We start from the raw sequence: 922,746 nt of genomic DNA on the forward strand, positions 1-922,746 counted from the left end.
TCACCAGTTCCGGCTCCGGTGGGATTCGCTGGCCGACCGGCCATTCACCGCCGGCGATCGCTGCCCTCATCTGGTCGATCACCTGGTCGACGAGCCCGGCCCGCCGAGTAGTGGCCAACGGCACAACGTCATCCTTTCATCCGAACATCCCATGTCTGCGATAGTAATCCGGTGGCGATCCAGCGAACCGAGCCAGACCGGACACCGTCGTCGGTTCACCCTGCCACTGATTCCCCCATCAGTGCGACGATCGCGACACTTCGGTCCGACCGGTCCACTGGTTCGCTGCGGTCCGACCGGAGCGTTGCCCTGGTCGGCAGCACGCTGCTGGCGATCGGCGTAGCGCTCGCCGCCGCGAACCTGCGGCCGGCGGTGACGGGCCTCGCGTCCGTGCTCGGCGATGTGCGCAGTTCCCTGGGGGTGTCCACCGCCTGGACCTCGCTGTTGACCGCCGTGCCGACGCTCTGCTTCGGCTTCGCCGCGTTCCTCGCGCCCTGGCTCGGACGCCGGTTGGGCATGGCCCGCGCGGTTGGCCTGTCGTTGCTCGTGCTGACGATTGGTCTGGTCCTCCGCGTCGTCGACGGCCCGCTCGTGGTGCTCGGCGGCACGTTCGTCGCGTGCGCGGGCATTGCTGTCTGCAACGTCCTCATCCCCGTTGTGGTGAAGGATTCCTTCCCTGGACGGGTGGGTCTGGTCACCGGTGTGTACACGGCCGCGCTCGCGGCCGGCGCGGCGGTCGGTGCCGCGTTCACGCCCACCCTCGAATCCGTGCTCGGCTCGTGGCGACTCGCGGTCGGCGCGTGGGCCTTCCTCTCGCTCGCCGCACTGCTCGTGTGGCTGGCCGGTGCACGCCACGGCGTCACCGTCGCGGGCGCGGGTACGAAACGCGTTCCCGTGACGCGCTCGTTGACGCGCAGCCCGCTCGCGTGGGTGATCACGGTCTTCTTCGGGTTGCAGTCGCTGCTCGCGTACACGGTCATGGGCTGGCTGCCGCAGATCCTCGGCGACGCGGGCGTCGACCGGACGACCGCCGGCCTGCTGCTGGCCATCACGATGGTCCTCGGCGTGCCGGTGAGCCTGATCGTGCCGCCGCTGGCCGTGCGCCGGGCGAGCCAGTCCGGTCTCGTCGCCGTCCTCGGGCTGCTGTCGGTGGCCGGCGTCCTGGGCCTGGCCCTCGTGCCCGCCGCCGCGCCCGGACTGTGGGTCGTGCTGATCGGCGTCGGCATGGGCATGTTCCCGTTGGCACTGGTGATGATCTCGCTGCGCACCAGCTCGACCGCGGACACCGCGCGACTGTCGGCGATGGCACAGAGCATCGGTTACCTGCTCGCGGCCACCGGCCCGTTCGCGTTCGGCCTGCTGCGCGGCGCCACCGGCGACTGGACGCTGTCGATGCTCGTGCTCGTCGGACTGCTCGTGCTGCTCACGGCGCTCGGCGTCGTCGCCGGTCGGCCGCGTACGGTCTGACCCTCGCATCCACCGCGTAACGGGCCGGTCGCGCCGTGCGATCACCGGACGTGTGCGCGGGCTCGGCCGGTACGGCGGGGTACGGCCGAGCCCGCGCGGGTCAGTCCTCCAACGGCAGGCCGAGCAGGGCGTTCTCCACGACCTCGGGCATGCCGGGGTGGATCCAGTACTGGCCGCGGGCCATCGACCTCGCGTCGAGGCCGAAGCTCATCGCCTGGATCAGCGGCTGGATCACGGTCGGCGCCTGCGGCCCGATCACGTGCGCGCCGAGGATCTCGCCCGTGGCCGGGTCGGCGAGCACCTTCGCGAAACCGGTCTCGTCCTCCATCGCCCAGCCGTAGGCGATCGAGGCGTAGGCCTGCGACGCGGCCACGTACCGCACGCCACGTTCCCGCGCCTGCTCCTCGGTGAGCCCGACCGACGCGATCTGCGGCGACGAGAACACCGCCGACGGCACGTACCGGTGGTCGCTCGCGATCGGCGCGTCCGGGTGCAGCAGGTTGTGCTGGACGACCCGCGCCTCGTGGTTGGCGACGTGCTTGAGCTGGTACTCCGACGACACGTCGCCGAGCGCGAAGATCCCGTCGACGGACGTGCGCTGGTACTCGTCGACGACCACCCGACCGTCCGGGTGCAGGTCGACGCCGGTCGCGCCGAGGTCGAGCAGGTCGGAGTTGGGCGTGCGACCGACGGCCACGAGCAACTCGTCGGACTCGACGACCTCGGACCCGTCCGGGCCTTCGAGGTGCAGCCGCACGACACCGTCGACACGTTCGGCCCGCACGGTCTTGCGACCCGGTCGCACGTCCCACTTACGTCGCGCGATTTCGGTGAACCGCCGCGCGACGTCGTGATCCTCGCGTCGCAGCAGCAGGTCCGAGCGCGCGATCAGGGTGACCTCGACGCCGAACGACGAGAACACGTGCGCGAACTCGACCGCCACGAACCCGCTGCCCAGGATCGCGAGCCGGCGGGGCAACGCGTCCAGGCGCATGATCGTGTCGCTGGTGTGGTAGCCGGTCGTGTCCAGGTCGGGGACGTCCGGTATCACCGGACGACCGCCTGCGGCGAGCACGAACCGGTCCGCGGTGATCACCTCGCCGGTGCCGGTGTCCAGCGTCTTCGGGCCGACGAACCGCGCCGTGCCCTCGTACACGGTGACGTTCGCGTTCTCCTCCGCGCGCCACCGCCGCCCGCCCGTCGAGATGGGGTCGATGCGGCCGAAGATCCGGTCGCGCACGTCGGCCCAGCGCACGCCGTCGAGCGTCGCGTCGACACCAAGTCGTGCGCCGGCCGCGGGCGTGGCCGCGACGTCGGCGGTGTGCACGAACATCTTGGTGGGGATGCACCCGACGTTCAGGCACGTGCCGCCGAACACCCCCTTCTCGACGATCGCGATGTCCAGTCCCGCGAACCGCTCGTCCGCGATGGAGTTGCCGGAGCCGGTGCCGACGATGACCAGGTCGAAGTGCCTCACGTCCTGGCCAACGGCCGGTGTCGGCGTCGCATTCCCCGTCACGGCTGCGTGTACGTGGCCACGAGCACCGCACGCGCGAGAGTGTGGAACGCGAGGTTGAAGCCCACGGCGGCGGGCGAGGTGTCGGGCGTGACGTCGAGCCTGTCGACGTCGACGGCGTGTACGACGAAGTAGTAGCGGTGTGCCCGGTCGCCCGACGGGGGAGCGGCACCGCCGAAGTCACGTGTGCCGTAGTCGTTGCGCACGTGGAACCCGTCACCGGGCAGCGTGTCGTCGCCGGCGCCCGCGCCGGTGTCGAGCGCGGTCGTCGTCGCCGGCAGGTTCACCGCGACCCAGTGCCAGAAGCCGGACGGTGTCGGCGCGTCGGGGTCGAACGTCGTCACGGTGAAGCTCTTGGTGCCCTCGGGGAAGCCCGACCACGTGAGGTGCGGCGATGTGTTGCCGGCCGCGTACACGTGTGCGTCGGCGAGTTCGGCGCCGTCGCGGACGTCGCGGGAATCCACCCGGAACGATGGCACGGCGGGCAGCAGCGAGTAGGGGTCGGGCGCGACGGGGCGCTCCAGACTCATCGGGTCCTCCACTGGTGATCACGGGTACCGGCCCGACCCTAGTGGCGTGTGATGTCCCACGCAGGCACCGCACATTCACCTGAGCGCAACCGGAAAGTGTTCTCCCGCGTCTCCAATGGGTGAACGTGCCCTTTCGGGTGACGTGAATCTGTGGGGGAGAACGAAAAATGCGGAGAATTCGGGTGATCGTGGCGATCGCCCTCGTGTCGGTGACGGTCGCGTGCGGGGCCGGGGCCCTCGAGTCGCAGCCGGTCGCCGCACCCACGACCACCACGTCGTCCGTGCCCCCGACGACGACCACGCCGCCCACCGCGTTGCCCGGTCCGAACGGAACGACGGTTCCGGTATTCCAGCCCGCGTACGCGTACGGCACGCCGCAGGCGTCCGCGCCTCCCGCGGTGGACGGTCTCGCACCCATCGTGCGGCGCATCGAGACCGACAAGCCGTACGTGTTCATCACGATCGACGACGGCGCCGTGCGCCACCCCGCGGCGCTGGAGCTGATCCGGTTGTCCGGCGTGCGCCCGACGCTGTTCCTCAACACCAAGCACGTCGAAGGCGACGTTCCGTACTTCCGCGCGTTCCAGGACCGCGCCGGCGCACGGGTGCACGGACACACCACCGACCACCCCAACCTCCAAGGTCAGGGCTACGCGTTCCAGCACCGCGAGATCTGCGAGAACACCGACTACATCGGCGCGCAGATGGGCAAGCGGCCGACGTTGTTCCGCCCGCCGTTCGGCAACTACGACCAGACCACGCGCAAGGCCGCGGCCGACTGCGGCATCGCCGCCCTGGTCCTGTGGACCGCCGCGGTGAACGACGGCGTCGTGCAGTTCCAGGCGGGCGGCAAGCTCAACCCCGGCGACATCGTGCTCATGCACTTCCGGCAGACGTTCGTCGAGGACTGGCTCGCGTTCCTCAACCGCGCCAAGCAGGACGGCCTGACCCCAGTGCTGCTCGACGACTTCCTCTCGCCCACCGCGCCGCCCGCGTGAACGGCCGCGTGAAGTCCAGGTGAACGTCCGTCGCGCGCGGCCCGGCGTCGCGGGCCGCGCGGCGACAATTCGGTGTGCAGACGCTGCGGTCCGCGCTGGACTTCCTCGGTGGGCCGGGCCCGGTCGCACTCGCGATCGCCCTGCTGTTCGCCACGCCGGTCATCGACCGGGTGTTCGTCCGCCGCAAACGGGTCAACTTCCGCGTCCTCTACAACTCGAAGATCGGGCTGGGACCTGAGCAATTGCACGACGGCACCGAATCCCAGCCGTCGCAACTGCGTGAACTCGTCCGCGTCCTGGACCGCATGAGCATCGTGGTCGTCCGCGTGCGCAACAGCGGCAACTACGACATCGACGCCGACGATTGGGACAAGGCGCTCACGTTCACCTTCGGCGAGCGCGTGGTGTGGAACGCGCGGGTCTCCGAGGCGGGTTCGGACGACCTGCGCGAAGAGGTGCGACGCAGCCTCCAGTTCTTCGGCGCGGACACCGCACGACGCGTGTCGCTGCCGACGGTGCGGGAACGGATGGCGCAGCTCGTCGCGCGCTGGGGTCGGCTCGCGGTCGTCGCCGAACCCGGCGAGCAGGTCTGGCACGGCGTGCGACTCGAAGGTCTCGCGTTGCGGCGCAAGCAGAAGTTCAAGCTGCTGGTGGTGTTGCGCGAACCCGAGACGAACGACGGGCCGATCGGCAAGGACGTGCGCATCGAGGGTCGCCTGGGCGGTGTCGGGATCGTGCACGACGAGAAGCGCCGTCGGGTGGTGACGCTGCCCCGGCTCACCGGCGGCATCGCGGCGGTGCTCGCGGCGGTGCTCGTGCTCACCCTGGCGTGGCCGGGTCAGTCGTCCGATCCGACGGTGGCGTGCGCGAGCGGATCGCTCAAGGTGACGGGATCGAGCGTGTTCCTGCCGACCGTGCGCCCGATCGTGGACCAGTACCGCGCGGCGTGCCCGGACGCGGACATCACGGTCGAGTCCACCGGGAGCAAGGAGGGCGCCCGCGAGGTGGCCGCGCTGGGACCTGCCGACACCGGTTCGGTGCTCGCGTTCTCCGACGGTGCGCCGTCGGACGCGGACGTGACCGGCCGACGGGTGGCGATCGTCGTCTACCACGTCGTCGTCAACGGATCGGTCGGGCTGGAGACGGTGACGCTCGACCAGTTGCGCGGCATCTACGCGGGCAGGTACCGGAACTGGAGCGAACTCGGCGGCGCGGCGTTGCCCATCAGGGTCGTCGGCCGGGACGGCGACTCGGGCAGCCGCCAGCTGTTCGAACGCGTCGTGCTCAAGGCGGCCGAGCCCGCGATCTCGTCCGACGACTGCCGGGTCGCCGACCGCGACCCGACCGCGTCGGTGATCCGGTGCGAGCGTCCGCGCAACGCCGACGTGGTGCGTGAAGTCGGCGCGACCGAGGGCGCGATCGGGTACGCGGACGCGCCGTCGGTCGCCGAGCCGCGCAAGGCGAAGAAGATCGTCGCACTGTCGCTCGACGGCCGGGCGTTCGACGCGGCGGCGGGTGTTGACGAGGGTTACCCGTTCTGGACGGTCGAGTACGTGCTGACCAAGGGGCAGCCCGCCGAGGACTCGTTGTCCGGACGGTTCCTGCGCTACCTGCTCGAACACGACGACGCCCGCGTCCGGATGAAGGACGCGGGCTACCTGCCGTGTCGGACGGCCGACGGCGACACGTTGTCGCTGTGCGGGTTGCGCTGATCACGCGGCCGCGGTGACGACCTCCGGTTCGAGTGCGAGGTCGAGCACCTCACGCACGTCCGACACCAGGTGGACGGTCACCGCGTCGAGCACCGACGCGGGCACGTCCTCCAGGTCCGGCTCGTTGCGCTTGGGCAACAGCACGGTGGTGATGCCCGCCCGGTGCGCGGCCAGCAGCTTCTGCTTCACCCCACCGATCGGCAGCACTCGCCCGGTCAGCGACACCTCGCCGGTCATCGCCACGTCCGACCGGACCGGACGACCTGACAGCAGCGATGCCAGCGCCGTCGTCATCGTGACACCGGCCGACGGACCGTCCTTGGGCACCGCGCCCGCCGGTACGTGGACGTGGACACCACGCGTCGCGAGCACGCTGGCGCGTTCGTCGTGCGACCGCAGGTACGACAACGCGATCCGTGCCGACTCCTTCATCACGTCGCCGAGCTGTCCCGTGATCGTGACGTCGGTCGCGCCGGTGTCGCGCGCTGCGAGCGACGCTTCGACGAACAGCACGTCGCCGCCCGCGCCCGTGACCGCCAGTCCGGTCGCGACACCCGGCACGGCGGTGCGTTCCGCCGACTCCGGCGTGAACTTCGGCGAACCCAGATACGGGCGCGGGTCGTCGACCACGACCGGCAGCGACCGCTCGCCGAGCGCGACGCGTGCCGTGATCTTGCGCAGGACACGGGCCAGTGCGCGGTCGAGCTGCCGGACACCGGCCTCGCGCGTGTACTCGCCCGCCAACGCTTGCAGAACGTCGTCGGTCACGGTGACGTCCGCGTCGCTCAGCCCCGTGCGTTCGATCTGGCGCGGTAGCAGGTGGTCGCGCGCGATCGTGACCTTCTCGTCCTCGGTGTAGCCGTCGAGCCGCACCAGCTCCATCCGGTCCAGCAGCGGTGCCGGAATCGCCTCGAGCACGTTCGCGGTCGCGAGGAACACGACGTCCGACAGATCGAGTTCGACCTCCAGGTAGTGGTCGCGGAACGTGTGGTTCTGGGCCGGGTCGAGCACCTCCAGCAGGGCGGCCGTCGGATCGCCCCGGTGGTCCGAGCCGACCTTGTCGATCTCGTCGAGCAGCACGACCGGGTTCATCGAGCCCGACTCGGCGATCGCGCGCACGATCCGGCCGGGCAGCGCGCCGACGTACGTGCGTCGATGACCGCGGATCTCGGCTTCGTCCCGTACGCCGCCGAGTGCGACACGGACGAACTTCCGTCCCATGGCCCGCGCCACGGATTCGCCCAGTGACGTCTTGCCGACACCGGGCGGTCCGACGAGCGCGAGCACGGCACCGCTGCGCCGACCGCCGACCACGCCGAGTCCCCGGTCGGCGCGCCGTGCGCGTACCGCGAGGTACTCCGTGATGCGTTCCTTGACGTCGTCCAGGCCCGAGTGGTCGGCGTCGAGCACGGCCCGCGCACCGGCGATGTCGTAGGAGTCGTCGGTGCGCGTGTTCCACGGAAGCCCGAGCACGGTGTCCAACCACGTGCGCAACCAACCCACCTCGGGGGACTGCTCGGCCGTCCGTTCGAGCTTGTCGACCTCGGCGAGCGCGGCCGTGCGCACGTGTCCGGGCAGGTCGGCGGCCTCGACCCGGGCCCGGTAGTCCTGCTCCTCGGTCACGGGCCGGCCGTCGAGGTCGGCCAGTTCCCGGTGGATCGCGGCGAGCTGGCGACGCAGCAGGAACTCCCGCTGCTGCTTGTCGACGCCTTCCTTGACGTCCTTGTCGATCGTCTCGGCGACGTCCAGCTCGGCCAGGTGCTCGCGGCCCCACTCCAGCAACAGGGTCAGGCGTTCGGCGACGTCGTCGGTCTCCAGCAGGAGCAGTTTGCGCTCGTCCGACAGGTACGACGCGTACCCGGCGAGGTCGGCGAGCGCGGCCGGCTCGTCCACCTGCCGCACGGAGTCGACCACCTGCCACGCGCCGCGCCGCTGGAGGATGGTCGTCACCAGCGCCCGGTACTCGCGGGCGAGTTCATGCGTGCGGTCGTCGGCGGGCGGCACACCGGCCACGGTCGCCTCGACCCACAGCGCCGCACCGGGACCGGTCGTCCCGGTGCCGATGCGGGCCCGCGACACGGCCCGCAGCACGGCCGCCCGTTCGCCACCGGGCAGTCTGCCGACCTGTTCGATCTCGGCCAACGCCCCGACCTTGGCGTACCGGCCGTCCAGACGGGGCACCAGCACGACCCGGTTCACGTCGCCCGCCGTCGCCGCCTCGACCGCGGCCCTGGCCTCGGCGGTGGCGTCCGGCCCGCTCAACCGGACGGGCACGACCATGCCGGGCAGCACGACCACGTCGTCCAGCGGCAGTACCGGCAGCGCCGACGTCTCGCTCATGATCTCCTCCGAAAGTTGAGTCTGATCGGCTCAACCATCATGAGCGGGGAGATGTTTCCTCCGGGCGTTCGCCCTGGGCGATCCTCTCGTCACGCCCAACCGACAGCGGTGCCGATGCGTCCTGTGACCATGGGCGACGGGGGAGAGCTTTCGTGGGACGGGTGCGTCAACGTCCGTGACCTCGGCGGACTCGGCCGGGTCCGGCCGGGTGCGGTGGTCCGGATGGAGGCGCCGACGAGGCTGGGCGAGTCCGGGTGGACGGCGGTCTGGGACCACGGCGTCCGCACGGTGATCGACCTGCGGGACGCGGGCGAGCGCGTGCCGGACCGGGTGCCGCGACCGTCCGGGATCACCACTGTGCACTGCCCGCTCGACCCGGTCGGTACGCCGTTCCACGCGCGGTGGTCGTCGATCGACAACCTGGCCACGCCGCTGTACTACCCGGCGATGCTCGTCGAGCACCCCGAGCCGGTGATCACCGCCGTGCGGATGATCGCCGACGCGGCACCGGGGTGCGTCGCGTTCCACTGCGCCGGCGGCAAGGACCGAACCGGGCTGGTCGCCCTGGTGCTGCTCACGCTCGCCGAGGCGACGCCGGACGAGATCGTGGCCGACTACCTGCTGACCTACGACCGGATGAAGCCGCTGTACGACGAACTCGGCCACCCCGACCAACTGAGCGGCGTGACGAAACTCCTCGCGGCCCGAGGCACCACCATCGAAGCGTCGCTGACCTCGACCGTCGCTTCGTTGACGATGCCCGACTTCCTCCTGGACAACGGCCTGCCCGCCGTCGAGCTCGACGCTCTGCGTGCCCGTCTCCTCCGGTGATCTACAGACCGAACGCGCCGCCCTCGACCAGGATCGTCACACCGATCGCGACCAGGACCAGCGGCAGGATCACGTGACCCCGGCGCGACAGCGCGCGGCCCACCACCGGATGACCGGCCAGGAACCGGCCGGCCGCGCACCACAGCGCCGTTCCGGCCAGGAAGACCACGAGGTAGCCGACCATCCCGGCCGTGCCGGCGACCGCGAACACCGGCACGTACACGCCGATGTTGTCGCCGCCGTTGGCGAACGTCACGGCCGCGACCGACCACAGCCCGGCGCCGCGGACGTCGTCCTCTTCCTCGTGGCGTCCGCGCCACGCGGTCCATCCGGCACGCAGCCCCAACGCCAACGGCAGGAGTCCCAGGTATGGGATCACGGTCTCGGGCAACAACCCGGCGCCCAGCGCACCGAGCACCGATACCGCCAGGATCGCCGCGAACCCCAGGTACTGACCGGCGACGATCTCGAGCACCGCGACCCGGCCGCGTGCCCGGCCGAAGAACACGGCGAGCAGCAGCAGGTCGTCGATGTTCGTCACCGCGAACATGCTGGCCGCCTTGAGCAGCAGGGTCGCGTTCATCGCAGCCCCGGTCCTTCCGCATGGAAGCGCATGCCGGAGAAGGACAAGCGGTAGACGGCGGGCATCGGCATCGCGGCGCTGAACGGCCAGTCCACCGCGACACCGAACCCGGCCAGTGCGCGGGCCACGAACGTGCCGTGGCTGCCGACGACGACGGTACCGCCGGCGTGTTGGTCGGCCAGGACGCGTAACGCTGCCACCGCACGTGTCGACAACGCCGCGAGGCTCTCCCCGCCGGGCCGGGCGAAGTCGGGGTCCGCCCAGCTGCGCGCGTAGTGGTCGGCGTAATCGGGACGTGGCTCCAGACCGGATTCCCACTCGCGCAGCGCCGCGTCCGTCGTCACTGTCACGCCGAAGCGTCGCGCCAGGGGCTCCACGGTCTGCACCGCGCGCAGGTACGGGCTCGACGCGATCGCGTCCGGACGAAGGTCCGCGAGGTCGTCGACGAGCTGTCCCGCCTGCGTGCGCCCGAATGCGGACAGTCCCCGGTGGAGTTCGTCCGGCCCGCCCGGTACCGGAACGTGCGACGTGGCGTGACGCACGACCACCAAGGTGGTCGCGAATTCGTTTCCGTCGCCGGACATGGGTACGAAACCGTGCACGTCGCACATCATGTGACATCGACCCCGGACGCCCGTTCGGTGGTTGCGGTCCCGCACCCGGAACGCGACGATCACGCCCGTCGAGTCGAGGAGTGTGCATGGAGCAGGCAAGCTGGGTCCCGTCGTCGGTCGACCTCGACCGGCCGAGCGCGGCCCGGATGTACGACTACTACCTGGGCGGGTCGCACAACTTCGCGGTCGACCGCGAAGCGGCGCAGGCCGTCGAGAAGATCTACCCCGGCATGGCCGGCGCCGCCCGTGCCAACCGGTCGTTCCTGCGCCGGGCCGTGCGGTACCTGCTCGCCCAGGGCATCGACCAGTTCCTCGACCTGGGTTCGGGCATCCCGACCGTCGGCAACGTGCACGAGATCGCCCAGGCGGCCAACCCCGAGGCACGCGTCGTGTACGCGGACCTGGAGCCGGTAGCCGTCGCGCACGGCAGCGCCCTGCTCGCGGACAACCCGCGTGCCATCTCCGTCCAGGGCGACCTGCGCGACCCCGACTCCGTCCTCAGCTCCGACGAGGTCCGCGCGCTGCTCGACTTCGACCGGCCGATCGGCGTGCTGATGGTCGCGGTGCTGCACTTCGTGCCCGACTCGGACCGGCCGCACGAGGCCATCGCCCGCTTCCGCGACGCCCTCGCGCCCGGCGGCTACATCGCCATCTCGCACGGCAGTGCGGACGGCGTGCCGCAGGACGGCCTCGAAGACACCGACCGTGTGAAGGCGATCTACCGGCGCACCGACAGCCCGCTCGTGCTGCGGTCCGGTACGGAGATCGCGTCGTTGTTCGACGGCCTCGACGTGGTCGAGCCGGGCGTCGTGCGGCTGTCCGAGTGGCGGCCGGACTCCGACGACGCCTACATCAGCGCGTACGTCGGGGTCGGCCGCAAGTCCTGACCAACGGCGTGGCGGCTACTCCGGCGGCGTGATCCGCAGGTCGGGGTCGATCGGCGGCGCGCCGTCGAACGGCCCCTTCACCAGACCACCCAACGCGTCGAGCGTGAGCGCGATCCCGTGCGCGTGCGGGTCGACGTCGGTCGGCGGCTCCTCGAACCAGTCGTGCAGATCGGTCGGGATCCGGTACGTGTCGGCGAGTCCGGTGTACAGCTCCGCACGCCGGTCGGCCTGGTCGGCGAGCTGCTGGTACTCACGCATGGCCAGGCGCATGCGAATCCACCGGTACCGGTCGGTGTTCGTACCGTCCGACGCGGTGAACCGGGTGCGCAGCAGCTCGCCCGCCCGGCGCCCGCGCGCGGCCAGGTCGAGGATGGTCGCGGGTGGCATGAACAGGTTCAGGCCGCCCTCGTGGTCGGCGACCCGCACGTGCGCGATCCGACCCCGGTAGCCGGGCAATGCCGACTGCATCGTGTCGCGCCAGTCGAGCATCGTGTCGAGGATCGCGCCGGCGAACCCCCGCACCCCGTCGACCGGCCGCCACGGTGCGCCGCTGGTCGACGCGTCCTGCTCGGGCAGCCACACGTCGTCCGCGCCCGGACTCGGGAACCGCTGGAGACTGAGCCCGAACGTGGGCCAGCGCGGCAGCATCGTGTCGAAGAAGTGGATCGGGAAGTTGCTGGTGATCCCGCCGTCGGAGAACCAGTGCACGCGCGGCTCGGGTTCGGCGCGGACCAGCGGGACGGCCGCGATCAGGCCGGGCAGCGGCATGCTCATCCGCACCGCGAGGGCTACCGGCAGGTCACGTGGCAACCGGTGCAGCACGTGCCCGTCCAGCGGACACGTGTGCCCGGTCGACTCCGTGCCGAGCCGGTGCACGACGCGGTCGGGCACGACCCGGCCCAGGCACCGTGCGCAGAACAGCCACTCGTCGACGGGTTCGGTGAACGGCAGCCGGTAGGGGCGTCCCTCCGACAGGTCCGTCGTCATCAGGACCAGCGTCGTGTCGAGATCGGCGAAGGTCAGGGTGTCCACACCGGACAGGTCGTCGAGCCGGTCGGCGAGCCAGTCGCTCAGTGGCGGCACGCCCGTCGAGCGCGGCACGCCGCATCGCCGGTCCCAGAAGTTCGCCTTGAACGTGCCGGTGCCGGGGACCAGGCCGAAGTGCAGCGACCGGGCGTTCTTGTCGAGGAAGCGCTTCGCACCGAGCAGGTACGTCACGGCGACCGCGCTCACGAACGCGAACCCGAACACCAACCACCACACGACGGCCGTGACCAGCGTGGTGAAACTCGGAAGCGTGAACCGGGTGAGCGCGAGGACCGGCAGCAACGGTACGAGCACCAGCAGCGCGGTTCCGATCCGGCGCGGCCACGCGTCGTGTCCGCGTGGCACCAGTCGGATCACTATGGGCGGCACGATCAGCGCGACCAGCACGATGATCGTCACCAGCACCCACGACGGGGTCGTGCGCCACTCGACGGCGAGCGCCCACGCGGTCGGCCCCGCCAGCCATAACGCGAGTGCCAGGGCCAGCGATGCCCGCGCCCGCCAGCCGATGGCACCCAGCAGGGCGAGGACCAGGCACGTTGCCGCACTGCGCCCCGTCACCGCGCGGCTCTGCATGGACGCGGCGACGACCCGGAACAGTCGACGCGTGCGCGCGTCGGGTTGGAACAGTTGCGCGAGCCGCCATTCCGGCGACGCGAACCAGTGGACGATGCCCTCCAGCTTGCCGAACCCGTCGCGGTCGCGCCCCTTCTCGGCTGCCGCGGTGAACGCGGCGCCGATGGCACCCGCGGACGCACCGCCCAACGACCGGAACCGGTAGTGGCGGGCGAGTTCGACAACGGCCCACGGGTACACCACGCCGCTTGTGGTGCCTCCGCGCATCGTCAGGTCGCAGTACCCGTTCAACTCGTGGCGGTCTTCGCTCACGGCGGCCTCCCCGCACCAATGATCGCGCTGCGCACCCGGACAGCGCGCTAGACCAACCGGTGGTTCTCCCCGCCGGGCCGTTCGAGCCAGATCACTCGATCGGGATGAGCGCTCCCACTGTGTCACTCGTACGAGTGAAAATCTGGGTGTTGCATAACTCTTCGCTGGCAGAGTCCGACGAGCTTGTCATCCGAATGGCCATACCCGGTCGGACGAATGCGAGCGTCGTCATGATCCAACCGCCATCCCGGCGCCGTAGGCGGCCGACGCTGTCCCCGTCACGCTGGCCGTTCGTGCTCATCGCCCTGTTCCTGATCGCGGTCGTGGTGGTGGCCGTGGCACGTCGCGACCGTCCAGCATCGACCGCGACGACGTCGCCGCATCGTGTACCGGTAGGCGACACTTCCACGTCACCGTCACCGATCGCGTCACCGTCTCCGGTCGTGTCGCCGACCACGTCCGTGACGCGCACCCCGGTGCCGCGTCTCGCCCCGGTCACGGGATCGTCGGTGTATACCGGCATCGGCGACGGCATCGTCACGCTCGACCGTCCGACCGGCCTCAAGGTCGTCGAGTTCGAGTGCGCGGAATGCTCACGCGTCACCGCGATCACCACGGACGGCGACGAGGCCGTACTGGTCCGGACCGTTGGTCCGTATCGGGGCAAGCGCTGGCTCAACGTCCACGACGGTGCGCGCACGACGACGTTGACGATCACCGCGAACGCCGCCTGGACCGTCGGGGTCGGCGGCCTGGAGGCGGCCACCGAGTCGTCCGGTTCGCTGTCGGGTACCGGTGACAGCGTCGTGGTCTACCGCGGTACCGCGACCACCGCGCGGATCACCAACTCCGGCGACGGCGCGTTCGTGGTCGACGTCGTGTCCGGTCCGGCCGGACTCGGCCTGCCGGTGGACACCGTCGGCGCCTACGACGGCACGGTGCCGCTCGAAGGCCCCGCGATCATCCAGGTCACGTCGAACGGCACCTGGACCGTCACCCCGCGCTGACGAGTCCGTGCTCGACCGCGATCCGTTCGATCTCGACGGGCGTGCCGGCCATGATCGTGCGCACGTGCTCGGTCACGAGTTCGATCGGCCACGACCACCACCGTGCGCGCAGCAGGCGTTCGACGTCCTCGTCCGGGTAGCGGCGCTTGATCGGCCGCGCGGGGTTGCCGCCGACCACGGTGTACGGCGGCACGTCGGACGTCACCAGTGCGCCGGTCGCCACGATCGCACCGTCGCCGATCCTGACCCCCGGCATGATCACCGCACCGTTCCCGAACCACACGTCGTTGCCGACCACCGTGTCGCCGCGGGTCTCCATGCCGGTGATCAGGTCGAGAGTGCGCTCGGCCCACGTGCCCCCGAAGATCGTGAACGGGAACGTCGACACACCCGAGGTCAGGTGGTTCGCCCCCGCCATGACGAACCGCGTCCCGGTCGCGATCGCGCAGAACCGACCGATGACCAGCTTCTCGGTGCCGTAGCCGTAGAGCACGTTGCGGGTCTCGAACTCCGTCGCGTACTCGGGGTCGTCGTAGTACGTGTACTCGCCAACCTCGATCGTCGGCGCCGTGACCAGCGGCTTGAGCAGGACGACGCGGGGGTGCTCGGCGAGCGGGTGAAGCAGGGTCGGATCGGGAATCACGGCGCTCCTAACGCAACTCGTGTCGCGTTAGACTGGCACAACCGCTCCTTTAAGGCAACTGGAGTTGCATTTGGCTGCCAGGCCCGGCGGACGCTCCGAGCGCGTCCGTGCCTCCGTCATCGATGCCACGTTCGCCGAACTGGTCGAACGCGGCTACCTCGGCATGTCTGTCGAGAACGTCGCCAACCGCGCCGGTGTGCACAAGACGACCGTGTACCGGCGTTGGGGGACGGTCGAGGGGCTCGTCGCGGACGCGCTCGACCACACCCGCGACACCCCGTGGCCGGTGCCCGACACCGGCACTCTCGTCGGGGACCTGACCGCGATCGCCTACGAGGTCGTCGATTCGTTCGCCGATCCCGTACGTCGCACGGTTCCCGTCGCAGTGGTCGCCGCCGCGCTCATGTCGAGTGCCGCGACGCGTGCCAAGAACGACTTCTACGGCGCGCGCACCGCCGAGGCCGCCCAAGTCGTCACCCGCGCCGTCGAACGCGGCGAGCTGCCCGCGACTACCGACGCGGCCGAGGTGATCCGACTGGTGTGCGGCCCGCTGTACCACCGCGTGTTCATCACAGGCGACCCGATCGACCACGGGGTGGCGGACCGTGTCGTGCGCGTCGTCGTACACGCGGCCAAGGCCGGTCTGGTGTAGCGGACCGGTGGTCCGCTGAGGGTGCCCGGCACGGTGACGCCGCACATGTACGACGTTGCTGTTCAAGGGCGAGACTGTGTCCGGCACGTGCACGACAGAGCGTTCGCGTAACGGAGCCGGGCACGAATGCACGACTCCGTGCACCATCCTGGCACCGTCGGAGGTGCGCTTACCTGCTCAGACGCCGTCGAGGAACTCGTCGACTTCGGCCAGCGCGCGTCGACGTACCGGTTCGGCGGACAGGAACAGGTCGTGCATGCCGTTGTCCACGGTTACGACGGTGACGTCCCGACCGATCTTCGGACCCCACCGGCGCATGTGCTCGACGTCGAGCACGGTGTCGGACGTCATCGCCTCGACCGACCACTTCCGCGCGTGCAGGTGGCTGTGCGCGGAACGCAACAGCAGCACCGGCACGCGCACGTCCAGCCCCCGGTGCAGCGTCGCGTGCGCCCGACGGACCGCGCGCAACCACCCGGCCGTGACCGGGAACGCCTCGATCGGCTTCCAGCCCAGGTCGAAGTCCCATTCACCGTGGTGGTCCCGGTGGATGCTCTGCCCGTACACGCTGCCCAGTCCGGACCGCACGACGAGTCTCGGCGCGAACCGCCCGACACCCCGGATCACCGCCGTGCCCACGGTGCGCAGGAACCACGGCTCGGCCAGGTCGAGCCACGGGCTGTTGAGCACCAAGGCGTCGATGAGCCCGTCCCGCCGCCGTTCGTGCGCCCACAGGCTCGCGGTCAACCCACCGGTCGAATGGCCCATCAACACCACGTCGCGGTGCCCGTCCTCCTCGCGGACGATCCGCACCGACGCGTCGATCTCCTCGAAGTGCTCGGTCAGATCCGTCACGTGGTTCGCGAGCTGTCCCGGCCGCAGCGACCGCCCGTACGCGCGCAGGTCGACCGCGTAGAAGTCGAACGACCGTCGCGTGAAGTGCTCGGCGACGTGCCGCTGGAAGAAGTAGTCGGCGAACCCGTGCACGTAGAGCACGGCGCCGCGCACCGGATGCTCGGCCCGCTTGCGCACCAACGTCGCCGTGACGTCGCCGCCGCCCAGCGGGAGCGTCCGGGTTTCGTAGTCGTCACCCAGCACATCTACGGTCACCGCCACAGTGTGCACGCCTCTTGCGCCGATCGGGGAGATCACCCTCCCCGATCGTGGCACTCTGGCTTCATGAGCGAGGAAATCGAACGATCGACGGCCCGCGTGCGCTTCTCCGGGATCAGTCCCCGCGCCTACGAGCACCCGGTCGACCGTGGCGCGCTCGCCGTGCTGCGTGCGGTGCCGGGCATCGGTCCCGTGCTACAAGCGGTGGCCGGTGCGTTCACCGAACGCGGTGAGCGGCTGGTGCACCTGGCGTCGACCATCAGGGTCGGCCCGAAGCAATACCCGGAGCTGGACCGGCTCCGGCTGGAGACGGCCGCGACGCTGGACATCGACCCGGTGCCCGAGCTGTTCGTCCGCCGCGACCCGACGCCGCAGGCGAGTGTGTTGGGCATCGACAAGCCGTTCATCGTCCTCACGACCGGTCTGATCGACCTGCTCGACCGCGACGGCCTGCGGTTCGCCATCGGGCACGAGATGGGCCATGTGCTGTCCGGCCACGCGCTCTACCAGACGATCCTGTACCGCCTGCTGCGTCTCCAGGAGACGCTCGGGTGGATGCCCGCCGCGTTCTGGGCCGTCCGTGCCGTGATCGCCGCGCTGTGCGAGTGGTACCGCAAGACCGAGTTGTCGTGCGACCGTGCCGGATTGCTGTGCGTGCAGGACCCCGCCGCGGCGTTGCGCGTGCACGTCGCGTTGGCCGGCGGCATGGACCTGCGCCAGGTCGACACGTCCGAGTTCCTCAAGCAGGCCAAGGAGTACGAGGCCGTCGAGGACGTGCGCGACAGCGTGCTCAAGTTGATCCGCACGTGGCCGCTGACCCACCCGATGGCCGTCGTGCGCGCCGCCGAGTTGCAGAAGTGGGCCGCGAGCGAGGAGTACCGGACGATCCTCACCGGCGAGTACGCGCGCCGCGAGGACGACCGGCCGACGACCTCGTTCAGTGATGACCTCAAGTCCGCGGCCCGTTCCTACAAGGAGTCGGCCGCCGAGTCCGAGGACCCGTTGATCAAGGTGCTGAACGAGTTCGGCGGGGTGTTGGCGGGCGCGGCGGGCAAGGTCCGCGACAAGTTCACCGCCAACTAGGCTACTCGGCCTAATACTGTCGTACGTTCTGGCTAGTCTCCGAACGTCGGAATCGACGCGAGGAGGAACGATGCGACTGGCCACGCTGCTCGTGGCGCTGCTGGTGTTCGGTGGTGGCACGGCCGCCGCGACCGGTGAACGGGTGGTCGGCGGCTCACGGGTCGCCATCACCGACCACCCGTGGGTGGTCTACCTGACGGATTCGGCGGGGTTCCAGTTCTGCGGCGGCACGCTCGTCGCCCCGCGCAAGGTGGTGACCGCGGGGCACTGTGTCGTCTCCCGGTCGCCGGGCACGACCCGGGTGGTCGCGGGCCGCGAGGACAAACGCACCCGGCAGGGTGAGGTCCTCGCGGTCGAGGAGATCTGGGTGCACGAGCGGTACGACGGAGCCGACCAGGGGTCGGACGTGGCGGTCCTGACGCTGGGATCGTCGGCGCACCAGGCGACCCTGCCGCTCGTGTCGCACGCGGAGTCGGAACTGTACGAACCGGGCACGCTCGCGACGGTCCTCGGCTGGGGACGGGTCAGCGAGTTGGGTGCCACCTCCCGGTTCCTGCTGGCCGCCACGGTGCCGCTCACAACCGATGAGGTCTGCGGGGAGGCATACCCGCAGTACGACCCGTCGGCCATGGTGTGCGCCGGGCGGCCGGACGGTGGGGTCGACACCTGTCAGGGCGATTCGGGCGGACCGTTGGTGGCGGGTGGGCGCCTGATCGGCCTGACGTCGTGGGGCGAGGGTTGTGCGCGTCCGGGCAAACCAGGCGTCTACACCCGCTTGGAGAGCTACCTCGACGTCGTCCGGCCGCACCTGGCCGAGGTCACGACGGCCGCGCCCTGACCCGGTCCCCACCGGCACTCGTCACCTGCGCGAGTGACGTCGACTTGTGGTGCCCGGACCGTGCGCTTTCAGTGGGCGCCATGCGGACTCTCCTGCGCGCACTCACGGCGTCGCTGCTGGTACTGGCCCTTGTCACGCCTCCCGCGACCGCCGACCCGCGGATCGTCGGCGGACAGGTCGTGACCGACATCGCCGAGGCGCCGTGGATGGTCGCGCTGGTGACCACCGCCGGTCGTCACGTGTGCGGCGGCACGCTGATCGCGCCCGCACTGGTGGCGACGGCCGCGCACTGCGTCGCGACGTACCGCGCCGAAGACCTCCTGGTCGTCGGGGGCCGTGCTGACTTGTCGAAGCCGGTCGGCATCGTGTCGCGCACTACGCAGATCGTCTTGAACCCGGCGTACAAGACCGCGCAGATCGGCGCGGACGCGGCGTTGCTGTACACCACGAGCACGTTCCCGTACCCGGTGCTCACCGTGCCGTCGCGTTCGGAGACCTACCTGTACACGCCCGGCACCGTCGGCACGGTGCTCGGGTGGGGACGCACGTTCGAGAACGGCCCGGGGAGCCTCCAACTGCGCAAGGCCCTTGTGCCGATCGTCTCCGATGCGGAGTGCGCGGCGGCGTACAAGGAGTACGTGCCCAAGGCACACGTCTGTGCCGGTTTTCCCGAAGGTGGCGTCGACGCGTGCCAGGGTGACTCCGGCGGGCCCCTGGTGGTGAACGGCCGTCTCGCGGGCATCGTCTCCTGGGGTACGGGGTGCGCTCGTCCGGGTAAACCCGGCGTCTACACCAGGGTCACGTCGTACGTCAGCTACTAGCCCTGGCGATCAAGGTCCGGCCGTTCGTGCACGTGGTCGTGCCGCGCGCGACACCGTGTCACGAACACCGTTTGTGTCGCAGGCAAGCGTTACGAATCCGGGTCGCTTACCCGTTACACGACCAGGCCGACGGACATGGTTACGAACACTGCCGCGCACACGACGTCGAGCGCGGTCGTGAACCGGCCGAGCGCACCGGCCATGCGCGCCGCCGTGAGGACGATCACCGACTCCCACAGCGCGGCTGCGGCGAGGAACACGGCCGCGAGCAGGCCGAGTTGCCACGCGGGGTCGCCGGTGCCGATGAACTGCGGCAGGAAGGCAAGTGAGAACAGCAGCATCTTCGGGTTGGTGATGTTGGTCAGGAAGCCGGCGCGGAACGGTCGCGCGGCCACCCGTCCGCCGTCGCCGTCGGTGCCGCCCGCGACCAGGCCGCGTGCGATCGACACGGCCAGGTAGAGCAGGTACGCCGCACCGATCCAGCGCAGTGCGGTGAGCACCGCCGGGTACCGGGCGATCACCACGCCCAGCCCCGAGACCACCAGCCCGACCTGGATCGCGGCGGCGGTGTGGATGCCCGCGAGCGCGAGCAGTCCCGACCGCACTCCGGAACGCATCGACGTGCGCAGGAGCAGGAACGCGTCCACCCCCGGCGTGAGGATGACGACCGCACACGCGACCAAGAACGCCGGTAGCTGGGCGAAGTCGAACCGCATGGGTGTGGAACCTCCCTCGCGTTCCGGACAGAACGTCGTGATCTGCCTCACGCACTGAAGAATTTTCGCTATCAATGGATACTAGCAAGAGATTCTTCGGTTCTCCTACCGCTCCGGCGAGGGTGCACCTGTTCCGCTACGGTGTGCGCCGATTGGGCCACTCGTCGTAAGAAGGTGCTCCTTGCGGATCAGCGTCTTAGTCGTCCTCGTCCTGCTCGCCGTCGCCGCACCCGGCCCGGCACGTGCGATCGTCGGCGGCCACCCGGCCGACGAACCCTGGGTGGTCGCGCTCTTCGACCCTGGCCGGAACCTGTTCTGCGGTGGTGCGCTGATTGCGCCCGACAAGGTGGTGACGGCCGCGCACTGCACCGTCGAACGCACCGCGTTGGCCACCCTCGACCGGCAGCGCATCACCGTGGTCGCGGGTCGTCCCGACCTCGACCAGCCGGTCGGCCACGAGGTCGAGGTGGCGTCGTCGTGGCGGCATCCGGACTTCCGGTCCGTGGCCGAGGGCGACGACGTCGCGATTCTGACCCTGGCCCACCCGCTGCCCTACCGTACGATCGCCGTGGGTGCCGCGTATACCGGACCGGCGACCGTACACGGCTGGGGACGCACGGGCGAGCTCGCGCCCGCGAGTCGCGTGCTGCGCGCTGTCGACGTACCGGTTCTCGACGACGGGACGTGTCGGAAAGCCGACTCCGTGCACAACCCCGCGAAGATGCTCTGCGCCGGTTATCCGGAGGGTGGCAAGGACGCCTGCGAAGGCGACTCCGGCGGCCCGATCGTCCAGGACGGCGCGCTGATCGGCGTCGTGTCCTACGGCCGTGGCTGCGCTCGTCCCGGCGAACCGGGCGTGTACACGCGTCTCGCCGCGTACCTCGACCTGTTCTGATCACGTGTCCGCGTGCACACGCGGTCGACAGGATCGGGTTCCCGTGTCGTGCGCGGTTACGGAACCGCGCACGACACTCGAACGGCGTCGTCGTCGTGTCGGGGTGTAGGACGGTGACGTGGCGGACTTGAGGGTGGCCGGCGCGAACGCGCTCGGGGCGGCGGAGCTGTACGAACTGCTCAGGCTGCGGGTGGACGTGTTCGTCGTCGAGCAGGAGTGCGCCTATCCGGAACTGGACGGGCGTGATCTCGAACCTGGGACACGGCACTTCTGGGTGCATGACGGCGTGCCAGTCGCGTACCTGCGGACGTTGGCCGAACCTGACGGAACCGTCCGGATCGGACGGGTGTGCACGGCGAAACAGGCGCGGGGACTCGGACACGGCCGCAGGTTGATGGTCGCCGCGCTGGACGAGGTCGGCGTACGCACATGCGTGCTCGACGCGCAGACGTATGTCGTGGACTTCTACGCGTCGTTCGGCTTTATGGTCGAAGGCGACGAGTTCATCGAGGACGGGATACCGCACCGGCGGATGCGCCGGTCTCCGTGATCACCCGCACGGCCCGTTCGACATCGGCCTCGGTCAGGTCCGCCCGTGCGGTCAACCGCAATCGTGACACCTGGTCGGGTACCGAGGGCGGCCGGAAGCAGCCGACAAGGACCCCCTGCGCACGACATGCCCGCGACCACTCCAGCGCCGATTCGGCCGACGGCGCCCGCACCGACACCACAGCGGCCGAGGGCGTGCTCGCCGGCAGCCCGTTCTCGCGCAGTCGGAAGGCCAGGTCCTGCGCCACGGTCAGGGCGCGTTCCGGCAGCCCGGGTTCCTCGCGCAGCACCTTCAACGCGGCCAGCGCCGCCGCCGCGCTCGCCGGAGCCAAGCCGGTGTCGAAGATGAACGTGCGTGCCGTGTCGATCAAGTGCCGGATCACCCGTGACGGTCCGAGCACCGCGCCACCCTGCGCGCCGAGCGACTTCGACAGCGTCACGGTCGTCACGACATCGGGCGCCTTCGCCAGACCTGCCGCGTGCACCGCGCCACGTCCGCCGTCACCGAGGACGCCGAGTCCGTGCGCGTCGTCGACCACCAACGCCGCCTCATGCTCACGACACGTTGCCACCAGGTCCGCCAACGGTGCGAGGTCGCCGTCGACCGAGAACACCGAGTCGGTCACGACGAGCGCGCGGCGCTTGCCCCGCGTCGCCAGCGCGTGCGTGATGCGCGGAACCTCGCAGTGTCCCGCGACCACGACGTCCGCCTTCGACAGTCGGGTTCCGTCGATCAACGACGCGTGGATGTGCTGGTCGGCCACGATCGCGGTGCCCGGCCCGGACAGCGCCATCAGCGCGCCGAGGTTGGCCGCGTAGCCGGACGAGAACACGAGCGCCGATTGCGCGCCGCAGAAGTTCGCGAGTTCGTACTCGAGTTCGGTGTGGAGTTCGGTGGACCCCGTGACCAGGCGCGATCCCGTGGAACCCGCGCCCCAGCGCAGCGCCGCGGCGGCTGCCGCGCCCGTGACGCGCTTGTCCCGGGTGAGTCCCAGGTAGTCGTTGGACGCCAGGTCGAGGTCGGTCGAGTGGGCGGCCCGGGGCCGTACCGTCCGCGTCAGACCGGCCTTCGCGCGGGCGCCCGCGCGGGTGTCGATCCAGTCGAACACCGACTCGCCTGTGCTCACACTCACGCGGGCAGTCTCGCACCCGGCCGCTACCGTGCCGGCGTGGACCTCTTCCAGCACGGTCACGCGGACCTGCGCGCACTGCGCGAGAACGCCCCGGTGCACCGCGACGAGCGAACCGGGCTGTGGCTGGTCAGCCGATACGCGAACGTGCGCGCCGTGCTCGCCGACCCGAAGACCTTCCACCCGGACAACGCGCTCACCGCGATCACGCCGATCCCTCGCCCGGTCCTGCGCACGCTGGCCAGGTCCGGCTTCTCGCTCCCGCCGACACTGGCGAACAACGGCACGCCGACGCACGCGCCGTTGCGTCGACTGGTCGCCCGATACCTCACGCCCGTGCGTGTCGCCGCGATGTCGGACCGCATCGTCGAGCTGACCCGCGAACGCCTCGACCGGCTGACCGGACCCCGGGTCGACCTGCACCCGGCGTTGGCCCGGGACCTGCCGGCGATCGTGCTGCTGGAAATCATGGGCATCGACGACGTGGACGTCGACGCGCTCAAGGCGTGGAGCACTGCTTCGCTCGAGTTGTTCTGGGGCGACCTCACACCCGACCGGCAGCGGGCACTGGCCGGACCGGCGGCCGAGTTCCACCGCTGGCTGTCGCAGCGGATCAGGTCCGCGCGCGGCGACGACCTGTTCGGCGCGTTGAACGCGGCCGGCGTGTCCGTGCGCGACGCGGCCGGACTTTGCTACTTCCTGCTCATCGCGGGGCAGGAGACGACCACCCAGTTGTTGTGCGCGGTGTTCCACGGGGTGCTTCGGCACGGCGACCTGTGGTCGCGGCTGGACGAACCGGGGATGGCCGCGCACTGCGTCGAGGAGACGTTGCGTCGTGAACCGCCGGTCAACACGTGGCGCAGGGTCGCCGCGCGTGACACGGAACTGGCCGGCGTGCGCATCCCGCAGGGCGCCCACCTGCTCCTGATGCTCGCCGGTTCCGGCAGCGACCCCGAGGTGTTCGACGAACCCGAGCGCTTCTGCCCGGCCCGGCCGAACGCCCGCAAGCACCTTGCCTTCGGCTTCGGACCGCACTTCTGCCTCGGCGCCGGGCTCGCCCGCCTGGAGGGCGAGGTGGTCCTGCGCGAGACCGCACGCCGGTTTCCGGGCCTGCGGCTCGCGTCGACCGCTTCGCCGCCGATGCTCGGGCTGCTGTCGTTCCGCGCCCCGCTCAGCGTCGACGTCGTCTTAGGGGACGAGGATCAGCTTGCCCGTGGTGGAACGCGATTCCAGCAGGTAGTGGGCGCGGGCGGCGTCGGACAGGGGTAGCGCCGCACCGAGTATCGGGCTGAGCCCGGACGCGAACGCCTCCCGTACCGCGTCGGTCGAGTAGGTGCCCCACAGCCCGGTGATCGACACGCCCCGACCGAACACGTCGGACGCGTCGACGTCGAGCGGCGCGCCGCCCGCGTACCCGAACAGGACCAGGCGCCCGGTGCCGGTACGCAACAGGTCGAACGACTCCCGTGCGGTCGCGCCGCCGACCGACGACAGAGCGACGTCGATCGGTTCGAGCCCGGCCGACCATCCCGGTACCGAGTAGTCGACCACTTCATGCGCACCGAGCTGCGACGCGATCGCGAGTTTGTGCGCACCGCGTGTCGCCGCGACGACGATCGCACCGGCGCGTGACGCCAGCTGCACGAGAAGTGAACCGACGCCACCCGTCGCGGCCTCGACCAGGACACGGTCGCCGGGCGCGATCCGCCCGGCACGCGCCGCGGCGAGGGCGGTGGTGCCTTGGCTGAGCAGCGCGGCGGCTTCGTGGTCGGACAACGTGTCCGGCACTTCGACGGGTTCGGTTAGCACGGCATGCGACGCGTAGCCGGGACCCGTCGGCACGCCCGCGAGCCGTCGACCGTCCGCGGTCACGCCGACGACCTCGCCTCCCAGTGGTCCTGGTTCGTCGGGGATGGGTACCCACGGGAACAACCCGCGAGCGTGTCCGGAACGCAGCAACGTGTCGCCGAAGTTGACACCCGCCGCCGTGACACACACCAATTCCTGCCCCGGGCCGGGTACGGGATCGGGTACCTCGACCTCGTGCAGTACTGACGGTGACCCGAACTCTTTGTACTGGACAACTCGCACGTCGAAAACCTTCCTCGGTGGACTGGCGGGACCGGCGGATTGGGTGGCGGGCCGGACCGGAGATGGGGCGGACCGGTGGTCCGCTTGTATCGAGATTGATGCGGCTGGCGGTCCGCTCGGGGGCGCGGCTGTACGGACCGGCGGTCCGCCAAGGTTTCGTCGGTGCGAATGACTGGGGCGCGCACTTCTTGCTCGTGTTTGCGCTGGTAAGCGACTTTTGAGGCCTGGATCGTCGGTCCGCGTCGTTCGGTACCCGTCGACCCGTCCAGTGGCTTTGTCAGCGCGCTTCTACTCGTCGTGGATCGTGATGCGCGACGGTTGTCCATTTGTGTCTACGGGCCTGGGTTCGTCGTGGGTCGAGATCGACGGCCGGGTAGGGGTACGGGGTGGTGGCTGTTCGCGTTGATTTCACCCGTTCAGGGGTGGTGATCCGGATGGGTCTTCATTCGGAGTGGATCGGTGGTCTGATTTCGGTGTCAGGGGTGTGGACCAACGGTCCGCTTTGGGTCGGCTCGGTGCGGACCGTTGGTCCACTTGTCTGGGCGATGCCGCGGACCGGCGGTCCGTTTTACGTCGTCTACGATACGGACCACCGGTCCACTTCGGTAGGGGAGGTTCGGATGGCCGAACGCAGGGACGCCGCGCGCAACCGTGCCGCGATCCGGTCCGCCGCCGCGCGGTTGATCCGCGAGCGTGGACCGGACGGGTTCGTGATCGAGGATGTCGCGGCGGCGGCGGGTGTCGGGAAGGGCACGGTGTTCCGGCACTTCACCGACCGTGCGGGGCTTGTGCGTGCGGTGGTCGAGTTGGCGTCGCGGGAGTGGCGCACGGAGTCCGACGCGTTGTTCGACGACGCGGACATGGCGCCGGACGAGAAACTGGTCACGTTCGTCGGCCGGTTGTTCGACCACGTCGTCGACTCCCTGCCGCTGGTTCGCGCGCTGGAGTTGTCCGAGTTCGACCAGTCCGGGTGCGACGACAACACCGTGCTCGTGCACAGGCGGATCTCGGACCTGATCGCGCAGGTCAACCCGGACGCCGACGCCCGGTACATCGCGCACGCCCTGCTCGCGCTCCTGCGCGGCGACGTGCTCCACCACCAGCTCGTCCGATCCGGCCTCGATCTGGGGCGGGTCCGGGCGGGTGTGATCGCGCTCGCGCGTTCGGTGCTGGTCGGGGACTTGGAGCGGGCCGGGCGGGATGCGACGATGCCGGGGCTGTCGAAGGGGTGAACGAGGAAGCCGGTGGGAGTCCGGCGCGGTCCCGCCACTGTGACCGGAGCGCATCCGGGAGTCAGGAACTCGGCCCCCGATCCAGACCGGACCCGGGCGTGGACACCCGAGGAAGGACACCGCCGCATGGGCGCGCGTTTCCCCTTTTCCGCCGTCGTAGGCCATGACGACCTGCGCACCGCACTCCTGCTTAACGCCGTCCACCCCGGCATCGGCGGGGTGCTCGTCCGGGGTGAGAAGGGCACCGCGAAGTCGACCGTGGTGCGCGCGCTGGCCGCGCTCCTGCCCGAACTGGACGTCGTCGCGGACTGTCGCTTCGGGTGCGCGCCCGAGGTCGACGCGGAGTGCCCGGACGGTCCGCACGGCGACGCGTCGGCGCACCGGCGCCCGGCCCGGCTGGTGGAGTTGCCCGTCGGCGCGACCGAGGACCGAGTGATCGGTTCGCTCGACCTGGAGCGCGCGCTGACGGAAGGCGTCCGCGCCTTCCAGCCCGGCCTGCTCGCCGCCGCACATCGGGGCGTGCTCTACGTCGACGAGGTCAACCTCCTGCACGACCATCTCGTCGATCTGCTCCTCGACGCCGCCGCGATGGGACGCGCACACGTCGAACGCGAGGGCGTCTCGGTGTCGCACGCCGCGTCGTTCCTGTTGGTCGGCACCATGAACCCGGAGGAGGGCGAACTCCGGCCGCAGCTGCTCGACCGGTTCGGTCTTACGGTGTCCGTACGCGCATCACGGGACGTCGCCGTACGCACGGAGGTCGTCCGCCGCAGGCTCGCCTACGAGGCGGACCCGGTCGGGTTCGCCGCGCGATGGCAGGACGACGACGCCGACCTGGCCCGGCGGATCGTGGACGCCCGTGCGCGGCTCGCGTCGGTGGTGTTGCCGGACGCCGAACTGCGACGGATCGCGGCGGTGTGCGCGGCGTTCGAGGTCGACGGGATGCGCGCGGACCTCGTGGTCGCACGCACCGCGGTCGCGCACGCCGCTTGGCGTGGTGCCGAAGAGGTCGCCGAGGAGGACGTGGCGGCGGCCGTGCGTTTGGCGTTGCCGCACCGCCGGCGCCGCGACCCGTTCGACGAGCCGGGGTTGGAGGAGGAGCAGCTGGAAGACGCCCTCCGGCAGGGCGCGGAGCACGCCGCCCAAGATCCCGACGACGACCCGGACGGTCCGGATGATGGGCCGCAGGGGGGCTCGGACGGTCCGGACGGGGAATCCGGCGGTGGGGCCGGCGAGTCGCGGGACGCACCTGGAAAGTCCACTTCGGATGGTCGCACGCACACGCCCGCACCGGCCTTCCGGGCCCGCCTGCTCCAGGTGCCCGGCGTCGGCGAAGGTGCGCCAGGGCGTCGTTCGCGGGCGCGGTCGGCGGCCGGACGTGCCGTCCGGCCATCCACCGTGGACGGATCCGGTGTGCACCTGATCGGCACGCTGCAGAGCGCCGCCCCGCACCAGAACGCCCGGGGCCGCAGTGGTCCGGGCCTGGTGCTGCACGCCTCCGACCTGCGCCGCGCCATTCGCGAAGGCCGGGAAGGCAACCTGGTCCTCTTCGTGGTCGACGCGTCGGGCTCGATGGCGTCGCGTCAGCGCATGTCCGCGGTCACGGGCGCGGTCATCTCCCTGCTGCGCGACGCCTACCAGCGTCGCGACAAGGTCGGCGTGATCACGTTCCGGGGCGCGGCGGCGGACCTCGCCCTGCCGCCGACGAACTCGGTCGACGCCGCCGCCGCGAGGCTGCGCTCCCTCCGTACCGGAGGACGCACTCCGCTCGCCGACGGTCTGCTGCGCGCGAAGAAGGTCCTGGACACCGAACGCGTCCGCGATCCGCGCCGCCGTCCGCTGCTGGTCCTGCTCACCGACGGCCGGGCCACGGCGTCCGGCGTCGGCGGCGACCCGGTCGACGCCGCGCTGCGGGCCGCGTCCCTGCTCGTGGGCACGGCCGCGGTGGTCGTCGACTGCGAGAGCGGGTTCGTGCGGCTGGGCCTGGCCGGTCGCGTGGCCGCCACGCTCGACGCCGCGTGCCTGCGCCTGGAGGAACTGTCCGCCGATCAGGTCGCGGGCGTCGTGCGCGCCGCGCGAGCCGCGTAGGGAGCGCCGCATGCCACAGGGAGTTCCCGCCGTCACGCCCGAAGACGGCCTGACCACACGCCAGAGGCGCAACCGTCCGCTGGTCGTGCTGCACACCGGTGAGATGAAGGGCAAGTCGACGGCCGCCTTCGGCTTGGCGTTGCGCGGCTGGAACCAGGGCTGGTCGATCGGCGTCTTCCAGTTCGTGAAGTCCGCCAAGTGGAAGGTCGGCGAGGAAGCCGCGTTCCGCGCGCTCGGCCGCCTGCACGAGCAGACCGGCGAGGGCGGACCCGTCGAGTGGCACAAGATGGGCGAAGGCTGGTCGTGGTCGCGCAAGGCGGGCACCGCGGAGGACCACGCCGCCGCCGCGCTCGAAGGGTGGCGTGAGATCGCCCGCCGCATCGCCGACGAACGTCACGGCGTCTACGTGCTCGACGAGTTCACGTACCCGCTCAAGTGGGGCTGGGTCGACGTCGCCGAGGTGGTCGACGTCCTGCGCACGCGTCCTGGGCACCAGCACGTCGTGATCACCGGCCGGCACGCGCCGCCGGACCTGGTCGACGCCGCCGACCTCGTCGTGGAGATGACGAAGGTCAAGCACCCCATGGACGCGGGGCAGAAGGGCCAGAAGGGGATCGAGTGGTGAACCGGCTGGTGGTCGCCGCGCCCGCGTCCGGCAGCGGCAAGACCACCGTCGCCACCGGGTTGATGGCCGCGCTGCGTCGTGCGGGCGACCGGGTCGCGCCGTTCAAGGTCGGCCCGGACTACATCGACCCCGGCTACCACGGCCTGGCCACCGGTCGGCCCGGCCGCAACCTCGACCCCGTGCTCGTGGGCGAACACCGCGTGCCGGGCCTGTTCGCGCACGGCTCCCGCGGCTGCGACATCGCCGTGGTCGAAGGCGTGATGGGGCTGTTCGACGGACGCGTCGACACCGAGGGCATCGGGTCGACCGCGCACGTGGCCAAGCTCCTCGGCGCGCCAGTGCTGTTCGTCGTCGACGCGCGTGGTCAGAGCCGCAGTCTCGCCGCGCTGCTGCACGGGTTCCGCGGCTACGACCCGACCGTGCGGTTCGGCGGCGTGGTCCTCAACCAGGTCGGGTCGGATCGGCACGAGCAGGTGTTGCGCACGGCGTGCGCGGACGTGGGCCTCGACGTGCTCGGAGTGCTGCCGCGCGACGACAAGTTCCGGCTGCCGTCACGGCATCTCGGCCTGGTCACCGCGGCCGAACACGGCGGCGAGGCGGTCGCCGCGGTCGACGCCATCGCCGAGGCCGTGGCACGGCATGTCGACCTGGGCGCCGTGCGTCGCCTCGCCGCGCGGGCACCCGCGTCCGTCGTCGCGGCGTGGCGTCCGGAGCACGAGGTCGACCACGTGCCGGGCCGACCGCTGATCGCCGTCGCGGGCGGAGCCGCGTTCACGTTCGGCTACGCCGAGCACGCCGAGCTGCTCACGGCGGCGGGCGCGGAGGTCGTCGTGCTGGACCCGTTGCGGGACAAGGAACTTCCCGACGGCACGGCCGGGCTCGTGCTGCCCGGCGGGTTCCCCGAGCAGCACGCCGTGCGGCTGTCCGCCAACGTCACGCTGCGCACGGCCGTCGCCCGGTTCGCCGCCGCCGGGGGACCGGTGCACGCCGAGTGCGGCGGCCTGCTCTACCTCGCCAACTCGCTGGACGGCCTGCCGATGTGCGGAGTCGTCGACGCCGAAGGCGCCATGACGCCGCGCCTCACGCTCGGCTACCGCGACGCCGTCGCACCGACGGATTCCGTGCTGGCCCAGGCGGGAACGCGGATCACCGGCCACGAATTCCACCGCACGGCGCTCACGACTCCGCACGGAACCGAGCCCGCGTGGCGTTGGCACGGCCCGGATCGGCGGCCGGTGGCCGAGGGATTCGTGGTGGGCGCAGTCCATGCTTCCTACCTGCACACGCATCCCGCAGGTGCGCCGGAGTCCGTCACGCGCTTCGTACGCGCGTGCGCGACGACGCCCGCGTGGTACTGAGGCCACTCGTCAGTGGATCTCGAACGCGCGGTACGGTCGTGGCCCACCAAGCCGTACACGTCGTGGGGAGCAGTTGTGATGACTGGTCGGGTCTCCTTCGTGGGCGCCGGTCCCGGTGCCGCCGATCTCATCACCCTCCGGGGCGCCAAGCGGATAGCCGAGGCGGACGTCGTGCTGTGGTCGCCCGCCGTGGTCGAGGTCGAGTGCGTGCGCGACCACGCCCGGCCCGACGCCCGGCTGGTCGACTTCTCCCGCGTGAACGCCGAGGAAGTCGCCGACGTCTATCGGCACGCGTCCGCCGCGAAGCTCGCCGTCGTGCGGCTGCACGCGGGCGACCCCACGCTGTGGGGCGGCGTGCGCGAACAGCACGAGCTGTGCCGGAAACTGGGCCTGGACGTGGAGATCGTGCCCGGCGTCTCGCCGGTGTCGGCAGTGGGCGCGTCGATCGGACGCGAGCTGACCGCGTCGGACGTGGCGTCCTCGCTCGTGCTGACCGGACCCGAGACCGCCGAGCACGTCGAGGAGTTCGCCGCGCACGGCAGCACGCTCGTCGTCCAGGCATCGGGGTCGCGCACGGGGCAACTGGTGGAGAAGCTGCTCGCCGGCGGCTACTCCGACGAGACGCCGGTCGTGGTGGCGTACAAGGTTTCCCTGCCGGACGAGACCATCGCGCACACGACGGTCGGTGGGCTGGAAGCGTGCGTGAAGGAGCACAAACTCTACCGCACCACGCTGTTCCTGATCGGTGACGTCCTCAAGCCGAACGCCGCGCGTGCCCCGCGTGACGGTGTGGTCGCCCGGCCGCGCAAGTGGGCCCGGCGGGCGTCCGCGTCGGACGCCGCGTGGTCGGCGGTGCACGACTGGCAGGAGGCGGCCCGTGCCCGCCGTGCCGCGCCGAAGCCGGTCGTGGAGGAGGAACCGCAGCCGATGCTGGAACTCGTCACCGACCTCGCCGACGAGCCCGAGGCGAAGCCCGTCGTGGCCGCCGCGAAGCGCAAGTCCGCCGCTGTCCGCGCGGACAGCACGGCCCGCAAGCCGGCACGGGCCAAGAAGACCACCAAGCGCGCCAACTGACATGGACGTCCTCGCACTGCACGGCTTCGTCGCCGAAACGGGCCGGTCCTGGGACGAGGTGGCCGTGGTCGACGCCGTCCGGCACGGCACGCGGCACGCGCTCAACGTGTGCCGCGCGCGGTCGGCGGTCGTCGTCGCCGGCGCGGACCCGGCGGAACTCGCGCGCGGGCTCAGCGGCTGGCGTCGGAGTCTGGTCGTTCGCGACGCGTCCGGAGTGTCCACTGTGGATCCGGCCGACGCGGTCGTCCGTCGGTGGGACGAGCCCGACGCCGTGCTGTGCCTGTCCGAGACCGCCTACGGCGCGCCGGTGGACGCCTGGGCGCTGCCCGACGACGACTTCGCGCACCGTTCCGACGGGTTGCTCGCCGTCGCCGAGGTCCGCGCCTTCGTGTTGTCCCGCCTCGGCCCGCGGCCCGGCGGGCTGGTGTGGGACCTGGCCGCCGGACCCGGTGCGGTGGCCGTCGAGTGTGCGCGGCTGGGTGCGGCCGTCGTCGCCGTCGAGGGTGACGCGGTGCAGTGCGTGCGGATCGTGGCCAACGCGGCGGCGCACGGCGTCGACGTCCGGGTGGCCGAGCAGGACCCGGCCGGTGCCTGCGACGGACTTCCGCGTCCCGACGCCGTGCACGTGGGCGGTGGTGATCCCGACGTGGTCCGGCGTGCGGCGGCGGTCCGGGCGCAGCGGGTGGTCGTGACGACCGGTGACCTCGACCGCGTCCTGCCCGCGCGCGACCTGTTGGCCGACGCCGGTTACGTGGTCGAAGGGACCCAGTTGTCCGCCGCACGCCTGGTTCAAGGCGCGTTGTCGGCGTCCAACCCGGTCACCGTGCTGTGGGGGACGAGGGACTCGTGATCGCCGTGTTCGCCACGGCCGCGCGTCGGCGGGAGGCGGTCGACCTGGCCGGCTTTCTCGGGCCCGACGCGGTCGTTCCCGATGGGTCGGTCCGTCCTGCTTTGCGTGCGTTGTGGCCGCGGCTCGGCGCGGCGGTGTTCCTGGACGGCGCCGAGGCCGCTGTCCGTTTCGTGGCGCCGTTGTTGCGTGACCCGGCGGTCGATCCCGGGGTGGTGTGTGTCGACGGCGGGTTCGTCGTGGCGTTGCTCGGTCGGGCGGACGCCTTGGCCCGGCGGATCACCGAGTACGTCGACGCGGTGCCGGTCGTGACGGCGTCGTCGGCCGGGTCGGCGTTGGACGAGCTGGTCGAGTTGTTGGACGCGTCCGTGGACGGCGATCTCGCCGGGTGTGGTGCGGCTCTGCTGGCCGGCGAACAGGTCGTGCTGCGTGACCGGCTGGGGTTCCCGCTGCCCGCGTTGCCGGAGAACGTGACGGCCGACGGCGCCGAGTCCGCGTGGACCGTGTTCGTCACGGACCGCGTCACCCGGTCGGGGCCGCGTGACCGTACGGTCCGGCTTGTGCCGCGTTCGCTGGTCGTGGGCATCGGCGCGCGTGCCGACGTGTCGACCGGCGCGGTGACCGACGCGCTGTCCCGCCTGGAGTCCGATCGCGGCCTCGATCTGCGTGCGGTCCGTGCGTTCGCCACGCTTGACCGCAAGACGGCCGAACGCGGCATCACCGAGGCGCTGGAGGACTGGGGCTTCTGGCACGACTCGACGACCACGCCCCTGCTCAGCTATCCGGGCGAGGAACTCGCCGTGATCCCCGTGCCGAACCCGGCTGACTTGGCGATCGGCATTCCGAGCGTGGCCGAGGCGGCGGCGTTGCGCGGCGCGGTGGAGATGTCGTCCGGTGGGCGGGTGGAGATCGCCGCGGAGAAGGTCAAGACGGAGACGGTCACCATCGCCGCCGCCCGCATGCTGCCGCGCGGACGGCTCGCTCTCGTCGGCCTGGGCACCGGCGACCCGGCGGACTTCACACCGCGTGCCGAGGCGGAACTCCGTCGTGCCTCCGTGGTCGTCGGCGACGACGTGTGCGTCGCCCGTGTCCGCCACCTGCTTCGTCCGGGTACCCGTGTCGTCGCCGACGGTGCCGTGTCGGCCGCCGAGGCAGGTGCCGCCGTCGCGTACGTGTCCGAGGGACAAGGCCCGACCGTGTCCGGCATCGTGGCCGCCGACGTGGTACGTGCTCCCGGCGTGACGCGCTGAGGTGTTACGAGCGCGCGTTTGAGCACAGAGCCGTGTTACGGAACGCGAAACCGTGCCTGTCGTGGTCGCGCTCAGACTGTGGCGTATCGGCCGCGTTCCCTCGCTCTCCGCTCAAGCGGACCGGTGGTCTGTTTCAGGTCGGGCTGCACCCCGTGCGCCGCTCCCGTCCATGTGCCTGTTCGCGTACCCCAACCGGTCGCAGCCGGTACTACAGAATGCGAAATGTGCGCACCGCCGGTCGACGAGGGCGGGTTGAGCGCACGTACTTGGGACCGGTTTGGTTGCTGTATCGGCGTCCGTGGTTGGACTTGGTGCTGTGACCGTCGCGTCCCTGATCGGACCGGCGGTCCGTTTGGGGTGGGAAGGGTCCGGGACTTCGAGCGCGTGTCGTGGCGGCCTGCTGCGGTGCCGGTGCCGGTGCCGGTGTGTGGGTGGTTGCGGCTGGTGGGCTCGTCGTCGGTTTCAGTCGACCTGTGTGCGACATCTTCGGTACGCGTCGCGCCCGGCGTCGACGGAGCCGTGCGCGTACCTCGCCTGGTTCTCGTGAGCGGATGCTGTACGCGAGCCTGTGCCCAAGCCGTGCGCGGGTGGGGGTGCGGGCGGTTGCATGCAAATATGTGTATATATGCATATGTTTGGGCGGGTGCGGTGGAGGTGATGTCCGGCACGCCCGTTGGACAGGACATGTCGGATGTGGATGCTTCTACCCATGCAGGGTGAACAGCACTACCTCGTCGGGCTTGATCTGTGTGGGCGGCGGGTCGTCGTCGTCGGCGGCGGGACCGTCGCGCAGCGGCGGCTTTCTCGGCTGGTCGCGGCGGGCGCGCGGGTCGAGGTGGTGTCGCCGGAGGTGACGCCGGCGGTCGAGGGGCTCGTCGATGCGGGTGAGGCCGTGTGGCACCGCCGGGTCTACGCCGACGGTGATCTCGACGGCGCGTGGTACGTGCTCGCCTGCACGTCCGACCCCGCGGTCAACGAGCGGGTCACCGCCGACGCTACGGCTTCGCGGGTGTTCTGCGTTCGGGCCGACATCGCGGTCGAGGGGACGGCCGTGACGCCGGCTGTCGGTGCGCACGACGGATTGTTGGTCGGTGTGCTCGCCGGTGGCGAGCACCGGCGGTCGGCCGCGGTGCGCGACGGCGTGGTGAGCGCGTTGCGCGACGGGTCGCTGGCCGACCACCACGAACGGCCCGAAGGTGTCGCCCTGGTCGGCGGCGGGCCCGGTGACCCCGACCTCATCACGGTGCGCGGTCTGCGGTTGCTGGCACGCGCGGACGTCGTCGTCGCCGACCGGCTCGCACCCCGGGAGCTGCTCGACGAGTTGTCGCCGCACGTCGAACTCGTCGACGCCGCCAAGATCCCGTACGGCCGTGCGGCGGCCCAGGACTTCATCAACACCACGCTCGTCGAGCACGCCAAAGCCGGGAAGTTCGTGGTGCGCCTCAAAGGCGGCGACCCCTACGTGTTCGGGCGGGGGTTCGAGGAACTCATCGCGTGCGCGGAAGCGGGGATTCCCGTCACCGTCGTGCCCGGTGTCACGAGCGCGTTCGGCGTACCCGCGTTGGCCGACGTCCCGGTGACGCACCGGGGCGTCTCGCACGAGGTCGTGGTCGTGTCCGGCCACGTCGCGCCGGACGACGAGCGGTCCCTGGTCGACTGGGGTGCACTCGCCCGACTGCGCGGCACCGTCGTGATCCTGATGGGCGTGGAGCGTGCCGCCCGGTTCGCGGAGGCGCTGCGGGCCGGACGTCCGGGCGACACGCCCGTGGCCGTGATCCAGGAGGGGAGCACCCGCTCCCAGCGGGTCGTGTGGTCCACATTGGACGAACTCGGTGCGGATGTCGTGGCGCACGGCATCCGTCCGCCCGCGATCATCGTTGTAGGGCCGGTCGCCGGTCTGGCAGCGGAACTGCCTTTCCGGTCTTGACCACGCGCACGGTCGCGGCGGCCGTCGCCACGGCGATGCCCGCCGCGACCGCCAGCGTCGTGAAACCCGGGTGCACCAACGGCTCGCCGCGCAGCGCCTGCCACGTGAGCAACGCCAGGAACCCCGCGTAGGACGCCGCCGCGATGAACACCAGGCGCAGCTTCGCCCGGTCCGTGAGCTTCAGCGCGGTGAGTCCGAACAGCAACAGCACCATCACCTGAAGCCCGTGCAGCCCCACGAAGTGCGGCACGCGCAGGTCCCCGCCCATGGTGCTCCACCCCGTGATCGGCATGCCCGGACCACCGTCCGGCACGCCCACACTGTGCCCGCTGGACAACTCGACGGTGCGACCCGCCGCGTCCGTGGCCATCGTGCCCTGGTCGAACTGGAAGATCATCAAGTAGGCGATGCCCATGCCCGCGATGGCCAGCCACGTCCCCGTCCGCACCGCCCACATCGTTGGCCGGTCGACCGCCCGCTGGAACGTGAACACGAGCGCGAGCACGATGTTCGCCGCGAACATCACCATCACGAACCCGAAAGCGAACTGGAGCGCGTTGTTGAGCGCGTCCTCGGACTGGTTGAAGTGGGTGAACGCGCCATGCCACGTCGAGGCGACGATGAACGCGATCTCGACGGCCATGATGCCGACGACCAGAGTCGCCAGCGCGGTGGTGATCCGCCTGCCCCTGTGCGGCAGCGAGAGCATCCAGGACAGCGTCACCGAGTAGATCGCCAGCGACACCGAGAACTTGAACGGTTTGAGCCAGAGCGGCGACCCCTGGAGGACGCGATCGTCGACGAGCAGACCGATCGCCGTGCCCAGGGCGAGTACCGCCATCACGGCCGCGAGCCACAGCGTCGGCCGGTGCCAGGTCTTCGTCATGGGACAATCGTGCTGCGCTGTGACGCCTCGGTCACTGGGAGTGGCCGGAGGGTCGGGGTAGGGCCAACCCCCGTAACCACAAGGGTGTGCCCCGGCTTCAGCGAAGCCGGGGCACCCGTGTTCAGTGCTGCGGAGCCGATCGACGCGGTCGCCGCTCGCGATCGCCGCGCGGCGCGCCGCGGAACGGACCCGAACGCCGACCCGGCGTACCGCCACCGCGTCGGGCGGCGCGCACCGGCACCTCGGGCTCGGTCACGGGCACGCCACTGGGCACCCGCGCACCGGTGATCCGCACCAGCTCGTCGTCACCCGGCCGCACCTTCGTCGACGCCGGTCGGATGCCCGCCCGCGCGGTCAGCCCCTGCACGGCCCGCCGCTGGTCGTGCGTGACCAGCGTGACGACCGTGCCCGACTGGCCCGCCCGCGCCGTGCGACCGGCCCGGTGCAGGTAGTCCTTGGGGTCGGCGGGCGGGTCGACGTGCACGACCAGGCTCACGTCGTCCACGTGGATGCCGCGCGCGGCCACGTCGGTCGCGATCAGCACCGGCGTGGTCCCCTCACGGAACTGGCCGAGCACACGGGTCCGCGCGCTCTGCGCCTTGCCGCCGTGCAACGCACCCGCGTGCACGCCCATGGCACGCAGCTTCTTCGCCAACCGGTCCACGTGGTGCTTGGTGCGCACGAACATGATCGTGCGGCCCTCGCGTGCGGCCACCTCGGTCACCACGGACTGCTTGTCCTCGGCGGACACGAACAGCAGGTGGTGCTCCATCGTGGTCACGCTGCCGGTCGGCGGCGCGACCGAGTGCACGATCGGGTCGTGCAGGTACTGGCGGACGAGCTTGTCCACGTCGCCGTCGAGCGTGGCGGAGAACAGCAGCCGCTGCCCGTCCCGCGGCGTGAGGTCGAGGATCGCGCGGACCTGCGGCATGAAGCCCATGTCCGCCATCTGGTCCGCCTCGTCCAACGCGGTGAACATGACCTCGGACAGGTCGGCCGTGCCCTGCCGCACGTGGTCGGACAGCCGACCGGGCGTGGCGATGAGCAGGTCGACGCCGCGCCGCAACGCGTCGGTCTGACGGGGGAACGACGTGCCGCCCACGACCGTGCGGCACCACAGACCGAGGGCGCGCGCGAACGGCGACAACGCCTCCTCGACCTGCATCGCCAGTTCACGGGTCGGCACGAGCACCAGCCCACGCGGCTTCAACGGCCTCGCCCGACCGCTCGAGAGGCGCGACAGCAGCGCCAGGCCGAACGCGAGCGTCTTGCCGGAACCGGTCTGCCCGCGACCCAGTACGTCACGACCGGCCAGCGTGTCCGGCAACGTCGCGGCCTGGATGGGGAACGGCTCGGTGATGCCGGCCTTGGTCAGCGCCGCGACGAGTTCGTCGGCGAGACCCAGTTCGGAGAACGAGGGCAGTGGGCCCTCGGGCAGCGTGCTCTCGACGTGATCGGGAACGGTGGTCGCGACGACCGGCTCGACGTGTTGGCGAGGACGACGATCGCCCTGGCCGGTGCGCCGCCGCGGCCTGCGGGACTGCGAGCGCTCGGAACGGCCCTGGGACGTGGATGGCAAAACAAACCTCCGGGACACGGCACGTCTCGGGGATTGCCTCTGCGGTGCAGGCGCGATCGCACGGACGGGCCCGGCGCGGTCGGCGCCGATGACGGTTGGGGTACCGCCGGGCGCTTCCTGGCGCCGCAGTGCGGTTACAGCAACAAGTCTAGCCGATCTCGGGAAGCGACTTTCGCCACTCGGCGGTGTTCTGACGCACACGTGCCGTGACATGCGGGGACGGGTCCCAGGGCGCGAACCCCGGGACCCGTCGTCCTCACAGCAGGCCGGCGATGTCGAGCAACGACCGCGTCACCTCGGCGGGATCGGCCAGTTCCGGCTCCAGGCCGTGTGCGGTGAACCAGCCCGCGATGGTGCGCACGTCCCGTTCGAGGAACTCCCGACCGCCCGGGTTCGCCACCAGGTCCACGACCTGCGGCAGGTCGATCAGCACCAGCCGGCCGTCGTGCACCATCAGGTTGTACGCGGACAGGTCGCCGTGGGCGAGACCCGCCGACGCGAGCACGCCGAGCGCGTCGACCAGTTGCCGCCACAGATCGAGCAGTCCGTCCTGGTCGGGACGCAGCTGGGCCAGCCGCGGCGCGGCCTGCCCGTCCGTGCCGACGAACTCCATCAGCAGTTCCGTGCCCGCCCGTGACACCGGGTAGGGCACGGGCGCGCCGAGCGACCACAACCTGCTCAACGCGGCGAATTCGGCGACCGCCCACTGCTCGGCGATCAGGTTGCGCCCGAACGACGTGCGGTTGGCGATGGCGCGCATCTCCCGGGACCGGCGCATCCGCCGGCCTTCGAGGTACCCGGCGTCACGGTGGAACATCCGGTGGTCGTTGCTGCGATAGCGCTTGGCCGCCAGCGCGCATACCTGTGCGGTGTCGGGCAGCGACCGTTCGACCAGGAAGACGTCCGCCTCCTTGCCGGTCTTCACGATCCCGAGTTCGCGGTCCACGGCGGACAGGTCGGTGACCAGCCACTCGGGCCACGGCTTCGGGCCGCGTTCGGCGTCGCCCCACGTGGACCACCGGTCGGCGCCGTCCGGGACGTCGTCGACGACCGCGTCCTCGCGCAGCCGCGCGAGCCGGTCCTTGGCGTCCTCGGTGAGCCGGCCTCGGCGGGCCGGTTCGACGTCGTCGCGGACGCGACGACGGGTCGACCGCCGGTTCAGGTCGTCGGCGTGGTCGAAGTCGAGTTCGTAATCGCGGTACTTCTCGTGCTCACGCACTGGTGTGGGCTCCCTGGAACAGAGGGTGTTCGCCCCACCGGCGCGGGTGTGGTCGTCCGCGTCAGTCGGTGAGGGCGGGTGGACGGGTCGGTGCCACGACCCGGACAGCTGTCGTCATCACGGGCACCTCCCTGTCTCGTCGCCTCGTTCCCGACCCACGCAGCTTCCCAGGACCGCGCGGACGCGCGCAACCGATTTACCCCCTGCTTCGGATCGAGGGTGTCGCGACCGGTCTATCGGTGGAACCCCGCGCGACGGCCCAGCCACGCCTCGCCGAGGCTGCCGAACACCTTCGAGTCGTGCCGGAGGACGCGTTCGTCGTGCCAGTGCTCGGCCAACGGGGCGGCGGCGAGCATGTGTCGTCGTGCCGCCGCGCTGAACCTGATCAGTGCGACGAGGGCCGCGTCGGCTTCGTCGGCGGGCAGCGGCACGACCGACGCGGGCATCGGCAGCGCGAGGTCGACCCGGGCGAACGTGGCCGACGTGCCCAGATCGCGGGCGAGTTGGAATTCGACCGCCTCGGCGTTGCCCTGTCGACGTCGCCACATGAGGTCCACTGTGGACAGGCGAAGGCCGAGCAGTCGGGCCGTGCGCAGTCCCGACCACGCCTGCTCGAGCGCTTTCGGCGCGTCGTCGGCCGGGGATTCGAGTTCCTCGGCCAAGCCGCGCACCAGTGCGGGTGCGACGACGTCGGCGGGTGTGTCGGGGGTCACTCCGGCATTCTGGCAGGAATGTCACACGACGTGACAAGTCACGATCCGGCAATACGTAAAGTGCGGAAATCGGTGGGCATTCGGCGTGCGTGCGGCGGCAACGCATTAAGGTCCCCTTCCGTTCCGGAATGGCCTTTTCTTTCGTTGTGGGCGGGCGTCGGGGTGTCGACCCGATCCCGGGTGAACCGGTGCGGTCCGCACTCTCCTGGAAGCGGACCGTTGGTCCGCTCCGGTTGTCGCGGCGACCGGATCCGCGGCGTGGTCCGGGTGGGGACGCGGGGCGATCGCGTACCCGGTCGACGTCACCATGTCGTGGCTCGACCTGCGACACATCGTCGTGTCGCCGTACCGGTTTCGGTCGCACCCGGCGTCGACGTCGTCGGATACGGGACCGTGTCGAATGCCGGGACGTGCCCTTCGATCGTCTCGGTGTCGACGATGCCGGTGGTCGGTCGATGCGGTGTCGTCGACGCCGGCGCGGTGTCGACGGCGAGAACATCGACCGTCACCGTGTCGGCGACACCGACGTTGGCCGCCGCTGTGTCGACAACGTGGACGCCGTATCCGCTGCGTGTCGTCGACGCGGTCGTGTACCGCGCAAGAGTTGACGACGTGGGCGTCGGTCACGGTGACGTCCGCCGAGCGAGGAGTCTCGCGTCGTGGTGACGGCGACAGTGGAACGTGACTCCCGAATGGGAATGTCAGTGCTGTGCGAACGTGCGTCGATAGTCCTTCGGTGCGACGCCGACGAGCGCGGTGAAGTGGTGGCGCAGCAGCGCGGCCGTGCCGAAACCACAGTGGTGCGCGATCTGTTCGACGGCGAGGTTCGACTCTTCCAGAAGCCTCCTCGCTTTCAGTACGCGTTGTGCCGTGATCCACCGGTGCGGGCTCGTACCGGTTTCCGCCGCGAACCGGCGGGCGAAAGTGCGTTCGGACATCCGGGCGCGGCCCGCGAGAGTGGACACGGTGTGTTCGTCGGCCAATTCCCCCATCAGTTCGGCGAGCAAAGGCTGGAGGCTGTCCGCGCGCACGGGCATCGGTTCTTGGACGAACTGGCGCTGGCCGCCGTCGCGTTGCGGCGCCACGACCATCCGCCGGGCGATCGCGGCCGTGACGGTCGACCCGAGTTCGCGGCGCACCAGGTGCAGGCACGCGTCGATGCCTGCCGCCGTACCCGCGCCGGTGATCACGTCGCCCTCGTCGACGAACAGCACATCGGGGTCGACGCGCACCTTCGGGAACCGGGCGGCGAGGTCGGCCGCGTACCGCCAGTGCGTCGCGCACGTCCGCCCGTCGAGCAGACCCGCCGATGCGAGCACGTACGCGCCGCTGCACACCGACAGCAGCGTGGCGCCCCGACGGTGCGCGGTGCGCAACGCGTCCAGCAGGTCGGCGGGATACTCGTCACGCACCCGTACCGCGGGCATCGCGACCAGATCGGCACTGAGCAACGCGCTGTAGTCGTGGTCGGCCAGCACCGAGACGCCGATCGACGACCGCACCGGCTCCGGGGTCGCCGTGCACACCCGGAAGTCGAACGGCGGTACGCCGTCCTCCGTCCGGTCGACGCCGAAAACCTCGGCCACGACTCCGAACTCGAACGGCGCGAACCCGTGGATCAGCGGTACGGCGACCCTGTGCAGCATGCGACGCAGCGTAGTTGGCAGGATGTTGATGGACAACGGCATCTCTGCCAATGGCGGCATCGGTCCGACAGTCGCATAGTTATGCCCATGACCAACGCTTTGCTACTCGTGCCCCTAGCCGTCCTCGCGCTCGTCGTGTACGGGCTCGAGCACAACCACCGCCGCAACGGCCTGCACCGGCCGGTGTCCGGCAACACGAACGAACCGCTCTACTAGGTGTACTGCCCTGAGCTTGTCTTTTGAGGTCCCGGGCGGTTGACGGACACCCCGGTTGATCACAGAAGCAGCCCTTGGTCGATCATCGCTCTTGCGACAGAAGGACGATCGACCAAAGGGCTGCGTGATCAGTGTGCACCATCTCGACCCCAGATCGGCGCTCGGGGCGTTGTCCGGGTTCCGGCGGGAGTTCCACCGGTGTCTGACCCGTCGGGCGGACGGGTTGTTCGAGCTGGCCGACGCCGTGCTGTGCGCCGACGGACCGGTGCGGACCCTGGTGGGGTTGTCGTTGGCGCCCGAACACCGGCGTGGGCACGGTGGCCTCTACGACGCGGTCAACAACGGCCGCATCGAGGTCGACCGGCTACGCGACGCGCCGGCCGGGACGCCGTTGCCGCGGGCCGCGGACGGCCGCCTGGTGCTCGCGGTCGACGTCTCGCCGTGGTTGCGGCCGGACGGCGCGACCTGCCCGGACCGCACGTTCTGCCACGTCTACGGACGCGGCAGAGGCGAGCACCGCATGATCCCGGGATGGCCGTACTCGTTCGTGGCCGCGCTGGAGACCGGCGGCACGTCGTGGACCGCGCTGCTGGACGCGGTCCGGCTGCCGCCCGGCGCGGACCTCGCCGCGGTGACCGCCGCCCAGGTCCGCGGAGTGGTCCAACGGCTCATCGCCGCCGACCAGTGGCGCCGGGGTGATCCGGAGATCCTGGTGGTGTTCGACGCCGGTTACGACGCGCCCCGCATCGCCCGTCTGCTCGAGGACCTGCCGGTGCGGGTGCTGGGACGGATGCGGTCGGACCGGGTGCTGCGCCGCCCGGGCCCGCCCCGGGTCCACAACCCTCTGGGCGGACGGTTTCGCAAGCACGGCGGCGAGTTCGTCTTCGGCGACCCCGCCACCTGGGGCGCCGAGGACGTGCTGACCCGCACCGACACCCGTCTCTACGGCACCGCCACCGCACAGGCCTGGAACCGGCTGCACCCGCGACTGACCCGCCGGGCCGCCTGGATCGACCACAGTGGACCGCTGCCGATCGTCGAGGGCACCGTGATCCGACTGACGGTGGAGCGCCTGCCCTCCGGCGGGGTGAACAAACCGGTCTGGCTGTGGTGTTCCGATCCCGACTCCGGCCCGGTCGAGGTCGACCGCTGGTGGCGGGCGTTCCTGCGGCGCTTCGACATCGAGCACACCTTCCGTCTGCTCAAGCAGACGCTCGGCTGGACCAGACCCAGGCTGCGCGATCCCGAGGCCGCCGACCGCTGGACCTGGCTGATCCTGGCCGTCCACGCACAACTGCGCCTGGCCCGCCCGCTGGTCGCCGACCTGCGCCACCCCTGGGAACGACCCGCCGAACCCGCCAGGCTCACCCCGACCCGCGTCCGGCGCGGGTTCCGCAACCTCCACATGAAGATCGCCCGCCCAGCGGCTGCACCGAAACCGGTCCGCCCCGGACCGGGACGACCTCCCGGCTCGAAGAACCGCGCCACCGCACCGCGCTTCGACGTCGGACTCGTCCTGGCCACTGGACGGGCACATACCCGACCGGCCCACCACAAGAAGGGCACCAAACCCCGCCGAACAGGTTAAAAGACAAGCTGAGAGGTTGTGGACGGTCCGACACGTAGTCGGATGATGTTGGAATGAGGGAGGGCCTCCGGGTTCGGTGTGGATTGCGACGTCGACACCGAGCCCACGGAGGCCCTCGTGACCCACGCTAACGCACCCTTGACCGAGCTGGGACGGCTGCGCCTGGCCCGGTGTGTCGTGGACGAGGGGTGGCCGCTGCGGCGGGCGGCCGAGCGGTTCCAGGTCTCGCCGACCACCGCCGCCCGCTGGGCCGACCGTTACCGCGAGCTTGGCGAGGCGGGCCTGGTCGACCGTTCCAGCCGCCCGCACCGCAGCCCGCGTCGCCTGCCCACCCGCCGCGAACGCCGGATCGTCAAGGTCCGCCTGGCGCGTCGGTGGGGCCCGGCCCGCATCGCCCACCTGCTCGGACTGAACCCCTCCACCGTGCACCGGGTGCTGCGCCGCTTCGGCCTGGCCCGCCTGGCCCACCTGGACCGGGCCACCGCCACGCCGGTGCGCCGCTACGAACACGCCGCACCGGGCGACCTGGTCCACGTCGACATCAAGAAGCTCGGCAACATCCCCGACGGCGGCGGCCACAAGGTGCACGGACGGCGGGCCGGCGGGCGCAACAGCTCCGCCCACCGCGACCCGACCAGGCCCCGCAAGGTCCACGGCCGCCCGAACCTCGGCTACGCCTACCTGCACAACGCGGTGGACGACCACTCCCGGCTGGCCTACACCGAGATCCTGCCCGACGAGACCAAGGACACCGCCGCCGCGTTCTGGACCCGGGCACAGGCGTTCTTCCGGGAAGCCGGCGTCACCGTCCGCCGGGTGCTGACCGACAACGGCTCCTGCTACCGCTCACGGCTCTGGCGCGACACCCTCGCCAACGCGGGCATCACCCATAAACGCACCCGCGCCTACCGGCCACAGACCAACGGCAAGGTCGAACGCTTCAACCGCACCCTGCTCGACGAATGGGCCTACGCCCAGGCATACCGGTCTGAGACCGAACGCCGCGAGACGCTGCCGCGGTGGCTGCACACCTATAATCACCACCGCGGCCACACCGCACTCAAAGGCCAACCACCTGCCAGCCGCGTCCCCAACCTCACAGGACAGAACAACTAGGGCTGGGAGACCACCAGGTCGACCGCGTCCGCACCGGTCCGCTCCAGCCGCATCCCCACCCCACCGGCCACCCGGATCAGCTTGGCCACCGAGTCGGGTTCCGCCCGCGACTCCACCAACGCCCGCGCCAGGAAACCCTTGTGCGCCTTGTTGAAGTGGCTCACGGCCTGCCGTCGTCCCGAGTCGTCCTCGGTCACGACCTTCACCACCACGGCACCCGGAATCCGGGCCAGCCCCGAGTACGGACCGCTGCGCAGGTCGACCACGAAGTCGTCCACGCCGGCCAGCGCCGGTTCCAGCACGGGCCGCCACAGCGCGCCCAGCGGACCGACGGCGGGCAGTACGCTGCCGCCCGACAACCGGTACGCCGGAATCGGGTCGCCACCGCGCACCACGCCGAACAACGCCGACGCCACGGCCAGTCGGGCCACCGCCTTGGACTTGCCCGCCCGCGTCAACCCCGCGTAGTCCAACGCGTCGTAGAGCACGCCCGTGTACCGGCTCAACGCGGGTGTCGTCGGGGAGGTGCGCAGCGCCGCGTTGCGCGCCACCTCGTCGGCCTGCCGCTGCGACAGACCCAGCACCGACCGCGCGGTGTCGGGATCGGCGGCCAGCTCCACGACCGCGTCGACCAGCTTGGCGCGTACGGGATTCAGGTCCGGGAACGACAGCGCGTCCAACTCCAGTGGCACGCCGCGGCCACCGATCGACTTGGTCTCCGACGGGGGCAGCAGTACCAGCACGAGCCGGAAGGGTAGCCCCGCCCGGTCGGGCCACCCGCACCGAATCACCGCGCCGCTCGCGGAGTCGGCCGCGTGCCGACCGGACGACCCGTCCGGTCGGGTCCACCACGCCGGTCGCCGCGCGTCCAGCGGACGGCGACGACCGCACCGGTCAGCGACCCGAGCAGACCCATCCGATGGGCGGACCGCCGTTCCGTACGTGGTCCTGCCAGGTCCACTCGCGGTCGGCTGTGCACGCTGCCCTCGGACGATCCACCCGCCGTGGGCGGTCGGGCGACCCGGTCGACGGCGAGGGCGATCACCGTCGACCGGACGACGACGGCGACCGTCGGGGACGACCGAGCCGATGATCACCTCGGACGCCGGCGGGCGACCGCGGTCACCGTCGGGCCGGTGGACGCACGCGTCGGGACCGGTCGGGGCCGCCGTCCGGCCGACGGATGATCACTCCGCGAACGCCGGCTGGGATCGCCTTTCACCAGGCAGGCCATCAGGCCGCGGGCACCGGGGTCGTTCGGCCGGCGGGCGCGACCGGCAGTGGTCCGATCCGCGGTCGATCGGGAGGGAGAGGCGGCCCCGGCGTCACCGACGGACGGGCTGCGTGATCACCCCGGCTGCCCGACGCAGAACTGGTTGCCGTCCGGATCGGCGAGCACCGTCCACTTCAGACCGGGAACGGCGTGCTCGGCCACCTCCGTCGCGCCCAGGGACACCAGCCGCGCCACCTCGGCCACGCGGTCGGCCACGTGCGAGTCGAAGTGGACCCGGTTCTTGCCGCCGACCGCCTCCGGGACCCGCTGGATGCCCAGTCTCACGCCGCCTTCGACCGCCGGGGCGAGGACCACGAACTCGCCCCAGTCGTTCTCGACGGTCGTGCCGAGCGCCTTGGTCCAGAAGTCGACGAGCGGTCGGAGGTCCGTCGTGTCGATGGTCACCATGCCGATGTGCAGTGTCATGGGCGGGACGCTAGTCAGGGGGTCCGACAGTTTCCGGTCCGCTCGGTCCTCGGGGCGTCACACCATCGGGTGGAGTCGGTCGGGTCGGGACCGGCGCCGGAACGCGACAACCCGTTGGAACTGGCACAACGCGGTTCACTACGCTGCTCGCCAAACCCGCGCCAGAGGAGTGCCCACCGTGATCACGAGGATGTCGTCGCTGTTCCTGCGCACCCTGCGCGAGGATCCGGCCGACGCCGAGGTCCCCAGCCACAAGCTGCTGGTCCGCGCCGGCTACGTCCGCCGCGTCGCACCGGGTGGGTACTCCTGGCTGCCGCTCGGTCTGCGCGTGCTGCGCAACATCGAACGGATCGTGCGCGAGGAGATGGACGCGATCGGCGCACAGGAGATCCAGTTCCCCGCGCTGCTGCCCAAGGAACCGTACGAGGCGACCAACCGCTGGACCGAGTACGGCCCGAACCTTTTCCGGCTCAAGGACCGCAAGGGCGCCGACTACCTCCTCGGCCCCACGCACGAGGAGCTGTTCGCGCTCACCGTGAAGGGCGAGTACGCGTCCTACAAGGACTACCCGGTCACGCTCTACCAGATCCAGACCAAGTACCGGGACGAGGCGCGGCCCCGCGCGGGCATCCTGCGCGGTCGCGAGTTCCTCATGAAGGACTCGTACTCGTTCGACCTCACCGACGAGGGCCTCGCGGAGTCCTACGCCGCGCACCGGCGGGCGTACGTCGCCATCTTCGACCGGCTCGGCATGGAGTACGTGATCGTCTCCGCGACGTCCGGCGCCATGGGCGGCTCGGCGTCCGAGGAGTTCCTCGCCGTCGCGCCCACGGGCGAGGACACGTTCGTCCGCAGCACCGGGTCCGACTACGCGGCCAACGTCGAGGCCGTCGTCACGCCCGCGCCCGCCGAGAGCGACCCCGCCGCACGACCCGAGGCCCGCGTCGTGCACACGCCCTCGACACCGACCATCGACTCCCTGGTGGAGTTCCTCGACGGCCTGGGCGAGCGCACCTTCACCGCCGCCGACACGCTGAAGAACGTCCTGGTCAAGACCCGCGCGCCGGGGGAGAAGGACTGGACGCTGCTGGCCATCGGCCTGCCCGGCGACCGCGAGGTCGACCTCAAGCGACTGGAGGCGGCGCTGGAACCCGCCGAGGTCTCGCTGCTCGACGACGCCGACTTCGCGCGCAACGCGTTCCTGGTCAAGGGCTACATCGGGCCGGGCGCGCTCCAGGCCAACGGCGTGCGCTACCTGACCGACCCGCGCGTCGTGCGTGGCACGGCGTGGGTCACCGGCGCGGACAAGGCCGACCACCACGTCGTGGACCTCACCGTCGGCCGCGACTTCACCCCCGACGGTGTCGTGGACGTCGCCGAGGTCCGCGAAGGCGACCCGTCGCCCGACGGGGAGGGCGTGCTCGTCGCCGCGCGCGGCATCGAGATCGGCCACATCTTCCAGTTGGGTCGCAAGTACGCGGACGCGTTCGCGCTCGATGCCCTCGGCCCGGACAGCAAGCCGATCCGGATCACCATGGGCTCGTACGGCATCGGCGTGTCCCGCCTGGTCGCGGCCATCGCCGAGCAGAGCCACGACGACCGTGGCCTGGTGTGGCCGCGCAACGTCGCGCCGTTCGACGTGCACGTGGTCGTGGCGGGCAAGGACGAGACGCTGCTCGCCGGCGGCGAGAAGCTCGCGGGCGAGCTGTCGGCGGCGGGCCTGGACGTCGTGCTCGACGACCGCAAGGCCAGCCCCGGGGTCAAGTTCGCCGACGCCGAGCTGATCGGCGTGCCGACCATCCTCGTGGTCGGGCGCGGTCTGGCCAACGGCGTGGTCGAGGTCAAGGACCGCCGCACGGGCGACCGCGTCGAGGTGCCGGTCGACGACGCCGTCCGGCACCTGCTCGACGTCGTGCGCGGCTAACGGTCCAACACGGCGGCCAACACCGCCGCCGTGTCCGCGAGGTCGGTGAGCACCACGTGCGCGCCGGCCTCGCGGAGTTCGTCGACCGTGCTGCGCCCGGTGGCCACGCCGATGGCGATCGCGTCGTGGTGCAACGCCGCGTCCACGTCGTGCGGCGTGTCGCCGACGACCACGGCCCGGAACTCGCGGCCGTGCTTGGCCGCCGCCAGTCGCTTCGCCTCCAGCACCAGCGCGGGCCGGTGCTCGGACACGTGGCCGTAGCCGCCGATCTCGAAGTCGACGTGCGGGTGCAGCCCGAACGCCTCCATCTTGAACCGCGCGATCTCCACCAGGTTGCCCGTCACCAGCGACTGGACCACGTCGTCACGTCCGGACAACGCCTCCAACGCGGCGAGCGCACCCGGCAGCACCCGGCCCAGTCCGGACAACGCGTGGTACTCCCGCGCGGCCACGCCGACCAGTTCCGCGTGCAACGCCTCGATCAGCTCGTCGGTGGGCTCCAAGTCGTGCGCGGTCAGCAGTTCCATCGTGATCGCGCGTTCGGTGCGCCCCGGGAAGCTGGGCACCACCCGCAGGTCGAGCCCGGCCGCCTCGCGCAACGCCGTGCGATACCACTGGTGGCCCAGGCCTCGAGCGTCGAGCAGCGTCAGGTCGATGTCCCACAGGACCAGCGTGTGCCCGCTCATCGCACCAGCGGCTTGACAGAGTCGATCATGGCCTGGAGATCGGCCTCGCGCACCGGTGCCGGCGACGCGGGACCGCCTTCGAGGTCGCCGTTGGCCATGAACACGTGGAAGCCCTTGTCGCCGACCAGCACCAGGATCTTGACCATGCCCTTGGTGGCCAGGCACTCGCTGCCGCTGGTGATCGCCGTACCGTCGACCTGCACGCCCTGGACCTCGCCCGCCGAGCCGTCGGCCTTCTTGAACGGGATCTTGACCTGCTTGGGCTCGCCCACCTTCACCTCGAGGTTGGGGGCCGAGGCGTAGTACTGCTTGGTCAGCTTCTGGGCGAAGTCCTTGGCCACGGTGTTCAGGTCGGTCTGCGGCACGACCACGCCGCCGGTGCCGCCGCGGTTGTAGCCGTTGCCGCCGCAGTCGTACACCGCGTGCACGGTCAGCCCGGTGAGCTTGGCGTCGATGCCGTCGACGGCGGCCGTGCCGTTCTTCGGCGACCAGTCTTTGGGCACGTCGTAGCTGTAGGAGAGCGCGGGGACGGGCAGGCAGTTCCAGTCCGCTTTGGCCGCCTTGCACGTCGTCGGCGTGCCCGTGGTGCCGGACGGCGGCGCGCTCGTGGTCGGCTTGGCCGCCGAGCCGGTCGTCGTGGCGGGCGCGGACTGCGACGTGTCCGGGCCCGCGGTTTTCTGCGAGTCGTCGCCCTTGGTGAGGATCACGGCCGTGATGCCGCCGCCGATCAGCAGCACTACGACGACGCCGAGGGTGATCCACAGTCCGGTGCGGTTCTTCCGGGGCGGCTCCTCGCCGCCGGAGAACACGCCGAGGCCGCCGTACCCGCCGTAGCCCTGCTGTCCGCCGTAACCCGGTTGGGTATATCCGGGGTTGCCCTGCTGGTCGTAGCCGTAGGTCGGCTGGTCGTAGGCCGGGCCGTAGCCGGGCTGTCCGTACCCCTGCTGTCCACCTGGGGCAGGCTGCTGGGGATGGCCGTACCGCTGCTGATTCCAGTCGCCCTGGCCGGGCTGTCCGCCCCAGCCGCTCGGCCCGTCACCTGGGTGAGTCACGCCGCAGACGGTACCGCGCCGGGTCGCCCGATCGGGGCTGACCAGGCAGGTCACCCCGGCAGGAAACTCAACCGGACCCGGCGGACGGGATTGTCGACGTTCGTGTCGACGAGGCAGATCGACTGCCACGTGCCCAGCGCGAGCACACCGCCGAGCACGGGCACCGTCGCGTAGGGCGGCACGAGCGCGGGCAGGACGTGGTCACGTCCGTGGCCCGGGGTGCCGTGTCGGTGCCGCCAGCGGCCGTCGGCGGGCAGCAGGTCGCGCAGGGCGGTGAGCAGGTCGTCGTCGCTGCCCGCGCCGGTCTCCAGGATCGCGAGCCCGGCGGTGGCGTGCGGCACCCACACGTGCAGCAGGCCGTCGCCGTCGACGTCGGCCAGGAACCGCTCGCACACACCGGTCAGGTCGTGCACGACCTCCTCGGTGCCGGTAGTGATGTCGACCTCTTCGCTGCGCATGGGTCGAGCTTAGAAATTACCGGTGGGTAACCTGGTGCCTGTGAAGGCGTCGACTCTGCGTCGCGGCATGAACCTCTGGCCGCCGTTCCTGTTCAGCGGCATCCGCGTGGTCGAGATCTCCGACGACTACCGGTACGCGCGTGTGCGGATGCGGTTGCGGCCGTGGAACCGCAACTTCGTGGGCACCCACTTCGGCGGTTCCCTGTTCGCGATGACCGATCCGTTTTGGATGCTCCTGGTGCTCCACAACCTCGGTCGCGACTACGTCGTGTGGGACCGCGCGGGCGAGATCGAGTTCCTCCGACCCGGACGCGGCACGGTCGCGGCCGAGTTCCGGCTGACCGACGAGCACGTCGACGAGATCCGTGCGCGTACCGGCGACGGCGACAAAGCGCTGCTCTGGTTTCCGGTCGACGTCGTGACACCGGACGGCCAGGTCGTCGCGCGTGTCCGGAAACAGGTCTACGCCCGGCGCAAGAACCGCGACCACGTACCGTCTGGGGCCTGAAACCGGATGGACAACCGCCCCGTACGCCACTCCGATGGGTGGCATGCGTACGGCTTTCGGTGAGTCTTTCGACGTCCCCGTCGGTTACCTCAACACCGCGAGCAGCGGGATCCCGCCGGTGGCGGCGACCCGTGCGGTGATCGACCGCGTGCGCAGGTGGAGTGCGGGAGGGGAACGGGACGCGGCGCACGTGCCCGAGGCGGACGACGCTCGCGCGGCGTTCGGCCGGCTCGTGGGCGTGCCTCACGACCGTGTCGCGCTCGGTGCGACCGTTTCGCAACTTGTCGCGGGCATCGCGACCGGATTGCCCGACGATGCGTCCGTCGTCGTCGCCGAGGGCGACTTCACGTCGTTGACCGCGCCGCTGGCCGCGCGAGGGTTGCGGATCACCGAAGTGCCGTTGGTCGACGTGGCGGACGCGGCACCGGGCCACGACCTGGTCGCCGTGAGCGTCGCGCAGTCGGCGGACGGTCGGCTGGTCGACCTCGACGGCCTGCGGACGTGCGGCGTGCCCGTGCTGCTCGACGCGTCACAGGCGGTGGGCTGGCTGCCGTTGTCCGCGGCCTGGGCGGACTACGTGGTCGCGGTCGGCTACAAGTTCCTGCTCGCGCCCAAGGGCACGGCGTGGCTGGCGATGTCCGAGGCTGCGCTCGCCCGCGGTGTCCCGGTCACCGCGAACTGGTTCGCGGGAGAAGACCGGCGGGCGTCGATGTACGGGCTGCCGGTCGGACTCGCGTCCTCGGCGCGACGGTTCGACATCACGCCGGCGCCCTTCGCGCAGACCGGCGCTGCCGTCACCCTGCCCTGGCTCGCGGCCCTCGACCGGGAGGCCGTCCGCGATCATGTCGTGGGCCTTGCCGACCGCCTGCGCGCCGGACTCGGGCTCGGACCCGGCGGGACGGCGATCGTGTCCGTCCCCGCGTCCGCCGAGCGGCTCGCCGCCGCCGGGGTGACGTCGAGCGCGCGTGCCGGACGCGTCCGCCTGTCGTTTCACCTGTACAACACGGTCGAGGACGTCGATCTTGTGCTCGAAGCGCTGACCTGACGCGAGTCCGTTACCGTGAGTCTTCGTGTCGGTACCTCCCGAATCACCTGAAGAGGTGACGCAGCGGATACCTCCGGTGCCACCGAGTCCACCGGTCCAACGGGCTGTCCGGGCGTCGGACACCGCGCCGATGTGGCGCTCGGAGGTCGGCAGCCTCGACGCCATGATGGGCGCGCCGCCGCGACCGTCCCCGCCCGCCCGCCAGGGTTGGCTGGTCAAGGCGGCCGGGCTGCTCGCGATCGCGGTCGTGTCCGGCCTGGTCTGGGTCGTGGTCTTCGCGCCCGACGACGAGCCCGAGGGGCCGCTGCCGGTGCCCGGTCAGTCGGCCTCGGCCAAGAACGCCAAGTTCCAGCCGTCGCCGCAGGTGCCCGAGCCGTTGAAGGACTCCGACTGTGCGCCGCACGCGTACGGCAAGACCAAGGAGTTCCTCACCGCCACACGCTGCCGCCAGCTCACCCGCCAGTTGTTCACCAGCACCACGACGGACGGCCGGACCGTGTACACGTCGGTGTCCGTGGTGCGCATGGCATCGGCCGACGACGCGGCCAAGCTGCGCGACCTCACCACCAAGGACGGCACCGGCAACGTCAACGACCTGGTCAAGGACGGCGCCGTCACGGTGCCCGGACTGCGCACCCTCGCGTCCGGCGGCTACGCGTCCGAGCAGCAGGACAGCGATGTCGTGATCGTCGAGTCGGACAGCGTCGACCGGAATCCGGACACCTCCGCGCACAACGCCGAGATGAAGCGGGTCAGCACCGAGGCGCTCGGCCTGGCCGCCTCGCTCACCGACTAGCCGGCCGCGGTACCGGGCAGGGCGATGGACGCGGGGGTGATCCCGGCCAGCCGGCGCCACCGCGTGGCCCGCACGGCCGACGTCGTCAACGCGTCCAGCGCCGCTGTACGCACCGTCGTGTCCTCGGTCCGGTCCAGCACGCCACGCCACGCCACGCACGCGTCCGTCTCGACCGAGACCAGCGCGGCCATGGCCGTCGGTGCGCCATCCACGGGCCGCGGCGGCAGGTAGGCCACGGCGGGCGGCTGAGGTGTCGCCCCCGCGTCCCGCAGCCACCGCTCGGTCGCGTCCCGCCGTGCCCGGTGCGCGTCCGCGCCCTCGGCGACAGCCGCCGCCTGCTCGTCGATGAACGCGCTGACCAGACCGTACGTCCAGACCGCCGCGTGTTCGGCGGCCAGTGCCCGCTGCACTGCCTCGACGCTCACGACAACACCTCCAGCAGGCTCGCGCACCCGGCCGCGATCGACCCGACGAGCCCCGCCCGGTACGTGGGCACGCCCGGCAGCAGGTCCACCGCCTGCTTCTGCGCCGCCTTGATCGCCGTGATCAACGCCTCGCGGGTCGCGTTCGCGGGCGGCGTCGCCGACACGGCCGTCGTCGTCGCGACGGGCGAACCGGAGATCCTGGGCATCGCCCGGTCCAGCTCGGCCTGCAACGACTTCGCGTGCTCGGTCCGGGCCGCGGCCGTCTCGGGCGCGCCGACCGCCTCAGCGAGCGCGGCGTCCGACCGTGCCGCGCGCAGCAGCGGTTCCAGCGCGTCCGGCGGCGGAGGTTGCGGTGGTGGGGTGGTGCACGCTGCCGCCAGGGGAGCCGCGGCCAGTGCGAGCAGCAGGCCGCGCCTGGTGAGCGCCGTTCTTCCGATCACGTCCGCCGATCCTGCCAGAGCGACGCGAGGCGTGCGGCAGCCGCCGGAGGGGATAGTCTGGGCGACCACGACCGGCGAGTGCAGCGTCGGTCGGGGCCGTCATGCGATCTGCACTCCACAGCCGTGAAGGAGTCGCCACGTGTCCAGCCCGCCGCGCGGAGAACTCGCCGCGCAGCTCACACCCGTCGTGCGGGAAGCGGTCGAGGCCATCGGCTTCGACCTCGAATCGCTCGACGTGAACCAGGCTGGGCGTCGAAGGCTGGTCAAGGTTGTCGTCGACGGCGACGACGGCATCGGTCTGGACGAGGTCGCCCAGGCCAGCCGTGCCGTGTCCGCCGCGCTCGACGCCAACGAGCACCTGATCGCGGGGCCGTACACCCTCGAGGTGACCTCGCCGGGTGCCGACCGCCCGCTCACCAGGCCGCACCACTGGCGGCGCAACCGGCTTCGGCTGGTCAAGGTCAAGCCCGTCGACGCGGTCGAGTTCTTCGGCCGGGTCGGCGACGTCGACGAGACGGGGGTCGTGCTGCTGGTCAAGGGTGGGCTGCGCCGCGTCGAATTCCGCACGGTCGAGCGCGCCGTGGTCGAGGTCGAGTTCAAGCAGCCGCCCGTCGAGGAACTCGCCCTCCTGGAGGGCAAGCACGTGGAGGAGGAGTCGGAGTGAACGTCGACATCGCCGCTCTCAGGGCGATCGAACGGGACAAGGACATCCCCTTCGACACCGTGCTGGAAGCCATCGAGACCGCGCTGCTCACCGCGTACAAGCACACCGACGGGCATCATTCGCACTCGCGGGTGGAGATCGACCGCAAGACCGGCGTGGTCCGGGTCCTGGCCCAGGAGATCGGCCAGGACGGCACCGTGCTGGAGGAGTGGGACGACACCCCCGAGGGCTTCGGTCGCATCGCCGCCACGACCGCGCGTCAGGTCATCCTCCAGCGCCTGCGTGACGCCGAGCACGAACGAACGTTCGGCGAGTTCTCCGCGAAGGAGGGCGAGATCGTCGGCGGCGTCGTCCAACGTGACGCCCGTGCCAACGCCCGCGGCATGGTCGTGGTCCAGGTCGGCGACACCGAGGGCGTGCTGCCGCCCGCCGAACAGGTGCCCGGGGAGTCCTACGAGCACGGCTCGCGCATCAAGTGCTACGTGGTCGGTGTGTCACGCAGCGCGCGCGGTCCGCAGATCACCCTGTCCCGCACGCACCCGAACCTCGTGCGCAGGCTGTTCGCGCTGGAGGTGCCGGAGATCGCCGACGGCACCGTGGAGATCCCCGCGGTGGCACGTGAGGCGGGTCACCGTTCCAAGATCGCGGTCCGGTCGACGGTGTCCGGCGTGAACGCCAAGGGCGCGTGCATCGGGCCCATGGGCGCCCGCGTGCGCAACGTCATGAGCGAGCTGGCCGGTGAGAAGATCGACATCATCGACCACTCCGACGACCCGGCCACGTTCGTCGGGAATGCCTTGTCCCCGGCCAAGGTCGTGTCCGTGCGGGTGCTCGACGAGCGCGCCAAGACGGCCCGGGTCGTGGTACCGGACTTCCAGCTCTCCCTCGCCATCGGCAAGGAGGGCCAGAACGCCCGGTTGGCCGCCCGTCTGACCGGCTGGCGGATCGACATCCGGTCCGACGCGGAGGCGGCTTCGGCCGGTGCCGCGACATCCGGTTCGGCTGATTGAGCATCAGGAGATAGACTTCTCAGTGGTTCGACGTCGGGGATCGGTTTTCACGCGCGTCAGCGGTCCAATCCGCACGTGCATAGGGTGCCGCGCTCGGACGTCGCCCTCCGAGTTGCTGCGCGTGGTGGTAGTGGACGGGACCGTGGTCCCGGACCTCCGCCGGCGGTCGCCCGGACGGGGTGCCTGGCTGCATCCCGATCAGGACTGCCTTCGCGCCGCCGAGAAGCGCAGGGCGTTCCCCCGGGCCTTCAAGGTCCAGGGGGTGCTCGACGTCGACGGTGTGCGCGTTCACCTCGCACGGCTTGGGAAGACGGACCCGGGATCGCCCCGGGTCCGGCAGGAAGCAGGGAAGCAGGTCGACCCGTCATGAGTCAGCCGTGAAGCTGAAGACATGAACGCGCGACGTTAAGACGAGGTCGTCGGGACTTGCCCGCCGGCCTCATCACCTGAGGAGTGCAGTGGCAGGCAAGGCCCGCGTGCACGAGCTCGCGAAGGAGCTCGGAGTCACGAGCAAGGAACTACTCAACAAGCTCGCCGACCAGGGTGAGTACGTCAAGTCCGCGTCCAGCACCGTCGAGGCGCCCGTCGCCCGACGGCTGCGTGACGCCTACGCCAAGAACGAGTCGAAGCCCAAGCCGGCCGGCAAGCCCGGCCCGCCGCCGAAGCCCCAGGCTCCGGCGCCGCAGCAGCAGGCCGAGACCAGGACCGAGGCGGCCCGCCCGGCGGCGCCCGCCTCCAAGCCCGGCCCGCGTCCCCTCCCGGGGCCGAAGCCGCAGGGACCCAAGCCCGTGTCGGCCAAGCCGGTCGCACCCGTGCCGCCGGCCCATCCGGTAGCGCCCGCCGCCCAGGCGGCGACCCCGGCACCGGCGGCGCCCCAGGCGCCCGCCAAGCCCTCCGGTCCGCGTCCCGGTCCCCGACCGGAGCGTCAGCAGCCCGCCGCGGCGCAGGGCGGCCAGTCCGTCGTGCCGCCGAAGCCGCAGGCGCCCAAGCCCGCCGGCCCCCGGCCGCCGCGTCCGGGCAATAACCCGTTCGGCGTCGGCGGCGGTGCCCCGGCGCCGCGCCCGCAGGCGCCGCGTCCCCAGCCGCCCGGCGGCGACCGCCCCGAGCGTGGTGGCGACCGTCCCGAGCGCGGCCCCAAGCCCGGTGACCCGCGTCCCGCCGGTCCTCGTCCGGGTGGGTCCGCCGGTTCCGGCGGCCCGCGTCCCAACCCCGGCAACATGCCGCCCCGGCCGAACCCGGGCATGATGCCCGGCCGGCCGGCCGGGCCCCGGCCCGGTCCTGGCGGCGGTGGCCGTCCGGGTGGTCCCGGTGGCGGCGGTCGCGGTCCCGGTGGCGGCGGCGGTCGTCCCGGTGGCGGCGGTGGCGGTTTCCGCTCCGGTGGTCCCGGTGGCGGTGGCGGCGGTGGCGGCTTCCGTCCGGGTGGTCCCGGTGGCGGTGGCGGTGGCGGCGGCTTCCGCGGTGGCGGTGGCGGTGGCGCCCCGGCCGGCGGTGGCGGTGGCGGTGGCGGTTTCCGCGGCGGTGGCGGTGGCGGTCGTCCCGGTGGCGGCGGCGGTCGCGGTGGCGCGGCCGGCGCGTTCGGCCGTCCCGGCGGTCCGGCGCGGCGTGGACGCAAGTCCAAGCGCCAGAAGCGCCAGGAGTACATGGACAACATGCAGGCGCCCAGCGTCGGCGGCGTCCGCCTGCCCAAGGGCAGCGGCGAGACGATCCGGCTGCCGCGCGGTGCCTCGCTGACCGACTTCGCCGACAAGATCAATGCCAACCCGGCCTCGCTGGTGCAGGTGCTGTTCCACCTCGGCGAGATGGTCACGGCTACGCAGTCCGTGTCCGACGAGATCCTGGAGCTGCTCGGCTCCGAGATGAACTACGCCGTGCAGGTCGTGTCCCCCGAGGAGGAGGACCGCGAGCTGCTGGAGACGTTCGACATCACCTACGGCGAGGACGCCGGCGACGAGGGCGACCTCCAGGTCCGCCCGCCGGTCGTGACCGTCATGGGCCACGTCGACCACGGTAAGACCCGACTGCTCGACACGATCCGCAAGGCGAAGGTCGCCGAGGGCGAAGCGGGCGGCATCACCCAGCACATCGGCGCCTACCAGGTGACGACCGAGCTGGAGGGCGTCGAGCGCCTCATCACCTTCATCGACACCCCGGGTCACGAGGCGTTCACCGCCATGCGTGCCCGCGGTGCGAACTCGACCGACATCGCGGTGATCGTGGTCGCGGCCGACGACGGCGTCATGCCGCAGACGGTCGAGGCGATCAACCACGCCCAGGCGGCGAACGCCCCGATCGTGGTCGCGGTCAACAAGATCGACAAGGAAGGCGCCAACCCGGCGAAGATCCGCCAGCAGCTCACCGAGTACGGGCTGGTCGCCGAGGAGTACGGCGGCGAGACCATGTTCGTCGACATCTCGGCGAAGCAGGCGGTCAACATCGACGGTCTGCTCGAGGCGATCCTGCTGACCGCCGACGCGTCGCTCGACCTCCGGGCGAACCCGGACATGGAGGCGCAGGGCGTCGCGATCGAAGCGCACCTCGACCGCGGTCGCGGTCCGGTGGCGACGGTCCTGGTCCAGCGCGGCACGCTGCGCGTCGGCGACTCGATCGTCGCGGGCGACGCCTACGGCCGCGTCCGCCGCATGGTGGACGAGCACGGGGACGACGTCACCGAGGCGCTGCCCTCGCGTCCGGTCCAGGTCATCGGTCTGACCTCGGTCCCGGGTGCGGGCGACAGTTTCCTCGTCGTCGACGAGGACCGGGTCGCGCGGCAGATCGCCGAGCGCCGCCAGGCACGCACCCGCAACGCGCTCAACGCCGCGCGGCGCAAGCGCGTCAGCCTGGAGGACCTGGACGCCGCGCTGAAGGAGACCAGCCAGCTCACCCTGATCATCAAGGGCGACAACTCGGGTACCGTCGAGGCCCTCGAGGACGCGCTCATGAAGATCGAGGTCGGCGACGACGTCGAGCTGCGGGTCATCCACCGGGGCGTCGGTGGCATCACCGAGGGCGACATCAACCTCGCCGTCGCGGGTTCGGCCATCGTCCTGGGCTTCAACGTCCGGGCCGAGGGCAAGGCGACCGAGCTGGCGAACCGCGAAGGCGTGGACGTCCGCTACTACACGGTCATCTACCAGGCGATCGACGAGATCGAGCAGGCCCTCAAGGGCATGCTCAAGCCGGAGTACGAAGAGGTCCAGCTGGGCCGCGCGGAGATCCGCGAGGTCTTCAAGTCCTCCAAGGTCGGCACGATCGCGGGTTGCATGGTGCTGTCCGGCGAGATCCGGCGCAACGCCCGTGCCCGTCTGCTGCGCGACAACAACGTCGTCCAGGAGAACCTGCCGGTCAGCTCGCTGCGGCGGTTCAAGGACGACGCGACCGAGGTCCGCGAGGGCTTCGAGTGCGGTCTGACGCTCGGCAACTACGCCGACCTGAAGGTCGGCGACGTCATCGAGACGTTCGAGATGCGCGAGAAGCCGCGCGCCTGATCGTCTCCAGGCAAGTGGTGCGGGGCCGTCCTCCGACGGCCCCGCACCCTCCGACCCATGGTGATGTGCCTTGTTCGTAGGAGCACTTGAACTCGATGTGCTGCTCGGCGACGTCCATTCGCTGAAGCAGAAGCGGTCGGTCGTGAAGCCGGTGGTCGCGGAGTTGCGCCGCAGGTTCGAGGTGTCCGTGGCCGAGGCCGGTCACCTGGACCTGCATCGACGTGCCCTGATCGGAGTGGCGGTCGTGGCCGCCGACGCCGAGCATGTCAGGGACGTCCTGGTCGCGTGCGAGCGACTCGTCGCCGGCCGACCGGAACTGGAACTGCTCTCGGCCCGGCAGCGGCTGCTCGGACCCGAGGACTGAAGAAGAGGAGGGAGCGCCGTGGCCGACCAGGCACGGGCTCGCAAGCTGGCCAAGCGGATCTCGCAGATCGTGGCCTCCGCGCTGGAGCACGAGGTCAAGGACCCCCGCCTGGCCAGGGTGACGATCACCGACACGAAGGTGACCGGCGACCTGCACGACGCCACCGTGTACTACACGGTGCTCGGCGAGAAGCTCGACTCGCCGCCGGACCTCGCCGGTGCCGCCGCCGCCCTGGAGAAGGCCAAGGGCGTGCTGCGCACGATGGTCGGCCAGCAGACCGGCGTCCGGTTCACGCCCACCCTGTCGTTCGTGACCGATACGGTTCCGGAAACGGCACGACAGATGGACGAACTGCTCGCGAAGGCCCGTGAGGCCGACGCCGAGGTCGCCCGCTTGGCGCACGGTGCGCGACACGCCGGCGAAGAGGACCCGTACAAGCCTCCGCGCGAGGCCGAGGACGCGGACTAGCGTCTGTGGTCGTGTCCGATCTGACCTTGGCCCTGGCCGAAGCCGCCCGCGTCCTGCGCGAGGCCACCGACGTGACCCTGCTGGGGCACGTGAACCCGGATGCCGACGCTTTGGGCAGTGCCCTGGCGCTGGGCTTGGCGTTGCACCGACGCGGCGTGCGGGTGCACGTGTCGTTCGGTGCGCCCGAGACCGTGCCGGAGTCGTTGGCGGATCTGGACTCCGAGGGTCTGCTGGTGCCCGCGTCCGAGGTGCCCGCACGGCCCGAAGTGCTGGTCGCGCTGGACGCGGGCAGCGTCGGACGGCTGGGACCGCTGGCCGACCGGGTGGCGACGGCGGGGCAGGTCGTGGTGTTGGACCACCACCTGTCGAACCCGGGCTACGGCACGGTGAACGTCGTCGACCCCACGGCGGAGGCGACGGCCGTGGTGGTGTTGAGACTGCTGGACGAACTGCGGGTGCCGGTGGACGCGGCCATCGCCCGGTGCGTGTACGCGGGGCTCGTGACCGACACGCGGTCGTTCCGGCACGCGACGGCGGCGACGCACCGGATCGCGGCGCGGTTGATCGAGGCGGGCGTGGAACCGGAGGCGGTGAGCCGTCCGTTGATGGACTCGCACCCGTTCGGCTACCTGGGGATGCTGTCCCGGGTGCTGGGCCGGGCGGTGCTGGATTCCGCGGCGGCGGGTGGTCGGGGGCTGGCGTACGCGGTGGTGACGCTGTCCGACGCGGCGGGGTTGCGGCCCGAAGAGGTCGAGAGCGTGGTCGACCTGGTGCGTACGGTGGCGGAGGCCGAGGTCGCGGCCGTGGCGAAAGAGCTGACACCCGGTGTGTGGACGGTGTCGTTGCGCGCGGTGTCGGAGGTGGACGTGCGCGAGGTGGCCCAACTGCTCGGCGGCGGCGGCCACCGGTTGGCCGCCGGGTTCACGGCGACCGGCGACGCCGACGCGGTCATGGCCTCGTTGCGGTCGGCCCTCGACGCGGTGGCCGGTCGACAACACACGATCGTGTAAAAGCCCCCACCCTGTCCCGGAACCGAGAACTGTCGGACCCCCGTGCGAGAGTGATCGCCGAAGGGGGAGAGGTCCGATGACCCGAATACCGCCGCGTCGCGTGCTGGCCTTGGCCGCGCCGGCCCTTGTCGTGCTCGCCGCCGAGCCGCTGTACGTGTTGGTGGACACGGCGGTGGTCGGCCACCTGGGCGCGTTGCCGCTGGCCGGCCTCGCGCTCGGCGGCGTGCTGTTCACCCAGGTCGCCGCGCAGTTGACGTTCCTCTCGTACGGCACTACCGCGCGGGCGGCCCGGTTGTTCGGTGCCGGTCGGCGGGACGAGGCGGTGGGGGAGGGCGTCCAGGCGACGTGGCTGGCGTCGGCGGTCGGAGTGGTCGTGCTACTGCTCGGCCAAGTCCTCGCGAGACCGGCGATGGCGCTGCTCGTCGGCCCGGGGGCGGTGGCGGACGCGGCCGTGTCGTGGCTGCGGATCGCGGTGCTGGGGGCGCCGTTCGTGTTGATCACGTTGGCGGGCAACGGGTGGATGCGTGGCGTGCAGGACACCCGAAGACCGTTGGTCTACGTGGTCGCCGGCAACGGGCTGTCGGCCGTGCTGTGCCCGCTGCTGGTGCATGCCGCCGGGCTCGGCCTGGAAGGGTCGGCGATCGCGAACGTCGTGGCGCAGACCGTGACGGCGGCCTTGTTCCTCAACGCCTTACGGTCGGAGGGCGTGGCCCTGCGGCCGGACTGGCGGCTGATGAAGGCGCAGTTGGGCATCGGGCGCGATCTCGTGTTGCGGAGTCTGGCGTTCCAGGCGTGCTTCCTGTCAGCCGCGGCGGTGGTCGCGCGGACGTCGGTCGGCGCGGTCGGCGCGCACCAGGTGGTGTACCAGCTGTGGACGTTCCTCGCGCTGGTGCTCGACTCCCTGGCGATCGCCGCCCAGTCGATTGTCGGCGCGTCGCTGGGCGCGGGCCGTCGGGAGGAGGCACGCCGCTTCGCGTGGCAGGTGACGGGCTACGGCCTGGTGTTCGGCGTCGTGCTGGGCGTGGTGTTCGCCGGGTTGGCGGGCGTGCTGCCCCGCGTGTTCACGACCGATCAGGCCGTGCTGGGGGAGATTCCGCACGCGTGGTGGTTCTTCGTCCTGCTCCAGCCCGTGGCCGGAGTGGTGTTCGCTTTGGACGGGGTGCTCCTGGGCGCGGGTGATGCCCGCTACCTGCGCACCACGACCCTTCTCGCCGCCGGTGTCGCGTTCCTGCCGTTGATCTGGGCGTCGTACGCGTTCGACTGGGGCCTGGCCGGCGTGTGGACGGGCTTGTCGGCGTTCATGGTCGCCAGACTCGTCGGCCTGGTGACCCGAACCCGTTCCGAACACTGGTCGACCGTCGGCGCGACCACCTCCCCACCCGCGTCCGGCTGAGCCCGTTCTTCCGGTGCTCCGCCGTGTCCTGAGTGCGCGTCTCCGAGGCACGGAGCTACTGGCTGTGAGGCGCGGCGAGCCACCGATCGGCCCGGACTGTCCGGTGCGCCCGGTCGGACCGGCGACCGAGCGCGGCCGTCATCACTGCCCGCCGACGCCCGCGACGTGGTCCAGGGGGCCGGTTCGCCATGAGCTGGTGCGGTCGGCATTGCCCGTGCCACAGGGCGTTCCGAGATCACAGCGTGCGCGAAGGGGTTTTGATCGACGACCGTGGACCCGACCTGGGCAGTTGAGCGCCATTCGGAGTCACCAGCCGGGGCGGTAGTGCTCGGGGTGGCGACGATGTGGACGGTCACGGGGAGTTCACTGCGGTAGCCGGTGGTGGGGATCTTCCGCTGCTCGAGGTGGGTGATGGCCCGTTCGACGGGCGGTCCGAGCTGGTCGACGCTGCGGTTGCGGATCCGGTCTTTCGCTGTGTGGTCGCGGTGGCCGGGGTGTCGCCATCGGGTGGCCTGTGCGAGTGGGGGCGTAGCGGTCGGGGCAGGAGTCGGTCGACGCGGGTGACCGACTCCCGGCCCCGATCGTGGTCCGGGTCGGTTGTGAACTGGTGGCGCGACAGCCCCGTATCTGCGGCCAGTCGAGCTTCCGCACTTCTGACAGCGCTCGTCGACCCGGCGCTTCCGAGGTGCGTCCGCCAGCCGGTCCAACGCATCCGTTCGCCGCGCCGATCCGCACCCACCGGCGCGTACAAGCGACCACGTCGGACCTGATCCGGTCGGTCGGCGTGCGAACCAGGCTTCCGGCACCACCCTGGTCACCGACGCCACCGGCGTCCCGCTCGCCGTCTCACCGCGTCCGGCGATCACAGCGTCGACGTGGCCCGACCGCTTCCGTTGCTCGCCGCTGATCCGTGGAGACGTCGACCGTGGCCACGGCCATGACAGGCACCGACACCGGCTCCGTGCCTACGACGTCACCTCGGCCATCGCCCGACGCGGCGTCGACCACCGCTCCGGCGGGCAGGACCCGTTGGCCGGTGGAACGCACTTTCGTCGGGATCGAGAGGGGTTCCTCCGACTCCGCGCCCGCACCGAACGTCGGGCCGGCGTCCACCGGGTGATATCAAGCCTGGTCCTGCTCGATCGTCTGCCCGCGGACCCGGTCGAACCGGTCATCGACTGTCCGACGCCTTCGCCGTCGGCCAATGCTGCCCCGTCGCATTGTCACTTTCATGGTGCGGGCGAGCTGCCACAACGCGAAGGGCCCCGACCGGCATGCCGGATGCTGTTGGTCAATTCCGCCCCGCTGGATCTCATCCAGCGGGGCGGAGTGCCGCGAAGGGGGGAGACGCGGGTGCGGGCGAGTGGCCTGCCGGTGTGCCAGGCGTCGAGACGGGCGAGGTTGATCGCGGCACCGGTGAGGTGGTGTTGCAGGCGGGTTTTGGCGAGGCCGCGGTAGCGGGATCTGCGCAGGCCGAAAGCCTGGACGCCTTGCGAGATGGTGCCCTCGACGCCGGCGCGGTGTCCGTAGCGGCGGCGCCAGTGGTCGGTGTCCTGCTCGACGCGGGCCCGCCGAAGGATGTCGTGCTCGGTTCTGGGGCGCAGGGTCAGGTTGCGGCCGGTCCTGGCATTGGTGCAGCAGGTGCGCAGGGGCCGCAGTGCCGTTCGGCGAAACGGACGCGGGTGACCGGTGTGCCGCAGTGGCTTTGGGCGTCCCGCCACTGGACGCCGGCGTGGCCGCCGGGGCAGACGGCCCGGCGCCGCTCCCAGTCGACGGTGAAGCGGGTGTTGTCGAAGAAGCCGCCGGTCGCCTGTTCGGGGTTGGTGATCTTTCCGACCGGTCCGACGAGGTCGATGTCGTGATCACGGCGGGCGTGGTGGATCTGCTCGGCGTCGACGTCCTCCAGGGCGGCGAGGTCGGTGACCGGGGCCGGGGTGGTGTGGACGTGGGTGATCAGGTATGGGGCGTCGGGCTCGCAGGTCTCGCTGAGGTGGACCTTGTAGCCCGACCAGCCCAGATCCCGCTTCGCCCCGGTCCTGGCCTCGGGTTCGTGCGGGGTGCGTAAGCGGATCAGGCCGGGCGGGTTGTCCTGCGGGTGCCGACACCGCACGACGCCCTCGACGTGCCGGAACTGCTGCACCCACGTCCGGCGCAGGAACTCCACCGCGGGCAGGTGCCGCAGGCCGGGAGGTGCCGCCGCCGACCAGGCGGCTTCCAGCAGCACCATGCCGTCGGCCCCGCACTGGTCGTCGTGCCGGACGCGCGCGGCCCACCGGGACGGGAAACGGCTGTCCTCCGGCTGTGCCGTGTAGCGGTCGAACCACTCCGGTGCCGCCACCGTCACCAGCCAGTCCCCGGCCACCTCGGCGATCCGGTCCAGCGCCGTGCGCAGTGTCCCGACCACGAACTCCAGCCTGCTCAGGTCCCTGGTCGCGGCCGGCACGTGGGTGGCGTCCGTGCGCTGCCGCCCGCCCGACTTGACCAGCCCGGCCGCCCCGCCCGCCCGCAGCACCGCGTCGAACACCGCGCGGCCGGCGTCCGCCTCGGCGAGTCGGGCACGGAACCCGCTGAGCACGGAGAAGTCGAAGCCGGTATCGGTCAGCTCCAGCGACAGGGCGTACTTCCAGTCCAGACGCGAGCGGACCGCGTGCGCGGCCTGCCGGTCGGTCAGGCCCTCCGCGAACTGCAACACCGACACCAGCGCCAGCCGTGCCGGCGACACCGCCGGACGCCCCCGTACCGGGAACAGTTCCTCGAAGTCGGCGTCGGCGAAGACCGGCCCGTGCACATCACGCATCCGCATCGCCAGACAGCCCTTCGGGAACACCGCAGGCGCCACCCGTGCCGTCTCCTCCGGGACCTCCGCCAACTCCACCCTGCGGCAACGACACGAACCCACCCCTGAACACGACGACGGCCTGCACAACCCCAACGGGTCGTACAGGCCGTCGTTACGCAAGCCCCGGATTTACCAACAGCATCCGGCATGCCGGTCGGGGCCCTTTCCACTACAGCCGATCAGCCGATCAGACGGGTGCCCTGCCAGCCCCAGCCACGCTCGGTGCCGACCCACCTCTCGGTGCCTGCGTTCCAGGCGAACTCGACGAGGGTGCCGTCGACGGCGATGACCACGAAGTGGTCGGCGTCGGCGCCGGCGATCAGGCGGATCCAGCGGTTGTCGCTGTTGGTCTCCGGGTACTCCCGCAGCCCGCTCGCCTCGTCCACCCACCAGGACAGGGAGTTGAGCGCGTCGCCCTTGATCTCGATGAAGAGGTACGGGTCGAGACCGGTGATGCTCCGCGTGGCCTGCCAGCCCCACCCGCGGACGGCCTTGGTCAGCCCGTTGGAGCCGTCGAGCGTCCAGTAGGCCAGCTCGCCCTGCTTGTTGATCTCGATGAACTGGCCCGAGCTGATGCCCGTGATCAGACGTGCGTTGTCCCAACCCCAGCCGATGATGGACTGGGTGTACTGCCCGCCGTTCCAGCTCCACTTGGCCAGGCGGCCGTCACCCTTGATCTCGATGAAGTGCTGTGCGTCGAGGCTCGTGATGGCCTGGGTGTTCTGCCAGCCCCAGCCGCGGACCTGCCTCGAGTAGCTGACACCGGAGCGCTGCCAGTAGACGAGTTCACCCGCGCTGTTGATCTCGAGGAGCGACTGGCCGCCGTTCGTGGCCGAACTCACGCCCCGCTCACGCTCGACGCCCTTGAACGTACGGTCGTTCCCCTGAGCCACACCCGGGGTCACGCCGGCGAGGGTGACCATCGCCGCGACGCCGAGTACGACCGCCATTGCACGCTTGAAACGCATGGTTCAACTTCCCCCTATTGCTAGATGCGGCCATTCTGACCGGAGGATGCGCGGAACGCAACACCTTTGTGTGGTTGCTGAAACACGTGCGACGTGCCGGGCGATGAAGGAGGTGCGCATTGCTCCGCGCCGCATTGTCCGGTGTCTTGCCGAGCGCGGGCCGGTCGTACGTGCGGACGTATCACCACCCGGCCGTCGGACGTTTCCCGGACGGGGTTCCGCCCGTGGGTTTGTGCCTGCGCCGATCGCGACCCGGTGTCGCCGGGGTGTGAACGCGCGCCGAGTCCGCCGTGCGGGATCGGCATCCGGACCACCGTCGGAGTCGGGTACCGGTGCATGTCCGACATGACCCGTACGCATTCCGTTCACCTGCTGTATTCAGTCACGGATGTAATGGGCGCGCTCTGTGTCCGACATATCCTGCCGCGTACTCGGGTGCGCCCGATGCGGGCCTGCGCCGAGCCGCCATCCGGCAGGCTCGAATTGCAGTACATGGACGTGCGCACTCCGCCGAGAACGCGGCCGGGTGTCATCCTTCGCCTTCCCCCGCGTGCACTCGCTCATCGGTGGAACGGGCCCTTCGACGTGCGGTCGGGGACTCAGCCTCGGTGATGCCGGCCACCGGCCGTCCCGGCGTCGGGCCGGGTTTTCGCAGGTCACTGTGCCTTGATTCACCTTTGTCGTCGTCGCGGTCACTCGGTGAGCGAGGAATAGTGCTTCGGAGAACCCGTTGCCCCGACGGAGGACCACACAGGACGGAGACCGACCGTGCCCGTCGACCGTGCGACCAGGCAGGCGTGGCTCATCTGGGCGACTGTCGTGGCCGTCTACGTGGCGGCCCTGTTTCACCGCACCTCGCTGGGCGTCGCCAGCCTGGAGGCGGGTGAGCGGTTCGGCGTCGGGCCGGCCGCGCTGGGGACGTTCACCGTCCTCCAGATCGGGCTGTACGCCGCGATGCAGATCCCGACCGGGCTGCTCGTCGACCGCTTCGGCCCACGTCGGATGCTGGTCACCGCCGCGCTGCTGATGGGTACGGGCCAGGTGCTGTTCGCGTTGGCGCACTCGTACCCGCTCGGGTTGGCGGCACGTGCCGTCCTCGGTGTCGGCGACGCGATGACGTGGGTGAGCGTCCTCCGGGTGGCCGCCGCCCACTTCCCGCCCAACCGGTACACCGTGGTGATGTCGTTGTCGGCTGCGCTCGGTGGTGCGGGCAACCTCGTCGCGACCGTCCCGCTCACGCTGCTGCTGGCGCACGCCGGGTGGACGGTCACGTTTCTCATCACGGGCGCGGGTACGGCGGTGTACGCGGCCGTTGTCGCGTGGCGTGTGCGCGAGACGCCCGACGGTGTGTCGCTCCCCGAGCCGGAACGTGTGTCGCCACGCGCGGTGCTGACGCGGGTCGGCGAGGCGTGGCGGACGCCGAGCACACGGTTGGGCTTCTGGCTGCACTTCACGTCGATGGTGACGCCCGCGGTGCTGGGCTGGTTGTGGGGCTTCCCCTACCTGGTCGAAGGCGAGGGGTTGGGACGGGCCGAGGCGTCGGCCGTGCTGAGCATGCTCGTCGTGGTGGCGATCGTGGCCGGACCGGTGATGGGCGCGGTCATCGCCCGGTATCCGGCGTCGCGCATGACGATCGTGGCCTGGTTCGTGGTCGCGGGAGTGGTGTGCTGGTCGGTGCTGTTGCTGTGGCCGGGTGGTTTCGTGCCGACGCCGCTGCTGTACGTCGTGTTCGGCGTGCTGTCCGTCGGAGCGCCGATCTCCGGTGTCGCGTTCGCGATCGTGCGCGACTACAACCCGATGCACCGTGTCGGTACCGCGACCGGTGTGGCGAATGTCGGTGGGTTCGGCGCGGTCACGATCGTCGCGCTGTCCGTCGGGGTGGTGCTCGACCTCGTCGGCGCGCGGACGGGTCCCGGGGCGTACCGGATCGCGTTCCTGCCCGCAGTGGCCGTGTTCCTGTTCGGTGCGCTGCGCATGGCCGTGTGGTGGCGTCGTGCACGGGCCGCCGTATTCGCCGCCGAGTCGCGGGGTGAGACCGTGCCCGTGCGGTTGCGTCGTCGGCGATGGGACGTGCTCGCCGACGCATAAGATGTCCGGTCGTGTCCGCATCTTCTCGTCCCGTTGTCCCACCCGGTCTCGTCGTTGTCGACAAGCCCGACGGCATGACCTCGCACGACGTCGTGGCCAGGGTCCGCCGCATCCTCGGCACCCGGAAGGTGGGGCACGCGGGCACACTCGACCCGATGGCGACCGGTGTGCTCGTCCTCGGCGTCGAGCGGGCGACCAAACTCCTCGGCCACCTGGCGCTCGACAGCAAGGCGTACCTGTCCACCATCCGCCTGGGCGCTTCGACCACCACCGACGACGCCGAGGGCGAAACCCTCGCCACCGCCGACGCCTCCGCCGTTCCGGAGGACGCCATCCGCGCGGGTGTCGCCGCCCTGACCGGCGAGATCGACCAGGTTCCCAGTGCGGTGAGCGCCGTCAAGATCGACGGCAAGCGCGCCTACGCCCGGGTCCGCGCCGGCGAGACGGTCGACATCCCCGCCCGTCCCGTGACCGTCCACCGCTTCGACATCCTCGCCATCCGCCGCGAGGGCGAGACCACCGAGTTGGACGTCATGGTCGAGTGCTCGTCCGGCACCTACGTCCGGGCCCTGGCCAGGGATCTCGGCGCGGCCCTGGGGGTGGGCGGCCACCTGGCCGCCCTCCGGCGGACCCGCGTGGGTCCGTTCGACCTCAGGGTGGCCCGCACGCTGCCCCAACTCGAGGAGGCCCCGGGGCTCTCGCTCGATCTCGACGCCGCGGTCTCGACCGCCTTTCCCCGTCGGGAGATCGCGCCGCGGGAAGCCGTCGCGCTGTCGCACGGCCAGCGCCTCCCGGCCGGCGGTCTGACCGGCACGTACGGGGTCTTCGGCCCCGACGGTCACGTCGTCGCCTTGGCGAAGGACGAAGGCGCGGTCGCCAAGGCCCTGGTCGTCCTCACTCCCGCCGGCTGACCCGCACCCGCGTCGCCGGCCTCGAACGGGTGTCGAGGCCGGCGACCTCGGCACGTCGGCGAACCGGACCGGTGGTCGAGTATCGCCGAGGTGGCGGGCCGTGAACGCGACGCGGTTCGGCGACCGCTCGCTCACCGGCCGTCGTCCGCCGCGACAGGAGTTATGCGTATATGCGTATCCCTGCATGTGACGTAGGGGCTGGACGTGACCGTTCCGGCACGGTGTCGCGGGGACGAGCCGCGAGCGGATACGGGAGCGGGTCGGTGGCGGAGGGCGGGCACGGTACGGATTCCGGTATCCGCACCCGGTACCGAAGACGGGTTCGGGCGGAGGTCGGGTGCGGACTCGGGTTCGGTAGACGGATGGTGTCGCGAGCCGGGTTACGTGCACAGGGTGGTGTGCGAAACCTGACCGCTGTCGCAGGGTTGTGGACGAAACCCGCCCGCCGTCGCGGGGTTGTCGACGAAACCTCGCCGCCGTCGCTGGGTTGTGTATGAAACTGGGTCACTGTCGCACAGCGGTGTCCGAGATCGGACCCGCGTCGCAAGGCGGGATACGAGATCGGCTTGCTGTCACAGGGACCTGTGCGTGATCGGATTGCCGTCGCGGAGCGGTGCGCGTGGGGGCGCCGTCACAGAGTGGTGCACGGGATCGGGTCACGGACACGGTATCGCGTGTCGGATCGGATCGCGCACACGGAAGCGGTGCACGGAAACCAGGTGTGTGCACGCCGGAACAAGCGGACCGGCAGTCCGGTCAGGGTGCGGGAGCGGGCCGCGTGGCGGTGTCGTGGCGCGGGTCGGCTGGGGTGAACCTGACACGGAGGAGTTACGTGATCACGTGTCGGCGGCTTACCGTGTGCGCATGGCGAAATGGGTGTGGCCGGTCGCCACAGGCCTGGTGACGTCGGCCACCGGAGTCGCGCTGAACCTCGCCACGGACCTCCGGGACGAGCCGGTGTCGTGGATCGCGGTCGTCGTGCTCACCGCGCTCGGGATCTGGGTGGCCAGGCGGTCGCGGTCGCATGAGATCGTGTCGCACGCGCCCGCGGTCGTGGTCGGGAGCACGACAGTGTCGAACGACGTCCCGGGCGTCGTGAACGGGAATGCGGTCCAGGGGGTCACCGTCGGACCGGTGACGTTCAACCCCACCACCAACATCGACCAGACCGCCGTGGCGCACGACGGCGGCACGGTCCACCAAGCGGGACGGGACATCAACGGCGGCACGTAGGCTGCACACCGTGCAACGCTGGCGAGGACTCGACCACCTGCCCGGCGGCTGGGGCCGCTGCGTCCTGACCATCGGGGTGTTCGACGGCATCCACCGCGGCCACCAGGCGCTCATCCGGCGCGCGGTCGACCTCGCCGGGCAGAAGGGCGTCCCGTCGGTCCTGATGACCTTCGACCCGCACCCGTCCGAAGTGGTCCGGCCGGGCAGTCACCCCGCCCAGCTGTCGAGCCTGCGGCAACGCGCCGAGCTGGTCGAGCGGCTCGGGGTGGACGTGTTCTGCGTGATCCCCTTCACCGTCGAACTCTCGCGCATGCCCGCCGACGAGTTCGTGCACGAGATCCTCGTCGACCGCCTGCACGTGGCCGCGGTCGTGGTCGGCGAGAACTTCACCTTCGGCAGCAAGGCGGCGGGCACCGTCGAGCTGCTCCGGACGCTGGGCAGGAGGTTCGGTTTCGTGACCGAGGGGGCGGATCTGGTGACCGACGACGGCGTGACGTACTCGTCGACGTACATCCGGGCGTGCATCGACGCGGGGGACGTCGCGGCGGCCGCGCAGGCGCTGGGGCGCCCGCACCGGCTGGAGGGCATCGTGGTGCGGGGCGACGGACGTGGTCGTGAGCTGGGGTTCCCCACCGCGAACCTGTCGACGGCCCGATTCGCGGCCGTACCCGCCGACGGCGTGTACGCGTGCTGGTTCGTCCACTCGGACGGCCGACGGCTGCGCGCCGCCGTGTCGGTCGGCACGAACCCGACCTTCTCCGGGCGCGAACGTCGGGTGGAGGCATACGTACTGGACGTCGAGGAGGACTTCTACGGGCAGCGGGTCGCCCTGGAGTTCGTCCGACGGCTGCGGGCGATGGAGCGTTTCGACACGGTCGACGCGCTGCTCGTCCGCATGCGGGTCGACGTGGACGAGACCAGGGAGCTGCTCGGGGGTGCCTGACGGTACCGATTGGACCAGGTGAGTGGAACCGTCCTTGCGGTGGTCGGCGACCTGGCAAGATGCCTCCTACGTCGAGCTGGTCTAGGGGAGAGGCGCACGTGGAGGACCACAAGAACGTCCAGCGCAACCTCGCGTTGCAGCGCGAGTGGTACGGGGAGCCCCTCGGCGACCGGGTGCGCCGGTTGGTGGTCGCCTTCAACGTGTCCCAGGCGCAACTCGCCGACGTGCTCGGCATCAGCGCGCCCATGCTCAGCCAGGTCATGAGCGGACGTCGGGCCAAGATCGGCAACCCGTCCGTGCTGGCCCGGATGATCATGCTGGAGCGCAAGGTCCTCACGCCGGACGTGTCGACCGGCGCACCCGAGGCCCTCCAGCGCGCTCTCGACGAGGTGCGCGAGTCGAAGCCCACCGTGAGCCGGGACTCCCTTCCACTGGCCTCGGCCGACGACGAGGCCCGCGTGTTCGACTTCCTGCGCCGGGCCGCCGACCGGCACGAGCTGGGCCAGGCCGCGGACGTGCTCGGCGAGGACTTCCCGGCGCTGTCGGAACTGTTGCGCCGCGCGGGGAAGGGTCGTTGAACTTCGTCACCCTGCTCTACCCGCCCGCCGAGGTCGTCACCAGGCTCGACGAGGTGCTCGCCCCGGTCCGCGCCGACCGTCCGGACCTGCGTTGGAGCGACCCGGCACGCTGGCACGTCACGCTGTGCTTCCACGGCCGTGACGACCCGGGCGGCCTGCCCGACTTCTCCGACCTGGTCCCGCCGACGATCCGGCTCGGCGACTCGGGCACGTTCCCGCGCGTGCTGTGGATGGACGTGCACGGCCCGTTGCGTCCTCTCGCGGAACGTGCCGGCGCCCCGGAGGACTGGCGTCCACATCTGACGGTCGCCCGCGGTGCCGGTGACGCACCGTGGCCGCACCTCCCCTTCGACGGTCCCGAGTGGACGGTCGACGAGATCGTACTTGTACGCACCGGCACGCCCACCGGCTACGAAACCGTCGTTCGGGTGCCCCTGAGCACGCCAAACGACTAATGGCTGGCGACTACTGGTAGTCTCGACAGTTGGGTCTGGCTGCGGTCCGTGGCGGCCGGTACCGACTACCCCGGGTTCGTCCCGGGGCCCCACGGAACGGATCACCGACAGAGGAGTTGGCCGGCCAGTGGCACTGACCACCGAACAGAAGAAGACGATCCTCGCCGAGTACGGCGTCCACGACACGGACACCGGTTCGGCCGAGGCCCAGGTCGCACTGCTGAGCAAGCGGATCGCGGACCTGACCGAGCACCTGAAGAAGCACAAGCACGACCACCACTCGCGTCGTGGTCTGCTCCTGCTCGTCGGCCGTCGGCGCCGACTGCTCAACTACCTCCAGAAGGTGGACATCCAGCGCTACCGGACGCTCATCGGGCGGCTGGGCCTGCGCAGGTGAGACGTGCCGAAGGGGAGTGGTCCACGCGACCGCTCCCCTTCGGCGCACCGCAACAACGACAACGAGGGACGCACGCGCGGTAGCCGGGACGACAGTTCGCCGGTCCTCGGTAGTGGCCCCCTGGCGGAGGACAACCCAGGGGACTTCGATCGAAGACCGGCCTCGTCCGAACCGCGGCCCCGCGCCCGAGCGCGCTGCGACCCGCAGACGAGGAGTTCGCACATGACGGACATCGAGGTCCACGAAACCTCCGCCGTGATCGACAACGGTCGGTTCGGCACACGCACCATCCGCTTCGAGACCGGCCGGCTCGCCCGCCAAGCGGCCGGCAGCGTCGTCGCCTACCTCGACGACGAGACCATGCTGCTGTCGGCGACGACGGCGTCGAAGCACCCCAAGGAGCACTTCGACTTCTTCCCCCTCACGGTGGACGTCGAGGAGCGCATGTACGCCGCGGGCCGCATCCCCGGCTCGTTCTTCCGCCGCGAGGGTCGCCCGTCGACCGACGCGATCCTGACCTGTCGCCTGATCGACCGGCCGCTGCGCCCGTCCTTCGTGGACGGTCTGCGCAACGAGATCCAGGTCGTCATCACGGTGATGAGCCTGAACCCGGCCGACCTGTACGACGTGGTGGCGATCAACGCCGCGTCCGCGTCGACGCAGCTCGCGGGCCTGCCGTTCTCCGGTCCCATCGGCGGCGTGCGCGTCGCGCTGATCGAGGGCCAGTGGGTCGCGTTCCCGACCCACGAGCAGCTGGGCAAGGCCGTGTTCGACATGGTCGTCGCGGGTCGGGTCGTCGGTTCCGACGTCGCGATCATGATGGTCGAGGCCGAGGCCACCGAGCAGGTCGTCGACCTGGTCGGCGAGGGCGCGCAGGCCCCGACCGAGGAGGTCGTCGCGGCGGGTCTGGAGGCGGCGAAGCCGTTCATCCGAGCGCTGTGCGAGGCCCAGTCGAAGCTCGCCGAGGTCGCCGCCAAGGAGACCGGTGAGTTCCCGACCTACCCGGCCTACCTCGACGACGCGTTCGAGGCCGTCGACCAGGCCGCCGCGGCGGACCTGTCGCAGGCGCTCACGATCGGCGGCAAGCAGGAGCGCGAGAGCCGCATCGACGAGATCAAGGCTGCGGTGCTCGACAAGCTGACCGCGCAGTTCGAGGGCCGGGAGAAGGAGGTCGGCGCGGCGTTCCGCTCGCTGACCAAGAAGCTGGTCCGACAGCGCATCCTGCGCGACAAGGTGCGCATCGACGGTCGCGGCCTGACCGAGATCCGCTCGCTGGGCGCCGAAGTCGAGGTCATCCCGAGGGCGCACGGCTCGGCGTTGTTCGAGCGCGGCGAGACCCAGATCCTGGGTGTCACCACGCTGAACATGCTGCGCATGGAACAGCAGATCGACTCGCTGTCCCCGGAGACGCACAAGCGCTACCTGCACCACTACAACTTCCCGCCGTACTCCACCGGTGAGACCGGCCGCGTGGGCTCGCCCAAGCGCCGCGAGATCGGCCACGGCGCGCTTGCCGAGCGGGCGTTGGTGCCCGTCCTGCCCAAGCGCGACGAGTTCCCGTACGCCATCCGCCAGGTCTCCGAGGCGCTGGGCTCCAACGGTTCGACGTCGATGGGTTCGGTCTGCGCCTCGACGATGTCGCTGCTCAACGCGGGTGTGCCGCTGAAGGCGCCGGTGTCGGGCATCGCGATGGGCCTGGTCTCCGACGAGGTCGACGGCAAGACCGAGTACGTGGCGCTGACCGACATCCTCGGTGCCGAGGACGCGTTCGGCGACATGGACTTCAAGGTCGCCGGCACCAAGGAGTTCGTGACCGCGCTCCAGCTCGACACCAAGCTCGACGGCATTCCGTCCGAGGTGCTCGCCGCGGCGCTGGGCCAGGCCCGCGACGCGCGCCTGACCATCCTGGAGGTCATGGCCGAGGCCATCGACCGCCCGGACGAGATGAGCCCGTTCGCGCCGCGCGTCACGTCGGTGAAGATCCCGACCGACAAGATCGGCGAGGTCATCGGGCCCAAGGGCAAGATGATCAACTCGATCACCGAGCAGACCGGTGCCGACATCTCGATCGAGGACGACGGCACGATCTACGTCGGCGCGGCGGACGGCCCCTCGGCCGAGGCCGCGATCGGCCTGATCAACGCGATCGCTAACCCGCAGCTGCCCAAGGTCGGCGAGCGGTTCCTGGGCACCGTGGTCAAGACCGCGGCGTTCGGCGCGTTCGTGTCCCTGCTGCCCGGCAAGGATGGCCTGATCCACATCTCCAAGCTGGGCAACGGCAAGCGGATCGGCAAGGTGGAGGACGTCGTCAAGGTCGGCGACAAGCTCCGCGTCGAGATCGCCGACATCGACCAGCGCGGCAAGATCAGCCTCGTGCTGGTGAACGAGGAGGCCGAGGCCGCCAAGCCCGCCGAGTCGACCGACGCCCCCGCCGACGCCCCCGTCGAGGCACCGGCGCAGTGACGTCGCACGTCATCGGGACGGCCGCGAGTGCTCCGGGCACTCGCGGCCGTCCGCGTCGGGGCCCGCTCGGCCACCTCCAGCGACCCGGCAGCACCCGCCTGCTCGACGACGGCGACGTGACCGTGCGTCGCAGCCTGCTCCCGTCGGGCCTGCGGGTGATCACCGAACGGGTGGCGGGCGTGCGGTCCGCGTCGGTCGGCCTGTGGGTGCGGGTGGGGTCGCGCGACGAACGGCCCGAGGTCGCCGGTGCCGCGCACTACCTGGAACACCTGCTGTTCAAGGGCACCACGCGGCGGACGGCCGCGCGCATCGCGGAGGAGATCGACGCGGTCGGCGGCGAGTTGAACGCGTTCACCGCCAAGGAACACACGTGCTACTACGCGCACGTGCTCGACGAGGACCTGTCGCTGGCGTTGGACCTCGTGTGCGACGTGGTGTTCGACGCGTTGTGCGAGCCGCGCGACTTCGAGACCGAACGCGGCGTGGTGCTCGAAGAGATCGCCATGCGCGACGACGACCCGGAAGACCTGCTGCACGACGCGTTCCTCGACGCGTTGCTCGGCGACCACGCGCTTGGCCGCCCGGTGCTCGGCACCGAGCAGTCCATCGCGGACATGGACCGCGACTCGCTCTACCGCTTCTACCGCCGCCACTACACGTTGCCGCGCATGGTGTTGTCGGTGGCCGGGAACGTCGACCACGCGCACGTGATGCGGTTGGCGCGCAAACAGATCGGCGACCGGCTGGCCTCGACCGGCACGCCCGTCGTGCCGCGCACGGGCCGCGCGCGCATCGCCGCCCGACGTGACCTCGTGCTGCACGACGAGGACACCGAGCAGGCGCACCTGATGCTGGGCGTGCGCGCGCTCGACCGGCACGACGACCGCCGCTTCGCGCTCAACGTGCTCAACGCGGCGCTCGGCGGCGGCATGAGTTCGCGGCTGTTCCAGGAGGTCCGGGAGCGGCGTGGCCTGGCGTACCAGGTGTACTCGTCGGTCGGCCTCTACGCGGACGCGGGCACGCTGTCGGTGTACGCGGGCTGCCAGCCCGAGCGGCTCGGCGACGTGGCCGGCGTGGTGCGCGACGTGCTGTCCACTGTGGCCCGTGACGGGCTCACCGACGCGGAGGTGCGGCGCGGCAAGGGCCAGTTGCGTGGTGGACTCGTGCTCGGTCTGGAGGACACGTCGTCGCGGATGACCCGGATCGGCAAGAGCGAGCTGAACTACGGCGACTACCTGTCGGTCGAGGGCACGCTGGCACGCATCGACGCGGTCACCACCGAGGACGTGGCCGCATTGGCACGTGATCTGTTGCGCCGGCCCGTCGCCGCGGCGGTGGTCGGCCCTTACGCTCACGCCGACGACTTGCCCGCACAGGTGCACGAGGTGATCTCTTGACGAAGCGTTCTGCCGACGACCCGATCCGCGTCGGCGTGATCGGTGCCCGGGGCCGGATGGGCGCCGAGGTGGTGCGCGCGGTGGAAGCCGCGCCGGACACCGCGGTGGTCGCGGCCGTCGACGCGGACGACCCGCTGTCGGCGTTGACCGACGCGCGCGCCGAGGTGGTCGTCGACTTCACCCACCCCGGCGTGGTCATGGCCAACGTGCGGTTCTGCGTGGACAACGGCATCCACGCCGTGGTCGGCACGTCCGGGTTCGACACCGCGCGACTCGACGAGGTCGCCGGGTGGCTGAGGTCCGAGCCGGGTGTCGGCGTGCTGGTCGCGCCGAACTTCGCCATCGGCGCGGTGCTGGCCATGCGGTTCGCCGAGGTGGCCGCGAAGTACTACGAGTCGGCCGAGGTGATCGAACTGCACCACCCGCGCAAGCTCGACGCACCGTCGGGTACGGCCGCGCACACCGCGCGGCTGATCGCGCGGGCACGGGCGGAAGCCGGTCTCGGCGCGCAGCCGGACGCCACCACACAGGAGGATGCGGGTGCGCGTGGTGCGCTCGTGGACGGCGTGCGCGTGCACTCGCTGCGGATCTCGGGCCTGGTCGCGCACCAGGAGGTCGTGTTCGGCACGACCGGCGAGACGCTGACGTTGCGGCACGACTCGTTGGACCGGACGTCGTTCATGCCGGGTGTCCTGCTGGCCGTCCGGTCGATCTTCGACCACCCCGGACTGTCGGTCGGTCTCGACCGGTACCTGGATCTCTGACCGTGCGCACCCGGTCCGTCGCCTTCCTGATCACCGCCGCGCTGGCGGTGTACTTCGTGCTGCTCGGCGGACGGGCCGTGGTGCTGCTGGGCACCGGCGACCCGGTCGGGATCGGGCTCGGCATCGGTGTGCTGGTGCTGCCGGTGATCGGTGTGTGGATCGCGTGGACGAACCTGCGCTTCGGTTTCGTGACCGAGCGGATGGCGCGGCGGCTGGACGCCGAGGGCGGGTTGCCCGACGTGTCGGACCTGCCGCGCCGTCCGTCCGGGCGGGTGGAACGCGACGCGGCCGACGCGTTGTTCGAGCGGCGGAGCGCGGAGGTGGAGGAGTCGCCGGAGGACTGGCGGCGCTGGTTCCTGCTGGCGCAGGCGTATGACCTAGCCGGTGACCGGGGACGGGCCCGCGAGACCATGCGCCGCGCGATCGAACTCTTCCAGGCGCCGTCGAATCAGGTGTAGTTTGCCCTGGTGAGGCACTGTTCATTCGGCCTTAACGCATTTTTGCCTTGGATCGTTCGATCTGGATCGTTAACGTCGAAACCATGTCGAACACCCTGGAGAACGTCCGGCTGACCATCGCCTGCCTCGTCCTCGCGTCGGCCATCGGCGTCGCGTTCCTCGTGTCCTGACCACCTTCGGGTGGCGGTGATTCGGGACGGCTGAGGGGAGTCACCGGTGGACGGTCCGCGAGATCGTCGATCGGCACGGCGACCGGATCGAACGTGACGGGCATCCGTTGTGGGCGGCGGTCCGCGACGACACCCGACCCTCGTGCCCGGGTGGCGTCGCGAGATCGACACCGCACTTCGGTTCGCCGCACTGTCCGGCTACGACGGGCGGTCGGATCTCGTGGACGAACCGAACCTAGCCGAGCCACGCGGTCAGCAGGCCGGGCGACGCGGCCAGCACGCTGAACCGTGCGAACCGGCCCAGCACGCTCGTCGTCACGAACAAGCTCGACGACATTCCCGCGAGCCCGGCCAACACCGTCGTGAACATGAACGGTGGCAGGCCCACCACCGAACTCACCGCGTGCGTGCCGAACATCCAGTGCGGGTGTCGGTGGCACCGGTCGCGCACCCGGTCCATCCGGTTCTTCCAGCGCTGTCGGCGTGGCGACAGCGACTTGGTCGGCCGCTCCTTGCGGCGCAGGAACTTGGGCAGGTGCAGGTCGCCGCGCGCGGCGAAGAAGTACAGCAGCTTGCCCAGTACCTGACCGAGCGCGACCGCGATGCCGATCCACCACCACGAGATACCCGGTTGCTGTGTGACCATGCCGAGCACGAACAGTTCGATGCTGATGAACGGCAGGATCGCGGAGCCGAACGCGACGCCGAATGTGAGGAACAACAACCCAAGCACGGAGCCGAGGCTACCTGCGCGCTAGGCGTCCGACAGTGGGGTCAACCCCCGGGAAACCCGGATTTCGCGTACCGGACGTCCGCCGGCGTCCAACGTGCGCACCGTGCCGTCCGGCGTCCACTCGTGGCGTTCGAAGAAGTTCCGTGTCGCGCGGTCGGATTCCGGAATCCAGGCGATACCGCGCGTCGCGCCGGCTTCGACCAACTGTCGCGCGGCCGTGTCGAGCAACCGCGAACCGTGCCCACGCCGTCCCCACCGCGGTTCCACGAGCACGGTCACGATCGCCGTCGTGGCGGCGTCTTCGTGCGGGGTACCGGACACGTCCGCGGTGTCCGCTTCGGTCGCGCCGCCCGCCAGGCAGTAGCCCACCAACCACCGGCCCTCGGTGGCGACGAGCAGCTGTCCGCTCTCCACCGCGAGCGACAACGTCGGTGTCGCGTCGAGCGCGACGAGAACGTCGTCGGGTAGCAGGTCCGTGTACGCGGTGCGCCAGGTGTCGCGGTGGATGCGTGCGAGTTCGTCCACGTCCCCGGAGCGTGCGCTGCGCACGTCGGCGTCGGCCATGTGGGCACACTAGGGCATCGGAGGATTGTCGTACCCCGGTGGGAAGATTCGTCGCGTGCAGAACATGAGTGCCGACGTGGCCCGCCGGATCGCCTTGGGGGCCCAGGGTTTCGCCGATGCCCGCCCGACCGGCGTGCCGACACGTGCCCACCTGCGCCGCGTGCTGTCGAGGGTCAAGCTCATCCAGATCGACTCGGTCAACGTGGCCACCCGCGCGCACTACATGCCGGTGTTCAGCCGGCTCGGTGCGTACCCGGCCGCGCTCATCGACAACGCCGCGTGGTCGACGAAGAGCCGCGAACGGCTGCTCGTCGAGTACTGGGCGCACGAGGCGAGCCTGGTCCCGGTCGAGGACTGGCCGTTGCTGCACTCGGGCGCGAAACGGCGCGGTTGGTGGCACAAGTACTCGGCGCTCGCCGCGAAGTCCGGTCTGGTGGACGAGATCGTGGCCGTGGTCGCCGAGTCCGGGCCGATCGGCGCGGGCGCGATCGAGAAGGCGCTGCTCGGGTCGTCTGTGCGCGACACGAAGAACTGGGGCTGGAACTGGTCCGAGGTCAAGCAGATGTGCGAGTACCTGTTCGGCAACGGCGTGCTGACCACCGGCACGCGGCGTTCCTTCGAACGCCTCTACGACCTGACCGAACGCGTGGTGCCCGCCGACGTGCTCGCCCGCAAGGTCGACGCCGACGAGGGTGCGCGGGAGTTGACGGCACGCGCGGCGTCTGCGTTGGGCGTGGCGACCGAGACGGACCTGCGCGACTACTACCGGCTGCCGCCGGAGCGCAGTCGGCAGGCCGTCGCCGAACTGGTCGAGGCAGGGGTGCTCGAACCGGTCGCCGTGCACGGGTGGGGAGCGCCCGCCTATCGGGACACGGCCGCGCGCGTGCCGCGTCGGATCACCGGGCGGGCGTTGCTGTGCCCATTCGACCCGCTGATCTGGGAACGTGCCCGGACCGAGCGGCTGTTCGACTTCCGGTACCGCATCGAGATCTACGTGCCGGCCGCGCGACGCGTGCACGGCTACTACGTGTTCCCGTTCCTGCTCGACGGGCACCTGGTCGCCCGGGTGGACCTCAAGTCCGACCGCGCGGGCGGGGTGCTGCTCGTGCAGGCCTCGCATGCCGAGCCGGGCGTGGACATCGGACACGTCGCGGCCGAGCTGGCGGCGGAGCTGCGCGTGATGGCCGAGTGGCAGGGCCTGACCGACGTGGTGACCCGTCCGAGTGGCGATCTCGCGCACGCGTTGAGCGTGGCGCTCGCCAGGTGAGACCGGAGCCGCGGCGCGCGCATCGGGGGTGCGCACGCCGCGGCGGTCCGGTCAGCTCGTCGACGTGGTCACCAGGGCGTTGCCGCTGCCCGTGCGACCCGTGACGGACAGCGGAGGCTCCTCGGTCGGACGAGTGTCCGACACCTCCAACTCGCTGTGCGCACGGCCCGTGCCCGAGGCCAGGTCGATGCGTGCGGCGACACCGGGACGCACGCCCACGCGCACGTCGCCCGAGCCGGTACCGAGCTGGACCCGGCCTGAGGCGGCGTCGGCGAGTGTCACGTCGCCGCTGCCCGTGCGCACCTGGACGTCGTGCTGCACGGCGCCCAACCACACGTCGCCCGTGCCGGTGTGCAGCACGGTGTTGCCGCCGATCGACGACACCTCGATGTCGCCGCTGCCGGTCTTCGCACGCAGCCCGCCGAGCATCGGACCCAGCCGCAGCTTGCCCGAGCCGGAGTTGACCTGCGACGACTGTTCGGCACGGTCGGCCGTCACGTCGCCCGTGCCGGTGTTGATGTCGAGTTTGCGTGCCGCGCCCGTCACCGTGACGTCCGCCGCGCCCGCCTTCGCCGCGACCGCCGACCCGGACGGCGCCCGCACCACGACCGACAACGGCACCGCGCGCAGCGGCAACGCCTTCGCCGAGTGCACGACGATCCGCTCGCCGACCAGTTCGACGCGCGCCTCGCGTACGGCGTCGGCCGGACCACCCTGCTGGCCACCGCCGAACTGGTCGCTCACCCACGACAGCAGCCCGTTGAGCCCCTGCGCCCACGACTGCCCCGCAGCCGGGTCGTGCCGCAGTTCGACGTGCACGCCCGGTTCGTCGACCAGGTGCACCTGCACCCGGCCCGACATCAGCGCGACATCCACCTCGACGGCGGTCTCCACGTCGAAGCTCTGCCGACGCACGACGTCGGCTTCCTGTCCGGTACCCGCCTCGCTCACGTCCGACCCCCTCAGCCCTGCACCCAGCCGCGCACCGACGACGGGCCGTCGTCGGGCCGGTGGTGCTTCTGGTGTCCCCGGTGACCGTCGTGGTGTCCACCGTGGTGTCCGCCGCGTCGCTTGCCGACCGCGCCCTGCACGGCCTGGGCGACGAACGTGTTCAGCGACATGCCCTGCGACTGGGCCGCCTGCTCGGCCTTGGCCTTGAGCTCGTCGAGCAGGCGCAGCGTGATGCGCGTGGCGTCACCGGCCGAGGGCCGGGGAACTTCCTGCGTGCGGGGTTCGTCCTCCTCACGGGAGTCGGTGCCGGTGACGACCACCTGGACGTCCCGGCCGTCCAACCGGACGTCGACGACCGGGCCGTCCAGGGCCACGGTCACCTCCGCGGCCAGGTCGGACAGCGCGTTCATGATGGCCAGCCGGGCGGCTGGTTCGAGCGCGGCGGACAGGACGGCGGCGGTCCGGCGGGTGTCCTCGTCCCCGGCGGACGCGGCCGTCGCCAGGTCCTCGCGCAGTGCTGCGATGTACGGCGACAGATCCATGACACCACACTGACGTCGTCTGTGGTGTCGGTCAAGCGATCGAGCGACACCACCGGGTTAAATCAGGGTTATCCCTGAGATCCCTGTCCCGGTTTCGAGTGTTCGGGCACCTCTCCGCTTCGGGCACGCGTGGTCCGAAGCTCCCACCGCGCGTACCCGACCGGCCGTTCACCCCGAGGGTGTGAGGTCCACCCGCCCGGTCCGGGCACGTGCGGACTTCGGTTAGTGTTCGGCCTATGGAGACGGTGTCGCCCAAGGTGCAGTTGATCGCGAAGACGGAGTTCTTCCCGCCGGAGGACGTCCCGTGGTCCACCGACACCGACGGCGGCGAGGCGCTCGCCGAGTTCGCGGGCCGCGCGTGCTACCAGTCGTGGAAGAAGCCGAACCCGGCCACCGCGACCAACGCGGGCTACATCCGGCACATCATCGAGGTCGGCCACCTGTCCGTGCTCGAGCACGGCACGGTCAGCTTCTACCTGTCCGGCATCTCCCGGTCGCTCACCCACGAGCTGATCCGGCACCGGCACTTCTCGTACTCGCAGCTCTCGCAGCGGTACGTCCCCGAGCGCGACGCCGCGATGGTCGAGCCGGACGTCATCGCGGACGACCCCGAGCTGCACGCCAAGTTCCTCGCCGCCGCGCAGGCGAGCGTCGACGCGTACACGGACCTGCTCAAGGGCCTCGAAGAGAAGTTCTCCGACGTACCCAGCGCCACGCTCCGTCGTAAGCAGGCCCGCCAGGCCGCTCGGTCGATCCTGCCGAACGCCACCGAGACCCGGATCGTGGTCACGGGCAACTACCGCGCGTGGCGACACTTCGTCGCGATGCGTGCCACCGAGCACGCGGATGTCGAGATCCGCGCCTTGGCCGTCGAGTGCCTGCGCCAACTCCAGAAGGCCGCGCCGAACGTGTTCGCGGACTTCGCGGTGTCGACGCTGCCGGACGGTTCCGAGGTCGCGTCCAGCCCGCTGGTGACCGAGGGGTGAAACGCCTCGTCGTCGAGGTCCGGCCGGGTGACTACGCGATCGCCCGGCTCGCCGCCGACGCACCCGTGCCCGCCGACGTCTTCGAAGCGCCCGGACTGGTGTCGGTGACGCGGACGCCGGACGAACTCTCGATCGTGTGCCCGACCACGTCCGTGCCCGCGGGTGCGGACGTGGTCGAGGGTTGGCGCCTGCTCACCGTGCGCGATCCGCTCGAGTTCACGCTGACCGGGATCATGGCCGCGCTCTCGGGCGAACTCGCCGCCGCAGGCGTCGGTCTGTTCGCGTTGTCCACTCACGACACCGACCACCTGCTCGTCCGCGCATCCGATCTGGGCCGCGCGGTCCGCGCGCTCACCGAGTCGGGACACGAAGTCGCCACTCCGTGAAACCGTGCGCCCTCGCGCGCGGTCACAACGGGCATGTCCGCACCTCCGCCCACCCGCTCGCGAAGCAGACCGATGGTCCATTCCTGCGCGCGCATCGGACCGTTGGTCCGCTTCCTCGGACGAGCCCGAACTCCGGTCCGGTTCGAGTTGCTGTGCGGACCAGGGGTCCGGCGCGAGACGCCAAGCGGACTCGCGGTCCGGCGCCGGTTGAGGCTCACCCCCGCCACACGGTCGCGGTCTCCGTGCTCTATGTGGCGAGTGGACGCCGTCACGTATCGCGACTCGTCGCACCCCACCCGCAAGCGGACCCGTGGTCCGATCTCGGGGCGCACAAATGCGGGTGCGTGCGGGACGCATCGCGCGCGCCGCTCCGGGTCCCTGCCCGAGTTGTCGCGCGCCGAGCGTGCAGATCGCGCGAAGTGGCCACCGTCGCGGCACGGAAACGGCGAATCGGCCCTCGAAGCGTGCGTGACTCGCGAACTGTGTCGGGATCGGTGACGGAAGCGGTGCGATCGCATCGATCCGCGTCACGGGTGATCCGGACCAGTGGTCCGTTTACTCGGGCGAGGTTTCGTCGTCCGGTGTGGTACGGGCGGTGGCACGCGAACGGAATCGGCGCACCGGTGCGATACGACACCGGGTGCGGTGCATCGGGTTGGTACGGATTCGGGAACAGTGGCCGGGCGTGCGGGCCGTGCCGGGTAGCGTGTGCGCCCGTCCGGCGTCCGGTGGAGAGGTGCGAACGAACGTGACTGCTGGTCCGCAAGCGCAGCCGCGGGTGATCGCGGGCAGGTACACGCTGCTCGCCGAACTCGGCCGGGGCGGGATGGGCGTCGTGTGGCGGGCGCAGGACACCGTCATCGGCCGCCACGTGGCGATCAAGGAACTGCACCTGCCCGACGGCATCGCGCCCGCGGAACGGCGCGTGCTCGAAGAACGGGTACTGCGCGAAGCCCGGACCGCCGGGCGGCTCAACGACCCGGCGATCGTCACGGTGTTCGACGTCGTCGCCGAGAACGGCATGACGTACATCGTCATGGAACTGGTCGAGGCACAGACCCTGTCGACGCTGATCAACCAGCACGGTCCGATGCCGCAGGACCGGGTCGTGTCGATCGCGCTCCAGACGCTGTCCGCGCTGGAGGCCGCGCACCAGGCCGGCATCGTGCACCGCGATGTGAAACCCGGCAATCTCATGGTCGGCCCGACCGGACGCGTGAAGCTCACCGACTTCGGCATCGCCCAGGCCATGGACGACCCGCGCCTGACCACCAGCGGCAGTCTCATCGGGTCGCCCGCGTACATGTCACCGGAACGCATCCACGGACACGAGGCGTCACCCGCGTCCGATCTGTGGGCACTGGGCGCGACGCTGTGCTACGCCGTTGAGGGCGTCAGCCCGTACGAGCGTTCCTCCACCGCGTCGACGCTGCACGCGATCATGAACGAGGCACCGCGCCTGACCCGGGCACACGGCGCGCTCGGCGCGGTGATCACCGGCCTGCTGATGCCGGACCCGAACGCGCGACTCAGCGGCCCGCAGGCCCGCGCCATGCTCGAACGCGCGCTGGCCCAACCGACGCCGCCGCAGGGCCTTCCCCCGCAGCAGCACACCGCGAACTACACCCAGATCACCCGACCGCCGGCCAAGTCCTGGGTACGACCGGTCGTCACGGTGGCCGCCGTCGTCGCCGCGTTGGCCGTGTTCACCGGTGGCGTGTTCGCGGGACGGTGGCTGTTCACGGACACGCCACCGGAGGCGATGCAGCCCACGTACACCTTCGGCACCGGCGGTCGGCTCCCCGACTTCGAGGTGAGCGACGGCGACTGCGGCAACAACTTCCTCGGCGACTCGGTGAGCATCAGCAGCACCCAGTGCAAGGAAGCGCACAACGTCGAGGTGTACGCGGTCGGCGACCCGTTCGGTTCGCAGGAGAAGGTCGACTACCCCGGTGAGGAGTGGTTGACCGACTATGCGGAGAAGTTCTGCACTTTGCACTTCCAGTCGTCCGAAGTAGGACCCGAGGACAAGGAGACGCGCCTCCAGTACGCGGCCGTCGTCCCGGCGAGCGGCGAGTGGCGTTCGGACTATTCGTCGTCCGACGGATCACGTCGCGTCGCGTGCGTGGTGTGGAACAAGGACCGGTCGCTGCTCACGGACAAGGTCCACTCCGACAAGTAGCCTGTGATCATGGGTGTCGCCCGCGACGAACGCCAAAGCCTGGTCGAACTGTTCCGCGAAGTCGGTCCCGACGCGCCCACGCTGTGCGGCGAGTGGCGCACCCGTGACCTCGCCGCGCACCTCGTCCTGCGGGAACGCCGCCCGGACGCGGCGGTCGGCGTGCTGGTCAAGCCACTCGCCGGCCACACGGCCAAGGTCCAGGAGCGGCTCGCCGCCCAACCGTGGGGACGGCTGGTCGAACTCGTGCGCACCGGACCGCCCGCGATCCTCAGGCCGTTGGACGAACTCCTCAACGCGTCCGAGTACTTCGTGCACCATGAGGACGTGCGGCGCGCGGCCGACGGCTGGAGCCCCCGTCCGCCGGAGCCGGTCCGCGACGAAGCGTTGTGGAAGCGGGTCGGTTCGATCGCGCGGATCACGTTCCGCAAGAGCGCGTTCGGCGTAGTGCTGCGTCAGCCGGATGGCGCCGAGATCACTGCCCGACCCGGACCGCGTCCCGTAGTGCTCACCGGGCAGGTCCAGGAACTGCTGCTGTACGCGTGCGGGCGCGAGCGCGTGGAGATCGGGTTCGACGGCGACGAGGACGCGGTCGAGTCGGTCCGCGGACTCGACCGGAGCATGTAGTCGCTGTTCGCTGACGGTGACGCGGTAGCGTTTGGCCATGACCGGATGCCCTACCGCCTCGCCAGGCCGCCCGTTCGGGCGCGTGCTGACCGCCATGGTCACCCCGTTCGACGCCCAAGGCGCGCTCGACCTGGACAAGGCGCAGCACCTCGCCAAGCACCTGGTCGAGCTCGGTAACGACGGTCTGGTGGTCAACGGAACCACCGGCGAGAGCCCGACCACCTCCGATGCCGAGAAGTCGGACCTGATCCGCGCCGTCGTCGAGGCGGTCGGCGACCGTGCCACCGTCGTCAGCGGCGCGGGCACTTACGACACCGCGCACAGCGTGCACTTGGCGCAGCAGGCCGAGGCAGCGGGCGCGCACGGCGTACTGCTGGTAACCCCGTACTACTCACGCCCGTCGCAGGCGGGTGTGTACGCGCACTTCACCACCGTCGCGGACGCGACCGGTCTGCCGGTGATGCTCTACGACATCCCGCCGCGTTCCGTGGTGCCCATCGAGGTGGACACGCTGCTGCGGCTGGCCGAGCACCCACGCGTCCTCGCGGTCAAGGACGCCAAGGGCGACCTCGTCGCGGGCAGCCGGGTCCTCGCCGCGACCGACCTCGCCTACTACTCCGGCGACGACCCGCTCAACCTCCCGTGGCTGTCGGTCGGCGCGGTCGGCGTCGTCAGCGTCATCGGTCACGTGGTCGGCGACCGGTTGCTGAACCTGGTCGACGCGTACGAGGCGGGTGACGTGGCCGGTGCCCGTGCCGTGCACGAAGAGCTGTTGCCGCTGCTCAAGCCGTTCTCGCGGATGCCCGGTGTGACCTGGGTGAAGACCGCGCTGCGGTTGCGCGGACACGACGTCGGCGACCCGCGGTTGCCGATCGTGCCCGGCGACGCGGACGACATCGCTGCCCTGTCCGACGTCCTGGGAGTCGAAGCGTGATCAACCTGGGTTCACCGCCCCCCGCACTGCCCGACGGCGGACTGCGTGTCGTGGCGCTCGGCGGCATCGGCGAGGTCGGCCGCAACATGACCGTGTTCGAGCACGCGGGCCGCCTGCTGGTGGTCGACTGCGGCGTCCTGTTCCCCGAGGACGACCAGCCCGGTGTCGACCTGATCCTGCCCGACTTCCGGGCGATCGAGAACCGGCTGGACGACATCGACGCGCTCGTCCTCACGCACGGCCACGAGGACCACATCGGTGCGGTTCCGTTCCTGCTCAAGCTGCGTCCGGACGTACCCGTCGTCGGTTCCCGGTTCACGCTCGCGCTGCTCGCCGCCAAGTGCCGCGAGCACCGGCAGACGCCGAACCTGGTCGAGATCTCCGACGGTGAGCAGCGCGCGTTCGGCCCGTTCGAGCTCGAGTTCTTCGCGGTCAACCACTCGATCCCGGACGCGGTCGCGGTCGCCATCCGCACCTCCGCCGGGCTCGTGCTGCACACCGGTGACATCAAGCTCGACCAGTTGCCGCTCGACGGCCGGCTGACCGACCTCGCCGGGTTCTCGCGCCTGGGCGACGAGGGCGTCGACCTGTTCCTCGTGGACTCCACGAACGCCGAGGTGCCCGGGTTCGTCGCGCCCGAACGCGAGATCGGGCCCGTGCTGGAGAACGTCATCCGCCGGGCGAGCCAACGCGTGATCGTGGCGTGTTTCGCCTCCCACGTGCACCGCGTGCAGCAGGTCTTGGACGTGGCCGTCCAGTATCGACGGCGGGTCGCGCTCGTCGGCCGATCCATGGTCCGGAACATGGGGATCGCCGCCGAGCTGGGATTCCTGCACGTCCCGGACGGTCTTTTCGTCGACCTCGACGAGGCCATGCGCCTGCCCGAGGACGAGGTCCTGTTCGTGTCGACCGGTTCGCAGGGCGAACCGCTGTCCGCGCTGTCCCGGATGGCCCGCGGCGAACACCGGCAGATCTCCATCCGTGCGGGTGACACGATCGTGCTCGCGTCGTCGCTCATCCCGGGCAACGAGAACGCCGTGTTCGGCGTCGTCAACGGCCTGTCGCGCCTCGGGGCGACGGTCGTGCACCAGGGCAACGCCAAGGTGCACGTGTCCGGGCATTCCCCGGCGGGCGAGCTGCTGTTCCTCTACAACGCGGTGCGTCCGTCCAATGTCATGCCCGTGCACGGCGAGTGGCGACACCTGCGGGCGAACGCGGCGCTCGCGGTGGCCACCGGCGTCGCCGAGGACCATGTCGTGATCGCCGAGGACGGCGTCGTCGTGGACCTGGTCGACGGGAAGGCCGCGATCTCCGGACGGGTCGAGGTCGGGCACGTGTACGTCGACGGGCTGTCCGTGGGCGACGTCGGCGAGTCGACGCTGTCCGACCGGCTCGTGCTCGGCGAGGGCGGTTTCATCGCGATCACCGTGGCCGTCGACTCGACGACCGGTCGTGCGGTCGCACCGCCCACGCTGTCCGGGCGTGGCTTCTCCGACGACCCCAAGGCGCTCGACCAGGCCATCTCGCTGGTCGAAATGGAGCTGTCCCGCACCGAGGCCGAGGGCATCACCGACTCGCACCGGATCGCGCAGGCCGTACGACGCGTCGTCGGCCGCTGGGTGGCCGAGACCTACCGGCGCCGGCCGATGATCGTGCCGACGATCATCCCCGTGTGACCATCGCGGCGCGACGGTCGGCGACCGTCGCGCCGTCGGTGCGCACGTGACGCGACCGGATACGTGAACCCGATTCCGTCCACACATGCGGTCACGAATCTCGGTCCGTGACACGGGGTGGCTGGGAAACGATCCTCGATACTCGAGCCGTTACAGAACCGGTCATGTTCACGCGCCTTGGCACGTGACCGGTTCGGTGCACGGCCACCGGCACGGAAACCGGTTTCGGTACCCAGGGCCGGTCGGCGATCCGTTCCGTGCGCGAAGCCGGTTACCCGACCCTGTCCGGTACCCGAAGCCGGTCGCGAGTGCCGCCGACCGACACCGACCCGTGCACAGATCGGTCCCTACGCACATGCGGCGTCGCGGGCCGGGTGTCGTGTCGCGGGCCGCGAGCACGGTGCGGTCACGGCCGCCAGGGGCTGTTTCCGGTCGTCGGTCGCGTCGGGTCACGGAAGCGGGGACGGTCGAGTTCGCCGACGCGCAAGGGGACCAGACCCTCGGTGATCGCGCGCATGATGCGTTCGTGTGCGCGTCGTGCGTCGCCCGGCCGTCCGTCCACCAGGTCGGAGAGGTCCACAGGCTTGCCGAAGTGCACCCGGAACGTCGGCCGTCGGCGCAGCCCGCCCAGGTACGACGTCAGGTAAGGCTTGAAGTCGTCCCAGCCGCTCACCCGCGTGTTGCCCCAGTACACCGCCTCGTGCGCGCCCCACTGGCTGATCGGGATCACGGGGACGTTCCCGCTGAGCGCGAGCCGCGCCGCACCGGTCTTGCCGCGCTCGGGCCACAGGCCGGGATCGAGGCTGATCCGACCCTCCGGGTACAGGGCGATCGGGTCGCCGCCGCGCTTGAGCACCTCGACCGTGCGGTGGTACGCCTCGCCGGCGTCGGCCGATGCCCGATCCACCCGCAGATGCCCGCTGGCCCGCAGGGCCGGACCCATGATCGGCGCGTCCAGCAGACCGCCCGCGAGCAGGAAACGCGGTGCGATCCCGATCCGACGGCACGCGGCGATGAGGACGAACGGGTCCAGGTTGCCGATGTGGTTGGACGCGAGCAGCAGCGGCCCGCCACGCAGGTCCGCCGGGACGTCGCCGGTGACCCGAAGCCGTCCGCTCAGCCCGACGAAGGCTTCGTCCACGGCGGTCAGCACCCGCCACAGCAGTGGTGTTGGCACGGTGCGGAAGGCTACGGCGTGTCGACGTGTGGACGGCACCCGATCCGGGCAACCATGGACACGAGGTTGCCCACGGTGACCGTTGATGCTGGTGAGACGCAAGGGACTACGGTAGACGCCATGGCCGGCCGCACTGGAACCTCGCGCAGCAAGGGCAAGGGCACGACGCGGAGCCGGGCCGGGTCGAAGCCTCGGTCCAGCGCGGCCAGAACCCGTAAGGCGCCTGCGCGTCGGTCCCCGGGCGGTGGGTCCGTCCGCCGCGCATGGGGCCTGGTCGGACGCGGCGTCGGCGGCGTCGTGCGCACTGTCGGTCGCTCCAAGGACCTCGATCCGGAACACCGTCGTGACGGCCTCGCCCTGGTGCTGATCGCGCTCGCGGTGATCACCGCGGCCGGGGTGTGGTGGCAGGCCGGCGGGCCTGTCGGCCGGTGGGTGGACGTGGCCGTGCGCAGCTCTGTGGGCACCCCCGCGCTGATCGTGCCGCTCGTGCTGCTCGCGATCGGTGTGACGCTCATGCGCACCGACCCGAACCCGGAGGCACGGCCCCGCCTGGTGATCGGGTCGGCGCTGGTCGCGGTCGGGTTCCTGGGCATGTTCCACCTGATCGGTGGGCTGCCGTCGGAACCGGTCGCGCGGCGTACGGCCGGTGGCGCGCTCGGGTACCTGTCCGGCGGGTTCCTGGCCCAGGGGCTGACGACGTGGGTCGCCGGTCCGCTGCTCGTGCTGATCTTCGCGTACGGCGTGCTCGTGCTGACCCACGTGCCCGTACGTGAGGTGCCGGCACGCCTGGCGGGGTTGCTCAACGGCCGTCGCTCCGACACGCTGCCCGACTTCGGCGACGAGCCGCCGTTCGACGAGGACGAGCCGAAGCCCAAGCGCCGCTCCCGGCGTGCGGTCGTCGTCGAGGAGCAGCCGGAGCTGCCGCTCGACGAGGAACCGCCCGTCGACGACGTGCCCCCGCCCCGGACCAGGTCGCCCAAGGTCAAGCCGACGCCTCCGGCCGAGGAGCCGCCGCGGCACGACATCGCCGTGCGCGCTGTCGAGGGCGACTACAAGCTGCCGCCGCCGACCGTGCTCAAGATGGGCGACGCGCCGAAGCTGCGCAGCAAGGCCAACGACGTGATGATCGAGGCCATCACCGGGGTGCTCGACCAGTTTTCGGTCGACGCGCGGGTCACCGGTTTCACGCGCGGTCCGACGGTCACCCGGTACGAGGTCGAACTCGGGCACGGCGTGAAGGTCGAGAAGATCACCGCGCTGACCAAGAACATCGCGTACGCCGTCGCCACCGACAACGTGCGCCTCCTCGCACCCATCCCCGGCAAGTCCGCGGTGGGCATCGAGGTGCCCAACAGCGACCGCGAGATGGTGCGCCTGGGCGACGTCCTGCGCTCGCCCGGGACGGTCGGCGACTCGCACCCGATGGTCATCGGCCTGGGCAAGGACATCGAGGGCCACTTCGTCACGGCGAACCTCACCAAGATGCCGCACCTGCTCGTCGCCGGTTCCACGGGCTCGGGCAAGTCGAGCTTCGTCAACTCCATGCTGGTGTCGCTGCTCGCCCGCGCCACGCCGGACGAGGTCCGGATGATCCTGATCGACCCGAAGATGGTCGAGCTGACGCCGTACGAGGGCATCCCGCACCTGATCACGCCCATCATCACCCAGCCGAAGAAGGCCGCCGCGGCGCTCGCCTGGCTGGTCGAGGAGATGGAGCAGCGCTACCAGGACATGCAGGTCAACCGGGTGCGCCACATCGACGACTTCAACCGCAAGGTGCGCACGGGCGAGATCAGCGCCCCGCCCGGGAGCGAACGCGTCTACCGCCCGTACCCGTACATCATGGCGATCGTCGACGAGTTGGCCGACCTGATGATGACCGCGCCGCGCGACGTCGAGGACGCGATCGTGCGCATCACCCAGAAGGCCCGAGCCGCCGGCATCCACCTCGTGCTCGCGACGCAGCGCCCGTCCGTCGACGTCGTCACCGGGCTGATCAAGACCAACGTCCCGTCACGGCTCGCGTTCGCGACCTCGTCGTTGACCGACTCCCGGGTCATCCTCGACCAGCCCGGTGCCGAGAAGCTGATCGGCATGGGCGATGGCCTGTACCTGCCGATGGGTGCTTCGAAGCCGGTCCGCGTCCAGGGCGCGTTCGTCGGCGACGAGGAGATCTCCCAGATCGTCGAGTTCACCAAAAGCCAGGCCACGCCGGAGTACACCGACGGCGTGACGGCCGCGAAGGCCGGCGAGAAGAAGGAGATCGACGCCGACATCGGTGACGACCTCGAAGTCCTGCTCCAGGCCGCCGAGCTGATCGTCACCTCGCAGTTCGGGTCGACGTCGATGCTCCAGCGCAAACTCCGCGTCGGCTTTGCCAAGGCGGGTCGTCTCATGGACCTGTTGGAGACCAGAGGTGTGGTCGGCCCGTCGGAAGGCTCGAAGGCGCGCGAGGTCTTGATCAAGCCCGACGAACTCGACTCCGTCGTCCACTTGATCCGAGGCGGCGGTCCGGTTCCCGACGACGACTGATCCGGTCGCTCGTCACCTGGTGGCGTCGTGCTCGCCGTGGTCGAGCGCGACATCGGTGGCCGCACCGGAAGCGGACCGGTGGTCCGGTCGCGTGTGAGTGCTCCCTTTGTCTGATCATCGGTGCGTTCGTCAGCCTATCCGGCAACGTCACCGGACCGGTACATCGACCTGTACCAGCACAGGTCGCGGCTACGTGGTCATGTCGCGTACCCGGTGTGGATACGCGATCGGATCCCGTACCCACACCCTCGACGAAACCCTGATTCGCGCACCGATGTCAGCTGGCGCCGAATTCCCGTACCGCCTTGTAGTACAGATCGGCGGTCCGCTTGCATGCCCAGTTGCTCCCGCACTGCTGGTACATGTCGGCCTTGAACCGATCGTCGATGCGCAGCCGGGACGCCTCTGTGAACCGGGCTTGCCGCTTGTAGTTGCGGTACCCGAAATCGTGACGGTGACAGGCCGGGAGGAACTTGAAACCGAACGGGTTGTCGGGGGACCACGAACAGCCGTCCGACGACCAGTCGAGCTGGTCGGCGTTGGGCGCACCGGTGCGCAGACCACTGAAATCGGCGAGGCTCCGATTGAACAGGTAGTCGTCCGTCACGGCCGGCGCGTCGATCGCGGCGGCGGCCGGGAGCGCGGTGACCATGAGGGTGACCGCCGTGGTGGCGGTGGCGAACACCGTGGCGAAGGCGGTGCGCAGGGTGGTGACGGACACGGGACCTCCCCGGTCGAAGTGACTCCATCACGGTCATACCGTCCGTGCGTCGACACGGACACCCCTGACCAGGTCAACGTCGGGTGAACCCGGGTCCGCACACCGCGCCGAGCCTCGCGCCTGTGCCCTACGGCCTGGGCAGGTCCTCCGCGTCTGCGGCACCGCAGACCATGGGCCCAGGCCGAACTCCGCCAGCCGCAGGCCGACCCACTGCACTGCGGCACCCACCTCCACCAGCCCGAAACCGCCCGGCGCGTTGTTGAACATCGCGAACACCGGCCCGACTGAGAGGGTGGACACCAGGGCCAACACGGGCTCGACGTGACCTGCGAGCACCTCGTGCGGTTCCCCGCCACGACGGACATGGTCCGACGTCGCTGCGTGGCGTGCGCCCGTCGAGTCGTAGCGGACCGCGAGTCCGGATATCGCGTGGTCGATGTTCGGTAGGAACGCACAAGCGCGCACCGCGCCCAGCCCATCTGCTGACGGGTGCGCGCCGCCGGTCGGCGCGGCCGTTACGGTGCCGACCCCCCGACTCAAGAGCGGGCTCTTACCGAATCCGCGCACGCTGCGTCGCGCGCGGAGCCCATCGCGCGGCGTCACCAAGGCGTGCGCAGACCGGGCACCTTAAGCGGTTGGGCGTCGGATCGGCGGCGGGCTGCTACGCAACTGTGCGCCGAGCCTTGTCGGGCGACGTGCACGCATGGGCGTAGCGGTCGTCGTGATAGGACGGATGCGACGTGAATGTGTCCAGTCGCCACGTCTCGCAACAGATTTCGTGACCGTCGTCAGTGGACGACGTGAACCGGCGTACCGAGCATCCCGGCGGTCGCGGCGAACCCGAGAACCTCCACATCGGACAACCTGTGCGGTAACTCGCGCGATCGCGACATCACACCTGGCAGAGGCTGACGCGCGGTGCCGCGACGCGACCGCGATCGTCGGAGCGGGTCGCGCGAGGTTCAACCGGCAGTCCAGGGCGCTCCAGTGAAGTCCGACGCGGATGGCGAAGCACGACAGGCAAGCGCTTGCGCCGGATGCGGCGAACGGTCCGAGCGAAATGGGATCGGCAGGCCCGGTTCATGTCCGCCTCCGGCGTGAACAAGTCGACCACTGCTCGTGGTTCACGCTCAGGGCACGTTCGCAGCAGTTACATGAGGTCGGCGCCTGCATGCGGGACCGTATCCTCGTCGCGGGCCTGTGCACGCCACGCGGATCGGGCACAAGCGACGTCACCGGTGTCGTTCGTCGTGATCGTCGCCCCGGTCGAGAAACCGTTGGATCTCGGGCTCGTCCGGAGTCTCGGTCTCGGTCTCGGTGATGCGTTCGGCGATCGGCACCGGCTCGTCGGCCCACGCCGGTTGGAAGCCGCCGCTGGGCAGCAGGCCGTTGCGACCGGCGAACTCCTCGGCCGCGTCGCGGACCGCCTCGCGCAGCGTTCCGATCACGACCGTCTCGGCGGTGTAGGTCAGTTCGACCAGCAGCGCCCGGATGCGGTCGAGCTGGTCCTCCTGGTCGGTCGCCTCGGCGAGCTGCGGCCACACGCGTCGTTCGAACACCTCGACGAAATCCGCGGCGATGGCGTCGGTCGCGGCGCGCAACCGGGAGAAGTTGTCGAGCACGTCGTCGGACGGCACGGCGAGCGCCGCGAGCCGATTTCCCGCCTCCAATGCCCATCGACGTGCGTGTGGCCAGCCACGTCGCCATCGGATCAGACCGAGGTCGACGGCCCGCTTGATCAGCCGGGGATGCAGGTCACCGAGCCCGACCAGTCGGCGGAGGTCGCGGACGCGGATGCGTACCCAGTCGTCGGGGCCTTCGGCGTCGCCGACGCCGAGCACCGAGGCGACCGTGGCTCCCCGCTCGCGCGCCGCGATCAGTTCCGCGATCGCGGGCAGCGAGAAGCCCCGTGATTGGAGACGCTGCACGAGGGTCAGCCGCTCGATGTGCGTGCCGTCGTAGTACGCGACGCGTCCCTGTCGGCGTGGCGGGTGAAGAACGCCCTTGGTCTGGTACATGCGGATCGTGCTGCCCGGCAGACCGACCCGCACCGCCAACTCGTCCACGGTCAACTGCTCCACACCTTGAAGTCTGTCGACCCTCGGCTAGTGGAGTCAAGACTGTACTAATTTTTACTAGAACAGTCAGAGGTGGAGGAGCATGCGGGAGTTGCCCAGGGTGTTGGGCTTGACGTAGGAGAGGTCGAGGAACTCCGCGACGCCCTCGTCGGCGGATCGCATGATTTCCTCGTACACCTCGGGCGACACCGGCGTCCCGTCGATCTCCACGAAACCGTGCCGAGCGAAGAACGCGGTTTCGAACGTCAGCACGAAGATCCGTCGGATCTGGAGCTCCCGGGCGGTGCTGATGAGCTGTGCCACGATCCGGTGCCCGATGCCCCGTCCGAGCGCGTCCTGCGAGACGGCGACGGTGCGGATCTCGGCCAGGTCCTCCCACAGCACATGCAGCGCGCCGCACCCGAGTACGACGCCGTCCTCCTCCGCGACCCAGAACTCCTGCACGTCCTCGAACAGCGTGACCAACGCCTTGGCCAACAACACCTTGCCCGCGTACTGGTCGACGAGCGCCTTCATGGCCCGGACGTCACCGGTCCGCGCCCGTCGCACGGTGATCGAGTCGTTCACGTCCGACAACGTAACCCCAGCACCGGACACGCGGCCGACCGGTGGCGCCGAGCGGGAGCGCATCGATTCCGTGCGCGGCGGCGGGTACACGAATCGTGCCGTGTACCCAGCGTCGGCACACGACGCGTGACGCGCACGCGCACCGTGCGCGCAGGGGTACTCGCCGGCGGGCATCGCACCTCGGGCCGGTTACGCTGAGCGCGTGTCTTCTCCCACCACGGCCAAGCGTGTCTCCATGTTGACCCTCGGGTGCGCGCGCAACGAGGTCGACTCCGAGGAACTCGCCGGACGTCTCACTGCGGGCGGCTGGCGATTGGTCGACGACGGCGAGGACGCCGACGTCATCGTGGTCAATACGTGCGGCTTCGTGGAGTCGGCGAAGAAGGATTCCGTCGACACGCTGCTCGCCGCAGCCGACAGTGGCGCCAAGGTGGTCGCGGTCGGCTGCATGGCCGAGCGGTACGGCACCGAACTCGCCGAGAGCCTGCCCGAGGCGCAGGCCGTGCTCGGGTTCGACCAGTACGCGAACCTCGCCGACCGCCTGGACGACGTGGTCGCCGGCCGCAAGGTCGAGTCGCATGTGCCGGTCGACCGCCGCACCCTGCTGCCTATCACGCCTGTCCAGCGCCAGGAGAAGGCGCAGGACGTCGAGGTCCCCGGCCACGGCTGGGGTCCGCGCGTGCTGCGCACCCGGCTCGAGGACCGTCCGGTCGCCCCGCTGAAGATCGCTTCCGGCTGTGACCGGCGTTGCGCGTTCTGCGCGATCCCGTCGTTTCGCGGCGCGTTCGTGTCGCGGCACCCCGACGAGATCGTCGCCGAGGCCGAGTGGCTGGCTGCCCAGGGCGTCCGCGAGGTGTTCCTGGTCAGCGAGAACTCCACGTCGTACGCCAAGGACCTGCCCGCCGAGCTGGGCGGACTGGAGAACCTGCTCGAACGCCTGGCCAAGGTCGTCGACCGGGTCCGCGTCTCCTACCTCCAGCCGGCCGAGACCAAGCCGTCGCTGGTCAAGGCCATCGCCACCACGCCGAATGTGGCCCGCTACTTCGACATGTCCTTCCAGCACTCGAGCGAGAAGGTGCTGCGTCGTATGCGCAGGTTCGGGTCCACGGACTCGTTCCTGGCGCTCGTGCAGCAGATCCGCACGCTCGCGCCGGAGGCGGGCATCCGCAGCAACGTGATCGTCGGCTTCCCGGGGGAGACCGAGGAGGACGTCGCCGAGCTGGAGCGTTTCCTCACCGGAGCGCGGCTCGACGCGGTCGGTGTGTTCGGCTACTCCGACGAGGACGGCACCGAGGCCGAGGGGCTCGACGGCAAGCTCGACGCCGACACGATCGCCGAACGCGTCGCCCGCATCTCGAACCTGGTCGAGGAGTTGATCGCGCAACGTGCCGAGGACCGGGTCGGGGATGAGGTCGTCGTCCTGGTCGAGCACGAGGAGGACGACGAGTCCGACTGCGTCGGCCGGGCCGCGCACCAGGCGCCGGAGGTCGACGGCGAGTGCGTGATCACCAACCCGGAGGGGTTGTCGGTCGGGGACCTCGTGCGCTGCCGCGTCGACGCGGCGGAAGGCGTCGACCTGGTGGTCACGGCGCTTGAGGTGCTCCCGCGGTGACCGAGCCCGCGCGCGTGCCGGTGTGGAACATCGCCAACGTGCTGACGATGTCCCGGCTGGTGCTCGTGCCGGTGTTCCTCTACCTGCTGTTGGGGCACGACGGCACCGACCGGTGGTGGCGTCTCGCGGCCTGCGCGGTGTTCGCGGTCGCGTCGGTCACCGACCACGTCGACGGCAACCTCGCCCGCAAGCACGGTTTGATCACCGACTTCGGCAAGATCGCCGACCCGATCGCGGACAAGGCGCTCACCGGTGCCGCACTCGTCGGCCTCAGCCTGCTCGGCGAACTCCCGTGGTGGGTCACGGTGGTCATTGCGGTGCGCGAGATGGGAGTCACGCTCCTGCGCTTCTGGGTGATCAGGCACGGCGTCATCCCGGCCAGTCGCGGGGGCAAGGCGAAGACTCTCGTGCAGATCCTCGCCATCGGCCTGTACCTGCTGCCGCTGCCGGCGAACCTGGAGATCGTCGCGACGATCTCGATGGGCGTGGCCGTGGTGCTCACCGTGGTCACCGGTGTGGACTACGTCGTGCGCGCGTTCCGTCTGCGTGCACGCGCACGGCGCGCGGTGGCGGGCGCGTGAACGCCGCGCGTTACGTCGACACGCTCACGTCGCGCGTCGTCGACACGCTCAAGTTACGAGGCGAGACCGTGGCCACAGCCGAGTCCTTGACCGCGGGCCTGGTCACGGCCGCGCTCACCGAGGTGCCCGGAGCGAGCGCCGTGGTACGCGGTGGGCTGGTCGTGTACGCGACCGATCTCAAGCACGCGCTCGCGGGCGTGGACTCGGCACTGCTTTCCGCGCACGGTGCCGTGCACTCGGACGTGGCCGCGCAACTGGCGCAGGGCGCGCGTACGCGCTGCGACGCCACGTGGGGCATCGGACTCACCGGCGTCGCGGGGCCCGACCCGCAGGACGGGGTCGCGCCCGGCACCGTCCACATCGGCGTGTCCGGTCCGGACGGGACCACGACCCGCACGATCACGGTCGGTGGTGGACGAGCGGAGGTTCGCGCCGCGTCGGTCGTGGCGGCACTCGATCTTCTGCTGGACCGCGTGAAGATCTCTCGCAAGTGAGCTGAGCTGCGCGATTCCGGGTTTGGTCGCACCACGTGCGCGGGAACTCGCGGACCGGTCCGATCGTTCGCTCTAGGAGGACGTGCCGTGAAGTCGCTGCCCGTCGGCCCGACGGGTCGGTAACGTGGTGGCACGGCCGGCCGGAAGGAGGCGCGCCATGACCGTGCTGCTGCGTGAGGCGATCGGTGATCGGCTCCGCCATGCCCGCACCACTCAACGCCGAACGCTGCGCGAGGTGTCCAGGACCGCTCGCGTGAGCCTGGGTTACCTCTCCGAGGTGGAGCGCGGCCGTAAGGAGGCATCCAGCGAACTGCTCGCCGCGATCTGCGACGCGTTGGAGCTGCCCTTGCACGAACTGCTCCACCTGGTGGCCTCGGACATCGGCGCGGTGCGCCAGAGCGTGCCGACCACAGCGGACCTCACCGCCGACCTGGTCTCCGCGGACCTCGTCGCCGGCGATCTCGGGTCGACCGAGCGCGTCGAGGTCACCACATCCGGCTCGGTCGAGACCGGCTCGCTGCTGCCCGCGGTGATCGGCAACGACCTGTCCGACCTGCGCCTGCAACCGATGTTGACGCACCGCTTGTCGACACCCCTCGGCGAGACTCGCGGCGCCGTCGTGGCGGCGTAGTCGGACCCCTGTCCACCTCGAAGCCGAGCCGGAGATCCGGCTCGGCTTCTTGTCATGTGAACCGGACCGGGGGTCTGCACGTCGGAGAGGTGATGGCAGGGGAGGATGGCATCCGCCGTCCGGAGGACCATGACCGGAAGATGAGGGGTGGTCTCAGGGTGAACCCGGATATCTCCCCAGGTCGGTGGAAGCCGCGCGGGACAACTGACACGATGGAACCAACACCGGCACCGGGTCGTTGCCGATCACGAGCGCGAGCCAGGAAAGTGCGGAGAAGGCAGGCGTAGGAGATGGCCAACCCTTTCGTGAAGGCATGGAAGTACTTCATGGCGGCTTTTTCGTCCAAGATCGACGAGCACGCCGACCCGAAGGTGCAGATCCAACAGGCCATCGAGGAGGCCCAGCGGCAGCACCAGGCGCTGTCGCAGCAGGCGGCGGCCGTGATCGGCAACCAGCGGCAGCTGGAGATGAAGCTCAACCGCCAGCTCGGCGAGGTGGAGAAGCTCCAGGCGTCCGCGCGCCAGGCGCTCGTCCTCGCCGACGAGGCACGCGCCAAGGGTGACGAGGCCCGCGCCACCGAGTTCGAGAACGCCGCCACCGCGTTCGCGACCCAGCTGGTGACCGCCGAGCAGGGCATCGAGGACCTCAAGACCCTGCACGACCAGTCGCTCCAGGCGGCGGCGCAGGCCAAGCAGGCCGTCGAGAACAACGCCATGGTCCTCCAGCAGAAGCTAGCCGAGCGCACGAAGCTGCTCAGCCAGCTCGAGCAGGCCAAGATGCAGGAGCAGGTCTCCTCGTCGCTGCGCCAGATGACCGAGCTCGCCGCACCGGGCAACACGCCGTCGCTGGAGGAGATCCGCGACAAGATCGAGAAGCGCTACACCACCGCTCTGGGCTCAGCCGAACTGGCCCAGAACTCCGTGCAGGGCCGCATGCTCGAGGTCCAGCGCTCGACCACGCAGGTCGCGGGCGCGTCGCGGCTTGAGCAGATCCGGGCGTCGATGCAGGGCGGCAAGGTCGCGGGCGAGATCCCGGGTGCCAAGCCGAACAGCGCCGCCGCGAACATCCAGCAGGAGATCCAGCAGCGCGTGCAGCAGGCGCAGCAGGAGACCCAGCAGGTGCAGAACCCGCCGGCGAGCCAGGGCTGAGGAGGTGTCCGCGATGGAGCCCCGGCACCGGGTTGCGGGGGAGATCGAACGACTGATCTCCGGACAGATCCAGGGGCAGGTCGCGGACCAGGTCAAGAGGCGGCTCGCCGCGTGGAACGATCCGCGCGCCAAGCTCGACCGGCGGTATCGCCGGTCGAGCCGCGTGCTCACCTTCTGGTTCATCGTGCTGGCGCTGCTCGCGGCCGTCGGCACCCTGGCGGTTTTCGGCGTGTTGTCGGTGGGTGCCGGTGTCACGGCGGCGCTCGGGTTCGCGGGTACCGGGGTGCTCGCCGTGCGCACCGGTACACGAATGCGCGCGCTCAACACACAACGCCAACAGCTCGCCGTCACCGCTCCGCCCGTTCGTCCGCCGCTGCCCGCACGGGCGTCCGCCGCGCGGCTGCCGATGGAACGGCTGGTCGAGGCGGAGGACACGCTGCACGACCTGCTCAACCAGCTCGACTCGCACGCGTTGACCTCCGTTCCCGCGGAATCCGTCGCGCACTCCCGTGAGACCGGCGTCGAGGCGGCGCAGGCGATCCGTGCGGTGGCGCAGCAACTCCAAGGCGTGGAACGCGCGCGGGACACCGCGCCGCCGCTCGACCGCGGACCACTGGTCGAGGGCGTCCGGCGGTTGCGTGTCCAGCTGGACGAGGGCGTCGACGGCTACTGCGCGCTGGTCGCAGCCGCCGGACGGGTGCTTGCCGAGAGCACGGCGAGCGATCCCCGACGCGTACTCGGAGAGGCGACCGACCATCTCGCCGGACTGGCGTCGGGGCTGCGGGAGATCTCGCACCTGACATGACGGGATCACCGGACGAGCAGAGGCTCCCTCACCACGGGTAGTCGATCCGTCCGCACACATCGCGGTCGCGGGGGCAATCACTGCGGCAATCGTGTGATTATCAGACCGTTATATAGCGGCAGTCACTACATGGCGTGGCAGTATCCCCGGGGTCGAACCAGTTGACGTCGAGAGGGCGTTGCGTGGCGTTGTGGACGGTGCACGGTGACGGGCGAGCCACCGCGAGTGGGTCCGTAGCGCCGGGTGAACGGCTCAGCTGGCCGCTCACCGTCGGCTTCGGCGCACAGCACTTGGCCGCCATGATCGGTGCCACGATCCTCGTCCCCGCGGCGACCGGACTGCCGGTCACGACCACGCTGCTGTTCTCCGGGATCGGCACGTTGCTGTTCCTGGTCGTCACCCGCAACCGGGTGCCCGGCTACCTCGGCGCGTCGTTCGCGTTCATCGCGCCCTTGGCCGCCGTGCGCGGCGAGGGAATCCCGGCCCAGTTGGGTGGTGTCGTCGCGGCCGGTCTGCTGGTGGTCATCATCGGCATCGCGGTCAAGGCACTGGGTGTGCGACTGCTCGAGTCCGTGATGCCGCCGGTCGTGACGGGCGCCGTCATCCTGCTCATCGGGCTGAACCTTTCGCATACCGCGACCGTGTCGTTTGCTCAACAGCCCATGCTGGCCGTGGTCACCGCGGGTGTCGTCGTAGTGTGCGGCGTGGTCGGTCGCGCCATGTGGTTCCGGTTCTCCGTGGTGATCGGGATCGTGGTCGGGTGGTTGCTCGGTGCCGCGCTCGGCGTACTCGACACTCGCGGGATCGACCGTGCGGCGTGGTTCGGCCTGCCCGAGCTGCACACGCCCGAGCTGCGGCCGTCGGTCACCCTGGTCGTACTGCCGGTGGTGCTGGTGCTGGTCACCGAAACGGTGGGGCACGTCAAGGCCGTCGCCGCGCTCACCGGCGGCAACCTCGACGGCAACGTCGGCGACTCGATCATCGCCACCGGGTTGTCGACCACGTTCGCCGGCCTGGCCGGTGGCGCGGGCACGTCGACGACCTCGCAGAACGTCGGCGTCATGGGCGCGACGCGCGTCTACTCCACGGCCTCGTACGCGGTCACCGGTCTGGCCGCCGTACTGCTGTCGTTCTCGCCGAAGGTCGTCGCGGTGTTCGGTACCGTGCCGCCGGGCGTGCTCGGTGGTGCGACCGTGATCCTGTTCGGTGTGCTCGCGCTCGTGGGTGTGCGCGTGTGGCTCGACCACCGGATCGACCTGACGAACCCTGCCAACCTGCTGGTCGTCGGCACGGCCGTGGTCGTCGGCGTCGGCGATCTCACGCTGGAGATCGGCGCGCTGCGGATCGGTGGCCTGGTGTGGGGCTCGCTGCTCGTCGTCGTGCTGTACCCCGTGGTACGCGGCCTGCGCGTCAGCGGATCGCGCGGTTGATCCGGGAGACCAGGCCGGGTCCTTCGAAGATGAACGCGGTGTAGAGCTGGAGCAGGCTCGCTCCCGCGTCGAGCATGGCCTTGGCGTCGTCGGCCGACGAGATGCCGCCGACCCCGATGATTGGCAACCTGCCCCCGGTCTCCCGGCTGACGAAGCGCACGACCTCGCGGGCGCGCACGGCCAGTGGACGTCCGCTCAACCCGCCCGCTTCCCCGGCGAGGTGACGGTCGGCAGGTGCGAGGCCGTCACGCGACAACGTCGTGTTCGTCGCGATCAGACCGGCGACGTCGTACGCGTCACATACCTCGAGCAGTTCGCCGATCGCGTCGTCGGACAGGTCCGGTGCGATCTTCACGAGGATCGGCTTGCGCGGCGTGCCGCCGGCGAGTTCGTCGGCCGTCGTGGTGAGCGCACCGAGCAGTTCGGTGAGCGCGGTCCGGTCCTGGAGACTGCGCAGGCCGGGCGTGTTCGGCGAGCTGATGTTGACCGCGAAGTAGTCACCGTGCCGGTACAGCGCGCGCAACGACGCGCGGTAGTCGTCCACGGCTTCCTCGACCGGCGTGACCTTGGACTTCCCCAGGCTGATGCCCAGTGGCACGGCCAGCGGGCCCAACCGGTCCAGGCGGTCGGCGAGTCGTTGCGCGCCGTCGTTGTTGAAGCCCATCCGGTTGATGATCGCTTCGGTGTCGCGCAGGCGGAACAGGCGCGGTCGCGGGTTGCCCGGCTGCGCGTACCGCGTGACCGTGCCGACCTCGACGAATCCGAAGCCGAGAGCGCTCCACGCCGGCAGTGCGCGGCCGTTCTTGTCCAATCCGGCGGCCAGGCCGACGGGGTTGGGGAACCTGACGCCGAAGACCGTGCGCGGGTTCGTCGGCCGCCGCCGGACCACGCGTGCGAGCGGGCTCACCGACGAGAGCAGTCCGAGAGTGGTTTCGTGCACGCGTTCCGCGTCGCCGCCGTGCATCCGGAACAACGTATTGCGAACCATGCTCTTGTAGACCACGTGGCCAACCCTAAGCGATGGGTCCCGGTTGGCAGCGCGGGCACCAGTACGCGGGCCGTTCCCGGACCCCGGCACCTTGACCGGATACGCGCACACGCGTGCCGCACCGCAGACACGGACGGCCCTGACGTTCGAACACCCAGTGCTGCCGACCGCGGACCGACAGTCCGGTTGTGGTCTGCTCCGGGTGCCACGCGTTGGCCAGGAGCAGCTTTCGTGAGAGGCGCACGGCGTCGCGTGCGTCGACCGTGCGCACAGCGCTCCACGGTGACACGCCGAGGAGGAAGCACACCTCCGCCTTGTACAAATTGCCGATACCCGCGACGACACGTTGATCAAGTAGCGCGAGCCCGAGTTCGCGGTCCGGTTCTGTGACGAGCCGTGCGACAGCTTCGGTTTCGTGCGCATCCGACCAGCCCTCGGCCAGCAGATCGGGCCCGAGGTGGCCGACGATCCTGTCCTCGTGCGCGGTCGGGAGCAGTTCGAGGTCGTGCAACGCGAACCCGACCACGACCCGGTCGACGATCTCCAACAGCGCACGCACCTGGTGCACGGGACGCTTCCACCGTTCACCGGGCCGGTACAGGTGCCAGGCACCGTCCATGCGGAAGTGACTGTGCAGGCTCAGACCATCGGAGAACCGGGTGAACAGGTGCTTGCCGACCGAGCGGACCTCCGACACCTCCCGGCCGCCCAGATCCGCGGTCGCCCATCGTGGATGGCGCAGTTCGCCGCGGACCAGCGTCCGCCCGGCCAACGCCTCGTTCAGGCGGTGACCGGCGAGGAAGACGGTGTCACCCTCGGGCACCGCTCTCCAACGCGATCTTCAGTCCGAACGCGACCAGGACCGACGCCGTCGCACGCTCCATGAACCGACGTACGGCCGGTCGGTTCAACACGAGCACCGCACGCCCGGCCAGCCACACGACGCACAGCTGCCAGACCTGCCCGATGAGGACGTGGATACCGACCAGCAGCACGGCCCACGAGGTCGTGCCCCCGGTCGTGGGCAGGAACTGCGGGAGCAGGCTCAGGTAGAACACGCCGATCTTCGGGTTGAGCAGGTTCGTGATGAACCCGATCCGCAGCGCGCGCGTGGGCGTGGTGCGTTCCACCTCGACCGGTTCGTCGAGCTGCCGTCGACGCACCGACTTGTACAGCGCCGACCCGCCCAACCACAGCAGGTACGCCGCGCCCGCGTACCGCACGACCTCGTACGCGAAGCGTGACGCGATCAACAACGCGGTCAACCCCGCGATACTGGCGGCACCCCACACCACGCACCCGAGCGTCGTGCCGAAACCGCCGACGACGCCCGCGCGGCGTCCGCCGCCGAGCACCATGCGTAGCAGCATCATCGTGTCGAGGCCGGGTGTGATCGTGAGCAGCAGTGCCGCGACCGCGAACGCGACCAACGCGGTCGTGCTCACGCCTCCACTGCTTCCTGGATCTCCTCGTCGTCGAAGTCGCGGTGCACGGCACGTCGCCTGCTCCGACTCATCCGGAGAATCCGGGCGAGCACGAGGTTGAACGCCAGCGCGACCTCACGCGCACCCGGTGTACCCCACTCGTGGATCGGCATGCACGCGCCCTGCGCCTGCTGCACCGCCAACCGGTCGGGCAGCGCCACCGGCATGACCAGTGGACCGAAGATGTCGCGCAACTCGTCGATGCGGAACTGGTGCTCGTGCGACCGCGGCCGGACGCGGTTGACCACGACGCCGAGCGGCTGGAGGTCCGGGTTGTGCTCGCGCTCGGCCTGCACCGCCTCGAACGCCCGTTGCACGCCGGCGACGGCGAACATCGTCGGCTCGGTGACCAGCAGTGCGCGGTCGGCCGCCACGAGCGCGGACCGGGTCAGCTGGCCCAGTGAAGGCGGACAATCCAGCAGGACCAGCTGGTAAGGCTCCTCCTGGTCCTGGAGCAGCCGCAACGCGTCCCGCAGCCGGTTCAGCCGTGACTCGCCCGGATCGGGGTGGTTGAGCGATTCGGCGTCCTCGGACCCGGCGAGCACGTCGACGCTCTCACCCCAGCCGCTCGGCGCGATCGCGTCGCGCAGGTTCGCCGCGGTCGGCTCCCGCAGCACGTCGTAGACGCTGGCCGGCGTGTCCTCGGGTTCCAGCGTCGAGGTGGCGTTGCACTGCGGATCGAGGTCGACGACCAGCGTACGGACACCGCGTCGGAGCGCTGCCGACGCGAGTCCGAGCGCGACCGTCGTCTTACCGACACCACCCTTGAGGCTGAGCACCGCGACCGTATGCACGTTGTGCAGCCTACGGCCCTTAGGCTTTGGTGCCATGCGACCGGACGCCGTACACAGCGTGCTCGACGCGGAGCTGACCGCCGCACGTGCCCGGCGGGGCGGCGAACCGCCCCGGGTGCTCGACGTGGGCGGGGGCAGCGGCGTCTGGGCCGTGCCTCTGGCCGTGGCCGGATGCTCGGTCACGGTCGTCGAACCGAGCCCGAACGCGCTCGCCACGTTGCACCGCCGTGCCTCCGAGGCGGGCGTGCTCGACCGGATCACCGCGGTCCAGGGGGACACCGACGCGTTGGACGCGGACGGCAGCGCCGATCTCGTGCTCGCGCACGGTCTGCTGGAAGTCGTCGACGACGCCGACGTGGCGCTGGGCGCGTTGGCGGCTTCGGCCGCGTCGGGCGGTGCCGTGTCGGTGCTCGTGCCGAACCGCTTCGCCGCCGTGCTGCACCGCGCGCTCGCGGGCAAGCTCGTCGACGCCCGTCGACTGCTCGACACGCCGGGACCCGCGGACCGGCCACGTCGGTTCGACGTGGCGGACCTGGAGGCGCTCGTCGTGGGAGCGGGACTGAAACTCGAGGTGCTCCAAGGGCACGGTGTCGTCTCCGATCTCGTCCCCGGCGCCGTGCTGGAGTCCAGCCCCGGCGCCGCCGATGCGTTGGCGGAATTGGAACTCGCCGCGTCCCGACGCCCGCCGTTGCGCGATGTCGCGGCACGGCTGCACGTGCTCGCACGCAAGCCCTGATCGCGGGTTGGCGGGTCGGACGGTGCGGCCGTCCGACCGTCGCGCACGTTCGGCCACTCGCGCCCGTGTCCGCAATTGTCGGGCGAACATGAGGAGTGCGACGAAAACCGTGATGAACTTCCGGCACGTGTGCGTCCGTCACGCGTCTTGTTTGGGGTAGAACGTGCAGTGACGTTCCGCCCGTCAAGACGGAGGACCCCGTATGGAGGACCACACAGAACCGTCCTTAGGCGTCGATCGAGGTCTCGATGACCGGGTGCGTGCCGCGGTCGGCGGTGACCGGTACGCGATCGACCGTCTGTTGGAGTGCATTCGGCCGCTCGTCGTGCGCTATTGCCGTGCCCGGGTCGGTCGTCAGGAGAAGTCGTACGCGTCGGCGGACGACGTCGCGCAGGAGGTGTGCCTCGCCGTCCTGACGGCGTTGCCGTCGTACCGGGATACCGGACGACCGTTCCTGGCGTTCGTCTACGGCATCGCCGCGCATAAGGTCGCCGATGCGCACCGCGCGTCGCTGCGCAACCGGGCCGAGCCTGTCCCGGATGTGCCGGATGCGCCCGCCGACGCGGTGGGTCCTGAGCAGCACGCGTTGCGGACGGAGTTGTCGTCGCAGATGGGGCGCATGCTGCGCACGTTGCCCGACAAGCAGCAGGAGATCCTGTTGCTACGCGTTGTGGTCGGGTTGTCGGCCGAGGAGACCGCGGCCGTGGTCGGGTACTCGGCGGGTGCGGTGCGCGTGGCGCAGCACCGTGCTTTGTCGCGACTCCGGCGCACGATCGAAGAGAAGCGCAAGGTACGTCAAGGCTGAGCCCGTCGAAGTGTCCGCTGAGGTCTGCTGGGGGGCGAGGTTCACGACCGACCGTCGCGGCCGAGGTGACATCGAACTGACACGCTCGGGACACCTGCGCACCGCTCGGCGTTCTGACGTACACTCATCGAACATAGGTTCGAACGCTTCGAGAGGTTGGGCAGTGGGTCGAAGCGCGAACCTGCCACGTGGCCTCGTCGACCGATTCCGGGTCCGTGGCGACGACAAGCCGGACGACGGCGGCTGTCCGATGTTGCACGTCGACATGGATGCGTTCTACGCGTCCGTGGAGATCCGGGACGATCCCTCGTTGGCCGCCAAACCGGTGATCGTCGGCGGTACCGCGAATCGCGGTGTCGTCGCTTCGGCGAACTACCTGGCACGCGAGTACGGCGTGCGCTCGGCCATGCCGACCGCGCACGCCCGTCGGCTGGCGCCGCACGCCGTGTTCGTCTCCCCGAACTTCGCCCGGTACCAGGAGGTCTCCCGGGGTGTGATGTCGATCTTCCGCGACGTTACGCCCCTCGTCGAGCCGTTGAGCCTCGACGAGGCGTTCCTGGACGTCGGAGGCGCTCTGCGTCGTCTGCGCACAACTTCAGCCGGTGTCGCGGCACTCGTCCGGGCACGGGTGGAGGAGACGTACGGGATCACCTGCTCGGTCGGTGTGGCACCGACCAAGTTCCTGGCGAAGCTCGCATCGGGGATGTGCAAACCCGACGGCCTCATGGTCGTGCCTCGTTCGGAGGTGTCGGAGTTCCTGCACCCGCTTCCGGTCTCGGCGCTGTGGGGTGTCGGCGCGCGGACCGCTGAGCAGCTCGCCCAGGTGGGGCTGGATACCGTCGCCGACGTGGCGGCTGCCTCGCTGCCCCGACTGCGCAGACTTCTCGGCATCTCGCTGGCCGAGCATCTGCACGCCTTGGCCCAGGGCCACGACGATCGCCCCGTCGTGCCGACGGTGCGCGAGAAGTCGATCGGCGCCGAGGAGACCTTCGAAGTCGACCACTACGACCGCGAGCTGCTCAAACTCGAGCTGCTGCGGTTGGCGGAACGCTCGACGACCACCCTGCGCTCCCGTGGTCTGCGGGGGCGCACGGTGTCGATCAAGGTGCGGTTCGCCGACTTCACGACGATCACCCGGTCGCGCACGTTGCCCACCCCCACGGACGTGACCCAGGAGGTCTACCGGACAGCGGTGGTTCTGCTGCACGACCACGTTCCACCAGGCGCGATCCGACTTGTCGGTGTTCGGATCGAGCAACTCGTCGAACGGGGAGAAGGCGAGCAACTGCTGCTCGGCACCCCCGAACACGGCTGGCGACAGGCGGATCAGGCCGCGGACCTGGCGAGGACGAAGTTCGGCACCACCGCTGTCCGCCCGGCCTCGCTCCTGACTCCGCCACCCGCCAGATCGGCCGACCCGCTACCACCGCGCGATCATTGACCGGCTAAGGCAAGTCCGGGCTATCAAGATAGATGAGGTGGTCGACGACGAGTCGGCGGTCGGCGTTGGGCCCGAGCCGACCCGACCTAAGACGTGCGCACCGCACTGCCAGGAAACCTCTCAGGCGTACGCCGTCGGCGTTCGGCAAGAAATTCACTCCTGGTGTCGCGCCGGCTGACAGGTGAAGTGATCTCAGCGAGGTGCGGTGGAGGCCGGCCGTGTTCGACTGGGTGCAGATCAGGGCTGCGACGACGATGTGGGTGACGTTCGCTGGCCCGCAGTGGTGGTCCGCACCGCCTTCCAACGGTCGATGAGCAGGGCTAAGGCAGGGCGGATCGGACTCGTGTGCACCGTAGCCGCAGGTTGCGGGTCCCCTGGTCGGTGGTGAGTCCGCTTTCCCAGGGGGTGCGGGTGGCATGGCGTGGACGCGTACCGCAGGGGGCATGTGTGCGCGCGGGTTCGACCTGACTGACCCGGAGCGGGAATCCGTCGAGGGTGGTGACGGTTGTGATAAGTCCGCCGTGGCGGCGTGCTTTGCCCGAGTGCGCGCGTCGATCACCTTGCCGTGTCGGTTGACGATGGTCTCGCCGTGGTGGCGAGTGCCGCGGGGTCGGTGTGGTCGCATAACCAGCGCACGTCGAGCACGGCCCGGGCGATTCAGCTCGGCTCCCTCGCACCGGTGTGAGTGTCGATCCGTGCGCACTCGCGTTGCGGCGGCAGGACTGTGCATCGGGACACCAAGGCCGCGTCCCACGCGGACAGTTTCGTGAGCCGTGTGAAGCAGGTCGATGCTGCGGAGAGAGAGTGAGGAGGCGTGGTGGTCGGTCAGCCGCGAGATGGGTGCGTTTGACGCCCCTGCCGGAGGTGGCCGACCTGTTCGCTCGGACGAGTCGATGCCCACGCGTGCGACGCATGGGGATGACGCGCGGCGGCGCGACCTGGCAGAGGTCGTCGATGTCGTAGGCCTTGTCGGCGAACGGCTTCGCTCGCCGAACGGGCACTCCCCGCAGCGTGACCGGATGCGCGGCATGGCCCCGCAGACGTTGGCTTGAGCGATTGGCTGTCATGTGGGTTCGCGGCCGAGACGCCGACGGCAATTCGATGCGGTTGGGCACGACGTGCACGGACAAAGATCATGGTGCAACGCTTATCGCCACGTCAGATGTGCTCTAAGCGGCTGCGGCCGGCGGGATGGTCGTGGGATGCGACGCTCGACGTCGTCGAGTGCGGTGTGTTCGTCGTTCGGCGGCATTGGTCACGGCTCGAAAGAGGTACAGGCCCTGCCAGTACCGCGCCAACGGTGAACTCGGTGGCGGCATGGGGTAGCTGCTGTCGGTGGCCATGCGTCGGCTGGCGTCGGTGCTCTGGTGACCGCCACGAAAGAGTCCCTTACGGGTCGCCTTGTGCCCGGTTTGCTGGTCCGTGCTCGCCGATGACGGCTGACGTGACGCCGCGGCGTCACGTCGACGTGTGCTGGACCGGCGCCGTCGGCGGCGAGCGGTGCCGGGACGTCGTGTCTGCGCGTCGAGTTGCTCGGTCGTTGTCGTGTCGACGCTCGTCATGGTCCGTTTGGCGAGCGTGGCTTGGCGGGGGGCATCGGCGGAACGGTGCACCGTCTTTCCGTCAGGGTGACGAAAGGTCATGACGGCCGGTCGGTGAGCCGTCGACGAGAACCGGCGTCGTCCGGAAGGTGCGGCACGACGACTGATCACCATCCGGATGCGTCGAGGCGTGTCTCTGCCGGACTCCTGTCCGTCGGGGGAGGGGCTTTCGGGCACGGATCGGTGGGTGCCGTCCGTCGAACGTCGGCCCGTCGCACCGGTGACCTCCGTGGAGTGAGGTGCTGTCGAACCGTGGTGAGTCGGTCCGGCGCAGAGATCGGCATCCGACGGGCGGTCGGGACCTCCCGGGGAGAGCGCGGTGTCGGGCTTGGCCCGACCGCCGTCCTGGGATCGTGTGAAGGAGTTGCGGTGACGGAAGATCATTGCCGCGAGTACGTAGCGACTCTCCGGGGACGCGCCCCGGAACGACGCGCGTAGCCGTGGTCCGATGTTCGGGTGAAGGCGCAGGATCTCACTGAGTACCGTGACCAGATCCTGGATCGTGCGGATGCCGTGGGTGGCGTCCGCCATCGCCCGGTGCAGCGGCGCGGTGCGGAAGCCTTGAAGCAGGACCGGTGACACGTCCCGCGTCGTCGACACCTTCAGATCGCGGGTCGGCGGCGGCATGCGTGTGGTCAGCACGTGGACCGGTCCCGCGGTCGGCGGCGCCGAGCGGATGCCGTGCAGATGGAGGGCGTCCACGCCGGTGACGACCGCGTTCGCGCCCGCGTAGCGAAGGGCGGCCTGCATGCGCTGCGGGCGGTTCGGCGGCTTCCTGGTCAGCAGGACGACACCGGGCAGGAGTTCCGGCCAGCGGCCGAGAACCTTCTCACTCGGCAGTCCGAGCGTGATGAGGTCGGCGGTCTTCGCGACGCCGTGCGGGAACAGTTGGGACAGCGTGTTGGGATCGATTCGCATGCGTCCACCTTCGGCTGTGGGGCGCATGGGGGCGAGGATGGGTTGTCAATCTGTGGATAACTCGAGGGGCTGTGGACAACTTCGTCGTCAACGTCCCGAACCGAGATGCCTCCCGCGGACCCGACCGTCCGCAGAAGGCATCTCCTGTAGCGGTCGCCACCCCTCGTGGGCGCCGCGGGTCCAGGGCTACAGGTGGACCAGGGGCTCCCTGATCTCGGCGTTCAACTCGCGCCGTTCCGCACGGACCTCGCGCCACGCGTCGAGGACGGCGAACAGACCACCGGCGAGAACGAGCGCGACGGCCAAGGACACGACGCCGTCCGCTTCGAACCGGGTGACGATGACGACCGTGCTCCAGAGTTGGATCACGGTGAAGACCACGGTGCAGGCGATACGTTCGGTCAATCGGCGGCGTGCCTTGACCGACTCCGGGTTGGTGATCACGGCTTCCCCCTTATGAGCTGGACGAATAGCTCATTTGTAGGAGGATTCCGCGTATTGGTCTGCGTCAGGTGACGCACAACGGCGAATCAGTCCGTCAGGTCGTAGAGGCGTTCGGGTGACACCACGTCGATCTTCTTACGCCCGGTGTTGATGATCCCTTTCTCGCGCAGCGAGCGCAGCACGCGGACGAGGGACTCACGGGAGATTCCCGCGATGCTCGCGATCTCCTCCTGCGAGAGCGACACGGCGCCTTGGTCCGCGATGCCCCGGTGCAACACCATGTCGACCAGCACGGCCGCCACGCGCTGCGTCGCCGATCCGGAGAACTGCACCCGTTGGCGGTCCACGTCCCGCTGCCGCCCGATCACCACGGTGAGCACGACCCAGGCGATTCGGGGACGCCGCTGGCACAACCGCGCGAAAGACGCCGCCGACACCACGAGGGCGCGGACCGGTCCCAGCGCCCGGACGGTCGCCGAGCGAGGCAGGCCGTCCACCGCCGCGCGTTCCCCGAGAAGATCGCCGGCACCCCGCACCGCGAGCACTTTCTCCGCCCCGACGAGACGCGCCTTGGTCACCCGCAGCAGGCCGCGCAGGACCACCAGCACATGTCCCGTCGTGTCGCCCTCGTGACAGATCACCGCATCCGGTGCGTAGTCGTGCTCGACGCCGGCGGCGCGGAAGACGGTCTGTTCCTCGGGCGTCAAGAGGTTCCAGAAGCGGTCCACCCGTCAAGCGTGACGGGTACGTCGGCACCGAGGACCGTGGCGCTAGCACCGACCACCCGATCGGCAAAGCGTTCACAGTTGACCAAGGAGCCGCCTCACGGCGGCCTGACCATTGACCCGTGAGGATGATGGTGACCGAAGGAACCGCCCGGCCGTGAGGACCGGCTAGTCGCCGGGCCCCGCGAATCGTATCCTGGTCGAGACGCCCCCATGGCGGGGCGTCCGCCGGGACCGGCGGCAACCGTGAAGACCCGGCGCCCGCGACCGCTGTGCCGGAGGAGGAGCCATGCCACTCTCCGAGCACGAGCAGCGACTGCTCGACCAGATCGAGCGCGCGCTCTACGCCGAGGACCCGAAGTTCGCATCCACGGTGCGCGGCGCCAAGCTGCGCAAGCCGTCGCGCAGGCGGCGCATCCAGGGCATCGCTTTGTTCGCCGTGGGTGTCGCGCTGCTGGTGACGGGTGTGATGTTGCCGAAGCTCGCTGGCATCCCGGTGGTGAGCGTGGTCGGCTTCCTGTTGATGTTCTTCGGCGTGCTGCTGACAGTCACGACGCTGCGTCGTGGCGATCAGAGTGCCGAAGAGTCGTCCGGACAGGGCAGCCGTCCGAGCCGCAGCTCGTTCTCCCAGAAGATGGAAGAACGCTTCCGTCGTCGCTTCGAGGACGAGTAGAAGCCCCGTGACGTCTGCGGCCCGCCCTGAGAGGGGCGGGCCGCTTTCGGCTGTCCGAATCTTTGTCAGACGCGTTCCGGCTCCTCGGCGGGCGCCTTCGGGTGCAGTACGGACCGGGGCAATACCCGGGCGCGGAACGCCAGCGGCGCATTGCGGTGCAGGCTGCGTCGGACCTCGTCCAGGGCGTGGGGAAGTGCCGGGTCGGCGCCACCGGTCGCGCTATACCACGACCGTTCGATCGCGCCGACGACCGCTCGAAGTCCGTTACGGCCCGCGTCGTCGAGCTGATGGGTGCGCGCCAGTCGACGTGCCGCGATTCGGACCGTCTCGGTGGACGGCACCCGTGTGCCGCGGTCGACGGACTCGGCGAGCAGTTCGGCCCACGCCGCGTCGGCCGCGTCCGGCCCTAGTCGCGCCACCGTGTGCAGTCGTGTACGGCGTTTCAACACACGCAGCGCTGCCGGTGCGGCTACGACAGCGGCGAGCACGATCGGTACTGTGAGCCACCATGTGACGAACGCCACGGCGAAGGTGGCAGTCGCGACTGTCGCGGCCAAGGCGCCCACCAGTATCGGCGGCCTTGGCGCACGACGATTGCCGCCGAACGCGACCAGCAGCCACAGGGCCACGGCGAGCAACAGGGCGACGAGTGCGATGATCATGTGCCAGACCGGTGTCGGATCGGACTTCTGGGCCTGACCGGACTGGTCCGCGGCACCCGGCGCGGCGGTCGTCGTCGTGCCCGCGCTCGCGGTGGTCGTCGTGGTCGTGGTCGTCGTCGAGGTGGTACCGGAGTCGTCCTCCTCGTCGTCCGGGTTCATGCCGGAGATGTACGGCGGCACGACGCTGCGTCCGTCCGACAGCGGCGTCGGATCGAACGTCATCCAGCCGTAGTCCGGGAAGTACACCTCGACCCACGCGTGGGCGTCCTGCGTGGTGATCGTCTGGTATTCGTCGGTGGGGAAGCCCGCGGTGAAGCCGAGCGCCACCCGTGACGGAATGCCCACCGCCCGCGCCATGACCGCCATCGCCGAGGCGTACTGCTCGCAGTACCCGGTCTTGCCCTTGAGTACGAAGTCCGTCAGCGCGTCGGTCGACGTGTCGTTCTTGGTCTCGAGCGAGTACTTGAAGCCCTGTGTCCCATCGGTGAAGTACTGGTGCAACGCGTACGCCTTGTCGAACTGGTTGCGTGCACCGGCCGTGATCCGTTTCGCCAGCTCGAGGATCTCCGGGTCGACGCTCGGTGCCTCCAGGTACGCCTGGTCGACATCCGGGTTGCCGGTCACGCCTCGGAGCGTGTCGGTGCCCGGTTCACCCAGTGCGGTCTCCAACGTGTACTTCTCGGACTTGCGTGCACGGACGCTGTAGACCATTCCCCGGCCCGCGTCCCACCGCCAGTTGTCGTCCACGCCAGCGAACCGGCGCGGCCTGCCGTACACCGGCAGCCAGTTGTCCAGCCACGTGACCGGCTCGATCTCGATCGAGGTGACGTCACCCGTGCCGGGATCGCCCGGCTGGACGGACACGACGCCGTTCGCCGCCACGCCCTCCGACAGGTTCCCGCCGAGCTGCCACCCCTTGCCCGGTACGTACTCGCGCAACGTCATCGCACGCAGGTACTCGGACTTGGGCAGGCCGCGGACCCGGAACAGCTCACGGGTCTCACCGCGGTCGAGCATGCCGCGCAGTTCGGTCATCGGGTCGATGCCCAGTCCGCCGGAGCCGCCGCCGGCCTCGTCACCGCCGCCGGGCAGCCGTCCGACCGTGCCGACCAGCGTCAACGCGCCACCGGAGACCGCAGCGATCACCAGAGCGGTCACCGTGACCACCGTCGCGGTCGGCCCGGGGCTTCCGCCGCCGCGCCTGCCACGCCACGAGTCGTGTCTGCGTCGACCGTCGACCACCAGGAGCAGGGCGAACCCCGCCGCACCGCAGACGAACGTCCACATCGGGAGCATGTCGTCGGCCAACGATGCGGGCACCGCGAATACGCACAACAACACGAGACCGGACGCCGCAGGCGCGGCTGCACCCACCGCGAGCGTGTCGACCAAGACCGCGACGAGACCGATCGCGACCATCACCAGGCACCGCATCGCGGGGGTGTCCGGCACCGGTGGGATGCCTGTCTGGACCTCGGAGACCGCGTCGCCGAGCACCGCGCCCAGATCGGTGATCGACTGCGGGTCGGGCAACACGATGAGGATGCCGCTGCGGGTGAAGATCGTCACCAGCAGGCACAGCAGCGCGACGAGCTGACCGAGTCCGACCACCAACGCTGGTATGCGCACAGACCGCAGCAGTACACCGACCCCGACGACGACCGCGATCGTCACGGCCAGGTACACCAGCCACAACCCACCGGCGATCACACTGGCCAGCGCGGTCGACGCGCACAGCGTCGCGAGCCCGGCCACCGCCGGTGTCGCGGTCACGGTCGCCGCACCGCGCGCTGTTCTCGCCGCCAACTCAGCCCACCTCCGCACGCGTCGGACGGGAACCGGCGCTGTGGCACAGCTCCTGCCAGACCTGGTTCATCGACACGGCGGGCGTCGCGACGACCGCGCCCCAACCCGCCGCGCGTAGCAGCGCGAGCGCCTCCGACGCATCCGGCGCCGGGTCCTCGTTCGGCAACGCCCATCCGCGCACGTCGATGACGACGGCGAGGCTTCTCACGCCACGCGGGCGGTTGCGGATTAGGGTGTCGACGACGCCCGGTGAACACGCGCCGAGCACCGCGATCAGTTCCTGTCCCGCACCCGCATCAAGTCCCAGCGCCGGTGCCGCCCGGTGTGACGCCTGGAGTCCCGCCAACACGTCGAGCACCACGGCGTCGCTGTGCCCACCTTCGCTGGAACCACCCGCGAGTACGTGGCCGTCATCGCCGATCAGCCGCACCTGCTGACCAAACCTGTGCAGGTGCAGGCACACCGACGCGGTGAAGGACACGGCCCATTCCAAGGACGCACCCGGACCCGAGCCGCGATGAGCGGTCAGTCGGTGGTCAAGCAGGACCGTGGTGCCGCCCCGCCAGGGACGTTCCTCGACCCGGACCATCAACTCGTCCCGGCGCGCGGTCGAACGCCAGTGGACCTTTCGCAGGTCGTCGCCGTGCCTATAAGGACGGACGACCGCGTCGTCCTCACCCTGACCCGCGCGCAGCCGGATCGAACCGTCGTCGCCCGCGCCCATGCCCGATCCGCCGGGTAGTCCGGTCAGGCCGGTCACCCGGGGCACGACGACCAGACGACTGCGACCCGCCAGTTCGCGGTCGAACTCGGCGAGCCCGAACGGGTCCGTGATCCGTGCCATGAGCGGGCCGACTTGCTGGATGCCGCGCATCACGGGCTTGAGCGGGTACCGCAACGCCGTCACCGTGTTGCGCGGCAGTCGCTCCACGACGAAACGTGGACGTGCCCCGAGCGCATACGGCACGCCGTCCTCCATGAGCAACCCGCCGGTCGGCAGCCTTCCCGTGCTACGGAGTTCGACCCGGGCCTCCGCGGCGGCGCCGACCTGTACCCGTCCCGGGTACAGGAACCGCGTCGCGTGCAGCCCGACGCGCGCCCGTCCGGCAAGCCACGCCGCGAGGAGAGGCAACGCGATGACGAACACGGACACACGCAACAGATCGCGTTCGTTGAGCAGGACCGCGCACAACCCCGCTGCGACGCCGGCAGCGAGCAGGCACCGGCCGCGCGTGGTGAGCCCGGACAGCGCCCCGCGCACGTCAGCGACCGGGGAGGTGCTGTGGAACGGGGACGCGCTGGAGCAACCCGCGCACGAGGTCGGCCGACGACCGCCGGGCCGCCTGCGCCTCAGCGGTCAGCACGAGCCGGTGCGCGAGCACAGGGACGGCGACCACGTGGATGTCGTCCGGCACGACGAAGTCGCGTCCCGACAACGCGGCCTGGGCACGTGCCGCGCGCACGAGCTGCAACGTCGACCGCGGCGACGCACCGAGACGCAGCTCGGGCAGTCGTCGGGTCGCGCCGACCAACTCGACCGCGTACCGGCGGATGTCCGGCGACAGGTGCACGCGACGCACGGCCTGTACGAGCTTGAGCACCTGGTCCCCGGTCGACACCGGCCGCAAGTCGGCCAATGGGTTGCTGCCCGCGTGCTCGTCGACCATCGCCAGCTCGGCCTGCGGGTCGGGGTAGCCGATCGACACGCGCGCGGTGAACCGGTCGCGCTGCGCCTCGGGGAGGGCGTACGTGCCCTCCATCTCGATCGGGTTCTGGGTGGCGATCACCATGAACGGCGCGGCGAGCTGGTAGGTGTTGCCGTCGACCGTGACCTGTTGCTCCTCCATGCACTCCAGAAGCGCGGACTGCGTCTTGGGGGAGGCGCGGTTGATCTCGTCGCCGACCACGATGTTCGCGAAGATCGGACCGGGCCGGAACTCGAAGTCGTTGTCCTGGCGGTTGTAGATCGACGAGCCGGTGACGTCGCTGGGCAGGAGGTCGGGTGTGAACTGGAGTCGGCTGACCGTGCAGTCGATCGACCGGGCGAGGGCCTTGGCCAACGACGTCTTGCCGACACCGGGGACGTCCTCCACCAGGAGGTGTCCCTCGGCCAGCAGGGTCACCAACGCGATGCGGACGACCTCGGGTTTGCCGACGAGGACCCGTTCGACGTTCGCCGCGATCCGTCCGGCCACCGCGTGCAGTTCGGCGAGCACGTCGTCCGGTCGGACCGGCCCGTGGTGATTCACCCCACCGTAGGAGTGGTCGGGCGGTGCGGCTGGCTGGGTACTCGGAGTCACTCGACCTCCATGAGCAGGGCGGCCCACCCGCGGCGGTGTCGCGCCAGGCGGTGAGCGTTTCACGCAGTGTGTCAAACCAGGGCGAGGCGCCCTACACCGATTGAACAGATTCATGTCTTCGACTGCCACGTACCGGCTTCCCCCACCGGTTCGCCCACAATCCCCCACGACCCCCTCTCGAAGCCGCCGTAGTGCGGTTATCGCTGGACCGTACGGGTGAAGAAATCCGGGTTTCGGCTCACTCCACGGTGTAAGCCTGTCCGTCTTCCCCCACCACGCTCCGTGCCTGGCATCTTCGCTCTACCTGCGGAAACGCTGCGGCACCTGGCTCGTGGAGGGCCGTTTCGACGTTGACTGTGGAGAAAAGTGGGGTACTGTGGCGCCCGGTGGGGCAGACGGGGGCCCCACTGCCGGTTTCACCGTCGGCTTCGGCGGCGGGAGGTGTGGCGCCATGTTCCTGGGCACGCATCACCCCAAGTTGGACGACAAGGGCCGGCTGACGCTGCCTGCGAAGTTCCGGGACGCGCTAGCGGGGGGTCTCATGGTCACCAAAGGCCAGGACCACTGCCTCTACGTGTTCCCCCGTGGCGAGTTCGAGCAGATGGCGCGCAAGGTGGCCGACGCACCGTTCACGAACGAGGCGGTCCGGGCCTACCAGCGCTACCTGTTCGCGGGAACGGACGAGCAGCGGCCGGACGGCCAGGGCCGGGTGACGATCGCACCGGAACTGCGCCGGTACGCGGGGTTGACCAAGGAGTGCGTGGTCATCGGCGCGATCAACCGGTTGGAGATCTGGGACGCGCAGGCGTGGCAGCGCTACCTGGACGAACACGAGGACAGCTACGCCGAGGCGCGCGAGGAGGTGCTCCCCGGCGTCTTCTGACCGAAGGGCTCGACGTTTCGAGGTTTCGGGTGCCGTGAGGCCTCGGTCCGCTCGGCTTTCGGCCCTGGCGCACCTTCCCCGGCGCCAGGTTCGACGGGCGGGCGGGGACCTGACGACACCCGATCTCGTCTCTCGCGGGAGGGGAGCAGCACAGGGAGAGAGTTCATGGGAGAGCGGGCGCGGCACGTGCCGGTTCTGCTCGACCGCGTGCTCGACCTCCTCGCGCCCGCGATCGAGGATCGCGACGCCGTGTTCGTCGACTGCACGCTCGGTCTCGGCGGGCACTCGGAGGCTGTTCTCCACCGCTTTCCCCAGGTCAAGCTGGTCGGACTCGACCGCGACCCCCAGGCCATCGGACTCGCCCGCGAACGGCTGACGCCCTTCGCCGACCGGGTGGAGTTCGTCCAGACCACGTACGACCGCATCGCGGACGTCGTCGTCGGTACAAAGGTCGACGGCATCCTCATGGACCTCGGTGTCTCCTCGCTCCAACTCGACGCCGAGGAGCGCGGGTTCGCCTACTCCAAGGACGCACCGCTGGACATGCGCATGAGCGCGGGCACCGGCGAGACGGCGGCGGACGTCCTCAACACCTACGAGGTCGACGACCTCACCCGAGTGCTGCGTGACTACGGCGAGGAGCGGTTCGCCCGCAAGATCGCCGGAGCCGTGGCCCGTGAACGCGCCCGTGAGCCGTTCACGACCAGCGGCAGGCTGGTCCAACTGCTCTACGACGTGGTTCCCGCCGCCACCCGGCGGACCGGCGGCCATCCGGCCAAACGCACGTTTCAGGCGTTGCGCATCGAGGTCAACCGGGAACTGGAGTCGTTGCGCTTGGCGCTGCCCGCGGCGCTGTCCGTGCTCGCGGTCGGCGGCCGGATCGTCGTCGAGTCCTACCAGTCGCTGGAGGACCGGATGGTGAAACGGGCGTTCGCCGACCTCGCCGTGTCCCGTACCCCGCCCGGCCTGCCGGTGGAACTTCCCGGCCACGGCCCCGAGCTGAAACTCGTCACCCGCGGTGGCGAACCGGCCGGCGAACTCGAGATCGAGGACAACCCCAGGGCCGCGTCGGTGAGGCTGCGCGCGGCGGAACGGATTCGGGAGGCGACATGACCGCACCGGCCCGGACCGGCGGCACCGCGTCGACCGGCTCCAACCCGCGTGAACGTCAGCTGCGCAAGGCCGCCGCCGAGCGGTCCCGCACCCGGTCCGCCGCGGCCGAACGTGCTTACGCCCGTCGGGCCCAGCGTTCCGGGCCGCGGAAGAACACCGCTTCCGCACCGCAGTCGGGCGTGACGCCGCGAGCGCCGTTCGTGGTCATGGTGATGGTCGTGCTCAGCGTTGGCATCGCCGCGATCATGTGGCTGTCCACGCAGGCGACCGCCGACTCGTACCGGCTCCAGGACGCCCGCGCCGAGGAGACCCGCCTGGCCCGCCAGGTCGAGCAGTTGCGGCAGGAGGTGGCCATGGCCGAGTCACCGCTCAAGCTCGCCGAGGCCGCACAGGCGTTGGGCCTGGTCCCGGCCGGCGACCCGGCGCGACTGCGTCGACTGCCCGACGGCACGGTCGAGGTGTACGGCAAACCGTCCGCCGCGCCCGAACCGCCCCGCCCGGCACCCACCACCACGGACACCCCCGCCGGGAACACCACGACACCACCCGCTCCGACCACCACGCCGCCGGCCGGTGGTTGAGCGGTCACCGGAGGAGATCAGCGATGCCGGGGCCCAGTAGGGGCAGGCCGACACGGCGACCGCTGTCCGTTCGCGGACAGCGACCCAAGCGGCGTGGAGGCAACAGTCGGGTCCGGATCGCGGTAGGGCGGCTGCTCCTCGTGCTCGCCTTGCTCGCGGCGGGCGTGAAGCTCCTCTACGTGCAGGGCGTCCAAGCCGACGAACTGTCCCGGCTGGCGCAACAGCAGCGGGCGACGCCGATCGAGATCCCGGCCGAGCGCGGCACCATCACCGACCGCAACGGCAACCAGCTCGCGTTCAGCGTCGAGGCCCGTGCGCTGTACGCCGTGCCCAAGCGGACCAGGACGAACTGGGACGAGGAACGCAAGAACAAGCCGTCCATGGGCAGCTATGACGATCGTGTGCAGGCGATCGCGAAGTTCATCGAGCAGACGCTCGGGACCGAGGTCGCCGGGCAGAAGACCGACGCCACCACGATGGCCGAGAAGCTCGGTCGGGACACGACCTACATCGAACTCGTCGACAACGTCGACCCGGCCAAGGCCGCCTTGATCACCGAGAAGTACTTCGACGTCGGTGCCGAGTACCGTGCCGTGCGCGTGTACCCGAACGGCACTCTCGCGTCGAACATCATCGGGGCCGCGAATTGGCGCAAGGACCAGCAGCCCGCCGCCACCCACGGACTGCTCGGCCTGGAGAACTCGCAGGACAACACCCTCGCCGGGCGCTACGGCAAACGCATCGTCGACACCATGCAGGGCAACGACAACGTCGTGATCCCCGGACCGGGACGATCGCGCGAGGTCGCCGCGGCGACACCGGGCAAGAGCATCGAGCTGACGCTCGACGTCGACACCCAGTACGCGGTGCAGCGACTCGTGACCGACTACACGGCCAAATCCGGTGCGCGTTCCGGGTCCGCGGTGGTGCTCGACGTGCACACCGGCGAGATCCTCGCGCTGGCCAACGACAAGGTGTTCGACCCGATCGACTTCGGCAAGGCGACCGACGACGAGAAGCGCAACGTCGCGGTTTCGTCGGTGTTCGAACCCGGTTCGGTCAACAAGATCGTCACCGCCGCCACGGCCATCGAGGACGGCATCTACCAGCCCGACAGCGTGCTCACCGTCGACCCGTCCATCAAGATCGCCGACCGGGTGGTCAAGGACGCGACCTACCATCCGACTCAGGACATGACGTTCACCGGCGTGTTCGCCAAGTCGTCCAACGTCGGCACGCTCATGGCCGCCCAGAAGATCGGGCCGGACCGCTACTCGGACATGCTCCGGCTGTTCGGTCTGGGCAAGCGCACCCAGTCCGGGCTGCCCGGCGAGGAACCCGGCTACGTGCCGCCACGCAACCAGTGGTCGGGGTCGACGTTCGGCAACCTGCCGATCGGCCAGGGCCTGAGCATGACCCTGCTCCAGATGACCGGCATGTACCAGACCATCGCCAACGACGGGCTGCGCGTCCCGCCGCGCATCATCCGCGCCGAGATCGACGAGAACGGCGCGCGTCGCGAGACCGCGCACCCGGAAGCTGTCCGCGTCGTGTCGCCGAAGACGGCGAAGACCGTGCGCGACATGTTCCGCGCCGTGGTGCAGAACTCGCCCGGTCAGACGGGCACCGGCCCGAGCGCGGCACTGCCCGGCTACCAGATCGCGGGCAAGACCGGGACCGCGCAGCAGACCGACGAGAAGTGCGCGTGCTACAGCACGTCCGCGTACTGGATCACGTTCGCGGGTATCCTCCCGGCCGACGATCCGCGCTACGTCGTCGGCATCATGCTCGACAACCCGCAGGGGACCCAGTACAGCGGATCGGCCGCGCCGCTCTTCCACGACATCGCCTCGTACCTGGCACAGCGCTACCGCATTCCGATGTCGACGGAGCAGAGCCCGGTGGTACCCCTGGTGCTGTGACCGTGTTTTCGTGAACCGCGCCACGCCACTGACGCGATCCCATGCGAAGACCGGGTACAGCGACGAGGTTGTGTGACACACGCGTGTGCCGGTTTCGATCGCGTATCCAGTCCGGTATCCCCCGAACGGACCTGAACCGGCCACGTCGCCATACGTCTCTCCCGATGCAGGCCGAGGCAGGTTCCGCGCATGCCAAGGCAGGCGTCCCCCTGGAAGAAGCGCCCTTGCGCATATCCAAGCGATTGGTGTGGTCTTTTGTGGCCGGTGTACCCCGACCTGTGGACAACTCCGCCCCCTGTGGACAGATGCGCATACAGTCGGCCATGCCCGAAAGCCCTTCGACGGCCGGAGCGGACGTGCCGGGTGGCCACGCTCCGTGCGCCGGTAGCCTTCCCGCCGTGCCCAGCAAGCTAGAGGGCAAGGTCGCGATCGCACCGCCTCGCCCTTCCCGCACCACACCAGTACCCGTGTCCGACCTCGCCACCATGGCGGACGCGCACCTGACCGCACCCGACCGCAACCACGTGCCGGTCTGCGGAGCGACGCTGCGTGCGCAGCACGTGGTTCCAGGTGACCTCTTCGCCGCGTTGCCCGGTGCACGGGCGCACGGCGCGGACTTCGTCGACCAGGCGATCGCGTGCGGCGCGGTCGCGGTACTCACCGACCCGGTCGGTGCGGCGAAGATCACGCACGACGTCCCCGTGCTGATCCACCCCGACCCGCGCTCCGTGCTCGGCGCCCTTGCCGCGAAGGTGTACGGCGAGCCGTCGACGAAGGTCGACGTGTGGGGCGTCACCGGCACGTCCGGCAAGACCACCACCACGTACATGGTCGAGTCGGTGCTCCGCGCCGCGGGTCGGACCACCGGCCTGATCGGCACCGTCGAGACCCGGGTCGGCGACCACCGCCTCGACAGCGCGATGACCACCCCCGAGGCCCCCGACCTCCAGGCGCTGCTCGCGGTCATGGTCGAACGCGGCACGTCCGACGCGGTGATGGAAGTCTCCAGCCACGCGCTGCGCCTGGGACGCGTCGACGGCATCGGGTTCGCGGTCGGCGCGTTCACCAACCTTTCCCGCGACCACCTCGACTTCCACCCCGACATGGAGGACTACTTCCGCGCCAAGGCCGGGCTGTTCGACGGTCGCGCACGCACCGAGGTCGTCTGCACCGACTCCGAGTGGGGTCTGCGACTGGTCCGACCGGACACCGTCACCGTGTCGACAACGCGCGACGCGAACTGGACCGCGACCGACCGACGCACTACGGCGACGGGTACCCAGACGTTCATCGTCCACGGTCCCGTGCCCGCGCCGTTCGCCGTCGAACTGGGCCTGCCCGGTGACTTCAACGTTGCCAACGCCCTGCTCGCGATCGGGTGTCTGCACGCGAAGGGCGTCACGGTGGACGCGATCCGTACCGGACTGCGCACCGTGCGCGTTCCCGGTCGCATGCAGCGTGTCGACGAAGGGCAGGACTTCACCGCCGTCGTCGACTACTCGCACAAACCCGCGGCCGTCGCCCTGGCGCTCGACGCGGTCCGTGCCAAAACCGCCGGTCGGGTCATCACGGTGCTGGGCTGCGGAGGCGATCGCGACACCGCGAAACGGCCGCTGATGGGCGCCGAAGCCGCGCGGCGCAGCGACCTGCTCGTCGTCACCGACGACAACCCGCGCGGTGAGGACCCCGGCGCGATCCGTGAGGCCATGCTGCACGGTGCGCTGGAGGTCCCGCGCGCGCAGCGCGGTGACGTCGTCGAGATCGGCGACCGCGCCGCCGCCATCCGACACGCGGTCTCGGCCGCCCGCGCCGGCGACGTGGTCGTCGTCGCGGGCAAGGGGCACGAGACCGGTCAGGAGATCGCGGGCGTCGTCCACCCGTTCTCCGACGTCGACACCCTCGCCGCCGCCATTCGGGAGACCAGCCGGTGATCCAACTCAGCCTCGCCGAGATCGCGGAAGCGGTCGGCGGCACCCTTCACGACACCGACGGCCTCCCGGTCGTCACCGGCACCGTCGAGTACGACACCCGCAAACTCACCGCGGGCGGCCTGTTCGTCGCACTGCCCGGCGAACGCGTCGACGGGCACGACTTCGTCGCGCAGGCCGTCGCCGCCGGTGCGGTCGGTGTCCTCGCCGGTCGTCCGACCGGAGTCCCGACCGTCGTCGCACCACCTGTCGTCGCCGCGAACGGCAACGCATACGTGCTGTCCGGCGACACCGACGGCGCCGGCGCCGCAGTTCTCGCCGCACTCGGTCGCCTCGCCCGGTACGTGGTCGACAAACTCGACGGTCTCACCGTCGTGGGGATCACCGGATCGTCGGGCAAGACCTCGACCAAGGACCTCGTCGCCCAGGTCCTCGCACCGCTCGGACCCACCGTCGCGCCGCCCGGATCGTTCAACAACGAACTCGGCCACCCGTGGACCGTGCTGCGTGCCGACGCCGACACCCGCTTCCTGGTCCTCGAACTGTCCGCGCGCGGCGTCGGCCACATCGCCGACCTGTGCCGGGTGGCGCCACCGCGACTCGGTGCCGTGCTCAACGTCGGCTCCGCGCACGTCGGGGAGTTCGGCTCCCGCGAAGGCATCGCCAAGGCCAAGGGCGAACTCGTCGAGGCGCTGCCCAAGACCGGCGTCGCGATCCTCAACGCCGACGACCCCCTGGTCGCGGTCATGGCCGAACGCACCCGGGCGCGCGTCGTCCTCGTCGGTGAACACAGCTCCGCGCACGTCCGTGCCGTCGACCTCGACCTCGACGACCAGGCCCGAGCGGGGTTCCGGTTGGTCACGCCCCAGGGCGAGGCCGATGTCCGGCTCGCGGTGCACGGCGGACACCACGTCGGCAACGCGCTCGCCGCCGCCGCCGTCGCCCTGGAACTCGGCGCGACCCCCGAGCAGGTGGCCACCGCGCTCGGCACCGCCAAGCGTGTGTCCGCACACCGCATGGCCGTCACCGACCGCGCCGACGGCGTCACGCTGATCAACGACGCGTACAACGCGAATCCCGAGTCGGTGCGTGCCGCGCTCAAGTCGCTCGCCGCGATCTCCCGCGCGACCACCCCGCCGCGACGCAGCTGGGCCGTGCTCGGCCCGATGGCCGAACTGGGCGCCGACTCCGTCCGCGCCCACGACGAGATCGGCCGCCTCGCGGTCCGCCTGGACATCAACAAGCTGGTCGTCGTCGGTGAGGACGCCCGGCCGATGCACCAGGGAGCGCACCTGGAAGGATCATGGGGCGAAGAAGCGCTTGTGGTGCCGGACGTGTCAGCGGCCGTCGAGCTGCTGTGCGCCGAGGTGCGGCCCGGTGACGTCGTGCTGGTGAAGGCATCCAACTCATACGGCCTGTGGCGGGTTGCCGAGGCCCTCCTGGAGGCGGTCGGCAAGTGAAGAGCATCCTCATCGCGGCGGCCATCGCGCTGATCGCGTCGATCATGCTGACGCCCTACCTGATCAAAGTCTTCTCACGGCAGGGTTTCGGTCAGGAGATCCGCGAGGAAGGCCCGCAGAGCCACAAGACCAAGCGTGGCACGCCCACCATGGGCGGCGTCGCGATCCTGGTCGCGATGTGGCTGGGCTACCTGGGCACCCACCTGATCAACTCCATGTCGGCCTCCGCTGCGGACCAGACCCCGACCGCGTCCGGCCTGCTCGTGCTGATGCTGACCACCTCGCTCGGCGTCGTCGGCTTCCTCGACGATTTCATCAAGATCCGCAAGCAGCGCAACCTCGGCCTGAACAAGACCGCCAAGCTCGTCGGCCAGTTCATCGCCACCATCGCGTTCGCGATCCTCGTGATGCAGTTCCCGAACAAGGACGGCATCGAGCCCGCATCGGTCAACTTGTCGTTCGTCCGCGACATCACCGTGGTGTCGTTCGGTGTCGTCGGGTTCGTCGTGTTCTGCTACGCGGCGGTCAGCGCGTGGTCCAACGCGGTCAACCTCACCGACGGCCTCGACGGCCTCGCCGGCGGCACGTCCGCCATGGTGCTGGGCACGTACGTGGTCATCAGCTTCTGGCAGTTCCGCTACAACTGCTCCAGCTCGCCGATCGCCGGCTGCTACGACGTGCGCGACCCGCTCGACCTCGCCGTGGTCGCGGCGGCGGCGATGGCCGGCTGCATCGGCTTCCTGTGGTGGAACGCGGCGCCGGCGAAGATCTTCATGGGCGACACCGGCTCGCTCGCGCTCGGCGGTCTGGTCGCCGGCCTGGCGATCACCACCCGCACCGAGCTGCTGGTGATCGTGATCGGCGGTCTGTTCGTCGTCGAGGCCATGTCGGTCGTGTTGCAGGTCGCGGTCTTCCGGACCTCGCGCCGACGCCTGTTCCGCATGGCGCCGTTCCATCACCACTTCGAACTCGCCGGATGGGCCGAGACCACGGTCATCATCAGGTTCTGGCTGCTCGCGGGCATCTGCTGCATGTTGGGCCTCGGGCTCTTCTACAGCGAGTGGCTGACCGCGGTCGGGAGCTGACGCATGGGATACCTCTCGGGACGCCACGTCCTTGTCGCGGGCGCGGGTGTCACCGGTCGCTCGACCGCCGACGCCCTGCTCGCCGCGGGCGCGACCGTCACGGTCACCGATCGTTCGCCGGAACGGCTCGCCGAACTCGGCGCGCACGTGCCGGGCGTGACGCTGCTCGCCGCCGCGGATGCCCCCCCGGTGGACATCGACCTGGTCGTCACCAGCCCCGGCTGGCGTCCCGACAACCCGCTGCTGGCCGCCGCCGCGGCAGCCGGTACCGAGGTGATCGGCGAGGTCGAACTCGCGTGGCGGATGGCGCGCGAACTGGCGGATCCGCCGACCTGGCTCGCGGTCACCGGTACCAACGGCAAGACCACGACCGTGGGCATGCTCGAATCCATCCTGCGTGCCGCCGGGATCGACGCGGTCGCGTGCGGCAACGTCGGACTGCCCGTCGTCGACGCGTTGCTCGCGGGCCGACGCGTCCTGGCCGTCGAACTGTCCAGCTTCCAGCTGTACTGGTCGCCGTCCGTCCGGCCGCTCGCCGGTGTCATCCTCAACCTCGCCGAGGACCACCTCGACTGGCACGGCTCCATGGACGCCTATGCCCAGGCGAAAGCGCGGGTGCTCACCGGTGACGTGGGCGTGGCCAACGCCGACGACCCGCTCGTGTCCGCGTTGCTCGCCGACGCACCGGCACGTGCGCACGTCGGGTTCACGCTCGGCACGCCCGACGAAGGGCAGCTCGGCGTCGTGGACGGCATGGTCGTCGACCGTGCGTTCGGACCCGACACCGTGCTTGTGGCCGTCGAAGAGATCCGGCCCGTCGGTCCGCCCGGTGTCGCCGACGCGCTCGCCGCCGCGGCACTGGCACGCGCCCACGGTGTGTCGCCGGAGGCGGTACGTGACGGGTTGCGTGCGTTCCGGCCCGGCGAACACCGCGCGGTGGTGGTCGCGGAAGTCGACGGCGTGCGGTATGTGAACGACTCCAAGGCGACCAACCCGCACGCGGCCGGTGCGTCGCTGCGGTCCCACGACCACGTCGTGTGGATCGCGGGCGGCCTGCTCAAAGGCGCTTCCGTCGACGATCTCGTGCGCGCCGAAGCGCATCGGCTGCGTGGTGTCGTGCTCATCGGTGCCGATCGCGAGATCATCGCCGCGGCCGTGCGCGCGTACGCGCCTCATGTACCGGTCCACGTGCTCGATGACGCGACCATGTGCGATGCCGTGCACACGGCGCGAACTTTGTCGCAGGCCGGGGACGTCGTCGTGTTGGCGCCGGCAGCCGCGTCCATGGACATGTTCCGTGACTATGCGCACCGCGGCCGTGCGTTCGCGGAAGCGGTCGAGACACTGGTCGAGTCGTAGCCGGGACGCGACACGCGGGGGATGTTCGCGTCTCCCGCACCGGTGCGGGAGACGATGAGCCCATGACGACGGAGACCGAGCCGCCACGGCCACGACGACGCGCGGCCAAAGCAGTCGGTGTGCGCGGCTCGTTGACGGCGTGGCTGGGCCGCCCGCTCGCCGACTTCCACCTGCTGCTCGCCGTGTTCGGTGTGCTCACCGTGCTCGGGCTGATCATGGTGCTGTCCGCGTCCGCGCCCGGGGAGGTCGCCGATGGCGCCTCCGCGTACTCGGTGTTCCAGAAGCAGTTGCTGTACGTGGGCGTCGGCGCGGTGATGTTCCTGATCGTGTTGCGCATCCCGCTCAGGCGCATCCGCAACTACAGCATGATGGCGATGCTCGTCTGCGTTGTACTGCTCGGACTCGTGCTTACGCCGCTCGGCACGGTCGCAGGCGGTGCGCAGTCGTGGTTCACGGTCGGGCCGGTGTCCTTCCAGCCGATCGAGGCCGCGAAACTCGCGCTCGCCCTGTGGGGCGCGCACGTACTCGTCACCAAGCGCGCTCTGCTCGACCAATACCGGCACCTGCTCGTGCCCGTCGTCCCGGTCGCTCTCGTGGTGTTCACGCTGGTGATGCTCCAGCCCGACCTCGGTGGCACGATCACGCTCGGCATCGTGCTGATCAGCCTGCTGTGGTTCGTCAGCGCTCCGATGCGGGTGTTCGGTGTTCTCGCGACAGCGGCGGTGTCGGCGGCGGTCGTGTTGGCGATCGGGTCGCCGTACCGGCTCAAGCGCGTCGCCTCCTACCTCAATCCGGAAGCCGATCCGACCGGCGCGGGCATGCAGGCCCGGCAGGCGCTCTTCGCCTTGGCCGAAGGTGGATTTCTGGGCAAGGGACTCACCAACGGCAGTTCGAAGTGGCGATACCTGCCCAACGTGCACAGCGATTTCATCTTCGCGGTGATCGGGGAGGAACTCGGTTTCATCGGCGGCATGTTGGTGCTCGGCCTGTTCGGGTTGCTCGCGTTGGTCGGGCTGCGGATCGCCGCACGCAACACCGACCCGTGGATTCGCATGGTCGCGGCGACGCTCACCGTGTGGCTGGTGGCGCAGGCCGCGATCAACATCGGTTACGTCGTGCTGCTGTTGCCGGTCACCGGCATCACCCTGCCGATGATCTCGTCCGGTGGCACGTCGATCGTCACCACCATGATCGTGTTCGGCATCCTCGCCAGCTGTGCCCGCCACGAACCCGATGCGGTGGCCGCGCTGCGTTCGATAGGTCCTGGCCGCGTGGGCGGAATCCTGCGACTACCTCCGCCGGAGGCGTACAAACCGCCACCCAAACGCAAGGCCGTCCGGCCGACACCTCCACCGCGAAGTCGACGTGCGGCCACGCCACCGCCACCGGACGAACGTCGGGTCGCCGGTCGTTCGGCGCCTCCGTCGGACTACCGGCGCCGCGAGACACGTCGCACGCCACCGACCACAGGCCGGAGAACCGGACGCGACGGTCGTCGCTGAACGGTTCCTGTGCCGCGACCGGTAGACGATCGCGTGACGTTCACGTCCGTTTGTCACGAAATCGGTCACCGACGCGGGTCGTGCGGATCGGAACCGTGCGTTGCACGGCGATCCGGTCCCCGTCGGTAGCGGACCGGCGGTCCGTTAGCGGTCATGGGCAGTCGATTGGACGAGTTGTGTGCCCACGCGACGCGGATTGAGCGGGTCAATGGTCCGGGCTTCGATGTCGGGCGATTGTCGGGTGTGGGTGTGACGTGGTCGCGTCGTGTGCCACTCCGGAGGCCGTGTCGGGTCGGTGGTCGACGTCTGGTCGCAGGTGCGAGGTGGGTACCACTCTGCGTCCGGGGATGCGTGAAAGCTCGTGTCTGGTGAACCGGACTGCCGGTCCGGTCGGGGGCGGTGGGGCCTTCGTGGTTTCAGTGATGGACATCCGGTGGGTCGGAGCCGTATGACCGAGAGAAATGGACTACTGGTCCGCTTTAGGTGGTGGGAGCGGGTGTTGTTGTGGACGACTTTGCTGTGCGCGGGTGAAGTGACGCGGTGCGGGCTGTGTGCGTGGGACGGGGACGGGGTGATGTCGCGCCCACCGGTACGCGATCGGGTCGCGTGACGGTCAGGGTGTCGGGGATCGGTTTCGGTGACGGCGGATTGGTCGTGGTTGCGTCGGTGTCCACGGGTGGCGTTGCTAGGCTCGCGGCGTCGCATCGACGCACACCCCAACTTTGGAGGTCACCCTGTCCGGCGATCGGCTTGCCCACAACGGTCCGTGCGTGGTGGTCGCCGGTGGCGGCACCGCCGGGCACATCGAGCCGGCACTGGCCTTGGCGGACGCGGTCAAGCGGCTGCGTCCCGACGCGCGCGTCGTCGCGCTCGGCACCGAACGGGGCCTGGAGAACAAGCTTGTGCCCGCGCGCGGTTACCCCCTCGAACTCATCCCGCCGGTCCCCATGCCGCGCAAGCCAAGTCCCGAGCTGCTGAAGCTGCCGCTCAAGGTCCGCGAATCGGTCAAGCGCACCCGTGAGATCCTGGAGCGGGTCGGCGCGGACATCGTGGTCGGCTTCGGCGGCTATGTTTCCCTCCCCGCCTACCTCGCCGCACGCGGTCGCGTGCCGATCGTCGTGCACGAGGCCAACGCGAAGACCGGCCTGGCGAACAAGGTCGGTGCCAAGTTCGCCGAACGCGTCGTCGCCGCCGTCCCCGACTCGGGACTGTCCGACGCCGAGGTCATCGGCATCCCGCTGCGCCACTCGATCACCACCCTCGACCGCGCCGCACTCCGCGCCCAGGCCCGTGCGCACTTCGGCCTGCACCCGACCGCGCCCACGCTGCTGGTGTTCGGCGGCTCGCAAGGCGCCCGATCCATCAACAACGCGGTATCCGGTGCGGCACCCGCGTTCGCCCGCGCGGGCATCGGCGTGCTGCACGCCCACGGGCCCAAGCACACCGTCGCGGTCCAGGCCGTGCCGGGCGCGGCGCCGTACGTCCCGGTGCCCTACCTGGAACGCATGGACCTCGCGTACGCCGCCGCGGACGCGGTGCTGTGCCGGTCCGGCGCCATGACCGTGGCCGAGGTGTCGGCCGTCGGCCTGCCCGCCGTGTTCGTCCCGCTTCCGCACGGCAACGGCGAGCAGGCACTCAACGCCCGCCCGGTGGTCGCGGCAGGGGGCGGGCTGCTCGTGCCCGACGAGGAACTCACCCCGCAGTGGGTCGCGGACAACGTGGTGCCGCTGGTCGCCGACCGTGCCCGGCTCGCCGCGATGACCGCCGCGACGCTGGGCAGTGGGCACCGCGAGGCCGACGAGGTGCTCGCCCGCATCGTGCTCGAGGTGATCGGGAAGTGAGCGTCCTCGACCGGGTGCACCTGGTCGGCATCGGCGGTGCCGGCATGAGTGGCATCGCGCGCATCCTGCTCGCGCGTGGTGCGCGTGTGTCGGGTTCCGACGCCAAGGACTCGCGCACGGTGCTCGCGTTGCGCGCGCAGGGCGCGGCCATCGCGGTCGGGCACGCCGCGGCCAACCTTGACCAGTTCGACGGCGGACCGACCGCGATCGTGGTGTCCACGGCGATCCGCGACGACAACCCCGAGCTGGTCGCCGCCCGCGCTCGTGACGTGGTCGTGCTCCGTCGCGCCGAGGCGCTCGCCGCGCTCATGCTCGACCACCGGGTCGCGTGTGTGGCCGGTACGCACGGCAAGACGTCGACCACGTCCATGCTCACGGTCGCGTTGCAGCACTGCCGACTCGACCCGTCGTTCGCCATCGGTGGCGACCTCAACGAGTCCGGTGCCAACGCGCACCAGGGGACCGGTGGCGTGTTCGTCGCCGAGGCCGACGAGAGCGACGGCTCGTTCCTCTTCTTCTCGCCGACCGTCGCCGTGGTCACCAACGTCGAGGCCGACCACCTCGACCACCACGGCACGGTCGAGGCGTACATCGCGGTGTTCGACTCGTTCCTCGAGCGCATCGACCCGCAGGGCGTGCTCATCGCGTGCGTCGACGACCCGGGAGCCGCCGCGCTCGCCGACCGTGCGACGCAACGCGGTTTGCGTGTCCGCACGTACGGCCGCGCCGCCACGGGACCCGGCGCCGCGACACTGGTCGACTACAAGCCCGCCGACGGTGGCGGACTCGCGGTCGTCTACATCGACGGCGAGACTGTGGACGTGCGTGTCGCGGTACCCGGCGAGCACATGGCCGCGAACGCGATCGCCGCGCTGATCGCCGCGCTCGAACTCGGCGCCGACCGCGCCGGCGTGTTGGAAGGACTCGCCGCGTTCGGCGGCGTCCGGCGCCGGTTCGAGTTCAAGGGTCGTGCCGGCGGCGTGCGCGTGTACGACGACTACGCACACCACCCCACCGAGGTCTCGGCCCAGCTCGCCGCCGCGCGTCCGGTCGCGGGCGACGGCAAGCTCGTCGTCGTCTTCCAACCGCACCTGTACTCGCGGACGCGCCTGTTCGCCGCCGAGTTCGGTGCCGCGCTCGGGCTCGCGGACCAGGTCGTGGTGCTCGACGTGTACGGCGCGCGCGAAGACCCCGAACCCGGTGTGACCGGCGCGCTCGTCGCGGGCGCGGTGCCGCTCGACGACGGGTTCGTGCACTACGAGCCGTCGTTCGACCGGGTTCCCGCGCTGGTCGCGGGGCTGGTGGCGGACGGCGACCTGGTCGTGACGATGGGAGCGGGCGACGTGACGATCCTGGGCCCGGAGATCGTGGACGCGCTGGCATGAGCGACCGGACGGCACGCCGTCGCACCGCGGCGCGACGGCGTCCGTCCGGTGGGCTGCCCACGCGGGCCACCGCGTTGCGCCGTCGCGCGGTCGCACTGCTGACCGCGCTCACCGTCATCGGGGTGGTGGTCGTCGTCTGGTTCACCCCCACGTTCGGTGTGCGCGAGGTCGCGGTCGACGGTCTGCGCGAGATGAATGCCGACGAAGTGCGCGCCGCCGCCGCGGTAGCGGACGGCTCGCCGCTGGTCAGGCTCGACGTCGAAGGCATCGCGAGCCGGGTGCGCGCGTTGCCGCGCGTCGGTGGTGTCACGGTGGAACGCGAGCTTCCCGGCACCGTGCGTCTCACCGTGGACGAGCGCGATCCCGTCGGTGTGATCAAGGCGACTGACGGGGTGCATCTCGTCGACGAGACCGGCAAGGACTACGCCACGGTCGCGCAGGCGCCGATCGGACTGCCCGAGTTGAAGCTCGGCGGTGACGACCGCGCACTCGTCGCGGCCGTCGGAGTGCTCATCCGGTTGCCCGACTCGGTGCGGACCCTCGTGCAGACCGTGTCGGCGACCACGCCCGCCGACGTGACACTCCACCTCACCGAAGGGCGCGAGGCCAGGTGGGGCACGGTCGACGACACACCGCGCAAAGCCGACGTGCTCCTGGTCCTGCTGACCAGGAAGGGCTCGGTGTTCGACGTGACAAGCCCCGAACTGCCGACCGTGTCGTGATTCACAGCGCGTACCGGTGGGTTAATCCGATCGTGTTCGTCCCAGCGCGCGGACATACTGCCGCCATGACTTCAGAAGTGATCGACGACCGGGTCGAGGTACCGTTCACCGGCTCGGAAAAAGAGCTGCTCAGCGCCTTTCTGGACTACCTGCGCGGCACGATCGCGCTCAAGTGCGCGGGCCTGTCCGAAGAGGATGCGCGGCGCGTCGTGCTGCCGTCACCGCTGACCACGGCGGCCGGGATCGTGAAGCACCTGCGCTGGGTGGAGAACTACTGGTTTCGGGTGGCCCTGGCCGGGGAACCAAGCAGCGCGCCGTATACGCGCGAAGACCCGGACGCCGACTGGAGGGTCGAGCCGGGCGAGACGATCTCCGGTTTGCTCGCCGACTACGCTGCGGAGTGCACGGCCAGTCGTTCGTACGTCGACGGAGTGGAACTCGACCACGAGGTCCCGTTCCGCGGCGACCGACGGCTTTCCGTGCGCTGGGTGTTGATCCACATGATCGAGGAGACGGGTCGGCACGCGGGACACCTGGACGCGGTGCGCGAACTGCTCGACGGGACGACCGGCGAGTAGACCTCGCTCACCCGGTCGGGACAAGACACGGCGTGGCTGCTGGACCAAGGCATTCCCGATGCATAACGTCCAGCAGGAACATACGGGGTTGACATAACTCTGCACCTCTGGTGAAGGGTTTCAATCCGGGTGGAGATCCGTCCGGGCTGTGACACCGGTGGTCATCCACTCCAGCACCAGCACGGACACGATCAGGAAGGCGGCCCGATGACGCCCCCGCACAACTACCTCGCGGTGATAAAGGTCGTCGGCATCGGCGGCGGCGGCGTGAACGCCGTCAACCGGATGATCGAGGTCGGGCTCAAGGGCGTCGAGTTCATCGCGGTGAACACCGACGCGCAGGCGTTGCTGATGTCCGACGCCGACGTGAAGCTCGACATCGGCCGTGAACTGACCCGCGGCCTGGGCGCGGGCGCGAACCCCGAGGTCGGCCACAAGGCCGCGGAGGACCACCGCGAGGAGATCGAGGAGGTCCTCAAGGGGGCCGACATGGTCTTCGTGACGGCGGGCGAGGGCGGCGGCACGGGTACCGGCGGCGCGCCGGTCGTCGCGTCGATCGCGCGCAAGCTCGGCGCGCTGACCATCGGTGTGGTCACCAGGCCGTTCTCGTTCGAGGGCAAGCGCCGGGCCAAGCAGGCCGAAGAGGGCATCCAGGCGCTGCGCAACGAGTGCGACACGCTCATCGTCATCCCCAACGACCGGCTGCTCCAGCTCGGCGACATCGGCGTCTCGTTGATGGACGCCTTCCGCTCGGCGGACGAGGTGCTGCTGTCCGGTGTCCAGGGCATCACCGACCTGATCACCACGCCCGGTCTGATCAACCTGGACTTCGCCGATGTCAAGTCGGTCATGTCCGGCGCCGGTTCGGCGTTGATGGGCATCGGTTCGGCGCGCGGTGAGGGACGGGCCGTGCAAGCCGCCCAGAAGGCGATCAACTCGCCGCTGCTGGAGGCGTCCATGGAGGGTGCGCACGGCGTGCTGCTGTCGATCGCGGGCGGGTCGGACCTCGGCCTGTTCGAGATCAACGAGTCGGCGTCGCTGGTGCAGGAGGCCGCGCACCCGGACGCCAACATCATCTTCGGTACGGTGATCGACGACTCGCTCGGCGACGAGGTCCGGGTCACGGTCATCGCGGCGGGGTTCGACAGCGGCGGACCGACGCACAAGAAGCTCGAACCCCAGGCGCTGTCGTCGCCGCCCCGGGGGACACCGATGGTGTCCGGGCAGGCGGGTCACGTCAACCCGAACCCGGCACCGCCGGTCGAGCAGGCGGTGCCGCAGCGTCCGATCGTCCCGCCGCAGCCGCAGCACTCCCAGCCGGCGCAACCGCAGCACCAGCCGCAGCACGCCCAGGGCAACGGCGGGTACGGCACGTCGTCCACGGTGCCGCAGTCGGTACCCCAGCCGGTGCACCGGACGCTGCCCACGTCGTTGCCGACCTCGGGCACGTTGCCCAGCCGTGCGGTGCCCGTGACCGACGATCCGGACGACGAGGTCGACGTTCCGCCGTTCATGCGTCGCTGACCGCCCACCGCGCACGTCCGTGCGCGGTGGCGCGGCACGGTCGTGCGCTCGGGGAGCGATCCACGTGGCCGGGACCGTGTGTGGTCGTGTGTCTGTTTCTGTCGCGCTGCCGTGTACACAAACGCGTTTGTGTACACGGGGGGTGCGACGAACGCGTTTCGGTACCCGTGCCGTGTCCACTCCGGCGACGGGGTCGTGCCGCGGTGCGTGGCAGGCTGTCCACGTGCAGATCCGTCGTGTGGTGACCACCAGGGAAGGTGGGGCCTCGCGTCCCCCCTTCGACACGTTCAACCTCGGCGACCACGTCGGTGACGACACCGACGCCGTCGCGGCCAACCGCCGGCGACTGGCCGAGGGGATCGGACTCGCGCCCGACCGGCTCGTGTGGATGGAACAGGTGCACGGACGCACGGTCGGTGTCGTCGACGGTCCACGCGCCCGCGCGGTGGAGGCGACCGACGCGCTGGTCACCGATCAGGTCGGGCTTGGTCTGGTCGTCCTGGTCGCCGATTGCGTCCCCGTCCTGCTCGGCGACCCGGTCGCGGGAGTGGTCGGTGCGGTGCACGCCGGCCGGGTCGGCGCACGGGTCGGCGTCGTCACCGCCGCGCTCGACGCGATGGAGGGACTCGGCGCGGTACGTGAACGGATCGAGGTGCTGTTGGGGCCCGCGGTCTGCGGCGCGTGTTACGAGGTGCCCTTCGACATGCGTGCCGACGTCGACAAGCACCTGCCCGGCAGTGCGGCCAAGACCCGGGCCGGGAAGCCGGCGCTCGACCTGCGCGCGGGCATCTGGCAGCAGCTCGCCGATTCCGGGGTGACCCGCGTCGGCGTCGACCCGAGGTGCACCGTCGAGGAACGCACGCTGTTCAGCCATCGACGCGATCCCGGTACCGGGCGCTTCGCCGGCGTCGTCTGGGTGGACGCGTGAACCGGGTCGAGGAGTTGGCCGCGAACCTGGCCGAGGTCCGCGAACGCATCGACAAGGCGTGCGCGTCCGCCGAACGCGACCCGGCAGGGGTCGAACTGCTTGCGGTGACGAAGACGTTCCCCGCGTCCGACGTGGCCCTGCTGTGTGATCTCGGGCTCTCCCGCTTCGCCGAGAACCGCGACCAGGAGGCAGGCCCGAAGTCCCGTGAACTGGCCGAGGCGCGTCCCGACGCCGACGTCCGCTGGCACATGGTCGGGTCGGTCCAGCGCAACAAGGCCCGGTCCGTCGTCGGCTGGGCGCACCGGGTCGACTCGGTGGACTCGACGCGTCTGGCGGACGCGCTGGCCAGGGCCGCGACCGCGCCGCTGGAGGTGTTGATCCAGGTCAGCGTGGACGGCGACCCGAAACGCGGCGGCGTGCCGTTCGACGGGTTGGCGGAGTTGGCCGCGCATGTCGCTCGGACGGATGAACTTGTCCTGCGCGGTGTGATGACCGTCGCACCCCTCGGAACGCATCCAGGACAGGCGTTTGCGGCTCTTGAACAGGCGGTAACCCGCTTGCGGGACGATCATCCCGATGCCACCGTGATCTCGGCGGGGATGAGCGGTGACCTGGAAGATGCCATCGCACACGGTTCTACGTGCGTGCGTGTCGGAACAGCGTTGCTGGGCAGCCGGAGACTAGCCTCGCCGTAACTGTTCGGAACCTCTGGGACGACCGCGACGTCCTTGCGGGTGGGGTTCGGCGGAGGAAGGGCTCGGAGATGAGCGGGTTTCACAAGCTGAAGGCTTACTTCGGGATGGTTCCCGCCGAGTACGCCGACGACCCCGGTGCCTACGAGGACGAGCGGCCGAGCCGCTACCGGTCCGACTACGCCGACGGCGACGACTACGAGTACCCCGAGCGGGCACCGCGTCGTCGGCCGTCCGGCTACCGCGCCGAGCTCGACGACTCCGACGACTACGAGCCCGACGCGCGCGCCCGGTCCCGCCGGGCGTGGAGCGTGGAGCCGCCGGTGCACGGCGCGCTCGCGGTCGAGCCCCAGCGCGAGCCCGCGCCCCGGACCCGTCCGGTGCCCGAGCCCGCGGCCAAGAGCCTGACCGGTCGCATCACCACGCTGAACCCGCGCAGCTACAACGAGGCGCGGACCATCGGCGAGCACTACCGCGACGGCACGCCGGTGATCATCAACCTCACCGACCTGAACGACGCGGACGCGAAGCGGCTCGTCGACTTCGCGGCCGGACTCGCGTTCGCGCTGCGGGGGTCGATCGACAAGGTGACCAACAAGGTGTTCCTCCTCTCACCGCCGAACATCGACGTGACGGCGGAGGACCGACGACGACTCGCGGAGGGCGGGTTCCTCAACCCCTCGTGAGTGATGGCACAGTTGACGTCGTGGATGCCCTGTTGCTTGTGGTCTACTACCTGCTGTTCGCGTTCTGGCTGCTGCTCACGGCCCGCGTGGTGGTCGAGCTGGTCCGAGGGTTCTCCCGGGACTGGCACCCGGCGGGCGGCATGGCAGCCGCCCTGGAAGCCGTCTACACCGTGACCGATCCCCCGGTCCTCCTGCTCCGCCGGGTCATCCCGACCGTGAGGATCGGGGCCGTCGGACTGGACCTGTCCATTATTGTGCTGTTCATGGCCACTCTCATCCTCATGGGAGTAGCCGATCCCAGGTGAGGGGACCAGGGATGTCCACAGCCCAGGAGTGCGTGAGGTGATCTGATGCCGTTGACCCCCGCGGACGTGCACAACGTCGCGTTCAGCAAGCCGCCGATTGGCAAGCGGGGCTACAACGAGGACGAGGTGGACGCGTTCCTCGACCTGGTTGAGGGCGAACTGGCCCGCCTGATCGAGGAGAACAACGACCTGCGCCAGCAGGTCGAGCAGCTCGACCAGCAGGTCGAGACCGCGCGTGCCGACCTCGAGGACGCCCGTGCCAAGGTCGCCGCCGGCGTCGGCGCCGGTCGCGTCGTCGACGAGCCGCGCCGCCTGGCCCCCGTCCCGCCTCCTTCCGCGTTGGAGCAGACCTCGCCCGGCGGTGGCGGCGACCACCACGTGCAGGCCGCCAAGGTCCTGGGTCTGGCCCAGGAGATGGCGGACCGGCTCACCGGCGAGGCCAAGGCCGAAGCCGACGGCATGCTCTCGGAGGCCCGGACGAAGTCCGAGCAGCTCCTCTCCGAGGCCCGTGCCAAGGCGGACACGATGGTCAACGAGGCGCGTACGCGCGCGGAGACCATGCTCAACGACGCGCGGACGCGTGCCGACACGCTGGAGCGCCAGGCCCGTGAGAAGGCCAGTGCGCTCGACCGTGACGCGCAGCGCAAGCACGCCGAGGTGATGGGCAACATCACCCAGGAGAAGAACACGCTCGAGAAGCAGATCGACAAGCTCCAGACCTTCGAACGCGAGTACCGCACGCGTCTGAAGACCATGCTGGAGTCCTCGCTGCGCGACCTCCAGGACCGCGGCCCGGCCGCGCCGTCCGACGGTCGCCAGCCGGGCGGCTACTCGTTCGGGGCGCGTGCCGAGGCCGGCTGACCGGTCCCGACCACCGTCCGACGTGCTGTTCGCCGTTCTGCTTTCGGTACTGGCGGCTCTCGGGCTGCTCGTCCCCGCGTTCACGACCGGCCAGGACCTCTGGGCCTGGCTGTCGGTGGGGGCGAGCGGCCTGGCCGCCGTCCTGCTCGTGCTCGACCGTGCGTTGCGGCGCCGGTCGGGCACGACGCGTTCCGAGGTCACCGGACCGGGTGAGGAACCCGGCGAGGAGGACACGTCCGCCGACGACCTGCTGATCGTCGCCGGCCTCCACGACGAGGTGCGGGTGCTCGACGAGCGTCCCCGCTACCACCTCGACACCTGTCCGTGGGTGGGTGCCCACGCGACCTTGCCGCTGCCCGTGTCCGAGGCGCGGCAACTCGGCTTCACGCCGTGCGACGTGTGCACGCCGGACGTGACGCTGGTGGCGCGTGCTCGTCCGACATAGTCGGTTTGCCCTCCGGGTTACGCTGTGACGCACAGGCACCGATCCGGCCATCACCGGGGAGCCTCCGGAAGAACGGGCGCGAGTCCCAGTAGAACCGGACGGGTGGGCCCGTCACAGCCTCCAACGAGAGGCCGTCGCGTGTGCGTCGGCAAGCGGGGTGGTACCGCGGTGCGTCCGGACCGGGCGTGTCGTCCCCGTGAGCCGGTCGGGACACACGCGAGGAGCACAGCACGATGGCCTACCCGAAGGCGGGCGGGGACTCCGTTCCCTCCCAGCCGTCCTTCCCCGAACTCGAGGAACGGGTCCTGGACTTCTGGAAGTCCGACCGGACCTTCCAGGCCTCCATCGACGCCCGCCCCGTCGGGGACGCCGGGGCCAACGAGTTCGTCTTCTACGACGGCCCGCCGTTCGCCAACGGCCTGCCGCACTACGGTCACCTGCTGACCGGCTACGTCAAGGACGTCGTCCCGCGCTTCCAGACCATGCGCGGCAAGCACGTCGAGCGCCGGTTCGGCTGGGACACCCACGGCCTGCCCGCCGAGGTCGAGGCCGAGAAGCAGCTCGGGTTCTCGTCGAAGTCCGAGATCGAGTCGTTCGGCATCGAGAAGTTCAACGACGTCTGTCGCACCTCGGTGTTGCGCTACACCGGCGAGTGGCGTGACTACGTGACGCGTCAGGCGCGGTGGGTCGACTTCGACAACGACTACAAGACCCTCGACCTGGACTACATGGAAAGCGTCATGTGGGCCTTCAAGACCCTGTGGAACAAGGGTCTGGTCTACGAGGGCTTCCGGGTGCTCTGGTACTGCTGGCGGTGCGAGACGCCGCTGTCCAACACCGAGACCAAGATGGACGACACCTACCGCGACCGGCAGGACCCGGCCGTCACGGTGGGGCTGCGGCTGGAGACCGGCGAACTCGCCCTGGTGTGGACGACCACGCCGTGGACGCTGCCGTCGAACCTGGCCGCCGCCGTGCACCCGGACGTGGACTACGTCGCGGTCGAGGCGAACGGCGAGCGGTACCTGCTCGCCGAGGCGCGGGTCGCCGCGTATGCGCGCGAACTGGGCGAGGAACCGCCGGTCGTGGCCAGGTACAAGGGCACCGACCTGGTCGGACGTCGGTACGCGCCGCCGTTCGGGTTCTTCGTCGGACGCGAGAACGCGCACCAGGTGCTGCCCGCCGACTACGTCACGACCGAGGACGGCACGGGCATCGTCCACATCGCACCGGCGTTCGGTGAGGAGGACAAGCTCGTCACGGACGCGGCCGGGATCGAGGTCGTCATCCCGGTCGACCCGCACGGCCGGTTCACGGCGGAGGCGCCGCCTTACGAGGGTCAGCACGTCTTCGACGCGAACAAGGCGATCATCCGCGACCTGCGCGAAGCCGGTCTGCTGCTGCGCCACGAGACCTACGACCACCCGTACCCGCACTGCTGGCGGTGCGACAACCCGCTGATCCAGCGCGCGGTGTCGTCGTGGTTCGTCGCCGTGTCGCGGTTCAAGGACCGGATGGTCGAACTGAACCAGCAGATCGACTGGGTTCCGTCGCACATCCGCGACGGTCAGTTCGGCAAGTGGCTGGAGAACGCGCGCGACTGGAACATCAGCCGCAACCGGTTCTGGGGTTCGCCGATCCCGGTGTGGGTGTCGGACGACCCGGAGTACCCGCGCGTGGACGTCTACGGCTCGCTTGACGAGTTGGCGCGCGACTTCGGCGTGCGCCCGACCGACCTGCACCGGCCCGGCATCGACGAGCTGACCCGGCCCAACCCCGACGACCCGACGGGGCGCTCGACCATGCGCCGGGTGCCCGAGGTGCTCGACTGCTGGTTCGAGTCCGGGTCCATGTCGTTCGCGCAGGTGCACTACCCGTTCGAGAACGCGGACTGGTTCGAGAGCCACTACCCGGGCGATTTCATCGTCGAGTACAACAACCAGACGCGCGGCTGGTTCTACACGATGCACGTGCTCGCGACGGCGTTGTTCGACCGTCCCGCGTTCCGCAACTGTGTCGCGCACGGGATCGTGCTGGGCGACGACGGGCAGAAGATGTCGAAGTCGCGGCGCAACTACCCGGACGTGAACGAGGTGTTCGCGCGGGACGGGTCCGATGCCATGCGTTGGTTCCTGATGGCGTCGCCGATCCTGCGCGGCGGCGACCTGGTGGTGACCGAGCGCGGCATCCGTGACGCCGTGCGCCAGGCCGTGCTGCCGTTGTGGAACTCGTGGTATTTCCTCGCGCTGTACGCGAACGCCGACGGTGTCGAGGGGCGGTGGCGTACCGATTCGACGCACGTCCTCGACCGGTACGCGCTGGCCAAGGCACACGATCTCGTCGTGTCCGTGACCTCGCAGTTCGAGGCGTACGACGTCTCCGGCGCGTGCGCGTCCGTGCGTGAGTTCCTGGAGGTGCTCACGAACTGGTACGTGCGCCGGTCACGTGACAGGTTCTGGTCCGGTGACCAGGACGCGGTCGACACCCTGCACACCGTGCTCGAGGTCGTGTGCCGGGCGGCGGCGCCGTTGCTGCCGTTCACGACCGAAGAGGTCTGGCGCGGCCTGACCGGTGGACGGTCCGTGCACCTGGCCGACTACCCGGTGCCCGCCGACCTGCCTGCCGACGACGCGCTGGTCGCGGCGATGGACCGGGTGCGCCAGGTGGCGTCGACGGCGTTGGCGTTGCGTAAGGCGGCACGGTTGCGGGTGCGGTTGCCGTTGGCGAAGTTGGTCGTCGCGGCCGACGAGGTGACGTCGCTGGAGCCGTTCGCGGAGATCCTGCGCGACGAGGTCAACGTCAAGCGGGTCGAGCTGACCACCGACGTCGACGCGCACGGGCACTTCCAGCTCGCGGTCAACGCGCGGGTCGCGGGTCCGCGGCTGGGCCCGGACGTGCAGAAGGTGATCAAGGCGGTGAAGGCGGGGGAGTGGTCCGAGGTGGACGGTGCCGTTGTCGCCGCCGGGATCGCGTTGCTGCCCGCCGAGTACGAGCAGCGCCTGGTAGCGACCGATCCGGCGGCGACCGCGGCGCTTCCCGGTGGTGGTGGACTGGTCGTGCTCGACACCGTGGTCACCGAGGAGTTGGCGGCCGAAGGTGTGGCGCGTGACCTTGTGCGTGTCGTGCAGCAGGCCCGTAAGGACGCCGGGCTCGACGTGTCCGACCGGATCGCGTTGACGTTGAGCGTGCCGGACGACGTCGCGGAGCAGGTGCGACGTTTCGAATCCGTCGTCGCGGGCGAGACGCTGTCCGACACCGTGTCGTACGGGGTCGTCGAGTCGGGTACCGAGGGCACCGTCGGTGACGGGCACAAGGTGACCGTGTCGGTCGCCAAGAGTTGAGGTGTGCCGGGCGGGGACACGCGGTCCCCGCCCGGTCTCAGCCGCGTGGGCGGAGCGGGAACTTACGCAGCTTGCGTACCCACCACGACCAGCGCACGGGGCGTGCCGGTGTGCGGCCCGCGGCCTTCTCCGCGTTGTCGAACAGGTCTTCCATCAAGGCGTCGTGCAGCCAGCGGATCGCCAGCGGCCACCACAGGCGCATCGAGCCGGTCGCCTTGCCGCGCAGGACGTGCCGCAGACCGCCGGGCACGACGTAGAGCGTGTGCGTACCCACGAGGCCAAGCCCCGGCGCGAACGTGAACTCGACCCGTGCGCCGGGTTCGTACGCCGTGCACGTGTAGCGCACGAATCCGTGACCGCCGTCGGCGCCGACGCCCAGCGGTCGGTCCAGTCGCAGTGGTGGCCAGTGGTCCGCCGGCCACAGTTCCATCATCCGGTCCAGGAGCGTGGGCGCGTCGGGCACTTGACGCGCGTGCACGTTCTCGATCACCGCTACCACCCCTCCATACGGTTCCGTACGGAACCTGTCCGTACGGTAGCGTATGGCCGGTGAGGAAGCGACGGACACGGGACGACTGGACCGAGGTCGCGCTCAAGGCGCTCGCGGAAGGCGGTGTCGCGGCCGTCGCCGTCGAACCGCTCGCCGCGCGCCTCGGTGCGACGAAAGGCAGCGCGTACTGGCACTTCCCCAATCGCGACGCGCTGCTCGAAGCCACCCTCGAACGGTGGGATCGCGAGCACACCCAGGCCGTGATCGCCGTGGTCGAGAAGCAGGCTGATCCCTTCGAACGGCTCCGACTGCTGTTCGGGGTCGTGATGCAGAACGTCGAGGACAGCGCCGTGGAGTTGGCGATGCTGGCCGCCGCGGACGATCCGTCGGTCGCGCCCGTGCTCGGTCGCGTGACCGCGCGCCGCATCTCGTACCTGGTCGACCTGTTCATCGCGCTCGGCTTCGACGCGGACGTGGCGCGGCTGCGCGCCCAGCTCGCGTACTCCGCCTACCTGGGGCAGATGCAGCTGCTGGTCAAGGTGCCGGACGTGGTGGTGGAACAGCGCGCGCTGCTCGACGAGACATTGCGATTGTTGACGACGCGTGAGTGAGCCGTTCCGCTTCGGGATACGGGTCAAGCCCGGTGCGCGGCGTGACGCCGTCGGCGGGCGGTGGGGCGAGCGGGCGTTGATCGTCGCGGTCGCCGCGCCGGCCGTCGAGGGCCAGGCGAACGAGGCCGTGCGACGTGCGCTGGCCAGGGCGTTCGGGGTGCGTCGGCAGGACGTCGAGATCGTGGCCGGCGAGCGTGGCCGGGACAAGGTCGTGCGGATCGACCTCGTCCCGGCCGACGCCGGCGTGATGTTGGAGCGCTTGCTGGGCGACTAGGACGCGAGCGTCCACACGGCGCTGGCGATCGCGTCCGCGTTGCGGTCGAGTGCCGTGGCGTTGAGGTTGGACGTCGTGTCGCATGACCGGTGGTAGCACGGGTCATACGCCCGACCCGCCGTACCGCCCCACTTCTGCGCCTGGGCCGAGGTCTTCGTGCCCTCGGCGCCGCTGAAGGTGCCGCCGACCGGGATGCCCGCGCGGGCGAACGCCGCGTGGTCGGACCGGCCGCCGACCGTGGTCAGCTCGGTCGCCACGTTGATCGACGTGTAGTACGCCTGGAGTACCTGCTGGAGGCGGGCGGAGCCGCTGGGCTGGCCGGATGCGCTGTACACGAAGTACGCCGGGTTCGGCGAGCCCGTCATGTCGAAGTTCAGGTACGTCTTGATCTTCGACTTTTCGGCGGCAGGCAGCGAGTTGACGTAGTACGTCGAGCCGATCAGACCCAGCTCCTCGGCGCCCCACCAGCCGAAACGCAGGTGTTTCGTGGGCTTGAAACCGGTCGCCTTCACCGCGAGCGCGACTTCGAGGATGCTCGCCGAGCCGGTGCCGTTGTCGTTGATGCCCGGACCGGCGTTGACGCTGTCGAGGTGGCCGCCGACCATGACGGTGTTGTTCTCGTCGCCGCCCGGCCAGTCCGCGATCAGGTTGTATCCGGTGGCACCGCTGTGGGTGAACGACTGGACACGGGTCGTGAAACCCGCCGCGTCCAGCTTCGCCTTCACCCAGTTGACGGACGCCTGGTAGCCGGGACGGCCGTGGGCGCGGTTGCCGCCGTTGGACGAGGCGATGCTCTGCAACTGGGCGAGGTCGGCCTGGACCGCGGCCACCGAGATGTCCGGTGCGGCTGCCAACGTGGTGGCGGGCGCGGCGGTCGCGGTGCCGGTGGCGGTGATCACGGCGACGACGCCGAGGGTCGTGACGATCTTTCGCAGTCTCACGGTGTCTGCTCCCGCAGGGTGTGGAGGGCGACGGCGGACTGACATCAACATGCACGGTTCGGCATGGTTTGGGTAGGTTCGATCGGCTGGTGACGCTGAGTTCGTGCCCGATTAGTCCAAATCGGTGGCGGCAGGGAGAATGACCCTCACCGTCGGGTGAGGCTTGGAGGCTTAGTGGGTGGTGTCACGGCCGTACTCGGCATCGGCGCAGCGGTCCTGTTGGTCTCCGTCATCGCGGTCCGGATGTCCGTCCGGCTCGGACTCCCCTCGCTCCTGCTCTACCTGGGCATCGGCGTCGTGCTCGGCGAATCGGTGTTGGGCATCCAGTTCGAGGACGCCGACCTGACCCGGTCGCTGGGGACCGTCGCCCTGGTGCTGATCCTCGCCGAAGGCGGGTTGACCACGCGGTGGTCGGCCGTGAAACCGGCCCTCGGTCTGGGCATCGCGCTGTCCACCGTGTCGGTGGCAGTCTCCATCGGGGCCGTCGGCGTCGGACTTCACTACCTGCTCGGGCTCGACTGGCGCACGGCGCTGCTGTGGGGCGCGGTGCTGTCGTCGACCGACGCCGCTGCGGTGTTCAGCGTGTTGCGCGGTGTCGGTGTCGGCAAACGGCTCATCGGCGCGCTCGAACTCGAGTCCGGTCTCAACGACGCGCCCGTGTACATCGCCGTCGTCCTGCTCGCGTCGCCCGATCCCGTGACGTGGACCGCGCCCGCGCTCATGGTGTACGAGCTGGTCGTCGGCGGGGTGATCGGCGTGGCGCTCGGCCTGCTCGCCGCCGTCGGACTGCGCCGTGCCGCGTTGCCGGCCACGGGTCTGTACCCGTTGGCGACCGTGGCGGTGTGCCTGCTCGCGTACACGGTGGGCGATCTCGCGCACGCTTCGGGTTTCCTGGCGGTTTACGTCGCGGCGCTCGTGCTCGGAAACGCGCGGCTGCCGCACCGGTCGGACACGCTCTCGTTCGCGGAAGGGCTCGGGTGGCTGTCCCAGATCGGGCTCTTCGTGTTGCTCGGGCTGTACGCGTCGCCGGCGCGTGTGCTCGACGTGTTGTGGCCCGCGTTGGTATCGGGTGCCGTGCTCGTGCTCGTCGCGCGACCGTTGTCGGTCCTGTGTGCCGCGTTGCCGTTCCGCGTGCCGTGGCGCGAGCAGGTGTTCCTGTCGTGGTCAGGGTTGCGCGGCGCGGTGCCGATCGTGTTCGCGTTGATCCCGCTGATCCAGGACGTGCCCGGTGCGCAGCGGTTGGTCGACGTGGTGTTCGTGCTCGTCGTCGTGCTCACGTTGGTGCAGGGGAGCACGCTGCCGCGCTTGGCGAAGTGGCTCGGTCTCGTGCGGTCGGGGGAGGCCTGGGAGATGGAGGTCGACTCGGCCGCGCTCGACGAACTCGGTGCCGAGCTGCTCCAGATCCGCGTTCGCGAGGGGTCGAAGCTGCACGGCGTGTACCTGTCGGAGCTGCGGTTGCCGGTCGGCGCGGCGGTGAGTCTCGTGGTACGGGCCGACGCCGGGTTCACGCCGCAGCCGACGACGCGGCTTCAAGAGCACGACCAGCTCTTGGTGGTGTGTACGGAGGCCGTGCGCATCGCCGCCGAGCGACGCATCCGCGCTGTGGACCGTGCCGGGCGGTTCGCGCGGTGGAAGGGCGACGAGGGGCTTCCCTGATCCTGTCGGCGTACCGGTCCGCGTTACGTGTCCATGTCACGGTCGCGCGTTTCGTCGCAGGGGCTGCGACCGGAACGCGAATCCGTGCACAGCGCCGGTACGGGAACGTGACCGCCGATCCGTGTGGTGTCTGGGTCTGGTCCGGGTCCCGGTGCTCGATTATCCATCACAACGTTATCCGGCAAAGCGAGGTGGTGTGGGCGCTCGCCGAATCCGGCGAGGTGCGGTCGGTGGGGAAGGGGCGCGGCTTCGGTGTCGTGCCCGCGGGCGGCGGACGTGCGTGATCCCGGCATGTGGACGGGGCTTGGCGGTGACTGGTCCGGTGGTTACCTTGGTGACAGGTCATGAGTGCCAGCGCCAAGCCCGAGCTCGCTGGCCGGCAACCCTCCAACCGCGGTGGGGTGCCCTCGGTGAGGACCTGGTCCGGCGCGCAGGGCGTCGGGCAAGCGCGGGCTCCCTCGACAGGTGAGTCCCCGGACTCCCGGAGGCTGTCATGACCATCGCCGTTCCCCGTCCCACCGCCGCCCTTCCCCGTGTGGTCGGCGCCGGCCTGCGGGTGCCCGTCGTCAGCGGCGAGCGGGTCGAGTACGCGAACCTCGACCACGCGGCCAGCGCGCCGGCGTTGGAGGAGGTCCGCGACGCCGTCGACGAACTGCTGCCCTGGTACGCGAGCGTGCACCGCGGCGCGGGCTTCGCGTCGCAGGTGTCGACGCGGGTCTACGAGCAGGCGCGGGCGTCCGTGCGGCGTTTCCTGGGCGCGCGTCCCACCGACACCGTGGTGTTCACGCGCAACACCACCGACGCGCTCAACCTGCTCGCCCGCAGCGTGCCCCGACACACCTCGGTCGTGCTGTTCGACGCCGAGCACCACGCGGCGCTGCTGCCGTGGCGCGGTCCGAACGTCCACCGGCTGCGGACGCCGACCGACCCGGCCGAGGCCGTCGCCGAACTCGACCGCGCCCTGGCCGCCACCCCCGAGGGCCCGCGCCTGGTCGTGGCGACGGGGGCGTCGAACGTCACCGGCGAGATCTGGCCGGTGGCCGAGCTGGCCCGGGTCGCCCGTCAGCACGGCGCGCGGATCGCGCTCGACGCCGCGCAGCTGGCGCCGCACCGGCCGGTCGACCTGCGTGAACTCGACGTGGACTACGCGGCGTTCTCCGGGCACAAGATCTACGCGCCGTTCGGTTCCGGCGTGCTCGTCGGCCGCGCCGACTGGCTCCAGGCGTCGGACCCGTACCTGGTCGGCGGTGGCGCCACGGCCCGGGTCGCCGACCACGGCGACCGGCTCGGCGTGGCGTGGTCCGCAGTTCCCGAGCGGCACGAGGCCGGGTCGCCCAACGTCGTCGGCGTGCACGCGCTCGCGGTCGCGTGCGAGGTCCTCGGCCGGCATTGGGAGCAGACCGAGCGTCACGAGCGTGAACTGCTCGCACGGTTGCGTGCCGGGCTCGCGACCGTGCCCGGTGCGCACGAGCTGTCGTTGTTCGACGGCGACCGTGACCGGGTGGGCGTGGTCAGCTTCGTCGTCGCCGGGCAGGACGCGGGCTACCTGGCCGCCGCGCTGTCGGCGGAGCACGGTATCGGCGTGCGCGACGGCGCGTTCTGCGCGCACATCGCAGTGCACCGGTTGACGCACGGTGAACGCGCACTGCGCGCGAGTCTCGGTCTCGGTTCCACCGTCGAACACGTCGACCGGTTCGTGGCCGCGTTGCGGTCGCTGGTCGTCGACGGTCCGCGCTGGGACTACGAACTCGTGGACGGCCGGTGGACGCCCGTCGGCGACCCGCGTGCACTCCCGCCGTTCCTGCACTGAGGGCGTGTTGGACAATGTGCGGGTGAGCACCGACGAGGATGCCGGTACCGGCACCGGGGACGCGGCCACCGCCGACTCCCCGCGGACGTCGGAGACGTCCGCCACGGACCCGGGCACCGGGGACGCCGCGCGACCGTTGCCGAAACGGCGGGTACTGCTGCTGGCCCTGATCGCACCGCTGGTGCTGGCGCTGGACGTGGTGACGAAGATCGTCGCGGTCGACGCGTTGGAGCACGAGCCGCCGGTCGAGCTGTTCGGCGGTCTGCTCTACCTGTCACTGCTGCGCAACCCGGGTGCGGCATGGGGGATGGCCGAGGGTGCGACCGTGATCCTCGCGCTGATCGCGTGCGGCGTCGTCGGCTTCATCATCTGGATAGCGCGCCGGCTGCGGTCGGTCGGCTGGGCCATCGGCCTGGGGCTGGTGCTGGGCGGTGCGCTGGGCAACCTGTCCGACCGGATCTTCCGCGCGCCCGGTCCGCTGCGCGGGCACGTCGTCGACTTCCTGTCGATCGTCGAGCCGTATGGCACGTTCTTCCCCGTGTTCAACGTCGCCGACTCGGCGATCAGCGTCGGCGGCGTCGTGATCGTGCTGATGGCGATGCTCCAGCGCGACTACGACGGCACGCGCATCGAGAAGAAGCCCGCGAGGAAGGCCGCATGAGCGGGTACCGCACGCTGCCTGTGCCGGACGGGCTCGACGGTATGCGCGTCGACGCGGGCCTGGCCAAGCTGCTCGGGCTGTCCCGGACGGTCGTCGCCGCGTTGACCGAGTCGGGCGACGTGGTGCTCGACGGCCGGCCCGCGGGCAAGTCGGACCGCCTCGTGGCCGGCGCGTGGCTGGAGGTCACGCTGCCCGAGCCGGAGCGGCCCGTGGTCGTGCAGGCCGTGCCGGTCGAGGGACTGGTGGTCCTGCACGAGGACGACGACGTGATCGTGGTCGACAAACCGGTCGGTGTCGCGGTGCACCCCAGTCCGGGGTGGACCGGTCCGACCGTGGTCGGCGGGCTCGCGGCGGCGGGCGTGCGGATCGCCACGTCGGGCGCGGCCGAACGCCAAGGCGTCGTGCACCGGCTCGACGTCGGCACGACCGGTGTCATGGTGGTCGCCAAGAGCGAGAGCGCGTACTCCGCGTTGAAGCACGCGTTCAAGGAACGTACGGTCGACAAGCTGTACCACGCACTCGTGCAGGGACATCCGGACCCGATCAAGGGCACGATCGACGCCCCGATCGACCGGCACCCCAAGCACGACTACAAGTTCGCGGTGATGGCCGACGGCAAGCCGAGCATCACGCACTACGAGGTGACCGAGGCTTTCCGTGCCGCGTCGCTGCTGGACGTGCACCTGGAGACCGGGCGTACGCACCAGATCCGGGTGCACTTCTCCGCGTTGCGCCACCCGTGCGTCGGCGACCTGACCTATGGTGCCGACCCCGTGCTCGCCAAGCGTCTCGGCGTCACGCGTCAATGGCTGCACGCGCGGGCCCTGGGCTTCCGCCACCCGGCCGGCGGATCGTGGGTGGAGTACACCAGCGACTACCCGGCCGACCTCCAGGCCGCGCTCGACCTGCTCCGCGCCGAGGGCTGACGGGTGCGCCGGTGATCAGGTCGTGATGATCACCGGCGGCGGTCCTAGTCGTCGACCGTCCAGACCAGCGTGTTCAGGTCGGTCTCCGGTCGCGCGCTCCAGCGGACCGACGTGACCGGCGTGTTCTCCGGCAGTACGTACACCGTGTGCCCGCCCGCCGTCTCGCCCGGCTGCACGCCGATCTTGTGTGCCGGTCGCGACGACAGCGACACGGGCGCTTTGGCGACCGCCTCGCCGCTCGCGGTCATCAGCACGAGGTACATGTCCGGCAACGCGTTGAACGGCACCGATCCGATGTTGGACAGCTCGGTGTGCACGACGACCGCGCGTTCGCCGGCGCCCAGCTTGTAGCCGGCGGCCGTGAACAGGAAGTCGGCCGGGTCGACCACCTCGACGAGCTGGATGGTGAACCGGGCGCCTTCGAGGCCCTCGGTCTCCAGCGTGCCGCCGACCTTGCCGGTGCGGGCACGGGGTGCGCCCGGTCCTTCGCCGCGTACCCAGCCCGCGGACTGCGGCGGGCCCCACGTGCTCATCGGTTCGGGTACGGGTGTCTGCATGGGCACCGGGCCCGACGGGTGCTGCACGGGAACGGGGCGGCTCGGCGGTCCGGGCTGATAGGCGCCCGACGGGGTGCCGCGGACCGTGCCGGGTGCGTACGAGCCCGACGGCGTGCCGCGCACGCCCGACGGTCCCGCGTAGTTGCCCCACGCCACGCTGTTGGCCAACGCCTTGCGGATGCCGTTGGGGTCGCATTCCACGCCGACGAGCAGGGGGAGTCCGCTGCCCGAGAGCGTGATCAGTCTGGTGGCGGCCTCGCGCGGGTCCATGCCGAGCCGTGCGGCGACTTCGTGAACGGCAGCACGACCCATCTCGGCGATCATGGCCAGGAGACGGGCATCCACGGGGTCCGGCGCTACCACGCCTGGAACGCTACCCGTCCTGGCCGGTCGACGCGCCACTGCCCCGCGGCGCGGCGTGCCGCGATTCGATCACGCCCGCCGATCGCGTGATCCGACACGGTGATCCGTTCCGTGCCCGCACACGACACGCGACCTGGGTGCGTGACGTCGCGGGAGACGCGACACAAAGTGCGTGATGTCTCAGGCGATGCGATACGAGCGCGTGACGTCTTGGGTGATGTGACACGGGTAGGTGACGCGGACCGGCGTACCGAGGCGGTACGTGGCGCGTGCGTGTGCACAGCGATGTGCGGCGGACGGTTTGGTGCGTGGTGGCGTGTCGATAACCGTGTTTCAGCGCATGCAGGTGTGCGCGACGCGGACTCGCGCGCAAGGTCGTGTGCGGCAAGCGAACGCGCGTCCTGGATGCGGACCGGCGCGCCGTGACACCGGGCGTGCCGCCAGAGGCGGTCGGGTGCGATGGATTAGGCTCGTCCCCTTCTCGCCCGCGCGCTTCGACCCGGGTCAACTGCGAGCTTCAGGGGGTAGGGTGGCCGACTCGTTTGTGCACCTCCACGTGCACACCGAGTACTCGATGCTCGACGGTGCGGCGAAGCTGAAGGACATGTTCGCCGAGTGTGAGCGGCTGGGAATGCCGGCCGCCGCGATCACCGACCACGGCAACATGTACGGCGCCTACGACTTCTACCGGCAGGCGACCGCCGCCGGGATCAAGCCGGTGATCGGCATCGAGGCATACATGGCGCCCGACTCGCGGTTCAACAAGAAGCGCGTGCTGTGGGGAGACCCCGGACAGAAGTCCGACGACGTGTCCGCGTCCGGTGCCTACACCCACCAGACGATCTGGGCCCGGACCGCCGAGGGCCTACACAACCTCATGAAGGTCGCCAGCCGCGCCTCGACCGAAGGTCAGCTGGGCAAGTGGGCCCGCATGGACGCCGAGTTGATCGCCGAGCACTCGGCCGGTCTGATGGCGACCACCGGCTGCCCGTCCGGCGAGGTTCAGACCCGCCTGCGGCTCGGGCACGAGAAGGAGGCCCTGGAAGCCGCCGCCAAGTGGCGTGACATCTACGGTGCCGACAACTTCTTCGTCGAGTTGATGGATCACGGCATCGAGATCGAGAGCCGGGTCCGCGGCGGGCTGCTGGAGATCGCGAAGAAGCTCCGGATCCCGTTCGTCGTCACCAACGACAGCCACTACACGTTCAAGGAGGACCGCGACGCGCACGACGCGTTGCTGTGCGTGCAGACCGGCAAGACGCTCCAGGACCCGAGCCGGTTCAAGTTCGACGGCCAGGGCTACTACCTGAAGTCGCCGGACGAGATGCGCGCCGTCGACTCGTCGGACGCGTGGCAGGAGGGCTGCCGCAACACGCTGCTGGTGGCCGAGAAGGTCGACACGACCGGCATGTTCGGGTTTCAGAACCTGATGCCGCGCTACCCTGTCCCCGAGGGCATGGCCGAGGCGGACTACTTCCGCGAGGAGGTCTGGGCCGGCATGCGCCGCCGGTTCCCGGAGGGTGTCGACGAGATCCACACCAGGCAGGTGGAGTTCGAGATCGGCGTCATCCTCCAGATGGGCTTCCCCTCGTACTTCCTGGTCGTCGCCGACTTCATCAACTGGGCCAAGGAGAACGGCATCCGCGTCGGCCCCGGTCGAGGGTCCGCGGCGGGCGCGCTGATCGCGTACGCGATGGGCATCACCGACCTCGACCCGCTGGCCCACGGCCTGATCTTCGAGCGGTTCCTCAACCCCGACCGCGTCAGCCCGCCCGACATCGACATCGACTTCGACGAGCGCCGGCGCGGCGACGTGATCCGCTACGTCACCGACAAGTGGGGCGCCGACAAGGTCGCCCAGGTCATCACGTTCGGCACGATCAAGGCGAAGGCCGCGATCAAGGACTCGGCCCGCGTGCTGTACGGCCAGCCCGGCTACGCGGTGGCCGACCGGATCTCCAAGGCGATGCCGCCCGCCGTCATGGGCAAGGACATCCCGCTGGCGGGCGTGTTCGACCCGCAGCACAAGCGGTACACCGAAGCCGCCGAGGTGCGCGCCCTGTACGAGACCGACCCGCAGGTCAAGGAGATCATCGACACCGGGCGCGGCCTGGAGGGCCTGATCCGCAACGCGGGCGTGCACGCGTGCGCGGTCATCATGTCCGCCGAACCGCTGATGGACCACATCCCGGTGTGGAGGCGTCCGCAGGACGGGTCGATCATCACGCAGTTCGACTACCCGACGTGCGAGACGTTGGGCCTGCTCAAGATGGACTTCCTCGGTCTGTCGAACCTCACCACGATCGACGACGCGCTCAAGAACATCGCCCTGAACGGCAAGGGCGACGTCGACATCACCACTGTCACGCTGGATGACAAGAAGGCGTACGACCTGCTCGGTCGCGGTGACACGCTGGGCGTGTTCCAGCTCGACGGCAGCGCGCTGCGCGACCTGCTGCGGCTGATGCGCCCGGACAACTTCGAGGACGTCTCCGCCGTCATCGCCCTGTACCGACCCGGTCCCATGGGTGCGAACTCGCACACGAACTACGCGCTGCGCAAGAACCGGCAGCAGGAGATCGTGCCGATCCACAAGGAACTCGAAGAGCCGCTGGCGGACATCCTTGACACCACCTACGGCCTGATCGTGTACCAGGAGCAGGTCATGGCCATCGCACGGAAGGTCGCGGGCTATTCGCTGGCCCAAGCGGACTTGTTGCGTCGTGCCATGGGCAAGAAGAAGAAGGAGATCCTGGACAAGGAGTTCGTCGGCTTCGAGAAGGGCATGCTCGACAGCGGCTACTCGCCCGAGGCCATCAAGACCCTGTGGGACATCCTGGTCCCGTTCGCCGACTACGCGTTCAACAAGGCGCACTCCGCCGCGTACGGCCTGATCGCGTACTGGACCGCGTACCTCAAGGCGAACTACCCCGGCGAGTACATGGCCGCGCTGCTCACCACGAACTCGGACAACAAGGACAAGTCGGCGATCTACCTCGCCGAGTGCCGGCGCATGGGCGTGACCGTGCTGCCGCCGGACGTCAACGAGTCGCAGCGCGAGTTCGTCGCGGTCGGCGACGACATCCGGTTCGGACTCGGCGCGATCCGCAACGTCGGCGCGAACGTGGTCGACGCGATCATCAAGGCACGCAAGGAGAAGGGCCGGTTCGCGGACTTCTCCGACTTCCTGCGCAAGGTCGATGCCACGGTCTGCAACAAGAAGGTCGTGGAATCGCTGATCAAGGCGGGTGCGTTCGACTCGCTCGGCCACCCGCGCAAGGGCCTGCACATGGTGCACGTCGAGGCGGTCGACGCGGTCATGCTCACCAAGAAGGAGGAGGCGCGCGGCCAGTTCGACCTGTTCGGCGACGGCGGTGGCGACGACGGCGTCGGCAGTGTGTTCGACGTGAAGATCCCGCAGGAGTACTGGGAGCCCAAGCACCAGTTGACCCTGGAACGGGAGATGCTCGGCCTGTACGTGTCGGGACACCCGCTCAACGGCGTCGAACAGGTGCTGGAGTCCTATTCGGACGCTTCCATCGCGCGCATCCTCGAAGGCGACGTGCCCGACGGCACCCAGGTCACGCTCGGCGGCATCCTCGCGTCGGTGACCCGGCGGGTGAACAAGAACGGCGAGTCGTGGGCGTCCGCTCAGTTGGAGGACCTCGCCGGTGGCATCGAGGTGCTGTTCTTCCCGAAGAGTTACATCGTGCACGGCATTTCGGTGGTGGAGGACGCCATCGTGCTCGTCAAGGCCCGCGTGGCCAAGCGCGAGGACCGGGTCTCGCTGATCGCCAACGACCTGGTCGTGCCGGATCTGTCCGAACTGGGTGCCCAGGCGTTGCGGCTCAAGGTGAACGCCGCGCGGTGCGACAAGAAGCTCGTGGCCTCGTTGAAGGAGGTCCTGGTCGCGCACCCCGGCACCACGGAGGTCCACCTCAACCTGGTGATCAACGCCGGGCGCAACACGATGCTCAAGCTGGACGACGCGTTGCGGGTCAGTCCGACCCCGTCGCTCATGGGTGACCTCAAGGCGCTCCTGGGACCGGGGTGCTTGGGCTGAACGGGTGACATTTCCACCCCGGGGGGACGAGAGCGCCACTCGGTTCGTTGAGTGAACAGGGTTAACTGAGCAACGGTCGACCCGGACGAACCGAGGAGGGGTTTCCGCATGGGGGAGACGATCGCCGGTCTGGAACGGTTGGGACTGGAGTATTTCCAGGATCCGCACGCGTTCCACGCCCGGCTGCGGGAGCACGAACCGGCCACCGAGGTGGTGCTCCCGCGTGGCCTGAAGGTCTGGCTGGTCACGCGCTACGACGAAGCACGCATGGCGTTGGGGGACGCACGGTTCAGCAAGGACCACCGGCAGTTCCCCGACATGGTGACGCGCAACCACGTCGGAGAGGCCGGACCGGCGTTGTTCGACCAGAGCCTCGCCGCGCACATGCTCAACATGGACGCCCCCGACCACACCCGGCTGCGGCGGCTGGTCACCAAGGCGTTCACCGCACGCCGGGTCGAGCAGTTGCGTCCCCGCGTGGCCCAGATCGCCGACGAACTGCTCGACGGGGTCGCCGACGGGGCCACCGTGGACCTGATCGACGCGTTCGCGTTCCCGCTTCCCATCACGGTGATCTGCGAGATGCTCGACGTGCCTGGCGACGAGCGCGACGACTTCCGCGAGTGGTCGAACGTGCTCGTGTCCGGCAACGACCCCGAGGCGATGGGGCAGGCCGGTCCGGCGATGGCCGCCTACCTGGGGCGACTGGTGCAGTACAAGCGGGACAACCCCGGCGACGACTTCTTCTCCGCGCTGGTGCACGCGTCGGAGGACGACGACCGGCTCACCGAGGGCGAGCTGATCGCGATGGCGTTCCTGCTGCTCGTCGCCGGGCACGAGACCACGGTGAACCTCATCTCGAACGGTGTGCTCAACCTGCTGCGCCACCCCGACCAGTTGGCGGCGTTGCGCGCCGACCGGACGTTGGTGCCCGGTGCCGTCGAGGAGTTCCTGCGCTTCCAGGGGCCGGTGAACCAGGCGACGTTCCGCTTCACGACCGAGGACGTCGAGATGGGGAACGTGACCATTCCCCGGCACAGCGTCGTGATGGTGTCGCTGTTGTCGGCCAACCGCGACGAGACGCGGTTCCCCGACGCAGACTCGTTCGACATCACCCGGCCGCCCGGCGGGCACGTCGCGTTCGGTCACGGCATCCACTACTGCCTGGGCGCGCCGCTGGCCCGGCTGGAGGGCGAGATCGCGGTCGGCGCGCTGCTCGACCGGTTCGACCTGGCGCTCGCCGCCGAGCCGGAGACGTTGCGGTGGCGGGAGAGCACGCTCATGCACGGGCTGTACTCGCTGCCCGTTAGCCTCACCCGACGTGGAGCACGATGAGCTGCTGAAGCTGGACCGGGCGCACGTCTGGCACCCGTACGGCCCGATGCCGGGCACCCTGGAGCCGTTGGTCGTCTCGTCGGCTTCGGGTGTCCGGCTCCGGCTCGACGACGGGCGTGAACTGGTCGACGGCATGGCGTCGTGGTGGTCGGCGATCCACGGCTACCGGCACCCGGTGCTCGACGCCGCGATCACCGACCAGCTCGGCCGGATGAGCCACGTCATGTTCGGCGGGCTGACCCACGAGCCGGCCGTCGCGCTCGCGACCCGGCTCGTGGAGATCACGCCCGAGCCGTTGCAACATGTCTTCCTGTGCGACTCCGGGTCGGTGTCGGTCGAGGTCGCGATCAAGATGGCGTTGCAGTACTGGCGGTCGCGCGACCGGCCGGCGAAGCGGCGGCTGCTCACGTGGCGCGGGGGCTATCACGGGGACACGTTTCAGGCCATGTCGGTGTGCGACCCCGAGGGCGGGATGCACTCCGTGTGGCAGGGACTGCTCGCCGACCAGGTGTTCGTGCCTCCGCCGCCGGCCGCGTTGGACACCGCGTACGTGCAGGAGTTGTCCGACGCCTTGGAGCGGCACGCGGACGAGGTCGCGGCCGTGATCGTCGAGCCCGTGGTGCAGAACGCGGGCGGGATGCGGTTCCACGATCCGCGTTACCTGCACGTGTTGCGTGAGCTGACGTTGGCGCACGACGTGCTGCTGATCTTCGACGAGATCGCGACCGGGTTCGGGCGCACCGGGGAGCTGTTCGCGGCCGACCACGCCGGGATCTCGCCGGACATCCTGTGCGTCGGCAAGGCGATGACGGGCGGGTACCTGTCACAGGCCGCCGCCCTGTGCACGCCGCGGGTCGCGGACGGCATCTCACGCGGTGAGCTGCCGGTGCTCGCGCACGGGCCGACGTTCATGGGCAACCCGTTGGCCTCGGCGGTGTCGTTGGCGTCGATCGACCTGCTGCTGTCGCAGGACTGGCGACGGAACGTCGCTCGCGTCTCGGACGGGTTGCGTGCCGGGTTGGCGGACGCACCGGGTGAGGTGCGCGTGCTCGGGGCCATCGGGGTGGTGCAGCTCGACCACCAGGTGGACATGGCCGCGGCCACGGCTGCGGCCGTCGAGCACGGCGTGTGGCTGCGGCCATTCCGTGACCTCGTGTACACGATGCCGCCGTTCGTCAGCACGCCCGACGACATCGCGACGATCACCCGGGCGATGGTCGCGGCGGCGCACGCGTCACTGGCGCAGCAGCGTTGAACCCCAGATGAACAGCATGAACGCGTAGGCGATCACGACCCAGCCGATCGCGGCCGTCGTGGGTTCCGCGCGCTTGCCGCGAGCGCTCGTACCGGCCACCACACGAGTGCCACCGCGAGGGCGACCAATGGGCTGGCGAGGATGCCGTACGCGCCCGCGAACACGCCCGCCCAGTAGTCGACGGGCAGCGACACGTCCACCGCCCAGCCGAACGGCAGGCACAGTATCGCGACCGCAGACCACACCTGTGCGATGTGACGTGCACGTGACGAATCGCCGTTCACCATCGCGACGCCGATCGCCATCGCGGCACCGCCCGCGAACGCCCACCCGGGTCACCGTCGACAACGCGGGTACGCGGCCGGATACCGTGCCGATCGCCGGGATGATCCACGTCCACCACGCGTAGTGCGTGAACACCGCCGCGACCACGGCGCCGAACACGATCCACCTCTGCTGCGCACCAGTGCGGCGCGTGAACCAGTTCGGTGACGTGGCGTTGTCACGGATTCTGTTTCTGTGCACACGGCGGGTACGCGATCGGTTTCCGTGCCCACGTGCGGTACGCCGTCCCGATCCGGTCCCGCGTTTGTCACCTGGCGCCATTCAGCGGCCGAGCGCGGTCGCGAGTTCGGTGTCGGTCGGTTCGACGAGGACCGTGCCGTCGGGGAGCACGACGGCCTGGTCGCGGGCGGCCTCGTCGTGTTCGACGTCGACGTCGCCGAAGGGCACCCCGTGCTCACGCAGCCAGGTTTGGTCCGGCGGCAGTCACCACACCAGTCCGCCCGCACCGTAAACGACGAGTTCACCCATGTCGGTGACTCTGGAACGCCGCGTGCGACCACGCTCCGTGTAGTCGTAATGTGAACGGCCGTGAGCGTCCTGGTGATCACGGGAACGGGCACCGACGTGGGCAAGACCGTCGTCGTCGCCGCGTTGGCCGCATTGGCGCGTGCCGAGGGCCGTCGGGTCGCGGTGCTGAAACCGGCGCAGACCGGTGTCGGTCCTACCGAACCGGGTGACCTGGCCGAGGTCGAACGGTTGGCGGGGCCGGTCACGACGCGTGAACTCCGTCGGTATCCCGAACCGCTTGCGCCAGCCACTGCGGCACGGCGCGCGGGTGAGCCGACCGTGCACCCGCGCGACATCGCGGGCGCGGCCGTGACGCTCGACGAGACCCATGACCTCGTCCTGGTCGAAGGTGCGGGCGGACTACTGGTCCGCTTCGACGACGAGGGCGCGACGATCGCGGACGCGGCGTGGGCGCTCAACGCGCCCGTGCTCGTGGTCGCGCACGCGGGACTGGGCACGCTCAACACCACGGCACTCACCGCGGAAGCGCTCCTGCGCCGGGGACTGGAGTCCGTCGGCGTCGTCGTCGGCCGGTGGCCGGTCGAACCCGATCTCGCGGCCCGGTGCAACCTCGGCGACCTGCCCGAGGCGGCGGGCGCGCCGCTGCTGGGCGTGCTGCCCGACGGCGCGGGCGGCCTCGGTCGGTCGGAGTTCCTCCACGTCGCGCGGGCCGGGCTGTCGCCGTGGTTCGGCGGCACGTTCGACCCGGAGAAGTTCGCCGCGCCGCACGCGTGCTGAACACGTTCGGGGTGACGTAAGTCGCTGTGGGGTGGCACACGGCGTGCGGCAGACTGTCCTGCGCACGTCCCCCGTCGACGGATTGAGGAGCAGTCGTGACCGCAGCCCCTGAGCAGGTCGATGTCCTCGGCACCGCGCGTGAGCAGGTGCTGGAGCGAGGCGTCGGGTTGTCCGAGGAGCAGGTGCTGGCAGTGCTCCGGCTGTCCGACGACCGCATTCCCGAGCTGCTCGCGTTGGCGCACGAGGTGCGCATGCGGTGGTGCGGACCCGAGGTCGAGGTCGAGGGCATCGTGTCGCTCAAGACCGGCGGCTGCCCCGAGGACTGCCACTTCTGCTCGCAGTCCGGCCAGTTCCCCTCGCCGGTGCGGTCGGCGTGGCTCGACATCCCCGGCCTGGTGCGCGCGGCCCGGCAGACCGCCGACACCGGCGCGACCGAGTTCTGCATCGTCGCGGCCGTCCGAGGTCCGGACAAGCGGCTGCTGTCGCAGGTGCGCGACGGGATCAAGGCCATCCGCGCGGACGGCAACGACATCCAGATCGCGTGCTCGCTCGGCATGCTCACCCAGGAGCAGGTCGACGAACTGGTGGCGATGGGGTGCCACCGCTACAACCACAACCTGGAGACGGCCCGGTCGCACTTCCCCAACGTGGTGACCACCCACTCGTGGGAGGAGCGCTGGGAGACGTTGACGATGGTGCGCGAGGCGGGCATGGAGGTCTGCTGCGGCGGCATCATCGGCATGGGCGAGACGCTGGAGCAGCGCGCGGAGTTCGCCGTGCAGCTCGCGTCGCTGGAGCCCGACGAGGTGCCGATGAATTTCCTCATCCCCAACCCCGGCACCCCGTACGAGAACTACCCGGTGGTGGAAGGCCCTGACGCGCTGCGCACGATCGGTGCGTTCCGCCTGGCGTTGCCGCGTACGATCCTGCGGTTCGCTGGCGGGCGTGAGCTGACGCTCGGCGACCTCGGCGCCAAGCAGGGCATGCTGGGCGGCATCAACGCGATCATCGTCGGCAACTACCTGACCAACCTCGGCCGGCCCGCCCAGCAGGACCTGGACATGCTGGGCGAGCTGTCGATGCCGATCAAGGAACTGAGCAAGACGCTGTGACCTACTGCGGTTTCTGCGGTCGCGGGAGCGAGGACGTCGACCACTCGGCGTGTGAGGCGCGGTTGCGCCTCATCGACCCGCCTCGGTTCTGCGTGTCATGCGCGCGACGCATGGTCGTGCAGGTGACGCCGGCGGGGTGGACGGCGAAGTGCAGTCGGCACGGCGAGATCACGTCGGCGCGGTAACCTCCCTGACGTCGGTTCGGTGCGCGGGGAGGTCGTCGGGTGACGGAACAGCCGGTGGACGATCGGGTCGTCGTCTACCACTACGTTCCACCGCGGCCCCGGGTCGTGGTGAAGCGCGACCTGCTGCCCGCGTTCTCGGTGCTGTCCACGACGGCGTTGTTCGGCCTGCCCCTCGGATGGGTGTGGGCGTGGCTCGCGCCGCCGCAGAACGTGATCGTCGCGCAGGACGGGTCACTCGTCCCCGTGACAGGGGAGAGTTATCACCGGCTCGACGGTCTGATGATCTTCGTGTTGATGGGGCTCGGCGCGGGACTGCTCACCGGGATCGCGGTGTGGCTGCTGCGGTCGCGGCGGGGTCCGGTGGTGATGGTCGGCGCGGTGCTGGGCTCGGGTGCCGCGGCGTTCCTGGGGCAGCGGACGGGAGTCGGCTCGGCGGCGGGCCGCTACGCCGTCGAGAACGCGCCCAAAGTCGGCGACCTCCTCTTGAAGGCACCCGTGTTGGAGTCGTGGTGGGGGCTTCTCGCGTGGCCGCTGGGCGCGTCGTTGGCGTACGGCTGCCTGGCCGCGTGGAACGGCCTCGACGACCTGGGCCGCCGGCTCGCCTGATCGAGCGCCCCGGCGTGGTCGCACGCCGGGGCGACGTCACTAGGAGCTGTTTGAGGTTTGGATCATGTGGTTGGGGTCAGGGTCTTCAGCCACATGATCGCTGCACGTAGGTGTAACCCGGCTTCGTAGTTTTCTGGCGACTTGTCATAGCGTGTGGCAAGGCCACGCCATGTCTTGATCTTCTGGAAGCAGCGTTCGACGGTGTTGCGCCGCGTGTAGCGCACGGGATCGAACGAGACCGGTCGTCCTCCGGCGGAGCCCTTGTTCTTCCGGTTGGCCTGCTGGTCGGCCTTCTCCGGGATCACCGCCGTGATCCGGCGGCGGCGCAGGTAGGCCCGGTTGGCCTTGGAGGAGTAGGCCTTGTCCGCCGCCACCGCGCCCGGACGGATGCGGGGGCGACCGGCTCCGCGGGGGGACCCGGATCCGGTCGAGCAGGGCCTGGAACCGCGGGCAGTCCGCGGCCTGGCCGGGGGTGGGCACGAACGCCAACGGCAGCCCGGCGGCGTCGACCGCGGCGTGGATCCTGCTGCTCAGCCCGCCCCGGGACCGGCCGAGCCCGGCCGCCGCAGCCCGCGTCGTCCGGCGCCGCCGGAGGGCGGCACGGTCCCGACCGGCAGACGTGCCCGCGTCGGCGGTGTCCGGTGCGGCCTGCGGCGCATCACCCGCAGTACCCGCCGTTGCGTGGGCAACGGAGCCCCTTTTTCCTCGGTCAGTGCCTGTTCCAGCGCGTCGAGGGTCTCCCCGGCCACCGCCAACCCGGCCGATTCGTGGTGCGCCCGCACGATCGTGGAGTCCACACCCACCAGTTCCAACCCGACCTGCCCGCGCGAGGCGGCCTCGGCGATCAGCGCGTCCATCAGCACTTGGAACACCCCGGCCTTGGCCCACGCGTTGAACCGGGAGTAGACGGTGGACCAGGGACCGTACCGTTCCGGAACGTCACGCCAGCCCGACCCGGTCCGGAACCGCCACAGGATCCCGTTGAACCGCTCTCTCACCCGCCGCGGCAACGGCCCGGTGGCCGCCACCGGCACGTGCGGCTCGATCAACGCCCACTCGGCATCGGTCAGGTCAAAACGCGCCACATCCGTGTTCTACCAGCCCGACCAGCACACACCGAACCCCACCTAGGAGCTGTTTGGGGTTGGGATCATGTGGTTGGGGTAAGGGTCTTCAACCACATGATGGCTCCTCGTAGATGCAGTCCGGCCTCGTAGCTTTGTGGTGTCTTGTCGTAGCGGGTGGCCAGTCCGCGCCATGTCTTGATCTTCTGGAAGAGGCGTTCGACGGTGTTGCGCCGCCGGTAGCGCACGGGATCGAAGGACACAGGCCGCCCGCCGGCGGAGCCCTTGTTCCTGCGGTTGGCCCGCTGGTCGGTCTTCTCCGGGATCACAGCCGTGATCCGGCGGCGGCGTAGGTAGGCCCGGTTGGCTTTGGAGGAGTACGCCTTGTCCGCGGCCACCGCGTCCGGACGGGTGCGCGGCCTTCCGACCGGGCCGGGAACCCGGATCCGGTCCAGCACCGTCCGGAATTGCGGGCTGTCCCCGGCCTGGCCAGGGGTGAGCACGAACGCCAACGGCAGCCCGGCGGCGTCGACCGCGGTGTGGACCTTGCTGCTCAGCCCGCCCCGGGACCGGCCGAGCCCGGCCGCCGCAGCCCGCGCCTTCCGACGGCGCCTACGGGCGGCACGGTCCCGACCGGCAGATGTGCCCGCGTCGGTCGTGTCCGGCGCGGACCGCGACGCACCACCCGCAGCACGCTCCGCTGGACGGGCAACGGAGCCCCTTTTTCCTCGGTCAACGCCTGTTCCAGCGCGTCAAGGGTCTCCCCGGTCACCGCGAGTCCGGCCGATTCGTGGTGTGCCCGCACGATCGTGGAGTCCACGCTCACCAGTTCCAGGTCGACCTGTCCGCGGGAGGCGGCCTCGGCGATCAGCGCCTCCATCAGCGTCTGGAACACTCCGGTCTTCGCCCAGGTGTTGAACCGGGAGTAGACGGTGGACCAGGGACCGTACCGTTCGGGCACGTCACGCCAGCCTGACCCGGTGCGGAACCGCCACAGGATCCCGTTGAACTGCTCCCGCACCCGACGTGGCAACGGCCCGGTGGCCGCCACCGGCATATGCGGCTCGATCAACGCCCACTCGGCATCGGTCAGATCAAAACGCGCCACATCCGTGTTCTACCAGCCCAACCAGCACACCACCGGGCCCACCTAGATCCGAACTTCAAACAGCTCCTAGATCCGAACCCCAAACAGCTCCTAGTAGGGCTTTGTTAGGTCGAGTGATGGGATGTGTGGGTGGTGTGGTCTCCTGCGGCGGTGACGCCGGAGGAGATGGCCGAGGTTCGGCCGGTGATCGAGGAGTTCGCCGCGGGGGTGTTCGGCGGGTTCGCCCGTCGTGATCAGCGCGGGACGGGCGAGTTGTATCTGCGTGGGCTGCTGTTGGACGGCAAACGGAAGTCGATGCAGCCCATGGCCGAACGCCTCGGCGTCGATCATCAGCAGTTGCAGCAGTTCGTCACGACCTCGACCTGGGACCATGTCGAGGTCCGACGCCGGTTGGCGGTGTGGGCGGCGGGGTTCGTCGATCCGGACGCGTTGGCCGTGGACGACACCGGTTTCCCCAAGGACGGCACTTCCTCGCCCGGGGTGGCGCGGATGTACTGCGGGGCGTTGGGCAAGCGGGGCAACTGTCAGGTCGGCGTCAGCGTGCACGCCGTGACGGATTGGACCTCGGCGGCGGTGGACTGGCGACTGTTCCTGCCCGAGTCGTGGGACGACGCCAAGGCCGACGACGAGTCGGCAGCCGCGGAGATCGCGCGGAAGCGGGCCCGGTGTTCGATCCCGGACCAGGTGCGGCACCGGGAGAAGTGGCGGCTGGCGTTGGACATGATCGACGAGCTGCTGGGCTGGGGCATGCCCCGACGGCCGGTGGTGGCCGACTCGGCCTACGGCGACAGCACCGCCTTCCGTCAGGGGCTGACCGACCGCGGCCTGACCTACGCAGTGGCGGTCTCGGCCTCCACCAGCCTGCATCCCGCCACGTCGGCCCCGGTCCCGCCGAGCTGGTCGGGCACCGGCCGCCCACCGACGAAGACGACCTACCCGGACAAGCCCGTCACCGCCGGAACCCTGGTCACCGAGGCGGGACGCTCGGCGGGGCGGTTCGTGCTCTGGCGCCACGGCTCCCGCACGAGCGCCGGCAACCCGGCCGCGACCATGCGCTCGCGCTTCCTGGCGCTGCGGGTGCGCCCGGCCAATCGCAACATTCCCAGGGCGGCCGACGGCAGCCTGCCCGAATGCTGGCTGCTGGCCGAATGGCCCACCGGCGAACCCCGGCCCACCGACTACTGGCTCTCCACCCTCCCGCCCGACATCCGGCTGCGCGACCTGGTGAAACTGGCCAAGATCCGGTGGCGCATCGAGCACGACTACCGCGAACTCAAGGACGGGCTCGGCCTGGACCACTTCGAGGGCCGCTCCTGGCTGGGCTGGCACCGCCACGTCACCCTCGCCTCCGTCGCCCAGGCGATCTGCACTCGGCTGCGCCGCACCCCAAAAGCCCCTGCGCGGGACTGACCCTCTACGCCGTCCTGCGCGAACTCCAAGCCTTACTCGCGGCCTGGACCGGCGTCTGTCACACCTGCCGACGACCCCTCCAGGCCACAACCACCCCACAAAAACCGCAAGTCAACAGCACCTAACAAAGCCCTACTAGTTGTGGTGTGGCAGGTGACCCAGTTCGGACAGCGGGGCCGGGATGGCGTTGAGCGCGGTGAGGATGCCCGCCTCGCGGTGCAGCACCGTGCGGACCAGCCGTAGGCGACGGGACGCAGAAGTCTCTTCCAGCAGGAGCTGCCGGTCCTCCGCGGTGAGCACGCAGTCCGCGGCCAGGGCGTACGCGAGTTCGTGCGGCGGGATGGCCGCGTCCGGTCCGCCGCGTGACGGGTGGTCGCCCGCCGCCGCGCGATAGCGGCCGTGCGCGGCACGGGCGCTGTCCACGAGCCGGGGCAGGACGTCGGCCATGCCCGGCGGCTCGGCGGTGTCCGGCAACCACTCGATCTCGCCGATCCGGTACGGGGCGGCGGTATCGTCGACGTCCAGCAGCCGGAACCGGCGCCCGCCTGTGGTGTCCAGGTCGAACCGGCCGTCGGGCAGCCTTCGGGCGTCGTCGAGCACCGCCGAGCAGCCGACCTCGTGCAGCGACTCCGCGCCGTCCGCGCCGACCTCCCAGCCCTGGCGGATGGCGACCACGCCGAACGTCCTGTCGGGCACCTCGCCCGACAGCAGGTCCACGGTGAGCTGCCGGTAGCGCGGCTCGAACACGTGCAGGGGCAGGGCCGCGCCGGGCAGCAGCACGGTGCCCAGCGGGAACAGGGGGAGTCTCACGAATCCACGCTACGGGCGGCCGGTGGTCGCAGCACGGCGAACGGGTCGGTCACCCGCATCTCCCGGGACACGAACCGGAACAGGGCGGCGGGACGCCCGCCCGACGGTCCGGGGGGCGCGGTCGCGCCCGTCGCTTCCAGCAATCCGCGTCGGGACAGCACGCGTTGCAGGTTCGTGGCTGACACCTTGTACCCCAACGCCGCCGAGTACAGCGCCCGCAGCGCGGAGATCGTGAACTCCGGCGGCGCGAGCGCGAAGCCGACGTTGGTGTACGACAGCTTCGCCGCCAGCCGGTGGCGGGCGCGCCGCACGATCGCCTCGTGGTCGAACGCCGACGGCGGCAGCGCCGACACCGGGTACCAGGACGTGTCGCCGGGTACGACCGGGTCGATCGACGACGGCACCAGGCCGAGGAACGCGGTCGCCACCACGCGCGTGCCGCCGGGGACCCTCGACGGTGCGCTGAAGACCGCCAACTGCTCCACGTGGGACAGTTGGCGCACGTCCACCTTCTCGGCGAGTTGACGCCGGATGGACGCCTCGACGTCCTCGCGATCGCCCAGTGCGCCGCCGGGCAGGGACCACCGGTGAGCGTGCGGTTCCCGTGCGCGTTGCCACAGCATGACCTGGAGTGATCCGGCTCTCACCTGGAGCACTGCGGCCAGCACCTCATGTCCCGCGAGCCCCATCCGCTGATACTATCGGCCCTGTTTTCGCCCGAAAGGCGAAAACCCGGAACACGAGGAGGACCCATGGTCGCTACCGCTTATGTGGAGCGGACCACCGACGGCGCGTACGACGGCATCGCCCCGGACGCGGCATGGCGGGACGAGGTGCTGGAACTGGCACGCCGCCGGGACGCGGTCATCCTGGCGCACAACTACCAGCTGCCCGAGATCCAGGACATCGCGCACCACACGGGTGACTCGCTCGCGCTCAGCCGCATCGCCGCGGCGAGCGACGCGTCGACCATCGTGTTCTGCGGCGTGCACTTCATGGCCGAGACCGCCAAGATCCTGGCCCCGCACAAGACCGTGCTGATCCCCGACGAGCGGGCGGGCTGCTCGCTGGCCGACTCGATCACCGGTGAGCAGTTGCGCGCGTGGAAAGCCGAGCACCCCGGCGCGGTCGTCGTGTCCTATGTGAACACCACCGCCGAGGTGAAGGCCGAGACCGACATCTGCTGCACGTCGTCGAACGCCGTCGACGTCGTCGCGTCGATCCCGGCGGACCGCGAGGTGCTCTTCCTGCCCGACCAGTTCCTCGGTGCGCACGTCAAGCGCGAGACCGGGCGCGAGAACCTGCACATCTGGGCCGGCGAGTGCCACGTGCACGCGGGCATCAACGGTCCCGAACTGGCCGAGCGCGCCGCCGCGAACCCGGACGCCGACCTGTTCATCCACCCCGAGTGCGGCTGCGCCACGTCGGCGCTCTACCTCGCGGGCGAGGGGACCGTCCCGGCCGAGAAGGTCAAGATCCTCTCGACCGGCGACATGATCACCGCGGCCCGTGCGACGAGCGCGACGTCGGTGCTCGTCGCGACTGAGATCGGCATGCTGCACCAGTTGCGCCGCGCCGCGCCGGAGATCGACTTCCGGGCGGTCAACGACCGGGCCTCGTGCCGGTACATGAAGATGATCACCCCCACGGCCCTGCTGCGCTGCCTGCGCGACGGGCTCGACGAGGTGCATGTGGACGCCGACACCGCGCGTCGTGCGAAGGGCGCCGTGCAGCGCATGATCGAGATCGGCAAGCCCGGCGGCGGCGAGTGAACACCCCGCCGAGCGGCCCGCTGTGGGAGGCCCGCGCCGACCTGGTCGTGGTCGGCACGGGCGTTGCGGGTCTGACCGCAGCGCTTCGGGCCCGCGAACTCGGTCTGCGCGTCCTGGTCGTGACCAAGGCCGGGCGTGGGGACGGCAACACGCGGTGGGCCCAGGGTGGTGTCGCCGTCGTGCTGGCGGACGAGCACGAGGACGGTGACTCTGTCGAGGCACACGTCGCCGACACGCTCGTCGCCGGCGCGGGACTGTGCGACGAAGCCGCCGTGCGCGCCATCATCGCGGACGGTCCCGCCGCTGTCGCACGGCTGCGTGCACGTGGCGCGGTCTTCGACACCGGCGCCGACGGTTTTCTGGCACGTACCCGTGAAGGTGGACATTCCGCGTTCCGTGTCGTGCACGCGGGCGGGGACGCGACCGGCGCCGAGGTCGAGCGCGCGTTGCTCGCCGCGGCGGTGGACGGGCGTGTGCCCGTGTTGGAGGACCACGTCGCGGTCGATGCCGTGCGCACGCCGCTCGGTCATGTGTGCGGGTTGCTGGTCTTGGACGGCAACGGTGTCCCCGGAGTGCTCACCGCGCCTGCCGTGCTGTTGGCCAGTGGCGGTCTCGGGCAGCTCTACCAGGCGACGTCCAACCCCGAGGTGGCCACGGGTGACGGATTGGCGCTCGCGTTGCGCGCGGGCGCGGTGGCGGCCGACGTGGAGTTCGTCCAGTTCCACCCGACCGTGCTCTACACCGGACGCGGCGCGCGCGGTCGGTGTCCGTTGGTGACCGAGGCGGTGCGCGGTGAAGGTGCCGTGCTCGTCGACGCGACCGGTGCACGTGTCATGCGCGGTGTGCACCCGTTGGAGGACTTGGCGCCGCGCGACGTCGTCGCCGCCGCGATCACCCGGCACATGGCGGCAGGTCCGGGCGGCGTCGACGACCACGTGTTCCTCGACGCGACCGGCATCGCCGACTTCGCGCGTCGGTTCCCGACCGTGTACGCCGCGTGCGTCACCGCGGCGGTCGACCCGTCCGTCGACCCGATCCCGGTCGCGCCCGCGGCGCACTTCGCGTGCGGCGGCGTAGTGGCGGACGTGGACGGCCGCACCGGTGTGCCGGGCCTGTACGCGGCGGGTGAGGTCGCTCGTACCGGGTTGCACGGGGCCAACCGGCTGGCGTCCAACAGCCTGTTGGAAGGGCTGGTCGTGGGCACGCGTGCGGCCGAAGCGGTCGCGGCGGACCTGGCGCTCGGTGTCGTCGTGAAGTCGGTGGGCAACCCCGGGCTGCCGACCGCGCCGGTCGCGGATCGGGACTCGTTGCAGCGGGTCATGAGCCGATACGCGGCGATCGGTCGCGACGCCGAAGGGCTCGCGGTCGTCGGTTCGGTGCTCGACCTGTCCACGGTGGACACCGTGCTCGACTCGAAGCGCGCGGTCGAGGACGCGGCGTTGACGCTCGCCGCGCGGGCGTTGATCGCGGCGGCGGCCGAACGTGACGAGTCGCGTGGCTGTCACGTGCGCACCGACTTCACGACGCGCGACGACGTGCGCTGGCAACGAAGCCAACTGCTTCGACTCAACCCGTCGGGCCAGCCGGTACTCGCCGATCCCGTGGCGGCACGGGGTGTTGCGTGACTCGCATGCTCGACCAGGGCGCGGTACGCGAACGGTTTGTGTACCGCACCCGGATACGGATTTCGTCTCGGTAGGCAGGCGGGTGACGTCGTGGTGTCACGATCTCGGTCGGCGTACCGCGCCACGTGCACGTCACAGGTCCGACGCCCGCCGTCGAGGGGTTGGCGGTGTCCGCAGTAAACGGACCGTCGGTCCGGTTACTTTGGGGGATTGGCCCGTCTCAGGAAATGCGGTTACGAGCGCGGGAACCACGCGGGGTGCATGACGGCAGTAGTGGGAACGTTCCACCGTCCGGTACGCGAGTCGGTTGCCGTGTCGGCGGATTCGACGATTCGATAAGGGAGTGGGCATGACGACCGGGCTGGACCAGGACGATCTGCGTCGGGTGATCCGCACGGCGTTGGACGAGGACCTGCGGTACGGCGTCGACGCGACCACCGAGGCGACAGTGCCCGTCGACGCCGTGTCGGTGGCGGAGTTGACGCCTCGGGCGCACGGGGTGCTTGCCGGCATTCCGGTGGCGTTGGAGGTGTTCCGCCAGGTCGTCGACGTCGAGGTGGTCGAGAGCAAGCGCGACGGTGACAAAGCCGTCCCCGGTGAGCCCGCGCTCGTGGTGCGCGGACCTGTGCGCGGGCTGCTGACCGCGGAGCGCACCGCGTTGAACCTGTTGTGCCACCTGTCGGGCGTGGCGACGTCGACCGCCGCTTGGGTGGACGCGATCGTGGGCACCGGTGCGGCCGTGCGCGACTCCCGTAAGACGTTGCCCGGCCTGCGGCTGCTGGAGAAGTACGCGGTGCGGTGCGGTGGCGGCGTCAACCACCGGCTCGGGCTCGGTGACGCGGTGCTGATCAAGGACAACCACGTCCAGGCGGCCGGTTCGGTGACCGCCGCGCTGGCCGCCGTCCGCGCACACGCACCGCACCTGCCGTGCGAGGTCGAGGTCGACTCACTGGACCAGTTGGACGAAGCCGTCGCGGCGGGCGCGGAACTGGTGCTGCTGGACAACTTCACCGCGGCAGAGTGCGCCGAGGCCGTCCGCCGGGCGCATGGGGTGCGCTTGGAGGCGTCGGGTGGACTGACGCTCGACGTGGCCAGGGTCTACGCGGAGACCGGCGTCGACTACCTCGCAGTCGGCGGGTTGACGCACTCGGCACCGGCCCTCGACCTGGGGATGGACCTGCGCTGACGTCCGACGTGGTCGTGCCCGTCCGTCTCGGAGCCGGTCCGGATCCGCGCGGATGCCGGTCACACCGGAACGGACCGCCGGTCCGGTTCGCTGGGCGGGTTCGGTACGCGTCGCGGCACACGAGTGCTTCCACGTCGACCGCGATGTGTCAGAGTTCGACGCCGTAGTGCCGACAGAGGCGGGCGTCCTCGTCCGGCGACAGGTGGTGGTCGCGAACGTGGACGTGGGGCGCGTCCTGGACGCGTTCTTTGTCCACGTGCACCGTGATGTGCCCGACGCCGACACGCGCGCCCTGGAGAGGGACGAAAGTTTCCGATCCGATCAAGCCGGTGTGCACGGACGCCCAGCGCGGTCGACCGGTGTGGTCGTCGAGCCACACCCGCTTTACCGAGCCGATCCGGTCGCCGCGCCGGTCGAGCACCGCGCAGTCGTACAGCCTCTTCGAGTTGGCCTGGCGCCTCATGGTGGCCGCCTCCCGTGGTGTCGTCTGTTTCGCCCCGTGTGGGCGGACTACCCCGGTGCGTGGAACGGACTGTCGGCACCCACTCGACGGTGGGTCACCCGGCGGAGGACAGCCTGCGGTTCGCCAACACCGGCAGGGTGCGGCGGGCCTGTGCCACCGCCGCGTCGTCCACGTCCACCATAACGACACCCGGCTCCGGGCCCAACCCGACGAGCACCTCGCCCAACGGCGACGCGGCCAGGCTGTGCCCGATGCCCGTCGGGGCGCCGCCGTGATCGACACCGGGGTCGGCCTGCCCGCACGCGAGCACGTACGACGTGCTGTCCAGCGCACGTGCCCTGACCAGCAGTTCCCACTGTTCGCGCTTGCCCGGACCGGCACCCCAGGACGCGCCGAGCAGCACCGCGGTCGCGCCCCGGTCGGCCAGGGTGCGGAACAGTTCGGGGAAGCGGACGTCGTAGCAGGTCGCGAGTCCGAACGTGACGTCGTCGACGGTCACGGTGACCGGTTCGGTGCCGGGCGCGACGGTCCTGGACTCGGCGAACCCGAACGCGTCGAACAGGTGGATCTTGTCGTAGCCCACGTGCAGGTCACCGCCGGTCACGAGAAGTGTGTTCACCACTCGGCCATCCGCTGATGGGGTGAACATGCCGGCGACCACGACGACGCCCGCCGCGTCCGCCAACTTCCGCACCGCGCTCGCCCACGGACCGTCCAGCGGCTGCGCGACCGGACCCAGCGGCACGCCGAACCGGCACATCGCCGCCTCGGGGAACACCACCACACGCGCCCCGTGCGCCTGGTCGACACCCGCGCGCAGCAGGTCGAGGTTGGCCTCGGGGTCGGCGGTCGAGGCGATCTGGCAGAGGGCGACACGCATGAACCACACTCTAGGTAGTGTCAGAGTCCGTGCGCTCCATGCTGCTCTCCCTTTCCCTGGTCGTCGCCTCGGCGGCGGCATGCACGGGGTCGACCACGCCGAGCGCCGAGGGGACCTCGGACGGCAGCGCGATCGTGTTGGCCGACCGTGTCGAGCCGACGTCGCTGAACCCCCTGCTCGGCTACGGCGTCGAGGGCGTGTCCAAGATCTACGACGGTCTGGTGGAGCACCGCGCGGACGCGTCGCTGCGACCGCAACTCGCGTCCGAGGTACCCGTACCCGCCGCCGACGGCCTGTCGTGGACGGTCAAGTTGCGCGACAACGTCACGTTCGGCGACGGCACGCCGTTCGCCGCGGACGACGTCGTGGCCACGTACCGAGCCCTGCTCGATCCCCGGACGGGTTCGACCGAACGGGCGACTTACGCGGGACTCACCGGCGTGGAGCAGCTCGACGTGCACACCGTGCGCTTCACGCTCGACCATTCGTGGGCCGCGTTCCCCCATCTGCTTACGCTCGGCATCCTGCCCAGCGAGTCGCTCACCGGCGCTCCGCTCGCCGACATCAAGCCCGTCGGCACCGGCCCGTACCGGGTCGTCGAGTGGCGCAAGGGCGACAGGCTCGTGCTCGAGGCCAACCCGACGTACTTCGGCGGCGTGCCCGAGGTGCGCAAACTGACGGTCGTGTTCGTGCCCGACGACAACACGCGCGCGCAGCGCATGCGTGACAACGAGTTCGACGGCACCGAGTTGCCGCCGCGCCTGGCCGCCGGGTTTTCCGGTTCCGGTGACCTGCGCGTGCTCACCCACGAGTCCGCCGACCTGCGTTCCGTGACGCTGCCGAGCGGTCCGGTCACCGGCGACCCCGCGATGCGACTCGCGCTCAACTACGCCGTGGACCGCAAGAAGCTCGTCGACGGACTGCTCGGCGGCCAGGGCACGCCCGCGAGCGCGCCATTGCCGGCGGCGCTGCCCGAGTTCGCCACGACCGAGGTCGACTTCGCGTTCGACAAGGCGCGCGCCGAGCAGACGCTCGATTCCGCCGGCTGGACACGCGGTGGCGACGGTTTGCGCGCACGTGCCGGCGTCGTCGCCCGATTCACGTTGATGTACCCGATCGGCGACGTCGTGCGCGCCGACCTGGCCACGGCGTTCGCCGCTGACGCCCGCGCCGTGGGTGTCGACGTGCAGCTCGCGGGTCTGAGCTGGGACTCGATCACGCCCCGGCTGGGTACCGACGCGCTGCTGCACGGCGACGGCAGCCCGTTCGACCCTGACCTGGCCGCGTACCGCGTGCTGCACACCGGCAACCCGTGGGGCTACTCGAACACCTCCGTCGACGCCGCGTTGGAGTCGGGACGCGCGCTGCTCGACGCGGGTCAGCGCGCGACCGCGTACAAGCAGTCCCAACGTGCGTACGCGACCGCGCCCGGACTGGTGGTCCTCGCCTCGGTGAAGCACACCTACGTGGTGCGAGAGAACTGGAACGGGTACGAGCAGGTCGTCGACCCGCACCGGCACGGTGCCCTGTCGTGGGGCCCGTGGTGGAACCTGGAGAAGTGGACCGCCAAGTAGTCGTCGCTTTGGGGGACGAGCATGTTCGACCTGGCTTCCGTGCGCGCCGACACGCCCGGCGCGGCGCGCGTCTTCCTCGACTCGGCGGGCTCGTCGCTGCCGCCGTCGTCCGTGCTGGACGAGGTGATCGGGCACCTGCGGCGTGAGGCCGAGGTCGGCGGGTACGTCGCCGCGCAGGAGCGTGCGGCCGATCTCGACGCCGGGTACGAGGTGTTCGCCCGGCTCCTCGGCGCCGAACGGGACGAGATCGCGTTCACCGACAGTGCCACGCGGTCGTGGCTTTCGGTGTTCGACGCGGTGCCGCTCGCGGTAGGCGATCGCGTTCTCGTGACGGAGGCGGAGTACGCGGGCAACGCGGTGCCGATCTTGGCACGCGCGGCCGAGACCGGCGCGGTGGTCGACGTCATCCCGTCCGACGTGCACGGCCAGGTGGACGTCGACGCAGTACGCGCGCTGCTCGACGAACGGGTCAAGCTCGTGTCGCTGGTGCATGTGCCGACCAACGGCGGACTGGTCAACCCGGTGCGTCCGGTGGCCGACGCCGCGCACGAGGTCGGGGCGCTGGTGCTGCTCGACGCGTGCCAGTCGGTCGGACAGTTGCCCGTGCACGTGGGCGAACTCGGTGTCGACCTGCTGACCGGTACGGGCCGCAAGTGGTTGCGCGGCCCGCGCGGGACCGGGTTCCTGGTCGTGCGCCGCGACGCGCGCGAGCGACTGCGTCCCCGGTTGGTCGACCTGCACGGCGGCGAGTGGACCGGTGAACGCGAGTTCCGGTTCCGTGACGACGCGCGTGTGCTGGAACTGTGGGAGTGCTCCGTCGCCGATCGGCTCGGGTTGATCACGGCCGCCCGGTACGCGCTCGACCTGGGGCTCGACACGATCACCGCCGAGGTCGCCGACCGCGCGGACCGGTTGCGTGCGGGACTGCGCGAGGTGCCCGGTGTGGAAGTGCACGATCTCGGCGCACGTCACGCGGGTCTGGTGACGTTCACGAAACAGGGCACGGATCCGGGCGAAGTACGTGAACACCTCGCCGCACATGGGGTCACGGTCACGACCAGCGGTCTGAGTTCGACACGCCTGGACATGACACGCCGCGGCTTGACGACGGTGGTGCGTGCGTCGCCGCATTACTTCGTCGACCCCGCGCAACTGGACGAGGCGGTGGCGGCGGTCGGGACCGCGTGACGGTGCGGCGCACAGTTCGTGTACACGGGCCGTGCGCCGAACGCGATCATGCGTCGGCGCCGTGTGCGCGATGCGGTCGTGTACCAGTGCTGTGTGCGCAATGCGGTCATGCGCGACTCGGCGTACGCGACGCGAGTCGTGTACCGACGTTGTGCGCGTGATGCGAATGGTGCACGGGGTGGTGTGCCGAACGCGGTCGCGCACCAGACGTTGCACGCAAACGCGGAAGTAGCAGCGGATGGGGCACGCGGACGCTTCGTGTATTGGTGCCGGTACGCCGATGGGACTTCGTACCGGTGCTGGTACGCGATGCGGGTTCGTACCGGTGCTGTGCGCGGAGCGGGAGTGTGCGCCGGGCGGGATCCAGCGACATGGCGGCGGGTGGGAGTGAAGCCGACCATCGGTCCGGTTCGACCGTTGGTCCGCTTTGACCATGGGTCCGCTTTGACTGTCGGTCCGGTTCGACCGCGGGTCCGTTTCGTTCCCGACTGCGGCGGTACCGGGCCGTCCCCTGTGCGGGACGGCCCGGCGTCCTCACCGGTCAGCAGGTGCGGTTGATGATCCGCGGCACGCAGTCGGAGTACTGGAGGAACAGTTCGACCGCCGTGTCGTTGCGTGTCGTCTGCGGTCCGATCTGGGTGTCACGCGGGTAGAACCCGGACGTCCCGCTCGACGTCTTCGGGTACATCTCGAAGGTGTAGCTCCAGATCTTGTGCTGGAACCACATCCAGTCGTTGACCGACCCGTCCGTGATGTACAGGTCGCTGGACTGCTGCGGCGTGTACCCGTTGCGCGACGCCATCTGCCGACCCAACGTCGAGAACGCGCTCTGCTGCGTGGCGTCCAACCCCGGAGCCGTGTCGTTGTACGTGTACCCGTACGGCCACAGGATCAGCTCCGAGTACGTGTGCCAGTCGATGTGCGTCTTGATCTGCTGCACACCGCCGACCACACGCGAGTTCACGAAGTCACGCACGCGCTGCGTCTCCGGCGCCGAGAACGCCGACGGCCCGCGATAGGTCTCCGACGACGTGCTCCCGCTCGAACCGCCGCAGCACCCCCACTGGTAACCCCAGTTCCGGTTGGGGTCGGTGCCAGGGCCCTGGCGGTTCTTGCGCCACGCCCGGAAGGACCCGGACGCGATGTCGTACTCCTTGCCGTCCGGGTTCACGATCGGCAGGACCCAGATCTCGCGGCTGTCGACCAGGTTCTTGATCGTGGCGTTGGACGCGTAGTTGTCCGTGTACCGCTTGATGATGTGCAAGCACATCTCCACAGTCAGGTGCTCACGCGCGTGCTGGTTGCACGTGAACAGCACCTCGGGCTTCGCCTGGTCGGTCGCCGGGCTGTTGCTGATCTTCAACGCCCAGATGTCGCGGCCCTCGTGCGACTTGCCGATGCTCTGGAGCTTCACCAGGTCGGCGTGGTCGCGCACGGTCTGGTTCAGCTCGGCGACGGTCTCGGCGTAGTTGTGGTAAGCGGTGTACCCGGACGGGAAGTCGAGCTTGCCGACCTGCGGGTCGGCAAAGTCGACCTTGCCCAGCGCGGCGAGCTGGGACTCGGCGCTGCCGACGGCGCGCACCGGGAGCCCGGTGGCGGCGAGCGCGAACCGCTGACCGCGCTCGGCGATCACGGTGAGCTTGTCGCCGACGAGGCCGAGCACGTCGACGCCGGTCTTGGCCACGCGCGAGCGCGCTTCGGGTGTCGCGGCGGTGATCTCGAACACGGTCCGGTCGTCGCGCTGTGCGGTCGGCTGCTGTGCCGAACCGCTGTGCACGGGGACGACCAGGGCCAGGCACACACCGACGGCTGCGGCGACGAGGCCGCGGCGCTTGGTGAGCATGGGGGTCCTCCATCATCAGGCAGGGTTGGCGACGGAGAGTTGCCTACGCAGCGTGACGTGGTGATCCGATGCCGGTAAGCCTCCGTTTGTCGGTTTCACCACTCGCCGGCCGGGCTGACAGTTGACGGAATAGGGGACCGCTTACCCTTGGCGCATGCTCAACCGCGTCGACCTGCGAGGTCGAGTCCCGTCACCGGCGGAACTGCGCGCCGCCCTGCCGCGCGCCGAGGTCGACGTGGACACGGTGCTGCATCAGGTGCGGCCGATCGTCGAGGCGGTACGGGACCGGGGCGTCGAGGCGGCGCTGGAGTACACCGAGCGGTTCGACCGCGTGCGCCCGGAGTCGGTGCGCGTGCCCGTGACGGAACTCGGCGCCGCGCTCGAAGCGCTCGACCCCGAGGTCCGCGAGGCGCTGGAGGAGTCGATCACCCGTGCCCGCCGCGTGCACGCCGACCAGCGGCGCACCGACGTCACCACGCAGGTCGTGCCCGGCGGCACGGTCACCGAACGCTGGGTGCCGGTCGCCCGCGTCGGCCTGTACGCGCCCGGCGGCCTGGCGGTCTACCCGTCCAGTGTGGTCATGAACGTGGTGCCCGCCCAGATCGCGGGCGTCGAGTCGCTGGTCGTCTGCTCGCCGCCGCAGGCGGAGTTCGGCGGACGCCCGCACCCGACGATCCTGGCCGCCGCCGCGTTGCTGGGCGTGACCGAGGTGTGGGCGGTGGGCGGCGCGGTCGCCGTGTCGCTGCTCGCGCACGGCGGCGTCGACACCGACGGCTCCGAACTCGCGCCCGTGGACCTGGTCACCGGTCCGGGCAACATCTACCTCACGGCGGCGAAAAGGTTGCTGCGCGGCCTGATCGGCATCGACTCCGAGGCCGGGCCGACCGAGATCGCGATCCTGGCCGACGACACCGCCGACGCCGGGCACGTCGCCGCGGACCTGATCAGCCAGGCCGAGCACGACCCGCTGGCGGCGAGTGTGCTCGTCACCACGTCCGAGGAGCTCGCGGACGCCGTCGACACCGAACTCGACCGCCGGTCCGCGGCGACCAAGCACGCCGAACGTGTCCGCACCGCGTTGCGCGGCCGGCAGTCCGGCACCGTCCTGGTGTCCACTGTGGACGATGGGTTGCGGGTCGTCGACGCCTACGCCGCCGAGCACCTGGAGATCCAGACGGCCGACGCCCGCACGGTCGCCGCGCGGGTCCGCGCGGCCGGTGCGGTGTTCGTCGGCGCGCACTCGCCGGTATCGCTGGGCGACTACTGCGCCGGGTCCAACCACGTGCTGCCCACGGGTGGCTGCGCGCGCCACTCGTCGGGACTCTCCGTGCAGACGTTCCTGCGCGGCATCCACGTCGTCGACTACAGCGAGGACGCGTTGCGCGAGGTGGCCGCCAAGGTCGTGGCGCTGGCGAACGCCGAGGACCTGCCCGCGCACGGCGAGGCCGTCACCGCGAGGTTCGGCCGGTGACCCCGATCGGTGGCCGGGTGTCGCTGTCCGACCTCCCGCTTCGTGAAGACCTGCGTGGCGGCACGCCCTACGGCGCGCCGCAGCTGGACGTCCCGGTCCGGCTCAACACCAACGAGAACCCGTACCCGCCCACGCCCGAACTCGTCGCCGACGTGGTCGCGGCGGTCGCCGAGGTGGCGGGGGAGTTGCACCGCTACCCCGACCGGGACGCCGTCGCGTTGCGCACGGACCTCGCCGCCTACCTTGCCGCGTCGACCGGCGTGCCGCTGACGCACCGGAACCTGTGGGCCGCCAACGGCTCCAACGAGATCATCCAGCAGGTCCTCCAGGCGTTCGGCGGTCCCGGCCGTACGGCGCTGGGCTTCGAGCCGTCGTACTCGATGCACCCGATCATCTCCGCGGGCACGCGCACCGACTGGCTGCCCGCGCCCCGGCGTGCCGACTTCTCGCTGGACACCGCCAAGGCGGCCGAGGTCGTCGCCGAACGCCGTCCCGACGTCGTGTTCGTGACCAGTCCGAACAACCCGACCGGGCAGAGCGTGCCCACCGCGGAACTGAAGGCGTTGCTCGACGCGGCGCCCGGCGTGGTCGTGGTCGACGAGGCGTACGCGGAGTTCTCGTCCCGCGAAAGCGCGATCACGCTGCTCGACGAGTACGCGGGGAAGCTGATCGTCAGCCGGACCATGAGCAAGGCGTTCGCGTTCGCGGGCGGGCGGCTCGGGTACCTGGCCGCCGCGCCCGCCGTCGTCGACGCCCTGCTGCTGGTGCGCCTGCCGTACCACCTGTCGGCCCTCACGCAGGCCGCCGCGCGGGCGTCGCTGCGGCACGCCGACCAGACGCTCGGCTCGGTCGCGACGCTGTCGGCCGAACGGGACCGGGTCGCGGCGGCGTTGGCCGACCTGGGGTTCGCGGTCGTGCCCAGCGACGCGAACTTCGTGCTGTTCGGACGGTTCTCGGACGCACGCGCCGCGTGGCGGTCCTACTTGGACAGCGGCGTCCTCATCCGGGACGTCGGGATCACGGGACATCTGCGGGTGACGATCGGTACTCCGGAGGAGAACGACGCGTTCCTCGCGGCAAGCGCGGAGGTCGAGCGGTGAGCAGGGTCGGCAAGGTCGAACGCAGCACCAGTGAGTCGTCGGTGTACGTGGAGATCGACCTCGACGGGAGCGGACAGGTCGAGATCTCCACGGGCGTGCCGTTCTACGACCACATGCTCACCGCGCTGGGCGTGCACGGGTCGTTCGACCTCGTGGTGCGCGCGACCGGCGACGTGGAGATCGACGCGCACCACACGGTCGAGGACGTGGCGATCGTGCTCGGCCAGGCGTTGCGCGAGGCGTTGGGCGACAAGCGGGGCATCCGCCGGTTCGGGGACTGCTGGATCCCCATGGACGAGACGCTCGCGCACGCGGCCGTCGACGTGTCCGGGCGGCCGTACTGCGTGCACATCGGCGAACCCGAGCAGTTCAACGCGTTCACGATCGGCGGCAACTACCCGTTCGTGCTCAACCGGCACGTGTTCGACAGCCTGGCCTTCCACGCGGGCATCGCACTGCACGTGCGCGTGGAATACGGCCGCGACCCGCACCACATCACCGAGGCCGAGTTCAAGGCAGTCGCCCGGGCGCTGCGCGCGGCCGTCGAACCGGACCCGCGCGTCGGCGGTGTCGTGCCCTCCACCAAGGGTGTGCTGTGACCAAGACGCTGGTCGTCATCGGACTGCTCGCATTGGCCGGGTTCCTCGCCGGCGGCGTGTACGCGACGTGGAAGACGACGCGCGGACTCGCCATCGCGCTGGCCGTGCTCGTCGTCGTCGCGCTCGGTGGCGCGGTGGCCTGGTACCTGGGCTGATCGTCGAGGGTATCCGGCCTGATCAGCGGACCTGCGGTCCGGTTGGCCGGTGCGTATCGTGGATCGCATGTCCGGCCCCGGCAGCGGCGGGGCGTCCGCGCCACGCGAGCGCGCCGACGCCGCACGCAACCGGGCCCGGGTGCTGGCGGCGGCCGATCGGCTGTTCGCCTCGTCGCGCGACGTCGTGACGATGGAGGACATCGCCCGTGCCGCGGGAGTCGGCCGGGCCACGCTGTACCGGCGCTTCCCCGATCCCGCGTCGGTCGCGCGGGCGTTGCTGGAGGTCCACGAGGCACGGTTGCGCGACCACGTGCTGCACGGTGCACCCCCCGCTGGGGCCCGGTGCTCCGGCGGTCGACCGGCTCGTGGCGTTCTTCCGCGCGTCGGTGGACCTGCTCGACCGGCAGTTGCACCTGGTGCTCGGCGCGGAGACCGGACGTGCCCGGTTCCGGGGCGAGATCTACGCGTTCCGGCGACGGCACGTCGAGGACCTGCTCGCCGGCGCGGCACCGGCGGCCGTGGTGGATGCCCTGCTGGCACCGTTGGCACCCGAGGTGTACGAGTACCAGCGCGACGTGCGCGGGTTGACCTCCGCCGAGATCGCGGACGGCCTGACGTGGCTGGCCCGGCGGGTGTCGGACCAGGTCACAGACCGCTGAGGAACTCCGGCGGTACCGCGTCGACCAGCCACACCCCGTTGGCGCTGACCCGGAACACGTGCCCGGCCTCCTGCATGGCCGCCGCGTCGACCACGAGCACGGCCGGACGGCCATGGCGCCCGCCGACCTGACGGGCGGTGTCCACCGCCGTCGACAGGTGTACCGCGTGCCGACGCATGGGCCGCAGGCCCTTGTCCAGGATTTCGGGCACCACGCGTTCGGCCGTGCCGTGGTAGAGCACGGCGGGTGGTTCGGTCGCCGGCAGGTCGAGGTCGACCTCGATGGTATGGCCCTGGTTGGCGCGGATCCGGCCGTCCTCGACGGCGTACCGCTGTTTGTTGTCGCGTTCCACCACTTCCAGCACGTGGTCGCGTGGCACGCGCAGCGCGGCGACGAACGCGTCCAGGTCCACCCAGCCCGCCGGGTCCGGGGTCAGGCCGATCTCCTGCGGGGCGTGCCGCAGGTGTCGTGACATCCGCTTCGACAAGCGGACCATGTTTCTCTCTTCCACGGCCGTCAGTGCACCACGGACCCGACGCCGCGGGCCAAGGATTTCAGGTGCCGCCCTCGCTCGACGGCTTCAGCCTCGGCGCGCCCGGACCGTCGGCGGCGAGCTTGTCGTCGAAATTCGTCAGGAAGCAGCTGCGCAGCGACAGGCAGCCGCAGCCGATGCACGACGTGAGCCGGTCCCTCAGTCGGTGCAGGGCGTCGATTCGCGCGTCCAGTTCGGTCTGCCACGTCGTGGACAGCCGGTGCCAGTCGGTCTTGGTCGGCGTGCGGCCCTCCGGCAGCGTGGCCAGGGCGGCGTGCACGTCCTCCAGCGTCAGGCCCACGCGCTGGGCGGTGCGGATGAACGCGAGCCGGCGCAGCACCGTGCGCGGGTAGCGGCGCTGGTTGCCCGCCGTGCGCTCGGACGAGATCAGGCCGCGCTCCTCGTAGAAGCGCAACGCGGTGTGGGGCACCCCGCTGCGCTCGGCCACCTGGCCGATGGTCAGCATGTCCGGCAGCTTGCTCACGCCGCCATCGTACTTGACCTCCAGTTAAGTGGAGATTGTTTCGTGGATGCATGACAGCGACACGCTTCGCGGACATCCCGGCGCTGTTCGCCCGGATGACCGGCGACGAGAAGCACGAGTGGGCCGCCGCGTCGACCCTCGACGTGCTGTGGGTGCTCTACGACCTGGTCCTCGACGTCTCCCCTTCGCGCCTCGACGACCCCGACCGCGACCGGTTCCTGCTCTCCAAGGGGCACGGGCCGATGGCGTACTACGCCGTGCTCGCCGCGAAGGGATTCCTCGAACCGTCCACTCTGGACGACTGGACCGCGTTCGACTCGCCGTTGGGCCAACATCCCGACCGGGTGCTCGTGCCGGGTGCGGAGATCGGCAGCGGGTCGCTCGGGCACGGGCTGCCCATCGGCGTCGGCATGGCCATGGGACTGCGACTCCAGGGGCGGGACGCGCGGGTGTTCGTGCTCGTCGGCGACGCCGAGCTGGACGAGGGCAGCAATCACGAGGCGATCGCGATCGCCGGGCGGTTCGGGCTGGACAACCTCGTCGTCGTGGTCGTGGACAACGAGTCGGGCACGACCGGCTGGCCCGGTGGCGTCGCGACCCGGTTCGAGGTGGAGGGCTGGTCCTCGTCCACCGTGGACGGACGCGACCAGGAGGGGCTGTTCGACTCGTTGACGCGTGAGCACGCCGGACGTCCGCACGTGGTCGTGGCCCGGATCAGGGGTGCGCGGTGAAGACCATGCGTGAGGTGTTCGTGTCGACGGTCCAGGATGCCATGCGCACCGACCCCCGGATCGCGGTCGTGCTCGCGGAGATCTCGCGGGACGTGTTCGCGCCGCACGAGCGCGTGATCAACGTCGGCATCCGGGAGCAGGCGCTCGTCGGCGTCGGCAGCGGACTCGCGCTCAGCGGTCTGCGCCCGGTCGTGCACACCTACGCGCCGTTCCTGGTCGAGCGGCCGTTCGAGCAGATCAAGCTCGACTTCGGGCACCAGGACGTAGGCGGACTGCTGGTCAGCATCGGCGCGTCCTACGACGCCCCGGTGTGGGGACGTACGCACCAGGCGCCCGGCGACGTGGCGCTGTTCGACACGCTGCCCGGGTGGACGGTCGTCGTGCCCGGTCACCCCGACGAGGTCGGACCGCTGGTGTCCGACGCGCTGTCACGTGACGATCGGATCTACATCCGACTGTCGCTGCGGAGCAATACGCGCACCGTTCCTGTCACACCGGCCGCGACAAGAATCCGTTCCGGTCGCAGAGGCGTGATCGTGTCGGTGGGGACGACGCTGGACACGGTGCTGGCCGCGACCGCGGACCTGGACGTGACCGTGTTGTACGCGACGACGGTGCGACCGTTCGACGCGGCGGGGCTGCGCGCGGCCGTGTCCGGTGTGGACCACGCGGACGTACTCCTCGTCGAGCCCTACCTGGAGGGCACGTCCGCGCACGAGGTGACTGTCGCGTTGTCCGACGTACCGCACCGGTTGCGGTCGCTGGGCGTGCGACGTGACGCGGAATTGCGCGCGTACGGCACGGCCGACGACCACGACGCCGCGCACGAACTCGACGTGGTCGGGATCGCGGCGGCGGCGCACCGGTTGTTCGACCACCCGGTGGTGTGACGCGGAACCCGACGCGCGTCGGATGTCCGGGCGTTCGTCGGCTGCGGCATGATCTCCGGCCGTGAGCGTGCCTAGAACACTCATCTGGACACCCGCGCCCACCGCGGAGTTGCAGCGCAACCTGCACCGCGCGGGCGCCGGACCCGCGGCACTCGTCCCGGTCGTGTCCGGGACGGTGCTGCTGCCCCGGCGCGGGATCGGGTTCGCCGACGCGCAGAAGCTCGCCGGGCGCAGCCGTGACGTGGCCGAACAGGCGACTCTCGTGCGGTGGAACGAGCACGCCGAGGTGTGGTCGGACGGGACGGACACCGGCTACCGCGGGCGGGCACGTCCCCTCGTGGGCACGGTGCGGTGGTGGCGGCTCAAAGCCGTCGAAGGGACGCTCGACCTGCCCGCCGACGTCGCCGAGGTGCGCGACCTGGTCGACGAGGGCCGCGCCGACACGTGGATCACGAACCTGCCCGAGCGGTCGGCGCTGCCCATCAACATGGTGCTGCCGGTGGTCCCGGTGACGCAGGGCGGTGCGCCGTTGGCCTAGCCTGGTGACGTGGCACGAGTCGTCGTACTGGACTACGGATCAGGCAACCTGCGGTCGGCGGAGCGTGCGCTCCAGAGGGTCGGGGCGGACGTCGAGGTGACCGCCGATCCCGACGCGGTGCTCGACGCGGACGGCCTCGTCGTGCCCGGTGTCGGCGCGTTCGCGGCGTGCATGGCCGGGTTGGAGCAGGTCAGGGGCGCCCGGCTGATCGGACGGCGACTCGCCGGCGGCCGTCCCGTGCTGGGCATCTGCGTCGGCATGCAGATCCTGTTCGACGAGGGCGTCGAGCACGGCGTGCGCACCGAGGGCTGCGCGGAGTGGCCGGGGACGGTCGAGCGGCTCGACGCGCCGATCGTGCCGCACATGGGCTGGAACACCGTCCGCGCGCCCGGCGACTCCGTGCTGTTCGACGGACTCGACGACGACACGCGGTTCTATTTCGTGCACTCGTACGCGGTGCGGAAGTGGACGCTGGAATCGTCCGACACGCTGCGCGCGCCTTTGGTCACATGGGCCGACCACAGTGGCGACCCGTTCGTGGCCGCGGTGGAGAACGGTGCGCTGAGCGCGACGCAGTTCCACCCCGAGAAGTCCGGCGACGCCGGCGCCCACCTGCTCCGGAACTGGCTCAAGTCCCTGTAATCCGCGAGTCCTCCACCCGGGCACCCCGGAATACCCACGCGAAACCCGCGCTCGGGCACCCCGAGCCGCGCGTATTAGGGTGTCCGGGTGACTTTCACGTTGTTCCCGGCCGTCGACGTGGCCGATGGTCGTGCCGTCCGACTGGTCCAGGGCGAAGCCGGCACCGAGACCAACTACGGCCACCCGTTGGACGCGGCGCTCGCGTGGCAGCGCGACGGTGCCGAGTGGGTGCACCTGGTCGACCTCGACGCCGCGTTCGGGCGGGGGAGCAACCGCGAACTGCTCACCCGGGTCGTGGGCGAGCTGGACGTCAAGGTGGAGTTGACCGGCGGCATCCGCGACGACGAGTCGCTCGCCGCCGCGCTGTCCACCGGCTGTGCGCGCGTCAACCTGGGCACGGCGGTGCTGGAGCACCCCGAGTGGTGCGCGAAGGTGCTGGCCGAGCACGGCGAGAAGATCGCCGTCGGCCTCGACGTCCGGATCACCGCCGAGGGGCACCGGCTGGCCACGCGTGGCTGGACCAAGGACGGCGGCGACCTGTGGGAGGTGCTGGAGCGCCTCGACCGCGAGGGGTGCGCCCGCTACGTGGTCACCGACGTGGGCAAGGACGGCACGTTGCAGGGTCCGAACGTCGACCTGCTGCGCGACGTGTGCGCGCGCACGGACGCGCCCGTCGTCGCGTCCGGCGGCGTGTCCAGTGTGGACGACCTGGTCGCGCTCGCCGCGCTGACCGGCGACGGACTCGAGGGCGCGATCGTGGGCAAGGCGCTGTACTCGGGCGCGTTCACGCTCCCCGAGGCGCTGGCGGCTGTACGCCGCTGATCGCCCGGCGGAACTCGGCGACGATGTGGGACTCGGCGTCCTCCAGCGTCACGCCGGTCGCCGCCAGGGCCTTCGCCGCCGTGCCCTCGGTTTCGGCGAGCAGGCCCAGCAGGAGGTGCTCGGTGCCGACGAACGGCTGACCCAGCCGCAGCGACGCCCGGACTCCCAGCTCCAGCGCCTTCGTGCAGTGCGCGCTGAACGGCTGCGGGTCCGGGCGCGGCCCGGTGTCGCGGAGTTCGGCCAGCACGACCATGCGGGTCGTGCCGTCGGACGCCTCCAGGTGGGCGATCGTCTTGGCCGCCTGCCCGCCGGACTCGTCGAGCAGGCCGAGCAGCACGTGCCCGGTACCGATCCGCTCGCTGAACCGGGCGTGGTGGCGGGCCAGCACGACGACCCGGTGCGCGCGGTCGGTGTACCTCGGCGTGCGGGCGGGTTCGACCGACTCGCGGGGGACGAACCGCTTCTGTGCGGCCTGCTTGGTCACGCCGATGCTCGCGCCGATGTCGGTCCAGCTCGCACCCGAGCGCCGGGCCTCGTCGACGAAGTGGCCGATGAGGTGGTCGCCGAGTTCGTCGAGTTGACCGCTGAGCTCGACGGCCGAGGTCAGCCTCGTCAACGGGTCGACGTGCTCCTGGGCGACCGCGACGATCAGGTCGGTCAACTGGACGGGCGTCATCACCACTCGTCAACTGTAGGTTGACGGTGCGTGGTGCGTCAACCTTGGGTTGACGGAATGACGCGGATGCCGATCGTGCCCTGTCGGCCACGCCTGAGCCGGCTGCCCAGCAGCGTCAACCTGCCGAGCAGGCCGTACTTGCGCGCGATCAGCCGGCGGCTGAACTCGCTGCCCTCGGCGTCGAGCAGTTCCGCGTGCGCCTCGACCTGGTCGCCGGTCGGGCGACCGCGGAGATCGCACGGTCCGATGTGGACGCGGCCGTCGCGCCGGATGCGCTTGACCTTGCCCGCGTCCGCCGTCGACCACACGTAGAGCGCACCGTCCTCCTCGCCGACCCAGACCGGCGTCGGCACGCCTTCGCCCGACTTCCGGTAGGTGGTCAGCAGGACGTACTTCTCGCGACCCAGAGTCATGCGGCAACGCTAGTCCGCGATCGGAACGCGAACAGCGCGACGGCGAGCGCCGCGATCGCGAACACGGCGGCGGTACCGAACGCGATTCCGTACCCGCCCCGGGCCGCGACCACCGTCAGCACCGCGAGTCCCCACGCGCCACCGATCTGCTGGGTCGTGCCGAGCACGCCCGACAGCACGCCCGCGTCGCGTTCCGTCGCCGCGGCCATGCCGAGCATGGTCGACGCGGGCATCGCCAAGCCGAACCCGGTGCCCAGCGCCACCATCGCCGGCAGCGCCGTGACGAGGTACGACGACGGTCCGAGCGCGAACCCCGCCAGTCCGGCGGCGAGCAGCACGAGTCCGGTCGCCAGGACCGGGCGTTCGCCGAACCGCGTCGTCAGCCGTGCCGACAGGCCCAGCGACACCGCACCGATCACCACCGCGACCGGCAGCATGCCCAGGCCCGTGGTCAACGCGTCGAAGCTCAACCGTTCCCGCAGGTAGAGCACCGAGAAGAAGAGGAACCCGAACGCGGCGCCGACCATCAACGCCTGCACGACGTTCGCACCCACCAGCGTCCGCGACCGGAGCAGGCGTGGTGGCAGCAGCGGTTCCGCGACCACCGTCTCCCACCACGCGAACGCGCCGAGCGACGCGACCGCGACCACGCCGACGAGCGGTTCGGCGACCACGGCGTAGACCGCCGCCGTGACACCGGTCGTGACAAGTGCCGCGCCGACGACATCCACCCGTGTCCGGAAACCGGTTTCGTGCGGCAGCGTGTGTCGGGAAACGAGAATCGTGCACACCCCGATGGGCACGTTCACGAGGAAGACCCACGGCCACGAGACAGCGTGTGTCACGACACCGCCCAACAACGAACCGAGTGAACCGCCCGACGCCTGGACGAACCCGAAGACGCCGAGCGCGCGGGCGCGCGTCGCGGGTTCCGGGAACAGCGACACGATCATCCCGAGCGTCACGGCCGTCGCCATCGCGCCGCCGACACCCTGCGCGAACCTCGCCGCGACGAGCGCCGCCGCGTTCCCGGCCAACCCGCAGCACAGCGACGCGAGCGTGAACACGCCGACACCCGCGACGAAGACGCGACGGCGTCCGAGCAGGTCGCCCATCCTCCCGGACAGCAGGAGCAGTCCGCCGAACGGCAGCACGTACGCGTTCACCACCCACGCCAGTCCCGTCGCGGTGAACCCCAGGTCGTCGCGGATCGCCGGCAGCGCGACGCTCACCACCGTCTGGTCCACGACCACCATCAGCGCCGACACGCACAGCACCGCGAGTGCCGTCCGACGTGATCCGTTCTCCATGGCCTCTCCTTGGTGCATGACTTGTAACAGGGGCCATGTTCTGTGACCATCGGGAGCGGCGGAAGGAGGCACTTTCGTGTCCCAGGGGAACAGCGATGTGTCCGTCGAGGTCACGCCCGATGGAATCGTGGCGCACGCGTGCCCGGTGGTGGAGGTCCTCGATCGCGTCGCGGGCAAGTGGAGCATCCTCGTTCTCGTCGCTGCGGCACACGGCCCGATCCGGTTCACCGAGTTGGAACGGGCCGTCGAGGGCATCAGCCGGCGCATGCTGACGCTCACGCTGCGCACGCTGGAACGCGACGGGCTGCTGACCCGTACCGTCCACGCCACGGTCCCGCCCAAAGTGGAATACGCGCACACCCCGATGGCCCGTGAGCTGCACGCCTCCCTGCTCCAGCTCACCGACTGGGCGCACCGCCACCGCACCGTCATCCAGGCCGCCCGCGCCGCGTACGACGGGCGCACGTCCCCGTAGGCTGCATGCCATGTCGGTCGCGGTACGTGTCATCCCCTGTCTGGACGTCGACCGGGGGCGGGTGGTCAAGGGCGTCAACTTCACCGACCTCGTCGACGCGGGCGACCCGGTCGAACTGGCCCGGCTCTACGACGCCGAGGGTGCGGACGAGCTGACGTTCCTCGACGTGACCGCGTCCTCCGGCGACCGTGAGACGACGTTCGACGTCGTGCGCCGCACCGCCGAGCAGGTCTTCATCCCGCTCACCGTCGGCGGTGGCGTGCGCAGCGTCGAGGACGTCGACAAGTTGCTGCGCGCGGGCGCGGACAAGGTCGGCGTGAACACCGCCGCGATCCTGCGCCCGGAACTGCTCGGCGAGCTGTCACGCCGGTTCGGCGCGCAGTGCATCGTGCTGTCGGTCGACGCGCGTCGCGTGCCGGCGGACGGGCAGCCGACCCCGTCCGGGTTCGAGGTCACCACGCACGGCGGGCGCAAGGGCACGGGCATCGACGCGGTCGAGTGGGCCGCGCGCGGCCAGGAACTCGGCGTCGGCGAGATCCTGCTGAACTCCATGGACGCCGACGGCACCAAGAACGGGTTCGACCACGAGTTGATCCGCCGGGTGCGTGCGGTCGTGGACGTGCCGCTGATCGCCAGCGGCGGCGCGGGCACGGTGGAGCACTTCCCGCCCGCGGTCGAGGCCGGCGCGGACGCCGTGCTGGCCGCGAGCGTCTTCCACTTCGGCACGCTGCGCATCGCCGAGGTCAAGGACGAGCTGCGCCGCGCGGGAGTGGTGGTCCGGTGATGCGACGTCCCGACGTGCCGATCGAGGTGTTCGGCGCGCTGGCCATCGGCGCTGGCGCCGCACTGGTGTTCGTCCTCGAAGGACTCGTGCTGTGGCAGGTCGAGTCCGATCCGGGCTGGCTGCGGTTCCCGATCATCGTCGCGGCGCTCGAACTGCTCGCCGTCGGCGCGCTGCTCACCCGCGTGCGGTTCGCGCGGACGTTCGCCTCCGCGGTGTTCGGACTGATCGGCCTCGTGCACCTGCTCGCCACCCTCAACGAGGGACCGGTGTGGCTGCGCGTGCTGTCCGGCCTGCTCAGTGCGGTGCACGTACTCGCACTCGTCCTGCTCAACACCCGTTCCGCACTGCTGCACTTCGGAGGCCGCCGGTGACCCTCGACCCGTCCCTGTCCGCTCGGCTCAAGCGCAACGCCGACGGTCTGGTGTGCGCCGTGGCGCAGGACCGGACCACCGGTCGGGTGCTCATGGTCGCGTGGATGGACGACGAGGCGTTGCACCGCACGCTCACGACACGGCGTGCCACGTACTACTCCCGCAGCCGACGACAGTTGTGGGTGAAGGGGGAGACGTCCGGGCACACGCAGTACGTGCACGAGGTGCGCCTGGACTGCGACGGCGACACCCTCCTGCTGACCGTCGACCAGACCGGCGGCGCGTGTCACACCGGCGACGACACGTGCTTCGACGCGGACGTCCTGCTCAGCCCAGATCGCCCGTGAGGTAGCGCTGGAGGTTCGGCGCGATCGCCCTGACCAGCGTTTCCGCGTCGATGCTCGCGAAGGGTTCGAAGCGCACGACGTAGCGCACGATGCCCATGCCGAAGATCTGCGTGGCGATCAGCGTGGCGCGCAGCTCGCGGTGGTCGGCGTCGATCGCGGCGAGCACCCGTCCGATCAGCGTGTTCACGAAGAACTCGCGCAACGCGGTCGCGACGCCGTCGTGTGAGGTCACGCTGCGCACGAGAGCGCTGAACTGGCCGCCGTCCGTCGCGTCCCACACCGACAGGAACGTGCGCACGACCCGTTCGCCGAGCGCGTCCGCCGGTCCGTCGATCAGCCGCGCGATGATCGCGGACGGGTCGAACGGCACCTGGAGCACGGCTTTGGCGAACAACCCCTCCTTGCCGCCGAACCAGTGGTTGACCATCGCGGCGTCGACACCGGCACGTGACGCGATCGCGCGCACGGTCGCGTGTTCGTAACCGCGTTCGACGAACACTTCGCGCGCGGCGGTGAGCAACGCGGCCTTGGTGTCCTCGCCGCCCGTGCGACGTCCCCGACGGCGGGGTGCGGATGGCGGCTCCGGTTCGCTCATCCCACCATTCTGCGGGTTGGGGGGAATTATTTCAACAAGTGATGAAATGGGTGGCGCACGGGGTGGTGCGGGCGCCACGGCAGAATGACGTCCATGGTGAGCGTCATCGGTGCTGGAACGGGGCTCGGGGAGATCAGCCCGACCCGTGAGGAGTTCCGCGAACTCGCGGCGCATCGGCGGGTCGTGCCCGTGGTCCGCAGGCTGCTCGCGGACGCGGAGACCCCCGTCGGCCTCTACCGCAAACTCGCCGGCGACCGGTCCGGCACGTTCCTCCTGGAGTCGGCCGAGAACGGCCGCTCGTGGTCGCGCTGGTCCTTTGTCGGCGCACGCAGCGCGGGCGCGCTCACCGCGACCGGCGGCGAGGCGTTCTGGCTGGGCACCCGTCCGGTCGGCCTGCCCGAGGGCGGCGACCCGCTGGCTGCGTTGCGGGAGACGATCGAGGTGCTGCGCACCGACCCGCTGCCCGGACTTCCGCCGCTGACCGGCGGCATGGTCGGCTACATCGGCTACGACGCGGTGCGCCGGCTGGAGCGGCTGCCGTCGCTGGCTGAGGACGACCTCCAGGTCCCCGAACTGGTGATGCTCCTGGCGACCGACCTGGCCGCGCTGGACCACCACGAGGGCACCGTCACGCTCATCGCCAACGCCATCAACTGGGACGACTCACCCGAACGCGTCGACGCCGCGTACGACGACGCGGTCGAGCGCCTGGAGCGGATGACGCTCGACCTCCAGAGCCCCGCGCCACCGACCGTCGCCGTGTTCTCCCGGCCCAAGCCGGAGTTCGTCCGCCGCAGGTCCCAGAAGGAGCACTACGCGGCGGTCGAGAAGGCCAAGGCCGCGATCCGCGCTGGTGAGGCGTTCCAGGTCGTCCTGTCGCAGCGGTTCGAGATGCCGACCTCCGCCGACGCGCTGGACATCTACCGCGTGCTGCGCACCTCCAACCCCAGCCCGTACATGTACCTCCTGCGGCTGGACGACTTCGACGTGGTCGGGTGCAGTCCGGAGTCCCTGGTCACGGTCCGGGACGGCAAGGCCACCACTCACCCGATCGCGGGCACCCGGTGGCGCGGGGTCGACGACGAAGAGGACGCGCTGCTGGAGAAGGACCTCCTGCACGACCACAAGGAGCGCGCCGAGCACCTGATGCTGGTCGACCTCGGCCGCAACGACCTGGGCCGGGTGTGCAAACCGGGCTCGGTCACGGTCGTCGACTTCTTCAAGGTCGAGCGGTACAGCCACGTCATGCACATCGTGTCGACGGTCAGCGGCGAGCTGGCCGAGGGGCGCACCGCGTTCGACGCGGTGGCGGCCTGTTTCCCGGCGGGCACGCTGTCGGGCGCGCCGAAGCCGCGCGCGATGGAGCTGATCGAGGAGTTGGAGCCCACGCGGCGCGGCCTGTACGGCGGCGTCGTCGGCTACCTGGACTTCGCGGGCGACGCCGACACCGCGATCGCGATCCGGACCGCGCTGGTCCGTGACGGGGTGGCGTACGTGCAGGCGGGTGGCGGCATCGTGGCCGACTCGGACCCGGTCGCCGAGGACAACGAATGCCTGAACAAGGCGGGTGCGGTGCTGTCGGCGATCGCCACGGCGCAGACCATGGCCCCGGCGGTGGACCCGGCCCGTGTCTGACAAGCCGGCGCCCGACGCCTGCTCGCGCACATCGGCGTCGGGTGTCCCGGCGTCCGGCGGCGAACCGGGTGACGTGTCGTCGACGGGTACCGGGCCGGGCACGGAACCGTCGCCGGTTCCGGAGCCGCCGATCGTGCCGCCGACCGCGTCGACGGCACGAACCACACCCTTGGCCGATGCGGAATCGCCGCCTGACGTCGTCAGGTCGCGCGACGCGATGGGAGCGGACTCGCGGTCCGGTTCGTCGGCGTCCACGGAGTCGGATCCCGCACCGCCGACCGACGGCGTGCCGCGCCCCGCTCCGCCGGAGGGCACGGGAACACGGCCCGTTCCGTCGCCGGATACGGGGTCGCAAGACGTCCCACCGGCCTACACGGATTCGAAAACCGTTCCCCGGACCGGTACAGGATCGAAAAGCGTCGCACCGCCGGGTACAGGAGCTGGAACCGTCACGCCGACCGGTACACAAATGGGCACCGTGGCGCCCGTTGGTACAGAAGTGCGAACGGTCGCGTCGACTGACACGGAGACGGGAACCGTGTCGCCGACCGGTACGCCGGTAGGCACCGTGTCGCCGACCGGCACGGAAGCGGGAGCCGAGTCCTCGATCGGTACGGAAGCGCGAACGGCCGCGCCGACCGGTACGGAAGCGGAAACCGTGTCGCCGATTGGTGCGCAAGTGGGCACCGTGACGGCAACCGGTGCGGAAACGGGCGCTGTGGCGTCGACAGGCGCGGGAAGAGGCACTGTGGCGTCGACCGGCAGGGAGTCGCGGGCTGTGTCCGGGACCGGTGTCGACGCGGAGAGCGTGACGCCCGGGAGCGCCGAGTCGGAGACCGGGTCGGCGGGAGGCGCGGTGTCGGGAGCCGAGTCGTCCGGGGAGACGGCGTCCGAGAACAGGGCGCCGGGAGTTCCGGATCCGGCTGTCCTGGCCGCGCGTCGTGCCAAGAGGCCGCTGTGGACGGTCGTCGTGCTGTTGCTCGCGGGCGCCGCGGCGTTGTGGGGTGCGGCGGAACTGACGTGGGTGCCCGGCGGCACCGGTGTCGCGCGGACGGGCGCCCAGGAGGTCACGTCGCTCGTCCCCGTCGCGGCGTTGAGCGTGGCCGCGATCGCCGCCGCCGTCGCGTTGGCGGGCTGGGTTCGCGTGCTGCTCGGCGTTCCGGTCGCGTGCGCGGGTGCCGCGGTGGCAGCGGCGGCGACAATGACCGACGGTCCGCTTGCCGGTCGCGGTCTCGCCCTGGTCGGTGCGGTGCTCGTGATCGCGGCCGGCGTCGTGTTGTTCGCACGCGGACGTGCCATGCCCTGGTTGTTGCGCGGGCACCGGACACCGGGTGCGGCCAAGCGCGTGGTCGACCCCGAACGCGCGTTCTGGGACGCGCTCGAACGCGGCGACGACCCCACCCTGGGTCGCGACTGACCGGGTGACCGCCGAGGTCGGGTCCACAGTGGACCCCGCCTTCGGTGCGCCGAACCGTCCGCGTGTCCGTGACGTGGTCACGATCCCGGTCGACGGCACAGTTCGTCGAACCGCGCACGTTTGCGCACGTAGGCTCGCGACAACCTCGGTAATCAGCACGAACGGGACGACCCGGTGGCCGGTGGGTGTCCCCTTCGGGGTTAGCATCCTCGTGGCGGGAAGGGGAGCGTGACGTGCGGGAGACTGCTATCGGAGAAGAGTTCGCGGAGTCGGGCGAGGTGCTCGGATGACCGTCCTCGAATCCATCGTCGAAGGTGTCCGCGAGGACCTCGCTGTGCGCGAGGCGGAGCTGCCGTTCGACGTGCTGCGGGAACGCGCGGCGAAGGTGGCGCCGCCGCTGGACGTGATGGCGGCCCTGCGCGCGCCGGGCGTCGGCGTCATCGCCGAGGTGAAGCGGCGCAGCCCGTCCAAGGGGCAGCTGGCCGAGATCCCGGAGCCCGCTGACCTGGCGGCGCAGTACGAACTCGGCGGTGCGCGGGCGATCAGCGTGCTCACCGAGCAGCGCAGATTCGGCGGCTCGCTGGCGGATTTCGACGCCGTGCGGGCCGTGGTGAACGTGCCGTTGTTGCGCAAGGACTTCATCATCAGCCCGTACCAGGTGCACGAGGCACGCCTGCACGGCGCGGACCTGGTGCTGTTGATCGTGGCGGCGCTGGAGCAGAACGCGCTGGTGTCGCTGCTCGACCGGGTCGAGTCCCTGGGCATGACGGCACTGGTCGAGGTGCACACCGCCGAGGAGGCGGACCGGGCGTTGGAGGCGGGCGCGAGCGTCATCGGCGTGAACGCGCGCAACCTCCACACGCTCGAAGTGGACAAGGACGTGTTCGGGCGCATCGCACCCGGACTGCCCTTCGACACGATCAAGATCGCCGAGTCCGGGGTGTCCGGGCCGGGCGACCTGATGGCGTACGCGGGCGCCGGTGCCGACGCGGTGCTGGTCGGCGAGAGCCTCGTGACGAGCGGCGACCCCAAGGTCGCGGTGAACAAGCTGGTGACGGCGGGTTCGCACCCGGCCTGTCCCCGGCCGAGCCGGTGAGGGAGAACGCATTGTCGAGCGGCCAGCTCACGCCGACGCCACACGACCCCGACGAGCGCGGCCACTTCGGGCCGTGGGGCGGCCGGTACATGCCGGAGGCGCTCATCGCGGCGCTGGACGAGCTGACGGTCTTCTACGAGAAGGCGCGCATCGACCCGGACTTCCTCGACGAGTTCGCCCGGCTGCTGCGCGACTACGCGGGTCGACCGTCGTTGCTGACCGAGGCGCCGAAGTTCGCGACGCACGCGGGTGGGGCGCGGATCTTCCTCAAGCGCGAGGACCTCAACCACACCGGCTCGCACAAGATCAATAACGTGCTGGGTCAGGCGTTGCTGACCAAGCGGATGGGCAAGAAGCGGGTCATCGCCGAGACGGGCGCCGGTCAGCACGGCGTGGCCACCGCGACCGCGTGCGCGCTGCTCGACCTCGACTGCGTCGTCTACATGGGCGAGGTCGACACCGAGCGGCAGGCGCTGAACGTGGCCCGGATGAAGCTGCTCGGCGCCGAGGTGATCCCGGTGAAGACCGGCTCGCGCACGCTCAAGGACGCGATCAACGAGGCGTTGCGCGACTGGGTCGCCAACGTCGACGACACGCACTACCTGCTCGGCACGGCCGCGGGCGCGCACCCGTTCCCGGTGCTGGTCCGCGACTTCCACCGGATCATCGGCATCGAGGCGCGGCAGCAGATCCTGGAGAAGGCGGGACGCCTGCCCGACGTCGTCGCGGCGTGCGTGGGCGGCGGCTCCAACGCGATCGGCATCTTCCACGGCTTCATCGACGACCCGTCGGTGCGGCTGGTCGGCCTCGAACCCGGCGGCGACGGCGTCGACACCGGGCGGCACGGCGCCACGTTGACCGCCGGTCGTCCCGGGTCGCTGCACGGCGCGATGTCCTACGTGCTCCAGGACGAGGACGGCCAGATCGCCGAGGCGCACTCGATCTCGGCGGGCCTGGACTACCCGGGTGTCGGACCGGAGCACTCGCACCTCAAGGACATCGGCCGCGCCGAGTACCGCCCGGTGACCGACAAGGAGGCGATGGACGCGTTCGCGCTGCTGTCGCGCACCGAGGGCATCATCCCGGCGGTCGAGTCGGCGCACGCGCTGGCCGGCGCGCTCGTGCTCGGCCGCGAACTCGGTCCCGACGGCCTGATCCTGGTGAACCTGTCCGGTCGCGGCGACAAGGACATGGACACCGCGATCAAGTGGTTCGGACTGGGAGTGGACGCATGAGCAGGCTGGAATCGGTGTTCGCGACCGCGCGGGCGGAGTCCCGCGCGGCGTTGATCGGCTACCTGCCGGCCGGTTTCCCGACGGTCGAGGGCTCGAAGGACGTCCTGCGCACGATGGTCGCCGAGGGCTGCGACATCGTGGAGGTCGGCCTGCCGTTCTCCGACCCGGTCATGGACGGCCCGACGATCCAGGCGGCGGCCGAGACGGCGTTGCGCGCCGGGTTCCGGGTCCGGGACCTGTTCGGCGTGGTGGAGAGCGTGGCGTCCACCGGCGGCAAGCCGGTCGTGATGACGTACTGGAACCCGGTGCTGGCCTACGGCGTCGACCGGTTCGCCCGCGACCTGGCGGCGGCGGGCGGGCTCGGCCTGATCACGCCCGACCTGGTGCCCGACGAAGCCGAGGACTGGCTGGCCGCGTCCGAGGAGCATGACCTGGACCGGATCTTCCTGGTCGCGCCGTCGTCGACCGAGGAGCGGATCGACCTGACCGCACGGGCGTCGCGCGGGTTCCTCTACGCGACGTCGGTGATGGGCGTGACCGGTGCGCGCGACGTGGTGTCGTCGGCGGCTCCGACGCTGGTCGGGCGGGTGCGCGAGCACACGTCGTTGCCGATCGGCGTGGGGCTGGGCGTGCGCGGCGGCGACCAGGCGGCCGAGTTGGCGGCGTTCGCGGACGGCGTGATCGTCGGGTCGGCGTTCGTCACGGCGGTGGAGCAGGGCACGGTCGGCGCCCTGACCCGCGAACTGGCCGAGGGCGTGCGTCGCGTGGCCACCTCGGCCTGAATCGCACACACGTTCGAGTGAATCCACGACCGGGGGCCGTTCGCGGCCCCCGGTTTTGTCGGACCCCCACGTCAAGCTGACCTCATGACCCATCCCGCCCGGCCGACCCGCCCACCGGTAACAATCGCGCCGGCCTCACAGTCCGCCTACGGCCACCGACTACGGTGGTTGCCGTGGTGACGACTTACCTCGCGGCGATCCCGAGCCCGCCCCAGGGCGTCTGGCATCTGGGGCCGATCCCGATCCGGGCGTACGCGCTGTGCATCATCCTCGGCATCGTCGTGGCGATCTGGTGGGGCGAGCGCCGCTGGGTCGCCCGCGGCGGCGTCAAGGGCGAGGTCACCGACATCGCCGTGTTCGCGGTGCCGTTCGGTCTGGTCGGCGGTCGGCTCTACCACGTCGCCACCGACTACCAGAAGTACTTCGGCGAGGGTCGCAACCCGTGGGAGGCCCTGGCGATCTGGAACGGCGGCCTGGGCATCTGGGGCGCGATCGCGCTCGGCGCCGTCGGCGCGTGGATCGCCTGCCGCAAGCGGGGTATCCCGCTGCCCGCGATGGCCGACGCCGTGGCACCCGGCATCGTGGTCGCACAGGCCATCGGCCGCCTCGGCAACTACTTCAACCAGGAGCTGTACGGCGGTCCCACCACGCTGCCGTGGGGCCTGGAGATCTACGAGCGCACCCTCCCGAGCGGCATCAAGGACGACCTGAACGGCGTGGCCACCGACCTCACGCCGATCGATGTCGTCCACCCGACGTTCCTGTACGAACTGCTCTGGAACCTCGGGGTGGCGCTCCTGGTCGTGTGGGCCGACCGCCGCTTCCGCCTGGGCCACGGCCGCGCGTTCGCCCTGTACGTGGCCGGCTACACGGCCGGCAGGTTCTGGATCGAACTCATGCGCACCGACCCCGCCACCCCGGTGTTCGGCATCCGCATCAACGTGATCACGTCGGTGGTCGTGTTCCTCGGCGCCGTGATCTACATGCTCCTGGCCAAGTCCCGAGGCGACCGCGAGGTCATCGACCGAGCCCCCAAGTCCACCCCGGAGCTGGAGTCCGAGTCGGGCTCGGACGACACCGAGTCCCAACCGGAACTCCCCGCGTCACCCGACGACGACACCCCGGAGAAAGCGGAACTGACCGCCTCCCCGGACCCAAGCCTCGCTCCGGAACCGGCCAAACGCGACCAGGTCTCCTGACCGCACGCCCCGCCGCACAACGGCAGCACTCGGAGGGCACTACAGCCCCTTTCCGGTGGTCTGCCCAGCGGCGAGCGTGCCCTTCACGCTTCCCCGACCACCCCACGACGACACCCACCACACAGCGGAGGCTTCCGCCCCCGACCCCGTACGACACGCACCGGCAAACGCTTCCGTCCCCAGCTCCGGACACGTCCACCAAGCACCAGCCGCTGGAACGCTTCCCCCGGACCATCAAGGACAGATGGCAAGCGACGCCCGGAAAAGCCGGCCACAAGAGGCCCGGTCGAACGCCCGAGCCGCGTGGCCCGAGAAGAGACCACGCGGCTGACTGGAATCGGCTGATCACCAGAAGTGGGCGACGTCCACCACGACCCGTCCCGGCAACGTGAACACCCGGAACGGCAACCGCGCCCGGACTCCGAGACCCACCGTGGTCGTCCCCTCGAACGACCCGGCCCAGGCGACCTGCCGGAACGTCGAGTACCCCGTGACGTCCACCAGCTCGGCCGGGTCGCCGACCGGGTACGTGGGCGTTCCCGTCTCCGGGTCGTAGGCCGGCGAGTGCACGGCCACCTGGAGGAACGCCCCACCGCGCAGCGGCACCGGCTCGCCCGACCCGTCGTGGGTGACCTGATCGACGTACCGCACGTGGTAGCCGTCGTTCTCGCCCCGGAAGTCGAACACCAACCGGTCGTAGCACTCCTGACGTCCGGACCGGATGTTCGTGAGCGCCCCGGACACCGTGGGCCACGTGCTCTTGACGCCCGATCCCCATGCGATGCCGCAATACCCGGGCGTCGCGGACGCGGCCACCGGCGCCACCAGCGTGATGCCCAACACTGCGGCGAGCAATAACGCGATTCTCCGCTTCATCTCCACACCTCTCCCCGGAAACGCTCCGGCCTAAGAGACGCGAGTCACACTACGCCGGTTGCCCGCCGTCGAAGGTCGATACAGGACGGCTCCGCAAGGGGACTCCAAAGAATCCGCGCCGAGGCTTGCCGATCGCCATGCGTGTGTCGATCCTCACGAGGAGTGACGATCGGAGGGTGACGTGGCCACCGAAGAACACCGTCGGACACCGCTGTACCGGCACCTCTACTTCTGGGTGCTCGTGTCCATCACGGCGGGCATCGCCGTAGGTTTCCTGTTCCCCGACCGGGCCGCCGGCCTGAAATGGCTCGCCGACCTGTTCGTCGCCCTGGTCAAGGTGGTGATCGCGCCGACGATCTTCTGCACGGTCGTCGTCGGCATCGCGGGCCTGGGCAACCTGGCCCGTGCGGGCGGCCTCGCCCTGCGCACGCTCGCCTACTTCACCGCGATGACGACGTTCGCGTTGGTCATCGGCCTGGTCGTGGTCAACGTCGTGCGGCCGGGACACCACGGTGCCGACGTCCCGCTCGTCGACGACGTGGCCGACCAGACGCTCGCCGCCGCGAAGACCGCCGAGACCGGTGTGACGGGATTCGTCCTCGGGCTCGTGCCGAAATCGTTCGTCGGCGCGTTCACCGACGGCCAGTTGATCCAGGTGCTCGTGGTCGCGGTACTGGTCGCGATCGCCGTCGCGGGCCTCGGTACGCGGGGCGCCCGTGTCGTCGAAGCGCTCGACACGGTGGCGCAGGTGTTGTTCGGCGTCATCCGTGTGGTGATGTACGTGGCGCCGATCGGCGCGTTCGGTGGGATCGCGTACACGGTCGGCGAGTTCGGCGGCGCGGTGTTGGGCAAGCTCGCGTGGCTGATGGCGTCGTTCTACGCGACCTGTGTGCTGTTCGTCGTCGTGGTGCTCGGCGGGGTCGCCCTGGTCACCGGGTTCTCGATCTTCCGGTTCCTGCGCTACATCCGTGACGAGCTGCTCGTCGTGTTGGGCACGTCGTCGTCGGAGTCGGTACTGCCCCGGATGCTGGCGAAGCTGGAGGCGGCGGGCGCGGACCGGTCGGTCGTCGGGCTCACGATCCCGACCGGGTACTCGTTCAACCTCGACGGCACGTGCATCTACCTCACGATGGGCGCGCTGTTCATCGCGCAGGCCACCGGGCACGACATCGGGATCGGCACGCAGGTCGGACTGCTGTTGTTCATGCTGCTCGCGAGCAAGGGCGCGGCGGGCGTCACGGGAGCGGGTCTCGTGACGCTCGCCGCGTCGCTGACCGCGTTCGAGGCGCACAGCGCGATCCCGGCCGTGGGCATCGCGCTGATCGTGGGCATCGACCGGTTCATGTCCGAGGCGCGCGCGATCACCAACGTGATCGGCAACGGCGTCGGCACGCTGGCGATCGCGGCGTGGCAGGGGCGACTCGACCGGACGCGGCTCCGTGCGGCACTGCACCCGTCCTGATCCGAATGGGTGAATTGGCCTTGAATCGAGTGCGGGAGTAGCGAAGGGACGTTGTAGGGGTCACTCGAAGTGGTGGTTTGGTGGGGGTGCGACCGGGCGGCGTTCGGCCATTCGTCGGTTATGCTCGACACCGCGTGACCGGGCAGGCGCCGGCGTCGTTCCGCCCGCTCGAATCGTTACGCGCCTCGGACCGGGATCACCCATTGGATGGTGTCGCCCGGTTTCGCGGCTGTTAAAGTCGCGTCAACACGCGGGCCATCGTCGTCCCGTGCCCAGAAGCCGGATTCCAGGAACTGGACACGAGGAACTCGTTCTTTCACCAAGGACGACGAAGGAGGTCTGCGCAGTGATCTTCTCCGCCATCCCGTCCCCACAGGGACTCTACGACCCGCGCGCGGAACGTGACGCGTGCGGCGTGGCGATGGTCGCCGACATCAAGGGACGTCGGTCGCACGGCATCGTCGTCGACGCGCTGACCGCGCTGGCCAACCTGGAACACCGGGGCGCGGCCGGTGCCGAACCGACCAGCGGCGACGGTGCGGGCATCCTGCTCCAGCTGCCGGACGCGTTCCTGCGCGCCACGGCCGGGTTCGACCTGCCCCTCGAGGGCGCCTACGCGGCGGGCATCGCGTTCCTGCCCGAGGACGTCGACGAGCGTGCGCGGGCCGTGACGATCGTCGAACGCGTCGCCGGCGAGGAAGGCCTCGACGTCCTGGGCTGGCGAGACGTCCCGGTGGACCCCGACCACGCCGGGGTGGGCCCGACCGCGCGTTCGGTCATGCCGCACTTCGCGATGCTGTTCGTGGCCGCGGACGACCGCACGGGTGTCGATCTCGACCGCGTCGTCTACGCGTTGCGCAAGCGCGCCGAGCACGAGACCGCGGCGGCGGGCGTCGGCGTGTACTTCCCGAGCCTGTCCGCGCGCACGATCGTCTACAAGGGCATGCTCACCACGGGCCAGCTGCCCGCGTTCTTCCCCGACCTGCGCGACGAGCGGCTCACCGCCGCGATCGCGTTGGTGCACTCGCGCTTCTCCACCAACACGTTCCCGAGTTGGCCGCTCGCGCACCCGTTCCGGTTCGTCGCGCACAACGGCGAGATCAACACCGTGCGCGGCAACCGCAACCGTATGCGCGCCCGCGAGGCGCTGCTCGACTCCGACCTGATCCCCGGCGACCTGACCAGGCTGTTCCCGATCTGCGACCCGGAGGGTTCGGACTCGGCGAGCTTCGACGAGGTCCTCGAACTGCTCCACCTCGGCGGACGCGGCCTGCCGCACGCCGTGCTCATGATGATCCCCGAGGCGTGGGAGAACCACGCGTCGATGGACCCGAAGCGACGCGCTTTCTACGAGTTCCACGCGAGCCTCATGGAGCCGTGGGACGGTCCCGCGTGCGTGACGTTCACGGACGGAACGGTCGTCGGCGCGGTGCTCGACCGCAACGGCCTGCGACCCGCCCGGTGGTGGCGCACGGCCGACGACCGCGTGGTGCTCGCCAGCGAGACCGGCGTGCTCGACGTGCCCGCCGACCAGATCGTGGCCAAGGGCCGGTTGCAGCCCGGACGCATGTTCCTCGTGGACACCGCGCAGGGCCGGCTGGTCGAGGACGACGAGATCAAGGCCGGGCTCGCCGACGACCTCCCGTACGAGGAATGGCTCCACGCCGGTCTGCTGGACCTGCGCGACCTGGCCGACCGCGAGCACGTGGTGCAGAGCCACGAGAGCGTCGTGCGTCGCCAGCTCACCTTCGGCTACACCGAGGAGGAGCTGCGCATCCTGCTCGCGCCGATGGCGTTGTCCGGCCAGGAACCGCTGGGTTCCATGGGCACGGACACACCGGTCGCCGCGCTGTCCCAGCGGTCCCGGCTGCTCTACGACTACTTCGTGCAGAGCTTCGCCCAGGTGACGAACCCGCCGCTGGACGCGATCCGCGAGGAGATCGTCACGTCGGTGTCGCGCGTGATGGGACCCGAGCACAACCTGCTCGACCCGACGCCCGCGAGCTGTCGGCACATCAAGCTGCAGTACCCGGTGATCGACAACGACGAGCTGGCCAAGCTCATCCACGTCAACGACGACGGCGACCTGCCCGGCTTCGCGTGCACCGTCCTGAGCGGACTGTACGAGGTGGACGGTGGTGGTGACGCGCTCGCGTCCGCGATCGAACGCGTGCGACGCGAAGCGTCCGAGGCCATCGCCGGCGGCGCGCGCACACTCGTGCTGTCCGACCGCGACTCCGACCACCGGCTCGCGCCGATCCCGTCGTTGCTGCTCGTCTCGGCGGTGCACCACCACCTCGTGCGCACCAAGGAGCGCCTGCGCGTCGCGCTCGTCGTGGAGACCGGCGACGCCCGTGAGGTGCACCACATCGCCGCGCTGCTCGGCTACGGCGCGGCGGCGGTCAACCCGTACCTGGCGTTCGAGACGATCGAGGACCTGATCAACCAGGGCGCGATCACCGGGACCGAGTCGCGCAAGGCCGTGCGCAACTACGTGACCGCGCTGGTCAAGGGCACCTTGAAGATCATGTCCAAGATGGGCGTCTCCACGGTCGGCGCGTACACCGCGGCCCAGGTCTTCGAGGCCGTCGGCCTGTCCGGGGACCTGCTCGACGAGTACTTCACCGGCACGGTCTCCAAGCTCGGCGGCGCCGGACTCGACGTCCTCGCCGAGGAGGTCGCGCTGCGCCACCGCCGCGCGCACCCGGAGAACCCGACCGACCGCGTGCACCGCCGGCTGGAGGTCGGCGGCGAGTACTCGTACCGGCGTGAGGGCGAACTGCACCTGTTCTCGCCCGAGACCGTGTTCCTGCTCCAGCACGCCACGAAGACCGGTCGCGAGGACGTCTACCGCAAGTACACCGACGAGGTCGAACGCCTGGCCCGACAGGGTGGCACGCTGCGCGGACTGTTCGCGTTGGACTCCGACCGCGAACCCGTGCCCGTCGACGAGGTCGAGCCGGTCTCGTCGATCGTCAAGCGCTTCAACACCGGTGCCATGTCGTACGGCTCGATCTCGGCCGAGGCGCACGAGACGCTGGCGATCGCGATGAACCTGCTCGGCGGCCGGTCCAACAGCGGCGAGGGCGGCGAGGACCCCGACCGCCTGCACGACCCGCGCCGGCGCAGCGCAGTCAAGCAGGTGGCCAGCGGGCGGTTCGGTGTGACCAGCGAATACCTGGTCAACGCGACCGACATCCAGATCAAGATGGCGCAGGGCGCGAAGCCCGGCGAGGGGGGCCAGCTGCCCGGGTACAAGGTGTACCCGTGGATCGCGCGCACCCGGCACTCCACGCCGGGCGTCGGTCTGATCTCGCCGCCGCCGCACCACGACATCTACTCGATCGAGGACCTCGCCCAGCTCATCCACGACCTGAAGAACGCCAACGAGCAGGCCCGCGTGCACGTCAAGCTGGTCAGCGAGGTCGGCGTGGGCACGGTCGCCGCCGGTGTCGCCAAGGCGCACGCGGACGTCGTGCTGATCTCCGGACACGACGGTGGCACGGGCGCGTCCCCGTTGAACTCGCTCAAGCACGCCGGCACGCCTTGGGAGATCGGTCTCGCCGAGACGCAGCAGACACTGCTACTCAACGGGTTGCGTGACCGGATCACCGTGCAGGTCGACGGCGCGCTTCGCACCGGGCGGGACGTCGTGGTCGCGGCGTTGCTCGGCGCCGAGGAGTTCGGGTTCGCGACCGCACCGCTGATCGTCGCGGGCTGCGTGATGATGCGCGTCTGCCATCTCGACACGTGCCCGGTCGGCGTCGCCACGCAGAACCCCGACCTGCGTGCCCGGTACACCGGACAGGCCGAGCACGTCGTGAACTTCTTCGAGTTCGTCGCGCGGGAGGTCCGCGAACTGCTGGCCGGTCTCGGGTTCCGGTCCATCGACGAGGCCGTCGGACACGCCGAGGTGCTGCGCACCGACGAGGCCGTCGACCATTGGAAGGCGGCGGGCCTGGACCTGACGCCGGTGTTCGCGGTTCCGGAAACCACCTATCACACGGCCAAGCGCCGCGTCCGCGACCAGGATCACGGCCTGGACCAGGCGTTGGACCGCACGCTCCTCCAGCTCGCCGAGGCCGCGCTGGAGGACGCGCACCCGGTGCGCCTGGAACTGCCGCTGCGCAACGTGAACCGGACCGTCGGTACGTTGCTCGGCGCCGAGGTGACACGCAGGTTCGGCGGCGACGGCCTGCCCGACGACACGATCCACGTGACGTTCACCGGCTCGGCGGGGCAATCGCTGGGCGCGTTCCTGCCCCGTGGCGTGACGCTGGAGATGGTCGGCGACGCGAACGACTTCGTCGGCAAGGGGCTGTCCGGCGGACGGGTCGTCGTGCGACCGCACCCCGACGCGCCGTTCGCGGCCGAACAGCAGGTCATCGCGGGCAACGTGATCGGCTACGGCGCCACGTCCGGCGAGATCTTCCTGCGTGGACGGGTCGGCGAGCGGTTCTGCGTGCGCAATTCCGGTGCGCTGGTCGTGGCGGAAGGCGTGGGCGATCACGCGTTCGAGTACATGACGGGCGGATGTGCCGTCGTGCTCGGCCCGACCGGGCGCAACCTGGCCGCGGGCATGTCGGGCGGCATCGCGTTCGTGCTCGACCTCGATCCGGCGTCGGTCAACCGAGCCCTGGTCGAGCTGCAACGCCCCGGCGGCGAGGACCTGCGCCGGCTGCGCGAGATCGTCGAACGCCACCACCGGTTCACCGGTTCCGCGGTCGCGGCGTCGCTGCTGGGCGACTGGCCGCGGCGGTCCGCGTCGTTCACCAAGGTCATGCCCGGCGACTACCAGCGCGTGCTCGAAGCGATGACGCTTGCCCGTGCGGAAGGCCGCGACGTCGACCAGGCGATCATGGAGGCTTCCCGTGGCTGACCCGTACGGTTTCCTCAAGAACACCCGTGCCGACGCGAAGAAGCGTCCCGCCGATGAACGACTCGGTGACTGGCGTGAGGTCTACGCCGCCGCACCCGTCGAAGTCCGCGACGCCGAGGTCCGCACGCAGGCGACCCGGTGCATGGACTGCGGCATCCCGTTCTGCCACTCGGGGTCGGCGGGTTGCCCGCTGGGCAACCTGATCCCCGAGTGGAACGACCTGGTGCGGCGTGGCGACTGGGCGCAGGCGTCCGACCGGTTGCACGCCACCAACAATTTCCCCGAGTTCACCGGGCGGTTGTGCCCGGCGCCGTGCGAGGCCGCGTGCGTGCTGGCGGTGTCCGACATGTCCGGCGGCGCGGTTGCGATCAAGCGTGTCGAGCAGGCGATCGCGGACGTGTCGTGGGAACAGGGCCTGGTCCAGCCGTCGCAGTCGCAGGTGTCGTCCGGCCGTCGGGTGGCCGTGGTCGGTTCCGGTCCTGCCGGGCTGGCGGCGGCGCAGCAGCTGACCCGGGCCGGGCACGAGGTGACGGTGTTCGAGCGCGACGACCGGCTCGGCGGGCTGCTGCGGTACGGCATCCCCGAGTTCAAGATGGAGAAGAAGGTCCTCGATCGGCGGTTGGCGCAGCTCCGCAAGGAGGGCACCCGGTTCGTGACGGGGTGCGAGGTGGGCGTCGACCTGACCGTGGAGCAGTTGCGGGAGCAGTTCGACGCGGTGGTGCTCGCGGTGGGCGCGTTGCGGGGGCGTGACGACCGGACCACGCCGGGGCGCGAGCTGGACGGTGTCCACCTCGCCATGGACCACCTGGTGCCGGCGAACCGGGCATGTGAGGGCGATGGCGTGCCGGAGATCGACGCGGCGGGCAAGTACGTCGTCATCATCGGCGGCGGCGACACGGGCGCGGACTGCTACGGCACCGCCATCCGCCAGGGTGCGCTGTCGGTGCTTCAGCTCGACCAGTACCCGCAGCCGCCTTCGCGACGTGACGACACACGCTCGCCGTGGCCGGTGTGGCCGTGGATTCTGCGTACGTACGCCGCGCACGAGGAGGGTGGCGAACGGCGGTTCGCGGTCGCCGTGGAGGAGTTCGTCGGCGACCCCGACGGGCATGTGCGGCAGATCCGGCTGCGCAAGGTGCGCGTGGAGAAGGACGCGTCGGGTCGGCGGACCGTCGTGCCGACGTCCGAGGAGGCCGAGCTCCTGCCCGCCGACCTGGTGCTGCTCGCGATCGGGTTCGAAGGCGTCGAGCGGATGCCGTTGCTCGACGGGTTGGGCATTCCGTTGACCGCGCGGGGCACGATCGGGTGCGGGTCGGACTGGCAGACGCGGGCGCCTGGCGTGTTCGTGTGCGGTGACGCGCACCGTGGCGCGTCGCTGGTCGTGTGGGCGATCGCGGAGGGGCGGTCGGTGGCCAACGCGGTGGACCGCTACCTGACCGGTTCGTCCAACCTCCCGTCCCCGGTGATCCCGAACCAGTTGCCGCTCGCGGTCGTGTGACCGGTTCGCCGGCGGTGACCGTGATCGTCGCCATGACCGTCACGGGCACGTCGTCTCGTCGCAGTCGCCGTGACGGTGACGGTCACCGTCACGGCGCCTCATCCGAAGCCGACGCGGTCGGTCCAGAAGTCGAGCAGGTCGCGGTCACCGAGGACGTCGACGTCCTCGGTGCCGCGTCGGTGGTAGAGGTGCAGAAGCAGATCCGTCACCGCACCCCGGACCTCGACCGCCGCCTTCTCGTGCGCATGATGCACCGAGATCACCTCGCCGGTGAGGTCGGCCAGCCATTCTGCGTCGGTGTCGGTCGCGTGGAAGTGCAAAGTCCGACCGGGCCCGAGCAGTTCGCGCTTGGTCGGGTCGTGTTCGAGGTGCCACGGCAACGCCATGAGGTCCATCCACTCGTCCACGCCGTCGACCGCGACGTCCGTCGCGAGTACGAACTCCTGCCCGAGCGCGAGTACGGCGTCCGCACGGTGCACGACGGTCTCGTGTGCGAACCGCCGCGCCCAGAACCGCATCCCGCCCGGTGCGACGCTCCACACCGGACCGTCGACCCCGGCTTCGGCCAGGGCGTCCGACAACTGCCGCGCACCTTCGGCGAGCCAGGCATCGACGTCCTCGGGAAGCGGACCGCCGACATCGCGGACGTCGGCGTCGTCGAGCGGTCCGGCACGCCGCGCGCGGACGATCTCGTCCACCCACCGGTGCCCGGCGCCGACGTGCCGGACCAGGTCGCGGACCGTCCACCCCGGACAGCTCGGCACGGCGATGCCCATATCGGCTCCGGCAACGGCCTCACGCAACAGGTCGGTCTGGACGACGATCTCCTCGCGATGCCGGTCGAACATCAGTTCGGTCATGAGTGCACGGTATCGGCTCGACCCGCCCGCGCCCGGAGGTCCGCTTCGGCAGGCTGGCCGCTCGCCGCACAGGTCGGTGGTCGGTCGTCGATCACTGCGCCGTCATCGACACACCACCCCGCGACACTGACTCCGCTGTGCGGGTGGAGCCGGACATGGCACACGTCCCGTGACGCCGACAGGGAAACGTGCCACCGGCCGCGACACTCTCACTCGACATGCACGCTGTCGGTGACACGCACATGTCGACGAGTCGGCCCGGTGTCGTCGCCGCCGTTCTCTTCCCGTCATCGTCGGTCGACTGGGCCACGTCCGCGGAACCCGGTCACGATCCCAGGGCGCGGACCATCGGTCCGTATCGTGCCGACCCGCCACAACCGGACCGCTGGTCCGTTTCTGTCGCGATCAGTGGACCTCTCGCATCTCACGGACCTCGCGTACGGATCGAATGCGCCCGACCGCGAACTCGTGGTGCTCACCGCGCGGTTCCAGGCTCGCCTTCAGGTTGCCCGCCGCGTGGTCGACCGGTGTGATCACGTGCTTCGTCGTGGTACGCGGACCGTGCGCGAAATCGATCTCGACACACGTGCGTGTCACCAACGCGTCCGCGAGCAACGCCACCTCCGAGTCACGCAGGACGAGCGACTCATCGCGCAACATGCGTGCGGTCCCGGCCCGACGCAGGTCCGCACGCAACGGCGTCGCGCGTGATCGTTCGCGGCCGGACAGTGCGAGTGCCAGCGCGGTCAACTCGCGGTCGGCCAGGGGGATGGTCCTCGATCGCGGCGGCGGAGGCGCGGGTTCGCCGCGTTCGCGAGGCGCGCGTTCGATGGTCGCCGTGCCGTCCACGCCTGTCCCGCTTGGTGCGTAGCCCGCCGCCCGCAGCCGGGCGAGGGTCTCCTTCACCGGCTTGGCCGACGCGAGCACGGTCGGTGCCAGCGCCTCCAACGACAACGTTGTCAACCTCGGGTGCTCGAGAAGCTCCAAAAGCAGGTCCCGGTCGTCGGACCGGACGCAACACGCCACGGCGGTCACCGTCACGCGCCCGTGTCGCCGCGCGACGGAACGCACGAGCGTGTCCAGCTCCGGGGGGACGTCGCCGACCTGGGACAGTTCCGCGAGTACACGCACGGAGTCGCGTCCCGTGTCCAAGGCGCGACGCACCGACTGTTCCGTGAACCGCCAGTACACGCCGTCGTGTTCCGCGCACCGTCCGAGTACCCGGCCCAGTGCACGGTTCGGCAATCCGCGCACGGCGACGCTCAGGTCGGGCAGGAACCGCACGCGCGACACTTCGGCGTGCACGTACTGGTCGGCGGCCTCGTCGACGACACCGTCCAGCGCCGCCTTGCCGAGTCCGGTGAGAGCGCCCGACGCGATCAATCCCACCTCCTCGGCCTCGGTGAGCACGACCGCGGTGCCGCGTCGTGACCACACGAGGTCGGCCACCGCCTCGTCCCGGTCCGCGAACGCCGTGCCGTCGGCGAGCTCGGCGTGTCGCGCGACAACGCTCCGGTGACGGCTGTCCGCGAGCCACGCGGTGACGAGACGTGCCAGCCGGACGGCGGGGTGCGCGTCCGCCCATGCGTCGGCCCAGGACGTGGGCAGCACGCGGTCGTCGACCGTGGCGAGCAACCCGGCGCGCGACGCGAGCGTGTACCTAAACCGGGCCGTGTGCGGATTCGCGTCACGCGCACCGGGCAGTGAACGCGAATCGGTACGGTGCACATCGCAGTGTTCGAGTAGCCGTCCGATCCCCTCGACGAGCGCGGTCGCCGCTTCTGTCGCGGCGTTGTCGACGGTCGCGCGATCGACGGAAACGCGACGTGGTGCGCGTGGCGCGGACGTGATCCGACGTGGTTTCGCGGTCGGCCGCCGATCGGGGATCGTGCGCAGAGCGTCACCATCCGGCCAGACCAGCGCACACGTGCGCAACTCGGTCAGCGCCCGTCTGAGATCCGACCGCGACGCCTTGCCGGTGCAGCGCAACCGGTGTGCGACCGCGTCCGCGGTCGCGTCGGAGCCGAGTGCGACCACCGTGTCCAGGACGTCGAGACATCCCTGGTCAAGGGTGTCGACGGCACGGTCGACCGATGTCGGTTCCAGCAGGGCTTCGGCGAGTGCCCGCAGGGTGTGCGGCCTGGTGGCCGCGGCGTCCGGGCGCCGTGTCAGCACGTCGCGCAGGTGTCCGAAGTCGAGTGCTGTCAACCAGACCGCGAGCGCGGTTGTCCTTCCCACCGCGCTGATTATGCACAGTCGGTGACCGGCGGGCGTGCGGAAAACGTAAGCTGACACCGTGGAATTCACCGGGTTCGGCGAATATGCCGTCGACTTCTTCGACGGACTCGTGGGGGACAACTCGAAGGCGTACTGGGACGACCACAAACAGGTGTACCTGTCCGACGTGCGGGCTCCGATGGAGGCCCTGCTCGCCGTCCTCGAACCGGAGTTCGGCAGGGGGAAGGTCTTCCGTCCATACCGCGACGTGCGCTTCTCCCGCGACAAGACGCCGTACAAGGACCACTGCGGAGGTGTCGTCGAGTTGGGGCGCGGTGGCGGCGCGCACTACGTGCAGCTGGGCACCGAAGGGCTGTTCGTCGCGGGCGGGTCGTTCGCGATGGCGTCGGATCAACTGAGCCGGTACCGCGAATCCGTCGCGGACGACGTGCGCGGCGGCGTGTTGCGGACGCTGATCGCCGACCTCGTCGGGCGTGGCTGGGAGCTGCGCGGCGACGTGCTCAAACGCGCGCCGCGCGGCTTCCCGCCCGATCACCCGCGCATCGACCTGCTCAAGTACCGCCGGATCTACCTGGCACGCACCTGGCCGCCGGACGACCTGCTGCACGAACCCGGCTGCCTGGACCGCGTCCGCTCCGCGTGGCGCGAGCTGAACCCGCTGGTCGAGTGGTGTGCCGACCACATCGGTCTCACCGGGATCGGATTCCGCTGACCACCCGGTAGGCCAACCAGCCCAGGCCGATGCCGGCCACGTCGGTGAGTCCGTCGACGACGTCGGCACTGCGGCCCAGCACGATCAGCAGGCCCTGGAGGACTTCCGACAGCACGGCGTAACCGACGAGTCCGACGAGCACGGGCGTGCGGGGCAGCGCGAACAGCCCGGTGACGGCCAACAACGCGAACAGTCCGAGGTGGACGATCTTGTCCATGCCCGGCCACGAGGACGGGACACCGGACTGCGGCATGAACAGCACGACGACGCTGAGCGACAACGCGGCCACGAACGGAAGGAATCTCGGCGACACCACGCCGATTCTCCCCGCACCCCGCAGATTACCCACGGGTACATCCTGATCGGTCCAGTGACACGTACTACGCTCTCGTCACGTGAGTCGACGCGCGAAGATCGTCTGTACGCTGGGTCCTGCCACCGCGACCGAGGACAAGGTCAACGAGCTGGTGGCAGCCGGCATGGACGTGGCCCGGATGAACTTCAGCCACGGCAGCCATGCCGACCACAAGCAGGTCTACGACCTGGTCCGCGCGGCTGCGGACCGGACGGGCCGCGCGGTGGGCATTCTCGCCGACCTCCAGGGACCGAAGATCCGCCTCGGCAGGTTCGCGCACGGCCCGGTCGAGTGGCGCACCGGCGACATCGTCCGGGTGACGGTCGAGGACGTGCAGGGCACGCACGACCGGGTCTCCACCACCTACAAGCAGCTCGCCAACGACGCCAAGGTCGGCGACCGGCTGCTGGTCGACGACGGCAAGGTCGGCCTCGTGGTCACCGCCATCGAGGGCCCGGACGTGGTGTGCGAGGTGACCGAGGGCGGCCCGGTCAGCAACAACAAGGGCCTGTCGCTGCCGAACATGGACATCTCCGTGCCCGCGCTGTCCGACAAGGACATCGAGGACCTGGAGTTCGCCCTGCATTTGGGCGTGGACTTCATCGCGCTCTCGTTCGTGCGTTCGCCCGCCGACATCGATCTGGTCCACCAGATCATGGACCGGGTCGGCCGCGGTCGGCGGCCGGTGATCGCCAAGATCGAGAAGCCCGAGGCCGTCGACAACCTCGAGGCGATCGTGCTCGCGTTCGACGGCGTGATGGTCGCCCGCGGCGACCTGGGCGTGGAGTTGCCGCTGGAGCACGTGCCGCTGGTGCAGAAGCGCGCGATCCAGATCGCCCGCGAGAACGCCAAGCCGGTGATCGTGGCGACCCAGATGCTCGACTCGATGATCTCCAACTCGCGGCCCACCCGCGCCGAGACGTCCGACGTGGCGAACGCCGTGCTCGACGGCGCCGACGCGCTGATGCTGTCCGGCGAGACGTCGGTCGGCCGGTACGCGATCGAGTCGGTCAAGGTCATGGGCCGGATCATCGAGGCGGTCGAGACCGAGTCGGTCGAGGTGCCGCCGCTGACGCACGTGCCGCGCACGAAGCGTGGCGTGATCTCGTACGCGGCGCGTGACATCGGCGAGCGCCTGAACGCGAAGGCGCTGGTCGCGTTCACGCAGTCCGGTGACACCGTGCGACGGCTCGCCCGACTGCACACGCCGTTGCCACTGCTCGCGTTCACGCCGGAGCAGAGCGTGCGCAGTCAGCTTGCTCTCACGTGGGGTACCGAGACGTTCCTCGTGCCTAAGGTGGACTCGACGGACGAGATGGTCCGGCAGGTGGACTCGTCCATGCTGTCGATCGGCCGGTACCAGCCGGGTGATCTGATGGTGGTCGTCGCGGGTTCGCCCCCCGGCACCGTCGGTTCGACGAACCTCATCCGGGTGCACCGCCTGGGGGAGGAAGACCACGCCTAGGAGTTGACGTGACAGAGGCTGCCCGTGCCGCCGCGGCCACCGGCTTCTCGGATGTCCCACTGGACACCGACGGCGTACCGCACGGGCAGCCCGTGCTCGACCGCCTGGTGACGCTGCTCGATCTGGAACGCATCGAGGAGAACATCTTCCGGGGTGTCTCCCCGGCCGAGTCGCCCGTGCGGGTCTTCGGTGGCCAGGTCGCCGGGCAGGCCCTTGTAGCGGCCGGTCGGACCGTTCCACCGGAGCGTCGCGTGCACTCGTTGCACTCGTACTTCATCCGACCCGGAGACCCGTCGGTTCCGATTGTGTACGAGGTCGATCGCATCCGTGACGGCCGGTCGTTCACGACTCGACGTGTGGTCGCGGTCCAACATGGCAAGGCGATCTTCTCGCTGTCCGCGTCCTTCCAGCACGACGAGCCCGGCATGGACCACGCCGAGTCGATGCCCGCGGTGCCCGACCCGGAGTCGCTGCCCACCTACGCGGAATCGGTCGCCGGGTACGCCGACAAGCTCGGCATGGCGCGCATGCCGCGTCCGTTCGACATCCGGTACGTCACCGAGCCGCCGTGGCGCGCCCGGGAGGACGGGCCGGGCGAGGCCCGCAGCCAGGTGTGGATGCGCGCCGACGGCAAGCTGCCCGACGACGACATGTTGCACGTGTGCGTGCTGGCGTACGCGTCGGACCTCACGCTGCTCGACTCCGTGCTCGTGCGGCACGGCGTCTACTGGGGCACGGACAAGGTCCTCGGTGCGAGCCTCGACCACGCGATGTGGTTCCACCGCCGGTTCCGGGCCGACGAGTGGTTCCTGTACGACTGCGTGTCGCCGTCCGCGTCCGGTGCCCGCGGTCTCGCCACCGGACGGTTCTTCACCGTCGGTGGCGAGTTGGTCGCGACCGTGGTCCAGGAGGGTCTGCTGCGCGTGCTGCCCTGACGGCACTTGCCGGTCTTACGCCATGCGCAGGGCCTCCCACACCGCGGTGACGTGCCGCTCCTCGGTCGCCTCCGCGCCGAGCGCGATGCGGATCGCGAACCGTCCGTTCACCACCGTGTGCGTGAGGTACGCGCGTCCGCTCGCGTTGACCGCGTCCATGGCCCGTCTGGTGGTCTCGTCCCCGTCGCGGTGCGCGATCACGAGCAAAGCCAGCGACCGCGGCGTGACGAGCGACCAGTTCTCGTCCGCCTCGACGCGTGCCTCCAGCCCCTCGGCCAGATCGATGTGCCGTCGCAGGTGCGCGCGCAGGCCTTCGAGCCCGTACCAGCGCAGCACCGACCACAGCTTGAGCGCGCGGAACCGGCGTCCCAGGGGGATCTGCCAGTCGCGGTAGTCGACGACGGCACCGGATTCGGTCGCGGCGTTGCGCAGGTACTCCGGAAGGATCGTGAGCGCGTCGACGAGCGTGGCCGGGTGCGCGGTCCAGAACAGCGACAGGTCGAACGCGGTCAACAACCACTTGTGCGCGTTCGCGCAGAACGAGTCGGCCCGGTCTACACCGGCGAAGAAGTGTCGCAGCTCCGGGCACAGTGCGGCGGGACCGGCCCACGCCGCGTCGACGTGCAGCCACATGTCGTGTTCAGCGCACACGTCCGCGATCGCGTCGACGGGATCGATCGCGCCCGTGCTTGTCGTGCCGATCGTCGCGCACACGAGCACCGGCTTGCGCCCGTTCTCCACATCGGACTTGAGCTGTCTCACAAGCGCGTCCACGTCCAGGCCCTGTGTCACCGGATCGACCGCGATCGCCCGGACGGCATCCTCTCCGAGACCCGCGATGCGCGCGGCCTTCGCCAGGGACGAGTGCGTCTGCGTCGACACGTACACGGTCTCCGTGCCGTCCACACCGGACTGCCGCCAGGTGCCGGACCGGTGCAGGGCCGCGAGCAGCGCCACGAGCGCGGCCGACGACGCGGTGTCCTGGATGACGCCGCCGCCCCGGAACCGGTCGGGCAGTCCCATCGCGCCGACCAGTTCGTCGAGCAGGTGCTGTTCGAGTTCAGTCGCGGCCGGGGAGGTGGCCCAGAGCATGCCCTGCGCGCCCAGACCGGTGGAGAGCAGGTCGCCGAGCACGGACGGCAGCGACGCGTTGGACGGGAAGTAGGCGAAGAACGACGGGTGCTGCCAGTGCGTTGTGCCGGGCACGATCGTGGCGTCCAGGTCGGCGAGAAGGCCGTCGAAGCCCTCGCCCCGCTCGTTCAACTCGGGCAGGCGCGACCGGACCCAACCGGGTTCGACGGGGGACAGAACCGGGAGTCGGTCGACGCGCTCGCGGTAGTCCGCGATCCAGTCGACGACCTGGTGGCCGATGCGGCGGAACTCGTCAGGCTGCATGCCCGCACGTTAGACGCGCCGCCTGCGGTGGCTGGGCCGCCGGTCTCCGGGCGGGGTGAGGGCGCGCGTCTCGACCCGTTCCAGGACCACCGAACTGGTCAGGTTCCGCACCTCGGTGCGTGATGCGATCTTGTCCATCAAGAACGCCTGGAGGTGGGTGCTGTCCACTACCGCGATGTGCACCAGGAAGTCCGCGGTGCCGCTCACGTGGAACAGCGACCTGGTCTCCGGCTGTGCCATGACGAACTGGCGGAACGCGTTCACGACCGGTCGGGTGTGCGGACGGACGTTGACCGACACCACGGCCTCCAGCGGCAGCCCGGCGGTGCGCGGGTCGACCACCGCGTGGAAGCCCGTGATCACACCCAGTTCCCTGAGGCGGCGTACGCGTTGCAAACACGTCGACGGCGCGAGGCCGACCAGGTCGGCGAGAGCCTTGTTCTGCAACGTGGCGTCGTTCTGCAACGCCTCCAGAATTCGCCAATCGACCGAATCCAATTCGGCAACATCGGTCACAACCGAACAGTCTACGGGCATGCTCGCAACAGCCGAACAGATGGCTTACACCTGAGGCGTGCACATCGCCTGGACCTCCTTCCTGCTCGCGCTCGTGGTGATCACGATCGTCCCCGGACCCGACTTCGTGCTCGTGACGAGCAGCGCGGTGCGTGGCGTGCGCATGGGTGTGCTCGCCGCGTGCGGTGTCGTGACGGGGTTGCTCGTGCACGCCGTACTCGCGACGGTCGGCCTGTCCGCGCTGGTCGTGGCGTTCCCGGCCGCGCTGGTGGCGGTCAAGGCGATCGGTGCCGCGTACCTCGCCTACATGGGTTTCGTGGCACTGCGAAGCGCACGGAATTCGGTTCCTGTCGCGGACTCCGCGACAGGAACCGGTTCCGTCTTCGTCCGCGGTCTCCTGTGCGATCTGCTCAACCCGAAGGTGATGCTGACGTTCCTCAGTCTCATTCCGCAGGCGATGGACCCGACCGCGCCGCCGCTGCCGCAGGCCGTGCTGCTCTCGGCTGTGACGGTGGGCGTGTTCGCGGTCTTCTGGACGATCGTCGTGCCGCTCGCGTCCCGGCTCGCCGCCCTGTTGAACCGTCCACGTGTCCGTCCCGTGTTCGAGCGCGTGTGCGGTACCGCACTCATCGGCATGGCCGCGTCGGTGCTCGCGATCTGACCACCTCGCGGTATCGGAGAACGTCATCGTTCGTTCGCGTTGTCGGTGTCACGGGCACGTGCGCGGACCGACCGACTTCGGCAGGCTTGGGCGATGACCACCTCCGAGGCACCCGCGCGGATCGCCGTCACCGGGCTCGCCGTCATGGGCAGCAACCTGGCGCGCAACCTCGCCCGGCACGGCTACCGCGTCGCCGTCCACAACCGCACTCCCGCCCGCACAAAGGCGCTCATGCGGGAGCACGGCCACGAGGGCGAGTTCGTCCCCGCCGAAACCCTGTCCGAACTGGTCGAGAGCCTGGCCACGCCACGTCAGATCATCATCATGGTCAAGGCCGGCACGCCGACCGACGCCGTGATCGACGAACTGGCCCCGCTGCTCGGACCCGGCGACATGGTCATCGACGGTGGCAACGCGCACTTCGCCGACACCCGCCGACGCGAGGCGGCGTTGCGCGAACGCGGTCTGCACTTCGTCGGCGCCGGCATCTCCGGCGGCGAGGAGGGCGCGCTCAACGGTCCGTCGATCATGCCCGGTGGTTCGGCCGAGTCGTACAAGCACGTCGGACCGGTCTTGGAGTCGATCGCCGCGCAGGTCGACGGCGTGCCGTGTTGCGTGCACGTCGGCCCCGACGGCGCGGGCCACTTCGTGAAGATGGTGCACAACGGCATCGAGTACGCGGACATGCAGCTCATCGCCGAGGCGTACGACCTGCTGCACCGGGTCGGCGGTCGCGGGCCCGCCGAGGTGGGTGAGGTGTTCCGGGACTGGGACCGGGGCGACCTCGAGTCGTACCTGGTGGAAATCACCGCCGAGGTGCTCGGTCACGTCGACCCCGACACGGGGGCGGCCTTGGTCGACGTGATCGCGGACGAGGCCGAGCAGAAGGGCACCGGCCGTTGGACCGTGCAGGAGGCGCTTGAGCTGGGAGTTCCGGTCACGGGCATCGCCGAGGCGGTGTTCGCGCGTTCGCTGTCCGGGCGAGTCGGGCAACGTGCGGCGGCGCGCGCGGCGTTCGGCGCGTCCGAGGTGATCCCGTCGCCCGACGACGACCTGGTCGAGGACGTGCGGCTGGCGTTGTACGCGTCGAAGGTCGTCGCCTACGCGCAGGGCTTCGACCAGATGCGTGCCGCGAGCGTGGAGTACGGCTGGGACCTGGACCTGGGCGCGGCGGCGACGATCTGGCGTGGCGGCTGCATCATCCGCGCGCGGTTCCTCGACCGCATCCGCGAGGCGTACGACCGGAACCCCGATCTGCCCTCGCTGCTGGTCGACGACTACTTCCGCGACGCGGTCGTGCGCGCCGAACAGGCTTGGCGACGGGTGGTCGTGAAGGCGATCAACGCGGGCGTGCCCGTGCCCGGGTTCGTGTCGGCTCTCGCGTACTACGACGCGCTGCGTTCCGAGCGGCTGCCAGCGGCCCTCGTCCAGGGACTGCGTGACTTCTTCGGTGCGCACACGTATCGACGTGTCGACCGTGAGGGCAGCTTTCACACGCTCTGGTCGGGTGACCGGTCCCAAGTGGACGCTTGACGCACGTCGCCGCACCACGGCCGGGCACGTGACCTGTTGCGACGCCATCGCGTTACGGTCGGGTATCTGACCGTGGTGTTCCTGATGCGGTTCGTGTTCGCGGACGGAATGTCGACGCAGGTCAGGGTGCCGCTGAGTACCAACCCGCGCAACCTCGCCGACCGCCCGGTGAACGCTGCGATGTCCGGCCGTGCGTCCGTGCTCGATCCCAGTGCCGTGAACACGATCCCGTCATGGTTCGTGGTCTGTCTCGGTGCGCTGGAACGCGTCATGGGCCGGTGGCGTGCCGTCTGCGTCGTCCTGGTCGGACACGCCGGCGCGACGCACGTGACCGACCGTGTCGGTGGTCGTGTCGAGTGCCCACCCCGACGACCTCCGCTCGGCGGTGGACGTCGGGGTGGGTCGCGTCGCGTTCACGGTGGCGGTCGCGGTGACCGTTCTCGTACCCGGTCTGTCGCGCGTGCCACCCTGTGTTCAGGTGTTCGTCGCTGTTCGCGACCTGGTATGGCGCGGTGCCCGACTTCGGTGCCGTGGGCACGTGTCGGCGGCCCTGGTCGGGATCGGGGTCGGCGCGTTCGCCGCGCACCGCGCCGAGGTCAGGCCCGCACGGGCGTGAGCCGGTCCCGGTCGACGAGGTACACCCGCGCGGCCGCGATGTCGAAGTACATGCCGACCAGGCGCAACGCGTTCGCGTCGACCGCCTCCCGCACACACGGATAGGACAGCAGGTTGTCCAGCTGCTGGGCCACGTTCGCCACGGCGAGCCGTTCGACCGGCGGCAGGTCGGACCCGTGCGGCAGGTGGAACCGGATCAGGCTCGACTCGGCCGCGCGCAGCCAGCTCCACAGCTTCGACTTCGCCGTGACACTACCGTCGACCAGCGCTTTCATCGCGCCGCAGTCCGAATGTCCGCACACCGCGATGGTGTCGACGGCGAGTACCTCGACCGCGTACTCGACCGCGGCGGCGACCGAGTCGTCGCCGTCGACCGGTACCAGGTTGCCGATGTTGCGCACGCAGAACAGGTCGCCCGGACCGCTCGTGGTGATCAGGTTGGGCACGACCCGGGAGTCGGCGCACGTGATGAACAACTGCTTGGGACGTTGACCGCGCTCGGCCAGTTCGGTGAGGAACGGGCGGACCAGCGGCGCGGTCGTGCGCTCGAACTCGTGCATGCCGCGGATCAGGGGGTCGGTCCCGTTACGTTGACGCGGAAGCGTCACAGGCGTGTGCGCGTGTTGCCAATGCGACCACGGTGCGAACCACCGTGGCGGCGGTGACGGCGGAGTGCGGCGCAGTGCCGGCGTTCCGCCGCGCGCCTTGCTGAACCACGTGTCGTGCACCTCGTCGACGTCGACGTGCCCGCCGAGCCGTTCGTAGCCGGTGCGCCACTCGTCGATGGCCTCGAACGCGCCGTGGTCCAGGAAGTCGATGTGCAGCTCGAGCGTCACCCGCAGGCCGAGCGGGACGTCGCGCAGTACGCGCACCAGTCGGCCGACCGCGAGGAACACCAACGCGCCCCGGATCACGACACGGGGACCGTCCAGATCGTCCTCGACCTTGATCGAGCTGTGGGTCAACCGGTAGAGGCTGCGCAGTACCGCGACACCGACGCCGAGCAGCACGCCGGACACGAGACCGAACACCGTGACGCCTATCGCGGTCACCGCGTAACCCGCGAACTCACCGTGTCGCCACAGCGTACGGATGCGTCGGGGGCTGACCAGCTTCACGCCGATCACCAGCAGGACGCCGGCCAGTGCGGACAACGGGATGCTCTCCAACAGGCCGCCGAGAGCGATGACGAACACCGCTATCCACACACCGTGCAGGATCGGGGTGGCCCGACCGCGCGCACCCGCGGCGATGCCCGCGGAGCTGCGGGCGATACCACCGCTGAGCGGCAGCCCGCCGCACGCGCCCGACACCGCGTTCGCGACACCTTGGGCGACCAGTTCACGGTCGAGATCGGCGCGCGGGCCGTCGTGGAGTTTGTCCAGGGCGACGGCCGACAGCAGTGACTCGACGGCGGTGACGGCCGCGACCGTGACCACGGCGACCGCGATCCCGAACACCGACCCGTGGGGGAGACGCGGGAGTGCCAGGTCGTGCAACGGGTTGCCGGGCAGGTCGACGCGGGCGACCGGGAGCGTGGTGCCGACGAGCGTGGCGGCCAGGACGGCGGGCAATGGTGCCGGCACGGAGCCGACGCGCGGTAGCCGCGGCCACAGCAGCAGGACGATCACCGCGGTGGTGCCGACCAGCAGTTCCGCCGGTACCGGGGTGGCGCTCGCGAGAAGCGAGAGGTTGGTCGTCGTGCTGGGTGCGGCGTCCGCGCCGACCAGGACGACGAGTTGGCCGACGGCGATCGTGACACCGATGCCGGCCAGCAGACCGTGCACGACGGCGGGTGGGAGTGCGAGGGCGGCGCGGCCGACGCGGCTCAGTCCCGCGAGGACTTGGACGAGACCGGCGCCGACGGTGATCATGGCCGTGGCCGGCCAGCCGTAGGTGGCGATCACGCTGCCGATGATCAGGACCATGCCGGCGGCGGGGCCGCTGACCTGGAGCGGAGCGCCGCCCAGGGCGCCGGCGACGATGCCGCCGACGGCCGCGGACACCAGACCCGCGATGAGCGGCGCGCCGGACGCGGCGGCGAAGCCCAGGGAGAGCGGTACGGCAATGAGGAATACGACGAGCGAGGCGGGGAGGTCGGTGCGCCACAGGCGCGGTGGTCCGGGCGTGGTGTGCTCGCCGGCGTGCGACTTGTTCGGGCGTGGGCGGTTCATCGGTCCCCTTCGGGTCGGCCGACGGGTGCGCGGAATCCCGACGCGCGAACGCGCGGACAGGGATTTCCGGGCCCGCCGGATGAGATCGCCGGAGGTGTTCGGACCAGGGGGAGGCACCCCCATGATGACGACGAAGCGCCGTTGCCGGGAGCCGATCCACCCGGATGTGTTGATCTTCGTCTTCTCGTCACAGGAGGTGGCCGCCGGGGCCACTCCCGCCCCGCGATAGTGGCTGCCCGTTCGGGTGCCGCAGGATCGTCTCATCCGCGTCGACGTGTGCCGCTCGGTGCACGTTGGGGATACGTGGACGGGTTCTGTTCGCAGCCACGTCGACGTGGCGGTGTTTCGTTGCGCGCCCTGTGCGTCGGCCGCGATCGTCTGCCTGGTGTTGGTGCCGGTCGTGACACCGTCACGAGGGTTGGTCGACCGGACTGGCGGTCCGCTTCGTCCGGGACCCGCTGAGGCGCGTCGAAGCGGTCATGTTGTTCGAGCCACGTGACCGAACGCCGTGTCGGTGCGGGGATCGGACCTGCGGTCCGGTTTGCTCGCCCGGAGCCCGGAGCCCGGAGCCCGGAGCCCGGAGCCCGGAGCCCGGAGCCCGGAGCCCGGAGCCCGGAGCCCGGAGCCCGGAGCCCGGAGCCCGGAGCCCGGGCGCGTCACTCGCGGTTCGTGTCGCAGTCCACCGCAGCTCGTGCCTTGCGGCCTCCACCTCGGTCGATTGTCGGTCGTGGCGCTTGGTGGGGCTTGGTCCAGGTGGAGGGTCGTGCCTTGGCCTTGTTGGGCGCTCTCGGCTGTCGGTTGCCGGAGCTGGGCCGGTCTTCACTCGGTTGATCTCGACGCTGTCGAGATCCGGCGCCTGCGAGGTCGATTCTGGGTGGCTCTGGAGCGGGCCGGCGGCTCGTCTGATTCCGTGCCAGGTGCCCAGGCCTGGCGTTCGGTGTCCGGTGCCTGTCGACTTCGGCCGGCTTGGGTCTGATGTAAATAACCCTCGGTCCGCTTCGCCGGGGGCGCGAGGGACTCGTGGTCCGTTTCGGTGAGGTGTGAGGAATCGTGTGAGTGGTGCGTGCTCGTATCGGGAGATACGAGCGGAACTGCGGCTGGCAGAACAGTGCGGTGAAGGGACTATCGATAATGGAGACCCGGCCGGCGCGAGTGGTCCGCGTCCATCTCCCGCTCGTGCGGGCCGGGTCGGCGGGCGGTGTCGGACCCGATCTGGGTTCGGGTTCTTGCCGCCGTTATCGTCGAGTGTCGCGTTGTGTCCCCGTCGTGTTACGGGGATGCGGTCGTCTGCGTGTTTCGTCTACGCCGCGAGCGATCGTGTGGGGTTATTGCGTTCGGCTCTTCGGGTGTCGTGCGTTGGCTCTGGCATGTACGACGGTCAGGCACAACTGCGCGCCCAGGTATGCGCGGCACGGTGACCGACGCCGTCGGGTCCACCAGTGGGGGCGGCAAGTGGGACATCGACCGTGTTCGTCGGGCTGGTGTTCGTCGAGTAACGCCTTCACGACAGCGACCACGCGAGGCAATTCGGAGCGCGCCAGTTCCACGGCGGTTTCGTCGTCCGCGGTCGAGGCCAAGCGCACCAATGCGGCCAGGTGCTCGTGCAGCGACTTGTCGAGTTGGCTGAACACCGTCGTCGACACCTGCTTCAGCACCCCTTCCGCGTCGTGACCGTTGCCCCGAAGAGACTGCTGCCGCCACCCGGCAGACTGCAAGTTGCAGTACACGAATGGATGACGTCTCTTTGCTCCGCGTGCACTCCCCAACACACTGTGACCCACCAACTGTGACCCACCAGAGGAGGTGCACCCATGCCCCGCGGCGACAGCCCTACCCTGCGCAAGCGTCGGCTCGTCGGTGAACTCCGCCGTCTGCGCGAAGCGGCCGAGTTGACCATCGAAGAGGTCGGTGAACGCCTGGAGTGCTCGGCTTCGAAGATCAGTCGGATCGAAACCGGTCGGGTCGGGGTCACGCCTCGCGACGTGCGCGACATGTTGACCATCTACGGCGCCGGTCCCGAGACGCTCGCCGAGTTGGTCCAGTTGGCCCGCGAAGCGCGGCGCAAGGCGTGGTGGGACGAGTTCGGCGACATCGCGCCCGGGCGTTATGTCGGCTACGAGGCCGATGCGGAATCGGTGCGAATATTTCAGGGACTGATGATTCCCGGATTGCTCCAGGAGGAGTGCTATACGCGGGCATTGATCGCCGCGGTCCTGCCGGGTGCGTCCGCCAAGGAGATCGACCGGCGTGTGCAGTTGCGCAAGGCGCGTCAGGCGCTGTTGGGCGAGGACGACCCGCTTAAATTGTCGACTGTCATCGATGAAGCGGCTTTGCGTCGCCTGATCGGGGGTTCCGACGTGATGCGGGCCCAGTTGCGTCGACTTGTCGACGCGTCGGAGCGCGAAAATATAACCGTTCGAGTGCATCCGTTCACGTCGGGCGGTCACTCCGCGTTGGACGGCCGGTTTGTGATCCTGCGCTTTCCTGAACTGACCGATCCGGACGTGGTATACCTCGAGAGCTTCAAAGGGGACATGTTCCTCGAGAATTCCGAGGATGTCTCCCGTTATTCGGACATGTTCGCGCGCCTCGTCGCGGAATCGTTGGAACCGGCGGAATCCGTTGCCATGATCGAGCGGGTGGCGCGCGAACTCCCCTGACAGGAGAGCGATTCGATGCAGCAGGAGTGGCGTAAGAGCACGCATTCGTCCGGGGGTGGCCCGGAGTGCGTGGAGATCGCGCTGGCCGGTACCGGCGCCGCGGTGCGCGACTCGAAGAACCGGGCCGGTGGGCAGCTCGCGTTCGGGACCGCCGAGTGGTCGCGGTTCCTCGGCACGGTGAAGCACAGCGTGCTCGGCGCGGAATGAACCACGGGCCTGTAGTGCGATGAGGTACCGACCCGGTTCGCCGAACGCGTACCGGGTCGGATTCGACACGTGTCGGTTGCCCTGGGCTCTGACACTGTCCGCGTCGGTGGAACCGATGTGGGTGCCGTGCGGTCGTGGCCCTGTGTTTGGGCGCTGTGCGTGTCGGTGGAGTGAATCGGATCCCTGTGCGCTGAGCGACGCTGGAACCGGGATCGTGTGTCGGGCGCCGGGCGCCGGGCGCCGATCGTGACGCGGTACCCGGTGGCGTCCCGTCGGTGGGCACCGTCTCGGTGCGGGAACCGGCTTCGGGTGTCGGGTCGGTGGACAGGGCCGGACACCGTGTCGGCCTGGTGGGCGGGATGCGTGGGATGCGCGGCCGAGCGGCCATGCTGACCGGCGGTCCGGTTCGTGAGTGGGTGCGGAACCCGGTGCCGTGGGCCAAGCCGGTACGGAATCGGTTCTCGTGACCGGGTGCGTTACGCGATCGGATCCTGTGACCGTGCGTGCTACCGAGTTGGACTCTGTGCCTGTGTGCGGTACGGAGTCGGGGGCTTGTGCGGTGTGCGGTAGAGCGTCGGGTCTTGTGCATGAGCGCGGCACGGAATCGGTACGCGAGGTCCTCGTGGCGTAAGGGGTGGACCCGGAGGTCCGCCCCTTACGTGCGTTCAGGGGTCGTACGACCAAGGTCCCACCCGGAAGTCAGACTCCGGTCCGATGTCCCCGTCACCGTGGTTCCGGTCCACTTCTCCACGTGGAAGTGGACCCCGTGTCGTGGTGGCGACGAGTGCCGGTGTCGGTGACGCTCGGCGTGTCGTGCGTCGTCGCGTTCGTGCTGCCCGCTTCCTTGACCCGCTATCGCGGTGTCGACCTGCTCGAAGGTCGCTTTTGGCGGCTGCCCGCGAGCCTGTTCGGCTCGTACCACCTCGTCCACGTGCTGTGGACGCTCGTGCTCGTCGGCCTGGTCGTCGTGACGTTGGAGCGTCGGGCCGGGGCGGGCATGACGGTCGCCGTGCTCGCCGTCGGCCACTGCGTGCCGACGCTCACGGTCTTCGCTTATGGAGTTTTGCTGCGTGATCAAGCACTCTTGCAGCGCCTCGACTTCGGTACCTCGGCCGCGTTGGCGTGTGCGGCGGGCGCGGTGACCGTGATCGCCCGGTCACGGGTCGCCGGCACGGTCTTGGCGTTGGTGCTCGTGGGGGATCTCTTCTTCAGCGACACGGTGGCCGCGGTCGAGCACTGGGCGGCGGCCCTGCTCGGCGTGCTGCTCGTGTCGATCTCATACAGGGGGAACAACGGACATGGCCCTGCTGACCGACCTGCTGGAAGGGCTGGCCGACCTGCCGCAGCCCGCCGTCCTGGCGGTGACGGGCGGGTTGACGTTGGCCGAGTGCACGATCGGTGTCGGGTTCATCGCGCCGGGCGAGAGCGCGTTGCTGCTCGCCGCGACGACGGCGACGACCGTGCCCCGGTTCGTGGTGATGTGGCTGGTCGTGTCGCTGTGCGCGATCGCGGGCGACAGCATCGGGTACTTCCTCGGCCGCCGCTACGGTGACCGGCTCCGGGACAGCAAGGTCGTCCGCAAGCTCGGCCAGGAGCACTGGGACCGGGCCGGTGCGTTGTTGCGGCGGCGGGGTGCGTGGGCGGTGTTCTTCGCGCGCTTCATGCCCGTCGTGCGGACGTTGGTGCCCGCTTCGGCCGGTGCGTCGAGGTTGGAGTACCGGCGGTTCCTGCCCGCGTCGATCGCCGGGGCGATGGGCTGGTCGGCGTTGCACATCGGGATCGGGTCGGCGGCCGGCGCCTCGGCCAAGATGATCGAGTCGACGTTCAACGGGGCGATGTGGGTCCTGATGGGCGTCGCGGCGGTGGTGGGACTCGTGGTGTTCCTGCGACGGCGGAACCGTCGTCGGGCGCAGGTCCGGCCGCGTGAGTTGGAAGAGGTCTGAGGGGCCTCAATTATCCATCACAGCAAGGGTTTGTGGGGCGCCGGCGACGTGCGGGCCGCCAGTGCGGAGTCCGAGTCCGGGAGCAAGTGAGTCCGGAAGCGCGGAAATCCGGGAGCACGGGAGCGCTTGGCACACGGCAGTACCCGGAGCAGGCAGTGCGCGGAGCTGGGGAGCGCCTTCAGAGCACGGCGGCACCCGAGGCGCAGGAGCACCTGAATCGGGAATGTCCGGTGTGGGGGAACGCCGGGAGCCCCTGGGTGCAGGGCGCCGAAGGCGGCTTGACGACGAATGGAACCGAGTCCGGCACGGCTGGGGGGTGCCGGATTCGGCGTCCGGGACGATCGCGGCGGGCGATCGTGAAAACTTCGTCCGCCGCCCGGGCGGACGGGCAGCGAGCGGGGCCGTGTCCGGGGGTTCGGTCCCGGGCACGGCCCCGATCACTGGGGGAGGGCAAAGAGCCGGGTCACCCCCTACCGGGTGGCCCGACTCCGGAGAGTCCCGGGGACGAGGGCGGGCCGGCGTTCCGCCGCCGCGGGCTGGATGCCCCTTGCACGCCGGCCTGCCCTCGTCGTTCAGGGAGAGCAGCGGTTCTACCGCTGTCTGGTCCAACCTCCCCACCGGGGTTCGCCCTGTGTGGTTGGTCGGACACGCTTAGCGTAAGAATGCGGCTACAGGACGACTGGAGTCGGACTGAAGTGATCTCCTAACCTGGTGTCCCAGGCGATAGCTTTCGGCGAAGGACACGGTCGGTGGAGTACGACGGCGGGGAGCCCTTGCGCTTCGAGGTGCTCGGCTTACTGCGGGTGGTGCGCGGCGACCGCGAGGTCGACCTCGGCGCCGCGAAGCAACGTGCGGTCCTCGCGGTCCTCCTGCTGGCCCGCAACACACCGGTCAGCCGGGACCAGATCATCGAGGCCGTCTGGGTCGACTCGGTGCCCAGCAGCGCGGTCAACCTGGTCCAGACCTACGTCGCGGGTCTGCGCCGTGCCCTCGAACCCAGCCGGGCCCGACGCGCGCCGGCCGAGCTGCTGACCTCGGTCGGCGACGGCTACCGGCTGCGCGTCGACCCCGCGGCCGTCGACCTGGACCTGTTCGAACGGGCCGTGGCCGCCTCCACCCGGGCCCGCGGGTCCGGCGACCTGGTCGGCGCGACCCGGCACCTGGACGACGCCCTCGCCCTGTGGCGCGGCGAACCCCTGGGCGGTGTCGCCGGTCTGTTCGCCGAGGTCGAGCGCGGACGCCTGATCGAGCGCCGGCTCGCGGTGCTGGAGGAACGCGCCGAGCTGATGCTGCTGATCGGCCGGGGCGCGGAGCTGGTCGCGTCGCTGGGTTCCCTGGTCGGGGAGCACCCGTTGCGGGAACGGGGTTACGGGCTGCTGATGCGGGCGTTGTGCCAGGCCGGTCGGCAGGCCGAGGCGTTGGGCGTCTACCGCGAGGCACGCCGCGTGCTGATCGAGGAACTCGGCGTCGAACCCGGTCCGGACCTGCGCCGCCTGCACCAGTCCGTGCTCGCCGGCGAGAACCCCGAACCCGAGCCGCCCACGCGGCCGATCACGTTGCCCGCGGCCGTGGTCGAACCGCAACTGCCCACGACGCCCGCGCAACTGCCCCGCGCGCCGGTCTCGTTGATCGGCCGGGACCTGCTCGTCGACCGGCTCGACGGGCTGCTCGGCGAACACCCCGGCGGCGGGCTCGTGCTCGTCGTGACCGGTCCGGCGGGCGTGGGCAAGACCGCGTTGGCGTTGCACTGGGCACACCGCGCGCGCGAGGCGTTCCCGGACGGCCAGTTCTACGTCGACCTGCACGGCTACGACCCGAACCAGGAGCCCCTGGGCGCGGGCGAGGTGCTCAACCGGTTCCTGCGCACGCTGGGTGTGCCGTCGGCGGACATCCCGGTGACCGTGGAGGAGCGGTCCGCGATGTTCCGCACGCTGGTCGCCGACCGGCGCATGTTCGTGATGCTGGACAACGCCCGCGGCTCCACCGAACTCCTACCCCTGCTGCCCGGCTCGCCGTCGTGCGTGATGGTCACGTCGCGCCGCCGGCTCGTCGGCCTGGTCGCGCACGCCGAGGCCCGGCTCGTCGAACTGGACATGCTCGACCAGGACGCGGCCGTGGCCGTGCTCGAACGCGTCGCCGGCCGGGCGGGTACGGAACCCGCCGCGTTGCGCCGGCTCGCGGTGCTGTGCGACGGGTTGCCGCTGGCGTTGCGGATCGCGGCGGCCCGCCTGGCGGTGTCGCCGACGTTGCGCGCGGCCGAGCTCGTCGCGGAACTGGACGACGAGCACGGCCGGCTGGCCGCGTTGGGCCTGGAGGACGAGGACTCGACCGTGCGCGCGGCGTTGGACGCCTCACGCCGCGCGTTGTCGCCGTTGCCCGCGCGGTTGTTGGCGCTGCTGGGGTTGCACCCGGGGCCGGACGTGACGCCTTACGTCGTGGCGGCCATGGCCCGCGTGCGGGTTTCGGAGGCACAGCGCGCGCTGGACGCGTTGACGGCGGCGAACCTGCTGTCGGTGGGCGAAGCGGGTCGTTACGGGGCACATGACCTGGTACGCGTGTACACGCGCACGTTGGCCGCCGAACTCACCACCGCCCAGGCGCACGACGCCACCCAGTTGATGCTCGACTTCTACCTGCACTGCGCGGACCTGGCCGACGGGCTGCTGCCGACCGGTCGGGGTTCGGTGCGGGTGGCGCCCGTGCACGTGCCCGCCGAGGTGCCCCGGCTGACCGGTTCGGCCGACGCGCTGGCGTGGTTGGACGCCGAGCAGATCAACCTGATCGCCGCGGCCGAACTCGCCGGCGAGGGCGGGGACCGGGCGTGGCTCGTGCACGCGTGGCAGCTGCCTTACACGTTGTCCCGGTTCTTCTTCCTGCGTACCGACCGGTCGACGTGGCTGCGCACGACCGAGGCCGCCTTGCGCGCGGCGACGGCGTTGGGCGACCCCGAGGCGCGGTTCGTGATGCTGTTCAACCTCGGCGTGGCGCTGGCCCAGTTCCACCGCACGGACGAGGCGCTGGCCCGGCACCGGGAGGCGTTGGAGGTCGCGCGGTCGTCGGGCGACACGAACGCGCAGGCACGGGCGTTGACGACGGTCGCCGACATGCTGCGCAACCTGGGCCGGATGGACGAGGCCGAGGCGTGCTACCGCGAGGCGCTGGACGTGTCGCGCGCGGTGGGCTCCCGGTGGGCCGAGGCGAACGCGCACCACAACCTGGGGTTCCTGTACCTGCGGACGCGGCGGTTCGCGGACGCGCGCAAGTGGCTGTCCGCGGCGGTCGAGATGTACCGCGAGGTGGGCGAGCAGTGCGGTGAATCGATGTGCCACACCGACCTCGCGACCGTGTACCAGGAGTCGGGGGAGCTGGCCGAGGCCGTGGAGTCGGCGCGGACGGCGCTGTCGGTGGCCTCGGCGGCGTCGAGCCCTTACCACCAGGCGCTCGCGCACGACCGGCTGGCCGAGGTGTTCGACCACCAGCGGCGGCCGGGGGCGCTGTCGCACTGGCAGCGGGCGTTGGCGCTGTTCACGGAGCTGAACGCGCCCGAGGCCGACCAGGTCCGGGCCCGGTTGGCCCGGACGCGCGCGGGCGCGCCGAATCCGTCCTGACGCGGAGGACACCCGAACGGAGGTGTCCGAGTGCGTGTTTCGTGCTGTCCGAGTGGCGGACTCGCGGGTGTCCGAAGCGGGGCCAGGGCCGGGCGGGGGAGCGACGGCGGCCCGGCGGGTGCACCCGTCCGTCTCGTGATCGGTCGAGTGGTCTGGACCTATTGACAGAAAGGTCTGGACCTATTTACGTTTCGTTCCGCTGCGTCGTGGCCGCCGCCTTGGTGCAGGAGGTTCCGGTGCGTAGAAAGTTGTTGCCGCTGTTGGCATCCGTTGCCACAGCCGCTGGTGTCGTGCTCGCCGCGATGTCTCCGTCGACATCGAGCGCGGCGACCGGGGACGACTGTCGGCCCGACGGTCTTTACCAGACCCCGGGCGTCACGGTGCCCTACTGTTCGGTTTATGACGCCGAGGGGCGTGAACAGCTCGGCGAGGGCAAGTCCCGCCGGGTGATCGGCTACTTCTCCAGCTGGCGTACCGGTGCCAACGGCACCCCCGCCTACCTCGCGTCCGACATCCCGTGGACGAAGGTCACCCACCTCAACTACGCCTTCGCGCACATCGACGGCAACAACAAGGTCTCGGTCGGTTCGGACAACGCGAACAACCCGTCGACCGGCCTGAACCTCCCCGGCCTCGACCCGGCGCTGCCGTACAAGGGCCACTTCAACCTGCTCACCAAGTACAAGAAGCAGTACCCGAACGTGAAGACGCTGATCTCGGTCGGCGGCTGGGCCGAGACCGGCGGCTACTTCGACGACGCCGGCAAGCGCGTCGCGTCCGGCGGCTTCTACAAGCTGGGCCAGCAGCCCCAGGCCACGATCGACGCGTTCGCCGACTCGGCCGTCGACTTCATCAAGAAGTACGGCTTCAACGGCGTCGACATCGACTACGAGTACGCGACGTCGAACAAGTACGCGGGCAACCCCGACGACTTCTGGATCTCCGACGCCAACCGCGGCACGCTGTGGGCCGGCTACGAGAAGATCATGAAGGCGCTGCGCGAGAAGCTCGACCGCGCGGGTGCCGCCGACGGCAAGCACTACATGCTGACGGCCGCCGTCCCGGCGTCGGGCTGGCTGCTGCGCGGCCAGGAGGCGTACCAGGTCACCAAGTACCTGGACTACCTCAACATGATGACCTATGACCTCCATGGCGCCTGGAACCACTTCGTCGGGCCCAACGCCTCGCTGTACGACAACGGCAAGGACGCGGAGCTCGCGGCGGGCGGCGTGTACGGCGCCGGCCAGTACGAGGGCATCGGCTACCTGAACACCGACTGGGCGTACCACTACTTCCGCGGCTCGATGCAGGCCGGCCGGATCAATGCGGGCGTGCCCTTCTACACCCGCGGCTGGCAGGGCGTGAACGGCGGCACGAACGGCCTGTGGGGCACGGCCCCGCTGCCCGACCAGAAGAAGTGCCCGCCCGGCACCGGCGGCACCGTCGGCTCGACCACCCCGTGCGGCAACGGCGCGGTCGGCATCGACAACCTGTGGCACGACCTGGACACGGCCGGCGCCGAGGTCCCGGCGGGCGCGAACCCCATGTGGCACGCCAAGAACCTGGAGAACGGCATCACGCCGGACTACCTGTCCGCGTACGGCCTGGACCCGGCCAACGACCCGGCCGACCGCATCTCCGGCACCTACACGCGCAACTACGACTCGTCGCTGGTCGCGCCGTGGCTGTGGAACAGCCAGAAGAAGGTCTTCCTGTCCACCGAGGACGAGCAGTCCCTGGCCACCAAGGCCAAGTACGTGGCGGACAAGGGCCTCGGCGGCATCATGATCTGGGAGCTGGCGGGCGACTACAAGTACGACAGCGCCAAGAAGCAGTACGTCCAGGGCGACACGCTGATCACCGCGATCAACCAGGGTCTCAACGGCGCCACGCCTTACGGCGCCAAGAAGGCCAACGGCACGCAGCCCACCGACGTGCTCGACGTCTCGGTGTCGATCGGCGGCTTCGCGCTCGGCGACAGCAACTACCCGATCAACCCCAAGCTGAAGTTCACCAACAACAGCACGGTCACCATCCCCGGTGGCGCCAAGATCGAGTTCGACTACGCCACCAGCGCGCCGGGCAGCATGGCCGACCAGTCCGGCTTCGGGCTGAAGGTGACGTCCAAGGGCCACAGCGGTCCGAACGTGGGCGGCATCAAGGGCGACTTCCAGCACGTCGAGCTGACGCTCCCGTCGTGGCAGTCGCTGCCGGCCAAGGCGTCGATCGATGTGGCGCTGAGCTACCAGCTGCCGATCTCGTCCCCGTCGAACTTCAAGTTCACCTTCGGCGGCAAGTCGTACGCGATCACCGCGGACTACCCGCGCGGCACGACCGGTGGCGGCAACCCCACCACGACCAACCCCACCACGACCACCAGCCCGACCACGGTCACGACCGACCCGACCACGACGGTCCCGACGACGACCACCACGACGCCCCCGGCCTGCTCGCTGCCGCCGTGGGACGCGGGCAAGGTCTACACCGGCGGCCAGCAGGTCTCCCACAAGGGCAAGAAGTGGCAGGCCAACTGGTGGACGCAGAACAACGAGCCGGGCACCGGCGGCCAGTGGGGTCCGTGGAAGGACCTCGGCGCCTGCTGACCGACGTAAGGGCCCGCTGAGGAACAGGCCCTGACAAGTCGCCCCTTACCCGCCGTCTGAAGGCCCTTACGGCGGCGGGTAAGGGCCCCCAACCCCGCATGACGACGTGTTCACCCGATGTCGGCCCCGGGGCCTCAGGACGAATCTTTGTGTCATCAGGAACGACGACGACACAGGGAGACGAACCACCATGGAGTGGAGCCCCGAAGCCCTCAAGGCCGAGATCGACTACCGACAGGCCGCCCTGCGCGCCGCCGCGGCACACGCCCGCGTCGAGCGTGTGGCCCGGCGGTCGAGGCGGTCCTGGTGGTCGCGGATCACCCATCGCGATCAGCGCCCCGGCGCCGCCTGAGGTGTGCGACCATGCCAACCGTGGCACGCCTTGGTTCCGGAATCCCCTTGGTGGCGCGTGGCCGGGAGATCTCCAGGTTGCGCGCCGCCCTCGACGAAGCCGCGGTCGGCAAGGCCGGCGCAGTGCTCCTCGCCGGTGACGCCGGAGTGGGAAAGACCCGCCTTGTCGACGAACTGGCCGCGTCCGCACACCCTGCACTCGTCCTCACCGGACGATGTCTGGACGTCGGCGAAACCGGTCTCCCTTACCTGCCGTTCACCGAAGCACTCGGGCAGGTGAGGGAGGCCGGCCTGCTCGACCTCACCACCCGCCCCGCGCTCGGGCGGCTGCTGCCCGAACTGGCCCTGCCCGCCACGCCCCCGCCGGACACCGGCCGCGACGTGCCGGGCCTGCCGACCCACCTCGTCGGCCACCGGCCCGAGCAGGACATCGGCCAGCTCCAGCTCTTCGACGCCGTGCACGGCCTGCTCGTCGACCTCGCCGCAGACCGGCCCGTGCTGCTCGTGCTGGAGGACCTGCACTGGGCCGACACGTCGACCCGCTACCTGCTGTCGTTCCTGGTGTCCCGGCTGCGCGCGCAGAAGCTGCTCGTCGTCTGCACGTACCGGTCCGACGACCTGCACCGCAGCCACCCCTTGCGGCCCTGGCTGGGCGAACTCCTGCGGCTGCCGCCCGTGCAGCGCCTCGACCTCGCGCCGCTGAGCGCGATCGACGCCCGCTCGTTCGTGTCCGCGCTGGCCGACGACCTCGCCGACGACGTCAAGCTGGAGATCGCGGAACGCTCCGACGGCAACCCGTTCTTCGCCGAGGAGCTGATCGCGGTCGCGGCCGGCGGATCCGGTGTGCCGTGGACGCTCGCCGAGGTGCTGCTCGCCCGGATCGAACGCCTCGGGCCGCGTTCCCGGCAGGCCGTCCGGGTCGCCGCGGTCAACGGTCGCAAGGTCGCGCACGACCTGCTGCGCGCGGTGGTCGGCATGGACGACTTCGCGCTGGACGAGGCCTTGCGCGAGGCCGTGCAGCACCACGTGCTGCTGGTCGACCGCGAAGAGGTGTACACGTTCCGACACGCGCTGCTGCGCGAGGCCGTGTACGAGGACCTGCTGCCCGGCGAACGGGTCCGGCTGCACTCGCAGTACGCGGCGGCCTACCGCGACCGACCCGACCGGGGTTCGGCGGCGGCGCTGGCGCACCACAGCTACCAGAGCCACGACCTGTCGCGCGCGCTGGAAGCGTCCGTGCGTGCCGCGCAGGAGGCGCAGGCGACCGGCGCGCCCGCGGAAGCGTTGCGGCACTTGGAAACCGCGTTGAAGTTGTGGCACGCCGTGCCCGAGCCGCCTGAGGGTCTGACCGAACGCCTGCTGCTGCGCCGGGCGTCGTGGGCGGCGGGCACGGCCGGGCATCCCGAGCGGGCGATCGCGTTCGCGCGCGGTGCCGCGCAACTGGCCGACCCCGCCGACCCGGAGGACGCCGCCGAGACGTGGCGGCGGTACGCGCAGGCGTTGCACGTCCTGGACGGCAACGACGACGAGACCACGGCCGCGATCGAGCAGGCGTGGAAGCTGGTCGAGTCGCGGCCCGCGAGCCAGGCGCGGGCGTGGGTGCTCGCGGTGTGGGCGGCGTCGTTGCGCGGCCGGCGGATCTACCGCGAGGCCCGCGAACGCGCCGAGCTGGCGGTCGCCGACGGCCGGGCGTCCGGCACGGACGCCGCCGTGGCCGACGCCCTGGCGACACTGGGCCTGCTGGACGAGCCCGAGGGCGAGGTCGCCAAGGCCCGCGAGCACCTGCTCGGCGCGGTCGGCTGCGCGGTGCGGGCGGGCGCGGTGTCCACGGAGTTGCGTGCCCGGTACTTCCTCGGCATCCACCACTACGACCTGGGCGAGCTGGAACGGTCGCGGCGGGTGTTCGACGAGGGCGTGACGCGGGCCGAGGCGACCGGGCTGGCGTGGAGTTCCTACGGCGTCGAAGTACGCGTGCTCCAGGTCCTGACCAGGTACTACACCGGCGACTGGGACGGTGCGCGCGCCGCCGCCGAGCCGCCCGAGGCACTGGTGTCGAGCACGTTGTCCGCGCGGGTCGCGGCGGCGGCCACGCACCTCTCGGTGAGCCGGGGCGAGTTCGACGAGGCCGAGCGGCGCATCGGCGAACTGCGGTCGGACTGGCACCGCGACCTCCAGATCGCCCTGCTCACCGGCGGGACCGGCGCGGAGCTGGCGTTGTGGCGCGGGCAGCCGGAACTCGCGGTGTCGCGGGTGGCCGACACGATCGCGTGGGCGCGTCAGGAGGTCGGCGAGTGGCAGCTCGCGGGCATCCGGCTGGCCGCGCTGGGCGTGGCCGGGTACGCCGACCTGGCCGTGCGGTGCCGGCGTCGGCGTGACGCGGCCGGCGAGGCGGCGGCGGTGGAAGCCGGGGTGGAGTTGGCGTCGTACGCGCGCAAGACCGCGGAGTTGGGCGTGCCGCGCACGGGCGTGCTCGGCCCCGAAGGCGTGGCGTGGCTGGCCCGGTGCGCCGGCGAGGAGGCGCGGCTGACCGGCGAGCCGGGGGTCGAGGCGTGGACGGCGGCGGTCGACGCGTTCGGCTTCGGGTCGGTGTACGAGCAGGCCGTGTGCCGGTGGCGGCTGGCCGAGGCGCTGCTGACCGCCGACCGCCGCGACGAGGCCGTTCCGGTGCTGGAGGCGGCCGACGAGGTGGCCGAACGGGTGGGCGCCAAGCCGTTGCTGGAGGCCGTGCACCGGGTCGCGCGACGTGGCCGGGTGGGGCTGCACGGTGGGGTGGTGCGCGACACCGTGGACCCGTTGACGCCGCGTGAGCGCTCGGTGCTCGAACTGGTGGCGTTGGGGCGGACGAACCGCGAGGTGGGCGAGGAGCTGTTCATCAGCGAGAAGACGGTGTCCGTGCACGTCACGCGGATCATGGCGAAACTCGGGGCGACCCGGCGTGCCGAGGCCGTGGCGATCGCGTTCGATCGCGGCCTGCTCGACCCGCGTTGAACCCCCTCGCCCGATCGGGGGGCTATGCCATCATCGAGCCGTAGCCGAGTGGAGGGAGCGTCGAGGTGTTCGACGCGGGCGGTGGCGGCGGCAAGGTCGAATTCCTGGCCGAGACGGTGACCGGTGGTGCGGCCGGCAGCGCGCTGGTGGGGTCCCAGACGAAGTTCAGCGTGGACCCGGCGCAGGCCAGGAAGCTGATCGACGGGCTTCGGGCGGCACTGGACAAACTGATTTCGCTGTATGACGAAAGCGGACGGCTGGAATCAACGCAGCCTCCTGGCAAGGACATCTACAGCGGTTTCGCGGCATTGGCCATTCGCAGGGCGGCCGGAACCGAGGTCGGTGGATATGCTTGGGCCAACATGCAGGCCCGCGAGGCGTTGACGAAGACGATCGCCAACATCGAGGCGGCATTGGCCCAGTACGAAGCCACCGACGGCGTGGCCGAGCAGGGAATGAAGGGCTGACACCTGTGCGGTTCAAGATCAGAATCATGATTGCCGCGGGTCTCGTCGCGTCTCTCGCGGCATGCGCGAACACCACCACACCGGGCACGCCGACACCGGCGGAAACCGGTGGCGGTTCGACCAAGGGAAGCCCGACCACCGGCGCTCAGCCGTCGACCGGTGACGACGTCGACATAGCGAAGTTCGCAGACAAGCCCTGCGATCTGGTCAAGTCGGACCAACTCGCCCTTCTGGGCAGGGTTCGCGAGACGAAGCCGGGTACCAACACCCTCGGGCCGATGTGCACTTGGAAGGGGACCGATCCCACCAAGGACAACACTTACGAGCTTTCCCTGGTGAACAAGGGCCCCACGTTCGACTCGATGTCCGAGAACTTCCGCGACTACCCGATCTTCCGGGAGACCACCATCGCGGGCTTGAAGGCTGTGAGCGTCGACAGGACCAATGGCACATCGAGTTGCGAGACTTTGGTCCGTACGTCGGCCAAGAACGCGGTCTTTATCCAGACAGTGCTGCCCGCCACCGGGAAGGGCACCGTCGAGCAGTCCTGCCAGGCCTCCGAGAAGGTGGCCGCGATCGTCATCGGCAACCTGAAGGGCTGACCCCGGGTCGTACGCGGCGTCATCCTCCAGGTGGATGCCGCCGTGGCTTGTGAGGTGACGCCCGCGCACGCACCGGCTCCCTAGCGTTCTTCCTGTCGCACTCGAACACGTCAGGAAGAGGGAGTCATGTCCGCACTGGTCTCCGACGTCGGAACCCGCACCGCGGTCGCCGCCGCCAACCTGGTCAAGGTCTACGGCAAGGGCGACACCGCCGTGCGCGCGCTGGACGGTGTCGACGTCGCGTTCCAGAGCGGTCGGTTCACGGCGATCATGGGGCCCTCGGGCTCGGGCAAGTCCACGCTCATGCACTGCCTCGCCGGGCTCGACACGGTCGACGGCGGGCAGGTCCGCGTCGGTGGCACGGAGATCACCTCGTTGGGGGACAAGGAACTCACCCGCCTGCGGCGCGACCGCGTCGGGTTCGTGTTCCAGGCGTTCAACCTGCTGCCCACGCTCACCGCGGAGCAGAACATCCTGCTGGGCCTGGAACTGGCCGGGCGCAAGCCCGACCGCGACTGGTTCCGCACGATCGTCGACGTGCTCGGCCTCCGGCAGCGGCTCAAGCACAAGCCGTCCGAGCTGTCCGGCGGCCAGCAGCAGCGCGTGGCCTGCGCCCGTGCCCTCGTCGCCCGCCCCGACGTGGTGTTCGCCGACGAACCCACCGGCAACCTCGACTCGCGGTCGGGTGCCGAGGTGCTGGACTTCCTCCGCATGTCGGTGCGCAAGCTCGGTCAGACGATCATCATGGTCACGCACGACCCGGTCGCCGCGTCCTACGCCGACCGCGTCGTCCTGCTGGCCGACGGCCGCCTCGCGGGCGACATCGCCGACCCCACCGCCGACTCCGTGCTGGCCGCGCTGAAGCACCTGGGGGCCTGACCGATGCTGCGCACGATCATCGCGGGCCTCAAGGCCCGCACCGCGCGGCTCGTCCTCTCGTCCGTCGCCATCGCCCTGGGCGTCGCCTTCGTGACCGGGACCCTGGTCCTGGGCGACGCCATGAACCTCAGCCTGCGAGAGGAGTTCGCCAAAAGCGCCCGCAACGTCGACGTCGCCGTCTCCCTGCCCGACGACTCCACCCTCACCGGCGTTCCCCAGGGGACGGTGGACGCGGTTCGCCAAGCACCCGGTGTCGAGGCTGCTGACCCCCGGTTCTTCGTCCAGGTGCCGCTGATCGGCGGTGACGGCAAGGCCCGCCCGGCCGTCGCCGTGCCGCTGGCCACCTCCGACAAGCTGCGCGAGTACGACCTCAAGGAGGGCCGCTACCCCGAGGGCCCGAACGAGATCGCGGTCGACACGCGCACGGCGACGGCGGGCAAGCTCTCCCTCGGCAAGCCGGTCTCGCTGCTCGCGGAGGACGACCGACGCGTCGAGCTGACCGTCGTCGGCGTCTACACGCAGGGCGCCGGGTCGGCGCAGATGTCCGGCATCGACCACGTGGTGCTCGAGCCGGCCGCGCTCACGGCCTTCGACCCCGACGCGTTGCCCTACCAGGTCGTGGCCGTGGCCAAGGCCGGTGTCACGCAGCAGCAACTGGCCGACGCGGTGCGCACGGCGGTCGGTGCCGACTTCCAGGTGCTGACCGGCGAGCAGTTGACCAAGAAGCTGCTGGCGCAGATCAGTTCCGAGGCGGGCGAGTTCACCACGCTGCTGCTCGCGTTCGCGCTCATCGCGCTGGTCGTCGCGTCGATGGTCATCTACAACACGTTCACGATCCTGGTCGCGCAACGCACCCGTGAACTCGCCCTGATGCGCTGTGTCGGCGCGAGTCGGGGCCAGGTGTTCCGGGGCGTGCTCGCCGAGGCCGTGGTGATGGGCCTGGCCGCGTCGGTGATCGGCCTGTTCGGCGGGCTCGGCGTGTCCGCGCTGCTGCAGAAGGTCATCAGCGGGTTCGCGGACTCCGACGGCGACGTTCTGCTGCCGATGTCGCCGACGACCGTGCTCGCGGCGTTCGGTGTCGGCGTGATCGTCACGGTGCTCGCCGCCGTGTTGCCGGCACGCAAGGCGACGCGTGTCGCGCCCATCGCCGCGCTCCGGGAGCAGATCGACAGCGGTGAGGAGGTCTCCCGCACGGGTCTGCTGCGCGTGCTGTCCGCGGTCGTGCTCGCGATCGTCGGCGCGGGCGTGGTCGTGGTCGGCGCCGGGATCAAGGGCGAGTCCGCGCTGTTCGTCACGGGCGGCGGCACGATGGTCATGCTGCTGGCCGCCGTGGTGATCGGTCCGCTGGTCGTCGGCCCGGTCAACCGGGCGCTCGGCGTGCTGCCCCGCCTGGTGTTCGGCGTGCCGGCGAAGCTGGCCTCGGCCAACGCCGGCCGCAACCCCAAGCGCACGTCCGCGACGACCGCCGCGCTGATGATCGGCGTGACCATCGTCGCCATGATCACCGTGGTCGCGAACAGCGCCAAGGAGACGGCGAACACCCAGATCGACGCACGCTTCCCGGCGGACTACACGGTGACGTCCTCGGTCGGCGACCGCCCGCTGCCCCAGGACCTGGCCACGAAGCTGGAGCAGGTGTCGGAGGTCGAGCACGTCGCGCCGATGACCGAGGTGTACGGCGAGGACGGGTACTTCACCGGCGTGCCGCGCTCGGCGCTCGGCGACCTCGTCAAGCCCGCGGTCAGCGGGGGCTCGCTCGACGCCCTGGGCGATGGCAAGATCGCGTTGAACGTCGAGTACGCGCAGCAGCACAACCTCGCCGTGGGCTCCACGGTCGAGATCAAGCCCCGCGACGGTGTCGCGACCACGCTCTCGGTGGTCGCGCTGATCAAGGGCCAGCGGCTGAGCGACGGCATGGTGACGCTGGAGACCGCGGCCCGGATCATGCCGGACGTCGACGGCTACCAGAGCATCCTGGTCAAGCTCAAGCCGGGCGTGGCGGACGGGCGCGCGGCCGTCGAACGGGTCACGTCCACCTCGCCGCTGGCCGTGCTCGACAGCGCGGCCGAGACGAAGGCCCAGCTCAACACCCAGCTCGACCAGGTGCTGGCGTTCGTGTGGGCGCTGATCGGGCTGGCCGTGGTGATCGCGCTGTTCGGCATCGCGAACACGCTGACGCTCAGCGTCCTGGAACGGACCCGCGAGTCGGCGTTGCTGCGCGCGCTCGGCCTGACCCGCGGCCAGCTCCGGCTCATGCTGGTGGTGGAGTCGATCCTGATGGCGCTGATGGGCGCGGCGGTCGGCCTGGCGCTCGGCATCGGGTTCGGGTGGCTGCTCACCTCGGCGCTGTCCTCCGACACCTTGAAGATCGACCTGATCGTGCCGTTCGGCCAGATCGGGGTGATGCTGGCGGCGGCGGTGCTCGCGGCGGTGCTGGCGGCGGCCCTGCCCGCCCGGCGCGCGGCCCGTACCTCGATCGTGGGCGGCATGGCCACCACGTGATCCGATGCCGGTGACCCGCCCAGGGTCACCGGCACGGGTGTATTTCCGCGTCCGCGCGTCCCGTCCGGCCGGTCCCGCCCTCTACTCGGGGTGCGGGGTGACCCGGGCGAGGGCCGGGTCACCCCGTGGGTCAGGTCGTCCCGCGCCGGACCAGCGTGGTCGGCAGGATCTCGCGGCGTGGCCGGACCGGATCGTCGCGCAACAGCCGCAGGACCTGGGTCACCATGCCCGCGACCTGCGCCTCCACGTCCTGGCGCACGCTCGTCAACGGCGGCACGGTGTGCGGCGCCACCGTCGGGTCGTCGTCGAACCCGACCACGGCCACGTCCTCGGGCACCCGCCGGCCCGCCTCGCGCAACGCGTCCAGCACCCCGGACGCCAGGTGGTCGGACACCGCGAACACCCCGTCGAGGTCCGGCACGCGCCGCAGCAGTTCGGCCATGGCCCGCCGGGCACCGTCCCGGGTGGATCCGCCGTCCTCGACCGGACACGCGTCGAGTACGTCCCGCGCCCCCGCCAACCGGTCGGCCGCCGGGTGCACGTCACGCGGCCCGCCGACCGCCACGATCCGCGTGCGGCCCGACGCGACCAGGTGCTCGGCGGCCAACGCCCCACCGCCCTCGTGGTCGTGGTCGACCACGTGCAGGCCTCGCGTCGGACCCCACGGTCGGCCGGCGAACACGACCGGCAGCGCCAGCCGGCGGGCCATCGGCACGAGCCGATCCCCCTTGCGCGGTGCGAAGACCAGGGCGCCGTCCACGTGGCCACCGGTGAGGACGCGTTCCGCGCGGGCCAGGTCCTCGGACGTGCGCACGAGCAGCAGCACCATCTGCACGTCGGCGTCGGCCAGCGCCGCGGCGGTGGCGCGGATCAGCCACGCGAGCCGGTGGTCGTCGGTCGGCTCCGATTCGGAGAACACCACCGCGACCGCGTCCGTGCGCCGCGTGACCAGGGTGCGGGCGGCGCGGTTGGGCTGGTAGCCGAGTTCGGCGACGGCCGCGGTGACCGCGTCGTGCGCCGCGCGGCTGACCCGGGGCGAGGAGTTGAGCACCCGGGACGCGGTGGCCCGGGAGACCCCGGCCCGTGCGGCGACGTCCTCCAACGTCGGCCGGGGACCGGAGTGCGGCGGGACGGACACGGACACCACTCCTCGTCGGTCCGGGCTACTCGTCGCACTGGGGTGGCGGGAACGGGTTCAGCGGGCCGCAGGGCCATTCCGTGCGCCGCACCTTCGTCGTGGTGGTCGTCGCGGGCACGGTCGTCGTGACCGTGGTGGTCGGGTCTTGCGGGGGAGGTGGTTCGGTCGTCGTGCCCGGCTGCGACGTAGTGGTGCGCGGCGCGGAGATGGCCTCCGTGGTGACCGCCGTCGTCACGGTGATCGTGCGCGCGGAGGTCCCGGTGGCGGACGGCCGCTCGGTGATCCAGGTCGACCCGGGGACGTCCGCGTCGCCTTCCGGGTCGTCGTCGAGGTAGAAGCCGACCAGGACGCCGGTCAACGCCGACGCCGCCACCGCGAGTCCGCAGGTCGCCCACACCACCCGCACGGCCTCACTCCCTCCTGCCGGGGCCCGACCCGGTGCACCGCCACGGCGGGCGGACCGAACAGTACCGCTAGATCACCGTGGTCCCGTTCGGCCCAGCGGACCTCGGGCGACGCACCCGCCGGGCGGACCCGGACACCGCCCGTCCGGCGGTATCGGCCTGGGCGGGGTGCCCGATCGGACGTCACGTGCCGCGCGTGCGCCGTTCCAGCAGTTCGACCCGGCGACGCAGGTCGTCCGCGCCCGCGACCCGGGCCAGCACCAGGGCCGCGCCCGCGAGTCCGGCGACGAGGACCGTGCCGGTCAGGTGCCACGTCGGCGCGTCGCCCGTGCACGGGAACACGTCCTGGAACCGCTCGGCCGAGCACGTCGCGAACGGCACCGCCGCCAGGCCGATGCTCGCTGTCGCCACGCCGCCGAGCAGCATCGCGCCGAACGTGCGCATCAGCGGGAACGCGGCGTTGGCGGCACCGGCCGCCGCGATCACGAACAGCAGCGGGACCGGGTGCGGGAACGGCCCGAACGCGGCGCAGCCGAGCATGATCGCGCCGACGATCGCCAATCCGGTCCGTTCACCCACCGGCCGACCCTAACAACCCGGTCCGGAGGGCGTCAGTGTGACGAGCCCTCACCGCACGGATCGGGTTCCGCTCCGGGAACACGAACCGTTCACGGTGCCCGTCGCGTGATCCACAGCTCGTCTTCAGGTCCGTGTGCCCCGTTGTGGTGCACCGTGCTGAGCTGCGTGGACTACGTGACGTGCGGCCACGTGTCAGGTGCGGGACCGCATCGGTGCGGCTCCGGCGCATGATCGGCACATTGGTCTGATCCAGGTAGAGCCTTTCGACGGTATTGACGTATCTGGTCTAGACCACATAAAGTGGGATGCACCACAACGTCCCTCGTGGATGGGCGGGCGGATGCCCCATCGACGAGGAGCCGGCTCACTGGGGTGGGCCACCCGTTGGCGGCGGCGCGGATACCTCTCTCCCCACACCCGCGCCGCCGCTGACGGCTGTCCGGAGGTCAGTACTTCCCGCCGACGCGGGCCAACTCGCGCAACGACTCCGGTGCGCGGAACCGTTCCGCGTACCTGTCCGCCAACTCGTCCGCGCGCGCCACGAACGCCGCCGGGCCGTAGGCGTTGACGAACTGGAGCGTCCCGCCGCTCCACGGCGCGAACCCCAGACCGAGCACACTGCCCACGTCCGCCTCGCCGACCGACCGCAGCACGCCCTCGTCCAGGCAGCGCACGGTCTCCAGCACCTGGGCGAACAGCAGGCGGTCCTCGACGTCGCGTTCGGGCACGTCCACCTCACGGCGGTAGCGCGACAGCCCCGGCCACAGGCGCTTGGGCCCGTCCGCCGGGTACTCGTAGAACCCGCCGCCGCCGGACCGCCCGGTGCGGCCCTGCCCGACCAGGTCCGCGAGGACGTCCAGCGCCGGGTGGTCGGCGAACACCCCGGACGCGTCCGGGTCCTCGGCCAGGGTCTGCTCGCGGATCGCCAACGGCAGCGTCAACGCCACCTCGTCGGACACCGCCAGCGGTCCGACCGCCATGCCCGACCGCCGCGCCACGTTCTCCACCAGCGCGGGCCCGACGCCCTCGGCGACCAGCGCGACGCCTTCCGTCACGTACGCGCCGAACACGCGCGACGTGTAGAAGCCCCGCGCGTCGTTCACGACGATCGGTGTCTTGCCGATGTGCCGGACGAAGTCGAACGCACGCGCCAACGTGTCGTCCGACGTCCGCGCGCCGACCACGATCTCCACCAGTCGCATCCTGGGGACGGGGGAGAAGAAGTGCAGACCGATCACCCGTGACGGGTCGGCGACCGCGTCGGCCAGCCCGGTGATCGGCAGCGTCGACGTGTTCGACGCGATCACCGCGTCCCGCGACACGACCGCCGCCACGTCGCCGAGCACGCGACGTTTCAGCGGCCGGTCCTCGTACACGGCCTCGATCACCGGATCGCACCCGGCCAGGTCGGCGTCGGAGTCCGTCGGTGTGATGCCGGGCAGACCGCGCGCACCGCGTTCGGCCGCCTCCCGCGTGACGTCCTTGAGCACGACCTCCAGCCCGGCCGCCGCGCACACCGCGGCGATGCCCGACCCCATCAGTCCCGCGCCGACGACACCCACCTTCGTCACGGACGTGGGCGGCACGCCGGACGGTCGCGCGGCACCGGCCGTGATCGCGTTCAGCGCGAACCAGTACGTGCCGATCATGTTCTTCGCGACCTGGCCGGTCAGCAGCTCGACGAAGTACCGGCTCTCGACCTCCAACGCGGTGTCGACGTCGACCAGCGTGCCCTCGATCGCCGCCGCCAGGATCTTCTCCGGCGCCGGGTACACGCCGTGGGTCTTCTTGCGCAGCATGGCCGGTGCCGACGCGAGAAGTCCCGCGTACTCCGAACCGGCCGTGCCCGGCACGGTGAACCCGCGCCGATCCCACGGCTGGACGGGATCGGGGTTGGCCGCGATCCACGCCCGCGCCCGGTCACGGAGTTCCGCCGGCGTCGACGCGACCGCGTCCACGATCCCGGCCTCGGCGGCGGCTTCCGGCCGCAGTCGCGTGCCCTCGGTCAGCAACGGCAACGCCGCGCGCGGACCGAGCATCCGCACCAGTCGCGTGACACCGCCGCCGCCGGGCAGCAGCCCCAGCGTCACCTCGGGCAGACCCAACCTGATCCGGTCGTCGTCGAGCACGACGCGGTGGTGGCACGCGAGCGCGATCTCCAGACCGCCGCCCAACGCGCTGCCCTCGATCACCGCGACGACCGGTCGGCCGAGCCGTTCCAGCCGGCGCAACTGTCCCTTGACGTCGGCGACGAACGCCATCGTGTCGCCAAGATCGTCACGTTCCACGCCGACGAGCACCGCCAGGTCGCCGCCCGCGAAGAACGTCTTCTTGGCCGACGTGAGCAGCACGCCGGTGACCTTGTCGCGTTCGGCCTCCAGTCGCGACACGGCCGCGCCCATGGCCGCGCGGTACTCGGCGTTCATCACGTTCACCGAGCCGGTCAGGTCCATGGTCAGCGTGACGACGCCCGTGTCGTCGCGCTCGTAGTGGATGGTCATCGGACCCTCTCGACGATCGTCGCGATGCCCATGCCGCCGCCGACGCACAGCGTGACCAGGCCGCGGTGCAGGTCACGGCGCTCCAGTTCGTCCAGCAGCGTGCCCAGGATCATGCAGCCGGTCGCGCCGAGCGGGTGGCCCAGCGCGATCGCGCCACCGTTGACGTTGATCTTGTCGTCGGGCACGTCGAGATCGCGCTGGAAACGCAGCACCACGGCCGCGAACGCCTCGTTGACCTCGAACAGGTCGATGTCGTCGACCCCGAGACCGGCCCGCTCCAACGCCTTGCGCGCGGCCGGTGCCGGACCGGTGAGCATGATCGTCGGGTCGGTGCCGACCACCGCGGTCGACACGATCCGGGCGCGCGGCGTGAGCCCCAGCGCGCGTCCGGCCCGGTCGTCGCCGATCAGTACGGCCGCCGCGCCGTCCACGATCTGCGACGAGTTCCCCGGCGTGTGCACGTGCTCGATCCGCTCCACGGTCGGGTACCGGTCGATCGCCACCGCGTCGAAGCCGAGGTCGCCGTGGAACCGGAACGCGGGCTTGAGCCCGGCCAGTCCCTCGGCGGTGGTCTCGGGGCGGATCGCCTCGTCGTGGTCGAGCACGGTGACGCCGTTGCGGTCGACGACCGGCACCAGCGACCGGGCGAAGTATCCGTGCTCGCGCGCGTGCGCGGCGAGTCGCTGGGAGCGCAACGCGTACGCGTCCACGTCCTCGCGCGTGATACCTTCCAGCGTCGCGATGAGGTCGGCGCTCACGCCCTGCGGTACGAAACTCGTCGCGAGCATGGTCTCCGGGTCGGTGGTCCAGGCGCCGCCGTCCGAGCCCATCGGCACCCGTGACATGGACTCCACGCCGCCCGCGACCACCAGGTCCTCGAACCCCGACGCGACCTTGGCCGCGGCCAGGTTCACCGCCTCCAGTCCCGACGCGCAGAACCGGTTGAGCTGCACGCCGGCCACGACCGGGTCCCAGCCGGCGGCGAGGACGGCGCCGCGCGCGATGTCCCCGCCCTGCTCGCCTACCGGGGACACGACGCCGAACACGACGTCGTCCACGGCCGCGGTGTCGAGCCCGGTACGCCGCGCGAGCGCGTCGAGCACCCCGGCGGCCAGGGTGATGGGCTTGACCCCGTGCAGCGAGCCGCGCTTTCCCCTGCCACGTGGTGTGCGTACCGCGTCGAAGATCAAGGCTCCGCTCATGTACCCAACGGTAACCACCGACGCGTGTCGTGCGCACGCTCTTGCGCCCTACGGCGGTCCGGTGTCGGTGCCGGAAGGACCCGACCGCGACACGAGCCGCGTTCCGTCTCCCTGCGGGTACGCCGCGTCGGCTCGGCTCCGACACCCACGAGGACCGGGTTCCGTCCCCGCGTGGGTACGTTGACGTGAGTCGCGCACCGGGTGTGTCATGACCTGTGCACCGGGACGCGGGACCGGCGCCGACCTGTGTTCCGTGACGGGGTTGTGCGACGAATGCGCCGCCGTGTCGATCTTGACGACGTGTGCCGGCTCGCGTCACGTGGTTCGCGTCGCGTCCGGACACGAGCGCTGTGGCCGCTCGCGGCGGCCGGCACGGTGTCGGTCATGGGAGAGTCTTCGAACCTGTGCGCGGGGACGTGCGGCGGAACATGTTCCGTCCATGCACCGGGCACGTCGTCGGGTACGTCGTCGCGTGGGCCGCTCGCGGGTGTGCGCGTCGTCGAGTTCGCGGGACTGGCACCGGTCCCGTTCGGCGCGATGGTGCTCGCCGACCTCGGCGCCTCGGTGATCCGCGTCGACCGGATCGGCGTGCCGCCGCCGATGCCCGGCGACCCGCTGGGGCGCGGCCGGCGCTCGATCGCGGTGGACCTGCGCCGGCCGGAGGGCGTCGAGATCGCGCTGCGGCTCATCGCCGACGCCGACGTCCTGGTCGAGGGGTACCGGCCCGGTGTCGCCGAGCGGCTCGGCGTCGGCCCGGCGCACTGCCTGGCCCGCAACACCCGCCTGGTGTACGGCCGGCTGACCGGGTGGGGACGGACCGGCCCGCTCGCCGACCGGGCCGGGCACGACATCGACTACATCGCGGTGGCGGGTGCGCTCGACCCGATCGGCCGGACCGGCGGTCCGCCTGTCGTGCCCCTCAACCTGCTCGGCGACTTCGCGGGCGGTGGTCTGCTGCTCGCGGTCGGCGTGCTCGCCGCGCTCTACGAACGGGAGCGGTCGGGACGCGGCCAGGTCGTCGACGCCGCCATGGTCGACGGCGCGGCCCTGCTGACGACGTTCCTGCACGGCCTGGGCGCGGCCGGCCTGTGGCACGGCACCCGCGGTACCAACCTGCTCGACGGCGGCGCGCCGTTCTACGACGTGTACCCGACGGCCGACGGCCGCCACGTGGCGATCGGCGCGGTCGAGGACAAGTTCTACGCGGAGTTGCTGGACCTGCTCGGCCTGACCGGCACCGTCCCCGACCGCGCCGACCCCGCGCACTGGCCCGACCTGCGGGCCGCGATCGCCGCGGCGATCGCCCGCCGGACCCGCGACGAGTGGGCGGCGCTGGCCGAGGGCACCGACGCGTGCCTCGCGCCCGTGCTCACCCCGGCCGAGGCGACCGCGCACCCGCACAACGTCGCACGCGGCACGTTCACCGAGGTAGGGGGTGTGATCCAGCCCGCACCGGCACCCCGCTTCGACCGCACGCCGACGGCCGCACCGGTCCCGGCGCCCGCACCGGGGCGGGACACGGTCGACATCCTGGTCGGTTCCGGGTGGTCGTCCGAGGCGATCCCGGCGTTGTTCGCGGCCGGTGTCGTGGCGTGAGTCGGACGGTCCGCCGCAAGCCCTCGATTGGTTCCGAAAAAGGTCGCGGAAAATTACCGACCGTGTCGTACGAAATCATCTCGGCCACGATCGGCCCGGTCACGGTCCGTGCGTGATCGCGCGCATGCGGGTGAAGGGCGGCGGGGAGTCTGACGATGTGGCGGAACCTCGGTCCGTACGTGGGGGAGAGGGGGCGGAGAAGCCCGCAACCGGTTCATCGGCGGTCCCGCCGGTGGCCTTGATCGTCTGTTCGGGTGATAGTGGAGGCGGTGCGGCGTGGCCGCGTGCCCGATTCCGCGACCGGTCGTGGGATGGGGCCGTTCCGGGTTCGCCAAGCGGGTGAACGCGGGAGGATGGCGCGTGACGCACCGGGCCGGCGGGCACCCGACGGCCCGGTCACCAGGCACAGGTCGACGGACGGAGAGCGAGCAGTGAACATCAAGAAGGTGCTGACGCTGGCGGCGGTGGCGCTGGTGTTGTTCTTCCTGATCACCCAGCCCGACCAGTCCGCGCAGACGGTCAAGGGCATCCTCGGCTGGCTGCGCACGGGCGCCGAGTCGATCATCACCTTCGTGCGCAGCCTCTTCGCCTGAGGGTGCGGCACGGGACCGCACCCGTGCCGTGACGGATCGTGACATGCGGACCCTCACGTTGCACCGTATGGGTGGAATGAGGGCTATAACGCCCTGGTAACAGGGTTTTTGCCTATCCAGGGTCTAGCGGTTGTCGGTACCCGCTAATACGGTGCGCTGCATTGGCTGATCTTCGACCGACGAGGAGGCAGAATGGTCGAGGACTCCGGAGTCGACGAGCTGCTGCGGCAATGGGCGGCCGAGCGTTCGGACGACGCCGAACTGCGCGAGGTGAACCGGATCAAGGACGCGTGGCTCGCCGAGGCCCCGCAGTCCCCGGGGATCCCCGTGCAGCGGGCGACCGGTGGTGCGCGCGGCGTGATGCGGGTCGAGTCCGCGGACCCGGCTTACGTCGTCGCGATGCGGAAGCGGGCGCCGGAGGTGCCCGAGGGTCTGCTGGCCGCGGCCGCGAGCTACTGGCAGCTGGTCGGGGACCTCGCCGAGGCCGAGGCGTGGTGGGACGCGGGCATCAGCCCGCTGGACCAGCGCGCGCTCGACTACCGGGCGGCCGGGCTCACGCCCGCCGACCTCGGTCGGCGCCTCGGTCCGATGACGGTGCTCCAGCACCTGCGTCGGGGTAGTGCGGCGGCCTGGTGCGTGGCCAGGTTGCAGAGGCAACGCCGGGACGGCGTCGCCTGACGGATCGCGTGTCGGGCACGGACTCGGCCGCGGAGTCCGCGAACGCCCAAGGGGGAACGGGCTCCCTGCCGCGCTCGGGAGCCCAAGCCCCGTAGAAGGTCGACATTCCCGCGGTGTCCGGGTCGGAGCCATGCCTCCCGTGTGGCGTCGAAACCGATCCGTGCCGCAACCCCTGGAAGTGGACGAGCCGCGCCGACGGGCGCGGTAGTCCGAGCAAGTACCCTGAGGTCATGACCGGCCTCATCACCCCCAAACGGCTGATGATCGCGGCCGTCTGCGTGCTCTCCCTGGTGGTGTGCTGCGGTCTGGCCTACTGGCAGTGGGAGCGCTTCTCCGAGGCCGGTGGCACGTTCCAGAACCTCGGCTACGTCTTCCAATGGCCGCTCTTCGGCCTGTTCCCCCTGTTCATGGTGTGGCGCATCCGCCGCCTCGACGCCCGTCGTACCGACCGGGACGTCCCGGAGCCGGTGGTCGCCGACGTCCGGCCTGCGGTTACGGTGGACCCCGTCAGGACGTCCGCGCACGACGACGAGGACGACGAGCACGCGGCGTACAACCGCTTCCTCGCCGAACTGAACGCGCGGGACCAAGCGGTGAGCGAAGGCGGTCGGTAGGGCGATGAGCGGTGCGTTGAGCCGGTTCCGGGTGATGGCCTACGTGGTCGGCGTCGGCCTGCTCGGGCTCGTGTTCGCCATGCTGGTGAAGTACCTCGGCGACAACCCCGGCATGATGGCCGTCGTCGGACCCGTCCACGGCTTCCTCTACGCCGTCTACCTGGTGGCCGCCGTCGACCTCGCGCTCAAGGGCCGCTGGTCGCTCAAGGGCACGGCCCTGGTGCTGGTGGCCGGCACGATCCCGTTCGTGTCCTTCTACGCCGAACGCAAAGTCGTCGACAGCGTCCGTGCCGGCAAGTCCCTGTAGTTGACCGGTGTGCCGCCCCGCGCCTAGCGTCTGGGCAAGTCAACTGAACACGGCCGTCGATGTCGCGCGGGAGAGTCCCCGACCAGGGGCGCCGAAGGAGCAACTCCTCCCCGGAATCTCTCAGGCACAGCTACCGCCCGACGAAGGCAACTCTGGAAAGCAGGCGCCCGGCGCCTCGCCCACGGTGCAAGTCGCGCCCGCGCGACGAAGCTCTCAGGCTCATGACAGAGGGGGAGGCTCACTCAGGACGAGGAGTCTCCGATGGACCGTGTCATCCTTCGTACCGGCAAGCCGACCGACCCGGTCGGCGCCACTGCCGTGCCCGCCACCAGGGAGGACCCCGTGGACAGCCGTCGGACGCCGCTGCACGCCGAACACGAGGCGCTCGGCGCCCACTTCACCGATTTCGCGGGATGGCGCATGCCGTTGCGCTACGACAGCGAGTTGGCCGAGCACCACGCCGTGCGTACGACCGCGGGCCTGTTCGACCTGACCCACATGGGTGAGATCACGCTCACCGGTCCGCAGGCGGGCGCCGCGCTCGACCACGCGCTCGTCGGCCACTCGTCCGCGATCGGCGTCGGTCGGGCCCGCTACACCATGATCTGCCGGGCCGACGGCGGCGTGCTCGACGACCTGATCGTCTACCGGCTCGGCGACCTGGAGTACCTGGTCGTCGCGAACGCGTCCAACGTCGCCGTCGTGCACGAGGCGCTGGTGGAGCGGGCGAAGGGCTTCGACGTCGAGGTCGCGGACCGGTCGACGGACTACGCGCTGCTGGCCGTGCAGGGTCCGGCGTCGGTGCGCGTCCTGGCCGGGCTGACGGACACGGACCTGGACACGGTCAAGTACTACGCGTCGTACCCGTCGACCGTCGCGGGCAGATCCGTGCTGCTGGCCCGCACCGGCTACACCGGCGAGGACGGCTTCGAGCTGTTCGTCGCGCCGGACGACGCGCCGCACGTGTGGCGTGCGCTGCTGGAGGCGGGCAAGGCCCACGACCTCAAGCCCGCGGGCCTCGGTTGCCGCGACACATTGCGGCTGGAGGCCGGGATGCCGTTGTACGGCAACGAGCTGGGCACCGGGCGCACCCCGTTCCACGCCAACCTCGGCCGCGTCGTCAAGCTGGACAAGCCCGGCGACTTCGTGGGCCGGGAAGCACTCGCCGACGTCGAGGCCGACACCACCCTGGTCGGCCTCAAGACCGCGTCACGTCGCGCGCCCCGGCACGGTTACCCCGTGGTGGACGCGTCCGGCGCGGTGGTCGGCGAGGTGACCAGCGGGGCGTTGTCGCCGACGCTGGGCTACTCGATCGCGATGGCCTACGTCGCCAAGGAGCACGCGACGCCGGGCACCGGACTGGCGGTGGACGTCCGCGGCCGTCGGGAACCGGTCGAGGTCGTCGCTCTGCCGTTCTACAAGCGCAACTCTTAGGGAGATCCCAGACCGATGTCCGAGCACTTCAACACCTCCCTCGCGGAGTTCGACCCCGAGGTGGCGCAGGCGGTGGCCGCCGAGCTGGGGCGGCAGCGGTCCACCCTGGAGATGATCGCTTCGGAGAACTTCACCCCCGTGTCGGTGCTCCAGGCCCAGGGCTCGGTGCTGACCAACAAGTACGCCGAGGGCTACCCGGGCCGTCGCTACTACGGCGGCTGCGAGCACGTCGACGTGGTCGAGCGGCTGGCGATCGCGCGCGTCAAGGAGCTGTTCGGCGCCGGGTTCGCCAACGTGCAGCCGCACTCGGGCGCGCAGGCCAACGCGGCGGCGATGTTCGCGCTGCTCAAGCCGGGCGACACGATCCTGGGTCTGAGCCTGGCGCACGGTGGCCACCTCACCCACGGCATGAAGATCAACTTTTCCGGCAAGCTCTACAACGTGGTGCCCTACCACGTCGGCGACTCGGATGGCGTGGTCGACATGGCCGAGGTCGAGGCGCTGGCGCTGGAGCACCGGCCGAAGCTGATCGTCGCCGGCTGGTCGGCGTACCCGCGGCAGCTCGACTTCGCCGGGTTCCGCCGGATCGCCGACGCGGTCGACGCGTACCTGATGGTCGACATGGCGCACTTCGCCGGTCTGGTCGCCGCCGGGCTGCACCCCAGCCCGGTGCCGCACGCGCACGTCGTGACCACGACCACGCACAAGACGCTCGGTGGCCCGCGCGGCGGCGTGATCTTGTCCAACGACGCCGACATCGCCAAGAAGATCAACTCGGCGGTGTTCCCCGGCCAGCAGGGCGGTCCGCTGGAGCATGTGATCGCGGGCAAGGCCGTGGCGTTCAAGCACGCCGCGTCGCCGGAGTTCGCCGACCGCCAGCGCCGCACGCTGGAGGGCGCGCGCATCCTCGCCGACCGGCTCGCCCGCGAGGACGTGGCGGCCGTGGGCGTGAAGGTCCTCACCGGCGGCACGGACGTCCACCTCGTCCTGGTCGACCTGGTGGACTCGGAGCTGGACGGTCAGCAGGCCGAGGACCGGCTGCACGAGGTCGGCATCACGGTCAACCGCAACGCCGTGCCCAACGACCCGCGTCCGCCGATGGTCACGTCGGGCCTGCGGATCGGCACGCCCGCGCTGGCCACGCGCGGGTTCGGCGCGGACGACTTCGCCGAGGTCGCCGACATCATCGCGAACGCCCTGCTGCCGACCGCCGACCTGGACGGGCTGCGGGGACGCGTCGAGGTGCTGGCGGCGAAGTTCCCGCTCTACTCCACCCTGTGAGTCGGGCCACTGGGTGAAATAGGTCGGCAGCGGTCGGGGTTGTCCCGTGCGCAACCGCGTACGGGACGACCTGAATAGAGGAACCATGTCCGCCTCCCTCGACACGCTCGCGCTTTCCCCCGAAGCGCAGGACCTGCTCTTCACCGGTGCGCGCACGGCGAACGCGTTCACCGACGAGCCGGTGACCGACGAGCAGCTGCGCCAGGTGTACGAGCTGGTCAAGTGGGGTCCGACCAGCATGAACAACCAGCCGCTGCGCATCGTCTACGTGCGGGGCGAGGGTTCGCGCGAGCGGCTGCTGCCGCACCTGGGCGAGGGCAACCGGGCGAAGACCGCGTCCGCGCCGGTGGTGGCGATCCTGGCGGCCGACACCTCGTTCCACGAGCACTTCCCGCGGACGTTCCCGCACTTCGAGGGCGCGCGTGACCTGTTCGCCGACAAGCTCGACGTGCGCGACTCCGTGGCGCGGCTCAACGCGGGTCTCCAGATCGGCTACTTCATCCTCGGCGTGCGCGCCGCGGGTCTGGCCGCCGGTCCGATGTCGGGCTTCGACGCGGAGGGCGTGCGTCAGGAGTTCCTCGCCGACACGACGCTCCAGCCGCTGGTGATCGTCAACATCGGCCACCCGGACCACTCCGGCACGTTCGGTCGGTTGCTGCGCCTGGAGCACGACGAGGTCGTCAGCGAGGTCTGATCGACCGTTACACGGACAGGTCCCCGTCGCACTCCCCGCGACGGGGATCTTTTCGTGAACCGGGTCGGTGCGCGTGGACGAATACGTGACAGCGGTCGTCTCTCGCGAGGAGGAAGACAGTGGCTGTCACGACCACCGGCGTCGCCGGTGCACTCGCCGGCGTCGTCGAACGCCTGCTGGGTACGCGGTTGCCGATCGGGCTGCGGGCGTGGGACGGGAGCACCGCCGGTCCGCAGGACGGGCCGGTGGCCGTGATCCGTTCCCGGCGCGCGTTGCGTCGCCTGCTGTGGAACCCGGACGAGCTGGGGTTGTCGCGTGCGTACGTGAGCGGCGAACTCGACGTGGAGGGCGACCTCACCGAGGGGCTCAAGCGGTTCTGGGAACTGGCGCGTGGCGGTGCGTTGCGCAAACCGCGCGCGGCGGACGTGGTCGGCGCACTGGGCACGGCGTTGCGGCTGCGCGCGATCGGTCCGCGTCCGGCACCGCCGGGCGAGGAGGCGCGGTTGAGCGGACGGTTGCACACGCGACGACGCGACGCGGCGGCGATCTCGCACCACTACGACCTGAGCAACGAGTTCTACCGCCTCGTACTCGACCCGAGCATGGCGTACTCGTGCGGGTACTTCGTGTCGCCGGAGTCCACTGTGGAGCAGGCGCAGCACGCCAAACTGGACCTGGTGTGCCACAAGCTCGGGTTGGCGCCGGGGATGCGGCTGCTCGACGTCGGCTGCGGCTGGGGTTCGATGATCATCCACGCGGCCAGGCACTTCGGCGTGCACGCGACCGGCGTGACGATCTCCGCCCGGCAACGCGAGCACATCCTCGGGCGGATCGCCGAAGAGGGTCTGACCGATCTGGTGACCGTGCGGCTCATGGACTACCGCGAGATCGCCGACGGGCCGTACGACGCGATCTCCACCATAGAGATGGGTGAACACGTCGGCGAGGAGAACTACCCGGAGTACGCGGCCACGCTGTACCGGTCGTTGCGTCCGGGCGGACGGTTGCTGTTGCAGCAGATGTCCCGCGGCACCACCGCGCCGGGCGGTGGGGCGTTCATCGAGTCCTATGTGGCGCCGGACATGCACATGCGTCCGGTGAGCCGGACGTTGACACACCTCGAAGGCGCGGGGTTCGAGATCAGGGACGTGGAGGCATTGCGCGAGCACTACGTGTGGACGGTGCGGGCGTGGGCACGCACGCTGGAACAGCGCTGGGACGAGGTCGTGCGGCTGGTCGGCGAGGGGCAGGCGCGGGTGTGGCGGCTGTACCTGGCGGGTGGTGCGCTGACGTTCGAGGAGGGGCGGATGGGGGTCGACCAGGTGCTCGCCGTGCGGACCGGTGACCGGGGCGAGAGCGGGATGCCGCGCGTGCGGGAGTGGGTGCGATGAGCTTCGGCTGGACCGTGCTGTGGTCGGCCGTGACGGTGTTCGTGCTGATCACGGCGTTGTTCGGGTACGCGGTGTCGAAGCGCCGCTTCGACCTGATCGACTCCTTCTGGGGTCCGGGGTTCGCCGTGGTCGCCGTGGTGGCGTTCGCGTTGTCGGACCGGGCGTGGCCGGGGTTGGTGGTCGTGGTGCTGACCGTCGTGTGGGGTGTGCGGCTGGGGTGGCACATCCACTCGCGCAACCGGCACAAGGACGAGGACCAGCGGTACGTCGACATGTACCGGCGGGCCAAGGGCAACCCGGTGGCGAAGATGTACCGGGTGTACCTGCTGCAGGGCGCGATCATGGTCCTGGTGTCGCTGCCGGTGCAGTTCGCGCAGTCGCGACCGGCGAGCGGCGTGCTGTTCGCGCTCGGCGTCGCGGTGTGGCTGGTCGGCTTCGTGTTCGAGGCGGTCGGCGACGCGCAGCTCGCCCGGTTCAAGGCGGACCCGGCGACCAAGGGGCAGGTCATGGACCGGGGGCTGTGGCGCTACACCCGGCATCCGAACTACTTCGGCGACGCGTGCGTGTGGTGGGGGCTGTTCCTGCTCGCGTGCGGGTCGTGGTGGGCCTTGGCGCTCGTGGTGAGCCCGGTGGTGATGACGTTCCTGCTCGCGAAGGGGAGCGGCAAGCCGTTGCTGGAGAAGGACATCGTGCACCGCCGTCCGGGGTACGCCGAGTACGTCGCCCGGACCAGCGGGTTCTTCCCGCTGCCGCCCAGGAGGCGCGGTCCGGGAGTCGGTGGTGCCTGAGCGCGTATTTCGGGGTGTCCGAGTGGAGGACTCGCGCGATCGGGGGCCGGCTGGATCGTAGGGTGGGGGCGTGGGCAACGAGATCTCCTTCCCGCGCCAACAGGCGCGTACCCAGCGGTTCACCCTGGGTGCTCCTCGCACGGTCGTCGTCTCACCCGACGGTGGACGCGTGTACTTCCTGCGGACGGCCGGCGGCCGGGCCAACGGGCTGTGGGTGTTCGCCGACGGGGTCGAGACGCTGCTGGTCGACCCCGATCGGCTGCTGACCGACCCGGAGGACCTCTCACCCGAGGAACGGGCCCGTCGCGAACGCAGCCGGGAACAGGGCGCGGGCATCGTCGGGTACGCGACCGACGGCGACGTCACGCGGGCCGCGTTCACCCTGTCCGGTCGGCTGTTCGTGGTCGGACTGGCGACGGGTGACGTGCGCGAGCTGCCGACCCCCGGTCCGGTCATCGACCCCCGGCTCGACCCGACCGGCCGCCGGGTCGGCTACGTCACGGGCGGCGCGCTGCACGTCGTCGACCTGGACACCGGCGAGGACCGCGTCGTCGCCGAGCCGGACGCGCCGGACGTCACCTGGGGCCTGGCCGAGTTCATCGCCGCCGAGGAGATGAGCCGCTTCCGCGGCTACTGGTTCTCGCCCGACGGCGGACGCGTCCTGGCCGCGCGGGTCGACAACTCGCCCGTCGACCGCTGGTACATCGCCGACCCCGCCAACCCGGCGACCCCGGCCACCGAGATCGCCTACCCCGCGGCGGGCACGCCCAACGCCGACGTCACGGTCGCGATCTTCGGCCCGGCCGGCCGCGTCGACGTGGACTGGGACCGTGCCGCGTTCCCGTACCTGACCACGGCGCACTGGTCGGCCGGCGGTCGCCCGCTGCTGTCGGTCCAGTCACGCGACCAGCGGCACGTCCGCGTCCTGGCCGTCGACCCGGACACCGGCACGACCGAGGTCGTCGCCGACGACACCGACCCGCACTGGTTGGAGATCGTCCCCGGCACGCCCGCGTGGACGCCCGACGGCCGGCTGGTCCGCGTCCTGCCCCAAGGCGACGCGAACCGCCTGCTCGTCGGCGACCGGGCGTGGACGCCCGACGGCTTCCAGGTCCGCGCCGTGCTGGAGGTGACCGCCGAGGACGTGCTCGTGTCCGCGTCCACCGACGACCCGACGCGGATCCACGTCTTCCGCGTCACGGCCGACGCCGTCGAGCGACTGTCCGCTGAGGACGGCGTGCACGGCGCGGCGCGGGGTGGCGACACCCTGGTGCTGTCCTCGGCCGGCATGGACCACTTCGGCACACGCACGACCGTGTCCGGCGTGGAGATCGCGTCGATGGCCGAGGAACCCGTGCTCACGCCCGAGGTCCGGCTGCTCACCGTGGGCGAGCGGAACCTGCGTGCCGCACTGCTCTTCCCTCGCGACCACGTGCCCGGCACGAAGCTGCCCGTGCTGCTGGACCCGTACGGCGGCCCGCACGCCCAACGCGTGCTCGCCGCGCGCAACGCGTACCTCGCGTCGCAGTGGTTGGCGGACCAGGGTTTCGCGGTGCTCGTCGTGGACGGTCGCGGCACGCCCGGCCGGGGTCCGGTGTGGGAGCGGGAGATCGCGTCCGACTTCGCCGGGGCCACGCTCGACGACCAGGTCGACGCGCTGCACGCCGTCGCGGCGACCGAACCGGACCTCGACACCACGCGGGTCGGCATCCGGGGTTGGTCCTACGGCGGCTATCTGGCGGCGTTGGCCGTCCTGCGCCGGCCGGACGTGTTCCACGCGGGCATCGCGGGTGCGCCGGTCACCGACTGGCGCCTGTACGACACGCACTACACGGAGCGCTACCTCGGTCACCCGGCCGAGAACCCCGAGGTGTACGACACCAACTCGCTCATCGCCGACGCGCCGAACCTGACCCGGCCGTTGATGATCGTGCACGGGCTCGCGGACGACAACGTGGTCGCGGCGCACATGCTGCGGCTGTCCTCGGCGCTGCTGGCGGCCGGGCGTCCGCACACCGTGCTGCCGCTGTCGGGCGTCACGCACATGACGCCACAGGAGGAAGTCGCCGAGAACCTGCTGCTGGTGCAGGTGGACTTCCTGAAGAAAGCCCTGGCCTGAGAAGCGGAACGCCCGCCCGGGAATCCCGGGCGGGCGTTCGACGTCAGAGCGCCTTGCGCACCAGGTACGGCGCGATCGAGTTGCCCCGCAGCGCGAGCTCGTCGATCGTCTCCGGCTGGTAGCCGCCCTTGGGCAGCCGCTCGACCATCAGCGCGGTCGGGTCTTCCACCTTGTCGGCCCGCCCGAACAGGTACGCCCACTCGTGCTCGTCCGAGCCGTAGTACGCGACCGTGTCGAACACGGAGTGGAACCGCTGCCACGACCGGACGAGCGTGTTGTTGCGCCACATGGTCTGGCACCCCGCCTGCGTCACCACGACGCCGCCCGGGTTCAGCAGCGCCTTGCACATGCCGAGGAACTCCTCGCCGTACAGGCGGTTGTGCTGCGCCTCCTCCTCGCGCTCGTCCGGCAGGTCCACCAGGACGATGTCGTAGCGCTCGGACGTGGTGCGGATGTACTCCCACCCGTCGATGTACCGCACGCGCACCGCGCCGTCACCGCGTTCGGCGGCGGCGAGTTCGTCGTTCGTGTACCCGTAGGGCAGGTGCTCGGCGCACAGCTTCACGGCCTGCTCGTCGATGTCGATGTGGTCGACGACCGACGCGCCCGCCGCCACCGCCATCTGGCACACGACGCCCTCGCTCGACCCGATGACCAGCACGCGGTCGACCTGGTCGGCGAGCAGCAGCGCCGGGACCATCAGCGCCTCGTGGTAGGTGAGCTGGCTGAACTCGGTGCTCTGCCGGTCGTCGTCGCAGAACAGCGACAGACCCTGGGCGGTGCGGGCGATGACCAGGTGCTGGAACGCGGTGTTCGTGTCGACGACCACCTCGTCCACGTCCCAGGTCCGGTTCAGCCCCGCCCCCAGCGGTTCGCGGATCACGCGTGCTCCTCGCCGACCAGCGCCGGCACCCGGGCGCCCCGCGTGATCAAGTCCGACCGTGCGGACACAGCTCCCAGCGCGTCGGCCAGCAACTGCACCGCGAGCGCGGGTTTGGCGCGCGTACCGCAGGTGAACACGTCCACGAACACCTTGCCCACTTCGGGATAGGTGTGGATGGACGCGTGCGACTCAGACAGCAGGGCCAGGACGGTGACCCCCTGCGGGTCGAACTGCTTGGAGACCACCTCCAACACCGTGGCGTCAGCCTGGGTGAGGGCCTCGCCGAGCGCGTGGCGCAGGAACTTCTCGTCGTCGAGCAGTTCCGGGCTGACGCCTTCCAACTCGGCCAGCACGTGCTGTCCTGCGAACAAGCCAACCGGCTCGGTTTCGCACGGGAGTTCGGACATCAATCACTCCAAACATCTTCAGAAGGGATGTAGTGCACCGCGAACGCGCGGCGGGTTCACCGCACGCAGTACGTGGCCAACGGCGGGAAGCCGTTGAAGGCGACGGACGAGTAGCTCGACGTGTAGGCGCCGGTGCCGATCAGGTCGACGTGGTCGCCCGCGCGCAGGTCGAGCGGGAGTTCGTAGTGGGTGCTCTGGTACAGCACGTCGTCGGCGTCGCACGTCGGCCCCGCGATGACGACCGGCCCGACCGGACCGCCGTCCTTGTCGGTGCGCAACGGGTACGCGATCGCCTCGCCCTCGGTCTCGGCGAGGCCGCCGTACCGGCCGATGTCCAGGAAGACCCAGCGGTGTTCGTCCGCATAGGACTTCTTCGCGACCAGCACGACCTCGGACCGGATCAGTCCCGCCTCGGCGACGATCGCCCGGCCCGGTTCGATCATCACTTCCGGTGCGGCGTCACCGAAGTGGCGCCGCAGGGAGGCGGTGATCGCGGCGGCGTAGTCGGCCACCGGACGCGGCTGTTCCCGGTAGCCGGCGGGCAGGCCGCCGCCCAGGTTGACCGTCGTCAGCTCGACGCCCTCCGCGCGCAGCTTGGCGGTGATCAGCGCCGCGTCGGCGATCGCCGCGTCCCACCCGTTCGGGTCGAGTTGCTGCGACCCGGCGTGGAACGCGACCCCCAGCGGTACCAGGCCGAGTTCCGCCGCGAGCCGCAGCAGGTCGGTGGCCATCTCCGGGGTGCAGCCGAACTTCTTGCCGAACGGGTAGGTGGACCCGTTGGCGGCGACCAGGATGCGCAGCATCACCCGTGCGCCGGGGGCGTGTTCGGCGACCGTGCGCACGTCGTGCTCGCTGTCGGACACGAACAGGCGTACGCCGCGTTCGTACGCGTAGGCGATGTCGCGGGCCTTCTTGATCGGGTTGCTGTACGAGATGGTCTCGGGGCGGGCGCCCCGGTCCAGGCACAGGTCGATCTCGTTGGGGCTCGCGACGTCGAAGCGGCAACCCTGCTGGGCCAACAGCTCCACGACTTCCGGCGTGGGATTCGCCTTGACGGCGTAGAAGATGCCGACACCGGGCAGCGCGTCACGCAGTGCGGTGAACCGGTCGCGCACGGTCGGCAGGTCCATGACCAGGCAGGGTGTCGGTGGTCGTTCACTGTCCAGGAAACGACGAATACGAGCTGTTGCCTCGGGAAGCCGCTTGTCGTCGGCAAGGCTCGTCTTCATCTCGCTAGGGGTCCCCCTCCGCTAATCGCCGGACAGCACGGCCATCCACTGTAGGCGTTCTCGGTGAAGAACGCGCTATCGGCCGGCGAAGTTGTGATGCAGCTCCACCGACGTGATGTCCGGCGGAGCGCCCACGCGGACCGGCGGACCCCAGAATCCGACGCCGTTCGACGTGTACACCTGAGTGCCGTCGACGGTGGCCAGACCGCTGCGGACGGGTTGCTGCAGACCGACCGCGAGGTGGAACGGGAACATCTGGCCGCCGTGCGTGTGGCCGGACAGTTGGAGGTCGACGCCGTACTTCGCGGCCTCGCGCGCCTGCACCGGTTGGTGCGCCAGGAGAACCACGGGGACGGTGGCGTCGCGCCCGTCGAGGGCCCGCCCGAAGTCCGGCCCGTCGCCCGACTGCCGGCCGTTGAGGTCGTTGACACCGGCCAGCTCGAACCGCGCACCCGCCCGTTCGACGGTCACCCGCTCGTTGCGCAGGGGGTTGACGCCGAGGCGTTCCAACTCGGTGAGCCACGGCTGTGCGCCGGAGTAGTACTCGTGGTTGCCGGTGACGAAGAAGCTGCCGTGCGTGCTCACGAGGTCCCGCAGTGGTGCGGCGTCGTCGCCGAGTTCCTCGACCGTGCCGTCGACCAGGTCGCCGACGATCGCGACGAGGTCGACCTCCATGTCGTTGATCAGTCGGACGATCCGCTCCGTGTGCGCCCGGCCGAGCAGCGGCCCCAGGTGGATGTCGCTGACCACGGCGATGCGGTAGCCGGACAGTCGCGGGTCGAGCTTGTCCAACGTGACGGGCACGCGCTTGAGCACCGGGTCGCCCAGCGCCTCGGTCATGCCGTAGCCGACGACGCCCGACGCCGCGACCCCGCCCACCACCGCGAGCGTGCGCGCCAGGAACAGCCGCCGGCCGACGTCCGGCGTCGCGACCGCCCCGGTGTCGGCGTCGGTCCCGGCTTGTGTCCCGGTGTCGCTCCCGTCGGCCGCCCCGGTTCCGGTCGCGCCGCTTCCGTTCCCGTCGGCGGTCTCGGTGCCGCGCGCGGTGTCGTCCTTGGTGTCACGGATGGCGTCGCTGTCGTCACGGCCGCTCTCGTGTTCGTTGCGACTGTCGACTGTGTCGCCCGTTCCGTCACCGGATCCGCTACCGTCGCGCGTTCCGCCACCGAGACCGCTACCGTCGCGCGTTCCGCCACCGAGACCGTTGCCGTCGCGCGTTCCGCCACAGGGATCGTTGACGTGACCCGCTCCGCCACCGAGACCGCTGCCATGGCCTGCTCCGTCGCCGGATCCGTTGTCGTCGCCGGTCCCGTCGGCGGTGCCGACGTCGTTGGCGATGGGGATGTCGGTCCGTGTGCCCGGGTCGGAACCCATGCCGGCGTGCGGACCGGTGTCGTCACCCGCTTTCGTCCGTGGCCTGGTATCGCGGTCGGTGTTCGTGCACGGTTCGTCGTCGCCGACCGTGCTGCGATTCGATCCGGTGCCGCCCTCCGCTCCATGTCGTGGTTCGGCGTCGAGCGTGGGTTCGGTACCGGGTTCGCGTCCGAGCGGTGATCCGTTGTCGTGATCGTCGCGCGGCCCGGCGTCGTGGTCGAGGTCGGCGTGCGGCCTGGTGTCGGTGACCTGGTCGGTGGGCGGTCGGGTGTCGCCATCCGGTCGGTGTCGCGTCCCCGTGTCGCGGTTCGGTTCGTGTCGCGCTCCTGTGTCGCGATCTGGTTCGTGTCGCGGCACCGTGTCGGCATTCGGTGCGGTACGCGGTCCGGTGTCGATGTCCGGCTCGGCGTGCGATTCGAAGCGGACCGACGGTCCGTTTCGGGTGTTCGTGCTGCTCGCGGCCTTGGCGTCGGCGGACGCCAGGCCGGCGGGAGTCGTGCCGGCTTCCGTCGGGTGGCCCGCAGTGAAGTCGACCATCGCTCCGGTTCGCGGATCGGTACCTGCCGCCTTGCGGGAATCGGTGGCGTTGCCGGGGTCCGCGTCGGGATCGGATCGCGTATCGGTCTGTGGCCGCGTGAGAAGTTCGGTGACCGCGCCGGCGTGCGATCGGGTGAGCGGCGCGGTGCGCGTGCCGGTACCGGGTCGTGTGTCGGTGCTCGGTCGCGTGTCCGACGCCGTGCGCGTTTCGGTTTCTGTACCGGTGTCCGGTACGCCATGCGATTGCGTACCCGGTGCCGTGCGTGAAATCGCTTCGTGTGCACCGGCGCGTTCACGTGCCGCGAGCCGCCGCAGAAGTACGTAACGGGGAATCTCCAACACACCCAACAGCAGTGCGAGATAGAAAGCCACCGCCAACCACAGGTAGCCCGGCCACGCGAGAAAGCCGCCGACGCCGGCCCTCGTCGACAAGAGCGCGGCCATCATGAGCGCGTACAGGAGCACCACCGCGACCGTGCCGATCCGGCGTCCGCGCACACTCGTCGTCGTGTCCCGCACGACCCGACGCCAGATGTAGTAGTGCACCGCGCCGAGTACGACGACGAACAGCAGCACGAACAGCAACAGGGACCTCCGGGCGGCGAAAGGTGGGGGATTCCAGTCTTCCGGAGAGATCCTGAGAACCGTGCAACCCCGGGGACGCCCGCGGGCGTGACTACCGCGTATCGCCGGACGGGAGGACAGATGAGTGATCGGGACGCCGCGTTCGCGGAGTACTTCGCGGCGCGGTCCGAGGCCATGCGCGGCACGGCGTACCTGCTGTGCGGTGACTGGCACCGTGCCGAAGACCTGGTTCAGGCCACGTTCACGAAGCTCTTCGTGGCGTGGCGGCGGATTCAGCGGCACGAGGCACTTGACGCGTACACGCGACGCACGCTGGTCCGGACGTTCGTGTCCGAACTGCGTCGCGGGTGGTTCCGCAAGGAACGCGTGAGCGACTCGCCGGTGGACTCGGCGACGGCCGGAGCCGGGTCGACCGAGGACCGGATCGTGCTACTGGCGGCCTTGGCCAAGGTGCCGCCGAGACAGCGCGCGGTCCTCGTCCTGCGGTACTGGGAAGACCTGTCGGTCGAGGAGACCGCCAGGGCGATGGGCTGTTCCGAGGGAACGGTGAAGAGTCAGGCCGCGCGGGGGCTGCAGACGCTGCGCGGCCTGGTCACCCCGCAGCGAGAAGAGATGGTGCGATGAACGAGCACGAATTGAGGAACGCGCTCCGGAACACGATGGCGACGAGCAGCCCGCCGCCGTCGATGGACCCGGCCGCGGTGGTCGAGTCCGGTCGGAAGGCCGAGCGCACGCGTCGGACGACGGTCGGCGCGGGTGTCGTAGGTCTGGTGGTCGTCGCGATCGCGGTCGGTACGACGCTGTTGCCCGGCCGCGGCGCGGACGGGTCCCAGGTGCAGGTGGCCGCGTCGCGGACGTCCGACTCGGCGTCCGTCACGGTCCCCGCGACGCCGGAGACCACGATCACCGAGATCCCGACCACCGCGATCCCGAGTACCGGGAGTTCGACCACGGGCCGGAGCACCAAGCCGTCGTGGCCCGACGGTCAGACCGACCGGACCGCGACCAGCGGGCCCCGCGCGGACAAGGCGGTGGGCCTGCTGAACGAACTGTCCGGCGCCCTGCCCACCGGGGTGCGCGACGTCGACAAGCCCTCGCCCGACCCGCGGTTCCCGCTGCGGCGACCGCAGGCGCAGTTCGAGGACTACGTCGGCGACCTCCAGGTCTGGGAGTACCAGGGCGTCACCCCGGTCGAGAAGGACGGCGTCGCGGGCGTCGGCCGGGTCCTGGTCCAGGTCGAGACGAAGGGCAACACCCGGCTCGACGGGGCCACGGGGTGCGCGGGTGCCACCAGGTTCCCGTACCCCGTGGCCGCCGGCACGTGCGAGTTCGTCACGGTCGACGGCAAGCAGGTCGCCGTCGTCACCGGCCCGGCCGGGGACGACCAGTACGAGCAGGCCGCGTTCCACTGGCACGCCGACGGCACGCTGGTCGTCGTCGCCCAGTCGCGTGCGTTCCCGCACGTGGGCCTGACGGCGCTGGCCGACCTGCCCCTGAGCGGTACGCAGCTCGCCGCGCTCGCGACGCGCGACGGGTTCCACCTGGCCTGACGCGCACGACAGCGGGGGAGGCCGGGATCGCATTCCGGCCTCCCTCCGCGTTCCGGCAGGTACCGTCCTGTCTGCCATGCGGACCCTGATCGTCGACAACCACGACTCGTTCACGTTCAACCTGTTCCAGTACCTGGCCGAGGTGAACGGACGCGAACCGGTCGTCGTCGCGAACGACGACCCGCGGTTCCGCCTGTCCGACCTGCGACGTTTCGACAACGTCGTGATCTCGCCCGGCCCCGGCCGCCCGCAGCGCGCCGCCGATGTCGGCCTGGGCCGGTCCGTGATCGAGCACGCCGACCTGCCGCTGCTCGGCGTGTGCCTCGGCCACCAGGCGCTGTGCCTCGCGCACGGTGCCCCCGTCGACCTGGTGCCGCCCCGACACGGCGTGGTCGACACCGTGACGCACACCGGTGTCGACCTGTTCGCCGGGTTGCCGTCCCCGCTGTCCGTGGTCCGCTACCACTCGTTGGCCGTGACGTCGCTGCCGTCGACGCTGGAGGCCGTGGCGTGGTCGGCCGACGGCGTGCTGATGGGCGTGCGCGACCGCACGCGGCCGGCGTGGGGTGTGCAGTTCCACCCGGAGTCGGTGGGCACCGAACACGGGTATGAGCTGCTGGCGAACTTCCGTGACCTGTCCGGCGGGTCGGCCGGCGCGTACTCGCCTGTCGTGACCGCAGCGGTGGTGCCCCCGGTGGCGGCCGGGGTCGTGGTGCGCCGGGTCGACGCGCACCCGTCGCCCGAGGCGGTGTTCGCGAGCCTGTACGGGGCGTCGGCGGAGGCGTTCTGGCTCGACAGCGCCTCCGGCGGCCGGTTCTCCGTGTTGGGCGACGCGTCCGGGCCGGGCGCACGGGTGGCCAGGTACTCCGTGGAGAGCGGACAGGTGACCGTCGACGGGGTGACCCACCCCGGGCCGTTCCTGGACTGGCTGGAGGCCGATCTGGCCGCGCACCGGGTGGCCGTGCCCGACGTGCCGTTCGACTTCCACCTCGGCTGGGTGGGGTATCTGGGGTACGAGCTGAAAGCCGAATGCGGCGGCACGGTCGCGCACCGGTCCGCCGTGCCCGACGCGGCGTTCGTCTTCGCGGACCGGGCGTTGGTGTTCGATCACGACGAGCGGTGCGTGTACGTGCTCGCGTTGCCCGATTCGGATGACGGATGGGTCGCCCGGACGGTGGCATTCCTGGCGACGTTCCGTGGTGTGGTGCCGGCGCCGCCAGGGCCGGTGGAGGTGGCCGATCTGCGGCTGAGGCACGGGCGCGAGCAGTACCTGAAGCTGATCGCGGCGTGCCAGGAGGCAATCACCGCGGGCGAGAGCTATGAGGTGTGCCTGACCAACGAGGCGACCGCCACCGGAGTGGTCGATCCGTTCGAGGCGTACCGGTTCCTGAGAACGGAAAGTCCGGCCCCGTTCGGCGCGTTGCTCCGATTCGGCGCACTTTCGGTGCTCAGTACGTCACCCGAGCGGTTCATCCGAGTGGACCGCACGGGCGTTGTGGAATCCGAGCCAATCAAGGGGACGAGACCGCGCGGGCGTACGCCCGAGGAGGACGAGGCTTTGCGCGCGGCGTTGGCCGGGAGTACCAAGGACCGGGCCGAGAACCTCATGATCGTCGACCTCGTTCGCAATGACTTGGGCCATTGCGCACAAGTCGGGAGCGTCACCGTACCGGCGATCTTCGAGGTGCGCGGGTACCGCACCGTGCACCAGCTCGTGAGCACGGTGCGAGCGCGACTTCGGGACGGGAGTTCGGCCGTGCGGGTCGTTCGGGCCGCGTTCCCCGGCGGCTCGATGACCGGTGCCCCCAAGATCCGGACAATGCAGATCATCGACGACCTGGAAGCCGGTCCGCGTGGTGTCTACTCGGGTGCCCTCGGATACTTCTCGGCATCCGGAACGGCCGACTTCAGCATCGTCATCCGGACGATGGTCGTCGACGGCGACAAGTTGGGTTTCGGTGTCGGCGGTGCCGTCATCGCACTGTCCGACCCGGTGGCGGAATTCGAGGAGACCGCCGTCAAGGCGACCGCCCTGCTCAGGCTCCTGAACAGTTCGTTTCCCGGCCGTTCACCTTCTTGACCTGGGGATTCCCGGCGGTCGGTAGCGGGTGGCGACCGCCGGGAATCCCCGGTCCGGGTCAGGAGGCGTGCGCTTCCTGGAACTGGACCACCAGGCCTTGGGGAATGCGGCCGCGGTCGGAGATCTGGTGTCCCTGTGCGCGCGCCCAGTCCCGAATGGCCTGCGCCTGGGCCTTGTCACCGGCCTTTACCGTGCTCTTGCCGCTGCCCTTGCGCTGCTTGCGCCCACCCGCGCGACGCGCCTTGGCGACGAAGTCGGCCAAGGAGTCCCGGAGCTTGTCGGCATTGTCCTTCGAGAGGTCGATGGAGTACTCCACACCGTCCAGCGCGAAGGTCAAGGTCTCGGCGGCTTCGCTGCCGTCGAGGTCGTCGATGAGTTGGACGACGGTCTGCTGTGCCACTGTTCCTCCGTGTGTGCTCGCATAGCGCGTGCTGCCCTCGACTATCTGCGCCACACGCTTCGGACGACACCATAGTGCACGACCGGAATATCGCCTAACCTTTCGTGTGGCAAATGTGTGCGGAGCCCCCGGACGGGTCATTTCACACCCAAAACCCGCGCTCACGAAATGTGAGCGGGCCCGACCCGCTACCCGGTGTCGCCCGTCACACCCGGTCGAGTGGCCTATCCTGGTACCCGGGAGATACCCGCCCGGGGTAGGGAAGGTCGCCACATGCACGGATACACAGCGGACAAGGACGCCTACCTGAAGCGGCTGCGCCGCATCGAGGGGCAGGTGCGCGGACTCCAGCGCATGGTCGAGAACGACGACTACTGCATCGACGTGCTGACCCAGATCTCGGCGGCCACGAAAGCCCTTCAGGCGGTCTCCCTCGGCCTGCTCGACGAACACCTGAAGCACTGCGTCGCCCAGGCGGTGGCAGAGGGCGGCGAGGTCGCCGAGGAGAAGATCGCCGAGGCGTCCGCGGCCATCGGCCGCCTGGTCAAGTCCTGATCCACACCCCCGCCGAACGGGAAAACGGGATCGAGTAGAGTACCGACGACCGATCGGCCCCCGTAGCCCAATCGGCAGAGGCAGCGGACTCAAAATCCGTCCAGTGTGCGTTCGAGTCGCACCGGGGGCACCACTTTGATCAAGCGTCTCTGCAGTTCAGGATAGTTGCGCCCGGTAGCGATAGGTCGTTACCGGGCATACTTTTGCTGGATGACGTGCGCAGGTTCGTACCGTCAAGTCTGCCGATCAGCGGCGGCGCCGAGGAAGAGCGGCATCCAGTCACGATTCGAGGAACGTCAGAGCTTCGGTGACGGGCTCGTCGCGGTCGCCTTCATCCGGGCACTGGGCCACGACCAAGTCGACCTCCTCGGATTCTCGCACGCATCCCACCAGGCTGTATCGGTGAGGCGGTGCAGCCCTCGACATGGTCGATCCTGGTCTGACGCCGTGCCGACGACGCGGCAAGTCGACGGCGAGCCGAGGTCACCACAAGGTCACCGACGAGCTCAGCGGGCAGTGCCCGCAGCGCGTCTGCGTGCGCGCAGTCGGCGGGCGACCCGCCAAGGACTCCGGTCAGCGGTGATGGGGCGCGAATGCCGGCCGTTCAATATCGCCGGCTCGCCAGACAGGTCGTGCGGTCCACCGCGTCGGCGCTCGACTCGGAATGAGACGCCGTGCCGCTCAGTCTCGAACCGGAAGCGTCCGGGTCACCTGGTGTGGCCGCCTTCGGTTTCCCGGCGGTTCTTCGGCCGGCTCGGCCGGGCGGGGCCTGGGAACGATCACGGGGCTGAGGTGGTGGGTTGCCGGCAGCACGCCGTTGGCGGCCAGGATGTCGGCGACGCTCGCGGTCGAGTCGCGGTCGGCGACCGACCTCAGCACCGCGCGTGCCATACCTGCCGGGGTGGCGGGTGGCACGACGAGCAGGCTGACCCTCCGGCGGTCGGATCCGATCGCCACGACGGTGTGCGGGTCGATCGAGCGGAAGCCCTCGAATCGAACCATCCGGCCGTCGACGGGTGCTTTCCTGGCGACTGCGCCCCAGGTGTCGAGGTGGTAGGAGACACGGTTGACCGGGCCCACCCAGGCGCCGAGCGCGGCGATCAGGGCGGGGAACTCGGCTGCCGGGTCGTCCGACCACGGCCACCAGCCGCCGGCGACGGGCTTGAGTGCCGACCCTGCCGGCTTCATCCGCAAACGCAGCGAGAGGTCGCGATGGCCAGTCGGTGGTGTGCGGGTGGGACTGAGCTGATCCGAGATCATCTCGGGGCTCCTGCCTCCGGTTCACCCGATGAGTGAGCGCCGGGGATTGCTCCTGCGCCTGAGGCGGCACCTACGACACTGCGGATACTCGTTCGCCTCCGGTGCCCCCAGGCTACGCCGACGGATCCCAGGCGGCGCTGGTCAGGAGGCAGCTACACCGTGTCGTGCGCACGGCTTGGCGCCTTGCGTGTGCGGTCGGCGCAGGCCGGGGCGCGCGATGATCAAACGTTGTCCGGACAAGCGAGTACTGTTCTGGGAAGTGCCCTGGCCCCCGGCATGCCGGCATCCGACCGAGGGGCACTCTCATGGCGCAGCTCGATCAGCTTTCCGCTACCACGACGGTCGTGGGGATCGCGGAACCCCACCAGAGCGCGGTCGCATCCATCCTGGGCGCTGTCGCGCTGGGCGTCTTCGGCGCGGACGAAGCCGAACTGATGATCGACCGGATCCGCGCGCTCGCGACCGGGAATGCAGCGGACCCTCTTCCGGAAAAATCCTAATAGGACAGTCGCGTGACTGTCACGTCGGCGCACGTCTGGCCGCTGGCGATCCTGCCGATGGCAAGTCCTGGCACAACTCCCCTCACGCCGAACCCGCCTGACCGCATCCGCGCCACGAGCAATCGGGTAAACGCAACGTTGCTAGGAGATGTCTCCCATGACACCGCTCGTCCAGCGGACGCAGACGGACCGTCCGGCGCACGCTGCTGTCCAACCAGATTTCCAGCCAGATGAGGAGATTCTGACCGTCACCGTGTGCCCGGCCCCGCCCGGTGCGTTCGTGGTCGCCGTGCACGGCGAGGTGGACGGGTCCACCACCCCGCTGCTGCGTGATCGTCTCCTCGATCTCCTGCGGCCCACTTGCCCACATCTGGTTGTCGACCTCACCGATGTGAGTTTCTTCGGAGCAGCCGGGCTCACCGTCCTGCTCGCTGTCGGCGAAGCGGCAGAGACGGCCGGCGTCAGCCTGTTTCTCGTCGCAGGTACTCGAGTGGTGCTTCGGCCGCTGGCGATCACCGGGCTGGGCGAGTTGTTCGATGTCTGTCCCGACATCGCCCATGCCCGGCTGCGCCTGCGCGACGTTTCCGCACAGACCACCGGTGGATCGCTTGACGATGACGGCACCCTGCCGGGGCCGCGCGCTGGGCCCGGTACGCCGTCCTCGGTATGACCCTCTGGCGAGGAGTACCAGCAGTTGCCCTCAGAAAACAGCAGCATCATCAACAACGTCGTCTACTCGGACGGGCGGCATGCCGCGTCCCCAGCCACCCTGGCCGACACCTTCCAGCTGATCCCTCTTGGTCAGACTTACGTGAGACACCCTGTGTGAGGGTGGGTTCATGATCGAGGGCGGGATCGGAGATCCTGATGACCGTGTCCTCGCCATCCGACAAGCAGTCCCGGCCCTCCCGCGACGACCAGGCCGACCCGGCGCCACGTCCGTCGCGCCGGGTGTTCACCCCGGACTACAAACTGGCCGTGGTCACCGAGTACGAGAACGCCCCCGCCGGGGAGAAGGGAGCGATCCTGCGGCGCGAGGGCCTCTACTCCTCCCACATCATCGAATGGACCCGGGCACGCGACGCGGGACGCCTGACCGGCCAACCCGCCGAGCCCGGCGCCCAGACGAAACCGGCGAGGAAATCCGCCGAACAAGTCGAACTGGAGAGACTGCGCCGCCAGAACGAGAAACTCGCCTCCGATCTCGCGAAGACCCGAATGGCACTGGACATCATGGGAAAAGCACACGCGCTCTTGGAGGAACTGTCCGGGAGCGCGGAGGACGACACGCCGCCTCGCAAATCCTGACGACCGCGTTCACCGAACTGCGCGCGGCCGGTCTCTCGGTGAAGAAATCATGCACGCTGACCGGGACCTCCCGGGCGACGCACTACCGGCACGCCAACCCGACAGGCCCGATGCACGGGCCGCGGCCGGCGCGGACACCCCCACCCCAGGCCCTGGACGCCGACGAGCGCGCCCGGGTGCTGGAGGTGCTGACGTCACCGGCCTACCGGGATCTGGCGATCCCGCAGGTGTGGGCGCGCGAACTGGACGAGGGCCGCTACTGGTGCTCGATCTCGACGATGTACCGGATCGCCCGCGCCCAGGGCCAGGTCCGCGAACGCCGCCGGATCGCCACCCACCCGCCGCGGACCCGGCCCGAGCTGTCCGCCCGCGGCCCGGGCGAGGTGTGGTCCTGGGACATCACCGCGTTGAAAGGACCGGTCAAAGGCGTCTGGTACAAGTGCTACGTCGTGCTGGACATCTTCTCCCGCTACGTCACCGGCTGGCTGGTCGCCGCCGCCGAGGACGCCGTCCTGGCGAAGGACTTCCTCGCCGAGGCCATCGCCCGCAACGGCACCGAACCGCACACGATCCACGCCGACAGAGGCGGCGCCATGGTGTCCAAACCGGTCTCCGAACTCCTGACCGACCTCGGCGTCCTGCGTTCGCATTCCCGCCCCCGCACCTCGAACGACAACCCCTATTCCGAAGCGCAGTTCAAGACCCTGAAGTACATGCCCGACTTCCCCGACCGGTTCGGCTCCCTCGCCGACGCCCGCCTGTTCTGCGAAGGATTCTTCCTGGCCTACAACCACGAGCACCGCCACTCCGGCATCGGCATGCACACCCCGGCCTCGGTGCACTTCGGCACCGCCGGACGGATCCGCGATCAACGCCAGGCCACTCTCGACCGCGCCCACGCCCGACACCCGGAGCGATTCGCCCGCCGACCCCGCCCACCCGCGCTGCCCGAGGTGGCCTGGATCAACCAACCCCTCGACCAACCACAACCGGCCCCATAGACACAACGTGTCTCACTTGACTTGACAACTACCGGATCGAGGCGCAGCCTGACAGCACGGCCTGGATCGGCCTCTACCGACCCGCCGAGGCGCAACTCATGGACGCGGCCACCCAGCTCGGGCTGCACGAACTGGCGGTGGAAGACGCCATCACGGCCCACCAGCGCCCGAAACTGGAACGCTACGGCGACACCCGGTTCGTGGTACTGCGCTCGGCCAGCTACCGCGATGACACCGAACGGGTCGAGTTCGGTGAGCTGCACCTGTTCGTGGGTCCCAATTTCGTGCTCACGGTGCGGCACAGCGACACACCGGACCTGGCCGGTGTGCGGCAGCGGCTGGAGAACCAGCCGCACCTGCTGCGGCTGGGTCCCGAGGCGGTGCTGTACGCCGTGCTGGACGCGGTGGTCGACGGCTACCCGCCCGTGGTGTCCGGACTGCACAACGACATCGAAGAGATCGAGACCCAGGTGTTCAGCCGTGACCCGAACGCCTCCAGGCGAATCTACGAGCTGTCCCGTGAGGTGATGGAGTTCCAGCGCGCCACCCACCCGCTTCTCACGATCCTCGACAACCTCTCAGCCGGGTTCGCCGAGCACGGCGTCGACGAGGAACTTCAGCGCCACCTGCGCGACGTGGCCGACCACGTCATCATCGTGGTCGAGCAGGTCACCAGCTTTCGCGGCGTGCTCGCCGACATCCTCGCCGTCAACACCACCCTGGTCACCCAAGCGCAGAACGAGGAGATGCAACGCCTCGCCGAGGCCAGCAACGCGCAGAACGAGCAGATCAAGAGGATCTCCTCATGGGCGGCGATCCTGTTCGCTCCCACCCTGATCGGGACGATCTACGGAATGAACTTCCGCCACATGCCCGAGCTGAACTGGATGTGGGGATACCCGTTCGCGCTGCTGCTCATGGCGCTGGTCTGCACCGGCCTGTACTTCGTGTTCAGACGCCGCGGCTGGCTCTGACCCGACAGATCCGGCGTCCGGCGCTGCGACGCGGTGGTTCCAGACGTCGCGCAGGACGACCTGGATGACACCGGCGACCGGGATGGCGAGCAGGGCGCCGAGTATTCCGGCGAGCTCGGTCGCCAGCAGCAATGCGACGAGCACGGTCAACGGGTTGAGCCGGACTGTGCGGGAGAAGATCACCCGCTGCGGCAGGTGGTTCTCCAGCTGCTGGTAGAAGATGATCACGGTGATGGCCGCGGGCAGCGAGTGGATGAGCGCGGCGACGCCGGCGACCACCGCGCCGAGGGTGGCGCCCACCAGGGATCAGGTCGGCTATTGCGACGAAGACCGCGATCAGCTCGGCGAACGGCACTCCGAGGATCTTCAGCACGATGTAGGTGAGCACGCCGCAGATCACGCTGATGAGCAGGTTGCCGGTGATGTAGCCGGTGACGGTCTTCCGCGCTCGCGGCCGACTCGGTGGATGCGCCGCGCGCGTTGCGGCGGGAAGAGCACGAGCGTCCCGTTGATCACTTTGTGGCCTTGCGGCACCGCGAGGTAGGCCGGCACGAAGATGGAGATGGTCGCGACGACCCCGGTGACCGCACTGCGCAGCAGGTTCAGCGCCGGGGTGCCGAGGCCGGTGGCGAACTGCCGGATGCGTTCTTCGTTGTCGCGGGCGAACTCCAGCGCGTTGGTGCGCTCCAGCGGAGTCCCGACAGGGCTTCTGCCGCCGCGTAGGTCGGCGATCATGTCGGGCAACCGTGTCGCCGGCTGCGTGCCCTGCTCGGCCAGTGGTAGGGCGAAGAGCGTGAGCACGCCGCCGAACGTCAGGAAGACCACGAGGAACACGGCCAGTGTCGCCGGCGAGCGGCGGTACCGGCTGACACGGTTTGCGGCCAGTTCACCGTCGGGTAGAGCGCGACGGTGAAGACGACCGCGATGAGCATCCACACCAGAACTCGTTGGACGTGCGTGACGGACACCCTGGCCACGACCGTGGCCAGGGTCAGCCCGATGGTCGCGAGGATGGTCCGCACGGGAACCCTGTAGGCGCGCTCGCTTGGCATCGTGCGACTCCCGTCCGGTCGTCTCATGACCGTTCTCGGGCAGCGCCGAGGACGGCGCCAGTCCGGCTCCCGACGCGCGAAGTGCTCTCTGCTTCGTCGAATTTACGCCGGTGGACTGCGCCGTGCCTCTCTAATGGCGTGACCCGAGATTGTCGATCCCCGTCAGTTCGGCGACCTCGGGCGATCGCGAAATCACCTGCTTCGCGACGTCCGACAGCAGCTGGTTGTGGGTGCGTGCGTAGTTCCGCATCAGGGAGAACGCGTCCGCGACAGCGATCTGCAGGCGTTCGGTCAGGATGCCCTTGGCCTGTTCGATGACGACACGGCTGTTGAGGGCGTTCTGCAGCTGTTCGGTGACCATCTCGCTGTGCCTGAGCGCACGGACCTGGAGAATGCTGATCGTCGCGACGTTGGCGAAGGACTGGGCCAGCTCGACCGCGTCCTCCGGGATGACCCCTGGGGAGGTCCGGAACAGGTTCAGCGCGCCGACGATCTGCTCACGCAGTCGCATCGGCACCGCGTGGACGGCGGAGAATCCCTGTTCGCGCGCCGCGAGCGTGAACCGGGGCCAGCGTTGCGGCTCCTGGGCCAGGTCGTCGCACGCTACCGGCTGCCCGGTGCGGAAGCATTCCAGGCAGGGGCCCTCCTCGTCCTGCAGCTGGAACAGCTCCAGCATCCTGGCCTGCTCGGTGGACGCGGCCACCAGGTTCAGCGCACCCCGCTGATCCGCCAGCAGGATCCCGACCGCGTCGACCTCCAGCAGCTCGGCACAGCGTTCGGTGAGGGTGTGCAGGAAGTCGATGGCGTCGAACCCCAGCACGAGCGTGTCCGCCAGTTCGACGAAGGTCTGAGCGATCCGCCGGTCCAACACGTGACTCACCTCTGTTTCTCATGGTTGGTATCCGGGGTGAATCTCAGTCTGCGCGCAACCACGTCGGCCGCGGCCTCCGACAGGCGGTTGCCGGTGAGGAACGCGTGCGCCCGCAACCGCAGGAACGCCTCACCGAGATCGGTGTCCAGCTGCACCGACACCATGCCAGTCGCCTGGTGCACCACTCCCCACCGGCGCTCCGGCTCGGTGCCCCACAGGTCGGCGCCGTCCGGCGTCGCCGGCGTCGCGGGCCCCCCGAGCAGCAACGTTGTCGCGGTGTCCGCGAACAGCAGCGCGTCCGCGAGTTCGTCCTGTGACAACGGGCCGGCGACGTCCCGGCAGATCTCCAGCGCGCCCAGCGCGATCGCCCCGAGCGTCAGGGGGATCACGAAGACCGCCGCCACCCCGGCCGCGGCCGCGGCCGCGGCGAACGCGGGCCAGCGACTCGCGCTCCACCCGTCCGCCAGATCGGACACGAACACCGGGTGGTTCTGCCGCGAAGCCTCCGACATCGGCCCCTCACCCACCGTCGCCTGCAGCTCGGCCATCTCCTCGCCGGTGGCTCCGGCGACTTCCAGCGGTTGCGCGCTACCGACCAGATAGACCGCGACGCCGGCCGCGTTCAGGCGGACCTTGCAGGCAAGACAGACATGGCGGACACGGACGGGCACCTGGTCGGCCCTGGCGATCTCATTGATCACGACGAGCAGGTCGAGATGCCGATTCGTGCCCACGCCGGTCACTCCTCGCCATTGTGATCTCGTACGTACGGACTCTAGTCCTTCACGCGCCCGCTGCCAGCCTCCGCATATGGGAGCGATCGGGACCAGTGCGGGGGTGGCGCTCGTCGAACACGGCAGCTCCTACTGCGGAACGTGGCAGCGCGGCCCCGCCGGTGTACCGGTGGACACCGGATTCCGGGCGCTGGTGTCCACTGAGCTTGTTCTCTAACCTGTGGGTGCCGGTCGGGTGTACCCGGTTGATCATGAGCGCAGCCCTTGGTTGATCATTCCTCTTGCGACAGAGGGAAGACCGACTCAAGGGCTGCGGTGATCAGTGTGCACGATGCCGAACGTGCGGCGGCGCTCGGGGAGTTGTCCGGGTTCCGCCAGGAGTTCTACGGGTGTCCGACCGCGCGGTCGGACGTGCTGTTCGAACCGGCCGACGCGACGCTGTGCGCAGTCGGGCCGGTGAAGTCGCCTGTCGACTTGACGTTGATCCCCGAGCACCGTCGTGGGCACGGCGCCCTGTACGACGCGCTGAATCGTGGCCACGTCGACACCGGTCGGCTGCGCAGGGCACTGGCCGGTGCGCCGCTACCGCGGTTCCCGGACGGGCGGATCGTGCCGGCGGTGGACGTGTCCCCGTGGCTGCGATCGGACGCGGCCTGCTCGGCGGAACGGTTGTTCTGCCACGTCCACGGCCGGGCCAGAAGCGCGTCGCAGTTCATTCCCGGCTGGCCGTACTCGTTCGTCGCCGCGCTGGAGCCGGGCCGTTCGTCGTGGACGGCGATCCTCGACGTGACGCGACTGGGCCCCGCCGCCGACGCCACCGCGGTCACCGCCGCCCAGCTCAGGGGCGTCGTCGAACGCCTGGTCGCGGCCGGGCAGTGGCGGCCGGGGGATCCGTCGGTCCTGATCGTCGCCGATGCCGGCTACGACATCACCCGCCTCGCGTTCGTCCTGGACGGTCTCCCTGTCGAAGTGACGGGCCGGATCCGCTCGGACCGGGTGCTGCGGCCGCCCGCGCCGCCCCGACTGCCGGGCGCCAACGGCCGCCCTCCCGAACACGGCGGCGAGTTCGCCCCGGCCGACCCGACGACCCGGCCGCGGCCAACGGCGGTCACCACGACCGACACCACCCGCTACGGCAAGGCCGAGGCACAAGCCCGGGACCGGCTGCATCCACGCCTGACCCACCGCGCGGCCTGGCTCGACCACGACGGACCACTGCCCATCGTCGAAGGCACCCTGATCAGGTTGAAGGTCGAGCACCTGCCCGGCGACCGCGAGGCCAAGCCGGTGTGGCTGTGGTCCTCGGCCACCGGCGCCACCGCGGCCGACGTCGACCGCTGGTGGCGGGCGTTCCTCCGGCGCTTCGACCTGGAACACACGTTCCGCCTGTTCAAGCAGACCCTCGGCTGGACCACCCCGAAACTCCGCAGGCCCGAGGCGGCCGACCGGTGGACCTGGCTGCCGATCGCCGCACACACCCAACTCCGCCTCGCCCGACCGCTGGCCGCCGACCTCCGACGTCCCTGGGAGAAACCCGCCGCGCCGGGCACACTCACCCCGGCACGGGTCCGACGCGGGTTTCGGAACCTCCGCGCCGACACGGTCCTCCCCGCCAGCGCGCCAAAACCCACCAGACCAGGCCCGGGACGCCCACCGGGCACCAGGAACAGCCGCCCCGCACCCCGCTACGACGTCGGCAAGACCGTCAAACGACCTGTGTCGCTCATCGACCCACAACGGCAACGACCTTAAAGAACAAGCCAAGACCGTGCCGCACGGTCGGCTCCGTGGTGGTGCAGAGCGGTTCCGAGATCATCTCGGCGCTCCCGACTCCAGCCGAAACGGCCGGACTTCCTTGTGCGCCAAAGGCGGCACCAGCTTGACCGCCGGTGCAACGACATGCCCTCGGTAACTCCATTCTACGCCGCTGCGGTTGCGACAGCGCCCGTTCTGGCGTACTCGACGCAGATCGGAAGCTGCCAATCCGGCGACCAGCAAGGCCACACTCACCACCGCGCTGAAGACTTCGACCGATACCAGTCGCCGACGAGCCCATCGGACGAACACCAGGTTCACCGTGACGTGCGCGGAGGCGGTGGCCAACACCCACCACGGTCCCGTGGCCAGCAGCGGCGTGGCACCGAGGTGGAACGAGGTCGCCGTGATGCCACGGACACCGCTGTGTGCGGGATGAGTGCTGAGGAATCCACCCTGGGACTTCAGTTGTTCCGCCGCTTGGCCTCCGATGGGCCAACTGAACCGCGAGAGGTGCGTCGCGACGACGAAAACGAGTTCTGCCAACGCCCAGCCGAAGCCCGCCCAGAGCGCGGCAGCGTGTCCGCTGACAACGACCAGTACGAGCGCGAGCGGACGACTTCGTCAGTGATCGCGGAGGCAGACTCGAGGATGGTGCGGCTGCGGTCGAGGTCGGGGAGCCTGCCCGCGGAGGCGAGCGCCGGCAGCCGCGCCGCCAGGGCGACCAGCCACCCGAGAACACCCAGCAGCGCCACACCGGCTTCCGAGACGCCGAGCGGTATCGCCAGGACGACCGCGAGCAGTACGAGAACAGCCGACATCACGGCGGCGCCCCCTCGGATCCTTCCGCTGACCCGAGCTGAACTCGTCACGGGGTGTTCCTCTTCGCCTGCTGGTTCAGTGATGATCCCCATGCCTGCTCCACACCCGGGCGTCCGGCTTTCCAGTCCATGTGGATCGTCAGAGCAGGGGATCCCGTACGGGGATCGAGTTCTGTTCGCCGTCGGGCAGTCTGGGCACCAACCGCAGCACGCGGTTGCCGCGTGGATCAGTGCGCGTCTCGGCCACATCGACCTGCCGAATCAGCTCGTTGCGGACCTCGCCCAGTGCTGCGGGCAGGTCGCGTGCCGAGGAGGTGGCGACGAGGTGCAGACGTGGGCGGCAGTTGATCCAGCATTCCAGGGTGACTCGCTGCCCGGCACCCCGACGGTCCTTCATGCTGATTTCCAGGTCGATCTCGTCGTGGCGGAACGAGCGCAACCGCGAGCCGAGCTTGCTCAGGCGTTCCGAGACCCAGCCGCGTTCGGATGCGAGGAATCCGGTGGCGAGGTTCAGGCGTTGGGCGACGATTGCCGTGCCTTCACGAGTGTCGGGCATGCGCTTGTCAGTCCTCTGTGGAGTTTCGCACCGCTGGTGCCGGGCGATGGCTTGCCGGCGTTCAGGCTGACCTTCGCGGTGCCGGCACTGGTTCACGGAACAGGGTCGCGTAGGACCGCTGCTCGTCTGGAGAGCCGGGCTTCGCGAGTGAGTGGTGTTCTTCGGGGTGACTGAACAGTTCGTCCGCCGTTTCGGGACGCGACAAGTTCTGGTTTCTCATGGTTTCCGGCTTTCTTCGCGTCCTGTGCGTGCTGAAGCCGAAGTGGCTGCACGGCGCGAGGGTTTGGGGAATGCGAAAGCGCACCTGCCCCACGGACACAACCCTACACCCCATCTTGGTGGCACGAGCCCTTTGGGTCACTTCCCTTGCGGGACAAGCGAAGTTGTTCAGGAGGTGGTGGATCTGAGGTTGCGGGCCAGTCGTTCCGGCCTCGGCCAGCGGACGTTGGTGGCCCAGCCGAGCTTCTCGAAGACCCGGATCAACCGTGCGGAGATGTCGATCTGACCGCGGCGGACGCCGTGGCGGGCGCAGGTGGGATCGGCGTGGTGGGAGTTGTGCCAGGACTCGCCCATCGACAGGATCGCCGGCGGCCGGAAGTTGGCGGACTTGTCGCGCGCGGTGAAGGGCCGGTCGCCGATCATGTGGCAGATCGAGTTGACCGACCAGGTCACGTGGTGCAGCAGGGCGACGCGGACGAGCCCGGCCCAGAAGAAGGCGGTGAGTGCGCCCCACCAGCTCCAAGTGATCAGGCCTCCGGCGAGTGCCGGGGCGAGCAGTGTCCCGGCGGTCAGTGCGGGGAACCACCGGTTGACGCGCTGGATGTCCGGGTCGGTGAGCAGGTCGGGGGCGAAGCGGGCGGCGTTGGTCAGTTCCCGTCGGAACATCCAGCCCATGTGAGCGTGCCAGAAGCCTTTGGCCAGTGCGCGGGCCGAGGTGCCGAAGAGCCACGGCGAGTGCGGGTCGCCTTCGCGGTCGGCGTAGGCGTGGTGACGGCGGTGGTCGGCGACCCATCCGATGATCGGGCCCTGCATGGCCGTGCTGCCGAGGACCGCGAGGGTGATCCGCAGCGCACGGGTGGCCTTGAAAGCACCGTGCGTGAAGTAGCGGTGGAACCCGATCGTGACCCCGAGACAGGTGAGGCTGTAGAAGAAGGCCACGAGGCCCACATCGACCCAGCCGAGGCCCCAGCCCCATGCCGGCGGCACCGCTGCGGCAAGTGCCAGCGCCGGTATCACGGCGAACAGTTTGACCAGGAACATCTCGGCCGGGGACTTCTCACCGGCCAGCATGGGCTGCGGCGCGGCATCGACTCGGCGGACGTTTGATTCGACTTGCGTGCTCACGTTCGTACCTCCGGGAACGGCATGCGTTCTCCGTCGCCGGGGTCCGGGGCGATCGGTGTGGGATTTGGCGGGTGCGCGCGTCGAGCGACCCGCGTCAGGTCATCGCACCGCATGGATACCCGTGGTGTGGTAGTGGCAAAACCGGCGTGAATGTGAAGTCAGGTGCCCCCCATGTCACCGGCAGATGCAGCCTCGGGACAGCGCGACAGCCGTGGTCGCGGTGCAGAAGCGAACGCTGAGCGGGTCGTGCTCGTGCCACGGGTGCGGGCACGCCACACAGATCTCGGCGGCGTCGGCATGGTCGGCCAGTACGGCGGTTTGCGGCTCAGACGTGGGCATGCGGGTACTCCGATGATCGATGTCGGAACTGGAGGATGCGGGGTTCAGGATGGTTCCTTCGCGGACCTCGACGGCTCGCCGGATGACCTCGCTGGTGTCCCAGGCGCCGGTGAGGACGGAGCGCGGGAGCGGCACTGCGAGTAGCCCGTCGGAGACGCCGAAGCGTTCCCCGCAGCCGCTCTCGAGGTAGCTGCGCTCCCGAACTTCTCCTTGCGGGACTGTGCGCTCAATCGCCGCCAGGTGGCCGAAGTGCCGTAGGCGCCGCCGGATCCAGGTCGGCCGCACGGAGGCGGAACACCTGCAACTCGACACCGAAGTACTTGGTGGTCTCGCCGACCCAGTGCATGCCGTTCTTCCGGACGGTGGCCGCGGCGCGAACGTTGCCGGGGCGGACGACGGCGAAGATCTCGTGGACGTTCTGACTGAACGCCCAGGCGGCCAGCGCGTGCGTGGTCTCGGTGGCGTACCCGTTGCCCCAGGCATCGGGGCGCAGTTGCCAGCCGATCTCCAGATCCTCGTTGCCGGGCGGTAACGGGAGCAGGACGGCGCCGCCGATCACACAGTCGTCGGAGGTGCGTCGGACTGCCCATCGGCCGGCCGGAGCAGGCAACCGGGCGCCCTCGGCGCTCCACTGCTGCAGCAGCAGCCTCATGGCCGCGAGGTCAGGCACCCTGTCCATGTCGGGGCTGAGCCAGCGAGTCACCTCGGCGTGGCCGTAAACATCCAGCGCGGCCTGTGCGTCGTCGACCCGCCAGGGCCGCAAGGTCAATCGCTCCGTGGTCACCGAGTCGGTCGTCCATGTCGACGTGCTCATGTCGGCACTCCGTCCCCCCGGTCACACGATCTGGCCGGGCGATTTTGAGAAAATGGTCCGTCATGGTACTCAAGGTCATTCCGGAAGAATCAAGAACCCTCTTCGGGCAGGAGGCTCCTCTCGCCATACTACGCGCATCACTTGTACGCGTGACGAAATTTCTTCCCGACCACAAAAGATCTGACGAGCACTTCCTGATAATCAGCTGTGAGTATCTGGGCTGCGAAGATCGGCTTGCTGACGATTTTCCAGCTCCAGCCGGCCGTGAACGGCATGCAACGAGAGTCGGGAACATTTCGATCGATCACAACCGAATCGGCGCGGAGTCCAGTCGTCGGAAAACCGTTCTGCTCATCGAAACCCAAGGACACGGACGTCGTCTTCGAGACCAACCTCGTTGACGGCGCCGAAGCTGAGCGTCTTGGCCTGCACCAGGCGGCGGTCATACGCGACGTATTGCTGTGGCACCACCGAAACGGCAACAGCGCGTCACCACACACGGGCGCTACCTGACTACTACAACATGTAACCGGCCTGCACAACCAAGCATCCAACCTGAAACCGCTGGTCAGGCCTGTTATCATCCTGTGGGGCTCCCGCCGGGGGGCACATACGGCATCCCCGCAAGCGCCAGGCCACGGCGTGGCCTGGCGCTTGATGCTTCTTCGGGGCCTTCCCGCCTGGCCCTTCTCGCGTCGGTGTGGGCTTCTAGGCGCGTGCGGTCCGGTAGCGCAGGAGGACCGCGCCCGACTTGAAGGTGCGGTTCTCCACCAGGTCGAGCTTGAGCCACCGGTGCAGTGCGGGGAAGAACGGGGTGCCGCTGCCGATCGCCACCGGTGTCAGGAGGACGTGGAACTCGTCCACCAGGCCGGCCCTGATCAAGGGTGCGGCGAGAGTGGCGCCGGCGACCTCCATCAGGCCGTCGGTTTCCGCCTTGAGGCGTTGTGTGGTCTCGACCGCGTCGCCGCGTTCCAGGCTCGAGTTCCAGTCGACCGATTCCAGGGTCCGGGAGAAGACGACTTTCGGCATGGCCAGCCACAGGCGGGCGTACTCGGCCTCCACCGGGGGCACGTCGGGGACCTGGGCGGCGGTCGGCCAGTGGGCCGACATGAGCTCGTACAGTTTCCGGCCGTACAGCGACAGTGCGACGTCGCCGGTGCGGTCGTTCCAGTACTGGTGCAGTTCTTCGTCCGGCTCGCTCCAGCCCAGGTCGCCGTTCGCGTCGGCGATGTAACCGTCCAGCGAGACGTTCATGCCGTAGGTCAGCTTTCCCATGGTCGTACACACTGCCCCAACGCGGCGGGACTCGTCGGACGACGCTCCGGCGGTGGAATGGACAATGGCGCGGTGGCCGACTTCTTCGTACTGCGGCCGGCTCGTCGCTTTCTCGCCGAGGCCCTGGAGATCGGCGGTCACCTGGTGGAACGGCCGGACTGACAGGTTTGCCTACCCCACCGCCGGCGGGGCGAGGAACGCGTCGCGATGATCCCGCGCCCAGGTGCGGAACGAGCGCGCCGGGCGGCCGAGGATGCGGTGCACGTCGTCGGTCACGAAGGCGTTGCCGCCGGCGCGGACCAGTTCGGCGCCGTGGACGGCCACGTCGACCAAAGTCCGGTCCAGCCCGTCGGCGAGCATCCGTTCCCGTGCCACGTCCGGCGGGACGTCGACGGTGGCGATCCGGCGGCCGAGCACCTCGGACAGGTGGCCGACCTGGTCCGGCACGCCGATCAGGTCGGGGCCGGTCAGGGTCGGGGTCGTGCCGTCGTGCCCGTCGCCGAGCAGCGCCGCCACCGCCACCTCGGCCACGTCGCGCGGGTCGACGACGCCCTGCGCGCCGGTCCCGGTCAGGTTCGGCACCGGCCCGCCGGCCCGGATCGTGTCCGCCCAGCGCAGCGCGTTGGAGGCGAACGAGGACGGCCTCAGTGCCGTCCAGGCCAACCCGCTCTCGGCCAGGGCCCGCTCTCCGGGCGCGTGCCACCGCGCCGGATCGGTGCCACGGCCGCCGACGGCCGACAGTTTGACCACTTTGCGCACACCGCCGGCGCGGGCGGCGTCGATCATCGCCAGGTCGTGCTCGGGCACCCGGGCCCCGGGTGCGGTGACCAGGAAGACGCTGTCCACGCCGACGACGGCGTCGCGCAGCGTGTCCGGCGCCCCGAAATCGGCCCGCACCACCGCCCCGGTCGAGGACAGGCGGGCGGGGTCGCGGGTCATCGCGCGCAGCGGCACGCCACGCCCTGCCAGCAGTCGAAGGACTTCACGACCGACAGTGCCGGTGGCTCCGGTGATCAGGATCATGGCGGCAGCCTTTCAGCGCCGCGCATCGGCCTATAGGAAATTCCGGCACGGTCGCGGGCGCATAGCCTGGCGTCGTGGACGCGCCCCGACGACTGCCGGTCCCCGCCGAGCTGCTGCACTGGGTGGACGGCATCGATCTCGAGTCCTACCGCTCGGGCCCGCTGGTCCACCTGCCCGACGCGGCCACCACGCTCGTGTGGCGGACCCTCGCCGATGGCGCCGGCGCCCTGTTCGTCATGGGCCCACGCACTCGCGCCGCCTACTACGACGCCAAGGACGTGCCGGTCTGCGTGCGGTTCCGGTTCGCACCAGGCGCTGCCCGCGTGCTCCTCGGCATGCCGGTCGACGGGTTCGCCGACCGGGTCGTGCCGTTCGACGGACTCCGCGGGACGGCCACCGCCCGACCGGGGGCGGTCCTCGACCGGATGGCGGCGGCCCTGGCGGACCGCGTCCGTGCCGCACGGCTCCGGGACCGCGCGACAGCGGAACTCGTGCGCCGGGCCTCGATCGGACTCGCGCGGAAGGACGGCGATTTCCGGATCGGCGACGTGGCCCGACGCCTGGGCGTCGGCGAACGGCACCTGCGCGACGCGTTCACCACGACCGTGGGCATCCCGCCGAAGCGGTTCGTCCGGCTCGCCCGGCTGCGGGCCGTCCTGTCCGGACTGCGTCGCGAGCCCCGGGCGCTGTTGGCCGGGGAGTCCGGCTATTACGACCAATCGCACATGACCGCCCATTTCCGCGAGGTCATGCGCGTGACCCCGACCGACTTCCTCGCCGGGCGGCTGCCCGTAGTGTCGTGCTGACGCCACCACGAGGGTCCGTCGGAAATCGCGTGGCAGTGGACGTGGACCGAACTTGGGCTGCGAAGCCGATCGGTCGAGGGTGAAGGAGCGCAGGGTGGTCCAGGACGACGAGACGGCGACCACGGTGCCGTGGCGTCCGACCGGTCCGGAGGAGTTGGCGCTCGTCCGGGAGTCCGGGTGGCGTGCGTGGCCGCCGCGGCTTCCCGACCAGCCGATCTGCTACCCCGTGCTGGACGAGGACTACGCGATCAAGATCGCCCGCGACTGGAACGTCCCGCACAGCGGTGTCGGCTACGTGACCCGGTTCCGGGTCGAGTCCGCCTTCCTCGCGCGCTACCCGGTGCGGCGGGCCGGCGGTCGGACGATCCTGGAGCTGTGGGTCCCGGCCGGGGAACCCGACGAGTTCAACGCCCACCTGGTCGGGCCGATCGAGGTCGTGCCCGAGTTCAGGTAGCCAGGAGCGGCAGCCAGGGGTGCTCGCCGTGGGTGCGGGCCAGCGCGTCGGCCAGCCAGGCGCGTTGGTCGGCGGTCAGCACCGGCAGGGCTGCGGCGAAGTCCGCGTCGTCCTTCGGGCGCAGGCCCTTGGCCTTGTAGAACAACTGGATTTCGGGGCTGAGGAACGGGATTCCGCCGCCGTCGACGCCACCGAGTGTCGCGATCGGACGTCGGAGGTCGGGGTCGCGTCGGGAGATCCAGGTCCCGTCCTCGGCTTCGGCCAGCATGAACTGGACGCGCCACGGCTGGTCGGCGTCGGGCCTGCACCAGATGTCGTGCACGTCGACGGGCAGGCGTTCGCCGGGACGCCACGGGCGCAGCACGCCGGGCGGGTCGGCCGCCCACCACTCCCAGCCGGCCAGGACGTCCTGGATCGCCAGGTGGTCGCGCCGCAGGAGGAGCACGTCGAGGTCCACGTGCTCGCGGACGGGACGGCCGACGGCCAGTTCCACGGCGTACCCGCCGGCCACCCACCACGGGAACCCGACCCCGGCGAACAGCCCGGCGACCTCGGTCGGGGTGATCGGGTCCCAGGTTCCCCAGGGCGTGTGCGTCGGCGCCATGTCGTCATCATCGCCGACCTCCGTGCGTGCGCGTCGGTACGGCCGCCAGGAGCACGAACCCCGACGCGATCACTACGGCTGCGGTCGTCACTTCCGCCGTGGTGAGCAGCAGGCCGCCGACCGCGCCGCCGACCGGGAAACCCAAGGCGCACAACGAGGTTCTGGCGCCCATCACCCGCGCGCGCAGGTCGTCGGGCAGGGAACGCTGGAAGCGGGACCGTTCCAGCGCGTAGTACGGCGCCCACAGGAACGCCGTCACGCCCGCCACGACGGCCGCGGCGATCACGCCGTCCACCACGGCGAACAACGCGAACACCGGTGCGGGGCAGGCGATCGCCGCCGACACCCGCCACCGGCGCGGCACCCGCGCGTACAGCGGCGGTCCGAACACGGCACCGCACAACCCGCCGGCTCCGGCGGCGGCCGACACCACCCCGAACGCCACGGGCCCGGCGTGCAGCGCGTCCCGCACGAACACGGGGTGGAACACCTCGACCATGCCGCCGAGGAACAGGAAACCCGCTGCGCACACCGTCGACACCCACGCCACCGGCAGCCGGAACAGGGTCCCGAACCCCGCCGGTCCCGGGGTCCCGGTCTTGACGGGTGCCGATCGCGGCACTCCGGCGCACAGCACGCCGGCCACCGCGAAACTCGCCGCGTCGAGCGCCAGTACCCATTCCGCGCCCACCGCGCCGACCGCCGCACCGGCCAACGGCGGCGCCACGACGTACGCGACCTCCCAGTTCACCGACAGCAGCGAGTTCGCCGATTCCAGTTCCGCATCCGCGACCAGGCGTGGCACCAGCGTGCCCTCGGCGACCTCCGTGACCGCGGACGACGCCGCGCACAGGAGCACCACGACGTGGATGTGCCCGACCTGCAACGCGTCCGCGTAAGCCAAAGCCGGTACGGCAGCCACCAGACACCCGCGCAACACGTTGTCCCACACCAGCAACACGTGCGCCGGCCATCGGTCCAGCAGCCGGCCCGCCACCGGTCCGGTCACGACCCGGGGCAGCCCGGCGCACAGCAGCAGCACACCCAGGTGTGCCGGTCCGACCAGGTCCAGCACCAGCCAGGCCGACGCGACCGTCGTCACCGCGTCCCCGCCGCGCGACACCAGCATCGCGAGCCAGAACCGCCGGAAACCCGGCCTTCCGTACACGGCCCGATAGCCGTGGATGGTGTTCCGCATTCGCCTTACGCTAACGCGATGATTATTCGGGCGTTATATCGAATTCCGGCGGTAGGGTTCCGGCCGTGACCGAGGAGTCCGTCCTGCGCGAAACCCAAGCCGCCTACGACGCCGTCGCGTCCCTCTACGCCGAACTGTTCGGCGACTTCCTGGACGCCAAGCCGCTGGAACGCGGGTTCCTGGCCGCCTTCGCCGAACTCGTGCGCGGTCCCGTCGCCGACGTCGGGTGCGGACCCGGACACCTGACCGCGCACCTGCGCTCGCTCGGCCTGGACGTCTACGGGGTCGACCTGTCCGGCGCGATGATCGGCCTGGCCCGGCAGGCGCACCCGGACCTGCGGTTCGACGAGGGGTCGATGACCGCGTTGGACCTGGCCGACGGGGTGCTCGGCGGCATTCTCGCGTTCTACTCCGTCATCCACACGCCGCCGCCGCACGTGCCGGCGGTGTTCGCCGAGTTCCGGCGGGTACTGGCGCCCGAAGGGCTGGTGCTGCTGGGGTTCTTCGCCGGTGACGATCCGGTGCCGCGGGAGTTCGACCACAAGGTCACGCCCGCCTACCGGTGGTCGCCCGACCGTCTCGCGGAGCTGTCGCGCGACAACGGTCTCGTCGAGGTGGCGCGGTTGGTGCGCGAACCCGACGAGGGGGAGCGCTTCCGGCAGGCGATGCTGCTGCTCCGCAAGACAGTCGATCTTGACGGGTAGAGTCGTGGCACAGGCTCCGGGGGGAGAACATGGACATCGGTGGTTCGACGGCGTTGGTGACCGGCGCCAATCGGGGACTCGGGCGGGTGTTGGCCGCCGAATTGCTCGCCCGCGGCGCGAAGACCGTGTACGCCGCCGCGCGTGAACCGGACACGGTCACCGTGCCCGGCGTGGTGCCCGTCCGCTTGGACGTCACCGACCCCGGGCAGGTCGCCGCCGCGGCCGAGCGGTGCGGCGACGTGACCCTGCTGGTCAACAACGCCGGTGTGCTGACGAACAGCCCCCTGCTCGGCGTCTCCGGCACGGAACCGGCCGCGCGGGAGATGGCCGTCAACTACTTCGGGATGCTGGCCATGTGCCAGGCGTTCGCCGCGCCCCTGGGGCGCAACGGCGGCGGCGCGATCGTCAACATCCTGTCCGTGGCCAGCTTCTACACCAACCCGGCCACCGGGTCCTACAGCGCTTCCAAGGCCGCCGCCTGGGCGTTGACCAACGGCGTCCGGGTCGAGCTGCGCCGCCAGGGCACGCTCGTCGTCGGCGTGCACTGCGGCTACATCGACACCGACATGGCCGCCGGTGTCACCGCGGCGAAGGCCAGTCCCGAGCACATCGCGGCGCTCACGCTCGACGCCGTCCGGGACGGGTACGAGGAGGTCCTCGCCGACGAGAAGGCCCGCGCGATCAAGGCGTCGATCCCGCGTCACCTCGAGGAGCTGTACCCCGAGGTCCAGCGGGCGTGGGACAGCAGGGTCACGCCGGCGTCCGGGTGACCGCGACGAGGTGGGCGCTCAGGCCGAGCAGGGCCGGTTCGCTCTCGACGAGCCGGGCGGAACGCGGGACGACCTCGCGGTCCGCCGGATCGGACCACCGGTCGGCGAGGTGCGACAGCCAGACCGCGAGCCCTTCCACGCCGACCACCTCGACGACCTCCAGACCCGCGGCCACGCACTCCTGCCGCAGTTCTTCGGGACGGTGGAAGTAGGCGGTGGTGAACCACCCCGGGTGGTGCCCGTCGTTGCGGTGCCGGCCGGTGGCCAGGTCGGCGGCCACGATCCGGCGGAACTCCGGGTCGAACAGGAAACCCCTTGCCAGGCCGTCGAACAGCGACGCGAACCGGGAGACCGCCGCGACGAAGATCCACCCGCCGGGTCGCACGGCCCGGCGGACCTCGCGCAACGCGGCCAGCCGGTCCTCGTGTTCCGTGAGGTGGTAGAGCGGGCCGAACACCAGCGCGGCGTCGAAGGAGTCGTCGGGTACGGGCAGGTCACGGGCATCGCCCAGGTCGGCGGTCAGGCCCGGCGTGTCCTCGGCCAGGCGCCGGGCCCGGGCCACGTGCTCCGCGACGACGTCGAACAACGCCACCCGGTGGCCGTCGGCGGCGAGCCAGGCGGCGTGCGCGCCGGTGGCCCCGCCGACGTCGAGCACCCGCAGGCCGCCGGGGGGCAGGTGGCGCCGCACGATCTCCCGCGTGCGTTCGAGTTCCAGTCGGCCGAAGCCCTCGGTGATCCGCGTGCTCTCGTCGATCGACCGGTAGTGCTCGACGATCTCGTCCGCCACGTCGTCCATGAGCCGATGCTATGACCGCACGCCGGGCGGCACAGCCGGTTTTCGAGGCTGAAAGTCCACTGTGGACTATCGGGCGGACGGTCGGTAAACCGGTGTCGGGGGGAACCCGCGCGGGCTAGCATCGGCCGGATGGATCTTTCCCCGATCGCGGTACCCCCCACGCTTTCCCGCCTGGAAGAACTGTTGCCGGCGCCGCCGGCGCGCATCCTCGAAGCCGGTTGCGGTCGTGGTGCGTTGGCCGCCGCGCTGGCGGGCCGGGGCTACGAGGTCGTCGGGGTGGACCGCGACGCCGACATGGTCGCGGCGGCGAAGGAACGCGGTGTCCACGTCCTGCACGCCGACGTCCGCGACGTCACCGGCGAGTACGACGTCGTGCTGTTCACGCGGTCGCTGCACCACGCCGACGACCTGGACGGCATCCTGGCCCACGCCGCGTCGCTGGCACCGGGTGGGCTGGTCGTGCTGGAGGAGTTCGCCTGGGAACGGGTGGACCGCGCCGCCGCGCATTTCCTCCACGACACCCGGGCGCTGCTGGTCGCCGCCGGTCTGCTGCACGCCGACGTGCCGGCGGACGACCCGCTCGACGCCTGGGTCGCCGGGCACGACTTCCTGCTGCGCGGCTCCGTGCTGCTCGACGGCCTGCGCCGCCTGGGCGCCGAACCGACCGTGGTGGACACGGCGGTGCTGTGGCGCCTGGTCGACGGTCGCGGCGGCACCTGGGACGGACCCGCCGACCGGATCGCCGACGTGCTCGCCGGCGTCCGGGCGGCCGAGGAACGCCGGCTCGCCGCCGGTCTGCTGCCCCCGGTGGGCCTGCTCGCGTCCGTGCGCCTGTGACGCCGGCGGGACTGTCGGGGGTCGCGGCTAGCGTGCCGGTCGTGGATGACTGGGTGGAGGACACGCGGACCTCGTACGACACTGTCGCGGTCGGTTACGCCGAGTACGTGCGGGCGTCCCTGGCGAAACAGCCCTACCTGAGGTCGGCGCTGGCGTTGTTCGCCGACCTGGTGCGGGAGGCCGGCGGCGGGCCCGTGGCCGACGTGGGCTGCGGGCCGGGGGAGGTGGCCGCCCATCTGCGCGGGCTGGGGGTCGACGTGTTCGGCGTCGACCTGTCGCCCGGCATGGTCGACCTGGCCCGGCGGTCGCACCCCGACCTGCGCTTCGAGGTGGGCTCGATGACGGAGCTGGACCTGCCCGACGGTTCGCTCGGCGGACTGCTGGCCTGGTGGTCGGTGATCCACGTGCCCGACGAGGAGGTCCCGACGGTGTTCGCGCACTTCCACCGGGTGTTGCGACCCGGCACGCCGGTGCAGATCGGGTTCCACGTCGGCGACGTGTCACGGCTCAAGACCGAGGGCTACGGCGGTCACCCGATGCGGGTCCACGTGCATCGCCGGCGGCCCGAACGGGTGGCCGGGTGGCTGCGCGACGCCGGGTTCGAGGTCGAGGCGCACCTGGTGGTCGACCCCGACAAGGAGGTGCCGGGGGCGGTGCTGTGCGCACGCCGACCGGCCTGAGCCCTTACAGCGCGATCAGGCCCGCCTTCGTCGGGCGGAAGCCGCAGCCGGCGAAGCCTTCGGCGTGCGGGGCGTCGAGGGCGGCGTTGTCGAAGTGGCCGCGCCACTCGTAGGTGATCGTGGCACCACGGTGGCTACGGAAGGCACTTCCGAGGGTTCGGGTGGCGGGTGGTTGGCTGTCAGCGCATCCTTCTTGACCGGTGCGGCACGGTCCCGCCCGGGGCGTTCCGCCGGTGCCCGGTCGAGTCGAGACTGCCCTGGTCCGGGAGTGCGCCCGAGCGGGTCGCGCTCCGCCGATCCGTTCTCGGCGTCCACGGCCGGCCGGTGCCGCCGCGCGCGGTGACGCCCGTGACCACAGGGAGTGACCCGCGCCTTGGCCGCCGATCTCATCCTCACCAACGCGACCGTCCACACGGTCGACCCCGCACGCCCCCGGGCCACCACGCTGGCCGTCGAGGGCGGCCGGGTGCTGGCGCTCGACGACGTCGAGGCCGGCCCCGACACCGAGGTCCGCGACCTCGGCGGCGCGTTCGTCATGCCCGGCCTGGTCGACGTGCACAACCACCACGCGCTCGCCGGCCGGGCCGCGCTGTTCGAGCTGACCTTCGGCGGCGACCACGGGTTCGAGGCCATCCTGGACGCCGTGCGCGCCTGGTCGCGCGACCTGGGCCCGGACGAGTGGGTGGTCGGCGGCGCCTGGGCGTCCACGCTGGTGGAGACCCTGTCGAAGGAGTCGGCCCGGCGTGCGCTCGACGAGGCCGCCGGCGGCCGTCCGGTCATGCTGTCCGACGACAGCCGGCACAACCGGTGGGTCAGCAGCCGCGCGCTGGAGCTGGCCGGGGTCACCGCGGCCACACCCGACCCGGCGGGCGGCGTGATCGTCCGCGACCCGGCGACCGGCGAGCCGACCGGTGTGCTGCTGGAGGCCGCGGGCATCCAGGTCGAGCGGGCCCTGCAGGAGAAGCGGAAGCTGACCGTCGACCAGCACGCGGCGGCCTCGCGCCACGCCATCGCCACACTGCACTCGTACGGCATCACCGCGTTCCAGGACGCGGGCGTGTCCGTGGACATCCTGGGCGCGCTCAAGAGCCTGGACGAGGCGGGCGAGCTGGCCGCGTGGGTCGTCACGTCGCTGCTGATCAACGACCCGATCTTCGGGTTCGACCCGATCGGGTCGGCGCTGATCGAGGCCGGCGCGCGCTACCGCACCGAGCACCACCGGCCCGACTTCGTGAAGATCTTCCTCGACGGCGTGCCGCCCACCCACACGGCCGCGTTCCTGGAGCCCTACCTGCCCGACGAGGCGCACGGCGCGTGCTTCCACGGTGCGCCGACCATGGCACCGGACGAGCTGGAGGGCTGGCTGCGCGCCGCCGCGGCGGCCGGCCTGTCGGCGAAGATCCACTGCACCGGCGACGCGGCCGTGCGGGCCACGCTCGACGCCGTCGGCAAGCTGCGCGCCGGCGGCGACACGACCACCAAGGTCCAGATCGCGCACGGCCAGTTCGTGCACCCCGACGACCTGGCCCGGTTCGGCGCGCTGGGCGTGGCCGCGGACATCTCGCCGTTCCTGTGGGTGCCGGGCGTGATCCCGTCGGCCATCGCGAACGTGCTGCCCGCCGAACGCGCCGCGCGCATGCAGCCCAACCGCGCCCTGCTCGACTCCGGTGCCCTCGTCGCGGGCGGCTCGGACTGGCCGGTCAGCGAGTCGCCCAACGCGTTCGAGGGCATCCAGGGCCTGGTCACCCGCCAGGACCCGACCGGGGCGCACCCCGGCGCGCTGTGGCCCGAGCAGGCCATCACGCTCGCCGAGGCCGTGGAGGCGTTCACGCTGTCGGGCGCCCGCGCCATGGGCGTGGACGACGTGACCGGCTCGCTCACCCCGGGCAAGTCCGCCGATTTCGTCATCCTCGACCGCGACCCGTTCGACAGCCCGGTGGAGGCGCTGTACACGACCGAGGTCGTCGAGACGTGGTTCGCCGGCCGCCGGGTCTTCCAGCGCTGACAGTCCACTGTGGACAGCCCGCTCGCCGGTCCGGCGGGCGGGCTTTTCCGTTGCCGGGGAAGACGTCCGCAGTTCTGCGTTGTCGACGGGTAGGGGGTCGGCTTGGCTTGATCACGAGTCGAGGGGGGAACCGTGACGGCTGACTGGCTCGCGCGGCGGGCGGAGATCGTGGCCGAGGGCAACGACCTGCTCTACCGCGCCGAGGAGATGGACCTGGCGAGCGACCTGAGCGACGACGTGTGGCTCGTCCGCCGATTACCCGACCCGGACGACGCGGTGCGGTGGGCGCTGCTGCGTGACGAATACCGGGACCTGCTGCCGGACGTGACCGTGGCCCGCTGCCCCGACACCGGGGCCGTGGTGCGGTGGGCGATCGACACCGGGGGCCTGGACGGGTGGTTCTGGGACTCGAACTACCCGGTCCGACGGGCGCCGGAGCTGCCGCCGACCTGGTTGGCGATGACCGGGGCGGTGGCGTTGCGCGGTGAGGTCGCGTGGGTGCCGTTCCGGTGTCGGCCCGGTCCGCGGGTGCCTTACGTCGTGCCCAGGCTGCTGCGGGAGGACGGGGTGCGGGCGGTGATCGCGCAGGTGCCGATCGGGACGCACGTCGGCTGGGCGGTCAGCTACTTCGGCCCGTTGCCGTCCACTGTGGACGGAATCGGGATCTGGGGGCGCATGACCATGTCGCCGCCGCTGGGCGGTGGCGGGCACGAGTACTTCTTCTTCGACGTCGAGGACAACGACTACGACCTCGGACCGTGGCTGGAGTCCGGGAAACTCCTGTGGATCGCACCGGACGACGACACCGCCACGCTGCGCGAAGGCGTGGCCGGCTGTCCTTACCGGGGGCTGGAAGGATCGCACCTCGCGACGCTCATCGACGGGTACGACGTCTGGGACGACTCGGAGGACGACCCGTACGTCGAATCGCGCGATGTCGTCCACGTCGAGTTCGACCCCGGTGCCCTCACCCCGGAGGTCCTGGCCCGGCTGTGCGAGGCGCTCGACCTGGAGCCGCTCGTCGACCGGCCGCGCGAGGAGAACGCGGTGCGGGGCGTGACGACCGGCTTCGAGTTGCCGCCCGACACCCGGCTGCGGTTGTTCCGGGGGACCGGGGAGTGGCGGTTGGAGGCCGACTGCAAGGGGGAGTTCCCCGCGCACGAGGTCGTGGACGCGGTGCGTGAGCGACTGTTGGGCGTGCTCACGGCCTTCGGGTTCGGCGTGGTCAGGTCGCGGGTGTACGGTCCCGACCGGATGCCGCGCTGAGGTCGGGCAGCGGTTCGGGAGTCCACTGTGGAGGGTGGTCGGATCCGGCGCGTGGCGCGACGATGCCGCCCACGATGGCGCACGTCGTGTCCACGTCGCCGCCGGCCGAAGCGGTCGCCCACAGCGCCGCGATCAGGTCGTCCGGGTGGCGCGCGGCGCACCACACCGCGTAGGGCACCGTGTCGACGGCGGACAGGCGTCGTCCACGGCCCAGTTCGTTCGCGGCCGTGCGCGGGTCGAGTGTGAAGGACAAGCGCTCGGCCCGCCGCAGCCCGGCCGCGACCTCGCCCTCGGGCGTGCGGTCGAGCACGGCGGGGAGGAGATCGCGGCCTCGGGCGTTCGCCGCCGCCGCCACGGCCACGGCGATCGCACCGGCCGCCGCCTCGGGGTGGGCGTGCGTCACCACAGCCTGGGCGTGGGCCTGGTCCACCACGGCGTCGAGGTCGTCGGCGAACCACACGCCCAGCGGCGCGACCCGCATGGCCGCGCCGTTGCCCCAGGAGCCTTGGCCGTCGAACACCGTGACGGTGACCTCGCGCCAGTCGGCGCCGTCGTGGAGTGCGCGCAACACCCGGCGCATCCCGCTGCCGTACTTGCGGTGCGGGTCGTGGTGGAAGGTCGTCGCAAACGCTTGCGCCGGCGTGTCCCGGTCGATCCGGCCGAACTCGCGCAGGACGTGCACGACCGACAGCGCCATGGCCGTGTCGTCCGTCCACGGCCACACGCCGGCGACCAGGCGGCGGTCGGCGATGGCCTGGACGCGTTCCTTGACGGGGTAGGCGAACCACCGCTCGCCGAACGCGTCCCCCAGGGCCAGGCCGCGCAACGAGACTTCCGCGCCGGGTCTCACGCGCGGAAGAGGTTCTCGTGCCGCAGGACGAGATCACGGGAGGCGACGGCCCACTCGACGGCCCGGCGGGCGTGGTCGCGGCGGGCCTGCCCGAACGCGGGGTTGTCGAGGGTGGCCTGTTCGAGGTCGGCGAGCCGGGTCTGCTGCCGGACCATCGCCGCGACCAGGTCGTCCGGGTCTACCTCGCCGTAGCCCGCGCGCAGTTCGCGCAGGTGGGCGGCCTGGTCGGCGACGGGCACCGTGCCCGACGCCAGGACGCACCACGTCCACGCCAGATAACCCAGGTCGTCGATCCGGTCGCCCGGCCGGCAGCCGTCCCAGTCGACGAACGCCACCGGGAGTCCGTCGTGGACGATGGTGTTGTACGGTCCCGCGTCGCCGTGGACCACGCACTCCCGGTCCCCGGCCAACGGGTGCCCGGTGGTGACGTCGTGCAGGCGGCGCAACATCGTCCCGGCCAGCGCGTACGCGCCCTCGGCCCGCTGGGACGGGTGGTCGGTGGTGTGGCCGGGGACGAAGGTCAGGACGTCCCGGCCCCGCTCGTCGGTGCCCAGGTGGCGTGGCGCGTACGGATAGCCGACGGCTTCCAGGTGTTCGAGCACCCGCACCGCGAACTCCGGGCCCGGCGACCGCCGCACGGTGTCGCCGACGCGCACGACGACCTCGGTGATGTTGCCGCCGGTCAACCGTTCCTCGATCACACCGCCGATGATCCGTTCGGTGCACGCGCGCTGTCAACGCGGGCCGGGGGAGAACCCCCGGCCCGCGTCGGGATCACGCCTTGCCGTTCTCCACGGCCGCGACGATGCTCGGCCGCAGCTCCTGCGGCCGGATGATCGCGTCGACCGAGCCCACGCGCTGGGCCCGCTGGATCGAGTGCACGCCGTCGAACTCGGTCGCCACCTCACCCAGCTTCTCGGCCCGCACCGACGTGCGCACGTCGGCCAGCCGGGCGACCAGCGCCGCCCGCTCGGTGCCGGCCGCCGCCGCGACCCGCTCCTCCAACTCCGTCACGCGCGGGTCGGCCGCCGTGCGGGCGTTCACGTCACCGGCGAACACCACGGCCGCCGCCGGGGCACCGCCCAGCACCGACGCGTACGAGCCGTCCACCGCGAGCACCGTCATGTTCGGGTTGAGCGCCTTGGAGAACACGACGAACGCGCCGCCGTGGTAGCGCGAGATCACGCAGAACACGATCGGGCCCTCGAAGTTCACGATCGCCCGGCCGATCTCCGCGCCGTACTCCAGCTGGAGCTTGCGCATCGACTCCGGCGAGCCGTCGAACCCGGACAGGTTGGCCAGCACCACGACCGGCCGGTTGCCGCTGGCCGCGTTGATCGCCCGCGCCACCTTCTTCGACGAGCGGGGGAACAGCGTGCCCGCCGTGTAGGTGTCCGGGCCGTCGGTGGGCGGGAAACCGCGCCGCTGCACCGACCGCGACTCGATGCCCAGCAGGCACACCGGCCGCCCGCCCAGGTGCACGTCCTGCACCACGGCGGTCTCCGCGTCGGCCATGCCCGCCCAGCGCTCCAGCACCGGGTGGTCCTGGTCGGCCACCGCGCGCATCACCGCGCGGATGTCGAACGGCTTCTTGCGGTCCGGGTTGGTCTCGCGGGAGAAGATCTGGCCGACCGTGGTGAAGTCGCTGTCCGGCGCGGAGTGCGGGAAGTCCGACACGTCCCGGTCCACCGGGTCGGTGGTGCCCGCGAGCCGCGGCCCCTCCTCGCCCGGCAGCACGTAGCTGTGCTCGTAGTGCGCCAGCAGCACGCCGTGCGCCCCGCGCAGGTCCGGAGCCCAGTACTGCGCCTGGCCGTTGGGGCCCATCACGCGGTCGTGGCCGCCGATGCCGAAGTTGTCCTCGGCCGACACGCCGCCGGAGAAGTCCAGCGACTGCTTGCCGGTCAGCACCATGGCCGAGTCCGGCGTCATCACCAGGATGCCCTTGGTGTGCATGAGCATCGTGGCTTCGGCGTTCCAGTACGGCTGGGCGCCGACGTTGATGCCCGCCACCACGATGTTGATCTCACCGCCGTCCTGCGTGAAGTGCACGATCCGCTTGAGCGCGGCGGCGATCCAGTCCATGTTCTCGGTACCGGAGTCCATCGCGATCCGCGCGCCCGCCGACAGCGCGTACCACTCGACCGGCACGCGCAGGCGTTCGGCCAGGTCCAGCGCGGCGATCACGCGGGCGCACTCGGGCTCGGACAGTGCGCCCAACGCCTTGGTCGGGTCGCCCAGCAGCACGACGCGGGTCATGCCCTCCGGGTACCGGGTCGTGGGCGTGGTCGCCACACCCACCACGATCCCCGCCTTGTTCAGGCCCTTCGCCCGCTCGGCCGGCGCCAACACCGCCGAGTCGGTCAGGTCGTACTCGGTGAACGACCCGCCCGGACCGGCGATCATGTCGGTCAGCTCGTACGGGTACACCGTGCCGCGCCGCCGGGCCCGCAGCACCTTCTGGCCGTAGTCGTCCAGCGGCTGGACCGGCTCGGCCGGCGGCTCGGTGACCTCGATCCGCACCCCGGTCGTCGCGTCGAACGTCAGCCGCACCGCGATCGGCGTCACGCGGCCGTCCTCCTTGCGGCGGCCCAGGAACAGCACCTCCTCGATGCCCGCGCCGGCCGTGGTCGGCAGCACGCGCTGCGCCACGCTCGCCAGGTCGTCGGCCGCGAGGTCGCTGGCCGGCCACACGTAGAGCACGACCCGGTTGGTGTCCAACCGCTTCGTCGCCGGGCGCTGCGCCTGCACCTTGCGGATCGCGTCGAGGCACGCGGCCAGCGCGCCCTCCACGGCCGGCAGCGCCAGGATGCGGCCCTCGGAGTCGCTCAACGGCGTCAGGTCGCGCACCTGCGCCATGGCCACGAGCCGCTCGTCGGCCGGGTTCTTCGGCGCCACGCAGCGCAGCAGGTGCACGTCCTCGTCGACCGACGGCAGCCGGGTGAGGTCGAAGTGCCGCAGCCGCCACAGCTGGAGCCGCTGGCCCACCAGCGGGTGCAGGCCCCGGATCAGGCGTTCCTCGGTCAGCCCGGTCGACGACGGCCGGAACGTGAAGTGGTGGTGTCCCACGCCGCCGTCGCCCTCGGCGACCGTCACGGTCAACCGGCGCAGCCGGCCGGGCAGCGCGGTCGCCGACAACGTCTCGCGCAGCTCGGCGGCCAGCACGTCCACGTCCGCCGGCCGGTCGACCCACGTGAGGTAGACGTCCACGACCAGCGCGGTCGACTCCTCGGCCGCGCCGGCCAGACCGGCGATCCCGGCCAGCGCGGCGGGCAGGTCGGCGATGTCGGCGATCGTGGCCAGCAGCCGCTGCGGCCGGCCGTCCAGCTCGTACGCGCCGGTCACGAACGGCCGCCCGGCCACCGGCTCGCAGCGCACGTCCGTCAGGCCGTACTCGCGGTAGTAGCGGCGGCAGAGCACCTCCAGCAGCGGCCCGCCGTCCAGGCCCGGCCGGTCGATGCGCCGGCCCAGCAGGCGCACCAGCGGCTCGGGGCTGGAGACCATGTCGGCGATCCGCTCGTCGCGGTCGGCCGCGTCCGGGTGCCGGTCGAGGTGGCGCAGGTGGCGGCGCACCCGCGTGTAGACCTCGGCCCGCTTGCGCCGCAGCAGCGGCTGGGCGAACCAGCGGAACACCACGCTGCGGGCCAGGTCGCCCAGCACCGGGAAGCGCAGCTGCGTGGCCACGACCAGCCGTTCCAACGCCTGGCCGACGACCTGCCGCAGCTCGCCGCCGGGCGGCGCCTCGGTCAGCCACCGGCGCAGCAGGCCGATCACCACGGCCGCGTCCGACGACGCGCGCCGCTGCGCCAGGAAGATCCGGAACACGGCCTCTTCCAGCGCGGGCGTGCGGTCCAGGCCGTCCACGCCGTAGTGGGCGAGCACGCGGGTCAACCGGCCCTGGAACGCCTCCGACAGCCCGGCGCGCTCGGCGTCCAGGCTCTGCAGGTAGGTGTGGAAGTGCTCGCGCGGGCTGGACGCCCACGTGTCCTCGGCGCCGTCGGGCTTGTTGCGGGTCAGCTCGGCCAGGTCGGCGAACACGTCCAGCAGCCCGACCTCGGCGGCCAGCGGCCGGTGCGGCAGCTCGGCCCGTGCCTCCTGGTACGCCTTCGCCGTGCGGGCGGCGTCGACCGGGTCGACGTCGAAGCCCAGCAGCGCGGCCCGCAGGTCGGCCAGGCCGCGCGCGACCCGGTCCGCGGCGGACAGGGTGCCCGCCACGGGCAGGTCCAGGTCGACGGCTTCGGCCGCGGCGGCCGTGTCGTCCTCGGCGTCGTCGAGCGGCTCCAGGCGCAGCAGCGGCGCGCCCGCGCCGACCTGGCTGCCCACCGACACCACGCACTCGCGCACCAGCGAGCGCGCCGGCGCGCGGAGCACCGTCTCCATCTTCATGCTCTCCAGCACGAGCACGGGCGCACCGGCCTCGACCTCGTCGCCCGCGGCGACCGGCGTGGCGACCACCAGCGCGGGCGCCGGCGAGCGGACCACGCCGCCCTCGTCCCGGCTGACCCGGTGCGTGACCCCGTCGACCTCGACCAGGTGCACGGTGCCGTGCGTGCCCGTGACCAGGCGGAACCGCGTGCCGTCGACCACGATCCGGCCGGTGTGCTCGTCGAACCGCTCCAGTGCGGCCTCGACCGTGCGCACGTCGTCGCCGTCGACGAACCCGACGCGGTAGCGGCCCGGACCGGTCTCGGCGACCGTGAGCCGGTAGGGTGCGCCGCGCAGCGACAGGTCGATCGCGCGGCCGACCTCGTGCTGCACCTGCGGACGCCCACCGTTGGCGGTGGTCAGCAGGCGGCGCAGCTCGACCCGCTTCCCGTCCTCGTACGCCTCGATCGCGGCGGCGGCCAGCGCGACGCCGGAGTGCCGCTGGGACGCCAGGCGGCCCTCGCCGCGCACGCGGTCGATCCAGCCGGTGTCGGCGCTGCCGTCGATCACCTCGGGCTGGTCGAGCAGGTCGAGCACGAAGCTCTTGTTGGTGGCGCCGCCCTCGATGAGCACGGTCGTCTCGCGCATCGCCCGGCGCAGGCGGCCCAGCGCCTCGTCGCGGGTGCGGCCATAGGCGATGATCTTGGCGATCATCGAGTCGAAGTGGGACGGGATCTCGTCGCCCTCGCTCACGCCGGTGTCCACCCGGATGCCGGGACCGGCGGGCAGGTCGAGCAGCGCGATCCGGCCGGGCGCCGGCGCGAAGTCGCGGTCGGGGTCCTCGGCGTTGAGCCGGGCCTCCACGGCGTGGCCGGACTCGGCCGGCTTCGGGCCGGTCAGCCGGCCGCCCGCCGCCACGTGCAGCTGGGCCTTGACCAGGTCCGTGTCCGTGGTGATCTCGGTGATCGGGTGCTCGACCTGCAGGCGCGTGTTGACCTCCAGGAACGCGAACAGCTTGTCGCCGGGGTGGTAGAGGAACTCGACCGTGCCCGCGCCCCGGTAGCCCACGGCGAGCGTGAGGCGTTCGGCCGCGGCTTTCAGCTCGTCGGCCTGCTCGGCGGACAGCACCGGCGAGGCCGACTCCTCGATGATCTTCTGGTTGCGCCGCTGCACGGAGCAGTCGCGCACGCCCAACGCCCACGCCGTGCCCTGGCCGTCGGCGATGACCTGCACCTCGACGTGCCGCGCGCCGGTGACCAGGCGTTCCAGGAACACCACGCCGCTGCCGAACGCGCGCTCGGCCTCCAGGCTGGTGCGCTCGTAGGCGTCGGTCAGCTCGTCGGGACCGGTCACCAGGCGGATGCCGCGCCCGCCGCCGCCGGCCGTGGCCTTGAGCATCAGCGGGTAGCCGATCCGCTGCGCGGCTTCCAGCGCCGCGTCCAGGGTCTCGACCGGGCCCCGGCTCCACGGCGCGACCGGGACGCCGACCTCCTCGGCGATCAGCTTGGCGCCGATCTTGTCGCCGAGCTTGCGCATCGCCTCGGCGTCCGGACCGATGAACGTGATCCCCAGCCGGGCGCACAGCTCGGCGAACGCCGGGTCCTCGGCCACGAACCCCCAGCCGACCCAGGCGGCGTCGGCGCCGGTCTCGACCAGGGCGCGCTCCAGCACGGCCAGGTCGAGGTAGGGCCGGTTCTCGGCCGGTCCGAGGCAGTAGGCGACGTCCGCCTCCCGCACGAACGTGGCCGTGGAATCGGCGTCGGTGTAGAGGGCCACGGTCTCGATCCGCGGCCCGCCCTCCCCGTTCAGCTCACCGACTGCGTGGATGAGCCGCATCGCGGCCTCTCCCCGGTTGACGATCGCGACACGACTGAACACCGGAACGAGCCTCACAAAGTCGACGACGGATGACCGCGACCCTCCCCGGCCGCATCCCCACAGCATCCTGGTTACCGTTCGGTAGGTTGATCGCGGCCACCTGACGTGCCGGGGCGTGATTTTTGTGGAAACCCTCCAAACGCGGAGCGTGATCGGCACTCTGGGTGAGAGCACGGCTACGGGGCTTGGTGCAACGGTCATGTGTTCGTAAGCGATCGTTGGTGGTGGTGACGTGGGGAGGCTGCGTGGCGGTCCGGGTGTTCCTCTCGTATGCGCACGAGTCGGACGAGCACGCCTCGATCGTGCGGGAGCTGTGGCTTCTGCTGCGTTCGTGCGGGGTCGACGCGGTGTGGGACGGGGTGGCGGCCCAGAGTCGGCGGGACTGGGCGTTGTGGATGGGGGACCAGGTCCGGGCGGCGGATTTCGTGCTGGTGATCGCGTCGGCGGCGTATCGCGAGCGGGCCGAGGGGCGCGTGGTCGAGGGTCGGGGCGTGCAGTGGGAGGCCCGGCTGATCCGGGACGCCTTCTACGCCGACCAGGTGCGGGGCATCGAGCGCTTCGTGCCGGTGGTGGTGCCGGGCCAGACGGTGGCCGGCGTGCCGGACTTCCTGGCGCCCGCGTCGTCGACCGTGTACGAAGTCCCGTCGCTGACGCTGCCCGGAGTGGAATCTTTGTTGAGGTTCCTGCTCGACCAGCCCGCCGAGATCGAGCCCCCGCTCGGTCCTGTTCCGGAGTTCGGCCGGCCGTCGGTCGAACGCCTGCCCGCCGGGTCGGAGGTGTTCGTCGGCCGGGTCGACGAGCTGGCACGGCTGGAGGCGGCCGTGGCGTCGTCGGGACGGGCCGTGGTCGTCGCGGTGCACGGCCTCGGGGGCGTCGGCAAGAGCACCCTGGCGGCCCGGTTCGCCCGGCTGCACGCCGACCGGTTCTCCCCGACGTGGTGGATCACGGCCGATTCGCCGACGGCGCTGGACGCGGGGTTGGCCGACCTGGCGGCCGAGGTCGTGCCGGGCGAGTTGCCGTCGGAGCAGCGTGCCGACGCGGCCGTGCGGTGGCTGACCGGGCATGACGGGTGGTTGCTGGTCCTGGACAACCTCACCGCGCCGGCCGACGCGGCCCGGCTGCTGGCGCGGGTGCGTACCGGCACGATCGTGATCACGTCCCGGCGGGGGAGTGGGTGGCGTGGCTTGGCCGAGTCGGTCGCTCTGGCCGTGTTGTCCCCGGCGGAAGCCCTCGACCTGCTCGAACGGTGCGTACGTGTCGAGTGGCCGGACGCCGACCTGACCGGCGGCGCGGAGTTGTGCGCGGAGTTGGGCTTCCTGCCGCTGGCCGTCGAGCAGGCCGGTGCCTACCTGGCCCAGGCCCGGATCACGCCGACCGCGTATCTCGACCTGCTGGCCCGGTTCCCGGCCCGGATGTTCACCGCGACCGCCGAGGGCGGTGAGGCGGAACGGACCGTGGCCCGCGTCTGGAAGGTGACCCTGGACCGGCTCGCGGACACGCCGTTGGCCGGCGACCTGCTGCGAATCATGGCCTGGTTCGCCCCGGAAGCCATTCCCCGGCACCTGTTCGACGTGAATCCCGACCACGTCGCGGTGGTGGAGGCGCTCGGCCGACTCGCCGCGCACAGCATGATCACGCTGGACCGCGACACGATCGCCGTGCACCGCCTGGTCCAGGCGGTCAGCCGCACGTCCGACCCCGCCGACCCGCACCGCGACGCCGACGACATCTCCGAAGCGCTTGAGGTCGCAACGGATCTGCTCGCCCATGTCCTTTCCGGACTCGACCACGAGAATCCGGAGGACCGGCCGGTGTACCGGGTGCTGCTGCCGCACGCACGGGCGCTGCTCGACCGCGTCGAGGTCGACGGTCTCGCCGCCTGTCGTGTGCTGGACAGGATCGGCCGGTATCTCGCTGGTGCGGGGGACACCGCCGGTGCCCTGGCCTACCACGCGCGAGCGGTACGAGGCATGTCCGTTCTCGTGGGTGAGGAACATCCTGAGACGTTGGTGGCCCGCTGTGGTCTCGCGGTCGCCCGCATGGCGGCGGGCGACCACGGTGGCGCGATCGAATCCCTGCGCGTCCTCGATGCCGACGCCGCGCGTCTTCTCGGACCGTCCCATCCCGATGTGCTGGTCGTCCGCCACGAACTCGCACTCGCGTACGGGCTGGCCGGCGACCACGACCAGGCGATCGCGTTGTCCCGGGCCGTGCTCGACGACGTGGTGCGGATCTTCGGGGCCGATCACCCCCGGACGCTGGCCTGCCGCAACAACCTCGCCGCGATGTACCAGTACGTCGGCGACCACGATCGGGCGATCTCGGTGCTGGAGACGATCGTCGCCGAGGCCGGGCGGAGTTCCGGCGTCGACGGGCACCTCACCCTGACCGGTCGCGCCAACCTCGCCACCGCGCTTCTGAAGCGCGATCCGCACCGCGCGATCCCGATCCTCGAACAGGTCCTCGAAGAGGTCGACCGCCGGTACGGTTCGGACAACCCCAACACCCTGGTCTGCCGCAACAACCTTGCCGGTGCCTACCTGGAGGTGGACGACCTCGACCGGGCGATTTCCCTGTTCGAGTCCGTCCTGGTCGATCGGCGAAGAGTGCTGGGTGACGGGCACCCGGACACCCGGGAGACCGAAATGATCCTCACGTTGGCACGTCGGGTCAGGGAATCAGGAGGTCCGGCGGGATCTGGAGCGCCACGGTGATCAACGAGTGCGCCCGGGTGGCGATGGCGGCCAACAGGCCCTGGGTCTGCGGTGACGCGCCGTCCACCGCGGCCTGGAGGGTCTGGAGGTCGGTGGTGATCCGGTCGAGGATCGCGGTCACGTCGGCCCGGGTGGTGGTCAGCGCGGCGGAGATCTCCTCCAGCGGCAGGCCCTGCACCTCCAGGCGTCGTACGAGGTGGATGCGGTCCACGTCGCCGGGCAGGTAGAGGCGGTAGTTGCTCGCCGTGCGCTGGGCGGGGCTGATCAGGCCGAGCGTCGTGTAGTAGTCGACGGTGCGGATGCTGACGCCCGCGCGCGCCGCCAGCTCGCCGATCTTGAGCAGTGCCTCGGCCACGTCCCCTCCCGTCCTCGACCGGGTTACACCCTATCCTCTCCAAACCATACAGCGCCACGTGCTAGTGTTGGTCGCATGCCCAGCTCAGCCGACGACGGCACAGGCAGTACCGGGCCGGGGAATCCCCGGCCTGACCCCCGCGGCGCCGGTGCGCCGTGTTGATCCTCTCCGGACTGCTCGCGATCCTGGCCCTGACCGCCGCGACCGGCTATTTCGTCGCCCAGGAGTTCGCCTACATGGCGGTCGACCGGGGCCGGCTCCACCACCTGGCCGAGAACGGCGACAAGGCCGCCGCGCGCGCTTACCGCGTGACGCAACGGCTTTCGTTCATGCTCTCCGGCGCCCAGTTCGGCATCACGGTCACCGCGCTGCTGGTCGGCTACGTGGCCGAACCGCTGCTCGGCACGGGCCTTGCCGACCTGCTCGGGCTGCCGCCCGCCGTGGCGGTGCCGCTGTCGATGGCGGTCGCGCTGGTGGTCGCCACGGTCGTGCAGATGGTCCTGGGGGAGCTGTTCCCCAAGAACCTCGCGATCGCCGAACCCGAGGCGCTGGCCAAGGCGCTGGCACCGTCCACTGTGGTCTACCTCAGGATCGCCGGTCCGGTGATCCGGCTGTTCGACGCGGCGGCGAACCGGCTGCTGCGCGCGGTCGGCATCGAGCCCGTCGAGGAACTGCCGCAGGGCGCGACCCCCGAAGACCTCAAGCGGATCATCGGGGACGCGGGCGCCGAAGGGCACCTCGACCCCGAACTGTCCCGACTGCTCGACCGCGGCCTCGGCTTCCGCGAACTCGTCGCCGAACAGGCCATGACGCCCCGGGTGTCGGTGCGGGTCGTGCGGGCCGAGGAGCCGGTCTCGCGCGTGGTCGACCTGCTCGACACCGGCTACTCCCGGTTCCCGGTCATCGGCGACGGGACCGACGACCTGCGCGGCATCGTCGGCCTGGCCGAGGTGTTGACCGTGCCGCCCCGGGAGCGGACCACGACGCCGGTCGGCGCCGTCGCCGTGCCCGCGTTGGTCGTCCCGGCCACCCTGGCGCTGCCCGGCGTGCTGGAACGGCTGCGGTCCGAACGTCGGCAGACCGCCTGCGTGGTCGACGAGTTCGGCGGGTTCGCGGGTGTGGTCACGTTGGAGGACCTGGCCGAGGAACTCGTCGGCGAGATCCACGACGAGGACGACGTGGTCGCCGAGTCCATCGAGGAGATCGTCGACGGCGTGTGGCGCGTGCCCGGCCGGATGCGGCTGGACGAGATCGCCGACGCCACCGGCGTGGAACTGCCGCTCCACGACGCCTACGACACGGTGTCCGGACTGCTGCTGCACCGCCTCGGGCGCGTGGCCGAGCCGGACGACCGGGTGGAGGTCGACGGCGTGTCGCTGCGCGTCGCCGAGGTGACCCGCAACGTGCCCGGCGTGGTCGTGCTGGAGGTGGCCCGATGAGCCCGGCGTGGGCGTTGGTCGTCTCGCTGGTGCTGTTGGTGGCCAACGCGTTCTTCGTCGCCGCCGAGTTCGCGTTGATCGCGGCCCGGCGCCATCGGCTGGAGCACGTGGACAGCCGGGCGGCGCGTGCCGCCGTGGCGGGCATCCGCGAGCTGTCGCTGATGTTGGCCGGTGCCCAACTGGGCATCACGCTGTGCACGCTGGGGTTGGGCGCGTTGGCCAAGCCCGCCGTGGCCGACCTGCTCGACCCGCTGTTCGCCGCGACCGGGCTGCCGGAGTCGGCGGCCTACGCGATCGCGTTCACGCTGTCGCTGGTGGTGGTGGTGTTCCTGCACATGGTGGTCGGCGAGATGGCGCCGAAGTCGTGGGCGATCACCCACCCCGAGCGGTCGGCGCTGCTGCTGGCGATTCCCTTCCGGTTCTTCGCGCGCTCGGTCCGGTTCGTCCTGGGTGGACTGAACCGGCTGACGAACGCCCTGCTGCGACTGGTGAAGGTCGAGCCGCGCGACGAGTTGGCGCGCGAGCACCGGCCCGACGACATCAGGCTGCTGGTCCGCCAGTCCGGCGAGCACGGTCTGATCCCCGAGGGCCAGCAACGACTCCTGACGCGGATGCTGCAGCTCCAGCGGACCACCGTCGAGCAGATCATGGTGCCGATCGACCGGGTCGTGGGCGTGACCGGCGACGCGACCGCGGCGGACGTCGAACACCGCAGCCGCGAGTCCGGCCGGTCGCGGTTCCCGGTCGTGGACGCGACCGGCGCGTACGTGGGGCTGGTGCACGTGCGCGAAGCCGTGCGGACGCCCTCGGGCACCGCACGCGACCTCATGTCCCGCCCGCTCGTGCTGTCCGCCGCCACGCCGGTGGCCGGTGCCGTCACCGAGATGCGGGCCGGCCGGGCGCAGTTGGCGCTGGTGACCGACGCGGCCGACCGCGTGGTCGGCATCGCCGCACTGGAAGACCTCCTCGAAGAGCTGATCGGCGACTTCGAGGACGAGACCGACCCGTCCTGACCTACTCCGGGAGGAAGAACCCCCATGTTCAAGCGGATGCTCAGCGCTTTCGGCGTCGGCGGCCCGTCCGTCGACACCGTCCTGGACACCCCGCACGCCGTGCCCGGCCAGGCCGTCTCCGGCCAGGTCCGCATCCAGGGGGGATCGGCCGAGGCGCGCATCGACCGCATCGTGCTGTCCCTGGTCACGCGGGTGGAGGTCGAGCACGGCGACCACGAGTACGGCGGCAACGCCGAGTTCCTCAGCGTCGTGGTCGCCGAACACGTGGTCGTGGCACCCGGCCAGGCTCTCGCGGTGCCGTTCCGGCTCCCGCTGCCGTGGGAGACCCCGATCACCGCCATCGGCGGCCAACCGCTGCCCGGCGTGGGCGTCGGCGTGCGCACCGAGCTGGTGATCGCGGGCGCACCGGACAAGGGCGACCTGGACCTGCTGCTCGTCGGCCCGCTGCCCGCGCAGGACAGCGTGCTCGACGCGTTCGGCCGGCTGGGCTTCCAGTTCCGCAAGACCGACGTCGAGGTCGGCCGCATCCACGGCGTGCACCAGGAACTCGGCTTCTACCAGGAGCTGGAGTTCTCCCCGCCCGGTCACCACGCGGGGCGGGTCGACGAGGTCGAGCTGACCTTCGTGACCAGCCCGCACGAGCTGGTCGTGGTGCTGGAGGCGGACAAGCGCGGCGGCGCGTTCTCGTCGGGCGGCGACGCGTTCGGCCGGTTCCACGTCTCCCACCAGGACGCACCGCGCACCGACTGGGCGACCTTGATCGACCAGTGGCTGACGCAGGTGTCCCAGCGCGCGTCGGCGTTCGGTGGGCATCCCGGACAGCACGGCCACCACGGCTACGACCACGGTCACCACGGGCATCACGGCTCGGGCGTCGGCGGCGTGGTCGCGGGCGCGGCGGCGGGCGTCGTCGGCGGCATGATCATCGGCGAGGTGCTCGACGACGCGTTCGAGGACGGCGGCGAGGCGTTCGGCTTCGACGAGGAGTGATCCCCGGTCCCCGCCCGGCCGCGCCGGGCGGGGACCGTTCGTCAGAACGACGTGTGCGCCAGCCAGTGGTCCAGCAGCGCGGCGTCCCCGGTGACCGTCGCCCGCGTCGGCGGGGTCCGACGGGTGATCACCGACAGCAGCAACGGCGTCGACGCCGTCACGACGACGTCGGCGTCCGTCCGGTCGTGCGCGCGGGTGACGCCGTCCGGGGTACGGGTCAGGTGCCAGGGGTGGGCGGTCGGCGACACGAACGCCAGCGTCTGGCCGTCGCCCCGCAGGTTCGCCAGGGCCGGCAGCAGGTCGGCCGCCGTCGGCGCGGTCAGCAGCTCCAGTCCCTCGTCGACGACGTCACGTGCCAGGTCGTCGTCGATCGACGCGACGATGCCCGCCGCCAGTGACGCGTCGATCCGGTGCACGGTCGTGTCCGACACCATGCGCCGCAACCAGAACACCGCCGGCAGCGACCCGAACAGGGTCCACACCGCGGTGTCCGGTCCGGTCGTGCGCACCGCGTCGATCAGCTCCTCGGCGCCCTCCGCCAGCCACTTCGCCCAGGCCGCCTGATCGCCGGGGTCCGCGTCGGCCGGGTCCGGGATCGGGGCGGGCACGCCCGTGCGGACGATCCCCGCCGCCCACCGGTCGGCCTGGCCCACGTGGGCGGCGAGGTCGCGGACGCGCCAGTCCGGGCACGTCGGCACGACGAGCGTCGGGTCGGCCGCCGTCACGGCGGCGGCGAAACGGGTGGTCTGGGTGCGCAGGGTCGTGGCGAGTCGTGCGGTGTCCATCCGGGTTCCCTTCCTCTCGGTCGACCTCCGTACCGTAGGAACTCCACCCGGCTGGAGGTTCCAGTGATTGTGACCGGCGACACGTTGGGCATCGGCGACCTGGCGCGGTTGACCGGGGTGCCGGTGCGCACGATCCGGTTCTACTGCGACGAAGGCGTACTGGAGTCCGTGCGCAGTGTCGGCGGTCACCGGCGGTTCGGACGGGACACGGTCGAGCGGCTCGACCTGGTGCGCCGCCTGCGCCGGCTCGGCCTCGGACTGCCCGCCATCACGTCGGTGATCACCGGGCGGCTGGGCCTGGCCGACGCGGTCGCGGCCGAACGCGTGGCCGTCGACGAGGAACTCGCCGCGCTCGCCTGGCGGCGTGCCGCGCTGCGGGCGGTCGAGGAGGCGACGCCGGTGGACCGGGCCGCCCGGCTGGACCTGCTCGCCGCGGCCCAGGACGGGCGGGCCGCGCACGGCGCGCTGACCGCGTTCTGGCACCGGCACCTCACCGGCCCGGTGCCGGGGGAGACCCTCTCGATGTTCCTGGACGTCACCGCGCCGCCGCCCCCTGCCGACCCGACGGCCGCGCAGGTCGTCGCGTACGCCGAACTCGTCGCCATGGTCGCCGACCGCTCGCCCCTGTACCGGCTGCTCGAGGACGCGCGCGGCCACTTCCACGACATCCTCGACCAGGCCGCGCTCCAGGAGGGCGTCGGCGCGGCCTGCCTGGAGGCGTTGCCGCTGGTCGCGGCCGGTGTGCCGCCCGGTCGCGGTCCGGCGCTGGACGCGTTCGTCGCCGCCCACGCCGCCGTGCGGGGCCGCCGCGACAGTCGGGTTTTCCGGTCCGGGCTGCTCGCGTCCATGGCCGTCGACCGCGGCCCCCGGATGCGCCGTTACTGGTCCCGCGTCCGCGTCGTGACCGGCGGGACCGTGACGCTCGGCGAGACCCACGCCTGGCTGCAGGACTCGCTCGCGTCCTCGGTCGGGGCGTGAGGCAGGGCCACCCGCACGGACAACCCGCCCCCAGGCCGGGCCCGTACGGACAACGTCCCGCGGTGCGCGGCCACCACGGACGCCACGATCGTCAGCCCCAGTCCCACGCCCCGGTCGGACCCCGCGCGGTCCATTCGGCGGAACGGTTCGGTCAACGACGCCACCAGCTCCTCGGGCACGACCGGCCCGGTGTTCTCCACCCACAGGTCGGGACCGACCCGGACCCGGACCCGACCGCCGGGTTCGTTGTGCCGCACCGCGTTCTGCACCAGGTTGAGCACCAGGTGCTCCAGCAGCACCGCGTCGCCGAGCACCGGGCACGGGTCCGCCTCCAGCGCGATGTCGCCGCCCGCCGCGTCCACCACCCGGCGTACCAGGTGGTCCAGCCGCACCGGTTCGCGGGTCGCCGGGCCCCGGTCGCTCAGGGCCAGCACGAGCAGTCCCTCGATCAGCCTCGTGGTGCGGACGTTGAGCGTCAGCAGCCGTCGGCCCAGCTCCCCGGTGTCGGCGCTGACGTCGGGCCGGCCCAACGCGACCTCGATCAGCGTCCGCTGCGTGGCCAACGGGGTGCGCAGTTCGTGCGACACGTCGGCGGCGAACCGGCGTCGGCCCTCGAACGCGTCCGCCAGCCGGTCGAGCATGCCGTCGATCGTGTCGGCCAGTTCGGTCAGCTCGTCGCGCCGACCGGTCCGGGCGAGCCGGCGCCGGTCCAGGTCGTCGGCGCCCAGCGAGCGGGCCGTGGCGGTGATCCACCGGATCGGGCGCAGCATGCGGTCGGTCACCACCAGGCCGATCGCGACCGCGAGCACCGCGGCGACGAGCAGCGCCACCCACGACTGCGCGATCAAGGTGCGCAACACCTCGTCCCGGTAGCGGTGGTCCTCGGTGATCCGGAAGGTGTCGCCCCGGACGGAGAACTCGACCGGCGACGGCAGGTTGGTCCGCACCAGCAGGTAGGTCACCAGCAGCAGCACGGTCCCGCCGGTCAGGAACAGGACGCCGATCAGGACGCTGAGCCGCGTCCTGATCGACCACCCGCCCCTCACGGCGAGATCCGGTAGCCGACGCCGGGCACGGTCTCGATCACCGGGGGGACGCCGAGCTTGCGCCGCAGCGTCCCCATCGTCACCCGTACCGCGTTGGTGAACGGGTCGACGTGCGCGTCCCATGCCTTCTCCAGCAGTTCCTCGGCACTCACGACCGCGCCCCGCGCCCGCATCAGCACCTCCAACACCGCGAACTCCTTGCGCGACAGGGGAAGGAACCTCCCGTCGCGGGTGGCCTGGTGGCGCGCGGTGTCCACCTCGACGTCGCCCGCGCGCAGCACCGGTGGCAGCGCGGGCGTGGTCCGGCGGCCCAGCGCCCGCACCCGGGCCACCAGTTCGGCGAACGCGAACGGTTTGGTGAGGTAGTCGTCGGCGCCGATGCCCAGCCCGCGCACCCGGTCGGCGACCTCGGCGGCGGCGGTGAGCATGAGCACGCGCACCGTGCCGCGTTCGACCACCGACCGGCACACGTCGTCGCCGTGGACGCCGGGCAGGTCCCGGTCGAGCACGAGGACGTCGTAGTCGTGCACGGCCAGCGATTCCAACGCCCGCAGGCCGTCGGCGCACACGTCCACCGCCATGGACTCGCGGCGCAACCCCTCCGCGATCGCCTCGGCCAGCAGCGCCTCGTCCTCGACCACCAGCACCCGCACCCGGCACCCCTCCGTCGTCAGCCTCGCGTGCACTTCCAGACCGCGGCCTCGGTGTGCCGCCCCTCGTCCCCCGGCGGTGCGGCGATCCGCACGACCACGTCACCGGAGGCGACGACCATCAGCACCCGGCCACCGTTCGCCTCCACACACCGTGCCAGGTCGCCCGGTCCGGATGCCGCGGGTTCGGGCACCGCCGAGCCGGAGACTCCCGACCCCGGCACTCCCGACCCCGGCACTCCCGACCCCGGCACTCCAGAGCCCGGCACCGTCGAGCCTGGGACCGCGGACCCCACGACCGCGGACCCCTGCCCTGCCGACCCCTGCCCTGCCGACCCCGGAACCGTCGACCCCGGTGCGGTGGACCCGGGCACCGCCGACCACGTCACCGTGAGCGCGGCGATCCCGAGCACGACCGCCGTCTTCCGAAACCTCATGGACCCTCCCCTTTCGTCGCCTGCGATTTCTACCGGCCGGCCGATCTCGGGAGCGTCAGCGGAAGTCCTTATCCGGGCCTCACAACCGACCCGTGCGGAACGCATGGGTCGACCGTGCGATCACCCCATGGGATCGTGCGCCGCCACGCCCGAAGCTCGTGCCATGAAGGTCGGACAGCGGAAGACGACAGGCAGGTTCCTCCGCCACGCGGTGGAGATGGTCGTGGCCATGCTGGTGGGTGTCGAACTCCTCGCGCCCGCCTGGGAATGGGCGGGGCAGCGGCCGGACGTGGTCGCGCTCGTCACCGCGACGGACATGACCGTCGCCATGGCGTTGTGGATGCGCTACCGGGGCCACCCGTGGCCGCGGGTCGTCGAGATGGGCGCGGCGATGTTCCTGCCCTACCTCGTCCTGCTCGTGCCGCACTGGCTCGGAGTGCTGGACGGAGAGCACGTGCTCACCGGCGGGCACGTGCTGATGCTCCCGGCGATGGTGGCCGCGATGCTCGTGCACCGCGAGGAGTACACCCGGCCGCACGGGGAAAGCGACGCGCACCCGCTGGTCAAGGAGGTCGGCCGGCGCGGGCCGACGTGGATCGCGCTCGCGATGACGTTCGACCAGTGGACGGAACCGCTCGTGCCGTGGCCGGTCGCCTTGCTGGTGCTGCCCGGGGCCTACCTGGTGTTCGGCATGGCCAAGGGACACCTGCGGGACCGGAGGGTCCTCGCCGCCCAACTGGCCGGACTCGTGGCCTACGCGGTGCTCGCCGTCGTGGCGTCGAACGCCGATCCGCGCATGGCCGCCTGGCTGGTCGCGGCGGGCTGGGGTCTGCACGCGGTGTGGGACGTCGTGCACCACCGGCTGGACCGTGTGGTTCCCCGCTGGTGGGCGGAGTGGTGCGCGGTGGTGGACTTCGTCGTCGCGGCGACGATCCTGTCCGTGTGGCTGTGAGGTGCGGGGTGGACGACCTGGTCCGGGTGCGCCGGACGATCCTGGCGGGCGTCGCGGTGCTGGTGCTGTGCTGCCTGTGGGTCCCGGCGGCGGTGCTGGCGCGCGATCCCGACAACTGGCTGGGCATGGTCGGACTGGGGGTGCTCGTCGCCGGGCACGCGGCCGTGCTGCGCTTCGTCACCGAGCCGCCCGCCCCCCGCTGGGCGCTGTGGGTCCTGCTCGCGGCCACCGCCGTGTCGATCCTCCTGGTGGCGCCGGTCGGTCCCGCCGACCGGTACACCTGGGCGTGGATCGGCGGTGCCACGGCGGGCATCCTGCCGTTCCTGATCACGGGCCGGTCGAGGTGGCCCGCCGCGGTGGGCGCGGTGGGCCTGGCCGTGGCGGTCGGCGCGGTCACCGGCGGATCGCCCGTGGTGCACGGCGTGATCGCGGCGTCGGTCGGCGCCGCGGTCGTCGGCGGCACGGTCGTGCCCCTGTGGCTGTGGACGCTGCTGCTCGACGCCCGGGCCGGCCGGGAGGCACGGGCCCGGCTCGCCGTCACCGAGGAGCGCCTGCGGTTCGCGCGTGACCTGCACGACCTGCTCGGCCACCGGCTCACCGTGATCGCGCTCAAGTCCGAACTCGCCGAACGCCTCGCCGCCGCCGATCCCGACCGCGCGGCCCGCGAGTCCGCGCAGGCCCGCCACCTCGCCGCCACCGCGCTGGCCGAGGTGCGCGAAGCGGTGGCGGGGTACCGGGAGGTCGATCTGGCCGACCAGGTGGCGGCGGCGGCCGGCGTGCTGCGGGACGCGGGCGTGCGCTGCGCGACCACCGTCGCGCCGGTGCCGTCCGAAGTGGCCGCGCGGCTGGCGTTCGTGGTCCGGGAAGCCTGCACGAACATCCTGCGACACAGCGCCGCCGCGTGGTGCACGATCGACATCACGTCCGACGGCGAGGGGATCGGGATGCGGATCGTGAACGACGGGGTGTCCGGTACCGGACCCGACCGGCACGCGTTCGGCCTGCGGGGCATGACCGACCGCGTGGCCGAGGTCGGCGGCACGCTGCGCGTCGAGCGGGACGGTGACGTGTTCGCCCTCGACGTCGCGGTGCCCGTGCCGTGATCCGCGTGCTGCTGGCCGACGACGAGGAGATGATCCGCGACGCCCTCGCCGCCCTGCTCGAGCTGGAGCCGGACCTGGAGGTGGTGGCGCGGGTCGGCGACGGGCGCCTGGCCGTGGACGAGGCCCGCGCGCACCGGCCCGACGTGGCGGTGGTCGACCTGCGGATGCCCGGACTCGACGGGCTGGAGGTCACCGCCGAGCTGGCCCGCGTGCTGCCGTCGTGCGCGGTCGTCGTGCTGACCGGCCAGGGCCGTCCGCCGCACCTGCGACAGGCTTTGTCGGCCGGTGCCAAGGGTTTCCTGCCCAAGGGCTCGCCCGGCGGCACGCTGGCCGACGTGATCCGCCGGGTGCACTCCGGCGCCCGCTACGTCGACCCGGCCCTGGCCGCCGACGCCCTGACCGCGCCACCGTGCCCGTTGACGCGGCGTGAGCTGGAGGTGTTGCGGCTGACCGAGTTCGACACCCCGGTCGGCGCGATCGCCCGGCGCACCGGGCTGTCCGCCGGGACCGTGCGCAACCACCTCGCCGCGGTCGTGACGAAACTGGCCGTGCCGACCCGTGCCGAGGCTTTCCGCGTGGCGCACGACAACGGCTGGATCTGATTCGTTCTCCGAACAGGACCGCGGACCGGCCAGTACAGTCCACGCGATCCCAGGGGGGAAGACGGATGACATATCCACCACAGTGGTCCGGCGCTCCGGGCGGACACCCGCGGCAGCCGTATCCACCGCAGCCTTATCCGCAGCAGTACCAGCACTTTCCGGCCCAGGGTCATCCGCCCCAGTACGACCCGTACGGCGGGCCGCCGCCGAAGCCGGGCGCGCTCGGCGTGGTCATGACGATCCACTGGGTGATCACCGCGCTGACGGTCGGCGGCGTGGTGATCTCGCTGGCCTCCTCGCTGTCACTGCTGCACGCGGTGAACGGCTTGAACCTGGCGTTCGTCGCGCTGCTCGCGCTGATCACCGTGCTGCTCGGCGTCCTGCACGCGGTCGCCGCGATGTCCGCCGCGCACCGGTACTTCCCGAACCTGATCGCGTCCCGCATGGCCGCCGGGTTCAGCCTCGTGCTCGGCGCCTTGAGCCTGAGGTCGATCGTCACCCTCGGCGCGCTGACGGCCTCGGCGCTGATCGGCGTCGGAATGGTGCTGCTGTGCCTGACGGCACTGATCCTCGGCGCCCAGTCCTCGGTCAAACGCTGGATCGTGGCCAAGCACCGGTATTCGATCAGCCAGGGTCACCTGCCGCGCAACGCCCGCCGCCGGTGAATCGGCACTCCCGAATCGGAAACCGACCGACTAGCGTCCACGGCGGGGGGATCGTCGAATGGAATCGACCGATTCGCGGACCAAACCGTTCCCGGTGATCGCGTTGACAGTGACGCACCGGGTGTCCGGCGCGGCGTGCCTGGCCGTGCTCGCATACACGGCCGTCGCCTTGGACATCCGCGCCGGCTGGGTGCGGTTCGCCTTCGCGGTGGTGGTGATCGGCGGCGCGGCGGTGCTGAACCTGATCGCCCCGCGACGCCTCGCCGACCCCCGGCCCGGGGACGATCCGGACCAGGCGTTCATCAGTGGCACCACCCGCCTGGCGATGGTGTCGGTCTTCGCCGCCGGTGGCCCGATCGTCCGGGGATCGATGGAGGCGGGGTTCACGGTCCTGCTGTGGGTGGGAGTCGGTTTGGTCCTGGTCTCCATCGCGATGGCCTACCTGGTCGGTGCGCTGCGCAAGCCGCCGGTGCGCGAGTGGTTCGAAGCCGAGTAGCGCGCGAGGCACGGCCTCGACCCTCAGGAGCCGAGCACGTCCCGCAGCGCCGACAGCGACGGCACGAAGAAGTAGCCGCCGCCGGTCGCCGTCACGTAGTCGCGCGGCGCCGTCACGGGGTGCGCGCCGTCGGGCCGCAGCAGGGTCGCCGAGCGCACCCGGTCCTCGCCGGGCTGCCCGTTCTGACCGATGAACAGGTCGTGCCCGCCGGGCGCGCGCGGGTTCGTCCGGTCGCCCATCCACCGGGTGTTGAGGAACTCGAACTGGTCCACGATGGACGCCTGCACGGACAGGAACAGCAGGCCCCGGTCCTCGTCGGTCGGCTTGCCGTAGGGCAGACCACGCCGCAGGATGCGCCGCGTGAACGAGGCCGTCAGCCCGCCCGCGTCGTTGGGCGCGGTCCGGCTGTTCACCTTGCGGATGTGCGCGAACTGCGGGCACACCAGCCCGACCGGGTCCGCGCCCGCCTCCGGGTACAGGCCGTTGGTGGTCGACCCGTCGGTCAGCCGCAGCGTCCGGCTGTCCGACCCGAACCCGAAGTGGTCGTTGCGCAACGCGTCCACGCCCAGTTCCGGCACGTCGCGCGTCGGCGTGCGGGCCACCGGCGCGCCGCTGGGCCAGCGCCCGACCACGTCGGCGGCCAGCTTGTCCCGCGTGACACCGGGACCGGCCTGCGTCACGGCGTGGTCCAGGAACTCGTGGAACCCGGCGACATCCTGCCGCAGCCGGCGGAACACCAGGTAGGAGCCGTTGCGGCTCCACGCCGGTCCGCGCGACGCGGTCGAGCCCGCCAGGATCGGGTCGCTGCCCTGGCCGGGGTAGCCGAACACGAACTCGCCCGGCCACACCAGGTGCTGGCCGGGCCGGCCGTACAGCCACGCCTCCGGTCGCTGGTCGGCGTCGTCCACCACGTGCCGCGGCGTGACGAACCGGTCGGGGGCGTACCGGCCGCGCACGCCCGGCTGCGACACCCCGTCCTGGAAGCCGAAGTGCTCCCGGCCGACCTCGTCGAGCTTGTGCCCCTCCTCCCGGTAGACCAGGCGCACCGCGTGCGACTCGGCGAGCGCCACCATGTCCTCGGCGTGCCGGCGCAGGTTCTCCTCGCGGTCGGCGGCCACCACCAGCAGCACGTCCGGATCGCGCACCACCCACCCGTCGGTCGAGCCCGCGGGGTCGCCCAACGCGCCGGACCGGGCCGTCATGCCCAGCACGAACCCCCGGTCGGCGAACTCGTCCACGCCGGGGTCGTCGGTGAGCTTGCCCATCGCCTCGTGGCTGAAAGCCACGCTCGTCCACGTGTCGTCCACGCCGCCCTCGACCAGCAGCGCGCCCACCTCGCCGGTGGCCCGGAACGAGCCGCCCGCCTCCAGCGCGTTGAGCTTGGCCGCGGTCCGGGACGCGATCAGCGACCGCACGCGTTCCCGTGACCCCATCGCGTGCCGCAGCGTGGTGACGTGGTCGGCGACCAGCCGGCACCACCGGCGCGCGGCGGCGGGGTCGGCGATCGTGAACGCGAGCACGGCCAGGTGGGGCTTGAGGAAACCCGGGACGACGTTGCCCTGGATCTCGTCGGCGTCGAGCATCGGCTCGGTGTCGGGACGGACCTGCTCGGCCCGCCGCGGTCCCGGCATGGTCATGGCGCGCTCCTCGGTGGTGCGGTGGGTCGCCTACGCCCGGTGGCGGTGCGGCTTGTGCGGTTCGGGCGCGGGGCGCAGGTGCGCCACGTCCGCCGAGCCCGGGTAGTCGAACGCCGGCCGTGTCCCGTCCGGACACTCGTCGGTCACCGGCACCACGCGCAGGAACATGCCGTTCACGCGGTCCTGGCAGCCCCGGTGCGTGGCCGGCAGGGGCGTGGTGCGGAACTCGCCGGGGTTGGCCACGCCGAACAGCGCGACCGTGATCCGCTCGGCGAGCTGCGCGCCGTACCGGATCGGGTCGCCCGCGATGAGCAGGTCGCCCACGGTCTCCGGCTCGCCCGTGCGGCGTTGCGCGTCGGGCGGGATCTCGAACACGGCGCGTTCGATCAGGTGCTGCCGCGCGTCGCCGCGTTCCACCCGGAAGTAGTCGGCCGTGACCGGACGGCCGTCGCGGTGCGTGATGCCGGCCAGGTCGAGGTGGTTCATGTACAGGCCGACGGGGTTGCGCAGCGTGATCCAGAAACCCTGGCGTGCCAGCACGTTCACGCTGCCGCCGATGGTCGGGTCGCTGTTGCGCATCGGCCCGCCGTAGCCGGCCGCGCACAGCAGCGCGTCCGCGTGCTCGATCGGGCGACCACCGCGCGCCCGCGGCACGGTGGCGTCCGCGCCGAGCACGATCTCCGCGGTCAACGTGTTCGCGGGCTGGCAGAGGTGCATGATCCCGTGCGTGGTGTTCCAGCGGTTCCACGGGTTGTAGGCGCCGCGCGCCACGATCACCTCGCCGGACGACTCGTCCACCAGGTCCTCGGCGGCCTGGAGGTCGGCCAGCCGCACGGACGGGTGCACGTGGCGCCGGTAGAGGTCGAGCAGCATGTCCCGGTTGGGGTCGAAGTCGTAGCGGGCGGCCGACCCCGGCGCCGAACCGGGCAGCGTGTCGCCGTGCAGCGCCTGCCAGTACTCGGGCGGCTCGGAGGTGAACACCACCCGGGCGATCTTCCCCTGGGCGTCGTGCTCGACGCGGAACTCGCAGTACTCGTCGTGCGGGCGGTAATAGGTCTTCTCCCAGACCTCGCCGGTGAAGTACGCGCCCGCGCCGTCGATGCGGTCGGTCAGCGGGTACAGCCGCTCGGCCAGTTCCAGCGCCTTCGCGTGGCCGTTGCGGCGCACCAGGGTGTTCGACAGGGCGTTCCACGGGATCGCCTGCACGAGGCCGGGCGTCGGCGGCGTGGTCTCGGCCTGGTTGTAGTACTGGCACGGGTCGCCGGGGCGCAGCGTGTGCTCCTCGTGGAACGCGATGATCTCGTCGAACCAGCCGGACACGGCGACGTGCCACTGCTCCCGCTGCCGGGGGGTGAAGTCGTCGAGCCCGCCCGGCGGGTCGTAGCGGACGCCGACCGCGGTCTGCTGGAACATGGTGCGCACCTCGCGTTCTGCCGATGCGCCCAACGTCCCGTTCGGACGCATCGACCGCACCCCGGATACGGACTGCTTCGCCCTTGTGAGTGAGGCGGTTCCCCTATCGTGTCGATCCGCCGGGAAGAGGTTCCGGTGCGTCCGACCGGCTCACCACCATGGGCCGTATGACCGAATCGCGAGACGAGAACCGCCACGCCCGGTGGCGCACGTGTCGACAACTGGCCCGCCACCTCCTGCTCGTCGGTTCCGACGACTCCGACGAGAAGCTCCGCCAACTCGACGTCCTGCTCGGCGCCGGGCTCGACCCGACCGACCGGCCCAAGGACGTGCTCGTCGTCGGCGCGGGCATCGCGGGCCTGGTCGCGGCCGGCCTGCTCGTCGACGCGGGGCACCGGGTGACGGTCCTGGAGGCCAACGGCAACCGGGTCGGCGGCCGGATCAAGACCTTCCACACCGCCGATCCCGGGCACCCGGCGTTCCGCGACCCGCTCCAGTACGGCGAGGCGGGCGCCATGCGGCTGCCCGACTTCCACCCGCTGGTGCTCGGCCTGGTCGACAAGCTCGGCCTCGGCCGGCGCCTGTTCTACAACGTCGACGTCGACCCGGCCACCGAACCGCCGTCGGTCGAGCCGCCGCCGGTGTTCTACCGGTCGTTCACCGGGCAGACCTGGCCCGCCGACGGGCAGCCGCCCGTGGTCGCGCAGCCGGTCAAGCGCAACCGCGCCTGGATCCGCGCCAACGGCACCCAGGTGCGCCGCGCCGATTACGCGCGCGACCCGAGCATGCTCAACGAGGGCTTCCACCTCACCGCCGACGAGGTGCGCGTGACCACGACGCGGATGCTCGACGACGCGTTGGAGCAGGTCCGCGACTACTACTCGGAGATCGTCGACGGCGTGCGCGTGAACAAGCCGTTCGAGGAGTGGCTCGACGGCTGGGCGCGGGTGATCCGCGACTTCGACGGCTGCTCCATGGGCGACTTCCTGCGCGACCACGCCGGGCTCAGCGACGAGGCGATCGAGGCCATCGGCACGGTCGAGAACATGACCTCGCGGCTGCACCTGTCGTTCTTCCACAGCTTCCTGGGGCGCAGCGACATCAACCCCAACGTCACGTACTGGGAGATCCCCGGCGGCAGCCGGCGGTTGCCCGACGCGCTGCACGAGCGGCTCGTGGACCAGGTCCGGCTGGGCCACCGCGCGGTCCGGATCGAGTACTGGGACCCGCGCCGCGACCACGCGCCGAGCCGGCACGTCGGCCCCGACGGGCCGTTCGTCGCCGTGCACACCGTGGCCGAGTCCGACCAGACCGGGCCGCCGACCGTGTGGACCGGCGACGTCGCGATCGTGACGGTCCCGTTGTCCGGCCTGCGGTTCGTCGAGGTCCACCCGCCCATGTCGTACAAGAAGCGGCGCGCGGTGATCGAGACGCACTACGACCAGGCGACCAAGGTGCTGCTGGAGTTCTCCAAGCGCTGGTGGGAGTTCACCGAGGAGGACTGGCGGCGCGAGCTGGGCGCGATCGACGGCGGCGTGCACGAGTTCTACCAGCGCGTCGACGAGGCGGCGGAGTCGGCCGCGTTCTCCGTGCCGCAGCGGTGGGAGACCACGACCACCGGCCTGCTCGGCGCGCACCCGTCGGTCGACGAGACCGCGATCCCCGACCGCCAGCTCGAGTTCAACCGGTCGGTGCGGCTGATCGGTCCGGCCGTCCGCCCCGCGACGAACGTGTTCGGCGGCGGCTCGGCCACCGACAACCCCAACCGGTTCATGTACTACCCGTCGCACCGCGTGCCGGGCAGCGAGGGCGGCGTCGTCCTGGCGAGCTACAGCTGGTCCGACGACGCGGCCCGGTGGGACTCGCTGGACGACGACGAGCGCTACATCTACGCGTTGCGCAACCTCCAGGCCGTGCACGGCCGGCGCATCGAGGTGTTCTACACCGGCGCCGGGCGGACGCAGAGCTGGCTGCGCGACCCGTACGCGTACGGCGAGGCGGCCGTGTACACGCCGCACCAGATGACCAGCTTCCACCTCGACGTCGGCAAACCCGAGGGGCCGCTGTACTTCGCCGGCGAGCACGTGTCGCTCAAGCACGCGTGGATCGAAGGCGCGCTGGAGACCGCCATCCAGGCCGCGATCGCCGTGCACGAGGCGCCGCTGGAGCTGTCCGGACCCGAGGTCCTGCCGACCCGGCGTACCCCCGAGGGCACGCCCGAGCACGCGGGGTCGCCGAACCGATGACCACCACCGTCGCGCGCTACCTCGCGTCCCGCCTGGCGTCGTTGGGCATCGAGCACGTCTTCGGCGTGCCCGGCAACCACCTCGGGCCGTTCCTGACCGCCGTCGGGCACACGCCGGGCATCGAGTGGATCGGCACGCCCACCGAGGTCGGCGCCGGGTACGCGGCCGACGCGTACGCCCGCGTCCGGCCGGGACCCCGGATCGGTGCCGCCGCCGTCACCTACAGCGTCGGCGCGTTCACCCTGCTCAACCCGATCGGCGGGTCCTATGTGGAGTACGTCCCGGTGGTGGCGATCAACGCCACGCCCACCTACGAGCAGTGGCTGAACTACCGGGCCATCGGCCTGCTCACGTCGCACATGAGCCAGCGGCGGGAGAGCAACCTGGACGTGTACCGGCAGGTCACGGTCGACGCCCAGGTGGTCACCAACGCCGCGCTGGCGCCCGTGCAGATCGACGCCGCGCTGGTGGCGTGCCTGTCCGAGCGCCGGCCGGTGTACCTGGAGGTGATGGAGGACGTCTGGGACGCGCCGTGCGCCTCGCCGGTCGGGGACCTGACCGCGCGGACCCGTCCGGTCACCGCGCGCAACGAGCAGGTGCTCGGCCGCGCGGTCGACGCGGCCGTGGCGCTGATCGAGGAGCTGGGCCGGCCGATCCTGTGGGCGGGGGAGGAGGTGGACCGGTTCGACCTGGCCGGGCCGTTCGGCGAACTCGTCGAGGCGACCGGGATCCCGTTCTGCACCACGATCGGCGGCAAGGCCGTGCTGTCCGAGGACCACCCGTACTTCGTCGGCGTGTACAACGGGAAGTCCAGCACGCCGTGGGTGTATACGGTGTTCCAGAAGTGGGCGCGGGTCCGGATCGGCATCGGCTCGTGGTCGACGTCGAAGAACCTGGGCGGCGAGCGCAGCATCGGGCCGGATTGGATCGTGGCCGCGCACGACGGCGTCAGCGTCGGTGCGTCGTACTTCCCGGACGTGCGGCTCCCGGCGTTCGTCGAGGCGCTGCGCGACCGCCTGGTGACCAGGTTCGGCGAACGGCACTTCGAGGCGGACTACTACGCGCGGGCCCACGAGGCCGGCCTGCCCGTGCCGTCGGCGTACCGCTCGACCCGGGCCGTGGCGGCGGGCACGGGGCTGACCTACGACCTGCTGTTCGACCGGGTGAACGACCTGCTCGCGGCGTCGCCGCGCACCTACACCGTGGTGTCGGACGCGGGCTTCTCGCTGCTGGGCTCGATGAGCCTGCACGTGTCCGAAAAGGACGGTTATCTGGCGCAGAACAGCTGGCTGTCCATCGGCTACTCGGTCGGCGCGGCCACCGGCGTGGCGCTGGTGCGCCAGGACCGGCGGCCGTTGGTGTTCGTCGGCGACGGCTCGTTCCAGGAGGTCGTGCAGGAACTGTCGACCCACGTGCGGCACGGCCTGCGCCCGGTGATCTTCGTGCTGGACAACGAGGGCTTCTACGGCATCGAGCAGATGCTGGTGGCCCCGTGCTACTACACGAAGCCGCCTTCGTCGGAACCCGACTACTACAACATCCTGCACCCTTGGCGGTACGACGCGTTGGCGCAGGTGTTCGGCACCGCGACGGCCCCGATGACCGGCGTGGAGGTCGCCTCGGAGGAGGACTTGGCGGACCTGCTGCGGCGCTTGGGCGACCGTGCGGACAGCGTCAACTACGGGCCGGTGCTCGTGCACGTGCGGCTGCGCCGCGACGACTACCCGGTCTCGATCTCGTACAAGGTCGAGGAGTGCGCCCAGCCCGAGGGCGGCAGGTAGCACAGCGCACGGTGGTAGGCGAGCCGCGTGTCGTCGACGTCGTGGCCCGCCTCCCGCCGCAACCGCCCGAGTTCCGCGCGGCCCCGGGTCCGCCGCACGACCCCGTCCTCGTCGACGCACGGCCGGACCGGTCGAACCCGGTGTGGACGTCCGAGCAGGCCATGACGCCTACGGCTACCGGAACGCGTGGTCCATGTCCCCGGGAATCGTCACGCCCTGTCGGTCCGTGCGGCTGGGATGTCCGGCCGTTTCGGGGTGATCTTCTGGCAGGGTGTGGTGGTGGCACGAGTCGGGAAGGACGGGGCACCGCCGGACGCGGCGTCCGTCGAGGGCATCGGATACGACGGAGCGCCGGCGCCCGGGGTGGACGACCACGCGGGCCCGTCCTCCGCGCTCGACATCATGCGTCGGTGGTCCGCCGACGACCTCCTGGTCACCCTCGGCCACCTCAAGACCCACCGGAAGGACGGGAAGTCTGCGCCGCACAAGCCCCTCGCCCTGGTCTGGGCGATCGCCCGGTTGGGGACCGGGCACGGGCGGTTGTTCCGGTGGGACGAGTTCCGTGCGGGCGTCGGAGCCGTGCTCGGCGAGTTCGGGCACGGGCAGGTCACGCCGCAGTACCCGTTCTGGCACCTGCGATCCGCGGAGCGGCTGTGGGAGACGCACGGGCTGGACGAGGAACCGACCGCGCGTGACGGTGCGACGACGGCCGGGTTCACCGCCGAGGCCGCCGCGGTGCTCCGCGACCCGATCACCCGCGACCGGGCGTTGGCCACGTTGGCCACGACCTACCTGGGCGATGTGGACGGGAACGCCCTGCGCCGTTTCGTCGGGTTGGCGACCCTTCCCGGCGCCGAGCGGGTGCTGCGCGACCTGGAAGGCACGGGTGTCGGGCCCGACGCCGATGCCGCCCTCGTCCAGTACGGCCTCGACCGGCTCCGTGCGGACGGCTCGGTGTCCGTCGACGACCTCGGCGACGCCGTCACCGCGGTGCTGCTCACCCGGCCCGGCACCCGGCTCGAGGACGGGCGGGTGGTGGTCCGGCCCCTCGGCCGGCCCACGCGGCGCGACTACGCGGTGTTCGACGGCAAAGCCCTCGCCACCTACCGCAAGGAGCAGGGCGAGCTGCGCCGGCTGCTGATCGGCGACGGTCCGACGGCCGAGTGCGCGCTGTGCCGCCGGGTGTTCCCGGTGGACCTCCTGGTCGCCGCCCATGTCAAGAAGCGGGCCGAGTGCACCGACGACGAGCGCGGCGACCTGGAGAACGTGGCCATGCTCGCCTGCTCGCTGGGCTGCGACCGGCTCTACGAGCTGGGCTACCTCGCGGTCGACGCCGACGGGACGGTGCTGGTCCACGGCACCGACGGCTTCCTCGACGGCCGGGCCGGGGTCGTGGCCGGTGTCGACCCGGAGCGGTCGGGACCTTACTTCCAGTGGCATCGGGAGCACGTGTTCCGAGGACTGTCGGAGGGGCTCGCTACCATCCCCCAATGACTTCCCGGGAAGTCCTCCGCAAGGTGTTCGGGTACGAGTCCTTCCGGGGGGAGCAGCAGGAGATCGTCGACCACGTCGTCGCGGGCGGCGACGCGTTGGTCCTCATGCCCACGGGCGGGGGCAAGTCGTTGTGCTACCAGATCCCGGCCCTGGTCAGGGACGGGGTCGGGGTCGTCGTCTCCCCGCTCATCGCACTGATGCAGGACCAGGTCGACGCGTTGCAGAACCTGGGCGTGCGCGCGGGGTTCCTCAACTCCACGCAGTTCCCCGACGAGCGCTCCATGGTCGAGGCCCAGTTCCTGCACGGCGAGATCGACCTGCTCTACCTCGCGCCCGAGCGGCTGCGCACCGAGCAGACCGCCCGCCTGCTCGACCGCGGCAAGATCTCGCTGTTCGCGATCGACGAGGCGCACTGCGTGTCCCAGTGGGGCCACGACTTCCGCCCCGAGTACCTCGCGCTCTCCCAGCTGCACGAGCGGTGGCCCGACGTCCCGCGCATCGCCCTCACCGCGACCGCCACCAAGGCCACCCACGCGGAGATCGCGCAACGCCTCGGCCTGACCGACGCCCGGCACTTCGTCTCCGACTTCGACCGGCCCAACATCCAGTACCGGATCGTGCCCAAGAACGACCCGCGCAAGCAGTTGCTGGACTTCCTGCGCACCGAACACGCGGACGACTCCGGCATCGTCTACTGCCTGTCGCGCAATTCCGTCGAGAAGTACGCGCAGTTCCTGTCCGACAACGGTTTCACGGCCTTGCCGTACCACGCCGGGCTCGACGCCGGCACGCGGGCGCGCAACCAGTCCCGGTTCCTGCGCGAGGACGGCCTGGTCATGGTCGCCACGATCGCGTTCGGCATGGGCATCGACAAGCCGGACGTCCGCTTCGTCGCCCACGTCGACCTGCCCAAGTCCGTCGAGGGCTACTACCAGGAGACCGGCCGCGCGGGGCGGGACGGCCTGCCGTCCACCGCCTGGCTGGCCTACGGCCTCCAGGACGTCGTCCAGCAGCGCAAGATGATCGACGACTCCGAGGGCGACCAGGCACACCGCCGCAAGCTGATGCACCACCTCGACGCCATGCTCGCCCTCTGCGAGACCGTCGAGTGCCGCCGTGTCCGCCTGCTCGACTACTTCGGCCAGTCCGCGTCCCCGTGCGGCAACTGCGACACGTGCCTGGCCCCGCCGGAGACGTGGGACGCCACCGTGCCCGCGCAGAAGGTGCTGTCCACCGTGGTCCGGCTGCGCAAGGAACGCCGGCAGAAGTTCGGCGCCGGCCAGACGATCGACATCCTGCTCGGCCGCCGCACGGCCAAGGTCCTCCAGCACGACCACGACACGCTGTCCGTGTTCGGCATCGGCACCGAACTCGACGAGGCCGGCTGGCGCGGCGTCGTCCGCCAGCTCCTCGCGAACAACCTGATCGCGGTCGAGGGCGAGTACTCCACGCTCGTGCTCACGCCCGACAGCGAAGAGGTCCTGTTCAAGGCCCGCAAGGTGTCGATGCGCCGCGATCCCGAACGGGTCCGGCCCGCCAAGGCGGCCAAGGCCAAGCGCGCCGAGCAGGTCGCGCTGCCCGAGGAGGCCCTGCCGGTGTTCGAACGGCTCCGTGCCTGGCGGGCCGGGCAGGCCCGTGAGCAGGGCGTGCCCGCGTACGTGATCTTCCACGACGCCACCCTGCGCGAGATCGCCACCCGGGCACCCGACACGCTCGACCAGCTCGGCACGGTCACCGGTGTCGGCGAGAACAAGCTGGCCAAGTACGGTCAGCAGATCCTGGACACCCTGTCGGCATGACCGAGTTGAGGGCGGACTGCGCGCGCTGCGTCGGACTGTGCTGCGTGGTGCCCGCGTTCGCCAAGTCCGTCGACTTCGCGATCGACAAACCCGCGCACACCCCGTGCCCGAACCTGGCCGACGACTTCCGCTGCGGCATCCACACCCGCCTGCGGGAGAAGGGTTTCCGGGGCTGCACGGTCTACGACTGCTTCGGCGCCGGGCAGCAGGTCACCCAGGTCACGTTCGGCGGCACGCCGACGGCGCGGGCCCGCGCCGTGTTCCCGGTCATGCGGCAACTGCACGAACTCCTCTGGTACCTGACCGAGGCCGCGCGCATCGCACCCGACCGCGCCACCACCGCGCGCCTCGACGAGATCGCCGCGCTCACCCGGGAGACCCCGGAGAACCTGCTCGCGCTCGACGTCGGCCCGTGGTGGCGCGAGGTCGACGCGATCATGGTCAAGGCGAGCGAGGCGGCCCGGAAAGGCTTGCGCGGCAAGAACAAGCGCAACGCCGACCTGGTCGGCAAGGACCTGTCCCGGGCGGGCCTGCGCGGTGCCACGCTGCGCGGCGCGTACCTGATCGGCGCCCGGCTGCGCGGCGCGGACCTGCGCCGCGTCGACTTCACCGGCGCCGACCTGCGCGACGCCGACCTGTCCGGCGCCGACCTGCGCGAGGCGTTCTTCCTCACCCAGTCCCAGCTCGACGCGGCCCGGGGCGACCGGACCACCCGGCTGCCCGAGGGCCTGCGCGCGCCCGCCCACTGGTGACGCGTACGTCAGCCGACGCACGCCCGGATGTCGACTCCGCGCCGACGCGGACCCGCCCGCCCGCCCGGCACGCTGGCGGGCATGCGTCCGTTCACCCGGAAGACCCTGCTGTGCCTGCACGTCGTGTCGTCGGTCGGCTGGCTCGGCGTCACGCTCGGCGACCTCGCCCTGGGCCTCGCCGCGTACGGCGACGCGACGCTCTACCGGGCGGTGGTCGTGCTGGCGGACTACGCCCTGGTGCCGCTGGGTCTGGTCGCGCTGGTCACCGGCGTGGTGCTGGCGCTGGGCACGCACTGGGGACTGGCCAAGCACTGGTGGGTGCTGATCAAGCTGGTGCTCACGGTCCTGGCCCTGGCCGCGACCACGTTCCTGCTGCGGTCGGCGGTGCGGGACGCGGCGGCGGGCGACCCGCGCGGGGCGTTGGACGTGGTGGTCGCGTCGTCGGTGTCGCTGACGGTCTACGTCGTGAGCACGGTGCTGTCGGTGTTCAAGCCCCGCGCCCGTACCCGGTGGGCCTGAACCGCGAACGCCGCCGCGCCGCGTGCGCGCCGAGTTCCTCCGGGTCGCAGTCGGCCAGGTGGTCGCGCACGAGCACGTGCGGGAACCGCGTGCCGTCCACCAGCAGCACGCGGTCGCGCGCGGTGTGCAGCAACGCCCGCCGCCGCACCGGCAGGTCGTGCAGCGTCAACGGCCGGGCCAGCACCTCGGCCAACGCCGACGACCGCGCGGCCAGCGGCGTCACGGCCAGTCCCACCAGCAGACCGGTGACCGGCGCGACCGCGTCCGGTCCCCACGGCGCCCCGGCCAACGCCGCCAGCCCGGCACCGGCGAACCCGGCCACCGGCAGCCAGCGCGGCCCCCGGCCCGGCGTGCGCCCGAGGTCGCACCACACCCGGGTCAGGCCGCCGGTCAGCAGACCCACGACCACACCCGACAACCCGATGCCCAGCCCCGCGGCCACCGCGGGCACCGGACCCGTCCACACCATGACCCCGGTCGGCACCAACGCGCACGCCGCCGCCCAGTAGCGGTCCCGGGTCAGGCCGCGCGCCACGGCGTACGCCACGACCACGGTCACCGCGAACGTCACCGGCCCCGGCCACCGCGCGAGCCGGTCGCCCAGTACGGCACCGAGCGTCGCGGCCACGCCGGCCACGCCGAAACCGAGCAGGAAACCCGTTGTCGCCCAACGCTTTCCGTGCGTGCCGGGGAAGCGCTCGACGAACCTGCCCTGGTTCAGCGCCACGCCGACGGTCGCCACGACCGCGGCCGGCACCAGACCCAGGCGCGCGCCCACGACCAGGCACAGCGCGGCCGACGCGCCGGCCAGCGACGCGGGGGAGGCCCGGCGGAACAGCCGCCACACCGCGTGCGGCGACACGAAGTCCAGCCACACCAGCCGACCCGGCAGCCGGTGCCGCGCGGCGAGGTCGCCCTCCCGGCGGGCGATCCGGGCCAGGAACCGCAACGCGCGCAACGTCCGCGTCGGCGCCTCGGGCCCGCGCGCGGCCGACTCGACCACGTAGGTGTCCAGCAACCCCCGGTACTCGGTGCGCCCGGTGCGGTAGGCCAGCGCCAGCAACCCGAACGCCAGCGGCGTGCGCACCTCGTCCCACACCTCGGGGTGCTTGGTCAACGCCTCGGCCAGCCCGTCCAGGCGCGGCTCGCAGGCGGTGATCAACGCCAGCACGTCCGTGCGCCGCAACGGTTCCACGCGTACCACGTCGTAGCGCGGCAGCCGCTCGTAGTCCTCGGTCGAGCAGCACAGCACGACGTGCGGAACGTCCAGCGCGGTCACCCACGCCAGGCACTCCGCCCGGTACCGCACGGGTACCTCGTCGAGCCCGTCGAGCAGCAGCGCGAACCGCCGTTCGCGCAACCAGTGGCGTGCCACGCGCGGCCCGATCCGGTACCGCGCGCGCAGTTCCCGCACCAGCCACTCGCCGAAGTCCCGCTCGGGCCGCCACCGCCCGAGGTCGAGCAGCACGGGCACGGGCCGGTCGGGGTTCTTGCGGGCGCGGGCCACCAGGGTCCCGGCCAGTTCCAGCAGCAACGTCGTCTTGCCCGCGCCGGGTTCGCCGACCACCACCAGCGGCACGCGCGCCCGGACGGGTAATCGGGGCGCGACCCGCGGTGCCACGCCGAGCTTGAGCCGGACCTGGGCGACCAGGGAGCCCTCGACGCGGTCGCGGACGTGCCGGTCGACCTGGTCGAGCACGGCGACCCGGTTGGCCGGGTGCGCGGGCCGGCGCCGGACCAGGCGTGCCGCGACCGGTTCCCACGCCGCGAGCACGGCGGCCATCACGCCGAGCGCCGCGAGCGCCGGCCACAGCCACGCGGCGTAGGGGCCGAGCACGCGGGGTGCGCTGCCTCCGGTCGCCGCGTTCAGGGCCACCGGCAGCACCACGAGGACCGCGACGCCGCCCACCCCGGCGAGTGCGGTCAGGCGCGTGACCCGTGCCCACCGTCGGTAGTCCATATGCCCCTTCCCGGCCCGGAATCGCACGGTAACGGCGATACCGGCCCGGTGGTAGGGCCCGGCACCCGGGTTTGGGCCGTTGGGACCAACGGCTTAGGGGGTGGTCAGGAACTCCACGAGCAGGCGGTTGACCTCCTCGGGCCGTTCGAGGAACCCGTAGTGCCCGGCGTCGGCGACCTCCGCGTACCGCGCGCCCGGGATGGCGTCGGCGACCTCGCGGGCCAGGTACGGCGGCAGCACGCGGTCGTCGGCGAACCCGACGACCAGGCACGGCACGGTCACGCCGCGCAGCCTCGGCCGCCGGTCCTCGTGGTCGTCCAGCTCCAACTGGGCGCGCACGCCGGGCGTGATCTCCTGGCCGCTGAACTCGAACACGTCCAACCAGTCCCGCGCCGCCACCGGGTCGCGCAGCGTGGCGGGGGACAGGTTCAGCACGGCGTTCACGGCCGCGTGGTAGCTCGCCGGCAGCGTCACGCGGTCGTCGAACAACGCCCGTTCACCCCGCGACATGGCCTGCGACACCGGGTCCACGCGGGCGGACGTGCCCAGCAGCACCGCCTTGCGCACCAGTTCCGGCCGCGTCACCACGAGTTCCTGCGCCACGTGCGCACCCATGGACGTGCCCACGACCGACGCCGGTCCGCCGCCCAGGTGCCCGATCAACGCGGCCACGTCGCCGACCAGGTCGGCCAGCCGGATGCCGGCCGCGCACTCGTCCGTCGGCGGGATGCCCCGGTTGTCCAGCGTGGCCACCCGGAACCCGGCCGCGCGCAACGCCGGAGCCTGGTGCGCCTGCCACACCCGACCCGGACCGCCGGTGCCCATCACCAGGACGACCAGTTCGCCCTCGCCGGAGACGTCGTAGCTGAGGTTGATCCCGTTGAGGGTCGTGATCGGCATGCGGGCAGGCTATAAGGTCGACCGCATGCGACGGATCGTGCTGTCGGGCTCCACGTTCGAGGAGAGCATCGGGTACGCGCGCGCCGTGGTCGACGGCGAGTGGGTGCACGTCTCCGGCACCACCGGTTTCGACTACACGACCATGACCATCGCCGAGGGCGTCGTGGCCCAGGCCGAACAGGCGCTGCGCAACATCGAATGGGCGCTGAAGGAGGCGGACGCGTCGTTCGCCGACGTCGTCCGCGTCACCTACTACCTGCCCGACGCCGCCGAGTTCGAACCGTGCCGGCCGGTGCTGCGCGCCGCGTTCGGCGACGTCCGCCCCGCCGCGACGATGCTGGAGGTCGGGCTGGCCGACCCGCGCATGCGCATCGAGATCGAGGTCACCGCGCACAAGCGGGCCTAACGCGGCCCGTTGGCCGCCCACTCGATCGCCGGGCAGCGGTCCATCACCATGTCGAGACCGGCGGCCGTGGTCCGGGCGTAGGCGTCCTCGTCGACCACGCCGAGTTGGAACCACACCGCCTTGGCGCCGATCGCCACCGCCTCGTCGGCGACCGCCCCGGCGGCCTCCGACCGGCGGAACACGTCGACCACGTCGACCGGGAACGGGATGTCGGCCAACGACCCGTAGCCCTGTTCCCCGTGCACGGTCGGCGCGTCCGGGTGCACGGGCACGATCCGCACCCCGTGCCGCCGGAGGAACGCGGCCACCCCGTACGCCGCCCGTCCCGGGTTCTCCGACAGACCCACCACCGCCCACGTGCCGCGCAGCGCCAGCACCCGACGGATGGTGTCGACCTCTCCCCACGCTTCTCCCATGACGCCACCCTAGGCCGCTGCTAGCATCGACGGCGGGCGTCCGGACGGGCGCGAGGCAGGAGCCACCCTCCCCGGCGACCGGTGGTGTTCCGCCGCAGGGTGCAGACACCCGCCGTCCGAAGTGGACGATGAACCCCCGCAGTCGACGCGCCACCGCGTCCTTAGTACCGCCGTGCCGGGCGGCGAGACCGAGGACATCGCCATGGCACGTTCGTCGCTCACCGACCGACTGGTCGATCTCCGCCGGGGCTACACCGGCGAGAACCTCTCCCAGGCCGTGCCCGCCGTCCGGGCCGCGCTGCACGCCGACGACGTCCGGCGCCGGGTCGCCGCCGCGCTCGACGGCGTGGGCACCGCGCGGGGCCTGGTCCTGCCCGACGCGGAGGACGACGCCCAGCGCGCTCTGGAGTGCGTGGTGTTCCAGGCGGGCACGGACGCGGGCGCGCACCTGCAACTGCGCCCGCCGGCCAGCATGCTGCGGCCCGCGCACGCGTTCCGGGCCGCCGAACCGGGGCCGCTGTCGCGGCTGCACCTGACCGGGTACGCGCTGGGCCCGCTGCTGTTCGAGCTGCTGCCCCGCGAGGAGGACGGGTGGCTCGCGGGCGTGCCCGGCCTGCGCACGCGGCAGCACCCGCGTTCGCTCGAACTCGTGCTGCTGGACACCGAAGCTTCGGTCGTATTCGCCGGAGTGGACGCCCGGCGGTTCGCCGAAGGCATGGATTACGTGCGCACGCTCATGACGGGACGCGGCCTGACCGGGGTATTCGTCGACGGGCCGCTGAGCGCAGCCGAACGCGACCACCTGGCCGAATTCCCGCGCCCGACCGGATTGGGCAGCGCGTTGCTGCGCCGCCCGCACCTGTTCGCCGACACGCCGTGGGTGCGCTCTTGGTCGCAAGGGGACACGTGGTGGGTCGAATGGCCGGAGAGCGTCGGCGTGACCGGTGTCGTCGACCGGTTGCTCGACCCGGTGTTCGGGTTCGCGAACGTGCGCGAGGTGCCCGGCGTCGCGGGCGGACTCGGGCTGTCGGACGGGTGGCGGGAATTGTTCCTGCGGGTGGTCGACGGGCCCGATCCGGCGCACGAGGAGGCGCTCGCCGCGGCGGATTGGCCCGAAGGGGTGACGGGTTGGGGCAGGACCACCTGAGCGGGGTCCTGATCGACCGGGCCGGGTGGCGCGAGCCCGGCCCGGGACACGCTCCGCGACCGGTGGTCGTGATCACGGGCCGAGCGCGCCGGCGGCGGTTGCGGCGCAGGTAGACTGCGCTTTCGCCCATCGCGACCGCGTGGGCCGTAGCGTCCCGCCGAACCCCAGGAGGACCCCGGTGACCCAGCAGGCTGCCGAGGCCGGGCCCGCGCCGCGTCGGGTGCTCGTCGCCGAGGACGAGGCCCTGATCCGCCTCGACCTCGTCGAGATGCTGCGCGAGGAGGGCTACGAGGTCGCCGGGCAGGCCGCCGACGGCGAGGAGGCCGTGGCGCTGGCCACCGAACTGCGTCCCGACCTGGTCATCCTCGACGTCAAGATGCCCAAGGTCGACGGGATCGAGGCGGCGGCGGCCATCGCGGGCGGGCGCATCGCGCCGGTCGTGATCCTCACCGCGTTCAGCCAGCGCGACCTCGTCGAGCGGGCGCGCGACGCGGGTGCGATGGCGTATTTGGTCAAGCCGTTCGCCAAGCGCGACCTGGTGCCCGCCATCGAATTGGCGATGAGCCGGTTCTCCGAACTCCAGGCGTTGGAGAACGAGGTCGCGGGGCTGACCGAACGGTTGGAGACGCGCAAGGTCGTCGAACGGGCCAAGGGTCTGCTCATGAGCAAGCAGGGGTTGTCCGAACCCGAGGCGTTCCGTTGGGTGCAGCGCACGGCGATGGACCGTCGCACCACCATGAAGGCCGTTGCCGAAGCGGTCATCGAAAACTTCGGTTGAGTTACCTGTTCGAGTATCGGACACTCCTTCGTGCACATTGTTCGTCACAGCCCGCAGTGGGATTGTGACCAGCGGCGATTTGCGCTGCATTCGGGCTTAATGCATGCGCGGATTTGACCGTGACTACCGTCACGATGTGGACACAGAGCCGGAAGACCACCTGTTCACCGAACCGGACGGAAGCTACGTTCCTGCCCTAACCCAAGCCCTCGTGTGGGGGCCTCGCCTACCCGGCGGGTTGGTTGGTCATGGGAGGTATTCCGGTGTCAGGAGCACGACTGGGCCGAGTCCTGGCGGTCGCCGCGGCGGCTTCGCTGGCGCTTTCGGCCTGTGCCGGCAGCGGTGGCGGCGGCGGGACAGGCGACGCCTCGGAGATCAAGATCGGCTTCATGGGTGACCTGACCGGCGAAGGCGCCGCGATCGTCATCCCGCCGTACAACGGCGCGAAGCTCGCGGTCGACGAGTACAACGCCAAGAACCCGAAGATCAAGGTCAACCTGATCAAGTACGACACCCAGGGCAAGTCCGACCAGGCGACGTCGCTGATCACCAAGGCCGTCGGCCAGGACAAGATCGCCGGCCTGATCGGCCCCGCCTTCTCGGGCGAGTCCAAGGCGATCGGCGGCCAGCTGGAGGAGAACAAGATCCCCAGCGTGTCCCCGTCGGCCACGGGCACCGGCCTGGCCAAGAACGGCTGGACCTACTGGCACCGCGTCGTCGCCAACGACGACGACCAGGGCCCCGGCATCGCGGACTTCCTGATCAAGGCGAAGAGCCCCAAGAAGGCGTTCGTCATCTCCGACGACCAGGAGTACTCCGTCGGCCTGGCCGAGGCGGTCGCCAAGAGCTTCACCGCCAAGGGCGTCACGGTCGAGACCGACAAGTTCGCCAAGGACGCGTCCGACTACTCGTCGACCGTCACCCGCGTGAAGTCGTCGGCCCCCGACGTGATCGTCTACGGCGGTTACTACGCGCAGGCCGGCAAGCTGCTCAAGCAGCTGCGTGACGGCGGCGTGACGGCCCCGTTCACCTCCGGTGACGGCTCGCTCGACGCGCAGCTCGTCGCCGCCGCGGGCAAGGAAGCCGCCGAAGGCGCCATCCTGGCCTGCCCGTGCAACATCCCCTACGCCAACGCGACGGGTGCGCAGAAGACCTTCTTCGACTCGTACAAGGCCGCGTACAAGACGGACCCGGCGATCTACTCGACCGAGGGCTACGACGCCGCGTCGACCTTCCTCAAGGCCATCGACGCCGGCAAGACCACGTCGACGGACATCAACGAGTTCCTCAAGACGCTAACGTTCGACGGTGTCTCGAAGAAGATCAAGTTCAAGTCCAACGGCGAGCCCGAGACGAGCGCGGTCTTCATCTACCAGGTCAAGGGCGGCGCGCTGAAGCTGCTGGGCCTGGCCTCCGAGGCCAAGCTGGAAGGCTGATCTCCGAGACGGCTCCACCGAGCACGTTCGTCCGGGCAGGTCCTTTCGGGACCGTCCAGGGCACGTTTCGTCTGGAGGGGGAGCGGGCGGCGCCGGAACCACGGCGCACCCGCTCCCCACCGCTATGGCGAGTCCTCTCCCCCCGCCCCGTCTCGTGAGGCCCACAAGTCATGTCTGATTTCCTCGACCAGTTCCTACCCAGCACCGTGGGTGGACTGGTGTTCGGCTCCATCTACGCGCTCGTCGCCCTCGGCTACACGATGGTCTACGGCGTGCTGCGCCTGATCAACTTCGCGCACTCCGAGATCTTCATGATCGGCACGTTCGCGTCGCTCGTGGTGGTCACCGCCGTCGCGCCCGACGTGCCGCTGACGGGCATCGCCCTGGTCGGCGTGCTGCTGCTGATGATGCTGGTGTCCGGCGCCGTCTCCGGCGGCGCCGCCGTGCTGCTGGAGCTGGTGGCCTACCGGCCGCTGCGGCGCAAGGGTGCCACCCGCCTCACCGCGCTGATCTCCGCGATCGGCGCGTCCCTGTTCCTCCAGGAGCTGTTCGCCCTCGTCGTCATCCCGGCCATCACCGGCAACCCGGGACGCAACCAGCAGTCGATCCCCCGCGTCGCGGCGCGCGACGTGCTGTTCCAGATCGGCAACGCGGACGTGCGCCTGGACCAGGTCATCGTGGTCGTCGCGGCGGTGATCATGATGGTCGCGCTCGACCGGGTGGTGAACCGCACCAGGATCGGCCGCGGCATCCGGGCCACCGCGCAGGACCCCGAAGCCGCCGTCCTCATGGGCGTCAGCATCGACAACATCGTGCGGACCACCTTCCTGCTCGGCGGTGCCATGGCCGGCATCGCCGGCGCCCTGTACCTGATGGAGTTCGAGAACACCGTCTTCAACATCGGGTTCGTGCTCGGCATCAAGGCGTTCACCGCGGCCGTCCTCGGCGGCATCGGCAACCTGCGCGGCGCGCTGCTCGGCGGCGTGGCGCTCGGCCTGATCGAGAACTGGGGCGCGATCTTCCTGGGTTCGGAGTGGAAGGACGTCATCGCGTTCACCGTGCTCGTGGTCGTCCTGATGTTCCGGCCCACCGGCATCCTGGGCGAATCCCTGCAAAAGGCCCGCGCGTGAAAGGCGACGCAGTGACCGGCACAACTAATCCGTTGAGGCGCGTCGGCGCGCTGGCCGACGGTCTCCGCGACTGGTGGGAGCACGCCAAGACCTGGCAGCGCTACCTCGTGTACCTGGCCGCGATCGGCCTGTCCCTGGTGCTGCCCGCGCCCTGGATCGGCTCGTTCATGTCGCCCGGCGCGGACTGGACCACGGTGCTGATCTACCCGATCGGCACGTACATCCTGCTCGCCGTCGGCCTGAACGTCGTCGTCGGCCAGGCCGGACTGCTGGACCTCGGCTTCGTCGCGTTCTTCGCGATCGGCGGGTACTCGGTCGCCTACTACGGCACGCACTACGGCTGGAACTACTGGGCCACCGTCGCGTTCGGCATCATCCTGGCCGCCGTCTCCGGCGTGATCCTCGGCGCGCCGACCCTGCGCCTGCGCGGCGACTACCTGGCGATCGTGACGCTGGGCTTCGGCGAGATCGTCCGGATCACGGCCAACAACACCGACGAGATCGGCGGCGCGCGCGGCATCGCGAACATCCCGCACCCGCCGCCCGTGTTCGGCACGAAGTTCCTGCTCGACCCGGCGCCGTACTACTACCTGATCGTCGCCGCGATCGTGCTGGTGATCATCTTCTCGGTGCGGTTGCAGAAGAGCCGCGTCGGCCGGGCCTGGGCCGCGATCCGCGAGGACGAGGACGCGGCCGAGCTGATGGGCGTGCCCACGTTCAAGTTCAAGCTGCTCGCGTTCGCGATCGGCGCCATGATCGGCGGCCTGGCCGGCGGCATCTACGCGGGCAAGGCCGTGTTCATCGAGCCGAACACGTTCCCGTTCATCCTGTCCGCGACGATCCTGGCCGCGGTCGTGCTCGGCGGCTCGGGCAACCTGCCCGGCGTCATCCTGGGCGCGTTCGTGATCGGCTGGCTGCCCGAGCGGTTCCGCGAGGTCGAGTGGCTCAAGGAAGCCCTGGGCCGCGACCCGGCCGAGTACCGCATCCTGCTGTTCGGCGGCGTGCTCGTGCTGATGATGGCGCTGCGGCCGGAAGGCCTGCTGCCGTCACGACGGCGCAAGGCCGAACTGCACGAGGGCACCGGCGGCATGGGCACCCTGGGTGCCGAGGTCCCCGGCCCGGACACCGACGTCGCGACCTCGGAGGCGGCCAAGTGAGCACTCCGGTCCTCAAACTCGACCAGGTCGTCATGCAGTTCGGCGGCGTCCGGGCACTGGGCGGCGCCGACTTCCACATCGACCAGGGCGAGATCTTCGGCCTCATCGGCCCCAACGGCGCGGGCAAGACCACGGTGTTCAACGTGGTCACCGGCGTCTACCAGCCGACCGAGGGCCAGGTGCTGTTCAACGGCGCGCGCATCGACGGCAAGAAGCGGTTCCGCATCACCAAGCTCGGCATCGCCCGCACGTTCCAGAACATCCGGCTGTTCCACAACATGTCGGCGTTGGAGAACGTGATGGTCGGCGCGGACGCGCACCACAGGACCGGTGCCATCGGTGCCACGCTGAACCTGCCATGGCACCGCAAGGAGGAGAAGCGCGGACGCGAGCTGGCGCGGGAGCTGCTCGACTTCGTCGGCATCTCCGCGCGGATGACCGAGACCGCGAAGAACCTGGCCTACGGCGACCAGCGCCGGCTGGAGATCGCGCGCGCGTTGGCGACCGATCCCAAGCTGCTGCTGCTCGACGAACCGGCGGCGGGCATGAACCCGGCGGAGAAGGAGGCGCTCCAGGCGCTCATCCGCAAGATCCGGGACAGCGGACGGACCGTGCTGCTGATCGAGCACGACATGAGTCTGGTCATGGGCGTCAGCGACCGGGTCGCGGTGCTCGACTTCGGCCAGCTGATCGCGGAAGGACTCCCGGCCGACGTGCAGAACGACCCGAAGGTCATCGAGGCGTACCTGGGGGTGTCCGAAGATGCTTCTTGAGATCAAGGACATCCACGTCCACTACGGGAAGATCGCCGCGATCAAGGGCATCAGCCTGGAGGTCGGCGAGGGCGAGATCGTGTCGCTGATCGGCGCCAACGGCGCGGGCAAGACGACGACGCTCAAGACGATCTCGGGCCTGCGCCCGTTGACGTCGGGGTCGATCCTGTTCGATGGCGCGGACATCTCCAGGATGCCCGGCCACAAGCGGGTCGTGGCGGGCATCGGGCAGTCGCCGGAAGGTCGGGGCGTGTTCCCCGGCATGACGGTGCAGGAGAACCTGCTCATGGGCGCCTACACGCGCAAGGACGACCTGACGGCGGACCTCGACGAGGTCTACGAGCTGTTTCCCCGGTTGGCCGAGCGCAAGACGCAGTTCGGCGGCACGATGTCCGGCGGTGAGCAGCAGATGATCGCCATCGGGCGGGCGTTGATGACCAAGCCCCGGGTGCTGCTGCTCGACGAGCCGTCGATGGGGCTCGCGCCGAAGTTGATCGCCCAGATCTTCGAGATCATCAAGGAGATCAACAAGCGGGGGACGACGGTGCTGCTGGTGGAGCAGAACGCCCGTCAGGCTCTGAAGTTGTCGGATCGGGCTTATGTCCTGGAGACGGGGCGTGTGGTCAAGAGCGCTCCCGGTCTGGACCTGTTGGACGATCCTCAGGTGCGTGCCGCCTATCTCGGCGGTCACTGACCTTCGTGGTGCCTCTGGGGGCCCGTCGCACCTTCCAGGGTGCGGCGGGCCCCTTCCCGTCTCGCGAGTTATACGTTCAGGCACCGCGAGTTGTGCACTCAGGCACCGCGAGTCCTCTGTTCGGACACCCTGAAATACGCGTTCAGGCTCCCTCGATCGAGGGTGCTTGGCCTCGGCGTTGTTTCACCTCAAGGGGATGTCGGTGCTCTGGTCGTCCTTCAGGTCTGTGAGTGTCGGGCCGCCCCATACGCGCAATGTCACGGGCGTCCGGTCGCGTGGCAGGTCGTAGTAGACGTCGAACTCCATCCGGACGTTCGAGCCCAGGTCGATCTCGTCGGGTTGACGTCTGATCGTCATCGCCTGCTCGTCGACCTGGTGCGTGCCGCCCTGGTCGTCCACGAGCACCTGTCGTCGGGCGTCCAGCAGGATCGAACCGCGCCCGGTGTTCACCACGCTGATGCGGATGCGCACGAACGCGCCCTTCGCCGGCCACTCCGCGTGGGAGCCGAACACCGAGTCGAGGCCGGTCGTCACGCCCAGCAGGGTGAACGCCGTGTCGCCGTCCGACGTCGTCGGAGCGGAGGGCACGCGTTCGTCCGGCCGCACGGTCTGCGGCGGCACGGGGTACGTCGACGGCACGGGTGCCGGTGTCGGGGCGGCGGCGCACCCCGCGAGCACCAGCAGTCCCGCCAACGCCGCTCTCATGCGTCGCGCAGGAAACACGTGAGGCGGGCCGTGGACACCCGCCGGTCCTTCTCGTCGGTGAGCACGATCTCGTACGTGGCCGTGCTGCGTCCCCGGTGCACGGGCGTGCACACGCCGGTCACCAGCCCTTCGGTCACCGCGCGGTGGTGCGTGCACGACAGCTCCAGGCCGACCGCCACACGATCCGGTGACGCGTGCAGGGCCGCCGCGATCGAGCCGAGGGTCTCCGCGAGTACCGCGTTCGCGCCGCCGTGCAGCAGCCCGTACGGCTGGCGGTTGCCCTTCACCGGCATCGTCCCCTCGAGCCGGTCGGCATCCCATCGGGTGATCTCGATTCCGAGCTTCGCGGCGAGCTGCTCGGGCGCGTCGGCGATCAGGTCCGGAAGCGATGTCACGGGCTGCTCCACTCGGTGCGGGACTGTCGTACCCCCACCCTAGACTCGACCCGTGAGCACCCCCGCGGACACCACCGGAGCCTCCCGCCTGCTGCTGGTCGACGGCCACTCGATGGCCTACCGGGCGTACTTCGCGCTGCCCAAGGAGAACTTCCGGACGGCGACCGGTCAGACCACCAACGCCGTCTACGGCTTCACCTCGATGCTGATCAACCTGCTGCGCGACGAGAAACCGACGCACGTCGCGGTCGCGTTCGACGTCTCGCGCCGGACCTTCCGCACCGAGGCGTACGCCGACTACAAGGCCGGGCGCAGCGAGACGCCGGACGACTTCCGCGGGCAGGTGAGCCTGATCCAGGACGTGCTCGCCACGCTGTCGATCCCCACGGTGAGCAAGGAGAACTACGAGGCCGACGACCTCATCGCCACGCTCACCACCCAGGCCACCGCGCTCGACTACGAGGTGCTGATCTGCACCGGCGACCGTGACGCGCTGCAGCTCGTGACCGACCGGGTCACCGTGCTCTACCCGGTCAAGGGCGTCTCCGAGCTGGCCCGGTACACCCCCGCGCTGGTGCTGGAGAAGCAGGGCGTCACGCCCGACCGCTACGCCGACTACGCGGCCGTGCGCGGCGATTCCTCCGACAACCTGCCCAACACGCCCGGCGTCGGACCGAAGACGATCGTCAAGCTGCTCACCGAGTACGGCTCGCTCGGCGGCCTGGTCGACCGGGTCGACGAGGTCAAGGGCAAGGTCGGCGAGGCGCTGCGGGCCAACCTGCCCAACATCCTGCTCAACCGGCAGCTCACCGAGCTGGTGCGCGACGTCGAACTGCCGCTCGGTCCGGTCGAGCTGGAAGCCAAGCCGTGGGACCGCGACGCCGTGCACCGGCTCTTCGACGAGCTGGAGTTCCGCGTCCTGCGCGACCGCCTGTTCGCCACGCTGTCCACGGCCGAACCCGAGGCCGAGGAGGGCTTCGAGGTCTCCGGTGGCGCGATCGAGCCCGGCGGGGTCGCCGCGTGGCTCGACGAGCACGCCCGGTCGGGCCGGGTCGGGCTGTCCTTCCGGCACACCGGCGTCGACCTGGAGGGCCTGGCGCTCGCGTCCGGCGGCGTCGGCGGGTACGCGGCCACCGCGACCTTGACGCCGGCGGACGAGGCCGCGTTGTCCGCCTGGCTGGCCGACCCGGCGGTGCCCAAGGCCGCCCACGACCTCAAGCTGCCGCTGCGTGCCGTGCGGGCGCGCGGGTGGACGTTGCGCGGCGTCACCAGCGACACGGCCCTGGCCGCGTACCTGGTGCGTCCCGGGCAGCGGTCGTTCGCGTTGGACGACCTGGCGTTGCGCTACCTCAAGCGCGAGCTGCGGGCCGAGGAGTCCGACGACGGCCAGCTCTCGCTGCTCGCGGACGAGGAGGAGGAACGCCAGAAGATCGCGACCGGCGCCATCCTGCGGGCGTTCGCGGTCGCGGAGCTGGCCGACGCGCTCGACGGCGAGTTGCGCGACACCGGCCAGGCGGAGCTGCTCGCCGGGCTGGAGCTGCCGCTGGAGGTCGTGCTCGACGAGGTCGAGGCCGTGGGCATCGCGATCGACAGCACGCGCCTGGCCTCGCTGGAGGCGCACTTCGCGGCGGGCGTGAAGCAGGCCGCGCAGGACGCGTACGCGGTCATCGGCAAGGAGATCAACCTCGGCTCGCCCAAGCAGCTCCAGGCGGTGCTGTTCGACGAGCTGGACATGCCCAAGACCAAGAAGACCAAGACCGGGTACACCACGGACGCGGACGCGTTGCAGAACCTGTTCGAGCAGACCGGGCACCCGTTCCTGCAGTACCTGCTGGCGCACCGCGACGTGACCCGGCTCAAGTCCACTGTGGACGGTCTGCTCAAGGCGGTCGCGGACGACGGGCGCATCCACACCACGTTCCACCAGACCATCGCCGCCACCGGCCGGCTGTCGTCGACCGACCCGAACCTGCAGAACATCCCGATCCGCACCGACGAGGGCCGTCGCATCCGGCAGGCGTTCGTGGTCGGGCCCGGCTACGCCGAGCTGATGACCGCCGACTACAGCCAGATCGAGATGCGGATCATGGCCCACCTGTCCGGCGACGAAGGGCTGATCGAGGCGTTCCGCAGCGGCGAGGACCTGCACACGTTCGTGGCGTCGCGGGCGTTCTCCGTGCCGACCGCCGAGGTGACGGCCGAGCAGCGGCGCCGGGTCAAGGCGATGAGCTACGGCCTGGCCTACGGGCTGTCGGTATACGGCCTGGCGCAGCAGTTGCGGATCTCGGCGGCCGAGGCGACCGAGCAGATGGAGGCGTACTTCAGCCGCTTCGGCGGGGTGCGCGACTACCTGCACACGATCGTCGAGGACGCCCGCCACAAGGGCTACACCGAGACCATCCTCGGCCGGCGCCGCTACCTGCCCGACCTGACCAGCGACAACCGGCAGCGCCGCGAGATGGCCGAGCGGATGGCCCTCAACGCCCCGATCCAGGGCAGTGCCGCCGACATCGTCAAGGTGGCCATGCTGGGGGTGTTCCGCGCGCTGGAGGAAAGCGGCCTGCGGTCCCGGATGCTGTTGCAGGTGCACGACGAACTGGTGCTGGAGATCGCGGACGGCGAGCGCGAGGCCGTCGAGGAACTGGTCCGCGCGCACATGGGCGGCGCCTACGAACTGTCCGTGCCGTTGGAGGTCTCGGTGGGCGTGGGCCGTTCCTGGGACGACGCCGCCCACTGACCGATGCCGCGTGCCGACCGGCCGACGAAGCCGTCGGACCGGTCGGCACCCAGGCCGGGAGGTCCGGCCGGCGGTCGCCCGGGACTCGAGCGGGCTCGTTCGTGCTGCCCGGCACGCGGGGCAAGAGGGTTGTCCGGTCGGTGGTCGCCCGGGACGGCCGGGCTCGTTCGTGTCGGTCGGCACGCGGGGCAAGAGGTTGTCCGGGTTGGTCGACCCCCAAGGCGAACGGGGTCGCCTTGGGCTGGTCGTCGCCCGACCCGAACGGGTCGTCCGGGCCGGGTTCGGGAATCGGGTCCGGAGTCCGCGCGGGAGAACGTGGTCAGCAGGTCGAGAACAGGACGCGGAACGCGGCGGCGCTGCCCGCTTCGTCATCGTCGCGTGTGGCCTCGCGCAGGGCCTTCGCCGCTTCGTGGCAGGCGGCCATCGTCCGCGCTTCCCGCTCGGCGGCCCGAAGTGCGGAGTCGGCGTCCGCGCGGGTGGCGGGGGAGTGGGACGGGACGCCGGCGGCCGGGTCGGGTGCGGTACCGGGCGGTGTCGGATACGGCACAGGATCGGCTGTCGGGTCCGGCGTCGACACCGCGGCCGGATCGGCCTCCGGCGTGACGCGGTGCGGTGGTTCGGGTGTCGCCCGGCCGGAAAGCGTGTCGTACCAGGACGTCGCGGCCAATGCCGCCGCCAACGCCACCGAGGCCGCCACCGCGGTGCTCCGTCTCATCCGTCCCCCCGAGTTCGGATCGACCAAGATCATTCCACGGTGCCTGATCGGCCGCACCGCTTCGGCGCAAGGTCTACCGCCGGTGCGCCGGCGGCGCGTGCGGTGCCACTCGAACGGTGGCATCCGCACGGTCTCGTCGAGAGGTCTCCCGCGACGGGGCGGTGACGGCTAGCCTGGCCCGGTGCCGTTGCCGGGACCAGTCGCCGACCTGCCGCACGCACCACGCCGGGTGCCTGCCGTCGGCACGGCCGGACCGTCCCACGTGGACGACCGTCCACAGCGGACTTTCCGGCGGACTTTCCGGCGGCGGCACTCGCCAGGCACGCCGACCCGGTGCCACCACCCGCGACCCGCGCACGGCCGGACCCGCGTGCGGATCGACCGGGTGCCGGCGGCCGGGTGGCGCGGGGTGGACCGGTGGCGTCCGGGTCCGCCGTCACGAGCGGTCGAAGGGGAGGCGGTGCGGTGAACACGGCGTTGGTGCTGGGCGGGACGGGCATGCTCAAGGGATGCGTCGACGACCTCGTCGACCAGGGGTGGTACGTGGTCCTGCCGTGCCGGCGGCCCCAACCCGGACTCGGTCAGGCCGCGCGGACGGCGCTGCGTCGACGCGGGCACGTGCCGCACCGGGCGCGTTCGGGCGGGCAGCGTTCGGTGGAGGCGGACTGGGGACAGCCCGCCGAACTCGCCGAGCGCGTGGCGGACGCCCTCGGTGGCCACGCCGACCTGCTGGTGGCGTGGGTGCACGCGGCATACCGGGACGAGGTACTGCGCGCGGTCGGTCCGCTGCTGGCGCCCCGGGCCCCCGTCGTCGAGGTGCACGACAGCCCCGCGATCAGCGCCGTGCGCGGCATGCCCGACCCGGTCCTGCCCGACCACCCGACCCAGCAGGTGGTGCTGGGCCACATCCGCGACGGCGGTCGCCTGCGCTGGCTGACCCACCACGAGACGAGCGTCGGCGTGTCGGAGGCCGTCCTCCGCGCCCTGGCCGGTCGCGCCCCGTCCGTGCACCACGTGGGCGTGGTCGACCGCTACGACCCCGCCTGACCGCGAGTCCTCCACTCGGACACCCCGAAACACGCACTCGAACACCGCGAAATACGCACTCAGGCACTCCGAAATGCGCGTTCGGGCACCCCGAACCCCGCCCGGTCACGACCGGAACCGGGCTAAGCCCCGCCCAGGCCGCGCACGAGCACGAGCACCGCGTCCCGGGTCTGCGCGAGTGTCCGCTCGGGCTGGAAGACCTGCCAGTCCACGGCCACCACGAGCAGGGTCCCGAACAACGCCGCCGCCGCGGTCCCGACATCCACCCCGGCGGGCAACCGCCCCGTGTCGGCCAGACGGCCCATGTGACCGCGGATGATCGACACCAGGTCGTCCCGCAGCAGTCGCAACGTGTCGTGCCACTGCCCCGGCGTGCGCCACAGCTCCCCGACCAGCAGCTGCCCGAACGCCGGGTACTCGGCGAAGAACCCGAGCATCCCCTCCACCAGCGCGGGCACCGCGTCGTCCGCCGACTCGGCCGCCCGCAGTCGCGCCGCCAGCAGGTCCACCCCGTGCCGCAACAGCTCGTCGACGAGCGCGTCCTTGCCCGCGAAGTTGTAGTAGACCGTGCCCTTCGCCACACCGGCCTCGGCCGCGATCTCGTCCACCGTCACGTGCGCGGCACCACGCTCGCCGACCAGGCGCAACGCCGCGTCGAACAGCTTCTGCCTGGTCACGGCGGTACGGGAGGTCACAGCACCAGCTCTGGCGCGAGGCGAGACGGGGTCCACACCCGCTGCTTGTACGCGGCGAACGTCGACAAGGCAAGGGCGCCGACGAGGTAGCAGAGCAGGATCAGCGCGTCCCGTCCCACGCCGTCGAGGTCGCCGCCGTACATCAGGTGCCGCAGTCCGTCGACCGCGTAACCCATGGGCAGCCCGTAGTGCAGCGGGTACAGCGGCACCGGGATCGTCTGCCACGGGAACGTGCCGCCCGCGCTGACCAGCTGCAGGATCAGCAGCACCAGGCCGACGAACTTGCCCACCGCGCCCAGCAGCGCGTTGAGCGCGTGCAGGATCGCCACGAAGGTCGCCGAGGTCAGCAACAGGAACGCCAACGTCGTCACCCCGTGCACAGGCCGGATGCCGACGACCAACGTCACCGCCGAGTACATGACCACGACCTGCGCCATGCCCAGCAGCGCACCCGGCAGCCACCCGCCGACCGCGATCCGGACCGGCATCTGCCGGGCCGCGAGCGCCCGCCGGGACAACGGCTTGAGCAGCAGGAACAGCACGAACGCGCCGATCCACGTGGCCAGCCCCAGGAAGAACGGCGCGAGCCCGCCGCCGTAGCTGCCCGCCGCCGTCTGCGACACCCCGTGCACGGCCACCGGGTCGCCGATGGTGGTCGCGGTCGACTCGCGGGTCGGGTCGTCGGGCGACGGGATGCGCGCCACGCCCTCGGCCAGCCCGTCGCGCAGCCGGGTCGTGCCGTCCAGGAGTTGCTGTTGGCCGTCCTTCAACCGCACGGCACCGTCGCGCGCGGTGACCAATCCCGACGACAGGCTGCCCGCGCCGTCGTCCAACGTGGCCACGGCCTCGCTCAACGCGGGCGTGTTCGCGGCCAGCAGCGCCGCGCCGTCGGACACCTGACGCGCGCCGTCGGCCAGTTGCCGCAACTGCCCGGACGTGCGCTGCACCTCGGCGTTCGCCCCGTCGACGGTCTCCCGCGCCTGGCCGAGCGCGCCCAGCACGCCCTGGATCTGCTCGTCGGTGAACCCGAGTTCGCGCAGCCGCACGGCCACCGCGCCGTCGGACTGGTCGAGTTTCGTCGTCAGCTCCTGCGCTTTGGCCGCGTAGTCGGCCGCGGTCGCGGCGACGACCTCGTCACCGTCGGCCACCTGCTTCGCGCCGTCCGCGAGCCGCCGGGTCTGCGTGGGCAACTCCGCGGTCCCGGACCGCAACTGTGTCAACCCCGACGACAACCGACCGGCACCGTCGCTCAACGGCACGAGCCCGTCGGCCAGCGCGGTCACGCCGTCGAGCGCCTGTCGCTGACCGTCGGCCAGTTTCGTCGCGCCGTCGGCGGCCTCGGCGGTCTCGCGCCGGATCGTCGAGAACCCGAGCAGCAGCTGGTCGGCGGCCGCCGACCCGACCCGTGCCGACACCGACCGGCGGACCTCGGCCACGACCTGGTTCGCGATCGTGCTGCCGAGGTAGTTGTTGGCGTCGTTGGTGGTCAACGTGATCACGCCCTGGCGCGGTGTGAAATCGGCGGACGACAGCAGCGACTTCGAGAAGTCCGCCGGCAGCGTCAACGCGAACGTGTAGGTGCCGTCGCGCACGCCCCGCTCGGCGGCGTCGGCGGCCACGCGCTCCCACCGGAACTTCGCGCCCGAGACCAGTTCGTCCGCGACCTGGCCGCCCGCGTCGAACGCCGATCCATCGCTCTTCGTCGCGCCTTTGTCCTCGACGACGAGCGCGGCGGGCACCTGGCCGAGATGCGAGTACGGGTCCTTGTTCGCGTAGAGGTACAGCGACGCATAAAGCAGTGGCACGAGCACCAGTGCCAGCACGGCGAGCCTGGGCAGCTTGCCGGACGTGATGCGGCGCAACTCGTTGAAGGCCATGCGCAGCGAGGTCACTCGGACTCCCCGTCGGTGGTGTGGTCGCCGATCCGCACGGCGGGCACGTCGAGCGCGGCGGCGGACGTCGTGGCGCACAGGACGACGACCGAGCGGTCCGGCGTCACGTGGGCGCGGGCCAGCGCCCACCACCCGGCCGGGTCACCGTGGTAGCGGTCGGGCGAGTCGAGCACGAGTACGGCCGCGTCGGGCCGGCCGGCGGCGAGTTCGAGCGTCACCGCGCACCGGACCGCCGGCGGCACCCGGTCGAACCGGTGTTTGAGGTAGGCGTCGGCGTCGCGGTCGGCGAGCCAGTCCGCGACCGCGCGCCGCCCGCTGGGCAGGCCGTTGACCGCCAGTTCCTCGCCGACGACGCCCGCGAGCGTGAGCGACGCCTCGGGTTCGTTCACGTCCGGCAGGTCGACCGGGACGACGTGGCGGCGCAGGTCGGCCGGGTCGGGCCAGACCTGCCCGGAGGTGGGCCGCAGGCGGCCGGCCAGCACGAGGGCGAGCGCGGTGTGCCCGGTGCCCGGATCGCCCGCGACCAGCACGGCCGTGCCCGGCGGCACGACCAGGCTGGTCGGTTCGAGCAGTGGACCGTGGGCGCCGGTCACGCCGACGGCCCGAGCGCGGATCTGCACCGCGACCTCCTTTGAACTGACTGGTCAGTTCAAATAGTTGCGCGGACGGGTCCGTCGCGCAACCCGGGTGTGGCGGTCAGCGCAGGGCGCCCGCCGGGCGGACCTCCCAGACGGTCCACAGTGGACGATAACCCTGACGCGGCCAGAACACCGACGAGAGCGGGTTCGGCGGGTTGTAGTAGAGGTACGTGCCGACCGTGCCCAGCCGGGCCAGTTCGCGGTGCGCGTGCGCCATCAGCCGCCGCCCCACGCCCGTGCCCCGCGCGCCCGGCGGCACCGACACGCAGTTCACATACCCCCAGCGGCCGGTCGGCAGGCGCGTGGCCGCCCAGTTGCCCGGCTCCGACGTCACCAGCGAGCACTCCGCGAGCCCGACCGCGATCCCGTCCCGCTCGGCCAGCCACGCCGGACCGCCCGCCGCCAACCGCTCGGCCAGCGCCCGCCGCTTGACCTCCGCCGCCTCCGGCCGCAGCACGGTCGACCCGACCTGCGCCGAGTACCGCAGTTCGGCCAGCGCCAGCGCGAGCACGGTGTCCAGGTCGTCCGGCCCGGCCGCCCGCACGGTCACGCCCGGCGGTTCCGGCGGCGGCGCGGCCCGGCGCACGGCCACCACGGTCAGCGGCACGAAGCCGTGGTCCAGCAGGACCCCGGTCGCCTCGACGTCCCGGCTCGGCCAGGTCAGCACGCACGCCGAGTCCGTCGCGGCCGGGCGTAACGCGTCCAACCGCCGTCGCCACGCGCGCAGCAGCGCGTCCATGCCCGCCGCGCCCGCGCCGCCCAGCAGCGGCGTCAGCTCCCACACCTCGGTCGCCGACCACAGGCGCGCGGCGGACATCCGCTCGTGCACCTGGTGCCGCAGCACCCCCGCGACCCGGCTGCCGTCGGGCAGGGCGGCGGTGACCACGTCGCCGTCCGGCGGGTCGGACACCGGCGGCACCAGCGGGTCGAGCGTGGACAACCTCGTGCCCTGTGCCGCCACCAGCGCGTCCACCAGCCCCCGACCGACGGTCATGGACCGCAGGCTACGGCGTGCGCGTGCGGAAGATCGCCGTGCCCGGGAACAGCTTCCCGCGCAGCGGACTCCACTGTCCCCAGTTGCGCTCGTGCCCCGCCGGCCACTCCGGCTCGACCACGTCCTCGACCAGGAAACCCGCGCCGACCAACGCGCGGACGTAGTCGCCCAGCGTCCGGTGATGCTCCACATAGGTCGCCCGACCGGTGCCGTCGACCTCCACGTAAGGCGTGCGGTCGAAGTAGGAGTGCGTGACGGTGAGTCCGGCCGGCCCCGGATCGTCGGGGAAGATCCACCGCATCGGGTGGTTCACCGCGAACACCCACGGCGCGTCCGGCCGCAACACCCGGCGCACCTCGCGGAACACCTCGGCCACGTCCGCCACGAACGGCACCGCGCCGAACGCCGAGCACGCCGCGTCGAACGACCCGGCCGCGAACGGGAGCTGGTCGGCGCTGGCCTGTACCAGCGGCACGTCGATCCCGGTCGCCGCGCCCGCCGCGCGGGCGTGCCGCAGCATCCCGGCGGAGATGTCCAGGCCCACCGGCTCCGCACCCTCGCGCCGCAGCCACCGCGCGCACGGCGCCGACCCGCATCCGATCTCCAGCACCCGCAGCCCGGTCACGTCGCCCAGCAGCCGGGCGTCCTCCTCGCGCACGCCCTCGGGGCACCAGACGAAGTCCGCCGCGCCCAGGAAATCGCCGTGCTCGGCGTGGTAGTCGTCCGCGTCGGCGTCCCACCAGACCCGGTTGGCGACGCGCGACTCGGCGGCGTCCACCCCGCGCCGGGCCACCCCGGTCGTGCCGAGGGTCAGTTCCGCGCTCGCGTGCTGCTGGGACACACTGCTCCATTCCAGGGACCGGTTTGCCCGGCGGTCGAAGGACCACGTACGATAACGCCCGCGTAGTGGGTTCGCGCTGCCCGTGATCGGTGAACATTTCGAACGTCGGTCCGAAGCGGCGGTGCCCGCGCGTCGCGCACCACCGAACCCGCAGGCCAGACAACCCCAATCCGTACCGGAGCCACCTACCTGATGTCCACCGACACCACCACTGTCCCGGCTGCCACCGCGCCGAAGCAGCAGATCGCGATCAACGATATCGGGACGGAGGAGGACTTCCTCGCCGCCATCGACAAGACCATCAAGTACTTCAACGATGGCGATATCGTCGAGGGCACCATCGTCAAGGTCGACCGGGACGAGGTCCTGCTCGACATCGGCTACAAGACCGAGGGCGTCATCCCCTCGCGCGAGTTGTCGATCAAGCACGACGTCGACCCCAACGAGGTCGTCAAGGTCGGTGACGAGGTCGAGGCCCTCGTCCTCCAGAAGGAGGACAAGGAAGGTCGCCTGATCCTCTCCAAGAAGCGCGCCCAGTACGAGCGCGCGTGGGGCACCATCGAGGCCCTCAAGGAGAAGGACGAGCCGGTCAAGGGCACCGTCATCGAGGTCGTCAAGGGTGGTCTCATCCTGGACATCGGTCTGCGCGGCTTCCTCCCCGCCTCGCTCGTGGAGATGCGCCGCGTGCGCGACCTCCAGCCGTACGTCGGCCGCGAACTCGAGGCCAAGATCATCGAGCTGGACAAGAACCGCAACAACGTGGTCCTGTCCCGTCGCGCCTGGCTGGAGCAGACCCAGTCCGAGGTGCGCAGCGAGTTCCTCAACCAGCTCCAGAAGGGCCAGGTCCGCAAGGGCGTCGTGTCCTCGATCGTCAACTTCGGTGCCTTCGTGGACCTGGGTGGCGTCGACGGCCTGGTGCACGTCTCCGAGCTGTCCTGGAAGCACATCGACCACCCCTCCGAGGTCGTCGAGGTCGGCCAGGAGGTCACGGTCGAGGTCCTCGACGTCGACATGGAGCGCGAGCGTGTGTCGCTGTCGCTCAAGGCGACGCAGGAAGACCCGTGGCGCCAGTTCGCCCGCACCCACGCGATCGGCCAGATCGTGCCGGGCAAGGTCACCAAGCTGGTTCCGTTCGGTGCGTTCGTCCGCGTGGACGAGGGCATCGAGGGCCTGGTCCACATCTCCGAGCTGGCCGAGCGCCACGTCGAGATCCCGGAGCAGGTCGTGCAGGTCGGCGACGACGTCATGGTCAAGGTCATCGACATCGACCTGGACCGGCGCCGGATCTCGCTGTCGCTCAAGCAGGCCAACGAGGGCTTCACGGTCGACTCCGAGTTCGACCCGACCCAGTACGGCATGGCCGCCGAGTACGACGACCAGGGGAACTACATCTACCCCGAGGGCTTCGACCCGGAGACCCAGGAGTGGCAGGAAGGCTTCGACAAGCAGCGCGAGGAGTGGGAGCGGCAGTACGCCGAGGCCCACACGCGCTACGAGGCCCACATCAAGCAGATCGCCAAGGCCGCCGCGGCCGAGGAAGAGGCGGCGGGGGAGACCAACTACTCCTCCGGCGGCGACGCCCCGGCAGCCGCGTCGTCCACCGGCGGTGCCCCGGCGCAGGCCGGCGGCACGCTGGCCAGTGACGAGCAGCTCGCGGCGCTCCGCGAGAAGCTGTCGGGCGGCGCCTGACCACAGGCATGATCACGGCCCCGCACCGTTACGGTGCGGGGCCGTCGTCTTGCGCTATCTTGGGGAACCTATGGGCAGGCGGATGCTGGTGCCGGCGGTGTTGTCGGTGGTGCTGGGCACGGCCTGCGCCACGACCGCGCCGAGCGTGCCCAAGACCCCGCAGATCCCCACGATCCTGCCGCCCACCACGGTCGTGCGGACCCCGGCCATGGTCGACCGCGCACCGCCGGACGAGTGCGAGCTGATCGTCCCGGTCGAGGTGCTCAACCAGAAGCTGGGCCGCGAGATCGGCGGCGAGACGCGCGGCATCGTCGGCGTCCCCGAGCCCACACTGGGCCGCACGGCCAAAATGGACTGCTACTACGGCGTCGGCGAGCGGCAGCCGTTGGCCGCCGCGCCGGTGGTCGTCGGCCTCGCGACCTACGCCGACGACGCCACCGCCAAGGACCGTGTGACCGACAGCGTCGACGCCGAACGCCGCGAGGGCGCCACCGTCGGCGAGACCGACGTCGGCAAGCTCAAGGCCGCGGTCGTGACCACGTCGACCGAACGCCTCCTGCTCGGCTCGCTGGGCAAGACCACGTTCGTGGTGCGGATCAAGACCGGCTTCCTGCCCGACGACCAGAGCACGCCGTTCCTCGCCGCCGTCGCGCAGCAGGCCATGACCCCGGTCGAGGACGCCTGACCGCCAGGGCAGACTGAGGGCCATGTTGCGAGTCGGTCTTACCGGGGGAATCGGGTCGGGCAAGTCGACGGTGGCCGGGCGGCTCGCCGAGCACGGCGCGGTGGTGGTCGACGCCGACAAGCTCGCCCGCGAGGTCGTCGAACCGGGCACGGACGGGTTGCGGGAGATCGTCTCGGCGTTCGGCGCCGCTGTGCTCGACGGTCGTGGTGCGCTGGATCGGGCCGCGCTCGCGGCGATCGTGTTCAGCGAGGACTCGGCCCGGAACACGCTCAACGGGATCGTGCACCCCAAGGTCCAGGCGCGCACGGCCGAGTTGGTCGACGCCGCGCCCGTCGACGCGATCGTGTTGCACGACGTGCCGCTGCTGGTCGAGAACGGGTACGCGCCCGCCTACCACCTGGTGGTGATCGTGGACGCGGACGTCGAGCAGCGGGTGACCCGGCTGGTCGCCCGCGGGCTGCCCGAGCGGGACGCGCGGAACCGGATCGCCGCGCAGGCCGACGAGACCGCGCGCCGGGCCGTGGCCGACGTGTGGCTGGACAACTCGGGGACGCCGGACCTGGTGCTCGCGGCCGTGGACGAGCTGTGGGCCGACCGGCTCGTGCCCTACGAGGCGAACGTGCGGCACGGGCGGGCCGCGTCGGGGCCGCCGAAGGTGGTCGAGTACGACGGGACGTGGCCCGCGCAGGCGGCGCGGATCGCGGCGCGGATCTCGTTCGCGGCCGGCGGGCGGCACGTCGAGCACATCGGGTCGACGGCCGTGCCGGGGCTGGCCGCCAAGGACGTGCTCGACCTCCAGCTCGGGGTGACGTCCCTGGCCGAGGCCGACGACCTCGCGCCCGCGCTGGCGGCGGCGGGCTTCCCGGCGCTGGGACCGGGGTTCGACTCGGTGCGGTACCCGGACGACGACCCGACGGCGTGGCACAAGCGGTCGCACGCGGGCGCCGACCCGAAGCGCCGGGTGGCGCTGCACGTGCGGGTCGAGGGCGGCCCGGCGTGGACCTGGGCCCTGCGGTTCCGGGACTGGTTGCGCGGCGACGAGTCCGCCCGCACCGAGTACGCGCAGGTCAAGCGGGACCTGTCGACGGCGCACTCCGGCGACCCGGACGGCGTGGCCTACCGTTCGGCCAAGGAACCCTGGCTCGCCGCGGCCACCGCCCGCGCCGACGCCTTCCACGCCCGCCGACCCCGCGAGTCCTCCACTCAGGCACCCTGAACCACGCGTTCGGGCACCTTCGTCCGGGTGACGCCTACACGGCCGGCCAGGTGTCGTAGATGCCCCGGTGGACCAGCCACGAGCCGATGTCGTGCCGGTGCAGGCTCAGGTCCTCCAGGGTGCGGTGCACGGTCCGCAGCGCCTGGTCGGCGTCCTCGGGACCGAGGACGCGCCCGGCCACCGCCGCCGCGAACTCCTCGGCGCAGACGATGCGCGGCGTGGTGCGACCCGGCACGGCCAGGCCCAGCAGCAGGTCCGTGGTCCGCCACGTGCGGCCGTCGACCTCGACGCGCACGGCGGTGATCACGGTCGGTCCGCTGCGGGCGTGCCGAGACCGGGGGCGTTGGTGGGTCAGCCGCACGCCGACGTCCGGCAGCAGCCAGGTGATCTCGGCGTCGACCGACGGGTCCTCGGGGGTGGGGCATTCGAGCCGGAGTCCCCAGTGCTCGACCCGGCATTCGCTCAACGCGCGCGAAGCGCCCGGCGAAAAGCTGCGCACGGCATTGACGGTGTCGACCACGTCGACCAACCGCGGTGTGATGACGGCTCCCACGCGACCCGAGGGTAGCCGCAAGTATGCGGCGGGTAACCGGTCAGGTTGATTTGTTACATCACGTTCTGCGCAACGGTGACCGTCTGTCTCAACTGGAATTGCGCGGCCCTTTCACCGCCAGGTGGTGACCGTGCCGCACGCGGCGAGCCAGCGGACCGCGTCGTGGCCGTGCGCGGCGATCCCGTCGACCGCGCGGTACACGGTCTCGAACGCCCACCGCGCGCGGTCGGGGCGGACGTAGCCCGCCGTGACGGCGGTGAGCAGCTCGTCGGTGTCCAGCACCGTGACGCCCCGACCGGTGCGGACCAGCAGGTCCAGGTAGAGGTCGACGGTCTTCCACACCGAGCCGCCGGAGGTGATCTCGACGATGTCGACGTACAGGTCGTAGTCGGGTTCGTGGCCGGGATGCCAGGACTGCCGGGTCACGCGCAGGCCGTGCGCGGGCAGGAACCACGACTCGAAGTGCGCGAGCCGGGGGTGTCCCGCGACCGGGCGGGACATGTAGAGGCCGTGTCGGGTCAGGCGGAACTCCTCGACGCCCCGGAGGTGTCCCTTCGGGTCGGTGTTGCTCTTCGCGTCGAGGTCGAAGTATTCGATCTTCGGGGGGTGGATGTGAGTTCCCGTCGCGCTCGCCGTCACATCCCGAACTTTAAGCATCCGTGACCCCTGATCGCCTGATTGTGTCACCCGAAAGTGGGAGTGTCGCTTACTCTTCGGCGGTGTTCGGAATCATCAGGCCCTGTCGCAACCGGTTGGCGGACGATCTTCGGGCCTCGTGGCTCGCCCACCTGTGCGGCCTGTGCCTGGCGTTGCGTGACGACCACGGGCACCTCGCCCGGCTCGTGACCAACTACGACGGCCTGGTGATCTCCGCGTTGGTCGAGGCGCAGACCGGACCGTCGCGCCGGTCGGCCGGACCGTGCGCGTTGCGCGGCATGCAGTCGGCCGACGTCGCGGTCGGCACGGGTGCCCGGCTCGCCGCGTCCGTGTCGCTCGTGCTCGCGTCCGCCAAGGTCGGCGACCACGTGGCCGACCGCGACGGCCTGTTCGCCGCCGCGCCCGCCCGGGGCGTCGGCCGCCAGGTCGCCCGCCGCTGGGCGAAGCAGGCCCGCGCCACCGGCGTCGACCTCGGGTTCGACACGTCCGTGCTGGTCGACGCCGTGCTCCGGCAGTCGGACGTCGAGGCGGCGGCCCACCTCGGCAGCCCCGTCCTGGTGGTCACCGAGCCGACCGAGACCGCCGCGGGAGAGGCCGTCGCGGCGAGCGCGCTGCTGTCCGGACGCCCCGGCAACGCGGCGCCCCTGCGCGAGGTCGGCCGGTTGTTCGGCCGGCTCGCGCACCTGATCGACGCCGTGGAGGACCTCGACGCGGACCGCGCGTCCGGCGCCTGGAACCCCCTCCTGGCCACGGGCACGTCGCTCGACGAGGCCCGGCGGCTGTGCGACGACGCGGCGTTGGGCATCAAGCTCGCCTTGGCCGAGGCCGAGTTCGCCGACGACCGGCTGGTCCACCGGCTGCTCGTGCACGAGGTGCGCGAGTCGATCAGGCGCGCGTTCGGCGACCCCCACGGTGCCCACCGGTGCCGGACGGAGCACGACCACGCCGACGAGTGGCGGCCCGGCGGTCCGGCCGGCTACCTGCCGAACGCCCTCGGACACCTCGACGGCCCGGACCCGGTCTCGCCCGATCGGGCGGTCGGAGCGGCGGGTCACCCCGGTCCGGTCCCGTCCGGCCCGCGAGGAGCCGACGGCGTCCGTGACGGGGGAGGTCCGGTGTCGTGGGCGGGAACCGCGGACCACTCCGCACCGGTCGCGGCCGACCGTCGTGACGGGTCGGGTCGTGGGGGAGAAGCCGGCCATCCGCCCTACCAGCCGCCGCCCGGCCACCCGCACCAACCCGGCCACCCGCACCAGCATGGCCACCCGCACCAGCAGGGCCACCACCTCCCGTCCGGTCCGCCGCCGGTCGCGCCGGGGAACACCGGCGGTGGTCCGCCGCCGCGCGAGAAGCCCCGTCGCGGCACCGGCGACTCGCCCGGCAGCGGCCTGTGGTTCTGGCCCAAGCTGGTGCGCCCGCCACGCCCACGGGGTGTGGTCCCGGGCTGCCTGGCCGTCCTCTACCAGTGCGGCACCTGCCAGTACTGCTGTCGCGACCCGTACCCCGGTCCGTGGAGCGGCAAGGCGCGCGAGGCGTGGTGCACCAACTGCGACTGCTGCGACGGGAACTGCGCCAACTGCTGCGACTGCTGCGACTGCAACTGCTGACCGGCGGCGACCGGAAACTGTCGGACCCACGGCGTACCGTCGTGCCCGTGGCTTTCCCAACCGAGATCCCGGTCAAGGCGCACTCGTCCCACCGTCCCGTCGGCGACATCCCCCGCACCGACGGGCGGTTCCGCGTGGTCAGCGAGTACCAGCCGGCGGGCGACCAGCCCGCGGCGATCGCGGAGCTGGAGAAGCGCGTGCGCGCGGGGGAGCGCGACGTGGTGCTGCTGGGCGCCACCGGCACCGGCAAGTCCGCGACCACGGCGTGGCTCGTGGAGAAGGTGCAGCGGCCGACGCTGGTGATGGCGCCGAACAAGACCCTGGCGGCGCAGTTGGCGAACGAGCTGAAGGAGTTCTTCCCCGACAACGCGGTGGAGTACTTCGTCAGCTACTACGACTACTACCAGCCCGAGGCGTACATCCCGCAGACCGACACCTACATCGAGAAGGACTCCTCGATCAACGAGGACGTCGAGCGGTTGCGGCACTCGGCCACGATGAGCCTGCTGACCCGGCGCGACGTGATCGTGGTGGCGTCGGTGTCGTGCATCTACGGCCTGGGCACGCCGCAGTCCTACCTCGACCGGTCGATCCACCTCGAGGTCGGCGGCGAGATCGACCGGGACACGTTCCTGCGCGCGTTGGTCGACGTGCAGTACGCGCGCAACGACATCGCGTTCAACCGGGGCACGTTCCGCGTGCGCGGCGACACCGTGGAGATCATCCCGGCGTACGAGGAGCTGGCCGTGCGGGTCGAGTTCTTCGGCGACGAGATCGACAAGCTGTACTACCTGCACCCGTTGACCGGCGACGTGGTGCGCGAGGTCGAGGAGCTGCGGATCTTCCCGGCGACGCACTACGTGGCCGGTCCCGACCGCATGGAGAAGGCGATCCGGGGCATCGAGGCCGAACTCGCCGACCAGCTCGCGCTGATGGAGCGGCAGGGCAAGCTGCTGGAGGCGCAGCGGCTGCGCATGCGCACCGCCTACGACATCGAGATGATGCGACAGGTCGGGTTCTGCTCGGGCATCGAGAACTACTCGCGGCACATCGACGACCGGGCGGCCGGCACCGCGCCCGCCACGTTGATCGACTACTTCCCGGACGACTTCCTGCTGGTGATCGACGAGTCGCACGTGACCGTGCCGCAGATCGGCGGCATGTTCGAGGGCGACGCGTCCCGCAAGCGCAACCTGGTCGAGCACGGCTTCCGGCTGCCGTCCGCGCTGGACAACCGGCCGCTGACGTGGGAGGAGTTCGCCGACCGCATCGGGCAGACGGTGTACCTGTCCGCGACGCCGGGCCCGTACGAGATGGGCCAGGCCGGCGGTGAGTTCGTCGAGCAGGTCATCCGGCCGACGGGTCTGGTCGACCCGGAGGTCGTGGTCAAGCCGACCGAGGGCCAGATCGACGACCTCGTGCACGAGATCCGCGTGCGGGCCGAACGGGACGAGCGCGTCCTGGTCACCACGTTGACCAAGAAGATGGCCGAGGACCTCACCGACTACCTGCTGGAGCTGGGCATCCGGGTGCGGTACCTGCACTCGGAGGTGGACACGCTGCGACGGGTCGAGCTGCTGCGGCAGTTGCGGTTGGGCGAGTTCGACGTGCTGATCGGCATCAACCTGCTCCGCGAGGGCCTCGACCTGCCCGAGGTGTCGCTGGTGGCGATCCTCGACGCGGACAAGGAGGGTTTCCTGCGGTCGGCCACGAGCCTGATCCAGACGATCGGCCGTGCGGCGCGCAACGTGTCGGGCGAGGTCCACATGTACGCGGACCGGATCACCGACTCGATGCGGCACGCGATCGAGGAGACCAACCGGCGGCGGGAGAAGCAGGTCGCCTACAACACCGAGCGCGGCCTGGACCCGCAGCCGTTGCGCAAGAAGATCACCGACATCCTGGAGCAGGTGTACGCCGAGGCCGAGGACGCCATCGAGCCCGGCGGGTCGGGGCGCAACGCGTCGCGGGGCAAGAAGCCGGCCGGTGAGCCCGGCGGGCGCAGCTCGGGCGTGCTGGTCGACCGGGACACCAGCCGGATGGCGCGGTCGGAGCTGGCCGACCTGGTGCAGCAGCTCACCGACCAGATGATGAACGCGGCCCGCGAGTTGCAGTTCGAGTTGGCGGCCCGCCTGCGCGACGAGATCCAGGACCTGAAGAAGGAACTGCGCGGCATGGACGCCGCCGGGGTGAAGTGATCCCTCCGGATCGGACCGGCGGGTGGCCGGGCCACCGGTCGACCGGTCGGTCGGTGTTCGCCGGACGGTCGGTGGGCCGGGTCGTCGGTGGTCTGGACGGTCGGTGTGGGGCGGGCCCGGAGGCGGGTTCGCGTGGAGAACGGGGAACGGGCGCGTGCGGCTCGACGAAGTGATCGGTCACTGTCTGGGCAAGCCGGGCGCCGAGGAGACCTACCCCTGGGGTGAGTCGGAACTGGTCGTGAAGGTGGGTGGCAAGGCGTTCGCGTTCATCGCGCTGGAGGCCGCCACCGTCGGGGTGAAGTGCGGGGTCGACGCCGAGGCCGCCTCGCCGTGGCGGGAGCGGTTCCCGGACGCGATCACGGTCAGCGCCTACATCGGGCGCTACGGGTGGAACCGGATCGACCTGGACAAGGGCGTACCCGAGGACGAGGTGCTGGAGCTGCTCGACCTGTCCTACGACTCCGTGGTGGCGAAACTGCCGAAGTCCAAACGGCCCTGAGGGTCCGGGGTCGGCCGTGCGGCCGACCCCGGACCGGTCAGCTCGTGATGTCCTTGCGGGCGAACCCGCGCGCGGCCAGCAGCGTGAAGAACGCGCCGTAGGCCAAGGACGAGAAGACGCCCTTCGCCGGCTGGGACCAGTCGATGTCGGTCGACAGCAGGTCGGCCCAGGCCAACGAGTAGTGCGTGGGCAGGTAGTTCCGCAGGTCCTCCAACGCGGTGATCTGGTCGAGGATCTGCGACAGGATCGCCGCCAGCACCGCGCCGCCGACCGCGCCCAGCGGCGCGTCGGTCGACACGCTCAGGAACAGCGCCAGCCCCGCCACCCAGAACAGCTGGATCGCGATGTAGACCACCGACAGGGCCACGCCCGCCACGCCCTGGCCGAACGGCGCGGCCTCGCCGGTCGGCGACACCACCTCGCCGGCGCCGTACCAGACCACGCCCACGGCCAACGCGACCGTCGGCAGCAGCACCAGCGCCAGCAGGGACAGCAGGCCGGACGCCAGCGCCTTCTGCCGCAGCAGCCGGTGTCGCGGCACCGGCGCGGCGAGCAGGTACTTCAGGCTCGACCACGACGCCTCGCTGGCGATCGTGTCCCCGAAGAACAGCGCGACGATCATCGGCAGCAGGAACCCCGCGCTGACGAACAGGGTCAGCACCACGAAGTTGACGCCACCGGCCGTGGCCAGGTCGACGAAACCGCCCGCCCGCCGGTTGGGCGACGACTCGCCCAGTTCGAACGCCACCACCAGGATCACCGGCAGCAGCACCAGGAACCCCAGCAGGAGCTGGGTCCGCCGGCGGCGGAGCTGGCGGGCCAGCTCCACGCGCAACGGCAGCGTCCGCCCCGCCTTGTAGCCGACGATCGACCCGTCGGGTGCCACGGCGCCGTGCTCGTGCTCGGCGGCCTCCGCGAGGTCGGCCACCGCGTGCGGATCGGTGTGCACCCCGTTCGTGCTCATTCGCCCACCAACTCCAGGAACGCGTCTTCGAGCCGTCGGCGCGGACCGGCCTGGTCCACCTCGACGCCCGCTGCCACCAGTGCCTTCAACGCCTCGGCCCGCGGCGTGCCGTTGAGGCTCGCGTGCACCTGGTCGCCGTCCACGTGCACGTTGTGCACGCCGTCCAGGTCGCCGAGCACGGTCGCCGCCTCGGCGGGCCGGTCGACGCGGAACGTCGCCTCGCCGCCGCCCGTCGCGACCTCCTCGACCGGCCCGGCCGCGACCAGGGCGCCCTTGTGCATCACGACCACGTGGCTGCACGTCTGCTCCACCTCGGCCAGCAGGTGGGAGGAGACCAGGACCGTGCGCCCGGCCGCCGCGTAGCGCCGCAGCACCTCGCGCATCTGGTGGATCTGGGGCGGGTCGAGCCCGTTGGCGGGTTCGTCGAGCACCAGCAGGTCCGGCAGGCCGAGCATGGCCTGGGCGATCGCGAGCCGCTGCCGCATGCCCTGGCTGTACGTGCGGACGCGCCGGTCGATCGCGTCGCCCAGGCCCGCGATCTCCAACGCCTCCGCGACGTGGGCCTGTTCCGCCGGACGACCGGTCGCGGCCCAGTACAGGCGCAGGTTCGCCGCGCCCGACAGGTGCGGCAGGAAGCCCGAACCCTCGACGAACGACCCGATGCGCGACAGCACCGGCGCCCCGGGGCGCACCCGGTGGCCGAAGACGCGGATCGTGCCGTCGGTCGGCTGGATCAGGCCCATGAGCATGCGCAACGTCGTGGTCTTGCCCGCGCCGTTGGGGCCGAGCAGACCCAGGACCTGGCCGTGCTCGACCCTGAACGACAGGTCGTTCACGGCCCGCAGGCCGCCGGGGTAGGACTTGGTCAGACCTTCGATGACGAGCGGGACGCGTGCCAGTTCCGGGTCGAGGTCGGCGGTCAGCCGGCGGCGGAACCAGGCGATCACGGCCGCCGCCAGGCAGGCCAGCAGCACGACCGCGATGCCCCACAGGGCGGTCGCGGGCACCTCGCTGGTGGCGTTCACGCCGGGCACCACGGGCACCGAGAGGTCCGGCGCGGCCAACGAGATCCGGTACGCGGCGGGCTCGACGGCGTTGGCGTACGCCTGGTCGGTGGTCGAGACGACCAGTTGGAAGCGGTGGCCGCCCTCGACCGGGCGCACGATGCCGGGCAACGTCACGGTCACCTCGACCGGCGAGCCGTCGGCCGGGAGACCGCGTACCCGGATCGGCGCCACGGCCGAGCCGGGCAGCGTGCGGGACTGCTCGCCGTCGGTGTCGTAGAGCTTGGCGAACAGCACGGCCTCGGCCGGGCCGGTGGCCGCGCTGCCCTGCGGCCCGGTCACCGCCGACACCCGCAATCGCACGGTCGCCGCGCCGGTCACCAGGATCTGCGACGCCACCTCGGCGGAGGTGAACGTGGCCGCCTGGCCGGGCACGTCCAGCGACAGCCGGGACGACAGCGCGCTCGACCGCGAGACCACCGAGCCCAGGCCGGGCAGGCCGCTCACGGCCGCCGGGTTGCCGCCCGCCGGGTTCACGACCACCTGCTCGTCGCCGTCGAGCGCCACGGCCCGCCGCCCGGTGCCCGGCCGTCCTTGGAGCCCGGGGTAGTCGCCGGCGACGACCGTGCGCAGGGACTGGGCGCCGCTGCTGCGGAACGCGCCGACGACCGTGTACTCGAACCCGGTGCCGGGGTCGGTGCCCCGGCCGTCCAGGTGGTAGGCCAGCCAGTCGGCGATCCGGGCGCGCAGTTCGGGTCCGGGCGAGCCGCCGTCGTGGCCGCCGGAGTACCAGATCGTCTTGACCTTGGTGCCGTTCGCGGAGATCTGCCGGGCGTTGGCGTCGGCCTGGTCGAGCCCGAACAGCGTGTCCTGCTCGCCCTGCACCAGCAGCGTCGGCGCGGTGATCGACCCGGCGACGGTCGCGGGCGACGCGCGGCGCAGCACGTCGAGGGTCGTGCGACCGGCCTTGCCCGTGGTCGCGACCTCGGTGTACGCGGCGCACACGGTCGGTGCGAACCGGCCGCACGACCCGTTCGTCGGCGTCCGCGGCGTCGTCGGGCGCTCGGTGCCCGTCCCGGTCTGCGGGACCTCGGCGGCCTGCTGCCCGTCGTCGTCCCGACCGGGTTCGGCCGCCTCCTGACCGGGACTGGCCAGGTCGCCGCCGGTGAGCCCGGCCGCGAAGAAGATGCCCGCCCACGAGCGCTTGAACACGCCGTCGTCGGCGAACGCGCCGGGTGCCGGGGTCGTGGTGTCGACGTCCGTGGTGCTCGCCGCGTTGGGCAGCAGGGCCTGGGTCAGGTCGTTGAACGTGATCACCGGCGCGATCGTGTCGACCCGCTTGTCCACGCCCGCGAGCGACAGCGCCAGGGCGCCGCCGTAGGACCCGCCGGTCACGCCCACCTTCGGGTCGCCGGGGCCGTCGGTGCGGACCTCCTCGCGGGTGGCCAGCCAGTCCAGCAGCTTCCGCGCGTCCTGGACCTCGTGGTCGAGCGAGTTCAGCTCGATCTGCCCGGCGCTGCGGCCGAAACCGCGCGCGGACCAGGTCAGGACGACGAAGCCGGCGCGGGCGAGCTCGGTCGCCTGGGTGGTCACGCTCGCCTTGCCGCCGCCGAACCCGTGTGCCAGCAGCACGGCGGGCGCGGGGGTGCGCGTCGGCAGGTACAGGGTGGTGTCGATGCCGATGGTCCGGTCGCTGTCCGGACTCTCCGGGACGTCGATCACCGCGTCGCGGGTGCTCACCGGGACGGGGTCGTCGCCCTGGCGCGTCCAGACCACGACGGCGCCCACCAGGGCGACCACGAGGACGAGCGCGGGGAGCGACCACCTGCCGCGGAGGCGGGAGGAGAGGGCCACCTCATGACCTTAGAGTGGCGACCGCCACCGGGCCGGTTTTGCTGAGAATCGGACATCCGTGCCTCAGCTCACGTACCGGTCTCGGGTGGGTCCGGTCACCCTCGGGTGGCGCGGAGGCGGGCTCATACCCGAGACTGGTAGCCGTACATGGAGGGGAGTACTCCCTAAGCGGCGGTGCCGTCAGCACGGAACCCAACGGCGGGTTCCCGGTTCCGTCGGCCAGGTCCGATCATCGGACGGGTGGAGGAGACCTCCGGTCATTGGCATGCGCGTGTGCCAAGAACCGGAGGGTTGCTCAATGGCTGTTCCCGCGTGGTTGTGGATCGCGACGATCGTCGGTTTGCTGGTGTTGCTCGCGGTCGACCTCGTGATCGTCGACCGGAAACCGCATGAGGTCACGATCGGGGAAGCCGGCCGCTGGGTGACCTTCTACGTGGCCGTCGCCGTGGCGTTCGGTCTGGGCATCTGGTACTTCGCCGGCGGTACGCCCGCGGGCGAGTTCTTCGCCGGGTACATCACCGAGTACTCGCTCAGCGTCGACAACCTGTTCATCTTCTTGATCATCATGACGACGTTCAAGGTGCCCGCGATCCACCAGCACAAGGTGCTGTTGATCGGCATCCTGATGGCGTTGGTGATGCGCGGCGTGTTCATCGCGCTCGGCGCGACCATGATCGCGCAGTTCTCGTGGGTGTTCTACATCTTCGGCGCGTTCCTCATCTACACCGGCTACAAGCTCGTGCGCACCGACCACGACGACGAGTCCGAGGAGTTCAAGGAGAACGCGGCGCTGCGCGTGGTCCGCAAGGTCTTCCCGGTGACCGACGCCTACCACGGGGCGAAGTCGTTCCTGAAGATCGACGGTCGCCGGTACGTGACGCCGATGTTCATCGTGATGGTCGCGATCGGTACGACCGACCTGCTGTTCGCGCTCGACTCGATCCCGGCGATCTTCGGTCTGACCAAGGAACCTTTCCTGGTCTTCACCGCCAACGCGTTCGCGCTCATGGGTCTGCGCCAGTTGTACTTCCTGCTCGGCGGCCTGCTCAGCAAGCTGGTCTACCTGTCCATCGGCCTGTCGGTGATCCTCGGTTTCATCGGCGTGAAGCTGATCCTGGAAGCGCTGCACACGAACTCGCTGCCGTTCCTGAACGACGGGCAGCCGCTCGACGTCCCGGTCATCGGGATCGGCCTGTCGCTTTCCGTGATCGTGGGTGTACTCGCCATTACCACGATCGCCTCGCTCATCAAGGTGAAGCGCGATCCGGAGGCCGTGAAGCAGGTCGGCGCGTGATTTCTGTGAGCGTCAAAATCTCGTAAGCCTTGCTAAGAACAAGTCGGGGTAACGTCCCTGGACGTGCGCCCCGATGACCTTCCGTCGCTGACCCTTCCCGGCTCCGTCTCGGTGCGAGGCGACCTCGTCCTGGTCGACGTCTCGACACCGGACGTCGGCGCGAACGCCTACCGCGGCGCGCTGCACCGCGTCGCGCTCGACGGTTCGGGCGCGCACCGCTACACGTGGGGCGAACGCGACCTGGCTCCCCGGCTCTCGCCGGACGGCGGCCGGGTCGCGTTCCTCCGGGTGCCGGGGGAGGGGAAGGCGCCGCAGCTGTACGTGATGCCCGCGGCCGGCGGCGACGCCCGGCGGCTCACGGACCTGGTCCTGGGCGCGGGCGTGCCGGTGTGGTCGCCGGACTCGCGCACGCTGGCGTTCGTCGCGCGCGTCCCCGAACCCGGCCGTTACGGCTCGGAACTCGACGGCGTGACACCGACCCCCGACGCCGAGGCGCCCCGGCACATCACCCGGCTCGACTACCGGTTCGACGACATCGGCTTCACCGGCGACCGGCCGGCGCGCCTGTTCACCGTCGACGCGCTCGACCCCGACGCCCGGCCGGTCGAGTTGACCGACGGCACGGTCGACGTCGCCGACCCGGCGTGGTCGGCCGACGGCACGCGACTGCTGTTCGTCGCCGACCGCGACCTCGGCGTCGAGGAGACGCTGGAGTCCGACGTCTACTCCGTCCCCGCGGCCGGCGGCGAGGCCGAACTCCTGGTCCGCACCCAGGGCGACGCCGCGTTCCCCGTCGGCCTGCCCGACGGCGGCGTGCTGTTCTACGGCATCGAGGCGCACGGCGGCACCGGCATCGCCCGCAACCTCGGCCTGTGGCGGTGGACCCGCGCGGGCGGCGCGGTGCGGATCACCGACACCGAGACCGTCGACTGCGAGAAGCTCTCCGGCCCGCCCGTGGTCACCGACGACGGCGTGCTCGTGGCCGTGCGCGACCGGGGCGCCGTGCAGTTGCGGCGCGTGCCGCTCGACGGCGTCGGCTGCCCGCTCGACCACCTCGAACTGCTCGCCGGCGACCGGGCGCACGTGAAGTCGTTCGCCGCCGACGGCGACCTGGTCGTGGCCGTGGTGAGCACGCCGGACAACACCGGCGAGGTGGTGCGCCTCGGTACCGGGCCGCTGACCGCCCTCGGCGGCGCGGTGAAGGCGCACGAGGTCGTCGAGCTGTCCGGGTCGGCGTCCGACGGCTACCCGGTGCACGGGTGGCTCGTGCTGCCCGACGGCGAGGGGCCGCACCCGGTCGTGCTGGCCGTGCACGGCGGGCCGTTCATGTTCCACGGCTGGGGTTTCTGGGACGAGGCCCAGGTCTACGCGGGCGCGGGGTACGCGGTCGTGCTGCCCAACCCGCGCGGGTCGGCGGGCTACGGGCAGGAGCACGGCCGGGCGGTGATCGGCCGGTTCGGCACGGTCGACGTCGACGACGTGCTGTCCGTGCTCGACGTGGCGCTGGAACGCGACGACCTCGACGCGGACCGGGTCGGCGTGATGGGCGGGTCCTACGGCGGGTTCATGACCTCGTGGCTGGCCGCGCACCACGGCGAGCGGTTCCGGGCGGCGTGGAGCGAACGCGCGGTCAACGCGTGGGACTCGTTCGGCGGCTCGTCGGACATCGGCTGGTACTTCGCGGACGCCTACTGCGGGCCGAACCTGGAGACGCAGCGCGCGATGAGCCCGTTGACCTACGCGGAGAAGATCTCGATCCCGTTCATGGTCGCGCACTCCGAGCACGACTGGCGGTGCCCGCTGGAGCAGGCGCAGCGCATGTTCGTGGCGTTGCGGCGCAACGGGGTCGAGGCCGAGCTGCTGCTGTTCCCCGGCGAGGGCCACGAGCTGACCCGGTCGGGCAAACCGCGCCACCGCGCGCAGCGGTTCGCCCACGTGCTCTCGTGGTGGGGCCGCCACCTCGACTGATTCCAAACCGGGGTGAAAGCCCCGTTGTGCCTCCCGGCCACCACGCGACGCGGCAGACTGGCGCGCAGCGCGCGGAGGAGGTCGTGATGGAGCCGAAGACACCGGGGACCTTCGTCGAAGGGCTGACGCCCGACGACCGTTCGGCGCTGCTCGCGTTGGGCGTGGAGAAGGCATACCGGCAGGGCGACGTCATGCTGCGCGAGGGCGAGCGCACCGACCACGTGGTCCTGTTGCTGCGCGCGATCGTGAAGGTGACCCGGACGCTGGACAACGGCCGGTTCGCGCTGCTCAACATCAAGATCGGCGGCGACCTGGTCGGCGAGATGGCCGCGCTGAGCGGGGATCCCCGGTCGGCGACCGTGACCGCGTGCGCCGAGTCGCGCGTGCGGATCGTCACCGCGGCCGACTTCCGGCGCTACCTGGCCGACTCGCCGGGCGCGCACCTCGCCCTGGACCGGATGATCATGCGCACCCTGATGTGGGCGGACAAGCGGCGCGTGGACTTCAGCTGTTTCACCGCGCAGGTCCGATTGGCCCGAGTGCTGTCCGAGCTGGCCGAGGGGTACGGGCGGACCGTGCCGCAGGGCGTGATGATCGACCTCGGCCTGACCCAGAAGGAGGTCGGCGCGTTGATCGGTGTGGAAGAGGACACGGCACGCAAGGAACTGCGTGCGTTGCGTGATCGCGGAGTCGTGCGGATGGGGTATCGGACCCAGACGATCGTGGACGCACGGGCGTTGGGCCGGATCGCGGAAGGTTCGTGGGAAACCCGGTGAATCCGCTACTTCCCCCCGGTGGTGCGGCGGATGCTGGACCCGTGACGCCGCAACTGTTCGACGGACTTGTCTACCGCCTCCTCGTCGCGGTCGACGTGGAGGGCTACAGCCGCCTCGACGCCCTGGAGCAGTCCCGAGTCCAGTCCAGGCTGGGCGAGGTGCTCGACGTGGCCGCCGCCGACTGCGGGCTCGACCGGTCGGGGTGGTACCGGCAGCCGCGTGGCGACGGCGAGTTGGCCGTGCTGCCCGCCGACGTGGACACCGCGTGGGTCGTGGGCGCGTTCACGGACTGCCTCGCGTCCGCGCTCGCCGGACTGCGCACGGCGGGCACGCCGTTGCGGATGCGCGTGGCGATGCACTGCGGACCGCTGATCCCGGGGCGGTTCGGGGTGGTGGGCGACGCGCCGATCGTGACGTCGCGGCTGCTCGACGCGCAGGTGGTGCGGCGGACGTTGGCCGAGTGCGGCGACGACCTGGTGCTCGTGATCTCCCGGCAGCTCTACGACGACGTGGTGCGGACCCGGTTCCACGACCTGGACCCGGGGCGGTTCCGGGCCACCAGGTTCTCGACCAAGGGCCGGTCCTACGCGGGATATCTGTGCGCGGGGGCCGCCCGGTCGCCGGTCAAGTCCTGAACGGCATTCACGGAACCGGTAGCGGGAGCGAGCGCGGGTGGGGCACCCTTCGACCATGCGATGGACCGTGCGCGTCGGCAGGCCCGACGACGCCCCGGAGATCGCCAGGATCAACGTCGACGCCTGGCAGCACTCCTACCGGGGCATCGTGGACGACCCGGTGCTCGACCGGATGCTGCCGGAGAGCCGACTGCCGGCGTTGACCCGGGTACTGCGGTTGCCGGAACCGAGTCGGGTGTTCGTCGCGGTGGACGAGGACGGGACGATCGGGGCGTACTGCGCGGTGGACGCGGTGCGCGAGGGCGACGACGCCCATCCCGATCTGCACACCGGTGAGCTGGTGGCGATCTATGCCGATCCCCGGGTGCATGGGACGGGTGCGGGGCACGTGGTGCACGAGGCCGGGGTGAAGCACCTGGTGGATCAGGGGTTCCGGTACGCGGTGCTGTGGGTTTTCCAGGACAACGCGCGTAGTCGGGCCTTTTACGAGGAGCATGGGTGGCGGCACGACGGGTTGGTGCATCGGTACGAGTTGGCCGGGTCTCATCTGCCTGAGGTGCGGTACGGGCGGTTCTTGCCGGTGCCTCGGCGGCGGGCCCAGTCCAGTTCGGTGTAGGGGCTTCTGCCCGTGGCTTTGCGTTCCCGAACGCGCGAGTTATGCGTTCGGACACCGCGAGTTGTGCACTCGGACACCGCGAGTCGTGCGTTCGGGCATCCTGAGTTCGTAGTGCTGTCCGGTGATGTGTCGGATCAGCCCAGGAGGGTGTAGTTCAGGTCCTCGCAGACTCGGGCCAGTGGCAGGTCCAGACCCGGGTGTTCCAACGGGAGCAGGACGTCGGGTGCGGCGGGCAGGCCGGTGCCGCCGGGTGGGTCCCACAGGCAGATCGCGGGGTCGCCGGAGTCCATCGACGAGCGGTACCACAGGCCGTCCAACTCGGGATATGCCGCGCGGATCGCGCGGGCCCAGGCCTGGGTCAGGTGTTTGGGGCCCGAAGAGATCTCCTGGGACGCCCCGACGCGGGTCGGCCAGAGGCCGGTCAGGTCGAGTAGGCGCAGGGTCCTGCGTGGTCTCAGGATCACCATGAACGGGCTGCGGGTGCGGCGGTCCACCACCGACGTGGCCTGGAAGACCTCGGCCACCGACGTTCTCACGGTGAGACCGAAGTACAGCACACCCTGGTCCGGCGCGTGGACGAACGAGCCGTCCGGTGCGCCGATCTGGGTGTCGAAGCGGGCGTGCGGCAGTGGGCCGGTGTAGCGGAAGCTGTTCCAGCGCTGCGGGTGCAGGCCCTTGGCCGTGAAGATGCGGACCATCCGGGTGGCGCGGTGCACCGCGACGACGTCCTCGGTGCGGCGCAGCGAAGCCTGGAGCACGGCCGGGGCCGGCGGCAGGGGGAGTCGGGACACGTGTCAGGCCGGGGTTCCCAGTCCGGCGACCAGTGCGGCCACCCGTGCCGCCTCGCCGCCCGCCAGCAGCCAGTCCCGGGGCGCGGCGGGCACCCCGTCCACCGGCAGGTCCTCCTGCGGCGTGGTCATGAACCCGGCGACGACGAGCGCGGGTTGGTCGGCGGGCACGGCCGCGAGCACGACCTCCAGGCCCGGCAGCACGCCCGCGCCCGCGAACTGCCACGCGGGCAGTCGCCACGAACCCCGGTCCTTCCAGCCGACCAGGCGGCCGACGCCGAGTCGGTGCCGCACGCGGCTGGTGTCGACGCCGAGCGTGCGGGCCGCCTCGGCGACCGACAGCGCCGAATCGCGCAGCACGGCGTGCGCCACGACGGTACGGGCGCGCGACCGGTCGTCGCGTCCGGTGACGGGGCTCAGGTCGAGGCCGACGTCGGTCAGCGCGGCCCGCTGGTCGGGGGTGAAGTAGCCGGCCGGTTCGGGGTGGGGCGGCGCGAGTCGCCGGGCGGCGTCCGCGACGAGGTCGAGGAACTCGTCGGGGGTGACCTGTAGGCCGGCCTTCGCCAGCACGGACTCCAGAGCGGGACTCATGCGCACAGGGTATCCCGCACGTGCGCTTCTGTGCGCGAGTATCGCTCGAATGTCGCAGGGCTCGGACTTTGCGTGCACAACTCGCCACTCTGCGTAGACATCCGGCGGTCGGGCATGGTGATCCGGCTCTCATGGCGGCGCTCGCTACCATGGCCGGCCGGAGCACTGCGGGGGTGGAATTCACGTGTCGACACCGGTTCGCGCGGACAGGCGGGTCATGGGCCTGTGGGCCGCGGTGATGATCGCGGCGCTGGTCGTGGTCCTGGTCCGGGCCGGCGACGGGCTGATCGACCTGCGGGTCTACCGCGTCGGCGGGCGGGCCTGGCTGGAGGGCGTGCGGCTCTACGCCGAGGGCTTCCCCAAGCCGCTGGACGGCCCCGCGCTCCCGTTCACCTACCCGCCGATCGCCGCCGCGCTGTTCAGCCTGCTCGCCCTGGCCGCGTGGCCGGTCGCCGTGTTCCTGTGGACCGCGCTCGGGCTCGCACTGCTCACGGCCGTGTCCCTGGCGACCGCGCGCCACCTGTACGGCCGCACGGCCCGCGCGGTGTTCGTCGGTCTCGCCGTGACCGCGGGTTCGCTGGTGCTCGAACCGGTCCGCCAGACGCTCGACTTCGGCCAGATCAACCTGCTGCTGCTCGGCCTGGTCGCGCTGGACTGCCTGCTGCCGACCACGAAGTGGCCACGCGGCCTGCTCATCGGCGTCGCCGCCGCGATCAAGCTGACGCCCGCCGTGTTCGTGCTGTTCTTCCTGGCGCGCAAGCAGGTCAAGCCCGCCGTCACGGCCGTCGTCACGTTCGTCGCGTGCGGCCTGCTGGGCTACGCGGTCGCGCCCACCGACACCCGCGACTACTGGTTCGACGCCCTGCTCGACCCCGGCCGCGTCGGCGGCCTGGCGTATGCGGGCAACCAGTCGCTGCGCGGTTTCGTGCACCGGCTGGGCCTCACCGGCTTCGCCGAGACGGCCACGTGGGGCGTGCTCTGCTTGGCGGTGCTGGCACTCGTCGTGCTCGCGGTCCGGCGCAGTGGGGACGACCGGGTCGCCGGCCTGCTGGCCGTGGCGATCGGCGGCCTGCTGGTGTCACCGGTGTCGTGGTCGCACCACTGGGTGTGGGTCGTGCCCGCCCTGGTGTACCTCGTGCACCGGTCCTGGAAGTGGGCCGTCGCCGTCGCCGTGCTGTTCCTGCTCGGGCCGCACTGGTTCCTGCCGCGCGAGGGCGACGTGGAACTGCACTGGTCGTGGTGGCAGCACGTGGTCGGCAACGCCTACGTGCTCGCCGGCGTCGTCGCCCTGGTGCCGCTGGTCAGGCGCCGCGCCTGACCCACTCGGCCGCGTGGCGCAGCGTCCGTTCGTCCACATCGGACAGGTCGAAGCCCAGTGCCACCACGTGCCCGACCAGCTCCGGGTCCGGCGGCAGGCCGTACTTGCGCAGGTAGTGCGGCACGGCGCCGGCCCAGACCCAGGTGCCGTCGGTCTGGAACGTCGGCGGCACGTCCCGCTCGTCGGGCACGAACTCGTCGACGCCCGGCGCCTCGTCCGCGACCACCACCACCGGCGCGGACTCCAGGTAGACCAGCAGCGGTTCCAGCACCTCCGGGTCGAGCACGGTCCGGTTCACCACCGGACGGCCCTCGCCGTCGCGTCCGTCGTAGACGTTCGCCATCCGCAGTTCGACCGCCCGCAGCGGCGGCAGGCCCAGGCGCTCGCGCAGCCAGTCGGGGATGCGGTCGTCGGCACGCGGGAACGTGCGCAGCTCGTCCTGGAAGCCGATCACCGGGGGAGCGTTGCGCCAGCGCGGCTCGTCCTCGGCGTTGAAGTCGACCGCGAACGCGCTCGGTGCCTCGATCTCGTAGACCGCGCTGAGCCACGTGCCCCGGTCGGGCGTGTGCATCACGACGCGCAGTTCGCCGAACAGCCGCACGACGTCCATCGGCGGGCGGATCGGCCGCCACTGCCCGTCGGGACCGGCGAACGCCAGGTCGACCTCGATGTGCCGGCCGGCCGCGCGGTACTCGGCGCGGACCCGCCGCCAGTCCGGGGGCAGGGCGGGGAGCATGGCCCGGCCCAGCCGTCGGACGAGCTGCTCCTGGTCCTGCTCGTTCGGCGGTGCGTCTGGCCGGCTCATGCGTCGGACATCCCTTCGACTCCCCCCAAGGACGGTGCGCCGATCTTAACGGGGCGGACCGGACACCGGAGCCGGTACGCCACACGGCCCCGGTGTCCACAGTGGACACCGGGGCCGTGTCGGTCGTCGGTCAGTGGACCTCGACCAGGTCCACCACGAAGATCAGGGTGGCGCCGGGCTTGATCACGCCGCCCGCGCCGCGGTCGCCGTAGGCCAGGTGCGGCGGGATGACCAGCTTGCGCCGGCCGCCGACCTTCATGCCCTGCACGCCGCGGTCCCAGCCGGCGATGACCCGGCCGCCGCCCAGCGGGAACTGGAACGCCTGGTTGCGGCTCCAGGACGAGTCGAACTCCTCGCCGGTCTCGAAGCCGACGCCCACGTAGTGCACGCTCACCGGACGCCCGGCGACCGCCTCGGCGCCGTCGCCGACGGTGATGTCCTCGATCACGAGGTCGGCGGGCACGGGCCCGTCGTGCGGCGCGACCTCGGGCTTGCTGAGGGCCATGGGTGGAACTCCTCGGGATTCGGATTGCGGTACCGGTCGAGTCAACCACGCCGTCCGACGGACGGCCGATCGGCCCACGACTGCCGGATCTTGTGCGCTGCGTCGTCGTTCTGTTGCGCTGTGTGCACGAAATCCGGCGTGGACACCACGTCCACCCGCAAGAACACCGAGGAGGGGATGATCATGGCGGAAACCCTGCGCCGCCTGCGGTCGTGGCTCGGGCTCGTGGTGGCGGCGGTCCTGTTGCCGGTCGCGGGCGTGAGCGCGGCGGCGGCCGACCCCGGCGCGACGATCGTCGGCGGCACGCGGGCGAGCACCGCCCAGTACCCGTGGGTGGTGTACCTGGCCACGACCAGCGGCTATCAGTACTGCGGCGGCACCTTGGTCGCACCCAACAAGGTCCTGACCGCCGCGCACTGCACCGAGGACGACGTCGCCTCGTCCGTGCTCGTGGTCGCGGGCCGTGACGACAAGAACTCCTCGGCGGGCACCGCCGCCCGCGTGACCAGGATCTGGATCCACCCGAGCTTCAGCTCGGTGACGCGCGGGTACGACGTCTCCGTGCTCACGCTGGACCGGAACCTCACCCAGGCCACGCTGCCGGTGGCCACGGCCGCCGACGCGAACCTGTACACCGCGGGCACGTCGACCACCATCCTGGGCTGGGGCACGACACGGGCCGGTGGTCAGCCGTCGCGCTACCTGCTGCGCGCGAGCGTGCCGGTGACCGGCGACCAGACCTGCTCGGCGGGTTACGGCAGCCAGTACAAGCCCCAGCACATGGTGTGCGCGGGCCTGCCGCAGGGCGGCGTCGACACCTGCCAGGGCGACTCGGGCGGTCCGCTGGTCGCGGGCGGCAAGCTGATCGGCGTGACGTCGTTCGGCGAGGGCTGCGCGTCGGCCCGCTACCCCGGCGTGTACGCGCGGGTGTCGTCCTACGAGACCGAGATCCGGCAGCAGCTCGCGTCGTGACGACGGGCGCGGCGGCGCGATCCGGCCGCCGCGCAACGTTTTCACCCCGTCGTCCCGTCCAGGGGACGTGAAGCGATGGGGTCGGGTGTGCGGCGCGGTGGTGGTGGCGGGGGTGTGCGCGGCGTCGGCCGTGCCGTCCGGGCCCGAGGTCGAGGAGCCGGTGGTGCCCACCGGCGATCCGGCGCTCGTGGCGTACGACTCGTGCGACACGGCCGCGACCGCGTTGCGGCGCGCGATCCTGCCGCACGTCACGGAGTACGGACTCGGCGGTCCCTACCTCACGATGGAGCGGACGGTCGGCGACGCCGCGCCGCCGACCGCCCGGACGCCCGAGCACTCGACCACGAACCGGCACGAGGCCGCCGCCGACGAGCCGGACCTGGTGAAGACCGACGGCCGGCGCGTGGTGAGCGTGGTCGACGGTCGGCTCAGGGTGCTGGACGTGGCGAGCGGGACCGTGGCCGGCCTGTCGGATCTGCCGGGCCCGGCGACCGGGGTGCTGCTCCACGGCGACCGGGCGCTGGTGTTCGGTGTCGCGACCGGCGATCCGGTCGACCGGCGGATCATGGTCGACGCCACCACCGTGACGCTGGTCGACCTGTCCGGTCCGCCGCGGGTCCTGGGCACGCTCGACGTCGACGCCCGGTTCGTCGACGCGCGGCAGGTGGGCGACGTCGTGCGCGTGGTCGTGCACTCGGCGCCGAACCTGCCCTTCGGGTACCCGGACGGGACGGTGACACCCCGGGAATCGTTGCGGCGCAACCAGGAGATCGCGGCGAGCGCGCCCGTCGACGCGTGGCTGCCGCGCTACCGGCTGGCGGAATCCGGTGCGCGCTCCGAAGGTGCCCTGGTCGCGTGCGACCGGATCAGCCACCCCGACGTGCCGTCCGCGACCTCGCTGCTGACCGTGCTCACGTTCGACTTCCCGGGTGGGCTGGGCACCGGCGACGCGGTCACGGTCCTGGCCGACGGCGACACCGTGTACGGCACCGGTACGGGTCTCTACGTGGCCGACGCCCGCGGCGCCGGGTTCGCGCCGGCCACCGTGACCGCGGTGCACCGCTTCGACGTGTCCCGGCCGGGCCCGCCCGTGTACGCGGCGTCCGGCGAGGTGCCGGGCGTGGTGCTGAACCAGTACTCGCTGTCCGAACACGACGGACTGCTGCGCGTGGCGACCACGCTCGAACCCGATGCCACGCGGACCCGGTCGTCGAGCACCGTGACCGTGCTCCGGCAGGAGGGCGACAAGCTCGTGAAGGTGGGCGCGGTCGACGGACTCGGGCACGGCGAACGGGTGTACAGCGTCCGGTTCGCCGGGCCGGTCGGGTACGTGGTCACCTTCCGGCAGACCGATCCGCTGTACACGCTTGACCTGTCGGACCCGGCGAAACCGCGCGTCACCGGGGAGTTGAAGATCACCGGCTACTCGGCGTACCTGCACCCGGCGGGCGACGGGCGGCTGCTCGGGATCGGCCAGGAGGCCGACGAACGCGGGCGTGTGCGGGGCACGCAGGTGTCGCTGTTCGACGTGACGGACCCGGAGGCACCCACCCGCCTCGCCGCCTACCACCTGCCCGGCACGCACTCGGAGGCCGAGTTCGACCCGCACGCTTTCCTTTATCGGGCACCGGTTCTGGCCGTGCCCGTCGGCCAGGGCGTGCTCGTGCTCGACGTGGCCGACCGGGCGATCACGGCCCGGGGCACGGTGTCGCACCCGATCCCGGGCGGTTCGTTGCGGTCGATGGTGATCGGCGACGAACTGTGGACGGTGTCGCACGCGGGCGTGCGGGTGAACGCGCTCGACGGACTCGCCGAACGCGCCTGGATCCCGTTCAGCTGACGGGTCGGGCCAGGAGCCGGTGCGCGAGGACCGTGCCGCCCGCGAGCGCGGCGGGCATCACGACCAGTGCCGCCAACGGGATCAGGCACAGCAGGTAGACCGGGATCGCGAAACCGAGCGTGATCGCCCGGCGTTGCCGCAACACCCGGCGGCGGACCTTGAGCGGCAGCCCGCGCCGGGTGAACGGGATGCCGGTCACCTCGATGCCCAGCAGCGTGGCGTTGACGCACACCGCGAGCACCGGCACGACCGTCTGCCCGACGACCGGGATGAACCCGGCCAGGAACAGCGGGATCGCGCACAGGATCGCGATCCCGATCAGCAGCAGGCCGTCGCGCAGCCCGACACCGGCCGAGCGCAACCACGACACGCGCTGGGACTCGGGCACACCGCCGAGGTGCTCGTCCTCGACGGTCTCGGCGATGTGCTCGTAGAACGGGCCGCCGACGATCAGCGTGATGGCCGTGAACGCCAACAGCCCGATCGCGACGAACGCGCCGAGCACCGACACCCCGGCCGCGACCCGGATCGTGGTGCGGGCACCGTCGCTCCAGTCGTCGGCGAACGGCGTGATCCACGCGGCGATGTCGTCGATGCCGGCGACGAGCCCGACCAGTCCGCCGATCAGCAGCACGGTCGTGATCAACGCGGGGATCGCCCCGATCAGCAACAACCTCGGCGACCGGAACACCAACCCGAATCCCTCGCCGAGCACCTTGAATCCGGTCGCGAGGTCGCGCAACACCCTGATCACGCCGCGAGCTTAACCGCCGGCGTCAGCGCCGACGCCGGAACGAGAGCGTCCGAGCACCCGCACCGACACCGGCCAGGTGCAGGGCGACGCACAGCAGTCCGGCGGTCACCAGCAGACCCCCGGTCACGACACCGAGCGAGGCCCCGGCCAGATCGAGGAGCAGAGCCAGACCGAACAGGACAGCGGCAACGATGGCGAGCATGACGACCTCCGAGGGGACCGGTGGGGAAGTTCCTCCCGCATACCCGCCCATGAGCCCCGTCACACCCGAATCCGCCGACTCCACGGCCCACGACTCGCAGTCCCGAGTGCACAACTCGTGGTGCCTGAACGCACAACTCGCGGTGTCCGAACGCATAACTCGCGCGTTCGGGAACGCAAAGCCACCGGAAAGCGCTACAAGACGAGCCGAGGCACAGTCGACACGTCCCCGTCCGCCCACTCCACGAGCCCCGCCACGTCCAGCCCGTGCGGCGCGACATCCAAGAACGGCGCGATCGACGCCGCCCCGCGATCCAACAACGCCCGAGCGCCCCGGACGTTGCCCCGCGCCGCATGCGTCAACCCGACCGCGAGCTGCGCGAGACCGCGCCAGAGTTCACGTTCGTCCTCCGGCGCGGCCTTCCAAGCGTCCTCCAACACCTCATGGGCGTGGAACGGCTTGCCCTCGTCGAGCAACCGCTGGGCCTCGGCCAACGTCCGCTCCGGTGTTCGCGGCACGCCTTCCGGTTGTCGTTCCACGCCGGGCAGCCCGTAGGGCAGCGGCCGGCCGAGTGCGTCCCGGGGGCGGTTGTTGCGCGCCCGGCCGGAGGAGTCACGATCACGCGGCACCACCCGATCGTCGCACGACGACGACGCGTCGTCAGCCCTTCACGGGGCCGGAGAACCGCAGGTGGTTGCCCGCCGGGTCGCGGAACGCGCAGTCGCGCACGCCGTAGGGCTGGTCGATCGGCTCCTGCACGACCTCCGCGCCCGAGGCGCTGACCCGCTCGAACAGTTCGTCGCACGAGTCCACGTAGAAGATCAGCGTGCCCAGCACGCCCTTGGCGGCCAGGGCCGCGACGGCGGCACCGTCCTCCGGGGAGCGGCCCATGCGCGGGTTCTCCAGCACCAGCTCCCAGTCCGGGCGGCCGGGGATGCCGACCGTGAGCCAGCGGAAGCCCGCGAGGTCGGTGTCGGTGCGCAGTTCGAAGCCGAGCACGTCGCGGTAGAACGCGAGCGCCTTGTCCTGGTCGTCGACGGCGATGAAGGAGTGCGAGAGCTTGATGTCCATGCCGCAGAACCTATGCGGCGCGGTCAGCCCCGCGCTTCTCGAATCCTGCTCGGCCGGGTCGCGGTCTTGGCGTAGCACGCCGGAACACGCGCCATCGCCTCGTGCGATCGCGCCCGGTAGGCGCTCGGCGACTCTCCGACCAACTCGGTGAACCGGGTGCTGAACGACCCCAGCGACGTACACCCGACCTCGACGCACACCTCGGTCACGCTCAGGTCGCCGCGCCGCAGCAACGCCTGCGCCCGTTCGATCCGGCGGGTCATCAGGTAGTTGTAGGGCGTCTCGCCGTACGCCAGCTTGAACTGCCGCGAGAAGTGCGCGGGCGACATCAGTGCGGCGCGGGCCATCGCGGGCACGTCCAGCGGCCGGGCGTACTCGCGGTCCATCAGGTCGCGCGCCCGGCGCAGGTGGGCGAGTTCCTCGGGGGTCACCCGCGCAGCATCCCACCTGGCAAGCCGTCCGCCGGCCCGCATTCCGCCGGCCCGTCACACGGTGGGGTGGCCGTCGGGCTTTCCGCGCGCCGGCCGGGTGGCCCGCCCACAGCATCGACGCCATGATCCGCACTTTCGCCCTGGCCGGGGCTTCCGCGCTGCTCGTCCTCGCCGCGACACCGGGCACCGGTGTCGCGGCCCCGCTGCCCGGCGGCCTCGGCCCGTGTGTCGGCGACGACTGCCCCGACACCTACCCGCCCGTGAACAACGGCGCGTTCACCGGCCGTGACGACGGCGTCACCGTGTTCGTCGGCGGTGACTTCGACGCGGGCGTCGGCGCCGTGGAGAGCGAGGGCCGGATCGTCGTGGGCGGCGACTTCTCGCTGGAGAAGACCACGGGCGGCACGATCTACAACATCGGCATCGCGGGCGTCGGCTCGCGCGTGCCGCCGTCGGACGGCGCGGACTTCCTGGTGACCGGCGGTGACGTGACGATCGCGACCGGGCAGACACTGCTGGCCGACGGCGGCGTGGTGCGCCACGCGGGCACGTTGACCGGCACGACCACCGGCACCGCCGTGCAGGACGACGACGCGTTCCTGCCCTATGCCCCGCTCGCCGCCGAACTACAGGCCGCGAGCACGTGCTACGCCGCCGCCACACCGACCGGGACGGTCGTCAACGAGGGCTTCCGAACCCTGTTCACCGGCGACGACACCTCGTCGCTCCAGGTCTTCACCGTCGACGCCGACGTGACGGGCCCGGCCGGCGCCCAGCAGGAGATCGTCTTCGAGGACGTCCCCGCCGGGGCGACCGTGCTCGTCAACGTCCTGGGCACGGACCGGTCGATCGTGACCAGCAGCGGCGACCTCGCCGACGTCGACCCGCTCAACGGGCTGCGCGAGCGTCTGCTGTGGAACTTCCCGACCGCGACGTCGGTGCTGATCGGCGGTCTCGGCCAGTTCCAGGGCAGCACGCTGGTCGGCGACCCGACCTCGCTGACCACGGTCACCGCGCCCGGCCACGCGGGCCGGTTCTTCACCACCGGCGACCTGGCGCACGGCGGCGGCACGAACTCCGGGCAGGAGTTCCACGCGTACGCGTTCGACGGCGACCTGCCCGGGTGCGCGGCCCAACCCACGACCACCACGACGACGACTCAACCGGCGCCGACCACTGCCGAACAGACGACCACCACCACGTGCGCGACCACCGGTCCGTGCGGCCCAGACTCCGGTGGCGGCGGGCGTCGCCCGGACCTCGCCGTCACCGGTCCCGACCGCGTCGCCTGGCTCGTGCCGATCGGCGCCCTGCTCGTGCTCGTCGGCGCGACCTCGTTGCTGGTCGCGCGTCGACGGGGCTGACAAACGGTCCGGAAAGGACGGAAGGCCCGTACCCCCAGGGCGGATTCCAGGGGGACGGGCCTTCCGCGTGGTCGAACCGGATCAGACGCCCGCGACGGACTGGATCCAGGACCGGTACCGCGTCACGTTGGTGTACGCGGTCGTGGTCTGGCGGTCGCTGGTGGACGCCACGCCCACCTGGGTGCCGTTGGCGACCATCGGGCCGCCCGAGTCGCCACCGGCGGTGATGCCGTTGCCGCGACGGGCACAGATCGCCGAGCCGTTGTAGGCGTCGGTGCAGCCACCGGTGACGGTGACGGTCGCGACCTTCAGCCGCTGCGACTGACAGTTGATCTCGGAGCCGCACTGGGACGTGGCGCCCCAGCCGTACACCTGCACGGACTGGCCGACGGTGACCGAACCCGCCGCGCCGAGCCGGATGTAGGTCGCCGACACCGACCGGTCGAGCCGGACCAGCGAGAGGTCGGACGCGGAGTGGTTGACGATCTGCGCGCCGTTGGCCACCGTGCCGCCGCTGGTCTGGTCGAGGCTGCCGATGCGGAACGACAGGTTGCCGCCGCTCACGCAGTGCTTGGCCGTGAGAATCCAGGTCGGCGCGATGATGGTCGCCGTGCAGGTCTGCTGGCCGTTGGAGAACAGTCGCGCCGCCCACGGCGCGCTGGTCGCGTAGCCACCGCCGATGATGTACGGCGTCACGTCGCCCGCGGGGGCGGCCGTCGCGGCGGTGGGCGCGAAGCCCAGCACCGCCATGGCCGCGGCCGCGAGCGCGGGGATCAGCCTGGTGAGTCGCAAGGTTCCTCGTTTCCGAAAGACACGCGATTTCTCGCGCACAGGGTGTCTTTGGTCACGGGATTTTTACCATCCGATAGGGTTGAATGGGCTATATCAAAGTGGTCATAACATCGTGTTAGAGGGGGCATAGGGTGCTGGTCGAACTGGCGATCGGGGATGCCTACGGTGCCGGGTTCGAGTATGCGGACCCGGAGTTCACGGCGACTTATAACACGCTCGCCGGATATGTGCAGCACCCCACCCACCTGGGCGTTCGGCCTGGGGCGTACACAGATGACACTCAACTCTCGCTCGCGTTGGCGGAACTTCTGGTATCCGGTGACGAGTGGTCACCGAAAGTGATCGCCGAGCGGTTCGTCGAAGTGTTCCGGCGTGATCCGCGAGAGGGTTACGCGCGCGGGTTCCAGCTTTTCCTGGAGAAGATCGAGTCCGGCTCGGAATTCCTGGAACGGATCCGACCGGACAGTGACAAGAGTGGTGCCGCGATGCGTTCCGGACCGCTCGGGTTGTTGCATTCCGTGACCGATGTCGTCCGGCACGCGGAGATCCAGGCCCGCGTCACGCACGACACCCCGGACGGCATCGCGGCGGCGCGCGCGGCGGCGCTGGCGGTGCACTACTGCCACCACGACCTCGGTCCGGTCGCCGACGTCGGCGCCTGGGTCGCGCGCACGCTCGACGAGCCCCGCTGGGCCGTCCCGTGGACGGGAAAGGTCGGTTCCAAGGGCGTGATGAGCGTCCGCGCGGCGTTGACCGCGTTGGCGTCGCACACGCGGGCGAGCGAGGTGCTGCGCGCGTGCGTGGCGTTCACCGGTGACGTCGACACCGTGGCGACCATCGCGCTCGCCGCCGCGTCGCGGTCCGGGTGGGTCGAGGCCGACCTGCCGGAGGTCCTGTACACCGACCTGGAGAACGGCGAGTACGGCCGGGATTACCTGGCGCGACTGGATTCCCGCCTCGTGTAGTCGGCGAGCAGCGCGGCGAACCGGTCCGCCGGCCACGGCGGCACCGGACCGCCGGCCGCCGCCGCGAACAGCCGGTCGAGCTGCACGTGCCACGACGCCAACGCGGTCGGCACGAACCCCGGCTCGGCGACGGTGTGGGTCAACGCCACCCACGTGCCGTGGTCCGGGTCGTGGCGCACCTCGCGCCGCACCCGGCCCGTCGGTCCCTCGTCGACCAGCACGTGCGCCGTCCGCGCCACCACCGTGCCCAGCGGCACCTGCGGCGTGGCCACGCCGACCTCGTCGTGGAACACCCGCCACGCGGCGTCGACCGGCTGCCACATCAGGTCGCGGACGAACCGGACCTCGTTGCCGGTCGCGTGCCCCCGGTCCAGGCCGAACTCGCGCACGTACCGCTCGACCGGTTCGCGCCAGCCGGTCACGGGCGGCACGGTCGACCCGTCGAGGCGGGCGGTCAACGCGCGCAGGCACGAGTCCCAGCCGGCGGCGGTGCGCGCGGCCGTGCGCTCGTGCTCGAACGTGTTCGTGAAGACCAGCCGCGTCCCCGAACCGTGCGCGGCGACCTCGAACCGCAGCACGTCGGTGTTCCAGCGGAACGCGAACACCTCGGGCGGCGTGAACTCCAGCACCGCACCGGACGTCACCACCTCGGGCGCGCTGTCGGGGAACGTGAACCGCAGCACGTCGCCGTCGATCTCGACGGCGGCCGGGAACCAGTGGTCGAGCCGGTCGGGCTCGGACACCGCGCGCCACACCCGCACCGGCGACGCCGCGAAGTCCCGTTCGAACCGCAGCGCGGGCCGGCCGTCGACCCGGATCAGCCGGGCGCTCATCGCGGTGCGCGGGCGATCGGCATCAACCGGTGCGGGTCGGTCGTCAGGAAGTCGGCGACCAGTCCCCGGCACAGCCCCGGCCGTTCGAACAGCAGCAGGTGCGAACTGCCCGGCACGACGGCGAGTTGTCCCTGTGGCAACGCCTGGTACATGGCCACGGTGTGGTCGAGGCGGATCAGGTCGTCGTCGGCGGCGAGCACGAGCGCGGGCACGTCGACGTCGTGCAACGCCTCGGCGGTGCAGCCCTTGCCGCGCGCGGCCTCGCCGAACTTCGCGACCACGACGGGCAGATGGTCGCGGCCGTCGGGGGAGACCTCGGCGTAGCGGTCGGCCAGTTCGGCGGGCAGTTCCCCCGCCGGGTCGGGCAGGAACAGCCAGCCGTCCGCCGCGAACGCCGTGCTGATCAGCACCAGCCGGCGCACGAGTCCGGGATGGCGCAAGGCCACCGCGAGCGCGACCACCCCGCCCGCGCTGTACCCGACCACGTGCGCCGGTCCGCCGACGACGTCGGACAGGAACGCCGCCACGTCGTCGGCCAGGTCGTCGGAGGTCACCGGGCCGGGGACGTCCGGGGTACGGCCGTGCGCCCGCCGGTCCACCAGGTACACGCGGAACCGGTCGGCGAGACCGGCGAGGTTGTCCTCGAAGTCGCGCGAATCGCTGAACCCGCCGTGCAGCAGCACCACCGGTTCGCCCTCGCCGCGCACCTCGTACCAGGTGTCCACGCCGTTCACGTCGGCACGCATCACAGTCCTCTCGGCTCGTCGGTCGCCTACGATGATGTCCGCGCTCCCACCCCGGTGCAGCCTGTCACGTGACACGATCGCGTCCGTAGTCCTCCGCGTCCCCGAGGTGGCCGATGCGTGCGCTCAACGTCCGAAGCTCGCCCGTGCGAGACCTGCTCGCCCTGGTGTCGCGTCCCGAGGTGATCTCGTTCGCCGGCGGTCTGCCCGCGCCCGAGCTGTTCGACGTCGACGGCCTGCGGGCCGCGTTCGACCGCGCCGTGTCCCGGCGCACCCTGCAGTACGCGCCCACCGAGGGCGATCCCGACCTGCGCGCGTCGATCGCCGCGCGGCTGACCGGACGCGGACTGCCGACCGACGCCGGGCAGTTGCTCGTGACCAGCGGGTCGCAGCAGGCGCTGACGCTGATCGCGACGGCGCTGCTCGAACCCGGTGCGGTCGTCGCGGTCGAGGAACCGACGTACCTGGCGGCGTTGCAGTGCCTGGGTCTGGCCGGTGCGCGGCTCGTGCCCGTGGCCGGTGACGAGCACGGTCTCGTGCCCGAGTCGTTGGCCGAGGTCGTCGAGCGGTCGAAGCCGGAACTGCTGTACCTGGTGCCGACGTTCGCCAACCCGACCGGGCGGACGCTGCCCGCCGCACGCCGGGCGGCGATCGCGGACCTGGCGTCGCGGCACGGGTTCTGGGTCGTGGAGGACGACCCGTACGGCGAGCTGCGGTACGCGGGCGAGGCCGTGCCGACCCTGGCGTCGTTCGGCGACCGGGTGCTGCACGTGGGCAGTTTCTCCAAGGTGGGCGCGCCCGGCCTGCGGCTCGGGTGGCTGCGGGCGCCGGCGGACCTGCTGCGCGCGCTCGTGGTCGTGAAGCAGGCGGCCGACCTGCACACGTCGACGATCGACCAGGCCGCCGCGGCGACCTACCTCGCGGAGACCGACCTGGACGCGCACGTGGCGACGCTGTGCCGGGAGTACGGGGTGCGGCGGGACGCGATGCTCGCGGCGTTGCCGGGCACGTTGCCCGCCGGGTCGACGTGGACGACCCCCGACGGCGGCATGTTCGTGTGGGCCGGGCTGCCGGGCGACGTGGACGCGGCCGTGGTGCTGGAGCGGGCGTTGAAGCACGACGTGGCGTTCGTGCCGGGCGGGCCGTTCTTCGCGACGACCCCGGACCACTCGACGCTGCGGCTGTCGTTCACGACCAACACGCCCGAGCGGATCGCCGAGGGCATGACCCGGCTGTCCGCCGCGTTCGGCTGATCCGTGCGTCGAACGACCCGGTAAAGATCGATCAACGATCCGTGCACGGGGCCTTCCCCCGCGGTACCGGCCTCGGTTGGCTGGGTGGGCCGACGGTAAAGTCGCCGCATCGTTGCGGAAAAGGCACTACGGGTTCCCGTAGCACCGAACGCCCTCCGGTGGAGTCCAACCATCGGATGTCACCCCTCGGTCCCCCCTGGTTCCGAGGGCTCCGGACGGCCCGCTCCCCAGGCGGGCATCCGGGTGGTCATGGAGGCGGATGGTGTCACTTGTCTCGTTTGGCCTTTAACTTTGCACTTGTCGTCGGGAAAGCTCGGGAAATGAGGGGGAGATGACGGAGAACGCCTATCCGGGCCTGCCACCGCAGGGGGTTCCGCCGCAGCAGGGCGGCTTCTATACGGGGCCGCAGCAGGTGCAGCAACCCGGCGTCGTGCCGCCGCCGCAGCAGCCGGCCAAGGGGCGCACCGCGGTGATCCTGTTGAGCGTGGGCATCGTGCTCCTGTTGGGCGCGTCCGTGCTCATGGCCGTCCTGTACTTCGGCGCGAACAAGGATGCCGAGGCCGAGGCACGCCGGCTCGACGAGGTCACCACCAGCCTCACCGAGGCCAAGGACAAGCTCCAGGACACCAAGAAGAGCAGCGACGAGATCGCCAACCGGATCACCACGCTGGAAGGTCAGAACACGGAGCTGCACAAGTGCGGCGACGTCGGCAAGGAGGTCATCCGGGCGGCCCGCGCCGGCTCGGACGCCGAACTGGACGCCGCGTTGAAGAAGGTCCGGACCAACTGCTGACCGTCCGCACCGCCGCCACCCCCTTGGAGTCCCGATGACCTCGCCCGATCCCCACTCGAACCCCTATGGCGTACCGGCCCAGCCGGACCCCGCGCAGCAGCAGTACGGCCAGCCGCAGTACACCCAGCCGTACGAGCCGCAACCGCAACCGCAACCGCAACCGCAGTACAACCAGGTCTACACCCCGGCCCAGGGTGGTCAGCTCGTCCCGACCGAGCAGCCCAATCCGTACGCGACGCCCGCGCAGGGCACCCCGTACGGCGCCTACGCCCAGCCGCGGCCCCAGCCGCAGCAGCAGCCCCGGCGCAAGCCGCCGATCCTGGTGCTGAGCATCGTCGCCGCGGTCCTGGCCGTGGTCGCGGGCGTGTTCACCGTGCTCTACGTGACCAAGAACGGCGAGCTGGGCGACACCACCGCCGCCCGCGCCGGCAAGGACGGCGAGCTGGCCGGCGTCAAGGACGACCAGGCCAAGGCGGACAAGGGCCTGAGCGACAACAAGAGCAAGGAGTCGTCGCTCAAGGACGAGCACGACCTGCTCACGCAGTGCGTCGACGCCACCAAGGCGTACTTCGCGCTGCCGGCCGGCCAGACGCCGGAGTCGAGCCGGCTCTTCCGGATCATGTACGACATCTGCCCCAAGATCTGATCCCCGTCGACGCCCGGCCTCCCGGTCCCTTCGCGGACGGGAGGCCGATCTTTTGGGAACCCACCGGATGAGATCCCTGCTGGTGCTGGTCGCGCTGCTCGCGGCGGGCTGCGCCGCGCCCGGCGGCGTGGTGACCGGTGACCGGCCGCCCAACGTCGGGCGGGCCGAGCTGACGGTGCTCGACGACGCGGCGTCGATCTCGGTCCGCGCGACCGACCTGGACGGGCGGCTGTTCCGGACGTCGGGGCCGGTTCCGCACGCGGTGGTGGAACACGGGGTCGTGAAGGTGTCCTGCACCGGAAGCGGCGACATCGAGCTGGACACCGGCGTGGTGTGGAGCGTGCGGGTCGCGGGCGGGGCGTCGGCGCAGACCGTGGACCTGCGCGGCGCGCGGGTGGGCGCGGTGACGTTCGAGGCGGGCGCGTCGCGGATCGACCTGAGGCTGCCGTCGTCGACCGCGGTCGTGCCGGTGCGGGTGGTCGCCGGGGCGTCGGAGTTCGTGCTGCACGCGCCCGACGGCGCGCGGATCACCCTCGGCGGCGGCGCGTCCCAGGTCGTGCTCGACGGTGTGGCGCGCGACGACGTGGCGGCCGGGACCGTGCTGACGACCGGCGACCCGGTGCGTTACGAGGTGACCGTGGAGGCGGGCGTCTCGCGACTCATCGTGGCGCGGGACTGACCTCGCGCACGCCCTGGACCGCGAGCCGGTCGGCACGTTCGTTCTCCGGGTGCCCGGCGTGGCCCTTGACCCAGAACCAGCGGACGTCGTGCGGTGCGAGGGCTTCGTCGAGGCGTTGCCACAGGTCGACGTTCTTGACGGGCTGACGCGACCCGGTCACCCAGCCGTTCGTCTTCCACCGCGCCATCCACGACTCGACACCGTTCTTCACGTAGGTGCTGTCGGTGTAGACGTGCACCTCGGACGGGCGGGTGAGGGCCTCCAGCGCGCTGATGGGGGCCATCAGCTCCATCCGGTTGTTCGTGGTCGGTCCCGCGTCGCCGCCGTACAGCTCCCGCTCGTGCCGGCCGTAGCGCAGCACCGCACCCCACCCGCCGGGGCCGGGGTTCCCGCTGCACGCGCCGTCGGTGAAGATCTCCACGACCACACGGTGACGATACCCGCGACTTCGTCGGACCCCTCGCCGACGTCCTTCCCGCCCTGTCCGGGGCGGACGGCGCTCATCGAGAGGGAACTTTCGTCGTGCGGGGAACGTGTTCCTGCTTTGATCACCGCAGTGGTCCCGTGTGTCGGCCCGGCCACCCCGGCCCGGACCGCGCCGTCGACCGGTCCGTCCGTACCGAGCGGACACGGCCCGCGCCAGCAGCCTGGTCGACTACGCGGCGGCCGGACGCCGGTGTGCGCCGATGACAAGCGAGGCGGACCTTCGCCGGTGAGGGCACCGACATGTCGACCGCGCCCTTGGCGGTCGACGGGTCAGGTCATACTCGCCTCCATGGTCGACATCGAGGTAGTGCGCGGGGACATCACCGAGGAGAACGTCGACGCCGTGGTCACCGCCGCCAACGAGTCCCTCATGGGCGGTGGTGGGGTGGACGGCGCGATCCACCGGGCCGCCGGCGCGCGGCTCGCGGAAGCCGGTGCCCGCCTGGCCCCGTGCCACGCGGGCGATGCGAAAGCCACTCCCGCGTTCGACCTGACCCCGCCGGTGCGCCACGTGATCCACACGGTCGGCCCGGTGTGGGAGGGCGGCATCGCCGACGAGTCCCGGATTCTCGCGTCGTGCTACCGACGCGGTCTGGAGGTGGCCGACGAACTGGGTGCCCGGACGGTCGCGTTCCCCGCGATCGCCACCGGCGTCTACGGCTATCCGCCGGCCGAGGCCGCCCGGATCGCCGTCGACACGATCAGATCCGCCGCGACCTCGGTGCGGCTCGTGCGCCTGGTCGCGTTCGACGAGGACACGTATGCCCTGCTCGTTTCCTTGGTGGACACCGCGTGACGCACGTCGCCGAAGCCGCGACGGGACCGCCCGCCATCCGGACGGGTCGACTGCCGGCCGAGGCGACGGGCCGCGTCACCGCACCGCGTAGCTCATTGTGCTACGCGGGGCTACACTGGAGCGATGAGGGTCATCAGCCAGCGGGAGTTCCGCAACAACTCCGCCGCGGTGATGGACGCGGTCGAAGCGGGGGAGACCTATCACGTCACCCGCAACGGCGTGGAGATCGCCGAGGTGCGTCCGCTGCCCCGTCGTCGGAGGCTGACGGCCGAGGAATTGGTGGCGCGGCACCGGAAGCTGCCGCGGGTCGACTACGACCACATGAGGCGTGAAGCCGACGACCTTTTCGGCGGCGAAGACCGGATCGGCGCGGACGACCCCTGGGAGCGGGGGCGTGGCTGAGCGACATGCGTCCGGCGTCCTGGACACCTGCGCCTACATCGACCTGGAGCTGCTCGATCCGGCCGTGCTGCCGGAGGTCCCCGAGCTGACCGCGATCACCCTGGCCGAATTGCACCAGGGCGTGGCGATGGCGAAAGACGCCGCGGCACGTGCGGCGCGGATCGAGAAGCTGGGCGCGGCGATCGTGGAATTCGAGCCGCTGCCGTTCGACGGCCAGGCCGCTGCCCGCTTCGGCACGCTGGTGGCGCTGACCCTCGACGCGAACCGCGACCCGAAACCTCGTCGTCTCGACCTGATGATCGCCGCGATCGCCTCGGCACACGATCTGCCGCTCTACACGCGCAACGCGAGGGATTTCGCCGGCCTCGACGGAATGGTCGAGGTCGTCGAGGTGTGACGGCAACGTCGTGCGCCAGAAGCAGGCGGCTTCGGAGTGCGCACTACAGGCGCGCGAGGAGTTCCCGTTTTTTGGCTTCGAACTCGTCGGTCGTCACGATTCCCGCGTCGCGGAGTTCGCCCGGCTCGCGCAACCGCTCGAACACGTCGGGCTCGGCGGAGGCGGGATTCGGCTGGGTGACGGGCATCGGCGACGAGGACAGCCGGTCGCGGACGGTGTCGGCGATCTGCCTGCCGTCCTTCTTGTTCATGTTCTTGATCTCGGCTTTGTTCCCCGAGGCGAAGACGGTGAGACTGCCCGGCGTCAGGCCGGCCGACCACTGGATCGAGGAGATCTTCTCCAGGGGGAAGTCCTCGGACGCCTGCCTGCCGATGCCGTCCTTGAGGAACAGCAGTCGGCGATCGCTCAGAACGACCAGGCCCTGGCCCGGTCCGTACGTCCCCGCGGCCATCAGTTCGACCCGCTCGCCCTCCCGCGGGTACTCCACGAGGCGTTTGATCTCGCGGCCGGCACCCATCCTCGTCCGCATCCTGTCCTTTGCCGCCTGGATGTCGGGGCGTAGGTCGTCTGCCATCGGCACTCCTTGTTCGAAGGGGGTGTATCGCCCATCGCCGACGCGAGTGCTCCTTGTTACGGGATTCCGCGGCATTCCCCCGAAGCGGTAATGGCTTGATGTGCTGGACGTGGCTCACCGACAAGAAGCAGACGGAATGTCACCGGCTCCGTGGAAATCACTCAGCCGGGTGAGAGGTCGTGTCCGGGCGACGACACGTCGTCGAGTGAAGCGCGGAAGTCCTCGGGTGACCCCGTTTTCCCACGCCGCCCGGGAAGAGCGACCGACAAACCACAGGCAGCTGAACCGACATTCGACAGCAGTTGTGACCGACAATCCACTGATCTTGTGCGGTGCGTCTGCCCAGCGGGGAGCGGGGATGGGCGGTTGTCCACCCGGTGGGATCCGATCCCGGTTCCTGGGGTCGTACGACCACTTGCCGCAGGCGGCCTGGCCGGTTCAGGGGGTTGTGGGATCACTTGCCGGTTGACGGACCGGAGACGGCACGCGATGGCGAAGTCGACGGAGGAGCGGCGACCGGTCGACTCCTGGGTTCGGTCGAGGAGTTCCGGTGACCAACGGTTCGACGTCAGGATTAGTTGTCACAGAGGATGAACTGCCCGCCCCCGGTGAGTCGGTCGAGATCAACCGCGGCAAGTTCGTCGTGACGGTCGAGAATACTGATCAGGCCGATGTGGTTGACGCGGCAGGCTTCGGTGCGGTCGTCTTCTACACCCCCGTGGAGACGGTGCACCCTTCCACCAAGCGGCATGCGGCGGCAGTGCGGCAGCGGAACGTCCGCACCAGAGTCGAATCGGCGACGTTGTGCTCACGGGCGGGGACGCGTCGGGTCAAGCGGCGGCTGCACGAACCTCTCACCAACGTCACCTGCGTCCAGTGCCGGTCCATCCTCGCGGAGGAAGGCGAGGTCTGAGGCAGGCGGCGCCACTCCTCGGACGTGCGGGTGGCGCCGCCTGAAGGTCGGCGGCACCCGCACGAGGGCCTGGCTCACCAGCCGCGCGAGCGCCACTCATCCAGGTGAGGTCGTTCATGCCCGAGGATGGAGTCGTCCCCATGACCGGGGTAGAACCAGGTCTCGTCGGGGAGTTCGTCGAAGATCCGGGACGACACGTCGTCGAGCAACGAGTGGAAGTCCTCGGGTGACCCCGTTTTCCCCACGCCGCCCGGGAACAGCGAATCGCCGGTGAACAGGTGCGGGTGGCCGCTCGGGTCGCGGTAGAGCAGGGCGATCGAGCCCGGCGTGTGGCCGCGCAGGTGGATGACGGTCAGCGGCACCCGGCCGACCTGCACGGTGTCGCCGTGCGTCGCCAGGTGGTCCGGCGGCACGGGCAGCACCTCGGCGTCCAAGGGGTGGGCCACGGTGTTCGCCCCGTGGGCACCCGCGACCGCCCCCAGCGCACCCCAGTGGTCGGCGTGGCGGTGGGTCGTCACTACGGTCTTCAGGCGCGGTCGGTCGGGGGAGTGGCCCAGCAGGTCCGACAGCCGGGCCGGGTCGGCCGCCGCGTCGATCAGCAGGGCCTCGCCGCTCTCCCGGCACACCAGCAGGTAGGCGTTGTTGTCCATCGGGCCGACGGAGACCTTCGTGATCGTCAGGTCCGCCAGCGTGCGCCGGGTCGCGGGGCCGTCGGGCGCCACGTGGCCGGTGTAGTCATCGAGTACGTCCACGCCGGTCGAACCTACCGCCTTCAGCGGGCGCACAGGTCGGTGCCATATCGTTGGTAACGATCAAGATACCCGCACCGATACTTGACCTCACGCCGAACTGGGTAACCCGAACTCGTGCCGAAGACACGCCGGATCAACTGGGACGTCCTGCGCATCCTCGCCGTCCTGGCGGTACTCCTCCAACACGCCACCCACGCCGGGCCGTCGGTCCACCGCGAACTGGGACCGCCCGCGTTCACCTTCTCCCTGGAGATGGGTGCCAGCACGCTGGTCGTCATCTCCGCCTTCTTCGCCTGCGCCGCGTTGGCGAAAGGCGAACCCGCCCGCTTCCTGCGCAACCGCCTCGCCCGGTTGTTACCCGCCTACGTGGTGGCGGCGACCTGCGCCTACACCGTGCTGCGCTACGTCGCCCCGCCCGGCTGGAGCTTCCTCGAACCCCGGGACCTGCTGGTCAACGCCCTGATGTTGCAGAACTGGTTCCCCGACGTCCGACTGGTCGACTTCTCCTACTGGACCCTGCCGGTCCAGGTGGCCGGCTTCGTCGCGGGCGCCCTGCTCGTGGGCCGCGTGCGCGGCGCGGGACTGCCGGTGCTGTTGTGGACGCTCGTCGTCGCGCCGCTCGTCCTGCGCGTGTGGACGGTCGAACCCGGCTTCGTGCGCACGTTCTACGACGGCTTCGGCGCGCACCGCGCCCAGTTGTTCGCGGCCGGTGTCGGCATCTGGCTGTGGTCGCGCGACCGCATCACGACCCGGCACCTGGCCCTGCTGCTGCCCGCGGTCCTGGTCGCGCAGGCCGTGCACAGCGCCGACGTCCCGTCGACGCTGGCCCTGGGCGTGATGCTCGTGGCCGTCGCGGCGTGCGCCGCCGGACCGGACTGGACGGTGTGGCCGTTGACCGTCCTGCGCCGGCCGGTCCGGTGGCTGGCGGGCATCTCGTACGGGGTCTACCTCGTGCACCAGGAGATCGGCTACGTCGTCATGGCCGCCGTCGCCGGGTACGGGCCGTGGGTGGAACTGGCCGCGTTCCTGGGCACGGCCGTCGGCCTGGGCTGGCTGCTCACCCGCTGCGTCGAACGCCCCGCCCACCGCGCGCTCACCGCGAGCCGCCCGGAGTTGGCGGGGCTCCTGCTCACCGCCGGACTACGCGCTCAGAGCCACTTCGGCAGCGTCGGCGCGGTCCCGTTCAGCTCGGCGCCGCTGTGGCGGCCGGTCAGCCAGCCGAGCACGGCCGCCGCGCTGCCGCTGACGGTGCGTGATTCGCCGGCACTGCCCGAACCCAACGGCCAGGTCCGTTGACGGCCGTCGGGGAACGTCGCCTCGATGGTCACCGACGGCGCGTGCGCGTGGCCGGTGAACGCCGTGACCACCTCGTCGATGTAGCCCTCGACCAGGTCGTCGGGCACGCCCTCGAAGCCGAACCCGGCGTCCAGGTCGACCAGGTGCACCCACAGCTCGCGCACCCGCAGCCACGGCACGCGGTGCGCGAGCAGCGGCCCCAGGCGGGTGGCGACCTCGGCCTCCCACGCCGTCGCGGGCAGGTCGGCGGCGGCCACGAGGAACCGGCGACACGCCGCGTCGAGGTCGGCGCGCATGAGCTGCGGCGCCCGGCCCGAGCCCTCCTCGATGTCGGCCTCCCGGTCGGCCGCGCTCGGGTACATCGGGTGCTCGACCCCGGTCTTCGCCCACGTGAGCAGGTTGACCAGGGCGTCGGCGTTGCGGGCCAGGTGGCTCACGACGTGGCCCCGGGTCCAGCCCGGCAGCAGGCTCGGGCCGCGCAGCGCGCTCTGGTCGAGCCGCTCGACGACCTCGTACAGGACCTGCCCGGCCCGCCGCACCTCGGCGATCCCGGCCACCGCGTCCTGCGCCGCGGCGGACTGCTCGCGTGGCGCGGGTACCGTGGTTCCGGCGGATCGGACCTGTGCGGCATCGGTCGAACTCATGGGCACCCCATCCCCGGCTTGTGCGCCGAATGGCCTATCACCCCAGCGTAGGGGGCTTGTGAGGCGATCGGTAGGGCCGTTGGCGCACGATCGTGCGATGCCCGCGAAGCCGGAATCGTCGGTGGCCGGCTCTAGCATGGACCGCGCCTCCCCCGACAGCGCCGGACCGGTGCTCCAGTACTCTCCTCGAACACCTGTTCGGGACCGAAGGGAATCGTCGTGGCAGACCGCCTTGTGGTGCGTGGGGCACGCGAGCACAACCTGCGGGGCGTCGACCTCGACCTGCCCAGGGACAGTCTCATCGTGTTCACCGGCCTGTCCGGGTCGGGCAAGTCGAGCCTGGCCTTCGACACGATCTTCGCCGAGGGTCAGCGCCGCTACGTCGAGTCGTTGTCGGCCTACGCGCGGCAGTTCCTCGGTCAGATGGACAAGCCCGACGTCGACTTCATCGAGGGCCTGTCGCCGGCCGTGTCGATCGACCAGAAGTCGACCAGCCGCAACCCGCGGTCGACCGTCGGCACGATCACCGAGGTCTACGACTACCTGCGCCTGCTCTACGCCCGCGCGGGCAAGCCGCACTGCCCCACGTGCGGCGAGGCGATCAGCCGGCAGACGCCGCAGCAGATCGTCGACCAGGTGCTGGCGATGGCGAGCGGCACGAAGTTCCAGGTGCTCGCGCCGGTCGTGCGCGGGCGCAAGGGCGAGTACGTCGACCTGTTCTCGTCGCTGCAGTCGCAGGGCTACTCGCGGGCCAAGGTCGACGGCACCGTGTACGCGCTCGCCGACGTGCCGAAGCTCAAGAAGCAGGAGAAGCACCACGTCGCCGTGGTGATCGACCGGCTGACCGTGAAGGCGTCGGCCAAGCAGCGGCTCACCGACTCGGTCGAGACCGCGCTGCGGCTGGCCGACGGGCTGGTCGAGCTGGAGTTCGTCGACGTGCCCGAGGACGACCCCGGCCGGGTGCGCGGGTTCTCCGAGAACCTGGCCTGCCCCAACGGCCACGCGCTGGCGATCGAGGACCTGGAGCCCCGGTCGTTCTCCTTCAACTCGCCGTACGGCGCGTGCCCCACGTGCACCGGCATCGGCGTGCGCAAGGAGGTCGACCCCGAGCTGGTCGTGCCCGACGACGAGCTGTCGCTGGCCGACGGCGCGATCGCGCCCTGGGCGTCGGGCCAGACCTCCGAGTACTTCACCCGGTTGTTGGAGTCGTTGTCGACCACGATCGGGTTCCGCATGGACGCACCGTGGCGGACGCTGCCGGCCAAGGTGCAGAAGGCCGTGCTGCACGGCGTGCCCGAGCAGGTGAACGTCCGCTACAAGAACCGGTACGGGCGCGAGCGGTCGTACTACGCGAACTACGAGGGCGTGATCCCGTTCCTGGAACGCCGCCAGGAGCAGACCGAGTCCGAGTACATGCGCGAGAAGTACGAGGGCTACATGCGCGAGGTGCCGTGCCCGGTGTGCCAGGGCACGCGCCTCAAGCCGGAGATCCTCGCGGTCACGCTGCACCACGGCGACAAGGGCGACCGGTCCATCGCCGAGGTCTGCGCGATGTCCGTGGCCGAGTGCTCGGAGTTCCTCGACGGGCTCAAGCTCGGCAAGCGCGAGGCCATGATCGCGGGCGCCGTGCTCAAGGAGATCCAGGCACGCCTGCACTTCCTGCTCGACGTCGGCCTGAACTACCTGTCGCTGGACCGCGCGTCCGGCACGCTGTCGGGCGGCGAGGCGCAGCGCATCCGGCTGGCGACGCAGATCGGCTCCGGCCTGGTGGGCGTGCTGTACGTGCTGGACGAGCCGTCGATCGGCCTGCACCAGCGCGACAACCACCGGCTGATCGAGACCCTGACCCGGCTGCGGGACCTGGGCAACACGCTGATCGTCGTCGAGCACGACGAGGACACCATCCGCACGTCGGACTGGGTCGTGGACATCGGTCCGGGCGCGGGCGAGCACGGCGGCCAGGTCGTGCACAGCGGCACGTACCAGCAGCTGCTCAAGTCCAAGACGTCGATCACCGGCCAGTACCTGTCGGGCCGCAAGTCCATCGCCATGCCCGAGGTCCGCCGCCCGGTGGACAAGAAGCGGCAGCTCACGGTCGTCGGCGCGCGGGAGCACAACCTGCGCGGCATCGACGTGTCGTTCCCGCTGGGCTGCCTGGTGTCGGTGACGGGCGTGTCCGGGTCGGGCAAGTCGACGCTGGTCAACGACATCCTCGCGACCGTGCTGGCGAACAAGCTCAACGGCGCGCGCCAGGTGCCCGGCCGGCACACCCGGATCAAGGGCCTGGAGCACGTCGACAAGCTGGTGCAGGTCGACCAGTCGCCGATCGGCCGCACGCCGCGCTCGAACGCCGCGACCTACACCGGCGTGTTCGACCACATCCGCAAGCTGTTCGCGGCGACCACCGAGGCGAAGGTGCGCGGCTACCAGCCGGGGCGGTTCTCGTTCAACGTCAAGGGCGGGCGCTGCGAGGCGTGCGCGGGCGACGGCACGATCAAGATCGAGATGAACTTCCTGCCGGACGTGTACGTGCCGTGCGAGGTGTGCAAGGGCGCCCGGTACAACCGGGAGACCCTGGAGGTGCACTACAAGGGGAAGACGATCTCCGAGGTGCTGGACATGCCGATCGAGGAGGCGGCCGGGTTCTTCGAGCCCATCAACGCCATCCACCGCCACCTGCGCACACTGGTGGACGTGGGCCTGGGCTACGTGCGGCTGGGCCAGCCCGCGCCGACGTTGTCCGGCGGCGAGGCGCAGCGCGTGAAGCTGGCGTCGGAACTGCAGAAGCGGTCGACCGGCAAGACCGTGTACATCCTCGACGAGCCCACGACGGGCCTGCACTTCGAGGACATCCGCAAGCTGCTCGGCGTGATCAACGGCCTGGTGGACAAGGGCAACACGGTGATCGTGATCGAGCACAACCTGGACGTGATCAAGACGTCCGACTGGTTGGTCGACATGGGGCCGGAGGGTGGCTCGGGCGGCGGCATGGTCGTCGCCGAGGGCACGCCCGAGGACGTGGCCGGGGTCGGGTCCAGCCACACCGGACAGTTCCTGCGCGAGGTGCTGGCCTGAACCACTACCGCTTCCTCAGCGTCTGGTCGGTCGACGCACCGCCCGACCAGACCTTCGAGGTGCTCGCCGACCTGGCCCGCTACCCCCTGTGGTGGCGGGAGGTCCGGGCGGCCGAACAGGTGGGGGAGCGGGCGGCACGGCTGCGCTGCCGTTCGCTGTTGCCGTACGACCTGGTGTTCGAGACCCACCACGACACCCGGGACCGGGTGGCGGGCGTGCTGAAGGCCCGGCTGGTCGGCGATCTCGACGGCACCGCAGCCTGGCGGATCCGCCCGTCCGGCACGGGCACGCTCCTGCGCTACGAGCAGGAGGTCACCGTGACCAAGCCCCTGCTCCGCCGCCTGGCGCTGGTGGCCCGCCCCGCCCTCGTGGCCAACCACGGGCTCATGATGCGCAGCGGCAACCGCGGCCTGCGCACCTACCTGGCCGGCTACCAGGCCGGCCGCCGCCCCTGACTCGCGAGTCCTCCACTCGGACACCCCGAAACACGCACTCGGGCACCTTCGATCGGGTGATCCCCTCCCCCCCATCGCGCGAGTTATACGTTGGGGCACCGCGAGTTGTGCATTCAGGCACCGCGAGTTGTGCGTAGAGGACCGCGTCCGGGCACGCGAGTCGTGCGTTCGGACATCGGGGCGGGCACGGGGGAACGGCCCCGGACCCGCCGGCCACCGCCGAAGGCGGTCCTCCCGGCGTCCGGACGGGTGCCCGAGTGCGTGTTTCAGGGTGTCCGAGTGGAGGACTCGCGGACATAGGGGTTGGGAGACCGAACCGGTGGGCGTGCCGACTCGTGTCCTTGGGCAGTCGGTCGCCGCGTCGGATGCGGACGATCAGCCAAGGAGGACACGATGACCCGCTTCCGCGTCGTAGCGGCCCTTGCCGTCGCGGCCCTCGTCGGTGCCTGCGGCCAGCAGAACGGTGCGCAACCCGTTGCCGCCCAACAACAACCGCAGCAGGAACAGCAGCTCCGGGAGCAGCAGCCGGCGGAGGTCGCCCTGACCGCCGGCACGATCGAAGGTCTCGGCACCGTCCTGACCGACGCCCAGGGCATGACCCTCTACCGGTTCGACAAGGACACCGCGAAGCCGTCCGAGTCCACCTGCGACGGTGACTGCGCGGCGAAGTGGCCCCCGGCGCTCGCCGGTGACGGCGACATCCAGGTCGAAGGCGTGGACCGGAGCCTGGTCGGCACGGTCGACCGCCAGGAGGGCAAACAGCTCACGATCGCCGGCTGGCCCCTCTACCGCTTCGCCCAGGACCAGGCGCCGGGCGAGGCCAAGGGCCAGGGCGTCGGCGGCACGTGGTTCGCCGCCGCCACCGACGGCAAGAAGGCCGCCACGGACGACAAGAAGGCCGCCCCGAACGCGGGACTCGTGCTGACCACGTCGTCGGTGGGCGACCTCGGCACCGTGCTCACGGACAAGGACGGCATGACGCTGTACCGGTTCGACAAGGATACCGCGAAGCCCGCCAAGTCGAACTGCGAGGGCGACTGCGCGGCCAAGTGGCCGCCGCTGCTCGTCCAGGGCGACTTCGAGGTCCGGGGCGTGGACCGGAGCCTGGTCGGCACGGTCGACCGCCCGGAGGGCAAGCAGCTCACGGTCGCGGGATGGCCTCTTTACACCTTCGTCGACGACAAGGTGTGCGGTGACGCGAAAGGCCAGGGTGTCGGTGGGACCTGGTTCGTCGCCAACCCCCAGGGCGGCAAAGCGGGCGCCTGAGGAGGACACATCCCTTATAGGGCCCGCGCCCGCCGCCACCCCTCCGGCGGGCGCGGGTCGCCCTATGTCACGACCAGGCTCAGCAGAGCCGTCACGACGAAGCCCACCACCGAAAGGATCGTCTCCAGCACGGTCCACGTGCGCAGCGTTTCCTTCACCGACAACCCGAAGTACCGCGACACGATCCAGAACCCGCCGTCGTTCACGTGCGAGGCGATGATCGACCCGGCCGCGATCGCCATGACCACCAACGCCAGTCGCGGCTGGCTGTAGTCGAGGTCCGCGACCACCGGCGCCACGATGCCCGTCGTCGTCACGATCGCCACGGTCGCGGACCCCTGCGCGATCCGCAGCCCGCAGCTGATCACGTACGACAGCGCGATCACCGGCAGTCCGAGGTCGGCCAGCGACCCGGCGAGCGCCTTGCCCACCCCGGTCGCGGCCAGCACGGCGCCGAAGAACCCGCCCGCGCCGACCACGAGCAGGATCATCGCCACCGGCCGCAGCGACGCGGCCGACAGCTCGGCCACCTGCGCCCGGTCCATGCCGCGTCGGAAACCCAACAGCCAGAACGCCAGGAGCACGGAGATCGTCAACGCCACGGCCGGCGTACCCAGGAACGCGAACACCCCCAGCGGTGTCGACCCCTTGGCCAACAGCACGGACCCGAACGTGCCGGACAGGATCAGCACCAGCGGCACCGCGATGATCCCCAGCACCAGCGACAACGGCGGCTCGTCCCGGTCGCCGCGCGCCTTCTCGGCCGCCGCGAGCATCTCCTCGGGCACCGGCACGACGACGCGCTTGCCGATCCACGCCGAGAACAGCACACCGCCCACGAACCAGGACGGGATCGCCACGGCCAGTGCCATCACGATGATCCAGCCCAGCCCCACGTGCAGCAGTCCGGCGGCGGCGACCGGTCCGGGGTGCGGCGGCATGAACGCGTGCATCACGGACAACCCGGCCAGCAGCGGCAACGCGTACAGCACGATCGACCGCCCGCCGCGCTTGGCCGCCACGTACACCAGCGGCGCGAGCACGAAGATGCCGATGTCGAAGAACACCGGCACGCCGAACACCAGACCGGCCAGGCCCATCGCCAGGGGCGCACGCCGTTCGCCGAACGCCCGCAGCAACGTCCGCGTCAGCACCTGCGCGCCGCCGGACGCCTCCAGGATCGAGCCGAGCAGCGTGCCCAGGCCGACGATCACGGCGACGTGGCCGAGGATGCCGCCGAACCCCTTCTCCACCAACGAGTCCGACGCCTTCTGCGCCGACCCGACCAGGGCCTCCACGGGCAGCCCGGCGGCCAGCGCCACCAGCAACCCGACCACGAGCAGCGCGATGAACGGCTCGACCCGCAGCCGGATGATCAGCACCAGCAGGACGGCGATGCCCACCCCGGACAGGGTGAGCAGGCCGCCCGTCGAGTGCTGGAGCCAGTCGATCACGCCGGCCTCCCCGGGTTGCGCAGGGAGTGTCCGGGCAACGCGTCCGTGCGGCGGCCGTCGTCGATCACCGGCACGCCGTTGACCAGCACGTACGGGATGCCGGTCGCGGCCTGCCGTGGCTGTTCGAACGTCGCGGTGTCGGCGACCGTGTCCGGGTCGAACAGCACGAGGTCGGCCGCGTACCCGGTGCGCACCAGGCCCCGGTCGGGCAGGCGCAGCCGGCGCGCGGCCCGTCCGGTCAGGTGCGCGACGCACTCCTCCAGGCCCAGCACGCCGAGTTCGCGCACGTACCGCGCGAGGTAGCGGGGGAACGTGCCCCACGCGCGCGGGTGCGGCCGGTCGCCGACCAGCAGTCCGTCGCTGCCCCCGGTGTGCGCCGGGTGCTTCATGATCAGCCGGACGTTCTCCTCGTGCCCCACGTGCATGAGGCACGACGTACCCAGGCGTTCCGACGTCAGCACCTCGAAGTACAGGTCGGCCGGTGGTCTGCCCGCGGCTCGCGCGGACGCGGCGACGCTGTGCCCGACCAGGTGTGAGTTCTCCGCCCGTCGCACACCGTTGATCTCGATCGTGGCCCAGTCGACGGGCACGCCGTGGCAGCCGTCGGAGCCGGTCTCCTCGATCTCCCGGCGGATCAGCTCTCGGGTGTCCACATCGGACAGTCGGGCCAGGGTGGCTTCCGGGCCGCCCTCGGACGCCCAGCTCGGCAGCAGCGCGGACAGGTACGTGGCGCCCGGCAGGTACGGGTAGGTGTCGAGGCTGATGTCCGCGCCCGCCTCGATCGCGTCGTCGAGCAACGTCAGCAACTCGCCCGCCCGACCCCGGTTGACCTCGAAGTTCATCGTGGCGTGCGCCAGGTGCAGCGGGCAGCCGGAGGAGCGCGAGACCTCCACCATCTCCGCGTACGCCTCCAGCGCGCCCGCGCCGTAGCTGCGGTGGTGCGGGCTGTAGAACCCGCCGAGCCGCCCGGTCACCCGGCACAGCTCGACGAGTTCGGCGTGCGGCGCGTACATGCCCGGCGTGTAGGTCAACCCGGACGACAAGCCGACCGCGCCCTCGTGCAGGGACGCCGCCAGGACCTCGCGCATCCGGTCCAGTTCGGACGGTGTGGCCGGGCGGTCCTCCCAGCCCACGCACAGCATCCGCAACGTGCCCTGCGGCACGAGGTACGCCGCGTTGACCGCGATGCCCCGGTCCAACCGGTCCAGGTAGTCGCCGACCGACCGCCAGTCCCAGTCGAAGCCCGCGGGGTCGTCGTTCCACCCGGCGAGCTGCGCGCGCAACGCCGCGAGCACCGCGTCGTCCACCGGCGCGTAGGACAGCCCGTCCTGGCCCAGCACCTCGGTGGTCACGCCCTGGGAGACCTTGGCCAGGTGCTCGGGGGCGGCCAGCAGTTGCAGGTCGGAGTGCGAGTGCATGTCGATGAACCCGGGTGCGAGCACGAGTCCGTCCGCGTCCACGGTGCGCCTGCCGGACAGGCGTGGACCGATGTCGGCGATCCGGCCGTCGTGCACGCCGACGTCGGCGCGTCGGCCGGTCGCGCCCGTGCCGTCGACCACGAGCGCTCCGTTGAAGACGATGTCCACGCCGTTCCTCCTCGTCAGAAGTACGTGCGCACCAGGTCCACCACGGTCGTGCCCTCGACCACCGGGATGACCTGCCACTTGTCGAACACCGTGCAGGGGTGGGACAGGCCCAGGCCCAGCCAGTCGCCGACCTCGACCGGGCTGCCCGCGGGCAGCGAGACGAACGTGTGCTGGTCGTTGAGCGCGGTGACGGTCGCCTTGACGGGCCGCGCGATGCCGTCGCGTCCGCGTACCACGTGCGGTTCGGGCAGGCCCTCGTCGAACGACGCGTCGCGCTTGCCGAGCGTGAGCAGGGCCAGGTCCTCCTGCGGGCGTGAGGTCACCTGGGCCCACGCGGTCAGCGCGGACCGCAACCCGGTCGCGCCGGGCATCCGGCCGAAGGGGGAGATGCCCCGGTAGAAGCCGTCGTCGTGGGTGATGTAGGCGCCGCTGCGCAGCACCGGGCGCACGCGGAACGGCCACGGCTCGGTCAGCGCGTCGGCGACCTGGTCGAAGTACGCGCTGCCGCCCGCCGTGACGATCGGCTCGTCCACCTCGAAGTCCAGGTCCAGGACCAGCTCGCGCAGGTGGAACAGGTAGTTGTCGACGATGGACCGCGAGGTCACCGACGCGTCGTGCGCCAGGGCGCCCTCGTAGCCGGCCACGCCCGCGAGCCGCAGCACCGGACTGCGCCGCACGGCCTCGGCGACCGCACGCGCGGTGGGCAGGTCGCGGGCACCCGTGCGCCCGCCCCGTGCGCCCAGCTCGACCAGCACGTCGACGGGCCGGGTGAGCACCTCGGACATCCGCTCGACGGCCGCCACCGAGTCGACCCAGCAGGTGAACTCGAAGCCGGGGTGCGCGTCGAGTTCGGCCGCGAGCCAGCGCAGGCCGGCCGGGTCGACGAGCTGGTTGGCCAGCAGCACGCGGCGCACGCCGAACGCCCGGTAGACGCGCAGTTGGCTGATGTTCGCGGCGGTCAGGCCCCACGCGCCGTGCACGAGTTGGCGGGCGAAGAGCTGGGGCGCCATCGTGGTCTTGCCGTGCGGCGCGAGCAGCACGCCGCGTTCGGCGCACCAGCGTGCCATCGTGGTGAGGTTGTGCTCCAGCGCGGCGCGGTCGAGCACGACGAGCGGTCCGACGAAACCGTCGGCGAACAGGTCCAGACCCCGGTCGGCGACCTCGCCGAGGGTGGCGCCGAACGTGCCGGCGGGCAGGCCCTTGAACCGCCAGTCGATCCGCTCGGCGCGGATCGCGAGCACGGCGTCCAGGTCGATGTCCACTGTCCCGCTCCTCACGTTGCACATATCGCAACGACTATTGCGCGATGTGATGCACACGTGTGTAACATTCGCCTGCCTGCCCGTCAATGTCCCAGAGGCCGCCCCTCGACAGTGCGAATGCGGAGGAACGGATGCGGTTCGACCCAGCGGGCGGGGTGGTCTGCCTCGGCGAGACCATGGCCGTGCTCGTCCCCGCCGAGCCGGGACCGGTGCGTTCCGCGCGCACGTGGACCCGCGCCATCGGTGGTGCCGAGTCCAACGTGGCCATGCACCTCGCGCGCCTGGGCGTGCGCAGCCGGTGGGTCGGCGCGGTCGGCGACGACGCGCTCGGCGGTGCCGTGCTCGACTTCGTGTCCGGCGCGGGCGTGGACGTGAGCGCCGTGCACGTCGACCCGGACCGGCCGACCGGGCTCTACGTCAAGGAAGCCGACCCGACCGGCACCCGCACCCGCTACTACCGGCGCGGCTCGGCCGCGTCCGCGATGGGTGTGGACACCCTCGACCGCGTGAAGCTCGACGACGTCGCGCTGATCCACGTCACCGGCATCACCGCCGCGCTGTCCGACGGCTGCCTCGACCTGCTGCGCGCCGTGCTGGCCCGGCCCCGGCCGGTCCCGGTGTCGTTCGACCTCAACTGGCGGCCCGCGCTGTGGCGCGACCGCGACCCGGCCGTGCTGCGCGACCTCGCCGACGCCGCCGACATCGTGCTCGTCGGCTCGGACGAGGCGCACGCGGTGTGGGGCGTCGACGGCGTCGACGACCTGCGTGCCCTGTTGCCCTCGCCCACCACGCTCGTGATCAAGCACGGCGAACGCGGCGCGACCGTCGTCGAGGACGGTGCCGCGGTCTTCCACCAGGCCCTGCGCGTCGACGTGGTCGAACCGGTCGGCGCCGGGGACGCGTTCGCCGCCGGGTACCTCGCCGCGCACCTGTCCGGCGAGACGCCGACACGCCGACTGCGCGCCGGGCACCTCCAAGCCGCGTCCGCGTTGCTCACCAGCGAGGATGTCGGCGAGCCGCTGCCGGCCGACGTGACCGTGCCGCTGCTGGACGCCGATCCGGCGACGTGGGCCGCCGCACACCTGGGGAGACCGTCATGAGCCAGAGCCTCGACCGCGCGTTGACGCTGGTGGGCCAGTTGGCGACCGGACCGAAGACGCTCGACGAGCTGTCCGTCGTCATCGAGGTGCACAAGTCGACCACGCTCAGGCTCCTGCGCACGCTCGAATCCCACCGGTTCGTGCAGCGCGACGGCGTGCACCACTACCGGCTGGGCACCGCGCTGTTCGACCTGGCCAACCGGGCGCTGGAGGAACGCGACGTGCGGCGGACCGTCGAACCCGCGCTGCGCGACCTGAACGCCCGCTTCGGCTACACCGTGCACCTCGCGTCCTACGAGGGCGGCGAGGTCATCTACATCGACAAGTACGACAGCACCCACCCGATGCGCATGTACTCGCGCATCGGCCGACGGGCGCCGTTGCACTGCACGGGCGTGGCCAAGGTGCTGCTCGCCGACCTGCCGCACGCCCGCCGCGTCGAGATCGCCGAGTCGATCGAGTACACCCCGCTCACCGCGAACACGATCACCGACCCGCGCGCGTTCCTGGCCGAACTGGACCGGGTGCGCGAGCAGGGCTACGCGGTCGACAACGCCGAGCACGAGGACTTCATCCACTGCGTCGCCGCGCCCATCCGGGGACCGCGCGGCGAGGTCGTCGCGGCCGTGTCGATGTCCGTGCCCAAGGTGCTGCTGGACTACGCCGGCCTGCTGGCCCACCTGCCCGACCTGCTCGCGACCGCGCGGGCGGCATCCGTCGAGTGCGGCTGGACGCCGCGCGACTGAGAGGAAGACATGGCCAAGATCGAGATCCGGACCGAGAACGCGCCCACCCCGGTGGCCCGGTTCTCCCAGGGGGTGCGCAAGGGCAACATCCTCCAGGTGGCCGGCCAGGTCGCGTTCGACCCGGCGACCGGCGACATCGTCGGCACGACCGTGGCCGAGCAGACCCGGCAGACGTTCAAGAACGTCCAGGCCGTGCTCGCCGCCGGCGGCGCGTCGCTCGCCGACGTCGTGATGGTGCGCGTGTACCTGACCGACACCGCGCACTTCGCCGAGCTGAACGAGACGTACGCGGAGTTCTTCACCGAGGAGCCGTTCTCCGCGCGCACCACCGTCTACGTCGGCCTGCCCGCCGGGCTGCTGGTCGAGATCGACGTGCTCGCCGTCCTGGACTGACGGTTCCGCACCGGCGGTTCCGGCCCGGCACTTCTGCCGGTCGTTCTGCGTGGTGCGGACGTCCCTCCGGCCACCAGACTGGGACACGTCCCCGACGACCGGAGACACGGAAGGGACAGGGCGATGAGCCGCAACGCGTCACCGATCGGTTGACCGGACGTCGGCGGCCCGGGCGGGGTACTCCCCGACCGCGGTCGGGACGTCAAGCGTCCGGCCGGCCTCGGCCAGCAGCGCGGGGATGTCGTCTTCACGAGGGTGTCGTTGCTCGACCGCGATCGACAGGGCGCGGTCGAGCACGGCCTGCGCCTCGGCGGGCCGGCCGAGGCGCAGCAGCGCCAACCCGCGCAGGTAACCGGCCTCGCACTCGCAGCCGCTCGCCGACGACCGCACGGCGAGGTCGAACGCCTCGCTCGCCAGGTCGAGCACCTCGGCCCAGCGCGCGATCGCGGACAGGCTGCTCGCCGCGCGCAGCAGCAGGCTCGACTCGATCTCGTCGCGCACCGCGGGCGCGATCCGCACCCGGTCGGCGCGCAGATCGGCCACCAGCCCGAGGTGGGCGTCCGCCGCCTCCTGGAACCGCCCCAGCTCGTGCAGCACGAGGCTGTGGCAGGACAGCGCGATCGTCTCGCCGAGCACGTAACCCACTTCGTGGAAGAGGTCGCGCGCCTGGGCGGAATGCCGCCGTGCGGGCTCGAACTCGCCCAGTCGCATCTCCGACGCGGCCCGGTAGTGCTTGGCCCACCCCTGCTCCACCACGTCACCGGACTCCACGGCGGCCTGCCACGCGGGCTCGAACAGGGTGAGGGCCTGTTCCCGCCGGCGCAACAGGACGCTGACCGTCCACGTGAGGAAGTTCAGCTGCACCGCCTCGTCCCGCCGGCTGCCCAGCGCCCGGGCCGCGGCCACGCCCGCGGTGAAGACCTCCTCCCACGTGGACGCGAGACCGCGGTGGTCGGAGTACCAGTGCATGGCGGTCGCCAGGTCGAGCGTCTCGGCGTGCATCGAGGTCTCCGCCGCGATCCGCAGCGCGCCCAGCCAGTTCGGCGTCTCCGTGCGCAGCCACGCGTCCGCGTCGGCCCGGTCCCGCGGCCCGGCGTCCAGCGCTTCCGGGTCGAACCGGCGTGCCCGCGCCGCGGCCCGGGCGAGCAGCCACGACACCATCCGGTGCCGGGTCGACCCGACGTCCGGTTCCTCGTCCGCGAGTCGTTCACCCGCGAACACGCGGACCAGGTCGTGCAGTAAGTAGCGGCCCGGCACCTCGCCCGACGCGACCAGGCTGACGTCGACCAGCTCCTCCAGCGTGTCCTCGGCCGTACCCGGGTCGACGTCGGCGAGCACGGCGACCGTCTCCGGCGCGAAGTCGCGGCCGGGCACCAGCGAGAGGCGGCGGAACAGGCGGGCGGCCGTGTCGTCGAGCTGCCGGTAGGACATCTCGAACGCGGGCCGGACCCGCAGATCGCCCGCGGTCAGCGCGGAGAGCCTGCGGCGTTCGTCGGTGAGCTTCTCGGCCAGGTGCCCGACGGTCCACCGGGGTCGGCTGGCCAGTCGGTTGCCCGCGATGCGCAACGCCAGCGGCAGGTGGCCGCAGAGGCCGGCCACGCTGCGCGCGGCGTCCGGTTCACGCCGCACCCGGTCGCCGGCGATGGTTTCGAGCAGTGCCACCGAGCTGCGCGGGGCCAGGACGTCGAGCCCCAACCTGGTCGCGGCCAGCCCGCCGAGCACCGCGCGCGAGGTGACGACCACCAGCGACCGCTCGCCGGTGGCCAGCAGGGGGCGGACCTGTGCCTCGTCCGCCGCGTCGTCGAGGACCAGCAGCGTGGAACGGGAGCGCAGCAGCTCGCGGTACAGGTCGGTGCGCTCGGCCTCGCTGCCGGGCATCCGGTCCTCGGCGACCCCGAGGGCCAGCAGCATCCGGTGCACCACCTCGGACGGGTGCAGTGGCCGGGGGTCCATGCCCCGCAGGTGGAAGAAGAAGCAGCCGTCCGGGAACGACGCCGTCAACGCGTACCCGGCCCGCACCGCGAGACTCGTCTTCCCGGCACCGGGCGGCCCGTGCACCACGACCACCTCGGTGCGGCCGGCCTGGTCGGCCAACCGGCGAAGAACCTCCGACTCGCCCTCGCGCCCGGTGAGGTCGACGACGTCCGGCGGCAGCGCGCACGGTTCGAGCCGGACCGGCGCGGCGTCCTTGCGCGCACGGCCGTCCTTGGCCGCCGCCAGCAGACCGGCGCGGTCGTCGTCGCCGAGCGCCAGCACGGCGGCCAGCGCCTCGACCGTACGCCGTTGAGGACCCCGGGCCCGGCCGCGTTCCATGTCGCTGATGGCCCGGACGCTCACCCCGGAGCGTTCGGCCAGTTCCTCCTGGGTGAGGCGCACCCGGAGTCGGTAGCCGCGCAGCAGATCACCGAACGTCACACCGGTTAACCCTAATGCGACTCCGAAGTGATCTCGTGCGTGAAACCCGTGACGTTGATCGTGTATTGCTGACACCCGTGAAGTGGTACGCCGACCGCCCGGTCCGCCTTGTCCGTCAACTCGTGGCCGACGTCCTCGCCGCGGCGTGGACCTGGTTCTGGGTGACCGTGGCCCTGGGCGTCCGGGACGCCGTGCTCACCCTGCGGGCCCCGGGCGAGGCACTGGCCTCGGCGGGCCGGAGCCTCGGCGACACGTTCGCGGAGGCCGCCGCCAAGGCCCGTGACGTCCCCCTCGTGGGCGACAACCTGGCGGACGCCCTGGGTCGGGGAGACGGCGCGGGGGACACGCTGGCGACGGCGGGCACCACCCAGATCGAGGCGGTGGAGACGACCGCCCTGTGGCTCACCGTGGCGTTCATCGCCGTGCCCACGGCGTTCCTGCTGCTGCTCTGGCTCCCGGTCCGCCTCCGCTACGCCCGCCGCGCCGGGGCCGCCCGTCGCCTGCGGGCCGCGGGTCGGATGGACCTCCTGGCCCTCCAAGCCCTGACGACCCTCTCTCCGACGGCCCTGTCCCGCTTCGCCTCGGACCCGGCCGCCGGGTGGCGTGCCGGCGATCCCGACACCGTCGCGGCCCTGGCCGCCCACCGCCTCCGCACCCTGGGCCTGACCCCGTGAAACCCCGCGAGTCCTCCACTCGGACACCCTGAAACACGTACTCGGGTGGCGCGGGCAGGCGTCAGTACACCGGCCCCGTGAACTTCTCGCCCGGACCCTGGCCCGGCTCGTCCGGCACGGCCGACGTCTCGCGGAACGCGCGCTGCACCGACTGGAGCCCCTCGCGCAACGGCCCGGCGTGCGGTCCGAGGTACTCGACCGACGCGGTGATCAACCCGGCCAGCGCCGTGATCAACCGCCGGGCCTCGTCGAGGTCGCGGTGCGGGCTGGTGTCCGGGTCCTCGTCGGCGAGCCCGAGGCGTTCGGCGGCGGCGGACAGGAGCATGACGGCCGCTTTGCTGATCACCTCGACGCTGGGCACGTCGGACAGTTCGCGGACGGGGTGCTGGGGCTGGTCGGTCACGCGCCCATTGTCGCAACCGCCCGCCCCGGGTCGCCGATGTGGGGGTTGACAAGCGCGTCTGCTACTATTTCCGGCGCGACCAGTCCCCGCACCAGTGGGGACGGCAAGTGGAGCCCCGCTCCCACCCGCGTCCGCCGCTTCGAGCAGGTGGCCGGGTCCGGTCCCTCGTAGGGTGGACTGCGCCCTTCGTTGTGCGATCGGTCGGAAGAGCGGGCCTCACACCGGGCAGGTGTGGGGCCTCTTGTCTTTGGCGCACAACGAGTCACAAAGGACGTGAATGACAAGTCCCTCGAACCGAGGTGCTCCCGCGAGCACCGAGCCGCGCATCAACGACCGCATCCGCGTGCCCGAGGTTCGACTGGTCGGGCCGAACGGCGAGCAGGTCGGGATCGTTCGCATCGAGGACGCGCTCCGACTCGCCCAGGAAGCGGATCTCGACCTCGTCGAGGTCGCCGCGCAGGCTCGGCCGCCGGTCTGCAAGCTCATGGACTACGGCAAGTTCAAGTACGAGAGCGCGCAGAAGGCCCGCGAGTCGCGCCGCAACCAGCAGTTGACGGTCATCAAGGAGCAGAAGCTCCGGCCCAAGATCGACCCGCACGACTACCAGACGAAGAAGGGCCACGTCGCCCGCTTCCTGTCGCACGGGAACAAGGTCAAGGTGACCATCATGTTCCGCGGCCGTGAGCAGTCCCGGCCGGAACTGGGGTACCGGCTGCTCCAGAAGCTCGCCGAGGACGTCGCGGAGCTGGGGTTCGTCGAGTCAAACCCGAAGCAGGACGGCCGCAACATGATCATGGTGCTGGCCCCGCACAAGACCACGAAGACCCGCCCGGTCAAGCAGGACCAGGACGACGCGGCGGAGTCTGTCGAGGAGTGACCTCCCGACCTGCGGGCCGGGAGTAGGCACGGCCGCCCACACCCCCGTGGTGGCTGCACGAGACGAGGACGGAAATGCCCAAGAACAAGAGCCACAGCGGGACCGGCAAGCGCGTGAAGGTCACCGGCAGCGGCAAGCTCGTTCGCGAGAAGGCCGGCAAGCGCCACCTGCTGGAGAAGAAGTCCAGCAAGCTGACGCGTCGCCTCAGCGGCACCACCGAGGTCGCCAAGAACGACGTGCCCCGCTTGAAGAAGCTGCTCGGTATCTGACCCTCCCCTTGAACACCCGGGGCGCACGCCCCACGAGATCGACAGGATGGACCCGTGGCACGCGTCAAAAGGGCTGTCAACGCCCAGAAGAAGCGCCGTACCACCCTTGAGCTCGCCAGCGGCTACCGCGGCCAGCGTTCGAGGCTGTACCGCAAGGCCAAGGAGCAGGTGCTCCACTCGCTCAACTACGCCTACCGGGACCGTCGCGCCCGCAAGGGTGACTTCCGCAAGCTGTGGATTCAGCGCATCAACGCCGGTGTGCGTGCCAACGGCCTGACCTACAACCGCTTCATCCAGGGTCTGCGCCTCGCCGAGATCGAGGTCGACCGCAAGATCCTGGCCGAGCTGGCCGTCAGCGACCCGGGCGCGTTCGCCGCGCTCGTGCAGCTGGCCAAGGCGGCGCTGCCCAGCGACGTCAACGCGCCCGCCGGGGACCAGGGCTGAACAGCCTGAACACCGGAGTCCGACGACCCGAGGACGGCCCGTTCACCGAACGGACCCCTCGGGTCGTCGCCGCTAAGCGCCTCACCCGACGTGCCGGTCGTGACCGGGCCGGGCGATTCCTCGCCGAAGGCGCACAGGCCGTGCGCGAAGCCTTGGCGTGGGCCGCCGCCGGACGTGGTCGGGTGTACGAGCTGTTCGTGACCGACGATGCGCGCCACGCCGAACTGGTCCGTGCCGCCGTCGACGCCGGGGTGCCGGTGAGCCCGGTGACCGATCGGGCCGCCGCGGCGCTGTCCGAGACCGTGACGCCGCAGGGCGTCGTGGCCGTGTGCTCTCCCGTCGACGTGCCGCTCGAGGTCGCGTCGCGCGGGGCCCGACTGGTGGCCGTCCTGCACGGGGTGTCCGATCCGGGGAACGCCGGCACGGTCGTGCGCGTCGCCGACGCGGCCGGTGCGGACGCGGTCCTGTTCGCCGGGGACACGGTCGACCCGCACAACGGCAAGTGCGTGCGGGCGTCCACGGGAAGCGTGTTCCACCTGCCCGTGGCGCGGTCGCGGTCGGCCGACGAGGTGTTCGCCGCGTGCCGCGCCGCCGGACTGCGGCTGATCGCGGCCGACGGCTACGCGCCGGAGGACCTGGTCACCGCGGATCTGCGCGGGGACCTGACCCGGCCCACCGCCTGGGTGTTCGGCAGCGAGGCCCACGGGCTGCCCGACGAGGTGGTGGCCTCGTTGGACGCCAGCTTGAAGGTGCCGATCTACGGCGGGGCGGAAAGCCTGAACCTGGCCACCGCCGCCGCCGTGTGCCTCTACGCCTCCGCTCGGGCCCACCGCGCCTGAACTTCCGGTCGGGCGATCCGCCGCGCGTCGACGTCGGGAAACCCGGCCGGGGCATCGGCGACCACCACCCGCATGTCGTCGGCCGCACCCGCATCGCTCGGGTGAAGGTGCCGGACGGGAAGGACGCGGCCCGCGCGGCGGGGGTGGTCCGGACGTCCGGGACGTCGCGATCGCCACGACCGGGCACGGTCCACGATCGACCGCTCCGACGGCAGCCACGCGAACCATCCGGCCGGGTGCTTCGCACTTTTCCCGCAGCGGCCACGACCAGGCGAATTCGCCTGGTCGGCGGCCACTGGTCGGCGACGAGGTCCCGGTGCCCGGATCGGCTGGACGGCCACCCCGGGCACCGGCGACCGCACTGCTTTCTAGTCGTCCAGGCGGGCGGTCAGGGCGCGGAGCAGGGGGTCGGCCGTCGGCTTGTCCTGGGCCCGCAGCGATTCCTCCAGCACGGCGGCGGTGTCGCCGAGGATCTGGTGGGGCGTCTGGTCCGTCATGAGGGTGGCGGCTCGGCGGGCCTCCGCTTCGGCGGTCGCCGGGTCACCCGAGTCGAGGTGGAAGCGGGCGCCCCGGGCCACCAGGAACGTCCGCCAGTCGGCGTCGTCCAGCTGTGCGGCCAGTTCCTCGGCGACCGTGTTGCGTTCGATCGCCTCGGCGAACTCGCCCATCCTGGTGTGCACGAACGCGCGGATCGCGGCCACGCGCGCGGTCAGGTGGGTGCGGTGGTGCTCCTCCGCCACCTCGGGCAGCAGGGCGGTGGCCGCCTCCAGCGCCTCGAGGCAGGCCTGGTTCTCCTCCTCGGGCAGGGCCGAGGCCGACTCGACCCAGGACCCCGCCGCCTCGGCCGCCTCCGAGACCTCCTGCCAGCAGCGCGCGGCACGGGCGTAGGCGGCTGCCGCCTCGTTCGGCGACTCCTGCCGGCGCAGCACGCCGCCCAGCACGTCGAGCACCAGTGCCATGCGCCACGGCTCGGACTCGTCGACCAGGCCCAGGGCGGTCTCCAGGTGGCCGCGCGCCTCGGCGAGTTCGCCGAGCCGGGCGCACGTCTGACCCAGCCGGTAGCGGACCGGGACGACGATGTCCGGGTCGACCTCGGCCGACTCGAGGATGCGCACGGCCTCCTCCAGCGCCTCGGCGGCCTCGACGAAGCGGTTGCCCTTCAGGTAGCCGCCGGCCAGTGCGTAGCACGCCTTGGCCACGTCGTCCGGCACGCCCAGGTCGTGGCCGACGGCCACGGCGTCGCGCAGCTGCGGCAGGTAGTCGCCCTCCAGACCGAGGCGTTCGACGGACGCGACCCGCTGGCGGTGCGTCTCGGCGACCCACGGACCGCGCGGCGAGGCGAAATCGGCGACGAACAGCTCGGCCGTGTCCATCGCGGCCTCGTCGCCGCGCACGGTCTCCAGCTTCACCTTCAGTCGCAACGCGTCGAACCGCACCGACGGTCCCGGCGACGACGCGAGCAGGCGCGTCACGGTCGAGTACGCCGCGTCCAGTTCGCCGGTCGACGCCTGGAGCTGCGCGCCGTCGCACCGCACGCGCGACACCAGCTCCGGCACCGACTCCTCGGCCAGCGCGGCGGCCTCCAGGATCAACTCGGACTGCTGTTCGCTGTCGTCCGAGTCGCCGAACACGTCCGCGAGCAGCAGCCGCAGCAGCACCCGCGAGTACGGCGTGCCCGACCGGTCCGCCTCGGCGATGCACGCCCGCAGCCGCTCGACGCACGCGTCGTGGCCCAGGGTGTCGAGCCGCAACGTCATGCTCCGGCCCAGGAACCGGTTGGCCAGGTCGTGCTCGCCGGCCGCACGCAGCCGGTCGAGCGCCGAGTCCACCTCGGCCAGCACCTCGTCGCGCTGCCGGCCGTGGCCCTCGACGAGCGCACGCCGCACCGCGACCAACGCGGCCAGGTGCTCGGGCAGCAACGGGTCCAGCTCGGCCGGCAGCGACCGCAGCATCCGGATGCCCGTGACGAAGTCGCCCTGGTCGAACGCCTCGGCCATCCGCTCGGCCAGCTCGACCGGGTCGGCCACCACCGGCGGCTCCTCGATCGGCGGCACGACCAGCGACGGCACCGGCACGATCAGCGGCACGGGCACGGTGTCCGCCGCCGTCAGGATCGCCCGCACCCGGTCACCGGTCGCCGACGAGCCGTTGCGCTCGTCGAACCGCGCGGCCAGCTCCACCGCCCGCGCCTCCAGCGCGGCCCGCAGCGCGGTCGCCGACGTGGAGGTGGTGACGCCGTCGCGCGGCACCGCGAACTCCACCGGGAAGTCGACCCGGCTCAGCAGCAGTGCCGCCGCGGCCGAGAAGTACATGGCCTGCGAAGGGCTCGGGGAGTGGTGCACCCGGTGCAGGTGCCGCTGGAGCAGGTCGACGCCGCGCCGCACGTTGCCCGACGTCGCGCAGAACTCCAGGTGGTCGGACAGGTACGGCCCGGCCTCGTCGTCGCGCACCAGGCGGTGGGCCACGACGTGCGCGTCCCGCGCCCGGTCCAGGTCGCCCAGCGCCACGAACGCCGGGGTCAGCGTGGTCAGGATGCCCTGGGGCTGGGTCGCGCACCCGTTGTCCCGCTCGAGCTGGTGCTCGGCGTGCGCGACGGCCTCCGCGTACCGGCCCTGCCGGATCAGGTGGCCGGCCTGCTCCTCGATCACGCACGCCTCGCAGTCGCTCATCGGCCCGCGCTCGGTGGCCAGGTAGCGCGCGAAGTGCTCGCGGTACGCCTCGGCGTCGCCGAGGGACTCGGCCACGTCGGTCCGCGCGCCGTGCACCGGCTGCATCGAGAACCCGTGCCGGCGGTAGCGGTCCTCCAGCGCCGCCACCACCGAGTCGATCTGCGCCCGGCTGAACCGGGGGTCGCCCAGCAGCCCGTGGACGATCCACTTGTGGGCCCAGTCGTAGTTGTGGACCTCCCACTCGTCGAACGCCGAGGCGTCGCGCTGCTCGGCGGTGCCCAGCCACGCGAACGCGGGCAGCATCAGGTCGTAGCGCCCCAGGTCGTGGCTCGACCGCAGCAACGCGATCCGGCAGCTCACCCCCAGCGGCAGGTGGTCGCAGTCGTCCGCGGTTCTCGCCGCGCGTTCCAGCGCCTCGTGGCGCGGCATGCCCTCGGGCATGTGGTACGCGTCGACGAACTGCCGCTCGGCAGCCTGCTTGCGGTCACTCATCGGTTGCCCACCGCCCGGTCCAGCAATTCGAGGAAGGAGTTGTTCAACGCCGCGGTGTCGCGGGGCCGCATCGGCCGGCGCGACTGGAGCACGGCGTGCACGTACAGCGATTCCACGGTCAGCTCGACCAGTGCCTGGTCGGTCAGCGTGGCGAGCTTGCGCACCAACGGGTTGCGGCAGTTGAGGACCAGCCGCTGCGCCGCGCCCGAGTCGTCGGCCACCAGGCTGCCCAGCAGGTCCGCCCACAGCGGGTCGGCCTCCTCGGACGCCTGCTTCGCGTCGCGCCGCCGCTCGCCCTCCACGTTGGTCATCAGCAACGCGGGCAGCGATCCCGGGTCGAAGTCGCGCGGCACGGCCTCGCAGTCGTGCCGGCCCAGCACGTCCTTGGCCAGCACGAGCCGTTCCCGCAACGCGCGCTCCACGTCCGGCTCCGGGTCGCCCAGCGCGGCGAGCACCTCGGTCGGCGCCACCCGCCGGGCCGCGAACGGCCCGTCCAGCGCGACCAGCCGCTCCATGATCTCCAGGTCGTAGGCGTAGCCCGCGTTGACCAGGCCCATGCCCTGCGCGTGCGCGACCGGCGCGAGCTGGCGGAACTCGTCCACGTCCGGCAGGAACAGCACGGTGCCGTGCTTGCGCTTGAACTGCTTGAGGGTCTGGCCGCCCTCGGTGGTCTCGTACGGCAGCCAGCGTTCGACCAGCCGCAGCATCTCGTCGTCGACCCGGGCCAGCGACTTGATGCCCAGGTGGTGCGCGTCGAGCAGCGCCGACGTGCGGTCCGGGTCGGTCGCGTCCAGCCGTACCAGCCAGTCGCGCACCTGGCGGCCGAGTTCCTCCCGCACCGCCAGCAGCGTCTCGTCCTGGTAGAGCGCCTCACGGCTCGCGGTCGGCCGCAACGACGTCGAGTCGACCACGCACCGCACGAAGTACGCCCACTCCGGCAGCAGGCCCTCGATGGCCTCGCCGACCAGCATCCGCTTGAGGTACACGCGGTGCGACTGCCGCGCGCCGGGGTGCACACCCCGGGGCAGGACGTACGCCACGCCGGTCAGCCCGACCGCCGGCACCTCGACCGGGATCGCGTCGAACGGCTCGACGCCGAGCACCCGCGCGCCGTACGCGAGCAGGTCCTCGCCGCCCTGCCAGGGCAGCTCGCCCGAGGTCACGCGCTCGCCGCCGACCACGACGCCCACGGGCAGCAGCTCGCCGTACTCGACGACGAGCGCGCGCACGACGTCGTGCTCCAGCCAGTGCTCGGAGTCGCGGTGCGGCACCAGCTCGATCGTGGTGCCGACCTCGACGCGCGCGTCGTCGTCCACCTCGACCTCGTAGTTGCCGGCCGAGTCCGCGCTCCAGCGCACCGCCGGGCCGCCCTTGGCGCTGCGGCTGACCAGCCGGATGCGTTCGGCCACCAGGAAGGCCGAGAGCAGGCCGACGCCGAACTGGCCGAGGAAGCCGCGCCGGGCGAAGCCCAGGTCGTCGCGCTTGGAGGTGCGACCGAGCGTGGACAGCAGGTCGTGCACCTCCCGCTCGGTCAGGCCGATGCCGGTGTCGGAGATGCGGAAGGTGCCGTTCCCGCCGGGTTCGACCGGCTCCACCACCACCTCGCCGGGCGCGTCCGGCTGGAGCGCGCGGCGTGCGGTGATCGCGTCCACCGCGTTCTGGAGCAGTTCCCGCGCGTACACGCGAGGGCTGCTGTACAGGTGGTGGCTGAGCAGGTCGATCATCCCGCGCAGGTCGACACCGAAGGTGTGTGCCATGGAGTGCGTTCCACCTAGGGGTCGGGTCCGGAGGACGGTCGATTCTAGAGCTGTCTCTCTGTGCGGCCGGACCCGGTTTTCGGCGGTGTGCCCGCCGGGTGGAGATGCCGTCGGGGTCCACTGTGCCACGGGGGTCCGACAATTCCGGTCGGGTGCCGTGCGACCTGCGGCGACGACGGCCGGCGGCGGTCGCGGCCCGTGGGCGGTGGGCGGCCGGACCGCCCGATCGCCTAGGATCGTCCCGCCGCGCGGCGGGACCGCCGTCGTGGCCGTCCACCTGTGTCCGCGACGGGAGCTGTACACCAACCATGTCCGGAGCCAACGACCCGTACGACCCCAAGCAGGTCGCGGCGCTCTCCCCGGAGGCGCTCGACGCGGCCGTGGAGCAGGCCCGGGAGGCGTTCGCGAAGGCGGCCGACCTCGACGGCCTGGCCGCCGTGAAGCCCGCCCACCTCGGCGACCGGGGCCCCGTGCAGCTGGCCCGCCGGGAGATCGGCGCGCTGCCGCCCCAGGCCAAGGCCGACGCGGGCAAGCGGGTCAACGAGGCGCAGAACGCGGTCAAGCTCGCGTTCGAGGAGCGCCGGGCCGTGCTCCAGACCGAGCGCGACGAGCGGGTGCTGCGCGAGGAGTCCGTCGACGTCACGCTGCCCTGGGACCGCGTGCGGCGCGGCGCCCGCCACCCGATCAGCACGCTCGCCGAGCGCATCGGCGACGTGTTCGTGGCCATGGGCTGGGAGGTCGCCGAAGGTCCCGAGCTCGAAACCGAGTGGTTCAACTTCGACGCGTTGAACTTCGGCAAGGACCACCCGGCGCGCTCCATGCAGGACACGTTCTACGTCGCGCCCGCCGACTCCGGCCTGGTGCTGCGCACGCACACCAGCCCGGTCCAGGCGCACACGCTGCTCGACCGCGAGCCGCCCGTCTACGTGGTGTGCCCCGGCCGCACGTTCCGCACCGACGAACTCGACGCCACGCACACCCCGGTGTTCCACCAGGTCGAGGGCCTGGCCGTGGACAAGGGGCTGACGCTGGCGCACCTCAAGGGCACGCTCGACGCGTTCGCCCGCGCGATGTTCGGCGCGGATTCGAAGACCCGCCTGCGCCCGAGCTTCTTCCCCTTCACCGAGCCGTCCGCCGAGGTCGACGTGTGGTTCCCGGAGCGCAAGGGCGGCGCCGGCTGGGTCGAGTGGGGCGGCTGCGGCATGGTCAACCCGAACGTGCTGCGCAACTGCGGCGTCGACCCGGACGTGTACTCGGGGTTCGCGTTCGGCATGGGCCTGGAGCGCACGCTCCAGTTCCGCAACGGCCTGCCCGACATGCGCGACATGGTCGAAGGCGATGTCCGCTTCACCCAGCCCTTCGGAACGGAGGCCTGACCGGTGCGTATCCCGGTTACCTGGCTGGTCGAGCACCTGGAGTTCGACGAGACCCCGACGCCCGACCGGTTGGCCGAGGCGTTCGTGCGGATCGGCATCGAGGTCGAGGACGTCCACGCGCTGTCCGGCGTCACCGGTCCGCTCGTGGCCGGCCGCGTGGTCGAGATCGAGGAGCTGTCCGGCTTCAAGAAGCCGATCCGGTTCTGCCGGGTCGAGGTCGGCCCCGACCAGGTCAACGGCATCGTGTGCGGCGCGACGAACTTCCGCGAGGGCGACACGGTCGTCGTGGCGCTGCCCGGCGCCGTGCTGCCCGGCGACTTCACGATCGCCGCGCGCAAGACCTACGGCCGCACCAGCGAGGGGATGATCTGCTCGGCCCGCGAACTGGGCCTGGGCGACGACCACGCGGGCATCCTCGTGCTGCCCAGCGGCACGGCCCAGCCCGGCGACGACGCGGTCGAGCTGCTCGGCCTGACCGACACCGTGATCGAGGTCGCGCCCACGCCCGACCGCGGCTACGCGTTCTCCGTGCGTGGTCTGGCCCGGGAGATCGCGTGCGCGTTCGACGTGCCGTTCGGCGACCCCGGCCTGGCCGAGGTGCCCGAGGCCGAGGGCGACGCGTGGCCGATCACGGTCGAGGACCCGGTCGCGTGCCCCCGGTTCGTGGCCCGCCGGGTGACCGGCGTCGACCCGACCGCGCCCACGCCGTGGTGGATGCGCCGACGGCTGATGCTCGCGGGCATCCGGTCGATCTCGCTGCCGGTCGACGTGACCAACTACGTGATGCTGGAACTGGGCCAGCCGCTGCACGCGTTCGACGCGTCCGCCGTGCGCGGCACGCTGGTCGTGCGCCGCGCGGTGGCGGGGGAGAAGCTCACCACGCTCGACGAGTCGGTCCGCGCGCTCGACCCGGACGACGTCGTGATCGCCGACGACAGCGGCGTGATCTCGCTGGCCGGGGTCATGGGCGGCGCGTCGACCGAGGTGCGCGACGACAGCTCGGACATCCTGCTCGAGGCGGCGAACTGGGACCCGCGGGCGATCGCGCGCACGGTGCGCCGGCACAAGCTGCCCAGCGAGGCGGCCAAGCGCTTCGAGCGGACCGTGGACCCGTCCCTGGCGCCCGCCGCGCTGGAGCGCGCGGCACGCCTGCTGCACCTGTTCGGCGAGGGCGCGATCAAGCCCGGCCGCACGGACATCGGCACGCCCGCCGTGCCCGGTCCGGTGTCCATGCCGATCGACCTGCCCGACCGGGTCGCCGGCGTGCGCTACGCGCGCGGCGCCACGGCCCGCCGGCTGGGCCAGATCGGCTGCCGGGTGGAGGTCACGACCGGCGACGACGGCACGACCGTGGTCACCGCCGTGCCGCCGACCTGGCGCTCGGACCTGCGCCAGCCCGCCGACCTGGTCGAGGAGGTGCTGCGGCTGGAGGGCTTCGACACGATCCCGTCGGTCCTGCCGCCCGCGCCCGCCGGCCGGGGTCTCACCGAGCGGCAGCGCCGTCGGCGCACCGTGGCGCGCGCGCTGGCCGAGAACGGGTTCGTCGAGGTCAAGCCGTTCCCGTTCGTGGCGCCGACGGTGTTCGACGCGCTCGGGCTGCCCGCCGACGACGTGCGGCGCACGACCGTGAGCGTGCTCAACCCGTTGGAGGCCGACAAGCACGCGCTGGCGACCACGCTGGTGCCGGGCCTGCTGGAGACCGTGCAGCGCAACCTTTCGCGCGGCGCCCGCGACATCGCGTTGTACACCGTCGCGCAGGTGACGCTGCCGCGGTCGCAGCAGGTGCCCGTGCCCGAGGTGGGCGTGGGCGGCCGGCCGTCGGCCGCGCAGGTCGCCGCACTGCTGGCCGCCGTGCCCGACCAGCCCGTGCACGTCGCGGGCGTGCTCACCGGCCTGCGCGAGCAGAACGGCTGGTGGGGCGAGGGACGGCCGGCGGACTGGGCGGACGCGGTGCGCGCCGCACGGCTGGTGGGCGAGGCGTACGGCGTCGAGCTGACCGTCGTGGCCTCGGACCTGGCGCCGTGGCACCCCGGCCGGTGCGCGGAGCTGCGCGTCGGCGACTGGCCGGTGGGTCACGCGGGCGAGCTGCACCCGAAGGTCGTGGAGGCGCTGGGCCTGCCCAAGCGGACCGCGGCGTTCGAGGTGGACCTGGACGCGCTGCCGGTGACCGACCACCGCCCGGCGCCGATCGTGTCGGCTTACCCGCCGGTGCTGCTGGACGTGGCCGTGGTGGTGGACGCGACCGTGCCCGCCGACGAGGTGACGCGCGCGTTGCGCGGTGGTGGCGGCGCGCTGCTGGAGGACATCCGGCTGTTCGACGACTACCGGGGCGACTCGGTCGGCGAGGGCAAGCGTTCGCTGGCGTACGCGCTGAGGTTCCGCGCGCCGGACCGCACGCTCACCGTCGAGGAGGCCACGGCCGCGCGGGACACCGCCGTGGCCGCGGCCGCCGACCGTCTCGGAGCGGTGCTGAGAGGTTGACGCTGCGTCCCGGACCCGCACTGGTGCGGGTCCGGGATTGGTCTTGGCGAGTGAAAGTGCCGGATCACGACAGGTGGACCAGCCGCTGATCAGGGCACGCAGAGTGACCTGTCAAGGGGTCTTTGGACCTGTGTTTCCGGGCCGGGTTGGTTCTTGCGCACAGGTTGAACGTTCTCCAAGATTGGCATCGCGGCCCGCGGGGCCGAGGGGCGAAGCGTTGAACCGCCGGGCGAGACTGGTCGCCGGCCCGTCGGGGAGCTAGCGGCGAACCCACCGCCTGGAGCAACATTTCCTGTGAGGTTGCCTCATGCGTAGCTTGGGACCGCGGACCGAAGTCGCCGTCGCCATGGCCATCCTGGGCGTCGGTGCCGCGGTGGTGACGGCCATGCACCTCACCTGGCCGGAGCCTTCCGAGCCGCCACTGGCCTACGAGAACAGCAACGGCGCGGTCGGCGGGGCGGAACTCAAGCCGTTCGGCATCGACGACGTGTCCGGCGCCCCGGTCGAGCTCACGCCCGGCAGCGAGGGCGCCCGGCTGGTCCGGCTGACCAACCCCAACGCCGTGGGCATCGTGGTGGCCTCCTTGAAGGCCGTGCCGGGCACGCCGATGGACGTCGCGCACAACAAGGTCGAAGGCTGCCCGGCGAGCGTGCTGACCGTGGTGCCGATGGCCACGCCGGTCGCGATCCCGCCGGACGGCTCGGTGGACGTGGAGATGGTCGTGTCCATCGCGTCGGACGTGCCGGCCGCGTGCAAGGACCTGGTCTTCCCGCTCACGTACTCGGGCAACGCGGCCCCGACGTTCTAGACGTGCTTGAGGGCCTCGCGCACCGACAGCGGGGACAGGGTGTGGGAGTCCACGAACACCCGCACCCAGCCGGGGTCGGTGCGCGCGTATTGGCGCAACGCCCAGCCGATCCCCTTGCGCAGGAAGAAGTCCTTGTCGGCCGCGTTGGCCTCGACGCACTCGGCCAGCAGGTCGGTGTCGGTGGCGGTCTTGGCGCCGAGTTGGCAGATCACCGACGTCCGGCGCCGCCACCGGTCCGCGTCCCGCGACCACGCGCGCATGATCGGCGCGATCTCGTCCGGCCACCCCAGCAGCAGCGGTCCGACGTGCCGGCTCGCGACCTCGTCGACGTGGTCCCACCACGCCCCGTCCACGATCAGCTCCTCCAGGACGGTCAGCAGTCCCGGCGACCGCCACTTCGGATAGCGGTCCAGCAGCGCGGTGGCGGCGTAGCGCTCCTCGCGATGGTCGGCCGTGCGCCACAGGTCCAGCACCGCGGCGGCCCACTCCTCGGCGGACGCGAGCGGGTGGGCGGCGAAGACCGGGCGCAACACCCGTGTGCGTTCGGGCTTGGGCACGCCGAGGAACGGCATCTCCGACTTCATGTACCGCTGCATGGCGGGTGCCCGTTCGGGGGAGGCGGCCGTGGCCAACGCCTGCCGAACAGCGGCTGTCAGTGCTTCCACCGGACCACCGTAGGCGGCCGTGTTGTGCGACGCTTCGGGCCATGAGCGAGTACGACTACGACCTGCTGGTGATCGGGTCCGGTCCGGGCGGGCAGAAGGCGGCGATCGCGGGCGCCAAGCTGGGCAAGCGGGTCGCCGTGGTGGACAAGCACGACATGGTCGGCGGCGTGTGCGCGAACACCGGCACGATCCCGTCCAAGACGCTGCGCGAGGCCGTCATGTACCTCACGGGCATGAGCCAGCGCGACGTGTACGGCGCCAGCTACCAGGTCAAGGACGACATCACGATCTCCGACCTGCTGTCGCGCACCCGGCACGTGGTCGGCCGCGAGGTCCAGGTCGTGCGCGCCCAGTTGCACCGCAACCAGGTCGACCTGATGGCCGGCACGGCCCGGTTCGTCGACCCGCACACCGTCGCGGTCCAGGGCACGCACCGCGGCGAGCACCACACGATCACCGCGGAGAAGGTCGTGATCGCGGTCGGCACCACGCCCGCGCGCCCCGACCAGGTGGACTTCGACGAGGTCCGGGTCCTGGACTCCGACGAGGTGCTCGCGCTGGAGGAGATCCCGCCGTCGCTGGTCGTGGTCGGCGCGGGTGTGATCGGCATCGAGTACGCGTCCATGTTCGCGGCCCTGGGTTCGCGGGTCACGGTCGTGGAGCAGCGCGAGCGGATGCTGGAGTTCTGCGACCCGGAGATCGTCGAGTCGCTCAAGTTCCACCTGCGCGACCTGGCGGTGACGTTCCGGTTCGGCGAGAAGGTCGTGGACGTCGCCGTGTCCGAGAGCGGCACGGTCACCACGCTGGCCAGCGGCAAGCGCATCCCGGCCGCCGCGGTCATGTACTCGGCCGGCCGCCAGGGCGCGACCGCGGCGCTGGACCTGCACAACGCCGGGCTGACCGCCGACCACCGCGGCCGGCTCTCGGTCGACGACCACTACCGCACGCCGGTCGAGCACATCTACGCCGTCGGCGACGTGATCGGCTTCCCGGCGTTGGCCGCGACGTCGATGGACCAGGGCCGGCTGGCCGCGTACCACGCGTTCGGGGAGAAGGCGAACGAGCTGTCGGCGTTGCAGCCGATCGGCATCTACACCATCCCGGAGATCTCCTACTGCGGCGCGACCGAGGCCGAGCTGACCTCGTCGGCCGTGCCGTACGAGGTGGGCCTGGCCCGGTACCGGGAGTTGGCGCGCGGCCAGATCGTGGGTGACGCGTACGGCATGCTCAAGCTGCTGGTGTCCACGGTGGACCGCAAGCTGCTCGGCGTGCACGTGTTCGGTACGGGCGCGACCGACCTGGTGCACATCGGCCAGGCCGTGATGGCGTGCGGCGGCACCGTCGACTACCTCGTGGACACGGTCTTCAACTACCCGACGCTGTCCGAGGCGTACAAGGTGGCCGCGCTGGACGCGACCAACAAGATCCGCGCGCTGGACCGGTTCGGCGTCTGAACCCCGCTCACCGCACGGCCGCGGCCCGGACCTCCGGGTCGGGGTCGAGCGCGAGCCGGGCCTGGAGGGCGCGGCCGTCCCGGTAGGAGCGCAGTGCCTCGGCGAGCGCCTCGCGCACGCCCGCGTCCGGGTGGTCGACCAGGTACGCGAGCGCGTCGGCGTCGCCGCGGCCGCGCCCACCCGGTTCGTACAGCACTTCCCGGAGTTCGAGCGGGCCGCCGGCGTCGGCGAGCCGTGCCATCGGCTCGGGTTTGGTCGGCTCCGGCCACTCGCGGGACAGCCGGGTCCGGATCTTCGCCGAGCCGTACGCGCCGAGCGGTTGGCAGACCACGCACGGGCACGGCGGCCGGCCGTGCGCGTCGGGCATGTACCGCCATCCCGTCACCCGGTTCACGTGCCGCACGCGGTGCGGTTCGCGCCGACCGACCCGGCGCGGGACGACGACCTCGTACCCGCGCGGGTCGGTCGTGCGCGGCATGCCGGCGACGGCCTCGGCGGCGGTGACCTCGACGGCCCGCCGTAGTGCCCGACGGTCACGGGTTGGTCGTCGGGCAGCCGGAAGTCGACGGCGAGGAACGTCCGCTGCCCACCCCGCCGCAATTCGCGCAGCCACTGGTGGGAGATCGCATAGGACGGCAGTACCGGCACGCGGTACGACCCCGCGCGCAGTCCCGTCCGCATGATGCTCCGCACGTGGTCGTGCGGCGTCAGGTGGGTGAACATGGCCACCGGGTCCACAGTAGTGGGACGGGCCGGCTTGAGTGATCTTGCATCGGGGTGCATACTTATGCGTATGACGGTAAGGATCGCGGTCGCGGGCGCGAGCGGCTACGCGGGTGGCGAACTGCTGCGCCTCCTGCTCGCCCACCCGGACGTGGAGATCGGCGCGCTCACCGCGGGCGGCAACGCCGGCACCCCGCTCATCGCCCACCAACCGCACCTCCTCCCGCTCGCCGACCGCGTCCTGGCCGAGACCACGCCGGAGAACCTCGCCGGCCACGACGTCGTGTTCCTCGCCCTGCCGCACGGCAAATCCGCCGAGATCGCCGCACGGCTCGGCACCGACACGGTCGTGATCGACTGCGGCGCCGACCACCGGCTCACCGACGCCAGGGCGTGGGAACGCTGGTACGGCGGCGAGCACGCGGGCAGCTGGCCCTACGGCCTGCCCGAACTGCCCGGCCACCGCGCGGCCCTGCACGGCACGAAGCGCGTCGCCGTCCCCGGCTGCTACCCCACGGTCGCCTCGCTGGCCCTCGCGCCCGCCGTCGACCACATCGGGCCCGAGGTCACCGTCGTCGCGGTCTCCGGCACGTCCGGCGCGGGCAAGTCGCTCAAGCCCAACCTGCTCGGCTCCGAGGTCATGGGCTCGCTGAGCGCGTACGGCGTCGGCGGCACGCACCGGCACACGCCCGAGATGATCCAGAACCTGTCGAAGGCGGCCGGCCGCGACGTCGCCGTGTCCTTCACACCCGTCCTCGCGCCGCTGCCGCGCGGCATCCTCGCCACCTGCTCGGCGACGCTCACCGGGACCGTCGACATCCGCGAGGTCTACGCGAAGGCGTACGCCGACGAGCCGTTCGTGCACCTGCTGCCGGAAGGCCACTGGCCGACCACGGGCGCGGTGCTCGGCTCCAACGCGGTCCAGCTCCAGGTGACCGTCGACCCCGACCTGAACCGGCTCGTGGTGGTCGCCGCGATCGACAACCTGGCGAAGGGCACCGCGGGCGCCGCGGTGCAGTGCATGAACCTGGCACTCGGCCTGCCGGAGACCACCGGCCTGTCCACCGTGGGAGTAGCACCGTGAACCGCTCGAAGGGTGTGACCGGACCGAAGGGCTTCAAGGCCGCCGGTGTCGCCGCCGGGATCAAGGAGTCGGGCGCACCCGACCTGACGCTGGTCGTCAACGAGGGGCCGGGTCAGGCCGCCGCGGGCGTGTTCACCACGAACCAGGTCAAGGCCGCGCCGGTGCTGTGGACGCAGCAGGTGATCAAGGAACGCCGGCTGCGCGCGGTCGTGCTCAACTCCGGCGGCGCCAACGCGTGCACCGGTCCCGAGGGCTTCCAGGACACCCACGCCACCGCCGAGAAGGTCGCGGACGTGCTCGGCGTCGGCGCGATCGAGATCGCGGTCTGCTCCACGGGCCTGATCGGCGAACGCCTGCCCATGGACCGCGTGCTCACCGGCGTGGAGAAGGCCGCCGCCGGGCTGGCCGACACCGACGAGGCCGGTCTCGCCGCCGCCACCGCCGTGATGACCACGGACTCGCACCCCAAGCAGTCCCACGCCGCGCACGCGGCCGGCTGGTCGGTCGGCGGGTTCGCCAAGGGCGCGGGCATGCTCGCGCCGAACATGGCCACCATGCTCAGCGTGCTGACCACCGACGCGGTCGTCGACGGCGACACGCTCGACGCCGCGTTGCGCGAGGTCACCGCCCGCACCTACGACACGCTCGACGTCGACGGCGGCACGTCCACCAACGACACCGTGCTCGTGCTCGCGTCCGGCGCGTCCGGCGTCACGCCCACGAAGGCCGAACTGGTCGAGGTCCTCGCGTCGGTCGCGGGCGACCTGGTCAAGCAGCTCCAAGGCGACGCCGAGGGCGTCACCAAGGAGGTCGCGATCACGGTCACCGGTGCGCGCACCGACGCGGACGCGATCGTCGTGGCCCGCACGGTCGCCGAGGACAACCTCGTGAAGACCGCGCTGTTCGGCTCGGACCCCAACTGGGGTCGCATCGCCATGGCCGTCGGCCGCGCGGCGGCCGAGGTGGACCAGTTCAAGCTCGGCATCACCGTCAACGGCGTCACGCTGTTCGCCGACGGGCACAAGGCCGCCGACCGGTCCGAGGCGGACCTGTCCGGCCGCGACGTCACCGTGGAGATCGCGCTGGGCCTGGGCGAGGGCACCGCGACCGTGCTCACCACCGACCTGTCGCACGGCTACGTCGAAGAGAACAGCGCGTACAGCTCGTGACCGCACCGGGGGCGAAAGCGGAGATCCTGGTCGAGGCGCTGCCCTGGCTCCAGCGGTTCCGGGGTGCGCTCGTGGTCGTGAAGTACGGCGGCAACGCCATGGTCGACGACGTGCTGAAGACCGCGTTCGCGCAGGACATGGTGTTCCTCAAGCTCGCCGGCCTGCACCCGGTCGTCGTGCACGGCGGCGGCCCACAGATCGCCGCGATGCTCGACCGGTTCGGCATCCACAGCGAATTCCGCGCCGGTCTGCGCGTCACCACGCCCGAGGCCATGGACGTGGTCCGCATGGTGCTGGTCGGCCAGGTGCAGCGCGAACTCGTCGGCCTGATCAACCGGCACGGCCCGTACGCGGTCGGCCTGTCCGGTGAGGACGCCCGCCTGCTCACCGCCGAACGCCGGGGCGCGGTCGTGGACGGCGAGCACGTCGACCTCGGCCTGGTCGGCGACGTCGTGCACGTCGACCCGTCCGCCGTGCTCGACCTCGTCGGCGCCGGGCGCATCCCGGTGATCTCCACGGTCGCGCCCGACGCGGACGGCGTCGTGCACAACGTCAACGCCGACACGGCCGCCGGCGCGATCGCGGTCGCGCTGGACGCGCGCAAGCTCGTCGTGCTCACCGACGTCGCGGGCCTCTACCGGGACTGGCCCGACCGCGACTCGCTGGTGCACCGCATCGGCGCGGCCGAGCTGGCAGAGCTGTTGCCGCGCTTGGACAGCGGCATGGTGCCGAAGATGGAGGCGTGCCTGCGCGCGGTGCGCGGCGGCGTGCCCGAGGCACACGTCATCGACGGGCGGCTCGCCCACTCGGTGCTGCACGAGGTCTTCACGTCCGAAGGTGTCGGAACGAGGGTTACGGGGGACGGGGCATGACGCACCGGCAGCGGTGGCAGGCCGCGATGATGGACAACTACGGCACGCCCGCGCTCGCGTTGGAGCGCGGCGAGGGCGCCTACGTCTGGGATGCCGACGGCAACCGCTACCTCGACCTGGTCACCGGCATCGCGGTCAACGCGCTCGGCCACGCCCATCCGGCGGTCGTCGAGGCCGTGACCGCGCAGATCGGCAAGCTCGGCCACACCTCCAACCTCTTCATCAACGAGCCGTCGCTGCTGCTGGCCGAACGCCTGCTCGACCTGGCCGGCGTGGACGGCGACGGCCGCGTGCTGTTCTGCAACTCCGGCGCCGAGGCCAACGAGGCCGCGTTCAAGCTCGCCCGGCGCACCGGCCGCACCAAGGTCGTGGCCACGGTCGGCGGGTTCCACGGCCGCACGATGGGCGCCCTGTCGCTGACCGGCCAGGAAGGCAAGCGCACCCCGTTCGAGCCGCTGGTCCCGGGTGTCGTGCACGTGCCGTTCGGCGACGTCGAGGCGTTGGAAGCCGTGATCGACGACGACACGGCCGCGTTCTTCGTCGAGCCGATCCAGGGCGAGATGGGCGTCGTCGTGCCGCCGGAGGGGTACCTCCAGGCCGCTCGCCGGATCACCGCCGAACACGGCGCGCTGCTGGTGGTCGACGAGGTGCAGACCGGCATCGGCCGGCTCGGCTCGTGGTTCGGCTTCCAGCAGGTCGGCATCACGCCCGACGTGATCACGCTGGCCAAGGGCCTGGGCGGCGGCCTGCCGCTGGGCGCGTGCGTCGCCGTCGGCCCGGCCAAGGACCTGTTCACGCCCGGCCAGCACGGCACGACGTTCGGCGGCAACCCGGTGTGCTGCGCCGCGGCGCTGGCCGTGCTCGACACCATCGCCGCCGACGGCCTCCTGGAGCACACCGCCGCGGTGGGCAAGGAGATCGCCGCCGGCGTCGAGGCCCTCGACCACCCGCTCGTCTCCGGGGTGCGGGGTGCCGGTCTGCTGCTCGGGATCACGCTGCGCGAGGCGGTCTCGGCGAAGGCCGCGGCGACCGCCCAGCGGGCCGGCTACCTGATCAACCCGATCCAGCCCGACGTCATCCGGCTCGCCCCGCCGCTGATCCTCGACGAGGCCGACGCCCGCCGGGTCGTCGCCGACCTCCCGTCGTTCCTGGAGGACTGACGTGGTCCGCCACTTCCTGCGCGACGACGACCTGACCACCGACGAGCAGGTCGAGATCCTCGACCTGGCCGACCGGTTCAAGCTGGACCGGCTCGGCGCCAAGCCGCTGGCCGGGCCGCGGTCCGTCGCGGTGATCTTCGAGAAGAACTCCACCCGCACCCGCCTGTCGTTCGAGGTCGGCATCGCCCAGCTCGGCGGCAACCCGGTGATCGTCGACGGCCGCAGCATGCAGCTGGGCCGCGAGGAGACCATCGAGGACACCTCGCGCATCCTGTCCGGCTACGTGGACGCGGTCGTGTGGCGCACGTTCGCGCAGAAGCGCATCGAGGCCATGGCGTCGGTGTCCCGGATCCCGGTGATCAACGCGCTGACCGACGAGTTCCACCCGTGCCAGGTGCTCGCCGACCTCCAGACGATCCGTCGCGTGCACGGCCGCCTGGCCGGCCTGACGATCACCTACCTGGGCGACGGCGCCAACAACATGTCCAACTCGCTGCTGCTCGGCGGCGTCACGGCCGGCTGCCACGTGCGGGTCGCCGCGCCCGCCCAGTTCGCGCCCGCGCCGTGGGTGCTCGACGACGCTCGGCGGCGTGGTGCGGAGACCGGCGGCACGGTCGAGGTCGTCGTCGACCCGCGCGAGGCCGTGGACGGCTCGGACGTGCTGGTCACCGACACGTGGACGTCCATGGGCCAGGAGAACGACGGCCGTGACCGCGTCGGCCCGTTCCGGCCGTACCAGGTCAACGCCGACCTCGTCGCCGCGACCGGCGTCAGGACGACCGTGCTGCACTGCCTGCCCGCCCACCGCGGCTGGGAGATCACCGACGACGTCCTCGACGGCCCGGACAGCGCCGTGTGGGACGAGGCCGAGAACCGCCTGCACGCGCAGAAGGCCCTGCTCGTGTGGCTGATGGAGCGATCGGGGCGCCTGACGTGAGCCGGACCGCGCGGCAGGCCCGCATCGTCGAACTCGTCACGCGGCGCGCGATCCGCAGCCAGTCCGAACTGGCCAAGACGCTCGCCGTGGAGGGCATCGAGGTCACCCAGGCCACCCTGTCCCGCGACCTCGACGAACTCGGCGCCGTCAAGCTGCGCGGTCCCGACGGCGGCGCGCCGGTGTACGTCATCCCCGAGGACGGCAGTCCGGTGCGCGGCATCGAGGGCGGCACGTCCCGGCTGGTCCGCGTGCTGGGCGAACTGCTGGTGTCGGTCGACCACTCGGGCAACCTCGCGGTGCTGCGTACGCCACCCGGCGCGGCGTCGTTCCTGGCCAGTGCACTCGATCGGGCGGCACTGCACGACATCGTGGGCACGATCGCGGGCGATGACACCATCCTCGTGGTGGCCCGCGAACCGCTCACCGGAGCGGATCTGGCCGCCCGCGTGAGCGCCCTGGCCGCGGGCCAGGGACAGACGGAAGGCGACGGGTGACCCGTCGCGGGGAACGCACCGACTAAGGACCTGGGTAGATGAGTTCACTGTGGGGAGCCCGGTTCGCCGGCGGTCCCGCCGACGCGATGGCACTGCTGTCCGCGTCCACGCACTTCGACTGGCGGCTCGCGCCGTACGACATCGCCGGATCACGGGCGCACGCCCGCGTCCTGCACCGCGCGGACCTGCTGACCACCGACGAACTCGACCGCATGCTGGCGGCGCTGGACACGCTGGCGGCCGACGTCGCCTCGGGCGCGTTCACGCCCACGCTCGCGGACGAGGACGTGCACACCGCCCTCGAACGCGGCCTGATCGAGCGCGCCGGACCGGAACTGGGCGGCAAGCTGCGCGCCGGCCGGTCGCGCAACGACCAGATCGCCACCCTGTTCCGCATGTGGCTGCGCGATGCCGCCCGCCGCGTCACCTCCGGCGTGCTCGACGTCGTGGACGCGCTCGTCGCGCAGGCCGAGGCGCACCCGACCGCGGCCATGCCCGGTCGCACGCACCTCCAGGCCGCCCAGCCCGTGCTGCTCGCGCACCACCTGCTCGCGCACGGCCAGGCGTTGCTGCGCGACGTCGACCGCCTCCGCGACTGGGACAAGCGGGCCGCGGTGTCCCCGTACGGCTCCGGCGCGCTGGCCGGCTCGTCGCTGGGCCTGGACCCCGCCGCCGTCGCCGCCGACCTGGGCTTCGACGCCCCGGTCGAGAACTCCATCGACGGCACGGCGTCGCGCGACTTCGCCGCCGAGATCGCGTTCGTGCTCGCCATGATCGGCGTGAACCTGTCGCGCGTCTCCGAGGAGGTGATCATCTGGACCACGGCCGAGTTCCGGTTCGCGGTGCTGGACGACGCCTGGGCGACCGGCAGCTCGATCATGCCGCAGAAGAAGAATCCGGACGCCGCGGAACTGGCCCGGGGCAAGTCCGGCCGGCTGATCGGCAACCTCACCGGTCTGCTCGCCACGCTCAAGGCCCAGCCGCTGGCCTACAACCGCGACCTCCAGGAGGACAAGGAGCCGCTGTTCGACTCCGTCGAGCAGCTCGAACTCCTGCTGCCCGCCCTGGCCGGGATGATCGCCACGATCACGTTCGACACCGAGCGCATGGCCAAGGCCGCGCCCGCCGGGTTCTCGCTGGCCACCGACGTCGCCGAGTGGCTGGTCCGCCAAGGCGTGCCGTTCCGGCTCGCGCACGAGGCGGCGGGCGGGTGCGTGCGCGTCGCCGAGGGCCGCGGCGTGGACCTGGTCGACCTCACCGACGAGGAGTTCGCCGCGGTCTCGCCCGCGCTCACCCCCGAGGTGCGTAGCGTGTTGACCGTGGAGGGTTCGATCGCGTCGCGCGACGCCTACGGCGGCACTGCCCCCGACCGCGTGGCCGAACAGCTCAAGAGGTTGCGGGACAAGGTCTCCGTTGCCCGAAGCGCCTAGAAGACTCACCGAGGAGGAGCTGGCCGTCGACCCGGTCGACGCGGCCCGGCTCCTCCTCGGCTGTGTCCTGGAGAGCACGACGCCCACCGGCACGGTCGGCGTGAAGATCGTCGAGGTCGAGGCGTACCGGGGCGGCGACGACCCGGCGTCGCACTGCTACCGGGGCCGGACCGCGCGCAACGACGTCATGTTCGGCCCGGCGGGCAGGCTCTACGTCTACTTCGTCTACGGCATGCACTTCTGCGCCAACGTCGTGTCGTCGACCGACGGCGTGCCCGGTGCCGTGCTGCTGCGCGCGGGCGAGGTCGTGACCGGCCTGGACCTGGCCCGGTCGCGGCGACCGGGCGCGCGCGGCGACGGCGAACTCGCCAAGGGACCGGCCCGCCTGACCGGGGTCCTGGGCCTGGACCGCGTGCACAACGGCGTCGACCTGACCGACCCGGACGCCGACGTGCGGCTCTACGCGGGCGACCCGGTCGACGAGGTGTTCGTCGGACCCCGCGTGGGCGTCGCGGTCGCGGTCGACGTGCCGTGGCGGTTCTGGATCGACTCGCCGGCGGTCAGCACGTACCGACGCGGCACGCGACGCACCCGCGGGACGGCCTAGACCCGCCCGAACACGTGCGTACCCGGCGCCGACGCGTCGTCACCGGTCCAGAACTCCACCCAGTGGCGCTGGAATTCCGCCTTGGACAGGGTCCCGTCGCCGTTGAGGTCGAGCAGGCGGAACACGTCGTCGGTGAACGCGGCCCGACCGGTCCACGCCTGGATGAGCTGGTTGTACTCGGCGGCGGTCACCCGGCCGTCCCCGTCCTCGTCCACCGCGTCGAAGATCGACCGCGCGGTGGCCATGACCAGGCCCTTCTTCTCGGCGAGCCGGTCGGACACCGACTGCGCCTCGTCCAGCGTCACGCGCCGATCCCCGTCCGCGTCGGTCACCAGCTGCAACGCGTACCACCAGCTCGTCAGGACCTCGCGCAGTTCCGCCGTGTCGGCACCGCCGCGCAGCGCGGACCACCGCTCGGCGAGCGCGTCGAAGTCGCGCCGCTCCAGGAAACCGTCCCCGTTGACGTCCATCGCGGTGAACACCAGTGCGGTCTTTTTTCGCTGCAAGTCGCTGGCCACCCCGCATACCTTGCCGCAGACAGCGGTCACCACAACTGACCACCCGGGCCAAAAAATGCGGCACCAGGGTGAATCGCACGATCACGATCAGTAGTGCCACGATGGGGTGTCGTGGGGGACTACGACACCTTCGCCACCACCGTGGCGACACTCATCCGACCGCTCGCCGACTCGCTGCCCGCCGCCGTGGCCGCAGACCTGGCCCGCCTGCCCGCGACCCGGCGACGATCCCTGGACGATGTCCTGCGCTTGCCGTCGCTCGCCGACAAACGCGTCCTCGACGGCGTCGACCCGCCCTTGCTCGTTCCTCCGGTCGATCCGCCGCCACCACTCCGAGGCTCGTTCATGACCATGGGCTGGGTGGGGGAGAGCCCGCTCGCCACCGAGAGCCGCCTGGCCGACACCCTCCGACCGGGCACCGGCGACCTGGCCGAGGACCTGGTGGTCCGACTGGCCGATCACCCGGACGTGGCATCCGCGCTGGCCGTCCCCGAACTCGACGACCTGGACGTCCTCGACGGTCGGCACGGTGCCCGCCACATCGCGTTGGCCCTGCTGGTCACGAAGTCGATCCTCGGCGAGGACGCCACCCGCCCGGCCGTCCTCGGCATCGCGCTCGACGTCGTCGCACGCGTCCTGCCCGGTCGTCCCAAGCCGGCCCGCCATGCCGATGCCGTCCTCGCCCGCCGCCGTGCCGACTACCGCTTCCCCGCCTACGGCTCACGCCACGTGCCCACCCCGGACCACTGGTTCGCGCTGACCCCCGGCCCGGTCGAGGCCGTCCCCGACTTCTCCGCGAACGGGCTCGTCGCCGTGCTGCCCGAGGGGATCGCCGTGCGCGTGGCGTCCGACGAGGTCGTGTTGGTCGGCGTGGACGTCACGGCGACACCCCCGGAAGCGGACCTCTCCGGGTGGGAGGAGATCGTCGAGGTCTCCTTCCACACCGACACCGGGGATCTCGGTGTCGCCGGGTGGCCGGTGACACCGCCGTGGCCCGGCGACCTGAGGTTCCGCGTGCACGCTTCGGGCCGTGACGGCGACCACCGCGAGTACTTCCGGGTGCAGGTCTGGGAAGCGCCTTTGGCCCCCGAAAAGGTCGTCAAGCGCACCGACCGCCTCGGACACGTCTTACGCGGCGAGACGCCACCTGACACGCCATCCGCCGAACACCGGCCTTACCTGTGGGTCGAAGAGAGCGTGCTGTCCGTGGCGGCGACGATCACCGTGGTCACGGGCGCGTCCGTCGATCACGTCGTCGCGTCCTTCGACGGACGGCGGGAGGACCACTCGGCGCGGGACGCCCTGGAGGGGTACGGCGGCGCGATCCTGCTGGACATCGGCGACACCGTCTTCATCGTGGAGATCAACGGCTATTGGGGGAGCTGGGAGCGCTACCTCGGACCGGCTTCCGCGCACGGGCGCGCGGCGAGCGCGTTCTGGAACGTCAACGGGTCCCGTCGGCTGTCCTTCGCCGAACGCGGTCGGCTGCTCGGCTCGTTCGAGCCGCCCTTCGACGACGTACCCGCCGCCGTCGCCGAGTGGTGCGACGGACTGGACCTCGCCGACTACCGCTCGGCCGACGCCAAGATGCTCGCGGCCCTGGCCCGCTTCACCGGGCACGGCTTCGTCAGGGCCGACTACGAGGCCCTGACGAAGCACGGCGTCGCCTACATCCTCGGCGACGACTAGCGGACGGTCCGCCGGTACCAGACGCGCCGCTCGCCGGCGGGCAGCGCGAGCCGGGTGATCAGGCTCGTCAGCCCGGCACCGATCAGGAGCCACAGCACGGCCGCGAGCCCGTCGTTCAACAGCGTCCGGAGGGCGTCGTTCGCCGGGGTGAACAGGTCGCGCAGACCCAACGACACCCCGGCGGACCACCCGTCGATCAGCTGCGCGAACCCGTTGGCGGGGTTGGCCCCGGCGACCACCAGGAAGACGTGCACGGCCAACACGATCGCGAACAGCCAGCAGACGACGTCGATCACGGCACACGTCACGCGCACGCCGCGCACCCGCGAGTCGCCGCGTTCGACCACCTCCTCCTGGTGCGCGACCGGTCGCCGCACGACCTCCTCGTGCGCGTCGACGTGCACGTCACGCGGGTCGACGGGACGGACGACCTCGGTCGGACGGAGGTCACGACGGGGGTTGGTCATCGGCCTGTCCTCTCACTGGAATCCCCGATCGGGTTACCCCCGTCCGACACCTGCGCAAACCGCTTTGACCAGGTAGGGAAGAATGGCCGGTCGTGAGCGAGCACATCCTCGACGAACTGGCCTGGCGCGGTCTGATCGCGCACTCCACCGACCTCGACGCCCTGCGGCGCGACCTGGACTCCGGCCCGCTCACCCTCTATTCGGGCTTCGACCCGACGGCGCCGAGCCTGCACGCGGGCAACCTCGTCCCCCTGCTCATGTTGCGCCGCTTCCAGCGGGCCGGGCACCGGCCGATCGTGCTGGCGGGCGGCGCCACGGGCATGATCGGCGACCCGCGCGACAGCGCCGAGCGCGCGCTGAACACCCTCGACACCGTCGCCGAGTGGGCCGGTCGCATCCGCGGCCAGTTGGAGCGGTTCGTGGAGTTCGACGACGGCCCCACGGGCGCGGTCGTCGTGAACAACCTGGACTGGACCGGCGGCGTGTCCGTGCTGGAGTTCCTGCGCGACGTCGGCAAGCACTTCTCGATCAACGTCATGCTCGGCCGCGAGACGGTGAAGCGCCGCCTCGAGGGCGACGGCATGTCCTACACCGAGTTCAGCTACCTGCTGCTGCAGTCCAACGACTACCTCCAGCTCAACCGCCAGTTCGGCACGGCGCTCCAGGTCGGCGGGTCCGACCAGTGGGGCAACATCGTCGGCGGTGTCGACCTGATCCGGAAGGTCGAGGGCCGGTCCGTGCACGCGCTGACCGCGCCGCTGGTCACCGACGCGGAGGGGCGCAAGTTCGGCAAGTCCACCGGCGGCGGCAACGTGTGGCTCGACCCGACGATGACGTCGCCTTACGCGTGGTACCAGTACTTCGTGAACGTGGGCGACGCGGACGTCCTGCGGTACCTGAAGCTCTTCACCTTCCTGTCCCGCGAGGAGATCGCGGACCTGGCGGAGCAGACCACGTCCGCGCCGCACCTGCGTGCCGCGCAGAAGAAGCTGGCTGAGGAGTTCACGACGCTGGTGCACGGCGAACACGAGACGCGTCAGGTGGTCGCCGCGAGCCAGGCCCTGTTCGGCCGGGGCGAGCTGCGCGAGCTGGACCTGTCGACGCTGGCGGCCGCGATGGCCGAGGCGCCGACCGGCGACGCCCGGCTGGCCGACGCGCCGACCATCGTCGACCTGCTGGTGGCGTCGGGTCTGTCCGACAGCCGGGGCGCGGCGCGGCGCGCGGTCAAGGAGGGCGGTGCCTACGTGAACAACGTGAAGATCGCCGACGAGGAGTGGGTGCCGGCCCAGGAGGACCTGCTCCACGGCACCTGGCTCGTCGTCCGACGGGGCAAGCGCACCACCGCCGGGGTACGAATCGCGCCCTGACCTGCGGTTGAGTAGTCGCCGAACGGCCACTGGTCCACCCGGACCAGTGACCTTCGTCGTCGGATGGTGTGATGGCAGTCACACTGTTGTGGTCTTGAAGGGTCGGATAGCGTGTTGGTGAGTGCCGCGCGGGGTCGTTGACCTGCGGTTTCGCCCGTGCGCGCCGCTCTGCGCCCCCGATTTGACCTCCGGTTCGGGTGCGTGTAACTTTCTCCATGTCAGCGCGGAACGGGCCGGGAAAACCGGAACGGAGCGCGACGAAGGACACGAACCAAGCTCCCGCCTCACGGTGGTAGAGTGGGTGACCTCGAAGCGGAAGACCCAGCCAGGATCTTGAAGATCTTTTCGGCCAGGGCGTCTGGTTCACAAAAGCTTCAAAGCAATGCATAAGCCTCCGATCGGACCGCGTCAGCGGCGAGTGACGATGAGCGCGTGTTCTTTGAGAACTCAACAGCGTGCCGAATAGCCAGTAAACTGATATACCTCGTCAAGAGGTATTCCTTTGAGATCGAATACTGGACGACTGACTGTCAAAAGCGGACCATATTCCGGTCCGTGGGTCGGCATCGTTCGAGCGATCAACTCGTTCATTATTGGAGAGTTTGATCCTGGCTCAGGACGAACGCTGGCGGCGTGCTTAACACATGCAAGTCGAGCGGTAAGGCCCTTCGGGGTACACGAGCGGCGAACGGGTGAGTAACACGTGGGTAACCTGCCCTGTACTTCGGGATAAGCCTGGGAAACCGGGTCTAATACCGGATACGACTCCGCGACGCATGTCGTGGGGTGGAAAGTTCCGGCGGTACGGGATGGACCCGCGGCCTATCAGCTTGTTGGTGGGGTAGTGGCCTACCAAGGCGACGACGGGTAGCCGGCCTGAGAGGGTGACCGGCCACACTGGGACTGAGACACGGCCCAGACTCCTACGGGAGGCAGCAGTGGGGAATATTGCACAATGGGCGGAAGCCTGATGCAGCGACGCCGCGTGGGGGATGACGGCCTTCGGGTTGTAAACCTCTTTCAGCAGGGACGAAGGGTGACTGACGGTACCTGCAGAAGAAGCACCGGCTAACTACGTGCCAGCAGCCGCGGTAATACGTAGGGTGCGAGCGTTGTCCGGAATTATTGGGCGTAAAGAGCTCGTAGGCGGTTTGTCGCGTCGGCCGTGAAAACTTCACGCTTAACGTGGAGCCTGCGGTCGATACGGGCAGACTTGAGTTCGGCAGGGGAGACTGGAATTCCTGGTGTAGCGGTGAAATGCGCAGATATCAGGAGGAACACCGGTGGCGAAGGCGGGTCTCTGGGCCGATACTGACGCTGAGGAGCGAAAGCGTGGGGAGCGAACAGGATTAGATACCCTGGTAGTCCACGCCGTAAACGGTGGGTGCTAGGTGTGGGGGGCTTCCACGTCCTCCGTGCCGCAGCTAACGCATTAAGCACCCCGCCTGGGGAGTACGGCCGCAAGGCTAAAACTCAAAGGAATTGACGGGGGCCCGCACAAGCGGCGGAGCATGTGGATTAATTCGATGCAACGCGAAGAACCTTACCTGGGCTTGACATGCACCGGAAACTGCCAGAGATGGTGGCCTCTTCGGACTGGTGTACAGGTGGTGCATGGCTGTCGTCAGCTCGTGTCGTGAGATGTTGGGTTAAGTCCCGCAACGAGCGCAACCCTCGTTCCATGTTGCCAGCGCGTAGTGGCGGGGACTCATGGGAGACTGCCGGGGTCAACTCGGAGGAAGGTGGGGATGACGTCAAGTCATCATGCCCCTTATGTCCAGGGCTTCACACATGCTACAATGGCCGGTACAGAGGGCTGCTAAGCCGTGAGGTGGAGCGAATCCCTTAAAGCCGGTCTCAGTTCGGATCGGGGTCTGCAACTCGACCCCGTGAAGTCGGAGTCGCTAGTAATCGCAGATCAGCAACGCTGCGGTGAATACGTTCCCGGGCCTTGTACACACCGCCCGTCACGTCACGAAAGTCGGTAACACCCGAAGCCCGTGGCCCAACCCGTAAGGGGGGGAGCGGTCGAAGGTGGGACTGGCGATTGGGACGAAGTCGTAACAAGGTAGCCGTACCGGAAGGTGCGGCTGGATCACCTCCTTTCTAAGGAGCATCTGCGCCGCGGTCCTTTTCGGAGGGTCGTGGTGGAGGCCACGCCGGCGGCGGACGATCGTCGGGTGGGGCTCAATTTTGTGGATGCTGGCTAATGCGGGACTCCTTGTTGTTCGGAGAGTGAGTACTGCCTGCTTGCGGGCGTGGAAAGGTCTTCGGAGGGCTTGAAGCTTCTGTTCGGTGCGCTGTTGGGTGTCTGAGAGAACACGCGAGTGTCTTTCAGTGACCGACCGGTCCGGTCTTCGAACCGCTGGTGTGCCTCTTCGGGGGTGTGCGGGTAGGCGTTGACGTTGGTGGGCTGGTGTCTGGTTTGTTCTTTGAGAACTGCACAGTGGATGCGAGCATCTTTGTGGCAAGTTATTAAGGGCATACGGTGGATGCCTTGGCACCAGGAGCCGATGAAGGACGTAGGAGACTGCGATAAGCCTTGGGGAGTTGTCAACCGAGCTGAGATCCAAGGATTTCCGAATGGGGAAACCCGGCCCCAGTCATGTGGGGTCACCCACGTCTGAACACATAGGGCGTGTGGAGGGAACGCGGGGAAGTGAAACATCTCAGTACCCGCAGGAAGAGAAAACAACCGTGATTCCGTGAGTAGTGGCGAGCGAAAGCGGAAGAGGCTAAACCGTATTCGTGTGATACCCGGCAGGGGTTGCGTGTACGGGGTCGTGGGACCCACTGGTCAGTTCTGCCGGACTGGCAAGGAGTCAGAAAGCACTGTGGTTAGCGGAACGCGTCTGGAAAGCGTGGCCGTAGCGGGTGACAGCCCCGTACGCGAAAACCCGGTGTCTCCTTGTGGTGTTCCCAAGTAGCAGCGAGCTCGTGGAATTTGCTGTGAATCTGGCGGGACCACCCGCTAAGCCTGAATACTCCCTGGTGACCGATAGCGGACTAGTACCGTGAGGGAAAGGTGAAAAGTACCCCGGGAGGGGAGTGAAATAGTACCTGAAACCGTGTGCCTACAATCCGTCGGAGCCTTTCGGGGTGACGGCGTGCCTTTTGAAGAATGAGCCTGCGAGTTAGTGCTGCGTGGCGAGGTTAACCCGTGTGGGGTAGCCGTAGCGAAAGCGAGTCCGAAGAGGGCGTGATAGTCGCGTGGTCTAGACCCGAAGCGGAGTGATCTAGCCATGGCCAGGGTGAAGCGTGGGTAAGACCGCGTGGAGGCCCGAACCCACCAGGGTTGAAAACCTGGGGGATGAGCTGTGGTTAGGGGTGAAAGGCCAATCAAACTCCGTGATAGCTGGTTCTCCCCGAAATGCATTTAGGTGCAGCGTCGTGTGTTTCGTGCCGGAGGTAGAGCACTGGATGGTCTAGGGGGCCCACAAGCTTACCGAAATCAACCAAACTCCGAATGCCGGTACGTGAGAGCGCGGCAGTGAGACTGCGGGGGATAAGCTTCGTAGTCGAGAGGGAAACAGCCCAGAACGCCGGCTAAGGCCCCTAAGTGTGTGCTCAGTGGGAAAGGATGTGGGGTCGCCCAGACAACCAGGAGGTTGGCTTAGAAGCAGCCACCCTTTAAAGAGTGCGTAATAGCTCACTGGTCAAGTGGTCCTGCGCCGACAATGTAGCGGGGCTCAAGCACACCGCCGAAGCCGTGTCATTCAGACTCAGGTCTGGATGGGTAGGGGAGCGTCGTGCAGCGGGTGAAGCGCCGGAGTGATCCAGGTGTGGACGCTGTGCGAGTGAGAATGCAGGCATGAGTAGCGAAAGACGAGTGGGAAACTCGTCCGCCGGATGACCAAGGGTTCCTGGGCCAGGCTAATCCGCCCAGGGTAAGTCGGGACCTAAGGCGAGGCCGACAGGCGTAGTCGATGGACAACGGGTTGATATTCCCGTACCCGTGTGAACGCGCCCATGGCGAACCTTGTGATACTAACCGCCCGAAGCCCGCGCCTGATCCTTCGGGTGATGGTGTGACGTGGAGCGCGGGACCTGAACTTGTAGTAGTCAAGCGATGGGGTGACGCAGGAGGGTAGCTCCGCCAGTGAGTGGTAGTACTGGTGTAAGCGTGTAGGCCGTGGCATAGGCAAATCCGTGCCACACGCAGGCTGAGACGTGATGCGTAGCCGATTGAGGCGAAGTAGAGTGATCCCATGCTGTCGAGAAAAGCCTCTAGTGAGTGTTCATGCGGCCCGTACCCCAAACCGACACAGGTGGTCAGGTAGAGAATACCGAGGCGATCGGGTGAACTGTGGTCAAGGAACTCGGCAAAATGCCCCCGTAACTTCGGGAGAAGGGGGGCCGGGGGATTTGAAGCCCCTTGCGGGCTAGGATCTTCCGGCCGCAGAGACCAGCGAGAAGCGACTGTTTACTAAAAACACAGGTCCGTGCGAAGTCGCAAGACGATGTATACGGACTGACGCCTGCCCGGTGCTGGAACGTTAAGGGGACCGGTCAGTCACTTTGTGGCGAAGCTGAGAACTTAAGCGCCAGTAAACGGCGGTGGTAACTATAACCATCCTAAGGTAGCGAAATTCCTTGTCGGGTAAGTTCCGACCTGCACGAATGGCGTAACGACTTCTCGACTGTCTCGACCGCAGGCCCGGCGAAATTGCATTACGAGTAAAGATGCTCGTTACGCGCGGCAGGACGGAAAGACCCCGGGACCTTTACTATAGCTTGGTATTGGTGTTCGGTTCGGCTTGTGTAGGATAGGTGGGAGACTGTGAAGCGGCCACGCCAGTGGTTGTGGAGTCGTCGTTGAAATACCACTCTGGTCGTACTGGATGTCTAACCTCGGTCCGTGATCCGGATCAGGGACAGTGCCTGGTGGGTAGTTTAACTGGGGCGGTTGCCTCCCAAAGGGTAACGGAGGCGCTCAAAGGTTCCCTCAGCCTGGTTGGCAATCAGGTGTCGAGTGCAAGTGCACAAGGGGGCTTGACTGTGAGACCGACGGGTCGAGCAGGGACGAAAGTCGGAACTAGTGATCCGGCCATGGCTTGTGGAAGCGTGGTCGCTCAACGGATAAAAGGTACCCCGGGGATAACAGGCTGATCTTGCCCAAGAGTCCATATCGACGGCATGGTTTGGCACCTCGATGTCGGCTCGTCGCATCCTGGGGCTGGAGTAGGTCCCAAGGGTTGGGCTGTTCGCCCATTAAAGCGGTACGCGAGCTGGGTTTAGAACGTCGTGAGACAGTTCGGTCCCTATCCGCCGCGCGCGTAGGATACTTGCGGAAGGCTGTCCCTAGTACGAGAGGACCGGGACGGACGGACCTCTGGTGTGCCAGTTGTCCCGCCAGGGGCATGGCTGGTTGGCTACGTTCGGAAGGGATAACCGCTGAAGGCATCTAAGCGGGAAGCTCGTTCCTAGATGAGGTGTCCCACCCCTTTGTGGGTTAAGGCCCCCAGTAGACGACTGGGTTGATAGGCCGGAGATGGAAGGTCGGTAACGGCTGGAGTTGACCGGTACTAATAGGCCGAGGACTTGTCATGAAGATGTTGCGCATCCACTGTGCGGTTCTGAAGGAACCGAAACCAGGCCCCCGGCGGGTTCTGGTCGACTTGTGAGGGTCGGCTGGGAGTGTCGGGTGTGGTCGGTTGGTTATCTTCATAGTGTTTCGGTGGTCATTGCGGTTGGGGAACACCCGGTCCCATTCCGAACCCGGTAGTTAAGCCTTCCAGCGCCGATGGTACTGCATTCGTGAGGGTGTGGGAGAGTAGGACGCCGCCGAACATTCTTCCCTGAAAGGGCTTGTGATGGGGCACATGGAAATGTGTCCGAATCGCAAGCCCTTTCGGCATGTTCATCGGTAGGAGGATTCAGGTGTCCAGGTTCGGGGATCATCCCGGCGACCGTCAGCGTGGCCAGGGAGACCGACCGCGCCGATCCGACGGTGGCCGTGCCGAAGGCGATCGTAGGCACAACAGCAGTGACCGGGACTCTCGTGGTGGCGAGCGGTCCGGTGGTTTTCAGCGGCGGGACGACCGGGCCGCGGGCAATCGTGGTGGCGACAATCGGGGTGGTTACCAGCGTCGCGACGACCGGCCGCGTGACGACCGTGCGTCTTCCGGTGGTGAACGACGGGAATTCCGCCCTCGGGGCGGCGACGACCGCGGTGGATTCCGGCGGGACGACCGGCGTGAAGGCTTCCGCCGTGACGACCACCGCGGTGACCGCGGTGGTTTCCGGCGCGACGACCGGGCGGGTTCCGATCGTGCAGGTTCAGATCGGGCGGGTTCGGAGCGGGGTGGCTCCGACCGGCACGGTTCGGATCGGGGGCGGTTCGACCGTTCCCGTGACGACCGGGGTGGATTCCGCCGGGACGACCGGGATTCCGGTCGGTCCGGTGAGCGTGGAGGTTTCCGCCGGGACGACCGTTCCGGTGGCGACCGGGGATTCCGGCGGGACGACAACAGGGGTTCCGGTCGCGGCCCGTCCGAGCGGGGCGGTTCCGAGCGGGGTGGGTTCCGGCGCGACGAGCGTCCGGGGTTCGACCGCGGTGGTGAGCGCTCCGGCGGTGACCGCGGTGGGTTCCGGTCCGAGCGGCCCGGGGGTTTCCAGCGGCGCGACGACCGTGCCGGTGACAGCCGAGGCGGGTACGACCGCTCCCGGGACAGCCGGGGATCCGGTGACAGCCGTGGCGGGTACCGGCGGGACGACCGTGCGGGTGGCTCGCGGTTCGGCGAGTCGCGCGGTGAAGGCCGGCCCGCCGGCGGTCGGTTCTCCGGCGGCGACCGGCCCGCCGGCGGTCGGTTCTCCGGCGGCGACCGGCCCGCCGGCGGTCGGTTCTCCGGCGGCGACCGGCCCGGTGGTGAGCGTTCCGGCGGCGAGCGTGGTGGGTACCAGCGTGAGTACCGGCCTCGGGACGACCGGGGCGGCGAGCGTTCCGGTGGCTACCAGCGGCGTGACGACCGGGGCGACAGCCGCGGTGGGGACAGTCGTGGTGGGGACAGTCGTGGTGGGGACGGTCGGGGCGGTTACCAGCGTCGGGACGACCGGCCGCGGTTCGACCGGCGTGACGACCGGCGTGACGACCGTCGGGACGACCGTCGGGACGACCGGCGTGGGTACGGGTCACGCGACGAGCGGCCCCGTCAGGACCGGGGTGGCGAGCGTGGGCGTGACGAGCGGCCCCGCTTCGACCGGCGGGACGACCGGGGCGGCCGGGTGGACTCGGTGCGTTCCGACTCGGGACGGCGGTTCGACCGGCGGGACGAGCGCAGCCGCGACCGTGCGGCCCGGTTCCAGGAGCGGGCCGCCTCGACGGACCAGACCGAGACCGGTGCCGAGGTCGAGCCCGACGACGTCGACCCGGTGATCGCCAAGCAGGTCGCCGAGGCGACCGGTGAGGTGCCCGAGTCGGTCGGGCGTGCCGGCGACGACGTCGCCGGCGAGGACGACCTTGAAGACGACCTCGAGGACGACGAGGACGAGGCCGACTCCGATGACGACGAAAGCGTTGTCGGAGAACGGGATGACGACGTCGAAGACGACGAGGACGAGACCGACGAGGACGGGGACCGCCGGTCTGCCGACGTCGGCGCGGAGTCCCCGGCCGAGGGTGGGCGGGACGGCCGGCGCGACGGCGACGGCGGTCGGACGCGGGCGCCCGAGCTGCCCGAGGAAGCCGACATCTCGTTGCTGGACCCGGAGATCCGCCAGGAGTTGCGCGGATTGCCCAAGGGGCTCGCGGACATCGTCGGGCGGCACCTGGCCGCGGCCGGGTTGCTGATCGACGGCGAACCCGAGGTGGCCCTGGAGCACGCGCGGTACGCGCGGCTCAAGGCTGCGCGGGTCGGTGTCGTGCGCGAAGCGGCCGGGTTGACCGCGTACTACGCGGGCGAGTGGGCCGAGGCGCTCTCGGAACTGCGGGCCGCGCGGCGGATGACGCACGGTTCCGGGAACCTGGCGATCATGGCCGACTGCGAGCGCGCGCTGGGCCGGCCGGAGCGGGCGATCGAACTCGCGCGCGACGCGCAGGGCCTGAAGCTCGACCCCGAGGAGGCCGTCGAGCTGCGGATCGTCGTGGCCGGCGCGCGGCGGGACATGGGGCAGCACGACGCGGCCGTCGTCGCGCTCCAGGGGCCGGACCTCGACGAGAAGCGTCGTGACCCGTGGAGTGCGCGCCTGTTCTACGCCTACGCGGACAACCTCGAGGCGGCCGGGCGTACCGAGGAGGCCGTGCGCTGGTTCCTCAACGCCGCCCAGGCCGACGACGACAACGAGACCGACGCGGCCGAGCGGGCGTTCGACCTGAGCCCCCAGGAATGACCGCCTGGTTCCGGCGGCCCCACGTGGGGCCGCCGGAACCGGCGTAGGACGTGACAGCGGCCGTCGGGACGGGAGACCACCGGCGGCCGTCGTGTTGTCGGAGTGTCCGCCGCTGCCCCCCCGGGCCGTCGGTGGACGCGGTGCGCTGAGGGTTTCGTGGTTCCTTCCGCGGCGGGACAGGGGAGTCGACGCTGTCCGGGCGGGTGCGGTCTTCGTCGCGTCGAAGTGACTTCCGGGCCCGCGTCGGGGACGCTGGACGTGGGGTCCGGGTGCCGGGCCGGACTTTTCGGCCGTACGGAAGGACCATCGTGCTGCTCGACCGCTACGACGCACTGCTGCTCGACCTCGACGGCACGGTCTACCGTGGCCGGGAAGCCGTTCCCGGTGCGGTCGACGCGGTGGCCCACGCGCGGGCGCACGGCATCGGCATCCGGTTCGTCACCAACAACGCCTCCCGGTCGTCTTCCGACGTCGCCGGACACCTGGCCGAACTCGGGTTCGGCGCCTCCCCGGACGAGGTGAGCACGAGCGCGCAGGCCGGTGCCGCGATGCTCGTCGACCACGTGCCCGCCGGGGCCACCGTGCTCGTCCTGGGCACGACCGCGTTGGTGGACGGGGTCCGCGCGCGGGGCTTCGTGCCCACCACCGAGGCGGCCGGCGCCGCGGCCGTCGTGCAGGGGCTGTCGCAGGACCTCGGCTGGCGGGAGTTGGCCGAAGCCTGCGTGGCGATCCGCGCCGGCGCGGTGTGGGTGGCGTGCAACGTCGACTACACGCTGCCCACCGAACGCGGACTGCTGCCGGGCAACGGGTCGCTGGTCGCCGCCCTGCGGGCCGCCACCGGTGCCGAGCCGTCGGTCGCGGGCAAGCCCGCCACGCCGTTGTTGGACCAGGCGGCCAAATCCCTCGGTGCCCAGCGTCCACTGGTCGTCGGCGACCGGCTCGACACCGACATCGCGGGCGCCGTCAACGCGGGCATGGACTCGTTGCTGGTGCTGACCGGCGTCTCCACCCGAGCCGAGGCGGACGCCCTCCCGCCGGAGGCGCGGCCCACGCACATCGCGGCCGACCTGTCGGTCCTGGCATCGGCTACCGTTCACCTGTGAGCTTCGAGGTTCCCCTCCCCGGTCCACCGCGTGACCCGGTCGCCGGGATCGACGACGCGGTGGCCGGTCTGGACGGACTCGACCCGCTGGCGGTCGACGAGCACGTGAGCCGGTTCGACGAGGTGCACACCGCGTTGACCGCCGCCCTGTCCAGCATCGACCAGGTGTGACCGGTGCCGCGCAGGGCTCGGCTCGACGCCGAACTGGTCCGCCGCGGTCTCGCCCGCTCCCGTGAGCACGCGAGCCAGTTGGTCGCCGACGGTCGCGTGACGGTGCGCGGCACGGTCGCGACCAAACCCGCGACCGCCGTCGAACTGGACACCGCGCTGGTCGTCCGCGACAACGACGGCCCCAACTACGCCTCACGCGGCGCGCACAAGCTCGTCGGCGCGCTGGAACGGTTCGACGCCGTGGTCGTCGAGGGCCGGCGCTGCCTGGACGCGGGTGCGTCCACCGGCGGGTTCACCGACGTGCTGCTGCGCGCGGGCGCCCGCCAGGTCGTGGCCGCCGACGTCGGACGCGGCCTGCTGGACTGGCGGTTGCGCACCGACGACCGGGTCGTGGTGAAGGACAAGACGAACGTCCGCGCCTTGGCGCCCGAGGACATCGGCGGTCCGGTGGACCTGGTGGTGGCCGACCTGTCGTTCATCTCGCTGCGGCTCGTGCTGCCCGCGCTCGCGTCCTGCCTGGACGAGGACGGCGACCTGCTGCCCATGGTCAAGCCGCAGTTCGAGGTCGGCCGGGAACGGCTCGGGTCCGGCGGCGTGGTGCGCGATCCGGAGCTGCGCGCCGAGGCCGTGCTCGACGTCGTCGCGTCCGCCGCCGGACTGGGGTTGCGCACGCACGGCGTGACCGCGAGCCCGCTGCCCGGTCCTTCGGGCAACGTGGAGTTCTTCGTCTGGCTTCGGCGCGGTGAACCGCTCGACGCCGACACCGCAGCCGGGCTCGTGCGCGCGGCCGTCGCGGAAGGACCCCGATGAGCGGAAACGTCGTGGTGGACCGGGAGATCCTGCTCGTCGTCCACACCGGACGGCGCAGCAACGTGTCCCTGGCGCGGGAGGTCGCGGTCCGGTTCGCCGCCGCCGGCATCGCACTGCGCGTGCTGGCGGACGAGGCCGCCGCGCTGGACCCGGCGTTCTTCGCCGCGGTGGTCAAGGCCGACGAACAGGCCGCCGAGGGCACCGAGCTGGTGTTCGTGCTCGGCGGCGACGGCACGCTGCTGCGCGCCGCGGAACTGGCCCGCCCGGCGGGTGTCCCGGTGCTGGGCGTGAACCTGGGTCGCGTCGGTTTCCTCGCCGAGGCGGATTCGGACGCGCTGTACGAGGCGATCGCGACCGTCGTCGACCGGGGTTACCGGGTCGAGGAGCGGATGACGCTGGACATCGTCGCCACGCTCGACGGCGACGTGCTCGAACGGACCTGGGCGCTCAACGAGGCCAGCGTCGAGAAGAGCATGCGCGAGCGCATCCTGGACGTGGTCGTCGAGGTCGACGGGCGGCCGGTGTCCGCGTTCGGCTGCGACGGCGTCCTGGTCGCCACGCCCACCGGTTCGACCGCGTACGCGTTCTCCGCCGGCGGTCCGGTGGTGTGGCCCGACGTGCAGGCCCTGCTGGTCGTGCCCAGCAACGCGCACGCGCTGTTCGCCCGGCCGCTGGTCGTGTCGCCGGCGTCGGTCGTGGCGCTGGAGGTCGACGCCGGCGGGCACCCGGCCGTGCTGTGCGCGGACGGCCGCCGCACCGTGGAACTGCCGCCCGGCGCCCGGGTCGAGGTGGTCGGCAGCCCCACCCCGCTGCGCTTGATCAGGCTGCGTGACGGCGTGTTCACCGACCGGCTGGTGGAGAAGTTCTCGCTGCCGGTGCAGGGCTGGCGCGGTCCGGCGGCCGACTAGGATTTTCGCGCGGACACCGCCCCCCGAAGCCCGCGTTCGTCGGTATCGCCCAGTAGTGTCTGCGAACGTGTTGGCCGAGATGCGCATCCAGGGCCTTGGTGTGATCGACGAGGCCACCCTCGAACTCGATGCCGGATTCACCGTGGTGACGGGTGAGACAGGCGCCGGGAAGACCATGGTCGTCACCGGACTCCACCTGCTCGGCGGCGGGCGGGCCGAGGCGTCCCGGGTCCGCTCCGGCGCCGACCGGGCGATAGTCGAAGGCAGGTTCAGCGCGCCCGCCGGCAGTCCCGCCGCGAAGGCGGCCGAGGAGGTCGGCGGCGAACCCGACGAGGACGGCAGCGTCATCGCGATCCGGTCGGTCTCCGCCGACGGCCGGTCGCGGGCCCACCTCGGCGGCCGGTCCGTGCCCGTGGGCGTGCTCGCGGAACTGGCCGAGCAACTCCTGGCCGTGCACGGCCAGAACGACCAGCTACGCCTGCTACGGCCGGCCGAGCAGCGGTCGGTGCTCGACCGGTTCGCCGGCGACGAGGTCGCCGGACCGCTGCGCGAGTACCGCAAGATCCGCGACGAGTGGCTGCGCGTCGCCGCCGAACTGACCGAGCGCACCGAACGCGCCCGCGAACTGGCGCGGGAATCGGAACTGCTGCGGCACGGCCTCGCCGAGATCGGCGCCGTCGACCCGAAACCGGGCGAGGACGCCGAGCTCGTGCTGGAGGCCCGTCGGCTGGCCGACGCCGACCAGTTGCGCGAGTCCGCCTCCGGTGCCGCGTACGCGGTGTCGGGGTCGCCCGACGGCGACCCGGACAACCCCGGTGCGCTGGGCCTGATCGGCGAGGCGCGGCGGCGGCTGGGCTCGTCCGAGGATCCCCGGCTGCGCGACCTGGAACCCCGGCTGGTCGAGGCCGAGACGCTGCTGGCCGACGTCGGCGCGGAGATCGTCGCCTACCTGGACCACCTCGACGCCGACCCGGCCCGGCTGGAACGGGTGCTCGCCCGCCAGGCCGAGCTGAAGTCGTTGACCCGCAAGTACGCCGCCGACGTCGACGGCGTGATCGAGTGGGCGGCCGACGCGTCCGGCAGGCTTTCCGGGCTCGACACGTCCGACGAGGCGCTGGCCGTGCTGGCCGCCCGCCGCGACGAGTTGGCCGGGCAGCTCGCGGAGTTCGCGCTGCGGGTCACGGCGGCCCGTGAGGACGCGGCCCAGGAACTGGGCAAGGCCGTGTCCGAGGAGTTGACCGGACTGGCCATGCCGCACGCGACGGTCGAGGTCGTGGTGCGTCCCCGGGTCGCCGAATCGGGTGATCCGCAGGCGCTGCCGGTCGGCGGCCGGTCGCTGCACGCGGGCGCGAGCGGCGTCGACGAGGTCGAGCTGCGGCTGATCGCGCACCCCGGTGCGCCCGCGCTGCCCGTGCACAAGGGCGCGTCCGGTGGCGAGTTGTCCCGCGTGATGCTGGCGCTGGAGGTCGTGCTGTCGCACTCGGATCCCGTGCCCACGCTGGTGTTCGACGAGGTCGACGCCGGTGTCGGCGGCCGGGCGGCGGTCGAGGTCGGCCGCCGGCTCGCCCGGCTCGCGCGCAGCCACCAGGTCATCGTGGTCACGCACCTGCCGCAGGTCGCCGCGTTCGCAGACCGGCACCTGGTCGTGGACAAGACCGCGGACGGCGTCCTGACCCGCAGCGGCGTGCGGCGGCTCGACGAGCCGCAGCGCGTCGTGGAACTGGCCAGGATGCTCGCGGGCATGGATTCGACGGACACGGGTCGGGCGCACGCCGAGGAGTTGCTGGCGGCGGCGAAGGCGGACAAGGACAACGTCCCGGTCGTGCGGCGGAAGGGAAAGCGGACATGAGCGGAACGCGGCTCGTCGGGGTGCTGCTGCTGCTCGCGGCGGCGGTGACCGCGGCGCTGGCCACGTTCCTGCCCCTGTTCCGGTACGTCCAGGAGTTCAGCCCGTCGAACGGGATCGAGTTCTCGTCCACGTCCTGGGAGTACGAGGTCCGGTTCAAGATCTCGGCCGACGACGCCGAGGGCGTCGACCGGTCGTCCGACGACCAGCGCGAGCCGTCCCCGCAGTTCGGCGTCCCGGTGATGTTCGGGGTGCTGGTGCTGTTCGGTGCCGCGCTGCTGTCGTTCCTGCCCGAGCGGCAGCGGCTCGCGTCGCGGTACGCCGCGGTCGGTGCGTCCGGCGTGCTGATCGGCGGTGTGGGCGCGGCGTTCGCGTTCGCGGCCAAGGCGCTCACGTCCGGCGACCCGGTCCGCGCCCAGGTCCAGGACGGGCACTACGGGGCCGGGTTGTGGCTGCTGCTCGCGGCGACCGCGGCGGCGGTGGTCGGCACGGTGCTGCTGCACACCCGTCGGGAACGCGCGGTGGAGGCGACCGTCGGCGTGGTCTACCGGGTGGACGAGGGCGACGACGACACGCCGCCGTTCGGCATCCCGGTCGCCGTGCTGCCCGGCGACGCTGTGACCGGTGGGCCGGTCCGGGACACCGGTCCGGCCTCGGGCGCGGGTGCGTCGACGGCCGCCGGTGTCGTGGGTACGGAGTCGGCGGGTGTCGGCACGGTCGCCGACGGGAACCCGGCCGGGAACGCCGACGGGAAGTCGGAGGAGCGGACGTCGTGAACCGGGCCGCGTCCGGGGTCGCCGCGTTGGCGGCCGGTGCGGTGCTGGGCGCGGTGGGCACGGCGTTGCCCCTCTACGGGGTGGTCCGGCCCGGTGGGCGGACCGAGGTCCTGGTGACGGCGTGGCACGGTCTGGGGTCCGGGTCGGCGCGGTTGGCGCTGCCCGCGGTGGTCGGAGTGGGGGTCCTGGTGGTCGCGGTGGCGTTATCCGTCTTACGGCCCGGTGTGCTCGGGCGGTTCCTCGCGGCGGTCGGCGCCGCGCTGTCCGTCGGCGTGGCCGCGGTCGTGGCGACCGTGGTCGCCGGGGTGCTCGCGGCCGACCCGTCGGCCTACCTCGGTTCGGGTGCCGTGCTGCTCGCGGTGGCGTCGGTGATCGCCCTGGTCGGCGCCGCGTTGGTGCAGGACTGGACGCGGTCGTGACGGGTCGCGTGGTCCTCGTCGGGGTCGTGCTGTTGTGGTGCGGCGTCGTGCTGACCGTGGTCGGGTCGTTCCTGCCGCTCTACGGGGTCGCCATGGCGCCCACACCGGAGTTCGAGGGGTACCGCTTCGGGCTGACGTCCTGGGGCGACTTCCACGAGCCCCCGCTGCCGGCCGAGGCGGCGCCCGGTGTGCCGCGGACCGCCGAGTACGGGTACGGGCTGCTGGCGGGTGCCGCCCTGGCCGGGTTCGGTGCGGTGCGCGCCCGGCACGTCTCCGGCCGCGCGGGCGCGGTCGCCGGTGCCGGGGTGCTCGCGGGCACGGTCTGGGCCGCGTGGCAGGGATCGCTGCTGCTGTATCCGGGCGACGTGCCCGAGGGCACCGGGATGGAGAAGTTCGTCGGGCCCGGCGTCTGGCTGCTGGCCGCCGCGTGCGCGTGCACGGCGGTGGGCGCGTTCCTGGTGCACGGGCTCCCACGGCGCGCGTCGAAGCCGGAGGGCCCGTCGGTGATCAGGGTCGACGACGACCACGACGCGACCCCGCCGTTCGGCTTTCCCGCACCCGCTGTCCGTCTGCCGGGGGACGAGGGCCACCCGAGCGGGTGAATATCGTCCACTGTGGACCGGTCGGGCCTGTGACCTGCCCGGATCGGTGCGGCGTGTTGCGGGCCGAACGCGGGCCGGCGGGTCCACCATCGGCCCATGAAGCTCTCCGGGTTGCTCAGCCGCTCGAACCGCGAACTGCCGGGGACGTCGGGACTCGCGCGGGTCGACCGCCGCACGGGCGACCTGCTGCGCCGGATCGGCCCCGGCGACATCGCCGTGCTCGACCAGGTCGACCTCGACCGGCGCACCGCCGAGGCGCTCGTGGCCGCCGAGGTGGTCGGCGTGGTCAACGCGTCGCCGTCGATCTCCGGCCGCTTCCCCAACCTCGGCCCCGAGGTGCTCGTCGCGGCCGGCATCCCGTTGGTCGACGACGTCGGCACGGCCGTGCTGCGCGTCGTGAAGGAGGGCACGAAGCTACGCGTGCACGAAGGCGTGGTGTACGCGGGCGACCGTGAGGTCGCGCGCGGGGTCGAGCAGACCGCCGAGCGGATCGCCGACGCGCTGATCGAGGCGAAGGCGGGCATGGCCGCCCAGCTGGAGGCGTTCTCCGCGAACACGATCGAGTTCCTGCGCCGCGAGCGCACGCTGATCCTCGACGGCGTGGGCGTGCCCGACGTGGTCGTGCCGATCAAGGACCGCCAGGTGCTCGTCGTCGCCGGCGGCACCCGGCACGTCGACGGGCTGCGCCGGCTGCGCAAGTACATCCGCGAGTACCGGCCCGTGCTCATCGGCGTGGACATCGGCGCCGACACGCTGTTCGCCTGCGGGTTCAAGCCGGACGTGATCGTGGGCGACCCGGACGGCATCGGCACCGAGGCGTTGCGCGCCGGTTCCGAGGTGGTCGTGCCCGCCCAGACCGACGGGCACGCGCCGGGCCTGGAGCGCATCCAGGACCTGGGCATCGGCGCGGTCACGTTCCCGGCCACCGGCAATGCCGAGGACCTGGCCCTGCTGCTGGCCGAGGCGCACGGCGCCACGCTCGTGGTGACCGTCGGCGTGCAGGCGGGCCTGCGGGAGTTCCTCGACCGCGGCCACTGCGGGTCCAACCCGTCCACCTTCCTGACCCGGCTCAAGCTCGGCGCCCGGCTCGTCGACGGCGAGGCCGTCGCCGTGCTGCACCGCAGCCGGGTGTCGTTCGGGGTGATCGCGCTGCTGGTGCTGGCGGCCGTGGTCGTGATGGTGGCCGCGCTGTGGGTGTCGGGTGTGGGCCAGGTGTACGTGGACATCGCCGTCGACGGCGTCCGCGCCCTCGTCGACCAGGTGAAGGGATGGTTCGGGTGATAACCCTGCGTTACCACATCGTGTCGATCACGGCGGTGTTCCTGTCGCTCGCGGTCGGCGTCGTCCTCGGCTCGACCGCGATCAGCGGACGCCTGCTCTCCGGCCTGACCGAGGACAACGGGTCGCTCGGCGCCCAGGTCGCCGACCTGCAGAACCAGCGCAACGCGCTCGACGCGCGGCTGGCCGACCAGGACCGGTTCGCCGCGGCGATCGGGCCGCTCGCGGTCAAGGGTGTGCTGACCGACCGGACCGTGGTGCTGGTGACCACGTCCGACGCCGCGCCCGGCGACCGGGACGCGCTGGCCGAGCTGCTGCGCTCGGCGGGCGCCGCGGTCACCGGCGAACTCCAGCTCACCGACGCGTTCCCCGACCCCGGCAAGGCCGACCAGCTCCGCGACCTCGTCGCCCGCCTCCAGCCCGCCGGCACCGAACTGCCCACCGCCACCGACCCCGGCACCCGTGCGGGCGGCCTGCTCGGCACGTTGCTGCTGCTCGACGCCGAGACCAACGAGCCGCAGGCGTCCGCCGACGAGACCGCCGCCGCGCTCGCGGGCCTGGCCGGCGGCGGGTTCGTGAAGTCCGGATCCGACCTGAAGCCGGCGCAGCTCGTCGTCGTGCTCACCGGCGGCGCGCTCACCGCGGACTCGGCCGCCGACCGGGCGTCCACCCTGGCCCGGTTCGCCACCCAGCTCGACCGGTCCGGTGTGGGCGCGGTGCTGGCGGGATCGGCGGGCAGCGCGGACGGCACCGGGCCGGTCGGCGTCGTGCGCGCGGACACCGCGGCCACGTCCGTGCTGTCCACCGTGGACGACGTGGGCACGGCCGCCGGGCGCGTCGTGACCGTGCTGGCGTTGCGCGAGCAGCTCGACGGCAAGGCCGGCCGGTACGGCGTGGCGGGCAACGCGCAGGGGCCGGCGCCTGGCATCGAGGCAGGTTGACGGCGGGTGAACGGTCCTGGGCCGAACGGGTGAGGCCGGTGGGCGCCGGCGGTCCGCCGGCGTGTTAGCGTTAGGGCCCGTGGACAGGGCCGGAGCCCTGGCGGAACATTCGGACCACGGGAGCCTCGTTGGTGCTTCAGGCACGCACGACCAAGCACGTTTTCGTCACCGGAGGCGTGGCCTCCTCGCTCGGCAAGGGCCTCACCGCGAGCAGCCTCGGTCAGCTCCTGACCTCCCGTGGCCTGCGGGTGACCATGCAGAAGCTCGACCCGTACCTCAACGTGGACCCCGGGACGATGAACCCGTTCCAGCACGGCGAGGTGTTCGTGACCGAGGACGGCGCCGAGACCGACCTCGACATCGGTCACTACGAGCGGTTCCTCGCCCGTGACCTGTCCGGCGAGGCCAACGTCACCACCGGCCAGGTGTACTCCGAGGTGATCGCCAAGGAGCGGCGCGGCGAGTACCTGGGCGACACCGTCCAGGTCATCCCGCACATCACCGACGAGATCAAGCGCCGGATCCGGGCGATGGCCGAGCCGGACGCGGACGGCAACGCGCCGGACGTGGTGATCACCGAGGTCGGCGGCACGGTCGGCGACATCGAGTCGCTGCCGTTCCTGGAGGCCGCCCGGCAGGTGCGCCACGACGTGGGCCGCGACAACGTGTTCTTCCTGCACGTGTCGCTCGTGCCCTACCTGGCGCCGTCGGGCGAGCTGAAGACCAAGCCGACCCAGCACTCGGTGGCCGCGCTGCGCAACATCGGCATCCAGCCCGACGCCATCGTGTGCCGGGCGGACCGGGAGATCCCGGACGCGCTCAAGCGCAAGATCGGCCTGATGTGCGACGTGGACACCGACGCCGTGGTCGCGGCCGTGGACGCGCCGTCCATCTACGACATCCCCAAGGTGCTGCACGGCGAGGGCCTCGACGCCTACGTGGTGCGCCGGCTCGGGCTGCCGTTCCGGGACGTGGACTGGACCGTGTGGGGCGACCTGCTCGGCCGCGTGCACAACCCGAGCGAGAAGGTGCGGGTCGCGCTCGTGGGCAAGTACGTCGACCTGCCCGACGCGTACCTGTCGGTGACCGAGGCGCTGCGCGCGGGCGGGTTCGCGCACCGGGCCAAGGTCGAGGTCGTGTGGGTGGCCTCCGACGAGTGCGACACGCCGTCGGGCGCGGCGCACGCGTTGGCCGGCATCGACGCGGTGCTGGTGCCCGGCGGGTTCGGCGTGCGCGGCATCGAGGGCAAGATCGGCGCGGTGACGCACGCCCGCACGCGCGGCATCCCCGTGCTGGGGCTGTGCCTGGGCCTGCAGTGCATGGTCATCGAGGCCGCGCGGAACCTCGCGGGCATCGCGGACGCGAACTCGGCCGAGTTCGAGGAGGTCGGCTCGCCGGTCATCAGCACGATGGCCGACCAGCAGGACGTCGTGTCCGGTCAGCGCGACATGGGCGGCACGATGCGGCTGGGCGCCTACCCGGCCAAGCTCGTCCCGGGTTCGCAGGTGGCCCTGGCCTACGGCGCGGTCGAGGTGTCCGAACGGCACCGGCACCGCTACGAGGTCAACAACGCCTACCGCGACCGGCTGGCCAAGTCCGGCCTGGTGTTCTCCGGGACCTCGCCGGACGGGCGGCTGGTGGAGTTCATCGAGCTGCCCGCCGACGTGCACCCGTTCTTCGTGGCCACGCAGGCGCACCCCGAGCTGAAGTCGCGGCCCACCCGGCCGCACCCGCTGTTCGCGGCGTTCGTGAAGGCCGCGCTGGACTACCGGCTCGCCGACCGGCTGCCGCTGCCCGAGACCGCCGGGGCGAAGGCGTGACCCGGCACGAGTTCTCGACGGTGTCCTCGCGGGACGTGCACATCGGACGGGTCGTGGGCCTGCGGGTCGACGAGGTCGTCATGCCCGGCGGGGGCACGGCGTCGCGCGAGGTCGTCGAGCACCTGGGCGCGGTGGCGGTCGCGGCCGTGGACGACGACGGGTGCGTGACGTTGATCCACCAGTACCGGCACCCGTTGGGCAAGCGGATCTGGGAACTGCCGGCCGGGTTGCTGGACGCCGCGGCGGAGGAGCCGCTGGAGGCGGCCCGGCGCGAGCTGGTCGAGGAGGTCGGGCTGACCGCGTCCTCGTGGGTGACGCTGGTGGACGTCGCCGCGTCGCCCGGGTTCACCGACGAGGTCGTGCGGGTGTTCCTCGCGCGGGGGCTGGAGTCGGTCGAGCGGCAGGTGCTGGGCGAGGAGGAGGCCGACCTCGAGGCCCGGCAGGTGCCGTTGGACGAGGCCGTGGCCATGGCGTTGGCCGGGGAGATCGTCAACGGCGCGGCGGTGTCGGGGTTGCTGGCGGCCCAGGCGGTGCTGGCCGGGCGGGCGCGGGCCCGGCCCGCCGACGCGCCGTTCGCCGACCGGCCCACGGCGTTCGCCCGGCGGCTTTCGGTCTAGGTCGCACTTCCGGGTCTCGTTCTCGGACGGTGGGCCCACCGGCGCGTACCCCCCGGGCGGAACACGGACCGGTGTCGCGGACGCCGGGTGGGTGCCCGAGTGCGTATTTCGGGGTGTCCGAACGGGTGTTTCGGGGTGCCTGAGTGGAGGACTCGCGCGGTGGTGGTCGGGGAGACTGGCGGGGGAGGTGGTCGGGTGGGGTGGCCACGAGGCGGGTTCGGCCGGGTTCGGCAGCCGGTGCTGGTCGCGGGGTTGGCGGCGGTCGCGGCCGGGGTGCTGGTGTTCGTCGACCCCACCGGGCCCGGGTCGTGGCTGCCGCCCTGCCCGCTGTTCGCGTTGACCGGCATCCAGTGCCCGGCCTGCGGGTCGACGCGCATGGTGCACGCGTTGATCCACGGCGACGTCGTCGCCGCCTGGCACTTCAACGCGGTCATGCTCGTGGCCGGGCTGCCACTGCTGGCCTGGCTGTGGGTGCGGTGGCTGCGCGCCGCCCGGCGGGGGACGGCGGCGCCCGTCGGCAACCGGGTCGGTGTGCCGGTCCTGGTGGTGGCCGTGCTCTGGATGCTGGTGCGCAACCTAGTCGCGTAGCTTGCGGCCGTACGGGTCCGTGCCGCCGCTGACCAGCAGGATGATGCCGTCGACCAGGGTCCAGACGCCCAGGCCGCCGCACGTGAGCAGCTGGGCGATCGCGATCCCGTAGTGGCCGGTGTAGAACCGGCCGATGCCGAACGACAGGAAGATCTGGAGCAGGCCCGCCACGACCTTCGACCGGTTCGACAGCGGCTGCCCGGTGAACTGGTCGTAGCCGTAGGGCGCGGGATGGCCGTGCGGGCCGTAAGGCGACGGCGCCGCGTAGTACGGCCCGGTGGGCGGGAAGCCCGCGGGCGGGGGCGGGTAGTACGTGCCGGTCTGCGGCTGGGCGAACGGGGGCGGCGGGGGCGGCACGTCCATCGGCGGCGGGCCCGCGTAGGTCGGCGGCGGCAGGAAGTCCGGCCGCGGGTGGGGCAGGTCGGTGAACAGTCCCGCCAGCTGCTCCGCGTACTGCGCCTCCGCGGCCTGGCCGACGCGCACCTCGTACTCGCCGATGTCCAGTCGCCCGGCGGCGAAGTGGTCGTTGAGCGAGGTGATCGCTTCCTCGCGCTGCTGGTTGCCGATCCGGATCCGTTCTGCTTCCGACACGCCACAAAGCTAGCCGATCGGCCGCCCGGCCGGTCGTGACCGGTGCCGACGACGCGGGCACAATGCCGGCGTGCAGGACGTGATCACCGCCTTCCTCGACCACCTCGCCGTCGAGCGCGGCACGGCGCGCAACACGCTCGACTCCTACCGGCGTGACCTGCGCCGGTACGCCGAGCACCTGGCGGGCCTGGGGATCACGTCGCTCGACGACGTCGCGGAGTCGACCGTGACCGGGTTCCTCGCCGCGCTGCGGGAGGGCGGACTGGCCGCGTCGTCGGCCGCGCGCACGGTCGTCGCCGTGCGCGGTCTGCACCGTTTCGCGCACCGGGAAGGCCGTACCGCGCACGACCCGGCGCACGCCGTGCACCCGCCCACCCCGCCGAAGCGGCTGCCCAAGGCGTTGCCCGTGGACGACGTGCTGCGGTTGCTGGACACGCCGGGCGACACACCGGCGGCGTTGCGCGACCGGGCGTTGCTGGAGTTGCTCTACTCCAGCGGTGCCCGGATCTCCGAGGCCGTCGGGCTCGACGTGGACGACGTGGACGCGGGGGAGCGGACCGTGCTGCTCGACGGCAAGGGCGGGCGGCAGCGGCTCGTGCCGGTCGGCCGGCCCGCGCTCGCGGCGCTGGACGCCTACCTCGTACGGGCACGTCCCGTGCTGGCCAAGCGCGGCGGCCCGGCCCTGTTCCTCAACGCGCGCGGCGGTCGGTTGTCCCGGCAGACCGCGTGGCACGTGCTCAAGACCGCGGCCGAACGCGCGGGCATCACGCGCGAGGTCTCGCCGCACACGTTGCGCCACTCGTTCGCCACCCACCTGCTGGAGGGCGGCGCGGACGTGCGCGTGGTGCAGGAGTTGCTCGGCCACGCGTCCGTGACCACGACGCAGGTCTACACGCTCGTCACGGTCAACACCCTGCGCGAGGTGTACGCCACGGCCCATCCCCGCGCGAGGGGTGGAACCGCGGGCGGTCACGGGTAACGTGTGCGCATCCGCCGCACGCCCACGACGAGCGAACGACGAGCCCGGAGGTGACGCCGCCGTGCCGAGCCTGGACGAGCCCGAGCCCGCGGAGATCGAGCTGAGCGCGGTGCTGCACGCGTTGAGCGACCCGACCCGGCTCGCCGTGATCCGCCAGATCGAGGCCGACGGCGAGCGCTGCTGCGGCACGCTGGTGGTCGACGTGGCCAAGTCCACGCTGTCCCAGCACCTGCGCGTGCTGCGCGAGGCCGGGCTCACCCGGACCAGGGCGTGCGGGAACCAGCGGTGGGTGTCGCTGCGCCGCGACGACCTGGACGAGGTGTTCCCGGGACTGCTCGACGTGGTGCTGCGGGCGGCCGACCGGACGGCCCGCACGCCGGTGGCCGCCGGCTGACGGCACCCGATCACCGCCGGCGGGTCGGGTGGTCCACGGCGAGGCGCGTTGCCGGCCGTCCCGGGTGTGCTTAGGCTGCGCCTGGGTAGCGGACTAGGAATCGGGAAACGATGTCGACACCGGAGCACGCCGGCGGTGTGTGGGGCAGCCCCCCGCCGCCACCGCCTCCGACCGGTGTGCCGCGCGCGTCCGTCGAGCTGAGTCTCGCCCCGCACGCCGCGCCGGTGGACGAGGACGCCGTCGAGCAGGTGGCCGGCGACATGGGTCCGACCGGTCGGCCGTTGCGCTACACGCCCGACCCGCCGCTGATCGCCCACCACGGCCCGGCCACGATCCTGGCCGTCTGCAACCAGAAGGGCGGCGTCGGCAAGACCACGTCGACGATCAACCTGGGCGCGGCGCTGGCCGAGTACGGCCGCCGCGTGCTGCTGGTCGACTTCGACCCGCAGGGCGCGCTGTCCGTCGGCCTGGGCGTGCACCCGCACCAGCTCGACCAGACCATCTACAACGTGATCATGGAGCGGGACGTCGGCATCCGCGACGTCATCCTGGACACGCCGGTCGAGGGCATGGACCTGCTGCCCAGCAACATCGACCTGTCCGCCGCCGAGATCCAGCTCGTGTCCGAGGTCGGGCGCGAGCACACGCTGGTGCGCACGCTGCGCCCGGTGATCGACTACTACGACTACGTGCTGGTCGACTGCCAGCCCTCGCTCGGCCTGCTCACGGTGAACGCGCTGGCCGCGGCCGACGGCGTGCTCATCCCGCTGGAGTGCGAGTTCTTCAGCCTGCGCGGGGTCGCCCTGCTGATGGACACCATCGAGAAGGTCAGGGAGCGGTTGAACCCGAAGCTGGAGATCACCGGCATCCTCGCCACCATGTACGACCCGCGCACGCTGCACTCGCGCGAGGTGATGGCCCGGGTGGTCGAGGCGTTCGGCGACGTCGTGTTCGACACGGTGATCAACCGCACGGTCCGCTTCCCGGAGACGACGGTCGCGGGCGAGCCGATCACCCGGTGGGCGCCGCGCTCGGCCGGGGCCAAGGCGTACCGGGCGCTGGCCCGCGAGGTGATCGCCCGGTGACCCGACGCCCCACCTTGCCGGGCGCGTCAGAGCTGTTCCGCTCCACCGGTCCCGCCGCCGACCCCGCGCCCGACCGTGTCGTCACCGGGCGGGAACGGCACGCCACGAAGATCACCGTGTACGTGTCCGACGAGGAACTCCTGGCGCTGGAGCACGCGCGGTTGGCGTTGCGCGGCGAGCACGGACTCGCGGTCGACCGGGGCCGGGTGGTGCGCGCGGCGATCGCGCTCGCGCTCGACGACCTCGACGCGCACGGCGGGGACTCGCCGCTCGTCCGCAGACTGCGGGACCGGTGAGCGCGCCCCAGGCCCCGGAGCACGACGGCAGGTTCAAGGTCCGGCTGACCAACTTCGAGGGCCCGTTCGACCTGCTGCTCCAGCTGATCTCGCAGCACACGCTGGACGTCACCGAGGTGGCGTTGCACCAGGTCACCGACGACTTCATCGCGCACATCCGCAACCTGGGCGACGACTGGGACCTGGACGAGACCACCGAGTTCCTGGTGATCGCCGCGACCCTGCTGGACCTGAAGGCGGCCCGGCTGCTGCCGCAGGGCGACGTCGAGGACGAGGACGACCTGGCCCTGCTGGAGGCGCGCGACCTGCTGTTCGCGCGGCTGCTCCAGTACCGGGCGTACAAGCAGGTCGCGCTGCTGTTCGGGGAGTTGGAGCAGGGCGCGTACCGGCGCTACCCGCGTTCGGTGGCGTTGGAGGAGCGGTACGAGGGGCTGCTGCCCGAGGTGATGCTCGGCGTCGACGCGGCGAAGTTCGCGCTGCTGGCGGCGGCGGTGTTCCGGCCCAAGCCGCCGCCGACCGTGTCGCTCTCGCACGTGCACCAGCACCGGGTGTCGGTGCGCGAGCACGCCGACCGGCTGCGCGAGGTGATCGCGGCCCGGGGCACGGTGACGTTCGCCGAACTCGTGGCCGACCGCACGGAGACGATGGAGATCGTGGCCGGGTTCCTGGCCCTGCTGGAGCTGTACCGGGAGCGGGTGTTGGCGTTCGAGCAGCCCGATCCGCTGGGCGAGCTGACCGTGACGTGGGTCGGCGGGACCGTCGAGGAGGCGCGGGCGGCGGCCCGTGACGAGGACGAGGAGTACGGGTGAGCGAGCCGACCGCGGTCGACGACGAGTCGGGGCTGCCCGACCTCGCCGACGACGAGGAGTTCGCCGGCGCGGTGGAGTCGGTGCTGCTGGTCGTGGACTCGCCGGTGTCCGAGGAGCAGCTCGCGAGCGTCTTCGAGCAGCCGGTGCGCCGGGTCACGGCCACGTTGCGCCGGCTGTCCGCCGACTACACCGCGCGGGGCAGCGGTATCGACCTGCGTAGAATCGGGGACGGCTGGCGGTTCCACACCAGGGACCGCTTCGCGCCATTCGTGGAGAAGCTGCTGCTCGACGGGCAGCGTGCCAAGCTCACGCGGGCCGCGTTGGAGACCCTCGCGGTGATCGCCTACCGGCAGCCCGTCACGCGGGCCCGGGTCGCGGCGGTGCGCGGGGTGAACGTCGACGGCGTGATCCGCACGCTGGTCGCGCGCGGGCTCATCGCGGAGACGGGCACCGACTCCGACACGGGTGGCATCCTTTACCGGACGACCGAACTGTTCCTGGAGCGGTTGGGCCTGGCGTCGTTGGACGACCTGCCCCCGATCGCTCCCCTGCTGCCCGAAGTGGATGCGATCGACGATGTCTGACCAAGAGCCCGAGGGCATCCGGCTCCAGAAGGTGCTCGCCAAGGCGGGCATCGCCTCCCGGCGGGTCGCCGAGGAGCTGATCGAACTGGGCCGGGTGCAGGTCGACGGCGAGGTCGTGCGCGAGCAGGGCCGGCGGATCGACCCGGAGACGGCGGTCGTGCACGTCGACGGCGTGCGGGTCGTGCTCAAGGACGACGTGATCACGTTGGTGCTGAACAAGCCGCGCGGCGTGCTGTCCACGATGCACGACGAGACGCACCGGCCGTGCGTCGGCGACTACCTCAAGCACCGCAAGGAACGGCTGTTCCACGTCGGCCGCCTCGACGCGGACACCGAGGGCCTGCTGCTGCTGACCAACGACGGCGATCTCGCGCACCGGTTGATGCACCCGTCGTTCGGGGTGTCCAAGACCTACCTGGCCGAGGTGCCGGGTCCGGTGCCCAAGGGCATCGGCAAGGAGTTGCGCGCGGGCGTCGAGCTGGAGGACGGGCCGGCGTCGGTCGACTCGTTCAAGGTCGTGTCGTCGATGCCGGGCCGCGCGCTGGTCAAGGTGGTCGTCCACGAGGGCCGCAAGCACATCGTCCGCCGGTTGCTCGACCACGTCGGCCTGCCGGTGCAGAGCCTGGTGCGCACGGCCGTCGGCGAGGTCCTGCTGGGTCAGCAGCGGCCGGGGTCGATGCGCGTGCTCAACCGCCAGGAGGTCGGCTCGCTGTACAAGGCGGTCGGTCTGTAGTCGTTCCGGGGAGACCCCGCGCGGGGGTGGGCGGCGTCGGCGACGACGGTGCCCACCCCCGCGGTGTTTCCCACGGGGTGGGACGCCCCCGCGTTCGCACCGATCCTGACGTCCGGGTTCGGGGCGAGCTGAGACGCTCTCGGAAAATTCACGTCCTGGTCATCGTGACCAGGCATATTCCATCCGGTTTTGATCCGGTGGTCGCGATCGCTTCAGTGTCGGTCGAAAGCAACTTGCAGGACGGGCCGTGAAGGATTCGCGGCAGTAATTTCCCGAGCACTCATTGTGAAGGGCGGGTCCCACTCTCTAGATTGGGCCGGGTTCGTCCGCTGTGATCAACCGGAAGTAGGCGTTGCGCGTGCGTGCGCTCACCCGGGGACTGCTCGGCGTGGTCGGGTTCCTGCTCGTGTGGGAAGCGTTCGGCCGGTCCGGGGCGGTGCCCGTCGACTACCTGCCCCCACCCTCGGTGGTGGGCGGCGAGCTGATCAGGCTCCTGGGCGACAAGGCGTTCCTGCGTGACGTCGTCGCCACCGTCCTCGCACTGCTCATCGCCGTCGGGGTGTCGATCGCGATCGCCGTCCCGGCCGGACTGGTGCTGGGCAGCGTCCCCGCCGTCCGGCACGCCACCCACGCGGTGATCGAGTTCCTGCGGCCGATCCCGTCGGTCGCGTTGATCCCGCTGGCGATCGTCATCCTGGGCATCGGCCCGGAAACCAAGATCACGCTGGCGGTGTACGCGTCGGTCTGGCCGATCCTGTTCAACACCATGTACGCGCTGGACGAACTCGACTCGCTGCTCGTCGACACGGCCAAGGTGTTCGGTGCGGGACGGCTGCGGGTGCTGTTCTCGGTCGCGCTGCCCAGCGCGCTCCCGTTCGTGCTGACCGGGATCAGGCTGGCCGCGACCACCTCGCTCGTCGTGCTGGTGAGCGTGGAACTGCTCGCCGGCGGCGAGCGCGGGATCGGACTGTTCATCATGGACGCCCGCAGCGGACCGGGTCGGATGGACCTGGTGCTGGCCGGGACCGTGGTGGCCGGTGTGCTCGGCTACCTGCTCAACGACGGGCTCGAACGGGCCCAGCGTCGGTGGGTCGCGTGGAGTCCGGCGGCCGGGAGGCGGTCGTGAACCGGTTCCTCCAGCGCTGGCTGGTGTTCGTCGGCCTGGTCGCGGCGTGGGAGCTGGCGACGTGGATCGCCGACGACCCGTTCTTCCCGCGGCCGAGCGTGATCGTCGAGTCCGCGCACCTGCTCTGGCTGTCCGGACCGGCCGGGCACCTGTTCCTGACCGACGCGGTCTTCGAGCACGTGGGACCGAGCCTGGCCCGCCTGCTCGGCGGGTGGGCGATCGCCGGTGTCGTCGGCGTTTCGCTGGGCGTCCTGCTGGGTCGTTCGCCGACGGCCCTGCAGTTCGTGGGTCCGGTGCTGACGTTCCTGCGGTCGATCCCGCCGCCCGCGCTGGTCCCGGTCTTCCTGCTGGTGTTCAACATCGGCACGCAGATGCAGCTGGCCACGATCGTCTTCGGCGTGCTGTGGCCGATCCTGCTCAACAGCGTCGACGGCGCGCGTTCCGTCGACGAGACCAAGTCCGACACCTCGGCCGTGTTCCGCATCCCCCGGTTCCAATGGATCACCGGCGTCGTGCTCCCCGCGGCGGCGCCCAAGATCTTCGCCGGGCTGCGGGTCAGCCTCTCGCTGTCCCTGGTGCTGATGGTCGTGTCGGAACTGGTCGGCACCGACAACGGGATCGGGTCGCAACTCCTGGTGGCGCAACGGGAGTTCGACTACCCCGACATGTGGGCCGGGATCGTCCTGCTGGGAGTCCTCGGCTACGCCCTCAACACCGTGCTCCTCGCCTTCGAACGCCGGGCGCTGTCCTGGCAGCCGAAGCGGGAGCGCACCCCCGCGACGGTGGAGAAGTGACAATGACCGCGATGCTCGAAGTGGCCGGTCTCGGCCACACCTACCAGGCGAAGGACGGCGCGCACACCGCGATCGCCGACCTGTCGTTCACCGTCGGCACCGGAGAGCTGGTCTGCGTGGTCGGGCCGTCCGGCTGCGGCAAGTCCACGCTGCTGCGGACGATCTCCGGTCTGATCAGCCCGACGAGCGGCGACGTCACGCTGCACGGCGACGCCGTGCGCGGCGTGCCCGACGACCTGGCCGTGGTGTTCCAGGACTACAGCCGTTCGCTGTTCCCGTGGTTGTCGGTGCAGAAGAACGTGGAGTTCCCGTTGCGGCACTCGCTGCGGCGGCGGGCGCGCAAGGCGCGGGTGGCCGAGGCGCTGGAGTGGGTCGGGCTGACCGGCGCGGCGCGCAAGTACCCGTGGCAGCTCTCCGGCGGCATGCAGCAGCGCGTGGCGATCGCGCGGGCGTTGGCGTACCGCCCGGCACTGTTGCTGATGGACGAGCCGTTCGCGTCGGTGGACGCGCAGACCCGGTTCGAGTTGGAGGACCTGCTGTTGCGGGTGCGCACCGAGTACGACACCACGGTGCTGGTCGTGACGCACGACATCGACGAAAGCGTGTACCTGGGGGACCGCATTCTGGTGTTGTCGTCGTCGCCCGCCGCGGTGGTCGCGGATCTGCGCGTCGACCTGCCCGCGCAACGCGATCAGATCACCACGCGCGAATCGGAATCGTTCGTGGCGTTGCGCGGCGAGGTGGCCCGGCTGCTCAATGTCGGCCGGTCGTCGAAGGAATTGCGTGCCCAACGGCACGCGGATGAACGCCAGGCGGCGCGGTGGGCCGAGGCGGAACGCGCCGAAACCGGTCGCATCGACGTTCCCCGGCAATCCACCCGGTGACGTGGCTTTGATTCACGGAGGGCTTTGTCCGCCGCTTCCGGGCGACGGACGAAGCCCTCCGGCGCGTTCAGGGTCCGACGTAGTTCTGGGCGAAATAACCGGCGGAGGACCGGGAGCCGATGAGGTGTTGCAATCGGGCCTCGCCCAAACGGCTCAGGAACGGCTCCGGCGAGCGGTGGATCATGAATACCATCCATTGCGAGAACTCCTGCGCACGCCATACACGACGCAGGCAGACGTCCGAGTACTCCCGCAGTCCGCGGTCATCCCCCGATCGGTGATACCCGATCAGGGCGGCGGCGAGGACTTCCGCGTCGTGCAATGCGAGGTTCATTCCCTTGGCGCCGACCGGCGTGATGATGTGGGCGGCGTCGCCGAGCAGGTAGAGGCGGCCGTGGTTCATCGGTTCGACCACGTGACTGCGCATGTCCAGGATGCGCTTCTCGGTGATGCGGCCCTGCGTGAGCCGCCAGTCCGAGTCCCGCAGCGCGAGGCGTTTGTGCAGTTCGGACCACACGCGCTCGTCGGGCCAGTTGTCGACCGAGTCGTCGACCGGCACCTGGAGGTAGTAGCGCGAAACCGTCGAACTGCGGAGCATGTGCCCGGCGAATCCGTCCGGGTGCAGCGCGTAAATCACCTTGTGGGTCGACGGCGGTGCCTCGGCGAGGATCGACAGCCACTCGATGCCGTGCTGGTGGGAGTACTCCTGGAGGGCGCCCGCGGGGATGCTCTGCCGCGTGACGCCGTGGAAGCCGTCGGCGCCTGCGATGAACGAGCAGTCGAGCCGCTGCTCGTGGCCGTCGGCGTCGACCCAGGTCAGGGCCGGTTCGGTGGTGTCGATGCCGTGGGGGCGGACGTCCCGGACGGCGAAGCGCAGGTCGCCGCCCGCGTCGAGGAAGTGCCGGACGAGGTCCTTGACGACCTCCTGCTGCGGATAGACGTAGTGGGTCTGCCCGCCGTAAAGGGACGAGTAGTCCACTTCGTGTGCCTCGCCGTTCACCCGGAATTCGCACGCTCCGTGTCGGTCGGCTTCGGCGAGGAGTCGGTCGGCGAGGCCGTGGTCGTCCAGCATGCGGACGGCCCGGTGTTCGATCACGCCGGCGCGCGGGCGGGTTTCGATGTACTCCCGCGTGCCCTTTTCCAGCACCACACAAGGGATATCGGCCTGGTGGAGCAGGTTGGCGAGTGTCAAGCCCGCCGGTCCCGCGCCCACGATGCCCACCGGGCGCTGATTGGTCTGGACGGCCGATTCGGTGTGAAGATCGCTCACCGCATACCCCTGCCTCTGGACAGCCTGTGCAAAGATGCTCACCGAAGGTAGTGGATCAACCTTCAAGTGTCGGTCTACTGGGTACTTGCCGAACCATCCACATAACCGTGAGTGGCCTTGGAGTAACTCTTGTAGACCGTGCATCCTGCCCCCGCAATGTCGCCACTCCAACAGGAGATGCCCCCCATGACTCCAAGAGTCGGCCGTACGGCCCGAACGATCGTCGGCGCGCTGTCCGCGCTCACGATGCTGGTCGCGGTCTCCGGCTGTGGTCTGCTCGGCGGTTCCGATGAAACCCCCGCCGCCTCCGGCGCCCCCACGCCGGGCAAGCTCGAGAAGACCAAGATCAAGCTCGGTCTGATCCCGGTGGTCGACGTCGCGTCGGTGCACGTCGCCATCAAGAAGGGCTACTTCCAGGAGGAGGGGCTGGAGATCGAGCCCGTGAAGGTGCAGGGCGGCGCCTTCGCGATCCCGTCGTTGCTCAAGGGTGAACTCGACATCACCTTCGGCAACTGGGTGTCGTTCTTCGCGGCCGAGTCCAAGGGCGCGGCCCGGGACGTCGACGGCCTGAAGCTGATCAACGACGGCTACCAGGCCAAGCCGGACATGTTCCTGATCGTCGCCAAGGCCGACTCGCCGATCAAGGCGCCGAAGGACCTGGTCGGCAAGACGATCGCGATCAACACGTTCAAGAACATCGCCGAGTTGACCGCGAAGGCCACCCTCGAGGCCAACGACGTCGACCCCTCGAAGGTCAACTTCAAGGAGTTGCCGTTCGGCGACATGGAGGCCGCCGTGCAGAACGGTTCGGTCGACGCGGCGTTCATGGTCGAACCGTTCATCAGCAAGGCGCAGCGCTCGATCGGCGCGGTCACCGTGCTCGACGCGGCGTCCGGTCCGACCGACTCGATCCCGGTCGCGGGCTACGGCACCACCGGCAAGTTCGCCAAGGAGAACCCGAACACCATCGCCGCGTTCCAGCGCGCGATGGCCAAGGGTCAGCGCGACGCCGCCGACCGCCTGACGGTCGAACCGCTGCTGGTCGAGTACGTGAAGGTCGACAAGGAAACCGCGAGCCTGGTGCACTTCGGCGAGTTCCCGGTCACTCTCGATCCGACCCGGTTGCAACGTGTCGCGAACCTGATGCGAACCTATGGTCTGCTCGACAAGGACTTCGACGTGAAGCCCATGCTGCTGCCCGGTTCCGGAGGCTGAACCGGCGGACGGCGGGGGCACTCGCCGGTGCTCCCGCCGTCCGTTTATCGAACGGGTCGAGCGGCCCGAAAAAATCATGGACCCGGGGATGTCGATCGTTTTGCCGGGGTCGGTACGACCGCCGGCACAACGGTTGATTTGAAAACTATCGCGTTCGGCGTCCGAACGGCGGTATGACGGACGCGAGTTTTACTCCAAGATCCACCGGGTTTGTAAGGACCTGTCGTTTACTGGCTGGGGGGCTGGGGAGTGTGCTGACGGTGCGCGGTCACGATGACCACGCCTCCGGGGACGAACCGGAGCGGATCGAACTCGACACGGGTGCCGAGCGCGGGACACCCGACTCGGGACCCGCCACTGGCACGACAGCGCCCGCCGACCGGGGAGTGGCCCGGTGGCGCCTGCGCAACTGGCGACTGCGGAGCAAGCTCGCCGTGGTCCTGCTGGTACCCGCATTGAGCACGTTGACCCTCGCGGGTCTGCGCCTGAACACCCAGCTCGACGACGTCGAGCTGTACGGCGAGGTCCAACGCGAACTGCGCCTGTCCGCGCAGGCCGCCGCGGTGGTCGACACGCTCCAACTCGAACGCGACGCGGCCGTGCACTTCGTCGCGAGCCGCCGCGACAGCGGCATCAACGCCGAGCTGTCCGCCCGCGCGAGCCGGGTGGACACCGAGGTGGCCAAGTACCGCGACGTGGCCACGACCGTCGCGGGCATCGACGAACCCGTGCGCGAGGCGTTCCAGAAGTCGCTCCAGTCGCTGGACGCGCTGCCCGCCCTGCGCAACACCACGACCACGACGCTGTACCCGGACGTGTCCGTGGCCAGCGCGTACGGCCAGATCATCGCCTCGCTCGCCCAGGTGCACCGGGCGACCGCGAGCAGCCTGAGCCACCCGGACATCACGCCGCTGTCCGGCGCCAACCTCGCGCTTTATAGCGCCAAAGAGCAGCTCTTCCAGCAGAACGCGATCCTGCTGTCCACCGCCAGACGCGGGGGGTTCGGCCCCAACCAGGAAGTGGCGCTGCGGGCGTCCCAGTCCAGACTGGACGCGGCCCTCGCGGAGTTCACCAACGTGGCGAGCCGGGAAAACCGCCAGCTGTACTCCGACGTCGTGTCCGGGACGTCGGTGGACGCGCGGAACCGACTCGTCACGTTGTCGTTGGTGCAGTCCGCCGAGTCCGGCCGGGTGTCCATCGGCGACACCGACGTGCTCAAGGTCGGCGAGGAGACCGCGGCGCTGATCCGCACGGTCTCGCAGGACATCGAGAAGCAGGCCGACCGGGCCGCCGCCGACCTCGTCGACGCCGCGCGGACGGGGGCGTGGCGTGACGCGGCCCTGGTCGCGTTCGCCCTGATCATCGCGTTCGCCCTGATGGCGTTCGTCGCCCGGTCCATGGTCAAGCCGCTGCGCGTGCTGCGCCGCAGCGCCATGGACGTGGCCCGCAACCGGCTGCCGGAGGCGATCAAGCGCATCCGCACCCACCGCGACCCCGACCTGGCCGCGGAGGAGGCGCTCGTCCCGGTGCCGATCACCACGACCGAGGAGGTCGGCCAGGTGGCCCGCGCGTTCGACGCGGTCCAGCGCGAGGCCGTGCGACTCGCGGTCGAGCAGGTGGCGTTGCGCGCCAACGTCAACGACATGTTCATCAACCTGTCGCGACGCAGCCAGGCGCTCGTGGAGCGGCAGATCGCCGTGATCGACCGGCTGGAGCAGGACGAGCAGGACCCCGACCAGCTCGCGTCGCTGTTCGAACTCGACCACCTCGCGACGCAGATGCGCCGCAACAGCGAGAACCTGCTGGTCCTGTCCGGCACCACGGTCGCCCGCCGGGTCACCCGGCCGGTGCCGATCAACGAGGTGCTCGGTGCGGCCGTGTCCGAGGTCGAGAAGTACGCCCGTGTGCAGATCGCGCCCGCACCCGAGCTGAAGGTCCAGGGCCGCGTGGTCAACGACCTCGCGCACCTCATCGCCGAGTTGCTCGACAACGCGACCGCGTTCTCCAAGCCCACCACCAAGGTGACGGTGCGGGCGATAGAGACCCGGCGCGGCGAGGTGTCGATCCGCATCCACGACCGCGGCGTCGGCATGCAGGAGCAGGACGTCGCCGAGGCGAACTCCAAGCTCGCCGACCCGCCCGAGGTCGACGTGTCGGTCGCCCGCGAGATGGGTCTGTACGTGGTCGGCCAGTTGGCCAAGCGCCACGAGATCCGCGTGACGCTGAGCAACAACGACGACATAGAGGGTGGTGTCACCGCGCAGGTCGTCCTGCCGGTGTCGTTGCTCCACCGCGGCCCCGAGCAGCCGCCGACCGGTCGCCCCACGCCACCGGTCCCGGCCCGCGAGGAGCCCGACGTCGCCGACAGCGGGGTCGGTGTGCTCGCGGGCGTGCCCAAGTGGACGCCCGACGGGGCACCGTCGATGTTCGACGCCGAGCCCGTGCCCAGCGTCGTCGAGACGCACCGGCAGGAGCCGGCGGCGGACTTCGAACCGTTCCGGGTCGAGCAGACGCCGACCACGGACCTGTTCACCGCGACCGTGACCGACTCGCCCGCGCCGTCGGCGGCGGGCGTGCCCGATTACACCTATCCGCCGCTGCCGCAGCGGCCCGTGCCCGCGGCGGCCGAACCGGAGCCCGAGCCCGAACCGGCGCCGCGTCCCGTGCCGCCGGTCGAGGACGAGGCGTCGACGCAGCGCCTGCCGATCTACGAGGACGTGCTGTCCCGCTGGTTCCAGGGCAGCGAGGCGTCCGAGGCGCCGGTGCACGGCGACCTGTCGGCCGAGTCGTACGACGCCGGGTCCGACGAGTCCTACGACGCGGAGCCCGACCCGGTGTCCGACGCGGACGCCTCGTCGGTGCCGCCGGAGAGCCCGGCCGAACGCACCCTGTTCGCCGACCGGGTCGACCTCGTCGGACCCGACACCGAACCGGAACCGTCGCGGCGCACCTCCGGCGGCCTGCCCAAGCGCGAGCCCGGCCCGTCGGCCATCCCGAGTTCGGGAGCCGCGACCGTGCCCGGCGGCTGGGGTGCCTCCGACGACGGGTGGTCGGCCGCGACCGCCCTGCTGGGGTCCACTGTGGACGACACGACCACGGCCGGCCTGCCCAAGCGCGTGCCCAAGGCACGCCTGGTGCCGGGCTCGCTCACCGGGCCCTCGCCCCGTTCGGCGACGGGCGCACAGCGACAGTCCGCGGGCGTGGCGACCGCCGAACAGCCGATCCCCGGGCGGTCCGCCGACCGGTTGCGGCAGCGGTTCGCCACCTACCAGCGCGGAATCCAACTCGGACGCGAGTCCGCCGACTCCGACGGTCTGCCCTGGGAGGGGCTGCCGTCCCAGAGTGACGCAGACAAGGAGCAGAAGTGACCACCCCAGCAGTCGAAGGTCTCGACAACTTCAGTTGGCTGGTCGACGACTTCGTGAGCAGGGTCGCGGGTGTCGCGCACGCGATCGTGGTCTCGGCGGACGGGTTGTTGCTGGCCTCGTCCACCCGCCTGCCCCTCGACCGCGCGGAGCAGTTGGCCGCCGTGGCGTCCGGACTGGTGAGTCTGAACCTCGGCGCGGCGCGCTGCTTCGAGGCAGGCGACGTGCGGCAGACGGTCGTGGAGATGGAACGCGGCTACCTGTTCCTGATGTCCATCAGCGACGGGTCGTGCCTGGCCGTGCTGGCGGCGCCGAACTGCGACATCGGCCTGATCGGGTACGCGATGACCCGGCTGGTCGAGCGCGTCGGCGTCCAGCTCACCCCGGAGATCCGCTCGCAGTTGCACGTGGCGATGCGCGGCTGAAGCCGTGACCTACTAGGGAAAGCAGAAGTCATATGAGCGGTGGCGCGCCGGGGCGGAGCCTGTCCGTCACGTCGACCAAGATCGTGGTTGCCGGCGGGTTCGGCGTCGGCAAGACCACCTTCGTGGGATCGGTGTCGGAGATCGTGCCGCTGACGACCGAGGCCGTGATGACCGAGGCGAGCGTCGGCGTGGACGACTTGTCGAACACGCCGAACAAGATGACGACCACGGTGGCCATGGACTTCGGCCGCGTGTCGCTGGACCAGGACCTGATCCTGTACCTGTTCGGCACCCCCGGTCAGCACCGGTTCTGGTTCATGTGGGACGACCTGGTGCGTGGTGCGATCGGCGCCGTGGTCCTCGTGGACACCCGGCGGCTGTCCGACGCGTTCGCCTCGATCGACTTCTTCGAGGACCGCGAGCTGCCTTACGTGATCGGGGTCAACTGCTTCGACGGCCTGCTGCACCACCGCATCGAGGACATCAGGGAGGCGTTGACGATCGACGCCTCGATCCCGATCGTGCCGTGCGACGCGCGCAACCGGCAGTCGACCAAGCAGACCTTGATCACGTTGGTGGAGCACGCGTTGCGGCAGCCAGCCCTGACCTGAGCACCGACATCCGGGCCGGGTCCTCCTTGTCGGGAGGGCCCGGCCCGGGTGTGTGTTCGTGGTGCCCGAGTGCACATTTCGCGGTGTCCGAACGCACGACTCACGGTGTCTGAACGTATAACTCGCGGGGGTGGAGGACCAGGGTGCCGGTGGCGGTGATCAAGGGGAGGACCGCGGCGGCGGCGGACGAGCACAGGTCGGACCGCGGGATCTCCGGCGAGAGTTCCACGCCGTGCAGGTGGTGGCGCGCGACGATCGAGAGCTGGGCCAGACCGCAGTCGAACGAGTGCAGCAGGCACCGCACGCCCATGTCGGTCAACGTGGTCAGGTTGTCCTCGACCGCCGCCAGGCCGTCCGACAGCCCCAGGCAGCGGGCGTCCAGGCTCAGCCACAACCGGTCCGGGGCCAGGCCCGACGCGCGCAGTGCCTCGGCCACCGGCGCGGTCAGGTCCGGATCACGGGACTGCTCGGGCGACAGCCGCACCAGCACCGGCACGTCCTCGCCCAGCGCGAACGAGCACGCCTCGTCCAGCACCCAGTCCGCGAGCTGCCGCCCCAACCCCAGTTCGTCCGCGAACCGCAGGCACTGCTCGTGCGACACCGGCCCGAACTCCGGGTCGTGCCACCGCAACCGGGCCGTCAACGCGATCCGCCGACCCTCGTGCGCGACCGGCGCGTAGTCGATGGCGATCTCGCCGTTGCCCAGCGCGCCGGGCATGGTCGCGATCAACGACAGCCGGGACCGGTCGCGTTCGTCCTCGCCCGCGTCGTAGATGCCCCACTGGCCCTTGCCGCCGGTCTCGGCCGCGCGCCGCAGGGTCGTGTGCGCCTGGCGCAGCAACGCCATCGCGTCCGAGTTCCGCGCCGACGTCCGCACGAACCCCATGCCCGCCGACACGCCGACGCCGTGCCCGGCCAACCGCACCGGTTCCGACAGGGCACGTTCGAACGCCGTCGCCAACGTCGAGATCCCCGGCGTCGCCGGCGAATCCTCGATCAGCACCACGAACTCGTCGCCGCCGATCCGCGCCACCGTCGCCCGCTCGGCGGCGACCGCGGCCCGCAGCCGCTGGGCCACGACCTTGAGCAGCTCGTCGCCCGACTCGTACCCGAGCCCGTCGTTGACGATCGCCACGCTCTCCACGTCCAGGTAGCACAACGTGATCGAGCCCGGCCGGCCGAGCACCTCCTCCAACCGGGGCAGGAACGCCTGCCGGTTGGGCAGCCCGGTCAACACGTCGTGCAACGCCTGGTGGCGCAGGTAGTCCTGGAGCACCCGCTGCTCGGTCACGTCGTCCACGACGGCCATCCGGTAGCGGATCCCACCGTCGCCGCCGCGCACCACCGACAGCGCCACGTTCGTCCACAGTGGATCGCCGTCCGGTGCGGACAGTGCCAGCTCCAGGTGGGAGTCGTCCCGGTCGGCCAGCAGCATCCGGGTCCACTCGGCACGCAACGCGTCCAGATCCGCCGGTGGGAACAGATCCGGTCCGAGCATCGCGGCCAGCGCGCGGTTCGACTCGACCAGCGTGCCCGCGATGTCGAACAGCGCGATGCCCGCCGTCGCCGACGAGAACACCTTGCGGAACACCGCGTCCGCGTCGTCGGCGACCCGGCGCAGCCGTTCGGCCTCCACCGCCGCCTCGCGTCGGTGGGCCGCCGCGTGCCCGGACGCCACGGCGCCGAGCAGCGCGGCCACCCGGTCGACCGGTCCGGGCAGCAGCGTGCCCAGCAGCGCCAGCGACGGGCCGGGGTCGGCGAACCGGGCCGCGGCGAGCCACTCGCCGACCTCGGTCGCGGGCGCCGGGTCGAAGGCGGGTGCGGCGAGCAGTTCGACGAGCCGGTCGACGTGTCGGTCCAGGTGGCCGCGCAGCTTGCCCCGGGCCAGCGGCTCCCGCGTCGTCGCGGTCAACGCGCGTGCCCATCTCACACCGATACCGGCATGCGGCGCGGCGGTACGAATGCTTCTCGACGGTTCGGTCATCGGTGGTGTCTCGTGCGGTGGGGGAAAGATCGGGTGCGCCACTGTCGCGGAGTTCGATCCTTCACGTCAAGGTCGGCGATCGGCGCCGTGTCCCTTGCTCCATCCTACTGTGCGCCACCCGCCACCCAACGGCCCAGACCGCGAATTCGCCCCGTCGCGGGGAAATCGCGACGGGGCTAGACGCACACCCAATCGGTCACCACCGTCGAGCCGTCCACCTCGCAGCGCAACCGCACCGGACCCGACGGCGGCGGGCCGAGCAGGAAAAACCCGAGCGCGTCGAGTTCCGCCGCCTCCACCGGTCCCGTCGCGGTCAGCAATTCGACCCGGCCGGACCGCGCGGGCAACACCTGGCCCGCTATTCCCGCCTCGGTCACCTCGACCTGCACGGAGATGCCCTCGGCGTCGAACACGAGCTGCCGCGCGGTGAGCGCGGCCCGCGCCCGGTCGGCCAGACCCGCGTCGAGCACCGAGTCGTAGCTGGTGAGCAACATCAGCTCGACGTCCACCGTGCGCCACGTGTACGCCGCGCGTGCGGCACGGGCGAACGCGGGCGGGACGGCGGCGGCCTCGGCCAGCGCCTCGGTCAGCTCGCGCAACAGCACCTCATCGCTTTCCCACCGGTCCACCCAGCACACCTCCTTCGTCGACCTGGTCGAGGAACCGCATCAGCGGCGGCGTCCGGCGCAGCTTGTTCAGGCACCGGATGCGCGTCGGCCCGATGCTGCCCACCGGGATGTCCAGGTCCTCGCTGACGGCGGCGTACGACGGCGGCGGGTCGGCCATCAGCCTGGCCAGCAACTCCCGGCACTGGTCGCTGAGTTCCGCGAACCCGTCCCGCAGGGCCTGGCGCCGCTCGGCGGCGAGCAGGTCCTCGGCCAGGTCCTCCTCGTCGCCCGCCGGTTCGTCGTCCGCCAGCGGGTCGAACGGCCGGGTCCGCTGCTGGAGCCGCAGCATCCGCAGGCACTCGTTGCGCGTGGTCGTGGCGATCCACCCGGGCAGCGCCTCCGGATCGCGCAACCGGCCGATCTGCTCGACCAGGCGCAGCCAGAGCGTCTGGTTCACGTCGGCCGCGTCGGCCGGGCGCAGCCGGTGCCTGTAGATCACCGACAGCACCAACGGCGTGTAGCGGTCGACGATCTCGTTCCACGCGCACTGGTCGCCCTGCGCCGCCGCGCCGACGAGCACGGCGATCGGGGAAGCAGGGGTCACGTCCCCTCCTCTTGTCCAGGGGATGCCGGGAGTCGCACCGGGGGGTCTTCGCTGTCACACACTGCGGAGCGTCGACCCGTCCGGCAGATACGTCTACCCGACCAACACCCCGTAGCCGGGGAAGAACGGCGTCCCACCCAGCAGCTTGTTCCGCGCGTCGACCGCGGACAAGCCCTCGGCCGTCATCACTGCGGCGATCCGCCCGGACACGTGCGGTGCCGCGAAGGAGGTGCCGAGCCAGTAGGCGAACCGGTCGTAGACCTCCGGCGTCGGGTCGCCGGGCAGCTCCCACCGGCCCTTGAGGTAGGTCGACGTGCGGTTGCCGACCGCGCACGCGTCCACCCAGTGCCCGTGGTTGCTGTAGCACGCGGGGATCAGCGAGCCGTCGCGTTCCTTCGCCACGGCGGCCACGGCCGTGACGCCGGGCAGCGCGGCGGGCCAGCTGGGTCGCGTGGTGCCCGCGTTGCCCGCCGAGGCGACGACCACGACGTTCTTGGGCAGCGCGGCCACGGCCCGGCGGACCGGTTCCGGGCACACGTCGTCCTGGGTGAAGCAGCCCAGCGAGATGTTCACGACGTGCACGGACTCGTCGAACGACGACAGCGCCTTGACGAAGTCCTCCTCGGTGCCCAGGCCGCTGGGGTCCAGTGCGCGTTCCGGGTCGAACCGCACGCCGGGCGCGGCCTGCCGCACGACACCGGCGACGAACGTGCCGTGCCCGCCCTCGACGGCGAACACGTCGCCGTGCGCGTAGGCGGCGTCGACCTCGTCGGCCTTGGGCGTGAACGCCCCGGCCAGCCACAGCGGGTGGTCGGCGCCGGCGGTCCGGGCGATGCCGGTGTCGACCACGCCGACGACCACCCCCCGGCCCACGCCCGTCGTGGCCTTGTCCGGGTCGGGCAGCGGCGGCGCGACCTTGGGCGGCAGGCCGGGGTTGCCGTGCATGTTGCCGCCGTGGCCGACGGTCACGTGGTGCGGCTGGACATAGGGCACGCGTTCGTTCGGCCACTGCCGCGGTTCCCGCAGCAACCGCACTATTGCGGGTATGTCGTCGGAATTGCGCGGCAGGATCAACCGGCTCATTCCGGCGAAATCCTTGCCCCGCTCGTTGCCGATGCCGTTCTGGCTCAGTTTGCGGCCGACCCGCTCGACGTCCTCGGGAATCGTGAGCAACTCGCGGGCCACGTAGACGAACTCGCGTCCGCGCTCGGGATGGACGCGGAAGTCCCCGTGCTCTTTCAGCGCCTGGAGGAAGGCTCGCTGGTAAAGATCTGCGCGATTCGGAGGTTCGGACACGACGGCCTCGCAACGCCTCGTCGACGGGTGGCGGTCAAGCTACCACAGGTGACGTGGTAATAAGCTGGCATCGTGGTCGCCCTTTCCGCCGCGGCGGCACTGGAAGCCCGACAACGTGATCCGCGCGCGGCGATCGAGATCGGCCGTGCCGCACTGCGGTCGGCACGGGCGGCGGGCGACGCCCGCGAGGCGTCCGCGGCCGAGCGCGCGATCGGCCTGTCGCTGCGCGAACTGCACGACCTGGACGGCGCGTTGCGGCACCTGCGCCGGTCCGTGCGGATCGCGGTGCGCGCCGGCTCCGCGCGGTCGGCGGCGCTGGCGCGGATGAGCCTGGCGTTCGTGCTGTCCACGACCGGACGGCACGCGGCGGCGTTGCGCGCGATCAACGCCGCGTTGCCGGACCTGCGCGGCACGGACGCGGGCAGCGGGCGCATGCAGCGCGGTCTGGTCCTGCACTACCTGTGCCGCTACGACGAGGCGTTGCGCGAGTACAACGCCGCGATCGACCTGGTGCGCCGCTCCGGCGAACGGCTCGTCGAGGCGCGCGCGTTGAACAACCGGGGCCTGCTGCGCGCCTACACCGGCGGTCTGCGCGCGGCGGACGAGGACTTCGACCGCGCGGCGGTGCTCTACCGGGACCTCGACCAGGAACTCGCGGTCGCCGACGTGCGCTGGAACGCGGGCATCTCCGCGTCGCGCGCGGGCGACGTGCCGCGCGCGCTGACCATGTTCGCGCAGGCCGAGCGCGAGTACCGGCGCCTGGACGTGCCCCGACCCGGTCTGCTGATCAACCGGTTGGAGGTGCTCGTGTCCGTGCCGCTGGTCGAGGAGGCGCGCGCGGCGGCCGACCGGGCGCTCGCCGAACTGACCGACGACCTCGTCCTCGCGCGGTCCGAGGCGCTCTACTACCGGGCCCGGATCGCCGTGCTGGAAGGGGATCTCGACGTCGCCGCGACCATGGCCGCGTCCGCGCGCGCCGGGTTCCGGCGGCAGGGGCGCGCGGTCTGGGAGGCGGGCGCCCACCACGTCGAGTTGCGGGCCGCCTACCTCGACGGGAAGCGGTCGCGCCGGCTCGCGACCGCGTTGACGCGCGTGGCCGACCGGCTCGACGCGCTGGGCTGGCGCACCGCCGGGCTGGAGGCCCGCGTGGACGCCGCGCTCGTCGCCCGCGACCTGGGCGACCGCGGGCGGGCGGCGGCGGAACTGGCCGTCGCGGGCGCGGCCCGGCGCGGCGGCCCGGCGGCGGCGCGCGTGCTCGGCTGGTACGCCGAGGCCGTGCGGCGCGACCTGGCCGGCAACCGGCGGGGCGCGCAGAGCGCGTTGCGCCGGGGCCTGGGCCTGCTCGACGAGTACCGGGTGTCGCTGGGCGCGGGGGAGTTGCGCGCGGTCAGCGGCGCGCAGGGCAAGGCGTTGGCGCTGGAGGGGTTGCGCGGCGCGGTCGCCAGCGGGCGCGCGGACCGCGTCCTGGCGTGGGTCGAGCGGTGGCGGGCCGGCGCGCTGCGGATGACGCCCGCGCGTCCGCCCGAGGACACCGGGCTCGCCGACGCGCTCGCCGAACTGCGCGCCACGACCGCGGACCTGGAGGCGGCGCTGCTGTCCGGCCGGCCGACGACCGCGTTGCGGCAGCGGCAGGTGCGTGGCGAGCAGCGGGTGCGCGAACTGACCCGGCAGGCCAGTGGCGGCGGCGCGGTGCTGCGCCCGCCCGCCGTGCGGGACCTGGTGGCGGCGCTGGGCGACGCGGCGCTCGTGGAGTACGTCGACCACGAGGGCGCGTTGCTGGCCGTCGTCGTCGCGGGCGGTCGGGCGAGCCTGCACCGGCTCGGCCCGGTGGACGTGGCCGTGCGCGAGGTCAGGCTGCTGCGGTTCGCGTTGCACCGGCTCGTGACGCTGCCCGAACGCGTGGACCGGTCGGCGGTGCGCGCGGGTGCCGGGCACGCGGCCGGTCTGCTGGAGGCCCGGCTGCTGGCGCCGCTGCTGCGCCGGGTCGGCACGCGTCCGCTCGTGCTCGCGCCGACGGGCGTGCTGGCCGGTTTGCCGTGGGCCGCGCTGCCGGGGTTGAGCGCGCGGTCGCTGACCGTGGCGCCGTCGGCGGCGGTGTGGCTGCGGGCGACGGCCGCGCGACCGGCCCGGGGGAGCGCGGTGCTGGCGGCCGGACCGCGCCTGGCGGCGGCACCGGCGGAGATCGCGGCGATCACGCCCTCGGCCGGCCCGGCCACGGCGCTGGTCGGCGCGGACGCGACCGTGGACGCGGTGGCGGCGGCCATGGACGGCGCGGCGTTGGCGCACGTGGCCGCGCACGGGTCGTTCCGTGCGGACAACCCGCTGTTCTCGGCGCTGGAACTGGCCGACGGCCCGCTGACCGTCTACGACCTGGAACGGCTGCGCACGCCGCCCGCGCGGGTCGTGCTGTCGGCGTGCGACTCGGGCATGTCCGCCGTGCGGCCGGGCGACGAACTGATGGGCTTCACCGCCGCGTTGCTCGGCCTGGGCACGCGGACGCTGGTCGCGCCGGTCGTCCCGGTGCCGGCCGGGACCACGACGCCGCTGATGGTCGACTTCCACCGCGGCCTCGGCGCGGGCCTGCCGCCCGCCGAGGCGCTGGCACTGGCCCGGGTGGCGCACCTGGACGAGGGCGATTCGGCCTATGCGGCGAGCGTCGGCTTCCTCTGCTTCGGAGCGTGACCGGTTCGACACACCCGTTGCGTCCTCCGGGTGGTAGACAGGAGGGGCACTGCCCCGATCGGGTGGTGTCCGGACGGTCGCGCGGCGCACCTCCGTGTGGGGGAGATGCGCCGCGCGACACCAGGTCCGTCCGCCGCCGGCGGCCTGGGGCTCAGGGTCGGGAGAGGGCGTCCTCGACCGTCGGGACGATCTCGAAGACCGCGTCGAGCCCGGTCGCCTGGATCGGGCGCACGACGGCGCGGTTGGACGCGGCCAGCACCAGCCGCACGCCCAGGTCCTTGGCCCGCTTCGAGCCCGCCACGAGCGCCTCCAGGCCCGCCGAGCCGAGGAAGCGGACGCCGCCCAGGTCGACCACCGCGATGCGCAACCCCGCCACGACCTCGGTGCGCAGGGGTTTGGCCAGCTCGTCGGCGCTCGTCGTGTCCAGTTCGCCGGACACGTGCAACACCACGACGTCCTCCGCGGGTCGTTCGACCCGCACGGAAGCGAGCGTCGCCGCTGGTTCGGGCACCCCGGTCTCCTCTCACTCGACGCCGCCGGAAGGGCGGCGTGTCCACAAACGGTAGCTCCCGGTCCTCGACGGTCGGTGTCCCGACGTGGGCGGGGCGACCGCCCCGCCGTGCCCCGGGGCATCGTCCTGAGGCCTCAGTACCCGATCGGCGGCGAATCCAACCACGAGTTTCGGAAGTTTCGTGCGGGGCGCCTCCGCCGGGATCGCCGTGGCGGGGTCGGGCGAGGGCCGGGCCGACGTCGGAGGGCGGTTCCCGCTCGTGCCGGCACCGTCACCACGAGCGGTGGCACGCGGAGCGTGACCGGGAGAAGCGTGACCGGGTGTCGGGTCCGGTGTCCGGGCCGCCCGTCGGGACCGTGCGAACACGGCCGCGCCGGCGGTCCCGGACGCGGCGTGTTCCGGGTCGGCCGCGGGTCCTGCGCCGAACTCGACGGCGTACCCCGTCACGCTTCCGCGCGCCGGTCCGTCGGCGGCGAGCCGGAAGTCCTTTATGGACTGTCGGCTGCCCGGGAGGCGACGAGCGCGCCGACGTCCTCGTGCAGTCGCAGGGAGTCGCCCGCCAACACCACGTCCACGCCCTGCTCCACGGCAAGCAGCGGCAGCCACTCGTCCGCGCGCACGCCGTCCACCAGGCGCCCGCCCACCAGCGCGTCGCCGAGCAGCACGGTGTCGACCCGGTCGGCGGCCAACGCCGCCACCACGTCGTCCAGCCCGTGCACCGCCCGCCCGCTCAACGCCGTCGACTCGTCCCGGAACCGGCGCACGACCTCGTCGCGGTCGGCCGGCTTCCCGGCCACGCGCTCGGCCGGTTCGTCGGTCTCCACCACGAGCCGGTGGTAGGGCGGCGGCAGCGCGATCCGCAGGCCCCGCCTCATCTCGGCCGGGCCGGACAGCACCAGCAGCGACGCGCGCAGCCGGTCGACCAGGGTGGCCGCCTCCCGGGCCACGTCCGCCAGTTCCCGGGCGTCCAGCTCGCGGCCCGGCCGGCACGCGCCGACCGCGACCGGACGTCCGGTCGGGTCGATGCCGCACAGGTCCGCGCCGTGCGGGTCCACCCGGACCACGACGTGCGGCACGACCGGCTCGGCCAGGTCGACCAGTGGCAGCAGGTAGGGCAGGTCCCCGTACCGCGCGACGTAGCCCGCCGGCGCCCGCGGCAGGAACCGGTCCACGAGCACGCGTCCGGGCGTCACCACCAGAGCGCGCCCGGCGTGCTCGCGCGGCGCGACCACGTCGTGGCCGATCGTCGCGTCGGCCAGGACGAGCAGCGCACGTTCGGCCCCGGCGCCGGCGAGCTGGTCGCGGATGGCGGTCCAGCGCAGGTCCCCGTGCTCGCCGATGTCGTAGTACACCGACGCGAACGGCCCCTCGGCCCCGATCACGTGCCGCAAGCCCGCGGTGCGCATCCCGTCCTCCCGTTCCTCACCGGGAGAGCTACCCGGGATCGGTGCGGGACAACCGTCGGTGCCGCCGCGCGCTCCACGCGCACGCCACCGCCAGGCCGACGCCCGCGAACCCGACGAGCAGGTGCAGGACGTCGCCGGCCGGGCCCGCGTCGAGGCCGTACGGCCGGTCGCTCACGCCGAACGCCGTCACGACCAGGTACGCCGATCCCACCAGCACGGCCACGCGGCGCAGCACGCGTCGTCCCGCCGTCGAGGCACCGAGCAGGACGCCGGTCGTCAGGTGCAGGACGGCGAGCACGGCACCGCCGAGCACGCCCACCGCGTCGAGCAGTCCCCATCCGAGCAGGACGACCGCGATCGCGAGCGCGGTCCGCTGGGGCCAGGACGACATCGCGACCACCTCCGCGTTCGGAGGTCATCCATCGTCGAGCAGATCGCGCATGCGGGCCAGCGATCGCGACAAAAGTCGGGAGACGTGCATCTGCGACACCCCGACGGAGTCGGCTATCTGCGTCTGGGTCATGTTCCGGAAGAAGCGCAGCATCACGATCCGCCGCTCGCGCTTGGGCAGGCCGCGCAGCATCGGGTCGAGCGCGTGCTGGAGTTCGACCGCCTCCATCGCCTGGTCGTCGGCGACCAGCACGTCGCTGAAGTCCTCCTCGTCCAGCGACACCAGGTGGTGCGCGGACGTCGCGTGCAGGCCCTCGTACACCTCGTCGAGCGTCAGGTGCAGGTGCGCGGCCACCTCGCTGGGCGTCGGCGCGCGGCCCGACCGGCGCGACAACTCGACCCGGGCGGCGTCGATCGCCGTGCACAGTTCCTTGAGCCGACGCGGCACGCGCACGGCCCAACCCTGGTCGCGCAGGTACCGGCGCACCTCGCCGGTGATCGTCGGCACGGCGTAGGCCGGGAAGTCGATGCCGCGCTCGACGTCGAACCGGTCGACCGCGTTGATCAGGCCGAGCGCGGCCACCTGGCGCAGGTCCTCGACCGACTCGCCGCGCGCGGCGAACCGGTCGGCGATGTGCCGGGCCAGCGGCAGATGGCCGGTCACCAGCCGGTCGCGCAGCCGCTGGTAGTCGTCGCCGTCGCGGTCGGCCGCCGCGAGTTCGTGGAACAGCGGTTGGTAGTCCACGGCGCTCATGCCCGGCACCTCGACTCGACGTGCGGCAGGTCGCGCCCGTCCGTCACCGCGACCCGCCACGGCAACGACGGCCGGCCGGGACGGGTGACGGCCCGCGACCGGAGGTGGGCGCGGGGGAATCCGCACACCGGGCACACGGCGTGCGCCGGGTCGACGGCCGGCTCGGAGTGCGCGGCCACCGCGCGCACCGTCGGCGGGCAGGCGGTCCGCGTCGCGACCCGCAACTCCACGTCCGAGCCGTCCATGTGCGGCGACCGCCCCCTCGGGTCTGGTGAACCGGATGATCCCGGTCATACCCGAACGGCCGCCGACCTACACCTGGAGTCCACTCCGGACGGTGAAGTCCGGTCGTCCGCCGCGCGCGGTCCGCAGGAACGGTGCCAGGGCGGCACGCGGGAACGCCAGCACCGGGCCGTCGGGTCGCTTCGAGTCGCGGACCAGCAGCGCGTCGGGTGTGGTCGCCAGCTCGACGCAGTTGGCGACGTTGCTGCTGCGGGTGCTCTTGCGCCACCTCACGGGTACTCCTCGGTCAGCTCGGCGATCCGGGCCGCGCTCGCCTCGGCGTCCAACGCCACCTCGCGCAGGGTTCGCAGCGCCCGGTGGTAGCGCGTCAGCTCGGCGGGGTCCTCGACGAAGATGCCGGTGTCCTGGTTCTCCACGAACACCAACTCGGGTTCGTGCCTGAACTCCAGCGCCAGGAACGAGCCGCGCACGCCGACGTGCGAGCCGGCCGCCATGGGCACCACGACGACGTCCACGTTGGGCCGCTCGCCGGCGTCGAGCAGGCGTCGCAACTGGCGGCGCATCACGCCGCCGTCGCCGACGCGGATGCGCAACGCGGCCTCGTGCACCACGGCCAGGTAGCGCGGCGCGCCCGCGCGGGTCAGCAGCGTCTGCCGGGCCATGCGCGCGGACACCAGGGTGTCGACCTCGCGTTCGGACAGCCCCGGGTCCACGGCGGTCAGCAGCGCCTGCGCGTACTCGGCGGTCTGGAGCAGGCCGGGCACGATCATGGCCTCGTAGGACTGGACGCGGACCGCCTTGTGTTCCAGGTCGATCAGCTTGCGCCAGAGCCGGGGCAGTCCGGGTTGGCGTTCCCACCAGCCGGTTTCCTCGCCTTTGCGGACGAGGTCGAGGAGTTCTTTGCGGCGGCCGGGCGGAACCTTGTAATAGCCCAGGAGCGTGTTGACGTCCTCGTACTGCAGACCGCTCTTCCCGGTTTCCATCCGGCTGATCTTGCTGGCCGACACGCCGAGGACGTCGCCGACGTCCTCGCAGCTCAGCTTGCGCTCCTCGCGGTAGAGGCGCAGGGCGGTGGCGACCGTGCGCGATCGCACCGACGTGTAGGCGTTCCCTGGCATGGGCTATGTCTAAAGCACCGAATAGTGACCGGGCAATGACACTTTTGGGCTATGTATTGCACCGGATGCAATATGTCCGACCGCAGTGGTGCGGTATGTCACTGTCCACAATGGACTGTGAAAGTCCGTCAATCCGCACGGGCCGCGTCGACCCGGGCCCGGTCTTCGGGGCCGAGGCGTCGGCGCACCGTGTCCACGAGTCGGGTGTGCGCGCCGAAGAGCGCCATGTAGACGACGCCGTCGGCCACGGCCCGGTGCGTGGACGCCACGTCGAGCAGGTCGTCGAGCAGGACGCTCGCCCGATCCTGCTCGGCGTCGGTCAGGTCGCGGTCGTGCAGGTCGCGCACCAGGTCGCGGGCCGCGACGGCGGGCCGCTCGCACGTGCGCAGCCCGAGCGCGACCCGGTGCAGCGCGGTCGGCCCGCCGTGCCGCAGCACCGCGTCGACGATCGTGCGGTGCACGTCCGCGATGTCGGGCGCGGGCTGGAACGCCGGGTACTCCAGCCACAGCGCCACGAAGTGCAGCAGCACCTGCTCGGGCACGGTGTCGAACGCGTCGAGCGCGGCCGGTTCCGGCGGTGGCACGACGAGGAAGCGCCGGGTGCGTTCGGCGTGGTCGAGCGCGGCCAGCGCGGCGGCGATCCGGTCGGGGTCGGCGGAACGGAGGTCGGCGACGAGATCGGGCTCGGCCATGGGGCGGTCCAGGGGTCCGTACGGCGGGGGCCACCACTCTCGGGGTGCCCGACCGTGCCGCGCGACGACCGTTCGAGGGGTTCGCCGGCCGTTCCAGGCGAGGTGGAAACCACTACGGCGGAAAATGTGACGGTCCGACGTATCAAACGGGGCCCTTCCCCCTCCATAGGGTTAACCGATTCCACGGGAGGGTGGAGAATGGGTCGAAAGGTCGGTCGGGGGGTCCTGCAAGTGCACCCGACCAGGCTGTGCAATCTGCGCTGCCTGCACTGCTACTCCAGTAGCGGACCCGACGTGGCCGAGTCCATCCCGATCGGCGTGCTGGACCAGGTCGTGCACGACGCCGCCGCCCTCGGCTACGACGTGCTCAACGTGTCCGGCGGCGAACCGTTCCTGTACCCGGAACTGCCCGCGCTGCTGCGCGCCGCCCGCGACGCGGGCATGGGCACGACCGTCACCACGAACGCGGTCGCGCTCAACCAGCGGCGCATCGGCCTGATCCGCGGCCTGGTCGACCTGGTGGCCGTGTCGCTCGACGGCGACCAGCCCACCCACGACCGCATCCGCGACCGGATCGGCAGCTTCGACAAGGCGTTGGCGGGCATCCGCCGGCTCACCGAGGCGGGCGTGCCGGTCGGCGTCGTCACCACCCTCACCCAGGGCAACGCCACCCAGCTCGGCGACGTGGCCGAGGCCGCCTCCGCGTCCGGCGCGCTGCTGCTGCAGGTGCACCCGCTCGAACCCGAGGGCGCGGCGAACCGGTTGATGGCGGGCGAACGGCCCGACGCCGTGGAACTCGCCTACGCCGCCGTGGAACTCGGCCGGATCGCCGCCGAGCACGGCATGGCCGTGCAGCTCGACGCCGTGCCGCGGACCACGCTGTCGCGCACGCCCGAGGCGTTCATGGCCGCGCCGACCGCCGGGCCGCTCGGCCGCTGGCTGACGCCGCTGGTCGTGGAGGCCAACGGCGCGGCCGTGCCGGTGTCGTACGGCTTCGACCGTCGCTACTCGCTGGGCAACGTGCACGACCGGCCGCTGTCCGACCTCGCCGCGCAGTGGGACCCCGAGCCGTTCCGCGAGCTGTGCCGCACGACGTGGGAGCGCCTCGTCGAAGGCCGGACCGGTCCGCTCGTGCCGTGGTACGGGCATCTCGTGCGGGCCTCGCGCACGGCGGTCATCGAGCCGTCAACGCCTCGGCACTGACGGTGTTGAGCACGGACGACGGGTCGACGCCGCACTCCTCGGCCCTTCGGCAGCCGTAGTGGAGCCAGTCGAGCTGACCGGGCGCGTGGGCGTCGCTGTCGATCGTGAAGGAGCACCCGAGTTCGACGGCGAGGGAGAGCAGCCGCCGCGGCGGATCCAGCCGGTCGGGCCGCGAGTTGATCTCCACGGCCGTGCCGTGGTCGCGGCAGGCGGTGAACACGGTGCGCGCGTCGAACGCCGACTCCGCCCGGACCTTGCCCGCGACCCGTCGTCCGGTGCAGTGCCCGAGGACGTCGACCAGCGGATCGCGCACGGCCGCGACCATCCGCCGGGTCATCTCCCCGGCGGGCATGCGGAGTGTGGAGTGCACGCTCGCGACGACGAAGTCGAGCCGGTCGAGCAACTCCGGGTCCTGGTCGAGCGACCCGTCGTCGAGGATGTCCACCTCGATCCCGGTCAGGATCCGGAACGGCGCGAGGTCGACGTTGAGGGCGGCCACGACGTCGAGCTGCCGGCGCAACCGCTCGGCACTCAACCCGTTGGCGACCCGGAGCCGGGGGGAGTGGTCGGTGAGCACCATCCACCGGTGCCCCAGCGACCGGGCGGTGGTCGCCATCTCCAGGATCGGACTGCCACCGTCGGACCAGTCGGAGTGGGTGTGGCAGTCCCCGGTGAGCAGCTCGCGCAACGCGTGACCACCGAACGCGGGATCGAGGTAGTCGGGCTCGACGATCCCGTCCAGGTACCCGATCTCCCGCCCCGCGAGGGCATCGGCCACGACCCGTGCGGTCGTCGGCCCGATCCCGGGGACGTCCGTCAACGTCCCCCGCGCCACCTGCCGGGCCACCTCGTCGACCCCCAGTTCGTCCACCACGCCCGCCGCCCGTCGGAAGGCCTTGACCCGATGACCCGGCTCCCCGACCCGTTCGAGCCGGAACGCCACCGTCCGCAACGCCTCGCCCGCATCCACCGCCACCACCCCCACCACCGGAACCGCCTACAGCGTCACAGCGAACCCGGGACCCCGCACACCCGGAGCCACCCGTTGGAAGGTGCCTGAGTGCGTAGTTCGGGGTGCCCGAGCGGAGGACTCGCGAGGTGGGGGGCACACGAGTGCACATCTCGCGGTGCCTGAACGCACATCTCGCGGTGTCCGAGTGCATGACTCGCGCGTTTGCGTAGGCCACGGACTCGAAGCCGACTGGGGCACCGGCACCGGTGAACCACCCACGGCCCCCGCACGTGTTGGAGAGGAGAAACCCACAGAGGAGACCCACGATGACCCGCCGAAATCCCTCCCCCCTGGGCTAAGACCATGCCCGACCCACTCCTCGACCGGACGCTGTGCCGGGTCCGCGCGGAACGCGCCCGGACCCGGACCCGCATCCGCACCGCCGCCGCCACCCTGCTCGCGGTGCTGCTCGCGACGGGCGTCCACCTGGGCCGGCACAGCGTCCCCGGGGAACGGGTCCTGACCGCGTCCGCACACGGCACAAGCCTGTCCGCCACCGTCACCCCCGACGAAGGCTGGATCCGCCTGAAAGCCTCGATCGACGGCATCCCGCCGGGCGAACACTGCCACCTGGTCGTCGAGGACGACCGCGGCACGAGGACCGTCGCCGCCGGCTGGGTCGCGTCCGCCGCCGAGCACACCGACGTCGCCGGCACCGCCCTGGTCGACCCCGACGCCGTCGTCGGCATCGAAGTCGAAACGACCGACGGTCGGGTGTTGATCACCGCCAGGTGGCAGGCTTGACCGGGTGAGGTGGGTACTCCTGGTGGCACTGCTGCTGATGTCCGCGTGCCGGAACGACGCCCGCGAGGTCGCGATCGACGACGTCCCACCCGCCGCCCAGGCCGGAGCCACCGGGAACGGCGCCTCCACCGGCACGGTCACCGAGGACTGCGGCACCAACGCCGGACGCCACCTCAACGCGGACAACATCGTGTCCGCGCCCGGAAAACCGTTCGGCGCCCACCACACGCACGAGTACGTCGGCAACACGTCGACCGATCACGCGTCGACCGACGACTCGTTGGCCGCGGCCACCACCACCTGCCCGGACGACGACCGCTCCACCTACTACTGGCCCGTCCTGCGCCTCACCGCCAGGACCGGCCCGGACCACCACGCGCCCGGCGGCGGCGAACACGGCAACACCGGCGAGGTCCTTCCCCCGGGTCGGGTCGGGATCACCTTCACCGGCAACCCGGCGAGCCACGTCGTGCCCATGCCCCGGTTCCTGCGGCTGATCACCGGCGACCCGTCCGCGCGCACGACCGGGCAGTCCACCGCGAAGTGGAGCTGCACCGGGTTCGAGGACCGCCGCACCGGGCGCTACCCGGTCTGCCCCGCCGACTCCGACGTGGTCCGGATCTTCGAGTTCCCCAGCTGCTGGGACGGCCGCAACACCGACAGCCCCTCGCACCGCGCGCACCTGGTGTTCCCGGGCGCGGACGGGGTCTGCCCGCCGCGCACGTTCCCCGTGCCGAAGCTGACCGTGCGCGTGGTCTACGACGTGCCCGAGGGCGAGCCCTTCGCCGTGGACAGCTTTCCCGACCAGGACCGGGATCCGCGCACCGACCACTCCATGGCCGTCAACGTCATGACCGACGACGGGATGCGCCGGGTGGCCGAGTGCCTCAACTCCGGGCGGACCTGTCCGTGACGGCGTCCGGCCCAATTCCCCGGATTCGTGAACCGGTCCGGGCCCGCGCCCGTGTGTCCGTCGACGAGACGACGAAGGGAGCGGGCGCATGGCGGCTTTGTGGTCCCGGAAACGGGCCGCCGCGGCCGACGAGGCGTTGGTCCGCACGCTCTACGAGGAGCACGGGCGGGCGCTGCTCGCGTACGCGACCCGGCTCACCGGCGACCGGGCGGCGGCCGAGGACGTCGTCCAGGAGACGCTCGTCCGCGCCTGGCGCCACCCCGAGGCCCTGGTCAACGGCAAGGGTTCGGTCCGGGGCTGGTTGCTCACGGTCGCGCGCAACATCGTCACCGACCGGGTGCGGGCGCGCGCGTCCCGTCCCCGGGAGGTGGCCGAGAACCCGGCGACGCCGCCGGTCGAGCGCGACCACGCGGACTCGGTGGTCGACTCGGTCGTGGTGCTCGAAGCGCTCGACCGGCTCTCGCCCGACCACCGCGACGTCCTGGTCGAGATCTACTTCCGGGGCCGGAGCGTGACGGAGGCCGCGGCGGCGTTGGGCGTGCCGCCGGGCACGGTCAAATCCCGGTCGCACTACGCGCTCAGAGCGTTGCGGGACACGTTCACCGGAGGACAGGTCGCGCTGAAAGGGGTGTCCGGATGACCACGAACCACGATCCGCGGTTGCTCGGCGCCTACGTGCTGGGCGTCCTGGACGAGCGGGAGGCGCGTGCCGTGGAGCACCACCTGTCGGACTGCGCGCACTGCCGGTCCGAACTCGACGACCTGCGGGCGGCGGAGGCCGCGTTGGGCGACCTCCCACCGGAGGCGCTGCTCGACGGTCCGCCCGAGGACGGCGATCTCCTGCTGCGGCGCACGCTTCGGCAGGTCCGGAAGGAACGTGTCGGTCGCGTGCGCGCCCGCGGTCTGGGCGCGGCTGCCGCGGCGGTGGTCGTCGCGGTCGTCGTGCTCGGCGGCGGTTTCGCGGTCGGCCGGGGCACCGCGCCCACGCCCGACGCGTCGTCGTCGACGACCGTCGCGCCGCCGGACAACGCGGAGCGGAAGTTGGCGACCGGCGTCGACCCGGCCACCGGTGCGCGGATGACCGTGGAGATCCGGCGTGCCGTCGGGTGGGTGCGGGTCAACGCGTCCGTGTCCGGTGTCGCGCAGGGCAGGGAGTGCCGGCTGGTCGTCGTGGGGAAGGACGGCACGACGCGGGAGGCGGGCAGTTGGCTGGTGTCCAAGCTGGGTGAGCGGGAGGGGACCAATCTGGACGGTTCGGCCCTGGTCGAGTTCTCGGACGTCACCGCCGTCGAGGTCCGCGACTTCACCGGGGAGCGGATCGTGTCCGTGGACCTCTAATTAGACCGCTTTCCGCGTGGCCCCTGGGCTTCCCGAGCGGACCACTGTGGAAAAGGGGGAGCGGCGTGCCCCGTCCCCGTGTGGCGGGGCACGCCGTCGGCTTCACGGCCGCAGCACGACCTTGCCGACCGTCTCCCGGTTCTCCAGCGCCGTGTGCGCCCTTCCCGCGTCCGCCAACGGGAACGCCGTGGTGCGCGGCGTGAGCCGGCCGGAGGCGAGCGCGTCCAACGCCAGGGTCTCCAGTTCCCGCAGGTTCGTCCCCTTGACGATGCGCGGACCGACGGCCACGTCGGCACCGATGCCCAGGCGGTACAGGTCGGCGGTGCCGACGGGCGTCGGCGTGCCGGACGACCAGCCGAACAGGACGGTCCGGCCGCCGACGCCGAGCAGGTCCAGCCCGGCCTTCCCGGCGTCGCCGCCGACGCCGTCGAGGACCAGCGACACCTCGCCGACCTCGGCGCGCACCTCGTCGTCCCAGCCCGGCGCGGTGTAGTCGACCACGTGGTCGGCGCCCAGTTCCCGGACCAGGTCGAGCTTGGCCGTGCTCGCGACGCCCACCACCGTCGCGCCGAGCGCCTTGAGTTCCTGCACGAACAACGAGCCGAGCCCGCCCGCCGCGGCCGTCACCAGCACCACGTCGTCGGCCGTCGGCGCGGCGATCCGCAGGACGCCGAACGCGGTGCGCCCGGTGCCGATCATGGCCACGGCCCGCTCGTCGGACACGTGGTCGGGCACCTCGTGCAGGCTCGCGACGTTCGCCGCGGCCTGTTCCGCGTAGCCGCCGTGCGCCTGGCCGAGGTGCGCGACGACCCGCCGGCCCAGCCAGTTGTCCGGCACGTCCGGACCCAGCGCGCTCACCACGCCCGCGACCTCGCGGCCGGGGACCAGCGGCAGGTCCGGCAGCGGGAACGGGCCGCCCCGCTCGCCGCGCCGCAGCGAGGTGTCGAGCAGGTGGACGCCGGCGGCCCCCACCGTCACCCGCACCTGGCCCGCACCCGGTACTGGATCGGGTACCTCTTCGTGACGCAGAGTGTCGACATCGCCGAATTCGTGCTGTCGGATCGCGTACACGTTCCCTTGCCCCCTCGCGTCGACCGTTACGGGTGATCACGGTAGGAGTTCGAGTTAAGTGGAGGTCAAGGACGGCGCACGGGCATTCGGCAAATGCTTTGACTCGACCCGTTCCGGCAGGCATAGTCGGACTGGTCGAGAAAAAGGGGAAAGCGGTGTCCGAGTGGACCGGCGTGCCGACGCTGCACGCCTGACTACCTGCCCGTACGTCGGATCGGCGTGCGGCGTCACGCCGTCGGCGAGGGCATTTGTAAAATCTATCCCTGCATTCATTCCGGTGATCGGAAAACATTCTTCCGCAGACGTCCGGACCTTCATGGGGTGGGTCCGGCGGCCCTGTCACGGCGGGGCGGTGGCTCCTGTCCGACCGGTCGTGGGCCCGTGCGCCCGCGACCACCACCCGTCGGGTCGGCACGTCGGGATCGCCCGCCGCCGACTCCCGCACGTACACCCGTTCGTCGAACGCTCATGGACGCCCCGATGGTTGTCCGGACCCGCCGCGGCGCACCGAATCCTGCCGGGGCACCGTCGTTTGCCCGATCCGGTGAACGGGTAACCGGGCGGTCACCGGAGCCCGGCAGGCGGGCTCTCGGTCCTCATTGGAGGGCGTGATGACCCACCCGACCACTCGCGGTCGCGTCAAGGTCGCGGGACTCCAGCCCGCCCAGGTCCTCGCGGGCCTGGTCGGCGTGTTCTTCCTCGTCGCGGGCGTGGCGGGCTTCGTCCGCACCGGCTTCGCCGACTTCGACCGGCACGAGGTGCTGCTGGGGCTGACGGTGAACCCCCTGCACAACGTCGTGCACCTCGCGTTCGGCGTGCTCGGCCTGCTGATGGCGACCGGCTCGGGCCTGTCCCGGCTCTACGGCTGGATCCTGTTCGTCGCCTACGGCGTCGTCCTGGTGTGGGGCCTGATGCTGGTCGGCGTCGTCGCGGTGAACCCGGTCGCGCGACTCGGCGACCCGTTGGCCCTCGACGTGCGCGCGAACTGGCTGCACCTCGGCTTCACCGCGCTGGGCCTGCTGATCGCGGTGCTGCCCGCGCGCCACCGGATCGTCGTCCCGGAGGAGACCGTCGTCGCGCCGCCGCGCGACGAGAGCATCCGCGAGCCGCACGTGCCCGACCCGCGCGTCGAAACCCCCGACCCGACCGTCACGACGCGCCCGACCCGGCCCATCGACCCGGCCGTCGCCGAACGCCACCAGGCGCGGCACGCCCGGTAGACCACCCGAAGCGGCGGGGCGTCGTCCGTACCGGCGGACGGCGCCCCGCCTCGTGCCATACCGGCGGGCGGAGCCCCGCCCCGTGCCATGCTGTGGCGTGATGTCGACGATCGCCCTCTGGGCTCCCGCCGCGCTCGCCCTGGTCCTCGTGATCACGCCCGGCCCCTGGCGACTGAGCCGCAACGTGATCACGATCGCGCACGAGGCCGGCCACGCGCTCACCGCGCTGCTCACCGGCCGCCGGCTGACCGGGATCAAGCTGCACTCGGACACCTCGGGCGTGACGGTCTCGCGCGGCCGGCCGGCCGGACCGGGCATGGTCGCCACCGCGTTCACGGGCTACGTGACGCCGTCGCTGCTCGGTCTCGGTGCCGCGGCCCTGGCCACCGCCGATCAGATCCGGCCGCTGCTGTTGGGCACCGTCGTGCTGCTCGGCCTCATGCTGATCATGATCCGCAACGTGTTCGGCGTGCTGTCCGTCGTCGTCACCGGCGGCATCGTGTTCGCCGTGTTCTGGTTCGGCGGTCGGGACGTGCGGGTCGCGTTCGCGTTGTTCATCGCGTGGTTCCTGCTGCTGGGCGGTGTCCGGCCGATCGGGGAGCTGCAACGCAAGCGCGCCCGCGGCCGGGCCCGCGACTCCGACGCCGACCAGCTCGGCCGCCTGACCGGCGTGCCCGGTCTGGTCTGGGTGGCGGTGTTCGCGGCCGTGGCGCTGGGCTGCCTGTTCCTCGGCGGCCGGCTGCTGCTGCCGGATCTCATGCTGCCGGGCTGATCGCGTCGGGCGGTTCCGGGTACCCGTGCGGGGAGTTACCCGATCAGGCAACACCACGTTTGCCCGACCGGGTCGTCCGGGTAAGCCGTGACCAGCACCTGATCAAGCCCGAATGGAGTCGCCCATGACCAGCACCGCTCGTCTGCCGAAGCCGGTCACAGATGTGTGGGATTGGCAGAAGGAAGGTCTCTGCCGCGGCCGTGACAGCGCGGTGTTCTTCCACCCGGACAACGAACGCGGCTCCGCTCGTGCCTCGCGCGAGAACAACGCCAAGGAACTGTGTGCCCGGTGCCCGGTCCTCGACCGGTGCCGTGAGCACGCCCTGGCCGTGCAGGAGCCTTACGGCGTCTGGGGCGGCATGGGCGAGGACGAGCGGCGACGCATCATCGCCGCCCGCCGCCGTGCCGCCGCGTGACCTACTGTTCGAGGCCGTCCCGGAGCTGGCGCAACGTCTTGGCCAGCAGCCGGGACACGTGCATCTGGGAGATGCCGACCTTCTGCGCGATCTGCGTCTGGGTCATGTTCCCGAAGAACCGCATCACCACGATCTTGCGCTCCCGCTCCGGGAGCTTCTCCAGGAGCGGGTGCAGCGCCTCCCGCTGCTCGATCGCCTCGATCTCCGGGTCCTCCCCGCCGAGCGTGCTGCCCAGCGAGATCGAGCTGTCGTCCGCGACGAGCAGGTCGTCCAGCGACGCGCTGTGGTAGGCGTTGCCCGCCGCCAGCCCCTCGTGGATCTCCTCGCGGGTCAGACCGAGGTGCTCGGCCAGCTCGCTGGGCGTCGGCGCGCGGCCCAGCGACTGCGCCAGCCGCGCCGTGCCCGCGTTGATCGCCAGGTGCAACTCCTTGAGGCGCCTGGGCATCCGCACCGACCAGCTGGAATCGCGGAAGTACTTCCGCACCTCGCCCATGATCGTCGGCACGGCGAAGGACAGGAAGTCGCTGCCGCGTTCCGGGTCGAACCGGTCCACCGCGTTGATCAGGCCGACCGTGGCCACCTGGACCAGGTCGTCGTACGGCTCGCCGCGGTGGCCGAAGCGGCGCGCGATGTGCTTGGCCACCGGCAGGTGCCTGGTCACCAACTCGTCGCGCAGTCGGTCCCGGGCCGGATCGCCCGGCTCCTTGCCGGCGAGTTCGACGAACAACGGCGCCAGGTGGTCGTAATCCCCCTGCGAACCGGACGTGGACCGTGTCGTGCCCCCGTCAGGCGCCGTCACGCATTCACCGTCCCGACCGATCGCTTCACGAGGTCGATGTGGACCTCGTAGTCGCCTTCGCCGGGCTGCGGGGCGACCCACGTCGTCACCGAGTCGACCAGCGCGCTGAGCACGCGCCAGCCGAAGCTCTCCCGGTCCGGCGGGGCCGACCGTCGCGAACCGACCTTGGTCGAGACCCGCACGGAACCGTCGACGACCACGAAGTGCGCGCTGAGCACGGCGCCCCTGGTGGCCAAGGAGATCAGCGTCGAGCACGCCTCGTCGACGGCGAGCTTCAAGTCCTCGATGGAATCAAGGTCGAAGTCCTGGCGCATGGCGATGTCCGCGGCGACCGCGCGGACGATCGAGAGCTGGGTGGGATCGGCGGACATCCGCAGTTCCACGCCGGCCAGGGCGTTCTCCGACTCGCCGCTCTGCGGCTCCTGGTGCGACACGCTCACCTCATTGTCCGTTCTGTCTCGGTGGTGCTGAAGGTATCGGTACCCGAACAGATCGACCCTCACACGTGTAAGGCGCACAAGGCGGGGGAAACCCGGCTGGTGCGCCACCTGGAGGCCCTGTGACCGAACGACTGGCGGACCACCGCTGGGCGGCGGATTTCCCGGCCGACGCAGGCCTGCTCGGGGCGGTCCGGGCCGGGCTCGACGCCTGGCTGCTCGCCGTCGGCCTGTCCGAGGACGACCGCTACGACCTGGTCATCGCGGCCAACGAGGCGATGAGCAACGCCGCCGAGCACGCGTACGGACCGGCCCGCGCGGGCGTCGTCCGCGTCCGGGCCGAGCTGTGCCCGGACGGCAGCCTGCACGTCGTCGTCTCCGACGACGGGGTGTGGCGCGTGCCACCGATCGGACTCACCGACCGGGGGCGCGGCCTGTTGCTGATGCGCGAGAACGCCGACGAGGTGCACGTCGAACGTGCGCCGACCGGGACCACGGTCGAGCTGGTCTTCGCCGCGGGGCACACGACGCGCGGCACCGCGGCCGGCACCGTGCCGGCCGAACCCGTCGAGGTCAGCGAACGCGACGGCTTGGTGGAGGTGGTGGTGCGCGGCGACGTGCCCGCGCGCGCCGGACCCGCCCTGCGCCGCCGCATCCTCACCGCCGCGCGCGGCGGGAGCGTGCCCGTCATGGTGGACGTGCGAGGACTCGGCACGCACGGCGAGGGCCTGATCCGGGGGTTGGTCGCGGTCGCCGAGGCCGCCTCGGCGGCGGGCAACCGCGTGGTCGTGCGGCTGGGCACCGACGACGTGGTGGCGGACGCGGTCCGGGCCGCGCTGGTCGCCTCGGGCGTGGACCAGGTCGTGGACCTGGTGGCGCACGTCGATCGCTGGAACGACTAGCTGTTCTGTCCTGTGAGGTTGGGGACGCGGCTGGCAGGTGGTTGGCCTTTGAGTGCGGTGTGGCCGCGGTGGTGATTATAGGTGTGCAGCCACCGCGGCAGCGTCTCGCGGCGTTCGGTCTCAGACCGGTATGCCTGGGCGTAGGCCCATTCGTCGAGCAGGGTGCGGTTGAAGCGTTCGACCTTGCCGTTGGTCTGTGGCCGGTAGGCGCGGGTGCGTTTATGGGTGATGCCCGCGTTGGCGAGGGTGTCGCGCCAGAGCCGTGAGCGGTAGCAGGAGCCGTTGTCGGTCAGCACCCGGCGGACGGTGACGCCGGCTTCCCGGAAGAACGCCTGTGCCCGGGTCCAGAACGCGGCGGCGGTGTCCTTGGTCTCGTCGGGCAGGATCTCGGTGTAGGCCAGCCGGGAGTGGTCGTCCACCGCGTTGTGCAGGTAGGCGTAGCCGAGGTTCGGGCGGCCGTGGACCTTGCGGGGCCTGGTCGGGTCGCGGTGGGCGGAGCTGTTGCGCCCGCCGGCCCGCCGTCCGTGCACCTTGTGGCCGCCGCCGTCGGGGATGTTGCCGAGCTTCTTGATGTCGACGTGGACCAGGTCGCCCGGTGCGGCGTGTTCGTAGCGGCGCACCGGCGTGGCGGTGGCCCGGTCCAGGTGGGCCAGGCGGGCCAGGCCGAAGCGGCGCAGCACCCGGTGCACGGTGGAGGGGTTCAGTCCGAGCAGGTGGGCGATGCGGGCCGGGCCCCACCGACGCGCCAGGCGGACCTTGACGATCCGGCGTTCGCGGCGGGTGGGCAGGCGACGCGGGCTGCGGTGCGGGCGGCTGGAACGGTCGACCAGGCCCGCCTCGCCCAGCTCGCGGTAGCGAGAGGCCCAGCGGGCGGCGGTGGTCGGCGAGACCTGGAACCGCTCGGCCGCCCGCCGCAGCGGCCACCCCTCGTCCACGACACACCGGGCCAGGCGCAGCCGTCCCAGCTCGGTCAAGGGTGCGTTAGCGTGGGTCACGAGGGCCTCCGTGGGCTCGGTGTCGACGTCGCAATCCACACCGAACCCGGAGGCCCTCCCTCATTCCAACATCATCCGACTACGTGTCGAACCGTCCACAACCTCTCAGGGCAGTACAACTAGCGGGCGTCGGTGGACGCGTCGGCGGCGAGCGCCTCCTCGACGGAGGCGAACACGCTGAACACCTCGCCGAGGCCGGTGGCCACGAGCGGTCTGGTCACCGCGCGCCGGACCGCGACGACACGGAACCCCGCGCCCCGCCGATTGCCCTGCTGCGACGCCTCGACCAGCACGGCGAGGCCCGCGGACCCCAGGAAGCTCACCTCGGACAGGTCGAGGACGAGGACGTCGTTCGCGTCCAGGTGTTCGAGCACCGCGGCGCGCAACTCCGGCGCGGTGAGCATGTCGATCTCGCCGCTCGCACCGACCACGACGACCTGCTCGGCCGGCCGGCTGACGGTGAGCGCGAGCTGTCCGGAGCGCGGTGCGGGCGTGGCGGGCTCGTTTCCGGGCGTCGCCACGACGTTCGGCTCCTGAACCGTCACGATGAGGTCTCCTCGAAGTCGACTCGTCACTGCTGGGTGGGGAGCCCGGACCGGCGGCGTGGTCGGGCACGCGACGCAGCGTGGCGGCACGACGGCTCCCGCTAGCCGGAACTCCCCGGCGCGGCTGTTGGCTCAACCGCTGCGCCATCCACGGTACGGAGCCCCTGAGGACACCACAAGTGTGCGGATGGCGCCATGATCGGCCCCAGTGTAGTCGGGCGCGCGACGTGCGGTGGACGACGCACGGTGAACGGTTTGGCCGGGTACGTCCGGGATACGCCCGAAGGGAGGGCCTCGTGCAACTCGGCGACCGCAGCCGTCCGATGGGCGAGACGCGTCCGAAAAGCCGGGTGGTCCGCGCCACATGGGCGCACAATCGCCGTGTCGGGGACGACGCCGCGAGGGTCGCGTGCGACACCCCGGACGGAGGGACTCAACGATGAGCACCAGAACGGAAACCGTCGAGGCCGAGATGCCGAGGGCGGCGCGTGCCGGTTCGAACGGTGCGGCGGCGCTGCCCACAGCTCCGTGCAGCGTGGTCTGGAGCAAGGGCCACGCCTACGTCCTCGAAGGTTTCCGCGCCCGGTGGGTCGGCGTCGACGACCGCGGTCGTCCGCGGACCCTGTCCGGTGCCGAACTCCAGCGCCAGGGCTGGAGCCGCACCCGGTAGTCGTCCGGGATCGGTGCACCCGATCCGGGAGACTTCGGCCCTGGGTCGGGTGAACACCGCCGCGACGTCCCGAAGATCGTTGCCGTACCTCGTGTCGCGCGTCGACCGACGCCCTGGCGATCGCCGCATGACACCCGTCGGACGTGTGTCGACGGTGGACGCGGGTCCGCGTCCGACCGACCCCGCCACGGCGACGGCGATCCTGGTCCGAGGCCGTGCGCGTCCTGACCCTGCCGGCCTCGTTTCCGATGTGCCCGCTCTCGTACCGCGGGTGCGGGGACCGTCGTGCCGGGCACCCGGCCGGTTCACCTCGGTTCCGCCGGTGCGTGGACCGTCGGTCCTCCCGGGCGGGCTGCCCGCGGTGCCGCGGCGGTCGCCGCCGCCGTGACGTGTGCGGACCTCTAGAGTTCCGGTGTGCCGCACGACCCCGCCGACCGGTGGCTGACCATCCCGAACGCGCTCAGCGTGCTCCGGCTGCTCGGCGTACCCCTGTTCCTGTACCTCCTGCTCGGCCCGCGGGCCGACGGGTGGGCGCTGGTCGTGCTGGTCGCGGCCGGGCTGTCGGACTGGCTCGACGGCAAGATCGCCCGCTGGCTCGACCAGATGAGCAGGCTGGGCGCCCTGCTCGACCCGGCGGCCGACCGGCTGTACATCCTGGCCACGCTGGTCGCGTTCGTCGTGCGCGACATCGTGCCGCTGTGGGTGGCGGTGGTGCTGGTCGCGCGCGAGATCGTGGTCGGCGCCTGCCTACCGCTGCTGCGCGTGCGGGGCTATGGTCCGTTCGAGGTGAGCTACCTGGGCAAGGGTGCCACGTTCAACCTGCTCTACGCCTTTCCCCTGCTGCTGCTCGCGCAAGGCGGTTCGACCGCCGCGCTGATCGCCCGGCCGGTCGCGTACGCGTTCATGACCTGGGGCGGCGCGCTGTACCTGTGGTCCGGGCTGCTTTACGTGTACCAGGCGGTACTGGCCCTGCGTCGACGGCCGGGTGTCGCAGCCGGCCGGTAGCCGGCGTGGGAGGATTTCCCCCGAAGATCCACCGGCATCGTTGAAGGAGCGCGCCACGGTGATCCCCGAGGAGCTGAAGTACACCGAGGAACATGAGTGGGTGCTGCGCACAGGTGAGGACACCGTGCGCATCGGCATCACCGATTACGCCCAGACCCAACTCGGCGAAGTCGTGTTCGTCCAGCTCCCGGAACTCGGCGAGCAGCCGGCCGCCGGCCAGACGCTCGGCGAGGTCGAGTCGACCAAGAGCGTGTCGGAGATCTTCGCCCCGCTCGCCGGCGAGGTCGTGGCCCGCAACGACTCGCTGGACCAGGAGCCGGACCTGATCAACTCCGACCCGTACGGCGAGGGGTGGATCGTCGAACTGAGGCTGACCGACCCGGCCGCGGTGGACGACCTGCTCGACGCCGCGGCGTACCAGGAACTGGTGACCACGGCGTGACGTCGATCTTCCGGCGCCTCTTCGGCAGGAAGGGGAGGCGCTCCTCGGAGCCCGCTTCGGGCACGATAGGTTCTACCGGATACGACGACGGTTCCAGCAGCAGGAGGAGAGCTCAGGTGAGCACGAACGACGGGCCAGGCGTTCCGCCGGAGCAGTCCCCGGAGCGTACCTCCGTGTTCCGCGCCGACTTCCTCGCCGAGGTCGAGGGCGCCGAGACCCCCGCGAGCGAGCCGGCCGTCGCCGGTGTCGACGCGCTGCCGGCCGGGTCCGCCCTGCTGGTCGTGAAGCGCGGCCCCAACGCGGGTTCGCGCTTCCTGCTCGACCGCGACACCACCAGTGCGGGCCGGCACCCCGACAGCGACATCTTCCTCGACGACGTGACGGTGTCCCGCCGCCACGCCGAGTTCCGCCGTGAGGGCGGCGAGTTCGTGGTGATCGACGTGGGCAGCCTCAACGGCACCTACGTCAACCGCGAGCCCGTCGACCAGGCGGTCCTCGCCAACGGCGACGAGGTGCAGATCGGCAAGTTCCGCCTCGTGTTCCTCACCGGTCCGGGCGCCGGGGGCCAGGGGTAACCGTGACTGCGGCCGGGCGGCCACAACGCGGGGGGACGAGCATCGGCGCCGTGCTGGCACAGCTGCGGTCCGAGTTCCCCGACGTGACGATCTCCAAGATCCGCTTCCTGGAGTCCGAAGGTCTGGTCCGCCCGGCACGAACGGCCTCGGGGTACCGCCAGTTCAGTACGGCCGACGTCGAACGTCTGCGGTACGTCCTGGCGGCCCAGCGGGACCGTTACCTCCCCTTGAAGGTGATCAAGGAACAGCTCGACGCGGCGGACCAGGGCGTGCCGCAACGCGCCCTGCGAGCCGTCGACCCGACCCACGTGACCCGCGAGGAACTGCTGGCCCGCGTGTCGCCCGGGGTCCTGGCCGAGCTGGAGCGCTCCGGGCTGATCCGCCCGGGGCCGGGCGGTTCCTACGACGGCGAGGCTGTCCGGATCGCGGCGACCGTGCGGGCCATGGCCGAGTTCGGCGTCGAGGCACGTCACCTGCGCGCGTTCCGCACGGCCGCCGACCGCGAGGTGGCGTTGGTCGAGCAGGTGGTCGCCCCGCTGTACCGGCAGCGCGATCCGCAGGCGCGGGCGCGGGCCGACGAGGCGGTGCGCGAATTGTCGGCGCTCGCTGTGACGCTGCACGCACTGCTGGTCAAGGCGGGGTTGCGCGAGGCCGGCATCGGGCGGGTTTCCCCCAGGTGAAACGGGTGTCCGCATCGTGATCCGACGTGCCGGGCGGTTGCGCACTGGCCCCGCTTGGCGGGTAGCGTCGGAGGGGTACGTGGGGAATCCTCGTTGGTACAGCGGGGACGCCATATTTTCAGCGCGCTGAGGGAGGCGATACCCGATGAGCGAGATGCGCGTCGTGGGTGTGCGGGTGGAGCTGCCCGCCAACCAGCCGATCCTGCTGCTGCGCGAAACCGAGGGCGAGCGCTACCTGCCCATCTGGATCGGGTCGGTCGAGGCGACCGCGATCGCCTTGGAACAGCAGGGCGTCCGTCCGGCCAGGCCGTTGACGCACGACCTGCTCAAGGACGTGATCGGAGCGCTCGGCCGGCAGTTGGAGCAGGTCCGGATCACGGATCTCCAGGAAGGCACGTACTTCGCCGAGTTGGTGTTCGACGGTGACGTGCGCGTGTCGGCCCGTCCCTCGGACTCGGTGGCGTTGGCGCTGCGGATCGGCGTGCCGATCCACGCCGAGGAAAGCGTGCTCGCCGAAGCCGGTCTGATCATCCCCGACGAGCAGGAGGACGAGGTCGAGAAGTTCCGGGAGTTCCTGGACTCGATCTCGCCCGAGGACTTCCGCGGCGCCGACACCTGATCCGGCCGGGTTTCCGCCGGTTTTCGCACGCCGACGGCATTCCGGTATTCCCGAATGCCGGTTTCGTGCTGTCCGGACGTCGATCCGGAGTGCCCGAACGCACAACTCAAGGTGCCCGAACGCATAACTCGCGGTGTCGGAGTGCATGACTCGCGTAGGTGCCGCGGCGCGTGGTGCTGTCCACGCGTGCGAGGGCGGTTCGGCTGTTGGGTGGAACTGCCCTCGCACGCGGTTGCGGTGTGTTGTGGATCAACCCCGCGTGGCACCCCCCGGTGTCACTCTTATGGATTACAGAATCGCCGGAGATGTTCGCTAAACGATCACTAAACGTCACCCAAATGGGTTACATCCAACGGCGGTCTCAACCTCTACCTCAGCTTGAGTCAAACCCGCTCCGCGCGTCGCGTTGACCTGCCCCCCACCCCGTCTTACCGTCAAACGCGGGTGGAGGCGCTACTCGACGCAGTTCGGTGGCGGCTCCGCGAGGTCACCGGCCGGTCAGGCCGGACCGAGGGGAGGCAGGCGTGGTCGAGGAAGCGGCTATCCGGGCCGGAACCGGCGAACAGGGCGAGCTGTTCCCCGACTCCTCGCTGCCGGACGAGCTGGTCGGCTACCGCGGGCCGGCCGCGTGCCAGATCGCGGGCATCACCTATCGCCAGCTCGACTACTGGGCGCGCACCGGCCTGGTCAACCCGACCATAAGGAGTGCGCACGGGTCGGGCAGCCAACGGCTCTACTCGTTCAAGGACCTGCTGGTCCTCAAGGTCGTCAAGAGACTCCTCGACACCGGGGTGTCGCTGCAGAACATCCGGGTCGCCGTCGACCACCTGCGCCAACGCGGGGTGCAGGACCTGGCCAGGATCACGTTGTTCAGCGACGGCACGACCGTCTACGAGTGCACGTCGCCGGAAGAGGTGGTCGACCTGCTCCAGGGCGGCCAGGGCGTCTTCGGCATCGCGGTCAGCGGCGCCATGCGGGAGATCAGCGGCTCCATCCACGAGTTCCCGGCCGAGCGCGCCGACGGCGTGGTGGTCGACCAACCCTCGGACGACGAACTGTCCCGCCGCCGGCGTACCCGCGCGACCGGCTGACGACGACACCGCGCGCACCGGTCGACCGGACGTCGTGACGCCCTGCCACCGGTCCCGCACGGGTGGTCCGGCCCTGCCGGTCACCTGCTGAGATCCACGTCGCGCCGGCGTGAACGGCGGTGTCCTGCCAGGTTACGATCCTCCGGTAGTCGCTCGACCCCGCGCGGGAGAGCCCGGAACCGGCAACGGGTCCGGCGCCGAAGGAGCAAATCCTCCCCGGAACCTCTCAGGCACAAAGAACCGCGCGGGTGAGACGCCTCTGGAAAGCGGGTCGGGCGACCGGCCCCGCCGACGGTGCAAGCCCCTGGGGACAGGGGTGAAGCTCTCAGGCGCCCCGGCTCGGGGCGAAGACAGAGGGGGAGGGCAACGGCAGAAGTGTGTCCGTAGCCCTCAGCGAAAGGCGACCCCATGACGCAGGACCGCATTCCCCTTGCCGGGCTGGAGCACGGCACGCCCTTCGCCGACCGGCACGTCGGTCCGCGTCCGGCCGAACTCGCCCGCATCCTCGACGTCGTCGGCGTCGGCTCGCTGGAGGAACTGGCCCAGCGCGCCGTGCCCGAGTCGATCCGGGAGCGCGACCTCGTCCTGGACCTGCCCGCGCCCGCCACCGAGACCGAGGCGCTCGCCGAGCTGCGGGCCCTGGCCGCGCGCAACCGCACCCTGACGCAGATGATCGGCCTGGGCTACCACGGCACGATCACGCCGCCGGTGATCCGCCGCAACGTGCTGGAGAACCCGGCCTGGTACACCGCCTACACGCCCTACCAGCCGGAGATCTCGCAGGGCCGGCTGGAGGCGCTGCTCAACTTCCAGACCGCCGTCGGCGACCTGACCGGCCTGCCCGTGGCCAACGCGTCCATGCTCGACGAGTCGACCGCCGCCGCCGAGGCCATGACGCTGGTGCGCCGCGCCGGCCGGTCGAAGTCGGACAAGTTCGTCGTGGACGTCGACACGCTGCCGCAGACGCTGGCCGTGATCGAGACCCGCGCCGAGCCGCTGGGCATCGAGATCGTCGTCGCCGACCTGTCGCAGGGCATCGAGGGCCTGGGCCTGGGCGGCGACTTCTTCGGCGTGCTGCTGGGCTACCCCGGCACGTCCGGTGTGGTCCGCGACCACGAGCGGCTGATCGCCGAGATCCACCAGGCCGACGCGCAGGCGGTCGTGGCCGCCGACCTGCTCGCGTTGACGCTGCTGCGCCCGCCCGGCGAGATCGGTGCGGACGTCGTCGTCGGCACCACGCAGCGGTTCGGCGTGCCCATGGGCTTCGGCGGGCCGCACGCCGGGTACATGGCCGTGCGCCAGGGCCTGGAGCGCCAGTTGCCCGGCCGCCTGGTCGGCGTGTCGGTCGACGCGGACGGCTCGCTCGCGTACCGGCTCGCGTTGCAGACCCGTGAGCAGCACATCCGCCGGGAGAAGGCCACCAGCAACATCTGCACCGCCCAGGTGCTGCTCGCGGTGATCGCGTCGATGTACGCGGTCTACCACGGCCCCGACGGGCTGCGGACGATCGCGACCCGCGCGCACCGGATGGCCACCGTGCTCGCCGCCGGGCTGTGCGAGAACGGCGTCGACGTCGTGCACGGCGAGTTCTTCGACACCGTGCGCGTGCGGGTCGAGGGCCGCGCGGCCGAGGTGGTCGCGGCGGCCCGCGAGCGCGGCGTGAACCTGTGGCGTGTGGACGACGACGTCGTGCAGATCGCGTGCGACGAGACCACGACCCGGGCGCACCTGGCGGCGGTGTGGGCGGCGTTCGGCGTGACCGTGTCCGATGTGGACGGTCTGGACGCGGACACCGCCGACGGCATCCCCGCCGACCTGCGCCGCACCACGGACTTCCTGACCCACCCGGTGTTCCACGCGCACCGCTCCGAGACCGCGCTGCTGCGCTACCTGCGGGCGTTGTCCGACAAGGACGTCGCGCTGGACCGCAGCATGATCCCGCTCGGCTCGTGCACCATGAAGCTCAACGCCACGGCCGAGATGGAACCGATCACCTGGCCCGAGTTCGCCGACCTGCACCCGTTCGCGCCCGCCGAGGACGCCGAGGGCCTGCTGGCGTTGATCACGGACCTGGAGACGTGGCTGGCCGAGGTCACCGGGTACGACGCGGTGTCGTTGCAGCCCAACGCGGGCAGCCAGGGCGAGTTCGCCGGCCTGCTGGCGATCCGCGCCTACCACCGCGACCAGGGGCAGGCCGAGCGCGACGTGTGCCTGATCCCGTCGTCGGCGCACGGCACGAACGCCGCGTCGGCGGTCATGGCCGGCATGCGCGTGGTGGTCGTGAAGTGTGACGAGCGCGGCAACATCGACCTGGACCACCTGCGCGCGACCGTCGACGAACACCGCGCCGACCTCGCCGCGATCATGATCACCTACCCGTCGACGCACGGCGTGTACGAGGACACCGTGCGCGAGGTGTGCGGCCTGGTGCACGACGCGGGCGGCCAGGTGTACGTGGACGGTGCGAACCTCAACGCGTTGATCGGCTTGGCGCAGTACGGCAAGTTCGGGTCGGACGTGTCGCACCTGAACCTGCACAAGACGTTCTGCATCCCGCACGGCGGCGGCGGTCCGGGCGTCGGCCCGATCGGTGTGCGGTCGCACCTGGCACCGTTCCTGCCCAACCACCCGTTGCAGCCGGCCGCCGGTCCGGTCACCGGTGTCGGCCCGATCAGCGGTGCGCCGTGGGGTTCGGCGTCGATCCTGCCGATCTCGTGGGCGTACGTGCGGATGATGGGCGCCGACGGCCTGCGCCGGGCGACGCTGACGGCCGTGGCGGCGGCGAACTACGTGGCCCGCCGCCTCGACGAGCACTTCCCGGTGCTCTACACCGGCGAGGGCGGTTTCGTGGCGCACGAGTGCATCCTCGACCTGCGCCCGTTGACGAAGGCGACCGGCGTGACCGTGGACGACGTGGCCAAGCGCCTGGCCGATTACGGTCTCCACGCGCCCACCATGTCGTTCCCGGTCGCGGGCACCCTGATGGTGGAGCCCACGGAAAGCGAGGACCTGGCGGAGATCGACCGGTTCATCGACGCCATGATCGCGATCCGGCACGAGATCGACCGCGTGGGCGCCGGCGAGTGGCCGGTGGACGACAACCCGCTGCGCAACGCCCCGCACACGGCGGCGTCGGTGACGACGGGGGAGTGGGCGCACCCGTACAGCCGTGAGGTCGCGGTGTTCCCGACGGGCACCTCGGGCCCGAAGATCTGGCCCCCGGTGCGCCGCATCGACGGCGCCAAGGGCGACCGCAACCTGGTCTGCTCGTGCCCGCCTTTGACCGCGTACAGCAACTGATCCGTTGGTCGGGTCCTGGGCGGGCCACTCCCGCCCAGGACCCGGGTCACCCGTTCGAGGGTGCCTGAGTGCGTATTTCGGGGTGCCTGGGTGGAGGACTCGCGAGCTGAGGGATTCAGAGGGTGTAGTCGAGGGTCAGGGTGCCGGGCGAGTCCTGGCGCCACGTGATCGTGCCCGACCCCGTCACCCCGACCAGCCCACCGGTCCCGGAGAGGATCTTCACGGTCCCGGACGCCACTCCGTCCCGGTACCCGCCGTCGTGGTGGAGCACGAGAGTCCCGGTAACGCCACCCAACGACCCGGTCACCACCTCGATTCCCACGGACACGCACGACAGATCGTCCGGATAGGACATGAGGAAGTGGTTCTCGCCCGTCCCCTCCAGATCCCCCGTGTACACGGCGGTCATCCGCCCACGAGTCCGCTTGGGTCCGCTGACCTCGTCGTAGTTGCGACCGTCCCAGGTGCGTTCTTCCCAGGAACCCACGGTGGCCGTGCTGTGTGCGGTGCTCATGCGCGAAAGTCTGCCGCCCATACCTGACAAAGAAGGTCAGGTATGCACAATGGAGTGATGCGCGCCGGCCGCCTGCTCTCCCTCCTGCTCCTCCTCCAGGCCAGGGGCCGGATGACGGCCGGCGAACTGGCCGACGAGCTGGAGGTCTCCGTTCGCACGGTCTACCGCGACGTGGAGGCCCTGGGCGCGGCCGGCATCCCGGTCTACGCCGACCGCGGCCCGGCCGGCGGCTACCGCCTGCTCGACGGCTACCGGACCCGCCTGACCGGCTTCACCTCGGCGGAGGCCGATTCGCTGTTCCTCGCCGGCCTGCCCGGCCCGGCCGCCGAACTGGGCCTGGGCGCGGTCGTGGCGGCGGCCCGGACCAAGCTGCGGGCGGCCCTGCCGGACGGCCTGCGGGAACGCTCCGACCGGATCGCCGAGCGGTTCCACCTGGACGCGCCGGGCTGGTTCCGGTCCGGCGAGTCCGCACCGCACCTGGAGACCGTGGCCGACGCCGTGTGGAACCGACGCCGGCTGTGGTTGCGCTACCGCCGCTGGGGTTCCCGACCGGTCGAGGTCGACCGCGTCGTCGAACCGCTCGGGCTCGTGCTCAAGGCCGGCACCTGGTACCTCGTGGCCGACGCCGAAGGCGACACGAGGACCTATCGCGTGTCGCGGGTCCTCGACGCCCGCCCCGAAAAAGACGTGTTCGAGCGCCCGGAGTTCGACCTCGAAGCGTTCTGGACCGACTGGTCGGAACGGTTCGAGGAGCGCATGTACCCGGAACGGGTCACGGTCCGCTTCACGGCGAAAGGGCTGGCCCGCGCCCGGTTCCTGCTCGGCTCCTACCCCGCGCGGCACGTCCCCGAGCACCCGACCGGCGAGTGGACCGAGGTCCGGGTCCCGACCGAGTCGCTCGACCACGCCGTCTTCGACCTGCTGCGCCTGGGCACCGAGGTCGAGGTGCTGGACCCGCCCGAGCTGCGCCGCCGGCTGGCCGACACCGCGGCGGGAGTGGCCGCGCTCTACGGCTAGTCCGCGCCCAGCAGCTCGTTCAACGCCGCGTCCACGCCCCGACCGTCCTCCACGACCGACAGCGTGCCCCCGGTCGACCGCGCGATCTCCTGGAGCGACCGGCGGTCCGGGTCGGACCCGATCGCCACGATGCTCACGGACACCTCCCGACCCTGCTGCTTCGCCGCGGCCAACTGGTTCTTGAAGTCCGAAAAGGACAGTCCGCCGTCGCTGGGCCCGTCGGTCAGCACGACGATCCGGTTGCGCTTGCCCTCCTGGTGGTTGTCCACGACGTTCTTGTACAGCGCCAGAACGCTCGTGTAGAGCTGGCTGCCGCGCCGCGGTTCCAGGCTCTTGATCCCCTCCAGCAGTGCCGCGCGCTGCGTGGCCACCGGACCGATCGGCACGAGCCGCCGGTACGGCCGGTCGCCGTCGAGCGACCGGGAGAACTCCCACAGGCCCATCGAACCGGACAGCGACCGGCCCACCTGGCCCGACAGCGCCTGCTTCACCCAGTCCAGCCGGGGCCGGCCCTCGCCGCCCGCGTTCGCCATCGACTCCGACGTGTCCACGAGCACGGTCACGGACTGGCCGCCGTCGGCCGTCGCCCACGTCGCCGAGATCTGCTGGGTCGCGGTCTCGTCGGCGGGCGTGAGGCGGTCGGTCATGCTCGCCCAGCGGATGCCCGGCGCGGGCTTGGGGCGGTCGTTCGTCGCGGGCACGCGCAGGCCCGCCGCCGCGAGGATCCTCTGCTGGTCGGGTTCGGTGAGGAACTGCCGGAACGCCTGGGCCGCGCGCAGCTGCGCCTCGCCGACCCAACTGCCGGCCAGCGGCACGAAAGGGAAGTCCGCGACCGGTGCCGGTCCGCCCGCCGCGACGCCGTACAGCGGCTGCGCCGGTGCCGTGCCGCCGTCCTTGCCGGTGTTGTAGCGGTAGAGGTCGACCTCGAACACGGGCACGGCGCTGAACCCGGCCGAGTTCACGGCCTGGTCGGCGGCCAGCAGCGTCAACGCCTGCCAGGTCGACGCGGGCGTGCGCGCGGGTTTGGCCGTGACGAGCTTGCCCAGGGTGGTGCGCACGGGGTCGAGTTCGAGCATCCGCGTGGTGACCGGCCCCTTGCCGTCGGGGCTCGCGCCGGCCAACGCGGACTGGATCGCCATCGCGGTGGCCGCGTTGGTGGCCGGGTCGGGCATGGCGACGCGCACGCCGCCCCACTCGGGCTTGCCGAACCGGCCCCAGCCGGCCGGGTCGGTGGCCACGGCCGGCAGGTCCGTCCAGCGGAAGCCGGCGCCGGCCTGCACGGCGGTCGCCGCGTCCTGCGGCAGCGCCAGCACCACGGGACTGGCCGCGATCGACTCGGGCGCGGCGGCCAGCAGCGACCGGTTCTGCGCGGCGAGCCGGTTGGCCCACAGGGTCGAGTCGGTGATCCACGCGTGCGGTTTCGAGCCCAGTTCGGCCTCGTCCCAGTTCTGCGTCAACGCCTGGAGCACGTCGGTCGACTCGATGGACTGGACCTCGACGCGGATGCAGTGGTCGTACACGACGGGCCGCTGTTTCGCCCACGCCTCGGCGGCGGTGCGGACGGCCTCGCCGATGCTCGGCGCGGCGGACACCCGCAGCACGGCCTCGCCCTCGCCGCAGTCGCCCGCCTCGACCGCGGCCCGGCGTTCGACCAGGTCGGCGATCCACGTGTAGCCGAGGTAGCCGAGGAACACGAGCACGACGGCGGCCAGGACGGTGACGGGCCACTTGGCTATGCCGCGACGGACCTTGGTCCGCAGCGCGCGGTGTCGAGACATCGTCTCCAACCTCTCAGGCGTGCCGGCGCATCCCGACCGGGCGTCACGCTAACAGGTGAAGTGCGCGGATCAGGTGAAGTCGCCCAGGGCGGACGTGACGTCGACCAGCGCGGATCGCAGCCGCGCGGCCTCCGCCGCGAACGCGCTCTGCAGCCGGACGTACTCGGCCCGACCCGCCACCGTCTCGATCCGCACCGGTTCGTAACCGAGCGCCGACAGGTCGTAGGGGCTGGCCCGCATGTCGAGTTCCCGCACCCGCAGCGCCAGCGCGAAGCAGTCGGCGGTCAGGTCCGACGGCGTGGCCGGGTCGAGCTTGTAGCTCCACTTGAACAGGTCCATGTTCGCGTGCAGGCAGCCCGGCTGCTCCAGGTCGACCTGGGTCTCGCGGGTCGGCGTGAGCGTGTTCAGCGGACGCGCGGGCAACGTGAAGAACCGGAACGCGTCGTAGTGCCCGCACCGCACGGTCTGCTCCTCCACGACCGCGTTCGTACCGGCCGCGCCGAGGCGCAACGGCCACGCGTTGTGCCGCACGTCCTCCTGCCGCTGCCGGTAGACCATGGCCCACTCGTGCAGGCCGAAGCACCCCAGTCGGGGGGCGCGTGCCGCCGTCGCGGTGAGCAGCCGGTGCACGAAGTCGATGGTCGACGCCCGGTCCTCGCGGAACGCGGCCACGTCCAGCGTCACGCCCTCGTCGGTCCGCCGGTACGCGGGCCACCGCAGGTACTCCGCCGCCGCGTCGCCCGCGAGCACCACGCCGGGGCCGGGGTGCCAGCGCTCCAGGCGGGCCGGGCGGTGCGAGTAGTACGAGAAGAGGAAGTCCAGGACCGGGTGCTTCTCGCCCTGCGCTTTGCGCTCGTGGTGCGGCCCGGTCCACCGCCGGACCCGGTCGACGTGCGCGGCACGGCGCGCGGTCCACGCGGACTCGGGCAGGACGACCCCCATGCCGCTACGGTACTTCCCCCACGACGAGCGCCAGACCGAGGCTGGTGCGCAGGGACACCACCTCGCGCCCTTCGCGCCGGCTCACCACCAGACCCGCGCCCCGCAGCACGGCCAGGTGCTGCGACACCGCGCCCACCGTGACGCCCAGCCGCCGGGCCAGTTCGGTGACGGTGCCCGGCCGTTCGAGTTCCAGCAGCAGGCGGGCGCGGGTGGCGCCGAGCAGCCGGGCCAGCGAGTGCCCGGTCGGCACGTCGGGGCGTTCCCACAGCGAGCCGAACCCGTGCGCGGGGTAGACCAGGGCCAGCCGGACCGGGCTGTCGCGCAGGTACACGTCCGGCCACACGAACGCCGACGGCACGAGCACCAGGTCGCGGTCGCCGGGCACCACGCGCCGGCCGTGCACCACGACGTCGGGGTGGTCGTAGCCGACGTCCTGGTGCAGCTCGGCGAGCATGGCCGGGGCACCGGCGTCGACCATGCGCCGGCCGCGCCGTTCGATGTCGCCTTGGAGCACGCCCTCCAGCCGGTGCCAGAACGGCGCGACGATCGCGTCGTGCACGGCCCGGAACCGGTCGAGCACGGCGCCCAACGCCTCCTCGCGGTTGTCCAGCAGCGGCCGGGCCAGCGGTTCGGCGGCCACGGCGGCGGCGATGCGGGGTGGTTTCGCGACGGTGGGCAGGAACGAGACCTCCTCGTCGAAGCTGATCGTCCGCCCGCCCGGCGTCGGGATGAGGAACTCGGGTACCACGGGCCGACTGGCCAGCACGGTCAGCAGGGACGGGTCCTCGCCGAGGTCCCTGAGCTTGCGACCGGCCCAGTCCGCCCAACGCCGGTGCACCGGGTGGTAGCCGGGTTCGGCCAGCACCCGTAACGCGGCGACCGTCTCCCACAGCGGCGACACGGCGAAGCGCAGGATGGTCATCCGTTGAGCAGACACTAAAAAGTCGGTCCCGGCCAAGGGGATTGGCATCGTGGCGATCATGTCCAGGGGGTGGGGGCGGCTACAGGCCGTCGCGGTGTCCGGGTCCGTCGCCGAGGGTCTGCTGCTGACCCTGTTGCCGTTGGTGCTGGTGACGATCACGGACGATCCGCGCGAGGTGTCGTCGGTGTACGTGGTGGGGCAGTCGCCGTGGCTCCTGCTCTCGCTGTTCGCCGGGGTGCTGATCGACCGGGTGCGGCGGCGGACCGTGCTGGTGTCGGCGTGCCTGGTCCAGGTCGCGGCGGCGGCCGTGCTCGCGGTGGCGGCGACCACCGGCGCGCTGAGCCTGGCGCTGATCGTCGCGGTCGCGTTCGTGGTCACGACCGCGCAGGTGCTCAGCCACGGTGTGATGGGTGCGATGCTGCCCGAGGTCGTCGACGACCTCGAAGCGGCCAACGCCCGGCTGATGGTGATCGACCAGGGCGTGGTGCGGTTCCTGGTGCCGCCATCGGCCGGTCTGCTGGTCGGCTGGGGGTTCGGTCTGCCGGCGGGTCTCGCGGTCGCCGCCGCGGCGGCGGCGACCGTGCTCGCGCTGGGACTGCCCTCGCGCGCGGTCGTGCGGTCGGCCTCGCACCCGGTGCGCGACATCGCGGAGGGGCTGCGGTACCTGCTCGGCAACCGGTTGCTGATCTCGATCACGATCGCGGTGGCGCTGGGGTCGTTCGCGGCCAGCGCCGAGGTCTCCCTGTTCGTGCTGTACGCCAAGGACGTCCTCGGTCTGGGTGCGGTCGGGTACGGCGTGCTGCTCGGGTGCATGGCCCTCGGGTGGGCGGTGTGCTCGCCGGTGGTGTCGCGGGCGATCGCGCGGATGGGGTACGCGCGGTCGATGCGCGTGGCCCAGGTCGGCATGGTGGTGGGCCACCTGGGGTTCGTGGTGCTGCCGCCGTGGGCGTGGGCGATCGGCGTGCTGATGTTCGCGCAGTCCGGGATCGTGCTGCTGTGGAACGTGTGCTCGATGTCGAGTCGGCAGCGGTTCACGCCGACCGCGCTGCTGGGTCGGGTACTGACCAGCCATCGGGCGCTGGCCTGGGGGTTCGCGCCGCTGGGCGCGCTGGCCGGCGGGTTCATCGCCGACCACTGGTCGTTGCGCGCGGTGTGGGCGATGGCGGCGGCGGTCCAGGTCGTCGCGCTGCTGGTGTGCCTGTGGCAGGTGTCCGTCGGCGCCTTCGCCCGTGCCGAGCGGGTCGCCGTCCAGGGTCGCCGTCCAGGGTCGCTGTCCTGGGGCGCGGTCTAGACGGGCGGCACCAGGCCGGGGAACTTGCGGGCGCCCAGGCAGTGCGGGCATTCGCGGCCGTTGTCCACGCTGCGCGGCGAGCCGCCGATGACGGCCAGGGTCGGGTTCGCGATGAACCCGGCACCGCCGCACAGGTGGCAGATCGTGCGCGGGTCCGACGTCACGCCGAACAGGTCGTCCTCGACGTCGGTGTCCTCCTCGTCCTCGAAGTCGTCCTCCGCTTCGAAGTCGTCCTCGAAGTCGCCTTCGAAGTCGTCCGGGGTGTCCTCGTCGTCGTGCGCCACGCCATCACCGTAGCCGCCACGGCGCCGACGGCACGGGCGCGGTCAGCGACTCGAAATCCAGGGCCGCGGGCGGGGTGCCCCGGGCGAACCCGGCGAGCACGGCGGCCTGGCGGCGGGCCAGCGCGGTCACCACGGACACGGGCTGCCGCGCGGTCGGGGCGGTGTTGTACCAGTGGCCGAGCAGTTCGAGCACCAGGTCGGTCACGAGCACCGCGCCCGCGCCGTGCACGGTGTCGGCCGCGCTCTGGAACACGCCCGCGTGCAGCGTGAGGTTGCGGGTCGCGTACAGCGCGTCCAGCACGGTCGTCATGCGCTGCTGACGGCGGCGCAACCACGCCGCGCAGCGCCGGGGCGAGGCGAGGCGGGACCGCCAGACGGCGGCCTGCCGGCCCGCCAGCGGGTGCAGGTGGGGGAGCAGGTCGTCCAGCGGCGACGGGCCGGTGAGCACGTCGACCCACGTGTTCAGGTCGTCCAGGTGGAACCGCCGGCGGTAGGGCGCGGCGGCCTCCAACGCCGTCGTGTCCAGCTTGCCGCGCAGGTCGTCGTGGGCGTCGCGCACCTCGCGGTGGATCTTGTCGGCGTGGGCGAGCGCGTCCCGCAGCTCCTCGCGGCGCGGTCCGGGCGGGCACGCGTCCGCGGCGCGGCGTGCCTGGCGTGCGGACAGCGCGGCCAGTTCGGTCCGGTTGCGGGCGAACGCCAGCCGCGTCACGACCGACAGCCGCACGTTCCGGTGCGTCTGCACGACGGCCTGCCGCAGGCACTGCAACGACAGCGCGGCGGCCAGTTCGTCCCGGTTGGCCAGGCCGCACGCCTCGACCGCCGACCACGACAGGGCCGCGGCGGCACTGGGCGAGTCCGTGCGGGCCGCGATGTGCGCCATGCGCAACGAGCGCCGGACCTCCTCGGGCAGGTGCGGTGTCGTCAGCGGCTTGGCCTGGGGCGTGCCGCGCACGGGCGGGCCGAGTTCCAGGGTGCTCGTCGTGCCGACGCGGGCGACGAGCACGCGCGGGTCGAGTTCGAGTTCGGCGAACCGGGTGCCCGCGAGGTACTGGTCGAGCAGTTCGGCCAGCGTGCGCCGGGCGAGCCGGCCCGCCGACGGCTTGTCCCGCGCGGTCACGGTCACCGTCACCACGCACGCCTCGCCCGCGACGGCGAACCCGGACACGAACTTGTGCAGCCGACCCGTGCTCATGCCCCACCGCAGGCCGGTGGCCGCGCGCAGCGGGCGTTGGTCGGTGCCGGGGTGGAACAGGCGCAGGTCGCGCAGTTCGGCCGTGCCGCGCACGACGCCCGCGACCACGTGCTCGGCCGGGTCGGGCAGCAACGCCCGCCACACGGTGTCCGCGTCGAGGGGCTTCCCGGCGCGGGCGGCGGCGGTCAGGTCGTGCTCCAGCGCGGTCGGGTCGCGGTCGGCGAACGCCAGCAGGCACGCCACCTCGTCGGCGACCGAGTCGGCGAGCGTCGGACCCGCCGGCCCGGCCCACGCCCGCTTGAAGCGGGTCGCGATCAGGGCGGGCAGGTCGTCGACGTGCCGCTGGAGGCGGGTCGCGAGGTCGCCCGCGAGATCACGGGACGGCGGCTCGCCGATCGCCTCCGCCAACACGGCGAGCAGCCCGTCCAGTGTGGGGTCCGCGCCCCAGATGTCGCGCACCCCGCGCACGAGCCGGACCCCGTTGGCGCACAACCGGTTCAGCAGCCGGATCGCGGGCTGGCCCTGTCGGTGGTGGTGGAAGAGCGCGGCGTGCACGCGTGGCAGTTCGGTGACCAGCCCGGCCAGCGACGAGGCGTGCTTGCCGAACACCGTGCCCGGGTCGATCCCGCCCGCCACCCGCTGCACCAGGTGGACCTGGTCGTCGGACGCGACCTCGACGAGGTGGCCGAGCAACTGCGCGTCGAACCCCCGTTCACCCACGCGGTCGAGGGTAGTGGCTCACCCGTCCAGTTGTTTTCGGCACGCTTCGCGCACGATCTCGGCGAGCCGGTCCGCCGGGTATCCGTCGTAGGGGTGCAGGTCGGGGAAGTCGAACAGCACGCCGAGCGGCAGTCCCAGCACTTCGCCGTCGTAGTCGGACAGCTTCATGACCAGGTTCGCCCACGCCGTGACCTCGGCCCGGTCGAGGCGCCCCTCGACGTGGTCGAGCGCGAGTCGGGCGAACACCGCCCCGGCCGCCTCGACCCGCGTCGGTTCCGGGACACCGCACTCGGCCACCGCGTCGGGCAGCAGCTCGCGCACGCGTGCGGTGTCCTGCTCCGACAACCCGGCCAGGGTCGTGAGCGCCGCGCCGTCGTGGCCGTCGGCGATCCAGTGCGCCGCCCACCGCGGCACGCCGTCGAACGGCACGAGGTCGAACACCCGCCAGGCCGCGACCAGGTCCGGTCCCGGGATCGGCGCCGGTAGGCCCGTCACGGGTCGCGCCGCACGTGCGTGCCGTCGCGGACCGTGCCCACGTACTGCTCCACCAGGTCCTCCAACGCGACCACCCCGTGCACCCGGCCGTCCGCCGACACCGCCCGCGCCAGGTGGCTCTGCGCCCGGCGCAACGCGGCCAGGGCCTCGTCGAGCCGCGCGTCCACCGGCACCTCGGGCAGGCCGCGCACGCGGGAGCGGGGCACCTCGGTCGAGGGTTCCGCGTCGGCCAGGTCCAGCACGTCCTTGACGTGGACGTACCCGATCAGCCTACCGGCGTCGTCCACCGGGAACCGGGAGAAGCCGGTCGCGGACACGGCCGCCTCCACCTCGCCCATGGTCGGCCGGCCGGACACCGTCGTGACCCGGTCCAGCGGCACGAGCACGTCGGCCACGGTCCGCTCGGTCGACGACAGGGTCTGCGCCAGCCGCCGGTGCTCGGAGTCCTCCAGCAGCCCTTCGCGCCGGGACTGCTGGATCAGCAGCGCCAGCTCGTCGCGGGTGTACGCCGACTCCAGCTCGTCCTTGGGCGTCACGCCCACGAGCTTGAGCACGGCCGTGGACACCACGGTGAACGCGCGCAGCACCGGCGCCACCATCCGGCAGAACCAGTAGTGCGCGGGCACCAGCCACAACGCGGTGCGCTCGGGCCCGGCGATGGCCAGGTTCTTCGGGACCATCTCGCCGAGCACGGTGTGCAACGCGACCACGATCACCAACGCCAGTGCGAACGCCACGCCGTGCCGCACCGCGTCCGGCACCGACATCGCCTCGAACGGCAGTTCCAGCAGCGCGGCCACGGCCGGTTCGCCCAACGCGCCCAGGCCCAGCGAGCACAGCGTGATGCCGAGCTGGGCACCGGCGATCAGCAGCGGCAGCTCCCGGCCCGCCTTGATCACGGTCCGCGCCCGGCTGCCGCCGAGCTGTTCGAGCCGGTCGCGGCGCGCGGTGATGATCGCGAACTCGGCGCCGACGAAGAACGCGTTGCCCGCCAGCAGGAGCAGGACGACGAGGAACGTCATCGCAGGGCCTCCGTCACGTGCTCGACCGGGTGCCCGACGCGGGCCACCCGCAGTTCGGCGACCCGGTGGCGGTCCATGAGCATGACGGTGACCCGCCAGCCGTCGACGCGGATCTCGTCGCCCACGTCGGGGATGCGGCCGAGCCGGGACAGCACGAGGCCGGCCAGCGTCTCGTAGTCGCCCGGCGGCATGGAGAAACCGGTGGCCTCCACGACCTCGTCGTCACGCAGCAGCCCGGACACCAGCCAGCTGTCGCGGCCCAGCGGTCGTACGGGCGGCGTCTCGCGGCGGTCGTGCTCGTCGCGCACGTCGCCGACGATCTCCTCGACCAGGTCCTCCAGCGTGACCATGCCGGCCGTGCCGCCGTACTCGTCGACGACGAGCGCCGTCTGCAGGCCCGAGGCACGCAGCCGGTCGAGCAGCGCGTCGCCCTCGAGCGTCTCCGGCACGGTCTGCACCGGCCGGGTCAGCGCGGACACCGGGGTGGTGGCCCGGCGGTCGCGCGGCACGCTGAACGCCTGCTTGACGTGCACGAGTCCGCGCACCTCGTCGAGGTCGCCCTGGTGGACCGGAAAGCGGGAGAACCCGGTCTCGCGGGCCTTGGCCAGCAGGTCGAGCACCGTGGCGTCGGCGCGCAGCGACTCGACGCGCATGCGCGGGGTCATCAGCTCGTCGGCCGTGCGGTCGCCGAACCGCAGCGACCGGTCGAGCAGGGTCGCGGTGCCCTCGTCGATCGTGCCGTGCGCGGCGCTGGACCGGACGAGCGCGCCGAGTTCCTGGGGTGAGCGCGCCGAGGCCAGTTCCTCGGCCGGTTCCACGCCCAGGCGTCGGACCAGCCAGTTCGCCGCGCCGTTGAGCGCGGTGATCAGCCAGCGGAAGACGTTGGAGAACGCCGCCTGCGTGCCCGCGACGGCCCGTGCGGTCTCCAGGGGCCTGGCGATGGCCAGGTTCTTGGGCACGAGTTCGCCGAACACCATGGACAGGGCCGTGGCCAGGGCGAGCGCGAGCACCAGCGAGATCGGCCGGGCGACGCCGGCGGGCACGCCCAGTCCGGTCAGCGCGGGCGAGACCAGTTCGGCGATGGCGGGTTCGGCGATGTAGCCGGTGATCAGCGTGGTGAACGTGATCGCGAGCTGCGAGCCCGAGAGCTGGAACGACAGCGTGCGGTGGGCCTTGTCCACGGTGCGCGCCTTGGCGTCGCCGACGGTCGCCAGGTGCGACTCGACGGTGCTGCGTTCCAGGGCGGTGAGCGAGAACTCGGCGGCGACGGCGATGAACGTGCCGACGGTCAGCGCGACCACGGCGACCAGGCCGAGGACGGCGAGCAGGATGTGGGTCACCGGTCGCCCCCGACAGGGACCGGGCGGGTCGGGCAGCCGGGTGTCGGACCCGGCTCAGTACTTCCGTGCACGGAAGGGATCACTCCTCGACAAAGGGGTGGTCGAACGGAAGTCCAGTTTAGAGAGTGCCCGCCGGCGTATGCAGCACGGCTTCGGAGAGTGACCGATCGGTCGCGGTGCGCATCACCCGGCCGGGAGAATCGGCACGGCGTTTCGCGCGGCAGGATCAGGGGAACCGGGAACGTGAGCCGACGGCGGAACCTGTGGACCGCCGCCGGGTGCCGGCCCCGGATGCGGGTGCCGGTCGTGGACGGCGGCCACGACCGGCACCCGGTGCGCGCCCCGCTCCGGTGCGGCACCCCGGCTCGCGGTCCGGAGGTGCGTTGTCCCCACGCGCCTCCGGCCCCGCTCGCCACGCGGCGGTCCCTGTCGAACAGGAGTCGGGACGTCGCCATGGGATACATCGGTTCCACACCCCCGTCCGCGTTAGCCTCCGGGCATGGTCGAACCGGTCTTTCTGATCACAGGTGCGTCACGGGGCATCGGCGCGGCGACCGCGGCGCTGGCGGCGGAGGCCGGTTACCGCCTCGTGCTCACCGCGCGGGACGTGGCGGCACTGGCCGAGTACGCGCCGAGCCTGGGCACCCCCGACCGCGTGTGGGTGGCGCCGTGCGACGTCCGGGACTGGGCGCAGGTGAAGGCGTTGGTCGAGCGGGTCGAGGGGGAGTGGGGACGGCTCGACGTGGCGTTCGCGAACGCGGGCGTCAGCGTGGACACGTCGTTCGCCACCGAGCGCGGCTCGTCGCCCGACCAGTGGGGCGACATGGTGCTGACCAACGTGGCCGGGCCCGCGTTCACCGCGCGGGCCGCCCTGCCGGCGTTGACCAGGTCCGGCGGGCACCTGGTGCTGACCGGATCGGCCGCCGGCCGCGGCGTGCGGCCGGGCAACCTGTACTCCGCGACGAAGTGGGCCGTGACCGGGCTGGCGCAGAACATCCGGGCGGAGTGCGTGGGCACGGGGGTGCGCGTGACGCTGCTGCAACCGGGTCTGACGGACACCGGCGGCATCCCCGACGACCGGCGTGACGATCCCAAGCTCGCACCCGAGGACGTCGCCCGTGCCGTCCTGTACGCGGTGGGGCAGCCGCCGACGGTCGACGTGAACGAGATCGTCGTCCGGCCCGTCGGCCAGGAGCGCTGACACGACCCCGGGAAGTCGTGCGGGCGTAGGGTTTCGTCGCGTCGGGGACAATGCGCGGAACGCTTTCGCCGGCCGCGGTCCGGACAGTCGGGAATTCCCCATGAGGGGGTATCCGGTCGCGCACAGTCATTCCGAGACTGCGTTGCGTTGATTCACCCGGATGGCGCGCTGCCCAGGCGTTCTACTGAGCCGACTACACCACTGACGGGCTCGGGGGAGAGGTCGAGGAAACGGAGCGTGTGTGGCGCCTGTCCGAGTACGGCCGGCGACAGGTCGCCGGATCGCGACCGGAATGGTGGTGGCGAGCGCGTTGGTCACGTTCTTCGCGTTGGTCGCCGTGTTGACCCCGACCCCCGTCGACGCGCGGGTGGTGGCGGCCCGGACCCTGGAGGCGGCGAAGGGCAGCCCGACCACGGGCGCCATCGCGGACGACGTCGCGCCGCGATTACCCGAGGGCGCGCGAGCCGTGGTCGTGAAGCCCGGCGGCACCGGTGAACGTGCCGGTACCGGCGAGGTCGCCGTGCTGGTCGGCGACGTCGACCGGTCGGCCGCGTCCCTGCTGCTCTCCGGTGGCGTGGTCGCCACGCAGCAGAGCGACGACGGCTGGTGGGTCGCGGTGTCCGTGCCCGATCCGAGGTCCCCTCCGCTGGGTGCCGTGCTGGCCCTGCTGACCGGCGCCGTCGTGCTGGGCGCGGCGGCCACCGAACTGCACCGCCCGAAGCGCCGGGACGACCTGCTGGTGCGCGGTCTGGCGAACCTCCTCCCGGATCTCCCCGCACACGCGGCGTGGCGGGCGCGTGGCCTGCTCATCGCGGGCGGCGTGCGGCCGGTCCACCCCGACGAGCACCGGCACGTCGTGGGCACCGTGCCCACCGACGACGAGGCGCTCGTGGGCACGGTCGCCCGCACGGTGCGTCCCGGATACGCCGACGGCGACCGGGTTCTGGTGCGGCCCGCGGTGTTCGTCTACGTGAAGACCGACGATCAAGGGTGTCCGCTACGCCACACTTTTCCGGCACAAGGAAGGGTTTTGAGACGCGGGAACGGCCCGAGTGGACCCTCTTGACCGCTTCAGGGCGCTTTCCGTCAAGGAGATCCACGCCCCAGCGCAATGACTGTCCATAATGGACTTTTAAGGCCGACCACCGGTGGATTTAGGCATCCGCACAGCTCACGCGGGTGGTGGCGCGTGACGAAAGGGTCGGACCACCCCCTCTTGACTGGTGTAGACCAGTCATGTTGAAGTGGCCGTCGTCACGTCAGAGGGCGCTCTAGGGGAAGAAGAGAACTTTGTCGAGATTGCGCGTGGTGGCTGCCATCGCCACGGTCGTCGTCGGCGCGGGCACGGCGATCGCGATCGCCGGGACGTCCGCCTCCGCGGCCGACTGCGCCGCGGCCTGGAGTGCGTCGTCGGTGTACACGGGCGGCCAGACGGCCTCCTACAACGGTCGCAACTGGACCGCCAAGTGGTGGACCCAGAACGAGAAGCCGGGCGGCACCCAGGTCTGGACGGACCAGGGCACCTGCGGCTCCGGTCCGGGCACCGGCACCACGACGACCACCAGGACCACGACCGTGCCGACCAGTCCGACCCAGCCCGCCAAGTGCACCGAGACCTGGGTGCGCGGCAAGGCGTACGTGACCGGCGACGTCGTCCGCTACACGGACAACAAGTACTACGTCGCCGAGCACGACAACCCGGGCTACGACCCGGTCGTGAGCACCTGGTACTGGGACCCGTACACCGGGTGCGGCGACACGCCCACCACGGTCACGAGCACCAGCACCACGCAGAACCCGAACCCCGGCCAGTTCGTGGTGAGCGAGGCCCAGTTCAACCAGATGTTCCCGAGCCGGAGCAGCTTCTACACCTACGCCGGTCTGGTCGCGGCCCTGTCCTCGTACCCCGGTTTCGCGAACACCGGCGGTGACGTCGTCCGCAAGCAGGAGGCGGCGGCGTTCCTGGCGAACGTGAACCACGAGACCGGCGGCCTGTACTACGTGGTGGAGCAGAACCAGGCCAACTACCCGCACTACTGCGACACGAGCAAGTCGTACGGGTGCCCGGCCGGCAACGCGGCGTACTACGGCCGCGGCCCGATCCAGCTCAGCTGGAACTTCAACTACAAGGCCGCGGGCGACGCGCTGGGCCTGCCCCTGCTGACCAACCCGTACCTGGTCGAGCGCGACCCGGCGGTGGCCTGGCAGACCGGCCTTTGGTACTGGAACACCCAGAACGGTCCCGGCACCATGACCGCGCACAACGCGATGGTGACCGGCGCCGGCTTCGGCGAGACCATCCGCAGCATCAACGGCACCCTCGAGTGCAACGGCGGCAACCCCGCCCAGGTGCAGAGCCGGATCAACGCGTACCAGAAGTTCGTGGGCATCCTCGGGGTGCCGGCGGGCAACAACCTCTCCTGCTGACCGGGGGTGGGGTCCGCCGTCCCCCTGCGACGGCGGACCCCCAGGCCCCTCCCCGTACGAACCCCGCGGTGAGAACCCAGCCGCGGACCCTGCGAGAACTTCCCGTGAGGTCCCTGCCGAACCGGGAAAGGCTTCGACGGTCACCCGTCGAGAACCACGTCCGTGCGGCGCACCCGCGCCCGCGTCCGTTCGGACGTGTGATCCGTGTGGCGGAACGTTTTCCGGGTCGTGTTCACACTGTGGACGGCGTCCCGTTGGGCCGCCCGGCCCACTTCCTTGACCCGGATGACGTTGCCGATTATGGTCTAGACCACATCGATGTCCGTGACGCCCCGTCCGCGAGGCGTCACGCGGTGTCGACGAGATCCGGCCGCCGCGGACCACCCCTGCACCGGGAGCCCCCGGGTTCCCTCCGAAGGAGCTGGACAGAACACATGAGCGTGAAACGCAAAGTCGCCGCGATGCTCGCGGGCGTCGGCGTCGCCCCCCTGATCATCGTCGCCGGCGCCGGCTCGGCCAGCGCCCACGGCTACGTCTCGTCGCCGCCCAGCCGCCAGGCGCTGTGCGCCTCCGGCAAGGTCACCGGCTGCGGCCAGATCCAGTACGAGCCGCAGAGCGTCGAAGGCCCCAAGGGCCTGACGAGCTGCAACGCCGGCATCGGCCAGTTCGCCATCCTCAACGACGACAGCAAGAACTGGCCCGCCACATCGGTCGGCAGCTCCGCCCAGTTCACCTGGACGCTGACCGCCCGGCACGCCACCAGCACCTGGCAGTACTTCATCGGTGGCTCGAAGATCGCCGAGATCAACGACGGTGGCAAGCAGCCCGGCGCGACCGTCACGCACTCGGTGAACCTCGGCGGCCGTTCCGGTCGCCAGAAGGTGCTGGCCGTGTGGAACATCTCGGACACCGCGAACGCGTTCTACGCCTGCATCGACCTGCAGGTCGGCGGGGGCAACCCCGACCCCGACCCGACGACGACCACGCGGCCCACGACCACCACGCCGCCGACCACGACGACCAAGCCCACCACGACCACGACGCCGCCGGCCGGTGGCACGTGGGCCGCGGGCGTGTCGTACGCGACCGGCGCGCAGGTCACCTACGGTGGCGCGTCCTACAAGGCGATCCAGGGTCACACCTCGCTGACCGGCTGGGAACCGCCGAACACGCCGTCGCTGTGGCAGCGGCTCTGACGGGGTCGACCCCGTGAAGCCCGTCCGCGCCGCCCTGACACGGCGCGGGCGGGCTTTCCCCTACCCTTTTCGAGGAGACGACCTTGAAGCGCCTCGTCGCCCTAGTCGCCGGCCTGTCCCTGCTGCTGGTGGCCGGGTGTAGTTCGCCTTCCGACGGTCTCGTCACGCCGACCGGCCCCGCGCCGTCGACGATCGCGGAGACCGCGGAGCACAACGACACCGACGTGATGTTCCTGCAGATGGCCATCGCCCATCACAAGCAGGGCCTGGAGATCGTGAAGCTCGCCAAGGACCACGCGGTCCGGTCGGACGTGAAGACGCTCGCCGCGGCCATCGAGGTCACGCAGCTCTCCGAGATCGACTCGATGACCAAGTGGCTCGGCGACTGGGGCAAGCCCGAGTCGTCCGGTACGGACATGCAGTTGCACGCCGACCACGGCGGCGACCACTCGACGCGTCCCGAGGACATCGCCGAGATCGCCGCGCTGCCGTCCGGCGAGTTCGAGAAGGGTTTCCTCAACCTCCTCATCGCCCATCAGCACAACGCCGTCGCGATCGCCAAGTTCGAGCGCGAGGGCGGCTCCAACCCGCAGTCCAAGGGCCTGGCCGACCGGATCTTCGAGTCGCGTTCGGCGCAGATCGCCCAGATGCTCGGCTACCTGAACTAGAGGTCGAGTCGCAGCCCGCTGGTGAAGCGCCGGTGCTCGCCGGTGACCGGGTCGGTGAAGGCGAGCACCTTCGCCAGCAGGCGCAACGGGTTCGTGAAGTCGTCCAACGGCTTCTCGGTGAGGACGGGGTAGAAGTCGTCGTCGCGGATGGGGATGCCCAGCGAACTCAGGTGCAGTCGGAGCTGGTGCGTCCGCCCGGTGGTGGGCAGCAGTCGGTAACGGCCCCACTGCCCGTCGTGCTCCACGAGTTCGATCCGCGTCTCGGCGTTGGGCTCGCCGGGCACCTCCTGGGCGGTGATCACACCTTTGATCTTGACGATGCGGCTGGTGACCGTGCGCGGCAGGTCGAGGCCGGGGTCGTAGCGGGCGATCGCCTCGTACTCCTTGTGCACGCCGCGGTCGCGGAACAGGTTCTGGTAGCGGCCCCTCAGCGTGGGATCGACGACGAACAGCACGAGGCCGGCTGTGCCGCGGTCCAGTCGGTGTGCGGGGCTGAGCGTGGGCAGGTCGAGATCGCGGCGTAGCCGGACCAGTGCGGTCTCCACGATGTGGCTGCCGCGGGGGATCGTGGCCAGGAAGTGCGGTTTGTCGACGACGAGGATGGCGTCGTCGCGGTGCACGACGGAGATGTCGAACGGCACGGGCACCTCGTTCGGCAGGTCCCGGTGGAACCAGACCGAGGTGCCGGGTGCGAACGGGGTGTCGGGTGCGAGCGGGCCGTGCAGGTCGTGGATCGCGCCCTGGGCGAGGAGTTCGTCGATCCTGGCCGGCTCCACCCGGGGCAACCGGTCGACCAGGTGGTCGCGCAGCGTGGTCCAGTGGCCTTCGTCGGGCAGTCGTAGTCGTGCGGGGTCGAGTCCGTGCCGCTGGGCGAGTGCCGCGGGCCTCTGCTTGCGCCTCATCGGCCGCCAAGCCTAGCCCACCTGCGAGTTATGCGTTCAGACACCACGAGTTGTGCGTTCAGGCACCGCGAAATGTGCATTCGGGTACCGCGTGGTCGCTGTCAGTCCGCCTTCGCGAACGTCACCTGGTACCCCAACGCGCCGAGTAGTCCGGACAGCATCTTGCGGGTGTTGTCCGACGCCTTCGCGAGAATGCCGGATTCCTTGGCCGCCGCCGCGATCTTCTCCTCGGCGGCCACGTAGAACGGCTGTTGGTCGGTCGTCTCGACCATGTCGGTCAGGCGGTCCCACAGGCCGCGTTCCTGGGCGAACACGTAGCACTTCTCCTGGTGCAGGTTGGGCTTGTCCAACGCCGGTGCGGGGAGGTCGACCTCGACGGTCTTGTGCTCCTGGTCGATCCTCAGTGCCTTCTCCTCGATTCCGGCGAAGTCGACGTAGGCGTTCACCGAACCGGCCGCCACGAACAGCGTCCGCTTGCCGGCCAACGCGGCGGGTACGTAGCGGACGTCGTTCTCGATGTCGAGGACGACCTGGAACTCGCCCGCCGCCGCGTGGTACTGGCTCAGGTCGCGCACGGACTGGAGCAGGGCCGGTTGCGAGCGGTCGATCGTGTCGGTGCCGAAGCGGGGCACGATCACCGCCGCGACGGCTCCCACGACGAGCACCACCACCGCGATCAGAGCACCGATGCGCCAGGTCATGCTCCGGCGGGTACCCGTTCACCGATGTGCCCAATCCCGCTTTTCGTGTCCTTTGTAGACGGTGTAACGCGAGCTTCGCGCGGGTATGGCTGCGGCCATGACCACCATCGACAAAACCCAGGGCAGGAGACCGGACGGCGTCGACGACACGACCGTCGAGGCGGTCGGCGCGCTCACCGAGGCGTTGGAGACGACGGAACGGGCGCGGGGCGCGCTCTACGACTTCCACCAGCTCACGGGCAGCGCCGACGAGAAGGTGGCGCACGCCGTGGAGTTGCTGCGCGCGGCCGGGCACGCCTACCTCGCGGACCGGGTCGAGCAGGAGTTGGTCGGCCGCAACGTGGTCGACGGCCGGTGGACGTTCCAGCTCGTCGAGGACTACGACGACGGCTACTACGCGTTGTTCCGCTCGTTGGAGCGCACCGCCCGCGACCGGCTGCTCGGCGGCCAACGCCACGTGTACGAGTCGGAGCTGAAGGTCCGCAACACGACGACCGGCGAACCCGGCCACGAACTCGACCCCTAGTCGTCCTCGCGATCCTCGCCCCGGCGGCGCAGGAACGCGAAGCCGGGGATGCCGAGGATCGCCTGCCGGACGTCGTTGGTGACCTCCAGCAACTGGTGGATGTCCGGGCCCACCCGGTCGAGGGTGGCGAGGATGGGCAGGACGTCCTCGATCAGGTGCCGGGTGAGCACGGGCAGGCGGTCGACCAGTTCGACGGCCGCGTCCACCTCCTGCGGCGACAACTCGTCGACGAACCGCTTGGCCAACGGTCGGGCCTGCCGGGCCAGGGGCGCGTAGTCGTCGACGAGTTCCCGCGAGGTGCGCGCGGCCGTCGACGCGTCGGTCAGGACCTGTTCGGCGGCGGCCGTGGCCACGCGTGCGCGCCCGACCACCATCTCGGTCTCCTCCAGTACGCGTTCGGTGCGGTCGACCAACGCGTCCGCCCGGCGGACCACGTCCTCGGCCGCCTGGAGCAGGTCGAGTACGCGGCCGGGCACGGAGGCGGCGGTGACGACCAGGGACGGCACCGTCGTCGTGACGGTGGTCCGGGCGAACGAGAACAGCGCGCGCGGGCTCAGGTCCATGTCCACCACTGTGCCCGCATTCACCCGATCGAAGGTGCCTGAGTGCACATTTCGCGGTGTCTGAACGCATAACTCGCGGGGTTGGGGGGTCAGCCGATCGGTTGAGGGTGGAGTCGGGCTTGATGGGGGATGGGGCGGGGGTGTGGGGTGGAGAAGATGGGGCGGTGTCCATCGTCGAAGTTCAAGGGCTGCGCAAGGCCTACGGGTCGGTAAAGGCGGTCGACGGGGTCGACTTCACCGTGGCCGAGGGGGAGATCTTCGGCATCCTCGGTCCCAACGGCGCCGGGAAGACCACGGCCGTGGAATGCGTGGAAGGCTTGCGGGCACCGGACTCCGGCACGGTCCGGGTCGGCGGGTACGACCCGGTCCGCGACCGTGACCGGGTCACCCGCATCCTCGGCGTCCAGCTCCAGCACAGCGAGTTGCAGCCCAAGCTGACCGTGCGTGAAGCCCTGGAGCTGTACGGCTCCTTCCACCGCGAACCGGCCGACTGGCGTCCGCTCGTCGAACGGCTGGGTCTCGAAGACCTGCTGGACCGTCGTTTCGGGGCGTTGTCGGGTGGCCGCAAGCAGCGCCTGTTCATCGCGCTGGCCCTGATCGGGAATCCGAAGGTCGTGGTGTTCGACGAGCTCACGGCCGCGCTCGACCCGCGTGCCCGCCGGGAGACCTGGCGGTTGGTCCGCGACCTCAACGACTCCGGCGTGACGATCGTGCTGGTCACGCACTTCATGGACGAGGCACGTCACCTGTGCGACCGGGTCGCGGTGTTCGACCGGGGCCGGATCGCCGCCCTGGACACGCCGGAAAACCTGATCAAGGGCAGCCCGGTCGTGATCTCCTTCCGCCCGGTGACCCCGTTGCCCGACCTGGCGGGGTTGCCGGGCGTGGTGTCCGTGACCGGGGAAGGGGCGAAGGTGGTCATCGAAGGCACCGACGACACAGTCGGGGCGCTGCTCGTGCGCCACCGTCACGAGGTGCGGGAGTTGCGCATCACCGACGCCACGCTGGACGACGCGTACCTGCGCATCACGCGAGAGGAACCCTGACGTGCTCAGAGTCGAGACCAGGCTGTTCCTGCGCGAACCCGGCGCGCTGTTCTGGGTACTGGCCTTCCCCTCGTTGCTGCTGCTGGGTTTCGGTCTCGTGCCGACCTACCGGGGGATCATCGGCGTGTTCGTGCCGAGCACCGTGCTCGTCGCGCTCGTCACGGCGAGCCTGCTGGCGTTGCCGAGCACCCTGACCTCCTACCGGGAGCGCGGCATCCTGCGCCGGTTGCGCACCACCCCGGCCCGGCCGGCCCACCTCCTCGCGGTGCAACTGCTCATCCACGGGACCGCGGCGGTCGTCGGCGCACTCCTGGCCGTGCTGATCGGACGCCTGGTGTGGGGCGTCGCACTGCCCGACCACCCGGTGGCGTACGGGGTGGCGTTGACGCTCGCGACCCTCGCGGCGTTGGCGACGGGCGCGGTGGTCACGGCCGTGGCCCGCACGGTCAAGGCCGCGCAGGCGATCGGGCTGGCGGTGTTCTTCCCCGCGATGTTCGCGGCCGGGATCTACGTGCCGGTCCAGGCGCTGCCGGCGGCCGTGCGCCGGGCCGTCGAGCTGGTTCCGTTCGGTGCCGCCGCGCGGGCGTTGGACGCGGCGGCGGCCGGTGACCTGCCGTCGTGGACCCACCTGGCCGTGCTCGCCCTGTGGACGGTCGTCCTGGTCGGTGTCGCCGCCCGCTGGTTCCGCTGGGAGTAGGCGGTGGACGGGTGGTTCCTGCGGTGGGGGCCGTACGGCCTGCTGGCCTTGGGCACGGTCGCGTCGGCGGCGACCGCACCGGCGTTGATGTCGACGACGGACGTCCTGTGGGCGGCGGCTTTGGTCGTGGGTGCGCTGGTCTGGCAACGGGCGCGCGGGTCGCTGTACTTCGTGGTGCGCGGCGCGCTGGCATTCGCGCTGTGCTGGCTGAACCCGTTCTTCTCGGTGTTCGCGTTGATGGGCTACTTCGACGCGGGCCTGCACCTGTCCCGGTCGGCGCGGCGGTGGGGGCTGCTCTCCGTCGCGTTGACGCTCGCGCTCTCGCAGTCCGCCGTGCCGGACGGCCCGCCGCCGGACGACGTCGGGGAACTGGTCGTGTTCGCGGTGCTGTTCGCCTTGCACGCCACGCTCGCGCTCGTGCTCGACCGCGTGAACGATCGGGAAGCGGACAAGCGGCGCAGGCAGGCGGTGGTCATCGAGGAGTTGGAGACGGTCAACGCGCGGCTCGCCGCCGCGCTCGCGGAGAACGCCGTGCTCCAGGCCCGGGCGAGGGAAGCCGGGATCACGGCCGAACGCCGCCGGTTGGCCGCCGACCTGCACGACACGCTGGTGCAGGGCCTGGTCGGCGTGGTCACCCAGTTGCAGGCCGCGCTGGACACCGACGGCGACGGTGCGCGTGCGCGCGTGGAGCGGGCGGTCGCCCTGGCCCGGTACAGCCTGGGCGAGGCACGCCGCTCGGTGCACGCCCTGGTCCCCGGCCCGCTGGAGAACCGGACCCTGCCCGAGGCGTTGCGGGAGGCGGTCGACCGGTGGTCGGCCACGGCGACCGCGCGGGTGGACCTCACGGTGGTCGGCGGCGTCGAGCCGTTGCACGACGAGATCGAGTCGACCCTGCTGCGGATCGCGGAGGAGGCGCTGAACAACGTGTCCAGGCACGCCGAGGCGGACCGGGTCGGTGTCACGCTGTCCTACATCGACGACGAGGTGACGTTGGACGTGCGCGACGACGGCAAGGGCTTCGACCCGGAGCACGCGCCGCGCCCGTCGGACCGGGGCGGGTTCGGGCTCGACGGCATGCGCCTGCGCGCCGGTCGGGTCGGGGGAGTCGTGGCCGTGGAGTCCGAACCGGGCGGGGGCACGGCGGTGTCGGCGCGGGTCCCGGCGGTGCCGGAGGCGCCCCGGTGAGGACGTGCGAAGGCGGGTTGACGGTGTCGGGAGGGGGCGGTGTGCCGCTGGTGCGGCGGTGTGGGGATCCCGGGAGCGGGAGCCGGGTGGTGTCGGGGTGAGCCGGCCGATCACGGTGCTGCTCGTCGACGACCACCCGGTGGTCCGGGACGGTCTGCACGGCATGTTCGCGGCCTCCCCGGAGTTCGAGGTGCTCGGCGAGGCGTCCGGAGGCGAGGAGGCCGTGGCGATGGCCGAACGCCTCGACCCCGACGTGGTCCTCATGGACCTGCGCATGCCCCGGGGCGACGGGGTGGCCGCGATCGGCGAGCTGACCCGGCGTGGCCTGCGTTGCCGCGTGCTGGTGCTGACCACCTACGACACCGACGCCGACGTCATCCCCGCGATCAAGGCCGGTGCGACCGGCTACCTGCTCAAGGCCGCGTTGCGCGACGAGCTGTTCGAGGCGGTGCGTGCCGCCGCCCTCGACCGCACCGTCTTCTCCCCGTCCATCGCCACGCGCCTGTTCACCGAGGTCCGCACGCCCGCGCCCCGCGAACGCCCGCTGAGCGCCCGCGAACTGGACGTCCTCACGCTCGTGGCGAAGGGCACCACCAACCGGGAGATCGCCCGGACGCTGTTCATCAGCGAGGCCACCGTGAAGACCCACCTGACCCACCTGTACGCGAAGCTCGACGCGACCGACCGGGCCGCCGCGGTGGCCGCGGCCTACGACCGCGGCATCCTCAAGCCCCCGTGACGGCGGCCTCGTCGAACTGCGTCCGGTAGAGCCGCGCGTAGCGCCCGTCGGCCGCCAGGAGGTCGGTGTGGGTGCCGCGTTCCACGATGTGCCCGTCCTCCACCACGAGGATCTGGTCGGCGGCGCGGATCGTGGACAGCCGGTGGGCGATCACGATCGCGGTCCGCCCGGCCAACGCCTCGGCGAGCGCTTCCTGCACGGCGGCCTCCGACGTGGAGTCCAGGTGCGCCGTGGCCTCGTCCAGGATGACCACGCGCGGGCCCGCCAGGAGCAGGCGCGCGATGGTCAGGCGTTGGCGTTCGCCGCCGGACAGCCGGTAGCCGCGTTCGCCGACGACGGTGTCCAGGCCGTCGGGCAGGGTGCGGATCAGGTCGTCGAGCCGGGCCCGGCGCAGGGACTCCCACAGGTCGTCCTCGCCGGCCGCGGGCCGGGCGAGCAGCAGGTTCTCGCGGACGGTGGTGTGGAACAGGTGGCCGTCCTGGGTCACCATGCCCAGCGTCGACCGCAGCGTGGCCGCCGACAGGTCCCGCACGTCGACGCCGGACAGCCGGATCGCGCCGGAGTCCACGTCGTAGAGGCGGGGGAGCAGCGACGCCAGGGTCGACTTGCCCGCACCCGACGAGCCCACGACGGCGACGACCTGGCCGGGCGCGGCCGTGAACGACACGTCGTGCAGCACCTCGACCCCGGCCCGGGTGTCGAGGGACGCGACCTCCTCCAACGACGCCAACGACACCTTGTCCGCCGCCGGGTAGCCGAAGCGGACGTGGTCGAACTCCACCGACACCGGCCCGTCGGGGACCGTCCGGGCGTCGTCGCGGTAGGTGATCAACGGTTCGAGGTCCAGCACCTCGAAGACCCGCTCGAAGCTCACCAGGGCGCTCATCACCTCGACCCGCGCGCCGGCCAGCGCGGTCAGCGGCGCGTACAGCCTGGTCAGCAGCAGGGCCAACGCCACGACGGCACCGGGCTCCAGCGAACCGGCCAGCGCGTAGAACCCGCCCAGCCCGTAGACCAGCGCCAACGCCAACGACGACACGAGCGTCAGGCTGGTGATGAACACGGTCTGCACCATCGCGGTCCGCAGGCCGATGTCGCGCACCCGGCGGGCGCGGACGGCGAACTCGTCGGACTCCCGGTCCGGGCTGCCGAACAGCTTCACCAGGGTCGCGCCGGGCGCGGAGAACCGCTCGGTCATCTGCGTGCCCATGGTCGCGTTGTGGGCCGCGGCCTCCCGTCGCAGCCTGGCCAGTCGCGCGCCCATGAGCCTGGCCGGGACGACGAACAGCGGCAGCAGCACGAGCGCCAACAGGGTGATCTGCCAGGACAGGCCGACCATGACCACGAACGTCAGCGCCAACGTCACCAGGTTGCCGACCACGCCGGACAGGACGTCGCTGAACGCCCGTTGCGCGCCGAGGACGTCGTTGTTCAACCGGCTGACCAGGGCGCCGGTGCGGGTCCGGGTGAAGAACGCCACGGGCATCCGTTGGACGTGGTCGAACACGGCCGTGCGCAGGGCCAGGATCAGGTCCTCGCCCAGCGAGGCCGACAGCCACCGGGACACCAGGCCCAACCCCGCCTCCAGGACGGCGAGGACGGCGATCGACGCGGAGAGCCCGAGCACGGTGGCGTAAGGCTCGCCGGACACGATCGCGTCGACCACGCGTCCGGCGAGCACGGGCGTGGCCACGGCGAGTACCGCCACGATCACGCTCACGCCGAGGTAGCGGAACAGCCGGCCCCGACGGGTCGAGGTGAACGCCCAGATCCGGCGCAGTCCGGCGAGCGAGAACGGGCGCCGGTCGTTCTGCGCGGTGATCGTGTTGTACAGCGATGTCCACGCCGTGGTCTCCATGTCCATGCCCCGGAAGGCTAAAACCTCCACGTTGATCGAGGTCAAGCGCCGGGAATGGAACCGGTCCCGGCCGGGTTGGCGTGAGGGACGACGTGGACAACGAGGAGGAACGCCGTGGAGCCGGAGGACCTGGTCGAGGTCGACTCGGACGTCCCGGACCTGACCGGAGCGGTGCTGCTGCACCACTTCGACGGCTTCATGGACGCCGGGCAGGCCGGTTCGCTGCTGGTCGACCACCTGCTGGACGCGCACGAGAACCGGGTGATCGCCCGGTTCGACCTCGACGGGCTGCTGGACTACCGCGCCCGTCGGCCCACGATGACCTACGACACGGACCGCTGGGTCGACTACGCGGCGCCGGAGCTGGTCGTGCGGCTGCTGCACGACGCGCTGGGCACCCCGTACCTGCTGCTGTCCGGCCCGGAACCGGACCGCCGGTGGGAGGGCGTGATCGCCGCGGTGCGGGGCCTGATCGAGCGCTGGGGCGTGCGCCTCACGGTCGGTTTCCACGGCATCCCGATGGGCGTCCCGCACACCCGGAAGCTGTCGGTGATCTCCCACGCGACCCGTCCCGAGCTGGTGGTGGAGCGGTCGCCGTTCAGCCGGGTGCAGGTGCCGGGCAACCTGTCGGCACTGCTGGAGTACCGCCTGGGCCAGGCCGGTCACGACGCGGTCGGCTTCGCCGCGTACGTGCCGCACTACTTGGCGCAGAGCGGCTACCCGGCCGCGGCACGTGCCCTGCTGGACTCGCTCTCGCAGGTCACGGGCTTGATCGTGCCGACGGACGCGCTGGACGAGTCGGCCCGCCGAGCGGACACCGAGATCGCCCGCCAGGTCGGCGAGTCGGAGGAGGTGGCCCAGGTCGTCGAGGCTTTGGAGCGCCAGTACGACGCGTTCGCCGAGGCGTCCGACAACCTGCTCGTGGAGGACGGCGAACCGTTGCCCAGCGCCGACGAGCTGGGTGCGGAGTTCGAGCGCTTCCTGGCCGAGCAGCGCGAGCCTTAGAGCGTGGCCAGCAGGCGGTAGGAGTCGAGCAGGGCGGCGCGGTCGAACGTGCTCGTGGTGACGAGCAGTTCGTCCGCGCCGGTCCGTTCCGCCAGGTCGGCGAGCCGGTCCGCGACCTCGTCGGGCGTGCCGAAGACGTGGCCGGTCAGCGACTCCTCGAAGTAGCGGCGTTCGCGCGGGGTCATGTCTCGCGCCAGGACGTCTTCGGTCGCGCGTAGTGCGGGGAACTCGCCGCGTGTCCGTGAGTAGGCCATCGACCACGCTTCGGGTACGAGCAGGCGCCACGCGTCGTCGGTCGTCCGGGCCACGGCGACGGTGGACGAGACGATCACGTACGGCTCGTCGGTCCAGCCGGGTCGGAAGTCGCGACGGTAGGCGGTGATGGCCGCGGCGGTCGGCTCGACGCCCTTGAACGTGCCGATGACCAGCGGCAACCCCAGCTTCGCGGCCGTCGCCGCGCCGGGGCCGACGGCGAGCGCGAACGCCGAGGGCCGCAGTCCGTCGGCCGGGTAGCCCCGGACCCCGGCCATGCCGGTGAAGTACGACAGCAGCTCGCGCAGCCGGGGCTCGAACTCCTCGGCGTCCTCCTTGGGATGCCCCAACGCCTCCCGCACGGCGGGCGTGAACCCGACCGAACGCCCCAACCCCATGTCGATCCGACCCGGGTGCAACGACTCCAGGACCCCGAACTGCTCGGCCACGACCAGGGGTTGGTGGTTGGGCAGCATCACGCCGCCCGTGCCGACCCGGATCCTCGTCGTGGCCGCCGCGACCGCCGCCGCCAACACGGTCGGCGCCGCACCGGCCACGCCGGGGACGCCGTGGTGCTCGGCGACCCAGAACCGGTGGTAGCCGAGACGTTCGATCTCCGCGGCGAACGTCACCGTGTCGCGCAACGCCTGAGCGTGCGTGCCACCTTGACGGGTCCGGGAGCGGTCGAGGACGGACAGTCTCACGTCGTGTTCAACGGTTTCCCGAGGTCCGGGGATTCCGTCAGAGGCGACCGGTGTCGACGGGGAGATCCAGGCGTACCCGGGCATAGGTCTCGAACAGGCGCCGCGACACCATGGCGTGCTGGGCGGCCACGTGCACGTCCCGCAGACATCGCTGCAAGGGCGACGACGAGAACACCGCCGAGCCGCCCGCGACCTCGAACGCCGACCGCGTCACGGACACCGCCTCGTGCGCGGCGTGCGAGCAGGCCAGGCGTAGTCGCGCGCGTTGGCGCAAAGTGCTTTCCCCGCCGGTCAACGCGGACGCCCACCGCTCGTCCACCTCGGCGCGCAGGAACGCCCGTGCCGCCGCCAGCCGTGCGTCGGCCGTGGCCAGGTCGAGCAGTCCGTCGGTGGACTCGACCTCGTCCAACGCCCGGCCCGCGATGCCCAGGCACACGGACGCCACGCCCATGGCCAGGAAGGAGAAGAACGGGAACGACGGTAACGGCGCCTCGACGTGCAGCGAGGGCGGCCACACCCGCCGGTCCGCCGGCACGAAGGCGTCGACGACCTCCCACTCGTGCGACGCGGTGCCGCGCAGGCCGGCCACGTCCCACGTCTCGTGCACGATCACGTCGGCGCGGGGGAACAACGCCAGTCGTGGCCCCTCCGGGGTGGAGATTCCGCCGACGACCCACGTGCACCAGTCGACCGCGCTGCCCCAGCCCCACCGGCCGGTGACCCGGTCGCCGGTCAGCGTGCCGCGCGGTGCGGCCGTGCCCGCGACCACGGCGTCCGGTGGCGAGAACACCTCGTCGGCGGTCTCCTCGGGCAGGTACCAGGCCAACGCCGAAGTCGCGGACGTGGTCATCGCGGTCCACCCGGCCGACCCGTCGGCGGCCGACAGCGCCTCGATCTCGGCCACCCAGGCGGGCAGGTCGAGCTGGCCGCCACCGAACCGCGCGGGTGCGAGCCGACGTGTCACACCGGCTTCGACCAGGGCGTTCACCACGGTGTCCGGCAGCCTGCCGACCCGATCGGCCTCGGCGGCACCCGTACGGATCGTCTCGAAGAGTTCACCCACCCGGCGATCATGTCACTGAACCGGCAAGTTCTAGTGTCGGTGTCACACCGGGTTCGACGAGGAGGTCGACACATGGCCCTGCTGCGCAGTTACGTGTCCGGTCGCTGGTTCACGTCGCCGTCGGAGGGGGCGCCGCTGCACGACGCGGTGACCGGCGACGAGATCGCGCGGATCAGTGCGGACGGGGTCGACCGGGCCGCCGCGTTGGACTACGGGCGGCGGGTCGGGGGCGCGGCGTTGCGCGAGTTGACCTTCCACCAGCGTGGTGCGCTGCTCAAGGCGTTGGCGTCGTACCTGCGGGAGCACCGCGAGGAGCTGTACGCGCTGTCGGCGCGGACCGGTGCGACCAAGGCCGATTCGTTGATCGACGTCGACGGTGGAATCGGCGTGCTGTTCACGTACTCCGGCAAGGCCAAGCGCGAACTGCCGAACTCTCGCGTGTACGTCGACGGCGCCGTGGAGCCGTTGGGGCGGGCGGGGACGTTCGTCGGGCGGCACATCGGCACGCCGTTGCGCGGGGTCGCGGTGCAGATCAACGCGTTCAACTTCCCGGTGTGGGGGCCGTTGGAGAAGTTCGCGCCCGCGTTCGTGGCGGGCGTGCCGTCGTTGATCAAACCGGCGTCGCAGACGGCCTACGTCACGGAGAAGCTGGTCGAGTTGATCATCGCCTCGGGCCTGCTGCCGGAGGGGTCCGTGCAGCTGCTCAGCGGCGGTGCCGGTGACCTGCTGGACCACCTGACCGAACAGGACCTGGTGGGCTTCACCGGTTCCGCGTCGACCGCCGCCAAGCTGCGCACGCACCCGGCCGTGGTGCGCAACGGCGTCAGGTTCAACGCCGAGGCCGATTCCCTGAACTGCTCGATCCTCGGCCCGGATGCCGTTCCTGGGACGCCCGAGTTCGACCTGTACGTCAAGCAGTTGGTCACGGAGATGACGACCAAGGCCGGGCAGAAGTGCACGGCCATCCGCCGGGCATTGGTCCCCGCCGGTCTGCTGGACGACGTCGCCGAGGCCGCTTCGGCACGGCTGGCCCGCGTGGTGATCGGCAATCCGGCGGACGGGACCGTGCGCATGGGCGCGTTGGCGGGGTTGGAACAACGGGAGGAAGTGCGGCGGTCGTTGAAGGCGCTGCTGTCCACGGGGAAGATCGTCTTCGGCTCGCCGGACAAGGTCGAGGTCGTCGGTGCGGACGCCGTTCGAGGCGCGTTCCTCTCGCCGGTGTTGTTGACGGCCGACGCGTCCGCGGCCGAGCCGCATTCGGTCGAGGCGTTCGGTCCGGTCGCCACTTTGGTGCCCTACAAGGATGTTTCGGACGCGGTCGCTCTGGCGGCCAGGGGAGCCGGCAGCCTGGTCGGCTCGGTGGTCACGCACGACGTCGACTTCGCCCGCGAGGTCGTGCTGGGCGTCGCGCCGTGGCACGGCCGGGTCCTGGTGCTGGACCGCGACGACGCCGGCGAGTCGACCGGACACGGCTCCCCGTTGCCGATGCTGGTGCACGGCGGGCCGGGCCGGGCCGGTGGCGGCGAGGAGTTGGGTGGCGTGCGTGCGGTGCTGCACCACCTCCAGCGCACGGCCGTCCAGGCGAGCCCGCGGGTGTTGACGGCGGTCACGGATCAGTGGGTCACGGGCACGCCGCGCACGGAGGGCGACGTCCACCCGTTCCGCAAGCGTTTGGGAGAGTTGCGGTTGGGTGATTCGGTGGTCGCCGGGCCGCGTGTGGTGACGTTGGGGGACGTCGAGCACTTCGCGGAGTTCACCGGGGACACGTTCTACGCGCACATGGACGAGGAGGCCGCGGCGGCGAACCCGTTCTTCGGTGGGCGGGTGGCGCACGGGTATCTGGTGGTGTCGTTCGCGGCGGGGTTGTTCGTGTCGCCGGAGCCGGGGCCCGTGCTGGCAAACTACGGGTTGGACAACCTGCGGTTCCTGACGCCGACGTTCCCGGGGGACGAGTTGACGGTGACGTTGACGGTCAAGCAGATCACGCCGCGCGAGGACAAGGAGTACGGGGAGGTGCGGTGGGACGCGGACCTGGTGAACCAGAAGGGCGAGTCCGTGGCCAAGTATGACGTCCTCACCCTGGTGGCGAAGTGAATCGGTTGCATCTTGGCATCCGAGCGGCGTAATCAGAGGGAGTCACTTGGTGCTGGATACCTGAACGCGATCAGCATCACACTTTCTTCACCGCTCGGAAACCGACTGCACTGTATCCACTACGGTGGGTTGCCTGGGGGGTAGCGAGCTTCGTATGCGAGGCAGTCGTTCCCAGGGGGGGTTGTGAAAGTAAATGATCCGATGACCGGACGGGCTTCATTGGATGGCCGCTTAAGGGTTGATGTCTGTGCGGGCAGTATTCCGCTATTGACTGGACTTGTCGAACTACTCGACGAGTCGGATTTCATGGTGACCGGCAGACTTGGTGTCGATTCGGCTGTGGAAGGCGAGGTGCCGGAGTACGAGGTGGATGTGCTCGTAATCGACAGTGGGATACTGGCGGGGAGTGCGACGGCAAACGGGGGCAAATTGCCCTCGATGTTCGGTAAGCGGGTCGTCGTTCTGGTCGGCGAGTCGGACCCGGAGGCCGTGGCAGCGTTCGTGCGGTCAGGAGTGCGAGCTGTTGTGAGGCGTGACGGGCCTGTGTCCAGTATTCGTACCGCAATTCTCGCTGCCTACAACGGTGATACATTGATCTCGGGTGCGATCTTGGATCGGGTGGTCGACTTCCTTTCGGCGCCTGTCGATCTGTTGTCGTTATCCCATTTTAAGGAACTGACGGCCAGTGAACGTGAGTTATTTTACATGGTCGCAGAAGGGCGGTCGAACGCCGAGATCGCGCGCGTACGCTCGATCAGCGTGCGGACTGTCAAATATCATGTTTCGAATATTATGCGGAAGTTGAATCTGCGCAGTCGTGTGGGCATTATTGCGCTCGCGCACAACAGTGGCTCCATGCGGGAAACGGTCGGAAGTACAGGGTCGAATCAGGCCCAAAGTACAGGTTTCGATGCGTGCGTCCAGCGATAGGCTGGCGATGCCGGTTGCTACTCGACCGGAACATTCGCTATAGGCTGAAGGAGCTTTCGTGCGTAGATTCATCCTGTCGTTGGCGGTGACACTTGGTCTCCTGACCGGGGGCGCCGGCCTCGCGACGGCCGCAGAGGCGGTCACCACGTCCACTCCGGTCGTTCACGTCGTCAGCCAGCCCAGCACCTCGGGCCCGGTGGACACCGTACCTGGTGCGACAGGTACGTCTGTGGTCGGTACATCTCCGGGCGTCGACGGCACCGTCCGGCCTGCAGGAGTCGGCCGCTGGATCGTCGAGGCACTCATCAAGCTCGGACGAAAGATCTACGACGCTGCGGTCGCTGCGGTAAAGGCGGGCTGGGCTGCTTTCAAGTCGTGGTTCGACTCGTTGCCGTGGTTGATTCGCCAACTGATGCCGGTCGGCGCAGAAGAACTGTTCCGTGCAATCGCTTGCCACGTTCTGAACCAGCAGTGGGCTTGCTAATCGATCTACTTCGGTGAGATACCGAGCCCGCCGAGTCGGCCTCGGCGGGCTCGGTCGATCAGCAGGTGGGACTTCGTCGAGGGCCCTCGACGAAGTCCCACCGAGCCATCGTCGAATATACCTGAGCGCAACCACGAGCGAGGACACCATGATCGAGGTCGTAGGTCTCACCAAGGTCTACCAGGGCAGAAATGCGGTCGATGATCTGTCCTTCCAGGTCCGGCCTGGTGTCGTGACCGGCTTCCTGGGTCCCAACGGGGCGGGCAAGTCGACGACCATGCGTCTCATCCTCGGGCTCGACCGGCCAACCTCCGGATCCGCGACCGTCAACGGACACGCATATCGGGATTTCGCGCTACCTCTGCGAGAGGTCGGCGCACTGCTGGATGCGCGCTCCGCGCATCCTGGACGCAGCGCGCGTGACCATCTCCGAATTCTCGCCACCGCCAACGGCATCCCGGCGGTAAGGGTCGACGAAGTTCTCGATCTGGTCGGCCTGCATGACGTTGGCCGCAAACGCATCAAGACCTTCTCCCTAGGCATGACCCAGCGGTTCGGGCTTGCAGTCGCGTTGCTCGGTGATCCGCCTGTCCTGCTGCTCGACGAACCGCTCAACGGTCTAGATGTGGAGGGAGTGCACTGGATGCGCAATCTTCTGCGTGAGTTCGCTGAAGAGGGACGGACCGTGCTCGTGTCCTCGCACCTGATGTCGGAGGTCCAGGGAACCGCGAAGCGAGTCGTCGTGATCGGCGGTGGCCGGTTGATCGCCGACACCGATACCCGCACGTTTATCGAAAGCACCGTCCGGGCCTGCGTCCTGGTCGAGACACCGTGCGCTGACAAGCTGACCGCGACGTTGGAGTCGGCAGGCGCGACGGTTGAGCGCGCGGAAACTCACAGTTTACGTGTGCACGGACTGTCTCGACGGCAGGTCGGTGAACTTGCTTTAGGGGCTGGAGTGGTCCTGTATTCGTTGGGTGACGAGGGGTTGTCGTTGGAAGACGCATTTCTTAGTGCGACCAATCGGTTCGTCGACTATAGGACGAGTGGCGGTGAATACCGTGCCTGATCGCCGAGTGATTCGTTTGGTGCGGGCGGAGTGGTTGAAGATCCGCAGTCTGAGGTCGGTGCGATGGATTGTGATCGCCTTCGTCCTGCCGACTGTCGCGATCATCGTCGGTCTCGCCCGAACCGGCGGAACTGCGCTTGCACAGTCCACCGAGGTCAGACTTGCCGCATCGGTGTTGCCTGCGGTCGTCCTCATGCAGATCGCCGTCGCCATAGTCAGCGTGGTCGTTACGGGGTCCGAGTACACTCACGGCGTCATCAGGGCCTCGCTGACCATGGCACCCCGACGCGGCCTGCTGCTCACGGCGAAGTACGTCGCGGCTGCGGGCTTCGGGTTTCTGGTTGGATTGGTTACGGCTGCGATCGCCATCGCGATCACCGCGGTGTTCTCCGACCGGGGCGGAGAGTGGAACGCGGTTCTCATGCGAGCCGGGTTCGGTGCGGGAGCGTATCTTGCCGTCTTGGCTGTTCTCGCTGCCGCCCTGACGGTTCTTGTGCGAGGGACTGCCACTGCGGTACTGATTGTGATCGCTGTGGTGTACGTGGTACCACTCATTGCCGTTCCGCTCATACCCGGACTCACCGGCACCGTGGGGGAGTTCTGGCCGACGACCATCGGTCTTACCCTTGTCGCACCGCCGGGGGTGGGAACCGTGCCGCCAGCCGCCGGGTTCCTGGTGTTCGTTGCGGAGTGTGCGATCCCGGTGATCCTGTCCTGGTTGCTGTTCGACCGTCGTGACGCCTGAACCGAGAGGAGCCATGATGACCAATCGGAGCACCGACCGCTTACCCGTCTCCGCATGGGTGCTCGCCATAGTGGTGACGATCGCAACCAAGTTCCTGCTGAGGTACCTCTACCCAGGCATGCCCTGGTACATCTCGACGCTGCTTTCGTTGGTCATCCTGAACGTGGTACTCGGGGTGGCGTGGTTGGTGTTGCGGCGGAAGTGAAGCACGCGTTCATGCGTGGCCGACTTTTCCCGGGTGGGCGGGGATGGTGGGCAGGTATCCAAGATCGACCGATCTGAACGCTCTGCCCGCCGCATGTCAATATCGACGGGTGTTTGGTCGGTGGGACACACGTCGGCGGCCACCAGGTACGGCCTACCTCGCTGTCATCCAGGGGAGTCCGCAGGTGTTGACGGTGGGAGGTGGGCGGGCGCGCCGCGTGCGGTGGGCGACGTCCTTCGGCGGGCGGGTGACCCACAGGTACCTGGGAGGTAGAGGGGAGAGTCCGTGGCTAAGTGGTCTGCGCCGTAAGTTCTTCGGGGGTTGACCTTGCGGATGCCCGTGGGTCGTGATCAAGGTTTGGCGTTGGTCACGTGGAGGTCGCAGACCAGGTCGAAGACTTCTTCGGTGCTGCCGGTGAACCAGATCTGGTTTTCGTAGCTGTTCGTGCTCGCGACGTAGATGGCCGAGCCCCATCGGTGGGCGGATCCGCCGTAGCGCAGCCGCACCAGCGGCAGCCGTTCGCCGTCGGTGAGTTCGCCGGTCACGTAGGCGAACTGGCCGTGGTAGCGGGCGTGGACATCGGCCAGTTGAGGCCAGTTGTCCTTGGCATGCGCCCGCAGCCGCTGGGCGAGGGAATTCTTGGTGGAGTCAGGGATGACGGGCACGGGCACATCGTGCCCGCCCCAGGGCGTGACAGCCCCACCGGCTCGCTCGCCGGCCAGATCCTCTGGAGATGATCAACGATCACATCGGAGAGCACCCGAAAGGCATGTCTGTGCCCGTCGCCCGCGCACATGAGATCACCCCGACCGCCTCACAGCGACGGCGGCTCACGAGGCCGGCCTGGTCCCGCACCGCCGCCCACCAGCAGGTCATCCGGGCGCGGATCGTGCTGGACGCCGCCCTCGGCCACGCCAACGCCGAGATCTCCCGCCGTCTCAGGGTGACGGTGGATACCGTCCGGACCTGGCGCGGCCGCTACGCCGATCACGGCATGGCCGGGCTGATCGACCGGCCCCGCTCCGGACGGCCCAGCCGCGTCACACCGTTGCAGGCCGCCGAGATCAAAGCCCTGGCCTGCCGGCCGCCCACGCAGACCGGGGTGCCACTGTCGAGGTGGAGCTGCCCCGACCTGGCGGCCGAGGCCGTCGCCCAGGGCATCACCACGGCCATCTCCGCCTCCACTGTCCGCAGAATCCTCGCCAGTGATGCGATCAAACCCTGGCAGTACCGGTCCTGGATCTTCATCCGCGACCCCGACTTCCGCGCGAAAGCCGCCCGAGTGCTGGACCTCTACGCCCGCGTCTGGGACGGACAACCGCTGGGCGACAACGACTTCGTCATCAGCGCGGACGAGAAGACCTCCATCCAGGCCCGCTGCCGCTGCCACCCCACCCTCCCTCCGGGAGTTTCCCGGACCATGCGGGTCAACCACGAGTACGACCGGGGCGGCGCCCTGGCCTACCTGGCCGCCTACGACGTCCACCACGCCCGCGTCATCGGCCTGTGCTGCGACACCACCGGGATCGACCCGTTCATGGAACTGGCCGAGGAAGTCATGACCCAAGAGCCCTACGCCTCAGCGAAACGAGTGTTCTGGATCGTGGACAACGGCTCCTCCCACCGAGGGCAGGCCGCCATCGACCGACTCACACGACGGTTCCCGAACGCCGTCATGGTCCACACTCCGGTCCATGCCTCCTGGCTCAACCAGATCGAGGTCTACTTCTCCATCGTGCAACGCAAAGTCGTCACTCCCAACGACTTCACCGACCTCGACCAGGTCCAGCACCGGCTGACCGACTTCGAACGCCGCTACAACGCCACCGCCCAGCCGTTCCGATGGAAGTTCACCACCACCGACCTCGACGACCTGCTGACCAGACTCGACCGCCACACACCCGACCAACAGGAACAACCCGACTTCCCACAGGCCGCGGCAAGTTCAGGCGGTCGTAGCATGTGATCTTGGTGTTCGGTGGGGGAGGATTCTCTGTCGTGCGCAGGATGTTGACGTTGGCTGATCGGGAGGAGATCTCCCGGGGCCTGGTGGAGTTGTTGGAGTTCAGGGACATCGCCGCCCGGGTCGGTCGGGATGCCTCTGTGGTGTCGCGTGAGGTGGCCCGTCATGGTGGCCGGGACGGGTATCGGGCGGTGGCGGCCGACGCCGCCGCGGGGGTGGGTCGTTCGCGGCCGAAGGTGATGGCGGTGGAGCCGTCGGCTCGGACGCGGTCGCGGGTGTGGTCGTTGTTGCGTCGTGGCTGGTCACCGGCCTCGATCGCGGGCCGGTTGGCACGCGGGCACGCGGCCGGGAACTCTGGTCGGGTGAGTCACGAGGCGATCTACCAGTGGGTCTACGCCCAGCCGGTCGCGACGCTGCGCCGGGAGTTGATCGCGTTGCGCACCGGCCGCACGAAACGGACCGGTCCGCGTCCTGCTCCGGCGCCGCGGATCCGGGAGCCCCGCTACATCGACGACCGCCCCGAGGAGGTCGAAGGCCGTGCCGTGCCCGGTCATTGGGAGGGGGATCCGGTGATCGGGAAGGGCGGCGAGTCGGCGGTGGCGACCCTGGTGGAACGCACCAGCCGGTTCCTGATCCTGGTGCCGCTGACGGGGCGGGACTCACTGTCGGTGACTCAGGCGGTCGTCGCCGCCGTCGGTGATCTCCCGACCACGGTGAAGCGGTCGTTGACGTGGGACTGCGGGTCGGAAATGGCTCTACACCGCGATGTCACGGCGACAGGGCTGCCGGTGTTCTTCGCCCACCCGCACTCACCCTGGGAACGCGGCAGCAACGAGAACCTCAGCCGGATCGTGCGCGAGTACCTGCCCAAAGGCGTCGGGATCACCAGCGACCCGACCTACCTCGCCGCCATCGCCGCGGAGATCAACGACCGACCCCGTAAACTCCACGACTGGAAGAAGCCGAGCGAGGTATTCACCGAACTCCTCGAAGCAGATGCTTCCACCGCCTGAACCTGCCCTGGGCTGTCGTTCCTTGGCTGGTGGCGGCGGTGGGAGTGCCCTCAGTGGTGGACTTCGAGCATGCGGAGAAAATCATGATGGAGACAGCGGCGAGGGTCGCCGCCCCGAGCTTGCTGTTCACAGTGGGTCAGCCGCCCAGATTCCCGATGATGATCGCGGCTAGGCGTTCCGAAGCCTGGCAGGATTTGCCGGTCTTTGCGGTGTCTTCGACGCCCAGGGTGACTTGGGCGAAGATGGCGTCTTTGCTTGAGGTCTTGACTCCGGTTCCGCAATCGAGGGTACCGTCGGTGTTGTCGGTACTGTAAGCATCGCGGCCGGCTACGGTCGTGGTCTTGAAAACCGGATCGTCTTTGACGTTCTCGATCATTGATTCCAGGGTGTTTCCCCTGGTGACCAGTGACAGGGCATAGGTGTTGTCCCTGGTGGGGTTCTGTGCCGACCAGGTGCAGGTGGGTCCGAGGGGGCCTTTCCCGGGTTCGCCTGGTTTGAGGTTTCCAAGTGTGGCGAGTTGGTCGGGTTTGATCAGGTCGCAGGGTTTGTCGGCGTACCTGGTGATGTCCAGGTCGTTGCCGGTGGGCTGCTTGTCCCCGCTGGAAGATGTGGTTTGGGCGGTCGTTCCCCGACCGGTGGCGGGGGTGGGGGTGCCGTCGGTGGTGGACTTTGAGCACGCGGAGAACATCATGATGGAGACTGCGGCGAGGGCCGCCACCCCGAGCTTGCTCTTCACGGTGGATCAGCCCTTCAGTCCATGCTCAGCGACGCGTTCAGTCGCTTCGTACTGGCGCAGTGCCGCTTCGATGTTTTCGATGGTCTTCTTCAGTGCTTTGCGCGCTTGGTCGTTCGCCCAAGCGTAGCCTCCGGGGTCGGTGCCAGCGGCTTTGCGGATCGCGAGTGTCGCGAAGCCACTGTACAAGTCCTTGCCCGGAGATTCCGTTTGCCTGAGCCGATCTGCTTCCTGCGCAAGCTTGGTCAGCTTGTCCAGGGCGGCGTACAGCCCGTCGATGAGCTTGCGGGCCTGGGCGGGGTCGACGCTGAACTTCGTCTGGGTTCCGACCAAGGAGCTGCCGGCTGCGCCGCCGGTCACTGTCTCGGCTATGAAGTCGACCTTGCCGCCGCCGCCGTCCGCCTCGCGCACCGCCGTGCTCTCCTCGACGTCATGACCATGACTACGTCTCGATGATGGCATAGCGCCCCGATCGAGTGGCGTGTTCGACGAACTTCGCCCATGGGCTACGCGATGGACGGCCCGTTCGTGGTCGGAGTCTCGCTGTTCGGTCCTGTGTCGTAGATCGACAGGTTCCAGGGCGAGTCCGTTGTCGAGCGCAACCTCAGTGGCGCCCTCGGTACTGGAGGCATCCTGTTCGGTGGCTCTCGTGTTCATGAAGACGGGTGCCGGAGACCGGTGTCGATGGCACGGTTGTCGTGACCGTCGACTCAACCGGCTTGCCGGTGGACATCCGACTCACCACGCTGAGCATCGCCGGACGGTCTGGCTCACCGTCAAGGCGGACAGGACGAGCGGTGATAACGCGACGGAGCAAGATCGGGAGCAGCGGACGACAAGAAGTCAGACAAGGAACCGGGGCACAGGCAACGTGGGTAGGCCAAGGGGGCGGATATCGCTTCAGAGCGAATATCCGCGTTCCCCATGACCGTGCGCAGTCCCGCTCCTATCCTCGGTCCGGCTGACACGACACGAGGCGGGGAGCGACGTGGCAGGAGGCATTCTCGATCCGGACGGCGCACGTGACCGTCTTGAGGCATGGAAGGGGCGCATCGACAAACTTGCTGCCGACACGCAGGCGATGAGCGAGCGATTTCAGAACGTGCGGGTCACCGTGAATGATCAGAACGGACTCGCCCAGGTGACGGTCGACTCGACCGGTGCGATGGTGGACCTGCGGCTCACCGACCGGATCCACCGGGTTCCGCCGGACGAGGTGGCGCGGGCGATCCTGACGACGCTGGGTCAAGCGCGGGGCGAGCTGGCCGACCGGTCTCGGGAGATCATCACGGACACGGTCGGCGACTCGCCGGCAGCGCGGGCCATCGCGGAGCGGGTCGGAAACCGGCTGCGTGGCAACGAAAGTGCCCGTGTGGTCTCACAAGACGAGGACGACGGCAACGACTCGCGCACCTACCTCAGGGAGCGGTGACCATGACGTTCCAAGTCGACGTCGAGCAGTTGCGCGCCCATGCGGCGAACGTCGCCGAAATCCAGGCGCGGTTCGCCGCGGTGAAGGCCGCGAGCGCACACATCACGCAGGATGGCCAGGCTTACGGGGTGTTGTGCGAGTGGATCTCCGGGGTGCTGGAAGGCAGGCACGCGGAGCAGGACGAGCTGATTGCCTACCAGGAGGAGACGCTCGACATCGTCGTGACGACGCTGCTGGTCGGCTCGGACGACTACGAGACCGTCGACGCGGACAACGCGAGCCTCGTGCGTGCGGCGGGCGAGGGAGGGCCGTCATGACCGATCTGGTGGCTCCCGTCGGGTCGTCGCATGAGGTGTGGACCGGCTCTGGGATCGCCGACAGCATCGAGGGGCTCGTCGATGCCATCAAGTCGGACGGCTGGGTCGACGACCTGCTCGCCGGGACGGGTGCTGCCGTGGAGGTCGCCGCCTTCGCGCTCGACCCGATCAACGGCCTGTTGTCCAACGGGCTCGGCTGGGCGATCGAGTACTTCGAGCCGTTGCGGGAGATGCTCGACGAGCTCACCGGCAAGCCGGACGTCGTCAGGTCGCACGTCACGACCTGGGAGAACATGGCCAAAGAACTGTATGGCATGTCTGAGGACCTCAAGTCGTGCGTCGAGGCGGACATCCCTGACTGGCACGGCGCGGCGGCGGATGCCTACCGGGCCAAGATGGCGAAGAACGTCGAGGCCATCGGCGCGCTGGGAGCGATCTCCGCGGCGATGGCCGTGGCCACCGAGGGCGCGGGCAACCTGGTGGAGATGACCCGCGAGATCGTCCGTGACCTGATCGCCGACCTGGTGGCCAGGGTGATCGTGTGGGCGGTCGAGGCGATCTTCGTGGTGACGATCCCGCTCATCGCCTCGCAGATCGTCGCGGCCGTGGTCAAGTGGGCAGGTCGCATCCTCACCTACACGATGGCGCTGATCAACAGTCTCACCAGTCTGACGAAGCTCCTGAACGGGTAGGGGAGATGCGGACACTGCTGCTCCTGTTGTTGCTCCTACGGTTCGCGCTGCACAAGAAGTCACCCAAACCTGGCCCTCCTCCCGGCGGGCCTCGGCAGCCGGGCAAACCGTCGCGGCAACACGGGGCCGTCGACGCGGGCGCGGGCATGACCAGTGCCCAGCGGGCTACCCGCGACCTGGAGCAGGAGGCCAGGCCTACGGGCGTGACCTCCGACCGTGACGTGCACGGCCGGATGCGCACGGGCCAGCGACAAGTCGACGTGGATCACGTGTGGCAGAACGGCGAAATGTACATTCAGGGCGATGGGCAGATCGTCAAGGTCCTCCCCAACGGCGACGGCAATACTTATTCGGTCGTCGTCAGGGACATGTCCAACCCGTCCGGCGCACCGACCACCGTGCTCGACGCGCTGACCGAGAGCCAGTTGCAGAGCCGCATCGATCGTGGGTGGTGGGAATGACCTTGCCCGAGCAGGCGACCAGGACGACGGTCGGTGAGGTGTGGCGGGCCGTGATCGACGGCAGTCTCGGCAGGGACGAGGCCCACCGCTGGGCGGCTCGTTGGATCGAGGCCGATGACGCGGAGGTCCTCGATCGGATGGTGTTGTCGGCGCTTCAGCGGTTGCACGGGTTCGACCTGGTGTGGACGGACCTGGCGCGGACCACCGTTCGGCACGGGGGTTCCGAGGCGTACGTGCACTCGGCGAGTGACATCCGGCAGGCGCTCACGGCCTGGCAGGACGACTGCCGCAGCTACGATGCGGATCCCGTCGGGCACATCCAGCGCAAGAAGGCCGCGGCCCGTGCCGCGGTTCAGGGTGACCGTTAGCGCTATCCGACAAGGAGTCGCGGGACGAGCAAAGGTGGATGGTATGGCTCCTCGTCCCAGTCAGGGACCTGTCCGGCTTTTTGCACTCGACGAGGCTTCTCATACGTCGCTGCTCGGTCTGCTCGACGGAGTCATGCCCGATAAAGCCCGGCTACCGTGCGTAAGACTGGCGCACGACCAAGTCGTGGAGTGATCGCGTTGGGGATGCTTGTGTACTTGCACAAGAAGAACGAGTCCGGCGCCGAGGTACGCTACCGCTTCCACGCCGACCGCGAAGTGGACCGATACCTGATGCTGGACAAGCGTGCGGAGACCATCCAGCCTGCGGACGGCGATCACGACGGAGTCTTCCAGGCGGCTGCGGGCAAGCTCGCCAGGGCCTGGGTCGACACGAAGGCCGCCCCGGATCGGCTGATCCATCAAAGCTGACCGGCAGGAAACGCCACATTGAACCCGTGCCGTCACGGGGGAACGCCGATTTGCCGGACATGAGATTCCGATACCTCGGTGACCGGCCGTCAGTCGCCCAGGTTCCCGATGATGATCGCGGCCAGGCGTTCCGATGCCTGGCAGGACTTTCCGGTCTTCTCAGTGTCCTCATCGCCGAGGCGGACTTGGGTGAAAATGGCGTCCTTGCTCGATGTCTTCACCCCGGTTCCGCACTTAAGAGTGCCATCGGTGCTGTCAGTGCTGTATGCCTCCCTGCCGCCAACGGTCGTCGTTTTGAAAACTGGATCCATTTTTACGTTCTCGATCATTGATTCCAGAGTGGAGCCCTTGGTGGCCAGTGACAGAGTATATGTGTTGTCCCTGGTGGGATCCTGTGCCGACCAGGTGCAGGTGGGGCCGAGCGGTCCCGACCCTTGTTTTGCGGGCTTGAGGTTTCCGAGTGTGGCGAGTTGGTCTGGTTTGATGAGGTCGCAGGGTTTGTCGGTGTATTTGGTGATGTCCAGGTCGTTGTCGGAGGGCTGCTGGTCCCCGCTGGGGGACGACGTGTGGACAGCCGGTCTATGACTGGCTGCGGCGGGAGTGCCTTCGGTGGTGGACTTCGAGCACGCGGAGAGCATCATGATGGAGACAGCGGCGAGGGTCGCCGCCCCGAGCTTGCTGTTCACAGTGGGTCAGCCGCCCAGGTTCCCGATGATGATCGCGGCTAGGCGTTCCGATGCCTGGCAGGACTTGCCGGTCTTCTCGGTGTCTTTCTCGCCGAGGCTGACTTGGGCGAGTATGGCGTCTTTGCTTGAGGTCTTGACTCCGGTTGCGCAATCGCGGGTTCCGTCGGTGCCGTCGGTGCTGTAGGCATCCCGACCGGTGATGGTCGTGGTCTTGAAAATCGTTCGATCTTTGACGTTCTCGCGCATTTTTTCCAGAGTTGAGCCCTTGGTGACTAGCGACAGAGCGTAAGTGTTGTCCTTGATGGAATTCTGACCCAGCCAGGTGCAGGTGGGGCCTAGAGGGCCTGCCCCCTGTTTAGCTGGCTTGAAGTTGCCGAGTGTGGCGAGTTGGTCGGGTTTGATCAGGTCGCAGGGTTTGTCGGCGTATTTGGTGATGTCCAGGTCGTTGCCGGATGGCTGTTTTTCCTCGCTAGGAGAAGGGGTCTGTTTCGTCGTTGCCAGACTGGTGGCTGGAGCAGGATTGCCTTCGGTGGTGGTTTTCGAGCACGCGGTAAACATCATGATGGAGACTGTGGCGAGGGCCGCTGCCCCGAGCTTCCTGTTCAAGGCGCGTCAGCCCTTCAGTCCATGCTCGGCGGAGTTTTCAGTGGTTTCGTACTGGAGTAGTGCCGCTTCAATGTTCTTGATGGTCTTTTCGAGTGCGTCGCGAGCCTGGGTGTTGGCCCACATGTAGCCTCCGGGCTCGGTGCCAGCCGCTTTACGGATCGCGAGTGTCGCGAAGGCACTGTACAAATCCTTGCGGGGAGACTCGGCCTGGATGAGTTGCTCTCCTGCTAGCGCAAGTTCTGTCAACTTGTCTTTTGCGGCCTCGAGTCCTTCGATGAGCTTGCGGGCCTGGGCGGGGTCGACGCTGAACTTCGTCTGGGTTCCGACCAAGGAGCTGCCGGCTGCGCCGCCGGTCACTGTCTCGGCTATGAAGTCGACCTTGCCGCCGCCGCCGTCCGCCTCGCGCACCGTCGTGCTCCCCTCGACCGTCATGACCATGACTACGTCTCGATGATGGCATAACGCCCTGATCGGGTTGTGCGTTCGAGCAACTTCGTCCGTGGCCGGGCCGATGGGTGGGTGCTTCGGGCGGATCAGTTGGTCAGGTTCGTGACGATGATCGCGGTCGGTCGTGTGGACTCCCGGCGGGCCTGGTCTGGTTCCGGGGTGCCCGCGAGCAGGTTGGTCTGGGTGTGGAAGGCGTCCTTGGTCGATGGCTTGACCGGGATATTCGGGCCGGTTGAGGTGCTGAACGGGCCTGAAGATCAGGCGGGGTGTTGGTGTTTCGCTGACGGAGGGTGAGAAGGGTGGGTATCGGGGCGTTTCGGTCGCCCGGTGTTGGGCCGTTCGGGGTCAGGTTGATGACTGTGAGTGGCATCGAGGGTGGGTGGGCATAGTGTTCGCGACGTGATTTTTGCCCACATGGACGAAGATGCCGCAGCACTCGACTCGTCGGACGTTCTGAAGGCGGTGGCTGTGGAAGTCTGGTGAGAGGTGGGTCCGTCGGACGTGAAAGTGCCGCGCCCACGCAACGCGTGGACGCGGCACCTCGTAGATCAACTCTGTCGTGCGACCCGCGTCAGGAAGCGGGACATTGTTGCGTCGGAGAAACGGAGGACCGCGGCAGGGTTCTTGGTGTCCCGGATGGCGGTCAGGGTGCTGTCAATCTCGACGCAGTTCGTGTTTGCGCCGCTGTGTCTGGACTTCCGCCAGCGGGGTGCGGTGCTCATTCGGTCCCTTTCTTCATTCGTCGTGCCTCGTGCTCGATGAGGTCGATTGTTGCTTCTTCGCTCATCGACATGTCCCGCACCCTCCGCGCGGCGTCCTCGAAGTCCGCGACGTCGTGATCATCCTGGATGAACAGTCCCGACACGCGGTTCTCCAGGTGGACGACCGACCTCCCGGCGGCGATGGTCAGGACCGTGAACGGCCCGTAGAGCCCGTCGTGCCAGTCGGTCTCCACTGGGAAGGCTCGGAGTTCCACGTTGTCCAGTCTGGCCATCCCGAGCAGATGGTCCAACTGATCAGCCATCACGTCGGGTCCGCCTACCGACTGGCGGAGTACGTTCGCGCTGATCAGCGCCGTGAACTTGATCGGATTGGGCCGCGTCAGGATTTCGCGGCGGCCCATCCTGATCGCGACTCGGGTCTCGATCTCGTTGTCGGGTACGCGCGCGGCACGCATCACGGCTCGTGTGTAACCGCTGGACTGGAGGAGGCCGGGGATCACCAGTGGGTTGACGTCCACAACGACGCCGGCCAACTGCTCCAGTTGCAGGAGCGCGTCAAGCTGCGTCCTCTGTTCGGGCATGCCGACGGCGACCCAGGCCGTCCCCGATGTGTTGTCTCCACGCGCCAAGGTGAGGATTTCCTCGCGGCGTTCACCGGTCACCCCGAGGGCGCCGAGGATGGCTGCCGCCAGTTCGGCCGTGGGTGGCCGTTCTCCGGTCTCGATGCGGCTCATCGTGCCGCTGTCGAGCCCCAGTTTACGTGCGAGGTTGCGTTGGGTCATCGACCGCGTCTCGCGTTCCGTACGGATTTTCGCGCCGAGCGCCATTGCTTTGGGAGTGCTGCGGACCATGCAGCGAATGATAGGGCTCCGGCCCGGTCCTGAAAAACGTTAGCTCATTCGGGGTATTGACCTATTCCGCATTGCGCAGACAAACTTTCGCTGCGCATCCATTGGAGTGAAATCCCTGGCAAGGAGTATCCCATGAACCTGACCGGCAGTGTCCGACAGTCCTGCTACATCAAGATCTACGGGGACGCCCCGATGAAGGTCCGGACGTCGCCGGACGAGATCGAGATCGGGTACGACGGCGACCTGGACCTGGTCCTGACCCACCTGGCCGCGACGAAGTTGCACGACCACCTCGTGGAGTACCTGGCCTCGATCGCCTGACGCCCGTGCCCGAACGCGCCACGCAAAAACACGTCCGCTTACGCGGCGGGGGAGAGGCATTCCGGACGTTCGCCCGCAAAGCCGGCTACCGGTCCGACCACGCGCTGTCCCGGCGGTCGGCCTGAACCGCTCGACGGTGACCCGCGTGTGCGACGGCCGACTGCGCCCCGGGATCTGTTTCGTCTCGGGTGTGCCGTCCGTGTTCGACGCCGCCCTCTTCCCCGTGTTGTTCGAGATAGTCGACGACTGAACCGAGGTGATGCCCGCAGGGTCCCGGGTGGTGGAGCCGCGTCCGGTGCACACCGGACGCGGCCCGTCGTCGATCAGCGCGTCGATCAGATGCGCGGCGTCCCGGTCAACTGCCAGGTGTAGTCGCCCTTGCCGTCGTTGTTGATGTTGTACTTGACGGTGCCGTCGGCCGACCACGTCTTGGCGCTGCCCTTGCGCTTCCAGCTCGTGTAGCAGTAGTGGTCGCCGTTCTTCTGGTCGTTGATGCGGTCCTTCACGTTGCACGCGGCCCGCGACTGCGTGACGTCGTCGCGCTCCAGCCGCAGGTCGAAGTCGAACGTGTCGAACGCCTGGCCGACCGTGCCGATGGAGCCCCGGTTCCACTCCACGTGCGCGGTGGCGATGACGTCGGCGTCGTCCTGCCGCACGCACAACTCGATGTGCACGGTCGGGTCGAGGTTGTTGGGGATGTCGAAGCTCTTGGTGCTGGTGCGACACGCGGACGGGGCGGCGTTCGCCGTTCCCGTCGTCGCGAACAGCGCGGCCAGTCCCAGCAGCGAAGCCCCTATCACGGCTCCTGCCCGACCTACTTTCCTGTTCATGATCCCTCCCCGGATCGATGACGTCGTGTACCTCGCTTACCACCGTAGGGACGGTCGAAACCACGGGCATCCGGACTATTCCCGACCGGCGAATGTCGGGAGTCCCGAATGCGTGGGGAACATTCGGGGAGGGGACGGGGTTCCTCCGCGGTGAGACTTCGGAAGACTTCCTGAGGAGCGTTCGAGTGTCCGAAACCTATGCACTGGGTGGAGACCTGACCGTCGGCCGGCTCGGCTACGGGGCCATGCGGATCACCGGTCCCGGCATCTGGGGCTACCCGGACGACCCGGAGAACGCGATCGCCGTCCTGCGGCGTGCGGTCGAACTCGGCGTCACGTTCATCGACACCGCCGACTCGTACGGCCCGCACGTCAGCGAGGACCTGATCCGCCGCGCGCTGCACCCGTACGCCGACGACCTGGTGATCGCCACCAAGGCCGGTCTGGTGCGTCCCAGCCGGACGGACTGGGTGCCGTTGGGCCGTCCCGAATACCTGCGGCACGCCTTGGAGCAGAGCCTGGTCCGGCTCGGGGTCGAGCGGATCGACCTGTTCCAGTTGCACCGCATCGACCCGTCGGTGCCGTTGGCCGACCAGATCGGCGAGTTGAAGAAGTTCGTGGACGAGGGCAAGGTCCGCCACGTCGGACTGTCCGAAGTGGACGTCGACGAGCTGGCCGCCGCGCGGGAGATCACCGAGATCGCGAGCGTGCAGAACCTGTACAACCTCGCCGACCGCAAGCACGAGAAGGTGCTCGACTACACGATCGAGCACGAGATCGCGTTCATCCCGTGGTACCCGGTCGCGACCGGCGACCTGGCCCGGCCCGGCGGCGTGCTCGACCAGGCGAGCCGCGACCACGGCGCCACTCCGGCGCAGCTCGCCCTGGCCTGGCTGCTGCGGCGGGCGCCCAACATCCTGCCGATCCCGGGCACGTCCTCGCTCGCGCACCTGGCGGAGAACGTCGCCGCCGCGAAGATCGAGCTGACCGACGAGGAGTTCGCTCAGCTCTCCGGGCTGTAGGTCGCGCGGCGCTCCACCCGTTCCCGCACGCGGGCGGGCAGGTCGTCGCCGGCCGCGAGCAGGCGGGGCAGCAGGTCGGGTTCCAGCGTGACCGCGCGGAACGCCAACCCGATCGTCACGTCGTGGTCCGGCCGGTGCTCGACCTCGATCGCGTCGCCCGTCCCGAGTTCGCCCGGCTCGGCCACGGCGAAGTAGGCGCCGGGCACCGCGCGGGCGATGAACCGCTTCGCCCAGCCGGGCTCGTCCATGACCAGGGCGAACGTCCGGCACGGCACGCGCGGCCCGGCGACCCGCAACACCGCCGAACCGATGCGCCACCGCTCGCCGATCCGGGCTTCCGTGAGCGACACCCCGAGCGTGGTCAGGTTCTCGCCGAACAGGCCCGCCGGCAGGTCGCGGCCGAGTTCGGCGGCCCAGTCGTCCAGGTCCTCACGGGCGTAGGCGTAGACGGCCTTGTCGTCACCGCCGTGCACCCGCAGGTCGGCCACGTGGTCGCCGACGATCCCGCTGCCACCCGTGCCCGACGGGCCGGGCGCGCGCACCGCGACCCGACCCTCGACCGGGCGCTTGTGGATGCCGGTCGAGCCGAAGACGACGGGGAACTCGACGCGTTCGGCCACGTTCAACGACAGGACGGATGCCATGACGTCACGCTAACCCAGGGTTCTTGTCACGCGACGCGATCGGATACGAGAGGATGACCACGTTCACGCCACGGGGGAGTCATGTACCGGATCGCGTTCGCCTTGGTCCTCGTTCTCGGGTCGCTGGTCGGCTGTACGGCCCGCACACCGCTGCCCGCACCGACCCCGGGCGAGGTGTTCGAGGACGCGCCGCCGTTGGTCGTGTCGCTGTCGGAGCGGGCGCAGGCCCAGTCGTCGGTCCGGTTCACGACCGAGACCACGATGTCCGGCCGCACGGTCCGGCTGGAGGGCGGCCTGTTGCGCGCCCGTGAAGGGCGGCTCGTCGCGTTGCGCGAGGACTCGGTGATCGACGTGGTGTCCCTGGCGGACAAGGGTTTCGCGCGCACTTCGGGTGCGGCGTGGACCCGGCACGCCACCGACGACCGGGTGCCCGGCCGTACCGGGATGGCGTTCGCCGACGTGGCCGACACGGTCGACCCGGTCGCGGTGGTGGAGTCGCTGGGCGGCTCGCTGCTCGTGGCGTCCGAGGCGGACACCGTGAACGGCGTCGCGACCCACCGCTACACGGTGCTCGTCGACCTGCGGCAGCAGGCCGGGAACGTGACCGACCCGGAGGCCCGGGCCCGGCTGAACGCGGCGTACGCGTCCGGCTTCACCGCGTCGGCGACGGTGTGGGTGGGTCCGGGCGACCTGCCGGTGAAGGTGGAACAGGTGCTGAAGACGTTGGAGGACAAGGACTTCCGGCGCACCGTCCACACCTTCACCGACTGGAACGCCGACATCCGGGTCGTCGCGCCGGTCTAGCAGTCGCGCTTGGCCTTGCGGATGTCGACCTGCTTGGCGGGTGCGCCGTCGACCGGTGCCGGGTTCTCCGGCGTCGGCTTGATCCCGGCCGCGGCGATCTTGTCGAGCGTGCGCAGCCCGGACTCGCCGATCGTGCCGAAGACGGTGTAGTTGGGCCGCAGCGTCGAGTCCGCCGTCACCAGGAAGAACTGGCTGCCGTTGGTGTCCGGCCCCGCGTTGGCCATGGCCAGCGTGCCGCGCGGGTAGATCCGCCGCTCACCGGTCGGGTCGTTGGGCGCGGGCGGCAGGTTCTTGGGCAGCTCGTCCTTGTACTTGTAGCCCGGACCGCCTTCACCCGTGCCGGACGGGTCACCGCACTGGAGGACCTTGAGCGTGGCGTACGCGGTGATCCGGTGGCAGAACGTCCGGTCGTAGAACTTCCGGTCGAGCAGGTGCAGGAAGCTTTGGACGGTGCACGGCGCCTGTGCACGGTCGAGCTTCAACGGGATCGGCCCGTGGTTGGTCTGCAGGACCACCTCGACCTTGCCCCGGTCCGGCGTGTGCCGCGGGTCCCGCGGCAGCCCCACCGGACGGGCGGGCGGCTCGTCGGGGGTTTTCGTGTACGCACAGGGACCGCGCGTGACATCGGGTTCCCCGACGGCCTGAGCCTGCGCCGTGCCCACGAGCAACGTCCCGGCCACGAAGGACAACGCCAGTAAGATTTTCATGCGTGGAGTCCTAGTGGACGCCGTCAGCCCCGGTTAGAGCCGGTCGTCGGGTTGACTTTCCGTTCGTAGAGGCTGATGGGCCAGCGTGCGCGGGGCGGGTCGGCCACGTGCCGGAAGCCCGCCGCCTCGTAGTACCGGCGCAGACCGGGGTTGCCGCTCGCCGTGGCCAGGCGCACGGCGTGCCGCCCGTGCTCGACGGCTTTGCCCGAGACCCAGTCGAGCAGGGTCGCGCCCAGACCACGCGCGCTTCGGGACACCGTCAGCCGGGAGACGTAGTAGGCCGGTTCGGGATCGTCGCCCCAGAACTCGTCCTCGTCGGCGACCACGAGCGTGGCGACGGGCGGGTCACCCACCAGAAGCGCCTGCCCCGCCTCGATCCTGACCCGGACCGACTCCGCGGCGAACCGCGCCGGCCACTGCTCGATGCCCAGCCCGATGATCCAGGCGGCGGCTTCGGACAGGAGGTCGAGGATCACCTCCTCCTCGCCGGGCACGGCCGTCCGGATGAGGACGTCGCCGACCAACTTCTCGGGGCGGGTGAGGACGGCCATGGGCCCGATCATGCCCCTCGAACCCCTATCCGGGCATGTGCTTGAGCGCGGCGGATCAGTCACCCAGGTCCGCGACCGCACCCGACAGGGCACGACAAGCAAGGCAAGATCCGAGCACCCACACAACGCACACCCCACGATCCCCACCGCGCCGCCGAACGCACGACTCGCAGTGCCTGAACGCACAACTCGCGGTGCCTGAGTGCACAACTCGCGGTGTCTGAGTGCATAACTCGCGCGTTCGCGGGCGCGACGGTACCCGGAAGGAGGTGTCTGGGTGGAGGACTCGCGAGGTGGAAGCCCCGGGCTCAGGGGGTGAGGGAGGCGGCCAGCGTGCTCAACGACTCGCGATCGGGTTGGGCGGTCTTCGTGATCAGGCTGGCGACGTGCTTCTCCACGGTCCGCGGCGAGATGTGCAACCGTGACGCGATGGCCTTGTTCCCCAGCCGTCCCGCCAACAACCGGAACACCTCGAACTCGCGGACGGTCACGCCCAGGGTGCGCAGCGAGGACGGGACCAGTTCGGAGCCGGTCCGGCGTTGGGGGACCGACGCGCCGGCCTGGCGCAGCAACGCCCGGCAGGCCGCCGCCGCGGCCGGCCCACCGTTGGCGTGGAAGTGCTCCTCGGCCGCCCGCAGCCACACCACCGGCTCGCCCCACCCGTCCGCGACCGCCGCCTCGGACACCAGGCGCAACGCCAACGCCCGCGCCACCGGGTAGATCGCGCCCGCGTCCACCGCCGCCGCGACCGCCGCCTCGGCCTCGTCGAACCGCCCTTCCCGACCCAGCAGCACCGCGTGCGCCGCCCGTTCGAACACGCGGTTCCACCGCATCCCGGCCGCCGCCGACGCGGTGATCTCCACGAACCGCGCCCGGTCCATCCGCCGACCCAACACGTCCAGCAGCAACCGCAACCCGTGCGTGCCCGACAGGTGGAACGTGGTCGGCGTCTGCGCCTCGTACTCCATGGCCCGCGCGAGGTCGGCCTCGGCCAGCGGCCGGTCCTCCTCCAGCAGGGCGCAGAACGCCCGCGCCAACCCGTGGCACAACGGCCGCTCCTGCGACCCGACGCCGCCCAGGTCGTCGAACGCCGCGATCGCCGCGTCCATGTCGGACCGCCGACCCTGGTGCGCGGCGGAGGACGCCCGCGCCATCAACACGTAGAGCTGCATCGACTTGAGCCGCAAACGTTTGACACCGGTCGCGCAGCGGTCCAGCCGCGGCGCCGCCTCCGGGAAGTCGCCGCGCAGCACGGAATCCAGCCCGAGGATCGCGTCCACGTTGTACGCCACGGCGATCGCCCCGACCCGCAACGCCTCCTCGCGGGCCTCGGCCAGCTCGTCGGACGACCCCTCGGCCAGCCACACCAGCCCGGCGTGCCGCACCACGGCGTGCGCCCGCTGGATCGGCAACCCGTTCTCCTCGGCCAGGACCCGCGCCCGCGTGAAGTGCCCGACCGCCTCGGCCAGGTCGCGGTCACGCGCCAGCACGCCCAGCAACTGCCACGCCTCGCACCCCACGGCCGGCAGCGGCACGCGGGTCGCCGCCTCCACCGCGCGCCGGGCCAACTCCTCGGCACGGGCGATCCGGTCGGGCCGCCGGGCGTTCAACGTCAGGAACGCCGCCACCGCGTCGATCCGCGCCGTGTGCTCGTCGTCCGCGTCCGGCCCCAGCAACGCCCGCGCCGCCTCGACCTGCGCCGCGCCGTCGTCCCACCACCCGGCCAGGTGCGCGACCTGCGCCAACTTCGTGCGCAGCTCGGCCTGCCGCACGCGGGACAGTCCGGCCGCGCCGAGTTCGGCGATCGTGTCGGCCAACGCGAACGCCCGGTCGAACCGGCCCGCCTCGCCCAGCGCGGGCAGCAGGCAGTCCAGCACGTCGGCGCGGATGTGCACGTCCACACCGCTTTCCAGCAGCCGGTGTGCCCGGTCCAGCAGCCGCACCGCCGACCCGGCCGCGCCGTCCGCGAGCGCCCGCCGCCCGGCGACCGACAGCAGCGTGCCCGCGCGTTCGGTCTGGCCCGCGTCCAACCGCAGCGACGCGACGAGCGCGCACCACTCGCCGGGCAGGTCCGGGTACAGCGCCTCGACCGCGTCGGCCGTGCGCCGGGAGATGTCGGCGCGGTCGGCGGGGAAGAGCTGGGCCAGTAAGGCCTCGGCCGTCAGCGGGTGGCGGAACGCGTACCAGTCGGGCACCGGCTCGTCCGGCGTGACGAGCTGCGCGGCCACGCCCGCGTGCAGGTGGTTGAGCAGGCTCCGGTCGTCCATCCCGGTCACCCGACGCAACACCGGCAGCGGGAACCGGTGGCCCAGCACGGCCGCCACCGACAGCAGTTCGCGCCCCTGCGGGCCCAGGCGGTCGGTCCGGTGCGCGATCGAGCGCACCAACGCCGTGGGCACGTCCAGGCGCAGCTCGCCCAGCACCTGCCAGCCGTGGCCGCCGCGCACCAGCAGGCCGCCGTTCACCATGCCGTGCAACAGTTCCTCGACGACGAACGGGTTGCCCGCGCTGTCGGACCACAGCCGTTCGGCGACCGCGTCGGGCACCTCGGGGTCGGGGATCTCCAGACAGGACGCGGCCATGCACCGCACCTGCCGCTCGGTGAGCCTGGTCAGGTCGAGCAGCGTGCCCGCACCCCGTTGCGCGGCAAGGCGGACCGTGTCGAGCGCGGCACCCGGTTCGGCCCGCGTGGTCACGACCACGGCCGTCGGCACGTCCTCCAGGTTGTCCACCAGGTAGTCGATCACGGCGAGCGTCTCGGCGTCCGCGTCGTGCAGGTCCTCCAGCACGAGCAGCGCGGGCCGGTCCCGGCCGACCAGCGCGAGCAGCCGCAGCACCGCCTCGGCCAGCACGACCACCGAGTGGCCGCCGGAGGCGTCCGTGCTCCACTCCGGAACGAGTCTGCCCAGGACCGTGCGGTAAGGGCCCAGCCCGTCGACGTCGGGACGTCCGCCGCGCAGCAACGACATCAACGCCTCGGCCAGCGGCCGGAAGGGGATCATCGGACCGATCGTGCTGCTGCGTCCGCGCAGGACCCGCAACCCCTGGTCGAACGCGAGCCCGGCGGCGACCCGTGCCAGCCGCGTCTTGCCGATCCCGGCCTCGCCCACGAGGAAGACCGCGCGTCCCCGCCCGGCACCGGCGTCGGCCAGTGCCCGCTCCAGGGTGTGGAGTTCGGCGTCGCGGCCGACCACGACCGGCGCGCGGGTCTGCATGGACCGACTTTAGTCAGCGCGCACGGACGTGTGCCAAACCGAGTGACGACGCGGTGTACTGCCCGCCCCCCAGTGTGCGCGGGCAGTACACCGCCGTGTGCGCCGCGTCGTCGAGTCGGGCCGGGACAGGGCCGGCCCCGAGGGGACTCGCGACACCGGGCACCCACCGGCCGCCCGGTCACGCGCCTGACGCGTGACCGGATCGACCGGTCGCCTGGCGGCCCACCCGACCGAGGCGCTGGTCGAGAGGGTCGGGAAACCACGCCGGGATCGGCGTGCGGTCAGCCCAGCAGCAGGGTCGGCGCGCTCACCGACGTGCTCTCGACGACGCCGGCGGCCACCACCGCGTAGGCGCCGACGGCCAGGGTCAGGCCGGCCAGGGCACGGGCGCGGGCACCGGTCCTCGACCGGCCCGACACGCTCATCTCCCCGGCCGGGTGCTCACCGTCGCGGTCCTCGCTCCAGATCGCGGGCTCGTCGTGGGCGGCGTTGCTCATCGGTCGTTCTCCTCGTGGCGATAGGGACTTTCAGGGGTCTCCAGCAGGAGCACGGAGGGCACCCGCTCCGGGAAGGCCAGTCGCAGCAGGCCGTAGCCGATCCCGGACAGGCCGGTGAGCAGGCCGGCCGAGGGCACGCCGCCGGGCGTGCCGCAGCGGGCGCCGAACTCCTCCAGCGCGCCGAGCACGAGGCCCGCGCGTCGGGTCAGGGTCGCGGCGGCCAGGTCGTGCCCGCGTTCGGCGGTCACGGCCAGCGATTCGACCACGCCGAGTTCGCCGTGGCACAGGCTCAGGTCGCGCAACGGTTCATGCACCGCCAATGCGTTCAGGCAGCGGTCGAGGTGCGGAGTGTAGGTGTCGACCGGGCAGCCGGGGTGCGCGGTGTGCGCGAGCACGGCGCCGGCCAGGCCCGAGCACCAGCTGTGGTCGGCCTCGGCCACGTCGAGCAGTCGTTGCCGCAACGCGTGGTCTGCCCGCAGGTGCGCGCGTCCGGGCGGGCCGAACCGGTGGTCGCCGGACTCGCGGGCGTACCGCAGCAACGCCCAGCCCACCCCGGCCCGGCCGCGCGCGAACCCGTCGCCGGCCGCCGTCGCGGTCACGAGCCGCTCGGCGTACGCGCCGGCCAGACGCCCGGCCGCCGCCTGCCCGCTTTCCCGGTGCACGGCCAGCATCGACGCCAGTCCGCCCGCGAGCCCCTCGACCACGTTCGCGCCGTCGTCGTCCACGGTGTCGGCGGCGATGGTCACGGCGCGCGCCAGCCACCCGCCGATCGCCGGGTCGTCGAGCAGGGTTTCCAGGCGGGCCAACGCGTACGCGATGCCGCCCAGCCCGTGGAACGCCCCGGGCCCGACCGCGACCGCGAGATCGGTGTCCGCCGCGAACGCCTCCAGCAGCGCGGGCACGGGCGTCAGCGCGGCCCGGGCGAACGCGGTGTAGCGCTCGGCACCGGTCAACGCGCCGAGCTGGGCCAGGAACAGTGCCACGCCCGTGTAACCCGTGGACAGTCCCGCGCCCATCGCCGCGACCGCCCAGTGCCGGTCGTCCACGAGTTCCAGGCCCACCCAGTTGACCCGGTCGCCGTCGGCCGTGGCGTGCGCGAGGACCTCGTCGGCGATGCCGCACGCGGCCACCAGCAGCCGCTGCGGGTCGGGCACCCCGGCCGCGACCGGACCGGGCAGCGGCGTGCCCGTGCGGTGCTCGACCGGCCGCGGCCGGCTGGCCAGGGCGGCGCTGATCAGCCACTGCTGGTCGTTGCGGTCGACCTCGTCGAGTTCGCGGAGCTTGGCGCGCACCGCGTCCAGGCCCGAGATCGGCAGCAGGTCCACGAGTTCGGCGCCGTGCGAGGCGGACACGTCCCGGCTGTCCGGCGTCGTGGTGAACAGCGGGACGTCCCCGGCCCACAGGTCGGCCAGCTCGTGCGGGACCAGGGCGCGCATCAGCGGCAGGTCCGAGTCCAGCCACAACGCCTCGAACGCCTGGTCGCGGTCGGCGCTCGTGGACAGCGCGTCCGGGTGCGTCGACTCGTCGAGCAGCGTGGCATAGAGCTGGGTCATGCGCGGCACGAACCGCACCGGCAGGCCGGCGAACCGGTTCAGCGGGCCGTCGTCGGCGAGCAGGTCGTCGCGGTGGTCGAACAACGCGTCGTAGCCCGTGCGGAACCCGGCCAGCAGCGCGCCCCGGTAGTCGGCCGGTTCCGCGATCAGCCCGTCGAGCACCGGCCGGTTGACCGCCGGCGGCACGGGCACGGGGCGGCGCACCAACCGCATCCGGTCCGTGGCCGGGTGCAGCCACGCCACGCCGTCGGCGGGCAGGCGGTCGCCGTGGTCGCCGCCCACGCCGCCGATGTCGAGCGCGCCGTGCTCGCCCAGCAGCACGCGGGGCAGGATCGCGGTCCGGTGCACGGACCGGGCCAGCGCCTTCACCGCCGGGTCCGCCGGGATGCCGACCGTGGGGTGGAAGAGCGTCTCGACGTCGACCAGGACCGGGTGGGCGCCGTGGGCGACGAGGTTCTCGTAGTGCATGTCGGTGCCGTCGACCGCGTAGAGCAACGAGATCAGGGCGCCGAGCCGCTGGTAGAACCGGCCGACCTCGGTGACGTCCACGCACGGCGCGTGGTCGACGTACTCCAGCCAGCCGTGGTCGCCGCGGTCGAGTGCGCGGGGTACGCGCAGGCCCAGGCCCGTGTGGTCGTCGAACCAGCGCAGCAGCGCCTCGAACGCCACGTGCGTCGCGACCGGGCGTGGCTTGTAGACGACCTTCCGGCCGTCCGCGTAGGTGATCACGGCGACCGTGCGCCCGCCCTGGTGGGCGTCGCCGCGGCCGGTGTCGACGGTGCGCACGGGACCGGGATCGGTGCCGTGCAGCAGCGTGGCGACGATGTCGTCGTGGTCCCGGTCGAGCCGGTCGAGCAGTTCGAGCTGGGCTTCGGCGGCGCGCAGGCAGGTCTGCCCGAGGTGGCGGGCCAGGACGGGGTGGCGGCGCAGGAACGCGTGGAGGTCCAGGCGGTCGACGAAGTCCGCGAACCGTTCGCGGGACGTGCGTCCGCGCAGTTCGCCGGCGATGCGGCGCAGGTTGAGTTCGAGCACGAGGGCGCGGGCGGCGGTCCGGGCAAGCCGGCGGCCGAGCCGTTCGGTGAAGACGGCGTCCAGGCGGGGGTCCGCGGCGGCTTTGGCGGTGAGCGCGCGGAGGGCGAACGCGAACGCGTCGACCCAGTCGTCGCCGGACCAGTGGGCGGGTGCGGCCGTGGCGCTCTCGACGAAGTCGACCCAGTCCGGCGGTTCGGCGGACTCGACGTCGCGCACGCCGGCGTGCCACCACGCGGTCAGGGGCCGTGCCACGGCGGACGGGATCACGTGCACCAAGGTGACAGGTGGAAGGGGGGCGCACATGGGTGCCGTGCCCCCACTTTTGTCCGGAGCGTCCGGGTTTCCGGCCGGATTGGACTGAACGGCCTACCGTCTCCTGCGTCCTTCGGCGGAACTACTTCCCGGTGCAGTTCCCGGTCTGCTTGCCGGCTTCGACGAAGTCCGGCGGGAGCGTGATCGCGTTCATCTTCTCGACGGCCTCGGCCATCGTCGCGGTGGCGTCGCCGAGGTTCCTGGTGACGGAGGCGAACACGTCGTCGGTGAGCCGGTCGGCGTCGTCCAGGATCTCCTTGGCGGCGGCGAACTTGTCGCGGGCCTTGGTGAGGTGCTCGGTGACGATGTCGACCGCGGTCTCGGCGGCGGGCGCGGGTGCGGGGGTGAGTTCGCCGAGGTCGTGGAGGACGACGTCGAGCACGTCGACCAGTCGGCCGAGCTGGTCGCTGAGCTGCTTCTTGGCGACGGCGGGATCGGCGGCCGGCTCGGCGACCTCGGTCTGGCCGGACGCGACGAGGTAGTCGGCCACCCCGCACCAGTTGGCCATCCACAGCATGACGGCCTCGGGGTAGGTCTTCTTGACGCCGATCGCCCGGCCTTCGGCCACCGGCGTGCCCGGCACGGGCACCGAACACCCGGCCAGGACGACCAGTCCCACCACCACCCAGACCCACCGCTTCACCACCCTTTTGTACCCCATGCCCCTCCCACGAGTCCTCCACTCGGACACCCCCTGCCGCGCGAGTCATGCGTTCGGACACCGCGAGTTGTGCGTTCGGACACCGCGAAATGTGCACTCGGCCCCAAGGGGACCCGCGTCCGGGTGCTCGGGTGTCGTGGTGCCGGATGCCGCGAGTCATGCGTTCGGGCACCACCAAGTGCGGACTCGGGTCGGGACCGGGGTGTCCGAGTGTGTGTTTCGGGGTGTCCGAGTGGAGGACTCGCGGGTTTGAGGGGTGCCTGGACGTACAACTCGCGGTGTCCGAAGGCATAACTCGCGGGTTTGCTAAGGAAAACGTGTCGGGGGCCGATCTTGTCAATTCCCCGTCATGGAATTTCAGCAGGTGGTCTTGCTTGTTGGGGGTACCGAACCCTGCTTACGGTGCCGCCGAACCGCTTGCGGGTCGGGTGGAAAAGCCCAGGCGTCCGGCGGTGGCCACGAAGACGTAAGGACCCCACCATGAGCGTGTCCGCACAACCACGCCTCCGCGCACCCGACGACGAACCCGGCGACGAGACCGGGACAGACCTGAGCCGCCTCAAGGTCGTGCCCTCACGCCACCCCTGGCGCTGGGTCGGCGTCGTCGTGGTCCTCGTCCTCGTCGCGATGTTCGTCAACGGCCTCGTCACGAACCCCGGCTGGGACTGGCCGACGTTCTTCAAGTTCTTCACCGCCGAGTCCATCCTGCGCGCGGTCGTGATCACGCTGGAGCTGACGCTCTACGGCACGGTCATCGGCTTCGCGCTCGGCGTGGTCCTCGCGATCATGCGCCTGTCCCGCAGCACGTTCCTCATCGGCGTGAGCTGGACCTACATCTGGGCCTTCCGGTCGATCCCGCTCATCGTGCAGCTCCTGTTCTGGTTCAACATCTCGTACCTGTACCAGGAACTGCACTTCGGCATCCCGTTCGGCCCCACGTTCTTCGGTGTCGACACCAAGGACCTCATCAGCCCGATGGGCGCCGCGGTCCTCGGCCTCGCGCTGCACCAGGCCGCCTACGCCGCCGAGATCGTCCGCTCCGGCATCATCGCCGTCGACCACGGACAGCTCGAAGCCGCCTCCGCCCTGGGCATCCCCAAGGTCCACCAGTTCCGCCGGATCATCCTCCCGCAGGCCATGCGGTCCATCCTGCCCAACGCCGCCAACGAAGTCATCTCACTTTTCAAGGGCACCTCGGTGGTGTCCGTCGTGGCGATCGGCGAACTCTTCTACCAGGTCCAGGTCATCTACGGCCGCAACGCCCGCGTCGTCGCGCTGCTCATGGTCGCGACCGTCTGGTACATCGCGCTGACCACCGTCCTCTCGGTGATCCAGCACTACGTGGAAAAGCGCTACGCCAAGGGCGCCACGAGGGACAAGGCGGGCTGGAAATGGGAGAGGTGATGCTCGACCTGCGCGGCATCCACAAGAGTTTCGGCACCAACGAGGTGCTGAAAGGCGTGGACCTGGTGGTGCGGACCGGCGAGGTGGTCGTGATCCTCGGCCCGTCCGGCTCGGGCAAGTCCACGCTGCTGCGCACGGTCAACCACCTGGAGAAGGTGGACCGCGGCCACGTCAGCGTGGACGGCGACCTCGTCGGCTACCGGCGGTCCGGCGACAAGCTCTACGAACTCAAGGAACGCGACATCCTCAAGCAGCGCACCCACATCGGGTTCGTGTTCCAGAACTTCAACCTCTTCCCGCACCTGACCGCGTTGGAGAACGTGGTCGAGGCGCCGATCGCGGCCCAGCGCCGCCCGGCCGCCCAGGCGCGCGCCGAAGCCCGCGAGCTGCTCGCCCGCGTCGGCTTGGCGGACAAGGAGGACGCCTACCCCCGGCACCTGTCCGGCGGGCAGCAGCAACGGGTCGCGATCGCCCGCGCGCTGGCGCTCAAGCCCAAGCTGCTGCTGTTCGACGAGCCCACGTCCGCGCTCGACCCCGAGCTGGTCGGCGAGGTGCTCGACGTCATCAAGGACCTGGCCCGCGGCGGCACGACCATGGTCGTGGTCACGCACGAGGTCGGGTTCGCCCGCGAGGTCGCCGACACCGTCGTCTTCATGGACGACGGGCTGATCGTCGAACAGGGGCCGCCGAGCCAGGTACTCGACGACCCGCGGCAACCCCGCACCCGCTCGTTCCTGTCCAAAGTTCTGTAACAAGGAGTTCCACGGTGTCAAAGATCAAGATCACCGGTCTGGTGGCGGCTGCCGCGCTGTCCCTGGCCGCGTGCGGCGCGGGTGCGGAGGCGGGGCCCGCGGGTGGCGCCGAGGACAAGGTCGTCGCGTCCGGCAAGACCATCAACCTCGCGCCCGAGCAGAACCGGATCACGGCCGACAAGGTCGACGCCATCGCGGCCAAGGTGCCCGAGGCGATCCGCAAGTCCGGCAAGCTGATCGTGGGCGGGTCGTCGGGCACCCAGCCGCCGCTGCGCTTCTACGCCACCGACGACAAGACCCCGATCGGCGTCGAGACCGACATCGCGGTGCTGATCGCGGGTGTGCTCGGCCTGGAAGCGCAGCTCGAGGTCGCGTCCTGGGAGAACCTGTTCGTCGGCCTGGACAGCGGCCAGTTCCCGCTGGGCGTCTCCAACATCACGGTGACCGAGGCGCGCAAGGAGAAGTACGACTTCGCCACGTACCGCCTGGACACGCTGGCGTTCGAGGCCAAGAAGGGCAGCGGCTTCAAGTTCGAGAAGGCCGAGGACGTCGCGGGCAAGATCATCGCGGTCGGTTCCGGCACCAACCAGGAGAAGATCCTGGTGGAGTGGAGCAAGCAGGCCGAGGCCAAGGGGCTCAAGCCGGTCGACATCAAGTACTTCCAGAACGCCTCGGACTACTACCTGGCGCTGGAGTCCGGTCGCATCGACGCCTACCTCGGGCCGAACCCGACGTCGTCCTACCACGTCGTCACGTCCGGCAAGACCGAGATCGTCGGCACGCTGTCCGGCGGCGGCGCGATCATCGGCAAGATCGCCGCGACCACCAAGAAGGGCAGCGGTCTGATCGAGCCGGTCGCCGAGGCGATCGACCACCTGATCAAGACCGGCAAGTACCAGGAGGTCCTCGACCGCTGGGGCCTGAAGAACGAGGCCGTGGAGAAGGCCGAGATCAACCCGCCGGGCCTGCCCAAGTCCTGACCGCCTGGGCACGGCACGACGAGCGGGCCGGTGGACGCTGGTGGCGTCCACCGGCCCTCGTTTCCAACGGTTCCGGCCGCCGAGCTTGAACCCGTTGGACATCTCCTCCCGGAGATCAGCTCCGCGCGTAGACGCCGGGGGTGCCGGCTTCGGTGGCGAGGAAGCCACCCGCGAAGAGCTGGTTCACCCGGTTCGCCTCCTGGGCGTTGGGGTTGGTGTTGCGGCAGGACGTTCCCGCACTGCCACCCGACATCAGGTACGAGCAGATGCCGTTGTAGGTGTCGGGCAGGCCGAGGCCGTGTCCGATCTCGTGTGCCACGATCCGCAACGCGTAGTTGCCCGCCTGGACGTCACGGTTGTCGATGTAGATCGTGGCGCACCCGGTCCCGCAGGGATAGGCCCGGGAGCCGCCTCCGTTGGTCGCCGCGATCCGGATGGTGGCGTTGCCGCCGCGCACGAGCCGCAGGTTCGGCACGCGCGAGTTCCAGATCTGGGCGGCCTGGTCGGCTTCCGCCGAGTAGCCGGAGGCGCTGTAGTAGACGGTCCTGGCCGCTGCTGCGGTCGGGGCCGCCGAGGTCGCGGTGGAGGTGCCCACCAGGGCCAGTGCGGTCGTCAACACGCCCAGTGCCAGGCGCGCGAATTTCCTGTTCACACGATCTCCTTCGGTGCAGGGTGAAGGTGTCGCGTGGATTGACATTAAGAGCTGATCACCTGATGGCGTCATAGGTTCTGGTCATAAAGGTCCTCGATGGGCCATCGGGTGGCGTCCGCCGCGAGTCCGATCATGCCCGACACGAGTCTCAATTGGTCGACTCCACGAATGTCCGCTTCGACCAGTCGCGGCGAGCAGACGACGACCGCGATCGCCTGCGCACGCGACAGCGCGACGTTGATCCTGTTGCGGGACAACAGGAAATCGAGCCCGCGCGGCAGGTCGACCGCCGCCGACGAGGTCATCGTCGTGATCACGACCGGCGCCTCCTGGCCCTGGAAACGGTCCACGGTGCCGACGCGCACCTCGTCGTACCCCTGTTTTTCCAAGGCCCGCTTGACCAATCGGACCTGAAGGTTATAGGGCGCCACGACAACGATGTCCGAATCGGTCAACGCGCGCGCGTCCGGACCGTCCGTCCACAATCGACCCATCATTGATTTCACCAGTTCCACCACCACGTGCGCCTCTTCCGACGAACTCGTGGTGTTGTGCCGGTGGTCGACCTCGCGCAGGTACACGCCGGACGCGAGCCCCTGGACGCCGCGTCCCGCCGCGCTCGGGTGCGCCTTGAGCAGGCCCGCGTAGGACAGGTTCGACACCGGCTCGCACACGTCGGGGTGCATCCGCCGGGTCTGGTCGAGGAAGTAGCCCAGATCGGGCGGGATGACGTCCGCGTCGCCGATCAGGTGGCCCAGCGCGGACGCGTCCGCTCCGGCGGGGTGGGTGCCCTGGACGACCTGCGGCAGTTGCTGCGGATCGCCCAGCAGCACCAGGTTCCGCGTGCACGTGGACACGGCCAGTGCGTCGGCCAGCGCGAACTGTCCTGCCTCGTCGACGATGAGGACGTCGAACGGCTGCTCGCGCACCGTCGCGTTGGCGAACGTCCACGCCGTTCCGCCGACCAGGTGACCGCCGCCCTGGTCGCCGCGCCAGCGGACCAACGCGCCGTTGTCCTTCGGCTGCTCCCACGCGCAGTCCTTGGCCGGAGTGCCCTTCGCCCGTTTGGCGGTGGGGATCGGCACCCCGAGTTCCCTTCCGGCCGCCAACGCCGCCGACAGCACGTTCTCCACGGCCTTGTGGCTGGTGGACGTCACCCCGACCGACCGGCCGGACCGGATCAGGTGCGCGATCAACCGGCCCGCGAGGTAGGTCTTGCCCGCGCCCGGCGGCCCCTGCACGGCCAGCGTCGAGCCGTCCAACGCGTCGACGGCCGCGATCACGTCGGCGATCAGGTCGTCGGTGCGCGGCAACGCGTCCAGGCGCAGCCGCGGGGGCGTGCGCCGGACGAGGTCCACGCCGGGGTGCGCCGGCAACGCGGGCAGGCCCGCCACCACGTCCCGGGCCAGCTCGTACACGGCCTCGTCCTTGGGCGTCGGCCGTACCGGGCTGCCCGGCAGCACCGCGATCGGCGCCTCGCCGTCCACCAGGTCCGGCGCCGTGCTCTCCAGCAGCACGATGTCCTCGGCGGACTCCCCGAGCACCACGGCATCCCGCGTCCGCGCGCCCTTGTACAGCAGCCGCACCTGCTCGTCCTTGGCGAACGGGTGCGGCCGGTCCGGGTCGCAGCGCACCCGCACCTCGCGCTTGGCCTTGCGCACCCGGCCCGCCGGCGGCACCCAGTCCTCGGCGCGCACGGACACCGGCACCGCGCACGCGCTGTCGGACTCCAGGTCGGGCAGCGGCGCGGCGACCTGGCGGAAGAAGTCCCACCACGCCGGGTTCGTCTCGCGGCGGTGATAGCCCACGGCCGCCGCCAGCAGCGCCCGTGCCCGCTCGTCGTCGGTGAAGTCGGCCGGGTTGTCCGGCAGGCCGGCGAGCAGCGGGTCCACGACGGCGGCCAAGCGGGCGGCGCGTTCGGCGCGGCGCTCCTCGGCCAGCTCGTCCATGATCTCGTCGGACGGCTCCGGGACGCGCGGTTCGATGCCCGCCTCGGTCCGGATCTCCACCAGGAAGCGGTAGAGCCGCAGCGTGGACAGGCAGTCGTAGGCGTTGTAGTCGGCGATGCCGTTCAACACCTCTTCGGCCTGCGCGACGTCGCCCAGCGACGTGAGCGTCAGGAACTCCTCGTACGCCTCGATGCTCGACACGGCCGTGGTCACGTCGCCGTCGCGCTTCGACGGCATGTACAGCGGCTCCAGGTACTTGATCGAGTACGACCGCTGCGAGATGCGCAAAGCCTTGCGCACCACGGCGTACAGGTCGACCAACGCGCCCGAGCGCAACAGTGTGTCGACGGCTTCCTCACGGGTGCCGTGCAACGCCGCCAGCCGCTTGAGCGCGCTCGACTCGTAGGGGGCGTAGTGGTAGACGTGCGCGTCGGGGTAGGCGTCGAGGCGTTGGGTGGCGTAGTCGACGAACTCCTCGAACGCCCGTTTCTCGCCGGGCCGGGTGTGCGCCCAGAACGGCCGGAACGACTCGTCGGCCGTCGTCACGCCGAACAGGTACTCCAACCCCTCGCCGCCCAGCGCGAACGGGTCGCCCTCCATGTCGAAGAACAGGTCCCCGGCGCTGGGCACGGGCAGTTCGGCCAGCGCGTCCGGCCCGACGACCTCGTACGCGACCTTGCCGACCGGGTCGTCGGCCGTGCGCGAGTCGTCCTGGATGACCTGGAGCGCGGCCTGCGAGCGCAGACCGGTGAACGTGGCCGCCGACATGTCCGCCGGGCGTTCGGTGTTGGTGGCGTTCGCCAGGGCGTCGATCGTGCCCAGACCCGCCTTGACCAGCTTGCGGCGTTGGTCCGTCCGGATGCCCGCGACCAGCGACAGGTCCCGGTCCTGCTCACGGCCGGTGGCGCAGTGCTTGGCGAACCGGCACGTGGCGCACGCGGGGCGTTCGTCGTCCCAGAGCCGTTCGGGCAGCGTGGGTTCCACGAAGGCCCTTACGCGGTTTTGCAGACTGCGCACGACCGGTGCGAAGTCGGCCACGCGGTACGTGCGCGTGGTCCCGTCGCCGAGCAGCAGGTGGGCGTGCGTGCCGGCGTCCGCGCCGAGCGCGAGCGCGTACGCGGTGAGCTGCACGACCGCCGACGGCGTGGGGTGCCGGGCGAGCTTGGCGTCGTGCGGCTCGTAGCCGTGGTCCGTGCGGACCAGGAAGTCGGCGCGGCCGGTGAAGCCGTCCGCGTAGAAGACGGCCTGGTAGATCACCTCGGCACCGGCCTCGATCGCCTGCCGGGTCAGCGCGGCGGCGCGTTCGAGGTCCTCGTGCACGGGCGCGGGCTGCGGGATCTCCACGACGGTGTGCTCGCGACGGAACCGGTCCAGGATCGCCTGCTCGTGCGCGATGCCGTGGCGTGCGGCCAGGACGTCGCGCTGAGGATCGGGCTGCGGCGTGCCGGGCACGCCGTGCGCCAGGGCGAGCTTGAGCAGACTCCGGTGGTCGCATTCCAGCAGATCGACCAGGTCCGCGGGGGAGTGGACCAACCGGCCGGCCGCGGTGAACATCCGCGCAGTATCCCCAAAGCACGGTCGTACCCGGTGGAGGCCGTGCGGAGTGTCGCGATCACCAGGGCGACGGCGCGTAGTCCTTGAGGAAGCAGCCGTAGAGGTCCTCGCCCTGTTCGCCCCGGACGATCGGGTCGTACACGCGGGCCGCGCCGTCCACGAGGTCCAGCGGCGCGTGGAAACCCTCGGCCGCCAACCGGAACTTGGTGGGCTGCGGGCGTTCGTCGGTGATCCAGCCGGTGTCCACGGCGGTCATCAGGATGCCGTCGGAGAGCATCTCCTCCGCGCTGGTGCGGGTGAGCATGTTCAACGCGGCCTTGGCCATGTTCGTGTGCGGGTGGCCGGGTCCCTTGTAGGCGCGGGAGAACTGGCCCTCCATCGCGGACACGTTGACCACGTACTTGCGTCGTGCCGTAGCCGCCGCCATGGCCGCGCGCAGCCGCGAGACCAGGATGAACGGCGCGGTCGAGTTGCACAGCTGCACTTCGAGCAGCTCGACCGGGTCGACCTCCTGGACGTGCTGCACCCACGAGTTCACCGCGGCCTCGTCGGGCACCAGACCGCCCGCGTCGATCTCCTTCGACCCGGCCACGAGCGCGAGCGCGGTGACGTCCGGGCCCTCGGTGAAGGTGTTCGCCAACGCCAGCGGGTGCCGGTCGAGCGTGTGGCCGAACGACACCAGCTCGGGCTTGGGACCGGCGGGCAGCGGCGCGCTCTCGGCGGCGACCAGCGGGGCGTAGGCGTTCGTGGACCGGCGCACGGTCTGGGCCGCGTTGTTGATCAGGATGTCCAGCGGGCCGGCCTGGGCGACGTCGTCGGCGAGCCGGATGACCTGCGACGGATCGCGCAGGTCGATGCCGACCACGCGCAGCCGGTGCAGCCAGTCCTCGCTGTCGGGCATCGACGCGAACCGGCGCACGGCGTCGTGCGGGAAGCGGGTGGTGATCGTCGTGTGGGCGCCGTCGCGCAGGAGCCGCAACGCGATGTACATGCCGATCTTGGCCCGGCCGCCGGTGAGCAGCGCGCGGCGGCCGGAGAGGTCCGCGGACGCGTCGCGCTTGCTCCGGTTGAGCGCGGCGCACTCGGGGCAGAGCTGGTGGTAGAAGGCGTCGACCTCGACGTAGCGGCGCTTGCACGTGTAGCAGCCGCGGGCGCGCAGCAGGGTGCCCGCCTTGGCGCCGGGCTCCGGTTCGCGCAGCAGGATGCCGCGCGTCTCGTCGTCGATGCGCGACGGCGAGCCGGTCGCGGTCGCCTCCGTCACCGCGCGGTCGGCGGCGAGTTCGGCGGCCCGGCGGTCGGCCTTGCGGCGTTTGCGCACGTCCTTGTAGACGCTGGAGGTCGCCCGGCGGATCGCCTCCACGTCGGGGTGTTCGGTCGGGAGGTCCTGGACCTGGGCGAGCACCCGCAGGGCGATCTCCAGCTCGGCGGGGTCGATGGCCACGGCGAGCACTCTACCGGGGGCGAATGCGCCGACCGGACGGGTGAAATCCGGCACACCCGGCGCTAGGGTGCCCCGCATGCCTACTCCAGGCCCTCGGGTGCGGCGCCTGACCCACCCGGACGCGGAGGTGCGGGCACGTGCGCTCGGCCTCCCCCGCAACCGTCCCGCCCTGGTCGTGCTCGGTGTGCACGCGACCGTTCCGGCGCCGGGACCGCCCGCGGCCGGGTCGCCCGGCCTGTCACCGGGATCACCCGCCGCCGGACCGGCCGACCCGTCGTCGGGACCGGCCGGTCCACCCGGCGACCCGTCGGCTCGGCTCGCCCGCGGGTCGGACGGCCCGACCGGTTCGCCCGGCCGGACCTCGGCCCGGGTCGGTGAGGGTGACGATCCGTCGGCGAGGGCCGGTTCGGCCGACGACCGTCCGGGTGGGGACACCTCGGCCGGGTCCGGTGGTGGACCGTCGGCTCCGGGCGGCGGCGCGCGGGGCGGATCGGGCGAGCCGTCGTTCTGGTCGGCGCCCCTGACGGACAGCCTGTCGGCCGGCTCCGGCCGGGCCGCCGCGCACGCGGCGACCGGCCTCGACCGGGACACGGCCGCGTCGACGTTGACCGTCCTGCGGGCCGTGCTCGGCTACGCGGGCACGGCGGGTGTCGTCGTGGTCACGGCCGGTGCCGACACCGGCATCACCCACCTGCTGGGCCTGGCCGCCGACGCCGTCGCGACCCTGCCCCGGTTGGTGGGCGTCGCGCCCAGCGGCCGGGTCGCCGAGGAGGGCGAGCCGTCGGCCGGCGAGGTCCGGCTCGAACCGCACCACGACGCGGTCGTCCTGGTCCCCGGCTCGCGGTGGGGCGAGGAACTGCCCGCGCTGCCCCGGGTCGTGGACGCCGTGGTCCGGTCCCGGCGCACCGCCACCGCGCTGCTGATCGGCGGCGACGCGGCCACCCGCGAGGCCCTGGCCGACCACCTGGGACGCGACCGCCCGGTGGTCGTGCTCGCCGGCACCGGAGGCCTGGCCGACGACCTCGCGCACGGCCGCGTCGACGACGACCTGATGGTCCTGGCCCGCGCCGGCCAGGTCTCGGTGATCCACGTCGACGAAGGTCCGGACCGCGTGGTGGCCGCCCTGAGCCGGGTGTTCGCCGACGAACCCCACGTGCCGGCACCGGTACCGGCGGTGTGGCCGCGCCTGCGTTTCCACCCGCCGCAGCGGCGCCCGATCGTGGACCCCGGCTTCCTGCTCGACTACCCGCTGTTGGCCGACGCCGTGCACGAGGCGGACCGCATCGTCGCGCCCGTGCTGCACGAGTGCGAGGTCGAGGCGGCCCGGGAACGCGAACGCGTCAAGCTGCGCACGGTCCTGGCACTGGGCGCCGGTTTCGCCACGACGACCTTCGGCGCCGTGCAGGTCTGGCTGGCCGACACCGCGTGGCCGGGCGTGGTCCTGGCCGCGTCGGGCGCGGTGGCCGCGATCCTGGTGGTGCTGATCCGTGACGGCGAGGACCCCGTGCACCGGACCAGGGCCGACCGCCTGCGGACCCTGTACTTCGACCACCTCGCCACGCCCCCGCCCGCGGCCGAGGACCGCGAGAACCGCCTGCGCGTTCTGACCGCGTCGGTGGCCGCCACCGCGACGACGAGGTGAGACACCGATGACCGACACCCCGCGCACCACCCGTGCCGACCTGGGCGGCCCGGCCGAGCCGCCGGCGAAGCCGACGAAGTCCCGCAGCCGGGCGAAAACCCCGACGACGAGCGAGGTGACCACCCGCCTGGGCCCGACGGACCCCGGGCGGACCTCGTCCGAGGCGGAAACCGACCGTCCCGCCGCCGAGGCGACGGCTCGTGCCACGCCGAAAGCCGCCCGGCGGGCCGCTCCCGCGAAACCCCGCCCGTCCACCAAAGCCGCTGCGGCCAAGTCGTCCGCCGCGCCGGCCCGTCCCGACGCCTCCACCACCGCCGTCCCCGCGGCGGCCGACCCCACCGGAAACCCCACCACCGTGACCACGACCGAAGACCGCGCCTCCACCACCGCCACGGCGACCAGTTCGGCCACCGCCGCCGCCTGGGTCGGGTGGCACCTGTCCGACAGCGCGCTGGACGACCACCGCGAGCAGTTCGTCCGCGCCTACCTGCGCCATCGGGTCGGGGCCAAGCTCGGAGCCTTCGAGCGCGGCGGCCGGCGGTACGCGGTCGCGAAGCGGTGGACCACGGGGTTGACCGTCCTGCTCTACACCGCCGCCGCGGCGGCCGGTGCGGTCGCGGTCGCCGATCCCGGCCGGCGGGCGCTCTGGGGTTTCCTGGCCACGGTCGCCGCCGCGTTGGCCACGGCCGTCGCCGCCTACGAGGCCGCGTTCTCGTTCCGCGCCCAGGCCCGGCGTTCGGCGAGCGGCGCGGCGGTGCTCAACCTGCTCCAGGCGCACGGCGCGCCGTCGGGCACGGGCGGGGTCGCGGCGTTCCGGACGGAGGTCGAGAGCGTCCTGCGGCACTCGGACTGACGTCGACCCATCGCCACACCTTATGAGTCCCGAACGCGCTCGCTCCCGATAGTGCGGTGTGCGCACTAAAGTCGTGACCCCCGCGTTTCGCCGGTCGTGGAGGTTTCCGTGACGATCAAGATGAAGAGCATCCGCATCCGCTGGGTGGGCCCGGTCGACCTCACCTCCGCCTCGTGTTCGGTGTGCCAGGTCCCGGCACGCTGATGGCGCACCACGTCTGGCTGCGGGCGTGCACCCCGACCGACCGGGCGCACGTCCGCGAGGCGCTCGACCTGCCACCACCGCTGCTCGTCGTGGACGCGCATCGGGGGCTGCGCGGCCCTTACACCGGAGCGGGCGCGCTCTTACGCGCCGTCGCGCCCGAGGCGTTCCGCCATGCCCCCGACCTCGCGGTCCGGCACAACACCGAGCTGGCCACCGCCGCGCCCGAACTCGCGGTGCACGTCCCCACCGCGTGGTCGACCCTCGAGTGGACGGTCAGCGACGAACGCCGCACCCGCTTCTACTCCCGCCTGCACACGCGCGGCATCGCCGACGGCATCACCGCCTTCCTGCGCACCCACCTCGACCAGGCCGACGGCCCGCGCACGCTCGTGGTCGACAACGTCCACCACGCCGACCAGACCGACCGGGAGTTCCTGGCCGTCCTGCTGCGCCGCATGGACCCGGCCCGTCTGACCGTCGTCGTCGGGACCGACCACGACGACCTCGACGACCCGCCCGGCCCGCTGTCCGTGTCGCTGCCGCGCGTGCTGCCCGAGTTCGCCCGGGTCGTCGACGGCCCGTCCGTCGCACGGCACCACGACGACCGCACCTACGTCGACAGCGACGGCACGACCGACAACCCGGACGCGATCGCCGAGTACCGCGCGTTGCCCAAGGAAGAACGCGCCCGCCTGCACGACGAGCGCTGCGACGCGCTGTACGCGTTGGGGGAGCAGTCGTTGGCGTTGGGCGCGATTCCGTTCCACGCCGAACGCGGCACGCGCCGCGCCACCCTCGGCGTCAACGCGCTCAAGCACGCCCTGGGCCACTGCCGCAAAGTCGGCCTCTACCACGCCGCCGCCGACCTGGCCCTGCGCGGACGTGCCCTGGTCGAACGCACCCGTGAACCCGGCCTGTGGTGGCACTTCACGGAAGGCGCCGCCGCCGCGCTGGCCACCTCCGGCCGCGCCGACGAGGCCGCGCTGGTCTACGACGAGGCCCGTTCGGTCACCGAGAACCCCGAGCAGCAACTGCGGTTGGCGTACGGGACGGCCATGCTGCACGTCCGCCACCTGCCCGCGCACCGCCGCGACCCGGCCCAGGCCCGGGGCTGGATGGACCTGGCGATCGCGTTGGCCGACCGGCTGACCGACCCGCGCGAGGCGGCGTTCCACGGCGTGTTCGCGCGCAACGGCCTGGCGTTGATCGAGGTCCGCGACGGGCACACCGACGAGGCGTTGCGCCTGGTCGACGCCGGACTGGCCGCGCTGGACCAGGAACACGCGCTGCTGCACTCCGTGCTGCGCCTCAACCGGGGGCTGGTGCTCGCGGCGGCCGGGCGGTTCGAGGACGCCCTGGACGAGCACTTCGCGAACACCGTGCTCGACCCGGGTTTTCCCGAGCACCACTTCCACGTCGGCACGCTGCTGCGCCGGCTCGGCCGCGACCGGGAGGCGATCGAGGCGTTCGAACGGGTGCTGACGTTGTCGCCGCCGTTCCCCGAGGTGCACTACAACCTGGCCGACGCGTGGTCGGAGCTGGGCGACGCGCGGCGGGCGTTGGCCGAGTTCGACCAGGTGCTCGACCTGGACCCCGAACACCTGCGCGCCTACGTGAACCGTGCGGCGTTACGCTTCGAGGTGGGGGACACGCACGGCGCGCGCGAGGACGTCGAGGCGGGCCTGCTCCTGGCGCCCGAGGACCCGCACCTGTTGTGCGTCAAGGCGAAACTGCTCGCCGAGGACGGTGACCTCCGGGCCGCCGCGGCGGTGCTGTCCACGGCCGTGCGCCACGACCCGTCGTTCGCCTCGGCGTGGGCGTTGCGCGGGCAACTGCGGTTCGAGACCGGCGACTTCACCGGGGCACTGGCCGACCTGGACCGCGCGGTGGCGTTGGACGACAGTCCCGAGGTCCGCTTCAACCGGGCCGTGGTGTTCGAGAAGGTCGGCCGGTACCGGGACGCCGCCGAGGACTACCGCGCGGTCGTGGACACCTACGAGGACGCCCGGTCGCGGTTGGACTTCTGCCTGCGGGCCGTGGGCTGAGATTACGGGTCGACAGGGTCGCGGGCGGGCCGGAAGAATGCGGCGCCATGTCCGGAATCATGTCGAGGTGGGCGGTACAGCGGGACCACGCGGTCGAGGGCGCGGTGACCGCCGAGCAGGTCGAGCGGTGGATCGACGACGCGTGCACGACCTACCTCGACCTGTGCCCGCTGCTGACGACCTACGACGTGCGCCGCGCGGTGCTGGCGATCCCGGACCCCGGCCTTTTCGGCACCCCGAACGAGATGACGGTGACCGCGAGCGCGACCGAGGTGCGGCCGGGGGCGTTCACGCTGTCGGTCCGGCTGCGGCCGTTCGGCGGTGGCAACGACACGCCCGCGAACGTCACGTGCGTGGTCACGCTGACCGACCCGGAGACCGGCGCGCAGCGTCCCGTGGGGGACGACATCCGCGACCAGTTGATCGCGATCGAGCACGGCGCCCGTCACTTCAACTGACAGGCGCCGCGCCGCCTATGCCTGTTCGACGGCGACGAACAGGTCCGTGAACTCCATCGGGCGCAAGGCGGACAACGCGCCCGCGATGAACGCGGGTCCGGGAAGGAGTTCTCCTTCCCGGATCCGCTTCACCGTCGAGCGGTGCACCCGCATCGCCCGTGCCACGGCGGCGTCCGAGCGGAAACCGGCCAACGCCATGGCTTTCGCGAACGTGTCGAAGCGGAGGACCACGGTGTAACCGTCCGCCGGGGGCGTTTCCGGGGGCGGGCCACCGTCAGCGCGCGGTCAGTTCGCCCTGCGCGGCCCGGATCACCCCGGCGAACTTGGTGAACGCCTTGGGCGTCATCGCGAGGTCGAACGTGCTCCCGAACCCGATCTGCACCTGGTCGCCCACGACCTCGAACGTGATGGGCGCACCCTCCCTGATCTGCACGTAGGCGCTCGTGTCCACGTCGTTCAGCCCCATGTGATGCCTTCTCTCCGAATGGTTTTTGAGCCCTCTTTTGAAGCTCAAGCGAGACTCTGGCAGATTGAGCTTCACCTCGCCAGTCGCCCAAAGGGAGTAGTGAGAGCTGTGGAATACGGACCTGGCACCCTTGTCACCATGCTTGACGACGACGACCCCGGTCCGATCGTGCAGCGCCTCATCTTCGGCGCCGAGATGGCCGAACTCCGAGGCAAGGCCGGGTTTTCGGTGGACGAGGCCAACGTGACGATCGGCGAGCGACTGGCCGTGAATCCGGCCGCGAAGCGCGGCTGGTACCGGGGGAAGCTGGGCAAGATCGAGAACGGCGACCTGAACATCAGCGACGTCGAACTGGATGTCGCGTTCGCGCTCTATGGGGTCGGTGGCTCGAAGGCGAGCGAGATCCGCACGCTCGCGGTCGAAGCCAGGCGGCGGCAGACCCCGATCCGTGTGCCGGACCACGGGCGCAAGTACATCTGGCTCGAACGGGCCGCGGACGAGATTCGCCAGTTCTTCGCCATCACGGTGCCGGGCAACCTGCAAACCGCCGAGTACGCGTTGATGCAGATGAGCACCAGCCTCGTCATGGCTCCGGTCGACCTGCCGGAAATGGCCGCTGGGCGCGTCGCCCGGGGTGATCGGTTCGCCGCGGACGAAAAGCGTGTGCTGCACACCGTGATCGGAGAGGCCGCGCTGCGCACGCCGATCATGAACCCCGGCGTCATGCGTGGGCAACTCGACCGGCTGCTGGCTCTTGCCGAGCGTCCGAACATCACCATCCAGGTCGTTCCGATGGAGGTCGGGCTACAAGCGTCGCTCGAACACTCCTACTCCCTTCTCCACATCGCCCGTGCCAGGACGACTATCGTCTACGTCGAGAGTCTGACCACGGCGGACTACCTGCCCCGACCGCCGCACACCACCACGTACGGCCTGGCCTTCGAGAAGGCGCAGAGTCTCGCGTTGGGACCGGCCGCCTCGGTCGACTTGATCCGTTCGATCTCGGGCGACCTGTAGGAAGGGGCGTACGACGGATGAGCCATCCAGACCGGTGGAAACATGCGCGGTGGAAAGTCAGCAGTCGCAGTGGAAACGGTGTCCAGTGCGTCGAACAGGCCGCTATCGCCGACACGATCGGCGTCCGCGACTCGAAGAACCGTGCCGCCGGTCTGCTGGAGTTCGACCCCGCCGCCTGGTCCCGGTTCCTGGTCGACCTGAAGCGTTGACGCGTCAACTGGCCGTGACCGCGAGACCGGTCGCGGCCAGACGCGCCGTGTGGGCCCGGCACACCCGGTCGTGGTAGACCGTCAGCGCGAGTCCGGGTCAGCCCTTGAGGTTGCCGACGATGATCGCGGCCACCTTCTCCGAGGCTTGGCACGACTTGTCGGCAGTGCCTTGCCCCGTGGCGGGAAGGGAGGTCTGGACGAAGATCGGGTTCTTGGCCGACGTGCGTACCAGGGTGCTGCAATTGGAGGTGCCGTTGGTGCGGTCCGCGCTCACGGCCGTCAGTCCCGCGATGGTGGTCTCCCGGAAGATCGGATAGTCGCGAAAGTTCTCCACCATCGAGTCGAACGTGGCGTTCTTGGTCACCAGGGAGAGTTCGTAGGTGTTGTCCTTGGTGGGCTCGGTGCCCTTCCAGGTGCACATCGGCCCGAGCGTGTTGGTTCCGGGTTTTGTCTCGCGAATCCTGCCAAGCAGGGCGAGCTGGTCCGCCTTGACGAGGTCGCAGGGCTTGTCGAGGAACTTGGCGACGCCGACGTCGTCACCGTGGGGCGGCTGAGAACCGGTCACGTTCGGGGAGATCGCGGTCGAACCGCGACCCGTCGCCGCCGGAGTCGGGGCGCCGGGGATGGTGGCTCCGCATGCCGCGAGAGACGCCACGACCCCTGCGACAATCACGACCTTGACCTGGTGACTCACTGGTGTAGCCCTTCATTCCCTGCTCGTCACATCTTTGGTGGTCTGGCACCGGGCAAACGGCACCTCGATAGTGACGATCGTCTTCGCCAGTGCCTTATGAACCTTCAAGTTGGCCACGCGTATCCGCAGACCTCGGAGCCCGACGCCTGGCGGATGGCGATGGCCGCGAATCCGCCGAGGGTGTCTTTGCCTGGTGGTTGCGTCGACGAGCCGATCACCTTTCCCGTTCGGGGCGGTCGGCTCCGCCAGTGGGATGTCGAGCCCGTCGATCAGCTTCCGGCTTGGGACGGGTCGCCGCCGAACTTCGTCCAAGCCCGGATCAAAGCACTGCCGGCGGTCACCGTCGCGGCCACGAAATCGACTTTGCCACCGCTACCGCTCGCGTCGTGCACCTCGCGGCGTTCCCTTCGCCCCGTTGTGGCTCGATGATGGCATAGCCGCACGGTCGGACGTGGGTGATCACGGCTGTTCGCTCGATGGCGGCGAACAGGTTTATGGAGTCCCCGTCAAAGGGATGATCGGCGGAACTGCCGCGTCGCCCGGCCGTGCCCGCGAGACCCGTCGCGGCCAGGCGTGCGGTGTGGATGTCGTCCGTGTCGCACGCTGGCCGCGAAGCCGACTGTGGTCATGGTGGTGTCGACCTGGCGAGCCAACTTCTCGTGCGACTCCGATGTCAGCCCTTGAGGTTGCTGACGACGATCGCGGCCAGCTTCTCGGATGCTTGGCATGGCTTCCCCGCGTTCGCGGCGTCCTGCCGACCCAAAGTCGACTGTGCCATGATCAGATGCTCGGCTGATACCTTGACCCCTGTGCTGCAACTGGACTTGCCGTCGGTGGTGTCGTAGCTGAACGCGTCACGCCCGCCCACGGTCACCTCGGCGAATACTGGCAGGTCCTTGGCGTTGTCACGCCGGACTTCGAAGGTCCCGCCTTTCGAGAGCAGGGTGACGATGTAGGACGTGTCGTCTCGGGGATCGTTCCCCGGCCAGACGCACTTCACGCCGAACGGATCCGATTCCGGTTTCGCCGGACGAAGCTTTCCGAGACTCGCCAACTGCTCGGGCGTGACGAGTTCGCATGGCTTGTCCGCAAACTTCGCGATATCGAGATCGTCGCCCGTAGACGGGCGCCCACCGGTACTGGTCGGAGTGGCCCCGCTCGACACAGACCCACGTGTGCTCTCCGCGGAGGGACTACCTGTCGTGGTGGGATTCGCGCACGCGGCGAGCCCGACTACCGAGGCGATCGCGATGACCGCGATCGCAGGCATGCGGTTCACGAAGTCAGCCCTTCAATCCTTGTTCGGCAGCGTTCTCAGTGCTCTCGTACTGTTTCAGTGCGGCCTCGATGTTGTCGATCGTCTTGGTCAACGCATCGCATGCCTGCTTGTTGGCCCAGCCGTAGCCGCCGGCGTCCATGCCGGCCGCCGCGCGGATCGCCTTGGTCGCGGCTCCGCTGTACGGATCCTTTCCGGGCGACTCCGCCGTGCGGATCTGATCGGCCTGACGCCCGATCTCGATCAACTTGTCCAATGCGAGAGTGAGCCCGTCGATCAGCTTCCTGGCCTGGGCCGGGTCGACGCTGAACTTCGTCTGGGACCCGACCAACGCGCTGCCGGCCGCGCCGCCGGAAACCGTCTCGGCCACGAACTCGACCTTGCCACCGCCACCACCCGCGTCGAACACGTCGACGCTCCCTCCGCTCGGCTACGACTCGATGATGGCATAGCCGCCCGATTGAGCGATGGGTGTTCGGGTTCGGTCGTTCGACGGCGGCGAACAGGTGGTGGTGATCGTCCCTGACCGATTGGGAGATCCTCCCTGTCGTCAACTGGCGGCGACGACCAACCCGGTCGCGGCCAAACGCGCAGTGCGGGTGCGGCACACTCGGTCGTGGTAGGCCCTCAACAACGCCGCGTGGATGTCGTCCGCGTACTCGGCCGCCTCGCAGTCGCGGTGCCACGCCAGCGTCACGCGCCGGTGCACCGGATTGCCCGCGATCGGCACCAACGCCACCCCGGGAATCGTGCCCCCGAACGGGAAGAAGCACGCCACCGCGTGGCCCGCCCGCACCAACTCGGCCGCCGCCTCCGGGTCCACGCCCAAGTGCGCGAAGCGCGGGGTGAACCCGGCCGCCTCGCAGGCCAGGTGCAACGTCAGCCGCCCGCCCCCGTGATATTCCTCCGGCACGGCCCAGTCCTCGTCCGCCAACTCCGACAGCCGGATCTCCGACCGGGTCGACAAGCGGTGCGCGGGCGCCACACCCACGAGCATCTGCTCGGTCACGACCGACCGCCGGTCCACCTCGGCCGGCACGCGCAACGGGCTGTGCGGCAGCTCGGTCACCAACGCCACGTCGACCTTGCCCGTCCGCACCAGGTCCAACACCGCGTCACACCCGCGCTCGACGTGCGTAGTGCGCGGATGACTGGGTAAGAGGTCACGCACGACACCCACCAACAACGCCGTCGGGGCGCCCACCACGCCACCCAACCGGATCCCCGGACCGTCGCTGCGGGTCGCCAGCAGCCGAGCCGTGTCCAACAGGTCGTCGAACCGCTCGACCAGGTCGCGCGAGCGCAACACGACGTGCCGCCCCAGCTCGGTCAGCTCGACGCCGTCGCTGCGGCGGACGAACAAAGGCCCTCCGAAGCCGCGTTCGATGCGTCTGAGCTGGGCCGTCAACCCTGCCTGCGCGATCTTCAACGACGACGCCGCGCGGCTGATGCTGCCCGCCTCCGCCACCGTCAAGACCACGTGCAGATGTCTCAGCTCCAGGTGCACTGGCGCAGCCTAGGGCAACCGCACGCCCGCCGAACCGACCGCGTGGCGGTCAACGAACACACCGGAAGTGGTCCTCCGGAAGGAGAACGCTGGGCTGAAAGGTGCATAACCGACGAGTTATCGCCAGGTGCGACTCCCGGCCGGTACTCCCGGCTCGACACCCTCTGCATGGCCCGCGCCGTCAGATCCGGGAGGTGTCCGACATGAGGAAAGCGTTGCGGCTGCGACGGCTTTCCCGGCCGCGTGACGACCGCTACCTGTTCGTCCCGCTGGACCACAGCGTCTCCGACGGCCCGGTGGTGCCGGCCGACCGCTGGTCCGACCTGATCGGGTCGGTCGTGGTGGGCGGCGCCGACGCGATTGTTGTCCACAAAGGACGATTGCGGACGATCGACCCCCGCCTGCTCGGCGAGTGCGCCCTGGTCGTCCACCTGAGCGCGGGCACGGCCCACGCCGCCGACACCAACGCCAAAGTGCTGGTGGGCGACGTGGAGGAGGCCCTGCGGCTCGGTGCCGACGCGGTCAGCGTGCACGTCAACATCGGCTCCGACACCGAGGAACGCCAACTCGCCGACCTCGGCACGGTCGCCAAGGCGTGCGACGCGTGGAACCTCCCGCTGATCGCCATGGTCTACCCGCGCGGCCCGCGCATCGCCGACCCGCACGACCCCCGCCTGCTCGCCCACGTGGTCAACATCGCCGTCGACCTCGGCGCCGACCTGGTGAAGACCACGCTCGCGCTGCCCGTCGAGCGGATGGCCGACGTGGTCGCCTCCTGCCCCATCCCGGTGCTCGCGGCGGGCGGCCCGGCCGACACCGGCGCCTGCCTGGTCGACACCGCGCGGGCCGTGATGGCGGCCGGGTGCGCGGGGCTGGCGGTCGGCCGCCGGGTGTTCACCGCGCCGTCGCCGCTGGCGCTGGTCGCGGAACTGGCCTCGGTGGTCCACGGAGATCCCGACGCCGACCTCGTCCACTACACATCGACCATGACAGGTGCCGTGTGAAGTTCGCCTGGATCGACCTGCGTCCCGTGCCCGAGGCCCACCGCGAAGCCGTCGTCGACGCGGCCGTGCACGCCAGCCTCGGCGGCGTCGTCTCCGACGACCCGGCCCTGCTGGACACCCTGCCGCCGACGCTGACCCGCGTGCTCGTCGCGCCCGAGCCCGTCGACAGCCCGCACCTGGTCGCCGTCGTCGCGACCGACCGGGACCAGCTCGACCGGCTGCCCACCGACGCCGCGTTCGTGCACGTCGACGACGACCGCACGTTGCGCCTGGCCTGCGCCGCGGCCGTCAAGCTCGGTCACACGATCGTGGAGTTCGCGGACCCGACCAAGATCCCGCTGGAGATCGTCATCGCGGCGGCCGACGGCGCGTCCGGGCGACTGGTGACCGTCGTCGCGGACCTCGAAGAGGCCGCCATCGTGCTCGACGTGCTCGAACACGGCTCCGACGGCGTGCTGCTCGCGCCCGCCGACGCCACCGACGTGTTCCGGCTGGCCCGCCTGCTGGAGGCCACCAGCCCGCCCCTGACCCTGACCACGCTCACCGTCGCCGGCATCGCGCACACCGGCCTCGGCGACCGGGTGTGCGTGGACACGTGCTCGCACTTCGACGAGGACGAGGGCATCCTGGTCGGCTCGTACTCGTCCGGCTTCATCCTGTGTTGCAGCGAGACCCACCCGTTGCCGTACATGCCGACCAGGCCGTTCCGGGTCAACGCGGGCGCGCTGCACTCGTACGTCCTGGGCCCGGACAACCGCACCAACTACCTGTCCGAGCTGCGCGCGGGCGGCACCGTGCTCGCGGTCAACGCCGAGGGCCGCACCCGGCGGCTCACCGTCGGCCGGGCCAAGCTGGAGACGCGGCCCATCCTCACGATCACCGCGCACTCGCCCGAGGGCGTCGAGGTCAGCCTGACCGTGCAGGACGACTGGCACGTGCGCGTGCTCGGACCCGGCGGCAAGGTGCGCAACGTGACCGAGCTGACCCAGGGCGACGAACTGCTCGGCTACGTCGCCACCGAGCAGCGGCACGTCGGCATACCCATCGGCGAGTTCTGCAAAGAGGTGTGACCCGGGCGGTGGCGTCTCGATTCGGGGCGTCTCGATCCGGGGCGCCGCCGCGTGGCACCATCGCGGACGTGACCAGCACACCGGAGCAGCGGCTCGCGGACCTCGCGCGACTGCGCCGCGTGCGCGACCGGATCGATCGCGAGTACGCCCAGCCGCTCGACGTCGAGGCCCTCGCGCGCGGCGAGCACATGTCGGCCGGGCACCTCAGCCGCGAGTTCAAGAGCGCCTACGGCGAGTCGCCGTACAGCTACCTCATGACGCGGCGCATCGAACGCGCCATGGCCCTGCTGCGGCGCGGCGACCTGAGCGTCACCGAGGTGTGCTTCGAGGTGGGCTGCTCGTCGCTGGGCACGTTCAGCACCCGCTTCACCGAGCTGGTCGGCGTGTCGCCGAGCGCGTACCGCAAGAACCCCGACGCCACGCCCGCGGGCATGCCGTCGTGCATGTCCAAACAGGTCACCAGACCGGTCAGGAATCGAGAAGCGGGGTCCCGGAGGCCGACCTAGTGTCTTCCGCATGGACCTCGCGATTCACACCACGTTCCTCGCCCACACCGACCCCGAAGCCTCCCTCGCGTTCTACCGCGACAGCCTCGGCTTCGAGGTCCGCAACGACGTCGGCCAGGGCCAGATGCGCTGGATCACGGTCGGCCCCGCCGGACAGGCGGGCACGTCGATCGTCCTGCACCCGCCGGCCGTCGACCCGGGCATCACCGACACCGAGCGGCAGACCATCGCCGAGATGATGGCGAAGGGCACGTTCGCGACCATCGTGCTGTCCACGCCGGACGTGGACGCGATCTTCGAGCAGGTGCAGAAGACCGGCGCCGAGGTCGTGCAGGAGCCGATCGACCAGCCGTACGGTGTGCGCGACTGCGCGTTCCGGGACCCGGCGGGCAACCAGGTCCGCATCAACCAGACGCGCTGAGAGGGATCACCGTGACGCACGCCGCCGACAGCCACGACCTGATCCGCGTCCACGGGGCGCGGGTGAACAACCTGAAGGACGTCAGCGTCGAGCTGCCCAAGCGCCGGCTCACGGTGTTCACCGGCGTGTCCGGCTCGGGCAAGTCGTCGCTGGTCTTCGACACGATCGCCGCCGAGTCGCAGCGGATGATCAACGAGACGTACAGCGCGTTCCTCCAGGGCTTCATGCCCACCCTGGCCCGGCCCGAGGTGGACGTGCTGGACGGCCTGACCACGGCGATCATCGTCGACCAGCAGCGGATCGGCTCGGACCCCCGGTCCACGGTCGGCACCGCGACCGACGCGAACGCCATGCTGCGCATCCTGTTCAGCCGGTTGGGCAAGCCGCACATCGGCTCGCCCCAGGCGTTCTCGTTCAACGTGGCGTCGATCAGCGGCGCCGGCGCGGTCACGATCGAGAAGGCCGGGCAGAAAGTCAAGGAGCGGCGCAGCTTCAGCATCACGGGCGGCATGTGCGCGCACTGCGAGGGCCGGGGCACGGTCAACGACATCGACCTGACCCAGCTCTACGACGACACGAAGTCGATCGCCGAGGGCGCGTTCACCATTCCGGGCTGGAAGTCCGACAGCTTCTGGACGGTGAAGGTCTACGCGGAGTCGGGCTTGTTGGACCCGGACAAGCCCATCCGCAAGTTCACCAAGAAGGAGATGCACGACTTCCTGTACGGCGAGCCGACCAAGGTCAAGGTCGAGGGCGTCAACCTCACCTACGAGGGACTGATCCCGAAGATCCAGAAGTCGTTCCTGTCCAAGGACAAGGAGTCGCTCCAGCCGCACATCCGGGCGTTCGTGGAACGGGCCGTGACGTTCACCGTCTGCCCGGAGTGCGAGGGCACGCGGCTGAGCGCGCTCGCCCGGTCGTCGAAGATCAAGAAGATCTCCATCGCCGACGCGTGCGCCATGCAGATCAGCGACCTGGCCGACTGGGTGCGCGGGCTGAAGGAGCCGTCCGTGGCGCCGCTGCTGACGACGCTGGGACGCACGCTGGACTCGTTCGTCGAGATCGGACTCGGCTACCTGAGCCTCGACCGGGCCACCGGCACGCTGTCGGGCGGCGAGGCGCAGCGCACCAAGATGATCCGGCACCTCGGGTCGTCGTTGACCGACGTGACGTACGTGTTCGACGAGCCCACGATCGGCATGCACCCGCACGACATCCAGCGCATGAACAAGCTGCTGTGCAGGCTGCGGGACAAGGGCAACACGGTGCTCGTGGTGGAGCACAAGCCCGAGGCGATCGTGATCGCCGACCACGTCGTCGACCTCGGCCCGCGCGCCGGGTCCGAAGGCGGGCAGGTGGTGTTCGAGGGCACCGTCGACGGGCTGCGGAAGTCGGGGACGCTGACCGGGCGGCACCTGGACGACCGCGCGGCCGTGAAGTCGTCGGTGCGTTCGCCTTCCGGGCACCTGGAGGTGCGCGGGGCGGACACCCACAACCTGCGGAACGTGGACGTCGACATCCCGCTCGGCGTGCTGTGCGTGGTGACCGGCGTGGCCGGGTCGGGCAAGTCGTCGCTGGTCCACGGGTCCGTGGCCAAGCGCGATGACGTGGTGGTCGTCGACCAGACCCCGATCAAGGGGTCGCGACGCAGCAACCCGGCCACCTACACCGGCCTGCTCGAACCGATCCGCAAGGCGTTCGCCAAGGTCAACGGCGTGAAGCCGGCGTTGTTCAGCGCGAACTCCGAGGGCGCCTGCCCGAACTGCAACGGCGCGGGCGTGATCTACACGGACCTCGGGATCGTGGCCGGCACCTCGGCGCCGTGCGACGTGTGCGAGGGCCGGCGGTTCGACGCGTCGGTGCTCGACTACCACCTGGGCGGCAAGGACATCAGCGAGGTGCTGGCGATGTCCGTGACCGAGGCCGAGGAGTTCTTCGGCGCGGGGGAGGGCCGCATCCCGGCCGCGCACGCGATCCTCCGGCGACTGGTGGACGTCGGCCTGGGGTACCTGGGCATCGGACAGCCGCTGACGACCCTGTCCGGCGGCGAGCGGCAACGCCTGAAGCTCGCCACGCACATGGGGGACAAGGGCGGCACCTACGTCCTGGACGAACCGACGACCGGCCTGCACCTGGCGGACGTGGACCAACTGCTCGGACTCCTGGACCGCCTCGTCGACGCGGGCAAGTCCGTGATCGTGGTCGAACACCACCAGGCCGTGATGGCACACGCCGACTGGATCGTCGACCTGGGTCCGGGCGCCGGCCACGAGGGCGGTCGCGTGGTGTTCGAGGGAACCCCGGCCGAGCTGGTGAAGTCGCGTGCGACGGTGACCGGCGAACACTTGGCGTCCTACGTGGGTGCGTGAGCTTTCGTGGGCACCGGGACTTCCGGTGCCCGCCGTTCCCACTTGGGCATCAGGTCGACTCCCACTTGGGCATCGAGTCGATCGAGTGGTCCGCGGCCTTCTCGCCGAGAGCGGCGCCCGCCGCGCCGCCACCGATGCCGCCGACCAGGCCGCCGAGGGCGGCTCCCGCGGCCGTGCCGACGCCGGGTGCCAACACCGAGCCGATCGCACCGCCGTACCACGTGCCGAACGCCCGGCCGGTCATGCCTCCGAGCCAACCGGCGCCGGTGGTGACCGTCGCGCGGTACGCGGCCCGGGTCGCGCGGTCCTTCCAGTGGAGCCCGGCGTCGTCCTCGAACTGGTCCCAGCCGGACTTCACGAACCCGAGAGTGGTGGGGACCCGGCCCAGGCGCCGGCGGCGATCCGGCCGTGCCGGGTGCCGGTTCCCAGGAGCGGGCCCGGCCGTCGCGAGTTGTGCACTCAGGCACCGCGAGTTGTGCGTTCAGGCACCGCGAGTTGTGCACTCAGGCACCGTGAAACACGCACTCGGGCGCCGGGAGGGCTTGTGGGACGCGTGGTCGTGGGTGCGGGTGTGTCGATGGGATGTGGGTCGGGTGGTTCCGGGTCCGCACGTGCGGTCGCTCGCCGCTGGGCAGGCCGAGGAGGGGCTGACCCGCCGGAGTCCGCACGCTTGGGGGTGTTGTGGCTGGTGCGTCGTGTGCGTCGGGGTGCCCGAGTGCGTGTTTCGCGGTGCCTGAACGCACAACTCGCGGTGTCTGAGTGCACAACTCGCGGTGTCCGGCAGCACAACTCGCGCGGCGTCCGGGTGATCATGGGGATGCCGGTGATCCGATGTGTGGCAGGGTGTGCGCGTGGAACAAGTCGTGCTGCTCGACGAGCAGGGTGCCGCGATCGGCGTCGCGGACAAGGTCGGTGTCCACCACGAGGACACCCCCCTGCACCTGGCGTTCTCCAGCTACCTGTTCGACCGCTCGGGCCGGTTGCTGCTCACGAGACGGGCGCTGCACAAGAAGACCTGGCCGGGCGTCTGGACGAACTCGTGTTGCGGCCACCCGGCACCGGGCGAGGACGCGGCCTCGGCCGTCCGTCGTCGGCTCCGGGAGGAACTGGGGCTCGGCGACGTGACGCTCGACCTCGTCCTCCCGAGGTTCCGGTACCGCGCGGTCATGGACAACGGGATCGTGGAGAACGAGATGTGCCCGGTCTTCCGCGGCTACGTCGACACCGAACCCGACCCCAACCCCGACGAGGTCGACTCCGTCGAGTGGGTCGACTGGGCGGAGTTCGTGCCCGCGGTGCTGTCGGGGGTGCGGCCGATCTCGCCGTGGTGCCGACTCCAGGTCGAAGAGTTGGCCAAGCTCGACGACGACCCGACGCGGTGGCCGGTGGGAGTCGAAAGCGATCTGCCGCCGGCCGCCCGGTGAGGAAGCCGGCAGAACGCTGAAGGGCGGAACACCACCCGTCCGCCGTCCGTTTCGTCTGATGTGCTCACCCAACCAGCCCGCGCCACGGCGGCGGCCGGGGCGCTCGCCGTCGTCCTGACCGTCGTCCTGGTCGGCTCGCTCGACGCCTGTCGCGCGACCGTGTCCACCGCCTTCCTGCGCCGGACGATCAGCGAGTACGCCCTCGGCCCGCACCGGTGGGTGTTCGACACCGCCGTGGTGCTGCTGGTGCTCGGGTCGTGCGCCGTGCTGGCCGTCCTGGTCCGGCGCGGCATCGCGAAGAAGAGCGCGGCCGTGGCGATGGGCGCGTGGGCACTCGGGTTGACGCTGGTCGTGCTGTTCCCCAAGCACGACTGGGCCGTGGGGCCGAGCGCGAGCGGCACCGTGCACCGGGTCGGGAGCCTGCTCGCGTTCGTCAGCCTGCCGATCGCGGCGATCCTGCTGGCCAAGCCGTGGACCCGGCACGCCCGCTGGGGCGGCCACGCGCGGTGGACGTTGGGCATGGGCGTGCTGTCCGCGTTGAGCTTCTCGCCGCTGCTCTACGCGATCCTGCTCAACGCCACCACGGGCACGTCGTGGTGGCGCGTCTTTCCGCTCGGCTACGTCGAACGCGTCCTCGTGCTCACCGAGGTGGCCACCGTGCTGGTGGCCGCGCTGTGGGCGTTCGCCGTCGCTCAGCCCTCGTACAGGCTGTCCAGGACCTCCCGGTAGCGGTCCTCGATCTCGCGCCGGCGCAACTTCATCGACGCGGTCAACGTGCCGTCCTCCACCGAGAAGTCCCGGGGCAGCACGGCGAACCGCTTGACCGTCTCGTGCCGGGCCAGCCCCGCGTTCGCCTCGTCGACCGCGCGCCGCACCTCGGCGTCCGCGTCGAGCCCGGCGGGCGTGGTGTCCGGGTCGAGCGTGACCAGGGCGACGACGTACCGCCGCTGGTCGCCGTGCACGAGCACGTGCCCGATGTAGGGGCTGGCCGCCTTGATCCGGGTCGCCACGGCCTGCGGCGCGACGTACTTGCCGCCACTGGTCTTGATCAGGTCCTTCTTGCGGTCGGTGATCCGCAACCGGCCCGCCGCGTCGAGTTCGCCGATGTCGCCGGTCCGCAGCCAGCCGTCGACCAGCGTCTTCGCCGTCTCCTCGGGCAGGCCGTGGTAGCCGCGCATGACGCCGCGTCCGCCGATCAGCACCTCGCCGTCGTCGGCGATCTTCACCAGCGTGCCGGGCAGCGGCCGGCCGACCGTGCCGAACTCCGGGTCCTCGGGCCGGTTGATGAACGACGCGGCCGACGACTCGGTCAGCCCGTAGCCCTCCAGGATCGTCAGCCCGGCGCCCGCGAAGAACCGGCCGACGTCCTCGGACAGCGGCGCCGAGCCCGACACGAAGTACCGGATGCGCCCGCCGACCCGGTCGCGCAGCTTCGAGAACACCAGCCGGTCGGCGATCGCCCGGCTGAGCCGGCCCGACGAGGGCCGCCGCGCGACCTTCACCGCCCACTCGAACAGCAAACGCTTCACACCGCCGTCGGCGCGCACCGCCGCCACCACCCGCTGGTGGATCTTCTCGAAGATCCGGGGCGCGCCCGCGACGATCGTGGGCCGCAGTTCCAGCAGGTTCTCCGCGATCCGGTCCGCCGAACCGTCCACGGCCGTGGGCGTGCCGACCGCGATCACGCCGACCTGGAGCACCTTGCCGAACGCGTGCGACATCGGCAGCCACAGGAAGTGCAGGTCGTCGGGCCGCAGGATGTCCACCTCGGCGATGGACTCGCCGGTGTGCAGCCAGTTGTCGTGGGTGAGTTCGACGCCCTTGGGCGTGCCCGTGGTGCCGGACGTGTAGATCAACGTGGCCAGGTGCTCCGGCGCGAGTTCGTCGACCATGGCGTCGTAGTCGCCCTCGGCCGCCGGGAAGTCCTCCGCGCCGATGACGACCGTCCGGACGCCGGCGGGCACCTTGTCCGCGAGTTCCCGGTCGACCGCGACGATCACGCTGCCCGAGTCGGACACGATGTGCGCGCACTCCTCGGCGGAGTTGTTCGGGTACACCGTGGTCGTCACCCCGCCGGCCGCGAGCACGGCGAGGTCGGTGAGGATCCAGCCCACGCTGGTCGTGGCCATGATCGCGACCCGGGCGCCGTCGCGGACGCCCAGCGCCCGGTAGCCCAGGGCGAGCCCGCGCACCTCCCGGTCGACGTCGGCCCACGTCAGCGACTTCCACCCGCCGTCGACCCGGTGCCGGAACGCCTCCCGGTCGGGCGTCTGACGCACCCGCTCACGCAGCAGGTCGGGGATCGAACGGGCCACGGGACCTCCTTGGAGCGGTGCTCTAGAGCGCTACTCTAATCTCCGTGCGAAGCGAGAGTCGACGGGCGGTGCTGGACGCCGCGCTCGAACTGGTCTCCGGCGGGCTCGACGCCGTGACGATCAGCGCCCTCACCGCGCGCTCGGGGGTGTCCAACGGCAGCGTCTACCACCACTTCGGCAGCCGTGCGGGGGTGTTCGCCGTGCTGTACGAGGAGAGCTTCCGGCACAGCGTCGACGCCATGGCGCCCGCGTTGCGCGCGGCGTCCGTCGAGGCCGTCGTCCGCGGCCTGGTCGGCCACTACCTGGACTGGGTCGTGGCGAACCCGGAACGCGCACGGTTCCTCTACGCCGCGCCGATGACCGTCGAACCGGTCGTCAAGGCCGCCGCGTTCGCCCCGATCGCGGAGTGGTTCGCGGGCCGCGCGGCGGCGGGCGAGCTGCGCGACGTGCCCGTGTGGTCCCTGGACCCGGTCGTGATGGGACCGGCGCACGAGTGCGCCCGCCGTTTCCTGCTGGGCGTGCTGGACCTGGCCGTCGTGCGGGCGCACGTGATGGACGCCGTGTGGTCGTCGGTGGCACCCGTCGGAATTGTCGGTACCGCCTGTTAGCTTGCGCGGCATGGTCGAGAACAGGCACGGCGTGGCGTTGGTGGAGCGGGTCCTCGACGTGGTGCGCGAGAAGCCGGGGCGGTCGATGTTCGACTACACGGACGTCCCGTGGGTCGAGGGCGGACCACGTCCGCTGACCGACGACCTCGTGTTCCCCTCGGGGCGCCCGCTGTCGCCCAGCCTGCGCGCGTGGATGTCCTACGACTTCGGCCTGTTCGAGCGCTACGACTGGTTCGACGAGGACGGCGACCTCGCGCCCCGGCCGCTCGACGAGTTGGCGTCCGACGAGTACGGCGAGCTGTGGGGGCAGTTCTACCAGCCGATCGCGGAGAAGTTCCCGGAGTGCTTCCTGCTGCCCGGCGGCTCGGACTCGCGCCGCGTGCTGGCCGTGGGCGAACCCGACTCGGCGGGGGAGTACCCGGTGCTCGCGCTGGACATCGACGACATGCCGTTCGCGGGCCTGATGTTCCCCGGCTTCGACGTGTACGCCGCCCACACCGCCGGCCTCGTCACCGACGACTTCCAGGGCTACACCGACCTGGCCGACGACCCCGTGTACGGCCCCCGCATGCGCGAACACGCCCGCATCCGCTTCGACGGCGGGCTGTACTTCCAGTGACGCCCGCCGATCTCGGGGTTCGTCCCGGCGCGGTTCCCCTAGGGTGATCACCATGGCTACTTGGGGAGATCTTGCCGAGTACGTGCGCCAGACCTACGAGGTGATCTCGCAGGGTCAGGACGAGATCCGCATCCTGTTCGACTTCGAGCACTTCGACGAGGACGACGAGCGCACCCAGGTCGTCATCCTCGCCCGCGAGGTCCTCGACAAGCAGCACGAGTGGGTGCAGATCGCGTCGCCGGTGGGGCTCGCGGCCCGGGTCGACCTGCGCGCGCTGCTGGTCGAGGTCGGCGAGTCGTCGATCGCCTGCGGCGCGGCGATCATGGGCGACCACGTGGTGCTGCGGCACTCGCTCCCGCTGGCCGACCTCGACATCCACGAGTTCGTCGACCCGTTGACGCTGCTCGCGGGCACGGCCGACCGCATCGAGGAGCAGTTCTTCGGCGGCGACGACTACTGAACCCTCACGGCACCGGCCAGGTGTGCACGGGTTCGTTGGTGTGCATGAGGTCCCGATAGGTGCGCAGCATCCGTCGCAGCGCCTCCGGCCGGTCCAGGCCGGTGCCGTCGTAGAGGCGGTGGAACGCGCGGCTCTGCCACGTCGCGCCGTTCACGCCCGTGAGGCAGCGCTGCTCGATCACGTCCAGCAACCGGTCCCGCCGGCCGGGGTCGACGCCGAGCCGGTCGAGTCCGTCGTGCGCCAACGGCAGCAGGTGGCGCAGCACGAGTTCGGTGGCGGGCACGGTGCCCAGGCCCGGCCAGTACACCTGGGCCTCCATGCCCTCCTTCGCGCCGGCCAGGAAGTTGTCCTCGGCCGCGCTGAACGACATCTGTGTCCACAGTGGACGGTCGGCCTCGGCCAGCGAGCGCACCAGCCCGTAGTAGAACGCCGCGTTCGCCATCGTGTCCACGACCGTCGGTCCGGCGGGCATCGTCCGGTTCTCCACGCGCAGGTGCGGGCGCCCGTCCACCACGTCGTACACCGGCCGGTTCCACCGGTACACGGTCCCGTTGTGCAGCCGCAGCTCCGACAGCGCCGGGGTGTCGCCGCTGTCGAGCACCCGCACCGGGTCCTCGGCCTCGCAGATCGGCAGCAGTGCGGGGAAGTAGCGGACGTTCTCCTCGAACAGGTCGAAGATCGACGTGATCCAGCGCTCCCCGAACCACACGCGCGGCCGGACGCCCTGCTCCTTCAGCTCGTCGCCGCGGGTGTCGGTGGCCTGCCGGAACAACGCGATCCGCGTCTCCCGCCACAGCTCCTTGCCCAGCAGGAACGGCGAGTTCGCGCCGATCGCCACCTGCACGCCCGCGAGCACCTGGGCGGCGTTCCAGTAGTCGGCGAACCTCTCCGGCGGCACCTGGAGGTGGAACTGCGTGGACGTGCACGCACCTTCCGGCACGATCGAGTCCACGGTCAGCCGCAGCCGCTCGACGCCGTCGATCGCGATCTCCAGGTCCTCGCCGCGCGCGGCCAGCACCTGTTCGTTGAGCAGTGCGTAGCGCGGGTCGGCCGACAGCGCGTCCGCGGCCAGGTGCCGGGGCTGCAACGTGGGCAGGATGCCGATCGTGACCAGGTGCGCGCCCGTCTCGGCCGCCTTGCGCTCGGCCTCGTCGAGCGACGCCCGGACGACGTCCTCGAACCCGGACACCCCGTCGCGCGACAACGGCCGGGGCGCGACGTTGATCTCCAGGTTCCACCGGCCCAGTTCCGTCACGAAGTCCGGGTCGGCGATCGCGGCCAACGCCTCGGCGTTGCGCATCGCCGGGTCGCCCGCGGCATCGACCAGGTTCAGCTCGATCTCGAGCCCGGCGGTCGGGCGGTCGAACTCGAACCGGGACTCGCGCAGCATCCGGGCGAACACGTCCAGGCAGGTCCGCACCTTCGTGCGGTACCGGGACCGGTCCTCCCGGGTGAACTCCTGCCGCGCGACCTCGTCGCCCATGTGGTGCCTTCCGCTCCGGTCGCCGGCGCGGAGTACCGGCGATCAGCGCGCGGGTACCGCGATCGCGCTGACCACAAACCCGTCCCGCGCCAGCCAGCGCCCGGTGAACCCGTCGACCCGCACGCCGTCCACGACCGGTGCGTCGATCAGCACGCGCGCGGTGAACGTGCCGTCGGGGTCCACGATCACCTCGGCGTCCTCGAACCCCAGCCACAGCCCGGTCAGCGGGAACCACGCCTTGTAGACGGACTCCTTGGCGCTGAACAGCAACCGGTCCCACGCCACGTGGTCGCCGGTCGCCCGCAGCCGGGGCAGGTGGGCCAGTTCGCCCGGCACGGCGATCGCGCCGAGCACGCCGTCGGGCGTGGGCTCGTTGGGTTCGGCGTCGATGCCGATCGTCCACACCTGCGACGTGCGGCCCACGGCCGCGGCCCGGTAGCCCTTGCAGTGCGTGATCGACCCGACCACGCCCTCGGGCCACCGCGGTGCGCGCTTCTCACCGGGCAGCAACGGCACCGGGCCGAACCCGAGCCTGCCCAGCGCCGTGCGCGCGAGGTGGCGTCCCGTCGTGAACTCGCGACGACGCTTGTCGACGGCCTTGGCGACGTGCTCCTCCTCTTCGGGGAGCAGCACGGCGTCCTCCGGGTCGCCGAAGAAGTCGACCGCCACGACCGGCGGCGGCAGCAGGTCCCCGATGATCACCGGTCGTCCCCTTCGCGCAGCACGTCCAGCAGGGGCGCGCCGGTCCAGCCGCGCGGCTGCCACTCGCGCGGGTAGCCCAGCGACACCTCGTCGAAGCGCACGCCGTCCTTGCGGATCGTGCGCGGGATGTGCAGGTGTCCGTAGACGGCGACGGCCGCGCGGAAGCGCAGGTGCCAGTCGGCCGTGCGCTCGGACCCGCACCACAGGGCGAACTCCGGGTAGCGCAACACGAACGTGGGATCACGGACGAGGGGCCAGTGGTTGATCAGCACGGTGCGCAACGCCGGGTCGACAGCCGACAGGCGCCGTTCGGTCTCCTCGATCCGCGCCCACGACCACTCCTCGCGCGACGCGTAAGGGTCGGGGTGCAGGAAGTACTCGTCCGTGCACATGATCCCCGCCTCCTGGGCGGCGGCCAGCGCGGAGGCCTTGTCGACCGTGCCCGCCGGGCGGAACGTGTAGTCGTAGAGCGTGAACAGCGGCGCCACCGCGACCGGGCCGCCCGCGCCCTCGAACACCGCGTACTCGTCCTCGGGCGTGAGCACGTCCAGGCTGCGGCACAGCTCGACCAACTGCCGGTAGCGGTCGTCGCCGCGCGACTGGTTCGCGTCGTCCTTCACCGTCCACAGCTCGTGGTTGCCCGGGGACCACACGACCCGGCGGAACCGCCCGCGCAGCGTCGACAGCGTCCACTCGATCGACTCGAACTTCTCGGCGACGTCGCCCGCCACGATCAACCAGTCGTCCGGGGAGTCGGACCTGAGGTCGCGGACGAAGTCGCGGTTCTGCTGGTACGTCACGTGCAGGTCACTGGTGGCGAGCAGGCGCGGCGTGCGGGTCACCTCGCGAGCGTATCCGTTGGTCCGTCAGGGGAGTCCGGACATCGGGACGGGCGCGGTTTCGGCACTCCCGGAGGCCGTCGGGCCGTCCGGACGACGACCGCTCATCCGTTCGTCGCGCCTGTGACGCCGTTGGGCGTTGTCCGGGTGTCCGTGTAACGCTCACCCGCTCCGTTCGTCGCGTTCGTGGTTACTCGTAACCGTCCGGCTTCCTAGCGTGATGACCATCACGACCCGCGTCCTGGGCGGAGGACCCGATGACCGACCACGTACGAACCGCGCAGCCATTCGGCCGGACGGTGGGCGCCGAGATCGCCCGACAGGTCCAGCAGCACGTCCACCCGGCGGTCGCGCCGAGACGGGACGACGCCGCGTTGGCCACGCTCCTGCGCGCCCGCCAGCGTGGTGACGCGCAGCGCCAAGAGCCGTGGGTGCGGCGTGCCCCCGAGGCACCGCCCAAGGCACCGCACGCCGACGTGATCCAGCAGTTGGCCGCGCGCCTGGTGCCGCAGTCCCTGTGGGCGCACGTCGAGCCGCTCATCCCGCCCGCCAAGGTCCGCCGCCAGGGCGGCGGCCGGGGCCGGGTGTCCGACCGCGCGATCTTCACCGCGATCGTGTTCGTCCTGACCAGCGGCTGCGCGTGGCGGCACCTGCCCGCGACGTTCGGCGTCACGGTGCCGACCGTGCACCGCCGCTTCCAGGAGTGGACCGACCTCGGGCTGTGGTCGGCGCTTCATACCGTGGCCAAGTCGGGCACGGCCGAGGACTCCACCTGGCTGCTGCTGGTCGTCGAGGCCGCCGAACGCCGGGGCGCGAAGGTCGCCGTCTAGCCTGCCCGCGAAGCCCCCGGCCGCGACCTCGGCCGGGGGCTTTCCGCTGTCGCGGGTCAGGCGTGCACGCCCGCCTGGTACTTCGGCACCCGCACGCTGATCTTCGTGCCCAGACCGGGCGCCGTCTCCACCACGAGGCCGTAGTCGTCGCCGTAGCAGCGCCGCAGCCGCTCGTCGATGTTGCCCAGTCCGATGCCCGCCGTGTCGTCCACCTGGCCGGCGAGCGTGCGGCGGACCGTGTCGGGGTCCATGCCGATGCCGTCGTCCTCGACGGTGATGTGCGCTTCCTCGCCCGCGTCGGCCGCCAGGATCGTGATCCGCCCCGGACCGACCTTGCCCTCCATGCCGTGCCGGACGGCGTTCTCCACCAGCGGTTGCAGGCACAGGAACGGGATCGTCACCGGCAGCACCTCGGGCGCGATCTGGAGCGTGACGTCGAGCCGCTCGCCGAACCGGGCCCGTTCCAGCGCCAGGTACTGGTCGATCGACCTCAGCTCCTCCGACAGCGTCGTGAAATCGCCCGCGCGCCGGAACGAGTACCGCGTGAAGTCGGCGAAGTCCAACAGCAGCGTGCGCGCACGCTCCGGGTTCGTCCGCACGTAGGAAGCGATGGCGGACAACGAGTTGTAGATGAAGTGCGGCGAGATCTGCGCCCGCAACGCCCGCACCTCGGCCTCCACCAACCGGGTCCGCGAGCGGTCCAGTTCGGCCAGTTCGAGCTGGCCCGACGCCCACCGCGCGACCTCGTTCGTCGCCCGCACCAGACCCGCCGACGCCTCGCGCGAGTACGCCGCCAGCACGCCCACCACCCGGCCCTCCACGGTCAGCGGCGCGAACACCGCCGTGTGCACCGGGCAGTCCGGCTCGGCGCAGGCGATGTCGAACGCCCGCGTCCGGCCGGTCTCGAACACGTCCCGGGCCAGCCGCATCGCGTCGGCCGCGTGGTGCTCGCCGCCGCCCTCCCACGCCACGACCTCGGTCTCGTCGGTCAACGCCAACGCGGGCGTGCCCAGCAGCGTGCGCAGGTGCCGGGCCGACTTCTTGGCCGCGTCCGGCACCAGGCCCGCGCGCAACGGCGGCGCCGCCGACCACGCGGTGTGCAGCGTCTCGAACGTGATCCGCTGCGCCTCGGTGAGGAAGTCGTTGCGGCCACGCGAGGTCCGCCACAGCGTGAGCACCACGGCCGCGCCCACCAGCAGGATCGCGCCCGCCGCGAGGAAGCCGGTCACAACCGGTCCTGACTGCGCAGACCCAGGTTCTCCGGCGCGTGCAGACGCACCATCACGTGGTTCACCCCCGGTGGTACCCGACGCGGCGTCAGCAGCGACACGACGAACATGACCACGAACCCGAGCGGGACCGTCCACGCCGCCGGCCGCGCCAGGAACACGTGGTACCAGCCGGTCCCGCCGCCCGAGCTGATCGTGACCAGGCCCGCCACCAACGCGGGCACGCCGCCCGCGAGCATGCCCGCCACCGCGCCGACCGTGGACACCCGCGTGCTCCAGATCCCCAGCACCAGCAACGGGCACAGCGACGACGCGGCCACCGCGAACGCCAACCCGACCATGTCGGCCACCGGCACCTTGCCGACCAGCAGCGACATCCCCAACGGCACCAGCACCGCGATGATCGACGACAGTCGGAACCCCCGGATGCCGCGCAGCCGCAGCACGTCACGCGACAGCACGCCCGCCAACGACACCATCAGACCCGAGGACGTCGACAGGAACGCCGCGAACGCCCCGCCCGCGACCAACGCCCCCAGGAGCTGCCCGCCCAGCCCGTCCACCATCCGGCTGGGCAGCACCAGCACCACCGCGTCGGTGTCGCCGGTCATCAACAGCTCCGGCGTGTACAGGCGGCCGAGCGCGCCGTAGATCGGCGGCATCAGGTAGAAGACGCCCAGCATGCCCAGCACGATCAACGTGGTCCGGCGGGCCGCGCGGCCGTTCGGGTTGGTGTAGAAGCGCACGATCACGTGCGGCAGGCCCATCGTGCCCAGGAACGTGGCGATGATCAGCGAGTACACCGCGTACAGCGGGAACCGCTCGCCGCCGCGCATGGGCAGCGCCCAGTCGTCGTTGGTGGCCGACGGGATCGAGTCGACGTGCGGCACCGCGGCGCCCTTGGGGAACGTCAGCCGCGACCCGGCGGCCACCGTGTGGTCGCCCGCCCAGAGCATGCCGCCGCCGTCGACCCTCGTCCCGTCGACCTCGCCGACACCGGCGTACGTCGTCGGCTCCTGCACCCGGAACGCGGTCGCGGTGTCGAACGCGACCGTCGTGTCGCTCGGGAACGCCGGGAAACCCGGCCCGTCCAGGTCACGCGCGCCGTGCGCGTGCCACGCGACCACCAGGAACACCACCGGCACGGCGATCGCGGTGAGCTTGAGCCAGTACTGGAAAGCCTGCACGAACGTGATCGACCGCATGCCGCCCGAGATCACGTTCGCGGTCACCACCACGGCCACGACCAGCGCGCCCACCCAGTCCGGCGTGCCCGTGACCGTGTGCAGCGTCAACCCGGCACCCTGAAGTTGCGGCAACAGGTAGAGCCAGCCGATGCCCAACGCGAGCACGCTCGTCACCGCGCGCACGACGGGCGACGCGAACCGGGCCTCGGCGAAGTCCGGCAGCGTGTACGCGCCGCTGCGCCGCAACGGCGCCGCGACCAGCGCCAGCAGCACCAGGTACCCGGCCGTGTAGCCGACCGGGAACCACAGCATGTCCGGGCCGTGCGCGAAGATCAGCCCGGCGATGCCCACGAACGACGCGGCCGACAGGTACTCGCCGCCGATCGCGGAGGCGTTCCACCACGGCGAGACCGTGCGCGAGGCCACGAAGAAGTCCGACGTGGTGCGGGAGATGCGCAGACCGTACGTGCCGACCGACATCGTGCCGACCGCGACCACCAGCACGGCGATGATGCCGTAGGTGCTGCTCACGAACGCTCCACCAACTCGGCGAACTCGCGTTCGTTGCGCTCGGACTGGCGCACGTAGAACCACCCCGCCAGGACCAGCACCGGGAACACCAGCACGCCCAGCAGCAACCACGGCAGGCTCAGGCCGAACAGGCGTTGCGTGGCCACATGCGGCGCGACCGCGAACACCAGCGGCAACGCCGTGATGCTGCCGCACACCACCACGCACAACAGCATGCCCAACCGCCTTTGGGTGCGGATGAGCGAACGCATGTAGACCGTGCCCAGCGAACTGCCCTCGTCGATCTCGCGCGACGCCGGGTAGGGGCGGGGCGCGCGGGGTGCCCTGGTGCGCGGACTGGTGACCACGACCCGCTGCCGGTGCGGGCGCTGCGGTCCGGTCACGACGGCTGCCGGTTGCGGCGCACCAGCAGTTGCCGCAGGTGGCGGGCGTGCCGACGGCTGACCGGCAGGACCGCGCCACCGATGTTGACGCTCAGGTGGCCGTCCTCCAGCCGCAGTTCCTCGATGTGGCCCAGGGCCACCAGGTGGCTGCGGTGGATGCGGACGAAACCGGCCGAGCGCCAGCGCTCCTCCAGACCGTTGAGCGCCGCGCGGACCAGCCCGCTGCCGGTCGCGGTGTGCAGGCGGGCGTAGTCGCCGTGCGCCTCGACGTAGCGGATGTCGGCCAGCCGGATGAACCGCGTGATGCCGCCCAGCTCCACCGGGATGACCTCGTCGCCCACGTCCGGCTTCTTCTCGACCGGCGGGGGCGCGGGCTCGGCGGGCTTGGGCGTCGGCCCCTCGTGCACGATGCGGTGCACGGACTCGGCGAGGCGTTCCGCGCGGACCGGTTTGAGCAGGTAGTCCAACGCTTTCAGCTCGAACGCCTCGACCGCGGGCTCCTGGTGGGCGGTCACGAACACGATGGGCGGCGGCTGGGCGAACCGGGACAGCACGCGGGCCAGGTCGAGTCCGTCCAGGCCGGGCATGCGGATGTCCAGGAAGACCGCGTCGACGGAACCGCCCGCGTCCATCGCGCGGTGCAGCGTGCGCAGGGCCGTGGTCGCGTCCGTGACGGCTTCGACGTGCGCCACGCGCGGGTCGGAACGCAGCAGGTAGACGAGGTCTTCCAGGGCCGGTGCCTCGTCGTCGACCGCGAGTACCCGCAGCGTGCGTTCGAGCGCGTTGCGGCGCTCAGGTCCTTCGCAGAGCGGGCACGGCAGTCCAGACGTCATCGGTATCCCAAGCGGTGCGGTCAGACCATCGGACGGTCATCCTCGCCCCTCGAGGTGGCCAAGGGCAACGACCGACGCGCCGCGCGCACGTCGCCCAGCGTCATCTCCAGTTCGAGGAACGCCTCCTCGGCCCGGCGCGCGGCCAGCGAGACGGACGCGGCGGCGGCCGTGCCGACGAGCCGGCGGGTGGGTTCGTAGAGGTTGCCGACGACGTCCGACCAGCGGCTGGCCATGCGGGCGAGTTCCGTGATCGCCTCGACGAGTTCGTCCCGACTGCCCGGCGTCGACACCGCACCGAGATCCAGGTGTGGCTCGACTTCCATTGGCACACCCCCGAATCGCCGGATCACCGGTGCCCGATGTTGGCCCTCCGCACCGGCCACGGTCAACGTCTGGGACGAGTGGTCTCGATTGGTGCCACCGGATCCCACTCCGAAGACCGGACCGGTTCAGGGACTCGGCGGCACCAGGTCGGGCCAGATGGCCACGGCCCGGTCGGAGGCGTCCCGCAGCTCGGCCGCGTCGAACACGGTCGCGGTCTCCGGGATGTCGCCGTCCGGCCAGGCCACCACCAGCGTCAGCGGCCCGGCGGGCGGCATCGGGGTCAGGTAGTAATCCTTCCGCTGGTGGAACTGGCTGCCACCACCACCCTGCGGGACCAGTGCCGGCCGGTCGTCGGGCAGGTCCCAGGGGTCGACGGTCGTGGCCCGCCGCCCGTCCGCGAACCCGACCCCGAACCGCAACGTCGCCTCGATCGACAAGCGGTTGCCGGAGAACGGCACCCGGCGCCGGAAGGCCAGGAGCGTGAACTCCACGCCCTCCCGCCAACACCGCACCTGGTCCAACACGACGACGGCGGACCTCCCCTCGCCCAACCGCGCCGTCCACGGCACCGTCGCCGGCAACACCCACTCGCGCGGCGCCGAGCGCGACGACGGGTCCCACGCCGTCAACTCCTCGAAGCCCTGCTTCCGCTCGGGAACGTCGAAGAACGGCATTTCCCCTCCTGGACCGCGATCAGTTCAACTGCGGATTGGGCACCGGCGTGGGCGTCGCGTCGAGCCGCGCCAACGCCGGCACCAGGGCCGTGGTCAGCAACAGCAGCACGCCGCCCACCAGGAACGGCACCCGCAGCGTCGTCACCGTCGCCAGCGCGCCGCTCAACGCCGCGCCCACCGGCACCCCGGCCCACCCGATCAACCGGTACACCCCGCCGACCCGCGTCCGCAACGTCCGCGGCAGGACCCGCTGCCACAACGCCGACGCCTGCACCGTCCACACCACGGCACCGAACCCGCCGAACCCGCACATCACGGCGACCACCGCCACCGACCCGCTGACCCCGACGACCAGCAGCGACACGCCCATCACCAGCAGCGCGCCGCTCAACGCCGCCGCCAACCCCAACCGCGCCCGCAGCCGCCCGGCCGTCACGCCGCCGACCACGCCGCCCACGGCGCCGACCGCGAGCACGATCCCGAACGCCGCCACGGACCCGCGCAACGTCCCCGTCACCAGCAGCACCAGCAACGTCGTCCCCAACTGCAAGGCCAACGCCGCGACGCCCAACCCCACCGCCAGCAACCGGAATCCCTTGTGCCGGGACAGCCACAGCACCCCCGAGCGGGTCTCCGCGAAGACCCGGTCCTCGGCGCGCGTCCGGTCGTTCGACCCCACCAGCGGACGGACGAGCACCGCCGCGAGCAGGAACAACGCCGCGTCGATCGCGAACGGCAACCACACCGCGAAACCGAACACCACCGCGCCCAGCAGCGGACCCAGCAACTGCCGGGCCGCCACCTGCGATCCCTGCAGGCGGCCGTGGGCGCGGTCCAGTTCGTCGGCCTCCACCAGTTCCGGCAGCAGCGCGCCGGACGCCGTCAGGTGCACCGTCCCCGCGCACCCGAGCAGGGCCGCCAGCACCACGAGTGTCACCAGGCCCGGCGGGTGCCGGTGCACCAGCACCGCCAACCCGCCCACGAGCACCGCCTGCGCCACGCCCGACAGCCACAGCAGCCGCGCCCGGTCGAACCGGTCCACCAGCACCCCGCCGAACAGCGAGAACAGCAGCCACGGCAGGTGCACGGCGACGGCGACCAGGCTCACCGCGGTCGGCGACCCGGTCGAGGCGGCGGTCAGCAGCGGCAGGCCCGCCACCCTGATGCCGTCGCCGAGCATGGTGGCCGTCGACGCGGCCCACAGGCGTGAGAACCAGGGATCGGACACGGGCACTCCGACGTCAGGACGGCGACAGTGCGGACAGCAGGTCGTCCGCGGTGCGTCCGAAGGTACCGAACCCGGAGCGGAATGCGAGGTCCCGACCGATACGGGCGTGCCGCACCGCGTCGCCGACCAGCCCGTCGTCGCGCAACGCCTTGGCGATGAGCACGTGCGTGCGGGTCACCCCGTAGCGGTAGTCGCAGTCGGTCGCCAACTCCAGCGCCCGCCGGTGCGCCGCCGCCGCGCGACCGGGTTCGCCCTGGTGACGCAGCACGAGCCCGAGCGCGTTGTGCACCTCGGACTCGATGCGCGGACTGCCGCCCAGCTCCTGCACCAGCGCCAACCCCCGCTGTGCGGTCCGCAGCGCCTCGGCGTGCGCGCCGTCCAGGCACAACGCCGTCGCCAGGTAGGCCAGCCCCTCGGCCCGCGCGTGTCGCGCGCCCGTCCGGTACCAGGCGGCCAACGCGAACCGCAGCAACTCCACCGCCGACTCGTACGCGCCGGTCTCCAGCCGGCACCGGGCGAGCAGGCTCGCGCACGTCGCCTCCAGGTTCACGCCCTCCGCGACCCGCGCCCGTTCCAGTCCGTCGAGCAGCGACTCCTCGGCACGCGTCACGTCGCCGCGCATCAACGCGACCGCGCCCAGCCCGGCCAGCCCGCCGATCCGCGCGTGCGCGCCCAGGTCCAGCATCCGCGTGAACGACGTCGTCGCCGCGGCGAAGTCGCCGAGTTCCAGGTTGACCACGCCGTCGAGTCCGGCGTGCAGCCACAGCGTGTCGCCCGTCGGCTCGGCCTCGCGCAGGTACCGCTGGGCGACCCGCAGGTTGCCCAGGTTGCGGTGCTCGGCCGCGAGCCACACCAGCATCGCGGTCTGCGCGGCCGGTTCCCGGTCGCGCCGGGCCGCGCCCAGGGCCGCGTCGACCGCGTGCAGGAACTCGACGTGGTGGCCGTGCGATCCGAAGTAGCCGCTCACGGCGTCGATCAACTGCCAGGCCAGCCGCCGGGGACCGAACCGCGCGCAGTACTCGGTCGCGGCCAGCACGCTGGGCCGTTCCGCCTCCAGCCACGCCCGCGCCCGCGCCGCGCCGAGCGTCGGCGTCCCCGCCGGTCCCGGCCGCAGTTCCGGGTAGAGCACGTCACCGACCGCGACCGCCGTGCCCAGGTACCAGTCGAACAGCCGTCGGCGTGCCGCCGTGCCGTCGTCACCGGCCGCCCGCGACCGGTCGGCCGCGTAGTCCTGGAGGAGGTCGTGCATGGCGAACCGGTCCGCGCCCACCCGTTGCACGAGGTGCGCGGCGGCCAGGTCGCCGAGCAGCCGTCGGGTCGTCGACTCCGGCCCGCCGATCAGTGCCGCCGCGCCCGCGACGCTGAAGTCCGGTCCGGGCACCAGGCCGGCGAGCCGGAACAGCCGGGCCGCGTCCGGCGACAGTGCCGCGTAGGACAGGTCGAACGCCCGCCGCACGGCCGCCGAGTCGTCGTTGTCCACGGCCAGCGCGGCGAGCCGGTCGCCGCCGCGCAATTCGTCCACATAGGACGAGATGTCCGCGTGCGACGACCCGACCAGGTTGCCCAGCGCGATCCGCAGCGCCAGGGGCAGGTACCCGCACAGCCGCGCCAGTTCGCCGATCGCCTCGAACTCCGACATGGCCACGTTCGGCCCGAGCGACCGGGCGAGCAGCCGCCACGCCTCGTCGCCGCGCAGCACGTCGAGCCGCACCACGGTCTGGCAGGTGCCCGAGCACAGCTCGTTGCGGCTGGTCACCAGGACCGAGCACCCGGCCTCGCCGGGCAGCAGCGGCAGCACCTGGTCGGTCGACGCCGCGTTGTCCAGCATGATCAGCACGCGGCGGCCGCGCAGCCGGTTGCGGTAGCCGCGCACCAGCGCGTCCTCGCCGACCGGGATGCGGTCGGCCCGCACGCCCATCGCGCGCAGGAACCGGGCGAGCACGGCGGAGGTGGTCAGCGGCGGCGACGTCGAGTGGCCGCGCAGGTTCACGTACAGCTGCCCGTCGGGGTACCGGTCGCGCACGGCGTGGCCCACGGAGATCGCGAAGGCCGTCTTGCCCACCCCGGGCGACCCGCACACCACGACGGTCGCCGTCGACCCGGACAGCAGCCCGGTCACGCGCTCCAGTTCCTCTTCACGACCGACGAAGTTCCCGACCGGTGCGGGCAGCTGCGACACCGGTGTCCACTCCGTCGCGGCGGGCCGGTGCAGGGCCGGGTCGCCGGTGAGGATCGCGTGGTGCACGGACCGCAACGCCTCGCTCGGGTCCACTCCCAACTCGCGGGCCAACGCCGTGCTCGCCTGCCGGTAGGCGTCGAGCGCGTCGGCCTGCCGGTCCACCCGGTACAGCGCGACCATGAGCTGGGACCAGAAGCGCTCCCGCAACGGGTGCCGCGCGGTCAGCCGGCGCAGGTCGGCGATCACCTCGTCACACCGGTCGAGCCGCAGCTTCACGTCCATGAGTTCGGACAGCACCCGCAACCGCCGCTCGGCCAGGGCGGGCACCTCGGTCTCGTGCAACGATTCCGAGGGCACGTCGGCCAGGACCGGTCCCCGCCACAACGCCAACGCCTGTTCGTAGTGGACGACGGCACCCGCCGCGTCCCCGCCGGCCACCGCCGCCCGCCCCGCGTCGGCCGACACCCCGAACCGGTCGAGATCGAGGGCCCCGTCCGGCACGTCGATCCGATACCCGGTGGACGTCGTGTGGATCACTGCGGGATCCCCGAGCACCCGGCGTAATCGCATCACGTAGACCGGCAACGTCTGCCCGGCCCGATCGGGCGGAACCCCACCCCAGACCCGCCGGATCAACTCGGCGGCCGACACCGACCTGTTGGCGCACAGCAGCAACGTCGCGAGGACAACCCGGTGCTTGGCCGCCGTGATCGTGACCACCCGTCCGCCACGCCGGACCACCAGCGGCCCGAGCACGCCGAACTCGTCGTGCGCCAGATCCCTCGCCTCCGCTCCGTCCCGACGCAACATGCTGGTACTCGAAGGGTTGCCGCAGTACCACCGGATGGCCCTCGTTACGGAGGATCACCGATCGACACCCCTCAGCGACACCAACCCACCGGCACCACCACGACGACCACCCACACCCGCACACCCCTGCGCCGAGCACCGGCACCATCACGGTCGACCCGGCTACCTACGCGCACCAACCCCTATTCCCGGCACCGGCAGCACGGCAAGCGACCCACGGCGGCAGCAGTCGGGGGCGGAATCCCCCTGAGTGCCCCTTTTCGGTGGTCTGCCCGAGCGGCGAGCGACGGGGATCCAAGCCCCGAACGCGAGACACCCACCTTTCGGCGCACCAACGCACAACTCACGGTGCCTGAACGCACAACTCACGGTGTCCGAGTGCACAACTCGCGCGTTCACGGGAGCAACAGCACCCGAAAAGGTCTCGCGATCAGGGGGTGAAAGGCCCGACCTCGGTCACCCGAAGCGCGGCGCCCCCGGTCTCATCGGACTCGGCCAGATCCACCTCGGCCGTGAAACCCCAGTCCCGCTCCTCCGCCGGATCGTCGAACACCTGGCGGACCCGCCAGAGGCCGGGCTCCTCGGTGATCAGCAGCAGGGCGGGGCCGCGGGCATCGGGGCCGGTGCCGATCGAGTCGTGCTCGGCGAAGTACGGCTCCATGGCCTCCTGCCAGTCCTCCGCGTGCCACCCCGCGTCCCCGTCCAGCTGCCCCAACTCGTACCAGTTCCGCCGCGCCGCCAACTCCACCCGGCGGAACATCGCGTTGCGGACCAGCACGCGGAACGCGCGCAGGTTGCGCGTGACGGCCGGCGGCCGGTCGTCCAGCGGCGTCTCCTCCTCGCCCGGGTTGCGCAGCTTCTCCCACTCGTCGAGCAGGCTGGAGTCGACCTGCCGGACGAGTTCGCCGAGCCACTCCTGGAGGTCGTTGAGGTCCTCGGTCTTCGCGTCCTCGGGCACGGTCTGCCGCAACGCCTTGTACGCGTCGGCCAGGTACCGCAGCACGAGCCCTTCCGACCGGGCCAACTGGTAGAACGACACGTACTCGGTGAAGGTCATCGCCCGCTCGTACATGTCCCGCACCACCGACTTCGGCGACAGGTGGTGGTCGGACACCCACGGGTGGCCGCGCCGGTAGGTGGTGAACGCGGCCTCCAGCAGCTCCGAGAGCGGCTTGGGGTACGTCACCTCCTCCAGCAGTTCCATCCGCTGCTCGTACTCGATGCCCTCGGACTTCATCGCGCCGATGGCCTCGCCGCGCGCCTTGTGCTCCTGCGCGGACAGCACCTGGCGCGGGTCGTCCAGGATGGACTCCACGACCGACAGCACGTCCAGCGCGTACCCCGGCGCCTCGCGGTCGAGCAGTTCGACCGCGGCCAGCGCGAACGGCGACAACGGCTGGTTCAGCGCGAAGTTGACCTGCAGGTCCACGGTCAGCCGGAAGTCGTCGCCGTCGCGCTCGACCACGCCGGCCGCCAGCAGTCCCCGGTACATCTGGATCGCGCGCAGGATGTGCCGGCGCTGCGCGGCCCGGTCCTCGTGGTTGTCCTCCAGGAGGTGCCGCATGGCCGCGAACGCGTTGCCCGGCCGCCCGATCACGTTGAGCAGCAGGGCGTGGCTGACCTGGAAGCTCGACGTCAACGGCTCGGGCTCGGCGTCCTTCAACCGCTCGAACGTCTGGTCGCTCCAGGACACGAAGCCCTCGGGCGCCTTCTTGCGCACGACCTTGCGCCGCTTCTTCGGGTCGTCGCCCGCCTTGGCCAGCGCCTTCTCGTTCTCGACCACGTGATCGGGCGCCTGCACGACGACCGTGCCCACGGTGTCGTAGCCGGCCCGGCCCGCCCGGCCCGCGATCTGGTGGAACTCGCGGGCCTTCAGGTGCCGGGTGCGCTGGCCGTCGTACTTGGCCAACGCGGTGAACACGACCGTGCGGATCGGCACGTTGATGCCCACGCCCAGCGTGTCCGTGCCGCAGATGACCTTGAGCAGACCGGCCTGCGCGAGCTGCTCGACCAGCCGCCGGTACTTGGGCAGCATGCCCGCGTGGTGCACGCCGATCCCGTGCCGGACCAGCCGCGACAGCGTCTTGCCGAACCCGGACGTGAACCGGAACCGGCCGATCGTCGCGGCGATCGCGTCCTTTTCGGCGCGCGTGGCCACGTTGACGCTCATCAGCGACTGCGCGCGTTCCAACGCCGACGCCTGCGTGAAGTGCACGACGTACACGGGTGCTTCGCGGCCGTGCAGGAGTTCCTCGATCGTCTCGTGCAGCGGGGTCAGCACGTACTGGAAGTTCAGCGGCACGGGCCGCTGAACCGAACGGACGGTCGTGGTGGTGCGGCCGGTGCGCCGGGTCAGGTCCTTCTCGAAGAAGGAGACGTCGCCCAACGTCGCCGACATCAGCAGGAACTGCGCGTTCGGCAGCTCGATCAGCGGCACCTGCCACGCCCAGCCGCGGTCGGGCTCGGCGTAGAAGTGGAACTCGTCCATCACGACCTGGCCGACGTCGGCCGCCGCGCCGTCGCGCAACGCGATGTTGGCCAGGATCTCGGCCGTGCAGCAGATGATCGGCGCGGTCTCGTTGACGCTCGCGTCGCCGGTCATCATGCCCACGTTGTCCGCGCCGAACGTGTCGATGAGCGCGAAGAACTTCTCCGACACCAACGCCTTGATCGGCGCGGTGTAGTAGGTCCGCTTGCCCTCGGCCAGGGCGGCGAAGTGCGCGCCGATGGCGACCATGCTCTTGCCCGAGCCGGTGGGCGTGCTGAGGATGACGTTCGACCCGGAGACGATCTCGATCAACGCCTCCTGCTGCGCGGGGTACAGCTCCAGACCGCGTTCCAGCGCCCACTCGGCGAAGGTGTCGTAGAGGACGTCGGCGTCGTAGGTGGCGGGGAGCCGGTCTGTGAGAGTCATCGCGCCCCGATCCTAGGCGGTTCCCGCCGCAGGTCACGTCCGGGGAAGGTGGGGCGCGGACCGACGCGGCGGACGTCCGGACCGGCGCGCGGGTCCGGGTCGTCCCGATCGGGGTTGTTCCCGGTCGTTCTCCGGCCGGGGGCGGGCGCTCGCCGTGGGCCCGAGGGGTGGCCGGCGCGCGGGTCGGCCTGTCGTGGTGGTGCCCGAAGAGCGTCCGGCGGGTCGGGCGACGGCAGGTCCGCCCGACCCGCTCCGAGCGGGTCAGACGCCGGCGGTGGCGGCGAGGCGACAGGCTTCGACGGCCACCGCGCGGGCCACGCCGCGCCCGCCGAGCACCTCCTCGCAGAAGCTCGGGTCGACCGTCGCCACCCGGCAGACCGACGTCGCGGCCGGGGTGTCGGTGAAGCCGTTCGCGGCGAGGTGGGCGACGCAGTCGGCCGGGGCCGAGGCGACGGCCTCCCGGGCGGACGCGGCCGGAGCGGACACGACGGACACGGCGAGCGCGGTGGCGGCGATCAGCGTGGTGACGGCGCGGTGCATGGGTACTCCTCGACGATGAAGCGGACAGGTGCCCCGGGAATTCCCGCCACGACGTCCCGACCGACCGGGTTTCGCCCGATGGTGAGCGATCCTCACTCTTCTGTGACGCGTCGCATCGTTGTTGCACCGTGCTGGCCACTGCGGGGGAGTGGCATCTAGCGTGAGGCGCGTGTCGGAACCGGTGGCAATGCACATGAGCGACGGGCTGCTGAACGCGCCCACGTCGCTGCTGTTCGTGGCGATCGCCGTCGTGGGCGTCGGCGTGGCGCTGGTCAAGGCGCGCGGCGACCTCGACGACCGCACCGCGCCCCTCGCGGGCCTGGTCGCGGCGTTCGTGTTCGCGACCCAGATGCTCAACTTCCCGGTGCTGCCCGGCGTGAGCGGTCACCTGCTCGGCGGCGCGTTGGCCGCGATCCTGGTCGGACCGTGGGTCGGCGCGCTGTGCGTGACGATCGTGCTCGTCGTGCAGTCCCTGTTCTTCGCCGACGGCGGCGTCACCGCGCTCGGCGCGAACGTCACCAACATGGCGCTGGTCGGTACGGCCGTCGGGTTCGCGGTCGCGGTGGCGCTGCGCGGGCTCGCCCGGCGCGGCAAGGGCGGTCTGGCGGCGGTGGCGTTCGTGTCCGCGCTGGTCAACACGGTGCTGGCGTCGTTCGGCTTCGTCGTCGAGTACGCGATCGGCGGCCAGGGCGGTGTCGGGTTCGGCACGGTCGCCGTCGCGATCCTGGGCGTGCACGTGCTGATCGGCATCGGCGAGGGGCTGATCACCGCCGCGACCGTGACCGCCGTGGCCGCCGTCCGGCCCGACCTGGTGCACCTGCTGCGCGGCGTGCCGCAGAAGCTGGAGCTGAAGTGAAGCGTTTCTTCCTCGGGTTCGCGCTGGTCAGCCTTGTGCTCGCCGGTGTCGTGTCCTACTTCGCGAGCGCCGACCCCGACGGGCTCGACTACGTCACCGAAGAGCACGGCATCGCCGAGCACGCCCGGGACCACCCGCTGGGCGGCGGGCCGCTGGCCGATTACGCGGTGGGCGGCGACGACCGGCTGACCGGGGTCGCCGGTGTGGTCGGCGTGCTCGTCGTGCTGTCGGTCGCGTTCGGCCTGTTCCGGCTGCTGCGCAAGCGCACGCCCAAGGCGTGAACGCCGCCCTCTACCGGCCGGGCGACTCGCCGGTGCACCGGCTGGCACCCCAGGTCAAGATCGTCGCGGCGGTCGTCGCGGTGCTGTGCGTGGTGGCGACGCCGCGTGAGGCGTACTGGGCGTTCGGGGCGTACCTCCTGGCGATCGGCGCGGTGTGGGCGGTCGCCCGGACCCCGGTCGGCTGGTACGCGCCGCGCGTGCTCATCGAGTTGCCGTTCGTGCTGCTGGCTTTCGTGCTGCCGTTCACCGGCACCGGGGAACGTGTCGACGTGCTCGGGGTGTCCGTGTCGGTGTCGGGTGCGTTGGCCGGGTGGAACATCCTGGCCAAGGGGACGCTGGGCGTCCTCGTGTCGTTGACGCTCGCCGCGACGACCGCGCCGCAGGACCTGCTCGCCGGTCTGGGCCGGTTGCGCATGCCCGCGGTGCTGGTCACCATCGCGACGCTGATGTTGAGGTACGCCGAGGTCGTCGTGGCCGAGGCCAAGCGGATGCGGGTCGCGCGCATCTCCCGGGGGGACGATCCGCGCTTCCTGTGGCAGGCGGGTGCGACGGCGCGGGGTGTCGGGGCGTTGTTCATCCGTTCCTATGACCGTGGCGAGCGCGTCCACCTCGCGATGGTGTCGCGTGGGTGGTCGAGCGTGCCGTCCCCGGAGGTGTCCCGACCGGTGCGGACGGGGCCGGCCCTGGTGGTCGAGCGGTTGGCGTTCGCGTATCCCGACGGGCACCAGGCGTTGTTCGGGGTCGACCTGCGGGTGGAACGCGGGGAACGGGTGGCGGTGCTCGGGCCCAACGGGGCCGGCAAGACCACGTTCGCCCTGCACCTCAACGGTGTCCTGGGCGGGGGATCGGGGCGGATCGAGATCGCCGGGCTGCCGGTGGAGCGGGCGAACCTCAAGGAGATCCGCCGTCGGGTGGGGGTCGTGTTCCAGGACCCGGACGACCAGTTGTTCCTGCCGACCGTGCGGCAGGACGTGGCGTTCGGGCCGACGAACTTCGGGGTGTCCGGGCCGGAGCTGGCGGCGCGGGTCGAGGCGGCCCTGGCCGCCGTGGGGATGACGGAGGCGGCGGACCGGTCCCCCTTGCACCTGTCCGGAGGCCAGCGTCGGCGGGTCGCCCTGGCGACGGTGCTGGCGTGTGATCCGGAGATCCTCGTGTTGGACGAGCCGTCCGCGAACCTGGAGCCGGTGGCGCGGCGGGAGCTGGCGGAGGTCCTGCTGGGGCTGGACACCACCATGCTGATGATCACCCACGATCTGCCTTACGCGGCTCAGTTGTGTCCGCGGAGTGTGCTGGTGGACGGTGGTGTGGTGGTGGCCGACGGTCCTACCCGGGAGATCCTGGGTGATGCCGAGTTGTTGGCCCGGCACCGTCTCGAGTTGCCTTACGGGTTCCGCCTGGACTGAAACGCGCGAGTTATGCGTTCGGACACCGCGAAATGTGCGTTCAGGCACCGTGAGTTGTGCGTTCGCGTGGCCTGGTCTGGCGCCTGGCGCGGGCCTGTGGTCGTCCGGTGGTGTCGGACCTGCGGGCTACAGTCGGGGCCGTGAGCGACGGGGTGTTCGACGAAGGGCTGTTCGGGGTCGCCGAGGAGGTCAAGGCCGAGCGGATCGCGGCCAACGCACCGCTGGCCGTGCGCATGCGGCCACGTTCCCTGGACGAGGTCGTCGGGCAGGAGCACCTCCTGGGGCCCGGGGCTCCGCTGCGCCGCTTGGTCGAGGGGGCCTCGCCTGCGTCCGTCCTGCTCTACGGGCCGCCCGGTACCGGTAAGACGACCCTGGCCACGCTTGTCTCCACGGCCACCGGACGGCGGTTCGCGGCGCTGTCCGCCCTGTCGGCCGGGGTGAAGGAAGTGCGTGCGGTCATCGACGAGGCACGGCGGCGGTTGGTGCGGTCGGGGGAGGCGACCGTGCTCTTCATCGACGAGGTGCACCGGTTCTCCAAGACCCAGCAGGACGCGCTGTTGGGGGCCGTCGAGGACCGGATCGTCCTGTTGGTCGCGGCCACCACCGAGAACCCGTTCTTCTCCGTCGTCTCCCCGCTGTTGTCACGGTCGCTGGTGCTGCAACTGCGCTCCCTCACCGACGACCACGTGCGGACCCTCGTCCGGCGGGCGGTGGGTGACGAGCGGGGGCTCGGCGGTCGGATCGAGGTCGCGGCGGACGCCGAGGACCACCTGGTCCGGCTCGCCGGCGGTGACGGGCGGCGGGCGTTGACCGCGCTCGAAGCCGCCGCCGACGCCGCCGAGGGCGGGGTGCTCGACCTGGCCACGCTGGAGAAGACCGTCGACAAGGCGGCCGTCCGCTACGACCGCCAGGGCGACCAGCACTACGACGTGACCAGCGCGTTCATCAAGTCGCTCCGGGGCTCGGACGTGGACGCCGCCCTGCACTACCTGGCCCGGATGATCGAGGCCGGCGAGGATCCCCGGTTCGTCGCGCGGCGGTTGGTGATCTTCGCCAGCGAGGACGTCGGGCTGGCCGATCCGACCGCGTTGCAGACCGCCGTCGCGGCGGCGCAGGCCGTGCAGCTCGTCGGCCTGCCCGAAGGCGGGCTCAACCTCGCCCACGCGACCGTGCACCTGGCCACCGCGCCCAAGTCCAACGCGGTCACCAAGGCCATCGGCCTGGCCATCGACGACGTGCGCAAGGGTGCGATCGGCGCGGTGCCGGCCCACCTGCGCGACGGGCACTACGCGGGCGCGGAGAAGCTCGGCAACGCGCGCGGCTACCGCTACCCGCATGATGTGCCGGAAGGGGTGCTCACCCAGCAGTACCCACCGGACGACCTGGTCGGCCGGGACTACTACACGCCCACGAACCGCGGTGCCGAACGCGTCGTCGCGGAACGTCTGCCCCGACTGCGTCGGGTCGTGCGCGGGGACGAAAATTCCCGTGCCGACCGACCCGGTCGTCTGGAACGGTGACACCGTGACCGACGTACCCGCCAACGGCCATGCGCTGCTCGACTTCAACGCACCGCTGTCCGACGCCCGGTCGTACGACCTGATCTCCGGGCTGCGCGCCCTGGCCGGCAAGGACGTCGTCGACTACGGCTGCGGCTGGGCCGAACTGCTCCTGCGGATCGCCGCGCACGAGCCGGGCGTGCGGGCGGTCGGCGTGGACGACGACGAGTACGCGATCGGCCGGGGCCGGGCCGCCGTCGCCGAACGCGGTCTCACCAACGTCACGCTCCACCAGGCCGACGCCACCACCTGGCCCGGCCGCGCCGACGTGGCCATCTCCATCGGCGCCTCCCACGCGTGGGGCGGCACGCAGGCCACCCTGACCGCCCTGCGCGAGCGCGTCACGCCGGGCGGTCTCCTGCTGCTGGGCGACGGGTTCTGGGAACACCCGCCCACCCCGGCCGCGACGGCGGTGTTCGCCCAGGACGAGTTCGCCGACCTCGCGGGCCTGGTCGACCTCGCGCTCGCCGGCGGCTACCGGCTGCTCGGCCTGACCACCGCCACCCTGGACGAGTGGGACGCGTTCGAGTCGCGCTGGTGCGCGTCCCGTGAACACTGGCTGCTCGACCACCCCGACCACCCGGAGCACGCCGCGGTCCAAGCGATCGTCGACGACCACCGGGACGGCTGGCTCAAGGGTTACCGCACCCACCTGGGTTTCGCGTACCTGACCCTGGCCCGCCGCTAGCGGACCGGTCGTGCCCGCCCGGCCGGGGATACCGGGCGGGCACGACCGGCGCCGCTCACCACCCGTCGTGCGGCGGCACGGCGGTGACGTGGTGCAACGGGTTCGGCACGGTCCCGGTCGTCGGCACGGGCGGGCGCGCGGCCAGGTCCCGGTAGCCCAGCGTCAGCCGGTACGAGTTGAGCGGGAAGCGCAGGAATTCGGCCTCGGTCAACGACCCCGCGTCCATGCGCGCGCCCAACGACGGGAACCGCGTCCGGTACGCGTCCACCTCGCCGCGCACCAACCCCCAGAACCGCTCCCCGGGCACGTCCAGCAGCCGCGCCAACGGCCGGAACACGCCGATCAGCAACGCGTCCACGATGTACTGCCGCAGCACCCGCCACGGCTTGCGCGGCAGCACGTGGTCGTGCGCGTCCGGCTCCGGGCCGCGTTCGGGCACCCGGTCGACGGACAGGTTCACGTCGTCGACCAGGTCCAACAACGCCACCCGCACCGGCATGCCCTGCCCGTCGGTGATCACCACGACGTTCTCGCCGTGCGGGTTCACCGTGATCCCGTACGTGTACAGCAGGTGCAGCAACGGTCGCAGCAGCACGCGCAGCAACGTCGAGAACCACACCTCCGGGTCGGCCGACCCCACGAACGAGCGCACGAGCGGTCGCCCGTCGCGGTCCACGTGCAGCACCGCCGCCAACGACCACGACCGCTCGCCCGCGCGTTCCACCACGGGTTCGCGCCAGATGCAGCCCAACGTCTCCAGCCACTGGTACGGCACGGCACCCGCCCGGGACAGCACCGGGTGCCGCACGGTCACCGACGCCACCTCGCCCAGCAGCGCGGTGCCCCACTCGCCGATCAGCTTGTCCGCGTCCCACAGCCCGCGCAGCCACTGGGTCACGACGGGTGCGGCGGCCGTGCAGTGCGGCGGGATGCCCCGGTAGACCGACGTGTTGAGCACGCGCAGCGGCAGCTTGACCTGGAACCGGCCCGGATCGTCCACATTGGACATCGTGCGGATCGCCTGGGTGGGCAGGTACCAGTCCGGTCCCTCGCCGAGTTCGACGATCCGGCCGGTCGCCAGCTCCGGCGCCCACAGCGTGCGCACGACGTGGTCGAGCTGCCACGGGTGCACCGGCAGCCACACGTAGGCCCGCGGGTCGACGCCGAGTTCCTGCACCACCTCGGTGAACCGCTCCACGGTCATCGGGTCCAGCTCGTGCCGCAGCACGGCCTCCTCGGACAGCTCGGAGGTGCCCCGGAACTCGGCCAGCCCCCGGTGCACGGCCAGCCACGGCAGTCGCAGGGGCGTGCGCGACTCGGGCGCGTACCGGGCCACGTCCTCGGCGCCGAACCCGATCCGGCCCTTGTTCGCGATCAGCCACGGGTGCCCGGTGAGGTGCCCGTCCAGCTCGGCCCGGCCCATCGACGCCAGTTCGGCGGACGGCCGCGCGGTCGCGGCCAGCGCCACGTCGGCCGCGAGCGTGGCCGTCACCTCGGCCAGGAACCCGGCCGTGGTCGCCGGGTCCACGTCCAGTGCCACCAGGGCATCCGCCAGGAACCGCTGCACGTCGGCGCACGGTTGCACCACGTCGTCGCCCAGCACGCCGGTCGCCGTCCGGTGGACCGACGCCGGGTCGACGACCCACCCGCCGAACGCGGTCCGCTCGGCCGTGAACGTGTACACGGCGTCCGGGAAGCGCAGCGCGTAGCCGGGTCCGGGGGTGAGCAGGCCCTCGAAGCACAGCTCGCCGATCGCCTTCGCGAGCAGGGCCGCCGAGCACTCGTGCCACAGGTCAGTCAACGGGTTCTCCCGGTGCGGTGAAAGCGGTGTAGGCGGTGTCGCGGGGCAGCGGGTAGACCTCGCGCCCGGCGACCGCGTTGAGGATCGTGGCGTTGCGCACCGCGCCGATGCCCAGGTCCGGCGCCGCCACGCCGTGGCTGTGCAGGTCGGCGCCCGCGACGAAGATCCGCCCGGTCACGGTCGGGTCCAGCGCGATCGAGTGGTCCAGCGCCACGACGTGACGACCGCGGTGGTCCCGGCGGATCAGCGGTTCCAGCGGGTCGAGGAACGGCGTCGCCGCCTGCTCGTAGCCGGTCGCGGCGACCACGACGTCCGTGCGGTGCCGGAACAGCCGGCCGGTGTCGCGGTGCGCGCACGTCAGCACGGTCTCGCCGGCGACCCGCTCGGACGCCACCACGGCCACGCCCGGCCGCAGTTCGACCGGCGCCAGGCCGCGCTCGAACTCCCGCCGGTACAGCAGGTCGTGCAGCTCCTCCAGGGTCCGTTCGGAGATCGCCCGGTAGTGGCGCCAGTGCTCGGCGCGCAGCTCGTCGCGGCGGTCCTGCGGCAGGCTGTGGAAGTGCCGCACGTACGACGGCGTGGTCATCTCCAGGACCAGCTTGGTGTAGTCCAGCGGCGCGAACACCGGCGTGCGGGTCAACCACGACACGGCCGGACCGCCCGCGAGGTTGCGCCGCACCAGGTCCAGCACGATCTCCGCGCCGGACTGCCCGGACCCGACCACCGTCACCCGGTCGCCGGACACGTCCGAGTGCAGGAACTCCGAACTGTGCACGACCTGTGCTTTGGCCAACGCCGTCGGCACGAGCGGGCGCGTGCCCACGCCGAGCACGAGGTCGCGGGCGTCGAGCGAGAAACCCTCGCCGGACACCACGAACCGGTCGCCGGTCCAGTCCACCCGCGCGACCTCGTGCCCGAAGCGCACGGACGGCAGCCGCTCCACCGCCCACCGCAGGTAGTCCTCGTACTCGCGGCGCGTCGGGTGGAACCGCTCCCGCACGTAGAACCGGTACATCCGGTCCCGGTCGCGCAGGTAGGCCAGGAACGACAGCGGGTGCGTCGGGTCGACCAGCGTCACCAGGTCGGCCAGGAAGCTGACCTGGAGCAGGGCGTCGTCGAACATCATGCCGCTGTGCCAGCGGAACTCCGCCCGCCGGTCGAGCACGACCGCGTCCAGACCGTCCACAGTGGACGCCAGCGCGGCCAGGCCCAGGCCGAACGGTCCGCAGCCGATCGCCACGACGTCGTGCGTCATCGGCCGCGCACCATGAGCAACGCCACCTTGTCCGGCAGCAGCACCTCGCCGACCGGCGCGAACCCGCCCGCCGTGAACGACGCGATCGCCCGCCGGTTGCGCACGTCCGGTTCGAGCACCACGCGCGTGCACAGCGGGTCGGCGTCGAACAGCGCCTCGCACAACGCGGGCAGCAGTTCGCGCACCAGGCCGCGCCCGGTCATTGCCAGCTCGCCGATCGCCACGTGCAGGCCCACGTCGTGCGGCCGGGCCGGGTAGACCGACGCGACCACGTCCCGCGCCGCGCGGTAGATCTCCACGTACAGCACCGGATCGCCCCGGCCGACCAGGCACGGTCGCGAGTGCGCGCCCGCGAGCTGGTCGCGCAGCTCCCGCTCCCAGCGCTCGCGCGGCCACGCCTGGTGCCAGAACGCGGCCACGTGCGGTGCCTGCATCCACCGGTGCAGCAGGTCCACGTCCGGCCCGTCCGGGTCGACGGCGCGCAGCCACCACCCGTCGGGTGTCGGCACGGGCGGCGCGGGCACGCCGGACAGGTCGTCGGTCGCCCGATACGCGTCGAGGTGGGTCACCGGGCGCACCTGCCCTCCCGCAACGGGTTCGGGGCCGCGAAGTACACGGACTGGTTGTCCAGCGGGGCGAGCACCTCGTCGATGCCGGCCAGCCGGGTGAGCAGGTTCGCCTTGCACGGCAACGACTCGGCGGACAACCACCGCTTCGCCAGCCGGTCGCCGTCCGGCCCGGCCCGCGCCAACGCGGGCACCGCGTGCTCCAGCCGGGCGGCCATGACCGCCAGCAGGTCGCGCTCGTCGGCCAATCCCTCCTCGCCGAGGCAGCCGATCACGGCCAGCGCCTGGTTGCGCAGCAGGTAGTAGGTGAGCCGGTCGTCCACGATCGCGTCGTCGACGACGGCCAGGGTGGACTCGTGGACGCCGAGGTGCCCCAGCACCCGCGGCAGGTGCGAGGCGGCCAGGTAGTAGCCCTGGTTGTCCCGGTAGCGTCCGCCGACCACCCGGCCGGCCCGGTCGACGCGGACCAGCGTGTTCTGCTGGTGCGCCTCCAACCCGATGCCGGTCTCCGCGTAGAGGCGCAGCATGGGCACGAGCACGTGGTCGGTGTAGTCGGCGACCCACCGTGCCGCGTCGAGCCGGAGCACGAGTTCGCCCAGCAACGTGCGGCCGATGCCCGGACGCGGCGCCACCAGTCCGGCCAGGCAGCGCGAGTCGCCGATGTCCGAGGGGACCTTCCGCAGCGCCACGTCCAGGCCGGTCACGTCGCCGCCCTCGTCCACCGCGAGCCAGGCCGGGTCGCGCACGACGTCGAACGCCGGGTGCGCGGCGAGCGTCCCGGCCGCGAACCCGGTGTCGAGCAGGCGGTGGATCTCCGACCCGCGGCGCAGCTCGGTGGCCGTCGACTCGCGCCGGGAGTTGGTGATCCGCAGGCCCAGGGACAGCTTGAGCATCACCGGCGAACCCGTGCGGTAGACCGTGCGCAGGCTCGACGTCGCCGACCACGCCGGCCCGGACTCGCCCAGCGGTTCGAGCAGGCCGCGCGAGATCAACGACGCGATCCGGGGCCGGTGCACCAGGTCGCGCGCCTGCCACGGGTGGGCGGGCACCAGCACCCGGCCCGGCTCGGGCGTGCGCCCGGCGAGCGCGGCCAGCAGCGAGGGCGTGTCCGGTCCGTCGACCGCGCCGTGGGAGACGACCTCCTCGGCGGCGGAGAACCAGAACAGCGGGAACGAGCCGCGCAGCTCCGGCGAGAACCGCGCGTTGTCGGCGGCGGAGATGCCGTCCCGGCTCTTGGGCGCGGGGTGGTGCAGGTGCCCGAGCAGCAGGCGTTGTTCGGCCTCCAGGAACCGGTCGGCCGGACCCACGGGCTCGCGCCGGCGGTGCTCCACGAACACCTCGACCCGCCGCACCGACTCGGCCACCCGCTCGACGAGGTCGGCCACGTCCCCGCCGAGCCGCGCGGCCACGAGGGCGGCGGCCAGGACCGGGTCGACGGGCCGCCCGTCGAGCGTGACGACCCCGAACCGGTGCCGCCCGGTGGGCGAGGCGTACCGGACGTCGGCCGCCAGCACCCCGCCCCGCACCTCCACCCGGACCCGGTCGTGGACCGGGACGTCACGCTCGCGGGTCCAGCAGCGCAGCAACGCTTCGAGGTGGGCGTGGGCGGCGGCCTGTCCGGGCGGGCCGCACAGCGGGTCGCCGGCGTCGAGCAGGGGACGTCCCGGCGCGCGATCCCGGGGCCGCACCCGGCCCTCGTGGTGGTCGTGCGCACCGGGACCGCCGGAGGTCGGGTCGCCCAAGCCGCGACCGGCGTCGTGACCGCTCGCGTCCGTGCCATCCGTGCCCGGGGCGGTCGGCGGCCGGCCGACGTCGTGCCCCGCCGGTAAGGGCGGGCGTCCCGGGAACCCCGTGGCGGGTGGGTGGTCGCGCGGGTCCGGCGTCATGCCGCTCCCTCCTCCAGTGTGCGTTCCGCCGCCGCGCCCGCCTCGCGGACCAACGCCAGCAGCGCGGCCAGGTCCGCTTCCCGGGCCTCGGGGTTGAGCAGGGTGAACTTCAGGCACGTCGCCTTGTCCACCCGGGTCCGGCCCACCAGCGCCGAACCCCGGCGCAGCAGGACCCGGCGCAGTTCCGCGTTCACGCCGTCGGACCGGGACTCGTCGGCCGGGCGGTAGCGGAAGACGACCGTCGTCAGCGTCGCCTCGCCCACCAGGTCGAACGACGGGTCGGCGGCGATCAGCCGCGCCGCCCGCACGGCCAGGTCGTGGCAGCGGTCCAGCAGCGCGCCCAACCCGGCCCGGCCCAGTGCCAGCAACGTCGCCGCCACCTTCACCGCGTCCGGCCGCCGGGTCGTCTGCAACGTGCGCCCCAGCGTCCCGTCGTAGCCCTCGGCCCGGTCGTCCTCCGGGTTCAGGTACGCCACGGACCGGTCCAGGGCGCGGAAGACGTCCGGGTCCCGCACCAGCAGCACCCCGGCCGCCGCCGGCTGCCAGCCGATCTTGTGCAGGTCGGCGGTCACCGAGTCGGCCGCCGCGATGCCGTCGACCAGCCCGCGCAGCCGGTCCGAGAACAGCGCGCCGAAGCCGTAGGCCGCGTCCACGTGCAGCCACGTCCCGTACTCGTGCGCCAGCTCGGCCAGTTCGGGCAACGGGTCCACCGAGCCGAAGTCCGTCGTGCCCGCCGTCGCCACGACCGCGACCGGCGTGCCGCCCAGGCGCAGCGACGCCTCCAGGGCGTCGACCCGCATCCGCCGCCGCGCGTCCACCGGCACCGGCCGCACGGCCCGTTCGCCCAGGCCCAGCGCCGCGCACGCCCGCAGCACCGAGAAGTGCGCCAGCTCCGAGCAGAACACCACCGGATCGGGCAGGCCCGCGACACCCTCCTCGCGGGCGTCCAGGCCGTGCCGGGCCGCCGCCGCGTCCCGGGCCAGCAGCAGCGCGGTCAGGTTCGAGAGCGTGCCGCCGGGCGTGAACACGCCGTCGCCCGCGCCGAACCCGGCCAGTTCCACCAGCGCGCCGAGCACCCACCGCTCCACCGCGATCGTCGCCGGACCCGAGTCGTAGGTGTCCAGGGACGCGTTGGACGCGCTGGCCAGCGCGTCGGCCTCGACGGCGACCGCCAGCGGCGGCGGCTGGAGGTGGGCCGCGCTGAACGGGCTGGTCAGGTCCGCGCCGTACTCGTCGAGCACGCGGCGCACCAGCGCCAGCGCGGCCGGTCCGCCCACGCCCCGGTGCGGCAGTCCGGGACCGAGCAGGTGTGCGGCGGCGGCGAGGACCTCGAACGGGCGGCCGGCGGGCAACGGTCGTCGGGAGGAACGAGCGGCGAACACGGCACCTCCGACGGTCGACTAAGGTTAGGCTTACCTCATCTACGCGGCGTCGTGTCAAGCGAGTGTGACGACCAGGTCGCACGCTGTGACCAACGGTAGCCGTCGGGAACCCGGTCCAGTGGGAGCCATTCGGGCGTATCGATCGACTCCCCGTGATCAACCGGGAGGCGCGGTCGGCACCGCCGATCCGCCGACGACCGGATGTCGTTCGAGTCGGCGAGCGTGCTCGCGGTAACCTGTCGACCACCGTGCCGAGCACTACCCTCCAGGAGGATTTCGTGTCGCCAGGGCAGATCGCCGCACTGGTCGCCGCCGGTGCGTTCCTGCTGCTCGTGCTCCTGCTGGCGATCCCGTTGATCAAGCTGGGCCGGACGCTCGACGAGGCGACCATCGCCATCCGCAAGGCCCACGTGAACAGCGACCCGATCTTCTCCGGCGCCAACACGACGATCACGCACGTCAACACCCAGCTCGAGCGCGTGGACGGCATCACCGCCGACGCCCGCGCGGTCACCGGGAACGTCTCGGCGCTCACCTCGCTGTTCACCGCCACGCTCGGCGGACCGCTGGTCAAGGCCGCCGCGCTGTCGTGGGGCCTGAGCAAGGCCGTCCGCGCCCGTCGCAAGGCCGCCGACGCGCCCGCCGGCCGGCACGGTCGGAGGCGGGGTCGGCGATGAGGCGCCTGTTCTGGTTCGGGATCGGCCTGGCCCTCGGGGTCGTCGCCACCCGCAAGGTCAACCAGGCCGCCCACGCGGCCACCCCCGCCGGCATCGGCGAGAACGTCGGCGAGGGCCTGCGCGCCCTGGCCGGTGCCCTGGGCGAGTTCGGCGCCGACGTGCGCGCCGGCATGGCCGAGCGCGAGCACGAACTGCGGGACGACGTCCAGCGCCGCACGGGCCACACGCCGGGCCGGCGAGCGCGCGGGGCGAACGACTGATCGAGCACGACCCGAGTCGTTCGCCTTATCGCGCCCCGAAACCTCCACCCGGACAAGGACCGAGCCAGTGCAGACCCACGAGATCGTCAAGCGCTTCCGCGAGCACTTCGAGAAAGCCGGCCACAAGTTCGTGCCCAGCGCCTCGCTGCTGCTCGACGACCCGAACCTGCTGTTCGTCAACGCCGGCATGGTGCCGTTCAAGCCCTACTTCCTCGGCGAGGCCCCGCCGCCCGCCCCGCGCATGACCAGCGTCCAGAAGTGCGTGCGCACCCCGGACATCGACGAGGTCGGCAAGACCACCCGCCACCTCACGTTCTTCCAGATGGCCGGCAACTTCTCCATCGGCGACTACTTCAAGGAAGACGCCATCCGGCTGGCCTGGGAACTGGTCACCAACCCCCAGGACCAGGGCGGCTACGGCTTCGACCCCGAGCGCATCTGGGTGACCGTCTACCTGGACGACGACGAGGCCATCGAGCTGTGGCAGAAGGTCGCCGGCCTGCCGCTGGAGCGCATCCAGCGCCGTGACGTCGAGGACAACTTCTGGTCCATGGGCGTGCCCGGACCGTGCGGCCCCTGCTCGGAGATCTACTACGACCGCGGCCCCGAGTACGGCCGGGAGGGCGGCCCGGTCGTCGACGAGGACCGGTACCTGGAGATCTGGAACCTGGTCTTCATGCAGAACGTCCGGGGCGAGGGCGGTGCCAAGAAGGACTACCCGATCCTGGGTGAGCTGCCCGCCAAGAACATCGACACCGGCATGGGCGTCGAGCGCGTCGCCTACCTGCTCCAGGGCGTCGACAACGTCTACGAGACCGACCTGGTCCGCGCCGTCATCACCAAGGCCGAGGAACTGTCCGGTCGCAAGTACGGCGACAACGAGACCGACGACGTCCGGTTCCGCGTCATCGCCGACCACGCCCGGTCCGGCGTCCTGCTCGTGGGCGACGGCGTCACGCCCGGCAACGAGGCCCGCGGCTACGTCCTGCGCCGCCTGCTGCGCCGCATCATCCGCTCGTCGCGCCTGCTCGGCGTGACGCAGCCGGTGCTGCCGCTGTTCGCCGAGGTCGTCCGCGACTCCATGGGCCCGGCCTACCCCGAGCTGGTCGGCGGCTACGCCCGCATCGAGCAGGTCCTCAAGGCCGAGGAGGACACCTTCCTGCGCACCCTGGACTCCGGGTCGCGGATCTTCGAGACCGCCGCCGGCCAGGTCAAGGCCGAGGGCCTGGCCACGCTGCCCGGCGACAAGGCGTTCCAGCTGCACGACACGTACGGGTTCCCGATCGACCTCACCCTCGAGATGGCCTCGGAAGCCGGCCTGACCGTGGACGAGGACGGGTTCCGCAAGCTCATGGCCGAGCAGCGCGCCCGCGCCAAGGCCGACGCCGCCGGCAAGAAGACCGGCCACGGCGACCAGACCGTGTACCGGGAACTGCTCGAACTCGGCGCCACCGAGTTCACCGGCTACACCGAACTCGCCAGCGAGGCCACGCTGCGTGGCATCGTCCACGAGGGCCGCCGCGTCCGGTCGGCCAAGGAGGGCGACATCGTCGAGGTCGTCCTCGACCGCACGCCCCTCTACGCCGAGTCCGGCGGTCAGGAGAGCGACGCCGGCACGATCGTCACCGCCAACGCCGAGCTGGAGGTCGTCGACGTCCAGAAGGTCGCCCGCAAGCTGTGGGTGCACCAGGTCCGCGTGCTCTCCGGCGAGGTCGCCGAGGGCGAGCACGTCGAGGCCCGCGTCGACCCCGAGTGGCGGATCGGCGCCCGCCAGGGCCACTCCGGCACGCACGTCGTGCACGCCGCCCTGCGCCAGGTGCTCGGCCCGTCGGCGTTGCAGAGCGGCTCGTACAACAAGCCCGGCTACCTGCGCCTGGACTTCGCCTGGACCGGTGGCCTGTCGGACGCCGCCCGGAGCGAGATCGAAGAGGTCTCCAACCTGGCCGTGCGCAAGGACCTCCCGGTCGGCGTCGTCTACACGGACATGAAGGGCGCCCAGGACCTCGGCGCCGTCGCCCTGTTCGGCGAGACCTACGACGAGACCGTGCGCGTCGTCGAGATCGGCGGCCCCTGGTCGCGCGAGCTGTGCGGTGGCACCCACGTCGAGCACTCGTCCCAGATCGGTCCGATCACGCTCATCGGCGAGTCGTCCGTCGGCTCGGGCGTGCGCCGCATCGAGGCCTACGTCGGCATCGAGGCCTTCCAGTACCTGGCCCGGGAACGGGCCCTGGTGCAGAACGTGGCCGCGCTGCTGAAGGTGCCCGACGCCGAGGTGCCCGCCCGGGTCGAGGCCCTGGTCGAGCGGCTGCGCGTGGCCGAGAAGGAACTCGACAAGGTCAAGTCGGCCCAGCTCCTGTCCGGCGCCGGCGCCCTGGCCGACCAGGCCCTGGACGTGCGCGGTGTGGCCGTGGTCGCCCTGGCCCTGCCCGGGGGCACGGCCGCCGGCGACCTGCGCACCATCGCCACGGAGGTCCGCAACCGGCTGGGCAACCGACCCGGCGTGGTCGGCCTGTTCGCCCCGGACGGCGACAAGGTCTCGTTCGTCGTCGGCACCACGGCCGCCGCCCGCGACCTGGGGCTGGCCGCCGGCAAGCTGGTGCCCGCCTTCGCCCCGGCCGTCGGCGGTCGCGGCGGTGGCAAGCCCGACCTGGCCCAGGGTGGCGGTACGAACCCGGCCGGCGTGACCGAGGCCCTCGCCGCGCTGCGCGCCGAGGTGGACCGCGTCCTCGAGCAGCGTCCTTGACCAGCGCCGATCGTGCCGGCGTCGACGATCCGGGCCTGGGCCGCAGGCTGGGCGTCGACGTCGGCTCGGTGCGGGTCGGGGTCGCTTTGTCCGATCCGGGCGCGGTTCTGGCGACGCCACTGGTTACCCTGTCGCGTGACGAGGCGCACGGTCGGGACCTGGCGGACCTGGCCGGCCTTGTCGCCGAGCACGACATCGTCGAGGTCGTGGTCGGACTGCCCCGCACTCTGGCCGGACGACACGGGCCCGCGGCGGAGCTGGCGACGGCCTACGCGGCGGAACTGCGCCGCCGGGTCGAGCCGGTACCGGTGCGGCTCACCGACGAGCGGTTGACCACGGTCACCGCGAGCCGGGTGCTGTCCGACCGGGGCGTCAAGGGCAGGAAGCAACGCGCCGTCGTCGATCAGGCAGCCGCGGTCGAGATCCTCCAGACCTGGCTCGACGGACGGGCGCGACACGTGGCCCGTGCCGAACAGGAGGGACGGGCCCCCGGAGATGGAGCCCGCTCGTGAGCGACGAACTCGGGTTGTTCACCGATCCCGACGACGACAAGCCGGGGGGCAGGTCGGCACGCCGCAAGCCCAAGCGGCGGCGTAAAACCGTGCTGTGGGTGGTCGTGGCGCTGATCGTCGCGGTCGGCGGCGTCGGCGCGTACTACGGCTACCAGACGCTGAGCGGCATCGGGTCCTACGAGGACTACGCCGGCCAGGGCGAGACCGACGTCGTGGTCGAGGTCAGGGACGGCGACCTGGTGTCGTCCATCGCGACCACGCTGAAGGAACAGGGTGTCGTGGCCAGCGCCCGCGCGTTCACCGAAGCCGGTGAGAACGACGCCCGCGTCACCGCCATCCAGCCCGGCTTCTACCTGATGAAGACCAGGATGTCGGGCGAGGCCGCGGTGACCCGCATGGTCGACCCGAAGACCAAGGTCGTGCCGCTGGAGGTCAAGGGCGGCAACGTGCTGCACGACATCACCGGCGTGGACGGCAAGGTCGTCAAGGGCATCTTCTCGATGCTGTCCGACGCGTCGTGCGTCGAGATGGGCGGCGAGAAGAAGTGCGTCACGCCGCAGGAGTTGCGGGACGCGGCCGAGAACGCCGAACCCGCCGCCCTGGGCGTCCCGGACTGGGCGACGGTGGACTTCCTCGCCGCGCCCAAGCCGAACCGGCTCGAAGGGCTGATCGTGCCCGGCCTGTACAGCCTCAAGCCGGGTGCGCCGGCGGTCGAGCTGCTCAAGAGCGTGATCGAGACCTCGGTGACGCGCATGCAGGGCTACGGCATCCCGGCGGGCACCAAGGAGACCGGTTTCAAGCCGTACGAGGTGCTCGTCATCGCGTCGCTGGTGGAGAAGGAAGGCCTGGAGAAGGACTTCGGCAAGATCTCCCGGGTCATCTACAACCGGCTCAAGGTCGGCCAGATCCTCCAGTTCGACTCCACGGTCAACTACAAGCTCGACCGGCCGGTCGTGACCACGTCCGACGAGGACCGCGAGGCGTCCGGGCCGTACAACACCTACGTGACCGCCGGTCTGACGCCGACGCCGATCGGCTCGCCGAGCCGGGCCGCGATCCAGGCCGCGACCAACCCCGAGGCCGGTACCTGGCTGTACTTCGTGAAGTGCAACAAGGACGGCACCACCTGCTTCTCCAACACCTACGACGAGCACCGGCAGATCGCGGAGAAGGCCCAGCGGGAAGGCGTGTTCTAGTCGTGTCCCGACGTGCCGCGGTCATCGGCTCACCGGTGGCCCACTCGCTGTCGCCCGTGCTGCACGACGCGGCGTTCGCCGCGCTGGAGCTGGACTGGACCTACGACCGGGTCGAGTGCGCCGAGGACGGCGTGCCCGACCTCGTCGCGGGTCTCGGACCGGAGTGGGTCGGGCTGTCGGTGACGATGCCGGACAAACGCGCGGCGCTGGCCGTGGCCGACGTCGTCGAACCGCGCGCCGCGCTGGTCGGCGCGGCGAACACGCTGGTGCGTACCGGATCGGGGTGGCGCGCGGACTGCACGGACGTGGACGGCGTCGTCGGCGCGTTGCGCGCGGCGTGCGGGTTCACGTCCGGGACGCGGGCCGTGCTGCTGGGTGCCGGCGGCACCGCGACGGCCGCCCTGGTCGGACTCGCGTCGGTCGGCGTGCGGTCGGCCTCGCTCGTGGTGCGCTCGCCCGAGCGGGCGGTCGAGGCCGTCGAGTGCGCCGGTCGGGCGGGCGTCGAGCTGGACGTGGTGGCGTGGGCGGACGCGGACTTCGCGGCGTTGGCGTCCGCTTCGGACGTACTGGTCAGCACCGTGCCGCCGGCGGCGGTCGAGCCGGTGGCCGACGCGCTCGCCCAGGCGCCGTGCGTGCTCGACGTCATCTACCACCCGTGGCCGACGCCGTTGGCGGACGCGGTCGGACGGCGTGGGCGCGTCCTGGCCACGGGCCTGGACATGCTGCTGCACCAGGCTTTCGGGCAGAGCGAGTGGTTCACCGGGCGGCCCGCGCCCCGCGCCGCGATGCGGGCGGCGCTGCACGCGGCGACCGGTGGCGTCCTGCCGTTGCCGATCTGAGGCCCTGGAAAGGGGAAAGCCGGGTCCTCCGTGCTGGAGGACCCGGCGTTTCCTCGTGAGGGTCAGCCCTCGTCGAGGTCGGTGGAGATGATCTCCGCGATGGCGTCGAGTGCGCTCTCCGCGCCGTCTCCCTCCGCGGAGAGAACCACTTCGTCGCCGTGCATCGCGCCGAGCGTCATCAGACCCAGCACGCTCTTGGCCTCGACCGGCTCGCCACCGTCCTTGCGGATGGTGACCGCCACCGGCTGTCCGGCCGCCGCCTTGGCCAACACGGCCGCGGGACGTGCGTGAAGTCCGACCTTGCTCGCCACGGTGACCCGTCGCTCAGGCATGGACCTTCCTTTCCTGCTGGGGAATCGTCACGCAGTCTTGCCGTTTGCCGGCTTCTCCGCGCCCTCGACCACGCTCGGGTCGGCCTCGGGGTCCTCGTCCTCGGCCCGGCCCGGCGTCCTCAGGTTCCACTTGGTGATCACGAAGCGGAAGAGGAAGTAGTACACCGCCGCGTAGATCAGACCCAGGAGGATGATCAGCAACGGCTTCTGGGCGATGTTGAAGTTGATGATGTAGTCGATGACACCGGCCGAGAAGCCGAAGCCGTCGTGGATGCCCAGCGCGTTGCTGACCGCCATCGAGGTGCCGGTCAGGAACGCGTGGATGACGTACAGCGGCCACGCGACGAACATGAACGCGAACTCGAGCGGCTCGGTCACACCGGTGATGAACGACGTGAGCGCGGCCGAGCCCATGATGCCGGCGATGATCTTCTTCTGCGCCGGTCGCGCAGTGTGCACGATCGCCAGCGCGGCGGCCGGGAGCGCGAACATGAAGATCGGGAAGAAGCCGGTCAGGAACGTGCCCGCGGTCGGGTCGCCCGCGAAGAACCGCGGGATGTCGCCGGTCTTGCCCTGATACTCGCCGAAGACCTGCCACATGAACGTGTTCGGGATGTGGTGCAGGCCCAGCGGGATGAGCAGGCGGTTGACGAAGCCGTAGATGAACGCGCCGATGATCGTGCTGCCGGAGATCGCCTCGCCGACCCAGGTCAGACCCTTGTTGAACCACGGGTAGATCAGGCCGAGGACCACCGAGACGGGGATCATCACGCCGGCCACGATGATGGGCACGAACCGGCGACCGCCGAAGAACGCCAGGTACGGCGGCAGCTTGACCCGGTGGTAGCGCTGCCACAGCGTCGCGGTGATCAGACCGACCACGATGCCCACGAGCACCGAGTAGTTGATCTCCTGCTGCTTGGCGCCTTCCTTGACGGGCAGCACGAACGGGGCAATCGCCTTGAAGACCGACGTGGTCACCACATAACCGACCGCCGCGGCCAGGGCCGTGGAACCATCACCCCGGCGCGCGAAGCCGATCGCGACACCGATGGCGAACAGCAGCGGCAGGTTGGCGAAAAGGGCTTCACCACTCGCGCCGATGACAGCCGCGACCTTCGTCCAGCCCCAGCCTTTATCACCGAGCAGATCGGGCTGGCCGAGGCGCAGCAGCAGACCGGCGACAGGCAGCGCGGCGATCGGCAGCATGAGGCTGCGACCGAAGCGCTGGATGCCCGCGAGTCCCTTGATATCACGACCGCCGGTCGCTTGAGGGGCGTTGGCGCTCATGAGGTACCTCCCTTGGCGGATGTCGGACCGGATTCCGGGACTGTCCGGTCCAATTGCATGGTCACCTGGTAGAGATCACCCCGGTACCAGGAGGTCATGTCCTCCACGGGTCGGCCCTGTGAGCCGGTCAGGCGGCGGAAGACGAGGAGCGGGCTGCCCGTGCGCACACCGAGCAGCCGGGCGGTGTCGACGTCCGAGCCCTCGGCCCACACCGTCTGCCCGGCGTGGTCGAGTTGGACGCCGTACGTGTCGGCGAGGAGCGTGTAGAGCGACTCGGACAGGTCGTGCGCCGTCAGGTCGGGCACGAGTCGCGGGTTGTACCAGCCCCGCTCGACGGCCAGCGGCACGCCGTCGGCGCGGCGCAGGCGGACGAGGCGGTACGCGGGTTCGTGCGGCGTCAGGCCCAGCGCCACCGACACCTCGGTGGGCGGCACCTCCTCGACGCACTCGACGACGTCGGTCGCGGGCAGCAGGCCGCGCCGGCGCATGTCGTCGGTGAAGGACTCCAGGTAGAGCTGCACGTCCATGCGCCGGCGCGCGGTGAACGTGCCGCGGCCCTTCGCGCGGGTCAGCAGGCCCTCGGCGACGAGCTGGCCGACGGCGGCGCGCACGGTGATGCGCGAGACCCCGTACTGGCGGGCCAGGTCGCGTTCGGAGGGGATGGCCGCGCCGGGCGGCAGTTCCTGTTCGGCGAGTCGGCGCAGGATGTCGCGCAGCTGGACGTGCTTGGGCCGGGGCCCGTCGACGATCTCGGTTCGGCTCACGACACCTCCCCGGTGCTCGCATCGGTAGACCGGGATTGGTACTTTCCGGTCTAGACCAGTTGGTGCGGGGAGGATGCTCTCCGCGCCGAGCGGGTGTCAACAGCCGTGACGGGATCGTGGCTTAGCGGGGCACCCGCTTCTCCGGCAAGTCTCGAAGAGAGGACCCGAAATGGCAGACGACAGGGCGGCGAAGATCCTCGCCGCACTCGGCGGGGCGGACAACATCGTGGAGATCGAACCCTGCATCACGCGGCTGCGCTGCGAGTTGGAGGACGGCTCCGTGGTGGACGAGAAGGCGCTCAAGGGCATCGGCGCTCATGGGGTGATCAGGCAGGGCAACGTCGTCCAGGTGATCGTCGGCCCCGAGGCCGACACCATCGCGAGCGACATCGAGGACCTGCTGTGACGCTGAGCGTGACGAGCCCGGTCTCCGGGCGGGTCGTGCCGTTGGCCGACGTGCCCGACCCGGTGTTCTCGCAGGCGATGGTGGGTCCGGGGGTCGCGGTCGAACCCGACCGGGCGGCGGCGGACGTCGTGTCGCCGGTCGACGGGACGATCGTGACGCTGCACCCGCACGCGTTCGTCGTCGCGACCGCCTCGGGCGCGGCGGTGCTGGTGCACCTGGGCATCGACACCGTGCAGCGCAAGGGCGAGGGCTTCACCCTCCACGTGGCCAAGGGCGATGCGGTGACCGCGGGCCAGAAGGTCGTGTCGTGGGACCCGGCCGAGGTCGAGGCCGCCGGTTTCGCCCCGATCTGCCCGGTGATCGCGCTGGACGCGGCGGCCGACGCGCTGCGGGATCATACGGCCGGTGCGGTGAAGGCGGGCGACCCGCTGTTCTCCTGGGAGCGCTGACGAACGGGTGCGGGTGGATGGACCATTCATCCGCACCTCCCCTTGCTCCATCCGGACGCACCTCCGGATGATCGAACCATGAGATCGATTCCCTCGTGGACCGTCCGCGCCCTGCCCGCGGCGGTCCTCCCGCTGCTCCTCTGCCCGCTGCTCCCCGTCGACCGGGTGCCGATCCTGGTGGTGCTGGTCTGCTTCGGGGTGCCCCTGGCGGTGGTGGACCTGCGCTGTCGGCGGCTGCCCGACGTGCTGACGTTGCCCGCCTACCCGGTGGTCGCCGCGGTGGTCGTGGCGACCGGTGCGGACGTCGTGCGCGCGGCGGCGTGCGCCCTGCTGTGCTTCGGCGCGAACCTGATCGTCCACAGGCGACACCCGGACAGCCTGGGCGGCGGCGACGTGAAGCTGTCGGGCTGGTTGGGTGCCGCGCTCGGGACCGTGGGCTGGCAGGCCCTGCCCGTGGCGGCGGCGCTGTCGTCGTTGGTGACGTTGTCCTTGCGGCTGTCGCCCACACAACGTGGCCCTACGGTCGCGCACGGTCCGGGGTTGGTGGCCGGCGCTTGGCTCGCCGTGGCGTTCGTGCCGTGATCCGTCCACTCCGGACCGTGACATCCCCGTGGCCGGTCGTGGCCCAGTACCCGCGGTCCGGCCGGTCACGGCAGACCTGGTCGGCCGGGGGCGCCGTCAGGTCGAAGTCGCCCCGGCGTCGGGCCTGCCCCGTCGGACCGCCGACGGGGACACGGCCGCCCACTGGGCAGGTCGCGCCGCGACCCGGGTGCCGGCCGGCGATGCCCGCCCCGGCCGCCACCCCGCGGCAAACGAACGGCATGGCCGACGACCACCGGCTTCGGGTGTTCCCCGACCTGGACGCGGGCACGGGCGAGCGGGCCGGGACCCCGCCGGGAACGACCGGACGACGCGCCCCTGCCCACAACGGCGAACCCCGTCCACGGGAACCGTCCGACGAACCCGCCACCCGCGGTCGACGACGAGCCTCCGGCCAACTCGACGTGTCGGTCGGTCTCGACGACGACCCGCCCGGCGTGACCACCCGCATCCGCGGCCTGCCCACCGCCGTCCACCCCGCCCGGGCGCCATGCCGGTCACCGCGATCCTCGCCGCACTGGGACCGACAGGCCGTTCCCGGCATCGCGACCTCCGACACCATGCCACCCCATCCGGACGACAGCCCGAAAACCGTTCTCCCGCAACCCGGACACGTCGTCACCGAGGCCGGTCGGACCCGCGATGGCGCACCCTCTCGCCGGGTCCTGCCCCCGGAGTCGGACCGCGGCCCGCATCCCGCGCGAGATCGGCGACGCCACGGGCGTCAAGTCCTCCGGGCCCCGGCCGCCCACGTCGGCGCCACCCTTGGCCCGACGCCGCGGCGACGTCGATCAAGGGCGGGTCCGCCCCGGACCGGGTGGCCGCGGCCTCGAACACGTCGTCCCCCGGGTTCGCCGCTCCGTCCGACCCGGTCGGCAGGACTTGCCACGGCAGGAGGGGGCCGAGGCGGGAGACGCGACGCCGTCCTCGTCGCCCGGCTCACCGCCGGTCCGGGCGGTCATCGCGGCATGTTCCCGACCGGCTACGCGCGGCCTGCCCCGACCGTCCGGTAGGTGACACGACCACCCGCATCACCGGTCAGGGCCCCGCCCCGCCAGCGGGGCGTCGAACGCGCCCCGGACCGGATCGCCGCGTACCTCGGATATGCCCGCGAGCGCGAACGGTCTTCCGCACGGCCACGAAGCCGTCGTTCGACGGGCATGATCCGCGCCACTGTTCGCCGACTCGCGCAAAAAACCTGATCCACGGCCGGTCGCTGAAAACACTTCGTTTCCATAGTGATAATTCCCGAATCTTTCCGGCTGTGGTAGCACTTGTGCTCAAGGTGTCCGGAGTCTCTCCTGAGCTGGGATTATGCATCAATGAATGACGGGTTCGAGTATTTCTCCTGATCGGGTGAACCGAATTCCTCGGAAGCGATGTCGTGGTGTGCTCCCGGAATTTCCGGTACGGTCCGGTGGTCGGTAATTCCGGTGACCGTCCGCGCCCGCCGGTGTGCACTCCGGCGGGACGGTCGCCGGCCGTGCCGACCTGTCCGTCCGCCCTGTGAACGCTGTGAAAGGATTCCGGTCGTGCTGCGCTGGATCACCGCTGGGGAGTCCCACGGCCCGGCCCTGGTCGCCGTGCTGGAAGGCATGGTCGCCGGGGTGGAGGTCACCACTGCCGACCTGACCGCCCAACTGGAGCGGCGGCGCCTGGGTTTCGGGCGCAGTCCGCGCATGGGGTTCGAGGCCGACGAGGTCGAGATCCTCGGTGGCGTCCGCCACGGCCTGACGCAGGGCGGCCCGGTCGCCGTGCGCATCGGCAACACCGAGTGGCCCAAGTGGCAGACCGTGATGTCGGCCGACCCGGTCGACCCGGCGCTGCTCAAGCCGACCGGTCGCAACGAGGCCCTCACCCGGCCCCGGCCGGGCCACGCCGACCTGCCCGGCATGCAGAAGTTCGGCTTCGACGAGGCCCGGCCGGTGCTCGAACGCGCCAGCGCGCGGGAGACCGCGGCGCGGACCGCGCTGGGCACGGTCGCCCGGCACTTCCTCAAGCAGGTGTTCGACGCCGACGTGCTCAGCCACGTCGTGTCCATCGGCAAGGCGAAGACCCCGGCCGACGCCGCGCAGCCCGGTCCCGGCGACCTGGCCGCGATCGACGCCAGTCCCGTCCGCGCGTTCGACGCGCGTGGCACCGAGGCCATGGTCGCCGAGGTCGAGGCCGTCAAAGAGGCCGGTGACACGGTCGGCGGCGTCATCGAGGTGATCGTCTACGGGCTGCCGCCGGGCCTGGGCTCGCACGTGCACTGGGACCGGCGCCTGGACGCGCGGCTCGCAGGCGCGCTCATGGGCGTGCAGGCGATGAAGGGCGTGGAGATCGGCGACGGCTTCACCACCGCCGAGCGCTGGGGCAGCGAGGCGCACGACGAGATCGACCGGGGCACCGGACCCAAGGGCGTCACCCGTCGCAGCAACCGCGCGGGCGGTCTGGAAGGCGGCATCACCAACGGCGAGCCACTGCGCGTGCGCGTGGCCATGAAGCCGATCTCGACCGTCCCGCGTGCACTGTCCACTGTGGACGTCCGGACGGGAGAGCCGGCCGTCGCCATCCACCAGCGCTCGGACGTCTGCGCCGTGCCGCGTGCGGGCGTGGTGCTGGAGTCGGTGGTGGCGCTCGTGGTGGCCGAGGCCGCGCTGGAGAAGTTCGGCGGCGACTCGATCGACGAGACCCGGCGCAACGTCGCCGCGTACCTGGCCGGGCTGGAAGCCCGCTGGGAGGGCCTGTGAGTCCCCGGTTCGTGGTCCTCGGCCCGCCCGGAGCGGGCAAGACCACGGTCGGGCAGCTGCTCGCGGAACGCTTGGCGCTGCCGTTCCGCGACACCGACGAGGACGTGGTGACCCGCACGGGCAAGCCGATCTCCGACATCTTCACCACCGAGGGCGAACCGGCCTTCCGGGCACTGGAGGAGGACGCGGTCGCCGACGGGCTCGCGACCCACGACGGCGTCCTCGCCCTGGGCGGTGGTGCCGTCCTGTCCGCCACGACGAGGGAGCGTCTCCAGGAGCACACCGTCGTGTTCCTGAACGTGGGCATGGCCGAGGGCGTCCGCCGCACCGGCCTGTCCACCGCCCGCCCCCTGCTGGCCGGCGTGAACCCGCGCGCCACCTTCAAGACGCTGCTCGACGCCCGCCTTCCGCTCTACCGGCAGGTCGCGACGGTCGAGGTCCTGACCGACGACCTGGAACCCGAGCAGGTGGTGACCGCGATCCTGGCCGCCCACCCCTGACCGGGTCCTCGGCACGGGCGCCCGATGGTCCGAGCCGAGCCCGGGAGCCCGGCCGGACAGGAACCCGGGCGGCGGTCGAGTGGGACAGGACTCCAGGCGACGGTCGAGTGGACAGCGGTCCGGTGAGCGATGGTCGACCGGACGCCGGTCGGGCCGAGCCTGGTCCGGTTCGGTCGGGTCCAGCCCGGTTCGGTTCGGTCGGGTCTGCCCGGTCGGTCCAGGCAGGTCTGGTCCGGCGGATCGGTCCGGTCCGGTGTCGTGTGGTCGGCCGGTTCGTCCGGGTGGTCGCCGGGTCCGGACGGGACCTGGCCGGGCGGCGTCCGGTGATGTGTGCCGGGCCGGGTGTGGGAAGTTGGACGGGTCGGCGTGTCCGGCACGCCGGTGCCGGAGGGCGTGCGGGACGGTGGATCCGCGATGGGTGACGACGACAGGATCGACGACAGGGGAGTGGTGATGGGCGAGCCGGTGCGCATCCGGGTTGCTGCCGAGCGGCCGTACGACGTGATCGTCGGTCGCGGGTTGCTGGGTGATCTCGTCGCGACGTTGAGCGGCACGGCCAAGGCGGCGATCATCCACACGGCGACGCTCGGCGAGACCGCCGAGGCCGTGCGCGCCGAACTGGCGTCCGCCGGGATCGACGCGCACCGGGTCGAGGTGCCCGACGCCGAGGACGGCAAGGACCTGCGGGTCGCCGGGTACTGCTGGGACGTGTTCGGGCAGATCGGGCTGAGCCGGACCGACGCCGTCATCGGGCTGGGCGGCGGCGCGGTGACCGACCTCGCCGGGTTCGTGGCGTCGACGTGGATGCGCGGCGTGAAGCTGGTCAACGTGCCCACCACGCTGCTCGGCATGGTCGACGCGGCCGTGGGCGGCAAGACCGGTATCAACACCGACGCGGGCAAGAACCTGGTCGGCACGTTCTACGAGCCGACGGCGGTGCTGGTCGACCTGGCCACGCTGGAGACGTTGCCGCGCAACGAACTCGTCGCGGGCATGGCCGAGGTGGTCAAGGGCGGTTTCATCGCCGACCCGGTCATCCTCGACCTGATCGAGGCCGACCCGGCCGCCGCGCTCGACCCGGCCGGTGACGTGCTCGGCGAACTCGTCCGGCGCAAGATCCAGGTCAAGGCGGACGTGGTGTCGTCGGACCTGCGCGAATCGTCGCTGCGGGAGATCCTCAACTACGGCCACACCCTCGGCCACGCGATCGAGCGGCGCGAGCGCTACCGGTGGCGGCACGGGGCGGCGATCAGCGTCGGCCTGGTGTTCGCCGCCGAACTGGCCCGGCTCGCGGGTCGGCTCGACGACGCCACCGCCGACCGCCACCGCGGCGTGCTCACCGCGCTGGGCCTGCCGACCTCGTACGACCCCGACGCGCTGCCGCAGCTGCTCGAGGGCATGCGCTCGGACAAGAAGAATCGCGCCGGCGTGCTCCGGTTCGTGGTGCTCGACGGCCTGGCCAAGCCCGGCCGCCTGGAGGGACCGGACCCGTCGCTCATCGCGGCGGCGTACTCGGCCGTGGCGACCGAGGGCCGCGCCGGTGGGAGCGTGCTGCTGTGAAGGTGCTCGTGCTCAACGGCCCGAACCTGGGCCGACTCGGGCTGCGCGAGCCGGACGTCTACGGCCGCACGACGTACGCCGACCTGGTGGCCCTGTGCGAGTCGGCGGGTCGGGACCTGGGCATCGAGGTCGAGGTCCGCCAGACGGACTTCGAAGGCGAGCTGGTCGGCTGGCTGCACGAGGCCGCCGACCAGGCCGTCCCCGTCGTCCTCAACCCGGCCGCGTGGACCCACTACTCGATCGCCGTGCGCGACGCCTGCGCCCAGCTCGTCGCGCCGCTGGTCGAGGTGCACATCTCGAACGTGCACAAGCGCGAGGAGTTCCGGCACACCAGTGTCATCTCGGCGGTGGCGGACGGCGTCATCGCGGGCTTGGGCGTGCGCGGCTACGTGCTGGCCCTGAACTGGGTGGCCGACCGGAAGACCGGCTGACCGGAACCGACCGGACACCGCCCGCCCGGCGAGCTGCCCGGAATCGGCGAGCTGCTTCAGGGCGATCCCTGCCGGGGGCGTCTTGACGAACCGCGCGGGAGATCCCGGAGGACCCTCGCGGGAGACGCCTCGGCAACAGGCACGGGCGACCTCGTCGGGCGACCGCACGGAAGCCGCCCCGGAACCTGCTCCCGGAAACCGCGACCCAGGGTCTCTCCGGGAGGTCTCGCCCGGAAGCTGCCCAGCCCTGTCCGACCTCGACCCTGTCCGGGTTCGATCCTGTCCGGGCTCGGGCTCGGGCTCGGCAAGTGCCATTCCCGGCAGTCGCTGCCGAAGGCGGCGGGTCGGTGTCGGGTCCTGGAGATGCGTCCTCGGGCGATCTGCCGCCGTCCGGCTTCCCCTATCCACCATGCGCGGCTTCTGCCCGTCTTCCGGTCGCGGACCGTCGGTTCCGTTCGTCGGCGGGCACGTCGATCGGCGTTCGTACCGAGTCGCGGGCGTTCCGGTGCGGGGGCTTGTCCCACGTCGCGGCGGGTTGGAACACCCGGTGTCATCGGAGTTGCCGATATGGGCCGACTATCGTGATCGTCTTCGCCCGATCGAGTGAGGATTTCTCTACACTGAACGAAATCCGGGGCTGAGCGTCCTCCCGGTAACCCCATTTCCGCTTCAGAAGTGGAGAGACCGTCGGCATGCCCAGCTCCTACCGGGGAGCGGTGCGGTTGCTCGGGTTCCTCGTCGTGGTCGGCGTCGTGGCGGGTTGTTCGCCCGGTGTCGCCGAGCCGGGGCCCGACAGCGGGAAAGCCGGCCCGACCGGCACGTCCGCGTCACCGCCCGCCGTCGCCACGCCCGAGCCCGCGTCCGTCGTGCTCACCACCGACCGGGACCGCCGCTCGGGCATCGTGGCGGACGGCGGCGGCGACTCGCCCTACAACTACGGGCCCACCGTGCTCCTGGAGAACGGTCGGTACCGGATGTGGTGGTGCAGCCAGCTCGGCTACGCGGCCCCGGCCGGCGACGACCTGCTCTACGCCGAGAGCACGTCGCCCGACGGCCCGTTCTCCGCACCCGGCGGCGGCTCGGCGATCCCCGTGCTGTCCGGCAGCACGTCCGGTTTCGACGGCAAGCACACCTGCGACCCGTCGGTGATCAAGGTCGGCCCGACCTATTACCTGTACTACACCGGCGCCGCCGGCGAGCACGCGCACGGCAACGCGATCGGCGTGGCCACCAGCACCGACGGTCTCACGTGGGCACGCGCGGCCGACGGCAAGCCGATCGTCAGCCCCTCCTACGACACCACCCGCGAGAACACCTACGGCGCCGGCCAGCCGTCCGTCCTCTACCTCGACGGCTGGTTCTACCTGATGTTCACCGACACCACCGGCAAGGCGGCCGGGTGGAACGGCGCCGGCCAGTTCGTGCTCCGCTCCAAGGTCGCCACGTTCCTCACCGGCGTGGAGGCGCTCGGCCCGAACGGCTTCCACAAGGTCGAGGACGCCCACTCGACGCGCGAACGGTCGGTCGTCGACGCGTTCTCGGCCGACCTGTCGTTCGTCCCGGCGCTCGACGCGTTCGTCATCGCCCACGAGACCGAGCAGGGCACCACCCTGACCTTCTGGAACCGCGACTTCACCGCCGAGCCGTACGGCAGGGTCCACGTCGCCGGCCCGTGGCGCGAGGGTCCCGGCCTGGTCCGCACCCCGCACGGCCTGGTCCCGGTGTCCGACGAGGACCCGTGCGGCCGGATCGCGTTCGACGTCGTGCGCGCCACGGTAGACGGCCGGGCCGGTGCGCCCACCGACCTCACCCACTTCGGCCTGGACGTCGCCGAGGCGCCCGGCTGCGCCACGACCCGGGCCGCCGCCGCGCTCGAGGGTTTCGCCGTCCCCTCGCCGGAGAACACCGTCGACCTCGTGCTCAAGGGCCAGGTCGTGCGCATCGAACGCCGCTCGGTCACCGACCGGCTCGCGACGAAGGTCCTCGACCACCGCCCGGCGATCGTCGACAAGCTCCCGGTCAAGGCCCGCATCCCGGCGGGCGCGAAGGCGGTCCGCTCGCCCGACGGCACGGTCGGCCTGGTGCTCGGCGACGACAAGAAGGTGTGGCTGGTGGACGCCGAGGAGATCGCGGCCCTCAACGGCTCGACGGTGACGGCGGTGTCCAAGCAGACGTGGGACGGCTACCAACCCGTCCGCGACCTCCTGCGCTGACCGTGCCGGTCGAAGTGGGGGAGTCGCGCCGGCGGATCGTCGCGACACCGGTGTGCCGAGCGGGCCTTCGCGACCTGCCGGGTGGTCGTACGGGAAACGGGGCGGGGCCTTCAGGTCGAGGGTCGTCACGACCCGCCGGGCGGGGCAGGGCGTTCTAGGCTGCGGACATGCCGTACTCAACCCGCCGCGCCGCCCTGCGCGCCACCCTTCGCGACCGGGACCTGGACGCCCTGCTGGTCACCAACCTGCTCAACGTCCGCTACCTCACCGGGTTCACCGGGTCCAACGGCGCGCTCCTGGTCTCGGCCGACTCGGACACGTCGACGGTGTTCTGCACCGACGGCCGCTACACCACCCAGTCCGCGCACCAGGTCCCCGACCTGGAACGCCTGATCGAGCGGCCCTGCGACGTGGCCCTGGTCAAGCGGGCCGGTCGGGTCCGGCTCGGGTACGAGAGCGGGCACGTCACCGTCGAAGGGCTCGACGCGCTCACCGGGGCGGCGGACGGCGCCGAACTCCGGCGGGCGCCCGGCGTCGTCGAGGAACTGCGGCTGGTCAAGGACGACACCGAGATCGAGGCGCTGCGGATGGCGTGCGCGGCGGCCGACCGGGCGCTGGCCGGGCTGATCGAGCACGGCGGGCTGCGCGCCGGCCGCACCGAGCGGGAGATCGCGCGCGACCTGGAGAACCTCATGCGCGACCACGGTGCCGACGGGCCGTCGTTCGAGTCCATCGTCGCCGCCGGCCCGAACTCGGCCGTGCCGCACCACCGGCCGACGGACGCGGTCGTGCGCCCCGGCGACCTCGTGAAGCTCGACTTCGGCGCGCTGGTCGGCGGCTACCACTCGGACATGACCCGCACGCTGGTCGTCGGCCGGGCCGACGACTGGCAGCGCGAGCTGTACGACCTGGTCGCCTCGGCGCAGACCGCCGGCCGGGCCGCGCTGGTGCCCGGCACCGCCCTGGCCGACGTCGACGCCGCGTCCCGGGACGTCATCGACCGGGCCGGGCACGGCGAGCACTTCCTCCACGGCCTCGGCCACGGCGTCGGCCTGGAGATCCACGAGGCTCCGGCACTGTCGAAGGCGGGGGCCGGTACACTTCTGCCCGGCATGGCGGTCACCGTCGAGCCCGGTGTATACCTGGCCGGGAAGGGCGGTGTCCGCATCGAGGACACGCTCGTGGTGCGCCAAGGCGCCCCGGAGCTCCTCACCCTGACCACCAAAGAGCTAGTGGTCGTCTGAAGTCGGATCGCCGGTCCGGTCGGTGGATCGGATCGCCGGCCGCCCTCACACGCAACAGGAGAGCCCACCCGTGGCCACCACCAACGACCTGAAGAACGGCCTGGTGCTGAACCTCGACGGTCAGCTCTGGACCGTCACCGCGTTCCAGCACGTCAAGCCGGGCAAGGGCGGCGCCTTCGTGCGCACCACGCTGAAGCACGTCCTGTCCGGCAAGGTCGTGGACAAGACCTTCAACGCGGGCACCAAGGTGGAGACGGCCACCGTGGACAAGCGGGGCATGACCTACCTGTACAAGGACGGCTCCGACTTCGTCTTCATGGACGGCGACACCTACGAGCAGCTCAACGTCCCGGCCGAGACCGTCGCGGACGCGGCGAACTACATGCTGGAGAACCAGGAGGCGGTCGTCGCGGTCCACGAGGGCGTCGCGCTCTACGTGGAACTCCCGACCAGCGTCGAACTGGTGATCCAGCACACCGACCCGGGCCTGCAGGGCGACCGCTCCACCGGCGGCACCAAGCCCGCCACGCTGGAGACCGGCGCGGAGATCCAGGTGCCGCTGTTCGTCACGACCGGCGAGAAGATCAAGGTCGACACCCGTGACGGTCGCTACCTCGGCCGCGTGAACGGCTGAGATGGGCGCACGCAGCAAGGCCCGCAAACGCGCCGTCGACGTCCTCTACGAGGCCGACCTGCGGGGTGTCGACGCGGTCACCCTCCTGGCGGACCGCGTCGGCTCCGCCGACGTCCCGCCGGTGAACGACTACACCATCGGCCTGGTCGAGGGCGTCACGGCCAACCGCGCGCGGATCGACGACCTGATCTCCGAGCACGCCGAGGGCTGGACGCTCCAGCGCATGCCCGCCGTGGACCGCGCGGTGCTGCGGGTCGGCCTGTACGAGCTGCTGTGGGCCGCCGACGTGCCCGACGCCGTGGCCATCGACGAGGCGGTGGAGCTGGCCAAGGGCCTGTCCACCGACGACTCGCCCCGGTTCGTCAACGGCGTACTCGGCCGGATCGCGATGATCGCCGACCGGCTGCGCGCGGTGCTCTAGGAGCCCACGCACGACGAAGAGCCGTGTCCCCGCGGGGGCACGGCTTTCTCGCGTACACGGGAACCGGACGGCGTGGTCGTCCCTCCACGCCTCCGGCATGCCCGACGTCGTCCGACACGTGCGGCCGGGTCCTCGCGACGTCCCCCGGCGCCCGTGCCACCGGGGTGGGGGTACCCCGAACCAGGCACCCCCGTACCGCGCCGCCGACGACCGGGTGCGGCCTCGGCGGTCGCCGGCTCAGTCCTCCTTGGCCGGTCGGGCCTCGGGAGGCAGGACGCCCCAGTCGATGAGCTGCTCGGTCAGCTCGCCCGGCGTCATGTCGTAGATGATCGCCAGGGAGCGCAGGTCCTCGGTCCGGATGGACAGGACCTTGCCGTTGTAGTCGCCGCGCTGGCTCTGGATGGTGGCCGCGTACCGCGCGAGCGGTCCGACCTTCTCCGCGGGCAGCTGTTGCAGCCGTTCCAGGTTGATGACGATCTTGGTGGCGGGCTCGGCGCCCGAGGGCACCCGACCCTCCGGCAGCAGCTCGGCGACCGGGACCCCGTAGAAGTCGGCGAGTTCGGCCAGCTTCTGCACGGTGACGGCACGGTCGCCGCGCTCGTAGGAGCCGACGACGACGGCCTTCCACCGACCGCCGGACTTCTGCTCGACGCCGTGCAAAGACAGGCCCTGTTGCTGGCGGATCGCGCGGAGCTTTGCCCCCAGCGCCTTGGCGTAGTCGCCCATGTGGCGGTTCTCCGTTCATTCGCCCCGTCAGCCGGTAGGGGACTGCCGCGGGGAGGCTTAGATCAATACGCAGAGTAATGATTGCTCTCCGTGGTCACCAGGTCAAGCTGATCTCGTTGGGACAGGTGGGGGAGGACACTCGGACCACCCGGAAGATTGACGATGAAAGCCTGATACGGTGCTGGTCAGCCCGGTCTCAACCGGGTGTCCGACGTCCTTTAAGGACCCGTCCGGCGAGGCGGGGAAGGAGGTCCAGCCGTGGCGCCACGTCAACGTGGTGCGACGGACCCGGCCGGAGAGCGCGAGCTCCTCTCGGCTGGCGACGTCGCGCGCACCGTCGCCCGAATGGCCCATCAGATCATCGAGAAGACCGCTCTTGATGCACCGAGCGCACCCGAAGTAGTCCTGATGGGGATTCCGAGCCGGGGAGCGCCGCTGGCGGTCCGTCTCGGTGGGCTCATCGGCGAGTTCAGCGGCCGTGAGGTCCCGGTCGGCACTCTCGACATCACGCTCTACCGCGACGACCTGCGCCGAGGCCCCACGCGGCCGCTGGCGGCCACGAAGGTGCCCGACGGCGGCATCGACGACCGGCTCGTGGTGCTCGTCGACGACGTCCTGTTCTCCGGCCGCACGATCCGCGCCGCTCTCGACGCGCTGCGCGACCTCGGCCGTCCCCGTGCGGTGCAGCTCGCGGTCCTGGTCGACCGCGGCCACCGCGAACTGCCCATCCGTGCGGACTACGTGGGCAAGAACGTCCCGACCGCCCGGTCCGAGGAGGTCCACGTGCTGCTGCGCGAGTTCGACGACCGCGACGGGGTGGTCCTGCGGTGAAGCACCTGCTCACCACCGAGGGGATCGACCCCGCCCAGGCCACCGCGATCCTGGACACCGCCGCCACCCTCAAGCGCTCGCTCGAGGGCCGTGAGGTGCGCAAACTGCCCACGCTGCGGGGCCGGACCGTGATCACGATGTTCTACGAGAACTCGACGCGGACCCGGGTCAGCTTCGAGATCGCGGGCAAGTGGATGAGCGCGGACGTGGTGAACGTCTCGTCGTCGGGTTCCAGCGTGTCCAAGGGCGAGTCGCTGCGCGACACGGCGCTCACCCTGGCCGCCGCCGGCGCCGACTGCGTGATCGTCCGCCACCCGGCCTCGGGCGCCGCGCACCGGCTCGCCGGGTGGCTGCGCGAGGCGGGGACGTCCGTGGTCAACGCGGGCGACGGCATGCACGAGCACCCCACCCAGGCCCTGCTCGACGCGGCCACCCTGCGGGAACGCCTCGGCGAGCTGAGGGACCGGCGGATCGCGATCGTCGGCGACGTGCTGCACAGCCGGGTCGCCCGGTCGAACGTGCACCTGCTGACCGCGCTCGGCGCCGACGTGACGCTCGTCGCACCGCCGACGCTGCTGCCCACGGGCGTCGAGACCTGGCGCGTCTCCGTCTCGCACGAGCTGGACTCGATCCTGCCCGGGCAGGATGCCGTGATGCTGCTGCGCGTCCAGGCCGAACGAATGCATGGGGGCTTCTTCCCGTCCGCACGGGAGTACTCGATCGCGTACGGCCTGAACGAGAACCGCCTGCGGCTGCTGCCGGAGCACGCCGTCGTGCTGCACCCCGGTCCGATGCTGCGCGGCATGGAGATCGCGAGCGCGGTCGCCGACTCGCCCCGCGCCGCGATCACCGACCAGGTGCGCAACGGTGTGCACGTGCGCATGGCCGTGCTCTACCACCTGCTGGCCCACGAGGAGGAGACCGCGTGACCACCCTGGTCCTCAAGGGTGTCCGACCCTACGGCGAGGGTGACCCCGTCGACGTCCTGGTCCGCGACGGCGTGATCGCGGCGATCGGGACCGTCGACGGCGCGGACGCCGAGATCGTCGACGGCGCGGGCGCGATCCTGCTGCCCGGTTTCGTCGACCTGCACACCCACCTGCGCGAACCCGGCCGCGAGGACACGGAGACCATCGCCACGGGCTCGGCCGCCGCCGCGCTCGGCGGGTACACCGCCGTGTTCGCCATGGCCAACACCGACCCGGTCGCGGACAACGCGGTCGTCGTCGGGCACGTGGCCCGGCGCGGCCGCGAGGTCGGCCTGGTCGACGTGCACCCGGTCGGCGCGGTCACGGTCGGCCTGAAGGGCGAACGCCTCGCCGAGCTGGGCACGATGGCCCGCACCGGCGTGCGGGTGTTCTCCGACGACGGCCACTGCGTCCACGACCCGCTGATCATGCGCCGGGCGCTGGAGTACTCCAAGGCGCTGGGCGTGGTGATCGCGCAGCACGCCGAGGAGCCCCGGCTGACCGTCGGCGCGCAGGCGCACGAGGGCGAGCACGCGGCACGCCTGGGCCTGGCGGGCTGGCCCGCCGCCGCCGAGGAGTCGATCGTCGCCCGCGACTGCCTGCTCGCCCTGCACGCGGGCGCGAAGCTGCACGTGTGCCACGTGTCCACGGCCGGCACCGCCGACGTGCTCGCGTGGGCCAAGGCGCGCGGCACGACGGTGTCCGCCGAGGTCACCCCGCACCACCTGCTGCTGACCGACGAGCGCCTCGACAGCTACGACCCGGTCAACAAGGTCAACCCGCCGCTGCGCACGGCCGCCGACGTGGAGAAGCTCCGGCTGGCCCTGGCCGACGGCACGATCGACTGCGTCGCCACCGACCACGCGCCGCACGCCGTGCAGGACAAGGACTGCGAGTGGTCCGCCGCGCGGCCCGGCATGCTCGGTCTCCAGACCGCGCTGTCGATCGTCGTGGAGACCATGGTCGCCACCGGCCTGCTCGACTGGCGCGGCGTGGCCCGCGTGCTCAGCGAGCGGCCCGCCGCGATCGCCGGGCTGGCCGACCAGGGCCGGCCGATCGCCGTCGGCGAGCCCGCGAACCTCGCGCTGGTCGACCCGGACGCGCGGTGGACGGTTCGGGGCGCCGAACTCGCGAGCATCGCCGCGAACACCCCGTTCGAGGGCATGGAACTGCCCGCGCGGGTCGTCGCGACCGTGCTGCGCGGCAAGGTCACCGCCCGGGACGGGCAGGTCGCCGGATGAGCCGCGTGCTGCTGTCCCTGGCCGTGTTCGCGGTCTTCGCGTTGATCGTGTTCGGCATGTGGCGCGGCTGGAAGGCGCGGGCGCGGCGGCAGGCCGCGTTCCTGGCCGAGTTCCCCGCGCCACCCGCGTCGACCGGCACCACGATGCTGGAGACGACCGGCGTCTACGTCGGCACGACCCTCGGCGACGACTGGCAGGACCGGGTCGCGGTGGGCGACGTCGGCCACCGCGCCGAGGCCACGCTGCGGCTGACCGACACCGGCGTGCTGGTCGAGCGCACGGGCGCGAGCCCGCTGTGGATTCCCGTCGCCGACGTGGAGGGCGCCCGCACCGCACGGGGTCTGGCGGGCAAGGTGATGACGGCGGACGGCCTGCTGGTCGTGCGCTGGCGGCTCGGGGACCGGGTGCTCGACACCGGGTTCCGGGGCGACGACAAGGACGTGTACGAGCAGTGGGTGGACGCGCTGAACCCGGGAGGCACGGCATGACGAACGCGGCACTGGTGTTGGAGGACGGCCGCGTGTTCCGCGGCGACGCCTACGGCGCGATCGGCGCGAGCCTGGGCGAGGTCGTGTTCTCCACCGGCATGACCGGCTACCAGGAGACCCTGACCGACCCCTCCTACCACCGCCAGATCGTGGTGCAGACCGCGCCGCAGATCGGCAACACCGGCTGGAACGACGAGGACGACGAGTCGCGCCGCATCTGGGTGGCCGGCTACGTGGTCCGCGACCCCTCGCGGGTGCCGTCCAACTGGCGCTCGAAGCGGCCGCTCGACGACGAGCTGGTCGGCCAGGGCATCGTCGGCATCTCGGGCATCGACACCCGGATGCTCACCCGCCACCTGCGCGAACGCGGCGCCATGCGGGCCGGCGTGTTCTCCGGCGACGACCTGGGCAGCACCGAGGAGATGCTCGCCCGCGTGCTGGCCGGTCCGGAGATGACCGGCGCCGACCTCGCCGGCGACGTGACCACGCCCGAGTCCTACGTGGTCGAGGCGGTCGGCGAGCGCCGGTTCCGCGTCGCCGCGATCGACCTGGGCATCAAGTCCAACACCCCGCGCATGATGGCCGCGCGCGGCATCGAGGTGCACGTCCTGCCGGTCTCCGCGACCTTCGACGACATCGCCTCGATCGGCGTGGACGGCGTGTTCCTGTCCAACGGTCCGGGCGACCCCGCGACCCAGGCGCACGCGGTCGGGCTGACCCGCGACGTGCTCGACCGTCGCGTGCCGCTGTTCGGCATCTGCTTCGGCAACCAGATCCTCGGCCGCGCGTTGGGCCGGGACACCTACAAGATGCGCTACGGCCACCGGGGCATCAACATCCCGGTGATCGACGTGGCGACCGGCAAGGTGGCCATCACCGCGCAGAACCACGGGTTCGCGCTGGAGGGCGAGCCGGGCGAGGAGTTCGCCTCGGACTTCGGCCGCGTGCTGCTGAGCCACTACTGCCCCAACGACGGCACGGTCGAGGGCGTGCGCGCGCTCGACGTGCCCGCGTTCAGCGTGCAGTACCACCCGGAGGCGGCGGCCGGTCCGCACGACGCCGCCCCGCTGTTCGACGAGTTCGTGAACCTGATGGCCGAGGGGCGCTGACGACATGCCGAAGAGGACCGACCTCAAGCACGTGCTGGTGATCGGCTCCGGGCCGATCGTCATCGGACAGGCGTGCGAGTTCGACTACTCCGGCACGCAGGCGTGCCGGGTGCTGCGGGCCGAGGGCCTGCGCGTGTCGCTGGTCAACTCCAACCCCGCGACGATCATGACCGACCCGGAGTTCGCCGACGCCACCTACGTCGAGCCGATCACGCCGGAGTTCGTGGAGAAGGTCATCGCGGCCGAACGGCCCGACGCCATCCTCGCGACCCTGGGCGGCCAGACCGCCCTCAACACCGCCATCGCGCTGCACGAGCGCGGCGTGCTGGAGAAGTACGACGTCGAGCTGATCGGCGCCGACATCGACGCCATCCAGCGCGGCGAGGACCGGCAGATCTTCAAGGACCTGGTCCGCGAGATCGGCGGCGAGGTCCCGCGCAGCGCGGTCTGCAAGACCATGGCCGAGGTCCGCGCCACCGTGGACGAGCTGGGCCTGCCGGTCGTCATCCGCCCCTCGTTCACCATGGGCGGCCTCGGGTCGGGCATGGCGCACACCCACGAGGAGCTGGAGCGGCTGGCCGCCACCGGCCTCGCGGAGTCGCCGGTCACCGAGGTGCTCATCGAGGAGAGCGTGCTCGGCTGGAAGGAGTACGAGCTGGAGCTGATGCGCGACCGCAACGACAACGTCGTGGTCGTCTGCTCCATCGAGAACATCGACCCGATGGGCGTGCACACCGGCGACTCGGTCACGGTCGCGCCCGCGATGACCCTGACCGACCGCGAGTTCCAGCACATGCGCGACGTCGGCATCGCGGTCATCCGCGCGGTCGGCGTGGACACCGGCGGCTGCAACATCCAGTTCGCGTTCAACCCGGTCGACGGCCGCATGGTCGTCATCGAGATGAACCCGCGGGTGTCCCGCTCGTCGGCGCTGGCGTCCAAGGCCACCGGCTTCCCGATCGCCAAGATCGCGGCCAAGCTCGCCATCGGCTACGCGCTCGACGAGATCCAGAACGACATCACCGGCGAGACCCCGGCGTCCTTCGAGCCCACGCTCGACTACGTCGTGGTCAAGGTGCCCCGGTTCGCGTTCGAGAAGTTCCCCGGCGCCGACCGCACGCTCACCACGACCATGAAGTCCGTGGGCGAGGCCATGTCCATCGGCCGCAGCTTCGCCGAGGCGCTGGGCAAGGCGCTGCGCTCCATGGAGACCAAGGCCGGCGGCTTCTGGACCACGCCGGACCCGGACACCACGCTGGAGGCGACGCTCGCCGAACTGGGCGCGGGCCACGACGGGCGGCTCTACACCGTCGACCGCGCGTTGCGCCTGGGCGCGACGATCGAGCAGGTGCACGAGGCGTCCGGCATCGACCCGTGGTTCGTCGAGCAGATCGCCTGGCTGGTCGGGTTGCGCCGGGAGATCGAGTCCGCGCCCGTGCTCGACGAGCGCCTGCTGCGCAAGGCCAAGCGCGCCGGCCTGTCCGACCGGCAGCTCGCCGCCCTGCGCGGCGAACTCGCGGGCGAGGACGGCGTGCGCGCCCTGCGGCACCGGCTGGGCGTGCGGCCGGTGTACAAGACCGTGGACACCTGCGCCGCCGAGTTCGCCGCGCGCACCCCGTACCACTACAGCGCCTACGAGTCCGACCCCGACGCCGAGACCGAGGTCGTCGAGCAGCGCGACAAGCCCAAGGTGCTGATCCTGGGCTCCGGGCCCAACCGCATCGGCCAGGGCATCGAGTTCGACTATTCGTGCGTGCACGCGGCCATGGCGCTGCGCGAAGCCGGGTACGAGACCGTGATGGTCAACTGCAACCCGGAGACCGTCTCCACCGACTACGACACCTCCGACCGGCTCTACTTCGAGCCGCTGACGTTCGAGGACGTGCTGGAGGTCGTGCACTCCGAGCAGCGCTCGGGCACGGTCGCGGGCGTGATCGTGCAGCTGGGCGGCCAGACCCCGCTGGGCCTGGCCAAGCGGCTGGAGGACGCGGGCGTCCCGATCGTCGGCACGCCGCCGCGCGCGATCGACCTGGCCGAGGACCGCGGCGAGTTCGGCCGCGTGCTCACCGATGCCGGCCTGCCCGCGCCCAAGTTCGGCACGGCCACCTCGTTCGACCAGGCCAAGGCCATCGCCGACGAGATCGGCTACCCGGTGCTCGTGCGCCCGTCGTACGTGCTCGGCGGTCGCGGCATGGAGATCGTCTACGACGAGGAGACCCTGCGCGGCTACATCGCCCGCGCCACCGAGGTCAGCCCGGAGCACCCGGTGCTGGTCGACCGGTTCCTCGACGACGCGATCGAGATCGACGTCGACGCGCTGTACGACGGCGAGGAGGTCTTCGTCGGCGGCGTGATGGAGCACATCGAGGAGGCGGGCGTGCACTCGGGCGACTCCGCCTGCGCCCTGCCGCCCATCACCCTCGGCGAGACCGACATCGAGAACGTCCGCCGCTCCACCCTGGCCATCGCGCGGGGCATCGGCGTGCGCGGCCTGCTCAACGTCCAGTACGCGCTCAAGGACGACGTGCTGTACGTGCTGGAGGCCAACCCGCGCGCCTCGCGCACCGTGCCGTTCGTGTCCAAGGCGACCGCGGTCCCGCTGGCCAAGGCGGCGGCCCGGATCATGCTCGGCGCGACCGTGGCCGACCTGCGCGCCGAGGGCGTGCTGCCGGCCACCGGCGACGGCGCCAAGCTGCCACCGCACGCGCCCGTGGCGGTCAAGGAGGCCGTGCTGCCGTTCCACCGGTTCCGCACGCCGGAGGGCAAGGGCGTCGACTCGCTGCTGGGCCCGGAGATGAAGTCGACCGGCGAGGTCATGGGCATCGACGTGGCGTTCGGCACCGCGTTCGCCAAGTCCCAGACCGCCTCGTACGGCTCGCTGCCCACCTCGGGTCGGGTGTTCGTGTCCGTGGCCAACCGGGACAAGCGGGCCATGATCTTCCCGGTCAAGCGGCTGGCCGACCTGGGCTTCGAGGTGCTGGCGACCACGGGCACGGCCGAGGTGCTGCGGCGCAACGGCATCCCGTGCACGATCGTGCGCAAGCACTTCGAGGGCGAGAAGAACATCGTCGACGAGATCCTCGCGGGCAACGTCGACATGATCATCAACACGCCCTACGGCAACCACGGCCCGCGCGTGGACGGCTACGAGATCCGCACCGCGGCCGTGGCGCGGGACATCCCGTGCGTCACGACCATCCAGGGCGCGGCGGCGGCCGTGCACGGCATCGAGGCGGCCATCCGCGGCGACATCGGCGTGCGGCCCCTCCAGGCACTCCAGGCGGCCCTGCGGGAGCAGCGGTGAGGTTCGGGGCGCGGCTGCACCGCGCGATCGCCGAACGCGGCCCCCTGTGCGTCGGGATCGACCCGCACCCGGGTCTGCTCGACGCGTGGGGGCTGCCCCGCGACGTGTCCGGTCTGGAACGGTTCGCGCTGACCGCCGCGGAGGCGCTGGGCGACACCGTCGCGGTCGTGAAGCCGCAATCGGCCTTTTTCGAGGCGTACGGCTCGAAAGGCGTGGCCGTGTTGGAACGCGCAATCGCGGAATTGCGCGCGGCCGGTGCGCTCGTGCTGCTCGACGTCAAGCGCGGCGACATCGGCTCCACCATGGCCGCGTACGCGGCGGCGTACCTGACCGACGGCTCGCCCCTGGCGGCCGACGCCGTGACCGTGTCCCCCTACCTGGGGTTCGGGTCGCTGGCGCCGGCGGTCGAGGCGGCGACGGCGAGCGGGCGCGGCGTGTTCGCACTCGCCCTGACGTCGAATCCGGAGGGTGCGTCCGTGCAGCGTGCGACGGCTGCCGACGGCCGGTCGGTGGCGCAGGCCGTGGTCGACGAGGCGGCGGCGCTCAACGCGGGCGTCGAGCCGCTGGGCGACGTCGGCCTGGTGGTCGGCGCGACGCTGGCCGAACTCGGCGTCGACCTCTCCGACCTGCGCGGACCCGTCCTGGCGCCGGGGTTCGGCGCCCAGGGCGCGACCGTGGCGGACCTGCGCCGGCTGTTCGGCGCGGACCTGTCCGGGGTGCTGCCGACGACCTCACGGGACGTCCTCAAGCACGGGCCGGGGGCCGCAACATTGCGGTCCGCGGTGGCTCGGGTGCGGGACTCCCTCGACGTGTGATCGCGATCAAATCACGACGCGCTTCGGGTGGTCTTCCCACCTGCGTAAACAAGGACTGGTACGGTCCTGCCACCGGCAGGACCACCACCCGTGGGGCGCATACCACACGCGCTATGCGCATGGCTTTACCGGTGGCGGTGATGGGACTACCGGAGGGTGTTGGTACTACTACCACCCGCCGCTACCAAACGAGTGCTGGAAAAGTTTCACCTGACTGGGGGCCACGTTGTACCCAGGCAATTGCGCTCGGTACGGTCGCGGCACCGATCCAGAATGGAAATTCCCACACCACGGAGGAAATCGTGGCCCTTCCCCAGCTTACCGAGGAGCAGCGGGCCGCAGCGCTGGAGAAGGCTGCTGCCGCTCGTCGCGCTCGGGCTGAGCTCAAGGAGCGCCTCAAGCGTGGCGGCACGACCCTGAAGGACGTGCTGAAGGCCGCTGAGGACGACGAGGTCTTGGGCAAGATGAAGGTGTCCGCGCTGCTTGAGGCGCTTCCGGGCGTCGGTAAGGTGCGCGCGCAGCAGATCATGGAGCGGCTGGAGATCGCGCCGAGCCGCCGGCTGCGCGGCCTGGGTGAGCGGCAGCGCAAGGCGCTGCTCACCGAGTTCAGCGGCGAGTGAGTGACGGAACCGGGGCGGGGTCGGGCGCGGTGCGCGCCCGGCCTCGCCTCACCGTCCTCTCGGGCCCGTCCGGCGTCGGCAAGTCCAGCGTGCTGGCCGAGCTGCGCCGGATGGGCCCCGACATCCACTTCAGCGTCTCGGTGACCACCCGGAAACCGAGGCCCGGCGAGGTGGACGGGGTGCACTACCACTTCGTCGACCTGCCCGAATTCCACAAGATGGTGGCCAACGGCGAACTCCTGGAGCACGCCGAGTTCGCGGGCAACCACTACGGCACGCCGCGCGAGCCCGTCGAACGGGCACTGGCCGCCGGCACGCCGTCGCTGCTGGAGATCGAACTCCAGGGCGCGCGCCAGGTCCGGGCCGCGATGCCCGAGGCGCGGCTGGTCATGCTGGCCCCGCCGTCCTGGGGGGTCCTGGTCGACCGGTTGACCGGACGCGGCACCGAGGACCCCGCCGTGGTCGCCCGCCGGCTGGAGATCGCCCGCGAGGAACTGGCGGCCGAACCGGAGTTCGACGAGGTCGTGGTGAACGCCGACGTGCGTTCGGCCGCGACGGGCTTGCTAAACTTGGTGGTCGGCCCGGTGCCCGGCGCGTGAGCGGCGCGACCGAGCGGCACGGGACGACCTCGACCACACACGACCCGCAGGAGCGTTGACGAGTGACCACGCACATCGAGCCGACCTCGCAGGCGGGCTCGCCGGAGGGCATCACCAACCCGCCGATCGACGACCTGCTCCAGCAGGTCAGCTCGAAGTACGCGCTGGTGATCTACGCCGCCAAGCGGGCCCGTCAGATCAACGACTACTACGCCCAGCTCGGCGAGGGCCTGCTGGAGTACGTCGGCCCGCTGGTCGAGCCCGGCCCGCGCGAGAAGCCGCTGTCGATCGCGCTGCGGGAGATCCACGCGGGTCTCCTGGAGCACACCGAAGGCGAGTGACCCTGTCAGTCGAAGCCCCCGCGCGTCCCCGGATCGTCCTGGGTGTCGGCGGGGGCATCGCCGCGTACAAGGCGTGCGAGGTCCTGCGCCGGCTGACCGAGTCGGGGCACGCCGTGCGCGTCGTACCCACCGACGGGGCGCTGAAGTTCGTCGGCGCGGCCACGTTCGAGGCGCTGTCCGGGCAGCCCGTGCACGCCGACGTGTTCTCCGACGTGCCGTCCGTGCAGCACGTCAAGCTCGGCCAGGACGCCGACCTGGTCGTGGTCGCGCCCGCCACCGCGAACCTGCTCGCGAAGGCCGCGCACGGCCTGGCCGACGACCTGCTCACCAACACGCTGCTCACCGCGCGCTGCCCGGTGCTGCTGGTGCCGGCGATGCACACCGAGATGTGGGAGCACCCGGCCACCAGGGCGAACGTGGCGCTGCTGCGCTCGCGCGGCGTCGTGGTCGCCGAACCCGCCAGCGGTCGGCTGACCGGCAAGGACACCGGCAAGGGCCGGTTGCCCGACCCCGCCGAGATCGTGGAACTCGCCCGGTTGCTGCTGGCGCGCTCCGACGCGCTGCCGCGCGACCTCGAAGGCCGCCACGTCGCGATCTCCGCCGGCGGCACCCGCGAGGCCCTGGACCCGGTCCGCTACCTGGGCAACCGCTCGTCGGGCCGGCAGGGCTACGCGTTGGCCAGGGTCGCCGCGCAACGCGGCGCGCGGGTGACGCTCGTCGCCGCGCACACCGCCGACCTGGCCCCGCCCGCCGGCGTCGACCTGGTGCGCGTCGGCGACGCGCGGGAACTGCGCGAAGCCATGCAGGTCGCGGCGGAGACGGCCGATGTGGTGGTCATGGCCGCCGCCGTCGCCGACTTCCGCCCGGTCGCCCGGAACGAGCACAAGATCAAGAAGACCGATCGCGACCCCGACCCGGTCGTGCTCACGCGCAATCCCGACATCCTCGCCGGACTCGTCGCCGGCCGGCGTCCCGGTCAGGTGATCGTCGGCTTCGCCGCGGAGACCGGCGACGCGGAAACGGGCGTCCTGGACCACGGCCGGGCCAAGCTGGCGCGCAAGGGCTGCGACTGGCTGGTGGTCAACGCGGTCGGCGACGGGCAGGCGTTCGAGGTCGAGGACAACGCCGGTTGGCTGTTGTCCGTCGACGGTTCGGAAACGCCCATCCCGCACGGTTCCAAAGCGCATCTCGCGTCCGTACTGTGGGATGCCATCGCCCGATAGCGGGCACTTCGACGCCGTCGCGTCGCCCCAGATCAGTAAGCTCGTCCCCAGCATTCGCAGATCTCTGTCACTAGTTAGGGAGTGCCGTGAGCCAGCACAGCAGCAGGCTGTTCACCAGTGAGTCGGTGACCGAGGGGCATCCGGACAAGATCTGCGATGCGATCAGCGATTCCATCCTGGACGCCCTGCTGGCCAAGGACCCGCGCTCGCGCGTCGCCGTCGAGACGTTGATCACCACCGGCCAGGTGCACGTCGCCGGCGAGGTCACCACCGAGGCGTACGCGGACATCCCCACGATCGTGCGCGAGAAGATCCTCGAGATCGGCTACGACTCGTCGGCCAAGGGCTTCGACGGTCGCTCCTGCGGCGTCAACGTGGCGATCGGTTCGCAGTCGGCCGACATCGCGCAGGGCGTGGACACCGCCTACGAGCAGCGGGTCGACGGCGCCGCCGACGAGATCGACAAGCAGGGCGCCGGCGACCAGGGTCTGATGTTCGGCTACGCCTCCACCGACACGCCCGAGCTGATGCCGCTGCCGATCGCGCTGGCGCACCGGCTGTCACGGCGGCTGTCCGCCGTGCGCAAGGACGGCACCGTGCCCTACCTGCGGCCGGACGGCAAGACCCAGGTGACCATCGAGTACGCGGGCGACCAGCCCGTGCGCCTGGACACCGTGGTCGTGTCGTCGCAGCACGCCGACGGCATCGACCTGGAGAAGCTGCTCGGCGTCGACGTGCGCACGCACGTGGTCGAGCCGGAGCTGGCCGACCTCGCGATCGACACCTCGAACGTGCGGCTGCTGGTCAACCCGACCGGCCGGTTCGTCATCGGCGGCCCGATGGGCGACGCGGGCCTGACCGGCCGCAAGATCATCGTGGACACCTACGGCGGCATGGCCCGGCACGGCGGTGGCGCGTTCTCCGGCAAGGACCCGTCGAAGGTCGACCGCTCGGCCGCGTACGCCATGCGCTGGGTGGCCAAGAACGTGGTCGCCGCCGGTCTGGCCACGCGCGTCGAGGTGCAGGTCGCCTACGCCATCGGCAAGGCCGCGCCGGTGGGCCTGTTCGTCGAGACGTTCGGCACCGAGACCGTGGACCCGCAGAAGATCCAGCAGGCCATCACCGAGGTGTTCGACCTGCGCCCGGCCGCGATCATCCGCGACCTGGACCTGCTGCGGCCGATCTACGCGCCGACGGCCGCGTACGGCCACTTCGGCCGTACCGACGTCGCGCTGCCGTGGGAGAACACCGACCGGGCCGAGGTGCTGCGCACGGTCGCCGGCGCCTGAGACACCCGTGATCACCGCCGTCCGGTCCGCCGACCGGGCGGCGGTGATCCGCGTTCCGGGGACGACACGGCGGTCTTGACGGTGTCGTCGGCCGGTCGGGTCCGGACCGCGCACCGATCGGACGGCCGCCGTCGCGGAACCGGGGGAGCACCCGGCGCCCGCCGATCCCGTCGTCGCCTCGTGCCGGCGCCTTTCGTCGCCGCCCGGCGGATGTCGGGCGCACACCGGTCGCCGTCGACGGAGCGGGCGTCCGGGTCGCCACCCGGTGGAGGCGCGGACCGGTCGAGTCCGCTCCCGGCGGGAGTCCGTCGGCGGCGGCGCGCGTCGTCGTGTCGCCCGGTAGGGGTTCGGGGCCGGTCTTGTCGGGGGTGTCTGGTAGACCTCCGGGCATGGTGACGACCAGGCGTGGGGAACGCGTGCCCGCGACGAGCCTGCCCGTCGCCCGCATCTGCGTCGACGTGCCGCTCGCGCACCTCGACCGGCCCTTCGACTACCAGGTGTCGACCGAGCAGGACGCCGCCGCGGTCCCGGGCTGCCGGGTGCGGGTGCGGTTCGCCGGGCAGCTCGTCGACGGCTTCCTGCTGGACCGCGTCGCCTCGTCCGACTACGGGCGGAAGCTGACCTTCCTCGACCGGGTGCTCTCGCCCGAACCCGTGCTGGCGCCGGAGATCCTGGAGCTGGCCCGCGTGGTCGCCGACCGGTACGCCGGGTCGTTGACCGACGTGCTGCGGCTGGCCGTGCCGCCCCGGCACGCGCGCACGGAGGCGAAGGAGTCGGTGCCGGCGCCCGTGCCCGTGCCGCCCGCCGTCGACGGCTGGGCGCGGTACCCGTTCGGCCCCAACCTGCTGGACGCCCTGTCGTCGGGGCGGACCGCGCGCGCGGTGTGGCAGGCGCTGCCCTTCGAGGACTGGCCGGCGCGGTTGGCCGAGGCCGCGGTGACCGTGGCCGCCGGTGGGCGCGGTGCGTTGATCGTCGTGCCCGACCACCGCGACCTGGCCCGGCTGGAGGCGGCGTGCTCGGCGTTGGCCGAGGGCGCGGTGGCCCTGGCCGCGGACCTGGGACCGGCCGAGCGGTATCGGCGGTGGCTGGCCGTGCGGCGCGGCGCGGCGCGGATCGTGCTCGGGACGCGGGGCGCGGCGTTCGCGCCCGTCGCCGACCTGGGGCTCGTGGTGGTGTGGGACGACGGCGACGATCTCCACGTCGAACCCCGGATGCCCTACCCGAACGTGCGCGACGTCCTCGTCCAGCGCGCGCACCAGTCCGGCGCCTCGCTCGTGGTGGGCGGCTTCGCGCGCACGGCCGAGGCCCAGGTGCTCGTCGACAGCGGGTGGGCGCACGAGGTGGTGGCCGCGCGGGAGACGCTGCGGTCGGCCGCGCCCCGCGTGGTGGCCGTCGGCGACTCCGACTGGCAGGAGACCCGCGACCCGGCGGCCCGGTCCGCGCGGCTGCCGTCGATCGCCTTCGACGCGGCCCGGTTCGCGTTCTCCCACGACGCACCGGTCCTGGTGCAGGTGCCCCGGCGCGGGTACGTGCCGGCCCTGGCGTGCGGCCAGTGCCGGGCACCGGCCCGCTGTCGGCGGTGCGCGGGACCGTTGGCGTTGCCCGGCGGCACGGACGACGGCCGGCCCCGGCCCGCGCACTGCCGGTGGTGCGGTGCCACCGAGGCGGCGTTCCGGTGCGGTACCTGCGGGTCCCGCCGCCTGCGCGGGCAGGTCATCGGTGCCCGGCGGACCGCCGAGGAGTTGGGGCGGGCGTTCAGCGGCGTCCCGGTGCGGACCTCCGGCGGGGACGAGGTGCTGGCGTCCGTGCCGGGCGGTGCGGCGCTGGTCGTCGCCACGCCCGGAGCCGAACCGGTGGCGGCCGGCGGGTACGGCGCCGCCCTGCTGCTCGACGGGTGGGCGTTGCTGGGCCGGGCCGACCTCCGGGCGTCCGAGGAGGCGCTGCGCCGGTGGATGACGGCCGCGGCCCTGGTGCGCCCCGGTTCCGCCGACGGGCGGGTGGTGGTGATCGCGGATTCCGCGTTGGCGCCCGTCCAGGCCCTGGCGCGGTGGGACCCGGTGTGGCACGCGCGGCGGGAGTTGGCGGGGCGGGCCGAACTCGGGTTCCCGCCGGCCGTGCGCATGGCGACCGTGGACGGTGCGCCGGACGCCCTGGCGGCGGCGTTGGACGACCTGGTCCTGCCGCCCACCGGGGAGGTCCTCGGACCGGTGCCGCTGGGGGAGGACCGGGAGCGCGCCCTCGTGCGGGTGGCCCGGACGGAGGGGCGGGCGTTGGCCGCCGTGCTCGGGGACCTGCTGTCGGTGCGCAGCGCCCGCAAGGAACCCGAGGTCCTGCGCGTGAAGCTCGACCCGCTGGAGATCGTCTGACGTACGCCCGCAAGGGGGAACCATCTGCCGGGCGGCGGTTCTGTATTCCTCCCGACCGGAGTAGAAGGGGTGGATGCCTCGATCCAGAGTCGTCGGTGTCCTGGTGTCCGCTGTCCTGGTCGGATCGGTCCTGCCCGCCTCGGTCGCGCGGGCGGCCGAAGTGCCCCGCGTCCCCGAAGCCGTCGGGCGTGGGGGTGCGGTCGCGAGCATCGACCCCGACGCCTCGCAGATCGGTGTCGACGTGCTCCGGCGTGGGGGCAACGCGGTGGACGCCGCCGTGGCCGTCGCCGCCGCGCTGGGCGTCACCGACCCGTTCTCCGCCGGGATCGGCGGCGGCGGGTTCTTCGTGTATTACGACGCGCGCACCCATCGTGTGTCCACATTGGATGGGCGGGAGACCGCGCCCGCCTCCGCCGACGAGGCGTTGTTCCTCGAGAACGGCAAGGCCATCCCCTTCGCCGATGCGGTGACCAGCGGGTTGTCCGTGGGCGTCCCCGGCACGCCGCGCACCTGGCAGCGGGCGTTGAGCACCTGGGGCACGTGGTCGTTCGACCAGGTCCTGCGGCCCGCCGAGGACCTGGCCCGGCGGGGGTTCGTCGTCGACCCGACGTTCCGCCGGCAGGTCGACAACAACGCGGCCCGGTTCGCGGACTTCACCTCGACCCGCGACCTCTACCTGCCCGCGCCCGCGGTGGGCAGCACGTTCCGCAACCCCGACCTCGCCGACACCTACCGCGAACTGCGCCGGGGCGGCGTGTCCGCGCTGTACCGGGGCACGCTCGGCCGGGAACTGGTCGACACCGTCCGCACGCCGCCCGTCGTGCCGGGCACCGCGCGGGTCGTGCGGCCCGGCGACCTGACCACCGCCGACCTCGCCGCCTACGACGTGGTCCGCCGCGAGCCGACACGCACCCGGTGGCAGGGCTACGACGTGTACGGCGTCCCGGCGCCGTCCTCGGGCGGCACCACGGTGGGCGAGGCGCTGAACATCCTCGAAGCCGGCGTGCCCGACGGCGACGAGGCCTCCGGACCGTTCCTGCACCGGTACCTGGAGGCGAGCAGGCTTGCCTACGCCGACCGCAACCGGTGGGTGGGCGACCCGGCGTTCGTCGACGTGCCCACGAAGGAACTCGTGTCGCAGCGGTTCGCCGACAGCCGGGCCTGCCTGATCTCGCCGACCAGGGCGCTGCCCGGCGCGGTCGCGCCCGGCGACCCGCGTGCGCCCCGACCGTGCGCCGACTCCGGCGTGGCGGCGCAGACCCCGTACGAGGGCCGGGACACCACCCACCTGACCGTGGCCGACAAGTGGGGCAACGTCGTCGCGTACACGCTCACCCTGGAGCAGGAGGGCGGCAGCGGGATCGTCGTGCCCGGTCGCGGCTACCTGCTCAACAACGAGCTGACCGACTTCTCGTTCACCCCGGCGACGCCCGGCGTGCCCGACCCGAACCTGCCCGCCGCCGGCAAGCGGCCCCGGTCGTCGATCTCGCCGACCATCGTGCTGCGGGACGGGTCGCCGGTACTGGCACTGGGCTCCCCGGGCGGCGCGAGCATCATCACCAGCGTGCTCCAGGTCCTGCTGAACCGACTCGACCGGGGACTGTCCCTTGTGGACTCGGTGGGCGCACCCCGTGCCTCGCAACGCAACGGCGCCACCACGCAGGCCGAGGAGTCGTTCCTCGCCACGCCCGAGGCGAAGTGGCTCGAAGGGCTCGGCCACCGGTTCACGTCCACGGCCGAGATCGGGGCGGTGACGGCGGTCGAACCCGCGGGCGGCGGGCGCTGGCGGGCGGTCGCCGAACCGACCCGGCGCAGCGGTGGGGCGGCCCGGGTCGTGCGTCCGTGAGCCTGGGGGCGCCCGGATCGCCGGGCGCCCCCAGGACTTTCCTAGTAGGCCGGTCCCTCGTAGATCACGGCACCGGACTTGTCGGTCGCCCGGACCGTCGGCGTCCCCGCCGAGTCGTCGACGTCGACCTCGAACACGCCGTCGCGCACCACGGCCTGCCTCGTGTTGCCGGACGGGTCGGTGTAGGAGAGTGCCGCGACGTCCTCGCGGGTCATCCCGCCGACCCGCAGCGGCGTCGTCCCCTTCTCCGCGCCCAGGTGCCTGAACGGCCGCTCGTCCTGGGGCGTCACACGGCCGTAGGGGAACGCGCCGGGGTAGTCGCTGCACCCCAGCAACGTGCCGTCGGCCGTGCGCACGATCGTCACCCGCGCACCCTTGGTCGCCAGGGTCCAGCGGTCCAGGTCGCCGACCCACGGCGCACCGTCCAGCACGGCCCGGTCCACGCACCGCTCCACGACCTTGCGCTCGTCGGACAGACCGGGGCGGGCGAACGACTCGGCGGTGGTCGACCAGCCGCGGTGGAAGTTGCGGTCGAGATCCACCGCGGTGTGCCCACCGTCCTGCCGGATGAAGGTCAGGCCGATGGTGTCGATGTCCGGATCGGTCACCCACACGTCGTCGGCCAGCGTGACCCGACCCCGCGACGCCGTCACCTCCACGACGTCGCGTGGCGCGGTGCCGATCGCGACCCCGGTGGGGGACACCCACAGCAGGGTGATCCCGTCGGCGAGCCGCGGCGTGGGCGCGTCCGGCTTGCGGACGGACCGCGTGGTGCCGGTCAGCTCGCAGGGGCTGTCCCCGAGCACGATCCGCCGGCCCTTGACCTCGACGGTCGCCTCGGCCCGGTCGACGCCGCAGCGCTCCAGGTCGGCGGCCGTCGGCGGGCCGACCCGGAACGCCGCCGCGGCCGAGGTCGACGTCGCGGTCGGCGGTCCGCCCACCGACACGCCGTCGTGGTCCTGCATCGACTGCGCGACGATCGCCACGCCGGCGGCGAGCAGCACCACGGCCGCCGCCGCGGCGACCGGCGTGCGCGCACCACCGCGACGCACCACGGTGCGACGCATGCGTTCCCGTACCTCCGGCGGCAACGGCCGGCGGGCGGGCAGTTCGAGGCTCACTGGTCTTCCTCCGTCAACTCGTCGCGCAGCCGGGAACGGGCACGCGAGATCCTCGACCGCACGGTCACCTCGGCGATGCCGAGCACCTCGGCCGCCGCCGCCGTGGACAACTCGCCGAGCAGGCACAGCTCGACGGCCTCCCGTTCGGCTTTCGGCATGGTGCGCACGACGGCGAGCACCCGGCTCAACCGCCGGCCGCCGTCCACCGAGGACGCGACCCCTTCGGCGTGGTCGGGCACGGCGTCGGGCAGCGGCAACCGGAGCACGGCCCGTCGGAACCGGCCCACTCTGCGGAACTCGGTGCGGGCCAGGTTGCCCGCCACCGTGTAGAGCCACGGCAACGCGCTGTCGTGCACCAGGGTGATGTCCGACCGGCGGTGCCACGCGGCCAGGAACGTCGCCGAGGTCAGGTCCTCGGCGAGCGACCAGGACGCGGTCAGCCGGTAGGCGTGGTTCCACACCGCCTCGGCGTGCCGGTCGAACAGCACCGCGAACGACGCCCGGTCGCCGCGTGTCCACAGCAGGGCGTCGGTCTCGGGCACGACCTCGATCCCCGGTAGGCGTGTCGTCGCTGCGATCATGCCAATAGGTAGCCGCAGCCCGGTGCGGCGTTGCGTTCAGTTCCGGGTGATCCGCGCGACCATGCCCGCGCGGTCGGCCGGCGCGACCGTGATCCAGTCCGTCCCGTCGGCGGCGTACCGGCCGTGCGGGGTGTCGATCCAGGTCACGGACCGGCCGCCGAGCGCGGCCACGTGCCCGGTCCCCACGATCGGTCCGGCGAGCACGGCGCGGGCCGCCCGCACCTCGTCGTCCCGGTGCGCCGGGCCGCCGGTCGCGAGGGCCGACGCGCGCACCGTGACCGTCCGGCCCGGACCCGGCGGCCGGTGGGGGAGCACGCCGACCGCCGTGGCGGCCGGTGAGCCGCCGCGCCGCACGTCGAGCGTGACCGCGTCGTCCCGGCGGACGGCCAGCACCGTGAAACCCCGGCGTTCGGCGGCCAGCGCGCGCACGAGTTCGCCCGCCTCGACGTCGACCAGGCCCAGCACGGTGAACGCCGAGTCGGGCTGGGCGAGCAGGCGCAGCGCGTCCTCGACGTCGGCGTCCACCCGGCCGCGCCGGGCCAGGCCGCCGCGTTCCAGGTCGGCCAGCACGTCCGCGACGATCCGCTCGCGTTCGGCGCGCGTGCGGCCGTGCGGTTCGAGGTCGAGGGGGTAGGGGAGCGCGCCGAGCCCGAGCTGTTCCCACGCCACCTCGAACCCGGCCGGGGTCAGCCGCGCCAGTCCGCTCATTCCTCGCCGATGGTGCTCGGCGCGACCAGGCGCGGGTCCAGGTAGTACTCGTCGGTGGCGACGAGGTACCGGTTGGTGTGCTCGCGGTCCTCCGCGCGGGCGACCGGTCCGCCGGGCGGCACCGGGGCGAGCGGGGCCGCGCCGGGCCTGGCCGGCGGCGGTCCGGCGATCCGCGCCGCCGCCGCCCGTGCACCGGGTTCCCTGATCACGGCCGTCCCGCCGGCGGGAAGTCGTGGTCGCACCGGAGGTCCGCCGCCCGGCCGGCCGCCCATCGGCACCACGCCGACCGCCGGCCCGGACCGGGTCTCGCCCGGCCGGTCGCCGGACCTGACCTCGGCCGGCGCCGCCTCGGACCGTGCCGACTGGGTACGGGTGGTGTCCTGGTCGGCCCGCTGTTCCGGGGTGGTCGTGTCGTCGTCGCGACCGGGACCGGGTCGGCCGGCGCCCGGCGTGGTCGGGTCGGGCTCGGGCGTCGCACCGGGGACCGTCCGGCCGGGGGTGGTGCCGGTCGGATCGGTGCCCGTCGGTGTCGTCCCGGTGGGGGTCGTGCCCGCCGGTGTCGTGCCGCCGGGAACGGTGCCGACGGGATCCGTCCTGGCGTGGAACCCGTCGACCGCCGTGATCGACGCGGTGGTCACGCCCTGGTCGTCGGAGGTGGTGGGCGGCGTCCCGAGTTCCGGAAGCGTCGATGCGGTGCCGCGCATCGCCTCGTCCCGGGTCAGCAGCACCCGGACGGCCTCCTGCTTCGCCTCGTCCGACAGCGCCTTCCGGTGGGGGATGGTCAGCGGCAGGGCCAACAGCGAGAGCGGGTTGCCGCTGCCCACCGCGTCCCGGAACATCCCGCGCGGATCGAACGGCACCGGTTCGGGCATGCGCCGGTTGGCTTCGACCGCCACGGTGATCTGGTCCTCGGCGGCCCGCGCGGTGGTCGCGAAGTGGTCGCCGGTCCGCCCGGCGAACTCGCCGAACCGGGTCAACGCCGCCCGTGCCGCCTCCGCGGCCTCACCCGTCCACCCGCTCTCCGACCGGGTCACCATCAGCCGCAGGTCGACGGCGACCTGGGTGAACGTGGCGGCGAGCCGGTGCCAGACGTCGGCCATCCCGCCGGCCTCGCCGGGATCGAAGTTCTCGACCACCAGACGGCGCAGGTCCTCATGCGCCATTCCGGGGTAGTGGGCGGTCGGCTCGGGCGGTCTCGGCACGGTGCGCGTCCCCCTCGGGTCAGGGCAGCTTGGGCTCGATCAACTCGGCGGCTTTCGTGGCCCGCGCGCAGGCGGCGGGGGTGTCCTTGGCGCTCGCGGTGAGGTTGGCGATGATCAGCACCGCGATGTCGTCGGACACCGCGATCGCGACCGAGCACGCGTAGTCCTGCCCGAAGGACCCTTCGACCAGGACGGCCTCGTGGTCGCCGTAGCGGGTGGGCGCCACCCGTTTGCCTTCCAGGCGCAGGGAGTCGAGACCGGGTTCCACGCTCGCCGCCAGTCCGCCGTTGCCGCTGACGTTCCACGAGCAGGTGTCGACTCGGTCGACCTGCTTCAGGACGCCGGGGTGGTTCAGACCGAGCGTGCCGACCTCGTCGGCGGTGAGCAGGTCGCACGGGTTCTTGTTCGCGGCCTTGGTGGTGCCCGAGGTCGGAGGCGGCGTGCTCGGCACGGGTTCGTGCGGTGCCGCACCGCGTACGGGTATCGGCGTCCCCGCCTGGGCCGTGGTGCACGCCGCGGCGGCGAGCAGGGTCACGCAGGCCAGAAGGGCGCGTCCGGGCGTGCGGCTCATGGTCGGCTCCCCGTCAGGGTCGGTCGAACGCCGCGGCGGCGGCGGTCTCGACGGCGTGATAGGAGGCACGACTGCGGTCGAGTTGCCCGATGAGACCGTCCAGTCCGGCGATCAGGTCGGGGATGACCGTCATCGTCGACCGACTCGCGATGTCCTGGAACATCCGGCCGATCTCACCGGCGTAGCCCGCACCGATCGGCATGGTGTGCGAGGCCACGAAGAACGATTCCTGGGCGATCAGGTCGAGGGCGTCGCGCAGATCGCGCAGACCGGTCACCAGCGAGTCGACGGCGTCGGGTTCGATGAACATGCCGTGCGCGTCGCGGGCGTAAGCCAGCGCACGGGAAGCCGCCACGACATCGGCTGTGCCGCGGGCGAACCACGACGCCGGATCCACACTCCCGGCCAATCAGACCACCCCCGTGGCGTTCCGTGCGCGAACAATGACATTAGTGATAATTTTGGTCCGCGGAACCGCGTTCCGCGGATTTCCTCCTAAAGAAGGAACCCGGCTTCGGAGAGTGGCAGTAGTCCCATTCGGAGAATTAGAGGCTTCCACGCAACAGGGAATATCGTCCGCACCAGTGCGGACTCGGTCGGCGTGCCGGTGAAATGCCGATGGGCCCGGCCGTCGGCGGCTCTTCTAGACTGGTCACCCGCCCCACTTGCGAGGAGAGTGCGTGACCGTCCAACCGATCCGGCTGTTCGGCGATCCGGTGCTGCGGACGCCCGCGGTCGAGGTGACCGACTTCGACGCGGAGCTGCGCAAGCTGGTCAAGGACCTGTGGGACACCATGAGCGACGCCGGCGGTGCCGGGATCGCCGCGCCCCAGCTCGGAGTGGGGCTGCGGGTGTTCACCTACCACTGCGACGGGTTCGCCGGGCACCTGGTCAACCCGACCTTCGACGTCGTCGGCGACGAGGTCCAGGACGGCTCGGAAGGCTGCCTGTCCATCCCCGACCTGTCGTGGGACTGCCGGCGGTACCGCAGCGTGGTCGCGCGCGGCTGGAACATGCACGGCGAGCCGGTCGAGGTCGAGGGCACCGACCTGCTCGCGCGGTGCGTCCAGCACGAGGTCGACCACCTCGACGGCGTGCTGTTCCTGGACCGGCTCGACGACGAGACCCGCAAGCGGGCCATGGCCGAGATCCGCCGCCAGGACTGGTTCGACGGCGGCCTGCCCACGCTCAAGCAGTCGCCGCATCCGCTGTTCGGGGGTGCGTGAGCATGCGCCTGGTGTTCGCGGGCACGCCCGCCGTCGCGCTGCCGTCGCTGCGCGCGTTCCTCGCCTCGGACCGCCACGAGGTCGTCGCGGTCGTCACCCGGCCCGACGCCCAGGTCGGTCGGGGCCGCAAGATCGAGCGGTCCCCGGTGGCCGCGCTCGCCGACGAGCACGGCATCGAGGTCCTCACCCCGCGCCGCGCGGGCGACCACGACTTCCTCGACCGGCTGCGCGCGCTCGAACCCGACCTGTGCCCGGTCGTCGCCTACGGCGCGCTGCTGCCCGAGGCGGCCCTGGCCATCCCGGTCCACGGCTGGGTGAACCTGCACTTCTCGCTGCTGCCCGCGTGGCGTGGCGCCGCGCCCGTGCAGGCCGCCGTGCGGCACGGCGACGACATCACCGGCGCGACGACGTTCCGCATCGTCAAGGAACTCGACGCCGGTCCCGTGTTCGGCGTGGTGACCGAGCAGGTGCGCCCGCGCGACACGTCCGGCGAACTGCTCGACCGGCTCGCCGAGTCCGGCGCCCGGCTGCTGCTGTCCACTGTGGACGGTGTCGCGGACGGGACGCTGCGCGCGATCGGCCAGCCCGAGGAGGGCATCAGCTACGCGCCCAAGGTGTCGGTCGACGACGGTCGGCTGGACTTCGCCCTGCCCGCGCAGAGCCTGGACCGGGTGGCCCGCGCGGTCACGCCCGACCCCGGCGCGTGGGCGGAGTTCCGCGGCGAACGCCTCAAGCTCGGGCCCGTGACCCCGGTCGACGCGCCCACGCTCGCACCCGGCGAACTGGTCGTCGAGCGCAAGCGCGTCCTCGTCGGCACCGCCACCGGGCCGGTCGTGCTCGGCGACGTGCAGGCCCAGGGCAAGAAGCGGATGCCGGCGACGGACTGGGCGCGTGGCGTCCGGATCGAGGCGGGGGAGCGGATCGCATGACGCAGCGCTCATCACGACCGTCCCGCCCGCGCGGACCGCACCCGCCCCGGCGGCGTTCCGGCCCGCCGCGCCCCCCGGTCGAGGACCCGGCCCGGCAGGCCGCGCTCGACACGCTGCGCGCGGTCCGGCAGCGCGACGCCTACGCCAACCTCGTGCTGCCCGGCCTGCTCCGGGACCGCCGGATCACCGGCCGCGACGCCGCCCTGGCCACCGAACTCGCCTACGGCACGGCCCGTGCCCAGGGCCTGCTCGACGCCGTGCTCGCCGCGTGCACCGATCGGCCACTGTCCGACGTGGACGGTTCGGTGCTCGACGCCCTGCGGCTGGGCGCCTACCAGCTCCTGCGCACCCGCATCCCGGCGCACGCCGCCGTGGCGTCCACGGTGGACCTCGTGCGCGCCGGGCTCGGCTCGGGGGTCGCGGGCTTCGTCAACGCCGTGCTGCGCCGGGTGTCCGCGCAGGACGAGCCCGCCTGGATCGACGAGGTCGCCCCGGACGAGGAGACCGACCCGGTCGGCTACCTGGCCCTGGCGCACGCGCACCCGCGCTGGATCGCCCAGGCGTTCGCCGAGTCGCTGGGCACGCGGGGCGAGGCGCTGCGCGCGGCGCTGGCCGCCGACGACGCCCGGCCGATCGTCCACCTGGCGGCCCGGCCCGGCGAGTGCAGCGCCGACGAGCTGGCCGCCATGACCGGCGGCGACCCGGCGCCGTTCTCGCCGTACGGGGTGCACCTGGAGTCCGGCGACCCCGGCGACCTGGACCCGGTGCGCGAGAAGCTCGCCGCCGTGCAGGACGAGGGCAGCCAGCTCTGCGCGCTCGCGTTGACCCGCGTCCCGGTCGACGGCCCGGACGAGCGCTGGCTCGACCTGTGCGCGGGACCGGGCGGCAAGGCCGTGCTGATCGGCGCCCTGGCCCGGCTGGGCGGTGCCACGCTCGACGCCGTCGAGAAGGCGCCGCACCGCGCCGAGCTGATCCGCAAGGCGGCGGGCGACCTGCCGATCACCGTCCACGTCGCCGACGGCCGCGATCCGGGCCTGCCCGGCGGGTACGACCGGGTGCTGGTCGACGCGCCGTGCACGGGCCTGGGCGCGTTGCGCCGGCGGCCCGAGGCGCGGTGGCGGCGGCAGCCCTCGGACGTCGCGCCGCTGACCCGGTTGCAGCGCGAACTGCTCACCTCGGCGCTGGAACTGGTCCGGCCCGGTGGTGTCGTGGCGTACGTGGTCTGCTCGCCGCACCTGTCGGAGACCGTCGGCGTGGTGGCGGACGTGGCCCGGCGGACCGGCGCGCGACAACTGGACACCCGCGAGTACTTCCCGGACGTGCCCGACCTGGGCGACGGCCCGCACGTGCAGCTCTGGCCGCACGTGCACGGCACCGACGCCATGTTCTGCGCGCTGCTGAGGCGTCCGGAGTGACCCGTCCGGTGCTGGCGCTGATCGCGTCGGCCGGCGGCGGGGTCGAGCACTGGTTCGTGCCGGAGCTGGCCCGGCCGCTGGCCGAGGAGGGCTGGCGGCTCGCGGTCACGGTCACGCCGACGGCCGCGCGGTGGCTGGAACCGCTCGTGCCCGACCTGGAGGCGTTGACCGACCTGCCCGTGCGGTCGACGTCCCGGCTGCCCGGCGAGCCGAGACCGCACCCGCCGGCCGACGCGTTCGTGCTCGCGCCCGGCACCGCGAACTCGGTGGCGAAGCTGGCCCTGGGCATCGCGGACAACCAGGCGCTGACCGTGCTCTGCGAGGGACTCGGCCGGCGCGCGCCGATGGTCGTGCTGGTGCGGGCGAACGACGACCAGCTCGCGCACCCGGCGTTCGACGGGCACCTGGCCGTGCTGCGGACCGCCGGGGTGCGGCTGGTGTCGACCGGCGGTCCGTCGGCGGTCCGCCGTGAATTGACAGCCGCTCGACGGCCGTAGCAGGCTTGATCGTGTCGCATTCGCACGGCCGGGAACGTGAATGGACGTCGGTTCTACGCCTGCTCTCCGCACCCGGCGGCGTGCTGACCCTGGACGGGCCGCCGTGCTCGGGCAAGACCCGACTCCTGCACGACGCGGTCGACGCCGCGCGCGACCGCGGCCTGCCGGTGGTGCTCGTCGGCGGTGACCACCTCGCCGCGTCGGCGGACGTCGCCGCCGTGCTCGACAGCCGGGCACTGGTCGCGGTCGACCAGGCCCACGTCGACCCGGCGGCCCTGCTCGACCTGCTCGACCGCGTGCACGGCCGTCCGGTGGCGGTGCTGCTGACGCTCACGCTTCCCCTGGCCGGCGCGGAAGTGCGGCGTGCGGTGTCGACGCAGGGCGACGTGGTCTCGCTCGGCCCGGTCGACGCGGCGGCCGTGCGCCGGCTGGTCGTCGACCTGCTCGGCGTGCCGCCCGGACCGGACCTGCTGGCGCTCGTGGCCACGGCCGGCGGCAACCCGCGCCTGGTCGCCGACCTCGTCACCGGCCTGCGCGAGGAAGGACAGCTGGAGGTCGACGCGACCGGTGCCCGGCTGCGCGGCGGCTGGCTGCCCCGGCGCGTGGGCACGCTCGTCCGCGCGCGGTGCGACCGGCTCTCCGCGCGGGCCAACCAGGTGCTGCGGGTCGCGGCCGTGCTCGGGCGCACGTTCCCGTTGCACGACGTGGCGACCCTGATGGGCGAGACCGCCGCCGCCCTGCTGCCCGCGGTGGACGAGGTGCTCGCGTCGGGGTTGGTGGAGTCGGTCGACGACCGCCTGGAGTTCTCGTGCGACCTGGTGTGGCGCGCGGTCGTCGAGTCGATCCCCGAGTCGGTGGCACGCGCGTTGCGCCACGACGCCGCCGTGCTGCGCCCGGCCCAGCCCCCGGTCGCGGTCACCGGCGAACGCGGCCAGGCCGCCGTCGACGGCGTGCGCGCGTTGGCCGCCAACGGCCGGCTCGGCTCGGCCATCGCGCTGGCCCGCGCGGGACTGTCCGGCCGCCTGCCCGGTCCGGAGGCGGCCGAGCTGCACGTGGTCCTGGGCGGCATCCTGCTGGCCGACGGCAGACCGGCCGACGCCGTCGCGGAGATGGAGCACGCCCTGGCCGAGGGCGACGTGCCCGAACCCGTGCGCCGGCTCGCCTCGGCCGGCCGCCTGCTCGCCCTGTACTTCGCGGCCGGCGACCCGGCCGGTGCCCACGCCCTGTCCGTGCTCACCGTCCGCGACCGGGAGGCGAGTGACGCCGACGTGGTCATGGCCGCGACCGTCCACTCGTGCCTGGAGTGGACGGCGGGCAACCTCGCCGAGGCGATGTACTGGGGCCGCGAGTCGACCCGGTGGGACCTCGACGGGCCGACCGCGTGGTGGCAGTCGCACGCGGCCGTGGCGTACGCGCTGAAACTGGCCGCGCTGGGCGAGTTCGACGCCGCCGAACGCCTGGTGCGCGGCGACGGGCCGGACACCGACTCGGCGGTGCGCTCCGGTGCGCCGGCGGCCCGGCTCGTCGCCCGCGCCCGCGTGCTCACCCAGGCCGGCGACCTGGTGCGGGCGGACGAGGCCGCCCGCGCGGGGCTCGCCCTGGCCCGTGACCGGGGGCTGCGCCTGCTCGTGCCGCTGGCGTCGACGGTGTTGGCGACCGTGGCCCTGCACCGGGGCGACCTGACCGGCGCGGCCGAGCACGTGCGGTGCTACCGGGGCGATCTCGCGGCCGGTGAGGCGTTGTTGCACTCCGGCCAGTACGACTGGGTCGAACTGCTGCTCACCCACGCGCGGGGCGGTCCCGGCGCGGCGGCGGAGTCGGCCCGTGCGCTGCTGGACGACCCCGACGGCGCGCGGCGGATGCTCGTCGAGGAGCCCGGCGCGGCGGCGTGGCTGGTCCGGGTCGCCCTCGACGTCGGCGACAGCGCGTTGGCCGAGGTCGCCGCGCACACCGCCGAGGACCTCGCCGCCGCCAACCCCGGTTTCGGCCGGCTCGGGGCGGCGGCGGGGCATGCCCGTGCGCTGCTGGACCGCGACGTGGACGGGCTGCGGTCGGTGGTGGACCGCCACCGGCACCCGTGGGCGTCGGCGCACGCGAACGGGGACGTGGCCCGGCTGCTGGCGGAACTGGGCCGGGAGGACCGGGCGCACGGCTATCGCGAACGCGCCGCGCGGATCTTCGAACGCATGGGCGCGGAGGCCGAACTGGCCCGGTTACCCGGTGCGGCGCCACCGGCGGACTCGGGCACCGAGTCGGCGGACTGGCGGCGGCTGTCCGAACCGGAACGCGACATCGCCCGGCTCGTCGGCGCGGGGCTGACCAACCGCCAGGTCGGCAAGCAGCTCTTCCTCTCGCCGCACACGGTGAACTACCACCTGCGCGGCATCTTCCGGAAGCTCGGCATCAGCTCCCGGGTGGAACTGGCCCGCCTGGCCCACTCCCAGGAATCCCCGGTCTGACCCGCGAGTCCTCCACGCAGGCACCCCGAAACACGCACCCCGAAACACGCGTTCGGACACCCCCGGTCGGGGATGCCCGAACGAGGCTCAGCGGGTGGCGGCGCGGTGCAGGTCGCGAAGAGCGCGGACGGCCGCCACGGCGTGGTCGCGGTCCACCGCCTGCACGGCCATGATCGACACGTACTCGTCGTCCGGCAGCTCCAGCCGGGCCCACGACGCGCCGTCCGGGAACGACACGTGCAGCACGTCGGTCCACTCGTAACGGTGCGCGGTCACCACGTTGCGCACCTCGACGCCCCGCTCGTCGGCCCGCACGCGCGGCCGGGCCAACAGCAGCACGCCGCCGGCCAGCAGCACGCCCAGGCAGATCATCGCCACCTGGTCGGAGGTCCGGAAGATCACGCCGGTCGGGCTGTCGCCCAGCAGCAGACCCACCACGGTGAACACCGCCACGAGGAACACCGCGCACACCACCGACACCGTGCGGATGCGGCGCGGCCGGAACTGGACGGCGGTCACGACGCTCACCGCTCCCCTCGCAGCACGCGCAGCGTCACGGCCGCGTCCAACGCGGCGACGACGGCCTCGAAACCCTTGTCCTCCACCGAGTGCGGGAACCCGGCACGGGCGTCGGCCTGCTCCTCGGTGTCGCAGGTCAGCACGCCGTTGCCCACCGGCGTCGAGGTGTCCAGGGCGACCCGCGTCAACCCGGCGGTCACCGCGTCGCACACGTACTCGAAGTGCGGCGTGCCGCCCCGGATCACGACGCCCAGCGCCACGACCGCGTCGTGCGTACGCGCCAATTCCTGTGCCACGACCGGAAGTTCGACCGCACCCGCGACACGCGCCACGGTCACCCGCGCCGATGCCTTGCCCGCCGCCTCCAACGCCCGCGCGAGCAGGGTGTCGGTGATGGCCGCGTGCCACTTCGTCGCGACCACGCCCAGGCTCAGCCCGGACGCGTCGGGCACGACGGCCTCGGGACGCCCCTCGCCGCTCATTCCGCCCCCTCCGCGGTGCTGACCACGGCACCGCCCTGGCTCAGCGCCTCGTACTGTTCGAGCTGGTGCAGTTCGTGGCCCATCCGGTCCCGCTTGGTGCGCAGGTAGCGCAGGTTCTCCGGGTTGGGGGAGATGGGCAGCGGCACGCGGTCGAGCACGGCCAGCCCGTAACCCTCCAGGCCGACGCGCTTGGCCGGGTTGTTGGTCAGCAGCCGCATGGACTTGATGCCCAGTTCGCACAGGATCTGCGCGCCCGTGCCGTAGTCGCGCGCGTCGGCGGGCAGGCCCTGCGCGAGGTTGGCGTCCACGGTGTCCGCGCCGTGGTCCTGGAGTTGGTACGCCTGGAGCTTGTGCATCAGACCGATGCCGCGTCCCTCGTGACCGCGCATGTACAGCACGACGCCGCGTCCCTGCGCCGCCACGGCCTCCAACGCCGCGTCCAACTGGGGACCGCAGTCGCAGCGCAGCGAACCGAACACGTCGCCGGTCAGGCACTCGGAGTGCACGCGGACCAGCACGTCCTCGCCCTCGCCGAGCTCGCCGTACACCAGCGCCACGTGCTCGATGCCGTCGAGCTTCGAGTCGTAGCCCACCGCGCGGAACACGCCGTGCGCGGTCGGGATGCGGGCCTCGGCCACGCGCACGACCTGCGTCTCCACCCGGCGGCGGTACGCGATCAGCTCGGCGATGGTGATCAGCGCCAGGTCGTGGTCGGCGGCGAAGACCTCCAGCTCGTCACGCCGGGCCATGTCGCCCTCGTCCTTCTGCGACACGATCTCGCAGAGGACGCCGGCGGGCGAGAAACCCGCCAGCCGGGCCAGGTCGACGGCCGCCTCGGTGTGGCCGGGCCGGCGCAGCACGCCGCCGGTGCGGGCGCGCAGCGGCACGACGTGACCGGGCCGCGAGAAGTGCTTGGCGTCGGACGCCGGGTCGGCGAGCAGCCGGATCGTGTGCGCCCGGTCGGCCGCCGAGATGCCCGTGGACACGCCCTCGCGCGCGTCGACCGTGACCGTGTACGCGGTGCCGCGCTGGTCCTGGTTCGTGTGGTACATCGGCGGCAGGTCGAGGCGGTCGCAGTCCTCCTCGGTCAGCGCCACGCACACGTACCCGGACGTGTAGCGGACCATGAACGCGAGCAGCTCGGGCGTCGCCTTCTCGGCCGCGAAGATGAGGTCGCCCTCGTTCTCCCGGTCCTCGTCGTCGACCACGACCACGGGGCGGCCGGCCGCCAGGTCCGCGATCGCGCGTTCGATGTCGGGGAATCTCGTCACCGTGCGGCACCTTCCTCGCCCGCTGCGCGCAGGTGCGGCAGGGCCAGCCGTTCGACGTACTTCGCGAGCACGTCGACCTCCAGATTGACCCGCTCGCCCGGCGTGCGCCGACCCAACGTGGTCAGGTCGAGTGTGGTGGGGATGAGGCTCACCGTGAACGAGTCCTCGGTCACTTCCACGACGGTCAGCGACACGCCGTCGACCGTGATCGAGCCCTTCTCCACGACGTACCGCGCGAGTCCCGGCGGCAGTCCGATGTGGACGATCTCCCAGTGCTCGGCCTTCTCCCGCGACCGGACGACGCCGGTCCCGTCGACGTGGCCCTGCACGATGTGCCCGCCCAGCCGCTGCCCGACGGCCGCGGCGCGTTCGAGGTTGACCCGGTCGCCGGCGGCGATGCCGTCCAGGCTGGACCGGACCAGTGTCTCGCGCATCACATCGGCGGTGAACGCGCCGTCGACCACGTCGACCACCGTCAGGCACACGCCGTTGACCGCGATCGAGTCGCCGTGCTTCGCGTCGCCGGTCACCACCGGACCGGCGATGGTGACGCGCGCCGCGTCCGGCAGGTCCTCGACCGCGACGATCTCGCCCAACTCCTCGACAATCCCGGTGAACACCGCAACCCTCCCTCAGCGGACCGGCACTGCGGACACCCGCAGACCCGGCCCGGACATCGTGACCCGTTCGACGACCAGTCCCACCGCGTCCGGACCGACGGTCCCGGCGGCGGTGGCCACGCCGGTGCCGCTGAGCACGAGCCGTCCGTCCCCCAGCAGTTCCGGCGCGAGGTGCGCGAGCACCCGGTCGAGCCGACCGGCCGCCGCGAACGCACCCGCCAGGGTAGGCCCGCCCACCAGCACCACGTCCACGACGTCACGTCCGGCGAGCGCCGCGTCGACGTCGTGCGCGTGCGCCGGGTGGCCCACGTCGACCCGCAACGGACGGTAAGGCCCCGGTGTTCCCGAGGAGGGCGCGGTCCGCATGCCGGACACGATGGCGTCCGCGCGTGCGATGTGCTCGTCCTTTTCGGCGTCGTCCGACGCGTACCAGGTCACGTGCGGACGTCCGGTGCGCGCGAAGTGCAACCAAGCCCGCAGGGGGCCGTCGCCGACGACTTCGGCCAGGAAGCCGGACTCGACCTCGACGCCCGCCGCGCGCAGCACGTCCGCGCCGCCCGCGGCCGTCGGATTCGGATCGGACACCGCGTGGACGACCCGGCGCACCCCGGCGGCGAGCAGCGCGTCGGTGCACGGCGGCGTGCGGCCGTGGTGCGCGCACGGTTCGAGCGTCACGACGGCCGTGCCGCCGACGGCCCGGTCACCGGCTTCGCGCAGGGCCACGACCTCGGCGTGCGGCCCGCCCGGCGGTCGCGTGGCGCCGACGCCGACCGGCTCGCCGGACGCGTCGAGCACGACGCAGCCCACGGGCGGGTTCGGGCTCGTGGTGCCCAGGACCGCCGCGCTCGCCTCGACGGCGCGGGCCATGGCGTCGGCGAGGTTCACCGGCCGGCGGCGGCCAGCGCGCGCAACTTCTCGACGGCCAGGCCGGGATCGGCCGCGTCGTACACGGCGGACCCGGCGACGAAGCAGTCCACACCGGCCTCGGCGGCCTGGCCGATGGTGTCGGCGTTGATGCCGCCGTCGATCTCGACGACGAGCGTCAGGTGTCCGGTGTCGACCAGGCGGCGCGCGGTGCGCACCTTGTCCAGCACGTCGGCGATGAAGCTCTGCCCGCCGAACCCGGGCTCGACCGACATGACCAGCAGCGTGTCGTAGTGCTTGAGCACGTCGACGTAGGGCTCGATCGGCGTGCCGGGCTTGATCGAGAGTCCCGCCTTGGCACCGGCCGCCCGCAGGTCGCGCGCCAGGGCGACCGGGTCGGCGGCGGCTTCCGCGTGGACGGTCACGTTGTACGCGCCGGCCTCGGCGTAGCCGACCGCCCAGCGGTCCGGGTCCTCGATCATCAGGTGGCAGTCCAGCGGGATGTCGGTCGCCTTGCGCAACGACCGCACCACGGGCAGGCCGAGCGTCAGGTTGGGCACGAAGTGGGCGTCCATGACGTCGACGTGCAACCAGTCGGCGCCGGAGACCGCGTCGGCCTCCTCGGCGAGACGGGCGAAGTCGGCGGACAGGATGCTCGGGGCGATCATCGGATGCTGGACCACAGGTGGTCAGTCTAGGCTCCGACCCGCGCCGACGGCCCACGCGGGCCGGTTCCCAACTACTCACGCGGGTAGTTCTCCGTGCCGCCGAAGCCCATTACGGTCGAACCGACCTCGGGGGGCAGAACGGGGTATCTGGGGATGACAGCCAAAATCGTGTTGGTGACCGGCGCGTGCACACCGCTCGGCGGCGAGGTGGCGGAGGCACTGGCCCGGCAGGGCGCGGTGGTCGCCGCGGTGGACAGCGACGGGCGGACCCTGTCCGCGATGGTCGAACGCCTGCGTGCCGAGGGCCTGCGGATCGCGGGTCGGCAGATCGACGTCACGTCGAGCGCCGCCGTGGACGCCCTCGTCGACCAGCTGGAGCGCGAACTGGGCCCGATCGACGCCCTGGTGACGGTAGCCGCCGCGATCCGCCCGGGACCGGTGCTGGCGTTGAGCGACGCGGACTGGGCGCACAGCTTCGCGGTGAACACCGACGGCGTGTTCAACACGTCACGGGCAGTGGCGGGTCGCATGGTCGCCCGCAGGCGCGGAGTGATCGTCACGGTGGCCGGCCACGGCGCGACCACCAGGTCGGCGGCCTATACGGCATCACGTGCGGCGGCGATCGCGTACACCGAGTGCCTGGCGCAGGAGGTGGCCCCCCGTGGCGTGCACTGCGCGGCCGTGGCGCCGACCGACCCGACCCGAGTGGCACAGGAGGTCCTGTTCCTGCTGACCACCCCCACCCGCGCGTCGGCCTGAGACCCGGCCGCCCGGACACACCGCCGTCGTGTCCGGGCGGCCTTCCACCAGGACAACGGCAACGGCAGCACGAGTCCCACATCACGACACACGCGCTCATCGACCCGTACGACCTGCCGAACCACCGCACCCACGACGGTGGCACCCGAGTGCACAACTCGCGGTGTCCGAACGCATAACTCGCGCGGTAGGGGAACTCGGGCACTCGAAAGGAGGTGCCTGAGCGCGTATTTCAGGGTGTCCGAGTGGAGGACTCGCGCCCCTGGGAGCGGGTCGCGGCCAGCCGGTACGCGGCGGTACCGACCAGCTCCAAGGAGATCTGAAGACGCCGGGCGTCCACGTTCCCCGCCAACGTGTCCTCCGGCGTGTGGTAGAGCGGCTCCAGATCCCCCGGCCCCGCCGGCCCCCGCCACGAGAAGTTCGCCGCCGCGATCCCCCGCTCGTGAAAAGGCACATGGTCGCTGCTCCCCCGCGCCACCGGACCTCGCACATGCCCGGCATGCCCGAGCCGCCCCGCCGCGTCCGCCACCGCCGAGGTGGTCGCGTTGGCCGCCCCGTCCACCGACAGCAGCCAGTACACCGTCGAACCCGGATTGCTCGTGGCCACCATGTCGTTCTGGAACGTGCCCACGATCCGCTTCGCCTCGACGTCCGACAACCCGCCCACGTAGTGCCGCGACCCGAGCAACCCCTGCTCCTCCGACCCCCACAACGCGAACCGCAGCGTCCGGTACGTGGGCAGCCGCCGGAGCACCCGCGCCACCTCCAGCACCAGCGACGTCCCGCTGCCGTCGTCGTTCGCGCCGGGCGAGCCGGGAACGCTGTCGTAGTGCGCGGTCACCATCACCACGCCCTCGTCGGAGCCGAACGTCGGCGGCCGTTCGGCGATCACGTTGTGCGAGGTGAGTCCCGCGTGCAGGGAGGTCGACACGGTGATCTCCCGCGCGGGCCGCGCCCGCAGACGTTCCACGTGCACCTGCGCGATGCCCAACACCGGCACGGCGACTGCCTCGGTCAACGCGGGGGAGAACGTGCCCGACTTCCCCGGCGTGGTGATCCGCCCGAGCAGGACCGCGACCGCGCCACGCCGGGCGGCCTCGACCACCGGCGTGTAAGGCGCGGGCACGTTCACCAGCAGCGCGATCCGCCCCGTGAGGTCGTCGGGCAGGGTGGCGCCGTCGCCCAGGTCGACCACCCGGCCGGACCGGGTCACGTCGAGCGCGCCGAGTCTGGCCGCCGCCGCGTTCCACCGCTGCCCGGACACCTTCAGGGTCGACAAGTACTTGTCCGGCACGGAGAACGGCTGCACGGCGACGTCGTAGCGCAGCTCCCGCAGCACGGACACCAGGTAGTCCTTGGCCCGGTGCTCGGATTCGGTGCCGCCGATCCGCTGCCCGATCCCCTCCGACAGCACGCGCAGGTGGTGCAGCGCCCGCTGCGACCGCACGCGTTCGGCGACGAGGCGGTCACCCCAGCCGTCCGCCCGCGCGGTGGGCGCGAGGCCCAGCACCGCGGCCCCCGTCGTGACGACCGCACCGGTCAGCATGTCCCGCCTGCGCATGGCAACCCCTCCTCGGTTCGAATCCCGAACGTAGGGAGAACCCGGCGAGGCGGACAAGGCTGCCTTCGGTGGACGACCGATCGGCTCAGCGGTCGCCGGCGGCGCGCAGCAGCCGGGCGGCCAGCTCCCTGAAGTGCCCGGCGAGTTCCGGCGGACCCTCCACCTCGAACTCCAGTCCGAGCGTGCCGATCCACAGCCCGACTTCGGGCAGCGACGGCGCACCCACGGTCAACCGGGTGCGGTGGTCGTCGATCCGTTCGAGGTGCACGGCCGTCACGGAGGTGCGCGCGGCCACCTCCTCGTAGGGCGCGTGCATGATCAACCGGGCCTGCCGGGCGTGCGGCGCGACGGTGAGCTGCCGGGCCACGTAGTCGGCGAGGTCGGCGGCGGGCGGCTCGCGCGGGGTGAACCGGGCGCCGAGCGCGGGCTCGCCCTCGATCCGGTCGATCCGGAACGTGCGCCAGTCGTCCCGGTCGACGTCCCACGCCACGAGGTACCAGCGGCGGCCGGTGTGCGCCAGCCCCAGCGGTTCGACGTGCCGCCGCGTCGCGTCCCCGACCCGCGCGGTGTAGGCGAACCGCAGCCGCTGGTGGTCGCGGCACGCGCCTGCGATGGTGGTGAGCACGTCCGGCGACACGGTGGCGACGCTCGGGGTGAGCGCGATGGTGTGCGTCTGGAGGGCGTTGACCCGGCGCCGCAACCGCGCGGGCAGGACCTGTTCGAGTTTGGCCAACGCCCGCACGGACGTCTCCTCGATGCCCGCCACGGTCCCGTTCGCGGCGGTGCGCAACCCGACCGCGACGGCCACCGCCTCGTCGTCGTCGAGCAGCAGCGGCGGCAGTTCGGCGCCCGCGCCGAGCCGGTAGCCGCCGGCCACGCCCGGCACGGAGTCGACGGGGTAGCCCAGCGACCGGAGCTTGTCCACGTCGCGTCGGATGGTGCGCACGTCGACGTCGAGCCGCCGCGCGAGGTCCGGGCCGCTCCAGTCCTTGCGGACCTGGAGCAGCGAGAGCAGGCGCAACAGCCGGGCCGAGGTCTCCAACACCCGGTCGAGTCTGCCGGCGATCGCGGACAGGTCCGGTCCTCGATCACCCGAGGACGTCCGGTGGGTACGTCGTCACGCCCGGAACGGGACCTCCGGAGGTCCGGGGCAGCCGGGCCCGGATACCGATCGGGCGCACCGGGCCGCCCGTGCGCGGCGCCGTGGCCCGGTCGAACGCCGGCGAGGTCGGCGCCCTCGCCGCGAGAGGCGACCTTCTCTTCCGTCCGACGGGAATCTGCCGGCCCCCGGGCGGACAAGGCCCGGCGCCTCGGTCTCCGCGCGAAGTCCCGTCGGCACGACCCGCCGCCGCGCTCCGAAGCCCACCGCTCCCGCGCGAAATCCGGTCTCCGCACCGCCGACCGCACCACCGGCGAGGACCGGTCCCGGGGCAGGCCCCGGGACCGGTGTCCTCAGCCCGCCCGGGCGGCGCCCGGGGGCCACACGACCACGACCGGCACACCGGACGCGCGGGCGGTCTCGACCACGTCGGCCGTGCCGCCCCGCCCGTCCGGCGGGTTGCCGTCCCACACCGCGATCAGCAATTCCACCGACGCGAGCATGCGCTCGTTGGCCATCACGTACGCGTGCCGCCCCGACAACTCGTTGGGCAGCACGCTCACGACGTGCGCCTTCGCCAGCAGCTCGTCGTAGGCGGGCCGCTTCTCCGGCTTCATCCGGTCCCGGTAGTCCAGCGCGGGCAGCACGACCTCCACCCGCCCCCCGAGGTCCAGCACGACGCGGGCGAACAGCTGGTCCGCGCCCGGCGCCAGGCAGGTCACCCCGACCAGGGACGACCCGCCCGGCACCTCCTGCTCCACCGTGGCGCGCAGGGCCGCGCGCACGCCGTCGACGCACTCCGGCACGAGATTGCCGTGCCCGGTGATCCCCACCCGCATCAGGCCGTCCGCACCCCGCGAATCGCCTCCCTGGCGTCCCGCACGGCCGGCAGGTCGCGGTGGCGTTCGGCCTCCACCGCGAAGTCCTGGAGCTTGCGGTGCACCCGCCCCGAGGCCAGGCCCGACGCGATCGGCAGCACGCCCTGGATCAGGCCGCACGCCTCCTCGGGCTCGCCCGCCACCATCTTCGTGCGGGCCAGCCCGATCACGTCGAACGTGCGGTTGCGGACCCGGCGCGGGTCGCGCAGGTCCAGCGCGCGCCGGATGTGCTGCTCGGCGGCGGGCGCCTGCCGGGGGTCATGACCGGCGAGATCACGCATGCGCGCGCCGATCACCCCTTCCAGTTCCGCCTCGTCGAAGCTGTCCAGCCACCACGGCTCGGCACCCGCCTCGCGTTGCGCGAAGCAGTCCTGCGCCCGGCCCACCGCCCGGTCGAACTCCCTGACCTGTCCCATCTGCGCGTACGCCCACGCCTCCCTGGTCAGCAGCAACGCCTGTAAAGTCGGCGTCGAGTTGCGCCGCGTACCGTACTGGCCCAGCTGCACCAGCTCCAGTCCGTCCTCCGGCCGGTTCAGGTCGAACATCTGCCGGGCCATCGCGGCCAGGCACAACGCGGCGAACGGGTCGTTGCGGCCCGCCTTCGCCATGCGGACGCCGAGCACGTAGTAGCGCTGCGCGGCGTCGTGCATGCCCGCGTCCCACGACATGCTGGCGGCCACCTTCGACAGTTCCGCGCCGATGAAGAAGGCGCGTTCGGTCGTCGGCCCGGCGGGCGCGTGCGCCAGCCGTTCGGCCAGTTCCTCCAGTTGTCCCAGCACCGCCTTGCGCGCCAGGCCGTAGCCGCCGCGCCCGCCCCAGCCGCGCAGTCCGTCGGCGACGTGCTGGAGCGCGGTCAGTTCCTCCTCGCTGATCGCCGCGCTGGACGACCACTTGGACAAGGGCTGCAACGGGTGCAGCCACCGCTGCAACGGTTCGACCAGTGTGGGCCCCATGACCACCGCGGCGGCTCCGCTGAGCGCCGCTCTTCTGCTGATCGCCAAGTCGTTCCTCGCAGTTTCCTCGACCGATCTGGCAATGCTGGCGGCGTCCCACGCCGCGGCCAGCACATGCGGCGTGGCGACCCGCTCGGGCACGCCAGCCTGGCTTGGGACGCCGACGCGGTCGAACCACAGCCGATCGGTCGGGATGCCCAGCTGCCGCGCGAAGTGGCGCAGCCGGTCGATCCGCTCGATCGGGTTCTCCCCGGTCTCGTAGCGCGAGAGCTGCGCCTGGCTGATGCCCAGCCAGGACGCGAGCCGGTCCTGCGTCACGCGGCTGACGTGTCGGGGGTGGTGGCGGTACGCGGCGAGCAGGGCGCCCATGCTCCGGTCGGCGAACGCGGGCGCGAGGATCTCGTCGTCCCAGAACTCGTCGGGCAGTGTCGGCGGGCCGTAGAGTTCGGAACGCGCGTTGCGCCGACAACGATGGCACAACCGGTCGGTGTTGTCGGCGGCGAGCACGGCTCCGCACGAGGGGCATGCGCGCTTGGAACTGGTTGCCCGTCTCCGCGCCTTCGGTTCCATCGGCTCGCTCCCGTCACTGAGCGTGTCGGCCAGTGTATAGATACGCGATCCCCAGTCCATGCATTTCATGCATAAGTGGCGGTCGGGGTCCTATCGGGCCGCCGGTGACTGCGGGTGGTGGATGCGGTCGATACGCCCGTTGCATGGGACTGACCCGAGCACGGTGTGGTGGTCCGGACCTCTTCGGATCAGGCTGCGGTGATCCGGTGTCCGGGCAGACCCCCGGCCACCGCCCTGCGAAGCACCGCGAGGCACCGCTCCACCCGACCGGGGAGAGGAACAGATGAGCATGACCGCCACGACCAGTGCCGCACCGAGCCCGCGCTCCGGGCCGCGAGACCGGGTGCACCAGCAGGCGCTCGGGGAGGCGATCGCGGGCTACCGGCTGCTGGGGTGGAAGGTGTCGGTCACCGAGCAGGGCGTGTTCCTGCCGCTCGGTCCCGCCACCACCGCGCTCGCGATGCCCGCGCGCATCGGCTCACGGGTGCTCGCCGACCTCAAATCGCGGATGCTCGCCGGTCCGGTCACCGTCATACCCGGGCCGCGCGAGCACTGGATCTTCCTGGCCGAACTCGTCGCCCTGCTGCCCACGCACCTCAAGGCGCCGGCCGAGGTCCAGTTCGTCCGCTCGCCCCAGCGGATCGCGCTGCCGCCGACGATGACCCGCTACGGCTCGCTGCGCTGGGCGAACCCGCCGTCGCACTCCCGGCACTGGTTCCCGCCGTTCACGGCGGTGCTGGCGCTGGCCCGGTCGGCGGTGTCCCAGGACCGCTAGGCGAGGATGGGCGGGTGGACCGACGAACGCTGTTGTGCGGCCTGCTCGCCCTCACCGCCTGCGGCACGGGCACGGCGGCCCGCCGCCCCGGCCTCGGCGGCGCCCGGCCCGGCGACCGGCTCGCCGGCCTGGCCGACGTCCCGGTCGGGTCGGGCGCGCTGCTCGACGTCGGCACCGACGGACAGCTCCTGTTCGTCCGCCCGGACGCCGACGTGGTCCGCGCGTTCGACCCGACGTGCCCGCACCAGGGCACCGTGGTGAACCCGCCGGTCAAGGGCGTGATCGTCTGCCCGACGCACCGCAGCGAGTTCGACCCCGCCACGGGCGGGCGGCTGGCCGGCCTGGCGCCCCGGGGGCTGACCGAGGTTCCCGTCACGGTGGCGGGCGACGACGTGCGCCTGGCCTGACGGCTTCGGAATCCGTCGAAGTGTCGAACCACGTCCGGCGTGGTGTCGTATTGCCGTCGTGACCGAACGGACGCATCGCACCTCGGAGGATCCGGTGACCACCACACCCACGAACGACGGCCTGTCCCGGCGCCGGATGCTGTGCGGGGTCCTGGCCGCGCTCGCCGTGCCCGCCGGACTCGCGGCGTGCTCGGACTCGCCGACGACGTCGTCGGGTCCCGGCACCACTCCCGGCACCACGACGAAGGCCGGGGACGCCACCACGAAGCCGACCGCCGCGGGCGGTTCGGGGATCGTCGCCCTCGCCGACGTGCCGGACGGCGGCGGGGTGGTCGTCGAGTCCGACGGCCGGCCGCTCGTGCTCGTCCGGTCCGGCGACACGGTCAAGGCGTTCGACGCCACCTGCCCGCACCAGTTGCAGAAGGTCGCGCCCCCGGTGGGCGACGTGATCACCTGCCCGGCGCACGGCAGTCGGTTCAAGGCCACCGACGGCTCCCGGATCGACGGACCGACCCCGAGCGGTCTCGACGCGGTCCCGGTGAAGGTGGCGGCGGGCCAGGTCGTGCTCGCCTGAGCGACACGCCTGCCGGACGGGGGCGTCACGGCCGCGCGCGGGATTGTCGGTGCCCGCACGTAGTCTTGTCGAGTGGCCGACCCGTCGACCTATCGCCCCGCCCCCGGCACCATCCCGGACGCGCCCGGTGTCTACAAGTTCCGCGACTCCGGCGGCCGGGTGGTCTACGTCGGCAAGGCCAAGAGCCTGCGGTCCCGGCTGAACTCGTACTTCGCCGACGTCGCCGGGCTGCACCCGCGCACCCGCCAGATGGTGACCACCGCGGCGGCCGTCGAGTGGACGGTCGTCGCGACCGAGGTCGAGGCGCTCCAGCTCGAGTACAACTGGATCAAGGAGTTCGACCCCCGCTTCAACGTCCGCTACCGCGACGACAAGACCTACCCGGTGCTGGCCGTGACCCTGGACGAGGAGTTCCCGAGGCTGCACGTCTACCGCGGCCCGCGCCGCAAGGGCGTGCGCTACTTCGGCCCCTACGCCCACGCGTGGGCCATCCGCGAGACGCTCGACCTGCTGCTGCGCGTGTTCCCGGCGCGCACCTGCTCGTCCGGCGTGTTCAAGCGGCACGGGCAGATCGGGCGCCCATGCCTGCTCGGCTACATCGACAAGTGCGCGGCGCCGTGCGTGGGCAAGGTGGACGCCAAGGCGCACCGCGCGATCGTCGAGGACTTCTGCGACTTCCTGGCCGGGAAGACCGACTCGATGGTCCGCCGGCTCGAACGCGAGATGACCGCCGCCGCCGAGGAGTTGGAGTTCGAGAAGGCCGCCAGGCTGCGCGACGACCAGACCGCGCTCAAGCGCGCGTTGGAGAAGCAGGCGGTCGTGCTCGGCGACGGCACGGCCGCCGACGTGGTCGCGTTCGCGCAGGACGACCTCGAGGTGTCGGTCCAGGTCTTCCACGTGCGCGGCGGCCGGGTGCGCGGCCAGCGCGGCTGGGTGGTGGACAAGGTCGACGAGACCTCGGTGCCCGCCCTGGTCGACCAGTTCGTCACCCAGTTCTACGGCGCGCAGGCCGAGTCCGCGCGCGTCGGCGGCGTGGAGGCCGCGCCCGTGCCGCGCGAGGTGCTCGTGCCGGAGCTGCCCGAGGACGCCGAGGCGGTCGAGAAGTGGCTGGCCGAGCTGCGTGGCGGACGCGTGGCGCTGCGGGTGCCGCAGCGCGGCGACAAGCGGGCCTTGATGGAGACCGTGGAACGCAACGCCAAGGAGGCGTTCCAGCAGCACAAGCTGCGGCGCGCGGGCGACCTGACCGCGCGGTCCGCGGCGTTGCAGGAACTCCAGGACGCGCTGGGGCTGGACACCGCGCCGTTGCGGATCGAGTGCACGGACATCAGCCACGTGCAGGGCACGGACGTCGTGGCGTCGCTCGTCGTGTTCGAGGACGGATTGGCGCGCAAGTCCGAGTACCGCCGGTTCGCGGTGCGCGACGCCGCCGAGCAGGGCGACGTGGCGTCGATCGCGGAGGTCGTGCGGCGCCGGTTCCAGGCGTACCTGAAGGAGACCGCCGGCGGCGGCCCGACGCCGGGCATCGACCCGGACACCGGCCGCCCGCGCCGGTTCGCGTACGCGCCGAACCTGCTGGTGGTCGACGGCGCCGGCCCCCAGGCCACCGCGGCGTCCGACGTGCTGGCCGAGCTGGGCATCACCGACGTGGCCGTGGTCGGCCTGGCCAAGCGGCTGGAGGAGGTCTGGCTGCCGGGCGACCCCGACCCGGTGATCCTGCCGCGCACCAGCGAGGCCCTCTACCTGCTGCAACGCGTGCGCGACGAGGCGCACCGGTTCGCCGTGGCCTACCACCGGCAGAAGCGGTCGAAGCGGCTGACGGTCTCGGCGCTCGACGAGATCGCCGGACTGGGCCAGACCCGCAAAGCCGCGCTGCTCAAGCACTTCGGCTCGGTGCGCAGGCTCGGCGAGGCGACCGTCGTGGAGATCGCCGCGGTGCCCGGAGTCGGCCGGCGGACCGCCGAGACCGTGCACGCCGCGCTGAACAAGTCCGCCGGCGTCCCGGTCCAGGACGGACCGGCCGGGGTCCACGGCGGTGCGGCGCGGACTTCACCGGGTGACGATCAGACTTCTCCCGACATCCCGGCGCAGGACGAGCCGGTCCGGGCGACGACGGCACCGCGGGTGCCGCGCCAGGACGGGTCGGTGCCGGACGCAGCGGTCCGCAACGGACCGACGACGACACAGGAGCAACAGTGAGCGCACCCGCCGGTGAGAAGTCCGGCATCGAGGTCGCGGTGGTCACCGGGCTGTCCGGTGCCGGCCGCAGCACCGCCGCGAAGTGCCTGGAGGACCTCGGCTGGTTCGTGGTGGACAACCTGCCGCCCGAACTGATCGCCACCATGGTCGAACTCGGCGCGCAGGCCAGAGGCGCCATCACCCGGGTCGCCGTGGTCATGGACGTGCGCAGCCGCGCGTTCACCGACGACCTGGCGGCCGTGATCAAGGACCTGGACGCGCGCGGCTACAAGCCCAAGGTCCTGTTCCTCGAGGCCACCGACGACGTGCTGATCCGCCGCTTCGAGTCGGTGCGCCGGGGCCACCCGCTCCAGCACGACGGCCGGCTCGCGGACGGCATCGCCGCCGAACGCGTCCTGCTCACGCCGTTGCGCGAGGAGGCCGACCTGGTGCTGGACACCTCGGCCCTGTCCGTACACCAGTTGCGGGCCAAGATCGAGGACACGTTCGGGTCCGAGTCGGCGATGCGCACGCGGGTGACCGTGCTGTCGTTCGGCTACAAGTACGGCCTGCCCATGGACTCCGACCTGGTCATGGACGTGCGCTTCCTGCCGAACCCGTTCTGGATCCCCGAACTGCGGGAGCAGACCGGCCTGGACGGGGACGTGCGCAACTACGTGCTCACCCAGGAGGGCGCCGAGGAGTTCCTCGACCGCTACCACGAGCTGCTGCGGCTGATCGGCGCCGGCTACCGCCGCGAGGGCAAGCGCTACCTGACGCTGGCCGTCGGCTGCACCGGCGGCAAGCACCGCAGCGTCGCCATCTCCGAGGAACTCGCCGCCCGGCTGGCCTCCGAGGACGGCATGGCGGTCAAGGTCGTCCACCGCGACCTGGGACGCGAGTGAGAGCGGTCGCCCTCGGCGGCGGGCGTGGCCTGCACGTCACGCTCACCGCGTTGCGCCGGCTGACCGACGACGTCACGGCCGTGGTCACGGTCGCCGACGACGGCGGGTCGTCCGGGCGGCTGCGCCGCGAACTCGGCCTGCTGCCACCGGGCGACCTGCGCAAGGCCATGGTCGCCCTGGCCGCGCCCGAGGCCGCGCTGTGGTCGGAGCTGTTCCAGCACCGGTTCGGCGGCACGGGCGCGTTGGCCGGGCACGCGATCGGCAACCTCGTGCTGGCCGGGCTGTTCGAACGCCTCGGCGACCCGGTCGCCGTGCTCGCCGAGGCCGGTCGGCTGCTCGGCGTACGCGGCCGGGTGCTGCCGATGTGCACCGAGCCGTTGCAGATCGAGGCCGACGTGACCGGTCTGGACGACGACGAGGACGTGTCCCGGCGCATCCGGGGCCAGGTCGCGGTCGCCACCACGCCGGGCCGGGTGCAGCGCATCCGGCTGTTCGGCCCGGGCGGTCCGGGCACGGTGCCGAAAGGCTGTCCCGAGGCCGTCGACGCGGTGCTCGGCGCCGACGTCGTGCTGCTGGGCCCCGGGTCGTGGTTCACCAGCGTCCTGCCGCACCTGCTCGTGCCCGAGCTGCACGACGCGCTCGTGCGCACGGCCGCGCGCAAGGTCGTCGTGCTCAACCTCGTCCCCCAACCGGGCGAAACCGCCGGCTTCTCGCCGGAGCTGCACCTCGACGTGTTGCGCGGGCACGCGCCGGACCTGCGGGTGGACGCGGTCGTCGCGGACACCGGCGCGGTGCCCGTGCCGGACCGCCTCGTCCGGGCCGCCGCAGCTCTGGGGGCCACCGCCCACCTCGCCGCGGTCGGCGTCGACGGCGCGCCGGATCGGCACGACCCGGTCGCGCTGGCCGCCGCGATCGACCGCGCGTTGCACCGCCCGCCCGATCCGCCCGGCGAGCCGTCCAGTAGAACCCTGCACACTGCTGTCGAGATCCGGGGAGGCGAGGAACCGTGGCGATGACGTCGTCGGTCAAGGACGAGCTGAGCAGGCTTGCCGTCGCCAAGACCTGTTGCCGCCGGGCCGAGGTCGCGTCCCTGCTGCGCTTCGCCGGCGGCCTGCACATCGTCGGCGGCCGGGTCGTCGTCGAGGCGGAACTCGACCTGGGCTCGACCGCCCGCAGGCTTCGTCGCGAGGTGCACGAGCTGTACGGGCACCAGTCCGACGTCTTCACGATCACCTCCAGCGGCCTGCGCAAGGGCACCCGGTTCGTGGTGCGGGTGGTCAAGGACGGCGAGGGCCTGGCCCGGCAGACCGGCCTGCTCGACCCGCGCGGCCGACCGGTGCGCGGGCTGCCCGCGCCCGTGGTGTCGGGTGGGGTGTGCGACGCGGAGGCCGCGTGGCGCGGCGCGTTCCTGGCGCACGGCTCGCTGACCGAACCCGGCCGGTCGTCCTCGATGGAGGTCACCTGCCCCGGACCGGAGGCGGCGTTGGCCCTGGTCGGCGCGGCCCGGCGGATGGGCATCGGCTCGAAGCAGCGCGAGGTGCGCGGCGCGGAACGCGTGGTGATCCGCGACGGCGACGCGATCGGCGCGATGCTGACCCGGCTCGGCGCGCACGACAGCGTGCTGGCGTGGGAGGAACGCCGGATGCGCCGCGAGGTGCGGGCCACGGCCAACCGCCTGGCCAACTTCGACGACGCCAACCTGCGCCGGTCGGCCCGGGCCGCCGTGGCCGCCGCCGCGCGCGTGCGGCGGGCGTTGGAGATCCTCGGCGCCGAGGCACCCGACCACCTGGCGGCGGCCGGCGAGCTGCGGCTCGCGCACCGGCAGGCGTCGCTGGAGGAGCTGGGCCAGCTCTCCGACCCGCAGATGACCAAGGACGCGGTGGCCGGCCGGATCAGGCGGCTGCTGGCGATGGCGGACAAGCGGGCCAAGGAGCTGGGCATGCCCGACACCGAGTCGGCGGTGACGGCGGACATGCTCGAAGCCGAGGTCTGACCCGCACGGGTGACCCGGCGTGCGGCGTGGTGGTCCCGGCTCGATGCTCGCGGCGTCGTGACCGACCCACCACACGGGAGCCGCCATGTCCGATCCCTACCGCTACCCGGAAGACGACTGGACCAGGCCGTCGCCGAACCGGTCCGCGTCGTTGGTCGGGTACGACAAGGCTTTGGTGCACTCGATCCTCGACCGGGCGTACGTGGCGAGCGTCGCCTTCATCGCGCCCGGCACCACCGGGCACCCCGGCGACCACGCCGTCGCGCTGCCCAAGCTGTACGGGCGCGACGGCGATTCCCTGTACCTGCACGGCTCGTCCGAGTCGCGGCTGAACGTCCTGGCCCGCGCCGGCGGTCCGGCCGGCTTCCCGGTGTGCGTCACGGTGTTCCACGTCGACGCCCTGGTCATCGGGCGCGGCGCGATCAACCACGGCGTCTCGTACCGGTCCGTCGTGGCCTACGGCCGGGTGTCCGAGGTGACCGACCCCGAGGCCAAGAAGGCCGCGCTCGCGACGATCCTCGACCACGTGGTGCCCGGCTCGTCGCGCACGTCCCGTCCGCCCGACGACACCGAGCTGGGTTTCGTGGCGGTGCTCCGGTTCGACGTCGAGCTGGCGTCCGCGAAGGTCCGGACCGGCGGTCCCGACACCCGGCCCGAGGACTGGCACAGCACGAACTGGGCGGGGATCGTCCCGGTGGGCGAGGTGTACGGCCCGCCGATCTCGGCCGTCGACCTGGCGCCGGGCATCGTCGCGCCCGACCACCTGCACTACCTGACCGAGATCCGCTCGCACGGCAACCTCGGCGTGCTGCCACCGCCGCCGCACCGCAGCAAGACCGGGCGGGGCTGAGAACGGGTCGCCGCTGCGCCATTGGGCGCATTCCATTCCCCCTGGCACGAACTACTCTCGCTGCTCGGGGGGAACGATGGTCGACGTGCTTGTCGTGGCGCGCGACGAGGTGTCGCGCGCCGGGTTCACGACCGTGCTGGGGGCGGCCGGGATCGACGTGGTGGGCTCGACCGGCAGCGGGTTCGAGGCCGTGCTGATCGCGGGGGAGACCCGGCCCGCCGTCGTGCTGCTCGACGATCCCGGCGACATGCCGGTCGAGTTGGTCGTCGCGCGGTCGGCGTCCGGGACGACCCGGGTGCTCGTGCTGTCGGCCGCCGCGTCCGACGAGACGGCCTACCGGCTGTTGCGCGCCGGTGCCTCGGGCCTGCTGCCGCGGTCCGCGCCCGCCGCCGGTGTCGTCGGCGCGGTCCGCGTCGTCGCGGCCGGGGGACTGCTGCTGGGCGAGACCTTCGCGCGGCGGCTCGTCGAGGGCTACACGCCCCGTCCCGTGCCGCGCGAAGATCTCGCCGATCGCCTGTCCCGCCTGACCTGCCGCGAGGTCGAGGTGCTCCGGCTGGTCGGCACGGGCCTGACCAACGCCGTGATCGCCGGCCGGTTGTCGATCAGCGAGGCGACCGTCAAGACCCACCTCAACCGGGCCATGGCCAAGCTCGACAGCACCAGCCGCGCGCAGGCGGTGGTGATCGCCTACGAGTCCGGGCTCGTCGTGCCCGGCCGGCCGATCAGCACTTCTTGAGCGAGCTGTAGGAGTTCACCTCGTTGGTGTTGTACTGGATGCCGGAGAACGAGGTGCCCGCGCCCTGGTCGTTGGCGTAGTTGTAGTTGACGTACAGGCAGAACCGGGACGAGGTGCGGTTCCAGACGCTCTGGGTGCGGTTGTCGAAGTCCTGCTGCCGCAGGTCGGGCGAGCCGATCTGGAACCAGGCCATCGGGCCCTGCCCGTTGTCGTAGTCGAACAGGCAGATGTACCCGGGGTTGCACCGGTCCCAGCCGGTGGCCGCCTGCGCGGGCGTCGCGAGGGCGAACACGGAGGCCGCCGCGGCGACGGTGACGAGTGCGTTCCTGATGAACGACATGGGTTGACGCTCCCCCTTGAGCCGAGTCGTGGTCACTCGCGGTGGACGCTATGCCGCCGTCGGGGCGAAGTCGTCAAACCAGCGTGTTACCCGCGGCTGAACCAGGGCGTTACGAACGGTCGTAGTTACTGAACGGTACGGCTGGATTTTCTTGTTCGATAAAGAGATGCTGGGGGCTCACGTGACCAGCACCGCAACGCTGCGGCTAGGCTGGCCGGTGGCTGCCGGAAGGCAAGCCCGTCCCGCATCCCCTGGCTCACCGCCAGTCGAGTATCGAGGAGACTCACCGTGACGGTTCGCGTAGGTGTCAACGGGTTCGGCCGCATCGGCCGCAACTTCTGGCGTGCCGTTCAGGCCGGCGGCCACGACATCGAGATCGTCGCGTTCAACGACCTCGGTGACGTCAAGACGATGGCGCACCTGCTCAAGTACGACTCGATCCTGGGCCGGCTGCCCGGCGAGGTGAAGGTCAACGACGAGGGCATCGAGGTCGACGGCAAGACCATCAAGGCGCTGGCCGAGCGCGACCCGGGCAAGCTGCCCTGGAAGGACCTCGGCGTCGACGTCGTCGTCGAGTCGACCGGCTTCTTCACCGACGCCACCGTCGCGCGCAAGCACGTCGACGAGGGCGGCGCGAAGAAGGTCATCATCTCGGCGCCCGCCAAGAACGAGGACCTGACGGTCGTGCTGGGCGCCAACCACGAGCAGTACGACGGCTCGCAGACCGTGATCTCGAACGCCTCCTGCACCACCAACTGCCTGGCTCCGCTGGCGAAGGTGCTGCACGACTCGTTCACGATCGAGCAGGGTCTGATGACCACGATCCACGCCTACACCCAGGACCAGAACCTCCAGGACGCGCCGCACAGCGACCTGCGTCGCGCGCGTGCCGCCGCGCTGAACATCGTGCCCACCGGCACGGGTGCCGCGAAGGCGATCGGCCTGGTCCTGCCGGAGCTGCGGGGCAAGCTCGACGGCTACGCCCTGCGCGTGCCGGTCCCGACCGGCTCGGCCACCGACCTGACCGTGACCCTCGGTCGCGAGGTGACCCTCGCCGAGATCAACGCCGCCTACCAGGCCGCCGCCGAGGGCCCGCTCAAGGGCATCCTGCGCTACAACGAGGACCCGATCGTGTCGGCGGACATCGTCACCGACCCGGCGTCCTGCATCTACGACGCGCCGCTGACCAAGGTCATCGGCCGCCAGGTCAAGGTCGTCGGCTGGTACGACAACGAGTGGGGCTACTCCAACCGCCTCGCCGACCTGGTCGACCTGGTCGCGTCGAAGCTCTGACGGCGCAAGGGAAAACACGTCAGTGAAGACTCTCAGCGACCTGCTCGCCGAGGGTGTCTCGGGTCGGCGCGTCCTCGTGCGCGCCGACCTGAACGTCCCCCTCGACGGCGACAAGATCACCGACGACGGCCGCGTCCGCGCGTCGGTGCCGACCCTCAAGGCGCTGGCCGACGCGGGTGCCCGCGTCCTGGTCGCCGCGCACCTGGGCCGCCCCCGGGGCGAGCCCGACCCCGCGTTCTCCCTCGCACCCGTCGCGGTGCGGCTCGGTGAACTGCTCGACCGCGAGGTCGTGCTCGGTACCGAGACCGCCGGCGACGGCTCCGTGGTGCTGTTGGAGAACATCCGCTTCGACGCCCGCGAGACGAGCAAGGACGCCGCCGAGCGCGAGGCGCTGGCGGACGAGTTGGCGGCCAAGGCGGACGCGTTCGTGTCCGACGGCTTCGGCGTCGTGCACCGCAAGCAGGCTTCGGTCTACGACGTGGCCAAGAAGCTCCCGCACTACGCGGGCGGTCTCGTGCTCGCCGAGGTCGAGGTGCTGCGCAAGCTCACCGACGACCTCGGGCGGCCCTACGTCGTCGTGCTCGGCGGTGCGAAGGTGTCCGACAAGCTCGGCGTCATCGCGAACCTGCTGACCAAGGTCGACCGGCTGCTCATCGGCGGCGGCATGGCCTACACGTTCCTCAAGGCCCAGGGCCACGAGGTCGGCGGCTCGCTGCTGCAGGCCGACCAGCTCGACACCGTGCGCGGCTTCCTCGCGGAGGCCGACAAGCGCGGCGTCGAACTCGTGCTGCCGGTCGACGTGCTCGCGGCCACCGGCTTCGCGGCCGACGCCGAGCACGACGTCGTGAAGACCGACGCGATCCCGGCCGACCGCATGGGCCTGGACATCGGCCCGGCGACGCGCGAGCTGTTCGCGTCGAAGCTGGCCGACGCCAAGACCGTGTTCTGGAACGGCCCGATGGGCGTGTTCGAGTTCGAGGCGTTCGCCGGCGGTACGCGTGCCGTCGCGCAGGCGCTCGTCGACAGCGGCGCGTTCACCGTGGTCGGCGGCGGCGACTCGGCCGCGGCCGTGCGCCTGCTCGGCCTGCCCGAGGACGGCTTCTCGCACATCTCCACCGGTGGTGGGGCATCCCTGGAGTTCCTCGAAGGCAAGGAACTCCCCGGCGTCTCGGTCCTGGAGTCCTGATGGCCTCGCGCCAGCCGCTCATCGCGGGCAACTGGAAGATGAACCTCAACCACCTGGAAGCGATCGCGCTCGTGCAGCGCATCGCCTTCTCCCTGCCGGAGAAGTACTACGCCAAGGTGGAGGTGGCGGTCCTGCCGCCGTTCGTCGACATCAGGTCGATCCAGACCCTGGTCGACGGCGACAAGCTGCTGCTCAAGTACGGCGCCCAGGACGTCTCACCGCACGACTCGGGCGCCTACACCGGCGACGTGTCCGGGCCGATGCTGGCCAAGCTGGGCTGCTCGTACGTGACGGTCGGCCACTCCGAGCGTCGCGAGTACCACCACGAGGACGACGCGGTCGTCAACGCCAAGGTCAAGACGGCGCTCAAGCACGGCGTGACGCCGATCTTCTGCCTGGGCGAGAAGGTGGACGTCCGCGAGGCCGGCGGGCACGTCGCGTTCTGCACGGACCAGCTGGTGGCGGGCCTGGCCGGGCTCACCGCCGAGCAGGTGCGGAACGTCGTCGTGGCCTACGAGCCGGTGTGGGCCATCGGCACCGGCAAGGTCGCCTCGTCGGCGGACGCGCAGGAGGTGTGCGCGGCGCTGCGGGCGAAGCTGGCCGAGCTGTACGGCGAGGACACGGCCGCGGTCGTGCGCGTGTTGTACGGCGGTTCGGTCAAGTCCGGCAGCATCGGCGAACTGATCGCGCAGAAGGACGTGGACGGCGCTCTCGTCGGCGGCGCGAGCCTCGACGCGGACGAGTTCACCAAGCTGTGCGCGCTCGCGGCCGGCGGCCCTCTACCCTGATGTGTTGAGACACCCCGCACACCACGTGGTCCACGGTCGGGAGCCGACCGGGTACTCTGTGGCGTCACCTGCCTGACAGCGAGGATGAAATGATCCTGTTCCTACAGATCCTGTTGATCGTCTCCAGCTTGCTGCTGATCCTGCTGGTGCTGCTGCACCGCGGTCGGGGCGGCGGTCTTTCCTCGCTGTTCGGCGGCGGCATGCAGTCGAGCTTGTCCGGGTCCAGCGTGGTGGAGAAGAACCTCGACCGGTTGACGCTCTTCGTGGGCGCGGTCTGGCTGATCGCCATCTTGGGGATCGGGCTGATGCTCAAGCTCTGATCCGGTAGTGCTGGCAATCCACGTGGTGGGGGTGTGAGGGTCGATGGCTGGTGGTAACGCGATTCGCGGTACCCGCGTCGGCGCAGGCCCGATGGGCGAATCGGAGCGCGGAGAATCCGCGCCCCGACGTCGGGTGTCGTACTGGTGTGCCAACGGACACGAATCGCGTCCGTCGTTCGCGGTCGAAGCGGAGATCCCGGAGAACTGGGACTGTCCCCGGTGCGGCCTGCCGGCCGGCCGTGACGAGCAGGCCCCGCCTGCTCCTCCGCGGAACGAGCCCTACAAGACGCACCTGGCGTACGTGAAGGAACGACGCTCCGACGCGGACGGCGAGGCGATCCTCGAAGAGGCTCTGACCAAACTGCGCAAGCAGCGCGAAGAGCCGTAATACCGCGCAGACACCAGGCCCCCGCGGACCCGTTCCGCGGGGGCCTACCCATGCCCGCCCTCCGCGAGTGCACATTTCGCGGTGTCTGAACGCACAACTCGCGGTGTCCGAACGTATAACTCGCGCCTCTCAGCGCGTGAACTGCCGCCGGATCAACAACGCCCCCGCCAACACGAAGAAGACCAGCACCACCAACGTCGAAGTGGTCCCGCTGGTCGAACTCGTGAGAGCCACATCCACCGCCCCCACCAGCACGATTCCGCAATCCGCCCGGATGACCTGACGCCCCGGCTCCAACGACGCGAACTCCACCCGGGTGCTGAACCGCCCCGCCGTATCCGCCTTCGTCGACCCCACACTCTCCCCGGACGAACTCAACTTCACGAACGCACCGGGCTCGCACCCGGTCCCCGCCGCGGTCAACGGGTCGCCGGGCTGGATGTTGTCCTTGTCCAACGTCAACGCCCCGTCCCCCTCGAACGGCAACGTCGTGGTCGGACCGACGGACGACGTCCCCGAAGGCGTCTCGGGAGCGGTCGTGGTCGAAGTACCGGTAGTGGTCGTGGTCGTGGACCCGGTCGTGGTGGTCGAACCGGGGACGGTCGTGGGCACCCGCGGGGGAGTGGTGGTGGTCGTGGTCGGCGGCACTCTGGGCGTGGTGGTCGTCGGCGGCGCCACGATCACGACGGTGAACGTCGCGCTCGACGTCACCTTGCAGCCCGGGTTGAACACCGACACGGTGTGCGCGCCCAGCGACGAACCCGACGGCACCTTCAGGGACGACGACCCGCTCGTCGTGCCCGGCACGATGTCGACCACCGAGCCGTCCCACAGGATCTGGGTCGCCCACCGCTCGCACAGCGACGGGAAACCACTCCAGGAAGCGACGAATCCGCTACCCACCGTGCCCGACCGAGGATTCGTCGACACGGACGGCGGTACCTGCGCGGATACCGGTGCAGCCACAAGAGCGGTAACGCCATAGGCGACGACACCGAGTAGAGCTAGTGTTCCTGCCGATCGCATGCCGACTCCCGGACTGTCCGCGTCCCCGAACTTCGAGGTGCCCTCTGTGAGACGCATTATGGGTGGGGTGGGTTTGCTCCTGTTCTGCGGGATCTTCCTGGGAACAGCCCCCGCTCAGGCCGTCACCGGAGCCGTGACGGCCAACGCCACCGTGGACGGCCGGCCGGTGGGCGAGGACACGCTGCTCCTCGACCCCGCGAAGACCGCGAAGATCTCCGTGACCGTCCACAATGGAACATCGGACGCGCTGCACGTCAAGACCATCCGCCTCGCCGGCACCGCGTTGGCGCTCACGTTCTTCGCCTACGACACCGCGTTGCCCTTCGACGTCCCCGCCGGGCAGAGCGTCACCCGGTCGTTCGTGCTCGACCTCGCCGACCTCGACGGCCAGGCCACCGGCCTGCTGCCCACCGAACTGAGCCTGCTCGACGGCGAACGCGACGCGATCGCCGTCATCGACACCACGGGCGACGTGCGCGGATCGGCATGGTCGGTCTACGGGATCTTCGGCCTGTCCGTGCTGGCACTGACCCTGCTCGCGTGGGCGGGCGCGCTGTTCGCCCTGGCCCGGCGTCGGTTGCCGGCGAACCGGTGGCAGCGCGCGACGCGGTTCCTGCCCGCCGGGATCGGCACCGGCCTGGTGGCCGTGATCTCGCTCTCGGTGCTGCGGGTGATCGCGCCGTCGCCCGCCGCCGAGATCCCGTTCATCCTCGGCGCCGCGGCCGTCGCGCTCGCGCTCGGCTACCTCACGCCGCACCCGGACGACCCGGCGCCGGAAACCGAACCGGAGCCCGGATCGACGACCCGGACGACGGTGTCCACCACCACGACAGCCACCACCCCGGCGACCACCCCGGCCACCGCGACGCTCCGCACCACGACCGCGAACGTCGACCCCGAGGCCACGGTGCGCCTGACCCGCCCGATGCCGCCCGGTGGTGCGGCATGACCACCCCGACGCCGAACGTCGCCGCCGCGCTGCCGCACTACGACCTCGGTCCGCAGATCGGCCGAGGCGGGATGGGCGTCGTGTACTCGGCCGTGCACCGTCCGCTCAACCGGCCGGTCGCGATCAAGCGGCTGCCCGGCGTGCTCGCCGAGGACGAGCGGATGAGCGCCCGGTTCGAGCACGAGGCCCGGCTGCTGGCCCGGCTCGACCACCCGCACATCGTGCCGGTCTACGACTACGTGCGCGATCGCGGCGAACACCTGCTGGTGATGGAGAAGCTCGACGGCGGCACGGTGTGGTCGCGGTTCACCGCCGAGGGCTTCACGCCCGCGCGGTCGTGCGCGCTGGTACTGGCGATGCTCTCCGGTCTGCACGCCGCGCACGGCGCGGGCGTCCTGCACCTGGACATCAAGCCGAAGAACCTGCTCTTCACGGCCCAAGGCGTGCTCAAGGTCGCGGACTTCGGCATCTCCCAGGTGGTCAGCGAAGGCGCGACCCTGGTCACGCACGCCGGCCAGGTGCTGGGTACGCCCGCCTACCTGTCGCCCGAGCAGGCGCTGGGCAACCCGCTCACGCCCGCCGCCGACGTCTACGGCGCGGGCACCGTGCTGTACGAGCTGCTCAGCGGGCGCCTGCCGTTCGACAGCGGCGGCGGCGCGCTGGCCATGATCCAACGTCACGTGCACCAGGACCCGCGCCCGCTCGGCGAGGTGCCCGAGCCGCTCGCGTCCGTGGTGATGCGTGCGATCCAGCGCGAACCCCGGCACCGCTACCGCAACGCCGAGACGTTCGCGATCGACCTCGCGGGCGCGGCGGCGGCCGTGTTCGGCCGCGAGTGGCTGGTGCGCGCGGGCGTGCCGGTGCACCTGACGCCGCAGGTCGCCGCCGCGAGTTCACGTCCGGCACCCGACCCGGCCGAACGTCGCGACACGCTCGACGTGCCGGTGCGCGCCACGATCGTCGAGCAGGTGCCGCCGGTGGTGCGGTTCGGCCAGGAGACCCTGGTGCCCGCGCACGAACTGCTGGAGACCCGCCCCGCGCGGTGGTTCGCGCTGGCCGCCGCGTTGCTCGCGGTGCTGCTGGTCGTGCTGCCGTTCGCCCTGCCCGACCGCGAGCTGCCGCCGCTGTCGGCCGACCTCGGCCGACCCGTGCCCGTGATGGTCCCGGCGGACACGACTACCGCGCGGTTGGACGTCCGACTGGCCGGGTTCCAGGTGGCCGAGGCGGCCGGCACGATCGAGAACGGCGCGGCCGTGTTCGAGCTGCCGGGCGCGGCCCGGTGGATCGTCGGCGGCGCGGTGGACGCCGAGGTCACCACGAACACGGGCGGCAAGTCGTACTCGCTGCGCCCGACCCCGAACCCGATGATCAGCATCATGGGTGTCGGCAGCGCGGTCCTGCTGCTGTTCACGGTGGCGTACCTGGAGTCGCTGCTCAGGTCGGTGCGCCGGCGTCGGGCGGGCACGGCGGCGATCGTCGCGTCGGCACCGCTGGGGTTCGGGCTCGGCGTGGCCGTGCTGTTCCTGCCCTCGGTGCTGATGCGCCACGAGCCCCAGCTGACGCCCGCGTTGGCCTGCGGTGTGCTGGGCGCGGGCGCGGCCGTCTGCCTGACGATCGCCACCCGGCGGCTCAGCTCCCGTGTGCGGCGCAGCCCAGCGGGAACGTGACACGCACGGAGAAGCCGCCGTCTTCGCTGGGACCGGCCTCGAACACGCCGTTGAGCAGCGCGGCCCGTTCACGCAGGCCGACCAGGCCGTGGCCGCCGCCGGGCAGTCGCCGGCGGTCCGGGTGCGCGGACGGTTCGTTGTGGACCTCCACCCGCAGCTCCTCGCCGACCGCGGCGATGCGCACCGACGTGGCCGCGCCGTCGGCGTGCTTGCGGACGTTGGTCAGTGCTTCCTGCACGGTTCGGTAGACCGCACCGGAGACCGGCGCGGGCAGCGAGTCCACCTCGACGGCCAGGCGGACCGGGAACCCGGCGCCCGCGACGAGCTGGGGCAGGTCTTCGATCCGGGGCTGCGGCGAGTCGTCGCCGTTGGTCGTGCGCAGGACGCTGACGAGCTGGCGCAGCTCCTCCAACGTCCGCGTGCTCAGGGTGCGGATGGTGCCCGCGACCTGTTTCGCGTTCGGGTCGGCCGCCGCCATCCGGAGGGCGCCCGCCTGCATGGCGATGAGGCTGACCTGGTGCGACACCACGTCGTGCATCTCACGGGCCAGTCGGGCGCGTTCGTCCGCACGGACGGCGTGCGCGTGCAGCATGCGCTCGCGCTCCCGGCTCTCGGCGAGTTCCGCGATGCGCGCGGAGAGCTGTTCGCGGGCGTGCGCCAGGAGGCCGATCGCGATCGGCATGCCGGCCACGATGCAGCCGTAGATCGCGTCGTGCACGTGGGTGCGCCAGTCGAGCTTGAGGAACTCGTCCACCGGCCACAGGAAGAACCGGGACATCCAGACCATGGCCGCGCCGACGTAGGTCGGTGTGGTCAGCAGTTTGCGGCGGGCCAGCGTGCCCAACGCGATCATGGCCGCCAACTGCGCCCACCCGGCGAAGAAGCCCGGGAACGTGACCAGCACGACCAGGAACGGGAACCGGCGGCGGAAGGCGACCGCGGCCACCGCGATGATCGACAGAACCCACTGGTAAGGCTGGGATTCCGGGACCACGCGTAGTGAGACGTCCAGCGCGGCGACCACCACCGCGGCCACGTCGAAGATCCATTGGCGGCGTCGGGTGAATGTCAGGCCCCGGGCAGCACTGGTCGCCCGCTGCGCGGGGACGTCCGTGTACCCGGCGCCGGGCAGCATCTCGACAGCGTCGCCGGTCAGGGTCCGACCTCCCGCTTCAGCCATCCGCCGGTTGTCACCGTACTGCGCCGCCGTGACGCTTGGCATGACCCGTCCTCCGTGCCGACCTGCCCACCCTCACCCAACGAGACGTGCCGGTTACGCGAACGGGACGCTCGGGGGCGGACAAAGTTGCGACTGCGAACGCTTATCCGGCTTCCGTACGGATGACAGACGGCTTTGTTCGGGGTACAGGGGTGGTTGGGCGTCGGCGGTCGGGATGTGCCGCTTGTCGTCGGGTCGGGTCTCTGGCGTGCCCAGCGGTCGCTCTCCGCCGGGCAGGCGGCCGGGGCAGGTGGCGGGGGTCGGGTGGCGTGCGGCCGGTGCGTGCGCCTCGGGTCCGTGGTGGTCGTGTCCGGTGAACCTTCCTCGGGGTGGTGTGGTCGGGCACTAGCCTGGGATGGTGGGACTCGATCTGTTCGCGGGGCTGCCTGTCGGCGATTACGCCGGGGCGCTGGACTGGTACGGGAAGCTGTTCGGCGGGCCTCCTTCCTTTGTCGTTTCCGACACCGAAGCGGTGTGGGAGTTGGCCGACCATCGGTCCGTCTACGTCGAGCACCTGCCCGGGCGGGCCGGGGGTGCGATGGTGACGCTCTTCGTCGACGACCTTGACGAGAGGGTCACGGCGGCGTCGGCACGCGGGGTCGAGCCGTCCTCGCGCGAGACCTACGCCAACGGGGTCCGGAAGGTCGTCTACGTCGATCCCGACGGCAACGAGATCGGATTCGGCGGGGCACCGGTCGCGGTCTAGGCAGGTCTGTGTCTCCGTCGGTCGTCGGTCGTCGGTCGTCGGTCGCTCGTAGGCCGGTGGCCGGTCACCGGTGGAGGTCGGCGGAGTCGGCCGGTGGCCCGGATCGATGGTCAGGATCGGTCGGGTCCGGCGGGCGGGACCTGCGGATCGTCGTTGCCGGACTTCATGAAGTCCGACCGGCAGTCCGGACAGCACACCCCCACCCCGACTCGTCGAGCCGCGGCCATCGCGTTCTCAAGCGCGTTCCGGCTCCGCGTACCTTCGACCGGCCGTGTCGAAGGTCGTGGAATCCGTTGTGCCGCACCGGATCGGGTGTCGGGTGTCCGGTTCCGTGGTCAGTCGCCTGAGGCACCCCAGAAGCGCAGGGACGTCGGGGTGCCCGCCTCGTCGTACAGGACCGCGCACCGGCCCTGCCAGCGGGTGGTCGCCAAGTCGTCCAGGAGTGCGGCGAACTCCACCGTCGGTCTGGAGTGGCCCAGGTGGGCCTCGACCTCCTCGGGCGTCACCACCGAGACCGTGAACGACTTCGGTTTCTCGTTCGGTGGTTGTACGCGGAACATGTCGAGGATCGAGTGGGTGCCGCACTCGTGCTCGATGTCGTCCGCCCACACCTCGGCGATCGTCGCGGGGCGGGGGCCGCCGCACCAGTGGAACCGGCCCGAGGCGAACACCTCGGCCTTCAAACGGTCCAGTGCCGCGTCGAAGTCGCCCTCGTAGGGCACCACGTACTGCCAGATCGTCGCCGCCATCGTCCGCTCCTCCCGGGGAAAGCCGTCGGGGGAGACGCTAGACATCGGGTCCGACAGTTCCGGCACGGGAATGGGGCGGGGGCTCGAGGAATCCGAGGTTCGCTCGAACGGGTGGTGGGCGTCGGCGGACGCCCACCACCGGTCAGAGATCGGCTGCCGCCGCGGTGTCCAGCAGCCACAGGGTGCGGCCGGTGCCGGTCGCGCCCGCCGCCGGGATGTCCACTTCGGACGCTCCGGCGAGGGCGGCGGCCACCGCCTCGGCCTTGGCCTCGCCCGTCGTCATCAACCACACCTCGCGCGCACGCCGGATGGCGGGCAACGTCAGGCTCACGCGGGTAGGCGGCGGTTTCGGGCAGTCGCGCACCGCGACCGCGGTCCGCTCCCGTTCGAGGACGGCCGGGGACGACGGGAACAACGACGCCGTGTGCCCCTCCTCGCCGACGCCCAGCAGGAACACGTCGAACTCCGGCATCGGGTCCAGCACGGCCGCGTACGCCGCCGCCGCCGCGTCCGGGTCGTCCCCGAACCGCCCGTCGGACGGCTCGACCGCGTGCACCCGCGACACCGGCACGTGGTCCAGGAACGCCGCCCGGGCCTGGGTCTCGTTGCGGTCCGGGTGACCGGCCGGCAGGAACCGCTCGTCCCCCCAGTACACGTCCACCCGCGACCAGTCGACCGCGTCCCGCGCCGACGCCCCCCGCAGCCGCTCCAGCACCGCGGTGCCGGTGCGCCCGCCGGTCAGCACCAGCGACGCCACGCCACGCACCCGCTGCGCGTCGACCAACGCCGTGATCAACCGCGCGGCCACGGCGGCGGCCAGCAGGTCGCCGTCGCGGTGCACCAGCACCTCGGGCCGGCTCACGTCCCCGCCTTCGCCTTCGCGCCGCGCTTCGCGACCACGGGCTCCTCCACCGGCTTGGGCTTGCGCGCGGCGGGCTTCACCGGCGCCCGACCGCGCACCACCTTGCCCAACGCGCGCAACGCCGTCTCGTACACCTCGTCCGGGTCGAGCCGGCGCAGCTCCTCGGCCAGGCAGTCCCGGGTCGACCGGCGCTGCAACGCCACCCGCCGCTCCGGCTGGCCGGGCTGCACCAGCGTGCCCACGCGGGCGTCCGGCCTGGTCAGGCTGACCGTCCCGGACCGCCGCTCCAGTTTCACGCTCACGATGCCCTCGCCGCCGGCAGCCCGTTGCCGCTTCACCGGCACCTTCAGGTACGCGGCCAGCCACGCGGCCAGCAGGTCGGTCGACGGCGAGTCGCCCTCGCCGCCGACCTCGGCGTCGGTGACCTTGTCGTAGGGCGGCAGGTCGAACGCGGACGCGAGCATCGCCCGCCACAACGTCAACCGGGTCCACGCCAGGTCCGTGTCGCCCGGCGTGTACGACGCCTTGCGCTGCTCCAACGCCTTGATCGGGTTCTTCTCGGCCGCCGCGTCGGTGATCCGCCGCTGCGCGAGCTGCCCGATCGGGTCCTGTGCGGGCACGGCCGGCGCCTCGTTCGGCCACCACGCCACGACCGGGATGTCCGGCAGCAGCAACGGGACCACGCACGACGCGCCCTCGTTGGCCAGCTCCCCGTACAGCCGCAGCACGATCACCTCGGACGCGCCCGCGTCGCCGCCGACCCGGATCTGGGCGTCGAGCCGGGGCGCGGCCTTGCGCGCGCCCCGGGCCACCACGATCACGCGGCACGGGTGCTCACGGCTCGCGTCGTTCGCCGCGTCCACGGCGTCCTCGGTCTTGGCACCGTCGTCGGTCACGATCACCAGCGTCAGCACGCGGCCCAGCGTGACCGCGCCGCCCTCCTCGCGCAGCTGCACGAGTTTGCTGTTGACCTGCGACGTGGTGGTCGAGGGCAGGTCGATGATCACGGACGCCTCCAGTGCCTGCCGGTGCGGGCCATCATCTGGTCCGCGGACGCCGGTCCCCAGGTACCCGCCTTGTACTTCTCCGGCGTGCCCCCGGCCGCCCAGTGCTTCAACACCGGGTCCAGGATCTCCCAGGACAGCTCGACCTCGTCGTTCTTCGGGAACAGCGAGGGCTCGCCGAGCAGCACGTCGAGCAGCAGCCGCTCGTACGCCTCGGGCGAGGACTCGGTGAACGCGTGCCCGTAGCCGAAGTCCATCGTGACGTCGCGGACCTCCATCGTGGTGCCGGGCACCTTGGAGCCGAACCGCATCGTCACGCCCTCGTCCGGCTGCACCCGGATGACCAGGGCGTTCTGCCCCAGTTCCTCGGTGGCGGTGTCGTCGAAGGGCAGGTGCGGCGCCCGCTTGAACACGACCGCCACCTCGGTCACGCGCCGGCCCAGGCGCTTGCCCGTGCGCAGGTAGAACGGCACGCCCGCCCACCGGCGCGTGTGCACCTCGGCGGTGATCGCGGCGTAGGTCTCGGTGGTCGAGTCCTTGGCGAACCCGCCCTCCTCGACCAGTCCGGGCACCTTCTGCCCGCCCTGCCAGCCGCCCGTGTACTGGCCACGCGCGGTGGTCTCGCCGAGCGGCGCGACGGGCCGGGTCGCGGACAGCACCTTGACCTTCTCCGTGCGCAGGTCGCTGGGCCGGAACGAGACCGGCTCCTCCATGGCGACCAGCGCGAGGAGCTGGAGCAGGTGGTTCTGGATCACGTCGCGGGCCGCGCCGATGCCGTCGTAGTAGCCCGCGCGACCACCCAGGCCGATGTCCTCGGCCATGGTGATCTGCACGTGGTCGACGTAGTTGGCGTTCCAGATGGGTTCGTAGAGCTGGTTGGCGAACCGCAGCGCCAGGATGTTCTGCACCGTCTCCTTGCCGAGGTAGTGGTCGATGCGAAACACCGACTCCTCGGGGAAGACGTCGTTGACGGTCTTGTTCAACCGCTTGGCACTGGTCAGGTCGTGCCCGAACGGCTTCTCGATGACGACCCGGCGCCACTGGTTCGGGTCGTCGCCGGGCGGGGTGGCCAGGCCGCAGCGCTTGAGCTGGTTCACCACGGTGGTGAACGCGTTCGGCGGCACGGACAGGTAGAACGCGTGGTTGCCGCCCGTGCCGCGTTCCCGGTCCAGGTCCTCGATCGTCGAGGCGAGCGAGTCGAACGCCGCGTCGTCGTCGAACGTGCCCTGCACGAACCGGATGCCCTCGGCCAGCCGGTCCCACACGCCCTGCCGGAACGGCGTGCGCGCGTGCTCCTTCACGGCCTCGTGCACGACCTGCATGAAGTCCTGGTCGGCCCAGTCCCGCCGGGCGAAGCCGACGAGCGCGAAGCCCGGCGGCAGCAGACCCCGGTTGGCCAGGTCGTAGATCGCGGGCATGAGCTTCTTGCGGGACAGGTCGCCGGTGACGCCGAAGATCACCAGACCGCACGGTCCGGCGATGCGCGGCAGCCGCTTGTCCCGGGGGTCGCGCAACGGGTTGCGCTTGGTGGGCGTGCTCACGAGCCGTCCTCCTGGATCGCCTCGACCAGCTGGGCCAGGCCCGCGACCCGGTCGGTCAGGTGCAGGCGCAGCACCGGACGGCCGTGCCCGGCCAGGACCTGGCCGTCGCCCAACGCCTGCGCGAGCTGGAGCGTGCCCAGGTCGTAGGGCCGGTCCGGCACGTCGACCGTGCTCTCCGAGGCGCCGGTGAGCTGGAGGAACACGCCGTTGCGGTGCCCGCCCTTGTGGTACTGGCCGGTCGAGTGCAGGAACCGCGGTCCCCAGCCGAAGGTGGTCTGGAGGTGCGCCCGCCGGGCCAGTTCCGGGCGGACGAGCGCGAACGACGCGTCGTCGATCCGGTCCAGGTACGCCTGCACGGACAGGTAGCCGTGGTCGGGCGCGGCGGCGACGAGCGCCTTCAACGCCTCGGCCACGGTCTTGACGTCGCCGGGCAGCCAGCCCTCGCTCGGGTACGCCTCGATCGGACCGTCCACGAACGCGGGCGCGGCCGGCGTCGACGCGGGCGCGTCGAGCAGCGACCGGGCGGCCTTCTTCGCGGCCTCCACGTCGGGCTGGTCGAACGGGTTGATGCCCAGGCCGCGCCCGGCCAGCGCGGTCGCGTACTCCCACACCAGGAACTGCGCGCCCAGCGGCCCCTCGACGGCGATCGAGGAGGACCCGGTCGCCGGTCCGATGGCGACCGTGGTGGCGTCCGAGCGGGCGTCGACGAAGCCGGGCGCGCCCGGTCCCTCGACGACGACGGGCAGCAGGCCGGTGCCGTGCTTGCCGGTCGACTCGGCGATCAGCTGCTCGACCCAGTCGCCGAACCCCTTGATGCCCGAGCCGGTGTCGGCGAACACGATCTTCTCCGCGCCGTGCGCGTGCGCCACGACGAACTGCGCGGCGAGCACCACGGCGGGGTTGTCGGGCGAGTCCGCGGCGACCAGGGGCGCCACGGCGGCGGCCTCGTCGAGCAGCCGCCCGATGTCGGCACCGGCGAGGCCCGAGGGCACGAGTCCGAACGCGGTGAGCGCCGAGTACCGGCCGCCCACGTTCGGGTCGGCCGGGAACACGGCGCGGTAGCCGGCCTCCTCGGCCTGCGCGGCCAACGGGGAGCCGGGGTCGGTGACGACGACGATGCGGGAACGCGCGTCGATCCCGGCGTCCGCGAAGGCCTTCTCGAAGATCCGGCGGTGGCTGTCGGTCTCGACCGTGCCGCCGGACTTGGACGAGACCACGAGCACGGTCCGGTCGAGGTCGCCCGCGAGCGCGTCGGCGACCTGCCCGGGGTCGGTCGTGTCGAGCACGACGAGCGGGACGCCCGCCGTGCCGGTGATCACCTCGGGGGCGAGCGACGAGCCGCCCATGCCCGCGAGGACGACCCGGTCGACGCCCGCGTCGAGCAGTTCCGCCCGCAGGGCCGCGATCCGCGCGACCAGGGGGCGGGACGTCTCGTGCAGGGTCGTCCAGGACAGTCGGATGGCCGCCTCGGACTCGGCGTCGGGACCCCAGAGCGTGGGGTCGCCGGCGGAAAGCCTGCTGGGGACCGACTCCCGGAGCAGGTCGGACACGACGGTCGCGACCTGCTCCCGGTTCGGCGTGCGGACGATCTCCACGGAGATCGGCTCGGTCATGTCAGCCTTTCGCCTGGTTCAGCTGCCCGGTCACCGTGTCGAGCAGTTCCGCCCAGGACTTCTCGAACTTGTCGACGCCTTCGGTCTCCAGCACGGCGAACACGTCGTCGAGGTCGATGCCGATCCCCGCCAGTCGGTCGAAGATCGCCTGTGCCTCGCCGGCGCGGCCGGTCACGGTGTCACCGGAGATGGTGCCGTGATCGGCGACCGCGTGCAGCGTCTTCTCCGGGACCGTGTTGACCGTGTCGGCCACGACGAGCTGGTCCACGTACCGGGTGTCCGAGTACGCGGGGTCCTTCACGCCGGTCGACGCCCACAGCGGGCGCTGCGCCCGGGCGCCGGCGGCGACCAGCGCGTCCCAGCGCGGACCCGCGAACGCCTCCTGGTAGGCGGCGTAGGCGAGCACGGCGTTGGCGATGGCCGCCTTGCCGCGCAGCTCCTTGGCCTCGGCCGTGTCCAGCGCGTCCAGGCGCTTGTCGATCTCGGTGTCCACCCGGGACACGAAGAACGACGCGACCGAGTGCAGGCCGCGCAGGTCGTGGCCGTTGGCCTTGGCCTGCTCCAGGCCGGCGACGAACGCCTCGATCACGTCGCGGTAGCGCTCGACGGAGAAGATCAGCGTCACGTTCACGCTGACGCCCTCGGCGAGCACCCGGGTGATCGCGGGCAGGCCCTCGACCGTGGCCGGGATCTTGACCAGCAGGTTGGGCCGGTCGACGGTCTTGGCCAGGTCGAGTGCCTCGGCGACGGTCGCGTCCGTGTCGTGGGCCAGGCGCGGGTCCACCTCGATGGACACGCGGCCGTCCACGCCTTCGGTGCGGGTGTGCACGTCGCGGAACAGGTCGCACGCGTTGCGCACGTCGGTCGTGGTGACCTCGCGGACCACGGCGTCGACGTCCGCGCCGCGCGCGGCCAGCTCGCGGACCTGCTCGTCGTAGGCCGTGCCCTTGGACAGGGCGCCGGCGAAGATGGTCGGGTTGGTGGTGACGCCGACGACGTGCTTGTCGGCGACCAGCTCGGCCAGGTTGCCGGTGGTCAACCGGTCCCGGGACAGGTCGTCGAGCCAGATGGACACACCGGCGGCGCTGAGGTCGGCCAGCGGGTTGGTGCTCATGTCGTCATCTCCCCTGTGGTGGCTGCGGGTTCAGCCCTTGGCGAGCGACCGGCGGGCCGCCGCGACGACGTTCTCGGTCGTGAAGCCGAACTCCCGGAACAGCGTCTGGTAGTCGGCGGACGCGCCGAAGTGCTCGATCGACACGATCTCGCCGCGGTCGCCCGCGAAGCGGTGCCACGACTGGGCGATGCCGGCCTCGACGACCACGCGGGCGGTCGCCGACGGGGGCAGCACCTCGTCGCGGTAGGACTGGTCCTGCGCGTCGAACCACTCGACGCTGGGCAGCGAGACCAGCCGCGTGGGCACGCCCTCGGCCTCCAGGACCTCGCGCGCCTCGGCGGCGATCTGGAGCTCGGAGCCGGTCGCGATCAGGACCAGCTCGGGCGTGCCGTTGGACGCGTCGGCCAGCACGTAGCCGCCGCGCGCGACGCCCTCGGCCGCCTTCTCCTTCGTGCCCGCGAGCACCGGCAGGTTCTGCCGGCTCAACGCCAGACCCACGGGACCGTCGGCCTGCGCGATCGTGGCACGCCACGCGGCGGCCGTCTCGTTCGCGTCGCCGGGGCGGATCACGGTCAGACCGGGGATGGCGCGCAGCGCGGCCAGGTGCTCGATCGGCTGGTGCGTCGGGCCGTCCTCGCCCAGGCCGATGGAGTCGTGCGTCCACACGTAGGTCACGCGCGACTTCATCAGCGCGGCCAGGCGCACGGCCGGGCGCATGTAGTCGGAGAACACCAGGAACGTGCCGCCGTACGGCCGGGTCGGGCCGTGCAGCGCGATGCCGTTGAGGATCGAGCCCATGGCGTGCTCGCGGACGCCGAAGTGCAGCGTGCGGCCGTACGGGTGGGCCTTCCACGCGTTCGTGGAGATGCTCTCCGGACCGAACGAGTCCGAGCCCTTGATCGTGGTCAGGTTGCTCTCCGCGAGGTCGGCCGAGCCGCCCCACAGCTCCGGCAGCACCGGGCCGAGCGCGGTCAGCACCTCACCGGACGCCTTGCGGGTCGGCACGCCCTTGGCGTCGGGCTCCCACGACGGCAGCGCGTCGGTCCAGCCCTCGGGCAGACCGCCGGTGTACAGGCGCTCGAACAGCGCCTTGCGCTCCGGGTTGGCCGCGGCCCACGCGTCGAACGAGCCCTGCCACTCGGTCTTGGCGGCCTCGCCGCGCTTGACGACCTCACGGGCGTGCGCGAGGACCTCGTCGGAGACCTCGAAGGTCCGCTCCGGGTCGAAGCCGAGGATCCGCTTGACCTCGGCGACCTCGTCGGCGCCCAACGCCGCACCGTGCGCCGCGCCGGTGTTCTGCTTGTTCGGCGCCGGGTAGCCGATGATCGTGCGCAGCAGCACCAGCGACGGGCGCGCGGTCTCGGCCTTGGCCGCCAGCAGCGCGTCGAGGATGCCCTTGACGTTCTCGCCGCCCTCGACGACCTGGACGTGCCAGCCGTACGCCTCGTAGCGCTTGGCCGTGTCCTCGGACAACGCGATCGCGGTGTCGTCCTCGATGGAGATCTTGTTGTCGTCGTAGATCACCGTCAGGTTGCCCAGCTGCTGGGTGCCCGCGATCGAGGACGCCTCGGACGTGACGCCCTCCTCGATGTCGCCGTCGGAGGCGATCACGAAGATGTCGTGGTCGAACGGGCTGGCGCCGGGCGCGGCGTCCGGGTCGAACAGGCCGCGTTCACGCCGGGCGGCCATCGCCATGCCCACGGCGGACGCGAGGCCCTGGCCCAGCGGACCGGTGGTGATCTCCACGCCGGCCGTGTGCCTGTGCTCGGGGTGGCCGGGCGTCTTCGAACCCCAGGTGCGCAGTGCCTTGAGGTCGTCGAGTTCCAGGCCGTAGCCGGACAGGAACAACTGGACGTAGAGCGTGAGGCTCGAGTGGCCGGCGCTGAGCACGAACCGGTCGCGCCCGATCCAGTCGGGGTCCGCCGGGTCGTGCCGCAGGACGCGCTGGAACAACGTGTAGGCCAGCGGCGCGAGGCTCATCGCCGTGCCGGGGTGGCCGTTGCCGACTTTCTGCACCGCGTCGGCGGCGAGCACCCGGGCGGTGTCGACCGCACGCGTGTCGAGTGCCGACCAGTCGTCGGGAAGGTGGGCCTCGGTCAACCGGGAAACGTCATCGGTGACGGACACGGACTTCCAGCTCCAAACTCACGTAGGCGGCGTTGCCCGAGGGTTTCTCCAACAAATCCCGTCAGGCCCGGTCCGGGGTTTCACTCGTCCGCCGGCCAGCCTAGTCGGACCGCCCGACCCTCGTGCCATTCCGCGCTTGTGTGGACAGGCACAGGCGGATAGGGGTGGGTTACCCGGTGAGTTCGCGGCATACCCGAACGGGCTGTCGTCCGAACGCGCGGTTACGATCTGCGCATCCCCGACCTGGCCAGAAGGAGCGCTGACGCGATGAGTGCCGTCACCGAGGCCCCGGCGCGTACGCCCCGACAGGTCGTCGGCGCGTACGTCGCGCTGACCAAGCCCCGGGTGATCGAGCTGCTGCTGATCACCACCATCCCGGCGATGCTGCTGGCCGCGCGCGGCCTGCCGCCGCTGTGGCTGATCGCGTGCACGCTCGCCGGCGGCACGCTCGCGGCGGGCTCGGCCAACGCGCTCAACTGCTACGTGGACGCCGACATCGACTCGGTGATGAAGCGCACCGGCGCGCGCCCGCTGGCCAAGAACGCCATCCCGCCGCGCAACGCGCTGATCTTCGGCATCGTGCTGGGCCTGGTCTCGTTCGCGTTCCTGTGGCTGACCACGAACCTGATGTCCGCGGTGTTCGCCGTGGCCACGATCCTGTTCTACATCTTCGTCTACACGCTCGTGCTCAAGCGCCGGACCTCGCAGAACATCATCTGGGGCGGCATGGCCGGCTGCATGCCGGTGATCATCGGCTGGTCGGCGGTGACCGGCACGGTCGGCTGGCCCGCACTGGTGATGTTCGGCGTGATCTTCTTCTGGACCCCGCCGCACACGTGGGCGCTGGCGATGAAGTTCAAGGAGGACTACGCGCGGGCGGGCGTGCCGATGCTGCCGGTCGTGGCGACGGCGCAGCAGGTGACCCGGCAGATCGTCATCTACTCGTGGATCACCGTGGTGTGCACGCTGCTGCTGGCGCCGGTCACCTCGTGGATCTACGTGGCCGTGGCGGCGGTGTCGGGCGTGTGGTTCGCGGTGGTCGCGCACCGGCTGCACAACGTGGTCCGCAAGGGCGGGACGACGAACACGATGCCGTTCTTCCACCTGTCGAACCTGTACCTGATGCTCGTGTTCTGCGGACTCGCGGTCGACGCGGTCGTGGGACTGCCGGCCCTGGGGCTGCCATTCCTGTCGTGATTTCCGCCGGAAAGTGATTTCCGGCACCGGGGCGCCGCGTTATCGCGTGGCGCCCCGTCGCATTCCCGGGTCACGTTCCGACCAATGCGCTCCGGTCGCCGGCGAGCGCGGCGCGCAGCTTCGTCAACGCGCGGTGCTGTGCCACCCGGACGGCACCGGGCGTCGAGTCCACCGCCGCCGCGGTCTCCTCGGCGGACAGGCCGACGACCACCCGCAGCACCAGCACCTCGCGCTGCTTCGCGGGCAGCACGGCCAGCAGCCGGTTCATGTCGTCGGACAGCTCGCCGCGCAACGCGAGCTGTTCGGGACCGGCGTCGGTGCCCGCGGCGTCGGGCAGCTCGGCGACCGGCTCGGCCCGGTTGCGGGCGGCCGAGCGGTGCGCGTCGGCGACCTTGTGCGCGGCGATGCCGTAGACGAACGCGAGGAACGGGCGGCCTTGATCGCGGTAGCCGGGCAGCGCCCGGAGCAGCGCGAGGCACACCTCCTGCGCGACGTCGTCGCAGGCCTGGGCGTTGCCGCCGAGCCGGCCCCGGCAGTAGCGCATCACGACGGGGCGTATCCAGGCGAGCACGCGCTCGATCGCGCGGCGGTCGCCCCCGACCGCCGCCGCGATCCCGCGGTCGTCCACCGGAGCGGACTCCCGTAAACCGCTGGACCTGTCCTCGCGGAACCCCATCCCGCCACCTCCCGCATCGCCGCCCGTGCGGCTTCGCCCCTGCCTTGACGGAGTGACGCGCGAGATCCACAGCTCTTACGCGGGCATTCGGGGCAACTTGGGTGGGCAAAAGGAGCAATCTCGCGATTTCGCGTTTCAGCGCGGGGCACTTCTGGCGATGTGACGTGGAATCTTCGCGTCAGCCGACGGCCGACAGCAGTTCGGCCACCTCCGGGTCCTCCAGCGACTCGACGATGCACTGCCACAGCTCCAGGTTCGCCGTGGCCCACCGGGCGTAGGTCGCCGCCGCCTCCGGGTCGTAGAAGTAGTAGCCCTCGTCGTGCTTGCCGCGCTGCTCGCCGACGATCTTGTGCGCCAGCTCGCGCAGCGTGATGCCGTTCTCCGCCAGGTACTTGGGCGCGAGCACCACCGGCGTGACCGGCAGTGCCTTGAAGAGCGTGTCCGCGTCGGACAGCGCCTGCGCCTCCAACGAGATGTCGCGGTGCCGCGTGCGCATCTCGGCCTCCTCCACCACGCGGTCCACGCGGTGGGCGACGAGGTCGGCCACGCCCGCGTCCGCCAGGATGGACAGCCGCAGCGCGCGGCCGTCCACCGGCAGCGAGTTGCGCCGCACCATGTAGTTGACGTCGTGCACCAGGGCGGCGACCTCGACCAGCGCCACGTCCGCGCCGTTGCGCCGGGCGAAGTGCACCGCCTTGTCGCGCACGAAGCTCACGTGGTGCCACCCGTGGAACTGGAGCCGTGCCGCGAGGCTGTGGCACAACCGCCACACCCGCGTCTCGACGTCCTTGATCGACTGTGCCGGGACCGTGCCCGTGCCGATGACCATCGGAACCCTCCCGTGTCGGGTCGGCCGATGGTAAGGCGGGCGGGGTGCGGTCAGAGGCTGTTCGTCAGGACCCCCAGGCGTGACTCCACGGGCACGTGCCGGTGGCTGAGCCGCGTGTCGGGGTCGTAGGACAGGCTCCACGGCGTCACCGCGCGCGATTTGACCAGGAACGTCATCGTGCCGTCGCAGGCGCGCGGGATGCGGTGGAACTGGTGGGCCAGCACGGTCCCGGTGGCACCCTCGCGGGGCTCGTCGCGGCGCAGCAGTGCGGTGGACAGGATCGACCCGCCGTCCGGGCCGAGCCGGGCGTCGAAGCGTTCGTGCAGGTAGGAGCCGGACAGCAGGACCGTGCAGAAGTGGTAGCGGTGGTTGTGCACGGAGTCGGCGTAGCCCTGGCGCCAGTCGGACCGCGGCTTGTACTCGTGCAGCCAGAACGTGAACGGCTCGCCCGGCTCGTCGCGCAGGCACCACGCGAAGTGGGTCGTCGTCTCCCGCGACCGTGCCACGAGCCGGCGCGCGTCGTCGGAGGACAGCCCGCCCAGGTGCGCGCGCAGCCGCTCGCGCAGCCCCGGCCGGTCGGTCCACTCGCGGAACCCCCGCGCGACGTGGTCCCAGTTCCCCGGTGCGGCGATTCCGGGAACCGTCACGGTCGCGGCGAGATCCGTCAGGGCGGTGGACGCGGTGGACTCGAAGGGCGCGGTGGACTCGAAGGGCACGGTCTATCAGCTCCCCAGTTGGGCGGACGCGGAGAATTCCCGGCGGAACGCGTGGAACTTCTCCTGGAGTTCGGCGAAACCGCGGTCGGTCAACGCGGTCCCGGTGACGAGGCGGAATCGGTCCAGGAATTCCTCGCGGCCCGTCGACGGGGTGATCACGAGATGTCGTCCCGCCTTGGAATTGCTGATCCGGAGGAATTCGGCGCGTTCCATGCCGTACAGGAACGAGCCCTCGGTGAACCGCAGCGTGCGCGGGTAGAGGCGGACCACGCCCGCGTTGGTGTTGCTGTAGAGCGCGAGCCAGGCGCTGTCGTCGAACAGTTCCAGCCGGTCCAGCGGCGGGTCGGGGACGATCGTCACGTCGATCCGCGCGCAGCGGCTGCGGGCCAGGTACAGGCCGACCAGCCCGACCGTGATCTGCTCGCGCAACCGGGCGACGATCGTGTCGTAGTCGCCGTCGGCGCCCTCGTGGCGCAGCAGGTAGCGGGCCCGGCCGCTGATGGCATCGTTGTCGGTCGGATCGGCGAGCACCGCGCGCAGCTCGCACTCCGACTGCGCGAGCATCACCCGGCACGCCGCGTACCGGCCGGCGAAGCCGCGGAACCCGTACAGCCGGGTGCGTTCCAGGTCCTGCATCATGAGCTGGTTGAACGCCGGGTCGGGCCTGGTCGTGGGCTCGAACACGTGGCTGGGGAAGAACTCCCGGTCCAGCGCCCGGTACTCGGCGGCCAGGTCGCGCAACGCCTTGCGGCTCTCCTCGACGACCGGCGTGACCAACGCGCGTTGCGCGGCCGAACTCGTGATCAAGGTCTGGCCGAACCCGACCACGGCGGAGATCAGCGTGCCGGTGGCCAGCGATCCGAGGAATGTCCGCACCGGCCCGGGATCCATTCCACTCGACACGGCCATGCACGTCGCGGAGGTCACCACGAGAACGAGCAGCAGCAGGCCGGTCCTGGTCCAGAACAATTCCCGTAACAGGTTGGCGCGGACGCCGTCCGCGGACACGGGCGTCACCTCCTCGGCGGCCCCGCGAACGGATGAATGACCGAAGTATCCGGTCGCGGGAGAAAAGTTACTGTACGCGTGGGTGTCGACGCGCGAAAGCGCTAACAAGGTGCACTTTTGCGGTGTGTTTTTCGTGATCTCGTCGACGGTCGGTAACCGATCCTCGGCTGTCCGGTCGCCCTGCCCGTCGCCCGCGCGCCGGCGCCGCCTAGGCTCCGCGACCATGCGTACTGTCGACCGCACGGCCCTGGTTGTCGCGTCCCTGTTGTCCGCCGGACTGGCCCTGTCCGCGTGCACCGCGAGCGACCGGCCGTCCACCCAGACCACCACCCCGGTGGCCCAGGCTCCCCAGACGACCCAGGCGGCCGAGGAGACCCCCGCCGAGGAGGCCCAGGCCGTGAAGCCGACCGGCCCGCCCTGCGCCACCGACGCGTTCAAGGTCCAGGGCGCGGAGGGCGCGCAGCCCACCGTCACCGTGCCGCGCGACTGCTCCCCGCTCGAGGGCCTCGTGGTGCAGGACATCACGCCCGGCACCGGCGCGGCGATCGCGGCCGGCGACACCGCGGAGATCCACTACACGCTCTACACCTTCAGCGACGCCAAGCTCCAGGAGACCTCGTACAAGAAGGGCGAGCCCTACCCGGTCGTGAACGTCGGCAACGCCCAGGTCATCCAGGGCTGGAACCAGGGCCTGGTCGGGCTCAAGGAGGGCGGCCGGCGGCTGCTCGTCGTCCCGCCCGCCCTCGCCTACGGCGACCGGGGATCGGGCGCGATCAAGCCGGGGGAGACCCTGGTGTTCGTGCTGGACGCGGTCAAGGTCGGCTGACGACGGTCGTCGGGGTCCGGCGACGCACCGGACCCCGACCACCGCGTCACGGCACGAGCAGCAGCTTCGCCGTCGTCCGCCGGCCCTCCAGGTCCTCGTGCGCCCGCCGCGCGTCCGCGAGGGGGTAACGCCCGCCGATCCGCACGGTCAGCGACCCGTCCGCGACCGCGCCGAACAGCTCGCCCGCCCGCCAGTCCAACTCCTCGCGCGTGGCCGTGTAGGCGTTGAGCGACGGTCGGGTCAGGTACAGCGAACCCTTCTGGTTGAGCACCTGCGGCTGGAACGTCGGCACCGGGCCGCTCGCCGCGCCGAACAGCGCCAGCAGCCCGCGTGGCCGCAGGCTGTCGAGGCTGCCCTCGAACGTCGCCGCGCCGACCCCGTCGTACACGACCGCCACGCCCTCGCCGTCGGTGAGCCGGCGGACCTCCTCGGCGAACGGCGTCCGGTCGTAGCGGATCACCTCGTCCGCGCCGGCCTCCCGCGCCAGCGCCTCCTTCGCCTCGGTCGAGACCGTGCCGATCACGCGCGCGCCGCGGGCCTTGGCGAGCTGGACCAGCAGCAGCCCGACCCCACCGGCCGCCGCGTGCACCAGGATCGTGTGGTCCGCGCCGACCTCGAACGTCGACCGCACCAGGTAGTGCGCGGTCAGACCCTGGAGCGGCAACGCGCCGGCGACCTCGTCGGCCACGCCCTCGGGTACGAGGATCGCGTTGCGCGCGGGCACGACCACGCGCTCGGCGTAGCTGCCCTGGGCGCTCGCCCAGGCCACCCGGTCGCCGACCCGGACCGTGCCGACGTCGTCCCCGACACCGACGACCCGGCCCGCACCCTCGAGCCCGACGCCGAACGGCGCCGGCAGCGGGTAGGCGCCCGACCGGTGGTAGGTGTCGATGTAGTTGACGCCCGCCGCCGCGACCTCGACCAGCAACTCGCCCGGGCCGGGGGCGACCGCGTCGACGTCGGTGTACTCCAGCGCCTCGGGTCCGCCGGGCGTGCGGACCACCACTGCCTTCGGCATCAGCCGTTCCTTCCCTCGTTCCGCTTCTGCTTCACGCCAACCGGTGTGCCGGAGCGGCTGTTCCGCGTTCCACCGACCGGGAACCACCCGATCGTGGGTGTCCGAGTGCGTATTTCGGGGTGCCTGAGTGGAGGACTCGCGGGTCAGCGGCCCAGGGCGGCGCGGCGGGCCAGGCCCAGGGGGAGGGCGCCGGACCCCGCGATGGTGTCGTGGAACTCGCGCGGCGAGCCGGTGAACTCCTCCCGGATGCTCAGGATCTCCAGCGCGCCCGTCAGGTACGACGGCGCCTGGGTCGGCCACGCGCAGTACCGGTCGATCTCGGCGACGGCGGTCCCCGGTGTCAACGACGACTTCGTGGTCATGAACTCGCGGGCCTGCTCCACGGTCATGTCCCCGCAGTGCAACGCCGTGTCCACGACCATCCGGGCGGCGCGGAACAACCACGCCTCCACGTGCGCCAGTTCCCGGCCGCGCGCGGCGGCGGCGTCGCCGGGTCCGGTGGCGAAGTACCCGTGTTCCCGCAGCAGCCGCTCCGAGTACAACGCCCACCCCTCGGCGAAGTAGGGCGTCCGGAACACCTTGCGCACCGGGCGGTCCTGCGCGGCCAGCCACGACAGGTGCCAGTGGTGACCGGGGTACGCCTCGTGCACCGCGATCGTCGCGAGCTGCGACCGCGCGTTGGTCCGCAGCCGCTGCGTGGTCTGCTCGGCCGTGAAGTCGTCCGGCGGGAACGGCACGAAGAAGTGCCCCACGCGCGCGGACGTCAACGGCGGCGGCGCCATGTAGGAGGCGACCCCGAGCACCGGGCGCTGGAACGCCGGCGAGGGCACCACCCGGCACTCCTCGCCCTCGGCCAGCGTCACCAGCCCGTGCTCGACGAGGAACGCCCGCGCCCGCAGGGTCTCGGCCTCGTACTCCGCCCGCATCGCCTCGGGCGTGGGCGGGTGGTCGTCCTGGAGCGCGACCATCGCCGCGTGCCAGTCGTCCTGCCCGGCCACCGCGCGGATGTCGGCCTCCAGTTCGGCGTAGGCCGCCTTGCCCCGCTCGTGCAGTTCGGCCGCGCCGTACCCGAGGACCTCCTGTTCGCGCAGCAGTGTCGAGTACAGCGCCTCGCCCATCCGCCAGTCGCCCCGCGCGGTCCCGGCGAACGCGTCGAGGAACGCGGCCAGGTCGTCGAACGCCTCGGCCGCGGGTTCCGCCGCCGCGGCCAGCCGGGCGCGCAGGTCGGGGTCGGCGACCTCGGCCACGAGCGTGCGCGTCACGAACGACCGCCCGGTGCGCGCCTGCGCCGCCGCCCGCCGCACGATCAGCGGCGAGGCGAGTTCGGGGTCCAGGTTGTCCTTGGCCGCCGCGAACACGCCCGGCACCTGGGCGAGCCGCGTGATCACGCTCGCCACCAGCTCGGGTTCGGGCCGCAGCCGGTTGAGGAACGCCGCGTGCAGCGGGTACAGCACGGCCGACAGGTACAGCGCCGGGTCGCGGCGCCACGCCGGCCAGGTCGCCCGCGCCCGCACGCCGCGCAGCATGGCCAGCACCAGGTCGCGGTCGATCGACTCGGCGTGGTCGGCCGTCTCCAGCGCGGCGAACCGGTCGAGCCACCGGCCGGCCTCCCGTTCGTGCGCGGCGAACGAGGCGGCGTCGAAGTCGCCGAGCGTGTGGTCGTGCGCGAGGGACCCGAGCAACGCGGCGGTGCCGGGGTTGCGGTCGAAGTGCCAGGCGAGGAACTCGTCGACCAGTCGGGTCGGTGTCGTGGTTTCGGTCACGCCCACGGAAGTTACCCGCAGGTTCTACGCTGGCGACGTGGTCGACGACAAGAACATCACCGCAGCGGTGCGCACCGCGTCAGAATTCGTGGCCGCGCACGGGAAACCCGCACGTGCCGTCGTGTCGCGCCTGGGCCGGGCCGGCGCCCGGGTCGTGCTGGTCGGCGCCGACGGCGCGATCGGCGACCTGGTGGTGGCCGACGTGGACACGGCCGAGGCCGTCGTCGCCGCGGTCGCCGACCTGGAAGCGCACGAGTGGGACCGCGAGACCACCGACGCCGCGAAGATCGGTCCCGCGCACCGGCGCCGGATGGCCCGCCGGTGAAGGTCGCCCTCGCCACCTGCGCGAGCCTGCCCGCGGGCGACGGCGACGACGCGGACGTGCCGGGTGCCCTGGCCGACATCGGGGTCGAGTCCGCCTGGTTGCGGTGGGGCCCGGAAACCGACACCGACACCGACACGGACACCGACGCCGACCTCGTCGTGCTGCGGTCGACGTGGGACTACCCCGAGCGGGCGGCCGAGTTCCTGTCGTGGTGCGAATCCGTGCCCGTGCTCGCGAACCCGGCGGGTGTGGTCAAGTGGAACCTCGACAAGGCGTACCTGGTCGACCTGATCGAGGCGGGCGTCCCCGTGGTGCCCACGGCGGTGGCCACGCCGGGGTTCGACGCCTGGCCCGAAGGCGAGTTCGTCGTCAAACCGACCGTCGGCGCCGGATCGCGTGGTGCGCTGCGGGTGGCGGCCGGTGACCACGAGGCCGCGGCGGCGCACCTGGCCGGACTCGGCGGGCCCGCGCTGGTGCAGCCCTACCAGGCCGACGTCGACCACGTCGGCGAGACCGCGTTGGTGTTCTTCGGCGGCCGGTACTCGCACGCGTTCACCAAGGGCGCCATGCTCGTGCCGGACACCGTGACCGACCCGACCGGCCTGTACCTGGTGGAACGGCTGGACCGGGCCGAGCCCGACGCGGCCCGGCGGCGGACCGCGGAGGACGTGCTCGACGCCGCGACCGGACTGCTCGGCGTGCGCCGCGCGGACCTGCTCTACGCGCGGGTCGACCTGATCCCCGGCGTCGACGGCCGACCGCTGCTGCTGGAACTGGAACTCGTCGAACCCTCGTTGGGCTTCGGCCTGGCCGACCCGGGTGCGCCCGCGCGGTTCGCCTCGGCGGTGCGCGCCGCTCTCGTCGACCTGCCCTGATCGACGGGCGCTGATCGACGGGCGCTGATCGACGGGCGCTGATCGGTGGCGGTCCGGTCGGACCGCCACCGCGGAACTCCTAGCGCAGACCCGCGCCGATGCCGGTCACCGAGCGGACCTCCATCTCGGCGGTCCTGGCCTCGTCGGGGGTCTCCCGGCTCAGGATCGTGCCCAGGTACCCGAACAGGAACGACAGCGGGATCGACACCAGGCCGGGGTTGCCCAGCGGGAACCAGGCGAAGTCGGCGTCCGGGAAGATCGACGTCCGTTCGCCCGACACCGACGGCGAGAACACGATCAGCACGATGCACGAGCCCAGGCCGCCGTAGATCGCCCACAGCGTCCCGTTGGTGTTGAACCGCTTCCAGAACATCGAGTACACGATCGTGGACAGGTTCGCCGACGCCGCCAGCGCGAACGCCAACGCCACCAGGAACGCCACGTTCTGCCCGTTCGCCGCGATGCCGCCCGCGATCGCCAGCACGCCGACCACCACGGCGGTCAGCCGGGCGACCTTCACCTCCTCGTGCGGGTCGGCCTTGCCGCGCTTGATCACGTTGGCGTACACGTCGTGCGCGAACGACGCCGACGCGGTCAGCGTCAACCCGGCGACCACGGCCAGGATCGTCGCGAACGCCACCGCGCACACGATGCCCAGCAGCACCGCGCCGCCGATCCGGAACGCCAGCAGCGGCGCGGCCGAGTTCTCCCCGCCCGGCGCCTCGGCGATCGTCGTCGACCCGACCAGGGCCAGCGAACCGAAGCCGATCACCAGCGTGCACAGGTAGAAGATGCCGATCATCCACGTCGCCCACACGACCGAACGCCGCGCCTCACGCGCGTTGGGCACGGTGTAGAAGCGCATCAGCACGTGCGGGAGGCACGCCGTGCCCAACACCAGCGCCAGTGCCAACGACACGAAGTCCAGTCGGTCCATCGGCTCGCCGCCGTAGCGCGCGCCGGGCTGGAGGATGTCCGGGCCCAGGCTGGAGTTCAGGCTGGCCTCGTCGAAGATCGCCGACAGGCTGAACCCGAACTTGCCCAGCAGGAACACGGTCATCAGGGTCACGCAGACGATCAGCAGGACGGCCTTGATGATCTGCACCCAGGTGGTGCCCTTCATGCCGCCCAGCAGCACGTACAGCACCATGATCACGCCGACCACGGCGATGACCAGCGCCTGCCCGCCGGCGGTGTGCACGTCGAGCAGCAGCGCCATGAGCGCGCCGGCACCGGCCATCTGGGCGATCATGTAGAACAGCGAGATCACCAGGGTCACGTTGGCCGCCGCCGCGCGGACCGGCCGCTGCCGCATCCGGAACGCGAGCACGTCCCCGAGCGTGAACCGGCCGGTGTTGCGCAGCCGCTCCGAGATGACCATCAGGCCGAGCAGCCAGGAGACGACCCAGCCCACGGAGTACAGGAACCCGTCGTACCCGTTGACCGCGATGCTGCCGGAGATGCCCAGGAACGACGCGGCGGACAGGAAGTCGCCGGAGAGCGCGACGCCGTTCTGCGGCCCGGTGAAGCTGCTGCCGGCCGCGTAGTAGTCGGACGCGGTCGCGTTGCGGGAACCGGCCTTGTAGACGATGAACAGCGTGATCAGGACGAAGACGACGAAGACGCCGACGTTGAGCGCGATGTTGGCGCCGGTCACGGGCGGGCCTCCGAGGTGAGCGCGCGGACCGCGTCGACCTGCGGGTCGAGCCGGTTGCGGGAGTAGCGGGAGTAGGCCACTGTGAGTGTGATCGTCGTCACGAACTGGAGCAGGCCGAAGGTGATGCCGACGTTCACGGAACCGAACAGTTCGGCGCCCATGAAGTCGGGGGCGTACGCGGACAGCACCACATAGCCCAGGTACCAGGCCAGGAATCCGCACGTCGCGGGCAAAACGAAGATCAAAATCCGACGGCGCAGCTCGCGGAAATCGTCGCTGTCCCGGATCGCGGCGAAGTCCGGATTGCCCTCGGCGTCGACCAGCAGCGGTGCCGCCGGTTCGTCGAAAGTAGCGAACGCGCGACCACCCGATCGGGCGTGTCGCGATTCCGTCGGAGGCAGGATCGCCTTCGTCATCAATCCTCCACGGGGATTTGCCGTGCCGTGCGGGACGGAGCGCTCGGCCCACGGCGAGTGCTCAGCGTAACCGCGAGCGGCCGGCAGTCAACGGTCGGTTGGGCGGTTCGGTCGCCTCTGCCCGGGTCCGGCACGCACGTCATCCGTGCGGGTGATCGTCTCCGTAGTCCGGTCGGTGCGCCGCGTCGTCGGCCGCTGGGCCGAACGGATGAGGACGTGACCCAGGGTCGTTGTCGTGGCGCCCGCCACCACCTACTATCTCGCAGCAGCATCGGCCGCCTGCGCTATTCGCGTCGGCGGCGATTGTGTAGTCGAACGATTACTACTCCGATACTCCCGGGACTTGTCTGGTGACTGGCGAGAACAGCGCGGCGCGTGGGCAGTGGTGGAACGCCGTCGCGGACTGGCGGAATTGGCGTCTGCCGGTGAAGCTCGCCGCCGTGCTGGCCGTGCCGGTGCTGGTGGCGGTCGGTTCGGGCCTGGTCCAGATCCGCGGTTACATCCGCAGCGCGGACTCGTTCGCCTCGGTCCAGCGGGTCGTCACGCTGCGCGCCGGCCTCGACCCGCTGATCGCCAACGTCCAGTCCGAACGAGCCCTGGCCGGTGCCCGCGCCGAGGGCGAGGGCGTGGACGTCCGCAAGTTCAAGGAACTGGTCAGCCTCAGCGACAACTCCGTCGCCGCGGTCAAGAACCTGATGGAACGCACCACCACGCTCGGCACGGTCGCCAACGCCCGGTTCCGCGACGTGCTCGTGCAGCTCGACGGCCTGCCGCAGCTGCGCGACCGCGTGCTCACCGGCGGCGTCGACCTCGCGGGCGGCATCGCCGGCTACTCCGTCGTGCTGCGCGCCCTGCTCGACTTCGACCAGGCCATGACCGGCGACTTCGGCGACCCGGCGCTGTCCGGCACGGCCAACGCGCTGCACAACCTCGCCATGGCCGGCGAACAGGTGTCCTGGCAGCACGCCACCGTGATCGCGGGCATCAGCCGCGGCACGCTGCTGCCCGGCGAGCGCACCGCCATCGAGCAGTCCTTCACCCGTCAACAGGACAAGCTCGCCGACTTCTCCGCGGTCGCCACGCCCGAACAGCAGAGCCAGTACAAGGACGCGCTGTCCGGCCGCGACGCCGACACGCGCACCACGCTGCTCCAGACCGTGCGCGACAACCCCGACGCCGTCGGCACGATCGCCTCGGCCGACTGGTCGCTGGGCTCCGAGGCCACGCTCAAGCAGATCGGCACCGTGCTGCGGTCGCTGGAGAACGAGCTGACCACCACGGCCTCCCGGCTCCAGGACGAGACCAGCGACCGCGCGGGCGTGGCGGCGGTGATCCTGCTGGCGTCGCTGTTCGTCGCCGGCGCGGTCGGCATCGTCGTCGGCAACTACCTGCTGCGGTCCCTGCGCGCGCTGCGCACCTCGGCGCTCGACGTGGCCCGCAACCGCCTGCCCGAACTCGTCGACCAGTTGCGCAAGGGCGACGCCGCACCGGACGTGGAGATCGACCCGGTGCCCGTGCACACCCGCGAGGAACTCGGCCAGCTGGCCCGCGCGTTCGACGCCGTGCACCGCCAGGCCCTGGACTCCGCGGCCGAGCAGGCCGAACTGCGCACGGCCATGCGCAACGCGTTCACCAACCTGTCCCGCCGCAGCCAGGGCCTCGTGGAGCGCCAGCTCAAGCTCATGGAGGAGCTGGAGCGCCAGGAGGAGAACCCCGAGCAGCTCGCGAACCTGTTCAAGCTCGACAACCTCGCGACCCGCATGCGGCGCAACAACGAGAACCTCATGGTGCTGTCCGGCACCGACGCGGCACGCCGGTTCACCCGGCCCGTGCCGCTGGGCGACGTGCTGCGCGCCGCGGGCTCGGAGATCGAGCAGTACCAGCGGGTCGTGGTGCAGGCCGCGCCGCAGGTCGACGTCGTCGGCTACGCGGCGGGCGACCTCGTCCGGCTGATCGCCGAGCTGCTGGACAACGCGACGACGTTCTCGCCGCCGCGCAGCCAGGTCGTCGTCGGCGGCCGGACCCGGCCCGGCGGCGGCGTGCTGATCGACGTCGTCGACTCCGGCGTCGGCATGTCCGAGGACGAGCTGGTCGAGGCGAACCGCAAGATCGCGTTCGCCGCGTTCGACGACTCGGCCGAACTGCCGGTGTCCCGCCAGCTCGGCCTGTACGTCGTCGGTCGCCTCGCCGGTCGCCACGGCATCGAGGTCGTGCTCAAAGAGCAGGGCGACGGCCTGCGCGCCGTCGTGGCCGTGTCCGGCGACCTGGTCCGCACCGGCACGTCGACGCCGCGTTCGGCACCGGCCCGCCCGGCCGCCGCGAGCGCGTTCGCCGTGCCCGCCCGCACGGCCGGCCCGTCCTCGGGTCTGCCGCTGCCGACCCGCGTGGCCCAGCCGGTCAACGGTGCCCGCACCGCGACGACCGGACCCCAGCCCGTAGTGCCGAGCGTGCAGCTGCTCGGCATGCCCGTCGGCGGCCAAACCGGGCTCACGCCCGCGACGCCGCCGGGTTCCACCGGTCCGCAGCCGGGTCTGCCCTTGCCGACCCGGCCCGCCGGACCGCACCACGCAGCACCGGACGTCGTCGGAGCCGACGGCGTCGCACCGACCAACGGGGTGGCCACTCCGCCGCGCGCCACCCCCACGAGCGCCCCGGGGTCCGCCCCGGACGGCGTGCCGCCGACCGCACCCGCGCCCGGCGCCCCGACCACACCGCCCGTCGGCGGGGAGGAGGGGTGGGAGCCGTTCAGCGGCACCACCGTCGACCCCGCCGCTCCCGAGACCACACCGCGCCACCTGTCGACCTGGTTCGGCGGCGGCACGGTTCCCCCCGAGGTGCCGCGCCACCGCGTGCCCGAGGCGTCCGCGACCGAGGAGACCGGCGGACTGCCCAAGCGCCGACCGCGCAGCAACCTGATGGCCGATCGGCCGGATGGCCCAGATACCGGTGCACCCGTCCGGAGGGACCCGCATGCGACACGCGGGTTTCTGGCGAGTTACCAGACCGGTATCCGGCAAGGTGTACAGGAGTCCGGTGAGAGTCGACCGGGTCAGGGGCGGGAGAGCACATGAGCGCGCAGAGATCACGACAGGTCGACCAGTTCGGGTGGCTGGTGAGCAATTTCGCCGACCGCGTGCCCGGTGTTGCCCACGCCGTCGTCATCTCGGTGGACGGGCTGCTGCTCACCGCGTCGAACGGGCTACCCGACGACCGGGCCGAACAGCTCTCGGCGATCGCGGCCGGCGTGGCCAGCCTGACCGAGTCCGCGTCCCGCTGTTTCGACGGCGGTGGCGTCCTGCGTTCCGTGGTCGAGATGCAGTACGGCATCATGCTGCTCATGTCGATCCGGGACGGCTCGTGCCTGGCGGTCCTCGCCGCACCGGACTCCGACGTCGGTCAGGTCGCCTACGAGATGACGGTCGTCGTCGACCAGGTCGGTCAGCTGCTCACCCCCGAACTGCGTGCCCAGCTGTCGGGCGCGAAAAGGATGATGGCCCGCCCATCGGCGTGAGGTGGTCATGAGCCCGGACCCGGAGTCTTCTACCGAACAGACGTTCGCGGACCTGCTCAACGGCTTCAGCCTGGACTCGCCCCGGCGGCACCCGCCGGCCGGGTCCAGGCCCGACGCGGTCGAGACCCGACCGCAGCAGCCGGTCTACCCGGACGAGGACGACGACGGCGACTACCAGCCGGAGGACGCGCCCGCGATCGTGCGCGCGTACTCGTGGACGGGTGGCCGCACGACGACCTCGTACCACCTGGAGATCGAGACGCTGGTGTCGGTCGTGGAGTGGGATCTCCCGCCCGGCACGCTGATGAAGGCCGAGCACCAGGAGGTCGTGAACCTGGTCGCCCGGCCCCGGTCGGTGGCCGAGGTGGCGGCGTTGCTGCGCGTGCCGCTGGGGGTGGCCAAGGTGCTGCTCGGTGACATGGCCGAACGCGGTCTGATCGACATCCACCTCACCGCCACGTCCGACGGGGAGACCCCGGACCTGGGGTTGATGGAACGCGTGCTCGCGGGCCTGCGCCGGCTGTAGGCGCCGGCACGGCGGCCGTCGGGCGTGATCGGCGTGCCGCGCGGTCGGCATCCACCACGCCGCTCTTCACGACCGGACGCGGACCTCGTGGACGTGATCGTCACGTCGGGTTCCGGCGTGCCCTTTGCGCGAAGATCACGATCCGACCTACTATGGCTTCAGTGTTGACCGAAGCTCAAGGGAGGTCGCAGTGGGCGTCGGACGGGAAACCCGCCTCTCCGCCTGGATCGAGCGCTTCGCCGCGCACTTCGCCGAGGAGGGCATCCCACTGATCGGCGGGCGTATCCTCGGCTACCTGCTGGTGTGCCGGCCGAGCGAACGCACCGCCGCGGAACTCTCCCAGGAGCTGGAGGCCAGCAGCGGGTCGATCAGCACCAACCTCAAGTTCCTGGTGGCCGAGGGCCTGGTGACCAAGCGGACGCGGCGCGGCCGGCAGGCGGCCCAGTACCGGATCGACGAGAAGCGCTGGGCGGACCTGGTGCAGCGCAAGCTCGACGCGTTGGTGAGCGTGCGCGAGCTGACCGAATCGGGCATGCGGCTGATGAGCGGCGACCCGGAACGTGCCCTGCGGTTGCGCGCGGTCGACGACCTCTACACGTGGCTGGCGACCGAGCTGCCCGCGCTCTGGGAGCGGAGGCCGTCCTCGACCCCCAAGTGAGCGCGGACGCGCGTGGCCACCCACAGGTTCGCGGTGGCCACGACCACCGCGCCCGCGCCGAGCACGTGGAGCGAGACGAGCACCTCGGGCACGCCCGTCCAGTACTGGACCATGCCCAACACGCCCTGCGCGAGGACGACCGCGACCAGGACGACGTAAGGCCGTTTCGGCACCGGGTGCCCGCGCAGCGCGAAGCCCAGCGCGACCAGCATGCCCAGGAACAGGAACAGCAGGTCGGCGTGCAGCTGGGACAGCGTGTCCACCGGCAGGGCGAGTCGGGGTGTCGCCGCGTCGCCCGCGTGCGGTCCGGCTGCCGTGACGAACGTCCCCGCGAGCAGCAACAACGCCAGCACACCGGCCTGCACGGCCTGGAGCGCCACGAGTCCGCGCGGCACCAATGGCACGGCCGGCGCGTCGCCTTCGCGCAGCGACGCGTACAGCAGCACGGCCAGCCAGACCAGGCCCATCGAGATCAGGAAGTGCACGGACACCGTCCACCACAGCAGACCGGTGAGCACGGTGATCCCGCCGACCACGGCCTGCAGCGCCACGCCGCCGAGCTGGATCAGGGCGAGCACGAGGACGCGGCGGCGTCGGGGCGTGCCGAACCACGCGGCGAGCACGCACAGTGCCGCGATGATCCCGACCAGTCCGGTGAGCGTCCGGTTGCCGAACTCGACCCACTGGTGCAGCGGGGCGACCTCGGGGTGTTCGACGGGCGTCAGGCTGCCCGCGACGCACTGCGGCCAGGTGGGGCAGCCCAGCCCGGACCCGGTGACGCGGACGATCGACCCGGTGACCGCGATGCCGCCCTGGGCTATGACCAGGGCGATGGCGACCGCCCGTCGTGAGGCGAGCAGAGGGCGGACGAACCAGACTGGAGCGGACACGACCCGATGGTAGGTACCGACGACTGAGAGCGTGTCCCGGGGGTACCGAGCGGACCGGCACACAACCACCCGGTGGCGGTCGGCGAGGCCGGCCCCCTGAGTGCCGTCCTTGGCGGAGTGGCGGCGGCGAAACGGGCCGACAGTTGCCGCCTCCGTCCCGGGCCCCGCACGCGGGCGTCGGAGCCCGGGGCTCATGCGACCCGGTCGAGGGTGCCCGAGTACACATTTCGTGGTGCCTGAACGCACATTTCGTGGTGCCTGAACGTATAACTCGCGGTGATTGGGGGGAGGTCAGCTGAGCTTGGTGGTCCGGAGGGAGAGAGCGCCGGCGGCGGCACCCCAGCCCGACAGCACGAGGACGTCGCGCGGAGCAGGAGCGGTTCCGTCGACCAGGGCGGTGTGCAGGCCCTCGGCCAGGGCCGCGGACGGCAGCAGGTGGACGATCGTCGCGGCCCAGCCGGGCATCGACTCGACGCCCAGGGCGACGCCGCCGACGAGCAGCAGCAGGAACCACACGATGTTGGCCAGCGCCAACACGATCTCCGCGCGCAGCGCCCCGCCGAGCAGCACGCCCAGCGCGCCGAACGTCAGCGTGCCGAGCACGATCACGAGCAGGCCCCACGCCACCCCGGCGAGGGACGGCTGCCAGCCCAGCAGCAGTGCCGTCACGGTCAGCACGACCACCTGCACGGCGACCACGACGAACGCGGCGGCCATCCGGCCCGAGATCAGCAGCCAGCGGGGCAGGGCCGTGGCGGCGAGGCGTTTGAGCACGCCGTAGCGCCGGTCGAACCCGAGGCCGATGGCCTGGCCGGTGAACGCCGACGAGATCACGGCCAGGGCGAAGACCCGGGCCGCGGCCGAGCCGACGCGGGGTTCGGGCATCGGGATCACCGACATGAGCGCCAGGGCGACCAGCAGGCCGATCGGGATGATCACGGTCAGCAGGGCCTGTTCACCGTTGCGCAACGTCAGCACGGCCTCGGTGCGGGCCTGGACCAGCAGCATGCGGCCCAACCGGCCGCGGCCGGGTGCGGGGGTGAACGTGCCGGGCGCGAAGTTCACGAGCGCAGCTCCCGTCCGGTCAGGTCGAGGAACACGTCTTCGAGGCTGCGCTTGGCCACGGTCAGCTCTTCGGCCAGCACGCCCTGTTGCGCGCACCACGAGGTCACCGTCGACACGACCTGGGGGTCGATGTGGCCTTCGATCAGGTAGGCGCCGCGCAGGGTCTCGCGGACGTCCAGTCCCTCGGGCAGCGCGTCGCGCAGCAGGGACAGCTCCAGACCGGGCTTGGCCTTGAAGCGCAGTTGTTGTTCGTCGCCCGTGCCGCGGGTGAGGGACGCGGGTGTGCCGGCCGCGACCACCTTGCCCGAGTCCACGATCACGACGTGGTCGGCCAACGCCTCGGCCTCGTCCATCAGGTGCGTGGTCAGCAGCACGGACACGCCGTCTTCGCGCAACGCCCCGACCAGGTCCCACACCAGGCGTCGTGCCTGCGGGTCCATGCCGGCGGTCGGCTCGTCCAGGAACACCAGCTCGGGTCGGCCGACCAGCGCGCACGCCAGCGACAGCCGTTGTTTCTGCCCGCCGGAGAGCCGTTTGTAGGTGGTGCGCCGCGCGGAGTCGAGGCCGAGCACGTCGAGCAGCCAGGCCGGGTCGAGCGGGTTCGCGGCGCACGCGGCGACCAGGCGCAGCAGCTCGTCCGGCCGTACGCCGGGGTAGCCGCCGCCGCCCTGCGGCATCACGCCGATGCGTGCGCGCAACGCGTCGCCGTCGCGGCGCGGGTCCAGGCCGAGAACGCGCACGGAACCGCCGTCGGCGGCGCGGAAGCCCTCGCACACCTCGACGGTCGTGGTCTTGCCCGCGCCGTTGGGTCCGAGGAGCGCGAGCACCGTGCCGCGGTCGAGCGTGAGGTCGAGGCCGTCCACCGCGACGTTCGAGCCGTAGCGCTTGACCAGTCCCGACACCTCCACGGCAGGTTGCTGGGGATGCGGGCTCACGAGCGGGAAGCGTAAGGCGTACGCCGGGCACCCGACGGGGTGGGGTCAGCCCCACCCCCGTTCTCGGGGTGTCTTCAGGGTCGCCTCGGGGGCGTTCCGGATGGGTGGGGGTGTCGGTTTTAGACAGGATTCACGGCATGTCGGGGAATGCGGTGAAAAGACGGGCGGCTCGGGTGCCGCTGGCGATCGCGGCGTTCGTCCTTTCGTTGTTCCCTGTCGTTTACCTGCACGTCGTGTCCGTCGGTCGGATCAGTCCGGTCAGCGACGTGGTGAGCGATTACATCTTCGTCGACAACGGCACGGGCCTGTTGGCGTTCACGGCGCTCACGTTGGCCGCGGGCTCGGTGGCGTTGCTGGCCCACCTGGTCGCGAACGGCCTGCCCAAGCGGGGACCGGCGACGGTGCTGCTGGGACTGTGGTCGGCGGGCCTGGCGGTGGCGGCGGTGTTCCCGACCGATCCGACCGGCGTGCCCACGTCGTTCTCCGGTGCGGTGCACCGGTATGCGGGCGCGGTCATGTTCACCAGCCTTCCGCTGGCCGGCTGGTTGATTTCCCGCCGGTTCGTGCGCGATACGGCCGTGCGCCGTATTTCCCTGGCCGCCGGGGTGACCGCCCTGCTGTTCATGCTCAGCCACACCTCGGTGCTGTTCCCCGGACACGGCGCCGTGCTGCTCGGGCTTTTCGAGCGCATCCTGTTCGCCCTGCTCTACGGACTGCTGTTCGCGCTGGCCGTGGCGATGCGCCGGGAGGTGGCGTCGTGACGTGGCTCGCGGTCGCGTTGGCCGCCGGCGGCGCGGTGTTCTTCGCCTTGGCGGCCCGGCTCCAGCACGCCGCCGTGCACGCGAGCGAAGGCTCGCTGAAGGTACTTGACCTGCTGCGACGTCCGCGTTGGCTGCTCGGGCTCGTGCTGCTGGTGGTCGGTTCGGTGGTGCACGCGGTGGCGTTGGGCATGGCGCCGTTGAGCGTCGTGCAGCCGGTCGGCGTGCTGGCCATCGGCGTGACGGCCGTGCTCGACGGGCGGCGCCGCGACCTGCCGGTGGTGGTGTTGACCACGTTCGGCGTGGGGGCGTTCGTCTTCCTCGCGGCGGGCAGCGCGACGGCCACGACCGTGGCGCCCGAGGCCGAACTGCACGCCGGGCTCGTCGCGCTCGGCCTGGTCGCGGTGCCCGGCCTGCTCGGGGTGCTGTCGACGCGGCCGACGCCCCGTGCGCTCGGGTTCGGCGCGGCCGGCGGCGTGGCCTACGGCTACGTGTCGGTGTTGATGCGGTCGGTGTCCCAGGACGTGCAGCAGGGCACGGCCGGGTTGACGACCGCGATCTCGGCGACGGGCATCGTCGTCGCCCTGCTCGTCGGCGGCTGGTTCATCCAGCACGCCTACGCGGCCGGTCCACCGCACCTGGCGGTGGCCTGCCTCACCGTGGTCGACCCGCTCGTCGCGGTCGGCCTCGGCGCGGCCCTCCTGGGGGAGGCCGCCCGCACCGGCGGGTTCACCGCCCTGGCCGAGACCGTCTGCGCCGCCGTCGCGGTCGGCGGCGTGGTCGTGCTCGCCCGCAACTCTTCCAGTTCCCATGAAACGGAGAACCCTGTGACCACCGACGCCCTGCGGATCGTGATCGCCGCCGAGACCTTCCCGCCGGACGTCAACGGCGCGGCGCGCTTCGCGCACCGGTTGGCGACGGGACTGGCCGGCCGTGACCACGACGTGCACGTGATCTGCTTGTCGGAGGACGGCCGTGCCCGCACCGAGCAGGTCGACGGCCTGACCGTGCACCGGCTGCGGTCGCACCGGACGCCGTTCCACCGCACCTTCCGGATCGGGGTGCCGTGGGAGGTCAGCGGCGAGGTGCGGTCGTTGCTCAAGCGGCTGCGGCCGAACCTGGTGCACGTCCAGGCGCACTTCGTGGTGGGTCGGTACGTGCTCAAGCACGCGCGGGAGCTGGGGATTCCGAGCGTGGCCACGAACCACTTCATGCCCGAGAACCTGTTCGGCCACGCCAAGGTGCCGGCGTGGTTCCAGGGGGCGGCGTCGCGGTGGGCGTGGCGGGACCTCGGGCGGGTCTTCGGCCGGGCGAACGTCGTGACGGCCCCCACCCCGCGTGCCGTGGAGTTGTTGCACGACAACGGTTTCCCGCGGCGGGCCGTGCCGGTGTCGTGCGGGATCGACATCGACCGCTACCGCTCACGCCCGTCGGTGCGGACGAACGAGGAACCCACGGTGCTGTTCGTGGGGCGCTTGGACGAGGAGAAGCGCGTCGACGAACTAGTGCGCGCGGTGGCGTTGGTGCCCACTTTGAAGGCGGACATCGTCGGCGACGGCTCGTGCCGGGCCGAGTGGGAGATGTTGGCCCGGGATCTGGGAATCGCCGACCGCGTGCGCTTCCGGGGCTTCGTGAGCGAAGAGGAACTGTTGGACGCCTACGCGGGTTGCGACGTGTTCTGCATGCCCGGCATCGCGGAGTTGCAGAGCCTGGCGACGATGGAGGCGATGGCGGCCGGCAAGCCGGTCGTCGTGGCGGACGCCATGGCGTTGCCGCACCTGTGCAACCAGGGCCGCAACGGCTGGCTCTTCACGCCGGGCGACGTGAGCGGCTTGGCGGACCGCCTGCACGCCGTGACGGTCGATCGCGCGGTCACTGCGCGCATGGGCGCGGCGAGCCTGGACTTGATCGCCACGCACGCCATCGACTCGACCTTGGAGAAGTTCGAGGCCCTGTACGCGAGGGCGATGGGCCTTCCGACCCCGACCAGGGAGATCGCCCTCGCCGCCTGATGGGGGAGACTCGGGGCACCGGCTTTGGCCGGTGCCCCGCGTGGCATGTCACGGCCGCAGGAGGTCGCGGCGCACGGCGTCGAGCAGACGGGCCAGAGCCGGTCGTCCCACCACCAGTGCCACGGCCCGGTTCTTGGTGTCGCGAAAGGCACCGACGTCGGCGACCTCGACGCAGTTGTTCGAGGCGCCACCCGACCGCGACGACTTCTTCCACCGGGTGGTCATCGCTTCCTTCCCGTCGCGAGAAACGCGGCCCACGCTCGGCGTCCGACGACCACGGGTCCGGCTTCTCGGTGCTTGGTGTCCCAGACGCCGACCAGGTCGGCCGCATGGGCGATCTCGACGCAGTTGTTCGCACCTTGACTGCGACGAGGCTTCCGTCGCTCACCCCATCGGATTCCGACCCCACCGCTCATCGATCGCCTCCGTCGTGAAGTCGCGACCACCCGACGCGATCCGCCTTCAGCGCGGCGACGACACGTTCGACGGCAGCGGCGGTGAACAGCAGTTCGTGCCCGGCCGGATTCTTCGAGTCCCGGACGGCCCGAACGGATACCCGCTCGACGACTCCGCAAGCGAGTTCAACGCAGCCGCCGCTGTTCCCCGACGAGTGGCTGGACTTCCGCCATCTCTCGACCATGCGCTCTCCCGAATCGCATCGAGGGTCGGTGGGCCTTCCGATCGGGACCGGACTCTTTCACCGCCCAAGCGGGTGCTGCCTACTTCACGGTGTTCAGGAACGCAGCCCACGCCCGACACCCGACGACCACTGGTCCGGCTGCCCGATGCTTGGTGTCCCAGACGCCGACCAGGCCGGGCGCATGAGCGATCTCGACGCAGTTGTTCGCGCCGAAGCTTCGACGCGGCTTCCGACCCTCACCCCATCTGACGCTGTCCTCGCTGGCCACTGGCTTCCTCCGTCATTCGAGCCGCTGGATGAGCCTCCGTACGATCGTCGCAGACTCGTCGGCCGATGCGGCGAGGGTCCACAGTTTTTCGAACTTCGCTTCGTACACTGCGACTTCAGATGGTTCATGCAGGTAGGTCGCGGTTGTCGCACCTTCGAGGTAAACGCGGGACGTGGCGAGCGCCGACAGGTGCAGTGTCGTGAAACCGACACCGATCATCTGGTAGAGGCCCCGCTCGAACGGGAGAATCCGTACCTCGGCGGTCGGTCGTGGCCGGATCAGGTTCTCCAACTGTCCGTGTGCTTCGTGGACCTCGGGCGGGAGCCTGTGCAGGGCGGCTTCACCGAGGACCACCCGGACCCGAGGCGGGTTCGGGCGATCCAGCAGTTCGCCGCGGGACAGGCGTTCGGCGACCCGCTCGTCCAGGTGGTCGGCATCGCCCAGCCCGAGCAGCGCTCGGGCGTAGCCCTCGGTCTGGAGGATCGCGGGGATCAGTTCCGCGTCGTGGTAGTCGATGGCGGTCGCGGCCTGTTCCAACAGCACGTACGACTGCGCCCAGTCCGCCACGTGCGGCATTCGCGTCCGCTTGCGTGCTCCGGCGGCCAACGCGACCAGGTTGGCCCGCTCGTCCTGGTCGACCCGGCACAGGTCGGCGATGCGGTGGAGTTCGGCGGTCGCCGGGACGCGGGTGCCGGTCTCCACCTTCGACATCTTGCCCGGGTACCAACCGAGTTGGGCGTCCTCGTCGATTCTGCGCAGGCTGACGTCGGCCCGCTCGCGGTAGGTGCGAAGGCGCTGTCCGAGTTCGACGCGCAGCGGGTTCGGGACGGCCATCCAGCTTCCTCCACCTGATCGTGTCCTGCACATCCCCCAATCAGAGAATGGCTATCTGAATATCTCCAGTTATATGGTCCAGATGTACCGAAGGCTAACTGTTGCGTGAAAGCACATCAGGAGCGGACATCGTGGAAAACGTCGTGACCAGCGTCGGAATGATCGTCGATGACGAGGTGGCGGTCACCCTGCGTTCCGGGCTGGGGGCGGCCATGCTCACGATCGGGGACGAGGTGGAGATTCTGTTGACCGAAGCGCACGTCCGCTCGCTCTGCGAACAGGCTGTCACCGTTCTGGGTGATCTTCGGGCCATCGAACTGGCGGGTCAGGCCGTGGACTCCGCCGAATGCGCCGGAGCGCGGGCCGACCTGGCCGCCACGCGTGCGTTCGCGGCGGCCGAAGCCGCGACCCGGGCCGTGAACGACGACCTCGCGCGACAGACCCGTGAAGCCGCCCGGTCCGCTTCCGACGCGGCCGACCGGGTCCGGACGACGGTCGCCGGGACCCGGTCGGCCTGACGTCAGCGGCGGCGGTCGATCCGGCGGACCAGGCGGCGGCCGGCGGGGTTGAGGACCGGCTTTCCGTTCTTCACCACCACCAGGAACTTGAAGAGCATTCCGTTGCCCTCAAGGCGTTTGAACAACGCCTCCGCCGTCGGCCGGCCCTCCGGGTCGAACTCGGCCAACTGGCGTTCGATCGCCCGCCTCGTCCGCAGCGGCACCCACCACGTCGTGACGAGCAGTAGCACCAGACCGAACGCCAACGCGGTGCCCAGCACCGCCTCCCAGCCCTCGAAACGCAGGTCCGACACCTGGATCACGCCCGCGACGGCCAAGAACCCCGCGCCGTACACGGCCGACCAACCGGCCGTCGCCGACGCGGGCGGCTGGGCGTCCTCCGTCCGCCACGTGTCCCCGAGGCGCCGCCACCGCCGCAGCGAACTGCCCAACCAGTACGCGGCCACCCCGCCGAACACGGTCGACCCCAGCCACGCGACGCCCACCCACAGCGGGGCCAGGTCGTACCACCGCCACCGGATCACCGCCCACACCCCGGCGCCGACCAGCACCACGATCGCCGCCCGTACCAACGTCCGGGGTTCGACCCGGATCCGCCGCAGCACGGCCAACGGCGTGCCCACCGGCGCGGGCAGGCTGCCGATCAGCAGCAACGCCAGCACCACCAGCACCACCCCGCCGACCGCGACCGCACCCGTCGACCCGTCCCCGGACCCGATGTGCTCCCGCGCACCGTCGACCGCGACCACCGCCAGCGGCAGCACCGGCGCGAGCAACACCAAGCCGTGCAACAACGTCCCGGTCCGCAACGCCGCGTACCCGAACGCCGCCAGCACCGTGCCGCCGCCCAGCGCCGCCGCCGGTCCCACGGCCCACGCGGGCAACAGGTCGAACAACGCCAGCACCAGCAGCGCGCCGCCCAACGCGAACCCGAGCAACCCCAGGAACTGCGCCAGCCGCCCGCCCCGCGTCAACCCGGTGATCGTCCAGTACGGCAGCAACGCCGCCCCGCGCAACGCCCGCGTCAACGGCTTCGCCGGGCCGAACCCCGAGTTCTCCCCGTCCACCACGGTGATCGCGACGGCGGCGGCCGTGGCGGCGGTCCGGATCACCTGGTCGCTCCCGGCCTCCTGCACCAGCGGCTCGCGCCCGATCCCGGCCCGGTCGAACGCCTCCAGCGCCTCCAGCCCCACGGTCACCCGGTCGGCCTGGGTGCGCACCGGGAACTTCGCCAGCAACCGGTCGTGCTCCTCCAGGAACAGCTCGCCGCGCGAACGCCGGTCGGCGCCCTCGATCCGGTCGGCCAGGATCGCCGCGCGCAACCCCGGCAGCTCCTCGCAGATGATGTGCACGTGCAACGCCCACGCCGCCAGTTCGGCCAGGGCCGGGCACGTCGGCGGGTGGTCGTCGTCCGGGTTCGCGTACACGGCCGTCAGCTCGGCGACCGCCTTGTCCACGGCCGGCACCAACCGGTCGGGCACCTCGCCGAACAACTTCGCCACCAGGTCCGCCACGGTCGACGCGGCCCGCTTCGCCGGGTCGGGTTCCCGCTCGTGCGCACCGCTGAGCTTGTCGATCCGCACCAGCCGACGCGGGTCGAAGATCACCTTGCTGAGCATGGTCGCGCCGTCGAGCCGACCCCAGATCCAGTCGTTGACCCGCCACGACCGCTTCAGGAACCCGGAGAACCGGCCCAGTGACGCACCGCCGGCCTTGTCGTCCGGCGTGATGCTGTAGTCCGCGAAAGCGTTGCGCGTGCGCAGACTGATCTGCACCAGCTCGACCGCCTGGTCCATGCCGTCGCGCTCGTCGTCGGCCAGGCATGTGGCCGCGATCTCCAACGCGATCACCCGCGACAGCCGGACGTCCTCGGCCGACAGCCCGGCCTCGGCCTCGGTGGGCGGTTCCGCCAGGAGCTTGCACCACGACCGCAGCCCGCCCATGTCCAGCCGCGTGTCGTCCAACAGCGGCAGGATCTCGTGCGCCACGCCGAACACCGCGACGATCCGCTCGACCAGCGTCCGCACCCGGTCGCCGGGGGAGTCCGCGCCGAGCATGGTGGCCGCGTAGCCGTCGATCCGCCGCGTCCAGTAGTCCCGGTCCAGGTTCTCCGCGACGCCGGGCTGCCAGTGCGCGTCCACGTCACGCCGCGCCTCGCGCAGCTCGGTCCGGATCGCGTAAAGCTCGGTGCGGGCACCCGCGATGCTCGGGCACGCCTTGGCGAACGGCTCCTCCCGCGTGTCCGGCACGACCCACACCATGCGCTTGAGCAGGTCCATCGCGGCGGCGGTCAGGCGTTCGGCCATCGAGATGCCCCACGGCCACCCGGATCCCGGCGCGGCGAACGGCAGCGATTCCTTCGGCACGTACGGCAGCGAACCGCGCTTCTTCCGGTATGCCCGCTGCGCCGCCTCGGCCGCCGCGCGCACCCGTTCGAACGTCCACCCGGCCTTGTTCGACCCGACCACGGCCAACTGTCGCGTGGTCAGGTCGCGGGCGGCGTGCCGCATGCGCACGTCCTCGAAGTGGTCGTGCAGCGTGTCGGTCAGCGCGTAGAGCTTGTCGGTCACCGACCCGTCGCCCGCGAGCCGGTCCAGCAGCGCGTTGCGCCCGCCGCGACGCGACGCGGCCCGCCGGTTGTGCTCCTCGATCCGCTCCACGTAGGTCCGGTTGCCCTGGCTGGTCAACGCCCCCAGCAGCCGCCCGCCGGTGCCCAGGGTGCTGGGCACGCCGTCGGCCACCACGTCGGTGGACGTGTCGGGCGCGTGCGGGAACACCAGCAGCATCACCCGGCGCACCGGTCCTTCGGCGGGCATCCGGTCGATGGCCTCCAACGCCTCGCGCGTGGGCGTGTTGACCAGCACGCCGCCGTCGACCACGAACCGCGACAGGTCCGACTCGCCGTCCGCCCACGACGCCACGGCCGCCATGTCCGGTCGTCCGTCCACGGAGGCGCCGACCGGCACGTACGACGGCTCGAACGCGAACGGGAACGACGCCGACGACCGGGCCGCCAACGCCATGCGCTCCACCAGGTCCGGCACGGCACCGGGGCGGAAGTCGTCGCGGCCGGCCGGGTCGCGGCGGAACGAGAAGCTGCCCTGGTGGCTGGACTGGACGAGTTCCTGGCCCAGGTCGTCGTAGGTCACCGTGGGCACGCCCGCGAGCAGCGTCGTGGTGATCCGCAGGTCGACGGGCCGGTCCGCGGCCGGTGTCGGCGAGTAGTCGGCGGCCAGCCGTTCGAGTGCCTCCCGCAGGCGCGGCAGGAAGAACTCGTCACCTTTGAGCAACGACACGGGTGCGCCCCGGAACGGCGTGCGCAGCAGCTGTTCCATGCGGCCCTGCTCGGCCCACAGGTCGCGCAGCCGTTCCAGCTTGGCGTTCGCGTTGACCTGGGACAGGGCCAGGGCGGCACCGTTGATGCCGCCCGCGGACGTCCCGCTGATCACGTCGGCCCGCGCCGTGCTCCCGACCAGGTCGAGCAGGTCGCCGTACCCGTCGAGCGACCGGGTCAGCCGGTCCAGTTCCAGTACCACTCCGCCCATCCACACGGCGAGGCTGACCCCGCCGTTGAGGACGACGGCGAAGCGGATCTGTTCACGCGGCATGTTCGTCATCCGCGTTCCCCTCCCTGTGGCAGCGGAACGGATCATTCCCGCAACGGTGTCTCGTCGAACGGGGAACTCGGGTTACTGCGCCGTTCGGGTTTCCGCCGATCGGGCTACGCGGCACCCGGCAGCGGATCTCGGCGGATCAAGGGCATGACCTGCTTTCGGGCCACGAACAGGCACACCGCGAACGCCACCAGCGCGCCCGTCACCGCCTGCGGCACGGTGTAGGCACGGCCGTCGAACGCGGACCCGGTCGGCGGCAGGATCACCGCGATCACCGCGCTCACGGTCGTGGCGAAGATCCGGAACCGCTTGGCCAGCACGCCCGTGGCCAGCGGCAACGCCGCCCACAGCACGTACCACGGCTGCAACACGGGTCCGAGCACGAGCACCGCGCCCAACCCCGCGCCCAGCCCGTTGACCGCCTTGATCCGCCCCCGGAACGCGTTCCACAGCAGCCACGCGCCCAGCACCACGGACACGGCCTGGGTGAGCACGCGCATCAGCGTGATCATCGCGTCGGTGTGGTTGCCCAGCTTGAACACCAGGCCCAGGCCGCCGCCGAGGAAGCCCATCGCGGTCGGCGGCGACATCCAGCTCTTCACCGTGCCCGCCACGTTCAGCGTCTCGATCCAGCCGAAGCCCAGGCCCGTGCCCAGGCAGGTCGCGGTCATCACGACCCCGGACACCGCGGCCAGCAGCAGCGCCGATCTCAGCAGGTCGACGAACCGCCCGCCGAGGCGTCTGGCGATCATCACGCCGAGGAAGCCCAGCGCCAACGCGGCCGGGATCTTCACCGCCGCGCCCATCGTGATCAACGTCGCGCCCAGCACGATGAACCCCAGCTCGTCCAACGACAGCGGCACGTCCGTCGTCTTCGGCATGCGGCGCAACGCCACCTCGAGGCCCACCAGCATCAGGCCGATCGCCAGGCCCTCGTTGTGCACGCCCACGACCAGGTGGAACAGCACCAGCGGGTTGGCCGCGCCCAGCCACAGCGCGCTGACCGGCGGCACGCCGAACCGCACGGCCAGCCGGGGCAGCGCCCACACGATCATGACCAGGCCCAGCAGCACCAGCAGCCGGTGCAGGAACACGCCGGGCAGCACGCTGTCGCCGGTCACCATCGAGATCGCCCGGCCCGCGGCGAGGAACAGCGGCCCGTAGGGCGCCGGCGTCTCGCGCCAGATGTTCGGCACGTTCGTGGTCAACGGGTGGTCCACGCCCAACGCGGTGGCCGGGCCGAGTTCGTACGGGTCCTGGCCGTTGGCCGCGATCTGCGACTGGGCCAGGTAGCTGTAGACGTCGCGGCTGAACATCGGCAGCGAGAAGACCAGCGGCGTGATCCACATCAGCAGCGTCCGGTCGAGCTGGCTGCGCGTCATCAGCCGGGGCCGGCCGGGACGGGCGAACCGGCCCAGCCACAGCCACGCGGACACGACCAGGAACATGCCGGTCCACGTCACGCCCATGGTCGCGCTGGGCATGCGGGCGAACAGGCCCAGCACGGGCGTGCCGGGCAGCGGGCTGAACACCGGGGCGGCACCCGCGCCCAGCGAGCCCACCACGAGCAGCAACGCGCCGACCGTGCCCCACCGCCGGATGACGTCGAGCTGCCGGCGTTCGGCCGCGTCGAGCGGTTCCGCCTCGGCCAGCTCGTCCCGGTTGGTCATCGCCACTCCACCCGCCACCACGCCGGAAGGGTAGCGATCGACCGGGTGCCGTGAGACGGGTCACCCGGTGACGACCCCCGCTTTGCCCCGGCCGGGGAAATAAGCAACACTGGTGTTGTGAAAAACACCGGGACCGACTCGACCGCCGTGCCCGCCGGGCACGACGGGCGGACCCGGCACAGCGTGGCGCGGCTGTTGCTGGAGCAGGGCCCGGTGACCGCGGCGGCCGTCGCGGAACAACTCGGCCTGAGCCCCACGGCCGTCCGCCGGCACATCGACGCGCTGGTCGCCGACGGTGAGGCCACCAGTCGTGAGGCGCCGCGCCGCGGCACCCGCGGCCGGGGGCGTCCGGCCAAGCTGTTCCTGCTCACCGAGCAGGGACGGGCGCGGTTCGGGCACGCCTACGACGACCTCGCCGTGGCCGCGTTGCGGTTCCTCGCCGAACAGGGCGGGGAGGAGGCGGTACGGGCCTTCGCCGGACGACGCGTCGCCGCGTTCGTCGACCGGCACCGCGCCGCGATCGTGGCGCAGCCGGACGCCGCCGGACGGGCCAAGGCCCTGGCGTCCGCGCTGACCAGGGAGGGTTACGCTGCCTCGGCGCGCCACGTCGGCGCGGGGGAGCAGCTCTGCCAGCACCTGTGCCCGGTCGCGCACGTGGCGGCCGAGTTCCCGCAGCTGTGCGAGACCGAGACGGCGGCGTTCGCGGCCGTGCTCGGCACGCACGTGCAGCGGCTGGCGACGATCGCCCGCGGCGACGCCGTGTGCACCACGCACATCCCGAACACACCACGTACCACCCTCGGCGACGCCGAGAACCGGACCGCAGTTGGAGGCGAGCCCGCATGACTGCCGCTGCCGAGCAGCGCACCACCACGAACCCGCTGAGCCAGGAGGAGACCCTGGCGAGCATCGGGAACTACGAGTTCGGCTGGTCGGACTCGGACGTGGCAGGCGCGAGCGCACGCCGGGGACTGAACGAGGACGTCGTCCGGGGGATCTCGGCGCTGAAGAACGAGCCCGAGTGGATGCTCGACTTCCGCCTCAAGGCGTTGCGCCTGTTCGACCGCAAGCCGATGCCCACCTGGGGCTCGGACCTGTCGTCGATCGACTTCGACAACATCAAGTACTTCGTGCGCTCCACGGAGAAGCAGGCCGCCAGCTGGGAGGACCTGCCCGAGGACATCAAGAACACCTACGACCGGCTGGGCATCCCCGAGGCGGAGAAGCAGCGCCTGGTCGCCGGTGTCGCCGCGCAGTACGAGTCCGAGGTCGTCTACCACAAGATCCGCGAGGACCTCGAAGAGCAGGGCGTGATCTTCCTCGACACCGACACCGGTCTCAAGGAGCACCCCGAGCTGTTCAAGGAGTACTTCGGCTCGGTCATCCCGTCCGGGGACAACAAGTTCTCCGCGCTGAACTCGGCCGTGTGGTCGGGCGGTTCGTTCATCTACGTGCCGAAGGGCGTGCACGTGGAGATCCCGCTCCAGGCCTACTTCCGGATCAACACCGAGAACATGGGCCAGTTCGAGCGGACGCTGATCATCGTCGACGAAGACGCCTACGTGCACTACGTCGAAGGCTGCACCGCGCCGATCTACTCGTCGGACTCGCTGCACTCGGCCGTCGTGGAGATCGTCGTGAAGAAGGGCGGCCGGTGCCGCTACACGACGATCCAGAACTGGTCGAACAACGTCTACAACCTGGTCACCAAGCGCGCCAAGGCCGAGGCCGGCGCGACCATGGAGTGGATCGACGGCAACATCGGCTCCAAGGTCACCATGAAGTACCCGGCCGTGTTCCTCATGGGCGAGCACGCCAAGGGCGAGGTCCTCTCGATCGCGTTCGCGGGCGAGGGCCAGCACCAGGACGCGGGCGCGAAGATGGTCCACATGGCGCCGTACACGTCGTCGACCATCGTGTCGAAGTCGGTGGCGCGCGGCGGCGGCCGGACCTCCTACCGGGGCCTGGTCCAGGTCAACAAGCGGGCGCACCACTCGAAGTCCACGGTCAAGTGCGACGCGCTGCTGGTCGACACGATCAGCCGCTCGGACACCTACCCGTACGTCGACGTCCGCGAGGACGACGTGTCCATGGGCCACGAGGCGACCGTCTCCAAGGTCTCCGAGGACCAGCTGTTCTATCTGATGTCGCGCGGCCTGGACGAGGACGAGGCCATGGCCATGATCGTGCGCGGGTTCGTCGAGCCCATCGCGCGCGAACTGCCCATGGAGTACGCGCTCGAACTGAACCGCCTGATCGAACTGCAGATGGAAGGGGCCGTCGGCTGACATGGCCGTCACCACCGAGAACCAGCACGGCCTCGCGGAGCACTCGCACGGCGCGGGTGCCCCGGTGTCCTCCCGCGCGGACCACTTCGCGTCGTTCGACGTCGAAGCGTTCGAAATCCCGGGCGGACGCGAGGAGATCTGGCGCTTCACGCCCCTGAAGCGTTTGCGCGACCTGCACGCCGGTGCCGCCGCGACCGGGCGGGCCGCCGTCGAGGTCAAGGCCGCCGAGGGTGTCGTCGTCGAGACCGTCGCCAAGGGCGACGCGCGGCTCGGCGTCGCGGGCACCCCGGGCGACCGGGTCGCCGCCCAGGCCTGGACCTCGACGACCGAGGCCACCGTCGTGACGCTGCCCGGTGACGCGAAGGTCGAGCCGACCACGGTCACGATCACCGGTCCCGGCGTCGACGGCGTCGCCTACGGCCACGTGCAGATCCACGCCAAGCGGTTCGCCGAGGGCGTCGTCGTGCTCGACCACCGCGGCTCCGGCGCGTACGCCGACAACGTGGAGTTCGTCGTCGAGGACGGCGCGCACCTGACCGTCGTCGCGATCCAGGACTGGGCCGACGACGCCGTCCACGTCTCCGCGCACCACGCGAAGCTGGGCCGCGACGCCACGTTCAAGCACACCGTCGTCAGCCTCGGCGGCGACGTCGTGCGCATCACGCCCGTGGTCACCTACGCGGGCCGCGGCGGCGACGCCGAACTGCTCGGCCTGTACTTCGCCGACGCCGGCCAGCACCTGGAGCACCGGCCGTTCATCGACCACGCGGTCGCCAACTGCCGCAGCAACGTCGTCTACAAGGGCGCGCTGCAGGGCGAGGACGCGCGCACCGTGTGGATCGGCGACGTGCTGATCCGCGCGGCGGCCGAGGGCACCGAGACGTTCGAGCTGAACCGCAACCTGGTGCTCACCGACGGCGCGCGCGCCGACTCGGTGCCCAACCTGGAGATCGAGACCGGCGAGATCGAGGGCGCGGGCCACGCGTCGGCGACCGGCCGGTTCGACGACGAGCAGCTGTTCTACCTCCAGGCCCGGGGCATCCCCCAGGAGCAGGCCCGCCGCCTGGTCGTGCGCGGCTTCTTCCACGAGCTCCTGCTCAAGATCTCCGTGCCCGAGGTGCGCGAGCGCCTGGAGGCCGCGATCGAGGCCGAGCTCGAAGCGGTGGGGGCTTGATCAGGGTGTGCCCGCTGGCCGACCTCGACGACCGCAAACCGGTCGCGTTCGAGGTCGGCGACGAGAACACCCCCGTCGTGCTCGTCCGCGACGGCGACACCGTGCACGCGCTGCGCGACCTGTGCACGCACGCCGAGGTGTCGCTGAGCGAGGGCGACGTGACCCGCAAGGGGATCGAGTGCTGGCTGCACGGGTCGTGCTTCGACCTGCGCACCGGCCGCCCGTCGTCCCCGCCCGCGACCGAGCCGGTCGACGTGTTCGCCGTAGAACTGCGCGGTGGTGACGTCCACGTGGACGTCACCACCACCACGAACTGACTTCCGCACCAGGAGAGACGAAACACCGATGGCCACTCTGGAGATCAAGGACCTGCACGTCTCGGTCACGACCGACGAGGCGTCCAAGGAGATCCTCAAGGGCGTCGACCTGACCATCAAGGCCGGCGAGACGCACGCGATCATGGGCCCCAACGGCTCCGGCAAGTCCACGCTGTCGTACGCGATCGCGGGCCACCCCAAGTACGAGATCACCTCGGGCAGCGTGCTGCTCGACGGCGAGGACGTGCTGGAGATGAGCGTCGACGAGCGCGCCCGCGCGGGCATCTTCCTCGCCATGCAGTACCCGGTCGAGGTGCCCGGCGTGTCCATGTCGAACTTCCTGCGCACCGCGGCCACGGCCGTGCGCGGCGAGGCACCGGCCCTGCGCCACTGGGTCAAGGAGGTCAAGGGCGCGATGGCCGACCTCGACATCGACCCGGCGTTCGCCGAGCGTTCGGTCAACGAGGGCTTCTCCGGCGGCGAGAAGAAGCGCCACGAGATCCTCCAGCTCGGCCTGCTCCAGCCGAAGATCGCGATCCTGGACGAGACCGACTCGGGCCTGGACGTCGACGCGCTGCGCGTCGTGTCCGAGGGCGTGAACCGGTACAAGGCCTCCGGCGAGGCGGGCGTGCTGCTGATCACGCACTACACCCGCATCCTCAAGTACATCTCGCCCGACTTCGTGCACGTGTTCGCGGGCGGTCGCGTCGTCGAGTCCGGCGGCCCGGAACTGGCCGAGCGGCTCGAGGCCGAGGGTTACGTGAAGTACACCGGCAAGCCGGAAGTCGCCGGCATCGGCTGACGTTGTCCCCAGTGTGGATTTGTTGACGAGAGGAGGCGTCGGAGAAGTGACCACCACCGCTACTCCACTGGACGTCACCGCCATCCGCGCGGACTTCCCGATCCTGGGCCGCACCGTGCGCGAGGGCAAGCGGCTGGTCTACCTCGACTCCGGCGCCACCTCGCAGCGGCCGAGGCAGGTCCTCGACGCCGAGCGCGCGTTCCTGGAGACCGCCAACGCGGCCGTGCACCGCGGCGCGCACCAGCTCGCCGAGGAGGCGACGGACGCGTACGAGGTCGCCCGGCGCAAGATCGCCGCGTTCGTCGGGGTCGACGAGGGCGAGATCGTGTTCACCAAGAACGCGACCGAGGGCGTCAACCTGGTCGCGTACGCGATGGGCAACGCCGCGACCGCCGGCCCCGAGGCGCACCGGTTCCGGATCGGGCCCGGCGACGAGATCGTCGTCACCGAGATGGAGCACCACGCGAACCTCGTGCCGTGGCAGCAGCTCGCGCAGCGGACCGGTGCGACGCTGCGCTGGTTCGGCGTCACCGACGAGGGCCGGCTCGACCTGTCCGATGTGGACGGTGTGATCACGGCGCGCACCAAGGTCGTCGCGTTCACCCAGCAGTCCAACGTGCTGGGCACCGTCAACCCGGTCGCGCCGCTGGTCGCCGCCGCGAAGGCGGTCGGCGCGCTGGTCGTGCTCGACGCGTGCCAGTCCGTGCCGCACAGCGCGGTCGACTTCCACGCGCTGGACGTCGACTTCGCGGTGTTCTCCGGGCACAAGATGCTCGGCCCCACCGGCATCGGCGTGCTGTACGGGCGTCGCGAACTGCTGGAGGCGCTGCCGCCGTTCCTCACCGGCGGGTCGATGATCGAGACGGTGCGGATGGAGGGCTCGACGTTCGCGCCCCCGCCCGCCCGCTTCGAGGCCGGTACCCCGGTGACCTCGCAGGCCGTCGCGCTCGGCGCGGCCGTGGACTACCTGTCCGCGATCGGCATGGACCGGATCGCCGAGCACGAGCACGTGCTGACCGAGGCGGCGCTGCGCGGCCTGGCCGAGATCCCCGGCGTGCGGATCGTCGGCCCGACCGAGGCGGTCGACCGGGGCGGCGCGGTGTCGTTCGTGCTGGAGGGCGTGCACGCCCACGACGCCGGCCAGGTGCTCGACAGCCTCGGCGTCGAGGTGCGCGTCGGCCACCACTGCGCGTGGCCGTTGCACCGCCGGCTGGACGCGGCGGCGACCGTGCGCGCGAGCTTCTACCTCTACAACACGCTCGACGAGGTCGCCGCGCTGCTCGACGGCGTCCGCGAGGCGCAGAAGTTCTTCGGGACGGCGTGACATGCAGCTGAACCAGATGTACCAGGAGATCATCCTGGACCACTACAAGAACCCGCACGGCCGCGGCCTGCGCGACCCGTACGACGCCGAATCGCACCAGGTCAACCCGACCTGCGGCGACGAGGTGACGCTGCGGGTCAGGCTCGACGCGGGCACGGTCGCGGACGTGTCCTACGACGGCCAGGGCTGCTCGATCAGCCAGGCGTCCACGTCCGTGCTCACCGACCTCGTCGTCGGCAAGCCCGTCGACGAGGCGTTCGTGAAGCTGGACGCGTTCGTGGAACTCATGCAGGGCCGCGGCCAGGTCGAACCGGACGAGGACGTGCTGGAGGACGGCATCGCGTTCGCCGGCGTCGCGAAGTACCCGGCGCGGGTCAAGTGCGCGCTGCTGGGCTGGATGGCATTCAAGGACGCGGTCGCGCGCAGCGAAGGAGCGAAGGCATGAGCACCGAAGAGGACGTGGTGCGCGGCGTCGAGGGCCTGCCGCCGCTGCCCGAGCCGAAGGCGGACGTCGCCGCGCTGGACGACCTCGAGGAGGCCATGCGCGACGTGGTCGACCCGGAACTGGGCATCAACGTGGTCGACCTCGGTCTCGTCTACGACATCCGCGTGGACGAGGACAACGTGGCGTTGATCGACATGACGCTGACCTCGGCGGCCTGCCCGCTGACCGACGTGATCGAGGACCAGACCCGCGCCGCGCTCGTGGGCAACTCGGGCAACGGCATCGTCAGCGACTTCCGCATCAACTGGGTGTGGATGCCGCCGTGGGGCCCGGAGAAGATCACCGACGACGGGCGCGAGCAGTTGCGCGCACTCGGCTTCACCGTCTGAGAAGCCCGTCCGACGACGAAGGCCCGGACCACGCGGTCCGGGCCTTCGCGCGTTCACCGGGCGTAGATGTGCTCCACGAACTCGGCGATCTGGTGCTCGTCGAGGTGTTGCGCCAGATCGGCCTCGCTGATCATGCCGACCAGCCGGTGGTCGTCGATGACCGGCACGCGCCGGATCCTGTTGTCCTCCATGGTCTTGAGCACGTCGGTCACGTCGTCGTCGGCGTTGACCCAGTGCAGGTGGCCGGCCAGTTCCTCCGCGCTCATCTCGGCGGGGTCCCGGCCGTCGGCGATACAGCGGATCACGATGTCGCGGTCGGTGATGATCCCGTGCAGGCGGTTGTCCAAACCGCAGATCGGCAGCGACCCGACGTTCAGGTCGCGCATCATCCGAGCCGCGTCGAGCAGGCTCTCGTTCTGGTCGACGCACTGGACGCCGGCGGTCATGATGTCGCGCGCTGTGGTCATGGCGAACCTCCCTGTTCCGGACGCGGTCCAGCATGCGCCGGTCGGCCGGACCCGGCACGTCGGCCGGTCAGGTCTGCGCGACCAGCAGGTCCACCACATCGCGGAGTTCGCCGCGTCGGGTGAACGCCCGCCGCTGCCGCACCGCACCCGACCCGTCGGCCAGCAGCCGGGACACGCCGTCCACCACCAGGTCGTCGTCGCCGGCCGCGCGCAACGCGGGCAGCGTCCACTCGACCAGCCCGCGCACCAGGTCCGCCGCCGCCACCAGCCGACCGCTGAGCGGTTCGACGCCCGCGCCCTCGACCCCGTCCCGCGCCGCGCGCCACAGCGCCGTGCGCAACGACAGGTCCGGCACCCGGTAGGCGGGCCGGCCAGACATGGCCATGACCGCGATCGCCCGGACCAGCGCGGCCAGCAGCACCGCCTCGTCCACGGTCGCCGCCACGTCGCACACCCGCAATTCGACCGTCGGGTGCCGGGCGGAGAGCCGGACGTCCCAGTAGACCATCCCCTCGTCCAACGCCGCACCGGACCGCCGCAGCACGCCGACGCCCCGGTGGTAGTCCTCGGCCGAGGCGAACCACGGCGGCGCCCCCGCCGACGGCCACGGGCTCCACGCCAGGTAGCGCCAACTCGCGTAGCCGGTGTCGCGGCCGTCGAAGAACGGGGAGTTCGCGCTGATCGCCAGCAGCACCGGCAGCCACTGCCGCAGGTGGTTGCTCACGTGCACGCCGGTCTCCTCGTCCGGGATGCCCACGTGCACGTGGCAGCCGCAGATGATCAACCCGTCGACCAGGCCGCCGAACTCGGAGCGGATGCGGTGGTAGCGCGGCCGGTCGGTCAGCGGCGGCGGCCGGACCCCGCCCAGCACCGGCGTGCCCGTGGCCACGATGCGCGCGTCCTGCCCACGGGCCAGCCGTGACAACGTCGCCCGTGCCAACGCGAGCTGCCGCCGCACCTCGGACATCGTGCGGCACACCGGCGTCGCGCTTTCCACCTGGAACCGGGTCATCTCGGCCTGGAGGTCCAACCCGGTCTCCGGCGCGGCCAGCACCGCGGGCGCGACCGGCGTCAGCATGCCGGTGGCCGCGTCGACCAACAGGAACTCCTCCTCGACGCCGACCGACAGCGCCGCGTCGAATTCCGTTCGTGGGTAGGGCAGCTCGGAGACACCGACGCTCACCAGGACCTCCCCTGCACTGGGTAGTCATCCTGATGCTATGAGTGGTCACCCGGGCGGGACAGGCATCGTTGCGGTGAACTTTCTCAGCTCACCGCGAGATGCGGCCCGCCGCGCAGCACGTCGACGTGGTCGCTGCCCGGCCGACCGAGCACCCAACTCGTGCCGCGCAACGACTTCGCGTGCTCCTTGAGCGGCGCCAGCAGCCGTGACACCTCGCGGTAGGACCCCACCGAACCGGCCGCGCACACGAGCGTGGCCAGCGATAACGTCACCCGCACGCCCTCTGCCTCGTAGACCGTGTCCAGCACCCCGGTGCCGAAGGGCACCACCTCGTCCAGCCCGGCGACCACCAGGAAGTCGTCGCCGCCGACGTGCCCGACCTGGATGCTCGACGACGCGCCGGCGCCCTCGGTCAGCCTGCGGCCGATCGAGCGGATCAGATCGTCACCCGCGGCGAACCCCACGGTGTCGTTCACTCGTTTGAACGAGTCGACGTCCAACCAGCCCACGGCGAAGATCTCGCCGTGCATGATCCGCCGGTCGACCTCGCGGGCGATCGCGTCGCTTCCCGGCAGCCGCGTCAACGGCGACAGCGCCGCCGCCTGCTCCACCTTCAGCTCGGCGATGCCGCGCACCACGTCCGCCACCCGCACCACGCCGACGCAGCGGTCCGCCCGGTCGACCACCACCAGGTCGTCGTTCGTGCGCTCGCGGTGTGCGTGCGCCACCACGTCGAGCAGGTCCAGCGCACTGGAATCCGCGCCGATGATCTTCGGCTTGTCCGCCAGCCGGTGCGCCTCGCGCTTGGCGTGCAGCGCGTGGCCGAACGGTCCGGTGACCGACAACAGGAACCGGTTGCGGTCCACGGTCCAGCGCGGCCGGCCCGCCGGGCACACCAGCACCACGCCCGACACGGTCGGCTGCGCGGTGAGGATCTCCAGCACTTCCTCGGACGTGGCCGTCTCCGGCAACGTCGTGGCCGGGTGCAGGAAGTCGGTGACCTTCGGCCCGGCCTTGCGGCGCAACGGGCCGGTCATGGTCTTGGTGACCGCCTCGGGGTCGTTGACCTCGCTGAGCACGGCCTCGATCGTCGCGCCGACCCGGGGCCGCCGCTGCGGCTCGGCCAGCAGGTTGCCCTGCGCCAGCCGGATGCCCAGGCGGCGCACGGCGGCGAGTTGGGCCTCGGTCTCCACGCCCTCGGCCACGAGCAGCGAACCGGTCTGCTCGCCCAGGTGCTGCAACGCCTGCACCAACGCGTACCGCGCGGCGTCCTCGGGCAGCGCGGCCACGACCTCGCGGTCGAGCTTGAGCACCTCGGGCTGGACCCCGGCCAGCAGCGACAGCGGGGTGTCGCCCTCGCCGACGCCGTCCAGGCCGATCTTGAACCCGTCCTCGCGCAGGCGGCTGATGCCCTTCTCCAGGCGGCCACGCGGCGCGCGGGAGTACGGCGTGCCGACCTCGACCACGATGTCCGCCGGTGTCCGACCGACCTCGCGCAGCGCCGCGTAGAGCGGCGCCATCAGCTCGGGCTTGTCCGCGACGGTCATCGCGAGCAGGTTCACGTGCAGCGGCAACAGGACGTCGTGGTCTGCCGCGTGCCGGATCGCCCGGCAGGCCAACGCCACGTCGGTGTTGGCCAGGTACCCCGCACGGAAAGCCATGCGGAGCAGGTCCTGCACGCTGCCGTCGTGCGGTCGGGCGAGGGCCTCGATCGCGACGACACCTCCGGTGTGGAGGTTGAACAGCGGCTGGAAGGCGAAGCGGACGTCATCCAGCAAGGCGGGCACGGTCACTGATAGTGCCTGGTCGATCATCGTTTGCCGAGGGGGTTAACCAGCTGTTCGCACAACTTTGGCCGAGCGCACGGGAAATGCCAGGCGGGCGCGCAACGACCACTTTGCGGAACGGAAGAGTCCGCTCATCGCCGCGACGGTTCCACGCAGGTCGGTACGGTCGGACAGGTACGACCGTTGGAAAGTCGCGGGTAGGTCGAAGAATTCGTCAAAGAATTCCGGGACCTGGTGCGGGCGCAACGCGAGCACCGCGTCGAGTCCGAACCGGTGCAGCGCATGCACGGCTTTCGCCCGGTATGGCCACATCGCCCGTTCCACCGGGACTCCGGACACGAGCGCGTCCGCGGCGACCGGCGCCAGCCGCAACGACGCGGCCACGCTGTAGCCGGTCGCCGGGTGCACGAAACCCGCCGTCGCGCCGAACCCGTCACCCGGCGGCACGTCCAACGGGAACCGCACCCGCTCCTCCCCGTCGGGCACGGCGATCCGGTGCGCGGCCAACCGCGACCGCAGTCGCCGCCGCAGTTCCGCCGCCGGCAGTCCGGGCCGCCGGGCCAGCGAGGTCTCCTCCAGCAGGACCCGGTCGTCGCCGAGCGGCACCGCGTACAGGAACGTGGGGTCGGGCGTCCCGGCGTCGGGAGGCCGCCGCCAGTCCATGACCAGCGCCTCCCCGTCCGCGACGAAGGGCCTCGCGGCGCGGGCGCCGACCACGACGCCGATCGCGGTCTGGTGGACGTGCCCGCGCGTGCCGCCCGCGTACACCACGGCTCCCGCGCCGAGAACGCTTCCGTCGGCCAGGCACGCCGTGGTGGGGGTGCGCCCGACGACGCGTCCGGTGAGCACGCGGACCCCGTCGAGGTCACGCAGCCACCGGTCGTCCAGGACGGCGTAGCCCCGGTCCAGGTCGTGCCGGCGGGTGGCGACCACCACCGCCCGCGACTCGGACCGCGTCCGCGCGTCCGCGGGCAGTTCGTCGGACCAGGCCGCGTACGTCGCCCGCCACGGCCGCGCGGGCGCCGGATCCACCAGGGCGGTGTCCAGCCCCCGCCCGACGCACGCGCGGGCCAACGCCCGCCCCGCCGGTCCGCCGCCGACGACCAGGACGTCCACTCACTGCCCGTTCTGCCGTCGGGGCGGCAACATGTCGCCCAACACGATCGGTTGGTACTGCGTGACCATGTCCGAGAGCTGCGAGCAGGTCCGTTCGATGGCCGCGAGCGCGGCGTTGCGCTCGGCGATCACCGCCGACAGCACCAGCGTGGTCAGCACCACGGTCGCGTTGAACCCCTGGAGCGACACCATCCGCTGGTACACCTCATACCCCTCCCAGGGGCCCGTACCCGTCGCCGCGCCCCGGGCCGTGACCGCCGTGGAGATCAACGCGCACGGCGCCGCGCCCAGGTGCTGGAACCGCAGCCCGGCCCACACCGCGAACGGGAACACCAGGTACAGCAGGCGGACCGGGGTGGCGATCGCCATGACGGTCACCGCGGCCGTGCCGAGCAGCAGGCACGCCACCTCGATCCGGCCCCTGGTGGTCAGGTGCCGCCGCCGGGCCGTCCGCACCGCCGCCACGAGCGGCACGACGGTCAGCACGCCGAGCGCGTCGCCCGTCCACCACACCGACCACGTCGTCCAGAACTGGGCACGGTCGATCCCGTGGGTGAGCAGCAGTGAACCGGCACCCACCGACGCGCTCACCAGCATCGCGGCGAACGCGCCGAGCACGATCAGGACGATCGCGTCCCGCGTGCGGTCGAGCGCGAGGCGGAAGTCGTAATGGCGCAGCAGCAGACACGCGACCACCGGGGCGAGCGTGTTGCCCGCGCTGATGAGGAAGGCGGCGCCGGGCTCGCCGAGCGTGGCGTTGACGACGAACGCGCCGATCGCGATGCCCGGCCACAGCCGCTGCCCGCCGAGCAGCAGCGTCACCACCGCCAGACCGGTCGGCGGCCACAGCGGGGTCACCTGGTCGTTCACCAACGCCTGGAGCAACCCGAGTCGTGCACCCGCGTAGTACGCGGCCGTGACCGCGAGGAGTTGCGCGGCGTACACGCCCCACGGGCGTAGTCGAGGGGGGATCGGCACCGGGACAGCATCCTCCGTCCTCGTCGAGGGCACCACGCCTAGCTGCGGTTTTGTCGTTACCGACCCCCCGATTTCACTTCCGGACGACACTCGTGTAAGTTTCTCTCTGCCAGCGCGGAACGGGCCGGAAAACCGGAGCGGAGTGCGGGCCACAAACCAAGTGAATGCGAAGCGGGTTTGTCGCGGAGCGAAGAAGCCGAAACGGCCGATTTGACACCGCGAAAACGGACGAGCTAAGCTTTCGACACAGCCCCGGAATGAACCGCGGTAAGACGCGGGACACGATGGTGAGCGCGTGTTCTTTGAGAACTCAACAGCGTGCCGAATAGCCAGTAAACTGATATACCTCGTCAAGAGGTATTCCTTTGAGATCGAATACTGGACGACTGACTGTCAAAAGCGGACCATATTCCGGTCCGTGGGTCGGCATCGTTCGAGCGATCAACTCGTTCATTATTGGAGAGTTTGATCCTGGCTCAGGACGAACGCTGGCGGCGTGCTTAACACATGCAAGTCGAGCGGTAAGGCCCTTCGGGGTACACGAGCGGCGAACGGGTGAGTAACACGTGGGTAACCTGCCCTGTACTTCGGGATAAGCCTGGGAAACCGGGTCTAATACCGGATACGACTCCGCGACGCATGTCGTGGGGTGGAAAGTTCCGGCGGTACGGGATGGACCCGCGGCCTATCAGCTTGTTGGTGGGGTAGTGGCCTACCAAGGCGACGACGGGTAGCCGGCCTGAGAGGGTGACCGGCCACACTGGGACTGAGACACGGCCCAGACTCCTACGGGAGGCAGCAGTGGGGAATATTGCACAATGGGCGGAAGCCTGATGCAGCGACGCCGCGTGGGGGATGACGGCCTTCGGGTTGTAAACCTCTTTCAGCAGGGACGAAGGGTGACTGACGGTACCTGCAGAAGAAGCACCGGCTAACTACGTGCCAGCAGCCGCGGTAATACGTAGGGTGCGAGCGTTGTCCGGAATTATTGGGCGTAAAGAGCTCGTAGGCGGTTTGTCGCGTCGGCCGTGAAAACTTCACGCTTAACGTGGAGCCTGCGGTCGATACGGGCAGACTTGAGTTCGGCAGGGGAGACTGGAATTCCTGGTGTAGCGGTGAAATGCGCAGATATCAGGAGGAACACCGGTGGCGAAGGCGGGTCTCTGGGCCGATACTGACGCTGAGGAGCGAAAGCGTGGGGAGCGAACAGGATTAGATACCCTGGTAGTCCACGCCGTAAACGGTGGGTGCTAGGTGTGGGGGGCTTCCACGTCCTCCGTGCCGCAGCTAACGCATTAAGCACCCCGCCTGGGGAGTACGGCCGCAAGGCTAAAACTCAAAGGAATTGACGGGGGCCCGCACAAGCGGCGGAGCATGTGGATTAATTCGATGCAACGCGAAGAACCTTACCTGGGCTTGACATGCACCGGAAACTGCCAGAGATGGTGGCCTCTTCGGACTGGTGTACAGGTGGTGCATGGCTGTCGTCAGCTCGTGTCGTGAGATGTTGGGTTAAGTCCCGCAACGAGCGCAACCCTCGTTCCATGTTGCCAGCGCGTAGTGGCGGGGACTCATGGGAGACTGCCGGGGTCAACTCGGAGGAAGGTGGGGATGACGTCAAGTCATCATGCCCCTTATGTCCAGGGCTTCACACATGCTACAATGGCCGGTACAGAGGGCTGCTAAGCCGTGAGGTGGAGCGAATCCCTTAAAGCCGGTCTCAGTTCGGATCGGGGTCTGCAACTCGACCCCGTGAAGTCGGAGTCGCTAGTAATCGCAGATCAGCAACGCTGCGGTGAATACGTTCCCGGGCCTTGTACACACCGCCCGTCACGTCACGAAAGTCGGTAACACCCGAAGCCCGTGGCCCAACCCGTAAGGGGGGGAGCGGTCGAAGGTGGGACTGGCGATTGGGACGAAGTCGTAACAAGGTAGCCGTACCGGAAGGTGCGGCTGGATCACCTCCTTTCTAAGGAGCATCTGCACCGCGGTCCTTTTCGGAGGGTCGTGGTGGAGGCCACGCCGGCGGCGGACGATCGTCGGGTGGGGCTCAATTTTGTGGATGCTGGCTAATGCGGGACTCCTTGTTGTTCGGAGAGTGAGTACTGCCTGCTTGCGGGCGTGGAAAGGTCTTCGGAGGGCTTGAAGCTTCTGTTCGGTGCGCTGTTGGGTGTCTGAGAGAACACGCGAGTGTCTTTCAGTGACCGACCGGTCCGGTCTTCGAACCGCTGGTGTGCCTCTTCGGGGGTGTGCGGGTAGGCGTTGACGTTGGTGGGCTGGTGTCTGGTTTGTTCTTTGAGAACTGCACAGTGGATGCGAGCATCTTTGTGGCAAGTTATTAAGGGCATACGGTGGATGCCTTGGCACCAGGAGCCGATGAAGGACGTAGGAGACTGCGATAAGCCTTGGGGAGTTGTCAACCGAGCTGAGATCCAAGGATTTCCGAATGGGGAAACCCGGCCCCAGTCATGTGGGGTCACCCACGTCTGAACACATAGGGCGTGTGGAGGGAACGCGGGGAAGTGAAACATCTCAGTACCCGCAGGAAGAGAAAACAACCGTGATTCCGTGAGTAGTGGCGAGCGAAAGCGGAAGAGGCTAAACCGTATTCGTGTGATACCCGGCAGGGGTTGCGTGTACGGGGTCGTGGGACCCACTGGTCAGTTCTGCCGGACTGGCAAGGAGTCAGAAAGCACTGTGGTTAGCGGAACGCGTCTGGAAAGCGTGGCCGTAGCGGGTGACAGCCCCGTACGCGAAAACCCGGTGTCTCCTTGTGGTGTTCCCAAGTAGCAGCGAGCTCGTGGAATTTGCTGTGAATCTGGCGGGACCACCCGCTAAGCCTGAATACTCCCTGGTGACCGATAGCGGACTAGTACCGTGAGGGAAAGGTGAAAAGTACCCCGGGAGGGGAGTGAAATAGTACCTGAAACCGTGTGCCTACAATCCGTCGGAGCCTTTCGGGGTGACGGCGTGCCTTTTGAAGAATGAGCCTGCGAGTTAGTGCTGCGTGGCGAGGTTAACCCGTGTGGGGTAGCCGTAGCGAAAGCGAGTCCGAAGAGGGCGTGATAGTCGCGTGGTCTAGACCCGAAGCGGAGTGATCTAGCCATGGCCAGGGTGAAGCGTGGGTAAGACCGCGTGGAGGCCCGAACCCACCAGGGTTGAAAACCTGGGGGATGAGCTGTGGTTAGGGGTGAAAGGCCAATCAAACTCCGTGATAGCTGGTTCTCCCCGAAATGCATTTAGGTGCAGCGTCGTGTGTTTCGTGCCGGAGGTAGAGCACTGGATGGTCTAGGGGGCCCACAAGCTTACCGAAATCAACCAAACTCCGAATGCCGGTACGTGAGAGCGCGGCAGTGAGACTGCGGGGGATAAGCTTCGTAGTCGAGAGGGAAACAGCCCAGAACGCCGGCTAAGGCCCCTAAGTGTGTGCTCAGTGGGAAAGGATGTGGGGTCGCCCAGACAACCAGGAGGTTGGCTTAGAAGCAGCCACCCTTTAAAGAGTGCGTAATAGCTCACTGGTCAAGTGGTCCTGCGCCGACAATGTAGCGGGGCTCAAGCACACCGCCGAAGCCGTGTCATTCAGACTCAGGTCTGGATGGGTAGGGGAGCGTCGTGCAGCGGGTGAAGCGCCGGAGTGATCCAGGTGTGGACGCTGTGCGAGTGAGAATGCAGGCATGAGTAGCGAAAGACGAGTGGGAAACTCGTCCGCCGGATGACCAAGGGTTCCTGGGCCAGGCTAATCCGCCCAGGGTAAGTCGGGACCTAAGGCGAGGCCGACAGGCGTAGTCGATGGACAACGGGTTGATATTCCCGTACCCGTGTGAACGCGCCCATGGCGAACCTTGTGATACTAACCGCCCGAAGCCCGCGCCTGATCCTTCGGGTGATGGTGTGACGTGGAGCGCGGGACCTGAACTTGTAGTAGTCAAGCGATGGGGTGACGCAGGAGGGTAGCTCCGCCAGTGAGTGGTAGTACTGGTGTAAGCGTGTAGGCCGTGGCATAGGCAAATCCGTGCCACACGCAGGCTGAGACGTGATGCGTAGCCGATTGAGGCGAAGTAGAGTGATCCCATGCTGTCGAGAAAAGCCTCTAGTGAGTGTTCATGCGGCCCGTACCCCAAACCGACACAGGTGGTCAGGTAGAGAATACCGAGGCGATCGGGTGAACTGTGGTCAAGGAACTCGGCAAAATGCCCCCGTAACTTCGGGAGAAGGGGGGCCGGGGGATTTGAAGCCCCTTGCGGGCTAGGATCTTCCGGCCGCAGAGACCAGCGAGAAGCGACTGTTTACTAAAAACACAGGTCCGTGCGAAGTCGCAAGACGATGTATACGGACTGACGCCTGCCCGGTGCTGGAACGTTAAGGGGACCGGTCAGTCACTTTGTGGCGAAGCTGAGAACTTAAGCGCCAGTAAACGGCGGTGGTAACTATAACCATCCTAAGGTAGCGAAATTCCTTGTCGGGTAAGTTCCGACCTGCACGAATGGCGTAACGACTTCTCGACTGTCTCGACCGCAGGCCCGGCGAAATTGCATTACGAGTAAAGATGCTCGTTACGCGCGGCAGGACGGAAAGACCCCGGGACCTTTACTATAGCTTGGTATTGGTGTTCGGTTCGGCTTGTGTAGGATAGGTGGGAGACTGTGAAGCGGCCACGCCAGTGGTTGTGGAGTCGTCGTTGAAATACCACTCTGGTCGTACTGGATGTCTAACCTCGGTCCGTGATCCGGATCAGGGACAGTGCCTGGTGGGTAGTTTAACTGGGGCGGTTGCCTCCCAAAGGGTAACGGAGGCGCTCAAAGGTTCCCTCAGCCTGGTTGGCAATCAGGTGTCGAGTGCAAGTGCACAAGGGGGCTTGACTGTGAGACCGACGGGTCGAGCAGGGACGAAAGTCGGAACTAGTGATCCGGCCATGGCTTGTGGAAGCGTGGTCGCTCAACGGATAAAAGGTACCCCGGGGATAACAGGCTGATCTTGCCCAAGAGTCCATATCGACGGCATGGTTTGGCACCTCGATGTCGGCTCGTCGCATCCTGGGGCTGGAGTAGGTCCCAAGGGTTGGGCTGTTCGCCCATTAAAGCGGTACGCGAGCTGGGTTTAGAACGTCGTGAGACAGTTCGGTCCCTATCCGCCGCGCGCGTAGGATACTTGCGGAAGGCTGTCCCTAGTACGAGAGGACCGGGACGGACGGACCTCTGGTGTGCCAGTTGTCCCGCCAGGGGCATGGCTGGTTGGCTACGTTCGGAAGGGATAACCGCTGAAGGCATCTAAGCGGGAAGCTCGTTCCTAGATGAGGTGTCCCACCCCTTTGTGGGTTAAGGCCCCCAGTAGACGACTGGGTTGATAGGCCGGAGATGGAAGGTCGGTAACGGCTGGAGTTGACCGGTACTAATAGGCCGAGGACTTGTCATGAAGATGTTGCGCATCCACTGTGCGGTTCTGAAGGAACCGAAACCAGGCCCCCGGCGGGTTCTGGTCGACTTGTGAGGGTCGGCTGGGAGTGTCGGGTGTGGTCGGTTGGTTATCTTCATAGTGTTTCGGTGGTCATTGCGGTTGGGGAACACCCGGTCCCATTCCGAACCCGGTAGTTAAGCCTTCCAGCGCCGATGGTACTGCATTCGTGAGGGTGTGGGAGAGTAGGACGCCGCCGAACATTCTTTCCCTGTGGGGGTCGATCTTCCGATCGACCCCCACAGGGCTTTTTGCGTTTTGCGGTCTTCGGTCGCGGCATGGTGTCGAAGAGTCCCGGCACGCTCGGCTAGCGTCTGCGCATGCAGCACGAGCACACAGACCCACGCGCCGCGCGTCGCTCCGGCGGGGACAGCGGGTCTTCGTTGTCCGACCTCGCGGCCGGGCCGTTCCGGGTCGACCGGGACCGGGTGGCGGGATCGCCGTTCTTCGCACGGCTGGGCGGGGTGACGCAGGTCGTCAGCTCCACCGGCTCGGGGCTGCTGGTCCACAACCGGCTTACCCACAGCCTCAAGGTCGCGCAGGCAGCACGGGCGATCGCCGAACGAATCGGCTCGCGGCCCGACCTCGCGGGCGTGCTGGACAAGCTCGGCGGCTGCGACCCGGACGTCGTCGAAGCCGCGTCCCTCGCGCACGACCTGGGTCACCCGCCGTTCGGCCACCTCGGCGAACAGGTGCTCGACCGGCTGGCCCGGCACCGGTTCGGACTGGCCGACGGCTTCGAGGGCAACGCCCAGTCGTTCCGGATCGTCACCACCACCGACGTGCGCGGCCCGGCCTCGCTGGGGCTGGACCTCACGGTCGCCGTGCGCGCGGCCATGCTCAAGTACCCCTGGACCCGGCGCTCGCACCCCCGGCCGCACCCCAAGGACCTGGCCGAGCCGCCGCGTGGCGCCGCCGAACCGCCGGACGCACCGGGCACGGGCGCGGTGAAGTTCTCCGCCTACGTCACCGAACTCCCGGACGTGCTCTCCTCCCGCGCCTACTACGACGGCCGCATCGAGTCGTGGCAGCAGACCGTCGAGGCGTCGGTCATGGACACCGCCGACGACATCGCCTACGCGATCCACGACCTGGAGGACTTCCACCGGGTGGGCGTGCTCCAGCACGCGACGGTCGCGGCCGAACTGGGTACGTGGCTGTCCGACGCGCTGAACCTCGCCGGGCTGGACCGGTCGCTGCTGGCCGCGCAGTCCCGGTTGCCCGGCCGGTCGCTGGAGGCGTTGCGCCGCCGCCTGCACGCCAAGGACTCGTGGGCGGTGGACGACGAGGCGTTCGCGATCGCGGTGGCCAAGGTCCGGTCCGAACTCGTGGACGGCCTGCTGGCCGTGCCGTTCGACGGATCGGTGGAGGCCGAGCGGGCGGTCGCCGGGTTCTCCGCGCGGTGGACGCGTCGGCTGGTCGATGCGGTCCGGGTGGTCGAGGAGCCGACGACGCGGTCCGGGCACGTGGTGCTGGCCGTCGCGCAGTGGCACGAGGTGCAGGTGCTCAAGTTCGTGCACCGCCGGTTCGTGTTGCTGCGCCCGGATCTGGCGCTGCACCAACGGGGGCAGGCCCGGCTGCTGACCGCGCTCGTGGAGGCGCTGGAGCAGTGGGTCACCGACCGGCACGAGGCGGACCGGCTGCCGCGGCGCCTGCACGACCTGGTCGAGTTGGCCGGTGCCGAGTACGCGACGCTCGCCCGCACCGATCCGCGAGTACTCGTCGGCGCTACCGGCGAGACGCCCTCCGGTCCGGACGCGGTGCGCGCGTTGGCCCGCGGTCGCGCCATCGTGGACTTCGTCGCGTCGTTGACCGACAACCAGGCTTCGGCGCTGCTGGAGGGGTTGTCGGGGCGGACCGGTCAACTGTGGACCGACGCGTTCGTGCTGTGAACGGCAACGATCCCGGCTGACGGGAAGTACGCCGAACGGTGGCAGACGGTACCGGACCGTGCGCAATACGTTACCCCTCGATCGGCGACGCCCGGTCGTCGAAGGTGTGGGGGAGGCGCCCGTGCGAACACCGCTGCGCGGACATCCGCTGGTGGTCCTGGTCGCGGTCGTCGCACTCGGCGCGGTCGTCCCGGTCCCGTCCGCCACCGCCGCACCGGCCGGCGGCCTGCCCGCCCGTGCCGCCGCGCAGATCGCCGCGCTCCAGGAGATCAAGCGGTCGATCACCGGCACCGACACCAAAGTGGACAGTGCGCTGATCGTGGAACAGCGCCGCCGCAAGGGTTCCGCGGCGTTCGGCCGGCTGCCCTCGTACCGGACCGGGGTGGAGGTGCGGCCGGACGGCACGGTGTCGGTGGACGTGCGGGCCGTCGCCGTCACGCCCGGACTCGTCGCGTCGCTCGGTGATCGCGTCCGGTCGGTGTCGGTCGACGGCGCCACGATCCGGGCCGAGGTGCCGTTGTCGGCGGTGGGCGCGATCGCGGCCCGCCCCGACGTGCGCCGGGTCCAGGTCGCGGACGCGGCACCCGTCGACGCCCGGTCCAAGGAGGAACAAGCGGGCAAGGTCGAGGCCGACACGCTCGCCGCGGTGGACCGGACGACGGCGAACCGGGCGACCGCAGACCCGACGACCGCAGACCCGACGACGGCGGAGAGCGACCGCGCGCATGGCGCCGACACGGCCCGTGCCACCCACAAGGTCACCGGCACGGGCGTGAAGATCTGCGTACTGGCCAACGGGATCACCGACCTGGCCGCCGCGCAGGCGGCGGGCGAGCTGCCCGAGGTCGAGGTGCTGCCCGGCGAGGAGGGCGGCGGGTACGACGGTGTGCCGCTGCTGGAGATCGTCCACGACATCGCGCCCGGCGCGAGCCTCGGGTTCGCCACGGCCGGGCTCGGCGACGCGCGGTTCGCGGACAACATCCGGGCCCTGCGGTCGAGGCTGCGCTGCGACATCCTCGTCGACAACGGCCGTGCCCAGGACGAGCCGCAGTTCCAGGACGGCGTCGTCGCCCGGGCCGTGGACGCGGTCGCGGCGGACGGCGCGCTGTACTTCGCGGCGGCGGGCGACGAGGGCAACGTGACCGACGGCACCTCCGGGCACTGGGAGGGCGACTTCGTCGATTCCGGTGTCGGCGTCGGCAAGTTCGCGGGCACCGCGCACGACTTCGACCCGAGCCCGACGGCCAAGCAGGTGCTCGACCCGCTCGCGGTGGGTTCCGGCGGTGCGCCGGTGACGCTGTCCTGGGCCGACCCGCTCGGCGCGGCCGGCGACGACTACGACCTGTACCTGGTCAACGCGCAGGGCAACGTGGTGGGCGCGAGCCAGAACGTGCAGGACGGTGCCCAGGACCCGGTCGAACGGCTGCACGTGCCCGACAGCCAGGTCGACCGGCTGCGGTTGGCGGTCGTGAAGTTCCGCGGCGAGCACCGGTACCTCGGCCTGACCGTGCACGGCGGTCGGTTCGCGAACTCGTTCGACGGGCTCAAGGGCTACACGACGGCCGGTGCGATCCGGGGGCACGCCGCGGCCAAGGGCGCGATCGCGGTCGGTGCGGCGCCGGTGGGCGACCCGTACCCGGGCGATCCGGCGCACCCGCGCGGTCCGTACCCCGGCGTGTTCGACGTCGGGCAGCGGCCCGAGCGGTTCACCTCGGACGGTCCACGCCGGGTGTTCTTCGCCGCCGACGGCACACCCCGCACCGAGGTGCGGCCGAAGCCCGACGTGACGGCGGGCGACGGCGTCAAGGTCGGCGGGAGCGTGCGCTACGGCACGTCGGTGTCCGCGCCGGCCGCGGCGGCGATCGCGGGTCTGGTGCTGTCGGGCAATCCGGGCCTGCCCGCCGCGCAGGTGCGCGAGGCGCTCGCCACGACCGCGCTCGACCTGGTCGAGCCGGGGGTCGACGGCCGGACCGGCGCGGGCGTGCTGCGGGCCGACCTCGCGCTGGACTTCACGGGCGCGTCGCCGCAGCCGCTGGTCAAGGCGCGGAGACCGACTCCGGTCAACGAAGTCGACGGCACCCCGTACTTCAAGCCCGGTACGACCGCCGCGGTCACCGTGCCCGTGCACAACTCGGGCGACGGCCTTGCCGCGTCGACCAACGTCGTGCTGACCTCGCCGACGCCGGGCGTGACGATCGCGCCGCGCGCCAGGTCCTACGGCACGATCGAGCAGGGGCGGACGGGCTCGGGCGAGTTCAAGGTGACCGTGGCGGCGGGCGTGCCGCTCGGGACCGAGGTCAAGCTGGACGTGCGGGTCGCGTACTCGGGCGCGACGTCGCCGACGACTGCGTCCTTCGGGTACGTGGTGGGCGAACCGTCGGCGGAGACCAGGGACTTCTCCTACACCGGGCCGGCGATCGCCATCCCGGACGACAACGCGACCGGCGTCACCGCGACCTTCCCGGTGAGCGGCCTCGGCCGGGCGTCGAAGATCACGTTCTCGGTCGACGGCGAGCAGTGCACGGCGACCGAGGGCGCCACGACGGTCGGGGTCGACCACACGTTCGTCGGCGACCTGACCGGCACGCTCACCTCGCCGTCCGGGCGCACCGCGACCCTGTTCCAGCGGTCCGGCGGCACCGGCGCGAACCTGTGCCAGGTCGTGTTCGCCGACGACGCGGCCCGGCCGTTCTCCTCGGTGACGTCGGTGAACGCGCCGTTCACCGGCACCTGGCGGCCGGTGGGCCGGTTGTCGACCCTGCTGGACGACCCGGTGGACGGGGTGTGGACGTTCAAGCTCGTCGACGGGCTGCCCGGCGACCGCGGTTCGTTGCGCGCGGTCTCGTTGCACCTCAACGGTTACCGGTGACATGGCGAAGCCCCGGGAGTTGGGACGACTCCCGGGGCTTCGCCCGTCGCGCGATCTGTGGTGGGTGGGAGGGGTGCCCAGACACCCCGGGTGGATTGGGTGGAGCTGTCGGAGATCCGGCCCCGGACCAGGGTTTCGGATCGCCGGTCGATCATCGGACCGGTGCGGCCGTGTTTCCTATTGGGGCCATTCCCAGCGGATGCCGAACACCCCGGGGCCGAAGCCCAGGGCGACGGCGTGCACGCCACCGGCGTTGTCGAGCGCGAGGTTGCGCCGCCGCGACGGCGTCTCGTCGCCCGCCGGCACGCTGTACTGCTGACAGCGTGCGGGCAGCCGGGAGCGGTCGAACCGCACCTCGATCACGTACTCGCGGACCGGGAGCCGGAACTTCCGGGCGAACGTGTTGTTGCCCGCCGGGTAATGACCCTCGGCGAACAGCAGCTCGTACTCCATGATGATCGTCTCGCCCCGGGACAGGGGGCGGTCGAACATCATCTCCGCGGCCATGATGTTGGCGTCGAGGTCCTCGACGACCCGGCCGAGGTGGCAGTTGCGCAGGTTCGAGACCCGGGGGAGGACGTCGCCCTCCTCCGTTTCGAACACCAGCGCCCACCGGTCCGGACCGTCCTGCTCGGCGCGCAGGATCTGGCGCACCCACACGGATCGCTGCCCGCCGTCGGCAGCGATCTCGATGCGGTCGTGCTGGCTGATCCGGCCGAGCTTGACGTCGGACGAGGTGTCGACCTTGGTGAGCAGGTTCGCGACCCGTTCCCGTCGAGGCCACAGGGCGTCGATGGGCATCATCGAGGTGGGTCGGGACCGCCTGCCCCGCGGCCTCGGCGGCCCGAGCAGCGCGGACAGACCCGCCTGCGGAACGCCGAGCACGGATTCGAGGTGGCGCAACGCCTCCAGCGATTCGGGGCGCTCCGGCCGCCTGCGGCCGGACTGCCAGTAGCTCAGCGTCGCGACGCTGATCGTGACCCCGCGTAGAGCGAGTCGGTGCTGGATGCGGTCGAGGCTCAACCTGCTCGCCTTGATGGCAGCCCGCAGCGCCTCGGGAAAGGGTCCCGTGGTCAAGAGCTGAGCCAGACTGCCGTGGCCCGTCGAGTCGAGTTCGTCGACGGACAGGTTCGTTCGACCGGCAGCGTTAGTCATGGTGACTCCCCGCTGTCATTAGATCACGCTTCAGTGACCCTACCCGCCAACGTAGTGCGGTGGTGTCCTCTGGATGGAGTCACTGACTGGGCTGTTCGGCGGATGACGTAAGGGGGGTGGACGTCGTTCTGTCAAGTGGCGAACGTCCGTGCTTTCCCTGGTGTAAACCCGCCGGTAATATTCTGCACCAGGAGCCGGTGGCCGCCAACCGACCTTCGGTGGTGTCGTGCTGCGGTCGAAGTGCCGCATTCGTCCGATTCTGTTGCTCCTCACTCCGGTCTGCGATCACCTCGTTCGGCACTGGTCCGAACCTTTCGAGCAGTGAAACCGCAGGTGTAGTGGCCTGTCATGGGCTCGGACCGCTACCGTGACGCGGGTGGGTGCCGCCTGCGAGCCGATCCGCCCCGCCGACGGGGCGTCGGGTACGCGTGGCGCGGTTTCGCGGTTGCTGCCACCGTCCGCAGAAGCGCGGCTTCGGGGTGGACAAGCCCCGCCGCGACACGGAGTAGTGACACTGATCCGTACGGGTGTCATGAGATCGGGCCGTTCAGATCAATCGAGACGCGCCGATCGGAAATTCCCATGAGGGTGCGTCCGGTCGAGGGCGGCGGCCGGGCCGTCGAGGTCGCGCCCGCCCTGCTCGCCGGCTGGTTCGACCGCTTCGCGTCCCGGCACGGCGGCGTCCGCGCGACGGCCGTCTCGCCCCGGCGTTTCGTGGTCACGGCCGAGGACGGCACGACCGCCGCCGTCGACGCGGTGTTCGCCGACTTCGCGCCGACGGGGGAGAGCGCCGGCCTGGACCTGCGACCCCTGACCGGCGCGGCCGGCGCGTCCCGCCGGGTCGGCCTGGTGCTGGTGCGCCTCGGTGGGCACAGCGTCGGGGTGGCGTGCGACGGCGAGGTCCTCGTCTCCACCACGGACAACCGCCAGGTGCACGGCCGCTCCAAGGCGGGCGGGTGGTCCCAGCGCCGCTTCGCCCGTCGTCGGGAGGGGCAGGCGCGGGTCGCGCTGCGGGCCGCCGCCGACGACGTGGCCCGCGTGCTCGTGCCGCGCCTGCCGGAGTTGGACGCGGTGGTGCTGGGCGGCGACCGGCAGGCGTTGGACGTGCTGCGCGCCGATCCGCGACTGGCGGGTGTGTTCGCGCGGGCGGTCGAGCGGGTGTTCGACGTGCCCGAACCCCGGCGGGCCGTGCTGGACGAGGTCGCCGAACGGGTGCGCGCGGTGGAGATCGTGGTCCGGGACGCCTGAGCGGCTCGCGCTGTTCGACGATCGCGGCCGTCAGGTGTACATGCCCCCACCCGTCCTCAGGGGGAGCGCCCCGGACCCATTCTACCGGTGCCACCCGGTCGGGGGCGGGATGTGGATCTCGCCTGTGGACAACCGAGGGGGCTGTGGACAAAGCGCGGCGACCGGAAGACCGCGGGGCTTCGGCACGGGTGCCGGTTGTGCCCGGCCCTTCACCGCCGCGATGGCGCCGTCGGTCCGGCCGACCGCGGGTCGCGGCCGAGGTGTACTCCGGGTCGAGGTCGGGAGCCGGGTCCTGGCCGCCCGGCGAGTGGTCCGGGGTACCGGGCCGGACCGGTCGGCCTGCCCGCCTTCGCCATCGGCAGGGCGCCGCGCCGTCGGGAGGCGCCGGTCCCGCTGGTCGACCCGACTACCACCGCCACCGGCGTCCGCCGCGCACACCCGTCCCGTCGACCTGTCGCACGTGGACGTGACGCCCGCCGCGCCCGCCGGTGTCCGGGTGCGTGCGTGCGGCCCGGTGCGGGACGGGAGTGGCCGCCCTCGGCGCGACCCGGCCGGTTATGCCGGTGGACACATCGGTGAAATCCGGTGGCGGTCCCTCGGTAGACTGGATCCGTGGTCGTCCTGATCGAGTAGGTCCAGCGCGTTCTCCCGCGCCGTCGACCCCGCACCCGACCACACCTTACGGAGTTCCGCTGTGATCACCGCCACCGATCTCGAGTTGCGCGCTGGTTCGCGCATCCTGCTCTCCGACGCCACGCTGCGCGTCCAGCCCGGCGACCGCATCGGCCTGGTCGGCCGCAACGGCGCGGGCAAGACCACCTCGCTGCGGGTCCTCGCGGGCGAGGGCCAGCCCTACGCGGGCGAGGTGCGGCGCACCGGCGAGCTGGGCTACCTGCCGCAGGACCCGCGCGAGGGCGACCTGTCGGTGATCGCCAAGGACCGCGTCCTGTCCGCGCGCGGGCTCGACCAGCTCCTGCGCGACATGGAGAAGTCCCAGTCGACGATGGCCGAGCTGGTCGACGACGCCGAACTCGCCGAGGCCGTGCGCAAGTACGGCCGGCTCGAGGAGCGGTTCGCCGCGCTGGGCGGCTACGCGGCCGAGAGCGAGGCCGCCCGCATCTGCTCCAACCTGGGCCTGGCCGACCGCGTGCTCGCCCAGCCGCTGCGCACCCTGTCCGGCGGCCAGCGCCGCCGCGTCGAGCTGGCGCGCATCCTGTTCGCCGCCTCCGAGGCCGGCGTCGGCGCCAAGTCGAGCACGATCCTGCTGATCGACGAGCCGACCAACCACCTCGACGCCGACTCGATCGCGTGGCTGCGCGGGTTCCTCAAGTCCCACGACGGCGGCCTGGTCGTGATCAGCCACGACGTCGAGCTGCTCGACGACGTGGTGAACAAGGTGTGGTTCCTCGACGCGATGCGCGGCGAGATCGACATCTACAACATGGGCTGGAAGAAGTACCTGGAGGCCCGCTCGGCCGACGAGAAGCGCCGCCGCCGCGAGCGGGCCAACGCGGAGAAGAAGGCCGGTGCGCTCATGGCGCAGGCCGACAAGATGCGGGCCAAGGCGACCAAGGCCGTCGCCGCCCAGAACATGGCCCGTCGCGCCGAGAAGCTGCTCGCCGGCCTCGACGAGGAACGCCAGTCCGACCGCGTGGCCAAGATCCGGTTCCCGGAGCCCGCCGCGTGCGGGCGTACGCCGCTGACCGCCGAGGACCTGGGCAAGTCGTACGGGTCGCTGGAGGTGTTCACCGGCGTCGACCTGGCCATCGACAAGGGCTCGCGGGTGGTCATCCTCGGCCTCAACGGCGCGGGCAAGACCACGCTGCTGCGGCTCATCGGCTCGATGGAGAAGCCCGACACCGGGCGGGTCGTGCCCGGCCACGGGCTCAAGCTCGGGTACTTCGCGCAGGAGCACGAGACGCTCGACCACAACGCCTCCGTGTGGCAGAACATCCGGCACGCCGCGCCCGACACGCCCGAGCAGCAACTGCGGTCCCTGCTGGGCACGTTCCTGTTCAGCGGCGAGCAGCTCGACCAGCCGGCGGGCACGCTGTCCGGCGGCGAGAAGACCCGGCTGGCCCTGGCCGGGCTGGTGTCCAGCGCGGCGAACGTGCTGCTGCTCGACGAGCCGACCAACAACCTCGACCCCGCCAGCCGCGAGCAGGTGCTCGACGCGCTGCGCCGCTACGAGGGCGCGGTCGTGCTGGTCACCCACGACCCGGGTGCGGTCGAGGCGCTTGAGCCCGAGCGGGTGATCCTGTTGCCGGACGGCGCCGAGGACCACTGGTCGGACGAGTACCTCGAACTGGTCCAACTGGCCTGACACAAGGAATTCCGACCTTGTCGGGCGGGTCTACCCAGGGTGGTCCCTTGACCGCTCGGCGATCTTTTCGCATGATCGCCTGGCGTTCTTGGTCGTCGTGTTCGATCATTGCGACGACAGGGGCTAATTCACGGCCCGACCTGCTGTCCATGGAAGGCGGGACAAGGTGGCTGACCTGAAGAAGGGTGCCCGTATCACGGGCGCCACGCGGGACAAGCTGGCCGCTGACCTGAAGAAGAAGTACGAGAAGGGCGCGAGCATCCGGGCCTTGGCCGAGTCCACCGGGCGCTCCTACGGCTTCGTGCATCGGGTTCTCAGCGAGTCCGGTGTGCAGCTTCGCGGTCGCGGTGGCGCCACCCGCACGAAGAAGAAGTAATCTACTCTCCGGTAACACCAGGCACCGAGGGAGACGGTGCCTTCACGCCCCGGAGGTACGCGCATGTCGGCCCGGACCACTCTCGACGCCGACCTGCCGGAGGGCGGTGGCGTGCGGCTCGTCGTCGACGGCCCGCGCGCGACGATCACGCTCGATCGCCCCGACGTGCTCAACGCACAGACTCCGTCCACGTGGGCGGCGTTGCGGGAGATCGGCGCGCAGCTGGACCCGGACGTCCGTGTAGTGGTCGTCCGGGGCTCCGGTCGCGCCTTCTCGGCCGGACTGGACCGGCGGGTGCTCACCGGGGAGCCGATACCCGGTGAGCCGGGCTTCGCGGACATCGTGCGTCACGGACCCGACGCCGGTGCCGCGCTGATCGCCGGCTTCCAGGAGGGCTTCCGCTGGTTGCGCGACCCCGCACGGGTCACGGTGGCGGCGGTGCGCGGGCACGCGATCGGCGCGGGCTTCCAGCTCGCGCTCGCCTGCGACCTGCGCGTGGTCGCCGACGACGTGCGGTTCCGCATGGCCGAGACCGCGTTGGGCCTGGTACCCGACCTGGGTGGCACGCTGCCCCTGGTCCGCCTGGTCGGGTACGCCCGCGCGGTCGAGCTGTGCCTGACCGGCCGCGAGGTCGGCGCCGAGGAGGCCTCGCGGATCGGTCTGGCCAACGCGGTCGTGTCGCCCGAGGGGCTCGACGCGGCGGTCGACGACCTCGTCGCCCGGCTGCTCGCGGCACCGGCCGATGCGGTCGTCGAGACGGTGGCGTTGCTCGCCTCGGCCGCCGACGGTGCCACGGAGCAGGAGCAGCTCTACGCCGAGCGGGCCGCGCAGCTCCGCCGGTTGACCGATCTCGCCGCCGGGCGCTGACCTTCGTCCTGTCCGGCCGTTCTCCGTCCACGCCGGATGATCCGACGTGCCGATCGTCCTTGTGGCGGCAGGGGTCCACGGCCCGACGCGGTGCCATCCACTCCGGTCGGTCCACTGTGGACCCGGCGGCGCCCCCCGGCGCCACCGGGACCGGATCAGAACCCGCCGAGGAATCGGGACGTCACCGCGACCGCCGCCTTCGACGAGCCGCCGTCCACGACGAGCACGGCGAACGCGAGGTCGTTCTGGTAGCCGACGAACCAGCCGTGCGAGTGCGTGCCGTCGCCGAACTGGGCGGTGCCGGTCTTGCCGCGCACGTTGCCGTAGGGCGCCAACTCGCGGGCCGTGCCGCCGGTGACGACGTCGCCCATCATGGTGCGCAGCGCGGCGACGACCCCGGCGGGCGGCGGCGTGGCCCGACCGCCCTCGGCGGGCAGTTCGCGGACCAGCCTGGGGGTCGGCGTGCTGCCGTTGGCGACCGTGGCGGCGACGAGCGCCATGCCGAACGGCGTCACCTGGACCCGGCCCTGGCCGATGCCGGACTCGACGCGTTCGGGCACGCTCGGCGACGACGGGATCTTGCCGGTGTTCGTGGTCAGGCCCGGGATCGTGTAGTCGGAGGTCAGCCCGAACCAGGAGGCGGCGTCGGGCAGCGCGTCGGCGGGCAGGTCGGCCGCGAGCTTGGCGAAACTGGTGTTGCAGGACGCGGCGAACGCGCGGCGCAGCGGGACCGTGCCGAGGTCGAACTTGTCCTCGTTGGAGATCGTGCGGGTGCCGATGGTGTCGGTGCCCGGACACGCGACCGGCGTCGTGGTGGTCACCGCGCCCGCGTTCAGGGCCGCCGCGGCGGTGACGATCTTGAACGTCGAGCCGGGTTCGTAGCGGTCGGTGAGCGCGACCGGGCTCTGGGCGCCGCCGGACCCGTGCTGCGCGATGGCGAGGATCTCGCCGGTGGACGGCTGGATCGCCACCAGCGCCCCGTCCTGCGGCACGCTGTCGACGGCCTGCTGCGCGGCGGACTGGATCGCCGGGTCGATGGTGATCGTCGCGACCTGGCCCGGTTCGGCCTTCTGGTCCAGGAAGACCTTGCCCGCGGCACCAGCGCCGTCCACGGCCGTGACCTGGAAGCCGACCTTGCCGTCGAGGCTGCCGACCGCCTTGGTCGCCGCGTCCCGCAACCCGGCGGGCAGGCCCTGGGGATCCTTGCCGTCGCGGCCGTGCAGCGCGCCGTCGCCGGACACCAGGTGGTAGGCCAACGACTGGTGCTCGGCCAGTTCCGGGTGGATGACCGTCGACGCCCAGTGCACGCGCCACCGCTCGTCGGCCCGGCGCAGCTCGACGCGCAGGGGGTACTTGAACAGCGCCCCGCCCACGAGCGTCCACGTGACCTCGGCGTCGATCGTCGCCGTCGTCGCGTCGGCGGCCGTCGTCGGCGCGGCGCCCAGCCGCGCGTGGTAGCGGGCGTCGACCATGTTGCGGCGCAACAGGGTCAGCGCCTCGCGTGCGGTGTCCGGTGCGTCCGTCGTGCCCGCCGCCTGCGCGAACTGGTCGGTCGCCAGCGCGGTGACGAACTCCTGGGCGACGGCCGCCGGCGGCACCTTCGTGCCCGGTGACGCCGGCTTGCCCGCGGGTGTGCCCGGCCAGATCTCGATCACGCCCGCGACGACCGCCGCCACCGCGAGCACTCCCGCGCCTGCCAATACCAGGCGCTTCGTCCGTGTCTTCACTTGAGCCCCCTTCGTACGGAGGCTATCCGCACGATGTGGGGCTCTCGTGAGTAGTCCTACGCGAGTTCAGGAACGCGCGGACCGTACTTCTCCAGGAACGCGGCATTGGCCGCGTCGCCGCCCTGCACGTTGGCACTGCGCCAGAACGGCAGGTCGAAGCCCTCCTCGGCGGCCTTGTCGAGCAGACGGGCGAGCAGCAGGTTCCACAGGAACGCCGTCGCGATGGTCGAGATGGCCGACGTGACGGGTGCGTCCGCCGGATAGGTCGAATCGCCCGGCGGGACCAGGTTGTCCAGCACCACGGTCGCGGTCTCGGCGAGCGTCGACCCCGCCCGGCGCGGTGCCGCCGCGCTCGCCGCCACCGACGTGACCGCGACGACCGGGCAGCCGCGCTCGACCGCCAGCCGGGCCAGTTCGACCGGGTACGGGTTCACGCCCGAGGTGGAGAACACGAACAGCAGGTCGTGCGCCGCGAGCGGGGTCTTCTCCAGGACCTCGGCCGCCAGGCCCGAGCGGCGTTCGGCGACCGTGCTGGCCACGGCGCCGTGCATCGGCAGCAGTTCCGGGTGGTAGACCGGACGGACGCAGGCGAGGCCGCCCGCGCGGTAGAAGGTCTCGGCGACGGCGGCCAGGGAGTGGCCGGCACCGGCGGCGAGCAGGGTGCCGTCGGCGCGGATCGCCGCCAGTACGAGTTCCACCACGTCGTCGAGCGCGGCGGCGTTGTGCGTCTCGACGCGGGTCAAGTGGTCGCGGACGAGGGAGCCGAAGTCGGTCGTCATGCGGGGTCGCCCTCCAGTGGTCTGAACCAAGCGTGATCGTGGAGTTCCTACCGGACCGGGCCCGGATGGGCCAGGCGGGTGGAACTTTCGCCACCACGGGAAGGCGCGGCCGGCTAGCTTGGAGGGGAAGATCTCTTCGACTACAGGAGTCCGCGGATGAGCCTGTCCCTGCCCGAACCCGGCACCGAACTCGGCGACCGGGTCGCGCGCCGGTTGCGCGACGAGACCATCGGTTGGATCACGTCGGTCGACGGGAGCGGCACGCCGCAGCCCGCGCCCGTGTGGTTCCTCTGGCGGCCCGAGGACTCGTCGGTGCTGCTCTACAGCATGCCGACCGCCAAGCGGCTGGCCCGGCTACGGGCCAACCCGCGCACCGCGTTCCACCTCAACGACGCCGTCGGCGACGACGTCGTCGTGCTGCTCGGCGACCTGGTCGAACGGCCGGACCTGCCGGGCGCCGCCGACGTGCCGGAGTACGAGGCGAAGTACGGTGACGTGGCGCGGAAGATGTTCGGCTCGTCCGAGGAGTTCGCCGCGCGGTACAGCGTCCCGCTGCTGTTCGTGCCCGAGCGTTTCCGGGGTCACTGAGGGGGATCCGGAAGCGTCGTCGTACGGCGGGCGCCGGCCGGCACCGGCGCCTGTCGCTGCCCGCTAGACCAGTGCCTGGTGTCCCTTCAACTCCGTCCTGCTGGCGACCGAGAGCTTGCGGTAGACCCGCGTCAGGTGCTGCTCGACCGTGCTCACGGTGATGTGCAGTCGCATGGCGATGGCCCGGTTGCTGTGGCCCAACGCGGCCAGGGTGGCGACCCTGCGTTCCGAGTAGGTCAAGTCCGTCATATAGAGGAACACGTGCCGCATCGGGGTCGCGTTCAAAATTGACCCCTAATGGCCGACCAGATGCTCCGAAAGCAGGGCCGTGAAGACTTCCGGTACCTGATCGGGCACCCAGTGCGACACGTCCTCGAGCATCTCGAACCGGTACGGGCCGTCGACCCACCGCTCGGTCAGGAACGCCGCCGCGGACCCGAAGGCCACGTCCTCGGTGCTCCACACGTACAGGGTCGGCACGGACACCCGCCCGGTGCGGCCACCGGCCCGGCCCGCCCGGAACCAGTTCAGCGCGGCGGTCAACGCACCCGGCTCGGCCAGCCGGCGGACGTACTCGTCGACGCGGCTCGGCGGCACCGACCACTCGAACATGCGGCGCACCGCCTCCGCGTCGTCGGCCAGCATCCGCCGTTCCGTGCCGGTCGACCGCCAGTCGGTCAGGTAGGCCGAGCGCAGGGCCTGGTCCTCGTCGGTGCGCACGGCCTCGGCCAGCGCGTCCGGGTGGGGCGTCGACACGGCGGTCAGCGTGCGCACCCGCGCCGGGTGGTCGGCCGCCACCCACCACGCCACCGCCGCGCCCTGGTCGTGGCCGACGAGGTCGAACCGGGACCAGCCCAGTTCGTCGGCGATCGCCAGCACGTCCCCGACCAGTTCGGCGACGCCGTACTCGGCGACGGTCGCGGGCCGCGCGCCGGGGGAGTAGCCGCGCTGGTCCACGGCGACCGCGCGGCACCCGGCCCGGCCGAGCACGGACACCGGGAACTCCCACGTGATCGCGGCCTGGGGGAAACCGTGCAGGAACAGCACGGGCCGGCCGTCCTCCGGTCCGGCCGCGATGGCGTCGAAGGTGCCGGCGGCCGTTGTCACGCTCCACTGCTCGACCACTGTGATCCGAATCCCATCGTCGAACCTTCGGTGTCCCGGACCCGAACATTGTGGCGTGGAACCCGCGGTCGACGTGCTCCCGCCCACCGGACCGGTGCGCGCGGTGGTCCTGGTCCTGCACGGCGGACGGGTGCGCGGCTACGGCGGCGTGCCCCGGTACCGCCTGGCGTACCTGCGCATGGGGCCCTTCGCCCGGGCCGCGCACGGCCTGGGCGGGGTCGCGGTGTGGCGGCTGCGCTACCGGTACCGGGGCTGGAACGAGCCGCACCGGCACCCCGTCGCCGACGCCCGGTGGGCGCTGGCGCGCATCGCCCGCGAACACCCCGGCGTGCCGGTCGTGCTCGTCGGCCACTCGATGGGCGGGCGCACCGCGTTGTACGTGGCGACCGAGCCGAACGTGGTCGCGGTGTGCGCGCTCGCGCCGTGGCTCGAACCCGGGGACCCGGTCCGGCTCGGCGGGCGGACCGTGCTGATCGCGCACGGCGACCGTGACCGGACCACCGACCCGGCGGCGTCGCACGCCTACGCGCTGCGCACGGGAGCGGGCTTTGTCAGGGTTGTCGGCGACGGCCACGCGATGCTGCGCCGTGCCGCCCTGTGGACCCGCCTCGTCCGCGATTTCACCGCCGGTGCGATCGGCGTCGAACCGCCGCGGGTGGATCACGCGAATCACCGGTGAGGACGCCCGCACCCGCCGGCGCCCCTTCCGGGAGGAGCAGCACGTGGTGGACCACGGTGACCGGCCGCGCGTCGCGGTGATCGGCAGTGGCGTGTCGGGCCTGACGGCCGCGTACCTGTTGCAACGCCGCTACGACGTCGTCCTGTTCGAACAGGACGACCGGCTGGGCGGCCACGCCCACACCCACGAGATCGTCGGACCGGACGGCCGCGTCACGCCGGTCGACAGCGGGTTCATCGTCCACAACGAACGCACCTATCCCCACCTGGTGCGGTTGTTCGGCGAACTCGGCGTGTCCACGCAGGACTCGGAGATGTCGATGAGCGTGCGCTGCGGCGGCTGCGGGCTGGAGTACGCGGGCGCGCGCAAGCTCGCCGGCCTGTTCGCCCGGCCGCGCAACCTGGCCCGGCCCGCGTACCTGCGCATGCTCGCCGAGGTGACCCGGTTCCACCGGCATGCCCGGCGGCTGCTGGCGTTGGGCGACGAGCACGACACCACGCTCGGCGCGTTCCTCGCGATCGGCGGCTACTCGGCGTACTTCGTCGACCACTTCATCCTGCCGCTGGTGTCCGCGGTGTGGTCGGCCGGACCGGAGGTGGGCCGCCGCTACCCGGCGCGCTACCTGTTCGAGTTCCTGGCCAACCACGGGATGCTGTCGATCGGCGGCTCACCGGCGTGGAAGACCGTGGTGGGCGGGTCGAACGCGTACGTGCAGCGCGCGGTCAAGGGGCTGACCGCCGTGCACGTGTCCACGCCCGTCCGGTCGGTGCGGCGCACGGCCGGCGGCGTCGAGGTGCGTGACGACGCCGACCAGCGGCACGCCGTCGCGAAGGTCGTCGTGGCGACCCACCCCGACCAGGCGCTGCGGCTGCTCGCCGACCCGACCGACGCGGAACGTGCCGTGCTGGGCGCGTTCCGCTACTCCCGCAACGAGACCTGGCTGCACCGGGACACCTCGGTGCTGCCCGGCGCGCCCGGTGCGCGGGCGTCGTGGAACGTGCTCAAGCCCGACTGCCACGAGCCCGGCGGCCCGGTCCTGGTCAGCTACCACATGAACCGGCTGATGCGGCTGGACGCGGCCGAGGACTACGTGGTCACGCTCAACGCGGGCGACCGGATCGACGCCGGCACCGTGCTCGCCCGCATGGTCTACGAGCACCCCGTCTACACGCCGGAATCGCTGGCCGCGCAACGGCTCCTGCCCGGTCTCGACGACGGCACCACCGCGTACGCGGGCGCCTACCACGGGTGGGGCTTCCACGAGGACGGGTGCGCGTCGGGCGTGCGCGCGGCCCGCGGTCTCGGGGTCGAGTGGTGACACCGGCGCTGTACGAGGTCGAGATCGGGCACACCCGGCGCGAACGCCTCGACCGTTCGTTCCGGCACCGGTCCTACCTGTGGCTGGTCGACCTGGACGACCTGCCCCGGCTGCCGCGCCCCCTGCGCCCGTTCGCCCGGTTCCGCGCCCGTGACCACGTCGGCGACCCGGCGCGGTCGATCCGCGCCAACGTCGACGCGTACCTCGCCGGGCAGGGGATCGACCTGCGCGGCGGACGCGTGCTGATGCTGGCCAACGCGCGACTGCTCGGGTACGTCTTCAACCCGTTGACCCTGTACTGGTGCCACGACCCCGAAGGGCGCCAGGTGTGCGTGATCGCCGAGGTGCACAACACCTACGGCGAACGCCATGTGTACCTGCTGCACCCCGACGAAGCCGGGCGCGCGACCGTGGCCAAGGACTTCTACGTGTCACCGTTCCTGGCCCTGTCGGGGCAGTACGCCATGCGGGTACCGAAGCCCTCGGGGACGTTGTCCGTCACCATCGCCCTGCGCCAGGACGGCCGGACCCCGTTCAGTGCCACCATGAAAGGGCACCGGCTTCCCGTCACGACCCGGGGACTGGTGCGCCTGCTCGTCAGACGTCCGCTGTCGACCTACCGGGTGTCGTGGCTGATCCGCCGCCACGGGATCGCGCTGTGGGCCCGACGCGTGCCGATTGTCCCGAGGAGTAGCAGCAGATGAGCACGATCGACCTGCCCCGGCCCGACCGGGGCATCTGGCCCGGCCTCGCCACCCCGCCCCGCTCGCCGTTGCGCGCGCGCATCGCCGAGAGCCTGTTCCGCAACGCGGTGCGGACCCTGCCGGTCCGGGTGGTGCTGCCCGGCGGCCTGCGGTGGGGCGCGGGCGGACCGGACGCGCCCGAGATGCGGGTGCACCGGCCCGAGGCGTTCTTCCACCGGCTCGGCGTCGACGCCAAGATCGGGTTCGGCGAGGCGTACATGGTCGGCGACTGGACCACCGACCGGCTCGCCGACCTGCTGACCGCGTTCGCCGCCCGGCTCACCACGCTGATCCCGCCCCGGCTCCAGGCGCTGCGGCGCTGGGTCGAGCGGCGGCACCCGGCGTCGGACAGCAACGACGTGACCAACTCGCGCAGCAACATCCACCGCCACTACGACCTGTCCAACGACCTGTTCTCGGTGTTCCTCGACGAGACCATGACCTACTCGTCGGCGTTGTTCGACGGCCCCGACGACCCGCTCGACGTCGCCCAGCTGCGCAAGATCGACGGCGTGCTGGACTACGCGCACGTGCGCGCGGGCAGCCGGGTGCTGGAGATCGGCACGGGCTGGGGCGCGTTGGCGATCAGGGCCGCGCGGCGGGGCGCCTCGGTGACCTCGCTCACGCTGTCCGCCGAGCAGAAGGCGTTGGCCGAGAGCCGGGTGCGCGAAGCCGGTGTCGAGGACCGGGTGGAGATCCACCTGCGCGACTACCGCGAGGAGACCGGCCGGTACGACGCCGTGGTCAGCGTCGAGATGATCGAGGCGGTCGGCGGCGAGTACTGGCCAGCGTACTTCGCCATGGTCGACCGGTCGCTCGTGCCCGGCGGGCGGTTCGGCCTCCAGGCGATCACCATGCCGCACGACCGCATGCTCGCCGCCGCGTCCAGCTACACCTGGATCCACAAGTACATCTTCCCCGGCGGCCTGATCCCGTCGGTGCGGGCGATCGAGGAGACCGTGCGCGACCACACCGGCATGCGGGTGGTCGAACAACGCGAGTTCGGTCCGGACTACGCCGAGACCCTGCGCCGGTGGCGGACGACGTTCCTCGCGCGCTGGGACGAGGTGCGGGCGCTCGGCTTCGACGAGACGTTCCGGCGCATGTGGGAGTTCTACCTCGCGTACTCCGAAGCGGGCTTCCGGGTGGGCTATCTGGGGGTTCGTCAGTTCGCCGCGGTGAAGCAGCGCGAGGTCTGACTGCTCCGTCCGGCTCAACCCCTTCCTCGGGCGGGTGCTGTTCCCGCCATCCGGACGCCGAACGTGGTCAGCTTGGGACCGCCGGTATCCAGGGGCGGGTTCGGCCCTCCTGTCAGACGGGAGCCGGGCACGACCGGGGCGCAAGAGGGCGAGGGAGGTCGGCGGATGGGGCAGGCATCCGTTCAGGCTGCGATCGACGTCGACGCGTTCGACGGGAGACCGGACGTCGTCGCCGACGTCCGGCCCGCCCCGTCCCGCGCCGGCCTGCGGTGGCCGGCCGAACCGGAGCTGACCGAACTGGTCGACGTGGCCCTCACGGGCGACCCGCGTGCCGTCGAGCGGTTGCTGGCCCGGCTCCAACCCCTGGTCCTGCGCTACTGCCGGGCCAGGGTCGGCACCCGCGAACGCACGCTCGTCTCCGCCGACGACATCGCGCAGGAGGTGTGCCTGGCCGTCGTGTCCGCGCTCTCCCGCTACCGCTACGAGCCCGGCTCGTTCCTCGCGTTCGTGTACGGCATCGCCGCGCACAAGGTCGCCGACGCGCGGCGGCGGGCGGTGCGCAGCCGCTCCGAGGTCGTGCCCGAACTCCCCGACACCCCGACCCTGGAGGACGGCCCCGAGCAGCGCGCCATGAACGGCGAGCTGATCCAGCGCGTCACGCTCCTGCTGCGCCGGCTGCCCGAACGGCAGCGGGAGATCCTCGTCCTGCGCGTCGCGGTCGGCCTGTCCGCCGAGGAGACCGCCGTCGCCGTCGGCTCCACGCCCGGCGCGGTCCGCGTGGCGCAGCACCGGGCGCTGGCCCGGATGCGGGAGATGTTCGCGGCTGTCGACCGCTGAGGTGTTTGGCATCGTTGGGGGATGACGCCCGAGTTCGACGTCCTCCTGTCCGGCACCGTGTTCCTGGACATCATCTTCACCGGCCTGCCCCGACCGCCGGCACCGGGCACCGAGGTGTGGGCCGAGGGGCTGGGCTCGTGTCCGGGTGGGATCGCGAACCTGGCCGTGGCGTCGAGCCGGCTCAACCTGCGCACGGGCCTGGCGGCGGCGTTCGGCGAGGACGTCTACGGCGACTTCTGCTGGGAGGTCCTGTCCGAACAGGAGGGTGTGGACCTCTCGTACTGCCGTCGGTTCTACGGCTGGCACTCGCCCGTGACCGTGTCGATGGCGATGGACCGCGACCGCAGCATGGTCACCCACGGGCACCGGGCGCCGGTGGGCGCCGACGAGATGCTCGCGCCGCCGCCGCGCACGCGGGCCGCGTTCGTCCACCTCCAGCCCGAAGAGGAACGGTGGGTGTGTGCCGCGCGTGAGCGCGGCGCGCTGCTGTTCGCCGACGTCGGCTGGGACCGGACCGGCGTGTGGGCGCCCGAGCTGGTGCGGCGGCTCGACGGCTACCACGCGTTCCTGCCCAACCACGTCGAGGCGATGCGGTACACGCGGTGCGACACCGCCGAGGCGGCGGCACGGGCGTTGGCCGACCACGTGCCCGTGGCGGTCGTCACGCGGGGCAGCGCGGGCGCCGTGGCCGTCGACGCCGGCACCGGCGAGGTGGTGGACGTGCCGGGCCTGGACGTGGCGGCCCTGGACCCGACCGGCGCCGGCGACGTGTTCGGCGCGGCGTTCGTGCTGGGCACGCTGTCCGGGTGGCCGCTGGGCGACCGGGTGCGGTTCGCGAACCTGTGCGCGGCGCTGTCCGTGCAGCACTTCGGCGGCTCGCTCTCGGCGCCGGGGTGGGGCGACATCGCCACGTGGTGGCGCACGGTGAGCCGCCGGCCCAACCCGGAGGTCCTGGAGTACGGCTTCCTGGAGGACCTGCTCCCGCACCACGCGGCCGGCGAGGTCCGTCGGGCCAGCGCCACGATCAAGCTGAGCACGCCCCGCTGAGGGGAATCACCCGTTCGAAGGTGCCCGAGTGCGTGTTTCGGGGTGCCCGAGTGGAGGACTCGCGGGTTGGGCGAACCCGGGGCGGGGCGTACCGGGGATAGGTGTTGGATGAGGGGCATCGGGGTATCGGTGAGGTGACTCGCCGAAGACCGGTTCCGGCAAATCGTCTCGCCCAGGCAACCGGAGACGGTCCCCGCGCGACTTATCTCATCGAGGGTGGAAGTCCGGTCGGAAGGGGTTGCTGGTTCCGTGTTCGCCGCGCGCGCGACGAGTCTGGTCAAGTTGGTGGGGCTGTGCCTGATGGCGGGGGTGCTCGTCGCCGCCCTGCTGTTCCCGGTGATCGGTGGCATGGGGCTGGCGTCCAACCGGGCGGCCGACACCGTGGACAAGACCTCCGGTGAGCTGACCAACGCCGAGCTGCCGCTCGTCACGACCGTGCTCGACATGAACGGCCAGCCGATCGCGTACCTGTACGACCAGTACCGGATCCCGGTGGCGTCCAAGGACATCTCGGACACGATGAAGGCCGCGATCATCGCGATCGAGGACAAGCGCTTCTTCCTGCACAAGGGCGTGGACTGGCAGGGCATCGCGCGTGCCGCCGCCAAGGCCGGTGTGGACGGTGGCGCCTCGCAGGGCGCCTCGACCCTGACCCAGCAGTACGTGAAGAACTACCTGGCGTTCGTGGTCGGCAAGGGCGAGGACGAGGCGTACGAGAAGGCCACCGAGGCGACGCTGGGCCGCAAGATCAGCGAGGCCCGGATCGCCACCCAGCTCGAACAGAAGATGACCAAGGACGAGATCCTCACCGCGTACCTCAACCTGGTCCCGTTCGGCAACGGCACGTACGGCGTCGGCGCCGCCGCCCGCGCGTACTTCGACACCACGCCCGACAAGCTGACCGTGCCGCAGGCCGCGATGCTCGCCGGCCTGGTCAACGAGCCCAGCCGGCTCAACCCGGGCGCCGACCCCGAGCCCGCGATCAAGCGGCGCAACACCGTGATCGACAAGATGCGCGAGAACGGCGCGTTCGGCTCGGACGACAAGGTCGCCAAGGAGAAGGCCGACGAGTACAAGGCGACCGACATCGGCGTGGTCGCTGACCTGCGACTGCTGCCCAACGGCTGCGTCGGCGCCGGCGACGGCCCGATCTACGGCTTCTTCTGCCGGTACCTGATCGACTACCTGGAGCGCTCCGGCCTGCCGTTCGAAGAGCTGCGCCGCGGCGGCTACACCGTCCACACCACGATGGACCCGGTCGCGACCAGGGCCACCAAGGAGGCGGCCGAGTCGCAGGTGCCCAAGACCGCGCCGGGCATCGCCAACGCCATGGCCGTCGTGCAGCCCGGCCAGGACAAGCACCGCGTGCGGGCGCTGGCGGCCAACCGCGACTTCGGCAACAACGCCGACGCCGGGCAGAGCGCGTTCTCCATCCCGGCCGAGGTGACCAAGTTCGGCGCGGGCTCGATCTACAAGGTGTTCACGGCCGCGTCCGCGCTGGAGCGCAACGTCACGGGCATCGACCGGCCGATCGAGGTGCCCAACACCTACACGTCGAAGGTCTACAAGAACGGCAGCCAGCCGTACACGGTGAAGAACGCGGGCACCTACAAGGACCGCATGTCGCTGACCGAGGCGCTGGCGACCTCGCCGAACACCGGGTTCATCATCCTGGAGGAGAAGACCGGGCTCGACAACGTCGTGGACATGGCCTACCGGCTCGGCCTGCGCGACTCGATGCAGGGCGTGAACGAGGCGGGCGACCCGCTCAAGCAGGACGGCTCGAACGGGCCCTCGCAGGGCGATTCCTACAAGCGGAACAACTCCGGGTCGTTCACGCTCGGCGCCGGTCCGACCAGCGTGCTGGAGCTGGCGAACGTGTCCGCGACGCTGGTCAGCGGCGGCAAGTGGTGCCCGCCGACGCCCGTGGAGAAGATCGTCGACCGCGACGGCCAGGACGTGGCGCTCAAGGAAGCGCCGTGCGACCAGGCCGTCGCGCCGGAGATCGCCAACGCGATGGTCACCGCGATGAGCCAGGACGTGAAGGGCGTGGGCACGGCGGCCGGCGCGGCGCGTGACTGGGACCGGCCGATGCTGGGCAAGACCGGCACGACGGAGAACCACTGGTCGGTCGCGTTCATGGGCGCGACGATGCAGTTCGCGGGCGCGGTGATGACCTTCACCGACGGCGTCCGACCCCAGGTGATCTGCAACGGGACGCCGCCGCGGCTGTGCGGGAACAACGACGCGGGCGGCGTGTTCGGTGGCCAGGTGGCGGCGCCGACGTGGTTCCGGGCGATGCGGGTCATCCACGGCACGTCGCCCGTGCAACCACTCCCCGCTGTCGAGGCGCGGTACCGCTGACCTGGCTTTTCATAACGGTCCACTGAGGAACGCGCCGGTCTCTGAACACGCAGAGTGACATTTGGTGGTCTATCTCACTTAATTCGCCCAGTTCGCCACGTACGGGTTGCCTTCTCTCATTACATCGGGTTACGTTCCCCGCCGCATGTCACGGTTCGGTCACCAAAGGGACACGGCGCCGCTCCCCGAGCGCGGCGCCACCTGGATCCCCCGCCAGGGTCCCCCGACCGGGCTCCCCGACAGGAAGGCGTGGCGTTGTCCCGACATTCGAAGGCTCCCGGCCGTAGCGTGTTCACGGCTCCGCCCAAGAAGAGCGGCAGGCGTGGCTCGCACCGAGTGGAGGACGACAGATCGGCGGTCACCGGACGGGTGGCCGCGGCGGTCGTCGCGGCCGGCACGCTGGCCACCACGGTCGGCGTGGCGAACGGGTTCGGCTCGACCGGGCCGACGATCATACCGCTCGCGGCGGGTGCCGACCTCGCCCTGGCCGTGACCGGCCAACCCGCGGCCACGCAGTCGCCGCAGACCGTGCACGCGGTCTCGCCCGGCCTGGAAGCCGCCAAGCTCATGCGCTCCGAGGGCCTCGTGGCCCGGCAGCACGTCGATCAGGCGATCAAGCACGCGTCCGACGGCTATACCGCGCGTCAGGCCGAACTGAAGCGCAAGCAGGAGGCCGAAGAGGCCGAGAGGGCCCGCATCGCCGCCGAGGAGGAGGCGAAGCGCCCGAAGGCCGTGAAGCCCGCGCAGGGCACGTTCACGTCGGGCTTCGGCGGCCGGTGGGGCACCACGCACTACGGCGTCGACATCGCCAACTCGATCGGCACACCCATCCTGTCCGCGATGGAGGGCACGGTCGTCGAGGCCGGTCCCGCGTCCGGCTTCGGCCTGTGGGTCCGTGTGCAGCACGCGGACGGCACGATCACCGTCTACGGCCACGTGAACGAGATCCTGGTCGCGCAGGGCCAGCACGTCGCGGCCGGCGCGCAGATCGCCACCATGGGCAACCGCGGCCAGTCGACCGGTCCGCACCTGCACTTCGAGGTCTGGGCCGGCGGGTCGCAGAAGATCGACCCGGTGGGCTGGCTCGCCGAGCGCGGCATCTCGCTCTGACCCACGCCGCCTCGGCGCACCGCATTCGACCGGCATCCGTCGCATTCGATCCGTCATTTCGCGCGGTTGTACGCTGCGTTCAGGCGTAACGGTCGGCGAAGGCGGGCGCGGATGGAATTCGACCTCAGGGAGAATCGTCGGAAGGCTTTCGCCGGCGCGCGCCGAAAAGTCGGACTGACCCAGGAATCGTTGGCGGCGAAGATCGGAGTCGAGTCGGGCACCGTAGGACGCTGGGAGCGGGGCGAGACCGACCCCACGCCCGGCCTGCGGCGGACCGTGGCGTCGGCGCTCGGCCTGTCCTTCGCGCAGTTGGACGCGGTGCTCGCCGGTGCCGTCCGCCCCGGTCCCGCCGTCGGGAGTGTGCGGGCGAGCCAGGAGGACTGGCTGCGCACCCGGCGGGCACCGGGCGTGCGCGGGCGGGAGCTGACCGAACTGGCGGCATGGCTCTACCCGCGTGCCGACCGCGCGCCCGGAGGGCATGTCCTCGCCGGACCCGGCTGGCTGCCGCCCGAGCCGATCCCGGTGGAGTCCGTCGGGCTGCACCGGGTCACCGACTTCCCGGCGTTCGCCCCGCCACCCGTCCCGGTCGACCACCTGCTTCCGCTGGGCGACAACGGTTCCCGCTACCGGCACTACAGCCGTGCCGTCCGCGACCTGGTCCGGCCCCGGCTGCTGGAGAACCGCCCGAGCTACCGCCTGGTCGACGTCGACACCGCGAACGGCCTGCGGCTCGGGTTCGGGTCGACCACCTTTTTCGAGACGTTCGACCTGAAGCAGCTGGTCGCGCACGAGTTCAAGCACGCGTGGCTCGCGGGCGGCGGACGTCCGCCGGGGTTCGGCGATCTGCCGCTGCGGACCGCGATCGCGAACCCCTTCGACCCCGCGCGCCTGCTCATGTCGCCGGGGATCAACACCCTCACCCTGCGCCGGGGTACGCGTCGGGAGGGAATCGGATTCGTGCTGCACGAGCGCGACGGCGGAAAGGTCGCCGACGGCGGCGGGCTGTGCCACGTCATGCCGGCCGGGGAGTTCCAGCCGTCGTCCGCGGCCGACCAGCCGGGCGATTTCTCGCTGTGGCACAACGCCCTGCGTGAATTCTCCGAGGAATTTCTCGGAAATTCCGAACACGACGGCTCGGGACGCCCGATCGACTACCGGTGGGACGAACCGTTCTTCCGGTTCGAGGCCGCCCGCGAACGCGGCACGTTCAGGCTCTGGCACCTCGGCCTGGTGATCGAGCCGTTGGAACTCGGGGTCCAGCAGCTCACCGTCGCGGTGGTCGACGGCCCGGAGTTCGACGCGTTGTTCTCCGACATGGTCGCGGTCAACGACGAGGGCGGGGTCGTGCTCGACCGCAGCGGGGCGAGGTACCTACCCTTCACCGCCGACGCGGTCGACCGCCTCGAACCCCGGCTGTCCGCGACCGCGCTCACCCTGCTCCGCCTCGCGCTGGACCGCGGGTTCGGCCGCTGAGCCGGGCTCAGCGGGCGCGCAGGACCTCCAGGGCCTTGTCGGCGTGCGTGGTCATGGAGAACTCGCTCTTCACGACCGCGAGCACGGTGTGGTCGGTGCCGATCACGAACGTGTGCCGCTTGACCGGCAACGGCCCGAACCGCCGCCGCACCCCGAACGCGGCGGCCACGGTGCCGTCGACGTCGGACAGCAGCGGGTAGTCGAACCCATTGACCTCGGCGAACTGTTTCTGCCGGTCGACCGCGTCCGGGCTGATCCCCACGCGCTGGGCACCGACCTCGGCGAACTCGGCGCCCAGGTCGCGGAAGTGGCAGCTCTCGGCCGTGCACCCGCCGGTCAGCGCCGCCGGGTAGAAGAACAGGACCACCGGGCCCGCGGCGAGCAGTCCGGCGAGGTCGCGCGGCGTGCCGTCCTGGTCGGGCAGCACGAAGTCGGGTGCGCGCTCTCCTTGACGCATGGTTCTCCTCTTGTCGTGGTCCCTGGTGTCCCAGGTCCGGTCGATCATCCCGGGAGTGGGGCGGGCCGGTTCCGGAGCCGGCGCGGGCCGATGCCGGGGCCCACCCGCGTCCGGCCGGTCCGGGCTCCCCGGGATGTTCGTGGCGGGGACACGTTCCGGTTCTGGCTACGCTCGTGGGGGAGCGGGAGGTGGAATTGGCCAGCATGTCCGATGTCGCGCGGGCCGCCGGGGTGTCCGCGGCGACGGTGTCGCGTGCCCTGCGCGGCGAGCCCGGGGTGTCCGACGCGACCCGGCGGTACGTGACCGAGGTGGCCGAGCGCATGCGCTACGCCATCGCCCGCGACGCGTCCAGCCTCGCCGGCGGTCGGCGGTACGCGGTCGGCGTGCTCACCGCCGAGGGCGGGCGCGGCGACCTGCTGGCCGGTGCCGAGGCGGCGTTGCGCGACGCCGGATACGACGTGCTGCTCTACGTCCTGCGCGACCGCGCCGCCTTCTTCGAACGCCTGCCGCCCGCCCGCCGGGTCGACGGCCTGGTCGCGCTGGGCGTGACACTGTCGGCCGACGAGACCGGCGCCCTGGCCGGTCTGGACGTGCCGCTGGTCGAGGCCGGGCAGGACGACCCACACGACGCGCTGCGCGTGGCGGCCGACCACCTCGTCTCGCTGGGGCACCGCGACGTGGCGCTGGTGCTGACCGAGGACGCGGACGAGTCGTACGACGACGTGCTCGTCGCGGCCGGGTTGGCGACCCGCCCGGAGTGGACCCTGTGGTCGTCCCCGACCGTGGCCGGCGGCGAGCAGGCCGTCGAGGTCCTGTTCGACGGCGGCGGACGGCCGCCGACCGCGATCGTCACGGCGCACGCCGCGGTGGCGATCGGCGTGCTGCTGCGCCTGCGCCGGGACGGCCGGGACGTGCCCCGCGACGTGTCGATCGTGAGCCTGGACGACTGCGAACTGGTCCGCACCGTCGGCGTCACCGCGGTCGAAGGGGCCTGGCGCGACCGCGGCGCCCGTGCGGCCACGTCCCTGCTGACCACGCTGGGTGTGCGCGCACCGGACACCGCCGCCACCGTGCGGTCGCTCGTGGGCGGGTCCGTCGCCGTTCCCGGCGGGCGGGTTTGACGGCGGGGCGAGCGGGCGATCAAGTAGGCGTGAAACTCCTGCGACCATCGGGTGATCACCGGGTGCGGGTTGTGGTGCCCGGTGGGTGAGAAGGCCAAGCTGTCGCGTGTGGACGAAGACCTCGCGGAACTCGCACGGCGTCATGGTGTCGCCACGCGCTATCAAGACGCGGACCGGCGCTGGGTCGACGTCGACGCGGACGTCGTGGTCGCGGTGCTCGCCCGGTTGGACGTCGACGCCGCCACGCCGGAAGCGGTCGGCCGGGCGTTGAGCGCACCGCCCGCCGACGAAGGTCCGCTGGTGCTGCGCGACGACGTCGTCCTCGACGGGCCGGGCACCGTCGAGCTGGAGCACGGGGGCGCGGTCGACCTGCCCGCTGTCCTGCCGCCCGGCTACCACCGCCTCGCCGGGCGGACCGTGATCGTCGCGCCCCGGACGTTGCCGCCGGTGCCGGCGGCCTGGGGGTGGATGCTCCAGCTCTACGCGGTGCGGTCCGCCGGGTCCTGGGGCATGGGCGACTACGGCGACCTGGCCGAGTTCGCCGCGCGGTCGGCGGCGGAACTGGGCGCGGGCGTCGTGCTGGTCAACCCGGTCCAGGCGATCAGTCCCACGTTCCCGGTCGAGCGCTCGCCCTACTCGCCGTCCAGCCGCCGGTTCGCCAACCCGCTCTACCTGCGGATCGTCGACCTGCCCGAGTTCACCAGGGCCGACGGCGACACCCGCGACCGGGTGCTCGCCCTCGCGCCGGCCGACGACTCCGCGCTGATCGACTACGACGCCGTGTGGCGGGCCAAGCTGGCGGCGCTCGAACTGCTGTGGCCGTTCGCCGACCGGGTCGAGCCGACGGGTGACCTGCTCGGGTACGCGCGGTTCTGCGCGCTGGCCCGCGAGCACGGACCGGACTGGCGGACGTGGCCGACCGCCCAACAGGACCCCGAAACCGCCACACCCGACCACGATCGGGTGCTTTTCCACGCCTGGCTGCACCGGGCGTGCGAGGCCCAGTTGGACGCGGCGCGTCGGGCCGCGCGCGACGCGGGCATGGCGGTCGGCATCGTGCACGACCTGCCCGTGGGCGTGCACCCGGGCGGCGCGGACACGTGGGCCGTGCGCGACGCGTTCGCGGCGGACGTGCGCGTCGGCGCGCCCCCGGACGCGTTCACCCGGCTCGGCCAGGACTGGAACCTGCCGCCGTGGCGCCCGGACCGGCTGGCCGAACAGGACTACGAGCCGTTCCGCGCGGTGCTGCGGGGAGTGCTGCGGCACGCCGACGGCATCCGCGTCGACCACGTCGCCGGGCTGTGGCGGCTGTGGTGGATCCCGCCGGGCGAACCGGCACGTCGCGGCACGTACGTGCACTACGACTCCGAGGCGATGCTCGCCGTGCTGGCCCTGGAGGCGTACCGGGCCGGCGCGGTCGTCGTCGGCGAGGACCTCGGCACGGTCGAGCCGGAGGTCACCGAGACGCTGCACCGCGACGGCATGCTCAGCTCCGCGGTCCTGTGGTTCATGCGTGACTACGACACGCCTGGTCACCCGCTCATTCCGCCGGGGCAGTGGCCGGTCGGCGCGATGGCGAGCATCTCGACCCACGATCTGCCGACCGTGGCCGGATTCCTGGCGGCCGAACACGTTCGGGTGCGAGCCGACCTGGGCTTGTTTGAAGGCGACGTGCAGCGGGAACTAGAAGCTGCCGGCACCGAGCGCGCCGACCTCGTCGCGCTCGCCGAGCGGGAGGGGGTCGACACCGATGACCTGGTCACGGCGTTGCACGGCGTACTAGCGCGGGCGCCGTCGTCGTTGCTGCTCACCTCGCCGCAGGACGCGGTGGGCGACACCCGCCAGCCGAACCTGCCGGGCACCGTGGACGAGTACCCGAACTGGCGCATCCCGCTGTCGGTCCCGCTCGACCGCCTGCTCGCCGACGACCGGGTGGTCCGCGTCGCCCGCGTCCTGGCCGCACGCCCGGACCGGTGACGGGTCCGCCGGGCGGCCCGCGCGAAGCCTGTCACCGCAGGCAGCGCCGCCGCGGAGTATCGTCTCGAAGTCACCCGCGCCATGGTTGGAGGTGGCATTCCCCCGTGAAGACCGAAGTCGTGTCGCACGCCGGGCTCGTGCCCGAACAGCTCAGCCCGCTCCGTCCGGACCCCGTCGACGTCCTCGAGGTGGCCGTCGAACGCGTTCTCGCCGCGGTCCGGCCGAGCAATCTCGCCGACCCGCTCGCCGGCACCCGCAACGCCGAGGAGTCCCTCATGGACGCGTTGCGCCGTACCGCGCACGCCGGGCCGACCGAAGCCGTCGCCTGTGCCGAGGCCGCGGCCGAACACCTGCGTTACGGCGAACTCCAGGAGGCACGCCTCCTGCTCACCGCCGCGCGCGGCGAACTCGCCCGGCGCAGAGGCTGAGCGCAGAGGCTGAGCGCAGAGGCTGAGCACAGCCCGCCGCGCGAGACCTGGGAACGGGTGTCACAGAACTAGGACTGCTAAGGAGCACAGTGCGGCCCTGGCCCGGAACGCCCTATCCCCTCGGGGCGACCTACGACGGCGTCGGAACCAATTTCACCCTGTTCTCGGAAGTGGCGGAGTACGTCGAACTGTGCCTGTTCGACGACACCGGCCGGGAGACGAGGGTCAGGCTGCCGGAGGTGGACGGGTTCGTCCACCACGGCTACCTGCTCGGCGTGGGACCCGGTCAGCGGTACGGCTACCGCGTCCACGGGCCCTACGACCCCAAGCGCGGCCTGCGCTGCAACCCGAACAAGCTGCTGATCGACCCGTACGCCAAGGCGATCACGGGCACGGTCGACTGGGACGAGTCCCTGTTCGGCTACCCGTTCGGCGATCCGGACGGGCGCAACGACGCCGACTCGGCCGGGCACGTGCCGTTGTCGCTCGTGGTCAACCCGTTCTTCGACTGGGCCAACGACCGGCCGCCCAAGACCCCGTACAACGAGTCGGTCGTGTACGAGACGCACGTGCGCGGCCTGACCATGCTCCACCCGGAGGTGCCGCAACGGTTGCGCGGCACGTACGCGGGTCTGGCGCACCCGGCGGTGATCGACCACTTCAAGGCCCTGGGCGTGACGGCCGTCGAGCTGATGCCCGTGCACCAGTTCGTCACCGACCACGGCCTGGCCGAGAAGGGCCTGCGCAACTACTGGGGCTACAACACGATCGGGTTCTTCGCGCCGCACGAGGGTTACGCGGCGCTGCCCGAGACGGGCAACCAGGTCCAGGAGTTCAAGGGCATGGTCCGCGCCCTGCACGAGGCGGACATCGAGGTCATCCTCGACGTGGTCTACAACCACACCGCCGAGGGCAACCACCTCGGGCCGACGCTGTCCATGCGCGGCATCGACAACCAGGCGTACTACCGGCTCGTCGACGACGACCAGAAGCACTACATGGACTACACGGGCACGGGCAACTCGCTCAACGTGCGCAGCCCGCACACCTTGCAGCTCATCATGGACTCGCTGCGCTACTGGGTCACCGAGATGCGCGTCGACGGGTTCCGGTTCGACCTGGCCGCGACCCTGGCCCGCGAGTTCTACGACGTGGACCGGCTGTCGACGTTCTTCGACCTGGTGCAGCAGGACCCGGTGGTCAGCCAGGTCAAGCTGATCGCCGAGCCGTGGGACGTCGGACCCGGTGGCTACCAGGTCGGCAACTTCCCTCCACTGTGGACGGAGTGGAACGGCAAGTACCGGGACACGGTCCGCGACTTCTGGCGCGGCGAGCCCGCGACGCTGGGCGAGTTCGCGTCCCGCTTCACCGGCAGCTCCGACCTCTACCAGGACGACGGCCGCCGGCCGTACGCGTCGATCAACTTCGTCACCGCGCACGACGGGTTCACGCTCACCGACCTGGTGTCCTACAACGAGAAGCACAACCAGGCCAACGGTGAGGACGGCCGCGACGGCGCGGACGACAACCGCTCGTGGAACTGCGGCGTCGAGGGGCCGACCGACGACCCCGAGGTCAACGAGCTGCGCGCCCGCCAGCGCCGCAACCTGCTGGCCACGCTGATGCTGTCGCAGGGCGTGCCCATGCTGCTGCACGGCGACGAGCTGGGCCGCACCCAGGACGGCAACAACAACGCGTACTGCCAGGACACCGAACTGTCCTGGGTGGACTGGACGCTCGCCGAGAAGAACCGCGACCTGGTGGAGTTCACCGGTGCGCTGGGCGCCTTCCGCCGGGCGCACCCGGTGCTGCGCCGCCGCCGGTTCTTCCAGGGCAAGCCGATCCGCAAGGGCGACGAGCTGCGCGACATCGCGTGGTTCACGCCGTCGGGCGCCGAGATGACCGAGCGGACGTGGGAGGACGACTTCGGCCGCTGCGTGGTCGTGTTCCTCAACGGCGAGGGCATCCCGGACCTGGACCAGCGGGGCATGCGGGTACTCGACGACTCGTTCCTGGTCGCGTTCAACGCCCACCACGAGGACATCGAGGCCACCCTGCCCAACGCCGACTACGGTCCGGAGTGGACGGTGGTGGTCGACACCGCGACGGGTGTCGTGGCCGATCCCCGGACCGGGGAGACGGTGTCGGCGGGTGGGCGGGTGACGCTGTCCGCGCGGTCGTTGGTCGTGCTCCAGCGGAACGGCGCGCGATGAACGCGCCGTCCTCCACCTACCGGTTGCAGTTCACACCGGCTTTCACCTTCGCCGACGCCGAGGCGGTCGTCGACTACCTCGACGCGTTGGGCGTCGGCGCGCTGTACGCCTCGCCCCTGCTGGAAGCCGTGCCCGGCTCGACGCACGGCTACGACGTGGTCGACCCGACCAGGGCGCGCACCGACTTCGGCGGCGAGCCCGGTCGGGTCTCGCTGTGCGCGGCGGTGCGCCGGGCGGGGCTCGGGTTCGTGGTCGACATCGTGCCCAACCACATGGCCGTCGACCTGGAGACGGCCAACGCGTGGTGGCTCGACCTGCTCGCGCACGGCCGGGAATCGCGGTACGCGAAGTACTTCGACGTCGACTGGGACGCGGGCCTGGTGCTGCCGTTCGCGGCCGACGCGTCCGGCGAGGTCGACCGGGGCACCTACCGGGTGATCGACTGGCGGCGCGGTGACGCGGAGCTGACCTACCGCAGGTTCTTCGACATCACCACGCTCGCCGCGGTGCGCGTGGAGGACCCCGAGGTGTTCGCCGCGACCCACGACGAGGTGCTGCGCTGGGTCGCGGCCGGGGACGTGACCGGGCTGCGCGTGGACCACCCGGACGGCCTGTCCGATCCCGGCGGGTACGCGCGGGCGTTGCGCGCGCGGACCGACGCGTGGCTGGTCGTGGAGAAGATCCTCGGACCGGACGAGCGGCTGCCCGCGTCGTGGCCGGTCGACGGGACCACGGGCTACGACGCGTTGCGCGAGGTGTGCGGGCTGTTCGTCGACCCGGCGGGCGAAGCCGGGTTCACCGCGTTGGCCGCGGCGTACGGCGTTCCGACGGACTTCGCCCGGGTCGAGCACGAGGCGCGGGAACGCATCGCGGCCGCGAACCTGCGCGCCGAGGTGCGCCGGATCGCCGCGCTCGTGCCGCACCCGGACGCCGAACGCGGCGTGGCGCGACTGCTGGCGGACTTCCCGGTGTACCGGTCCTACCTGCCCGAGGGTCGTGCCGCGTGGGACGCCGCCGTGGCCGCGTCGACCTCGCCCGCCGTGCGCGTGATCGACGAGATGGTGCGTGCCGATCCCCTGGGCGAGTTGGCGACGCGGGTCCAGCAGACGTCCGGCATGGTCGTGGCGAAGGGCACCGAGGACACCGCGTTCTACCGCTACACCCGGTTCGTGGCGCTCAACGAGGTCGGCGGCACGCCCGACCGGTTCGGCGTGTCCCCGGCGGAGTTCCACCGCCGGGCCGCCGAGCGGGAAGCCGGGTCGCCGCACACGATGACGGCCCTGTCGACCCACGACACCAAGCGCGCCGAGGACGTGCGTGCCCGGCTCGCCGTGCTGTCGGAGATCCCGGACGAGTTCGCGGCGGCCGTGCGCCGGTGGACCGCCGCGCACCCGATCGACGAACCGTCGCTCAACCTGCTCGCGTGGCAGTCGCTGGTGGGCGCGTGGCCGATCACCCCTGCCCGCATGGCCGCCTACCTGGACAAGGCCGCCAAGGAGGCGAAGATCCGCACGTCGTGGACCGACCACGACGAGGAGTTCGAGGCGGCGGTCGCGGCGTGGCCGGCCGCCGTGCTCGACGGACCGCTCGCGGGCGACGTCGCCGAGTTCGTCGCCGGGATCATGGCCGCGGGCTGGTCCAACTCGTTGGGGCAGAAGCTGGTGCAGCTCACCGCGCCCGGCGTGCCCGACGTGTACCAGGGCACCGAGCTGTGGGACCTGTCGCTGGTCGACCCGGACAACCGGCGGCCGGTCGACTACGGGGTGCGGCGGCGGCTGCTGGCCCGGATCGAGGCGGGCGACCTGCCCGCCGTGGACGACTCGGGCGCGGCCAAGCTCCTGGTGGTGCACAAGGCTTTGCGGTTGCGGCGCGACATGCCGGAGTCGTTCCGGGGTTACCGGCCGTTGGCCGCGTCGGGGCCCGCGGCGGAACACGTGCTCGCGTACGAGCGTCGCGGACTGGTGGCGGTCGCGACCCGACTGCCGGTCGGGCTGGCCGCCGGCGGCGGGTGGCGCGACACGGTGCTGCCGCTGCCGCCCGGAGCGTGGACCGACGTGCTCACGTCGCGTCCGGCGTCGGCGGCCCTGGCCGACCTGCTCGACCGCTATCCCGTGGCCCTGCTCGTGCGAGGTGACCGGTGATCTTCTCCGTGTGGGCGCCCACGCCCGCCTTGGTGTCCCTGCGGGTCGACGGCGTCGACCACCCGATGTCCGGCTCCCCGGACGGCTGGTGGCGGGCCGAGGCGTCCGGGACCGACTACGCGTTCGTGGTCGACGGGACGGCGTTGCCCGACCCCCGGTCCTCGTGGCAGCCGAACGGCGTGCACGAGGCGTCCCGCGTGTACGACCACTCGGAGTTCGCGTGGACCGACTCCGGGTGGGCGGGCCGGCAGCTCGCGGGTGGGATCGTGTACGAGCTGCACATCGGGACGTTCACCCCGGAGGGCACCTTCGACGGTGCCGCGGCCCGGCTCGACCACCTGGTGGACCTGGGCGTGACGCACGTCGAGGTGATGCCCGTGAACGCGTTCGACGGCGTCGCGGGCTGGGGCTACGACGGGGTGCTGTGGGGCGCGGTGCACGAGCCTTACGGCGGGCCGGACGGGTTCAAGCGCTTCGTGGACGCGTGCCACGCGCGGGGACTGGCCGTGCTGCTCGACGTGGTCTACAACCACCTCGGCCCGTCGGGCGCCTACCTCGACCGGTTCGGGCCGTACTTCGCCGGGCGCAACGACTGGGGACCCGGGCTCAACCTGGACGGGCCGGGGTCCGACGAGGTGCGCCGGTACGTGGTCGACAACGCGGTGGCCTGGTTGCGCGACTTCCACGTGGACGGGCTGCGGCTGGACGCCGTGCACGCTTTGGTCGACCGCGGTGCCGTGCACCTGCTCGAACAGCTCGCCGTCGAGGTCGAGGCGTTGTCGACCGGGTTGGGGCGGCCTCTGACGTTGATCGCCGAATCGGACCTCAACGACGCGTCGCTGGTCACCGCTCGCGAGGGCGGCGGCACCGGACTGCACGCGCAGTGGTCCGACGACCTGCACCACGCGTTGCACGTGGCGTTGACCGGCGAGACCGCCGGCTACTACCCGGACTTCGTCGGCGCCCTGGCCGCGACTCTGCGCGGCGTGTTCTTCCACGCGGGCACGTGGTCGTCGTTCCGGTCACGCCACCACGGGCGGCCGGTCGACACGCGGCGGGTGCCCGGCCACCGGTTCCTCGCCTACCTGCAGAACCACGACCAGATCGGGAACCGGGCGACCGGCGACCGGCTGTCCGCGACCGTGCCGCACGGGCTGCTGGCGGTGGGCGCGGCGATCGTGCTGACCTCGCCCTACACGCCGATGATCTTCATGGGGGAGGAGTGGGCGGCGTCGACGCCGTGGCAGTTCTTCGCCTCCTTCCCCGATCCCGGACTGGCGGAGGCGGTGCGCACCGGACGTCGGCGCGAGTTCGCCCGGCACGGCTGGGGCGAGGCCGACGTGCCGGACCCGATCGACCCGGAGACCGTGCGACGGTCCACGCTGCGGTGGGACGAACCCGTCGAACCCGGACACGCGGACGTGCTGCGGATGTACCGGGAGCTGATCGCGTTGCGGCGGTCCCACCCGGAACTGGCCGACCCGCGCGTGGACCGGTTCGAGGTGCGCGAGGTCGGCACGGCGCTGGTGCTGCACCGGGGCGGTCTGCGGGTCGTGTGCAACCTCGGCGCCGAGCCGGTGGACGTGGAACTCGACGGCCCGTGCGGCGAGGTGCTGCTGTCGTCGGCTCCGGTGGAGTCGGGCGGGCGCGCGATGCGCGTGCCCGCCGCCTCGTTCGTCGTGGTGGGGCTAGGGTCTCAGCCCGTCGTCGGGTAGCCAGCCGACCTCGGCCAGGCGTTCGACCAGTTCCTTCGTCGCCTGGGCGACCAGGTCCGCGAGGCGCCGGCGTTCGTCGGGGCGGTGTTCCCGCTCGGCGGCGTCGTGAGCCTCGACGAGGTCGCGGGCGGCCTCGACCACCTCGGTCCCCGGCCACTCGGCGGGCCGCTGGGGCGTCAGGTGCACCGCCCGCACCGCACGGCGCGGGCCGAGTTCCGCGGCCAGGTCGACCAGCCGCACGGCGATCGTGTGCAGCTTCACGTTGTGGTGCTGGGACATGCGGACCAGCAACCGGAACCCCTCCTGGGGCGAACAGCCCTGCACGGCCGCGATCAGGCCCGTCGCCTGACCGATGACGGTCCGGGTCCGCACCGCGTTGCGCAGCCCCAGCACCTCGGCCTCCAAGCCGGCGATCCGCGCGGTCAGCGAATCGTCCAAGCCGTCATCCCCGACCACGGTCGGGCTCCCTTCGCACGTCGGAACCGGTCAGCCGGTGCGAGAGCGCGGGGAAGCGCGGAGTCGGCACCCGGCAAGCCCACAGCTCTCGCTGACCCCGGTGACTCCGGGGTGGCTTGCGGCTGGCTTTTCAACCGCGTCAGTCGATCACCGTAGTAGGTCGGTGCCGACCGGGCGAAACCGGAGGTGTGCGTGGGACGGCAGCAGGTTTCCTGCCCGTGCGCGCGGGTATCCCCCGAGTGGCCGTATCGAGGCGAACCGGAGGAGCGGTGATGGGTGCCGAGGACAAGATCCGCAACATGGCCGAGGAGCTGAAGGGCCGTGCGAAGGAAGGCTTCGGCCGGACGACGGGCGACCGGCGGACCGAGGCCGAGGGACGCGGCGAGCGCACCAAGGCGTCGTTGAAGCAGGCCGCGGAAAAGGTGAAGGACGCGTTGCGCCCGAAGAACCGCCACTGACGGGAAAACCGCGGCGCCGTCCGGACCTCCGGACGGCGCTTTTCCGTTTCCGGCTCCGGACGTGAAGCGACCCCCGGACCTTTTCCCGCCTGCGGCGGGCCGAGCCGGACTGTGCTCGGGGTCACGGGGGTCGGGAGGCCGCCTGGATTTCACCGGGCCGCCTTGAGAAATGCGGCCCTAGCGGACAGCCACCTCACGACGAGTCCTGTTGCTACACAACTTTGGACCACCTCCTCTCTCGTGTAAGGAAAACCTAGGCGAGGCCCGTCGGGGCCCGCAACGTAATTACGGGTCCGATTCCCGCCGGAATCCGGGCCCGTCGGCGACCACGATCCCCCTTGTGGAGAAAGCACAGCTGGGTGGACGGGTCGCCTTTGTCACGGGCGGCAGCAGGGGAATCGGGGCGGCGGTCGCGCTCCGGTTGGCGCGGGCCGGTGCGGACGTGGCCGTCACGTGTCGGGCACAGGCCGACGACGTGGCCGCGGCCGTCACGGCGTCGGGGCGTCGGGTATTGGTGCACAAGGCGGACAGCGCCGACGTCGACTCCGTCGCGCGTGCGGTCCGGGAAACGGTGGACGTCCTCGGACGCGTGGACGTGGTCGTCAACAACGCGGCCGAGTTCACCACCGGACCGGTGACCGGGCTGTCGGCGGACGACTTCGACCGGACGATGGCGACGAACGTGCGCGCGGCGTGGGAGGCGGTGCGGGCCGCCGTGCCGCACCTGGGCGAGGGTGGGCGGATCGTCACCATCGGAAGCCTTGTGGCACACCGGGTCCCGGTGCCCGGGTTCTCGCTCTACGCGACCAGCAAGGCCGCGCTGGTCGGGCTGACCAAGGCGTTGAGCCGGGAACTGGGTCCGCGGGGGATCACGGTGAACGTGGTGCACCCCGGACCGGTCGACACCGACATGAACCCGGCGGACGCACCGGCCGCCGACGGGTTCCGCGCGTACACCGCGCTGGGCCGGTACGGGAAACCGGACGAGGTCGCGGCCGTGGTGGAGTTCCTCGCCTCGCCCGACGCCGCCTACGTGACGGGCTCGGAGGTGTTCGTGGACGGTGGTTTCACGGCCTGAGAAAGGCGCGGTGCGCGGGGGACATCCCGCGCACCGCGCCCGGTCCTCGGATCAGCTCACGTTCACGTCGATGCAGGCGTAGAAAGCGTTCGGCGTGTCGGAGATGTTCCAGATGGCCAGCACCTTCTGCCGACCGCTGCCCGGCAGGGTCACCTGGTGCGAGATGCTCGCGCCCGGCTGCTTGCCGTTGCCCGCGAAGGACGCCACGCGCGTGCCGTTGACGTAGTACTCGTAGCTCGCGGTCGCGTGCCGTGCGGTGAAGGTCCAGCTGAACGTGGCGGTGCGGCCCACGCTCGCGGCCTGCCACCCCTTGCTGTCGTTGTTCAGGTCCGCCCAACGGGCGTCGCCGCCGTTGCAGCTGCGCAGACCCTTCGGACCCTCGACGCTCTGCGGTTCGTACTTGATCGACCCACAGGCGACGACATTGCGGGCGCACTGGGCTTGACGGCTCGCGGGAGACGAGACGTAGCCGTGTGCGGACGCCGGCGAGGTGGGCAGGGCCACCAGGACCAGCGGCGTGGCGATCACACCGGCCACGGCGGCGGCGAGCCGCTTGCGGAGTGCCATGTGGAGCTCCTCTCGGGTGGGCATATCCGGCAGGGCGACGCGTGACCCGAGCACGCAGGCCGCTCGGGCAACACGTTCTCCCAGTCGCGGCGGCAGGTCTAGACCATACTGTGTGTGATTGTCCGGTGACAACCGTGCGGTGGTGGGTTCGTTCGGATCTTTTCCAAACGAACGGCGGGCGTCCGCGCTGGTCACGGGGGAGTACCGCGGACACCGCCCGGTCATGCCGGTCGCCGGAACTACAGTGGTCTTACCAGTTCACAGTTCAGTCCGGTGGTGTTCACACACCGGTCGTCGTGAACGCCCGCGCGACCCGGGCCGCGACCCGGTCGGCGGTCACGACGTGGGTCAACGGCGAGTCCGCGATCCGCGCCGTCCGCTCGTCGGCGCGTGCCGCGATGGCGTCGGCCGTCCGCCCGCTGCCGCGCAGCACCAACAGCGGGCGACCGCGGGCCAGACTCGACTCGGCGTCGTCGAGGCTGATCAGCCCGCCGTTGGCCAACAGCGTCACCGAGGGCAGGCCGGCCGCGACGGCCGTGGCGGTGTCCGCGAGCCACGGCACCTCGTCGCCCCAGCGGTCGCCGGGCACGAGCACGACGTCGGTGTGGTGCGGTTCCAGCGGCGTCTTGCCCAACGCCCCTTCGGCCGCGACCCCGACCAGGCGGAAATCGCCGCCCGCGGCGGCGCGGGCCGACCCCATGGCCCGCATGACCCCGGCGTCGGTCCCGCCGTCGACGACCACCGCCCCGAACCCGTCGAGGACCGGCACGAGATCGGCGAGCACGCCGGCGACGAGGTCGAAATGCGCGTCGGCCATCCCGGCCGCCCCGCCGACCAGGACCAGTACCGGCCGCCCGGCGGGCAGTCCCGCGACCCACGGCAGTCCCGCGACCTCTCCCACCCGAACCCTGCGCACGCCCGCGCACGTTACCTGTCGACTCCGCCGGGGGCGGGCGGCTTTCCCGGGAAAGGAAGCGTGAAGGCGGGACTGCGGGAATTCCACGGTGGGCATCACGGGCCCGACGCCGACTACGCGGTGGGACAGGGGAGGAGACCGCACATACCGACCTGGTGTCCGAACTGCCGGACCTGACCACCCTGCCGCTGTCCGATCCGCGGAGCGTCCGTTCGCCCTTGCTGGACCGGGCGATCGCGTCGACACGCGCCCGGATCGCGGTCGGCCGGTGCGGTGACGCGGTACAGGGCCGGCGTGGGTGACGGCCACGTCCTGGACGTCCTGACCCCGGTCGGGTGCCACGCCCGGTGTTCGACGAGATCCGCGCCGGACCGGTGGCGCGTGCGGGGATGAGGGTGCCGCGCACCGGGCAGCACAGCCTGCGCCGCCCGCGCCTGCGGATGGTCGGTCGACGCGTTGGCCGAACGGCCCGGCCCTGCGCCGTTCGACGAGGTCGAGCGACCGTAGTCGGTACTCGTGGCCGAGGACCGGCGCGCGCACGGCCGATCGGGTGGCCCCGGCCCCGCTGGTCGACGGGGCCGGGGCCGGGCTTTCAGATCTCCAGGCCGGTCAGGACGAGGACCTTCTCCTCGGTCAGGTCGGCCATCGCCGAGCGCACGCCCTCGCGGCCGATGCCCGACTCCTTCACACCGCCGTAGGGCATCTGGTCCGCGCGGAACGACGGCACGTCGCCGACGATCACGCCGCCGACCTCCAGCCGTGCCGACGCCTTGAACGCCAGGCGCACGTCGTGCGTGAACAGCCCCGCCTGGAGACCGAAGCGGGACGAGTTGACCTTCCCGAACGCCTCCTCGACCGAGTCGACCACGTCGAGCACGACGACCGGTCCGAAGACCTCCTCGTCCACGACCTTGCACCCGGCCGGCACGTCGGCGAGCACGGTCGGCGTGACGGTGGCTCCGTCGCGCGTGCCGCCGGTCAGCAGCGTGGCGCCCGCGTCGACGGCCTCGCGCACCCACGTCTCCACGCGTCGCGCGGCGGCCTCGTTGATCAACGGGCCGACGTCGGTCGCCGGGTCGGACGGCTCGCCCAGGCCCAGCTTGCGCACGTTCTCCACGACCGCGTCGGCCACCCGCTGGTAGACGTCGCGGTGCACGAACACGCGCTGGACCGAGATGCACGACTGCCCGGCCTGGTACATCGAGAACGTCGCGATGCGCTCGGCCGCCCAGTCCAGGTCCGACCAGTCGGGGGCCACGACCACGGCCGCGTTGCCGCCGAGTTCGAGCGTGACGTGCTTGCGCGGCACGCGCTCCAGGATCGCGAAGCCCACCGGGCCGCTGCCGGTGAACGACACCACGGGCAGGCGCGGGTCGGCGACGAGTTCGGACGCCACCTCGTTGGGCACCGGCAGCACCGACCACGAGCCCTCGGGCAGGTCGGTCTCGGCGAGCAGTTCGCCCAGCAGCAACGAGATCAGCGGCGTGGCGGGCGCGGGCTTGACGATGATCGGCGCGCCGACCGCGAGCGCGGGCGCGACCTTGTGCGCCACCAGGTTCAGCGGGAAGTTGAACGGCGCGATGCCCAGCACCGGGCCGCGCGAGACCCGGCGGACCAGGGCGAGCCGTCCGTCGGAGGCCGGTTCGGTGTCCAGGCGCTGGAGTTCGCCGGAGAAGCGGCGGGCCTCCTCGGCGGCCCAGCGGAACGTGGCGATCGCGCGGTTGACCTCGACCGTCGCCCACTTGACCGGCTTGCCGGACTCGGCGCTGATCAGGGCCGCGACCTCGGTGATGCGCTCGGCCAGGCGGCGGGACACGTGGTCGAGCGCGGCGGCGCGGACGTGCGCGGGCGTGAGCGCGAACTCGGCCGCGACCGCGTCGGCCGCGGCGACCGCGCGCTCGACGTCGGCGGCGGTCGCCTGCGACGTGGTGCCCGCGAGCGCGCCGTCGTGCGGGCTGCGGACCTCGACCACGTCGTCGCTCGTCACGGGACGGCCGGCGACCCAGTAGGGGGTGCTCATGGTGTCTGAACTCCGTTCTTTGCGCGCAGGTGCGGGCAAGGCGAATCCGGGTGCGATCCGAGGCGGACCACGGTGCCGGCCGGGTCGGTGGTCGGCAGGGCGAGCGCGCGGTCGGTCACCCCGGGGGAGGGGTCGGCGGGCACGGCCCGGAGGTCGGGCGGGTGCCCGGCCCGGTGCGGCGGTGTCGTGCCGGGTCCGGTGGTCGGCGGGTCCGCGGCCCGGCGGTCCGCCGGCGTGGTGCCGCGGTGGAGTGTTTCGACGGCCGGGTGGGCCGGTGGCGAGGTGTCCTGTCCGGCCGACGGGGGCGGGGCGTCCGGGGCCGTGGCGCGCGGTCCGGGAGTCAACCGGTCGTGGGTGGTGTGCGGTCCCGTGACCGGGAGCGGGGTCTGTCGGTCGGGCGCGTGCGGCCCGGTGTCCCGGTCGGCCGGGTGTGCGGACGGCACGGCGCCGAGGCGGACCGGTCCGGCGGGGGCGTGCGCGCCGGTCAGCGTGTCCATCGCCTGGAGGGCGGCGGGTGACGTGCTCGACACCGGGGTCAGGACGGCGGCCCGGTCGACGAAGCGGGTACCCGGGCGCGGGGCGGGCAGCCTGGGGGCCGGGGTGGGCATGCGTCCAGCATTGCTCCTTTCGGAGGTTCCGCACAGTCGCCGATCTGGCCAATCGATCGGCTATGCATGTACACAGTGTCCATGCCGTTGACGTTGGCCACGCTCGTGCGGGAGACCGGGCTCACCATCCGGGTCGCCTTCGGGCTCGACCGGGTGGTCTCGTGGGTGCACAGCACCGAGCTGGCCGACCCGACGCCGTTCCTCGAAGGCGGCGAGCTGTTGCTCACCACGGGCCTCGCGGCCGGCCCCTACGACGCCTACGTGCGGCGGCTCGTGGACGCCGACGCGGTGGGCCTGGGCTTCGGCACCGGGCTCAGCCACGACCGCGTGCCCGACGGCCTGGTCCGCGCCGCCGCCGAGATCGGGTTCCCGCTGCTGGAGGTGCCCCGGGCCGTCCCGTTCATCGCGATCACCAAGGCCGTCTCGGCGGCGGTCGCGGCCGACGAGTACGCGGCGGTCGAGCGGATCAGCGTCGCCCGCCACCGGCTGACCCGGGCGGCGGTCGGGCCGCGCGGCGCGGTCGCCGTGGTGCGCCGCCTGGCGGCCCTGCTCGACGCCGGGGTGGCGCTGCTCGACGAGGCGGGCCACGCGCTGCACGTCGTCGGCCACGTGCCGCCGGTCGACGCCGAGGTCCGCCGGATCTCGGGCGGCCGGGCGTCGGCGGTCTGGCAGGCCGACGGCACCGACGTCGCGCTCCAGGTCCTGGGTCGGGGCGGGTTCCTCGCCGTGGCGACCGGCCGGCCCCTGGACCTCGCCGATCGCGACATCGTCGACACGGCCGCGTCCCTGCTCACGCTCGCGCTCGTCCGCACCGACGAGGTCGACGCCGTGCGCGCGGAACTGCGCACCGCCCGGTTCCGGCTGCTGCTGGCCGGGATCGCGGTCGACGGCGTGCCCGAGCCGCCGTTCCGGGTGTTCGTGCTGCGCCACGACGTCGCCGACCCGCCCGGGTTCTGGGCCCGGATCGACGGGCGGACCGTGGTGGTGGCCAAGGACTGCGCGCTGCCCGCCGCCGCTTCGTCCGAATGCGACGATGTCGCGCGCGGCTACCGGGAGGCGTCGCGGGCCTGGCAGGAGGGCGTCGACCGGTTCGAGGACGTGGCCGGGTCCGGACTGCTCGCGCCGGACGCCGACGCGTTCGCCGAGGCGTTGCTCGCGCCGTTGGACGCCGTGCTGCGGGACTCGTTGCGGGTGTGGCTGGGCTGCCACGGGCAGTGGGACCCGGCCGCCGCGCGCCTGGGCGTGCACCGGCACACGATGCGCAACCGGATGCGGCGCGTGGAGGAGCTGCTGGGCCGGTCGCTCGACTCGGCGGGACTACGGGCCGAACTCTGGCTCGCACTCCACGCGGGTCGGTAAAGTGCCGGTCAACCGCCGCGCCCGTCCCGTCATCGAGGGGGATACCTTGGCGCGATTGCGATTGGCCGCCCACGCGGCGGCGGCCCTCACGTTGTCGGTCGGCCTGATGACCGCCGCGTTCGCCAACCCGGCGAGCGCGTGCAGTTGTTTCCCGAACGACACCGAGGGTGCCCGCTACCAGCGGGCGCAGTACGTGTTCCACGCCCAGGTCCTGAAGGAGACGCTCGACGCCGGCGACCCGGCGCAGACCTGGGACGACCGCTACCGGTACACGGTGCGGCCGGGCGTGGAGTACAAGGGCGACGTACCGCGGCGGCTCACCGTGACCACGTCGACCAGCGGCGCGGCGTGCGGCATCCGGCTGTCCGTCGGTCAGTCCTACCTGGTGTTCGCGCACGGCGACGCCAGTGACGGCGTGATCGAGACGATGATGTGCAGCGGCACGCGGCTCAGCTCGGGCGGTCCGCCGAACACCACGCCGCCCAGTGCCACCACGACACCGCCGACGACGACCACGGCGCCGTCGACCACCTGCGCCACCGGGCAGACCACCGCCCCGTCGACGGCCCCCTCCGGGCCGACGACCGGCACGCCCACCGTGCCGACCCGCTGAGCGGTCCCGGCCGGTCGGCGGTCAGTCCCCGTCGACCGGCCGGTGGCCGTACTCCTCCTCCAGCGGGTCCTCGGGGTCCAGGGCGGGCCTGACCCCGTCGGCCTCGCCGAGGGCCGCGATCTTGGCGTCCTCGTCGTCGATCAGTTCGTCGAGCGTCGGTTCCCGCGGGCTTCCGGTCATGCGCCAGGGGATACCCGGTGCCGCCGTGGGGATGCACACCCTACGAATGTTGCGCGCCGATTGCGTGATGCCGAACGAATGGCGAACCCCGTTGGGCGAACGTTGGTGGCGGACGGTAGTTTCCGCCCACGCGAATGGCTCGAACGGAGGTCCGCCGAATGTGGGACGGAGACCTGACCGGCGAAGTCCTGAACAGTCGGTACGCCGTGGGCGGCCTCTACGGCGCCGGCGGCATGGCCGAGGTGTACCGCGCGTTCGACACCAGGATGGACCGGCGCGTCGCCATCAAGGTGTTCCAGGGCGACGCCGCGTCCGAGGAACGCGTCCGACTCGACCGCGAGGCGCGGATGCTCGCCTCGCTGCACTGCCCCGGCGTGGTCGCCGTGTACGACACCGGGATCGTGCGCGGCCGGCCCTACTACGTGATGCAGCCGATCGACGGCGGCACGCTGCGTCGGCGCATGCGCGAGCCGATCGCCCCGTCGGTGGTCGCCCGGATCGGGGCCCAGGTCGCGGAGATCCTCGCCGCGGTGCACGCGCACGACATCGTGCACCGGGACGTGAAGCCGTCCAACATCCTGCTGGACCTGGGCGAACGGCGGGCGTACCTGGCCGACTTCGGCCTTGCCCTGCAAGGACAACTCACCCGCGTCACCCGGACCGGGGTGCTCGTGGGCACGGCCGGGTACCTCTCGCCGGAGCAGGTGCGCGGCGGGGACGTGACCGCCGCGTCCGACGTCTACGCGCTGGGCCTGGTCCTGCTCGAATGCCTGACCGGCTGGCCCGAGTACCCGGGCGGCGACACCGAATCGGCCCTGGCGCGGCTGCACCGCGAACCGTGCGTGCCGGCGGGGCTGCCCGCCTCGCTGACCGACGTGCTGGTGGCGATGACGTCGTCGGTGCCGGGAAACCGACCGACGGCGGACGTCTGCGTGCGGCGGCTGGTCCGGGCCGAGCGCGACTGCCTCGGGCTGGAGCCGTTGAGCGGGGACGGCGTGGTGACGCGACCCGAACCGCCGGCCGACCGCCGGCGGTCCGTGCGGGTGCTCGCGGGCGTGGCGGCGGTCGTCGGGGTCCTGGCCGTCGCGGGGGCGCTGCTGTGCCGCGGGACGCCGCCGGTCGACGAGCGGTCCGCGCCGGGGATCGCCGCCACGAGGACGTCGGCCACCACCCCTGGTTCATCCACAGTGGACTTACCGGGGGCGGTGCCCGAGGAGCCGGTCGCGGAGACCACGCCGGTCCGGTCCGGCGCCGCGGTCCCGGAGACCCTGCCACCCCGGATCGGCTCGGCGACCGTCGTCGAGCCGACGGAGGGGACGACCGCGCCGGAACCGCCGAAACCCACCGTCCCCGCCAAGGGCAAGGGGAACGGCAAGGGCAAGCCGAAGGGCTGAGCCGTCAGCGCAGGGCGGGGAGCAGTTCCTTCTCCGCCCACTCCAGGAACTCCCGCTGGTGGCCGCCGCCGATCTGGAGCAGCGCCACGTCGCCGAATCCCGCGTCGTGGAAGCCGCGCACGGCCGCTACGACGGCGCCTACGTCGGCGCCACAAGGAATCCGCGCGGCCACGTCCTCGGGCCGCACGGAGGCGGTCGCGCCGGCGAACCCGGCGGGCACCGGCAGTTCCGCGTTCACCGCCCAGCCGTCGCCGAACCAGCGGAACTGGTCGTGCGCCCGTGCCACGGCCGCGTCCCGGTCGGTGTCGAAGCAGATCGGCAACTGGCCGACCTTGCGGGATTCCCGGCCCTGGAACACGTCCCACGACCGGGCGAGGTCGGCGTCCGGCCCGACCGCCACCATCGCGTCCGCCAACGGCGCGAACAGGCCCACCGAGCGTTCGCCGGACACCGCGACCGCGATCGGCACCCGTCGGTCGGGCAGGTCCCACAGCGTGGCCGAGTCCACCCGGAAGTGGCGGCCGACGTAGTCGACGTACCCGCCGTCGAAGAGCTGCGAGATGATCTCCACGGCCTCCCGCAGCATCTCCTGCCGCACGTCGGTCGACGGCCAACCGCGCCCGACGACGTGTTCGTTGAGGTTCTCGCCCGAGCCGAGGCCGAGCGTGAACCGGCCGCCGGAGAGCAGTTGGACGGTCGCGGCCTTCTGTGCCACGACGGCCGGGTGGTAGCGCATCGTCGGGCACGTCACGTAGGTCATCAGCTCGACCCGTTCGGTGACCTGGGTGATCGCGCCGAGCACGGACCACGCGTACGGGGCGTGGCCCTGCTCCGCCAACCACGGGAAGTAGTGGTCGCTGATCACCTCGAAGTCGAACCCGGCGCGTTCCGCGTCCGCCGCGTCGCGCACCAGGTCGCGCGGGCCGGACTGCTCGGTCATGAGGGTGTAGCCGATGCGCACGGTGCCTCCTACGCCGGACCGAAAGGCAGGTCGGACAGGTCGGCGCGGAGCCGGTCGAGTTCGTCGTAGACGGCCGACGCGCCGTGGTCGAGCAGGTCGGCCTCGGCGAATCCCCCGGTGCGCAAGGCGACGCAGGGCAGGCCCGCGCGCCGGGCCGCCTCGCAGTCCCACACCGAGTCGCCGACGACCACGGCCCGGCCGCCCTCGACCCGGTCGAGGGCGGTGGCGATCAGGTCCGGCGCGGGCTTGCTCTCGTCCACGTCGTCCGACGACGTGGACGCCACGTCCGGCACGTCGAGCAGTTTCACGTAGTGGTCGACGTGGCGGCGCTTGCCCGAACTGGCCAGGACGACGGCGAAATCCTTCTCCAGCGCGGTCGTGATCAGCCGGTGCGCGCCCTCGAACGGCCGCACCTCGTCGAGCATCGGCTCGAACTCGGCCTCCCAGGCGGCGCGCACGTCGTCGCCGTGCTCGTCCTCGACGTGCTGTCCGGCGATCTCCGCGACGAGCTTGTCGCCGCCCATGCCGATGGCCCGGTGCAGCTTCCAGGTCGGCACGGTCAACCCGTGGCGGCGGAACGCGCGGAACCAGGCGATCGCGTGGTGGTAGTTCGTGTCCACCAGTGTGCCGTCCACGTCGAGGACGAGCGTGTTGGTCATGCGCCTGGTTTGCCCGGTCGGCGCGGGGACAAACTCAGGTCAGGAACCCCTCGACCAGGCGGAGCCACTCCTTCGGGGTCTCCAGTGCCGGGGCGTGGCCGCTGTCGAGTTCGGCGTACTCGGCGTCGGGGATGGCGTCGGCGAGCGCGCGGCTCGCGGCCGGCCGGACCAGGTTGTCGTGCCGGGTGCCGATGACGAGCGTCGGCGCGGCGACCTTCGCCACGTCGTCGCCCACGTCCAGCCGCTGCACGAGCGCGACCTGCTCGTCCACGCCCGGCGGCAGGGTGAGCTGGATGATCTCCAGGAAGCCCTCGACCTGTTCGGGCGTCATCGCGTGCCGGAACGGGTCGCCCAGGACCAGTTCCATCACGAAGCGGGCCAGTTCGTCGCGGTCGCCGGCGAGCAGTTCGCGCCACCGCCCGGAACGCTCGCGCACGTGGTCGTCGGCGCGGACGAAACCGGACGTCAGGACCAGGCGCGAGACCCGGTCCGGGTGGCGCACGGCCGCGCGCACCGCGACACCGCAGCCCAGCGAGTAGCCGAGGATGTCGACGGTGTCGGTGTCGGCCGCCGCGATGAGGAAGTCGGCCAGGTCGTCGAGTTCCAGCGGGCCCGCGGCGCGCGGGGTCGTGCCCGAACCCGGGAGGTCGGGCGCGAACACCCGTCGGGTGCGGGACAGGGCGGGGATCAGGGGACCGAAGTTGGGGCGGGCGGCGCCGCCTGCCCCGTGGGCGAGCAGGAGTGCGGTGGTCACCCGGCCGATTCTGCCGGTGACCGCCCGGTCACCCGAAGCGCACCCACCGGACGCCGAAGGCACACGCGGTCCGTGAGACCGCGTGCGGACTCGGCGGCGAGTACCGCGACCAGCGCGGGACCGGGCTCGGCGGGTTCCGTGAAGCCCAGTCTGCGGTAGTACGGGGCGTTCCAGGGGACGTGGCGGAACGTGGTCAGGGTGAGCGCGGCCAGACCCTCGGTGCGGGCCCACTCGTCGACGTGGTCGATCAGTGCCGCGCCGATCCGCCTGCGGGCGTGGTCGGGGTGGACGCTGACCTGCGTGACGTGGGCGTCGCCCGCCAGTGGCACGACGGCGATCCAGGCCATCGGGTCCGGGTCGGCGGCCACCCAGACCTCGGCGTGGCGCAACGCTTCCAGGGGCATGGGGTCGTCGTCGGCGATGTCGGTCATGCCGACGGCGCGGAACGGTTCGCCCGAAGCCGTTTCGATGGCCTGGAGCAGGGGGTACTCGTGCGGCTCCGCCGGGCGTATGCGCATGGACGCGACGCTAGTCCCGTCTGCGGAGCCGGTCACCCGGAAATGTCCGAGTGCGTGTTCCAGGGTGCCTGAGTGCGTATTTCGGGGTGCCCGAGTGGAGGACTCGCGGGGTCACCAGGGGACCGGGGTGCCGTGGCGGTCGAGGAAGTGGAGGTGGGGAGCGGGGGTGGGGGTGGGGGTGGTGTGCGCTTCGAGGAGGTCGGCGATCGCGGGGACGGTGTCGTGCGGGTCCAGGGGCGCGTCGGGTCCGCCGAGGCGGGTGCGGTTGTGGCCGGGGTCGACCAGCAGCGTGGTGTGGCCGTCGGCCGCGTGGCGGGTGGCGTAGCCGCGGACGAGTTGGTTCAGGGCCGCCTTGCTCGCCTTGTAAAGCTCGTAGCCGCCTTCGGTGTTCAAGGACACGCTGCCCTGTTCCGACGACATGACCGCGACGGTCCCGTCCGGGCGTACGAGGTCGCGCAGGGCCTCCAGGACGCGCAGCGGGCTCAGCGCGTTGGTGATCATCACCTCGGTGAACACGGCGGTCGGCACCTCGTGGATCGGGACGTCGCCCCGGTCGATCGCGGCGTTGACGAACAGCAGGTCCAGGCGCCGGTCGGCGAGTCGGTCGCGGAGGGCGGTCACCTGCGCGGGCACGGTCATGTCGAGGTGTTCCACGGTCAGGCCGGGTCCGGCGCGCAGTCCGTCGTCCGCGCCACCGCGCGTGGTGGCGACGACCGCCCAGCCGCGGCGGGCGAGTTCCCCGGCGAGGTGCAGGCCCAGGCCCCGGGAGGCGCCGATGATCAGGGCGTGGCGTTCGAGCATGATCGTTCCTTGTCTAGACGCGACGTTGCGTCTAGACAGTAGCACGGGGGCGGCCGGCGGTAGGGTGTGCCGCATGTCCGCCGTGAACCCCCGGCCCCGGGCCGGCAACCGGCGCGACGAGGCCGCGCGCCTGGCCGTGCTGCACGCGGCGGACGACCTGCTCGTGGAGCACGGTTTCGCCGGTCTGACCGTCGAGGCGATCGCCCGTCGGGCCGGCGTCGCCAAGCAGACGATCTACCGGTGGTGGCCGTCGAAGGTGGAGATCCTGCTCGACACGCTCATCGCGGACAGCGAGAAGCGCGTCCCGGTCCCGACCGCGCCGGCCACCGCGGACGTCGTCCTCGGCTACTTCCGGGACTTCGCGCGGTTCGTCGTCGACGACCCGGCCGGCCGGGTCCTGCTCACGCTCGTCGCCCAGGCGCAGCACGACACCTCCGCCGCCGAGAGCTTCCGCACGCGCTACCTCGCGCCGCGTCGCGAGCGGGAACGCGACCTGCTCGCGCGCGCGGTCGACGCCGGCGCGATCTCGCCCCGCCTCGACCTCGACGCCACGCTCGACGCGCTGATCGGACCGGTCGTCTACCGGGCGTTGACGGGTGCGGGCGGGTCGGACGACCTCGTGACCGCGCTCGGCGAAGACCTGCTCGGAAAGCCTTAGCCGGGCGCGAAAGTGCGCTCGACCTCGGCGCCCAGGGCCTCCAGCAGGGTCGCGGCGAACGAATCCGGGGCACGGGGACAGGCCAGGCGCAGTTCGGCGACGCTGCCGGTCGTACCGGCGAGCGCCACCTGGAGCCGGCCGGTGCACGCCGGGTCGGCCAGGGCGGTCCACTCCAGGCGCAGCCGGTCCGGGTCGGCGGTCAGCCGGAGCTGGAACGGGGTGCCGTGCCGGCTCAGGATCAGGATGTCGGCGCGTGCCAGGCCGACCACGGACAGGGGTTCGGGCAGCCAGTCGGTCAGCCGGGCGGGTTCGGCCACGGTGGCGAAGACCAGGTCGGGGAGGGCGGGGATGTCGCGGCGTACGTGGACGTCACTCACGTACGCCGGGTACCCCGGTCCGGTCCCGATCTCACCGGGCCGCGGGCGGGTTGCGGCGCTGCTCGGGCAGCGCCGGTCGGCCCGAGGTCGCGGCGGCCACGTCCGGGAAGTGCGGGAACAGGCGGTCGAGATCGGTCTTGCCGAACACCCGGCGGACGTGCGGCGGCACGGCGGCCAAGCGCAGCCAGCCGCCCGCCCGCTGCGCACGGGCCCGGGTGCGCACGAGTGCGCTCATCGCCTGCGCACCGCAGAACGCGACACCGGACATGTCCAGCACGATCCGGTCCCGGCCCTCGGTGACCAGGCGGTCCAGGCGGTCCAGCACGCGGCGTGCGCCCGCGAGGTCGAGTTCCCCGGTCGCGACCACGACGGCGCACCCCGTGCGATGGGCCTCGACCGACAACGCCAGCATCCTCTTCGTCCCCTTCACGCCACCCGGCTGTAGTCGGTCCCGCGGTCCTCGCCGCGTCCCACCAGGTCGAGCAGCAGGCCCTCCCTGGTCGACCAGGGGCTGATGTCCACGACGTCGTGGCCGGTCACCGTCATGAGCGCCTCGACGACGATCGCACCGGCCGGCGACTGCTCGGCGCGGTGCCGCGAGATGCCCGGCAGCCGGGCGCGCTTGGCCGCCGACATGGCCGCCAGGCGCGGCAGCCACGCCCGCAGGTCGGCCAGGTGCAGCCGGCGCGGCACGTGCGGGCCGTCGCGTTGCGGCCGGGCGCCGGTCAGCCGGGCGAGCTGCTGGAAGACCTTGGAGCAGCCGACCGCGCGGACCGGACCGGTGGTCGTCAGGCCGTTCCGGACGAGGACCTCGCTGAGTTCGGCGCGCACCGCGGCCGGGTCGGTCAGGCCCCGGCGGGTCAGCGTGCGGGCGCCCAGCGGACGCGACGCCACCACGCCGGGCACGGCCGTGTCGCCCCGGGCGATCTCCACGGTCCCGCCGCCCACGTCGAGCACCAGCAGGGGACCGGCGGACCAGCCGAACCAGGCGCGGGCCGCGCGGTAGGAGAGCCGGGCCTCCTGCTCGCCGGTCATCACGCGCAGCGCGAACCCGGTCCGGGCGCGGACCTCGGCGAGCACCTCGTCGGCGTTGGGCGCGTCGCGGACGACCGACGTCGCGAACGGCACGAACTCGGCGACGTCGGCGTCTTCGATCACGCGCAACGCGGTGCGCACCGCGTGCACGACCTCGGTGACGCCGTCCGCGCGCAGCCGGTTGTCCCGGTCGAGCGCGCGGTCCAGGCGCAGGCGCGTCTTGTGGACGAGCACGGGCCGTAGCGGCGAGTCGTCGACGACCACGAGACCGGCGCTGAAGCACCCGATGTCGAGCACACCCACCCGGCCCCGTCTTCCCGTCATCGCGCGCACACCGCCTACAGATTCAGGTACGGCAGGGTGCCCATATCCGACCGGGCTAAACCAGATCAGGTGACCTATTCGGGACGATCTCACCTGAAGTGATCGCGGCCGGGGGAGTGATCGCGGTACGACACTCCTACGTATGGGCGTTGGTCACCCGCATTAGTTTGCGTAGCCCTACGTACCGCAACCCGGATTGTTCCCGTTCGCACCCTGGGTCGAAGGTGGGATCACGGACCGCCACCCCCCTGCACGGCGGCCGACCGGGAACAGGAGAACACCCGATGCGACACTCGATCCGACGGCGGGCGGTGACCGTCTGCGTCGCGACGTCGGCAGTGCTGGCGGTCAACGTCGGCTACGGCTACGCGGCACCGGCCGAGGGTGCGATCCGCGGTGCGAACGAGCCGGGCGCGATCGCGGGCGCCTACATCGTGGCCCTCAAGGACAACGGCTTCGGCGCGGCCAAGGCCGGCGACCTGGCCCGTCGCTACGGCGGCCGGGTCGGTCACACCTACACCACCGCGTCGCGCGGCTTCTCCGTGCGGCTGGACCAGGCGCGGGCCCGCAGGCTCGCCGCCGACCCGGCCGTGGAGTACGGGGAACAGGACGGCATCGCCACCGCGACCGGCACCCAGACCAACCCCACCTGGGGCCTGGACCGCGTCGACCAGAAGGCCCTGCCGCTGGACGCCAAGTTCACCTACGCCAACACCGCGTCGAACGTCAACGCCCACATCGTCGACACTGGCGTGTACAAGCACACCGACTTCGGCGGTCGCGTCGTCGACGGGTTCGACTTCGTCGACAACGACAAGGTCGCCCAGGACTGCAACGGCCACGGCACGCACGTCGCGGGCACGGTCGGCAGCGCGACCTACGGCGTGGCCAAGGGCGTGAAGATCACGGCCGTGCGCGTGCTGAACTGCGAGGGCCAGGGCGCCTGGTCGCAGGTCGTCGCGGGCATCGACTGGGTGGCCAAGAACCACGTCAAGCCGGCCGTGGCGAACATGAGCCTCGGCGGCGGCGCCAACTCCTCGGTGGACAACGCGGTCCGCCGGGCGATCACGGCGGGCGTGACCTTCGCGGTCGCCTCGGGCAACGACAACCGCAACGCGTGCTCCTCGTCCCCGGCCCGCGTGCCCGAGGCGATCACGGTGAACGCGAGCGACCGCACCGACACCCGGTCGTCGTTCTCCGACCACGGCACCTGCACCGACCTGTTCGCGCCGGGCTCGTCGATCACGTCGACGTGGAACAACGGCTCGACGAACACGATCAACGGGACGTCGATGGCGACGCCGCACGTGGCGGGCGCGGCGGCGCTGTACCTGTCGGCGCACCCGGCGGCCACCCCGGCGCAGGTCGCGAGCGCGTTGACCACCAACGCCACCACCGGTGCGATCAAGAACCCCGGAGCGGGCTCGCCCGACCGACTGCTCTCCGTCGGGTTCCTCGGCGGCCGGGTCACCCCGGCGGCCTGCGCCACGTCCGACGGGCCGGACTGCGCGGGTGTCGAGTCGATCAAGGGCAAGCGTCCGCTCGCGCACCGGTGACCCGGTGACCGACCGGGCGGCGTGCCGCTCCCGGCTCGCGCACTCCTCGGCGGGCGCCTCGCCGTGCGCCGCCCGGCCGGTCCACCCGACCGCCGCCGACCCCGCACCGCCCGATCCGGGCGGCGGGCGTTCGTCCCGATGACCGCACCCGCGGCGCGTTCGCACTCCTCTCCCAGCGCGTCGCGGGTGCCTCCACCCCCCTGCACAGTGGAGGAAACCCCATGGGAACAAGGAAGTACGCGGTCGCGGCCATCGTCGTGACGGCGCTCGCGGCCGGCGCGGCACCCGCGTCGGCCGGACCCGCACAGGCCGACTTCGTGCCGGCGACCCGGCCGGTGCCGGGCAGTTTCCTGGTGTCGCTCGAGGGCGGTGACGCCCGGGTCGCCTCGGCGGGCCTGGCGGACCGCTACGGCGGCACGGTCGAGCGGGTGTTCACGGTGGCGATGAACGGGTTCCTGGTGCACGGCCTGTCCGACCGGCAGGCCCGGCGACTGGCCGCCGACCCGGCGGTGCGCAGCGTCCACCAGGACGGCACGTCGCGGCTCGCGGACACCCAGACCAACCCGACGTACGGGATCGACCGGGTGGACCAGCGCGCCCTGCCGTTGGACCGCCGCTACAGCTACAACACCACCGCGGCCACCGTGACGACCTACGTCCTGGACACCGGGATCCGCAAGACCCACACGGATTTCGAGGGCCGGGTGTCCGACGGGTACGACTTCGTCGACGACGACAAGGTCGCCCAGGACTGCCACGGCCACGGCACCCACGTCGCCGGCACGATCGGCGGCAAGCGGTGGGGCGTGGCCAAGAAGACGAAGCTCGTGGCGCTGCGCACGTTCGACTGCGCCGGCACCGGGCCGGACTCGGACGGGGTCGCGGCCATCGAGTGGGTCGCGAAGAACGCCGTGAAACCCGCGGTGGTCAACGGCAGCTTCACGTTCGACACGCCGGGCATCGGCGACGAGGCGATCGGCCGGCTGACCGCCGCGGGCATCGCCTTCGTGGTGGCGGCCGGCAACGACTCGTCCGACGCCTGCGGCGTGGGACCGTCGCGGCACCCCGACGTGGTCTCGGTCGGCGCGACCGACTCGGGCGACAACCGGGCGTACTTCTCGAACTACGGGACGTGCGTGGACGTCTTCGCGCCGGGCGACGGCGTGACGTCGGCGAGTTACGCGAGCGACACCGCGAGCACGTCGATGAGCGGGACGTCGATGGCGTCGCCGCACGTGGCGGGCGGCGCGGCCCTGTACCTCGCGACCAACCCGACCGCCACGCCGGCGCAGGTGCGCGCGGCCCTGACCGGTGCCGCGACGCCGAACGTCGTGAAGAACCGGGGAACCGGCTCGCCGAACCGACTGCTGTACACGGCGGGGTTCGGCGCCTGAGACCGACTGGCGGGTGCGGGTGACGGCGGGGGTGGCCGGGTGCGGCCACCCCCGCCACTCGCGCGGTGCGCGTGGGCGAGGGCCACGCGCACCCGGGATCGTCCGGCGGCGGGACCCCTGTGCGCCCGGTGAGGAGGAACGTCCGATGTGTCAACGCGTCACGTGCCGCAGGTGCGGCAAACCCACGCACGCCGGCTGCGGGCTGCACGTCGAGCAGGTGCTCGTCGACGTCCCGCGTGCGCGGCGGTGCCAGTGCGCGCCGCCGCGTGGCCTGCGCTGGCGGCTGGGGTCGTTCTCGGGCCGCCAGTAGGACGGGGCCCGTGGTGGTCGGGACTCGCACGGTCTCCGGTATCCGTCGGTCGATCCGAGCACGTCAGGCGATGGTCGCCCGCGTCCGGACCGGTGACCCGACCTTCACAACCGCGCGAGTCCTCCACTCGGGCACCCTGAAATACGCACCCGGGCAGGCGGCCCGACCCGAACGCGGGCATGGCGATGCCGATCTGTGGACAGTGCCGAAGGTCCCGCCGCATCGCTGCGGTTCCGCCGTGTCCGGCGGGCGTGCTCCCGCGAAGGATGGGGTCGTCGGAGCACGAACCCTATGAAGGAGCCGGAAGTGCTGTCCGAATCATCCGCCGCCATCGTGCGGGCCACCCTGCCGGTCGTTCGCGCGCACGCCGAGGAGATCACCGGGGAGTTCTACGGCTCGCTGTTCGCCGCGCACCCGGCGTTGCTGAACCTGTTCAACCGCGGCAACCAGGCTTCCCGCAAGCAGCGCGCGGCCCTGGCGTCCGCCGTCGTCGCCTACGCCGAACACCTTGTGGGCGAGGGCGTCGACTACGCGCCGATCGAGGACCGGATCGTGCACAAGCACGTGTCGCTGGGCATCGGCGCCCAGCTCTACCCGGTCGTCGGCCGCTTCCTGCTCGCGGCCGTGGGCAAGGTCCTCGGCGACGCGGTCACAGCCGAAGTCGCCGCGGCCTGGGACGAGGTCTACTGGCTGCTGGCCTGCACGCTGATCGCCGCCGAGGCCCGGCGCTACGCGGAACTCGGCGTCGGCACGGACGTGTGGCGCTCCTACCGCGTGGTCGACCGGGTCGAGGAAGCGGAGGACGTGACGTCGTTCGCGTTCGCGCCCGTCGACGGCGGCCCGCTGCCCGACTTCGCACCCGGCCAGTACGTGTCGGTGCTGGTCGACCTGCCCGACGGCGGCACGCAGCCCCGCCAGTACACGCTGTCGCGCGGCCCGGGGCGGGACACGTTGCGGATCACCGTGCGCCGCGTGCGTGCCATCGACGGCGCACCGGACGGCGTCGTGTCCACCTTGCTGCACGACGACCTCGCGCCCGGCGACGTGGTCCGCCTCGGCCCGCCGTCGGGCGAGAACACCCTGCGCGGCACCGGACCGCTCGTGCTGATCAGCGCGGGCATCGGCATCACGCCGACGGCCGCCATCGTGGACCACCTGTCGCGCACCGACCCGGACCGGCCGGTGGTGGTGGCCCACGTCGAGCGCAAACCCGACCGGCACGCGTTGCGCGGCGAGATCGAGGGGTCGGCGCTGACCAACCTGGAAACCCTGACCTGGTACGGCCGCGAGTCCTTCGACGCGGCCGGCATCCCGTTCCCGGACGGCGCGTCCGCCTACCTGTGCGGCCCGCTGGAGTTCATGCGCGACGTCCGCGCGGCTCTGCTGTCGCGTGGCGTGGACCCGGCCGCGATCCACTACGAGGTCTTCGGTCCCGGCATGCTCGACAGCCGCGTCCGCGCCTGACCCGCGCGTGATCGAAGCGGCCGGACCCGTCGGTCCGGCCGCTTCGTCGTTTCACCATGTTCACGAACCCACCCGTCCCCCATTCACCCTGATTCGGCAAGTCGCGCCGGAGAACGGGTCCCCACGCGATCCGGTCTCACCGCATCGCGCAATCCTCGGTTGCCGGTCCGCACGGCGGCGTGCGAGCATCCGATCGTCTGATTTCCATCAGGCGACAAATCGTGTACCTGGGGGACGCGTGGACCTGACGATGTATCAATTACGCACTTTTTCCGACGTCGCGCGCACGGGCAGCATCACGCGCAGCGCACGGAATCTCGGCTATTCGCAATCGAGCGTCACCGCGCACGTCCGCGCCTTGGAGCTGCGGGTCGGAGCCACGCTCTTCCAGCGGCTGCCGCACGGCGTGCGGCTCACGCGGGCGGGCGAGATGTTCCGCGGTTACGTCGACCAGATCCTGGCCGTCGTGGACAAGATGTCGACCGCGTTGCAGCGCAAGGGCGAGGCGGCCGGGCGGGTCGCCGTCGGCGCGACCGCACCGCTCGTCGACACGCTGGTCCCGCGCCTGGTCGCGGACGTGCAGGGCCGCCATCCGCGGGTGCGCGTGTCGCCGCGCGTGCTCGCCGCGACGGACCTGGTCGCGCAGGTCGGCGACGGTGTCGACCTCGCGTTCACGCTGGACGACCGGACCGTCGGCACGGTGCCGCGCGACCGCGGCGTGTCGACGGCGGAACTGTTCGCGGTCGAGTTGGTCGCGGTGGCCGCGCCCGGCGGGCACGAGGACCGGCTGGTCGCGGCGGACTCGGGCTGCGTGTCGCACCGGGCCCTGGTCCGTGCGGCCAAGGACGGCCGGGTGGGCGATCGGGCCGTGGTCGAGACCGGGTCGGTGGCCGGCGCGCGCGACCTGGTGCTGGCCGGTGCCGGGGTCGCGATGCTGCCGCTGGCCGCGGTCACGCGGCACCTGGCGTCGGGCGCGCTGGTCGAGGCGGCGGGCATCGGGCGGGTGACGCCGGTCGTCACGGCGGTGTGGCCGGACCAGGACTGGACCTCGCCCGCGGTGGCCGCGACGCTGGAGATCGTCCGCCGCCAGGGCGCCCGGATTCTCCGGCCGGAAGGTTCCCGTTAGTTTTCCGGAATGCCGCCGGGTCATTTCAGCCGCGGCGTGGATTCCGCCACCGGGAAAGGCGGAGTCGAGACCATTCGAGTCGGCCGTGCCGCCGGCCCGCTCCGAAATACCCCGTGCGGTCCGCGTCCGACGTGACCGCTCCCGACCAGTGAAGGCCTGCCAGTGGACATACACCCGTCGTGCCGACACCGCATCCCCGTCCGCCGGCAGCGCGCACCGGTCCCCGGGCCTGCCCGACCGGTGGTGACGTCGTGACGGCCGCGTTCCGGGCGGCGCGGGACCTGCTGCTCGCCCACGGCTCGGACCTGGACGCGGCCCGACGCCGCTTCCGGTGGCCGGAGCCGGCGACGTTCAACTGGGCCTCGGACTGGTTCGACGTGATCGCGGCCGGGAACACGCGCACCGCTTTGCGCGTGGTGTCGGGCGGCGAGGACGTGGCGGTGTCCTTCGAGGACCTGTCGCGCCGGTCGGCCCGCGTGGCGAACTGGTTGCGGGCACTGGGGGTCCGGCGCCTCGACCCCGTGCTGGTGCTGCTGCCGAACCGGGTCGAGCTGTGGGAGGTGCTGCTCGCCGCGATCAAGCTCGGCGCGGTGATCGTGCCGACGCACACCACCGCCACGCGGGTCGACGTGGTCGACCGGGTGGAGCGGGCCGGGGTGCGGCACGTGGTCGCCGACGTGTCCCTGGTGGACCGGGTCGGTGCCGTACCGGGCAATCGGATCGTCGTGGGCGGGGCCGTGGCGGGGTGGACGCCGTACGGGCTGTCCCGCACCGCCGCCGGGTCGTTCACGCCGGACGGGCCGACGCCCGCGTCCGACCCGCTGTTCCGCTACTTCACCGCGGGGACCACGTCGTGGCCCAAGATGGTCGAGCACTCGCACGCGAGCCACCCGGTCGGACACCTCAGCGGCATGTACTGGACCGGGGTGCGGCCGGGCGACGTGCACCTGGACGTCTCGTCGCCGGGCGGTGCGTGGAGTTCGTTCTTCGTGCCCTGGAACGCGGAGGCGACCGTCGTGGCGTTGACCCGTGTGCGTCCGCGTCCGGTGCTGGACGTGGTGCGCACCCGCGGGGTGTCGACGTTCTGCGCGTCGCCGGCGGTGTGGCGTGGCCTGGTGGCGCGCGGGCTGGGGGCCCGGCCGCCGGCGTTGCGGGAGGCGACGTCGTCCGGTGAGCCGCTGGACCGGGAGGTGGCCGAGCGCGTGCTCGACGCGTGGGGGCTGGAGGTGCGTGACGGGTACGGGCAGACCGAGACCACCGCGCAGGTCGGCAACCCGCCGGGGCGACCGTCGGCGGGCCTGGGCCGGCCGCTGCCCGGGTACGACGTCGAGGTGCTGTCGCCGACCGGGTCACCGGTCCGCGTCGGCGAGGTCGGGGAGCTGTGCGTGTCCCTGTCGCCCCGGCCGGTCGGGGTGATGCCCGCCGCCGGGTCCGCCGGGCATCACCGGACCGGGGACCTGGTGCGCGCGGCGGCCGACGGGAGCCTGCGGTTCGTGGCGCGCGACGACGACATGGTCAAGTCGTCCGGGCGCCGTGTCTCGCCGGTGGAGCTGGAACAGGTGCTGCTGCGCCACCCGGCGGTCGCGGAGGCGGCGGTGGTCCCGTCGCCGCACCGCCTGGGGGACTGGGAACCCAAGGCGTTCGTGGTGAAGGCCGCCGGGGCGGGTCCGGACGAGGAGGTGGCCGCGTCGGTGTTCACCCTCGTCCGCACCCACCTGCCCGAGGAGAAGCGGGTCGCCCTGCTGGGCTTCGTGCCGTGCCTGCCCCGGACGTCGTCGGGCAAGGTCCGCCGGGCCGCCCTGCGCACGCATTGCGTTCCGCTGCACCGGCCTTAGGAATGCTCACGTGGCGCGGGTCCTGGTCCGGGCGTAGTGGCGGCCGGCCTTCGCACGGTTGCCGCACCCGGCCATCGAGCACCAGCGGCGGCTGCCGTTCTTGGACGTGTCGAAGAAGTGCAGGACGCAGTTCGTGTTCGCGCACGGCTTGATGCGGTCGGCACCGCGGGTGACCAGGTCGAGGTAGTCGCGGGCGGCGAGCCAGCCCGGCAGCCACGCCGGGTCGTCGAGGTCGATCTCCTCGGTGGGGACGCCGGCCACCAGGCTCAGGCGCAGGCGGCCTTTGGCCAGGACGTCGTTCAACGCCGTCGCGTCCACCGGGGACGTGACGGCCGACGTCAGCGCCTCGCGGGTGCGGAGCAGGGCGTCGAGGGTGTCCTGGTCCGCCTCGGCGCGCGAGTCCAGCCCCGCGCTCGACAGCCAGATCGCGAGCCCGTGGAGATCGGACAGGAGGTCTTCGAGGCCCGAGGCGCCCCTCCAGCGGGTGTTGAGCAGGTCGAGCGCCGGCGGTTCGCCGGTCAGGGGGCGGGGGTCGGCCGGGGCGGACCGGTTCCGATCGGTGGACATCGAGCACCTCCGGACGCGAACCCTACTTCTCACCGGCCAACTGTGTTTGAGTGGTTGACGGGCCTGGTCTAACTCTCTAACCTTCGATCACAGGTTAGATCCTTCCCGTGACGGAAAGGCAACGAGATGGCGCTCGCCCGCCCGAACGTCGGCCACGTCGGTCTCAACGTGACCGACGTCGACCGCTCGATCGGCTTCTACCGGCAGGTGTTCGGGTTCGAGGTCCTCGCCGAGGGCAAGGAGGACGGACGCCGGTTCGCCTTCCTCGGCACCGCCGACCGGTTGGTCATCACGCTGTGGCAACAGGCCGAAGACGCGTCCGACCCCTCGCGCGCCGGGCTGCACCACCTGTCGTTCCAGGTCGACACGGTCGACGAGGTGCGCGCGGCCGAGGCGACGCTGCGGGACCTGGCGGTGACGTTCCGGTACGACGGCGTCGTCCCGCACGGCGAAGGCGCCGACTCGGGCGGCATCTTCTTCTTCGACCCCGACGGCATCCGGCTGGAGATCTTCGCCCCGTCCGGCGCCGGTGCCGCCGACGCGCCCACGGCCGGTGCGCCCACCTGCGGGTTCTTCTAGCCGCCATGGTCGACTACCACCGGGGGGAACGCGCGGTCCAGGACCGGGCCGGGCTGGCGGAGGTCGCGGGCCGGTCGGGCCGGAGCATCCGGACGGCGGTCCCGGACGTGGCCGCCGCTTTCCTGGCCGGGCAGCCCGTGCTGTTCCTCGGCGCCGAGGACGGCGCCGGCCGCCTGTGGACCACGATGCTCGCGGGGGAGCCGGGTTTCCTCGGGGTCCCCGATCCGCACACCGTCACCGTCGCGGCCCGGCCGGTCGACGTCGACCCGCTCGGCGCCGCCCTGGCGGGCGTCGCCCGGGTCGGCATGATCGCGATCGAACCGTCGTCACGGCGGCGGATGCGGGTCAACGGCGTGTCGCGGCCGGACGGGGACGGCCTGGTCGTCGCCGTCGAGGAGGTGGTCGCCAACTGCCCCAAGTACATCCAGCGCCGCGATCCGGTCGCCGGCGGGCCCGGGACCGCGCGGGTGGTCGCCCGGGGCACGGCGCTCGACGGTCGGTGGCGCGAGCGCGTCACCGCCGCGGACACGTTCTTCGTGACCACGGCGGCCGAGGACGGCCGGGCCGACACGTCGCACCGCGGCGGCGGTCCCGGTTTCGTGCGGGTCCTGTCGCCCACCGTGCTGGAATGGCCCGACTACGTCGGCAACGCCATGTTCCTCACGCTCGGGAACCTGGCGGTCCGCCCGGACGCCGGGCTGCTGTTCCCCGACTGGGTCGAGGGCGCCGCGCTGCACCTGTCGGGCACGGCCGTCACCGACTGGTCGCCGGAGGCCGCGGCGCGGCATCCGGGCGCACGTCGGGTGGTCCGGTTCACGGTGTCCGACGTGGTCGAGGTCGGCGGGCACAGCCCGTACCGGTGGAGTGCGCCCGAATACTCCCGTTTCAACCCGGAGAGCGCCTGACGCTCCGAATGTCCTTCATGGACTGTCGCCCGTCCGGTGCGGTGTTCGTCGTCGTGGCACCGGCGAGGACGGGGTGGCACCGCCTGGCCATCCACAGTGGACTGTGGGGTCAGGCGGTCGCCGACGCCACCGACTCGTGGATGTGCATGACCTCGGTCAGCTCGGTCAGCCGGAACAGCTTGTGCACGGAGGGCTGGAGTGCCGCCATCCGGAACTGCCCGCCCGTCCCGTCCAGCCGGCGGTGCCAGTCGAGCATCAGCGACAGGCCGGTCGTGTCCATGAACGGCACCCCGCTCAGGTCGACCACGACGCGGTCACCGGGCGTCTCCTCCAGGTGGTCGGACAGCACGGGCACGGTGTCGGCGTCCAGCTCGCCCGACACCGCGACGACCGTCCAGTCGCCCCTTACCTCATTGCGTACCCGTAGGTCCATGGAGCCCGTGCCTTCCCGCGCGAGGGGTCTCGCGCCGCCACCGATCGTGCAGCACGGCGCCCGTGGGCGCGACCACTGGGTGGTGGAAGCGGTGGATGTGCGACGATGCGGTGACGGCCGATCAACGGGAGGGGATGTGCGCAACGAGCCGGCGACGCCGGTGGCGGTGACCCTGCCCGCGACAAGCGGTTCCTCGGCGCAGGCGCGTCGGGTCGTCGTCCAGGCGATCGAGGCGTGGGACCTGCCCGGTGACCTGGCCGAGGACGCCGAACTCGTGGTCACCGAGCTGGTGTCCAACGGCGTCGACCACGCGAGCGGACCGCTGGAGCTGACCGTCACGCGCACCCGCACGGGCATCCGCGTCGAGGTCGCCGACGGCTCGTCCGACCTGCCGGTGCGCCGGCCGGTCGAGGTCGACTCGGTGCGCGGCCGGGGCCTGATCATCGTCGAGTCGCTGAGCACGTCGTGGGGCGCGACCCCGACGGCCCGGGGCAAGGTGGTCTGGGCCGAACTGTCCGGCTGACGGGTCAGTCCTGTTCGACGCCGAGGTAGAAGGCGATCAGCCGGAGCAGGTGCTCGGTGTCGACGGGCTTGGTCACGTAGTCCGTCGCGCCCGAGGCCAGGGACTTCTCGCGGTCGCCCTTCATCGCCTTGGCGGTCACCGCGATCACCGGCAGGTCGGCGTACCGGGACATGGCACGGATCGCGGACATGGTCGCGTTGCCGTCCAGCTCCGGCATCATGATGTCCATCAGCACCAGCGTGACGTCGTCGTACTGCTCCAACGCCCGCACGCCGGTGATCCCGTTGTCCGCGTAGATCACCTGCAACCCGTGCAGCTCCAGCACGGAGGTGAGCGCGAAGACGTTGCGCAGGTCGTCGTCGACGATCAGCACCTTCTCGCCGTGGAACCGCATCGGCACCGGCGGCAGCTCCGGCACGAGTTCGGTCGACGGCGGCTCGGGCAGCGCGGCCTCCACCACCGGCGGCACCAGGCTCTGGTCGCCCAAGGGCAGGAACAGGGTGAACGTCGACCCCACGCCCGGCTCGCTGCGCACGTCCAGCCGCCCGTCCAGCAGCGTCGCCAGCTCGCGGCTGATCGACAGGCCCAGGCCCGTGCCGCCGTACTTGCGCGACGTCGTGCCGTCGGCCTGCTGGAACGCCTCGAAGATCACCGACAGCTTGTCGGCCGGGATGCCGATGCCGGTGTCGTGCACGTCGAACGCGGCGCCGCCGTCGGCGAGCCGGATGCGCAGCCGGATCTCCCCGTCGTGGGTGAACTTGACCGCGTTGGACAGCAGGTTGCGCAGGATCTGCTGCACCCGGTGCTCGTCGGTGTGCAGCGTGGACGGCACGTCCTCGTCGACCGTGACGCCGAACGCCAGGTGCTTCTCGGCGGCCAGCGGCGAGGTCATGGCCTTGACGTAGGCGACCACGTCCGCGACCAGCACGCTCTCGCTCTGCACCTGCATGTGCCCGGACTCGACCTTGGTCAGGTCGAGGATGTCGTCGATGAGCTGGAGCAGGTCCGTGCCCGACGAGTGGATCGTGCGGGCGAACTCGACCTGCTTGGCGTTGAGGTTGCCGTCGAGGTTGTCGGCCAGCAGTTTGGCCAGGATCAGCAACGAGTTCAGCGGTGTTCGCAGCTCGTGCGACATGTTCGCCATGAACTCCGACTTGTACTTCGACGCCGACGAGAGCTGCCGGGCCCGCGCCTCCAGCTCCACCGAGCCCGCGCGCAACTCCTCGGTGAGCCGCTGCGACTCCACCAGCAGGCTGTCCGTGCGCGCGTTGGCCAGCATCGTGTTGACGTTGACCCCGATGTTCTCCCGGAGCTGGTCGAGCAGGTCCAGGTGCACGCCGGTGAACTCGCCGAACGAGCCGAGTTCGATCACGCCCAGCGTCTCGCCCTGGAACACCACCGGCAGGATCACCAGGTTCGCCGGGGGCGCCGAACCCAGGCCGGAACCGGTCTCCAGGTAGCCCGGCGGCACGTCGCGCACCAGCACGGTCTTCTTCTCCACCGCGACCTGGCCGATCAGCGACTCGCCCCGGGCGAACCGGGTCGGCCGCCCGCCGCGCGGCTGGTAGCCGTAGGTCGCGGTGAGTTCCAACGCGTCGGACTCGCCGTCCACCAGGAAGAACGCGCCGTGCTGCGCGGACACCAGCGGGGTCAGCTCGCTCATCACCAGCGACGCCATGGCGTTCAGGTCGCGGTGGCCCTGCATGAGGCCCGACAGGCGGGCCAGATTGGTCTTGAGCCAGTCCTGCTCCTGGTTGGCCCGGGTGGACACGCGCAGGTTGCCGATCATCCGGTTGATGTTGTCCTTGAGGTCGGCGACCTCGCCGGACGCGTCCACGGTGATCTGCCGGGTCAGGTCGCCGGCGGTCACGGCCGTGGCCACGACGGCGATCGCGCGCACCTGCCGGGTCAGGTTCCCGGCCAGCTCGTTGACGTTCTCGGTGAGCTTCTGCCAGGTGCCGGACACGCCCTCGACCTCGGCCTGGCCGCCGAGCTTGCCCTCGGTGCCGACCTCGCGGGCGACACGGGTGACCTCGTCGGCGAACGACGAGAGCTGGTCGACCATCGTGTTGATCGTGGTCTTGAGTTCGAGGATCTCGCCGCGCGCGTCGACGTCGATCTTCTTGGACAGGTCGCCCTTGGCGACCGCCGTGGTGACCTGGGCGATGTTGCGCACCTGCGAGGTCAGGTTGTTCGCCATGAAGTTGACGTTCTCGGTCAGGTCCTTCCACGTGCCGGCCACGTTGGGCACGCGGGCCTGGCCGCCGAGGATGCCTTCCGTGCCGACCTCGCGGGCCACGCGCGTCACCTCGTCGGCGAACGCGCGCAGCGTGTCGACCATGCCGTTGATCGTGTCCGCGAGCACGGCGATCTCGCCCTTGGCGTCGACCGCGATCTTCTTGGACAGGTCGCCGCCCGCGACCGCCGTCGCCACCGCGACGATCGACCGCACCTGCGTGGACAGGTTGTCCGCCATGCCGTTGACGTTGTCCGTGAGGCCCTTCCACGTGCCCGCGACGCCGGGCACGCGGGCCTGGCCGCCGAGTCGGCCGTCGGTGCCGACCTCGCGGGCGACGCGGGTGACCTCGTCGGCGAAGGACGAGAGCTGGTCGACCATCGTGTTGATGGTCGACTTGAGTTCGAGGATCTCGCCGCGCGCGTCGACGGTGATCTTCTGGGACAGGTCGCCGCCCGCGACGGCCGTGGTGACCTGGGCGATCGACCGGACCTGCGCGGTGAGGTTGTCGGCCATGAAGTTGACGGAGTCGGTGAGGTCGCGCCAGGTGCCGGCGACGCCCGACACCTGGGCCTGGCCGCCGAGTCGGCCGTCGGTGCCGACCTCGCGGGCCACGCGGGTGACCTCGTCGGCGAACGCGGAGAGCTGGTCGACCATCGTGTTGATGGTCTCCTTCAACTCCAGGATCTCGCCGCGCGCGTTCACGGTGATCTTCTGGGTGAGGTCGCCGCGCGCCACGGCGGTGGCGACCTGGGCGATGTTGCGGACCTGCGAGGTCAGGTTGCCCGCCATGAAGTTGACGGAGTCGGTGAGGTCGCGCCAGGTGCCGGCGACGCCGGGTACCTGGGCCTGGCCGCCGAGTCGGCCGTCGCTGCCCACTTCGCGGGCGACGCGGGTGACCTCGGCGGCGAAGGACGAGAGCTGGTCGACCATCGTGTTGATCGTGGTCTTGAGCTGGAGGATCTCGCCGCGCGCGTCCACGGCGATCTTCTGCGACAGATCGCCCTGGGCGACGGCCGTGGTGACCTGGGCGATCGACCGGACCTGCGCGGTGAGGTTGTCGGCCATGGAGTTCACGTTGTCGGTGAGGTCGCGCCAGGTGCCCGCGACGCCCGACACCTGGGCCTGGCCGCCGAGTCGGCCGTCGGTGCCGACCTCGCGGGCGACGCGGGTGACCTCGGCGGCGAAGGACGAGAGCTGGTCGACCATCGTGTTGATGGTGTCCTTGAGTTCGAGGATCTCGCCGCGCGCGTCGACGGTGATCTTCTGGGAGAGGTCGCCCTGGGCGACGGCGGTGGCGACCTGGGCGATGTTGCGGACCTGCGAGGTCAGGTTGTCCGCCATGAAGTTCACGTTGTCCGTGAGGTCGCGCCAAGTCCCGGCGACGCCGGGCACCTGGGCCTGGCCGCCGAGTCGGCCGTCGGTGCCGACCTCGCGGGCGACGCGGGTGACCTCGTCGGCGAACGCGGAGAGCTGGTCGACCATCGTGTTGACGGTGTCCTTGAGTTCGAGCATCTCGCCCGCGACCGTCACCGTGATCTTCTGGGACAGGTCGCCCTGGGCGACGGCGGTGGCGACCTGGGCGATGTCGCGGACCTGCGCGGTGAGGTTGTCGGACATGAAGTTGACCGAGTCGGTCAGGTCCTTCCAGGTGCCCGCCACGCCCGGCACCTGGGCCTGGCCGCCGAGCCGGCCGTCGGTGCCGACCTCGCGGGCCACGCGCGTGACCTCGCCGGCGAACGTGCGCAGCGTCGCGGTCATCGAGTTGAAGCTCTCCACGACGGCCGCGACCTCGCCGCGCGCGGCGACCGTGATCTCCTGCGACAGATCGCCCTGCGCCACGGCCGCGAGCACCCGGCTCAGCTCGGCGGTCGGCCGGGTCAGGTCGCCGATCAGGCCGTTGACCGCCTCGACCGCGAGGTCCCAGCCGCCCGGACCGGTGCCGGGGGAGAGGCGTTCGCCCAGCCGGCCCTCGACGCCGACCGCCTGCCGGACGCGCATGAGTTCGCCCACCAGCCACTGGTTGCGCTCGGCGATCTCGTTGTAGACCTCGGCGAGTTCGGCGGCCCGCGGGTCGCGCGGCACCGGCAGCCGACGGCGGAAGTTCCCGTCCCGCATCTCGCGCATCGCGGCGACCAGCCGGTCCAGGGTGATGTCCGTGTCGTCACGAGCGGTCGTCACACGAACCTCCGATGTCAGCGGAACCGCCCCAAGCCTGCCACTGTTGAGGCAACCTTGTCCGATAGGTTGGCGTCGACCCGACACGCAGGGAGCCGTGATGGCCCAGGGCTACCGGCAAGGCGCCGACACGGGCCTCGACCCGGAGTCCTGGCGCCGGCTCGTCGACGGCTTCGACGAAGCCGTCGTGGTCGTCGACCCCGCCGGCGTCGTCCGGCTGGCCAACCCGCTCGCCGCGACACTGTTCCGCCCCGGCATGCCCGAGGGCCGGCGGCTCGACCTCGGCGGCGGCTGGACCGCGTGGTTCCGGGCGAGGGCGGATTTCCTGGAACGCGCGTCGCAGCGCCTGGCCGTGCTCACCGACCGCGCCGAGACGCTGCACGCGATCGTCGAACTCGCCCCCGCCGACCACGCCGTGGTCGTGGTGCCCGGCAGCCGGGGCCGGCTGGAGTGGTGGCGGCGCACGGCGGCGGGCGCGCAGGTCGGCCGCACCACCCGCCAGGCCGCGTCCGCCGTGCCCGGCCTGGCCGAGGCCCTCGCGGGCGTGCCGGGACCGGTCGAGGTCGACGCGCTCGGCGACCTGCCGTGGGGCGCGACTGAGGCACCCGGTGTCGCCGTGTCGCTGGGCGGCGGCGGCGCGCTGGTGCTGTTCGGCGCGGGCGACGCGGAGTTGACGCGGCGGTTCGCCGAGCGGTCGGCGGCGGCGTTGGACGCGGCCGTGCGGTTCGGCGAGCGCGAACGCACCGTCGAGGTGCTGCGGGCGCCCCTGCTGCCGCCCGCCCTGCCGGAGATCGCGGGCGTGCGACTGGCCCGGCTGTACGAGCCCGCGCACCGGCGGGACCTGGTCGGCGGCGACTTCTACGACGTGCACCCGCGTGAGGACGGCGGCGCGGTGTTCGTGCTCGGCGACGTGGCGGGCAACGGGTTGGATGCGGCCGTGCACGCCGGGCGGGTGCGGCAGAGCCTGCACACGCTGTTGCTGGTGGAACAACGCCCGGCGCGGCTGTTGGCGTTGCTGGACACGGCATTGCGCGCGGCGGGCAGCAGGTTGTTCACGACGCTGGTCGCCGGTTCCCTGGTGCCCGTGCAGGCGGGCGGCCTGCGGCTGGTCCTGGCGGCGGGCGGCCACCCGGCGCCCCTCGTGCTGCGGGCCGACGGCCGGGTCGACGAGATCGCGGTGCACGGCGGCATCGTCGGCGTGCTGCCGGAGGCGCGGTTCAACCAGACGGCCGTGCTGCTCGCGCCGGGGGACACCCTGCTGCTCTACAGCGACGGGGTGACCGAGGCCCGCGCCCACGACGACCGGCAGGAACTGTTCGGTGACAAGCGTTTGCGCACCGCCCTGGCCGACTGCGCGGGCCTGCCGGCCGAGGCGGTGGCCGAACACCTGCGCCGCGTGGTGTTCGGCTGGCTCGGCGACGCGGAGCACGACGACGTGACGATGCTGGTGGTGCAGGCCGAGCCGTGACGTCGGCGGGGCGGGCGTGGGCCTGTTCCGGTGACTCCGGAATCGCGGCACGGCCGGGTCCGGGTCGGCCGTGATCACCGGTCGACCAAGCAGGTCTTCCGCTCAGTGGAAACCGCTGTTGTCCCGTGACCGGCCGGGCACCTAGCGTCCCGCGCCATGGCACACGCGGCGGAAGGGCGACGGTGACCCGTACTTCGAACACCCCCGCCTACCGGCGCGACCCGGCGTCCCAGCCGCCGGTGCGGTGGCCCGACTACCGGTCCAACGCGTTGCGCGCGCCCGCGCGGCCGTTGACCCTCCTGCCGCAGCGGCTCGGCGAGATCACCGGGCCGCTGCTGGGGGAGGGCCGGGTCCGGCCGGGCGACGACGACCTCACCGCCGGGCACGCGGGCGAGCCGCAGGGCCAGCGGATCACGGTCGCCGGCCGCGTGCTCGACGGCGACGGCCGCCCGGTGCGCAACGCGCTGGTCGAGGTCTGGCAGGCCAACGCGGGCGGGCGGTACCGGCACGACGGCGACCGGCACCCGGCACCGCTGGACCCGAACTTCACCGGCGTCGGGCGCACGCTCACCGACGACGACGGCGGCTACTCGTTCACCACGATCCAGCCCGGCGCCTACCCGTGGCGCAACCACCACAACGCGTGGCGGCCCGCGCACATCCACTTCTCCCTGTTCGGCACCGCGTTCACCCAGCGCCTGGTCACCCAGATGTACTTCCCCGGCGACCCGCTGTTCCCGTTCGACCCGATCGTCAACTCGGTCCGGGACCCGCGGGCCCGGGAGGCGTTGATCGCGCGGTTCGACCTCGACTCCACCGTGCCCGAGTGGTCGCTGGGCTACCGCTGGGACATCGTGCTGCGCGGCACCGACCCGACGCCGATGGGGGACGACGACGATGACTGAACTCCGGACCACCCCGGCCCAGACCGTCGGACCGTTCTTCGCCATCGGCCTGCCATGGGACGACGGCCCGTTCGTCGTCGACGAGGGCACGCCCGGCGCGTTCACCGTCGCCGGCCGGGTGCTCGACGGCGTCGGCGACCCGGTCCCGGACGCCCTGGTCGAGGTCTGGCAGGCCGACCCCGACGGCCGGTTCGACCACCCCGACGACCCGCGCGGCGCCGTGTCCCGGCCCGGTTTCCGGGGCTTCGGGCGCAGCGCGACCGACGACGACGGCCGGTGGTCGGTGCGCACCGTCAAACCCGGACCGCTGCCCACGCCCGACGGTCGGACCGAGGCGCCTCACCTGAACCTGTCGGTGTTGTGCCGGGGCGTGCTGGTCCGGCTGGTCACCCGCGTGTACTTCCCGGACGAGGACAACTCCGCCGACCCGGTGCTCGAGTCGCTCGCCGACGCCGAGCGGGCCACGCTGGTCGCCGCGGCCGTCGACGCCGGCTACCGCTTCGACATCCACCTGCAAGGGGAGCGCGAAACTGTCTTCTTCGAGCTCTGAGCTGTGGCGGGAATTCACCGATCCGGCCGTGGAGGCCGAACTCGGTGACCACGCGTGGGTGCGCGCGATGCTCGACTTCGAGCGCGCGCTGGCCCACGCCCAGGACGCACCGGACGTCGTCGTCGCGATCGACGCCCTGGTGCCCGACCCGGCCGATCTCGGTCGGGCGGCGCCGGTCAGCGGTACCCCTGTCGTACCGCTGGTCGGCGCCATCCGGGCGGCCCTGCCGCCCGACCGGCGCGCGGCCGTGCACCGCGGCGCCACGAGCCAGGACGTCGTCGACACGGCGCTGTCCCTGGTCGCGTCCCGGTCGTTGCGGCCGATCCTGGCCGGGCTCGACGCCGTCGCCGACGAGTGCGCCCGGCTGGCCCGCGACCACCGCGACACCCTGATCACCGGCCGCACGCTCGGGCAGCACGCCCTGCCGACCACGTTCGGGTACAAGTGCGCGGGCTGGCTGGTCGCCGTCCACGAGGCCGCCGACGGGCTGCGCCGGGCGCGCGACCGCCTGGCCGTGCAGTTCGGCGGCGCGGTCGGCACGCTCGCCGCCGCGCCCGCCGACGTCACCGACCGGCTCGCCGCCGACCTCGGACTGGCCGCGCCCACGCTGCCGTGGCACACCGACCGCACGCGGATCGCCGGACTCGCGGGCGCCCTCGGCACGGCCGCCGGGGTGCTGGGCAAGATCGCGGGCGACGTCGTGCTGCTCGCCCAGACCGAGGTGGCCGAGGTCGCCGAGGGCGCGGGCGGGACGTCGTCGACCATGCCGCACAAGCACAACCCGATCCGCGCGGTGCTCGTGTCGGCGTGCGCCCGGCGGGTGCCCGGCCTGGTCGCCTCGGTCCTGTCGGCGATGGCGCACGAGCACGAGCGGGCCACCGGCTCGTGGCACGCGGAGTGGCGGCCGGTCACCGAGTCGCTCAGCGCGGTCGGCGGTGCGGTCCTGGGCACGCGGGAGCTGCTGTCCGGCCTGGTCGTGGACGTGGACCGGATGCGCCGCAACCTCGACCTCACCGACGGGCTGCTGCTGGCCGAACGGGTGGCCGCGCACGTCGGCGCCGACACGGTCGCGGAACTGGTCCGCGCCGGCCTACCGTTGCGCGAGGCACTGGCCGCCCGCACGGCCTTGTCCGAGCACGAGATCGCGCACCTGCTCGACCCGGCCGCGTACACCGGGCACGCGGGCGCGTTCGTCGACCGCGCGCTGGCCGCGCACCGGGGGAGGACCCGACCGTGAGACCGCACCACACGCTCGACGGTCCGCCGGACGCCCCGGTCGTCGTCCTCGGCCCGTCGCTGGGCACCACGACCGCGCTGTGGGAACCGCAGCTCGACGCGTTGACCGGGCACTTCCGCGTGCTGCGCTACGACCACCGCGGGCACGGCGGCAGCCCGGCCGCGACCGGGCCGTTCCGGATCGACGACCTCGCCGAGGACGTGCTGGAACTGCTCGACGGCCTGGGCATCGCCAAGGCGTCCTACTGCGGGGTGTCGCTGGGCGGCATGGTGGGCATGTGGCTGGCCGGCCACGCGCCCGAACGCGTCGACCGCCTGGCGCTGCTGTGCACGACGGCCGCGTTCGCCACGTCCCGGCCTTGGACGGACCGGGCGGCGGCGGTTCGTTCGAACGGCACGGGGTCGATCGCGTCCGCCGTCGTGTCCCGCTGGTTCACCCCGGAGTTCCGCGACCGCGCGCCGGAGACCGTGCGCGCCTTCGAGACCGCACTGTCCACTGTGGATGACGAGAGCTACGCGGGGTGCTGCGAGGCGTTGGCCGCACTGGACCTCCGTCCCGTTCTGCCCGCCATCGAGGCGCCGACGGTCGTCGTGTCCGGCGCGTCCGACGAGGCGACGCCGCCCGCGTGGCAGCGCGCGATCGCCGACGCCGTCCCGGACGCCAAGCTGGTGGGCGTGCCCGGCGCGCACCTGGCCGGCGTCGAGTCGGCGGCCGAGGTCACCGCCGTGCTGCTCGACCACCTGGTGCGGTCGTGAACGACGGGGAGCGGGTCCGCCGCGAGGTGCTCGGCGACGAGCACGTGGACCGGGCGCGGGCCCGTGCCGACGACTTCACGGCCGACTTCCAGGACCTCATCACCCGGTACGCGTGGGGCGAGATCTGGACGCGTCCGGGTCTGGACCGGCGGACGCGCTCGTGCGTCACGTTGGCGATGCTGGCGGCCCTGGGCCACGAGACCGAGCTGGAGATGCACGTCCACGCCGCGTTGCGCAACGGGCTGACCCGGGACGAGATCAAGGAAGTGCTGCTGCAGGTCGCCGTGTACGCGGGCGTGCCGGCGGCGAACCGCGCGTTCGCCGTCGCGCAACGCGCCCTCGGCGGGGCGTAGGCCCGGGCTCGGTCGCTTCATCAAGGAGGCTCATCACTTCCGGCTCACGCTTGCCCACCGCGGACAAGGCGCGCGCGTGGTCGATCGGGAACGCCACCTTCCGGGACCGGCCAGGAATGTCGTCCGGCGGATGGAACCGGGTCTGCGACGATTGCCGGGGTGACGACCTCCGGGGTGACGACCAGGTACCTGATGCGCCCGGGTCGAGCCGCGGACCGACCGCAGATCGCGAACCTCGTCCGTGCGCGGGCGGCCTGGATGCGCGACGTGGGTTTCGGCAGGTGGGTGGGCTGGGATCGCAACGCCGACGAGTTGGCGAGCCAGGCCGGAAGCGGGCGGTGGCCCACCTGGGTCCTGTGTTCCGGTGATCGCGACGTCCTGGGAGTCACCACGGCCGCGGTCGACACACCCGATCTCGGGTGGGGCGCGGAGGAGCGGGCCGAGAGCGCGATCTTCCTCCAGTCGACGGCCACGGACCCCCGGTTCGCGCGACGAGGTCTGGGGATGATCATCGCGTTCTGGGCGCTCGACCAGGCCGCACGAGAGGGGCGTGCCTGGGTGCGTCGTGGAGTGCTGACGATCGGCCGGGACAACCGGGGACTCGTCCGCTACTACCGGACGCAGGGATGGCGGATCGTGCGGGCCGTTCCTCATCCGAGGAAGCACGGGGTGACCGTGTGGTCGTTGCAGAGGCCGGCCGAGCGGCAACCCGAACTCGGCGAGTTCGTGGCGTGGTGATTCGGAGAGTGCCCGACCGACGACCAGGACGACCGTCATACCGGCCGCAGGGGCTCGTGCGTGCCGGTCGGGAGTTCGACCTCGATGGCGTCGCCGGGGCGGACCGTGCCGCCGACCAGCACCACGGACATGATCCCCGCCCGGCGCACCACGGTGCCGTCGGCGGCGGTGTGCAGGACCTTCTTGAGCAGGCCGGGCTGGAAGTTCTCGATCTGCACGCACGGGTTGCGCAGGCCGGTCACCTCGACGACCGCGTCCGCGCCCAGCCGCAGCCGGGTGCCGGTGGGCAACCCGAGCAGGTCGACGCCGCGCGTCGTGACGTTCTCGCCCAACTGGCCGGGGCCGACGGGACTGCCGTCGGCGGTCAGCTCGTCGTGGAGTTCGGCGTGCATCAGGTGGACCTGGCGCAGGTTGGGTGCGGTCGGGTCGCGGCGGACGCGGGACCGGTGCTTGACCGTCGTGCCCTGGTGCGCGTCCCCGTCGACCCCGAGACCGGCCACGAGGAGGACCTCGTCCCGGGTCGGCTTGGTGAACGTGTACTGCCCGCTGCCGCTCACCGCGATCACGGTCCCCATGCCGCCGAGCGTATCGGTAAGACTTCGGGCCGGTCCGGCGATAAGGACGGTGTACCACCACACCCTGCACATATCGATGGTGATGACGATGAGCAACCCATTGAGCCACCGGGCACGCGCACTGCTGCGCGCCGTGGAAGCCGGCCGCGCCGAGGTCACCCTCAGCCGCGAGCCCGATCTGAAGGTCGACGGACTGCTGTGCAGCGACCAGTCGTCGGCCCGTGAACTGTCCCGGGCCGGACTCCTGCGTCCGGCGAGGGACACCCCCGGGCACTGGGTGCCCTGCGAGCTGACCGCCGAGGGACGCGCGCTGCTCGCCTAGGCACACCGTTCGCGGACACCGGTCCGGGGTGGCACGCCGCAGGAGACGATGCCGGTCGCGGCGCGAACTCCGAACCGACGCCGTGCGCGTGGGTGGGCGTCGTGCGCCATGCGTGCGGTTCGTGCCGTGCGGACATCCGTGCCGATCCGAGTGTGGGTTCGGTTCGGCGTCGTGCGGACATCCGGTCCTGTCCCGACGCGGGTGCGCGGACGTCAGCCCGTGCGCGACTCGGCGCGGGTTCCGGTCCACGCCGACCACAGCGCCGCGTACCGGCCACCGGCGGCGACGAGGTCGGCGTGGGTGCCGCTCTCGACCACCCGGCCCTGTTCCAGCACCACCACGCGGTCCGCCGCCGCGGCCTGGGTCAGGCGGTGTGCCACGAGCAGACCCGTGCGCCCGTCCAGTGCCCTGGCCGCCGCGGCTTCCAGTTCCCGCGCCCCGGCACTGCCCGCGTCCGCCGTGGCCTCGTCGAGGATCGCCACGGGCGGGTCGACGAGCACCAGGCGGGCCAGGGCCAGTTGCTGGGCCTGTGCCACGGTGAGCCGGTGGCCGCCGTCGCCCACGACCGTGTCCAGCCCGTCCGGCAGGGCCAGGGCCCAGTCCAACGCGCCGACCGTCGCCAGCGCCGCGCGGACGTCCTGGTCCGACGCGGAAGCGCGGGCCAGGCGCAGGTCCTCCGTCAGCGGCCCGGCGAAGACGTGCACCTCCTGGGTGATCAACGCGACCGACCGCGCGGCCTCGGCCAGCGGCACGCCACCCAGCGTGATCGCGCCCGTCGTCGGCCGGTGCACGCCGGCGATCAGCTTGGCCAGCGTGGTCTTGCCCGCGCCCGACGCCCCGACCAGCGCGACCCGTTCACCGGGCGCCAGTTCCAGGTCGACGTCGCGCAGCACGGGATGGCCGTCGACGTACGCGTGCCCCACGCCCGCGACCTCGACGGTCGGGTCGACCACCACCCGGTCCGCCGGCTTCTCGACCGGTTCGTCCACCACGCCGACCAGGCGGGACAGGGACGCGGTCGCGGCCTGCGCGTCGTCGGCCAGGGCCAGGGCGGCGTTGAGCGGGTTGAACAGGCTGTGGAAGTACAGGGCCGCCGCGGTGGCCGTGCCCAGGGTGGCGCCGCCGGTGCCGACCAGCCAGAAGCCGGTCGCCAGCACACCGGCCAGCCCGATGAACTCGGCCAGGTTGAGCCGGCCGTAGAAGCGGGTGAGCAGGCCGATGCCCTGGAGCGCCAGGTCGACGGCGGTCGCGGACCGCTTCCGGACGCGCTCGACGTGGGTGTCCGCCAGGCCGAACGCGCGGACGGTCGCCGCGCCGCCGATCGACTCGAGCAACTGCTGCTGCTGGGCGCCGACCGCGACCCGCTGCTTCGCGTAGAGGCGCACGGCCGTGCCGCCGTACCAGCGCACGGTGTGCAGGTGGATCGGCAACGCCAACAGGACCGGGAGCAGGAAGCGCCAGTCCAGCACCGCGATGGCGCCGATCGTCAGGACGATGGTCAGCATCGACCGGGCCAGCACCGGCGCGGCCGTGCGGACCGCGTCGGACACCACCTGGACGTCCCTGGTCACGCGGGACGTGAGGTCGCCGGCACCGGCGCGCTCGACCCGGTCCAGGGGCAGGTGCAGGGCCCGTTCGACGAACCGCTCCCGCAGGTCGGCCAGCATCGCCTCGCCGACCCGCGCCACCCGGCCGGTGCCGATCGACGCGGAGACGCCCTGGACGATCGCCACGAGGATCAGCGCCACGACCGGCCAGACCAGGTTCTTCCCGCCGCCCGCGACCGTGTCGACGATGTGCCCCAGCAGGGGCGCGGTGGCCAGGCCGACCACGGTGCCCGCCACGAGCACGAGCAGCGCGATCGTGGCCGCGAGGCGTCGGGGTCGCAGGAGTCCGGCCAACGCGGCGCGGGTGCGCGCCGTCGTGGCGATGGTGAGGAGCCGCTCCTCGTCACTGCCGGTCAACTCAGCACCACCGCTCGGTAGTCGTCGTCCGATGTCACCAGATCGGCGTGGGTGCCGGATGCGGCCACCCGGCCGGTGTCGAGGAAGATCACCCGGTCGGCGGCGGCCAACAGGGCGGGTCCGGTGGCGACGACGATCGTGGTGGCGCCGGCGCGCAGCCGCCGGATGCCCTCGGCGAGGGCCACCTCGGTGACGGCGTCGACCGCGGTCGTGGGGTCGTGGACGACCAGCACGGGCGGGTCCGCGGCCAGGGCGCGGGCCAGGGCGACGCGTTGGCGTTGGCCGCCCGAGAGCGAACGGCCGCGTGCGGTGATCGTCGTGTCCAGGCCGTCGGGAAGCGCGCGGGCCACGTCGTCGACACGGGCGGCCGCCAGCGCCTCGGCCACGCGGCTGCCGCCGTCGCGGACGTTGGCCAGGACCGAGCCCTCGAACAGCTCGGCGTCGTGCGCCGCGACGAGCAGGGCCGCGCGCAGTTCCGCCGCGTCCACAGTGGACAGCAGGATGCCGTCGAGGGTCACGGTGCCCGCGGTCGGGTCGACGTCGCGGGACAGGACCGCCAGCAGGGACAGCGCGTCCGCCGGATCGCGGGCCACCACACCGATCAGCTCGCCCGGCCGGGCGACGACGGTGACGTCCCGCAGCGTTCCCGAGGTCACGCCGCGCAGTTCGACGTGGCCCGCGATCGCGGGCAGGTGCGCGGTGCCCGGCGGCACGGCCGGGGGAGCGGCGAGCACCTCGGCGATCCGGGCGGCCGACGCCCGGCCCTGCGCGAACATGCCGTTGACCCACGAGAAGACGGTCAAGGGCCACAACAGGAACTGGGCCAGGCCGACCGCCGCCACGAGCTGCCCGACGGTGATGTCGCCGGCGATCGCGAGCTGTCCGCCGACCAGCGCGACGATCGCGAGGAAGATGCCGGTGAGCGTGAGCATCGAGCCGTCGAGCCACGCGCGGGCCCGCGCGGCGCGGACCGCGGCGGCCATGGACGAGCGGCTGGTCTCCCGGTAGCGGGCCGCCGCCGTGTCCTCGGCGCCGATGCCCTTGAGCGCCCGCAGGCCGGCGACGAGGTCGGCCGCCACGCCCGACGCCATGGCCGCGCGGTCCTGCTCGGCGTCGCTGCGGCGTTCCAGGGGCTTGCCCAGGAAGTGCGCCGCCGTCAACAGCAGCGGTGCCGCTACGAGGATCAGCAGTCCCAACACTGCGGACACCCGCAGCAACGCGACCGCGCCGACGAGCAGTCCGACGACCGCGGCGAACGCCGTCGGCAGGGCCAGGTTCACGGCCCCCACGCGTTGCGCGTCGCCGGTCGCGATGCCCGCCAACTCGCCCGACAGCCGACCGCGCACGCCCGACAGGACGCGGCACGCCAGCCGGGTGCGGACCGCGTGCGCGGCACGGTGCGAGGCGGCCTCACCACAGCGCAGTGAGAACCGGAAACTCAATGACAGCACGACGAAAACGAGCGCGAGCACACCGATCCACCACGCCAGTCTCCCGGTCGCGCCGGTGCGTACCGCTTCGTCGATCACGACGCCGATCAGCAGCGGAACCGCGGCCTCGCCGGCCTGGTGCGCCGCCCCGAGCACGGACGCCGCCGAGACCGTCCGCCACTGGCCCGACACGGCGTCCCTGAGGACCGTATTCACCCCCGGACCACCTTCCCTGGTTGCCCCAGGGAAGGCTACCCTAAGCGACGGAGAGGTCCGGATCACTCCCACGGCGCGCACCGGTTAGGTTAGGGTAACCAAAGTTCGATCTCCCTGTAGTCGCACCGGATGGGACAGCCATGCCACAGCCCCCTGTCTTCGACGTCCTCGGCGTCGGTTTCGGGCCGTCCAACCTGGCGCTCGCGATCGCCGTCACCGAGTACAACGAAGCCGGTGCGGACGACGACGTGGTCACGGCGCACTTCCTGGAGCGGCAGGACGGCTTCGGCTGGCATCGCGGCATGCTGATCGACGACGCCACCATGCAGGTGTCCTTCCTCAAGGACCTGGTGACGATGCGCAACCCCACCAGTTCCTTCAGCTTCCTGAGCTACCTGCACGCGCGCGGCCGGCTGGTCGACTTCATCAACCACAAGAACCTCTTCCCGCTGCGCGCGGAGTTCCACGACTACTTCGAGTGGGCCGCGGACCGGGTCGACGACCTCGTCTCCTACGGCCAGGACGTGATCGCGGTGGACCCGGTCGTCGAGGACGGCCTGGTGACCCACTTCGACGTGACCTCCCGGTGCGGCGGCGCCCTCGAGGTCCGCCGGGCGCGCAACCTCGTGCTGGCCACGGGCCTGCGGGCCCGCCTGCCCGACGGCGTGGAGACCTCCGCGCGGGTGTGGCACAACCGCGACTTCCTGCACCGCGTGGAGTCCCTGCGCGACCCGGCCCGGCTGGTCGTGGTCGGCGCCGGGCAGAGCGGCGCCGAGGTGACCGCGTACCTGCACCAGAACTTCCCGCGCGCCGAGGTGTGCGCGGTGTTCGCCCGCTACGGCTACAGCCCGGCCGACGACAGCTCGTTCGCCAACCGGATCTTCGACCCGGCGGCCGTCGACGACTACTTCGGCGCGTCCGACGACGTGAAGCGGCGGCTGATGGACTACCACGCGAACACCAACTACGCGGTCGTGGACACCGACCTGATCGCCGAGCTGTACCGCCGGGTCTACCGCGAGAAGGTGTTGGGGCGGCAGCGGTTGCGCGTGCTGAACCTGTCGCACGTGGCGGCGCTGGACGAGCACGAGGACGGCGTGCGGGTCACGGTCGGGTCGCTGGCCGGCGGCGGCCGGGAGGTGCTCGACGCGGACGCGGTGGTGTACGCCACCGGTTACCGGGAGTCCGACCCGACCGAGCTGCTCGGCGAGCTGTCCGGCCGTTGCCTGCGCGACGAGCACGACCGGCTGCGCGTGGGCCGCGACTACCGGCTGGACACCGACGACCAGGTCCTGGCCGGCATCTACCTCCAGGGCGGCACCGAGCACACGCACGGCATCTCGTCGTCGTTGCTGTCCAACACGTCCGTGCGGGTGGGTGAGATCCTGCGGTCCGTCGCCGACCGCCGGACACCCGAGGTGCCCGCGCAGGCCGAGTACGCGGTCAGCGCCTCGCGCGCCCGCTGACCCCGCGCCCTCGATCCCGAACCCCTCTCTCCGCCGAAAGGGCAAACCCCGACATGTCCACGAAATCCCGGCTGGTCGCCGTCCTCGTGACGGCCCTGCTCGCGGTCGCCGCCTGCGGCGGCGGTGGCACGACCGGCACCGGCGCCTCGTCGGCCGGCACCGCGCCGTCCGGCGAGTTCCCCGCCAAGGTCGAGCACAAGTACGGCACGACCGAGATCAAGTCCGCGCCGCGGCGCGTCGTCACGCTGGGTCTGTCCGACCAGGAGCCCGCGCTGGCCCTGGGCGTCAAGCCGGTCGGCGTGGTCGACTGGTTCAAGGAGCGCCCCTACGGCAACTGGCCGTGGAGCAAGTCCCTGTGGGGCGACACCCAGCCGGAGATCGTCGGTGAGCGCGACGAGTACAACCTGGAGAAGGTCGCCGCGCTCAAGCCCGACCTGATCCTCGCGGTCTACTCGGGCATGAAGCGCGAGCAGTACGACACGCTGTCCAAGATCGCGCCGGTCGTCGCGCAGCCCAAGCGGTTCCCGGACTACGGTGCGCCGTGGCAGGAGCAGACGCTGCACGTCGGCGCCGCGCTGGGCCAGAAGGCCAAGGCGCAGGAGCTGATCGACGGCGTGGCCAAGCGGTTCGCCGACGTCCGTCAGGCGCATCGGCGGTGGGCCGGCAAGACCATGGTCGTCGCGGACAGCTTCAAGCCGGGCCAGTACTCCGCGTTCGCGCCGACGGACCCGAAGGCGATCTTCATGAAGGAACTCGGGTTCACGCTCGTCGACGAGATCGGCAGGATCGCCGGCCAGGCCAACGTCGCCGAGTTCAGCGAGGAGCGGTTCGACCTGCTGGAGGCCGACCGTCTCGTGTGGCTGATGTTCGACCAGAGCGCCTGGGACCGGGTCCGGTCCGTGCCGGCCTACCAGCGGCTCAAGGTCGTGACCGGCAAGCGGGACCTGTTCCTGACCTACTCGGACCCGCCGATCGGCGCGGCGATGTCGTTCAACACCGTACTGAGCGTGCCTTACGGCATCGACCAGGTCGTACCGTTGCTGGAGAAGATCTCGGACTGAGGGTCCGTGGGTCGTCCGCGGGTGGGGGTGCGTCGGGGCGCCCCCACCCGCGGCGTGTCGATCGGGGGTGGTCATGGGTAACGACGCCAAGGCACGCGGCGGGATTCTCCCGCTGACGGGAGCGCAGACCGGCATCCGGCTCGCGCAGTACCGCGAGCCGGGCAGTCCGGCGTACACCGTGGGGTGGTACCTGGAGCTGCGCGGCCCGGTCGACGTCGACCGGTTGGCCGCCGCGGTGGCCCGCGCGGTCGCCGAGGCGGGCCCGGTACACGTGCGGTTCACCGACGAGGGGCAGGTCCCCGTCGAGCCGGACGTCCCCGTCGACCGCCTGGAGTTCGACTCGGTCTCCGCCGCGCGGGCGTTCCTGCTCGCCGACGCGCGCCGCCCGGTCGACCTCGGCGGTCCCGTGCAGTACCAGGCGCTCGTGCGCGTCGCCGACGACCATGTCCTGTGGTACCAACGGTTCCACCACCTCGTGGCGGACGTGTACACCGGCGTGCTGCTGGCCCGCCGGGTCCGCGCGCTCTACGCCGGGGCGTCCGACGAGGTGCCCCACGACCCGGACGCGCTCGTGCGCGTCGACACCGCCTACCGGTCGTCCGAGGCGTTCGCCCGCGACCGGGACTTCTGGCTCGACCGGCTCGCCGACCGGCCCGACCCCGTGCGGCTCGTGCCGCGGTCGGCCGGCCTGGTGCGCACGGTCGTCCGGCGCGAGTTCGAGCTGGGGCCGATGTCCTCGCGCACGCTCATCGCCGCCGTGGCCGCCTACACGCACCGCGTGACCGGTGCGTCCGATCTGGTCCTGGGCCTGCCGATGACCGGCCGGCTCGACGACACCGCCCGCACCACGCCGGGCATGGCGTCGACCGTGCTGCCGCTGCGGGTGCGCGTGCGGCCCGCCGACACGCTCGCCGGCATCGCCGCGGCCGTCGACCGGGAGATCGCCGCGATCCGGCCGCACAGCGCCTACCGGGGCGAGGAGACCGCCCGCGACCTCGGCCTGCGCGACGGCCTGCCCGAACTCGTCGGACCCGGCGTGAACGTCGTCGGCTTCGACCGCGACACCGCCTTCCCGGGCCTGGCGTCGTCGTTCCACCCGCTCTCGCTCGGACCGGTCGACGACCTGACGACCACGTTCCTGCCCCGGCCCGACGGCCGCGTGTCCGTGGTGTTCGAGGCCGACGCGTCCGTCTGCGCGCCGGCCGCGCTCGCCGACCACGAACGCCGGTTCCGCCGGATCGCCGCCGCCGACCCGGACCGGCCCGTCGGCCTGGTCGACCTCGCCGACGAGGCCGAACGCGCGGCCGTGCTCGAGCTGGGCGCGGCGCCGCGCGAGGTCGACGAGGTGACGTGGCCGGGCGCGTTCGAGCGCCAGGTCGCCCTGCGGCCGGACGCGATCGCCCTGGTGTGCGAGGACGAGGTCCTCACCTACGCCGAACTCAACGCGCGCGCCAACCGGGTCGCCCGCGCGCTCGACGTCGGTCCCGAGGACGTGGTGGGCCTGGCGCTGCCCCGGACACCCGATCTGGTCGTGGCGCTGCTCGCGGTGCTGAAGGCCGGTGCCGCCTACCTGCCGCTGGACCTGGACCACCCGCGTGAACGCGTGGACGCGATGGTCGCCGACTCCGGTGCCCGCCTGGTGCTCCACGCGCTCCCGGAACCGCACGACGACGAGTCGAACCTCGACGTGCCGATCGGTCTCGACCAGGCCGCGTACGTGATCTACACGTCCGGGTCGACCGGCCGGCCCAAGGGCGTCGTCGTGACCCACGAGGGCATCGGCAGCCTGATCGCCACGGCCGTCGACCGGATCGGCGTGACGGCCGACAGCCGGGTCGTGCAGTTCGCGTCGGTCGGGTTCGACGTGGCCGTGTGGGACCTGTGCATGGCGTTGGGCGTCGGCGGCCGGGTCGTCCTGGTCCCGGCCGAACGCCGGGTCGCGGGCGAGCCGCTCACGTCCTACATCGCCGAGCACGGCGGCACGCACATGATCCTGCCGCCGTCGCTGGTGGCCGCGCTGCCGCCGGAGCACCCGCTGCCCGAAGGCGCGGTCCTGGTCGTGGGCACGGAGACCGTGCCCACGGAGTTGATCGCGCGGTGGGCCGGGCGGATGCGGGTCGTGGCCGCCTACGGCCTGACCGAGGCCACGGTCAACTCCACGCTCTGGCACGCCCGTCCGGACTGGACCGAGGCCGTGCCGATCGGCGTGCCCGACCCCAACACCCGCTGCCACGTGCTGGACGCGGCGCTGCGCCCGGTGCCGGTCGGCGTCGAGGGCGAGCTGTACGTGGGCGGTCGCGGCCTGGCCCGGGGCTACCACGCGCAGCACGGCCTGACCGCGTCCCGGTTCGTGGCCGATCCGTTCGGCCCGGCCGGTGCCCGCATGTACCGCACGGGTGACCGGGCGCGGTGGCGCGCGGACGGGTCGCTGGACTTCCTGGGCCGGGCCGACGGCCAGGTCAAGATCCGCGGTTTCCGCATCGAACCCGGCGAGGTCGAGAGCACGCTCATGACCCACCCGGACGTCGCGCAGGCGGCCGTGCGGGTGCTGGCGGACCACCGCGACGTCAAACGGCTCGTGGCGTGGGTGGTCGGCGACGTCGACCCGACCGCGGCCCGCGAGCACGTGGCCGCGCGGTTGCCCGAGTACATGGTGCCCGCCGCGGTCGTGCCGCTGGCGGGTCCGCTCCCGTTGACGCCCAACGGGAAGCTCGACGTCGCCGCGCTGCCCGCGCCGGTGTGGACGGCGACCGGGGACGCGCCGCCGACCACGCCCGCCGAGCACGTGCTGGTCGACGTGGCGGCCGACGTGCTCGGCGTGTCGCCGGGCGTGCACGACAACCTGTTCGAGCTGGGGCTCGACAGCATCGCGGTGATGCGCGTGGTGTCCGACGCGCGTGCGGCGGGACTGGCCGTGACGCCCCGCGAGGTGTTCGAACAGCGCACGGTCGCGGCCCTGGCCGCCGTCGCGCGTCCCGCGGTGGCCGCCCAAGAGGTCGCCCAAGAGGTCGCCCAAGAGGTCGCCCAAGAGGTCACAGCCCTGCCCGCGACCCCGTTGCAGGAGGGCTTCTACTTCCACGCCCGGGTCGACGCCGACGACTCGTACGTGGTCCAGGTCGTGTTCGACCTGCGCCCGGACCGGGCCGCCGTCCGGTCGCTGCTCGACCGGCACCCGTTGCTGCGCACGGGTTTCCACCAGGACGACCGCGGTCGTGTCGGCCAGGTGGTGGCCGAGCGCGTCGAGTCGCCGTGGCACGAGTACGACCCGGCGACGGACCCGGAGCGGGTGCTGGCCGCCGAACGGGCGTCCGCGTTCGACCTGGCCCGCCCGCCGCTGCTGCGCGCCGCCGCGCACGGCGACCGGCTCGTGCTGACCCTGCACCACATCCTGGTCGACGGCTGGTCGCTGGGCCTGCTGCGGCGCGAACTCGGCGGCACGCCCGTCGACCCGGTCGACCACCGCGCCTACTTCGCGTGGCTGAGGTCCCGTGACGTCCCCGCCGCCCGCGAAGCCTGGCGGCGCGCACTGTCCGATGTGGACTCGACCCGGCTGGTCGAGGACCCCTCGCCCCGGCACGGCACGCACCGCGTCGTGCTGTCCCCGGACGTGAGCGGTCGGCTGGTCGGGCACGCCCGGACGCGCGGCCTGACCCTGGGCACCGTGCTGCACGGCGCGTGGGGCCTGACCCTGGGCGGCCTGACCGGGCGCACGGACGTCGTCTACGGCAGCACGGTCGCCGGTCGCCCGGCCGAGGTGCCCGGCATGGACCGCGCGATCGGTCTGTTCGTCAACACCGTGCCCGTGCGGCAGCGGACGCGCGCGACCGACACGCTCGCCACCGCGTTCGCCCGGCTCCAGGAGGAGCAGGCCGCGCTGCTGGACCACCAGCACGTGGGCCTGGCCGCGATCGGCGGCGGCGACCTGTTCGACACCCTCGTGGTGGTCGAGAACCACCCGGACGCGCCCGCCGACGTCGAGGTCCGCGACCGCGTGCACTACCCGCTGGCCCTGGTCGCCGTGCCGGGCGAGCGGATCGAGCTGCGGTTCAAGCACCGGCTGCCCGATGCCGAGGCCGCCGCGATCGCCGACCACGTGGTGCGCGTGCTGACCGTGTTCGCGGTCGACCCGGACCGGCCCGTGGCGTCGATCCCGCTCGTGGTCGACACCGGCGACGAGCCCGCGACGGTCGACGTGCCGGACGCCACGCTGGTCGACCTGATCGCCGAGCGGGCCGCGCGCACGCCCGACGCGGTCGCCGTGGTCCACGAGGACGACCGGCTCACCTACGCCGAACTCGACCGGCGGTCCACCGCCCTGGCCCGGCGCCTGGTCGGTTCGGGCCCGGTCGTCGCGGGCACGGTCGTCGCGGTCGCCGTGCCCCGGTCGGCCGAGCTGGTCGTGGCGCTGCTCGGCGTGCTCAAGTCCGGTGCCGCCTACCTGCCGCTGGACGCCGACTACCCGGCCGACCGCGTGGAGTTCATGCTGGCCGACTCCGGTGCGACGGTGGTCGTGCGGCCGGCGGACTGCCGCCGCGAGGACGCGCCCGAGGTCGCGCTGCCCGTCGTGGCACCGGATTCGGCCGCGTACCTGATCTACACCTCCGGCTCGACCGGTCGGCCCAAGGGCGTGGTGGTCACGCACCGGGCGATCGTGAACCGCCTGGCGTGGATGGACCACGAGTACCCGCTGACGCCCGACGACCGCGTACTCCAGAAGACGCCCGCGAGCTTCGACGTGTCCGTGTGGGAGTTCTTCTGGCCGCTGGTGACCGGCGCGGCCGTCGTGCTCGCCCGCCCCGACGGCCACCGCGACCCGGCGTACCTGGCCGCGACGATCCGCGCGCACGGGATCACCACGCTGCACTTCGTGCCGTCCATGCTGGCGGTCTTCCTGGACGTGCCGGAGGTCCGCGAGGACCCGTCGTGGGCGGCGTCGGTGCGTCGGGTGTTCAGCAGCGGCGAGGCGTTGACCGGGGAGGCGGCCCGGCGTTGGCACGACCTGACCGGCGTGCCGCTGCACAACCTCTACGGGCCGACCGAGGCCGCGGTCGACGTCACGTACTTCCCGTACACCGGTGCCGACGACGCGGTGGTGCCGATCGGCCTGCCGGTCTGGAACACGCGCGTCCACGTGCTCGACCCGCTGCTGCGGCCGGTGCCCGACGGGGTGCCGGGCGAGCTGTACCTGGCCGGCGTCCAGCTCGCGCGCGGCTACCACGCGCGGCCCGGCCTGACCGCGGCACGGTTCGTCGCGAACCCGTTCGACGGCGTGGGCGAGCGCCTGTACCGCACCGGCGACCTGGTGCGGCGGCGACCCGGCGGCGTGCTCGACTACCTGGGCCGCACCGACCGGCAGGTCAAGGTGCGCGGCAACCGGGTCGAGCCGGGCGAGATCGAGGCCGCGCTGACCTCGCGCGAAGGAGTGCGGCGCGCGGCCGTGGTCGCCCGTGACCACCGGCTGCTGGCCTACGTGACCCCGGCGGCGGTGGACACCGACGCGCTGCTGGCCGACCTGGCGACCGTGCTGCCCGCCGCGCTGCTGCCGCACGCCGTGGTGGCGTTGGACGAACTCCCGCTGACCCCCAGCGGCAAGCTCGACCAGGACGCCCTGCCCGTGCCGGGCGCCACGGGCCGACGCGAGCCGACGACCGACCGCGAACGCGTGCTGTCCGGGGTTTTCGCGGCCGTCCTGGGCATCGGGGCGCCGGGCGTGGACGACGACTTCTTCCGGCTCGGCGGCGACAGCATCACGTCCATCGCCGTGTCCACGCGGGCCCGCGCACTGGGTGTGGAGATCACGCCACGCGACGTCTTCGAGCACCGCACGGTCGCCGCGCTCGCGGCCGTGGCACCCGCGCCGGTCCGTGCCGAGGCGGCCCTGCCGGAGCTGCCGGCGGTGCCCGGCGCGGACGACGTCTGGCCGTTGTCCCCGCTGCAGGAGGGCCTGTTCTTCCACGCCGGTTTCGACACCGGCGCCCTGGACGTCTACCAGTCGCAGGAGACGATGGCCTTCGCGGGCCGGGTGGACGTCGACCGGTTGCGCGCGGCCGGCCGTGCCCTGCTCGCGGCCAATCCCGGTCTGCGGGCCGGGTTCACCGACGACGGGCTCCCGGGGCCGGTGCAGTTCCTGGCGTCGGCTCCCGACGTGCCGCTGCGCGTGGTGGACGTGGCCGACGACGCCGAGGCCGAGGCGCTGCTCGCGGCCGACCGGCGGGAGCGGTTCGACCTGGCCGCGCCGCCGCTGTTCCGGTTCCTGCTGCTGCGTCGGCCGGCCGGCCGCGACCTGCTGGTGATCACCCACCACCTGATCCTGTGGGACGGCTGGTCGGCGTGGCTGTTCCTGGAACGGCTGCTCGACCACTACGAGGGCGTGGACCGGGCGCCGGCACGCGGCTCGTACCGCGACTACCTCGTGTGGTTGGCCGCCCAGGACCACGACGCCGCCCTGGCCGCGTGGCGCACGGCCCTGTCCGGACTGGACGAGCCGACCCTGGTCGCGAACGCCGACCCGGCGCGCGAACCCGTGCTGCCCACCGAGCACCACGCCGACCTGCCGCGCGACCTGACCGACCGGCTCCGGGAGCGGGCCAGGGCGGGCGGGCTGACCGCGAACTCGGCGTTCGGCGTGGCGTGGGCGATGGTCCTGGCGGGTCTGACCGGGCGCGAGGACGTGGTCTTCGGCACGGCCGTCGCGGGCCGCCCGGTCGAGGTCGACGGGGTCGAGGACGTGATCGGCATGTTCCTCAACACCGTGCCGACCCGGATCGCGCTCGACCCGCGCGAGACCGTCGTCGACCTGCTGCGCCGCGTGCAGGACGAGCGCACCGCGCTGATGTCCTACGAGCACGTGGGACTCGGGGAGATCCAACGCGAGGCCGGGCACCGCGTCCTGTTCGACACGTTGTTCGTGCTGCGCACCGGCGACGGCGACGAACGCCGGGCCGCGCTGCGCTCCCGGGGCGTACTCGAAGTATCCAATGTGGACGGAACGCACTTCCCGCTGACCCTGGTCGTCACGCCGGGCGCGACCACCCGGGTCACGTTGGCCGTCCGACCCGACCTGGTCGACGACGACACCGCGCGGGCCGTCCTCGCCCGCTACACCACGATCCTGGCCCGCCTGGTCGACGACCCGGACGCGGTGGTCGGCACCGTCGACCGGCTGCCCGCGGCCGAACGCCGCGCGCTCGAAGCCGAGTGGTCCGCGAGCGCCGGTCCGACCAGTGAGGCGACGATCGCCGGCCTGCTCGCCGAGCAGGCCGCGCGCACGCCCGACGAGATCGCGTTGGTCTTCGGGGCCGAACGCCTGACGTACGCGACCCTCCAACAGCGCATCGACGACCTGGCCCGGGTGCTCATCGGTCGGGGCGCGGGTCCCGAACAGGTCGTGGCACTGGCGTTGCCGCGCTCGATCGAGATGGTCGTGGCGCTGTTCGCCGTGCTGCGCACCGGCGCCGCCTACCTGCCGCTGGACCTCGACCACCCGGCGGACCGGTCGCTGCTCATGGTCGAGGACACCCGCCCGCTGTGCGTGCTGTCCACGACGGCGGTCGGCCTGGTGCCCGACGCGTTGTGCGTCGACGACCTGCCCGAAGTCCCCGAAGTCGGGCCGTGGCCGGAGTTCTCCCTGGACCACCCGGCGTACGTGATCTACACGTCCGGGTCGACCGGTCGGCCCAAGGGCGTCGTCACGCCCTATCGCGGGCTGACCAACATGCGGCTCAACCACCAGGACGCGATCTTCGGCCCGGCGATCGCGGCGGCGGGCGGGCGGCGGCTGCGGATCGCGCACACGGTGTCGTTCGCGTTCGACATGTCGTGGGAAGAACTGCTGTGGCTGGTGGAGGGCCACGAGGTGCACGTCTGCGACGAGGAGTTGCGCCGCGACGCCGCCGCGCTCGTCGCCTACTGCGGGGAACACCGCGTCGACGTGGTCAACGTGACGCCGACCTACGCGCAACTCCTGCTGGAGGAAGGACTTCTCGACGGCCACGTGCCGCCGCTGGTCCTGCTCGGCGGCGAGGCCGTGTCGGAGGCGGTGTGGCGGCGACTGCGCGACACCCCCGGAACGTACGGCTACAACCTGTACGGGCCGACCGAGTACACGATCAACACGCTGGGGGCGTCCACCTTCGACAGTGCCACGCCCACGGTCGGCCGGGCCATCCGCAACACCCGCGCGTACGTGTTGGATTCCCGTCTGCTCCCGGTGCCGCCCGGATCGCCCGGCGAGCTGTACGTGGCGGGCATCGGGTTGGCCCGCGGCTACCACGACCGGTTCGGGCTGACCGCGTCCCGGTTCGTGGCCGACCCGTTCGGCACGCCCGGCACGCGCATGTACCGCACGGGCGACCTGGTGCGCGCCCGCGCGGACGGCAACCTGGACTTCCTCGGCCGCACCGACGACCAGGTCAAGATCCGGGGCCACCGGGTCGAACCGGGCGAGGTCGAGGCGGCCCTGGCCGCGCGGCCGGGCGTGACGCACGCCGCCGTGGTCGTCGACACCGGGCCGGGCGGGGTGAAGAGGCTGCTCGGCTACGTCGTCGGCACGGCCGACCCGGTGGCGTCGCGCGCCGCGCTCAAGGCGGAACTGCCCGACTACCTGGTGCCCGCCGCCGTGGTGGCGGTGGAGTCGTTGCCGTTGACCGTGAACGGCAAGCTCGACGTGCGCGCGCTGCCCAAGCCGGACAGCATCGGCACGGCCGACTCCCGCCCGCCGCGCACCCGTGCGGAAGAGGTGCTGGCCGGGGTGTTCGCCGAGGTGCTCGGCGTGACCGGGGTCGGCGTGGCGGACGACTTTTTTGACCTGGGCGGGCACTCGCTGCTGGCCACCCGGGTGATCGGCCGGGCGCGCACGCTGCTCGGCGTCGACCTCGCGGTCCGGGACCTGTTCGACGCGCCGACCGTGGCGGAACTGGCCGCCCGCACGGAGAACGCGCCGGGCGCGCGTCCCCGCCTGGTCCGGTACGACCGGCCCGCCGAACTGCCGCTGTCGCACGCGCAGCGGCGGCTGTGGCTGCTCCAGCAGCTGGAGGAGACCTCGACGGCGTACCACTTCCCGCTGGTGTTCCGGGCGCGCGGGCCGCTGGACGCGGACGCGTTGCGGGCGGCGTTCGGCGACGTCGTGGCGCGGCACGAGGCGTTGCGCACGGTGTTCGACGACCACGAAGGCGTGCCGTTCCAACGGGTTCTGCCGCCGACCGCGCCGGAGTTCGTCGTGGTCGACGGCGTGATCGTCGAGGACCTGGTCCGGGCCGAGGTCGGGCGGCCGTTCGACCTGCGGGTGGACCTGCCGCTGCGGGCCACGCTCGCGCGGCTGCGCGCCGACGACCACGTGCTCGTGATCGTGCTGCACCACATCACCACCGACGAGTGGTCCGACCGGCCGTTCCTGGGCGACCTCGCCGACGCGTACCGCGCCCGCCTGGCCGGTGACGCTCCACAGTGGACCGAACTGCCGGTCGGCTACGCGGACTACACGCTGTGGCAACGGGACCTGCTCGACCAGGTGGGCGAGCGGCAGCTCGCGCACTGGGCCGGGCGCCTGGCCGGACTGCCGGACGAGATCGTGCTCCCGGTCGACCGGCCCCGTCCCACCCGACCCACCTTCCGGGGCGCGCACGTCGACGTGGAGTTCGACGCGGTGTCGGCCAAGGGCGTGCGCGAGTTCGGCCGGGCCACCGGCACGAGCGCGTTCATGGTCCTGCAGGCCGCCGTCGCCGCGCTGCTGTCCCGACTGGGCGCCGGCGACGACGTCCCGCTGGGCGTGCCGGTCGCGGGCCGGGCCGACGAGGCGCTGGACGACGTGGTCGGGTTCTTCGTCAACACGCTCGTGCTGCGCACCGACCTGTCCGGCGACCCGTCGTTCCGGGCGCTGCTGGAGCGCGTGCGGGAGACGTCGCTGGTCGCGTTCTCGCACCAGGACGTGCCGTTCGAACTCGTCGTGGAGCGGCTCAACCCGCCGCGCTCGGCCGCGCGCAACCCGCTGTTCCAGGTCATGGTCGGCTACCACGGCCGGTCGGCCGCCGCGCCGGAGTTCGCGGGCCTGCCCGTCGAGTGGCTCGACCACCCGACCACGACCGCGAAGTTCGACCTGGTGTTCTCGTTCACCGACACCGCGGACGGCCCGCTGACCTGCCGCCTGGAGTACGCGGTCGACCTGTTCGACCACGACACGGTCGTGCGGCTGGGCGACCGGCTGACCGCCCTGGTGGCGGCGGTGCTCGCCGACCCGCACGCGCCGGTCGGCGCCGTCGAGCTGATCGCGCCCGACGAACGCCGCCGGGTCCTGGAGGGGTTCAACGACACCGCGCGGGTCGTGCCCGAGCTGTCGTTCGTCGAGCTGTTCGCCCGGTGCGTCGCGGCGAAACCCGACGACGTCGCCGTGGTCGACCGGACCCGGTCGGTGAGCTACGCGTGGTTGGACGCGCGCAGTTCCCGCATCGCGCGACTGCTGGCCGCGCGGGGCGTGGCCCGGGAGTCCGTGGTCGGCGTGGCCGTGCCCAAGTCGGCCGACCACGTCGCGACCGTGCTGGCGGTGCTCCGGCTCGGCGCCGCGTACCTGCCGCTGGACCTGTCGCACCCGGCGGACCGGATCGCCTACCTGGTCGCCGATTCCGGGGCATCGGTCGTCGTCACGACCTCCGACGCGCCCGTGCCGGTGGACGCGCTCGTGCTCGACACGCTCGACGCCGAACTCGCGACGTTCGAGGACAGCCCGTTCGGCGCCGGTCCGGCGTCGCTCGACGCGCCCATGTACGTGATCTACACGTCCGGGTCGACCGGTCGGCCCAAGGGCGTCGTCGTGCCGCACGAGGGCATCGCGAGCCTGGCCGCCACCGCCCTGGACCGGATGGCGCTGACCGCCGACAGCCGCGTGCTCGGGTTCGCGTCGGTCGGGTTCGACGTGGCCGTGTTCGAGCTGACCATGGCGCTGTGCGTCGGCGGTCGGCTGGTGTTCGCGCCCGACGAGGTGCGCGTGGCCGGTCCGGCGCTGACCGACTTCCTGCGCGACCGCCGGATCACGCACATGATCCTGCCGCCGTCGCTGGTCGCCGCGCTGCCCGCCGACTGCGACCTGCCCGACGGGTCCACGATCCTGGTCGGCACCGAGACCGTGCCGCCGGAGGTGATCCGGCGGTGGGCGGGCCGGCTGAACCTGCTCGCCGCGTACGGGCTGACCGAGGCCACGGTGAACTCCACGCTGTGGCGCGCGGTTCCGGACTGGTCGGGTGCCGTGCCCATCGGCGTGCCCGACCCGAACACGACCGTGTACGTGCTCGACGACCGGCTGCGGCCTGTTCCGCCCGGCGTGGTCGGCGAGCTGTACGTGTCCGGTCGCGGCCTGGCGCTGGGCTACCTGGGCCGGTTCGCGTTGACCGCCGAGCGGTTCGTGGCCAGTCCCTTCGGCTCCGGCGCGCGCATGTACCGCACGGGCGACCGGGCGCGGTGGCGGGCGGACGGGTCGCTGGACTTCCTCGGCCGGGTCGACACCCAGGTCAAGATCCGGGGCGTGCGGGTCGAGCCGGGCGAGATCGAGGCCGTGCTGGTCCGCCACCCCGCCGTGACGCAGGCCGTCGTGGTCGCCGACCGGGAGGGCGACCTGGTCCGGCTCGTCGCCTACGTCGTCGGCGACACCGACGACGACCTGCGCGCGTTCGCCGCGCGGTCGCTGTCGGAGAACATGGTGCCGTCGCTGGTCGTGTTCCTCGACGGCCCGCCGCCGACCACGCCCAACGGCAAGATCGACCGGCGGGCGCTGCCCCGGCCCGACTGGTCCGCGCTGGCCGGCGACGACCGGCCGACCACGCCCGAGCAGAAGGCCGTGGTGGACCTGTTCGCCGAGGTGCTCGGTGTGACGCCGGGCGTGCACGACGACTTCTTCGGCCTGGGCGGGCACTCCATGGCGTCGATGCGGCTGGTGGCCAAGGTGCGCCGCGAGTTCGGCGTCGACCTGACCCTGCGCGACGTGTTCGACGCGCCGACCCCGGCGGCGCTGGCGCTGCGGCTGACCGGTGCGACCGCGCGCCGTCCGGTGTTGCGGCGCTTCCCGCCGGGCGGGGTCGTGCCGACCGCGCCCGCGCAGCACGCGCCCCGGCCGGAGGCCTGGGACCACGTGCTGTTGCTGCGCGCGCACGAGCCGTTCGACGTGCCCGCGCTGGTCGCCGCGTGGGCCGACGTCGTGGCGCGGCACGAGCCGTTGCGGGTCGTGCCGCGCGACGGGGTGCAGCACCCGGTGTCCCCGGTGCCGCTGGAGATCGTGCCGGTGGACGAGGTGTCGTCGGCCGCCGCCGGGTTCGCCGCCGAACGCCCCGACCCCGGTGCGCCGCCGGTCCGGGCGCGGCTGCTGGTGGGGGAGGAGCACGGGTTGCTGGTCGCGATGGGCTACCACGCGGTGGACGAGTGGTCCGTGGTGCCGTTGTTCCGCGATCTCCAGCACGCGTACCGGGCGCGTTCGGCGGGTTCCGGTCCACAGTGGACCGAATTGCCGGTGTCCTACGCCGATTACGCGCGGTGGGCGGCCGAGGTGGTGGCGGCGGACGGCGAGCGGCAGCGGGCGTTCTGGCGCACGGTGACGCGTGACCTGCCCGAGGTTTCTCCGGGTCGGCACCCGGCGGGGGTGGTGGACTTCGCCCTGTCGGCGGAGCTGCGCGCGGACGCCGAGCGGTGGGCCGCCGAGGCCGGGGCGAGCCTGTTCATGGCGGTGACGACCGCGTTCGCGGCCGTGGTGAGCCGTCGGCACGGCGGCGACCTGCCCCTGGGCACGCCGGTCGCGGGTCGGGTCGACGAGGAGTTGGCGGACCTGGTCGGCGCGGTCGCCAACGACGTGGTGCTGCGCGTGGACGCGGCGGGCGACCCGTCGTACGCCGAACTGCTCGACCGGGTCCGGGCGACCACGCTCGCCGCGCTGGACCACGCGGACGTGCCGGTCGAAGTCACACCCCGGTTCGTGGTGGTGCCGCACGAGCGCGCGGTACTGTCCACAATGGATGGAGGGGTCGGCGACCTGGTCGCCGTGCCGACCGGGACCACCGGCGCGGAGCTGACGCTCAAGTACTACGTGCCGGCCGCCGGGGCCGTGACGTGCCACCTCGTCCACGCGGCCGACCTGGTCGACCGGTCGGCCGCCGAGGTGCTCGCCGAGGACCTGCAAGAGGCGCTGCGCACCGCAGTGGCCACCCCCACCAGGAGGATCACCCGATGACGAACCCGTTCGACGACCCCGAAGGCCGCTTCCACGTCCTGGTCAACCACGAGGACCAGCACTCGCTGTGGCCGTCGTTCGCCGAGATCCCGGCCGGCTGGACCGCCGTGTTCGGGCCGGAGACCCGCGACGCCTGCGTGGCGTACGTGGAGGAGAACTGGACCGACCTGCGGCCGAAGAGCCTGCGCTGACGCCGTTGCCCGGGCGGGCCTTTCGGCGAAAGGCCCGCCCGGACTGGGGCGGACGGGGGAGCTTCGGTTAGCCTTCCCTAAACGGTTCGAGGGGAGGTGCCGGTGTCACGCGACGCGATCCGCGGCTTCGGCCTGGCGGTGTCGTTCGCCGTGCTGGTCCTGGTGATGCTGGCCAGTCTGTGGATCGGCACCAAGGACATCCCGTTCACCGACACCTGGCGCCTGCTGTTCGCCGACGACGGCACCGGCGACGCGGCCCTCGTGCGGGCGGTGCGCGTGCCGCGGGCCCTGCTCGGCGTGCTGGCCGGTGCGGCGTTGGGCCTGGCGGGCGCGCTCATGCAGTCGTTGACCCGCAACCCGCTCGCCGATCCCGGTCTGCTCGGCGTGAACATGGGCGCGGCGGCGGCGATCGTGACGGCCATCGCCTTCTTCGGTGTCACGCACCCGACGGGCTACGTCTGGTTCGCCCTTGTCGGCGCGGCGATCGCGGCGACCGCCTGCTACGTCCTGGGCGCGTCCGGTCGGAGCACACCCACCCCCGACCGGCTCGTGCTCAGCGGCGCGGCGTTGACGTCCGTGCTGTACGCCTACGTGTCCGGGGTGCTGCTGCTGTTCCCGCACGCCTTCGACTCGTTCCGGTTCTGGAACGTCGGTTCGCTGGCCGGGCGGACTTTCGAGATCATCGGCCAGACGGCGCCGTTCATCCTGCCCGGCGTACTGATCACGTTCCTGCTGGCGAAAAGCCTCACCGTGCTGGCGCTGGGCGACGAGGCCGGTCGGGCGCTGGGCGCCCACGCGGGCCGCACCCGGGCGTTCGGCATCCTGTCGATCACGCTCATGGCCGGTGCCGCCACGGCCGCGGTCGGCCCCATCGGCTTCGTGGGCCTGACCGTGCCGCACGTGGCCCGCATGATCGGCGGCACCGACCAGCGCTGGGTGCTGGCCTACTCGGCGGTGCTCGCGCCGATCCTGCTGCTGGTGGGCGACGTGGTCGGCCGGGTGGTGATCGCGCCCCAGGAGATGGAGGTCGGCATCGTGACCGCGTTCCTGGGCGCGCCGGTGTTCATCGCCCTGTGCCGGCGGCGGAAGTTGGCCTCGCTGTGAAGACTCTGCGCGCGGCGACGCTGTCCGTCCGGGTGCACGAGCGCACGGCGTTCGTGGCCACCGCGTTGGCGTTGCTGGTCGTCGGGGTCGGACTTCTCACGTTGGTCACCGGGGACTTCCCGCTGACCGTCGGCGAGGTCGTCGACACGTTCCTGGGGCGGGGTGACGGGGCGTCGGAGTTCGTCGTCTTCACGTTGCGCCTGCCGCGGTTGGTCACGGGGTTGTTGGTGGGCGCGGCTTTGGCGCTCAGCGGCGCGGTGTTGCAGAGCCTGTCCCGCAACCCGTTGGCCGGGCCGGACATCATCGGGTTCACGCAGGGCTCGGCCACCGGTGCGATCGCGGTGATCGTGCTCGCGCAGGGTGGCATGACGGCGGTGGCCGCGGGGTCGGCGGTGACCGGTGTGCTGACGTCGATCGTCGTGTACCTGTTGGCGCTCAAGCGGGGCGTGCACGGATTTCGGCTCGTGCTCATCGGCATCGGCGTCAACGCGATGATGCTCGCGGTCAACTCCTACCTGATCACCCGGGCCACGCTGGAGAGTGCGCTTGCCGCGCAGTCCTGGCTGGTCGGCGGGTTGAACAACCGGGGCTGGGACCACGCGGCGACGGTGGCGGTCGTGTTGGTGGTCCTGGTTCCTCTCGCGTTGGTGCTGCAACGGCGTCTCGCTTTGCTGGAGATGGGTGACACGACCGCGATCGGGCTCGGTGTGGACGCCGGGCGGACGCGGTTGGCGTTGCTCGCGATCAGCGTGGGACTGGCCGCCGTGGCGACCGCCGCCGCCGGGCCGATCGCGTTCGTCGCGCTGGCCGCGCCGCAGGTGGCCCGGCGGCTCACCGCGTGCCCCGGTCCGGGGCTGGCGTCCTCGGCGTTGACCGGCGCGCTGCTGCTGGCGGCCGGGGATTTCGCGGTGCAACGGCTCTTCCCGACGGCCCAGCTCCCGGTCGGCATCGCCACCGGCGCGGTCGGCGGTCTGTACCTGGTGTGGCTGCTCGCGGGCGAGTGGCGGAAGGGGAGTGGGCGATGACCCGGCTGGTCGGCACGGAACTGACCCTGGCCTACGACGAGCGGATCGTCGTGGAGGGCCTCGACGTGGAGATCCCGGACGGTTCCTTCACCGTCATCGTCGGGCCCAACGCGTGCGGCAAGTCCACCGTGCTCAAGGCGTTGGCGCGGATGCTCAAGCCCCAGGGCGGCACGGTCCTGCTCGACGGGGCGGCGATCTCGTCCTACAAGTCGAAGGAAGTGGCCCGGCGGTTGGGGTTGTTGCCGCAGTCCTCGATCGCGCCCGGGGGGATCACGGTCGGCGAGCTGGTCGCCCGGGGGCGGTACCCGCATCAGAAGTTGTTGCGGCAGTGGTCGACCGAGGACGAGGTGGTGACCGGCGAGGCCATGCGGTCGACCGGGGTGCACGACCTGGCGGACCGGTTGGTGGACGAGCTGTCCGGTGGTCAGCGGCAGCGGGTGTGGCTGGCGATGGTGTTGGCGCAGCAGACCTCGATTTTGCTGCTGGACGAGCCGACCACGTTCCTGGACATCGCGCACCAGGTCGAGGTGCTTGATCTGTGTGCCGACCTGCACGACACGGGGCGGCATACGTTGGTGGCCGTGTTGCACGACCTCAACCAGGCGTGCCGGTACGCCACCCACCTGATCGCGATGAAGCCGGGCGAAGGCGTTGTGGCCCAGGGGAACCCGGCGGACATCGTGACGGCGGAGTTGGTGGCGGACGTGTTCGGGTTGCCCTGCCGGGTGATCACCGATCCGGAGACGGAGACGCCTCTGGTGGTGCCGTTGCGGCGACAGCGGGCACTCGTGGGTTGAGTTCCTGGCTTTACGAGCTTTTTCCAGCGGCCGGTGGCTTTGTGTTCGTGAACGCGTGAGTTATGCGTTCGGACACCGTGAAATGTGCACTTGGATGGTGTGCGGGCTTCGTGGTACAAACAAAGGTTGTGCACAGGAATTGTGCGTAAAGGTGTACAACCAATTGTATCACAGGGGGCAAGGGTGTCCGACGGTGAATTGGGGTACGAGCGGGCGAAGATCGCTGGAATGTACGAGCGTCTTGATCGTGAGCGGGAAGAGGTCGAGGGTGGGCTTGCTGCCGTTCTGCGTGACGCTGTGGGTGAGCGGTGGCCGCGTGAAGTGGCCGTCCGGGAGTTGACGGCGCGTCGTGACCGGCTCAAGGCTGCTGACCACGGGCTGTGCTTCGGGCGCATCGATCATCTCGACGGTGGTCGCACCTACATCGGGCGGGTGGGGTTGTTCGACGAGCGGTACGAGCCCCTGCTCGTCGACTGGCGGGCGCCGGTCGCGCGGCCGTTCTACACGGCGACCGGTGTGCGGAGAGAGGGGATTTCGCGGCGGCGGCACTTCCGGACGCGCGGGCGGGTGGTGGAAGGGTTCCACGACGACGAACTCGCCGGGGACGACACGGCTCTTCTTTCCGCTTTGGCGGCGCCTCGGTCGGCGACGATGCGGGACATCGTCGCCACCATCCGGGCCGAGCAGGACGAGGTCATCCGGCTCGACCACCGGGGTGTGCTGGTCGTCGAGGGTGGTCCCGGTACCGGGAAGACGGCCGTCGCCCTGCACCGGGTCGCGTACCTGCTCTACACGCGTCGCGAGCGGTTGTCGCGTCACGGGGTGTTGGTCGTCGGGCCCAACGTGCGGTTCCTGCGGCACATCGGTGACGTGCTGCCCTCGCTCGGTGAGACCGATGTCGTGTTCGCTACGCCGGGGGAGTTGTTCCCGGGGGTGCGGACGACTCTTGAGGACGTGCCCGAGGTGCGGGGGTTGAAAGGGGGTCTGGCCGCTGTCGACGTGATCTCCGAGGCGATCCGTGACCGCCGTGAACTGCCGGACGAGCCCATTCCGATTCCCTTGTCGGACGTGGTCGTGGAGTTGTCCGCCGATCTTGTCGAGGTCGCGTGGGCCCGTGTCGGCGAGGTCGAGCACAACGCGGGCCGTGAGTTGTTCCACGCGGGGTTGGTCGACGTCCTCGTCCCGCTCGCGGTGGCGGCGATCGGCGAGGACTGGCCGGAGTTGGCCGACGACGTGCGTCGGGAGTTGCGCGGTTCCGTCGAGTTGGGGGCCGCTGTGGACGCGCTGTGGCCCTTGCTCACCCCGCAGGAGTTGTTGGCGGACCTCTACGAGGGACGTTGTGTCGCGCTCGGCTATCCGGAGCTGTACCGGGCGGACGGGTGGGCCTGGACGGTGTCCGACGTGCCGTTGTTGGACGAGGCCGCCGAACAGCTCGGTGACGACGGGAGCGCCGGGCGTGCGGCGGCCCGGGAGCGGGCGCGTCGGGTCGAGTACGCGCGCGGTGTGCTGGAGGTCCTGGACACCGATCCCGCGTTGCGGCGGGACACCTTGCGCGCGGTCGACCTGGTGGACGCCGAGTGGCTGGCCGACCGGCACGAGGCGCCCGACCACCGGGTCCTGGCCGAGCGTGCCGCCGCCGACCGGGAGTGGACCTACGGCCACGTGGTGGTCGACGAGGCCCAGGAACTCTCCGAGATGGACTGGCGGGTGCTCATGCGCCGTTGCCCGAACCGGTCGATGACGGTGGTCGGGGACCTGCACCAGCGTGAAGCCGAGGCGGGTGCCCGGGACTGGGGTGCCCGGTTCGCGCCGTACGTCGACGACCGGTGGGTGCACCGCACGTTGACCGTCAACTACCGGTCGACGGCCGAGGTCATGGAGCGGGCCGGTGCGGCGTTGGCCGAGATCGACCCGCTTGCCGTTCCGCCACGTTCGGTGCGGCATGGTGCCGTGCCGTGGGAGGTGACGACCGCGGACCCGGACGCGGTGATCGCCGCCGCCCGGCCCGACAGCGGTACGTTCGCGGTGATCTCGGTGGACGGGCCGCTCACGCCCCGCGCGGCCAAGGGACTGGAGTTCGACACGGTCGTCGTCGTGGATCCGGGGCGCATGACGGCCGTCGAGCGGTATGTGGCGCTGACCCGTGCCACCCGGCAATTGGGAATCGTGCACACCGCGCCGGCGCTTGCCTAGGGTGGACCGTGGATCCCGATCAAGAGTCTGGAGAACGCCCGTGAGCACGTCCGTGTCCGACAACCCGGACCAGTCCCGCTACGAGATCACCGACGGCGGCGACCTCGTCGGCTTCGTCGACTACACCCGCGACGGCGACGAGGTGGTCCTCACACACACCGAGGTCCACGTCGAGGGCAAGGGTTTCGGTGGCACGTTGATCCGGCACGCGGTGCTCGACCTGCGTGGCCAGGGGGCGACCGTCGTGCCGGAGTGCCCGTTCGTCAAGTCGTACCTGGACAAGAACCCGGACCTCACCGGGGCAGCTTGACCACCGTGACGAAGAAGTCGTCGATCTGCCGGACGACCTCGATGAACCGGTCGAAGTCCACCGGCTTGGTCACGTAGGCGTTCGCGTGCAGGTTGTAGCTGCGCAGGATGTCCTCCTCGGCCTCGGACGTGGTCAGCACGACCACCGGGATCGAGCGCAGCGACGCGTCCGCCTTGACCTCGGCGAGCACCTCGCGGCCGTCCATCTTCGGCAGGTTGAGGTCGAGCAGGATCAGACCCGGGCGGGGGGCGTCGGCGTACCGGCCCTCCCGCCGCAGGAACTCCAGCGCCTCGACGCCGTCGCGCACCACGTGCAGCAGGTTGCGGATCTTGTGGTGCTCGAACGCCTCCTGCGTCATGAGGGCGTCGCCCGGGTCGTCCTCGACGAGCAGGACGTCGATCACGCTCAACGGGTCACTCATCCTGGACGTCCTCCACGACTGGCAAGGTGAACTCGAAGGTGGTGCCGGCTTCCCGGTCGGATGCCAACCAGATGGTGCCACCGTGGTACTCGACGATCTTGCGGCACATCGCGAGGCCGATGCCCGTGCCCGGGTAGTCGTCCTTGTGGTGCAGCCGCTGGAAGATCACGAAAACGCGCTCAGCGTACTCGGGCTCGATCCCGATCCCGTTGTCGGAGACCGTGAACGTCCAGAACTCACCCGTTCGCTGCGCGGACACCCTGACCAGCGGCGGCTCGGTGCCGTGGAATTTCAGCGCGTTGCCGATCAGGTTGCCGAACACGCCGCCGAGCAGCGAACCCTCGCCGCGCACCGACGGCAGCTCGCCCACCTCGACGACGGCACCCAGCCGCTCGATCGTCTCGGACTGGTTGTCGAGCACCTGCCGGACCAGTTCGGCGCAGTCGACCACGGTCTGCTCGCGGGTGATCCGGCCGACGCGGGAGAACGCGAGCAGGTCGTTGATCAGGACCTGCATGCGCTTGGCGCCGTCGACCGCGAACCGCAGGTACTGCTCGCCGCGCTCGTCGAGCTGACCCGAGTAGCGGCGTTCCAGCAGCTGGCAGAAGCTCGCCACCTTGCGCAGCGGCTCCTGGAGGTCGTGCGAGGCCACGTAGGCGAACTGCTCCAGTTCGGCGTTGGACCGCCGCAGCTCCTCGACGTCGCGCAGGATGCGGGTGCGCATCGTGTCGACGTCCTGGCCGAGCATGACGGTCTCGCGCGGTCCGTTCACGTCGACCTCGTGCGTGAAGTCGCCCGCCGACACTCTCCTGACCTGCGCGGCCAGGCCGGTCAGCGGGGCGATCAGGATCCGGTACAGCACGATCGCCACGCCCGCGATGATCACGACCAGCAGCGCGCCGAGCCCGATCGACAGGTACAGCACCTGGTCGGCGACCTCGTCGAGCCGGTCGCGGGACGCGTCGAACGCGGTGTTCAGGTCGCCCCGCAGCGCCGAGAGCGCGTTGCGGACCCGGTCGAACAACGCCTTGCCGCGCTCGGTGTCGTTGGCGACCAGTTGCGGCGACCCGGCGGCGTGCACCTGCACGATCAGCGGTTCCGCGAACTCCAGCCGCCACGCCGACGACAGCGCCGCGATGTCGTCCAGCCGCAGCGCCAGGTCCGGGCGCGCGGTCCGGATCGCGGCGCGGGCCGCGTCCTCGATCTGCTTCTCGGCGTCCTGGCCGTTCGAGTACGGGGTGAGGAAGTCCGGGTTGGCGGTCAGCGCGAACCCGCGCACGCCGGTCTCCTGGTCGACCAGCGTGCCTTCCAGTTCGATGACGAGCCGGCGGGTCGGCCCGATCTCGTCGAGCACCTCCACCCGGGCCTCGGTCAGGTCGGCCAGCGCCACCGCGATCGCGGTGATCGCGCTCGCGCTCACGATGATCAGGATCGTGACGGCGGCGATCAGCAGGCGGCTCGCGGGCCACCTCGTCCGGTAGTCCGTCATGCGCCCCGGTCCGAGATCAGCAGCACGGCCATGTCGTCGTCCAACTCCCCGCCGTTGAGCCGTTCCACCCGGTCGATCAACTCGTCCATGAGCGCCTCGGGGTCCCAGTCCGACCCGTGCCGGGTGATGTCGTGGATCAGGTCGATCAGCCGTTCCGAACCCAGCCGCTCGACGTCGCCGATCACCCGGCCCTCCACCAGACCGTCGGTGTAGAGCAGCAGGCTCCACCCCGGCGGCAGCGGCACGTCGAGCCCGTCCCACGAGCTGTCCGGCAGCACGCCCAGCGGCAGCCCCGCCCGGTCGCGCGGCAGTTCCACGACCCGGCCGCCGACGATCAGCATCGGCTCGGGGTGCCCGGCCAGGTAGACCCGCGCCCAGCGGCGGTCCGGCGACACGGTGAGCATGCACGCCGTGGTGAACAGGCCCGGCTGGTGGCGTTCGTGCTCCAGGATCTCGTGCAGCGTGCGCAGCACCCGCGACGGCTCCTGCCCGGCCAGCACCAGCGCCCGCCACGCGATGCGCAGGAACACGCCGATCGCGGCCTCGTCCGGGCCGTGCCCGCAGACGTCGCCGATGAGCACGTGGAGCGTCCCGTCGTCGGTGCGCACCACGTCGTAGAAGTCACCGCCGAGCAGCATCCGGCTGCCGCCGGGCCGGTAGCGGTGTGCCCAGCCCAGGTCGTCGCCGTGCATGATCGGCGACGGCAGCAGGCCGCGTTCGAGCCGGGTCTTCTCGGCGGCCAGGAGCTTCTCGTCGCGCAGTTGCCGCTGGGTCTCCTCGACCCGTTTGCGGCCGACCGCGTACCGGATGCCGCGCAGCAGGCCGCGACCGTCGACCTGGCCCTTGACCAGGTAGTCCTCGGCGCCGGCGGTGACCGCGAGGATGCCCTGCCCTTCGTCGTGCATGCCGGTCAGCACGATGATCGCCGCGGGCGCGGCCCGGTCCAGCAGCCGGGTCAGGCCGTCGAGGCCGGTGGTGTCGGGCAGGCCCAGGTCGAGCAGCACGCAGTCGACCCGGCCCACCATCCGGGCCGCCTCGCGCAGCGTGCGCGCGCGTAGCAGGTCGACGTCCGCGCCGACCTCGTCCAGGAGCGCCTCGACCAGCACGGCGTCGCCCTCGTCGTCCTCGACGAGGAGTACGGTGATGCGGTCCGCCGAGGACCGCGATCCGGAGAGCCCTGCCACGCCGGAGAACAGTAGTCGAACCCGATCAGCCCCGGTCGGTGACGGGGTGCGGCCGGCCTGCGGCGAGGATGCGCATGTGAGCTTCTCCAGGATGGTGGTGTTGACCGGCCGGCTGCCCCGGCGTGGTCGTGGCTTCTGGTACTCGGTCGCGATCGACCTGCTGTGGCCGTTCGTGGTCCTGTTCGTGCGGATGCGGATGGCCGGGCACGGGCACGTGCCCCGACGCGGGCCGGTGCTGCTGGCGTCCAACCACCTGTCGTTCGCCGATCCCGTGACGTTGACCGCGTTCACGCTCGCGTCCGGTCGGGTGCCCCGGTACCTGGCCAAGGCGAGCCTGTGGCGGGCACCGGTCGTGGGGTGGGTGATGCGGTCCGGCCGGCACATCCCGGTCGACCGCGGCACGGTGCGCGCCGGTCGCGCGGTGGACGTGGCGCGCGAGGCCCTCGACGCGGGGGAGTGCGTGATCGTCTACCCCGAGGGCACGTTCACCACCGACCCCGACGGGTGGCCGATGCGCGGCAAGAACGGCGTGGCCCGGCTGGCGCTGGCCACCCGGACGCCGGTCGTGCCGGTGGCCCAGTGGGGCACGCGGTCGCTGCTGCCGGTGGGGAGCTTCGTGCCGCGGCCGTGGCGGAAGGTGCACGTGGTGGCCGGCGCCGAGGTCGACCTGTCGGACCTCTACGACCTCGAACACACCAGACAGGTCCTCGACCTGGCGACGGAACGGATCATGGCCGCGATCACGACCCTGCTCGTGGGCGTCCGGGAACTTCCACATCCTGGGAAGCGGTGACGCGGCGCAGCCGTGTCGCTACGTTCGGGCTCCCTTCCCCAGGTCGGAGCGTGAGCGATGGGTGCACCCGGTGGTCGCCGGATCGACGAGGACTGGCTGGCCGTGGTGGTCGGCCTCGCCCTGTTCGCGCTCGCCCTGGTGGGCGCGATCAAGCCCGGCCTGGTGCCGTGATGGCCGCCCCGGAGGCGTCCACCCCGGCCGCCGAGGAATCCCGCTCGCCAGTGCTGTTCGCGGTCCTCGGCGTCCTGGCCGTGCTGGTGCTGTCCTGGGTCGCCCGGTGGTTGTCGACGGGTGTGCCCAAATGGACCAAGGGCACCGGGTTGGAGGGGATCGGCGCCGCGGTCGAGTTCCCGATCTACGCCATCGCCCTGGGCCTGCTGGGCAACGCGGTGCTCAGCGTGACGGGACTGCGTGATCGGCTCTCCGGCGGCTTCCGCACCGAGTTCTTCATCAAGACCGGCCTGGTGCTGCTGGGCGCGTCGATCAACCTGGCGGTGATCGTGCGCGCGGCCGGTCCCGCGATTGCGCAGTCGATCGTGCTGATCAGCGTGGTGTTCGGGTTCTCGTGGTGGTTGGGCGGGAAGCTCGGGCTGGACGAGAAGCTGCGCGCGCTGCTGTCGGCGGCCGTGGCGATCTGCGGCGTGAGCGCGGCGATCGCGGCGGCGGGCGCCGTGCAGGCGCGACGCGAGCAGTTGGCGTACAGCGCGAGCCTGGTGATCGTGTTCGCCCTGCCGTCGATCTTCGTGCTGCCGTTGGCCGCGACGTGGCTCGGCCTCACGCCCGAGGTGGCGGGCGCGTGGATCGGCGGCAACATCGACACCACGGCGGCCGTGACCGCGGCGGGCTCGCTCGCGGGCGAGGAGTCGCTCAAGTACGCGACGATCGTGAAGGTCACCCAGAACGCGCTGCTGGGCGTGGTAGCCGTGGCCCTGACCGCGTACTTCGCGCTGAAGGTGGAGAAGCGCTCGACCACGGTGTCGGCCGGGCGGCAGTTGTGGCAGCGCTTCCCCAAGTTCGTGCTCGGCTTCCTCGCGACGTCGATCGTCGCCACGATCTACTCCGAGCAGGTGTCGGCGGCCACGAGCAAGGCCGCCATCGGCGTCGTGAACGACCTGCGCACCTGGTTCCTCATCCTCGCCTTCGTGAGCATCGGTCTGGAATTCCGCGCGGGCGCCCTGAAACAGGCCGGGTGGCGCCCGGTCGGCGTGTTCGCCGCGGCCACGGCCGTCAACCTCGTGGCCGCGCTGGGACTTGCCCTCCTTTTGTTCTGAAACCCGCGAGTCGCGTAACGCCGCCCCGGGCGAGGACCATTCACCTCACATGGAGGCCGACACACCTCGTGCGCGCCAGTGGTCGATCCCCCTGGTGATCCTGTCCGCCGTCTTCCTCGGTGTCGCCACGTGGAACGGCATCCTCGTGGTCCACGAACCGGTCGCCTGGCGGGGTGTCGCGGCGGGGGCCTGCTTCCTCGCCGCGATCTCCCTGCTGTCCGCCGCCGTCTCGGAACGCCGCCGCTGACGACGCGACCTCACCGGTCGCGGGGACCGATCCGGACCAGCCGTCGACCGACCGGCCGTGCCCGCACGACCGGCGCGTGGGCCGGTGTCCCGACCGGGTCCGGGCGGTGGCCGGGCAGGGCGCGCGCGGGCGCCGCGACCCCGTTCTGGCGCCACAGCTCCGGCGCCAGCCTGATCATCGCGGTGGGCGCGTCGAGACCCACCATGCCGACCAGTCGGCCGCCCTTCACGAAGCCGGTCACCGTGCGGTGGTCCTTGCGGGACGCGGCGAGCGTGATCGTGTCGTCGCCGGTCGCCGGCAGCCCCGAACCCTGGATGCGCATGCCGTACTGCTCGGTCCAGAACCGCGGCACCGGCGTGAACGGGCGGGCATCCGACCGGCCCGCCAACAGGTTCTCGGCCGCCGCCCGGCCCATCTCCACCGCGTTGAGCCAGTGCTCCACGCGGCGCGGCGGGCCGGGGAAGCGCAGGTTCGGCCAGCGGGCGACGTCGCCCGCCGCCACGACGTCGGACGCGCCCACGACGTGGCACGTCGGGTCGCACAGCACGCCGTCGGACACGTCCAACCCCGAGCCGCGCAGCCACGCCGTGGCGGGCGACGCGCCGACCGCGATCACGACCACGGCCGCGAAGAACACCTGCCCGTCCGACAGGTGCACGCCGACACCGCCCCGTTGGCGCACCCAGTGCCGGATGTCCACGCCCAGCGCCAGCCGCACGCCGTGCGACCGGTGGGCGCGGGTCACGGTCTCGGCGATGTCCCGACCGACCGCGTTGCCCAGCAACATCCCCGACCGGCTCACGATCGCCACGTCCCGGCCCAGCGCCCGGACCGTCGACGCCAGCTCGCAGCCGATCAGCCCGCCGCCGACGACCACGACCAGGCCCTGCGTCGCCCCGATCGCCCGCTTGATCGCGAGCGCGTCGTCGACCGTGCGCAGCACGTGGACCCGGGGGTCGTGGCGCGGTGCGCCGGCCAGGTGCCGGGGCTCGACGCCGGTCGCCACCACCAGCCCGTCGTAGGACAGCTCCTCGCCGCCGGGCAGGCCGACGACGTGCCGGTCCGGCTCCAGGTGCGTCACGGCCGTGCCCAGCCGCCACACCGCGTCCAGTTCCCGGCCGGCCGCCAGCCGCAGGTCGCGGGCGCGCAGCTCGCCGAGGACCGCCTCCTTCGACAGCGCCGGGCGGTGGTAGGGCAGGTGGCGTTCCGCGCCGACGATCACCAGCTCGCCCCGGAAACCCAGCTCCCGCACACGTTCGCCGGCCCGCAGCCCGGCCAGTCCGCCACCCGCGACGACGATCCGCTCCTCGTTCACCGCACACGCTCCCGCAGCTCGATGGCCCGCATCGGACACGCCCGCGCGGCGGCCCGCGCCTTGGCGAACAGCTCGGGCGGCGGCCGGCGCTCGTAGCGCAGGCGTTCGTCGTCGACGAGCTGGAACAGCACCGGCGCCTCGGCCTGGCACACGCCGTACCGGTGGCACCGCTCGTTGTCCACGCTGACGTCCAGACCGGTGCCGCCCGGTCCGGGCGCGAAACCGGGCTCCGGTTCGAGCATGCCCAGCCGCACCAGCACGTGCGGCGGCAGGAACCGGGCCGCCGCCACGGTCACGGTCGGCACCAGGACGGTCAGCCCGGCCAGCCACAGCACGGCCACCGTGCCGTTCGCCGCGGCGCCGAGCCACGAGTGGACGACGGTCAGCGCCACGGCCGGGTAGGCGAGTTGGTGCAGTCGCAGCCAGCGCCGGTAGTGGATCCTCTTGCGCAGCCCGGCCGTGCACGCGATCGCGAGCATCAGCTCCAGGCCGACGATGCCCGGCGCGTGCCGGGCCTGGCCGCCGTCGGCCAGCGGCACCGCGATCCGGGCCAGGCCGAACGGGTCGACGCGCAGCAGCGTGAACGCGACCGCGTGCAGGCAGCCGAACGCCAGGGCCAGGGTCGCCAGCACCATGTGGCTGTTGCGCAGGCCGTGCCGACCGGCGATCCGGTTCGCCCAGCCCGTCGCGATCAGCACGCCCCAGGACAGGGTGGCACACGTGAACACGTAGGCGGTGCGCGCCGAGAGTTGCGCGACGTGGCGCACCCCGGCGTCGTGGTCGTCGCCGGTCGCCTGCGCGACCAGCGACGGAACCTGGGAGAGCAAGGGAATCGACCTCCGGGATGGCGGGGGAGAGCGCGCCGGGTTCAGGCCACGGTGTCGCGCGGTCGGATCAGGCGCAGCAGGCCGAGGGTGGCGGCCACGCCCACCAGGCAGAGCAGCAGGACGGCCGGGACGCCCGGCGACGTGGTCGACGCCCGGTCGCCGGGCGGGGCGGCGGCGACGGGTTCGGCCAGCCCGGCACGGGTGACCAGGCCCGTGCTCTCCAACAGGGTCATGTGCTTCATGACGATGTCGACGCCGACCTGGGCGAACCGGCGGATGGCGTCGTTGGTCGTCTCCGTGCGGACCTTGGCCACGAAGGCGAACACCTTGCCGTGCGCGGCGCGCAGCCGGTCGGCGAACGCGACGTCGAAGTCCGGCCCGGACCGGCCGCGCAGTTCGGCCATCCACGAGCGCTGGTCGGCGTTGGGCTCGGCGGGCAGGGGTACGCCGAGCAGGCCCGCCAGCGCGGTCACGCGGTCGTCGAGGAAGCGGTGGTCGGCGGCGAGTTGGCGGCCGACGTCCCTGACCCGGGGCGAGGACGCCCGGGTCTGCGCCTCCTCGCCCATGGGCATCTCCCACAGGCCCGCCTGGCGGACCTTCACCAGCAGGTCGAGGTCGGCTGCGGTGACGGGGCCGAGCGGGGTCTGCCGCACGGTGCCGGCGGGTGGGTCGTCGGCGTGCGCGGTGCCCCCGAGGAGCAGTACGAGTCCTAAAAGGATTGTCGTGAGGAGCTTCGGTGACATGGCGTCGCTCAGGAGCCGCCACCATCCTTTGCCGATGGTGTGGCGGACTCCGCCGGGGCTTTCCGGCCCTCCGGCGTGACCGCGAACCAGACCCCGTCGAGGCCCTGGCCGGACAGGTCTCCGGCCCGCCGGTCGCCGGCGTGGCGGTAGAGCGGTCGACCGGCGAGCGTGACCTGTCGGCGGCCGTCCGGGCGGGCCACCGAGCCGACAAGGGTGGGGTCGACACCGGCGGTCATGGTGTGCTCGGACACCAGGACGGGCGGCCACGTCCGCGCGCACACACCGTCGCATGTGGACTGTGGCGGGTCGGCGCTGTCGCGGTCCGACCGGTACAGGGCGAAGCCGGCCGCGTCGGCGACGAACTGCCCGACGCGGTCCGACGCGGTCGCGGCGAGCATCTGGTGCGGCTGTGCGCCCCACCGCGGCGCGGGGGCGGGGTCCGGTGCCGGCGGGGTCCGCGTGCCGCACGCGCCGACCAACGTCGTCGACACCGTCACGGCGAGCAACGCACCTGTGGTACGTCGACCTCGCATCGTCGGTCCTCTCTGCTGTGGGCGGGTACGCCGAACGGCCTAAAGAACGGGTGACTTGTCGTGGCCTGTGCGGCGGGTACCGGGAAGTACGGACACGGTGTGATGACGGTTCACCAACGACTCGGGGACAATTTTCTCGGCGCGAGGTCTCGACGCGGTGCCGTCGGGCGCGCTTGGATGCTCGGCGTGGCGCGGCACAGACGCAGCATGGACCCCCAGCGGGAACGGTCGTGGCCGGACGTGGACGTCGAGGACGAGTTGATCCGTCGGCTCTACCAGGAGTTCGGCGGCGCGCTGCTCGGGCACGCGATGCGGCTGACCGGCAACGACCGCCAGTGGGCCGAGGACATCGTGCAGGAGACGCTGGTCCGCGCGTGGCGCAACGCGGAGAAGCTCGAACGCGACCCCGTCCTGCTCCGCTCGTGGTTGTTCACCGTGGCCCGGAGGTTGGTGATCGACGACCGTCGCAAGCGGAGCGTCCGCCCGCAGGAGTCCGAGTTGACGCCGTCCGACGAGGCACCCGTGCGCGACGAGGCGGACCGGACGCTGGCCGCCATCGTGGTCGCCGAGGCGTTGAACGCGCTGACGGAGGAACATCGGGAGGCTATCCTCGAAACCTACTTGCGCGACCGGACGGTCGGGGAGGCCGCGGCGGTACTGGGCGTTCCGCCCGGCACGGTCAAGTCACGGGTGTACTACGCGCTGCGTGCCCTCCGTCGCGCGTTGCAGGATCGGGGCTGACACGGTGACATCGTCCACCGACCACGTCGACGTGGCGGCGTACGTCCTCGGCATCCTGGACGAGGACGAGGTCGACGCGTTCGAGAACCACCTCGCCCAATGTCGTCGGTGCGCGCTGGACCTGCGCGACTTCGCCGTGCTGCCGGACCTGCTCGACGAGGCCGACGCCAACGGCGTGCTGCGCGCCCACGCGGGCGAACGCCCGGACGGCCGGTCGGTGCGCGCGATGCTGGACGTGGTCTCGGCGGACCGGTCACGTCGGCGCCGGCACCTCGCGTCGGGCGTGGCCGCCGCTGCCGCCGTGCTGGTCGCGGTGACCGCCTTCGTGACCCTGACGATCGCCGGTCCGGTCGACGACCTCGCGGTGCCCACGACGGTGCCGTCGCCGTCGGGCGTGGCGAACAACCTGACCGCGGCGGGGTCACAACTCCACCGGACCGATCCCGGGACCGGTGTCGAGGGGCGCATCGCGGGCGTGCCGGAGACGTGGGGCACGTCGGTGCAGTTGGAGGTGCGTGGCGTGCGGGGCCGGACCCGCTGCGAACTCCTGGTCACCTCGACGTCGGGCGAGAGTCTCGTGATGGGCAGCTGGCTCGCGCCGGACGCGCGGTCCCCGATCACGTTCCACGCCGGCACCTTCCTGCGCTGGCACGAGATCGCCGAGTTCACCATCCGCGACGCCGCCGGCACCACCCTGGTCTCGCTCCCCCTCTGACCCGCGAGTCCTCCACTCGGACACCCCGCGAGTCATACGTTCGGACACCACGAGTTGTGCGTTCAGACACCACGAAATGTGCACTCGGGCACCGAGGGCAGGCGTCGCGAGCCGTGCGGTCGGGCACCACGCTCGGATGGCCACATCGGCGCCAGGAAGCGCGAGCGGTGGGGCTGCCGAGTGCGTGTCCCGGGCTGCCCAGGGCGGGACCCATCGGGCCCGGGTGTCCGCCGGCCGGTGCCCGAACGCACGACTCACGTTGTCGGAGTGCACGACTCGCGGTGCCCGAACGCACATTTCGCGGTACCTGAACGCACATTTCGCGGTGTCCGAACGTATAACTCGCGGGTCAGATGCGGCGCAGGCCCAGCAGGACGCGTTCCATCAGCGCCAACGACGGGCCGCCGTCCGGGCTGTCCTCGCCCTCGTGCACGTTGATCAACGCCAGGTCGGACATGTCCGACAACAGCACCCGCACGACACCCAACGGCAGGCTCAACCGCGCCGCCACCTCGGCGACCGAGTGCGGCAGCCGGCACAGGTCGCCGATCGCGCGGTGCTCGGCGGTCGACGTGAGCGCGTCGCGGTCGGCACGGTCGTTGGTCGTCACGATCGCCTCGATCGCCAACGCCGTCGTCGAGCGCGTGCGCCCGCCGGTCCTGGTGTAAGGGCGCACCCGGAGGGTCGACACCACCAAGCTCCTCAAGCGGTCGAAGTCGTCTTCGCGGCCGAGCGGTCAGGGTTGCTGACGAGCGTCGACCCTACGTTGATAACGAACAGATGTCGCCCGCTTCCCGCCAATTGAGACGCGGTCAACGATGTCAGGACGCTGCGCGACTCCATGATCACCCGGGGTCGACGTGGGATCACCCGATGGGCGTGGGATTCATGACCGACCCTCGGAAACGGCGGCTGGGATGGGCACATCCTCCCCGACGGCGGCGACGCGGACGCGTCCCCGACCTGAACGCCCGGAGCCGTCTCGGGGTCTTCCCCGACCGATGATCAGGGGCCTGCCGGACGCGCCGCCACCCCGCGACCGGACACCATTCGTCCCAACACGACGGGGAGCGTCGTGAGGGCGCATGGAGGACCTGGTGGCAGGCAAGAGCGAAGCGGCGGCAAGAGCCGTCGACGTGTGGAAGTCCTACGGCACGGGCGAAGCCGCGGTCACCGCCCTCGGCGGGGTGAGCGTGGAACTGGACCGCGGCCGGTTCACCGCGATCATGGGGCCGTCCGGCTCCGGCAAGTCGACGCTCATGCACTGCCTGGCCGGGTTGGACACGATCGACTCCGGTGACGTGTGGATCGGCGACACCAAGGTCAACGGCCTGCGCGACAAGGGCCTGACCGAACTGCGCCGCGACCGGGTCGGTTTCATCTTCCAGCAGTTCAACCTGCTGCCGACCCTCACCGCCGAGGAGAACATCACGCTGCCGCTCGCCATCGGCGGGCGCAAGGTCGACCGCGCGTGGTTCGACCTGGTCGTGGAGACGGTCGGTCTGCGCGACCGCCTCTCGCACCGGCCGACCCAGCTCTCCGGCGGCCAGCAGCAACGCGTGGCCTGCGCCCGCGCGCTGGTGTCCCGCCCGCAGGTCGTGTTCGCCGACGAGCCGACCGGCAACCTGGACTCGCGCTCCGGCGCCGAGGTGCTCGGCTTCCTGCGTCGCTCGTCCACCGAGTTCGACCAGACGATCGTCATGGTCACGCACGACGCGGTCGCGGCCTCTTATGCGGACCGCGTGATCTTCCTGGCCGACGGTCGCATCGTGCGCGAACTGCACCACCCCACGGCCGACGCCGTGCTGGAGACCATGAAGAACCTCGACGGCGACGAAGAACTGGTCGTGGCCTGATGTTCAAGGCGACGCTCAAGAGCCTGCTGTCGCGCAAGGTCCGCCTGCTGCTGTCCGGCCTGTCGGTCGTGCTGGGCGTGATGTTCGTGTCCGGCTCGTTCGTGCTGACCGACACGCTCGACCGCTCGTTCAAGGACCTGTTCAGCTCGGCCTACAGCGACGTCGACGTGCAGGTCTCGGTGCCGTCCAAGGTCGACGGCGACAGCCCGGACGCCGCGTTGTCCGGCACGCTCGCGCCCGCGGACCTGGCCAAGGTCCAGGCCGTGGACGGGGTCGACAAGGCGTACGGCGACGTGGTCGGCTCGGCTCGGCCGATCGGCTCCGACGGCAAGGTGCTCACCACCTCCGGCGCCCCGCGCATGGGCACGGCCTGGCGCGACGGTGGCCGTGAGGAGTTCCGCGAGGGCCACGCCCCGCGCGCCGACGACGAGGTGGCGGTCTCCGCGTACGTCGCCAAGGTCGGCGGGTACAAGGTCGGGCAGCGCATCGACGTCCTCACCCTCGAACCGCGCAGGTCGTTCACCGTCTCGGGCATCTTCGGCTACCCCGGTGGCCGCGACTCGCTCGGCGGCGAGATGATCACCGCCTTCACCACGCCCACCGCGCAGAAGTTGTTGCTGGGCAGGAAGGACGCGTACTCCGGCATCACCGCCGAGGCCAAGGCCGGTGTGGCGCAGGACGCCCTGCGCGACCGCGTGCAGTCCGCGCTCGGCGACGGCGTGCGGGTCAAGACCGGCACCCAGTTGGCCAAGGAGTCGGCCGACCAGGTCGGCGAGGGCCTGAAGTTCTTCAACTACATCCTGCTGGGCTTCGCGGGCATCGCCTTGTTCGTGGGCATCTTCATCATCCTCAACACGTTCTCCATCCTCGTCGCGCAGCGCACCCGTGAACTGGCGCTGCTGCGGGCGATGGGCGCCGGCCGGGGCCAGATGATCGGCACGGTCGTGCTCGAAGCCGTGGTCATCGGCCTGGTCGCCTCGGTGGTCGGCCTGGGTGCCGGCATCGGTGTCGGCGCGGCCCTGGCGCAGTTCTTCGCCACGTTCGGCGGCAGCAGCCTCACGCTCGCCGGCCTGTCCGTGCCGTCGAGCGCGATCATCTCCGCGTTCTCGGTCGGTCTCGTGGTGACGGTGCTCGCCGCCCTGCTGCCCGCGCTGCGCGCCTCGCGCATCCCGCCGGTCGCCGCGATGCGCGAGGCCGCCACCCCCGACCGCCCGCTGACCCGGCCCACGATCGCCGGCGCCGTGCTCGGCGCGCTGGGCGGCACCGGCCTGGTGATCGGTTTCGACCAGGGGCAGCTGACGCTGATCATGGGCGGCCTGGTCGTGTCGTTCGTCGGCGTGGCCCTGCTGACGCCGCTGATCAGCCGACCGGTCGTGTCGGTGATCGGCCGACTGCTGTCGTGGTCGGTGCCGGGTCTGCTCGGCCGCCGCAACTCGGCCCGCAACCCGCGGCGCACGGCGATCACCGCCGCCGCGCTGATGGTCGGCATCGCGCTGATCACCGGCGTGAGCGTGGTCCTCACCTCCGCCACCGCGAGCCTGACCAAGATCGCCGACACCCAGATCAAGGCGGACCTGATCATCTCGGGCGAGAACGAGAACAGCGGCGGTGGCGGGTCGTTCACGGCCGCCGACATGGACCGGGTCGCGAAGACCGAAGGCGTGCGCCAGTCGTTCGGCTGGTACGGCGACCAGGTCCTGCTCGACGGCAAGCCCCGGTTCGCCGGTGCCATGACCGACGTGCCCGCCATGCACACGATCTTCGGCATGACCGCCAAGGAGGGCACGCTCGGCGACGTGCGGGCCGGCCAGATCGGCCTCACCGAGGAGATCGCCACCGAGCAGAACCTCAAGGTCGGCTCCACCGCCAGGCTCCAGACGACCAAGGGCGAGGAGCGCACGTACACCGTGGCGTTCGTCTACGCCAAGAGCACGCTGCTCAGCGGCACGGTCGTCGTGCCGACGGCGGTCGCCGCGGAGTTCGGCCGGGACCGGATCACCGACGCGTTCGTCCGGGTCGCCGACGGCGCCGACGCCGGTGCCGTGCGCAAGCGGATCGAGCCGCTGTTCGCCGACAACCCCGAGATCTCCGTGCAGGACCTCAGCTCGTACGTGAAGCAGCAGGCGTCGCAGCTGGACACGGTCCTGGTGATGATCCAGATCCTGCTGGCCCTGGCGATCCTCATCGCGGTGCTCGGCGTGATCAACACGCTGGCGCTGTCGGTGATCGAGCGGACCCGCGAACTGGGCCTGCTGCGGGCGATCGGCATGCGGCGGGCCCAGGTGATGCGCATGATCACCGTCGAGTCGGTGGTGATCTCGGTGTTCGGCGCGCTGCTGGGCCTCGTGGTCGGCACCGGCCTCGGCTTCGCCGCGGTGCGGGCGCTCAAGGACCAGGGCGTGACGGACCTGAGCATCCCGTGGTCCCAGCTCGGCGGGTACCTGGCGCTGGCCGCGGTGGTCGGCGTGGTCGCGGCGATCCTGCCCGCGATCCGCGCCGCGCGGCTCAACGTCCTGCAGGCCATCTCCTACGAGTGAACCGGGTGGACGCCGGGGCGCTGGGGGTTCCGGCGTCCACCCACCCCGCGCGAGTCCGTCGTCGGAGCTGCCGTGGCCGCTCCGACGACGGGGTGTACGGGGACGGGCTGTCGCCGCTCGTCCGGGGTCTTCCTCGGCGGGGACCGTCGACGAAAGCCACCACGAGCCCGTCGGGGCGTGCGCGCCGGGCATCGTGAGCCGGCCGCATCCTGTCCGACCGACCCGGAGCCGGTGGTCGCGGACGGGTGCCGTGCCGCGTCATCGCCGCCGACGGGTGGTCAACCCCGGTCGCCCCGGCGCACGATGCCGGGCAGCGTGAACCGGATGGTCTCGCGGGTGGTCTCGCGGACCTGCACGTCCCACGCGCCCAGCGCCGCGATCACGTCGTCGACCAGCCTCGGCGGCGCGGACGCGCCGGCGCTCAACCCGACGACCTGCACGTCGCGCAACCACTCCGGGTCGATCGCGGACGCGTCGTCGATCAGGTGCGCGGGCACGCCCTGGCGGCGGGCGAGTTCGACCAGGCGGACCGAGTTGGACGAGTTCGCCGAGCCGACCACCAGCACGAGGTCGGCGTCCCCGGCCACCTCGCGGACGGCCTCCTGGCGGTTGGTCGTGGCGTAGCAGATGTCGTCGGACGACGGGCCTTTCAGCCGGGGGAACCGGGCCCGGAGCGCGGCGACGACCTCGGCCGCCTCGTCGACGGCGAGCGTGGTCTGGGTCAGGTAGGAGACCCGGTCCGGGTCGGGGACCTCCAGCGCGGCCACCTCCTCCGGGGTCGCGACGACCACGGTGCTCTCCGGTGCCTCGCCGAACGTGCCCTCGACCTCTTCGTGGTCGGCGTGGCCGATGAGGACCACGGTGTCGCCGCGTGCGGCGAACCGGCGTGCCTCGGCGTGGACCTTGGTGACCAGCGGGCACGTCGCGTCGACCACCTCCAGGTCCCGGCGGCGTGCCTCGGCGCGGACGGCGGGGGAGACGCCGTGCGCGGAGAAGACGACCGTGGCGCCGTCGGGCACGGCGTCGAGTTCGTCGACGAACACCGCGCCCCGGGCCTCGAGGTCGGCGACGACGTGCACGTTGTGCACGATCTGCTTGCGCACGTGGACGGGGCCGCCGCGCTGGTCGAGCAGCCTCTCGACGATCTCGACCGCCCGCTCGACACCGGCGCAGAACGACCGGGGCGAGGCGAGCAGCACAACGGGGAAGGCCATGGTCGGTGCTCCAGACTGGGCTTGACGTGAGGTCGGGCGGGGACCGGTCGGCCCGGACCTCGGGGGCGTGCGCTTCTCCGGTGCCCGGACGCGTATCCCGGTGTCCGGGTGGAGGACTCGCGGGATCAGTGGTCGCGGTCGGCGACCAACCGGGCGAGGGCCGTCAGCTCCTCGGCCGGATCGCGTTCGGGACCGGCGGCGTCGAGGTGGGCGCGGGCCTGGGCGAGCAGCGTGTCGGCGCGTTCCCGGCTCCACGCGCGGGCACCGGCGGCCTCGATCAACGTCGCGGCCCGGGCCAGGTCGTCGGCCGACAGCGGTTCGGCCGCGTGGTACAGCGCGTCCAGCGACCGCCCGGCCGGGGTGTCCGACGCGAGCGCCGCGACCACCGGCAGCGACTTCTTGCGGTTGGCCAGGTCCGAGTGGACGGGCTTGCCGGTCACCCCGGGATCGCCCCAGATGCCCAGCAGGTCGTCGACGAACTGGAACGCCAGCCCCAACCGGTCGCCGAACGCCCGCAGGTGCGCGACCCGCTCGGGTGCGCCCTCGCCGTACAGCGCGCCCAACTCGCACGAGGCGCCGAGCAGCGCGCCGGTCTTCAGCTCGGCCATCCGCACGCACTCGGCGACCGCGACCGACCGGCGTTCCTCGAACGCGAGATCGGAACTCTGCCCGCCGAGCAACGACTGCACGGCCGCGCTCAGCACCCGGATCGCCCGCTGCGCGCAGGGGTGGCCACTGGCCGCGAGCACGTCCAGCGCCAGGGTCAGCAGGGCGTCGCCGGCCAGGATCGCGGTGTTGACGCCGAACACCGTCCACGCCGTCGGCCGGTGCCGGCGGGTGCGGTCGCCGTCCATCACGTCGTCGTGCAGCAACGAGAAGTTGTGCACCAGCTCCACAGCGACGGCCGCGGGCATGGCTTCCTCGGCGCTGCCGCCGACGGCCCGTGCGGACAGCAGCACCAGGGCGGGCCGGATCGCCTTGCCCGCGTCCGCGCCGACGACCCGGCCGTTCTCGTCCCACCAGCCGAAGTGGTAGCCGGCGACGTCGCGCATCGCGGCGGGCAGTCGGTCGACGGCCGCGCGCAGGGCCGGGTCGACCCCGCGGCGGCTCCAGCTGAGCACCTCGCGCGCGCCGCGGCGCGCGGGTGTCACGTCGAGATCGGTCATCACTCTCCTGTCCGGAAACGGGATCGAAGGAAGGGAAGGTGCGGGGGAGCGAGGGGTGGGCGCGGCGGGGACCGGAAGCACCGAAGGGCTCGACGCGACCCACTCCCGTCGAGCCCTTTGGTGCCGTTCCGAGGTGTCGCCGCGCGGCTCGTGGCGATCGGACGGCGGCGGAAACCCTTGCCCACAAGGGGAGAACCGGCCTGCCGGTGCCGGAAGTCCGTCCCTGTGCGGGGGTGGGCCTTCGGCACGATGGCGTCGGCACGCCGGGCGAGCGGGGAACCGGTCCGTCGGGGCCGGTTCCCCGGGCCGTCAGTAGCGGCCGACCTCCACGTGTTCCAGCACGCCCAACGCGTCCGGCACCAGGACGGCCACCGAGTAGTAGGCGGTGACGAGGTAGGAGATGATCGCCTTCTCGTCGATGCCGGTGAACCGGACGCTCAGGCCCGGCTCGTACTCGTCGGGGATGCCGGTCTGGTGCAGGCCGACGACGCCCTGGTCGTCCTCGCCCACGCGCATGGCCAGGATCGAACTCGTGCCCTGCGACGTGATCGGGATCTTGTCCGACGGCAGCAGCGGCACGCCGCGCCACGTCATGACCCGCGTCCCCTCCACGTCGATCACGTTCGGGTACAGACCGCGCCGGGTCACCTCGCGGCCGAACGCCGCGATCGCGCGCGGATGGGCCAGCATGAACCGGGTCTTGCGCCGCCGGGACAGCAGCTCGTCGAGGTCGTCGGGCGTCGGCGGACCGCCGCGGGTGTGGATGCGCTGCTTGAGGTCCGCGTTGTGCAGCAGCCCGATGCGCGGGTTGTTGAGCATCTCGTGCTCCTGGCGTTCGCGCAGGGCCTCGACGGTCAACTTCAACTGCTGCTCGGTCTGGTTCATCGGCTTGTTGAACAGGTCGGCGACGCGGGTGTGGACCCGCAGCACCGTCTGCGCCACCTCGAGCTGGTACTCGCGCGGCGCCAGCTCGTAGTCGACGAAGGTCAGGGGCAGGTCGGGCTCGCCCGTGTGGCCGGCCGCGATGTCGATCGCGGCCTCGCCGTGCTTGTTCTGCGGTTTGGCCCGCCCCTGCTCGACGGCCCGCGCGTGCGCGCGCACCACGTCGGCGGCCACGCCCTCGACCACGCCCCACGGCAGCACCAGCACGATCACCGGGGTGACCGCCTTGACGGTGTACTCCCACCGCTCGTCCTCGCCCGCGAGCGATTCGTCGCCGAAGTGGTCGCCGTCGGCGAGCACGTCGAGCACGGTCTGGTCGCCGTACTCGCCCGCGCCGATCTTGTTGACCTTGCCGTGCGCGACGAGGAACACCTCGTCGGCCGGGCGGCCGGCCTCGACGAGCACGTCGCCGACGCCGAACTCGCGCTGCTCGAACCGGTTGGCGAGCGCGTCGAGCAGCGCGTCGTCGGCGAGGTCGCGCAACGCCGGCAGCTCGCGCAGCTCCTGGGGGACGACCCGGATGTCCGAGCCGGTGCCGGTGAACGTCACGCGGCCGTCGCCGATCGCGTAGCTCAGCCGGCGGTTGACCCGGTACGTACCGGCGTCGGTGCGCACCCACGGCAGCTGCCGCAGCAGCCACCGGGGCGAGATGCCCTGCATCTGGGGCGTGGACTTGGTGGTCGACGCCAGGTTCCGGGCCGCCGCCGTGCCGAGGGCACGCCGCTGGTCCTCGACGGCCTCTGCGACGGAGTGGCCGGGGTCTGTCACGGTCACGTCAGGAAATCCGCTCTCTGCGCTGGGTGGGGACTTCAGTCCTCGCGGCCGAGCTGGACGTTCTCCAACACGCCGAGCGCGTCGGGCACCAGCACGGCCGTCGAGTAGTAGGCGCTGACGAGGTAGGAGATGATCGCCTTCTCGTCGACGTTCATGAAGCGCACGGACAGGCCGGGCTGGTACTCGTCCGGCAGGCCGGTCTGGTGCAGGCCGATGACGCCCTGGTTGTCCTCGCCCGCGCGCAGCAGCATGATCGAGCTGGTCCGCTTCGAGGAGATCTCCAGCTTGCTGCACGGCAGCAGCGGCACGCCGCGCCACGCGGGCACCTGGTTGCCGCCGAGGTCGACGTTCGACGGGTAGATGCCGCGCTTGGAGCACTCACGGCCGAACGCGGCGATCACCTTGGGGTGGGCCAGGAACGCGGTGGGCTGCTTCCACACCGTGGCCAGCAGCTCGTCGAGGTCGTCGGGGGTCGGCGGGCCGCTGCGGGTGTGGATGCGCTGCTTGAGGTCGGCCTGGTGGAGCAGGCCGAACTCGCGGTTGTTGACCATCTCGTACTCCTGGCGTTCGCGCAGGGCCTCGATGGTCAGCCGCAACTGCTGCTCGACCTGGTTCATCGGCTGGTTGTAGAGGTCGGCGACGCGGCTGTGCACGCGCAGCACGGTCTGGGCGACGCTCAGCTCGAACTCGCGCGGCGCCAGCTCGTAGTCGACGTAGGTGCCGGGCAGGTCGGGTTCGCCGTCGTGGCCGGAGGCGATGTCGATCTCGGCCTCGCCGTGGACGTTCTGCTTCTTCACGCCCCGCGAGTACGCCCGCTGGATGTGCGACCGCAGCGCGCCCGCCTCGCCGTTGAGCTGCTCGAAGTCGTCCCACGACAGCGACAGGACGATCACCGGGGTCACCGCCTTGACGGTGTACTCCCACTCGCCCTGCGGGCCGGCGAGCACCTGGTCGCCGAAGTAGCCGCCGGTGGCCAGGACGTCGAGCACGGTCTGGTCGCCGTACTCGCCCGCGCCGATCTTGTCGACCTTGCCGTGCGCGATGAGGAAGACCTCGTTCTTCGGTCGGCCCTCCTCGACGATCACCTGGCCGACCTCGTACTCGCGCTGCCGGAAGCGGCGGGCGAGCGCGGTCAACGCCTCCACGTCGTCGAAGTCGCGCAGCAGCGGGAGTTCGACGAGTTCCTGGGGTACGACGCTGACCTCCGCGCCGACGTTGGTGAAACTCAGCCGGCCGTCGCCGATCGCGTAGCTGAGCCGGCGGTTGACGCGGTACGCGCCGCCCGACGCCTCGACCCAGGGCAGGACCTTGAGCAGCCACCGGGAGGTGATGCCCTGCATCTGGGGGACGGACTTGGTCGTCGTCGCCAGATTCCGGGCCGCCGCCGTACCGAGGCTCAGCCTCGGCTGCTCGTTCTCCACGTCCGGGGTGAGCGAATCGGTCACAGTCACCACGTACACCGCCAATCGGATTTTCGGTCTTCGGTCCGGGGCCGAACGCTAGTGAGGCCGAATGCGCGTGCGTAAGCGCCCATAGCGGGGACAGCCCGTTGCGCTAGCAGTACCACTTCGCTATACGCGCTGTGCCGATTGAGGGTGGGAATAGCGACAACGGGTGAATTTCTGCCCCGATCGGCGTTCGGCCACCGGCGATCTGGGATTGATCCCCTGTTCGAACTAGTGATCTTCACCCGAAAAGGCCGTTGACGCTGCTCCGCGCCAGTGCAACCGTCACTATTCCGGTGGTATTGCCCACGAAGATCATTCGTAGGGGTGTACGCCGGTCGGGCCATGGCAGGCGTGGATTTCGCGGAATGTTTGCCCGGGTAGCAATCGGAGCTTTACTCGCATTGGAGGAAAGGCGGGGGCGTTCGAGTGGAGTGGGCTTCGTCGACCGTCGGATTCGGCGTCGATGTGCATCGGTCCGCCGGGTGATCGACACCGCCTGTCATCCGTCGCGGTACTTCGTCGCCGGGACGGGTGGCATTGCGGTCACGACCGGTCGCCGCGATCGCGGGGCGTTCGGAAGCGGGATTCCGGCCCGCGGCCACCGGTAGGTGCCATGAGGTGCCCGGTGGGGATCGTCCGGGCCGGGAGTCGGGTGACGGTCCGTGGTCGCCGCGCCCGGTCACTCGTACGCGTGGACCGAAGCTGATCCGTTCGGGGCTGGATCGTGTCGGCCGAGTGATCGTCGTTTGGGTACATCCCTGCCGGTACCGTTGCCCGGATCGGGTGACGGCTAGGCAGAAGGATGGTCGACGGTGCGCAGACGGTCGATGCTCGCGGGTGTGGCGACGACGGTGGGTGGCATGATCGCGGCGGGTACGGGCACGGCCGGTGCGGCCGGGGCGCCGGGGTTGCGGGACCACCGGTTGGTGAGCCTGTCGCACGTGAACGACCCGGACCGGACCAACGTCTATCCCGGGGACCCCGCGTTCAAGCTCACCACGATCACCACCGTCCCCGAGGACGGCTTCTACCTCCAGTACGTGGAGCAGGGCGAGCACACCGGCACGCACTGGGGGGCGCCCGCGCACTTCAACAGCGACGAGCCCGCGGCCGACGAACTCGACGTCGAGGACCTGTTCCTGCCCGCCGTGAAGATCGACGTGCGCGACAAGGCCCGGCGCGACGCCGACTACGAGGTCACCGTCGACGACCTCCAGCGCTGGGAGCGCAAGCACGGTCGCATCCCGAACGAGGCGGCCGTGATCCTGTGGACCGGCTGGGAGGACCGCTGGGGCACGCCCGCGTTCTACAACTACGACACGCAGGGGCGCATGCACCAGCCGGGCTTCTCGCTGGCCGCCGTGCAGTGGCTGGTGCGCACCGGGCGGCTGGGGCGGCGTGGTGCGCTGGGCACGGACACGTTCAGCCCGGAGTCGGCGCTGGACGCGGAGTACCGGGTGTCGAAGCTGCTCTACCGCGAGCACCGGATCAGCCTGGAGATCCTGGCCAACCTGGCGAAACTGCCGGAGACCGGGGCGCACGTCCTGGTCGGGGGCACGATCAACCGCCGCGGTTCCGGCTCGCCGGCGACCGTGTTCGCCTTCGTGCCCCGGCGCTGAGGGCCGGGGCGTGTCCCGGTGCGGCGGCCCCGCCGGCGGAGGCGTCGACCGTCCGGCGGCGTCGGGGTGGACCGCGGCGGTGTCGCCGGAGGCCGGTCAGGTCTTGGCGGTCAGGGGTGCGGCCGGTTCGCGGCGGCGTTGCCACATGCGGTGGGAGATGCGGGCCAGGACGTCGGCCGCCGGGTCGCCGGCCGTGCGGCCGTCGGCCAGGGGACCGGTGTAGCAGACGGCGATCGCGTACGGCGGGGCGTCCGCCGGCCAGACCAGGCCGACGCTGTGCCGCACGCCCGGGTCCCAGCCGTTCTTGAACGCGATCCGCGTGCCCGGTGGCAGGCCGGCCGCCAGGTCGACCCGGTGGACGTTGCGGGCCAGGACGTCGAGTTCGCCGTCGGTCAAGGTCCACAGCACGCGGACCAGGTCGGCGGCCGTCACGGTGTTGTGCACGCCCGTGCGCCGGGCCGCGTTGTCGTCGATCAGCCGGGCCAGGCCGGTGCTCCCGGTGGCCGCCGCGTGCCAGAAGCCGGCGACGGCGGGCAGTCCCACGTGCAGCGCGCACAGGTTCGTGGCCAGGTTCGACGAATGGGTGATCATCCGGTCGGCCAACCAGCCCAGCGGTGCGGTGGCACCGATCCTGGCCCACACCGCCGGGTCGGAGTCGGCGGCCTGGTCGCAGGAGAACCGGTCGCCCGCGCCCGACGGGAACTCCGCCACCACCGGCACCGGCGTGTCCGGGTCGTGGCCGCGTAACGCCCCCAGTACCGCGATCTTCACCGTGCTCGCCGCGTCGTGCTGCTCGTCGTCGCGCACGGCCGCGGTCGGGGCCGCACCGCGCCGCGCCACGTGCACCGACAGCCTGGTCACCGCGCCTCCCGGTGGTCGGTCGGGGTCGGTCGGAACTCGCGGTTCCGGTCTACCAGAAGGGAAAGCGTCCCGGGCGACCGGTTCCGGGATTCGGGGTGGGTGCGACTGAGGGACTGCCGGCGGCGGTGCCGGCTTGGGTTCGAGCACGTGGTGGGGTCCGGCTCGTGCGGTCGGCGGCAGTCGCGAAGGACGTACGTGGGTTGGCGGAGTGCCCGCACACGTGGCCAGGTGCCCCGGGGCTGTCCGAGTGCGTGTTTCAGGGTGCCTGAGCGCGTATTTCAGGGTGTCCGCGTGGAGGACTCGCGGGTCAGGGGTGGATGACCAGGCCGCGACCGCCGTCGCGCTTGGCCTCGTACATGGCGGTGTCAGCGCGTCTGAGGACCGACTGTGCGGTGGCCTCCGGGTCGTGGTCGGCGCAGATCACGACGCCCACGCTGGCGCTGATGTCCGAACCCAGCGCGTCCAGCACCCGGAACGCCACCTTCTCCGGCTCCTCGACGCCCTCGACCAGCACGCCGAACTCGTCGCCGCCCAGCCGTGCCACCACGTCCGTGTCCCGCACGCAGTCGTGCAGCAGCCGCGCCGCCCGCTCCAACACCACGTCGCCGTGCGCGTGCCCCGCCTTGTCGTTCACCGCCTTGAAATCGTCCAGGTCCACGAACAGCAACCCGAACGGCGTGCCGTCGCGGTGGTACGCGGCCATCGCCTCGTCGAGCCGGCGCTCGAACACCGCGCGGTTGGCCAGGCCCGTGAGCGGGTCGTGGTGCGCCTGGTGCGCCAGCGTCAGCTCCGAATCGCGCAGCAGCGCCGCCAGTCGGGCGTTGTCCACGATGGTCACCAACTGCCGCACGATCACCGCGACGAACACCGCGAAACCGCAGCCGATCTCCACCGCGTCCACACCGGACCCCTCGCCCGAGAGCGTGCGGCGCAGCACCAGGACCGTGCACAGCACCAACGGCACGTAAGGCATCGACAGGTAGGTCCACTGCCGGCGGTGGTCCGCGGCGGCCGACCCGCCCGTGCGCACGCCGGTGGGTACGAGCGGCGCCAACGCCACCACGGCCGGTCCGAGCACGAAACCCGCGTTGGCCAACGGCGGCACCTCCGGCGCCTGGATGCTCACCAGGTACGCGAACGCGCTGTCGGAGGCCGCCAACCCCAGCAGTCCCAGGCCCAGCAACAACAGCGGGGGCCGCAGCACCACCTTCCGGTCCGAACCCAACACCACGACGATCACCAGCAGCACCAGGTCGGTGATCGGGTAGGCGATCGCGACCAGGAACGCGCCCGCGTCGGGATTCCCGGCCGCGACGAGTCCGCCCAGCGACGTCGTCCACGTGAGCACGAACAGCGACGCCACCACGATCACGCCGTCCAACAGCGGCACGACGCGCGCGGTGCGGGACCGGCGGTCCAGCAGGGCGTCCGGGGATTCGGATCTCCGATGGTTCCCGATCACCGACAGGGCCGCGAGCGCGAACGGCACGACGCTCAGGTAGCCCGCGTCCGCGAGCGACGGCGACGGCACGGCCCGCTCCTCGACGAGCTGGTACCACGTCCACAACGCCATGCCCGCGCTCCAGCCGAGCATGCCCAGGCCCATCAGGATCCGCCACCAGCGGTCGGCCCCGGCGCGGGTCCGCGCCGTGACCAGGCACGTCGTCGTGGCGAGCAGGCCGGTGGCGAGCTGGGCGAGGTCGTCGAGCACGACGGCCGCGTCGCCCCGCACGAGGTCGAAACTGGCGGCGACGGAAGCGGCGACCGACGACACGAGCACGAGTGCCGCCGTGATCCCGAACCGTGAAGTCGCGCGCACGCGGCCAGTGTGCCCCATCGGCGTACCGCCGACCGGGTTGCCCTGCGAGGATGCCCGGGTGGCAGAGCAGGAGGTTCCCGCCGCGCGGGACGTGCGCACGGAGCAGGACTACGAGCGGTTCGCCCGGTACCGGATCGCCGAGATCGGGTGCGACGCGGAGGCGTTCGGGTTGTCGTACAACGTCCTCAACCTGGCGTACATGATGATCACCGACTACGAGGCGCTGGTGCACCGCGAGCGCGGCTGGACGATGCCGGGCTTCCGGCTGATGTTCAAGCTGTGGGTGCTCGGCCCGACCCAGCCGGCGCGGCTGGCCGACCTGTCCGGCACGACCCGGTCGGCGATGTCGAACCTGATCAACACGCTGGAGAAGGCGGGTCTGGTCGAGCGGACGCGGGACGACCAGGACCGTCGCGTGGTGTTCGTGGCGCTGACCGAGGAGGGGCTGCGCTCGGTGTCCGGGGTGTTCCCCAAGCAGAACGCGCGGGAGATCCGCTGGTTCGACGTGCTCGACGACGCGGAATCCGCGCAATTGGTCGAACTCATCCGTAGGGTCGTGGCCGCCCGCCCGGACTAGCCGGTGCACCCGATTTCGTTGACAGAATTCATGCTTTATTGTGTTTGACCCCGGCAGGATTGTGTCCGTAATAATGACCGCATGCCGTGGAAACCTATCATGGGATGGCTGGGAAAATGTTCGACGGCCTGTCCGGCACACCCGTCAAGGAATTCCCGTCGTGGTGCCACTCGATTGGCGGAACTGCTCCGGTATTCCCTGCGATACGTTTCCCGGCGTCCGGCCGCCGCATAACACCGCCAGCAAGAGAGGTCCGTCATGCTGACCACAGCGGCAGCCGCCGCGCTCGCCTTGTCGGCGATCGTGCCGGTCGACTCACCCATTGATTCGGTTCCGGACTACGTCACCGTCCAGGTCGTCGCCGTCAACGGCTCCGGTTGTCCCGCCGGTACCGCGGCCGTCGCCGCCTCCGACGACCGGACCGCGTTCACCGTCACCTACAGCCAGTTCCTGGCCCAGGCCGGCGACTCCACCTCGCCGACCGACTTCCGGAAGAACTGCCAGCTCGGGCTCCAGCTCAACTACCCCCAGGGCTTCACGTTCGGCGTGGCCCAGGCGGACTACCGGGGTTTCGCGCACCTCCAGTCGGGCGCGACCGGCCTGGAGCAGGGCAACTACTACTTCCAGGGCACCTCGCCGACGGCCCGTAAGTCGCACTCGCTGCGCGGCCCGTTCAGCGACAACTGGCAGTTCACCGACTCCACCGAGTGGAGTGCGATCGTCTACGCGCCGTGCGGCGAGCGCAAGCTGCTCAACGTCAACGCCGAATTGCGCGTCAACGCGGGTTCCTCGAAGGGCACCAGCTTCATCGCGATGGACTCGACCGACGGACGCATCAGCACCAGGTACCACTTCTCCTGGAAGCGCTGCTGACCCTTTCGCCGCGCCGGCCGCCACACCGTTTCGCCGCCGATGTCAATGATGATTAATCGGAAGGTGTGTCATGCTGAATTTCGCGGCTGCTGCCGCTCTGGCCCTGTCGACGATCGTGTTCCCGCCCGGTGGTGCGCCCGGTTCCGTGCCGCCGCCGGACCACATCACGATCGACGTGGTGACGGTGAACGGCTCCGGCTGTCCGGCCGGGACGGCGGCGATCGCCGTGTCCCCGGACAACAAGGCGTTCACCGTGAGCTACAGCGCGTTCCTGGCGCAGGTCGGGGTCGGTTCCCAGCCGACCGACTTCCGCAAGAACTGCCAGATCAACCTGAGAGTGAACGTGCCGCAGGGATTCACCTACGGTATCGCCCAGGCCGACTACCGCGGTTTCGCACACCTGGAGAAGGGCGCGACCGGCATCGAACGCGCCAACTACTACTTCCAGGGCATGTCGCCGACGACCTACCGGACGCACAGCTACAGCGGTGCGTTCAGCGAGGACTGGCAGGCGACGGACACCACGGAACTCGCCGCGATCGTGTACCACCCGTGCGGTGAGAAGCGGAACTTCAACATCAACACGGAGCTGCGGGTCAACGCCGGTACGTCCAACACGGCGACGACGACCAGCTTCATGTCGATGGACTCGACGGACGGCAGCTTCGACACGAAGTACCACTTCGCCTGGAAGCGCTGCCCGTAGTCTCGGGGCAGGTCCCGGGTAGTCCCCCTGTTATCCGGGCCCGCGCCAGCTTCGGGGGGCGGTCCGCCATGACCAGGCCGCCCACGCCCCACCCGGGGTGTGGGCGGCCCGTCCACGTGCGCGAGTCACGCACTCGGACACCGCGAAACACGCGTTCGGGCATCCGGCGCCGTGAACGGGACGTGCCCGGCGGACATCGTCGTCCGCCGGGCACGTGTCTTCGGTGAGCCGTCCTAGACCAGGGCGCGGTCCGTCGGCTCGATCGGGCGGGGGAGCACCGCGCGCCCGGTCAGGTAGGCGTCGACGCCCGCCGCGGCCGACCGGCCCTCGGCGATCGCCCACACGATCAGGGACTGGCCCCGGCCCATGTCGCCGGCCACGAACACGCCGTCGACCGACGTCGCGAACGAGGCGTCACGGGCCACGTTCCCGCGCGCGTCCAGCGCCACGCCCAGGTCCTCGACCAGACCCGCCTTCTCCGGGCCGACGAAGCCCATGGCGAGCGTGACCAGCTGGGCCGGGATCTCCCGCTCGGAGCCTTCGACGGGCACGAAGCGGCCGTTCTCCGACCGGACCTCGACCAGCTTCAGCGCGCGCACCGCGCCGTCCTCGTCGCCGAGGAACTCCACCGTGGACACCGCGTACAGCCGCTCGCCGCCCTCCTCGTGCGCGGACGTGACCCGGTAGAGCATCGGGTACGTCGGCCACGGGTTGGCGTCGGTGCGGGTGTCGGACGGGCGGGGCATGATCTCCAGCTGCGTCACCGACGCCGCGCCCTGCCGGTGCGCGGTGCCGACGCAGTCCGCGCCGGTGTCGCCGCCGCCGATGACGACGACGTGCTTGCCCTCGGCGGTGATCGGCGAGGTCTTCAGTTCGCCCCGGGCGACCTTGTTGCCGTACGGCAGGTACTCCATCGCCTGGTGGATGCCGGCCAGCTCCCGGCCCGGGACGGGCAGGTCGCGCCACGCCGTGGCGCCGCCCGCGAGGACCACGGCGTCGTAGGACGACCGCAGCTCCTCGACGGTGACGTCCACGCCGACGTCGACGTTCGTGCGGAACTCGGTGCCCTCGGCGCGCATCTGGTCCACCCTGCGGTCCAGACGCCACTTCTCCATCTTGAACTCGGGGATGCCGTAGCGCAGCAGGCCGCCGATGGCGTCCGCCCGCTCCAGCACCACGACGTCGTGGCCCGCGCGGGACAACTGCTGCGCGGCGGCGAGCCCGGCCGGGCCGGAGCCGACGACGGCGACCTTCCTGCCGGTGCGGGCGGTCGCCACGTGCGGCGTCACCCAGCCCTCGTCCCACGCGCGGTCGATGATCGAGATCTCGACCCGCTTGATGGTCACCGCGTCGCCGTTGATCCCGACCACGCACGCCGCCTCGCAGGGCGCCGGGCACAGCGTCCCGGTGAACTCCGGGAAGTTGTTGGTCGCGTGCAGCCGTTCGGCCGCCGCCTTCCAGTCCTGGCTCCACACCAGGCTGTTCCACTCCGGGATCAGGTTCCCCAGCGGACAGCCCTGGTGGCAGAACGGGATGCCGCAGTCCATGCAGCGCCCGGCCTGCTTCTCCAGCTTCGGGTTCTCGAACTCCTCGTACACCTCGCGCCAGTCGCGCAGCCGCAGGAACACCGGCCGGCTGCGCGGGGTCTCGCGCGGGGTGGTCAGAAAGCCCCTCGGGTCAGCCATGAGCGGCCTCCATGATCGCCTGGTCCACGTCACGACCCTCCTGGACGGCACGGGCCTGTGCCGCGAGCACCCGCTTGTAGTCCTTGGGCATCACCTTGGTGAACCGGTCGACCGCGAGGTCCCAGTCCGCCAACAGCCCGTGCGCCACCGCGGATTCGGTCTCGCGGTAGTGCTTCTCCACCGCCTCGCGGAGGAACTCGCGGTCGGCCTCGTCCAGCGGGTCGAGGTCGACCATCTCCGGGTTGACCCGCTGGGCCGCCGCGTCGAGCAGGTAGGCGACGCCGCCCGACATGCCCGCCGCGAAGTTGCGCCCGGTCGCGCCGAGCACGACCACACGGCCACCGGTCATGTACTCGCAGCCGTGGTCGCCCACGCCCTCGACGACGGCCAGCGCGCCCGAGTTGCGCACGCAGAACCGCTCGCCGACCCTGCCGCGCAGGAAGATCTCGCCGGACGTCGCGCCGTAGCCGATCACGTTGCCCGCGATCACGTGCTGCTCGGCGGCGAACCGCGCGTCGGCCACCGGGCGGATGGTGATCCGGCCGCCCGACAGGCCCTTGCCCACGTAGTCGTTGCCGTCGCCGACCAGCCGCAGGGTCACGCCGCGCGGCACGAACGCGCCGAACGACTGCCCGGCGGTGCCGGTGAAGGTGATGTCGATCGTGTCGTCGGGCAGGCCCGCGCCACCCCAGCGCTGGGTGACCTCGTGGCCGAGCATGGTGCCGACGGTGCGGTTCACGTTGCGCACCGGCAGTTCCAGGGTGACCCGGTCACCGGAGGCGATGGCGCCCTCGGCGAGCTGGATCAGCGTGTGGTCCAGCGCCTTGTCCAGGCCGTGGTCCTGCGTGGTGGTGTTGGCGCGCGCGGCACCCTCGGGCAGGTCGGGCACGTGGAAGATCGGCGACAGGTCGAGCCCGGACGCCTTCCAGTGGTCCACCGCGGCCTGGGTGTCGAGCAGCTCGGCGTGGCCGACCGCCTCGGCGATCGAGCGGAAACCCAACTGGGCCAACAGCTCCCGGACCTCCTGGGCGATGAACTCGAAGAAGTTCACCACGTACTCGGCCTTGCCCGCGAACTTCGCGCGCAGCACCGGGTTCTGCGTCGCCACGCCGACCGGACAGGTGTCCAGGTGGCAGACGCGCATCATGACGCAGCCCGAGACGACCAGGGGAGCGGTCGCGAAACCGAACTCCTCGGCGCCCAGCAGCGCGGCGATGACGACGTCGCGACCGGTCTTGAGCTGGCCGTCGGTCTGCACCACGATCCGGTCGCGCAGCCGGTTGACCAGCAGCGTCTGCTGCGTCTCGGCCAGGCCCAGCTCCCACGGACCGCCCGCGTGCTTGATCGACGACAGCGGGGACGCGCCCGTGCCGCCGTCGTGCCCGGAGATCAGCACGACGTCCGCGTGCGCCTTGGACACGCCCGCCGCGACCGTGCCGACGCCGACCTCGGACACGAGCTTCACGTGGACGCGCGCGGCCGGGTTGGCGTTCTTCAGGTCGTGGATGAGCTGGGCGAGGTCCTCGATCGAGTAGATGTCGTGGTGCGGCGGCGGCGAGATCAGGCCGACGCCCGGCGTGGAGTGCCGGGTCCGGGCGATCCAGGGGTAGACCTTGCCACCGGGCAGCTGGCCGCCTTCGCCGGGCTTGGCGCCCTGCGCCATCTTGATCTGGATGTCGTCGGCGTTGACCAGGTACTCGCTGGTGACGCCGAACCGTCCACTCGCGACCTGCTTCACGGCGCTGCGCCGCTGCGGGTCGTACAGGCGCTCCGGGTCCTCGCCGCCCTCGCCGGTGTTGGACTTGGCGCCCAGCCGGTTCATGGCGATGGCCAGCGTCTCGTGCATCTCCTGCGAGATCGAGCCGTAGGAGATGGCGCCCGTGGCGAACCGCTTCACGATCTCCGACACCGGCTCGACCTCGTCGACCGGGATCGGGGTGGTGTCCTTGAACGCGAACAGGCCGCGCAGCGTCGCCAGCGCCTTCGACTGGTCGTCGACCGCGCGCGTGTACTCCTTGAAGATGTCGTACCGGCCCGCGCGCGTGGAGTGCTGGAGCTTGAACACCGTGGTCGGGTTGAACAGGTGCGTCTCGCCCTCGCGCCGCCACTGGTAGTCGCCGCCGACCTCCAGCTCGCGGTGGTCCGCGCGCACGCCGTCCGCCGGGAACGCGTAGGCGTGCCGCTTGGCGACCTCCTCGGCGAGCACGTCGAAGCCGATGCCGCCCAGCCGCGACGTGGTGCCGGTGAAGCACTCGTCGACGACCTCGGCGCCCAGGCCGATGATCTCGAAGATCTGCGCGCCCGTGTACGAGGCCACGGTCGAGACGCCCATCTTGGACATCGTCTTGCGCACGCCCTTGCCCAGCGCCTTGATCAGGTTGCGGGTCGCGACCTTCGGGTCGACGTCCGGCAGCTCCTCGACCGAGGCCATGGCCAGGTACGGGTTGACCGCCTTCGCGCCGTAGCCCACCAGCAGCGCGATGTGGTGCACCTCGCGCGCGTCGCCCGACTCGACGATCAGGTCGACCTGGGTGCGGGTCTTCTCCCGGACCAGGTGGTGGTGCACGGCACCGGTCAGCAACAGCGACGGGATCGGCGCTTCCTCGGCGTTCACGCCCCGGTCCGACAGCACGACCAGGCGCGCGCCGTCGGCGATCGCGGCCGACACCTCGGTCCGGATCTCGGCGAGCCGGGCCTTGAGGGCCGCGCCGCCGCCCGCCACCGGGTAGGTGCCGTGGACGGTGTGCGTGCGGAACTCGGGCAGCGTGCCGTCGTCGTCGACGTGCACGAGCTTGGCCAGCTCGTCGTTGTCCAGCACCGGGAACGCCAGCGAGATCCGCCGGCACGACGACGCGTCCACCGACAGCAGGTTGGGCTCGGCGCCCAGCGTGGCGTGCAGGCTGGTGACCAGTTCCTCGCGGATGGCGTCCAGTGGCGGGTTCGTGACCTGCGCGAACAGCTGCTGGAAGTAGTCGAACAGCTGCCGCGGCCGGTTCGACAGCGGCGCGAACGGCGAGTCGTTGCCCATCGAGCCGATCGGCTCGGCACCGGTGCGCGCCATCGGGCGCAGCAGGAGCGACAGCTCCTCCTCGGTGTAGCCGAACGCCTGCTGCCGACGCACGAGGGACGCGTGCGTCGGCACCTCGCGCTCACGCGCGGGCAGGTCCGACAGGTGCAGGACGCCGTCGGCGACCCACCGCTCGTACGGGTGCTCGGCGGCGAGCTGCCCCTTGATCTCCTCGTCGTCGATGATCCGCCCCTGGGCGGTGTCGACGAGGAACATGCGGCCCGGCTCCAACCGTCCCTTGCGGACGATCGTGGCCTGGTCGAACTCCAGCACGCCGGCCTCGCTGCCGAGCACGACCAGGCCGTCCTCGGTGACCCAGTAGCGGGCCGGGCGCAGGCCGTTGCGGTCCAGCACGGCGCCGATGAGCGTGCCGTCGGTGAACGACACCAGGGCTGGGCCGTCCCACGGCTCCATGAGCGTGGAGTGGAACTCGTAGAACGCGCGGCGCGCGGGGTCCATCTCGGCGTGGTTCTCCCACGCCTCGGGGATCATCATCAGCACCGCGTGCGGCAGGCTCCGACCGCTCAGGTGCAGCAGTTCCAGCACCTCGTCGAAGCTCGCCGAGTCGCTGGCGCCGCGCGTGATGATCGGGAAGATCCGCTCGATGTCGCCGGGGACGAGGTCGGTCTCCAGGGTGGACTCGCGGGCGTCCATCCAGTTGCGGTTGCCGCGCAGCGTGTTGATCTCGCCGTTGTGCGCGACGTACCGGTACGGGTGCGCCAGCGGCCAGCTCGGGAACGTGTTCGTGGAGAACCGGGAGTGCACGAGGCCGATCGAGGACGTGACGCGCTCGTCCTGGAGGTCGAGGAAGAACTTCTCGACCTGCGGCTCGGTGAGCATTCCCTTGTAGACGACCGTGCGCGACGACAGGCTCGGGAAGTAGACGTCCACGGCGTGCTCGGCGCGCTTGCGGACGACGAACGCCAGCCGCTCCAGCTCCAGCCCGGACTGCCCGGCGCCGCCCGCGAGGAACAGCTGGGCGAAGCGCGGCATGGTCGTACGCGCGGTCGGGCCGACGTGCTCGGCGTCGACCGGCAGCTCCCGCCAGCCCAGGACCGTCGCGCCCTCCTGCGCGGCGACGTCCTCGATGCGCGCCTTGGCCGCGTCCGTGCCCTCGACGGGCAGGAACGCGGTGCCCACGGCGTAGTGGCCGGGTTCGGGCAGGGTGAAGTCGACGACCTCGCGGTAGAACGCGTCGGGGACCTGGATCAGCAGGCCGGCGCCGTCGCCGGTCTCCTGCTCGGCGCCGCGGGCGCCCCGGTGTTCCAGGTTGCGCAGGGCGACCAGCGCCTGCTTCACGATCGCGTGGTTGCGCCGGCCGGCGAGGTCGGCGACGAACGCGACGCCGCAGGCGTCGTGCTCGAACTGCGGGTCGTACAGACCGCGCGTCTGGTGCTGGTGGGTCACAACGGGCCCTCCCGTGGCGTCGTCCGGGCATACGGAGGTGGCCGAGCGGCGTCCGCGCGCGTCGTCGACGCGGGACAGCTCGGCCTGCTGCCTGGCTGTGGTGGGACCACGCTTTCGATGCGTCTACGGCGTGGTGGCCGCACTCCGTTGTGCGGGAGAACTGCACACGCAGCGGGCTCGGGTGTCGGGCCGGATGTGGCCGTGGACCGTGCCGTCGCGGTGCTCCGGGATTGCCGGGGTCTTGTGACGATAATGTGAATTCGCGGTTATGGCGCTAGTCCGGTAGGGGGTCGTGGGGAATCCCACCCGGGGTTGACAGCGAAACGACCAACGGCTACGTCCATTCGGACCAGCCGCTGGTCGTCTCAGCGGTGTCGGTGCGTGGCGCTCAGTCTCTGCCGCCTCGGGCGCGACGGGCGCAGCCCGCGGCCACGGCGAGGAACACCGCCGCCGCGCCGAGTTGCCACCAGGCGTCCTCGGACAGGGCGACGAGCGCGTTGGCGCCGGCGACCAGCAGGAAGAGCGCGGCGAAAACCGTCCACACCCGACGCTCGGTGCGGGCGTCACGGCGCAGGGACAGCGTGGGCTGGTGATGGGTCATGGGGTGGCACCTCCGTTCCCGGCCTCGGTGTCCGGATCGGCACCGGGTCGGCGGCGGTTACCCGTTTCGCCGGGATTCCACACCTTCGTGTGAACGATTTTCCGGCGCCCCGGTCGTGACGGAACATCAGCCCAGGGTGACGCCGAACAGCAGGCCCACCCCGTAGGTCACGGCCATGGTGAGCGTGCCGACGACCACGTTGCGGCGCACGGCCGGACCGACCGGGCTCGACCCGAGGCGCGCGCTCACCACGCCGGTCAGCGCGAGCCCGACCAGGACGGCCGCCGCGCACGCCCACACCCGCCACGCGACCGGCGGGAGGACGATCGCGAGCAGCGGGACGAGAGCGCCCAGGGCGAACGCCTGGCACGAGGCGAGCGCGGCCTGCCACGGACTGGTCAGGTTGTCCGGGTCGATGTGCAGCTCGGCCTCGGCGTGGGCGCGCAACGCGTCGTGCGCGGTCAGCTCGCGGGCGACCTCGGCGGCGAGTTCGGGCCGCAGGCCCTTCTCCCGGTAGATGGCGGCGAGTTCGTGCTCCTCGGCCTCGGGCATCTCGCGGAGTTCGAACTCCTCCAGCCGCAGCGCGGCGCGCTCGGTGTCGCGCTGGGTGCTCACCGAGACGTACTCGCCGCCCGCCATGGACAGCGCACCGGCGACGAGCCCGGCGATGCCGGCGGCGAGCAGGGCGGTGCGGTCGGCGGCGGCACCGGCGACGCCGACCACCAGCCCGGCGGTGGAGACGATGCCGTCGTTGGCGCCCAGGACGCCGGCGCGCAGCCGGTTGACGCGTTGGGACAGGAGGGCCTGGGGTTCGGGGTGGGCCATGCGGTGATCGAACCACCTACGCTGGAATCCGTGGACGTCCGCGCGGTGCTCGCCGCGAACCTGCCCGATCTCGCCGTGACCTCCGTCGTGCCGCTGGGGGAGGGGCTCGACAACGTGGCCTTCGAGGTGGACGGCTCGCTCGTGGTCCGGTTCCGCAAGGACGGCGACGTCGCCGCGGAGGCCGCGGTGCTGCGGGCGGTCGCCGCCGTGTCGCCCGTGGCCGTGCCGGTGCCGGTGTTCGCGTCGGGCGACCGCATGGCCTACCGCAAGCTGCCCGGCGTGCCGCCGGCCGAGGTCGACGTGCCGCCGCCCGGCGTGCTCGACACGCTGATCGGGTTCCTCCGGGTGATCCAGGCGTTGGAGGTGGACGTGCCCGTCGACGTCGACGATCCGGCGGAGCTGCTCGCGGAGGCGGCCGGGCGGCTCGGGTACGTGCCCGCGGCGTACCGGGCGGACGTGACGGCGTTCCTGGCCGCGCCGCCGCCGGGCCGGGACCACCCGGTGGCGTTCTCGCACAACGACATCGGCCACGAGCACGTGCTCGTGGCCGACGGCGCGGTGTCCGGCGTGATCGACTGGACCGACGCCGCGGTGGTCGACCCGGCATACGACCACGGGCTGCTGTTCCGGGACCTGGGCCCGGCCGCGCTCGCGGCGACTCCGGCGGACCTGCGGGAGCGGGCCGTGTTCCACGCGCGGTGTGCGCTGTTGGAGGACCTGGCTTACGGGACCGAGCACGGGATCGACCTGTACGTGCGCAAGTCGCTCGCGTCGCTGCGGTGGGTCTTCAGTCCTCTTCGATGATCTGCCACTGCGGCCGGTCGCCGGCCCACATGGCTTCCAGGCGCGAGGTGTGGGTGGCGCTGGTGAACCAGATGACGACCGCCGACGCGGGCTGCTCGATCCGGGTCGAGTAGCCCTGGCGCGGCGACGCGGAGACGGGCTCGATCGACCGGTCCTTGGTGCGGTACCGGACCGTGGCCACCCCGCCCTCCAGCGTGAAGGTGCGCACGAGTTCGCCGTTCTCGGTCGTCCACGTGCCGCTGTCGGTCGTGGTCGTGGTCGGCGGTGCGGTCGTCGTGGTCGTGGCGCGGTTGGTCGTCGTGGTGACCGCGGCCGGGGTGGTCGGCGCCGGCGTGGTCGTCGTGGTGGTGGCCGTGGTCGTCGTCGTGGCGACCGTGGTCGTCGTCTGCTGTGTGGTGGCCGGGACGAGGAGCGGACGCTCGGACACGCCGGCCCCCAGTACGAACCGGATGCCGAGCGAGGACAGCATGACCGCGACGACCGTGGTCGCCGACCATGCCGCGAAGTACTGGAGTCCCCGGGACATCCCGCCATCCTGCCGCACCCGCCCTCACCCCTTCCGCGCGAGTCCTCCACCCATACACCCCACGGACACCCCCGTCCGGTCCGACTTTCCCACCCCCGGCGCGAGTTATGCGTTCAGGCACCGCGAGTTGTGCATTCAGGCACGGTGAGTTGTGCGTTCCGGACACGCCTGGCTGGGCCGACCGGGTGACCCGGGGGCGTAGTTCGCGGTGTCCGGGTGGAGGACTCGCGGTTTGGCCGTTGACGAAACGGGCGCGGGTGGGACTTGGTCACTCGTTGGCGTTACGGTGCGCGCCATGGTTTCGGTGCTGCTGGTCGAGGATGACCCGGTCGTGCGGTCGGCCGTCTCGCGGGCGCTGACGGGGATGGGGCACGCCGTGCTGCCGGTCGGCACGGCGCTGGAGGCGTTGCGGGAGATCACCAGTTCCGCCTTCGACCTGGTCGTGCTCGACCTCGGCCTGCCGGACATGGACGGCGCGGACGCGTTGCGGATGATGCGCGGCGTCTGCGACGTACCGGTCATCGTGGCGACAGCGCGCGACGACGAGTCGGAGATCGTGCGGCTGCTCAACGCCGGCGCCGACGACTACCTCGTCAAGCCGTTCTCCAGCGAGCACCTCGCGGCCCGGCTGTCGGCGGTCCTGCGCCGGGCCCGGCGGGAGGACAGCGGACCGGAACCGCTGCGGATCGGGGAGTTGACCGTGGACCTCGACCGGCGCGAGGCCCGGCTGGCGGGCCGCGAACTGAACCTGACGCGCAAGGAGTTCGACCTCCTCGCCTACCTCGCCGCCCGCGCGGGCAAGGTGGTGCCGCGGGCCGAGCTGCTGGCGAACCTGTGGAACATGCCCGGCCGCCACGACGACCAGACGCTCGACGTGCACCTGTCGTGGTTGCGCCGCAAGCTCGGCGAGCGCGCCGCCCAACCCCGTTACCTGCACACCGTGCGCGGCGTCGGGTTCAAGCTGACGGCGGCCGAGTGAGGAAGTCGCTCGCCCTCGTCTCGCTGGCCGTCACGTCCATGGTGGCGCTGGCCTTCCTGATCCCGTTGGCGACGGTCGTCGCGGCGCTCGCGGAGGACCGCGCGCTGGGCGAGGCCGACAAGCAGGCCGCCGCGCTCGTCCCGGTCCTGGTGATCACGTCCGAACGCGCCGCCGTCGAGCAGGCGCTGGCCAGCGCGGGCGGCCACGTGGTCGTGCACCTGCCCGACGGCACGCGGATCGGCCCGGAGGCCAAGGCCACCGACGACCAGCTCCGGCGGGCCCGGGAGGGCAGGTCGTTCCGCGACACGGTGTCCGACGGGCGGGTGATCCTCCAGCCCGTGCTGTTGCGCGGGTCCACGGTCGTGGTCGAGGCGTTCGTGCCCGAGGGCGAGCTGTCCCGGGGCGTGCTGCCCGCGTGGTTCGCGCTCAGCGGCGTGGCCGTGTCGCTGGTGCTCGCGTCGGTGCTCGTGGCCGACCGCCTGGGCGCCCGCGTGGTCAAGGCGTCGCGCGAGCTGGCCGAGGGCGCGCGGCGGATGGAGGAGGGCGACCTGTCCGCCCGGGTGGCGCCGACGGGCCCGCCGGAACTGGCCGACGCGGGCGGCGCGTTCAACCGGATGGCCGATCGGATCGGGCAGTTGATGGCCAATGAACGGGAAATGCTCGGCGATCTTTCCCACCGTCTTCGCACGCCGTTGACGGCGTTGCGTCTCGATTCGGAACTGCTCGGCACGGATGCGAATGCCAATCGTGTTCGCCAGGCGGTGGTGGCGTTGGAACGCGAGGTCAACGAGGTCATCCGGGCGGCCCGGCGCGAGTTGACCGATCCGGACGGCAACCGCTGCGACGCGGCACAGGTGGTGCACGACCGGTTGGTGTTCTGGTCCGCGCTGGCCGACGACCAGCGCCGGCTGTGGAACCTGCGGGGCACCGAACGCCCGGCGTTCGTGCCGTTGACGCGCACCGATCTGGCGGCCGTGATGGACGTGCTGCTGGGCAACATCTTCCGGCACACCCCCGAGGGGGTCGGGTTCGTCGTCGCACTGTTCCACCAGCCCGACCGGGTGGTGATCGTGATCGAGGACGCCGGTCCGGGGATCGAAGACCTGGAGACGGCGCTGCGCCGCGGGGGCAGCAGCGCCGGCTCCACCGGTCTGGGACTCGACATCGCCCGCCGCGCGGCCGAGTCCACAGGCGGCTCCCTGGTCGTGGACCGGGGTCCGCTCGGCGGGACCAGAGTGCAGCTCCGGCTGTCCCGCCTCGCAGAGCCCGAACACTAGCGGCCCAATTCTTTTCGGCGCCTTGTGCGACCTTTAAATCTTCCTTAAATAATTCGCTGTCGACATTCTCGGCGAGTGCGGTTAAAGTCATTTTCGGAATTGAGGCCGACCGCAGCGCTCTCCCCCTTGCCCGGTCCGCCCGGTTCCCCGTTCGGTGCGGCGACCGCAGCGCGCTTACCCTGCGAAGAAGCGCAGCGCGGTCGCCGCGCCCGAAATGCCGTCGAGCGCAGATGAGGACCGCGTGCCGCGCAACCACCGGGTACTGCCCGCCGTCGTGCTGGTCGGGCTCGCGCTCGCCGGGTGCGCCGAGGCCGACCGGGCGACCGAACTCACCGCCACCGCCACGACCACCGTGCGTGTCGTCGTCACGACCACCACGACCATCCTCACCCCCACGGTGGCCGCCACCGAGGCACCCACGCCCGAGGCGGTCGTCCCGACCCGCCCGGAGAACGAGGTGGTCGAGGAGAAGGTCGTCGAGCTGACCAACGCCGAACGCGCCCGGGTCGGCTGCGCGCCGCTGGTCGCCGACGACCGCCTGGCCAGGGCCGCCCGCGAGCACAGCGTCGACATGGCCGCGAAGAACTACTTCGAGCACCACTCCAAGGACGGCCGGTCGTTCGTCGACCGGGTCAAGGCGGCGGGCTACCCGGCGCCGGGCGCGGAGAACATCGCGGCCGGGCACAAGACGCCGGAGCTGGTCGTCAAGGGGTGGATGGACTCGCCGGGCCACCGGGCCAACATCGTCAACTGCCGGTTGAAGGCCATCGGCGTGGGCATGGCCCGCGGCGGTTCCTACGGGATCTACTGGACTCAGAACTTCGGCTGGTGACCGGCCACCTCGTCGAGGATGAGCACGGTGTGGCTGGACGTCACGTCCGGCATGGTCTGCAACCGGGACAGCACGAGGTCGCGCAGGCTGTGCGCGTCTGGCGTGCGGACCAGCAGCACGAGGTCGTAGTCGCCCGACACCAGCGCCGCGTGCCACACCTCGGGGATCTCCAGCACGCGGTGCCGCACCGCCTTCCACGAGTGCTGGCTGATCTTGAGGTACACGTACGCCGAGATGCCGAACCCGTACCGCTCCGGGTCGACCACGGCCGTGTAGCCGGTCACGACGCCGTCGCGGTGCAGCCGTTCCACGCGTGAGTACGCGCTCGCGCGCGAGATGTGCAGCTTCTCGGCCAACGACCGCATGGAGATCCGGCCGTCCGCGCGCAGCTCGGCGACGATGCGCCGGTCGGTCTCGTCCAGCGGTGCCGAATGTCCAGTCCGGGCCGTCATGTGGTCGACGATAACCCCTATTGAAGGCCGTTCGTCCGGAATCATGAGTGGGATCTGGAACTTTGGCCGGTGTGACGCGGACCATCCGAGGCATCCGAGGACCGGAGGTGGCCATGACCCGTACGCAGGCACCCAGGTCGTCGCCTTCCCGGACGTCGCCTTCCCACCTGTTGCCCACCGAGGAGCCGTTGGCGCTGCTGCGCCCCGACGGCACCCCGGTCGAGGGCTCGCCGCTGGTCATGCCGGCCGACGACGTGCTGGTCGAGCTGTACCGGCGGATGGTCGTCGGCCGCCGGTTCGACACCCAGGCCACGGCGCTGACCCGGCAGGGCCGGCTCGCGGTCTACCCGTCCTCCCGTGGCCAGGAGGCGTGCGAGATCGCCCCGGTGCTCGCGTTGCGCCCCGACGACTGGCTCTTCCCCACCTACCGCGACTCGGTCGCCCTGGTCAGCCGGGGCATCGACCCGGCGCAGACGTTGACGCTGCTGCAAGGCGGCTGGCACCTGGGCTACGACCCGTACGAGCACCGCGTCGGCCCGCAGTGCACGCCGCTGGCCACGAACACCCTGCACGCCGTGGGCTTCGCGCACGCGGCCCGGCTCAAGGGCGAGGACACCGCCGCGCTCGTGCTGCTCGGCGACGGCGCGACCAGCGAGGGCGACACGCACGAGGCGTTGAACTTCGCGGGCGTCTGGCAGGCACCCGTGGTGTTCCTGGTGCAGAACAACGGCTACGCGATCAGCGTGCCGCTGGACAAGCAGACCGCCGCGCCGACGTTGGCGCACAAGGGCATCGGCTACGGCGTGCCTTCGGTGCTGGTCGACGGCAACGACGCGGCGGCCGTGTACGCGGTCGTGCGCGATGCCCTGCGCACCGGCGGGCCGACGCTCATCGAGGCGTTGACGTACCGCATCGAGGCGCACACCAACGCCGACGACGCCACCCGCTACCGCACGTCCGACGAGGTCGCCGCGTGGCTGGCCCGTGATCCCGTCGACCGGCTGTCCGCCTACCTGACCGCACGCGGCCTGCTCGACGAGCGGACGAAGGACGACGTCGCGCGGGAGGCCGAGACGTTCGCCGCGGCCGTCCGCGCCGCGCTCAACGTGGACGTCGAGCCCGACCCGGCCGACCTGTTCGAGCACGTCTACGCGACCATGCCCGCGCACCTGCGCGCCCAGGCGGAATTCCTGCGCGAGGAGTCGGCATGACCGTGTCCATGGCCGGGGCGCTGAACAAGGCGCTCGCCGACGCGTTGGACGCCGACCCGACCGTGCTGGTGTTCGGCGAGGACGTCGGTCCGCTCGGCGGCGTGTTCCGGGTGACCGACGGCCTGGCCGCGAGGTTCGGCGACCGGCGGGTGTTCGACACCCCGCTGGCCGAGTCGGGCATCGTCGGCACCGCGATCGGCATGGCCATGAACGGGCTGCGGCCCGTGGTCGAGATGCAGTTCGACGCGTTCGCCTACCCGGCGTTCGAGCAGATCACCAGCCACCTGGCCAAGCTGCGCAACCGCACGCGCGGCGCGGTGTCGTTGCCCGTGGTGATCCGCGTGCCCTACGGCGGCGGCATCGGCGGCGTCGAGCACCACTGCGACTCGTCCGAGGCGTACTACACGCACACGCCGGGGCTGCGCGTCGTCACGCCCGGCACGCCCGACGACGCCTACCGGCTGCTGCGCGCGGCCATCGACTCGCCGGACCCGGTGATCTTCCTCGAACCCAAGCGCCGCTACTGGTCGAAGGGCCCGCTCACGGACGAGTCGCTCGCGTTCGACCGCGCGGTCGTGCGGCGACCCGGCGCGGACGTCACGCTCATCGCGTACGGACCGATGGTCGCGACCGCCTTGGAGACCGCCGAGGCGGCCGAGGAGGAGGGCTGGGACGTGGAGGTCGTGGACCTGAGGTCGTTGGCGCCGTTCGACGACGACACCGTGTGCGCGTCCGTGGTGAAGACCGGGCGCGCGGTCGTGGTGCACGAGGCGTCCGGGTTCGGCGGCTACGGCGCCGAGGTGGTCGCCCGGGTCACCGAGCGCTGCTTCCACCACCTGCACGCGCCCGTGCTGCGGGTGACCGGCTTCGACATCCCGTACCCGCCGCCCAAGCTGGAGGAGTTCCACCTGCCCGGCGTGGACCGCATCCTCGACACCATCGGCCGGTTGCAGTGGGACGACGAGGTCGTGGCGGCCCGCCGTGGCTGACTTCCGCCTGCCCGACCTGGGCGAGGGCCTGACCGAGGGCGAGATCGTCGCGTGGCTGGTGTCGGTCGGCGACACCGTGGCGGTCGACCAGCCCGTGGTCGAGGTGGAGACGGCCAAGGCGGTCGTCGAGGTGCCGTGCCCGTACGCGGGCGTGGTGACCGCGCGCAACGGCGAGGCGGGGGAGAAGCTCGCGGTCGGGTCCGTGCTGCTGACCGTCGACGGCACGGCCGCGGCGGAGGTGCCGGAGTCCTCCGAGTACAGCGGCAATGTGTTGATCGGGTACGGCACTTCCGACACCAGGCGCCGCCGCGGGCCGCGGCGGTCCGCCGTGCCCGATGCCCGTGAACCGGGTGCGGTCGGTGGGCCGGGCGGGCCCGGAACGGCTCGTGCCACGCGGGAGGTCGACAGGTCTCGCGCCACCGGTGTCACCCAGGGCGCGCGAGCGGATCAGGGTCCCGGCGTGATCTCGCCGATCGTCCGTCGGATGGCCCGCGAGCGCGGAGTCCCGTTGGAGCGCATCACGGGAACCGGTCCGGGCGGGGTGATCCGCCGCGCCGACGTGGAGAGCGCGTCCACCCCGAAGGGCCGACGGATTCCGTTGACGGGCCTGCGCGGCGCGGTCGCCCGGAAACTCGCCACCTCGCGCCGCGAGATCCCCGAGGCCACGGTCTGGGTCGACGTGGACGCCACCGGACTGCTCGCCGCCCGCGCCGCCCTGCCCGGCGTCTCCCTGCTCGCGCTGCTGGCCCGCTTCACGATCCTGGGCCTGCGCCGGTACCCGGAGCTGAACTCCCGTGTCGAAGGCGACGGGATCGTGGTCCTCGACGGGATCCACCTCGGCTTCGCCGCCCAGACCGAGCGTGGCCTGGTCGTGCCGGTGGTGCACGACGCCCACACGCTCACGACGGGCGCGCTCGCGGAGGCGATCACCGGACTGGCCGCGTCCGCCCGGGAGGGCACCCTCGCGCCCGCCGTGCTCACCGGCGGCACGTTCACCCTCAACAACTACGGCGTGTTCGGCGTGGACGGCTCGGCCGCGATCATCAACCACCCCGAGGCCGCGATCCTGGGCCTGGGCCGGGTCATCGACCGGCCGTGGGCCGTGGACGGGCGGCTGGAGGTGCGCAAGGTCGCCCAGTTGACGCTCGCCTTCGACCACCGCGTGTGCGACGGCGGCACGGCCGGCGGCTTCCTGCGCTACGTGGCCGACTGCGTCGAGGCTCCGATAAAGGCTTTGCGCGACCTTTAACGTGGACGGCGTGACCCCCGACTACCCCGTGCGGACGGCACGCCTGGTGCTGCGGCCGTTCACCGCCGCCGACGAAGCCGCCCTGCACTCCTGGGAATCCCGGCCCGACGTGGTCCGCTACCTCTACGGCGAGGCGCGCACGCCCGACGAGAGCAAGGTCAACCTGGCCCGCAAGATGTCCGTGCCCTGGCCCGAGAAGGAAGGCCAGGACCTGTGCCTGGTGATCGAGCGCGACGGCGTCGCGGTCGGCGAGGCCGTGCTGAAGTACCTGAGCGAGGAGCACCGCCAAGGCGAGATCGGCTACATCGTGCACCCCGACCACCACGGGCACGGCTACGCCACCGAGGCCGCCGCCGCGATGCTCGAACTCGGCTTCGGACTGCTGAAGCTGCACCGGATCGTGGCGAGTTGCGACGCGCGCAACGACGCGTCGTGGGGCGTGATGGAACGCCTGGGCATGCGGCGCGAGGCGCACTTCAAGCACAGCGAGCTTTTCAAGGGCGAGTGGGGCGAGGAGTTCGTCTACGCCATCCTCGAGGACGAGTGGCGTACGTCTCCGTTGGCGGCCAACGGAATCCGGGTGTAGAGAAGCCGGCCTCCGGCGGGGGATCATCACCCCATGCTGGAGTTCGGCGAGGACAACGACGTCGGCTACGACTGGTGGGTGGCGGCGAACCCCAACCAGTTCGTGATCGACGCGGAACCCTCCTTCGACATCACCACGATGGTGCTGCACCGGGTCGTGTGCCGTACCGGGATCGCGCGCGACCACGTTCGGATCTGCGGCACCCGCCGCGAACTGGAGACCCGCTATCCGCGGGTGCGGGCGTGCGCGGACTGCATGGCGGGTCGGTGGTGAGTCACGTCTGGTACGTCGCGTACGGCTCGAACGTGCTCTACTCCCGCTTCGCCTGCTACCTGCGGGGCGGCACGCCGGAAGGCACCACGCACGTCTACCCCGGCTGCCGCGACCGCACGCCGCCGGCCGCCGACGTGCCGCTCACGGTCCCCGGCCGGCTCTACTTCGCCACCCACTCCCCGGTGTGGGGCGGCGGCCGGGCGTTCCTCGACCCGGACGCCGACTCGACGGTGGCCGCCCGCGCCTACCTGATCACCGCCGGCCAGTTCGCCGACGTGGCCGCGCAGGAGATGTACCGCGAGCCCGGCGAGGAGTTCGACCTGTCGACCGTGCTGTCGGTCGGGCGGCACGAGTTCGGCACCGGGCGTTACGAGACCCTGGTGTGCCTGGGGCACCGCGACGGGCACCCGCTGCTGACGTTCACCTCGCCCTGGCGGCCGGCCGACGTCGAGCACGTCCCGCCCTCGGCGGCGTATCTGGGCGTGATCGCGCGCGGACTGGTCGAGTCGCACGGCTTCACCGACGCGCGGCTCGCGGACTACTTCGCGGGCACGGCGGTGAGGTCGCCGTCCTGACCGGCCGCGCACCGGGCGGCCTGGTCGGTGGTGCGCAGGAACGCGGTCACGCACCGGGCGACCTGGTCGTGGCCCAGGGCGTTGGGGTGGAAGGACTCCTGGAACACGTGCCGTGCGCGCTCGTCGTCGCGCAGCCCCTCGAAGTCCACCGTGAGCCGGGTGAACCACTCGGTCTCCGGCCGGTCGCCACCCACGCACGCCTCGTGTCCGGCGCCCGCGCCGGACAGGTCGAGGAAGCGTGCGCCCACGGAGTTCGCGGCCGTGCGCAGCGACGCGGACAACTGGCCGACGGCCGTGTTCTTCACCCACTCCAGGTCGCCGGCGCGCAACGGGCACCCGGCCAGGTTCTGGAGGTCGGCGGGCAGGTCCGGCGCGACCGGTGAGGCGTAGGACTGGAGGACCAGCGTGTAGGCGCGTTGCGTGTAGCCCTCGTTGCGCAGCACGAGCTGCACGTCCCGCAGCGCGCGCTCGACCTTCGGCGTCATCTTGGCCACGCGCTGCTTCCACTCGCCCGACAGGGACTTGGCGCAGTCGGACTTGCGCTCGAACCACGCCTTGAGGCACGTGTTGAGCACGTCGGAGAACCGGGGGTCGTCGTTCGCGCCGACGGCCACGAGCACGACCGTGACCCGGTATTCACGGGCGATCGCCGCGAGCCGGCGGGCCTGGGAGCCCTCGGTGTTGCGGACTTGATCGGTCAAGCCGACCTGTTCGGAGTTGGCGCCCGAGCACGCCAGGTTGAACACCTTGTCGACGCCCGCCCGGGTCTTCCACACCGAGGCGTTCGCCGACCGGTGGCACCAGTTGCCGTCGACGCCGTCCGTGCCGGCTTCGTAGTCGCCCGCGCCCTCGCCGGACATCGTGCTGTCGCCCAGCGCCACCATCGCGGTCGGCGCGTCCGGTCCCGGTCCGGGTGCCGGCGGGAACGGCGAGTCGGCGACCAGCAGCAGTACCGCGACCAGCGGTACCACCAGGACCAGGGCGAGCAGTCGGCGCGGCATCGGCGATCACTCTACGGACCGGCACCCGGACGGAGCAGCGCGTGCGCTGCGATGCTCAGCCGAGCGCGGTCAGCAGGTCGGTGAGCGCCCGGCCCAGCGGGAGGTCCACGAGCACGGACGCGTGGGCGTCGCCGCGCGTCTCGCCCCGGTTGACGATCACCACGGTCCGGCCGGTCCGGGCCGCCCGCTCGACGAACCGCAGCCCGGACCGGACGGTCAGCGACGAGCCGAGCACGAGCAGCGCGTCGGCCGCGCCCACGAGCGCGTAGCAGCGGTCCACCCGGTCCTTGGGCACGTTCTCGCCGAAGAACACCACGTCGGGCTTGAGCACGCCGCCGCAGTCCGCGCACGCCGCGACCCGGAACCCGCGCACCACGTCGTCGGGCAGCTCCACGTCGCCGTCCGGGTTCACCCGGGACGCGTCGGCGGAGAACTCCCCGTTGAGGTCGCGCAGCCGCCGGTCCAGGTCGAGCCGGCCGGTGACCACGCGGCAGTCCAGGCACACGACCCGGTCGATGCCGCCGTGCAGCTCGACCACGTCCGGCGTGCCGGCCGCGCGGTGCAGGCCGTCCACGTTCTGCGTGATCACGCCGGTCAGCAGGCCCCGGTCGTGCAGTGCGGTCACGGCGTGGTGCCCGGCGTTGGGCGTGGCGCCCGCGAGCAGGCGCCAGCCGACGTGGCTGCGGGCCCAGTACCGTCGACGGTTGTCCGCGTCGGCGACGAAGTCCTGGTAGGTCATGGGCGTGTGGGTGCGCAGGCTGCCCGTGGCGCCCCGGTAGTCGGGGATGCCCGACTCGGTGGACAACCCCGCGCCGCTGAGCACGAGCACGTTGCCCGCGCCGACGACCCCGACCACCTCGTCCAGGCTGGTGGTGCGGGGCCGGGGCGGGCCGGTCGGCGTCCAGGTCAGCGTCGGCTTGGTGCGCACGTCGGCGAGCGTAACCGCGGCTCAACGCCGGCGGTCGGTGATTTCCACGCCGTGCGCGGCCAGGGCCCGCTCGAACGCCCGCGGGTCGTCGGGCGTGACGACCGGCTTGACCGTGCGCCCGGTGTCCACGACGTACGCGGTGGTCCGGCCGGACCGGCCGCCGTCGAGGTTGAACCAGCGGGTCGGGTTGGCCGTGCCCCACAGCCGCAACCGGCCGGTGCGGGCCGTGAGCGGATAGCGCAGGACGCGCACGACGCGGTCGTACGGCACGCGCTTGGCCGTCAGCGTCGGAAAGTAGTAGCGGCGGATCACGAGGGCGTCGTCCCGGCACAGGACCGAGCCGTCGCGGTAGTCGGTGTCGGTCATGGTCCACCTCCCGTATTCCACCTTACCGGGAGGAACCCTCGTGTTCAGCGTTCCGTGGCCGACACGTCGACCGCCGTTCGGCCCGGTGGGGTACCACTGGCTGGTGCTCGACCACGCGCCCGACCTCGCCGCCCTGTTCCCGGAACTGTCCGACGACACGCTCGTCGTGGACTACGACGACGCCGAGGACCCCGTCCTGCGCCGCGCCGACGGGTCGTCGATCGACACGTGGCGCGAGAACTACCCGTACCAGGAGCGGATGTCGCGCGAGGAGTACGACCTCCTCAAGCGCCTGCTCCAGATCGAACTGCTCAAGCTCCAGTACTGGATCAAGGACAACGGCGGCCGGATGGTCGTGGTGTTCGAGGGCCGGGACGCGGCGGGCAAGGGCGGCACGATCAAGCGGTTCACCGAGCACCTCAACCCGCGCGGCGCGCGGGTCGTCGCGCTGGGCAAGCCGACCGAGCGCGAGCAGGGGGAGTGGTACTTCCAGCGCTACGTCGACCACCTGCCCACCGCCGGCGAGATCGTGCTGTTCGACCGGTCCTGGTACAACCGGGCCGGTGTCGAGCGCGTGATGGGCTACTGCACCGACGAGCAGTACCACCGGTTCATGCACCAGGCGCCGCGCTTCGAGCAGATGCTCGTCGACGACGGCATCACGCTGGTGAAGCTGTGGTTCTCGGTCTCCCAGGCCGAGCAGCGCACCCGGTTCCTGATCCGCCAGGTCGACCCGGTGCGGCAGTGGAAGCTCAGCCCCAACGACCTGGAGTCGTTGGACCGCTGGACCGCCTACACCCGGGCCAAGGTCGCCATGTTCCGGGAGACCGACACCACCTCGGCGCCGTGGACCGTGGTGAAGAGCAACGACAAGAAGCGGGCCCGCGTCGAGGCGATGCGCAGCGTCCTGGCCCGATTCGACTACGCGGACAAGGACCACGAGGTGGTCGGCGCGCCCGACCCGCGTGTGATCGGTCCGGCCGCGACGCTGCTGGAGGAAGGCGAGCACTGACGGCGTTCCCCGGACACGACGCGCGGTGCGCTGCCATGATCCCGATCATGGGGAATCCGAGCACTCCGCGCGAGTTCGCGGAACGGATCGTGTCATTGGGCCTGGCCGCGCCCGAAGCGGCGGCGGAGTTCGCCGACTGGGAACTCGACGAGGAGGACGACCCGCTCCGCACCTACCACGAGATCCTGATCGAACTGGGCCTCGCGGTCCAGGTACCGGTCGGCGACACCGACGACCTCGAGCGGACCTATGCGGACGTACTGTCCGAAGTGGTCGGACTGACCGGCGGTGCGGTCGAGGTCGCGGACGTGCGGCTCGCCGACGACCTGAGGTCGATCGCGTTCACGATCGACGGCGTGCGCAAGGAGTGGCACACCGAGCACCACTCCACCCGGCACCTCGACCAGTTGGCGATCTACGAGTTCGTGTCGCTGTTCGACCCGCCGGACGGGCGCCGCTTCCGCGGGCTCGGCCTGGCGGACGACTACGACGACCCGGTCTACCTGCTGGCGACCGAGGAGCACGCCCGGGTGTTGGCCGACGAGTTCGGCGTCACGTCGTGACACCGGTGGTGGGGCGGGGAATTCCCGCCCCACCACCGGTCACGGCGCGACCGGGCCCGGGACGTGGTGCAGGTAGGTGCCCGCCCAGTCGATGGCGTCCTTCGGTCGCTTGGCCGGGAGCGCGGGCACGAAGTTCGCCGCCTCGTCCGTGCTGCCCGACCCGTCGTAGCGGGCGGTCAGCGGGTACGGGAACACCGGGCGCGTGCGGACCACGTTCCCGTCCCCGTCACGACCGGTCGCGACGACGCGTTCGGGCGCGCGATCCTGTTCCACCCACGAGAAGAGTTCCTTCAGCGGGTCGAACTCGGTGAGCGTCGTGCCGCCGAAGCAGTGGTACATCGCGGGCACGGCGAACAGGCGTGCCCACCGCCGCGTGGCCGCCGGGCCGCCACTGGTCCTGGTCAGCCGCTCGTAGTAGTCGAGCGTGCTGTCCGCCGGGATCGCCTGGTCGTTCCACCCGTGCCAGAGCACGAGCTTGCCGCCCGAGCGGCGGAACTCCGACAGGTCCAGGCTCATCGCGTTGCCCCGTGCGCCCTCCACGCCGATCCGGCGCAGTTCGGCCTGCGTGAACGGCACGGCGTCGACCGACGAGTGCGGCGTCCCGATCGGGTAGCCCGCGTACCGCAGGTAGTTGTCCGCCAGCGTCCGGGCGAACGCCTCGCCGTACTCGGGTGCGGGCACGATCCAGCCGTACCAGGCCAGTTCCGACCCGTACGCCTCGTTGCCCGGGTAGAGCCGCACGCCGGCCGCGTCGGTCGGCCCGGCGTAGAGCTTGCGGGCCGTGTCGACCTGGGCATCGGTGAGGCACGTCGGCGCGTCGCCGGTCGCGCAGCGCAGCGTGCCGGGGTCGAAGTCGCAGCGGCGCGGGTCGTCGAGCTGGCGGTCGACCAGGCCGTCGATCCCGTCGCAGCGGGCCAGCACGGCTTCGTGCAGCACGGGCAGCTTCGGCGCGGTGAGCACGGAACCGCCCGCCGCGTCGGTGTTCACGCGGGTGAGCCACGCTTCGTAGAGGACGAGGGCGCCGAAGTAGGCGCCCGGCGCGGCCGAGACGATGCCGTCGAAGTCGTGCGGGTAGCGCTGGGCGAGCAGGAGCGCTTCCTGGCCGCCGTTGGAGCACCCGGTGAAGTAGGACTGACGCGGGCCGGCGCCGTAGAACGCCTTGATCACGGCCTTCGACGCCAGCGACGTGACATGCGGTGCGCGGAACTGCCAGTCGTCGCGGGCCTTCTGGTCGTTCGCGGCCCAGGTGGCGTCGAAGAACGGCGTGGCGCCGGTGCCGACGTGGCCGTCGTCGGTGCTCGCCACGGCGGCGTCCCCGGGTCGGGGGCCGCACCGCTCGGGGAACTCCGGCGCGTACAGCTCGCCGCACAGGCCGCCGCAGCCGTACTGCACGTAGCGGCCCGAGTAGCCGGCGGTCGGCAGGCGGAGCTGGAAGCGGACCTTGTCGTCGACGTGGCCCCGGACGTCGCAGTGCGCGATGCCGTCGGTGACCGGCGTCGCGGAGGTGACGTGCGCGCGGGTGCCCGGGAGGTCGTAGTCGCGGACGAGAGAGCCGCAGTCCACGACGGGCCGGCCGGTGTCCGACGGTTCGGCCGTCGCGGTGACCGTGCCGCCGACCAGGAGCGCGAGCACGGATAAGCAGAGCAGGAGTCGCCTCATCGAAATGCCCCCCATGAGATGTCGATGTGCCCTCAGCGTATTGGATGGTCATGATCCGCGGTGGGGGCAGCGGAACCGATCCGTGGCGGAAACCGGCCGACGGGCTTGACACCGGTCACATGGTCTAGTCCAATTTTCCCACCTGGAGGCCGCCACCGCTGGGAGGGGACGCATGTCTCGCAGAAACATCGCGGCGAAGGCCGCGGCCGTCGCCGTGCTGGTGCTCGGAGCGGTGGTGGTCGGCTTCGCGCCCGCTTATGCCGCGTCGGTCACCGCCACGTTCGCCAAGACGTCCAGCTGGTCGTCCGGGTACACCGCGCAGTACACGATCAAGAACGAGACCAGCACCGCGATCTCGTCGTGGAAGCTGGAGTTCGACCTGCCGTCGGGCACCACGGTCGGCGCGTACTGGGACGCCCTGCTCACCTCGTCGAGCGGGCACAGCACGTTCACCAACCGCAACTACAACGGCACGATCGCGCCGGGCGCGGTGGTCACGTTCGGCTTCAACGCCACCGGCACCGCCGACCCGACCGGCTGCAAGCTCAACGGCGCCTCCTGTTCGGGCACCCCGACGATCACCACGACGACGACGACCACCACGACGCCGCCGACGTCCACCACCATGCCGACCTCGTCGTCCACGACCACTACGACGACGACCACCACCACCAGCACGACCACCACCACGACGACGTCGACGAACCCGAACAACCCGCTGCCCAAGCGCGCCCTGGTCGGCTACCTGCACGCCAGCTTCGCCAACGGCTCCGGCTACATCCGGATGAAGGACGTCTCGGACGACTGGGACATCATCAACCTGTCGTTCGCCGAGCCCACCTCCGTCACCTCCGGCGACCTGCGCTTCGCCCAGTGCCCGGTGGCCGAGTGCCCGAACGTCGAGTCCGAGGCCGAGTTCGTCGCGGCCATCAAGGAGAAGCAGGCCAAGGGCAAGAAGGTCCTGATCTCCATCGGCGGTCAGAACGGCCAGGTGCAGCTCACCACGACGGGCGCCCGTGACGCGTTCGTCCGCTCGGTCGGCGCGATCATCGACCGCTACGGCCTGGACGGCCTGGACGTCGACTTCGAGGGCCACTCGCTGTCGCTCAACGCCAACGACACCGACTTCCGCAACCCGACCACGCCGGTCATCGTCAACACGATCGCCGCGCTGCGGGCGCTGAAGGCCAAGTACGGCAGCAAGTTCGTGCTCACGATGGCGCCGGAGACGTTCTTCGTCCAGGTCGGCTACCAGTTCTACGCGGGCAACGGCGGCGCGGACCCGCGTGCCGGGGCTTACCTGCCGGTCATCCACGCCCTGCGTGACGACCTGACGCTGCTGCACGTCCAGCACTACAACTCGGGCCCGATCATGGGCCTGGACAACCAGTACCACACGATGGGCGGCGCGGACTTCCACGTCAGCATGGCCGACATGGTGCTCCAGGGCTTCCCGGTGCGCGGCGACGCGACGAAGTTCTTCGCCGGCCTGCGTCCCGACCAGGTCGCGATCGGCCTGCCCGCGAGCATCAACGCGGGCAACGGGTTCACCTCGGTGGCCGACGTGCACACCGCGTGGGACTGCATCACCAAGGCGAGCCGCTGCGGTTCCTACAAGCCGAAGAGCACCTACCCGGACCTGCGCGGCCTCATGACGTGGTCGATCAACTGGGACAAGTACAACAACTTCGAGTTCTCCAAGAACCACCGCGCGTACCTGCCGCGCTCCTGATCGCCACGCCGACAGGCCCGCACCCTCCCGAGGGTGCGGGCCTGTCGCACGTTCGGCCCGCGCCCGTTCGGGTATCCACTGTGGACGGTGATAACGCGGGGTGCCCGAGGGTCGATGCCGTGGAGGTGACCACCGCGCTGCGCCTCGGCTCCGGAAGCCTCCTGCGCATCCCGCTGCTTGTCCCGCTGACCGCCCTCGTGCTCCTCCTGCTGCTGATCCCGGTCGGGCCCCGCCAGGTGACCGATTCCCTGTACCGGGTCGACACGCCGGGGTTCTCCGTGAGCCACCGTGACCTGGTGTGCGTCGCCGAGGACGCCGACCACCGGCGCTGCGTCGTGGACGTGGCCGGGCGGGAGCTTTCCGTCAGGTCCGACCTCGAACCCCTGGGCGGGACGTGCTCGGCCCGGTTCGACGGCCGTGTCCTGTCCTGCATGAAGGCGGGCCACTACGGGCCGATCCGGCCGTGGGTGCTGCTGGACGGGCCGACCCTCTCCGACGTCGACACCGCCGCCGCGCGGGCGTCGTTCCCGTGGTGGCAGGCGCTCATGGACAGCTACGGGCTGTTGGTGGTCCTCGGCGTCGCGCTGCTGCTCGCCGTGACCGCGTCCGTCCTGGCGTTCCTCGCGTCGGGCCGGCCGCACCCGCCCCACCCGCACCAGGCGTGGTACGCGCTGGTCAACGGCGGGGTCGTCCTCGGCCTGCTCCTGGTGGCGGGCGCGGTGTTCCGGGACGCGGGGGTGGCGGACGCCCTGGCCGGGCCGGTGGCACCGATCACCGCGCCACTGGTGGTCATGCCGATCTGGCAGTGGCACGCGGGCGGCGGCGGGTGGACGCGGACCGAGCACACCGCGGTCGCCTTCCTGGCGACCCTGGTGTCGAGCGTGATCCTGCTCGGCCTCATCGGGTCGCTCGCCGGCTTCCCGGACTGAACCGCCGGCCGGGACCGGGCCTTCCGCGATTCGGCGCAACACCGCCACCGCCGTTCGGTCCGCGCCCATTGGTGTCCACTGTGGATGGTCTTCGTCAGGGGGCTAACACCGTGCGTACCGGCGCCGATGCCGTGGGCGAAGGAGGTGGGCCGTGGCCACCGCGTTGCGCCTGCGCGACGGATTCCTCAGGTTCGTCCCGTCGCTCGTCCTGCTGACCGCACTCGTCGTCTTCGCCCTGCTCGCGTTCCTCGCGCCGGGCGCCGTGACCGGAGCCGTCTACCGGATCGACACCCCCGGCTTCTCCGTGAGCCACCTCGACCTCACGTGCGCGCCCGACGACGCCGGGATGCTGCACTGCCCGATCGACGTGGCCGGCCGCCGGCTCACCGTCCGCACCGATCCCGCACCGCTGGGCGGGGTCTGCCGGGCCTGGTTCGACGGTCGCCAGCTGTCCTGCGACAAGGCGGGCGAGTACAACCTGGGCTCGCCGTGGCTGCGCCTCGACGGCCCGGTCCTGCCCGAAGCCGAGACGGCCGGACTCCGCTCGGACTTCCCGTGGTGGCACGACGTCGTCGACCGCTACTGGCCCCTGGCCGTCCTCGTCGTCACCGTCGCCCTGGCCCTGATCGCCGCGGTCCTCGCGTTCCTCGCGTCGGGCCGGCCACACCTGCCCCACCCGAAACGGGGCTGGTACACGGCGGTCGTCGGCGCGGGTGTCGTGCTCGTGCTGGTCCTGGCCGGCGGCGCGACGATGGGCACCCGCCTGTGGTGGATCCTGGTCGTGCCCTTGGCACCCGGGTTGGTGCCCCTCCTGGTCATGCCCGTCTGGCAGTGGTACGCGAGCGGCGGCAGCGACGGCCGCGTTGGGACGCGGACCAAACACACCGCGGTCGCGTTCCTGTCCGCGCTGGTGTCGGGCTTCGTCCTGGTCGGCCTGGTCACGTTCCTGGCCGGGATGCCCGACTGAGTGCCGTCACCGCTCGAACCGGGACGGGTCGCCCGCGCCGACCCGGACGATCTCCGCTTCGCCCGAGGAGAAGTCGACGACCGTGGTCGGCTCGGTGCCGCACTCGCCGGAGTCCAGTACCGCGTCGACCATGTTGTCGAGCAGCTCCTTGATCTCCCAGCCCTGCACCAGCGGTTCGGCGTGGTCGGGCAGCAGCAGCGTCGTGGACAGGAGCGGCTCGCCGAGCCCTTCCAGGATGGCCTGCGCGACGGGGTGCTCGGTGATCCGCGCGCCCACCGTCTTCTTCTTGGGGTGCGACAAGCGGCGGGGCACCTCGCGGGTCGCGGGCAGGATGAACGTGTACGCGCCGGGCGTGGCCGCCTTGACCGCGCGGAACACGGCGTTGTCCACGTGCACGAACTGGCCGAGTTGGGCGAAGTCGCGGCACATCAACGTGAAGTGGTGCCGGTCGTCCAACTTCCGGATCTGCCGGATGCGCTCCAGGCCGTCCTTGTTGTCCAGGCGGCAGCCCAGCGCGTAGCAGGAGTCCGTCGGGTACGCGACGAGCCCGTCCGCCTTGATCAGGTCGACGACCTGGTCGATCGCCCGCCGCTGGGGGTTCTCCGGGTGCACGTCGACATACCTGGCCATGCCGGGAGCCTAGGCGGCCCCGATCACGGGTGCCGATCTGGGTGCGCGAAGTCCGGGCCTCGGTCCGGCGCGCGCGGCTACTCTCCGGACGTGAAGAGATCTCGTGACCTGCTCCTGGTCGGGTGCGCCGTCCTCGCGCTCGGCGGATGCGGCACCGTGGCGGGCAAGCCCATCCCGGCCGCCCTGCCCACGACCGCCACGACGACTTCCGCGGTTGTCGAGGCGTCGAACCTCGCGGATCGGGAGAAGGCGGTGCGCGCGACGTTCGACGACTACAAGCGGGCCGCGTTGGCCAAGGACGGCGAGGGTGCGGCGGGCCGGGTGTCCTGGAGTACGGCGGGATATTACGGCCGGGCCATCCCGCTCGCCCTGACCGCCCACGCGGGCGAACTGCGGGCCGCCGGGCCGACCTTCACGATGATCGCGTACGCCTTGCGCGCCGAGTTCGACGCCGAGCGGTTGCACACGATCACATCGCACTCCGTCGTCGAGGTCGCGGTCGAGAAGGAGTTGACCGGCATCTACGACTTGGCTGCCATCGAGCTGACCGACGTCGGCTTGGACGGCGACCGCGCGACCGCCCAGTTCCTGTTCCGGGGCGAGCCCGGCGGGCTGACCCTGCACTTCGTCGTCGAAGGCGTCACGTGGCGCTTCGACCTGATGTCCCTGATCGTCCAGGCGGACGGCATCGTGGAGGCCCAGGCCCGGGAGCGGAACCAGTCCCTGGACGAGTATGTCGACACGGTCATCGGTGGGTTGTACGGCGTGGACCGCCTGCCGGGGTTGAAGCGGCCCTTGGAGAGCTGAGGTGTGCCGGTCGAGGACCGGCACACCCCCGCAGCCTCACATGCCCCGGTTCAACGCCTTCTGCCGGCGGGCCGCCACCCGCGATCCGGACTCGCGGCGTGCGGCCCGGCGCAACGCCGGCAGGGCCAGGGCGAACCCGAGCACCGTCCACAGCCCCAACGCCAGCACGGTCTCCCACGGCCGCCACGAACCACCGACCTCGGCCACCACCCACGCGTCCGGCACCAGTGCCGAGCGCATGCCCAGCCCCAGCCAGTAGATCGGGAACGCCTGACCGACCACCTGGAGCCAGCCCGGCAGCGACGTCAGCGGCTGGAACACCCCCGACACCGCCATCAGCAGGAACAGCAGCATCGTGATGAAGCCCAGGCTCTGCGGGTTCGCGAACAGCGCGCCCAGCGCGGCGCCGAGCGGCAACGTCGCCACCAGCCCGAGCACCACCACCCACACCAGGGTCACCGGCCGCTCGATCGCGACCCCGTCGAACAGGAGCACCCCCGGCACGAGCACCAGGACCAGCGTCAGCAGGGTCATCAGGGCCTTGGCCGCCACCCGACCGACCAGGTAGCCGAGCACGCCGTTCGGCGTCGCCCTGGCCCGCAGCAGGGTGCCGTCCTCGCGGTCGGTCACCAGTGCCACGGCCAACCCGAGCACGGCCGTGAACAGCACGTTCATCCCCAGCACCCCGGGCACGGCCCGCGAGCCGACCGGGATGCCCGAGTCGCCGTCCAGGAACGACAGCACCACCAGGGCGAGCACCGGCAGCCACAGCCAGCCGATCAGTTCGGGCACGTTGGTCACCCCGTGCCCGAACTCGATCCGGCCCCGCCGGACACCCGCGCGCACCGCCGTCGTCCGCCCGTTCACACGCCCACCTCCGATTCGCCGCGGGCCGCCGCGCCGCCTTCCCAGCGGCGGACCAGGTCCAGGTACACGTCCTCCAGCCGGGGCCGCCGGACCTCCAGGTCGCGGACGGCCAGGCCGTGGTCGAGGAACAACCGGTGCACGTACTCCGTCGCGTCGGCCACCGACACCACGTGCGAGGTGCCGTCCAGGAGGTAGCGGACCTCGGTCTGGGCCGACGCCTCCGCCGCCAGGCCCGCCGCCGTGCCCTCGGCCGTGATCCGTCCGCCCGCGAGGACCAGGATGCGGTCGGCCAGCCGTTCCGCCTCGGCGAGGTCGTGCGTGGTCAGGAGCACCGCCATGCCGTCCACCCCGGACAGCCGGGTGACCAGGTCGTGGAACTCCTGGCGCGCGGCCGGGTCGAAGCCGGCGGTCGGCTCGTCGAGGAACAGCAGGTCGGGCAGGCCGACGAGGCCGACGGCCACGTCCAGTCGCCGCCGCTGCCCGCCCGACAGCGTGGCGATCCGCGCGTCCGCCTGCCCGGTCAGGCCGACCAGCCCGAGCACCTCGTCGGTGCCGGGCAGCCGGTCGCGGTAGGGCGGGTAGAAGGAGCGTTGGTAGTCGAGCAACTGCCGCACCCGCCACCGGCCGTGGTCGCGCCAGGACTGGAGCACCACGCCCAGCGCCGCCCGCCATGTCTCGTCGCCGTGGTCCGGGTCCACGCCCAGCACGCGCACCTCACCGGCCGAACGCGTGCGGAACCCCTCGAGGATCTCGATCGTCGTCGTCTTGCCCGCGCCGTTGGGACCGAGCAGGGCGACCACCTCGCCGGCGTCGACCGCCAGGTCGACCCCGTCCAGCACGTCCCTGCTCCCGTAGCGCATCCGCAGCCCGCGGACGTCGACGACCCTGTCGCCAGATTTCATTCCTTGAACTGTATCGTTGAAGTACCTTATTGAGCTTGACACCGGAAACTGCCAGGAGACGTCATCGAAAACCTCAAATCGGAGGTGAAGGCGATGCGGCCGGTCGACCTCGCGCGCGCGGCGGGCATCTCCGCGCAGCAGGTCCGCAACCACCTCGCGGAGGGCGTCCTGCCGCCGGCGGAGCGGACGCCGTCGGGGCACCGCCGGTTCGGCGAGCACCACCTCGCCGCGCTCCTGGCGTTCCGCGCGCTCGGCCGTGCTTGCGGCTGGGACACCGCCCGTGCGGTCATGCACGCCGTGCACGACGACGACCTGTCGCGAGGGCTCGCCCTGCTCGACGCGGCCCACGCGGACCTGCACGTCCAGCGCCTCGACCTCGACCGCACGGCCGAGGCGCTGGAGTCCTTCGTGGAGGTGGCCGAAAGCGTGCCGCGCGGCGGGCTGCGCGTCGGCGACCTGGCCGCGCGGCTGGGCGTGCGGCCGTCGGCGTTGCGGGTGTGGGAGACGGCCGGGCTGCTGCACCCCGCCCGTGATCGGGACGGGCACCGCCGCTACAGTGCCGCCGACGTCCGCGACGCCCGCCTGGTCCTCGTGCTGCGGCGGAGTCGGCACGGGCTGTCCGACATCGCGCCGATCATGGACCGGTTCCGGGCGGCGGGTGGGCGTGAGGCGTTGCGCGCGGCGGTGACCGCACGTCGGTCCGAGGTCGCGGACAGGTCCCGGGCCATGCTCGACGCGGCGGTTCTCCTGCACGCCTGCGTGCGTGGGTGATCTTCGCCGCGACATTGGCACGAAAGTGCGGTGGTCAGCGTCCCGCGCGGTCGTGTCGGTCGACGACACGACGGAGCGCGCGTGATACGCGGGAAATCGCGGCGGGAATTCCTCACCCGGGCAGGTAGGGGTCACCGCCAAACATGACTTTCCGCCGAACACTCCAACGTGGATGGGATGTAGGGGTCGGGCGCTCCCGACAGCATTGGGGCTCCGACGTCCGACCCCTTCGGACATGCGTCGACTAGGAGAGAGAATGAACAAGTTCGCCCGTTGCCTCGCAGTTGCCGTCGCCGGTGGCGTGATCACGCTGGCCGGCGCGGGCCTCGCCCAGGCCGAGACCTCGACGACCGCCGCCAACCAGGACCGCGTCGCCGCCCAGGTCAACCGCCTGGACGAGCTGTCCTCCCTGGCGCTGACCGGTGTCTACATCGGTGACTACGACGCCGCGAACACCGCGGTGGGCGATTTGCGTCTCGCGCTCGACGAACTGGAACCGAACTACGCCGACGCGGTCAAGGCCGACAGTCTCGGCGCCGAACTCCAACGCATCCTGCCGGCACTTCCCGGTCTGCCGTCCCTGCCCAGCCTGCCGGGCGTCGGCAGCGGCGTCCCGGACCTGGGCTCCTTGACCAACGTGTTGCAGGGCCTGCTGTCCACCGTGTCCAACCTGGTGAGCAGCCTGTTGGGCGGCCTGCCCCTGAGCAACCTGCCGATCCTGGGCAGCCTGCTCGGCGGCGTCACCGGTGGCGGCAACCCGCTCAGCGCGGTCACCGGCCTGTTGGGCGGCCTGACCGGCGGTGGTAGCCCGCTGAGCGCGGTCACCGGTCTGCTGGGTGGCCTGACCGGTGGCGGTGGCAGCCCGCTGAGCGGCCTGCTGGGCGCGGCCGGCGGTCTGGGTGGCCTGACCTCGCTGCTGGGCGGCGGTGGCCTGGGCAACCTGACCGGCATCCTGGGTGGCCTGACCGGCGGCCTCGGCGGCTGATCCTCGAACGTTCGCCCCGACCGGGAGCCGGTGGTCTTCGGACCACCGGCTCTCTTTTGCGCGAGTTATACGTTCGGACACCGCGAGTTGTGCGTTCAGGCACCTTCGATCGAGTGACGCGGCAGACCCCTATATAGCGGCCGTCGGGGCACCCCTTGATACCCGTGGAAGGCGGACCCCTATAAGGGGCCACCATGTGATCCTGGTCCGCGCCAGTGAATACGTCCTGGTTCACTCGATCGAAGGTGTCCGAACGCATATTTCGCGGTGTCCGAACGGACGACTCGCGAGAACTAGGGGGTGGGGGTCGGGGGAACGGGCGGGGGTGGCAGCGGGGGCTCCACGTCCGGGCCCGGCTCGGGGTGCGGGGGCACGGGGTCGGGGAGCGGGGGAGGGACGGGCGGGACCGGGTCGGGCGGGTGCGGCTGGACCATGATCGCCTCCTGGTGTGGGAGCGGACGGCGGTCGGGTACCCCGCGTGCGGCGGGTTCGCACCACGGTCGCCCGTGCGGAGGCGGGCCGGCACGATCACCGGTGATCGATCGAGTCGGGAGGACCGGGACATGACGCAGCGGGTTCGGGCAGTGGTCGCCAGGGGCAGGGGTGCGGCGGTCGGCGTCGAGACGATCCTCGTGCCCGATCCGGGACCCGGCGAGGCCGTGGTGCGGGTCCAGGCGTGCGGCGTCTGCCACACCGACCTGCACTACCGCGAGGGCGGCATCGACGACGGGTTCCCGTTCCTGCTCGGGCACGAGGCCGCCGGCGTCGTGGAGCGGGTCGGCGACGGGGTCGTCGACCTCGAACCCGGCGACTTCGTGATCCTCAACTGGCGGGCCGTCTGCGGCACCTGCCGGGCGTGTCGGCGCGGACGCCCCTGGTACTGCTTCGCCACGCACAACGCCAAGCGCCGGATGACGTTGGAGGACGGCACGGAACTCTCGCCCGCGCTGGGCATCGGCGCCTTCGCGGAGAAGACGCTCGTCCACGCCGGCCAGTGCACCAAGGTCGACCCCCGGGCCGAACCCGCCGTCGCGGGCCTGCTCGGCTGCGGCGTCATGGCGGGCCTCGGCGCGGCCGTCAACACCGGCGACGTCGGACGGGGCGACACCGTCGCGGTCATCGGCTGCGGCGGCGTCGGCGGCGCCGCGATCATGGGCGCGCGACTTGCCGGCGCGGCACGGATCATCGCCGTCGACATCGACGCCCGGAAGCTCGAAACGGCCACCGTCCTGGGCGCCACCCACACGGTCGACGCCAAGACGACCGACGCCGTCGAGGCGATCCGCGGGCTGACCGACGGCTTCGGCGCGGACGTCGTGATCGACGCGGTCGGCCGGCCCGAGACGTTCAAGCAGGCGTTCGAGGCCCGCGACCTGGCCGGGACCGCGGTCCTCGTGGGCGTGCCGACCCCGGACATGAAGCTCGAACTGCCGCTGATCGACGTGTTCTCGCGCGGTGGCGCGGTCAAGTCCTCCTGGTACGGCGACTGCCTGCCCTCGCGCGACTTCCCGCTGCTGATCGACCTGTACCTCCAGGGCCGACTCGACCTGGCCGCGTTCGTCACCGAGACGATCCCGCTGGACGGCGTGGAGGACGCGTTCGCCCGCATGGAACGCGGCGAGGTGCTGCGTTCGGTGGTGATCCTCTGATGGCGGCCCGGGGCGCGCGGATCGAGCACCTGGTCACGTCGGGCACGTTCTCCCTCGACGGCGGCACGTGGGAGGTCGAGAACAACGTCTGGCTCGTGGGCGACGACGAAGCGGTGCTCGTGATCGACGCCGCCCACGACGCCGCGGCGATCGAACGTGCCGTCGCCGGCCGCATCGTCGTGGCCGTCGTCTGCACCCACGCGCACGACGACCACGTCAACGCCGCGCCGGAGCTGGCCGACCGCACGGGCGCACCCGTGCTGCTGCACCCGGACGACCTGCCGCTGTGGCGGATGACCCACCCCGATCGGCTCCCGGACCGCTACCTGGCCGACGGCGACGTGCTGTCGATCGCGGGCACGGACCTCACCGTGGTCCACACCCCCGGGCACGCGCCGGGCGCCGTCTGCCTGCACGCGCCCGCCCTCGGGGTCGTCTTTACCGGGGACACGTTGTTCCGGGGCGGTCCGGGTGCTACTGGGCGTTCCTATTCGGACCGTCCGACGATCATCGATTCCATCGCGAAACGCCTGCTCACCCTGCCTCCCGACACCACTGTCCACACCGGACACGGAGACTCGACGACGGTGGGTGCGGAGGCACCGCACCTGGCGGACTGGGTCGCCCAAGACGACTAGTGCCGACCGGGTGAATCCGGAGAGATCCTCTCGTTGCGGCTCCCGGCCGTTCCACACTGCCCCTCTGCGCCCCGCATCCTGAGCGGGGCGCGAACGTGAGGGGAGCACGAGCATGCGGAAGTTGAGAGCACTGCTGATCGCCGTCGCCGTGACCGCGGGTCTGGTCGCGGCTTCCGGGAGCGCATCGGCGGGCGAGGACGGCTACGGCTTCTTCGCCCTCCGGCTCACGGACGGCACCCCGATCGTGGAACGCGAAAGCGGTTTCGTCGGCACGGGGACGGGCGCGCCGAGCGTCTGGTACCTCACGGCGGCCAAGGGCGACCCGAGCAAGATCGTCCTGTGGACGGCGGACCGCGAGCGGGTGTGGGCCTTGGGCTACGACAAGCCCTTCCGGCCCGTCTACACCAGCGGCACGGTCAAGGACGCGCAGGTGTGGGAGCCGTACGGCAACCCGCCGCCGCCCGCGACGGCCGCCGCGTCGCTCACGCTCAAGCTCAGCCCGGAGAACTCGTTGTACCCGCTGGCGCTGAACTCCAGCCGGCCGGACGGCAAGCTGGGCCTGAACCAGAACGGCGCGACCGCGGTGACGTTGCACCTGACGAAGATCGACCGACCGGCCTGACGGCCGGCCTGGCCCCGCACGCCGCCGGGGCCGGGCCTCAGGCGTAGACCGCGACCGCGGTGACGTCCACCGTCGCCCACAGCCGGTCACCCGGCCCGATCCGCAGGTCCGCCACGGTCGCCGCCGGCACGTCGGCGAGCACCGAGGGCCTTCCCGACAACCGCACCCGTGTCGCGTGCGCGTGCGGCTCCACGCCGACCACCTCGACCGGCCACGCGTCGGCGGCCGGCCGTTCCCGGTGCAGGCGCACGGCGGACGGCGCGAACGCCACGTGCACCGGTCCGTCGGCCGGTTCCGGCACGATGAACACCCCGCCGTCGATCGACACGGCCGTGCCGCGTGCGGTTCCCCGGTGGAGGTTCAACCCGACCAGGTCGGCCACGTAGTCCGTGCGCGGCCGGCGGGCCACCTCGACCGGCGGGCCCTCCTGCACCACGGTCCCGTGTTCGAGCACCACGAGCCGGTCGGCGAGCACCATGGCGTCCACCGGGTCGTGCGTGACCAGCAGCGCGCACCCGCCGAACGTGTCCAGGTGCCGGCCCAGCTCGGCCCGCACGTGCAGCCGGGTGCCCGCGTCCAGCGCGGCCAGCGGCTCGTCGAGCAGCAGCACGTCCGGCTCGGTGGCCAACGCCCGCGCCAGCGCGACGCGTTGGGCCTGGCCGCCGGACAACGCCCCGGGCCGCCGCGCGGCGAACTCCGCCAACCCCACCCGGTCCAGCCATGCCTGTGCCCGTTCGCGTGCCACGACGCGGGAGGCACCGCGCGCCCGGACGCCGAACGCCACGTTGTCCACAGTGGACATGTGCGGGAACAGCAGGTGGTCCTGGAACACCACGCCCGCGGTGCGCTGTTCCGGTCGGCGGAACGCGTCGGGCGCGTCCCACACCGCGTCGCCGAAGCGGATGTGCCCGTCGGTCAGCGGAAGCAGCCCGGCCAGCGCGCGCAACGCCGTCGTCTTGCCCGCGCCGTTGGGCCCGAGCAGCGCGACCACCTCGCCCGGTGGCACGTGCAGCGCCAGGTCGAGCCGGAAGCCGTCCCGCTCGACGACCAGGCGCGCGTCGAGGCTCACGTGGTGATCCACCGTTCCCGCAGCCCGGCCAACACCGCGACGGACACGGCCAGCAGCACCACGCTGAGCACGAGCGCCGCTTCGGGCTCGGTCTCCAACGCCAGGTACACCGCCAACGGCATCGTCGTGGTGCGGCCGGGGAAGCTGCCCGCGAACGTGATCGTCGCGCCGAACTCGCCCAACGCCCGCGCCCAGCACAGCACCGTGCCCGCGACGACGCCCGGCAGCACGGCGGGCAGCGTCACCCGCCGGAACGTCGTGAGCCGGGACGCGCCCAACGTCGCCGCCGCCTCCTCGAACCGCCGGTCGGTGCCGCGCAGCGCACCCTCCACCGAGAGCACCAGGAACGGCAGGGCGACGAACGCCTCGGCCACCACCACCCCGGCCGTGGTGAACGGCAGCGAGATGCCGAACCACGCGTCGAGGTACTGCCCGACCAGGCCGCGCCGCCCGAGCACGAACAGCAGCGCCACGCCGCCGACGACCGGCGGCAGCACCAGCGGCACGGTCACCAGCGCCCGGAGCAGCCCGCGGCCGGGCACGTCGCCCCGGGCCAGCAGCCACGCCAGCGGCACGCCGAGCAGCACGCACACCACCGTCGCCAGGCTCGCGCACAGCAACGACAACCGCAGGGCCGCGACCACCCCGGGTGTGGTCAACCGCTCGGGCAGGTCGCGCCACGGCGTCCGCGCGAGCAGCCCGACCAGCGGGACGAGCAGGAACACCAGGCCCAGCACGGCGGGCAGGACCAGGACCACCGGCCGGCCGCCCCGGACCTTCCTCACGGCACGTCGAAGCCGGCACCGGTCAGCGCGGCCCGGCCCCGGTCCGACCGCACGAACCCGATGAACGCGTCCGCGCCGCGCGCGTTGGGCGCCGTGGCCACCGGCGCGATCGGGTACTCGGTGACCGACGCGTCGGCCTCGGGGAAGTCGACGCCTTCGACCTCGGTCGTGGCGGCCACGTCCGTCCGGTAGACGAGCGCGGCGTCGACCTCGCCCAACCGCACCTTGGTCAGCACGGCCTTCACGTCCTGCTCCAGGGTGTCCGGCTTCGGCGTGACGCCGGCCGCCGCGAACGCCTTGCCCGCCGCCGCGCCGCACGGCACCTGCGCCGCGCACAACGCGATGCGCCGGGACTCGTCGGCGAAGTCGGCGAGCCCGGTGACCCGGCCCGGGTTGCCCTTGGGCACGGCGATCCGCAGGCGGTTGCGGGCGAACGTCGTGGGGGCGGCCGTGATCACGCCCGCGTCGCGGACCTCGGCCAGGGTGGCGGGCGCGGCCGAGGCGAACACGTCGGCGGGCGCGCCGTCCTTGAGCTGCTTGGCCAACGCCGAGCTGCCGGCGAACGAGAACCGGACCGTCGTGCCCGGGTTCGCGGCCTCGAACTCCTTGCCGAGCGCGGTGAACACCTCGGTCAGGGAGGCGGCGGCGAACACCGTGATCTCGCCGGTCGGCTTGTCGGCGGTCGTCGCGGGTGGTGTGGTCGGCGTCGAGCAGGCGGTGACGGTCAGGGCCGCGAGCAGGGCGGCGAAGAGGTGGCGCACGGTCACGACTCCGGGATCTCGACGACGACGTGGGTGGACTTGATGGAGGCCACGGCGACGCTGCCGACCTCGAGGTTCAGCTCGTCGGCCGCGTCCCGGCTCATCAGCGACACGACGCGGAACGGCCCGGCCCGCAGTTCCACCTGGGCCATGACGGTGTCCTTGACGACGCGGGTCACGATGCCGCGCATGCGGTTGCGGGCGGACGCGGCGATGGTGACGCCCGGCTCGGGCACCTCGGCGGCCCGTTCGGTGAACGCCGCCAGCTCGCGCCCGTCGACGGCGAGACGGCCGTTGTCGCCGCGCACGGCCTCCAGTCGGCCCTGGTCGATCCACCGGCGCACGGTGTCGTCGCTGACCCCGAGCAGGGCGGCGGCTTCGCTGATCCGCAGATTCGGCACAGGGGGGACCCTACCTCCGCATCAGCGGAGCATCACCCCGCTCCCGGGCCGTGATCTCGGCAACGGGAGTCGCCGCGGGCCGGGCCGGGCGGTCGCGTGTGATAGTCGGTTCACAAGCGGTTCGACCATGGTGAAAATTTCGGCTGCCGATGCGGTTCGGGTCGCGAGGAAAGGTACCCCCGGTCGTGCTGGTCCGAACGAGTGGAATGGGCGGCGGGTACACGAATACGCCCCGCGCCGTGCCGCGGGGCCGCATTCTTTCGGAATTCTTCCGGGATTTACGTGATCGCCAGGGTGACCACGCCGGTGGTGCTGGTGAGACCGGATGCGGAGAGGCAGTCCAGCGGGTCGAGCGGGCTGGTGAAGACGATCACCGCGGCCTGGCCGAAGAACGTGCCCGCGACGACGACCCCGGTGAGGGTGACGGTGCGGACGGCGGCGGCGTTGACCGCGACGCGGTCGGTGACGAACACGACGCTGGACGTGCCGTTGTTCCAGTTGATGCCGATCACGTCGGTGACGGTCGGGTTGACCGCCACGCAGTTGCCGCTCTCGGTGTTGCCGTTCGGCACGATCGTGCCACTGGTGATCGCCGGTACGGACAGCGACACGCAGCCCGTGAGGGCCGCTGACTCGGTGGCCGTGGTGGCGGGCGGCGGGGGCGGCAGGAGGTTGGCGCGCAGGCCGGGGCTGAAGGTGCTCGAGACCGAACCGGCACAGGTCGCGTCGGCGACGGACGCACTGGCGGGCGCGGCCGCGGCAGCGAGCCCGACGGTGGCGAGAAGTGTGGTGAGGACCACTGCTGGTGCTTTTCGCATGGTGCTAATCCAGCGCTTCTGCCGGTCGTCCGGGCAATTCCCCTCACTCGTTCGACCAGTCGAACCACTCAGGTGACCCATTCGCATTCCCGGGGCGACCGGCATTCAGTGGTGATATTGCGCCGAACGGATGTAATGAATCATTTCCGGTTACGCTTGCATTGTTGCGATTCACGGTCCCGCCGGTGGGGCGACCGGCGGGACCCCGATTTCCTAGCGGACGAACTCGGGCAGGCGCCGGGCCACCTCGGCGGGCGCGGGCATGGCCTCGACCTCGCCCTGGATCGCCGACGCCGCCGCGCGCACGGCCTGGTCGGCCAGCAGGCGGCGGGCGGCGGCCGTGATCGCCTCGGCGGTCAGCGCGTCCCCGAGCAACTGGTCGCCCAGCCCGCCCTCGACGACCGCCTCGGCGTTGGCGAACTGGTCGGCGCCCTGCGGCAGGACGAGCTGCGGCCGACCGGCGGCGAACGCGCCGATCGTCGTGCCGCTGCCGCCGTGGTGCACCACGAGGTCGGTGTGCGGCAGCAGGTCGGCCTGCGGCACCCACGCGCTCAGCTCGACGTTGTCGGGCACCTCGCCGAGGGCTGCGACGTCGACCGTCGGGCCGGTGGCGACGAGCACCCGTACGTCGAGCGCGGCGAGGCCGGCGATCGCGGTCCGCAGCACCCCGATGTCGCCGAACGCCGTGCCCAGCGTCAGGTAGACCAGCGGGCGCTCGTGCGCGACGACCCAGTCGGGCACCTCGCCGCGCTCGGCGAACGGCGTGGGCCGCAGCGGCACGATCTCCACGCCCGACGCCAGGAACTCCTTGATCTGGAACGACGGCGGCGCGATGTCGACGTACGGGCTGCCGGCGACCATCGGGTGCGCCTCGTCGAACGACACGCCGAGGTCGGCGGCCGTCTCCCGGAGGTGGCGGCCCAGGTCGTCGTTCTGCTCGGTGGGCACCCAGGCCCGGCCGAAGCCGTGGCACAGGCGGGAGATGCCGGCGCGCTCGGCGGCGAACGCGGCACCGGGGTTGCCGACCTCGTGCACGACGAGGTCGGGCTGGAAGTCGGCCAGAACCGGTTCGAGGTCGGCGGCGAACCTGCGCGGCAGGGTCGAGCCGAACATGCGCAGGATGACCTCCATGTCGACCTCGGTCGGCCGGAGTTCGGTCGCGTCGCCGCCAAGGGCGAGCGCGAACGCGCTGCGCAGGTCGGCGCCGGCCTGCACGACCTCGACGTCGTAGGGCGCTAACGCGTCGGTGAACGCCTTGTCGGTCGCGAAGACGACTTCGTCGCCCTGCGCGCGGGCGGCGATGGCGAGGGGGATCAGAGGATACGTGTGGCCGTGGGTTCCCAGGCTGGAAAAGAGGATTCGCACCGGTTCGACTCTAGGCAGACTCGAGCGGTTCTCGCTCGGGATTCACCCGGGGGCGTACCCGTCGTCCGTCCCGGGCGGTCCGTCGGTGCGGGTCGGGCGCCCGGTGTTCGTCCACAGTGGACTACCTGACGGTTCGCTGAGAGAGCAAGGACACGTTCAGGCCGTGCGGCGGGCCGAGACCATGGCCTCGATGCTCGCGGTGAGGAACCGGGCCGCGACCGCGCGCTCGTCGTCGGTGAAGTCGGCCCACGCCTTGGTGAACGCCGCGTCCAGCGGCCCGAAGTGGCCGCGCCCGGACTCCCGGGCCTCCGTGCGCACCTCCAGTTCGATCCGCCGTCTGTCCTGGTCGCTGCGGGTGCGGCGGATGTGCCCGGCCGCCTCCAGGCGGTCGATCACGGATGTCGTCGCGGACGCGCTCAGGTGCATGGCCTCGGCGAGCCGGCCCGGCGAGAGGGCCTCCGGCGCGTCCATGATCAGCGCGAGCGCGTTGAGGTCCGTGCGGTGCATGCCCTGCCGCTCGCCGAACAGTTCCACGATCCGGTCGGTCTCCACGGTGAGCTGCCTGAGCAGGCGTACCAGCGTCGAGTTGTCGACCATCCGACCTCCCCCTAGTATTTCGACGATCGAACTATCCGATCGTCGAAACAAGAATACGCTCCCCGGAGGACGTTCTGCCGTGCACGCGTCGCCGCCCTCTCGTTCCCGCTGGCTGCTCCCCGCGCTGATCGCCGTCGCCTGGCTCGCCCTCGGCGGCCTCGCCGGTCCGTTCGCGGGCAAGCTGAGCCAGGTCGCGGTCAACGACAACACCGCGTTCCTGCCCTCCTCGGCCGAGGCCACCGAGGTCGCCGAGCAGCTCCGGGCGATCGACTCCACCCGGTCGCTGCCCGCGATCGTCGTCGCCGAGCGGGAGAACGGCCTGGACGCCGCCGACCGGGGTTACCTGACCGGGCTGAAGCTGCCCGGCAAGGCCTCGCCCCTCGTGCCGTCGGCGGACGCCAAGGCCGCGCAGATCGTCGTCGCGCTCGACGCGGCGGACCCCGCCGAGGGCGTCGAGAAGATCCGCGCGGCGGTGGCGAACCCGCCGGACGGGCTGACCGTGCTGGTCGCCGGACCGGCCGCCCAGGTCGCCGACCTGAAGGAGGCGTTCGGCGGCATCGACGGGTTGCTGCTGGTGGTCGCGGGCGCGGTCGTCGCGGTGATCCTCGTGCTGGTCTACCGGAGCCCGCTGCTGCCGTTCGTGGTGCTGCTGTCCGGGGTGTTCGCCCTGGCGCTGGCCAGTCTCGTGGTCTACCTGCTGGCCGACAACGACGTGCTCGACCTCAACGGCCAGAGCCAGGGCATCCTGTTCATCCTGGTGTTCGGGGCGGCGACGGACTACGCGTTGCTGCTGGTGTCCCGGTTCCGGGAGGAACTGCGCGACACCGAGGACCGGTACACCGCGATGCGCACGGCGTGGCGGGCCACGATCGAACCCATCGGGGCGTCGGCGGGAACCGTCGTGCTGGGCGTGCTGTGCCTGTTGTTCAGCGACCTCAACTCGAACAAGGGGCTGGGGCCGGTCGCGGCCATCGGGATCGGTGCGGCGTTCGTCGCTTCGGTGACGTTCCTGCCCGCTGTGCTCGTTTTGTTGGGGCGTAGTGCTTTCTGGCCGTTGCGTCCGAAGCTCGGGTCGCCGCACCCGGAGGCCGGGGGCGTGTGGGCCAAGGTCGCGGGACTGGTCTCCCGTCGGCCGCGGCTGGTGTGGGTCGTGACCACGCTGGTGCTGCTCGTCGGTGTGGCGTTCGTGCCGCAACTCAAGGCGTCCGGGACCGCGCAGTCGGACGTGTTCCTGACCGATGTCGATTCGGTGGCCGGGCAGGAATTGCTGTCCCGGCACTTCCCGGCGGGTAGTGGTGCGCCGAGCGTGGTGCTGGTCCGGGCGGACCGGGCCGCGGCTGTCGTGGAGGCGGCCAAGGGCGTGCCGGGGGTGTCGTCGGTCGTGCCGCCGCGGACGTTCGGCGACGTGGCGCGGGTGGACGTCGTCCTTGCCGATCCGGTCGACTCGGACGCGGCGTTGGCGACGGTGGAGCGGTTGCGCCCGGCGGTGCGAGCGGTGTCGGAGGACGCCAAGGTCGGTGGTCCCACGGCTACCCAGCTCGACACGCGGAACACGTCCGAGCACGACCGGTTGGTGATCATCCCGATCGTGCTGGTGGTGATCTTCCTGGTGTTGGCGTCGTTGTTGCGGTCGATCCTGGCGCCGTTGTTGCTGATCGCGACCGTGGTGCTGTCGTTCGGGGCGACGATGGGTGTGTCGGCGTTGGTGTTCAACGGGGTGTTCGACTTCCCCGGTGCGGATCCGGTCGTGCCCCTGTTCGGGTTCGTGTTCCTGGTGGCGTTGGGGATCGACTACAACATCTTCCTGATGACGCGGGTGCGCGAGGAGGCCGCCGTGCGGGGGACGCGGGAGGGGATGTTGCACGGGTTGACGATCACCGGCGGGGTGATCACGTCCGCGGGGGTGGTGTTGGCGGCCACCTTCTCGGCGTTGGCGGTGTTGCCCATCCTGTTCCTGGCCCAGATCGCGTTCATCGTGGCGTTCGGGGTGCTGTTGGACACGTTGGTGGTGCGGTCGTTGTTGGTGCCGGCGCTCGGGGTGGATCTGGGGCGGCGGATCTGGTGGCCGGGTCGGGTCGACCGGGGCTGATCCGCCACCGACAACCGCGGCCGAAGCACCGGCGCGGTCATTCGCGGCAGCGTTTGCCGGTGTTCACGCAGGCCACCAAGCGGTTCATGATGTCTTCGGTCATGACGTTCGCGAAGTCGTCGTGGTCGGACAAGGGGTTGTGCTTCTCCTCCGGGAACGCGTCCACCGCGTACTGGGCGGCCCGCTGCACGTCCCCGGGGATGTCGTAGGTCAGGCTGATCCGTAGTTGCGGTACGGCCATGAATCCCTGTGGGCACCGGCCTTGCGCGTCGGCGTAGGCCATGTGGTCGCGGTGGTTCTGGCTGTCGGTGTCCTTGCCGTTCCAGCAGCCGGCGAAGTCGTGGATCCGCTTCACCTTCGAGCCCTGGGGGCAGATCGGGTACTTGTCCAGCAGGACGCGGTCCTCGAAGCCGGTGCACGTCCACGAGCGTCGGGCGTTCTTGGGGCCGTTGGTGGTCGTCTTGGCGTCGCCGTAGAGGACGCGCAGGAACCTGGGCATCGCGGTCACCTTGCCCGCCGGGCTGCCCCGGAACGTCAGGTCGACGCGGGGACGTTGGATCTCGCCCTCGTTGCCGGGCAACTCGTTCTCGTCGGTCCCGGTCTTGCCGTCGCCCTTGCCCGGGGCGTCGGGCTCGGTGTCGCGGTCGAGGGTCGCGCGGTCCGCCTTGTCGCCGTCCGTCACGGTGCACGGCGCCAGGCGCGTCAGGCCCCGGGGGCGTCGTCCGGACTCGGCGAGGGTGTCGGACAGTTGTCGCAGTGTCGTGAAACGCTTGTCGCGTAACGGGTTCAGGACTTCGTCCACTGCGGAGTCCGGGTCCAGTGTGCGCAGCTTCGCGTCGGCTTCGGTGATCTGGGACCGCAGCTCCGTCAGCGCTTTGTCGACGGTCGCGCGGGAACGGCGGGGTACGTCGCGCAGCACGCGCTTCACGTCCGGGCACTCGACGTGGGACCGCTCGGGGTCGCCGGGTTCCTCGTCCTCGTCCGCGCGGTCGATGCGGAGCACGGGCCAGAAGTACGTGGACTTGTCGCCGTTGCGGCACGTCGTCCCGGCGGCGTCGAGCGACTCGTTCGTGGAGTCCGCGTCGGTGGAGACGTTGCCGACGTAGTCGTGCAGATGGCGCGCGCCGTTGCGCACGCCGGGCTGGGCGATGAAGTTGTCCGGGTTGAAGTGGCCGTTCTCGTTGTCGCCGCAGTCGACGGTGAACGTGCCGGTGGCCGCGCCCGGCCCCGGGCGGGGCACGTCGACGTTGCGCCGTTGCCCGGTGATGTCGACGAACAGGGACTTGTCGGCGCCGTCCGCCTGTGCGGTCCCGGTGTCGCCGGTGGTCGTGATCGCGACCGCGAGGCCGATCGTCAGCGCCAGGCCGGTCGCGCCCGCGGTCAGCCTGGTGCGCCGGGAGAAGCGGTGCCGTCCCTGGTATCGCGTCATGGGTCTGTCACCTCGTCATGGGTTACGGGTGTTCGCCGGGGCATACGGATTCGCGACCGGTCCGCGACCTTGTCGTTATTCATTCGTTACCTTGACGCACCCCTGTCTTGCGAAGGCTTCTCACAGGGAGGTGTCGCACATGCCCCGTCGACTCCCGCCGCCGCCCGCGCTGTTCACGGCCCGCCGCCACGAACTCGCCCGCCTCGACGCCTGGCTCGCGACGGACAGGACACCGCTGGTGGTCCTCACCGGACCCGGCGGTATCGGGAAGAGCGCGCTGGCCGCGCAGTGGCTCGACGGCGTGCGTGACCGGTTCCCCGACGCGGCCCTGCACACCGATCTCGGCGACCCGGCGTCGGACCCGGTCGAGGACTTCCTGCGCGCGTCGGGCGTGCCCGCGCATCGGATGCCGGACGATCCCGTGCTCCTGTACCGCGCGCTGGTCGCGCGTCGGCGGGTCGCCGTGCTGCTCGACGACGCGAAGTCCGCCGAGCAGGTCCGGCCGTTGCTGCCGGACGCGGGTGTCGCGGTCGTGACGTCCCGCTCACCGTTGGGGCTGGACGGTGCGCGGGTGGTCGAGGTGCCGCCGTTGGGTCCGGATTCCTCGCTGGAGCTGTTGGAACGCCTGGTCGGCTCGCGGGTCGTCGCGGAACGCCCGGCGGCCGAAGAACTCGTCCGCCGCTGCGGCGGATCGCCGCTGGCGCTGGGGATCGTCGGTGCGCGCCTGGCGGCCGGGTCCGCGCGGACGCTCGCCGCCGAGCTGTGCGCGTTGCGGGCCGAGGGCGTCGCCGTCGACCCGACCGACGCCGGGACCACCGAGCCGCTGTTCGACCTGGTCCGGTCCGGACTGCCGGCGCGGCACGCGCGGGCGTTGCGGTTGTGCGCGCTGTTGCCCGGCCCGTCGTTCGACGCGGTCGGCGCGGCCGTGGCGACCGGTGAGCCCGAGTGCCGGGTGGCGGCGCTGCTGGCCGACCTGACCGAGTGGAACCTGCTGACCGACGCGCCCGACGGCCGCCACCGCTACCACGCGCTGGTCCGCGCGCAGGCCCGCCAGGTACGGGTCGCCGAGCACGAGGCGGCACGGCGCCGCATCGCCGAGTGGTACGTGGTCCTCGGCCGGTCGGCGCCGGCCGGTGAACTGCGTGCCGCCGCCCGCATGGCGATCCGGTCGGGGTGGCCGGACCTGGTGTGGCGGCTGGGCGAGGCGCTCGCCGGACGGTGCCGGGCCGATGCCCGGGTGCCGGTGCTGGAAGCGGCGGCGGACGCGGCGCGGCGGGCCGACGACCGGGCGGCCCAGGCCCGGCTGACCGTGGCCCTCGCCGACGCCCGCACCCGGTCCGGTCGCTTCGCCGCCGCGGTCCGCGCGGCCACCGAGGCGGTGCTGCTGGCCGATCGGGCGGGGGACACGGTCACGGTCGCGCGGGCCATGCGCAGAGTGGGGCGCATCGCCGTCGCGGCGCGTCGGGCGAGCGGTCATCCGCCGGTCGGCTGACCGGCGGAATACCCGGTCCGCGATTCCCGGTCTTCGGGTCGGTGCCACTCCTACGCGATGTCCCGGCCCGGTGTCGAACGGGTTCGGGTCTGTTTCCGGCGATTCGGCGCGGTGCCCTCGTGCGGTCTTGATTCATTCACGTTTACGACGTCGTCCGGGAGGGGACCGGAGGCACCCGATGGGCCGGATGGACCAGTCGAGACGGTCTGGTTTTGGGCGAAACGGTCCTGTACGGATCGGTAACCGCAAAGTTGCGTCTTTCGGTCAAGTTGCGACCGGGGGCGATTCGGTGCGGGGAATTCCAGGCGGCGGCGGAATCCTGTCGGGCCTGATTGTCGTCCGGCGGGGTCCGCGTTCTCGGGAAAGGGCCTGGAAATGCGGGTGGGCGGCGGCTTCCGGCGTCCCTCGCGTTTCGGGTCGACGACGGCGGAAGGCGTCCTCGGTCGAGGTCGCGGCGGCTCCGGGAAAGCGATCCGGATGCCGTCGGCGGCGTCGTGCGGCCGATCACGCCACCCGCTGATCGTCGTCGACCGTGCGGTCCTGCCGCGGTCGGGGGAACTGCGCCAGACTCGCCGTGACGGACACACGTGAGGAGGGCTCGATGGCTCGGACGAACGCGGTGCTCGCGGTGGTGGCGACGGCGATTTCGCTGGTGGTGGTGGTGGTGCCCGCGGCGGCGGCGCCGATCCCGCCGGTGCCGTCGAGGAGCTACGACCTGCCCGCGGGCTTCCGGCCGGAGGGCATCGCGATCGGCACCGCGCCCGTCGCCTACCTCGGCTCGCTCGCCGACGGCGACCTGTACCGGCTCGACCTGCTCAGCGGTCGCGGGCAGGTCTTCTCGCAGGGGCCGGGCACCTCCTCGGTCGGCCTCAAGATCGACCGGCGGCAGCGGTTGTTCGTCGCGGGCGGCCAGACCGGGGAAGGGCGGGTGGTCGACGCGAAAACGGGAGAGCCGCTCAAGACCTACCGGTTGTGGGACCAGCCCGGCGCATTCGTCAATGACGTCGTGGTGACCGACGCCGCGGTGTTCTTCACCGACTCGTTCAACGCCCGCCTGTACAAGATCGCGCTCGGTCCGCACGGCCGACTGCCGGACGCCTCGACGACCGTGCCGCTCTCCGGTGACTTCCACAACACGCCCGGCGCGTTCAACGCCAACGGCATCGCCGAGACGCCCGACGGTAAAGCCCTGTTGGTCGTGCAAAGCAGCACCGGACAACTCCACAATGTGGACGCGAACGGGGTGAGCCGGGTCGTGGACCTCGGCGGCGAGCGCGTCCCGGGCGGTGACGGCCTGTTGCTGCGCGGCCGGACCCTCTACGTCGTGCGCGGCTCGGCGAACGAGGTCGTCGAGATCCGCCTCGACCGGGCCGGTACCAGCGGAAAGATCGTGAAGCGGCACGCGAACCCGAAGTTCGACGTGCCCACCACGGTGGCCGCTTTCGGTGACACACTGTACCTGCCGAACGCCCGTTTCGGTACGACGCCGACGCCCGAGACGACATACACGGTGGAGTCGGTCCACGCCAACTGAATGGGCAAGGTCCGACAGCATCGGATGTTCACATCAGCCCACTGGCTTGCCGTCACTCGACTGGGTAACCTTCTCGTCGCGTCGCGCGAGTGATCGCTGTCTCTTCGTAATGTTGATCTTCCGATGTTACCGTTCTGTGGCCGATCGGGTGAAGAGTCAGTGGGCCGAGTGCTGCGTCCGACCTGACAACGGAGTAGACGAGGCTGCGGAGCGCTGTGAAGCAGAAGAGCACGACGGAGACGAACTACAAGACCATCCGTTCACGGCTCACGGGTGTCGTCGTCGTCCCCAGCATCGTCCTGCTGGTCATGTGGGCTCTGTTCTCCTCCTACACCGTTTTCGACGGCATCTACCTGCGCGCCGTCGCCGCGGGCGTGGAAGACGCCTCGATCCCGGCGCTCCAGACCTTCGCCGCGATCCAGAAGGAACGCGAGCTGAGCATGACCACGCTCAGCCAGCCCGGCGCCGTCGTCAGCGATCTGATCGCCCAGCACCAGGCCACCGACCGCGCGGTCGAGGAGATGCGCAAGGCGTTCGCCGACGTCGCCTCGCAGGCGCCACAGGAGATCGTCGACAAGATCGGCGCGCTCAACGCCCTGCTCGACCAGCTGCCCCAGAAGCGCGACCAGCTCGAGTCCAACCGGGTCTCGAAGACCGACGTCTACGACTACTACAACAGCGTCCTGGACGCGGGTGACGCGCTGTTCAGCGTGCAGTCCCGGGTCGTGCCCGACGCCGAGTCGATGACCAACGCGGTCACCGCGGCCGACTACTTCCGCGCGGCCGACTGGATGTCGCGCGCCACGTCGCTCGCCTCGGGCGCGCTGGCCGCCGGGTCGTTCGGCACCGAGGAGCACGTCGAGTTCGCCACGCTCGTCGGCGCCTACCACTCCTCGTTCACCACCCTGGAGCCCTACGCGCTGCCCAAGGCGCGCGAGCACTACAGGTTCATGGTCGAGGGCGACGCGTGGAAGCGGCTCGTCGAACTGGAGAACCGGCTCATCGGCAACGGCTCGCGGCCCATCTCCTCGGTGACGCTCCAGGAGTGGCAGTCGGTCAGCGGCCCGATCTCGACCGAGCTGACCGCGCTCGTCGAGGAGCAGTCCACGAGCGCGGTGAGCGTCACGATGGCGCGCGGCGAGAGCAAGTTCCGCACGGTCCTCATCGGCAGCCTCATCGCCCTGCTCGCCGTGATCATCGGCATCCTGATCGCGATCCGCACGTCCAACCGCCTGGTCAACCGCGCGCTGATCACCCGCCTGACCGCGTTGAAGAAGGACTCGCTGACCCTGGCGCACGAACGCCTGCCCGACATCGTCGACCGGCTGCGCGAGGGCAAGCACGTCGACGTGGAGGTGGAGGTCCCGCCGCTGGACTACGGCAGCGACGAGATCGGCCAGGTGGCCGACGCGTTCAACGCCGCCCAGTACACCGCCGTCGCGGCGGCGGTGAAGGAGAGCCAGGCCCGTGAAGGCGTGAACCGGGTCTTCCTCGACATCGCGCACCGCAACCAGGGCCTGGTGCACCGCCAGCTCAAGATCCTGGACAAGCTGGAGCGCGAGGAGGAGAACCCCGAGCAGCTCGACGCGCTGTTCCAGCTCGACCACCTGGCCACGCGCGCCCGGCGCAACGCCGAGAACCTGATCATCCTCGCGGGCGAGCAGCCCGGCCGGCAGTGGCGCAAACCCGTGCGGCTGCTGGACGTGCTGCGCGCGGCCGTGGCCGAGACCGAGCAGTACGTGCGGGTCAAGGTCAACCCGGTGCCCGACACCGCGCTCGTCGGCGCGGCCGTCGCGGACACCATCCACCTCATCGCCGAGCTGGTCGACAACGCCACCGCGTTCTCGTCGCCGCGCTCCCAGGTGCAGGTGCACGCCAGCGAGGTGCCGCAGGGCGTCGTCGTCGAGATCGAGGACCACGGCCTGGGCATCAACCCGGAGGACCGCGAGCAGCACAACGCGATGCTCGCCGACCCGCCGGAGTTCGACGCGATGCGCCTGCGCGGCGAATCGCGGCTGGGCCTGTTCGTGGTCGCCCGACTGGCCGCCCGCCGGGGCATCCACGTCGAACTGCGCGAGTCGCCCTACGGCGGCACGCTGGCCCTGGTGGTCGTCCCGTCGGCGATCGTCGCCGGGCCGAACGCCGCGGTCGAACCGGCGGAGACGCGCGAGCTGCCCCGCCGGACGCTCCCCGACGACCACCCCATCCCGGAGCAGGTTGACGAACCGGTGCAGGATGCCAGGTTTCCCGACACGTCCCGTGAACTCGAAGGCTTCTGGGCCCAGGCCGAGGCGGCGGCCAACCAGCGCCCCGCCGGGGTCGATCCCCACCCAGCGCCGGAGCGGGTGAGCGGGAACGTCGACCTGTCGGCGCCGCCCGGCCTGGAACTGTCCGGCGAGCTGGACCTGTCGTCGCACAGCGGCGACCTGGCCCTGCCGCAACGCAAGCGCCCACCCGCCGGCGAACCGCCGCCCGCCACACCCGGGGCCGCGGTCGACCGTCCCGAACTGCCGCGCCGACGTCGGCAGCAGAACCTGGCGCCCCAGTTGGCGCGCAACGATTTCCACCCTTCGCCCGAACCGCTCGCCGAGGTCGACCCCGTGAAGTCCGCCGAGAAGTCCCGCAAGGGCCTGTCGGCGTTCCAGCGGGGAACACGCGATGCCCGTGGCACAAGCGACGACCGGGAACGCTGACAGCGCAGTGGCCGGATGGACCGGAAACCGGAAAGGCAGAACGGCGATGAACGACATGACCAGCCAGCACAAGGAACTGAACTGGTTGTTGGAGGACCTGGTCGGCCGGGTGGTCGGGGCCCGGCACGCGGTGGTGCTGTCCGCGGACGGCCTGCTGCTCGGCCGTTCGCCCGGACTGTCCAAGGACGACTCGGACCACCTGTCCGCGATGGCGTCGGCGTTCCAGAGCCTCGCGCGCGGCACCGGCCGCCACTTCGGCGGCGGCGCGGTGCGGCAGACCATCGTCGAGATGGAACACGCCTACCTCTTCGTCACGGCGGCGGGCCACGGCGCGTGCCTCGCGGTGCTCGGCGAGGAGGACTCCGACATGGGCATGATCGCCTACGAGATGAACATGCTCGTCAAGCGGGTCGGCACGTACCTGTCGTCGGCACCGCGCGGCACCGCGACGACCCTGCCCGCCGCCCGCAGGTCCTCCTGATGAGCGGCCGGGAGGACTGGTGGTACGACGAGGCGGCGGGTCCGCTGGTCCGTCCGTACGCGATGGTGCGCGGCCGGACCCGGCCGTTGCGCCCGGAGCTGCACCTGGTCACCCAGGTGCGCGCCATGCCGTCGCCCGCCGACCCCGAGGCGCTGTCGGTCGAGCACCTGGAGATCATGGAGCTGTGCCGCCGCCCGTTGTCGGTCGCGGAGGTCGCCGCCTACCTCGACGTGCCGCTGGTGGTGGTGAAGGTGCTGCTCAGCGACCTGATCCAGCGCGGTGACGTCGTCATCCGAGACCCTTCCCGTGTCCCGCTCGTGCCGGACCGGAACCTGTTGCAGGCAGTGCTGGATGGTGTCCGTGGAATCTGAGCGACCGGGCGGGGAACTGCTGGTCCCCACCCCTGTCAAGATCGTCGTGGCCGGCGGTTTCGGCACCGGCAAGACGACCATGGTCAACTCGGTCAGCGAGATACCGCCGCTGCACACCGAGGAGTTGCTGACCGAGGCGGGCGTCGGCGTCGACGACGTCGTCGGCCTGGAGACGAAGGAGACCACGACGGTCGCCCTCGACTTCGGCCGGATCACGATCAACCCCGAAGTCGTGCTGTACCTGTTCGGCACGCCGGGCCAGAACCGGTTCTGGTTCATGTGGGACGAGTTGGCCTACGGCGCGATCGGCGCGGTGATCCTGGTGGACACCCGGCGGCTGGACTCCAGCTTCCCGTCGATCGACTTCTTCGAGCGCCGGGGCATCCCGTTCATCATCGCGGTGAACTGCTTCGAGGGCGCCCACCGGTACCGCGCCGAGGAAGTACGGCGTGCGCTGGACCTCGACGAGGGCATCCCGATGGTGCTGTGCGACGTGCGCGACCGCGAGTCGGCCAAGAACGTCCTGGTGAGCCTGATCCAGCACACCATGGACCGGTTGGACGCGATGGCGTAGCGCGGAGGACGTCCGCGAACTCGTCACCAGGTGCGCCCGTCGCGCCCTGACGGGGAGGACACTCGCCGAGGTCGCATTCCATCACCGGATCGGACTCCACGATGGAACACCTCTCCCGGCGTTCGACGCTGCTCGGCGGCTTGGCACTCGGCATCGCCTCGGTCTTCGCGGTCACCGGCACGGCCTCGGCCGTCGGCGTGCAGTGGGGTTGGCGGTACTGCCGAGACTGCAAGGGCTTGTTCTATGGCGGCGCGGGCAACGGCGTCTGCACGGCGGACGGCAATGGCCACGACCCGAGTCTCAGCGGCGACTACGGCTTGGAGTACGCCTACAACCCGGTTCCTGCGGACTACCAGTCGGACTGGCGGCTCTGCGTCAGGTGCCAGGGCCTGGCGTACGACTCGCCGGGCGGCGTCTGCCCGTCCGACGGGGAGCGCCACAGCACCGTGGGCAGCTACGACTACGCGCTCTACCACGGATCCGGGTATCCGTGGCGGCAGGGCGACTGGCGCCACTGCATCCGTTGCCAGGGCCTGCACTACGCCGGGGTCACCCCGCTCGGCTGGTGCCCGGCGATCGGGCGGCACAGCACGCAGGGCAGCCTCGCGCACCGGTTGCTGTCGTAGTCGATTGTCGCGCAGCCGGGCGGGACGCAGCCGTCCCGCCCGGACTCGATGTCATGGATTCGCCTGGCAACAGCGGGTTTCCTGGTCGAGGCGATCGGCGACACCACGGCTGTCAGTCGTCGATGATCTCGAACAGGACGTGGAAGAGGACGGTGTCGAACACCGACAGGACACCGGCGACGAAGCACGCCCCGGGATGCAGGTCTCCATCGCACACGCGTGTCACGGTCGATCGGTTGAGCCCGATCGCCAACGACAACGCGTTGTCCGATCGGTAGCCGGCCTGACGGGCGAATGTCCGGAACGCCTCACCCTCGCCACGGAGCCGGACCCGTTTCCTCCGGGCACGTACCTGCTTGACGCGCTGGGGCACGGAAGCGGTCAGGCAACCGGGCACGAGGCGAGGTACTCGACGAGGTGATCGTGCGGTTTCGACGCGGCCAGATGGGTCAGGACGAGGTCCAAGTCGCCGTCGTACCCGATCTCGATCTCCTCCGGCGAGGTCCGGACGTTCATCGGGGCGTCCCCGTAGATCTTGATGTAGGAGGACTGGCGGACAGGTTCATGCGATGCTCCGTTCTCCGATTTGGCACCGGCGGGACTCGACGCGAGTCCCCGCCGGCCGCGGCCACCAGCCGAATCTCCAATCCGGTCGGCCGCGAGCCGAGACTAGACCTTTCATTGAAAGCTACTACTGTCCGTAGATCTCGAAGGCCGGTCCCGGCAGTGGTGCAGACTGCGCCGCATGACGCATGAGGCCCTCGACCCTGTGATCGCACGGCTGCTGTGCGGAGAACTGGCGCGGCGGCTCCGCGTGGAAGCAGGGCTCGACCCCGGCACGGCCTCCCGGGACCTCCGTGAGGTCATGCCGAGCTTCTAGGCCACCAAGCTCCAGAAGATCGAAGGTGGTGTTGTCGGCACGACCGATGCGGACGTGGACGCGATGATCAGGACGTACCTACCGACAGCGGAGAAGGCCGACCAGTTCCGGACTCTGGCGCGACTTTCCCGGCAGCGGTCCCGTCCGCGCAAAGTCGTCGGCGCGCGTGACCATCGATACCTGTCGTTGGAGCGCTACGCTTCCGAGATCCGGATGGTCTACAACGAGATTCCAGGCTTGGCGCAGACAGAGGAGTACGCTCGCGCGGCGCTTCTGGGATCCCCCACGATCGTGGCATCGACCGTGCAGGCCGTCGCTGCGGAACGAGCCGAGCGCGGTCGCAACGTCCTGCACGCGAACGGACCCCGAGTGTGGATCGTGCTTGGCGAAGATGCCTTGGACCGATCGAGCGGCGGACCGGAAGTCCTGCGACGCCCACTCGAACACCTGCGGACGTTGGCCGCGTTGCCGAACATCACGCTTCGCGTCATCACTCGCGCGGCAGGCAACGTCGCCGGGCTGAGCGCCGGCTTCACGCTCCCGCACACGGATGTGGGACTGGCTTTCGCCTACATCACCGAGCCGCTCAAGGGCGACTACGTCCGCGCGGAGGACGACCACATGACGATCTTCGAGAACTCCTGGGCGTGCGCGGCTTCGGAGAAGGATTCGGCGGCGATACTTGAAGCCCGAATCTCCGACCGACACGACCGCCAGGGGCAGAACGAATGTGGGACTTGGCGACCGGACTTCCGGACATGCGATGGCGCAAGGCAAGGCGGTCCAACACCGGCAACGACGCGCGGTGCGTGGAAGTCGCGAACGGGCTGCGGGCCGTGCGCGACAGCAAGAACCCCGATGAGGCGGTGTGGTTTCCGCCTGCCGCACTGAGCCGTTTCCTGTCCGCCGTCAAGGGATCCTGAGTGCGGACGGGCCGCGTCCGGCGATGTCGGACGCGGCCCGGAGGGCGGTCGTCGGGGG

General features: G+C 71.3%; 864 protein-coding genes, 1 tRNA gene, 6 rRNA genes, 8 pseudogenes and 5 riboswitches (1 of these 884 cut by a window edge). Of the genes and pseudogenes, 532 read left to right on the plus strand and 347 right to left on the minus strand.

The features are described from left to right. Positions 1 to 124: the beginning of a FadR/GntR family transcriptional regulator gene (locus tag F4559_RS06660; RefSeq protein ID WP_184666716.1), read on the minus strand. 548 nt of this gene lie to the left of the window's left edge; only the first 124 of its 672 coding nucleotides appear in the window; its start codon is at positions 122 to 124; its stop codon lies beyond the left edge, outside the window. 47 nt (positions 125 to 171) lie between these two features. Between F4559_RS06660 and F4559_RS06665 the strand changes: the two genes are divergently transcribed. After that, positions 172 to 1,467 (plus strand): CynX/NimT family MFS transporter, encoded by a 1,296-nt coding sequence (locus F4559_RS06665; RefSeq protein WP_312865490.1) that lies wholly within the window; start codon positions 172 to 174, stop codon positions 1,465 to 1,467. Positions 1,468 to 1,567: 100 nt separating this feature from the next. On the opposite strand, the gene F4559_RS06670 is transcribed toward F4559_RS06665, so the two are convergent. Together F4559_RS06670 and F4559_RS06675 are read right to left on the minus strand one after the other, a co-directional pair. Next, complete coding sequence (locus tag F4559_RS06670) at positions 1,568 to 2,944, minus strand: mycothione reductase (protein WP_184666718.1); 1,377 nt, start codon at positions 2,942 to 2,944, stop codon at positions 1,568 to 1,570. Positions 2,945 to 2,982: 38 nt separating this feature from the next. Next, positions 2,983 to 3,513 carry a YbhB/YbcL family Raf kinase inhibitor-like protein gene (locus F4559_RS06675; protein ID WP_184666720.1) on the minus strand — a complete coding sequence of 177 codons (531 nt, stop codon included), beginning with the start codon at positions 3,511 to 3,513 and terminating at the stop codon, positions 2,983 to 2,985. A gap of 167 nt (positions 3,514 to 3,680) precedes the next feature. On the opposite strand from F4559_RS06675, the gene F4559_RS06680 reads away from it, so the two are divergent. Continuing rightward, positions 3,681 to 4,511, plus strand: coding sequence for a polysaccharide deacetylase family protein (locus F4559_RS06680; RefSeq protein WP_184666722.1), 831 nt, complete (start codon positions 3,681 to 3,683; stop codon positions 4,509 to 4,511). A gap of 74 nt (positions 4,512 to 4,585) precedes the next feature. Continuing rightward, positions 4,586 to 6,223 carry a substrate-binding domain-containing protein gene (locus F4559_RS06685; protein WP_312865491.1) on the plus strand — a complete coding sequence of 546 codons (1,638 nt, stop codon included), beginning with the start codon at positions 4,586 to 4,588 and terminating at the stop codon, positions 6,221 to 6,223. Here F4559_RS06685 and lon read toward each other — a convergent pair whose 3' ends face one another. Then, on the minus strand, positions 6,224 to 8,563 hold the full coding sequence (lon, locus tag F4559_RS06690; RefSeq protein WP_184666724.1) for an endopeptidase La: 2,340 nt from the start codon (positions 8,561 to 8,563) through the stop codon (positions 6,224 to 6,226). It abuts the gene before it with no gap. Positions 8,564 to 8,677: 114 nt separating this feature from the next. On the opposite strand from lon, the gene F4559_RS06695 reads away from it, so the two are divergent. Next, a complete protein-coding gene (locus tag F4559_RS06695) occupies positions 8,678 to 9,394 on the plus strand; it encodes a tyrosine-protein phosphatase (RefSeq protein ID WP_184666726.1) in 717 nt (238 codons plus the stop codon). 1 nt (position 9,395) lies between these two features. Here the strand turns inward: F4559_RS06695 and F4559_RS06700 are convergent, their stop codons facing one another. Continuing rightward, positions 9,396 to 9,977: a cadmium resistance transporter gene (locus F4559_RS06700; protein WP_184666728.1), complete on the minus strand. Its 582-nt coding sequence runs from the start codon at positions 9,975 to 9,977 to the stop codon at positions 9,396 to 9,398. Then, positions 9,974 to 10,519, minus strand: a complete 546-nt coding sequence (locus tag F4559_RS06705) for a histidine phosphatase family protein (protein WP_312865492.1) — start codon at positions 10,517 to 10,519, stop codon at positions 9,974 to 9,976. The genes F4559_RS06700 and F4559_RS06705 overlap by 4 nt, the downstream gene beginning before the upstream one ends. A gap of 158 nt (positions 10,520 to 10,677) precedes the next feature. Here F4559_RS06705 and F4559_RS06710 point away from each other — a divergent pair, with 158 nt between their 5' ends. Continuing rightward, positions 10,678 to 11,478 (plus strand): SAM-dependent methyltransferase, encoded by an 801-nt coding sequence (locus F4559_RS06710; RefSeq protein ID WP_184666732.1) that lies wholly within the window; start codon positions 10,678 to 10,680, stop codon positions 11,476 to 11,478. 15 nt (positions 11,479 to 11,493) lie between these two features. Here F4559_RS06710 and F4559_RS06715 read toward each other — a convergent pair whose 3' ends face one another. Beyond that, positions 11,494 to 13,413: a patatin-like phospholipase family protein gene (locus tag F4559_RS06715; RefSeq protein ID WP_312865493.1), complete on the minus strand. Its 1,920-nt coding sequence runs from the start codon at positions 13,411 to 13,413 to the stop codon at positions 11,494 to 11,496. Positions 13,414 to 13,922: 509 nt separating this feature from the next. Between F4559_RS06715 and F4559_RS06720 the strand changes: the two genes are divergently transcribed. Next, complete coding sequence (locus F4559_RS06720; RefSeq protein WP_184666734.1) at positions 13,923 to 14,420, plus strand: hypothetical protein; 498 nt, start codon at positions 13,923 to 13,925, stop codon at positions 14,418 to 14,420. Here the strand turns inward: F4559_RS06720 and F4559_RS06725 are convergent. Continuing rightward, entirely contained in the window at positions 14,407 to 15,063 is a 657-nt protein-coding gene (locus tag F4559_RS06725; protein ID WP_312865494.1) for a CatB-related O-acetyltransferase, read from the minus strand. The genes F4559_RS06720 and F4559_RS06725 overlap by 14 nt on opposite strands. 70 nt (positions 15,064 to 15,133) lie before the next feature. On the opposite strand from F4559_RS06725, the gene F4559_RS06730 reads away from it, so the two are divergent. Beyond that, positions 15,134 to 15,715, plus strand: coding sequence for a TetR/AcrR family transcriptional regulator (locus F4559_RS06730; RefSeq protein WP_184666736.1), 582 nt, complete (start codon positions 15,134 to 15,136; stop codon positions 15,713 to 15,715). A 177-nt stretch (positions 15,716 to 15,892) separates the two neighbouring features. On the opposite strand, the gene F4559_RS06735 is transcribed toward F4559_RS06730, so the two are convergent. Further along, positions 15,893 to 16,825: an alpha/beta hydrolase gene (locus F4559_RS06735; protein ID WP_184666738.1), complete on the minus strand. Its 933-nt coding sequence runs from the start codon at positions 16,823 to 16,825 to the stop codon at positions 15,893 to 15,895. A gap of 69 nt (positions 16,826 to 16,894) precedes the next feature. On the opposite strand from F4559_RS06735, the gene F4559_RS06740 reads away from it, so the two are divergent. The 3 genes from F4559_RS06740 to F4559_RS06750 all read left to right on the plus strand — a co-directional run bounded on the left by F4559_RS06740 (position 16,895) and on the right by F4559_RS06750 (position 19,570). Beyond that, the gene (locus F4559_RS06740; RefSeq protein WP_184666741.1) at positions 16,895 to 17,911 is read left to right on the plus strand and encodes a M48 family metallopeptidase; all 1,017 of its coding nucleotides are present in this window, start codon (positions 16,895 to 16,897) and stop codon (positions 17,909 to 17,911) included. Positions 17,912 to 17,981: 70 nt separating this feature from the next. After that, the gene (locus tag F4559_RS06745) at positions 17,982 to 18,749 is read left to right on the plus strand and encodes a S1 family peptidase (protein WP_184666743.1); all 768 of its coding nucleotides are present in this window, start codon (positions 17,982 to 17,984) and stop codon (positions 18,747 to 18,749) included. A gap of 80 nt (positions 18,750 to 18,829) precedes the next feature. Continuing rightward, the gene (locus F4559_RS06750; RefSeq protein ID WP_184666745.1) at positions 18,830 to 19,570 is read left to right on the plus strand and encodes a serine protease; all 741 of its coding nucleotides are present in this window, start codon (positions 18,830 to 18,832) and stop codon (positions 19,568 to 19,570) included. A gap of 113 nt (positions 19,571 to 19,683) precedes the next feature. Here F4559_RS06750 and F4559_RS06755 read toward each other — a convergent pair whose 3' ends face one another. Beyond that, positions 19,684 to 20,286 carry a LysE family translocator gene (locus F4559_RS06755; protein ID WP_184666747.1) on the minus strand — a complete coding sequence of 201 codons (603 nt, stop codon included), beginning with the start codon at positions 20,284 to 20,286 and terminating at the stop codon, positions 19,684 to 19,686. 181 nt (positions 20,287 to 20,467) lie between these two features. Here F4559_RS06755 and F4559_RS06760 point away from each other — a divergent pair, with 181 nt between their 5' ends. Continuing rightward, complete coding sequence (locus F4559_RS06760; protein WP_184666749.1) at positions 20,468 to 21,181, plus strand: serine protease; 714 nt, start codon at positions 20,468 to 20,470, stop codon at positions 21,179 to 21,181. A gap of 127 nt (positions 21,182 to 21,308) precedes the next feature. After that, complete coding sequence (locus F4559_RS06765) at positions 21,309 to 21,731, plus strand: GNAT family N-acetyltransferase (protein WP_221447728.1); 423 nt, start codon at positions 21,309 to 21,311, stop codon at positions 21,729 to 21,731. Here the strand turns inward: F4559_RS06765 and F4559_RS06770 are convergent. Next, positions 21,685 to 22,863 (minus strand): 8-amino-7-oxononanoate synthase, encoded by a 1,179-nt coding sequence (locus F4559_RS06770; protein ID WP_312865495.1) that lies wholly within the window; start codon positions 22,861 to 22,863, stop codon positions 21,685 to 21,687. The two genes, F4559_RS06765 and F4559_RS06770, sit on opposite strands and share 47 nt — an antisense overlap. Positions 22,864 to 22,899: 36 nt before the next feature. On the opposite strand from F4559_RS06770, the gene F4559_RS36215 reads away from it, so the two are divergent. Continuing rightward, the gene (locus tag F4559_RS36215) at positions 22,900 to 24,129 is read left to right on the plus strand and encodes a cytochrome P450 (RefSeq protein ID WP_221447155.1); all 1,230 of its coding nucleotides are present in this window, start codon (positions 22,900 to 22,902) and stop codon (positions 24,127 to 24,129) included. Here the strand turns inward: F4559_RS36215 and F4559_RS06780 are convergent. Next, positions 24,049 to 24,732 carry a quinone oxidoreductase family protein gene (locus F4559_RS06780; RefSeq protein ID WP_184666753.1) on the minus strand — a complete coding sequence of 228 codons (684 nt, stop codon included), beginning with the start codon at positions 24,730 to 24,732 and terminating at the stop codon, positions 24,049 to 24,051. The genes F4559_RS36215 and F4559_RS06780 overlap by 81 nt on opposite strands. An 839-nt stretch (positions 24,733 to 25,571) precedes the next feature. Here F4559_RS06780 and F4559_RS06785 point away from each other — a divergent pair. From F4559_RS06785 to cobA, 8 genes are all read left to right on the plus strand, one after another. Then, complete coding sequence (locus F4559_RS06785; protein WP_184666755.1) at positions 25,572 to 26,183, plus strand: TetR/AcrR family transcriptional regulator; 612 nt, start codon at positions 25,572 to 25,574, stop codon at positions 26,181 to 26,183. Continuing rightward, a riboswitch (cobalamin riboswitch) is annotated at positions 26,150 to 26,274 on the plus strand. It overlaps the preceding gene by 34 nt. Before the next feature lie 35 nt (positions 26,275 to 26,309). After that, on the plus strand, positions 26,310 to 28,271 hold the full coding sequence (locus F4559_RS06790) for a putative cobaltochelatase (protein WP_184666757.1): 1,962 nt from the start codon (positions 26,310 to 26,312) through the stop codon (positions 28,269 to 28,271). Positions 28,272 to 28,281: 10 nt separating this feature from the next. Continuing rightward, positions 28,282 to 28,896: a cob(I)yrinic acid a,c-diamide adenosyltransferase gene (cobO, locus tag F4559_RS06795; RefSeq protein ID WP_184666759.1), complete on the plus strand. Its 615-nt coding sequence runs from the start codon at positions 28,282 to 28,284 to the stop codon at positions 28,894 to 28,896. Beyond that, entirely contained in the window at positions 28,890 to 30,254 is a 1,365-nt protein-coding gene (locus tag F4559_RS06800) for a cobyrinic acid a,c-diamide synthase CobB (protein ID WP_376774627.1), read from the plus strand. The genes cobO and F4559_RS06800 overlap by 7 nt, the downstream gene beginning before the upstream one ends. 78 nt (positions 30,255 to 30,332) lie before the next feature. Further along, entirely contained in the window at positions 30,333 to 31,328 is a 996-nt protein-coding gene (locus F4559_RS06805; RefSeq protein WP_184666763.1) for a cobalt-precorrin-4/precorrin-4 C(11)-methyltransferase, read from the plus strand. Position 31,329: 1 nt separating this feature from the next. Beyond that, positions 31,330 to 32,178, plus strand: a complete 849-nt coding sequence (locus F4559_RS06810; protein ID WP_184666765.1) for a hypothetical protein — start codon at positions 31,330 to 31,332, stop codon at positions 32,176 to 32,178. Then, positions 32,175 to 33,425 (plus strand): cobalamin biosynthesis protein, encoded by a 1,251-nt coding sequence (locus F4559_RS06815; protein WP_184666767.1) that lies wholly within the window; start codon positions 32,175 to 32,177, stop codon positions 33,423 to 33,425. The genes F4559_RS06810 and F4559_RS06815 overlap by 4 nt, the downstream gene beginning before the upstream one ends. A gap of 709 nt (positions 33,426 to 34,134) precedes the next feature. Further along, on the plus strand, positions 34,135 to 35,352 hold the full coding sequence (gene cobA / locus F4559_RS06820; RefSeq protein ID WP_184666770.1) for a uroporphyrinogen-III C-methyltransferase: 1,218 nt from the start codon (positions 34,135 to 34,137) through the stop codon (positions 35,350 to 35,352). Here cobA and F4559_RS06825 read toward each other — a convergent pair. The 5 genes from F4559_RS06825 to F4559_RS06845 form a co-directional block, all read right to left on the minus strand. Beyond that, positions 35,297 to 36,238, minus strand: coding sequence for a hypothetical protein (locus F4559_RS06825; protein ID WP_184666772.1), 942 nt, complete (start codon positions 36,236 to 36,238; stop codon positions 35,297 to 35,299). The genes cobA and F4559_RS06825 overlap by 56 nt on opposite strands. A 121-nt stretch (positions 36,239 to 36,359) precedes the next feature. Then, positions 36,360 to 37,817, minus strand: a complete 1,458-nt coding sequence (locus F4559_RS06830; protein ID WP_184666774.1) for a DEAD/DEAH box helicase — start codon at positions 37,815 to 37,817, stop codon at positions 36,360 to 36,362. A 256-nt stretch (positions 37,818 to 38,073) separates the two neighbouring features. After that, entirely contained in the window at positions 38,074 to 39,036 is a 963-nt protein-coding gene (locus F4559_RS06835; RefSeq protein WP_184666776.1) for a serine protein kinase RIO, read from the minus strand. Between the two features lie 233 nt (positions 39,037 to 39,269). Continuing rightward, complete coding sequence (locus tag F4559_RS06840; protein ID WP_184666778.1) at positions 39,270 to 39,749, minus strand: hypothetical protein; 480 nt, start codon at positions 39,747 to 39,749, stop codon at positions 39,270 to 39,272. 701 nt (positions 39,750 to 40,450) lie between these two features. Next, positions 40,451 to 41,395 carry a helix-turn-helix domain-containing protein gene (locus tag F4559_RS06845; RefSeq protein ID WP_184666779.1) on the minus strand — a complete coding sequence of 315 codons (945 nt, stop codon included), beginning with the start codon at positions 41,393 to 41,395 and terminating at the stop codon, positions 40,451 to 40,453. Positions 41,396 to 41,482: 87 nt separating this feature from the next. Between F4559_RS06845 and F4559_RS35790 the strand changes: the two genes are divergently transcribed. The 3 genes from F4559_RS35790 to F4559_RS06855 all read left to right on the plus strand — a co-directional run bounded on the left by F4559_RS35790 (position 41,483) and on the right by F4559_RS06855 (position 44,315). Continuing rightward, a complete protein-coding gene (locus tag F4559_RS35790; RefSeq protein ID WP_281386276.1) occupies positions 41,483 to 41,611 on the plus strand; it encodes a hypothetical protein in 129 nt (42 codons plus the stop codon). Positions 41,612 to 41,735: 124 nt separating this feature from the next. Beyond that, positions 41,736 to 43,199, plus strand: a complete 1,464-nt coding sequence (locus tag F4559_RS06850; RefSeq protein WP_312865472.1) for an NF041680 family putative transposase — start codon at positions 41,736 to 41,738, stop codon at positions 43,197 to 43,199. A 117-nt stretch (positions 43,200 to 43,316) separates the two neighbouring features. Continuing rightward, positions 43,317 to 44,315, plus strand: coding sequence for an IS481 family transposase (locus tag F4559_RS06855; RefSeq protein ID WP_184666781.1), 999 nt, complete (start codon positions 43,317 to 43,319; stop codon positions 44,313 to 44,315). Here F4559_RS06855 and yaaA read toward each other — a convergent pair. Both yaaA and F4559_RS06865 read right to left on the minus strand, forming a co-directional pair. Then, positions 44,312 to 45,058, minus strand: a complete 747-nt coding sequence (yaaA, locus tag F4559_RS06860) for a peroxide stress protein YaaA (protein ID WP_184666783.1) — start codon at positions 45,056 to 45,058, stop codon at positions 44,312 to 44,314. The two genes, F4559_RS06855 and yaaA, sit on opposite strands and share 4 nt — an antisense overlap. Positions 45,059 to 45,663: 605 nt before the next feature. Beyond that, positions 45,664 to 46,014 (minus strand): VOC family protein, encoded by a 351-nt coding sequence (locus tag F4559_RS06865; RefSeq protein ID WP_184666785.1) that lies wholly within the window; start codon positions 46,012 to 46,014, stop codon positions 45,664 to 45,666. A 178-nt stretch (positions 46,015 to 46,192) separates the two neighbouring features. Here F4559_RS06865 and F4559_RS06870 point away from each other — a divergent pair, with 178 nt between their 5' ends. Further along, on the plus strand, positions 46,193 to 47,938 hold the full coding sequence (locus F4559_RS06870) for a proline--tRNA ligase (protein WP_184666787.1): 1,746 nt from the start codon (positions 46,193 to 46,195) through the stop codon (positions 47,936 to 47,938). On the opposite strand, the gene F4559_RS06875 is transcribed toward F4559_RS06870, so the two are convergent. The 3 genes from F4559_RS06875 to F4559_RS06885 are packed head-to-tail and all read right to left on the minus strand — an operon-like array spanning position 47,935 to position 50,134. Continuing rightward, the gene (locus F4559_RS06875) at positions 47,935 to 48,624 is read right to left on the minus strand and encodes an HAD family hydrolase (protein WP_184666789.1); all 690 of its coding nucleotides are present in this window, start codon (positions 48,622 to 48,624) and stop codon (positions 47,935 to 47,937) included. The genes F4559_RS06870 and F4559_RS06875 overlap by 4 nt on opposite strands. After that, positions 48,621 to 49,676, minus strand: coding sequence for a DUF8017 domain-containing protein (locus tag F4559_RS06880; protein WP_184666791.1), 1,056 nt, complete (start codon positions 49,674 to 49,676; stop codon positions 48,621 to 48,623). The genes F4559_RS06875 and F4559_RS06880 overlap by 4 nt, the downstream gene beginning before the upstream one ends. A 50-nt stretch (positions 49,677 to 49,726) precedes the next feature. Further along, the gene (locus F4559_RS06885) at positions 49,727 to 50,134 is read right to left on the minus strand and encodes a YjbQ family protein (RefSeq protein ID WP_184666793.1); all 408 of its coding nucleotides are present in this window, start codon (positions 50,132 to 50,134) and stop codon (positions 49,727 to 49,729) included. A 40-nt stretch (positions 50,135 to 50,174) separates the two neighbouring features. Between F4559_RS06885 and F4559_RS06890 the strand changes: the two genes are divergently transcribed. The 3 genes from F4559_RS06890 (at position 50,175) to F4559_RS06900 (ending at position 52,483) form a co-directional block, all read left to right on the plus strand. Next, on the plus strand, positions 50,175 to 50,642 hold the full coding sequence (locus F4559_RS06890; protein WP_184666795.1) for a DUF4442 domain-containing protein: 468 nt from the start codon (positions 50,175 to 50,177) through the stop codon (positions 50,640 to 50,642). 43 nt (positions 50,643 to 50,685) lie between these two features. Beyond that, the gene (locus tag F4559_RS06895; protein ID WP_184666797.1) at positions 50,686 to 51,687 is read left to right on the plus strand and encodes an aminotransferase class V-fold PLP-dependent enzyme; all 1,002 of its coding nucleotides are present in this window, start codon (positions 50,686 to 50,688) and stop codon (positions 51,685 to 51,687) included. A 130-nt stretch (positions 51,688 to 51,817) separates the two neighbouring features. Continuing rightward, positions 51,818 to 52,483, plus strand: coding sequence for a hypothetical protein (locus F4559_RS06900; protein ID WP_184666800.1), 666 nt, complete (start codon positions 51,818 to 51,820; stop codon positions 52,481 to 52,483). On the opposite strand, the gene F4559_RS06905 is transcribed toward F4559_RS06900, so the two are convergent. Both F4559_RS06905 and F4559_RS06910 read right to left on the minus strand, forming a co-directional pair. After that, entirely contained in the window at positions 52,480 to 52,908 is a 429-nt protein-coding gene (locus F4559_RS06905) for a ferritin-like domain-containing protein (protein WP_312865496.1), read from the minus strand. The two genes, F4559_RS06900 and F4559_RS06905, sit on opposite strands and share 4 nt — an antisense overlap. After that, on the minus strand, positions 52,905 to 53,348 hold the full coding sequence (locus F4559_RS06910) for a hypothetical protein (protein WP_312865497.1): 444 nt from the start codon (positions 53,346 to 53,348) through the stop codon (positions 52,905 to 52,907). Before F4559_RS06910 ends, F4559_RS06905 begins: the two co-directional genes overlap by 4 nt. Before the next feature lie 139 nt (positions 53,349 to 53,487). On the opposite strand from F4559_RS06910, the gene rimP reads away from it, so the two are divergent. The 8 genes from rimP to F4559_RS06950 all read left to right on the plus strand — a co-directional run bounded on the left by rimP (position 53,488) and on the right by F4559_RS06950 (position 61,742). After that, positions 53,488 to 54,012, plus strand: coding sequence for a ribosome maturation factor RimP (gene rimP / locus F4559_RS06915; RefSeq protein WP_184666804.1), 525 nt, complete (start codon positions 53,488 to 53,490; stop codon positions 54,010 to 54,012). Continuing rightward, positions 54,009 to 55,022 (plus strand): transcription termination factor NusA, encoded by a 1,014-nt coding sequence (gene nusA, locus F4559_RS06920; protein WP_184666806.1) that lies wholly within the window; start codon positions 54,009 to 54,011, stop codon positions 55,020 to 55,022. The genes rimP and nusA overlap by 4 nt, the downstream gene beginning before the upstream one ends. A gap of 130 nt (positions 55,023 to 55,152) precedes the next feature. After that, positions 55,153 to 55,392 (plus strand): YlxR family protein, encoded by a 240-nt coding sequence (locus F4559_RS06925; protein ID WP_376774708.1) that lies wholly within the window; start codon positions 55,153 to 55,155, stop codon positions 55,390 to 55,392. A gap of 88 nt (positions 55,393 to 55,480) precedes the next feature. Beyond that, positions 55,481 to 58,507, plus strand: a complete 3,027-nt coding sequence (gene infB, locus F4559_RS06930; RefSeq protein WP_184666808.1) for a translation initiation factor IF-2 — start codon at positions 55,481 to 55,483, stop codon at positions 58,505 to 58,507. A gap of 70 nt (positions 58,508 to 58,577) precedes the next feature. Next, the gene (locus F4559_RS06935) at positions 58,578 to 58,871 is read left to right on the plus strand and encodes a DUF503 domain-containing protein (protein ID WP_184666810.1); all 294 of its coding nucleotides are present in this window, start codon (positions 58,578 to 58,580) and stop codon (positions 58,869 to 58,871) included. An 18-nt stretch (positions 58,872 to 58,889) separates the two neighbouring features. Continuing rightward, the gene (gene rbfA, locus F4559_RS06940) at positions 58,890 to 59,339 is read left to right on the plus strand and encodes a 30S ribosome-binding factor RbfA (protein ID WP_184666812.1); all 450 of its coding nucleotides are present in this window, start codon (positions 58,890 to 58,892) and stop codon (positions 59,337 to 59,339) included. A gap of 11 nt (positions 59,340 to 59,350) precedes the next feature. Then, on the plus strand, positions 59,351 to 60,349 hold the full coding sequence (locus tag F4559_RS06945) for a DHH family phosphoesterase (RefSeq protein WP_184666814.1): 999 nt from the start codon (positions 59,351 to 59,353) through the stop codon (positions 60,347 to 60,349). 76 nt (positions 60,350 to 60,425) lie between these two features. Continuing rightward, entirely contained in the window at positions 60,426 to 61,742 is a 1,317-nt protein-coding gene (locus F4559_RS06950) for an MATE family efflux transporter (RefSeq protein ID WP_184666816.1), read from the plus strand. 1,229 nt (positions 61,743 to 62,971) lie between these two features. On the opposite strand, the gene F4559_RS36885 is transcribed toward F4559_RS06950, so the two are convergent. The 3 genes from F4559_RS36885 to F4559_RS06960 form a co-directional block, all read right to left on the minus strand. Then, a complete protein-coding gene (locus F4559_RS36885; RefSeq protein WP_221447156.1) occupies positions 62,972 to 63,463 on the minus strand; it encodes a transposase in 492 nt (163 codons plus the stop codon). Further along, positions 63,349 to 64,581: a transposase gene (locus F4559_RS06955; RefSeq protein WP_221447157.1), complete on the minus strand. Its 1,233-nt coding sequence runs from the start codon at positions 64,579 to 64,581 to the stop codon at positions 63,349 to 63,351. The genes F4559_RS36885 and F4559_RS06955 overlap by 115 nt, the downstream gene beginning before the upstream one ends. Positions 64,582 to 64,760: 179 nt before the next feature. Then, the gene (locus F4559_RS06960; protein WP_184666818.1) at positions 64,761 to 65,549 is read right to left on the minus strand and encodes a hypothetical protein; all 789 of its coding nucleotides are present in this window, start codon (positions 65,547 to 65,549) and stop codon (positions 64,761 to 64,763) included. A 768-nt stretch (positions 65,550 to 66,317) separates the two neighbouring features. Between F4559_RS06960 and F4559_RS06965 the strand changes: the two genes are divergently transcribed. The 12 genes from F4559_RS06965 (at position 66,318) to F4559_RS35795 (ending at position 77,406) form a co-directional block, all read left to right on the plus strand. After that, positions 66,318 to 67,637 carry an MFS transporter gene (locus tag F4559_RS06965; RefSeq protein ID WP_184666821.1) on the plus strand — a complete coding sequence of 440 codons (1,320 nt, stop codon included), beginning with the start codon at positions 66,318 to 66,320 and terminating at the stop codon, positions 67,635 to 67,637. Next, the gene (gene truB / locus F4559_RS06970; RefSeq protein WP_184666823.1) at positions 67,613 to 68,548 is read left to right on the plus strand and encodes a tRNA pseudouridine(55) synthase TruB; all 936 of its coding nucleotides are present in this window, start codon (positions 67,613 to 67,615) and stop codon (positions 68,546 to 68,548) included. Before F4559_RS06965 ends, truB begins: the two co-directional genes overlap by 25 nt. 864 nt (positions 68,549 to 69,412) lie before the next feature. Next, positions 69,413 to 69,781, plus strand: coding sequence for a hypothetical protein (locus tag F4559_RS06975; protein ID WP_184666825.1), 369 nt, complete (start codon positions 69,413 to 69,415; stop codon positions 69,779 to 69,781). Positions 69,782 to 69,791: 10 nt separating this feature from the next. Beyond that, complete coding sequence (locus F4559_RS06980) at positions 69,792 to 70,724, plus strand: bifunctional riboflavin kinase/FAD synthetase (RefSeq protein WP_184666827.1); 933 nt, start codon at positions 69,792 to 69,794, stop codon at positions 70,722 to 70,724. 98 nt (positions 70,725 to 70,822) lie between these two features. Further along, positions 70,823 to 71,302, plus strand: a complete 480-nt coding sequence (locus F4559_RS06985) for a helix-turn-helix domain-containing protein (RefSeq protein WP_184666829.1) — start codon at positions 70,823 to 70,825, stop codon at positions 71,300 to 71,302. Continuing rightward, entirely contained in the window at positions 71,299 to 71,757 is a 459-nt protein-coding gene (locus F4559_RS06990; protein WP_184666831.1) for a 2'-5' RNA ligase family protein, read from the plus strand. The genes F4559_RS06985 and F4559_RS06990 overlap by 4 nt, the downstream gene beginning before the upstream one ends. A gap of 127 nt (positions 71,758 to 71,884) precedes the next feature. Continuing rightward, positions 71,885 to 72,154 (plus strand): 30S ribosomal protein S15, encoded by a 270-nt coding sequence (rpsO, locus tag F4559_RS06995; RefSeq protein WP_184666833.1) that lies wholly within the window; start codon positions 71,885 to 71,887, stop codon positions 72,152 to 72,154. 222 nt (positions 72,155 to 72,376) lie between these two features. Continuing rightward, on the plus strand, positions 72,377 to 74,617 hold the full coding sequence (locus F4559_RS07000; RefSeq protein ID WP_184666835.1) for a polyribonucleotide nucleotidyltransferase: 2,241 nt from the start codon (positions 72,377 to 72,379) through the stop codon (positions 74,615 to 74,617). Positions 74,618 to 74,628: 11 nt separating this feature from the next. Next, positions 74,629 to 76,014 (plus strand): M16 family metallopeptidase, encoded by a 1,386-nt coding sequence (locus F4559_RS07005; RefSeq protein WP_312865980.1) that lies wholly within the window; start codon positions 74,629 to 74,631, stop codon positions 76,012 to 76,014. Further along, positions 76,011 to 76,778: a 4-hydroxy-tetrahydrodipicolinate reductase gene (gene dapB / locus F4559_RS07010; protein WP_184666839.1), complete on the plus strand. Its 768-nt coding sequence runs from the start codon at positions 76,011 to 76,013 to the stop codon at positions 76,776 to 76,778. Before F4559_RS07005 ends, dapB begins: the two co-directional genes overlap by 4 nt. A 2-nt stretch (positions 76,779 to 76,780) precedes the next feature. Continuing rightward, entirely contained in the window at positions 76,781 to 77,236 is a 456-nt protein-coding gene (locus tag F4559_RS07015; protein WP_184666841.1) for a tetratricopeptide repeat protein, read from the plus strand. A gap of 47 nt (positions 77,237 to 77,283) precedes the next feature. Further along, positions 77,284 to 77,406, plus strand: coding sequence for a hypothetical protein (locus F4559_RS35795; RefSeq protein ID WP_281386277.1), 123 nt, complete (start codon positions 77,284 to 77,286; stop codon positions 77,404 to 77,406). A gap of 235 nt (positions 77,407 to 77,641) precedes the next feature. Here the strand turns inward: F4559_RS35795 and F4559_RS07020 are convergent, their stop codons facing one another. Continuing rightward, on the minus strand, positions 77,642 to 78,139 hold the full coding sequence (locus tag F4559_RS07020; RefSeq protein ID WP_184666843.1) for a YqaA family protein: 498 nt from the start codon (positions 78,137 to 78,139) through the stop codon (positions 77,642 to 77,644). A 21-nt stretch (positions 78,140 to 78,160) separates the two neighbouring features. Beyond that, complete coding sequence (locus tag F4559_RS07025) at positions 78,161 to 78,703, minus strand: GNAT family N-acetyltransferase (protein WP_184666845.1); 543 nt, start codon at positions 78,701 to 78,703, stop codon at positions 78,161 to 78,163. A 64-nt stretch (positions 78,704 to 78,767) separates the two neighbouring features. On the opposite strand from F4559_RS07025, the gene F4559_RS07030 reads away from it, so the two are divergent. Further along, complete coding sequence (locus tag F4559_RS07030) at positions 78,768 to 79,970, plus strand: winged helix-turn-helix domain-containing protein (protein ID WP_184675520.1); 1,203 nt, start codon at positions 78,768 to 78,770, stop codon at positions 79,968 to 79,970. 51 nt (positions 79,971 to 80,021) lie between these two features. On the opposite strand, the gene F4559_RS07035 is transcribed toward F4559_RS07030, so the two are convergent. Continuing rightward, positions 80,022 to 80,921: a DUF4097 family beta strand repeat-containing protein gene (locus F4559_RS07035; RefSeq protein WP_312865498.1), complete on the minus strand. Its 900-nt coding sequence runs from the start codon at positions 80,919 to 80,921 to the stop codon at positions 80,022 to 80,024. 11 nt (positions 80,922 to 80,932) lie between these two features. Further along, positions 80,933 to 81,463 (minus strand): toxin-antitoxin system HicB family antitoxin, encoded by a 531-nt coding sequence (locus tag F4559_RS07040; RefSeq protein ID WP_184666847.1) that lies wholly within the window; start codon positions 81,461 to 81,463, stop codon positions 80,933 to 80,935. A gap of 236 nt (positions 81,464 to 81,699) precedes the next feature. Between F4559_RS07040 and thyX the strand changes: the two genes are divergently transcribed. The 6 genes from thyX to F4559_RS07070 all read left to right on the plus strand — a co-directional run bounded on the left by thyX (position 81,700) and on the right by F4559_RS07070 (position 88,251). Beyond that, on the plus strand, positions 81,700 to 82,449 hold the full coding sequence (thyX, locus tag F4559_RS07045) for an FAD-dependent thymidylate synthase (RefSeq protein ID WP_184666849.1): 750 nt from the start codon (positions 81,700 to 81,702) through the stop codon (positions 82,447 to 82,449). Beyond that, on the plus strand, positions 82,446 to 82,835 hold the full coding sequence (locus tag F4559_RS07050; RefSeq protein WP_184666851.1) for an ACT domain-containing protein: 390 nt from the start codon (positions 82,446 to 82,448) through the stop codon (positions 82,833 to 82,835). Before thyX ends, F4559_RS07050 begins: the two co-directional genes overlap by 4 nt. 748 nt (positions 82,836 to 83,583) lie before the next feature. Further along, complete coding sequence (locus F4559_RS07055) at positions 83,584 to 85,017, plus strand: serine/threonine-protein kinase (RefSeq protein ID WP_312865499.1); 1,434 nt, start codon at positions 83,584 to 83,586, stop codon at positions 85,015 to 85,017. A 9-nt stretch (positions 85,018 to 85,026) separates the two neighbouring features. Beyond that, positions 85,027 to 85,641, plus strand: coding sequence for a TIGR03085 family metal-binding protein (locus F4559_RS07060; protein WP_184666853.1), 615 nt, complete (start codon positions 85,027 to 85,029; stop codon positions 85,639 to 85,641). Positions 85,642 to 85,678: 37 nt separating this feature from the next. Further along, positions 85,679 to 86,575 (plus strand): 4-hydroxy-tetrahydrodipicolinate synthase, encoded by an 897-nt coding sequence (gene dapA, locus F4559_RS07065; RefSeq protein WP_184666855.1) that lies wholly within the window; start codon positions 85,679 to 85,681, stop codon positions 86,573 to 86,575. Further along, the gene (locus F4559_RS07070; RefSeq protein ID WP_312865500.1) at positions 86,572 to 88,251 is read left to right on the plus strand and encodes a ribonuclease J; all 1,680 of its coding nucleotides are present in this window, start codon (positions 86,572 to 86,574) and stop codon (positions 88,249 to 88,251) included. Before dapA ends, F4559_RS07070 begins: the two co-directional genes overlap by 4 nt. A gap of 406 nt (positions 88,252 to 88,657) precedes the next feature. On the opposite strand, the gene F4559_RS07075 is transcribed toward F4559_RS07070, so the two are convergent. Continuing rightward, complete coding sequence (locus F4559_RS07075) at positions 88,658 to 89,428, minus strand: lysophospholipid acyltransferase family protein (protein ID WP_184666858.1); 771 nt, start codon at positions 89,426 to 89,428, stop codon at positions 88,658 to 88,660. 120 nt (positions 89,429 to 89,548) lie between these two features. Between F4559_RS07075 and F4559_RS07080 the strand changes: the two genes are divergently transcribed. Continuing rightward, complete coding sequence (locus F4559_RS07080; protein WP_184666860.1) at positions 89,549 to 91,960, plus strand: FtsK/SpoIIIE family DNA translocase; 2,412 nt, start codon at positions 89,549 to 89,551, stop codon at positions 91,958 to 91,960. Between the two features lie 277 nt (positions 91,961 to 92,237). On the opposite strand, the gene F4559_RS07085 is transcribed toward F4559_RS07080, so the two are convergent. From F4559_RS07085 to F4559_RS07095, 3 genes are all read right to left on the minus strand, one after another. Next, positions 92,238 to 92,666, minus strand: coding sequence for a phospholipase (locus tag F4559_RS07085; protein ID WP_376774709.1), 429 nt, complete (start codon positions 92,664 to 92,666; stop codon positions 92,238 to 92,240). Positions 92,667 to 93,913: 1,247 nt separating this feature from the next. Continuing rightward, positions 93,914 to 94,762, minus strand: coding sequence for a MerR family transcriptional regulator (locus F4559_RS07090; RefSeq protein WP_184666862.1), 849 nt, complete (start codon positions 94,760 to 94,762; stop codon positions 93,914 to 93,916). Between the two features lie 63 nt (positions 94,763 to 94,825). Beyond that, a complete protein-coding gene (locus tag F4559_RS07095; protein WP_312865502.1) occupies positions 94,826 to 95,326 on the minus strand; it encodes an amino-acid N-acetyltransferase in 501 nt (166 codons plus the stop codon). Between the two features lie 235 nt (positions 95,327 to 95,561). On the opposite strand from F4559_RS07095, the gene rimO reads away from it, so the two are divergent. The 7 genes from rimO (at position 95,562) to F4559_RS07130 (ending at position 102,027) form a co-directional block, all read left to right on the plus strand. Next, positions 95,562 to 96,938, plus strand: coding sequence for a 30S ribosomal protein S12 methylthiotransferase RimO (gene rimO / locus F4559_RS07100; RefSeq protein WP_184675529.1), 1,377 nt, complete (start codon positions 95,562 to 95,564; stop codon positions 96,936 to 96,938). Continuing rightward, positions 96,935 to 97,519: a CDP-diacylglycerol--glycerol-3-phosphate 3-phosphatidyltransferase gene (pgsA, locus tag F4559_RS07105; protein WP_184666866.1), complete on the plus strand. Its 585-nt coding sequence runs from the start codon at positions 96,935 to 96,937 to the stop codon at positions 97,517 to 97,519. The genes rimO and pgsA overlap by 4 nt, the downstream gene beginning before the upstream one ends. After that, a complete protein-coding gene (locus tag F4559_RS07110; RefSeq protein ID WP_184666868.1) occupies positions 97,516 to 98,013 on the plus strand; it encodes a CinA family protein in 498 nt (165 codons plus the stop codon). Before pgsA ends, F4559_RS07110 begins: the two co-directional genes overlap by 4 nt. Before the next feature lie 157 nt (positions 98,014 to 98,170). Next, positions 98,171 to 98,644, plus strand: a complete 474-nt coding sequence (locus tag F4559_RS07115) for a helix-turn-helix domain-containing protein (RefSeq protein WP_184666870.1) — start codon at positions 98,171 to 98,173, stop codon at positions 98,642 to 98,644. 290 nt (positions 98,645 to 98,934) lie between these two features. Then, a complete protein-coding gene (locus F4559_RS07120) occupies positions 98,935 to 99,792 on the plus strand; it encodes a PspA/IM30 family protein (protein WP_184666872.1) in 858 nt (285 codons plus the stop codon). 13 nt (positions 99,793 to 99,805) lie between these two features. Then, entirely contained in the window at positions 99,806 to 100,597 is a 792-nt protein-coding gene (gene pspM / locus F4559_RS07125) for a phage shock envelope stress response protein PspM (protein ID WP_184666874.1), read from the plus strand. 182 nt (positions 100,598 to 100,779) lie between these two features. After that, positions 100,780 to 102,027, plus strand: coding sequence for a uracil-xanthine permease family protein (locus F4559_RS07130; protein WP_184666876.1), 1,248 nt, complete (start codon positions 100,780 to 100,782; stop codon positions 102,025 to 102,027). Here F4559_RS07130 and F4559_RS07135 read toward each other — a convergent pair. Genes F4559_RS07135 through F4559_RS07150 form a run of 4 tightly spaced genes read right to left on the minus strand, consistent with a single transcriptional unit; the run spans position 102,008 to position 105,293 of the window. After that, positions 102,008 to 103,030 (minus strand): quinone-dependent dihydroorotate dehydrogenase, encoded by a 1,023-nt coding sequence (locus F4559_RS07135; protein WP_184666878.1) that lies wholly within the window; start codon positions 103,028 to 103,030, stop codon positions 102,008 to 102,010. The genes F4559_RS07130 and F4559_RS07135 overlap by 20 nt on opposite strands. Before the next feature lie 10 nt (positions 103,031 to 103,040). Further along, positions 103,041 to 103,838, minus strand: coding sequence for a DNA-formamidopyrimidine glycosylase family protein (locus F4559_RS07140; protein ID WP_184666879.1), 798 nt, complete (start codon positions 103,836 to 103,838; stop codon positions 103,041 to 103,043). Then, positions 103,825 to 104,460 (minus strand): LysE family translocator, encoded by a 636-nt coding sequence (locus F4559_RS07145; protein ID WP_184666880.1) that lies wholly within the window; start codon positions 104,458 to 104,460, stop codon positions 103,825 to 103,827. Before F4559_RS07145 ends, F4559_RS07140 begins: the two co-directional genes overlap by 14 nt. After that, entirely contained in the window at positions 104,457 to 105,293 is an 837-nt protein-coding gene (locus F4559_RS07150) for a ParA family protein (protein WP_312865503.1), read from the minus strand. Before F4559_RS07150 ends, F4559_RS07145 begins: the two co-directional genes overlap by 4 nt. Positions 105,294 to 105,327: 34 nt before the next feature. Here F4559_RS07150 and F4559_RS07155 point away from each other — a divergent pair, with 34 nt between their 5' ends. The 3 genes from F4559_RS07155 to F4559_RS07165 all read left to right on the plus strand — a co-directional run bounded on the left by F4559_RS07155 (position 105,328) and on the right by F4559_RS07165 (position 108,275). Next, positions 105,328 to 106,029 carry a class I SAM-dependent methyltransferase gene (locus tag F4559_RS07155; protein ID WP_184666882.1) on the plus strand — a complete coding sequence of 234 codons (702 nt, stop codon included), beginning with the start codon at positions 105,328 to 105,330 and terminating at the stop codon, positions 106,027 to 106,029. Between the two features lie 202 nt (positions 106,030 to 106,231). Next, the gene (locus F4559_RS07160) at positions 106,232 to 106,834 is read left to right on the plus strand and encodes a sigma-70 family RNA polymerase sigma factor (RefSeq protein ID WP_184666883.1); all 603 of its coding nucleotides are present in this window, start codon (positions 106,232 to 106,234) and stop codon (positions 106,832 to 106,834) included. A gap of 163 nt (positions 106,835 to 106,997) precedes the next feature. Next, positions 106,998 to 108,275 (plus strand): DNA polymerase IV, encoded by a 1,278-nt coding sequence (locus tag F4559_RS07165; protein ID WP_312865504.1) that lies wholly within the window; start codon positions 106,998 to 107,000, stop codon positions 108,273 to 108,275. A gap of 1,169 nt (positions 108,276 to 109,444) precedes the next feature. Here the strand turns inward: F4559_RS07165 and F4559_RS07170 are convergent. The 3 genes from F4559_RS07170 to F4559_RS07180 all read right to left on the minus strand — a co-directional run bounded on the left by F4559_RS07170 (position 109,445) and on the right by F4559_RS07180 (position 111,966). Further along, positions 109,445 to 110,794 carry a hypothetical protein gene (locus F4559_RS07170; protein WP_184666884.1) on the minus strand — a complete coding sequence of 450 codons (1,350 nt, stop codon included), beginning with the start codon at positions 110,792 to 110,794 and terminating at the stop codon, positions 109,445 to 109,447. 186 nt (positions 110,795 to 110,980) lie between these two features. Next, positions 110,981 to 111,238: a hypothetical protein gene (locus tag F4559_RS07175; RefSeq protein ID WP_184666886.1), complete on the minus strand. Its 258-nt coding sequence runs from the start codon at positions 111,236 to 111,238 to the stop codon at positions 110,981 to 110,983. An 86-nt stretch (positions 111,239 to 111,324) separates the two neighbouring features. After that, positions 111,325 to 111,966 (minus strand): Crp/Fnr family transcriptional regulator, encoded by a 642-nt coding sequence (locus F4559_RS07180; RefSeq protein WP_184666887.1) that lies wholly within the window; start codon positions 111,964 to 111,966, stop codon positions 111,325 to 111,327. A gap of 286 nt (positions 111,967 to 112,252) precedes the next feature. Between F4559_RS07180 and F4559_RS07185 the strand changes: the two genes are divergently transcribed. Continuing rightward, on the plus strand, positions 112,253 to 112,636 hold the full coding sequence (locus tag F4559_RS07185; RefSeq protein ID WP_184666890.1) for an SCO2097 family morphological protein: 384 nt from the start codon (positions 112,253 to 112,255) through the stop codon (positions 112,634 to 112,636). Between the two features lie 65 nt (positions 112,637 to 112,701). Here F4559_RS07185 and F4559_RS07190 read toward each other — a convergent pair whose 3' ends face one another. From F4559_RS07190 to F4559_RS07200, 3 genes are read right to left on the minus strand one after another with little or no spacing between them, the layout of a single operon-like run. Further along, positions 112,702 to 115,071, minus strand: a complete 2,370-nt coding sequence (locus tag F4559_RS07190; RefSeq protein WP_312865505.1) for a transglutaminase TgpA family protein — start codon at positions 115,069 to 115,071, stop codon at positions 112,702 to 112,704. Positions 115,072 to 115,105: 34 nt separating this feature from the next. Further along, positions 115,106 to 116,365, minus strand: a complete 1,260-nt coding sequence (locus F4559_RS07195; RefSeq protein ID WP_184666894.1) for a DUF58 domain-containing protein — start codon at positions 116,363 to 116,365, stop codon at positions 115,106 to 115,108. A gap of 1 nt (position 116,366) precedes the next feature. Next, the gene (locus F4559_RS07200) at positions 116,367 to 117,353 is read right to left on the minus strand and encodes an AAA family ATPase (RefSeq protein WP_376774628.1); all 987 of its coding nucleotides are present in this window, start codon (positions 117,351 to 117,353) and stop codon (positions 116,367 to 116,369) included. A 502-nt stretch (positions 117,354 to 117,855) separates the two neighbouring features. Here F4559_RS07200 and mraZ point away from each other — a divergent pair. The 21 genes from mraZ to ileS all read left to right on the plus strand — a co-directional run bounded on the left by mraZ (position 117,856) and on the right by ileS (position 142,545). After that, positions 117,856 to 118,287 (plus strand): division/cell wall cluster transcriptional repressor MraZ, encoded by a 432-nt coding sequence (mraZ, locus tag F4559_RS07205; RefSeq protein WP_184666899.1) that lies wholly within the window; start codon positions 117,856 to 117,858, stop codon positions 118,285 to 118,287. Positions 118,288 to 118,452: 165 nt separating this feature from the next. Next, positions 118,453 to 119,400, plus strand: a complete 948-nt coding sequence (rsmH, locus tag F4559_RS07210) for a 16S rRNA (cytosine(1402)-N(4))-methyltransferase RsmH (RefSeq protein WP_184666902.1) — start codon at positions 118,453 to 118,455, stop codon at positions 119,398 to 119,400. Beyond that, positions 119,397 to 119,981 (plus strand): cell division protein FtsL, encoded by a 585-nt coding sequence (ftsL, locus tag F4559_RS07215; protein WP_184666904.1) that lies wholly within the window; start codon positions 119,397 to 119,399, stop codon positions 119,979 to 119,981. The genes rsmH and ftsL overlap by 4 nt, the downstream gene beginning before the upstream one ends. Positions 119,982 to 120,004: 23 nt before the next feature. Continuing rightward, positions 120,005 to 121,903 carry a peptidoglycan D,D-transpeptidase FtsI family protein gene (locus F4559_RS07220; RefSeq protein ID WP_184666906.1) on the plus strand — a complete coding sequence of 633 codons (1,899 nt, stop codon included), beginning with the start codon at positions 120,005 to 120,007 and terminating at the stop codon, positions 121,901 to 121,903. Between the two features lie 323 nt (positions 121,904 to 122,226). Next, a complete protein-coding gene (locus F4559_RS07225; protein WP_184666908.1) occupies positions 122,227 to 123,834 on the plus strand; it encodes a UDP-N-acetylmuramoyl-L-alanyl-D-glutamate--2,6-diaminopimelate ligase in 1,608 nt (535 codons plus the stop codon). Further along, positions 123,831 to 125,291 carry a UDP-N-acetylmuramoyl-tripeptide--D-alanyl-D-alanine ligase gene (locus tag F4559_RS07230; protein ID WP_184666910.1) on the plus strand — a complete coding sequence of 487 codons (1,461 nt, stop codon included), beginning with the start codon at positions 123,831 to 123,833 and terminating at the stop codon, positions 125,289 to 125,291. The genes F4559_RS07225 and F4559_RS07230 overlap by 4 nt, the downstream gene beginning before the upstream one ends. Further along, positions 125,288 to 126,376, plus strand: coding sequence for a phospho-N-acetylmuramoyl-pentapeptide-transferase (mraY, locus tag F4559_RS07235; protein WP_184666912.1), 1,089 nt, complete (start codon positions 125,288 to 125,290; stop codon positions 126,374 to 126,376). Before F4559_RS07230 ends, mraY begins: the two co-directional genes overlap by 4 nt. Before the next feature lie 3 nt (positions 126,377 to 126,379). Next, entirely contained in the window at positions 126,380 to 127,735 is a 1,356-nt protein-coding gene (murD, locus tag F4559_RS07240; RefSeq protein WP_184666914.1) for a UDP-N-acetylmuramoyl-L-alanine--D-glutamate ligase, read from the plus strand. A 62-nt stretch (positions 127,736 to 127,797) separates the two neighbouring features. Beyond that, entirely contained in the window at positions 127,798 to 129,237 is a 1,440-nt protein-coding gene (gene ftsW / locus F4559_RS07245; protein ID WP_184666915.1) for a putative lipid II flippase FtsW, read from the plus strand. Between the two features lie 722 nt (positions 129,238 to 129,959). Then, the gene (gene murG, locus F4559_RS34310) at positions 129,960 to 131,078 is read left to right on the plus strand and encodes an undecaprenyldiphospho-muramoylpentapeptide beta-N-acetylglucosaminyltransferase (protein ID WP_221447160.1); all 1,119 of its coding nucleotides are present in this window, start codon (positions 129,960 to 129,962) and stop codon (positions 131,076 to 131,078) included. 44 nt (positions 131,079 to 131,122) lie between these two features. Continuing rightward, positions 131,123 to 132,463, plus strand: coding sequence for a UDP-N-acetylmuramate--L-alanine ligase (gene murC / locus F4559_RS07250; protein WP_221447760.1), 1,341 nt, complete (start codon positions 131,123 to 131,125; stop codon positions 132,461 to 132,463). Then, positions 132,460 to 133,185, plus strand: a complete 726-nt coding sequence (locus F4559_RS07255; protein ID WP_184666919.1) for a cell division protein FtsQ/DivIB — start codon at positions 132,460 to 132,462, stop codon at positions 133,183 to 133,185. Before murC ends, F4559_RS07255 begins: the two co-directional genes overlap by 4 nt. Positions 133,186 to 133,250: 65 nt before the next feature. After that, positions 133,251 to 133,763, plus strand: a complete 513-nt coding sequence (locus F4559_RS07260) for a DinB family protein (protein WP_184666921.1) — start codon at positions 133,251 to 133,253, stop codon at positions 133,761 to 133,763. A 207-nt stretch (positions 133,764 to 133,970) separates the two neighbouring features. Next, positions 133,971 to 135,287: a cell division protein FtsZ gene (gene ftsZ / locus F4559_RS07265; protein ID WP_184666923.1), complete on the plus strand. Its 1,317-nt coding sequence runs from the start codon at positions 133,971 to 133,973 to the stop codon at positions 135,285 to 135,287. A gap of 223 nt (positions 135,288 to 135,510) precedes the next feature. Beyond that, on the plus strand, positions 135,511 to 136,215 hold the full coding sequence (pgeF, locus tag F4559_RS07270) for a peptidoglycan editing factor PgeF (protein WP_184666924.1): 705 nt from the start codon (positions 135,511 to 135,513) through the stop codon (positions 136,213 to 136,215). Beyond that, positions 136,212 to 136,910 carry a YggS family pyridoxal phosphate-dependent enzyme gene (locus F4559_RS07275; protein WP_184666926.1) on the plus strand — a complete coding sequence of 233 codons (699 nt, stop codon included), beginning with the start codon at positions 136,212 to 136,214 and terminating at the stop codon, positions 136,908 to 136,910. The genes pgeF and F4559_RS07275 overlap by 4 nt, the downstream gene beginning before the upstream one ends. A gap of 68 nt (positions 136,911 to 136,978) precedes the next feature. Then, positions 136,979 to 137,593, plus strand: a complete 615-nt coding sequence (locus F4559_RS07280; protein WP_184666928.1) for a cell division protein SepF — start codon at positions 136,979 to 136,981, stop codon at positions 137,591 to 137,593. 20 nt (positions 137,594 to 137,613) lie between these two features. Beyond that, positions 137,614 to 137,898 carry a YggT family protein gene (locus tag F4559_RS07285; RefSeq protein ID WP_184666930.1) on the plus strand — a complete coding sequence of 95 codons (285 nt, stop codon included), beginning with the start codon at positions 137,614 to 137,616 and terminating at the stop codon, positions 137,896 to 137,898. A 45-nt stretch (positions 137,899 to 137,943) separates the two neighbouring features. Next, entirely contained in the window at positions 137,944 to 138,759 is an 816-nt protein-coding gene (wag31, locus tag F4559_RS07290; RefSeq protein ID WP_184666932.1) for a DivIVA-like cell division protein Wag31, read from the plus strand. Between the two features lie 22 nt (positions 138,760 to 138,781). After that, positions 138,782 to 139,204: a hypothetical protein gene (locus F4559_RS07295; protein ID WP_184666934.1), complete on the plus strand. Its 423-nt coding sequence runs from the start codon at positions 138,782 to 138,784 to the stop codon at positions 139,202 to 139,204. Between the two features lie 233 nt (positions 139,205 to 139,437). Next, a complete protein-coding gene (ileS, locus tag F4559_RS07300) occupies positions 139,438 to 142,545 on the plus strand; it encodes an isoleucine--tRNA ligase (protein WP_184666936.1) in 3,108 nt (1,035 codons plus the stop codon). A 37-nt stretch (positions 142,546 to 142,582) separates the two neighbouring features. Here ileS and F4559_RS07305 read toward each other — a convergent pair whose 3' ends face one another. Then, on the minus strand, positions 142,583 to 143,035 hold the full coding sequence (locus F4559_RS07305; RefSeq protein WP_184666938.1) for an SRPBCC family protein: 453 nt from the start codon (positions 143,033 to 143,035) through the stop codon (positions 142,583 to 142,585). 59 nt (positions 143,036 to 143,094) lie between these two features. Between F4559_RS07305 and F4559_RS07310 the strand changes: the two genes are divergently transcribed. Together F4559_RS07310 and F4559_RS07315 are read left to right on the plus strand one after the other, a co-directional pair. After that, the gene (locus F4559_RS07310) at positions 143,095 to 143,646 is read left to right on the plus strand and encodes a TetR/AcrR family transcriptional regulator (RefSeq protein WP_184666940.1); all 552 of its coding nucleotides are present in this window, start codon (positions 143,095 to 143,097) and stop codon (positions 143,644 to 143,646) included. After that, positions 143,639 to 143,920, plus strand: a complete 282-nt coding sequence (locus F4559_RS07315) for a DUF167 domain-containing protein (protein WP_184666941.1) — start codon at positions 143,639 to 143,641, stop codon at positions 143,918 to 143,920. The genes F4559_RS07310 and F4559_RS07315 overlap by 8 nt, the downstream gene beginning before the upstream one ends. Here the strand turns inward: F4559_RS07315 and F4559_RS07320 are convergent. Continuing rightward, on the minus strand, positions 143,917 to 144,861 hold the full coding sequence (locus F4559_RS07320; RefSeq protein WP_312865509.1) for a M28 family metallopeptidase: 945 nt from the start codon (positions 144,859 to 144,861) through the stop codon (positions 143,917 to 143,919). The two genes, F4559_RS07315 and F4559_RS07320, sit on opposite strands and share 4 nt — an antisense overlap. A gap of 174 nt (positions 144,862 to 145,035) precedes the next feature. On the opposite strand from F4559_RS07320, the gene F4559_RS07325 reads away from it, so the two are divergent. The 4 genes from F4559_RS07325 to F4559_RS07340 all read left to right on the plus strand — a co-directional run bounded on the left by F4559_RS07325 (position 145,036) and on the right by F4559_RS07340 (position 149,914). Then, positions 145,036 to 146,517 carry a potassium/proton antiporter gene (locus tag F4559_RS07325; RefSeq protein WP_184666945.1) on the plus strand — a complete coding sequence of 494 codons (1,482 nt, stop codon included), beginning with the start codon at positions 145,036 to 145,038 and terminating at the stop codon, positions 146,515 to 146,517. A gap of 340 nt (positions 146,518 to 146,857) precedes the next feature. Further along, positions 146,858 to 146,972, plus strand: a riboswitch (SAM riboswitch). A gap of 38 nt (positions 146,973 to 147,010) precedes the next feature. Beyond that, a complete protein-coding gene (locus tag F4559_RS07330; protein ID WP_184666947.1) occupies positions 147,011 to 148,327 on the plus strand; it encodes an aminotransferase class V-fold PLP-dependent enzyme in 1,317 nt (438 codons plus the stop codon). Between the two features lie 22 nt (positions 148,328 to 148,349). Further along, a complete protein-coding gene (gene lspA, locus F4559_RS07335) occupies positions 148,350 to 148,988 on the plus strand; it encodes a signal peptidase II (protein WP_184666949.1) in 639 nt (212 codons plus the stop codon). Continuing rightward, positions 148,985 to 149,914, plus strand: coding sequence for an RluA family pseudouridine synthase (locus tag F4559_RS07340; RefSeq protein ID WP_184666951.1), 930 nt, complete (start codon positions 148,985 to 148,987; stop codon positions 149,912 to 149,914). The genes lspA and F4559_RS07340 overlap by 4 nt, the downstream gene beginning before the upstream one ends. Positions 149,915 to 149,958: 44 nt before the next feature. On the opposite strand, the gene F4559_RS07345 is transcribed toward F4559_RS07340, so the two are convergent. Then, positions 149,959 to 150,834: an Lrp/AsnC family transcriptional regulator gene (locus F4559_RS07345; RefSeq protein WP_184666953.1), complete on the minus strand. Its 876-nt coding sequence runs from the start codon at positions 150,832 to 150,834 to the stop codon at positions 149,959 to 149,961. Between the two features lie 529 nt (positions 150,835 to 151,363). Between F4559_RS07345 and dnaE the strand changes: the two genes are divergently transcribed. From dnaE to F4559_RS07360, 3 genes are all read left to right on the plus strand, one after another. Next, positions 151,364 to 154,897 carry a DNA polymerase III subunit alpha gene (dnaE, locus tag F4559_RS07350; RefSeq protein WP_184666956.1) on the plus strand — a complete coding sequence of 1,178 codons (3,534 nt, stop codon included), beginning with the start codon at positions 151,364 to 151,366 and terminating at the stop codon, positions 154,895 to 154,897. Positions 154,898 to 155,005: 108 nt separating this feature from the next. Further along, positions 155,006 to 156,232, plus strand: coding sequence for a cytochrome P450 family protein (locus tag F4559_RS07355; RefSeq protein WP_184666958.1), 1,227 nt, complete (start codon positions 155,006 to 155,008; stop codon positions 156,230 to 156,232). Then, complete coding sequence (locus tag F4559_RS07360; protein WP_184666960.1) at positions 156,219 to 157,487, plus strand: adenosylmethionine--8-amino-7-oxononanoate transaminase; 1,269 nt, start codon at positions 156,219 to 156,221, stop codon at positions 157,485 to 157,487. Before F4559_RS07355 ends, F4559_RS07360 begins: the two co-directional genes overlap by 14 nt. A gap of 32 nt (positions 157,488 to 157,519) precedes the next feature. Here the strand turns inward: F4559_RS07360 and F4559_RS07365 are convergent, their stop codons facing one another. Both F4559_RS07365 and F4559_RS35800 read right to left on the minus strand, forming a co-directional pair. Beyond that, positions 157,520 to 157,792: a hypothetical protein gene (locus F4559_RS07365; RefSeq protein WP_184666962.1), complete on the minus strand. Its 273-nt coding sequence runs from the start codon at positions 157,790 to 157,792 to the stop codon at positions 157,520 to 157,522. A 301-nt stretch (positions 157,793 to 158,093) separates the two neighbouring features. After that, a complete protein-coding gene (locus tag F4559_RS35800) occupies positions 158,094 to 158,219 on the minus strand; it encodes a hypothetical protein (protein WP_281386279.1) in 126 nt (41 codons plus the stop codon). A gap of 141 nt (positions 158,220 to 158,360) precedes the next feature. Here F4559_RS35800 and bioD point away from each other — a divergent pair, with 141 nt between their 5' ends. The 4 genes from bioD (at position 158,361) to F4559_RS07385 (ending at position 160,980) form a co-directional block, all read left to right on the plus strand. Further along, complete coding sequence (bioD, locus tag F4559_RS07375; RefSeq protein ID WP_184666964.1) at positions 158,361 to 159,077, plus strand: dethiobiotin synthase; 717 nt, start codon at positions 158,361 to 158,363, stop codon at positions 159,075 to 159,077. 95 nt (positions 159,078 to 159,172) lie between these two features. Next, on the plus strand, positions 159,173 to 160,189 hold the full coding sequence (gene bioB / locus F4559_RS07380) for a biotin synthase BioB (RefSeq protein ID WP_184666966.1): 1,017 nt from the start codon (positions 159,173 to 159,175) through the stop codon (positions 160,187 to 160,189). Continuing rightward, positions 160,186 to 160,374 (plus strand): biotin synthase auxiliary protein BsaP, encoded by a 189-nt coding sequence (gene bsaP / locus F4559_RS36220; RefSeq protein ID WP_312865510.1) that lies wholly within the window; start codon positions 160,186 to 160,188, stop codon positions 160,372 to 160,374. Before bioB ends, bsaP begins: the two co-directional genes overlap by 4 nt. A gap of 39 nt (positions 160,375 to 160,413) precedes the next feature. Continuing rightward, complete coding sequence (locus F4559_RS07385) at positions 160,414 to 160,980, plus strand: DUF2567 domain-containing protein (RefSeq protein ID WP_184666968.1); 567 nt, start codon at positions 160,414 to 160,416, stop codon at positions 160,978 to 160,980. Positions 160,981 to 161,042: 62 nt separating this feature from the next. On the opposite strand, the pseudogene F4559_RS07390 reads toward F4559_RS07385, so the two are convergent. Together F4559_RS07390 and F4559_RS07395 are read right to left on the minus strand one after the other, a co-directional pair. Next, positions 161,043 to 162,065, minus strand: a pseudogene (locus tag F4559_RS07390) (IS5 family transposase). A gap of 65 nt (positions 162,066 to 162,130) precedes the next feature. Then, positions 162,131 to 163,152, minus strand: a pseudogene (locus F4559_RS07395) (IS5 family transposase). 150 nt (positions 163,153 to 163,302) lie between these two features. Here F4559_RS07395 and F4559_RS07400 point away from each other — a divergent pair. Continuing rightward, positions 163,303 to 164,602, plus strand: a pseudogene (locus F4559_RS07400) (IS701 family transposase); the annotation flags it as partial. A 95-nt stretch (positions 164,603 to 164,697) separates the two neighbouring features. On the opposite strand, the gene F4559_RS07405 reads toward F4559_RS07400, so the two are convergent. Beyond that, positions 164,698 to 165,372, minus strand: coding sequence for an LON peptidase substrate-binding domain-containing protein (locus F4559_RS07405; protein ID WP_184666970.1), 675 nt, complete (start codon positions 165,370 to 165,372; stop codon positions 164,698 to 164,700). Further along, positions 165,369 to 166,061: an NUDIX hydrolase gene (locus tag F4559_RS07410; RefSeq protein WP_184666972.1), complete on the minus strand. Its 693-nt coding sequence runs from the start codon at positions 166,059 to 166,061 to the stop codon at positions 165,369 to 165,371. Before F4559_RS07410 ends, F4559_RS07405 begins: the two co-directional genes overlap by 4 nt. Positions 166,062 to 166,124: 63 nt before the next feature. Between F4559_RS07410 and nadA the strand changes: the two genes are divergently transcribed. From nadA to nadC, 3 genes are all read left to right on the plus strand, one after another. Continuing rightward, positions 166,125 to 167,144 carry a quinolinate synthase NadA gene (nadA, locus tag F4559_RS07415; protein ID WP_184666975.1) on the plus strand — a complete coding sequence of 340 codons (1,020 nt, stop codon included), beginning with the start codon at positions 166,125 to 166,127 and terminating at the stop codon, positions 167,142 to 167,144. Beyond that, a complete protein-coding gene (locus F4559_RS07420) occupies positions 167,141 to 168,769 on the plus strand; it encodes an L-aspartate oxidase (RefSeq protein WP_184666977.1) in 1,629 nt (542 codons plus the stop codon). Before nadA ends, F4559_RS07420 begins: the two co-directional genes overlap by 4 nt. A 349-nt stretch (positions 168,770 to 169,118) precedes the next feature. After that, a complete protein-coding gene (nadC, locus tag F4559_RS07425) occupies positions 169,119 to 169,955 on the plus strand; it encodes a carboxylating nicotinate-nucleotide diphosphorylase (RefSeq protein WP_184666979.1) in 837 nt (278 codons plus the stop codon). 148 nt (positions 169,956 to 170,103) lie between these two features. Here nadC and F4559_RS07430 read toward each other — a convergent pair whose 3' ends face one another. Then, positions 170,104 to 170,418, minus strand: a complete 315-nt coding sequence (locus tag F4559_RS07430; RefSeq protein WP_184666981.1) for a PRC-barrel domain-containing protein — start codon at positions 170,416 to 170,418, stop codon at positions 170,104 to 170,106. 94 nt (positions 170,419 to 170,512) lie between these two features. Then, a complete protein-coding gene (locus F4559_RS07435; protein ID WP_184666983.1) occupies positions 170,513 to 171,298 on the minus strand; it encodes a carbon-nitrogen hydrolase family protein in 786 nt (261 codons plus the stop codon). A 17-nt stretch (positions 171,299 to 171,315) separates the two neighbouring features. Here F4559_RS07435 and F4559_RS07440 point away from each other — a divergent pair, with 17 nt between their 5' ends. Further along, on the plus strand, positions 171,316 to 172,872 hold the full coding sequence (locus F4559_RS07440) for an ABC transporter substrate-binding protein (protein ID WP_184666985.1): 1,557 nt from the start codon (positions 171,316 to 171,318) through the stop codon (positions 172,870 to 172,872). A 21-nt stretch (positions 172,873 to 172,893) separates the two neighbouring features. Further along, positions 172,894 to 174,060, plus strand: a complete 1,167-nt coding sequence (locus F4559_RS07445) for an aminotransferase class V-fold PLP-dependent enzyme (RefSeq protein ID WP_184666987.1) — start codon at positions 172,894 to 172,896, stop codon at positions 174,058 to 174,060. A 541-nt stretch (positions 174,061 to 174,601) separates the two neighbouring features. On the opposite strand, the gene F4559_RS07450 is transcribed toward F4559_RS07445, so the two are convergent. After that, positions 174,602 to 175,903, minus strand: a complete 1,302-nt coding sequence (locus F4559_RS07450) for a M14 family metallopeptidase (protein WP_184666989.1) — start codon at positions 175,901 to 175,903, stop codon at positions 174,602 to 174,604. 154 nt (positions 175,904 to 176,057) lie between these two features. On the opposite strand from F4559_RS07450, the gene hisD reads away from it, so the two are divergent. From hisD to F4559_RS36225, 5 genes are all read left to right on the plus strand, one after another. Then, positions 176,058 to 177,374 carry a histidinol dehydrogenase gene (gene hisD / locus F4559_RS07455; protein ID WP_184666991.1) on the plus strand — a complete coding sequence of 439 codons (1,317 nt, stop codon included), beginning with the start codon at positions 176,058 to 176,060 and terminating at the stop codon, positions 177,372 to 177,374. Next, positions 177,371 to 178,474: a histidinol-phosphate transaminase gene (locus F4559_RS07460; protein WP_184666993.1), complete on the plus strand. Its 1,104-nt coding sequence runs from the start codon at positions 177,371 to 177,373 to the stop codon at positions 178,472 to 178,474. Before hisD ends, F4559_RS07460 begins: the two co-directional genes overlap by 4 nt. Next, on the plus strand, positions 178,471 to 179,073 hold the full coding sequence (hisB, locus tag F4559_RS07465; RefSeq protein ID WP_184666995.1) for an imidazoleglycerol-phosphate dehydratase HisB: 603 nt from the start codon (positions 178,471 to 178,473) through the stop codon (positions 179,071 to 179,073). Before F4559_RS07460 ends, hisB begins: the two co-directional genes overlap by 4 nt. Further along, on the plus strand, positions 179,070 to 179,228 hold the full coding sequence (locus F4559_RS07470; RefSeq protein WP_184666998.1) for a CG2302 family histidine operon protein: 159 nt from the start codon (positions 179,070 to 179,072) through the stop codon (positions 179,226 to 179,228). The genes hisB and F4559_RS07470 overlap by 4 nt, the downstream gene beginning before the upstream one ends. Positions 179,229 to 179,548: 320 nt before the next feature. Next, the gene (locus F4559_RS36225; protein WP_312865512.1) at positions 179,549 to 179,887 is read left to right on the plus strand and encodes a hypothetical protein; all 339 of its coding nucleotides are present in this window, start codon (positions 179,549 to 179,551) and stop codon (positions 179,885 to 179,887) included. Here F4559_RS36225 and F4559_RS07480 read toward each other — a convergent pair. Next, positions 179,874 to 180,383 carry an RNA 2'-phosphotransferase gene (locus tag F4559_RS07480; RefSeq protein WP_221447161.1) on the minus strand — a complete coding sequence of 170 codons (510 nt, stop codon included), beginning with the start codon at positions 180,381 to 180,383 and terminating at the stop codon, positions 179,874 to 179,876. The two genes, F4559_RS36225 and F4559_RS07480, sit on opposite strands and share 14 nt — an antisense overlap. 58 nt (positions 180,384 to 180,441) lie before the next feature. Further along, positions 180,442 to 180,903, minus strand: a complete 462-nt coding sequence (soxR, locus tag F4559_RS07485) for a redox-sensitive transcriptional activator SoxR (RefSeq protein ID WP_184667002.1) — start codon at positions 180,901 to 180,903, stop codon at positions 180,442 to 180,444. Positions 180,904 to 180,953: 50 nt separating this feature from the next. On the opposite strand from soxR, the gene F4559_RS07490 reads away from it, so the two are divergent. The 5 genes from F4559_RS07490 to priA all read left to right on the plus strand — a co-directional run bounded on the left by F4559_RS07490 (position 180,954) and on the right by priA (position 184,526). After that, complete coding sequence (locus F4559_RS07490) at positions 180,954 to 181,634, plus strand: thiamine pyrophosphate-binding protein (protein ID WP_221447162.1); 681 nt, start codon at positions 180,954 to 180,956, stop codon at positions 181,632 to 181,634. Between the two features lie 5 nt (positions 181,635 to 181,639). Continuing rightward, entirely contained in the window at positions 181,640 to 182,524 is an 885-nt protein-coding gene (locus F4559_RS07495; RefSeq protein WP_184667004.1) for a transketolase family protein, read from the plus strand. Between the two features lie 61 nt (positions 182,525 to 182,585). Continuing rightward, positions 182,586 to 183,062, plus strand: coding sequence for a hypothetical protein (locus tag F4559_RS07500; protein ID WP_184667006.1), 477 nt, complete (start codon positions 182,586 to 182,588; stop codon positions 183,060 to 183,062). A 9-nt stretch (positions 183,063 to 183,071) separates the two neighbouring features. Beyond that, entirely contained in the window at positions 183,072 to 183,704 is a 633-nt protein-coding gene (gene hisH, locus F4559_RS07505) for an imidazole glycerol phosphate synthase subunit HisH (protein WP_184667008.1), read from the plus strand. An 87-nt stretch (positions 183,705 to 183,791) separates the two neighbouring features. Further along, entirely contained in the window at positions 183,792 to 184,526 is a 735-nt protein-coding gene (gene priA / locus F4559_RS07510; protein ID WP_184667009.1) for a bifunctional 1-(5-phosphoribosyl)-5-((5-phosphoribosylamino)methylideneamino)imidazole-4-carboxamide isomerase/phosphoribosylanthranilate isomerase PriA, read from the plus strand. On the opposite strand, the gene F4559_RS07515 is transcribed toward priA, so the two are convergent. From F4559_RS07515 to F4559_RS07525, 3 genes are read right to left on the minus strand one after another with little or no spacing between them, the layout of a single operon-like run. Next, positions 184,489 to 185,202, minus strand: coding sequence for a Clp protease N-terminal domain-containing protein (locus tag F4559_RS07515; protein WP_184675536.1), 714 nt, complete (start codon positions 185,200 to 185,202; stop codon positions 184,489 to 184,491). The two genes, priA and F4559_RS07515, sit on opposite strands and share 38 nt — an antisense overlap. 38 nt (positions 185,203 to 185,240) lie before the next feature. After that, on the minus strand, positions 185,241 to 185,615 hold the full coding sequence (locus tag F4559_RS07520) for a PPOX class F420-dependent oxidoreductase (RefSeq protein ID WP_184667011.1): 375 nt from the start codon (positions 185,613 to 185,615) through the stop codon (positions 185,241 to 185,243). Next, positions 185,612 to 186,925 (minus strand): MFS transporter, encoded by a 1,314-nt coding sequence (locus F4559_RS07525; RefSeq protein ID WP_184667013.1) that lies wholly within the window; start codon positions 186,923 to 186,925, stop codon positions 185,612 to 185,614. Before F4559_RS07525 ends, F4559_RS07520 begins: the two co-directional genes overlap by 4 nt. Positions 186,926 to 187,001: 76 nt before the next feature. On the opposite strand from F4559_RS07525, the gene F4559_RS07530 reads away from it, so the two are divergent. Genes F4559_RS07530 through hisI form a run of 4 tightly spaced genes read left to right on the plus strand, consistent with a single transcriptional unit; the run spans position 187,002 to position 188,902 of the window. Next, on the plus strand, positions 187,002 to 187,400 hold the full coding sequence (locus F4559_RS07530) for a winged helix-turn-helix transcriptional regulator (RefSeq protein ID WP_184667015.1): 399 nt from the start codon (positions 187,002 to 187,004) through the stop codon (positions 187,398 to 187,400). A 10-nt stretch (positions 187,401 to 187,410) separates the two neighbouring features. Next, positions 187,411 to 188,184 carry an imidazole glycerol phosphate synthase subunit HisF gene (hisF, locus tag F4559_RS07535; RefSeq protein ID WP_184667017.1) on the plus strand — a complete coding sequence of 258 codons (774 nt, stop codon included), beginning with the start codon at positions 187,411 to 187,413 and terminating at the stop codon, positions 188,182 to 188,184. Next, positions 188,184 to 188,555: a hypothetical protein gene (locus F4559_RS07540; protein ID WP_184667019.1), complete on the plus strand. Its 372-nt coding sequence runs from the start codon at positions 188,184 to 188,186 to the stop codon at positions 188,553 to 188,555. Before hisF ends, F4559_RS07540 begins: the two co-directional genes overlap by 1 nt. Beyond that, positions 188,552 to 188,902, plus strand: coding sequence for a phosphoribosyl-AMP cyclohydrolase (gene hisI, locus F4559_RS07545; RefSeq protein WP_184667021.1), 351 nt, complete (start codon positions 188,552 to 188,554; stop codon positions 188,900 to 188,902). Before F4559_RS07540 ends, hisI begins: the two co-directional genes overlap by 4 nt. Here the strand turns inward: hisI and F4559_RS07550 are convergent. Next, positions 188,883 to 189,497 (minus strand): TetR/AcrR family transcriptional regulator, encoded by a 615-nt coding sequence (locus F4559_RS07550; RefSeq protein ID WP_184667023.1) that lies wholly within the window; start codon positions 189,495 to 189,497, stop codon positions 188,883 to 188,885. The two genes, hisI and F4559_RS07550, sit on opposite strands and share 20 nt — an antisense overlap. Before the next feature lie 93 nt (positions 189,498 to 189,590). On the opposite strand from F4559_RS07550, the gene F4559_RS07555 reads away from it, so the two are divergent. From F4559_RS07555 to lgt, 6 genes are all read left to right on the plus strand, one after another. Then, on the plus strand, positions 189,591 to 191,132 hold the full coding sequence (locus F4559_RS07555) for an anthranilate synthase component I (protein ID WP_184667026.1): 1,542 nt from the start codon (positions 189,591 to 189,593) through the stop codon (positions 191,130 to 191,132). Between the two features lie 778 nt (positions 191,133 to 191,910). Continuing rightward, on the plus strand, positions 191,911 to 192,549 hold the full coding sequence (locus F4559_RS36230; RefSeq protein WP_184667028.1) for a Trp biosynthesis-associated membrane protein: 639 nt from the start codon (positions 191,911 to 191,913) through the stop codon (positions 192,547 to 192,549). A gap of 286 nt (positions 192,550 to 192,835) precedes the next feature. Beyond that, positions 192,836 to 193,645 (plus strand): indole-3-glycerol phosphate synthase TrpC, encoded by an 810-nt coding sequence (gene trpC, locus F4559_RS07565; RefSeq protein ID WP_184667030.1) that lies wholly within the window; start codon positions 192,836 to 192,838, stop codon positions 193,643 to 193,645. 11 nt (positions 193,646 to 193,656) lie between these two features. Next, on the plus strand, positions 193,657 to 194,880 hold the full coding sequence (gene trpB, locus F4559_RS07570) for a tryptophan synthase subunit beta (protein ID WP_184667032.1): 1,224 nt from the start codon (positions 193,657 to 193,659) through the stop codon (positions 194,878 to 194,880). Beyond that, on the plus strand, positions 194,877 to 195,662 hold the full coding sequence (gene trpA, locus F4559_RS07575; protein ID WP_184667035.1) for a tryptophan synthase subunit alpha: 786 nt from the start codon (positions 194,877 to 194,879) through the stop codon (positions 195,660 to 195,662). Before trpB ends, trpA begins: the two co-directional genes overlap by 4 nt. Positions 195,663 to 195,835: 173 nt before the next feature. Next, complete coding sequence (lgt, locus tag F4559_RS07580; RefSeq protein ID WP_312865513.1) at positions 195,836 to 196,861, plus strand: prolipoprotein diacylglyceryl transferase; 1,026 nt, start codon at positions 195,836 to 195,838, stop codon at positions 196,859 to 196,861. A gap of 345 nt (positions 196,862 to 197,206) precedes the next feature. On the opposite strand, the gene F4559_RS07585 is transcribed toward lgt, so the two are convergent. Beyond that, the gene (locus F4559_RS07585; protein ID WP_184667037.1) at positions 197,207 to 197,737 is read right to left on the minus strand and encodes an AMIN-like domain-containing (lipo)protein; all 531 of its coding nucleotides are present in this window, start codon (positions 197,735 to 197,737) and stop codon (positions 197,207 to 197,209) included. A 181-nt stretch (positions 197,738 to 197,918) separates the two neighbouring features. On the opposite strand from F4559_RS07585, the gene dctA reads away from it, so the two are divergent. The 3 genes from dctA to F4559_RS07600 all read left to right on the plus strand — a co-directional run bounded on the left by dctA (position 197,919) and on the right by F4559_RS07600 (position 205,576). Beyond that, positions 197,919 to 199,199 carry a C4-dicarboxylate transporter DctA gene (dctA, locus tag F4559_RS07590; RefSeq protein ID WP_184667039.1) on the plus strand — a complete coding sequence of 427 codons (1,281 nt, stop codon included), beginning with the start codon at positions 197,919 to 197,921 and terminating at the stop codon, positions 199,197 to 199,199. Between the two features lie 346 nt (positions 199,200 to 199,545). Then, positions 199,546 to 204,078, plus strand: coding sequence for a glutamate synthase large subunit (gltB, locus tag F4559_RS07595; RefSeq protein ID WP_184667040.1), 4,533 nt, complete (start codon positions 199,546 to 199,548; stop codon positions 204,076 to 204,078). After that, complete coding sequence (locus F4559_RS07600; protein WP_184667041.1) at positions 204,071 to 205,576, plus strand: glutamate synthase subunit beta; 1,506 nt, start codon at positions 204,071 to 204,073, stop codon at positions 205,574 to 205,576. The genes gltB (F4559_RS07595) and F4559_RS07600 overlap by 8 nt, the downstream gene beginning before the upstream one ends. A 98-nt stretch (positions 205,577 to 205,674) precedes the next feature. Here F4559_RS07600 and F4559_RS07605 read toward each other — a convergent pair whose 3' ends face one another. Beyond that, positions 205,675 to 206,436, minus strand: coding sequence for a maleylpyruvate isomerase family mycothiol-dependent enzyme (locus F4559_RS07605; RefSeq protein WP_184667042.1), 762 nt, complete (start codon positions 206,434 to 206,436; stop codon positions 205,675 to 205,677). Positions 206,437 to 206,841: 405 nt separating this feature from the next. Beyond that, positions 206,842 to 208,674, minus strand: a complete 1,833-nt coding sequence (locus F4559_RS36235) for a helicase-associated domain-containing protein (protein WP_184667043.1) — start codon at positions 208,672 to 208,674, stop codon at positions 206,842 to 206,844. 58 nt (positions 208,675 to 208,732) lie between these two features. On the opposite strand from F4559_RS36235, the gene F4559_RS07615 reads away from it, so the two are divergent. Then, positions 208,733 to 209,386, plus strand: a complete 654-nt coding sequence (locus F4559_RS07615; RefSeq protein ID WP_184667044.1) for a DUF2461 domain-containing protein — start codon at positions 208,733 to 208,735, stop codon at positions 209,384 to 209,386. Here the strand turns inward: F4559_RS07615 and F4559_RS07620 are convergent. After that, on the minus strand, positions 209,364 to 209,702 hold the full coding sequence (locus tag F4559_RS07620) for a VanZ family protein (RefSeq protein ID WP_312865514.1): 339 nt from the start codon (positions 209,700 to 209,702) through the stop codon (positions 209,364 to 209,366). The genes F4559_RS07615 and F4559_RS07620 overlap by 23 nt on opposite strands. Positions 209,703 to 209,781: 79 nt before the next feature. Between F4559_RS07620 and pyk the strand changes: the two genes are divergently transcribed. Continuing rightward, entirely contained in the window at positions 209,782 to 211,206 is a 1,425-nt protein-coding gene (gene pyk, locus F4559_RS07625) for a pyruvate kinase (RefSeq protein ID WP_184667045.1), read from the plus strand. Positions 211,207 to 211,214: 8 nt separating this feature from the next. After that, a complete protein-coding gene (tesB, locus tag F4559_RS07630) occupies positions 211,215 to 212,141 on the plus strand; it encodes an acyl-CoA thioesterase II (protein ID WP_184667046.1) in 927 nt (308 codons plus the stop codon). A gap of 15 nt (positions 212,142 to 212,156) precedes the next feature. Here tesB and F4559_RS07635 read toward each other — a convergent pair whose 3' ends face one another. Both F4559_RS07635 and F4559_RS07640 read right to left on the minus strand, forming a co-directional pair. Then, a complete protein-coding gene (locus F4559_RS07635) occupies positions 212,157 to 213,536 on the minus strand; it encodes an aminotransferase class I/II-fold pyridoxal phosphate-dependent enzyme (RefSeq protein ID WP_184667049.1) in 1,380 nt (459 codons plus the stop codon). 9 nt (positions 213,537 to 213,545) lie between these two features. Continuing rightward, positions 213,546 to 214,052: an Lrp/AsnC family transcriptional regulator gene (locus tag F4559_RS07640; protein ID WP_184667051.1), complete on the minus strand. Its 507-nt coding sequence runs from the start codon at positions 214,050 to 214,052 to the stop codon at positions 213,546 to 213,548. A 58-nt stretch (positions 214,053 to 214,110) separates the two neighbouring features. Between F4559_RS07640 and F4559_RS07645 the strand changes: the two genes are divergently transcribed. The 3 genes from F4559_RS07645 (at position 214,111) to F4559_RS07655 (ending at position 216,862) form a co-directional block, all read left to right on the plus strand. Beyond that, a complete protein-coding gene (locus F4559_RS07645) occupies positions 214,111 to 214,713 on the plus strand; it encodes a LysE family translocator (RefSeq protein ID WP_184667053.1) in 603 nt (200 codons plus the stop codon). A gap of 93 nt (positions 214,714 to 214,806) precedes the next feature. Next, positions 214,807 to 216,246, plus strand: coding sequence for an NADP-dependent phosphogluconate dehydrogenase (gene gnd, locus F4559_RS07650; protein ID WP_184667055.1), 1,440 nt, complete (start codon positions 214,807 to 214,809; stop codon positions 216,244 to 216,246). Between the two features lie 337 nt (positions 216,247 to 216,583). Continuing rightward, entirely contained in the window at positions 216,584 to 216,862 is a 279-nt protein-coding gene (locus F4559_RS07655; RefSeq protein WP_184667057.1) for a hypothetical protein, read from the plus strand. Here F4559_RS07655 and F4559_RS07660 read toward each other — a convergent pair. Continuing rightward, positions 216,843 to 219,035 carry a SulP family inorganic anion transporter gene (locus tag F4559_RS07660; protein ID WP_184667059.1) on the minus strand — a complete coding sequence of 731 codons (2,193 nt, stop codon included), beginning with the start codon at positions 219,033 to 219,035 and terminating at the stop codon, positions 216,843 to 216,845. The genes F4559_RS07655 and F4559_RS07660 overlap by 20 nt on opposite strands. Before the next feature lie 1,811 nt (positions 219,036 to 220,846). Here F4559_RS07660 and F4559_RS07665 point away from each other — a divergent pair. After that, on the plus strand, positions 220,847 to 221,695 hold the full coding sequence (locus F4559_RS07665) for a helix-turn-helix domain-containing protein (RefSeq protein ID WP_184667061.1): 849 nt from the start codon (positions 220,847 to 220,849) through the stop codon (positions 221,693 to 221,695). Between the two features lie 15 nt (positions 221,696 to 221,710). Further along, the gene (locus tag F4559_RS07670) at positions 221,711 to 221,902 is read left to right on the plus strand and encodes a DUF397 domain-containing protein (protein WP_184667062.1); all 192 of its coding nucleotides are present in this window, start codon (positions 221,711 to 221,713) and stop codon (positions 221,900 to 221,902) included. A 1,074-nt stretch (positions 221,903 to 222,976) separates the two neighbouring features. Here the strand turns inward: F4559_RS07670 and F4559_RS07675 are convergent. Then, positions 222,977 to 223,195 carry a hypothetical protein gene (locus F4559_RS07675; protein WP_184667063.1) on the minus strand — a complete coding sequence of 73 codons (219 nt, stop codon included), beginning with the start codon at positions 223,193 to 223,195 and terminating at the stop codon, positions 222,977 to 222,979. Between the two features lie 5 nt (positions 223,196 to 223,200). Here F4559_RS07675 and F4559_RS07680 point away from each other — a divergent pair, with 5 nt between their 5' ends. From F4559_RS07680 to F4559_RS07720, 9 genes are all read left to right on the plus strand, one after another. Continuing rightward, complete coding sequence (locus tag F4559_RS07680) at positions 223,201 to 223,845, plus strand: DedA family protein (protein ID WP_184667064.1); 645 nt, start codon at positions 223,201 to 223,203, stop codon at positions 223,843 to 223,845. 749 nt (positions 223,846 to 224,594) lie between these two features. Then, positions 224,595 to 227,453: an AfsR/SARP family transcriptional regulator gene (locus tag F4559_RS07685; protein ID WP_184667065.1), complete on the plus strand. Its 2,859-nt coding sequence runs from the start codon at positions 224,595 to 224,597 to the stop codon at positions 227,451 to 227,453. Positions 227,454 to 227,755: 302 nt separating this feature from the next. Then, positions 227,756 to 230,056, plus strand: a complete 2,301-nt coding sequence (locus F4559_RS07690) for a chitinase C-terminal domain-containing protein (protein ID WP_184675542.1) — start codon at positions 227,756 to 227,758, stop codon at positions 230,054 to 230,056. Positions 230,057 to 230,246: 190 nt separating this feature from the next. Beyond that, on the plus strand, positions 230,247 to 230,408 hold the full coding sequence (locus tag F4559_RS07695) for a hypothetical protein (protein WP_184667066.1): 162 nt from the start codon (positions 230,247 to 230,249) through the stop codon (positions 230,406 to 230,408). Between the two features lie 11 nt (positions 230,409 to 230,419). After that, on the plus strand, positions 230,420 to 233,395 hold the full coding sequence (locus F4559_RS07700) for a helix-turn-helix transcriptional regulator (protein WP_184667067.1): 2,976 nt from the start codon (positions 230,420 to 230,422) through the stop codon (positions 233,393 to 233,395). A 65-nt stretch (positions 233,396 to 233,460) separates the two neighbouring features. Beyond that, positions 233,461 to 233,862: a hypothetical protein gene (locus F4559_RS07705; protein ID WP_184667068.1), complete on the plus strand. Its 402-nt coding sequence runs from the start codon at positions 233,461 to 233,463 to the stop codon at positions 233,860 to 233,862. 5 nt (positions 233,863 to 233,867) lie between these two features. Continuing rightward, entirely contained in the window at positions 233,868 to 234,464 is a 597-nt protein-coding gene (locus F4559_RS07710) for a DUF3558 domain-containing protein (protein ID WP_184667069.1), read from the plus strand. A 126-nt stretch (positions 234,465 to 234,590) separates the two neighbouring features. After that, positions 234,591 to 235,343 (plus strand): ABC transporter ATP-binding protein, encoded by a 753-nt coding sequence (locus F4559_RS07715; RefSeq protein WP_184667070.1) that lies wholly within the window; start codon positions 234,591 to 234,593, stop codon positions 235,341 to 235,343. A gap of 3 nt (positions 235,344 to 235,346) precedes the next feature. After that, positions 235,347 to 237,845 (plus strand): ABC transporter permease, encoded by a 2,499-nt coding sequence (locus tag F4559_RS07720; RefSeq protein WP_184667071.1) that lies wholly within the window; start codon positions 235,347 to 235,349, stop codon positions 237,843 to 237,845. A gap of 130 nt (positions 237,846 to 237,975) precedes the next feature. Here the strand turns inward: F4559_RS07720 and F4559_RS07725 are convergent, their stop codons facing one another. From F4559_RS07725 to F4559_RS07745, 5 genes are all read right to left on the minus strand, one after another. Next, the gene (locus F4559_RS07725) at positions 237,976 to 238,983 is read right to left on the minus strand and encodes a LacI family DNA-binding transcriptional regulator (RefSeq protein WP_184667072.1); all 1,008 of its coding nucleotides are present in this window, start codon (positions 238,981 to 238,983) and stop codon (positions 237,976 to 237,978) included. 25 nt (positions 238,984 to 239,008) lie between these two features. Continuing rightward, positions 239,009 to 239,389, minus strand: a complete 381-nt coding sequence (locus F4559_RS07730) for a hypothetical protein (protein WP_184667073.1) — start codon at positions 239,387 to 239,389, stop codon at positions 239,009 to 239,011. A 181-nt stretch (positions 239,390 to 239,570) separates the two neighbouring features. After that, positions 239,571 to 239,966, minus strand: coding sequence for a hypothetical protein (locus tag F4559_RS07735; RefSeq protein WP_184667074.1), 396 nt, complete (start codon positions 239,964 to 239,966; stop codon positions 239,571 to 239,573). A 446-nt stretch (positions 239,967 to 240,412) separates the two neighbouring features. Further along, positions 240,413 to 242,467 carry a 3-hydroxyacyl-CoA dehydrogenase NAD-binding domain-containing protein gene (locus F4559_RS07740; protein WP_184667075.1) on the minus strand — a complete coding sequence of 685 codons (2,055 nt, stop codon included), beginning with the start codon at positions 242,465 to 242,467 and terminating at the stop codon, positions 240,413 to 240,415. Beyond that, complete coding sequence (locus F4559_RS07745) at positions 242,464 to 243,669, minus strand: acetyl-CoA C-acetyltransferase (protein WP_184667077.1); 1,206 nt, start codon at positions 243,667 to 243,669, stop codon at positions 242,464 to 242,466. Before F4559_RS07745 ends, F4559_RS07740 begins: the two co-directional genes overlap by 4 nt. Before the next feature lie 489 nt (positions 243,670 to 244,158). Here F4559_RS07745 and F4559_RS07750 point away from each other — a divergent pair, with 489 nt between their 5' ends. From F4559_RS07750 to F4559_RS07800, 11 genes are all read left to right on the plus strand, one after another. Further along, on the plus strand, positions 244,159 to 245,265 hold the full coding sequence (locus F4559_RS07750) for a CaiB/BaiF CoA transferase family protein (RefSeq protein WP_312865515.1): 1,107 nt from the start codon (positions 244,159 to 244,161) through the stop codon (positions 245,263 to 245,265). 431 nt (positions 245,266 to 245,696) lie between these two features. Beyond that, on the plus strand, positions 245,697 to 245,858 hold the full coding sequence (locus F4559_RS07755) for a hypothetical protein (RefSeq protein ID WP_184667081.1): 162 nt from the start codon (positions 245,697 to 245,699) through the stop codon (positions 245,856 to 245,858). A gap of 192 nt (positions 245,859 to 246,050) precedes the next feature. Further along, positions 246,051 to 246,536 carry a helix-turn-helix transcriptional regulator gene (locus F4559_RS07760; RefSeq protein ID WP_184667083.1) on the plus strand — a complete coding sequence of 162 codons (486 nt, stop codon included), beginning with the start codon at positions 246,051 to 246,053 and terminating at the stop codon, positions 246,534 to 246,536. A 230-nt stretch (positions 246,537 to 246,766) separates the two neighbouring features. Then, the gene (locus tag F4559_RS07765) at positions 246,767 to 247,150 is read left to right on the plus strand and encodes a hypothetical protein (RefSeq protein ID WP_184667085.1); all 384 of its coding nucleotides are present in this window, start codon (positions 246,767 to 246,769) and stop codon (positions 247,148 to 247,150) included. A gap of 4 nt (positions 247,151 to 247,154) precedes the next feature. After that, positions 247,155 to 247,457: a DUF3817 domain-containing protein gene (locus tag F4559_RS07770; protein ID WP_184667087.1), complete on the plus strand. Its 303-nt coding sequence runs from the start codon at positions 247,155 to 247,157 to the stop codon at positions 247,455 to 247,457. Between the two features lie 57 nt (positions 247,458 to 247,514). Then, positions 247,515 to 247,603: riboswitch (glycine riboswitch) on the plus strand. 1 nt (position 247,604) lies between these two features. Continuing rightward, a riboswitch (glycine riboswitch) is annotated at positions 247,605 to 247,692 on the plus strand. A gap of 26 nt (positions 247,693 to 247,718) precedes the next feature. Further along, the gene (gene gcvT / locus F4559_RS07775; protein WP_184667089.1) at positions 247,719 to 248,891 is read left to right on the plus strand and encodes a glycine cleavage system aminomethyltransferase GcvT; all 1,173 of its coding nucleotides are present in this window, start codon (positions 247,719 to 247,721) and stop codon (positions 248,889 to 248,891) included. A 15-nt stretch (positions 248,892 to 248,906) separates the two neighbouring features. Next, entirely contained in the window at positions 248,907 to 250,172 is a 1,266-nt protein-coding gene (gene glyA / locus F4559_RS07780; protein WP_184667091.1) for a serine hydroxymethyltransferase, read from the plus strand. Positions 250,173 to 250,257: 85 nt separating this feature from the next. Further along, the gene (locus tag F4559_RS07785) at positions 250,258 to 250,866 is read left to right on the plus strand and encodes a malonic semialdehyde reductase (protein ID WP_184667093.1); all 609 of its coding nucleotides are present in this window, start codon (positions 250,258 to 250,260) and stop codon (positions 250,864 to 250,866) included. Between the two features lie 119 nt (positions 250,867 to 250,985). Next, positions 250,986 to 252,257 (plus strand): SAM-dependent methyltransferase, encoded by a 1,272-nt coding sequence (locus F4559_RS07790; RefSeq protein ID WP_184667095.1) that lies wholly within the window; start codon positions 250,986 to 250,988, stop codon positions 252,255 to 252,257. Continuing rightward, positions 252,254 to 253,045 carry a DUF1295 domain-containing protein gene (locus tag F4559_RS07795; protein WP_184667096.1) on the plus strand — a complete coding sequence of 264 codons (792 nt, stop codon included), beginning with the start codon at positions 252,254 to 252,256 and terminating at the stop codon, positions 253,043 to 253,045. The genes F4559_RS07790 and F4559_RS07795 overlap by 4 nt, the downstream gene beginning before the upstream one ends. A 70-nt stretch (positions 253,046 to 253,115) precedes the next feature. Then, positions 253,116 to 255,164, plus strand: coding sequence for a S9 family peptidase (locus F4559_RS07800; protein WP_184667098.1), 2,049 nt, complete (start codon positions 253,116 to 253,118; stop codon positions 255,162 to 255,164). 43 nt (positions 255,165 to 255,207) lie between these two features. On the opposite strand, the gene F4559_RS07805 is transcribed toward F4559_RS07800, so the two are convergent. The 4 genes from F4559_RS07805 to F4559_RS34825 all read right to left on the minus strand — a co-directional run bounded on the left by F4559_RS07805 (position 255,208) and on the right by F4559_RS34825 (position 260,170). Beyond that, positions 255,208 to 256,047, minus strand: coding sequence for a spermidine synthase (locus F4559_RS07805; protein WP_184667100.1), 840 nt, complete (start codon positions 256,045 to 256,047; stop codon positions 255,208 to 255,210). Next, the gene (speD, locus tag F4559_RS07810) at positions 256,044 to 256,454 is read right to left on the minus strand and encodes an adenosylmethionine decarboxylase (RefSeq protein ID WP_184667102.1); all 411 of its coding nucleotides are present in this window, start codon (positions 256,452 to 256,454) and stop codon (positions 256,044 to 256,046) included. The genes F4559_RS07805 and speD overlap by 4 nt, the downstream gene beginning before the upstream one ends. Before the next feature lie 56 nt (positions 256,455 to 256,510). Next, positions 256,511 to 257,584, minus strand: a complete 1,074-nt coding sequence (locus F4559_RS07815; RefSeq protein WP_312865516.1) for a type III PLP-dependent enzyme — start codon at positions 257,582 to 257,584, stop codon at positions 256,511 to 256,513. A 174-nt stretch (positions 257,585 to 257,758) separates the two neighbouring features. Beyond that, a complete protein-coding gene (locus F4559_RS34825; RefSeq protein ID WP_312865983.1) occupies positions 257,759 to 260,170 on the minus strand; it encodes a metallophosphoesterase in 2,412 nt (803 codons plus the stop codon). Positions 260,171 to 260,299: 129 nt separating this feature from the next. On the opposite strand from F4559_RS34825, the gene F4559_RS07825 reads away from it, so the two are divergent. The 3 genes from F4559_RS07825 to pabB all read left to right on the plus strand — a co-directional run bounded on the left by F4559_RS07825 (position 260,300) and on the right by pabB (position 263,809). Next, positions 260,300 to 260,803 carry a SigE family RNA polymerase sigma factor gene (locus F4559_RS07825; RefSeq protein WP_184667106.1) on the plus strand — a complete coding sequence of 168 codons (504 nt, stop codon included), beginning with the start codon at positions 260,300 to 260,302 and terminating at the stop codon, positions 260,801 to 260,803. Continuing rightward, positions 260,800 to 261,729 carry a hypothetical protein gene (locus F4559_RS07830; protein ID WP_184667108.1) on the plus strand — a complete coding sequence of 310 codons (930 nt, stop codon included), beginning with the start codon at positions 260,800 to 260,802 and terminating at the stop codon, positions 261,727 to 261,729. The genes F4559_RS07825 and F4559_RS07830 overlap by 4 nt, the downstream gene beginning before the upstream one ends. Before the next feature lie 76 nt (positions 261,730 to 261,805). Continuing rightward, entirely contained in the window at positions 261,806 to 263,809 is a 2,004-nt protein-coding gene (gene pabB / locus F4559_RS07835; protein WP_184667110.1) for an aminodeoxychorismate synthase component I, read from the plus strand. Between the two features lie 58 nt (positions 263,810 to 263,867). Here pabB and F4559_RS07840 read toward each other — a convergent pair whose 3' ends face one another. Continuing rightward, entirely contained in the window at positions 263,868 to 264,209 is a 342-nt protein-coding gene (locus tag F4559_RS07840) for a histone-like nucleoid-structuring protein Lsr2 (RefSeq protein WP_184667112.1), read from the minus strand. A gap of 273 nt (positions 264,210 to 264,482) precedes the next feature. Between F4559_RS07840 and F4559_RS07845 the strand changes: the two genes are divergently transcribed. Both F4559_RS07845 and F4559_RS07850 read left to right on the plus strand, forming a co-directional pair. Continuing rightward, on the plus strand, positions 264,483 to 264,764 hold the full coding sequence (locus F4559_RS07845) for a metal-sensitive transcriptional regulator (RefSeq protein WP_184667114.1): 282 nt from the start codon (positions 264,483 to 264,485) through the stop codon (positions 264,762 to 264,764). A 56-nt stretch (positions 264,765 to 264,820) separates the two neighbouring features. Then, a tRNA-Leu gene (locus F4559_RS07850) sits at positions 264,821 to 264,897 on the plus strand. Between the two features lie 548 nt (positions 264,898 to 265,445). On the opposite strand, the gene F4559_RS07855 is transcribed toward F4559_RS07850, so the two are convergent. Continuing rightward, positions 265,446 to 265,952 (minus strand): DUF5994 family protein, encoded by a 507-nt coding sequence (locus tag F4559_RS07855; protein ID WP_184667116.1) that lies wholly within the window; start codon positions 265,950 to 265,952, stop codon positions 265,446 to 265,448. 377 nt (positions 265,953 to 266,329) lie between these two features. On the opposite strand from F4559_RS07855, the gene F4559_RS07860 reads away from it, so the two are divergent. The 4 genes from F4559_RS07860 to F4559_RS07880 all read left to right on the plus strand — a co-directional run bounded on the left by F4559_RS07860 (position 266,330) and on the right by F4559_RS07880 (position 269,807). Beyond that, positions 266,330 to 266,524 (plus strand): hypothetical protein, encoded by a 195-nt coding sequence (locus F4559_RS07860; RefSeq protein WP_184667117.1) that lies wholly within the window; start codon positions 266,330 to 266,332, stop codon positions 266,522 to 266,524. Positions 266,525 to 266,681: 157 nt separating this feature from the next. After that, on the plus strand, positions 266,682 to 267,194 hold the full coding sequence (locus F4559_RS07865) for an STAS domain-containing protein (protein WP_184667118.1): 513 nt from the start codon (positions 266,682 to 266,684) through the stop codon (positions 267,192 to 267,194). Positions 267,195 to 267,391: 197 nt separating this feature from the next. After that, positions 267,392 to 268,833 (plus strand): IS3 family transposase gene (locus F4559_RS07875; protein WP_246445106.1). Its coding sequence is split into 2 segments (ribosomal slippage): positions 267,392 to 267,791 and positions 267,791 to 268,833, totalling 1,443 coding nucleotides; the frame shifts between segments, so codons are not numbered across the junction. A gap of 65 nt (positions 268,834 to 268,898) precedes the next feature. Further along, positions 268,899 to 269,807 (plus strand): magnesium and cobalt transport protein CorA, encoded by a 909-nt coding sequence (locus F4559_RS07880; protein ID WP_312865984.1) that lies wholly within the window; start codon positions 268,899 to 268,901, stop codon positions 269,805 to 269,807. 57 nt (positions 269,808 to 269,864) lie between these two features. Here the strand turns inward: F4559_RS07880 and F4559_RS36690 are convergent. From F4559_RS36690 to F4559_RS07905, 5 genes and pseudogenes are all read right to left on the minus strand, one after another. Further along, a pseudogene (locus F4559_RS36690) lies at positions 269,865 to 270,107 on the minus strand (AI-2E family transporter); the annotation flags it as partial. 96 nt (positions 270,108 to 270,203) lie between these two features. After that, complete coding sequence (locus F4559_RS07890; RefSeq protein ID WP_184667120.1) at positions 270,204 to 270,641, minus strand: AI-2E family transporter; 438 nt, start codon at positions 270,639 to 270,641, stop codon at positions 270,204 to 270,206. Further along, complete coding sequence (locus tag F4559_RS07895; RefSeq protein ID WP_184667121.1) at positions 270,620 to 270,859, minus strand: hypothetical protein; 240 nt, start codon at positions 270,857 to 270,859, stop codon at positions 270,620 to 270,622. Before F4559_RS07895 ends, F4559_RS07890 begins: the two co-directional genes overlap by 22 nt. A gap of 130 nt (positions 270,860 to 270,989) precedes the next feature. After that, complete coding sequence (locus tag F4559_RS07900; RefSeq protein WP_184667123.1) at positions 270,990 to 271,730, minus strand: GAF and ANTAR domain-containing protein; 741 nt, start codon at positions 271,728 to 271,730, stop codon at positions 270,990 to 270,992. 5 nt (positions 271,731 to 271,735) lie between these two features. Beyond that, positions 271,736 to 272,473, minus strand: a complete 738-nt coding sequence (locus tag F4559_RS07905) for a GAF and ANTAR domain-containing protein (protein WP_184667125.1) — start codon at positions 272,471 to 272,473, stop codon at positions 271,736 to 271,738. A 306-nt stretch (positions 272,474 to 272,779) separates the two neighbouring features. On the opposite strand from F4559_RS07905, the gene F4559_RS07910 reads away from it, so the two are divergent. Further along, on the plus strand, positions 272,780 to 274,216 hold the full coding sequence (locus tag F4559_RS07910) for an NF041680 family putative transposase (protein ID WP_312865517.1): 1,437 nt from the start codon (positions 272,780 to 272,782) through the stop codon (positions 274,214 to 274,216). Between the two features lie 467 nt (positions 274,217 to 274,683). On the opposite strand, the gene F4559_RS07915 is transcribed toward F4559_RS07910, so the two are convergent. The 8 genes from F4559_RS07915 to F4559_RS07950 all read right to left on the minus strand — a co-directional run bounded on the left by F4559_RS07915 (position 274,684) and on the right by F4559_RS07950 (position 280,391). After that, positions 274,684 to 275,133: a hypothetical protein gene (locus F4559_RS07915; RefSeq protein WP_184667127.1), complete on the minus strand. Its 450-nt coding sequence runs from the start codon at positions 275,131 to 275,133 to the stop codon at positions 274,684 to 274,686. 46 nt (positions 275,134 to 275,179) lie between these two features. Next, positions 275,180 to 275,596, minus strand: a complete 417-nt coding sequence (locus F4559_RS07920; RefSeq protein WP_184667129.1) for an HPF/RaiA family ribosome-associated protein — start codon at positions 275,594 to 275,596, stop codon at positions 275,180 to 275,182. A 387-nt stretch (positions 275,597 to 275,983) separates the two neighbouring features. Next, positions 275,984 to 276,886: an acyl-CoA desaturase gene (locus F4559_RS07925; RefSeq protein ID WP_184675548.1), complete on the minus strand. Its 903-nt coding sequence runs from the start codon at positions 276,884 to 276,886 to the stop codon at positions 275,984 to 275,986. A gap of 228 nt (positions 276,887 to 277,114) precedes the next feature. Then, entirely contained in the window at positions 277,115 to 277,279 is a 165-nt protein-coding gene (locus F4559_RS07930; RefSeq protein ID WP_184667131.1) for an RGCVC family protein, read from the minus strand. A gap of 226 nt (positions 277,280 to 277,505) precedes the next feature. Further along, positions 277,506 to 278,093 (minus strand): GNAT family N-acetyltransferase, encoded by a 588-nt coding sequence (locus F4559_RS07935; protein WP_184667133.1) that lies wholly within the window; start codon positions 278,091 to 278,093, stop codon positions 277,506 to 277,508. 137 nt (positions 278,094 to 278,230) lie between these two features. Beyond that, a complete protein-coding gene (locus F4559_RS07940) occupies positions 278,231 to 278,464 on the minus strand; it encodes a hypothetical protein (RefSeq protein WP_221447166.1) in 234 nt (77 codons plus the stop codon). Between the two features lie 337 nt (positions 278,465 to 278,801). Further along, complete coding sequence (locus tag F4559_RS07945; protein WP_184667137.1) at positions 278,802 to 279,368, minus strand: dihydrofolate reductase family protein; 567 nt, start codon at positions 279,366 to 279,368, stop codon at positions 278,802 to 278,804. A gap of 171 nt (positions 279,369 to 279,539) precedes the next feature. Beyond that, positions 279,540 to 280,391: an NAD(P)H-binding protein gene (locus F4559_RS07950; RefSeq protein WP_184667139.1), complete on the minus strand. Its 852-nt coding sequence runs from the start codon at positions 280,389 to 280,391 to the stop codon at positions 279,540 to 279,542. Between the two features lie 74 nt (positions 280,392 to 280,465). Between F4559_RS07950 and F4559_RS36240 the strand changes: the two genes are divergently transcribed. Then, positions 280,466 to 281,197 (plus strand): helix-turn-helix domain-containing protein, encoded by a 732-nt coding sequence (locus F4559_RS36240; RefSeq protein ID WP_184667140.1) that lies wholly within the window; start codon positions 280,466 to 280,468, stop codon positions 281,195 to 281,197. 94 nt (positions 281,198 to 281,291) lie between these two features. Then, positions 281,292 to 281,651 (plus strand): hypothetical protein, encoded by a 360-nt coding sequence (locus F4559_RS07960; protein ID WP_184667141.1) that lies wholly within the window; start codon positions 281,292 to 281,294, stop codon positions 281,649 to 281,651. Here the strand turns inward: F4559_RS07960 and F4559_RS07965 are convergent. After that, positions 281,644 to 282,255 carry a nucleotidyltransferase domain-containing protein gene (locus F4559_RS07965; RefSeq protein ID WP_184667142.1) on the minus strand — a complete coding sequence of 204 codons (612 nt, stop codon included), beginning with the start codon at positions 282,253 to 282,255 and terminating at the stop codon, positions 281,644 to 281,646. The two genes, F4559_RS07960 and F4559_RS07965, sit on opposite strands and share 8 nt — an antisense overlap. A 7-nt stretch (positions 282,256 to 282,262) precedes the next feature. Next, positions 282,263 to 283,453: an MFS transporter gene (locus tag F4559_RS07970; protein WP_184667143.1), complete on the minus strand. Its 1,191-nt coding sequence runs from the start codon at positions 283,451 to 283,453 to the stop codon at positions 282,263 to 282,265. 65 nt (positions 283,454 to 283,518) lie between these two features. Between F4559_RS07970 and F4559_RS07975 the strand changes: the two genes are divergently transcribed. Both F4559_RS07975 and F4559_RS07980 read left to right on the plus strand, forming a co-directional pair. After that, positions 283,519 to 284,157 (plus strand): class I SAM-dependent methyltransferase, encoded by a 639-nt coding sequence (locus F4559_RS07975; protein ID WP_184667144.1) that lies wholly within the window; start codon positions 283,519 to 283,521, stop codon positions 284,155 to 284,157. Positions 284,158 to 284,186: 29 nt separating this feature from the next. Next, on the plus strand, positions 284,187 to 284,927 hold the full coding sequence (locus F4559_RS07980; RefSeq protein ID WP_184667146.1) for an SDR family oxidoreductase: 741 nt from the start codon (positions 284,187 to 284,189) through the stop codon (positions 284,925 to 284,927). Here F4559_RS07980 and F4559_RS07985 read toward each other — a convergent pair. Beyond that, positions 284,908 to 285,723 (minus strand): class I SAM-dependent methyltransferase, encoded by an 816-nt coding sequence (locus F4559_RS07985; protein WP_184667148.1) that lies wholly within the window; start codon positions 285,721 to 285,723, stop codon positions 284,908 to 284,910. The two genes, F4559_RS07980 and F4559_RS07985, sit on opposite strands and share 20 nt — an antisense overlap. 129 nt (positions 285,724 to 285,852) lie before the next feature. Here F4559_RS07985 and F4559_RS07990 point away from each other — a divergent pair, with 129 nt between their 5' ends. The 4 genes from F4559_RS07990 to F4559_RS08005 all read left to right on the plus strand — a co-directional run bounded on the left by F4559_RS07990 (position 285,853) and on the right by F4559_RS08005 (position 290,511). Next, complete coding sequence (locus F4559_RS07990) at positions 285,853 to 286,560, plus strand: class I SAM-dependent methyltransferase (RefSeq protein ID WP_184667149.1); 708 nt, start codon at positions 285,853 to 285,855, stop codon at positions 286,558 to 286,560. A gap of 32 nt (positions 286,561 to 286,592) precedes the next feature. After that, positions 286,593 to 287,240, plus strand: a complete 648-nt coding sequence (locus F4559_RS07995; RefSeq protein WP_184667150.1) for a class I SAM-dependent DNA methyltransferase — start codon at positions 286,593 to 286,595, stop codon at positions 287,238 to 287,240. Between the two features lie 373 nt (positions 287,241 to 287,613). Next, positions 287,614 to 289,245, plus strand: coding sequence for an amidohydrolase (locus F4559_RS08000; RefSeq protein WP_184667151.1), 1,632 nt, complete (start codon positions 287,614 to 287,616; stop codon positions 289,243 to 289,245). Between the two features lie 132 nt (positions 289,246 to 289,377). After that, positions 289,378 to 290,511, plus strand: coding sequence for a hypothetical protein (locus F4559_RS08005; protein ID WP_184667152.1), 1,134 nt, complete (start codon positions 289,378 to 289,380; stop codon positions 290,509 to 290,511). On the opposite strand, the gene F4559_RS08010 is transcribed toward F4559_RS08005, so the two are convergent. From F4559_RS08010 to F4559_RS08020, 3 genes are all read right to left on the minus strand, one after another. Then, the gene (locus F4559_RS08010; protein ID WP_184667153.1) at positions 290,471 to 291,361 is read right to left on the minus strand and encodes an ADP-ribosylglycohydrolase family protein; all 891 of its coding nucleotides are present in this window, start codon (positions 291,359 to 291,361) and stop codon (positions 290,471 to 290,473) included. The genes F4559_RS08005 and F4559_RS08010 overlap by 41 nt on opposite strands. Further along, positions 291,358 to 292,062, minus strand: coding sequence for a phosphotransferase (locus F4559_RS08015; RefSeq protein ID WP_184667154.1), 705 nt, complete (start codon positions 292,060 to 292,062; stop codon positions 291,358 to 291,360). Before F4559_RS08015 ends, F4559_RS08010 begins: the two co-directional genes overlap by 4 nt. A gap of 73 nt (positions 292,063 to 292,135) precedes the next feature. Continuing rightward, entirely contained in the window at positions 292,136 to 297,601 is a 5,466-nt protein-coding gene (locus F4559_RS08020) for an ATP-binding protein (protein WP_184667155.1), read from the minus strand. A gap of 245 nt (positions 297,602 to 297,846) precedes the next feature. Here F4559_RS08020 and F4559_RS08025 point away from each other — a divergent pair, with 245 nt between their 5' ends. Continuing rightward, on the plus strand, positions 297,847 to 300,315 hold the full coding sequence (locus tag F4559_RS08025; protein WP_184667157.1) for a tetratricopeptide repeat protein: 2,469 nt from the start codon (positions 297,847 to 297,849) through the stop codon (positions 300,313 to 300,315). On the opposite strand, the gene F4559_RS08030 is transcribed toward F4559_RS08025, so the two are convergent. Continuing rightward, positions 300,272 to 300,670, minus strand: coding sequence for a MerR family transcriptional regulator (locus F4559_RS08030; protein ID WP_184667159.1), 399 nt, complete (start codon positions 300,668 to 300,670; stop codon positions 300,272 to 300,274). The two genes, F4559_RS08025 and F4559_RS08030, sit on opposite strands and share 44 nt — an antisense overlap. Before the next feature lie 155 nt (positions 300,671 to 300,825). Between F4559_RS08030 and F4559_RS08035 the strand changes: the two genes are divergently transcribed. The 3 genes from F4559_RS08035 to F4559_RS08045 are packed head-to-tail and all read left to right on the plus strand — an operon-like array spanning position 300,826 to position 304,112. Beyond that, a complete protein-coding gene (locus tag F4559_RS08035; protein ID WP_184667161.1) occupies positions 300,826 to 302,109 on the plus strand; it encodes a hemolysin family protein in 1,284 nt (427 codons plus the stop codon). Continuing rightward, positions 302,106 to 303,122 (plus strand): hemolysin family protein, encoded by a 1,017-nt coding sequence (locus F4559_RS08040; RefSeq protein ID WP_184667163.1) that lies wholly within the window; start codon positions 302,106 to 302,108, stop codon positions 303,120 to 303,122. The genes F4559_RS08035 and F4559_RS08040 overlap by 4 nt, the downstream gene beginning before the upstream one ends. Positions 303,123 to 303,146: 24 nt before the next feature. After that, positions 303,147 to 304,112, plus strand: coding sequence for a sporulation protein (locus F4559_RS08045; protein WP_184667165.1), 966 nt, complete (start codon positions 303,147 to 303,149; stop codon positions 304,110 to 304,112). A 41-nt stretch (positions 304,113 to 304,153) separates the two neighbouring features. On the opposite strand, the gene F4559_RS08050 is transcribed toward F4559_RS08045, so the two are convergent. Next, positions 304,154 to 304,897: a maleylpyruvate isomerase family mycothiol-dependent enzyme gene (locus tag F4559_RS08050; protein WP_184667167.1), complete on the minus strand. Its 744-nt coding sequence runs from the start codon at positions 304,895 to 304,897 to the stop codon at positions 304,154 to 304,156. Between the two features lie 63 nt (positions 304,898 to 304,960). Between F4559_RS08050 and F4559_RS08055 the strand changes: the two genes are divergently transcribed. After that, positions 304,961 to 305,875 (plus strand): MerR family transcriptional regulator, encoded by a 915-nt coding sequence (locus tag F4559_RS08055; protein WP_312865518.1) that lies wholly within the window; start codon positions 304,961 to 304,963, stop codon positions 305,873 to 305,875. Here the strand turns inward: F4559_RS08055 and F4559_RS08060 are convergent. Genes F4559_RS08060 through F4559_RS08070 form a run of 3 tightly spaced genes read right to left on the minus strand, consistent with a single transcriptional unit; the run spans position 305,776 to position 307,765 of the window. Next, the gene (locus F4559_RS08060; RefSeq protein ID WP_184667169.1) at positions 305,776 to 306,921 is read right to left on the minus strand and encodes a sensor histidine kinase; all 1,146 of its coding nucleotides are present in this window, start codon (positions 306,919 to 306,921) and stop codon (positions 305,776 to 305,778) included. The genes F4559_RS08055 and F4559_RS08060 overlap by 100 nt on opposite strands. Continuing rightward, positions 306,918 to 307,574 carry a response regulator transcription factor gene (locus tag F4559_RS08065; RefSeq protein WP_184667171.1) on the minus strand — a complete coding sequence of 219 codons (657 nt, stop codon included), beginning with the start codon at positions 307,572 to 307,574 and terminating at the stop codon, positions 306,918 to 306,920. Before F4559_RS08065 ends, F4559_RS08060 begins: the two co-directional genes overlap by 4 nt. A gap of 17 nt (positions 307,575 to 307,591) precedes the next feature. Continuing rightward, positions 307,592 to 307,765 carry a hypothetical protein gene (locus F4559_RS08070; protein WP_184667173.1) on the minus strand — a complete coding sequence of 58 codons (174 nt, stop codon included), beginning with the start codon at positions 307,763 to 307,765 and terminating at the stop codon, positions 307,592 to 307,594. A 406-nt stretch (positions 307,766 to 308,171) separates the two neighbouring features. Here F4559_RS08070 and F4559_RS08075 point away from each other — a divergent pair, with 406 nt between their 5' ends. The 5 genes from F4559_RS08075 to F4559_RS08095 all read left to right on the plus strand — a co-directional run bounded on the left by F4559_RS08075 (position 308,172) and on the right by F4559_RS08095 (position 311,826). Continuing rightward, positions 308,172 to 308,960, plus strand: coding sequence for a hypothetical protein (locus F4559_RS08075; RefSeq protein ID WP_184667175.1), 789 nt, complete (start codon positions 308,172 to 308,174; stop codon positions 308,958 to 308,960). A gap of 8 nt (positions 308,961 to 308,968) precedes the next feature. Beyond that, on the plus strand, positions 308,969 to 310,063 hold the full coding sequence (locus F4559_RS08080; protein ID WP_221447168.1) for a sensor histidine kinase: 1,095 nt from the start codon (positions 308,969 to 308,971) through the stop codon (positions 310,061 to 310,063). After that, positions 310,060 to 310,665, plus strand: coding sequence for a response regulator transcription factor (locus F4559_RS08085; RefSeq protein WP_184667177.1), 606 nt, complete (start codon positions 310,060 to 310,062; stop codon positions 310,663 to 310,665). The genes F4559_RS08080 and F4559_RS08085 overlap by 4 nt, the downstream gene beginning before the upstream one ends. 65 nt (positions 310,666 to 310,730) lie before the next feature. Then, on the plus strand, positions 310,731 to 311,330 hold the full coding sequence (locus tag F4559_RS08090) for a hypothetical protein (RefSeq protein ID WP_184667179.1): 600 nt from the start codon (positions 310,731 to 310,733) through the stop codon (positions 311,328 to 311,330). Between the two features lie 58 nt (positions 311,331 to 311,388). Further along, positions 311,389 to 311,826, plus strand: a complete 438-nt coding sequence (locus F4559_RS08095) for a hypothetical protein (protein WP_184667181.1) — start codon at positions 311,389 to 311,391, stop codon at positions 311,824 to 311,826. A gap of 23 nt (positions 311,827 to 311,849) precedes the next feature. Here the strand turns inward: F4559_RS08095 and F4559_RS08100 are convergent, their stop codons facing one another. Beyond that, a complete protein-coding gene (locus tag F4559_RS08100) occupies positions 311,850 to 313,463 on the minus strand; it encodes a Dyp-type peroxidase (RefSeq protein ID WP_184667184.1) in 1,614 nt (537 codons plus the stop codon). A gap of 30 nt (positions 313,464 to 313,493) precedes the next feature. Continuing rightward, positions 313,494 to 314,876: a DUF8225 domain-containing protein gene (locus tag F4559_RS08105; protein ID WP_184667186.1), complete on the minus strand. Its 1,383-nt coding sequence runs from the start codon at positions 314,874 to 314,876 to the stop codon at positions 313,494 to 313,496. A gap of 167 nt (positions 314,877 to 315,043) precedes the next feature. On the opposite strand from F4559_RS08105, the gene F4559_RS08110 reads away from it, so the two are divergent. Both F4559_RS08110 and F4559_RS08115 read left to right on the plus strand, forming a co-directional pair. Further along, positions 315,044 to 317,122 (plus strand): flavin monoamine oxidase family protein, encoded by a 2,079-nt coding sequence (locus F4559_RS08110; RefSeq protein WP_184667187.1) that lies wholly within the window; start codon positions 315,044 to 315,046, stop codon positions 317,120 to 317,122. Further along, a complete protein-coding gene (locus tag F4559_RS08115) occupies positions 317,119 to 318,903 on the plus strand; it encodes an alpha-keto acid decarboxylase family protein (RefSeq protein ID WP_184667188.1) in 1,785 nt (594 codons plus the stop codon). The genes F4559_RS08110 and F4559_RS08115 overlap by 4 nt, the downstream gene beginning before the upstream one ends. Here the strand turns inward: F4559_RS08115 and F4559_RS08120 are convergent. Continuing rightward, on the minus strand, positions 318,843 to 319,001 hold the full coding sequence (locus F4559_RS08120; RefSeq protein WP_184667190.1) for a hypothetical protein: 159 nt from the start codon (positions 318,999 to 319,001) through the stop codon (positions 318,843 to 318,845). The genes F4559_RS08115 and F4559_RS08120 overlap by 61 nt on opposite strands. Positions 319,002 to 319,182: 181 nt before the next feature. Between F4559_RS08120 and F4559_RS08125 the strand changes: the two genes are divergently transcribed. From F4559_RS08125 to F4559_RS08140, 4 genes are all read left to right on the plus strand, one after another. Continuing rightward, positions 319,183 to 320,397: a phosphorothioated DNA-binding restriction endonuclease family protein gene (locus F4559_RS08125; protein WP_184667192.1), complete on the plus strand. Its 1,215-nt coding sequence runs from the start codon at positions 319,183 to 319,185 to the stop codon at positions 320,395 to 320,397. After that, positions 320,394 to 322,196: a DNA helicase RecQ gene (gene recQ / locus F4559_RS08130; RefSeq protein WP_184667193.1), complete on the plus strand. Its 1,803-nt coding sequence runs from the start codon at positions 320,394 to 320,396 to the stop codon at positions 322,194 to 322,196. Before F4559_RS08125 ends, recQ begins: the two co-directional genes overlap by 4 nt. Further along, a complete protein-coding gene (locus F4559_RS08135; RefSeq protein WP_184667195.1) occupies positions 322,193 to 322,948 on the plus strand; it encodes a pentapeptide repeat-containing protein in 756 nt (251 codons plus the stop codon). Before recQ ends, F4559_RS08135 begins: the two co-directional genes overlap by 4 nt. Before the next feature lie 81 nt (positions 322,949 to 323,029). Next, entirely contained in the window at positions 323,030 to 323,467 is a 438-nt protein-coding gene (locus F4559_RS08140; protein ID WP_184667196.1) for a DUF2269 domain-containing protein, read from the plus strand. On the opposite strand, the gene F4559_RS08145 is transcribed toward F4559_RS08140, so the two are convergent. Together F4559_RS08145 and F4559_RS08150 are read right to left on the minus strand one after the other, a co-directional pair. Then, the gene (locus tag F4559_RS08145; RefSeq protein WP_184667197.1) at positions 323,436 to 325,427 is read right to left on the minus strand and encodes an NACHT domain-containing protein; all 1,992 of its coding nucleotides are present in this window, start codon (positions 325,425 to 325,427) and stop codon (positions 323,436 to 323,438) included. The genes F4559_RS08140 and F4559_RS08145 overlap by 32 nt on opposite strands. 93 nt (positions 325,428 to 325,520) lie before the next feature. Next, on the minus strand, positions 325,521 to 326,327 hold the full coding sequence (locus F4559_RS08150) for an alpha/beta fold hydrolase (RefSeq protein WP_184667198.1): 807 nt from the start codon (positions 326,325 to 326,327) through the stop codon (positions 325,521 to 325,523). A gap of 25 nt (positions 326,328 to 326,352) precedes the next feature. Between F4559_RS08150 and F4559_RS08155 the strand changes: the two genes are divergently transcribed. Next, positions 326,353 to 326,733, plus strand: a complete 381-nt coding sequence (locus tag F4559_RS08155) for a RidA family protein (RefSeq protein ID WP_184667199.1) — start codon at positions 326,353 to 326,355, stop codon at positions 326,731 to 326,733. Here the strand turns inward: F4559_RS08155 and F4559_RS08160 are convergent. After that, on the minus strand, positions 326,730 to 327,149 hold the full coding sequence (locus tag F4559_RS08160) for a CoA-binding protein (protein ID WP_184667200.1): 420 nt from the start codon (positions 327,147 to 327,149) through the stop codon (positions 326,730 to 326,732). The genes F4559_RS08155 and F4559_RS08160 overlap by 4 nt on opposite strands. Before the next feature lie 202 nt (positions 327,150 to 327,351). Between F4559_RS08160 and F4559_RS08165 the strand changes: the two genes are divergently transcribed. From F4559_RS08165 to F4559_RS08195, 7 genes are all read left to right on the plus strand, one after another. Continuing rightward, positions 327,352 to 328,296, plus strand: coding sequence for a basic helix-loop-helix domain-containing protein (locus F4559_RS08165; protein WP_184667201.1), 945 nt, complete (start codon positions 327,352 to 327,354; stop codon positions 328,294 to 328,296). Positions 328,297 to 328,474: 178 nt separating this feature from the next. Then, the gene (locus tag F4559_RS08170) at positions 328,475 to 329,074 is read left to right on the plus strand and encodes an ANTAR domain-containing response regulator (RefSeq protein WP_184667202.1); all 600 of its coding nucleotides are present in this window, start codon (positions 328,475 to 328,477) and stop codon (positions 329,072 to 329,074) included. Between the two features lie 263 nt (positions 329,075 to 329,337). Continuing rightward, the gene (locus F4559_RS08175; RefSeq protein WP_312865519.1) at positions 329,338 to 330,510 is read left to right on the plus strand and encodes a branched-chain amino acid ABC transporter substrate-binding protein; all 1,173 of its coding nucleotides are present in this window, start codon (positions 329,338 to 329,340) and stop codon (positions 330,508 to 330,510) included. A 170-nt stretch (positions 330,511 to 330,680) separates the two neighbouring features. Next, positions 330,681 to 331,640: a branched-chain amino acid ABC transporter permease gene (locus F4559_RS08180; protein WP_184667204.1), complete on the plus strand. Its 960-nt coding sequence runs from the start codon at positions 330,681 to 330,683 to the stop codon at positions 331,638 to 331,640. Next, positions 331,637 to 332,797, plus strand: coding sequence for an ABC transporter permease subunit (locus tag F4559_RS08185; RefSeq protein ID WP_184667206.1), 1,161 nt, complete (start codon positions 331,637 to 331,639; stop codon positions 332,795 to 332,797). The genes F4559_RS08180 and F4559_RS08185 overlap by 4 nt, the downstream gene beginning before the upstream one ends. A 32-nt stretch (positions 332,798 to 332,829) precedes the next feature. After that, positions 332,830 to 333,570 carry an ABC transporter ATP-binding protein gene (locus tag F4559_RS08190; RefSeq protein ID WP_184675554.1) on the plus strand — a complete coding sequence of 247 codons (741 nt, stop codon included), beginning with the start codon at positions 332,830 to 332,832 and terminating at the stop codon, positions 333,568 to 333,570. Beyond that, the gene (locus tag F4559_RS08195; RefSeq protein ID WP_184667208.1) at positions 333,560 to 334,264 is read left to right on the plus strand and encodes an ABC transporter ATP-binding protein; all 705 of its coding nucleotides are present in this window, start codon (positions 333,560 to 333,562) and stop codon (positions 334,262 to 334,264) included. The genes F4559_RS08190 and F4559_RS08195 overlap by 11 nt, the downstream gene beginning before the upstream one ends. A 183-nt stretch (positions 334,265 to 334,447) precedes the next feature. Here the strand turns inward: F4559_RS08195 and F4559_RS08200 are convergent, their stop codons facing one another. Beyond that, on the minus strand, positions 334,448 to 334,969 hold the full coding sequence (locus F4559_RS08200) for a DUF4352 domain-containing protein (RefSeq protein WP_184667210.1): 522 nt from the start codon (positions 334,967 to 334,969) through the stop codon (positions 334,448 to 334,450). Continuing rightward, positions 334,966 to 335,364, minus strand: a complete 399-nt coding sequence (locus F4559_RS08205; RefSeq protein WP_312865520.1) for a hotdog fold thioesterase — start codon at positions 335,362 to 335,364, stop codon at positions 334,966 to 334,968. Before F4559_RS08205 ends, F4559_RS08200 begins: the two co-directional genes overlap by 4 nt. A gap of 112 nt (positions 335,365 to 335,476) precedes the next feature. Between F4559_RS08205 and polA the strand changes: the two genes are divergently transcribed. Next, positions 335,477 to 338,101 (plus strand): DNA polymerase I, encoded by a 2,625-nt coding sequence (gene polA / locus F4559_RS08210; protein ID WP_184675556.1) that lies wholly within the window; start codon positions 335,477 to 335,479, stop codon positions 338,099 to 338,101. Between the two features lie 319 nt (positions 338,102 to 338,420). Here the strand turns inward: polA and F4559_RS08215 are convergent, their stop codons facing one another. Next, positions 338,421 to 338,816, minus strand: a complete 396-nt coding sequence (locus F4559_RS08215) for a hypothetical protein (protein WP_184667214.1) — start codon at positions 338,814 to 338,816, stop codon at positions 338,421 to 338,423. 465 nt (positions 338,817 to 339,281) lie between these two features. On the opposite strand from F4559_RS08215, the gene F4559_RS08220 reads away from it, so the two are divergent. After that, on the plus strand, positions 339,282 to 339,863 hold the full coding sequence (locus F4559_RS08220; protein WP_312865522.1) for a Rossmann-fold NAD(P)-binding domain-containing protein: 582 nt from the start codon (positions 339,282 to 339,284) through the stop codon (positions 339,861 to 339,863). A 122-nt stretch (positions 339,864 to 339,985) separates the two neighbouring features. On the opposite strand, the gene F4559_RS08225 is transcribed toward F4559_RS08220, so the two are convergent. The 5 genes from F4559_RS08225 to F4559_RS08245 all read right to left on the minus strand — a co-directional run bounded on the left by F4559_RS08225 (position 339,986) and on the right by F4559_RS08245 (position 344,923). Next, entirely contained in the window at positions 339,986 to 340,558 is a 573-nt protein-coding gene (locus tag F4559_RS08225; RefSeq protein WP_184667216.1) for a TetR family transcriptional regulator, read from the minus strand. Beyond that, positions 340,555 to 342,450, minus strand: coding sequence for a YhgE/Pip family protein (locus F4559_RS08230; protein ID WP_184667218.1), 1,896 nt, complete (start codon positions 342,448 to 342,450; stop codon positions 340,555 to 340,557). The genes F4559_RS08225 and F4559_RS08230 overlap by 4 nt, the downstream gene beginning before the upstream one ends. Further along, positions 342,447 to 343,070, minus strand: a complete 624-nt coding sequence (locus tag F4559_RS08235; protein ID WP_184667220.1) for an ATP-binding cassette domain-containing protein — start codon at positions 343,068 to 343,070, stop codon at positions 342,447 to 342,449. Before F4559_RS08235 ends, F4559_RS08230 begins: the two co-directional genes overlap by 4 nt. Positions 343,071 to 343,146: 76 nt before the next feature. Further along, entirely contained in the window at positions 343,147 to 344,082 is a 936-nt protein-coding gene (locus F4559_RS08240; RefSeq protein WP_184667222.1) for a GNAT family N-acetyltransferase, read from the minus strand. Between the two features lie 10 nt (positions 344,083 to 344,092). Beyond that, a complete protein-coding gene (locus F4559_RS08245; RefSeq protein ID WP_184667224.1) occupies positions 344,093 to 344,923 on the minus strand; it encodes a class I SAM-dependent methyltransferase in 831 nt (276 codons plus the stop codon). A 192-nt stretch (positions 344,924 to 345,115) separates the two neighbouring features. Between F4559_RS08245 and rpsA the strand changes: the two genes are divergently transcribed. The 3 genes from rpsA to coaE all read left to right on the plus strand — a co-directional run bounded on the left by rpsA (position 345,116) and on the right by coaE (position 348,513). Further along, entirely contained in the window at positions 345,116 to 346,612 is a 1,497-nt protein-coding gene (gene rpsA, locus F4559_RS08250; protein ID WP_184667226.1) for a 30S ribosomal protein S1, read from the plus strand. Positions 346,613 to 346,682: 70 nt separating this feature from the next. Beyond that, positions 346,683 to 347,297 carry a hypothetical protein gene (locus F4559_RS08255; protein WP_184667228.1) on the plus strand — a complete coding sequence of 205 codons (615 nt, stop codon included), beginning with the start codon at positions 346,683 to 346,685 and terminating at the stop codon, positions 347,295 to 347,297. 22 nt (positions 347,298 to 347,319) lie between these two features. Then, entirely contained in the window at positions 347,320 to 348,513 is a 1,194-nt protein-coding gene (coaE, locus tag F4559_RS08260) for a dephospho-CoA kinase (protein WP_184667230.1), read from the plus strand. Between the two features lie 34 nt (positions 348,514 to 348,547). Here the strand turns inward: coaE and F4559_RS08265 are convergent, their stop codons facing one another. Together F4559_RS08265 and F4559_RS08270 are read right to left on the minus strand one after the other, a co-directional pair. Then, positions 348,548 to 349,066, minus strand: a complete 519-nt coding sequence (locus tag F4559_RS08265; protein WP_184667232.1) for a ribonuclease FAU-1 family protein — start codon at positions 349,064 to 349,066, stop codon at positions 348,548 to 348,550. Between the two features lie 111 nt (positions 349,067 to 349,177). Next, positions 349,178 to 349,705: a ribonuclease FAU-1 family protein gene (locus F4559_RS08270; protein ID WP_312865524.1), complete on the minus strand. Its 528-nt coding sequence runs from the start codon at positions 349,703 to 349,705 to the stop codon at positions 349,178 to 349,180. Positions 349,706 to 349,785: 80 nt separating this feature from the next. Between F4559_RS08270 and F4559_RS08275 the strand changes: the two genes are divergently transcribed. The 3 genes from F4559_RS08275 to F4559_RS08285 all read left to right on the plus strand — a co-directional run bounded on the left by F4559_RS08275 (position 349,786) and on the right by F4559_RS08285 (position 354,027). Further along, positions 349,786 to 351,330 (plus strand): DUF5685 family protein, encoded by a 1,545-nt coding sequence (locus tag F4559_RS08275; protein WP_184667236.1) that lies wholly within the window; start codon positions 349,786 to 349,788, stop codon positions 351,328 to 351,330. Positions 351,331 to 351,377: 47 nt separating this feature from the next. Then, positions 351,378 to 353,528: an excinuclease ABC subunit UvrB gene (gene uvrB / locus F4559_RS08280; RefSeq protein WP_312865985.1), complete on the plus strand. Its 2,151-nt coding sequence runs from the start codon at positions 351,378 to 351,380 to the stop codon at positions 353,526 to 353,528. 154 nt (positions 353,529 to 353,682) lie between these two features. Beyond that, on the plus strand, positions 353,683 to 354,027 hold the full coding sequence (locus F4559_RS08285; protein ID WP_184667238.1) for an MmcQ/YjbR family DNA-binding protein: 345 nt from the start codon (positions 353,683 to 353,685) through the stop codon (positions 354,025 to 354,027). 37 nt (positions 354,028 to 354,064) lie between these two features. Here the strand turns inward: F4559_RS08285 and F4559_RS08290 are convergent, their stop codons facing one another. Further along, positions 354,065 to 354,991, minus strand: coding sequence for an ABC transporter permease (locus F4559_RS08290; RefSeq protein WP_184667241.1), 927 nt, complete (start codon positions 354,989 to 354,991; stop codon positions 354,065 to 354,067). Next, complete coding sequence (locus F4559_RS08295) at positions 354,988 to 357,849, minus strand: alpha/beta fold hydrolase (protein WP_184667244.1); 2,862 nt, start codon at positions 357,847 to 357,849, stop codon at positions 354,988 to 354,990. The genes F4559_RS08290 and F4559_RS08295 overlap by 4 nt, the downstream gene beginning before the upstream one ends. A 298-nt stretch (positions 357,850 to 358,147) precedes the next feature. On the opposite strand from F4559_RS08295, the gene F4559_RS08300 reads away from it, so the two are divergent. The 5 genes from F4559_RS08300 (at position 358,148) to F4559_RS08320 (ending at position 363,138) form a co-directional block, all read left to right on the plus strand. Then, positions 358,148 to 359,143, plus strand: a complete 996-nt coding sequence (locus F4559_RS08300; RefSeq protein ID WP_184667246.1) for a TerC family protein — start codon at positions 358,148 to 358,150, stop codon at positions 359,141 to 359,143. Positions 359,144 to 359,206: 63 nt separating this feature from the next. After that, positions 359,207 to 361,111: a S9 family peptidase gene (locus F4559_RS08305; RefSeq protein ID WP_184667249.1), complete on the plus strand. Its 1,905-nt coding sequence runs from the start codon at positions 359,207 to 359,209 to the stop codon at positions 361,109 to 361,111. An 86-nt stretch (positions 361,112 to 361,197) separates the two neighbouring features. Next, positions 361,198 to 361,887, plus strand: a complete 690-nt coding sequence (locus F4559_RS08310) for a Crp/Fnr family transcriptional regulator (protein WP_184667251.1) — start codon at positions 361,198 to 361,200, stop codon at positions 361,885 to 361,887. A 41-nt stretch (positions 361,888 to 361,928) separates the two neighbouring features. Then, the gene (locus F4559_RS08315; protein ID WP_184667253.1) at positions 361,929 to 362,522 is read left to right on the plus strand and encodes a nucleotidyl cyclase domain-containing protein; all 594 of its coding nucleotides are present in this window, start codon (positions 361,929 to 361,931) and stop codon (positions 362,520 to 362,522) included. A 55-nt stretch (positions 362,523 to 362,577) separates the two neighbouring features. Then, positions 362,578 to 363,138, plus strand: coding sequence for a GNAT family N-acetyltransferase (locus tag F4559_RS08320; protein ID WP_184667255.1), 561 nt, complete (start codon positions 362,578 to 362,580; stop codon positions 363,136 to 363,138). A gap of 134 nt (positions 363,139 to 363,272) precedes the next feature. On the opposite strand, the gene F4559_RS08325 is transcribed toward F4559_RS08320, so the two are convergent. Both F4559_RS08325 and F4559_RS08330 read right to left on the minus strand, forming a co-directional pair. Beyond that, positions 363,273 to 363,929 carry an RES family NAD+ phosphorylase gene (locus F4559_RS08325; protein ID WP_184667256.1) on the minus strand — a complete coding sequence of 219 codons (657 nt, stop codon included), beginning with the start codon at positions 363,927 to 363,929 and terminating at the stop codon, positions 363,273 to 363,275. Between the two features lie 3 nt (positions 363,930 to 363,932). Then, positions 363,933 to 364,517 carry a DNA-binding protein gene (locus tag F4559_RS08330; RefSeq protein ID WP_184667258.1) on the minus strand — a complete coding sequence of 195 codons (585 nt, stop codon included), beginning with the start codon at positions 364,515 to 364,517 and terminating at the stop codon, positions 363,933 to 363,935. Between the two features lie 184 nt (positions 364,518 to 364,701). Between F4559_RS08330 and F4559_RS08335 the strand changes: the two genes are divergently transcribed. Continuing rightward, positions 364,702 to 365,835 (plus strand): glycosyltransferase 87 family protein, encoded by a 1,134-nt coding sequence (locus F4559_RS08335; protein WP_184667260.1) that lies wholly within the window; start codon positions 364,702 to 364,704, stop codon positions 365,833 to 365,835. Here F4559_RS08335 and F4559_RS08340 read toward each other — a convergent pair. Together F4559_RS08340 and F4559_RS08345 are read right to left on the minus strand one after the other, a co-directional pair. Continuing rightward, entirely contained in the window at positions 365,819 to 366,640 is an 822-nt protein-coding gene (locus F4559_RS08340; protein WP_184667262.1) for a hypothetical protein, read from the minus strand. The two genes, F4559_RS08335 and F4559_RS08340, sit on opposite strands and share 17 nt — an antisense overlap. Before the next feature lie 130 nt (positions 366,641 to 366,770). After that, complete coding sequence (locus F4559_RS08345; RefSeq protein ID WP_184667265.1) at positions 366,771 to 367,145, minus strand: FKBP-type peptidyl-prolyl cis-trans isomerase; 375 nt, start codon at positions 367,143 to 367,145, stop codon at positions 366,771 to 366,773. Positions 367,146 to 367,283: 138 nt separating this feature from the next. On the opposite strand from F4559_RS08345, the gene F4559_RS08350 reads away from it, so the two are divergent. Further along, positions 367,284 to 368,117 (plus strand): S1 family peptidase, encoded by an 834-nt coding sequence (locus tag F4559_RS08350; RefSeq protein ID WP_312865526.1) that lies wholly within the window; start codon positions 367,284 to 367,286, stop codon positions 368,115 to 368,117. Positions 368,118 to 368,184: 67 nt separating this feature from the next. After that, a complete protein-coding gene (locus F4559_RS08355; RefSeq protein WP_184667267.1) occupies positions 368,185 to 369,957 on the plus strand; it encodes a beta-propeller domain-containing protein in 1,773 nt (590 codons plus the stop codon). On the opposite strand, the gene F4559_RS08360 is transcribed toward F4559_RS08355, so the two are convergent. The 5 genes from F4559_RS08360 to F4559_RS08380 all read right to left on the minus strand — a co-directional run bounded on the left by F4559_RS08360 (position 369,950) and on the right by F4559_RS08380 (position 372,415). Further along, positions 369,950 to 370,711 carry an EI24 domain-containing protein gene (locus F4559_RS08360; RefSeq protein ID WP_312865527.1) on the minus strand — a complete coding sequence of 254 codons (762 nt, stop codon included), beginning with the start codon at positions 370,709 to 370,711 and terminating at the stop codon, positions 369,950 to 369,952. The two genes, F4559_RS08355 and F4559_RS08360, sit on opposite strands and share 8 nt — an antisense overlap. 22 nt (positions 370,712 to 370,733) lie before the next feature. Then, on the minus strand, positions 370,734 to 370,913 hold the full coding sequence (locus F4559_RS08365; RefSeq protein WP_184667269.1) for a hypothetical protein: 180 nt from the start codon (positions 370,911 to 370,913) through the stop codon (positions 370,734 to 370,736). Positions 370,914 to 371,107: 194 nt separating this feature from the next. Further along, complete coding sequence (locus tag F4559_RS08370; RefSeq protein ID WP_184667271.1) at positions 371,108 to 371,545, minus strand: DUF309 domain-containing protein; 438 nt, start codon at positions 371,543 to 371,545, stop codon at positions 371,108 to 371,110. Between the two features lie 28 nt (positions 371,546 to 371,573). Next, positions 371,574 to 371,984 carry a VOC family protein gene (locus tag F4559_RS08375; RefSeq protein ID WP_184667274.1) on the minus strand — a complete coding sequence of 137 codons (411 nt, stop codon included), beginning with the start codon at positions 371,982 to 371,984 and terminating at the stop codon, positions 371,574 to 371,576. A gap of 23 nt (positions 371,985 to 372,007) precedes the next feature. Further along, positions 372,008 to 372,415, minus strand: coding sequence for a helix-turn-helix domain-containing protein (locus F4559_RS08380; protein WP_184667276.1), 408 nt, complete (start codon positions 372,413 to 372,415; stop codon positions 372,008 to 372,010). Positions 372,416 to 372,537: 122 nt separating this feature from the next. Between F4559_RS08380 and F4559_RS08385 the strand changes: the two genes are divergently transcribed. Beyond that, entirely contained in the window at positions 372,538 to 373,779 is a 1,242-nt protein-coding gene (locus tag F4559_RS08385; protein WP_184667278.1) for a choice-of-anchor A family protein, read from the plus strand. Positions 373,780 to 373,860: 81 nt separating this feature from the next. On the opposite strand, the gene F4559_RS08390 is transcribed toward F4559_RS08385, so the two are convergent. After that, on the minus strand, positions 373,861 to 374,571 hold the full coding sequence (locus F4559_RS08390; RefSeq protein WP_184667280.1) for a S1 family peptidase: 711 nt from the start codon (positions 374,569 to 374,571) through the stop codon (positions 373,861 to 373,863). A 131-nt stretch (positions 374,572 to 374,702) separates the two neighbouring features. On the opposite strand from F4559_RS08390, the gene F4559_RS08395 reads away from it, so the two are divergent. Next, the gene (locus tag F4559_RS08395; RefSeq protein ID WP_184667282.1) at positions 374,703 to 375,536 is read left to right on the plus strand and encodes an ADP-ribosylglycohydrolase family protein; all 834 of its coding nucleotides are present in this window, start codon (positions 374,703 to 374,705) and stop codon (positions 375,534 to 375,536) included. Here the strand turns inward: F4559_RS08395 and F4559_RS08400 are convergent. Together F4559_RS08400 and F4559_RS08405 are read right to left on the minus strand one after the other, a co-directional pair. Next, positions 375,503 to 376,369 carry an SRPBCC domain-containing protein gene (locus F4559_RS08400; protein ID WP_184667284.1) on the minus strand — a complete coding sequence of 289 codons (867 nt, stop codon included), beginning with the start codon at positions 376,367 to 376,369 and terminating at the stop codon, positions 375,503 to 375,505. The genes F4559_RS08395 and F4559_RS08400 overlap by 34 nt on opposite strands. Next, entirely contained in the window at positions 376,366 to 377,115 is a 750-nt protein-coding gene (locus F4559_RS08405) for an alpha/beta fold hydrolase (RefSeq protein WP_184667286.1), read from the minus strand. Before F4559_RS08405 ends, F4559_RS08400 begins: the two co-directional genes overlap by 4 nt. Before the next feature lie 113 nt (positions 377,116 to 377,228). On the opposite strand from F4559_RS08405, the gene F4559_RS08410 reads away from it, so the two are divergent. The 4 genes from F4559_RS08410 (at position 377,229) to F4559_RS08425 (ending at position 380,483) form a co-directional block, all read left to right on the plus strand. Then, positions 377,229 to 378,365: an aminotransferase-like domain-containing protein gene (locus F4559_RS08410; RefSeq protein ID WP_184667288.1), complete on the plus strand. Its 1,137-nt coding sequence runs from the start codon at positions 377,229 to 377,231 to the stop codon at positions 378,363 to 378,365. Between the two features lie 331 nt (positions 378,366 to 378,696). Then, entirely contained in the window at positions 378,697 to 379,158 is a 462-nt protein-coding gene (locus F4559_RS08415) for a hypothetical protein (protein ID WP_184667290.1), read from the plus strand. A gap of 34 nt (positions 379,159 to 379,192) precedes the next feature. Beyond that, entirely contained in the window at positions 379,193 to 379,804 is a 612-nt protein-coding gene (locus F4559_RS08420; protein ID WP_184667292.1) for a hypothetical protein, read from the plus strand. Between the two features lie 67 nt (positions 379,805 to 379,871). Beyond that, positions 379,872 to 380,483 carry a hypothetical protein gene (locus tag F4559_RS08425; RefSeq protein WP_184667294.1) on the plus strand — a complete coding sequence of 204 codons (612 nt, stop codon included), beginning with the start codon at positions 379,872 to 379,874 and terminating at the stop codon, positions 380,481 to 380,483. On the opposite strand, the gene rnhA is transcribed toward F4559_RS08425, so the two are convergent. After that, the gene (rnhA, locus tag F4559_RS08430) at positions 380,464 to 380,910 is read right to left on the minus strand and encodes a ribonuclease HI (RefSeq protein ID WP_184667296.1); all 447 of its coding nucleotides are present in this window, start codon (positions 380,908 to 380,910) and stop codon (positions 380,464 to 380,466) included. The two genes, F4559_RS08425 and rnhA, sit on opposite strands and share 20 nt — an antisense overlap. A 348-nt stretch (positions 380,911 to 381,258) precedes the next feature. Here rnhA and F4559_RS08435 point away from each other — a divergent pair, with 348 nt between their 5' ends. The 3 genes from F4559_RS08435 to F4559_RS08445 all read left to right on the plus strand — a co-directional run bounded on the left by F4559_RS08435 (position 381,259) and on the right by F4559_RS08445 (position 382,564). Further along, the gene (locus tag F4559_RS08435) at positions 381,259 to 381,765 is read left to right on the plus strand and encodes an O-acetyl-ADP-ribose deacetylase (RefSeq protein ID WP_184667297.1); all 507 of its coding nucleotides are present in this window, start codon (positions 381,259 to 381,261) and stop codon (positions 381,763 to 381,765) included. A gap of 123 nt (positions 381,766 to 381,888) precedes the next feature. Then, positions 381,889 to 382,167, plus strand: coding sequence for a type II toxin-antitoxin system Phd/YefM family antitoxin (locus tag F4559_RS08440; RefSeq protein ID WP_184667299.1), 279 nt, complete (start codon positions 381,889 to 381,891; stop codon positions 382,165 to 382,167). After that, on the plus strand, positions 382,160 to 382,564 hold the full coding sequence (locus F4559_RS08445) for a type II toxin-antitoxin system VapC family toxin (protein WP_184667300.1): 405 nt from the start codon (positions 382,160 to 382,162) through the stop codon (positions 382,562 to 382,564). Before F4559_RS08440 ends, F4559_RS08445 begins: the two co-directional genes overlap by 8 nt. Before the next feature lie 43 nt (positions 382,565 to 382,607). Here F4559_RS08445 and F4559_RS08450 read toward each other — a convergent pair whose 3' ends face one another. Continuing rightward, the gene (locus tag F4559_RS08450; protein ID WP_184667302.1) at positions 382,608 to 383,138 is read right to left on the minus strand and encodes a PH domain-containing protein; all 531 of its coding nucleotides are present in this window, start codon (positions 383,136 to 383,138) and stop codon (positions 382,608 to 382,610) included. A gap of 550 nt (positions 383,139 to 383,688) precedes the next feature. Here F4559_RS08450 and F4559_RS08455 point away from each other — a divergent pair. Beyond that, entirely contained in the window at positions 383,689 to 384,051 is a 363-nt protein-coding gene (locus F4559_RS08455; protein WP_184667304.1) for a hypothetical protein, read from the plus strand. Positions 384,052 to 384,125: 74 nt separating this feature from the next. Here F4559_RS08455 and F4559_RS08460 read toward each other — a convergent pair whose 3' ends face one another. Next, positions 384,126 to 384,803 (minus strand): MBL fold metallo-hydrolase, encoded by a 678-nt coding sequence (locus F4559_RS08460; RefSeq protein WP_184667306.1) that lies wholly within the window; start codon positions 384,801 to 384,803, stop codon positions 384,126 to 384,128. A 114-nt stretch (positions 384,804 to 384,917) separates the two neighbouring features. Between F4559_RS08460 and F4559_RS08465 the strand changes: the two genes are divergently transcribed. Next, on the plus strand, positions 384,918 to 386,099 hold the full coding sequence (locus F4559_RS08465; RefSeq protein WP_312865528.1) for an acyltransferase family protein: 1,182 nt from the start codon (positions 384,918 to 384,920) through the stop codon (positions 386,097 to 386,099). On the opposite strand, the pseudogene F4559_RS08470 reads toward F4559_RS08465, so the two are convergent. After that, a pseudogene (locus tag F4559_RS08470) lies at positions 386,066 to 386,881 on the minus strand (maleylpyruvate isomerase family mycothiol-dependent enzyme); the annotation flags it as partial. The gene F4559_RS08465 and the pseudogene F4559_RS08470 overlap by 34 nt on opposite strands. Positions 386,882 to 386,962: 81 nt before the next feature. On the opposite strand from F4559_RS08470, the gene uvrA reads away from it, so the two are divergent. The 3 genes from uvrA to F4559_RS08485 all read left to right on the plus strand — a co-directional run bounded on the left by uvrA (position 386,963) and on the right by F4559_RS08485 (position 391,539). After that, the gene (uvrA, locus tag F4559_RS08475) at positions 386,963 to 389,818 is read left to right on the plus strand and encodes an excinuclease ABC subunit UvrA (RefSeq protein ID WP_184667310.1); all 2,856 of its coding nucleotides are present in this window, start codon (positions 386,963 to 386,965) and stop codon (positions 389,816 to 389,818) included. Positions 389,819 to 389,877: 59 nt separating this feature from the next. Continuing rightward, positions 389,878 to 390,273: an SRPBCC family protein gene (locus F4559_RS08480; protein WP_312865529.1), complete on the plus strand. Its 396-nt coding sequence runs from the start codon at positions 389,878 to 389,880 to the stop codon at positions 390,271 to 390,273. A gap of 393 nt (positions 390,274 to 390,666) precedes the next feature. After that, positions 390,667 to 391,539 carry a hypothetical protein gene (locus F4559_RS08485; RefSeq protein ID WP_184667312.1) on the plus strand — a complete coding sequence of 291 codons (873 nt, stop codon included), beginning with the start codon at positions 390,667 to 390,669 and terminating at the stop codon, positions 391,537 to 391,539. A gap of 62 nt (positions 391,540 to 391,601) precedes the next feature. Here the strand turns inward: F4559_RS08485 and F4559_RS08490 are convergent, their stop codons facing one another. Genes F4559_RS08490 through F4559_RS08500 form a run of 3 tightly spaced genes read right to left on the minus strand, consistent with a single transcriptional unit; the run spans position 391,602 to position 395,865 of the window. Then, positions 391,602 to 392,993, minus strand: a complete 1,392-nt coding sequence (locus F4559_RS08490; RefSeq protein ID WP_184667314.1) for a GntP family permease — start codon at positions 392,991 to 392,993, stop codon at positions 391,602 to 391,604. After that, complete coding sequence (locus F4559_RS08495) at positions 392,990 to 394,579, minus strand: N-acyl-D-amino-acid deacylase family protein (protein WP_184667316.1); 1,590 nt, start codon at positions 394,577 to 394,579, stop codon at positions 392,990 to 392,992. Before F4559_RS08495 ends, F4559_RS08490 begins: the two co-directional genes overlap by 4 nt. Positions 394,580 to 394,593: 14 nt before the next feature. After that, entirely contained in the window at positions 394,594 to 395,865 is a 1,272-nt protein-coding gene (locus tag F4559_RS08500; protein ID WP_184667318.1) for an amino acid deaminase, read from the minus strand. 107 nt (positions 395,866 to 395,972) lie between these two features. On the opposite strand from F4559_RS08500, the gene F4559_RS08505 reads away from it, so the two are divergent. Genes F4559_RS08505 through F4559_RS08515 form a run of 3 tightly spaced genes read left to right on the plus strand, consistent with a single transcriptional unit; the run spans position 395,973 to position 398,080 of the window. Continuing rightward, on the plus strand, positions 395,973 to 396,941 hold the full coding sequence (locus F4559_RS08505) for a sugar kinase (RefSeq protein ID WP_184667320.1): 969 nt from the start codon (positions 395,973 to 395,975) through the stop codon (positions 396,939 to 396,941). Further along, positions 396,938 to 397,687 (plus strand): IclR family transcriptional regulator, encoded by a 750-nt coding sequence (locus tag F4559_RS08510; protein ID WP_184667322.1) that lies wholly within the window; start codon positions 396,938 to 396,940, stop codon positions 397,685 to 397,687. The genes F4559_RS08505 and F4559_RS08510 overlap by 4 nt, the downstream gene beginning before the upstream one ends. 9 nt (positions 397,688 to 397,696) lie before the next feature. Next, the gene (locus F4559_RS08515; protein ID WP_184667324.1) at positions 397,697 to 398,080 is read left to right on the plus strand and encodes a RidA family protein; all 384 of its coding nucleotides are present in this window, start codon (positions 397,697 to 397,699) and stop codon (positions 398,078 to 398,080) included. Positions 398,081 to 398,218: 138 nt separating this feature from the next. Here the strand turns inward: F4559_RS08515 and F4559_RS08520 are convergent, their stop codons facing one another. Continuing rightward, complete coding sequence (locus F4559_RS08520) at positions 398,219 to 400,495, minus strand: ATP-binding protein (RefSeq protein ID WP_312865530.1); 2,277 nt, start codon at positions 400,493 to 400,495, stop codon at positions 398,219 to 398,221. A 77-nt stretch (positions 400,496 to 400,572) separates the two neighbouring features. Between F4559_RS08520 and F4559_RS08525 the strand changes: the two genes are divergently transcribed. Then, complete coding sequence (locus F4559_RS08525; protein WP_184667328.1) at positions 400,573 to 401,169, plus strand: hypothetical protein; 597 nt, start codon at positions 400,573 to 400,575, stop codon at positions 401,167 to 401,169. A gap of 61 nt (positions 401,170 to 401,230) precedes the next feature. On the opposite strand, the gene F4559_RS08530 is transcribed toward F4559_RS08525, so the two are convergent. Further along, positions 401,231 to 401,572: a DUF1844 domain-containing protein gene (locus tag F4559_RS08530; RefSeq protein WP_184667330.1), complete on the minus strand. Its 342-nt coding sequence runs from the start codon at positions 401,570 to 401,572 to the stop codon at positions 401,231 to 401,233. A 277-nt stretch (positions 401,573 to 401,849) separates the two neighbouring features. Here F4559_RS08530 and infC point away from each other — a divergent pair, with 277 nt between their 5' ends. From infC to F4559_RS08550, 4 genes are all read left to right on the plus strand, one after another. Continuing rightward, positions 401,850 to 402,449, plus strand: a complete 600-nt coding sequence (infC, locus tag F4559_RS08535) for a translation initiation factor IF-3 (protein WP_184667332.1) — start codon at positions 401,850 to 401,852, stop codon at positions 402,447 to 402,449. Positions 402,450 to 402,523: 74 nt separating this feature from the next. Next, positions 402,524 to 402,718, plus strand: a complete 195-nt coding sequence (gene rpmI / locus F4559_RS08540; RefSeq protein WP_184667334.1) for a 50S ribosomal protein L35 — start codon at positions 402,524 to 402,526, stop codon at positions 402,716 to 402,718. Positions 402,719 to 402,772: 54 nt separating this feature from the next. Then, positions 402,773 to 403,162 carry a 50S ribosomal protein L20 gene (gene rplT, locus F4559_RS08545; RefSeq protein WP_184667336.1) on the plus strand — a complete coding sequence of 130 codons (390 nt, stop codon included), beginning with the start codon at positions 402,773 to 402,775 and terminating at the stop codon, positions 403,160 to 403,162. Between the two features lie 5 nt (positions 403,163 to 403,167). Further along, positions 403,168 to 404,001 carry a TrmH family RNA methyltransferase gene (locus tag F4559_RS08550; RefSeq protein ID WP_184675569.1) on the plus strand — a complete coding sequence of 278 codons (834 nt, stop codon included), beginning with the start codon at positions 403,168 to 403,170 and terminating at the stop codon, positions 403,999 to 404,001. Positions 404,002 to 404,369: 368 nt separating this feature from the next. Here F4559_RS08550 and F4559_RS08555 read toward each other — a convergent pair whose 3' ends face one another. Together F4559_RS08555 and F4559_RS08560 are read right to left on the minus strand one after the other, a co-directional pair. Next, positions 404,370 to 407,162 carry a hypothetical protein gene (locus F4559_RS08555; protein ID WP_184667337.1) on the minus strand — a complete coding sequence of 931 codons (2,793 nt, stop codon included), beginning with the start codon at positions 407,160 to 407,162 and terminating at the stop codon, positions 404,370 to 404,372. Next, on the minus strand, positions 407,159 to 408,919 hold the full coding sequence (locus F4559_RS08560) for an HSP90 family protein (protein ID WP_184667339.1): 1,761 nt from the start codon (positions 408,917 to 408,919) through the stop codon (positions 407,159 to 407,161). The genes F4559_RS08555 and F4559_RS08560 overlap by 4 nt, the downstream gene beginning before the upstream one ends. 308 nt (positions 408,920 to 409,227) lie before the next feature. On the opposite strand from F4559_RS08560, the gene pheS reads away from it, so the two are divergent. From pheS to F4559_RS08575, 3 genes are all read left to right on the plus strand, one after another. Further along, positions 409,228 to 410,295, plus strand: a complete 1,068-nt coding sequence (gene pheS / locus F4559_RS08565; RefSeq protein ID WP_184667341.1) for a phenylalanine--tRNA ligase subunit alpha — start codon at positions 409,228 to 409,230, stop codon at positions 410,293 to 410,295. Positions 410,296 to 410,298: 3 nt separating this feature from the next. Next, positions 410,299 to 412,776 carry a phenylalanine--tRNA ligase subunit beta gene (gene pheT / locus F4559_RS08570; RefSeq protein ID WP_184667343.1) on the plus strand — a complete coding sequence of 826 codons (2,478 nt, stop codon included), beginning with the start codon at positions 410,299 to 410,301 and terminating at the stop codon, positions 412,774 to 412,776. A 307-nt stretch (positions 412,777 to 413,083) separates the two neighbouring features. Continuing rightward, positions 413,084 to 413,584, plus strand: coding sequence for a hypothetical protein (locus F4559_RS08575; protein WP_184667345.1), 501 nt, complete (start codon positions 413,084 to 413,086; stop codon positions 413,582 to 413,584). On the opposite strand, the gene F4559_RS08580 is transcribed toward F4559_RS08575, so the two are convergent. Next, positions 413,581 to 414,249 (minus strand): DNA alkylation repair protein, encoded by a 669-nt coding sequence (locus tag F4559_RS08580; protein ID WP_184667347.1) that lies wholly within the window; start codon positions 414,247 to 414,249, stop codon positions 413,581 to 413,583. The two genes, F4559_RS08575 and F4559_RS08580, sit on opposite strands and share 4 nt — an antisense overlap. A gap of 41 nt (positions 414,250 to 414,290) precedes the next feature. Between F4559_RS08580 and sthA the strand changes: the two genes are divergently transcribed. Continuing rightward, a complete protein-coding gene (gene sthA / locus F4559_RS08585; RefSeq protein ID WP_184667349.1) occupies positions 414,291 to 415,703 on the plus strand; it encodes a Si-specific NAD(P)(+) transhydrogenase in 1,413 nt (470 codons plus the stop codon). A gap of 7 nt (positions 415,704 to 415,710) precedes the next feature. Here sthA and F4559_RS08590 read toward each other — a convergent pair whose 3' ends face one another. Further along, positions 415,711 to 416,181: a HEAT repeat domain-containing protein gene (locus F4559_RS08590; RefSeq protein WP_221447172.1), complete on the minus strand. Its 471-nt coding sequence runs from the start codon at positions 416,179 to 416,181 to the stop codon at positions 415,711 to 415,713. Beyond that, on the minus strand, positions 416,094 to 416,432 hold the full coding sequence (locus tag F4559_RS34315) for a hypothetical protein (RefSeq protein WP_221447173.1): 339 nt from the start codon (positions 416,430 to 416,432) through the stop codon (positions 416,094 to 416,096). Before F4559_RS34315 ends, F4559_RS08590 begins: the two co-directional genes overlap by 88 nt. Before the next feature lie 64 nt (positions 416,433 to 416,496). On the opposite strand from F4559_RS34315, the gene argC reads away from it, so the two are divergent. From argC to F4559_RS08630, 8 genes are read left to right on the plus strand one after another with little or no spacing between them, the layout of a single operon-like run. After that, positions 416,497 to 417,510, plus strand: coding sequence for an N-acetyl-gamma-glutamyl-phosphate reductase (gene argC, locus F4559_RS08595; protein WP_184667351.1), 1,014 nt, complete (start codon positions 416,497 to 416,499; stop codon positions 417,508 to 417,510). Continuing rightward, the gene (gene argJ / locus F4559_RS08600; RefSeq protein WP_184667353.1) at positions 417,507 to 418,679 is read left to right on the plus strand and encodes a bifunctional glutamate N-acetyltransferase/amino-acid acetyltransferase ArgJ; all 1,173 of its coding nucleotides are present in this window, start codon (positions 417,507 to 417,509) and stop codon (positions 418,677 to 418,679) included. Before argC ends, argJ begins: the two co-directional genes overlap by 4 nt. Next, positions 418,676 to 419,551 (plus strand): acetylglutamate kinase, encoded by an 876-nt coding sequence (gene argB / locus F4559_RS08605; RefSeq protein ID WP_184667355.1) that lies wholly within the window; start codon positions 418,676 to 418,678, stop codon positions 419,549 to 419,551. Before argJ ends, argB begins: the two co-directional genes overlap by 4 nt. After that, positions 419,548 to 420,711 (plus strand): acetylornithine transaminase, encoded by a 1,164-nt coding sequence (locus tag F4559_RS08610; protein WP_184667356.1) that lies wholly within the window; start codon positions 419,548 to 419,550, stop codon positions 420,709 to 420,711. The genes argB and F4559_RS08610 overlap by 4 nt, the downstream gene beginning before the upstream one ends. Position 420,712: 1 nt before the next feature. Next, entirely contained in the window at positions 420,713 to 421,648 is a 936-nt protein-coding gene (gene argF, locus F4559_RS08615; RefSeq protein WP_184667357.1) for an ornithine carbamoyltransferase, read from the plus strand. Further along, on the plus strand, positions 421,645 to 422,142 hold the full coding sequence (locus F4559_RS08620) for an arginine repressor (protein WP_184667358.1): 498 nt from the start codon (positions 421,645 to 421,647) through the stop codon (positions 422,140 to 422,142). Before argF ends, F4559_RS08620 begins: the two co-directional genes overlap by 4 nt. Positions 422,143 to 422,180: 38 nt before the next feature. Continuing rightward, the gene (gene argH / locus F4559_RS08625) at positions 422,181 to 423,572 is read left to right on the plus strand and encodes an argininosuccinate lyase (protein ID WP_184667359.1); all 1,392 of its coding nucleotides are present in this window, start codon (positions 422,181 to 422,183) and stop codon (positions 423,570 to 423,572) included. After that, positions 423,556 to 424,179, plus strand: a complete 624-nt coding sequence (locus tag F4559_RS08630; RefSeq protein ID WP_184667360.1) for a DNA-3-methyladenine glycosylase — start codon at positions 423,556 to 423,558, stop codon at positions 424,177 to 424,179. Before argH ends, F4559_RS08630 begins: the two co-directional genes overlap by 17 nt. Here F4559_RS08630 and F4559_RS08635 read toward each other — a convergent pair. Further along, positions 424,176 to 424,697, minus strand: coding sequence for an EF-hand domain-containing protein (locus F4559_RS08635; RefSeq protein WP_184667361.1), 522 nt, complete (start codon positions 424,695 to 424,697; stop codon positions 424,176 to 424,178). The genes F4559_RS08630 and F4559_RS08635 overlap by 4 nt on opposite strands. A 111-nt stretch (positions 424,698 to 424,808) precedes the next feature. Between F4559_RS08635 and F4559_RS08640 the strand changes: the two genes are divergently transcribed. After that, a complete protein-coding gene (locus F4559_RS08640; RefSeq protein ID WP_184667362.1) occupies positions 424,809 to 426,386 on the plus strand; it encodes a DUF6461 domain-containing protein in 1,578 nt (525 codons plus the stop codon). Here F4559_RS08640 and F4559_RS08645 read toward each other — a convergent pair. Then, the gene (locus F4559_RS08645; RefSeq protein WP_221447174.1) at positions 426,383 to 426,853 is read right to left on the minus strand and encodes a hypothetical protein; all 471 of its coding nucleotides are present in this window, start codon (positions 426,851 to 426,853) and stop codon (positions 426,383 to 426,385) included. The two genes, F4559_RS08640 and F4559_RS08645, sit on opposite strands and share 4 nt — an antisense overlap. A gap of 92 nt (positions 426,854 to 426,945) precedes the next feature. Here F4559_RS08645 and tyrS point away from each other — a divergent pair, with 92 nt between their 5' ends. From tyrS to F4559_RS08735, 18 genes are all read left to right on the plus strand, one after another. After that, positions 426,946 to 428,220, plus strand: coding sequence for a tyrosine--tRNA ligase (gene tyrS, locus F4559_RS08650; RefSeq protein ID WP_184667364.1), 1,275 nt, complete (start codon positions 426,946 to 426,948; stop codon positions 428,218 to 428,220). Between the two features lie 590 nt (positions 428,221 to 428,810). Continuing rightward, positions 428,811 to 430,326, plus strand: a 16S ribosomal RNA gene (locus F4559_RS08655). Positions 430,327 to 430,685: 359 nt separating this feature from the next. Then, positions 430,686 to 433,769, plus strand: a 23S ribosomal RNA gene (locus tag F4559_RS08660). 124 nt (positions 433,770 to 433,893) lie between these two features. Beyond that, a 5S ribosomal RNA gene (rrf, locus tag F4559_RS08665) occupies positions 433,894 to 434,010 on the plus strand. The 16S, 23S and 5S rRNA genes sit together here, the layout of an rRNA operon. Before the next feature lie 1,443 nt (positions 434,011 to 435,453). Further along, positions 435,454 to 436,548, plus strand: coding sequence for a tetratricopeptide repeat protein (locus F4559_RS34835; RefSeq protein ID WP_184667366.1), 1,095 nt, complete (start codon positions 435,454 to 435,456; stop codon positions 436,546 to 436,548). A gap of 308 nt (positions 436,549 to 436,856) precedes the next feature. Further along, on the plus strand, positions 436,857 to 437,651 hold the full coding sequence (locus F4559_RS08675) for an HAD-IIA family hydrolase (RefSeq protein ID WP_184667368.1): 795 nt from the start codon (positions 436,857 to 436,859) through the stop codon (positions 437,649 to 437,651). Further along, positions 437,648 to 437,821 carry a hypothetical protein gene (locus tag F4559_RS08680; protein ID WP_184667370.1) on the plus strand — a complete coding sequence of 58 codons (174 nt, stop codon included), beginning with the start codon at positions 437,648 to 437,650 and terminating at the stop codon, positions 437,819 to 437,821. The genes F4559_RS08675 and F4559_RS08680 overlap by 4 nt, the downstream gene beginning before the upstream one ends. A 3-nt stretch (positions 437,822 to 437,824) precedes the next feature. Next, on the plus strand, positions 437,825 to 438,631 hold the full coding sequence (locus F4559_RS08685; RefSeq protein ID WP_184667372.1) for a TlyA family RNA methyltransferase: 807 nt from the start codon (positions 437,825 to 437,827) through the stop codon (positions 438,629 to 438,631). Further along, complete coding sequence (locus F4559_RS08690; protein ID WP_184667374.1) at positions 438,628 to 439,539, plus strand: NAD kinase; 912 nt, start codon at positions 438,628 to 438,630, stop codon at positions 439,537 to 439,539. Before F4559_RS08685 ends, F4559_RS08690 begins: the two co-directional genes overlap by 4 nt. Positions 439,540 to 439,606: 67 nt before the next feature. Next, positions 439,607 to 441,388, plus strand: coding sequence for a DNA repair protein RecN (gene recN, locus F4559_RS08695; protein ID WP_184675573.1), 1,782 nt, complete (start codon positions 439,607 to 439,609; stop codon positions 441,386 to 441,388). Further along, a complete protein-coding gene (locus F4559_RS08700; RefSeq protein WP_184667376.1) occupies positions 441,385 to 442,161 on the plus strand; it encodes a hypothetical protein in 777 nt (258 codons plus the stop codon). Before recN ends, F4559_RS08700 begins: the two co-directional genes overlap by 4 nt. Beyond that, the gene (locus tag F4559_RS08705; RefSeq protein ID WP_184667378.1) at positions 442,158 to 442,580 is read left to right on the plus strand and encodes a hypothetical protein; all 423 of its coding nucleotides are present in this window, start codon (positions 442,158 to 442,160) and stop codon (positions 442,578 to 442,580) included. The genes F4559_RS08700 and F4559_RS08705 overlap by 4 nt, the downstream gene beginning before the upstream one ends. Beyond that, positions 442,577 to 443,182, plus strand: coding sequence for a hypothetical protein (locus tag F4559_RS08710; protein WP_184667380.1), 606 nt, complete (start codon positions 442,577 to 442,579; stop codon positions 443,180 to 443,182). Before F4559_RS08705 ends, F4559_RS08710 begins: the two co-directional genes overlap by 4 nt. A gap of 96 nt (positions 443,183 to 443,278) precedes the next feature. Next, on the plus strand, positions 443,279 to 444,463 hold the full coding sequence (gene steA / locus F4559_RS08715; protein WP_184667382.1) for a putative cytokinetic ring protein SteA: 1,185 nt from the start codon (positions 443,279 to 443,281) through the stop codon (positions 444,461 to 444,463). After that, positions 444,460 to 445,401, plus strand: coding sequence for a copper transporter (locus tag F4559_RS08720; RefSeq protein WP_184675575.1), 942 nt, complete (start codon positions 444,460 to 444,462; stop codon positions 445,399 to 445,401). Before steA ends, F4559_RS08720 begins: the two co-directional genes overlap by 4 nt. Before the next feature lie 128 nt (positions 445,402 to 445,529). Next, positions 445,530 to 447,221 carry a CTP synthase gene (pyrG, locus tag F4559_RS08725; protein WP_184667384.1) on the plus strand — a complete coding sequence of 564 codons (1,692 nt, stop codon included), beginning with the start codon at positions 445,530 to 445,532 and terminating at the stop codon, positions 447,219 to 447,221. Beyond that, positions 447,218 to 447,838 (plus strand): NUDIX domain-containing protein, encoded by a 621-nt coding sequence (locus F4559_RS08730; RefSeq protein ID WP_184667386.1) that lies wholly within the window; start codon positions 447,218 to 447,220, stop codon positions 447,836 to 447,838. The genes pyrG and F4559_RS08730 overlap by 4 nt, the downstream gene beginning before the upstream one ends. A 195-nt stretch (positions 447,839 to 448,033) precedes the next feature. Next, positions 448,034 to 448,426, plus strand: a complete 393-nt coding sequence (locus F4559_RS08735) for a DUF2752 domain-containing protein (protein WP_184667388.1) — start codon at positions 448,034 to 448,036, stop codon at positions 448,424 to 448,426. Here F4559_RS08735 and F4559_RS08740 read toward each other — a convergent pair. Next, on the minus strand, positions 448,415 to 449,017 hold the full coding sequence (locus F4559_RS08740; protein WP_184667390.1) for a DUF1707 domain-containing protein: 603 nt from the start codon (positions 449,015 to 449,017) through the stop codon (positions 448,415 to 448,417). The genes F4559_RS08735 and F4559_RS08740 overlap by 12 nt on opposite strands. Positions 449,018 to 449,087: 70 nt before the next feature. On the opposite strand from F4559_RS08740, the gene xerD reads away from it, so the two are divergent. From xerD to F4559_RS08790, 10 genes are all read left to right on the plus strand, one after another. Further along, the gene (xerD, locus tag F4559_RS08745; RefSeq protein WP_184667392.1) at positions 449,088 to 449,996 is read left to right on the plus strand and encodes a site-specific tyrosine recombinase XerD; all 909 of its coding nucleotides are present in this window, start codon (positions 449,088 to 449,090) and stop codon (positions 449,994 to 449,996) included. Between the two features lie 61 nt (positions 449,997 to 450,057). Next, positions 450,058 to 450,390 (plus strand): ArsR/SmtB family transcription factor, encoded by a 333-nt coding sequence (locus F4559_RS08750; protein ID WP_184667395.1) that lies wholly within the window; start codon positions 450,058 to 450,060, stop codon positions 450,388 to 450,390. A gap of 110 nt (positions 450,391 to 450,500) precedes the next feature. Next, positions 450,501 to 451,475: a ParA family protein gene (locus F4559_RS08755; RefSeq protein ID WP_221447176.1), complete on the plus strand. Its 975-nt coding sequence runs from the start codon at positions 450,501 to 450,503 to the stop codon at positions 451,473 to 451,475. Next, on the plus strand, positions 451,472 to 451,771 hold the full coding sequence (locus F4559_RS08760; RefSeq protein ID WP_184667397.1) for a hypothetical protein: 300 nt from the start codon (positions 451,472 to 451,474) through the stop codon (positions 451,769 to 451,771). Before F4559_RS08755 ends, F4559_RS08760 begins: the two co-directional genes overlap by 4 nt. After that, the gene (locus F4559_RS08765; RefSeq protein WP_184667400.1) at positions 451,768 to 452,580 is read left to right on the plus strand and encodes a segregation and condensation protein A; all 813 of its coding nucleotides are present in this window, start codon (positions 451,768 to 451,770) and stop codon (positions 452,578 to 452,580) included. Before F4559_RS08760 ends, F4559_RS08765 begins: the two co-directional genes overlap by 4 nt. Further along, on the plus strand, positions 452,577 to 453,164 hold the full coding sequence (scpB, locus tag F4559_RS08770) for an SMC-Scp complex subunit ScpB (protein WP_184667402.1): 588 nt from the start codon (positions 452,577 to 452,579) through the stop codon (positions 453,162 to 453,164). Before F4559_RS08765 ends, scpB begins: the two co-directional genes overlap by 4 nt. Beyond that, positions 453,157 to 453,897: a pseudouridine synthase gene (locus F4559_RS08775; RefSeq protein WP_184667404.1), complete on the plus strand. Its 741-nt coding sequence runs from the start codon at positions 453,157 to 453,159 to the stop codon at positions 453,895 to 453,897. Before scpB ends, F4559_RS08775 begins: the two co-directional genes overlap by 8 nt. Positions 453,898 to 454,255: 358 nt before the next feature. After that, a complete protein-coding gene (locus F4559_RS08780; protein WP_184667407.1) occupies positions 454,256 to 455,023 on the plus strand; it encodes an ABC transporter permease in 768 nt (255 codons plus the stop codon). After that, positions 455,020 to 455,817: an ABC transporter permease gene (locus F4559_RS08785; protein ID WP_184667409.1), complete on the plus strand. Its 798-nt coding sequence runs from the start codon at positions 455,020 to 455,022 to the stop codon at positions 455,815 to 455,817. Before F4559_RS08780 ends, F4559_RS08785 begins: the two co-directional genes overlap by 4 nt. 2 nt (positions 455,818 to 455,819) lie before the next feature. Then, positions 455,820 to 456,701: an ABC transporter ATP-binding protein gene (locus F4559_RS08790; RefSeq protein ID WP_184667411.1), complete on the plus strand. Its 882-nt coding sequence runs from the start codon at positions 455,820 to 455,822 to the stop codon at positions 456,699 to 456,701. A 67-nt stretch (positions 456,702 to 456,768) separates the two neighbouring features. Here the strand turns inward: F4559_RS08790 and F4559_RS08795 are convergent, their stop codons facing one another. Continuing rightward, positions 456,769 to 458,037, minus strand: a complete 1,269-nt coding sequence (locus F4559_RS08795; RefSeq protein WP_246445113.1) for a 4-hydroxybenzoate 3-monooxygenase — start codon at positions 458,035 to 458,037, stop codon at positions 456,769 to 456,771. A gap of 120 nt (positions 458,038 to 458,157) precedes the next feature. Here F4559_RS08795 and F4559_RS08800 point away from each other — a divergent pair, with 120 nt between their 5' ends. The 4 genes from F4559_RS08800 (at position 458,158) to F4559_RS08815 (ending at position 463,587) form a co-directional block, all read left to right on the plus strand. Next, the gene (locus tag F4559_RS08800; protein ID WP_184667412.1) at positions 458,158 to 459,186 is read left to right on the plus strand and encodes an ABC transporter substrate-binding protein; all 1,029 of its coding nucleotides are present in this window, start codon (positions 458,158 to 458,160) and stop codon (positions 459,184 to 459,186) included. A gap of 260 nt (positions 459,187 to 459,446) precedes the next feature. After that, on the plus strand, positions 459,447 to 462,554 hold the full coding sequence (locus F4559_RS08805; protein WP_184667413.1) for a nitrate- and nitrite sensing domain-containing protein: 3,108 nt from the start codon (positions 459,447 to 459,449) through the stop codon (positions 462,552 to 462,554). Beyond that, positions 462,551 to 462,976, plus strand: coding sequence for a roadblock/LC7 domain-containing protein (locus F4559_RS08810; RefSeq protein WP_184667414.1), 426 nt, complete (start codon positions 462,551 to 462,553; stop codon positions 462,974 to 462,976). Before F4559_RS08805 ends, F4559_RS08810 begins: the two co-directional genes overlap by 4 nt. A gap of 32 nt (positions 462,977 to 463,008) precedes the next feature. Continuing rightward, a complete protein-coding gene (locus F4559_RS08815) occupies positions 463,009 to 463,587 on the plus strand; it encodes a GTP-binding protein (RefSeq protein WP_184667415.1) in 579 nt (192 codons plus the stop codon). A 100-nt stretch (positions 463,588 to 463,687) separates the two neighbouring features. Here F4559_RS08815 and F4559_RS08820 read toward each other — a convergent pair whose 3' ends face one another. The 4 genes from F4559_RS08820 to F4559_RS08835 all read right to left on the minus strand — a co-directional run bounded on the left by F4559_RS08820 (position 463,688) and on the right by F4559_RS08835 (position 468,079). Continuing rightward, on the minus strand, positions 463,688 to 465,517 hold the full coding sequence (locus tag F4559_RS08820; protein WP_312865532.1) for a diguanylate cyclase domain-containing protein: 1,830 nt from the start codon (positions 465,515 to 465,517) through the stop codon (positions 463,688 to 463,690). 230 nt (positions 465,518 to 465,747) lie between these two features. Continuing rightward, positions 465,748 to 466,200, minus strand: coding sequence for a hypothetical protein (locus F4559_RS08825; RefSeq protein WP_184667423.1), 453 nt, complete (start codon positions 466,198 to 466,200; stop codon positions 465,748 to 465,750). Continuing rightward, positions 466,178 to 466,783, minus strand: coding sequence for an RNA polymerase sigma factor (locus F4559_RS08830; protein ID WP_184667425.1), 606 nt, complete (start codon positions 466,781 to 466,783; stop codon positions 466,178 to 466,180). Before F4559_RS08830 ends, F4559_RS08825 begins: the two co-directional genes overlap by 23 nt. A gap of 93 nt (positions 466,784 to 466,876) precedes the next feature. Further along, entirely contained in the window at positions 466,877 to 468,079 is a 1,203-nt protein-coding gene (locus F4559_RS08835) for a S8 family peptidase (RefSeq protein ID WP_184667427.1), read from the minus strand. A 72-nt stretch (positions 468,080 to 468,151) separates the two neighbouring features. Here F4559_RS08835 and F4559_RS08840 point away from each other — a divergent pair, with 72 nt between their 5' ends. Beyond that, entirely contained in the window at positions 468,152 to 470,761 is a 2,610-nt protein-coding gene (locus tag F4559_RS08840; RefSeq protein WP_184667429.1) for a CHAT domain-containing protein, read from the plus strand. 151 nt (positions 470,762 to 470,912) lie between these two features. On the opposite strand, the gene F4559_RS08845 is transcribed toward F4559_RS08840, so the two are convergent. The 8 genes from F4559_RS08845 to F4559_RS08880 all read right to left on the minus strand — a co-directional run bounded on the left by F4559_RS08845 (position 470,913) and on the right by F4559_RS08880 (position 475,875). Continuing rightward, positions 470,913 to 471,272, minus strand: coding sequence for an STAS domain-containing protein (locus tag F4559_RS08845; protein ID WP_184667431.1), 360 nt, complete (start codon positions 471,270 to 471,272; stop codon positions 470,913 to 470,915). 488 nt (positions 471,273 to 471,760) lie between these two features. Then, positions 471,761 to 472,678, minus strand: coding sequence for a baeRF2 domain-containing protein (locus F4559_RS08850; protein WP_184667433.1), 918 nt, complete (start codon positions 472,676 to 472,678; stop codon positions 471,761 to 471,763). 28 nt (positions 472,679 to 472,706) lie between these two features. Continuing rightward, on the minus strand, positions 472,707 to 473,069 hold the full coding sequence (locus tag F4559_RS08855) for a hypothetical protein (RefSeq protein ID WP_184667435.1): 363 nt from the start codon (positions 473,067 to 473,069) through the stop codon (positions 472,707 to 472,709). 24 nt (positions 473,070 to 473,093) lie between these two features. Beyond that, positions 473,094 to 473,822, minus strand: coding sequence for a SigB/SigF/SigG family RNA polymerase sigma factor (locus F4559_RS08860; RefSeq protein WP_184667437.1), 729 nt, complete (start codon positions 473,820 to 473,822; stop codon positions 473,094 to 473,096). Then, a complete protein-coding gene (locus F4559_RS08865) occupies positions 473,819 to 474,067 on the minus strand; it encodes a hypothetical protein (RefSeq protein ID WP_184667439.1) in 249 nt (82 codons plus the stop codon). Before F4559_RS08865 ends, F4559_RS08860 begins: the two co-directional genes overlap by 4 nt. Positions 474,068 to 474,134: 67 nt before the next feature. Then, a complete protein-coding gene (locus F4559_RS08870; RefSeq protein WP_184667441.1) occupies positions 474,135 to 474,338 on the minus strand; it encodes a DUF397 domain-containing protein in 204 nt (67 codons plus the stop codon). Then, on the minus strand, positions 474,335 to 475,183 hold the full coding sequence (locus tag F4559_RS08875) for a helix-turn-helix domain-containing protein (protein ID WP_184667443.1): 849 nt from the start codon (positions 475,181 to 475,183) through the stop codon (positions 474,335 to 474,337). Before F4559_RS08875 ends, F4559_RS08870 begins: the two co-directional genes overlap by 4 nt. A gap of 128 nt (positions 475,184 to 475,311) precedes the next feature. Beyond that, positions 475,312 to 475,875, minus strand: a complete 564-nt coding sequence (locus tag F4559_RS08880; protein WP_184667445.1) for a hypothetical protein — start codon at positions 475,873 to 475,875, stop codon at positions 475,312 to 475,314. Positions 475,876 to 476,073: 198 nt separating this feature from the next. Between F4559_RS08880 and F4559_RS08885 the strand changes: the two genes are divergently transcribed. After that, positions 476,074 to 477,078: a radical SAM/SPASM domain-containing protein gene (locus F4559_RS08885; RefSeq protein WP_184667447.1), complete on the plus strand. Its 1,005-nt coding sequence runs from the start codon at positions 476,074 to 476,076 to the stop codon at positions 477,076 to 477,078. Here the strand turns inward: F4559_RS08885 and F4559_RS08890 are convergent. Beyond that, positions 477,050 to 478,048: a PHP domain-containing protein gene (locus F4559_RS08890; protein ID WP_184675581.1), complete on the minus strand. Its 999-nt coding sequence runs from the start codon at positions 478,046 to 478,048 to the stop codon at positions 477,050 to 477,052. The genes F4559_RS08885 and F4559_RS08890 overlap by 29 nt on opposite strands. A 345-nt stretch (positions 478,049 to 478,393) precedes the next feature. Here F4559_RS08890 and F4559_RS08895 point away from each other — a divergent pair, with 345 nt between their 5' ends. From F4559_RS08895 to F4559_RS08910, 4 genes are all read left to right on the plus strand, one after another. After that, positions 478,394 to 478,834 carry a hypothetical protein gene (locus F4559_RS08895; protein ID WP_184667449.1) on the plus strand — a complete coding sequence of 147 codons (441 nt, stop codon included), beginning with the start codon at positions 478,394 to 478,396 and terminating at the stop codon, positions 478,832 to 478,834. A 4-nt stretch (positions 478,835 to 478,838) separates the two neighbouring features. Next, the gene (locus F4559_RS08900) at positions 478,839 to 479,747 is read left to right on the plus strand and encodes a DUF1996 domain-containing protein (protein ID WP_312865533.1); all 909 of its coding nucleotides are present in this window, start codon (positions 478,839 to 478,841) and stop codon (positions 479,745 to 479,747) included. 88 nt (positions 479,748 to 479,835) lie between these two features. Beyond that, a complete protein-coding gene (locus F4559_RS08905) occupies positions 479,836 to 480,387 on the plus strand; it encodes a sigma-70 family RNA polymerase sigma factor (RefSeq protein ID WP_184667451.1) in 552 nt (183 codons plus the stop codon). After that, on the plus strand, positions 480,384 to 481,085 hold the full coding sequence (locus F4559_RS08910; protein ID WP_184667454.1) for an anti-sigma factor family protein: 702 nt from the start codon (positions 480,384 to 480,386) through the stop codon (positions 481,083 to 481,085). Before F4559_RS08905 ends, F4559_RS08910 begins: the two co-directional genes overlap by 4 nt. Positions 481,086 to 481,187: 102 nt before the next feature. On the opposite strand, the gene F4559_RS08915 is transcribed toward F4559_RS08910, so the two are convergent. Beyond that, positions 481,188 to 482,156, minus strand: coding sequence for a zinc-binding dehydrogenase (locus F4559_RS08915; RefSeq protein ID WP_184667456.1), 969 nt, complete (start codon positions 482,154 to 482,156; stop codon positions 481,188 to 481,190). A gap of 611 nt (positions 482,157 to 482,767) precedes the next feature. Here F4559_RS08915 and F4559_RS08920 point away from each other — a divergent pair. The 3 genes from F4559_RS08920 to F4559_RS08930 all read left to right on the plus strand — a co-directional run bounded on the left by F4559_RS08920 (position 482,768) and on the right by F4559_RS08930 (position 484,563). Further along, positions 482,768 to 483,376 (plus strand): DUF4383 domain-containing protein, encoded by a 609-nt coding sequence (locus F4559_RS08920; RefSeq protein WP_184667458.1) that lies wholly within the window; start codon positions 482,768 to 482,770, stop codon positions 483,374 to 483,376. Positions 483,377 to 483,476: 100 nt separating this feature from the next. Beyond that, complete coding sequence (locus tag F4559_RS08925; RefSeq protein ID WP_184667460.1) at positions 483,477 to 484,148, plus strand: M50 family metallopeptidase; 672 nt, start codon at positions 483,477 to 483,479, stop codon at positions 484,146 to 484,148. A 124-nt stretch (positions 484,149 to 484,272) separates the two neighbouring features. Next, complete coding sequence (locus F4559_RS08930) at positions 484,273 to 484,563, plus strand: WhiB family transcriptional regulator (protein WP_184667462.1); 291 nt, start codon at positions 484,273 to 484,275, stop codon at positions 484,561 to 484,563. Between the two features lies 1 nt (position 484,564). On the opposite strand, the gene F4559_RS08935 is transcribed toward F4559_RS08930, so the two are convergent. Both F4559_RS08935 and F4559_RS08940 read right to left on the minus strand, forming a co-directional pair. Next, complete coding sequence (locus F4559_RS08935) at positions 484,565 to 485,362, minus strand: SigB/SigF/SigG family RNA polymerase sigma factor (protein ID WP_184667464.1); 798 nt, start codon at positions 485,360 to 485,362, stop codon at positions 484,565 to 484,567. Next, positions 485,359 to 485,802: an ATP-binding protein gene (locus F4559_RS08940; RefSeq protein WP_184667466.1), complete on the minus strand. Its 444-nt coding sequence runs from the start codon at positions 485,800 to 485,802 to the stop codon at positions 485,359 to 485,361. Before F4559_RS08940 ends, F4559_RS08935 begins: the two co-directional genes overlap by 4 nt. Positions 485,803 to 485,921: 119 nt before the next feature. On the opposite strand from F4559_RS08940, the gene F4559_RS08945 reads away from it, so the two are divergent. Further along, a complete protein-coding gene (locus tag F4559_RS08945) occupies positions 485,922 to 486,701 on the plus strand; it encodes an ATP-binding protein (protein ID WP_184667468.1) in 780 nt (259 codons plus the stop codon). Here F4559_RS08945 and F4559_RS08950 read toward each other — a convergent pair. Together F4559_RS08950 and F4559_RS08955 are read right to left on the minus strand one after the other, a co-directional pair. Further along, on the minus strand, positions 486,698 to 487,696 hold the full coding sequence (locus F4559_RS08950; RefSeq protein WP_184667470.1) for an IS481 family transposase: 999 nt from the start codon (positions 487,694 to 487,696) through the stop codon (positions 486,698 to 486,700). The genes F4559_RS08945 and F4559_RS08950 overlap by 4 nt on opposite strands. A 119-nt stretch (positions 487,697 to 487,815) precedes the next feature. Next, on the minus strand, positions 487,816 to 488,241 hold the full coding sequence (locus F4559_RS08955) for an anti-sigma factor antagonist (RefSeq protein WP_184667472.1): 426 nt from the start codon (positions 488,239 to 488,241) through the stop codon (positions 487,816 to 487,818). A gap of 439 nt (positions 488,242 to 488,680) precedes the next feature. Here F4559_RS08955 and F4559_RS08960 point away from each other — a divergent pair, with 439 nt between their 5' ends. The 8 genes from F4559_RS08960 to gcvP all read left to right on the plus strand — a co-directional run bounded on the left by F4559_RS08960 (position 488,681) and on the right by gcvP (position 496,623). Continuing rightward, the gene (locus F4559_RS08960) at positions 488,681 to 488,911 is read left to right on the plus strand and encodes a hypothetical protein (RefSeq protein ID WP_246445115.1); all 231 of its coding nucleotides are present in this window, start codon (positions 488,681 to 488,683) and stop codon (positions 488,909 to 488,911) included. Positions 488,912 to 489,325: 414 nt separating this feature from the next. Continuing rightward, positions 489,326 to 489,916: a cardiolipin synthase ClsA gene (clsA, locus tag F4559_RS08965; protein WP_184667474.1), complete on the plus strand. Its 591-nt coding sequence runs from the start codon at positions 489,326 to 489,328 to the stop codon at positions 489,914 to 489,916. Positions 489,917 to 489,974: 58 nt separating this feature from the next. After that, positions 489,975 to 490,358 (plus strand): glycine cleavage system protein GcvH, encoded by a 384-nt coding sequence (gene gcvH, locus F4559_RS08970; protein WP_184667475.1) that lies wholly within the window; start codon positions 489,975 to 489,977, stop codon positions 490,356 to 490,358. Positions 490,359 to 490,474: 116 nt separating this feature from the next. Continuing rightward, positions 490,475 to 490,933 carry a glycogen accumulation regulator GarA gene (garA, locus tag F4559_RS08975; protein WP_184667476.1) on the plus strand — a complete coding sequence of 153 codons (459 nt, stop codon included), beginning with the start codon at positions 490,475 to 490,477 and terminating at the stop codon, positions 490,931 to 490,933. A 2-nt stretch (positions 490,934 to 490,935) separates the two neighbouring features. Then, positions 490,936 to 491,613 (plus strand): transcriptional regulator FtsR, encoded by a 678-nt coding sequence (gene ftsR / locus F4559_RS08980; protein WP_184667477.1) that lies wholly within the window; start codon positions 490,936 to 490,938, stop codon positions 491,611 to 491,613. 145 nt (positions 491,614 to 491,758) lie between these two features. Beyond that, positions 491,759 to 492,232 carry a bifunctional nuclease family protein gene (locus F4559_RS08985; protein WP_184667478.1) on the plus strand — a complete coding sequence of 158 codons (474 nt, stop codon included), beginning with the start codon at positions 491,759 to 491,761 and terminating at the stop codon, positions 492,230 to 492,232. Positions 492,233 to 492,756: 524 nt separating this feature from the next. Continuing rightward, a complete protein-coding gene (locus F4559_RS08990) occupies positions 492,757 to 493,323 on the plus strand; it encodes a MerR family transcriptional regulator (protein ID WP_184667479.1) in 567 nt (188 codons plus the stop codon). Between the two features lie 154 nt (positions 493,324 to 493,477). Beyond that, positions 493,478 to 493,576, plus strand: a riboswitch (glycine riboswitch). A gap of 155 nt (positions 493,577 to 493,731) precedes the next feature. Continuing rightward, positions 493,732 to 496,623: an aminomethyl-transferring glycine dehydrogenase gene (gene gcvP / locus F4559_RS08995; protein ID WP_184667480.1), complete on the plus strand. Its 2,892-nt coding sequence runs from the start codon at positions 493,732 to 493,734 to the stop codon at positions 496,621 to 496,623. Between the two features lie 115 nt (positions 496,624 to 496,738). Here the strand turns inward: gcvP and F4559_RS09000 are convergent, their stop codons facing one another. Next, positions 496,739 to 497,137, minus strand: a complete 399-nt coding sequence (locus F4559_RS09000) for a DUF3224 domain-containing protein (RefSeq protein ID WP_184667482.1) — start codon at positions 497,135 to 497,137, stop codon at positions 496,739 to 496,741. A 57-nt stretch (positions 497,138 to 497,194) separates the two neighbouring features. Between F4559_RS09000 and F4559_RS09005 the strand changes: the two genes are divergently transcribed. Next, positions 497,195 to 498,154, plus strand: a complete 960-nt coding sequence (locus tag F4559_RS09005; RefSeq protein ID WP_184667484.1) for a helix-turn-helix transcriptional regulator — start codon at positions 497,195 to 497,197, stop codon at positions 498,152 to 498,154. Here F4559_RS09005 and F4559_RS09010 read toward each other — a convergent pair. The 3 genes from F4559_RS09010 to F4559_RS09020 form a co-directional block, all read right to left on the minus strand. After that, entirely contained in the window at positions 498,151 to 499,932 is a 1,782-nt protein-coding gene (locus tag F4559_RS09010; RefSeq protein WP_184667486.1) for a substrate-binding domain-containing protein, read from the minus strand. The two genes, F4559_RS09005 and F4559_RS09010, sit on opposite strands and share 4 nt — an antisense overlap. Before the next feature lie 69 nt (positions 499,933 to 500,001). Next, on the minus strand, positions 500,002 to 500,874 hold the full coding sequence (locus F4559_RS09015; RefSeq protein WP_184667487.1) for a 3-methyladenine DNA glycosylase: 873 nt from the start codon (positions 500,872 to 500,874) through the stop codon (positions 500,002 to 500,004). 4 nt (positions 500,875 to 500,878) lie between these two features. Then, positions 500,879 to 501,796, minus strand: a complete 918-nt coding sequence (locus F4559_RS09020; RefSeq protein WP_184667488.1) for an ArsR/SmtB family transcription factor — start codon at positions 501,794 to 501,796, stop codon at positions 500,879 to 500,881. A gap of 58 nt (positions 501,797 to 501,854) precedes the next feature. On the opposite strand from F4559_RS09020, the gene F4559_RS09025 reads away from it, so the two are divergent. Continuing rightward, positions 501,855 to 503,087 carry an MFS transporter gene (locus tag F4559_RS09025; RefSeq protein WP_184667490.1) on the plus strand — a complete coding sequence of 411 codons (1,233 nt, stop codon included), beginning with the start codon at positions 501,855 to 501,857 and terminating at the stop codon, positions 503,085 to 503,087. Here the strand turns inward: F4559_RS09025 and F4559_RS09030 are convergent. The 5 genes from F4559_RS09030 to F4559_RS09050 are packed head-to-tail and all read right to left on the minus strand — an operon-like array spanning position 503,084 to position 508,140. Beyond that, positions 503,084 to 503,371, minus strand: coding sequence for a hypothetical protein (locus F4559_RS09030; protein ID WP_184676551.1), 288 nt, complete (start codon positions 503,369 to 503,371; stop codon positions 503,084 to 503,086). The two genes, F4559_RS09025 and F4559_RS09030, sit on opposite strands and share 4 nt — an antisense overlap. A 4-nt stretch (positions 503,372 to 503,375) precedes the next feature. After that, the gene (locus F4559_RS09035; protein ID WP_184667491.1) at positions 503,376 to 505,283 is read right to left on the minus strand and encodes a hypothetical protein; all 1,908 of its coding nucleotides are present in this window, start codon (positions 505,281 to 505,283) and stop codon (positions 503,376 to 503,378) included. An 18-nt stretch (positions 505,284 to 505,301) separates the two neighbouring features. Beyond that, positions 505,302 to 505,778 carry a hypothetical protein gene (locus F4559_RS09040; RefSeq protein ID WP_184667492.1) on the minus strand — a complete coding sequence of 159 codons (477 nt, stop codon included), beginning with the start codon at positions 505,776 to 505,778 and terminating at the stop codon, positions 505,302 to 505,304. Then, on the minus strand, positions 505,775 to 506,800 hold the full coding sequence (locus F4559_RS09045; RefSeq protein ID WP_184667493.1) for a hemolysin family protein: 1,026 nt from the start codon (positions 506,798 to 506,800) through the stop codon (positions 505,775 to 505,777). The genes F4559_RS09040 and F4559_RS09045 overlap by 4 nt, the downstream gene beginning before the upstream one ends. Further along, on the minus strand, positions 506,797 to 508,140 hold the full coding sequence (locus F4559_RS09050) for a hemolysin family protein (RefSeq protein ID WP_184667494.1): 1,344 nt from the start codon (positions 508,138 to 508,140) through the stop codon (positions 506,797 to 506,799). Before F4559_RS09050 ends, F4559_RS09045 begins: the two co-directional genes overlap by 4 nt. A gap of 499 nt (positions 508,141 to 508,639) precedes the next feature. On the opposite strand from F4559_RS09050, the gene F4559_RS09055 reads away from it, so the two are divergent. The 5 genes from F4559_RS09055 (at position 508,640) to F4559_RS09075 (ending at position 513,632) form a co-directional block, all read left to right on the plus strand. Then, a complete protein-coding gene (locus tag F4559_RS09055) occupies positions 508,640 to 509,341 on the plus strand; it encodes an SDR family oxidoreductase (RefSeq protein ID WP_184667495.1) in 702 nt (233 codons plus the stop codon). A gap of 292 nt (positions 509,342 to 509,633) precedes the next feature. Further along, positions 509,634 to 510,407 (plus strand): nucleotide exchange factor GrpE, encoded by a 774-nt coding sequence (locus tag F4559_RS09060; RefSeq protein ID WP_184667496.1) that lies wholly within the window; start codon positions 509,634 to 509,636, stop codon positions 510,405 to 510,407. A gap of 242 nt (positions 510,408 to 510,649) precedes the next feature. Then, positions 510,650 to 511,768, plus strand: coding sequence for a glycoside hydrolase family 19 protein (locus F4559_RS09065; RefSeq protein WP_312865535.1), 1,119 nt, complete (start codon positions 510,650 to 510,652; stop codon positions 511,766 to 511,768). Between the two features lie 434 nt (positions 511,769 to 512,202). Continuing rightward, complete coding sequence (locus tag F4559_RS09070) at positions 512,203 to 512,964, plus strand: lytic polysaccharide monooxygenase (RefSeq protein ID WP_184667498.1); 762 nt, start codon at positions 512,203 to 512,205, stop codon at positions 512,962 to 512,964. An 83-nt stretch (positions 512,965 to 513,047) separates the two neighbouring features. Next, positions 513,048 to 513,632, plus strand: a complete 585-nt coding sequence (locus F4559_RS09075) for a DUF305 domain-containing protein (protein ID WP_184667500.1) — start codon at positions 513,048 to 513,050, stop codon at positions 513,630 to 513,632. Here the strand turns inward: F4559_RS09075 and F4559_RS09080 are convergent. Together F4559_RS09080 and F4559_RS09085 are read right to left on the minus strand one after the other, a co-directional pair. Next, the gene (locus F4559_RS09080; RefSeq protein WP_184667501.1) at positions 513,629 to 514,534 is read right to left on the minus strand and encodes a pseudouridine synthase; all 906 of its coding nucleotides are present in this window, start codon (positions 514,532 to 514,534) and stop codon (positions 513,629 to 513,631) included. The genes F4559_RS09075 and F4559_RS09080 overlap by 4 nt on opposite strands. Before the next feature lie 101 nt (positions 514,535 to 514,635). Further along, on the minus strand, positions 514,636 to 515,235 hold the full coding sequence (locus F4559_RS09085; RefSeq protein ID WP_184667502.1) for a DUF4230 domain-containing protein: 600 nt from the start codon (positions 515,233 to 515,235) through the stop codon (positions 514,636 to 514,638). Positions 515,236 to 515,332: 97 nt separating this feature from the next. Between F4559_RS09085 and F4559_RS09090 the strand changes: the two genes are divergently transcribed. Then, positions 515,333 to 515,761 carry a hypothetical protein gene (locus tag F4559_RS09090; protein WP_221447180.1) on the plus strand — a complete coding sequence of 143 codons (429 nt, stop codon included), beginning with the start codon at positions 515,333 to 515,335 and terminating at the stop codon, positions 515,759 to 515,761. On the opposite strand, the gene F4559_RS09095 is transcribed toward F4559_RS09090, so the two are convergent. Then, positions 515,758 to 516,324 (minus strand): hypothetical protein, encoded by a 567-nt coding sequence (locus tag F4559_RS09095; RefSeq protein WP_184667504.1) that lies wholly within the window; start codon positions 516,322 to 516,324, stop codon positions 515,758 to 515,760. The genes F4559_RS09090 and F4559_RS09095 overlap by 4 nt on opposite strands. Before the next feature lie 164 nt (positions 516,325 to 516,488). On the opposite strand from F4559_RS09095, the gene F4559_RS09100 reads away from it, so the two are divergent. The 4 genes from F4559_RS09100 to F4559_RS09115 all read left to right on the plus strand — a co-directional run bounded on the left by F4559_RS09100 (position 516,489) and on the right by F4559_RS09115 (position 519,991). Beyond that, positions 516,489 to 517,370 (plus strand): ABC transporter ATP-binding protein, encoded by an 882-nt coding sequence (locus F4559_RS09100; protein WP_312865536.1) that lies wholly within the window; start codon positions 516,489 to 516,491, stop codon positions 517,368 to 517,370. Between the two features lies 1 nt (position 517,371). After that, positions 517,372 to 518,067 carry an ABC transporter permease gene (locus F4559_RS09105; RefSeq protein ID WP_184667506.1) on the plus strand — a complete coding sequence of 232 codons (696 nt, stop codon included), beginning with the start codon at positions 517,372 to 517,374 and terminating at the stop codon, positions 518,065 to 518,067. A 3-nt stretch (positions 518,068 to 518,070) separates the two neighbouring features. Next, positions 518,071 to 519,252 (plus strand): sensor histidine kinase, encoded by a 1,182-nt coding sequence (locus tag F4559_RS09110; RefSeq protein WP_312865537.1) that lies wholly within the window; start codon positions 518,071 to 518,073, stop codon positions 519,250 to 519,252. Positions 519,253 to 519,349: 97 nt separating this feature from the next. Beyond that, positions 519,350 to 519,991, plus strand: coding sequence for a response regulator (locus tag F4559_RS09115; protein WP_184667508.1), 642 nt, complete (start codon positions 519,350 to 519,352; stop codon positions 519,989 to 519,991). Here F4559_RS09115 and F4559_RS09120 read toward each other — a convergent pair. Continuing rightward, positions 519,978 to 521,855, minus strand: coding sequence for an ABC transporter ATP-binding protein (locus F4559_RS09120; protein WP_184667511.1), 1,878 nt, complete (start codon positions 521,853 to 521,855; stop codon positions 519,978 to 519,980). The two genes, F4559_RS09115 and F4559_RS09120, sit on opposite strands and share 14 nt — an antisense overlap. Positions 521,856 to 521,963: 108 nt before the next feature. On the opposite strand from F4559_RS09120, the gene F4559_RS09125 reads away from it, so the two are divergent. After that, positions 521,964 to 522,854 carry a proteasome assembly chaperone family protein gene (locus tag F4559_RS09125; protein ID WP_184667513.1) on the plus strand — a complete coding sequence of 297 codons (891 nt, stop codon included), beginning with the start codon at positions 521,964 to 521,966 and terminating at the stop codon, positions 522,852 to 522,854. Here F4559_RS09125 and F4559_RS09130 read toward each other — a convergent pair. After that, positions 522,851 to 523,810 (minus strand): MsnO8 family LLM class oxidoreductase, encoded by a 960-nt coding sequence (locus F4559_RS09130; RefSeq protein ID WP_312865538.1) that lies wholly within the window; start codon positions 523,808 to 523,810, stop codon positions 522,851 to 522,853. The genes F4559_RS09125 and F4559_RS09130 overlap by 4 nt on opposite strands. A gap of 37 nt (positions 523,811 to 523,847) precedes the next feature. Then, a complete protein-coding gene (locus tag F4559_RS36245; RefSeq protein ID WP_184667517.1) occupies positions 523,848 to 524,873 on the minus strand; it encodes an acyl-CoA dehydrogenase family protein in 1,026 nt (341 codons plus the stop codon). 72 nt (positions 524,874 to 524,945) lie between these two features. Between F4559_RS36245 and paaZ the strand changes: the two genes are divergently transcribed. The 6 genes from paaZ (at position 524,946) to F4559_RS09165 (ending at position 530,400) form a co-directional block, all read left to right on the plus strand. Continuing rightward, complete coding sequence (gene paaZ / locus F4559_RS09140) at positions 524,946 to 526,967, plus strand: phenylacetic acid degradation bifunctional protein PaaZ (protein WP_184667519.1); 2,022 nt, start codon at positions 524,946 to 524,948, stop codon at positions 526,965 to 526,967. A gap of 201 nt (positions 526,968 to 527,168) precedes the next feature. Continuing rightward, on the plus strand, positions 527,169 to 527,897 hold the full coding sequence (locus F4559_RS09145) for a response regulator transcription factor (RefSeq protein ID WP_184667521.1): 729 nt from the start codon (positions 527,169 to 527,171) through the stop codon (positions 527,895 to 527,897). A gap of 58 nt (positions 527,898 to 527,955) precedes the next feature. After that, complete coding sequence (locus F4559_RS09150) at positions 527,956 to 528,381, plus strand: hypothetical protein (protein ID WP_184667523.1); 426 nt, start codon at positions 527,956 to 527,958, stop codon at positions 528,379 to 528,381. Between the two features lie 148 nt (positions 528,382 to 528,529). Then, the gene (locus tag F4559_RS09155; protein WP_184667525.1) at positions 528,530 to 529,450 is read left to right on the plus strand and encodes an ATP-binding cassette domain-containing protein; all 921 of its coding nucleotides are present in this window, start codon (positions 528,530 to 528,532) and stop codon (positions 529,448 to 529,450) included. 19 nt (positions 529,451 to 529,469) lie between these two features. Continuing rightward, a complete protein-coding gene (locus F4559_RS09160; RefSeq protein WP_312865986.1) occupies positions 529,470 to 530,195 on the plus strand; it encodes an ABC transporter permease in 726 nt (241 codons plus the stop codon). Between the two features lie 16 nt (positions 530,196 to 530,211). After that, the gene (locus F4559_RS09165) at positions 530,212 to 530,400 is read left to right on the plus strand and encodes a hypothetical protein (protein WP_184667529.1); all 189 of its coding nucleotides are present in this window, start codon (positions 530,212 to 530,214) and stop codon (positions 530,398 to 530,400) included. 350 nt (positions 530,401 to 530,750) lie between these two features. Here the strand turns inward: F4559_RS09165 and F4559_RS09170 are convergent, their stop codons facing one another. Continuing rightward, a complete protein-coding gene (locus F4559_RS09170; RefSeq protein ID WP_184667531.1) occupies positions 530,751 to 531,065 on the minus strand; it encodes a hypothetical protein in 315 nt (104 codons plus the stop codon). Between the two features lie 68 nt (positions 531,066 to 531,133). Between F4559_RS09170 and F4559_RS09175 the strand changes: the two genes are divergently transcribed. Further along, on the plus strand, positions 531,134 to 532,366 hold the full coding sequence (locus F4559_RS09175) for an IS630 family transposase (protein ID WP_246445117.1): 1,233 nt from the start codon (positions 531,134 to 531,136) through the stop codon (positions 532,364 to 532,366). A gap of 41 nt (positions 532,367 to 532,407) precedes the next feature. Beyond that, positions 532,408 to 533,376 carry an IS30 family transposase gene (locus F4559_RS09180; protein WP_184675589.1) on the plus strand — a complete coding sequence of 323 codons (969 nt, stop codon included), beginning with the start codon at positions 532,408 to 532,410 and terminating at the stop codon, positions 533,374 to 533,376. Between the two features lie 136 nt (positions 533,377 to 533,512). Here F4559_RS09180 and F4559_RS09185 read toward each other — a convergent pair whose 3' ends face one another. Both F4559_RS09185 and F4559_RS09190 read right to left on the minus strand, forming a co-directional pair. After that, positions 533,513 to 534,112, minus strand: a complete 600-nt coding sequence (locus tag F4559_RS09185) for a DUF3558 domain-containing protein (RefSeq protein WP_184667534.1) — start codon at positions 534,110 to 534,112, stop codon at positions 533,513 to 533,515. 6 nt (positions 534,113 to 534,118) lie between these two features. Then, positions 534,119 to 534,520 (minus strand): hypothetical protein, encoded by a 402-nt coding sequence (locus F4559_RS09190; protein WP_184667536.1) that lies wholly within the window; start codon positions 534,518 to 534,520, stop codon positions 534,119 to 534,121. Between the two features lie 577 nt (positions 534,521 to 535,097). Between F4559_RS09190 and F4559_RS09195 the strand changes: the two genes are divergently transcribed. The 6 genes from F4559_RS09195 (at position 535,098) to F4559_RS09220 (ending at position 537,808) form a co-directional block, all read left to right on the plus strand. Beyond that, positions 535,098 to 535,541 (plus strand): YbaB/EbfC family nucleoid-associated protein, encoded by a 444-nt coding sequence (locus F4559_RS09195; protein ID WP_184667538.1) that lies wholly within the window; start codon positions 535,098 to 535,100, stop codon positions 535,539 to 535,541. 2 nt (positions 535,542 to 535,543) lie between these two features. Continuing rightward, complete coding sequence (locus F4559_RS09200; protein ID WP_221447182.1) at positions 535,544 to 535,858, plus strand: hypothetical protein; 315 nt, start codon at positions 535,544 to 535,546, stop codon at positions 535,856 to 535,858. Further along, a complete protein-coding gene (locus tag F4559_RS09205; RefSeq protein WP_184667542.1) occupies positions 535,855 to 536,550 on the plus strand; it encodes a WXG100 family type VII secretion target in 696 nt (231 codons plus the stop codon). The genes F4559_RS09200 and F4559_RS09205 overlap by 4 nt, the downstream gene beginning before the upstream one ends. Before the next feature lie 5 nt (positions 536,551 to 536,555). Then, positions 536,556 to 537,011: a hypothetical protein gene (locus F4559_RS09210; protein ID WP_184667545.1), complete on the plus strand. Its 456-nt coding sequence runs from the start codon at positions 536,556 to 536,558 to the stop codon at positions 537,009 to 537,011. After that, a complete protein-coding gene (locus tag F4559_RS09215) occupies positions 537,008 to 537,379 on the plus strand; it encodes a YxzC family protein (protein ID WP_184667547.1) in 372 nt (123 codons plus the stop codon). Before F4559_RS09210 ends, F4559_RS09215 begins: the two co-directional genes overlap by 4 nt. A gap of 216 nt (positions 537,380 to 537,595) precedes the next feature. Beyond that, entirely contained in the window at positions 537,596 to 537,808 is a 213-nt protein-coding gene (locus F4559_RS09220; RefSeq protein WP_184667550.1) for a hypothetical protein, read from the plus strand. An 89-nt stretch (positions 537,809 to 537,897) separates the two neighbouring features. On the opposite strand, the gene F4559_RS09225 is transcribed toward F4559_RS09220, so the two are convergent. The 5 genes from F4559_RS09225 to F4559_RS09245 form a co-directional block, all read right to left on the minus strand. After that, a complete protein-coding gene (locus F4559_RS09225; protein ID WP_184667552.1) occupies positions 537,898 to 538,494 on the minus strand; it encodes a DUF3558 domain-containing protein in 597 nt (198 codons plus the stop codon). Between the two features lie 6 nt (positions 538,495 to 538,500). Further along, positions 538,501 to 539,055 (minus strand): DUF3558 domain-containing protein, encoded by a 555-nt coding sequence (locus F4559_RS09230; protein WP_184667554.1) that lies wholly within the window; start codon positions 539,053 to 539,055, stop codon positions 538,501 to 538,503. A 51-nt stretch (positions 539,056 to 539,106) separates the two neighbouring features. Next, positions 539,107 to 539,532, minus strand: coding sequence for a hypothetical protein (locus F4559_RS09235; RefSeq protein WP_184667555.1), 426 nt, complete (start codon positions 539,530 to 539,532; stop codon positions 539,107 to 539,109). A 563-nt stretch (positions 539,533 to 540,095) separates the two neighbouring features. After that, on the minus strand, positions 540,096 to 540,269 hold the full coding sequence (locus tag F4559_RS09240; protein WP_184667558.1) for a DUF397 domain-containing protein: 174 nt from the start codon (positions 540,267 to 540,269) through the stop codon (positions 540,096 to 540,098). Then, the gene (locus F4559_RS09245; RefSeq protein ID WP_184667560.1) at positions 540,266 to 541,120 is read right to left on the minus strand and encodes a helix-turn-helix domain-containing protein; all 855 of its coding nucleotides are present in this window, start codon (positions 541,118 to 541,120) and stop codon (positions 540,266 to 540,268) included. The genes F4559_RS09240 and F4559_RS09245 overlap by 4 nt, the downstream gene beginning before the upstream one ends. Before the next feature lie 132 nt (positions 541,121 to 541,252). Between F4559_RS09245 and F4559_RS09250 the strand changes: the two genes are divergently transcribed. Then, positions 541,253 to 541,441, plus strand: coding sequence for a hypothetical protein (locus F4559_RS09250; protein ID WP_184667562.1), 189 nt, complete (start codon positions 541,253 to 541,255; stop codon positions 541,439 to 541,441). Positions 541,442 to 541,776: 335 nt separating this feature from the next. On the opposite strand, the gene F4559_RS09255 is transcribed toward F4559_RS09250, so the two are convergent. Further along, positions 541,777 to 542,271: a hypothetical protein gene (locus F4559_RS09255; protein ID WP_184667564.1), complete on the minus strand. Its 495-nt coding sequence runs from the start codon at positions 542,269 to 542,271 to the stop codon at positions 541,777 to 541,779. Between the two features lie 185 nt (positions 542,272 to 542,456). Here F4559_RS09255 and F4559_RS09260 point away from each other — a divergent pair, with 185 nt between their 5' ends. Continuing rightward, positions 542,457 to 543,293 (plus strand): aldo/keto reductase, encoded by an 837-nt coding sequence (locus tag F4559_RS09260; protein ID WP_312865539.1) that lies wholly within the window; start codon positions 542,457 to 542,459, stop codon positions 543,291 to 543,293. On the opposite strand, the gene F4559_RS09265 is transcribed toward F4559_RS09260, so the two are convergent. Beyond that, positions 543,275 to 543,937, minus strand: a complete 663-nt coding sequence (locus tag F4559_RS09265) for an MOSC domain-containing protein (RefSeq protein ID WP_184667568.1) — start codon at positions 543,935 to 543,937, stop codon at positions 543,275 to 543,277. The two genes, F4559_RS09260 and F4559_RS09265, sit on opposite strands and share 19 nt — an antisense overlap. A gap of 81 nt (positions 543,938 to 544,018) precedes the next feature. On the opposite strand from F4559_RS09265, the gene F4559_RS09270 reads away from it, so the two are divergent. Continuing rightward, complete coding sequence (locus F4559_RS09270) at positions 544,019 to 544,741, plus strand: hypothetical protein (RefSeq protein ID WP_184667571.1); 723 nt, start codon at positions 544,019 to 544,021, stop codon at positions 544,739 to 544,741. Here the strand turns inward: F4559_RS09270 and F4559_RS09275 are convergent. The 6 genes from F4559_RS09275 to F4559_RS09300 all read right to left on the minus strand — a co-directional run bounded on the left by F4559_RS09275 (position 544,738) and on the right by F4559_RS09300 (position 553,269). Beyond that, positions 544,738 to 545,448, minus strand: a complete 711-nt coding sequence (locus tag F4559_RS09275; protein WP_184667573.1) for a peptidylprolyl isomerase — start codon at positions 545,446 to 545,448, stop codon at positions 544,738 to 544,740. The genes F4559_RS09270 and F4559_RS09275 overlap by 4 nt on opposite strands. Before the next feature lie 23 nt (positions 545,449 to 545,471). Further along, positions 545,472 to 545,999, minus strand: coding sequence for a GNAT family N-acetyltransferase (locus F4559_RS09280; RefSeq protein ID WP_184667575.1), 528 nt, complete (start codon positions 545,997 to 545,999; stop codon positions 545,472 to 545,474). Positions 546,000 to 546,307: 308 nt separating this feature from the next. After that, positions 546,308 to 549,214 (minus strand): helix-turn-helix transcriptional regulator, encoded by a 2,907-nt coding sequence (locus F4559_RS09285; RefSeq protein ID WP_184667577.1) that lies wholly within the window; start codon positions 549,212 to 549,214, stop codon positions 546,308 to 546,310. A gap of 281 nt (positions 549,215 to 549,495) precedes the next feature. Further along, positions 549,496 to 549,711 (minus strand): hypothetical protein, encoded by a 216-nt coding sequence (locus F4559_RS09290; protein ID WP_184667579.1) that lies wholly within the window; start codon positions 549,709 to 549,711, stop codon positions 549,496 to 549,498. Then, entirely contained in the window at positions 549,708 to 552,563 is a 2,856-nt protein-coding gene (locus F4559_RS09295) for a type 2 lanthipeptide synthetase LanM family protein (protein WP_184667581.1), read from the minus strand. The genes F4559_RS09290 and F4559_RS09295 overlap by 4 nt, the downstream gene beginning before the upstream one ends. A gap of 127 nt (positions 552,564 to 552,690) precedes the next feature. Beyond that, a complete protein-coding gene (locus F4559_RS09300) occupies positions 552,691 to 553,269 on the minus strand; it encodes a hypothetical protein (protein WP_184667583.1) in 579 nt (192 codons plus the stop codon). A gap of 480 nt (positions 553,270 to 553,749) precedes the next feature. Here F4559_RS09300 and F4559_RS09305 point away from each other — a divergent pair, with 480 nt between their 5' ends. The 3 genes from F4559_RS09305 to F4559_RS09315 are packed head-to-tail and all read left to right on the plus strand — an operon-like array spanning position 553,750 to position 556,405. Further along, positions 553,750 to 554,673 carry an amino acid ABC transporter permease gene (locus tag F4559_RS09305; RefSeq protein WP_184667585.1) on the plus strand — a complete coding sequence of 308 codons (924 nt, stop codon included), beginning with the start codon at positions 553,750 to 553,752 and terminating at the stop codon, positions 554,671 to 554,673. Continuing rightward, positions 554,661 to 555,425, plus strand: a complete 765-nt coding sequence (locus F4559_RS09310) for an amino acid ABC transporter ATP-binding protein (protein WP_281386285.1) — start codon at positions 554,661 to 554,663, stop codon at positions 555,423 to 555,425. The genes F4559_RS09305 and F4559_RS09310 overlap by 13 nt, the downstream gene beginning before the upstream one ends. 14 nt (positions 555,426 to 555,439) lie before the next feature. Then, positions 555,440 to 556,405 (plus strand): ABC transporter substrate-binding protein, encoded by a 966-nt coding sequence (locus F4559_RS09315; RefSeq protein WP_184667587.1) that lies wholly within the window; start codon positions 555,440 to 555,442, stop codon positions 556,403 to 556,405. A gap of 115 nt (positions 556,406 to 556,520) precedes the next feature. On the opposite strand, the gene F4559_RS09320 is transcribed toward F4559_RS09315, so the two are convergent. From F4559_RS09320 to F4559_RS09330, 3 genes are all read right to left on the minus strand, one after another. After that, positions 556,521 to 557,057, minus strand: a complete 537-nt coding sequence (locus tag F4559_RS09320; protein ID WP_184667589.1) for a snapalysin family zinc-dependent metalloprotease — start codon at positions 557,055 to 557,057, stop codon at positions 556,521 to 556,523. A gap of 68 nt (positions 557,058 to 557,125) precedes the next feature. Continuing rightward, positions 557,126 to 560,560, minus strand: a complete 3,435-nt coding sequence (locus F4559_RS09325) for a TM0106 family RecB-like putative nuclease (RefSeq protein ID WP_184667591.1) — start codon at positions 560,558 to 560,560, stop codon at positions 557,126 to 557,128. 58 nt (positions 560,561 to 560,618) lie between these two features. Then, complete coding sequence (locus F4559_RS09330; RefSeq protein ID WP_312865540.1) at positions 560,619 to 562,001, minus strand: SDR family NAD(P)-dependent oxidoreductase; 1,383 nt, start codon at positions 561,999 to 562,001, stop codon at positions 560,619 to 560,621. Positions 562,002 to 562,077: 76 nt separating this feature from the next. Between F4559_RS09330 and F4559_RS09335 the strand changes: the two genes are divergently transcribed. The 4 genes from F4559_RS09335 (at position 562,078) to F4559_RS09350 (ending at position 567,203) form a co-directional block, all read left to right on the plus strand. Then, entirely contained in the window at positions 562,078 to 563,643 is a 1,566-nt protein-coding gene (locus F4559_RS09335) for a hypothetical protein (protein ID WP_184667595.1), read from the plus strand. Between the two features lie 7 nt (positions 563,644 to 563,650). Next, entirely contained in the window at positions 563,651 to 564,496 is an 846-nt protein-coding gene (locus F4559_RS09340; RefSeq protein ID WP_184667597.1) for a hypothetical protein, read from the plus strand. 203 nt (positions 564,497 to 564,699) lie between these two features. Then, a complete protein-coding gene (locus tag F4559_RS09345) occupies positions 564,700 to 566,745 on the plus strand; it encodes a tetratricopeptide repeat protein (RefSeq protein WP_184675593.1) in 2,046 nt (681 codons plus the stop codon). A gap of 47 nt (positions 566,746 to 566,792) precedes the next feature. After that, entirely contained in the window at positions 566,793 to 567,203 is a 411-nt protein-coding gene (locus F4559_RS09350; RefSeq protein ID WP_184667599.1) for a hypothetical protein, read from the plus strand. A 15-nt stretch (positions 567,204 to 567,218) separates the two neighbouring features. Here F4559_RS09350 and F4559_RS09355 read toward each other — a convergent pair whose 3' ends face one another. Together F4559_RS09355 and F4559_RS09360 are read right to left on the minus strand one after the other, a co-directional pair. Continuing rightward, positions 567,219 to 567,434: a transcriptional regulator gene (locus F4559_RS09355; protein WP_312865541.1), complete on the minus strand. Its 216-nt coding sequence runs from the start codon at positions 567,432 to 567,434 to the stop codon at positions 567,219 to 567,221. 43 nt (positions 567,435 to 567,477) lie between these two features. Further along, entirely contained in the window at positions 567,478 to 567,669 is a 192-nt protein-coding gene (locus F4559_RS09360) for a hypothetical protein (RefSeq protein ID WP_184667601.1), read from the minus strand. A gap of 138 nt (positions 567,670 to 567,807) precedes the next feature. On the opposite strand from F4559_RS09360, the gene F4559_RS09365 reads away from it, so the two are divergent. Together F4559_RS09365 and F4559_RS09370 are read left to right on the plus strand one after the other, a co-directional pair. Continuing rightward, positions 567,808 to 568,686, plus strand: a complete 879-nt coding sequence (locus tag F4559_RS09365) for a DUF5753 domain-containing protein (protein ID WP_184667603.1) — start codon at positions 567,808 to 567,810, stop codon at positions 568,684 to 568,686. Positions 568,687 to 568,703: 17 nt separating this feature from the next. Further along, on the plus strand, positions 568,704 to 568,895 hold the full coding sequence (locus tag F4559_RS09370) for a DUF397 domain-containing protein (RefSeq protein ID WP_184667605.1): 192 nt from the start codon (positions 568,704 to 568,706) through the stop codon (positions 568,893 to 568,895). A gap of 97 nt (positions 568,896 to 568,992) precedes the next feature. Here F4559_RS09370 and F4559_RS09375 read toward each other — a convergent pair whose 3' ends face one another. The 4 genes from F4559_RS09375 to F4559_RS09390 all read right to left on the minus strand — a co-directional run bounded on the left by F4559_RS09375 (position 568,993) and on the right by F4559_RS09390 (position 572,372). Then, on the minus strand, positions 568,993 to 569,589 hold the full coding sequence (locus F4559_RS09375) for a DUF3558 domain-containing protein (protein ID WP_184667607.1): 597 nt from the start codon (positions 569,587 to 569,589) through the stop codon (positions 568,993 to 568,995). Positions 569,590 to 570,262: 673 nt separating this feature from the next. Then, positions 570,263 to 570,859 (minus strand): DUF3558 domain-containing protein, encoded by a 597-nt coding sequence (locus F4559_RS09380; RefSeq protein ID WP_246445667.1) that lies wholly within the window; start codon positions 570,857 to 570,859, stop codon positions 570,263 to 570,265. A 13-nt stretch (positions 570,860 to 570,872) separates the two neighbouring features. Next, a complete protein-coding gene (locus tag F4559_RS09385; RefSeq protein ID WP_184667611.1) occupies positions 570,873 to 571,274 on the minus strand; it encodes a hypothetical protein in 402 nt (133 codons plus the stop codon). A gap of 141 nt (positions 571,275 to 571,415) precedes the next feature. After that, a complete protein-coding gene (locus F4559_RS09390; protein WP_184667613.1) occupies positions 571,416 to 572,372 on the minus strand; it encodes a LysR family transcriptional regulator in 957 nt (318 codons plus the stop codon). 203 nt (positions 572,373 to 572,575) lie between these two features. Between F4559_RS09390 and F4559_RS09395 the strand changes: the two genes are divergently transcribed. The 5 genes from F4559_RS09395 (at position 572,576) to F4559_RS09415 (ending at position 577,742) form a co-directional block, all read left to right on the plus strand. Continuing rightward, on the plus strand, positions 572,576 to 573,376 hold the full coding sequence (locus F4559_RS09395; RefSeq protein WP_184667615.1) for a 2-amino-3,7-dideoxy-D-threo-hept-6-ulosonate synthase: 801 nt from the start codon (positions 572,576 to 572,578) through the stop codon (positions 573,374 to 573,376). Then, positions 573,373 to 574,446: a 3-dehydroquinate synthase II family protein gene (locus tag F4559_RS09400; protein WP_184667618.1), complete on the plus strand. Its 1,074-nt coding sequence runs from the start codon at positions 573,373 to 573,375 to the stop codon at positions 574,444 to 574,446. The genes F4559_RS09395 and F4559_RS09400 overlap by 4 nt, the downstream gene beginning before the upstream one ends. Positions 574,447 to 574,514: 68 nt before the next feature. Continuing rightward, on the plus strand, positions 574,515 to 574,952 hold the full coding sequence (locus F4559_RS09405; RefSeq protein ID WP_184667620.1) for a helix-turn-helix transcriptional regulator: 438 nt from the start codon (positions 574,515 to 574,517) through the stop codon (positions 574,950 to 574,952). 10 nt (positions 574,953 to 574,962) lie between these two features. Next, a complete protein-coding gene (locus tag F4559_RS09410) occupies positions 574,963 to 575,373 on the plus strand; it encodes a VOC family protein (RefSeq protein WP_184667622.1) in 411 nt (136 codons plus the stop codon). Between the two features lie 11 nt (positions 575,374 to 575,384). Beyond that, positions 575,385 to 577,742, plus strand: a complete 2,358-nt coding sequence (locus F4559_RS09415; RefSeq protein ID WP_312865542.1) for an excinuclease ABC subunit UvrA — start codon at positions 575,385 to 575,387, stop codon at positions 577,740 to 577,742. Positions 577,743 to 577,791: 49 nt separating this feature from the next. Here F4559_RS09415 and F4559_RS09420 read toward each other — a convergent pair whose 3' ends face one another. After that, positions 577,792 to 578,100, minus strand: a complete 309-nt coding sequence (locus tag F4559_RS09420) for a hypothetical protein (protein ID WP_184667624.1) — start codon at positions 578,098 to 578,100, stop codon at positions 577,792 to 577,794. 493 nt (positions 578,101 to 578,593) lie between these two features. Here F4559_RS09420 and idi point away from each other — a divergent pair, with 493 nt between their 5' ends. Both idi and F4559_RS09430 read left to right on the plus strand, forming a co-directional pair. Then, positions 578,594 to 579,166, plus strand: coding sequence for an isopentenyl-diphosphate Delta-isomerase (gene idi, locus F4559_RS09425; protein WP_184667626.1), 573 nt, complete (start codon positions 578,594 to 578,596; stop codon positions 579,164 to 579,166). Between the two features lie 60 nt (positions 579,167 to 579,226). Continuing rightward, positions 579,227 to 579,895 (plus strand): DUF998 domain-containing protein, encoded by a 669-nt coding sequence (locus tag F4559_RS09430; RefSeq protein WP_184667628.1) that lies wholly within the window; start codon positions 579,227 to 579,229, stop codon positions 579,893 to 579,895. Here F4559_RS09430 and F4559_RS09435 read toward each other — a convergent pair. Continuing rightward, on the minus strand, positions 579,859 to 581,481 hold the full coding sequence (locus F4559_RS09435) for an AMP-dependent synthetase/ligase (RefSeq protein WP_184667630.1): 1,623 nt from the start codon (positions 581,479 to 581,481) through the stop codon (positions 579,859 to 579,861). The two genes, F4559_RS09430 and F4559_RS09435, sit on opposite strands and share 37 nt — an antisense overlap. Positions 581,482 to 581,525: 44 nt before the next feature. Between F4559_RS09435 and F4559_RS09440 the strand changes: the two genes are divergently transcribed. The 3 genes from F4559_RS09440 to F4559_RS09450 are packed head-to-tail and all read left to right on the plus strand — an operon-like array spanning position 581,526 to position 583,168. Further along, complete coding sequence (locus F4559_RS09440) at positions 581,526 to 582,089, plus strand: TetR/AcrR family transcriptional regulator (RefSeq protein ID WP_184667632.1); 564 nt, start codon at positions 581,526 to 581,528, stop codon at positions 582,087 to 582,089. 10 nt (positions 582,090 to 582,099) lie between these two features. After that, a complete protein-coding gene (locus tag F4559_RS09445; protein ID WP_184667634.1) occupies positions 582,100 to 582,708 on the plus strand; it encodes a hypothetical protein in 609 nt (202 codons plus the stop codon). Between the two features lie 52 nt (positions 582,709 to 582,760). Beyond that, positions 582,761 to 583,168 carry a type III secretion system chaperone family protein gene (locus tag F4559_RS09450; RefSeq protein ID WP_184667636.1) on the plus strand — a complete coding sequence of 136 codons (408 nt, stop codon included), beginning with the start codon at positions 582,761 to 582,763 and terminating at the stop codon, positions 583,166 to 583,168. A gap of 4 nt (positions 583,169 to 583,172) precedes the next feature. Here the strand turns inward: F4559_RS09450 and F4559_RS09455 are convergent, their stop codons facing one another. The 3 genes from F4559_RS09455 to F4559_RS09465 are packed head-to-tail and all read right to left on the minus strand — an operon-like array spanning position 583,173 to position 586,195. Continuing rightward, on the minus strand, positions 583,173 to 584,651 hold the full coding sequence (locus tag F4559_RS09455) for a glutamate-cysteine ligase family protein (protein WP_184667637.1): 1,479 nt from the start codon (positions 584,649 to 584,651) through the stop codon (positions 583,173 to 583,175). 42 nt (positions 584,652 to 584,693) lie between these two features. Further along, positions 584,694 to 585,353, minus strand: coding sequence for a 4'-phosphopantetheinyl transferase family protein (locus tag F4559_RS09460; RefSeq protein ID WP_312865543.1), 660 nt, complete (start codon positions 585,351 to 585,353; stop codon positions 584,694 to 584,696). After that, on the minus strand, positions 585,350 to 586,195 hold the full coding sequence (locus F4559_RS09465; protein WP_184667639.1) for a metallophosphoesterase family protein: 846 nt from the start codon (positions 586,193 to 586,195) through the stop codon (positions 585,350 to 585,352). Before F4559_RS09465 ends, F4559_RS09460 begins: the two co-directional genes overlap by 4 nt. A gap of 473 nt (positions 586,196 to 586,668) precedes the next feature. On the opposite strand from F4559_RS09465, the pseudogene F4559_RS36250 reads away from it, so the two are divergent. Beyond that, positions 586,669 to 586,929 (plus strand): annotated as a pseudogene (locus tag F4559_RS36250) (transposase); the annotation flags it as partial. 149 nt (positions 586,930 to 587,078) lie between these two features. Here F4559_RS36250 and F4559_RS09475 read toward each other — a convergent pair. The 10 genes from F4559_RS09475 to F4559_RS09520 all read right to left on the minus strand — a co-directional run bounded on the left by F4559_RS09475 (position 587,079) and on the right by F4559_RS09520 (position 599,854). Beyond that, on the minus strand, positions 587,079 to 588,251 hold the full coding sequence (locus tag F4559_RS09475; RefSeq protein WP_184667643.1) for a histidine kinase: 1,173 nt from the start codon (positions 588,249 to 588,251) through the stop codon (positions 587,079 to 587,081). Continuing rightward, positions 588,248 to 589,969, minus strand: a complete 1,722-nt coding sequence (locus F4559_RS09480; RefSeq protein ID WP_184667645.1) for a sodium/solute symporter — start codon at positions 589,967 to 589,969, stop codon at positions 588,248 to 588,250. Before F4559_RS09480 ends, F4559_RS09475 begins: the two co-directional genes overlap by 4 nt. Next, positions 589,966 to 590,352, minus strand: coding sequence for a DUF485 domain-containing protein (locus tag F4559_RS34845; protein ID WP_184667647.1), 387 nt, complete (start codon positions 590,350 to 590,352; stop codon positions 589,966 to 589,968). Before F4559_RS34845 ends, F4559_RS09480 begins: the two co-directional genes overlap by 4 nt. Further along, a complete protein-coding gene (locus F4559_RS09490; RefSeq protein WP_221447184.1) occupies positions 590,349 to 591,185 on the minus strand; it encodes a LytR/AlgR family response regulator transcription factor in 837 nt (278 codons plus the stop codon). The genes F4559_RS34845 and F4559_RS09490 overlap by 4 nt, the downstream gene beginning before the upstream one ends. Before the next feature lie 20 nt (positions 591,186 to 591,205). After that, positions 591,206 to 591,508 carry a hypothetical protein gene (locus F4559_RS09495; protein WP_184667649.1) on the minus strand — a complete coding sequence of 101 codons (303 nt, stop codon included), beginning with the start codon at positions 591,506 to 591,508 and terminating at the stop codon, positions 591,206 to 591,208. 126 nt (positions 591,509 to 591,634) lie between these two features. Beyond that, positions 591,635 to 592,183, minus strand: coding sequence for a hypothetical protein (locus tag F4559_RS09500; protein WP_184667651.1), 549 nt, complete (start codon positions 592,181 to 592,183; stop codon positions 591,635 to 591,637). A gap of 19 nt (positions 592,184 to 592,202) precedes the next feature. Continuing rightward, the gene (locus F4559_RS09505) at positions 592,203 to 593,411 is read right to left on the minus strand and encodes an MFS transporter (RefSeq protein ID WP_184667653.1); all 1,209 of its coding nucleotides are present in this window, start codon (positions 593,409 to 593,411) and stop codon (positions 592,203 to 592,205) included. A gap of 13 nt (positions 593,412 to 593,424) precedes the next feature. Next, positions 593,425 to 596,400, minus strand: coding sequence for an AfsR/SARP family transcriptional regulator (locus F4559_RS09510; protein ID WP_184667655.1), 2,976 nt, complete (start codon positions 596,398 to 596,400; stop codon positions 593,425 to 593,427). Between the two features lie 430 nt (positions 596,401 to 596,830). Further along, positions 596,831 to 599,314 (minus strand): DEAD/DEAH box helicase, encoded by a 2,484-nt coding sequence (locus F4559_RS09515; protein ID WP_184667657.1) that lies wholly within the window; start codon positions 599,312 to 599,314, stop codon positions 596,831 to 596,833. A gap of 261 nt (positions 599,315 to 599,575) precedes the next feature. Continuing rightward, the gene (locus F4559_RS09520) at positions 599,576 to 599,854 is read right to left on the minus strand and encodes a hypothetical protein (RefSeq protein WP_184667659.1); all 279 of its coding nucleotides are present in this window, start codon (positions 599,852 to 599,854) and stop codon (positions 599,576 to 599,578) included. A gap of 169 nt (positions 599,855 to 600,023) precedes the next feature. Between F4559_RS09520 and F4559_RS09525 the strand changes: the two genes are divergently transcribed. The 6 genes and pseudogenes from F4559_RS09525 to F4559_RS09545 all read left to right on the plus strand — a co-directional run bounded on the left by F4559_RS09525 (position 600,024) and on the right by F4559_RS09545 (position 604,641). Then, positions 600,024 to 600,710 (plus strand): energy-coupling factor ABC transporter permease, encoded by a 687-nt coding sequence (locus F4559_RS09525; RefSeq protein WP_312865544.1) that lies wholly within the window; start codon positions 600,024 to 600,026, stop codon positions 600,708 to 600,710. Continuing rightward, entirely contained in the window at positions 600,707 to 600,991 is a 285-nt protein-coding gene (locus tag F4559_RS09530; RefSeq protein ID WP_184667661.1) for a PDGLE domain-containing protein, read from the plus strand. The genes F4559_RS09525 and F4559_RS09530 overlap by 4 nt, the downstream gene beginning before the upstream one ends. 80 nt (positions 600,992 to 601,071) lie before the next feature. Beyond that, positions 601,072 to 601,569: pseudogene (locus tag F4559_RS34850) on the plus strand (energy-coupling factor transporter transmembrane component T family protein); the annotation flags it as partial. A gap of 36 nt (positions 601,570 to 601,605) precedes the next feature. Continuing rightward, complete coding sequence (locus F4559_RS34325) at positions 601,606 to 602,394, plus strand: energy-coupling factor ABC transporter ATP-binding protein (RefSeq protein WP_221447881.1); 789 nt, start codon at positions 601,606 to 601,608, stop codon at positions 602,392 to 602,394. A 140-nt stretch (positions 602,395 to 602,534) separates the two neighbouring features. After that, positions 602,535 to 603,914 carry a replication-associated recombination protein A gene (locus F4559_RS09540; protein WP_184667665.1) on the plus strand — a complete coding sequence of 460 codons (1,380 nt, stop codon included), beginning with the start codon at positions 602,535 to 602,537 and terminating at the stop codon, positions 603,912 to 603,914. Positions 603,915 to 603,918: 4 nt separating this feature from the next. Continuing rightward, on the plus strand, positions 603,919 to 604,641 hold the full coding sequence (locus F4559_RS09545; RefSeq protein WP_312865545.1) for an SAM-dependent methyltransferase: 723 nt from the start codon (positions 603,919 to 603,921) through the stop codon (positions 604,639 to 604,641). A 55-nt stretch (positions 604,642 to 604,696) separates the two neighbouring features. Here F4559_RS09545 and F4559_RS09550 read toward each other — a convergent pair whose 3' ends face one another. Genes F4559_RS09550 through F4559_RS09570 form a run of 5 tightly spaced genes read right to left on the minus strand, consistent with a single transcriptional unit; the run spans position 604,697 to position 611,531 of the window. Further along, on the minus strand, positions 604,697 to 606,442 hold the full coding sequence (locus tag F4559_RS09550; protein ID WP_221447185.1) for an IucA/IucC family protein: 1,746 nt from the start codon (positions 606,440 to 606,442) through the stop codon (positions 604,697 to 604,699). After that, entirely contained in the window at positions 606,435 to 607,697 is a 1,263-nt protein-coding gene (locus F4559_RS09555; RefSeq protein WP_184667669.1) for a lysine N(6)-hydroxylase/L-ornithine N(5)-oxygenase family protein, read from the minus strand. The genes F4559_RS09550 and F4559_RS09555 overlap by 8 nt, the downstream gene beginning before the upstream one ends. Further along, entirely contained in the window at positions 607,694 to 608,266 is a 573-nt protein-coding gene (locus F4559_RS09560) for a GNAT family N-acetyltransferase (protein WP_312865546.1), read from the minus strand. Before F4559_RS09560 ends, F4559_RS09555 begins: the two co-directional genes overlap by 4 nt. Continuing rightward, positions 608,263 to 610,149 (minus strand): IucA/IucC family protein, encoded by a 1,887-nt coding sequence (locus F4559_RS09565; protein WP_184667671.1) that lies wholly within the window; start codon positions 610,147 to 610,149, stop codon positions 608,263 to 608,265. Before F4559_RS09565 ends, F4559_RS09560 begins: the two co-directional genes overlap by 4 nt. Beyond that, entirely contained in the window at positions 610,146 to 611,531 is a 1,386-nt protein-coding gene (locus F4559_RS09570; protein ID WP_184667673.1) for a pyridoxal phosphate-dependent decarboxylase family protein, read from the minus strand. Before F4559_RS09570 ends, F4559_RS09565 begins: the two co-directional genes overlap by 4 nt. A gap of 278 nt (positions 611,532 to 611,809) precedes the next feature. Here F4559_RS09570 and F4559_RS09575 point away from each other — a divergent pair, with 278 nt between their 5' ends. The 6 genes from F4559_RS09575 to F4559_RS09600 all read left to right on the plus strand — a co-directional run bounded on the left by F4559_RS09575 (position 611,810) and on the right by F4559_RS09600 (position 617,758). Beyond that, positions 611,810 to 612,208, plus strand: coding sequence for a DUF948 domain-containing protein (locus tag F4559_RS09575; protein ID WP_184675609.1), 399 nt, complete (start codon positions 611,810 to 611,812; stop codon positions 612,206 to 612,208). Beyond that, complete coding sequence (locus tag F4559_RS09580) at positions 612,205 to 612,468, plus strand: hypothetical protein (RefSeq protein WP_184667674.1); 264 nt, start codon at positions 612,205 to 612,207, stop codon at positions 612,466 to 612,468. Before F4559_RS09575 ends, F4559_RS09580 begins: the two co-directional genes overlap by 4 nt. A 67-nt stretch (positions 612,469 to 612,535) precedes the next feature. Further along, a complete protein-coding gene (gene alaS / locus F4559_RS09585) occupies positions 612,536 to 615,211 on the plus strand; it encodes an alanine--tRNA ligase (RefSeq protein ID WP_184667675.1) in 2,676 nt (891 codons plus the stop codon). Next, positions 615,208 to 615,723 carry a Holliday junction resolvase RuvX gene (gene ruvX, locus F4559_RS09590; RefSeq protein WP_184667677.1) on the plus strand — a complete coding sequence of 172 codons (516 nt, stop codon included), beginning with the start codon at positions 615,208 to 615,210 and terminating at the stop codon, positions 615,721 to 615,723. The genes alaS and ruvX overlap by 4 nt, the downstream gene beginning before the upstream one ends. After that, positions 615,720 to 616,919, plus strand: coding sequence for an endolytic transglycosylase MltG (mltG, locus tag F4559_RS09595; RefSeq protein WP_184667679.1), 1,200 nt, complete (start codon positions 615,720 to 615,722; stop codon positions 616,917 to 616,919). Before ruvX ends, mltG begins: the two co-directional genes overlap by 4 nt. 2 nt (positions 616,920 to 616,921) lie before the next feature. After that, positions 616,922 to 617,758, plus strand: a complete 837-nt coding sequence (locus F4559_RS09600) for a shikimate dehydrogenase (RefSeq protein ID WP_184667681.1) — start codon at positions 616,922 to 616,924, stop codon at positions 617,756 to 617,758. Positions 617,759 to 617,820: 62 nt separating this feature from the next. On the opposite strand, the gene F4559_RS09605 is transcribed toward F4559_RS09600, so the two are convergent. From F4559_RS09605 to F4559_RS09615, 3 genes are read right to left on the minus strand one after another with little or no spacing between them, the layout of a single operon-like run. Continuing rightward, positions 617,821 to 618,090 (minus strand): HPr family phosphocarrier protein, encoded by a 270-nt coding sequence (locus tag F4559_RS09605; protein WP_184667683.1) that lies wholly within the window; start codon positions 618,088 to 618,090, stop codon positions 617,821 to 617,823. A 27-nt stretch (positions 618,091 to 618,117) separates the two neighbouring features. Further along, entirely contained in the window at positions 618,118 to 619,380 is a 1,263-nt protein-coding gene (locus F4559_RS09610; protein ID WP_184667685.1) for a PTS transporter subunit EIIC, read from the minus strand. Continuing rightward, complete coding sequence (locus tag F4559_RS09615) at positions 619,377 to 620,144, minus strand: GntR family transcriptional regulator (protein WP_184667687.1); 768 nt, start codon at positions 620,142 to 620,144, stop codon at positions 619,377 to 619,379. Before F4559_RS09615 ends, F4559_RS09610 begins: the two co-directional genes overlap by 4 nt. A gap of 169 nt (positions 620,145 to 620,313) precedes the next feature. Here F4559_RS09615 and F4559_RS09620 point away from each other — a divergent pair, with 169 nt between their 5' ends. The 11 genes from F4559_RS09620 (at position 620,314) to nusB (ending at position 631,334) form a co-directional block, all read left to right on the plus strand. Continuing rightward, on the plus strand, positions 620,314 to 620,550 hold the full coding sequence (locus F4559_RS09620) for a PTS sugar transporter subunit IIB (protein ID WP_184667689.1): 237 nt from the start codon (positions 620,314 to 620,316) through the stop codon (positions 620,548 to 620,550). Next, complete coding sequence (locus F4559_RS09625) at positions 620,547 to 620,999, plus strand: PTS sugar transporter subunit IIA (RefSeq protein ID WP_184667691.1); 453 nt, start codon at positions 620,547 to 620,549, stop codon at positions 620,997 to 620,999. The genes F4559_RS09620 and F4559_RS09625 overlap by 4 nt, the downstream gene beginning before the upstream one ends. 78 nt (positions 621,000 to 621,077) lie before the next feature. Continuing rightward, positions 621,078 to 621,581: a prepilin peptidase gene (locus F4559_RS09630; protein ID WP_184667693.1), complete on the plus strand. Its 504-nt coding sequence runs from the start codon at positions 621,078 to 621,080 to the stop codon at positions 621,579 to 621,581. Between the two features lie 1,550 nt (positions 621,582 to 623,131). Continuing rightward, positions 623,132 to 624,331, plus strand: coding sequence for a chorismate synthase (aroC, locus tag F4559_RS09635; RefSeq protein ID WP_184667701.1), 1,200 nt, complete (start codon positions 623,132 to 623,134; stop codon positions 624,329 to 624,331). Then, the gene (locus F4559_RS09640) at positions 624,328 to 624,831 is read left to right on the plus strand and encodes a shikimate kinase (RefSeq protein ID WP_184667703.1); all 504 of its coding nucleotides are present in this window, start codon (positions 624,328 to 624,330) and stop codon (positions 624,829 to 624,831) included. The genes aroC and F4559_RS09640 overlap by 4 nt, the downstream gene beginning before the upstream one ends. A gap of 453 nt (positions 624,832 to 625,284) precedes the next feature. Beyond that, a complete protein-coding gene (gene aroB, locus F4559_RS09645; protein ID WP_184675611.1) occupies positions 625,285 to 626,391 on the plus strand; it encodes a 3-dehydroquinate synthase in 1,107 nt (368 codons plus the stop codon). Next, entirely contained in the window at positions 626,388 to 626,822 is a 435-nt protein-coding gene (gene aroQ / locus F4559_RS09650; RefSeq protein WP_184667705.1) for a type II 3-dehydroquinate dehydratase, read from the plus strand. The genes aroB and aroQ overlap by 4 nt, the downstream gene beginning before the upstream one ends. Positions 626,823 to 627,514: 692 nt before the next feature. Then, a complete protein-coding gene (locus tag F4559_RS09655; protein WP_184667707.1) occupies positions 627,515 to 629,035 on the plus strand; it encodes a glycoside hydrolase family protein in 1,521 nt (506 codons plus the stop codon). Positions 629,036 to 629,202: 167 nt separating this feature from the next. Continuing rightward, a complete protein-coding gene (locus F4559_RS09660; protein WP_184667709.1) occupies positions 629,203 to 630,279 on the plus strand; it encodes a M24 family metallopeptidase in 1,077 nt (358 codons plus the stop codon). A gap of 70 nt (positions 630,280 to 630,349) precedes the next feature. Then, positions 630,350 to 630,913 carry an elongation factor P gene (gene efp / locus F4559_RS09665; protein WP_184667711.1) on the plus strand — a complete coding sequence of 188 codons (564 nt, stop codon included), beginning with the start codon at positions 630,350 to 630,352 and terminating at the stop codon, positions 630,911 to 630,913. Between the two features lies 1 nt (position 630,914). Then, positions 630,915 to 631,334, plus strand: a complete 420-nt coding sequence (gene nusB / locus F4559_RS09670; RefSeq protein ID WP_184667713.1) for a transcription antitermination factor NusB — start codon at positions 630,915 to 630,917, stop codon at positions 631,332 to 631,334. A gap of 237 nt (positions 631,335 to 631,571) precedes the next feature. Here the strand turns inward: nusB and bldD are convergent, their stop codons facing one another. Beyond that, entirely contained in the window at positions 631,572 to 632,060 is a 489-nt protein-coding gene (gene bldD, locus F4559_RS09675) for a transcriptional regulator BldD (RefSeq protein WP_015103676.1), read from the minus strand. Between the two features lie 258 nt (positions 632,061 to 632,318). On the opposite strand from bldD, the gene pyrR reads away from it, so the two are divergent. The 14 genes from pyrR (at position 632,319) to ggt (ending at position 649,100) form a co-directional block, all read left to right on the plus strand. Then, positions 632,319 to 632,891, plus strand: a complete 573-nt coding sequence (pyrR, locus tag F4559_RS09680) for a bifunctional pyr operon transcriptional regulator/uracil phosphoribosyltransferase PyrR (protein ID WP_184667715.1) — start codon at positions 632,319 to 632,321, stop codon at positions 632,889 to 632,891. After that, on the plus strand, positions 632,888 to 633,820 hold the full coding sequence (locus tag F4559_RS09685) for an aspartate carbamoyltransferase catalytic subunit (RefSeq protein WP_184667718.1): 933 nt from the start codon (positions 632,888 to 632,890) through the stop codon (positions 633,818 to 633,820). The genes pyrR and F4559_RS09685 overlap by 4 nt, the downstream gene beginning before the upstream one ends. Then, positions 633,817 to 635,100, plus strand: coding sequence for a dihydroorotase (locus F4559_RS09690; RefSeq protein ID WP_184667720.1), 1,284 nt, complete (start codon positions 633,817 to 633,819; stop codon positions 635,098 to 635,100). The genes F4559_RS09685 and F4559_RS09690 overlap by 4 nt, the downstream gene beginning before the upstream one ends. After that, positions 635,097 to 635,588 (plus strand): PH-like domain-containing protein, encoded by a 492-nt coding sequence (locus F4559_RS09695; protein WP_184667722.1) that lies wholly within the window; start codon positions 635,097 to 635,099, stop codon positions 635,586 to 635,588. Before F4559_RS09690 ends, F4559_RS09695 begins: the two co-directional genes overlap by 4 nt. Beyond that, positions 635,585 to 636,697 (plus strand): glutamine-hydrolyzing carbamoyl-phosphate synthase small subunit, encoded by a 1,113-nt coding sequence (gene carA / locus F4559_RS09700; protein ID WP_184667733.1) that lies wholly within the window; start codon positions 635,585 to 635,587, stop codon positions 636,695 to 636,697. Before F4559_RS09695 ends, carA begins: the two co-directional genes overlap by 4 nt. Positions 636,698 to 636,701: 4 nt before the next feature. Then, positions 636,702 to 640,001 (plus strand): carbamoyl-phosphate synthase large subunit, encoded by a 3,300-nt coding sequence (gene carB / locus F4559_RS09705; RefSeq protein ID WP_184667741.1) that lies wholly within the window; start codon positions 636,702 to 636,704, stop codon positions 639,999 to 640,001. Further along, on the plus strand, positions 639,998 to 640,816 hold the full coding sequence (gene pyrF / locus F4559_RS09710; RefSeq protein ID WP_184667743.1) for an orotidine-5'-phosphate decarboxylase: 819 nt from the start codon (positions 639,998 to 640,000) through the stop codon (positions 640,814 to 640,816). The genes carB and pyrF overlap by 4 nt, the downstream gene beginning before the upstream one ends. Before the next feature lie 302 nt (positions 640,817 to 641,118). Beyond that, complete coding sequence (mihF, locus tag F4559_RS09715) at positions 641,119 to 641,436, plus strand: integration host factor, actinobacterial type (protein ID WP_184667744.1); 318 nt, start codon at positions 641,119 to 641,121, stop codon at positions 641,434 to 641,436. Continuing rightward, a complete protein-coding gene (gene gmk / locus F4559_RS09720; RefSeq protein WP_184667745.1) occupies positions 641,433 to 642,035 on the plus strand; it encodes a guanylate kinase in 603 nt (200 codons plus the stop codon). Before mihF ends, gmk begins: the two co-directional genes overlap by 4 nt. Before the next feature lie 62 nt (positions 642,036 to 642,097). Next, positions 642,098 to 642,376, plus strand: coding sequence for a DNA-directed RNA polymerase subunit omega (gene rpoZ / locus F4559_RS09725; RefSeq protein WP_184667746.1), 279 nt, complete (start codon positions 642,098 to 642,100; stop codon positions 642,374 to 642,376). After that, positions 642,373 to 643,599 (plus strand): bifunctional phosphopantothenoylcysteine decarboxylase/phosphopantothenate--cysteine ligase CoaBC, encoded by a 1,227-nt coding sequence (coaBC, locus tag F4559_RS09730; protein ID WP_312865549.1) that lies wholly within the window; start codon positions 642,373 to 642,375, stop codon positions 643,597 to 643,599. The genes rpoZ and coaBC overlap by 4 nt, the downstream gene beginning before the upstream one ends. Before the next feature lie 86 nt (positions 643,600 to 643,685). Beyond that, positions 643,686 to 644,888, plus strand: coding sequence for a methionine adenosyltransferase (gene metK, locus F4559_RS09735; RefSeq protein ID WP_184667747.1), 1,203 nt, complete (start codon positions 643,686 to 643,688; stop codon positions 644,886 to 644,888). Positions 644,889 to 645,277: 389 nt separating this feature from the next. After that, entirely contained in the window at positions 645,278 to 647,254 is a 1,977-nt protein-coding gene (locus F4559_RS09740) for a primosomal protein N' (protein ID WP_184667748.1), read from the plus strand. A gap of 73 nt (positions 647,255 to 647,327) precedes the next feature. After that, positions 647,328 to 649,100, plus strand: a complete 1,773-nt coding sequence (ggt, locus tag F4559_RS09745) for a gamma-glutamyltransferase (RefSeq protein ID WP_184667749.1) — start codon at positions 647,328 to 647,330, stop codon at positions 649,098 to 649,100. Positions 649,101 to 649,141: 41 nt separating this feature from the next. Here the strand turns inward: ggt and F4559_RS09750 are convergent, their stop codons facing one another. The 6 genes from F4559_RS09750 to F4559_RS09775 are packed head-to-tail and all read right to left on the minus strand — an operon-like array spanning position 649,142 to position 653,638. Next, complete coding sequence (locus F4559_RS09750; protein ID WP_184667750.1) at positions 649,142 to 650,221, minus strand: hypothetical protein; 1,080 nt, start codon at positions 650,219 to 650,221, stop codon at positions 649,142 to 649,144. After that, a complete protein-coding gene (locus F4559_RS09755; protein ID WP_184667752.1) occupies positions 650,218 to 650,802 on the minus strand; it encodes an RNA polymerase sigma factor in 585 nt (194 codons plus the stop codon). The genes F4559_RS09750 and F4559_RS09755 overlap by 4 nt, the downstream gene beginning before the upstream one ends. Before the next feature lie 36 nt (positions 650,803 to 650,838). Beyond that, a complete protein-coding gene (locus F4559_RS09760; RefSeq protein ID WP_184667754.1) occupies positions 650,839 to 651,510 on the minus strand; it encodes an ESX secretion-associated protein EspG in 672 nt (223 codons plus the stop codon). Next, complete coding sequence (locus F4559_RS09765; RefSeq protein WP_184667756.1) at positions 651,507 to 652,673, minus strand: PPE domain-containing protein; 1,167 nt, start codon at positions 652,671 to 652,673, stop codon at positions 651,507 to 651,509. The genes F4559_RS09760 and F4559_RS09765 overlap by 4 nt, the downstream gene beginning before the upstream one ends. Before the next feature lie 58 nt (positions 652,674 to 652,731). Beyond that, positions 652,732 to 653,283 (minus strand): DUF3558 family protein, encoded by a 552-nt coding sequence (locus F4559_RS09770; RefSeq protein WP_184667758.1) that lies wholly within the window; start codon positions 653,281 to 653,283, stop codon positions 652,732 to 652,734. Between the two features lie 13 nt (positions 653,284 to 653,296). Next, positions 653,297 to 653,638, minus strand: coding sequence for a hypothetical protein (locus F4559_RS09775; protein ID WP_184667760.1), 342 nt, complete (start codon positions 653,636 to 653,638; stop codon positions 653,297 to 653,299). 325 nt (positions 653,639 to 653,963) lie between these two features. Between F4559_RS09775 and def the strand changes: the two genes are divergently transcribed. From def to F4559_RS36255, 5 genes are read left to right on the plus strand one after another with little or no spacing between them, the layout of a single operon-like run. Beyond that, positions 653,964 to 654,509 (plus strand): peptide deformylase, encoded by a 546-nt coding sequence (gene def / locus F4559_RS09780; protein WP_184667762.1) that lies wholly within the window; start codon positions 653,964 to 653,966, stop codon positions 654,507 to 654,509. Between the two features lie 2 nt (positions 654,510 to 654,511). Then, positions 654,512 to 655,438 (plus strand): methionyl-tRNA formyltransferase, encoded by a 927-nt coding sequence (fmt, locus tag F4559_RS09785; RefSeq protein ID WP_184667765.1) that lies wholly within the window; start codon positions 654,512 to 654,514, stop codon positions 655,436 to 655,438. Further along, complete coding sequence (locus F4559_RS09790) at positions 655,435 to 656,853, plus strand: RsmB/NOP family class I SAM-dependent RNA methyltransferase (protein WP_184667766.1); 1,419 nt, start codon at positions 655,435 to 655,437, stop codon at positions 656,851 to 656,853. Before fmt ends, F4559_RS09790 begins: the two co-directional genes overlap by 4 nt. Beyond that, positions 656,850 to 657,350, plus strand: coding sequence for a flavoprotein (locus tag F4559_RS09795; protein WP_312865550.1), 501 nt, complete (start codon positions 656,850 to 656,852; stop codon positions 657,348 to 657,350). The genes F4559_RS09790 and F4559_RS09795 overlap by 4 nt, the downstream gene beginning before the upstream one ends. Before the next feature lie 11 nt (positions 657,351 to 657,361). Continuing rightward, positions 657,362 to 659,809, plus strand: coding sequence for a helix-turn-helix transcriptional regulator (locus F4559_RS36255; protein ID WP_184667768.1), 2,448 nt, complete (start codon positions 657,362 to 657,364; stop codon positions 659,807 to 659,809). Between the two features lie 87 nt (positions 659,810 to 659,896). On the opposite strand, the gene F4559_RS09805 is transcribed toward F4559_RS36255, so the two are convergent. From F4559_RS09805 to rpe, 6 genes are read right to left on the minus strand one after another with little or no spacing between them, the layout of a single operon-like run. Further along, on the minus strand, positions 659,897 to 660,337 hold the full coding sequence (locus F4559_RS09805; protein ID WP_184667770.1) for a PH domain-containing protein: 441 nt from the start codon (positions 660,335 to 660,337) through the stop codon (positions 659,897 to 659,899). Beyond that, positions 660,334 to 660,810, minus strand: coding sequence for a 6,7-dimethyl-8-ribityllumazine synthase (ribH, locus tag F4559_RS09810; RefSeq protein ID WP_184667772.1), 477 nt, complete (start codon positions 660,808 to 660,810; stop codon positions 660,334 to 660,336). Before ribH ends, F4559_RS09805 begins: the two co-directional genes overlap by 4 nt. Then, positions 660,807 to 662,081, minus strand: coding sequence for a bifunctional 3,4-dihydroxy-2-butanone-4-phosphate synthase/GTP cyclohydrolase II (locus F4559_RS09815; RefSeq protein ID WP_184667774.1), 1,275 nt, complete (start codon positions 662,079 to 662,081; stop codon positions 660,807 to 660,809). The genes ribH and F4559_RS09815 overlap by 4 nt, the downstream gene beginning before the upstream one ends. After that, on the minus strand, positions 662,078 to 662,701 hold the full coding sequence (locus F4559_RS09820; protein ID WP_184667776.1) for a riboflavin synthase: 624 nt from the start codon (positions 662,699 to 662,701) through the stop codon (positions 662,078 to 662,080). The genes F4559_RS09815 and F4559_RS09820 overlap by 4 nt, the downstream gene beginning before the upstream one ends. Before the next feature lie 12 nt (positions 662,702 to 662,713). Beyond that, positions 662,714 to 663,568 (minus strand): bifunctional diaminohydroxyphosphoribosylaminopyrimidine deaminase/5-amino-6-(5-phosphoribosylamino)uracil reductase RibD, encoded by an 855-nt coding sequence (gene ribD, locus F4559_RS09825; RefSeq protein WP_184675619.1) that lies wholly within the window; start codon positions 663,566 to 663,568, stop codon positions 662,714 to 662,716. A gap of 14 nt (positions 663,569 to 663,582) precedes the next feature. Further along, positions 663,583 to 664,233, minus strand: coding sequence for a ribulose-phosphate 3-epimerase (rpe, locus tag F4559_RS09830; protein ID WP_184675617.1), 651 nt, complete (start codon positions 664,231 to 664,233; stop codon positions 663,583 to 663,585). Positions 664,234 to 664,386: 153 nt separating this feature from the next. Here rpe and F4559_RS09835 point away from each other — a divergent pair, with 153 nt between their 5' ends. Continuing rightward, the gene (locus F4559_RS09835; protein ID WP_184667778.1) at positions 664,387 to 664,992 is read left to right on the plus strand and encodes an SDR family NAD(P)-dependent oxidoreductase; all 606 of its coding nucleotides are present in this window, start codon (positions 664,387 to 664,389) and stop codon (positions 664,990 to 664,992) included. A gap of 232 nt (positions 664,993 to 665,224) precedes the next feature. Here F4559_RS09835 and F4559_RS09840 read toward each other — a convergent pair whose 3' ends face one another. The 4 genes from F4559_RS09840 to F4559_RS09855 form a co-directional block, all read right to left on the minus strand. Beyond that, positions 665,225 to 666,553: a M28 family peptidase gene (locus F4559_RS09840; protein ID WP_184667780.1), complete on the minus strand. Its 1,329-nt coding sequence runs from the start codon at positions 666,551 to 666,553 to the stop codon at positions 665,225 to 665,227. 85 nt (positions 666,554 to 666,638) lie between these two features. After that, a complete protein-coding gene (locus F4559_RS09845) occupies positions 666,639 to 667,598 on the minus strand; it encodes a helix-turn-helix transcriptional regulator (protein WP_184667782.1) in 960 nt (319 codons plus the stop codon). Between the two features lie 407 nt (positions 667,599 to 668,005). Then, positions 668,006 to 668,491 (minus strand): hypothetical protein, encoded by a 486-nt coding sequence (locus F4559_RS09850; RefSeq protein WP_184667783.1) that lies wholly within the window; start codon positions 668,489 to 668,491, stop codon positions 668,006 to 668,008. After that, a complete protein-coding gene (locus F4559_RS09855; RefSeq protein WP_312865551.1) occupies positions 668,491 to 669,990 on the minus strand; it encodes a helix-turn-helix domain-containing protein in 1,500 nt (499 codons plus the stop codon). The genes F4559_RS09850 and F4559_RS09855 overlap by 1 nt, the downstream gene beginning before the upstream one ends. Before the next feature lie 346 nt (positions 669,991 to 670,336). On the opposite strand from F4559_RS09855, the gene F4559_RS09860 reads away from it, so the two are divergent. The 9 genes from F4559_RS09860 to F4559_RS09900 all read left to right on the plus strand — a co-directional run bounded on the left by F4559_RS09860 (position 670,337) and on the right by F4559_RS09900 (position 678,468). After that, positions 670,337 to 670,828, plus strand: a complete 492-nt coding sequence (locus F4559_RS09860; protein WP_184667786.1) for a hypothetical protein — start codon at positions 670,337 to 670,339, stop codon at positions 670,826 to 670,828. Between the two features lie 14 nt (positions 670,829 to 670,842). Then, positions 670,843 to 671,235, plus strand: coding sequence for a Rieske (2Fe-2S) protein (locus F4559_RS09865; RefSeq protein ID WP_184667787.1), 393 nt, complete (start codon positions 670,843 to 670,845; stop codon positions 671,233 to 671,235). A gap of 94 nt (positions 671,236 to 671,329) precedes the next feature. Then, a complete protein-coding gene (locus F4559_RS09870; protein WP_312865552.1) occupies positions 671,330 to 671,809 on the plus strand; it encodes a Rieske (2Fe-2S) protein in 480 nt (159 codons plus the stop codon). Positions 671,810 to 671,881: 72 nt separating this feature from the next. Beyond that, the gene (gene uvrC / locus F4559_RS09875; RefSeq protein ID WP_184667789.1) at positions 671,882 to 674,005 is read left to right on the plus strand and encodes an excinuclease ABC subunit UvrC; all 2,124 of its coding nucleotides are present in this window, start codon (positions 671,882 to 671,884) and stop codon (positions 674,003 to 674,005) included. Between the two features lie 26 nt (positions 674,006 to 674,031). Then, on the plus strand, positions 674,032 to 674,889 hold the full coding sequence (gene rapZ, locus F4559_RS09880; protein WP_376774710.1) for an RNase adapter RapZ: 858 nt from the start codon (positions 674,032 to 674,034) through the stop codon (positions 674,887 to 674,889). Continuing rightward, the gene (locus F4559_RS09885) at positions 674,886 to 675,905 is read left to right on the plus strand and encodes a gluconeogenesis factor YvcK family protein (protein ID WP_184667791.1); all 1,020 of its coding nucleotides are present in this window, start codon (positions 674,886 to 674,888) and stop codon (positions 675,903 to 675,905) included. The genes rapZ and F4559_RS09885 overlap by 4 nt, the downstream gene beginning before the upstream one ends. After that, positions 675,896 to 676,882 carry a DNA-binding protein WhiA gene (whiA, locus tag F4559_RS09890; protein ID WP_184667792.1) on the plus strand — a complete coding sequence of 329 codons (987 nt, stop codon included), beginning with the start codon at positions 675,896 to 675,898 and terminating at the stop codon, positions 676,880 to 676,882. Before F4559_RS09885 ends, whiA begins: the two co-directional genes overlap by 10 nt. Before the next feature lie 85 nt (positions 676,883 to 676,967). Next, a complete protein-coding gene (locus F4559_RS09895; RefSeq protein WP_184667793.1) occupies positions 676,968 to 677,732 on the plus strand; it encodes a pyridoxamine 5'-phosphate oxidase family protein in 765 nt (254 codons plus the stop codon). A 76-nt stretch (positions 677,733 to 677,808) separates the two neighbouring features. Then, positions 677,809 to 678,468 (plus strand): response regulator transcription factor, encoded by a 660-nt coding sequence (locus F4559_RS09900; protein ID WP_184667794.1) that lies wholly within the window; start codon positions 677,809 to 677,811, stop codon positions 678,466 to 678,468. Here the strand turns inward: F4559_RS09900 and F4559_RS09905 are convergent. Further along, positions 678,455 to 678,808, minus strand: a complete 354-nt coding sequence (locus F4559_RS09905) for a peptidase inhibitor family I36 protein (RefSeq protein ID WP_184667795.1) — start codon at positions 678,806 to 678,808, stop codon at positions 678,455 to 678,457. The genes F4559_RS09900 and F4559_RS09905 overlap by 14 nt on opposite strands. A 288-nt stretch (positions 678,809 to 679,096) precedes the next feature. Here F4559_RS09905 and gap point away from each other — a divergent pair, with 288 nt between their 5' ends. From gap to F4559_RS09930, 5 genes are all read left to right on the plus strand, one after another. Continuing rightward, complete coding sequence (gene gap, locus F4559_RS09910) at positions 679,097 to 680,101, plus strand: type I glyceraldehyde-3-phosphate dehydrogenase (RefSeq protein WP_184667796.1); 1,005 nt, start codon at positions 679,097 to 679,099, stop codon at positions 680,099 to 680,101. A 22-nt stretch (positions 680,102 to 680,123) separates the two neighbouring features. Beyond that, entirely contained in the window at positions 680,124 to 681,287 is a 1,164-nt protein-coding gene (locus tag F4559_RS09915) for a phosphoglycerate kinase (protein ID WP_184667798.1), read from the plus strand. Then, on the plus strand, positions 681,287 to 682,075 hold the full coding sequence (gene tpiA, locus F4559_RS09920) for a triose-phosphate isomerase (protein WP_184667800.1): 789 nt from the start codon (positions 681,287 to 681,289) through the stop codon (positions 682,073 to 682,075). Before F4559_RS09915 ends, tpiA begins: the two co-directional genes overlap by 1 nt. Before the next feature lie 89 nt (positions 682,076 to 682,164). After that, on the plus strand, positions 682,165 to 682,395 hold the full coding sequence (gene secG / locus F4559_RS09925; protein WP_184667802.1) for a preprotein translocase subunit SecG: 231 nt from the start codon (positions 682,165 to 682,167) through the stop codon (positions 682,393 to 682,395). Positions 682,396 to 682,438: 43 nt separating this feature from the next. Then, entirely contained in the window at positions 682,439 to 682,783 is a 345-nt protein-coding gene (locus F4559_RS09930; RefSeq protein WP_121227993.1) for an RNA polymerase-binding protein RbpA, read from the plus strand. 129 nt (positions 682,784 to 682,912) lie between these two features. On the opposite strand, the gene F4559_RS34860 is transcribed toward F4559_RS09930, so the two are convergent. Beyond that, the gene (locus F4559_RS34860) at positions 682,913 to 683,686 is read right to left on the minus strand and encodes a hypothetical protein (RefSeq protein WP_246445125.1); all 774 of its coding nucleotides are present in this window, start codon (positions 683,684 to 683,686) and stop codon (positions 682,913 to 682,915) included. A gap of 181 nt (positions 683,687 to 683,867) precedes the next feature. Between F4559_RS34860 and F4559_RS09940 the strand changes: the two genes are divergently transcribed. Together F4559_RS09940 and F4559_RS09945 are read left to right on the plus strand one after the other, a co-directional pair. After that, positions 683,868 to 684,758: a hypothetical protein gene (locus F4559_RS09940; protein ID WP_376774711.1), complete on the plus strand. Its 891-nt coding sequence runs from the start codon at positions 683,868 to 683,870 to the stop codon at positions 684,756 to 684,758. Further along, positions 684,755 to 686,425, plus strand: a complete 1,671-nt coding sequence (locus F4559_RS09945) for a serine/threonine-protein kinase (protein ID WP_184667806.1) — start codon at positions 684,755 to 684,757, stop codon at positions 686,423 to 686,425. The genes F4559_RS09940 and F4559_RS09945 overlap by 4 nt, the downstream gene beginning before the upstream one ends. Here F4559_RS09945 and F4559_RS09950 read toward each other — a convergent pair. After that, a complete protein-coding gene (locus F4559_RS09950) occupies positions 686,388 to 687,647 on the minus strand; it encodes a sensor histidine kinase (RefSeq protein WP_184667808.1) in 1,260 nt (419 codons plus the stop codon). The genes F4559_RS09945 and F4559_RS09950 overlap by 38 nt on opposite strands. A 355-nt stretch (positions 687,648 to 688,002) precedes the next feature. Between F4559_RS09950 and F4559_RS09955 the strand changes: the two genes are divergently transcribed. Beyond that, positions 688,003 to 688,350, plus strand: coding sequence for a VOC family protein (locus tag F4559_RS09955; protein WP_184667811.1), 348 nt, complete (start codon positions 688,003 to 688,005; stop codon positions 688,348 to 688,350). Positions 688,351 to 688,685: 335 nt separating this feature from the next. Here the strand turns inward: F4559_RS09955 and F4559_RS09960 are convergent, their stop codons facing one another. The 7 genes from F4559_RS09960 to tkt form a co-directional block, all read right to left on the minus strand. Next, on the minus strand, positions 688,686 to 689,099 hold the full coding sequence (locus F4559_RS09960; protein WP_184667813.1) for a hypothetical protein: 414 nt from the start codon (positions 689,097 to 689,099) through the stop codon (positions 688,686 to 688,688). A gap of 142 nt (positions 689,100 to 689,241) precedes the next feature. Beyond that, complete coding sequence (gene pgl, locus F4559_RS09965) at positions 689,242 to 689,961, minus strand: 6-phosphogluconolactonase (RefSeq protein WP_184667815.1); 720 nt, start codon at positions 689,959 to 689,961, stop codon at positions 689,242 to 689,244. Next, positions 689,958 to 690,968, minus strand: a complete 1,011-nt coding sequence (gene opcA, locus F4559_RS09970; protein ID WP_184667817.1) for a glucose-6-phosphate dehydrogenase assembly protein OpcA — start codon at positions 690,966 to 690,968, stop codon at positions 689,958 to 689,960. Before opcA ends, pgl begins: the two co-directional genes overlap by 4 nt. Beyond that, positions 690,965 to 692,506: a glucose-6-phosphate dehydrogenase gene (gene zwf / locus F4559_RS09975; protein ID WP_184667819.1), complete on the minus strand. Its 1,542-nt coding sequence runs from the start codon at positions 692,504 to 692,506 to the stop codon at positions 690,965 to 690,967. The genes opcA and zwf overlap by 4 nt, the downstream gene beginning before the upstream one ends. Further along, positions 692,503 to 694,119, minus strand: a complete 1,617-nt coding sequence (locus tag F4559_RS09980; protein WP_184667821.1) for a phosphoglucose isomerase-related protein — start codon at positions 694,117 to 694,119, stop codon at positions 692,503 to 692,505. Before F4559_RS09980 ends, zwf begins: the two co-directional genes overlap by 4 nt. 1 nt (position 694,120) lies before the next feature. Continuing rightward, entirely contained in the window at positions 694,121 to 695,233 is a 1,113-nt protein-coding gene (gene tal, locus F4559_RS09985) for a transaldolase (RefSeq protein ID WP_184667822.1), read from the minus strand. Between the two features lie 30 nt (positions 695,234 to 695,263). Further along, on the minus strand, positions 695,264 to 697,360 hold the full coding sequence (tkt, locus tag F4559_RS09990) for a transketolase (protein ID WP_184667824.1): 2,097 nt from the start codon (positions 697,358 to 697,360) through the stop codon (positions 695,264 to 695,266). Between the two features lie 267 nt (positions 697,361 to 697,627). On the opposite strand from tkt, the gene F4559_RS09995 reads away from it, so the two are divergent. Beyond that, positions 697,628 to 698,557, plus strand: coding sequence for a heme o synthase (locus F4559_RS09995; RefSeq protein ID WP_184667825.1), 930 nt, complete (start codon positions 697,628 to 697,630; stop codon positions 698,555 to 698,557). 70 nt (positions 698,558 to 698,627) lie between these two features. On the opposite strand, the gene shbA (F4559_RS10000) is transcribed toward F4559_RS09995, so the two are convergent. The 4 genes from shbA (F4559_RS10000) to F4559_RS10015 all read right to left on the minus strand — a co-directional run bounded on the left by shbA (F4559_RS10000) (position 698,628) and on the right by F4559_RS10015 (position 701,795). Then, positions 698,628 to 699,233: an RNA polymerase sigma factor ShbA gene (gene shbA / locus F4559_RS10000; RefSeq protein ID WP_184667827.1), complete on the minus strand. Its 606-nt coding sequence runs from the start codon at positions 699,231 to 699,233 to the stop codon at positions 698,628 to 698,630. Positions 699,234 to 699,411: 178 nt separating this feature from the next. Beyond that, positions 699,412 to 700,062 carry an HD domain-containing protein gene (locus F4559_RS10005; RefSeq protein ID WP_184667828.1) on the minus strand — a complete coding sequence of 217 codons (651 nt, stop codon included), beginning with the start codon at positions 700,060 to 700,062 and terminating at the stop codon, positions 699,412 to 699,414. 50 nt (positions 700,063 to 700,112) lie between these two features. Beyond that, a complete protein-coding gene (locus tag F4559_RS10010; RefSeq protein WP_312865553.1) occupies positions 700,113 to 700,778 on the minus strand; it encodes a hypothetical protein in 666 nt (221 codons plus the stop codon). A gap of 6 nt (positions 700,779 to 700,784) precedes the next feature. Further along, complete coding sequence (locus F4559_RS10015; protein ID WP_184667830.1) at positions 700,785 to 701,795, minus strand: hypothetical protein; 1,011 nt, start codon at positions 701,793 to 701,795, stop codon at positions 700,785 to 700,787. A gap of 214 nt (positions 701,796 to 702,009) precedes the next feature. Here F4559_RS10015 and F4559_RS10020 point away from each other — a divergent pair, with 214 nt between their 5' ends. Continuing rightward, on the plus strand, positions 702,010 to 702,612 hold the full coding sequence (locus F4559_RS10020) for an FKBP-type peptidyl-prolyl cis-trans isomerase (protein ID WP_184667831.1): 603 nt from the start codon (positions 702,010 to 702,012) through the stop codon (positions 702,610 to 702,612). A gap of 46 nt (positions 702,613 to 702,658) precedes the next feature. Here the strand turns inward: F4559_RS10020 and F4559_RS10025 are convergent, their stop codons facing one another. Then, positions 702,659 to 703,630 carry a quinone oxidoreductase family protein gene (locus F4559_RS10025; protein WP_184667834.1) on the minus strand — a complete coding sequence of 324 codons (972 nt, stop codon included), beginning with the start codon at positions 703,628 to 703,630 and terminating at the stop codon, positions 702,659 to 702,661. A gap of 143 nt (positions 703,631 to 703,773) precedes the next feature. After that, the gene (locus F4559_RS10030; RefSeq protein ID WP_312865554.1) at positions 703,774 to 705,393 is read right to left on the minus strand and encodes a DUF885 domain-containing protein; all 1,620 of its coding nucleotides are present in this window, start codon (positions 705,391 to 705,393) and stop codon (positions 703,774 to 703,776) included. Between the two features lie 37 nt (positions 705,394 to 705,430). Here F4559_RS10030 and F4559_RS10035 point away from each other — a divergent pair, with 37 nt between their 5' ends. Continuing rightward, positions 705,431 to 705,718 (plus strand): hypothetical protein, encoded by a 288-nt coding sequence (locus tag F4559_RS10035; RefSeq protein ID WP_184667837.1) that lies wholly within the window; start codon positions 705,431 to 705,433, stop codon positions 705,716 to 705,718. After that, positions 705,715 to 706,593 (plus strand): DcsG N-terminal domain-containing protein, encoded by an 879-nt coding sequence (locus F4559_RS10040; RefSeq protein WP_184667838.1) that lies wholly within the window; start codon positions 705,715 to 705,717, stop codon positions 706,591 to 706,593. The genes F4559_RS10035 and F4559_RS10040 overlap by 4 nt, the downstream gene beginning before the upstream one ends. A gap of 79 nt (positions 706,594 to 706,672) precedes the next feature. Here F4559_RS10040 and F4559_RS10045 read toward each other — a convergent pair whose 3' ends face one another. Beyond that, positions 706,673 to 708,250, minus strand: a complete 1,578-nt coding sequence (locus tag F4559_RS10045) for a monocarboxylic acid transporter (RefSeq protein WP_184667839.1) — start codon at positions 708,248 to 708,250, stop codon at positions 706,673 to 706,675. Further along, positions 708,247 to 708,666: a DUF485 domain-containing protein gene (locus tag F4559_RS10050; RefSeq protein WP_184667840.1), complete on the minus strand. Its 420-nt coding sequence runs from the start codon at positions 708,664 to 708,666 to the stop codon at positions 708,247 to 708,249. The genes F4559_RS10045 and F4559_RS10050 overlap by 4 nt, the downstream gene beginning before the upstream one ends. Before the next feature lie 350 nt (positions 708,667 to 709,016). Between F4559_RS10050 and F4559_RS10055 the strand changes: the two genes are divergently transcribed. The 4 genes from F4559_RS10055 (at position 709,017) to F4559_RS10070 (ending at position 713,361) form a co-directional block, all read left to right on the plus strand. Then, entirely contained in the window at positions 709,017 to 711,737 is a 2,721-nt protein-coding gene (locus F4559_RS10055) for a sensor histidine kinase (protein WP_184667841.1), read from the plus strand. Continuing rightward, complete coding sequence (locus F4559_RS10060; protein WP_184667842.1) at positions 711,734 to 712,177, plus strand: roadblock/LC7 domain-containing protein; 444 nt, start codon at positions 711,734 to 711,736, stop codon at positions 712,175 to 712,177. Before F4559_RS10055 ends, F4559_RS10060 begins: the two co-directional genes overlap by 4 nt. 7 nt (positions 712,178 to 712,184) lie before the next feature. Beyond that, entirely contained in the window at positions 712,185 to 712,703 is a 519-nt protein-coding gene (locus tag F4559_RS10065) for a DUF742 domain-containing protein (protein ID WP_184667843.1), read from the plus strand. A gap of 190 nt (positions 712,704 to 712,893) precedes the next feature. Beyond that, positions 712,894 to 713,361, plus strand: coding sequence for a GbsR/MarR family transcriptional regulator (locus F4559_RS10070; protein ID WP_184667844.1), 468 nt, complete (start codon positions 712,894 to 712,896; stop codon positions 713,359 to 713,361). On the opposite strand, the gene F4559_RS10075 is transcribed toward F4559_RS10070, so the two are convergent. From F4559_RS10075 to F4559_RS10085, 3 genes are all read right to left on the minus strand, one after another. Beyond that, on the minus strand, positions 713,295 to 714,251 hold the full coding sequence (locus F4559_RS10075) for a COX15/CtaA family protein (RefSeq protein ID WP_312865555.1): 957 nt from the start codon (positions 714,249 to 714,251) through the stop codon (positions 713,295 to 713,297). The genes F4559_RS10070 and F4559_RS10075 overlap by 67 nt on opposite strands. Positions 714,252 to 714,542: 291 nt before the next feature. Continuing rightward, positions 714,543 to 715,259, minus strand: coding sequence for an ABC transporter permease (locus tag F4559_RS10080; protein ID WP_184675623.1), 717 nt, complete (start codon positions 715,257 to 715,259; stop codon positions 714,543 to 714,545). A 53-nt stretch (positions 715,260 to 715,312) separates the two neighbouring features. Then, on the minus strand, positions 715,313 to 716,251 hold the full coding sequence (locus F4559_RS10085) for an ABC transporter ATP-binding protein (protein ID WP_184667846.1): 939 nt from the start codon (positions 716,249 to 716,251) through the stop codon (positions 715,313 to 715,315). Positions 716,252 to 716,403: 152 nt separating this feature from the next. Between F4559_RS10085 and F4559_RS10090 the strand changes: the two genes are divergently transcribed. Further along, positions 716,404 to 717,012 carry a DUF998 domain-containing protein gene (locus F4559_RS10090; RefSeq protein ID WP_312865556.1) on the plus strand — a complete coding sequence of 203 codons (609 nt, stop codon included), beginning with the start codon at positions 716,404 to 716,406 and terminating at the stop codon, positions 717,010 to 717,012. Further along, positions 717,009 to 719,021, plus strand: a complete 2,013-nt coding sequence (locus tag F4559_RS10095) for a glycosyltransferase (RefSeq protein WP_184667849.1) — start codon at positions 717,009 to 717,011, stop codon at positions 719,019 to 719,021. The genes F4559_RS10090 and F4559_RS10095 overlap by 4 nt, the downstream gene beginning before the upstream one ends. A 48-nt stretch (positions 719,022 to 719,069) precedes the next feature. On the opposite strand, the gene F4559_RS10100 is transcribed toward F4559_RS10095, so the two are convergent. The 5 genes from F4559_RS10100 to F4559_RS10120 form a co-directional block, all read right to left on the minus strand. After that, positions 719,070 to 719,246, minus strand: coding sequence for a DUF397 domain-containing protein (locus F4559_RS10100; RefSeq protein WP_184667851.1), 177 nt, complete (start codon positions 719,244 to 719,246; stop codon positions 719,070 to 719,072). Continuing rightward, entirely contained in the window at positions 719,243 to 719,437 is a 195-nt protein-coding gene (locus F4559_RS10105; RefSeq protein ID WP_184667853.1) for a DUF397 domain-containing protein, read from the minus strand. The genes F4559_RS10100 and F4559_RS10105 overlap by 4 nt, the downstream gene beginning before the upstream one ends. Next, positions 719,434 to 719,661, minus strand: coding sequence for a DUF397 domain-containing protein (locus F4559_RS10110; protein WP_184667855.1), 228 nt, complete (start codon positions 719,659 to 719,661; stop codon positions 719,434 to 719,436). Before F4559_RS10110 ends, F4559_RS10105 begins: the two co-directional genes overlap by 4 nt. 79 nt (positions 719,662 to 719,740) lie before the next feature. Beyond that, positions 719,741 to 719,929 (minus strand): DUF397 domain-containing protein, encoded by a 189-nt coding sequence (locus F4559_RS10115; RefSeq protein WP_184667857.1) that lies wholly within the window; start codon positions 719,927 to 719,929, stop codon positions 719,741 to 719,743. Positions 719,930 to 719,941: 12 nt separating this feature from the next. After that, positions 719,942 to 720,763 (minus strand): helix-turn-helix domain-containing protein, encoded by an 822-nt coding sequence (locus F4559_RS10120; RefSeq protein WP_184667858.1) that lies wholly within the window; start codon positions 720,761 to 720,763, stop codon positions 719,942 to 719,944. Positions 720,764 to 720,906: 143 nt separating this feature from the next. Here F4559_RS10120 and F4559_RS10125 point away from each other — a divergent pair, with 143 nt between their 5' ends. Further along, on the plus strand, positions 720,907 to 721,281 hold the full coding sequence (locus F4559_RS10125) for a hypothetical protein (protein ID WP_184667860.1): 375 nt from the start codon (positions 720,907 to 720,909) through the stop codon (positions 721,279 to 721,281). Between the two features lie 2 nt (positions 721,282 to 721,283). On the opposite strand, the gene F4559_RS10130 is transcribed toward F4559_RS10125, so the two are convergent. After that, positions 721,284 to 724,898 (minus strand): patatin-like protein, encoded by a 3,615-nt coding sequence (locus tag F4559_RS10130; protein ID WP_184667862.1) that lies wholly within the window; start codon positions 724,896 to 724,898, stop codon positions 721,284 to 721,286. Positions 724,899 to 725,002: 104 nt separating this feature from the next. Beyond that, the gene (gene mptB / locus F4559_RS10135; protein WP_184667864.1) at positions 725,003 to 726,565 is read right to left on the minus strand and encodes a polyprenol phosphomannose-dependent alpha 1,6 mannosyltransferase MptB; all 1,563 of its coding nucleotides are present in this window, start codon (positions 726,563 to 726,565) and stop codon (positions 725,003 to 725,005) included. A 117-nt stretch (positions 726,566 to 726,682) separates the two neighbouring features. Here mptB and F4559_RS10140 point away from each other — a divergent pair, with 117 nt between their 5' ends. The 8 genes from F4559_RS10140 to F4559_RS10175 are packed head-to-tail and all read left to right on the plus strand — an operon-like array spanning position 726,683 to position 733,304. Beyond that, a complete protein-coding gene (locus F4559_RS10140; protein ID WP_312865557.1) occupies positions 726,683 to 727,411 on the plus strand; it encodes a helix-turn-helix transcriptional regulator in 729 nt (242 codons plus the stop codon). Continuing rightward, on the plus strand, positions 727,408 to 728,853 hold the full coding sequence (gene sufB / locus F4559_RS10145) for a Fe-S cluster assembly protein SufB (protein ID WP_184667867.1): 1,446 nt from the start codon (positions 727,408 to 727,410) through the stop codon (positions 728,851 to 728,853). Before F4559_RS10140 ends, sufB begins: the two co-directional genes overlap by 4 nt. A 1-nt stretch (position 728,854) precedes the next feature. Beyond that, positions 728,855 to 730,027: a Fe-S cluster assembly protein SufD gene (sufD, locus tag F4559_RS10150; protein WP_184667869.1), complete on the plus strand. Its 1,173-nt coding sequence runs from the start codon at positions 728,855 to 728,857 to the stop codon at positions 730,025 to 730,027. A 5-nt stretch (positions 730,028 to 730,032) separates the two neighbouring features. Beyond that, positions 730,033 to 730,344: a non-heme iron oxygenase ferredoxin subunit gene (locus F4559_RS10155; RefSeq protein ID WP_312865988.1), complete on the plus strand. Its 312-nt coding sequence runs from the start codon at positions 730,033 to 730,035 to the stop codon at positions 730,342 to 730,344. A 28-nt stretch (positions 730,345 to 730,372) separates the two neighbouring features. Then, positions 730,373 to 731,146 (plus strand): Fe-S cluster assembly ATPase SufC, encoded by a 774-nt coding sequence (gene sufC, locus F4559_RS10160; RefSeq protein WP_184667873.1) that lies wholly within the window; start codon positions 730,373 to 730,375, stop codon positions 731,144 to 731,146. Between the two features lie 46 nt (positions 731,147 to 731,192). Then, positions 731,193 to 732,470 carry a cysteine desulfurase gene (locus F4559_RS10165; RefSeq protein WP_184667875.1) on the plus strand — a complete coding sequence of 426 codons (1,278 nt, stop codon included), beginning with the start codon at positions 731,193 to 731,195 and terminating at the stop codon, positions 732,468 to 732,470. 1 nt (position 732,471) lies between these two features. After that, on the plus strand, positions 732,472 to 732,915 hold the full coding sequence (gene sufU, locus F4559_RS10170; protein ID WP_184667877.1) for a Fe-S cluster assembly sulfur transfer protein SufU: 444 nt from the start codon (positions 732,472 to 732,474) through the stop codon (positions 732,913 to 732,915). Further along, on the plus strand, positions 732,912 to 733,304 hold the full coding sequence (locus F4559_RS10175) for a metal-sulfur cluster assembly factor (RefSeq protein ID WP_184667879.1): 393 nt from the start codon (positions 732,912 to 732,914) through the stop codon (positions 733,302 to 733,304). The genes sufU and F4559_RS10175 overlap by 4 nt, the downstream gene beginning before the upstream one ends. 53 nt (positions 733,305 to 733,357) lie before the next feature. Here F4559_RS10175 and F4559_RS10180 read toward each other — a convergent pair whose 3' ends face one another. The 5 genes from F4559_RS10180 to F4559_RS10200 form a co-directional block, all read right to left on the minus strand. Next, on the minus strand, positions 733,358 to 733,771 hold the full coding sequence (locus F4559_RS10180) for a CBS domain-containing protein (protein ID WP_184667881.1): 414 nt from the start codon (positions 733,769 to 733,771) through the stop codon (positions 733,358 to 733,360). A gap of 67 nt (positions 733,772 to 733,838) precedes the next feature. Then, positions 733,839 to 734,954 carry a carboxylate-amine ligase gene (locus F4559_RS10185; protein WP_312865558.1) on the minus strand — a complete coding sequence of 372 codons (1,116 nt, stop codon included), beginning with the start codon at positions 734,952 to 734,954 and terminating at the stop codon, positions 733,839 to 733,841. Between the two features lie 83 nt (positions 734,955 to 735,037). Next, on the minus strand, positions 735,038 to 736,741 hold the full coding sequence (locus tag F4559_RS10190) for a GGDEF domain-containing protein (RefSeq protein WP_184667883.1): 1,704 nt from the start codon (positions 736,739 to 736,741) through the stop codon (positions 735,038 to 735,040). Between the two features lie 42 nt (positions 736,742 to 736,783). Beyond that, positions 736,784 to 737,857: a lycopene cyclase family protein gene (locus F4559_RS10195; protein ID WP_184667885.1), complete on the minus strand. Its 1,074-nt coding sequence runs from the start codon at positions 737,855 to 737,857 to the stop codon at positions 736,784 to 736,786. After that, positions 737,858 to 738,835, minus strand: a complete 978-nt coding sequence (locus F4559_RS10200) for an MASE1 domain-containing protein (protein WP_312865559.1) — start codon at positions 738,833 to 738,835, stop codon at positions 737,858 to 737,860. Positions 738,836 to 739,288: 453 nt separating this feature from the next. On the opposite strand from F4559_RS10200, the gene F4559_RS10205 reads away from it, so the two are divergent. From F4559_RS10205 to F4559_RS10225, 5 genes are all read left to right on the plus strand, one after another. Further along, positions 739,289 to 740,804, plus strand: a 16S ribosomal RNA gene (locus F4559_RS10205). A gap of 359 nt (positions 740,805 to 741,163) precedes the next feature. Continuing rightward, a 23S ribosomal RNA gene (locus F4559_RS10210) occupies positions 741,164 to 744,247 on the plus strand. Positions 744,248 to 744,371: 124 nt separating this feature from the next. Continuing rightward, positions 744,372 to 744,488 (plus strand): 5S ribosomal RNA (gene rrf / locus F4559_RS10215). A gap of 118 nt (positions 744,489 to 744,606) precedes the next feature. Further along, the gene (locus tag F4559_RS10220; protein ID WP_184667895.1) at positions 744,607 to 746,178 is read left to right on the plus strand and encodes a deoxyguanosinetriphosphate triphosphohydrolase family protein; all 1,572 of its coding nucleotides are present in this window, start codon (positions 744,607 to 744,609) and stop codon (positions 746,176 to 746,178) included. Between the two features lie 121 nt (positions 746,179 to 746,299). Continuing rightward, positions 746,300 to 749,047 carry a S8 family serine peptidase gene (locus F4559_RS10225; RefSeq protein WP_312865560.1) on the plus strand — a complete coding sequence of 916 codons (2,748 nt, stop codon included), beginning with the start codon at positions 746,300 to 746,302 and terminating at the stop codon, positions 749,045 to 749,047. Between the two features lie 177 nt (positions 749,048 to 749,224). On the opposite strand, the gene F4559_RS10230 is transcribed toward F4559_RS10225, so the two are convergent. Next, entirely contained in the window at positions 749,225 to 750,202 is a 978-nt protein-coding gene (locus tag F4559_RS10230) for a helix-turn-helix transcriptional regulator (RefSeq protein WP_184667899.1), read from the minus strand. Positions 750,203 to 750,784: 582 nt separating this feature from the next. On the opposite strand from F4559_RS10230, the gene F4559_RS10235 reads away from it, so the two are divergent. The 4 genes from F4559_RS10235 (at position 750,785) to F4559_RS10250 (ending at position 755,016) form a co-directional block, all read left to right on the plus strand. Further along, the gene (locus F4559_RS10235) at positions 750,785 to 751,450 is read left to right on the plus strand and encodes an acVLRF1 family peptidyl-tRNA hydrolase (RefSeq protein ID WP_184667901.1); all 666 of its coding nucleotides are present in this window, start codon (positions 750,785 to 750,787) and stop codon (positions 751,448 to 751,450) included. A 694-nt stretch (positions 751,451 to 752,144) separates the two neighbouring features. Beyond that, on the plus strand, positions 752,145 to 753,773 hold the full coding sequence (locus tag F4559_RS10240; protein ID WP_184667903.1) for an ABC-F family ATP-binding cassette domain-containing protein: 1,629 nt from the start codon (positions 752,145 to 752,147) through the stop codon (positions 753,771 to 753,773). A gap of 166 nt (positions 753,774 to 753,939) precedes the next feature. After that, positions 753,940 to 754,149 (plus strand): helix-turn-helix domain-containing protein, encoded by a 210-nt coding sequence (locus F4559_RS10245; protein ID WP_015103570.1) that lies wholly within the window; start codon positions 753,940 to 753,942, stop codon positions 754,147 to 754,149. A 63-nt stretch (positions 754,150 to 754,212) separates the two neighbouring features. Then, positions 754,213 to 755,016, plus strand: a complete 804-nt coding sequence (locus tag F4559_RS10250; RefSeq protein WP_184667905.1) for an enoyl-CoA hydratase/isomerase family protein — start codon at positions 754,213 to 754,215, stop codon at positions 755,014 to 755,016. Positions 755,017 to 755,171: 155 nt separating this feature from the next. Here F4559_RS10250 and F4559_RS10255 read toward each other — a convergent pair whose 3' ends face one another. Then, positions 755,172 to 756,743: a penicillin-binding transpeptidase domain-containing protein gene (locus F4559_RS10255; RefSeq protein WP_184667907.1), complete on the minus strand. Its 1,572-nt coding sequence runs from the start codon at positions 756,741 to 756,743 to the stop codon at positions 755,172 to 755,174. Between the two features lie 56 nt (positions 756,744 to 756,799). Continuing rightward, positions 756,800 to 757,522 (minus strand): sugar isomerase domain-containing protein, encoded by a 723-nt coding sequence (locus F4559_RS10260; protein WP_184667909.1) that lies wholly within the window; start codon positions 757,520 to 757,522, stop codon positions 756,800 to 756,802. A 156-nt stretch (positions 757,523 to 757,678) separates the two neighbouring features. Here F4559_RS10260 and F4559_RS10265 point away from each other — a divergent pair, with 156 nt between their 5' ends. Next, positions 757,679 to 758,110 (plus strand): TIGR03667 family PPOX class F420-dependent oxidoreductase, encoded by a 432-nt coding sequence (locus F4559_RS10265; RefSeq protein ID WP_184667911.1) that lies wholly within the window; start codon positions 757,679 to 757,681, stop codon positions 758,108 to 758,110. 63 nt (positions 758,111 to 758,173) lie between these two features. On the opposite strand, the gene F4559_RS10270 is transcribed toward F4559_RS10265, so the two are convergent. Together F4559_RS10270 and F4559_RS10275 are read right to left on the minus strand one after the other, a co-directional pair. Continuing rightward, the gene (locus F4559_RS10270; protein ID WP_184667913.1) at positions 758,174 to 758,359 is read right to left on the minus strand and encodes a response regulator transcription factor; all 186 of its coding nucleotides are present in this window, start codon (positions 758,357 to 758,359) and stop codon (positions 758,174 to 758,176) included. A gap of 45 nt (positions 758,360 to 758,404) precedes the next feature. Continuing rightward, a complete protein-coding gene (locus F4559_RS10275) occupies positions 758,405 to 759,235 on the minus strand; it encodes an alpha/beta fold hydrolase (protein WP_184667915.1) in 831 nt (276 codons plus the stop codon). A gap of 55 nt (positions 759,236 to 759,290) precedes the next feature. Between F4559_RS10275 and F4559_RS10280 the strand changes: the two genes are divergently transcribed. The 9 genes from F4559_RS10280 to F4559_RS10320 all read left to right on the plus strand — a co-directional run bounded on the left by F4559_RS10280 (position 759,291) and on the right by F4559_RS10320 (position 770,005). Continuing rightward, positions 759,291 to 759,914 (plus strand): alpha/beta hydrolase, encoded by a 624-nt coding sequence (locus F4559_RS10280; RefSeq protein WP_312865562.1) that lies wholly within the window; start codon positions 759,291 to 759,293, stop codon positions 759,912 to 759,914. A gap of 43 nt (positions 759,915 to 759,957) precedes the next feature. After that, positions 759,958 to 761,232, plus strand: a complete 1,275-nt coding sequence (locus F4559_RS10285; protein WP_184667919.1) for an NAD(P)/FAD-dependent oxidoreductase — start codon at positions 759,958 to 759,960, stop codon at positions 761,230 to 761,232. After that, the gene (locus tag F4559_RS10290; RefSeq protein ID WP_184667920.1) at positions 761,226 to 761,936 is read left to right on the plus strand and encodes a DUF1365 domain-containing protein; all 711 of its coding nucleotides are present in this window, start codon (positions 761,226 to 761,228) and stop codon (positions 761,934 to 761,936) included. The genes F4559_RS10285 and F4559_RS10290 overlap by 7 nt, the downstream gene beginning before the upstream one ends. Next, positions 761,933 to 763,174 carry an SAM-dependent methyltransferase gene (locus F4559_RS10295; protein ID WP_184667921.1) on the plus strand — a complete coding sequence of 414 codons (1,242 nt, stop codon included), beginning with the start codon at positions 761,933 to 761,935 and terminating at the stop codon, positions 763,172 to 763,174. Before F4559_RS10290 ends, F4559_RS10295 begins: the two co-directional genes overlap by 4 nt. Positions 763,175 to 763,339: 165 nt before the next feature. Continuing rightward, positions 763,340 to 764,011 carry an RNA polymerase sigma factor ShbA gene (shbA, locus tag F4559_RS10300; protein WP_184667922.1) on the plus strand — a complete coding sequence of 224 codons (672 nt, stop codon included), beginning with the start codon at positions 763,340 to 763,342 and terminating at the stop codon, positions 764,009 to 764,011. Between the two features lie 21 nt (positions 764,012 to 764,032). Beyond that, complete coding sequence (locus F4559_RS10305; RefSeq protein WP_184667923.1) at positions 764,033 to 765,058, plus strand: carbohydrate kinase family protein; 1,026 nt, start codon at positions 764,033 to 764,035, stop codon at positions 765,056 to 765,058. Positions 765,059 to 765,307: 249 nt separating this feature from the next. Further along, complete coding sequence (locus tag F4559_RS10310; protein WP_312865563.1) at positions 765,308 to 767,422, plus strand: transglycosylase domain-containing protein; 2,115 nt, start codon at positions 765,308 to 765,310, stop codon at positions 767,420 to 767,422. A gap of 336 nt (positions 767,423 to 767,758) precedes the next feature. Next, positions 767,759 to 768,532, plus strand: coding sequence for a M23 family metallopeptidase (locus tag F4559_RS34865; protein ID WP_312865564.1), 774 nt, complete (start codon positions 767,759 to 767,761; stop codon positions 768,530 to 768,532). A gap of 111 nt (positions 768,533 to 768,643) precedes the next feature. Further along, positions 768,644 to 770,005 carry a helix-turn-helix domain-containing protein gene (locus F4559_RS10320; RefSeq protein WP_184667924.1) on the plus strand — a complete coding sequence of 454 codons (1,362 nt, stop codon included), beginning with the start codon at positions 768,644 to 768,646 and terminating at the stop codon, positions 770,003 to 770,005. 7 nt (positions 770,006 to 770,012) lie between these two features. Here the strand turns inward: F4559_RS10320 and F4559_RS10325 are convergent, their stop codons facing one another. Next, positions 770,013 to 770,462 carry a peroxiredoxin gene (locus F4559_RS10325; protein ID WP_184667925.1) on the minus strand — a complete coding sequence of 150 codons (450 nt, stop codon included), beginning with the start codon at positions 770,460 to 770,462 and terminating at the stop codon, positions 770,013 to 770,015. Between the two features lie 188 nt (positions 770,463 to 770,650). Here F4559_RS10325 and F4559_RS10330 point away from each other — a divergent pair, with 188 nt between their 5' ends. The 6 genes from F4559_RS10330 to treZ all read left to right on the plus strand — a co-directional run bounded on the left by F4559_RS10330 (position 770,651) and on the right by treZ (position 780,057). Next, positions 770,651 to 771,583, plus strand: coding sequence for a LacI family DNA-binding transcriptional regulator (locus F4559_RS10330; protein ID WP_312865565.1), 933 nt, complete (start codon positions 770,651 to 770,653; stop codon positions 771,581 to 771,583). An 81-nt stretch (positions 771,584 to 771,664) separates the two neighbouring features. Further along, entirely contained in the window at positions 771,665 to 773,560 is a 1,896-nt protein-coding gene (gene malQ / locus F4559_RS10335) for a 4-alpha-glucanotransferase (protein WP_376774629.1), read from the plus strand. A 104-nt stretch (positions 773,561 to 773,664) separates the two neighbouring features. Next, positions 773,665 to 773,988, plus strand: coding sequence for a hypothetical protein (locus F4559_RS10340; RefSeq protein ID WP_184667926.1), 324 nt, complete (start codon positions 773,665 to 773,667; stop codon positions 773,986 to 773,988). Positions 773,989 to 774,077: 89 nt separating this feature from the next. After that, positions 774,078 to 776,201: a glycogen debranching protein GlgX gene (gene glgX, locus F4559_RS10345; protein ID WP_184667929.1), complete on the plus strand. Its 2,124-nt coding sequence runs from the start codon at positions 774,078 to 774,080 to the stop codon at positions 776,199 to 776,201. After that, a complete protein-coding gene (gene treY / locus F4559_RS10350; protein ID WP_184667931.1) occupies positions 776,198 to 778,342 on the plus strand; it encodes a malto-oligosyltrehalose synthase in 2,145 nt (714 codons plus the stop codon). The genes glgX and treY overlap by 4 nt, the downstream gene beginning before the upstream one ends. Next, positions 778,339 to 780,057, plus strand: coding sequence for a malto-oligosyltrehalose trehalohydrolase (gene treZ / locus F4559_RS10355; protein WP_184667933.1), 1,719 nt, complete (start codon positions 778,339 to 778,341; stop codon positions 780,055 to 780,057). The genes treY and treZ overlap by 4 nt, the downstream gene beginning before the upstream one ends. On the opposite strand, the gene F4559_RS10360 is transcribed toward treZ, so the two are convergent. Then, the gene (locus tag F4559_RS10360; RefSeq protein ID WP_184667935.1) at positions 780,031 to 780,513 is read right to left on the minus strand and encodes an ANTAR domain-containing protein; all 483 of its coding nucleotides are present in this window, start codon (positions 780,511 to 780,513) and stop codon (positions 780,031 to 780,033) included. The two genes, treZ and F4559_RS10360, sit on opposite strands and share 27 nt — an antisense overlap. 272 nt (positions 780,514 to 780,785) lie before the next feature. Between F4559_RS10360 and F4559_RS10365 the strand changes: the two genes are divergently transcribed. Together F4559_RS10365 and F4559_RS10370 are read left to right on the plus strand one after the other, a co-directional pair. Next, positions 780,786 to 780,971 carry a CsbD family protein gene (locus tag F4559_RS10365; RefSeq protein ID WP_184667937.1) on the plus strand — a complete coding sequence of 62 codons (186 nt, stop codon included), beginning with the start codon at positions 780,786 to 780,788 and terminating at the stop codon, positions 780,969 to 780,971. A 340-nt stretch (positions 780,972 to 781,311) separates the two neighbouring features. After that, entirely contained in the window at positions 781,312 to 782,049 is a 738-nt protein-coding gene (locus F4559_RS10370; RefSeq protein WP_184667939.1) for an SDR family NAD(P)-dependent oxidoreductase, read from the plus strand. A gap of 51 nt (positions 782,050 to 782,100) precedes the next feature. On the opposite strand, the gene F4559_RS10375 is transcribed toward F4559_RS10370, so the two are convergent. Beyond that, a complete protein-coding gene (locus F4559_RS10375; RefSeq protein ID WP_184667941.1) occupies positions 782,101 to 782,616 on the minus strand; it encodes a lytic polysaccharide monooxygenase auxiliary activity family 9 protein in 516 nt (171 codons plus the stop codon). Between the two features lie 280 nt (positions 782,617 to 782,896). Then, positions 782,897 to 783,532 carry a hypothetical protein gene (locus F4559_RS10380; RefSeq protein ID WP_184667943.1) on the minus strand — a complete coding sequence of 212 codons (636 nt, stop codon included), beginning with the start codon at positions 783,530 to 783,532 and terminating at the stop codon, positions 782,897 to 782,899. Positions 783,533 to 783,687: 155 nt separating this feature from the next. Between F4559_RS10380 and F4559_RS10385 the strand changes: the two genes are divergently transcribed. Continuing rightward, positions 783,688 to 783,834, plus strand: coding sequence for a hypothetical protein (locus F4559_RS10385; RefSeq protein ID WP_184667945.1), 147 nt, complete (start codon positions 783,688 to 783,690; stop codon positions 783,832 to 783,834). Between the two features lie 290 nt (positions 783,835 to 784,124). Here the strand turns inward: F4559_RS10385 and F4559_RS10390 are convergent, their stop codons facing one another. Both F4559_RS10390 and F4559_RS10395 read right to left on the minus strand, forming a co-directional pair. Then, the gene (locus tag F4559_RS10390) at positions 784,125 to 785,552 is read right to left on the minus strand and encodes an aldehyde dehydrogenase family protein (protein WP_184667947.1); all 1,428 of its coding nucleotides are present in this window, start codon (positions 785,550 to 785,552) and stop codon (positions 784,125 to 784,127) included. After that, positions 785,549 to 786,160: a hypothetical protein gene (locus F4559_RS10395; protein ID WP_184667948.1), complete on the minus strand. Its 612-nt coding sequence runs from the start codon at positions 786,158 to 786,160 to the stop codon at positions 785,549 to 785,551. The genes F4559_RS10390 and F4559_RS10395 overlap by 4 nt, the downstream gene beginning before the upstream one ends. An 81-nt stretch (positions 786,161 to 786,241) precedes the next feature. Between F4559_RS10395 and F4559_RS10400 the strand changes: the two genes are divergently transcribed. Further along, a complete protein-coding gene (locus F4559_RS10400; RefSeq protein WP_184667950.1) occupies positions 786,242 to 787,519 on the plus strand; it encodes a PucR family transcriptional regulator in 1,278 nt (425 codons plus the stop codon). A 46-nt stretch (positions 787,520 to 787,565) separates the two neighbouring features. After that, complete coding sequence (locus tag F4559_RS10405) at positions 787,566 to 788,132, plus strand: netrin-like domain-containing protein (protein ID WP_184667952.1); 567 nt, start codon at positions 787,566 to 787,568, stop codon at positions 788,130 to 788,132. Positions 788,133 to 788,153: 21 nt separating this feature from the next. On the opposite strand, the gene F4559_RS10410 is transcribed toward F4559_RS10405, so the two are convergent. After that, the gene (locus tag F4559_RS10410; RefSeq protein ID WP_184667954.1) at positions 788,154 to 788,312 is read right to left on the minus strand and encodes a hypothetical protein; all 159 of its coding nucleotides are present in this window, start codon (positions 788,310 to 788,312) and stop codon (positions 788,154 to 788,156) included. 158 nt (positions 788,313 to 788,470) lie between these two features. On the opposite strand from F4559_RS10410, the gene F4559_RS10415 reads away from it, so the two are divergent. Then, entirely contained in the window at positions 788,471 to 789,706 is a 1,236-nt protein-coding gene (locus F4559_RS10415) for a serine/threonine-protein kinase (protein WP_184667956.1), read from the plus strand. A gap of 4 nt (positions 789,707 to 789,710) precedes the next feature. Here the strand turns inward: F4559_RS10415 and F4559_RS10420 are convergent, their stop codons facing one another. The 5 genes from F4559_RS10420 to F4559_RS10440 all read right to left on the minus strand — a co-directional run bounded on the left by F4559_RS10420 (position 789,711) and on the right by F4559_RS10440 (position 793,399). Continuing rightward, positions 789,711 to 790,667 (minus strand): TIGR03557 family F420-dependent LLM class oxidoreductase, encoded by a 957-nt coding sequence (locus tag F4559_RS10420; protein ID WP_184667958.1) that lies wholly within the window; start codon positions 790,665 to 790,667, stop codon positions 789,711 to 789,713. Between the two features lie 8 nt (positions 790,668 to 790,675). Continuing rightward, a complete protein-coding gene (locus tag F4559_RS10425) occupies positions 790,676 to 791,326 on the minus strand; it encodes an HAD family hydrolase (protein ID WP_184667960.1) in 651 nt (216 codons plus the stop codon). Positions 791,327 to 791,360: 34 nt separating this feature from the next. Further along, positions 791,361 to 792,080, minus strand: a complete 720-nt coding sequence (locus F4559_RS10430) for an alpha/beta fold hydrolase (RefSeq protein WP_312865566.1) — start codon at positions 792,078 to 792,080, stop codon at positions 791,361 to 791,363. Beyond that, on the minus strand, positions 792,077 to 792,598 hold the full coding sequence (locus tag F4559_RS10435) for a GNAT family N-acetyltransferase (protein WP_184667962.1): 522 nt from the start codon (positions 792,596 to 792,598) through the stop codon (positions 792,077 to 792,079). Before F4559_RS10435 ends, F4559_RS10430 begins: the two co-directional genes overlap by 4 nt. Positions 792,599 to 792,709: 111 nt before the next feature. Then, positions 792,710 to 793,399 carry an SDR family oxidoreductase gene (locus tag F4559_RS10440; RefSeq protein ID WP_184667964.1) on the minus strand — a complete coding sequence of 230 codons (690 nt, stop codon included), beginning with the start codon at positions 793,397 to 793,399 and terminating at the stop codon, positions 792,710 to 792,712. 73 nt (positions 793,400 to 793,472) lie between these two features. Here F4559_RS10440 and F4559_RS10445 point away from each other — a divergent pair, with 73 nt between their 5' ends. Then, the gene (locus tag F4559_RS10445; protein ID WP_184667966.1) at positions 793,473 to 794,057 is read left to right on the plus strand and encodes a TetR/AcrR family transcriptional regulator; all 585 of its coding nucleotides are present in this window, start codon (positions 793,473 to 793,475) and stop codon (positions 794,055 to 794,057) included. Here the strand turns inward: F4559_RS10445 and F4559_RS10450 are convergent. From F4559_RS10450 to F4559_RS10460, 3 genes are read right to left on the minus strand one after another with little or no spacing between them, the layout of a single operon-like run. Further along, complete coding sequence (locus F4559_RS10450; RefSeq protein ID WP_184667968.1) at positions 794,054 to 794,434, minus strand: SRPBCC family protein; 381 nt, start codon at positions 794,432 to 794,434, stop codon at positions 794,054 to 794,056. The genes F4559_RS10445 and F4559_RS10450 overlap by 4 nt on opposite strands. Before the next feature lie 31 nt (positions 794,435 to 794,465). Next, positions 794,466 to 794,864 carry an STAS domain-containing protein gene (locus F4559_RS10455; protein WP_312865567.1) on the minus strand — a complete coding sequence of 133 codons (399 nt, stop codon included), beginning with the start codon at positions 794,862 to 794,864 and terminating at the stop codon, positions 794,466 to 794,468. Next, entirely contained in the window at positions 794,861 to 795,793 is a 933-nt protein-coding gene (locus tag F4559_RS10460) for a Ppx/GppA phosphatase family protein (RefSeq protein WP_184667970.1), read from the minus strand. Before F4559_RS10460 ends, F4559_RS10455 begins: the two co-directional genes overlap by 4 nt. Before the next feature lie 284 nt (positions 795,794 to 796,077). Here F4559_RS10460 and F4559_RS10465 point away from each other — a divergent pair, with 284 nt between their 5' ends. From F4559_RS10465 to F4559_RS10495, 7 genes are all read left to right on the plus strand, one after another. Then, positions 796,078 to 797,349, plus strand: coding sequence for a S8 family peptidase (locus F4559_RS10465; RefSeq protein WP_184667972.1), 1,272 nt, complete (start codon positions 796,078 to 796,080; stop codon positions 797,347 to 797,349). A 4-nt stretch (positions 797,350 to 797,353) separates the two neighbouring features. Beyond that, complete coding sequence (locus tag F4559_RS10470) at positions 797,354 to 797,491, plus strand: hypothetical protein (protein WP_184667974.1); 138 nt, start codon at positions 797,354 to 797,356, stop codon at positions 797,489 to 797,491. 79 nt (positions 797,492 to 797,570) lie between these two features. After that, a complete protein-coding gene (locus F4559_RS10475; RefSeq protein ID WP_184667976.1) occupies positions 797,571 to 798,743 on the plus strand; it encodes a S8 family peptidase in 1,173 nt (390 codons plus the stop codon). Between the two features lie 145 nt (positions 798,744 to 798,888). After that, a complete protein-coding gene (locus F4559_RS10480) occupies positions 798,889 to 799,053 on the plus strand; it encodes a DUF8730 family Cys-rich protein (RefSeq protein ID WP_184667978.1) in 165 nt (54 codons plus the stop codon). Positions 799,054 to 799,359: 306 nt separating this feature from the next. Next, positions 799,360 to 800,517 (plus strand): globin domain-containing protein, encoded by a 1,158-nt coding sequence (locus tag F4559_RS10485; RefSeq protein ID WP_184667980.1) that lies wholly within the window; start codon positions 799,360 to 799,362, stop codon positions 800,515 to 800,517. Between the two features lie 238 nt (positions 800,518 to 800,755). Next, complete coding sequence (locus F4559_RS10490; RefSeq protein WP_184667982.1) at positions 800,756 to 801,643, plus strand: LysR family transcriptional regulator; 888 nt, start codon at positions 800,756 to 800,758, stop codon at positions 801,641 to 801,643. A gap of 251 nt (positions 801,644 to 801,894) precedes the next feature. Further along, positions 801,895 to 803,478 (plus strand): AMP-binding protein, encoded by a 1,584-nt coding sequence (locus tag F4559_RS10495; RefSeq protein ID WP_184667984.1) that lies wholly within the window; start codon positions 801,895 to 801,897, stop codon positions 803,476 to 803,478. Positions 803,479 to 803,484: 6 nt separating this feature from the next. Here the strand turns inward: F4559_RS10495 and F4559_RS10500 are convergent, their stop codons facing one another. Then, positions 803,485 to 804,045: a CGNR zinc finger domain-containing protein gene (locus F4559_RS10500; RefSeq protein WP_184667986.1), complete on the minus strand. Its 561-nt coding sequence runs from the start codon at positions 804,043 to 804,045 to the stop codon at positions 803,485 to 803,487. A 126-nt stretch (positions 804,046 to 804,171) separates the two neighbouring features. Here F4559_RS10500 and F4559_RS10505 point away from each other — a divergent pair, with 126 nt between their 5' ends. Further along, entirely contained in the window at positions 804,172 to 804,624 is a 453-nt protein-coding gene (locus F4559_RS10505; protein WP_184667988.1) for a VOC family protein, read from the plus strand. 5 nt (positions 804,625 to 804,629) lie between these two features. Further along, complete coding sequence (locus F4559_RS10510) at positions 804,630 to 805,529, plus strand: pyridoxamine 5'-phosphate oxidase family protein (protein ID WP_184667990.1); 900 nt, start codon at positions 804,630 to 804,632, stop codon at positions 805,527 to 805,529. 109 nt (positions 805,530 to 805,638) lie between these two features. Here the strand turns inward: F4559_RS10510 and F4559_RS10515 are convergent, their stop codons facing one another. Further along, a complete protein-coding gene (locus tag F4559_RS10515; RefSeq protein ID WP_184667992.1) occupies positions 805,639 to 805,962 on the minus strand; it encodes an STAS domain-containing protein in 324 nt (107 codons plus the stop codon). A 136-nt stretch (positions 805,963 to 806,098) separates the two neighbouring features. Between F4559_RS10515 and F4559_RS10520 the strand changes: the two genes are divergently transcribed. Next, positions 806,099 to 806,485, plus strand: coding sequence for an ATP-binding protein (locus tag F4559_RS10520; RefSeq protein WP_184667994.1), 387 nt, complete (start codon positions 806,099 to 806,101; stop codon positions 806,483 to 806,485). Between the two features lie 4 nt (positions 806,486 to 806,489). On the opposite strand, the gene F4559_RS10525 is transcribed toward F4559_RS10520, so the two are convergent. Then, the gene (locus F4559_RS10525) at positions 806,490 to 810,902 is read right to left on the minus strand and encodes a hybrid sensor histidine kinase/response regulator (protein WP_345017473.1); all 4,413 of its coding nucleotides are present in this window, start codon (positions 810,900 to 810,902) and stop codon (positions 806,490 to 806,492) included. A gap of 97 nt (positions 810,903 to 810,999) precedes the next feature. Here F4559_RS10525 and F4559_RS10530 point away from each other — a divergent pair, with 97 nt between their 5' ends. The 7 genes from F4559_RS10530 to F4559_RS10560 all read left to right on the plus strand — a co-directional run bounded on the left by F4559_RS10530 (position 811,000) and on the right by F4559_RS10560 (position 816,905). Continuing rightward, positions 811,000 to 812,367, plus strand: a complete 1,368-nt coding sequence (locus F4559_RS10530) for a PP2C family protein-serine/threonine phosphatase (protein ID WP_184667996.1) — start codon at positions 811,000 to 811,002, stop codon at positions 812,365 to 812,367. Between the two features lie 182 nt (positions 812,368 to 812,549). Then, positions 812,550 to 813,272, plus strand: a complete 723-nt coding sequence (gene pcaH, locus F4559_RS10535) for a protocatechuate 3,4-dioxygenase subunit beta (protein ID WP_184667998.1) — start codon at positions 812,550 to 812,552, stop codon at positions 813,270 to 813,272. Continuing rightward, complete coding sequence (gene pcaG / locus F4559_RS10540; protein ID WP_184668000.1) at positions 813,265 to 813,822, plus strand: protocatechuate 3,4-dioxygenase subunit alpha; 558 nt, start codon at positions 813,265 to 813,267, stop codon at positions 813,820 to 813,822. Before pcaH ends, pcaG begins: the two co-directional genes overlap by 8 nt. Before the next feature lie 28 nt (positions 813,823 to 813,850). Next, the gene (locus F4559_RS34870; protein WP_312865568.1) at positions 813,851 to 815,059 is read left to right on the plus strand and encodes a class-II fumarase/aspartase family protein; all 1,209 of its coding nucleotides are present in this window, start codon (positions 813,851 to 813,853) and stop codon (positions 815,057 to 815,059) included. Continuing rightward, positions 815,056 to 815,814, plus strand: a complete 759-nt coding sequence (gene pcaD, locus F4559_RS34875; RefSeq protein WP_184668002.1) for a 3-oxoadipate enol-lactonase — start codon at positions 815,056 to 815,058, stop codon at positions 815,812 to 815,814. Before F4559_RS34870 ends, pcaD begins: the two co-directional genes overlap by 4 nt. Beyond that, complete coding sequence (gene pcaC / locus F4559_RS10555) at positions 815,811 to 816,167, plus strand: 4-carboxymuconolactone decarboxylase (RefSeq protein WP_184668004.1); 357 nt, start codon at positions 815,811 to 815,813, stop codon at positions 816,165 to 816,167. The genes pcaD and pcaC overlap by 4 nt, the downstream gene beginning before the upstream one ends. A 159-nt stretch (positions 816,168 to 816,326) precedes the next feature. Further along, positions 816,327 to 816,905: a GNAT family N-acetyltransferase gene (locus F4559_RS10560; protein WP_184668006.1), complete on the plus strand. Its 579-nt coding sequence runs from the start codon at positions 816,327 to 816,329 to the stop codon at positions 816,903 to 816,905. A gap of 35 nt (positions 816,906 to 816,940) precedes the next feature. Here F4559_RS10560 and F4559_RS10565 read toward each other — a convergent pair whose 3' ends face one another. After that, entirely contained in the window at positions 816,941 to 817,480 is a 540-nt protein-coding gene (locus F4559_RS10565) for an MOSC domain-containing protein (RefSeq protein ID WP_184668008.1), read from the minus strand. An 88-nt stretch (positions 817,481 to 817,568) separates the two neighbouring features. On the opposite strand from F4559_RS10565, the gene F4559_RS10570 reads away from it, so the two are divergent. After that, positions 817,569 to 817,802 (plus strand): hypothetical protein, encoded by a 234-nt coding sequence (locus F4559_RS10570; protein WP_184668010.1) that lies wholly within the window; start codon positions 817,569 to 817,571, stop codon positions 817,800 to 817,802. A 212-nt stretch (positions 817,803 to 818,014) separates the two neighbouring features. Here F4559_RS10570 and F4559_RS10575 read toward each other — a convergent pair whose 3' ends face one another. Further along, positions 818,015 to 819,766 (minus strand): ABC transporter ATP-binding protein, encoded by a 1,752-nt coding sequence (locus F4559_RS10575; RefSeq protein ID WP_184668012.1) that lies wholly within the window; start codon positions 819,764 to 819,766, stop codon positions 818,015 to 818,017. Next, the gene (locus tag F4559_RS10580; RefSeq protein ID WP_184668014.1) at positions 819,763 to 821,412 is read right to left on the minus strand and encodes an ABC transporter ATP-binding protein; all 1,650 of its coding nucleotides are present in this window, start codon (positions 821,410 to 821,412) and stop codon (positions 819,763 to 819,765) included. Before F4559_RS10580 ends, F4559_RS10575 begins: the two co-directional genes overlap by 4 nt. Positions 821,413 to 821,552: 140 nt before the next feature. Between F4559_RS10580 and F4559_RS10585 the strand changes: the two genes are divergently transcribed. The 9 genes from F4559_RS10585 to F4559_RS10625 all read left to right on the plus strand — a co-directional run bounded on the left by F4559_RS10585 (position 821,553) and on the right by F4559_RS10625 (position 842,763). Then, positions 821,553 to 822,878 carry a lysine N(6)-hydroxylase/L-ornithine N(5)-oxygenase family protein gene (locus F4559_RS10585; protein ID WP_184668016.1) on the plus strand — a complete coding sequence of 442 codons (1,326 nt, stop codon included), beginning with the start codon at positions 821,553 to 821,555 and terminating at the stop codon, positions 822,876 to 822,878. Positions 822,879 to 822,931: 53 nt separating this feature from the next. Further along, positions 822,932 to 823,939 carry an iron-siderophore ABC transporter substrate-binding protein gene (locus tag F4559_RS10590; protein WP_184668018.1) on the plus strand — a complete coding sequence of 336 codons (1,008 nt, stop codon included), beginning with the start codon at positions 822,932 to 822,934 and terminating at the stop codon, positions 823,937 to 823,939. A 73-nt stretch (positions 823,940 to 824,012) separates the two neighbouring features. Continuing rightward, positions 824,013 to 837,143: a non-ribosomal peptide synthetase gene (locus F4559_RS10595; RefSeq protein WP_184668020.1), complete on the plus strand. Its 13,131-nt coding sequence runs from the start codon at positions 824,013 to 824,015 to the stop codon at positions 837,141 to 837,143. Continuing rightward, positions 837,140 to 837,334, plus strand: a complete 195-nt coding sequence (locus F4559_RS10600; RefSeq protein WP_184668022.1) for an MbtH family protein — start codon at positions 837,140 to 837,142, stop codon at positions 837,332 to 837,334. Before F4559_RS10595 ends, F4559_RS10600 begins: the two co-directional genes overlap by 4 nt. A 102-nt stretch (positions 837,335 to 837,436) precedes the next feature. Then, positions 837,437 to 838,438, plus strand: a complete 1,002-nt coding sequence (locus F4559_RS10605; RefSeq protein WP_312865569.1) for a FecCD family ABC transporter permease — start codon at positions 837,437 to 837,439, stop codon at positions 838,436 to 838,438. Then, complete coding sequence (locus F4559_RS10610) at positions 838,435 to 839,463, plus strand: FecCD family ABC transporter permease (protein ID WP_312865570.1); 1,029 nt, start codon at positions 838,435 to 838,437, stop codon at positions 839,461 to 839,463. Before F4559_RS10605 ends, F4559_RS10610 begins: the two co-directional genes overlap by 4 nt. After that, the gene (locus F4559_RS10615) at positions 839,460 to 840,260 is read left to right on the plus strand and encodes an ABC transporter ATP-binding protein (RefSeq protein WP_184668026.1); all 801 of its coding nucleotides are present in this window, start codon (positions 839,460 to 839,462) and stop codon (positions 840,258 to 840,260) included. The genes F4559_RS10610 and F4559_RS10615 overlap by 4 nt, the downstream gene beginning before the upstream one ends. 183 nt (positions 840,261 to 840,443) lie before the next feature. Beyond that, positions 840,444 to 842,453, plus strand: a complete 2,010-nt coding sequence (locus tag F4559_RS10620) for a UvrD-helicase domain-containing protein (protein ID WP_312865571.1) — start codon at positions 840,444 to 840,446, stop codon at positions 842,451 to 842,453. A 40-nt stretch (positions 842,454 to 842,493) separates the two neighbouring features. Continuing rightward, entirely contained in the window at positions 842,494 to 842,763 is a 270-nt protein-coding gene (locus F4559_RS10625; protein WP_184668028.1) for a GNAT family N-acetyltransferase, read from the plus strand. Here the strand turns inward: F4559_RS10625 and F4559_RS10630 are convergent. From F4559_RS10630 to F4559_RS10640, 3 genes are read right to left on the minus strand one after another with little or no spacing between them, the layout of a single operon-like run. Next, the gene (locus F4559_RS10630) at positions 842,747 to 843,184 is read right to left on the minus strand and encodes a response regulator (RefSeq protein WP_184668030.1); all 438 of its coding nucleotides are present in this window, start codon (positions 843,182 to 843,184) and stop codon (positions 842,747 to 842,749) included. The genes F4559_RS10625 and F4559_RS10630 overlap by 17 nt on opposite strands. Further along, complete coding sequence (locus tag F4559_RS10635) at positions 843,177 to 844,673, minus strand: sensor histidine kinase (RefSeq protein ID WP_184668032.1); 1,497 nt, start codon at positions 844,671 to 844,673, stop codon at positions 843,177 to 843,179. The genes F4559_RS10630 and F4559_RS10635 overlap by 8 nt, the downstream gene beginning before the upstream one ends. After that, entirely contained in the window at positions 844,670 to 845,857 is a 1,188-nt protein-coding gene (locus F4559_RS10640) for a PP2C family protein-serine/threonine phosphatase (RefSeq protein WP_184668033.1), read from the minus strand. Before F4559_RS10640 ends, F4559_RS10635 begins: the two co-directional genes overlap by 4 nt. A gap of 91 nt (positions 845,858 to 845,948) precedes the next feature. Here F4559_RS10640 and F4559_RS10645 point away from each other — a divergent pair, with 91 nt between their 5' ends. The 3 genes from F4559_RS10645 (at position 845,949) to F4559_RS10655 (ending at position 848,168) form a co-directional block, all read left to right on the plus strand. Continuing rightward, positions 845,949 to 846,650, plus strand: coding sequence for a lysophospholipid acyltransferase family protein (locus F4559_RS10645; RefSeq protein ID WP_184675648.1), 702 nt, complete (start codon positions 845,949 to 845,951; stop codon positions 846,648 to 846,650). A 170-nt stretch (positions 846,651 to 846,820) separates the two neighbouring features. Beyond that, entirely contained in the window at positions 846,821 to 847,921 is a 1,101-nt protein-coding gene (locus tag F4559_RS10650) for a YeiH family protein (protein ID WP_184668035.1), read from the plus strand. 49 nt (positions 847,922 to 847,970) lie between these two features. Beyond that, positions 847,971 to 848,168 (plus strand): hypothetical protein, encoded by a 198-nt coding sequence (locus F4559_RS10655; RefSeq protein WP_184668037.1) that lies wholly within the window; start codon positions 847,971 to 847,973, stop codon positions 848,166 to 848,168. 10 nt (positions 848,169 to 848,178) lie between these two features. On the opposite strand, the gene F4559_RS36260 is transcribed toward F4559_RS10655, so the two are convergent. The 4 genes from F4559_RS36260 to F4559_RS10675 are packed head-to-tail and all read right to left on the minus strand — an operon-like array spanning position 848,179 to position 851,586. Continuing rightward, positions 848,179 to 849,483: an NAD(P)/FAD-dependent oxidoreductase gene (locus F4559_RS36260; RefSeq protein ID WP_184668039.1), complete on the minus strand. Its 1,305-nt coding sequence runs from the start codon at positions 849,481 to 849,483 to the stop codon at positions 848,179 to 848,181. Beyond that, positions 849,480 to 850,310, minus strand: a complete 831-nt coding sequence (locus F4559_RS10665; protein WP_184668040.1) for a ferric reductase-like transmembrane domain-containing protein — start codon at positions 850,308 to 850,310, stop codon at positions 849,480 to 849,482. Before F4559_RS10665 ends, F4559_RS36260 begins: the two co-directional genes overlap by 4 nt. Positions 850,311 to 850,351: 41 nt before the next feature. Further along, positions 850,352 to 851,053, minus strand: a complete 702-nt coding sequence (locus F4559_RS10670; protein WP_184668041.1) for a DUF4142 domain-containing protein — start codon at positions 851,051 to 851,053, stop codon at positions 850,352 to 850,354. An 8-nt stretch (positions 851,054 to 851,061) separates the two neighbouring features. Further along, the gene (locus tag F4559_RS10675; RefSeq protein ID WP_184668042.1) at positions 851,062 to 851,586 is read right to left on the minus strand and encodes a hypothetical protein; all 525 of its coding nucleotides are present in this window, start codon (positions 851,584 to 851,586) and stop codon (positions 851,062 to 851,064) included. 207 nt (positions 851,587 to 851,793) lie between these two features. On the opposite strand from F4559_RS10675, the gene F4559_RS10680 reads away from it, so the two are divergent. Next, positions 851,794 to 852,327: a sigma-70 family RNA polymerase sigma factor gene (locus tag F4559_RS10680; RefSeq protein ID WP_246445133.1), complete on the plus strand. Its 534-nt coding sequence runs from the start codon at positions 851,794 to 851,796 to the stop codon at positions 852,325 to 852,327. Positions 852,328 to 852,331: 4 nt separating this feature from the next. After that, a complete protein-coding gene (locus tag F4559_RS10685) occupies positions 852,332 to 853,042 on the plus strand; it encodes an anti-sigma factor family protein (protein WP_184668043.1) in 711 nt (236 codons plus the stop codon). A gap of 349 nt (positions 853,043 to 853,391) precedes the next feature. Here F4559_RS10685 and F4559_RS10690 read toward each other — a convergent pair whose 3' ends face one another. After that, complete coding sequence (locus F4559_RS10690; protein ID WP_184668044.1) at positions 853,392 to 853,733, minus strand: DUF742 domain-containing protein; 342 nt, start codon at positions 853,731 to 853,733, stop codon at positions 853,392 to 853,394. 394 nt (positions 853,734 to 854,127) lie between these two features. On the opposite strand from F4559_RS10690, the gene F4559_RS10695 reads away from it, so the two are divergent. Both F4559_RS10695 and F4559_RS10700 read left to right on the plus strand, forming a co-directional pair. Then, positions 854,128 to 854,898 (plus strand): ABC transporter ATP-binding protein, encoded by a 771-nt coding sequence (locus tag F4559_RS10695; RefSeq protein WP_184668045.1) that lies wholly within the window; start codon positions 854,128 to 854,130, stop codon positions 854,896 to 854,898. Further along, positions 854,898 to 857,435, plus strand: a complete 2,538-nt coding sequence (locus tag F4559_RS10700; protein WP_184668046.1) for an FtsX-like permease family protein — start codon at positions 854,898 to 854,900, stop codon at positions 857,433 to 857,435. The genes F4559_RS10695 and F4559_RS10700 overlap by 1 nt, the downstream gene beginning before the upstream one ends. Before the next feature lie 278 nt (positions 857,436 to 857,713). Here the strand turns inward: F4559_RS10700 and ispH are convergent, their stop codons facing one another. The 4 genes from ispH to F4559_RS10720 all read right to left on the minus strand — a co-directional run bounded on the left by ispH (position 857,714) and on the right by F4559_RS10720 (position 862,982). Next, positions 857,714 to 858,649, minus strand: coding sequence for a 4-hydroxy-3-methylbut-2-enyl diphosphate reductase (gene ispH / locus F4559_RS10705; protein WP_184668047.1), 936 nt, complete (start codon positions 858,647 to 858,649; stop codon positions 857,714 to 857,716). Positions 858,650 to 858,774: 125 nt separating this feature from the next. Then, complete coding sequence (locus F4559_RS10710) at positions 858,775 to 859,815, minus strand: family 2 encapsulin nanocompartment cargo protein polyprenyl transferase (protein WP_184668048.1); 1,041 nt, start codon at positions 859,813 to 859,815, stop codon at positions 858,775 to 858,777. 309 nt (positions 859,816 to 860,124) lie between these two features. After that, positions 860,125 to 861,531, minus strand: a complete 1,407-nt coding sequence (locus tag F4559_RS10715) for a family 2B encapsulin nanocompartment shell protein (protein ID WP_312865572.1) — start codon at positions 861,529 to 861,531, stop codon at positions 860,125 to 860,127. 35 nt (positions 861,532 to 861,566) lie between these two features. Beyond that, positions 861,567 to 862,982: a family 2B encapsulin nanocompartment shell protein gene (locus tag F4559_RS10720; RefSeq protein WP_184668049.1), complete on the minus strand. Its 1,416-nt coding sequence runs from the start codon at positions 862,980 to 862,982 to the stop codon at positions 861,567 to 861,569. A gap of 809 nt (positions 862,983 to 863,791) precedes the next feature. On the opposite strand from F4559_RS10720, the gene F4559_RS10725 reads away from it, so the two are divergent. Further along, positions 863,792 to 864,598, plus strand: a complete 807-nt coding sequence (locus F4559_RS10725; protein ID WP_312865573.1) for a cyclase family protein — start codon at positions 863,792 to 863,794, stop codon at positions 864,596 to 864,598. A gap of 96 nt (positions 864,599 to 864,694) precedes the next feature. Here the strand turns inward: F4559_RS10725 and F4559_RS10730 are convergent, their stop codons facing one another. Both F4559_RS10730 and F4559_RS36265 read right to left on the minus strand, forming a co-directional pair. After that, entirely contained in the window at positions 864,695 to 865,459 is a 765-nt protein-coding gene (locus F4559_RS10730; RefSeq protein ID WP_221447196.1) for a serine hydrolase, read from the minus strand. A gap of 307 nt (positions 865,460 to 865,766) precedes the next feature. After that, the gene (locus F4559_RS36265; RefSeq protein WP_312865574.1) at positions 865,767 to 867,278 is read right to left on the minus strand and encodes a diguanylate cyclase domain-containing protein; all 1,512 of its coding nucleotides are present in this window, start codon (positions 867,276 to 867,278) and stop codon (positions 865,767 to 865,769) included. Positions 867,279 to 867,336: 58 nt separating this feature from the next. Here F4559_RS36265 and F4559_RS10740 point away from each other — a divergent pair, with 58 nt between their 5' ends. The 3 genes from F4559_RS10740 to F4559_RS10750 all read left to right on the plus strand — a co-directional run bounded on the left by F4559_RS10740 (position 867,337) and on the right by F4559_RS10750 (position 869,434). After that, a complete protein-coding gene (locus F4559_RS10740; RefSeq protein WP_184668051.1) occupies positions 867,337 to 867,855 on the plus strand; it encodes a MarR family winged helix-turn-helix transcriptional regulator in 519 nt (172 codons plus the stop codon). Between the two features lie 258 nt (positions 867,856 to 868,113). Beyond that, positions 868,114 to 868,728, plus strand: coding sequence for a DUF4360 domain-containing protein (locus F4559_RS10745; RefSeq protein ID WP_184668052.1), 615 nt, complete (start codon positions 868,114 to 868,116; stop codon positions 868,726 to 868,728). Positions 868,729 to 868,798: 70 nt separating this feature from the next. Continuing rightward, on the plus strand, positions 868,799 to 869,434 hold the full coding sequence (locus F4559_RS10750; RefSeq protein ID WP_184668054.1) for a DUF4360 domain-containing protein: 636 nt from the start codon (positions 868,799 to 868,801) through the stop codon (positions 869,432 to 869,434). Between the two features lie 233 nt (positions 869,435 to 869,667). Here F4559_RS10750 and F4559_RS10755 read toward each other — a convergent pair whose 3' ends face one another. From F4559_RS10755 to F4559_RS10770, 4 genes are all read right to left on the minus strand, one after another. After that, positions 869,668 to 871,119, minus strand: coding sequence for a glutamate synthase subunit beta (locus F4559_RS10755; RefSeq protein ID WP_184668055.1), 1,452 nt, complete (start codon positions 871,117 to 871,119; stop codon positions 869,668 to 869,670). Then, positions 871,112 to 875,593 (minus strand): glutamate synthase large subunit, encoded by a 4,482-nt coding sequence (gene gltB, locus F4559_RS10760; RefSeq protein WP_184668056.1) that lies wholly within the window; start codon positions 875,591 to 875,593, stop codon positions 871,112 to 871,114. The genes F4559_RS10755 and gltB (F4559_RS10760) overlap by 8 nt, the downstream gene beginning before the upstream one ends. 388 nt (positions 875,594 to 875,981) lie before the next feature. Continuing rightward, entirely contained in the window at positions 875,982 to 876,194 is a 213-nt protein-coding gene (locus tag F4559_RS10765) for a hypothetical protein (RefSeq protein ID WP_184668057.1), read from the minus strand. 126 nt (positions 876,195 to 876,320) lie between these two features. Next, positions 876,321 to 877,019: a VIT1/CCC1 transporter family protein gene (locus tag F4559_RS10770; protein WP_184668058.1), complete on the minus strand. Its 699-nt coding sequence runs from the start codon at positions 877,017 to 877,019 to the stop codon at positions 876,321 to 876,323. A 3-nt stretch (positions 877,020 to 877,022) separates the two neighbouring features. Here F4559_RS10770 and F4559_RS10775 point away from each other — a divergent pair, with 3 nt between their 5' ends. Beyond that, positions 877,023 to 877,823, plus strand: a complete 801-nt coding sequence (locus F4559_RS10775; RefSeq protein ID WP_221447198.1) for a phosphotransferase — start codon at positions 877,023 to 877,025, stop codon at positions 877,821 to 877,823. Here the strand turns inward: F4559_RS10775 and F4559_RS10780 are convergent. Then, the gene (locus F4559_RS10780) at positions 877,807 to 878,349 is read right to left on the minus strand and encodes a hypothetical protein (RefSeq protein ID WP_184668062.1); all 543 of its coding nucleotides are present in this window, start codon (positions 878,347 to 878,349) and stop codon (positions 877,807 to 877,809) included. The genes F4559_RS10775 and F4559_RS10780 overlap by 17 nt on opposite strands. Before the next feature lie 295 nt (positions 878,350 to 878,644). On the opposite strand from F4559_RS10780, the gene F4559_RS10785 reads away from it, so the two are divergent. The 3 genes from F4559_RS10785 (at position 878,645) to F4559_RS10795 (ending at position 881,437) form a co-directional block, all read left to right on the plus strand. Further along, positions 878,645 to 879,328: a response regulator transcription factor gene (locus F4559_RS10785; protein WP_184668064.1), complete on the plus strand. Its 684-nt coding sequence runs from the start codon at positions 878,645 to 878,647 to the stop codon at positions 879,326 to 879,328. After that, positions 879,325 to 880,605, plus strand: a complete 1,281-nt coding sequence (locus F4559_RS10790; RefSeq protein ID WP_184668066.1) for a sensor histidine kinase — start codon at positions 879,325 to 879,327, stop codon at positions 880,603 to 880,605. The genes F4559_RS10785 and F4559_RS10790 overlap by 4 nt, the downstream gene beginning before the upstream one ends. A 241-nt stretch (positions 880,606 to 880,846) precedes the next feature. Beyond that, on the plus strand, positions 880,847 to 881,437 hold the full coding sequence (locus tag F4559_RS10795; protein ID WP_312865575.1) for a CAP domain-containing protein: 591 nt from the start codon (positions 880,847 to 880,849) through the stop codon (positions 881,435 to 881,437). Here the strand turns inward: F4559_RS10795 and F4559_RS10800 are convergent. Beyond that, positions 881,419 to 881,889 (minus strand): Lrp/AsnC family transcriptional regulator, encoded by a 471-nt coding sequence (locus tag F4559_RS10800; RefSeq protein WP_184668069.1) that lies wholly within the window; start codon positions 881,887 to 881,889, stop codon positions 881,419 to 881,421. The two genes, F4559_RS10795 and F4559_RS10800, sit on opposite strands and share 19 nt — an antisense overlap. 113 nt (positions 881,890 to 882,002) lie before the next feature. Between F4559_RS10800 and F4559_RS10805 the strand changes: the two genes are divergently transcribed. From F4559_RS10805 to F4559_RS10830, 6 genes are read left to right on the plus strand one after another with little or no spacing between them, the layout of a single operon-like run. Further along, positions 882,003 to 883,100 carry a thiamine pyrophosphate-dependent dehydrogenase E1 component subunit alpha gene (locus F4559_RS10805; RefSeq protein WP_184668070.1) on the plus strand — a complete coding sequence of 366 codons (1,098 nt, stop codon included), beginning with the start codon at positions 882,003 to 882,005 and terminating at the stop codon, positions 883,098 to 883,100. Further along, positions 883,097 to 884,089, plus strand: coding sequence for an alpha-ketoacid dehydrogenase subunit beta (locus tag F4559_RS10810; protein ID WP_184668071.1), 993 nt, complete (start codon positions 883,097 to 883,099; stop codon positions 884,087 to 884,089). The genes F4559_RS10805 and F4559_RS10810 overlap by 4 nt, the downstream gene beginning before the upstream one ends. After that, positions 884,082 to 885,338, plus strand: coding sequence for a dihydrolipoamide acetyltransferase family protein (locus F4559_RS10815; RefSeq protein WP_184668072.1), 1,257 nt, complete (start codon positions 884,082 to 884,084; stop codon positions 885,336 to 885,338). Before F4559_RS10810 ends, F4559_RS10815 begins: the two co-directional genes overlap by 8 nt. 10 nt (positions 885,339 to 885,348) lie before the next feature. Beyond that, positions 885,349 to 885,924: a GNAT family N-acetyltransferase gene (locus F4559_RS10820; protein ID WP_312865576.1), complete on the plus strand. Its 576-nt coding sequence runs from the start codon at positions 885,349 to 885,351 to the stop codon at positions 885,922 to 885,924. A gap of 33 nt (positions 885,925 to 885,957) precedes the next feature. Next, positions 885,958 to 886,197 carry a hypothetical protein gene (locus F4559_RS10825; RefSeq protein ID WP_184668075.1) on the plus strand — a complete coding sequence of 80 codons (240 nt, stop codon included), beginning with the start codon at positions 885,958 to 885,960 and terminating at the stop codon, positions 886,195 to 886,197. Next, the gene (locus F4559_RS10830; protein ID WP_312865577.1) at positions 886,167 to 886,772 is read left to right on the plus strand and encodes a histone deacetylase; all 606 of its coding nucleotides are present in this window, start codon (positions 886,167 to 886,169) and stop codon (positions 886,770 to 886,772) included. Before F4559_RS10825 ends, F4559_RS10830 begins: the two co-directional genes overlap by 31 nt. Here F4559_RS10830 and F4559_RS10835 read toward each other — a convergent pair. The 3 genes from F4559_RS10835 to F4559_RS10845 are packed head-to-tail and all read right to left on the minus strand — an operon-like array spanning position 886,736 to position 889,067. Beyond that, positions 886,736 to 887,773, minus strand: a complete 1,038-nt coding sequence (locus F4559_RS10835; protein WP_184668077.1) for a GDSL-type esterase/lipase family protein — start codon at positions 887,771 to 887,773, stop codon at positions 886,736 to 886,738. The two genes, F4559_RS10830 and F4559_RS10835, sit on opposite strands and share 37 nt — an antisense overlap. A 55-nt stretch (positions 887,774 to 887,828) precedes the next feature. Continuing rightward, positions 887,829 to 888,701: an NAD-dependent protein deacetylase gene (locus tag F4559_RS10840; RefSeq protein WP_184668079.1), complete on the minus strand. Its 873-nt coding sequence runs from the start codon at positions 888,699 to 888,701 to the stop codon at positions 887,829 to 887,831. A gap of 21 nt (positions 888,702 to 888,722) precedes the next feature. Beyond that, the gene (locus F4559_RS10845) at positions 888,723 to 889,067 is read right to left on the minus strand and encodes a PH domain-containing protein (protein WP_184668080.1); all 345 of its coding nucleotides are present in this window, start codon (positions 889,065 to 889,067) and stop codon (positions 888,723 to 888,725) included. Positions 889,068 to 889,107: 40 nt separating this feature from the next. Here F4559_RS10845 and ppk2 point away from each other — a divergent pair, with 40 nt between their 5' ends. Continuing rightward, entirely contained in the window at positions 889,108 to 890,079 is a 972-nt protein-coding gene (ppk2, locus tag F4559_RS10850; protein ID WP_312865578.1) for a polyphosphate kinase 2, read from the plus strand. 47 nt (positions 890,080 to 890,126) lie between these two features. Then, positions 890,127 to 890,642, plus strand: coding sequence for a hypothetical protein (locus tag F4559_RS10855; protein ID WP_184668084.1), 516 nt, complete (start codon positions 890,127 to 890,129; stop codon positions 890,640 to 890,642). A gap of 39 nt (positions 890,643 to 890,681) precedes the next feature. Here F4559_RS10855 and F4559_RS10860 read toward each other — a convergent pair whose 3' ends face one another. After that, a complete protein-coding gene (locus F4559_RS10860) occupies positions 890,682 to 892,301 on the minus strand; it encodes a tannase/feruloyl esterase family alpha/beta hydrolase (protein WP_184668085.1) in 1,620 nt (539 codons plus the stop codon). Between the two features lie 172 nt (positions 892,302 to 892,473). Here F4559_RS10860 and F4559_RS10865 point away from each other — a divergent pair, with 172 nt between their 5' ends. The 3 genes from F4559_RS10865 (at position 892,474) to F4559_RS10875 (ending at position 895,929) form a co-directional block, all read left to right on the plus strand. Beyond that, a complete protein-coding gene (locus tag F4559_RS10865; protein WP_184668086.1) occupies positions 892,474 to 894,033 on the plus strand; it encodes a chitinase in 1,560 nt (519 codons plus the stop codon). 119 nt (positions 894,034 to 894,152) lie between these two features. Continuing rightward, on the plus strand, positions 894,153 to 894,962 hold the full coding sequence (locus F4559_RS10870; protein WP_184668087.1) for a hypothetical protein: 810 nt from the start codon (positions 894,153 to 894,155) through the stop codon (positions 894,960 to 894,962). A gap of 151 nt (positions 894,963 to 895,113) precedes the next feature. Then, positions 895,114 to 895,929 carry a hypothetical protein gene (locus F4559_RS10875; protein WP_184668088.1) on the plus strand — a complete coding sequence of 272 codons (816 nt, stop codon included), beginning with the start codon at positions 895,114 to 895,116 and terminating at the stop codon, positions 895,927 to 895,929. A 6-nt stretch (positions 895,930 to 895,935) separates the two neighbouring features. Here the strand turns inward: F4559_RS10875 and F4559_RS10880 are convergent, their stop codons facing one another. Then, the gene (locus F4559_RS10880; protein ID WP_184668089.1) at positions 895,936 to 896,559 is read right to left on the minus strand and encodes an L-threonylcarbamoyladenylate synthase; all 624 of its coding nucleotides are present in this window, start codon (positions 896,557 to 896,559) and stop codon (positions 895,936 to 895,938) included. A gap of 90 nt (positions 896,560 to 896,649) precedes the next feature. Here F4559_RS10880 and F4559_RS10885 point away from each other — a divergent pair, with 90 nt between their 5' ends. Then, entirely contained in the window at positions 896,650 to 897,366 is a 717-nt protein-coding gene (locus tag F4559_RS10885) for a hypothetical protein (RefSeq protein WP_184668090.1), read from the plus strand. Positions 897,367 to 897,402: 36 nt separating this feature from the next. On the opposite strand, the gene F4559_RS10890 is transcribed toward F4559_RS10885, so the two are convergent. Both F4559_RS10890 and F4559_RS10895 read right to left on the minus strand, forming a co-directional pair. Next, the gene (locus F4559_RS10890; RefSeq protein WP_184668092.1) at positions 897,403 to 898,233 is read right to left on the minus strand and encodes an ABC transporter permease; all 831 of its coding nucleotides are present in this window, start codon (positions 898,231 to 898,233) and stop codon (positions 897,403 to 897,405) included. Then, the gene (locus tag F4559_RS10895; protein WP_184668094.1) at positions 898,230 to 899,135 is read right to left on the minus strand and encodes an ABC transporter ATP-binding protein; all 906 of its coding nucleotides are present in this window, start codon (positions 899,133 to 899,135) and stop codon (positions 898,230 to 898,232) included. The genes F4559_RS10890 and F4559_RS10895 overlap by 4 nt, the downstream gene beginning before the upstream one ends. A gap of 93 nt (positions 899,136 to 899,228) precedes the next feature. On the opposite strand from F4559_RS10895, the gene F4559_RS10900 reads away from it, so the two are divergent. The 5 genes from F4559_RS10900 to F4559_RS10920 all read left to right on the plus strand — a co-directional run bounded on the left by F4559_RS10900 (position 899,229) and on the right by F4559_RS10920 (position 903,800). Beyond that, a complete protein-coding gene (locus tag F4559_RS10900; RefSeq protein WP_184668096.1) occupies positions 899,229 to 899,906 on the plus strand; it encodes a MerR family transcriptional regulator in 678 nt (225 codons plus the stop codon). A 256-nt stretch (positions 899,907 to 900,162) separates the two neighbouring features. Continuing rightward, positions 900,163 to 900,891 carry a hypothetical protein gene (locus tag F4559_RS10905; protein WP_184668098.1) on the plus strand — a complete coding sequence of 243 codons (729 nt, stop codon included), beginning with the start codon at positions 900,163 to 900,165 and terminating at the stop codon, positions 900,889 to 900,891. A 563-nt stretch (positions 900,892 to 901,454) separates the two neighbouring features. Then, on the plus strand, positions 901,455 to 902,540 hold the full coding sequence (locus F4559_RS10910; protein ID WP_184668100.1) for an S-(hydroxymethyl)mycothiol dehydrogenase: 1,086 nt from the start codon (positions 901,455 to 901,457) through the stop codon (positions 902,538 to 902,540). Further along, entirely contained in the window at positions 902,540 to 903,178 is a 639-nt protein-coding gene (locus F4559_RS10915; RefSeq protein ID WP_184668101.1) for an MBL fold metallo-hydrolase, read from the plus strand. The genes F4559_RS10910 and F4559_RS10915 overlap by 1 nt, the downstream gene beginning before the upstream one ends. A gap of 112 nt (positions 903,179 to 903,290) precedes the next feature. Continuing rightward, positions 903,291 to 903,800 carry a hypothetical protein gene (locus F4559_RS10920; RefSeq protein WP_184668102.1) on the plus strand — a complete coding sequence of 170 codons (510 nt, stop codon included), beginning with the start codon at positions 903,291 to 903,293 and terminating at the stop codon, positions 903,798 to 903,800. Positions 903,801 to 903,837: 37 nt separating this feature from the next. Here F4559_RS10920 and F4559_RS10925 read toward each other — a convergent pair whose 3' ends face one another. From F4559_RS10925 to F4559_RS10955, 7 genes are all read right to left on the minus strand, one after another. Then, positions 903,838 to 904,869: an ABC transporter ATP-binding protein gene (locus tag F4559_RS10925; RefSeq protein ID WP_184668103.1), complete on the minus strand. Its 1,032-nt coding sequence runs from the start codon at positions 904,867 to 904,869 to the stop codon at positions 903,838 to 903,840. Next, positions 904,866 to 905,654, minus strand: a complete 789-nt coding sequence (modB, locus tag F4559_RS10930; protein ID WP_184668104.1) for a molybdate ABC transporter permease subunit — start codon at positions 905,652 to 905,654, stop codon at positions 904,866 to 904,868. The genes F4559_RS10925 and modB overlap by 4 nt, the downstream gene beginning before the upstream one ends. Further along, a complete protein-coding gene (modA, locus tag F4559_RS10935) occupies positions 905,651 to 906,421 on the minus strand; it encodes a molybdate ABC transporter substrate-binding protein (RefSeq protein ID WP_312865579.1) in 771 nt (256 codons plus the stop codon). The genes modB and modA overlap by 4 nt, the downstream gene beginning before the upstream one ends. Beyond that, on the minus strand, positions 906,418 to 906,816 hold the full coding sequence (locus F4559_RS10940; RefSeq protein ID WP_184668105.1) for a TOBE domain-containing protein: 399 nt from the start codon (positions 906,814 to 906,816) through the stop codon (positions 906,418 to 906,420). Before F4559_RS10940 ends, modA begins: the two co-directional genes overlap by 4 nt. A 278-nt stretch (positions 906,817 to 907,094) precedes the next feature. After that, a complete protein-coding gene (locus F4559_RS10945) occupies positions 907,095 to 907,634 on the minus strand; it encodes a hypothetical protein (protein ID WP_184668106.1) in 540 nt (179 codons plus the stop codon). 213 nt (positions 907,635 to 907,847) lie between these two features. Then, the gene (locus tag F4559_RS10950) at positions 907,848 to 908,999 is read right to left on the minus strand and encodes a glycosyltransferase (RefSeq protein ID WP_184668107.1); all 1,152 of its coding nucleotides are present in this window, start codon (positions 908,997 to 908,999) and stop codon (positions 907,848 to 907,850) included. A 156-nt stretch (positions 909,000 to 909,155) separates the two neighbouring features. Then, positions 909,156 to 909,596 carry a MarR family winged helix-turn-helix transcriptional regulator gene (locus tag F4559_RS10955; protein ID WP_184668109.1) on the minus strand — a complete coding sequence of 147 codons (441 nt, stop codon included), beginning with the start codon at positions 909,594 to 909,596 and terminating at the stop codon, positions 909,156 to 909,158. Positions 909,597 to 909,675: 79 nt separating this feature from the next. Here F4559_RS10955 and F4559_RS10960 point away from each other — a divergent pair, with 79 nt between their 5' ends. Continuing rightward, a complete protein-coding gene (locus tag F4559_RS10960) occupies positions 909,676 to 911,685 on the plus strand; it encodes an MMPL family transporter (RefSeq protein WP_184668110.1) in 2,010 nt (669 codons plus the stop codon). Between the two features lie 37 nt (positions 911,686 to 911,722). Here the strand turns inward: F4559_RS10960 and F4559_RS10965 are convergent, their stop codons facing one another. Further along, positions 911,723 to 913,114, minus strand: coding sequence for a DUF1996 domain-containing protein (locus F4559_RS10965; protein WP_184668111.1), 1,392 nt, complete (start codon positions 913,112 to 913,114; stop codon positions 911,723 to 911,725). Positions 913,115 to 913,253: 139 nt separating this feature from the next. Between F4559_RS10965 and F4559_RS10970 the strand changes: the two genes are divergently transcribed. The 7 genes from F4559_RS10970 to F4559_RS11000 all read left to right on the plus strand — a co-directional run bounded on the left by F4559_RS10970 (position 913,254) and on the right by F4559_RS11000 (position 920,885). Next, positions 913,254 to 914,606: an NB-ARC domain-containing protein gene (locus F4559_RS10970; RefSeq protein ID WP_184668112.1), complete on the plus strand. Its 1,353-nt coding sequence runs from the start codon at positions 913,254 to 913,256 to the stop codon at positions 914,604 to 914,606. Positions 914,607 to 915,207: 601 nt separating this feature from the next. After that, the gene (locus F4559_RS10975; protein ID WP_184668113.1) at positions 915,208 to 916,140 is read left to right on the plus strand and encodes an SMP-30/gluconolactonase/LRE family protein; all 933 of its coding nucleotides are present in this window, start codon (positions 915,208 to 915,210) and stop codon (positions 916,138 to 916,140) included. Between the two features lie 215 nt (positions 916,141 to 916,355). Then, a complete protein-coding gene (locus F4559_RS10980; RefSeq protein ID WP_184668114.1) occupies positions 916,356 to 918,833 on the plus strand; it encodes a nitrate- and nitrite sensing domain-containing protein in 2,478 nt (825 codons plus the stop codon). Between the two features lie 46 nt (positions 918,834 to 918,879). Continuing rightward, positions 918,880 to 919,314, plus strand: coding sequence for a roadblock/LC7 domain-containing protein (locus F4559_RS10985; RefSeq protein ID WP_184668115.1), 435 nt, complete (start codon positions 918,880 to 918,882; stop codon positions 919,312 to 919,314). Further along, the gene (locus tag F4559_RS10990; RefSeq protein WP_184668116.1) at positions 919,314 to 919,685 is read left to right on the plus strand and encodes a DUF742 domain-containing protein; all 372 of its coding nucleotides are present in this window, start codon (positions 919,314 to 919,316) and stop codon (positions 919,683 to 919,685) included. The genes F4559_RS10985 and F4559_RS10990 overlap by 1 nt, the downstream gene beginning before the upstream one ends. After that, entirely contained in the window at positions 919,666 to 920,259 is a 594-nt protein-coding gene (locus F4559_RS10995; RefSeq protein WP_184668118.1) for a GTP-binding protein, read from the plus strand. Before F4559_RS10990 ends, F4559_RS10995 begins: the two co-directional genes overlap by 20 nt. A 101-nt stretch (positions 920,260 to 920,360) precedes the next feature. Continuing rightward, positions 920,361 to 920,885, plus strand: a complete 525-nt coding sequence (locus F4559_RS11000; protein ID WP_184668119.1) for a hypothetical protein — start codon at positions 920,361 to 920,363, stop codon at positions 920,883 to 920,885. Between the two features lie 381 nt (positions 920,886 to 921,266). Here the strand turns inward: F4559_RS11000 and F4559_RS35810 are convergent, their stop codons facing one another. Next, a complete protein-coding gene (locus F4559_RS35810; protein WP_281386296.1) occupies positions 921,267 to 921,401 on the minus strand; it encodes a hypothetical protein in 135 nt (44 codons plus the stop codon). 229 nt (positions 921,402 to 921,630) lie between these two features. On the opposite strand from F4559_RS35810, the gene F4559_RS35815 reads away from it, so the two are divergent. The 3 genes and pseudogenes from F4559_RS35815 to F4559_RS11010 all read left to right on the plus strand — a co-directional run bounded on the left by F4559_RS35815 (position 921,631) and on the right by F4559_RS11010 (position 922,688). After that, positions 921,631 to 921,765, plus strand: coding sequence for a hypothetical protein (locus F4559_RS35815; protein WP_281386297.1), 135 nt, complete (start codon positions 921,631 to 921,633; stop codon positions 921,763 to 921,765). 63 nt (positions 921,766 to 921,828) lie between these two features. Then, a pseudogene (locus tag F4559_RS34885) lies at positions 921,829 to 922,440 on the plus strand (DUF5753 domain-containing protein); the annotation flags it as partial. A gap of 83 nt (positions 922,441 to 922,523) precedes the next feature. Continuing rightward, the gene (locus F4559_RS11010; protein WP_246445139.1) at positions 922,524 to 922,688 is read left to right on the plus strand and encodes a DUF397 domain-containing protein; all 165 of its coding nucleotides are present in this window, start codon (positions 922,524 to 922,526) and stop codon (positions 922,686 to 922,688) included. Positions 922,689 to 922,746: the final 58 nt, after the last annotated feature.

Source organism: Saccharothrix violaceirubra (assembly GCF_014203755.1).
In the GTDB taxonomy this organism is placed as follows: domain Bacteria; phylum Actinomycetota; class Actinomycetes; order Mycobacteriales; family Pseudonocardiaceae; genus Actinosynnema; species Actinosynnema violaceirubrum.

Coding starts and splice junctions, on each gene's coding strand:
- F4559_RS06675 (WP_184666720.1), bottom strand. CDS start 3,513: ATGAGTCTGGAGCGCCCCGTCGCGCCCGACCCCTACTCGCTGCTGCCC.
- F4559_RS06680 (WP_184666722.1), top strand. CDS start 3,681: ATGCGGAGAATTCGGGTGATCGTGGCGATCGCCCTCGTGTCGGTGACG.
- lon (WP_184666724.1), bottom strand. CDS start 8,563: ATGAGCGAGACGTCGGCGCTGCCGGTACTGCCGCTGGACGACGTGGTC.
- F4559_RS06695 (WP_184666726.1), top strand. CDS start 8,678: ATGCGTCCTGTGACCATGGGCGACGGGGGAGAGCTTTCGTGGGACGGG.
- F4559_RS06700 (WP_184666728.1), bottom strand. CDS start 9,977: ATGAACGCGACCCTGCTGCTCAAGGCGGCCAGCATGTTCGCGGTGACG.
- F4559_RS06710 (WP_184666732.1), top strand. CDS start 10,678: ATGGAGCAGGCAAGCTGGGTCCCGTCGTCGGTCGACCTCGACCGGCCG.
- F4559_RS06740 (WP_184666741.1), top strand. CDS start 16,895: ATGAGCGAGGAAATCGAACGATCGACGGCCCGCGTGCGCTTCTCCGGG.
- F4559_RS06745 (WP_184666743.1), top strand. CDS start 17,982: ATGCGACTGGCCACGCTGCTCGTGGCGCTGCTGGTGTTCGGTGGTGGC.
- F4559_RS06750 (WP_184666745.1), top strand. CDS start 18,830: ATGCGGACTCTCCTGCGCGCACTCACGGCGTCGCTGCTGGTACTGGCC.
- F4559_RS06755 (WP_184666747.1), bottom strand. CDS start 20,286: ATGCGGTTCGACTTCGCCCAGCTACCGGCGTTCTTGGTCGCGTGTGCG.
- F4559_RS06785 (WP_184666755.1), top strand. CDS start 25,572: ATGGCCGAACGCAGGGACGCCGCGCGCAACCGTGCCGCGATCCGGTCC.
- F4559_RS06790 (WP_184666757.1), top strand. CDS start 26,310: ATGGGCGCGCGTTTCCCCTTTTCCGCCGTCGTAGGCCATGACGACCTG.
- cobO (WP_184666759.1), top strand. CDS start 28,282: ATGCCACAGGGAGTTCCCGCCGTCACGCCCGAAGACGGCCTGACCACA.
- F4559_RS06805 (WP_184666763.1), top strand. CDS start 30,333: ATGACTGGTCGGGTCTCCTTCGTGGGCGCCGGTCCCGGTGCCGCCGAT.
- F4559_RS06810 (WP_184666765.1), top strand. CDS start 31,330: ATGGACGTCCTCGCACTGCACGGCTTCGTCGCCGAAACGGGCCGGTCC.
- cobA (WP_184666770.1), top strand. CDS start 34,135: ATGCAGGGTGAACAGCACTACCTCGTCGGGCTTGATCTGTGTGGGCGG.
- F4559_RS06825 (WP_184666772.1), bottom strand. CDS start 36,238: ATGACGAAGACCTGGCACCGGCCGACGCTGTGGCTCGCGGCCGTGATG.
- F4559_RS06845 (WP_184666779.1), bottom strand. CDS start 41,395: ATGCTGCACAGGGTCGCCGTACCGCTGATCCACGGGTTCGCGCCGTTC.
- F4559_RS35790 (WP_281386276.1), top strand. CDS start 41,483: ATGACCAACGCTTTGCTACTCGTGCCCCTAGCCGTCCTCGCGCTCGTC.
- F4559_RS06865 (WP_184666785.1), bottom strand. CDS start 46,014: ATGACACTGCACATCGGCATGGTGACCATCGACACGACGGACCTCCGA.
- F4559_RS06875 (WP_184666789.1), bottom strand. CDS start 48,624: ATGAGCGGGCACACGCTGGTCCTGTGGGACATCGACCTGACGCTGCTC.
- F4559_RS06885 (WP_184666793.1), bottom strand. CDS start 50,134: ATGCGCAGCGAAGAGGTCGACATCACTACCGGCACCGAGGAGGTCGTG.
- F4559_RS06895 (WP_184666797.1), top strand. CDS start 50,686: ATGCGTACGGCTTTCGGTGAGTCTTTCGACGTCCCCGTCGGTTACCTC.
- F4559_RS06900 (WP_184666800.1), top strand. CDS start 51,818: ATGTGGCGCTCGGAGGTCGGCAGCCTCGACGCCATGATGGGCGCGCCG.
- F4559_RS06950 (WP_184666816.1), top strand. CDS start 60,426: ATGACCCGAATACCGCCGCGTCGCGTGCTGGCCTTGGCCGCGCCGGCC.
- F4559_RS06960 (WP_184666818.1), bottom strand. CDS start 65,549: ATGCGTTTCAAGCGTGCAATGGCGGTCGTACTCGGCGTCGCGGCGATG.
- truB (WP_184666823.1), top strand. CDS start 67,613: ATGGGACGTGCTCGCCGACGCATAAGATGTCCGGTCGTGTCCGCATCT.
- F4559_RS06975 (WP_184666825.1), top strand. CDS start 69,413: ATGGCGAAATGGGTGTGGCCGGTCGCCACAGGCCTGGTGACGTCGGCC.
- F4559_RS07000 (WP_184666835.1), top strand. CDS start 72,377: ATGACGGACATCGAGGTCCACGAAACCTCCGCCGTGATCGACAACGGT.
- F4559_RS07025 (WP_184666845.1), bottom strand. CDS start 78,703: ATGGCCGACGCCGACGTGCGCAGCGCACGCTCCGGGGACGTGGACGAA.
- F4559_RS07030 (WP_184675520.1), top strand. CDS start 78,768: ATGAGTGCCGACGTGGCCCGCCGGATCGCCTTGGGGGCCCAGGGTTTC.
- F4559_RS07040 (WP_184666847.1), bottom strand. CDS start 81,463: ATGGATCTGTCGCCGTACATCGCAGCACTGCGCGAGGACCTGGCGACG.
- thyX (WP_184666849.1), top strand. CDS start 81,700: ATGGAGACGGTGTCGCCCAAGGTGCAGTTGATCGCGAAGACGGAGTTC.
- F4559_RS07060 (WP_184666853.1), top strand. CDS start 85,027: ATGGGTGTCGCCCGCGACGAACGCCAAAGCCTGGTCGAACTGTTCCGC.
- dapA (WP_184666855.1), top strand. CDS start 85,679: ATGACCGGATGCCCTACCGCCTCGCCAGGCCGCCCGTTCGGGCGCGTG.
- F4559_RS07080 (WP_184666860.1), top strand. CDS start 89,549: ATGGCCGGCCGCACTGGAACCTCGCGCAGCAAGGGCAAGGGCACGACG.
- rimO (WP_184675529.1), top strand. CDS start 95,562: ATGTTGACCCTCGGGTGCGCGCGCAACGAGGTCGACTCCGAGGAACTC.
- F4559_RS07115 (WP_184666870.1), top strand. CDS start 98,171: ATGACCGTGCTGCTGCGTGAGGCGATCGGTGATCGGCTCCGCCATGCC.
- F4559_RS07120 (WP_184666872.1), top strand. CDS start 98,935: ATGGCCAACCCTTTCGTGAAGGCATGGAAGTACTTCATGGCGGCTTTT.
- pspM (WP_184666874.1), top strand. CDS start 99,806: ATGGAGCCCCGGCACCGGGTTGCGGGGGAGATCGAACGACTGATCTCC.
- F4559_RS07155 (WP_184666882.1), top strand. CDS start 105,328: ATGCGACCGGACGCCGTACACAGCGTGCTCGACGCGGAGCTGACCGCC.
- F4559_RS07160 (WP_184666883.1), top strand. CDS start 106,232: ATGGAGGACCACACAGAACCGTCCTTAGGCGTCGATCGAGGTCTCGAT.
- F4559_RS07170 (WP_184666884.1), bottom strand. CDS start 110,794: ATGCGAATCGATCCCAACACGCTGTCCCAACTGTTCCCGCACGGCGTC.
- F4559_RS07185 (WP_184666890.1), top strand. CDS start 112,253: ATGCCACTCTCCGAGCACGAGCAGCGACTGCTCGACCAGATCGAGCGC.
- mraZ (WP_184666899.1), top strand. CDS start 117,856: ATGTTCCTGGGCACGCATCACCCCAAGTTGGACGACAAGGGCCGGCTG.
- rsmH (WP_184666902.1), top strand. CDS start 118,453: ATGGGAGAGCGGGCGCGGCACGTGCCGGTTCTGCTCGACCGCGTGCTC.
- ftsL (WP_184666904.1), top strand. CDS start 119,397: ATGACCGCACCGGCCCGGACCGGCGGCACCGCGTCGACCGGCTCCAAC.
- F4559_RS07220 (WP_184666906.1), top strand. CDS start 120,005: ATGCCGGGGCCCAGTAGGGGCAGGCCGACACGGCGACCGCTGTCCGTT.
- F4559_RS07225 (WP_184666908.1), top strand. CDS start 122,227: ATGCCCGAAAGCCCTTCGACGGCCGGAGCGGACGTGCCGGGTGGCCAC.
- murD (WP_184666914.1), top strand. CDS start 126,380: ATGGGATACCTCTCGGGACGCCACGTCCTTGTCGCGGGCGCGGGTGTC.
- ftsW (WP_184666915.1), top strand. CDS start 127,798: ATGACGACGGAGACCGAGCCGCCACGGCCACGACGACGCGCGGCCAAA.
- murC (WP_221447760.1), top strand. CDS start 131,123: ATGAGTGGCATCGCGCGCATCCTGCTCGCGCGTGGTGCGCGTGTGTCG.
- F4559_RS07255 (WP_184666919.1), top strand. CDS start 132,460: ATGAGCGACCGGACGGCACGCCGTCGCACCGCGGCGCGACGGCGTCCG.
- F4559_RS07260 (WP_184666921.1), top strand. CDS start 133,251: ATGACTTCAGAAGTGATCGACGACCGGGTCGAGGTACCGTTCACCGGC.
- ftsZ (WP_184666923.1), top strand. CDS start 133,971: ATGACGCCCCCGCACAACTACCTCGCGGTGATAAAGGTCGTCGGCATC.
- F4559_RS07280 (WP_184666928.1), top strand. CDS start 136,979: ATGAGCGGGTTTCACAAGCTGAAGGCTTACTTCGGGATGGTTCCCGCC.
- wag31 (WP_184666932.1), top strand. CDS start 137,944: ATGCCGTTGACCCCCGCGGACGTGCACAACGTCGCGTTCAGCAAGCCG.
- ileS (WP_184666936.1), top strand. CDS start 139,438: ATGGCCTACCCGAAGGCGGGCGGGGACTCCGTTCCCTCCCAGCCGTCC.
- F4559_RS07330 (WP_184666947.1), top strand. CDS start 147,011: ATGACCATCGCCGTTCCCCGTCCCACCGCCGCCCTTCCCCGTGTGGTC.
- F4559_RS07340 (WP_184666951.1), top strand. CDS start 148,985: ATGAGCGGGTACCGCACGCTGCCTGTGCCGGACGGGCTCGACGGTATG.
- F4559_RS07355 (WP_184666958.1), top strand. CDS start 155,006: ATGGGGGAGACGATCGCCGGTCTGGAACGGTTGGGACTGGAGTATTTC.
- F4559_RS07365 (WP_184666962.1), bottom strand. CDS start 157,792: ATGGCGATCGGCGTCGCGATGGTGAACGGCGATTCGTCACGTGCACGT.
- F4559_RS07410 (WP_184666972.1), bottom strand. CDS start 166,061: ATGGGGCTCGCGGGACATGAGGTGCTGGCCGCAGTGCTCCAGGTGAGA.
- nadA (WP_184666975.1), top strand. CDS start 166,125: ATGGTCGCTACCGCTTATGTGGAGCGGACCACCGACGGCGCGTACGAC.
- nadC (WP_184666979.1), top strand. CDS start 169,119: ATGACGACCGGGCTGGACCAGGACGATCTGCGTCGGGTGATCCGCACG.
- F4559_RS07430 (WP_184666981.1), bottom strand. CDS start 170,418: ATGAGGCGCCAGGCCAACTCGAAGAGGCTGTACGACTGCGCGGTGCTC.
- F4559_RS07435 (WP_184666983.1), bottom strand. CDS start 171,298: ATGCGTGTCGCCCTCTGCCAGATCGCCTCGACCGCCGACCCCGAGGCC.
- F4559_RS07445 (WP_184666987.1), top strand. CDS start 172,894: ATGTTCGACCTGGCTTCCGTGCGCGCCGACACGCCCGGCGCGGCGCGC.
- F4559_RS07450 (WP_184666989.1), bottom strand. CDS start 175,903: ATGCTCACCAAGCGCCGCGGCCTCGTCGCCGCAGCCGTCGGTGTGTGC.
- hisD (WP_184666991.1), top strand. CDS start 176,058: ATGCTCAACCGCGTCGACCTGCGAGGTCGAGTCCCGTCACCGGCGGAA.
- F4559_RS07480 (WP_221447161.1), bottom strand. CDS start 180,383: ATGGTCCGCTTGTCGAAGCGGATGTCACGACACCTGCGGCACGCCCCG.
- F4559_RS07490 (WP_221447162.1), top strand. CDS start 180,954: ATGACAGCGACACGCTTCGCGGACATCCCGGCGCTGTTCGCCCGGATG.
- F4559_RS07495 (WP_184667004.1), top strand. CDS start 181,640: ATGCGTGAGGTGTTCGTGTCGACGGTCCAGGATGCCATGCGCACCGAC.
- F4559_RS07515 (WP_184675536.1), bottom strand. CDS start 185,202: ATGACGCCCGTCCAGTTGACCGACCTGATCGTCGCGGTCGCCCAGGAG.
- F4559_RS07520 (WP_184667011.1), bottom strand. CDS start 185,615: ATGACTCTGGGTCGCGAGAAGTACGTCCTGCTGACCACCTACCGGAAG.
- F4559_RS07525 (WP_184667013.1), bottom strand. CDS start 186,925: ATGGAGAACGGATCACGTCGGACGGCACTCGCGGTGCTGTGCGTGTCG.
- hisF (WP_184667017.1), top strand. CDS start 187,411: ATGTCGGTCGCGGTACGTGTCATCCCCTGTCTGGACGTCGACCGGGGG.
- F4559_RS07540 (WP_184667019.1), top strand. CDS start 188,184: ATGCGACGTCCCGACGTGCCGATCGAGGTGTTCGGCGCGCTGGCCATC.
- F4559_RS07550 (WP_184667023.1), bottom strand. CDS start 189,497: ATGAGCGAACCGGAGCCGCCATCCGCACCCCGCCGTCGGGGACGTCGC.
- F4559_RS07555 (WP_184667026.1), top strand. CDS start 189,591: ATGGTGAGCGTCATCGGTGCTGGAACGGGGCTCGGGGAGATCAGCCCG.
- trpC (WP_184667030.1), top strand. CDS start 192,836: ATGACCGTCCTCGAATCCATCGTCGAAGGTGTCCGCGAGGACCTCGCT.
- trpA (WP_184667035.1), top strand. CDS start 194,877: ATGAGCAGGCTGGAATCGGTGTTCGCGACCGCGCGGGCGGAGTCCCGC.
- F4559_RS07585 (WP_184667037.1), bottom strand. CDS start 197,737: ATGAAGCGGAGAATCGCGTTATTGCTCGCCGCAGTGTTGGGCATCACG.
- F4559_RS07605 (WP_184667042.1), bottom strand. CDS start 206,436: ATGACCGAACTGATGTTCGACCGGCATCGCGAGGAGATCGTCGTCCAG.
- F4559_RS07635 (WP_184667049.1), bottom strand. CDS start 213,536: ATGCAGCCTGACGAGTTCCGCCGCATCGGCCACCAGGTCGTCGACTGG.
- gnd (WP_184667055.1), top strand. CDS start 214,807: ATGACCACCTCCGAGGCACCCGCGCGGATCGCCGTCACCGGGCTCGCC.
- F4559_RS07660 (WP_184667059.1), bottom strand. CDS start 219,035: ATGAACCGCCCACGCCCGAACAAGTCGCACGCCGGCGAGCACACCACG.
- F4559_RS07665 (WP_184667061.1), top strand. CDS start 220,847: ATGCCCCGCGGCGACAGCCCTACCCTGCGCAAGCGTCGGCTCGTCGGT.
- F4559_RS07670 (WP_184667062.1), top strand. CDS start 221,711: ATGCAGCAGGAGTGGCGTAAGAGCACGCATTCGTCCGGGGGTGGCCCG.
- F4559_RS07680 (WP_184667064.1), top strand. CDS start 223,201: ATGGCCCTGCTGACCGACCTGCTGGAAGGGCTGGCCGACCTGCCGCAG.
- F4559_RS07690 (WP_184675542.1), top strand. CDS start 227,756: ATGTCTCCGTCGACATCGAGCGCGGCGACCGGGGACGACTGTCGGCCC.
- F4559_RS07695 (WP_184667066.1), top strand. CDS start 230,247: ATGGAGTGGAGCCCCGAAGCCCTCAAGGCCGAGATCGACTACCGACAG.
- F4559_RS07700 (WP_184667067.1), top strand. CDS start 230,420: ATGCCAACCGTGGCACGCCTTGGTTCCGGAATCCCCTTGGTGGCGCGT.
- F4559_RS07715 (WP_184667070.1), top strand. CDS start 234,591: ATGTCCGCACTGGTCTCCGACGTCGGAACCCGCACCGCGGTCGCCGCC.
- F4559_RS07720 (WP_184667071.1), top strand. CDS start 235,347: ATGCTGCGCACGATCATCGCGGGCCTCAAGGCCCGCACCGCGCGGCTC.
- F4559_RS07740 (WP_184667075.1), bottom strand. CDS start 242,467: ATGACCATCCACTACGAGCGCGACGACACGGGCGTCGTCACGCTGACC.
- F4559_RS07745 (WP_184667077.1), bottom strand. CDS start 243,669: ATGAGCGGAGCCTTGATCTTCGACGCGGTACGCACACCACGTGGCAGG.
- F4559_RS07760 (WP_184667083.1), top strand. CDS start 246,051: ATGGTCGAGGACTCCGGAGTCGACGAGCTGCTGCGGCAATGGGCGGCC.
- F4559_RS07765 (WP_184667085.1), top strand. CDS start 246,767: ATGACCGGCCTCATCACCCCCAAACGGCTGATGATCGCGGCCGTCTGC.
- F4559_RS07770 (WP_184667087.1), top strand. CDS start 247,155: ATGAGCGGTGCGTTGAGCCGGTTCCGGGTGATGGCCTACGTGGTCGGC.
- gcvT (WP_184667089.1), top strand. CDS start 247,719: ATGGACCGTGTCATCCTTCGTACCGGCAAGCCGACCGACCCGGTCGGC.
- glyA (WP_184667091.1), top strand. CDS start 248,907: ATGTCCGAGCACTTCAACACCTCCCTCGCGGAGTTCGACCCCGAGGTG.
- F4559_RS07785 (WP_184667093.1), top strand. CDS start 250,258: ATGTCCGCCTCCCTCGACACGCTCGCGCTTTCCCCCGAAGCGCAGGAC.
- F4559_RS07795 (WP_184667096.1), top strand. CDS start 252,254: ATGAGCTTCGGCTGGACCGTGCTGTGGTCGGCCGTGACGGTGTTCGTG.
- speD (WP_184667102.1), bottom strand. CDS start 256,454: ATGTCCGAACTCCCGTGCGAAACCGAGCCGGTTGGCTTGTTCGCAGGA.
- F4559_RS07815 (WP_312865516.1), bottom strand. CDS start 257,584: ATGGACCTGCCGACCGTGCGCGACCGGTTCACCGCACTGCGTGACGCG.
- F4559_RS07825 (WP_184667106.1), top strand. CDS start 260,300: ATGAGTGATCGGGACGCCGCGTTCGCGGAGTACTTCGCGGCGCGGTCC.
- F4559_RS07830 (WP_184667108.1), top strand. CDS start 260,800: ATGAACGAGCACGAATTGAGGAACGCGCTCCGGAACACGATGGCGACG.
- pabB (WP_184667110.1), top strand. CDS start 261,806: ATGCGGACCCTGATCGTCGACAACCACGACTCGTTCACGTTCAACCTG.
- F4559_RS07845 (WP_184667114.1), top strand. CDS start 264,483: ATGCACGGATACACAGCGGACAAGGACGCCTACCTGAAGCGGCTGCGC.
- F4559_RS07855 (WP_184667116.1), bottom strand. CDS start 265,952: ATGAAGCCGGCAGGGTCGGCACTCAAGCCCGTCGCCGGCGGCTGGTGG.
- F4559_RS07860 (WP_184667117.1), top strand. CDS start 266,330: ATGGCGCAGCTCGATCAGCTTTCCGCTACCACGACGGTCGTGGGGATC.
- F4559_RS07865 (WP_184667118.1), top strand. CDS start 266,682: ATGACACCGCTCGTCCAGCGGACGCAGACGGACCGTCCGGCGCACGCT.
- F4559_RS07895 (WP_184667121.1), bottom strand. CDS start 270,859: ATGCCAAGCGAGCGCGCCTACAGGGTTCCCGTGCGGACCATCCTCGCG.
- F4559_RS07915 (WP_184667127.1), bottom strand. CDS start 275,133: ATGGGGATCATCACTGAACCAGCAGGCGAAGAGGAACACCCCGTGACG.
- F4559_RS07920 (WP_184667129.1), bottom strand. CDS start 275,596: ATGCCCGACACTCGTGAAGGCACGGCAATCGTCGCCCAACGCCTGAAC.
- F4559_RS07925 (WP_184675548.1), bottom strand. CDS start 276,886: ATGCTGGCCGGTGAGAAGTCCCCGGCCGAGATGTTCCTGGTCAAACTG.
- F4559_RS07930 (WP_184667131.1), bottom strand. CDS start 277,279: ATGCCCACGTCTGAGCCGCAAACCGCCGTACTGGCCGACCATGCCGAC.
- F4559_RS07935 (WP_184667133.1), bottom strand. CDS start 278,093: ATGAGCACGTCGACATGGACGACCGACTCGGTGACCACGGAGCGATTG.
- F4559_RS07945 (WP_184667137.1), bottom strand. CDS start 279,368: ATGGGAAAGCTGACCTACGGCATGAACGTCTCGCTGGACGGTTACATC.
- F4559_RS07950 (WP_184667139.1), bottom strand. CDS start 280,391: ATGATCCTGATCACCGGAGCCACCGGCACTGTCGGTCGTGAAGTCCTT.
- F4559_RS07965 (WP_184667142.1), bottom strand. CDS start 282,255: ATGGCGCCGACGCACACGCCCTGGGGAACCTGGGACCCGATCACCCCG.
- F4559_RS07970 (WP_184667143.1), bottom strand. CDS start 283,453: ATGCGGAACACCATCCACGGCTATCGGGCCGTGTACGGAAGGCCGGGT.
- F4559_RS07980 (WP_184667146.1), top strand. CDS start 284,187: ATGGACATCGGTGGTTCGACGGCGTTGGTGACCGGCGCCAATCGGGGA.
- F4559_RS07985 (WP_184667148.1), bottom strand. CDS start 285,723: ATGGACGACGTGGCGGACGAGATCGTCGAGCACTACCGGTCGATCGAC.
- F4559_RS07990 (WP_184667149.1), top strand. CDS start 285,853: ATGGATCTTTCCCCGATCGCGGTACCCCCCACGCTTTCCCGCCTGGAA.
- F4559_RS08040 (WP_184667163.1), top strand. CDS start 302,106: ATGAGCCCGGCGTGGGCGTTGGTCGTCTCGCTGGTGCTGTTGGTGGCC.
- F4559_RS08045 (WP_184667165.1), top strand. CDS start 303,147: ATGTTCAAGCGGATGCTCAGCGCTTTCGGCGTCGGCGGCCCGTCCGTC.
- F4559_RS08050 (WP_184667167.1), bottom strand. CDS start 304,897: ATGGACACCGCACGACTCGCCACGACCCTGCGCACCCAGACCACCCGT.
- F4559_RS08075 (WP_184667175.1), top strand. CDS start 308,172: ATGAAGGTCGGACAGCGGAAGACGACAGGCAGGTTCCTCCGCCACGCG.
- F4559_RS08090 (WP_184667179.1), top strand. CDS start 310,731: ATGACATATCCACCACAGTGGTCCGGCGCTCCGGGCGGACACCCGCGG.
- F4559_RS08095 (WP_184667181.1), top strand. CDS start 311,389: ATGGAATCGACCGATTCGCGGACCAAACCGTTCCCGGTGATCGCGTTG.
- F4559_RS08100 (WP_184667184.1), bottom strand. CDS start 313,463: ATGACCATGCCGGGACCGCGGCGGGCCGAGCAGGTCCGTCCCGACACC.
- F4559_RS08105 (WP_184667186.1), bottom strand. CDS start 314,876: ATGTTCCAGCAGACCGCGGTCGGCGTCCGCTACGACCCGCCGGGCGGG.
- F4559_RS08110 (WP_184667187.1), top strand. CDS start 315,044: ATGACCGAATCGCGAGACGAGAACCGCCACGCCCGGTGGCGCACGTGT.
- F4559_RS08115 (WP_184667188.1), top strand. CDS start 317,119: ATGACCACCACCGTCGCGCGCTACCTCGCGTCCCGCCTGGCGTCGTTG.
- recQ (WP_184667193.1), top strand. CDS start 320,394: ATGACTTCCCGGGAAGTCCTCCGCAAGGTGTTCGGGTACGAGTCCTTC.
- F4559_RS08135 (WP_184667195.1), top strand. CDS start 322,193: ATGACCGAGTTGAGGGCGGACTGCGCGCGCTGCGTCGGACTGTGCTGC.
- F4559_RS08140 (WP_184667196.1), top strand. CDS start 323,030: ATGCGTCCGTTCACCCGGAAGACCCTGCTGTGCCTGCACGTCGTGTCG.
- F4559_RS08145 (WP_184667197.1), bottom strand. CDS start 325,427: ATGGACTACCGACGGTGGGCACGGGTCACGCGCCTGACCGCACTCGCC.
- F4559_RS08150 (WP_184667198.1), bottom strand. CDS start 326,327: ATGCCGATCACGACCCTCAACGGGATCAACCTCAGCTACGACGTCTCC.
- F4559_RS08155 (WP_184667199.1), top strand. CDS start 326,353: ATGCGACGGATCGTGCTGTCGGGCTCCACGTTCGAGGAGAGCATCGGG.
- F4559_RS08160 (WP_184667200.1), bottom strand. CDS start 327,149: ATGGGAGAAGCGTGGGGAGAGGTCGACACCATCCGTCGGGTGCTGGCG.
- F4559_RS08165 (WP_184667201.1), top strand. CDS start 327,352: ATGGCACGTTCGTCGCTCACCGACCGACTGGTCGATCTCCGCCGGGGC.
- F4559_RS08180 (WP_184667204.1), top strand. CDS start 330,681: ATGTCTGATTTCCTCGACCAGTTCCTACCCAGCACCGTGGGTGGACTG.
- F4559_RS08190 (WP_184675554.1), top strand. CDS start 332,830: ATGCAGTTCGGCGGCGTCCGGGCACTGGGCGGCGCCGACTTCCACATC.
- F4559_RS08195 (WP_184667208.1), top strand. CDS start 333,560: ATGCTTCTTGAGATCAAGGACATCCACGTCCACTACGGGAAGATCGCC.
- F4559_RS08200 (WP_184667210.1), bottom strand. CDS start 334,969: ATGAGAGCGGCGTTGGCGGGACTGCTGGTGCTCGCGGGGTGCGCCGCC.
- polA (WP_184675556.1), top strand. CDS start 335,477: ATGGCCTACCGGGCGTACTTCGCGCTGCCCAAGGAGAACTTCCGGACG.
- F4559_RS08215 (WP_184667214.1), bottom strand. CDS start 338,816: ATGAGACGGAGCACCGCGGTGGCGGCCTCGGTGGCGTTGGCGGCGGCA.
- F4559_RS08240 (WP_184667222.1), bottom strand. CDS start 344,082: ATGACCGTCGGTCGGGGGCTGGTGGACGCGCTGGTGGCGGCACAGGGC.
- rpsA (WP_184667226.1), top strand. CDS start 345,116: ATGTCCACCGACACCACCACTGTCCCGGCTGCCACCGCGCCGAAGCAG.
- F4559_RS08255 (WP_184667228.1), top strand. CDS start 346,683: ATGGGCAGGCGGATGCTGGTGCCGGCGGTGTTGTCGGTGGTGCTGGGC.
- coaE (WP_184667230.1), top strand. CDS start 347,320: ATGTTGCGAGTCGGTCTTACCGGGGGAATCGGGTCGGGCAAGTCGACG.
- F4559_RS08290 (WP_184667241.1), bottom strand. CDS start 354,991: ATGAGCACGAACGGGGTGCACACCGATCCGCACGCGGTGGCCGACCTC.
- F4559_RS08300 (WP_184667246.1), top strand. CDS start 358,148: ATGGCTGTTCCCGCGTGGTTGTGGATCGCGACGATCGTCGGTTTGCTG.
- F4559_RS08310 (WP_184667251.1), top strand. CDS start 361,198: ATGGAGCCGAAGACACCGGGGACCTTCGTCGAAGGGCTGACGCCCGAC.
- F4559_RS08320 (WP_184667255.1), top strand. CDS start 362,578: ATGCGATGGACCGTGCGCGTCGGCAGGCCCGACGACGCCCCGGAGATC.
- F4559_RS08330 (WP_184667258.1), bottom strand. CDS start 364,517: ATGAGTCCCGCTCTGGAGTCCGTGCTGGCGAAGGCCGGCCTACAGGTC.
- F4559_RS08340 (WP_184667262.1), bottom strand. CDS start 366,640: ATGAGCCGGCCAGACGCACCGCCGAACGAGCAGGACCAGGAGCAGCTC.
- F4559_RS08345 (WP_184667265.1), bottom strand. CDS start 367,145: ATGGCCCTCAGCAAGCCCGAGGTCGCGCCGCACGACGGGCCCGTGCCC.
- F4559_RS08365 (WP_184667269.1), bottom strand. CDS start 370,913: ATGCTCGCCATCGTTGCCGCTGTCCTGTTCGGTCTGGCTCTGCTCCTC.
- F4559_RS08375 (WP_184667274.1), bottom strand. CDS start 371,984: ATGGACATCAAGCTCTCGCACTCCTTCATCGCCGTCGACGACCAGGAC.
- F4559_RS08385 (WP_184667278.1), top strand. CDS start 372,538: ATGATCCGCACTTTCGCCCTGGCCGGGGCTTCCGCGCTGCTCGTCCTC.
- F4559_RS08400 (WP_184667284.1), bottom strand. CDS start 376,369: ATGAGCGCCCGGCTGATCCGGGTCGACGGCCGGCCCGCGCTGCGGTTC.
- F4559_RS08405 (WP_184667286.1), bottom strand. CDS start 377,115: ATGCGTGCCGACGTGAACGGCGTGGACACCTGGTACGAGGTGCGCGGC.
- F4559_RS08410 (WP_184667288.1), top strand. CDS start 377,229: ATGCGTGCGCTCAACGTCCGAAGCTCGCCCGTGCGAGACCTGCTCGCC.
- F4559_RS08415 (WP_184667290.1), top strand. CDS start 378,697: ATGACGGAGAACGCCTATCCGGGCCTGCCACCGCAGGGGGTTCCGCCG.
- F4559_RS08420 (WP_184667292.1), top strand. CDS start 379,193: ATGACCTCGCCCGATCCCCACTCGAACCCCTATGGCGTACCGGCCCAG.
- F4559_RS08425 (WP_184667294.1), top strand. CDS start 379,872: ATGAGATCCCTGCTGGTGCTGGTCGCGCTGCTCGCGGCGGGCTGCGCC.
- F4559_RS08435 (WP_184667297.1), top strand. CDS start 381,259: ATGGTCGACATCGAGGTAGTGCGCGGGGACATCACCGAGGAGAACGTC.
- F4559_RS08440 (WP_184667299.1), top strand. CDS start 381,889: ATGAGGGTCATCAGCCAGCGGGAGTTCCGCAACAACTCCGCCGCGGTG.
- F4559_RS08450 (WP_184667302.1), bottom strand. CDS start 383,138: ATGGCAGACGACCTACGCCCCGACATCCAGGCGGCAAAGGACAGGATG.
- F4559_RS08485 (WP_184667312.1), top strand. CDS start 390,667: ATGACCCGCTTCCGCGTCGTAGCGGCCCTTGCCGTCGCGGCCCTCGTC.
- F4559_RS08500 (WP_184667318.1), bottom strand. CDS start 395,865: ATGTGCAACGTGAGGAGCGGGACAGTGGACATCGACCTGGACGCCGTG.
- F4559_RS08505 (WP_184667320.1), top strand. CDS start 395,973: ATGCGGTTCGACCCAGCGGGCGGGGTGGTCTGCCTCGGCGAGACCATG.
- F4559_RS08510 (WP_184667322.1), top strand. CDS start 396,938: ATGAGCCAGAGCCTCGACCGCGCGTTGACGCTGGTGGGCCAGTTGGCG.
- F4559_RS08515 (WP_184667324.1), top strand. CDS start 397,697: ATGGCCAAGATCGAGATCCGGACCGAGAACGCGCCCACCCCGGTGGCC.
- infC (WP_184667332.1), top strand. CDS start 401,850: ATGACAAGTCCCTCGAACCGAGGTGCTCCCGCGAGCACCGAGCCGCGC.
- rpmI (WP_184667334.1), top strand. CDS start 402,524: ATGCCCAAGAACAAGAGCCACAGCGGGACCGGCAAGCGCGTGAAGGTC.
- F4559_RS08555 (WP_184667337.1), bottom strand. CDS start 407,162: ATGAGTGACCGCAAGCAGGCTGCCGAGCGGCAGTTCGTCGACGCGTAC.
- F4559_RS08560 (WP_184667339.1), bottom strand. CDS start 408,919: ATGGCACACACCTTCGGTGTCGACCTGCGCGGGATGATCGACCTGCTC.
- pheS (WP_184667341.1), top strand. CDS start 409,228: ATGTCCGGAGCCAACGACCCGTACGACCCCAAGCAGGTCGCGGCGCTC.
- F4559_RS08575 (WP_184667345.1), top strand. CDS start 413,084: ATGCGTAGCTTGGGACCGCGGACCGAAGTCGCCGTCGCCATGGCCATC.
- sthA (WP_184667349.1), top strand. CDS start 414,291: ATGAGCGAGTACGACTACGACCTGCTGGTGATCGGGTCCGGTCCGGGC.
- F4559_RS08590 (WP_221447172.1), bottom strand. CDS start 416,181: ATGCCGCGCACGACCGACCCGCGCGGGTACGAGGTCGTCGTCCCGCGC.
- argC (WP_184667351.1), top strand. CDS start 416,497: ATGACGGTAAGGATCGCGGTCGCGGGCGCGAGCGGCTACGCGGGTGGC.
- F4559_RS08610 (WP_184667356.1), top strand. CDS start 419,548: ATGACGCACCGGCAGCGGTGGCAGGCCGCGATGATGGACAACTACGGC.
- argH (WP_184667359.1), top strand. CDS start 422,181: ATGAGTTCACTGTGGGGAGCCCGGTTCGCCGGCGGTCCCGCCGACGCG.
- F4559_RS08645 (WP_221447174.1), bottom strand. CDS start 426,853: ATGACCAACCCCCGTCGTGACCTCCGTCCGACCGAGGTCGTCCGTCCC.
- F4559_RS08690 (WP_184667374.1), top strand. CDS start 438,628: ATGAGCGGAAACGTCGTGGTGGACCGGGAGATCCTGCTCGTCGTCCAC.
- F4559_RS08700 (WP_184667376.1), top strand. CDS start 441,385: ATGAGCGGAACGCGGCTCGTCGGGGTGCTGCTGCTGCTCGCGGCGGCG.
- steA (WP_184667382.1), top strand. CDS start 443,279: ATGAAGCTCTCCGGGTTGCTCAGCCGCTCGAACCGCGAACTGCCGGGG.
- F4559_RS08755 (WP_221447176.1), top strand. CDS start 450,501: ATGTCGACACCGGAGCACGCCGGCGGTGTGTGGGGCAGCCCCCCGCCG.
- F4559_RS08775 (WP_184667404.1), top strand. CDS start 453,157: ATGTCTGACCAAGAGCCCGAGGGCATCCGGCTCCAGAAGGTGCTCGCC.
- F4559_RS08790 (WP_184667411.1), top strand. CDS start 455,820: ATGACCGCGATGCTCGAAGTGGCCGGTCTCGGCCACACCTACCAGGCG.
- F4559_RS08800 (WP_184667412.1), top strand. CDS start 458,158: ATGACTCCAAGAGTCGGCCGTACGGCCCGAACGATCGTCGGCGCGCTG.
- F4559_RS08815 (WP_184667415.1), top strand. CDS start 463,009: ATGAGCGGTGGCGCGCCGGGGCGGAGCCTGTCCGTCACGTCGACCAAG.
- F4559_RS08850 (WP_184667433.1), bottom strand. CDS start 472,678: ATGCGCACCGCGGGCTTGCGGCACGTGATCGGGGCCGAGGGGCCGTTC.
- F4559_RS08855 (WP_184667435.1), bottom strand. CDS start 473,069: ATGTCGTCCTGGCCCCAGCGGACCGCGCTCGCGATCGCGGTCGTCCTG.
- F4559_RS08860 (WP_184667437.1), bottom strand. CDS start 473,822: ATGAGCGCCGTGGACTACCAACCGCTGTTCCACGAACTCGCGGCGGCC.
- F4559_RS08865 (WP_184667439.1), bottom strand. CDS start 474,067: ATGGACGGCTCGGACGTGGAGTTGCGGGTCGCGACGCGGACCGCCTGC.
- F4559_RS08875 (WP_184667443.1), bottom strand. CDS start 475,183: ATGCCAGGGAACGCCTACACGTCGGTGCGATCGCGCACGGTCGCCACC.
- F4559_RS08880 (WP_184667445.1), bottom strand. CDS start 475,875: ATGGCCGAGCCCGATCTCGTCGCCGACCTCCGTTCCGCCGACCCCGAC.
- F4559_RS08885 (WP_184667447.1), top strand. CDS start 476,074: ATGGGTCGAAAGGTCGGTCGGGGGGTCCTGCAAGTGCACCCGACCAGG.
- F4559_RS08895 (WP_184667449.1), top strand. CDS start 478,394: ATGCCCGACCCACTCCTCGACCGGACGCTGTGCCGGGTCCGCGCGGAA.
- F4559_RS08905 (WP_184667451.1), top strand. CDS start 479,836: ATGGCGGCTTTGTGGTCCCGGAAACGGGCCGCCGCGGCCGACGAGGCG.
- F4559_RS08910 (WP_184667454.1), top strand. CDS start 480,384: ATGACCACGAACCACGATCCGCGGTTGCTCGGCGCCTACGTGCTGGGC.
- F4559_RS08920 (WP_184667458.1), top strand. CDS start 482,768: ATGACCCACCCGACCACTCGCGGTCGCGTCAAGGTCGCGGGACTCCAG.
- F4559_RS08925 (WP_184667460.1), top strand. CDS start 483,477: ATGTCGACGATCGCCCTCTGGGCTCCCGCCGCGCTCGCCCTGGTCCTC.
- F4559_RS08930 (WP_184667462.1), top strand. CDS start 484,273: ATGACCAGCACCGCTCGTCTGCCGAAGCCGGTCACAGATGTGTGGGAT.
- F4559_RS08960 (WP_246445115.1), top strand. CDS start 488,681: ATGAGCACCAGAACGGAAACCGTCGAGGCCGAGATGCCGAGGGCGGCG.
- F4559_RS08985 (WP_184667478.1), top strand. CDS start 491,759: ATGAGCGAGATGCGCGTCGTGGGTGTGCGGGTGGAGCTGCCCGCCAAC.
- gcvP (WP_184667480.1), top strand. CDS start 493,732: ATGACGCAGGACCGCATTCCCCTTGCCGGGCTGGAGCACGGCACGCCC.
- F4559_RS09000 (WP_184667482.1), bottom strand. CDS start 497,137: ATGAGCACCGCACACAGCACGGCCACCGTGGGTTCCTGGGAAGAACGC.
- F4559_RS09005 (WP_184667484.1), top strand. CDS start 497,195: ATGCGCGCCGGCCGCCTGCTCTCCCTCCTGCTCCTCCTCCAGGCCAGG.
- F4559_RS09010 (WP_184667486.1), bottom strand. CDS start 499,932: ATGTCTCGACACCGCGCGCTGCGGACCAAGGTCCGTCGCGGCATAGCC.
- F4559_RS09015 (WP_184667487.1), bottom strand. CDS start 500,874: ATGGGGGTCGTCCTGCCCGAGTCCGCGTGGACCGCGCGCCGTGCCGCG.
- F4559_RS09020 (WP_184667488.1), bottom strand. CDS start 501,796: ATGACCATCCTGCGCTTCGCCGTGTCGCCGCTGTGGGAGACGGTCGCC.
- F4559_RS09025 (WP_184667490.1), top strand. CDS start 501,855: ATGTCCAGGGGGTGGGGGCGGCTACAGGCCGTCGCGGTGTCCGGGTCC.
- F4559_RS09045 (WP_184667493.1), bottom strand. CDS start 506,800: ATGACGTTCCTCGTCGTCCTGCTCCTGCTGGCGGGCAACGCGTTCTTC.
- F4559_RS09055 (WP_184667495.1), top strand. CDS start 508,640: ATGGTCGAACCGGTCTTTCTGATCACAGGTGCGTCACGGGGCATCGGC.
- F4559_RS09060 (WP_184667496.1), top strand. CDS start 509,634: ATGGTGGTGGCGAGCGCGTTGGTCACGTTCTTCGCGTTGGTCGCCGTG.
- F4559_RS09070 (WP_184667498.1), top strand. CDS start 512,203: ATGAGCGTGAAACGCAAAGTCGCCGCGATGCTCGCGGGCGTCGGCGTC.
- F4559_RS09080 (WP_184667501.1), bottom strand. CDS start 514,534: ATGAGGCGCAAGCAGAGGCCCGCGGCACTCGCCCAGCGGCACGGACTC.
- F4559_RS09085 (WP_184667502.1), bottom strand. CDS start 515,235: ATGACCTGGCGCATCGGTGCTCTGATCGCGGTGGTGGTGCTCGTCGTG.
- F4559_RS09090 (WP_221447180.1), top strand. CDS start 515,333: ATGACCACCATCGACAAAACCCAGGGCAGGAGACCGGACGGCGTCGAC.
- F4559_RS09095 (WP_184667504.1), bottom strand. CDS start 516,324: ATGGACCTGAGCCCGCGCGCGCTGTTCTCGTTCGCCCGGACCACCGTC.
- F4559_RS09120 (WP_184667511.1), bottom strand. CDS start 521,855: ATGGACATGGAGACCACGGCGTGGACATCGCTGTACAACACGATCACC.
- paaZ (WP_184667519.1), top strand. CDS start 524,946: ATGGCCCTGCTGCGCAGTTACGTGTCCGGTCGCTGGTTCACGTCGCCG.
- F4559_RS09145 (WP_184667521.1), top strand. CDS start 527,169: ATGACCGGACGGGCTTCATTGGATGGCCGCTTAAGGGTTGATGTCTGT.
- F4559_RS09155 (WP_184667525.1), top strand. CDS start 528,530: ATGATCGAGGTCGTAGGTCTCACCAAGGTCTACCAGGGCAGAAATGCG.
- F4559_RS09165 (WP_184667529.1), top strand. CDS start 530,212: ATGACCAATCGGAGCACCGACCGCTTACCCGTCTCCGCATGGGTGCTC.
- F4559_RS09175 (WP_246445117.1), top strand. CDS start 531,134: ATGATCAACGATCACATCGGAGAGCACCCGAAAGGCATGTCTGTGCCC.
- F4559_RS09180 (WP_184675589.1), top strand. CDS start 532,408: ATGTTGACGTTGGCTGATCGGGAGGAGATCTCCCGGGGCCTGGTGGAG.
- F4559_RS09200 (WP_221447182.1), top strand. CDS start 535,544: ATGACGTTCCAAGTCGACGTCGAGCAGTTGCGCGCCCATGCGGCGAAC.
- F4559_RS09205 (WP_184667542.1), top strand. CDS start 535,855: ATGACCGATCTGGTGGCTCCCGTCGGGTCGTCGCATGAGGTGTGGACC.
- F4559_RS09210 (WP_184667545.1), top strand. CDS start 536,556: ATGCGGACACTGCTGCTCCTGTTGTTGCTCCTACGGTTCGCGCTGCAC.
- F4559_RS09215 (WP_184667547.1), top strand. CDS start 537,008: ATGACCTTGCCCGAGCAGGCGACCAGGACGACGGTCGGTGAGGTGTGG.
- F4559_RS09230 (WP_184667554.1), bottom strand. CDS start 539,055: ATGATGTTTACCGCGTGCTCGAAAACCACCACCGAAGGCAATCCTGCT.
- F4559_RS09235 (WP_184667555.1), bottom strand. CDS start 539,532: ATGACGGTCGAGGGGAGCACGACGGTGCGCGAGGCGGACGGCGGCGGC.
- F4559_RS09240 (WP_184667558.1), bottom strand. CDS start 540,269: ATGAGCACCGCACCCCGCTGGCGGAAGTCCAGACACAGCGGCGCAAAC.
- F4559_RS09245 (WP_184667560.1), bottom strand. CDS start 541,120: ATGGTCCGCAGCACTCCCAAAGCAATGGCGCTCGGCGCGAAAATCCGT.
- F4559_RS09250 (WP_184667562.1), top strand. CDS start 541,253: ATGAACCTGACCGGCAGTGTCCGACAGTCCTGCTACATCAAGATCTAC.
- F4559_RS09255 (WP_184667564.1), bottom strand. CDS start 542,271: ATGAACAGGAAAGTAGGTCGGGCAGGAGCCGTGATAGGGGCTTCGCTG.
- F4559_RS09265 (WP_184667568.1), bottom strand. CDS start 543,937: ATGGCATCCGTCCTGTCGTTGAACGTGGCCGAACGCGTCGAGTTCCCC.
- F4559_RS09270 (WP_184667571.1), top strand. CDS start 544,019: ATGTACCGGATCGCGTTCGCCTTGGTCCTCGTTCTCGGGTCGCTGGTC.
- F4559_RS09275 (WP_184667573.1), bottom strand. CDS start 545,448: ATGAAAATCTTACTGGCGTTGTCCTTCGTGGCCGGGACGTTGCTCGTG.
- F4559_RS09280 (WP_184667575.1), bottom strand. CDS start 545,999: ATGGCCGTCCTCACCCGCCCCGAGAAGTTGGTCGGCGACGTCCTCATC.
- F4559_RS09285 (WP_184667577.1), bottom strand. CDS start 549,214: ATGCAGACCCGCGCGCCGGTCGTGGTCGGCCGCGACGCCGAACTCCAC.
- F4559_RS09290 (WP_184667579.1), bottom strand. CDS start 549,711: ATGAGCAACGCCGCCCACGACGAGCCCGCGATCTGGAGCGAGGACCGC.
- F4559_RS09300 (WP_184667583.1), bottom strand. CDS start 553,269: ATGGGGTACAAAAGGGTGGTGAAGCGGTGGGTCTGGGTGGTGGTGGGA.
- F4559_RS09305 (WP_184667585.1), top strand. CDS start 553,750: ATGAGCGTGTCCGCACAACCACGCCTCCGCGCACCCGACGACGAACCC.
- F4559_RS09310 (WP_281386285.1), top strand. CDS start 554,661: ATGGGAGAGGTGATGCTCGACCTGCGCGGCATCCACAAGAGTTTCGGC.
- F4559_RS09325 (WP_184667591.1), bottom strand. CDS start 560,560: ATGTTCACCGCGGCCGGCCGGTTGGTCCACTCCCCCGCGGACCTGGTC.
- F4559_RS09335 (WP_184667595.1), top strand. CDS start 562,078: ATGCCTACTCCAGGCCCTCGGGTGCGGCGCCTGACCCACCCGGACGCG.
- F4559_RS09340 (WP_184667597.1), top strand. CDS start 563,651: ATGACCGACACCCCGCGCACCACCCGTGCCGACCTGGGCGGCCCGGCC.
- F4559_RS09345 (WP_184675593.1), top strand. CDS start 564,700: ATGGCGCACCACGTCTGGCTGCGGGCGTGCACCCCGACCGACCGGGCG.
- F4559_RS09350 (WP_184667599.1), top strand. CDS start 566,793: ATGTCCGGAATCATGTCGAGGTGGGCGGTACAGCGGGACCACGCGGTC.
- F4559_RS09360 (WP_184667601.1), bottom strand. CDS start 567,669: ATGGGGCTGAACGACGTGGACACGAGCGCCTACGTGCAGATCAGGGAG.
- F4559_RS09365 (WP_184667603.1), top strand. CDS start 567,808: ATGCTTGACGACGACGACCCCGGTCCGATCGTGCAGCGCCTCATCTTC.
- F4559_RS09370 (WP_184667605.1), top strand. CDS start 568,704: ATGAGCCATCCAGACCGGTGGAAACATGCGCGGTGGAAAGTCAGCAGT.
- F4559_RS09380 (WP_246445667.1), bottom strand. CDS start 570,859: ATGCCTGCGATCGCGGTCATCGCGATCGCCTCGGTAGTCGGGCTCGCC.
- F4559_RS09395 (WP_184667615.1), top strand. CDS start 572,576: ATGAGGAAAGCGTTGCGGCTGCGACGGCTTTCCCGGCCGCGTGACGAC.
- F4559_RS09410 (WP_184667622.1), top strand. CDS start 574,963: ATGGACCTCGCGATTCACACCACGTTCCTCGCCCACACCGACCCCGAA.
- F4559_RS09445 (WP_184667634.1), top strand. CDS start 582,100: ATGGTCGAGAACAGGCACGGCGTGGCGTTGGTGGAGCGGGTCCTCGAC.
- F4559_RS09450 (WP_184667636.1), top strand. CDS start 582,761: ATGGCTACTTGGGGAGATCTTGCCGAGTACGTGCGCCAGACCTACGAG.
- F4559_RS09455 (WP_184667637.1), bottom strand. CDS start 584,651: ATGGGCGACGAGGTCGCGCGGCAGGAGTTCACCCGGGAGGACCGGTCC.
- F4559_RS09490 (WP_221447184.1), bottom strand. CDS start 591,185: ATGACGTCTGGACTGCCGTGCCCGCTCTGCGAAGGACCTGAGCGCCGC.
- F4559_RS09495 (WP_184667649.1), bottom strand. CDS start 591,508: ATGGAAGTCGAGCCACACCTGGATCTCGGTGCGGTGTCGACGCCGGGC.
- F4559_RS09500 (WP_184667651.1), bottom strand. CDS start 592,183: ATGCCGTTCTTCGACGTTCCCGAGCGGAAGCAGGGCTTCGAGGAGTTG.
- F4559_RS09510 (WP_184667655.1), bottom strand. CDS start 596,400: ATGTTGCGTCGGGACGGAGCGGAGGCGAGGGATCTGGCGCACGACGAG.
- F4559_RS09515 (WP_184667657.1), bottom strand. CDS start 599,314: ATGACTCTCACAGACCGGCTCCCCGCCACCTACGACGCCGACGTCCTC.
- F4559_RS09520 (WP_184667659.1), bottom strand. CDS start 599,854: ATGCACCGCGCCGTCACCACGCTGATCGCCGCCACCGCGCTCGCCGTG.
- F4559_RS34325 (WP_221447881.1), top strand. CDS start 601,606: ATGGTGTCGCGTGGGTGGTCGAGCGTGCCGTCCCCGGAGGTGTCCCGA.
- F4559_RS09555 (WP_184667669.1), bottom strand. CDS start 607,697: ATGACGCACGACGTCGTGGCGATCGGCTGCGGACCGTTCGGCCTGGGC.
- F4559_RS09565 (WP_184667671.1), bottom strand. CDS start 610,149: ATGACGCCGGACCCGCGCGACCACCCACCCGCCACGGGGTTCCCGGGA.
- F4559_RS09580 (WP_184667674.1), top strand. CDS start 612,205: ATGAGGCGCCTGTTCTGGTTCGGGATCGGCCTGGCCCTCGGGGTCGTC.
- F4559_RS09605 (WP_184667683.1), bottom strand. CDS start 618,090: ATGCCTGAGCGACGGGTCACCGTGGCGAGCAAGGTCGGACTTCACGCA.
- F4559_RS09610 (WP_184667685.1), bottom strand. CDS start 619,380: ATGAGCGCCAACGCCCCTCAAGCGACCGGCGGTCGTGATATCAAGGGA.
- F4559_RS09620 (WP_184667689.1), top strand. CDS start 620,314: ATGGCAGACGACAGGGCGGCGAAGATCCTCGCCGCACTCGGCGGGGCG.
- F4559_RS09630 (WP_184667693.1), top strand. CDS start 621,078: ATGAGATCGATTCCCTCGTGGACCGTCCGCGCCCTGCCCGCGGCGGTC.
- aroB (WP_184675611.1), top strand. CDS start 625,285: ATGGGCGAGCCGGTGCGCATCCGGGTTGCTGCCGAGCGGCCGTACGAC.
- F4559_RS09655 (WP_184667707.1), top strand. CDS start 627,515: ATGCCCAGCTCCTACCGGGGAGCGGTGCGGTTGCTCGGGTTCCTCGTC.
- F4559_RS09660 (WP_184667709.1), top strand. CDS start 629,203: ATGCCGTACTCAACCCGCCGCGCCGCCCTGCGCGCCACCCTTCGCGAC.
- nusB (WP_184667713.1), top strand. CDS start 630,915: ATGGGCGCACGCAGCAAGGCCCGCAAACGCGCCGTCGACGTCCTCTAC.
- bldD (WP_015103676.1), bottom strand. CDS start 632,060: ATGGGCGACTACGCCAAGGCGCTGGGGGCAAAGCTCCGCGCGATCCGC.
- F4559_RS09695 (WP_184667722.1), top strand. CDS start 635,097: ATGAGCCGCGTGCTGCTGTCCCTGGCCGTGTTCGCGGTCTTCGCGTTG.
- carA (WP_184667733.1), top strand. CDS start 635,585: ATGACGAACGCGGCACTGGTGTTGGAGGACGGCCGCGTGTTCCGCGGC.
- carB (WP_184667741.1), top strand. CDS start 636,702: ATGCCGAAGAGGACCGACCTCAAGCACGTGCTGGTGATCGGCTCCGGG.
- F4559_RS09740 (WP_184667748.1), top strand. CDS start 645,278: ATGGTGACGACCAGGCGTGGGGAACGCGTGCCCGCGACGAGCCTGCCC.
- ggt (WP_184667749.1), top strand. CDS start 647,328: ATGCCTCGATCCAGAGTCGTCGGTGTCCTGGTGTCCGCTGTCCTGGTC.
- F4559_RS09755 (WP_184667752.1), bottom strand. CDS start 650,802: ATGATCGCAGCGACGACACGCCTACCGGGGATCGAGGTCGTGCCCGAG.
- F4559_RS09760 (WP_184667754.1), bottom strand. CDS start 651,510: ATGAGCGGACTGGCGCGGCTGACCCCGGCCGGGTTCGAGGTGGCGTGG.
- F4559_RS09765 (WP_184667756.1), bottom strand. CDS start 652,673: ATGGCGCATGAGGACCTGCGCCGTCTGGTGGTCGAGAACTTCGATCCC.
- F4559_RS09770 (WP_184667758.1), bottom strand. CDS start 653,283: ATGAGCCGCACGCCCGGACGCGCCCTTCTGGCCTGCGTGACCCTGCTC.
- fmt (WP_184667765.1), top strand. CDS start 654,512: ATGCGCCTGGTGTTCGCGGGCACGCCCGCCGTCGCGCTGCCGTCGCTG.
- F4559_RS09790 (WP_184667766.1), top strand. CDS start 655,435: ATGACGCAGCGCTCATCACGACCGTCCCGCCCGCGCGGACCGCACCCG.
- ribH (WP_184667772.1), bottom strand. CDS start 660,810: ATGAGCGGCGAGGGGCGTCCCGAGGCCGTCGTGCCCGACGCGTCCGGG.
- ribD (WP_184675619.1), bottom strand. CDS start 663,568: ATGGCCCGCGCCGTCGAGGCGAGCGCGGCGGTCCTGGGCACCACGAGC.
- rpe (WP_184675617.1), bottom strand. CDS start 664,233: ATGATCGCCCCGAGCATCCTGTCCGCCGACTTCGCCCGTCTCGCCGAG.
- F4559_RS09835 (WP_184667778.1), top strand. CDS start 664,387: ATGACAGCCAAAATCGTGTTGGTGACCGGCGCGTGCACACCGCTCGGC.
- F4559_RS09840 (WP_184667780.1), bottom strand. CDS start 666,553: ATGCGCAGGCGGGACATGCTGACCGGTGCGGTCGTCACGACGGGGGCC.
- F4559_RS09850 (WP_184667783.1), bottom strand. CDS start 668,491: ATGCGGGTGGGGATCACCGGGCACGGCAATCTCGTGCCGGAGTGCGTC.
- F4559_RS09860 (WP_184667786.1), top strand. CDS start 670,337: ATGAGCATGACCGCCACGACCAGTGCCGCACCGAGCCCGCGCTCCGGG.
- F4559_RS09895 (WP_184667793.1), top strand. CDS start 676,968: ATGTCCGATCCCTACCGCTACCCGGAAGACGACTGGACCAGGCCGTCG.
- F4559_RS09900 (WP_184667794.1), top strand. CDS start 677,809: ATGGTCGACGTGCTTGTCGTGGCGCGCGACGAGGTGTCGCGCGCCGGG.
- F4559_RS09905 (WP_184667795.1), bottom strand. CDS start 678,808: ATGTCGTTCATCAGGAACGCACTCGTCACCGTCGCCGCGGCGGCCTCC.
- tpiA (WP_184667800.1), top strand. CDS start 681,287: ATGGCCTCGCGCCAGCCGCTCATCGCGGGCAACTGGAAGATGAACCTC.
- secG (WP_184667802.1), top strand. CDS start 682,165: ATGATCCTGTTCCTACAGATCCTGTTGATCGTCTCCAGCTTGCTGCTG.
- F4559_RS09930 (WP_121227993.1), top strand. CDS start 682,439: ATGGCTGGTGGTAACGCGATTCGCGGTACCCGCGTCGGCGCAGGCCCG.
- F4559_RS09940 (WP_376774711.1), top strand. CDS start 683,868: ATGGGTGGGGTGGGTTTGCTCCTGTTCTGCGGGATCTTCCTGGGAACA.
- F4559_RS09945 (WP_184667806.1), top strand. CDS start 684,755: ATGACCACCCCGACGCCGAACGTCGCCGCCGCGCTGCCGCACTACGAC.
- F4559_RS09950 (WP_184667808.1), bottom strand. CDS start 687,647: ATGCCAAGCGTCACGGCGGCGCAGTACGGTGACAACCGGCGGATGGCT.
- F4559_RS09960 (WP_184667813.1), bottom strand. CDS start 689,099: ATGGCGGCGACGATCTGGCAGTACGTGGTGCCCTACGAGGGCGACTTC.
- F4559_RS09980 (WP_184667821.1), bottom strand. CDS start 694,119: ATGACCGAGCCGATCTCCGTGGAGATCGTCCGCACGCCGAACCGGGAG.
- tal (WP_184667822.1), bottom strand. CDS start 695,233: ATGAGCACCAACCCGCTGGCCGACCTCAGCGCCGCCGGTGTGTCCATC.
- F4559_RS09995 (WP_184667825.1), top strand. CDS start 697,628: ATGAGTGCCGTCACCGAGGCCCCGGCGCGTACGCCCCGACAGGTCGTC.
- shbA (WP_184667827.1), bottom strand. CDS start 699,233: ATGGGGTTCCGCGAGGACAGGTCCAGCGGTTTACGGGAGTCCGCTCCG.
- F4559_RS10005 (WP_184667828.1), bottom strand. CDS start 700,062: ATGGTCATCGGCACGGGCACGGTCCCGGCACAGTCGATCAAGGACGTC.
- F4559_RS10020 (WP_184667831.1), top strand. CDS start 702,010: ATGCGTACTGTCGACCGCACGGCCCTGGTTGTCGCGTCCCTGTTGTCC.
- F4559_RS10025 (WP_184667834.1), bottom strand. CDS start 703,630: ATGCCGAAGGCAGTGGTGGTCCGCACGCCCGGCGGACCCGAGGCGCTG.
- F4559_RS10050 (WP_184667840.1), bottom strand. CDS start 708,666: ATGACGAAGGCGATCCTGCCTCCGACGGAATCGCGACACGCCCGATCG.
- F4559_RS10060 (WP_184667842.1), top strand. CDS start 711,734: ATGAGCGCGCAGAGATCACGACAGGTCGACCAGTTCGGGTGGCTGGTG.
- F4559_RS10065 (WP_184667843.1), top strand. CDS start 712,185: ATGAGCCCGGACCCGGAGTCTTCTACCGAACAGACGTTCGCGGACCTG.
- F4559_RS10080 (WP_184675623.1), bottom strand. CDS start 715,259: ATGCTGCTGGTCCAGGCCCGCACCGAGGCCGTGCTGACGTTGCGCAAC.
- F4559_RS10100 (WP_184667851.1), bottom strand. CDS start 719,246: ATGACCACCCGGTGGAAGAAGTCGTCGCGGTCGGGTGGCGCCTCGAAC.
- F4559_RS10105 (WP_184667853.1), bottom strand. CDS start 719,437: ATGAGCGGTGGGGTCGGAATCCGATGGGGTGAGCGACGGAAGCCTCGT.
- F4559_RS10110 (WP_184667855.1), bottom strand. CDS start 719,661: ATGGTCGAGAGATGGCGGAAGTCCAGCCACTCGTCGGGGAACAGCGGC.
- F4559_RS10120 (WP_184667858.1), bottom strand. CDS start 720,763: ATGGCCGTCCCGAACCCGCTGCGCGTCGAACTCGGACAGCGCCTTCGC.
- F4559_RS10130 (WP_184667862.1), bottom strand. CDS start 724,898: ATGACGAACATGCCGCGTGAACAGATCCGCTTCGCCGTCGTCCTCAAC.
- mptB (WP_184667864.1), bottom strand. CDS start 726,565: ATGACCAACCGGGACGAGCTGGCCGAGGCGGAACCGCTCGACGCGGCC.
- sufB (WP_184667867.1), top strand. CDS start 727,408: ATGACTGCCGCTGCCGAGCAGCGCACCACCACGAACCCGCTGAGCCAG.
- sufD (WP_184667869.1), top strand. CDS start 728,855: ATGGCCGTCACCACCGAGAACCAGCACGGCCTCGCGGAGCACTCGCAC.
- sufC (WP_184667873.1), top strand. CDS start 730,373: ATGGCCACTCTGGAGATCAAGGACCTGCACGTCTCGGTCACGACCGAC.
- sufU (WP_184667877.1), top strand. CDS start 732,472: ATGCAGCTGAACCAGATGTACCAGGAGATCATCCTGGACCACTACAAG.
- F4559_RS10175 (WP_184667879.1), top strand. CDS start 732,912: ATGAGCACCGAAGAGGACGTGGTGCGCGGCGTCGAGGGCCTGCCGCCG.
- F4559_RS10180 (WP_184667881.1), bottom strand. CDS start 733,771: ATGACCACAGCGCGCGACATCATGACCGCCGGCGTCCAGTGCGTCGAC.
- F4559_RS10220 (WP_184667895.1), top strand. CDS start 744,607: ATGCAGCACGAGCACACAGACCCACGCGCCGCGCGTCGCTCCGGCGGG.
- F4559_RS10230 (WP_184667899.1), bottom strand. CDS start 750,202: ATGACTAACGCTGCCGGTCGAACGAACCTGTCCGTCGACGAACTCGAC.
- F4559_RS10235 (WP_184667901.1), top strand. CDS start 750,785: ATGAGGGTGCGTCCGGTCGAGGGCGGCGGCCGGGCCGTCGAGGTCGCG.
- F4559_RS10250 (WP_184667905.1), top strand. CDS start 754,213: ATGTCGGCCCGGACCACTCTCGACGCCGACCTGCCGGAGGGCGGTGGC.
- F4559_RS10260 (WP_184667909.1), bottom strand. CDS start 757,522: ATGACGACCGACTTCGGCTCCCTCGTCCGCGACCACTTGACCCGCGTC.
- F4559_RS10265 (WP_184667911.1), top strand. CDS start 757,679: ATGAGCCTGTCCCTGCCCGAACCCGGCACCGAACTCGGCGACCGGGTC.
- F4559_RS10270 (WP_184667913.1), bottom strand. CDS start 758,359: ATGACGGACTTGACCTACTCGGAACGCAGGGTCGCCACCCTGGCCGCG.
- F4559_RS10295 (WP_184667921.1), top strand. CDS start 761,933: ATGAGCACGATCGACCTGCCCCGGCCCGACCGGGGCATCTGGCCCGGC.
- shbA (WP_184667922.1), top strand. CDS start 763,340: ATGGGGCAGGCATCCGTTCAGGCTGCGATCGACGTCGACGCGTTCGAC.
- F4559_RS10305 (WP_184667923.1), top strand. CDS start 764,033: ATGACGCCCGAGTTCGACGTCCTCCTGTCCGGCACCGTGTTCCTGGAC.
- F4559_RS10320 (WP_184667924.1), top strand. CDS start 768,644: ATGGAATTCGACCTCAGGGAGAATCGTCGGAAGGCTTTCGCCGGCGCG.
- F4559_RS10325 (WP_184667925.1), bottom strand. CDS start 770,462: ATGCGTCAAGGAGAGCGCGCACCCGACTTCGTGCTGCCCGACCAGGAC.
- treY (WP_184667931.1), top strand. CDS start 776,198: ATGAACGCGCCGTCCTCCACCTACCGGTTGCAGTTCACACCGGCTTTC.
- F4559_RS10365 (WP_184667937.1), top strand. CDS start 780,786: ATGGGTGCCGAGGACAAGATCCGCAACATGGCCGAGGAGCTGAAGGGC.
- F4559_RS10375 (WP_184667941.1), bottom strand. CDS start 782,616: ATGGCACTCCGCAAGCGGCTCGCCGCCGCCGTGGCCGGTGTGATCGCC.
- F4559_RS10390 (WP_184667947.1), bottom strand. CDS start 785,552: ATGAGCACCCCCTACTGGGTCGCCGGCCGTCCCGTGACGAGCGACGAC.
- F4559_RS10395 (WP_184667948.1), bottom strand. CDS start 786,160: ATGCCCACCCCGGCCCCCAGGCTGCCCGCCCCGCGCCCGGGTACCCGC.
- F4559_RS10400 (WP_184667950.1), top strand. CDS start 786,242: ATGCCGTTGACGTTGGCCACGCTCGTGCGGGAGACCGGGCTCACCATC.
- F4559_RS10410 (WP_184667954.1), bottom strand. CDS start 788,312: ATGACCGGAAGCCCGCGGGAACCGACGCTCGACGAACTGATCGACGAC.
- F4559_RS10415 (WP_184667956.1), top strand. CDS start 788,471: ATGTGGGACGGAGACCTGACCGGCGAAGTCCTGAACAGTCGGTACGCC.
- F4559_RS10425 (WP_184667960.1), bottom strand. CDS start 791,326: ATGACCAACACGCTCGTCCTCGACGTGGACGGCACACTGGTGGACACG.
- F4559_RS10435 (WP_184667962.1), bottom strand. CDS start 792,598: ATGCGCATACGCCCGGCGGAGCCGCACGAGTACCCCCTGCTCCAGGCC.
- F4559_RS10440 (WP_184667964.1), bottom strand. CDS start 793,399: ATGCTCGAACGCCACGCCCTGATCATCGGCGCCTCCCGGGGCCTGGGC.
- F4559_RS10445 (WP_184667966.1), top strand. CDS start 793,473: ATGTCCGCCGTGAACCCCCGGCCCCGGGCCGGCAACCGGCGCGACGAG.
- F4559_RS10460 (WP_184667970.1), bottom strand. CDS start 795,793: ATGACGGGAAGACGGGGCCGGGTGGGTGTGCTCGACATCGGGTGCTTC.
- F4559_RS10465 (WP_184667972.1), top strand. CDS start 796,078: ATGCGACACTCGATCCGACGGCGGGCGGTGACCGTCTGCGTCGCGACG.
- F4559_RS10475 (WP_184667976.1), top strand. CDS start 797,571: ATGGGAACAAGGAAGTACGCGGTCGCGGCCATCGTCGTGACGGCGCTC.
- F4559_RS10480 (WP_184667978.1), top strand. CDS start 798,889: ATGTGTCAACGCGTCACGTGCCGCAGGTGCGGCAAACCCACGCACGCC.
- F4559_RS10500 (WP_184667986.1), bottom strand. CDS start 804,045: ATGTCCACCGATCGGAACCGGTCCGCCCCGGCCGACCCCCGCCCCCTG.
- F4559_RS10505 (WP_184667988.1), top strand. CDS start 804,172: ATGGCGCTCGCCCGCCCGAACGTCGGCCACGTCGGTCTCAACGTGACC.
- F4559_RS10510 (WP_184667990.1), top strand. CDS start 804,630: ATGGTCGACTACCACCGGGGGGAACGCGCGGTCCAGGACCGGGCCGGG.
- F4559_RS10515 (WP_184667992.1), bottom strand. CDS start 805,962: ATGGACCTACGGGTACGCAATGAGGTAAGGGGCGACTGGACGGTCGTC.
- F4559_RS10530 (WP_184667996.1), top strand. CDS start 811,000: ATGGCCCAGGGCTACCGGCAAGGCGCCGACACGGGCCTCGACCCGGAG.
- pcaG (WP_184668000.1), top strand. CDS start 813,265: ATGACTGAACTCCGGACCACCCCGGCCCAGACCGTCGGACCGTTCTTC.
- F4559_RS10565 (WP_184668008.1), bottom strand. CDS start 817,480: ATGGGGACCGTGATCGCGGTGAGCGGCAGCGGGCAGTACACGTTCACC.
- F4559_RS10570 (WP_184668010.1), top strand. CDS start 817,569: ATGAGCAACCCATTGAGCCACCGGGCACGCGCACTGCTGCGCGCCGTG.
- F4559_RS10585 (WP_184668016.1), top strand. CDS start 821,553: ATGCCACAGCCCCCTGTCTTCGACGTCCTCGGCGTCGGTTTCGGGCCG.
- F4559_RS10590 (WP_184668018.1), top strand. CDS start 822,932: ATGTCCACGAAATCCCGGCTGGTCGCCGTCCTCGTGACGGCCCTGCTC.
- F4559_RS10595 (WP_184668020.1), top strand. CDS start 824,013: ATGGGTAACGACGCCAAGGCACGCGGCGGGATTCTCCCGCTGACGGGA.
- F4559_RS10600 (WP_184668022.1), top strand. CDS start 837,140: ATGACGAACCCGTTCGACGACCCCGAAGGCCGCTTCCACGTCCTGGTC.
- F4559_RS10615 (WP_184668026.1), top strand. CDS start 839,460: ATGACCCGGCTGGTCGGCACGGAACTGACCCTGGCCTACGACGAGCGG.
- F4559_RS10630 (WP_184668030.1), bottom strand. CDS start 843,184: ATGAGTGACCCGTTGAGCGTGATCGACGTCCTGCTCGTCGAGGACGAC.
- F4559_RS10635 (WP_184668032.1), bottom strand. CDS start 844,673: ATGACGGACTACCGGACGAGGTGGCCCGCGAGCCGCCTGCTGATCGCC.
- F4559_RS10645 (WP_184675648.1), top strand. CDS start 845,949: ATGGTGGTGTTGACCGGCCGGCTGCCCCGGCGTGGTCGTGGCTTCTGG.
- F4559_RS10650 (WP_184668035.1), top strand. CDS start 846,821: ATGGCCGCCCCGGAGGCGTCCACCCCGGCCGCCGAGGAATCCCGCTCG.
- F4559_RS10655 (WP_184668037.1), top strand. CDS start 847,971: ATGGAGGCCGACACACCTCGTGCGCGCCAGTGGTCGATCCCCCTGGTG.
- F4559_RS10670 (WP_184668041.1), bottom strand. CDS start 851,053: ATGTCACCGAAGCTCCTCACGACAATCCTTTTAGGACTCGTACTGCTC.
- F4559_RS10675 (WP_184668042.1), bottom strand. CDS start 851,586: ATGCGAGGTCGACGTACCACAGGTGCGTTGCTCGCCGTGACGGTGTCG.
- F4559_RS10680 (WP_246445133.1), top strand. CDS start 851,794: ATGGACCCCCAGCGGGAACGGTCGTGGCCGGACGTGGACGTCGAGGAC.
- F4559_RS10695 (WP_184668045.1), top strand. CDS start 854,128: ATGGAGGACCTGGTGGCAGGCAAGAGCGAAGCGGCGGCAAGAGCCGTC.
- F4559_RS10700 (WP_184668046.1), top strand. CDS start 854,898: ATGTTCAAGGCGACGCTCAAGAGCCTGCTGTCGCGCAAGGTCCGCCTG.
- ispH (WP_184668047.1), bottom strand. CDS start 858,649: ATGGCCTTCCCCGTTGTGCTGCTCGCCTCGCCCCGGTCGTTCTGCGCC.
- F4559_RS10710 (WP_184668048.1), bottom strand. CDS start 859,815: ATGACCGATCTCGACGTGACACCCGCGCGCCGCGGCGCGCGCGAGGTG.
- F4559_RS10745 (WP_184668052.1), top strand. CDS start 868,114: ATGCTGACCACAGCGGCAGCCGCCGCGCTCGCCTTGTCGGCGATCGTG.
- F4559_RS10750 (WP_184668054.1), top strand. CDS start 868,799: ATGCTGAATTTCGCGGCTGCTGCCGCTCTGGCCCTGTCGACGATCGTG.
- F4559_RS10755 (WP_184668055.1), bottom strand. CDS start 871,119: ATGGCTGACCCGAGGGGCTTTCTGACCACCCCGCGCGAGACCCCGCGC.
- F4559_RS10765 (WP_184668057.1), bottom strand. CDS start 876,194: ATGACCCATCACCAGCCCACGCTGTCCCTGCGCCGTGACGCCCGCACC.
- F4559_RS10770 (WP_184668058.1), bottom strand. CDS start 877,019: ATGGCCCACCCCGAACCCCAGGCCCTCCTGTCCCAACGCGTCAACCGG.
- F4559_RS10780 (WP_184668062.1), bottom strand. CDS start 878,349: ATGTCCCGGGGACTCCAGTACTTCGCGGCATGGTCGGCGACCACGGTC.
- F4559_RS10785 (WP_184668064.1), top strand. CDS start 878,645: ATGGTTTCGGTGCTGCTGGTCGAGGATGACCCGGTCGTGCGGTCGGCC.
- F4559_RS10800 (WP_184668069.1), bottom strand. CDS start 881,889: ATGACGGCCCGGACTGGACATTCGGCACCGCTGGACGAGACCGACCGG.
- F4559_RS10805 (WP_184668070.1), top strand. CDS start 882,003: ATGACCCGTACGCAGGCACCCAGGTCGTCGCCTTCCCGGACGTCGCCT.
- F4559_RS10810 (WP_184668071.1), top strand. CDS start 883,097: ATGACCGTGTCCATGGCCGGGGCGCTGAACAAGGCGCTCGCCGACGCG.
- F4559_RS10825 (WP_184668075.1), top strand. CDS start 885,958: ATGCTGGAGTTCGGCGAGGACAACGACGTCGGCTACGACTGGTGGGTG.
- F4559_RS10835 (WP_184668077.1), bottom strand. CDS start 887,773: ATGCCGCGCCGACTGCTCGCCCTGGTCCTGGTGGTACCGCTGGTCGCG.
- F4559_RS10845 (WP_184668080.1), bottom strand. CDS start 889,067: ATGACCGACACCGACTACCGCGACGGCTCGGTCCTGTGCCGGGACGAC.
- F4559_RS10855 (WP_184668084.1), top strand. CDS start 890,127: ATGGGGAATCCGAGCACTCCGCGCGAGTTCGCGGAACGGATCGTGTCA.
- F4559_RS10860 (WP_184668085.1), bottom strand. CDS start 892,301: ATGAGGCGACTCCTGCTCTGCTTATCCGTGCTCGCGCTCCTGGTCGGC.
- F4559_RS10865 (WP_184668086.1), top strand. CDS start 892,474: ATGTCTCGCAGAAACATCGCGGCGAAGGCCGCGGCCGTCGCCGTGCTG.
- F4559_RS10880 (WP_184668089.1), bottom strand. CDS start 896,559: ATGGCCAGGTATGTCGACGTGCACCCGGAGAACCCCCAGCGGCGGGCG.
- F4559_RS10895 (WP_184668094.1), bottom strand. CDS start 899,135: ATGAAATCTGGCGACAGGGTCGTCGACGTCCGCGGGCTGCGGATGCGC.
- F4559_RS10900 (WP_184668096.1), top strand. CDS start 899,229: ATGCGGCCGGTCGACCTCGCGCGCGCGGCGGGCATCTCCGCGCAGCAG.
- F4559_RS10905 (WP_184668098.1), top strand. CDS start 900,163: ATGAACAAGTTCGCCCGTTGCCTCGCAGTTGCCGTCGCCGGTGGCGTG.
- F4559_RS10910 (WP_184668100.1), top strand. CDS start 901,455: ATGACGCAGCGGGTTCGGGCAGTGGTCGCCAGGGGCAGGGGTGCGGCG.
- F4559_RS10915 (WP_184668101.1), top strand. CDS start 902,540: ATGGCGGCCCGGGGCGCGCGGATCGAGCACCTGGTCACGTCGGGCACG.
- F4559_RS10920 (WP_184668102.1), top strand. CDS start 903,291: ATGCGGAAGTTGAGAGCACTGCTGATCGCCGTCGCCGTGACCGCGGGT.
- F4559_RS10945 (WP_184668106.1), bottom strand. CDS start 907,634: ATGCGAAAAGCACCAGCAGTGGTCCTCACCACACTTCTCGCCACCGTC.
- F4559_RS10955 (WP_184668109.1), bottom strand. CDS start 909,596: ATGGTCGACAACTCGACGCTGGTACGCCTGCTCAGGCAGCTCACCGTG.
- F4559_RS10965 (WP_184668111.1), bottom strand. CDS start 913,114: ATGACGCGATACCAGGGACGGCACCGCTTCTCCCGGCGCACCAGGCTG.
- F4559_RS10970 (WP_184668112.1), top strand. CDS start 913,254: ATGCCCCGTCGACTCCCGCCGCCGCCCGCGCTGTTCACGGCCCGCCGC.
- F4559_RS10975 (WP_184668113.1), top strand. CDS start 915,208: ATGGCTCGGACGAACGCGGTGCTCGCGGTGGTGGCGACGGCGATTTCG.
- F4559_RS10985 (WP_184668115.1), top strand. CDS start 918,880: ATGAACGACATGACCAGCCAGCACAAGGAACTGAACTGGTTGTTGGAG.
- F4559_RS10990 (WP_184668116.1), top strand. CDS start 919,314: ATGAGCGGCCGGGAGGACTGGTGGTACGACGAGGCGGCGGGTCCGCTG.
- F4559_RS10995 (WP_184668118.1), top strand. CDS start 919,666: ATGGTGTCCGTGGAATCTGAGCGACCGGGCGGGGAACTGCTGGTCCCC.
- F4559_RS11000 (WP_184668119.1), top strand. CDS start 920,361: ATGGAACACCTCTCCCGGCGTTCGACGCTGCTCGGCGGCTTGGCACTC.
- F4559_RS35810 (WP_281386296.1), bottom strand. CDS start 921,401: ATGAACGTCCGGACCTCGCCGGAGGAGATCGAGATCGGGTACGACGGC.
- F4559_RS35815 (WP_281386297.1), top strand. CDS start 921,631: ATGACGCATGAGGCCCTCGACCCTGTGATCGCACGGCTGCTGTGCGGA.
- F4559_RS11010 (WP_246445139.1), top strand. CDS start 922,524: ATGCGATGGCGCAAGGCAAGGCGGTCCAACACCGGCAACGACGCGCGG.